Annotated in this window: 703 protein-coding genes, 4 tRNA genes, 39 pseudogenes, 2 riboswitches and 1 other annotated feature (1 of these 749 running past the window's edge); of the genes and pseudogenes, 408 read left to right on the forward strand and 338 right to left on the reverse strand. The window is 71.4% G+C overall.

Translation table 11 applies throughout. From position 1 onward, the window contains the following. From RI138_RS28620 to RI138_RS28640, 5 genes are all read left to right on the forward strand, one after another. A protein-coding gene (locus RI138_RS28620) for a M20/M25/M40 family metallo-hydrolase (protein ID WP_311122195.1) crosses the window boundary here: on the forward strand, positions 1-421 show its 3' portion. It extends 923 nt beyond the left edge of the window; the window shows 421 of its 1,344 coding nt (coding positions 924-1,344); its start codon lies beyond the left edge, outside the window; it ends in the stop codon at positions 419-421. A 25-nt stretch (positions 422-446) separates the two neighbouring features. Next, the gene (locus RI138_RS28625) at positions 447-2,468 is read left to right on the forward strand and encodes a S9 family peptidase (RefSeq protein WP_311122196.1); all 2,022 of its coding nucleotides are present in this window, start codon (positions 447-449) and stop codon (positions 2,466-2,468) included. Then, on the forward strand, positions 2,465-3,427 hold the full coding sequence (locus tag RI138_RS28630) for a S66 peptidase family protein (protein WP_311122197.1): 963 nt from the start codon (positions 2,465-2,467) through the stop codon (positions 3,425-3,427). Before RI138_RS28625 ends, RI138_RS28630 begins: the two co-directional genes overlap by 4 nt. Before the next feature lie 219 nt (positions 3,428-3,646). Further along, positions 3,647-5,407 carry a CocE/NonD family hydrolase gene (locus RI138_RS28635; protein ID WP_311123048.1) on the forward strand — a complete coding sequence of 587 codons (1,761 nt, stop codon included), beginning with the start codon at positions 3,647-3,649 and terminating at the stop codon, positions 5,405-5,407. A gap of 143 nt (positions 5,408-5,550) precedes the next feature. Continuing rightward, the gene (locus tag RI138_RS28640) at positions 5,551-5,790 is read left to right on the forward strand and encodes a LapA family protein (protein WP_096628298.1); all 240 of its coding nucleotides are present in this window, start codon (positions 5,551-5,553) and stop codon (positions 5,788-5,790) included. Positions 5,791-5,818: 28 nt separating this feature from the next. Here the strand turns inward: RI138_RS28640 and RI138_RS28645 are convergent, their stop codons facing one another. From RI138_RS28645 to RI138_RS28655, 3 genes are all read right to left on the reverse strand, one after another. Then, positions 5,819-6,172 carry a VOC family protein gene (locus tag RI138_RS28645; RefSeq protein ID WP_311122198.1) on the reverse strand — a complete coding sequence of 118 codons (354 nt, stop codon included), beginning with the start codon at positions 6,170-6,172 and terminating at the stop codon, positions 5,819-5,821. 149 nt (positions 6,173-6,321) lie between these two features. Continuing rightward, the gene (locus tag RI138_RS28650; RefSeq protein ID WP_311122199.1) at positions 6,322-7,131 is read right to left on the reverse strand and encodes a methyltransferase domain-containing protein; all 810 of its coding nucleotides are present in this window, start codon (positions 7,129-7,131) and stop codon (positions 6,322-6,324) included. Positions 7,132-7,251: 120 nt separating this feature from the next. Then, on the reverse strand, positions 7,252-8,760 hold the full coding sequence (locus RI138_RS28655; RefSeq protein ID WP_311122200.1) for a bifunctional phosphatase PAP2/diacylglycerol kinase family protein: 1,509 nt from the start codon (positions 8,758-8,760) through the stop codon (positions 7,252-7,254). 330 nt (positions 8,761-9,090) lie between these two features. On the opposite strand from RI138_RS28655, the gene RI138_RS28660 reads away from it, so the two are divergent. Further along, positions 9,091-10,401 (forward strand): aminotransferase class I/II-fold pyridoxal phosphate-dependent enzyme, encoded by a 1,311-nt coding sequence (locus RI138_RS28660; protein WP_311122201.1) that lies wholly within the window; start codon positions 9,091-9,093, stop codon positions 10,399-10,401. An 18-nt stretch (positions 10,402-10,419) separates the two neighbouring features. Here RI138_RS28660 and RI138_RS28665 read toward each other — a convergent pair whose 3' ends face one another. Next, entirely contained in the window at positions 10,420-11,070 is a 651-nt protein-coding gene (locus tag RI138_RS28665; RefSeq protein ID WP_311122202.1) for a DedA family protein, read from the reverse strand. Continuing rightward, entirely contained in the window at positions 11,067-11,849 is a 783-nt protein-coding gene (locus tag RI138_RS28670) for an MBL fold metallo-hydrolase (RefSeq protein WP_179500161.1), read from the reverse strand. The genes RI138_RS28665 and RI138_RS28670 overlap by 4 nt, the downstream gene beginning before the upstream one ends. A 210-nt stretch (positions 11,850-12,059) precedes the next feature. Between RI138_RS28670 and RI138_RS28675 the strand changes: the two genes are divergently transcribed. Continuing rightward, positions 12,060-14,237 carry a phage holin family protein gene (locus RI138_RS28675; protein WP_311122203.1) on the forward strand — a complete coding sequence of 726 codons (2,178 nt, stop codon included), beginning with the start codon at positions 12,060-12,062 and terminating at the stop codon, positions 14,235-14,237. Between the two features lie 41 nt (positions 14,238-14,278). Here RI138_RS28675 and RI138_RS28680 read toward each other — a convergent pair whose 3' ends face one another. Further along, the gene (locus RI138_RS28680; RefSeq protein WP_311122204.1) at positions 14,279-14,869 is read right to left on the reverse strand and encodes a peptidase inhibitor family I36 protein; all 591 of its coding nucleotides are present in this window, start codon (positions 14,867-14,869) and stop codon (positions 14,279-14,281) included. 386 nt (positions 14,870-15,255) lie between these two features. Between RI138_RS28680 and RI138_RS28685 the strand changes: the two genes are divergently transcribed. From RI138_RS28685 to secD, 4 genes are all read left to right on the forward strand, one after another. Further along, positions 15,256-16,230, forward strand: a complete 975-nt coding sequence (locus RI138_RS28685; protein ID WP_311122205.1) for an ArsR/SmtB family transcription factor — start codon at positions 15,256-15,258, stop codon at positions 16,228-16,230. A gap of 495 nt (positions 16,231-16,725) precedes the next feature. Further along, complete coding sequence (locus RI138_RS28690) at positions 16,726-17,499, forward strand: rod shape-determining protein (protein ID WP_398864377.1); 774 nt, start codon at positions 16,726-16,728, stop codon at positions 17,497-17,499. A 56-nt stretch (positions 17,500-17,555) separates the two neighbouring features. Then, a complete protein-coding gene (locus RI138_RS28695; protein ID WP_311122206.1) occupies positions 17,556-18,323 on the forward strand; it encodes a hypothetical protein in 768 nt (255 codons plus the stop codon). Positions 18,324-18,358: 35 nt separating this feature from the next. After that, on the forward strand, positions 18,359-20,713 hold the full coding sequence (gene secD / locus RI138_RS28700; RefSeq protein ID WP_311122207.1) for a protein translocase subunit SecD: 2,355 nt from the start codon (positions 18,359-18,361) through the stop codon (positions 20,711-20,713). Between the two features lie 50 nt (positions 20,714-20,763). Here secD and RI138_RS28705 read toward each other — a convergent pair whose 3' ends face one another. Next, complete coding sequence (locus RI138_RS28705) at positions 20,764-21,627, reverse strand: helix-turn-helix domain-containing protein (protein WP_311122208.1); 864 nt, start codon at positions 21,625-21,627, stop codon at positions 20,764-20,766. A 106-nt stretch (positions 21,628-21,733) separates the two neighbouring features. Here RI138_RS28705 and RI138_RS28710 point away from each other — a divergent pair, with 106 nt between their 5' ends. Continuing rightward, the gene (locus RI138_RS28710; protein WP_311122209.1) at positions 21,734-22,039 is read left to right on the forward strand and encodes a 4a-hydroxytetrahydrobiopterin dehydratase; all 306 of its coding nucleotides are present in this window, start codon (positions 21,734-21,736) and stop codon (positions 22,037-22,039) included. Positions 22,040-22,166: 127 nt separating this feature from the next. On the opposite strand, the gene RI138_RS28715 is transcribed toward RI138_RS28710, so the two are convergent. After that, on the reverse strand, positions 22,167-23,129 hold the full coding sequence (locus tag RI138_RS28715; protein ID WP_096628283.1) for a LysR family transcriptional regulator: 963 nt from the start codon (positions 23,127-23,129) through the stop codon (positions 22,167-22,169). A 326-nt stretch (positions 23,130-23,455) separates the two neighbouring features. On the opposite strand from RI138_RS28715, the gene RI138_RS28720 reads away from it, so the two are divergent. Further along, positions 23,456-24,439 carry a class I SAM-dependent methyltransferase gene (locus tag RI138_RS28720; RefSeq protein WP_311122210.1) on the forward strand — a complete coding sequence of 328 codons (984 nt, stop codon included), beginning with the start codon at positions 23,456-23,458 and terminating at the stop codon, positions 24,437-24,439. A 27-nt stretch (positions 24,440-24,466) separates the two neighbouring features. Here the strand turns inward: RI138_RS28720 and RI138_RS28725 are convergent, their stop codons facing one another. The 4 genes from RI138_RS28725 to RI138_RS28740 all read right to left on the reverse strand — a co-directional run bounded on the left by RI138_RS28725 (position 24,467) and on the right by RI138_RS28740 (position 28,925). Further along, entirely contained in the window at positions 24,467-24,934 is a 468-nt protein-coding gene (locus RI138_RS28725) for an RICIN domain-containing protein (RefSeq protein WP_096628280.1), read from the reverse strand. A gap of 109 nt (positions 24,935-25,043) precedes the next feature. Then, positions 25,044-25,880 carry an aldo/keto reductase gene (locus tag RI138_RS28730; protein ID WP_096628278.1) on the reverse strand — a complete coding sequence of 279 codons (837 nt, stop codon included), beginning with the start codon at positions 25,878-25,880 and terminating at the stop codon, positions 25,044-25,046. An 87-nt stretch (positions 25,881-25,967) separates the two neighbouring features. Next, positions 25,968-27,767: an AMP-dependent synthetase/ligase gene (locus tag RI138_RS28735; RefSeq protein ID WP_311122211.1), complete on the reverse strand. Its 1,800-nt coding sequence runs from the start codon at positions 27,765-27,767 to the stop codon at positions 25,968-25,970. A 264-nt stretch (positions 27,768-28,031) separates the two neighbouring features. Further along, the gene (locus tag RI138_RS28740) at positions 28,032-28,925 is read right to left on the reverse strand and encodes a LysR family transcriptional regulator (protein ID WP_311122212.1); all 894 of its coding nucleotides are present in this window, start codon (positions 28,923-28,925) and stop codon (positions 28,032-28,034) included. Between the two features lie 332 nt (positions 28,926-29,257). Here RI138_RS28740 and RI138_RS28745 point away from each other — a divergent pair, with 332 nt between their 5' ends. Both RI138_RS28745 and RI138_RS28750 read left to right on the forward strand, forming a co-directional pair. Continuing rightward, the gene (locus RI138_RS28745) at positions 29,258-30,307 is read left to right on the forward strand and encodes a bile acid:sodium symporter family protein (RefSeq protein WP_311122213.1); all 1,050 of its coding nucleotides are present in this window, start codon (positions 29,258-29,260) and stop codon (positions 30,305-30,307) included. A 30-nt stretch (positions 30,308-30,337) separates the two neighbouring features. After that, a complete protein-coding gene (locus RI138_RS28750; RefSeq protein ID WP_311122214.1) occupies positions 30,338-30,547 on the forward strand; it encodes a helix-hairpin-helix domain-containing protein in 210 nt (69 codons plus the stop codon). A 96-nt stretch (positions 30,548-30,643) separates the two neighbouring features. Here RI138_RS28750 and fdhD read toward each other — a convergent pair whose 3' ends face one another. Continuing rightward, entirely contained in the window at positions 30,644-31,483 is an 840-nt protein-coding gene (gene fdhD / locus RI138_RS28755; RefSeq protein WP_311122215.1) for a formate dehydrogenase accessory sulfurtransferase FdhD, read from the reverse strand. A gap of 243 nt (positions 31,484-31,726) precedes the next feature. Here fdhD and RI138_RS28760 point away from each other — a divergent pair, with 243 nt between their 5' ends. The 16 genes from RI138_RS28760 (at position 31,727) to RI138_RS28835 (ending at position 53,414) form a co-directional block, all read left to right on the forward strand. Next, positions 31,727-32,686, forward strand: coding sequence for a beta-ketoacyl-ACP synthase III (locus RI138_RS28760; protein ID WP_096628269.1), 960 nt, complete (start codon positions 31,727-31,729; stop codon positions 32,684-32,686). 182 nt (positions 32,687-32,868) lie between these two features. After that, on the forward strand, positions 32,869-34,050 hold the full coding sequence (locus tag RI138_RS28765) for an ROK family transcriptional regulator (RefSeq protein WP_311123050.1): 1,182 nt from the start codon (positions 32,869-32,871) through the stop codon (positions 34,048-34,050). A gap of 233 nt (positions 34,051-34,283) precedes the next feature. After that, entirely contained in the window at positions 34,284-35,807 is a 1,524-nt protein-coding gene (locus RI138_RS28770) for a sugar ABC transporter ATP-binding protein (protein ID WP_311122216.1), read from the forward strand. Continuing rightward, positions 35,804-36,856, forward strand: coding sequence for an ABC transporter permease (locus tag RI138_RS28775; RefSeq protein ID WP_311122217.1), 1,053 nt, complete (start codon positions 35,804-35,806; stop codon positions 36,854-36,856). The genes RI138_RS28770 and RI138_RS28775 overlap by 4 nt, the downstream gene beginning before the upstream one ends. A gap of 89 nt (positions 36,857-36,945) precedes the next feature. Beyond that, positions 36,946-37,983 carry a substrate-binding domain-containing protein gene (locus RI138_RS28780; RefSeq protein WP_311122218.1) on the forward strand — a complete coding sequence of 346 codons (1,038 nt, stop codon included), beginning with the start codon at positions 36,946-36,948 and terminating at the stop codon, positions 37,981-37,983. A 71-nt stretch (positions 37,984-38,054) separates the two neighbouring features. Continuing rightward, positions 38,055-39,287: a Gfo/Idh/MocA family protein gene (locus tag RI138_RS28785; RefSeq protein WP_311122219.1), complete on the forward strand. Its 1,233-nt coding sequence runs from the start codon at positions 38,055-38,057 to the stop codon at positions 39,285-39,287. A gap of 13 nt (positions 39,288-39,300) precedes the next feature. After that, positions 39,301-40,305 carry a sugar phosphate isomerase/epimerase family protein gene (locus RI138_RS28790; protein ID WP_311122220.1) on the forward strand — a complete coding sequence of 335 codons (1,005 nt, stop codon included), beginning with the start codon at positions 39,301-39,303 and terminating at the stop codon, positions 40,303-40,305. A 290-nt stretch (positions 40,306-40,595) separates the two neighbouring features. Further along, on the forward strand, positions 40,596-44,315 hold the full coding sequence (locus tag RI138_RS28795) for a ThuA domain-containing protein (protein ID WP_311122221.1): 3,720 nt from the start codon (positions 40,596-40,598) through the stop codon (positions 44,313-44,315). A 93-nt stretch (positions 44,316-44,408) separates the two neighbouring features. Continuing rightward, positions 44,409-45,557, forward strand: a complete 1,149-nt coding sequence (locus RI138_RS28800; protein WP_311122222.1) for an inositol-3-phosphate synthase — start codon at positions 44,409-44,411, stop codon at positions 45,555-45,557. A 461-nt stretch (positions 45,558-46,018) separates the two neighbouring features. Further along, positions 46,019-47,272: an SCO3242 family prenyltransferase gene (locus tag RI138_RS28805; RefSeq protein WP_449343305.1), complete on the forward strand. Its 1,254-nt coding sequence runs from the start codon at positions 46,019-46,021 to the stop codon at positions 47,270-47,272. Next, positions 47,269-48,141, forward strand: coding sequence for a sugar phosphate isomerase/epimerase family protein (locus tag RI138_RS28810; protein ID WP_311122224.1), 873 nt, complete (start codon positions 47,269-47,271; stop codon positions 48,139-48,141). The genes RI138_RS28805 and RI138_RS28810 overlap by 4 nt, the downstream gene beginning before the upstream one ends. After that, positions 48,135-48,788: an EboA domain-containing protein gene (locus tag RI138_RS28815; RefSeq protein WP_311122225.1), complete on the forward strand. Its 654-nt coding sequence runs from the start codon at positions 48,135-48,137 to the stop codon at positions 48,786-48,788. The genes RI138_RS28810 and RI138_RS28815 overlap by 7 nt, the downstream gene beginning before the upstream one ends. Then, on the forward strand, positions 48,788-49,645 hold the full coding sequence (locus tag RI138_RS28820) for a TatD family hydrolase (protein WP_311122226.1): 858 nt from the start codon (positions 48,788-48,790) through the stop codon (positions 49,643-49,645). Before RI138_RS28815 ends, RI138_RS28820 begins: the two co-directional genes overlap by 1 nt. A 6-nt stretch (positions 49,646-49,651) precedes the next feature. Further along, entirely contained in the window at positions 49,652-50,827 is a 1,176-nt protein-coding gene (gene eboE / locus RI138_RS28825; protein ID WP_311122227.1) for a metabolite traffic protein EboE, read from the forward strand. After that, on the forward strand, positions 50,824-52,245 hold the full coding sequence (locus RI138_RS28830) for a nucleotide pyrophosphatase/phosphodiesterase family protein (RefSeq protein ID WP_311122228.1): 1,422 nt from the start codon (positions 50,824-50,826) through the stop codon (positions 52,243-52,245). The genes eboE and RI138_RS28830 overlap by 4 nt, the downstream gene beginning before the upstream one ends. A 74-nt stretch (positions 52,246-52,319) precedes the next feature. Beyond that, a complete protein-coding gene (locus RI138_RS28835; protein WP_311122229.1) occupies positions 52,320-53,414 on the forward strand; it encodes a sugar phosphate isomerase/epimerase family protein in 1,095 nt (364 codons plus the stop codon). An 80-nt stretch (positions 53,415-53,494) separates the two neighbouring features. Here RI138_RS28835 and RI138_RS28840 read toward each other — a convergent pair whose 3' ends face one another. After that, positions 53,495-54,799: a DUF2254 domain-containing protein gene (locus RI138_RS28840; RefSeq protein ID WP_311122230.1), complete on the reverse strand. Its 1,305-nt coding sequence runs from the start codon at positions 54,797-54,799 to the stop codon at positions 53,495-53,497. 173 nt (positions 54,800-54,972) lie between these two features. Here RI138_RS28840 and RI138_RS28845 point away from each other — a divergent pair. After that, positions 54,973-55,060 (forward strand) — tRNA-Leu (locus RI138_RS28845). A gap of 88 nt (positions 55,061-55,148) precedes the next feature. Here the strand turns inward: RI138_RS28845 and RI138_RS28850 are convergent. Beyond that, positions 55,149-55,271 carry a hypothetical protein gene (locus tag RI138_RS28850; protein WP_311122231.1) on the reverse strand — a complete coding sequence of 41 codons (123 nt, stop codon included), beginning with the start codon at positions 55,269-55,271 and terminating at the stop codon, positions 55,149-55,151. Between the two features lie 281 nt (positions 55,272-55,552). Here RI138_RS28850 and RI138_RS28855 point away from each other — a divergent pair, with 281 nt between their 5' ends. The 3 genes from RI138_RS28855 to RI138_RS28865 all read left to right on the forward strand — a co-directional run bounded on the left by RI138_RS28855 (position 55,553) and on the right by RI138_RS28865 (position 57,950). Beyond that, entirely contained in the window at positions 55,553-56,317 is a 765-nt protein-coding gene (locus RI138_RS28855) for an SDR family oxidoreductase (protein WP_311122232.1), read from the forward strand. A gap of 54 nt (positions 56,318-56,371) precedes the next feature. After that, the gene (locus RI138_RS28860) at positions 56,372-56,593 is read left to right on the forward strand and encodes a hypothetical protein (RefSeq protein WP_311122233.1); all 222 of its coding nucleotides are present in this window, start codon (positions 56,372-56,374) and stop codon (positions 56,591-56,593) included. 172 nt (positions 56,594-56,765) lie between these two features. Beyond that, entirely contained in the window at positions 56,766-57,950 is a 1,185-nt protein-coding gene (locus tag RI138_RS28865) for a low temperature requirement protein A (RefSeq protein ID WP_311122234.1), read from the forward strand. Positions 57,951-58,063: 113 nt separating this feature from the next. Here the strand turns inward: RI138_RS28865 and RI138_RS32555 are convergent. Then, a pseudogene (locus RI138_RS32555) lies at positions 58,064-58,288 on the reverse strand (transposase); the annotation flags it as partial. Positions 58,289-58,466: 178 nt separating this feature from the next. Here RI138_RS32555 and RI138_RS28875 point away from each other — a divergent pair. From RI138_RS28875 to RI138_RS28915, 9 genes and pseudogenes are all read left to right on the forward strand, one after another. Then, positions 58,467-58,601 (forward strand): annotated as a pseudogene (locus RI138_RS28875) (XRE family transcriptional regulator); the annotation flags it as partial. 371 nt (positions 58,602-58,972) lie between these two features. After that, entirely contained in the window at positions 58,973-59,989 is a 1,017-nt protein-coding gene (locus tag RI138_RS28880; protein ID WP_311122235.1) for a LacI family DNA-binding transcriptional regulator, read from the forward strand. Next, the gene (locus RI138_RS28885; RefSeq protein ID WP_311122236.1) at positions 59,986-61,587 is read left to right on the forward strand and encodes a sugar ABC transporter ATP-binding protein; all 1,602 of its coding nucleotides are present in this window, start codon (positions 59,986-59,988) and stop codon (positions 61,585-61,587) included. Before RI138_RS28880 ends, RI138_RS28885 begins: the two co-directional genes overlap by 4 nt. Further along, positions 61,577-63,532, forward strand: coding sequence for an ABC transporter permease/substrate-binding protein (locus RI138_RS28890; protein WP_311122237.1), 1,956 nt, complete (start codon positions 61,577-61,579; stop codon positions 63,530-63,532). Before RI138_RS28885 ends, RI138_RS28890 begins: the two co-directional genes overlap by 11 nt. Positions 63,533-63,627: 95 nt before the next feature. Further along, complete coding sequence (locus tag RI138_RS28895; RefSeq protein ID WP_311122238.1) at positions 63,628-64,551, forward strand: ribokinase; 924 nt, start codon at positions 63,628-63,630, stop codon at positions 64,549-64,551. Further along, entirely contained in the window at positions 64,548-64,937 is a 390-nt protein-coding gene (rbsD, locus tag RI138_RS28900) for a D-ribose pyranase (protein ID WP_311122239.1), read from the forward strand. The genes RI138_RS28895 and rbsD overlap by 4 nt, the downstream gene beginning before the upstream one ends. A gap of 470 nt (positions 64,938-65,407) precedes the next feature. After that, on the forward strand, positions 65,408-66,862 hold the full coding sequence (locus RI138_RS28905) for a hypothetical protein (RefSeq protein WP_311122240.1): 1,455 nt from the start codon (positions 65,408-65,410) through the stop codon (positions 66,860-66,862). 221 nt (positions 66,863-67,083) lie between these two features. Next, positions 67,084-68,367, forward strand: a complete 1,284-nt coding sequence (locus RI138_RS28910; protein ID WP_311122241.1) for an AAA family ATPase — start codon at positions 67,084-67,086, stop codon at positions 68,365-68,367. An 83-nt stretch (positions 68,368-68,450) separates the two neighbouring features. Beyond that, complete coding sequence (locus tag RI138_RS28915) at positions 68,451-69,662, forward strand: vWA domain-containing protein (protein ID WP_311123052.1); 1,212 nt, start codon at positions 68,451-68,453, stop codon at positions 69,660-69,662. Positions 69,663-69,948: 286 nt separating this feature from the next. Here RI138_RS28915 and RI138_RS28920 read toward each other — a convergent pair whose 3' ends face one another. The 6 genes from RI138_RS28920 to RI138_RS28945 form a co-directional block, all read right to left on the reverse strand. Beyond that, positions 69,949-70,746 (reverse strand): N-formylglutamate amidohydrolase, encoded by a 798-nt coding sequence (locus RI138_RS28920; protein WP_311122242.1) that lies wholly within the window; start codon positions 70,744-70,746, stop codon positions 69,949-69,951. Between the two features lie 75 nt (positions 70,747-70,821). Then, entirely contained in the window at positions 70,822-71,802 is a 981-nt protein-coding gene (gene sph / locus RI138_RS28925; RefSeq protein ID WP_311122243.1) for a sphingomyelin phosphodiesterase, read from the reverse strand. A gap of 148 nt (positions 71,803-71,950) precedes the next feature. Continuing rightward, on the reverse strand, positions 71,951-72,526 hold the full coding sequence (locus tag RI138_RS28930) for a class F sortase (RefSeq protein WP_311122244.1): 576 nt from the start codon (positions 72,524-72,526) through the stop codon (positions 71,951-71,953). Between the two features lie 195 nt (positions 72,527-72,721). Then, positions 72,722-73,147: a hypothetical protein gene (locus tag RI138_RS28935; RefSeq protein WP_311122245.1), complete on the reverse strand. Its 426-nt coding sequence runs from the start codon at positions 73,145-73,147 to the stop codon at positions 72,722-72,724. Between the two features lie 124 nt (positions 73,148-73,271). Continuing rightward, complete coding sequence (locus RI138_RS28940) at positions 73,272-75,287, reverse strand: sensor histidine kinase (RefSeq protein ID WP_311122246.1); 2,016 nt, start codon at positions 75,285-75,287, stop codon at positions 73,272-73,274. 76 nt (positions 75,288-75,363) lie between these two features. Further along, positions 75,364-76,086 carry a response regulator transcription factor gene (locus RI138_RS28945; RefSeq protein WP_311122247.1) on the reverse strand — a complete coding sequence of 241 codons (723 nt, stop codon included), beginning with the start codon at positions 76,084-76,086 and terminating at the stop codon, positions 75,364-75,366. A 122-nt stretch (positions 76,087-76,208) separates the two neighbouring features. On the opposite strand from RI138_RS28945, the gene RI138_RS28950 reads away from it, so the two are divergent. From RI138_RS28950 to RI138_RS29030, 17 genes are all read left to right on the forward strand, one after another. Beyond that, the gene (locus RI138_RS28950; RefSeq protein WP_311122248.1) at positions 76,209-78,398 is read left to right on the forward strand and encodes a regulator; all 2,190 of its coding nucleotides are present in this window, start codon (positions 76,209-76,211) and stop codon (positions 78,396-78,398) included. Positions 78,399-78,503: 105 nt separating this feature from the next. Further along, positions 78,504-80,231, forward strand: coding sequence for a hypothetical protein (locus tag RI138_RS28955; RefSeq protein WP_311122249.1), 1,728 nt, complete (start codon positions 78,504-78,506; stop codon positions 80,229-80,231). A gap of 147 nt (positions 80,232-80,378) precedes the next feature. After that, positions 80,379-81,680 carry a cytochrome P450 gene (locus tag RI138_RS28960; protein WP_311122250.1) on the forward strand — a complete coding sequence of 434 codons (1,302 nt, stop codon included), beginning with the start codon at positions 80,379-80,381 and terminating at the stop codon, positions 81,678-81,680. Then, positions 81,677-82,930 carry a cytochrome P450 family protein gene (locus tag RI138_RS28965; protein ID WP_311122251.1) on the forward strand — a complete coding sequence of 418 codons (1,254 nt, stop codon included), beginning with the start codon at positions 81,677-81,679 and terminating at the stop codon, positions 82,928-82,930. Before RI138_RS28960 ends, RI138_RS28965 begins: the two co-directional genes overlap by 4 nt. Positions 82,931-83,015: 85 nt before the next feature. Further along, entirely contained in the window at positions 83,016-83,306 is a 291-nt protein-coding gene (locus tag RI138_RS32450) for a hypothetical protein (protein ID WP_398863953.1), read from the forward strand. A gap of 31 nt (positions 83,307-83,337) precedes the next feature. After that, a complete protein-coding gene (locus RI138_RS28975) occupies positions 83,338-84,855 on the forward strand; it encodes a VMAP-C domain-containing protein (RefSeq protein WP_311122252.1) in 1,518 nt (505 codons plus the stop codon). Further along, a complete protein-coding gene (locus tag RI138_RS28980; RefSeq protein ID WP_311122253.1) occupies positions 84,852-85,925 on the forward strand; it encodes an AAA family ATPase in 1,074 nt (357 codons plus the stop codon). Before RI138_RS28975 ends, RI138_RS28980 begins: the two co-directional genes overlap by 4 nt. Further along, a complete protein-coding gene (gene fxsT / locus RI138_RS28985) occupies positions 85,925-90,313 on the forward strand; it encodes an FxSxx-COOH system tetratricopeptide repeat protein (protein WP_311122254.1) in 4,389 nt (1,462 codons plus the stop codon). The genes RI138_RS28980 and fxsT overlap by 1 nt, the downstream gene beginning before the upstream one ends. A 92-nt stretch (positions 90,314-90,405) precedes the next feature. After that, on the forward strand, positions 90,406-91,605 hold the full coding sequence (locus RI138_RS28990; protein WP_311122255.1) for an alpha/beta fold hydrolase: 1,200 nt from the start codon (positions 90,406-90,408) through the stop codon (positions 91,603-91,605). Further along, positions 91,602-92,768, forward strand: coding sequence for an effector-associated domain 2-containing protein (locus tag RI138_RS28995; RefSeq protein WP_311122256.1), 1,167 nt, complete (start codon positions 91,602-91,604; stop codon positions 92,766-92,768). The genes RI138_RS28990 and RI138_RS28995 overlap by 4 nt, the downstream gene beginning before the upstream one ends. 116 nt (positions 92,769-92,884) lie before the next feature. Further along, positions 92,885-93,073, forward strand: a complete 189-nt coding sequence (locus tag RI138_RS29000) for a hypothetical protein (RefSeq protein WP_257002432.1) — start codon at positions 92,885-92,887, stop codon at positions 93,071-93,073. A 59-nt stretch (positions 93,074-93,132) separates the two neighbouring features. Next, positions 93,133-94,908 carry an HEXXH motif domain-containing protein gene (locus RI138_RS29005; RefSeq protein WP_311122257.1) on the forward strand — a complete coding sequence of 592 codons (1,776 nt, stop codon included), beginning with the start codon at positions 93,133-93,135 and terminating at the stop codon, positions 94,906-94,908. A 249-nt stretch (positions 94,909-95,157) separates the two neighbouring features. Further along, complete coding sequence (locus RI138_RS29010) at positions 95,158-96,660, forward strand: aldehyde dehydrogenase family protein (protein WP_311122258.1); 1,503 nt, start codon at positions 95,158-95,160, stop codon at positions 96,658-96,660. A 98-nt stretch (positions 96,661-96,758) separates the two neighbouring features. Next, positions 96,759-98,378 (forward strand): GMC family oxidoreductase, encoded by a 1,620-nt coding sequence (locus RI138_RS29015; protein ID WP_311122259.1) that lies wholly within the window; start codon positions 96,759-96,761, stop codon positions 98,376-98,378. After that, positions 98,375-99,496, forward strand: coding sequence for a quaternary amine ABC transporter ATP-binding protein (locus RI138_RS29020; RefSeq protein WP_311122260.1), 1,122 nt, complete (start codon positions 98,375-98,377; stop codon positions 99,494-99,496). The genes RI138_RS29015 and RI138_RS29020 overlap by 4 nt, the downstream gene beginning before the upstream one ends. Further along, on the forward strand, positions 99,496-101,484 hold the full coding sequence (locus RI138_RS29025) for an ABC transporter permease (RefSeq protein ID WP_311122261.1): 1,989 nt from the start codon (positions 99,496-99,498) through the stop codon (positions 101,482-101,484). Before RI138_RS29020 ends, RI138_RS29025 begins: the two co-directional genes overlap by 1 nt. 1 nt (position 101,485) lies before the next feature. Further along, positions 101,486-102,460: an ABC transporter substrate-binding protein gene (locus tag RI138_RS29030; protein ID WP_096631565.1), complete on the forward strand. Its 975-nt coding sequence runs from the start codon at positions 101,486-101,488 to the stop codon at positions 102,458-102,460. 57 nt (positions 102,461-102,517) lie between these two features. Here the strand turns inward: RI138_RS29030 and RI138_RS29035 are convergent, their stop codons facing one another. From RI138_RS29035 to xylB, 5 genes are all read right to left on the reverse strand, one after another. Beyond that, entirely contained in the window at positions 102,518-103,885 is a 1,368-nt protein-coding gene (locus RI138_RS29035) for a cytochrome P450 (RefSeq protein WP_311122262.1), read from the reverse strand. Positions 103,886-104,113: 228 nt separating this feature from the next. Then, entirely contained in the window at positions 104,114-105,598 is a 1,485-nt protein-coding gene (locus RI138_RS29040; RefSeq protein WP_311122263.1) for an oxidoreductase, read from the reverse strand. 128 nt (positions 105,599-105,726) lie between these two features. Further along, positions 105,727-106,602 carry a hypothetical protein gene (locus tag RI138_RS29045; protein WP_311122264.1) on the reverse strand — a complete coding sequence of 292 codons (876 nt, stop codon included), beginning with the start codon at positions 106,600-106,602 and terminating at the stop codon, positions 105,727-105,729. Further along, positions 106,602-107,891, reverse strand: a complete 1,290-nt coding sequence (locus RI138_RS29050; protein ID WP_311122265.1) for a VWA domain-containing protein — start codon at positions 107,889-107,891, stop codon at positions 106,602-106,604. The genes RI138_RS29045 and RI138_RS29050 overlap by 1 nt, the downstream gene beginning before the upstream one ends. 93 nt (positions 107,892-107,984) lie before the next feature. Then, positions 107,985-109,466, reverse strand: a complete 1,482-nt coding sequence (xylB, locus tag RI138_RS29055; RefSeq protein WP_311122266.1) for a xylulokinase — start codon at positions 109,464-109,466, stop codon at positions 107,985-107,987. Positions 109,467-109,686: 220 nt separating this feature from the next. Between xylB and xylA the strand changes: the two genes are divergently transcribed. Beyond that, on the forward strand, positions 109,687-110,853 hold the full coding sequence (gene xylA / locus RI138_RS29060) for a xylose isomerase (protein ID WP_311122267.1): 1,167 nt from the start codon (positions 109,687-109,689) through the stop codon (positions 110,851-110,853). A 115-nt stretch (positions 110,854-110,968) separates the two neighbouring features. Here the strand turns inward: xylA and RI138_RS29065 are convergent, their stop codons facing one another. The 4 genes from RI138_RS29065 to RI138_RS29080 all read right to left on the reverse strand — a co-directional run bounded on the left by RI138_RS29065 (position 110,969) and on the right by RI138_RS29080 (position 114,102). After that, a complete protein-coding gene (locus RI138_RS29065; protein ID WP_311122268.1) occupies positions 110,969-112,216 on the reverse strand; it encodes an ROK family protein in 1,248 nt (415 codons plus the stop codon). A 91-nt stretch (positions 112,217-112,307) separates the two neighbouring features. After that, the gene (locus tag RI138_RS29070) at positions 112,308-112,931 is read right to left on the reverse strand and encodes a DUF305 domain-containing protein (RefSeq protein WP_398864381.1); all 624 of its coding nucleotides are present in this window, start codon (positions 112,929-112,931) and stop codon (positions 112,308-112,310) included. Positions 112,932-112,963: 32 nt separating this feature from the next. After that, positions 112,964-113,614, reverse strand: a complete 651-nt coding sequence (locus tag RI138_RS29075) for a DUF3105 domain-containing protein (protein WP_096631552.1) — start codon at positions 113,612-113,614, stop codon at positions 112,964-112,966. Between the two features lie 56 nt (positions 113,615-113,670). Then, entirely contained in the window at positions 113,671-114,102 is a 432-nt protein-coding gene (locus RI138_RS29080) for a hypothetical protein (protein WP_311122270.1), read from the reverse strand. 109 nt (positions 114,103-114,211) lie between these two features. Here RI138_RS29080 and RI138_RS29085 point away from each other — a divergent pair, with 109 nt between their 5' ends. The 8 genes from RI138_RS29085 (at position 114,212) to RI138_RS29120 (ending at position 123,139) form a co-directional block, all read left to right on the forward strand. Continuing rightward, positions 114,212-115,909: an FUSC family protein gene (locus tag RI138_RS29085; protein ID WP_311122271.1), complete on the forward strand. Its 1,698-nt coding sequence runs from the start codon at positions 114,212-114,214 to the stop codon at positions 115,907-115,909. Further along, positions 115,906-116,412: a MarR family winged helix-turn-helix transcriptional regulator gene (locus RI138_RS29090; RefSeq protein WP_311122272.1), complete on the forward strand. Its 507-nt coding sequence runs from the start codon at positions 115,906-115,908 to the stop codon at positions 116,410-116,412. The genes RI138_RS29085 and RI138_RS29090 overlap by 4 nt, the downstream gene beginning before the upstream one ends. A 454-nt stretch (positions 116,413-116,866) precedes the next feature. After that, positions 116,867-118,513 (forward strand): sensor histidine kinase, encoded by a 1,647-nt coding sequence (locus RI138_RS29095; RefSeq protein WP_096633078.1) that lies wholly within the window; start codon positions 116,867-116,869, stop codon positions 118,511-118,513. Next, positions 118,510-118,917, forward strand: coding sequence for a roadblock/LC7 domain-containing protein (locus RI138_RS29100; RefSeq protein WP_006128841.1), 408 nt, complete (start codon positions 118,510-118,512; stop codon positions 118,915-118,917). The genes RI138_RS29095 and RI138_RS29100 overlap by 4 nt, the downstream gene beginning before the upstream one ends. Further along, the gene (locus tag RI138_RS29105) at positions 118,914-119,285 is read left to right on the forward strand and encodes a DUF742 domain-containing protein (RefSeq protein ID WP_096633079.1); all 372 of its coding nucleotides are present in this window, start codon (positions 118,914-118,916) and stop codon (positions 119,283-119,285) included. Before RI138_RS29100 ends, RI138_RS29105 begins: the two co-directional genes overlap by 4 nt. Further along, positions 119,266-119,880 (forward strand): GTP-binding protein, encoded by a 615-nt coding sequence (locus RI138_RS29110; protein ID WP_093691737.1) that lies wholly within the window; start codon positions 119,266-119,268, stop codon positions 119,878-119,880. Before RI138_RS29105 ends, RI138_RS29110 begins: the two co-directional genes overlap by 20 nt. 158 nt (positions 119,881-120,038) lie before the next feature. Beyond that, positions 120,039-121,619 (forward strand): cytochrome P450, encoded by a 1,581-nt coding sequence (locus RI138_RS29115; RefSeq protein WP_311122273.1) that lies wholly within the window; start codon positions 120,039-120,041, stop codon positions 121,617-121,619. Positions 121,620-121,792: 173 nt separating this feature from the next. Then, entirely contained in the window at positions 121,793-123,139 is a 1,347-nt protein-coding gene (locus RI138_RS29120) for a 6-phospho-beta-glucosidase (protein WP_311122274.1), read from the forward strand. Between the two features lie 16 nt (positions 123,140-123,155). Here RI138_RS29120 and RI138_RS29125 read toward each other — a convergent pair whose 3' ends face one another. Together RI138_RS29125 and RI138_RS29130 are read right to left on the reverse strand one after the other, a co-directional pair. Beyond that, the gene (locus tag RI138_RS29125; protein ID WP_311122275.1) at positions 123,156-123,596 is read right to left on the reverse strand and encodes a hypothetical protein; all 441 of its coding nucleotides are present in this window, start codon (positions 123,594-123,596) and stop codon (positions 123,156-123,158) included. After that, the gene (locus RI138_RS29130; RefSeq protein ID WP_311122276.1) at positions 123,590-124,066 is read right to left on the reverse strand and encodes an ATP-binding protein; all 477 of its coding nucleotides are present in this window, start codon (positions 124,064-124,066) and stop codon (positions 123,590-123,592) included. The genes RI138_RS29125 and RI138_RS29130 overlap by 7 nt, the downstream gene beginning before the upstream one ends. Before the next feature lie 206 nt (positions 124,067-124,272). Here RI138_RS29130 and RI138_RS29135 point away from each other — a divergent pair, with 206 nt between their 5' ends. The 4 genes from RI138_RS29135 (at position 124,273) to RI138_RS29150 (ending at position 126,837) form a co-directional block, all read left to right on the forward strand. Then, entirely contained in the window at positions 124,273-125,133 is an 861-nt protein-coding gene (locus tag RI138_RS29135; protein ID WP_311122277.1) for a helix-turn-helix domain-containing protein, read from the forward strand. After that, the gene (locus RI138_RS29140; protein WP_030076228.1) at positions 125,133-125,369 is read left to right on the forward strand and encodes a DUF397 domain-containing protein; all 237 of its coding nucleotides are present in this window, start codon (positions 125,133-125,135) and stop codon (positions 125,367-125,369) included. Before RI138_RS29135 ends, RI138_RS29140 begins: the two co-directional genes overlap by 1 nt. A gap of 150 nt (positions 125,370-125,519) precedes the next feature. Continuing rightward, positions 125,520-126,329, forward strand: coding sequence for an SAM-dependent methyltransferase (locus RI138_RS29145; protein WP_096629371.1), 810 nt, complete (start codon positions 125,520-125,522; stop codon positions 126,327-126,329). A 76-nt stretch (positions 126,330-126,405) separates the two neighbouring features. Beyond that, positions 126,406-126,837, forward strand: coding sequence for a YchJ family protein (locus tag RI138_RS29150; protein ID WP_311122278.1), 432 nt, complete (start codon positions 126,406-126,408; stop codon positions 126,835-126,837). Between the two features lie 37 nt (positions 126,838-126,874). Here RI138_RS29150 and RI138_RS29155 read toward each other — a convergent pair whose 3' ends face one another. The 6 genes from RI138_RS29155 to RI138_RS29180 all read right to left on the reverse strand — a co-directional run bounded on the left by RI138_RS29155 (position 126,875) and on the right by RI138_RS29180 (position 132,195). Beyond that, positions 126,875-128,968, reverse strand: coding sequence for an MDR family MFS transporter (locus RI138_RS29155; protein ID WP_311122279.1), 2,094 nt, complete (start codon positions 128,966-128,968; stop codon positions 126,875-126,877). A gap of 57 nt (positions 128,969-129,025) precedes the next feature. Further along, positions 129,026-129,880 carry an ATP-grasp domain-containing protein gene (locus tag RI138_RS29160; RefSeq protein WP_311122280.1) on the reverse strand — a complete coding sequence of 285 codons (855 nt, stop codon included), beginning with the start codon at positions 129,878-129,880 and terminating at the stop codon, positions 129,026-129,028. A gap of 81 nt (positions 129,881-129,961) precedes the next feature. Then, a complete protein-coding gene (locus RI138_RS29165) occupies positions 129,962-130,129 on the reverse strand; it encodes a hypothetical protein (RefSeq protein WP_311123081.1) in 168 nt (55 codons plus the stop codon). Between the two features lie 164 nt (positions 130,130-130,293). After that, positions 130,294-130,446 (reverse strand): hypothetical protein, encoded by a 153-nt coding sequence (locus tag RI138_RS29170; protein ID WP_311122281.1) that lies wholly within the window; start codon positions 130,444-130,446, stop codon positions 130,294-130,296. Between the two features lie 69 nt (positions 130,447-130,515). Beyond that, the gene (locus RI138_RS29175) at positions 130,516-130,779 is read right to left on the reverse strand and encodes a hypothetical protein (protein WP_311122282.1); all 264 of its coding nucleotides are present in this window, start codon (positions 130,777-130,779) and stop codon (positions 130,516-130,518) included. A gap of 201 nt (positions 130,780-130,980) precedes the next feature. Further along, positions 130,981-132,195 (reverse strand): helix-turn-helix domain-containing protein, encoded by a 1,215-nt coding sequence (locus RI138_RS29180; RefSeq protein ID WP_311122283.1) that lies wholly within the window; start codon positions 132,193-132,195, stop codon positions 130,981-130,983. Positions 132,196-132,798: 603 nt separating this feature from the next. Between RI138_RS29180 and RI138_RS29185 the strand changes: the two genes are divergently transcribed. The 17 genes from RI138_RS29185 to RI138_RS29265 all read left to right on the forward strand — a co-directional run bounded on the left by RI138_RS29185 (position 132,799) and on the right by RI138_RS29265 (position 150,370). Next, on the forward strand, positions 132,799-133,731 hold the full coding sequence (locus RI138_RS29185) for a hypothetical protein (protein ID WP_311122284.1): 933 nt from the start codon (positions 132,799-132,801) through the stop codon (positions 133,729-133,731). Between the two features lie 172 nt (positions 133,732-133,903). Beyond that, complete coding sequence (locus RI138_RS29190) at positions 133,904-134,560, forward strand: hypothetical protein (protein ID WP_311122285.1); 657 nt, start codon at positions 133,904-133,906, stop codon at positions 134,558-134,560. A 324-nt stretch (positions 134,561-134,884) separates the two neighbouring features. Further along, on the forward strand, positions 134,885-136,405 hold the full coding sequence (locus RI138_RS29195; protein ID WP_311122286.1) for a DUF6801 domain-containing protein: 1,521 nt from the start codon (positions 134,885-134,887) through the stop codon (positions 136,403-136,405). 335 nt (positions 136,406-136,740) lie between these two features. After that, entirely contained in the window at positions 136,741-137,727 is a 987-nt protein-coding gene (locus tag RI138_RS29200; RefSeq protein WP_096629385.1) for an ABC transporter ATP-binding protein, read from the forward strand. Further along, positions 137,724-138,581: an MlaE family ABC transporter permease gene (locus RI138_RS29205; protein ID WP_311122287.1), complete on the forward strand. Its 858-nt coding sequence runs from the start codon at positions 137,724-137,726 to the stop codon at positions 138,579-138,581. The genes RI138_RS29200 and RI138_RS29205 overlap by 4 nt, the downstream gene beginning before the upstream one ends. 3 nt (positions 138,582-138,584) lie before the next feature. Beyond that, complete coding sequence (locus RI138_RS29210) at positions 138,585-139,388, forward strand: MlaE family ABC transporter permease (RefSeq protein WP_096629389.1); 804 nt, start codon at positions 138,585-138,587, stop codon at positions 139,386-139,388. Next, the gene (locus RI138_RS29215) at positions 139,388-140,686 is read left to right on the forward strand and encodes an MCE family protein (protein WP_311122288.1); all 1,299 of its coding nucleotides are present in this window, start codon (positions 139,388-139,390) and stop codon (positions 140,684-140,686) included. Before RI138_RS29210 ends, RI138_RS29215 begins: the two co-directional genes overlap by 1 nt. After that, positions 140,683-141,714, forward strand: coding sequence for an MCE family protein (locus tag RI138_RS29220; RefSeq protein WP_311122289.1), 1,032 nt, complete (start codon positions 140,683-140,685; stop codon positions 141,712-141,714). Before RI138_RS29215 ends, RI138_RS29220 begins: the two co-directional genes overlap by 4 nt. Continuing rightward, positions 141,711-142,730 (forward strand): MCE family protein, encoded by a 1,020-nt coding sequence (locus RI138_RS29225; RefSeq protein ID WP_311122290.1) that lies wholly within the window; start codon positions 141,711-141,713, stop codon positions 142,728-142,730. Before RI138_RS29220 ends, RI138_RS29225 begins: the two co-directional genes overlap by 4 nt. A gap of 1 nt (position 142,731) precedes the next feature. Continuing rightward, entirely contained in the window at positions 142,732-143,862 is a 1,131-nt protein-coding gene (locus RI138_RS29230; protein ID WP_311122291.1) for an MCE family protein, read from the forward strand. Then, positions 143,859-145,118, forward strand: a complete 1,260-nt coding sequence (locus RI138_RS29235; protein WP_311122292.1) for an MCE family protein — start codon at positions 143,859-143,861, stop codon at positions 145,116-145,118. The genes RI138_RS29230 and RI138_RS29235 overlap by 4 nt, the downstream gene beginning before the upstream one ends. Next, positions 145,115-146,347, forward strand: coding sequence for an MlaD family protein (locus RI138_RS29240; protein WP_311122293.1), 1,233 nt, complete (start codon positions 145,115-145,117; stop codon positions 146,345-146,347). The genes RI138_RS29235 and RI138_RS29240 overlap by 4 nt, the downstream gene beginning before the upstream one ends. Beyond that, positions 146,344-146,865: a hypothetical protein gene (locus RI138_RS29245; protein ID WP_311122294.1), complete on the forward strand. Its 522-nt coding sequence runs from the start codon at positions 146,344-146,346 to the stop codon at positions 146,863-146,865. Before RI138_RS29240 ends, RI138_RS29245 begins: the two co-directional genes overlap by 4 nt. Positions 146,866-146,888: 23 nt before the next feature. Next, positions 146,889-147,506, forward strand: a complete 618-nt coding sequence (locus RI138_RS29250; RefSeq protein WP_311122295.1) for a hypothetical protein — start codon at positions 146,889-146,891, stop codon at positions 147,504-147,506. Positions 147,507-147,565: 59 nt separating this feature from the next. Then, positions 147,566-148,123, forward strand: coding sequence for a nuclear transport factor 2 family protein (locus RI138_RS29255; protein WP_311122296.1), 558 nt, complete (start codon positions 147,566-147,568; stop codon positions 148,121-148,123). Between the two features lie 64 nt (positions 148,124-148,187). Continuing rightward, positions 148,188-148,970, forward strand: coding sequence for a hypothetical protein (locus RI138_RS29260; RefSeq protein ID WP_311122297.1), 783 nt, complete (start codon positions 148,188-148,190; stop codon positions 148,968-148,970). 35 nt (positions 148,971-149,005) lie between these two features. After that, a complete protein-coding gene (locus RI138_RS29265) occupies positions 149,006-150,370 on the forward strand; it encodes a lytic murein transglycosylase (RefSeq protein ID WP_311122298.1) in 1,365 nt (454 codons plus the stop codon). Here RI138_RS29265 and RI138_RS29270 read toward each other — a convergent pair. After that, positions 150,359-151,420 carry an ATP-dependent DNA ligase gene (locus RI138_RS29270; RefSeq protein ID WP_311122299.1) on the reverse strand — a complete coding sequence of 354 codons (1,062 nt, stop codon included), beginning with the start codon at positions 151,418-151,420 and terminating at the stop codon, positions 150,359-150,361. The genes RI138_RS29265 and RI138_RS29270 overlap by 12 nt on opposite strands. Positions 151,421-151,496: 76 nt before the next feature. Here RI138_RS29270 and ligD point away from each other — a divergent pair, with 76 nt between their 5' ends. Together ligD and RI138_RS29280 are read left to right on the forward strand one after the other, a co-directional pair. Further along, complete coding sequence (ligD, locus tag RI138_RS29275) at positions 151,497-152,522, forward strand: non-homologous end-joining DNA ligase (RefSeq protein ID WP_257002320.1); 1,026 nt, start codon at positions 151,497-151,499, stop codon at positions 152,520-152,522. A gap of 41 nt (positions 152,523-152,563) precedes the next feature. Continuing rightward, entirely contained in the window at positions 152,564-153,643 is a 1,080-nt protein-coding gene (locus tag RI138_RS29280; RefSeq protein ID WP_398864383.1) for an ABC transporter permease, read from the forward strand. 16 nt (positions 153,644-153,659) lie between these two features. Here the strand turns inward: RI138_RS29280 and RI138_RS29285 are convergent, their stop codons facing one another. Both RI138_RS29285 and RI138_RS29290 read right to left on the reverse strand, forming a co-directional pair. Beyond that, positions 153,660-155,897, reverse strand: a complete 2,238-nt coding sequence (locus tag RI138_RS29285) for an OmpL47-type beta-barrel domain-containing protein (RefSeq protein WP_398863974.1) — start codon at positions 155,895-155,897, stop codon at positions 153,660-153,662. Beyond that, complete coding sequence (locus tag RI138_RS29290; RefSeq protein ID WP_311122301.1) at positions 155,894-158,398, reverse strand: ThuA domain-containing protein; 2,505 nt, start codon at positions 158,396-158,398, stop codon at positions 155,894-155,896. The genes RI138_RS29285 and RI138_RS29290 overlap by 4 nt, the downstream gene beginning before the upstream one ends. A 273-nt stretch (positions 158,399-158,671) precedes the next feature. Between RI138_RS29290 and RI138_RS29295 the strand changes: the two genes are divergently transcribed. The 4 genes from RI138_RS29295 to RI138_RS29310 all read left to right on the forward strand — a co-directional run bounded on the left by RI138_RS29295 (position 158,672) and on the right by RI138_RS29310 (position 164,692). After that, entirely contained in the window at positions 158,672-159,745 is a 1,074-nt protein-coding gene (locus RI138_RS29295; RefSeq protein ID WP_311122302.1) for a multicopper oxidase domain-containing protein, read from the forward strand. A 256-nt stretch (positions 159,746-160,001) separates the two neighbouring features. After that, positions 160,002-160,796, forward strand: coding sequence for a VOC family protein (locus RI138_RS29300; RefSeq protein WP_311122303.1), 795 nt, complete (start codon positions 160,002-160,004; stop codon positions 160,794-160,796). Between the two features lie 83 nt (positions 160,797-160,879). After that, positions 160,880-161,134 carry a WhiB family transcriptional regulator gene (locus RI138_RS29305; RefSeq protein WP_096629414.1) on the forward strand — a complete coding sequence of 85 codons (255 nt, stop codon included), beginning with the start codon at positions 160,880-160,882 and terminating at the stop codon, positions 161,132-161,134. Between the two features lie 108 nt (positions 161,135-161,242). Then, positions 161,243-164,692, forward strand: a complete 3,450-nt coding sequence (locus tag RI138_RS29310) for a hypothetical protein (RefSeq protein WP_311122304.1) — start codon at positions 161,243-161,245, stop codon at positions 164,690-164,692. Between the two features lie 35 nt (positions 164,693-164,727). Here the strand turns inward: RI138_RS29310 and RI138_RS29315 are convergent, their stop codons facing one another. The 4 genes from RI138_RS29315 to RI138_RS29330 form a co-directional block, all read right to left on the reverse strand. Further along, positions 164,728-165,702, reverse strand: coding sequence for an acyl-ACP desaturase (locus RI138_RS29315; RefSeq protein ID WP_311122305.1), 975 nt, complete (start codon positions 165,700-165,702; stop codon positions 164,728-164,730). Between the two features lie 160 nt (positions 165,703-165,862). Beyond that, entirely contained in the window at positions 165,863-168,148 is a 2,286-nt protein-coding gene (locus RI138_RS29320; protein ID WP_311122306.1) for an excinuclease ABC subunit UvrA, read from the reverse strand. Positions 168,149-168,226: 78 nt separating this feature from the next. After that, positions 168,227-169,879, reverse strand: coding sequence for an ABC-F family ATP-binding cassette domain-containing protein (locus tag RI138_RS29325; RefSeq protein WP_311122307.1), 1,653 nt, complete (start codon positions 169,877-169,879; stop codon positions 168,227-168,229). 227 nt (positions 169,880-170,106) lie between these two features. Further along, on the reverse strand, positions 170,107-170,523 hold the full coding sequence (locus tag RI138_RS29330; RefSeq protein WP_311122308.1) for a spore wall synthesis regulator SsgD: 417 nt from the start codon (positions 170,521-170,523) through the stop codon (positions 170,107-170,109). Between the two features lie 227 nt (positions 170,524-170,750). On the opposite strand from RI138_RS29330, the gene RI138_RS29335 reads away from it, so the two are divergent. Further along, positions 170,751-171,866, forward strand: a complete 1,116-nt coding sequence (locus RI138_RS29335) for a WD40/YVTN/BNR-like repeat-containing protein (RefSeq protein ID WP_311122309.1) — start codon at positions 170,751-170,753, stop codon at positions 171,864-171,866. A 54-nt stretch (positions 171,867-171,920) separates the two neighbouring features. Here the strand turns inward: RI138_RS29335 and RI138_RS29340 are convergent, their stop codons facing one another. Further along, complete coding sequence (locus RI138_RS29340) at positions 171,921-173,642, reverse strand: hypothetical protein (protein ID WP_311122310.1); 1,722 nt, start codon at positions 173,640-173,642, stop codon at positions 171,921-171,923. After that, entirely contained in the window at positions 173,627-174,412 is a 786-nt protein-coding gene (locus RI138_RS29345; protein ID WP_311122311.1) for an ABC transporter ATP-binding protein, read from the reverse strand. Before RI138_RS29345 ends, RI138_RS29340 begins: the two co-directional genes overlap by 16 nt. 123 nt (positions 174,413-174,535) lie before the next feature. Here RI138_RS29345 and RI138_RS29350 point away from each other — a divergent pair, with 123 nt between their 5' ends. After that, the gene (locus RI138_RS29350) at positions 174,536-175,957 is read left to right on the forward strand and encodes a sensor histidine kinase (protein ID WP_311122312.1); all 1,422 of its coding nucleotides are present in this window, start codon (positions 174,536-174,538) and stop codon (positions 175,955-175,957) included. Further along, positions 175,954-176,739 (forward strand): response regulator transcription factor, encoded by a 786-nt coding sequence (locus tag RI138_RS29355; RefSeq protein WP_311122313.1) that lies wholly within the window; start codon positions 175,954-175,956, stop codon positions 176,737-176,739. Before RI138_RS29350 ends, RI138_RS29355 begins: the two co-directional genes overlap by 4 nt. A gap of 22 nt (positions 176,740-176,761) precedes the next feature. On the opposite strand, the gene RI138_RS29360 is transcribed toward RI138_RS29355, so the two are convergent. Next, positions 176,762-177,049, reverse strand: a complete 288-nt coding sequence (locus RI138_RS29360) for a YciI family protein (protein ID WP_311122314.1) — start codon at positions 177,047-177,049, stop codon at positions 176,762-176,764. Between the two features lie 93 nt (positions 177,050-177,142). On the opposite strand from RI138_RS29360, the gene RI138_RS29365 reads away from it, so the two are divergent. Together RI138_RS29365 and RI138_RS29370 are read left to right on the forward strand one after the other, a co-directional pair. Then, positions 177,143-177,829 carry an endonuclease V gene (locus RI138_RS29365; protein WP_096629431.1) on the forward strand — a complete coding sequence of 229 codons (687 nt, stop codon included), beginning with the start codon at positions 177,143-177,145 and terminating at the stop codon, positions 177,827-177,829. Positions 177,830-177,858: 29 nt separating this feature from the next. Next, positions 177,859-178,395, forward strand: coding sequence for a class I SAM-dependent methyltransferase (locus tag RI138_RS29370; RefSeq protein WP_398864385.1), 537 nt, complete (start codon positions 177,859-177,861; stop codon positions 178,393-178,395). 301 nt (positions 178,396-178,696) lie between these two features. Here RI138_RS29370 and RI138_RS29375 read toward each other — a convergent pair whose 3' ends face one another. Then, positions 178,697-179,887 (reverse strand): saccharopine dehydrogenase family protein, encoded by a 1,191-nt coding sequence (locus tag RI138_RS29375; protein WP_311122315.1) that lies wholly within the window; start codon positions 179,885-179,887, stop codon positions 178,697-178,699. A gap of 211 nt (positions 179,888-180,098) precedes the next feature. Between RI138_RS29375 and RI138_RS29380 the strand changes: the two genes are divergently transcribed. The 4 genes from RI138_RS29380 to RI138_RS29395 all read left to right on the forward strand — a co-directional run bounded on the left by RI138_RS29380 (position 180,099) and on the right by RI138_RS29395 (position 185,904). After that, a complete protein-coding gene (locus tag RI138_RS29380) occupies positions 180,099-181,226 on the forward strand; it encodes a CaiB/BaiF CoA transferase family protein (RefSeq protein ID WP_311122316.1) in 1,128 nt (375 codons plus the stop codon). A gap of 26 nt (positions 181,227-181,252) precedes the next feature. Next, entirely contained in the window at positions 181,253-182,395 is a 1,143-nt protein-coding gene (locus RI138_RS29385) for an acyl-CoA dehydrogenase family protein (protein WP_311122317.1), read from the forward strand. 78 nt (positions 182,396-182,473) lie between these two features. Next, positions 182,474-183,688 carry an acetyl-CoA C-acetyltransferase gene (locus tag RI138_RS29390; protein ID WP_096629438.1) on the forward strand — a complete coding sequence of 405 codons (1,215 nt, stop codon included), beginning with the start codon at positions 182,474-182,476 and terminating at the stop codon, positions 183,686-183,688. A 44-nt stretch (positions 183,689-183,732) separates the two neighbouring features. Further along, positions 183,733-185,904, forward strand: a complete 2,172-nt coding sequence (locus RI138_RS29395) for a 3-hydroxyacyl-CoA dehydrogenase NAD-binding domain-containing protein (RefSeq protein WP_311122318.1) — start codon at positions 183,733-183,735, stop codon at positions 185,902-185,904. Between the two features lie 36 nt (positions 185,905-185,940). Here the strand turns inward: RI138_RS29395 and RI138_RS29400 are convergent, their stop codons facing one another. Further along, positions 185,941-186,672, reverse strand: coding sequence for a MerR family transcriptional regulator (locus RI138_RS29400; protein ID WP_311122319.1), 732 nt, complete (start codon positions 186,670-186,672; stop codon positions 185,941-185,943). Between the two features lie 131 nt (positions 186,673-186,803). Here RI138_RS29400 and RI138_RS29405 point away from each other — a divergent pair, with 131 nt between their 5' ends. Then, positions 186,804-187,280, forward strand: coding sequence for a macro domain-containing protein (locus RI138_RS29405; RefSeq protein WP_311122320.1), 477 nt, complete (start codon positions 186,804-186,806; stop codon positions 187,278-187,280). Between the two features lie 114 nt (positions 187,281-187,394). After that, on the forward strand, positions 187,395-188,270 hold the full coding sequence (locus RI138_RS29410; RefSeq protein WP_311122321.1) for an oxygenase MpaB family protein: 876 nt from the start codon (positions 187,395-187,397) through the stop codon (positions 188,268-188,270). A 19-nt stretch (positions 188,271-188,289) separates the two neighbouring features. Here the strand turns inward: RI138_RS29410 and RI138_RS29415 are convergent. Then, positions 188,290-188,481: pseudogene (locus tag RI138_RS29415) on the reverse strand (M1 family peptidase); the annotation flags it as partial. Positions 188,482-188,738: 257 nt separating this feature from the next. Between RI138_RS29415 and RI138_RS29420 the strand changes: the two are divergent. Both RI138_RS29420 and RI138_RS29425 read left to right on the forward strand, forming a co-directional pair. Then, positions 188,739-190,124, forward strand: a complete 1,386-nt coding sequence (locus tag RI138_RS29420; RefSeq protein WP_311122322.1) for a M14 family metallopeptidase — start codon at positions 188,739-188,741, stop codon at positions 190,122-190,124. A 73-nt stretch (positions 190,125-190,197) separates the two neighbouring features. Continuing rightward, on the forward strand, positions 190,198-191,964 hold the full coding sequence (locus RI138_RS29425; protein ID WP_311122323.1) for a BCCT family transporter: 1,767 nt from the start codon (positions 190,198-190,200) through the stop codon (positions 191,962-191,964). Positions 191,965-192,142: 178 nt separating this feature from the next. Here RI138_RS29425 and RI138_RS29430 read toward each other — a convergent pair whose 3' ends face one another. Next, the gene (locus tag RI138_RS29430) at positions 192,143-193,066 is read right to left on the reverse strand and encodes an FAD-dependent oxidoreductase (RefSeq protein WP_398863984.1); all 924 of its coding nucleotides are present in this window, start codon (positions 193,064-193,066) and stop codon (positions 192,143-192,145) included. A 110-nt stretch (positions 193,067-193,176) separates the two neighbouring features. Between RI138_RS29430 and RI138_RS29435 the strand changes: the two genes are divergently transcribed. Further along, on the forward strand, positions 193,177-194,814 hold the full coding sequence (locus RI138_RS29435) for an ABC-F family ATP-binding cassette domain-containing protein (protein ID WP_311122325.1): 1,638 nt from the start codon (positions 193,177-193,179) through the stop codon (positions 194,812-194,814). 165 nt (positions 194,815-194,979) lie between these two features. On the opposite strand, the gene RI138_RS29440 is transcribed toward RI138_RS29435, so the two are convergent. From RI138_RS29440 to RI138_RS29450, 3 genes are all read right to left on the reverse strand, one after another. Next, complete coding sequence (locus tag RI138_RS29440) at positions 194,980-197,427, reverse strand: Tex family protein (protein WP_311122326.1); 2,448 nt, start codon at positions 197,425-197,427, stop codon at positions 194,980-194,982. Positions 197,428-197,629: 202 nt separating this feature from the next. Continuing rightward, positions 197,630-198,499, reverse strand: coding sequence for an SCO6745 family protein (locus tag RI138_RS29445; RefSeq protein ID WP_311122327.1), 870 nt, complete (start codon positions 198,497-198,499; stop codon positions 197,630-197,632). A gap of 120 nt (positions 198,500-198,619) precedes the next feature. Next, on the reverse strand, positions 198,620-199,384 hold the full coding sequence (locus RI138_RS29450) for an enoyl-CoA hydratase/isomerase family protein (protein WP_096630866.1): 765 nt from the start codon (positions 199,382-199,384) through the stop codon (positions 198,620-198,622). Positions 199,385-199,464: 80 nt separating this feature from the next. Here RI138_RS29450 and RI138_RS29455 point away from each other — a divergent pair, with 80 nt between their 5' ends. Next, positions 199,465-200,088 (forward strand): HdeD family acid-resistance protein, encoded by a 624-nt coding sequence (locus RI138_RS29455; RefSeq protein WP_311122328.1) that lies wholly within the window; start codon positions 199,465-199,467, stop codon positions 200,086-200,088. A 146-nt stretch (positions 200,089-200,234) separates the two neighbouring features. Continuing rightward, positions 200,235-200,690, forward strand: a complete 456-nt coding sequence (locus RI138_RS29460) for an ATP-binding protein (RefSeq protein WP_311122329.1) — start codon at positions 200,235-200,237, stop codon at positions 200,688-200,690. 54 nt (positions 200,691-200,744) lie between these two features. Here RI138_RS29460 and idi read toward each other — a convergent pair whose 3' ends face one another. The 4 genes from idi to galE (RI138_RS29480) form a co-directional block, all read right to left on the reverse strand. Next, positions 200,745-201,338, reverse strand: coding sequence for an isopentenyl-diphosphate Delta-isomerase (gene idi / locus RI138_RS29465; protein ID WP_096630862.1), 594 nt, complete (start codon positions 201,336-201,338; stop codon positions 200,745-200,747). Between the two features lie 147 nt (positions 201,339-201,485). Then, complete coding sequence (locus RI138_RS29470; protein ID WP_311122330.1) at positions 201,486-202,754, reverse strand: bifunctional class I SAM-dependent methyltransferase/N-acetyltransferase; 1,269 nt, start codon at positions 202,752-202,754, stop codon at positions 201,486-201,488. Positions 202,755-203,003: 249 nt separating this feature from the next. Beyond that, positions 203,004-203,945: a cation diffusion facilitator family transporter gene (locus RI138_RS29475; RefSeq protein WP_096630860.1), complete on the reverse strand. Its 942-nt coding sequence runs from the start codon at positions 203,943-203,945 to the stop codon at positions 203,004-203,006. Between the two features lie 191 nt (positions 203,946-204,136). Next, positions 204,137-205,123, reverse strand: a complete 987-nt coding sequence (gene galE, locus RI138_RS29480; protein ID WP_311122331.1) for a UDP-glucose 4-epimerase GalE — start codon at positions 205,121-205,123, stop codon at positions 204,137-204,139. A 319-nt stretch (positions 205,124-205,442) separates the two neighbouring features. Here galE (RI138_RS29480) and RI138_RS29485 point away from each other — a divergent pair, with 319 nt between their 5' ends. The 17 genes from RI138_RS29485 to RI138_RS29565 all read left to right on the forward strand — a co-directional run bounded on the left by RI138_RS29485 (position 205,443) and on the right by RI138_RS29565 (position 223,641). After that, positions 205,443-207,197 carry a DUF5941 domain-containing protein gene (locus tag RI138_RS29485; RefSeq protein WP_311122332.1) on the forward strand — a complete coding sequence of 585 codons (1,755 nt, stop codon included), beginning with the start codon at positions 205,443-205,445 and terminating at the stop codon, positions 207,195-207,197. Further along, on the forward strand, positions 207,194-207,931 hold the full coding sequence (locus RI138_RS29490) for a phosphocholine cytidylyltransferase family protein (RefSeq protein ID WP_096630855.1): 738 nt from the start codon (positions 207,194-207,196) through the stop codon (positions 207,929-207,931). The genes RI138_RS29485 and RI138_RS29490 overlap by 4 nt, the downstream gene beginning before the upstream one ends. Then, complete coding sequence (locus tag RI138_RS29495; RefSeq protein WP_311122333.1) at positions 207,919-208,980, forward strand: iron-containing alcohol dehydrogenase family protein; 1,062 nt, start codon at positions 207,919-207,921, stop codon at positions 208,978-208,980. Before RI138_RS29490 ends, RI138_RS29495 begins: the two co-directional genes overlap by 13 nt. Continuing rightward, a complete protein-coding gene (locus RI138_RS29500; RefSeq protein WP_096630852.1) occupies positions 208,958-209,737 on the forward strand; it encodes a CDP-alcohol phosphatidyltransferase family protein in 780 nt (259 codons plus the stop codon). The genes RI138_RS29495 and RI138_RS29500 overlap by 23 nt, the downstream gene beginning before the upstream one ends. An 8-nt stretch (positions 209,738-209,745) precedes the next feature. Continuing rightward, on the forward strand, positions 209,746-210,618 hold the full coding sequence (locus tag RI138_RS29505; RefSeq protein ID WP_311123055.1) for a glycosyltransferase family 2 protein: 873 nt from the start codon (positions 209,746-209,748) through the stop codon (positions 210,616-210,618). A gap of 101 nt (positions 210,619-210,719) precedes the next feature. Next, positions 210,720-211,649, forward strand: a complete 930-nt coding sequence (locus RI138_RS29510; RefSeq protein ID WP_311122334.1) for an ABC transporter permease — start codon at positions 210,720-210,722, stop codon at positions 211,647-211,649. Further along, complete coding sequence (locus RI138_RS29515) at positions 211,642-212,427, forward strand: ABC transporter ATP-binding protein (protein ID WP_096630848.1); 786 nt, start codon at positions 211,642-211,644, stop codon at positions 212,425-212,427. The genes RI138_RS29510 and RI138_RS29515 overlap by 8 nt, the downstream gene beginning before the upstream one ends. 417 nt (positions 212,428-212,844) lie before the next feature. After that, entirely contained in the window at positions 212,845-213,756 is a 912-nt protein-coding gene (gene hpnC / locus RI138_RS29520; protein WP_311122335.1) for a squalene synthase HpnC, read from the forward strand. Positions 213,757-213,785: 29 nt separating this feature from the next. After that, positions 213,786-214,706, forward strand: coding sequence for a presqualene diphosphate synthase HpnD (gene hpnD, locus RI138_RS29525; protein ID WP_179500274.1), 921 nt, complete (start codon positions 213,786-213,788; stop codon positions 214,704-214,706). Between the two features lie 118 nt (positions 214,707-214,824). After that, the gene (gene hpnE / locus RI138_RS29530) at positions 214,825-216,210 is read left to right on the forward strand and encodes a hydroxysqualene dehydroxylase HpnE (RefSeq protein WP_311122336.1); all 1,386 of its coding nucleotides are present in this window, start codon (positions 214,825-214,827) and stop codon (positions 216,208-216,210) included. After that, entirely contained in the window at positions 216,207-217,310 is a 1,104-nt protein-coding gene (locus RI138_RS29535; protein WP_311122337.1) for a polyprenyl synthetase family protein, read from the forward strand. The genes hpnE and RI138_RS29535 overlap by 4 nt, the downstream gene beginning before the upstream one ends. Before the next feature lie 107 nt (positions 217,311-217,417). Beyond that, positions 217,418-219,418: a squalene--hopene cyclase gene (gene shc, locus RI138_RS29540; RefSeq protein ID WP_311122338.1), complete on the forward strand. Its 2,001-nt coding sequence runs from the start codon at positions 217,418-217,420 to the stop codon at positions 219,416-219,418. Continuing rightward, the gene (locus RI138_RS29545) at positions 219,418-220,065 is read left to right on the forward strand and encodes a phosphorylase family protein (RefSeq protein WP_311122339.1); all 648 of its coding nucleotides are present in this window, start codon (positions 219,418-219,420) and stop codon (positions 220,063-220,065) included. Before shc ends, RI138_RS29545 begins: the two co-directional genes overlap by 1 nt. Before the next feature lie 5 nt (positions 220,066-220,070). Then, entirely contained in the window at positions 220,071-221,090 is a 1,020-nt protein-coding gene (hpnH, locus tag RI138_RS29550; RefSeq protein ID WP_096630839.1) for an adenosyl-hopene transferase HpnH, read from the forward strand. Positions 221,091-221,345: 255 nt separating this feature from the next. Next, positions 221,346-222,743, forward strand: a complete 1,398-nt coding sequence (locus RI138_RS29555) for an aspartate aminotransferase family protein (protein ID WP_311122340.1) — start codon at positions 221,346-221,348, stop codon at positions 222,741-222,743. A 72-nt stretch (positions 222,744-222,815) separates the two neighbouring features. Further along, positions 222,816-223,424 carry a helix-turn-helix domain-containing protein gene (locus RI138_RS29560; protein ID WP_311122341.1) on the forward strand — a complete coding sequence of 203 codons (609 nt, stop codon included), beginning with the start codon at positions 222,816-222,818 and terminating at the stop codon, positions 223,422-223,424. A gap of 43 nt (positions 223,425-223,467) precedes the next feature. After that, the gene (locus tag RI138_RS29565; RefSeq protein WP_311122342.1) at positions 223,468-223,641 is read left to right on the forward strand and encodes a DUF6126 family protein; all 174 of its coding nucleotides are present in this window, start codon (positions 223,468-223,470) and stop codon (positions 223,639-223,641) included. Positions 223,642-223,644: 3 nt separating this feature from the next. Here the strand turns inward: RI138_RS29565 and RI138_RS29570 are convergent, their stop codons facing one another. Beyond that, a complete protein-coding gene (locus tag RI138_RS29570; RefSeq protein WP_096630834.1) occupies positions 223,645-224,457 on the reverse strand; it encodes a tyrosine-protein phosphatase in 813 nt (270 codons plus the stop codon). A 444-nt stretch (positions 224,458-224,901) separates the two neighbouring features. Then, positions 224,902-225,062: riboswitch (cyclic di-AMP (ydaO/yuaA leader) on the forward strand. A gap of 3 nt (positions 225,063-225,065) precedes the next feature. Between RI138_RS29570 and RI138_RS29575 the strand changes: the two genes are divergently transcribed. Then, positions 225,066-226,043, forward strand: a complete 978-nt coding sequence (locus tag RI138_RS29575; protein ID WP_311122343.1) for a M23 family metallopeptidase — start codon at positions 225,066-225,068, stop codon at positions 226,041-226,043. A gap of 162 nt (positions 226,044-226,205) precedes the next feature. After that, positions 226,206-227,033 carry an SGNH/GDSL hydrolase family protein gene (locus tag RI138_RS29580; protein WP_096630831.1) on the forward strand — a complete coding sequence of 276 codons (828 nt, stop codon included), beginning with the start codon at positions 226,206-226,208 and terminating at the stop codon, positions 227,031-227,033. A gap of 12 nt (positions 227,034-227,045) precedes the next feature. On the opposite strand, the gene RI138_RS29585 is transcribed toward RI138_RS29580, so the two are convergent. From RI138_RS29585 to RI138_RS29610, 6 genes are read right to left on the reverse strand one after another with little or no spacing between them, the layout of a single operon-like run. Beyond that, positions 227,046-227,963, reverse strand: coding sequence for an STM4011 family radical SAM protein (locus tag RI138_RS29585; protein ID WP_311122344.1), 918 nt, complete (start codon positions 227,961-227,963; stop codon positions 227,046-227,048). Positions 227,964-227,970: 7 nt separating this feature from the next. Next, positions 227,971-229,356 (reverse strand): STM4012 family radical SAM protein, encoded by a 1,386-nt coding sequence (locus tag RI138_RS29590; protein ID WP_311122345.1) that lies wholly within the window; start codon positions 229,354-229,356, stop codon positions 227,971-227,973. Then, on the reverse strand, positions 229,353-230,228 hold the full coding sequence (locus RI138_RS29595; protein WP_311122346.1) for an STM4013/SEN3800 family hydrolase: 876 nt from the start codon (positions 230,226-230,228) through the stop codon (positions 229,353-229,355). Before RI138_RS29595 ends, RI138_RS29590 begins: the two co-directional genes overlap by 4 nt. 34 nt (positions 230,229-230,262) lie before the next feature. Beyond that, positions 230,263-231,420 carry an STM4014 family protein gene (locus tag RI138_RS29600; protein ID WP_311122347.1) on the reverse strand — a complete coding sequence of 386 codons (1,158 nt, stop codon included), beginning with the start codon at positions 231,418-231,420 and terminating at the stop codon, positions 230,263-230,265. Then, on the reverse strand, positions 231,401-232,348 hold the full coding sequence (locus tag RI138_RS29605) for an STM4015 family protein (protein ID WP_311122348.1): 948 nt from the start codon (positions 232,346-232,348) through the stop codon (positions 231,401-231,403). Before RI138_RS29605 ends, RI138_RS29600 begins: the two co-directional genes overlap by 20 nt. 6 nt (positions 232,349-232,354) lie before the next feature. Continuing rightward, positions 232,355-233,317 carry an STM4015 family protein gene (locus tag RI138_RS29610; RefSeq protein WP_311122349.1) on the reverse strand — a complete coding sequence of 321 codons (963 nt, stop codon included), beginning with the start codon at positions 233,315-233,317 and terminating at the stop codon, positions 232,355-232,357. Positions 233,318-233,536: 219 nt separating this feature from the next. Between RI138_RS29610 and RI138_RS29615 the strand changes: the two genes are divergently transcribed. Then, the gene (locus RI138_RS29615; RefSeq protein ID WP_096630821.1) at positions 233,537-233,863 is read left to right on the forward strand and encodes a hypothetical protein; all 327 of its coding nucleotides are present in this window, start codon (positions 233,537-233,539) and stop codon (positions 233,861-233,863) included. 90 nt (positions 233,864-233,953) lie between these two features. After that, positions 233,954-234,955, forward strand: a complete 1,002-nt coding sequence (locus RI138_RS29620; RefSeq protein WP_311122350.1) for a DUF6745 domain-containing protein — start codon at positions 233,954-233,956, stop codon at positions 234,953-234,955. Positions 234,956-234,966: 11 nt separating this feature from the next. Here the strand turns inward: RI138_RS29620 and RI138_RS29625 are convergent, their stop codons facing one another. Further along, a complete protein-coding gene (locus tag RI138_RS29625) occupies positions 234,967-235,593 on the reverse strand; it encodes a TetR/AcrR family transcriptional regulator (RefSeq protein ID WP_311122351.1) in 627 nt (208 codons plus the stop codon). A gap of 511 nt (positions 235,594-236,104) precedes the next feature. Here RI138_RS29625 and RI138_RS29630 point away from each other — a divergent pair. Together RI138_RS29630 and RI138_RS29635 are read left to right on the forward strand one after the other, a co-directional pair. Next, positions 236,105-237,304 carry an MBL fold metallo-hydrolase gene (locus RI138_RS29630; RefSeq protein ID WP_311122352.1) on the forward strand — a complete coding sequence of 400 codons (1,200 nt, stop codon included), beginning with the start codon at positions 236,105-236,107 and terminating at the stop codon, positions 237,302-237,304. A gap of 137 nt (positions 237,305-237,441) precedes the next feature. Further along, the gene (locus tag RI138_RS29635; RefSeq protein ID WP_311123056.1) at positions 237,442-239,124 is read left to right on the forward strand and encodes a right-handed parallel beta-helix repeat-containing protein; all 1,683 of its coding nucleotides are present in this window, start codon (positions 237,442-237,444) and stop codon (positions 239,122-239,124) included. A 63-nt stretch (positions 239,125-239,187) separates the two neighbouring features. Here the strand turns inward: RI138_RS29635 and RI138_RS29640 are convergent, their stop codons facing one another. The 4 genes from RI138_RS29640 to RI138_RS29655 all read right to left on the reverse strand — a co-directional run bounded on the left by RI138_RS29640 (position 239,188) and on the right by RI138_RS29655 (position 244,834). After that, positions 239,188-240,639 carry a UDP-glucose dehydrogenase family protein gene (locus tag RI138_RS29640; protein ID WP_311122353.1) on the reverse strand — a complete coding sequence of 484 codons (1,452 nt, stop codon included), beginning with the start codon at positions 240,637-240,639 and terminating at the stop codon, positions 239,188-239,190. A gap of 47 nt (positions 240,640-240,686) precedes the next feature. After that, positions 240,687-241,709, reverse strand: a complete 1,023-nt coding sequence (galE, locus tag RI138_RS29645; protein WP_311122354.1) for a UDP-glucose 4-epimerase GalE — start codon at positions 241,707-241,709, stop codon at positions 240,687-240,689. 35 nt (positions 241,710-241,744) lie between these two features. After that, the gene (locus RI138_RS29650) at positions 241,745-243,634 is read right to left on the reverse strand and encodes a glycosyltransferase family 2 protein (RefSeq protein ID WP_311122355.1); all 1,890 of its coding nucleotides are present in this window, start codon (positions 243,632-243,634) and stop codon (positions 241,745-241,747) included. Between the two features lie 123 nt (positions 243,635-243,757). Next, positions 243,758-244,834 (reverse strand): UDP-glucuronic acid decarboxylase family protein, encoded by a 1,077-nt coding sequence (locus RI138_RS29655; RefSeq protein ID WP_311122356.1) that lies wholly within the window; start codon positions 244,832-244,834, stop codon positions 243,758-243,760. Positions 244,835-245,115: 281 nt separating this feature from the next. Between RI138_RS29655 and RI138_RS29660 the strand changes: the two genes are divergently transcribed. The 3 genes from RI138_RS29660 (at position 245,116) to RI138_RS32455 (ending at position 246,532) form a co-directional block, all read left to right on the forward strand. Further along, a complete protein-coding gene (locus RI138_RS29660; protein WP_311122357.1) occupies positions 245,116-245,586 on the forward strand; it encodes a hypothetical protein in 471 nt (156 codons plus the stop codon). Between the two features lie 107 nt (positions 245,587-245,693). Further along, positions 245,694-246,122, forward strand: a complete 429-nt coding sequence (locus RI138_RS29665) for a pyridoxamine 5'-phosphate oxidase family protein (RefSeq protein WP_311122358.1) — start codon at positions 245,694-245,696, stop codon at positions 246,120-246,122. 56 nt (positions 246,123-246,178) lie between these two features. Then, a complete protein-coding gene (locus RI138_RS32455) occupies positions 246,179-246,532 on the forward strand; it encodes a hypothetical protein (protein ID WP_398864003.1) in 354 nt (117 codons plus the stop codon). A gap of 105 nt (positions 246,533-246,637) precedes the next feature. Here the strand turns inward: RI138_RS32455 and RI138_RS29675 are convergent, their stop codons facing one another. Then, positions 246,638-248,083 carry a glyceraldehyde-3-phosphate dehydrogenase gene (locus RI138_RS29675; protein ID WP_311122359.1) on the reverse strand — a complete coding sequence of 482 codons (1,446 nt, stop codon included), beginning with the start codon at positions 248,081-248,083 and terminating at the stop codon, positions 246,638-246,640. A gap of 422 nt (positions 248,084-248,505) precedes the next feature. Between RI138_RS29675 and RI138_RS29680 the strand changes: the two genes are divergently transcribed. From RI138_RS29680 to RI138_RS29700, 5 genes are read left to right on the forward strand one after another with little or no spacing between them, the layout of a single operon-like run. Next, complete coding sequence (locus RI138_RS29680) at positions 248,506-250,614, forward strand: sensor histidine kinase (protein WP_311122360.1); 2,109 nt, start codon at positions 248,506-248,508, stop codon at positions 250,612-250,614. Between the two features lie 5 nt (positions 250,615-250,619). Further along, the gene (locus RI138_RS29685) at positions 250,620-251,054 is read left to right on the forward strand and encodes a roadblock/LC7 domain-containing protein (protein WP_096631230.1); all 435 of its coding nucleotides are present in this window, start codon (positions 250,620-250,622) and stop codon (positions 251,052-251,054) included. Positions 251,055-251,056: 2 nt separating this feature from the next. Then, the gene (locus RI138_RS29690; RefSeq protein WP_311123057.1) at positions 251,057-251,428 is read left to right on the forward strand and encodes a DUF742 domain-containing protein; all 372 of its coding nucleotides are present in this window, start codon (positions 251,057-251,059) and stop codon (positions 251,426-251,428) included. Further along, complete coding sequence (locus RI138_RS29695) at positions 251,406-252,029, forward strand: GTP-binding protein (protein WP_311122361.1); 624 nt, start codon at positions 251,406-251,408, stop codon at positions 252,027-252,029. Before RI138_RS29690 ends, RI138_RS29695 begins: the two co-directional genes overlap by 23 nt. Beyond that, on the forward strand, positions 252,026-252,610 hold the full coding sequence (locus RI138_RS29700; RefSeq protein ID WP_311122362.1) for a GAF domain-containing protein: 585 nt from the start codon (positions 252,026-252,028) through the stop codon (positions 252,608-252,610). The genes RI138_RS29695 and RI138_RS29700 overlap by 4 nt, the downstream gene beginning before the upstream one ends. A 51-nt stretch (positions 252,611-252,661) precedes the next feature. On the opposite strand, the gene RI138_RS29705 is transcribed toward RI138_RS29700, so the two are convergent. From RI138_RS29705 to RI138_RS29715, 3 genes are all read right to left on the reverse strand, one after another. Then, the gene (locus RI138_RS29705) at positions 252,662-252,916 is read right to left on the reverse strand and encodes a substrate-binding domain-containing protein (RefSeq protein ID WP_311122363.1); all 255 of its coding nucleotides are present in this window, start codon (positions 252,914-252,916) and stop codon (positions 252,662-252,664) included. 28 nt (positions 252,917-252,944) lie between these two features. Beyond that, the gene (locus tag RI138_RS29710; protein ID WP_311122364.1) at positions 252,945-253,847 is read right to left on the reverse strand and encodes a transketolase family protein; all 903 of its coding nucleotides are present in this window, start codon (positions 253,845-253,847) and stop codon (positions 252,945-252,947) included. 62 nt (positions 253,848-253,909) lie between these two features. Further along, positions 253,910-254,650, reverse strand: a complete 741-nt coding sequence (locus tag RI138_RS29715) for a transketolase (RefSeq protein WP_398864008.1) — start codon at positions 254,648-254,650, stop codon at positions 253,910-253,912. Between the two features lie 127 nt (positions 254,651-254,777). Between RI138_RS29715 and RI138_RS29720 the strand changes: the two genes are divergently transcribed. After that, a tRNA-Pro gene (locus RI138_RS29720) sits at positions 254,778-254,851 on the forward strand. A gap of 110 nt (positions 254,852-254,961) precedes the next feature. Here RI138_RS29720 and RI138_RS29725 read toward each other — a convergent pair. Together RI138_RS29725 and RI138_RS29730 are read right to left on the reverse strand one after the other, a co-directional pair. Then, positions 254,962-256,182 (reverse strand): tyrosine-type recombinase/integrase, encoded by a 1,221-nt coding sequence (locus RI138_RS29725; protein ID WP_311122365.1) that lies wholly within the window; start codon positions 256,180-256,182, stop codon positions 254,962-254,964. A 1,708-nt stretch (positions 256,183-257,890) separates the two neighbouring features. Further along, positions 257,891-258,877, reverse strand: a complete 987-nt coding sequence (locus RI138_RS29730) for a DUF3800 domain-containing protein (RefSeq protein ID WP_006128982.1) — start codon at positions 258,875-258,877, stop codon at positions 257,891-257,893. A 606-nt stretch (positions 258,878-259,483) separates the two neighbouring features. Between RI138_RS29730 and RI138_RS29735 the strand changes: the two genes are divergently transcribed. Next, positions 259,484-261,709 carry a hypothetical protein gene (locus tag RI138_RS29735; RefSeq protein WP_311122366.1) on the forward strand — a complete coding sequence of 742 codons (2,226 nt, stop codon included), beginning with the start codon at positions 259,484-259,486 and terminating at the stop codon, positions 261,707-261,709. A 237-nt stretch (positions 261,710-261,946) separates the two neighbouring features. Here RI138_RS29735 and RI138_RS29740 read toward each other — a convergent pair. Next, positions 261,947-262,435 (reverse strand): annotated as a pseudogene (locus RI138_RS29740) (NUDIX hydrolase); the annotation flags it as partial. Between the two features lie 49 nt (positions 262,436-262,484). Between RI138_RS29740 and RI138_RS29745 the strand changes: the two are divergent. Beyond that, complete coding sequence (locus RI138_RS29745) at positions 262,485-263,144, forward strand: hypothetical protein (protein WP_311122367.1); 660 nt, start codon at positions 262,485-262,487, stop codon at positions 263,142-263,144. A 201-nt stretch (positions 263,145-263,345) separates the two neighbouring features. Here the strand turns inward: RI138_RS29745 and RI138_RS29750 are convergent. After that, positions 263,346-264,135 (reverse strand): annotated as a pseudogene (locus tag RI138_RS29750) (IS5 family transposase). Positions 264,136-264,891: 756 nt separating this feature from the next. On the opposite strand from RI138_RS29750, the gene RI138_RS29755 reads away from it, so the two are divergent. Then, complete coding sequence (locus RI138_RS29755) at positions 264,892-265,242, forward strand: HNH endonuclease (RefSeq protein ID WP_006128990.1); 351 nt, start codon at positions 264,892-264,894, stop codon at positions 265,240-265,242. A 1,752-nt stretch (positions 265,243-266,994) separates the two neighbouring features. Here RI138_RS29755 and RI138_RS29760 read toward each other — a convergent pair. Next, positions 266,995-267,794, reverse strand: a protein-coding gene (locus RI138_RS29760; protein ID WP_311122368.1) for an IS5 family transposase whose coding sequence is annotated in 2 segments (ribosomal slippage) — positions 266,995-267,474 and positions 267,477-267,794 — 798 coding nt in all. Because the reading frame shifts where the segments join, the coding sequence is not laid out codon by codon here. Between the two features lie 368 nt (positions 267,795-268,162). Here RI138_RS29760 and RI138_RS29765 point away from each other — a divergent pair. The 3 genes from RI138_RS29765 to RI138_RS29775 all read left to right on the forward strand — a co-directional run bounded on the left by RI138_RS29765 (position 268,163) and on the right by RI138_RS29775 (position 271,457). Next, complete coding sequence (locus tag RI138_RS29765; RefSeq protein WP_311123059.1) at positions 268,163-268,984, forward strand: SAVMC3_10250 family protein; 822 nt, start codon at positions 268,163-268,165, stop codon at positions 268,982-268,984. An 864-nt stretch (positions 268,985-269,848) separates the two neighbouring features. Then, a complete protein-coding gene (locus RI138_RS29770; RefSeq protein WP_311122369.1) occupies positions 269,849-270,976 on the forward strand; it encodes a hypothetical protein in 1,128 nt (375 codons plus the stop codon). A 106-nt stretch (positions 270,977-271,082) separates the two neighbouring features. Then, complete coding sequence (locus RI138_RS29775; protein WP_311122370.1) at positions 271,083-271,457, forward strand: hypothetical protein; 375 nt, start codon at positions 271,083-271,085, stop codon at positions 271,455-271,457. Positions 271,458-271,471: 14 nt separating this feature from the next. Here the strand turns inward: RI138_RS29775 and RI138_RS29780 are convergent, their stop codons facing one another. The 6 genes and pseudogenes from RI138_RS29780 to RI138_RS29805 all read right to left on the reverse strand — a co-directional run bounded on the left by RI138_RS29780 (position 271,472) and on the right by RI138_RS29805 (position 276,298). Beyond that, on the reverse strand, positions 271,472-271,918 hold the full coding sequence (locus RI138_RS29780) for a cold-shock protein (protein ID WP_096631220.1): 447 nt from the start codon (positions 271,916-271,918) through the stop codon (positions 271,472-271,474). A 290-nt stretch (positions 271,919-272,208) separates the two neighbouring features. Further along, complete coding sequence (locus tag RI138_RS29785) at positions 272,209-273,099, reverse strand: DUF2510 domain-containing protein (protein WP_311123060.1); 891 nt, start codon at positions 273,097-273,099, stop codon at positions 272,209-272,211. A gap of 65 nt (positions 273,100-273,164) precedes the next feature. Beyond that, positions 273,165-273,380, reverse strand: a pseudogene (locus RI138_RS29790) (response regulator transcription factor); the annotation flags it as partial. A gap of 6 nt (positions 273,381-273,386) precedes the next feature. After that, positions 273,387-275,303 carry a DUF2264 domain-containing protein gene (locus RI138_RS29795; protein WP_311122372.1) on the reverse strand — a complete coding sequence of 639 codons (1,917 nt, stop codon included), beginning with the start codon at positions 275,301-275,303 and terminating at the stop codon, positions 273,387-273,389. Beyond that, positions 275,300-275,734, reverse strand: coding sequence for a hypothetical protein (locus tag RI138_RS29800; protein WP_311122373.1), 435 nt, complete (start codon positions 275,732-275,734; stop codon positions 275,300-275,302). Before RI138_RS29800 ends, RI138_RS29795 begins: the two co-directional genes overlap by 4 nt. 84 nt (positions 275,735-275,818) lie before the next feature. Then, complete coding sequence (locus RI138_RS29805; RefSeq protein ID WP_311122374.1) at positions 275,819-276,298, reverse strand: DUF309 domain-containing protein; 480 nt, start codon at positions 276,296-276,298, stop codon at positions 275,819-275,821. Between the two features lie 110 nt (positions 276,299-276,408). Between RI138_RS29805 and RI138_RS29810 the strand changes: the two genes are divergently transcribed. Both RI138_RS29810 and RI138_RS29815 read left to right on the forward strand, forming a co-directional pair. Further along, positions 276,409-279,063, forward strand: a complete 2,655-nt coding sequence (locus tag RI138_RS29810; protein ID WP_311122375.1) for an ATP-binding protein — start codon at positions 276,409-276,411, stop codon at positions 279,061-279,063. A 49-nt stretch (positions 279,064-279,112) separates the two neighbouring features. Continuing rightward, positions 279,113-279,186, forward strand: a tRNA-Pro gene (locus RI138_RS29815). Positions 279,187-279,482: 296 nt separating this feature from the next. Here RI138_RS29815 and RI138_RS29820 read toward each other — a convergent pair. Together RI138_RS29820 and RI138_RS29825 are read right to left on the reverse strand one after the other, a co-directional pair. Further along, entirely contained in the window at positions 279,483-280,382 is a 900-nt protein-coding gene (locus RI138_RS29820) for an SCO0930 family lipoprotein (RefSeq protein ID WP_311122376.1), read from the reverse strand. Between the two features lie 241 nt (positions 280,383-280,623). Next, complete coding sequence (locus RI138_RS29825; protein ID WP_311122377.1) at positions 280,624-282,021, reverse strand: hypothetical protein; 1,398 nt, start codon at positions 282,019-282,021, stop codon at positions 280,624-280,626. 356 nt (positions 282,022-282,377) lie between these two features. Between RI138_RS29825 and RI138_RS29830 the strand changes: the two genes are divergently transcribed. The 3 genes from RI138_RS29830 to RI138_RS29840 all read left to right on the forward strand — a co-directional run bounded on the left by RI138_RS29830 (position 282,378) and on the right by RI138_RS29840 (position 293,351). After that, positions 282,378-288,467, forward strand: coding sequence for a beta strand repeat-containing protein (locus tag RI138_RS29830; protein ID WP_311122378.1), 6,090 nt, complete (start codon positions 282,378-282,380; stop codon positions 288,465-288,467). A 97-nt stretch (positions 288,468-288,564) separates the two neighbouring features. After that, complete coding sequence (locus RI138_RS29835) at positions 288,565-288,861, forward strand: WXG100 family type VII secretion target (protein ID WP_311122379.1); 297 nt, start codon at positions 288,565-288,567, stop codon at positions 288,859-288,861. Positions 288,862-288,953: 92 nt separating this feature from the next. Then, on the forward strand, positions 288,954-293,351 hold the full coding sequence (locus RI138_RS29840) for an FtsK/SpoIIIE domain-containing protein (RefSeq protein ID WP_311122380.1): 4,398 nt from the start codon (positions 288,954-288,956) through the stop codon (positions 293,349-293,351). 180 nt (positions 293,352-293,531) lie between these two features. Here the strand turns inward: RI138_RS29840 and RI138_RS29845 are convergent, their stop codons facing one another. The 3 genes from RI138_RS29845 to RI138_RS29855 form a co-directional block, all read right to left on the reverse strand. Beyond that, on the reverse strand, positions 293,532-294,146 hold the full coding sequence (locus RI138_RS29845; RefSeq protein ID WP_311122381.1) for a hypothetical protein: 615 nt from the start codon (positions 294,144-294,146) through the stop codon (positions 293,532-293,534). A 119-nt stretch (positions 294,147-294,265) separates the two neighbouring features. Further along, positions 294,266-294,598 (reverse strand): hypothetical protein, encoded by a 333-nt coding sequence (locus tag RI138_RS29850; protein ID WP_311122382.1) that lies wholly within the window; start codon positions 294,596-294,598, stop codon positions 294,266-294,268. Positions 294,599-294,736: 138 nt separating this feature from the next. Beyond that, positions 294,737-295,216 carry a COG4315 family predicted lipoprotein gene (locus RI138_RS29855; RefSeq protein ID WP_311122383.1) on the reverse strand — a complete coding sequence of 160 codons (480 nt, stop codon included), beginning with the start codon at positions 295,214-295,216 and terminating at the stop codon, positions 294,737-294,739. Between the two features lie 205 nt (positions 295,217-295,421). Between RI138_RS29855 and RI138_RS29860 the strand changes: the two genes are divergently transcribed. The 9 genes from RI138_RS29860 (at position 295,422) to RI138_RS29900 (ending at position 305,157) form a co-directional block, all read left to right on the forward strand. Next, a complete protein-coding gene (locus RI138_RS29860; protein ID WP_311122384.1) occupies positions 295,422-296,357 on the forward strand; it encodes a CHRD domain-containing protein in 936 nt (311 codons plus the stop codon). A gap of 88 nt (positions 296,358-296,445) precedes the next feature. Beyond that, entirely contained in the window at positions 296,446-297,450 is a 1,005-nt protein-coding gene (locus RI138_RS29865; RefSeq protein ID WP_311122385.1) for a DUF1996 domain-containing protein, read from the forward strand. 115 nt (positions 297,451-297,565) lie between these two features. Next, on the forward strand, positions 297,566-298,138 hold the full coding sequence (locus tag RI138_RS29870) for a sigma-70 family RNA polymerase sigma factor (RefSeq protein ID WP_311122386.1): 573 nt from the start codon (positions 297,566-297,568) through the stop codon (positions 298,136-298,138). Then, a complete protein-coding gene (locus RI138_RS29875) occupies positions 298,135-298,854 on the forward strand; it encodes a zf-HC2 domain-containing protein (RefSeq protein ID WP_311122387.1) in 720 nt (239 codons plus the stop codon). Before RI138_RS29870 ends, RI138_RS29875 begins: the two co-directional genes overlap by 4 nt. A 555-nt stretch (positions 298,855-299,409) precedes the next feature. Next, the gene (locus tag RI138_RS29880; protein WP_311122388.1) at positions 299,410-300,912 is read left to right on the forward strand and encodes a Y4yA family PLP-dependent enzyme; all 1,503 of its coding nucleotides are present in this window, start codon (positions 299,410-299,412) and stop codon (positions 300,910-300,912) included. Beyond that, positions 300,902-302,239, forward strand: coding sequence for a pyridoxal-phosphate dependent enzyme (locus tag RI138_RS29885; RefSeq protein ID WP_311122389.1), 1,338 nt, complete (start codon positions 300,902-300,904; stop codon positions 302,237-302,239). The genes RI138_RS29880 and RI138_RS29885 overlap by 11 nt, the downstream gene beginning before the upstream one ends. Further along, a complete protein-coding gene (locus tag RI138_RS29890) occupies positions 302,236-303,459 on the forward strand; it encodes an aminotransferase class V-fold PLP-dependent enzyme (protein WP_311122390.1) in 1,224 nt (407 codons plus the stop codon). Before RI138_RS29885 ends, RI138_RS29890 begins: the two co-directional genes overlap by 4 nt. 79 nt (positions 303,460-303,538) lie before the next feature. Next, positions 303,539-304,312, forward strand: a complete 774-nt coding sequence (locus RI138_RS29895) for a class I SAM-dependent methyltransferase (RefSeq protein ID WP_311122391.1) — start codon at positions 303,539-303,541, stop codon at positions 304,310-304,312. 533 nt (positions 304,313-304,845) lie between these two features. Then, on the forward strand, positions 304,846-305,157 hold the full coding sequence (locus tag RI138_RS29900; protein ID WP_311123061.1) for a hypothetical protein: 312 nt from the start codon (positions 304,846-304,848) through the stop codon (positions 305,155-305,157). 292 nt (positions 305,158-305,449) lie between these two features. Here RI138_RS29900 and RI138_RS29905 read toward each other — a convergent pair whose 3' ends face one another. From RI138_RS29905 to RI138_RS29930, 6 genes are all read right to left on the reverse strand, one after another. After that, positions 305,450-306,640, reverse strand: a complete 1,191-nt coding sequence (locus RI138_RS29905; protein WP_311122392.1) for a GTP-binding protein — start codon at positions 306,638-306,640, stop codon at positions 305,450-305,452. 7 nt (positions 306,641-306,647) lie between these two features. After that, entirely contained in the window at positions 306,648-306,818 is a 171-nt protein-coding gene (gene rpmF, locus RI138_RS29910) for a 50S ribosomal protein L32 (protein WP_073876229.1), read from the reverse strand. A 155-nt stretch (positions 306,819-306,973) separates the two neighbouring features. Continuing rightward, positions 306,974-308,428 (reverse strand): condensation domain-containing protein, encoded by a 1,455-nt coding sequence (locus tag RI138_RS29915; RefSeq protein ID WP_311122393.1) that lies wholly within the window; start codon positions 308,426-308,428, stop codon positions 306,974-306,976. 8 nt (positions 308,429-308,436) lie between these two features. After that, positions 308,437-309,162 (reverse strand): 4'-phosphopantetheinyl transferase family protein, encoded by a 726-nt coding sequence (locus RI138_RS29920; protein WP_311122394.1) that lies wholly within the window; start codon positions 309,160-309,162, stop codon positions 308,437-308,439. Between the two features lie 25 nt (positions 309,163-309,187). Then, positions 309,188-309,448 carry an acyl carrier protein gene (locus RI138_RS29925; RefSeq protein WP_311122395.1) on the reverse strand — a complete coding sequence of 87 codons (261 nt, stop codon included), beginning with the start codon at positions 309,446-309,448 and terminating at the stop codon, positions 309,188-309,190. 90 nt (positions 309,449-309,538) lie between these two features. After that, the gene (locus tag RI138_RS29930) at positions 309,539-310,396 is read right to left on the reverse strand and encodes a class-II aminoacyl-tRNA synthetase family protein (RefSeq protein ID WP_096631186.1); all 858 of its coding nucleotides are present in this window, start codon (positions 310,394-310,396) and stop codon (positions 309,539-309,541) included. A gap of 581 nt (positions 310,397-310,977) precedes the next feature. Here RI138_RS29930 and RI138_RS29935 point away from each other — a divergent pair. Genes RI138_RS29935 through RI138_RS29950 form a run of 4 tightly spaced genes read left to right on the forward strand, consistent with a single transcriptional unit; the run spans position 310,978 to position 317,139 of the window. After that, on the forward strand, positions 310,978-312,903 hold the full coding sequence (locus RI138_RS29935; RefSeq protein WP_311122396.1) for an ABC transporter ATP-binding protein: 1,926 nt from the start codon (positions 310,978-310,980) through the stop codon (positions 312,901-312,903). Then, on the forward strand, positions 312,900-314,681 hold the full coding sequence (locus tag RI138_RS29940) for an ABC transporter ATP-binding protein (RefSeq protein ID WP_311122397.1): 1,782 nt from the start codon (positions 312,900-312,902) through the stop codon (positions 314,679-314,681). Before RI138_RS29935 ends, RI138_RS29940 begins: the two co-directional genes overlap by 4 nt. Positions 314,682-314,713: 32 nt before the next feature. Further along, positions 314,714-315,832 (forward strand): phytanoyl-CoA dioxygenase family protein, encoded by a 1,119-nt coding sequence (locus tag RI138_RS29945; RefSeq protein WP_311122398.1) that lies wholly within the window; start codon positions 314,714-314,716, stop codon positions 315,830-315,832. Beyond that, positions 315,814-317,139 (forward strand): DUF6271 family protein, encoded by a 1,326-nt coding sequence (locus tag RI138_RS29950; RefSeq protein ID WP_311122399.1) that lies wholly within the window; start codon positions 315,814-315,816, stop codon positions 317,137-317,139. Before RI138_RS29945 ends, RI138_RS29950 begins: the two co-directional genes overlap by 19 nt. Positions 317,140-317,151: 12 nt before the next feature. Here RI138_RS29950 and RI138_RS29955 read toward each other — a convergent pair whose 3' ends face one another. The 6 genes from RI138_RS29955 to RI138_RS29980 form a co-directional block, all read right to left on the reverse strand. Continuing rightward, positions 317,152-317,556, reverse strand: a complete 405-nt coding sequence (locus RI138_RS29955; protein WP_311122400.1) for an SHOCT domain-containing protein — start codon at positions 317,554-317,556, stop codon at positions 317,152-317,154. Between the two features lie 76 nt (positions 317,557-317,632). After that, positions 317,633-318,136: a nucleotide triphosphate diphosphatase NUDT15 gene (locus tag RI138_RS29960; RefSeq protein ID WP_311122401.1), complete on the reverse strand. Its 504-nt coding sequence runs from the start codon at positions 318,134-318,136 to the stop codon at positions 317,633-317,635. 74 nt (positions 318,137-318,210) lie between these two features. Beyond that, on the reverse strand, positions 318,211-319,110 hold the full coding sequence (locus RI138_RS29965; protein WP_311122402.1) for a hypothetical protein: 900 nt from the start codon (positions 319,108-319,110) through the stop codon (positions 318,211-318,213). Then, positions 319,107-320,120: an SPFH domain-containing protein gene (locus RI138_RS29970; RefSeq protein WP_311122403.1), complete on the reverse strand. Its 1,014-nt coding sequence runs from the start codon at positions 320,118-320,120 to the stop codon at positions 319,107-319,109. The genes RI138_RS29965 and RI138_RS29970 overlap by 4 nt, the downstream gene beginning before the upstream one ends. Before the next feature lie 53 nt (positions 320,121-320,173). After that, positions 320,174-320,968, reverse strand: a complete 795-nt coding sequence (locus tag RI138_RS29975) for an SDR family oxidoreductase (RefSeq protein WP_311122404.1) — start codon at positions 320,966-320,968, stop codon at positions 320,174-320,176. 224 nt (positions 320,969-321,192) lie between these two features. Continuing rightward, entirely contained in the window at positions 321,193-321,822 is a 630-nt protein-coding gene (locus RI138_RS29980) for a TetR/AcrR family transcriptional regulator (RefSeq protein ID WP_311122405.1), read from the reverse strand. A gap of 160 nt (positions 321,823-321,982) precedes the next feature. Here RI138_RS29980 and RI138_RS29985 point away from each other — a divergent pair, with 160 nt between their 5' ends. After that, a complete protein-coding gene (locus RI138_RS29985) occupies positions 321,983-322,927 on the forward strand; it encodes a phosphatase PAP2 family protein (protein ID WP_311122406.1) in 945 nt (314 codons plus the stop codon). Then, positions 322,924-323,940 carry a DMT family protein gene (locus RI138_RS29990; RefSeq protein WP_311122407.1) on the forward strand — a complete coding sequence of 339 codons (1,017 nt, stop codon included), beginning with the start codon at positions 322,924-322,926 and terminating at the stop codon, positions 323,938-323,940. The genes RI138_RS29985 and RI138_RS29990 overlap by 4 nt, the downstream gene beginning before the upstream one ends. A gap of 12 nt (positions 323,941-323,952) precedes the next feature. On the opposite strand, the gene RI138_RS29995 is transcribed toward RI138_RS29990, so the two are convergent. Then, positions 323,953-324,483 (reverse strand): PadR family transcriptional regulator, encoded by a 531-nt coding sequence (locus tag RI138_RS29995; protein ID WP_311122408.1) that lies wholly within the window; start codon positions 324,481-324,483, stop codon positions 323,953-323,955. A gap of 93 nt (positions 324,484-324,576) precedes the next feature. Next, entirely contained in the window at positions 324,577-326,592 is a 2,016-nt protein-coding gene (locus tag RI138_RS30000; protein WP_311122409.1) for an NADPH-dependent 2,4-dienoyl-CoA reductase, read from the reverse strand. A 204-nt stretch (positions 326,593-326,796) separates the two neighbouring features. Here RI138_RS30000 and RI138_RS30005 point away from each other — a divergent pair, with 204 nt between their 5' ends. Together RI138_RS30005 and RI138_RS32560 are read left to right on the forward strand one after the other, a co-directional pair. Beyond that, entirely contained in the window at positions 326,797-327,324 is a 528-nt protein-coding gene (locus RI138_RS30005; protein ID WP_096627354.1) for a DoxX family protein, read from the forward strand. After that, complete coding sequence (locus tag RI138_RS32560; protein WP_449343301.1) at positions 327,206-327,529, forward strand: DUF7144 family membrane protein; 324 nt, start codon at positions 327,206-327,208, stop codon at positions 327,527-327,529. The genes RI138_RS30005 and RI138_RS32560 overlap by 119 nt, the downstream gene beginning before the upstream one ends. Here the strand turns inward: RI138_RS32560 and RI138_RS30010 are convergent. The 4 genes from RI138_RS30010 to RI138_RS30025 form a co-directional block, all read right to left on the reverse strand. Beyond that, a complete protein-coding gene (locus RI138_RS30010) occupies positions 327,526-329,613 on the reverse strand; it encodes an MMPL family transporter (protein ID WP_311122410.1) in 2,088 nt (695 codons plus the stop codon). The two genes, RI138_RS32560 and RI138_RS30010, sit on opposite strands and share 4 nt — an antisense overlap. A gap of 102 nt (positions 329,614-329,715) precedes the next feature. Further along, on the reverse strand, positions 329,716-330,216 hold the full coding sequence (locus RI138_RS30015) for a MarR family winged helix-turn-helix transcriptional regulator (protein WP_311122411.1): 501 nt from the start codon (positions 330,214-330,216) through the stop codon (positions 329,716-329,718). A gap of 121 nt (positions 330,217-330,337) precedes the next feature. Next, positions 330,338-330,919, reverse strand: coding sequence for a fasciclin domain-containing protein (locus RI138_RS30020; protein ID WP_311122412.1), 582 nt, complete (start codon positions 330,917-330,919; stop codon positions 330,338-330,340). A gap of 335 nt (positions 330,920-331,254) precedes the next feature. After that, positions 331,255-331,782, reverse strand: coding sequence for a DUF4383 domain-containing protein (locus RI138_RS30025; RefSeq protein ID WP_311122413.1), 528 nt, complete (start codon positions 331,780-331,782; stop codon positions 331,255-331,257). Between the two features lie 130 nt (positions 331,783-331,912). On the opposite strand from RI138_RS30025, the gene RI138_RS30030 reads away from it, so the two are divergent. Then, positions 331,913-332,899, forward strand: a complete 987-nt coding sequence (locus tag RI138_RS30030) for a MerR family transcriptional regulator (RefSeq protein ID WP_398864027.1) — start codon at positions 331,913-331,915, stop codon at positions 332,897-332,899. Between the two features lie 34 nt (positions 332,900-332,933). Here the strand turns inward: RI138_RS30030 and RI138_RS30035 are convergent, their stop codons facing one another. Further along, a complete protein-coding gene (locus tag RI138_RS30035) occupies positions 332,934-334,142 on the reverse strand; it encodes a cysteine desulfurase-like protein (protein ID WP_311122415.1) in 1,209 nt (402 codons plus the stop codon). Positions 334,143-334,729: 587 nt separating this feature from the next. On the opposite strand from RI138_RS30035, the gene RI138_RS30040 reads away from it, so the two are divergent. From RI138_RS30040 to RI138_RS30075, 8 genes are all read left to right on the forward strand, one after another. Continuing rightward, positions 334,730-335,674 (forward strand): sterol desaturase family protein, encoded by a 945-nt coding sequence (locus RI138_RS30040; RefSeq protein WP_311122416.1) that lies wholly within the window; start codon positions 334,730-334,732, stop codon positions 335,672-335,674. A gap of 43 nt (positions 335,675-335,717) precedes the next feature. Then, positions 335,718-345,113, forward strand: a complete 9,396-nt coding sequence (locus RI138_RS30045) for a non-ribosomal peptide synthetase/type I polyketide synthase (RefSeq protein ID WP_311122417.1) — start codon at positions 335,718-335,720, stop codon at positions 345,111-345,113. Continuing rightward, positions 345,103-346,782, forward strand: a complete 1,680-nt coding sequence (locus RI138_RS30050; protein ID WP_311122418.1) for a phytoene desaturase family protein — start codon at positions 345,103-345,105, stop codon at positions 346,780-346,782. The genes RI138_RS30045 and RI138_RS30050 overlap by 11 nt, the downstream gene beginning before the upstream one ends. Beyond that, entirely contained in the window at positions 346,782-348,503 is a 1,722-nt protein-coding gene (locus RI138_RS30055) for a phytoene desaturase family protein (RefSeq protein ID WP_311122419.1), read from the forward strand. The genes RI138_RS30050 and RI138_RS30055 overlap by 1 nt, the downstream gene beginning before the upstream one ends. Continuing rightward, the gene (locus RI138_RS30060; protein ID WP_311122420.1) at positions 348,500-349,555 is read left to right on the forward strand and encodes an MDR family NADP-dependent oxidoreductase; all 1,056 of its coding nucleotides are present in this window, start codon (positions 348,500-348,502) and stop codon (positions 349,553-349,555) included. The genes RI138_RS30055 and RI138_RS30060 overlap by 4 nt, the downstream gene beginning before the upstream one ends. Before the next feature lie 33 nt (positions 349,556-349,588). After that, positions 349,589-350,779, forward strand: coding sequence for a cytochrome P450 (locus RI138_RS30065; RefSeq protein ID WP_311122421.1), 1,191 nt, complete (start codon positions 349,589-349,591; stop codon positions 350,777-350,779). 85 nt (positions 350,780-350,864) lie between these two features. Further along, a complete protein-coding gene (locus RI138_RS30070) occupies positions 350,865-353,384 on the forward strand; it encodes a penicillin acylase family protein (protein ID WP_311122422.1) in 2,520 nt (839 codons plus the stop codon). A gap of 102 nt (positions 353,385-353,486) precedes the next feature. Next, a complete protein-coding gene (locus RI138_RS30075) occupies positions 353,487-354,539 on the forward strand; it encodes an alpha/beta hydrolase-fold protein (protein WP_398864391.1) in 1,053 nt (350 codons plus the stop codon). A 9-nt stretch (positions 354,540-354,548) separates the two neighbouring features. Here RI138_RS30075 and RI138_RS30080 read toward each other — a convergent pair whose 3' ends face one another. Beyond that, positions 354,549-355,592: a BTAD domain-containing putative transcriptional regulator gene (locus RI138_RS30080; RefSeq protein ID WP_311122424.1), complete on the reverse strand. Its 1,044-nt coding sequence runs from the start codon at positions 355,590-355,592 to the stop codon at positions 354,549-354,551. A gap of 381 nt (positions 355,593-355,973) precedes the next feature. Here RI138_RS30080 and RI138_RS30085 point away from each other — a divergent pair, with 381 nt between their 5' ends. The 3 genes from RI138_RS30085 to RI138_RS30095 all read left to right on the forward strand — a co-directional run bounded on the left by RI138_RS30085 (position 355,974) and on the right by RI138_RS30095 (position 359,307). Beyond that, complete coding sequence (locus RI138_RS30085; RefSeq protein ID WP_398864393.1) at positions 355,974-356,894, forward strand: alpha/beta hydrolase-fold protein; 921 nt, start codon at positions 355,974-355,976, stop codon at positions 356,892-356,894. Positions 356,895-357,007: 113 nt separating this feature from the next. Continuing rightward, a complete protein-coding gene (locus tag RI138_RS30090; RefSeq protein WP_311122426.1) occupies positions 357,008-357,799 on the forward strand; it encodes a serine/threonine protein kinase in 792 nt (263 codons plus the stop codon). A 14-nt stretch (positions 357,800-357,813) separates the two neighbouring features. After that, entirely contained in the window at positions 357,814-359,307 is a 1,494-nt protein-coding gene (locus RI138_RS30095; RefSeq protein WP_311123062.1) for a serine/threonine-protein kinase, read from the forward strand. Positions 359,308-359,391: 84 nt separating this feature from the next. On the opposite strand, the gene RI138_RS30100 is transcribed toward RI138_RS30095, so the two are convergent. The 3 genes from RI138_RS30100 to RI138_RS30110 form a co-directional block, all read right to left on the reverse strand. Further along, positions 359,392-360,462: an endonuclease/exonuclease/phosphatase family protein gene (locus RI138_RS30100; protein ID WP_311122427.1), complete on the reverse strand. Its 1,071-nt coding sequence runs from the start codon at positions 360,460-360,462 to the stop codon at positions 359,392-359,394. A 264-nt stretch (positions 360,463-360,726) separates the two neighbouring features. Further along, positions 360,727-361,728 carry an ATP-grasp domain-containing protein gene (locus RI138_RS30105; RefSeq protein WP_311122428.1) on the reverse strand — a complete coding sequence of 334 codons (1,002 nt, stop codon included), beginning with the start codon at positions 361,726-361,728 and terminating at the stop codon, positions 360,727-360,729. Continuing rightward, entirely contained in the window at positions 361,725-363,014 is a 1,290-nt protein-coding gene (locus RI138_RS30110; protein ID WP_311122429.1) for an MFS transporter, read from the reverse strand. The genes RI138_RS30105 and RI138_RS30110 overlap by 4 nt, the downstream gene beginning before the upstream one ends. A gap of 1,156 nt (positions 363,015-364,170) precedes the next feature. On the opposite strand from RI138_RS30110, the gene RI138_RS30115 reads away from it, so the two are divergent. Next, positions 364,171-364,884 (forward strand): AfsR/SARP family transcriptional regulator, encoded by a 714-nt coding sequence (locus tag RI138_RS30115; protein WP_311122430.1) that lies wholly within the window; start codon positions 364,171-364,173, stop codon positions 364,882-364,884. Between the two features lie 212 nt (positions 364,885-365,096). On the opposite strand, the gene cs1 is transcribed toward RI138_RS30115, so the two are convergent. From cs1 to RI138_RS30140, 5 genes are read right to left on the reverse strand one after another with little or no spacing between them, the layout of a single operon-like run. Next, positions 365,097-366,074, reverse strand: a complete 978-nt coding sequence (gene cs1, locus RI138_RS30120; protein ID WP_311122431.1) for a clavaminate synthase Cs1 — start codon at positions 366,072-366,074, stop codon at positions 365,097-365,099. Between the two features lie 2 nt (positions 366,075-366,076). Continuing rightward, positions 366,077-366,976, reverse strand: coding sequence for an agmatinase (gene speB / locus RI138_RS30125; protein WP_311123063.1), 900 nt, complete (start codon positions 366,974-366,976; stop codon positions 366,077-366,079). A 53-nt stretch (positions 366,977-367,029) separates the two neighbouring features. Then, positions 367,030-368,313, reverse strand: a complete 1,284-nt coding sequence (locus tag RI138_RS30130) for an ATP-grasp domain-containing protein (RefSeq protein WP_311122432.1) — start codon at positions 368,311-368,313, stop codon at positions 367,030-367,032. Further along, the gene (locus RI138_RS30135) at positions 368,310-369,833 is read right to left on the reverse strand and encodes an asparagine synthase-related protein (RefSeq protein ID WP_311122433.1); all 1,524 of its coding nucleotides are present in this window, start codon (positions 369,831-369,833) and stop codon (positions 368,310-368,312) included. Before RI138_RS30135 ends, RI138_RS30130 begins: the two co-directional genes overlap by 4 nt. Position 369,834: 1 nt before the next feature. Further along, positions 369,835-371,556 carry a thiamine pyrophosphate-binding protein gene (locus tag RI138_RS30140; protein WP_311122434.1) on the reverse strand — a complete coding sequence of 574 codons (1,722 nt, stop codon included), beginning with the start codon at positions 371,554-371,556 and terminating at the stop codon, positions 369,835-369,837. A 135-nt stretch (positions 371,557-371,691) separates the two neighbouring features. Between RI138_RS30140 and RI138_RS30145 the strand changes: the two genes are divergently transcribed. The 7 genes from RI138_RS30145 (at position 371,692) to RI138_RS30175 (ending at position 379,822) form a co-directional block, all read left to right on the forward strand. Further along, positions 371,692-372,774 carry a GNAT family N-acetyltransferase gene (locus RI138_RS30145; RefSeq protein ID WP_311122435.1) on the forward strand — a complete coding sequence of 361 codons (1,083 nt, stop codon included), beginning with the start codon at positions 371,692-371,694 and terminating at the stop codon, positions 372,772-372,774. Then, the gene (locus RI138_RS30150) at positions 372,774-374,402 is read left to right on the forward strand and encodes an ABC transporter substrate-binding protein (RefSeq protein ID WP_311122436.1); all 1,629 of its coding nucleotides are present in this window, start codon (positions 372,774-372,776) and stop codon (positions 374,400-374,402) included. Before RI138_RS30145 ends, RI138_RS30150 begins: the two co-directional genes overlap by 1 nt. Beyond that, complete coding sequence (locus tag RI138_RS30155; RefSeq protein ID WP_311122437.1) at positions 374,399-375,439, forward strand: GNAT family N-acetyltransferase; 1,041 nt, start codon at positions 374,399-374,401, stop codon at positions 375,437-375,439. The genes RI138_RS30150 and RI138_RS30155 overlap by 4 nt, the downstream gene beginning before the upstream one ends. Positions 375,440-375,493: 54 nt before the next feature. Beyond that, positions 375,494-377,143, forward strand: a complete 1,650-nt coding sequence (locus RI138_RS30160) for an ABC transporter substrate-binding protein (protein WP_311122438.1) — start codon at positions 375,494-375,496, stop codon at positions 377,141-377,143. Positions 377,144-377,288: 145 nt separating this feature from the next. Continuing rightward, a complete protein-coding gene (gene argJ / locus RI138_RS30165; protein WP_311122439.1) occupies positions 377,289-378,458 on the forward strand; it encodes a bifunctional glutamate N-acetyltransferase/amino-acid acetyltransferase ArgJ in 1,170 nt (389 codons plus the stop codon). Positions 378,459-378,957: 499 nt separating this feature from the next. Beyond that, the gene (gene panD / locus RI138_RS30170; protein WP_311122440.1) at positions 378,958-379,383 is read left to right on the forward strand and encodes an aspartate 1-decarboxylase; all 426 of its coding nucleotides are present in this window, start codon (positions 378,958-378,960) and stop codon (positions 379,381-379,383) included. 85 nt (positions 379,384-379,468) lie between these two features. Beyond that, a complete protein-coding gene (locus RI138_RS30175) occupies positions 379,469-379,822 on the forward strand; it encodes a GNAT family N-acetyltransferase (RefSeq protein ID WP_311122441.1) in 354 nt (117 codons plus the stop codon). Between the two features lie 344 nt (positions 379,823-380,166). Here RI138_RS30175 and RI138_RS30180 read toward each other — a convergent pair whose 3' ends face one another. The 6 genes from RI138_RS30180 to RI138_RS30205 form a co-directional block, all read right to left on the reverse strand. Then, entirely contained in the window at positions 380,167-380,610 is a 444-nt protein-coding gene (locus RI138_RS30180) for a hypothetical protein (RefSeq protein ID WP_311122442.1), read from the reverse strand. Positions 380,611-380,705: 95 nt separating this feature from the next. Further along, on the reverse strand, positions 380,706-382,130 hold the full coding sequence (locus RI138_RS30185; protein ID WP_311122443.1) for a type III PLP-dependent enzyme domain-containing protein: 1,425 nt from the start codon (positions 382,128-382,130) through the stop codon (positions 380,706-380,708). 148 nt (positions 382,131-382,278) lie between these two features. After that, on the reverse strand, positions 382,279-383,076 hold the full coding sequence (locus RI138_RS30190) for a family 1 encapsulin nanocompartment shell protein (RefSeq protein WP_311122444.1): 798 nt from the start codon (positions 383,074-383,076) through the stop codon (positions 382,279-382,281). Next, on the reverse strand, positions 383,076-384,149 hold the full coding sequence (locus RI138_RS30195) for a Dyp-type peroxidase (RefSeq protein WP_311122445.1): 1,074 nt from the start codon (positions 384,147-384,149) through the stop codon (positions 383,076-383,078). The genes RI138_RS30190 and RI138_RS30195 overlap by 1 nt, the downstream gene beginning before the upstream one ends. 202 nt (positions 384,150-384,351) lie before the next feature. Beyond that, the gene (gndA, locus tag RI138_RS30200) at positions 384,352-385,794 is read right to left on the reverse strand and encodes an NADP-dependent phosphogluconate dehydrogenase (RefSeq protein ID WP_311122446.1); all 1,443 of its coding nucleotides are present in this window, start codon (positions 385,792-385,794) and stop codon (positions 384,352-384,354) included. A 142-nt stretch (positions 385,795-385,936) separates the two neighbouring features. Beyond that, on the reverse strand, positions 385,937-386,461 hold the full coding sequence (locus RI138_RS30205) for a DUF5709 domain-containing protein (RefSeq protein ID WP_311122447.1): 525 nt from the start codon (positions 386,459-386,461) through the stop codon (positions 385,937-385,939). Positions 386,462-386,803: 342 nt separating this feature from the next. Between RI138_RS30205 and RI138_RS30210 the strand changes: the two genes are divergently transcribed. The 3 genes from RI138_RS30210 (at position 386,804) to RI138_RS30220 (ending at position 390,492) form a co-directional block, all read left to right on the forward strand. After that, positions 386,804-386,950 carry a hypothetical protein gene (locus tag RI138_RS30210; protein WP_179500121.1) on the forward strand — a complete coding sequence of 49 codons (147 nt, stop codon included), beginning with the start codon at positions 386,804-386,806 and terminating at the stop codon, positions 386,948-386,950. Positions 386,951-387,242: 292 nt separating this feature from the next. Further along, complete coding sequence (locus RI138_RS30215; RefSeq protein ID WP_311122448.1) at positions 387,243-388,718, forward strand: UDP-N-acetylmuramoyl-L-alanyl-D-glutamate--2,6-diaminopimelate ligase; 1,476 nt, start codon at positions 387,243-387,245, stop codon at positions 388,716-388,718. 211 nt (positions 388,719-388,929) lie between these two features. Then, positions 388,930-390,492, forward strand: coding sequence for a carboxylesterase/lipase family protein (locus tag RI138_RS30220; protein WP_311122449.1), 1,563 nt, complete (start codon positions 388,930-388,932; stop codon positions 390,490-390,492). Here RI138_RS30220 and RI138_RS30225 read toward each other — a convergent pair. Next, complete coding sequence (locus tag RI138_RS30225) at positions 390,489-391,355, reverse strand: class I SAM-dependent methyltransferase (RefSeq protein ID WP_311122450.1); 867 nt, start codon at positions 391,353-391,355, stop codon at positions 390,489-390,491. The genes RI138_RS30220 and RI138_RS30225 overlap by 4 nt on opposite strands. A gap of 165 nt (positions 391,356-391,520) precedes the next feature. On the opposite strand from RI138_RS30225, the gene RI138_RS30230 reads away from it, so the two are divergent. From RI138_RS30230 to RI138_RS30245, 4 genes and pseudogenes are all read left to right on the forward strand, one after another. Further along, positions 391,521-392,114 carry a TetR/AcrR family transcriptional regulator gene (locus tag RI138_RS30230; RefSeq protein ID WP_311122451.1) on the forward strand — a complete coding sequence of 198 codons (594 nt, stop codon included), beginning with the start codon at positions 391,521-391,523 and terminating at the stop codon, positions 392,112-392,114. 147 nt (positions 392,115-392,261) lie between these two features. Beyond that, complete coding sequence (locus tag RI138_RS30235; protein WP_311123064.1) at positions 392,262-392,696, forward strand: GNAT family N-acetyltransferase; 435 nt, start codon at positions 392,262-392,264, stop codon at positions 392,694-392,696. Positions 392,697-392,817: 121 nt separating this feature from the next. Beyond that, on the forward strand, positions 392,818-393,393 hold the full coding sequence (locus tag RI138_RS30240; protein ID WP_311122452.1) for a hypothetical protein: 576 nt from the start codon (positions 392,818-392,820) through the stop codon (positions 393,391-393,393). Between the two features lie 130 nt (positions 393,394-393,523). Then, positions 393,524-393,736, forward strand: a pseudogene (locus RI138_RS30245) (IS5/IS1182 family transposase); the annotation flags it as partial. Between the two features lie 27 nt (positions 393,737-393,763). On the opposite strand, the gene RI138_RS30250 reads toward RI138_RS30245, so the two are convergent. Then, positions 393,764-394,801 carry an SCO7460 family lipoprotein gene (locus tag RI138_RS30250; RefSeq protein ID WP_311122453.1) on the reverse strand — a complete coding sequence of 346 codons (1,038 nt, stop codon included), beginning with the start codon at positions 394,799-394,801 and terminating at the stop codon, positions 393,764-393,766. Positions 394,802-395,075: 274 nt separating this feature from the next. Here RI138_RS30250 and RI138_RS30255 point away from each other — a divergent pair, with 274 nt between their 5' ends. The 3 genes from RI138_RS30255 (at position 395,076) to RI138_RS30265 (ending at position 398,243) form a co-directional block, all read left to right on the forward strand. Beyond that, on the forward strand, positions 395,076-396,221 hold the full coding sequence (locus RI138_RS30255; RefSeq protein WP_311122454.1) for a S1 family peptidase: 1,146 nt from the start codon (positions 395,076-395,078) through the stop codon (positions 396,219-396,221). Between the two features lie 503 nt (positions 396,222-396,724). After that, positions 396,725-397,348: a TetR-like C-terminal domain-containing protein gene (locus RI138_RS30260; RefSeq protein ID WP_311122455.1), complete on the forward strand. Its 624-nt coding sequence runs from the start codon at positions 396,725-396,727 to the stop codon at positions 397,346-397,348. After that, positions 397,335-398,243 (forward strand): alpha/beta fold hydrolase, encoded by a 909-nt coding sequence (locus RI138_RS30265; RefSeq protein WP_398864044.1) that lies wholly within the window; start codon positions 397,335-397,337, stop codon positions 398,241-398,243. The genes RI138_RS30260 and RI138_RS30265 overlap by 14 nt, the downstream gene beginning before the upstream one ends. 134 nt (positions 398,244-398,377) lie before the next feature. On the opposite strand, the gene RI138_RS30270 is transcribed toward RI138_RS30265, so the two are convergent. From RI138_RS30270 to RI138_RS30285, 4 genes and pseudogenes are all read right to left on the reverse strand, one after another. After that, positions 398,378-398,839 (reverse strand): NUDIX hydrolase, encoded by a 462-nt coding sequence (locus RI138_RS30270; RefSeq protein WP_311122457.1) that lies wholly within the window; start codon positions 398,837-398,839, stop codon positions 398,378-398,380. 95 nt (positions 398,840-398,934) lie between these two features. Further along, entirely contained in the window at positions 398,935-399,342 is a 408-nt protein-coding gene (locus RI138_RS30275) for a hypothetical protein (protein WP_311122458.1), read from the reverse strand. Continuing rightward, on the reverse strand, positions 399,339-400,664 hold the full coding sequence (locus tag RI138_RS30280; protein ID WP_311122459.1) for a hypothetical protein: 1,326 nt from the start codon (positions 400,662-400,664) through the stop codon (positions 399,339-399,341). Before RI138_RS30280 ends, RI138_RS30275 begins: the two co-directional genes overlap by 4 nt. Positions 400,665-401,161: 497 nt before the next feature. Further along, positions 401,162-401,298, reverse strand: a pseudogene (locus RI138_RS30285) (LacI family transcriptional regulator); the annotation flags it as partial. A 264-nt stretch (positions 401,299-401,562) separates the two neighbouring features. Here RI138_RS30285 and RI138_RS30290 point away from each other — a divergent pair. Beyond that, the gene (locus tag RI138_RS30290; protein WP_311122460.1) at positions 401,563-402,891 is read left to right on the forward strand and encodes a transglycosylase family protein; all 1,329 of its coding nucleotides are present in this window, start codon (positions 401,563-401,565) and stop codon (positions 402,889-402,891) included. 13 nt (positions 402,892-402,904) lie between these two features. On the opposite strand, the gene RI138_RS30295 is transcribed toward RI138_RS30290, so the two are convergent. Then, positions 402,905-404,173 (reverse strand): DMT family transporter, encoded by a 1,269-nt coding sequence (locus tag RI138_RS30295; protein WP_311122461.1) that lies wholly within the window; start codon positions 404,171-404,173, stop codon positions 402,905-402,907. Positions 404,174-404,419: 246 nt separating this feature from the next. Here RI138_RS30295 and RI138_RS30300 point away from each other — a divergent pair, with 246 nt between their 5' ends. Beyond that, complete coding sequence (locus tag RI138_RS30300; protein WP_311122462.1) at positions 404,420-405,118, forward strand: (2Fe-2S)-binding protein; 699 nt, start codon at positions 404,420-404,422, stop codon at positions 405,116-405,118. 138 nt (positions 405,119-405,256) lie between these two features. On the opposite strand, the gene RI138_RS30305 is transcribed toward RI138_RS30300, so the two are convergent. Beyond that, on the reverse strand, positions 405,257-405,637 hold the full coding sequence (locus RI138_RS30305; RefSeq protein WP_311122463.1) for a winged helix-turn-helix transcriptional regulator: 381 nt from the start codon (positions 405,635-405,637) through the stop codon (positions 405,257-405,259). A gap of 143 nt (positions 405,638-405,780) precedes the next feature. On the opposite strand from RI138_RS30305, the gene RI138_RS30310 reads away from it, so the two are divergent. Beyond that, complete coding sequence (locus tag RI138_RS30310) at positions 405,781-406,191, forward strand: RidA family protein (RefSeq protein ID WP_311122464.1); 411 nt, start codon at positions 405,781-405,783, stop codon at positions 406,189-406,191. Positions 406,192-406,196: 5 nt separating this feature from the next. Here RI138_RS30310 and RI138_RS30315 read toward each other — a convergent pair whose 3' ends face one another. Both RI138_RS30315 and RI138_RS30320 read right to left on the reverse strand, forming a co-directional pair. After that, positions 406,197-406,652 carry an ATP-binding protein gene (locus RI138_RS30315; RefSeq protein WP_096627425.1) on the reverse strand — a complete coding sequence of 152 codons (456 nt, stop codon included), beginning with the start codon at positions 406,650-406,652 and terminating at the stop codon, positions 406,197-406,199. 165 nt (positions 406,653-406,817) lie between these two features. After that, the gene (locus tag RI138_RS30320; protein ID WP_096627408.1) at positions 406,818-407,714 is read right to left on the reverse strand and encodes an RNA polymerase sigma factor SigF; all 897 of its coding nucleotides are present in this window, start codon (positions 407,712-407,714) and stop codon (positions 406,818-406,820) included. A gap of 233 nt (positions 407,715-407,947) precedes the next feature. Here RI138_RS30320 and RI138_RS30325 point away from each other — a divergent pair, with 233 nt between their 5' ends. Next, a complete protein-coding gene (locus tag RI138_RS30325; RefSeq protein ID WP_311122465.1) occupies positions 407,948-409,432 on the forward strand; it encodes an SDR family NAD(P)-dependent oxidoreductase in 1,485 nt (494 codons plus the stop codon). A gap of 359 nt (positions 409,433-409,791) precedes the next feature. After that, on the forward strand, positions 409,792-409,968 hold the full coding sequence (locus tag RI138_RS30330) for a hypothetical protein (protein ID WP_179500123.1): 177 nt from the start codon (positions 409,792-409,794) through the stop codon (positions 409,966-409,968). A gap of 26 nt (positions 409,969-409,994) precedes the next feature. On the opposite strand, the gene RI138_RS30335 is transcribed toward RI138_RS30330, so the two are convergent. The 3 genes from RI138_RS30335 to RI138_RS30345 are packed head-to-tail and all read right to left on the reverse strand — an operon-like array spanning position 409,995 to position 412,835. Then, positions 409,995-411,425, reverse strand: coding sequence for a lipase maturation factor family protein (locus tag RI138_RS30335; protein ID WP_311122466.1), 1,431 nt, complete (start codon positions 411,423-411,425; stop codon positions 409,995-409,997). Positions 411,426-411,447: 22 nt separating this feature from the next. Beyond that, a complete protein-coding gene (locus RI138_RS30340; protein WP_311122467.1) occupies positions 411,448-411,960 on the reverse strand; it encodes a DUF1990 family protein in 513 nt (170 codons plus the stop codon). After that, positions 411,957-412,835, reverse strand: coding sequence for a YndJ family protein (locus tag RI138_RS30345; RefSeq protein WP_311123065.1), 879 nt, complete (start codon positions 412,833-412,835; stop codon positions 411,957-411,959). Before RI138_RS30345 ends, RI138_RS30340 begins: the two co-directional genes overlap by 4 nt. Before the next feature lie 183 nt (positions 412,836-413,018). Between RI138_RS30345 and RI138_RS30350 the strand changes: the two genes are divergently transcribed. The 4 genes and pseudogenes from RI138_RS30350 (at position 413,019) to RI138_RS30365 (ending at position 418,425) form a co-directional block, all read left to right on the forward strand. After that, positions 413,019-414,101, forward strand: coding sequence for a DUF6777 domain-containing protein (locus tag RI138_RS30350; protein WP_311122468.1), 1,083 nt, complete (start codon positions 413,019-413,021; stop codon positions 414,099-414,101). Positions 414,102-414,212: 111 nt separating this feature from the next. Beyond that, complete coding sequence (locus RI138_RS30355; protein ID WP_311122469.1) at positions 414,213-416,276, forward strand: SpoIIE family protein phosphatase; 2,064 nt, start codon at positions 414,213-414,215, stop codon at positions 416,274-416,276. Between the two features lie 111 nt (positions 416,277-416,387). Continuing rightward, positions 416,388-417,528: pseudogene (locus tag RI138_RS30360) on the forward strand (wax ester/triacylglycerol synthase domain-containing protein). Between the two features lie 36 nt (positions 417,529-417,564). Continuing rightward, positions 417,565-418,425, forward strand: coding sequence for an Fpg/Nei family DNA glycosylase (locus RI138_RS30365; RefSeq protein ID WP_311122470.1), 861 nt, complete (start codon positions 417,565-417,567; stop codon positions 418,423-418,425). Positions 418,426-418,447: 22 nt separating this feature from the next. Here RI138_RS30365 and RI138_RS30370 read toward each other — a convergent pair whose 3' ends face one another. Next, positions 418,448-419,119 (reverse strand): zf-HC2 domain-containing protein, encoded by a 672-nt coding sequence (locus RI138_RS30370; protein ID WP_311122471.1) that lies wholly within the window; start codon positions 419,117-419,119, stop codon positions 418,448-418,450. A gap of 89 nt (positions 419,120-419,208) precedes the next feature. On the opposite strand from RI138_RS30370, the gene RI138_RS30375 reads away from it, so the two are divergent. The 4 genes from RI138_RS30375 to RI138_RS30390 all read left to right on the forward strand — a co-directional run bounded on the left by RI138_RS30375 (position 419,209) and on the right by RI138_RS30390 (position 423,099). Further along, positions 419,209-419,961 (forward strand): LytR/AlgR family response regulator transcription factor, encoded by a 753-nt coding sequence (locus tag RI138_RS30375; RefSeq protein WP_096630110.1) that lies wholly within the window; start codon positions 419,209-419,211, stop codon positions 419,959-419,961. A gap of 86 nt (positions 419,962-420,047) precedes the next feature. Beyond that, positions 420,048-420,410, forward strand: a complete 363-nt coding sequence (locus tag RI138_RS30380; RefSeq protein WP_311122472.1) for a hypothetical protein — start codon at positions 420,048-420,050, stop codon at positions 420,408-420,410. Continuing rightward, entirely contained in the window at positions 420,407-421,912 is a 1,506-nt protein-coding gene (locus tag RI138_RS30385; protein ID WP_311122473.1) for a sodium/solute symporter, read from the forward strand. The genes RI138_RS30380 and RI138_RS30385 overlap by 4 nt, the downstream gene beginning before the upstream one ends. Then, a complete protein-coding gene (locus RI138_RS30390) occupies positions 421,909-423,099 on the forward strand; it encodes a sensor histidine kinase (protein ID WP_311122474.1) in 1,191 nt (396 codons plus the stop codon). The genes RI138_RS30385 and RI138_RS30390 overlap by 4 nt, the downstream gene beginning before the upstream one ends. Positions 423,100-423,108: 9 nt before the next feature. Here the strand turns inward: RI138_RS30390 and RI138_RS30395 are convergent, their stop codons facing one another. Continuing rightward, a complete protein-coding gene (locus tag RI138_RS30395) occupies positions 423,109-423,630 on the reverse strand; it encodes a hypothetical protein (protein WP_311122475.1) in 522 nt (173 codons plus the stop codon). A gap of 36 nt (positions 423,631-423,666) precedes the next feature. Then, positions 423,667-424,242 carry a sigma-70 family RNA polymerase sigma factor gene (locus RI138_RS30400; RefSeq protein ID WP_096630118.1) on the reverse strand — a complete coding sequence of 192 codons (576 nt, stop codon included), beginning with the start codon at positions 424,240-424,242 and terminating at the stop codon, positions 423,667-423,669. A gap of 266 nt (positions 424,243-424,508) precedes the next feature. Between RI138_RS30400 and RI138_RS30405 the strand changes: the two genes are divergently transcribed. Beyond that, entirely contained in the window at positions 424,509-425,705 is a 1,197-nt protein-coding gene (locus tag RI138_RS30405) for a CapA family protein (RefSeq protein WP_311122476.1), read from the forward strand. Positions 425,706-425,721: 16 nt separating this feature from the next. Here RI138_RS30405 and RI138_RS30410 read toward each other — a convergent pair whose 3' ends face one another. Continuing rightward, positions 425,722-426,183: a universal stress protein gene (locus tag RI138_RS30410; protein WP_096630121.1), complete on the reverse strand. Its 462-nt coding sequence runs from the start codon at positions 426,181-426,183 to the stop codon at positions 425,722-425,724. 167 nt (positions 426,184-426,350) lie between these two features. Between RI138_RS30410 and RI138_RS30415 the strand changes: the two genes are divergently transcribed. Beyond that, the gene (locus RI138_RS30415; protein ID WP_311122477.1) at positions 426,351-427,202 is read left to right on the forward strand and encodes a polysaccharide deacetylase family protein; all 852 of its coding nucleotides are present in this window, start codon (positions 426,351-426,353) and stop codon (positions 427,200-427,202) included. A gap of 54 nt (positions 427,203-427,256) precedes the next feature. On the opposite strand, the gene RI138_RS30420 is transcribed toward RI138_RS30415, so the two are convergent. Then, a complete protein-coding gene (locus RI138_RS30420) occupies positions 427,257-427,919 on the reverse strand; it encodes a class F sortase (protein ID WP_096630123.1) in 663 nt (220 codons plus the stop codon). Between the two features lie 326 nt (positions 427,920-428,245). On the opposite strand from RI138_RS30420, the gene RI138_RS30425 reads away from it, so the two are divergent. Next, a complete protein-coding gene (locus RI138_RS30425; protein ID WP_096630124.1) occupies positions 428,246-428,725 on the forward strand; it encodes a hypothetical protein in 480 nt (159 codons plus the stop codon). A gap of 92 nt (positions 428,726-428,817) precedes the next feature. Here the strand turns inward: RI138_RS30425 and RI138_RS30430 are convergent, their stop codons facing one another. Both RI138_RS30430 and RI138_RS30435 read right to left on the reverse strand, forming a co-directional pair. After that, positions 428,818-429,372 carry a hypothetical protein gene (locus RI138_RS30430; RefSeq protein ID WP_096630126.1) on the reverse strand — a complete coding sequence of 185 codons (555 nt, stop codon included), beginning with the start codon at positions 429,370-429,372 and terminating at the stop codon, positions 428,818-428,820. 173 nt (positions 429,373-429,545) lie between these two features. Beyond that, positions 429,546-430,310 carry a bestrophin-like domain gene (locus RI138_RS30435; RefSeq protein WP_311122478.1) on the reverse strand — a complete coding sequence of 255 codons (765 nt, stop codon included), beginning with the start codon at positions 430,308-430,310 and terminating at the stop codon, positions 429,546-429,548. Positions 430,311-431,071: 761 nt separating this feature from the next. On the opposite strand from RI138_RS30435, the gene RI138_RS30440 reads away from it, so the two are divergent. The 3 genes from RI138_RS30440 (at position 431,072) to RI138_RS30450 (ending at position 435,288) form a co-directional block, all read left to right on the forward strand. Beyond that, positions 431,072-432,043, forward strand: a complete 972-nt coding sequence (locus RI138_RS30440) for an SCO0930 family lipoprotein (RefSeq protein ID WP_311122479.1) — start codon at positions 431,072-431,074, stop codon at positions 432,041-432,043. A gap of 255 nt (positions 432,044-432,298) precedes the next feature. Beyond that, positions 432,299-433,117: an SAM-dependent methyltransferase gene (locus RI138_RS30445; RefSeq protein WP_311122480.1), complete on the forward strand. Its 819-nt coding sequence runs from the start codon at positions 432,299-432,301 to the stop codon at positions 433,115-433,117. Next, complete coding sequence (locus tag RI138_RS30450; protein ID WP_311122481.1) at positions 433,114-435,288, forward strand: putative bifunctional diguanylate cyclase/phosphodiesterase; 2,175 nt, start codon at positions 433,114-433,116, stop codon at positions 435,286-435,288. The genes RI138_RS30445 and RI138_RS30450 overlap by 4 nt, the downstream gene beginning before the upstream one ends. Before the next feature lie 84 nt (positions 435,289-435,372). Here the strand turns inward: RI138_RS30450 and RI138_RS30455 are convergent, their stop codons facing one another. Then, positions 435,373-436,269 (reverse strand): LysR family transcriptional regulator, encoded by an 897-nt coding sequence (locus RI138_RS30455; RefSeq protein ID WP_096630134.1) that lies wholly within the window; start codon positions 436,267-436,269, stop codon positions 435,373-435,375. 96 nt (positions 436,270-436,365) lie between these two features. Here RI138_RS30455 and RI138_RS30460 point away from each other — a divergent pair, with 96 nt between their 5' ends. The 3 genes from RI138_RS30460 to RI138_RS30470 are packed head-to-tail and all read left to right on the forward strand — an operon-like array spanning position 436,366 to position 439,764. Beyond that, positions 436,366-437,070, forward strand: coding sequence for a succinate dehydrogenase (locus RI138_RS30460; protein ID WP_311122482.1), 705 nt, complete (start codon positions 436,366-436,368; stop codon positions 437,068-437,070). 1 nt (position 437,071) lies between these two features. Continuing rightward, complete coding sequence (locus tag RI138_RS30465; protein ID WP_311122483.1) at positions 437,072-439,021, forward strand: fumarate reductase/succinate dehydrogenase flavoprotein subunit; 1,950 nt, start codon at positions 437,072-437,074, stop codon at positions 439,019-439,021. Then, positions 439,018-439,764, forward strand: coding sequence for a succinate dehydrogenase/fumarate reductase iron-sulfur subunit (locus RI138_RS30470; RefSeq protein ID WP_096630139.1), 747 nt, complete (start codon positions 439,018-439,020; stop codon positions 439,762-439,764). Before RI138_RS30465 ends, RI138_RS30470 begins: the two co-directional genes overlap by 4 nt. 49 nt (positions 439,765-439,813) lie before the next feature. On the opposite strand, the gene uvrA is transcribed toward RI138_RS30470, so the two are convergent. Continuing rightward, a complete protein-coding gene (uvrA, locus tag RI138_RS30475) occupies positions 439,814-442,234 on the reverse strand; it encodes an excinuclease ABC subunit UvrA (RefSeq protein WP_311122484.1) in 2,421 nt (806 codons plus the stop codon). A 237-nt stretch (positions 442,235-442,471) separates the two neighbouring features. Further along, positions 442,472-443,473, reverse strand: a complete 1,002-nt coding sequence (locus tag RI138_RS30480) for an MsnO8 family LLM class oxidoreductase (protein WP_398864397.1) — start codon at positions 443,471-443,473, stop codon at positions 442,472-442,474. Positions 443,474-443,587: 114 nt separating this feature from the next. On the opposite strand from RI138_RS30480, the gene RI138_RS30485 reads away from it, so the two are divergent. Next, positions 443,588-444,076, forward strand: a complete 489-nt coding sequence (locus RI138_RS30485) for a phosphatase domain-containing protein (RefSeq protein ID WP_311122486.1) — start codon at positions 443,588-443,590, stop codon at positions 444,074-444,076. Here the strand turns inward: RI138_RS30485 and RI138_RS30490 are convergent, their stop codons facing one another. Further along, entirely contained in the window at positions 444,077-444,292 is a 216-nt protein-coding gene (locus tag RI138_RS30490; RefSeq protein ID WP_096630145.1) for a dodecin, read from the reverse strand. It abuts the gene before it with no gap. A gap of 202 nt (positions 444,293-444,494) precedes the next feature. Between RI138_RS30490 and RI138_RS30495 the strand changes: the two genes are divergently transcribed. The 3 genes from RI138_RS30495 (at position 444,495) to RI138_RS30505 (ending at position 447,684) form a co-directional block, all read left to right on the forward strand. After that, entirely contained in the window at positions 444,495-445,748 is a 1,254-nt protein-coding gene (locus tag RI138_RS30495; protein ID WP_311122487.1) for an extracellular solute-binding protein, read from the forward strand. Between the two features lie 182 nt (positions 445,749-445,930). Continuing rightward, positions 445,931-446,761, forward strand: a complete 831-nt coding sequence (locus RI138_RS30500) for a GNAT family N-acetyltransferase (protein WP_096630148.1) — start codon at positions 445,931-445,933, stop codon at positions 446,759-446,761. Further along, complete coding sequence (locus tag RI138_RS30505; protein WP_311122488.1) at positions 446,758-447,684, forward strand: lysophospholipid acyltransferase family protein; 927 nt, start codon at positions 446,758-446,760, stop codon at positions 447,682-447,684. The genes RI138_RS30500 and RI138_RS30505 overlap by 4 nt, the downstream gene beginning before the upstream one ends. Here RI138_RS30505 and egtD read toward each other — a convergent pair. The 5 genes from egtD to RI138_RS30530 form a co-directional block, all read right to left on the reverse strand. Next, complete coding sequence (egtD, locus tag RI138_RS30510; RefSeq protein ID WP_311122489.1) at positions 447,627-448,589, reverse strand: L-histidine N(alpha)-methyltransferase; 963 nt, start codon at positions 448,587-448,589, stop codon at positions 447,627-447,629. The two genes, RI138_RS30505 and egtD, sit on opposite strands and share 58 nt — an antisense overlap. Next, complete coding sequence (gene egtC, locus RI138_RS30515; protein WP_311122490.1) at positions 448,586-449,341, reverse strand: ergothioneine biosynthesis protein EgtC; 756 nt, start codon at positions 449,339-449,341, stop codon at positions 448,586-448,588. Before egtC ends, egtD begins: the two co-directional genes overlap by 4 nt. Further along, on the reverse strand, positions 449,341-450,750 hold the full coding sequence (gene egtB, locus RI138_RS30520) for an ergothioneine biosynthesis protein EgtB (RefSeq protein ID WP_311122491.1): 1,410 nt from the start codon (positions 450,748-450,750) through the stop codon (positions 449,341-449,343). Before egtB ends, egtC begins: the two co-directional genes overlap by 1 nt. Next, positions 450,747-452,156 carry an ergothioneine biosynthesis glutamate--cysteine ligase EgtA gene (egtA, locus tag RI138_RS30525; RefSeq protein WP_311122492.1) on the reverse strand — a complete coding sequence of 470 codons (1,410 nt, stop codon included), beginning with the start codon at positions 452,154-452,156 and terminating at the stop codon, positions 450,747-450,749. The genes egtB and egtA overlap by 4 nt, the downstream gene beginning before the upstream one ends. 225 nt (positions 452,157-452,381) lie before the next feature. Continuing rightward, positions 452,382-452,849 carry a type II toxin-antitoxin system PemK/MazF family toxin gene (locus tag RI138_RS30530; RefSeq protein ID WP_311122493.1) on the reverse strand — a complete coding sequence of 156 codons (468 nt, stop codon included), beginning with the start codon at positions 452,847-452,849 and terminating at the stop codon, positions 452,382-452,384. 145 nt (positions 452,850-452,994) lie between these two features. Between RI138_RS30530 and RI138_RS30535 the strand changes: the two genes are divergently transcribed. Both RI138_RS30535 and RI138_RS30540 read left to right on the forward strand, forming a co-directional pair. Further along, positions 452,995-454,017, forward strand: coding sequence for a LacI family DNA-binding transcriptional regulator (locus RI138_RS30535; protein WP_311122494.1), 1,023 nt, complete (start codon positions 452,995-452,997; stop codon positions 454,015-454,017). A gap of 55 nt (positions 454,018-454,072) precedes the next feature. After that, the gene (locus RI138_RS30540) at positions 454,073-454,336 is read left to right on the forward strand and encodes a hypothetical protein (RefSeq protein ID WP_096630159.1); all 264 of its coding nucleotides are present in this window, start codon (positions 454,073-454,075) and stop codon (positions 454,334-454,336) included. A gap of 89 nt (positions 454,337-454,425) precedes the next feature. Here the strand turns inward: RI138_RS30540 and trxA are convergent, their stop codons facing one another. Then, positions 454,426-454,824 (reverse strand): thioredoxin, encoded by a 399-nt coding sequence (gene trxA / locus RI138_RS30545; protein WP_096630160.1) that lies wholly within the window; start codon positions 454,822-454,824, stop codon positions 454,426-454,428. 130 nt (positions 454,825-454,954) lie between these two features. Between trxA and RI138_RS30550 the strand changes: the two genes are divergently transcribed. Next, on the forward strand, positions 454,955-456,403 hold the full coding sequence (locus RI138_RS30550; protein WP_311122495.1) for a dihydrolipoyl dehydrogenase family protein: 1,449 nt from the start codon (positions 454,955-454,957) through the stop codon (positions 456,401-456,403). A 179-nt stretch (positions 456,404-456,582) separates the two neighbouring features. Here RI138_RS30550 and RI138_RS30555 read toward each other — a convergent pair whose 3' ends face one another. Both RI138_RS30555 and ddaH read right to left on the reverse strand, forming a co-directional pair. After that, on the reverse strand, positions 456,583-458,115 hold the full coding sequence (locus RI138_RS30555; RefSeq protein WP_311122496.1) for an alanine/glycine:cation symporter family protein: 1,533 nt from the start codon (positions 458,113-458,115) through the stop codon (positions 456,583-456,585). 1,023 nt (positions 458,116-459,138) lie between these two features. Further along, positions 459,139-460,038 (reverse strand): dimethylargininase, encoded by a 900-nt coding sequence (ddaH, locus tag RI138_RS30560; protein WP_398864399.1) that lies wholly within the window; start codon positions 460,036-460,038, stop codon positions 459,139-459,141. A 162-nt stretch (positions 460,039-460,200) separates the two neighbouring features. On the opposite strand from ddaH, the gene RI138_RS30565 reads away from it, so the two are divergent. Together RI138_RS30565 and RI138_RS30570 are read left to right on the forward strand one after the other, a co-directional pair. Beyond that, a complete protein-coding gene (locus tag RI138_RS30565; RefSeq protein WP_311122498.1) occupies positions 460,201-461,769 on the forward strand; it encodes an amidohydrolase in 1,569 nt (522 codons plus the stop codon). A 278-nt stretch (positions 461,770-462,047) separates the two neighbouring features. Next, on the forward strand, positions 462,048-463,322 hold the full coding sequence (locus RI138_RS30570) for an MraY family glycosyltransferase (RefSeq protein WP_311122499.1): 1,275 nt from the start codon (positions 462,048-462,050) through the stop codon (positions 463,320-463,322). A gap of 16 nt (positions 463,323-463,338) precedes the next feature. Here the strand turns inward: RI138_RS30570 and RI138_RS30575 are convergent, their stop codons facing one another. Then, on the reverse strand, positions 463,339-464,238 hold the full coding sequence (locus RI138_RS30575; RefSeq protein WP_311122500.1) for a glycosyltransferase family 2 protein: 900 nt from the start codon (positions 464,236-464,238) through the stop codon (positions 463,339-463,341). Between the two features lie 55 nt (positions 464,239-464,293). On the opposite strand from RI138_RS30575, the gene RI138_RS30580 reads away from it, so the two are divergent. The 3 genes from RI138_RS30580 to RI138_RS30590 all read left to right on the forward strand — a co-directional run bounded on the left by RI138_RS30580 (position 464,294) and on the right by RI138_RS30590 (position 468,311). After that, a complete protein-coding gene (locus tag RI138_RS30580; RefSeq protein ID WP_311122501.1) occupies positions 464,294-466,507 on the forward strand; it encodes a PI-PLC domain-containing protein in 2,214 nt (737 codons plus the stop codon). A 113-nt stretch (positions 466,508-466,620) separates the two neighbouring features. Beyond that, the gene (locus tag RI138_RS30585) at positions 466,621-467,601 is read left to right on the forward strand and encodes a metallophosphoesterase family protein (protein ID WP_311122502.1); all 981 of its coding nucleotides are present in this window, start codon (positions 466,621-466,623) and stop codon (positions 467,599-467,601) included. Next, complete coding sequence (locus RI138_RS30590; protein WP_311122503.1) at positions 467,598-468,311, forward strand: 4'-phosphopantetheinyl transferase family protein; 714 nt, start codon at positions 467,598-467,600, stop codon at positions 468,309-468,311. Before RI138_RS30585 ends, RI138_RS30590 begins: the two co-directional genes overlap by 4 nt. A gap of 3 nt (positions 468,312-468,314) precedes the next feature. Here the strand turns inward: RI138_RS30590 and RI138_RS30595 are convergent, their stop codons facing one another. After that, positions 468,315-468,923 carry a histidine phosphatase family protein gene (locus tag RI138_RS30595; protein WP_311122504.1) on the reverse strand — a complete coding sequence of 203 codons (609 nt, stop codon included), beginning with the start codon at positions 468,921-468,923 and terminating at the stop codon, positions 468,315-468,317. A gap of 265 nt (positions 468,924-469,188) precedes the next feature. Between RI138_RS30595 and RI138_RS30600 the strand changes: the two genes are divergently transcribed. Beyond that, complete coding sequence (locus RI138_RS30600; protein ID WP_096630174.1) at positions 469,189-469,404, forward strand: CbtB domain-containing protein; 216 nt, start codon at positions 469,189-469,191, stop codon at positions 469,402-469,404. Between the two features lie 95 nt (positions 469,405-469,499). Further along, positions 469,500-470,276 (forward strand): CbtA family protein, encoded by a 777-nt coding sequence (locus RI138_RS30605; protein WP_311122505.1) that lies wholly within the window; start codon positions 469,500-469,502, stop codon positions 470,274-470,276. A 485-nt stretch (positions 470,277-470,761) separates the two neighbouring features. Here the strand turns inward: RI138_RS30605 and RI138_RS30610 are convergent, their stop codons facing one another. Next, the gene (locus tag RI138_RS30610) at positions 470,762-471,121 is read right to left on the reverse strand and encodes a tetratricopeptide repeat protein (RefSeq protein WP_096630178.1); all 360 of its coding nucleotides are present in this window, start codon (positions 471,119-471,121) and stop codon (positions 470,762-470,764) included. A 147-nt stretch (positions 471,122-471,268) separates the two neighbouring features. On the opposite strand from RI138_RS30610, the gene RI138_RS30615 reads away from it, so the two are divergent. Beyond that, the gene (locus tag RI138_RS30615; RefSeq protein ID WP_311122506.1) at positions 471,269-472,234 is read left to right on the forward strand and encodes a pirin family protein; all 966 of its coding nucleotides are present in this window, start codon (positions 471,269-471,271) and stop codon (positions 472,232-472,234) included. Between the two features lie 307 nt (positions 472,235-472,541). On the opposite strand, the gene RI138_RS30620 is transcribed toward RI138_RS30615, so the two are convergent. From RI138_RS30620 to RI138_RS32460, 4 genes are read right to left on the reverse strand one after another with little or no spacing between them, the layout of a single operon-like run. Further along, positions 472,542-474,083 (reverse strand): MFS transporter, encoded by a 1,542-nt coding sequence (locus RI138_RS30620; RefSeq protein ID WP_311122507.1) that lies wholly within the window; start codon positions 474,081-474,083, stop codon positions 472,542-472,544. Further along, a complete protein-coding gene (locus RI138_RS30625) occupies positions 474,083-474,247 on the reverse strand; it encodes a hypothetical protein (protein ID WP_311122508.1) in 165 nt (54 codons plus the stop codon). The genes RI138_RS30620 and RI138_RS30625 overlap by 1 nt, the downstream gene beginning before the upstream one ends. After that, on the reverse strand, positions 474,237-474,626 hold the full coding sequence (locus RI138_RS30630) for a 3-deoxy-7-phosphoheptulonate synthase (protein WP_311122509.1): 390 nt from the start codon (positions 474,624-474,626) through the stop codon (positions 474,237-474,239). Before RI138_RS30630 ends, RI138_RS30625 begins: the two co-directional genes overlap by 11 nt. A 12-nt stretch (positions 474,627-474,638) precedes the next feature. Then, positions 474,639-474,920 carry a 3-deoxy-7-phosphoheptulonate synthase gene (locus tag RI138_RS32460; protein ID WP_398864068.1) on the reverse strand — a complete coding sequence of 94 codons (282 nt, stop codon included), beginning with the start codon at positions 474,918-474,920 and terminating at the stop codon, positions 474,639-474,641. Positions 474,921-475,479: 559 nt separating this feature from the next. On the opposite strand from RI138_RS32460, the gene RI138_RS30635 reads away from it, so the two are divergent. From RI138_RS30635 to RI138_RS30645, 3 genes and pseudogenes are all read left to right on the forward strand, one after another. After that, complete coding sequence (locus tag RI138_RS30635; RefSeq protein ID WP_311122510.1) at positions 475,480-477,093, forward strand: adenosine deaminase family protein; 1,614 nt, start codon at positions 475,480-475,482, stop codon at positions 477,091-477,093. Between the two features lie 110 nt (positions 477,094-477,203). Beyond that, a pseudogene (locus tag RI138_RS30640) lies at positions 477,204-477,416 on the forward strand (hypothetical protein); the annotation flags it as partial. A 205-nt stretch (positions 477,417-477,621) separates the two neighbouring features. Then, positions 477,622-478,287 (forward strand): TOPRIM nucleotidyl transferase/hydrolase domain-containing protein, encoded by a 666-nt coding sequence (locus tag RI138_RS30645; RefSeq protein ID WP_311122512.1) that lies wholly within the window; start codon positions 477,622-477,624, stop codon positions 478,285-478,287. Between the two features lie 141 nt (positions 478,288-478,428). On the opposite strand, the gene RI138_RS30650 is transcribed toward RI138_RS30645, so the two are convergent. Genes RI138_RS30650 through RI138_RS30660 form a run of 3 tightly spaced genes read right to left on the reverse strand, consistent with a single transcriptional unit; the run spans position 478,429 to position 482,355 of the window. Next, positions 478,429-480,576, reverse strand: coding sequence for an iron ABC transporter permease (locus RI138_RS30650; protein WP_311122513.1), 2,148 nt, complete (start codon positions 480,574-480,576; stop codon positions 478,429-478,431). Positions 480,577-480,578: 2 nt separating this feature from the next. Continuing rightward, positions 480,579-481,553 (reverse strand): iron-siderophore ABC transporter substrate-binding protein, encoded by a 975-nt coding sequence (locus tag RI138_RS30655; protein ID WP_311122514.1) that lies wholly within the window; start codon positions 481,551-481,553, stop codon positions 480,579-480,581. A 7-nt stretch (positions 481,554-481,560) separates the two neighbouring features. Beyond that, positions 481,561-482,355, reverse strand: a complete 795-nt coding sequence (locus tag RI138_RS30660; RefSeq protein WP_398864401.1) for an ATP-binding cassette domain-containing protein — start codon at positions 482,353-482,355, stop codon at positions 481,561-481,563. A gap of 463 nt (positions 482,356-482,818) precedes the next feature. Here RI138_RS30660 and RI138_RS30665 point away from each other — a divergent pair, with 463 nt between their 5' ends. Next, a complete protein-coding gene (locus tag RI138_RS30665; protein ID WP_311122516.1) occupies positions 482,819-483,262 on the forward strand; it encodes a subtilase-type protease inhibitor in 444 nt (147 codons plus the stop codon). 183 nt (positions 483,263-483,445) lie between these two features. On the opposite strand, the gene RI138_RS30670 is transcribed toward RI138_RS30665, so the two are convergent. From RI138_RS30670 to rpmG, 5 genes are all read right to left on the reverse strand, one after another. Next, complete coding sequence (locus RI138_RS30670) at positions 483,446-485,083, reverse strand: MFS transporter (RefSeq protein WP_311122517.1); 1,638 nt, start codon at positions 485,081-485,083, stop codon at positions 483,446-483,448. A 112-nt stretch (positions 485,084-485,195) separates the two neighbouring features. Next, positions 485,196-485,432 carry a 30S ribosomal protein S18 gene (gene rpsR / locus RI138_RS30675; RefSeq protein ID WP_311122518.1) on the reverse strand — a complete coding sequence of 79 codons (237 nt, stop codon included), beginning with the start codon at positions 485,430-485,432 and terminating at the stop codon, positions 485,196-485,198. Positions 485,433-485,520: 88 nt separating this feature from the next. Then, complete coding sequence (locus RI138_RS30680; protein WP_311122519.1) at positions 485,521-486,684, reverse strand: CobW family GTP-binding protein; 1,164 nt, start codon at positions 486,682-486,684, stop codon at positions 485,521-485,523. Next, positions 486,681-486,935 carry a type B 50S ribosomal protein L31 gene (locus tag RI138_RS30685; protein WP_096627281.1) on the reverse strand — a complete coding sequence of 85 codons (255 nt, stop codon included), beginning with the start codon at positions 486,933-486,935 and terminating at the stop codon, positions 486,681-486,683. The genes RI138_RS30680 and RI138_RS30685 overlap by 4 nt, the downstream gene beginning before the upstream one ends. Before the next feature lie 64 nt (positions 486,936-486,999). Then, positions 487,000-487,164, reverse strand: coding sequence for a 50S ribosomal protein L33 (gene rpmG / locus RI138_RS30690; protein ID WP_003964410.1), 165 nt, complete (start codon positions 487,162-487,164; stop codon positions 487,000-487,002). Between the two features lie 70 nt (positions 487,165-487,234). On the opposite strand from rpmG, the gene rpmB reads away from it, so the two are divergent. Then, positions 487,235-487,471, forward strand: a complete 237-nt coding sequence (gene rpmB, locus RI138_RS30695) for a 50S ribosomal protein L28 (RefSeq protein ID WP_311122520.1) — start codon at positions 487,235-487,237, stop codon at positions 487,469-487,471. Beyond that, the gene (gene rpsN, locus RI138_RS30700) at positions 487,471-487,776 is read left to right on the forward strand and encodes a 30S ribosomal protein S14 (RefSeq protein WP_311122521.1); all 306 of its coding nucleotides are present in this window, start codon (positions 487,471-487,473) and stop codon (positions 487,774-487,776) included. The genes rpmB and rpsN overlap by 1 nt, the downstream gene beginning before the upstream one ends. A gap of 191 nt (positions 487,777-487,967) precedes the next feature. Here rpsN and RI138_RS30705 read toward each other — a convergent pair whose 3' ends face one another. The 3 genes from RI138_RS30705 to RI138_RS30715 all read right to left on the reverse strand — a co-directional run bounded on the left by RI138_RS30705 (position 487,968) and on the right by RI138_RS30715 (position 493,359). Then, complete coding sequence (locus RI138_RS30705) at positions 487,968-490,436, reverse strand: SpoIIE family protein phosphatase (RefSeq protein WP_311122522.1); 2,469 nt, start codon at positions 490,434-490,436, stop codon at positions 487,968-487,970. Positions 490,437-490,708: 272 nt separating this feature from the next. Beyond that, positions 490,709-491,947: a glycoside hydrolase family 26 protein gene (locus RI138_RS30710; protein ID WP_311122523.1), complete on the reverse strand. Its 1,239-nt coding sequence runs from the start codon at positions 491,945-491,947 to the stop codon at positions 490,709-490,711. Positions 491,948-492,069: 122 nt separating this feature from the next. Beyond that, on the reverse strand, positions 492,070-493,359 hold the full coding sequence (locus tag RI138_RS30715; protein ID WP_311122524.1) for a cytochrome P450: 1,290 nt from the start codon (positions 493,357-493,359) through the stop codon (positions 492,070-492,072). 235 nt (positions 493,360-493,594) lie between these two features. Between RI138_RS30715 and RI138_RS30720 the strand changes: the two genes are divergently transcribed. Beyond that, entirely contained in the window at positions 493,595-494,068 is a 474-nt protein-coding gene (locus RI138_RS30720; RefSeq protein WP_311122525.1) for a tyrosinase family oxidase copper chaperone, read from the forward strand. 19 nt (positions 494,069-494,087) lie between these two features. Next, positions 494,088-494,951 carry a tyrosinase family protein gene (locus RI138_RS30725; RefSeq protein ID WP_311122526.1) on the forward strand — a complete coding sequence of 288 codons (864 nt, stop codon included), beginning with the start codon at positions 494,088-494,090 and terminating at the stop codon, positions 494,949-494,951. Positions 494,952-495,019: 68 nt separating this feature from the next. Here the strand turns inward: RI138_RS30725 and RI138_RS30730 are convergent, their stop codons facing one another. The 13 genes from RI138_RS30730 to RI138_RS30790 form a co-directional block, all read right to left on the reverse strand. Then, positions 495,020-495,307 carry a chaplin gene (locus RI138_RS30730; RefSeq protein ID WP_311122527.1) on the reverse strand — a complete coding sequence of 96 codons (288 nt, stop codon included), beginning with the start codon at positions 495,305-495,307 and terminating at the stop codon, positions 495,020-495,022. A gap of 152 nt (positions 495,308-495,459) precedes the next feature. After that, positions 495,460-496,608: a GNAT family N-acetyltransferase gene (locus RI138_RS30735; protein WP_311122528.1), complete on the reverse strand. Its 1,149-nt coding sequence runs from the start codon at positions 496,606-496,608 to the stop codon at positions 495,460-495,462. Next, positions 496,605-497,279, reverse strand: coding sequence for a YveK family protein (locus RI138_RS30740; RefSeq protein ID WP_311122529.1), 675 nt, complete (start codon positions 497,277-497,279; stop codon positions 496,605-496,607). Before RI138_RS30740 ends, RI138_RS30735 begins: the two co-directional genes overlap by 4 nt. Next, on the reverse strand, positions 497,276-498,412 hold the full coding sequence (locus RI138_RS30745) for a glycosyltransferase (protein ID WP_311122530.1): 1,137 nt from the start codon (positions 498,410-498,412) through the stop codon (positions 497,276-497,278). Before RI138_RS30745 ends, RI138_RS30740 begins: the two co-directional genes overlap by 4 nt. Next, positions 498,409-499,221 (reverse strand): polysaccharide deacetylase family protein, encoded by an 813-nt coding sequence (locus RI138_RS30750; RefSeq protein WP_311122531.1) that lies wholly within the window; start codon positions 499,219-499,221, stop codon positions 498,409-498,411. Before RI138_RS30750 ends, RI138_RS30745 begins: the two co-directional genes overlap by 4 nt. Next, on the reverse strand, positions 499,211-500,926 hold the full coding sequence (gene murJ, locus RI138_RS30755) for a murein biosynthesis integral membrane protein MurJ (protein WP_311122532.1): 1,716 nt from the start codon (positions 500,924-500,926) through the stop codon (positions 499,211-499,213). The genes RI138_RS30750 and murJ overlap by 11 nt, the downstream gene beginning before the upstream one ends. Then, entirely contained in the window at positions 500,923-502,302 is a 1,380-nt protein-coding gene (locus RI138_RS30760; protein ID WP_311122533.1) for an O-antigen ligase family protein, read from the reverse strand. The genes murJ and RI138_RS30760 overlap by 4 nt, the downstream gene beginning before the upstream one ends. 2 nt (positions 502,303-502,304) lie before the next feature. Continuing rightward, positions 502,305-503,780 (reverse strand): sugar transferase, encoded by a 1,476-nt coding sequence (locus RI138_RS30765; protein ID WP_311122534.1) that lies wholly within the window; start codon positions 503,778-503,780, stop codon positions 502,305-502,307. Further along, the gene (locus tag RI138_RS30770) at positions 503,777-504,952 is read right to left on the reverse strand and encodes a glycosyltransferase (protein WP_311122535.1); all 1,176 of its coding nucleotides are present in this window, start codon (positions 504,950-504,952) and stop codon (positions 503,777-503,779) included. Before RI138_RS30770 ends, RI138_RS30765 begins: the two co-directional genes overlap by 4 nt. Positions 504,953-505,287: 335 nt before the next feature. Continuing rightward, positions 505,288-505,866 carry an isochorismatase family protein gene (locus tag RI138_RS30775; protein ID WP_311123066.1) on the reverse strand — a complete coding sequence of 193 codons (579 nt, stop codon included), beginning with the start codon at positions 505,864-505,866 and terminating at the stop codon, positions 505,288-505,290. Between the two features lie 136 nt (positions 505,867-506,002). After that, positions 506,003-507,052 (reverse strand): polyprenyl synthetase family protein, encoded by a 1,050-nt coding sequence (locus RI138_RS30780; protein WP_311122536.1) that lies wholly within the window; start codon positions 507,050-507,052, stop codon positions 506,003-506,005. Further along, a complete protein-coding gene (locus RI138_RS30785; RefSeq protein WP_311122537.1) occupies positions 507,049-508,116 on the reverse strand; it encodes a tetratricopeptide repeat protein in 1,068 nt (355 codons plus the stop codon). Before RI138_RS30785 ends, RI138_RS30780 begins: the two co-directional genes overlap by 4 nt. A 221-nt stretch (positions 508,117-508,337) precedes the next feature. Further along, the gene (locus RI138_RS30790) at positions 508,338-508,703 is read right to left on the reverse strand and encodes a VOC family protein (protein WP_311122538.1); all 366 of its coding nucleotides are present in this window, start codon (positions 508,701-508,703) and stop codon (positions 508,338-508,340) included. Positions 508,704-508,914: 211 nt separating this feature from the next. On the opposite strand from RI138_RS30790, the gene RI138_RS30795 reads away from it, so the two are divergent. The 3 genes from RI138_RS30795 to RI138_RS30805 are packed head-to-tail and all read left to right on the forward strand — an operon-like array spanning position 508,915 to position 511,245. After that, complete coding sequence (locus RI138_RS30795; RefSeq protein ID WP_311122539.1) at positions 508,915-509,592, forward strand: ABC transporter permease; 678 nt, start codon at positions 508,915-508,917, stop codon at positions 509,590-509,592. A gap of 28 nt (positions 509,593-509,620) precedes the next feature. Then, a complete protein-coding gene (locus RI138_RS30800; RefSeq protein ID WP_311122540.1) occupies positions 509,621-510,292 on the forward strand; it encodes an ABC transporter permease in 672 nt (223 codons plus the stop codon). Then, a complete protein-coding gene (locus RI138_RS30805) occupies positions 510,289-511,245 on the forward strand; it encodes an ABC transporter substrate-binding protein (RefSeq protein WP_311122541.1) in 957 nt (318 codons plus the stop codon). Before RI138_RS30800 ends, RI138_RS30805 begins: the two co-directional genes overlap by 4 nt. Positions 511,246-511,258: 13 nt before the next feature. Here the strand turns inward: RI138_RS30805 and RI138_RS30810 are convergent, their stop codons facing one another. Next, positions 511,259-512,173, reverse strand: a complete 915-nt coding sequence (locus tag RI138_RS30810; RefSeq protein WP_311122542.1) for a nitroreductase/quinone reductase family protein — start codon at positions 512,171-512,173, stop codon at positions 511,259-511,261. A 382-nt stretch (positions 512,174-512,555) separates the two neighbouring features. Here RI138_RS30810 and RI138_RS30815 point away from each other — a divergent pair, with 382 nt between their 5' ends. Then, positions 512,556-512,861: a DUF2087 domain-containing protein gene (locus RI138_RS30815; RefSeq protein WP_179500118.1), complete on the forward strand. Its 306-nt coding sequence runs from the start codon at positions 512,556-512,558 to the stop codon at positions 512,859-512,861. A 119-nt stretch (positions 512,862-512,980) separates the two neighbouring features. Here RI138_RS30815 and RI138_RS30820 read toward each other — a convergent pair whose 3' ends face one another. Then, positions 512,981-514,144 carry an ABC transporter ATP-binding protein gene (locus RI138_RS30820; protein WP_311122543.1) on the reverse strand — a complete coding sequence of 388 codons (1,164 nt, stop codon included), beginning with the start codon at positions 514,142-514,144 and terminating at the stop codon, positions 512,981-512,983. 237 nt (positions 514,145-514,381) lie between these two features. Here RI138_RS30820 and RI138_RS30825 point away from each other — a divergent pair, with 237 nt between their 5' ends. After that, on the forward strand, positions 514,382-515,677 hold the full coding sequence (locus RI138_RS30825) for an alpha/beta fold hydrolase (protein ID WP_311122544.1): 1,296 nt from the start codon (positions 514,382-514,384) through the stop codon (positions 515,675-515,677). Between the two features lie 48 nt (positions 515,678-515,725). Here the strand turns inward: RI138_RS30825 and RI138_RS30830 are convergent, their stop codons facing one another. Then, positions 515,726-516,298 carry a rhodanese-like domain-containing protein gene (locus RI138_RS30830; RefSeq protein ID WP_311122545.1) on the reverse strand — a complete coding sequence of 191 codons (573 nt, stop codon included), beginning with the start codon at positions 516,296-516,298 and terminating at the stop codon, positions 515,726-515,728. 193 nt (positions 516,299-516,491) lie between these two features. On the opposite strand from RI138_RS30830, the gene RI138_RS30835 reads away from it, so the two are divergent. The 15 genes from RI138_RS30835 (at position 516,492) to RI138_RS30905 (ending at position 529,793) form a co-directional block, all read left to right on the forward strand. Beyond that, on the forward strand, positions 516,492-517,226 hold the full coding sequence (locus tag RI138_RS30835) for a PIG-L deacetylase family protein (protein ID WP_096627308.1): 735 nt from the start codon (positions 516,492-516,494) through the stop codon (positions 517,224-517,226). 60 nt (positions 517,227-517,286) lie between these two features. Beyond that, a complete protein-coding gene (locus tag RI138_RS30840; protein ID WP_311122546.1) occupies positions 517,287-517,892 on the forward strand; it encodes a helix-turn-helix domain-containing protein in 606 nt (201 codons plus the stop codon). A gap of 126 nt (positions 517,893-518,018) precedes the next feature. After that, positions 518,019-518,984 (forward strand): NADPH:quinone oxidoreductase family protein, encoded by a 966-nt coding sequence (locus tag RI138_RS30845; protein ID WP_311122547.1) that lies wholly within the window; start codon positions 518,019-518,021, stop codon positions 518,982-518,984. Continuing rightward, the gene (locus RI138_RS30850; protein WP_311122548.1) at positions 518,981-520,165 is read left to right on the forward strand and encodes an acyl-CoA dehydrogenase family protein; all 1,185 of its coding nucleotides are present in this window, start codon (positions 518,981-518,983) and stop codon (positions 520,163-520,165) included. The genes RI138_RS30845 and RI138_RS30850 overlap by 4 nt, the downstream gene beginning before the upstream one ends. After that, positions 520,162-521,280, forward strand: a complete 1,119-nt coding sequence (locus RI138_RS30855) for an acyl-CoA dehydrogenase family protein (RefSeq protein ID WP_311122549.1) — start codon at positions 520,162-520,164, stop codon at positions 521,278-521,280. The genes RI138_RS30850 and RI138_RS30855 overlap by 4 nt, the downstream gene beginning before the upstream one ends. Before the next feature lie 147 nt (positions 521,281-521,427). After that, entirely contained in the window at positions 521,428-523,044 is a 1,617-nt protein-coding gene (locus tag RI138_RS30860) for an ABC transporter substrate-binding protein (RefSeq protein WP_311122550.1), read from the forward strand. A gap of 23 nt (positions 523,045-523,067) precedes the next feature. Beyond that, entirely contained in the window at positions 523,068-524,033 is a 966-nt protein-coding gene (locus RI138_RS30865; RefSeq protein ID WP_311122551.1) for an ABC transporter permease, read from the forward strand. Beyond that, entirely contained in the window at positions 524,026-524,883 is an 858-nt protein-coding gene (locus RI138_RS30870; RefSeq protein ID WP_311122552.1) for an ABC transporter permease, read from the forward strand. The genes RI138_RS30865 and RI138_RS30870 overlap by 8 nt, the downstream gene beginning before the upstream one ends. Further along, positions 524,880-525,881: an ABC transporter ATP-binding protein gene (locus RI138_RS30875; RefSeq protein ID WP_311122553.1), complete on the forward strand. Its 1,002-nt coding sequence runs from the start codon at positions 524,880-524,882 to the stop codon at positions 525,879-525,881. Before RI138_RS30870 ends, RI138_RS30875 begins: the two co-directional genes overlap by 4 nt. Further along, entirely contained in the window at positions 525,874-526,548 is a 675-nt protein-coding gene (locus tag RI138_RS30880; protein WP_311122554.1) for an ABC transporter ATP-binding protein, read from the forward strand. The genes RI138_RS30875 and RI138_RS30880 overlap by 8 nt, the downstream gene beginning before the upstream one ends. Before the next feature lie 440 nt (positions 526,549-526,988). After that, entirely contained in the window at positions 526,989-527,867 is an 879-nt protein-coding gene (locus tag RI138_RS30885) for a phosphatidylinositol-specific phospholipase C/glycerophosphodiester phosphodiesterase family protein (RefSeq protein ID WP_311122555.1), read from the forward strand. 117 nt (positions 527,868-527,984) lie between these two features. Then, positions 527,985-528,179, forward strand: a complete 195-nt coding sequence (locus RI138_RS30890; RefSeq protein ID WP_096627319.1) for a hypothetical protein — start codon at positions 527,985-527,987, stop codon at positions 528,177-528,179. A gap of 70 nt (positions 528,180-528,249) precedes the next feature. After that, a complete protein-coding gene (locus tag RI138_RS30895; protein WP_311122556.1) occupies positions 528,250-528,990 on the forward strand; it encodes an FYVE zinc finger domain-containing protein in 741 nt (246 codons plus the stop codon). A gap of 145 nt (positions 528,991-529,135) precedes the next feature. Further along, positions 529,136-529,525: a hypothetical protein gene (locus RI138_RS30900; protein WP_311122557.1), complete on the forward strand. Its 390-nt coding sequence runs from the start codon at positions 529,136-529,138 to the stop codon at positions 529,523-529,525. A gap of 88 nt (positions 529,526-529,613) precedes the next feature. After that, the gene (locus tag RI138_RS30905; protein ID WP_311122558.1) at positions 529,614-529,793 is read left to right on the forward strand and encodes a CsbD family protein; all 180 of its coding nucleotides are present in this window, start codon (positions 529,614-529,616) and stop codon (positions 529,791-529,793) included. A gap of 115 nt (positions 529,794-529,908) precedes the next feature. Here the strand turns inward: RI138_RS30905 and RI138_RS30910 are convergent, their stop codons facing one another. Both RI138_RS30910 and RI138_RS30915 read right to left on the reverse strand, forming a co-directional pair. Then, entirely contained in the window at positions 529,909-530,577 is a 669-nt protein-coding gene (locus RI138_RS30910) for an endonuclease (protein WP_311122559.1), read from the reverse strand. Next, positions 530,574-530,768 (reverse strand): DUF6480 family protein, encoded by a 195-nt coding sequence (locus RI138_RS30915; protein ID WP_311122560.1) that lies wholly within the window; start codon positions 530,766-530,768, stop codon positions 530,574-530,576. The genes RI138_RS30910 and RI138_RS30915 overlap by 4 nt, the downstream gene beginning before the upstream one ends. Before the next feature lie 116 nt (positions 530,769-530,884). Between RI138_RS30915 and RI138_RS30920 the strand changes: the two genes are divergently transcribed. Together RI138_RS30920 and RI138_RS30925 are read left to right on the forward strand one after the other, a co-directional pair. Then, positions 530,885-532,090, forward strand: a complete 1,206-nt coding sequence (locus RI138_RS30920) for an FUSC family protein (protein ID WP_311122561.1) — start codon at positions 530,885-530,887, stop codon at positions 532,088-532,090. 145 nt (positions 532,091-532,235) lie between these two features. Continuing rightward, positions 532,236-532,427, forward strand: coding sequence for a DUF6381 family protein (locus RI138_RS30925; protein ID WP_311122562.1), 192 nt, complete (start codon positions 532,236-532,238; stop codon positions 532,425-532,427). Between the two features lie 180 nt (positions 532,428-532,607). Here the strand turns inward: RI138_RS30925 and RI138_RS30930 are convergent, their stop codons facing one another. Next, the gene (locus RI138_RS30930) at positions 532,608-533,615 is read right to left on the reverse strand and encodes a PHP domain-containing protein (protein ID WP_311122563.1); all 1,008 of its coding nucleotides are present in this window, start codon (positions 533,613-533,615) and stop codon (positions 532,608-532,610) included. An 89-nt stretch (positions 533,616-533,704) separates the two neighbouring features. Beyond that, on the reverse strand, positions 533,705-535,255 hold the full coding sequence (locus RI138_RS30935) for a helix-turn-helix domain-containing protein (protein WP_311122564.1): 1,551 nt from the start codon (positions 535,253-535,255) through the stop codon (positions 533,705-533,707). A 200-nt stretch (positions 535,256-535,455) separates the two neighbouring features. Between RI138_RS30935 and RI138_RS30940 the strand changes: the two genes are divergently transcribed. Beyond that, positions 535,456-536,070: a hypothetical protein gene (locus RI138_RS30940; RefSeq protein WP_311122565.1), complete on the forward strand. Its 615-nt coding sequence runs from the start codon at positions 535,456-535,458 to the stop codon at positions 536,068-536,070. Positions 536,071-536,158: 88 nt separating this feature from the next. After that, complete coding sequence (locus tag RI138_RS30945; RefSeq protein WP_311122566.1) at positions 536,159-538,834, forward strand: SpoIIE family protein phosphatase; 2,676 nt, start codon at positions 536,159-536,161, stop codon at positions 538,832-538,834. An 84-nt stretch (positions 538,835-538,918) separates the two neighbouring features. Here the strand turns inward: RI138_RS30945 and RI138_RS30950 are convergent, their stop codons facing one another. Beyond that, positions 538,919-540,280 carry an FAD-dependent oxidoreductase gene (locus tag RI138_RS30950; RefSeq protein ID WP_096627332.1) on the reverse strand — a complete coding sequence of 454 codons (1,362 nt, stop codon included), beginning with the start codon at positions 540,278-540,280 and terminating at the stop codon, positions 538,919-538,921. Positions 540,281-540,762: 482 nt separating this feature from the next. After that, a riboswitch (cyclic di-AMP (ydaO/yuaA leader) is annotated at positions 540,763-540,921 on the forward strand. 3 nt (positions 540,922-540,924) lie between these two features. Between RI138_RS30950 and RI138_RS30955 the strand changes: the two genes are divergently transcribed. After that, a complete protein-coding gene (locus RI138_RS30955) occupies positions 540,925-541,779 on the forward strand; it encodes a LysM peptidoglycan-binding domain-containing protein (RefSeq protein WP_311122567.1) in 855 nt (284 codons plus the stop codon). A 77-nt stretch (positions 541,780-541,856) separates the two neighbouring features. Here the strand turns inward: RI138_RS30955 and RI138_RS30960 are convergent, their stop codons facing one another. From RI138_RS30960 to RI138_RS30970, 3 genes are all read right to left on the reverse strand, one after another. Further along, positions 541,857-543,374: a PucR family transcriptional regulator gene (locus tag RI138_RS30960; protein ID WP_311122568.1), complete on the reverse strand. Its 1,518-nt coding sequence runs from the start codon at positions 543,372-543,374 to the stop codon at positions 541,857-541,859. Positions 543,375-543,450: 76 nt separating this feature from the next. Next, positions 543,451-544,257, reverse strand: coding sequence for an SAM-dependent methyltransferase (locus RI138_RS30965; protein ID WP_311122569.1), 807 nt, complete (start codon positions 544,255-544,257; stop codon positions 543,451-543,453). Beyond that, on the reverse strand, positions 544,232-545,101 hold the full coding sequence (locus RI138_RS30970; protein WP_311122570.1) for a helix-turn-helix domain-containing protein: 870 nt from the start codon (positions 545,099-545,101) through the stop codon (positions 544,232-544,234). The genes RI138_RS30965 and RI138_RS30970 overlap by 26 nt, the downstream gene beginning before the upstream one ends. A gap of 137 nt (positions 545,102-545,238) precedes the next feature. On the opposite strand from RI138_RS30970, the gene RI138_RS30975 reads away from it, so the two are divergent. Beyond that, a complete protein-coding gene (locus tag RI138_RS30975; RefSeq protein WP_373558754.1) occupies positions 545,239-545,610 on the forward strand; it encodes a hypothetical protein in 372 nt (123 codons plus the stop codon). Positions 545,611-545,756: 146 nt separating this feature from the next. Beyond that, positions 545,757-547,400 carry a GMC oxidoreductase gene (locus RI138_RS30980; protein ID WP_311122571.1) on the forward strand — a complete coding sequence of 548 codons (1,644 nt, stop codon included), beginning with the start codon at positions 545,757-545,759 and terminating at the stop codon, positions 547,398-547,400. A gap of 76 nt (positions 547,401-547,476) precedes the next feature. Here RI138_RS30980 and RI138_RS30985 read toward each other — a convergent pair whose 3' ends face one another. The 3 genes from RI138_RS30985 to RI138_RS30995 form a co-directional block, all read right to left on the reverse strand. Next, a complete protein-coding gene (locus RI138_RS30985; RefSeq protein WP_311122572.1) occupies positions 547,477-547,956 on the reverse strand; it encodes a carboxymuconolactone decarboxylase family protein in 480 nt (159 codons plus the stop codon). Beyond that, positions 547,953-549,032 (reverse strand): NAD(P)H-dependent amine dehydrogenase family protein, encoded by a 1,080-nt coding sequence (locus RI138_RS30990; protein WP_311122573.1) that lies wholly within the window; start codon positions 549,030-549,032, stop codon positions 547,953-547,955. The genes RI138_RS30985 and RI138_RS30990 overlap by 4 nt, the downstream gene beginning before the upstream one ends. 109 nt (positions 549,033-549,141) lie before the next feature. Next, entirely contained in the window at positions 549,142-550,047 is a 906-nt protein-coding gene (locus tag RI138_RS30995; protein WP_311122574.1) for a UbiA family prenyltransferase, read from the reverse strand. Between the two features lie 118 nt (positions 550,048-550,165). On the opposite strand from RI138_RS30995, the gene RI138_RS31000 reads away from it, so the two are divergent. The 10 genes from RI138_RS31000 (at position 550,166) to RI138_RS31045 (ending at position 557,740) form a co-directional block, all read left to right on the forward strand. Further along, positions 550,166-551,218, forward strand: coding sequence for a type III polyketide synthase (locus tag RI138_RS31000; RefSeq protein ID WP_311122575.1), 1,053 nt, complete (start codon positions 550,166-550,168; stop codon positions 551,216-551,218). A gap of 15 nt (positions 551,219-551,233) precedes the next feature. Beyond that, a complete protein-coding gene (locus RI138_RS31005) occupies positions 551,234-551,761 on the forward strand; it encodes an isoprenylcysteine carboxyl methyltransferase family protein (protein ID WP_311122576.1) in 528 nt (175 codons plus the stop codon). Beyond that, positions 551,758-552,774, forward strand: coding sequence for an NAD(P)/FAD-dependent oxidoreductase (locus RI138_RS31010; protein ID WP_311122577.1), 1,017 nt, complete (start codon positions 551,758-551,760; stop codon positions 552,772-552,774). Before RI138_RS31005 ends, RI138_RS31010 begins: the two co-directional genes overlap by 4 nt. Positions 552,775-552,930: 156 nt before the next feature. Beyond that, on the forward strand, positions 552,931-554,550 hold the full coding sequence (locus RI138_RS31015) for an MFS transporter (protein WP_311122578.1): 1,620 nt from the start codon (positions 552,931-552,933) through the stop codon (positions 554,548-554,550). 3 nt (positions 554,551-554,553) lie between these two features. After that, a complete protein-coding gene (locus tag RI138_RS31020) occupies positions 554,554-555,009 on the forward strand; it encodes a VOC family protein (protein ID WP_311122579.1) in 456 nt (151 codons plus the stop codon). A gap of 96 nt (positions 555,010-555,105) precedes the next feature. Further along, on the forward strand, positions 555,106-555,504 hold the full coding sequence (locus RI138_RS31025) for a DUF6221 family protein (RefSeq protein ID WP_096623984.1): 399 nt from the start codon (positions 555,106-555,108) through the stop codon (positions 555,502-555,504). Positions 555,505-555,620: 116 nt separating this feature from the next. Then, complete coding sequence (locus tag RI138_RS31030) at positions 555,621-556,490, forward strand: hypothetical protein (protein WP_311122580.1); 870 nt, start codon at positions 555,621-555,623, stop codon at positions 556,488-556,490. A 1-nt stretch (position 556,491) separates the two neighbouring features. Beyond that, positions 556,492-556,932 (forward strand): hypothetical protein, encoded by a 441-nt coding sequence (locus tag RI138_RS31035; RefSeq protein WP_311122581.1) that lies wholly within the window; start codon positions 556,492-556,494, stop codon positions 556,930-556,932. After that, the gene (locus tag RI138_RS31040) at positions 556,929-557,246 is read left to right on the forward strand and encodes a hypothetical protein (protein ID WP_096623990.1); all 318 of its coding nucleotides are present in this window, start codon (positions 556,929-556,931) and stop codon (positions 557,244-557,246) included. Before RI138_RS31035 ends, RI138_RS31040 begins: the two co-directional genes overlap by 4 nt. 290 nt (positions 557,247-557,536) lie before the next feature. Beyond that, the gene (locus RI138_RS31045) at positions 557,537-557,740 is read left to right on the forward strand and encodes a cold-shock protein (protein WP_003964323.1); all 204 of its coding nucleotides are present in this window, start codon (positions 557,537-557,539) and stop codon (positions 557,738-557,740) included. A gap of 107 nt (positions 557,741-557,847) precedes the next feature. Here the strand turns inward: RI138_RS31045 and RI138_RS31050 are convergent, their stop codons facing one another. Beyond that, the gene (locus tag RI138_RS31050) at positions 557,848-558,093 is read right to left on the reverse strand and encodes a hypothetical protein (RefSeq protein WP_311122582.1); all 246 of its coding nucleotides are present in this window, start codon (positions 558,091-558,093) and stop codon (positions 557,848-557,850) included. A 441-nt stretch (positions 558,094-558,534) separates the two neighbouring features. Here RI138_RS31050 and RI138_RS31055 point away from each other — a divergent pair, with 441 nt between their 5' ends. After that, positions 558,535-559,098, forward strand: coding sequence for a type 1 glutamine amidotransferase domain-containing protein (locus RI138_RS31055; protein WP_311122583.1), 564 nt, complete (start codon positions 558,535-558,537; stop codon positions 559,096-559,098). An 8-nt stretch (positions 559,099-559,106) separates the two neighbouring features. On the opposite strand, the gene bla is transcribed toward RI138_RS31055, so the two are convergent. Further along, a complete protein-coding gene (bla, locus tag RI138_RS31060; RefSeq protein ID WP_311122584.1) occupies positions 559,107-560,054 on the reverse strand; it encodes a class A beta-lactamase in 948 nt (315 codons plus the stop codon). 59 nt (positions 560,055-560,113) lie between these two features. On the opposite strand from bla, the gene RI138_RS31065 reads away from it, so the two are divergent. Beyond that, the gene (locus RI138_RS31065) at positions 560,114-560,338 is read left to right on the forward strand and encodes a hypothetical protein (protein ID WP_398864101.1); all 225 of its coding nucleotides are present in this window, start codon (positions 560,114-560,116) and stop codon (positions 560,336-560,338) included. A gap of 20 nt (positions 560,339-560,358) precedes the next feature. Here RI138_RS31065 and RI138_RS31070 read toward each other — a convergent pair whose 3' ends face one another. Beyond that, a complete protein-coding gene (locus RI138_RS31070; protein WP_311122585.1) occupies positions 560,359-561,387 on the reverse strand; it encodes a S66 family peptidase in 1,029 nt (342 codons plus the stop codon). Positions 561,388-561,670: 283 nt separating this feature from the next. On the opposite strand from RI138_RS31070, the gene RI138_RS31075 reads away from it, so the two are divergent. The 5 genes from RI138_RS31075 (at position 561,671) to RI138_RS31095 (ending at position 563,656) form a co-directional block, all read left to right on the forward strand. Further along, positions 561,671-561,889, forward strand: a complete 219-nt coding sequence (locus RI138_RS31075; protein ID WP_311122586.1) for an MbtH family protein — start codon at positions 561,671-561,673, stop codon at positions 561,887-561,889. Continuing rightward, a complete protein-coding gene (locus tag RI138_RS31080; RefSeq protein ID WP_311122587.1) occupies positions 561,886-562,041 on the forward strand; it encodes a hypothetical protein in 156 nt (51 codons plus the stop codon). The genes RI138_RS31075 and RI138_RS31080 overlap by 4 nt, the downstream gene beginning before the upstream one ends. Before the next feature lie 118 nt (positions 562,042-562,159). Further along, positions 562,160-562,726 carry a nitrobindin family protein gene (locus RI138_RS31085; RefSeq protein WP_311122588.1) on the forward strand — a complete coding sequence of 189 codons (567 nt, stop codon included), beginning with the start codon at positions 562,160-562,162 and terminating at the stop codon, positions 562,724-562,726. A gap of 86 nt (positions 562,727-562,812) precedes the next feature. Then, entirely contained in the window at positions 562,813-563,241 is a 429-nt protein-coding gene (locus RI138_RS31090; RefSeq protein WP_311122589.1) for a DUF4190 domain-containing protein, read from the forward strand. 28 nt (positions 563,242-563,269) lie between these two features. After that, complete coding sequence (locus tag RI138_RS31095) at positions 563,270-563,656, forward strand: VOC family protein (RefSeq protein WP_311122590.1); 387 nt, start codon at positions 563,270-563,272, stop codon at positions 563,654-563,656. On the opposite strand, the gene RI138_RS31100 is transcribed toward RI138_RS31095, so the two are convergent. Beyond that, positions 563,644-564,531 (reverse strand): NmrA family NAD(P)-binding protein, encoded by an 888-nt coding sequence (locus RI138_RS31100; protein ID WP_311122591.1) that lies wholly within the window; start codon positions 564,529-564,531, stop codon positions 563,644-563,646. The genes RI138_RS31095 and RI138_RS31100 overlap by 13 nt on opposite strands. Positions 564,532-564,655: 124 nt before the next feature. Here RI138_RS31100 and RI138_RS31105 point away from each other — a divergent pair, with 124 nt between their 5' ends. Both RI138_RS31105 and RI138_RS32465 read left to right on the forward strand, forming a co-directional pair. Continuing rightward, positions 564,656-565,249, forward strand: coding sequence for a TetR/AcrR family transcriptional regulator (locus RI138_RS31105; RefSeq protein ID WP_311122592.1), 594 nt, complete (start codon positions 564,656-564,658; stop codon positions 565,247-565,249). 177 nt (positions 565,250-565,426) lie between these two features. Further along, complete coding sequence (locus tag RI138_RS32465) at positions 565,427-565,504, forward strand: 50S ribosomal protein bL37 (RefSeq protein WP_373558710.1); 78 nt, start codon at positions 565,427-565,429, stop codon at positions 565,502-565,504. Positions 565,505-565,725: 221 nt separating this feature from the next. Here RI138_RS32465 and RI138_RS31110 read toward each other — a convergent pair whose 3' ends face one another. From RI138_RS31110 to RI138_RS31150, 9 genes are all read right to left on the reverse strand, one after another. Beyond that, the gene (locus RI138_RS31110) at positions 565,726-566,670 is read right to left on the reverse strand and encodes a PfkB family carbohydrate kinase (protein ID WP_311122593.1); all 945 of its coding nucleotides are present in this window, start codon (positions 566,668-566,670) and stop codon (positions 565,726-565,728) included. Further along, on the reverse strand, positions 566,667-567,656 hold the full coding sequence (locus RI138_RS31115) for a zinc-dependent alcohol dehydrogenase family protein (RefSeq protein WP_311122594.1): 990 nt from the start codon (positions 567,654-567,656) through the stop codon (positions 566,667-566,669). The genes RI138_RS31110 and RI138_RS31115 overlap by 4 nt, the downstream gene beginning before the upstream one ends. After that, the gene (locus RI138_RS31120) at positions 567,653-568,525 is read right to left on the reverse strand and encodes a carbohydrate ABC transporter permease (RefSeq protein WP_311122595.1); all 873 of its coding nucleotides are present in this window, start codon (positions 568,523-568,525) and stop codon (positions 567,653-567,655) included. The genes RI138_RS31115 and RI138_RS31120 overlap by 4 nt, the downstream gene beginning before the upstream one ends. Beyond that, the gene (locus tag RI138_RS31125) at positions 568,522-569,484 is read right to left on the reverse strand and encodes a carbohydrate ABC transporter permease (protein WP_311122596.1); all 963 of its coding nucleotides are present in this window, start codon (positions 569,482-569,484) and stop codon (positions 568,522-568,524) included. Before RI138_RS31125 ends, RI138_RS31120 begins: the two co-directional genes overlap by 4 nt. Then, the gene (locus RI138_RS31130; protein WP_311122597.1) at positions 569,481-570,845 is read right to left on the reverse strand and encodes an ABC transporter substrate-binding protein; all 1,365 of its coding nucleotides are present in this window, start codon (positions 570,843-570,845) and stop codon (positions 569,481-569,483) included. Before RI138_RS31130 ends, RI138_RS31125 begins: the two co-directional genes overlap by 4 nt. A 141-nt stretch (positions 570,846-570,986) precedes the next feature. After that, complete coding sequence (locus RI138_RS31135; protein ID WP_311123067.1) at positions 570,987-571,748, reverse strand: DeoR/GlpR family DNA-binding transcription regulator; 762 nt, start codon at positions 571,746-571,748, stop codon at positions 570,987-570,989. 240 nt (positions 571,749-571,988) lie between these two features. Then, positions 571,989-573,146: an MAB_1171c family putative transporter gene (locus tag RI138_RS31140; RefSeq protein WP_311122598.1), complete on the reverse strand. Its 1,158-nt coding sequence runs from the start codon at positions 573,144-573,146 to the stop codon at positions 571,989-571,991. Positions 573,147-573,154: 8 nt separating this feature from the next. Then, positions 573,155-573,679, reverse strand: a complete 525-nt coding sequence (locus RI138_RS31145) for a hypothetical protein (protein WP_311122599.1) — start codon at positions 573,677-573,679, stop codon at positions 573,155-573,157. An 11-nt stretch (positions 573,680-573,690) separates the two neighbouring features. Next, the gene (locus RI138_RS31150) at positions 573,691-574,161 is read right to left on the reverse strand and encodes a hypothetical protein (RefSeq protein WP_311122600.1); all 471 of its coding nucleotides are present in this window, start codon (positions 574,159-574,161) and stop codon (positions 573,691-573,693) included. A gap of 183 nt (positions 574,162-574,344) precedes the next feature. On the opposite strand from RI138_RS31150, the gene RI138_RS31155 reads away from it, so the two are divergent. The 15 genes from RI138_RS31155 to RI138_RS31225 all read left to right on the forward strand — a co-directional run bounded on the left by RI138_RS31155 (position 574,345) and on the right by RI138_RS31225 (position 590,559). Further along, positions 574,345-575,463, forward strand: a complete 1,119-nt coding sequence (locus tag RI138_RS31155; protein WP_311122601.1) for a ParB/RepB/Spo0J family partition protein — start codon at positions 574,345-574,347, stop codon at positions 575,461-575,463. Between the two features lie 698 nt (positions 575,464-576,161). Next, positions 576,162-577,340: a helix-turn-helix transcriptional regulator gene (locus RI138_RS31160; protein WP_311122602.1), complete on the forward strand. Its 1,179-nt coding sequence runs from the start codon at positions 576,162-576,164 to the stop codon at positions 577,338-577,340. A gap of 290 nt (positions 577,341-577,630) precedes the next feature. After that, entirely contained in the window at positions 577,631-578,056 is a 426-nt protein-coding gene (locus RI138_RS31165) for a MarR family winged helix-turn-helix transcriptional regulator (RefSeq protein ID WP_311122603.1), read from the forward strand. 25 nt (positions 578,057-578,081) lie between these two features. Next, positions 578,082-579,566, forward strand: coding sequence for an FAD-dependent monooxygenase (locus RI138_RS31170; RefSeq protein ID WP_311122604.1), 1,485 nt, complete (start codon positions 578,082-578,084; stop codon positions 579,564-579,566). After that, positions 579,566-579,889, forward strand: coding sequence for a TcmI family type II polyketide cyclase (locus tag RI138_RS31175; RefSeq protein ID WP_096624220.1), 324 nt, complete (start codon positions 579,566-579,568; stop codon positions 579,887-579,889). The genes RI138_RS31170 and RI138_RS31175 overlap by 1 nt, the downstream gene beginning before the upstream one ends. After that, positions 579,889-581,169 carry a beta-ketoacyl-[acyl-carrier-protein] synthase family protein gene (locus RI138_RS31180; RefSeq protein WP_311122605.1) on the forward strand — a complete coding sequence of 427 codons (1,281 nt, stop codon included), beginning with the start codon at positions 579,889-579,891 and terminating at the stop codon, positions 581,167-581,169. Before RI138_RS31175 ends, RI138_RS31180 begins: the two co-directional genes overlap by 1 nt. Beyond that, the gene (locus RI138_RS31185; protein ID WP_311122606.1) at positions 581,166-582,419 is read left to right on the forward strand and encodes a ketosynthase chain-length factor; all 1,254 of its coding nucleotides are present in this window, start codon (positions 581,166-581,168) and stop codon (positions 582,417-582,419) included. The genes RI138_RS31180 and RI138_RS31185 overlap by 4 nt, the downstream gene beginning before the upstream one ends. Further along, a complete protein-coding gene (locus RI138_RS31190) occupies positions 582,416-582,685 on the forward strand; it encodes an acyl carrier protein (protein ID WP_096624038.1) in 270 nt (89 codons plus the stop codon). The genes RI138_RS31185 and RI138_RS31190 overlap by 4 nt, the downstream gene beginning before the upstream one ends. 12 nt (positions 582,686-582,697) lie before the next feature. Beyond that, positions 582,698-583,483, forward strand: coding sequence for a 3-oxoacyl-ACP reductase FabG (gene fabG, locus RI138_RS31195; protein ID WP_311122607.1), 786 nt, complete (start codon positions 582,698-582,700; stop codon positions 583,481-583,483). 62 nt (positions 583,484-583,545) lie between these two features. Continuing rightward, a complete protein-coding gene (locus RI138_RS31200; RefSeq protein WP_311122608.1) occupies positions 583,546-584,493 on the forward strand; it encodes an aromatase/cyclase in 948 nt (315 codons plus the stop codon). 3 nt (positions 584,494-584,496) lie between these two features. Next, positions 584,497-586,527, forward strand: a complete 2,031-nt coding sequence (locus RI138_RS31205) for an SDR family oxidoreductase (RefSeq protein WP_311122609.1) — start codon at positions 584,497-584,499, stop codon at positions 586,525-586,527. 33 nt (positions 586,528-586,560) lie between these two features. Beyond that, positions 586,561-588,132 (forward strand): acyl-CoA carboxylase subunit beta, encoded by a 1,572-nt coding sequence (locus tag RI138_RS31210; protein ID WP_311122610.1) that lies wholly within the window; start codon positions 586,561-586,563, stop codon positions 588,130-588,132. Then, positions 588,129-588,350: an acyl-CoA carboxylase subunit epsilon gene (locus RI138_RS31215; RefSeq protein WP_311122611.1), complete on the forward strand. Its 222-nt coding sequence runs from the start codon at positions 588,129-588,131 to the stop codon at positions 588,348-588,350. Before RI138_RS31210 ends, RI138_RS31215 begins: the two co-directional genes overlap by 4 nt. Before the next feature lie 29 nt (positions 588,351-588,379). Then, the gene (locus RI138_RS31220) at positions 588,380-589,363 is read left to right on the forward strand and encodes an LLM class flavin-dependent oxidoreductase (RefSeq protein WP_311122612.1); all 984 of its coding nucleotides are present in this window, start codon (positions 588,380-588,382) and stop codon (positions 589,361-589,363) included. Next, a complete protein-coding gene (locus RI138_RS31225) occupies positions 589,360-590,559 on the forward strand; it encodes an MFS transporter (protein ID WP_311122613.1) in 1,200 nt (399 codons plus the stop codon). Before RI138_RS31220 ends, RI138_RS31225 begins: the two co-directional genes overlap by 4 nt. Before the next feature lie 20 nt (positions 590,560-590,579). On the opposite strand, the gene RI138_RS31230 is transcribed toward RI138_RS31225, so the two are convergent. Further along, entirely contained in the window at positions 590,580-591,395 is an 816-nt protein-coding gene (locus tag RI138_RS31230) for an SDR family NAD(P)-dependent oxidoreductase (RefSeq protein WP_311122614.1), read from the reverse strand. Positions 591,396-591,449: 54 nt separating this feature from the next. On the opposite strand from RI138_RS31230, the gene RI138_RS31235 reads away from it, so the two are divergent. Next, positions 591,450-591,959, forward strand: a complete 510-nt coding sequence (locus RI138_RS31235) for a nuclear transport factor 2 family protein (RefSeq protein ID WP_096624052.1) — start codon at positions 591,450-591,452, stop codon at positions 591,957-591,959. 73 nt (positions 591,960-592,032) lie between these two features. On the opposite strand, the gene RI138_RS31240 is transcribed toward RI138_RS31235, so the two are convergent. After that, entirely contained in the window at positions 592,033-593,490 is a 1,458-nt protein-coding gene (locus RI138_RS31240) for an MFS transporter (protein ID WP_311122615.1), read from the reverse strand. A gap of 177 nt (positions 593,491-593,667) precedes the next feature. On the opposite strand from RI138_RS31240, the gene RI138_RS31245 reads away from it, so the two are divergent. Together RI138_RS31245 and RI138_RS31250 are read left to right on the forward strand one after the other, a co-directional pair. Next, positions 593,668-594,246: a TetR/AcrR family transcriptional regulator gene (locus tag RI138_RS31245; protein WP_311122616.1), complete on the forward strand. Its 579-nt coding sequence runs from the start codon at positions 593,668-593,670 to the stop codon at positions 594,244-594,246. A 94-nt stretch (positions 594,247-594,340) separates the two neighbouring features. Beyond that, positions 594,341-595,129, forward strand: coding sequence for an SDR family oxidoreductase (locus RI138_RS31250; protein ID WP_096624058.1), 789 nt, complete (start codon positions 594,341-594,343; stop codon positions 595,127-595,129). 1 nt (position 595,130) lies between these two features. Here RI138_RS31250 and RI138_RS31255 read toward each other — a convergent pair whose 3' ends face one another. Then, complete coding sequence (locus tag RI138_RS31255) at positions 595,131-596,021, reverse strand: LLM class F420-dependent oxidoreductase (RefSeq protein WP_311122617.1); 891 nt, start codon at positions 596,019-596,021, stop codon at positions 595,131-595,133. Between the two features lie 48 nt (positions 596,022-596,069). Beyond that, positions 596,070-597,299 (reverse strand): erythromycin esterase family protein, encoded by a 1,230-nt coding sequence (locus tag RI138_RS31260; protein ID WP_311122618.1) that lies wholly within the window; start codon positions 597,297-597,299, stop codon positions 596,070-596,072. 75 nt (positions 597,300-597,374) lie between these two features. Here RI138_RS31260 and RI138_RS31265 point away from each other — a divergent pair, with 75 nt between their 5' ends. Further along, positions 597,375-598,118 carry a TioE family transcriptional regulator gene (locus RI138_RS31265; RefSeq protein ID WP_311122619.1) on the forward strand — a complete coding sequence of 248 codons (744 nt, stop codon included), beginning with the start codon at positions 597,375-597,377 and terminating at the stop codon, positions 598,116-598,118. Here the strand turns inward: RI138_RS31265 and RI138_RS31270 are convergent. Then, entirely contained in the window at positions 598,072-598,716 is a 645-nt protein-coding gene (locus RI138_RS31270; protein ID WP_311122620.1) for a 2-phosphosulfolactate phosphatase, read from the reverse strand. The genes RI138_RS31265 and RI138_RS31270 overlap by 47 nt on opposite strands. A 229-nt stretch (positions 598,717-598,945) precedes the next feature. Continuing rightward, on the reverse strand, positions 598,946-599,545 hold the full coding sequence (locus RI138_RS31275) for a TetR/AcrR family transcriptional regulator (RefSeq protein ID WP_311122621.1): 600 nt from the start codon (positions 599,543-599,545) through the stop codon (positions 598,946-598,948). Positions 599,546-599,733: 188 nt separating this feature from the next. On the opposite strand from RI138_RS31275, the gene RI138_RS31280 reads away from it, so the two are divergent. From RI138_RS31280 to RI138_RS31295, 4 genes are read left to right on the forward strand one after another with little or no spacing between them, the layout of a single operon-like run. Beyond that, positions 599,734-600,312, forward strand: a complete 579-nt coding sequence (locus RI138_RS31280) for a (2Fe-2S)-binding protein (protein WP_311122622.1) — start codon at positions 599,734-599,736, stop codon at positions 600,310-600,312. Continuing rightward, positions 600,309-601,301 (forward strand): FAD binding domain-containing protein, encoded by a 993-nt coding sequence (locus tag RI138_RS31285; protein ID WP_311122623.1) that lies wholly within the window; start codon positions 600,309-600,311, stop codon positions 601,299-601,301. The genes RI138_RS31280 and RI138_RS31285 overlap by 4 nt, the downstream gene beginning before the upstream one ends. After that, the gene (locus tag RI138_RS31290; protein ID WP_311122624.1) at positions 601,298-603,454 is read left to right on the forward strand and encodes a xanthine dehydrogenase family protein molybdopterin-binding subunit; all 2,157 of its coding nucleotides are present in this window, start codon (positions 601,298-601,300) and stop codon (positions 603,452-603,454) included. Before RI138_RS31285 ends, RI138_RS31290 begins: the two co-directional genes overlap by 4 nt. After that, positions 603,447-604,577, forward strand: a complete 1,131-nt coding sequence (locus RI138_RS31295; RefSeq protein WP_311122625.1) for an XdhC family protein — start codon at positions 603,447-603,449, stop codon at positions 604,575-604,577. The genes RI138_RS31290 and RI138_RS31295 overlap by 8 nt, the downstream gene beginning before the upstream one ends. Before the next feature lie 362 nt (positions 604,578-604,939). On the opposite strand, the gene RI138_RS31300 is transcribed toward RI138_RS31295, so the two are convergent. The 3 genes from RI138_RS31300 to RI138_RS31310 all read right to left on the reverse strand — a co-directional run bounded on the left by RI138_RS31300 (position 604,940) and on the right by RI138_RS31310 (position 610,264). Further along, a complete protein-coding gene (locus RI138_RS31300; RefSeq protein ID WP_311122626.1) occupies positions 604,940-605,521 on the reverse strand; it encodes an N-acetylmuramoyl-L-alanine amidase in 582 nt (193 codons plus the stop codon). Positions 605,522-605,867: 346 nt separating this feature from the next. Further along, the gene (locus RI138_RS31305) at positions 605,868-607,244 is read right to left on the reverse strand and encodes an SWIM zinc finger family protein (RefSeq protein ID WP_311122627.1); all 1,377 of its coding nucleotides are present in this window, start codon (positions 607,242-607,244) and stop codon (positions 605,868-605,870) included. Next, the gene (locus tag RI138_RS31310; protein WP_311122628.1) at positions 607,241-610,264 is read right to left on the reverse strand and encodes a DEAD/DEAH box helicase; all 3,024 of its coding nucleotides are present in this window, start codon (positions 610,262-610,264) and stop codon (positions 607,241-607,243) included. The genes RI138_RS31305 and RI138_RS31310 overlap by 4 nt, the downstream gene beginning before the upstream one ends. A 283-nt stretch (positions 610,265-610,547) precedes the next feature. Between RI138_RS31310 and RI138_RS31315 the strand changes: the two genes are divergently transcribed. Together RI138_RS31315 and RI138_RS31320 are read left to right on the forward strand one after the other, a co-directional pair. Further along, complete coding sequence (locus RI138_RS31315; RefSeq protein WP_311122629.1) at positions 610,548-611,618, forward strand: fatty acid desaturase family protein; 1,071 nt, start codon at positions 610,548-610,550, stop codon at positions 611,616-611,618. Between the two features lie 80 nt (positions 611,619-611,698). Then, positions 611,699-611,881: a hypothetical protein gene (locus tag RI138_RS31320; protein WP_096624084.1), complete on the forward strand. Its 183-nt coding sequence runs from the start codon at positions 611,699-611,701 to the stop codon at positions 611,879-611,881. Positions 611,882-612,028: 147 nt separating this feature from the next. Here RI138_RS31320 and RI138_RS31325 read toward each other — a convergent pair whose 3' ends face one another. Then, entirely contained in the window at positions 612,029-612,922 is an 894-nt protein-coding gene (locus tag RI138_RS31325) for a hypothetical protein (protein ID WP_311122630.1), read from the reverse strand. A gap of 245 nt (positions 612,923-613,167) precedes the next feature. Here RI138_RS31325 and RI138_RS31330 point away from each other — a divergent pair, with 245 nt between their 5' ends. Next, positions 613,168-614,076 carry an oxygenase MpaB family protein gene (locus RI138_RS31330; RefSeq protein WP_311122631.1) on the forward strand — a complete coding sequence of 303 codons (909 nt, stop codon included), beginning with the start codon at positions 613,168-613,170 and terminating at the stop codon, positions 614,074-614,076. A 21-nt stretch (positions 614,077-614,097) separates the two neighbouring features. On the opposite strand, the gene RI138_RS31335 is transcribed toward RI138_RS31330, so the two are convergent. The 5 genes from RI138_RS31335 to RI138_RS31355 all read right to left on the reverse strand — a co-directional run bounded on the left by RI138_RS31335 (position 614,098) and on the right by RI138_RS31355 (position 618,856). After that, entirely contained in the window at positions 614,098-614,700 is a 603-nt protein-coding gene (locus RI138_RS31335) for a class I SAM-dependent methyltransferase (RefSeq protein ID WP_311122632.1), read from the reverse strand. Positions 614,701-614,775: 75 nt separating this feature from the next. After that, positions 614,776-615,351: a TerD family protein gene (locus tag RI138_RS31340; RefSeq protein ID WP_311122633.1), complete on the reverse strand. Its 576-nt coding sequence runs from the start codon at positions 615,349-615,351 to the stop codon at positions 614,776-614,778. Between the two features lie 157 nt (positions 615,352-615,508). Continuing rightward, positions 615,509-615,673 carry a Sec-independent protein translocase subunit TatA gene (tatA, locus tag RI138_RS31345; RefSeq protein WP_311122634.1) on the reverse strand — a complete coding sequence of 55 codons (165 nt, stop codon included), beginning with the start codon at positions 615,671-615,673 and terminating at the stop codon, positions 615,509-615,511. A 92-nt stretch (positions 615,674-615,765) separates the two neighbouring features. Next, complete coding sequence (gene mgtA / locus RI138_RS31350) at positions 615,766-618,507, reverse strand: magnesium-translocating P-type ATPase (RefSeq protein WP_311122635.1); 2,742 nt, start codon at positions 618,505-618,507, stop codon at positions 615,766-615,768. Continuing rightward, positions 618,491-618,856 carry an ArsR/SmtB family transcription factor gene (locus RI138_RS31355; protein WP_096624098.1) on the reverse strand — a complete coding sequence of 122 codons (366 nt, stop codon included), beginning with the start codon at positions 618,854-618,856 and terminating at the stop codon, positions 618,491-618,493. Before RI138_RS31355 ends, mgtA begins: the two co-directional genes overlap by 17 nt. 254 nt (positions 618,857-619,110) lie before the next feature. Between RI138_RS31355 and RI138_RS31360 the strand changes: the two genes are divergently transcribed. Beyond that, the gene (locus tag RI138_RS31360) at positions 619,111-619,749 is read left to right on the forward strand and encodes a GTP-binding protein (RefSeq protein ID WP_311122636.1); all 639 of its coding nucleotides are present in this window, start codon (positions 619,111-619,113) and stop codon (positions 619,747-619,749) included. 25 nt (positions 619,750-619,774) lie between these two features. Here RI138_RS31360 and RI138_RS31365 read toward each other — a convergent pair whose 3' ends face one another. Further along, on the reverse strand, positions 619,775-620,203 hold the full coding sequence (locus RI138_RS31365) for a PPOX class F420-dependent oxidoreductase (RefSeq protein WP_311122637.1): 429 nt from the start codon (positions 620,201-620,203) through the stop codon (positions 619,775-619,777). 139 nt (positions 620,204-620,342) lie between these two features. On the opposite strand from RI138_RS31365, the gene RI138_RS31370 reads away from it, so the two are divergent. The 3 genes from RI138_RS31370 (at position 620,343) to RI138_RS31380 (ending at position 622,534) form a co-directional block, all read left to right on the forward strand. Further along, on the forward strand, positions 620,343-620,756 hold the full coding sequence (locus tag RI138_RS31370; RefSeq protein WP_311122638.1) for a roadblock/LC7 domain-containing protein: 414 nt from the start codon (positions 620,343-620,345) through the stop codon (positions 620,754-620,756). A 110-nt stretch (positions 620,757-620,866) separates the two neighbouring features. Next, positions 620,867-622,006 (forward strand): DUF6397 family protein, encoded by a 1,140-nt coding sequence (locus tag RI138_RS31375; RefSeq protein WP_311122639.1) that lies wholly within the window; start codon positions 620,867-620,869, stop codon positions 622,004-622,006. 39 nt (positions 622,007-622,045) lie between these two features. After that, a complete protein-coding gene (locus RI138_RS31380) occupies positions 622,046-622,534 on the forward strand; it encodes a GNAT family N-acetyltransferase (RefSeq protein ID WP_311122640.1) in 489 nt (162 codons plus the stop codon). Between the two features lie 3 nt (positions 622,535-622,537). Here RI138_RS31380 and RI138_RS31385 read toward each other — a convergent pair whose 3' ends face one another. Beyond that, the gene (locus RI138_RS31385) at positions 622,538-623,230 is read right to left on the reverse strand and encodes a histidine phosphatase family protein (RefSeq protein WP_311122641.1); all 693 of its coding nucleotides are present in this window, start codon (positions 623,228-623,230) and stop codon (positions 622,538-622,540) included. Positions 623,231-623,477: 247 nt separating this feature from the next. Between RI138_RS31385 and RI138_RS31390 the strand changes: the two genes are divergently transcribed. Then, a complete protein-coding gene (locus tag RI138_RS31390; RefSeq protein WP_311122642.1) occupies positions 623,478-624,113 on the forward strand; it encodes an LAETG motif-containing sortase-dependent surface protein in 636 nt (211 codons plus the stop codon). Between the two features lie 70 nt (positions 624,114-624,183). Here RI138_RS31390 and RI138_RS31395 read toward each other — a convergent pair whose 3' ends face one another. Continuing rightward, on the reverse strand, positions 624,184-626,319 hold the full coding sequence (locus RI138_RS31395) for a SpoIIE family protein phosphatase (RefSeq protein ID WP_311122643.1): 2,136 nt from the start codon (positions 626,317-626,319) through the stop codon (positions 624,184-624,186). Between the two features lie 304 nt (positions 626,320-626,623). Between RI138_RS31395 and RI138_RS31400 the strand changes: the two genes are divergently transcribed. Further along, positions 626,624-627,706: an enoyl-CoA hydratase/isomerase family protein gene (locus RI138_RS31400; RefSeq protein ID WP_096624114.1), complete on the forward strand. Its 1,083-nt coding sequence runs from the start codon at positions 626,624-626,626 to the stop codon at positions 627,704-627,706. Between the two features lie 3 nt (positions 627,707-627,709). On the opposite strand, the gene RI138_RS31405 is transcribed toward RI138_RS31400, so the two are convergent. Together RI138_RS31405 and RI138_RS31410 are read right to left on the reverse strand one after the other, a co-directional pair. Further along, entirely contained in the window at positions 627,710-627,937 is a 228-nt protein-coding gene (locus tag RI138_RS31405) for a hypothetical protein (protein WP_096624116.1), read from the reverse strand. Positions 627,938-628,002: 65 nt separating this feature from the next. Next, the gene (locus RI138_RS31410; RefSeq protein ID WP_096624118.1) at positions 628,003-628,497 is read right to left on the reverse strand and encodes a hypothetical protein; all 495 of its coding nucleotides are present in this window, start codon (positions 628,495-628,497) and stop codon (positions 628,003-628,005) included. Positions 628,498-628,749: 252 nt separating this feature from the next. Between RI138_RS31410 and RI138_RS31415 the strand changes: the two genes are divergently transcribed. Further along, positions 628,750-629,577 (forward strand): pentapeptide repeat-containing protein, encoded by an 828-nt coding sequence (locus RI138_RS31415; protein WP_398864405.1) that lies wholly within the window; start codon positions 628,750-628,752, stop codon positions 629,575-629,577. Positions 629,578-629,598: 21 nt separating this feature from the next. Here the strand turns inward: RI138_RS31415 and RI138_RS31420 are convergent, their stop codons facing one another. Both RI138_RS31420 and RI138_RS31425 read right to left on the reverse strand, forming a co-directional pair. Beyond that, the gene (locus RI138_RS31420) at positions 629,599-630,120 is read right to left on the reverse strand and encodes an SRPBCC family protein (protein WP_311122645.1); all 522 of its coding nucleotides are present in this window, start codon (positions 630,118-630,120) and stop codon (positions 629,599-629,601) included. A gap of 563 nt (positions 630,121-630,683) precedes the next feature. Continuing rightward, the gene (locus RI138_RS31425) at positions 630,684-631,343 is read right to left on the reverse strand and encodes an NADPH-dependent F420 reductase (protein WP_311122646.1); all 660 of its coding nucleotides are present in this window, start codon (positions 631,341-631,343) and stop codon (positions 630,684-630,686) included. A gap of 293 nt (positions 631,344-631,636) precedes the next feature. Between RI138_RS31425 and ctaD the strand changes: the two genes are divergently transcribed. Continuing rightward, positions 631,637-633,367: an aa3-type cytochrome oxidase subunit I gene (gene ctaD / locus RI138_RS31430; protein WP_096624124.1), complete on the forward strand. Its 1,731-nt coding sequence runs from the start codon at positions 631,637-631,639 to the stop codon at positions 633,365-633,367. Between the two features lie 43 nt (positions 633,368-633,410). Next, on the forward strand, positions 633,411-633,752 hold the full coding sequence (locus RI138_RS31435) for a hypothetical protein (protein ID WP_311122647.1): 342 nt from the start codon (positions 633,411-633,413) through the stop codon (positions 633,750-633,752). Positions 633,753-633,819: 67 nt separating this feature from the next. Here the strand turns inward: RI138_RS31435 and RI138_RS31440 are convergent, their stop codons facing one another. The 6 genes from RI138_RS31440 to RI138_RS31465 form a co-directional block, all read right to left on the reverse strand. Continuing rightward, positions 633,820-634,197, reverse strand: coding sequence for a VOC family protein (locus RI138_RS31440; RefSeq protein ID WP_311122648.1), 378 nt, complete (start codon positions 634,195-634,197; stop codon positions 633,820-633,822). A gap of 206 nt (positions 634,198-634,403) precedes the next feature. After that, a complete protein-coding gene (locus RI138_RS31445; protein ID WP_311122649.1) occupies positions 634,404-636,119 on the reverse strand; it encodes a sigma-70 family RNA polymerase sigma factor in 1,716 nt (571 codons plus the stop codon). A gap of 237 nt (positions 636,120-636,356) precedes the next feature. Next, positions 636,357-636,551 carry an antitoxin gene (locus RI138_RS31450; RefSeq protein ID WP_311122650.1) on the reverse strand — a complete coding sequence of 65 codons (195 nt, stop codon included), beginning with the start codon at positions 636,549-636,551 and terminating at the stop codon, positions 636,357-636,359. Between the two features lie 295 nt (positions 636,552-636,846). Beyond that, a complete protein-coding gene (locus tag RI138_RS31455) occupies positions 636,847-637,866 on the reverse strand; it encodes an MASE1 domain-containing protein (RefSeq protein WP_311123068.1) in 1,020 nt (339 codons plus the stop codon). A 63-nt stretch (positions 637,867-637,929) separates the two neighbouring features. Further along, positions 637,930-638,763 carry a PP2C family protein-serine/threonine phosphatase gene (locus RI138_RS31460; protein WP_311122651.1) on the reverse strand — a complete coding sequence of 278 codons (834 nt, stop codon included), beginning with the start codon at positions 638,761-638,763 and terminating at the stop codon, positions 637,930-637,932. Positions 638,764-638,872: 109 nt separating this feature from the next. After that, complete coding sequence (locus RI138_RS31465; RefSeq protein WP_311122652.1) at positions 638,873-639,493, reverse strand: DinB family protein; 621 nt, start codon at positions 639,491-639,493, stop codon at positions 638,873-638,875. 130 nt (positions 639,494-639,623) lie between these two features. On the opposite strand from RI138_RS31465, the gene RI138_RS31470 reads away from it, so the two are divergent. Continuing rightward, entirely contained in the window at positions 639,624-639,893 is a 270-nt protein-coding gene (locus RI138_RS31470) for a hypothetical protein (protein ID WP_096624138.1), read from the forward strand. 18 nt (positions 639,894-639,911) lie between these two features. Here the strand turns inward: RI138_RS31470 and RI138_RS31475 are convergent. After that, positions 639,912-639,984: transfer RNA gene (locus tag RI138_RS31475), tRNA-Trp, on the reverse strand. Positions 639,985-640,426: 442 nt separating this feature from the next. Here RI138_RS31475 and mptB point away from each other — a divergent pair. The 3 genes and pseudogenes from mptB to RI138_RS32475 all read left to right on the forward strand — a co-directional run. Further along, positions 640,427-641,905, forward strand: coding sequence for a polyprenol phosphomannose-dependent alpha 1,6 mannosyltransferase MptB (mptB, locus tag RI138_RS31480; protein ID WP_311122653.1), 1,479 nt, complete (start codon positions 640,427-640,429; stop codon positions 641,903-641,905). Between the two features lie 310 nt (positions 641,906-642,215). Then, a pseudogene (locus RI138_RS32470) lies at positions 642,216-642,815 on the forward strand (ATP-binding cassette domain-containing protein); the annotation flags it as partial. 495 nt (positions 642,816-643,310) lie between these two features. Further along, positions 643,311-643,692 (forward strand): annotated as a pseudogene (locus RI138_RS32475) (ATP-binding cassette domain-containing protein); the annotation flags it as partial. A 181-nt stretch (positions 643,693-643,873) separates the two neighbouring features. On the opposite strand, the gene RI138_RS31490 reads toward RI138_RS32475, so the two are convergent. From RI138_RS31490 to RI138_RS31505, 4 genes are all read right to left on the reverse strand, one after another. Continuing rightward, the gene (locus RI138_RS31490; protein WP_096624144.1) at positions 643,874-644,098 is read right to left on the reverse strand and encodes a hypothetical protein; all 225 of its coding nucleotides are present in this window, start codon (positions 644,096-644,098) and stop codon (positions 643,874-643,876) included. Positions 644,099-644,306: 208 nt separating this feature from the next. Continuing rightward, on the reverse strand, positions 644,307-644,927 hold the full coding sequence (locus tag RI138_RS31495; protein ID WP_096624146.1) for an L-threonylcarbamoyladenylate synthase: 621 nt from the start codon (positions 644,925-644,927) through the stop codon (positions 644,307-644,309). Between the two features lie 216 nt (positions 644,928-645,143). Further along, positions 645,144-646,160, reverse strand: coding sequence for a hemolysin family protein (locus tag RI138_RS31500; RefSeq protein ID WP_311122655.1), 1,017 nt, complete (start codon positions 646,158-646,160; stop codon positions 645,144-645,146). Further along, positions 646,157-647,494 carry a hemolysin family protein gene (locus RI138_RS31505; RefSeq protein WP_311122656.1) on the reverse strand — a complete coding sequence of 446 codons (1,338 nt, stop codon included), beginning with the start codon at positions 647,492-647,494 and terminating at the stop codon, positions 646,157-646,159. The genes RI138_RS31500 and RI138_RS31505 overlap by 4 nt, the downstream gene beginning before the upstream one ends. A gap of 407 nt (positions 647,495-647,901) precedes the next feature. On the opposite strand from RI138_RS31505, the pseudogene RI138_RS31510 reads away from it, so the two are divergent. Further along, positions 647,902-648,276, forward strand: a pseudogene (locus RI138_RS31510) (sporulation protein); the annotation flags it as partial. A 41-nt stretch (positions 648,277-648,317) separates the two neighbouring features. Here the strand turns inward: RI138_RS31510 and RI138_RS31515 are convergent. Both RI138_RS31515 and RI138_RS31520 read right to left on the reverse strand, forming a co-directional pair. Next, entirely contained in the window at positions 648,318-648,680 is a 363-nt protein-coding gene (locus RI138_RS31515) for a DUF4180 domain-containing protein (RefSeq protein ID WP_311122657.1), read from the reverse strand. After that, positions 648,673-649,167: a helix-turn-helix domain-containing protein gene (locus RI138_RS31520; protein ID WP_311122658.1), complete on the reverse strand. Its 495-nt coding sequence runs from the start codon at positions 649,165-649,167 to the stop codon at positions 648,673-648,675. The genes RI138_RS31515 and RI138_RS31520 overlap by 8 nt, the downstream gene beginning before the upstream one ends. A gap of 183 nt (positions 649,168-649,350) precedes the next feature. Between RI138_RS31520 and RI138_RS31525 the strand changes: the two genes are divergently transcribed. From RI138_RS31525 to RI138_RS31535, 3 genes are all read left to right on the forward strand, one after another. Then, on the forward strand, positions 649,351-649,785 hold the full coding sequence (locus RI138_RS31525; RefSeq protein ID WP_096624156.1) for a hypothetical protein: 435 nt from the start codon (positions 649,351-649,353) through the stop codon (positions 649,783-649,785). 212 nt (positions 649,786-649,997) lie between these two features. Continuing rightward, entirely contained in the window at positions 649,998-650,165 is a 168-nt protein-coding gene (locus tag RI138_RS31530; protein ID WP_179499952.1) for a DUF6381 family protein, read from the forward strand. Between the two features lie 71 nt (positions 650,166-650,236). Then, positions 650,237-650,743, forward strand: a complete 507-nt coding sequence (locus RI138_RS31535) for a GNAT family N-acetyltransferase (protein WP_311122659.1) — start codon at positions 650,237-650,239, stop codon at positions 650,741-650,743. A 598-nt stretch (positions 650,744-651,341) separates the two neighbouring features. Here RI138_RS31535 and RI138_RS31540 read toward each other — a convergent pair. Both RI138_RS31540 and RI138_RS31545 read right to left on the reverse strand, forming a co-directional pair. Further along, the gene (locus RI138_RS31540; protein WP_311122660.1) at positions 651,342-652,085 is read right to left on the reverse strand and encodes an ABC transporter substrate-binding protein; all 744 of its coding nucleotides are present in this window, start codon (positions 652,083-652,085) and stop codon (positions 651,342-651,344) included. Between the two features lie 100 nt (positions 652,086-652,185). Beyond that, positions 652,186-652,698: a DinB family protein gene (locus tag RI138_RS31545; protein ID WP_311122661.1), complete on the reverse strand. Its 513-nt coding sequence runs from the start codon at positions 652,696-652,698 to the stop codon at positions 652,186-652,188. Positions 652,699-652,794: 96 nt separating this feature from the next. On the opposite strand from RI138_RS31545, the gene aac(3) reads away from it, so the two are divergent. Beyond that, entirely contained in the window at positions 652,795-653,649 is an 855-nt protein-coding gene (aac(3), locus tag RI138_RS31550; RefSeq protein WP_311122662.1) for an aminoglycoside 3-N-acetyltransferase, read from the forward strand. 8 nt (positions 653,650-653,657) lie between these two features. Here aac(3) and RI138_RS31555 read toward each other — a convergent pair whose 3' ends face one another. Continuing rightward, positions 653,658-656,057: a polysaccharide lyase 8 family protein gene (locus RI138_RS31555; protein WP_311122663.1), complete on the reverse strand. Its 2,400-nt coding sequence runs from the start codon at positions 656,055-656,057 to the stop codon at positions 653,658-653,660. Between the two features lie 315 nt (positions 656,058-656,372). On the opposite strand from RI138_RS31555, the gene RI138_RS31560 reads away from it, so the two are divergent. The 6 genes from RI138_RS31560 to RI138_RS31585 all read left to right on the forward strand — a co-directional run bounded on the left by RI138_RS31560 (position 656,373) and on the right by RI138_RS31585 (position 663,641). Then, positions 656,373-657,488: a substrate-binding domain-containing protein gene (locus RI138_RS31560; protein WP_311122664.1), complete on the forward strand. Its 1,116-nt coding sequence runs from the start codon at positions 656,373-656,375 to the stop codon at positions 657,486-657,488. Positions 657,489-657,704: 216 nt separating this feature from the next. Next, positions 657,705-659,009, forward strand: coding sequence for an ABC transporter substrate-binding protein (locus RI138_RS31565; RefSeq protein WP_311122665.1), 1,305 nt, complete (start codon positions 657,705-657,707; stop codon positions 659,007-659,009). Positions 659,010-659,128: 119 nt separating this feature from the next. Then, positions 659,129-660,121: a carbohydrate ABC transporter permease gene (locus RI138_RS31570; protein ID WP_311122666.1), complete on the forward strand. Its 993-nt coding sequence runs from the start codon at positions 659,129-659,131 to the stop codon at positions 660,119-660,121. After that, the gene (locus tag RI138_RS31575; protein WP_311122667.1) at positions 660,118-661,065 is read left to right on the forward strand and encodes a carbohydrate ABC transporter permease; all 948 of its coding nucleotides are present in this window, start codon (positions 660,118-660,120) and stop codon (positions 661,063-661,065) included. Before RI138_RS31570 ends, RI138_RS31575 begins: the two co-directional genes overlap by 4 nt. Positions 661,066-661,112: 47 nt before the next feature. After that, a complete protein-coding gene (locus tag RI138_RS31580; protein WP_398864408.1) occupies positions 661,113-662,099 on the forward strand; it encodes a hydroxyacid dehydrogenase in 987 nt (328 codons plus the stop codon). A 36-nt stretch (positions 662,100-662,135) separates the two neighbouring features. After that, on the forward strand, positions 662,136-663,641 hold the full coding sequence (locus RI138_RS31585) for an HAD-IA family hydrolase (RefSeq protein WP_311122669.1): 1,506 nt from the start codon (positions 662,136-662,138) through the stop codon (positions 663,639-663,641). Here RI138_RS31585 and RI138_RS31590 read toward each other — a convergent pair. Next, positions 663,611-663,911: pseudogene (locus RI138_RS31590) on the reverse strand (transposase); the annotation flags it as partial. The gene RI138_RS31585 and the pseudogene RI138_RS31590 overlap by 31 nt on opposite strands. A gap of 31 nt (positions 663,912-663,942) precedes the next feature. Here RI138_RS31590 and RI138_RS31595 point away from each other — a divergent pair. Next, a complete protein-coding gene (locus RI138_RS31595) occupies positions 663,943-664,380 on the forward strand; it encodes a glutaredoxin domain-containing protein (protein WP_311122670.1) in 438 nt (145 codons plus the stop codon). A 103-nt stretch (positions 664,381-664,483) separates the two neighbouring features. Here the strand turns inward: RI138_RS31595 and RI138_RS31600 are convergent, their stop codons facing one another. The 4 genes from RI138_RS31600 to RI138_RS31615 all read right to left on the reverse strand — a co-directional run bounded on the left by RI138_RS31600 (position 664,484) and on the right by RI138_RS31615 (position 668,212). Continuing rightward, positions 664,484-665,209: a dienelactone hydrolase family protein gene (locus RI138_RS31600; RefSeq protein ID WP_311122671.1), complete on the reverse strand. Its 726-nt coding sequence runs from the start codon at positions 665,207-665,209 to the stop codon at positions 664,484-664,486. Positions 665,210-665,521: 312 nt separating this feature from the next. Beyond that, positions 665,522-666,334 carry a hypothetical protein gene (locus RI138_RS31605; protein WP_311122672.1) on the reverse strand — a complete coding sequence of 271 codons (813 nt, stop codon included), beginning with the start codon at positions 666,332-666,334 and terminating at the stop codon, positions 665,522-665,524. A 78-nt stretch (positions 666,335-666,412) separates the two neighbouring features. Continuing rightward, positions 666,413-667,276, reverse strand: a complete 864-nt coding sequence (locus RI138_RS31610) for a class II fructose-bisphosphate aldolase (RefSeq protein ID WP_311122673.1) — start codon at positions 667,274-667,276, stop codon at positions 666,413-666,415. A gap of 48 nt (positions 667,277-667,324) precedes the next feature. Next, entirely contained in the window at positions 667,325-668,212 is an 888-nt protein-coding gene (locus RI138_RS31615; protein ID WP_311123069.1) for an SIS domain-containing protein, read from the reverse strand. Between the two features lie 296 nt (positions 668,213-668,508). Here RI138_RS31615 and RI138_RS31620 point away from each other — a divergent pair, with 296 nt between their 5' ends. After that, the gene (locus RI138_RS31620) at positions 668,509-669,273 is read left to right on the forward strand and encodes an SDR family oxidoreductase (protein ID WP_311122674.1); all 765 of its coding nucleotides are present in this window, start codon (positions 668,509-668,511) and stop codon (positions 669,271-669,273) included. A 32-nt stretch (positions 669,274-669,305) separates the two neighbouring features. Here RI138_RS31620 and RI138_RS31625 read toward each other — a convergent pair whose 3' ends face one another. The 3 genes from RI138_RS31625 to RI138_RS31635 form a co-directional block, all read right to left on the reverse strand. Then, positions 669,306-669,650 (reverse strand): hypothetical protein, encoded by a 345-nt coding sequence (locus tag RI138_RS31625; protein ID WP_311122675.1) that lies wholly within the window; start codon positions 669,648-669,650, stop codon positions 669,306-669,308. A 111-nt stretch (positions 669,651-669,761) separates the two neighbouring features. Next, positions 669,762-682,448 (reverse strand): amino acid adenylation domain-containing protein, encoded by a 12,687-nt coding sequence (locus tag RI138_RS31630; RefSeq protein ID WP_398864140.1) that lies wholly within the window; start codon positions 682,446-682,448, stop codon positions 669,762-669,764. Between the two features lie 303 nt (positions 682,449-682,751). Continuing rightward, positions 682,752-683,081: an antibiotic biosynthesis monooxygenase family protein gene (locus RI138_RS31635; protein WP_096624240.1), complete on the reverse strand. Its 330-nt coding sequence runs from the start codon at positions 683,079-683,081 to the stop codon at positions 682,752-682,754. Between the two features lie 125 nt (positions 683,082-683,206). On the opposite strand from RI138_RS31635, the gene RI138_RS31640 reads away from it, so the two are divergent. Next, on the forward strand, positions 683,207-684,238 hold the full coding sequence (locus RI138_RS31640) for a hypothetical protein (RefSeq protein ID WP_311122676.1): 1,032 nt from the start codon (positions 683,207-683,209) through the stop codon (positions 684,236-684,238). 35 nt (positions 684,239-684,273) lie between these two features. On the opposite strand, the gene RI138_RS31645 is transcribed toward RI138_RS31640, so the two are convergent. After that, positions 684,274-684,798, reverse strand: a complete 525-nt coding sequence (locus RI138_RS31645; RefSeq protein ID WP_311122677.1) for a hypothetical protein — start codon at positions 684,796-684,798, stop codon at positions 684,274-684,276. Positions 684,799-685,266: 468 nt separating this feature from the next. Between RI138_RS31645 and RI138_RS31650 the strand changes: the two genes are divergently transcribed. After that, the gene (locus RI138_RS31650) at positions 685,267-685,875 is read left to right on the forward strand and encodes a transposase family protein (RefSeq protein WP_311122678.1); all 609 of its coding nucleotides are present in this window, start codon (positions 685,267-685,269) and stop codon (positions 685,873-685,875) included. A gap of 368 nt (positions 685,876-686,243) precedes the next feature. Here RI138_RS31650 and RI138_RS31655 read toward each other — a convergent pair whose 3' ends face one another. Beyond that, on the reverse strand, positions 686,244-687,851 hold the full coding sequence (locus tag RI138_RS31655) for an alpha/beta hydrolase (protein WP_311122679.1): 1,608 nt from the start codon (positions 687,849-687,851) through the stop codon (positions 686,244-686,246). 78 nt (positions 687,852-687,929) lie between these two features. Continuing rightward, positions 687,930-688,274 (reverse strand): class III lanthionine synthetase LanKC N-terminal domain-containing protein, encoded by a 345-nt coding sequence (locus RI138_RS31660; RefSeq protein ID WP_311122680.1) that lies wholly within the window; start codon positions 688,272-688,274, stop codon positions 687,930-687,932. A gap of 153 nt (positions 688,275-688,427) precedes the next feature. On the opposite strand from RI138_RS31660, the gene RI138_RS31665 reads away from it, so the two are divergent. Further along, positions 688,428-688,577 (forward strand): hypothetical protein, encoded by a 150-nt coding sequence (locus tag RI138_RS31665; protein ID WP_311122681.1) that lies wholly within the window; start codon positions 688,428-688,430, stop codon positions 688,575-688,577. A gap of 44 nt (positions 688,578-688,621) precedes the next feature. Beyond that, positions 688,622-688,939 (forward strand): hypothetical protein, encoded by a 318-nt coding sequence (locus tag RI138_RS31670; RefSeq protein ID WP_311122682.1) that lies wholly within the window; start codon positions 688,622-688,624, stop codon positions 688,937-688,939. A gap of 299 nt (positions 688,940-689,238) precedes the next feature. Here RI138_RS31670 and RI138_RS31675 read toward each other — a convergent pair whose 3' ends face one another. After that, entirely contained in the window at positions 689,239-689,415 is a 177-nt protein-coding gene (locus RI138_RS31675; RefSeq protein ID WP_311122683.1) for a hypothetical protein, read from the reverse strand. Positions 689,416-689,749: 334 nt separating this feature from the next. On the opposite strand from RI138_RS31675, the pseudogene RI138_RS31680 reads away from it, so the two are divergent. Beyond that, positions 689,750-689,978, forward strand: a pseudogene (locus RI138_RS31680) (ABC transporter substrate-binding protein); the annotation flags it as partial. Here the strand turns inward: RI138_RS31680 and RI138_RS31685 are convergent. From RI138_RS31685 to RI138_RS31695, 3 genes and pseudogenes are all read right to left on the reverse strand, one after another. After that, the gene (locus RI138_RS31685; RefSeq protein WP_311123071.1) at positions 689,938-691,116 is read right to left on the reverse strand and encodes an RNA polymerase sigma factor; all 1,179 of its coding nucleotides are present in this window, start codon (positions 691,114-691,116) and stop codon (positions 689,938-689,940) included. The pseudogene RI138_RS31680 and the gene RI138_RS31685 sit on opposite strands and share 41 nt — an antisense overlap. A gap of 8 nt (positions 691,117-691,124) precedes the next feature. Beyond that, on the reverse strand, positions 691,125-691,532 hold the full coding sequence (locus tag RI138_RS31690; RefSeq protein WP_096624190.1) for a YciI family protein: 408 nt from the start codon (positions 691,530-691,532) through the stop codon (positions 691,125-691,127). Positions 691,533-691,660: 128 nt separating this feature from the next. Continuing rightward, positions 691,661-692,870: pseudogene (locus tag RI138_RS31695) on the reverse strand (saccharopine dehydrogenase family protein). Positions 692,871-693,029: 159 nt separating this feature from the next. Between RI138_RS31695 and RI138_RS31700 the strand changes: the two are divergent. Beyond that, positions 693,030-693,242, forward strand: a complete 213-nt coding sequence (locus RI138_RS31700) for an alpha/beta fold hydrolase (RefSeq protein WP_398864145.1) — start codon at positions 693,030-693,032, stop codon at positions 693,240-693,242. Between the two features lie 63 nt (positions 693,243-693,305). Then, a complete protein-coding gene (locus RI138_RS31705; RefSeq protein WP_311123072.1) occupies positions 693,306-693,893 on the forward strand; it encodes a DUF998 domain-containing protein in 588 nt (195 codons plus the stop codon). A 92-nt stretch (positions 693,894-693,985) separates the two neighbouring features. Here RI138_RS31705 and RI138_RS31710 read toward each other — a convergent pair. Further along, positions 693,986-694,538 (reverse strand): annotated as a pseudogene (locus RI138_RS31710) (family 16 glycoside hydrolase); the annotation flags it as partial. A gap of 218 nt (positions 694,539-694,756) precedes the next feature. On the opposite strand from RI138_RS31710, the gene RI138_RS31715 reads away from it, so the two are divergent. Beyond that, a complete protein-coding gene (locus tag RI138_RS31715) occupies positions 694,757-695,596 on the forward strand; it encodes an aminoglycoside phosphotransferase family protein (RefSeq protein WP_311123073.1) in 840 nt (279 codons plus the stop codon). Positions 695,597-695,693: 97 nt separating this feature from the next. On the opposite strand, the pseudogene RI138_RS31720 reads toward RI138_RS31715, so the two are convergent. Next, positions 695,694-696,068, reverse strand: a pseudogene (locus tag RI138_RS31720) (AraC family ligand binding domain-containing protein); the annotation flags it as partial. Positions 696,069-696,121: 53 nt separating this feature from the next. Here RI138_RS31720 and RI138_RS31725 point away from each other — a divergent pair. Further along, positions 696,122-697,271 (forward strand): annotated as a pseudogene (locus RI138_RS31725) (MFS transporter). A gap of 49 nt (positions 697,272-697,320) precedes the next feature. On the opposite strand, the gene RI138_RS31730 reads toward RI138_RS31725, so the two are convergent. Beyond that, positions 697,321-698,889, reverse strand: a complete 1,569-nt coding sequence (locus tag RI138_RS31730; RefSeq protein ID WP_311122684.1) for a hypothetical protein — start codon at positions 698,887-698,889, stop codon at positions 697,321-697,323. Between the two features lie 594 nt (positions 698,890-699,483). On the opposite strand from RI138_RS31730, the gene RI138_RS31735 reads away from it, so the two are divergent. Beyond that, entirely contained in the window at positions 699,484-699,756 is a 273-nt protein-coding gene (locus tag RI138_RS31735; protein WP_311122685.1) for a hypothetical protein, read from the forward strand. A gap of 462 nt (positions 699,757-700,218) precedes the next feature. Here the strand turns inward: RI138_RS31735 and RI138_RS31740 are convergent, their stop codons facing one another. The 14 genes from RI138_RS31740 to RI138_RS31805 form a co-directional block, all read right to left on the reverse strand. After that, complete coding sequence (locus RI138_RS31740; protein ID WP_311122686.1) at positions 700,219-700,392, reverse strand: hypothetical protein; 174 nt, start codon at positions 700,390-700,392, stop codon at positions 700,219-700,221. 420 nt (positions 700,393-700,812) lie between these two features. Further along, the gene (locus tag RI138_RS31745) at positions 700,813-701,646 is read right to left on the reverse strand and encodes a DNA-methyltransferase (RefSeq protein WP_311122687.1); all 834 of its coding nucleotides are present in this window, start codon (positions 701,644-701,646) and stop codon (positions 700,813-700,815) included. Then, entirely contained in the window at positions 701,643-703,049 is a 1,407-nt protein-coding gene (locus RI138_RS31750; protein WP_311122688.1) for an aminotransferase-like domain-containing protein, read from the reverse strand. Before RI138_RS31750 ends, RI138_RS31745 begins: the two co-directional genes overlap by 4 nt. Further along, positions 703,046-704,731 carry a serine hydrolase domain-containing protein gene (locus tag RI138_RS31755; protein WP_311122689.1) on the reverse strand — a complete coding sequence of 562 codons (1,686 nt, stop codon included), beginning with the start codon at positions 704,729-704,731 and terminating at the stop codon, positions 703,046-703,048. Before RI138_RS31755 ends, RI138_RS31750 begins: the two co-directional genes overlap by 4 nt. Next, positions 704,732-706,015, reverse strand: coding sequence for an ATP-grasp domain-containing protein (locus RI138_RS31760; protein ID WP_311122690.1), 1,284 nt, complete (start codon positions 706,013-706,015; stop codon positions 704,732-704,734). After that, positions 706,012-706,935 carry a GNAT family N-acetyltransferase gene (locus RI138_RS31765; protein ID WP_311122691.1) on the reverse strand — a complete coding sequence of 308 codons (924 nt, stop codon included), beginning with the start codon at positions 706,933-706,935 and terminating at the stop codon, positions 706,012-706,014. Before RI138_RS31765 ends, RI138_RS31760 begins: the two co-directional genes overlap by 4 nt. Then, positions 706,926-708,308 carry a KamA family radical SAM protein gene (locus RI138_RS31770; protein WP_311122692.1) on the reverse strand — a complete coding sequence of 461 codons (1,383 nt, stop codon included), beginning with the start codon at positions 708,306-708,308 and terminating at the stop codon, positions 706,926-706,928. The genes RI138_RS31765 and RI138_RS31770 overlap by 10 nt, the downstream gene beginning before the upstream one ends. Before the next feature lie 40 nt (positions 708,309-708,348). Further along, positions 708,349-708,693 carry a cupin domain-containing protein gene (locus tag RI138_RS31775; protein WP_311122693.1) on the reverse strand — a complete coding sequence of 115 codons (345 nt, stop codon included), beginning with the start codon at positions 708,691-708,693 and terminating at the stop codon, positions 708,349-708,351. Beyond that, a complete protein-coding gene (locus RI138_RS31780; protein ID WP_311122694.1) occupies positions 708,693-710,021 on the reverse strand; it encodes a lysine N(6)-hydroxylase/L-ornithine N(5)-oxygenase family protein in 1,329 nt (442 codons plus the stop codon). The genes RI138_RS31775 and RI138_RS31780 overlap by 1 nt, the downstream gene beginning before the upstream one ends. Positions 710,022-710,056: 35 nt before the next feature. Next, positions 710,057-711,673 (reverse strand): class I tRNA ligase family protein, encoded by a 1,617-nt coding sequence (locus tag RI138_RS31785; protein WP_311122695.1) that lies wholly within the window; start codon positions 711,671-711,673, stop codon positions 710,057-710,059. A 133-nt stretch (positions 711,674-711,806) separates the two neighbouring features. After that, positions 711,807-712,421 (reverse strand): SET domain-containing protein, encoded by a 615-nt coding sequence (locus RI138_RS31790; protein WP_311122696.1) that lies wholly within the window; start codon positions 712,419-712,421, stop codon positions 711,807-711,809. Between the two features lie 4 nt (positions 712,422-712,425). After that, a complete protein-coding gene (locus RI138_RS31795; RefSeq protein WP_311122697.1) occupies positions 712,426-713,715 on the reverse strand; it encodes a preATP grasp domain-containing protein in 1,290 nt (429 codons plus the stop codon). Then, positions 713,712-714,449, reverse strand: coding sequence for a class I SAM-dependent methyltransferase (locus tag RI138_RS31800; protein ID WP_311122698.1), 738 nt, complete (start codon positions 714,447-714,449; stop codon positions 713,712-713,714). The genes RI138_RS31795 and RI138_RS31800 overlap by 4 nt, the downstream gene beginning before the upstream one ends. Positions 714,450-714,535: 86 nt before the next feature. Further along, positions 714,536-715,681, reverse strand: coding sequence for a hypothetical protein (locus RI138_RS31805; RefSeq protein WP_311122699.1), 1,146 nt, complete (start codon positions 715,679-715,681; stop codon positions 714,536-714,538). Between the two features lie 652 nt (positions 715,682-716,333). Here RI138_RS31805 and RI138_RS31810 point away from each other — a divergent pair. The 4 genes from RI138_RS31810 (at position 716,334) to RI138_RS31825 (ending at position 721,718) form a co-directional block, all read left to right on the forward strand. After that, positions 716,334-717,371 (forward strand): NAD(P)/FAD-dependent oxidoreductase, encoded by a 1,038-nt coding sequence (locus RI138_RS31810; protein WP_311122700.1) that lies wholly within the window; start codon positions 716,334-716,336, stop codon positions 717,369-717,371. Between the two features lie 99 nt (positions 717,372-717,470). Further along, a complete protein-coding gene (locus RI138_RS31815) occupies positions 717,471-718,865 on the forward strand; it encodes a pyridoxal phosphate-dependent aminotransferase (RefSeq protein ID WP_311122701.1) in 1,395 nt (464 codons plus the stop codon). Positions 718,866-718,945: 80 nt separating this feature from the next. After that, positions 718,946-720,253 (forward strand): MFS transporter, encoded by a 1,308-nt coding sequence (locus RI138_RS31820; protein ID WP_311122702.1) that lies wholly within the window; start codon positions 718,946-718,948, stop codon positions 720,251-720,253. Between the two features lie 904 nt (positions 720,254-721,157). After that, on the forward strand, positions 721,158-721,718 hold the full coding sequence (locus tag RI138_RS31825) for a hypothetical protein (protein WP_311122703.1): 561 nt from the start codon (positions 721,158-721,160) through the stop codon (positions 721,716-721,718). Positions 721,719-721,952: 234 nt separating this feature from the next. Here the strand turns inward: RI138_RS31825 and RI138_RS31830 are convergent, their stop codons facing one another. After that, a complete protein-coding gene (locus RI138_RS31830; RefSeq protein WP_311122704.1) occupies positions 721,953-722,246 on the reverse strand; it encodes an XRE family transcriptional regulator in 294 nt (97 codons plus the stop codon). 75 nt (positions 722,247-722,321) lie between these two features. Between RI138_RS31830 and RI138_RS31835 the strand changes: the two genes are divergently transcribed. Together RI138_RS31835 and RI138_RS31840 are read left to right on the forward strand one after the other, a co-directional pair. After that, positions 722,322-723,248, forward strand: a complete 927-nt coding sequence (locus tag RI138_RS31835; RefSeq protein ID WP_311122705.1) for a hypothetical protein — start codon at positions 722,322-722,324, stop codon at positions 723,246-723,248. Further along, positions 723,248-725,062 carry a hypothetical protein gene (locus RI138_RS31840; protein ID WP_311122706.1) on the forward strand — a complete coding sequence of 605 codons (1,815 nt, stop codon included), beginning with the start codon at positions 723,248-723,250 and terminating at the stop codon, positions 725,060-725,062. The genes RI138_RS31835 and RI138_RS31840 overlap by 1 nt, the downstream gene beginning before the upstream one ends. A gap of 779 nt (positions 725,063-725,841) precedes the next feature. On the opposite strand, the pseudogene RI138_RS31845 reads toward RI138_RS31840, so the two are convergent. Continuing rightward, a pseudogene (locus tag RI138_RS31845) lies at positions 725,842-725,937 on the reverse strand (IS5/IS1182 family transposase); the annotation flags it as partial. Positions 725,938-726,090: 153 nt separating this feature from the next. Between RI138_RS31845 and RI138_RS31850 the strand changes: the two are divergent. Further along, positions 726,091-726,465 carry a PadR family transcriptional regulator gene (locus tag RI138_RS31850; RefSeq protein ID WP_311122707.1) on the forward strand — a complete coding sequence of 125 codons (375 nt, stop codon included), beginning with the start codon at positions 726,091-726,093 and terminating at the stop codon, positions 726,463-726,465. Continuing rightward, the gene (locus RI138_RS31855) at positions 726,465-727,034 is read left to right on the forward strand and encodes a hypothetical protein (protein WP_311122708.1); all 570 of its coding nucleotides are present in this window, start codon (positions 726,465-726,467) and stop codon (positions 727,032-727,034) included. Before RI138_RS31850 ends, RI138_RS31855 begins: the two co-directional genes overlap by 1 nt. A 111-nt stretch (positions 727,035-727,145) precedes the next feature. On the opposite strand, the gene RI138_RS31860 is transcribed toward RI138_RS31855, so the two are convergent. Continuing rightward, entirely contained in the window at positions 727,146-727,616 is a 471-nt protein-coding gene (locus RI138_RS31860) for a transposase (RefSeq protein WP_311122709.1), read from the reverse strand. Between the two features lie 41 nt (positions 727,617-727,657). After that, positions 727,658-728,875 (reverse strand): IS110 family RNA-guided transposase, encoded by a 1,218-nt coding sequence (locus tag RI138_RS31865; RefSeq protein ID WP_311122710.1) that lies wholly within the window; start codon positions 728,873-728,875, stop codon positions 727,658-727,660. A 479-nt stretch (positions 728,876-729,354) separates the two neighbouring features. Here RI138_RS31865 and RI138_RS31870 point away from each other — a divergent pair. Both RI138_RS31870 and RI138_RS31875 read left to right on the forward strand, forming a co-directional pair. Continuing rightward, a pseudogene (locus tag RI138_RS31870) lies at positions 729,355-730,115 on the forward strand (transposase family protein). Between the two features lie 75 nt (positions 730,116-730,190). Next, entirely contained in the window at positions 730,191-730,436 is a 246-nt protein-coding gene (locus RI138_RS31875; protein WP_311122711.1) for a DUF2283 domain-containing protein, read from the forward strand. Here the strand turns inward: RI138_RS31875 and RI138_RS31880 are convergent. Beyond that, positions 730,431-730,601 carry a hypothetical protein gene (locus tag RI138_RS31880; RefSeq protein ID WP_311122712.1) on the reverse strand — a complete coding sequence of 57 codons (171 nt, stop codon included), beginning with the start codon at positions 730,599-730,601 and terminating at the stop codon, positions 730,431-730,433. The two genes, RI138_RS31875 and RI138_RS31880, sit on opposite strands and share 6 nt — an antisense overlap. Before the next feature lie 141 nt (positions 730,602-730,742). On the opposite strand from RI138_RS31880, the pseudogene RI138_RS31890 reads away from it, so the two are divergent. After that, positions 730,743-731,509, forward strand: a pseudogene (locus RI138_RS31890) (IS5 family transposase); the annotation flags it as partial. Between the two features lie 393 nt (positions 731,510-731,902). Here the strand turns inward: RI138_RS31890 and RI138_RS31895 are convergent. Together RI138_RS31895 and RI138_RS31900 are read right to left on the reverse strand one after the other, a co-directional pair. Next, positions 731,903-736,192, reverse strand: coding sequence for an nSTAND1 domain-containing NTPase (locus tag RI138_RS31895; protein WP_311122713.1), 4,290 nt, complete (start codon positions 736,190-736,192; stop codon positions 731,903-731,905). A 115-nt stretch (positions 736,193-736,307) separates the two neighbouring features. Further along, on the reverse strand, positions 736,308-736,700 hold the full coding sequence (locus tag RI138_RS31900) for a CU044_2847 family protein (protein ID WP_311122714.1): 393 nt from the start codon (positions 736,698-736,700) through the stop codon (positions 736,308-736,310). A gap of 179 nt (positions 736,701-736,879) precedes the next feature. On the opposite strand from RI138_RS31900, the pseudogene RI138_RS31905 reads away from it, so the two are divergent. Both RI138_RS31905 and RI138_RS32480 read left to right on the forward strand, forming a co-directional pair. After that, positions 736,880-737,845 (forward strand): annotated as a pseudogene (locus RI138_RS31905) (IS5 family transposase). A gap of 138 nt (positions 737,846-737,983) precedes the next feature. Next, a complete protein-coding gene (locus tag RI138_RS32480) occupies positions 737,984-738,511 on the forward strand; it encodes a YidB family protein (RefSeq protein ID WP_398864157.1) in 528 nt (175 codons plus the stop codon). A gap of 26 nt (positions 738,512-738,537) precedes the next feature. On the opposite strand, the pseudogene RI138_RS31910 reads toward RI138_RS32480, so the two are convergent. Further along, positions 738,538-739,717: pseudogene (locus RI138_RS31910) on the reverse strand (IS3 family transposase); the annotation flags it as partial. Next, positions 739,314-739,442 (reverse strand) — a sequence feature (AL1L pseudoknot). (Overlaps the previous pseudogene by 129 nt.) A 60-nt stretch (positions 739,718-739,777) precedes the next feature. Here RI138_RS31910 and RI138_RS31915 point away from each other — a divergent pair. Beyond that, positions 739,778-739,999 carry a hypothetical protein gene (locus RI138_RS31915; protein ID WP_311122715.1) on the forward strand — a complete coding sequence of 74 codons (222 nt, stop codon included), beginning with the start codon at positions 739,778-739,780 and terminating at the stop codon, positions 739,997-739,999. A gap of 146 nt (positions 740,000-740,145) precedes the next feature. On the opposite strand, the gene RI138_RS31920 is transcribed toward RI138_RS31915, so the two are convergent. Together RI138_RS31920 and RI138_RS31925 are read right to left on the reverse strand one after the other, a co-directional pair. After that, positions 740,146-740,955: a methyltransferase domain-containing protein gene (locus tag RI138_RS31920; protein WP_311122716.1), complete on the reverse strand. Its 810-nt coding sequence runs from the start codon at positions 740,953-740,955 to the stop codon at positions 740,146-740,148. Further along, complete coding sequence (locus RI138_RS31925; protein WP_311122717.1) at positions 740,952-742,046, reverse strand: hypothetical protein; 1,095 nt, start codon at positions 742,044-742,046, stop codon at positions 740,952-740,954. The genes RI138_RS31920 and RI138_RS31925 overlap by 4 nt, the downstream gene beginning before the upstream one ends. Positions 742,047-742,346: 300 nt before the next feature. Here RI138_RS31925 and RI138_RS31930 point away from each other — a divergent pair, with 300 nt between their 5' ends. The 7 genes and pseudogenes from RI138_RS31930 to RI138_RS31955 all read left to right on the forward strand — a co-directional run. Next, complete coding sequence (locus tag RI138_RS31930; protein ID WP_311122718.1) at positions 742,347-743,444, forward strand: nitrilase-related carbon-nitrogen hydrolase; 1,098 nt, start codon at positions 742,347-742,349, stop codon at positions 743,442-743,444. A 273-nt stretch (positions 743,445-743,717) separates the two neighbouring features. Next, a complete protein-coding gene (locus RI138_RS31935; protein ID WP_311122719.1) occupies positions 743,718-744,473 on the forward strand; it encodes an alpha/beta fold hydrolase in 756 nt (251 codons plus the stop codon). Between the two features lie 512 nt (positions 744,474-744,985). After that, entirely contained in the window at positions 744,986-745,366 is a 381-nt protein-coding gene (locus tag RI138_RS31940; RefSeq protein WP_311122720.1) for an RCC1 domain-containing protein, read from the forward strand. Positions 745,367-745,963: 597 nt separating this feature from the next. After that, a pseudogene (locus RI138_RS32485) lies at positions 745,964-746,494 on the forward strand (type I-E CRISPR-associated protein Cse1/CasA); the annotation flags it as partial. A 25-nt stretch (positions 746,495-746,519) separates the two neighbouring features. Continuing rightward, positions 746,520-747,410, forward strand: a pseudogene (locus tag RI138_RS32490) (type I-E CRISPR-associated protein Cse1/CasA); the annotation flags it as partial. Further along, positions 747,403-747,927 (forward strand): type I-E CRISPR-associated protein Cas6/Cse3/CasE, encoded by a 525-nt coding sequence (locus RI138_RS31950; RefSeq protein WP_311122721.1) that lies wholly within the window; start codon positions 747,403-747,405, stop codon positions 747,925-747,927. The pseudogene RI138_RS32490 and the gene RI138_RS31950, both read left to right, overlap by 8 nt. A gap of 201 nt (positions 747,928-748,128) precedes the next feature. Further along, a pseudogene (locus tag RI138_RS31955) lies at positions 748,129-749,141 on the forward strand (IS110 family transposase); the annotation flags it as partial. A gap of 18 nt (positions 749,142-749,159) precedes the next feature. On the opposite strand, the gene RI138_RS31960 reads toward RI138_RS31955, so the two are convergent. Together RI138_RS31960 and RI138_RS31965 are read right to left on the reverse strand one after the other, a co-directional pair. Continuing rightward, entirely contained in the window at positions 749,160-749,315 is a 156-nt protein-coding gene (locus tag RI138_RS31960) for a hypothetical protein (RefSeq protein ID WP_311123082.1), read from the reverse strand. 365 nt (positions 749,316-749,680) lie between these two features. Then, entirely contained in the window at positions 749,681-750,025 is a 345-nt protein-coding gene (locus tag RI138_RS31965; protein ID WP_311122722.1) for a hypothetical protein, read from the reverse strand. 271 nt (positions 750,026-750,296) lie between these two features. Here RI138_RS31965 and RI138_RS31970 point away from each other — a divergent pair, with 271 nt between their 5' ends. Beyond that, entirely contained in the window at positions 750,297-750,797 is a 501-nt protein-coding gene (locus tag RI138_RS31970) for a hypothetical protein (protein ID WP_311122723.1), read from the forward strand. A gap of 61 nt (positions 750,798-750,858) precedes the next feature. Here the strand turns inward: RI138_RS31970 and RI138_RS31975 are convergent, their stop codons facing one another. The 10 genes and pseudogenes from RI138_RS31975 to RI138_RS32500 form a co-directional block, all read right to left on the reverse strand. Further along, positions 750,859-751,257 (reverse strand): hypothetical protein, encoded by a 399-nt coding sequence (locus tag RI138_RS31975; protein ID WP_311122724.1) that lies wholly within the window; start codon positions 751,255-751,257, stop codon positions 750,859-750,861. Continuing rightward, complete coding sequence (locus RI138_RS31980) at positions 751,254-752,102, reverse strand: IS5 family transposase (RefSeq protein WP_311122725.1); 849 nt, start codon at positions 752,100-752,102, stop codon at positions 751,254-751,256. Before RI138_RS31980 ends, RI138_RS31975 begins: the two co-directional genes overlap by 4 nt. Before the next feature lie 88 nt (positions 752,103-752,190). Further along, a complete protein-coding gene (locus RI138_RS31985) occupies positions 752,191-752,904 on the reverse strand; it encodes a hypothetical protein (RefSeq protein ID WP_311122726.1) in 714 nt (237 codons plus the stop codon). 150 nt (positions 752,905-753,054) lie between these two features. Then, positions 753,055-753,567: an HAD domain-containing protein gene (locus RI138_RS31990; protein ID WP_311122727.1), complete on the reverse strand. Its 513-nt coding sequence runs from the start codon at positions 753,565-753,567 to the stop codon at positions 753,055-753,057. Further along, a pseudogene (locus RI138_RS31995) lies at positions 753,564-754,581 on the reverse strand (transposase). Before RI138_RS31995 ends, RI138_RS31990 begins: the two are co-directional and overlap by 4 nt. A gap of 582 nt (positions 754,582-755,163) precedes the next feature. Continuing rightward, positions 755,164-755,340, reverse strand: a pseudogene (locus RI138_RS32000) (Zn-dependent oxidoreductase); the annotation flags it as partial. Next, entirely contained in the window at positions 755,312-756,892 is a 1,581-nt protein-coding gene (locus RI138_RS32005; protein ID WP_311122728.1) for an alkaline phosphatase D family protein, read from the reverse strand. The pseudogene RI138_RS32000 and the gene RI138_RS32005, both read right to left, overlap by 29 nt. Continuing rightward, positions 756,889-757,479, reverse strand: a complete 591-nt coding sequence (locus tag RI138_RS32010; RefSeq protein ID WP_311122729.1) for a phosphoesterase — start codon at positions 757,477-757,479, stop codon at positions 756,889-756,891. Before RI138_RS32010 ends, RI138_RS32005 begins: the two co-directional genes overlap by 4 nt. A gap of 289 nt (positions 757,480-757,768) precedes the next feature. Then, a pseudogene (locus RI138_RS32495) lies at positions 757,769-757,863 on the reverse strand (IS5/IS1182 family transposase); the annotation flags it as partial. 13 nt (positions 757,864-757,876) lie between these two features. Further along, positions 757,877-759,100, reverse strand: coding sequence for a transposase domain-containing protein (locus RI138_RS32500; RefSeq protein ID WP_398864165.1), 1,224 nt, complete (start codon positions 759,098-759,100; stop codon positions 757,877-757,879). A 349-nt stretch (positions 759,101-759,449) separates the two neighbouring features. Here RI138_RS32500 and RI138_RS32020 point away from each other — a divergent pair, with 349 nt between their 5' ends. Continuing rightward, on the forward strand, positions 759,450-759,806 hold the full coding sequence (locus tag RI138_RS32020; protein ID WP_311122730.1) for a hypothetical protein: 357 nt from the start codon (positions 759,450-759,452) through the stop codon (positions 759,804-759,806). Positions 759,807-759,911: 105 nt separating this feature from the next. On the opposite strand, the pseudogene RI138_RS32025 reads toward RI138_RS32020, so the two are convergent. Beyond that, positions 759,912-760,184 (reverse strand): annotated as a pseudogene (locus RI138_RS32025) (IS5/IS1182 family transposase); the annotation flags it as partial. A gap of 624 nt (positions 760,185-760,808) precedes the next feature. On the opposite strand from RI138_RS32025, the gene RI138_RS32030 reads away from it, so the two are divergent. From RI138_RS32030 to RI138_RS32050, 5 genes are all read left to right on the forward strand, one after another. Beyond that, on the forward strand, positions 760,809-761,249 hold the full coding sequence (locus tag RI138_RS32030; protein WP_311122731.1) for an ArsR/SmtB family transcription factor: 441 nt from the start codon (positions 760,809-760,811) through the stop codon (positions 761,247-761,249). 493 nt (positions 761,250-761,742) lie between these two features. Beyond that, entirely contained in the window at positions 761,743-762,225 is a 483-nt protein-coding gene (locus tag RI138_RS32035; RefSeq protein ID WP_311122732.1) for a dTMP kinase, read from the forward strand. Next, complete coding sequence (locus RI138_RS32040) at positions 762,218-762,481, forward strand: pyrroline-5-carboxylate reductase family protein (protein ID WP_311122733.1); 264 nt, start codon at positions 762,218-762,220, stop codon at positions 762,479-762,481. Before RI138_RS32035 ends, RI138_RS32040 begins: the two co-directional genes overlap by 8 nt. A gap of 3 nt (positions 762,482-762,484) precedes the next feature. Further along, positions 762,485-762,994: a pyrroline-5-carboxylate reductase family protein gene (locus tag RI138_RS32045; protein ID WP_311122734.1), complete on the forward strand. Its 510-nt coding sequence runs from the start codon at positions 762,485-762,487 to the stop codon at positions 762,992-762,994. Positions 762,995-763,102: 108 nt separating this feature from the next. Beyond that, positions 763,103-763,858, forward strand: a complete 756-nt coding sequence (locus RI138_RS32050; RefSeq protein ID WP_311122735.1) for a transposase family protein — start codon at positions 763,103-763,105, stop codon at positions 763,856-763,858. Positions 763,859-764,276: 418 nt separating this feature from the next. Here the strand turns inward: RI138_RS32050 and RI138_RS32505 are convergent, their stop codons facing one another. The 4 genes and pseudogenes from RI138_RS32505 to RI138_RS32070 form a co-directional block, all read right to left on the reverse strand. Next, on the reverse strand, positions 764,277-764,948 hold the full coding sequence (locus RI138_RS32505) for an outer membrane protein assembly factor BamB family protein (RefSeq protein ID WP_398864411.1): 672 nt from the start codon (positions 764,946-764,948) through the stop codon (positions 764,277-764,279). Next, positions 764,875-766,518, reverse strand: a pseudogene (locus tag RI138_RS32060) (protein kinase domain-containing protein); the annotation flags it as partial. The pseudogene RI138_RS32060 and the gene RI138_RS32505, both read right to left, overlap by 74 nt. Positions 766,519-768,086: 1,568 nt before the next feature. Then, positions 768,087-768,365, reverse strand: a complete 279-nt coding sequence (locus RI138_RS32065) for a hypothetical protein (protein ID WP_311122738.1) — start codon at positions 768,363-768,365, stop codon at positions 768,087-768,089. Then, positions 768,362-768,511, reverse strand: a complete 150-nt coding sequence (locus RI138_RS32070; protein WP_311122739.1) for a hypothetical protein — start codon at positions 768,509-768,511, stop codon at positions 768,362-768,364. Before RI138_RS32070 ends, RI138_RS32065 begins: the two co-directional genes overlap by 4 nt. Before the next feature lie 264 nt (positions 768,512-768,775). Here RI138_RS32070 and RI138_RS32075 point away from each other — a divergent pair, with 264 nt between their 5' ends. Beyond that, positions 768,776-769,447, forward strand: a complete 672-nt coding sequence (locus RI138_RS32075) for an HNH endonuclease (RefSeq protein ID WP_311122740.1) — start codon at positions 768,776-768,778, stop codon at positions 769,445-769,447. A 6-nt stretch (positions 769,448-769,453) separates the two neighbouring features. On the opposite strand, the gene RI138_RS32080 is transcribed toward RI138_RS32075, so the two are convergent. Continuing rightward, positions 769,454-769,708 carry a hypothetical protein gene (locus tag RI138_RS32080; RefSeq protein ID WP_311122741.1) on the reverse strand — a complete coding sequence of 85 codons (255 nt, stop codon included), beginning with the start codon at positions 769,706-769,708 and terminating at the stop codon, positions 769,454-769,456. A 1,481-nt stretch (positions 769,709-771,189) separates the two neighbouring features. Beyond that, positions 771,190-771,621, reverse strand: coding sequence for a hypothetical protein (locus RI138_RS32085; protein ID WP_311122742.1), 432 nt, complete (start codon positions 771,619-771,621; stop codon positions 771,190-771,192). Between the two features lie 187 nt (positions 771,622-771,808). Here RI138_RS32085 and RI138_RS32090 point away from each other — a divergent pair. Further along, positions 771,809-773,100: pseudogene (locus tag RI138_RS32090) on the forward strand (IS256 family transposase). 116 nt (positions 773,101-773,216) lie between these two features. Further along, positions 773,217-773,593 (forward strand): annotated as a pseudogene (locus RI138_RS32095) (transposase); the annotation flags it as partial. Positions 773,594-773,656: 63 nt separating this feature from the next. Here RI138_RS32095 and RI138_RS32100 read toward each other — a convergent pair. From RI138_RS32100 to RI138_RS32115, 4 genes are all read right to left on the reverse strand, one after another. Beyond that, positions 773,657-774,079: a class I SAM-dependent methyltransferase gene (locus RI138_RS32100; RefSeq protein WP_311122743.1), complete on the reverse strand. Its 423-nt coding sequence runs from the start codon at positions 774,077-774,079 to the stop codon at positions 773,657-773,659. Between the two features lie 259 nt (positions 774,080-774,338). After that, positions 774,339-774,692, reverse strand: a complete 354-nt coding sequence (locus tag RI138_RS32105) for an NUDIX hydrolase (protein ID WP_311122744.1) — start codon at positions 774,690-774,692, stop codon at positions 774,339-774,341. 5 nt (positions 774,693-774,697) lie between these two features. Further along, positions 774,698-775,159 carry a hypothetical protein gene (locus RI138_RS32110; RefSeq protein ID WP_311122745.1) on the reverse strand — a complete coding sequence of 154 codons (462 nt, stop codon included), beginning with the start codon at positions 775,157-775,159 and terminating at the stop codon, positions 774,698-774,700. Between the two features lie 201 nt (positions 775,160-775,360). Further along, a complete protein-coding gene (locus tag RI138_RS32115; protein ID WP_311122746.1) occupies positions 775,361-775,831 on the reverse strand; it encodes a peptidoglycan-binding domain-containing protein in 471 nt (156 codons plus the stop codon). Between the two features lie 116 nt (positions 775,832-775,947). Between RI138_RS32115 and RI138_RS32120 the strand changes: the two genes are divergently transcribed. The 3 genes and pseudogenes from RI138_RS32120 (at position 775,948) to RI138_RS32130 (ending at position 778,960) form a co-directional block, all read left to right on the forward strand. Beyond that, positions 775,948-776,949 (forward strand): helix-turn-helix domain-containing protein, encoded by a 1,002-nt coding sequence (locus tag RI138_RS32120; RefSeq protein ID WP_311122747.1) that lies wholly within the window; start codon positions 775,948-775,950, stop codon positions 776,947-776,949. Between the two features lie 301 nt (positions 776,950-777,250). Next, positions 777,251-777,966, forward strand: a pseudogene (locus RI138_RS32125) (IS5 family transposase). Positions 777,967-778,045: 79 nt separating this feature from the next. Beyond that, positions 778,046-778,960, forward strand: coding sequence for a transposase family protein (locus tag RI138_RS32130; protein ID WP_311123074.1), 915 nt, complete (start codon positions 778,046-778,048; stop codon positions 778,958-778,960). A gap of 311 nt (positions 778,961-779,271) precedes the next feature. Here the strand turns inward: RI138_RS32130 and RI138_RS32135 are convergent, their stop codons facing one another. Together RI138_RS32135 and RI138_RS32140 are read right to left on the reverse strand one after the other, a co-directional pair. After that, positions 779,272-779,649 carry a hypothetical protein gene (locus RI138_RS32135; RefSeq protein WP_311122748.1) on the reverse strand — a complete coding sequence of 126 codons (378 nt, stop codon included), beginning with the start codon at positions 779,647-779,649 and terminating at the stop codon, positions 779,272-779,274. Between the two features lie 107 nt (positions 779,650-779,756). Then, positions 779,757-780,047, reverse strand: a pseudogene (locus tag RI138_RS32140) (transposase family protein); the annotation flags it as partial. Between RI138_RS32140 and RI138_RS32145 the strand changes: the two are divergent. The 8 genes and pseudogenes from RI138_RS32145 to RI138_RS32180 all read left to right on the forward strand — a co-directional run. Further along, positions 780,031-780,348 (forward strand): annotated as a pseudogene (locus RI138_RS32145) (transposase); the annotation flags it as partial. The pseudogenes RI138_RS32140 and RI138_RS32145 overlap by 17 nt on opposite strands. A 74-nt stretch (positions 780,349-780,422) precedes the next feature. Then, complete coding sequence (locus tag RI138_RS32150) at positions 780,423-781,868, forward strand: hypothetical protein (RefSeq protein WP_311122749.1); 1,446 nt, start codon at positions 780,423-780,425, stop codon at positions 781,866-781,868. Positions 781,869-782,161: 293 nt separating this feature from the next. Next, a complete protein-coding gene (locus RI138_RS32155) occupies positions 782,162-782,764 on the forward strand; it encodes a DNA-binding protein (RefSeq protein ID WP_311122750.1) in 603 nt (200 codons plus the stop codon). A gap of 22 nt (positions 782,765-782,786) precedes the next feature. Continuing rightward, positions 782,787-784,973 (forward strand): hypothetical protein, encoded by a 2,187-nt coding sequence (locus RI138_RS32160; protein ID WP_311122751.1) that lies wholly within the window; start codon positions 782,787-782,789, stop codon positions 784,971-784,973. Then, the gene (locus RI138_RS32165) at positions 784,973-785,686 is read left to right on the forward strand and encodes a helix-turn-helix domain containing protein (RefSeq protein ID WP_311122752.1); all 714 of its coding nucleotides are present in this window, start codon (positions 784,973-784,975) and stop codon (positions 785,684-785,686) included. Before RI138_RS32160 ends, RI138_RS32165 begins: the two co-directional genes overlap by 1 nt. 245 nt (positions 785,687-785,931) lie before the next feature. Next, positions 785,932-786,681: a transposase family protein gene (locus RI138_RS32170; RefSeq protein WP_311122753.1), complete on the forward strand. Its 750-nt coding sequence runs from the start codon at positions 785,932-785,934 to the stop codon at positions 786,679-786,681. A gap of 338 nt (positions 786,682-787,019) precedes the next feature. Then, a protein-coding gene (locus tag RI138_RS32175) for an IS5 family transposase (RefSeq protein ID WP_398864413.1) occupies positions 787,020-787,851 on the forward strand; the annotation gives its coding sequence in 2 pieces (ribosomal slippage) (positions 787,020-787,355 and positions 787,357-787,851; 831 coding nt in all). A 98-nt stretch (positions 787,852-787,949) separates the two neighbouring features. Continuing rightward, positions 787,950-788,525 (forward strand): hypothetical protein, encoded by a 576-nt coding sequence (locus RI138_RS32180; RefSeq protein WP_311122754.1) that lies wholly within the window; start codon positions 787,950-787,952, stop codon positions 788,523-788,525. Between the two features lie 813 nt (positions 788,526-789,338). Here the strand turns inward: RI138_RS32180 and RI138_RS32185 are convergent. Together RI138_RS32185 and RI138_RS32510 are read right to left on the reverse strand one after the other, a co-directional pair. Continuing rightward, positions 789,339-789,881 (reverse strand): response regulator transcription factor, encoded by a 543-nt coding sequence (locus RI138_RS32185; protein WP_311122755.1) that lies wholly within the window; start codon positions 789,879-789,881, stop codon positions 789,339-789,341. Positions 789,882-789,891: 10 nt separating this feature from the next. Further along, the gene (locus tag RI138_RS32510; RefSeq protein ID WP_398864174.1) at positions 789,892-790,548 is read right to left on the reverse strand and encodes a response regulator; all 657 of its coding nucleotides are present in this window, start codon (positions 790,546-790,548) and stop codon (positions 789,892-789,894) included. A 984-nt stretch (positions 790,549-791,532) separates the two neighbouring features. On the opposite strand from RI138_RS32510, the gene RI138_RS32190 reads away from it, so the two are divergent. The 4 genes from RI138_RS32190 (at position 791,533) to RI138_RS32205 (ending at position 799,138) form a co-directional block, all read left to right on the forward strand. Beyond that, the gene (locus tag RI138_RS32190; protein ID WP_311122756.1) at positions 791,533-791,991 is read left to right on the forward strand and encodes a GNAT family N-acetyltransferase; all 459 of its coding nucleotides are present in this window, start codon (positions 791,533-791,535) and stop codon (positions 791,989-791,991) included. 584 nt (positions 791,992-792,575) lie between these two features. After that, complete coding sequence (locus tag RI138_RS32195) at positions 792,576-793,730, forward strand: exonuclease SbcCD subunit D (RefSeq protein WP_311122757.1); 1,155 nt, start codon at positions 792,576-792,578, stop codon at positions 793,728-793,730. Next, entirely contained in the window at positions 793,730-796,759 is a 3,030-nt protein-coding gene (locus tag RI138_RS32200; protein ID WP_311122758.1) for an SMC family ATPase, read from the forward strand. Before RI138_RS32195 ends, RI138_RS32200 begins: the two co-directional genes overlap by 1 nt. A gap of 111 nt (positions 796,760-796,870) precedes the next feature. After that, positions 796,871-799,138: a DEAD/DEAH box helicase gene (locus RI138_RS32205; protein ID WP_311122759.1), complete on the forward strand. Its 2,268-nt coding sequence runs from the start codon at positions 796,871-796,873 to the stop codon at positions 799,136-799,138. Between the two features lie 232 nt (positions 799,139-799,370). On the opposite strand, the gene RI138_RS32210 is transcribed toward RI138_RS32205, so the two are convergent. The 3 genes from RI138_RS32210 to RI138_RS32220 form a co-directional block, all read right to left on the reverse strand. Then, entirely contained in the window at positions 799,371-799,592 is a 222-nt protein-coding gene (locus RI138_RS32210; RefSeq protein WP_311122760.1) for a hypothetical protein, read from the reverse strand. A 106-nt stretch (positions 799,593-799,698) separates the two neighbouring features. Continuing rightward, entirely contained in the window at positions 799,699-799,953 is a 255-nt protein-coding gene (locus tag RI138_RS32215; protein ID WP_311122761.1) for a hypothetical protein, read from the reverse strand. Further along, positions 799,946-800,200 carry a hypothetical protein gene (locus RI138_RS32220; RefSeq protein WP_311122762.1) on the reverse strand — a complete coding sequence of 85 codons (255 nt, stop codon included), beginning with the start codon at positions 800,198-800,200 and terminating at the stop codon, positions 799,946-799,948. The genes RI138_RS32215 and RI138_RS32220 overlap by 8 nt, the downstream gene beginning before the upstream one ends. 298 nt (positions 800,201-800,498) lie before the next feature. On the opposite strand from RI138_RS32220, the gene RI138_RS32225 reads away from it, so the two are divergent. After that, positions 800,499-800,801 (forward strand): hypothetical protein, encoded by a 303-nt coding sequence (locus tag RI138_RS32225; protein ID WP_311122763.1) that lies wholly within the window; start codon positions 800,499-800,501, stop codon positions 800,799-800,801. Continuing rightward, positions 800,761-801,114, forward strand: a complete 354-nt coding sequence (locus RI138_RS32230) for a DUF6879 family protein (protein ID WP_311122764.1) — start codon at positions 800,761-800,763, stop codon at positions 801,112-801,114. Before RI138_RS32225 ends, RI138_RS32230 begins: the two co-directional genes overlap by 41 nt. A 13-nt stretch (positions 801,115-801,127) precedes the next feature. Here the strand turns inward: RI138_RS32230 and RI138_RS32235 are convergent. Both RI138_RS32235 and RI138_RS32240 read right to left on the reverse strand, forming a co-directional pair. Continuing rightward, a protein-coding gene (locus RI138_RS32235; RefSeq protein WP_311118187.1) for an IS3 family transposase occupies positions 801,128-802,308 on the reverse strand; the annotation gives its coding sequence in 2 pieces (ribosomal slippage) (positions 801,128-802,021 and positions 802,024-802,308; 1,179 coding nt in all). Between the two features lie 100 nt (positions 802,309-802,408). Then, positions 802,409-804,238: a TIGR02679 family protein gene (locus RI138_RS32240; protein WP_311122765.1), complete on the reverse strand. Its 1,830-nt coding sequence runs from the start codon at positions 804,236-804,238 to the stop codon at positions 802,409-802,411. 28 nt (positions 804,239-804,266) lie between these two features. On the opposite strand from RI138_RS32240, the gene RI138_RS32245 reads away from it, so the two are divergent. Then, positions 804,267-804,518, forward strand: coding sequence for a hypothetical protein (locus RI138_RS32245; protein WP_311118184.1), 252 nt, complete (start codon positions 804,267-804,269; stop codon positions 804,516-804,518). 89 nt (positions 804,519-804,607) lie between these two features. Here the strand turns inward: RI138_RS32245 and RI138_RS32250 are convergent, their stop codons facing one another. Further along, positions 804,608-805,237, reverse strand: a complete 630-nt coding sequence (locus RI138_RS32250; protein WP_311122766.1) for a class I SAM-dependent methyltransferase — start codon at positions 805,235-805,237, stop codon at positions 804,608-804,610. Between RI138_RS32250 and RI138_RS32255 the strand changes: the two genes are divergently transcribed. Further along, positions 805,226-806,184 (forward strand): IS5 family transposase gene (locus RI138_RS32255; RefSeq protein ID WP_311118183.1). Its coding sequence is split into 2 segments (ribosomal slippage): positions 805,226-805,628 and positions 805,628-806,184, totalling 960 coding nucleotides; the frame shifts between segments, so codons are not numbered across the junction. The two genes, RI138_RS32250 and RI138_RS32255, sit on opposite strands and share 12 nt — an antisense overlap. On the opposite strand, the gene RI138_RS32260 is transcribed toward RI138_RS32255, so the two are convergent. From RI138_RS32260 to RI138_RS32280, 5 genes and pseudogenes are all read right to left on the reverse strand, one after another. After that, positions 806,170-806,466, reverse strand: a complete 297-nt coding sequence (locus tag RI138_RS32260) for a hypothetical protein (RefSeq protein WP_311122767.1) — start codon at positions 806,464-806,466, stop codon at positions 806,170-806,172. The genes RI138_RS32255 and RI138_RS32260 overlap by 15 nt on opposite strands. Positions 806,467-806,558: 92 nt before the next feature. Further along, the gene (locus tag RI138_RS32265) at positions 806,559-808,115 is read right to left on the reverse strand and encodes a hypothetical protein (protein WP_311122768.1); all 1,557 of its coding nucleotides are present in this window, start codon (positions 808,113-808,115) and stop codon (positions 806,559-806,561) included. A gap of 705 nt (positions 808,116-808,820) precedes the next feature. Continuing rightward, complete coding sequence (locus RI138_RS32270; RefSeq protein ID WP_311118181.1) at positions 808,821-809,393, reverse strand: hypothetical protein; 573 nt, start codon at positions 809,391-809,393, stop codon at positions 808,821-808,823. Beyond that, entirely contained in the window at positions 809,387-810,691 is a 1,305-nt protein-coding gene (locus RI138_RS32275; RefSeq protein ID WP_311118180.1) for a TIGR02678 family protein, read from the reverse strand. Before RI138_RS32275 ends, RI138_RS32270 begins: the two co-directional genes overlap by 7 nt. After that, positions 810,688-812,664 (reverse strand): annotated as a pseudogene (locus tag RI138_RS32280) (TIGR02677 family protein). Before RI138_RS32280 ends, RI138_RS32275 begins: the two are co-directional and overlap by 4 nt. Between RI138_RS32280 and RI138_RS32285 the strand changes: the two are divergent. Next, the gene (locus tag RI138_RS32285; RefSeq protein WP_398862027.1) at positions 812,593-814,089 is read left to right on the forward strand and encodes a protein kinase domain-containing protein; all 1,497 of its coding nucleotides are present in this window, start codon (positions 812,593-812,595) and stop codon (positions 814,087-814,089) included. The pseudogene RI138_RS32280 and the gene RI138_RS32285 overlap by 72 nt on opposite strands. 139 nt (positions 814,090-814,228) lie before the next feature. On the opposite strand, the gene RI138_RS32290 is transcribed toward RI138_RS32285, so the two are convergent. From RI138_RS32290 to RI138_RS32305, 4 genes and pseudogenes are all read right to left on the reverse strand, one after another. Then, positions 814,229-814,432: a cold-shock protein gene (locus RI138_RS32290; protein WP_311118178.1), complete on the reverse strand. Its 204-nt coding sequence runs from the start codon at positions 814,430-814,432 to the stop codon at positions 814,229-814,231. An 863-nt stretch (positions 814,433-815,295) separates the two neighbouring features. Continuing rightward, positions 815,296-816,011: pseudogene (locus RI138_RS32295) on the reverse strand (IS5 family transposase); the annotation flags it as partial. A 335-nt stretch (positions 816,012-816,346) separates the two neighbouring features. Then, positions 816,347-816,802 (reverse strand): hypothetical protein, encoded by a 456-nt coding sequence (locus tag RI138_RS32300; RefSeq protein WP_311118177.1) that lies wholly within the window; start codon positions 816,800-816,802, stop codon positions 816,347-816,349. Between the two features lie 1,135 nt (positions 816,803-817,937). Continuing rightward, positions 817,938-818,324 (reverse strand): hypothetical protein, encoded by a 387-nt coding sequence (locus tag RI138_RS32305; RefSeq protein WP_311122769.1) that lies wholly within the window; start codon positions 818,322-818,324, stop codon positions 817,938-817,940. Between the two features lie 580 nt (positions 818,325-818,904). On the opposite strand from RI138_RS32305, the gene RI138_RS32310 reads away from it, so the two are divergent. After that, on the forward strand, positions 818,905-819,627 hold the full coding sequence (locus tag RI138_RS32310) for a hypothetical protein (protein WP_311118175.1): 723 nt from the start codon (positions 818,905-818,907) through the stop codon (positions 819,625-819,627). Positions 819,628-820,170: the final 543 nt, after the last annotated feature.

Genomic DNA, 820,170 nt, shown 5'->3' on the forward strand with positions numbered 1-820,170 from the left:
TTACAAGGTCAACGTCATTCCCGGCCATGCCACCGCCTTCATCGACGGGCGCACGGTCCCCGGCGGCGACGACGAGTTCCGGGCGACCCTGGACCGGCTCACCGGCCCCCGCGTCTCCTGGGAGTTCCACCACCGCGAGGGGGCCCTCCAGGCCCCGATCGACTCGCCGACGTACGCCAAGCTGCGCGCTGCCGTCGAGCGGTTCGACCCGGGCGCGCACACCGTGCCGTACTGCATGTCCGGCGGAACCGACGCCAAGCAGTTCGCCCGCCTGGGCATCACCGGCTACGGCTTCACCCCGCTGAAGCTCCCCGTCGGCTTCGACTACCAGCGCCTCTTCCACGGCGTCGACGAACGCGTACCCGTCGACGCCCTCCACTTCGGCGTCCGCGTGCTCGACCACTACCTGCGCACCGCCTGACCCGCACCTGGGGGGACCGACCGACGTGAACACCGTGCCCGCGCCCGCAGCCCCGTACGGAACCTGGCCGTCGCCGATCGACGCGGCCCTCGCCGCCTCGCACGACGGCAGGCCCGACCATCTCGGCACCGTCGGCGACGAGGTGTGGTGGACCGAGCCGCGCCCCGCCGAGGGCGGTCGCCGCGCCCTGATGCGCCGCCGCGCCGACGGCAGCACCGCCCCGGTGCTGCCCGTCCCGTGGAACGCCCGCAGCCGGGTCATCGAGTACGGCGGACAGCCCTGGGCGGGCGCGGTGCGCGAGGACGGCGAACTCCTCGTGGTGTTCGTCCACTTCACCGACCAGCGGCTGTACGCCTACGCCCCCGACGGGACCGGTGAGCCGTGGCCGCTCACCCCGGTCTCGGAGCTCGGCGGGGGGCGGCGCTGGGTCGACCCCCAACTGCGCCTGGAGCAAGGGTCAGAGGGGGAGGTGTGGTGCGTGCTGGAGGAGTTCACCGGACCCGCCCCGACCGATGTGCGCCGGGTCCTCGCCGCCGTACCGCTGGACGGCTCGGCGGCCGACGACCGCTCGGCGATCCGTGAACTCTCCGACGGCCGGCACCGGTTCGTCACCGGCCCCCGGATCTCCCACGACGGGCGGCGGGCCGCCTGGATCGCCTGGGACCACCCGCGGATGCCCTGGGACGGCACGGTGGTGATGCTGGCGGAGATCACGGAGGCCGGTGAACTCGCCGGCGTACGGCCCCTGGTGGGAGATGTCCAGGAATCGGTCTGCCAGATCGAGTGGGACCGCGACGGCAGCCTCCTGTTCGTCTCCGACCTCGCCGGCTGGTGGGAGCTCCAGCGCATCCGCCCCGACGCCGTGGCGGGTGGCGTGGTGCCCAGCAGTCGCCTTCTGCCTCCCCGGGGCGAGGAGTTCGGCGGGCCGCTGTGGAAGATCGGGCTGCGCTGGTTCCACCCGCTGGACAACGGGCTGATCGCCGTCCTGCACGGCAAGGGCACCACCCGCCTGGGCATCCTCGACCCGGAGACCGGCGAACTCGCCGACGTGCCCGGCCCGTGGACCGCCTGGGCCGACACGCTCACCGTCCACGGCAGCCTGGTCGTCGGCGTCGCCGCCGGCCCCCGCACCGGCTACGAGGTCATCGAGCTGGACACCGCCACCGGGCACACCCGGACCATCGGCGCACCCCACCGCGACCCGGTCGATCCGGCCTACTACCCCGTGCCCGAGGACCGCACCTTCACCGGCCCCGACGGCCGCGAGATCCACGCCCACCTCTACCCGCCGCACAGCCCCGACCGCACCGGACCCGAGGGCGGGAAACCCCCGTACGTCATGTGGGCGCACGGCGGCCCCACCGGCCACGCGCCGCTCGTTCTCGACCTGGAGATCGCCTACTTCACCTCGCGCGGCATCGGCGTCGCCGAGGTCAACTACGGCGGCTCCACCGGCTACGGCCGCCGCTACCGGGAGCGGCTGCGCGGCGAGTGGGGCGTCGTCGACGTGGCGGACTGCGCGGCCGTCGCCTCGGCCCTGGTCGAGGAGGGGGCCGCCGATCCGGACCGGCTCGCGATCCGGGGCGGCAGCGCGGGCGGCTGGACCGCCGCCGCGTCCCTGACCGGCACGGACCTGTACGCCTGCGGGACGATCATCTACCCCATCCTGGACCTCGAAGGGTGGGCCACCGACGAGACCCATGACTTCGAGTCGCGCTATCTGGAGTCCCTCGTCGGCCCGTACGCCGAGGTGCCCGAGCGCTACCGCGAACGCTCCCCGATCAACCGCACCGACCGGCTGACCTCCCAGTTCCTGCTGCTCCAGGGCCTGGACGACGTGATCTGCCCGCCCGCCCAGTGCGAGCGGTTCCTCGCCGCCGTCGCGGGCCGGGGCATCGCCCACGCCTACCTCGCCTTCGAGGGCGAGAGCCACGGCTTCCGGCGCGCGGAGACGCTGGTCCGCGCGCTGGAGGCCGAACTCTCCCTCTACGCACAGACGTTCGGCATCGAGCACCCCGACGTGCCCCGGCTGGAGCTGACGACGTGACGCGCGAGAAGCGCGGCCCGGCGGCTCCCCTCGCTCGGCCGCCCCGGTTGCGCCCCGGTTCCCGGGTCGCCGTCGTGGCGCCCAGCGGTCCTGTCCCCGCCGACCGGCTGGAGGAGGGGCTCGCGATCCTGCGCGACTGGGGCCTCGACCTGGTTGTCGGCCTCCATGTCCTGTCCGTACACCCGGAGTTGGACTACCTCGCCGGGGCGGACGCGGACCGGGCGAAGGACCTTCAGGCCGCGTGGTGCGACCCGTCCGTGGACGCGGTGCTGTGCGCCCGGGGCGGGTACGGCGCGCACCGCATGGTCGACCTGGTCGACTGGGCAGCGATCCGGGCCGCCGGGCCCAAGGCCTTCGTCGGCTACAGCGACATCACCGCGCTGCACGAGGCGTTCGCTCTGCGGGCCGGGTTCGCCACGCTGCACGGGCCCATGGTCGCCACCGACGCGTTCCTGAAGGACCCGGCGGCCCGGGAGCATCTGCGCGCCACCCTCTTCGAGCCCGAGACCGTGCGCACCCTCGGCCTGGACACGGCGGCCGCCCTGGTCCCGGGGCGGGCGCGGGGCGTCACGTTCGGCGGGTGCGTCAGCCTGCTCGCCGCCGGCACCGGCACCCCGGGCGGCCGCACCGGGGCCCGGGGCGGGCTGCTGGTGATCGAGGACACCGGGGAGGAGCCCTACCGGCTCGACGGAATCCTCACCCGGCTGCTGCGGTCCGGCGCCCTGGAGGGGGTCGCCGGGATCGTCTGCGGGTCCTGGCAGGAGTGCGGGCCGTACGAGAAAGTCCGCGCCGTGCTCGCCGACCGGTTCGGGCCGCTCGGCATACCCGTGGCCGAGGAGCTGGGGTTCGGGCACGGGGATGCCGCGCCCACGATCCCCCTGGGCGTGCCCGCGGTGCTGAACGCGCCGTCGGAAGGCGGCCGTTGCACGCTGACCGTCGAGGTCCCCGCCCTGCTCTGAGCCTCCTCGGCCACCCGTCGTATCCGCGCCCGCACCGCAGTCCGTGCGGGCGCGGAGTTGGTGTGTTTCCGCGCGCAGAACGTGAACATCCGTCAAGAACCACTGACAGAAGCGTTGACACTGCTATGACGTGTGTCACAGCATGAGCGCGGCCCAATACTTACCGGTCGGTAAGGTTACCTCGGTGTGGAGGTCCTCGTGTCAGGTGCTGTTTCCCGATTGCGCTCCCCGCTCGTCGCCGTCGCCGGGGCGGCTCTCGTCGCCCCCCTGGCCCTCGTCGGCCCGGCCCGCGCCGCGGCGGACCCGGCGTACACCGTCACCCCCCTGACGTTCACCGTCGAGGCGGGCGACCGCTCCTGCACGGTGGACGCCGATCTCTACCGCCCCGCCGGGGTCGACGCGGACCGGCCCGCTCCCGCCGTCCTCGCCACCAACGGCTTCGGCGGCAGCAAGTCCGACGGCTCGACCGACGCCATCGGCAAGGCCTTCGCCGAGCGCGGCTACGTCGGCCTGGTCTACTCGGGCCTCGGCTTCGGCAAGTCCGGCTGCCTGATCACGCTGGACGACCCCGCCGTCGACGGGCGGGCGGCGAGCGAACTCCTCGACTTCCTCGGGGGCGTCCGCGCGGCCGACGACGGCACCAAGGCCGACTTCGTCACCCAGGACGCCGACGGCGACCCGCGCGTCGGCATGATCGGCGGCTCCTATGGCGGCGCGATCCAGCTCGCCACCGCCGCCGTCGACCCCCGTCTCGACGCGCTCGTCCCGCTGATCACCTGGAACGACCTCGCCTACGCACTCGCGCCCAACGGCACCGGGGCGCACACCGGCGTCACCTCCGATGTGCCCGGCGTCTTCAAGTGGCAGTGGGCCAACGGCTTCTACCTCATCGGCGAGGGCCAGCCGCTCCTGAACCCGAGCCTGGACCCGTCCCGGATCAACCGGCTGGACTGCCTGCACTTCACCACCCGCGCCTGCGAGACGATCCGTCTCCTCAACTCCGGCCGCTACCCCGCCGACAAGGCCGAGGCGATGCTCGCCTACGCGCGCAGTGTCTCGCCCGTCTCCTACCTCGACCGGGTCAAGGCCCCCACCCTGATCGTCCAGGGCCAGGCCGACAGCCTGTTCAACCTCAACGAGGCCACCGCCACGTACCGGACGCTCAAGGCGCAGGGCACCGAGACCAAGATGATCTGGCAGTCGTGGGGGCACAGCGGCGGCCAGGTGCCCGGCGAGCTCGACCTGGGGCAGGGCAATCTGGAGACCAGTCACGTGGGGCAGCGGGTTCTGGCCTGGTTCGACCGCCACCTCCGCGGGAAGGCGGACACCGACACCGGACCCGCGTTCTCCTACTACCGTTCCTGGCAGAGAGGTTACGGTACCGCCGACGACGTCCCGGACCTCTCGCGGACGATGTACCTCTCCGGCGACGGCAAGCTCGTCGACAACCGCTCCAAGGTGGCGCGCGGCAGCCGCAAGTACGTCAACTGGCCGGTGCCGACCAGCCACTCGGAGAGCTCGATCGCCCCGCTGATCGGGCTGCCCGACCCCAAGCCGTACGACACCAAGGGCACCTACCTCGGCTGGCGCAGCGAACCGCTCACCGAGCCGCTCGACGTCGTCGGCGCGCCGAAGGCCACCCTGAAGGTCGTCTCCCCGAGGGCGGAACGGGTCCAGAACAGCGGCGACGCCTCGGACAAGCTCGTCCTGTTCGCCAAGGTCTACGACGTCGCGCCCGACGGCAGCCGCAAGCTCGTGAACCGGCTCGTCTCCCCGGTGCGGGTCCCCGATGTCACCCGGCCCTTCACGGTCGAGCTGCCCGGCATCGTCCACCGGTACGGGAAGGGGCACCGCCTGGAGTTCGTGATCGCCGCCAGCGACACCGCGTACTTCGGCAACCGGGGCATCAAGCCCGTCACCGTGGTCCATGCCCCCGAGGACACGGGTGTCCTGGAGCTGCCCGTGGTCCCGACGGGCTGACACGGCTGTACCGCCGTTCACCCGAACGGCGGTACAGGACCGTCCCCCGGACCCGGCGGACAGGCATGCTGGGGCTCCGGGGGCGGCCGTGTGCGCGATGGGCGGCGGGCCGAACGGCGCAGGGCGAGCGGAAGGGCCGGACCATGAGCCCCAAGGACGTATCGAACGGCAGGGGGCGCGTCGCGGGATGGTTCACCCCCGGGCGCATCGCGGTCTCCGTGCTGGTCGTGCTCGTCATCGTGTTCATCTGCGTGAACACGAAGAAGGTCACCATCCGCGTGCTGATCCCCGAGGTGACCATGCCCCTCTGGTTCGCCCTGCTGGCCATGTTCCTGATCGGCGGGGTCTGCGGCGGCTACCTCTTCCGCCGCCGGGGCAAGTGACGGCAGGCATGCTCCCGTGAGGGCCGGGTCAGGCCGTGACGTTGCGGTCCACGTACTCGAAGACCGAGCCGTCCGGGTGCAGCGCGATGAGGTTGCGGCCGGCCGGGGTCGGCACCGGGCCCGCGATGATCCGCGCGCCCGCCCGGGTCAGCGCCGCGCTCGCCTCGTCGACGTCCTTCACGGCGATGGTCGCGCCCACCTTGCGCAGCACCTCCAGCTCCGATTCGGGCCCGCTCATCAGGAGGAAGCAGCCGATCGCGGCGACCGACACCCCGCCGCGCTCGAAGCGCAGGGCCGGGGTGCCCGTCAGCCCCTCGTAGAAGGCCACCGCGGCCTCCAGGTCGTCGACGCAGATACGCAGCGTGGTTCCGAGGATCTCCATGACCACGAGGGTAGTTGGCGGCCGGTGGGAGCGTGATCGATTCTGCCCTGCCGGACTCCGACTGCCGGGGGAACGGCGAAGCCCGCGCTCTCGTGGAGCGCGGGCTCCCGGCCGCCCCGGGGCGTCGCACCCGGCTCCGCGCCGGGCCCTCACGCCCGGCACAGCACCTCGCCGTGCGGGACCATGAACCAGCCGTCGCCCTCCTCGCCCCAGGCGCGCCACGCCGCAGCGATGGCCGTGAGCTGCTCGGCGCTCGCATGGCCGCCCCGCACCGCCAGTTCGGCGTAGACCGAGTCCGTCGTACGGTCCGCCCACAGCCTGCTCCACCAGGCGCGGCTCTCCGGGGTGGCGAAGCACCAGGCGGCCGCTGTCGGGGTGATGTCGGTGAACCCGGCCTGCCGCGCCCAGGAGAGGAGCCTGCGTCCGGCGTCGGGCTCGCCGCCGTTGGCGCGGGCCACCCGTCCGTATACGTCCAGCCATTCGGTCAGGCCGGGCCCCTCAGGGAACCAGGTCATCGCCGCGTAGTCGCTGTCGCGTGCCGCGACCACGCCGCCGGGCCGGCAGACGCGCCGCATCTCGCGCAGCGCCTGGACCGGGTCGCCCACGTGCTGGAGCACCTGATGGGCGTGGACCACGTCGAAGGAGTCGTCGGGGAAATCCAGGGCGTGGACGTCGGCCACCGCGAACTCGACGTTGGCCAGGCCCCGTTCGGCTGCGACTCCGGCGGCCTGGTCGAGGATGGCCGTACCGGTGTCGACCGCCGTCACGCGGCCCGGCGCGACCAGGGCGGCCAGGTCGGCGGTGATGGTCCCGGGGCCGCAGCCGACGTCCAGCACGGCCAGGCCCGGGCGGAGTTCACCGAGCAGATACGCCGCCGAGTTGGCGGCGGTCCGCCAGCGGTGCGAGCGCAGGACCGACTCGTGGTGGCCGTGCGTGTACACGGCGGTCTCCTTCGGCATGACGGTGAGTCCTCTCCCGAAAACCTCGCGCCGACGGGTGCGGCGACAGCCACCACCGTACGCGGCGATGCCGAATAGTGAGATATGCGTCTTGCTATATGGACTCGCTCGTCCGGGGGCTCAGATCGGCATCGGGCAGTAGACGGTCAGCGCCTCCGGCAGCTTGTCGATCGTCAACTCCGTTCCGGAGTGAGCTACTTCACCGTCGTACGCGTACGGAGTCCCCGGCGCCAGACCGGCGATCCGCACCCGCCGCCGACGTACCGCCGCATGGGCGGGGGAGCGGGTCAGTGGTCCCGCCACCGCCGCGGCGAGCAGCCGCAGCGCGGGGCCCCGGCCGCCGTGCACCACCCGTACGTCCAGCAGCCCGTCCGCCAGGTTGTGGCGGCGGCCCGGGGCGGGGCCCACCCGCTGGAACAGCCCGTTGCCGACGAACAGCAGCCACAACGGCCTTCGGCGGCCCTGGAGTTCGGCCTCCAGTGGTCGCTGCCCGCGCAGTACGTGCAGCGCCGCGAGCACGCCCGCCGGCCAGCCGCCGATCCGGGGCGACCAGCGCTCCCTGGTGCGCACCAGGTCCGGATAGACGCCCAGGGAGAAGGCGTTGAGGAAGTAGCCGTCCGCGCCGTCTTCCCCCTTCGGCCCCGGCCGGAAGCGGCCCAGGTCCACCCGGATCGCATCGCCCGCCGTGAGGGCGGCCGCGGTGTCCTGGACGGTCTCGATGCCGAGGTCGTAGGCGAAGTGGTTGAGCGTCCCGCCGGGGAGGACGGCGAGCGGGATGCCGTGCGTCGCCGCTACCGAGGCCGCCAGGTTCACCGTGCCGTCGCCCCCGCAGATCCCGAGCGCCCGACCCCGGCCCGCCGCCTCGTCCAGGGCCGTCGACAGCTCGTCGGGAGCGACCTCCACGACCTCCGCGGCGGGCAGCGCCTCGCGGACGAGCGACGCGGTCGCGGTAGCGGTGCCCGACTCCCGGTTCACCACGACCACGAGGCCCTTCCCGCCGGGCAGTGCCGGGGCCTCGCCGGGCGGACGGCCGGGGGCGGGCAGCTGGCCCCGCGTCGGGACCACCCCGCGCAGGGCGAACGCGGCTCCTATGCCGAGTGCCGCCCCCGCCAGGACATCGCTCGGGTAGTGGACCCCCGTGTAGACGCGGGAGGCCGCCACAGCCATCGCGACCGGGGCCACGACCGCACCCCAGCCCCGGGACTCCAGGGTCACACCGGTGGCGAACGCGGCGGCCGACGCGGCATGGCCGGAGGGGAAGGACGTGGTGACCGGCTGCCGCTTGAGCTGTCGCACGATCGGCACCAGATCGACTATCGGCCGCTCGCGGCGCACCGCGCCCTTGGCGACGGTGTTGATCGCCGCCGAGGCCACGGCGAGGGACGCGACCCCGCGCAGCGCGGCCCGCCGGGACCGTGCACTGCTGCCGAGAGCGGCGATCCCGGCAGCCGCCCCGAACCACAGCAGCCCGTGGTTGGCGCTCCGGCTCAGCCGGGGCAGCAGCGGATCGGCGCCCGGCCAGTGCCGGTCCGCGACGCTCCGGAACACGGCCAGGTCCTGCCCCTGGAGCCAGTGCCGCAACCGGGCAGTGGCAGGGGCGGCGGTGGGTGAGGTTCTCGGTGTCGGCATGGCTCAGCGAATACCCGGCCCGGCTGCCCTGAACCAGCAGGCGCGCTGAGACCCGCAGCGCGCGACTCCGCCGACCGGCGCAACGGCCCACGGACCGGCCCCCCTCCCGCACGGCTGCCCGATTTGAGCGGGCGGCAGGCCCGGAACCTCCGTATAAAGGGCCCAGAGGCACAAAGGGCCCAGAGGCCACGGGCCCCGCTGTCTCCGGGCGAGCGGCAGGGACGGGCGGCGGGACGCGCGCGACGGGCGGCGGACACGCGCGGCGAGTGGCAGGCGTGTGGCGGGCGAGCGGCTAATGACGGGCGAGTGGCGGAGGAGGGCCGGATACGGATGAACGGCACCGAGGACACCGGCGGCCCCGGGGATACCCCCCGCCCCCCGCACGGGGAACGCACGCCCGGCGGGCCCGGTGATGCCCGGGGGAGGCCCCGCCCCCCGCACGAGGACCACGGCCCCGTTCGGTACGGGCCGTCCGCGCCCGAGCCCGGGCTGCCCGTGCTTCCCGAGCTGGCCGCCCACCTCGCCGCCGCCTCCACGCGGACCCGCGCCGAGCCTCCCGGCGGCGGGACGGCGCTGCGGGAGGCGGCCCGGGGCTACTGGGACCGGCGCGGGCTGCACGGGACGGTCGGCGGCATCGCCGCCGCCCCCGGAGCCCAGCCGCTGCTCCTGGCCCTGATCGGCGCACACGGCGGTGACGTCCTCATGCCGCGCCCGTGCCCGGCCACCTGGACGCCCCAGGCCCGGCTGCTCGGGCAGCCCGCCTACCACGTGCCGACCCCCGCCGAGTGCGGCGGCGTCCCCGATCCGTACGCCCTGCTGGAGACCGTCCGCCGGGTACGCGCCGAGGGCGGCAGGCCCAAGCTGCTGCTCCTGTCCGTCGTCGACGACCCCACCGCCACCGTCGCCCCGCCCGAACTGGTCCGCGAGGCCTGCGAGGCCGCCGTCGGCGAGGGGCTGCACATCATCAGCGACGAGACCTGGCGCGACACCGTGCACCGGCCCCGCGACACCGTCCTGCTCAGCCCCGCCGAGATGTGCCCCGACGACGTCACCGTGCTCACCGACCTGTCCGGGGCCCTCACACCCGCCGCCTGGCCGGTCGCCGTCGCCCGTTTCCCGGACACCGCGAAGGCCGCCGTGCGCCACGCCCGTACCCTCGACATCCTCACCGCGCTCGGCGCCCTCGTCGCCGGACCGCTCGCACACGCAGCCGCCCACGCCCTCGGCGAGCCGGAGTCCGTACGGGAACGGATCGCGAGGGCCGCCGCCCTCCAGGCCGAGGTCGCCGCAGCCGCCCACCGCGCGGTCCTCGCCTCCGGCGCGCTCGCCCGCCCCCCGCAGGCGGGCCGCCACCTCTACGCCGACCTGGGTCCCCTGCGCTCCCGGCTGGCCGACCTCGGCGTCACCGACTCCATGGAGCTGGAGGAGTACCTGACCGAACGCCTCGGCGCGCCGACCCCGGGCGGCCACCGCTTCGGCGACGAACTGGGCGCCCTGCGCGTACGGCTGGGCACCGGCCCTCTGCTGGGAGCCACCCCCCAGCAGCAGATGGAGTCCCTCACCTCAGCGGCGCCCCTGGAACTCCCGCACGTGGCGCGGGCACTGCGCGCCTTTGCAACGGCCCTCGGCGCACTGCGCTGACCCGAGCGCCCTCCCCGCTCAGGCCGCCGCGCCTCCCGTCCCGTCGCCGAGCCGCGCCCGCAGCCTGCGCCACACCGCCGGAGCACCGCTGATCAGCAGCGTCAGGGCCACCGCCGCCACCACCCCCTGCCACGGCTCGGGAAACAGCGAACCGCCCAGGATGCCGATCAGCTGGTACGTCGCCGCCCAGGCCAGACACGCCGGAACATCGCCCCGGGCGAACCGCCGCAGCGGCATCCTGCCCAGCAGGCACGCCAGCATCACCGGAATCCGGCCGGCCGGCATCAGCCGGGACAGGACCAGCACCGTCCCGCCGCGCTCGTCCAGCTTCGCCTGGGCCTGGGCCAGCCGCTCCGGCGCGGCCCGCCGCGTGATCGCCTCCAGCCACCGCGAACCGTTCTTCGACCGCACCCCGCGCTGCCCCAGCCAGTACAGGCAGACGTCCCCCAGGAACGCGGCCGCCGAGGCCACCACGAACACGAAGAGCAGCGCGAACGGGGACGTCTGGTGGAGCGCCACCACAGCCGCCGAACTCACCAGTGCCCCCGTCGGCACCACCGGCACCAGGGACCCCAGTGCCACCAGGAGGAACAGTGTCGGGTAGCCGACCGCCTGCTGTGTCGACTCCGGCGGCAGCTCCCGCGCCACTGTCTGGATCTCGTCGATCACCGGCCGGCCTCCGGCCGCACCCGTTCACCGTGCCCCAGCAGGTGCACCGTCACCTCCGGCGCGCGCTTCGCCGCGTGCCGGACGAACTCCTCGCCCGGGGCGTGGAACTCGTGCGGCCGCACCCCGTCCAGGCCGATCGGCCAGTACGTGCCGTAGTGCACCGGCACCGCCGACCGCGGCCCCAGCCGGGTCAGCGCCTCGGCGGCCCGGGCCGGGTCGAGATGGCCCTGCCCGAGGTAGGGGCCCCAGCCGCCCACCGGCAGCAGCGCCACGTCCACCGCGCCCACCGCCTCCGCCATCCCGTCGAACAGCCCGGTGTCCCCGGCGAAGTACGTCCGCGCCTCGCCCTCGACGACATAGCCCAGCGCGGGCACCCGGCGTGGGCCGACCGGCAGCCGCCGCCCGTCGTGCGCCGCCGGAACCGCCCGCACCCGCACCTCGCCGACCCGCACCTCCTCGCCCGCCCGCACCTCGGTCACATGCAGCCGCCGCACCCGCCGCAGCACCCGCAGACCCGGCACGGCCGCCACCGCGCCGCTCGGCACGATCAGCCGGGTGCCGGGAGCCACCCGGGCCAGCGAGGGCAGATGGAGGTGGTCGGAGTGCAGATGCGAGACCAGCACCACCTCGGCGACCGCGGCCTGCGGCGGCGGCACCTCGCCCCGGCGGCGGCGCAGATGCGCGAAGCGCCGCACGAACAGGGGGTCGGTCAGTACCCGCACCCCCGAATCCTCGATCGTGCAGGTGGCATGACCCCACCAGGTGACCTCCACCGGCACGTCCGCCTCCTTGCTCGACCCCGGCGACCCCGTGTCCCGGTCCGGCCCGCGCCGCCCGTGCGGGGGAGCGCTGCCCGTACGAGCCTATGCGCCCCCCGTGCGGTTGCGCCGCCGACCGGAAGCCGCCGACCGGGGTCGGCGCTGTGAAAAGCTGGAGAACGGGCCCTTGACGGCCGGGCCCGCGGCTGAGAGGGCACGAGGTGGACCGGCGTGGGTGACGGGAAGTGGCGTACGGCGGGCAGAGCCCTGATGCGGGTCACCGTGGTCTGGGCGGTGTCCACCCTCACCATGCTCGCGCTCGCCGGCATCCTGCCCGACTTCCGGCTCCAGTCCGACGACGGCGACACCATCACCAGGACCGCGTTCACCGCCGCCTGGGGCGCGGGCGCCTTCGGTCTGCTCTCCGCCCTGGTCTGGCCCGTCCTCGTCCGGGCCCTGCTCATCGTGCCCGCGCTCGTCCTCGGCGCGCTCGTCTTCTTCCTCAACGGTTCCCTGCTGCTGGTCGCGCTGCGCCTGATCCCGGACGGGCGCGGGGACGCCGCCCCGGAGACCGCGGTCGTCGTCGCCGCCGTCATGTCCGCCGTCGCCTCCGCCACCTCCACCGCCCTCGCCGTCCGCGACGACGAGGCCTACCGCCGCCGGCTCTCCCGCCTCGCCGACCGCCGACGCAGACGCGGCCGCCCCTCCCCGGCCGACCACGGCCGCGACGGCCCGCCCGGCACCGTCTTCCTCCAGCTCGACGGCGTCGGTCACGACGTCCTGGTCAAGGCCGCCGCCGACGGGCTCATGCCGACGGTCGCCCACTGGCTCGCCGACTCCGCCGGACACCGCCTCACCCCCTGGCGCACCGACTGGTCCAGCCAGACCGGCGCCAGCCAGCTCGCCATCCTGCACGGCAGCAACCACGACGTGCCCGCCTTCCGCTGGTACGAGAAGGAGACCCGAACGGTCATGGTCTCCAGCCGCCCCGCGAGCGCCCTCGAAATGCAGCGCCGCGCCATCGCGCACACCCGCGACGGCGGCCTGCTCACCGTCGACGGCGCGAGCCGGGGCAACCTCTTCAGCGGCGGTGCCGGACAGCTCGCCCTGGTGCTCTCGATGGCCGCCCGGCGCGGCAAGGGCCGCGGCTCCCGCGCCGGATACTTCGCCTACTTCTCCGACCCGGCCAACGCCACCCGTACCGCCCTCTCCTTCGTCGCCGAGGTCGCCCGCGAGATCGGCCAGTCGACCCGGGCCCGCGCCCTGAAGATCACCCCACGGGTCAAGCGCGGCGGCCTCTACCCCTTCATCCGTGCCTTCGCCACCGTCGTGGAGCGAGATGTGGTCGTCGCCGCCGTGCTCGGCGACATGTTCGCCGGACGCACCGCCGTCTACGCCGACCTCGTCGCCTACGACGAGGTCGCCCACCACTCCGGACCGTACAGCCGCGACGCGGAGAAGGTCCTCGAACGCCTCGACCGCTCCCTCGCGCTGATCGCCAAGATCGCCGACCACACCCCGCGCAGCTACCGGATCGTGCTCCTCTCCGACCACGGCCAGAGCCCCGGCGAGACCTTCGCCGGGAAGTACGGACTCACGCTCAAGGACCTCGTCCGGGCCGGCTGCGGACTGCCCGTGCCGCGCCGCGCCCGCGGCACGCACAGCGCCTCCGAGGCGCGCGACGCGGTACGGATCGCCCTGCACCGCCCGCCCGAGGAGCTGGAACCGGAGGCGGAGCACCCGGCCAGACACTCCGACCCGATCGTGCTGGCCTCCGGCAACCTCGGCCTGCTCTCCTTCCCCGACATCGGGGGCCGCGCCTCCCGCGAACAGATCGACCGCCGCCACCCGGCGCTGCTCTCCACGCTCGCCAACCACCCGGGGATCGGCTTCCTCCTCGTCCGCAGCGAGGAGCACGGCTCCCTGGTGCTCGGGCCGGGCTGTGCCGAGGTCCCGGTCTCCGAACTTCGGGACGGCGAGGGCCCGTTGGCGGACTTCGGCACCGGCGCGGCCGCCGCCGTACGCCGCACGGACACCTTCCCGCACGTCGCGGACGTCATGGTCAACTCCATGTACGACCCCGCCACCGGCACCGTGCACGCCTTCGAGGAACAGATCGGTTCGCACGGCGGCCTCGGCGGCGAGCAATCCCGGCCGTTCCTGCTCTGGCCGCGCGGCATGACCGACCCCCTCGACATCGTCGCCGCCGAGACCGCCGAGGGGCACCCCGCCCCACCGGGCGGCGGGCTGGTGGGAGCGGAAGCGGTGCACCGGGTGCTGGCCCGCTGGCTGCACGAGATCTCGGGCCCCCAGGTGCCGGTCCACGCCGAGGGTTTCGCGGGGGCCGACCGGGCGGACGCGCCGTTCCCCGGGGAGGCCGCGGCAAAGGACGCGCCGGGCACGGTGTAGGGGGCGACCGGGCCGGTCCCGCAGGCGGCCCGGGCTGGAAGTCAGCAGACCCGGATGCCGTCGGCCTTGTCGTTGTTGGAGCTACCGACGTAAGAGCTCTGCGCCGGGGCGGAGGAGGCCCAGAGCTCGGTCCACGAGCCGGTCCAGTTGTACACCCTGGTCACGGTGCCTCTGGACTGGTTGTTGTGCCAGGAAGACGTCTTGTCGTTGAAGCCCCAGGTGGAGAGGTCGTGGAACGTGCAGTCCGACCAGGTCAGCCGACGGCCGTCGAAGTTGCTGTGTTCGTAGAGACACGTCCAGAGGTAGCTGCAGTTCGCCGTACCGAGCGTCCCCACGGACTCGCCTACGGCCCGGGCCTGCTTCTCGCCCGGCAGCGGGAACGTCATGATCGCCTTGCCGTCACGCCAGGACACCTGGTTGACGCCGATCTGCTTGCCGCCCGGGGTGATGGCCATCTGCTTGTCGATCTGCTTCTGCAGATCGGCGACCTCGCTCTGGTTGAGACCGGCCTGTTCCGCCTGGGTGGCGATCGTGCTGTCGAGCGAGGTCGAGGCGGAGGTCGGACCGGCCAGTCCGAAGACGGCCATGGCGCTCGCGGAAAGAGTGACCGCCAGCTTGGTTCTCGTACGCACAGGAATCGTGTCCCTTCTGGACGTGGAACATGTCGCGGAACTGTCTTCGCTGTCGTGCTGACGTGCTGCTGTCGTACTGCTTTCGTGGAACTCGGAACTTCTGGTCGTGCGCCCCATGCGCCCCGGGCGCAGCGCCGGGCGATGGGCGTGGATTACGTTGCCCGCCGCGCGGCGCCGAGCGGAAGCTGTCCCGGATTGCCGCAATCCCCGGGCATCAGGCTGATTCCCGTGCTACTCGCGGCGAACTCCGACACCTAGCATCTGGACCCGGCGAGCCGCGTTGAGTTCCGATCGGCCGCCGAACACCTTGCCAACAGCAGCGGCATCGCATCGGGGGAGATGTGCTTCGCATCCACTTCACTGCCCAGGACCTCGGACGGATCCGCTTGGCCCACCAGCCGGACGCCCTGTGGGAAACCGTTCTGAGCCTGCATCAACTGAGCCGCCCGAACCCCTTCTTCGCCCCGTGGTGCCGACGCACCCGCAGCGCGCTGACCGCCGCGGGCCTGGTGTCCGAGGCCCGGATGCTCACCGCCCTGGCACCGCGCACCTCCTACTTCCCGGACTTCCTCACGCCCACTGCCGGACCGGAAGCCGAATCCGGGGCGGGAGCGGGCATCGACCGGGTGCTCTCCACCGGCCGTGACCGGCTGCGCGCCGACATCGCCCGACTCGCCGCCGGCCGGTCCCGGCCGTCCACCTGGCTCGACGAGATCGCCGCGGGCAGAACGCATGCCCTGCGCCGGCTCGGCGCGGGGCTGCACCGCTACTACGACCTCGCGGTGGCTCCGCACGCAGCCGCCTCGGCGGCCTGTGTCGGCCGGGACCGCCGCCACCGGGCACGCGACATACTCGATCACGGCAGCGAGAGACTTCTGGCCAATCTCGGCCCCACATCCCGCTGGAGACCGCCCGTACTCGAAGTCGACTACTCCATCGAGCGTGAACTCCATCTGGAGGGACGCGGCTTGACGATCATTCCCAGCTTCTTCTGCCACGACCACCCCATCACGCTCGCCCTCCATGAGCTGCCGCCGGTGCTGGTCTACCCCGTGGCGCGCGGGCCGCTGTGGATCCCGGAGTCGCCCACCCGCATCCCGGGGGGACCCGCCCTCGACGAACTGCTCGGCGCCACGCGAGCCGCGGTGCTGCGCTCCCTCGCCACCGGACACAGCACCACCACCCTCGCGGCGCGCCTGCGTATCTCCACTACGGCCGCCAGCCGCCACGCCGCCGCCCTGCGCGCGGCGGGTCTCGTCGCCACGGAACGACGAGGGGCCTCCGTACGGCACAGCCGTACGTCCTTGGGAACCGAGCTGGTGGACGGCGGCGGCCACGCCCTGGTCCGGGATGGCGCCTGACGTCGCCCCCCCGGAGCTGATCGCCGACCGGGGTACCTGCGCAGGCGTGCCTGCGAAACGGTGAGGAAGTGGCGTTCCAGTAACCGGTATTGCATAGTGAGGGCTCGGTCGTGCCTCACTATCAGCGGGCCGACGGAGGCGTGGGAGGCTGAGGTGGCCGACCGGGGGTGAGGGGCGGTGCGTTCTGTGTACGACGGGCAGCGACCGGGTCGCTCCGTCTCCCCGTCGGCCGGGGGCGGCGGCGAGGGCCGCGGGCCTCGCGCCGTCCGCGGAGCCGGACCGGCCGCGACCGCGTCCGAGTCCCCGCGCGAGGGGCACGGGGCGTCGCGCCGTCCGGGCGCTGGTGCACGGGGAGAGGGTCCCGGGCCGCTCTGTGACGGGAGCGGCACCGGGGCGTTCGGCGCCGCGCGCGTAGGCGGAGGGCTCCGGCCGCACCTTGAACCCCACGAGCACCGTGGCCCTGTCGGCAGGCACCCCGCCGCCCGGGGACTGGCCCTGGACCTCGGCAGCTCCCGCCCCCGGGCCTGGGTTCCCGGCCGCGGCCTGGTCCTCGACACGCGTCCGTACGGGGATTACGGCGATTGCGGGAGTGACGGGGGTTACGGGGATGTCGAGCGGCCGGTCCGGCGCGGGCGCATCGTCGACCCCGAATCCTGCGGGCGGATGCTCGGCCGGATCGCCGACGCGGCCCTGGGCCCCGACCGCAGCGACAGCGTGATCGTGCTCAGCCACCCCGTCCTCGCCGGGGCCGAACACCGCAACGCCGCGCGTGCCCTGCTCGCCCGGCTCGGGACGCGGCACGTCGTGGTCCTCAGCAGCGCCCGCGCCGCCGCCGCGTTCGCCGGGCCCAGGGAGGTCGGGCCGCTCCTCGTCGTCGACATGGGCGCCGAGCTGACCGAGGTCACGCTCCTGATGAACGGTCTGGTCGCCGACGCCCGGCAGGCGGAGCACGGCCTCGTCGACCTCCGCGGCCTCGCCCCGGCGACGCTGCCCGCCGTCCTTGTCCGTACTGTGCTCGACATGATCACGTCCATGTGGCGGCAGGACCGGCACGGCGCCATCCGTGGCGCCCTGCGCCGGGGCCCCGTGCTCGCGGGCGGCGGAGCGCTGCGCCCCGATGTCACCGACCGCCTCGCGCACCGTCTCGGCGTCCGCGTGCGCCTGGCCGACGACCCGTCGACCACGGTCGTCCGCGGTGCCGGGCGGATCCTCGGCTCCGTGCTCCGCCACCGGTCGGCCTCGCCCGAGCACCCCGGCCGGGCACGGTGACCCGGCATCCGGAGCCGCCCCGGAGAAACGCGTTCCCGCCGCGACGGCACGGCCCGGTGACCCGCGCCCGGTGCGCGCTGGCGGCGCTGCTCCTCGGGGTGCTCGCGGTGGTCGCCGGCGCGTCCACCGCGAACGGTGCCGCCCCCGTGCCCACCGTTGCGACGGGTGCCGCGACGGGCGGAACTTCCACCGCCGGAACTGCCACGGTGGGTGCCGCCCCGGCCGGAACGGCAGGCGCCGGAACTTCGGCCGGAGCGGCCGACGTGGGTGCTGCCACGGCCGGAACCGCGACCGTCGGAACCGCGACCGCCAGTTCTGCCACCGCGCGTGCCGCCGTGGCCGGCGTCCCCACCGCTGTCGGCACCACCGTCCCCGCCCCGCGACCCCCCGGCGCAGGACCGCACCTCAGCCAGGGCACCGAGCGTACGACCACGACCACCACCACGACCACGGCGGCTCCGGCCCAGGCCGTGCCCGGTGCCGTCCCGTACTACGTCGGTGCGAGCGGTGAGCTTGCCGTGTCCGAGGCGGGACACGAGCACCCTCTCGCCGCTGCCGACCCGGCACAGACCCCCCGCGCGGGTGGCGGCCGGGCCTATCTCCTCAGCCACGCGCCCCCGCCCCCGTACGACGCCCTGCCACCCAGTCAGCCGGGCCCGGCCGGGCCCGGCGACGGCCTGCGGCAGGTCGCCGCGGCCTCCTTCGGTGCGCCCCGCACCCGCCCGGGCGAGCTTCCCGGTGTGCGGGGACCTCCGGGCCGGACCACCGGTTCCACGACCGGTCATCCGTCCCGCTCTGCCGATCCGGCGCCGCTTCCTCACTGAGGCGAGGGCGCCCGGCGCCCCACCGGAGGATTTCCATGACTCGCGCCACCACGGTGCGGGCGGTTCTGGCTGCCGCCGTTCTGCTCGTCTCCGTCTTCATCACCCTCACCATGTCGCCCAGACTCGGCCTCGACCTCCAGGGCGGCACCCGTATGGTGCTCCAGGCCCGGGGCACCGCCACCGTCGAGGCGGACCGGGAGACCACCGACCGCACCCTGGAGGTCCTGCGGCAGCGCATCGACTCGCTGGGTGTCGCCGAACCGACCCTGACCCGTTCCGGCGAGGATCGGATCATCGTCGAGCTGCCCGATGTCCAGGACCCGCGCCAGGCCGCCGAGGTACTCGGCCGGACGGCCCAGCTCACCTTCCACGCCGTGGAGGGCCCCGAGGAAGGAGGCCCGGACCCCGATGCCACCCCCGGCCCCGACGCGGCCCCGGACCCCGAACGGCTGACGCTTCCCGACGAGCAGGGCCGCCCGCTCACCCTCGGTCCCGCCCGGCTCTCCGGTGCGGGTGTCGAGGACGCCACCGCCTCGTTCGACGCTCAGCGCGGCGCGGGCTGGAGCGTGTCGCTCGAATTCCGCAAGGACGCGGGGCGGGACTGGACCCGGCTGACCGGAGAGGCCGCCTGCCACCCGGCCGGGGACGAGCGGCGGAGGGTCGCCATCGTCCTCGACGAGATGGTCATCTCCTCACCGCAGGTCGACCCCTCGGTCGGCTGCCGGGCCGGTCTGCCGTCCGGCGCCACTCGGATCACCGGCTCGTTCAGCGCGGACGAGGCGCGTGACCTGGCGCTGCTCATCAAGGGTGGCGCCCTGCCCGTACCCGTGGAGATCGTCGAACAGCGGACCGTCGGTCCGACGCTCGGCGCGGCGGCCATCGAGGCGAGTGCGCAGGCGGCCCTCATCGGAGCGGCCGCCACCGCGCTCTTCGTCACCCTCGTCTACCGGCTCTTCGGCGCCCTCGCGGCCGTGGCGCTGGGCGCGTACGGGGTGATCTCCTACGCCACCCTCGTCGCCCTCGGTGTCACGCTCACCCTCCCCGGGCTCGCCGGATTCGTCCTGGCGATCGGGATGGCGGTCGACGCGAACGTCCTGGTCTTCGAACGGGCCAGAGAGGAGTGCGCCGCGCAGCCGAAACGTTCCCTGCGCTCCGCCCTGACCACCGGGTTCCGCAAGGCGTGGAGCGCGGTCGCCGACTCCAACGCCACCACCTTGATCGCCGCCGCGCTGTTGTTCTTCCTGGGCTCCGGACCGGTCAGGGGCTTCGGGGTCACCCTCGCCATCGGGGTCCTCGCCTCGATGTTCTCGGCGCTGGTCATCGCCCGCGCGCTCACCGAGATCGCCGCGAACTCCCGCTTCGTCAGCGACTGCCGGGGCGTCAACGGAATCGCCCGCCCCGGCAGCGTACGGGCCTGGCTGGCCCGCAAGGACCCGCAGCTCTTCCGCAAGCCGGTCCGCTGGCTCGTCGTCGCGGCGGCCCTGGTCGCCGTCGCGGTGGCCGGAATCGTGGTGCGCGGGGTCGATCTGGGCGTCGAGTTCACCGGAGGCCGGCTGGTCGAGTACTCCACCAGCCGCCCGGTCGACGTGGAGACGGCCCGCGACGCGATCGCAGGGGCGGGCTTCGGCGACGCAGAGGTCACCACCGCGGGCGACGGAGACCTCTCCGTACGCACCGGAAAGCTCGACAACGACGGAGAGCAGGCGCTGCGGGCCGCCCTCGCGGCGGAGGGCGGCGAGACCGCGAAGGTACGGGACGAGCTCATCGGCCCGAGCCTCGGCGACGAACTGCGGCGCAACGCGCTGATCGCGCTGGGGGTCGCGGTGCTCGTGCAACTGGCCTATCTGGCGGCCCGGTTCCGCTGGACGTTCGCCATGGCCACGGTCGGGGCCATGGCGCACGACGTGATCCTCGTGGTGGGCGCCTTCGCCTGGCTGGGGCGGCCGGTCGACGGCATCTTCCTGGCGGCCCTGCTCACCGTGATCGGCTACTCGGTCAACGACTCGGTGGTGGTGTTCGACCGGGTACGGGAGCTGTGGGCGGCCGACCGGAAGTCACCCGTGGCCACGGTCGCCCGCCGGGCCGTCCTCCAGACCGTCCCCCGTACGGTGAACACCGGGATGGGAGCCCTGTTCATCCTGGCCGCCCTCGCGGTCCTGGGCGGCGACTCGCTCGCCGACTTCGCGCTCGCCCTGCTCATCGGCATCTGCGTAGGCACCTGGTCCTCGGTCTTCACCGCCGTACCCGGGGCTCTCGTACTGGAGCGGACCGCCAAGGCGCCGCCGCCCGTACCAGGAAAGGGGCAGGGGAAGGGGAGGAACAAGGGACCGGTGCGCGGGCGCGGCGGCACCGACCGCCGCGATCCGCTCGACAACGGGGCCCGCGTCTGACGCGATCCGCTCGGCGACGGGGCCCGCGTCCGACGTGATCCCCGGGCGGGTCAGGACGGCACGTGGGCGCGCAGATGGGCGGCGGTCTCCCGGTCGGCGGGGAGAAACGTCTCGATGGCCAGCTCGGCCACCGTCACGTCCATCGGAGTGTTGAACGTCGCGATCGACGACAAGAACGACAGGACCCGGCCCCTGTGTTCGAGCAGCAACGGCAGCGCGAACACGGGCGGCCGGTCCCTCCCCGGGCCGTCCGCTCCCTCCGCTCGCGCGTCCCCGTCGGCCAGGTCGGCCAGGTCGGTCCGGCCGGCCAGGTCGGTCCGCGAAGGTACCGGGTAGGCGGCCACCTCGTCGTACAGCGCACGCAGCTCGGGCGAGCGGGCGAGGGCGATCTGACGGTCCATCTGCGCCAGCAGGTCCGCCCGCCACTCCGGGAGATTCACGATGCGCGGGGCGAGCCCCTCCGGATGGAGAGTCAGCCGCATCGCGTTCACCGGAGGGGTCAGCAGCCGCTCGGACACCCCCTCCAGCAGCAGAGCGATCCCCCGGTTTGCCGCAACCACCCCGTACGTGCCGTTCACGACGAGCGCGGGACAGGGCTCGTACGCGGTCAGCAGCCGCTCCAGGCTCTCGCGCAAGGACGCCATCGCGGGGTCGTCGAGCGGTGTCTGCGTATAGCGGGGTGCGTAACCGGCCACCACCAGAAGGGCGTTGCGTTCGCGGACCGGGATGTCCAGCTGCTCGGCCAGCCGCAGGACCATTTCCTCGCTGGGCCGGGAGCGGCCCGTCTCGATGAACGAGATGTGGCGGGCCGAGGAGTCCGCGCGCAGCGCCAGCTCCAGCTGACTGATGCGCCGCTGCTCCCGCCAGCCCCGCAGTAGTGGCCCCACTCCCGTGTCGGGCACGACAGTCGTCATGCCGAGACCGTAACGTCACCGGCGTGCCGGGGCCGCAACGGTCGGCCCCGGTCCGCCGGGGCGTACGTCCTGCCGCCGGCCCACCGAGACACCAGGGAGCCGTTCCATGACCGCCGAACCGCTGTCGCCGAACGAGATCGAACGCCGCCTGGAGGGCCTGCCCGGCTGGGCGTTGGAAGGGGACCTGCTGACCCGGACCTTCCGGCTGCCCTCCCACTTCGCCGCCGCCGCGCTGACCGTCCACATCGCGCAGATCCAGGAGGAGCTGAACCACCACTCCGATCTGACGCTGGGCTACAACACGGTGGCGCTCTCCGTGCACACCCATGACGCGGGCGGCGCGGTCACCGAGAAGGACTTCACGCTCGCCGCCAGGGTGTCGACCGCCGCGCCGTCCCACGGAGCTGAATGAGCCGCATGAGCTGAATGAGCTGCCTGAGTCGCACGAGCTCCATGCGCCGTATGGGCCGGGTGGGCTGACGGTCTGGGGTGCCGGGGGTGTACGCCGGCCCGGCGAGGGAGCCCCCTCCGGCCCCGCCTCAGGCCACCGTGCCGAACCGCGGGTGCGTCGTGAGCCACTGGGCGTAGCTCGGGCTCCGCGACACCGCCTCCGCGTACGCCGACCGGGTCGCCCCGGTCACCGTCGCCGCCGCGGCGTCCGCGGCGGAGGAGTGCGGGTGCCAACCCACCAGATGGCGCCAGCTGAGCGGCGCGCCGGCCAGCGGTCTGGTGACCAGCCCGGGGGCCGGCGGGAACGTCGCCCGGCACAGCCCGATCGCCCGCCCCACCTGGACCAGGTGGACGACGGACGCGGTGTCCGTCTCGTACACCGACACCGGGGTGAAGCCCGCCCGCGCGCAGGCCGTGGCGAAACAGTCCGCGAAGCAGCCGTCGCCCGGTACGTCCGCCCAGCACTCGTCCGCCAGTGCGGCCAGCTCCAGTTCGCTCTGTCCGGCCAGGGCGTGGTCCTCCGGCAGCATCACGAAGACCGGGTCCACCCCGACGACCTCCCAGGCGAGCCGCTCGGCCAGCGGCGGCGGGCTCTCGCCGCACGTCCCGATGAGTGCGAAGTCCAGCCGCCCGTCGATCACCAGCGAGGCGATCTCGGCCACCGACCACGAGGTGTACGTCGACACGGGCGTCGACGGGTGAGCGGCGGCCATCCGGTCCACCAGACCGCCGAGCAGCGGACCGTGCGTGCCGCCCAGCCGGAACCGGTCCAGCGCTCCCGTGGCGTTGGCGAACCGTACGGCCTCCGCCTGGAGTTCGCTCACCGCGGGCAGCACCACCCGGGCCCGTTCCAGCACCAGTTCGCCGAGCGGGGTGGCGCGGGCACCGGTGTGGTCACGCTCGAAGAGCGCGCCTCCCAGGGCCTTCTCGATCCGCCGCAGCTGGGCGCTGAGGGCGGGCTGGGCCAGCCCGAGGGTGGCGGCGGCCTTGGTGAGGCTGCCTGTGTCGGCTATGGCACGGACCGTTCGCAGATGGCGCAACTCCAGCTCCATAATGGCAAGTTATGGGCCCATGGGCGGCGCGGCAATATGCGTGCTCCGCCTACCGTTCAGTCGGTGTCCTCGGCCCGTACCCCGCCGCGTCGGCCGACGGGCGTACGGGCCCGGCGCCAGCGGCGCCAGACACCGACCGAATCTTCGGCTCCCGCCCCAGAGGCTGCTTCACCCCGTCCGTCGCCGCCGTGTCGTGACCGTCGAGCACCGTCGCGAACAACTCGGCCGGGCCGTGGAGGTCCAGACGTCCCGCAGGCGGAAGGGGGCGAGTTGCTGAAACGGCAACAGGATTTGCCGACCGGCCGCACGCTGGGGAGCCTGGTCCCATGAACAGCAACGCCGGTCACGGCCACCACGAAGCGCCCGCACCCACCGCCACGGCTGTCCACCCTCATTCCCACGCCCACGCCCACGCCCACGCCCACACCCCCGCGCACGGGTCCGGGTCCGGGGCTGATCCGGGCACGGACATCGATTGGGACGTCATGGGCCCGCTGCTGGAGCAGGACGCCGAACTGAGCAGTACGCAGTACGAGGAAGCGGCCCGCTGGATCGCCGCCCTGCCCACCGCGCCGCAGGTCCGCCGGGTGCTGGACATCGGCAGCGGCCCCGGAGTCGTCTCCTGCCTGCTGGCCGACGTCTTCCCCGAGGCGGAGGTCGTCGCCGTCGACGCGACGCCCGCCCTCCTGGAGCGCGCGAGGAACCGGGCCCGGCGCCTCGGCGTGATCGAACGCTTCGACACAAGGGAGGCCGAACTGCCCCGTGACGTCGACCGGTTGGGTCAGGCCGACCTGGTCTGGGCGGGCAACTCCCTGCACCACATGGGAGACCAGCGCGCCGCCCTCGCCTCCTTCGCCGGGCTCCTGACGCCCGGCGGGACCGTCGCGCTCGTCGAGGGCGGGCTCCCCACCCGGCGGCTGCCCCGCGACATCGGCATCGGGCGGCCCGGTCTGGAGGCCCGGATGGAGGCGGCGGCCGCCGAGCGCTTCGACCGGATGCGCGCCGAACTCCCCGACACGAAAAGGGAGACCGAGGACTGGAGTGCGCTGCTCGCCGCCGTCGGACTCGCCCCGCAGGGCACCCGAAGCTTCCTGCTCGACCTGCCCGCCCCGCTCTCCCGCGCCGCTCGCGACCATGCCGTCGCGAGCATGGCCCGCGAGCGCGAGGTGTTCGGGGAACTGCTCACGGCCGAGGACGACGCCGTACTGGAAAGGCTGCTGGACCCCGATGACCCGCAGGGCCTCCACCACCGGCCCGACGTGTACCTGCTGACCGCCCGCACGGTGCACCTGGGGCGGCGCGAGGCCTGAGAGACTCCCTGGAAGGTTGCTGACCTTCTAGGCCACCGGCTCCAACCTCCACCACTGGAAAGGGGAATCGGTGTCCTCCCACTGCTGCACCGTCCCCCCTTCCTCCGTCGAGCGGTCCGCCACCTCCATGACGAGGCCGCTGATGAAGCTCACCAGCGTCACTGTCCCCGGGGCCTCCGCGTGCTGCTCGATCAGCCACTCCTGAGCGCCGAAGTTGTTGGCCTTCCACTGCTGGATACGGGTGCCGTTCTCCGTGGCGGCGTTCGCCACGTCCAGCCGCTTCCCGCTGTGGGCGTTGACCAGGTGGAAGAGGGCGGCGCCCTCGTGGACGGGGGACAGCTGCCACACCTGCGCGTCCGTCCCGTCGTCCTTGCCCTGCTGGACCCGGGCGCCACTGCCCTTGGCCCCGCCGTAGACCTCCAGCACCAGTTCGCTGCCGACGTTGCGCAGGCGGTAGGGGCCTGCCTCGACGACGGGCGCGGGTTCGCTGCTCATGTTGTTCCGTATCTCTCCGGTTGCGGTGTGCGCTTCGGCTCGGACATCGACCTGACCGACGACGGCGCCCCCACCGGTATCACGGTGGGGGCGCCGGGGGCTTCGACGCTCAGGCGCCGACGTTGAACTCCGCCGGGTCCGGGCCGAGCCGCTTGCCCTCGTCCAGCGCGGCGAACGCGGCGAGGTCATCGGCGTCCAGCTCGAAGCCGAACACATCGAGGTTCTCCTTGATCCGCGACGGGGTCACCGACTTCGGGATCACGATGTTGCCGGTCTGGAGGTGCCAGCGCAGCACCGCCTGGGCGGGGGTGCGGCCGTGCTTCTGGGCGATGGCGACGACCGTCGGCACCTCCAGCAGGCCCTTGCCCTGGCCCAGCGGCGACCACGCCTCGGTGGCGATGCCGTGCTCCGCGTGGAAGGCGCGGGACTCGGCCTGCTGGAGCTGCGGGTGCAGCTCGATCTGGTTGAGGACGGGAACCACGGAGGTCTCCGCGAGCAGTCGCTTCAGATGCTCGGGGCGGAAGTTCGACACGCCGATGGCCTTGGCGCGGCCGTCGGCGTAGATCTTCTCGAACGCCTTGTACGTGTCGGTGTACGCGTCCTTCGCAGGGACCGGCCAGTGGATCAGATACAGGTCGACGTAGTCCAGGCCGAGCTTGTCCAGCGAGGCGTCGAAAGCGCGCAGCGTGCTGTCGTACCCCTGCTCGGAGTTCCACAGCTTGGTGGTGATGAACAGCTCGTCACGGGCGATGCCGGAGGTGGCGACCGCCTTGCCGGTGCCCGCCTCGTTCTCGTAGATCGCGGCGGTGTCGATGCTTCGGTACCCGGCCCTGAGGGCTGTGGCCACGGCCTTCTCCGCCTCGTCGTCCGGCACCTGCCAGACGCCGAAACCGAGCTGCGGCATGTCGAGGCCGTTGTTGAGGGTGATGGAGGGGACCTGGCTCACGAGCGATCGATCCTAACGTCGTCGATTGGTACTCCCCACCACAACGCCCGGGCGGCCACGGACATTCCCGCACCCGGCCGCGCCGCATCAGTGGTAGAGCGCGTCCACCTCCGCCGCGTACGCCGCCTCGATCGCCTTGCGTTTCAGCTTCAGCGATGGCGTCAGCAGCCCGTGGTCCTCGGTGAACTGGTGGGCCAGTATCCGGAACGTACGGATCGACTCCGCCTGCGACACCGCCGTGTTGGCCGCCACCACCGCCCGGCGGATCTCCATCTCCAGGTCCGGGTCGCGCACCAGGTCGGCGGGGGCGAGCGGGGCACGGCCCTGCATGGACAGCCAGTGGTCCACGGACTCCTGGTCGACGGTGACCAGCGCCGCGATGTACGGGCGGTCGTTGCCGACGACGATGCACTGGGCGACCAGCGGATGCGCCCGTACGCGCTCCTCCAGGCCGGCCGGGGAGACGCTCTTGCCCCCGGACGTCACCAGGATCTCCTTCTTCCGCCCGGTGATCCTCAGATAGCCGTCCTCGTCCAGCGAACCGAGGTCGCCGGTGGCCAGCCAGCCGTCGCGCAGCACGGCCCGGGTGGCCTCGGGGTTGCCCAGATAGCCGGAGAACACGTTCGCCCCGTGCAGCCAGACCTCGCCGTCCTCGGCGATGTGCACCGAGGTCCCGGGAATGGGCTGCCCGACCGTGCCGTACCGGGTGCGCTCGGGCGGGTTCGCGGTCGCCGCCGCGGTCGACTCGGTCAGCCCGTACCCCTCGAAGACGCTCACCCCGGCGCCCGCGAAGAACAGTCCGAGCCGGCGGTCCATGCCCGAGCCGCCCGACATCGCGTGCCGCACCCGGCCGCCCATGGCATCGCGGACCCTCTTGTAGACGACCTTGTCGAAGAACTGGTGCTGCATCCGCAGCCCCGCCGAGGGCCCGGGGCCGTCCCCGAACGCCTTCTGCTCCAGCGCCTCGGCGTACTTCACCGCGACCTCGACGGCCTTGTCGAACGGGCCTGCCCGGCCCTCCGCCTCCGCCTTGCGCCGCGCCCCGTTGAAGACCTTCTCGAAGATGTACGGCACGGCCAGGATGAAGGTGGGCCGGAACGTCATCAGGTCCGGCATCAGCGCGTTCGCCGACAGCTCCGGCTGATGGCCGAGTTTGACCCGGCCCCGGACCGCCGCGATCTCCACCATCCGGCCGAAGACATGGGCCAGCGGCAGGAAGAGCAGCGTGGCCGCCTCGTCACCCGGCTTGGAGTGGAACACCGGCTCCCAGCGGCCGACCATCGTGTCGCTCTCGAACATGAAGCTCGCGTGGGTGATCACACACCCCTTGGGGCGGCCGGTCGTCCCGGAGGTGTAGATGACGGTCGCCACGGACTCGGGAGTCACCGCGCGCCGGTGCCGGTGGACCACCTCGTCGTCGACCTGCGCGCCCGCCGCGACCAGCTCGTCCACCGCCCCGGCGTCCAGCTGCCACAGCCGCTTCAGACGCGGCAGCCGGTCGATCACCGAACCGACGGTCATCGCATGGTCCTCGTGCTCGACCATCACCGCCACGACCTCGGCGTCGTGCAGCATCCACAGGACCTGCTCGGCCGAGGACGTCGGATAGATCGGCACCGACTGGGCCCCGACGGTCCAGAGCGCGAAGTCGAGGAGGGTCCACTCGTAGCGCGTACGGGACATCAGCGCGACCCGGTCGCCGAAGCGCACGCCGTGCGCGATCAGCCCCCTCGCCAGGGCCAGCACCTCGTCGCGGAATACCTCCGAGGTCACATCCCGCCACTGTCCGCCCGCGTCCTTGCGGCCGAGCGCGACCCGCCGGGGATCGTCCTCGGCGTGGTCGAAGACCACATCGGCCAGACCGCCGACCTGGGGCGCGGCTGCCATGGGTGGGACAGTGAATTCACGCAATGACCTGCTCCTCGTGGCGCTCCGCACAGCGCCGCGACGCTACCCCAAGCAGGGGCTGGGCGGGAGGGCTCCCGACACGCTCCGTGCACCGGTGCATCCGTCCCGTCAACCGTTGAAATCCGGCCAGATGGGCAAGGGTCGGGCGTACACAGTGCCCGGTTCTGCCGGATGAGTAAGCGGCTCGCACCGGAATCTCCACCGAATCCGCCCGCCGCGGTCACGGCCGTGCCAGGCGGCCCACTACGAGGCGTCGTGGCCGCCGCCCCCTCGGTGCAGCCGGTCCCCGCCCGCCAGGATCGCCGCCGCCAGCGCGTCGGCCGCCTCCTGCGCCGGACCCCCGCGACTCCCGTGCAGCAGTACGAAGTCGACACCGCCCAGCTCGGGCAGCCCCGCCCTGGCCGGAACCGGCACCAGACCAGGCGGAATCAGCCTCCGGGAGTGCGCCATCACCCCCAGGCCCGCCCGCGCAGCCGCCACAAGACCGCTCAGGCTCGTACTCGTGACCGCGATCCGCCAGGCCCGCCCGTGTTCCTCCAGCACCTCCAGCGCGCGGGCCCGGGTGAGCCCCGGCGGCGGGAAGACGACCAGCGGCACCGGGCGCTCCGGATCGAGCCGCAGGCCCGGCGCGCCGATCCAGTCCAGGGCGTCCCGCCACACCAGCTCGCCGTGCGTGTCGTCGGTGCGGCGCTTGGCCAGGACGAGATCCAGGCGGCCCGCCGCGAGCTGCCGGTGCAGGGTCCCCGACAGCTCCACCGTGAGCTGGAGCTCGACGTCCGGGTGCTCGCGGCGGAAGGCCTCCAGGATCTCCGGGAGCCGCGTCAGTACGAAGTCCTCGGAGGCCCCGAAGCGCAGCCGCCCGCGCAGCCGGGTGCCCGCGAAGAACGCGGCGGCCCGCTCGTGCGCCGCGAGGATCGTCCGGGCGAAGCCGAGCATCGCCTCGCCGTCCTCGGTCAGATCGACCCGGTGGGTGTCCCGCGCGAACAGCTGGCGCCCCGCCGCCTCCTCCAGCCGCCGCACGTGCTGGCTCACCGTGGACTGGCGGACCCCGAGCCTGCGGGCGGCCTGGGTGAAGCTCAGCGTCTGGGCGACGGCGAGGAAGGTACGCAGCTGGGCGGGGTCGTACGAGGCGTCCATCAGTCCACGTTATCGAGAACGGTGATGACAGTCAGAGCGGTGTACGGGTTTCCCGATCGCCTGGTCAGGAGCAGGATGGTGCCGGTACGGCCGGGTTCTCCGGAGCCCGGCGCGGCCGGGTGTCACGCGCCTGGTGCGGCTGGGCATCCCGTAGCCCGGTACGGCCGGGTCTCCCGCGCCTGGTACGGCTGGGCATTCCGGAGCCTCGTACGGCTGGGCTTCCCTCTGCCCGGTACGGCCTGGCTTCCCCGAGCCCGGTGCGGCCGGGGCTCCCGGGGCCCGGCATGGCCCGATGCCCGATGAACGAACCGTCCCGTGGAGCACCCGAGCACATGATCCGCCCCCTTCCGAAGCCGCCGTCCTGGCTGCCCGTCGACGCGTACGTCCTGGCGCTGATCGGCACCGTCGTGTCCGCGGCGCTGCTGCCCGCCCGGGGCACCGCCGCGGACGTGGCGGGCGGCGCCTCCACCGGCGCGGTCGCCCTGCTGTTCTTCCTGTACGGGGCGCGGCTCTCGACGGCTGAGGCGCTCGCCGGGCTGAAGCACTGGCGGCTCCACCTCACGGTCCTGGCCTGCACGTTCGTCGCTTTCCCGCTGCTGGGGCTGGCGAGCAAGGGGCTGGTGCCGTATGTGCTGACGCCGGAGCTCCAGGCGGGCTTCCTCTTCCTGTGCCTGGTGCCCTCCACGATCCAGTCCTCGATCGCCTTCACCTCGATCGCCCGTGGCAACGTGCCCGCCGCGATCTGTGCTGGGTCCTTCTCCAGCCTCGCCGGGATTCTCGTGACCCCGCTGCTGGCCGCCCTGCTGCTCGGCTCGGCCGCCGGCGGGTTCTCGGCGGACTCCCTGCTGAAGATCGTGCTCCAGCTGCTCGTCCCGTTCCTCGCCGGACAGCTGCTGCGCCGCTGGATCGGCGGGTACCTCGTCCGGCACAAGAAGGTTCTCGGCCTGGTGGACCGCGGCTCGATCCTGCTCGTCGTCTACACCGCGTTCAGCGAGGGGATGGTGGCTGGCGTCTGGTACCAGGTCACCCCGGCCCGCCTCGCCGCCCTGCTCGGCGCCGAGGCGGTGCTGCTCGCGCTGATGCTCGCGCTGACCTGGTCCGGGGCGCGGTGGCTCGGGTTCGGCCGGGAGGACCGGATCGCGATTCAGTTCGCCGGGTCGAAGAAGAGCCTGGCGGCCGGGCTGCCGATGGCGAGCGTGCTGTTCGGGGCGCACGCGAGCCTGGCAGTGCTGCCGCTGATGCTCTTCCACCAGATGCAGCTGATGGTCTGCGCGGTGATCGCCAAACGCCGCTCCCGCGACCTTGAGGCGCAGGACCCGGCGGCCGCCGAGGACTCCGTCGCCGGGCCGTTGTCGGACCCCGCGGTTACGGTGACCCGGTAGCGCCGATCACCGCCGATACGGAGGACCGCCATGCCCGGCCGGCCTGATGCCGACGACTTCCCGCACGCCGCGGGCAACCCGGCCCGCGGCGCCCTGCGCGCGGCGGGCTGCACCCGGCTCACCCAGCTCACCGCCCTGACGGCCGCCGAGGTGCTGGCGCTGCACGGGGTCGGCCCGAAGGCGATCCGGGTGCTGCGCGAGGCGCTGGCCGCCGAGGGGCTGTCGTTCGCGGGGGAGTGAACCCACGGGTTCCGGCATGCCGTGGGGGCCGCAGAGCGGTCACCCTTGCCGCGCGAGCCCTCACTCACCCCTGTCGGGCCCGAGCCGTCACCCCTGTCAGGTCCCCGCCTCCAGCGCGATCCGGTGCTCACCCGCGTACACGTTCATCGACGGCCCCCGCAGGAAGCCGACCAGCGTCAGGCCGCTCTCCGCCGCCAGGTCCACCGCCAGGGACGACGGCGCCGAGACCGCCGCCAGCACCGGGATGCCCGCCATCACGGCCTTCTGCGCCAGCTCGAACGAGGCCCGCCCGGACACCAGCAGCACCGCGCGCGACAGCGGCAGCCGGGAGTCCGTCAGCGCCCGGCCCACCAGCTTGTCGACCGCGTTGTGCCGACCGACGTCCTCCCGTACGTCCAGCAGCTCACCCTCCTCGGAGAAGAGGGCGGCCGCGTGCAGCCCGCCGGTCCGGTCGAACACCTTCTGCGCGGCCCGCAGCCGGTCCGGGAGAGCCGACAGCAGCTCGGGAGAGAGGCGGACCGGGGGCGCGTCGGCGACCGGGTGGCGGGTCGTGGTGCGTACCGCGTCGAGGCTCGCCTTGCCGCACAGGCCGCACGAGGACGTGGTGTATACGTTCCGTTCCAGCGTGATGTCGGGCACCACGACGCCCGGCGCGAGCCTCACGTCCACCACGTTGTACGTGTTCACGCCGTCCGCCGTGGCCCCGGCGCAGTAGACGACCGACTGCACCTCGTCCTCCTCGGCGACCACCCCCTCGCTGACCAGGAACCCCACGGCCAGCGCGAAGTCGTCGCCGGGCGTCCGCATGGTGATGGCCAGGGGTCTGCCGTTCAGCCGGATCTCCAGGGGCTCTTCCGCCACGAGGGTGTCGGCGCGGGCGGAGACGGCGCCGTCCCGGATACGGAGGGTGCGGCGGCGTTCGGTGACCCGTCCCATAGAGTTGAATCCGATTCTGTCCGTGCGCGGAGGCCCCGTGCCGAGTGCGGGAGCCGGAACCTGACCCCGCCATTGTCCGACACACCGACCGGCCTGTCGCAGTCGCCCGCACAGCACGCTGACCAGGCAGTTGTCAACGCTCCAACGTCCGGCCCGGATTCCTGTGGGATCACGTGCCCCCGTACCGGGCGGTAGCGACCAAGACTGGATGGTTCCTGCCCTACATCCCGAGGGGAACCCCGTATGACCGGCTCACGTGTCGTGGCGCTCGGCCACTATCAGCCAGCCAAGGTGCTCACCAACGACGACCTGGCGGCGATGGTCGACACGAGTGACGAGTGGATCACGAGCCGGGTCGGCATCAAGACCCGGCACGTGGGAGGCCCCGACGAGCCGGTGGACGAACTGGCGGCGCACGCGGGAGCCAAGGCGCTGGCCGCCGCCGGTCTCCAGCCCTCGGACATCGATCTGGTCCTCGTCGCCACATCCACCGCCATCGACCGGTCCCCGAGCATGTCGGCGCGGGTTGCCGCACGGCTCGGCATGGGCTCGCCCGCCGTGATGGACATCAACGTGGTGTGCTCCGGGTTCACCCACGCCCTGGCCACCGCCGACCACACGATCCGGGCCGGTGCGGCGACCCGGGCGCTGGTCATCGGTGCCGACAAGATGGGCGACATCGCGGACTGGACCGACCGCTCCACGTGCGTCCTGCTCGGCGACGGAGCGGGCGCCGCGGTCGTCACCGCCGACCCGGGAGCCCCCGACACCCCGGACGGCCCCGGGATCGGGCCGGTGCTGTGGGGATCGGTGCCGGAGATGGGCAACGCCGTACGGATCGAGGGGACGCCGCCGCGCTTCGCGCAGGAGGGCCAGTCCGTCTACCGCTGGGCCACCACCCAGCTGCCCCCGATCGCCCGGCAGGTCTGCGAGAAGGCGGGCATCGCACCGGAGGATCTGGCAGCCGTCGTCCTGCACCAGGCCAATCTGCGGATCATCGAGCCGGTCGCCCGGAGGATCGGCGCGGTCAACGCGGTCATCGCCCGGGACGTCGTGGACTCCGGCAACACCTCCGCCGCGTCCATCCCGATGGCGCTCTCCAAGCTGGTCGAGCGCGGCGAGGTCGCCTCCGGCGCGCCCGTCCTGCTCTTCGGCTTCGGCGGAAACCTCTCGTACGCGGGACAGGTCATCCGCTGCCCCTGAGCGCTGCCCGCGTCACTCCCCGCGTCACTCCTCACGTCACCCCGGAGCACCTTTGTCCTGGGTGTGGAGAAAGTCGGGGCTGATTCCTGCGCAACTTCTTCCCACCCCGGGAAAGCGCTGCTACGTTCCCCTCGAAAGCCCGACGGACTGGCCGATGTGGCGGGGAGGGACGCGTGAGACGTATGACGGCACGGCCCGCGAACGCGCATCAGGCGCGGCTGCTCCGGCTGCTGCGCGACGGGGGCCCCAACTCCCGTGCCCAGCTGGGTGATCAGGTCGACCTCTCGCGCTCGAAACTCGCCGTCGAGGTGGACCGGCTGCTGGAGACCGGCCTGGTGGTGGCCGACGGACTCGCCGCATCACGTGGCGGACGCCGCTCGCACAACGTCCGGCTCGCTCCCGAACTGCGTTTCCTCGGGGTCGACATCGGCGCGACCTCGGTCGATGTGGCCGTCACCAACGCGGAGCTGGAGGTGCTGGGACACCTCAACCATCCGATGGACGTGCGCGAGGGGCCTGTCGCCGTCTTCGAGCAGGTGCTGTCGATGACCGCCAAACTGCGGGCCTCCGGGCTCGCCGACGGCTTCGACGGCGCGGGCATCGGAGTCCCCGGCCCCGTGCGCTTCCCCGAAGGTGTGCCGGTCGCGCCGCCGATCATGCCCGGCTGGGACGGCTTCCCGGTCCGCGAGGCGCTCAGCCAGGAGCTGGGCTGCCCCGTCATGGTCGACAACGACGTGAACCTCATGGCGATGGGGGAGCAGCACGCGGGCGTCGCCCGCTCCGTGGCCGACTTCCTCTGCGTCAAGATCGGCACGGGTATCGGCTGCGGCATCGTCGTCGGCGGCGAGGTGTACCGCGGTACGACGGGCAGCGCGGGCGACATCGGGCACATCCAGGTGACACCGGACGGCCGGGCCTGCGCCTGCGGCAACCGGGGCTGCCTGGAAGCCCACTTCAGCGGTGCGGCCCTCGCCCGGGACGCGGAGGACGCGGCCCGGGAGGGACGGTCGCCCGAGCTCGCCGTCCGGCTGGCGGCGGCGGGCCGCCTCACCGCCGCCGATGTGGCCGCCGCCGCGGCGGCCGGGGACGCGGCCTCCCTCGACCTGATCCGCGAAGGCGGCAACCGGGTCGGCCAGGTCATCGCCGGTCTCGTCAGCTTCTTCAATCCCGGTCTGGTGGTGATCGGCGGCGGGGTCACCGGCCTCGGTCACAACCTCCTCGCCAGTGTCCGCACCCAGGTCTACAAGCAGTCCCTGCCCCTGGCCACCGGCAATCTCCCCATCGTGCTGGGCGAGTTGGGGCCCGCCGCCGGAGTGACCGGCGCGGCCCGGCTCATCAGCGACCACCTCTTCTCACCGGCCTGACCCAGGGGCCGTACGCACCACCGTTCCGTCACTCGCCAGGTCTTCATCAGGTACTCGTCAGGCATTCGTCCCTACGCATCAGGTACTCAGCTCCTCAGGTACCAGTCGGCAGCCGTTCGCGGTGCCGCCGGCTCCACGGCACCTCCAGCCCTGCGCCCTGTCCGCTCACCGGCCCTCCCCGCTCCCTCGGCACGTCCGAGCAGGGGAGACCCCATTCGCCGAGGGGATTCGTCATGGCACCAGAACCACCCCTGCTCACCATGTCCGGCATCACCAAGTCCTTCCCCGGCGTACGCGCCCTGGACGGCGTCGACCTGGAGGTCCAGGCCGGCGAGGTCCACTGCCTCCTCGGCCAGAACGGTGCGGGCAAGTCCACCCTCATCAAGGTGCTCGCCGGAGCCCACCAGCCCGACGGCGGAGAGATCACCTGGCGCGGCGGCCCCGTCCAGCTCAAGTCGCCGATCGCCGCCATGCGCCTGGGTATCGCCACCATCTACCAGGAACTCGACCTCGTCGAAGGGCTGTCGGTGGCCGAGAACGTCTTCCTCGGCCACGAACCGACCAGTGCGGGCTTCATCGTCCGTACGGGGGAGGGGCGTTCGGCGGCGAGGGCGCTGCTCGCCCGCCTCGGCCACCCGGAGATCGACCCCGCCCGGCCGGTCGGGGACCTCTCGGCCGCCCAGCAGCAGATCGTCTCCATGGCGCGGGCGCTCTCCCACGACGTACGGCTCATCGTCATGGACGAGCCCTCAGCCGCCCTCGACCCCGACGAGGTCGACAACCTGTTCCGGATCGTCGACGACCTCACCGCCGACGGGGTTGCCGTCGTCTATATCTCGCACCGGCTGGAGGAGATCCGCCGCATCGGCGACCGGGTCACCGTCCTCAAGGACGGCCGGGCCGTCGCCGTCGGGCTGCCCGCCGCGGACACACCCACACGCGACATCGTTGCCATGATGACCGGCCGGGACGTCGCGTACGTCTTCCCGCCGCGCCCCGAGGAGCCCGCCGGCACCCCAGCGGAGCCCGTGCTGCGGGTCCAAGGCCTGTCCCGTGAAGGGGAGTTCGCCCCTGTCGACCTGGAGCTGCGGCCGGGTGAGATCGTCGGCCTCGCCGGACTCGTCGGCTCGGGGCGCTCCGAGATCCTGGAGACGATCTACGGCGCCCGCCGGGCGACCACCGGGACCGTCACCGTCGCGGGCAAGGAGCTCCGCCCCGGCAGCGTCCGCGCCGCCGTAGCCGCGGGCATCGGGCTCGCCCCCGAGGAACGCAAGGCGCAGGCCCTGCTGCTCACCGAATCGGTCACCCGCAACGTCTCCGTCTCCTCCCTCTCCCGCTTCGCCCGGCTCGGCTGGATCGACCGGGGCGGTGAACGGAAGGCGGCCCGGCAGGCCACCCGGGAACTCTCGCTCCGGCCCGACAACCCGGACGCCGCCGTCCGGACCCTCTCCGGCGGCAACCAGCAGAAGGCCGTCCTGGCCCGCTGGCTGCTCCGGGGCTGCCGGGTCCTCCTGCTCGACGAACCGACCCGTGGCGTCGACGTCGGCGCCCGCGCCGAGCTCTACGCCGTGATCCGCCGGCTGGCCGACGAAGGCCTCGCCGTCCTGCTCGTCTCCAGCGAAGTGCCCGAAGTGCTGGGCCTCGCCGACCGGGTGCTGGTGCTCCGGGAGGGCCAGGTGGTCCACACCGCCCCCGCCCGGGAGCTCGACGAGCACCGCGTACTCGACCTCGTGATGGAAGGGAGCCCGACGCCATGACACAGCCCGCCCCGTCGGCGCAGCACAACGGGCCGGACAAGGGGGACCCCACCGGTCCCGCCGGCCCGCCGCCGTCGAAGACGGGCGGTGAGCGGCCCGGCCTCGGCCTGCGGTTCGACGTCCGGACCCTGTCCCTGCTCGGCGTGCTCGCCGCCCTCGTCCTGGTCGGCGGCATCACCGAACCGGACGCCTTCCTGGACACCGGGAACCTCCAGCTGATCCTGACCCAGGCGTCCGTCATCGGGGTCGTCACCGTCGGCATGACCTTCGTCATCACCAGCGGCGGCATCGACCTCTCCGTCGGAGCCATGGTCGCCCTCGCCTCCGTCTGGGCGACGACCCTGGCCACCCAGGAGTACGGCTTCGCGGGCATCGCGTTCACCGCCGTGATCGTCGGTGTCGCCGCCGGACTCGTGAACGGCGTCCTCATCGCGTACGGCGGAATGGTCCCGTTCATCGCGACGCTCGCCATGCTCGCCTCGGCCCGCGGTCTCGCGCTCCAGATCACCGACGGCAAGACCCAGATCGTCACCGTCGACTCGGTGCTGAACCTCGGCCTGCCCGACTCCTACATCCTCGGGGTCCCGCCGCTCGTCATCATGTTCGCCGTGGTCACGATCGTCGGCTGGCTGATCCTCAACCGCACCACCTTCGGCCGCCGGACGGTCGCCGTCGGAGGCAACGCGGAGGCCGCCCGGCTCGCCGGAATCGACGTCCGCCGCCAGCGCCTCTACCTCTACGTCCTGTCCGGCCTCTGCTGCGGCATCGCCGCCTTCATGCTGATCGTTCTGTCCGGATCCGGACAGAACACCAACGGCAACCTCTACGAGCTCGACGCCATCGCCGCCGCGATCATCGGCGGGACCCTGCTCAGCGGCGGCCGCGGCACCATCGTCGGGTCCGTCCTCGGAGTCCTCGTCTTCACCACGATCACCAACATCTTCGCGCTCAACAACCTCCAGAGCGACGTCCAGCAGATCGCCAAGGGCGCCATCATCGTCGCCGCCGTCCTCGTCCAGCGCCGCACCCTGCGCGGCGGCGAAACCTGAGCAGCCGTGTAACCCCCCCGGCACGCCCGCCCCTCCCCCCCCCGCACCCGCACGCCGTACCCACCCACCGGACGAAGGGTCAGACCGCCATGCCAGAAACCAGCCGCAGAGGGCTGCTGTTCGGAGCCGCAGCCGTCTCCACGGGCGCCCTCCTCACCGCCTGCACCAGCAACGAGCCGAAGAACGCCGAGCCCGCGGGCAACAGTCAGCCCGCGGCCGACGACAAGCCGGGCAAGCCCGTCACCATCGGCTTCGCCGGACCCCAGGCCGACCACGGCTGGCTCAACGCCATCAACGTGAACGCCAAGTCCCGGGCGGGGAAGTACTCCGAGGTGACGCTGGAGATCACCGAGGGCTCCAACGACACCGCCGCCCAGATCGGCCAGGTCAAGACCCTCATCAACAAGAAGGTCGACGTCCTCGTCATCCTCCCCGCCGACGGCAAGGCCCTCACCCAGGTCGGCCTGGAGGCCATGAAGGCCGGCATCCCCGTCGTCAACCTGGACCGCGTCTTCGCCTCCCCCCAGGCCTACCGATGCTGGGTCGGCGGCGACAACTACGGCATGGGCCTCAACGCCGGGCACTACATCGGCGAACAGCTCAAGGGCAAGACGAACGCCAAGGTCGTCGAACTGGCCGGGATCGACAACCTGGAGCTGACCAAGCAGCGCAGCCAGGGCTTCTCCGACGCGCTCAAGAACTACCCCGACATCAAGCTGGTGGCCCGTCAGGCCGCCGACTTCACCGTCGAGTCGGGCCAGGCGAAGATGGCTCAACTCCTCCAGGCGCAGAAGCAGTTCGACGCCCTGTGGAACCACGACGACGACCAGGGCGTCGGAGCGCTGCGCGCCATCGAGCAGGCGGGTCGCGACGAGTTCATCATGGTCGGCGGGGCCGGGGCCAAGTCCGCCATGGAAGCCATCAAGGCCGACGACGGAGTCCTGAAGGCCACCGTCCTCTACCCGCCGACGATGGCCGCTTCCGCCATCGACCTCGCGCGCGCCCTCGGCCAGAGCAAGGGCATCAGCGGCCTCTCCGAGATGGAGATCCCGACCTCGCTGACCCTGTACTCCGCCGTGGTCACCAAGGACAACATCGACCAGTACCTGCCGACGGGCTTCAACTGACCGGGAGTCCGGGGGATGCGGACGGCGCATCCCCCGGCCCGTTACCGCACACCGACGAGGAGGAAGTCCGCATGGCCCGTAGTCAAGAGACGGAAACGCAGACCGCCGCAGCACCGCCGCCGCAGCAGGCGCCGGGAACGCTCGGGGTCGGCATGGTCGGTTACGCGTTCATGGGCGCCGCCCACTCCCAGGGCTGGCGCACCGCGGGACACGTCTTCGACCTGCCGGTGCGGCCCGCTCTCGCCGCGATCTGCGGACGCGACCGTGCGGCGGTCGACGCCGCGGCCGCCCGGCACGGCTGGGCGGCCGCCGAGACCGACTGGCGGGCGCTGATCGTCCGGGACGATGTCCAGCTCATCGACATCTGCACCCCCGGTGACAGCCATGCGGAGATCGCCATCGCCGCCCTGGAGGCGGGCAAGCACGTGCTGTGCGAGAAGCCGCTCGCCAACACCGTCGCGGAGGCCGAGGAGATGGTCCGCGCCGCCGAAGCGGCGAAGGCACGCGGCCAGGTGGCGATCGTCGGCTTCAACTACCGCAAGGTGCCCGCCATCACGTACGCCAGGCAGCTCATCGCGGACGGCCGCCTCGGCACCCTGCGCCACGTCCGGGCCAGCTACCTCCAGGACTGGCTGGTGGACCCCGCCTCCCCGCTGACCTGGCGGCTCCAGCGCGAACGCGCGGGCTCGGGCGCGCTCGGCGACCTGGGGGCGCACATCGTTGACCTCGCCCAGTACCTGGCGGGGGAGCTGCTGACCGGGGTGTCGGCCGTGGCCGAGACCTTCGTGCGGGAGCGGCCGCTGCTCGCCGGGCCCGTCGCCGGTCTCTCCGGCGGCGCGGACGCGACGGAGCTGGGCGACGTGACCGTGGACGACGCCGCGGTCTTCACCGGCCGCCTCGCCTCCGGGGCGCTGGCCTCCTTCGAGGCGACCCGGATGGCGGCGGGACGCAAGAACGCGCTGCGGCTGGAGATCAACGGGGAGCTGGGGTCGCTCGCCTTCGACCTGGAACGGCTCAACGAGCTCTCCTTCCACGACCACACCGAACCCGCCGCCACCGCCGGCTTCCGCCGCATCCTGGTCACCGAACCCGAACACCCCTACCTGGAGGCCTGGTGGCCGCCGGGCCACGGCCTCGGCTACGAGCACACCTTCGTCCACCAGGCGCGCGACGTGATCCGCACGATCACCGAAGGCACCGAACCCCGGCCCTCGTTCGCGGACGGGCTCCAGGTGCAGCGGGTGCTCGCCGCCGTCGAGGAGAGCGCCGCCAAGAACTCCGTACACACCCCGGTCCCCTCCTAGGAGGTCCTCGCCCATGCCCCGACCCTTCACCCTGTTCACCGGCCAGTGGGCCGACCTCCCGCTGGAGGAGGTCTGCCGCCACGCCCGGGACTTCGGCTACGACGGCCTCGAACTCGCCTGCTGGGGAGACCACTTCGAGGTCGACAAAGCCCTCGCGGACCCCGGCTACCTGGACGGCAGGCACCAACTGCTCGACAAGTACGGGCTGAAGTGCTTCGCCGTCTCCAACCACCTGGTCGGCCAGGCGGTCTGTGACAGCCCGATCGACGAACGCCACCAGGGCATCCTGCCCGCCCGAATCTGGGGCGACGGCGAGGCCGAAGGCGTACGGCAGCGGGCCGCCGCCGAGATCGCCGACACCGCACGGGCAGCCGCCGCCTTCGGCGTCGACACGGTGGTCGGATTCACCGGATCCTCGATCTGGCACCTCGTCGCGATGTTCCCGCCGGTCCCGCCCCACATGATCGAGCGGGGCTACGAGGACTTCGCGGAGCGCTGGAACCCGATCCTGGACGTCTTCGACGCGGAGGGAGTGCGCTTCGCCCACGAAGTGCACCCGAGCGAGATCGCGTACGACTACTGGACCACCGCGCGGGCCCTCGAAGCGGTGGACCACCGGCCCGCGTTCGGGTTGAACTTCGACCCGAGCCACTTCGTCTGGCAGGACCTCGACCCGGTCGGCTTCCTCTACGACTTCCGGGACCGGATCTACCACGTGGACTGCAAGGAGGCCCGCAAGCGCCTCGACGGCCGCAACGGCCGCCTGGGCTCGCACCTGGCCTGGGGCGACCCCCGGCGCGGCTGGGACTTCGTCTCGGCGGGGCACGGCGACGTGCCCTGGGAGGACGTGTTCCGGATGCTCCGGTCCATCGGCTACGAGGGCCCCATCTCCGTGGAGTGGGAGGACGCGGGCATGGACCGGCTGACCGGTGCGCCGGAAGCGCTTGCCAGCCTCAAACGGTTCGACTTCGACCCGCCGTCGGCCTCCTTCGACGCGGCCTTCGGCGGCGGCGAGTAGCACCGCAGAGAGGGAAGCTCCGGGGGAACACGGCCTCCGTGAAGGCCTCCCGGGGCTGCCTCGCCCTGCCCGAAATCTCGTTTGTCCTGCCGGAAGCAGAAGTTCGACTTACCTGTTGCACAAGGGCTTTCCGGCACGGACGAACAGGTCTACCGTCCACCTCGTGTACACGACATGACTCGCGTCACCGGGGACGCTCCCGGCTCCGGTGACGCACGCGCGGCAGTCCCCGCGCGGCACGGCACGGCTCCAACCCGCCCGTACAACCGGCACTCCCCGGAGGACCTCTCGTGCACCGAACCAGACAGCGGCTCCTTGCCCGGACCCGCGTACGCAGATCGCTCGCGCTGTTCACCGGCGGACTCCTCACCGCCGCGACCCTGACCCTCGGCTCCGCGCCCGGCGCCACCGCCCACCCGGGCCACCCCGGGCACGAGGCACCCGCGGCTGAGGACTTCCAGCAAGTCACCCTCGCCAAGGGCGTGGAGGAGACCGGTGAGCCCATGTCGCTGGCCGTCCTCCCCGACCGCAGCGTGCTGCACACCTCGCGCGGCGGCGAGCTGCGGATCACCGACAGCGCGGGCAACACCCGTATCTCCGGCACCCTCCCCGTGTACACCCACGACGAGGAAGGCCTCCAAGGCGTGGGCGTCGACCCGGACTTCGCTCAGAACCGGGCCATCTACCTCTTCTACGCGCCCCCGATGGACACCCCGCCCGGCGACGCCCCCGAGACCGGAACCGCCGCCGACTTCGAGAGATTCGAGGGCGTCAACCGGCTCTCCCGCTTCGTCCTGAACGAGGACGGCACCCTCGACACCGCCAGCGAGAAGAAGGTCCTCGACGTCCCCACCTCGCGCGGCATCTGCTGCCACGTCGGCGGCGACATCGACTTCGACAAGGACGGCAACCTCTACCTCTCCACCGGCGACGACACCAACCCCTTCGCCTCCGACGGATTCACCCCGATCGACGAACGCCCCGACCGGAACCCGGCGTTCGACGCCCAGCGCACCTCCGGCAACACCAACGACCTGCGCGGCAAGATCCTGCGCATCAAGGTCGCCGAAGACGGCTCGTACACCGTCCCCGAGGGCAACCTCTTCGAGCCCGGAACGGACAAGACCCGCCCCGAGATCTACGCGATGGGCTTCCGCAACCCGTTCCGCTTCTCCGTCGACCAGGCCACCGGCATCGTGTACGTCGGTGACTACGGCCCCGACGCCGGCGCGGCCGACCCGGACCGCGGCCCCTCCGGGAAGGTCGAGTTCGCTCGGGTGACGAAGGCGGGCAACTTCGGCTGGCCGTACTGCGTGGGCGACAACGAGCCGTACATGGACTACGACTTCGCCACCAAGAGCTCCGGCGCGGCCTTCGACTGCTCCGCGCCGAGGAACGAGTCGCCGCACAATACCGGCCTCGTCGACCTGCCGCCGGCCGAGGCCGCCTGGATACCGTACGACGGTGGATCGGTACCCGAGTTCGGCACCGGCTCCGAGTCCCCGATGGGCGGTCCCGTATACCGTTACGACGCCGACCTCGACTCCCCGGTCAAGTTCCCCGAGGCCTACGACGGCGACTTCTTCGCCGGTGAGTTCGGCCGCAGGTGGATCAAGCGCATCGAGCAGGACGCCGACGGCGCGGTCCAGTCCGTCAACGACGTTCCGTGGTCCGGTACGCAGATCATGGACATGGCCTTCGGCCCGGACGGGGCGCTGTACGTCCTCGACTACGGCCTCGCCTGGTTCGGCGGCGACGAGAACTCCGCGCTCTACCGCATTGAGAACGCCACCGGAGGCCGCTCGCCCATCGCGGAGGCCTCGGCGAACAAGACGTCGGGCACCGCACCGCTGAAGGTGAGGTTCTCCTCGGCGGGCACATCGGACGGCGACGGCGACGCGCTGGACTACTCCTGGGACTTCGGCGACGGCGGCACCTCGACCGCCGCCAACCCCACGTACACGTACAAGAAGAACGGCACGTACGTCGCGACGCTCACCGCCGAGGACCCGACCGGCCGCACCGGCTCGGCCAGCGTCCACGTGACCGTCGGCAACACCGCCCCGACCGTGGAGCTGGTGCTCCCCGAGGACGGACAGCTCTTCGAGTTCGGTGACTCCGTGCCCTTCAAGGTGAACGTCAGAGACCCGGAGGACGGGACCGTCGACTGCACCGAGGTCGAGGTCAAGTTCACCCTGGGCCACGACAGTCACGGCCACGACATCACCACCGAGCACGGCTGCGAAGGCACCATCAAGACCGCCATGGAAGGCGGCCACGACCCCAACGCCAACATCTACGGCGGTATCTCGGCCTCGTACACCGACAACGGAGGCGGCGGCCAGGCCGAGCTGACCGGCAAGGACCAGGCGCGGCTCCAGCCCAGGCACCGGCAGGCCGAGCACTACGACGACTCCTACGGTGTCACCACCCCGGGCAAGGAGAGCGCGCACGGCGGCAAGACCGTCGGCGACATCCACAACGACGACTGGATCTCCTTCAGGACGTACGTCCTCGGCGGCACAACCAAGCTCACCGCCCGTATCTCGTCGGCCGGTTCGGGCGGCTTCCTCGAAGTGCGCACCGGTTCGCCCACCGGGAAGATCCTCGGCTCGGGACCGATCCCGGTGACCGGCAGCTGGGACACCTTCCAGGACGTCGACATCCCGCTGCGCGGAGCCCCGAAGAAGCAGACGGAACTCTTCCTCGTCTTCAAGGGCGGCGACGGAGCCCTCTACGACGTGGACGACTTCGAGCTGTCGAACACCCCGGTCGACAGGACGGCCAAGCGCGTCCTGGTCTTCTCCAAGACCGCCGGCTTCCGCCACGACTCGATTCCGGACGGCATCGCCGCCCTGAAGGAGATCGGCAAGGGCGCCAACATCACGGTCGACTCCACTGAGTCCGCCGCCCAGTTCACCACCAGCAACCTCGCCCGCTACGACGCCGTCGCCTTCCTCTCCACCACCGGTGACGTCCTCAACGCCGAGCAGCAGAAGGCGTTCGAGAACTACGTCGCCACCGGCGGAGGTTACGTCGGCATCCACGCGGCCGCCGACACCGAGTACGACTGGGAGTTCTACGGCGGCCTCGTCGGCGCCTACTTCGACTCCCACCCGCAGATCCAGCCCGCCACCGTCCGCGTCGAGGACCACGACCACCCCGCCACCGCCCATCTGGACGAGGAGTGGGAGCGCACCGACGAGTGGTACAACTACCGCACCAATCCCCGGGACAAGGCCAGGATCCTCGCCACCCTGGACGAAACCACCTACACCGGCGGCAACATGAAGGGCGACCACCCGATCTCCTGGTGCCAGGCCTACCAGGGAGGCCGCTCCTTCTACACCGGCCTCGGCCACACCAAGGAGTCCTACGCCGAACCGGCCTTCCGCAGCCACGTGCTGGGCGGCCTGCGCTACGCCACGGGCCAGGTCAAGGCCGACTGCAAGCCGGACAAGGGCTATCGGGCCATCTTCAACGGCAAGACCCCGGAAGGCTGGAAGCAGGCGGGCCCGGGGCAGTTCTCCGTCAAAGACGGCGCCCTGCACTCCGAGGGCGGCATGGGCCTGCTCTACTACCAGGCGAAGGAGCTGAAGTCCTACTCCCTCAAGCTCGACTGGAAGATGGCGGGCGACGACAACTCCGGTGTCTTCGTGGGCTTCCCGGAGTCGGACGACCCCTGGTCGGCGGTGAACAACGGCTACGAGATCCAGATCGACGCCACCGACGCGGCCGACCGCACCACGGGCGCCGTCTACGGGTTCAAGTCGGCCAATATCAAGGCCCGTGACCGTGTCCTGCGGCCACCGGGGCAGTGGAACAGCTACGAGATCAAGGTCCAGGGCGAACGTCTGCGGATCTTCCTCAACGGAACGAAGATCAACGACTTCACCAACACCGACCCCGTCCGCAGCCTGAAGGACGGCTACATAGGCCTCCAGAACCACGGGGCCGACGACCAGGTGTCGTTCCGCAACATCCAACTGAAGGAGCTGCCCTCGACGTAGGGCGGCCGCCTCTGCCGACGACGGGCGGGGGAAGCGCACACACCTTCCCCCGCCCGTCGTCCTCCACCCCGACCCCCCTCAGGGAGGCAGCCCGTGACCGCACACGCCGATCGTGAACGCCGTGCCGACGCCCCAGGCCGCACCGGCGTCTGGTTCATCGGGGCACGCGGCTCCGTCGCCACCACCGCCACCGCAGGGTGCGCGGCCATCGCAGCGGGCCTCCACCCGCCGACCGGCATGGTCACCGAGACGTCCCCCTTCGCCGACAGCGGCCTGCCGTCCCTGACCAGCCTGGTCTTCGGCGGCCACGACACCCTCGACTGCCCGCTGTCCAAGCGGGCCGAGGCGCTGGCCGAGGGCGGGGTGCTCCCGTACGGGCTGCCCTCCGCCGTACGCGCGGAACTCGACGCCGCCGACGCCGAGATACGCCCCGGCGGACCGCTCCCCGGCGACCACCGCGGCGACGAGGAGCACATCGCCGCGTTCGCCGCCGACCTCACCGACTTCGCCCACCGTCACGACCTGGCACGCACCGTCGTCATCAACGTCGCCTCCACCGAACCCGCTCCCGGCCCCGACGCCCCCCGGCTGCCCGCCAGTTCCCTGTACGCGGCAGCCGCCCTGAGGGCAGGCTGCGCCTACGCCAACTTCACCCCCTCCACCGGACTGCGCACCCCCGCGCTCACCGACACCGTCGCCTCCTGCCGACTTCCCCACGCCGGACGCGACGGCAAGACCGGCCAGACGCTGCTCCGTTCCGTACTCGCCCCGATGTTCCTCCAACGCGCCCTCGCGGTACGGGCGTGGTCCGGGTCGAACCTGCTGGGCGGCGGGGACGGGGCGGCGCTGGCCGATCCGGCGGCCGCGGCCGCCAAGAACGCGGGCAAGGAACGCGTCCTCGCCGACACCTTCGGCACCGCCCCCGAGGGTGAGGTCCACATCGATGACGTACCGGCGATGGGAGACTGGAAGACGGCCTGGGACCACATAGCCTTCGACGGCTTCCTCGGCTCCCGCATGATCCTCCAGACCATCTGGCAGGGCTGCGACTCGGCGCTCGCGGCCCCCCTGGTCCTGGACCTGGCGAGGCTGCTCGCCCGCGCCCACGAGACCGGGATCAGCGGCCCCCTGCCGGAGCTGGGCTTCTACTTCAAGGATCCGGACGGCGGCACGTCGGCCGCGCTGGCGGAGCAGTACGCCGCCTTGCTGGCCTTCGCCGAGCGGCTGCGGGACCAGGCATGAGGCGACGCCTGACGGCCCTCGTGGCCGCCCTCCGGACCACCCCGCCCGCTCTCCGGGCCGCTCCTGAACGCGGCGGCCGGACGCCCGCCGCTCCCGAAGACGGCCTGTCCGGTACGGGCGGGACTGCGCCCGCACCGGACAGGCTCCGGACGCCCCCCACGGGCCTGAACGGGGGAGGGGGTAGCGATACGTCGGCGTCCCGGCATGGAAGCCGGGGCGGGGGCGGGGAAACGGCGGCCGCCCCGGGCGCGGAGCCGTGGGCCCGGGCAGGGGGCGGTGGCTCGGGCCCGGGCGCGACCTCGGGCCCGAGCCACCGCCCGGGCGGTACCGCGACCTCGGGCCCGTGGGCCGTGGGCCGGGGTGCCGCCGCGGTCCGGGGCTCGGGTGTACGCCCCGGAAGCGGCGCTCCCCGCGCAGCCGGTCGGGGAGCGTACCCGGCCCGGGCCCCGCGCCCCGCGCGTCTGCGGGCTTGGGCGGAACTGCTCCGTGTCTCCGCCCTGTTCTCCGCGCCCGGTGACGCGCTTGCCGGAGCGGCCGCGGTGGGCCGCCGGCCCGGCCGGGGCACCGCGCTCGCCATGGGCGCTTCGCTGTGCCTGTACGAGGCGGGGATGGCCCTCAACGACTGGGCCGACCGCGACGAGGACGCCGTCGACCGCCCGCACCGCCCGATCCCCTCGGGCCGCGTCAGCCCGGCCGCCGCACTGGGCGCGGCCGGAGTGCTGACAGCGGCGGGCCTGGCCCTGGCCGCACGGGCGGGCCGCCCCGCGCTGACCGTCGCCACCGGCCTGGCCGCCACGGTCTGGGCCTACGACCTCCACCTGAAGCACACGAAGGCGGGCCCTGCGGCGATGGCAGCGGCCCGCTCCCTGGACCTGCTGCTGGGTGCGACGGCCGCGGCGACGGGGGCTACCGGTGCGGCGGCATCCGGTCGGCGCGGTCGTCGGCCCGACAACGTTGCCGCGGCGGCGTCCTCGGTGGCGGGAACCTCTGTGGCGGCGGCCCCGGCGCCGGCGGCGGGAACCTCTGTGACGGCGGCCCCGGCGCCGGCGGCAGGTATTCCGGCACCGGTGCGTGGCGCCCTGTCCGCATCCCTGCTCGCTCTGCCCGCCCTGCCCTCCGCCCTGGCGCTCGGCGCGCACACCTACGGCGTCACCGCCGTGTCGCGCCACGAAGCGCAGGGCGGGTCGACCGGCGCACCGCTCGCGGTGCTGGCCACCACGACGGCACTCGCCGCGGCGGTGTTGCGAGAGCCCCTGGGACAGACGCTCGACCCACCCGGCACGAGTGCAACCACCGTCGAGGCAGGGACGACTGCTTCCTTCAGGCGGGCAACCGCTTCCTTCAGGCGGGCAACCTCCCCCAACACAAGGGCGTTCGCCCCCGGCACAAGGGCAACCTCACCCAACACAAGGACGCCATCCCCCGGAGCGAGGCACCACCGCCCAGGCCGACCCACCTGGTCCGCCGCCCCCCTCCGTCTCCTGGTCCCCGCGTTCACCGGGGTCTACCTCCGTACCGCCGGACCACCCCTCCTGCACGCCGCGCTCAACCCGTCCCCGCCCCTGACCCAGCGGGCGGTCGGCGGGGGCATCCGGGCCATGATCCCGCTCCAGGCCGCGCTCGCCGCCCGCGCCGGATCCCCGGTCACCGGTCTCGTCGTCATGGGGCTCGTCCCGCTCGCCCGCACCCTCGCCCGGAAGGTGAGCCTTACATGACCCTCCACCTCGGATACGGCACCAACGGGCTCACCGACCTCCGCCTCGACGACGCCCTCGGGCTCCTCGCCGACCTCGGCTACGAGGGCGTCGGGCTGACGCTCGACCACATGCACCTGGACCCCATGGCCCCGGACCTCGCCGAACGCACCCGGCAGGTCCGGCGCAGGCTCACCTCCCTCGGGCTGCGGGTCACCGTCGAGACCGGCGCCCGCTATGTCCTCGATCCTCGCCGCAAGCACGGTCCCTCCCTCCTCGACCCGGACCCCGACGCCCGGGCCGCCCGCACCGCGCTCCTCGTCCGCGCCTTCGACGTGGCAGCCGAACTCGGTGCGCACGCCGTCCACTGCTTCAGCGGCATCACCCCGCCGGACACCTCGACGGACACCGCCTGGAAACGCCTGACCGAAACGGTCACCCCCGTTCTCGAAGCCGCCGACCGGTCCGGCGTCCCCCTCGCGATCGAACCGGAACCCGGTCACCTCCTCGCCACCCTGGCCGACTTCCACCACCTCCGGGCTCTCCTCGGAAACCCGGGGCCCCTCGGCCTCACGCTCGACATCGGTCACTGCCAGTGCCTGGAGGAGGCGACCCCCGTGCAGTGCATCAGGGACTCCGCCCCCTGGCTCCGGCACGTCCAGATCGAGGACATGCGGCACGGGGTCCACGAGCACCTTCCGTTCGGTGACGGGGAGATCGACTTCCCGCCCGTGCTCGCCGCTCTCGCCGCGTCCGACTACCGGGGCCTCACCGTCGTCGAACTGCCCCGTCACTCGCACGCGGGCCCCGAACTTGCCCGCACGTCCTTCGACTTCCTGCGCAACGCCATGGCGGGCGACGCCGCAACCAAGGGAGCCGCCCCGTGCTGAAGTCCCGCGAGGAACTCGACACCGAACTGGACGACACCGCCCGTACCTGGCTCGCGGAGGCCCTCACCGAAACCGCCCCCAGCACCCGCACCCCCTCTCCCTACGCCACGTCCTCCTCCACCACTCCTTCCCTCTCCTCCGCCCCCTCTTCATGGGAGCTGCGCTACGCCGCGGCGGGCCGCCACTGCGGACCGGAGCACGCCGACTCCGTACGCTCCCTTCTCCTCGTCGAGGCCCGCGCCTCGCTGCGGGACGTCGCCCGGCTCTACGAACAGGGCACCGCCGCCGAACGCCGCGCCGTCCTGCTCACCCTGCACCTCCTGGACCTCGGCGACACCGCCCTCCCGCTCGTCGACGACGCCCTGCGCACCAACGACACCCGGCTGATCGCCGCGGCGGTCGGCCCCTACGCCGCCGCCCACCTGGACCCGCACGCCTGGCGGCACGCCGTGCTGAAGTGCCTGTTCACCGGGGTGCCGGTGGAGGCCGTCGCCCGGCTCGGCGAACGCGCCCATGGGGACGCCGAACTCGCCCGCATGCTCCGTGACTTCGCCGCCGAACGCACCGCCGCAGGCCGCACGGTCCCGGAAGACCTGCGCACCGTCCTCGCCCTCACTACCCCCGCCGCCCCCACGGAGGAGTCCTGATGCGCATCTTCGACCCCCACATCCACATGACGTCCCGGACCACGGACGACTATCAGGCGATGCACGACGCGGGCGTCCGCGCCCTCGTCGAACCCTCCTTCTGGCTCGGCCAGCCCCGCACCTCACCCGCCAGCTTCTTCGACTACTTCGACGCGCTGCTCGGCTGGGAACCCTTCCGCGCCTCCCAATACGGCATCGCGCACCACTGCACGCTCGCCCTCAACCCCAAGGAGGCGAACGACCCCCGCTGCACCCCCGTCCTGGACGCCCTGCCCCGCTACCTCGTCAAGGACTCCGTCGTCGCCGTCGGCGAGATCGGCTACGACTCGATGACCCCGGCCGAGGACCACGCCCTCGCCGCCCAGCTCCAGCTCGCCGCCGACCACGGGCTGCCCGCCCTCGTCCACACCCCGCACCGCGACAAGCTCGCCGGCCTGCACCGCACGCTCGACGTCATCCGCGAATCGCACCTCCCCCCGGAGCACGTCCTGCTCGACCACCTCAATGAGACAACCGTAAAGGCCGCCACTGACAGTGGGTGCTGGGCCGGGTTCTCCATCTACCCGGACACCAAGATGGACGAGGACCGGATGGTCACCATCCTCCGGAACCACGGCACCGAGAAGATCCTCGTCAACTCCGCCGCCGATTGGGGGAAGAGCGACCCGCTCAAGACCCGCAAGGTCGCCGACGCCATGCTGAAGGCCGGGTTCACCGAGGACGACGTCGACCAGGTCCTGTGGCGCAACCCCGTCGCCTTCTACGGACGAAGCGGCCGCCTCCAGCTCGACACCGCCGCGCCCGACCAGCGCCGACCGCTCCACGAGGGCAACTCCATTCTGCGCGGCGGGGAGTGAGAGGCGATGCGCTTCCGCCACCCGGACGGCTCCACCGTCCACCTCGCCTACTGCACCAACGTCCACCCCGCCGAAACCCTGGACGGCGTCCGCGCCCAGCTCCGCGACCACTGCGAACCGGTCCGCCGCCTCCTCGGCCGGGACCGGCTCGGCATCGGCCTCTGGCTCGCCCGGGACGCGGCCCGCGCGCTCGTCAACGACCCTGCCGAGCTCCGCGCGCTGCGCGCCGAACTCGACAGCCGCGGCCTCGAAGTCGTCACCCTCAACGGCTTCCCCTACGAGGGATTCGGTGCCGACGAGGTCAAGTACCGGGTCTACCGGCCGGACTGGACCGAACCCGAACGCCTCGCCCACACCACCGACCTCGCCCGCCTCCTCGCCGCCCTCCTCCCCGACGACGCCACCGAGGGCACCATCTCCACCCTGCCCCTCGCCTGGCGCACCCCCTACGGCGAAGACCCCGAGGCCGCCCGTACCGCGCGTGCCGCCCTCGCCACCCTCGCCCAGCGCCTTGACGCGCTGGCCGAACTGACCGGGAAGTCCATCCGGATCGGCCTCGAACCGGAACCGGGCTGCACGGTGGAGACCACCGCCGACGCCATCGCCCCGCTCACCGCCGTGGCCCACGACCGCATCGGCATCTGCGTCGACACCTGCCACCTCGCCACCTCCTTCGAGGACCCCGACACCGCGCTCGGCGCACTCACCGCCGCCGGCATCCGGGTCGTCAAGTCCCAGCTCTCCGCCGCCCTGCACGCCGAACGCCCCCACCTGCCGGAGGTCCGCACCGCGCTCGCAGCCTTCGCCGAACCGCGCTTCCTGCACCAGACCCGTACCAGCACCGCGGCCGGGCTGCGCGGCACCGACGACCTCGACGAGGCGATCGGCGGCCGGGCGCTCCCCGACAGCACGCCCTGGCGCGCCCACTTCCACGTACCGCTGCACGCGCCGCCCGCGCCCCCGCTCACCTCCACCCTGCCCGTGCTGCGCGCCGCGCTCGCCCGCCTCGTCGGCGGACCGGTGCCGCTGACGAGACACCTGGAGGTGGAGACGTACACCTGGCAGGCGCTGCCCGTCGAACTGCGGCCCCGCACACGCACCCAGCTCGCCGAAGGCATCGCCGCCGAACTCACCCTCGCCCGCGACCTCCTGGTCGACCACGGCCTCAAGGAGCTGCCATGACCACGGACAGCACGGACCGCCCACCCCGGGCGGGCGGCGAGAGCCGCCCCACTCCCCTCCTCGTCCTCGACGTCGTCGGCCTCACCCCGCAGCTCCTGGCCCATATGCCGAACCTCCGGGCCATGGGGGAGCGGGGCACCAAGGCCCCGCTTGCCACCGTCCTGCCCGCCGTCACCTGCGCCGCCCAGTCGACGTTCCTCACCGGCACCATGCCCGCCGAACACGGCATCGTCGCCAACGGCTGGTACTTCCGCGAGCTCGGCGACGTCCTGCTGTGGCGCCAGCACAACGGGCTCGTCGAGGGCGACAAAATCTGGGACGCGGCCCGCCGCACCCACCCCGGCTACACCGTCGCCAACATCTGCTGGTGGTACGCGATGGGCGCCGACACCGACTGGACGGTCACCCCGCGCCCCGTCTACTACGCCGACGGCCGCAAGGAACCCGACTGCTACACGCGGCCCCCCGCCCTGCACGACGAACTCACGGACAAGCTCGGCACGTTCCCCCTCTTCCACTTCTGGGGACCCGGTGCCGACCTCGTCTCCTCCCAGTGGATCATCGACGCCACCCGGCACATCATCGCCACCCGCACCCCCGACCTCGCCCTCTGCTATGTGCCCCACCTCGACTACGACCTCCAGCGCTACGGCCCCGACGACCCGCGCGCCCACCGGGCCGCCGCCGACCTCGACCGGGCCATGGCCCCGCTGCTGGCCGACGCCCGTGCCGAAGGCCGTACCGTCGTGGCGCTCTCCGAATACGGCATCACCCGCGTGAGCCGCCCCGTCGACATCAATCGGGCGCTGCGCCGGGCGGGCCTGCTGGAGGTGCACACGCAGGACGGCATGGAGTACCTCGACCCGATGGCCTCCCGGGCCTTCGCCGTCGCCGACCACCAGCTGGCCCACATCTACGTACGGCGCCCCGAGGACCTGGAGGCGACCCGGGCCGCCCTCGCGGACCTGCCCGGCATCGAGCAGCTGCTCGACGACGAGGGCAAGAAGGCGCACCAACTGGACCACCCCCGCTCCGGCGAACTGGTCGCCGTGGCGGAGAAGGACGCGTGGTTCACGTACTACTACTGGCTCGACGACGCACGGGCTCCCGACTTCGCCCAGCTCGTAGAGATCCACCGCAAGCCCGGCTACGACCCCGTCGAGCTCTTCATGGACCCCGAGGACCCATACGTCCGGGTCAAGGCCGTCTCGGCGGTCGCCCGCAAGAAGCTCGGCCTGCGCTACCGCATGGCGGTCGTCCCCCTGGACCCCTCACCTGTTCGGGGCAGCCACGGCCGCCTCCCCGCGAACGACGACGAAGGTCCGCTCATCCTGTGCTCCACCCCCCACGCGTTCACCGACCGGGTCAGGGCCATCGAAGTGAAGTCCCTGCTCCTCCAGCTTGCCGGACTGCACTGACAACCACCCGGCACCGCACCTCGTACCCCACCAGTCACCCCATCCGACAGGTCACTCAAGGGAGTCACGCGAACATGAGCCGCACCTCCAAGGACACCGAACTCGCCCGCAGACTGAGCCGCCGCAACGTCCTCGGCGTCGCCGCCGGAGCCACCGCCGCCACGATCATCGGCACCGCGAGCGCCCAGGCCGCAGGCCGGGAGAGGGGCCCGGGCAACGGCCACGGCCACGGCCACGGCAAGGGAGACGACCAAGGTCACGGCAAGGGGAAGGGCAAGCCCGTACTGCCCCCGGGCCGCCTCGGTATCCAGCTCTACAGTCTGCGCGACCAGATCTCCACGCTCGGCTTCGCACCGGTCTTCGCCGAGCTGGAGAAGTACGGCTACGACGAGATCGAACTCGCGGGCTACACCCAGGGCTCGGCAGGCCCCATCACCCTGGCCCAGCTCAAGCGGCTGGCCCGGGACCACGGCCTCCACCCGATCGGCAGCCACGTCGGCTACTACGACGACGGGAACCCCGGCGCCTACACCTTCGCCCAGAACCTGGAAAGGGTGCTCGACGACGCCCAGGCCCTCGGACTCAAGCACATCGGGACGCCCTCCGGCCCCTTCCGCTACGGCTCCACGGTGGACGGCTGGAAGCGGGCGGCCGAGGACTTCAACATCTACGGGGCGGCCGCCCGCAAGCGCGGCATGAAGTTCTACCAGCACAACCATGCCGAGGAGTTCTCCTTCGCGACCGACAAGCCGCGCGTGCGCCTCTACGACGTGCTGCTCGCCGAGACCGACCCGGACCTGGTCCACCTGGAGATGGACATCTACTGGGCCTACTGCGCCCAGTTCCGCTTCAGCAAGCGTGCGGACGGGACCCCGGCCCCGCTCGACCCCCTGAAGTACGTACTGAAGCACCCGGACCGCTACCCGCTGTTCCACGTCAAGGACGGGGTCCGTGACGACTCGACCCGCGACGGGTACCGCATGTCCGACGTCGGCGACGGGGACATCGACTACAAGACGTTCCTGTCCAAGGTCACCAACCGGACCCACCGAGGCCGCTCCTACCACCACTGGCAGGCCGAGCACGACAACCCGGTCGACTCGCTCGCCTTCGCCCGCAAGTCGAGCGAGCACCTGCACTCCCTGCGCGAGGGCCGCTGCGGCGACTGACGAGCGAGGGGCCGGGACCGCCGGAGGCCTCCGGCGGTCCCGGCCCCCACCCTCCCTGCCCCTCGTGCCGTGACGTGCTCCTACCCGATGCCCTGCCGGTCCGGAAGAAGGGCGAACTCCCGGTCGGCGGTCACCGGTACCGTGCGCTCCACGGTCTGCACGAGCAGGGCTCGGTGCCTGATCAGCGGCTTCTTCCGCTCCTCGGGGGCGAGCAGGAGCAGATCGTCCAGCCCCGCAACGAGTCGGCGCATCACCTGGGGGCTGCCGGCCACACACCAGCGGATCTCCTCGAAGGCGAGGTCGACCAGGTCCTCCCAGCCCGGACCGTCCTGCACCAGCCGCACCCGCCCGGCCCGGTCCCGGTGGTGGACCGTACCGAGCGGCAGTCGCACCACCGCCGCAAGGATCTGCACGCTCCGGTCCAGGCACTGGACGGCGGTGGTCGGGTCGTTCACCGCCGGCGACAGGCCCCGCAACGCGATGTCGGTGAGCTGGCGCAGTCCGAACGCCAGGTCCTGGTGCAGGGTGCGCTCCACCGAGACGGAGACCGCGTGCCGCAACCGGTTCCGCGGCGGTACGGTCCCGCCGTGGACGGCGAGCACCGGCGTCCCCGGCACCACGAAGTCCCCGATGCGAGGGATCAGCCGCAGGACGACGTCCTGCCGCCGGGCGGCCCGCACCAAACGCGCCGTGTTCACGTCCCGCAGCACCCCGGCGCGCCCCTCGTGCATCACCCGCGCGGTCTCCGGACCCAGCTCATCAGCCCCCTGCGGCCCCCTCGGCATCCTGCCCAGGACCCGGAACGAGTCGCGCGCGATCCTGTCGACGACCGGCCCGACCTGCATCAGCCGCAGCGTCGCGCTCACATAGATGACGAACAGCAGCAGGCTCATCCCCAGCAGCAGCAGGATGAGGAGGCTCTGCACCAGGGGGACCGAGACCACCCGCCGGGGGTCGGTCTCGCTCTCGTACGAGGACAGGACCAGCAGCGAGAACAGGAACGTCGCAAGGAAGACCGTCAGCGTCAGCTTGCTGATCCGGCTCCTGACGAAGATCCGCACCACGCGGGGCGTGAGCTGTCCGCTGGCCATCTGCACCGCGACCAGCGAGATGCTGAAGACGACACCGATGAACGTCATCATGGCCGAGCTGATCGTGGTGACGATCGTCTTCGCGTCCTGCGAGAACGAGATCAGCTCGGCGAGCTCGTCGTACGCCTCCTCCCGCTGGAACAGGGAGACGATCTCGTCATCCACCTCGGTTGCGCCCAGCCACAGCACGAACACACAGACGAACCCCATGGTCGGGGCGAACCAGAACGTGTCGCGCAGGTGCTCGCGCAGAGGGGACAGCGGACGGGGCGGGCGGTAGCCGCGATCAGTCATGGACGCGAAGGTAGCCCCGCGACCTCCCCAGACCGTGGAGGCGCCGACCACCGGCCCGCCGCACCGCACTGACCACCGGGTATGCCACGGATATGCAGGTGAAACGCGCTCCGAACCCCTGGTATTGTTTTCCATGTCGCCGCGGGGAACACACCGCGAACGACAGACACCTTGTCCGGGTGGCGGAATGGCAGACGCGCTAGCTTGAGGTGCTAGTGCCCTTTATCGGGCGTGGGGGTTCAAGTCCCCCCTCGGACACCAGCTGAAACCCCTGTTGATCAGGGGTTTTTTGCTTTTCCAGGCTCTGGCGTGACCAGCCACGTGATCAACAGCCGAGAGGTTCCCCAGGTCAGACCAGGGATGACAGGCCGAGTCGGCCCGCCCCGGAGGCGGCGAGCTTCCGGAGACGGCAGGTGTTGCCCTCTCCGACCACGACCCGGCCCAGTTCGATGGCCCCTGCGTTCCACTTCACGAGGGACCATTCATACCCAGGGCTTCACCGCGCCGGACACGGGTCGGCTGGGGGTCGCGGGGGTTGCCATCGCGGACGTACCAGGCTGCCGGGGTCCTGGCGGAGCCAGGAGCGAACCCCGCGGTCCGCCTGAAACGAGATCACCGGACTCTACGAAACTCGGGGCAGCCCAGCTAAAGATGCGCGCGGTTTGCTGCGGTGTTTTCGTTGAGCATGGCATGGCCCCGGTGTTCGTCGGGGGAGCCCTGCCCTTCCCGTTCGGCACAACGCAGGAGGCATCCATGGCCAATACCCCGGACAAGACGCTCAACGGCAAGGTCGCCTTCGTCGGTGGCGCGTCCCGCAACCTCGGCGGACTGATCAGTACCACCCTCGGCGCGGAGGGCGCCCGGGTCGCGGTGCACTACAACAGCGACTCCTCCCGGGCCAAGGCCGAGGATGTCGTCGCACAAATCAACGAGGGGCCGGGCCAGGCGTTCGCGATTCAGGGTGATCTGACGAAGGTCGCCGAAGTGGAGCGGGTCCTCGACGAGGTCGTGAAACGGTTCGGAAAGCTCGACTACAGCATCAACACCGCTGGCATGGTACTGAAGAAGCCGCTGACCGAGATCACGGAGGAGGAGTACGACCGCATGTTCGCGGTCAACTCCAAGGCCGCGTTCTTCGTGATGCGTGAGGCCGCCCGGCGGATCGAGGACGGCGGGAAGATCATTACCATCGTCACGTCGCTGCTCGCCGCGTACACAGGCCTGTACTCGTCGTACGCGGGCAGCAAGGCGCCGGTCGAGCACTTCACTCGCGCCCTGTCGAAGGAGTTGTTCGGCCGGAACGTCTCGGTCAACGCCATCGCTCCGGGACCGATGGACACGGCGTTCTTCTATCCCGCCGAGGATGACGACTCCGTCGCCTACCACAAGTCCTCCGCGATGAACGGCGACCTCACCAAGATCGAGGACATCGTGCCGTGGGTGCGGCACTTGCTGACCGAGGGCTGGTGGGCCAACGGCCAGACACTCTTCCTCAACGGCGGCTACACCACCCGCTGACCGGCACCAGTCCGGCGGGGGCGCCGTGCTGTCCGGCCACCGCCCTCACGTCCGATGCTTGCGGAGGCTTCCCAGGCCTTCCAGTTCCCGGCCCCCGTCGTGGCCGCGTTCGTCGCCGCGGTCAACGCCGGCGACAAGGCCGCGTTCCCCGCCGACCTCGCGCTGGACGCCAACATGTCCGACGACGAGACAGGCCAAGGCACCAACGGCTGGACCGAAAGGGAGGTCTTCTCCTCGGGACGGCCGTATGGGCATGGAGAGCCTGTCTCCCGATAAGGCGCTCCCCGGTGGTCACCAACAGGTCCACCTGGGAAAGCATGCGTACCCGGTCGGGCCTTCACCACCACCGTCGGCAGGACCAACCCGCTTCGAGACCGGTCAAGCCTGAATCGGACCACCCCCGCCGACGCCACCATGCTCCTCACCGCACCGCAGGGATCACACGCCCATGAGCCAGACACCTTTCATCGCCGACGCCTGGTACCGGCCGATGATCGCCCGCCCGCGGGACGAGAAGCACCGCAGCGCGACCGCCCTGGAACTCTTCTTCGACCTGTGCTTCGTCGCCGCCGTGGCCCAGGCGGCCGTGGCGTTCGAGCACGAACTGGCCGAAGGGCACATCGGCCACGGCATCCTCGGCTACGCCCTGGTGTTCTTCGCGATTTGGTGGGCCTGGATGAACTTCACCTGGTTCGCCTCCGCCTACGACAACGATGACGTCCCCTACCGCCTCCTCACCCTGGTCCAGATCACCGGCGCTCTGATCATGGCCGCCGGTGCGGCCGAAGCCCTCCAGCACCAGGACTTCACCGTCATTACGTGGGGCTATGTCGTCATGCGCCTTGCGATGGTCACCCAGTGGCTGCGCGCAGCGCGTTCCGACCCCGACCGCCGTACCACCTGCCTGCGCTACGCGGCCGGAATCCTCGTGGTCCAGGCTGGCTGGGTCGGACGTCTGTTCCTTCCCGGCGACGGGGGCCTTGCCGTGTTCGCGGTCCTGGCCCTGGCCGAACTCGCCGTCCCCGCCTGGGCCGAGCGGGCCGCCATCACCACGTGGCATCCGCACCACATCGCGGAACGCTACGGCCTGTTCACCATCATCGTCCTCGGCGAGTCGATTACCGCGGCCACGGTTGCCGTCCGAACCGCCCTCGACGGAGACGCCGCGCTCAGCGACATCGCCACCCTCGTCGTCGGCGGCATTCTCACCGTCTTCGCCCTGTGGTGGTACTACTTCGCCCAGGACGCGCCCCGAAGGCTCACCAGCCTGCGGTCCGCCCTGATGTGGGGCTACGGCCACTACGTCGTCTTCGCCTCCGCCGCAGCCGTCGGCGCAGGACTCGCACTCAACGTCGCCCACACCACCGGCCACGGCCACCTCACCGACCACACTGCCGCAGCTGCCTACACCATCCCCGTCGCCGTCTACATCACCGTCGTCTGGCTCCTGCACCACCGGGCTTCCGAGGTACGCAACACGAACGACATCATCCACCCCGGCGCCGTCCTCGCGATCCTGGCCGCGACCTTCTCACCCACCCCTGTGCTCGTCACCGGAATCCTCGCGACAGTCCTCATCGCCGCAACCCTCGTCGTGGGGGCACGCGCCGCTGCCGCGACTCGTCACGCCTGAGACGAACCCACCGGCTGACGCCCCGCGATTCCCCCCTGCGGAGTGTGGTGCTCCGCACGAGACCGCGCGACCCTCCCTGCGGGCATCGGTGTCACGGCAAGGCGTCGATCACGACTCCCCGACCGGAGCTTGGGGATCGCGAGGTCCAGGTCGTCGGCCTGAGTGGTCAGCCTCTTGTCCCGGTGGCCATTGCGTAACGCGGTCCGGGTGGCGGTGCGTTCGTTCCACTCCGCGCCGATCCTCGCAGTGGCCTCGGCCTCGATCAGTTCCCGGAGCATCCGCTCGGCCACCCCGCGGACGAGTTCGAGCCCGTCCGCCGGATTCGGTGACCCCACCAACGTCGGCGTGCTGCTGCCAGTGGACGGGCCTTCCGACTGCTTGACGCCGCCAGATGTCGGCGAAGGCATCGACGAGGGCATCAGGCCGGCAGCGGCGTCGGGTGGTCGGCCGCGCTGGCCGAGGCCCGCAAGAGCACCCGGCTGTTGGAGCAAGAGAACGAAATCATGAGGCAGTCCCGGCCGACGCATGGCAGGCAAGTGGGTCGGGTTCGCGAAGGACTTCGACGTGAACACCGGACCCTGGGAGCTTCGCCTGCTCGACCGCTCCACGGGACGGGCCGGCGTCGAAAGGTACTCGGCTTCCCCAGAGTGAGCGGAAGCCACGTGGCCAACGCATGGCCAGCAGCGGTCTGAAACCGCCCGAAACGGCGGGAGGGGAGAGTTCAAGTCCCCCTCGGACACCACTGAAGACCCCAGGTCAGCCGAGGTCTCCTGCGTTTCCCCCACCTCTGGCGCAAGCCACCTCTGACGCAAGCCACCCCTGGCGCGAGCCGCCCCCGACGCGCGAGCCGCCACTGGTGTGACCGCGCCCCTGTCACGATCCGGTCTCGGACGCGAGGTGGGGTCTTGCTTTCGGCCATGTAATCGATTCCAATCATCCGTGTAATCGATTCCATGGCGTCGCGCGACCGGGCTGCCCAGGGGATTCGAGGTGTACGGAAACCACAAGGAGGTGGTCCGGACATGGCGAGCATCAAGGATGTCGCGGCCGAGGCGGGCGTGTCCGTCGCCACGGTCTCGCGGGTGCTGAACAGCCATCCGTCCGTCAGTGCGGAGGCGCGCACCCGCGTTCTCGCCGCCGTGGAGGAGCTCGGCTACCGGCCCAACGCGGTGGCCCGCTCACTGCGCACGGCCCAGACCCGCACCCTCGGTCTGGTCATCAGCGACGTGCTCAACCCGTACTTCACCGAGCTGGCCCGCTTCGTCGAGGAGGAGGCCCGCGCGCTCGGCTACAGCGTGATCATCGGCAACGCCGACGAGCGGCCCGAACTCCAGGACCACCACATCCGCACGCTCATCGACCGCAGGATCGACGGGCTCCTCGTCTCGCCCGCCGACGGCGGCTCCCCGCTGATGGGGGAGGTGGCCCTGAGCGGTACGCCGATGGTCTTCGTGGACCGCTGGATTCCCGGCATCGACGTCCCCGTCGTCCGGGCCGACGGTAGGGGCGCGGTCAAGGACCTGGTCGCCCATCTGCACGGTTTCGGTCACCGGAGGCTCGCGATCATCGCCGGGCCGGCGGCCACCACCACCGGCAACGAGCGCGTCGAGGCCTTCCGGGACGCCATGCGGGCGCTGGGGCTCGCGCTGCCCGACGCCTATATCGGACAGGGCGACTTCCAGGCGGCCAGCGGGCGCCGCGCCACCGAACGCTTCCTGGCCCTGCCCGAGCCGCCCGAGGTCGTGTTCGCCGCCGACAACCTGATGGCGCTCGGCGCGCTGGACGCGATCCGGGCGCGGGGGCTGCGGGTCCCCGACGACATCGCGCTCGCCGCCTTCGACGACATCCCGTGGTTCGTCCACACCGATCCGCCGATCACCGCCATCGCCCAGCCGACCGCGGACCTGGCACGGGCCGCCGTACGCGCGCTGGCCGACCTGATCGAAGGGCGGACCCCGCAGTCCGTCACCCTGCCCGCCCGCCTCGTCGTACGCCGCTCGTGCGGCGGGGCCGCACCGAACCAGAGGAGCGACCGGTGACCGCACCGGACAAGCAACTGGTGGCCGCACCAGACGAGTTGCTGCGCATCGAGGGTCTGCGCAAGACCTTCCCCGGCGTGGTGGCGCTCGACAGCGTCGACTTCGACCTCCGCAGGGGCGAGGTCCACGTCCTGCTCGGCGAGAACGGCGCGGGCAAGAGCACCCTCATCAAGATGCTCTCCGGCGCCTACCGTCCCGACCGCGGCCGCATCCTGGCCGAGGGCCGCGAGGTGCGCATCGCCGGCGCGCAGGACGCCGAACGGCTCGGTATCGCCACCATCTACCAGGAATTCAACCTCGTCCCCGACCTCACCGTCGCCGAGAACATCTTCCTGGGCCGCCAGCCGCGCCGCTTCGGCCTCGTCGACCACCGGCGGATGCGCCAGGACGCGGCAGAGCTGCTGCGCCGGGTCGGCGTCGACGTCAAGCCCGATGCCAAGGTCCGCGAACTGGGCATCGCCCGGCTCCAGATGGTCGAGATCGCCAAGGCGCTGAGCCTGGACGCACGTGTCCTCATCATGGACGAACCGACCGCAGTGCTCACCTCCGAGGAGGTCGACAAGCTGTTCGCGATCGTGCGCCAACTGCGCGAGGACGGCGTCGGGATCGTCTTCATCACCCACCACCTGGAAGAGATCGCCGCGCTCGGCGACCGTGTCACCGTCCTCCGCGACGGCCGCAGCATCGACCAGGTCCCGGCGTCGACCCCCGAGGACGAACTCGTCCAGCTCATGGTCGGCCGCAGCATCGAGCAGCAGTACCCGCGTGAACGCCCCGACACGGGTGAGGTGTTGCTCTCCGTGCGGGGACTGACCCGGGACGGCGTCTTCCACGACGTCAGCTTCGATGTGCACGCCGGGGAGGTCGTCGGCCTCGCCGGACTCGTCGGGGCCGGACGTACGGAGGTGGCGCGCGCCGTCTTCGGTGCCGACCCGTACGACGCGGGCACCGTCGACGTACGCGGCGAGCGCCTCGCCCGGCATGACGTTCCCGCCGCGATGGGCGCCGGGATAGGCCTCGTACCGGAGGACCGCAAGGGCCAGGGCCTGGTCCTCGACGCCTCAGTGCAGGAGAACCTGGGTTTGGTCACCCTGCGTTCCGCGAGCCGCTCCGGGCTGGTGGACCTCAAGGGCCAGCGCACCGCCGCCGCCCGCATCGCCCAGCAGCTCGGTGTCCGCATGTCCGGGCTCGGGCAGCACGTACGCACCCTGTCCGGCGGCAACCAGCAGAAGGTCGTGATCGGCAAGTGGCTGCTGGCCGACACCCGGGTGCTCATCCTCGACGAGCCGACCCGGGGCATCGACGTCGGTGCCAAGGTCGAGATCTACCAGCTCATCAACGAGCTCACCGCCTCCGGGCACGCCGTCCTGATGATCTCCAGCGACCTGCCCGAGGTCCTCGGCATGAGCGACCGGGTCCTCGTCATGGCCCAGGGACGGATCGCCGGTGAGCTCCCGGTGGCGGAGGCGACCCAGGACGCCGTGATGGCCCTCGCGGTCGGTCCCGGCCCCGCCGACGCTCCGACCCCTGCCGACAGCCCCGCCCCCACCGAACACCCCGCAACGAAGCAGGAGAAGGAGGGCCCCCGTGGCCACTGATACCGTCAAGAGTGACACGGGCGCGGGCGGAGTCTCCGTGATACGCCGCGTCCTGCTCGACAACGGCGCGCTGAGCGCCCTGGTCGTCCTGGTGGTGGCGATGTCGCTGCTCTCCGGCGACTTCCTGACCACCCAGAACCTGCTGAACGTCGGCGTCCAGGCGGCCGTCACCGCCATCCTCGCGTTCGGCGTCACCTTCGTCATCGTCTCGGCGGGCATCGACCTGTCCGTCGGCTCGGTGGCCGCCCTCTCCGCGACGGTCCTCGCCTGGTCGGCCACTTCCGCCGGAGTGCCGGTGGTCCTCGCGGTCGTGCTCGCGATCGTCACCGGCATCGCCTGCGGCTTCGTGAACGGCGCCCTCGTCTCGTACGGCAAACTCCCGCCGTTCATCGCGACGTTGGCGATGCTCTCGATCGCCCGCGGTCTGTCTCTCGTCATCTCGCAGGGCAGCCCGATCGCCTTCCCCGAGTCGGTCTCGCGGCTCGGCGACACGCTCGGCGGCTGGCTCCCGGTACCGGTCCTCGTGATGATCGCGATGGGCCTGATCACCGCCCTGATCCTCGGTCGCACCTTCATCGGCCGCTCGATGTACGCCATCGGCGGCAACGAGGAAGCGGCCCGGCTCTCCGGGCTCCGCGTCAAGCGCCAGAAGATCGTCATCTACGCCCTGTCCGGCCTGTTCGCCGCCGTCGCGGGCATCGTCCTGGCCTCCCGCCTCGTCTCCGCCCAGCCGCAGGCCGCCCAGGGATACGAACTCGACGCCATCGCCGCGGTCGTCATCGGCGGCGCCAGCCTGGCCGGTGGCGTCGGCAAGGCGTCCGGCACCCTGATCGGCGCGCTCATCCTCGCCGTGCTCCGCAACGGCCTCAACCTCCTCTCCGTATCGGCGTTCTGGCAGCAGGTCGTCATCGGCGTCGTCATCGCACTGGCCGTCCTTCTCGACACGCTGCGGCGCAAGTCCGGTTCGGGAGCGGCCACCTCGGCCGGGACGGCCCCGGGCGCACCCGGCTCCGGCCGGAGGAACGCCCTCAAGCTCACGGGCGCGGCCCTCTGCGCGGCGATCGTCATCGGAGCGGTCTCCCTCTTCAACTCCGGTTCGTCCGGAGGTGCGACGAGGGTCGGCATGTCCCTCTCCACCCTCAACAACCCCTTCTTCGTGCAGATGCGGGAGGGCGCGGAGGCGGAGGCGAAGAAGGCGGGCATCGACCTCACCGTCACCGACGCCCAGAACGACGCTTCCCAGCAGGCCAACCAGCTCCAGAACTTCACGAGTGCGGGTGTCTCCTCGATCATCGTCAACCCGGTGGACTCCGACGCCGTCGGGCCGGGCGTACGCAGCGCGAACAAGGCCGGCATCCCGGTGATCGCCGCCGACCGGGGCGTCAACAAGGCGGACGCCGCAACCCTCGTCGCCTCGGACAACGTGGCGGGCGGCAAGCTCGCCGCCGACGCGCTGGCCGACAAGCTCGGCGGCAAGGGCAGCATCGTCATCCTCCAGGGCACGGCGGGCACCTCCGCCAGCCGTGAGCGCGGGGCCGGGTTCGCCGAGGGCCTCAAGGCGTACCCGGGCATCAAGGTGGTCGCCAAGCAGCCCGCGGACTTCGACCGCACCAAGGGCCTGGACGTCATGACGAACCTCATCCAGTCGCACCCCGGCGTCACCGGCGTCTTCGCCGAGAACGACGAGATGGCCCTCGGCGCGGCCAAGGCCCTCGGCGGCAAGGCCGGAAAGTCCGTGTCCGTCGTCGGCTTCGACGGAACCCCGGACGGCCTGAAGGCGGTCGAGGCGGGCACGCTCTACGCGTCCGTGGCGCAGCAACCCGCCGAACTGGGCAAGATCGCGGTGCGCAACGCCGTCAAGGCCGCCAAGGACGAGGAGGTCGAGACCATGGTGAAGGTGCCGGTCAAGGTCGTCACCCGGGAGAACGTCGCCGACTTCTCCTGAACCGGTCCGTGAGCCGGTTCGTGAACCGGCCCATTGACACCGGTTGCCCCGGTGGTCCCGGCTAACCCGGAACGACGAAAGCAGGAAGCACGCACATGCACGACAACGCCCCTGACGACCGGTACGACCTGCTGGTCGTCGGGTCGGCCAACGCCGACCTGGTGATCGGCGTCGAGCGCCGCCCCGCGCCCGGCGAGACGGTGCTCGGCTCCGACCTGGCCGTCCACCCCGGCGGCAAGGGCGCCAACCAGGCCGTCGCCGCAGCCCGGTTGGGAGCCCGTACGGCGCTCCTGGCCCGGGTGGGCGACGACGGCCACGGCCGCCTTCTCCTGGAGACGCAGCGCACCGCGGGCGTCGACACGGGCGGCGTCCTGGTCGGCGGGGCCCCGACCGGGGTCGCCCTGATCACCGTCGACCCCTCGGGCGACAACAGCATCGTGGTCTCCCCGGGGGCCAACGGACGCCTGACTCCCGAGGACGTCCGGGCGGCGGCCCCGCTGCTGGCGGCCGCCCGGGTCATCTCCGTACAGCTGGAGATCCCTCTCGACACCGTGGCCGAGACGGTACGCGGCCTGGGACCGGACACCCGGTTCGTCCTCAATCCGTCCCCGCCCGCCCCGTTGCCCGAGGAGGTGTTCGCTGCCTGCGATCCGCTGGTGGTCAACGAGCACGAGGCGCGGTACATCCTGGGCGCGGCAGCGGGGGAGACCCCGCAGGACTGGGTTCCGGCGCTGATTGCGCTGGGCCCGCGCTCGGTGGTGATCACGCTCGGCGCGGAAGGTGCCCTGGTGGCCGACAGCCGTACGGACTCCCTGGACCACCTGGTCAGCCCGAAGGTCGAGGCCGTCGACACGACGGGGGCCGGGGACGCGTTCACGGCGGCCCTGGCCTGGCGGCTGGGCCGCGGCGACGACCTGCGGCAGGCGGCGGCCTTCGCGGTGCGCGTGGGTGCGGCGGCGGTCACGGGCCGGGGTGCGCAGGAGTCGTTCCCGACGCTGGAGGAGGTCGACGCGCTGTGAAGAAGTCGGGCATCCTCAACCGACACCTGGCCGGTGCCATCGCCGAACTCGGCCACAGCGACGGCGTGTTGATCTGCGACGTGGGCATGCCGATCCCGCCGGGACCACGGGTGGTCGACCTGGCCTTCCGGGCCGGGACCCCGTCGTTCGCGGAGGTGCTGGACGGCCTGCTCGACGAGCTGGCCGTGGAGGGTGCGACGGCAGCCCAGGAGATCCGCGACGCCAACCCGGAGGCCGCGACCCTGCTGGACGACCACTTCCCTTGGCTGGAACTGCTCCCGCACGACGAACTGAAGACGCTCACGGCGACGGCCCGCCTGGTCGTGCGTACGGGGGAGGCGCGGCCGTACGCGAATGTGCTGCTGAGGTGCGGGGTCTTCTTCTGAGTCCCCGAGGCGATGGCTGACCCCCTGAGGCGACGACGGTACGAGGTCGGGCCGCCCCCCCTCCCGCTGGGGAGCGGCCCGTCCTCCGCCATGCGTTCCCTTCCCTGCTCGGTGGCGGTCTCGGGGCTGGTCCGTCCGGCGAGCGTCAACTCCTGGATGCGGCCGAAGGGCACGTGGCGGTCGGGCAGTCCGCGCAGGCAGGCCGTGAGGGTGGGGCTGTCGGCGATCACACGGGAGAACTCCCGCCCCGCGCAACCGACGGTCGGGTCCCGTGTGGCCCGACGGTGTGATCGTCCGGTCCGTCGAGTGGGCCACGCCCGCCGGCAACTGCCCCCGGGTGAGGTGCGAGGGCGGCTCCGGCTCCGGTCACGAAAAACTCTCTGGCGGATCACGGTGACCGGAGCTAGGCTTCCCGCGATGACTCACTCCATGAACAGATTGGGGGACCCGTCCGCGCAAGGTGAGTGCTGATGCACCATCACATCGCGAATCGGGATTCCCGACCGACCCATACCTCCTTCTGGCCGCGCGTACGCGAGTTCGCCGTGCCGGCCGCCATGATCGAGACGGCGACCGCCCGCCGACAGGCGGGGGACTGGGCCGGGGCATGCGCTGCCGCCGGCGTCGACGTCGATCTCCAGCTCCGTTCCGTGGCGCGCAGCCACGGAACGGCGTTCGCCGCCCGCATCCGGGCCGACCTGCGCCATCTGGCTCCCGACCTGCTGCGCTGGCATCTGCCGAGAATCGCTCCGCACGGGCTGCTGCGCCCGGGGCTGACGATCGCACTGGCCCGCTACGGCGGTCCGGAGCCAGACGGGCCGCCGGACCCGCTGTACCTCGTTGTCCGGACCCCGCCCGCCTGGGCGGACGCCGGACAGCGGGTCAGCCTCACCCTGTGGGACGGGTCGCACGCCGAACCGGGTGCCCGCCGCCATCCCCACCCCCATCCGAACCGCCGCTTCCGGCTCGATCTGCACCGCCACCTGTGGGATGCGCGCAGGGTCGACGAGCTGCGGATGCGCTCCGGAGCTGACCGGCCAACAGCCTCTGTCCGTAAGGCTGTTGATCCGCATCTGCTGGTCGCCTTGCCGCCGGATCGTCCGTACGCCGTCGACCGCTGGGCAGCGGAGGCGGCGATCCTGCTCCGTGCCGAGGGGCAGGGACCCGGAGGGGCGGTGAGCGTACGGCTGGGAGGCCGCCGCCGGATTCTCGTGTACGTGGAGGAAGGCGAGGACGACTGCGGGACGCCTCCCGTCGTGCGGGTTGCGGTGGGGGCCAAGGATGCGCATACGGCTGCCACATCGCCGGTGCTGCCGGATGCGGCGACCTGGGTGCTGCCGGACCTCGACCTGATCCGTAGCGGTTCGATCGAGGCCGGTCAGCTGCACCCGCTGGTCGCTCGCGCCCTCGTACCGGACCTTGCGCCGACGGCCCCGGACCCGGCATCGGTATCGGCATCGGTCCGCTCGCGGACCGCTGAGCGGGCCGGGCAGTCGCGCATCGTGGAGTGCCGGGGAGCCCGGCACCGCATCGGGCTGGTCGACGGGGCTCTCGCCGCACTGGACCACGACCCGGCCGAGATCCGCCGCGAGGAGCTGCTGGTCGCCCTGACCGGTACGCCGCTTCCCTGCCTCCAGGCCATCGACCGGGCCCACCGGCGTCCGGACTGCCTGACCGGTGTGCGCGAACGTCTCGACCACGGAGACATCGCCGGTGCGCTGGCCGTCGTCGAGGGCCTGCTCGGTCCTGATGCGGTGCTGCGCAAGGGGCCTCTGCGGGACGAACTGGAGGCCGCCGCGCAACGGCGGATCACCTACGGCCTGTTCCGGGCGGACCTGCTCGGTCCCGGTCCCGCCCGCTATCGCCCGGACCGTCGCCGTCCCGGTGACCGGCGTCCGCGACCGCGCCGTACCGCCGTGGGATGACAACTGCCCCGGGGCCCGGGGCCTCGGAGCTTCGGTCCGTGCCGTCGTGCGCAAGCCCATGCATGCATGGACCCGCACATAGACCCGTGCGCAACCCCGCACAGAAGCCCATACGCAAACCCCGCACCCTCGCCCGCATGTGCGCTCGTACTCCCGCCCGTACCCACGCCCGCACACATTCCAGCTCATTCGTCCTCTCACTCGATCTCAGGTGATCACCCATGCTGACGAACACCCGGCCCGCCGCTCCCGTGGACTCCACCCCCATCCCCATGTCCACTCCCACGCCCGTCTCCCAACTCGCCGTCGCCGAGCAGCTGATGACTCTGCTCCGCGACACCACCACCGAGCCGCGCCCCGACGCCCAGCTGGAAGCACTGACGCTCGCGGTCGCCGCCGATCTGCCCGTGCTCCTGTGGGGCGAACCGGGCATCGGCAAGACCGCCGCCCTCACGCAGCTCGCCGCCTCTCTCGACCTGCCGTTGACCACGGTCATCGCCAGCGTGCACGAGCCGTCCGACTTCTCCGGGCTGCCCATCGTCGGGGACGACCCCGCCGAGCAGGGCGTCCCGATGGCCCCGCCGGACTGGGCCGTTCGCCTCGTGCGCGCGGGGCGGGGGCTTTTGTTCCTGGACGAGCTGTCCACCGCGCCGCCCGCCGTCCAGGCCGCGCTGCTCCGCCTCGTCCTGGAGCGTCGCATCGGCACCCTCCAACTCCCGCCCGGCGTACGGATCGTGGCCGCCGCCAATCCGCGCTCCTCGGCGGCCGACGGCTGGGAGCTGAGTCCGCCGCTCGCCAACCGCTTCGTCCACCTCCAGTGGACCCACGACCACGAGGTCGTCGTACGGGGGCTCGGCGGGACCTGGCCGCGCGCGACGCTGCCGGAGCTCGACCCCGGGAAGCTGCCCGGGGCCGTGGACATCGCCCGCCGTGCGGTGTGCGGGCTCCTCTCCGCCCGTCCCACGCTCGTCCACCGGCTGCCCAGTACGGAGACACGCAGGGGCGGTCCGTGGCCGTCGCCGCGCAGCTGGGACATGACCCTGAGCCTGATCGCCTTCGCGACCGCCGCCGGATCGTCCCGGGAGGTGCTGTCCCTGCTGGTCAGGGGCACGGTGGGGGACGGCCCGGGGCTGGAACTGCTGGCGGGCCTGGACCGGATGGACCTCCCGGACCCCGAGACGCTGCTCGCCGACCCGGCGGCGGCCCTCCTGCCCGAGCGCGGGGATCTCCGGCAGGCCGCGCTGGACGGGGTCGTCGCGGCGGTCCGTACCCGCCCGGACCGGGCCCGTTGGGACGCCGCGTGGACGCTCCTCGTCCGGGCCCTGAAGACCGGGGCCCCGGATCTGGTGGTCGTTCCCGCGACCGCGCTCGCCGCGCTGCGCCAGGAGGACTGGGACGTACCGGAGGCCATCGAGGACCTGGCCGGCGTGGTGTCTCTTTCCCGACGGGCCGATCGGGCGGCTGACCGGGTCGCGGGCCGGGTCCCGGCGAAGGCGGGGCGATGAGGGTGACGGCGAAGGCAAAGGCAAAGGCAACGGCGACGACGACGGCAAGAGAAACGGCGACGCACGCGCCGAGGGCGCTCGACCTGGACAAGCTCTTCGCCGCCCGGTTGCAGGCCGCACGGGCCCGCCCCTACCTGGCGACGGCGCTGTTCGCCCTGCACACCGTGGAGTCGTGGCGGGTGCCGACCATGGGCGTCGACCGGTACTGGCGGTGCTACGTCTCGCCCGCGTTCGTGGCGCGGACCCCGGTGGAGCAGCTGGCCGGGGTCTGGGTCCACGAGGTCTCCCACCTGCTGCGTGACCACCACGGACGCAGCGACCGGGTCGCCCGGCAGCGCGGTCTGAACGGCCCCGGGGACCGGCTGCGGATGAACATCGCCGCCGACTGCGAGATCAACGACGATGTGTACGGCGACGGCCTGGCGCGGCCGAAGGGCGCTGTGTACCCGTCGACCCTGGGGCTGCCGACCGGCGAGCTCATGGAGGACTACCTGCGGCAGTTCGGCCTCGGCCCGAGTACCCAGAGCCTCGCCTGGCTGGACTGCGGCAGCGGCGCCGACGGACTGGCGCGGGACTGGGAGCTGGGGCCCGAGGGAGCCGACGGGCTCAGCGACCAGGAACAGGACGCGGTCCGCTTCCGGGTGGCGCAGGGCATCAACGGCCGCCCTGGGAAAGCCTCGAAGGGATGGAAGCGGTGGGCGGAGGAGGCGTTCCATCCTCCGCAGCCGTGGCGGGAGTTGCTGGGGGCCGCGGTCCGCTCGGCGACCTCGGGCCACGGTGCGGGGGAGGACTACAGCTACGGCCGCCCCGCGCGGCGCTCCGCCGGACTTCCCGGTGTCGTCCTGCCGAGCCTGCGTCGAAGGCCGCCCCAGGTCTCCGTCGTCATCGACACCTCCGGCTCGGTCAGTGACGCCGAACTGGGCAGTGCGCTCCTGGAGGTCGCCGCCATCTCCCGTGCGGTGGGCGGACGCCGCGACCTGGTCACCGTCCTCGCGTGCGACGCGGCGACCCGGGTCGTACATCCGCTGTGCAGTGCGGAGGGCATCCCGCTGGTGGGCGGAGGCGGTACGGATCTGCGTACGGGCTTCGCCAGGGCGCTGCGGTCGCATCCCCGACCCGACGCCATCGTCGTCCTGACGGATGGTCAGACACCCTGGCCGGCCGCGCAACCGGCGTGCCGGACGGTCGTCGGCCTGTTCCCCCGCCGACGGAGGAGCCGTTCCTACCACGAGGACGGGCCGGACCACGTTCCGGACGGGCCTCCGGCTTGGGCGCGAGTGGTGGAGATCGGATAGCGCGCCACCTTCGGGCGGCAGCGCCCCGGCCCGCGCCCGGGCGGGCGTCTGCGAAGTGGATGTCGGGCAGGCGCCGGGCCAGGGAACGCCAACGGCGGCTCTCCGCCTTGCAAGCAATGATCATGGTGCAGCCTGCGAAGACAGAGCCGAAGGCGCCGTGCCCGGCAGGCGCGGGCGCCGAACCGGCCACAGCGTGGGCCGTCCGGCGGGGCCGGTGAGGGCAGGGCGGGGGAAGTGGCTGCGCCGTCCATGGCCGACGGGTCGGCAGCTCCGGCGGAACCGCCGGTCACAGGCGGCCCACCAGCTCCGCCACGGCTGCGGCGACTGCGTCGAGTCCCTCACCCGCGGGTCCGCCCGGCTCGCCCATGTACGTGTCGCGGCGGATCTCGATCATCAGGGCGGTGACCCGGCGGTCCGTGCCGTAGTGCTTGAGCGGGACGTACGTACCGGCGAACGGGCTGTCGACTCCCGTGCCGCCGAAGCCCGCGAACGCCTCCTCGGCCAGGGAGCGCAGCTCCGGCGGGGTGTGGAACGGGTCGGTGCCCAGGCAGACCGGCGGGCGGGGGCCGGTGCCGTGGAGTTCGTACGGGAGGGGCGCTGTCGGGTACGAGTGGACGTCGATGACCACCGCGCGGCCCGTGGCGGCGATGCGGCCGTCCACGGCGGCCGTCATCGCCTGCGCGTACGGGTGGAAGTACCGCTCCAGCAGCGGGCGTTGGTCGAGGTCCGGGCCGCGCAGGCGTTCGCGGTGCGTCGTGTGCGTGTAGACGGCGCCCATGCCGACGGCGCGCATCTCCTCGCGGTCGTCGGGGAAGCGTTCCGGGTCGACGACCAGGCGCGAGAGGTTGTTGACGAAGCGCCAGGGCCGGGCGGCGGTGCATGCCGCCGCCGCCCGGGCCGCCAGTTCGCCCGTGTGGGCGTCGGTGATGTGGTCGAGCTCCCGCTCCAGAGCATGGTCCTCCAGCAGTATTCCGTCCCGAGCCTCCTCGGGAATCACCCGGGACCCGTGCGGTACGTGCAGCAGCACCGGGGAGTCGATGTCTCCGGGGAGGAGGTGGAACGACGGCTGGGGGGCAGTGTTCACGGAGCGGGTCCTTCACGGGCGGGGCAGGGAGGATGCCCTCGATTGTCCCACCCGCGGAGTCGGTTGCCCGTGTCGTCAGTTGGCGGAGCCGATCACCGGGTAGTGGTCGGAGAGGTTGTTGTACGTGTAGCTCTTGCCCCAGCTGGAGACCGTCCAGGGGGCGGTCTGCTCCTTGATCACGTCGTTGTTCCAGCCGGACGGCTTGGCGTGGCCCGCGCGGTGCAGGACGTGGTCGAGGTCCTCGCGCGGGTCGTTCGGGTAGCGGTCGGCGGCGATCGAGTTGTCGCGGGTGTCGAAGGAGTACGGATGGCCCGTCTTCGTGTCCGCTGCGGTCAGACCCGCGTCGGAGAGGAAGGAGGGGAACTCCGCGGAGTGCCCGTCGACATTGAAGTCGCCCGCCACGACGACCTGTTCGGAGGCGGGGATGTTCTTGGCGTCGAGGAAGCCGTCCAGCGCCTTGAACTGGCGGCTGCGCATCTGGGCCGCCTCGCCCGCCGAACAGCCTGGGTCGGTCGACTGGGCGTGCGTGCCGACCACGTGGACCCGGGTGCCGTCGACGTCCAGCACCACATAGGCGAAGCCCTTGTTGGACCACCAGTCGGCCCCGCAGGCGTCCTTGTAGACGTACTGCTCCTGGCGCACGATCGGCCACTTGCTCAGGATCGTCACGCCGCCGTCCTCCGGCGTCGTCGCCGAGTACGAGCCGCCCGTCGCATCCCAGCCGCTCTTGCTCCGGCCGACCACCGGCGTCTGGTAGGGGTACTGCGCGGCGGAGTTCCGCAGCAGGGCGTCGGAGGTCGCGTTGTCGAACGCCTCCTGTATCACCACGACGTCGTTCCCCTGGAAGAACGAGGTCTTGGGGATCTCGGCCGCCCGGTGGTCCTGGCCCCAGTTGGGGTACAGGGTCTTGCTGAAGAGGAACGCGTTGTACGAGAGCACCTGCAGCGAGGGCGTCTCGGCGGCCGTTGCCTGCGGTGAGCTCACGGCCAGGGTGACGGCGGCGAGCGTGGCGGAAACGGCCACGCCGGTCAGTCGGCGGAACGCGGTGTTCGGCACGAAGTCTCCTGCGTCGAGTGGGGGGTGTAGCGGGTGCCACCCATCAAACCAGCGGCAGTTACCCACGGGTAGACATCGGATGCCATCAGTCTGTCCGGTCGGCTGCCATCCGGTTCTCGCCCCGGTTCCGTCGATATGCCGTCGATTTTCAGCCGAGTACGCCGTACACAATGAGGTTGTCGACGGGATGGCCCTCGGCGTCGAAGTCGCCGTCGCAGGTGATGAGCCGCAGCGTGCTGCCCTTCGTCGGGCCGTAGACCTTCTCGGTGGGGAACGCCTTCTTGGCGACCGCCTCCTTCGCGGTGACCCTGAAGCGCAGGGTCTTGCCCGTTCCGTCGCGCACCAGAACCTTGGCGCCCTTGCGGATGTTCTTCAGGTCGTGGAAGACGGCCCGGCCGAAGCGGGTGTCGTTGTGGCCGATCAGTACGGCCGGGCCCGGTTCGCCGGGGGCCGACCCGCCGGTGTACCAGCCCGCCGTCATGCCCTTCTCCGCAGGCGGGACCTCGACCGTGCCGTCCGCGTTGAGCCCGAGCTCCATGAGGGAGCTCCGCACACCGATCGAGGGGATCGAGAGCTCGGTGGGGGCTTGTCGCACCGCCTTCGCCTTCGGCTCCGGGTCCGACTTCGGCTCCGCCGTCCGCACATGTCCGGTCGGTGCGGAACCTGTGGGGCGAGCCTCGGACGAGCAGCCGGTCAGAGCCGTACCGGCGGCACCGAGAGCCACGGCGGTCAGAAGGGCTGCGATCCGTCGGGAAACGCGGTGCGTCAGGGACGGGCGGGATCGGGAGGACGGGCGGGACGTGCGGTTCGTACGGGATGTGCTGCGGGGCAACGGGACTCCTGAAACGGGAGGAGGAGCGGGCGTGGCGCCGCCCCGGTGCGGGGCGGCGCCACGGTCGAGCGGTGGGTGAGGGGCCGGTCAGCCGTTGCGGCCGTCCGCCGAGCGGCGGCGCAGCACGAGCGTGCCCGCGCCCGCCAGCAGCGCGGCTCCGGCCACTGAACCGGCCAGCGCCGTGGTGCCCGCGGCGCTCCCGGCGGCGGGACGTTCACCAGCGGCGACACCGCCGCGCGGCGTGACGGCCGGGGCCTCCTCCTTCGGCGCCGGAGCCGGGCGGTCGCCCGCCGCGACACCGCCGCGCGGGGCCACCGACGGGCGGGCCTCCTTCGGGGCGTCCGACGGCCGCGCCTCCTTGGGGGCTTCGGCCACCGGAGCTGCCTCGGCGGGTGCCGACGGCTTCGGGGAGGCGTCGGCGAAGGCGGCGGTGGACGGGATCAGCACCGCACCGGCCGCGGCGGCGGCGAGGACGGCGGCACGCAGGGTGAAGCGTGAGGTCGAAGCGGTCATACGGATGGCTCCATTCCGGACTGGGCCCATGACGTACCCGGTGCCGGTTCGCACCGGGTACGGGGCATGCCGCCAGGCTGTCGCGGAGTTATGAAGAAGCTGTCAGAACGCTGTGGTCATCCCATCAGGGGCCCGGATCGGTGCTGCTCGACCTGACAGGGCCCGGTTCCTCCTGCCCGGGCCGCGCCGACACGGGCAGCCGCAGGGTGAACGTCGACCCGCCGCCCTCGGTGCTCGTCGCCTCCGCCGTACCGCCGTGGGCCTCGGCCAGTTTCCGGACGATCGCGAGGCCGAGGCCGCTGCCCCCCGTACGGCGGTTACGGGACTTCTCGGCGCGCCAGAAGCGGTCGAAGACGTGCGGCAGGTCCTCGGCGGGAATCCCGGAACCGGTGTCCGCCACCTCGACGACCACCGCCGCCCCGCCGCCCCCCGCGGGCTCCGGGGCGTACGCGCGCAGCGTCACCCGGCCGCCCTCCCCGGTGTGCCGTACGGCGTTGGAGACCAGGTTGCCCACCGCCTGCCGGAGCCTGACCGGGTCCGCGAGAAGGGCGGGCCCCGGGGTGGCGGTGGTGACCGCGAGCGTGACGTTCGCGTGCTCGGCCCGGGCCTGGTGGGCGGCGGCGACCTGACTCAGCAACTCCCCGGCCCTGACCGGTTCGCGGCGCAGGCGCAGGGCCCCGGCGTCGGCCTCGGCCAGGTCCTGGAGGTCGTCGATGATGTGCTGGAGCTGCACCGCCTCCTCCAGCAACGAGTCGACGAACGCCGGATCGGGATCGGCGAGTCCGTCCTGGGCCGCCTCCAGCCAGCCCCGGATGTTGCTCAGCGGAGTGCGCAGCTCATGGGCGACATCGCTCACCATGGCCTTGCGCTGCTCCTCCAGCCGCGCCCGGTGCGCGGACATGTCGTTGAACGCCGTGGCCAGCCGGCCGACCTCGTCGTCCGTCGAGACCGGTACGGAAGCGGGCTGTTCGCCGTCGCGCATACGCTGCGCGGCGCCGGTCAGCGCGTGCAGCGGGCGCACCAGACGGGCGCCCGCGAGCACGGACGCACCCACGGTCAGGGCCAGCACCAGCGCCGCGGCGCCCGCGATCCTGGCGGTGTTGGCGGGGGAGAGGTCGAAGCCGGGCAGCGTCGCGCCGCCCTCGTCACCGATGAACAGCAGGGCGGGGGAGGCCACGTACGAGCTGAGCTGTTCGCTGCGGGCCGTCCCCACGCAGGACGCGATGGCCCGGTCGTCCTCCCCGGTGCGCCCGTCCGGCACGACGGACGGCACGGCCTCCTTCGGGCGAGCGTCGCCCGGGTCGCCGGGGCCGGACAGGCCAGGTGCTTCGGACGCCACCGGCCGGGGCTCGACCGGCCCCGCCTCCTCCGCCGGATCGCCCCAGGACAGGTCGTTGTTCAGCCGCACACCGCCGCGGCCCTGGCGCTCCAGACAGGCGTCGGCCAGCTCGGTGAGGGCGTCGAGCGCCTTGCGTTCCGAACGCGTGGGCTCCTCCAGGGCCGCGAGGTCGCAGCGGGTGCCCAGGGCCCGTTCGGGGTCGTTGCCCACGACCTGCACCCGGGGGCGGCCGCTCGGGCCGACGACCACGTCCGAGGCGATCCCCGCCCGGTTCAGGCACTCCACCTTCCCGTCGGCGGTCCGCCGCAACGCCGTGCGCTCGGCCCCCGACAACCGGAACGGGCCGACCGCCCGCGGGTCGATCCGGTCGGCGGTCGCGCCCTGCCGGTCGGTGCTCCGGGCGGCCAGGACGGTGTCCACGGACAACGGGTCGACCACGGCCGAGGCCTCCGGCGGCAGCGCCGGAGCGCCCGGGTCGGCGGCGGAGTCGGCGAGCGGCTGCCGGGACCGGGTGGTCAGGGCGACCCGGCGGCCCGACTCCCGGGCCAGCTCCCGCACCGTCGCCTCCACCCCGTCCCAGGTCGGATTGCGGGCCGCGTACCCGAGCAGGGTGTCGTAGATCCGGGCGTCGGCGGTGAGGTTCTGCCCCTGCTCCTGCTTGATCGCGCCCGAGGTCGTCTGCACGGCGATCCAGGCGGTCGCCGCCACCGAACACACCGCCACCAGCACGGACACCGCGAGCAGCCGCCCCAGCAGACTCCGCCGCAACGGCAGCCGGGCCCGGCCACGGCCCTCCCGCACCCGGTCTCCGCCCCCGCTCGGTCCGCCGTCCGTGCCGCCCCGGCGGCCGTCCCGCGCCCGACGAACTGCCCGCGCCCTACGCACGCCGGGCGGCCCTCGCCGGGTCGGTCAGTTTGTAGCCGACGCCGAAGACGGTGAGCAGCCGTTCCGGCCGGCGCGGGGCCCGCTCGATCTTCTTCCGCAGGTTCATGACGTGCACATCGACCGTCCGGTCGCTGATGTAGCGGTCGAACCCGTGCAGTTCCTCCAGCAGCCGCTGACGGCTGAACACCCGGTCCGGGCCCGCCGCCAGCGCCGCGAGGATCCGGAACTCGCCGCGGGTGCACTCCACCGGGTCCCCGTCCACCGACACTTCGTGCCGCTCCGGGTCGACCACCAGGGAACCCACCCGCAGGACGGGCTCCTCGGTGGCCGGCCCGGGGGGCGCTGTCCGCCGTGCCCGGCGCAACAGCGTGCGGACCCGGGCCATCAGTTCGCGTGGGCTGTACGGCTTGGTGATGTAGTCGTCGGCGCCGAGATCCAGACCGAGCAGCAGGTCGTCCTCGGTCGAACGGGCGGTCAGCATCAGCACGGGCAGCTCCCGGCCCTCCGCCCGCAGCACCCGCACCACGTCCAGGCCGTCGGCCCGGGGCATCATCACGTCGAGAACCAGCAGGTCCGGTTCCTGCTGCCGGACGGCGTCGAGCGCGGCGAGGCCGTCGCCCACGATCCGTACGGCGTGTCCTTCCCGTTCCAGATAGCGGCGTACGAGTTCGGCCTGCTTCTCGTCGTCCTCGGCAACTATGACGTCTGCGCACACGCCTCCGATCGTAGAGCGCGACTAAAGTGCGAGGCAGGGGCGGGTTCCGGGAGCGCGGAAGCCGGGAAGGGAACCGGCGCGTTCACCTCCGCGAGGTGGGTGCACCGGCGGAAGGAGACGGGTTGAACAGCCTCGGCGGGGACGGCGGCGGATCGACGTACAACACGGTGTCGGGAGACGCCGTCGTCGTCGGACCCCTTCTGATGGCGCAGCGCATCGAGGGCATCCGGCTGCCGCCCGCGGCGCCCGACGCCCCGCCGCGTCAGGGCCCACCGCCCAGCCGGGTGTTCGTGAACCGGATCAAGGAACGCGCCGGTCTGCTGGACGCGGCGGTGGCTCTGGCCGCCGACCCGGAGCCGGGTGTGGTGCTGGTGATCGGCGTCGGAGGGGTCGGCAAGACCCAGCTCGTCGCCCAGTGCGTCGGACGCGAACTGAAGGAACTCTTCCCGGGCGGGCAGCTCTATGTCGACCTGGAGGATCTGCGCCGGGACGGGGTGGTCGATCTCGCCGCGGTCCTCGGCGGGTTCCTGCGCGCCCTCGGGGTGAACAACGACTACGTGCCCGGCGGACTCGCCGAACGTACCGCTCTCTTCCGCAGTGTTGCCGCCCGTAGCCGTCTGCTCGTGGTGGTGGACAACGTACAGCACGCGCCGGAGGCCCGCGCCCTCGTACCGCCGCAGGGTCTGCTCGTGGTCACCGGACGCCGGGCCCTGCCGTCGCTGCTGATGGACGGGGCCGTACTGATCGACGTCGCCCCGCTCGACGAGGCGGCGGGCACGGAACTGGTACGCCGCTGGCATGCCGGTGCGGACGAGGAGACGGCCGCCCACGTCGTACGGCTGTGCGCGGGGCACCCCCTGGCGCTGCGGGCCGCGGTGGAGTGGCTGGCGGCGCGGCCCCATCTGACGCTGGACGACGTGGTGCGTGATCTGACGGCCGGACGGTACGGAACGGGCGACGGCGGAGACGGGGTACGTGGGGCAGCGGGGGCGGCCATGGGCGTGGGCGAGGGGTCTCGGGAAGACCGTGTGAGCGAGGGAACCGGGGAGGGCGGCGTGGGCGAGGCGGTCGACACAGTGCTGGATTCCGTGGTCGCCGAGGTGTCCGGACACACCCGGCACGTCTACGACCTCTTCGGGGTGCTGCCCGGCACGACGGTCACGGCGCATCTGCTGCGGGCCGTGGGCGCCGCCCGGGTCGACGAGGCGCTCGGCGAGCTGGTCTCGTCCCGGCTCGCGGTCCTGGTGGAGTCGTCCGACCGGCCCGGGCGCTACCGCCTGCACGATGTGGTGCGGGCCCACGCCCGGCTGCGTGCGCGGGCCCTGCCGCAGGAGCGGCGGCGGGACGTCCTGCGGCTCGCCCTGGACTTCTACGCCGACGCGGCCGCCCACGCCGACGCGCTGGTGCTGGGCAACCGGTTCAGGATTCAGCCGCCGCCGGTCCGGCCCCTGTCCGAACTCGCCGCGCAGGGGGCGCTGTTCACGGGCCGGGCGGAAGCACTGGAGTGGCTGGACGCGGAACGCGTCAATCTCCAGGCCGTCATCCGCGCCGCCGCCGAGGAGGGGTGGCACGGGCAGGTGTGGCGGCTCTGCGAGTCGCTGTGGGCGCTCTACCACAGCCGCAAGCACCTCGCCGACTGCATCGCGACCGGCCGTCAGGGCATCGAGGCGGCCCAGCACGAGGCGCGCCCGGACGCGGAGGTCCGGATGCGCAACCAGGTGGCCCGCGCCGCGTACGAACTGGGCGATCTGGACGGTGCGGACGCCGAACTGGCCGCCGCCACGGAGCTGCTCGGCCTCGTCGGTGACCCCCGCCTGAGCGGTGTCGTGTGGGAGACCCGAGGCTTGATCGCCCTGGCCCGCGACCTGCCCGGGGAGGCCCGGGAGCTCTTCGGCCGGGCGCTGGCGGCGAACCGCGCGGTGCCTGACCCGCACGGCGTCGTCGTCCAGAGCTACAACGTCGGGCAGGCGCTGGTGGCCGGTGCGAGGTGGGCCGACGCCCTCGGCGTACTGGACGAGGCGGCCGACACCGCCCGGGCCACCGGCGACGACCCCATGCTGCCGAGGATCGATCTGGTACGCGCCCGTGCCCTCGCCGGACTCGGGGAGATGGCCCGGGCGGTGGCCGCGGCCGGTGCGGCGGCCGACGGGGCCGCGGCGCTGGGGCAGCTGGCCAAGCTCGACCAGGCCCTCGCCCTGCTCGCTTCGCTGGCCGAACAGGCCGAGGACGAGCCCTTGCGGGCCGCGTGCGAGGAGAGATTGCGGGCGTTGCGCCGGACGATGGGACTGAAGCCACCGGACGGCACGGGCTGACGCCCGGCAGCGGCCGGGGCGCGCCGTGCGCCCCGGGCCGGGCCCCGCACCGGCGAACCCGCCCGCCCCCTTCTACCCCCTTCCTCCCGCCCCCTCGGAGCTGCGTTGTCCTCGGTGCCGTCACTGCTGAGCCGCCCGTCCAGCTGGTTCCGCCGGTCCAGCCGGCCGGCCCCCTCCCGCTGGAACACCTGGGACCCGCCGCGGGCCGAGGTGCTCGGGGTGGCGCGGACGCTCACCTCCGCGACCCGGGTGGCGGACGTGATGCATCTGCTGCGCACCGAGGACGGCATCGAGAAGTTCTACACGGTCAATCCGGGATCGGCGTTCGCCGACGGCCTCGACGCCTATCTGTCCGGCCTCGGTGTCCACGTGCTGAGCTGGGAGGAGGCGACCCGGCGCTCCTTCGACCTGGCCGTCAGCTGTTCGGTGCACCCGACGATGCGCAGGCTCGACGCCCCGCTGATGGTGCTGCCGCACGGCGCCGGGTACAACCGGCTCGTCACCGAGTCGACCGGTGACTCCCGTGCCCCCGCCGGGCTGTCGCGGCGGGAGCTGATGTGGCGGGGGAAGGTCGTCCCGAAGGCGATCGGCGTCTCCCATCAGGCGCAGATCGACCGGCTCGCCGAGACCTGCCCCGAGGCTGCGCCGTACGCCCTGGCCGTCGGCGACTGGTGCTTCCAGCGCATCACCGCGAGCATGACGCACCGGGACCGCTATCGCTCACGGCTCGGCGCGGTCGACGGGCGGCGGCTGGTGGTCGTCCACTCCACCTGGAGCGAGCACTCGCTGCTCGGCCGCCATCCGGACCTGCCACTGCGTCTGGTCACCTCACTTCCGGCCGACGAGTTCGCCGTCGCGGCCGTCTTCCACCCCAATGTGTGGGCCCGGCATACCCAGGCGGGCGTGCTGGAGCGGTTCGCGGCGGCGATGGACGCGGGGCTCATGATCATTCCTCCGCAGGAGGGCTGGCGCGCCGCGGTGGTGGCCAGCGACTGGGTGGTCGGCGACCACGGCAGTACGTCGTTCTACTCGGCCGCGGCCGACCGCGTCACGCTGCTCGCCGCCACCGGCCTCGACGAGCTCGACCCCTTGTCGCCCGCGGCCGCGTTCGGGAGGGGCGCGCCGCGGCTGGACCCCGAGGGGGACCTCCACGCGCAACTGCTGGAGGCGGCCCGCCGCCACGACCCGGCGGTGCTGCGGCCCGTGGTGGACAGGCAGCTCGCTTCGATCGACACCTCCGGCGAGGTGACACGGGCCCGGATGTACGGCTTTCTCGCGGGGCGCGGGGTCCGGGTGCCCCAGGAGGCCCCGCAGCCGGTCCCCGTACCCGCTCCCGAACCGGTGAGCCGTACGGCGCCCACGGCGTACGACGTGACGGGGGCGCACACGGCGTGGGGCATCGTTGACGTGCAGCGGCGGCCCCTCGTCGCGGGGCACCACACGCAGGCACTCGGCTTCTACGCCGTCACCACGGAGGAGAACCACCCCCACTGGCCGCAGGCCGCGGAGGTGCTGGCCCGGACGGTCGCCGACGCAGAGGTGTCCGCGCTCGACTGGATCGCCGAAGCGGCCCTGCGCCACCAGAACCTCAATGTCCTGGTAGCGCGGCTGGACGAGACCCGCTGCCTCGTCCGGCTGCGCGGCGGGCGCCAGTTGGAGGCCCGTACCGAACGCGACTGGGGCGCCCGCAGGCCCCCGCTCGACCCGGTCCTGCTGGGGTCGGCCGTCAACCTCTGGCTCACCGACGGGGAGCGGACGAAGGACCTGACGGACGGGCTGACCCTGCGCACGGGGGAGTGGGAGATCCGGGTGGCCTTCACCTCGCCGAGGTAAGGCAACCAGGAACCGATCAGAAATCGATCAGGAATCGATCGGGAATGAGTGCAATCGACCCCGGTGGTTCACAGAAGCTCCTTATAGTGGTCCCGCGTTGATCGTATGGTCGCAACGCGCGAAGCCGTCGCCACTGGAGTCCGTACGATGACGAACCCCTCGTCCGCCACGCCCGAGCCCCCGGCCGGTGGAGGCGGTCGCTGTCCCATGGGCTCCGGCACGGGAGCCGTCCCGATCGGCGGGCCCGGCTTCCACGTCGAACCCCAGGAGCTCTACCGGTCCATGCGGCGCGAGCACGGACCCGTCGTCCCGGTGGAGCTGCCCGGCGGCTTCCCCGCCTGGCTCGTGATCGGCTACCGGGAACTCCACCAGGTCACCAGCGACGGGGAGTTGTTCCCCCGGGACGTCTCCCTGTGGAACCAGTGGGAGAACGTCCCCGCCGACTGGCCGCTGCTGCCCATGGTCGGCACGCCCATGCCCTCCATCTACTTCACCGCCGGGGCCGAGCACCGCCGCCACGTCGACATGGTCGTACCGGCACTCGAAGGCGCCGACCCCTTCGAAATCCGTCAGCACTGCGAGCAGTTGGCCGACCGGCTCATCGACGCCGTGTGCAGCCGCGGCACCGCCGACCTCGTCGCCGAGTTCGCCGAACCGCTCCCCGTCCTCGTCCTCGCCCGGCTCGTCGGGTTCCCCGACGACGAGGGCGCCGACATCGCGCGGGTGCTCAAGGACCTCGCCGACGGCGGCCCCGACGCCCAGAAGGCCCATCTGCGCTTCGGCGAGCACATGCAGCGGCTCGTCGCGGCGAAGCGGGCGCGGCCGGGCGACGACGTGACCTCCCGGATGCTCGCCCACCCGGGGCCGTTCACCGACGAGGAGTACGCGCTCGACCTGATGGCCATCACGGCCGCGGGCCATCTGACCACCGCCGACTGGATCAGCAACTCCACCCGGCTGATGCTCACCGAGGACCAGTTCGCCGATGCCCTGTCCGGTGGGCGGCACAGCGTCGCCGAGGCCATGAACGAGGTGCTCTGGGAGGACGGCCCGACCCAGATCCTGGCCGGGCGGTGGGCCTCGCGCGACGCCCGGCTCGGCGGGCGCGAGATCGCCCGCGGCGACATGCTCCTCCTCGGCCTCGGCGCGGCCAACGCCGACCCGCACATCCGCCAGCAGGTCACGGACGTGGTGGTCCGGTCCGGGCAGGGCGGCAACAGCGCGCACATGGCGTTCAGCCACGGCGAGTACCGCTGCCCCTTCCCCGCCCAGGAGATCGCCGAGATCATCGCCCGTACCGGCATCGAGGTGCTGCTCGACCGGCTGCCCGACCTCGAACTGTCCGTCCCCGTGACGGAGCTCGTGCGCCGGCCGTCCGCCTTTCTGCGCGGCACGACCGCGCTGCCCGTACGCTTCACGCCCGTACGCTCGACAGGAGACGCGTTGTGAACTGCCCGCACACTGCCGCCGCGCAGGCCGACCGGAGCGGCGGGCCCGTCGTCATCGACCCCATGGTCCAGGACCTGGACGGCGAGACGGCACGGCTGCGCGACGCCGGGGTGCTCGCCCGGATCGACCTGCTCGGCGTACCGGCCCGGACGGTCACCCGGCACGCCGAGGCACGCCAACTGCTCGTCGATCCCCGGCTGGTGAAGGACATCAACGCCTGGGACCTCTGGCAGAGCGGTGCCGTGACCCACGCCTGGCCGCTCATCGGCATGATCGACGCCGGACGCTCCATGTTCACCGTGGACGGGGCCGAGCACCGGCGGCTGCGCACCAAGACCTCGCAGGCGCTCACCCCGCGGCGGCTCGAAGCGATCCGCCCGGCCATCGAGAAGTTCACCGAAGAGCTGCTGGACGACCTGGAGGCCGCACGAGGCGAGGACGGGGTCGTCGACCTCAAGACCGTGTTCGCCCAGCCGCTGCCGATGCGGGTGGTCGGCATGCTCATGGGCGTCGACGAGTCCCAGCACGCCATGCTGACCCGGAAGTACAAGGCGTTCTTCTCGATGCTCACCCCGCAGGAGGAACGCCTCGCCCTCCTGGCCGAGTTGGACGTCTTCTACACCGAACTGGTCCGGGAGAAGACCGCCCGGCCGACCGACGACCTCACCAGCGCGCTGATCCTCGCCGAGGAGGGCGGCGAGCCGCTCACCGAGGAAGAGGTGGTCGGCAACCTCAAGGCCATGGTGGCCGCCGGGCACGAGACCACCATCGGGCTGATCCTCAACGCCGTACGCGCCCTGCTCTCCCACCCCGACCAGCTGCGCCAGGTCCTCGCCGGGGAGTCCGGCTGGGACGCGGTGATCGAGGAGACGCTGCGCTGGGACACCCCCACCACCCACCTGCTGATGCGGTTCGCCACCGAGGACATCCCGGTGGGCGACGACGTCATACGCAAGGGGGAAGGGATCGTCATCTCCTACCGGGCCATCGGGCGCGACACCGGGCAGCACGGCCCCGACGCCGACGCCTTCGACATCAACCGGCCCACGCGCAACCGCCACATGACCTTCGGGCACGGCCCGCACATCTGCCCCGGCGCCGCGCTGTCACGCGTCGAGGCGGGTGTCGCCCTGCCCGCCCTCTTCGCCCGCTTCCCCCGGCTGCGGCTCGCCGTACCGGACGAGGAGATCACCAAACTCCCCGTGATGACGCAGAACGACATGGCCGCCTTCCCCGTGCTGCTGGGCTGAGCCCGCCGTACGTGCCTTCGCCCGGCGGCTCACCGAGGAGTGCGGGGCCACCCTGCCCAGTGCCGTCGTCGTGGACGTGGGCCGGATGCGGCGCCCCGGCCGGGCGCCCGCCGAGGCGGTCATCGAGGCCGACATGGCCTGGTCCGGCACCGTGTGCGCCGCCGACCCGGACCGCGCCCTGGACGTGGTGCTCCGGTCGGCGGGCCCCGCGGGCCTGGCCGGTGCGGCCGACCTGGCGTTCCGGCGGACCGGGGACAACGGGTCCACGAACCGGGTGCGAGGCGGCCGCCCCGGTGGGGCGGACGGTGCCGCAGGGGTGGTGAGAGATCCTGGTTGCCGAAGATTCATCGTGGTAACTTCGCCGTCAGCCATGTGAGTTGGACCGACTCGGCGGGGGATGGTCGGTGATGAACGCTGTCCCGTACGAGCGTTGGGGACCGGACCTGGTGCAGACCCTGGTCGACGCGCTGACCCTGCTCGAATGCGTCAAGGACCGAGGCCAGCGCGTCGAGTTCGTGGACGCCGTCGCCTTCAAGCTCGGCGTCGAACTGACCTACCCCGACAGCACGCCCCGCATCGACATGATGCACCTCGTGCGCAAGGTCATCCACCGGCCCGGCGGACCCGAGGCGCTGATCTACGGCGTCCGAGCCGTCTCCGGAAAGGACGACGCCGAGCGGATCGCCGCCGAGGCGGGCATCCGGACCGAGGACGACCGGCAGCCGCCATGGCCCGCCCCGGTCTTCGCCGACGGTGTCGCCCGGGAGGCGCGCAGGCTGCTCGGCGAGGCGACGGACCTCGACGGAACCCGGCTGCGGGCCTTGATCGCCCAGGAGCTGCCCGGGGATCTGCCGGACGGCGGATCGCCCGTCGAACTCTTCGACCACGCACTGGACATGGCCGCCCGGGCCGACGGTCTCCCGGCCGCCGTCGTGCTGATCGAGGCGGCCGCGGCCCTGTCGGCGGAGCGGCGCGCACCGCTGCGCCGATGGACGGACCGGTGGGCGGCGGGGGACCCCACCGCCCCGGCCGCCGCCGCCCGGGTGGCGGTTCCCGGGGCCGCGGAAGCGGTCGCCGCGTGCCGTCGGCGCCTCGACCGGCCCGCGGCCCCCGACCCGACCGTGCCCCGGTGCCTGGTCGTGATGGTCGACCCCGCCCACGACGGTTCCCCGGACGTCTTCGTAAGGCACTGGATCAACAAGGCCCCCGGCTACTGGCGGCCGGAGCCCGGCCCGGTCGAGACCGTCACCCTGGCCACCCTCGCCGGTGCCGTCGAACGCGCCGTCGAGAAGGGCGAGCGACTGTGGGCCCGCACCCCCGGGGGGACCGACGAGGGGCCGGTCCACGTCGAGTTCCTGCTGCCTTTCGAGCTGCTGAACCACGACATGGCCCGCCTCGAACTGGGCAGCAGAGCCCCGAGGCCCTGGCCGCTCGGGATGCGCTATCACGTCCACCTCCGCAGCCTGGACCGGATGCGCGGCGACGCCGGGCAACTGCGCCGCTGGCAGACCCGCTGGGAGCGGCTGCGCAAGGCGCCCGCCCCGGCGACCCACCGCTGGCGTTCCACGGACCGGGACGGGTTCGAACGATGGCGGGCGCACCTCGCGGGCGACGAACGGCTGACCGCGGTCATCCTCGACGCACCCGCGCTCCCGGGGCAGGGCCTGGAGGCCCTCCAGGCCGCCGTCCTCGAAGGCGTCGGCCTCGCCGCCTGGGACCGCAGACCCGGCAGCACCTCCCAGTCCAGCGAGCTGCTGACCCTGCTCCTGGGGCACCCTTACACACAACTACCGGAAAAAGTCGGCAGGTTGAGGACCGGGGCGGAAGTCGAGGAGGACGGCCCGCTGTGGGTCGGGCGACACGTCGCGTTCCTGTGGGACGACCCGTACCGACTGGTCGACCGTGAGGAGTTGTTACCGGCATGACCGGACAGGCCGCCGCATCACCGCCGTCGCCGCCCCCGTGGTGGGTCTTCCACGCGACCGGCAGGGCCCCGGAGGGCGAGCCGCCCGTGCTGCCCCCGCCACCGCCGTGGCGCACGTTCCCCGGCGGACCGCTCCAGCCGCCGCCCCCCGAGGACGACCGCGCCGCCGAGCGCCGCCTCGGCCTGGTCCAGGACGGGCCGCAGCTGCGCGAGGAGGAGATCGACGCGGTCAACGCGTCCCTGCTGCTGCGCCGCCCGCTCCTCATCACCGGCCCGCCGGGCGTCGGCAAGTCCACCCTGGCCTATCTGATCGCCCGTGAGCTGGGACTCGGCCGGGTCCTGCAATGGAGCGTCGTCAGCCGCAGCACCCTCAGGGGCGGCCTGTACGCGTACGACGCGATCGGCCGCGCCCAGGCCATCGCGGCCTGGCGGGCGGCCGACTCGGGGGACGGCCGGGCCGGGCCGGGTGCGGGGACGACCCCGGACGCCGAAGGGCCTCCCGCGCTGGGGGATTTCGTCACGCTCGGGCCGCTGGGCACGGCGCTGCTCGCCTTCGAGCGCCCCCGGGTGCTGCTCGTCGATGAACTCGACAAGAGCGACATCGACCTGCCGAACGACCTTCTCCACGTCCTGGAGAACGGCAGCTACGACATCCCCGAACTCGGGCGCAGCGACGTGGGGTCGGCGACCGTGTTCACCGACGACCCGCACGGCCGCGCCCTGGTCGAGGGCGGCCGGGTGGAGTGCGCGCAGTTCCCGGTCGTGGTCATCACGAGCAACGGCGAGCGTGAGTTCCCCGCCGCGTTCCGCCGCCGCTGCCTGCCGCTGGAGATGCGCCCGCCCAGCCGCGAGCAGCTGATCGGTATCGTCGTCAGCCACTTGCAGCAGTGCCCGGAGGGCGTCGAGGCGCTCGTCGACGAGTTCGAGAACCGGCTGCGCGGCGGCGGAACCCAGTCGATCGACCAGTTGCTGAACGCCGTTCAGCTGACGACCGCGGGCGGTTTTCAACCCGATGCCGCCGGGCGTAAGCTCATCGAGATGCTCCTCCGAGACCTCTCGAAGGGCCGCTGATGGACGGCTTGCCCCGGGAGCGCGCTCCGGACACCTCGTCCGTGCCGACCGACTCCCCCGACCGCGACCCAGGCGACCGACATGAGGGCGGCGGCCCGCACGATCCCGGCGGGACCGACTGGAGGGTCCTAGCCGACGCGGCCTGGCTCGCGGCAGCCCGCATCGGCTCCGCCCGCACCGGCAGCCCAGGACCGGGCCGGCCGCCCTCCGACGTACCCCACCCCGACGCACCGTTCCCCACGGACCTGCCGCCCTCCGGGCCGCACGGCCCCGGCGCGGACACCGTGCCCGGGGTCTCCGGGGTGCCCGGGCCCCCGGAGTTCGAACGCGAGATCCGGTCCGTCCGGGAGCGGGCCCACGGCAGCCCCGACCGGATGCCGGGCACCGGCACCGCCCCCGTACGGGCGACCTCACTGCGCCTGGCCCGGTCCCTTCGCGGGCTCGGCCGCCGGGTCCCCACCCGGGCCCGGTCCGTGCTGGACGAGGAGGGCACGGCCGAGCACGGGCTCGCCGACGGGCTGTGGGTGCCCTACTTCCTCCCCGACCGGGAGCGGATGTTCGACCTCGTGCTCCTCGTCGACCGGGCCCCCACCATGCCGCCCTGGGCCGGTACGGTCCGCGGCATCGCCGACGACGCGGCGCACAGCGGGGCGTTCCGCGATGTGCGCACCGTCGGGGTGACCCTGCCCGCGGACGACGGGGAGCCCGCGCTGCGCTGGCCCGGTGGCCGCGACGGCGACCCCGCCGAACTGCTCGACGGGCGGGGCTCACGGCTCTTCCTCGTCGTCACGGACGGCCTCGCCCACGGCTGGGCGGGCAGCGGTGCGGACCGGTTGCTGGCCCGGCTCGCCGCCGGCGGGCCCACCGCCCTCGTCCACCTGCTGCCGCCCTACCTGCGCCACCGCTCCTCGCTGTTCCCCTTCCGGGCCCAGCTGGACGCCGGCGGGTTCGGCGCGCTGAACAGGCGCTTCGACTGCCGTCCGCCGGGCGGCCTGCGCGACCCGGTCCGCCCGTTGCCCGAACCGGCTGACGACACCGTGCCCGTACCGGTGCTCAGCGTGCGCGCCGGGTCCTTCCGCGCCTGGGCCGACCTGGTCACCGGGGAGCGGGGAGTGCGCCGCACCCTGCCGGTGGTGCTGGCGGGGGCGATGGCCAAGGGGGCCTCCGCCCCCGGGCTGCGCACCCCCGCGCTCGACGGCCCCCGCGCGGCGGCCGCCGCCGTACGCCGCTTCCGTTCGCTCTCCAGCCCGCTGGCCAGGCAGCTCGCCGTCCTGCTGGCGGTCGTCCCGATGGACTTCGCCGTCATCGAGGAGCTGCGCGACCGGGCCCTGCCGGACGCCGGGCCCGAGCATCTGGCCGAGGTCATGATGGGCGGGCTCATCGACTGGAACGCCCACGGCGAGGGCGGCCCGGACTTCGCCGGGGACGTACGCGAGGCCCTGCTCGCCACCAGCACCCGCACCCAACTCGCCCGCACGGTGGGCCTGCTGGCGGAGCTGCGTACCGGCGGCGGACACGGCGCCCGGCTCCGGGCCGCGCTCCACGACCCGGTACGGGCCGCCCTGCCCGGCACCGGACCCGGCGCCCGGCCCTGGCTCAGGATCGAGCTGGCCGTGCTGCGGGCGCTGGCGGGTCCCTACGCCGGGCGCGCGGCCCGGGTGGCGGCCCGTCTGGTGCGAACGCCGGACGACTCGGCTGCCCACCCGGGTGATATCGACGCAAGTGCGGTGAAAGTAGACCGGAAGTACGCCACGGTGGCACTGGACAGCGTCGTTTCACCAGGAGGATCCGTGTCGCCCACGACACCCCCAGCAGCTGACACCTCGGCACCAGCTGACAACACCGCCCGGAGGGCTCACGAGGACATGGAAGTCAAAGCGCCGGAACTCCGCTTCGTCCGTTCGGGCCAGCCGAAGATCATGGGCAACGTTCCGCCCAAGAACCCCAACTTCACCGGCCGCGAGTCCCTGCTCGCCGCCGTGGAGCGGCAGCTGACCGAGGACGAGACGACGGCGGTCCTCCCGCACGCTCTGCACGGCCTCGGCGGCGTGGGCAAGTCGCAGATCGCGGTGGAGTACGTCTACCGCCACAGCGCCGAGTACAACGTCATCTGGTGGATTCCCGCCGAGCAGGAGAGCCTGATCCTCGGTGCTCTGGCGGAGCTGGCCAGGAGCCTCGGCCTGGAGGTCGGGCCGCAGGCCAACACCGCCGTCCCCGCCGTCCGCGAGGCCCTGCGCACCGGCAAGCCGTTCGACAACTGGCTGCTGGTCTTCGATAACGCCGAGGACATCGAGGCGGTCCGTTCGTACTTCCCGAACGGCGGCCCCGGAAAGATCATCGTCACCTCCCGCAACCGTGAATGGGAGCGGGTCGCCACCCCCCTCAGCGTCGACGTCTTCGACCGGGAGGAGAGCATCGCCCTGCTCAAGCGGCGGGCCCGGGGGCTGACCACCCACGACGCCGACCGGCTCGCCGAGGCCCTCGGCGACCTGCCCCTGGCGGTCGAGCAGGCGGGCGCCTGGCACGCGGCCACCGGCATGCCGGTCGACGAGTATCTCCAACTGCTCGAAGAGCGCCGCCCCGAGATCCTCGAACTCACCCCGTCCCCCGACTACCCCCTGCCGGTCGCCGCGGTCTGGGACATCTCCCTGGGGCGCCTCTCCGTCGAGAACCCGGCCGCCCGCCAACTGCTCCAGATCTGCGCCTGCATGGCACCGGAGCCGATCCCGCTGAACATGCTGCGCGGCGGCCGCAACGTGCAGATCACCCCGGAGCTGGACCCCGTGCTGCGCGACCCGCTGCTGCTGGCCCGCGCCACCCGCGATCTCAGCAAGCTCTCCCTGGTCCGCCTCGACCACAAGGCCGGGACGCTCCAGATGCACCGGCTGATGCAGAACGTGATCGTCGCCCGGCTCGACCCCGAGGAGCGGGAGCGGATGCGCAACGCCGCGCATCTGCTCCTCACCACCGCCAAGCCCGGGGTCCCCGCCTCGCCCGAACAGTGGCCCGCCTACCTCGGTCTGCTGCCGCACGTGATCGCGTCGGAGGCGGTCAGCAGCTCCGACGCCTGGGTGCGCGACCTGGTCTTCGACATGGTCACCTTCCTCTACTACTGGGGCGCCCACGAGGCGGGAGCGGACCTGACCCGCAAGGCGTGGGCAGCCTGGCGCGCCCAGTCGGGCGAGGAGGACCTGCACGTCATCCGGATCACCAAGATGCTCGGCTTCTACCTCCAGCACCTCGGCCGGATCGCGGAGGCCGCGGTGCTGAGCGAGCAGGCCCTGGAGATCTCGCGCGGCGCGCCGATCCCGGACGAGGAACTCATCGACTCCATGCTCCAGATGGCCGGTTCGCTGCGCTACCGGGGCGACTTCTACGCCGCCCGCGACCTCGACGCCGAAGCCTTCGAACGGGCGAGCGACCTCTACGGGATGGAGGACCCGACGACGCTGAGCGCGGCGCACAGCCACGGCATCTCGCTGCGCGTGAGCGGTGACTTCCGGCGGGCGAAGGAGCTCGACGAAGAGACCGTCAGGCAGCGCCAGTTGCTGTACGGGCCGACCAGCGGCCTCACGCTGAACACCCTGAACGCCCTGGCCATCGACATCCGTGAGGCGGGCGACTTCCTGGAGGCCAGGGCCCTTCAGGAGTCGACGTACCAGACCTATCTGACCCACTTCGGCGCGACCAACGCCGCCACGATCCGGGCCGCGCTGAACCTCGCGAACTGCCGCCGCCGCGCGGGCCTGCTGGAGGGCGCGTCGGAGCTGGTCGAGGAGGTCCTGGAGCGGTTCACCACCCGGTACGGCGCCGAGTACCCGGAGACGCTGGGCGCCGCGATGGCGGCCGTCGTCGACCGCAGGATGGCGGGCAGGCTGGAGGACTCGCGGCGGCTCGGCCGGCAGATCCTCGTCCGCTACCGCGACATCTTCGGCGAGCATCACCCGTACACGATGTGCGCGATGGTCAATGTGGCGGCCACCCTGCGGGCCGTGGGGGACGTGGAGGAGGCCGAGCGACTGGACGCGGTCGCGGGCGAACGGCTGCGGGCCGACCTGGGGGAGCGGCACCCCTACACGCTGGCGGCGGCGCTGAGCCGGGCCAACGACCACTACGCCCGGCTGGACTTCGCCGGTGCCCTGGAGGTCGACAGCACCACGCTGCCGCTGCTCACCGAGGTGGCGGGCGCCGACCATCCGATGACCCTCGCCTGCGTCGCCAACCTCTCCCTGGACCAGCGGGGGCTGGGCCGCTCGGCCGAGGCGGACCGGCTCAACGCCCAGGCGGTGGAAGGGCTGACGCGGGTCCTGGGGGACCAGCACCCGTGGCAGACCTCCGCCCGGCTGCACCAGCGCATCGAGTGCGACGTGGTGGTGATGCCGCTGTGAACGGGGGGCACTCGGCTGCTGCCCCGGACTGAACCGGGCACATCGACACACCGGCCAGGGGTGGCCGGAGGATCACTCACGGGGGGCGACGCATGACCACGGTCATATTCATCCACGGCACCGGGGTGCGGCCGCCGCACTCCGCGGCCCTGACCGCCCGGGTCACCGCCTCGCTGGCCGAGACCGCACCCCGGGTGCGCGTCGTGCCCCTCGACTGGGGCGAGCGGTACGGTGCGCGGCTCGGGGCCGGTGGCGCCAGCATCCCGCCCGAGGTGGCCGGGGCCACCGGACGGGACACGGCGGAAGAGGCGTACGGGACGGGCGGGGCGGGCGAGACGTACGAGGCCGATGCGGAGACCGTGCTGTGGGACCGCCTCTACCGGGACCCCGAGGCGGAGCTCGCCCTCGCCGCCGCTCGCGGTCCCTCCGGCCGGACACCCCCCGGCGCGGCCTTCCCGGACGAGGACATCCGGGAGCGGCTGGCGGCGCTGGCCGCCCGGGGCGACGCGGCCGCGCCGGAGCTGGGCCCCGGCCTCGCCGCGCACGCCACCGCCCTCGCCCGCAGCCCCCTGCTCGCCCCGGCCGCCGAGGCACTGGACCCCGAGGAACTGGCGTGGACTCTCGCCCGCGCCCTGGCCGCGGCGGTGACCGGCGCGGCTCTCGCGGCGGACGCGCCCGTGATCTGCGACGGCGCCACCCGCGACGCCGCCGTCGACCGGATGGCCGTGGCCCTCGGCGGCGCCGCGCAGGGGAGTGGCAGGGGGCCGGTGGGCCGGCTGATCGGACGGCCCGTCCTCCGGCTCGGCAGCCGGTACGCGGTGCGCCGCCGGCGGGCCCTCACCGGGGCCGCCCACCCGGCGGCGGGCGATGTGCTCAAGTACCTCGTACGCGGCGGACCGGTGCGCACCGCGCTGCGCGAGCTGGCCGCCACCGCCGAGCCGCCCGTCGTCCTCCTCGGTCACAGCCTGGGCGGGATCATCGCCCTCGACACGCTGATCGAGGCCCCGCTCCCCGGCGTCCGCCTGCTGGTCACGGTCGGCTCGCAGGGGCCGTTCCTGTACGAGACGGGCGCGCTGCCCCGTCTCGACCACCCGGACCCGCTGCCCGCCCACGTCCCCCCGTGGCTGAACATCCACGACCGCCGCGATCTGCTCGGCTATGCCGCCGCAGCCCTGTTCCCCGGCCGTGCCGAGGACATCGCGACGGACAACCGGCAGCCGTTCCCGGCCGCCCACAGCGCCTACTGGTCCGACCCGGCGGTCTACCGCGCCATCGGGGAGCGGCTGCCGTGACCGGGCGCAGCGTCGACCCGGCGCGGGTGACGGCGCTCATCGTGGGCGTCGAGCGCTACGCCGCGGGCCCCCGCTGGACCCTGCCGGGGCCGGTCCGCGACGCCCTGCGCTTCCGGGCCTGGCTGCGCTCCGCAGGCGTACCGGACACCAATATCCTGCTGCACCTCGCCCCCGCGGAGAGTCCCGCCGGGGGCCCGGCAAAGGAGCCGGACGGGAGGTCCGGTGCGGGCGGCGGTCACGGGCCCGCCGACCACGAGACCCTGCGCCGGGTCCTGGTCCACGAACTGCCCGCCCGGCAGGGGGACGTGCTCTGGATCTGGTGGGGCGGCCACGGGGTTCTGGACCGCGAGGAACACCAGCGGCTGTACTGCGCCGACGCCTCGGGCGCGGACCGGCGCAACATCGACCTGGAGTCCGCCCGCCGCCGGCTCAGCAGCGACGCGCTGCCCGGGTTCGCGGTGCAGAACTGGGTCGTCGACGCCTGCCAGACCTTCGAGGAACGCCACAACGAGCCCGTGTCGCTCCCGGACGGGGGCCTCCCCGCCGGGCAGCGGCTGCGGGTGCACCGGCAGAACGTGATGCTGGCCGCCGACCGGGGACAGCGCGCGGCCAACGACCCCGTACGCGGCCACGGCGTGTTCTCGGACATCCTGCTGCGCGAACTGTCCGCGCTGCCGGACGACTTGGCCCCCGACCCCGAGGCCCTCTTCGTCGCCGTCCGCGCCCGCTTCGACCGGCTGCGTGCCGAGGGGAACGGAACCCAGCTGCCCGTACTCCGGCTCTACCGGGCCGGACACGAGGAGATCCTTCCCCCGGCTGCACCAACACCCCCGCCGACCAACGGATTTCGCCCCGTAGGTGCGCGGACGGGCGGGGGGCTGCTCCGTGTGGTCGAGGCGCTCCTGGCGTATCCGCTGATGCTCGACCGGGACGAACGGCAGGCGATGGTCGCGGAGCTGGATCCCGTCCTGGTAGCCCGGATGCCGCGGCACGCGGTGCCCCGTACGGACGTGATGGGCATCCTGCGTACGGTACGGCGGAGCCCCGAGGGCCTCCGGGACCTCTTCCGGGCCGTCACCCTGCTCGACGACGATCCTGACCGGGCAGCCGAACTCGACGGAGCGATCGGGGAGTTCCTGGCCGAGGTGCCACCCGGTCCGTGATCGCACGGCGTGATCGCACGGGTTTCCGGAAGGCAACCCATTCGTCATGATGGGAGGGACGAGTGGCATGGTGTGCCGTCGGACCGCCAGGCCGGACCATTGAGGGGGAACACGTCTTGCAGCAGACGGAACCGGGCGGGAATCCGGCCGACTACCTGGAGTCGGACGTCGCGGATCTCACGGAGATGAGCGTGGCCGCCGTACGTGACCTGGCTCCCGTGCCCGGACGGCGTCTGCTGGAGGAGATCCGACGGGCGCGCATCAGCACGGTCGCGGGCGAACCGCCCCAAGCCCGCGCGGACTGAGGATCTTCGGGCCCGGCCGGGGGAGAGGAGCGCGTCGGACCACGACAGAGGAGCGCGGGGTGCACAGACCGATCCGGATGCCCGGCCACTGGTTCGACGAACTCGCCGCGGGCGGGGGCTCGGCAGAGGCGGTCGCGTTCCTCGTCAGCGGCGAGCGGGCCCGGCGCCTCGCTCTCCTGGGCGACTTGCTGGGCCGCCTGGAGGAGCGGCCCGCGCTGCTCGGACCCGCCGACCTCGGCGCGATCTGGGGCGCTGTCGAGGAGGCCGAGGGCCGGAGCCCAGGCTGTGTCGAGGACGTGCTGCTCAGCCCCCAGGCCGGCGGCTGGCTCGCGCACACCCTGCGCAGGCTGCACGGCACTGCCGTGGGTCCTCCGCTGTGGGTGGAGACCGGGCACCTGGCCGCCGTCGCCCTGGTGGCAGCCCTGCGCGCCGGAACCGCCGCCGACCTCGTCGTACCGGCGAGGGACGGCGATGTGGCCCTGCCCACGCTCGGCCTCGCCCGGCTGCCGGGCGCCCCGCCACCGGGGTTCCAGCCGGTCCGGGCGCTCGTACGGGACCAGGAGCTGACCCTCACCGCGAGCGGGCGGGCCACCGGGGCGATGGACTTGACCCTACGGCCGCTCACCGCGCCGCAGAACGGCCTGTGGTGGCCGACGCACCGGCTTCCGGTCCGGCCCGGCGGGCCCGAGGTCGCCCTCGACGACACCGACCCCTACCGCGACCTCGACCGCCCGGTCCCGCCCCGTCGGCTCACCCCTGATGAACTGGCCACCTGGCGGAGGCGCTTCGACGAAGCGGTGGGGCTACTGGGCCCCGGCCCGGCTTCGGGCTCCGGCCCCGGCACCCTGCGCCCCGAGGAGGTCCGGCGCATCGTGCCCTGGCCCGGACGGCTGACCGGCACCCCCGTCGAGGGGCTCAGCGCCTCCACCGGCGACGCGTTCGGCTCGATGGTCGTGGCCGGGCCCCCGGACGGTGCGGCACTCGCCGAGACGATGGTCCACGAGTTCCAGCACAGCAAGCTCGGCGCGCTGCTCCACCTCTTCCCGATGCTCGACGACGACCGGGCGGAGGAGCACTACGCCCCCTGGCGCCCCGACCCGCGCCACTTGCCGGGGCTGCTGCACGGCGCGTACGCCTTCGTGGGCGTCGCCGGATTCTGGCGGGCGCGGATCGGGGACCGGGCCGCCGACCCGCACGGCCTGGCGCCCTTCCGGTTCGCGCTCCGCCGCGTCCAGACCCGTACGGTCCTGCGTACCCTGGCCACCCGCGCCTCCCTCACCCCGCCCGGCCGCCGTCTGGTCGCCGGGCTCACCCGGACCGTCGACGGCTGGCTGCGCGAACCGCTGGACGGGCCGGCCGTGGCACGTGCCCGGGCCGCGGCGGCCGGTCACCGGGTCGAGTGGCGGCTGCGCAATCTGCGGTGCGCGGACGAGGAGCGCGCGGCCCTGGCGGTGGCGCCGCGCTCCGGGGCAGCCCCGGTCACCGGGCGGCGGCCGGTGCTCGTCCCGGTCGCGGAGCGCGGCCGCTGGAGGGACGTCCGGGGCGCCCTCCACCTCCGCCCGGACGCCGTGCCCGACGGGGCGTGCCGCGCCGACGTCCTGCTGGTGCGGGGCGAGGCGGCGGCGGCCCGGGAGGCGTACGCGCGGGGCTGGGCCGACGCGCCGGGGGACCCGCACCTGATGGCGGGCTGGCTGCTTGCCCACACGGCCCTCCACCCCGGCCACCGGCGCCTCCTCGCCCGCCCGGAACGGTTCGCGGCGGCCGTGGCGGAGGCGGACCCGGGGGAGTGGGAGCGGGCCGTCCGGTGGCTCGCGGGGGCGGAGCGGCGGGGCTGAGGCCGCGGGCGGAGCCGCCGGGCCGAGCCGGAGCGCGCGCGGGCCCTCGTCAGCCCCATGTCAGGCCCGCTCCAGGCCTCCATCGGAGGGTTCACACGTGAGGCGCATCACTCTGAGTGAAATTCTCGGCATACATTCCGCCGGACCGGGGAGGGGTCCAGGCTGCTGGTGCGCCGTACCCGGCCCGCCATGCAGCACGCCCCGGCCGAACCGGAGGGGGCATTTCAGGCACGGAAGGCGAAAAACGACATGTCGGCGCTCAGTACCATCCACATCGACGGCGTCTGGCGGGCCGCCGGATCCGGCGCGACACGCGAGGTCCTCGACCCCGCCGACGCCACTGTCCTGGCCGTCGTCGCGGAGGGCGGCGTCGAGGACACCGATGCGGCGATCGCGGCGGCGCGGCGCGCCTTCGACGACGGCCCCTGGCCGCACAAGCCCGTCGCCGAGCGGGCCGGGCTGCTGCGCCGGGTCGCCGAGCTGCTCCAGCGGGACCGCGAGGAGATCGCGATCACCGAGAGCCGCGACACCGGCAAGACCCTCGAAGAGGGCCGGGTCGACGTCGACGACGTCACAGGCGCCTTCCGCTACTTCGCCGACCTCGTGATGAACGAGAGCGGCGGCCGGGTCGTCGACGCGGGCGACCCCGACGTCCACAGCATCGTCGTGCACGAGCCCGTCGGCGTCTGCGCGCTGATCGCCCCCTGGAACTACCCCCTTCTCCAGGCCAGCTGGAAGATCGCCCCGGCCCTCGCCGCCGGGAACACCTTCGTGCTCAAGCCCAGCGAGGTCACCCCGCTCTCCACCGTCCACCTGATCAAGCTCCTCGCCGAGGCCGGACTCCCCGACGGCGCCGCCAACCTCGTCACCGGCGCGGGCGACCCGGTGGGCGCCCGGCTCTCCGAGCACCCCGACGTCGACCTGGTCTCCTTCACCGGAGGCCTCGCCAGCGGTACGAAGGTGGCCCAGGCCGCCGCGCCGACCGTGAAGAAGGTCGCCCTGGAGCTCGGCGGCAAGAACCCCAACGTGGTCTTCGCCGATGCCTGCGCCACCGACGAGGACTTCGACACCGCCGTCGACCAGGCCCTGAACGCCGCGTTCTTCCACAGCGGTCAGGTCTGCTCCGCCGGGGCCCGCCTGATCATCGAGGAGAGCGTCCGCGAGCGGTTCGTCACCGAGCTGGCCCGCCGCGCGGACGCCATCCGCCTGGGCCGGGGCACCCTCGACGGTGTGGAGTGCGGCCCCCTCGTCTCCGCCCAGCAGCTCGCCAAGGTCGAGGCGTACGTGGCCTCCGCCCGCGAGGAGGGCGCGATCGTCCGGGCCGGCGGCGAACGCCCGAAGCCCAGCGACGTACGCCCCGAAGGCGGCTACTTCTACCGGCCGACCGTCCTGGACGGCTGCCACCGCGAGATGCGCGTCGTGCGTGAGGAGACCTTCGGCCCGATCCTCACCGTCGAGACCTTCCGCACCGAGGAAGAGGCCGTCACGCTGGCCAACGACACCGACTACGGCCTCGCGGGCGCCGTCTGGACGACCGACGCGGGCCGGGCCCGCCGGGTCGCCGGACGGCTGCGCCACGGCACCGTCTGGATCAACGACTACCACCCCTACCTCCCGCAGGCCGAGTGGGGCGGCTTCGGCAAGTCCGGTACGGGGCGCGAGCTCGGCCCGACGGGGCTCGCCGAGTACCGCGAGTCCAAGCACATCTACCAGAACCTCAACCCGCGCCCCCAGCGCTGGTTCGCCGGCTGACGCCTGCGGGGACCGGGCGGAAGACCCGCCGTCCGGTCCCGACCGGCTGTTCGCAGCACCACGCACACGCACGAACCTTGCAGAAGGAGCAGTGACCGATGCCCCCCACCCCCAGCAGCACCGCAGTCCCCGACCCCGACGCCCACCTGGCCGACTACGTGATCGTCGGCGGTGGCACCGCCGGATCGGTCATCGCCTCCCGGCTCACCGAGGACCCCGACGTGACCGTCACGGTCATCGAGGGCGGCCCCACCGACATCGACCGCGACGACGTCCTCACCCTGCGCCGCTGGCTCGGCCTCCTCGGCGGCGACCTCGACTACGACTACCCCACCACCGAGCAGCCGCGCGGCAACTCCCACATCCGCCACAGCCGCGCCCGGGTGCTCGGCGGCTGCTCCTCGCACAACACGCTGATCAGCTTCAAGCCGCTGCCCGGCGACTGGGACGAGTGGGCCGAGGCGGGCGCCGAGGGCTGGGGCGCGGCCGCGATGGACCCGTACTTCGCCAAGCTGCGCAACAACATCGTCCCGGTCGACGAGAAGGACCGCAACGCCATCGCCCGCGACTTCGTCGACGCCGCCCAGGAGGCGGCCGGAGTCCCGCGCGTGGACAGCTTCAACAGCAAGCCGTTCCACGAGGGCGTCGGCTTCTTCGACCTCGCCTACCACCCCGAGAACAACAAGCGCTCCTCCGCCTCGGTCGCCTACCTCCACCCCCACATCGAGGCCGGTGACCGCCCCAACCTGCGGATCATGCTGGAGACCTGGGCGTACCGCCTGGAGTTCGACGGCACCCGCGCCACCGGAGTGCACGTCCGGACCAAGGACGGCGAGGAGATCCTGCTGCGTGCCGCCCGTGAGGTCATCGTCTGCGCGGGCGCGGTGGACACGCCCCGACTGCTGATGCACTCCGGGATCGGCCCGCGCGAGGACCTCGAAGCGCTCGGCATCGACGTCCGCCACGACCTTCCGGGCGTCGGCGAGAACCTGCTCGACCACCCCGAGTCCGTCATCGTCTGGGAGACCGACGGTCCCATCCCGGAGAACTCCGCGATGGACTCCGACGCGGGACTCTTCGTCCGCCGCGACCCCGGATCCCGGGGCCCGGACCTGATGTTCCACTTCTACCAGATCCCGTTCACCGACAACCCCGAACGCCTCGGCTACGAGAAGCCCGAGCACGGGGTGTCGATGACGCCGAACATCCCCAAGCCGCGCAGCCGGGGCCGCCTCTACCTCACGAGCGCCGACCCCGAGGTCAAGCCGGCCCTGGACTTCCGGTACTTCACCGACGAGGACGACTACGACGGCCGCACCCTGGTCGACGGCATCAAGCTCGCCCGTGAGATCGCGGCCACCGAACCGCTGGCCCACTGGCTCAAGCGCGAGGTCTGCCCCGGCCCCGAGGTCACGTCGGACGAGGCGATCAGCGAGTACGCCCGCAAGGTCGCCCACACCGTCTACCACCCGGCGGGCACCTGCAAGATGGGCGCGACGGACGACCAAGAGGCGGTCGTGGACCCGCAGTTGCGCATCCGGGGGCTGGAAGGCATCCGGATCGCCGACGCGTCGGTCTTCCCGACCATGCCCGCCGTCAACCCGATGATCGGCGTCCTCATGGTGGGCGAGAAGTGCGCCGAACTCCTCGCGAACCGGCCGGGCGGCGCCGACGCCGTGCCGGCCACTGGCACCAGCACCGGAGGTGACGCCCGATGACCGCGACCAAGGCCCCCGAGGCCGCAGTTGAGGCAACCGAGGACGCCGTCTTCTCCGTGCGCCACCTCTGGAAGGTGTTCGGCCCCAAGGCCGACCGCATCCCCGGCAGCGAGCACGCCGCACTCCCGCCCGCCGAACTGCGCGAGGCCACCGGCTGCACCGCCGCCGTACGCGATGTCTCCTTCGACGTCCGCAAGGGTGAGGTCTTCGTCGTCATGGGCCTGTCGGGCTCCGGCAAGTCCACCCTCGTACGCTGTCTGACCCGGCTGATCGAGCCCACCAGCGGCACCCTCGCCATCGACGGCGAGGACGTCCTCGCGATGGACCGCGCCCGGCTGCGCGAACTGCGCCGCCACCGTGCCGCGATGGTCTTCCAGCACTTCGGCCTGCTGCCGCACCGCACGGTGCTGGACAACGTCGCCTACGGCCTGGAGGTCCAGGGCCTCGGCAAGGCCGAGCGTCGCGCCAAAGCGGCCGAGCTGGTGGAGAAGGTCGGCCTCGCGGGCCTGGAGGACCGCCGTCCCGCACAGCTCTCCGGCGGCCAGCAGCAGCGCGTCGGCCTCGCCCGCGCGCTCGCCGTCGACCCGTCCGCCCTGCTCTTCGACGAGCCGTTCAGCGCACTGGACCCGCTGATCCGCCGGGAGATGCAGGACGAGGTGGTGCGGCTGCACCGCGAGGAGGGCCGCACCATGGTCTTCATCACCCACGACCTCAGCGAGGCGCTGCGCCTGGGCACCCGGATCGCCCTCATGCGCGACGGCGGCATCGTCCAGCTCGGCACGCCCGAGGAGATCGTGGGCTCGCCCGCCGACGACTACGTCACCGAGTTCGTCCGCGACGTACCGCGCGAGCAGGTCCTCACCGTCGCCACCGCCATGCGCCCCGCGCTCGCCGGGGAGGACGAGCGCGGCCCGGCCGTGCGCCCCGACGCCACCGTCTCCGAGGCCATCGAGGCGGTCTCCCGCTCCGGCGACCCGGCCGCCCGGGTGATGGACGACGGCCGCCTCGTCGGCGTCGTCGACCACGCCTGCCTGCTGGATGTCGTCGCCGGACGGGCCGCAGGCTCCGCCACCGCCTCCCCCGATGCCCCGGACGGCTCCCGCGAGGTGACCGTCTGATGGCCACCGCCCAGGCCACCCCGGTCCGCGCCGCACAGCCGGGCGCGAGCCGGGGGCCGCTGGCCGCCCTCCGCGAACGCCCGGCGGCCGGGAAGCTGCTGCTCCTCGCACTCGCCGCCGCCGTCCTTGTCCCCCTCGTCCACGGACGCTGGGGCGGAGGCATCTGGCCGGACGCCCTGACCGCCGACCTGTCCGAACCGCTCGGCAACGTCACCGACTGGATCGTCTCCAACCGCGACAGCCACCCGCTGTTCCTGTACTTCTTCGGCCACATCAGTAACGCCGTCGTGCTCTCCGTACGCGGCGTCTACCTGGTCCTCCTGGCCCTCGGCTGGGCGGGCGTCACCGTGTTCGCCGCAGCCGTCGCCTGGCGCGTCGCGGGCGTCAGGCTCGCCCTGACCGCAGCCGTGTCGTTCCTGGTCTGCGGACTGCTCGGCATGTGGGTGCCGACCATGCAGACGCTCGCGCTGATGGTCGTCGCGGTCCTCGCCTCCGTCGTGCTGGGGCTCGTCCTCGGCCTGGCCGCCGGGCTGTCCGACCGCGTCTTCCGCATCCTGCGCCCGGTGCTCGACACCATGCAGGTGCTGCCCGCGTTCGCGTATCTGCTGCCTGTCGTCCTGGTCTTCGGCATCGGCGTCCCGGGCGCGGTCCTGGCCACCGTCGTGTACGCGGCTCCGCCGATGGCCCGCCTCACCGCGCTCGGCCTGCGCGGCGCGGACCGCGGGGTCATGGAGGCAGTGACCTCGCTCGGCGCGACCGGGCGGCAGCGGCTGCTGACGGCCCGCCTCCCGCTGGCCCGCAAGGAGCTGCTCCTCGGCCTCAACCAGACCATCATGATGGCGCTCTCCATGGCCGTCATCGCCTCCGTGATCGGCGCGGGCGGCCTTGGCGACCGCGTCTACCAGGCGCTGTCCTCCGTGGACGTCGGCGCGGCGCTCGCCGCGGGCATCCCGATCGTGCTGCTGGCCGTCGTCCTGGACCGTACGACGGAGGCGGCGGGCCGCCGCATCGGCACCGAGCCCACCGGCCCGGCCCTCCTCCGGGGCCCGCGGGGCTGGACCCTGGCCGCCGTGGTCACCGCCGCCGCCGTCGCCGTCGTCGGACGGCTCACCGACGGCCGGGTCTGGCCCGAGGACGTCACCGTGGCGATCGCCGGACCGGTCAACACCGCCAAGGACTGGATGGTCGACCACCTCTACACCGGTGTGCCCGTCGTCGGCGGCACCGCCGACCTCGCCTCCCACTTCACCAGCGGCATCCTGAACCCGCTGCGCAGCGGACTCACCGGCCTGCCCTGGTGGTCGGTTCTCCTCATCGTCGCCGCCCTCGCCTGGACCATCGGCACCTGGCGCACCGCCGTGACCGCCGTCCTCGCGATGGCCGCGATCGGCGTCCTCGGCGTGTGGGAGCCGTCCATGGACACCCTCAGCCAGGTGCTCGCCGCCGTCGCCGTCACCCTGGTCCTCGGCTTCGGCATCGCGATCGGCACAGCCCGTAGCGAGCGCCTGGAGCGGCTGCTGCGACCGGTCCTGGACGTCTTCCAGACCATGCCGCAGTTCGTCTACCTGATCCCCGTCGTCGCCCTCTTCGGCGTCGGCCGCGCCCCCGCGGCCGCAGCCGCGGTCGTCTACGCGCTGCCCGCCGTCGTCCGCATCACCACCCAGGGGCTGCGGGGCGTCGACCCGGCGGCGATGGAGTGCGCCCGCTCGCTCGGCGCGACCCCCGGCCAGCAGCTGCGTCAGGTCCAGATCCCGCTGGCCAGGCCCTCACTGCTGCTCGCCGTCAACCAGGCCGTGGTCCTGGTCCTCGCGGTCGTCATCATCGGCGGACTCGTCGGCTCGGGCGCGCTCGGCTACGAGGTCGTCCTCGGCCTCGCCCAGGGCGACCTGGCCACCGGGCTCGTCGCCGGAGCGGCGATCGTCTGTCTCGGCCTGATGCTCGACCGCGTCACCCAGCCCACCGCCCGCCGCCAGCGACAGGAGGGCTGAAATGAACCGCTCCCGCACACGCCTGCTCGTGGCCTTCGCCTCGGCCACCGCCTTGCTCACCACGGCGGGCTGCGGTGCCGCGGACATGACCAAGCAGGCATCCCCGTTCGCGGCCCCCGCCGGGGTCAAGACGGTGACGCTCTCCGTGCAGTCCTGGGTCGGCGCCCAGGCGAACGTCGCCGTGGCCGAACAGCTCCTCAAGGAGGAGCTCGGCTACCGCGTCGACCTGGTCCAGACGGACGAGGTCCCCGCCTGGGACGCCCTCAGCCAGGGCCGCGTCGACGCGATCCTGGAGGACTGGGGCCACCCGGACCAGGAGAAGCTGTACATCGACGAGAAGAAGACCATCGTGAGGGGCGGCGACCTCGGGGTCACCGGCCACATCGGCTGGTACGTGCCCAAGTACTGGGCGGACGAGCACCCCGACGTCACCGACTGGAAGAACCTCAACAAGTACGCGAAGGAGCTGAGGACCGCCGAGAGCGGCGGCAAGGGCCAGCTGATGGACGGCTCGCCCTCCTACATCACCAACGACGTCGCCCTGGTGAAGAACCTGGACCTGGACTACAAGGTGGTCTTCGCCGGCTCCGAGGCCGCCCAGATCACCCAGATCCAGCAGTTCGCCAAGGCGGAGAAGCCCTTCCTCAGCTACTGGTACCAGCCGCAGTGGCTGTTCAACGAGGTGCCGATGGTCGAGGTGAAGCTCCCCGCCTACACGGACGAGTGCGCGGCGAAGGACCCCGCGGACATCGACTGCGCCTACCCGACGACGCCGCTGCAGAAGTTCCTGAACGCGGACTTCGCCGAGCGCGGCGGGGAGGCGTCCGCGTTCCTCAAGAAGTTCCACTGGTCGGAGGAGGACCAGAACGAGGTCTCGGAGATGATCGCCTCGCAGAAGCTGACGCCCCAGGAGGCGGCGAAGCGCTGGATCGACCGGCACCCGGATGTCTGGGAGAAGTGGCTGCCGCAGGACTGAGGCCCTGGGTGCCCGGCTCCGCGAGGCAGCCGGGCACCTCCGCCTCCCACCGTCCCCCTACCTCGCCCGGACGGTGGCCAGGACGTCCCGGTCCGGCTGGAGCGTCAGGCTCGGTACGGGCCCGACCTCGCCCGGGTCGACGTCCAGGTCGAAGCGGCGGGCCAGCACGGCCAGAATGAGGACCGCTTCCACCATCGCGAAGCGCGTACCGATGCAGACCCGGGGCCCGCCGCCGAACGGGAACCACGCGTACTCCGCGATCGCGTCGCCCCGCTCCGCGTCCCAGCGCTCGGGCCGGAACTCCTCCGGCTCCGGGAACCACCGCGCGTCGCGGTGTGTGGACCACTGGCTGGTCCACACCCGGGTCCCCTCCGGGATCGGCAGCCCGCCGACGCGCGCACCCTCCTTCGCCACCCCGGTGATCAGCCAGATCGTGGGATACAGCCGCAGGGTCTCCTTCACCACGGCCTGGGTGTACGTCAGTCGGGCGTAGTCCTCGAAGCCGGGCTCCCGGTCGCCGAGCACCCGCTCCAGCTCATCGGCGAGCGCCTCCCGGACCCGGGGGCTGCGGGCGAGCAGGTACCACGCCCACACCAGCGTCGAACTCGTGGTCTCGTGACCGCCGATGTACAGCGTGACCGCCTCGTCACGGATCTCCTCGTCGCTGAGCCGCGTTCCGCTCTCGTCGACGGCGGTGAGCAACCGGCTGAGCAGATCGGGGCGTTCCTCCTCGCCGTCCCGGTGCCGGGCGACGACCCGGCCCACCTCGGCGTCGATGACGGCGGCGGCCTTCCTGATGCGCGCCCGGCCGGGCGTAGGCACCCAGTCGGGAAGCAGGGCGCCGATCCCGGCGAATTCCTTGCCGATCTCCATCTGGGCGACGTCCATCGCCCGGCCCATCGCCTCCGAGTCGGCCGGGGTGTCGACGCCGAAGATGGTGCGTACCGCGATCTTCTGGGTGAGGGCCGCCATCTCCCGCTTGACGTCGACGCGTTCACCGTCCGACCAGCTGTCGGCCAGCTCCACCGCGGAGGCCGCCATGGTGACCGCGTACGACTTGACCTGCTTGGGCCGCACCGAGGGCTGCACGAGGGAGCGCTTGCGCCGCCAGTCCCGGCCCCGCGCCACGATGATGCCGTTGCCCATCACCGCCCGGAACGCGACTCCGAGCCGTGGCTGGTCGAAGGAGCGCTCCGTCTCGGTGAGCAACTCGCCTATGCAGTCCGGATCGGCGAGAAACACGCACCGGTTGCGTCCGAACCGCCAGCGCACCATGTCCCCGTGGCCCCGCAGGAGTTCGAAGAAGGCGAGCGGGTTCTTCGCGAACTGCGGCAGGTTCCCCAGCAGCGGCAGCCCTCTGGGGCCCGGTACGAGCGCATGGCCGCGAGACGGGGTGTCGAGCGCCGGGCCGGTCTGCGTGGACATCGAAGGACTCCGCTCCCTGGGGCGCGCCACGGGCGGCGCGCCATCGTTCGAACCCCATCGAACAGGATGGGGGAGGTGCTCCGCCAGGGCGTCGGTCCGGACTGCCCGGAATGCGCCACCGGCCTTACGGAGTGAGTGAGTTGCCGAGGGTGGTGGGAGCGGCCTCCGGAATCGCACAGGGGCGGGCGCCGGAGTTGCCGCCACGCGTGACAATCCGCCTGAGGTGTGTCAGTTCCTGCTCAGAGTGCGGGAAACGCCCGCGACCACAGCCGTGGTGAGGAGCCAGCCGATGGCGATCAGCACGTACGACAGCCACTGTGTCGCCCCCGTCCAGTGCCATGCGCCCCGCTGGCCGAAGTCACCGATGGGGAAGAGCAGGTCGAGGGTGTAGAATAAGGAGTTGAACGGGGCGCCCTCTCCGTCCTTCGTCTGGACCGGTGAGCGGGCGCTGAACACCAGGCTGCCGAGCAGGCAGAGCGCTGTCATCCACAAGGCGGCCAGCCAGGGCCGGTAGCCGTATCCGACGGCGGCATCGAGGAGATAACCCCATACTCGTCCCGGTGCGTTCAGGGTGCTGCGACGGTGGCGTTGCTTCTCCAGCAACACCCTCCGGGCGTCGTCGTCGTGACCCGCCTGGCGGTAACAGGAGGCCAGTTGCTCGTACGGCTGCGGGGCATAGCCGGGGTTCCGGCGGAGCCATCCCAGGCGGTGGGCCACATCTCTCTGCGGGGGTGTCCTGTCGGAGTGGAGGGCGCCGTAGACGAAGCCGTCCAGCCGCACTTCCTCCGGCCAGCTCCGCTCGCCGTCGTGCAGAACGGCTGCTGTGGCACCCTGAAGGTTCACCGCTCCCGCAGGCTGTGCGGCAAGGGTGAAGTCGAGGGTTCCCACCCGCATCCCGACGCCTGAGAGCGCCGTGTCGCCGCCGCCGAGGGTGGCTCCCTCAAGGGTCAGCAGGTCCGATATCTGAGCACCCCGCAGCCGCACAGTTCCCGTCGCGCTGAACCCCTCGGAGAGGTGTACCACTGTGGTTGTCACGTTGTCCGCGATCAGCGCCTCCCCGCCGGGGCTCTCCAGCCGGGCACCCTCCATGAACAGGCCGCCGGGCAACTGCGCACCCGGCAGCCGTATTCCGCCCCGCGCGGTGAAGCCGTTCCGGCAGAAGACGCCGCCGCCCATGACCAGGCCCCCCGCGAACACCGCCCACGGTTCGGGAGCCGATATCCGTGCCTCGTCGAGAGTCAGCTCCCCCGCCACATAGGCGTTGATCAGGGAGAGACGGCCCGTGTCCATCACGGACCCGGTCAGGTCGAGACGGCCCTCGATGCGGGCCAGTCCGGCGTCCACGCCGGGGACCCGGCTGCGCGTGATCCGGATCGTCCGTGTCGAGGCCGCGTTGAAGCTGACCGGCTGATCCAACCGGCATTCCTTCAGCCAGAGCAGGTGGCCGATCTCCGCACCGGCCAGATCGAGGCGGCCCGTGATCCGAGCGCCGGCGAGACGCAGGGAGGCGACACTGCTCGGCCGTTCCGTGTTGCCGCCCAGCAGAAGGGCGGCCACGACCTCGGCGCGGACCGTGCGGTCGGCCCCCCAACGCGCCCCGGTGGCGGGATCGTCGTCCTCAGGCTCCCCGGTGCGCAGATCCACCCACCGCCCTTCGGGGAAGGAATCCCGCAAGGCATGCTCAGCCGCCGTCAGTTCGCCGTAGATCAACACGGCTACAGGCTACGGCGTGCTGCCGCCCCGGCCGTGCCTCCCCGTCCCGAAGCGGCCCCGACCCGTCGCGGGCCAGGATCTTCGAGGTGCGGGGAGGCCGCCGTTGGCGGACCGGTGCGATGGGTCGCTCAGACGCCGGGCGGGACGTGTGCCGGGCGGCCCCGGCCCCGTGTCAGCGAGTAGCCGAGCACGGCCGCGAACGCGGCGAGCACTCCGCCGCCCACCGTCCACAGCCAGCGGTCGGTCCACCAGCCGGAGGCCCAGCCGTCCTCCGGCCCGGCGGTGGTCGGCGTCCGGGGAGCGGAGGCGTTCGCGTCGCCCGGCGCGGCGATCGAGACGCCCGGTACCAGCGGCTCGGAGAGCGACCCGTCCACGTCGTGCGCGCCGTTCTGCTCCTTCGAGGCCGCCCGCACCTCCGCCCCGAACGGCAGGCCCAGGTCCTCGGCGGGCAGACCCGCCACCGTGAGGCGGACGTAGTAGCTGCCGGGCAGCGGGTCGTTCGCCCACGGTTCGGACCAGGAGCGCACGGTGCGCAGGACGCAGGACAGTTCCACGGTGGCCGCGTCGGCCGCCGCCTTCCTGGTCTGGTGCCCGTACTGGCAGGCCTGGCGGCGGCGCAGCCCGTCGTACACGTCGATCTGCCAGGTGGACGCCCCGCTCCGGGCGGCGCTCTCGGGGAGCTTCACCGTGGCCTCGACGGTGGGCCGTTGCCCGGCGTCGGCCGGGAACACCCAGTAGAGGTAGTCCCCGGTCGAGGCCTGGGCGGTGCCCCTCTGGCCCTGCTTGAGCGCGGTGGCCGTACGGAACGTGGTGCCGGCTTCAGTGGGGCCTGCCTCCTCCCCGGCGGGGCTCGCGCTCGCCGACGGGTCGTCGGCCACCGCCGGGCCGGTGGCGGTGAACAGGGTCACCCCGGCGAGCAGGGCTCCGGTCAGCGCGCGCCGCATGCCGTGCGCGCGGCTCAACGCGCGCCCTGCGCCGTGGGCGCGGCGAGGTGTCGTACGCATCAGTTGGTCCTCCATACGGCGACGCGCCAGCGAGAGAGCCAGCCGGTCAGCAGGCCCGCGATCAGGCCGGTCAGGACGAGCACCCCGAGCAGCCACCAGCCGCGGCCGAGTCCGAAGGCCGCCGCGTCGGACGCCTCGGCCGGTCCTTCGACCAGGTCCACGGTCAGCTCGACCGGCAGACCGGGAGACCGCTTCACGGACGCGGGCGCGGAGAAGGAGTGGGCGAGCTGGAGGCATACGGTCTCGGCGGCGGGCTTGCCGTCACCGCTGTCGCCGGAGTCCTCGTCCTCGGTCCCGGCCTTCGGGTAGCGCAGTCCGGACGAGATCACATCGGTGCGGCCGGTGCCCGCCTCGGAGCCCCGGACGATCTCCCGGCCGTGGGCCGTCACCGCGCGCAGCAGCACACCGTAGTCGTTGTCCACCGCGCGGTCCGCCGCCACGCTCGCCGAGGCGCGCAGCTCCTGGCCGGGCAGCACGTCGACCCGGTACCAGCGGTGTTCGCCGATCTTCGCGCGGTCCGTGTAGAGGCCGGGCTTCAGCTCGGGCGCGGTGGAGCAGCTCGCGGCCCCTTCGGTCGCCACCGGGGTGACGACGGGCTCGGCCGCCCGGTCCACCAACTGCTTGACCCGGTCGGAGAGTTCTTCCTTGTGCTGGACGGCGGTGTACGTGCCGCCGGTGGCCTCCGCGATACAGGTGAGCTGCTGGCGGATCTTGGCGTTGGGCACCAGGCCGAGGGTGTCCACGACCAGGTGGGTGCCGCGCGCGGCGATCTCCCGGGCCACCTCGCACGGGTCGAGCGGACCGCAGGTGTCCTCGCCGTCCGTGATGAGCACGATCCGGCGCGAACCCTCGCCGCCCTCCAGGTCGTCGGCCGCGCCGAGCAGGGCGGGACCGATCGGGGTGAAGCCGGTGGGGGCGAGTGTGGCGACGGCGGTCTTGGCCTCGGTACGGTCCAGCGGGCCGACCGGGTAGAGCTGCCGGGTGTCCTTGCAGCCGACCTTGCGGTCCTCGCCGGGGTAGTCCGCGCCGAGCGTCCGGATACCGAGCTGCACCTGTTCGGGCACCGCGTCCAGGACGTCGTTGAACGCCTGCTTCGCGGCGGCCATCCGGGACTGGCCGTCGATGTCGCGGGTGCGCATGGAGCCACTGACGTCGAGCACCAGCTCGACCTTGGGGGAGGGGGCGGCGGGGGCTTCGTCGGCGGCCGCGGGGATCGCGGTGCCGAGCCCGGCGGCCAGGGTGGCGAGCGCTATGCCCACCCCGGTCGTCAGCCGATTTCTAGTGATCATCGCCGGATCTTATGGAAAATCAGTTCGTATTCCCAACCGGGGTCGGTGAGACCCGTCGCGGGGTGGCTGACCGGCCCGCCGGGGGGCGGACGATCAGCCGCCGAGCAGCGGCCGTGCGGCCCGGTCCAGCACCGAGGTGACCCGCTGCCAGGTCTCCGTGTCCCGTGCCACCGGGTCGAGCTGACGGTCCGTCCCGCCGCGTCGCCACGCCGTCGCCAGCGCCACCGGATCGCCTCCGCCCGCGGCCGAGGCGGCGAGCGCCGCCGCACCGAGGGCGACCAGCTCCCCGCTGCCGGGGAGGACGAGCGGGCGGCCGGAGAGCCGGCGGACCGTCTCCACCCACATCCGCCCCCGCGCCCCGCCCCCGATCAGGCGCAGCGGGCGTGCGGCCACCTCGGGGGCGTGCGGATCGAGGCCGCACGCCGACAGCAGTTCGTCGAGCGCCCGCAGTACGGTGACGGCCGCGCCCTCGTAGGCGGCGCCCAGCAGTTGCTGCCCGGTGGTGTCGTGGCGCAGCCCGGTCAGGAGCCCCGAGGAAGTCGGCAGATCGGGGGTCCGTTCGCCGTCGAGATACGGGAGGAGGACGGCCTCCCCGCCGGGCGCCGCGTCCTCGCGGTCCAGGCCCAGCAGAGCGGCCACCTTGTCCACGGCGAGGGTGCAGTTGAGGGTGCAGGCCAGCGGCAGATACGTACCGTCGGCGGCGGCGAACCCGTTCAGCGCGGGAGAGCCGGGCCGGGTGCGGGAGGCCGCGAACACCGTTCCGGAGGTGCCGAGGCTCAGGGCCGGGTGGTCCAGCAGCCCGCCGCCGCCCAGGCCGAGGCCCACGGCGGCGCTCATGTTGTCCCCGGTGCCGGCCGCCACGGCGATGCCCGCGGGCAGCCCGAGTGCCTGTGCCGCCGCCCCGGTGAGCGAGCCGACCCGGGCCGCCCCGGTGGGCGCGACCTCGGGCAGCAGGGCCGCGTCCAGGCCGAGGAGCTCCAGCAGCACGGGGTCGTAAGCGCCGGTGGCCGTGGAGTACCAGCCGCTGCCCGACGCGTCCCCCGGGTCGGTGGCGGCGACGCCCGCGAGGCGCTCGGTGAGGAAGTCGTGGGGGAGCCGGACCGCGGCCGCCCGCGCCGCGTTCGCCGGGTCGTGCTCGCGCAGCCACTGCCATTTGGATGCGGTGATCGAGGCCACGGGTACGGAACCGGTGCGGGCGGTCCAGGCCCCGGGCCCGCCGAGCGCGTCGGTGAGGGCGGCGGCCTGCGGCGCGGAGCGGGTGTCGTTCCACAGCAGCGCGGGGCGCAGCGGACGGCCCGTCCGGTCCAGCACGACGAGCCCGTGCTGCTGTCCGGCGACCGCGATACCGGTGACCGCGCGGGCGGGGAGGCCCGACTCCTTCAGCCCGGCGGCCACCGCCTCGCACAGCGCCCGCCACCAGATCTCCGGATCGCTCTCGCGGGCCCCGGACTCGCCGGTGACGACGTGCGGGGCGCGCCCGACGGCGAGCTGCTCACCGGTCGAGACGTCGATGACCGCGGCTTTCGTGGACTGGGTCGAGCTGTCCACGCCGATGACGACGGCGGGTGACGGCATGGGGAGCCTCTTTCGCGCGGGACGGCCTGATTATTTGGCTGGGGCACGAACAAATTACGGGATACCTGTCGCCCTGCACAGGGGGTTGGGGTCGACTCCACCCGACAGGGGGTTCCCTGGCCGAGGTGTGGTGTGCTTGATTAGTCATGACACTTAACAAATAGGGGTGCCGGGCTGCCGGCCGGGCGTCCCGACGGTAGGCGAAGGCGGTCGGACGACGATGACGGAACGCTTCACCCCCACCCCCGACGACAAGTTCAGCTTCGGCCTGTGGACCGTGGGCTGGCAGGGCCGCGATCCCTTCGGCGACGCCACCCGAGCGGCCATCGACCCCGTCGAGTCCGTGCAGCGGCTCGCCGCGCTCGGCGCCTGGGGTGTGACCTTCCACGACGACGACCTGATCCCCTTCGGCTCCACGGAGAGCGAGCGCGAGGCGCTCGTCAAGCGCTTCCGGCAGGCCGTCGACGGCAGCGGGCTCACGGTGCCCATGGTGACGACGAACCTCTTCACCCACCCCGTCTTCAAGGACGGCGCGTTCACCGCCAACGACCGCGACGTACGCCGCTACGCGCTCCGCAAGACCCTCCGCAATATCGACCTGGCCGTGGAGCTCGGCGCCACCACCTTCGTGGCGTGGGGCGGCCGCGAGGGGGCGGAGTCCGGCGCGGCCAAGGACGTCCGCCTCGCCCTGCACCGGATGAAGGAGGCCTTCGACCTGCTGGGCGAGTACGTCACCGAGCAGGGCTACGACCTCCGCTTCGCCATCGAGCCCAAGCCCAACGAGCCGCGCGGCGACATCCTGCTGCCCACCATCGGCCACGCCCTCGCCTTCATCGGGAGCCTGGAGCGCCCCGAACTGGTCGGCGTCAACCCGGAGACCGGGCACGAGCAGATGGCCGGACTCAACTTCCCCCACGGCATCGCCCAGGCCATGTGGGCGGACAAGCTCTTCCACATCGACCTCAACGGCCAGTCCGGCATCAAGTACGACCAGGATCTGCGCTTCGGCGCGGGCGACCTGCGCCAGGCGTTCTGGCTCGTCGACCTGCTGGAGAGCGGCTACGAGGGCCCCCGCCACTTCGACTTCAAGCCGCCGCGTACCGAGGACCACGAGGGCGTCTGGGACTCGGCCGCGGGCTGCATGCGCAACTACCTGATCCTCAAGGAGCGCGCCGCCGCGTTCCGTGCCGACCCCGAGGTGCAGGCGGCCCTGCGCGCGTCCCGCCTGGACGAACTGGCGCGCCCCACCGCGGGGGAGGGCCTCGCGGGCCTCCTCGCCGACCGCAGCGCCTACGAGGACTTCGACGTGGACGCCGCCGCCGCGCGCGGCATGGCCTTCGAGGCGCTGGACCAGCTGGCGATGGACCACCTGCTCGGCGTCCGCTGACGTACCGGGTGGGGCCGGGGCCGGTGCCGAACCGGGTGAGGCCGGAGCCGCTCTACGTACCGGGTGAACCGTTGACGGTGGCGTACCGGGCGAGCCGGAGCCGCCCGGCCCCGGCTCACCCGCCGGACGGCTCCGCGTACGCCACCGGATCGTCCAGCACGTCCTGCACCACGAGCGCCGCCGCACCCCGCGCCGCGTCACCCGCCAGCGACGACGCGCGGAGCCGGCCGCTGCCCGGGGACCACAGGCCCGACACCACCCGGCCCGTCAGCTCCTCGCCGGCGGGCCGCGACAGCCACGGCATCAGGCCCCGGTAGATCCCGCCGAGCACCACCGCGTCCGGGTCGAGCAGGTTCACCGCCCCCGACAGCACCCGGCCCAGCATCCGGCCCGCCTCACCGACCGCGGCCACCGCACGCGGGTCACCGGCCCCCGCGCGCCGCTCCAGCTCCAGCACCCCGGAAGCGCCGCCGAGCCCCTCGACGCCCGCCGCCCGCAGCAGTGCCGCCTGTCCGGCGTACTGCTCCAGGCAGCCGCGCGAACCGCACCGGCACTCCGGACCCGCCGGGTCCACCACCACATGGCCGATCTCCCCGGCGAAACCGTTCGCACCGCGCAGCAGTTCGCCGTTCAGGACCAGCGCACCGCCGACCCCGATCTCGCCGGTCAGATAGAGGAAGCTGCGCATCTCGTCAAGACCGCCGAACCACAGCTCCGCCAGCGCCGCGAGGTTCGCCTCGTTCTCCGAGGCGACCGGCAGCACGGGGTGGCCGGGCCGCAGGGCGGCCAGCGCGTCCGCGAACAGCTCCTGCGCCGGGACCTCACTCCAGCCGAGGTTGGGGGCCTGCCGCACCGCGCCGTCGGAGACCAGGCCCGGCAGCGCCAAGGCCGCGCCCACCGGCCGCAGCTCCTGCTCGCGCGCCGAGTCCAGGGTGCGGGCCGCGATCCGGGCCGCCCGGGCGAGGACCTCACCGGCGGGCGTGCCCCGGTTGTCGAGGTGTTCGGTCTGCCGGACCCGGCCGGTGCCCGCCAGGTCGACCACGCAGACCGACACGTAATCGATGTTGATCTCCACGCCGAGTCCGGCGGGCCCGGTGCGGGCCACCTTGAGCGCGGTCCCGGGGCGGCCCGCCTGCCCGCTGAACGTCTTGCCCGACTCGGTGAGGAACCCGCCGGCCATGAGCTGTTCGACGAGCGAGGAGACCGCGGCGCGGGTCAGGCCGACCCGGGCGGCCACCCCGGCGCGGGTCGCATCGCCGCGCTCGCCCTCGTCCCGCACGGCACGCAGCACCAGGCTCAGGTTGTGCCGTCGCACGGTGTCCTTGCCGGCTTTGGGTCCCAGCGGAGTGAGGATGCTCTTCATGTCGTCGCCGAGCCTATGTGATCCCGGGCGCCGCGGGCAGATACGGGAGAGGGCGGTCCCGGCCACCCGGCCGGGACCGCCCTCCCCTGGCTCAGGGCTTGGCGCCCCGGGCCTTCAGCATGTCCGCCATCAGGCCCATCTCGGACTTCTGACCGCGGACCATGCCCGCCGCCAGATTCCGGATGGCGTCCGTCCCGGCGGCTCCGGCGGCGGCCTGGGCCATGTCCGCGCCCGCACGGTGATGCACGGTCATCAGCCGCAGGAAGAGCACCTCGGCCTGCTCGCCCTTGGCGGCCTCCAGCGCCTCCAGTTCGGCGTCGGTGGCCATGCCCGGCATCAGGGAACCGTCGTCGCTCGGCTCGACGGTGTGCCCCATCCACTCCATGGGGGGCCCGGCAGAGCTCTTCGGCAGCCCCCACATCTCCAGCCAGCCCAGCATCATGCCGCGCTGGTTGGCCTGGGTGTTGATGATGTCGTACGCGAGGCGCCGCACGTCCTCGTCGTCGGTGCGGTCCCGGACGATGAACGACATCTCGACCGCCTGCTGGTGGTGGATCGCCATGTCCCGGGCGAAGCCCGCGTCCACGGAACCCTCCGCCGGAGCCGACTGCGAGGCCGAAGCCCCACCGGACGGAGAGGCCTCGGAGGGACGGACGACCATCAGCACCACCAGTCCCAGCGCCACGAGCAGCACGGAGGCTCCCGCGAGGGCCATCCGCCGGGTGGAGCCCGGGCCCGCGAGCGAGGTCACTTGTCCAGCCCGCCGGTGCAGGCGGCCCCCGGCTCAGGGGTCTGCGGGCCCTGCACGTACTTCGTGAAGAACTGCGCGACCCGGTCGTCCTCGGCGCTCTTGACCGTCACCTGCTTGCCCCAGGCGCTGAGCATCAGCGGGTCCTTCTGGTCCTTGACCGGGCTCATCAGAGAGTACGGGGTCGACTTGACCCGCTTCGTCAGGGCCTCGACGTCCTCCTCGGAGGCCTTGTCGTTGTACGTGACCCAGACCGCGCCGTGCTCCAGGGAGTGCACGGCGCTCTCCTTCGGTATCTCGTCGGTGTAGACGTCCGCGTTGCAGTTCATCCAGACCTGGTTGTGGTCACCGCCGACGGGCGGGGTCATCGGGTAGTCGACCTTCGTCGCCACGTGCTCCTGGCTCAGCTTGTCCCAGGTGCGCTCGCCGGTGACGGGCGAGGTCCTGGCCTGCTCCTCCTTCTTCTCCTTCTCGTTCGCCTGCGCCATCAGGTAGCCGCCCCCGGCTACCAGCGCGGCGACCACGGCCACCGATGCGCCGATGGTGATGATGCGGACCCGGCGCTCGCGGGCCCGTTCCTTGCGGCGGGCCTCTTCGAGCTTGGCGCGACGTGCCGCGGCCGGGCTGTTCTGGTTCTTGGCGGAAGCCATGGGAAGTCCTCGTCGTCAACGGATGCATAACGGGTTACGGGAGAGCGGAACTGCCTCTAGACCCGTTGGACCTGGAGTCGTAGCTGATCGACGGAGTGCACACCGTCGTGTGCGGGCCCCCGGATGGCGGCCGCCCCGGTGAGCGGGGCGGCCGGGACGAAGGCCACGGGCGAGGGAACGGCCACGGGTGAGGACGAGGCCGGAAGCACGATGGCCGCCGTGTGCGCCGACCGGCCGTGGCACGAGGTACCCAGCCCGCGGTCGGCGGGCGCGGCCAGGACGACCGGCTCGAAGGACGTGTCGGGGACCGGAGTGAACGTGCGGACGGAATGCGCGCCCACCGGGCCCGCCGCCACCGGCACGGCGGCGGACGAGGGGGTCACCGAACAACAGAAGAGCATGGCCAGGAGGCAGAGCACCCAGCCGAGAGCGACGGGCGTGCGAGGGCGGCACTGCTGCCGGTCGGTCCGCGCGCTCACCCTGCTCATCGCCCGTCATCGTAGTAGGTGCATGAAGATTCAAAAGAATATGGGTCGCCCTGTCCGCGCAACAGTGGCAGAAATCATTTACCGGTGTAACACCTGTTAACTTATATGCGTGAGTGATACATCTGTACGGTCCCGGCGTCCCCTCGTCCGCAGTCTTCCGGTGGTCCCGGCCCTCCGGCTCGCGCGGCCCTCGGACACCTGGTTCAAACCCGCGCTCAGCGTGGTCGCCGCCTCCGCCGTACCCCATCTGTCGCTCCTGGCCGCCGGACGGCTGGACCTCGTGATGTACACCATGGCCGGTTCGCTGTGCGCGCTGTACGGCCACGGCCTGCCGTACGCCCGCCGGGCCAGGGCCGTCGCGGGCGTGGTGCTCGGCATGGCCGCCGGTCTCGCCCTCGCCCTTCTCGCCGCGTCGCTCACCGGATCGACCGCCGTCCTCATCGCGGTCGGCGCCCTGCTCGCCGCCGCTCAGAAGGTGCTGTGCGACGCCACCCGGATCGGGCCGCCCGGCCCGGTCATCTTCACCTTCGTCAGCTCCGCCGCCCTGTTCGCCCCGCAACGCCTCGGCCAGATCCCCGGCCACCTCGCGCTGACGCTCGCCGCGGGCGCGGTCGCCTGGCTGGTCGCGGTGGCACCCGCCCTGCTCCGCCGGGAGGGCCCCGAGCGCCGGGCCGTGGCCCGCGCCCTGGCGGCCGCCGCCGACCGTGCGGAGGACCCGGGCGCCCGGACCCGAAACGGTGCGGCCGTAGCCGTGCACGCCGCCTGGCAGTGCCTGCTCGCCTCCGGGCGCCCCACTCCCGTACGACGTTCGCTGGAACGCCTGGTGGCGCACGCCGAAGCCGCCTGCGCCGTGCCCCGGCCCGGGGGAGACGCGGCGGACGTGGACCGGCTGCGCACCTGGGCGGCCCTGACCCGCGCCCGCGGGCCGCTGCCCGAGCCGCCGCCCGCGCCCGGCTCCGCCGACGGGCTCCACGGGATCGACGCCGAACGCGCCGAACTGCGCACCCCGGCCGGCCGCCGCGCCGCCCGCCGCGCCCTGCTGCGCCGCCTCGGCCCCGGATCGCCCCTGCTGCCCGTCGCCGCCCGGACCCTGACCGGCTGTGCGTTCGCCGGATACCTGTGCGCCGCCCTCGGTGTCGGCCGCCCCTACTGGGCGATCGTCACGGCCGCCTCCCTCTGCCAGGCCAGCCTCACCCTGTCGTGGAACCGGGCCCTCCAGCGAACCCTGGGCAACCTCGTGGGTGTCTTCGTCTTCGCCGCCGTCCTGCCGCTCTCCCGGACCGGCCCGCTCGCCCTCGTCTGCTGCTGCCTCTTCTTCAGCTTCGCCGCCGAGGCCCTGATCACCCGCAACTACTGGCTCGGCTCCGTCGCCGTGACCCCGATGGCCCTGCTCGTCCTGGAGTTCGGCGGCACCCATCCGGCCGGGGAGCTGATTGGCGACCGGGTCCTGGACACCCTCCTCGGCGCGGCCACCGGATTCCTCGCCGCGACGCTCGTCACCAACCGGCGGGCCGCAGGCCGGGTCGAGCTGGCGCTCGACGCCGCGGAGCGGGCCCGCGCCGACGTCGAACGGGCGCACTCCGGCCAGGGCGCCCCGCCCGCCGTACGCGACCGGGCCCGCCGGGCGCTCACCGCGAGCCTCGTCGAACTGCGCGAGGCGGGCGACACCGCGGCGGGCGAATGGCGGCAGCGCGCCCTGCCCGAGCAGCGCCTTCTCGCTGCTGAGCAGGCCGGACACCGTACGCTCGCCGCGACAGCACAACGGCGCGGCCCGACGGGTCACGCCCCTTCGATCGGAGCGGAGTGACCGACGACATCGTTGCCTCGGTGGTCCGGCAGTGGCAGACCGTCAACCCCGAGCTCGACACCGGACCGATGGAGATCATCGGCCGGATCAACCGCTGCGCCGCCCTGCTCCAGCAGGCGGAGGACGCCCCGCTGCGCTCCGCCGGACTGACCCGCGCCGAGTTCGACCTGCTCGGCGCCGTACGCCGTACGGACCGGGAGCTGACCCCCGGCGAGCTGGCCCGCGAGACATTCTCCTCCGGAGCCGCCGTCACCAAGCGGCTGCGCGCCCTCCAGGACCGCGGGCTGGTCGGCCGCCGGGGCGACGACCGCGACCGCAGGGTCGCCCATGTGCGCCTCACCGACGAGGGCCGCGCTCTCGTCGACCGACTGCTGCCCGAACAACTGGCTTACGAGAGCTCGGTGTTGGCTGGGCTCGACGACGGCGGCCGGAGTGAACTCGCCTCCCGGCTGAGTGAGTTGCTCGTCCAGTTGGAGGGGCGCCTCGGCGGCGCCCGGCGCTGACCCGACGTCCCCGCGGAGGAGGGGTCCGTATACGCGTCAGCGCGGCGTTTTTTCGTGCCACCCCTCCGTCGGCCGGGAATCTATACCTTTCGATCCGGTTCGATCACCTGTGCCTCTGTCTGGTTTCGCTGGGTGAAGGAGGTTGATGGTGGGGCGTTTTGCCCCGTAAAGAACCTCATCAAGGACTTCCTCGGTGGTGGCTGTGGCCCATGGAAGGGTTATTTTCAGCCTTCCTTACTCCTTGCACACGTTCCACAGCGCTCAGTGCAAAAACTGGAGAGTGTATTCCTCTCGGCGGGCCTCCGCAGGGGGTTGGGCGAATATGCCGAAGCACTGTTCTGATCTGGCTAAGCTCACGCGCAGTGAAGTCGAGTTGAGATGAATTCGAGCACTTGTTCCTGAGTCTCCGCTCACGTGCGCATACATCCCGGAATCAACCGCCAGAGGGTTTTAGATGGTCCGTGTTGAATCACCGCCGACCGACAGAGAAGTCCCCGTCGTCCGCGTAGTCCTGCTGCCCGTGGCCCTGCTGGCCGGCGCCACCGCCGCCGGCGCGGCCCTGGTCGTACCGGCCGCGCGGATACCAGTCGCCGTGTGCGGCGCGATCGCCACGCTCGTGGTCGCCGTGCTCACCGTGGCACTGCACCGCCGACGGCGTGCCCTGCGGGTCCAGCGCGCCGAGTACGAACAGCGCATCGCCTACCTGGAACACCGCATCCTCTCGCACGACTCCGAGACCGTGCGGCTCACCAAGGAAGTCATGCCCGCCGCCATCCGGCGGCTGCGCGTGGGCAATTCGCCCGAAGAAGTGATGCGCGACATCGTCGACGCGGACGTGGCCAACCGCCATCTGCCCAAGGCGCTGCGCGAGCAGGTCTACCAGGTCCTCGAAGTCATCGACAACGAGGAGGCCCGGCGCGACTCCGCCCAGCGCGCCTTCGTCAGCGTCGCCCGCCGAGTGCAGGCGATCGTGCACCGCCAGGCCAGTGAACTGCGGGAGATGGAGGACCACTACGGACGCAACCCCGAGGTCTTCGACGACCTGCTGCGCATCGACCACGGCACCGCGCTGATCGGCCGCCTCGCCGACTCCATCGCCGTTCTCGGCGGTGCCCGCCCCAGCCGCCAATGGCCCAAGCCCGTGCCGCTGTTCAGTGTGCTGCGCGGGGCGATGTCCCGCATCCTCGAATACCAGCGCGTCGATCTGCACTCGATCGCCAAGGTCGCCATCGTCGGCACCTCGGTCGAACCGCTCATCCACGCCTGCGCCGAACTGCTCGACAACGCGACCCGCTACTCGCCCCCGCAGACCCGGGTGCACGTCACCGCGGTCGAGGTGCAGACCGGCATCGCCATCGAGATCGAGGACGGCGGCGTCAGCCTCAGCGAGGAGGCCCGCGCCCGCGCCGAGAACATGCTCGCCCAGGCCCAGGCCGGCATCAACATGAACGACCTGGGGGAGTCCCCGCGGCTCGGTATGGCCGTCGTCGGCCGGCTCTCCCGGATGTACCAACTCCAGGTGTCGCTGCGCCAGTCGGCGTACGGCGGCGTCCGCGCCGTCCTCATCGTGCCGCGCGACATGATCACCACCGGGCCCGCCCCGGGCATCGCCCACGGCATCGGCGCCACCTCGCGGCCCACCAGCTCGCTGGACATGTCGCAGCTTCAGCACGTGGTGCCGCCGCCCGGCAAGCGCAAGCCCAAGCCCGCCGCCACCGGCCCCGTACCCTCCGTGGTCGCCCCGGTCCCCACCGGCGCCCCCACGGCCGCGTCTCGCCCGGCCGTCCCCGCGTCGGCCATGGAGGACGACGTTCCCGTGGTCACCGAGTGGACCGAGAACGGGCTGCCGCAGCGCCGCAGCAGGGGCCGCGCCCCGCTCGGCTCGCACAACCTGCCGCAGCAGCCCCCGCCGCCCCCGGCCCCCGCCAACGGCGGCCTGCCCGGCCGGGAGGCGGGCGCGGACGCGGACGGCGGGCGCGGCGAGGAGAAGCCCCCCGGCCTCTGGCTGGAGGCCTTCACCAAGGCCGTCAACGGCGTACCGCAGGAACCGAAGCACGGCGAAGACTCCGATGACGCGTGGGACAAGGGAGACCTGAAGTGATCCAGCAGCGGGGAAACATGGACTGGATGCTCAAGGAGCTGGCCGACGACGTGCCGAGCATCCACCAGATCGTGGTGCTCTCCTCGGACGGCCTGCGCATCGCCATGCACGGCGGCGACCCCGACGTCGCCGACCGGCTGGCGGCCGCCTGTGCCGGGCTGCAGAGCCTGGCCGCCGCAGTGGCCACCGAGATCCCCTACAGCGACGGCCTGATGAAGCTGGTGGTCATCGAAGTGACCGGCGGCTTCTTCTACTTGATGGCGGCCGGTACCGGTGCGTATCTCGCCGTCCTGGCCGGCGAGACCGTCGACGCCGGACTGGTCGGCGCCAGGATGCGGGACATGGTCGTGCGGATCGGTGCCCACCTGACCAGCCCGCCCCGCCACGGCGGGCAGTCCGGATGAGCGGACCCCAACGAGAACGCCGCAAGACCGATCCGGCACTCAACGACCCGGAACGGCTGTACGTGATCACCGGCGATCTCGACGACAGCGAGCGCGGGGCGCTCGACCTGGTCACGATGGTCGTCGCACAGGCGGAGCCCTCGCCGACGTTCCAGCCCGAGCAGGCAGCGATTCTGAGGCTCTGCCAGGCGCCCTTGTCGGTCGCCGAGATCTCGGCCTATCTCAGCCTGCCCTTCAGCGTGGTCACCTCGCTCCTGAGCGATCTCCTCGCCACCGAACTCATCGAGTCGCGCGCGCCGATCGTCCGCGCCACTCTCCCCGACAGGTCCCTCCTCGAAGCGGTGATGCATGGACTTCAGAAGCTCTGACACGATCACCGGACCCCGCAGCGAGGACGTCCTCCCCACCACGGCCACCGCCGCGGTGAAGGTCGTGATCGTCGGCGGGTTCGGGGTCGGCAAGACGACCATGGTCGGATCGGTCAGCGAGATCCGGCCCCTGACGACCGAAGAGACCATGACCCAGGCCGGTGTCGGCGTGGACGACAACGCCGGGGTGGAGACGAAGACCGCCACCACCGTCGCCATGGACTTCGGCCGGATCAGCCTCAGCGAGGAACTGATCCTCTACCTCTTCGGCACCCCCGGCCAGGAACGCTTCTGGTTCCTGTGGAACGGCCTTTTCGAAGGAGCGCTCGGCGCCGTCGTCCTCATCGACACGAGACGGCTCGAAGTCAGCTTCGACGTCATCGGCCGGCTGGAGGAGCGCGGAGTGCCGTTCGTGGTGGCCGTCAACACCTTCCCCGACGCGCCGCACCACCCGGTCGAGGCCCTGCGCAGAGCCCTCGACCTGCCGGACGAGGTCCCGATGATCGACTGCGACGCCCGGCTTCGGACCTCCAGCCGCGATGTGCTGATGACCCTGATGCGCTATCTGCACAGCCTGGCCGTCCCGCTCGCCTGACGCCCCCGGGACGGTTCCCCGGCCGTCCCGGCGGCGAGCGTGCGCCGTTCCCCCGGCGTCCGCCCGGTGCAGCACCTCTGCCGCACCCATGCAGTACCCGTACACGCCCCTTGCCCGCCCGTGCTCGATCCTCGGCCGTCCTGATCCCTGGAGCCACAGTGACAACCCCCTTCCACCACGAACCCGGTGCCGTGCCGCCGCCCCAGTGCCCGGCCCACAACCTCGGCAGCGGCCCCGGCGACATCGGTCCCGGCGGACTGCGCCGCCTCTACGGCCCCGAGGCGGAGAACAACCCCGCGGGCCTCTACGACAAACTCCGCGCCGAACACGGCACGGTCGCCCCGGTCCTGCTGCACGGCGACGTCCCCGCCTGGCTCGTCCTGGGCCACAGCGAGAACCTCCACCTCACCCGTACGCCGTCCCAGTTCTCGCGGGACTCGCGGCGCTGGCGCGCCCTCCAGGACGGCAGTGTCGCCCCGGACCACCCGCTGGCCCCGATCTTCACCTGGCAGCCCGTCTGCGTGTTCGCCGACGGCGCCACGCACGAACGCCAGCGCGGCGCGGTCACCGACAGCATGGAGCGCATCGACACCCGTGGCGTGCGCCGCCACATCAACCGCTTCAGTAACCGCCTGGTCAACGACTTCTGCGAGAAGGGCACCGCCGACCTGGTCGGCCAGTTCGCGGAGCACCTGCCGATGATGGTGATGTGCGCGATCTTCGGCATGCCCGAGGAGTACGACGAGCGCCTCGTCCAGGCCGCCCGCGACATGACCCGCGGCACCGAGACCGCCGTGGCCAGCAACGCCCACATCGTGTCCGTGCTGACCCGCCTGGTGGAGAACCGCCGCGCCGAGCCCGCACCGGACCTGGCCACCTGGCTCGTCGAGCACCCCGCGACGATGACCGACATCGAGGTCGTCGAGCACCTGCGCCTCATCCTCATCGCCGCGTACGAGTCCACCGCCAACCTCATCGCCAACGTGCTGCGCATGGTCCTGACCGACCCGCGCTTCCGAGCCCGGCTCAGCGGCGGCCACATGACCGTGCCGGAGGCGGTGGAGCAGACCCTCTGGGACGAGCCGCCCTTCACCGCGGTCTTCGGCCGCTGGGCGGTCGGCGACACCGAGCTGGGCGGCCAGCAGATCAAGGCGGGCGACGCCCTGCTCGTCGGCATCGCCCCCGCCAACACCGACCCCACCGTCCGCCCGGACCTGGGCGCCGACATGGGCGGCAACCGAGCCCACCTCGCCTTCAGCGGCGGCCCCCACGAGTGCCCCGGCCAGGACATCGGCCGTGCCATCGCCGACGTCGGAGTCGACGCCCTCCTGATGCGTCTGCCCGACCTGGAGCTCGGCGTCGAGGAGAGCGAACTGCGCTGGGTCGGCAACATCATGTCGCGCCACCTGGTCGAGCTGCCGGTGAAGTTCGCCCCCAGCCCCCAGCAGAAGCTGGACGCCGACCCGCTCTCGGTGATGGCCCGCACCGCCCGCCCGGCCGACGCCTGGCAGATCTCCTCCCCGCCCCCGCCCGTCCCCGAGCCGCTGCCCGCGGCGGGCGTGCAGCCCGCCCACGCCCCGGGCACCGCCCCGCAGCCCGCCCCCGCCGCGCCGCCCGTCGGCGCGCCGGCCCCGGCCGCCGGTGCCCCCGCCCCCGTGGCGACCGTCCCGGGCCAGCGCCGCCCCGCCGCGCCCGCGCGGCTCTGGCAGGCGGTCTCCCGCTGGTGGAACGGCTACTGACCCGCCGTTGACCGACTCTGACGGCATCTGACCGAACCTGACTGCGTGTGGCCGCTTCCGGCAGCGGCGGCCCCGGACCACACCACGCCCTTGGTCCAGGGCCGCCGCTGTCCTGCGCCGCGGGCGGGCGTGGCGGTGCCGCAGCGCCGGGCCTCCCCGTACCATCGAGCAGCGTGAAGCTGACGATTCTTGGCGGTGGCGGATTCCGGGTGCCTCTCGTGTACGGGGCCCTCCTCGGCGATCACGCCGAGGGCCGTGTCTCCCGCGTGACGCTGTACGACACCGACGCCGACCGGCTCACCGCCGTCGCCCGCGTTCTGGAGGAACAGGCGCGCGGCATCGCGGACGCCCCTGCCGTCGTCGCCACCACGGAGTTGGACGAAGCCCTGCGCGGTGCCGACTTCGTCTTCTCCGCTATCCGGGTCGGCGGCCTCGCGGGGCGCGCCGCTGACGAACGGGTGGCCCTGGAGGAGGGGGTGCTCGGCCAGGAGACCGTCGGCGCCGGAGGCATCGCGTACGGGCTGCGCACCGTCCCCGTCGCCCTCGACCTCGCCCGGCGCATCGCCCGCCTCGCCCCGCACGCCTGGGTCATCAACTTCACCAACCCGGCGGGCCTCGTCACCGAAGCCATGTCCCGGCATCTGGGCGACCGTGTCATCGGAATCTGCGACTCACCGGTCGGGCTCGGGCGGCGCATCGCCCGCACCCTGGGAGCCGACCCGGAGCGCGCCTGGATCGACTACGCGGGCCTCAACCACCTCGGCTGGGTGCAGGGCCTGTACGTGGATGGGCGGGACGAACTGCCCCGGCTGCTCACCGACCCCGCGCTGCTCGAATCCTTCGAGGAGGGGCGGCTCTTCGGCGCCGACCTGCTCCGGTCCCTGGGCGCGATCCCCAACGAGTACCTGCACTACTACTACTTCAACCGCGAAGCCGTCCGCGCCTACCAGGAGGCCGAACAGACCCGGGGCGCGTTCCTCCGCGACCAGCAGGAGGGCTTCTACGCCCGGATGCGGGAGCCCGGCACCCCGGCCCTGGTCACGTGGGAGCGCACCCGTGCCGAACGCGAGGCCACCTACATGGCGGAGAACCGCGAGGTGGCCGGGGCGGGGGAGCGGGAGGAGAGCGACCTGGAGTCCGGCGGCTACGAACAGGTCGCGCTCGCCCTGATGCGGGCCGTCGCCCGCAATGAGCGTACTTCGCTGATCCTCAACGTGCGCAACCGCACCACGCTCGCGGCGCTGGACGCCGAAGCGGTCGTCGAGGTGCCCTGCCTCGTCGACGCCAACGGGGCCCACCCGGTGGCCGTGACGCCGCTCCCGTACCACGCCGTCGGGCTCGTCACCGCGGTGAAGGCCGTGGAACGCGCGGTCCTGGAGGCGGCGGAGAGCGGCTCCCGCGCGGCGGCCGTACGGGCCTTCGCCCTGCATCCGCTCGTCGACTCCGTCGCGGCGGCCCGGCGGTTGGTCGAGCGGTACACCGAGGTCCATCCGGAGCTCGCCCGCTTCGACGGGATCTAGCCCGTGTCCTGGCTGCTCAGGGCGCGGAGACAGCCGTGGGCGCGGTGGCGGCGGTCCAGCTCGGAGCCACCCCGGTCACCTGGCAGACCATCAGGAAGAGCGGGATCGGCGGGGTGTACGGGGTGAGCGCGTCCGGCGAGTGGATCAGCCGGGGCCGCCCGGCGGGGACATCGGCGCCCCGCGCGTAGGCCACCTGCTCGGGCCAGTCCAGGTCCAGGTCCGAGCCCGCCGGGACGATCCACCACCAGCGGTCGGCGTCCGCGAAGACGCAGCCGGTGCGCGGCAGATGCGACATCAGGCGGAAGCCGTGCCGCGCGGGAACGCCCACCGCGTCGCAGCCCAGGCTGGCCGACATCGAGGCGGGCAGCGCCAGCCGTACATGCCCGGCGCGGGTCTCCTCGGGAGCCGCCCGGTCCCGGTGCGTACCGCGCAGCCGGGACAGCGCGTTCCTCAGCATGGCCGCTCCGTGCCGCACGGTCGTTCCGTGCTGTGCGGCAGCTCCGCCCACACGATGCGACCGGAGGAGTCCCCGGCGTCGTGCGACCCCCAGGAACTGCTCATCGCGTCGACGAGGAGCAGACCGCGGCCGTGCTCGTCGTCGGAGGAGCGGCGCAGCCGGGGACCGTCGAGCCGGTGTCCCTGGTCCTGCACGGCTATCCGCAGCCGTCTGCCGAGGCAGCGCAGCTCGCACACCACCCGGGCGCTCGTCGTGTGCACGACCGCGTTGGTGACCAGCTCGGAGACGATGAGAACGGCCGCGTCGTAGGCGTCGCCGGTCAGCTTCCAGGCGTCCAGCCGGGCCCGTGCCAGCTGCCGGGCCCCGGCCACCGACCCGGGGTGCGCGGGCAGCGCGAAGCAGTAACGGAGCGCCTCCGTCCCGGGACTGAGGTCCATGAGCCGGGGGATGAGCGCACTGCCAGGTGCCACGACCGATTCCTCACAGTGGGGGCTGCGTCACGCTTCGTTCCCCCGGATGCGGGAGCGGGCATGACCGAGCGAACTGGTTCGGAAGTCAACTCTCCCCCTGACGCAGACACTTGGCAAGGGGCACTCTGAATTTTTCAGAGTGACTGTGTCGTTGGGGGCGCACGCGTGGCACACTGCTCGCAAAACAGCGCATGGGGAGGTCTGAAGTGAGCGAACCGCGGTCCGCCCCGACCGTGGGCCAGGTCGTTCTCGGCAAGCGCCTGCAAGATCTGCGCGAGCGCGTCGGCCTGACCCGTGATCAGGCGGCGAAGGTGCTGCGTGTCGCCCCCGCGACGATACGCCGGATGGAGACGGCCGAGGTCGGGCTGAAGATCCCCTACGTCCAGCTGCTGCTGAAGGCGTACGGTGTCGCCGACCCCGAGGCCGAGGCCTTCGTCGAGCTGGCCGAGGAGGCGAACAAGCCCGGCTGGTGGCAACGCTTCCACGACGTCCTGCCCGACTGGTTCAGCATGTACGTCAGCCTGGAGGGCGCCGCGAGCCTGCTGCGCATGTACGAGCCGCACTTCGTCCCCGGACTGCTCCAGACCGAGGACTACGCGCGCTCCGTGATGCGCACCGGGGCGGTCGGCCAGACCAGACCCGAGGACATCGAGCGCCATGTGGCGCTGCGCATGGAACGGCAGTCCCTGCTGGTCAAGGACGAGGCGCCCAAGTTGTGGGTGATCATGGACGAGACCGTCCTGCGGCGTCCCGTCGGCAGCCCCGAGGCGATGCGCGGACAGGCCGACAAGCTGCTCGAAGCCACCGAGCTGCCCCATGTCACCTTGCAGATCGCGGAGTTCGCGACCGGCCATCACCCTGGGACGTACGGGCCGTTCGTCCTCTTCCGGTTCGCCGTGCCCGAACTCCCCGACATGGTCTACAGCGAGTACCTGACCGGGGCGGTCTACTTCGACGCCCGTCCCGAGGTGGCCTCCTACCTGGAGGTCATGGACCGCATGGCGGCGCAGGCCGCAACCGCACAACGCACGAAGGAAATCCTCCGGGACTTCCGCAAGGAGCTGTGATGAACCAGATATACAACGGCATGCCGGCCGGTGATCTCGGCTCCGAAGGCTGGTACAAGCCGTGGAGCGGCGGCAACGGCGGCAACTGCGTCGAGGCCATGAAGCTGGCGGACGGCCGGGTCGCGGTGCGTCAGTCCGCCGACCCGGACGGCCCAGCCCTCATCTACTCCAACGGCGAGATCGCCGCGTTCATCCAGGGCGCCAAGGCGGGCCAGGCGGATTTCCTTCTCACCTGAGGCCCTCGCCGCATATCCTGTCCGGGCCCCGAAGGACCCGGCCTGACAGGGCACTTGGGCACGACCCAGCAGAGTTGTTCGTCAGCCCTCCCGATCCTTCTGATCTTCCTGATCGTCGACGTACGGACCCCCCAACCCACGGAGCGAGCCATGGCCGGGCAAGAACCCCACTCCATCGAGATCGACACCAGCAAGCCGCATCCGGCCCGGATGTACGACTGGTTCCTCGGCGGCAAGGACAATTACCCGGTCGACGAGGACATGGCGCGCCAGCTCCTCAAGCTGGACGCGCGCGGCCGCGACATGGCGCGGGTGAACCGGGCGTTCATGCACCGGGCCACCCGCTGGCTCGCCGAGAACGGGGTGCGCCAGTTCCTGGACATCGGCACGGGCATACCCACCGAACCGAATCTCCACCAGATCGCCCAGCGGACCGCCCCCGACGCCCGCATCGTCTACTGCGACAACGACCCGATCGTCCTCGCCCACGCGGCGGCCCTGCTGCGCTCCACCCCCGAGGGCGCCACCGAGTACATCCAGGCCGATGCCCGCAAGCCCGAGAGCATCCTGGCCGAGGCGGGCAGGATCCTGGACTTCGACCAGCCGATCGCCCTGTCCCTGCTGGCCCTGCTGCACTTCATCGACGACGAGGACGGCGCGGGCGACCTGGTCGACAAGCTCGTCGAGCAGCTTCCCTCCGGCAGCTATCTGGTGCTCTCGCACACCACCGGTGACTTCAACCCGGAGGGCGCGGCGCAGGCACGCGCCATGTACAAGGAGCGCGGGATGACCCTGCGCCCCCGTTCGCGCGCCGAGCTCACCGCGTTCTTCGACGGCCTCGAACTGGTCGAGCCCGGAGTCTCGCTCTCCGCCGACTGGCACCCCGAGCTGGGCGAGGTCATCGACGTCCTCGGCGACGACCCGATCCCGGGCTACGCGGGCGTAGCGCGCAAGGTCTGAGTGCTCCGCCCCGCCCCGCGCGACGTACGCGGGGCGGGGCGGAGCGTGTCACGGGCGCCCGCGTCACAATGGACCCATGTCACGACGCACCTCCCGGCCCCGGGCCGCCACCCCGCGGATCACGCCCGCGGCCCCCTGCCCCTGCGGCCTGCCCGCGACGTACGGGGACTGCTGCGGCCGCTTCCACTCCGGCACCGCCGCCGCTCCGACCTGCGAGGCCCTGATGCGCTCCCGGTACGCGGCCTTCGTCGTCCAGGACGCGGCGTACCTGCTGCGCACCTGGCACCCGGAGACCCGGCCGCCCGCCGTGGACTTCGACCCCGCGCTGCGCTGGACGGGGCTGGAGATCCTGGACACCGCCGAGGGCAGCGCCTTCCACACCACCGGGACGGTCACCTTCCGCGCCCACTACACCGACGACGGTCGCCCCGACTCCCTCCACGAGAAGAGCCGCTTCACCCGCCACGAGGGCGCCTGGGTCTACGCGACGGCGGTCTTCGTCGACTGATTCGGCCCGCGCGGTCGGCCCGGTCCACCCGGCAGTCTCAGGCCGGGGCCCCCACCCGCGTCGAGCCGCCGGGGTTCGGCGCCGGGGACAGCTCCTGGGCCAGGTCCTCCGCCAGCAGGCGCTTGGCGATCATGTCCACGGTGGCCCGGAGCTGACGGTCGTCCGGGCGGGCGCCGTCCTCCGCCAGGCGCTCGTTGAGCCAGCGGCCCCAGGCGTCGGAGATCACCGCCGCCTCGCGTCGGCCCGCCGCCGTGTGCGAGAAGAGCCGCCCGTCCCCCGTCAGATAGCCCTCCTCGATCATCCGGTCGAAGACGGGCACCAGGACCTCCGGCGGGATGCGGTGCCGGGCCGCGATCAGCCCGAGGCCCGCGTGGCCCACCATCCGGGTGAACAGGTCCACCTGCATCACCGCCCAGGCGCCCGCCATGTCGAGGCGGGTGTCGGATTCAGCGACGATCCGGCGCGCCGTCTCCGGAGCGGCGCCGTGCAGGATCTTGGCCACCGAGATCTCAAGAAGCATCTCCGAGTCGCCGCTGCCGGGCTGGGCGAAGCCCTCGCCCATGTCCGTCGAGGAGAGCCGCGCCGAGTCCCGCAGCTTCACCTCCTTGAGGAACAGCGCGACGACAAAGCCGATCAGCGCCACGGGGACCGTCCACAGGAACACCGTGTGCAGCGTCTGCGCGTACGCCTGCGCCAGCGGCTCCGCCTGGGCGGCGGGCAGCGCGTGCAGCGCCTGGGGGCTCTGCGAGGCGCCGATCAGCGCCGCCGGGTCGCCACCCGCCGCGGCTGCCTGCGCGACCCCGTCGGCGAGATTGGGCTTGAGCGCGTTGACGTAGATCGTGCCGAACACCGCCGTGCCGAAGGCGCTGCCGAGCGTACGGAAGAACGTCACGCCCGAGGTCGCCGTACCCAGGTCCGCGTAGTCGACGGTGTTCTGCACGGCGATCGTCAGCACCTGCATGGCCAGCCCGATGCCGAGTCCCAGGATCACCATGTACAGCGACTCCAGCCACACCCCGCTCTCCGGCCCCATCCGCGAGAGGAGGAACAGCCCGGCCGCCATGACCAGCGTGCCGACGATGGGGAAGAGGCGGTAGCGGCCGGTCTTGCTCACCACATTGCCACTGAAGATCGAGGCGACCAGCAGACCGACGACCAGCGGCAGGGTCCGCACGCCCGAGAGCGTCGCCGAGTCCCCGTCCACGTACTGGAGGTAGGTCGGCAGGAAGATCATCGAGCCGAGCATCGCGAAGCCCACGATGAAGCTGAGGATCGAGCAGACCGTGAACACCGGGTTCCGGAACAGCCGCATCGGCAGCATCGGTTCCCTGGCCCGCCGCTCCACCAGGCAGAAGAGGGTCAGGGCGATCAGCCCGCCGATGAAGAGGCCGATGATGACGGACGAGCCCCAGGCGTACTCGTTGCCGCCCCAGCTCGTCGCCAGGATCAGCGCGCTCGCCCCGACGGCGACCAGCGCGATACCGGCGTAGTCGATGACCGGCCGTCCCGCCGCCTTCAGCGACGGAATGTTCCGGGCGGCCGCGATCACCACCACGATGGCGATGGGTACGTTGACGTAGAACGCCCACCGCCAGGTCAGATGGTCGGTGAACAGCCCGCCGAGCAGCGGTCCGATCACCGTCGAGATGCCGAAGACCGCACCGATCGCACCCTGGTACTTGCCCCGTTCGCGCAGCGGGATCACATCCGCGATCAGCGCCATCGACGTGACCATGAGCCCGCCCGCGCCGACGCCCTGCATACCGCGCCAGATGATCAGCAGCAGCATGTCCGAGGCGAGACCGCACAGGAACGATCCGGTGATGAAGATGATCGCGGAGATCTGGAAGATCAGCTTCCGCCCGAACAGGTCGCCGAACTTGCCGACCAGCACGGTCGCCACCGTCTCCGCCAGCAGATACGCCGTGACCACCCACGACATGTGCTCGGCGCCGCCCAGCTCCGAGACGATCGTGGGAAGGGCCGTGCCGACGATCGTCTGGTCCAGGGCCGCCAGCAGCATGCCGAGCACGATCGTGGTGAAGATGATGTTCCGGCGCCGCCGGTCGAGGACGGGCGGCGGCGCGGCGGCACTCTGCGCGGCGGGGGCTTGCTCGCTGGCAGTGGTCACGTCTGCACCCTCACACCGGCCCCCGGCGCCCGCATGCGGGGACAGTCCGGACGGGGGTCAGCCGGTCAGCGAGAGGACCGACTCCGTCAGCCGCGCCACGAACGCCTCCCGGACGACCTCGCCCACGCGGTCGAGCGACAGATACGGATTCAGGTCCTCCAGTTCCACGAGGAGCAGAGCACCCTCCGCCGTACGGCAGGCATCGACCCGCTGGATGCCGTGCGTGAGGGCGTTCCAGCCGATGAAGCGCCGGGCGAACGCGAGATCCTCGGCACTCGCCGCGTACGGCTCCAGCACCCATCGCCGCTCCGGGTCCGGCGCGTACAGCGCGTACTGGAAGTCGTGGTCGACGAAGTAGAAGGACACCTCGTAGCGGAAGGCGATCCTCGGCTGGACGAGGAGGGAGCCCTCGGCCGCCCCCGCCAGCTCGGCGCCGGCCGCGTCCCCCGGGACGAACCGCAGCCCGACCGAGTCCGCGCCCAGCTTCGGCTTGACCACGTACTCCGTGACCTCCGGCAGCGACGCCAGATCCGCCTCCCGGTCCACCGTGGGAATCACCGGGAACCCGGCCCGGCTCAGCTCCACCAGGTACTCCTTGCCCGCCATGTCGCCGCGACCGCCCAGCGGGTTGTAGACCGGCACGCGCAGCTCCAGGGCCCGCGCACGGAACGCGTCGTACGCCTCCTGATAGTGCAGCACGGGCCCGCTGTTGCGTACGAGGGCGATGTCGAAACGTTCCAGCAGCGCGGCCGCGTCCCGGGGATGGCACAGGGCCACGTCGAACGCCCCGCGCAGCCGGGAGGCCAGGAAGATGTCCTCGTCGCAGTAGCGCCGCCCCCGTGCCTCGTACGCGAGATCGGTGACGAGGAGCAGAGAGGGGCGGCGGGAGCCTGCGGGGGAGGCGGCGGTCATGGGATCTCCCGGAAGCGGGGACGTGTACGTGCCGTCACTATCCCCGATGGCCCGGCCGGCCCGGTCGGCCCGGCCGCAGGGTCAGCGGGCTCCGCCCCGGACCGCCGCCACCCACTCGACCAGCAGCCGCTCGTACTCCCGGCGGCCCTCCGGCGACACCATGGCGCCGTCCGCCACCAGGGCACGGATCTCCGCGTTCAGGACAACCATCGGACGGGTAGGGTCCAGCTCGGTCGCAGTGGAGGTCATGTGAAGAGGCTAGCGCTACGGCGGCGGGGTGATGTCCGCGTCATCGCGGGCGGCACACCCCGAACGCCCCGCCCGGCGAAGCCCGACGCTCCCGCCGGGCCGTGTCGTGAGGAGGCTTCACGCCGTCGTCACGCATCGGCCTGGCCCCGCCGGGCAGGCGGCCGTCACCGCACGTCGGGGGCCGGGGGAGCATGGAATCGCCGCGCCGGTACGTGCTGGTCGACCCGATCGGCGGCGCCCCCGGCCGGGCTGCCGGAAGCCGCCGCCCACTCCTTCGCCCCGGCCGGTCCGTACGCGTCCGGGGCGATGAGAATCACATGTGCGGACCGTCACGAACCGTGCGTGCGGCCGGTCTGGACGCCTCGTCACATGCGAGGGCGAGCCGGTCAGAAGGGGGAGCCCGGCAGCACCGGCAGCCGGGGGTGATGTGCGGCCAGCACCTTGTTGGCGCGGGCCAGGTCCGCCAGGGCCTGCTCGCGGTCGGCCTGGTCCTCGACGCCGAGCAGCGGACCTCGGAAGCGGCGGACCTCGCGGGCCGCGCGGTCCGCGTCGAACTCCGCCTGGAGGATGTGCGGCGGAATGCACGAACCGATCAGCGCGGCGACCCGGTCCGGGATCGGCACGGGGACGAGGAGGTGCGAGGCGGTCATGAAGCGTTCCCTCTCGGATGGTCGGCCAGGAGGCGGTGCACGGGACCCGCCGCCGGATGAGCGGCAGGCTCCTCCTTGTGTACGGGACGCGGTTCCGGGTTTCTCGTCGGATACGTCTCCGTGTCGCAACCGTTTGGGACTGACCGTCTATTTCCCCTTACGCGCGGGTAAGTTGACCCGCCGCGGCGGACGTGATCCGGATCAGGGGGATGTGCCGTCGGTGCGAGAGCGCAGCCGCAGCGCGCGCAGCACCGCCTCGGTGGCGAAGCGGCTCTCCGGATCGACGAGTTGGTCACCGAAGATGGACTCCAGATTGCGCATGCGGTAGCGCACCGTCTGCGGGTGGACATCGAGCAGCGCACCCATCTGCGCCGCCGTCCCCCGGGTGTCGAGCCAGATCCGCAGCGTCTCGACCAGCCGCTCGCGACGGCCCGCGCTGATCCCCGCAACGGCGGCCAGCTCCCGCTGGGCGAGCTGGTCGAGCAGGGCGGGATCGGAGAGCAGCCACAGGGTGATGAGGTGGTCCTCGCAGTGGATCAGCGGAGCGTCGTCGATCACCCCGGAGTCGACGAGCTCCAGTACCCTGCGGGCCCACCGGACCGACTCGCAGGCCAGCACGGTGGGAACGGTCAGTCCGACCGCCGCGCGGGACGCCGGAAGGGCCTGCTCCAGCATGGATCTTCGGGACTCGTCCAGCGCCCCCGGAATCAGTAAGTGCGGCTGCGGGGCGCTGAGATCGACGAGGACATCACGGTCCGCGCTCAGCCGGTCCAGCTCCGCCGGGGCGCGGACGGCGATCAGGGTGACCTCGTCGGGGAGCGTCCAGCCGGTCTGCTCGCACAGGTCGGCGATGGCGCTGTGGGGGGCCGGGCGCCCGGCGAGGATCAGGTGGAGGAGGCGGCGGCGCAGCGCCTCGCTGTGCTCGCCCGACTGGGACTGCACCTCCAGGAAGCCTTCCCGGGAAAGCGCCTCCAGTTCGTCGACGTAGGCGAAGAGCGCGTCGGCGAAGCTCAGCATCAGACTGGGCGACAGGTGGTAGCTCTGCCCGACCTTCTTGGCCCGCCGCAGCGCCACCCGCGCGCCCAGCCGGTACGCCCCCTGGAGGGTGTCCATGGTCCGGCCCTCGTACGCCTCGAACCGCCCGAAGCGGCGGCACATGTCGTCCCGGAGCGTGGTGGGGGAGGAGGGTTCGGCGACCAGGTCGACGAAGGAGGACAGGCTCTGCTCCACACCCACCCGGATGGCCTGGCCGTTCGGTCCGTCGAGCAGCCGGGCGTATTCCGGATAGGCCCGGGTCACCTCGACGCCGATTTCCTTGATGAGGCTGGGCAGTTCGGGTCGCATGATCGCGGCGAATTCCTGCGGGAGTGGTCCCAGCGGGTCTCCGGTATCCAGCGGCTGGATGAGATGTGGCATGTCAAGTCCCCTTTCTCTCGGCGCCCGGTGGTGGGGTGAGACGGTGGGGGAAAGCGCTCCCACGAACCGACAGGTGCGTACCAAGTCCGCGACGAAGATAGACCAAGGAACTGGGGCTGCACACCACTTGGACAAGATCGAAGTGCAGGGGGCACACATCTCGGCCGCAGTGTGGGACTTCGGTGCAGGTCGGCCGTACCGCGTGCTATCGGGCGCCGGATTTCGGCCGCCTGGCTGATTCGCCTGCGCTCTGCCGGGGTTCGGCGCGAGCGGCCTCCCGGGCGCCGACGTCCGGGGCCCGGCGTACGCGCGGTGTACGGGTCCCGCCGGCCGGAGCCGTATTTCCCCGCCCTGCGATGCGCATTCCTTGATAAGGGGATGAAGGTCTGTTACTCATTTCCGCATCAAAAATAGCGTCGTGCAAAAGATCTTAGTGAGACGGATTGTGTCGCCCTGTTTCCCGCGAGTAACATCACACCTCGGTCAATTCGGTCACGAAATCTGCCCGAAATTTGACGCCCCGTTCCTCCGCTGCCGGTTCGATCCGAGGCCGGTCAACTTCGTGTACGAGGCCGCACCACGGCGGCCGACAGAGGGGACCACATGAGACCCGTTTCCAGGCGAACCCGCACAGGAGCGCTCGCGGCATTCACGGCCTTGAGCGCTCTGCTCTCCACCGGCTCGGCCACCGCGGCCACGCAGCTCAACGGGGACTGGGCGCCCTTCGACCGCTGCCCGGTCGACGCGCCCGCCATGCTGGCCGCGGACGGCATCGACGCCATCGCCACCTGTATCGCCTCCGGTTCCGTCACGGGATCGATCACGCTGGGCAAGAGCCATGTGACCACCGGTACCACCGATCTGCAGCTCGGCGTCATCCAGCGCAGCGACGGCACCACCTCACTGGTGGCCCCGCCGGAAGGGGCGCTCACCGCCGATCCGGCCGAGATTCCGGGCGGACTGCTCGGGCTGATGTGCCCCAGCGGAATTCCCCTCGTATCCGTGATCTGCCGTCAGCTCACGGACAACGATCTCAATCGCGTGACGGCCACCATCGAACCGGCCGGAGCGCCCCGCGACTTCAATATGAGCGCCGCGTTCTCCACCGGTGAGCCCATTCTCACCATCCCGGTCCGCATCCACCTCAAGAATCCGTTCCTGGGTGACAAGTGCTACATCGGGACCACTGCCGATCCGGTGCTTCTGAAGCCGCAGAACCTTAACGCCCCGAGCATCTCGCTCCAGCGATTCGCGGCGGACGGCACCCGGGACGACGCGGGCGAAATGGGGCGCTACACCTTCGCCGGTGCCGACCAGGGCGACGCCGCCTTCGCCGTACCGGGGGCAAGCGGTTGCGGGGCGGGACTCCTGGACTGGGCGGTGAACCTCAAGACCGGTCTCCCGTCCGCCGCCGGGAAGAACAGCGTGACGCTCGACGACACCTCGACGTACTTCGGCAGCCCCTACGACCCCGCCGGCCTCGCGCCGCACGAGGGCCGAAAGCTGTCGGAATTCTGGCACTCCGCACGGCAGTAGGCCGCGCACCCCGATACGAGGAGGTGATCCGAGAACCCTCTCCCAGAGCTGTCCCAGAGCCCCCAGAGCCCTACCCCAGAACCCCCCCCACGTGCGTGCAAGCCCTTCTCCGGTCACCACTCCAGTCATCCTCAGCCGCATCCCCAATGGGACGAGAAAAGGGAGTATCCCCATGTTCAAGCGAACCGGTGTCCTCACCGCGATCGGTGCCGCCGCGGCATCCGTCGTCCTGGCCGCCCCCTCGGCCGTCGCCGCGCCGACCAGCTGGACGATCACGCCGACCGGCGACTTCACCGGCAGCGCCGGTGTGACCGTCCTGACCGACAACAACGGCAACAAGATCCAGTGCGCCACCTCCGCAGCCTCGGGCTCGGCCCCGGCCTCCCCGGTCGCCGGTAGCCCGGCCCAGCTCGCGTCCATCTCGGCGATCTCGTTCAACTCGCCCTGCACCGGACCGTTCAGCTCGACGTGGACGGTGGCCACCACGCCCCCCTGGCAGATCTGGGGCCTGGACTACACGGCGGGCGCGGGCACCAACTCCACCGGCCAGACGACCGGTGAGATCAGAGCGATCAAGGCGAAGGTGACCGGAAGCAGCATCCTCGGCCCCTGCGCCTTCGACGTCACCGGCAAGGTCGCCGCCAAGTACAACAACCCGAGCGCCGGCGGCAGCAACGGCACACTGAACACGGCGGGCGGCGGACTCACCCTGAGCATCACCAACAAGGTCGGCGGCGGCTGCGGAATCGTCGGCACCACCGCCAGCTTCGCGGGCCTGTACACCATCGTGAACACGGCCTCGGGCCAGTCCCCGGTCATCAGCGGCTGACCCGCCGCCGGTGACGATCCGCAGCTGAACGCGGTGCCCGGCCGGTCTGGCGACGGCCGGGCACCGTACGCGCAGACCGCGCCGAAGAGGGCTTTTCACGCACCTGCGGACAAGGCCGCGACGGTGGATTGTCATCGGTTGCCAAAGTCCGCGCGCCGCGGATCCGTTCGCGAACGCGGCACTTCCCACGCGGCCGTCGGCGTGCGTACCGTACCGATCGGTCCGATGCCCGACCCCAGCGCCGTTGCCGAGCGGCCGGCCAGGGGAACCGCTTTCCGCAGCCATCCCGTCCAGGGCACACGCGCGCCGGAAGGACACCTCCGTATGACCGTCGATGTACGCGCCGCGTCGAGACGACCGATCCACTGGGCCGTCGGCGGGACACTCCTCGTCGCCACCGCGCTCATTCCGGGGGCCGAATCGGCGGCGGCCGAACAGACGTCACAGGCCGCCCTCCGCTACGCCTGCGCCTTTCCCTCCGGGCCCGAGGAGGTGGCTGTCGTCGTCTCGGCGGTGCTTCCGACCTCGGTCCGCACCGGCGAGGAGATCCGCCCCGATCAGGTCTCCGTCGAAGTGGATCTGGAGCGGAGCGCGCTCGCCCGGTTCACCGGCCTGGAGGCGACCACCCTGTCGGCCGTCGCCCGCCTCACCGTCCGCAACACCGTCGGCGACCGGTCCGCCGACGCCTCCTGGCAGGATCTGACCGCGCCTCCGGTCGCCCTCCCCGACGAGGGCGGGGTGACCCTGACCGCGACCGGTGACGTCCCGACGGTCTCCTTCGGCACCGCCGGGCGCGCCAGCCTGAGGCCCGCCACGCTCGCCCTGTCACTGTCCTCGTTCACGGACGGGGGCACGGACGGAGGCACGGACGGGGACGGGGCCGAGCCGACCTCGCCCCCGGGGCTCGACGTCGTATGCGAACCCGCACCGGGCGAGGAGCCCGTTCTGGCCACGGTCACGGTCCGCGGGGACACCGACCCGACCGCCCCGGCACCGACCCCCGGCGAGAGCGACGCCGACCCGCTCCCGGCACCCAGCCCTCCGGTCGGCGGACTGCCGCCCGACGCACGGGAGAAGATCGACGTCCTCACCGAGCAACGGCGCGGAGCCGTCGCCGACGAGGACCCCGGAAGCTGTCCGATCGAGATCCCGCCCGAGTGGGTGATGACCACCGCCGAGACGTACGCGGCCGGATACGCCAACGCCGCGAAGCTGGACGGGGCCGCGGCGCTGGGGCCCGCGTTCATGAAGGTGGTGCTGAACAAGCGCTACATCAACGACTCCTGCGCCTCCACCGTCGACGTCACGTCCGAGGTGGACTTCGACTACGAGGGACGACGCCAACTCCCCCCGACGAAGGCCACGTTCCTCAGCTTCGGATTCATGCCGACGACCGCGACCATGACGCTGGAACAGGTGGGCCCCCCGGCCGCGATCCACACCCACACGGTCACCAACACGCCGACCTATCCCGAGGAGACGACGGTCACCGCCCAGCTCTCCCTGCGGCTCTCCGACGTCGAGGTGAACGGGGTGCCGCTGGACGTCGGGCCCGACTGCCGCACGGAACGGCCCTTCGAACAGGTGCTGCGGGGGTACGGCCAGAGCTATCCGCGAGCGGGCTATCTGGTGGCGTACGGCGGAAGCCTGACCGGGTACGCGCACATTCCGCCGTTCAAGGGGTGCGGAGTCGGCGAGGACCTCGACCCGGTCTTCACGGCGGCCATCTCCAGCGTGGGCGGGAAGGCCGACAACTACACCAAGATGACGCAGGCACCCCTGTGCGTCGCGACGAACCCGGAGGGCCCGGACTGCCCGCCGAGGGTGCCGGAGCCCGAACGGTAGACGGCACGGCGCACCCGCACTGCCCCGAACTCGAACCCGAACAGGAAAAGGGCCCTTGCGCTCCCACGGGACCGGAAGGGCCCATTTTCCTACTCCCGTGCAGCCGTTGTCCGGCGCAGAAGTTCCTCACCAACCGACAGGTTTGATACGGCAATTGCTCACTCGGTAACAAGTCGCAGCGGGCCGACAATTCTCGTCGAGGAAAATCCGTACCCAGTATTGCGCGGCCTGGTTACCGGACCGTAGCGTCCCTGGCGTGCCGGTACGAAGCGCTTTCCCGCCGTGCCGGAGCGTCGGCGGCGACCCCGTTCACCACCACTTTCGAGGGAGGCCCGATGGGAATCGAGGTAGTCGTCGAGGGCCTGACGAAGTCCTTCGGCAAGCAGAACATCTGGCAGGACGTCAGCCTCACCCTGCCCGCCGGTGAAGTGAGCGTCATGCTCGGTCCCTCCGGCACCGGAAAGACCGTCTTCCTGAAATCCGTCATCGGGCTGCTGAAGCCCGAACAGGGGCGCGTCCTCATCAATGGCGTCGACATGGTGAACAGCCCGGAACGCGACGTCATGGAGACGCGGAAACTCTTCGGCCTCATGTTCCAGGACGGTGCGCTCTTCGGTTCGATGTCGCTCTTCGACAACATCGCCTTCCCGCTGCGCGAGCACACCCGCAAGAAGGAATCCGAGATCCGCCGCATCGTCATGGAGCGCATCGACATCGTCGGACTCCTCGGCGCCGAGGGAAAGCTGCCGGGCGAGATATCCGGCGGTATGCGCAAGCGCGCGGGACTTGCCCGCGCCCTGGTTCTGGACCCGCAGATCATCCTCTGCGACGAACCGGACTCCGGCCTCGACCCGGTCCGTACCGCCTACCTCTCGCAGCTCCTCATCGACCTCAACGCACAGATCGACGCCACGATGCTCATCGTCACCCACAACCTCGACATCGCGGCGACCGTCCCCGACAACATGGGCATGCTGTTCTGCCGCGACCTCGTCACCTTCGGGCCGCGCGAGGTGCTGCTCACCAGCGACACCCCGGTCGTCTCGCAGTTCCTCGCCGGACGCCGCGAAGGGCCCATCGGCATGTCCGAGGAGAAGGACGCCGCCACCCTCGCCGCCGAGCGACGGCACGACACCGTCGTCCTGCCCACCGGGCCCCGCACCGTCGTCCCGCAGCTGGAACCCTCGCCCGGGATGCCCGTACGCCAGGGGGCGCTGCGCCGCCGCGAGCGCGTCATGTCGATGATGGGCCAGCTGCCGGAGGCCGCCCGTACGGCGATCCTCAACAGCTACGCCCCGGCGGCGGGAGGTGCGCGCGCGTGACCGCCCCGATGCCGGTGCGGCCGCCCGAGCCGCCCGAGAGACCCCCGCCGTCCCCCTCCGGGAAGGCCCCCGAGCAGCGTCGCCCGTCCCGGCTGCTCGCCCCGCTCCGGGAGACCGGCAAGCTGTTCGCGCTCGCCGTCGCGGTGAGCCGGGCCATCTTCCGCAGACCGTTCCAAGTGCGGGAGTTCATCGAGCAGTTCTGGTTCGTCGCCAGCGTCACGATCTTGCCCGCCGCCCTCGTCTCCATCCCGTTCGGCGCGGTCATCGCCCTCCAGGTCGGCTCGCTCACCCAGCAGCTCGGCGCCCAGTCCTTCACCGGCGGCGCCAGCGTCCTCGCCGTGATCCAGCAGGCCAGCCCGATCATCGTGGCACTGCTCATCTCCGGGGCCGCCGGGTCCGCGATCTGCGCCGACCTCGGCTCCCGCAAGATCCGCGAGGAGCTCGACGCGATGGAGGTCATGGGCGTCTCGCCCATCCAGCGCCTCGTCGTGCCCCGGGTGCTGGCCACCATGCTCGTCGCCGTCCTGCTCAACGGGCTGATCTCCGTCGTCGGCACGCTCGGCGGCTACTTCTTCAACGTGATCATGCAGAACGGCACCCCGGGCGCGTACCTCGCGAGCTTTTCCGCCCTGGCCCAGCTGCCCGACCTCTACATCAGCGAGTTCAAGGCCCTGGTCTTCGGCTTCATCGCGGGCATCGTCGCGGCCCACCGCGGCCTCAACCCGCGCGGCGGCCCCAAGGGCGTCGGCGACGCGGTCAACCAGTCCGTCGTCATCACCTTCATGCTGCTGTTCTTCGTGAACATGGTCCTCACGGCGATCTACCTCCAGATCGTCCCCGCGAAGGGAAGCTGAGAGATGACGATGCTCAGCGGACTCGACCGGGCGGGCGACCAGCTCACCTTCTACATCAAGGCGCTGGTCTGGATTCCGCGCACCCTGCGCCGCTATCTCAAGGAAGTACAGCGGCTGCTGGCCGAGGTCGCCTTCGGCAGCGGCGGGCTCGGCGTCATCGGCGGCACCATCGGAGTGATGGTCGCCATGACGCTGTTCACCGGCACGGTCGTCGGCCTCCAGGGGTACGCGGCCCTCAACCAGATCGGCACGTCGGCGTTCACCGGATTCATCTCCGCCTACTTCAACACCCGGGAGATCGCCCCCCTGGTGGCCGGACTCGCACTCTCCGCCACCGTCGGCGCGGGCTTCACCGCCCAGCTCGGTGCGATGCGGATCAACGAGGAGGTCGACGCCCTGGAAGCGATGGGCGTACGCTCCATGCCCTACCTCGTCACCACACGCATCATCGCCGGGGTGGTCGCGATCATCCCGCTCTACGCGATCGGGCTGCTCTCCTCGTACCTCGCCTCCCGCTACATCACCATCCTGTTCAACGGGCAGTCGGCGGGCACCTACGACCACTACTTCAACCTGTTCCTCTCGCCGGAGGACGTGCTGCTGTCGGTGCTCAAGGTGCTGATCTTCAGCGTGCTGGTGATCCTCGCCCACTGCTACTACGGCTTCCACGCCACCGGCGGACCGGCCGGCGTGGGCGTGGCGGTCGGCCGGTCGGTGCGCAACGCGATCGTCCTCATCAGCGTCACCGACTTCTTCCTCTCGCTCGCCATCTGGGGAGCCACGACGACGGTGAAGGTGGCGGGCTGATGCGTACATCCAGCACACGTACGGTCCGACGGCGGCTCGCCGGAGTCGCCTTCCTGCTGGTCCCCGTCGTCCTGGTGTGGGTGTCGGTCTCGGTGTACGAGAAGGACTTCACCGACGACGCGACCGTCACCGTCCGCACCGGCCCGGTCGGCAACGAGATGCACGACAACGCCGACGTGAAGCTGCGCGGTGTCGTCATCGGCCAGGTCCGCTCCATCGCCACCGACGGCGAGGGCGCCCGGCTCACCCTGGCCATCGACCGGGACCAGCTGGAGCGCGTCCCGGCCGACGTCACCGCCCAGATGCTGCCCACCACCCTCTTCGGCCAGCGGTTCGTCGCCCTCGTCCCGCCCCGCATCTCCTCCGGCGCCACACTGCCGGCCGGGGCCGTGATCCCGCAGGACCGCTCCAGCAACGCCATCGAGCTGGAACAGGTCCTCGACAACGTCCTGCCGATGCTGACCGCCGTGAAGCCCGAGAAGCTGTCCGCCACCCTGAACGCCGTCTCCCAGGCGCTTGAGGGCCGTGGTGAACGCCTGGGCGAGACGCTCACCACGCTGGACGGCCACCTGAAGGAGTTCAACCCCCAACTCCCCACGCTCAACGCGGACATCAAGGAACTCGTCAAGGTCAGCACGCTGTACGCGGATGCCGCCCCGGACGTCCTCGACGCGCTGACCGACGCGACCACCACCAGCTCCACCCTCGCCGACCAGGAGGCCCGGCTCGCCGGACTGTACGGCGAGACCACCACCACCGCGCGGGACGTCACCGCCTTCCTGCGTGAGAACAAGGACAACCTGATCCGACTGACCGCCTCCGGCCGGCCGACCCTCGAACTCCTCGCGCGGTACGCCGATTCGTTCCCCTGCACCCTGCGCACCATGGCCGGATTCGTGCCCGCCATGGACAAGGCCCTCGGCAAGGGGACGGACCGGCCGGGGCTGCACGTGAGCGTCAAGTCCGTCCCGTCCAAGGGGAAATACGTCCCCGGCCGGGACACCCCGGTCTACAACGCCACCGGCGGGCCGCGCTGTTACTCCGTCCCGTACGTCGGCAAGGGCGCCCCGACCGCCGACGTCCGCAGCCGGGCGGCCGACGTCACCGCACCGCCCGCGGGCCCCGACCAGGACACAGGCACGGACACCGCGCTCGGCCTGCCCAACTCGCCCCAGGAGTCCCGGCTCGTCAACGAGCTGGTCGCCCCCTCGCTGAAAGTGAAGCCACAGACCCTGCCCGACTGGAGCAGCGTGCTCATCGGTCCGGCCTTCCGCGGTGCGGAGGTGAAGCTCAAGTGAAACGCCGCTCGCTCGCGGGACCGATCACCAAGTCCCTCGTCTTCATCGTGGTCACCGTGCTGGCCACCACCGTCCTCGGGCTCTCCATCGCCAACACCGGCGTCGGGGACACCACCACATACAAGGCGCGGTTCACCGACGCCACCGGGCTCATCCCCGGCGACAGCGTCCGGATCGCCGGGGTGAAGGTCGGCCAGGTCGAGTCCGTGCGCGTCGCCGACCGGCGGCTGGCCGAGGTCGCCTTCGCCGTACGCAAAGGGCGCGAGCTCCCCGCCTCGGTGACGGCGTCCATCAAGTACCTCAACATGGTCGGACAGCGGTACGTCGACCTCGACCGGGGCGCCGGACCCGTGGGCCGGACCTTCGCGCCCGGCGACACCATCCCGCTCTCCCGCACCACCCCGGCGCTCGACCTCACCCAGCTCTTCAACGGCTTCCAGCCCCTGTTCGAAGGGCTGTCCCCACCCGACGTCAACCAGCTCGCCGGGTCCATCGTCCAGGTCCTCCAGGGCGAGGGGGGCACCGTCGACAGCATCCTGCGGCACGTCGGCTCGCTCACCACCACCGTCGCCGCGAAGGACAAGGTGATCGGTGAGGTGATCAAGAACCTCAACACGGTCCTCAAGACGGTCAACGACCGGGAGGCCGGGTTCGACGACCTCGTCGTCACCCTCCAGAAGCTCGTCACCGGATTCTCCGGCGACCGCAAACCGCTCGGCGAGGCCGTCACGGCCATGGGCGCGCTCACCACGGTCACCGCCGACCTCTTCCAGGACGGCAGGAAGCCGCTCAAGGACTCGGTCCGGCAACTGGGGCGGCTCAGCGGCCAGTTGGAGAAGGGCACTGGACAGATCGAGAACTTCCTCCAGAAGACCCCGGACAAGATGGCCGCCATCAGCCGGCTGACCTCCTACGGATCGTGGCTCAACCTCTACCTCTGCGAGGCCAAGGTCAGCGGGGTCGCCCACGACGACGGCAGCCCGCCGCCCACCGGCATCGTGATCACCCAACCGAGGTGCCTGGCATGAGAATCACTCCCGTCCGGGAACGCAACCCGGTCGCCGTCGGCATCGTCGGACTCCTCGTCCTGACCCTCCTCGGCCTCGCCGCCTGGCGCGCCGACTCGCTGCCCTTCGTCGGCAACGGCACCGGCTACAGTGCCGACTTCACCGAATCCGCCGGGCTCACCGAAGGCGACGAGGTGCGGATCGCCGGAGTGAAGGTCGGCGAGGTCACCGGAGTCTCCCTCGACGGCGCGAAGGTACGGGTCGACTTCCGGGTGAAGGACGCCTGGATCGGTGACTCCTCCACCGTAGGCATCGCCGTCAAGACCCTGCTCGGCGAGAAGTACCTCGCCGTCGACCCGCTGGGCGACGCCCCGCAGGACCCCGGCGCCCGTATCGCCGCGAGCCGCACCACCTCCCCTTACGACGTCACCCAGGCGTTCAACGGCCTCGGGGAGACCATCGGGGAGATCGACACCGGACAGCTCGCCGAGAGCTTCGAGGCGATCTCCGCCACCTTCAAGGACTCCCCGCCCCATGTCCGCAGCGCCGCCGACGGGCTCTCCGCCCTCTCCCGTACGGTCTCCGAACGCGACGCCCAGCTCGCCACCCTGCTCCGCAACAGCAAACAGCTCACCAAGACCCTCGCAGGGAAGAAGAGCAGCTTCGAGACGCTCCTGGAGGACGGCAACCTGCTGCTCGGCGAGATCCAGGCCCGCCGTGACTCCATCCACCTGCTGCTCACCGGCACCCGCAACCTCGGCACCCAGCTCACCGGGCTCGTCAAGGACAACGAGAAGCAGCTCGGACCGACCCTGGCCTCGCTCAGCCGGGTCACCGCCGTCCTGGTCAAGAACCGCAAGAGCCTGGACGAGGTCCTCGCCATGACCGGCTCCTACAGCCGCCTCGTCGGCAACACCCTCGGCAGCGGGCGCTGGTTCGACAACTACGTCTGCGGAGTCGTGCCCAAGAACTACCTCCCCGCCGGCACACCCCCGGCGACCGGATGCCTGCCGCCGCGGCAGCAAGGGGGCCGCTGACATGAGACGCACCCGCATCATCGGCATCGCCACCGGACTCGGCCTCCTCGCCGTCGCGGCCGCCACCGGCGTGAGCGCCTTGGAGGAGGACGGGAAGACCACCGTCATCGCCTACTTCGACCGGACCACCGGCGTCTACGCCGGATCCGACCTGCGCATCCTCGGGGTCCGGGCCGGAACCGTCGAATCCGTCGAACCCCGGGGCGAGGAGGTCAAGGTCGTCCTCCGCCTCGACCAGGGCATCAAGGTCCCCAAGGACGCCCACGCGGTCGTCGTCGCCCCCAGCCTCGTCGCCGACCGCTACATCCAGCTCGCTCCGGCCTACGACGGCGGGCCGCGCCTCGCCGACGACGCGGTCCTGCCCGCCGCCCGCAACGCCACCCCCGTCGAGGTCGACGAGCTGTATGCCTCCATCACCGAACTCTCCACCGCACTAGGCCCGAACGGGGCCAACGCCGACGGGGCGCTCGCCCGGCTCCTGGACACCGGGGCGAAGAACCTCGACGGCAACGGCAAGGCCATCGGGGACTCCATCGAACAGTTCGGCAAGGCCACCAAGACGCTCGACAAGAGCAGCGGCGACCTCTTCGACACCCTGACCTACCTCCAGTCCTTCACCACCATGCTCAAGGACAACGACAGCAACGTCCGCACCGCCGAGCAGCAGCTCGACTCGGTCACCTCCTTCCTCGCCGACGACAAGAAGAACCTCAGCGCCGCCCTCAAGGAACTGGGCGCCGCACTCGGCCAGGTCAAGACCTTCATCGCCAAGAACCGCGGGGCGCTCAAGAAGAACGTCGACGCCCTCGTCCCCGTCACCCAGGCCCTGGCCGACCAGCGCGCCTCGCTCGCCGAGGCGATGGACACCCTGCCGCTCGCCGCGGGGAACGTCCTCAACGCCTACGACCCGGCCAACCGGACCCTCAACGGGCGGACCAACCTCAACGAACTGTCCATGGGCGGACCGCTCGTCGACCCCGCGGCCGCCTCCGCCGCCGGGCGGCTCAGCGGCCTCGCCCCCGTCGACGCGGCCCGCCGCAAGGCGCTGCCCGTCCTGCCGCTGCCCGAGGTCGGCACGGTCTTCGGCACCCCCGAGAAGCAGCCCGGCAAGAAGAAGGGGGCGCGACGATGACCGACGACACCCGGCGCGGACCGGCCGCACGGGCGGCCGTCGCGACCGTCGCCCTGCTCGCCACCGGCGCCCTCATCGCCCTGGCCGTGGTCCGCACCGACGGACCGGCCTTCACGGGCATCGAACAGATCCCGCTGCCCGGCGGCGCCGACCTCGGCGACCGGCCGTACGAGATCACCGCCGAGTTCGGTGACGTCCTCAGCCTCGCCCCGCAGTCCTCGGTCAAGGTCAACGACGTGTCCGTCGGGCGCGTCACCGACATCGCCCTCGCCCCGGACGGCTGGCGCGCCCGGGTCACCATGCGCGTCAACGGGAAGATCCAGCTCCCCGCCAACGCCTACGCCCGCCTCGAACAGTCCAGCCTGCTCGGTGAGAAGTTCATCCAGCTCACCCCGCCTCCCAAGGGCACCGCACGCGGCTCGCTCGCCGACACCGGGCGCATCCCGCTCACCCGCACCAACCGGAATCCGGAGGTCGAGGAGGTCTTGGGAGCCCTGTCCCTGCTCCTGAACGGCGGTGGCGTCAACCAGCTCAGGACCATCACCACCGAACTCAACAAGGCGCTCGCGGGACAGGAACCACAGATCCGCTCCGTGCTCCGCCGGGTCGACACCCTCGTGACCAACCTCGACGCCAACAAGGGCGACATCACCAAGGCCCTCGACGGCGTCAACCGGCTCGGCGCCACCCTCGCCACCCGCAAGCAGGACGTCGGAACCGTCCTCACCGGGCTCAGCCCCGGACTCAAGGTCCTGGAGAAGCAGCGCGGCTCCCTCCTGACCATGCTGCGCTCCCTCGACACCCTCTCCACCGTCGCCGTCGACACGGTCAACCGCACCAAGGCCGACATGATCGCCGACCTCAAGGCCCTCGCGCCCACCCTCAAGGCGCTCGCCGACTCGGGCCAGGACCTGCCCGACTCCCTTCAGGTGCTGCTCACCTATCCCTTCACGGACGAGGTGCTGCGCGGCGTGAAGGGCGACTACCTCAATGTCTACCTGGACGTGACCGCCCTGCCCGGTACGCGGATCATCCCGGCGCTCACTCCGGGCGATCCCGGCATCCCGCCGCCCCCGGCCGAGGGCGAGGGAGCGGCGGCCCGCAGCGGCCTCCCGCTACCGCTGCCCGCAGTGTCCGGTACCGGTGAGACGCCCGCAGTGTCCGGTACGGGCGAGACGCCCGCCGGGTCCGGCAGCCGTGAGACGCCGGCCGGGTCCGGCAGCCCGAAGAACGGAAAGGGGGCGGCGACGCCGTGATCACCCTCGCCATCCGGCTGAAGAACCTCGCCTTCCTCGTCATCGCGGTCCTGGTCCTCGGCTATCTGGGCGTGCGCTACGCCGATCTCGGCCAGTACGTAGGACTGCGCAGCTACTACACCGTCACAGTCCAACTCCCGCAGACCGGCGGCCTGTACACCCACTCCAACGTCACCTACCGGGGTGTCTCCGTCGGTCGTGTCGGCCCCATCGAGCTGACCGCCGACGGCGTCGAGGCCGAACTGCGCATCGAGAAGGACGCCCCGCCGATCCCGGACAGCCTCACCGCCGTCGTCGCGAACCTCTCGGCGGTCGGCGAGCAGTACGTCGACCTGCGCCCCACACGTAAGGACGGCCCCTTCCTCGGTGACGGCTCGGTCATCGACGCCGCCGACACCACCATCCCCGCACCCCCCACGGACGTCCTCATGAGCGTCAACGACCTCGCACGCTCTGTGGACCCGGAGAGCCTGCGGACCGTCGTGGAGGAGTTCGGGGCCGCCTTCGAAGGCCGCGGCGACGACCTCCAGGTCCTGCTGGACACCGGCGGCGACTTCATCGAGGCCGCCGACCGGGCCCTGCCGGTCACCACCAAGCTGATGGCCGATGGTGAAAGGGTCCTGCGCACCCAGGCCGAACAGGGGCAGGCGCTGAAGGGCTTCGCCTCGGGCGCCAAGGAGCTGGCCGCGGAACTCAAGGGCTCCGACACCGATCTGCGCCGCCTCATCGCCACCACCCCGGACGCGGCCGTCCAGATCAGCGGGCTGCTGCGCGACCTCGACCCGGCCTTCGGCGTCGTCGTCGCCAATCTCCTCACCACATCCGAGGTCGCCGTCACCCGCCAACGAGGCCTGGAGGAGCTACTGGTGAAGCTGCCCGCCGTCGCGGCCGCCGGGGCAAGCGCGGTCGACGACGACGGCGCCCGGTTCGGCCTGTCCGTCACCTTCTTCGAACCGCTGCCCTGCACGGCCGGATACGGCGGAACGGTCTACCGCAACGGCCTGGACATCTCGTCCGGCCCTGCCGTGAACACCGCCGCCCGTTGTACGTCCGACCCGGGCACCGGCATCAACGTCCGCGGCAGCGCCAACGCGCCCAAGGGCGGCCCGGTGCCGGAACCCGCCGTACCGGGCAAGACGCGGCTCCCCGGGGCCCTGGGCAGCACCCCTGGCACCGCGCCTCCCGCGGACGGCATCGCCGGGCTGCTGGGCCTGGGAGGCGGATCGTGACCCTCCGTACCCGGCGGACGGCCGGCTGGGCCGCGCTGCTCATCGCCGCCCTGCTCTGCGGGCTGGGCGCCTGGTCGTACGGCCAGGCGCGCGACGACCGCTCCCTCGCCCACGCGAAGGCCCGCGACACGGCCCTCGCCCAGGGGAAACGGCGCCTCGCGACGCTGAACAGCCTGGACGGCACGGACGCCGGACGGGTGGACGCCGGGCTCCGCGCCTGGCTCGACTCCTCCACCGGACCACTGCGCGACCAGCTGAAGCGGACCGCCAAGGCCGACGCGAAGACGCTGACGACGGCGGGCGACACCGCCCGGGGCAAGGTCACCGCGGCGGCGCTCACCGCACTGGACGAGCGCACCGGTACAGCGGAGCTCATCGCCACCGTGGACGTCGAGGTCACCCCCCGCACCGGCGCCGCGGGCACCCAGCGCAAACGGTTCGGGGCCACCCTCGCCCGTACGGCGGACGGCTGGAAGGTCAAGGCGCTCACGGCGATCGGGACGGGCGGCGGCCGATGAGAGAGCGGGGAGGGACGGCAACGATGAACGGCACGGCGACGGATGCGGAAGAGTCCGCTGATGCCACGACGACGGATGCGGAAGAGTCCGCCGATGCGGCGGGTGCCGGGCCCGAGGAGGGGCACGCGGAGGACACGCCCCGCCGCCGCCGGCCGCGCGCCCTCGGCGTACTCCTGACCCTCGCCCTGCTCGCCACGGGCGGCGCCCTGTACGCCGAGGGCCGACAGCTCCGCGACACCCCGGCCACGGCGAACCTCGCGCTCACCGACGCCGAGGCGACCGCGCGCGTCACGGGCGACGTCAGCGACGCGCTCGGGAAGATCTTCTCGTACGCTCCCGGCTCCACGGCCGTCACCAAGGCGGCGGCGCAGGAGGTCCTGTCGGGCAAGGCCCTCCAGCAGTACGCGGCACTGTTCGGCCAGGTCGAGCGGCAGTCCGCCGACCAGAAGCTGACGCTCACCACCCAGGTCGTCCGGGCCGGAGTGATCCGGCTGACCGGCAGCAGCGCCCGCCTCCTGGTCTTCCTCGACCAGGTCTACGAGCGTCGGGGACGCACCGCCACGACCGCGTCCGCCCAGCTCGCCGTCACCGCCGAACTGCGGGACGAGCACTGGCGGATCGTCGAGATCGGCTCCACATGACGGTGGCCCGGCAGCGAAGGCGCACCGGTCCGGTTCGGCAGGCAGGGGAGAGACAGCACATGGCACGGGAGCGCACGGAACCCACCCGCACGGCGCGCGCACGGGCACGGAATCCGCTGGTGGTCGCCGCGATGGCGCTGGCCGTCTGCGCGGCCGGAGCCGCGGGCTGGGGCGGCTGGCAGCGCTACGACGCCGCACACGACGACGCGGCCTCCTTCGCACAGGCACGGGAGGACGCGCTGGCGGCGGGGGAGCAGGCGGTGCAGAACATGAACACCCTGGACCACCGCACCCTGGAAAAGGGGCTCGACAGCTGGGAGGAGTCCACGACCGGCGACCTTCGCCGCCAACTCGTCGACGGACGCGACGCGTTCGCGAAGCAGATCGCGGAGGCCAAGACGGTCAGCACCGCGAAGGTCCTCTCCGGGGCGGTGACCGAGCTGGACCAACGGGCGGGCCGGGCCGGGGTGATGGTGGCACTGAGAGTCACGGTGACGGCGCCGAAGGGCGAACCAGCGGTGAAGGAAAGCCGGTTGCTCGGCAGCCTCACCCGGACCGCCGAGGGGTGGAAGCTCAGCGCGCTCGGCCAGGCGCCCGTCGGCAGCACGGCCGGCTGACCCCCGGCACCGCATTGCACCGCACCACCCGCACCGCCCCGCTCGCCCCGGAGAGGACCCCGCCTTGTCGACGACCCGCCACCTCGTCAACCGCCGCCGCCGGCTCGCCACCGCACCACCCCGTACGACGGTGACCGAGGCGGAACCGGCTCAAGAGCCGACCCCCGCCCCGGCGACCGATGCCGCCCCGGAAGCCGATGCCGCCCCGGCTACCGACGCCGACCAGGGGACTGGCGCCGCCTCGGCTACCGACGCCGCCCCGGAAGCCGATGCCGCACCGGTCACCGACCCGCAGCCGGACGGCCCCCGGAGCAGCGGGCCGCGCCTCCGCCGCCTCCGTGTCTCGCTGCCCGCTGTGCTGTGCGCCCTCACCGTCCTCCTCGGAGCCTTTGCCGCCTGGGCGTTCGCCTCGGCCGGGGAGCTCCGTGACGAACCGGCCCGGCAGAACACCGCGCTCACCGACATCGGCAGCACCAGTGAGGTGAAGGGCCGGATCAGCGAGGCGGTCGGTGCGGTGTTCTCGTACGACTACGCCTCGCCCGCCCGGTCCGACCGCGCGGCGAGCACCTACCTCACCGGCCGGGCCGTGCGGCAGCACAAGGACATGCTCGCCGAGGTACGGGAGCAGGCCCCGCAGCAGAAGCTCGTCCTCACCACAACGGTCACCGAGAGCGGGGTGCAGTTCCTCGACGGCGACCGGGCCCGGCTGCTGATCTTCGCCGACCAGAGCAACACCCGTACCGGCAAGGACGAGGAGACCACCTACGCGGCGGCCATGTTCGCCGTGGACGCAGTGCGCCGGGGGGACACCTGGCTGATCGCCGCCATCGACACGTTCACCCGGTGAGACCGGGCCCCGGACGACGGGGGAGAGGAGCCCAGATGAGCGCCAACCGCACCGCGCGCCGCCGCCTCACCACCACGGCCGCCGCGGTCGCCGCGATGGCCGCGCTCACCGCGTCCCAGGCGCCGGGGTTCGCGCTGCCCGAGCCCCGCCAGGAGAAGGCCGCGGCCGCCTCCGACGACGTGGTGTGGACCGAGGTGCCGGGCGACGACGTCTACCACACCGAGTTACCGCCGCTGCGGAGCCCGAAGCCGCCCGCACCCCCGAAGCCGGGCGCGAAACCCGATCCGGTGGCGGCCCGCGCCTGGCCCGAGGCGGGCATTCCGGCCACCGTCCTCGCCGCCTACCGCCGGGCCGAGAGCGCGGTGCGCCGCGGTGACCCCGGCTGCGGGCTCCCGTGGCAGCTGCTCGCGGCGATCGGCAAGGTCGAGTCCGGCCAGGCGTCCGGCGGCCGGGTCGACGCGCGCGGGACGACCCTCACCCCGATCCTCGGGCCCGCGCTCGACGGAAACGGCTTCGCCCTGATCCGGGACACCGACGGTGGAGCGTACGACGGTGACCGCACCTACGACCGGGCTGTCGGGCCGATGCAGTTCATCCCCTCCACCTGGGCGGCCTGGGGCAGGGACGGCAACGGCGACGGGCGCAAGGACCCGAACAACATCTACGACGCGGCGCTCGCCGCCGGTCACTACCTCTGCGCCGGGCCCCGCGATCTGACGCGCCGCGCCGACCTGGACCGGGCGATCCTCAGCTACAACCGCTCCGAGACCTATCTGCGGACCGTGCTGTCGTGGCTGGAGTTCTACCGCAAGGGCACCCACCCGGTCGCCGACGGCAAGGGTGTCGTGCCGGTCAGCCCGGGCCCCGGCGGGAAGGCCCCGCCCAAGGCCCCGGTCGGCGGCCCCGGCACACAGGGCCGCCCGGGCAAAGGCAACGGCGATGGCGACGGCGGCATCGTCATCGGCCCCCAGCCCACCCGCCCACCGGCCCCGACGCCCTCACCCGGTCCGACAGACCCTGGTCCCACGGACCCTGGTCCCACGGACCCTGGTCCCACCGACCCAGGTCCCACCGACCCGGGCCCCACGGACCCCGGTCCCACCGACCCTGGCCCGAGCCCGAGCCCCGATCCGACGGACTCCGGCCCCACCGACCCGGGGCCGGACCCGACCGACCCGGGGCCGGACCCCACCGACCCGAGCCCCACCCCGACCGGACCCCCCACATCGCCGGACCCCGACCCCGATCCCGACCCGGACCCCGGCGAGACCGGGCCCGCCTGCCCCGGCGACACCCCGGCCCCCTCCCCGTCCGGCGACGCGGGGCCGGCGGGCCCGGGCGCGTCGGACGAGCCCTGCGCCACGCCGACCGGCGAACCGGAGTCCGGGTCAGCCGCCTGACAGCACCTCGGCCAGGTCGTAGGAGACGACCTCCTCCAACTGCGCGTACGTACAGCCGACGGGGGACCGGTCCGGGCGCCACCGCCGGAACTGCGTGGTGTGCCGGAACCGGTCGCCCTCCATGTGGTCGTACGCCACCTCGCAGACCCGCTCGGGGCGCAACGGCACCCAGGACTGGTCCTTCTTGCCCGACCAGCGGTTCTGTGTCCCCGGCAGCCGGGACCGCTCGTGCGCCGCCGCGTCGGCCCAGGCGCCCCACGGATGGTCGGCGAACTCGGTGCGCAGCGGGGCGAGTTCCTCGGCGAGTTCGGCGCGCCGCTTCATCGGGAAGGCCGCGCAGACCCCGACGTGCTGGAGCACGCCCCCGGTGTCGTAGAGGCCGAGCAGCAGCGAGCCGACGACCGGGCCGCTCTTGTGCTCGCGGTAGCCCGCCACCACGACGTCCGCCGAACGCTCGTGCTTGATCTTGTACATCACCCGGGTGTCGGGCCGGTAGGGCAGGTCGACCGGCTTGGCGACGACGCCGTCGAGCCCCGCGCCCTCGTACCGGTCGAACCACTGCCGGGCGACCTCGATGTCCGTGGTGGAAGGGGCGAGGAGGACCGGCGGGGACGCGCCGGCGAGCGCCGCCTCCAGTACCGCCCGCCGGTCCGCCTGCCGGGTGGAGAGAAGAGAGGTGTCGTCGACCGCGAGGACGTCGAAGGCGATGAAACTCGCCGGGGTCTGCTCGGCCAGCATCCGCACCCGGGAGTCCGCCGGGTGGATGCGCTCGCTGAGCCGGTCGAAGTCGAGCCGCCCCTCGTGGGCGATGACGATCTCCCCGTCGATCACGCAACGCGGCGGGAGGTTCTCCCGCACGGCGTCGACCAGGTCGGGGAAGTAGCGCGTGAGGGGCTTTCCGGTGCGGCTGCCGATCTCGACCTCGTCGCCGTCCCGGAAGACGATCGCGCGGAAGCCGTCCCACTTCGCCTCGTAACTCATGCCCGGCGGAATCGCGGACACCGACTTGGCGAGCATCGGCTTCACGGGCGGCATCACCGGCAGGTCCATGGCCCGATTCTGTCGCCCTTCCCTGCCCATGTCTCCCGATATGCGGCATATGTGCGATCGGCCTACGGTGGCCGTCATGGGAGCAGCGGTGGAGCTGGACGCGGGCGGACGGGCCGTGAGGCTGTCCAACCCGGACAAGGTGTACTTCCCGGAGAAGGGCTACACCAAGAGGGACGTGGCCGAGTACTTCCTCGCCGTCGGGGCGGGCATCACCCGTGCCCTCAACCACCGGCCGACCACCCTCCAGCGCTTCGTGGACGGGGTCGAGGGCGACTTCTTCTACCAGAAGAGGGCCCCGAAGAACCTCCCCGAGTGGATTCCCACCGCCCGCATCGCCTTCCCCAGCGGCCGCCCCGCCGACGAGATCTGCCCCACCGAGCTCGCCGCCGTGATCTGGGCCGCCAACCTCGGCACACTCACCTTCCACCCCTGGCCGGTCCGGGCCGGCGACACCGACCACCCCGACGAGCTGCGCATCGACCTCGACCCGCAGCCCGGCACCGACTACGCCGACGCGGTCACCGCCGCCCACGAGCTGCGGTCCGTCCTGGAGGACCATGGCGTACGCGGCTGGCCCAAGACCTCCGGGGGCCGCGGGATGCATGTCTTCATCCCCATCGAGCCCGCCTGGACCTTCACCCAGGTGCGGCGCGCCGCCATCGCCGCCGGGCGCGAGCTGGAGCGGCGGATGCCCGACCGGGTGACCACGGCCTGGTGGAAGGAGGAGCGCGGCGAGCGGATCTTCGTCGACTTCAACCAGACCGCCCGCGACCGCACGATCGCCTCCGCCTATTCCGTACGCCCCTTCCCGCACGCCCCGGTCTCCGCCCCGCTGCGCTGGGAGGAGATCGACGACGCCGAACCGCGCGACTTCGACATCCGCACACTGCCGGTGCGGTACGCCGAACTCGGCGATGTCCACGCCGACATGGACCAGGAGGCGTTCCGGCTCGACGGGCTGCTGGAGCTGGCGGACCGGGACGAGAAGGAGCGGGGGATGGGGGACATGCCGTATCCGCCGGAGTACCCGAAGATGCCTGGCGAACCCAAGCGCGTCCAGCCCAGCCGCGCCCGGCACGACGACGACGGCGAGATGGCGTGAGCGAACACAGTGAGAGAGCCGGCAGCAGCGAGAAGGGCGGCATCAGTGACAACAGAGGCGGCAGCAGCGAGAAACACGGTGCCCACGGCCGCCCGCTGACCCTCCGCGACCGCTGGGAGGCGTACAAGAACAGCCCGTTCCTCCCCGCGACCGTCCTCGTCCTCATCGTCGCCGCCGCGGCCGGTCTCTTCGCCGGTTCCTACACCTACGCGATGGCCAACCCCACCCCGCACCGGATTCCCGCCGCCCTGGTAACCCAGCCGGAGGCGGAGCGCGGCGAGGCGTTCGTCGCCGCGATGGAGAAGGCCCTCGACACCTCGCTCGAACTGCGCGAGTACCCGGACCCGGCAGACGCCCGCCGCGCCCTGAACGAACAGAAGGTCTTCGCCATCGTCCGTGCCTCCGGCCGCGGGGTGGCGCTGGACGTGGCCGGGGCTTCCGGGGCCTCCGTGGCCGAACTGCTCGGCAAGGCGGGGGTGGAGGCCGGTGACGCCGCCGGAGTGCCGGTGACGGTCAGGGACGTCAAGCCGCTCCAGCAGGGCGACCCGCGCGGGCTCGCCCTGTTCTACATCTCACTGGCCGCCGTGATCATGGGCTTCCTCGGCGCGATCCAGCTGAGCATCCACGCGCACGGCCTCAACCCGGCGGAGCGCATCGCGTTCACCGCCGCGTACGCCCTGCTCGGCGGCCTCGCCATCGCGGCGGCCGTGGACTGGTGGCTCGGGGCGGTCGACCTGCCGTTCGTGCAGTCCTGGCTGATCCTGGCGTTCACGATGTTCACCTCGGGGATGGTCTTCACGATGTTCAACACCCTGATGGGCCGGTGGGCGATGATCCCCACCTGGGGCGTCATGGTGCTGCTCGGCAACCCCTCGTCCGGCGGTGCGGTGTCCTGGCCGCTGCTTCCCTCCGTCCTCGGGCACATCGGCCGCTGGCTCCCGCCGGGCGCGTCCGTCAACGCCCAGCACACCGCCGTCTACTACCAGGGCTATCAGTTCGTCTTCCCGTACCTGGTGCTCGCCGCCTGGGCGCTGGTCTCCTGCACGGTGTTCTGGGTGTGGCGCCACCGACACCCAGGAGGCCGCGCCCGCACACCTGAGCATGCGGCCACGGCCTCCTGAGAACTCCTCCGCCGGCCTACAGCTCCTTGATCCGGATGTCGCGGTAGGAGATGACGTCCGTGACTCCGTGCACCTGGAGCCCGATGTGACCGGAGGCGAACCGCCGGCCGTCGGTGCCCGGGTCGTCACCGCGCGGCGGCTCGAAGAGCTGACCGCGAGTGTTGTCGAACTCGTTGATCAGGACGCCGTTGCGGTAGATCTCGTAGTGCTGGTCGACCACCTTGATCTCGTAGTCGTTCCAGGTTCCCTTGGGCGTGACCCCGGCGCCGCCGAGACCCACCCGGTCGAAGCCGTACACCGAACCGGTCTTGTACATGTCGCCGTCCGGCCGGTCGTTGACCTGGATCTCGTGCCCGTACTTGATGGCGACCCACTCCGGACGTGACTCCTCCGGGTGGTCGTGGACCTTCGGGAAGCGGACGAAGACTCCGCCGTTCGCGTTGCCCGAGCCCGGGGCGTCGTCCCGCCACTGGAGTTTCAGCGAGAAGTCGTCGTACGCCCGGGCCGGGAACCACAGCATGCCCATACCGCCCACGGTCGTGGAACTGGTGATGGAGGCCTCCTCCTCGTTCAGCCCGAACGCGCCGCCGCCCACGTGCTGCCATTTGGCGAGCGAGGCCGCCGTACCGTCGAAGAGCTTGGTGTACCCCTCGACCTGGCCGGGCTTCCCGATGCCCGACTGCTCGGCGGCCCGGTTGATCGCCCTGCGCTCGCGCTGGTCGATGACGCCGTCGGTCTTCAGCCTGTCGAGCACCGACTTCACGTGCTTGAGGAACAGCGCGTGGGAGGACCAGTCCTTCTCGTCCTCGATCAGTTCGTTGATCGTGCAGCGATTGCGGGTGATCCGGTTCGGGACGCCCGTGTCGACCGTGCCGACGAAGACCGTGTGCCGCTCGTCGAACTCCGCGCAGTTCGGCGCCGGGACCCCGCCGCCCCGGGCGACGGTGAACGACACCTTCTTCGCCTCGGAGGTGTTGCCCGCCCTGTCCGTCGCCCGGTGGGAGATGGAGTGGTGGCCCACCCGGTCGACGATCACGGGAGCGGTGTACGCGAGGTAGGGACCGCCGTCCAGCGAGTACTCCACCTTCTCCACGCCCGAGTCGTCGTCGGTCGCGGTGACGGTGGCCCTGGCGCTGGTGATGAACGCCCCGTCGGAGTTCTTGTCGCCCTCGACCTTCACCGAGGTCTCCGGAGCCGTCCGGTCCTGCGACGGCGGTTCCACGACGGTGAACCCGACGGTCTTCTCGTCCGCCACGTTCCCCGACCGGTCGGTGGCCCGGTAGCGGACGGTGTGCCCACCCGGCTCGTGGACCATCACCGGTGCGGTGTACGGCTGCCACGCGCCGTCGGCCCCGATCGCGTACTCGATGGTGTTGACGCCGGACCCGGTGTCGGACGCGGTCACGGTGACCGTGGCCATCCCCAGGTAGGCGCCCGCCGCGTCCTTCTCACCCGTGACGGTCGCCGAGGTCTCCGGCGGTGTCTCGTCGTCCGTCGGCGGCGCGGCGACCGTGAAGTCCACGGATTTCTCCGGCGCCGTGTTGCCCGCCCCGTCGGTGGCCCGGTAGCGGACGGTGTGCTCGCCGACCTCGTTCACCACGACGGGTGCGGTGTACGGCTGCCACTCGCCCTCCGCGCCGAGGGCGTACTCGACGGTGTCGACGCCGGAGCCCTCGTCGGTGGCCTCGACGGTGACCGTGGCCTGGCCGATGTACGCGCCGTCACCGTTCCGGTCGCCGTCGACCTTCGCCGAGGTCTCGGGGGTCTCGGTGTCCTCGCCGCTGCCCTCGGTGACGGTCAGGATGCCCTGCATCCGGCCGTGGCCGGGGATCGTGCAGTGGTAGAAGTACCGGCCGGGCGACAGCGTGACCTCCACACTGTGCCTGCCGCCCTCGGCGTCACCCGGGTTGGCCAGGATGTTCAGCTGGACGTCGTCGTTGAACTCGGGGTCCGACACGCCGAACGTCAGTGTGTGCGGCATGCTCGTCGTGTTTCCGGTCGCCGTGCTGTTCTCGAAGACGATGGTCGCCCTGCCCGCCACCGCCGTCCTGGGTGCGGTCAGATAGCGGTCGATCGGATCGCCGGCCGTCCACGTCAGGACCTGGTCGGCGGCCGCGGCCGAGGGGCGGTCGTCCTCCCGGCCGTACGCGGCCGTCGAGGTCAGCCCGAGGACCATCAGGAGAGAGGCCAGCAGGGCCACCCGGAAACCGGTCGGCCGATGCCGCCGCCGTGCGGGGAGCATGGAATGTCTCACTGCGCTGCCGCCTTCCCGACGAGGTCCTCGGCGGCCGGAGTCGCGCCGCCACCCTTGTACGCCACGCGCCACAGCGCGGACTTGGAGTCGGAGGTGAAGAAGCCGCGCCCGTAGTCCAGGACGTACAGCGAACCGTCCGGTGCGAACTTCCAGTCCATCAGATTGCGGATGCCGTCCGCCCCGACCGGGATGATCTTCTTCAACGACTCGGCGTGCACGGGCAGTCCGCCCCTGCCGACGGTCTTCGGGTCGGTGATGACGGCGTGCCGGGGCTGGGTGCCGTCGTAGAAGTCACCGACGAACCACTTGCCGTCCCAGTACGCGGGCCACTTGGCGGTGGACTCGCTCCGCGCGTCGAAGCGGTAGACCGGGCCGTTCATCGTGGCCTGCCCGCCGCCCTTCAGCCAGGGCAGCAACTCCTCGCCCTCCTCCGTCCTGTAGCTCGGTACGCCGTTCTCGTCGCGCGGGTAGTCCACCCCGCCGCCCTGCGGCGAGTACCAGATGGTGTTCGGGGTGACCGGCGGCAGCTTGACCAGCCCGTCGTTGTGCGGTGACTCGTTCCTGGGGGCGTCGCAGTCGTACCAGCCCAGCGGCCGGCTCGGGTCGGGCAGATTCCGGTCCCGGTAGGGCTGGTTGTTGCCCATGCAGTACGGCCAGCCGTGGTTGCCCGCTTCGGTGATCGCGGCGAACGTGTCGTACTTCGCCGGACCCCAGGTGGTGCTCGGCGCACCCGCGTCGGGGCCGACCCAGCCCGCGTACAGCGTGTCCGTCGCGGGGTCGACCGAGATCCGGGCCGGGTTGCGCACGCCCATCACGTAGATCTCGCCCCGGGTCTTCCCGCCGCCCTCGTCCGGCTCCTGCCCGGTGAAGAGGTTGCCCTCGGGCAGGGTGTACGTCCCGTCGTCCTCCGGGTGGATACGCAGGATCTTGCCGTTGAGGTTGTTGGTGTTGCCCGAGGTCCGCCGCGCGTCGGCGAAGGCGATGCCCTTGTAGTTCGGCTCCGGGTTGTTTCCGGAGTAACCACCGCTGAAACCTGAGGAGTTGTTATCACCGGTCGCGATGTACAGGTTGTCCTTCGAGTCCCACGCCATGCCGCCGCCCGCGTGGCAGCAGCTGTGGATCTGCACCGGCCAGCCGAGCAGCACCTTCTCGGAGGCCAGGTCCAGCGTCCCGGACGCCGATTCGTAGGTGAAGCGGGATACCTGACGGGTCGCCAACCGCCTGTCGCGGTCGATCTTCGCGTGCGGAGTGTAGTGCAGGTACACCCATCCGTTGGACGCGAAGTCCGGGTCGAGCTCGATCCCGAGCAACCCCTCCTCGACCTTCACCAGTTCGCCGCCGCCGCCCTTGTTGCCGAAGACGTCCAGCGCACCCGCCAGGGTGACCTTCCCGGTCCTCGGGTCGTAGACGTGGATCTCCCCCTTGCCCTTGCCGATGTCCGGGTCGTTCCAGTCGATGACGACCGGACTGGAGCTGTCGGCCCCGCCGCGCCCGATGTAGAAGACCTTCCCGTCCGGCGCGGTCACCAGACCGTGCGGCTCGCCGATCTGGTCGTTCCGGCCCGGCTGGTTGGGCTTGGTGAGCCGTTCGGCGGTGTAGTTGGACGTGATGGTCGCCTTGCAGTCGGCCTGCGAGGTCCGGTTCGTCCAGGCGAGCGCTCCGCGCAGATGGTCGCGGAAGTCGGTCTCCGTGAAGCTGTCCGCCGTACCGCCCATCGCCGTGTAGAAGGACCGGCCGCCGTCGTAGTCCCGGCACCAGGAGACCGGGTGGTCCCAGCCGTTGGCGCTCGCGCCCGGCCGGTACGTCAACTCCCGCACCCGCGCCACGGTGTGGACGTCACCTGACGGATTCTTCGTCCAGTTCAGCCACTTGTCGGGGCGCTTCCACTCCAGCGGCAGGTTCTTGGTGGCCGGGTGGACCCGGTCGCCGATCTCAACGGTCGCCCGCTGCACCGCCGTCGGGCTGCCGGCCGCCGGACGGGCACCCACCAGGCCGGTGAACCAGTCCGAGTACGGCTCGGTGCGCGCCGCGTCATGGATGCCGAGAAAGCCGCCGCCCGCCTCCATGTACGCCTCCAGGCCCGCCTCCTGCTCCGGGTCGAGGACGTCGCCGCCACCGGTGAGGAAGACGACGGCGTGGAACGAGCCGAGCCGCTTCCCGTTGGTGAAGACCTTGGGGTCGGCGGTGGCCACTACGGTGAACCGCCCGGCCTCCGGGCCGGTCTGCCCGATCTTCTCGATCGCCGCTATCCCCGCGTCCGTGTACGGGGCCTCGTCGCCCGCCGAGGCGTGGAAGGCCAGCACTTTGACCTGGTTCGTCGCCCCCGGCGGGGATGGCAGAGACAACGTTGTCGCCATCCTCTCGACCAGGTCCCGGTCGGGCGAGGTACCCGCGCTGGCCGGGCCCCCGCCGCTCAGCAGCGACACGGTCAGTGCGCCGGCCGCCAGGGCCGCCGCGAGGCCGCGTCGTGATCTGGACCGGTGATGCGGTGCGCGCTGCATGTGGTCACCCACCCCTCTGTGGTCACTGCACCTCTCGGTGACTGTGGGTCGCTCACTCTTCGTCACTGCCTCTTGGTTCACTGCGACAGCGCACGAAGCTAGACCCCTTTTCGCGGTCCGCCAATAGCTATGGCAGCAATGGCACGAACTTTGTCCTGGGTGTGGATAAACCGGATGGTCCCGGCTACGGTGTGGCCCGATCCGGGGATCTCCGGAGCCCCCCTGACGTCTCCGCGGTGACGCCAGTTTCCTTATCGCAGTGGGGAGTTCGACATGGACCGACGGACCTTCGGCCGACGGATGCTGGTCGGTGGCGCGGCCGCGGCGGCGACGGGGGTGACATCGTTGTCGCTCGGCGCGGTGAATGCAAGCTCCGCCGAGAACCCGCCGCGCACCGCTCCGGCCGGAGGTGTGGTGCGCCGACTGAGGATGTACGCCGAGAAGTTGGCGGACGGTCAGCTCGGCTACGGCTTCGAGAAGGGCAAGGCCTCGGTGCCCGGCCCCCTCATCGAGCTGAACGAGGGCGACACCATGCACATCGAGTTCGAGAACCTCACTGACGTCGACGCCAGCCTCCACGTCCACGGCGTCGACTACGACATCGCCAACGACGGCACCCGGATGAACAAGAGCCACGTCGAACCCGGCGGCACCCGTACGTACACCTGGCGCACGCACGCCCCGGGCCGCCGTAAGGACGGCACCTACGAGCCGGGCAGCGCGGGCTACTGGCACTACCACGACCACGTCGTCGGCACGGACCACGGCACCGGCGGCATCCGCAGGGGGCTCTACGGGCCGGTCGTCGTGCGCCGCAAGGGCGACATCCTGCCCGACAAGACGTTCACGATCGTCTTCAACGACATGACGATCAACAACAAGACGGCCCACAACAGCGTCAACTTCGAGGCCACGGTGGGTGACCGGCTCGAATTCGTGATGATCACGCACGGCGAGTACTACCACACCTTCCACATCCACGGTCACCGCTGGGCGGACAACCGGACCGGCATCCTCACCGGCCCCGACGACCCCAGCCGGGTCATCGACAACAAGATCTGCGGCCCCGCCGACTCCTTCGGCCTCCAGATCATCGCGGGCGAACGCGTGGGCGCGGGCGCCTGGATGTACCACTGCCATGTGCAGAGTCACTCCGACATGGGGATGGCGGGGCTGCTGCTGATCAAGAAGCCGGACGGCACGATCCCGGGCTACGAACCGCACCATGCGACGGGCGGCACGGAAAAGAGGAGCAGCACGGAGGAGACGAGCAGCACGGAGGAGAAGAGCAGCACGGAGGAGACGAGCCGTACGGCGGAGGCAGGCGCGGCCGAGCACCAGCACTGACGGGCCGCAGGCCGGGCCGGGTCTTGGAGGCGGGGTCGCGACGCACCGGCGCAACCCTTCGCACCGGGGGACCCTCCATCCCTACGCTGTGCCACACCGTATACGCGGGGAGGGGTGTGGACCCGCAGCCCGGTCGGCCCTGTGCGGACTGCGGTTGTCAGTGCCCGGTGCCAGACTCGACGGGAGAGGAAGCACCCAGGAGCCACAGCACGACGAGCGGGACCGACCGGATCGCGGATCGACGGAGGAACATGCCATGACCAGCCCGACCTTCCACGACGGAGCACCCAACTGGGTCGATCTCGGCACTCCCGACCTCGACGGGGCCGCCGCCTTCTACCGGGACCTTTTCGGTTGGGGCCTGATCCCCGGCGGCCCCGAGGTCGGGGGCTACGGCATGTTCACCCTGGACGACCGGTACGTCGGCGGGGTGATGACGGTCTCCGAGGACGAGGCGCCCAGTGCCTGGTCGGTCTCGTTCCAGTCGCCCGATGTCGACGCCACCGCCGCGGCGATCACCAAGGCGGGCGGGAGCGCCGCGTTCGAGGTGATGGACGTCCTCGACTACGGCCGCATGGGCGGCTTCACCGACCCGGCCGGAGCGTATTTCGGGGTGTGGCAGCCGAAGGAGCACCGTGGTTTCGGCGTCGTCCAGGAGCCCGGCTCGTTCCTCTGGGCCGAGCTCTACACCCCGGACGTCCCGGCGGCGGCCACCTTCTTCAACCGTGTCCTCGGCTGGCGGACCGACGAGATGAAGGTGGAGGGCACCGACTACACCTACACCACGGTCCACCCGGCGAGCGCCGGCCCGGAGGCGTCTTTCGGCGGTCTCGTCAGGATGGGGGACGTCCCCTCCGAGGCCGCGCGCGGCTCCCACTGGCTGCCGTATTTCGACGTGGCCGATGTCGACGCCGTCGTGGCCGAGGCGAAGCGGCTCGGCGGCACGGAGACACTGGCGGCGATGGAGGTCCCCGGCGTCGGCAAGCTGGCCAACGTCGCCGACCCGTACGGAGCGGTCTTCGCCGTGATGAAGCCCGAACCGAGGCAGTAGCCGCAGCTCCGGCCCCCGGCCGTGGGTTTGTGGATTGATGAATCGTTGATCAGTCGTTTATCGGCGCGGGACACCGTGGGCACATGCTGATCAACACCGTGACCGACGACGCGCTCGCCTGGCAGGAGACCGCGTTGTGCGCGCAGGCCGGGCCCGAGTTCTTCTTCCCGGCCCCGGGCAGCTCGACGCGCGAGGCCAAGCAACTGTGCAACGCCTGCGAAGGACGTCTGGCGTGCCTGGACTACGCACTGGCCAACGACGAACGGTTCGGTGTCTGGGGCGGGCTCTCCGAGAAGGAGCGCGAGCGGCTCCGCAGAGAAGGACGCGACCAGGACTGAACGGCTCCCGCACTCCGCGTCGCAGAACCCCGGCAGCCCCTCGCACCACCGCCCTCACTCACCGTAAACCCCTGGGGTGTTCGAGGGTCGGCGCGGCACAATCTGCGGATGACCCACGCACAGCCGCTCGCCCTCGCCGCCGCCCTCCTCGACGCTCTGGACCCGCTGCCCCACCCGCAGCGCATGCGTGAACTCGCGGTGCGGGCCCGGCGGCTGGCCGACGAGGGACGGCTGCGCGGGGTCCTGGCGGAGCTGGAGGACGGTGACCCCTACGAGCGCCGGATCGCGTCGGTCGCCGCCGCCGTCGGCCGGGACGCCGAGTGGTGCGGAGCGCACCTCGCCGACGAGGACGCCGTGGTCCGTGGCCACGCCTTCCGTGAGGCACGGCACCTCGGGGTACCGGACGCGGCGTACGAGACCGCCTTCGCCGACGCCCCCGCCGTCGTACGCCGTCGGCTGGTGGAGGCGATCGTGGCCGACGGGCGTACGGCGCTCGCCGACCGGTTGATCCGGACCGTGCGCGAGACCTGGGGCGACATGGAGGCGGCCCGTCTGCTGCCCGGCTGCCCGGCCGGGACCGTGGTGGAGCTGCTGCCCGACCTGTGGCGCTCGGTGACGTGCTGGACCTCGCTCGGCCGCCGCCACCCCGGAGCGCTTCTGGACGCCGCCGAACGCGAGCTGACCGGCCTGCCCCCGGCCGGGCGCGACGCCTGGTGGCAGCGGTACGCATACGACCGGGGCGTCGCCGCGGCGACACCCGCCCTCCCGCACCGGGTGCTCGACCTCCTCGAACGGCACGGCCCCACCCGGCTTCCCGTGTCGCTGCACAGCCGCCTCGGACACCTCGTCGCCGCCGACCCGGCCCGCTTCGCCCGCCTCCTCCTGCGGCCCGACAGCTGCGCGCTGCCGCCCCGGGTGCTCAGCGGGACCCTGCTGCGCCGGCTGGTCCGCACCCTGCCCGACGCCCTCCTCGTCGAACTGGGCCGCAGCGCGACGGCCCCGGCCGGCCGGCTGCCCCGGCTGCTGCTCGCCCTGCCGCCCGGCCGCCGCGCCGCCCTCCACGAGGCAGTCACCGAAGGCCGGGGCGAGGGAACGCCGGTGGCCGTCGTCGACACCGAGCTTCTCGACGCCCTGCCCCGTACCCGGGTCACCGAAGTGGCCCGGCGACTGGCCGACCGGGCACGGACCCGGGGCGCGAACGACCTCGCCGTCCTCACCGCCGAGTCCTATCTGCCCTTCGCCGAGACGCGGGAACGTCTTCTCGCCGCCACTCGCCGTCCCGCCGCCGACGACCGCGGCGAGGCCTGGTCGCTGCTCGTCCGCAACGCGGGCCGCACCGGCGATCCGTCCCCCGTCGCCACCGTTCTGGAAGACCTGCTGCGGCTGCGCAACGAACAGGACCTCGTCCGCCAGTACGCCATGAAGGCTCTGCTCTGCGTGAAGCCCGTGCTCTTCACCGACGCCGTGGAACCGCTGCTCGACCGCATCGCCGCCGACGCCGTCGAGGCGCGCGACTCGTCCACCTGGACCCGCGCCACGCTCAGCTCCCTGGCTCTCGCCGTGCTGCGCGAGCACGCGGTCACCGGACAGCGCGCCCTGGTCAATTGGGCGCTGCGCACCCTGGTCCGGATCACCGGCAACAGCGGCAGCGCCGACCTCGGCCGCCTGGACCGGGCCTTGCGCCGGGGTCAGGAGCACACGGTGTTCGACGCGTTGCGGCCCTGGCTGGAAGCGGGCGCCGAACGCTCCGACTACGGCCTCGTGCTCGCCCTCGCCCGGGCCGTCGGCCGCCGTGCGGAGGGCATGCCCGGCCTTCAGGAGCTGCTGTGGCAGGCCGTGAACCACGGCGGTGAACCGACGGCCCGGAGCGCGGCCGCCCTCTGGCTCCGGGCACCGGCCGACCGGGACGCCCGGGTCGGACAGCTGCTGGCCAGGGACCCGTCGGCCGCCGCACTCCCCGACGTGCAGCGTGTCCTGACCCACCGTCGGACCGATCTGCTCGACGGGTATCTCGACGGGACGCCGCCCGTCGGCCGGTTCCTGCGCCCCGGCACACCCTGGACCGTCGGCATCGCCGGGGCGGAGCGCTGGACGCCCCGTCAGCAGCGTGCGGCGCAGCGCGCGCTGGAGCGTACGGCGTCGGACGAGAAGCTGCCGCTGTACGCACGGGCCACCGCCCTGTGGGAGCTCGCCCAGGTCCCCGGGCGGGGCGCCGACGCCGTACGGGCCTGGACGGACGCCCCGGACGTGGTGCTCGCGGAAGCCGCGCTGGCCGCTCTCGCGTACACCGACCGGCCCGCCGACACGCTGCCCGACCTGCTCGCCCACACCGGCGACGACCGGGCGCGGGTCGCGGTGTACGCGGCGAGCCGGGCCGCCACGTTCGCCCGGCCCTCCCGGCTGGCCGGGCTGCTCGCCGCCCGTACGGCCCCCGGCACCGGCAAGGTCACCGGCCGCAAGGAGATGGTCCGCCTCGCCGCGGCTCTGCTGCCCCGCGCCGGGGCGGCCGCGCTGCTCGCCGAGGCGTACGGGCAGCCGGACCAGCACCAGGACGTGCGGGCCGCCTGTGTGACCTCCGGTACGCCGCTGCTCGGCGAGGCACGGATGTGGGAGGTGATGGAGAGCGCCACCGGGGAAGGGCGCGCCCTGCGCGTCGCGGTGCTGCGGGCGCACCCCCTTGAGCTGGACCCGGCCCACCGGCCGCGTTACGCCCGGCTGGTCCAGCAGGTGTGCGACGCGGAGGACGACGCCCTGGCCGCCCTGGCCCACGGGGCGCTGGTGCCCTGGCTGCCCTGGGCCCCGCACGCCGCGGCGGTGCTGATGGACACGGTCACCGAGCTGGACCGGCGCGGCCGGTGGCGCTCGGCCGCCGACGCCCTCGTGGAGGCCGCCCTGACCACCCCGGAGGCGGCCGTGGCCCTGAACCGCGCGCTGGGGCGGCTGGCCACCGGGGAGACGGCGGACGACGCGGGAGCGGAGCGCGACCGGCCCGCCCGGCAGCGGCTCGGCCATCTGACCGGGGCGCTGGCGCGGCGGACGGGCACGCACGACCGGCAGGGTGCGGCGGTGCTCGGTGAGGCGGGCCGGACCCTGGCCGCCCACCGCGACCTGGTGCCGGACGCCGTGTCGCTGCTCGCGCGCTCACTGGACCTGGAGGCGGACCCGGACACGCTGCACACCTACCTGGTCCGGCTGGCCGCCCTGCACACCGGCCGCCCGGCGCTCGCCGCCAGGACCGCGCTCACCGTCGGCCGCCGGGTCGCGGGCCCGGGGGGTGTCTTGCCGATCACGCCGGGCCCGCCGGCAGGGCACCCCCTCGGGATCGCCGGTCGCCCGGGGACGGAGACCGGCGACCCGGACACGCTGCTGGTCGTCGTCGCACGGCTGGCGGGGACGGGGGACCCGGCCGAGGGCCTGTTCGCCGCCGAGCTGACCGTGGCGGGCGGCCGGCGAACCGGGTGGACCGGCCCCTGGCGCACCCAGCTGCGGATGCTCCGCCAGCACCCCTCGGGTGATGTGCGCGATGTGGCGTACGCGGAGGTCACCGCCCAGGAGTAGCGAGGGCCGGACCGGCCGCCGGACCAGGGCCCGGATCAGGCGCGGCCGCGCGCCACCATCCGGGCCTTGCGGGCGGCGAGCCTCTCGTCGAACTTCGCGGCCTCGCTGTCGAGACCGCCCATGTACAGGCCGAGCTCCTCCTGCGCCTGCATGCCCTCCGGGCCGAGCCCGTCGATCTCCATGACCTTCAGGTAGCGAAGCACCGGCTGGATCACGTCGTCGTGGTGGATGCGCATGTTGTAGATCTCGCCGATCGCCATCTGCGCGGCGGCCCGCTCGAATCCGGGCATGCCGTGGCCGGGCATCCGGAAGTTGACGACGACGTCGCGCACGGCCTGCATGGTGAGGTCCGGGGCCAGTTCGAAGGCGGAGCGCAGGAGGTTGCGGTAGAAGACCATGTGGAGGTTCTCGTCGGTCGCGATCCGGGCCAGCATCCGGTCGCACACCGGGTCGCCGGACTGGTGGCCGGTGTTGCGGTGCGAGACGCGGGTGGCCAGCTCCTGGAAGGCTACGTACGCGACGGAGTGCAGCATCGAGTGCCGGTTGTCCGACTCGAAGCCCTCCGCCATGTGCGCCATGCGGAACTGCTCCAGCTTGTCCGGGTCCACGGCGCGCGAGGTGAGCAGGTAGTCGCGCATCACGATGCCGTGGCGCCCCTCCTCGGCGGTCCAGCGGTGCACCCAGGTGCCCCAGGCGCCGTCGCGGCCGAAGAGCGAGGCGATCTCGTGGTGGTAGCTGGGGAGGTTGTCCTCGGTGAGGAGGTTCACCACGAGGGCGATCTTGCCGATGTCCGTGACCTTGGACTGGTCCGGCGCCCAGGCCTCGCCGTCCTCGAAGACGCCGGGGAAGTTGCGTCCGTCGGAGAACGGGACGTACTCGTGCGGCATCCAGTCCTTGGCGACCTTGAGATGGCGGTTCAGTTCCTGCTCCACCACCTCTTCCAGCGCGTACAGCAGTTGGGCGTCGGTCCACGCCTTCGAACTGCCGAGGTGGGGAGAGGTGATCGTCACGGGGAGCTCCTGGGGACGGGAGAATTACCTACGGCTTCGTAGGTTACGAGACCGTAGGTTAAGGCGACCGTAAGGGCAAAGCCAAGCCCGTACCCGCTGGCGGCCGACTACGTACCGTCATGTGCCCAGCTCGTGGTGGTGGTGTGGCGGCCCTCGCAGGTCAGTGGGGCTCTGCGGACAGCCCCAGATCCCGGCGGAGATACTCGGCGGTAACCGAGGTGCGGTCCGCCAGCAGCCCCCTCGGCGTGCCCTCGAAGACCAGCTCGCCGCCCCTCTTCCCGCCGTCCGGACCGAGATCGATCACCCAGTCCGCCCGCTTCACCACCTCCAGGCTGTGCTCCACGCACACCACCGTGTTCCCCGCGTCGACCAGGCGGTCCAGCAGATCCACCAGTGCCTCCGTGTCGGCCAGGTGCAGCCCGGTCGTCGGCTCGTCCAGGACGTACACGCTGGAGGTGCGGTGCAGCTGGGTGGCGAGCTTGATCCGCTGGCGCTCGCCGCCGGAGAGTGTGCTCAGCGGCTGGCCGAGGGTCAGGTAGGTGAGGCCGACCTCGTCGAGCGTCCGCAGTCTCCGCAGCAGCGCGCGGTCCTCGAACACGCCGACCGCCTGGGCCGCCGTCATCTTCAGCACATCGACGATGGACCGGCCGCCGACCCGGTACTTCAGCACGTCGTCGTGGAACCGGCGGCCCTCGCACTCCCGGCAGGTCGTGGTGACCGGGTCCATGAACGCCAGGTCGGTGGAGATCTCCCCGCGCCCCGAGCAGCCCGGGCAGGCTCCGGCGGAGTTGAAGCTGAACAGCCCGGCGTCGACGCCGTTCTCCCGGGCGAAGACCTTGCGGATGGCGTCCAGTGCGCCGATGTACGAGGCGGGGGTCGAGCGGGACGAGGCGGTGATCGCGCTCTGGTCGACGACCACCGTCTCGGGGTGGGCCGCCGTGAACACCTCCGACACCAGCGTCGACTTGCCCGAACCCGCCACCCCGGTCACCACGGTCAGCACCCCGGCCGGGAACGACACGTCCAGCCCCTTGAGGTTGTGCAGATCGGCTCCACGGACCGGGAGTTGCCCGGTGGGCGAGCGGAACTCGCCTTTGAGCGGCATCCGTCGGCGCAGGGACCGGCCGGTCAGCGTGTCCGACTCGCGCAGCCGGTCGAACGGCCCCTCGAAGACGACGTGCCCGCCCTCCGAACCCGCTCGCGGGCCCATGTCGACGATGTGGTCCGCGAGCGCCATCACATCCGGGTCGTGCTCGACGACCAGCACCGTGTTGCCCTTGTCGCGCAGCCGCACCAGCAGATCACCGAGCCGCCCGACGTCCCGGGGGTGCAGCCCGACGCTCGGCTCGTCGAGGACGAAGGTCAGCCCCGTCAGCGAACTCCCCAGGTGGCGCACCATCTTGAGCCGCTGCCCCTCGCCGCCCGAGAGCGTGCTCGTCTCCCGGTCCAGACTGAGATAGCCGAGCCCGATCCCCACGAGCCGCTCCAGCCGCTCGCGGGCCGTCGCCGCGATCGGACCGCCCACCGGATCGTCGATCCGCGCCAGCACGCCGACGAGATCGGAGACCTCCATCCGCGCGTAGTCGGCCGGCGAGAGCCCGTCGACACGGGTGGCGAGTGCCGCCGTGTTCAGTCGCGCCCCGCCGCAGGAGCCGCAGACCCGCTCGACGGTGAACCGGTCGGCCGCCGCACGCCGCTTCTCCGACAGCGATGCCGTGTCCCGCTTGAGGTAGAGCCGCTCGAACCGCGTCACCACCCCCTCGAACCGCATCTCCGCCGAAGCCGTCCGCGTATCGACCCGCACGGTGAACCCGGAGCCGTACAGCAGGAGTTGCCGTTCCTCCTCACCGAACTCCCGCAGCGGCAGGTCGTTGTCGAACCGCCCGGACCCGCCGTACAGGTTCCACTCCCAGCTGCCGACCCCGAGTCCGGGCAGCAGCAGCGCCCCTTCGTTCAGCGACTTCGACCAGTCCACCGCCCGGTCCAGATCGAGCCGGACCACATGCCCCACCCCGTCGCACTCCGGGCACATCCCCGCCGGGTCGTTGAAGGAGTACGCGGTCGCCCCGCCCGCGCTCGGGGTGCCGTACCGGGAGAACAGCACCCGGAGCACCGACCAGACGTCCGTCGCCGTGCCCACGGTCGAGCGGACGTTGCCGCCCAACGGCTTCTGGTCGATGACGACGGCCACGGACAGATTCTCCATGGACTCCGCCCGTGGCCGCTCGTACTTCGGCAGCCGGTTGCGCAGGAACGAGGTGAAGGTCTCGTTCAGCTGCCGCCGGGACTCCACGGCGATCGTGTCGAAGACGACCGAGGACTTCCCCGAGCCGGACACCCCCGTGAAGACGGTGATCCGGCCCTTGGGCAGGGTGAGGGAGACATCGCGCAGATTGTTCTCGTGCGCTCCGGTGAGAGTGAGGGAGCGGTCGGTGATGTGATCCATGCACTCGACGCTAGGCGGGATACCCGACAGCTTCTGTCGCCTTTCCCCGCCCTCTTCCCGCGAATCACCCGTGGCCGCTCACCGCCCGTGGCCGCTCACCGGTCGGCCCGCCCGCACCTCCTCCGGCGTGGTGTCCCGCAGCTCACCGTCCAGCCGCAGCCAGCGGGTGATCCCGATCGACTCCAGGAACGGCACATCGTGGCTCGCCACGATCAGCGCCCCCTCGTACGCCCCCAGCGCCTCGGTCAGCCGCCGTACGCTCGCCAGGTCCAGGCTGTTCGTCGGCTCGTCGAGCAGCAGCAGCCGGGGCGCCGGATCGGCCAGCAGCAGCGTCGCCAGCGTCGCCCGGAAGCGCTCCCCGCCCGACAGCGTCCCCGCCGGGCGGTCCGCCGCCGCCCCCTTGAACAGGAACCGCGCCAGCCGCGCCCGGACCGCGTTCTCGGTGCTGCCCGGGGCCGCCCGCGCCACGTTGCGTGCCACCGACACCGCGTCATCCAGGACATCCAGCCGCTGCGGGAGGAACCCCGTCTCGACGAGTGCGCTCGCCTCGCCGGACAGCGGCGCCAGCTCACCCGCGATCGTCCGGAGCAGCGCCGTCTTGCCCGCGCCGTTGCGCCCGGTCAGTGCGATCCGCTCGGGTCCCCGCACCGTCAACTCGCCCCGCAGCGGCGGACCGTAGGGCGGCGCCGGCTCCCGCAGCAGCAGCACCTCGCTGCCCGGGTGCACCCGGGTCCGCGGCAGCTCGACCCGGATCTCCTCGTCCTCCCGTACCGCGAGCTCCGCCTCGTCGAGCCGCTCCCGGGCCGCCGCGAGGCGTTCGGTGTGCAGGATGCGGTGCTTGCCCGCCGACTCCTGGGCGGACCGCTTGCGCTGCCCCATCACCACCTTGGGCTCCCGCTTGGTGTCCCACATCTTCTGGCCGTAGCGTCTGCGGCGGGCCAACTTCATGTGAGCTTCGGCCAGTTCACGCTTCTGGCGCTGGACGTCCGACTCGGCGGCCCGCACCGTGCGCTGCGCGGCCTCCTGCTCGACGGCGAGCGCCGCCTCGTACGCCGAGAGGTTCCCGCCGTACCAGGTCACCACCCCCTCACGAAGGTCGGCGATCCGGTCGACCCGCTCCAGCAGTTCCCGGTCGTGGCTGACCACGAGCAGCGCACCGGTCCAGGCGTCGACCGCGTCGTACAGCCGCCGCCGGGCGTACGCGTCCAGGTTGTTCGTCGGCTCGTCGAGCAGCAGCACCCCGGGGCGGGCCAGCAGCAGCGCGGCCAGCCTCAGCAGGACGCACTCGCCGCCGGACAGCTCGCCGATGGTGCGGTCCAGCCCGACGGACCCCAGGCCGAGCCCGTCCAGCGTGGCCCGGGCCCGCTCCTCCACGTCCCAGTCGTCACCGATCACCGCGAAGTGCTCCTCGCGGGCATCGCCCGACTCCACGGCGTCCAGTGCCGCCCGCCGCTGCGCGATGCCGAGCACCTGATCGACCCGCAGGGCGGTGTCCGACGTCACCGACTGCGGCAGATGGCCGAGCCCGCCCCGGGTGGTGATCCGGCCGTCGAGCGGGGCGAGTTCACCCGCGATGAGCCGCAACAGGGTGGACTTGCCGCAGCCGTTGAGCCCGATCAGCCCCGTGCGGCCGGGACCGACGGCCAGGTCGAAGTCCCGGAAGACCTCGGTGCCGTCCGGCCAGGAGAAGGAGAGGGAGGTACAGCTGATGTGGGTATCGGTCGCAGGCATGCGGAGCTCCCGGGTACGTCGAGGAAGGGGTGAAGGAAGGCTGGAGAAGCTGAGATCGCACACGGGCGCTCCGGGCCACGGCGAGGCGCGGCGGGCGCTGCACGGTGTGCACAGGACCTCAGATCAGCAACGTCCTACTCCGATCGACGACACCAGGGACATCTCGAAGGTAGGGCCGGGGCGCGGGCCCGGCAACCGGATTTACGGCCGGTCCGGCACGGAGGGCGTCAGCAGGAGCCGCCCAGCAGGTCGGCCAGACCCCGGTCCAGCTCCAGGTAACGGTGTTCCTCGCCCACCGGCACCAGCTCCTGGGCCCGCAGCAGGAAGCGCCGCAGTTCGTCGGTGCGCACATGCACCATCGCGATGCCCTCAGGGGCGTGGAACTCCAGCACCGTCCGCTCGTAGCCGAACGGCCGCACCCGTACATCACCCTCACCGGCGGGGGAGTCGACCCCGGTGGTCAGCAGCTCGCGGGAGAACTCCCAGGACACCTCGGTGCCCTCCAGGGTCGCCGGGGCCGGGAACGCCATGCGTACGGCGAAGGGGTACTGGCGGTCGTACTGCAGAGTGGCGGGCAGGGTCTCCATCCGCGGCGCGGACGCGACCATGCGGGCCTGCACGGACTGCTCGATAACGCTGGACAAGACCTGCTCCCTCTTGCTGCTGGGTGAACGCTTCCCGGCACTGGAGTAGACGACGGAACTCCACGATCCGTGCACCGGCGTGCGGCGTGAGCTGCGTCACCGGCCACCGCCGCGCCCACCGGCCCGCCCGGCCCCAGCGCGTCGGCCCTCCGCACCCCCGCACTCCTGCCCGCTGCACGGCGACGCACCCTGGACGGGCCCGGGCCCGTGGGCTAGCTTCCAGCGCCATGAAGGCCATGGGGAACACGAGACGGCTGATGGCACTGGTGACCGGCGGCGTCGCACTGGCCGCCGCGCTGGTCGCACCGGGCGCACACGCGGCACCGGCCGGGGCAACCGTACGGGGGGAGGCGGCCGCGACCACCGGATCACTGCCCGGCTGGAAGCTCACCGCCACCGGCACCGAGGCCCGCTTCCGCGGGCTCGCCGCGGTCAGCCGCTCCACCGCCTGGGTCGCCGGATCACAGGGCACGATCCTGCGCACCGGCGACGGCGGACGGCACTGGCGCGACGTATCGCCGCCGGGGGCGGGGGAGTTGGAGTTCCGGGACATCGAGGCGTTCGACGCCCGCAGGGCCGTCGCCCTGGCCATCGGCGAGGGCGAGGCCTCCAGGGTCCTGCGCACCGACGACGGGGGCGCCACCTGGACGGAGTCCTTCCGCAACACCGAGCCCCGCGCCTTCTACAACTGCCTGACCTTCTTCGACAGCCGCCACGGCCTCGTCGCGGGCGACCCGGTGGACGGGAAGTTCCGGGTCCTGTCCACGGCGGACGGCGGCCGCTCCTGGCGGGTCCTGCCCGATGCGGGGATGCCCGACGCCCTGCCGGGCGAAGCCGGTTTCGCCGCGAGCGGCCAGTGCCTGGCCAGCTCCGGCGCCAAGGACGTCTGGCTGACCACCGGGGGAGCGGCGACCGCGCGGGTGCTGCACTCCCGCGACCGGGGCCGGACCTGGACGGCGAGCGCGTCGACCCTCCCGGCGGGCGACCCGGCCCGCGGCGTCTTCGCCGTCGCCTTCCGCGACCGGGCGCACGGCATCGCGGTGGGCGGGGACTACCGCCCCGACCAGGCGTCCCCGCGGGCCGCGGCCGTCACCGGCGACGGCGGCCGCACCTGGCGGCAGTCCGCCGCCCCGCCGCCCGCCTACCGCTCCGGCGTCACCTGGCTGCCGTACACCCGCTCCGCCGCCCTCGCCGTCGGCCCGACCGGCACCGACCTCACGCTGGACGCGGGGCGCACCTGGCGCACCGTCGACACCGGTTCGTACGACACGGTCGACTGCGCGCCCGACCTGGGCTGCTGGGCGTCGGGCGAGAAGGGGCGGGTGGCCCGGCTGGGCTTCTAGGACATCGCGGAGGCCCGCTGGGCGGGAGTCCACCGCCTGCGGGCCTTGTGCCCCCTACGTACCGACCGGCTTCCGCTCCTGGTTGCCCTTGACCGCCCCGCGCTCCATCCGGTCCAGCAACCCGTTGCCCGCGGGCTGCTGCTGGGAGGCGATGGACCTGCCGTACCGGAGCCGCACGAACGTCTCCGGCAGCCGGGCGTCCAGCCGCCGGTACGCGAGACGGCCGAGCAGCCACGCGACGGCCGCGCCGTTCAGCAGGCCGAGGGGGACCGCCGCCCACGCCAGGACCGTCTGGCCGCCCACCAGGGCGGGCACGGCCAGGGCGGCTGTCGGCAGCACCGGCAGCAGCGTCCCGTACAGGCCGAACCAGATCTGGTACGAGACGTCCCCGGCGTCGTTCGGCCCGACCCGGTACTTGGGGTCGACGCCCGGCGTGGCCGCGACGACCGACAGCAGCACCGCCACCCCCACCGCGCTTCCCAGCACCGCCGGGAGCAGAGCCAGCGCCAGCGCCCAGAACTGATGCTGCCCCGAGATCAGCGTGAAGGCCGCGGTCAGGACGAACGACACCGGGCCGAAGAGCAGCAGCAGTGCCGCCTGACGGCCCCGGATGTCCGCGCGTACCGTTCCGCGGTCCGCCCCGACCACCGTCAGCCAGACGGCCGTTCCGTCCTGCCCCAGCAGGTTGCACGCGGTCAGCGCGGCCATCAGCGCCACCGCGAGCCCGACGAACGGCAGGAGCTGCGGCACCCCGGAGATCAGCCCGATCACCCCGATGAACAGGCCGGTCCACGCACCGCACTGGAGCTCCAGCGAGCGCCAGGGGTCGCGCCACCACTGCCGCAGCTCCTTGCCGACGACCGCCCCCGTCGGGGTCGTCGGCAGAACCGGCCGACCCGTCAGCACCCGGCTGCCCAGTGGCCGGAACCGCCGCCGCGGGGCGCGTACCGGGGTGCGGGGGGTCAGGACCAGCGTGCACACCCCCGCCATCGCGGCGGCGGCCACCGCCAGTCCCAGCAGCCACCCGAAGGCGACCGCCCACCGGCCGTCCGCCGCCGCCTCGACGGCGAGAACCGGCCATGAGGTCGGGAAGACCTCCAGGACGCGCGCCGCCCGCTCGCCCGGCAGTCCTTCGCGTACGACCGCCGCCACGCCCTGCTGTGTGCTGGAGATGGCCAGCCACCCGGTGAACAGGCCCGCGATGAGCAGCCCGTACTGCACGGCCGACATCGTCACCCCCAGCCGGGACCCCATGGCCGAGCCCATCAGGGCGTACACCGTCCGGGACAGCGCCACCACGAACACCAGCAGCGGCGGTACGGCGAGCAGGGCGACCGGCAGCGCGGCGACCCCGCCCAGGTCGACGGCGTGCACGGCCGGGGCGGCGAGCGACAGCACGGTCACCGCGGGGCCGTATCCGACACAGGCCGCGGCCAGCAGCGCCAGGCCCAGCCGCCGTCGCCCGACCGGCAGTAGCGAGAAGAACGCGGGCCGAAGCACCCCGGCCCCCGACGCCAGCACCGGACCGAGCATCCAGCCCACTCCCCAGATCGCGAGGACCAGCAGCAGCACGTCGTGCCGGACGTCCGCCCCGTCGGCGAGCAGGACCGCGCCCCAGGTGGCGACGACGGCCGCGGGCCAGAACAGCACCCGGCTCAGCCGCACCCCGCTGGACGAGTGCCGCAGGATCGTGAACTTCAGCCGTACCAGCGGCTCCACGGTGGAGCGGAAACCGGTCGGCGTACTCTCGCGGGCTCCGGTCAGGAATCCAGCCATGCCAGCTCCCCCTCGGCGATCTCGCGCTGTCCGACCAGCGCCACGAAGGCGTCCTCCAGGGTCCCCGCGCCGCTCACCTCCGCCAGCGTGCCGTCCGCCCGCACCCGGCCGTCCGCGATCACCGCGACGCGCTCGCAGACCTGCTCCACCAGCGGCATCACATGGCTGGAGATGATCACGGAACCGCCGGCCGCGGCGAACCTCCGCAGAATCCCGGTCAGCACCCGCGCCGACACCGGGTCGACGGCCTCGTAGGGCTCGTCGAGCACCAGCACCTTCGGCGCGTGCAGCAACGCGGTGGCCAGACCGATCTTCTTCCGCATCCCCGTGGAGTACTCGATGACCAGCGTGCCGGACTCCTCCGTCTCCTCCAGCTCCAGCACCCGCAGCAGTTCGACGGTCCGGGTGCGCACGACCTCCCGGTCGAGCCCCCGCAGTTGCCCCCAGTAGGTGAGCAGTTCGCCGCCGGTCAGCCGTTCGGGCAGGGCGAGACCGTCGGGCAGCACCCCCAGCAGCCGCTTCGCTTCCTCGGGCCGCTCCCACACGTCGACGCCGAGAACCCGCGCCGTCCCGGCGTCGGGGCGCAGCAGTCCGACCGCCATGGAAAGCGAGGTGGTCTTGCCCGCGCCGTTCGGTCCGACGAGCCCCATCAGGCAGCCGCGCGGCACGGCGAGCGTCACCGCGTCGGCCGCCGTGCTCCCGTTGAAACGCTTGGTCAGACCGGCCAGTTCGAAGCCGGGGCCGAGGACGTCGGCAGTCGTTTCTCCCATGCCCCCAGCCTGACCCCCAGCCCCAGCCCCGGCCATCGGCCGGTCGGCCAGGACGTCTGGCCGACCGGCCACATATCGCGCCGCCCAGGGTGGGCCGACAGGCGGCGCCCTTAGGCTCGGAGGGTGAACGAGCCCACCACCCGGCCCCCCGTACCCCGGTCGCTGCTGCCCGGTGAACTGGCGGCGGCGGGCCGGGTGCCCCCGCCGGGGACCGGCCCGGCACGCCGCACTCCGCGAGACTGGGCGGTCGACTGCCTGGCCTTCGGCTGGGCGGTCCTGTGCGGGCTCGTGATCCTCCGTGGCATCGCCCACTACGAGCACCTGCCGACCTGGCTCCGGGCGCTGGACGCCCCGCTCGGCGCTCTCGTCTGCCTCGCCCTCTGGTGGCGGCGGCGCTACCCGGTGGCCGTCGCCCTGGTGGGGGTCCCCGCCCTCGCGCTCGCCAACACCTCCGTGGGCGCGGGCATGGTGATCCTGCTCAATCTCGGCCTGCGTGTGCCCTGGCAGCGCGCCCTGCCGATCCTGGCGCTGTACCTCGTGGGGTCGGCCCCGTACGTCCTCCTCTACAGCGTTCCGTACGAGGGCGGGTGGACGGTCGCGGCCTTCATCCTCGCCTACCACCTGATCTTCTTCTCCTGGGGCAGCGCCCTGCGCGCCCGCCGCCTTCTGGTGCTGAAGCTGCACGGGGACGCACACCGGGAACGGGCGGAGCACGCCCGCCGGCTCGCCGACAGCCGCCGCGCCGAACGGACCGCCATCGCCCGGGAGATGCACGATGTCCTGGCCCACCGGATCTCCCTGCTGTCCGTGCACGCAGGGGCGCTGGTCTACCGCACGAGACAGGCACGGGCCGGCCGGGGCCCGGCGCTCAGCGACACCGAGATGGCGGAGACCGCGCAGGTCATCAGGGACAACGCGTACCAGGCGCTGGAGGAGCTGCGCGACGTGCTGTACGTGCTCCGCTCGGACTCCGAGGAGGGGGTCGGCGAACGGGGCGAGCACGGCTCCCGGGGGAGCGGCGGGGGAACCGGCGGCGCGGCGGCCCCGCAGCCGAGGATGGGCGACATCGCGCGGCTGCTCGACGAGGCGCGGGCGGCGGGCCAGCAGGTCGACATGCGCACTGAGGGCGACGCGACGGAGGCGGTACGGCAGGGGGCGCCCTTCCCCCGGCCCCAGGTCCAGCGCACCGCGTACCGCCTGATCCAGGAGGGCCTGACCAACGCCCGCAAGCACGTCCCGGGCGCCCGGGTGACGGTACGGGTCGCCGGAGCCCCGGGCTCCGGACTGACCGTGGAGGTCGCCAGCCCGCTGCCGGTCGGGGTCACCGCCGCGGAGATCCCCGGGGCGGGGGCCGGGCTGACCGGGCTCCGGGAGCGGGTGGAGCTGGACGGCGGGACCCTTGAACACGGCAGCCGGGACGGTGTGTTCACGCTGCTGGCCCGGCTACCGTGGTCCTGCCCCGTGGCCTGCGGCGTGACAGCCGGTCGTGGAACGAGAGTCATGGCGACGTCATGGCGACGTCATGACACCGAGGGAGCCGGATGATTCGGGTGCTGCTGGCCGACGACGACGCCCTGGTCCGCGCCGGGCTGCGGCTGATGCTGCGCGGGGCGGCCGGAGTGGAGGTCGTCGCCGAGGTGGCGGACGGCGCGGCGGTGGCCGGGGCGGTGCGGGACAGCGCGCCGGACGTGGTGCTGATGGACATCCGGATGCCCGTGATGGACGGGATCGCGGCGACACAGGAGCTCACGGCGGCGGTGGGGGCGGGGCCGGCCGCGCGCGGAGGGCCCGACGGCAGCGGGAGCGCACCGGACGAAGGCCCCGGCACCGATCCGGACGCGCCGCCCGGCCCCGGGCCGCGCGTCATCGTCCTGACCACGTTCGACTCCGACGGGCTGGTGGTCCGGGCGATGCGGGCGGGCGCCGCCGGCTATCTCCTCAAGCACACCGACCCCGAGGAGATCGTCGAGGCTGTCTACCGCGCGGCCCGCGGCGAACCTGTCCTCTCCCCCTCCGCCGCCCGCGCCCTGATCGACCACGCGGCGGCCGGGGGCGGGGCCGACGTACGGACGGCCGAGGCGGCCCGGCGGCTCGCTCTGCTGTCCCCGCGCGAGCGTGAGACCGCGGACGCCGTGGCCCAGGGCCTCTCGAATGCGGAGATCGCCGAGCGGCTGTTCCTCTCCGTCGGCACGGTCAAGGCCACGGTGTCCAGCGCCCTGGCCAGACTGGAGCTCGACAACCGCATCCAGCTGGCGCTGCTGGCCCACGACGCGAGGCGGGCCGGGGACGGAGCCGGACCTGAACCGGCACCCTCCGGCAGGCCCTGAGCGGGTCGGCGCTCCTGTCGGCCTACTGCCGGTAATGAGCCAGCTCGGGAGCCGTCTTCGTCGCGATGAACTCGGTGATCCGGTACGCGCACACGCCGTGCGCGGCGAAGGGGTCGGCCGACGCGATCCTCTCGATCGCCGCCCGGTCGTCGCCCACGGCCAGGATCACCCCGCCGTCCCGGGGGTGCTTGCGGCCCGAGGCGATGAAGACGCCCGCCGCGTACTGCTCGTCGAGCCAGGCGATGTGCTCCTCCATCAGCGCGTCGGCGCGCTCGACCGGAGCCGTGTAGGTCAATTCGAGTACGAACATGATCGTCAGGCTACGGGACGGCCGAGGGACGGTTCCCGGCCCGCCGGGAACCGCGTATCGGACGCCCGCCCGCCACCGCATAAGCTGCCGCATATGACGACCTCCCCCACCCCCGCCCATGAGACCCCCGCCGACGAAGCCGAGGGCCGGGCGATCCAGGACCGGCTGCGCGACCGGGTGATCCTGGACGAGCCGGGTCCGGAGCCCGGAACGGGGCTGGTCACCGGCGTGGACGTGGCCTACGACGATGAGAAGGACGTCGTCGTCGCGGCGGCCGTCGTGCTGGACGCCGCGACGCTGGAGACGGTCGACGAGGCCACCGCGGTCGGCCGGGTCACCTTCCCGTACGTCCCCGGGCTGCTGGCCTTCCGGGAGATCCCCACGGTGCTGGAGGCCCTGGACGGGCTGAGCGAGGGCCCCGGCCTCGTCGTCTGCGACGGTTACGGACTGGCCCACCCCCGCCGCTTCGGGCTCGCCAGCCACCTGGGCGTGCTCACCGGACTGCCGGTGATCGGCGTCGGCAAGAACCCGTTCACCTTCACCTACGAGGCCCCGGGCCCCCGGCGCGGCGATTCCTCCCCGCTGGTGGACGGCGAGGAGGTGGTGGGCCGGGCCCTGCGCACCCAGGAGAACACCAACCCCGTCTTCGTCTCCGTCGGCCACCGCGTCAGCCTGGACAACGCCTGCGCCCACATCCTGCGCCTCTCCGGCCGCTACCGTCAGCCGGAGACCACCCGCCGGGCGGACGCCTTGTGCCGCCGGACCCTCAAGGAGATCTGACCGTGGCCGGACGTGGGGTTCCCCCCAGGGTGGCCGCCGCCGAACGCATCGCAACCGAGGCCGGGTTCACGAAGAGCTGCATCCCCGAAGTGGGCAGACTCCTCAAGCTCACCGCCGCCGCCAAACCCCGCGGAGTGATCGCCGAGAGCGGCACCGGCTCCGGAGTGGGCACCGCCTGGCTGCACAGCGGCCTCGCCACCGGTGCGCGGCTGGTCACCGTGGAGCGCGACGAGGAACTGGCCCGCCGGGCGGCCGGTGTCTTCGCGGACGACGAACGCGTCAGCGTGCTCACCGGGGACTGGCGGCTGCTCGAACAGCACGCCCCGTTCGATGTCTTCTTCTGCGACGGCGGCGGCAAGCGCGACGACTCCCAGAAGGTGATCGACCTGCTCGCCCCGGGCGGCCTGCTCCTCCTGGACGACTTCACCCCGTCCCCCGACTGGCCGCCCCGCTTCCTCGGCGAGGTGGACGAACTCCGCCTCTTCTACCTCACCCACCCGGACCTGGACGCCACGGAAGTGCTGACCACTCCCACGAGCTCGGTGATCGTCGCGGCGCGCCGGTAGAGAGAACGCCGTCCATGCGCGGCGCCTTCGCCGCCGGTCAGGGCGTGTTCAGGGTGCGGTCGAGCCCGGGCGTCCGACAGGCTGAGCCGACGGGCGAGCAGGCTGCTGTCCCAGCTGACCGTGCGGTCGGACCGGCTGATCGGCGAAGGTCTGGCCCGGTCCGGCGCCCGCGAGTGGCACTACGCCGTGCTCGCCCCACTCCAGGACCACGGGTGGCCCGCCCTTCGGGCAACGACGGCAGTATGACGTCAGGTTCCAGGTGTATTGATCACGATCGTCGTCAACACCGGCCGGGCAGTGCCTACCGCACCGCCGCCACCCGGAACCGCAGCCCCGCCGCCGTCAGTCGCTCCAGCAGCGCGTCGCCCATCGCCACGGCCGGGGTGACCTGCCCCGAGGTCTCCGGCAGGTCGTCCAGGGCCAGGCACACCGCCGACTCGGCAAGGATCTTCGCCGTCTCGCCGTAGCCCGGGTCGCCGCCGGAGACCTCCGTGAAGACCCGTCGCCCGCCGCCCTCGCCGACGAAGCGGATCGTGAACCAGCTCCGCTCGCGGCGCTCCTCGTCCGGTCCCCGGCCCGGCTCGTAACGGCCCATCAGCCACTCCCGTACGCCCTCGACCTGCGCGGCCGCGACCAGGCCGCTGATGGCCACCGGAGCGCCGAGGGCCATCGGCAGGGTCTTGACCGAGGCGAAGTGGCGGTAGCGGAAGTCGGGGCCGTACCGCTCCAGGGCGCGTGCGGAGCGGCCCACGATCGTCGGGTCCACCGTCGGCAGCGGCAGCGCCCAGGCGCCGGTGGCGGCGCTGAAGTGCGGGGTGCCCAGCGGGGTGCGGACGCGGCGGCCCACCACGCGCGGCTCGTGCAGACGGCGTTCCCGGGCCGCGGCCGCCATCTGCGTGCCCCGGCCCATCGCGGTCAGCGCCGAGGCGAACGTGCCGCCGGAGAACACGGCGTTGGTGCGGACGAAGCCGTCGACGGCCAGGGGGACGTCCTCGGGCAGCTGCCGGACGGTGAAGTACGCCCCCAGGTCGTGCGGGACGGAGTCGAAGCCGCAGGCGTGCACGATACGCGCCCCGGTCTCCCGGGCCCGCGCGTCCTGGTCGAGGTAGGTGCGGTCGATGAACTCCGCCTCTCCGGTGAGGTCCACGTAGTCCGTCCCGGCCTGGGCGCAGGCGGCCACGAGCTTCTCGCCGTAACGGATGTACGGGCCCACCGTCGTGGCCACCACCCGTGTGGAGGCGGCCAGTTCGGCCAGCGCCTTCTCGTCGTCCGCGTCGGTCTCCAGCAGTGGCAGCCCGGCGCAGTCCGGATCGATCGCGGTGAGCCGTTCCCGCAGCCGCTCCAGCTTGGCCGGGCTGCGGCCCGCCAGTGCCCAGCGGAGGCCGGAGGGGGCATGGGCCGCCAGGTACTCGGCCGTGAGCGTCCCCACGAAGCCGGTGGCACCGAAAAGGACGACGTCCAAGGGGCGTGTCGCGTCGTTCTGCCTGTTCACAAGTACCTCCGCAGGGGGACGGGTGCCGATGTGGCAGGCAGAGGGTAGCGGACGGTGCCGTGGTGGCGTGTGCCCGGGAGGCGCGGATGCGAGAGGATCGCGAAGGAAAAGAACTAAGCGCTTGCTCGGGCCAAGGGGTTGTGCGGAGCCGGGCGCATTCTTAGCATCGCAGGTGTTACATCAGTTGTGTCACACCACTGGGGGCTCACGGATGGCAAGCATCGAGCACGGCCCGCTGACCGGTGTCCGTGTCGTCGAGCTGGCGGGCATCGGCCCCGGACCGTTCGCGGCGATGCTGCTCGCGGACCTCGGGGCCGACGTCGTACGCGTCGACCGGCCCGGTGGCGCGGGGCTCGGCATCGACCCCGCCTACGACCTCACCAACCGCAACAAACGCTCCGTCCTCGTCGACCTCAAGAGTGACGGCGGAGCGGCCCGCGTCCTCGACCTCGTCGAGCGCGCCGACATCCTCGTCGAGGGCTACCGCCCCGGCGTCGCCGAACGCCTCGGCGTCGGGCCGGAGGCCTGTCTCGCCCGCAACCCGCGCCTGGTCTACGGTCGGATGACCGGCTGGGGGCAGGACGGGCCGCTCGCCGACCGCGCCGGGCACGACATCTCCTACATCGCGCTCACCGGAACCCTCTCCATGATCGGCAGGCCGGACGAGCCGCCCACCGTCCCCGCCAACCTGGTCGGCGACTACGCGGGCGGCTCCCTCTACCTCGTCGTCGGCGTCCTCGCCGCCCTCCAGCACGCCCGCGCCCACGGCGAGGGCCAGGTCGTCGACGCCGCCATCGTCGACGGTGCCGCCCACCTCGCCACGATGATCCACGGCATGCTGGCCGCCGGCGGCTGGCAGGACCGGCGCGGCACGAACCTGCTGGACGGCGGCTGCCCGTTCTACGGCTCCTACGAGACCTCCGACGGGCAGTACATGGCCGTCGGCCCCCTGGAACAGCGCTTCTACGCCGAGTTCACCGAAATCCTCGGCCTCGCGGACACCGCCCCCGACCGGGGCGACCTCACCCGCTGGGACGAACTGCGCACCGCCGTCGCCGACCGCTTCCGCACCCGTACGCGGGCCGAGTGGACCGAGGCGTTCGACGGGAGCGACGCCTGCGTGGCCCCTGTGCTCTCGCTCCGTGAGGCCCCGCACCACCCGCACCTCGCCGCCCGCGCGACCTTCGTAGAGCACGGCGGCCTCACCCAGCCCGCCCCCGCCCCGCGCTTCTCGGCCACCCCCGTCTCCGTACGCAGCGGGCCCGCGCAACCCGGCGCCGACACGGCCGCCGTCGCCGCCGACTGGGACGTACCCGGGCTCCGGCCCGACCCGTCCTGACCGACAAGACACCCCTAGGAGACCCCGTGCAACGGCAGATCTTCACCGAGGAGCACGACGCGTTCCGCGAGACCGTCCGGGCCTTCCTGGCCAAGGAGGTCCTCCCGCACTACGAGCAGTGGGAGCGGGACGGCATCGTCTCCCGCGACGCCTGGCTCGCGGCCGGACGCGCCGGGCTCCTCGGCCTCGCCGTCCCCGAGGAGTACGGGGGCGGCGGTTCCACCGACTTCCGCTACAGCGCCGTCCTCGCCGAGGAGTTCACCCGCGCCGGGGCCGCAGGTCTCGCGATCGGCCTGCACAACGACATCATCGGCCCCTACCTCACCGGCCTCGCCACCGACGAGCAGAAGCGCCGCTGGCTCCCCGGCTTCTGCAGCGGCGAGACCATCACCGCCATCGCCATGACCGAGCCGGGCGCGGGCTCCGACCTCCAGGGCATCCGCACCACCGCCGAGGACAGGGGCGACCACTGGCTGCTCAACGGCTCCAAGACCTTCATCTCCAACGGCATCCTCGCCGACCTGGTGATCGTCGTCGCGAAGACCACCCCCGAGGGCGGTGCCAAGGGCCTCTCCCTGATCGTCGTCGAGCGCGGCGCGGAGGGCTTCGAGCGGGGCCGCAATCTCGACAAGATCGGCCAGAAGTCCCAGGACACGGCCGAGTTGTTCTTCAACGACGTCCGCGTTCCGAAGGAGAACCTCCTCGGTGAGCGCGACGGCGCGTTCATCCATCTGATGACCAACCTGGCCCAGGAGCGCATGGGCATAGCGGTCGCCGGGATCGCCGCGGCCGAACACCTGCTGGAGATCACCACCCAGTACGTCAAGGAGCGCGAGGCCTTCGGACGCCCGCTCTCCAAGCTCCAGCACATCCGCTTCGAGATCGCGGAGATGGCGACCGAGTGCGCCGTCACCCGGACCTTTCTCGACCGGTGCATCGTCGACCACTCCGACGGCGTCCTCGACGCCGTCCACGCCTCCATGGCCAAGTGGTGGGCCACCGAACTCCAGAAGCGCGTCGCCGACCGCTGCCTCCAACTCCACGGCGGCTACGGATACATGAGCGAGTACAGGGTCGCCAAGGCGTTCACCGACGGCCGTATCCAGACCATCTACGGCGGAACGACCGAGATCATGAAGGAGATCATCGGCCGCTCGCTGCTCGCCTGACACTCGGACCCTCGTGCGCGCGCCCGAGCCCTCCTGGCTCCCCCCGTTCTTCACCACCACCCTCGAAAGGCAGCTGTCTTGAGTACCGAAGCATTCGTCTACGACGCGATCCGCACCCCGCGCGGCCGGGGCAAGGCCAACGGCGCCCTCCACGGCACCAAGCCGATCGACCTGGTCGTCGGCCTCATCCACGAGATCCAGGGCCGCTTCCCGGACCTGGACCCGGCCGCCATCGACGACATCGTCCTCGGCGTGGTCAGCCCGCTCGGCGACCAGGGCTCCGACATCGCCCGCATCGCCGCCATCGCGGCCGGGCTGCCCGACTCCGTCGCCGGCGTCCAGGAGAACCGCTTCTGTGCCTCGGGCCTGGAGGCCGTCAACCTCGCCGCCGCCAAGGTCCGTTCGGGCTGGGAGGACCTGGTCCTCGCCGGTGGCGTCGAGTCGATGTCCCGGGTGCCGATGGGCTCCGACGGCGGGGCCTGGGCGATGGACCCGATGACCAGCTTCGAGACCGGCTTCGCCCCGCAGGGCATCGGCGCCGACCTCATCGCCACCATCGAGGGCTTCAGCCGCCGCGATGTCGACGAGTACGCCGCCCTCTCCCAGGAGCGTGCCGCAGCGGCCTGGAAGGACGGCCGCTTCGCCCGCTCCGTCGTCCCGGTCAAGGACCGCAACGGCCTGCTCGTCCTCGACCACGACGAGCACATGCGCCCCGGCACCACCGCCGACTCCCTCGCCGGTCTCAAGCCGTCCTTCGCCGCCATCGGTGACATGGGCGGGTTCGACGCGGTGGCGCTCCAGAAGTACCACTGGATCGAGAAGATCGACCACGTCCACCACGCCGGCAACTCCTCCGGCATCGTCGACGGCGCCGCCCTCGTCGCCATCGGCTCCAAGGAGGTCGGCGAGCGCTACGGCCTCACCCCCCGCGCCCGCATCGTCTCCGCGGCGGTCTCCGGCTCCGAGCCCACCATCATGCTCACCGGTCCCGCCCCCGCCACGCGCAAGGCGCTCGCCAAGGCCGGTCTCACGATCGACGACATCGACCTCGTCGAGATCAACGAGGCCTTCGCCGGAGTCGTCCTGCGCTTCGTCAAGGACATGGGCCTCTCCCTGGACAAGGTCAACGTCAACGGCGGGGCCATCGCGCTCGGCCACCCCCTCGGCGCGACCGGCGCGATGATCCTCGGCACCGTCATCGACGAACTGGAGCGCCGCGACCAGCGGTTCGGCCTCGTCACTCTCTGCGTCGGCGGCGGCATGGGCGTCGCGACCGTCGTCGAACGCATCTGACCGTCCCGCCCCGGCCACCCCTGCTTACGGAGAAGACAACCGACATGACCGAGAGCACCACCATCCGCTGGGAACAGGACGAGACCGGCGTCGTCACGCTCGTCCTCGACGACCCCAACCAGTCCGCCAACACGATGAACCAGGCCTTCAAGGACTCCATCGCCGCCGTCGCGGACCGGGCGGAGGCCGAGAAGGACTCCATCCGCGGCATCATCTACACCTCTGCCAAGAAGACCTTCTTCGCGGGCGGCGACCTCAAGGACATGATCAAGGTCGGGCCCGAGAGCGCCCAGGCCGCCTTCGACACCGGCACCGCCATCAAGCGCTCGCTGCGCCGCATCGAGACCCTCGGCAAGCCCGTTGTCGCCGCGATCAACGGGGCGGCCCTCGGCGGGGGTTACGAGATCGCGCTCGCCTCCCACCACCGCGTCGCCCTCGACGCCCCCGGCTCCCGCATCGGCCTGCCCGAGGTCACCCTCGGCCTGCTTCCGGCGGGCGGCGGCGTCACCCGCACCGTACGCCTCATGGGCATCGCCGACGCGCTGCTCAAGGTGCTGCTCCAGGGCACCCAGTACACCCCGCGGCGCGCTCTGGAGAACGGCCTCGTCCACGAAGTCGCCGCCACCCGCGAGGAGATGCTCGCGAAGGCCCGTGCCTTCATCGACGCGAACCCCGAGTCGCAGCAGCCCTGGGACGTCAAGGGCTACAAGATCCCCGGTGGCACCCCCTCCAACCCACGTTTCGCCGCCAACCTGCCCGCGTTTCCGGCCAACTTGAAGAAGCAGCTGGCGGGCGCTCCCATGCCCGCGCCGCGCAACATCCTGGCGGCGGCCGTCGAGGGCTCCCAGGTCGACTTCGAGACCGCCCTGACCATCGAGGCCCGGTACTTCACCGAGCTGGTCACCGGCCAGGTCTCCAAGAACATGATCCAGGCGTTCTTCTTCGACCTCCAGGCCGTCAACTCCGGTGCCAACCGCCCCAAGGACATCCCCGAGCGCCCGGTCCGCAAGGTCGCCGTCCTCGGCGCCGGGATGATGGGCGCGGGCATCGCCTACTCCTGCGCCAAGGCCGGGATCGACGTCATCCTCAAGGACGTCTCCACCGAGGCGGCCGCCAAGGGCAAGGCGTACAGCGAGAAGCTGCTCGCCAAGGCGCTCTCCCGGGGCCGTACGACGGAGGCCAGGCGCGACGAGCTGCTGGCCCGGATCACCCCGACCGGCGACGCGGCCGACCTCGCGGGCTGCGACGCGGTGATCGAGGCCGTCTTCGAGGACACCGCGCTCAAGCACAAGGTGTTCCAGGAGATCCAGGACGTCATCGAACCCGATGCCCTGCTCTGCTCCAACACCTCCACCCTCCCGATCACCGTCCTCGCCGAAGGCGTCGCGCGCCCCGCCGACTTCATCGGGCTGCACTTCTTCTCGCCCGTCGACAAGATGCCGCTGGTCGAGATCATCAAGGGCGAGCGGACCGGCGACGAGGCGCTGGCCCGCGCCTTCGACCTGGTGCGCCGGATCAAGAAGACGCCGATCGTCGTCAACGACTCGCGCGGCTTCTTCACCTCGCGCGTCATCGGCCAGTTCATCAACGAGGGCGTCGCCATGGTCGGCGAGGGCGTCGAGCCCGCATCCGTCGAGCAGGCCGCCGCCCAGTCCGGCTACCCGGCCAAGGTCCTTTCTCTGATGGACGAGTTGACCCTGACCCTGCCCCGTAAGATCCGCGACGAGACCAAGCGCGCGGTGGAGGAGGCGGGCGGCACCTGGCCCGGACACCCCTCCGACGCGGTCATCGACCGCATGGTCGACGAGTTCGGCCGCCCCGGACGCAGCGGCGGCGCGGGCTTCTACGACTACGACGAGGACGGCAGGCGCGTCGGCCTGTGGCCCGGACTGCGCGAGCACTTCGCCAAGCCGGACACCGATGTGCCCTTCGAGGACATGAAGGAGCGGATGCTCTTCTCCGAGGCGCTGGACAGCGTCCGCTGCCTGGAGGAGAACGTCCTCGTCTCCGTCGCGGACGCCAACATCGGCTCCATCATGGGCATCGGCTTCCCGCCGTGGACCGGCGGCGTGCTCCAGTACATCAACGGCTACGAGGGCGGCCTGCCCGGGTTCGTGGCCCGCGCCCGGGAACTCGCCGAGCGTTACGGCGACCGGTTCCTGCCGCCCGCACTGCTCGTGGAGAAGGCGGAGAAGGGCGAGACCTTCCACGACTGAGCGCCCGAGTGAGCTGCCCGCGGGCCGCGTTCACCGTCACTCGGCGGTGAACGCGGCCCGCAGCTCCTCTTTCAACGACCGCTGAAACGCCGTCACCAGCGCCTGCACCACGATCGGTTGCATGTGAGCCGACAGCGACTTCATCGCAGCCACATGCTCGGGGTCGCCCTCGCGCTCCCGGTAGGGATTCCAGACCTCGTCCCGGAACAGCCGGGTCATCGCCTGGGCGGCGGAACGCGTGTGCTCCAGCAGTACGGTCCGGGCCGCGAGGATCGTCTCGTGAGCGATCGGTACGTCCAGCAACTCCACCCCGAGCCGCAGCAGCCCCAGGTCCACCCGGTGGGCCCCGCCCTCCTCCGGCGGCCGCACCAGCACCCCCATCGCCGCCAGCCGCTCCACATCGGCCTCCGACAGCGCCCGCCCGGCCCGCCGCTCCAGCTCGGCCCGGGACAGGTCCTCGGTCTTGTCCGGAGCCCAGGACGCCACCAGCGCCCGGTGGATCGCCAGATCGTGGGCGCTCAGGTCGGGCGGCAGCTGCTCCAGATACCGTTCGATGGCCGCCAGGGTCATCCCCTGGTGCTGGAGCTCCTCGATCAGCGCGAGCCGGGAGAGGTGATCGGGACCGTAGTGCCCGACCCGGCGCGGCCCGATGACCGGGGGCGGCAGCAGGCCCCGGGTGCTGTAGAAGCGCACGGTGCGCACGGTGACACCGGCGCGTGCCGCCAGCTCGTCCACCGTGAGCGTCGGCTCGTCGGTCCCCGTCGCCATCTCTGCTCCCCGCAGTCGAACCCTCGTATCGGACAGTCCTGCTGTCTCACCACTACTGTGAAAGTCTCCGGCACCGGGGCGACCGCGTCCACCCCGGCCGCGTTGTCAGTGGCGGGCCGTACGGTGAGGTCATGTCGGAGATCACTTACGTACGGGGGGACGCCACGGCCCCGCAGGGCAAGGGCGTCAAGCTGATCGTCCACGTCTGCAACGACCTCGGAGGCTGGGGCAAGGGCTTCGTCCTCGCCCTCTCCCGCCGCTGGCCCGAGCCGGAGGCCGCCTACCGCCGCTGGCACCGGGAGCGTGCGGGCAACGGGTTCGGCCTGGGCGCGGTGCAGTTCGTCCAGGCGGGGGCGTATCTCTGGGTCGCCAACATGATCGGCCAGCGGGGCATGCGCACCGGCAGCAAAGGGGTGCCCGTGCGGTACGAGGCCATCGACACGGCCCTGGGCGCGGTGGCCGTCCGGGCGGGCGAGCTCGGGGCCTCGGTCCATATGCCGCGTATAGGCTGCGGCCTCGCGGGCGGCAAGTGGTCCAGGATCGAGCCGCTGATCGAGCGACGCCTGATATCCGCCGGCCTGGCGGTGACGGTGTACGACCACGACTGACCGGCCCGTCGGCGCCCTCGGACCCCACCGCACCCCCTCTCCCGTCCGCGAGGGATCATGGAGGGACGGGGCGGGCAGCACACGGCAGGCCCGCCGGGACCGTGGGGGCACCGGATGAGCAGGGCGTACGACGAGAGGGACCCCGAGCCGCCGCCGCCGGGCGGTGTGCTCTGGAGCCTGTCCGGCGACATCCGCGCCCTGCTGATGCTGCCCGCCGCCCTCACGCTCCAGGTCGCCCACCCGGCCGTCGGCGCGGGCGTGGACGAGCACTCCGTCTTCCGTACGGACCCGTGGGGACGCGGCGAACGCTCGCTGCGCTCGCTCCAGCTCTGGGTGTACGGCGGAGCGGAGGCCGCCGAGGAAGGCCGCAGGCTGCGCCGACTGCACCGCACCATCCAGGGCACCGACACCCGGGGCCGGCGCTACCACGCCCTGACGCCCGCCAACTACGCCTGGGTGCACGCCACCGGGTTTCCCGTCTACCAGCACGCGGCCCGCTATCTGATCCGGCCGATGAGCCCCGCCCAGGAGCGCGCGCTGTACGCGGAGTGGCTCCGGGTCGGCCGGATTCTCGGCATCCACGACCGGGACATGCCCCAGACCATCGAGGAGTTCTGGCCGTACTGGGAGAAGATGCTCGCCGAGGAGATCGAGGCGACGGTCGTGGTGCGGGAGCTGGTCGACGTTGACCAGCCCGTGCCCCCGCCGGACCGTGGCCCGTGGCCGCTGAGGATGATCCTTCGCGCGCTGTGGCCGACGCTGCTGCCGCCGCTGGCTCGGTTCCGGCGGTTCGTCACCATCGGGCTCATGCCGCCGGACGCCCGCGCGGCGATCGGTCTGCCGTGGACGGCGGTCCAGGAGAAGCGGCTGCGGCGGCTCTGCGCGGTGGTGCGGGCGGTTGTCCCCGCGCTCCCCGAGCGGCTGCGGTACCTGCCGATGGCGCGCGCGGCCCGCGCCACGCACGCCACCAGGGGGCGTCGGAACGGCTGAACTTCGCCGCTCCGACGCCCAGCAGGTCGGTCGTGGGCTGGTACTTCAGCCGCAGGTCGTAGTGGGAGACGTCGTAGCCACCGTTTCCGCTGGCCGGGTAGTACGGGTCGCCGATACCCGGGGCGCCCACGGTGCCCGGTGAGGCCGCTGCCGGGATCGCCAGCAGAAGGGTGGCCGCCAGTGCGCTGGGGACGATGAATCTGCGGTGCACGCAAGCTCCAAACAGTCGGGACGCGGTTGGGACTTCGTCGGAACAGATGATCGTCCGACATGTCATGACGAGGCTATTCAGCCGCAGCGGCTGGGCGGGCTGTTTCCGGGTACCCCTGTCACACGGTCGCCGTTCCGTCGTCACGGACGGCAGTGATCGCCCCCTGTTGCCCGGGAGTTGACCGGGGTAACGTCCGCACACGCCGACAGGCGGCGGGCGTCCGGTGCCCGCCCTCGTATCCCGGGAGGCAGCCGCTGATGATCCCTCGCGCCGCTCGCGCACTCCGTATGCTCAGCCCGCACCCGTGGCTCGCGCCCGTCCCGGGCCCCGCCCGGCATGGGGGCGCGCCGACGCGCCGCGGTGCGAGCGTGACACGCCGGACGGCCCTGGCGGCGGCGCTCGCCGCCCTGGCCCTGCCGTTGGCCATCGCACCCGCAGAGGCCTCGCCCCGTCCGCCGCGCACCGGGTTCGAGACGAGCTACGGGGCTCGCTGGACCGGCGATGCGGAGGAGCGGGCCTTCCTCGCGGCGGTGGACCGGGGGAGCGACCAGGTCTCCCTCGACCGGATCGGCACGACCGGTGAGGGCCGCTCCCTCCACCTCGTACGCGTCGGTCAGGAGCGTCCCACCGCCACCACGGTGCTGCTGATCTGCAGTCAGCACGGGGACGAGCCCGCCGGGCGCGAGGCGTGCCTGACCACGGTCCGGGACCTGGCCTTCGCCGAGGACCGGGCGACCCGCGCATTGCTGTCCCGCACGCGCGTGCTGGTGCTGCCCACGGCCAACCCCGACGGGCGCGCCGCGAACACCCGGGGAAACGCCGACGGCGTCGATGTGAACCGGGACCACATCGCCCTGGAGACCGCGGAGGCGCGGGCCATCGCCGCCGTCGTGCGCGACGAACGGCCGGACGTGATCTATGACTTGCACGAGTACGGCGCGACCCCGCCGTACTACGACAAGGACCTGTTCGTCCTCTGGCCGCGGAACCTGAACGTCGACGACCGGGTCCACGGCGCCGCCCGGACCCTCTCCGAGCGCTATGTCCGCACCGCCGCGACGGCGGACGGCTACAGCAGCGGCCACTACGGGATCTGGACCGATCCGGCCACCGGTGAGCCGATCAAGCAGACCGCGGGCGACGGCCAGGAACGCATCCTGCGCAACGCTTCGGGCCTCAAGCACGCCGTCGGCCTGCTCATCGAGTCCCGGGTCGACGCGCTGAGCGAGGCGGAGAAGGCCGATCCGGCGCTCAACCAGCGCCGCAGGGTCCACTCCCAGCTGACCGCGCTCGGCGGTCTGTTCGGCTTCACCGAGGAGCAGCGCGCGCGGCTCCGGGCGGCCACCGCCCTCTCGCGGCTGACCGGACTCGCCGACCGGGGGCCCGTCTACCTGGGCGGCGCCGACAACGACCCGGCCGAGCCCGCCGAGACCATCGCCGACCCACCGTGCGGCTACCGGCTCGGCGCGGCCCAGTACGCCCGGGTGAAGGACCGGCTGGCTCTGCACGGTGTCAGGGCCCGACCGGAGGGGGATGGCGTGTTTGTGCCCCTGCGTCAGCCGGCTCGGAACCTGATTCCGCTGCTTCTCGATCAACGGGCGACATATCACCTCGTAAAAGGTCAAGTCGGAACTGCTTGTTGATCCTTCGAGATCCATGGCAGGTGTGGTACTGCCTACAGAGAGCGTTTTTCAGACTCGGTGAAAGGTGCCTTTTGTGTCCCAGGACGACCAGACAGCGGACGCGCGGGAGGGGCTGTCGGTCACGGCGGACCTTCCCCCCGAACCGGTCAGTACCAGGAATCCCACCACCGACCGGGTGGTGTTCGGTGTCACGGCGGTCCTCACCCTCGCCTTCGTCGTCTGGGGTGCCACCGCCACCGACTCCCTGGAGCGAGCGTCCGGCAAGCTGCTCAACGGGCTGATCCACAACGGTGGCTGGGCCTTCATACTGGCCGCGTCGGCCTTCGTCGTCTTCGCCCTGTGGCTGGCCATCAGCCGTTACGGAAAGATCAGCCTGGGCCAGGAGGGCGAGGAGCCGGAGTTCCGGACCATCTCCTGGATCGCGATGATGTTCAGCGCCGGTATGGGCATCGGGCTGATGTTCTGGGGCGTGGCCGAACCCCTCGCCCACTTCCGCAACCCGCCGCCGGGCACCGACCCCGCCGACTCTGCCGAGGCCATGCAGACGGCGATGGCCACCACGCTCTTCCACTGGACGCTGCACCCCTGGGCCATCTACGCGGTGGTCGGGCTCGCCATCGCCTACAGCGCCTACCGGATGCGCAGGCGGCAGACGATCAGCGCGGTATTCGAGCCGCTCATCGGCAAGCGTCGCGCGCGCGGCGGCTTCGGCCGCGTCATCGACATCCTGGCGATCTTCGCCACCCTGTTCGGCTCGGCGGCCTCCCTGGGGCTCGGCGCGCTCCAGATCGGCAGCGGCATCCAGGAGCTGGACTGGCTGGAGAAGGCCGGCACCGGCCTTCTCGTCGCGATCATCGCCGTCCTGACCGTCGGCTTCGTCGCCTCCGCGATCTCCGGCGTCGAGAAGGGCATCCAGTGGCTGTCCAACATCAACATGGTGCTGGCCCTGCTCCTCGTCCTGTTCGTCTTCGTCGCCGGTCCCACGATCTTCGTGCTCGACCTGGTGCCCACCTCCCTCGGCGCGTACCTGAGCGACCTGGGCCAGCTCGCCGGACGCACCGAGGCGACCGGCGGTGGTGACGTGGCCGACTGGCTCGGCAGCTGGACGGTCTTCTACTGGGCCTGGTGGATCTCCTGGACGCCCTTCGTGGGTATGTTCATCGCCAGGATCAGCCGCGGCCGGACGATCCGTCAGTTCGTCGGCGGTGTCATCCTGGTGCCCAGCACGGTCAGCCTGATCTGGTTCGCCGTCTTCGGCGGCTCGGCGATGAAGCTGGACGAGGCCGGAAAGCTCACCGGTGCCGACACTCCGGAGGCGCAGCTGTTCGGCGTCCTCAATGAGTACCCGATCGCCACCCTGACGAGCCTCCTGGTGATGATCCTCGTCGGCATCTTCTTCGTCTCCGGCGCGGACGCCGCCTCGATCGTCATGGGCACGCTCTCGCAGAAGGGCGTCCTGGAACCGAGCAAGTGGGTGGTCATCTTCTGGGGTGTCGTGACCGGGGCGGTGGCCGCGATCATGCTGCTCATCGGGGACGGCAAGGAGAACGCGCTGGAGGGGCTCCAGAACCTCACCATCCTGGTCGCCGCACCCTTCACCATCGTGATGGCCGGCATGTGCGTGGCCCTGATGCGGGACCTGCGCAAGGACCCGCAGATCGTCCGCCAGGAGTTCGGTGTGGAGGCGGTCGAGTCCGCGGTGATCGAGGGGCACGCCAGGTACGACGGCGACTTCGAGATCCGCATCGGGCCCGGGACCACGACGGTCACCGACGAGCGCCACAAGCACGAGTCGGGCGGTTCGGGCACCACGGTCACGGAGCAGCGCCCCACCGACTGACCACAGCACCGAAACCCACCCCCGAAACCCACCCCCGAAACCCACCCCCGGAGCCCGCGACCGCCCACCGGCTGCGGGCTCCGGGGGCTCGGGGCACTCGGGGGTTCGGGGGCAGGGGGCAAGGCTCCGGGCGGGGTGCCGGTCCCTGTGCCCCCCCGGGGGCCCCACCCGCCCCCGCTCAGCCCACCAGGTCCGCCGCCGCCCGTGCGCACCCCCAGGCCACGGTCACACCCGCGCCGCCGTGCCCGTAGTTGTGGACCAGCAGGCCGCCACCCCGCAGCGCCTCCGCCTCGATCCGGACCCCCGCCTCCCGCACCGGGCGCAGGCCCACCCGGTGGCCCAGCACCCGGGCCCCGGCAATCTCCGGGCGGACCCGGGCACACCGCGCCACGATCTCCCGGGCGGTCTCCGGGTCAGGCTCCGTGCGCGGATCGTCCGCCTGGGCCGTGCCGCCCAGCACCAGCCGACCCGGCTGCGGGAAGAAGTACGTCGTCGCGGCGGACGCCGGATCCGCCCGGGTGAACCACTCCTCGACGCCCGGGTTCTCCACGAGGACCAGCTGCCCGCGCACCGGTGACACTCCGGCGTCCGGCACCAGCTCGCGCGCCCCCAGCCCCGTGCAGTTCACGACCACCGAGCCCAGCGCCGCCGCCTCCTCGAACCCCGACACCGCCCGCCGCTCCACCGCACCGCCCGCCGCCACCAGCCGCCGTTCCAGCCACGCCAGGTGTACCGGCATGTCCAGCAGCGGCAGTGTCACCCGCAACCCCTCGGGCACCTCCACAGCGTCCTTCAGCTCCGCGGCCCAGGTCCCCAGGGCCGCGAACCGCTCACCGCTGTGCAGCCCCCGCATCCGCCGTACGCCGGTCTCCTCCGGTACGGCGGCCAGCTCCTCGTACACCGCCAGCGTTTCCAGCGACCAGCCGCCGACCCGCTCCGCAGGCTCGATCCGGTACGGCCACCACAGCGCCCCCGCTACGGCCGAGGTCGTCGCCCCGGCCGGATCACGCGACCAGAGGCGCACCCGCAGGCCGCGCTCGGCCAGCGTCACAGCGGTGGTGAGCCCGACGACTCCGCCGCCCACCACGATCGCATCCGTCACTGTGGTCACTCCTGTCCCTCAGCACGCGCCTGTCGCTGCCCGGACGCTAGCCGAAACCGCAAACCCGAGGCCAGAGGCACGGACCGACGGCGATTAGGATCGGCACCCTGATGACTGCCACCCTCGTCGCCAAGGACCTCGCCGCCGGACACGGCGACCGCACGCTCTTCGCCGGGCTCGACCTCGTCGTCGCCCCCGGTGACGTGATCGGTCTCGTCGGAGTCAACGGCGCCGGTAAATCCTCCCTGCTCCGCCTGCTCGCCGGGCTCGACCGCCCCGAGGAGGGCGAGCTGCGGCTCTCCCCGCCCACCGCCACCGTCGGCCACCTCCCGCAGGAGCCCGAGCGCCGCGAGGGCGAGACGGTGGCCGAGTTCCTGGCCCGCCGTACCGGCGTCGCCGACGCTCAGCGCGCCATGGACGAGGCGACCGAGGCCCTGGTCGCGGGTGCTCCGGGCGCGGACGACGCGTACGCCGACTCCCTGGAGCGCTGGCTCGCCCTCGGCGGCGCCGACCTGGAGGAGCGGGCCGCGCAGGTCGCCGCCGAGCTGGGCCTGAGCGTCGGCCTCGACCGGCCCATGACCGCGCTCTCCGGTGGGCAGGCGGCCCGCGCGGGCCTCGCCTCCCTGCTCCTGTCCCGCTATGACGTCTTCCTGCTCGACGAGCCCACCAACGACCTCGACCTCGACGGTCTGGAGCGCCTGGAACGCTTCGTGTCCGGTCTGCGAGCGGGCACCGTCGTCATCAGCCACGACCGCGAGTTCCTGATGCGCACGGTCACCAAGGTGCTGGAGCTGGACCTCGCCCAGCAGCAGATCAACCTCTACGGCGGTGGCTACGCGGCCTACCTGGAGGAGCGGGAGACCGCCCGCCGTCACGCCCGCGAGGGCTACGAGGAGTACGCCGACAAGAAGGCCGCCCTCGAAGCGCGCGGTCACATGCAGCGCTCCTGGATGGACAAGGGCGTCAAGAACGCCCGCCGCAAGGCCACCGACGGCGACAAGCTCGGCCGCAACGCCCGCAGCGAGGCCAGCGAGAAGCAGGCCGCGAAGGCCCGGCAGACCCAGCGCATGATCGAGCGCCTCGACGTCGTCGAGGAGCCGCGCAAGGAGTGGGAGCTGCGGATGGAGATCGCCTCCGCCCCGCGCTCCGGATCGGTCGTCGCGACCCTGCGCGAGGCCCGTGTGGTGCGCGGCGACTTCGCCTTCGGCCCCGCATCGCTCCAGATCGACTGGGCGGACCGGGTCGCCATCACCGGCGCGAACGGCGCGGGCAAGTCCACCCTGCTCGCCGCCCTGTTGGAGCGGCTGCCCCTGGACTCCGGCCACGCCGCGCTCGGTTCGGGCGTCGTGGTCGGCGAGGTGGACCAGGCCCGCAAGCTGTTCCTCGGGGCGCAGACGCTGCTGGAGGCTTTCTGCGCCGCCGTGCCGGACACCGAACCGGCCGAAGTGCGCACGCTCCTCGCCAAGTTCGGCCTCCGCGCCGACCATGTGATGCGCCCCGCCACCAGCCTCTCCCCGGGCGAACGCACCCGGGCCGCGCTTGCCCTGCTCCAGGGCCGGGGCGTCAATCTGCTGGTGCTCGACGAGCCGACGAACCATCTGGACCTGCCCGCCATCGAGCAGTTGGAGGCGGCCCTGGAGACGTACACGGGCACGCTGCTGCTGGTCACGCACGACCGCCGGATGCTGGAAGCGGTCCGTACGACGCGCCGCATCGAGGTGGCGGGCGGTCAGGTCAAGGAAGTCTGAGCCGAGTTACGGGGGCGCTGGGGCTGGGCCGCACGCCCCCCGTAACGGCGGGGGGCGCACGCAAGCCCGCGACGGTTGAGGTACGGGCGGGCCGCACGCAACCCCCGTAAGGGTTGAAGTGCGGGCGGGCCGCACGCCGCGGCCCGCCCCACGAACCGCCGAGGTTCAGCGTCCCTGGCCGCGGCCCTGCTTCGGGTCGCCCAGCCCGGCCCGCCGCAGCGCGTCCGCCATCGCGCTGTTCGCCGGAGCCGGAGACGACGCGCCCTGGCCCTGCCGGGACGTGCCGCCGCCACCGCCGCGCCGGTCCCGGCCACCACCCTGACGGCCCTGCCCGCCACCGGCCCCCTGGCCGCCCTGACCCTGGCGCTGCTTCGGCGGCCGGCCGCCCCGCTCGCCGCGGCCCTGCTGCCCGCCGCCGGAACCGCCCGCGCCGGGCTCGTCGTCCAGCCGCAGCGTCAGCGAGATCCGCTTGCGCGGCACATCGACGTCCATGACCTTGACCTTCACGATGTCCCCGGGCTTCACGACATCGCGGGGGTCCTTCACGAAGGTCTTCGACAGCGCCGAGACGTGCACCAGCCCGTCCTGGTGGACGCCGATGTCCACGAACGCGCCGAACGCCGCCACGTTCGTCACGACGCCCTCCAGCACCATGCCGGGCTCCAGGTCTCCGAGCTTCTCGACGCCCTCCTTGAACGTCGCCGTGCGGAAGGCGGGTCGCGGGTCGCGGCCCGGCTTCTCCAGCTCCTTGAGGATGTCCGTCACGGTGGGCAGGCCGAACATGTCGTCCACGAAGTCCGCCGCGCGCAGCGACCTCAGCGCCTCCGTGTTGCCGATCAGCGAGGCGACCTCGCCGCCCGCCGTCTTCCCCATCCGCCGCACCACCGGGTAGGCCTCGGGGTGCACGCTGGAGCCGTCCAGCGGATCGTCCCCGCCCCGGATCCGCAGGAAGCCCGCACACTGCTCGTACGCCTTCGGGCCGAGCCGTGCCACGTCCTTGAGTGCCTTGCGGGACCGGAAGGGCCCGTTGGTGTCCCGGTGCGCGACGATGTTCTCGGCAAGCCCCGAGCTGATCCCCGAAACCCGCGAAAGCAGGGGTGCGGACGCGGTGTTGACGTCCACACCGACGCCGTTCACGCAGTCCTCGACGACCGCGTCCAGCGAACGCGACAGCTTCACCTCGGACAGGTCGTGCTGGTACTGGCCGACACCGATCGACTTCGGGTCGATCTTCACCAGCTCGGCCAGCGGGTCCTGGAGCCGCCGCGCGATCGAGACCGCGCCGCGCAACGACACGTCCATGTCGGGCAGTTCCTGCGAGGCGAAGGCGGAGGCGGAGTAGACCGATGCGCCCGCCTCCGAGACCATCACCTTGGTGAGCTTCAATTCCGGGTGCTTGTCGATCAGTTCACCGGCCAGCTTGTCCGTCTCGCGGGACGCCGTGCCGTTGCCGATGGCGATCAGGTCGACCGCGTGCTCCTTCGCGAGGTGCGCGAGCTTCGCCAGAGCCTGGTCCCACTTGTTCGCGGGGACGTGCGGGTGGATCACATCGGTGGCCACCACCTTGCCGGTGGCGTCGACGACCGCGACCTTCACACCCGTGCGGAATCCGGGGTCGAGTCCCAGCGTGGCGCGCGTCCCGGCGGGGGCGGCGAGCAGCAGATCGCGCAGGTTCGAGGCGAAGACCCGTACCGCCTCGTCCTCCGCCGCCGTGCGCAGCCGCAGTCGCAGATCGATGCCGAGGTGCACCTGAATCCGGGTCCGCCACGCCCAACGCACCGTGTCGCCCAGCCACTTGTCACCGGGTCGGCCCCGGTCGGCCACCCCGAAGCGGCGGGCGATCATGTTCTCGTAGGCCGAGGGCCCCGGCCGCTCGGCGGCCTCCGGCTCCTCCGGCTCAAGGACCAGATCGAGCACGTTCTCCTTCTCGCCGCGCAGCAGCGCGAGCACCCGGTGCGAGGGCAGCGCGGTGAACGGCTCAGCGAAGTCGAAGTAGTCGGCGAACTTCGCACCCGCCTCCTCCTGGCCCTCGCGGACCTTCGCCGCCAACCGGCCCCGGGTCCACATGCGTTCCCGCAGTTCGCCGGTGAGGTCGGCGTCCTCGGAGAACCGCTCGGTGAGGATCGCCCGCGCGCCGTCCAGCGCGGCCCCGGCGTCCGCGACACCCTTCTCGCCGTCCACGAACGCGGCGGCCGCCGCGAGCGGATCGACCGACGGATCGCCGAGCAGTCCGTCCGCCAGCGGTTCGAGCCCGGCCTCCCGGGCGATCTGCGCCTTCGTCCGCCGCTTCGGCTTGAACGGCAGATAGATGTCCTCCAGGCGCGCCTTCGTCTCGGCGGCCCGGATGCTCGCCTCCAGCGCCGCGTCGAGCTTGCCCTGCTCGCGTACGGAATCGAGGATCGCCGTACGCCGGTCTTCCAGCTCCCGCAGATAGCGCAGCCGCTCCTCCAGCGTGCGCAGCTGCGCATCGTCGAGGGACTCGGTCGCCTCCTTGCGGTAGCGCGCGATGAACGGCACGGTCGACCCGCCGTCGAGCAGTTCGACCGCCGCCCTGACCTGTCGCTCCCGTACGCCGAGCTCCTCGGCGATCCTGCCTTCGATGGACGTCGTCACGGTTTTCCCGACTCGCCTTCTCGTACTGGCTGTGCTGGCCGTGCTCGCGATGCGATGAGCACGTTCTTGCTTGCCGGGGTGCATCCCCCGGCCTGCATTGTGCCGGGTGGCCGGGGGCCGTGTCGCGCGACCTCGGGCAACACGCCCGGGGGCCCCGGCACCGTGTGCGAGGGTCCCGGGCCGTGCCAGGGGGTGTCGTGGGTCAGTCCCGGCCGGTCGCCGAGGCCGGGAAGGCGCCCGCCGCGGCCGCCGTGAACAGGAATCCGCGCCCCAGTTCGGTGAGCCGCTCCACGCCGTCGGCGCCCAGGTGCTCGTACGGGGCGGTGTCCATCCGGTCCGTCGTCTCCTCGACCTCCGCGCGCAGCGCCGTGCCCGCCTCGGTCAGCGCGAGGTCGTCGCCTCCGTCGAGCAGCCCCCGCTCCCGCAGCCGGTCCGAGGCCGCGTCCCAGTCGCTGCGGCGCCAGCCCCGGGAGGCCAGAATCCAGCGGGGCGCCATGCCCTTGCCGGTCGCCGTGTGGCTGACGAGCGATTCGAGGGGGTCCAGTCCGGCGGCGAGCAGTGCCGCGAGGTGGGCGTCGCCGCGGTGCTCGCGCAGCAGGGTCGCCGCGTGCCAGAACGCCAGGTGCGGTTCCTCAGGCACCGGCAGCTCCGCGTGCGCGGCGTAAAGCGGGCGGGCGTGCGGGGTGCAGGCCTCGGTGGCGCGCAGGGCGAGCCGGGCCGCCTCGGCCATCTCGTCGGAGGCGACGGCCTCCTCGCCGAGCAGCCGCCGCAGCGTCGAGTCCGCCGCCCGGAGCCGGGCCCCGAGCACCCGCTCGGGCGGGGCGGTCTCCCAGACGGCGGGCACATGGCGGGCCACGAGAGCGGGGTTGAAGTTGTAGAACGTGGCGGTGACGGTGCCCGCCCCCACAGCGCCGAGCGCGGCGGCCCGGGTCGCGAAGTAGGCGGCGCTCGGGTCCTCGATGCCGATCTTCCCGAGCTCCGCTCCGAGGTCGGGGGAGAAGAAGATGCACGAATGCAGCGGGTTGACGGCGTTGTGGCAGCGGCGTCCCGCGCGAGCCGGAAGAGTGGTCATGCCCGCACGTTACCGACTGGTCGGTACGCCAGGGAACCCGGGGGAGGCGTCAAGATGTCGGAGCTGCCCGCGACGGCAGGCCGCGCGCTTTCGGCCTCTCCTGCGTCCCGCGGCACCGCCTCACCCGGTGGGTTTCGCGGTGTAGGTGAACCGTGGCGCGCGCCGCTCCAGGAACGCGGCGACGCCCTCGCCGGTGTCGCCGCTGCCGCGCGCCTCACCGGCCCAGTACGCGTCCCGGTCGGTCCGGCCCGCGGCGAACTCCTTCGCCGCGGCCTGCGTCAGCTGAGACCGGGACGCCAGCACCCGTACGTACTCCTCGACCCGCTTGTCCAGGCCGCCCGGCGGCAGCACCTCGTCGACCAGCCCGGTGCGCAGAGCCCGTTCCGTGCCGATCAGCTCGCCGGAGAACAGCAGGTGCTTGGCCGTGGCGGGGCCGACGAGGGAGACCAGCCGCCGGGTGGAGGAGGAGGCGTAGACGATGCCCAGCTTGGCCGGGGTGATCCCGAAGGAGGCGCCCTCCTCCGCGAACCGCAGATCGCAGGCGGCCGCGAGCTGGCTGCCGCCGCCCACGCAGTACCCGCGCACCGCCGCCAGCGTCGGCCGGGGGAATGCGGCGAGTGCCTCCTCGGCCGCCACCGCCAGCCCCCGGGCCTCGTCCGCGCTCTCCCGGAGCGTGGAGATGTCCGCCCCGGCGCAGAAGGTGTCCCCGGCCCCGGTCAGCACCAGCACCCGGACCGCCGGGTCGGCCGCCAGCCGCTCCAGCAGCTCCGGCAGGCTCCGCCACATCGCCGCGGTCATCGCGTTGCGCTTGGCGGGATGGGTGATCACCAGGGTGGCGACCCCGTGCTCTACGGACGGGATCAGGCGGGGTTCCGTACGGTCCATGCGCCGGATGCTATCCGTACGGTTCGAACCTATGATCAAGAAGGGGTCGCGAAGCGGACACGCACCGTAAGGAGCCGTCGATGAACGGACCCACCACCGAGGGCAGGAAGCTCACCCGCAGTTTCGGCTGGCTCGCGCTGCTCGGCGCACTGCTGGTCATCGCGGGCATCATCGGCCTGATCTACACCGGTTTCGCCACCCTCACCTCGATGCTGCTCTTCGGCTGGCTGCTGCTCGTCGGCGGTCTGGTCGGGCTGCTGCACGCGATCGAGTCGCGTGGCACGAACTACTTCTGGCTGGGCGTCGTGGTCGCGGCCCTCAACATCGCCGCGGGTGTCGTCGTCATCAAGCACCCCGAGGGCACGGCCGAGGCGCTGACCATGTTCGCCGCCCTGCTCTTCCTGACCGGCGGGGTCTTCCGGCTGGTCGGCAGCGTCGTGGTGCGCGGCCCCCAGATGGGGTGGACGCTGTTCCAGGGCGCCTTCGGGATGCTGCTGGGCCTGCTGGTGCTGTTCGACTGGCCGCACAGCAGTCTGTATGTCCTGGGCTTCTTCTTCTCGCTGGCCCTGCTCTTCGACGGGCTCGGCCTGATCGCCATCGGCATCGGCGGCCGACGCATCGTCAGCCTGGTATCGGAGCGGCTGGATGAAAGTGCCCCGGTCCCGGACGAGCCGAGCAAGGCACCAGAAGAAGAACAGAAGTAGTCCGCCGACCGGCAAGGGCGTGCGACTTTGGTCGAATAGCGCCGATACCTGGCTACTTCCGATCAGTGGCACGGTGCGGACCAAGCCGTTCCCAACACTCTTTACTCGACGGTCAGTGCAGTGCGAGTGAGAGCTGGTGCCGGACGATGGAGAGCCTCGGGAGTGTCCCCGCCGACCCCGTGTCGTACGAGGGGGTGTGGCGCTTCACCGCCCCCGCCGTGGACGCCTCCGTCCCCCGCGCCCGGCACGCCGTACGCGATCTCCTCGGCCGTCAGGGCGTGCCGATCGAGGACGACATCCTCCAGGGGCTGCTGCTGATCGTCTCGGAGCTCGTCACCAACGCCGTCAAACACGCGGCGCTGCTCTCGCCCGAGCTGGCCGTCGAGGTGGCCATCGCCGCCGACTGGGTCAGAGTGTCGGTCGAGGACAACCACCCCTACCGCCCGACCGCCCTGGAGACCGACTACGCCCAGACCGGCGGCCGGGGGCTGCTGCTGGTCAAGGTCGTCACCGCGGAGGCCGGCGGCACGTGCGACGTCGAGCACACGGCGAGCGGCGGGAAGATCATCTGGGCGGCGCTGCCGTTGAAGACGCAGCTCTGACCGCCCGTACGCGGCCCGGCTGGGGCTGACCCGCCCGCCGAGCGCCCGCCGCGTTCACCAGCCCGCGGAAGGCCCCGTCAGCTCGCGGATCGCCGGCCGGGCCGCATCCAGCACCGTCATGAACCACGCCGAGAACGGGCCCTCGGCGTGCCGCTTCTCCAGCTCCGGCGCCGTGACGAAGGCCGTCTCGCCGACCTCCTCGGGGTCCGGCTTCAGCTGCTCCTGCGCCAGTCCCACGAAAAGGTGGTTGAACTCCTGCTCCACCAGGCCCGACGCGGGGTCCGGGTGGTTGTAGCGGACGGTGCCCGCCTCGGCCAGCAGCGACGGCGAAAGGCCCAGCTCCTCGTACGTACGCCGGGCGGCGGCCGCGAACGGGGACTCGCCCGGATACGGGTGTCCGCAGCAGGTGTTCGACCAGACACCGGGGGAGTGGTACTTGCCGAGCGCCCGGCGCTGGAGCAGCAGCCGCCCCTGCTCGTCGAAGAGGAACACGGAGAACGCGCGGTGCAGCTGCCCGGGGGCCTGGTGGGCCGCCAGCTTCTCCGCCGTGCCGATGGTGGTGCCGTTCTCGTCGACCAGTTCGAGCATGATCGCTTCTGCGGTGCCGTTCGACGAGCTGTGCGTCGCGGTGGCTGGTGTGGTCGGCATACCCATCCTTCGCTTTGGTCCCCGGCCTCGTGCGCCGGGCCCCTGGAGTCCGGTCAAGTCTGCCGTACAAAAGCCGCTTGTCCGTACTTCGGCTCCGGGCATGTCCGCCCCGCCGCGCCGTGCGAGCGCGGCGGGACGGACGGGGCGTCAGACCCCGAAGGCCGCCGGATAGCGGATCATGCCCGCCGGAACCGGGACGGAACCGTCCAGCACCAGCGCCATCATCGCCTCGTCCGGAACCTCGAACCCGGCGCGGATCCCGTAGCGCGACGCCGGGACGAATCCGAAGCGCGGGTAGTAATCGGGGTGACCGAGCACCAGCACCAGCACCTCACCGCGGACCCGGGCGGCATCCAGCACCGCCCGCACCACGGCCTGCCCGGCCCCCTGCCGCTGGAACGCGGGGGAGGTGGCCACCGGGGCCAGCGCGAGCGCCGGGGCGTCGCCGACCCGGCAGCGGGTCAGCAGCGCGTACGCCGCGAGGGACCCGTCCGGGGCCTCGGCGACGTAACCGAGATCCGGCAGCCACGCCTCGGGGTCCGCACGCAACGCGTCCACGAGATCGGCCTCGTCCGGGGTCGGGAACGCGGCCGCGTTGACCGCGTGCACAGCCTCGTGCTCGCCCGCCGCCTCCGGGCGGGTGACCCACCGGGGGTCGGCGGGCCGCAGGACGTACGCGGCGTAGCCGTACTCCGTGCCGTGCTCGCGCCGCACCGCCAGCTCCTCACGGGTGGCCGCGAGCGCCCACTCCATGCCGGGAGCCGACGGATCGGCGCTCTCGACCCGCTCGGCGAGCGGAACGTAGTACTCGTCCCAGTCGCTGTCGGGCTGGACCAGCACGGAGGTGACCGTGCAGCCCGCGGCGACGGCCGCCGCGGTCGTCGCCGGCAGGGGGCGCAGGGAACCGTGGCGGTCCCAGAAGGCGCGCGCCCCGGCCGACGGGGCGTCCGTGGTCCAGACGCATTCGGAGATCATCATCGTGCCGCCCGGGGCCAGCAGCCGCTGCCAGTCGCGTACGGCGGTGTCGAACCCGATGCAGTACGCCGAGCCCTCGGCCCAGATCAGGTCGAAGGCCCCCTCCGGGAACGAGGGACCGGTGAGATCGCCCATGTCCGCCCGGACGGTGCGGATGCGGCCGTCGAGGCCCTGGGCCCCGGCCGCCTCGCGCAGCTCGTCCAGGAACGGCTGGTGCAGGTCGACCGCGGTCACCTCGGCGCCCGCCTCGGCGGCGAGCAGCAGAGCGGCACGGCCCGGACCGCAGCCCAGGTCGAGGACGCGCGGACGGTCGGGCAGCGGACCGGCCAGAGCGAGCAGCCGACGCGTGGTGGCGTCGGAGCCGGGGCTCTGCCGGGGGAGACGGTGGTGCAGGGTGACGAACGCCTCGGTGCGCGAGGCGTCGTCCGTGTGGTCGGTCAACGTGGGAACCCTTGAGTGCGAGGGCTCCGGCCCGATCCGAGAAGAGGGACCTAGCCGGAAACCCGGGAGATGAGGAAGGACCGATTGCCGCGCCTGGCAGGCGTCGCCGCGACCGTCATCAACCTCAGCTCCTCTCGAAAGGTTCTTCGCGGGCTTCCTTCGCGAAGAGTCCCGCTGTTCCCGGATGTCATCCACCGTGAGACTCGAACATCTCAACGACTTCACCGTAGCACCGCCCCCGCCCCCGTCTCAGTGGCAGAGCCTGGCCTCGTGCTCCGCGTGGCCGCTCGGCTCCAGCTGGAACGTGCAGTGCTCCACGTCGAAGTGGTCGCCCAGGCAGCCCTGGAGCTCGTGCAGGAGCTTCTCGTGCCCTATCGAGTCGAGCATCTCCTGGTGCACCACCACATGCGCGGAGAGCACCGGCATCCCCGAGGTGATCGTCCAGGCGTGCAGATCGTGGACGTCGATGACCCCGGGCAGCTCCGTGATGTGCTCCCGTACCTCCGCCATGTCCACGCCCTTGGGTGCCGCCTCCAGCAGCACGTTCAGGGTCTCCCGCAGCAGCTTCACGGTCCGGGGCACGATCATCAGGCCGATCACCAGCGAGGCGATCGGGTCGGCGGCCTGCCAGCCGGTCGCCATGATGACGCCCGCCGAGATGATCACGGCCAGCGAACCCAGGGTGTCGGCCAGCACCTCCAGATAGGCGCCCCGCACGTTCAGGCTCTCCTGCTGCCCGCGCGCCAGCAGGGAGAGCGAGACGATGTTGGCCACCAGGCCGACCGCGGCGAACGCGATGGCGAGTCCGCCCTTCGTCTCGGCCGGCGTGATGAAGCGGTCCACCGCCTCGAAGAGCAGGAAGCCGCCGACGCCGAGCAGCAGCAGACAGTTGGCCAGTGCCGCCAGGATCTCGGCGCGGGCGAAACCGAAGGTGCGGTTCGGGCCGGCCGGCTTGTTGGCGAAGTGGATGGCGAGCAGGGCCATCCCCAGCCCCAGGGCGTCGGTGGCCATATGGGCCGCGTCAGCGATCAGGGCGAGCGAGTTCGACAGCAGACCGCCGACGATCTCCATGACCATCACGCTCAGCGTGATGGTGAGGGCGATTCGCAGCCTGCCCCGGTACGCGGCGGCGGCGGTCCCCGTCGGGGGCGGTCCGCCGTGCGTATGCCCGTGATCGTGGCCAGCCCCCATGAGATACCCCTCCAGGTCCGTACGACAACGCCGGGGCGAACCGCCCGACGTGGCCAGTGAACTACGGGTGGGGGGTATCCGGCAACACGGTACTGAACACCGTTGTCATATGCTCTGACCTGCGAAAACGTTCCGCAGGTCAGAGCGTCGGGATGATCGCGGGCGGAGGTTCGGAGGTGTGCCCGGACCGCTCACCGAGGCTGCCCGGAGTGTGCCTCCGGGTGACGCAGGCACCAGCCCTCCCAGGCCGACTCCACCATCTCGCGCACGCTCCGCCGAGCCGTCCAGCCCAGCTCCTCGGTGATCCGCGCGGCCGACGCCACCGCCTTCGGCGCGTCACCGGGGCGGCGCGCCTCGGCCACCGGCTTCGGGCCGAGCCCGGTCACCTCGCCGATCACCTCGGCCAGCTCCCGTACCGAGACACCCTCGCCCCGGCCGACGTTCACCGTCAGGTCGCCGTCCCGCCCGCCGAGCCGCCGGGCGACCGCGAGATGCGCCTCGGCCAGGTCGGCGACGTGAATGTAGTCACGGACACAGGTGCCGTCCGGCGTCGCGTAGTCGTCGCCGAAGATCCGCGGGGCCTCACCGCGCGTCAGCCGCTCGAACATCATCGGAACGATGTTGAAGACCCCGGTGTCCGCCAGCTCGGGAGCCGCCGCGCCCGCCACGTTGAAGTACCGCAGACAGGCGGTCGAGATCCCGTGGGCCTTCCCGGTCGCCCGCACCAGCCACTCACCGGCGAGCTTGGTCTCGCCGTACGGGTTGATCGGCCGGCAGGGCGTCTCCTCGGTGATGAGCTCCGCATCCGGTACGCCGTAGACGGCCGCCGAGGAGGAGAAGAGGAAGCGCCGCACGCCCGCCGCGACCACGGCCTCCAGCAGGACGGCCAGTCCCGCGACGTTCTCCCGGTAGTACAGCAGCGGCTTCTCCACGGACTCGCCGACCTGCTTCTTCGCGGCGAGATGCACCACACCGCTCACCGCGTGTGCGGACAGCACCCGGTCCAGCAGCTCCCGGTCGGAGGCCGAGCCCTCCACCAGCGTGACGGCTTCCGGCAGCCGGTCCACGACGCCCGTGGAGCGGTCGTCGAGCACCACGACCCGCTCTCCCGCCGCGACCATGGCCCGCGCCACGTGCGCCCCGATGTATCCCGCCCCGCCTGTGATCAGCCATGTCATGGCCGTCAGCCTAAGGGCTGTCCCTTTTCAGGCCGCCGGCTCGCGGTTTGTCGGCCGGGCACCGATCCATGATGATGATCGCGAACGGCCCCGGCCCGATCAGGCCCACCCGAACAGCGCGCGAACGGGTGGTGAACTCGGCCTTCCGTTCATCCGATAGCCTCAGCCGACATGCCGCAGGCAGGCCCCGTGGCCGTGCCGTCGTGTGTCGTCCCCCGTCAGCGCCAAGGAGTGAGTTCGTCTGTCGACCGCCATCCTCACCGGTGCGCCGGTACCCGGATCGTCGCTCGCGGACGATCTGCGGTCCCTGGGCTTCGACGTGCAGACCGCCGTCGACGCCGGTGACGCCGCAGCCCTCCTCGCCGCTGTCCCGGCGGGCCGTCGCGTCGCGCTCGTCGACCCCCGCTTCGTGGGCCACGTGCACGCACTGCGGCTCGGCCTGACCGACCCCCGCTTCCCCGCCGCCGCCGTCCCCGGTGCGCTCACCGCCCAGCCGGAGGCGCGCGGCGCCCTGCTGCGCGCGCTGCACCGCGCCACGGCCGCCGTCGGTGCGGGCGCCCCCGTCGTCGAACCGGACGCCGACCCCGCTCCCGAGGACCGCACCGTCCCCGGCCGCATCGCCGTAGCCCTGGACGCCGAGGGCGTCGCCGTCAAGCGCCCCGAACTCGGCTCGCTCACCGCCGCCGTACCCACCGACGCCGGACAGCGGGCGGTCGCCGAGACGGCCCGCGACGCGGTCGATGACGAGGCGGTACGGCTGCGCAGCGCGGTCAAGGCTCACGACGGGTTCTTCACCACCTTCTGCATCAGCCCCTACTCCCGCTACATCGCCCGCTGGTGCGCCCGCCGGGGCCTCACCCCGAACCAGGTCACCACCGCCTCGCTGATCACCGCGCTCATCGCGGCGGGCAGCGCGGCGACCGGCACCCGGGGCGGCTACATCGCCGCCGGACTCCTGCTCCTCGTCTCCTTCGTGCTGGACTGCACCGACGGGCAGCTCGCCCGCTACTCGCTCCAGTACTCCACGATGGGCGCCTGGCTGGACGCCACCTTCGACCGGGCCAAGGAGTACGCGTACTACGCGGGCCTCGCCATCGGCGCCGTACGGGGCGGCGATGACGTCTGGGTCCTGGCGCTCGGCGCCATGGTCCTCCAGGCCTGCCGCCATGTCGTGGACTTCTCGTTCAACGAGGCCAACCACGACGCGGTCGCCAACACCAGCCCCACCGCCGCCCTCTCCGGCAGGCTCGACAGCGTCGGCTGGACGGTCTGGGCACGCCGGATGATCGTGCTGCCGATCGGTGAGCGCTGGGCCATGATCGCGGTGCTCACCGCGCTCACCACCCCGCGCATCGTCTTCTACGCCCTGCTCGTCGGCTGCGGCCTGGCCGCCTGCTACACCACGGCGGGCCGCCTGCTGCGCTCGCTGACCCGCCGGGCCAGCCGTACCGACCGTGCCGCGCAGGCCCTCGCGGACCTCGCCGACTCCGGGCCCCTGGCGCAGGCCGTCGCCGCGGTCGCCCCCGGACTCCGGGGCGCGTTCACGGCCCCGGCCCTCGCCCTGCTCGGCACCCTCGTGATGGTCGGCGGGGCCCTCCTCCTCCCGTACGGCAGCTGGCTCACCGTCGCCGCCGCCGCGGTGTACGTCCTGCTCTCCGGCCTCGCCGTCGCCCGCCCGCTCACGGGTGCGCTGGACTGGCTGGTGCCGCCGCTCTTCCGGGCCGCGGAGTACGTCACGATCCTCGTGCTGGCGGCCCGCAGCGACGTCCCCCACGCCGTTCCGGCGGCCTTCGGGCTCGTCTCGGCCGTCGCCTACCATCACTACGACACGGTGTACCGCATTCGCGGAGGCACCGGCGCGCCGCCCCAGTGGCTGGCGCGGACGATCGGTGGACACGAGGGCCGTACCGCGCTGGTGGCCGTCCTCGCCGCCGTACTCACCCACACCTCAGGTTTCACCACGGCCCTGACCGCGCTCGCGGTCGCCGTGGCTCTGGTGGTGCTCGTGGAGTCCATCCGCTTCTGGGTGTCCTCCTCGGCCCCCGCCGTACACGACGAAGGAGAACTCGCATGATCGGCCTCGTACTGGCAGCCGGTGCAGGACGACGTCTGCGCCCCTACACGGACACGCTCCCCAAGGCGCTCGTCCCTGTCGACGGCGACAAGACCGTCCTCGACCTCACGCTCGCCAACTTCGCAGAGGTCGGACTCACCGAGGTCGCGATCGTCGTCGGCTACCGCAAGGAGGCCGTCTACGCGCGCAAGGCCGAGCTGGAGGCCACGTACGGCCTGACCCTCACGCTCATCGACAACGACAAGGCCGAGGAGTGGAACAACGCCTACTCCCTGTGGTGCGCCCGTGACGTCATCAAGCGCGGTGTGATTCTCGCCAACGGCGACACCGTCCACCCGGTCTCCGTCGAGAAGACCCTCCTGGACGCCCGGGGCAAGGGCCAGAAGATCATCCTCGCGCTCGACACAGAGAAGAACCTCGCCGACGAGGAGATGAAGGTCATCACCGAGGAGGGCAAGGGCGTCCAGCGCATCACCAAGCTGATGGACCCGGCCACCGCCACCGGTGAGTACATCGGCGTCACCCTCATCGAGCCCGAGGCCGCCGAGGAGCTCGCCGACGCGCTGAAGACCACCTTCGAGCGCGACCCCGACCTCTACTACGAGGACGGCTACCAGGAGCTCGTGAACCGCGGCTTCACCGTCGACGTGGCCCCCATCGGCACCGTGACCTGGGTCGAGATCGACAACCACGACGACCTCGCCAAGGGCCGGGAGATCGCGTGCCAGTACTGACCCGGCTCATTCCGTCCCCGGTCGTCGTCGACATCCGGCGCGGCGCCATGGACGATCTGGCGGGTCTCCTGGCCGATCAGCGGATCTCCTCCTCGGGCAAGCTCGCCATCGCGATCAGCGACGGCTCCGGGCGCGCCCTGCGGGAGAGGCTCGCCCCGGTCCTGCCGGGTGCCGACTGGTATCCGGTCTCCGACGGCACGATCGACTCCGCGGTGAAGCTCGCCGACGGCATCAAGGGCAACCGGTACGACGCCGTCGTCGGCCTCGGCGGCGGCAAGATCATCGACGTGACGAAGTACGCCGCGGCGCGGGTCGGGCTGCCCATGGTCGCCGTCGCGACGAACCTCTCGCACGACGGACTCTGTTCCCCGGTCGCCACGCTGGACAACGACAACGGGCGAGGCTCCTACGGGGTCCCCACCCCGATCGCCGTGGTCATCGACCTCGACATCATCCGTGCGGCGCCCGCCCGGTACGTCCGCTCCGGCATCGGCGACGCGATCTCGAACATCTCCTGCGTCGCCGACTGGGAGCTGGCCCACGAGGTCAACGGCGAGGAGATCGACGGCCTGGCGGCCGCGATGGCCCGCCAGGCCGGTGAGGCCGTGCTGCGCCACCCCGGCGGGGTCGGCGACGACGCCTTCCTGAAGGTGCTGGCCGAGGGGCTCGTGCTCACCGGCATCTCGATGTCGGTCGCGGGCGACTCGCGTCCGGCGTCCGGCGCCTGTCACGAGATCAACCACGCCTTCGACCTGCTCTACCCGCAGCGCGCTGCCAGCCACGGCGAACAGGTCGGCCTCGGCGCCTGTTTCGCCATGCACCTGCGCGGCGCCCGTCAGGAGTCCCTCCTGATGGCGTCGATACTGCGCCGGCACGGTCTGCCGGTCCTGCCGGAGGAGATCGGCTTCAGCGTCGACGAATTCGTCAAGGCCGTCGACTACGCGCCGCAGACGCGCCCGGGACGCTTCACGGTCCTGGAGCACCTCAACCTGTCCACCGACCAGATCAGGGACGCGTACGCCGACTATGCCAAGACCATCAGTAGCTGAACTCCGTCCGGTCGTTCACCCGCCGGGGGTCAAGGACCGGCGCAGCGGCGAGCACTGGGCCGGGCGCATGTACATGCGTGAGGTCTCCCTGCGCGTGGACCGCTACCTGGTGAACACGCGCGTCACGCCCAACCAGGTCACGTACGTGATGACGCTCGCCGGTGCGCTCGCCGCCCCGGCGCTCCTGGTGCCGGGCATCCCCGGCGCCCTGCTCGGCGTGCTCATGGTCCAGCTCTACCTGCTGTTCGACTGCGTGGACGGCGAGCTCGCCCGCTGGAAGAAGCAGTACTCGCTCAGCGGCGTCTATCTGGACCGGGTCGCCGCCTACCTGTGCGACGCGGCGGTGCTGGTCGGCCTCGGCCTGCGCGCCGCCGACATCTGGGGCGAGGGCCGGATCGACTGGCTCTGGGCGTTCCTCGGCACGCTCGCCGCGCTCGGCGCGATCCTGATCAAGGCCGAGACGGACCTGGTCGGCGTGGCCCGTCACCAGGGCGGGCTGCCGCCGGTCAAGGAGGCGGCATCCGAGCCGCGTTCCTCCGGCATGGCCCTGGCCCGCCGGGCCGCCGGGGCGCTCAAGTTCCACCGGCTGATCCTCGGGATCGAGGCCTCGCTGCTGATCCTCCTGGTGGCGATCCTGGACACCATCGGGGGCGACCTCTTCTACACCCGCCTGGCCACGGCCGTCCTGGCCGGTATCGCGCTGCTCCAGACCCTGCTGCACCTGGTCTCCGTCCTGGCGTCCAGCAGGCTGAAGTGACGTCTGCCATGAAACTGGGCGCGGTGATCATCACCATGGGCAACCGCCCCGACGAGCTCCGCGCCCTCCTCGATTCGGTCACCGCCCAGCACGGTGACCGGATCGAGGTCGTGGTCGTCGGCAACGGCGCCCCGGTGCCGGACGTCCCGGCCGGGGTGCGCACCGTGGAGCTGCCGGAGAACCTCGGCATCCCCGGCGGCCGCAACGTCGGCATCGAGGCGTTCGGCCCGTGCGGGGCCGACGTGGACGCCCTGATCTTCCTGGACGACGACGGGCTGCTCCCGAACCGGGACACCGCCGAGCTGTGCCGCCGGGCGTTCGAGGCGGACCCGAAGCTCGGCATCATCACCTTCCGGATCGCGGACCCGGACACCGGCGTCACCCAGCGCCGCCACGTACCCCGGCTGCGGGCGGCCGACCCGATGCGCTCCTCGCGCGTGACGACCTTCCTGGGCGGCGCCAACGCCGTACGGACCAAGGTCATCGCCGAGGTCGGCCCGCTGCCGGAGGAGTTCTTCTACGCGCACGAGGAGACGGACCTGGCCTGGCGGGCGCTGGACGCGGGCTGGATGATCGACTACCGCGCGGACATGGTGCTGAACCACCCCACCACCGCCCCCTCCCGGCACGCGGTCTACCACCGCATGGTGGCCCGCAACCGGGTCTGGCTCGCCCGCCGCAACCTCCCCGCCCCGCTGGTTCCCCTCTATCTGGGGGTCTGGCTGCTGCTGACCCTGGTCAGACGCCCGTCGTTGCCCGCACTGCGGGCGTGGTCCGGCGGTTTCCGGGAAGGCTGGTCGACGCCCTGCGGCCCCCGCCGCCCGATGAAGTGGCGTACGGTGTGGCGGCTGACGAGGCTGGGCCGACCTCCGGTCATCTGAGAGGCTTTCCTCTGAGAGCATGAGGCGTATTTTCTTTCCGGAACCTGTCCGCCTGAGCCGCGCCCGCGACTGGCTGCGCGTGAAGACGAGAGTTTCAACTTGTGAGTGACACGACCCACGACGGTGGGGTAGCCCTCGGCACCCCACCGTCCGCCGACGAGGGCCTGAGCGCCGCCCAGCTGGCCGCCAGGCACGGCCTGACCGTGAGCGGCGCCAGGCCCGGGCTGTTCGAATACATGAGACAGCTCTGGGGCCGACGCCACTTCATTCTGGCCTTCTCCCGGGCGAAGCTGACCGCGCAGTACAGCCAGGCCAAACTGGGCCAGCTGTGGCAAGTGGTCACGCCCCTGCTGAACGCCTGTGTCTATTACCTGATCTTCGGGCTGATCCTGGGGACCAGGGAGGGGATTCCCCACGACGTCTTCGTGCCGTTCCTGGTCACCGGCGTCTTCGTCTTCACCTTCACCCAGAGCTCCGTGATGGCGGGGGTCCGGTCGATCTCCGGGAACCTCGGACTGGTCCGGGCCCTCCACTTCCCCCGGGCCTCGCTGCCCATCTCGTTCTCGCTCCAGCAGCTCCAGCAGCTGCTGTTCTCGATGATCGTGCTGGTCGCGGTCGCCGTCATCTTCGGCAGCTACCCCTCGCTGTCCTGGCTCCTGGTGATTCCCGCCCTGATTCTCCAGTTCTTCTTCAACACCGGCCTGGCCCTCGTCATGGCGCGGCTCGGCGCCAAGACCCCCGACCTCGCGCAGCTGATGCCGTTCGTCATGCGGACCTGGATGTACGCCTCGGGCGTCATGTTCTCCATCCCGGTCATGCTCAAGGACAAGCCGGCCTGGATCGCCGACGTGCTCCAGTACAACCCGGCGGCGGTCTACATGGACCTGGTCCGCTTCGCGATGATCGACGGATACGGCTCCGAGAACCTGCCGGACCACGTCTGGGCCGTCGGCCTGGGCTGGGCCGTGCTGCTGGGCGTCGTGGGATTCGTGTACTTCTGGAAGGCAGAGGAACGGTACGGCCGTGGCTGAGGACAACGCACAGGGGCGCATTCCCACGGTGATCGCCGACGACGTGCACATCGTGTACCGGGTCAACGGCACGGGCGGCGGCCGGGGCAGTGCCACCGCGGCGCTGAGCCGCATGATGCGGCGGGGCAAGGGCGAGCCGCGCGGGGTCAGGAAGGTGCACGCCGTGCGCGGTGTCTCCTTCACCGCCTACCGCGGTGAGGCCATCGGCCTCATCGGCACCAACGGCTCCGGCAAGTCGACGCTTCTGCGGGCCATCGCCGGTCTGCTGCCGACCGAGTCCGGCCAGGTGTACACCGACGGCCAGCCCTCGCTGCTCGGCGTGAACGCGGCGCTGATGAGCGATCTGACCGGCGAGCGCAACGTCGTCCTCGGCGGTCTGGCCATGGGCATGAGCCGGGACGAGATCCGCGAGCGCTACCAGGAGATCGTGGACTTCTCCGGGATCAACGAGAAGGGCGACTTCATCACCCTGCCGATGCGGACGTACTCCTCCGGTATGGCGGCGCGCCTGCGCTTCTCCATCGCCGCTGCCAAGAACCACGACGTCCTCATGATCGACGAGGCGCTGGCCACCGGCGACCGCAAGTTCCGGGTCCGCTCCGAGGAACGCATCCGCGAGCTCCGCAAGGAGGCGGGCACCGTCTTCCTGGTCAGCCACAACAACAAGTCGATCCGGGACACCTGCGACCGGGCCCTCTGGCTGGAGAAGGGCGAACTCCTGATGGACGGGCCCACCGAGGAAGTCCTCAAGGCGTACGAGCGCGAAACGGGCAAGTAGCCCCCGTCCGTATCCCGTGGCCCCTGCCGGACCGATCCGGCGGGGGCCACGCGGTGTGAGCCGCCGGGAAACCCTCCGCAGTAGGGCCCAGGGGCGATCTCCTCCCGGCGGATGACGTCAATTCGACCGTGCGCGGGGAAGGTTGAACGGAACGACGGCGACGTGGCGCGAGGCGTTCCACCCCGGCGCGGCTCTGTGAGCTGTACAACGTAAGCTGTAGCGGTGCTGATTCATGGCAAGTGGGGCGATCCGCCCCCGGCACTTCGCCCGCTGTGCCGCAGTGCACTCGGAAGCACGAGCGGCGTGTCCGAAAAGGGATGTTTTGGGTCAGCAGTGTAGAACGGGAGATGTGACGGCAATGACGGAAGATCTCCAGCTCCGACGTGGTTTCGCCGTCCCCGCGCCGGGCGGTCGGCAGTGACCTCCACCCCCGAGGCGCGCACCGGTGACGCCACCCTGGGCAAGGCCGCGGACGAGAACTTTCCCGTCGCGCCCTTCTTCCTGCCCCGCGCCTGGCGCGACGACCTGATGGCGGTCTACGGCTACGCCCGGCTCGTCGACGACATCGGCGACGGCGACCTCGCCCCCGGTGGCGGCGACGCCCGCCACCTGGGCCTGGAGCCGGAGCAGAGCGACGACCGGCTCGCCATGCTCGACGCCTTCGAGGCCGATCTGCACCGGGTCTTCGCCACCACCGGCGAGGAACCGCACCACCCCCTGCTCCGCGCCCTGCGCCCCACCGTGCGGCGCCGAGCGCTCACCCCCGAGCCCTTCATCGGCCTGATCGAGGCCAACCGGCAGGACCAGAAGATCCGCCGCTACGGGACCTACGCCGAGCTCGCCGCGTACTGCGAACTCTCCGCGAACCCGGTCGGCCGCCTGGTCCTCGCCCTCACCGGCACCACGAGCCCGGAACGTATCCGCCGCTCCGACGCCGTGTGCACCGCGCTCCAGATCGTCGAGCACCTCCAGGACGTGGCCGAGGACCTCGGACGCGACCGGATCTATCTGCCCGCCGAGGACATGGACCGCTTCCACGTCACCGAATCCGACCTGGGCCGGCCGTCCGCCGGAGCCTCGGTGCGTGCCCTGATCGCCTACGAGGCCCGGCGCGCGAGCGAGCTGCTGGACGCGGGCACCCCCCTGGTGGGCAGCGTCGACGGCAGGCTCAAGCTGCTCCTCGCCGGATTCGTCGGAGGCGGCCGCGCCGCGCTCGCCGCGATCTCGGCCGCCGGGTTCGACGTACTGCCCGGACCGCCCAAGCCCACCAAGCCCAGGCTGCTGCGCGAAGTGGGAACCGTCTTGCGAAGAGCGCGTGGAGAGAGGTGAGCCGGACCGTGGAGGGACAGACGACGTACATGTCGCCGCCGGTGCAGGCCGCATACAGTTACTGCGAGGCCGTCACCGGACAGCAGGCACGTAACTTCGCCTACGGCATCAGGCTGCTGCCGTACGACAAGCGGCAGGCCATGTCGGCGCTGTACGCCTTCTCCCGTCGGGTCGACGACATCGGCGACGGGGAACTGGACCCGGAGACCAAGCGGACCCGGCTGGAGAGCACCCGCGAGCTGCTCGACCGGATCCGGAAGGGCTCGGTCGACGAGGACGACACCGACCCGGTGGCCGTGGCGCTCACCGACGCCGCCCGCCGGTTCCCGCTGCCGCTCGAAGGGCTCGACGAACTGATCGACGGCGTCCTGATGGACGTGCGCGGCGCGACCTACGAGACCTGGGACGACCTCAGGACGTACTGCCGCTGTGTCGCGGGTGCCATCGGCCGCCTCAGCCTCGGCGTGTTCGGTACGGAACCGGGGGCCCGCGGTGCCGAGCGCGCCGCGGAGTACGCCGACACCCTCGGCCTCGCCCTCCAGCTCACCAACATCCTGCGCGACGTCCGCGAGGACGCCGGAAACGGGCGCACCTACCTCCCCGCCGACGACCTGGCCAAGTTCGGCTGCTCCGCGGGATTCCACCGGGCCACCCCGCCCCCCGGCTCCGACTTCGCGGGCCTGGTCCACTTCGAGGTCCGCCGCGCCCGCGCCCTGTTCGCCGAGGGCTACCGCCTGCTGCCGATGCTCGACCGTCGCAGCGGCGCCTGCGTCGCCGCCATGGCCGGGATCTACCGCCGCCTCCTCGACCGGATCGAGCGCGACCCCGAGGCCGTCCTGCGCGGCCGGGTCTCGCTGCCCGGCCACGAGAAGGCCTACGTCGCGGTGCGCGGCCTGTCCGGACTGGACGCCCGCCACATCTCGAAGCTGACCGCCAGGGGGCGAGCCTGATGCGTTCTCCCAGGTCCGGACCTTCGGTCGCCCTCCGGTGGCCCGACGCGTCCCTGACTGCGACGATCTGCGTGACGGCGACCCGCCGCACTGCGACGATCCGGCGAGAGGGGCCCGCATGAGCGACGACCTCCCGCGCCCCGTCGCGGTCGTCGTCGGCGGCGGCCTCGCCGGCATCACGGCGGCCCTCCGCCTGGCCGACGCCGGTCTTGATGTGACCTTGCTCGAAGGGCGGCCCCGCCTCGGCGGCCTCGCCTTCTCCTTCCAGCGCGGCGACCTCACCGTCGACAACGGTCAGCACGTCTACCTGCGCTGCTGCACCGGCTACCGCTGGTTCCTCGACCGGATCGACGCCGCCCGGCTGGCGCCTCTCCAGAACCGCCTGGACGTGCCCGTGCTCGACGTCGGCCGGGCCGCCGGACCGCGCCTGGGGCGGCTGCGCCGCACCGCCCTGCCGGTACCGCTGCATCTGGCGGGCGGCCTCGCCGCCTACCCTCACCTCTCGCTCGCCGAGAAGGCGGCCGTCGGCCGCGCGGCCCTCGCCCTCGGCCGCCTCGACCCGGCCGACCCCGAGCTCGACCGCGTCGACTTCGCGACCTGGCTCCGGCGGCACGGCCAGTCGCAGCGCGCCGTCGAGGCGCTCTGGGACCTCGTCGGCGTCGCCACGCTCAACGCCACCGCCCCCGACGCCTCCATGGCGCTCGCTGCCAAGGTCTTCAAGACCGGACTGCTCTCCGAGCCCGGCGCCGCCGACATCGGCTGGGCCACCGTCCCCCTCGGCGAGCTGCACGACACCCTCGCCCGCAAGGCCCTGGACACCGCGGGCGTCCGCACGGAGCTGCGCGCCAAGGTGGGCTCCCTGACCCGCACCGAGGACGGCCGGTGGACCGTCGAGACGGCCGGGGAGCGGATCACCGCCGACACCGTCGTCCTCGCCGTCCCGCAGACCGAGACCCACGACCTGCTGCCCGAGGGCGCGCTGGACGAGCCGGACCTGCTGCTCGACATCCCCTACGCCCCCATCCTCAACGTGCACGTCGTCTACGACCGCAAGGTGCTGCGCCGGCCGTTCTTCGCCGCCATCGGCTCCCCGGTCCAGTGGGTCTTCGACCGCACCCACTCCTCGGGACTCGTCGGCCCCGGGCAGTATCTGGCCGTCTCGCAGTCCGCCGCCCAGGACGAGATCGACCTCCCCGTCGCCGACCTGCGCGCCCGCTATCTGCCCGAGCTGGAGCGGCTGCTCCCCGCCGCCCGCGGCGCGGGCATCCGGGACTTCTTCGTCACCCGGGAGCGCACCGCCACCTTCGCGCCCGCCCCGGGCGTCGGGCGGCTGCGCCCCGGCCCCCGCACCCGGGCGCCCGGCCTCCAGCTGGCAGGGGCCTGGACCGACACCGGCTGGCCCGCGACCATGGAAGGTGCTGTGCGCAGCGGCACCGCAGCCGCCGACGCGGCCCTCCAGGACCTCGGCCGCCCCCATGGACATCCGCTGCAGGAGGCGGCATGAGCAGTACCACCGGAACAAGAGGAGAGTCAGTGACCCCGGCGAATCCGGCTTTCGACACCGTGGCCGACACCACGGATGTCACCGCGCTTCTGGAGCGCGGACGAGCCCTGTCAGCGCCGGTGCTGCGGGCTGCCGTGGACCGGCTCGCGCCGCCCATGGACACCGTCGCCGCCTACCACTTCGGCTGGATCGACGCCGAGGGACGCCCCTCGGACGGCGACGGCGGCAAGGCCGTGCGTCCCGCCCTCGCCCTGCTGTCCGCCGAAGCGGCGGGCGCCCCCGCCGAGGCCGGCGTCCCCGGCGCGGTGGCCGTCGAACTCGTGCACAACTTCTCGTTGCTGCACGACGACCTGATGGACGGCGACGAGCAGCGCCGCCACCGCGACACAGTGTGGAAGGTGCACGGCCCGGCCCAGGCGATCCTGGTCGGCGACGCGCTTTTCGCACTCGCCTACGACCTGCTGCTGGAGCTCGGCACGGTAGAGGCGGGCCGCGCGGCGCGGCGGCTGACCACCGCCACCCGCAAGCTCATCGACGGGCAGGCCCAGGACATCTCCTACGAGCACCGCGAGCGGGTCACCGTCGAGGAGTGCCTGGAGATGGAGGGCAACAAGACCGGCGCTCTGCTGGCCTGCGCGGTCTCCATCGGCGCGGTGCTCGGCGGGGCGGACGACCGCACAGCCGACACCCTGGAGGCGTACGGCTACCACCTCGGCCTCGCCTTCCAGGCCGTCGACGACCTGCTCGGCATCTGGGGCGACCCGGATTCGACGGGCAAGCAGACCTGGAGCGATCTGCGCCAGCGCAAGAAGTCCCTGCCCGTCGTCGCGGCGCTCGCCGCGGGCGGCGAGGCCTCCGAGCGGCTGGGCGAACTGCTTGCCGCCGACGCCAAGAGCAGCGACTTCGACAGCTTCTCCGAAGAGGAGTTCGCCGCCCGCGCGGCGCTCATCGAGGAGGCGGGCGGCCGTGAGTGGACCGCCCAGGAAGCCCGTCGTCAGCACGCGGTCGCCGTCGAGGCGCTGCATGCGGTCGACATGCCGCACCGGGTGCGGGAGCAGCTCACCGCGCTCGCGGACTTCGTGGTGGTACGCAAGAGATGATCAGCACGCGCATATGACTCGCAGTCGCCGGCCGGCGCCCTGATCTGGGCGTCGGCCGACGGAGACCCCAGCACAGCAGAGAAACCACTGCACGTAAGGGGAAGCTCATGACAGCGACGACCGACGGACCGACCGGGGCCGCCAGCCTGTCGGCACTCCCGGCCGCCCATCCGGCCGACACGACCATCGCCGCGGACGACGTGCTCGCCGCCGCGCGGCGGGCAGCGGAACGCTCCGTGGAGCACCTGCTCGGCAGACAGGACGAGCAGGGCTGGTGGAAGGGGGACCTCGCCACCAACGTCACCATGGACGCCGAGGACCTGCTCCTGCGCCAGTTCCTCGGCATCCAGGACCCCGGGACCACCCGGGCGGCCGCCCTCTTCATCCGGGGCGAACAGCTCGGTGACGGCACCTGGAACACCTTCTACGGCGGCCCCGCCGACCTCTCCGCCACCATCGAGGCGTACGTCGCCCTCAGGCTGGCCGGGGACCGCCCCGACGAGCCGCACATGGCGCGCGCCTCCGGATGGATCAGGGAGCAGGGCGGCATCGCGGCCGCCCGGGTCTTCACCCGGATCTGGCTCGCCCTGTTCGGCTGGTGGAAGTGGGACGACCTCCCCGAACTCCCGCCCGAGCTCATGTTCTTCCCCAAGTGGGTCCCGCTCAACATCTACGACTTCGGCTGCTGGGCCCGCCAGACCATCGTTCCCCTGACCATCGTCTCCGCGAAGCGCCCGGTGCGGCCCGCCCCCTTCGCCCTGGACGAGCTGCACAGCGACCCCGCCCGGCCCAACCCGCCCAGGAAGCTCGCCCCGGCGGCCAGTTGGGACGGCCTCTTCCAGCGCCTCGACAAGGGGCTGCACCTCTACCACAAGGTCGCCCCCCGCCCGCTGCGCCGGATCGCGATGAACGCGGCGGCCCGCTGGATCATCGAGCGGCAGGAGAACGACGGCTGCTGGGGCGGGATTCAGCCACCGGCCGTCTACTCCATCATCGCCCTGCATCTGCTCGGCTACGACCTCGACCACCCGGTGATGCGGGCCGGACTGGCCTCGCTGGACCGGTTCGCCGTCCATCGCGAGGACGGGGCGCGGATGGTCGAGGCCTGCCAGTCGCCCGTCTGGGACACCTGTCTGGCCACCATCGCACTGGCCGACGCCGGACTGCGGCCCGACCACCCGGCCCTGGTGAAGGCCGCCGACTGGATGCTGGACGAGGAGATCACCCGGCCCGGCGACTGGTCGGTACGGAAACCCGAACTCGCCCCCGGGGGCTGGGCGTTCGAGTTCCACAACGACAACTACCCGGACATCGACGACACCGCCGAAGTCGTCCTGGCGCTGCGCCGGGTGCGCCACCCCGACCCGGCCCGGCTGGAGGCCGCCATCGCCCGCGGGGTCCGCTGGAACCTCGGGATGCAGTCCCGCAACGGGGCCTGGGGTGCGTTCGACGCGGACAACACCAGCGCCTTCCCCAACCGCCTGCCGTTCTGCGACTTCGGCGAGGTCATCGACCCGCCGTCGGCCGATGTCACCGGCCATGTCGTGGAGATGCTCGCCGTCGAGGGGCTCGCGAACCACCCCCGTACCCGGCAGGGCATCGAGTGGCTGCTGGCCGAACAGGAGGCGTGCGGGGCCTGGTTCGGCCGCTGGGGCGTCAACTACGTCTACGGCACGGGGTCGGTGGTGCCCGCCCTGACCGCCGCCGGGCTGCCCGCCGGGCACCCCGCGATCCGCCGGGCCGTCGACTGGCTGGAGTCCGTACAGAACGACGACGGCGGCTGGGGCGAGGACCTGCGCTCCTACCAGGAGGAGAAGTGGATCGGGCACGGTGAGTCCACCGCGTCCCAGACCGCCTGGGCGCTGCTCGCCCTGCTCGCCGCGGGCCGCCGCGACACCCCTTCGGTCGCCCGCGGGGTCACCTGGCTGACCGAGGCCCAGCAGGCCGACGGCTCCTGGGACGAGCCGTACTTCACCGGTACCGGCTTCCCCTGGGACTTCTCGATCAACTACCACCTCTACCGCCAGGTCTTCCCCCTCACCGCACTCGGGCGCTACGTCCACGGCGACCCGTTCGCCGACCGTACGGACCTGGGGGAGGGGACCTGATGGGCCATCCGCGCGGACCGGGACCCCCCGTTCCGCCGCTGCTGGTCGCGTGCGCGCTCGGCATCGAGCAGGTGGCCCTGCGCAGCGGCAGGGGCGCCCCGGGCCCGGTGCGGGTCCTGCGTACCGGAATGGGCCCCCGGGCCGCCGAGGCGGCCGTGGCGCGCCTCCTGGGGCCCGGCGGGGTCCCCGACGCCGCGGTCATCGCCTCCGGCTTCTGCGCCGGGCTCGCTCCCGGGATGCACCCCGGGGACCTAGTCGTCGCCGAGGAGACCCGGGACGCCGACGGCTCCACGCCCTGCACCGGGACGGGCGTCCTGGTCGCCGCGCTCGCCCGGGCGGTGCCGGGCCGCACCGTCCACACCGGCCCGCTCACCGGCTCCGACCACGTCGTACGAGGCCCCGAGCGGGCCGCGCTGCGGGCGGGCGGGGCGATCGCCGTGGACATGGAGTCCGCCGCGACACTGCGCACCGCCCTGTGCCACGGACCGCGCCCGGTTGCGGCCGTCCGGGTGGTCGTGGACGCTCCAGAGCATGAGCTCGTCCGCATCGGCACGGTACGCGGTGGAATATCAGCCTTCCGTGTTCTCCGTGCCGTCCTTCCGGCTTTCTATGAATGGCACCGATCTTTACTGCTCCCCAGGAGGTGAGCTAGATGGCCATGCCGCTCCGTCAGTCCATCAAGGTTGCGACGTATCTCTTCGAACAGAAGCTCCGCAAGCGTGAGAAGTTCCCGCTGATCGTCGAGCTGGAGCCGTTGTTCGCCTGCAACCTCGCCTGCGAGGGCTGCGGGAAGATCCAGCACCCGGCCGGTGTCCTGAAGCAGCGCATGCCGGTCGCCCAGGCGGTCGGAGCGGTGCTCGAATCCGGCGCTCCCATGGTGTCCATCGCCGGTGGCGAACCCCTGATGCATCCGCAGATCGACGAGATCGTGCGCCAGCTCGTCGCGAAGAAGAAGTACGTCTTCCTGTGCACCAACGCGATGCTGATGCGGAAGAAGCTCGACAAGTTCACTCCGTCCCCGTACTTCGCGTTCGCCGTGCACATCGACGGACTGCGCGAGCGGCACGACGAATCCGTCGCCAAGGAAGGCGTCTTCGACGAGGCCGTCGCCGCGATGAAGGAGGCCAAGCGACGCGGCTTCCGCGTCACCACCAACTCCACCTTCTTCAATACGGACACCCCCCAGACCATCATCGAGGTCCTCAACTACCTCAACGACGACCTCCATGTCGACGAGATGATGATCTCGCCCGCCTACGCCTACGAGAAGGCGCCCGACCAGGAGCACTTCCTCGGCGTCGACCAGACCCGCGAGCTGTTCAAGAAGGCCTTCGCTGGCGGCAACCGGGCCCGCTGGCGGCTCAACCACTCGCCGCTCTTCCTGGACTTCCTCGAAGGCAAGGCGGACTTCCCCTGCACCGCCTGGGCGATCCCCAACTACTCGCTCTTCGGCTGGCAGCGCCCCTGCTACCTGATGAGCGACGGCTACGTACCGACGTACCGTCAGCTCATCGAGGAGACCGACTGGGACAAGTACGGCCGGGGCAAGGACCCGCGCTGTGCCAACTGCATGGCGCACTGCGGCTACGAACCCACGGCGGTGCTCGCCACCATGGGCTCTCTCAAGGAGTCCCTGCGTGCCGCACGGGAGACGGTCAGCGGGAGCCGGTGACGAGGTGAACAGCGGGCGGCCGACGGTCCGGGTCCCTCCCGGGCGGTCGGCCCGCCCCTGAGCCGAGGAAGGAGACCGGGCCGTGCGCCGGCGCCGCAGCGGAGAGACCGCTTCCCCGCACACGCCGAACGTGCCGAGGCGCTCGCCGGGATCGGGCTCACCCCGGCCGGGATCGCCCGGCACATTCGGTGCCGCTCCCACGGTGAGGCGGAAGACCCCCACGGACCAGCACACCCCGAAGGAGAAGAGCGGGCGATGACGGACGGCGGACCCAAGGGCTTCGACCTGGCGCGGCTCCTCGCCGAGCGTGGGGCGGAGCGGTACGACCTGCATGCGCGCCACCTCAATCACCAGCTGCCGCGCATGCTGCACACCATCGGCTTCGACAAGGTCTACGAGCGGGCCGAGGGCGCGTACTTCTGGGACGCGGACGGCAACGACTACCTCGACATGCTCGCCGGGTTCGGTGTCATGGGGATCGGCCGGCACCACCCGGTCGTCCGGCAGGCCCTGCATGACGTCCTCGACGCCCAGCTCGCCGACCTCACCCGCTTCGACTGCCAGCCGCTGCCCGGACTGCTCGCCGAGAAACTCCTCGCCCACAGCCCGCACCTGGAGCGCGTCTTCTTCGGCAGCAGCGGTACGGAAGCCGTCGAGACGGCACTGAAATTCGCCCGCTACGCCACCGGCAGGCCCCGGATCCTCTACTGCGACCACGCCTTCCACGGGCTGACCACCGGCTCCCTCTCGGTCAACGGGGAGCGAGGGTTCCGCGACGGCTTCGCCCCGCTGCTGCCGGACACCGCGATCGCACTCGGGGACCTGGACGCGCTGCGCCGCGAGCTGAAGCGGGGCGATGTGGCGGCCCTGGTCATCGAGCCGATCCAGGGCAAGGGCGTGCACGCCGCACCGCCCGGCTTCCTGCGGCAGGCCCAGGAACTGCTGCACCGGCACAAGGCGCTCCTGATCGCCGACGAGGTGCAGACCGGCCTCGGCCGGACCGGCGACTTCTACGCCTACCAGCACGAGGACGGCGTGGAGCCCGACCTCGTGTGCGTGGCCAAGGCGCTCTCCGGCGGCTATGTGCCCGTCGGCGGGACGCTCGGCAAGGACTGGATCTTCCGCAAGGTCTACTCCTCGATGGACCGGGTCCTCGTCCACTCCGCGAGCTTCGGCTCCAACGCCCAGGCGATGGCCGCGGGCCTCGCCGTCCTCACGGTCATGGAGGACGAGGAGACCGTCGCGAACGCCCGGCGCACCGGCGACCTGCTGCGCGAACGCCTCGCGGCACTGGTGGACCGCTATGAGCTGCTGCACGAGGTGCGTGGGCGCGGGCTGATGATCGGCATCGAGTTCGGCCGCCCCGCCTCGCTGAAGCTCCGCAGCCGCTGGACCATGCTCCAGGCGGCCCGCAGGGGACTCTTCGCCCAGATGGTCGTGGTGCCGCTGCTCCAGAAGCACCGCATCCTCACCCAGGTCTCCGGCGACCACCTGGAAGTGATCAAGCTGATCCCGCCCCTGATCATCGGGGACGCGGAGGTGGACCGTTTTGTAGCCGCGTTCACGGCCGTGATGGACGAGGCGCACAGCGGCGGCGGGCTGATGTGGGACTTCGGCCGGACCCTGGTCAAGCAGGCCGTGGCCAACCGCTGACCGTCCCGTCGAGACGTTTGCCTCCTGGGCAAGTTATTTGCCCAGGAGGAAAGATCCTGGCCCAATGGAGGTATGAACCCTCCGGACGAAGAGGCGCCGGACGAGCTCCCCGGCGTCGCACCCCGACTGCGCGAGCTGCGCCGCGGCCGCGGCCTCACTCTGGAGACCGCCGCCCGGCGGGCCGGACTCTCCCCGGCCCACCTCTCCCGCCTGGAGACCGGCCGCAGGCAGCCGTCGCTGCCGATGCTCCTGGGGCTGGCGCGTATCTACGGTACGACGGTCTCCGAGCTGCTCGGTGAGCAGCCGCCCGAACGCGACGCGATCATCCGAGGCGGTGGCTTCGAGGGCGCGGAGGCGGACGGCTGGATGTACCGGCAGGCCGGCGGTTCCGGCCGCGCGATGCAGGCTCTGCGCGTCCGGGTGCCCTACGGGGCCCAGGGCGACCTGGTCCGGGTGCACCCCGGCGAGGAGTGGCTGTACGTGCTCGGCGGGCGGCTGCGGGTCGGGCTCGGCGACACCGTGCACGACCTCGACCCCGGCGACAGCGCCCACTTCGACTCGCTCACCCCGCACCGGATCGCGGCTCTGGACCACGGCGGCGCGGAACTGCTCTTCGTCCACTCCCTGCTCCAGAGCCCCGCGGCCGAGCTCTGCCTCGGCAACGCCCTCCACGTGCGCTGACCCCTTCGTTCCACCGGCCGCGAGGCCGGCAGAGAGGACCGTCATGTCCGATTCCGAGCATTACGACCCGCTGAGCCCGAGGCACCCGAAGAAGGGTGACTCGCAGGAGCGCCGGATGCCGCGCGGCCTCGTGATCCGGCTCTTCGCCTACCTCGTGGTCGGCCATGTGATCGCGGCCTTCCTCTACGTGCTCTTCGTGGTGGCGGGCGCGGAGTAGCCCTCAGCCCTGGTCGAGCAGCCGCTCGCGCAGGCGCTCCCGGGTCTGGGGGGAGACCTTCAGCCCCTCCGTCAGGTAGCGGTCCGTCGTTCCCCAGATCTCCTCGATCGTCGCGAAGGCCGCCGCCAGGTATTCGCGCTGCGCCCCGAAGAGCGGGTTGAGGAGCTCCATGACCTCGGGGGACATCCCGGTCTCGGACATGTCGGCGCGCTGCACCTTGTACCGGCGGTGGGGATCGTTGGACTTGAGGTAGTCCGTCTCGATCGCCTCGCGCTCGACGCCGACCGCCAGCAGAGAGACCGCTATCGAGAGCCCGGCCCGGTCCTTGCCCGCGGCACAGTGCATCAGCGCCGGGACGCTGTCCTCGGCCAGTGCGTGCAGGACCCGGCTGTGCTCGGCGGTGCGGTCCTTGATCGTCGACCGGTACATCCGGATCATGCGCTCGGTGCCCTGGCCGTCCGCGAGGATCGAGCGCAGCTGCTCGATGTTCCCGTCGCGGACCAGGCGCCAGAACTCGGCGCCGTCGGCCGGGTCCGAGAGAGGAATGCTGACATTGCGGACACCGGTCAGCTCGATGTCGTACCCGTCGAGCCGGTGGTCGGCGGAATTGCGGAAGTCGAAGACCGTGTGCAGCCCGAGCCCGCCGAGGAAGGCCGCGTCCTCGGCGGTGGCGTGCGCCAGGTGGCCGCTGCGGTAGAGCCGGCCGAAGGCGGTGTGCCTCCCGTCCGTGGTGGGGAGCCCGCCCACATCGCGGAAGTTGCGGACTCCGGTCAGGGCGGTCTCTGCCGGCGGGACCTGCGGCACCTGCTGCGTCACGGGGGCTCCTGGAATCTCTGGCGCCGGCGCGGCTCGCCGGCGAGGGCGCTCCCGTGACGATACGACATCGATTCGACGGAAAATCATCACGGTTGCCCGCTCCGGCCGGGGTGTCGCGGGGGTGTGTCTGACGCCGCATCACGAGTCCCGCCCGCGACATGTCCGTATTGGTGCATTTCGCAGAACATGCCCCGCTAATGGGGGAGATGGGATTCCGTGGGTGAGCGGGATCATATCCGTGACGGTCCGTGGTGATCGCTCCCCGGCCCATTCCCGTTGCCCGTACGGAAAGCCAAGATCCGTAATCCACGGAGTGTGACGGGAAATCCGGACCGCGATCGAATCCATGATTCCCACGCGCAACCGATGGCTTGTTCTGCTCGTCCTGACTCGTTTACGGTCACCGTCAATCCGGACGGACCGCCTAATCCTGCCGCCGCCCGGAATTCGCACCCACCCACTCACGTGTGGCAGGAGCGGGGGACCCAGGTAAGTCGCCGGCCCGGAGTGATCCGGACCGGCTCGGGGTGAAGTCGCCACCGTGCGACCGGGCATCTCCAGCCCGAACCCGACAGCTCACCTCGCAGGCGCCGGAGAGGAAATTCCCCATGCCCGCAAAGGGTAAGCACCGCCGTCCGAAGTCCGGCCCGATCTCCCGCGGCGTGCTCGCAGCGGGAACCGGCGGCGCCGCACTCGCCCTCCCGCTCATCGGCGCCACCGGAGCCGGCGCCGCGCAGCAGGCCGCTCCCGCCGTCAAGCCCGCCGCCGCGTCGGTCGCCGCCGCGCACACCGTGCCGCAGACCGCCCCCGTCGAGTCGAAGGCCGCCCCGAAGACCTACTCCGTGGTCCGGGGTGACTACCTGTCGAAGATCGCCGCCGAGCACCAGCTCAAGGGCGGCTGGCAGAAGCTGTACAAGGACAACCGCTCCACCGTCGGCGAGAACCCCAGCCTGATCCTCCCCGGCATGAAGCTGACCCTCGGCACCAAGGCGTCCGCCCCGGCCGCTCCTTCGACGGCCGGGAAGTCCGCACCGGCTCCGCAGGCCGCCCCGAAGAAGGCCGAGCAGGCCGCCCCCAAGGCCGCCCCCAAGGAGGACCCGAAGCCGGACACGATCTCCGCCGACGACTCCGAGGGCTCCGGAAGCTCCGCGCAGACCGGCTCCTCCGAGGCGACCGGCTCCGGCTGGACGACCCCGCTGGCCAACGCCAACGTCACCACCCAGTACCGCGCTTCCGGCTCCAGCTGGTCCAGCGGCTACCACACCGGCTCGGACTTCCAGGCCCCCTCCGGCACCCCGATCCGCGCCATCGGCCCGGGCACCGTGGTCTCGGCCGGCTGGAGCGGTTCGTACGGCAACGAGGTCGTCATCAAGCACGAGGACGGCATGTACTCCCAGTACGCCCACCAGTCCTCGCTGAGCGTCTCCGTCGGCCAGACCGTCACCGGCGGCCAGCAGATCGGGCTCTCCGGCTCCACCGGCAACTCCACCGGCCCGCACCTCCACTTCGAGGTCCGCACCGGTCCGGGCTACGGCTCCGACGTCGACCCGATCGCCTACCTGCGACAGCACGGCGTCTCCCTCTGATCCGAGGGCGACAAGAAGTGAGTGAGGGGCGGTGCGCGGCGGCGCACCGCCCCTCCACTTATTCCAGCTTTACCAAAACCTGACCGGGTGGTCTATCTCACCACCCGTCAACCCCATATTACGGTCGCGTAGGTCACATTGAACGGTGCAGGATATGTGCTTGTGGCAGACGATTCGAGAAACAACCAGCAGCACATCATCGGGTCGTACGCGGCGATTGGCGACAGCTTCACCGAGGGCGTCGGGGACCCCGGCCCCGACGGGACCTTCGTCGGCTGGGCGGACCGGTTCGCGGTGCTCCTCGCCGACCGGCTCCCGGCCCCCGACGTGGCGACCAGCCCGGAGGACTCCCCGCACGGGGACTTCCGCTACGCCAATCTCGCCGTACGCGGACGTCTCCTCGACCAGATCGTCGAGGAGCAGATCCCCCGCGCCAAGGAACTGGCCCCCGACCTGGTCAGCTTCTGCGCGGGCGGCAACGACATCATCCGGCCCGGCGCCGACCCCGACGACCTCGCCGAGCGCTTCGAGCGGGCGGTCGCCGATCTGAGCAACGCCGTCGGTACGGTCATGGTCACCACCGGCTTCGACACCCGGGGCGTTCCGGTGCTGCGCCACATGCGCGGCAAGATTGCCACGTACAACGTCCATCTGCGGGCCATCGCCGACCGCTACCACTGCCCGGTGCTGGACCTGTGGTCGCTCCGCTCCGTCCAGGACCGACGAGCCTGGGACAACGACCGGCTCCACCTGTCGCCCGAGGGCCACACCCGCGTCGCGCTGCGCGCCGCCCAGGTCCTCGGCCACGACGTGCCGGCCGACCCCGACCAGCCCTGGCCGCCACAGGCCCAGCGCAGCACCTTCGACGAGGGACGCGACAACATCCAGTGGGCGCGGGAGTACCTCGTGCCGTGGATCGGGCGGCGGCTGCGCGGCGAGTCCTCCGGCGACCACGTCGAGGCGAAGCGTCCCGACCTCCTGCCGCTGTAGCGGTCGCAGCGGTCACGGCTCCAGCAGGGGGAGCACCCCCCGGGACGGGCTCGGCACCACGAGCCCGTCCGAAGGCATGCCCACCCCGCGCCCCGCCGGTATCCGCTCCAGGACACCGCCCGCGAACACGTCGTACAGCGGCAGCGTCTCCAGGTGCACATAGCCGATGTGGCAGTCGCACACGGCGAGCGGACAGGGCCGCGGGCCGAGCGCCCGGCGGTAGCTGCCGTCGTAGAGATTGCCCAGCTCCGCCTTGACGAAGTGACAGCGCCGCACGGTCCCGTCGCCGTCCACCGAGACCACCGACTCACCCGTCCGGCAGGGCAGCCCGGACGAGCGGTGCGGGTGCCTGCTGTACGGGAAGAGGGGGTCCAGCTCCGTCCACCGCTCCGCCTCCTCGTCGGTGTACGTACGCCCCTCGGCCGCGTTCACCCACAGGTAGACCTCCTCGGGCAGCGCCGCCCGCAGCCGCCGAGCCTCGTCGAGGTGTTCGTCGAAACCCACCACGCCCACGCTGTAACGGATGCCGAGCCCGGACAGCTCCCGGCACCGGCCGAGGAAGCGCTCGTACGGAGTCTGCCCCGGGTGGTACGTGCACCACAGCGCGACCCGCTCCGGATCGGCGTCCGCCAGCCAGCCGGTGCGGCAGCTCAGATTCGTCTGGATCGCCACCCGCCCGATGTGCGGCAGATGGGACAGCTCGGTCAGCGCCCTGCGGTACCAGGAACGGACCAGCCCCTCGCCCCACGGAGTGAACAGCACGGACAGCCGGTCCCCGGTCTGCTCCGCCGCCCAGCCGGTGAACCGCTCCAGCGCCTCCCGGTCCGCCGTCAGCCGCGCACGGCTGTCCCGCCGCTTGGCGAACGGGCAGTAGGGACAGTCGTAGTCGCACGAGGCGAGCGGGCCGCGGTAGAGAAGAGTCAGGTCCATGTCCCGGTCACTTCCGCTCGTACGCGGCCATCGCGGCCCGCACCCCGGGGGAGAACAGGGCGGGACCCAGTGCGTCGGAGTGGGCCAGCCCCAGCGGGGACAGCCGCAGCAGCCCGTCCGGCGCCGCCCGGTCCAGCCAGCCCCGGGCCGCGAACTTGGCCAGCTCGGCCGGGAAGTCCGCCCCCGGGTCCGTGCCGAACCGCGCGCGGTAGTCGGCGACCGGCAGCCCCGCCGCCTGGAGCAGCGACTGGAGCAGATGCCTCCGGCGCGCCTCGTCGGCGTCCACGAACCGGCCGACCTCGGCGCGCGAGAAGTCATCGGTGGTGGTGAAGCGGTCGATGATCGACCGGATCTCCCGCATGTCCACCGCGTAGTCGAAGGAGTAGTGCAGTCCCGCCGTGTAGGAACGGGCTCCGCAGCCCAGGCCGATCATGCCGTCGGTCTGGCAGGCGTAGTCCTCCGGCCCGTCCTGCGCCTCGCGGGGGGCGTCGGCGCGCCGGAACATCCGCATCGACACCTGCTCGTAGCCGTGCGCCAGCAGATGGTCCCGGCCGACCGCGTACAGCCGCAGCCGCTGCTCGTCCCAGGCGGTCTGCTCCAGCGCCTCCGCATCCGGACCGACCGCCGTACCCAGGCGGTGGAGGCCGGTGAGCGGGCGGACGTACAACGGATAGAGATACAGTTCCTCGGGCCGCCAGGCCAGCGCCGCGTCCAGCGAGGTGAGCCAGCTGCGCTCGGTCTGCCCGTCGATGCCGTAGATCAGGTCGATGTTCAGCACCGGGATCGCCGCCTCGCGGATCCGGCCGAGCGCCGCCTCCACATCGGCCCGGCGCTGCGGACGGACGGCGGCCCGCGCCTCGGCGTCCACGAAGCTCTGTACGCCGATGCTGACCCGGGTCGCACCCCGGTCGGCCAGCACGGCCAGCCGGTCGGCTGTCGCGGTGGACGGGGAGGTCTCCACCGACAGCGGCACCGAGCGCAGTTCGGCGCCCATCCGCTTCTCCGCTGTGTCGCAGAGCCGCTCCAGCTCACCGGCGGTGAGGAAGGTCGGCGTTCCGCCGCCGAAGGCCGCCGCCGCGAACCGCACAGGACCCTCGTCGCCCAGCGCTTCCCGTACGGCCACCGCCTGCCGGTCCAGGGCGTCGAGATAGCGCGTCGTCAGTTCCTCGGGCGCGCCGATCCGGGTGAAGAGGTTGCAGAAGCCGCAGCGGACCTCGCAGAAGGGTATGTGGAGATAGAGGGACAGGGCGTCCTTCGGCTCCGCCGCCCAGAGATCGCGCAGCGCGGGCCGGTCCGCCAGCGGGCGGTAGGCCGTCTTGTGCGGATAGGCGTAGACGTAACTCTCGTACGGCCGGACGGCGGGTGGCGCGGAAGTGCTGGTGGTGATCGTCATCGGGCGGTCCCGGGGTCGAGCGGTGCGGGCGGTTCGAGCGGTGCGGCAGATGCGGCTGGTGTGGGAGATGCGGGCGGGTCGAGGAAGAAGTGGGCGTACGGGACGGTCCAGACGGCCGGGTGGCCGAGCCGGTGACCGGTGTAGCCGTCGTCGCCGTAGGCGGTGCCGTGGTCGGAACAGACGATGGCGAAACACCGGCGGCGGCTGCTCGCCGCGGCGAAGAGCCGGCCGATGTGCCGGTCGACGTATTCCAGGGCGGCCGCGTGCGTGGCGCGCGAGTCGCCCGCCTCACGGGTCGCGCCGGGCAGATGGAACCAGTTCGGCTGATGCAGCGCCGACACGTTGACGAAGAGGAACAGCCGCTGCTCCCGGGGGAGCGCCGCGACGACCTCCTCCGCCCGGGTCACCTGTTCCTCGAACGAGGTGGGTGAGGCGACGCCGAAGCCGGGCTCCCAGTGGCTCTCCTGGAACATCCCGGGCAGCACCGAACCGAGCGGCCCCTGGCGGTTGAAGAAGCCGACCCCGCCGATGCACACCGTGCGATAGCCCTCGGCGGCCAGCCCCGACACCAGGTCCGGGGTGTCGAAGACGAACGTGCCGTCCGCCGTCGTCTCACTGCCCGCGAACCGCGCCGCGAACAGCCGCGGATGCGGCCCCGGGGAGGCGGGCGTCGGCAGGAACCCGGCGAACATCGCCTGGTGCGAGGCGTAGGTGAAGCTCCCCGGAGCATGCCGCTCCTCCCACCGGCCGCCGGGCAGATACCGGGCCAGGTGAGGGATGCGCCCGGCGGCCGCCAGCTCGACGGCGACATCGTGGCGCAGGGTGTCCAGGGTGACCAGCAGCAGGTCGTGACTGCCCACGACCTCGCTCATATCGGGCCGGCCGGTTTCAGGGGTCGCGGCGGGGTCAGGAAGCGGTGACAGCACGGTGGTTCCTCGCTCGGTCCAGTACAGCGGCGACCTGCGCCGCATAGGTGTCCAGGCCCTCGGCCCCGCTGCCCGGCAGACCGGTCAGCCCCGGCAGCAGATCGCCGAAGGCGTTGACCTCGCCGACGGCGAAGCGCCGCCAGCCGACCGCGGGCAGCAGATCGACCCCCACGCACGGCGTGCCGGGGAAGCAGGCCGCCGCCCGCTCGCACATCGACAGCGCCTCGCGCCAGGAGCCGCCCGCCGCCGACACGGCCGCCCGGACCTCGTCGAGATCACCGCGCGCGCCGCCGAGATGCAGATTGGTCATGGGGCCCGTGCTCGTCCGCACCACGGCGTGCGTCGCCCGGCCGCCGATCACCACGATCCGCAGATCCGCAGCCCGCCCCCGCTGGGACGCCTTCGGCACCCAGCGCTCGATGTGCAGCCCGTCCGGGGCCAGCGCGTCCACGATGCGGCCGACCTCCCGCTCCGTGGTGTACCGGCGGACCCGCAGCGAGTTGAACAGCCGCCCCTCGGCGTCCCGTTCCACCGAGGTGCTCGCCCGGACCCGGCCGGGGCCCGCCGACTCCACGGCCAGCACCCCCGAGGCGGAGGAACCGTGCGCGAGCTTCACGAACACCCGGGGCATCCGGTGCCCGCGCATCAACTCCCGTACGTCGGGCCATCCGTGCACGGCGGGCGCGCCCGGACCGGACGTCGGCGACGCGGGCACGGGGACCCCCGTGCCGTCCAGCACACCGTGGCACAGCCGCTTGTCGAAGAGCACCGCGATGTCGGCCGGGGAGCCGAGCACCTCGGCACCCGCAGCCGCCGCCGCGCGCGCCACCGCGTCGACGGCCGAGGTGAAGGCGGCGTACCACCGGCCCGACCCCTCCACCCGGGTCGGGTCGTCCACCCCGCGCAGCAGCCGCTCCACCTCGGCGTTCTCGCCCGGCGAATCGATGCGAACGCTCTCGCCCGGCCGGAACACCGCCTCCCCGCGCAGCACCCGGAGCCAGGGCACGACCCGGGCCGGGCGCAGCCCGGCGGCCCGGACGGCCTCCCGGAAGAAGGTGACCCGGCGGTTGTCCGGATTGCCCACGACGGCGAAGCGCGGCGCCTCCGCGCTCCTAGAGCTACTCGCTGACGGCGACATAGCGCTCCGGTTCGTCGTCCGGGTCCCCGTAGTCCTCCTCGGCCTCGCCGCCCTCCACCAGGGCCGGGGCGCAGGCGGTCCTGATGCGGTCCAGCACCGGTTCGGTGAGGTAGTGGTGGCGCAGGTCGAGCGTGGACAGGTGGCTCAGCGGCTGCCCGTTCAGCAGGGCCTCGCCGCCCGTGTCGCTGAGGGTGCCCATGGACAGGGCGAGGGTCTCCAGCTGGGCGACGACGGGTGCGGACGCCACGGCGGCGGCGATCTCGTCCTGGATCTCGCTGTTCTGCAACCCCAGGTGGCGCAGCCGGGGGAACGCGCTGCCCGACAGGACCGGTGCGACGTCCTGGACGGTGGCATCGCCGCCGTACCACGAGCTGCCGAACCACAGGTCCAGCCGCTCCAGCGCGGGCAGTTCGCTCGCGGCGACCGCCCGCACCAGCTCGCCGGGCAGCCCGCCGGACTCGAAGCGCAGCGACTTCAGGGCCGTATGGCGCAGAGGGCGGAGCCGGAGATCCTCCGCGCCGCAGCCGCGCACCGTGAACTCCTCCAGCAGCGGGAGCGCTTCGAGCACCGGTGTGATGTCGCACATGGGCAGCCACGACACCTCGCACTCCTCGCCCACCACATCGGCGAGGAAGAGCCCGCGCAGAGCCGGGAAACGGTCCGCGTGGGCGACGAGCAGATCCCTCACGGGGGCGAACGGGGTGTACCCCTCACGCCACCAGGGGCCGATGAGGAGCGCCCGGACCCGCGCTGTGTCCACGGTGTCCAGGAACTGCTGCCACAGGGCGGCGAAGTCCGTCTCCTCGCCGTAGTCGCACTGCAGCCGCCAGGCCACCGCGTCGGGGGCGGGCAGGGGCACGGACACCGCAGCCGTATGGACCGGCAGGCCGTGGAAGTGGTCAGGATGCCGGATACCGATGTAGTCCATGGCCCCTCACTCCGACACGGCGGTGTAGCGGCCCTCGGCGCCGCGGTCGTCCCACGGCTTGCTCCGCTCGGACAGGTCGACGCGCACCCCGTGCGGCTCCAGGGCCGTACGTACCCGTTCCTCCATGGCCTCGGTGAGGAAGTGATGGTGGAGGTCGAGCACGTCCAGGTGGGTGAGCGGCTGCCCTTCGAGGAGCGCGGCCGCGCCCTCGTCGCCCAGTGTCCCGTTCGACAGGTCGAGCGTCGTGAGCCGGGCGACGACCGGCGCCGAAGCGACCGCCGCCGCGATCTCGTTCTGCACCTCGCTGTTGCGCAGGCCCAGGTGGCTCAGCCGGGGGAAACGGGTGCCGGAGAGCAGCGGAGCCAGGTCCGCCACCTCGGTGTCGCCGCCGTAGGCGGACACCCCGAGCCAGAGGTCCAGCCGCTCCAGCGCCGGCAGTTCGCTGTCCAGCACTCCGCGCACCACCTGGACGGGGAGGCCGCCCGCCTGGATGGTCAGGGACCGCAGCCGCTCGTGCCGGATCGGCGGGAACACCAGGTCGGTGCCGCCGCGCACCCCGAACTCCGCCAGCGCCGGAAAGGCGGCCAACAGGGCCGTGACATCGGACTGTTCGATCCAGGTGATCTCGGCCTGCTCCGCCTCCAGATCCCCGACGAACACCGCCTCCAGCGAGGTCAGCCGGTCGGCGGCGGCGAGCACCAGACCGATCGGGACGGAGGAGTCCTCCTCGTACGCCTCGCCCCACTGGCCGATGATCAGGGCCCGGACCCCGGCCGGGTCGACCGTGTCCAGGAAGTTGTTGAACTCGTCCTCCCAGGGCCGGTCCCGGCCCTCGTCCTTCCCGTACGGATCGACGGAGACACGCCAGGCCACGGTGTCGGCGGCGGGCTGGGCGGCCCCGTCGGTCGTGTGCTGGAAGTCGACGGCCGGAAGGCCGCCGAACTCGTGCAGATGCTGCGCACCGTACATGGCCCTGAGCTCCTGATCGTGGGGACTGCTGATGTCCGCAAGGTCTATCAAGCCGCACTGACAACGCCGCGACCGGGATCGGTCCGAGCCGGGGCCGGTCCTGTTCCGGACCCGGGCCGTACCCCTGCGAACCCCGTGCGACGGCCCGTTGTCAGACCCTGCCCGTAGCGTTTTTCCCGTGGTCGGCACAGCGGGTGCCGCGACCGAGGGGAGACGTCTGTGTACCGGCAGGGCGATGTACTGATCATGGCGCTGGAGGAGTCGGCTGTGCCCGCTCCGTTCCTGGAGGCCCCTGGCGAACTGCGCGACGGGCGGGGGCGGCTGGTGCTCGCGCTGGGCGAAGTCACCGGCCACGCGCACGCCGTGCAGGGGCCCGGACGGCTGATCCGGGAGGCGGGCCCGTTCGGCCCGATGCTGCTCCATCTCCCCGAGGGCGGACGAGTCGTCCACGAGGAACACGCCACGATCGCACTTCCGCAGGGCTGGTTCCGCGTCGTGCGGCAGCGGGAGTACGCGCCGGGGGCGGTCCGCATCGTGGCGGACTGACCGCACCGTGCGGTGAGCACGGACGTCCAGAGCGACACAAGCCAGCGCGAACAAGCACGAACGAGTGAGAGCAGGGGACGGGGACAACCGATGCAACATGTGAATTCCTGGCGGAACGTGGCGGCGGCGACCGGCCGGGCGGACCGGGCGGCGGCCGAGGCCGGAGTGCGACGCGCCTATCGCACCGCGGGCCTGGCCGAGCCGGACCGGATCATCTGGGCCGCATCGCCCCGGGCCGCCGTCGAGACCGTGGAGAAGCTGACCGACGCCGGACGCTCGGTCCGCGAAGAGGTCCGCACCCGGCCGTGGGCCGAGGAACGCCGCCGGATGTACGACGAGCTCGGCCCGGCGGGCTGGTCGGCGCTCTGGTCCGCGACGGGCGCGCAGCTGTGGGAGACCACGGCCGCGCTCGCCGAGCGGATACGGACCGGTGTCGTCGCCGATCTGGCCGTACGGCCGGAGGATGAGGGTGACGTGCGCCTGGTGCTCCTCGACGCCGTGCTCGGCCAGCACGACGCCGCCTGGCTCGCCGCGTTCGACGGCCGCGGCGACCGGCTGACGGGCCTCGCGGAGGTGGCCCGCAACGCCGGCTGGTGGTGGCCGTACGAGCGGGCCGTCGTGATCGCCGAGCGGCCCGACGTCCTCCACCGCGACGAGGCGGGCCGCCTCGACCACGGCGAGGGACCGGCCCTCGCCTACGGGGACGGCTTCGCCCTGTACGCCTGGCGCGGCATGCCGGTCCCCGCCGCGTTCCTGGCCGAGCTGTCCACCCTCACGCCCGAGCGGATACGGGCCGAGGAGAACGCGGAACTGCGCCGCGTGATGCTGGAGTACTACGGCTACGACCGGTATCTCACGGAGTCGGGCGCCGAGCCCGTCCACCGCGACGAGACGGGCATCCTCTGGCGCATAGCCCTGGACGGCGACGAGGACGTCGTGATGGTCGAGGTGGTCAACTCCACCCCCGAGCGGGACGGAACGCACCGCACGTACTGGCTGCGCGTGCCGCCGACGACCCGGACCGCCAAGGACGGCGTCGCCTGGACGTTCGGCCTGGAGGGAGCGGCGTACGCACCGGTGCGCCAGACCTGAGGTCCGGGCGGTCAGCCGTCGGCGGGGGAGCCGGTCAGGGCCGCGGGGTCGATGCCCAGCTCGCGGGCGAGCGCCTCATCGGTCCACCGCAGCATCGTGGCCCGCGAGAGCGGACCCGCGTACGAGGTCATCTGCACGGCCAGTCCGTCCAGCAGTGCCGTCAGCCGCCAGGCCGCCGACCGGGGGTCCTCGCACCGGAACTCACCGGCGGCCGCGCCCTCCTCGATGACCTTGGCCAGCTCGGTCTTCCACTTCTGGTCGAGGTCGCCCGCGACCTCGCGGAGGGCGGGGTCACGAAGGGCTGCCGCCCACCCCTCGATCCACAGCCGCCACCCCTTGGCCTGCCCCGTCGGCGCGTACCACCGTACGGCCGACCGCAGCCGCCGTACGGCGGTGGTCCGGCGGGCCAACAGCTTGCGGAGGTGGGAGAGATCTGCCTCGGCCGCGTACGTGAAAGCGGCGGCGACCAGCTTCTCCTTGGTCGAGAAATGGTAGAGAACGAGCGCGTTGCTCACGCCCAGCACCGAGGCGACATCGGCGATGCGCACGGCGCAGACGCCCCGGATCTTGATCTGTTCGACCGCCGCGCGCAACAGCTCCTCACGCCGCTCCGCCACGTTCAACCGGATTCGTGCCATCGGGTCACCTTAAGGCTGTCCCGTCGTCCCTGGCGGGCGCATGTCGTATGCGGACGCTGCTCTGTCGTGCGGCGCACCGCATCTGATGCCGCGCGCTGATCCACCAGGGATGACGGGACAGCCCTCTACCAATGGGCCAGGTCAGCGGCGGCGGCCCCGGCGGGCCGGGCCCGGGATGCGGACGTTCACCAGGAGGACCTAACGGGGTGCGAGGGATGTGACGGGGCCGGCCGAGGGGGTCGGAATCCTCCGGTTCACCCGGACGTTGGATCGTGCATGACGGGTTCGGAACCCACGGAAGTAGCACGGCCGAACCTCGGCCGGAGGTCGTCGGACGATGCCGTGGCGCAGGTCCTGATCAGTGAGCACCGGGATGCGCGGGGCGAGTATCCGGACGGGGGCGACCGCCCGCGGCCGGTGGCCGGATCGGCTGCTCCGTTCACCATCCATTTCTCGCCCTGCCGTACAGCCCGACCATAATGAGACGACACCGACTCCCTCAGGAGATGTTGTGACCGGCGCTGACTACTTCCCCACCCTCCGAACGAAAATTCGTTCGATGCGCACCGAGTCCTTCGGGGCTGATCCGGCCGGAGCGCGGATGGAGCGCATCCGCCGCTCACCGAATTTCGTCGACGGGACGTTCCAGAACCCGGTGGGCGCCCGGACCCGGCCCTCCGGCTCCACGCTGGAGTTCGCGAAGATCTACTTCCAGAAGGAGCAGCGGGCCCGCAGAGCGCCCATCGGCACCGTGCCCGTCCACCCGACGACCCTCGCCGATCTGGCCGCACCGCCCGCGACGGGGCTGCGGCTGACCTGGATGGGGCACTCCAGCGTCCTCGCGGAGATCGACGGCCGCCGGGTGCTGTTCGACCCGGTCTGGGGCGAGCGCTGTTCCCCGTTCCCGTTCGCCGGGCCCAAGCGCCTGCACCCCGTGCCGCTGCCGCTGGGCGTACTCGGTCCCGTCGATGTCGTCGTGATCTCGCACGACCACTACGACCACCTCGACCTGCCGACGATCCGGGCACTGGCGGGCACGGACACCGTCTTCGCCGTGCCGCTCGGCGTCGGGGCCCACCTGGAGCGCTGGGGCGTGCCCGCCGACCGGCTGCGCGAGCTCGACTGGAACGAGACCGCGAAGGTCGCCGGGATCAGCCTCACCGCCACCCCGGCCCGCCACTTCTGCGGCCGCGGACTGCGCAACCAGCAGCACACCCTCTGGGCCTCGTGGGCCGTCGCGGGCCCGGAGCACCGGATCTACCACAGCGGGGACACCGGGTATTTCCCCGGCTTCCGGGACATCGGCGCCGAGCACGGGCCCTTCGACGCGACCATGATCCAGATCGGTGCGTACTCGGAGTACTGGCCGGACATCCACATGACCCCGGCCGAGGGGATGCGCGCCCACCTGGATCTCCAGGGCGGCCGTCCGCACGGCGTGATGCTGCCGATCCACTGGGGCACCTTCAACCTGGCGCCGCATGCCTGGGCGGAGCCGGCCGAGTGGTCCAGGGACGCCGGCGAGGAGGAGGGCCAGGCCATGGCGTTCCCCCGGCCGGGCGAACCGTTCGAGCCTTCGGGGGAGCTGCCCTCCGACCCCTGGTGGCGCGGGGTGTCCCGGCCCGTCGCCCCCTCGTGGCGGTCGCCCCGGACCGCCAGGATTCCCGATGAGGCCCCCCAGCGCGACCTCGACCTCGCGGGTGATCGCTGAGGGCCGGCGGGGGTGCCCGTGACGTGACTCGGATGCCGCGCCGTCGCGGGCGTTTCATAAGGGGCATTTCTGGCACTCTGGTGCGTTGTGTGCTGGATGTGACCCGGAAACGTCCCTAGGGGGAGCTCTTGAACGCGGTGAAGCGGAGCGCGGTGACAAAGGTCGCCGCCGGGGTCTCGGTCGCGGCACTCCTGCTGCTGACCGGGTGCGACGTCCCCGGGGTCTACCGGCCGCCCCGCCCCGCCACCGGTGGTCCGTACGTGTTCTACGTCAGCCCGGACGGGGACGACGGGAACGACGGCCTCTCCCCGGAGAAGCCCTGGCGGACCCTCGACCACGCGAACAGTGTGCGCTTCCAGCCCGGCGACCGGCTCCGACTCAAGGGCGGCAAGCGGTTCCGCGGCAGTGTCACGCTGGACAAGGGCGAGGCGGGCAGTCCGGCCCAGCCCGTCGTGATCGAGTCCTATGGCAAGGGCCGCGCCACGATCGCGCCACGTGGCAGTTCCGGCATCACCGTGCGCAACACCGCAGGCGTCGAGGTCAGGAACGTCTCGCTGGTCGGGGACGCCAAGGCGCTGCGGGAAGGGGTGGGCATCGCCTTCCGCAACAGCCTTCCGGGCGGCCGTCGGCTCGACCACATCAGGATCACCGATGTGGAGGCGCGCGGCTTCCAGAACGGCATCAGCATCGGCGCGGAGAAGGGGGCCACCGCGGGCTACGGAGACGTACGCATCAGCGGTGTCTCCGTTCACCACAACCTGGAGAGCGGACTCGCCTTCTACGGGCCCGCGTTCGAGGCCGACCGCCCCGCCTACGCGCACACGGGGCTCCGGATCGACCGTGCCGAGGCGTACTCCAACACGGGCGACCCCAAGAGCGACCGGCGCAACACCGGCAGCGGCATCGTGCTCGGCAGCGTCCGGGACGCGAAGGTGACGCGCTCGGTCGCCCACGACAACGGTGCGAGGTCCTCCGCCGCCGCCCAGGAGGGCCCCGAGGGCATCTGGGTGTACGACTCCACCCGAGTGGTCCTGGAGAACAACAAGTCGTACCGCAACCGCACCGGATCCCGTGTCGACGGCGGCGGATTCGGCCTCGACAACAACGTGTCCTCCTCGGTGGTGCAGTACAACCTCGCCTACGGCAACGACGGACCGGGATTCCTCGTCTACTCCGGACAGGCCACCGGCGCCCACAGGAACAACGTCGTCCGCTTCAACATGAGCTGGGACGACGCACGGAAGCTGCCCGAGTACGGCGGCATCGTCGCCTACGGCTCCCACATGAAGAACCTGGACATCTACCACAACACGGTCGTGATGCGGACGGCGGGCCTGGCCTCGGCCGAGGACGCGGGGGCCAAGCCTCCGGCACTACGACTGCGGGACGGCATCAGCGGCGTGCGCGTCCACAACAACATCTTCGCCACCGACGGGGGACCCCTGCTCCTGGCCGAGTCCCCGTACGGTTCCGGCAGGGTCAGACTCCAGGGCAACGTCTACCACAGCACCGGCCGCTGGTCGGTGGGGTGGGGCGGCCGGAGCTTCACGGCGCTGGACGGCTGGCGCGGCGCGTCCGGCCAGGAAACGCTCTCCGGAGGGCCCACCGGATCCAGCGGCGACCCGTGCCTGCCCGCCCTGACCGTCCCGCTCGCCGACGGGGCCGACGCCGGGGACCTGGTGCCCGGCTGCGCGGGCGAGGTCTCCGTCGGCAGGGGACCGCAGGCATGGGGCGTCGACATGGGCCCCGTCGACTACTTCGGCAACCGGGTCCCGCGGTCACTGACGGCCGGGGCCGCCCAGCCGCGCACGGCCGACTGAGCCGAGCGCGGGGCGGCGCGCCGGTACCCCCGGAGCGAGCGGGCCCGGTCCGCGGGCCGCTCCTCAAGCCTGGCCGTTCGGCAGCGCGGAGGACAGGGCCGCGACGGGGCTCGGTCCGGTGGCGGGCGACACGATCGTGGCCCGCAAGGCGTTCCGGGACTGGGCGTCCAACGGCTGGGCGTCCGACGGCTGGGCCGGGGCGTACGGGCGGCCCAGCGCCTTCACCGCCCACCCGGCGGCCCGCCACTGGTCGTGCCGGAGCGCGTTCCGTCCGTCGACGAGGACCGGGGTGCGGACCACACGGGCCAGCTCGACCGGGTCCACCTCGCGGTACTGCCGCCACTCGGTGAGGTGGAGGACGAGGTCCGAGCCCCGGCAGGCGGTCAGGAGGTCCGAGCCGCACCGCAGTTCCGGATGGGCGCGCCGGGCGTTCGCGGCACCTTCCGGGTCGTGCACCCGGACCTCAGCGCCCTGCCGGTGCAGGGCCGTCGCCACGGCCAGCGCCGGCGAGTCGCGCACGTCGTCGCTGTCCGGCTTGAACGTGGCGCCCAGGACGGCCACCCGGCGGCCGGCGAGGTCGCCGCCCGCCAACCGGCGTACGAGCGCGACCGTCCGGGTCCGCTGGCGATGGTTGATCGCATCGACCTGGTCGAGGAACTCCACGGCCGGACCGACCCCGAGCTCCTGCGCACGGGCGGCGAACGCCCGGATGTCCTTGGGCAGGCAGCCCCCGCCGAAGCCCAGACCGGCGTTGAGGAACTGCCGCCCGATCCGGGTGTCGTGGCCGAGGGCGTCGGCGAGGGTCGCCACGTCCGCGCCCGCCGCATCGCAGACCTCGGACATCGCGTTGATGAAGGAGATCTTGGTGGCGAGGAAGGAGTTGGCCGCGACCTTCACCAGCTCGGCCGTGCTCGGGTCGGTGCTGATGTAGGGAACGCCCGCCCCGAGCATCGGGGCGTACACCCGGCGCAGTGTCTCGTCCGCTTCCCGGCCGGACACGCCCACCACGAGCCTGTCCGGCCGCAGTGTGTCCTCGACCGCGAAGCCCTCGCGCAGGAATTCGGGGTTCCATGCCACCTCCGCCCGCACCCCCGCCGGCACGAGACCGGCGATCCGGGTGTTGAGGCGCGCGGTCGTGCCCACTGGGACGGTGGACTTGCCGACCACCAGGCACGACCTGGGCAGATGCGGCACGAGCCCGTCGACGACGGCGTCCACGTACCGCAGGTCGGCCGCCCGGGAACCGGCCTGCTGGGGGGTGCCCACGCAGATGAAGTGGACCTCGCCGTGCGCGGCGGCCGCACGCAGCTCGGTGCCGAAGCGCAGCCGCCCCGAGGCGAGGGCCCGGTTCAGGATCTCGTCGAAACCCGGCTCGTAGAACGGAGGTCTGCCTTCCGAGAGGACCGTGATCCTTTCGGTGTCGACGTCGACACCGAGGACGTCGTGCCCGATGTCGGCCATGCACGCGGCGTGCACAGCTCCGAGGTATCCCGTACCGATGACGGTCAGCCGCATGCGCTGTTCTCCTGTCTGGGGGGCGGGGGTGCGAAGGAGCGGGCGGGTCAGGGGGCGTAGCCGTACGCGTTCTGCTGCTGGAAGGTCCACGCGTCGCGGCACATCGTGGCCAGATCACGCCGTGCGCTCCAGCCCCACGCCGCTGCGGCCTTGGCCGGATCGGCGACGAGTTCCGCGACGTCACCGGGCCGGCGCGCGGCGACGCGGTGCGGAACCGCCCGCCCCGACACTTGCTCGAAGGTGCGTACGAGCTCCAGGACGGAGGCGCCGCGGCCGGTACCGAGGTTGAAGACCCGCATGCCGGGTTCGTCGTCGATGTGGTCGAGCGCCACCCGGTGCCCGTCGGCGACATCCACGACATGGATGTAGTCGCGCACACCTGTGCCGTCGGGCGTCGGGTAGTCGTCGCCGAACACCTTCAGCTCCGCACGGCGGCCCACGGCCACCTGGGCCAGGAAGGGCATGAGGTTGTTCGGCACACCACGCGGGTCCTCGCCGAGAAGCCCGGTGGGGTGGGCGCCGGCCGGATTGAAGTACCGCAGCGCCAGCACGCGCAGTTCGGGCACATGCCGGCACAGGTCTGCGAGTACCTGCTCACAGGTCCACTTGGTGCCGGCGTACGGGTTGGTCGGAGCTGCGGGGGATTCCTCGGTCAGCGGAACGGTCGTCGCGTCGCCGTAGACCGAGCAGGAGGACGAGAACACCAGCCGGTGCACCCCGTGGTCGTGCATGGCCGAGACCAGGGCCGTGGTGCCGCCGACGTTGATGTCGTAGTACGTGAGAGGGATCAGCACCGACTCGCCGACGGCCTTCTTCGCGGCGAAGTGGATCACCGCGTCGATGGGGTGCTCGGTGAAGACGGTGTCCAGGGACCGCCGGTCGCGTACGTCCGCGACATGGGCGGCGGCGATCGGCCGCCCCGCGATCTTCGCGACGCGTTCGAGGGCCTCGGGCGAGCTGTTGGAGTGGTCGTCGAGCACGACGACCTCGTGGCCGGAGCGGAGGAGCTCGACGCAGGTGTGGCTGCCGATGAATCCGGCACCACCGGTGACCAGGACCGTCTGGGACACGGGGGACCTCATTTCTCGATCGGCCGCGGAGGCCGTCACCAGGCGTAGAAGCCGGTGAGATAGGAGGGGAAGACGACGATGGCGAACAGCAGGGGCAGCAGCGCCAGCAGCCCGGCGACGAGCGGAACCGCCGCCGTACGCAGGGCGTGCGGGACGGGCACACCGGTCGCGCGTGCCGTCTCCCTGACGTGCAGTCCGCCGATGGCGAGAGTCACGGCGGCATAGGAGGCCGAACCGAGGATGCAGAGGAAGACGTATCCGACGGCGGGGCCGGTGAACTGGCCGGCCAGGGCCGACCCCGACAGGAGCGTCGTGATCAGCAGATACGGGGCCACGGTGCGCAACGGCAGCCGCTCCGGGCCGTCGCGCTTCTTCGGTGTGACCTTGAAGGTGATCTGGCGGGGCCGCAGCTTCTGCATGACCGCTGCCATGACCCCCCACGCGACGTAGGGCCAGCGGGAGAGCCCGAAGAGCCAGATCTCCCAGCTGAAGATCGGGGAGTCCTTGGGACGCAGCAGGCCGCGGCGGCGGCAGAACAGCGTCAGCGCGATCAGCCAGACGGACATGCTCCAGAAATGCCCCAGGAACTCGAAGTAGTTGACGTTGATCCACGGGGCTCCGGTGATCGCGGCGATCGGCGGCAGCAGAATCCCCAGGACGGTCGCCACGGCGAGGAGCGGGTAGTACATCAGCGCCGCGCCGAAGCGAATCCTTAGCTTGAGCGGCATCCGGCCCAGGTGGCGCGGCAGCATGCTCAGGAGCATCACGGCCAGGCTGCGCGACCACTGGAACTCCTGGGTGATCATCGCGCCGAAGGTGAGGGGGCCCTCGCCGTGTGCCTCCGCGTCGATGGCGAACGCGCCCTGCCAGCCGGCCGAGCTGAGCAGGAAGGTGGTCGAGAAGTCCTCGGCGAGTTCGGGGCCGAGCCCGCCGATTTCCCGCAGCGCCCGGGTGCGGACGGCGTAGTGCGAGCCGATGCACACCGGCGCGAGACCGGCGGAGTGGCCCAGTTGTACGGGTCCGTGGAACATGGACTCGCGTTGCAGCCGCCCGCGCGCCGCCCAGGACCCGGCGGCGTTGGAGTCGCAGACGCTGGGAGCCGCGACGTAGCCGATGGACCGGTCCGCGAAGGGACGCACGACCTCGCGGAGGTAGCCGGGGTGCGGCACGTGGTCGCAGTCGAGCTGAGCGACCACGTCGTAGTCGGCGTAGCCCCAGTTGTCGTAGAAGTAGGCGAGGTTCCCTTCCTTGCAGCGGGTGCGCCGCGGCCACTCGGCCCGGTGGTAGCCGCTCACGCCGCGGCGGCAGGAGAGGCCGGCGCCGTGGGCCCGGCACCACTCGATGATGTCCTCGGTGGGGTCCTCGTCACACAGCCAGACGTCGTACGGGTGGGGGAAGTCCTGCCCGAGCATCGCCTCAAGGGTGGTTCGGGCGATGTCCCAGCCTTCGGACGGGGCGCGGGTGACCACGAACGCGGTACGGAGCTTGGGCACCGCTACGGCAGGGTCGAAGCGCCGCATACGGATCAGCGCGACGAGGAAGTGCACCGGCAGGTAGGTCAGATACAGCAGAAGCATGCTGTTGACGAGCATCCCCAGCCAGCCGATGCGGTGGGACGGCTCGAACCACCATGCCCAGAACCAGACCAGGCAGGCCAGCCAGCCGAGGGACAGCAGAGCGACGAGGCGTCGATCGGCCGGTGAGAACGTCCGCACGAAACTGGCGGGGTGGGTGGCGAGGCGGCGCGACGGCCTGGCCAGAACCGGTCCGTCCGGGCCGATGGAAGCCACCCCGCCATGGGACAGGGCACGGAACTCCTCGCTCAGTGCGGACCATTCCGCCGGGGAGCCGGGTGCCGCTCGGGGAGGCGGGAGGTCTTGGACGGTGCCGGTCCCGTTGACGGGTCCCTGCTCCAACGACGTCATGGGGGCGAGTTCTCCAGTGGGTGCGACAGCGGGCCGGGAGGACGGGCGTGGGGCCGGGGGAACGCGGTGGCGGAGTGGCGTCGAACGGCTGCGGCTGTGCGCCGGACACCGGGGGCTTTCGCGTCAGACACCGGGGGTGGACATTCCCGGTGCGGCGGCGACCGCCGGGCCGGGGATCGACTGCGGCGCGGTCGTCGCGGTCGCTGCCGACGTCAGCGGGACCGCCTCGTTCTGGCTGCCGCGGATCGCCGCGGCCGACATGCCGAGCAGCTCCGGGCGGGCACCGAAGTACGCGACGGTGCGGCGCAGGCCCTCGGTGATGTCCACCTCCGGCTCCCAGCCCAGTACCTCGCGGGCGCGGGTGATCACCGGGCGGCGGCGGACCGGGTCGTCCTCCGGCAGTGGGTGGTAGCGAACTTCGGAGGGCGAGCCGGTCATCGCCAGCACGATCCCGGCGAGTTCGGAGACGGTGCGTTCGACCGGGTTGCCGAGGTTGAACGGCCCCATCTCGGAGGAGTCGAGAAGCGCGATCAGGCCGCGGACGAGGTCGTCGACGAAGCAGAAGCTGCGGGTCTGCTTGCCGTCGCCGTAAACGGTGAGCGGTTCACCGGTCAGGGCCTGGGTGATGAAGCTGGACACCACGCGGCCGTCGTGCGGGCGCATGCGCGGGCCGTAGGTGTTGAAGATCCGGGCGATGCCGACATCGAGGCGATGCGTGCGGCGGTAGGCGGCCGAGACCGCCTCGGCGTACCGTTTCGCCTCGTCGTAGACGCTGCGCGGCCCGATGGGATTGGTATTGCCCCAGTACGTCTCCTCCTGGGGATGGACGAGGGGATCGCCGTAGATCTCGCTGGTCGATGCGAGGACGAAGCGGGCGTCATGGCGCAGAGCGAGCCTCAGGGCGTTCTCGGTGCCCCGGCTGCCGACCGCGAGGGTCTCCAGCGGCTGTCTCAGGTAGTCGGGCGGGGAGGCGGGCGACGCCAGGTGGGCGACGGCGTCGACGCCTCCGGCGACCTCCACGGAAACGCTCACGTCGGTGTGCTGGAGAACGAAGGACGGGTCGGACACGAGGTGGGCGATGTTCGTGGGATCGCTCGTCGAGAAATTGTCCAGGCACACCACCGAGTCACCGCGCCGCAGGAGCGCTTCGCACAGATGGGACCCAAGGAAACCACCGCCACCGGTCACGGCAACGCGCATTGTGTTTCTCCAGAAATGAGGAGGGAAAGGTCTCACGCTCACGTTCGGCCCGCACGGATGACCGCACGGCAGGCGGCCGGACGGGCAGATGAGCGGAGTGCTCTCATCAAACGCAGGGAGATAGTATGGGTAGATTGAATGATTTATGTGGATGTCACTCGATGGCCGGGCCGTTCGGGGGGTGGTGTGTCGGCCACCCGTACGCCGCATCGGCGGGGACGACCCCGATTCCGGTTCCTCAGGTGAGCAACGCCCGGCGGGTGTCATGCGTCTGACAGGGCGTGACAGACCTTGCTGACTCCTCCGGCCCCGTCGACACCCTTGACGAGGACGAGACCGTGCGCCCCGGCCCCCTGTGGCGCCATGCCCTGTGGGTGGTGGGTGTCACCGCCGCGGGGGTGGTGCTGGGGTGGCTCGGCGCCCTGTTCCGTATCGGCCCCGAGGAGTACGGGCTGCCGCCCGCCGCTCCGGGAGCGCTCTGGCCGTATCTGGTCGCCTGGAGCGCGATCGGCCTGGGGCTTGCGGCCGTTCTGCGGTATGTGGCGGCGAGGGTTCCGGTCTACTCCCCGGAGAAGGTCGTCGTCGGCGTCGTGCTGATCGGCACGCGGCTCTCCCTCGGGTGGCGACCAGAGCCCCTCGAAGTCGCCGCCCTGGCTCTCGCGGCCCTGGTGCTGGTGGCTGTCTGGTGCGCCGTCGCACTGCGCGGGGCGGCCGTGGTGCGGCGCGCCGAGGGGGAGGCCCGAGCCGCGTAGAGGGAGCGCGCGGACGACAGGCCCTACGGGCGCGGCACCAGGGGCGAGCCCGATGCCTCAGGGCACACTGGGGCAGCCCCCCGAATCCACGTACGAAGGAGTTTGCCGTGGCACTCACCCGTGAAGAGCGCGAACAGTTCCTCGCCGAGCCACACGTGGCCGCCCTGGCCGTGGCGGCGCGGGACAGCGGCCGGGCGCCGCTCAGCGTGCCCATCTGGTACCAGTACACTCCCGGCGCCGACGTGCGGATCATGACCGGCCGCACCTCGCGCAAGGCCGAACTGATCGGCGCGGCAGGCCGGTTCACGCTGCTGGTCGATCGGCTCGAACCGACGATCCGGTACGTCTCCGTCGAGGGCCCCGTCATCGACACCCGCCCCGCCACGCGTGCGGACCTGGAAGAGGTGTCGGCGCGCTATCTTCCGGCCGAGAAGGTCGCCGGTTACGTGGACTTCGCCTGGGAGAACCACGGTGAGCAGGTGGTGATCACCCTGCGGCCCGAGCACTGGGTCAGCTCGGACCTCGGCCGGCTCTGAGGGTTCCGAGCCTCCCCCTGGCGGGTTGCGGCGGCCTGACGGGGGAGGCGGGCCCCATGCGCTCCCGGCCCCTTGACGGCGTGCCTCACCTCACCGGCGCCACCGCGGTGGTCACGGGTGCGAACGGCGGCATCGGCGCGGTCCCCGCTCTCGCGCCGGCCCGCTCGGGCACGCGTACGCTGCTGACCTGCCGCGATCCGGAGCGGGACAGGCGCGCCGTGGATGCCGTGGGTCGCGCCGCGCCCGGCGCGGACGCCCGGTCCGACCTGGACGGCCTCAACGCCGAGCGGTGCCAGGGCAAGCGGTGGGTGTACGCCCGCCGGTCGCGGCACACCCGGGCCCTGGCCGTGGCGAGGGCCCTGCGTTACGAATGGGCACCGCTGACCGGGCTGGACGCCGATGCCCTGTGACGGGCGGCCCGCCCCGGGCGGAGGCCGGTGCCCTTCGCGTACATAGGCCGGTGCCCGGCAGGCGGACCTGCCGGGCACCGGGGACGTGCATGCCTGCCGCCGGGGTCAGACCGCCGGGGCCGGGAACGTCGGGTACTCCACCCCGGAGACGTGCTGGACGACCCGGATGACCTGGCACGAGTAGCCGAACTCGTTGTCGTACCAGAGGTAGAGGATCGCGTTGTCGCCGTCGACCTTGGTGGCGCCCGCGTCGACGATCGAGGCGTGGCGCGAGCCGATGAAGTCGCTGGAGACCGCGTCCGGCGCGCTGATGAAGTCGATCTGGCGCTTGAGCGGCGAGGCCAGCGACACGTTGCGCAGGTAGTCGAGGACCTCCTCGCGGGTGGTCTCGCGCTCCAGCCGCAGGCTGAGGATCGCGATCGAGACGTCCGGCACCGGGACGCGGATCGAGCTGCCGGTGATCGGGGCGTCCAGGTCGGGCAGCGCCTTGGCCACGGCCGAGGCGGCCCCGGTCTCGGTGATGACCATGTTGAGCGCCGCCGAACGGCCGCGACGGTCCGAACCGTGGTAGTTGTCCAGCAGGTTCTGGTCGTTGGTGTACGAGTGGACCGTCTCCACGTGCCCGCGCAGAACGCCGTACTCGTCCGCCATCGCCTTCAGGGGCGGGACGATCGCGTTGGTCGTGCAGGACGCGCAGGACAGGATCCGCTCGTCCGGCTTGACCGTGTCGTGGTTGACGCCGTGCACGATGTTGGGGACGTCGCCCTTGCCCGGTGCGGTGAGCACGACCTTGGCGATACCCGGCTGGAGGTGCTTGGAGAGACCCTCGCGGTCGCGCCACCGGCCGGTGTTGTCGATCAGGATGGCGTCCTTGATGCCGTACGCCGTGTAGTCGACCGTCGTCGGGTCGTCGGAGTAGATCACCTTGATCTCGTTGCCATTGGCGACGATCTTGCTGTTCGCCTCGTCGACGGTGATCGTGCCCTGGAACTGACCGTGGATGGAGTCGCGCCGCAGCAGCGAGGCGCGCTTGACGATGTCCTGGCCGGAGCCCTTGCGGACGACGATGGCCCGCAGGCGCAGGCCGTTGCCCGAACCGGCCTTCTCGATGAGCAGTCGGGCCAGAAGCCGGCCGATGCGGCCGAAGCCGTAGAGCACGACATCGCGCGACTCGCGCCGCTCGATCTTGTTCTCGCCGGTCGCCCCGGCGACGGCCTCGGCGGTGAACTCCTCGACCGAGAGTCCGCGCCCGTCGGCCCGGTACGTCGCGGCCAGCATGCCTATGTCGATCTGGGAGGGGCCGAGATCGAGCGTCGTCAGAGCCTTGAGGAAGGGCATCGTCTCGGTGACCGAGAGCTCCTCGCCCGCGATCTGCCGGGCGAAGCGGTGCGTCTTGAGGATGCTGACCACCGACTTGTTCACCAGGGAGCGGCTGTGCAGCAGGACATTGACGTCCTGCTCGCGGTGCAGCTTCCCGATGATCGGGATCATCGACTCCGCGATCTCCTCGCGGTGCATCCAGTTGGTGAACGAGTCGTCATTGACAGTCACAAGTTTATCTTTCGAGCTAGGCGGCGCTCATATGGTAACCGCCTGCCCTTCCGGTCCGTCGGGCGGTGCCCTACCTGCGGGTAAAGCGACGAGTCGGCGCCTTCGCGCGGCGCCCGGGCGCTCGCGGTGTCCAGCATGTGGGCGGCCGTCGGCGGTGCATGTCGATCCGGGGTCAATCGGGTGCAATCGGGCGTGCGTGCGAGTGGTCATACCAGAGTGGGACGGATGGCGGGCAAGTTCGACAACTGCCCGTCGCGCATACGTCATTGACGACTACCGTGTGTGCCCGGTGATCAACGGTGGGCTCATAACGTTCGGGCCTGCCCGACCGATGACCCGAGCCTGACCGACCACCGTAGGGGCCGCCGTATGGATGCCGACACCGCCGCCGCTCCCCGGTGCCCCCTGTACCGAGGACGCTGATGTCTCAACTTCGCGCACCCGAAGCGCGACCGGACCGCCGTGAGGGCGGGCGGCACGGCCGCCCCGGCAACCGTGCCCACCCGGCCGCGAACAGGCCGCGTGCCGCCCAGCCTTCCCCCGAGGCCCGGATACGCCCTCAACTGCTGCGGACCGCGCTGCTCCCGGCCATCGCCGCCGTGCTCAGCGGAGCCGCGGCCGTCATCTTCACCATCCGGGCCGGAGCCGTCGCCACCACACCCAGCCTCTGGGCCGCCCTCGGCGGATCGGCGGCCCTGGCGGTCGCCGCCGTCGCGGCCGCCTACCTCGGCGCCAACCGGGTGGCCGGTCAGATCCTGGACCGCGCCCTCGCCCTCCGGCGCGTCAGCGCCCAGGGCCAGGCCGAGCTGCAACGGGTGGTGGAGCAGCTCCGCAGCGGGGAGACCGTTCCCGCACGCCGCCCACCGGGTCCCGCCGCGGCCGGCGGCGACGCCTTCGACCTGCTCGGGCAGGAGATGGCCCGGGCCCAGGAGGCCTCCGTCACCGCCGTCGTCCAGGCGTCCCAGCTCTTCAGCAGCACCGGCAACGAACAGAAGGTCGAGGTCTTCGTCAACCTCGCGCGGCGGCTGCAATCCCTCGTCCACCGCGAGATCCAGATCCTCGACGAGCTGGAGCACGAGGTCGAGGACCCCGACCTCCTCAAGGGCCTCTTCCACGTCGACCACCTCGCCACCCGCATCCGCCGCCACGCGGAGAACCTCGCCGTCCTCGGTGGGGCCGTCTCCCGGCGGCAGTGGAGCAATCCGGTCACCATGACCGAGGTCCTGCGCTCGGCCATCGCCGAGGTCGAGCAGTATCCGCGGGTCAAGCTGGTCCCGCCCATAGAGGGCACCCTGCGCGGCCACGCCGTCGCCGACGTGATCCACCTGCTGGCCGAGCTCGTCGAGAACGCCACCGTGTTCTCCGCCCCGCACACCCAGGTCCTCCTGCGCGTCCAGCACGTCACCGCCGGGCTCGCCCTGGAGGTGGAGGACCGCGGCCTCGGGATGCCGGACCACGAGCAGAAGCGGATGAACGCCCTGCTCTCCGACCCCGACCAGGTCAACGTCGCCCACCTCCTCCAGGACGGCCGGATCGGCCTGTTCGTCGTCTCCGCCCTGGCCCGCCGCCACGGCATCGCGGTCCGCCTCCAGAGCAACATCTACGGCGGTACGCAAGCGGTGCTGGTCCTCCCGCAGTCGCTGCTCGGGGCCGACCCCGACGCGCGGCCGGCACCCGAAGGCGCTCCCGTGCCGCCTCCCGGCGCCGTACACCGGCCGCCCGTCGAAGGCACGACCCCATCCGCCCCGCCGCACGGCCCTACGACCCGGTCGGCAGGTCCCGCCCAGCCGCCCCAGGCCCCCGCCCCCGGCCGGAACGGCCACCGCCCCGGGCCGCCCGCGGGCGAGGCCCCGCCCCTCCCGCTGCGCGCCGAGCGCATCGACCGGCCGGCGCCCCCCGCGTCTCCGCCCGAGCCGCGACCCGCACCGCCCGCCGCTGGGCCCGAGCGCGCGGACCGGCCCTCGAGTGCGGCGGCGGCCCGGCCCGAGCTGCCGAAGCGGAGCAACCAGGAACACCTGGTTCCGCAGCTGCGGGAGGCACCCGCCCCACGTGTCGAGGACGAGCACGCGCTGCACGACCCGGGGCTGATGGCGGCCTTCCGGCGTGGCGTCGACCTGGCCGAGGCCCAGACCGCCGAGGAGGAGGGTCCCGGCGGCGGATACGAGGACCACACCGGGACCGGGCGCACCGGCACCGACGGTCACACCGCGCTCGACGCCCCCCTGGAGACCCTCGCGCCCCTCCCCGTACGCGGAGCGGCCGCCCCGGCCGACCTGCCCCGTCCGGCGCCGGCCGACCGCGTGCTGCCCGCGGCGGGAGTTCCCGCACCGGACAGCCGTTCACCCGACGCGTACCCCCACGACAGCGCCGCCTACCAGCCGAACGGCTACGCCCAGGACCGGCACGGTCACCCCCCGGACGCCGGCGGACACGAATCCCCCGCCCCCGTACTCGGCGCGTTCGCCCCCGACGCCTTCCTGCCGGGCCGGGCCGTGCCGGAACCCCGTAAAGACACCACCTTCAAGGAGTAGACACCATGACGACCGACATGCCGTCCGGCCAGGTCTCGGATCTGGACTGGCTGCTGAGCGGGCTGGTCCAACGCGTGCCCTACACGCGCAGCGCGGTCCTGCTCTCGGCCGACGGGCTGGTGAAATCCGTGCACGGCATGGACCCCGACAGCGCCGACCACATGGCCGCCCTGGCGGCCGGTCTCTACTCGCTGGGCCGCAGCGCCGGGGCCCGCTTCGGGGACAACGGGGACGTCCGGCAGGTGGTCGTGGAGCTGGACTCCACGCTCCTGTTCGTCTCCACCGCCGGATCGGGCACCTGTCTCGCCGTCCTCTCCGGGCGCGAGGCGGACGCCGCCGTGCTCGGATACGAGATGGCGATGCTGGTCAAGAGCGTCCGCCCCTATCTGATGACCCCGCTGCGGCAGCCGGCCGGGGCCCCGTTCACTCCGGGGCTGTGAGGATGCCGGCCCCGCAGGACGGGCCCCTGCTCGATGACGCGGCCGGCCGGCTCATCCGCCCGTACACGGTGAGCAACGGCCGCACCCGGCCGTCCACCGCGTTCGATCTGCTGTCGCTGATCATGGCCACGGGTATCGAGCCGGACATCCCCCTCGGCCCGGAACACACCGTGGCCCTCGGGCTGTGCGACGGGCCGATGTCCGTCGCCGAGATCGCCGCACACCTCCGGCTGCCCGCGGTCGTCGCCAAGGTCATCCTCTCCGACCTGGTCGCCTGCGGAGCGGTCACCGCGCACGCTCCCGCTTTCCATGACACGCCCACCGACCGATCCCTGCTGGAGGCAGTGCTCGATGGTTTACGACGACAGCTCTGACAGCACCGGAACCTCCGAGTTCTTTCCCGTGGCCCTCAAGGTCCTGGTCGCCGGCGGATTCGGCGTCGGCAAGACGACGTTCGTGGGGGCGGTCAGCGAGATCGCCCCGCTGAGCACCGAGGAACTGCTGACGCAGGTCAGTGTGGGGACCGACAACCTGGAAGGCGTGGAGTCCAAGACGGCCACCACCGTCGCCATGGACTTCGGCCGCATCACCCTCTCCGAAGAGCACGTTCTCTATCTGTTCGGCACACCGGGCCAGGAGCGGTTCTGGTTCATGTGGGACGAGCTCTCCCAGGGCGCGCTCGGAGCCGTGGTGCTGGCCGACACCCGGCGGCTCGCGGAGTGCTTCGCCGCGGTGGACTTCTTCGAACGGCGCGGCATCGGCTTCATCGTCGCGGTCAACGAGTTCGACGGCGCCTACCGCTACGAGCCCGACGAGGTCCGCGCCGCACTCGACCTCGGCCCCGAGGTACCGGTCGTCCTGTGCGACGCCCGGATCGCCAGCTCCGGCACGGGCGCCCTGGTCACCCTCGTCCAGCACCTCATCAACGCCACCTCGGCGCCCGCCCCGCTGCAGACCTTCGGAGCCCACCCGTGACATCCTTCGCCACCGGCCGGATGCTTCTGACGCCCACCGACCGGAACGGTCCGGCCCGTGCGCGGCGGCTGCGCACGCTGGACCTCGGCGAACGCCCCGACGCCTCCTTCGACAGCTTCGACGCCTTCGCCGACAAGGTGGCCGAAGTGACCGCCGCACCCTTCTCGATGGTCAACTTCATCGACGAGAACCGGCAGTTCTTCGCCGGACTGCACACCCCGGCGGGCAACCGGGGCGGCCGGGACCTGGGAGCCGCCGCCGCGGGCAGCAACCGCAGTGGCCGCTACCTGGCCCGTGACCACGGCTACTGCCCGCACGTCCTCGTCCGGCGCAAGGCGCTCGTCCTGGAGGACGTCTGCGACTACCCGCGGTTCGCGGGCAATCCGGTGGTCGACGACATAGGCATCCGCTCCTACCTCGGGGCGCCGCTGATCGACCGCACCGGGATCGCGCTCGGCACCGTCTGCGCCGTCGACACCGTGCCCCGCCCCTGGGGGCGGGCCGGGCTCGACACCATCAAGTCCCTCGCCCATGAACTCGTCCGCCAGATCGACCACCGGGAGGGCCACCACCCCCTCTGACCTCCCGCCCCGACCTCCGGCTCCCCGTGCCCCGTGCGGCGGAGCGGGCGCTCAACGCCCGGGCGGAGCACCGCTGCTGCCCCGCAGCACCACGTCCCGCTCGGTCCGCGTACCCGGGAGCGCCCCACACCCGACGGCCCGCGACGCGAGGGCGATCACCTGCTCGCCCGTCTCCGTGAGCGGCAGCGCCACCGTGGTCAGCGGCGACGCCGACTCCCGTACGCCGGGGACGTCGTCGAACCCCGCGAGCGCCATGTCCTCGCGCACCCGAACGCCCGCCTCCCGCAGCGCGGCCCGCAGCCCCACCGGTCGCCCAGCCGACCGAATCGGCGGGTCAGGGGCGAAGGAAGCCGGTGATCCGGTCCCGCAGACCCTGCGGGTCCAGCCCGTGCGCCGTCAGGTGCTCGTCCATCCGCCCGTAGCGTCGCAGCTCCGCGCGCCCCACCCCCAGGCCCAGCACCCGGTGCGGCAGATCCATGAGCGCCTCGCCCGCCGCCGCGGCCGAGGTGCCCGCCAGGTACGGCTCCACGATCACCACGTCCGCCGCGGCGGACGCACCGGCGGCCCGGCGTACCCCGACGGCGTCGAACGGCCGCACGGTCGTCGCGTACAGGACGGTCACGTCCAGTCCCTCGGTGGCCGTGAGGACGTTGTCGAGGAGGGGGCCGACCGCGATCACGGTTCCGCCGCGCCCTTCGCGTACGACGGAGAAGCCCTGGCCGCCGCCCACCGGCCGCGGCTGCCTGTTCGTCTGGAGCGAGAGGCGTACGTACACCCGGTCGTCCCCGGTGACCGAAGCCCGGAGCAGGGCCTCGGCCTCGTCGGGGTGGCCCGGCACATGCACGGTCCAGCCGTCGAGCGTGTCCAGGAGGGCGACGTCACCGGGCGCCATGTGGGTGAAGCCCCCGGCCGGCCAGTCGTACGAGCCTCCGGCGCTCACCAGGATCCCGCCCGCCCCCTGGTGCCCGAAGTCCAGCTTCACCTGCTCGAAAGGCCGCTCCACCAGGAAGCTCGCGAAGGTGTGGACGATCGGTCGCAGCCCGGTGAGGGCCATCCCCGCTCCGGCCCCGACCAGGAGTTGTTCCCGGATGCCGACGTTGATCACCCGGTCGGGGTGTGCCCGCCGCGCTGCGGCGAAGCCGTCGGCGCTGATGTCGGCGAGGACGACGGCCAGCCGGGGTTCCTCGTCCAGGAGCCGGGTGGTGGTCGAGATGAAGCGGTCGCGCATGGTGTCCATGAAGGGGCCCTCCCGGGGCTTGGGCGTACGTCGTCGGGCGCGGTCGTACTGGTCGTACGTGGTCAGTTCTTGGGCTCGACCCAGGCCACGACGGCCCGTGGCCTGCCCGGATGGGGTGCGGTGAAGGCTGCGTACAGGGCCTCGTGGTCACGGCCGTCCACGGTCACCGCCGACCACCCGGCGGACGCGAACCGGGAGGCGATCCCGCCGGGCCAGCCGTGGGTGGCGGACGCGTTGTCGATCACCAGCGTGTGCAGCTGTTCGAGACCGGCCGGGCCCGCGTGGGCGATGGCCTCGTGGTTGCTGCCCTCGTCCAGCTCGGCGTCGCCGATCAGCACCCACACCCGGGGGTCGGTGAGCCCCTGGGCCCGCAATCCCAGCACGGTCCCGACGGCCAGCGGCAGCCCGTGGCCCAGGGACCCGCTGCCGATCTCCGCGCCGGGGACGAGCAGCCGGTCCGGATGGTGCCCGAGCGGCGAGTCGTACGACCCGAAGCCGGGCAGCAGCTCCTCGTCGAAGAACCCGTGTGCCGCGAGGACGGCGTAGTACGCCATCGGCCCGTGCCCCTTGGAGAGCAGGAAGCGGTCCCGCCCGGGGGCGTCGACGGTGGCGGGTGTGACCCGCAGCACCCTGTTGTAGAGGACCCACAGGGCGTCCAGCGTGGAGTGGGCGGCGGGGGCGTGCTTCTCGGCCCCGGTCATCAGGGAGAGGAGGCGAGGGAGGTCCTGGAAGGCCGGGGCGGGAGCCTTCCGATCGGTGAGGGGGCGGTGGTCGTGGGCCGGTGCGGCGATTGTGTTCGTCATGCCGTCCAGCGTTCAACCTCAACCAAGGTCGAGGTCAAGTGCGGAATGGTGTTGGTGACCACCGGTCCGAGTGCGGTATTGTTCTCATGCGCGTTCGGCCAGGGGAAACCCCAGGTCAGGCGGGCAACGGGACGTGGCGCAGCTTGGTAGCGCACTTGACTGGGGGTCAAGGGGTCGCAGGTTCAAATCCTGTCGTCCCGACTGGAGACAGTCGCAGGTCAGGGCCGGTTTCGGAGCAATCCGAAACCGGCCCTTGATCATTTTTGGGGACCAGTTGGGGACCAGCTGGAGGTCCGGCGTCCTTGACCGGGTCAGCGGGTCATGACGATGGGGCCCGGCAGTGAGCGTGGTGCGCGCAGCGCGCTGAAGTGGGCCGAGAGCGCCGTCCCGGCGGCCGTGATCTTGTGGACGTCCGGGTGGAGGTAGCGCTGGGTGGTGGTCAGTGAGCCGTGGCCGGCGATCCTGCGGAGGACGTGTACTTGGACCCCGGCGTCGGCGAACCAGGTGAGTGCGGTGTGCCGGAGGTCGTGGCGGCGCAGATGTTCGTAGCCGAGCTTGGTGACCACGGTGTCCCAGTGTGTGGCGTCGCGCAGGACGGCGGTGGAGATGCGTCCGCCGCGTGGGCCTGTGAACAGGCGGGCGTTCGGATTGGGGCCGGCGGACAGGATGCGCTGGGCGACGAGGGGGCGGATTTCCTCGACGATGGGAACCTTGCGGGCCCGCTTGCCCTTGGTGCCCTTGTCGGTCAGCCCGCCGGGGGCGGGTGTGGTCTGGCGGCGCACGGTCCAGATCCACTGGGTGGTGTCGATGTCTCCGACGCGGCAGCCGGAGATCTCGCCGATCCGTGCGGCGGTGCACGCGGCGAAGATGACCACGTCTCCCCAGCCGCGGTACTCGTCGTGGGAGGCGGCCACGAGCGCGTCGGCCAGTGCGAGGAGTGTTTCCCAGTCGGGCAGGGCGAGCGCGCGTGGGTCGAGGAGTTCGTCCTCGGTCTGCTTGTAGAGCTTCTGCCAGCCGGTCACCCGGGCGGGGTTCACCTTGATGATGCCGTCACGCACTGCCTGCTCCATGACGCGGACCAGGACGGCGATGGTGTTCTTGACCGTTGAGCGGCTGAGCTCGTCGGCGATCCAGTTCTGCACGGTGCGGTCGACAGCGCCGTTGGTGATCATGCGGACCGCGAGGTGGCCCAGGGAGGGCACGACGCGCATCCGCCAGCCGGCGAGATAGGGGTCGAGTGTTTTCAACTCCAGCCCTCGCAGCGCGAGGTCCATGTTCGCGTTGCCGTACTCGGCGAGCTTCATGGTGGCGAGCGACGGGGACAGCCCTGCCTCAGCCGCTTCGATGATGGACTGGAGCCACTCCTGCGCTTCGTCCTCGTCCGCCTTTCCTTCCGACAGGGACAGGCGCCGCTTCGTAGCCGGGTCGAACCAGCGGCCCCGCGCTCGGTAGGGGTGGGGGCGATCAGGCCGGTACTCGATGTCGGTCGTGAGTCGGACACCGACCGGCACAACGGCTCTCTCGGCCGTCATGCGTCTCCGCGCGGGACGGTCCGGCGGCAACGCAGCCATTCCTCAACGTCGACCGTGCTGTACATGACGACGCGTTCCGAAACGGCGACGAACGGCGGGCCCTGGGGCGGCCGGGCAGTGCGCCAACGGCGCAGAGTCGAGGTGTCTACACGCAGGCAAGCGGCGAGGTCGCGCGTCGAATACCAGGAGTTGGTCAGGAGAGACGACCGGCTGTCATCTCGGCTGAATTGAGCATCTTTCTCATTCTTCGTATGCTTCTGATGGTCTGTGTAGGCTGCTATCGGTTCGATGGGCAAGGGCGTTGGATCTCCGGGGGGATGGAGCCATAGGGATACAGTGGAAGGCGGTCGGCGAGAGGCGACGCAGCCCGCAGGTGGAGAGTCAGGGGAGTCTGCGTGCGCCTGAAGCGGTGAGCCCCTTCTGGTGGACTGATCCGCAGTGATGCTCGGGGCAAACGGTGGGCAACAATCATCTGCAGATGCGCCGGTTTGGCTAACCGGCGATGGGCGGCTACACTGCCCTCGCTTGCGGCACGGCGACTGTCAGGTGCTGGGCCGATTGAATGCTTCTCGATGGCGCACCATTTGGGGTGCGTGGCGATCCTTGAGCCTGTCGCAAAGGGCGCCTGACCTGTGAGTTTAGGTGGTGTGCGCTATGTGCATCGTGGGCGTTACGGGCGATATCTTGACGCTGAAATGACGCTCTCAGAGGCATCGTGACGCCCGTTCTGATGGGCCTTCAGGCGCGTTGCCCCGCTGATTAGGCGGCCTTCTGACTGCGCGGGTGTGGCAAGGTGCCGGGAATTTCGTGGTGCTGAGCGATTCCACTCAGCCACCTGCGCAGAGCGCCTGTAGGTTCTTCAGGTTCTTCGTCTGATGGTGGTACACGCCTGGCATGGCCCCTGAGCAGCGGAAACGGCTACTATGCGGCCAAGCTGTAGGCGGTTGGTCCGCGTATGGCCCGGATCTTGGTCGGCACGGAGTGCGCCCCTGACCGTCGGCCCGTGGCGGCGGCGAGCTGGCGGGTTGCTTCGGGACCGGTTGGCGCCGCGTCGGCGGGAACAACGGCAAGGTCTGGGACGACAGCCTCCCGCGCAGCGGAACGCTCCCGCGCTGGCGTGGACTCCTGGAGGTCCTTGACCCCCCGACAGCGCGGGCGGAACGCTCCGCGTCGGCGGGGAGGACCTGGAGTGGTGCCTTGGGCACGCGGTGCTCATTTTCAAGCACCGACCCCTCGCGTTTCCGTAGGTCAGAGGCCGTTTTCAGGAACCTTCTATTCCTCCTCCCGGGGCCTGCTCGCCGACGGCCGCCAGCAGGTCTCGCGGGGCTGGTCTCACCGATGGAGGAAGCAATCCTGGCGGATCAAAAGAGGACGGCCACCGCCCTGCAGGACGGCCGATCGATCGCGACGCCGACTGTGGGATCCGGCACGAGAAAAGGAGACCCGCACAGAAGGCAGGGGCGAGCAGCCCGGCACCTCATCCCTGTACGGGCCTCACTGCACTCCTGACGGCTTGCCAGGTGATCTTCGGGCCCCCTCCCCGGCCGCCGGGACCCCTGGCAGGCCCGCAGAAGGGCACACAGCGATCCCCTCCATCGGGCCCACACCGGACACCCCAACCCGCCATCACCGGCCCCGGGCGGCCGGTCGCCCGGCAGCCGGAACCCGGTTCGCGGGAGACCGAACACGAACAGGCCACGAACGCCCGTCAGCCCTCCGGGTTCGGCGGCCAGACCCCCCAGAGCGACCACGCGTCGACCACGGAGCCAAGCTCTTCGGCGAACCGGCCCCTGCCGCCGACAGCCAGCCAGGTAGCCCACTGGCGCACGGCACCCGCCGTCCAGTCAGCGATCTGGAGCTGCGGGTAGTCGCGGCTGTCCGCGAAGGAGATGTGGCTGGCCGCCTGCCGGCTGGCCTTCCCGGGGCGGGCCGGATCGGGGAGCAGATGCACGGTGCTCAGGTTCGTCGAGTGGCGGTCGATGACCTTGGAGTCGTCGTGGACGAGGCGGAAGTCCCCGAGGTCTTCCCGGAATCCGACGGCTATGACGTAGAGCGCCGGAATGGCAGGGTCGAGCGAATCGTCCCTCTCCTCCGGGCTGGTGGCGTCGGCCACGGGACGGCAGTGCTCCAGGAGCTCCAGCCAGTGCGCCAGTTTCTTACTCTGCGCGGCGACCGACTTCCTGTGTTCGGCGATGGAGTCGAACAGGTCGTCGGTGCTGGTCTTCCGCCTCATCCAGCCGACGAACGCCTCCTGCATCTTCCTGTGGGTGATCTCCAAGCCGGAGACGAGACCCGTGAGGTGCAACGCCTCAGCCAGGGCCAGTGCGCCGTTCTCGTAGAGGTTGAGTCCGTCCTGGTGGGCCAGGGGCTCAACGAGGATGTCGACCATCTTGGTGGTGACCATGAACCCTTTGTGTGCGTAGCTGACCCGAACGCTTCCCTCCGGGAGCTGCGCGAACGCCCGCATCAGGGCCTTCCGGCCGCCCGAGGAGCGCACCAGCGAGGTGTACTTTGGCTCCTTCTGGGAGGGCGGTATGTCAGCCTTGATCTCGTCCACGATGGACGCGGCCAGGTCGTCGGGCAGGTGCACTCCGGCCACGCTGAATACGGGCTGGTTCGGGTCGAGGAGGTTCTGCCCGGAGTTCATTGACTCGTCCGCGTAGACGACGGGGAGCGAGGCGATGTGCGCTTCCATTCCTGGAGCGTGCCGGACGCGATCCGGACGGTCTACCGGTTTCGGGTCACTTCCGTGTCCGGATACACCGCTGCCCCCGGCCGGTGGGGGAACCGGACGGGAGCAGAAGCCTCTTCGAGGCTACTCGGAGGTGAGGGCCTGCGTGGGGAAAGTGACGTTCGGAACACTCCCGCGGACGCGGCGGGGACTCCGCTGCACCGCACATTCACCGCGTCTTCCTCGCCGACAAGGGTGTTGGTCATTCTCCTGTGGGGGCCGCCACCCCCGGCCGGATTCGTACGAGATGGGCTCCTGACCTGCGCTTCCCAATTCCGTGGGTATCTGCGTCGGATGCTTGTAACACGGCATCGCCGGTTGGCCAAACCGGTACTTCTCCTGATGATTGTCTGCGTCGGCTGACGGGTGCCGCGGAGGCATAAATCTGGGGACCAAGGCTGGGGACCAGTGCGCCGTGCACGTAGTTGCCTCGCGCTGTCGGTGTTGCAGAAGAGCATGCAAATGATGGAGCGGCGTCCTTAACCGGTTCGACGGAGCGCCGTTCTGGTGTCCGGAAGGGGTAGCGGTATCTCGTGGCTCAGGGCTTCAAGGAGTAGAAGGTGGGGACTTGTGGGTAGCGAGCTGACAATGGCTGATGTTCCGCTCGGGCCGTTCGCGGGCTCGTTGATTACGGTGTATTCGGCCAAGAGCAAGGCGGTCAAACTGCACGGGTCCAGGCAATGCAGACAACTGCGCACGTCCGATGTGATGACTGCCAAAGTCTCCCTGGATGAAGCCGTGCTGAGGCGGTTGTGCACGCGATGCGCCGCGCGGGGAGCCGGCGGTCGGCCGGGTACGGGACTGGGCATGTTCTTGCTGGCTATCGGCGAAACGGGCTTGTTGTGTCATTTGCAGTCGTACAGGGAGCCAGACGAAGACGAGTGCTGGACCGACCATGAGGCACGGGGAGCCGCTGAGCTTCTTCGTGTTCAACAGAGACTCGACGGTCTTGACGGCGAGGACGAGGAGGATGACGCATCGCTACGGAAGGCGCGTGAAGAGGCCGAGAATCTGCGGGGTCTGATCTTCTCGCATTGGTGCGGCGCGCGAGGAAGCCTGCTTGAGGCAGAGGCTCTGCTCACTTACTTTCCCTGGGTGGAAGAGTGGGCGAAGCCCTCGCTAAGGATCAAGGCGCGGTACTTGGAGACCCTTCGAGCACAGGCGGCCCGGTTCGTGGACCGGGAGGAACTTGTCGTGGCTGCTGCTGCCATGGCTCTTCCTATGCCTGAGCTGCCGTGTGCGGATCCGGCTTTTGCGGTGCTCGGCGGCAGCCGGGTGTCCAGTGCGCTCGTGCGCTTGTGGCGCCGATGGCAGAGTACGGCTGCGCGGATCTGGGAGGGACCGGGTGCGCGTGCGTACCTCTCGTGCGAGATCGTCCGAGGTATCCGCAGTAGCCAGAAGGGGCGCGGCGCGGCCCGAGCTGAGGCTGCACGCCTGATTGAGTCTTGGGAGGAACTGGCCAGGGCAGCTGCGGCGCCGTTGGACCGGGTTCCGAAACGTCGGCTGACGGGGCATGTACCGCACGCGTCTGCCGGCACGCCACGTCATGTTGTTACGGACTTCCTGGACGGGCTGGACGAGTGGACGCTCGGTGTGCTGGTCACGTGGGCCGTGCAGCCGGAATGGGGGAGCGGCGTCCTCACGCTGGAAGTTCCTGATCTCGTCGCCGAACGACTGCTTGGCCCGGCGAGCGGGCTTCCGTGCAGCCCAGCAGACTGGACGGCGGATTCGCCCAAGCACGAGGGCCGCACCGGAAGTGAGCCGGGCAGGCTCCGCCCAGGCGTCTTCGATGACACCCCGGTCTTCGACCGATGCCCCGTCACGCTCGATCACATCCGTGCACTGCGCACACTGGCACCCACGGCCGACCCGTTGCACCTCGTCTTCTCAGCGAGCGGGGGAGCGGAAGTGCTGCCTCTCAGCACCCTCGAGAGGCGGCTGACCAAGGGCTGGCTGGACGTCCTCATAGCTGGCGCCAGTGACCTGCCCGCAAGCCTGATCGGTCCGGAGGAGCCGGAGCGCAATCACGATTCCGAAGTGCGTGCCACTCAGCTGCCCGGTCGCGGCCAAGACGTCCACGATCCGCATTTCGGCGAAAGTCTGGGCCTTGCCGAAGGCCGGCACCGAACCCTCCGCCAGACCTACGGAACCGAAGCTCGCCAACTCAATCTTCGCCTGCTCGCCCTCGCGCGCGGCGCGCACGACCTGCGAAGCCTGGACGCCGGACGGCCTAGCGGACTGCCGACAGAGGTATGGCACGGCCTCCTCACAGAGGACCGCCTCAACCTCGCGCCATTCCGCAAACCCGGCAGCAACCGGCGGGGGAGCGGCAGCGCCCTCCCTTTGGGCCCCCTGGCCGCAGTCCAGCTCTACACCACCAACGCCAACCCTCTCATCGAGGGCAAGGGCCACTCGCCTCTGTGCCGGCACGCCCAACACAGCGCGGCGGTAGTGCGCGGAGACGACCTCCTGGCCGTCGCCGATCTCATGGCGCGCACCGACTCCGACTGGTGCAGCAAGTGTGGCGGCTACGCCCTCCGCAGACTTACCGACACCCAGCTCTCCTACTACCGCGCGGCTCACCGACTGCACGACATCAAAGAGCAGCTTGACAACCAGACCGGAGGACCCGACGCAGACCCCTCTGGGGTTATCGCCTGCCTGGACGAACTGGCGACATGGCAGCCGGTCGATGATGCAGAGTGGTGCAGCAGCGACTCCTGGCAATGGCAGGAAACCGTCCGCGAGCTTACGCGAATGGCCGCCAGGTCTCATGCCGTCACACGGCCCTCGTGAGTCGGCCACTCGACCTGCCGACGGCCCTCGGGGGCGCGTGAGTCCTAGACATGCTGCGGGGACCCGGGGCCGGTCCGTAATCGACGCTTCGGCAAGCCCGCCGGCCCGGGTCGCCCTGCTCAGAGTCGGTGAGATTGCCCCGGTACGACTCGCCTCAGCGCGGCGGGCTGGGCGACGGCTTAACTGAAGAGGGTGTGGCGGGGTCGATCTCGGGCGTCGTCCAACTCCGGGTGCGGGTCACACCGTGTGCCCGGCACCGCGAAGCAGTGGCGGGTTGAGCAGCCAGGCGTCACCGCGGCGGTAGAGGGCAGCCGGGCGGCCGGTGGGGGGGAAGCGTTGATCGCCGGTGGGCTTGACGAAGCCCGTGGTGTTGAGCACCTTGCGGCGGAAGTTACTCGGGTCCAGTTGCTGGCCCCAGATCACTTCGTAGACCGCGCGCAACTCGCTCAGGGTGAAGAGTTCCCCGCAGAAGGCCGTGGCGACGGCGGTGTATTCGAGCTTGCTCCGTACCTGCTCCAGGGCTTCGGCGAGGATCGCCGGATGATCGAACGCCAACGCCGCCTGCTTCCCTTCCAGCTGGGAGACGGGAGCCCAATAGGCGCGCCGGGCGTCGGTGCCGCCCACGGGGGCGGGCAGATCCGGTCCCAATGCGAGATAAGCGATCGTGACCACTCGCCCCCTCGGGTCGCGTCGGGGGTCTCCGTAGGCACCGAGTTGTTCGAGGTGCAACTTGTCCGCCCGCTCAAGATCAGCCATACACAGGGAGATGGCTCGCATGACTGCTTTTCTGTTCGGAATACTCAGCTCGCTTGCAGCCAGCGCGATCATCCTCGTCCTCGGCCTCGTACGCGGCTCCCGCCCTCTGTGGTGGCTGGTCGCGGTCTGCTCGCGCCTCACCGGCACAGGGCTCGCCCGTGTGTACCGTCACCAGTCGTCCGCCGAAGGCGACATCGCCCGCGACCTCGGCCAAGCCAGTTGGATCAAGGTCATGGCGGGACGAGGCAACGTACTCACCCGCGAGGTCTTCTCACCCTTGTGGTCGGGGCAGCTATCCCCGGGGTCCGTCCAGGTACTGCTGCCCGACACGCTCGCGTCGGGCGACTCCTGGCTCGACCGACGCTCACAGGATCTACGCCTCTTCGATCCCGGCTTCACGCCCGACCTGCTCAAGAACCAGGTTCGGGCGAACATGGACTACATCGCCCAGGTGAGCCGCGCGCAACCCCACGTGGAACTGCGCAGCTTCAACCTCCCCAACACCTGCCGCGTGATCGCCACGGACCGGGTGGCCTACCTCACCTTCTACAGCAGCTCCAGCCACGGCAGGAACTCCCCTTGCCTATACGCCCGGGCCCCCGGACTCCTGTACTCGATAGCCCTCCAACAGTTTGACGTGGCCTGGACAAACGGTTCCTCAGCTCGCCCAACTCCCTGACCTCTACCGACCCGATGGCTAAGAACGACTCAACCAGGGGAACACGGCGTGAGTGCGCCGGTCGATGTCCACCGCCCAGGCCGCCACGTACGGCACCCTCACTGTTCTGTCGCAGTCCGCGCCTGGCCCGGTGCCCGAACCCGGCGACGGACGGCGGCGCCGCGCAGATTAGACGCCGTTTACTATGAGCTCGTAACACGATCATGAGCGGGCCTTCTTGAGGCGTCTGAAGCAGATGAGGCTGCAGGCGAGGGAGGCGAAGGCGTCGTGGAGTTCGGTGCGGCGTTCCCAGCGCACAGCGAGGCGCTTGAAGTGGTGGAGCAGGGCGAAGGTCTGCTCGACGACGTATCGCAGCCTGCCGATGCCCTTGATGTTCGGTGATCCCTTGCGGGAGATGACCGGCAGGATTCGTCGGCGACGCAGCGCGTCGCGGTTGGGGTCGGAGTCGTAGCCTTTGCCGCCGAGCAGGGCCTCTGGCCGTCGGCGGGGTCGGCCGGGCGGCCTGCGACGGGCGGGATGCCGTCGACCAGGGCGAGGGTCTGGGTGACATCGTTGAGGTTGGCCGCGGTCGTGATGACCTTGAGCGGGGTACCGCGTCCGTCGCAGATCAGGTGGTGCTTGCTGCCCGTCTTCCGCCGGTCGACCGGCGACGGACCGGTGTCGGCTCCCCTTTTTTCGCGCGGATGTGAGAACCGTCCACACACGCACGCGACCAGTCGAGTTCGCCGGCCGCGTTCAGCCCGGAGAGCAGGATCCGATGCAACTGGTCGAAGACCCCAGCCTCCTGCCACCGCTCCAGCCGGCGCCAGCACGTCTGCCCCGAGCCGAACCCCAGTTCCAGCGGCAGCAGTTGCCAGGCTATGTCGTTGTACAGGACGAACAGGATGCCCTGGAGGCAGAGCCGGTCCGACACCGGCCTCGGCCCCGGAGACCGCTCCGGCCACGGCGGCAGCAACGGCTCGACCAGAGCCCACAACTCATCGTCCACGATCCACGGTCGGGTACCTACACCCTCACGAACGGCCGAATCATCACACCGGTAACGGCCTACCGGGACGATTCAGCAAGATCGTGTTACGAGCTATAAGAGAAAGAGAAACCGGGGTCTCCGTCGTCACCCCGACACCTTGCGGCGCTCACACCACCTTCGGTCCCTACAGGTGGGGCACCAGGAAGAGACCAGGGAACGGGCGACCGCCTACCGCACGGAGCGGGCAGGGCGCGCACCACCTTCGGTCCCTACTACTGGGGCAGGAGAGAGCGCGGGAATACCGCGCACCCACCCGAGGGGGAAACCGGCGGGCCGAGTGCCGGCGCTCTCTCACCAGCGTTGCCCGTGCACCACGCACCCGCGAGGGTGGCCGCAGGGGTCGTGAGGCAACGCGCGGGGACCGTACCGCCCACCAGTAACCGGCCCTCGCGGGCGCTTAACGGGGTTGAAGCGCGTGCGGTCCCCATAGAGATCCCCACTGAGTGTGGAGCAGGTAGACGCGGGCCGAACATGTCCCTGTCTACGTCATTCCCGCGAGCGCGAGATTGTCCAGGGGGACGGGGCTGCCGCTCATGCCCCCACCCGACACATCCCCGCAAGCGCAGGGAAGACGCTCAACCTACCAGTCCGCAGACCCAACGGCAGAGGTGCGTGGTACCGGCCCCCTCGCGGGGAGATCCGTACGCAATCCGCAGAGATCCCCGGTTCGAGTCCGGGGGCGGGCACACATTGACGAACACCACCAGGGGGACGCACATGCGCTGTATCGACTGCACCGAGCCCGCGACCCATCGGGGCCGCTGCAAGAACCACCACGCCACGTACGAGGGTCGTCCGAACGTCCGCTCTCGGCGGGCACGGGGACGACGACGGGCGAACCGTAGGGACGGTGCCGCTCGGCTTCGTCTGCGAGTGCAGGAACGAGGGTCGGCCTGGTGCGACTGGTGCTTGGGCGACTTCCCCGCGGACGGGGTGGACGTGGACCACGTGCGGCCCGTCGCCCTCCGTGGCGAGGACACAGACGGCAATGTGCAAGTGCTGTGCCACGGATGCCACCGGGTAAAGACTGGCGAGGACTTCCCCGGTGGAGTGTCCCCCACTTCCTAGAGGTGCCTTACGACACCGGGGCCGGTTCATCTGACGGCTGCGTGTCGCGACTGATCAGGTACGCGACGAGCAGAGCGCCTAGGCCGAGGGCGGTTGCCCCTCGGATGATCTCCAGTTGGACGCGCTCGGAGACGTTCCCAACACGGACTCGATGTTTCTTGCCGAAGCGGACTTCAACGCTGTTGTCCGGCGCTGGCGTAGTGCTCATGTCGTCAGGCATGGAGGCAGAACACCGTGTCCCGGGAGGTACGTCAAATTCCGCATCGCACGCACGCTGAGCGGAGCGCTGCGGGCCCTGTGAGGTACGAGTCACCGCGACGTGAACCACGCCGCGAGCCCGCTTCCTGTGGCTGTGGCGAGGGCTGCCACGAGCCACCCGGGGACGCACTGAATCGTCAAGTGGACACCACCGCAACGGAGTTCAAAGACGGGGCGGGCTGGAGGGTGCTTGGTGTCGTTCGGCATGGCTCTATGAGATCGCATGAAACGGCCATCCCCTATGCCCATGGGCATAGCAGCCCCGTCAAAGGCGTCAAAGATCATCTTGGGCCCTCGCCGGGGCCGGAGCCTAGGGCTTCACCGCGAGGTGAACCACGCGGCGAGCACGCTCCCCGTGCCCGTCGCGAGGGATGCCACCAGCCATCCGGGGACACGCTGAACCGTCAAGTGGAGTCCTCCGCAGTGAAGTTCGAGAAACGCCGCAGGGACAGAAGTTGACTTCTTTTCCATGCCTCAAGCCCATCACGGGCCCGCGCCGGGTGAACAGGTCTTTTCACCGGGCTTCTTCCGGCCCTTTACCGGAACTTTGGAGGTACCCCCTGCCCCGAAGACCCCGCCCTGTGTTCTGTCTCCGGGTGCCCCGAGCCAGTTACCGGCTTGTGAGCCATGCGGCGAGCGCGCTACCTGTGGTCGTGGCGAGGGCTGCCACGAGCCACCCGGGGACGCGCTGAATCGTCACGTGGAGCCCACCACAGCGAAGTTCAAACGCGGGTGCCTGGTGTGTGTCCGTCTTCTTGGTCATGGGCTCTATCCAAACGGGCCCGAGGTGGCGTCGATACGCCATACCTCTGCCACTTCATTGCCACTTTCCCCGCAGTGATGCCCGACTTGTCTGCACCTGCATACGGCGGACGGCATGTCAACGCCAAACCTTGGCCACCTTGCCGCCACTTTGGCCCCTGCCTTGGAGGTGACCACCATGCCTCGCAGACCCCGTCCCCCGTGTTCTGTCCCCGGGTGCCCCGAGCTGACCCCCCGTGGTGGTCGCTGTCTGCAGCACACCAGGGAAGCGAACGCGGACCGTGCGTCGCGTGGTGGAGCCGTTTACACAGCGTGGTGGCAGCGCGTCCGGCGTGCGCACCTGTACGCGAACCCGTGGTGCGTGCTGTGCGGTCAGCCGGCGAACGTTGCGAACCATCACCCTGAGTCGCGCCGCGAGTTGATCGCGCGGGGTGAGCCGAACTCTGACGCTGCGAAGCATCTGCGTCCGTTGTGCGTCGGGTGTCACAACCGAGAAACCGCACGCAATCAGCCTGGCGGATTCGCCGCGGAAGCACGGTCACGGCGCGAGGTGAACGAACGCCCGCCGTTTTGACCAGGTGGGTACTCCCCTCTCTCTCCGAGATTGAGCGGCAGGGAGGAAAAACTCTTATGGTCAAACTGACGATTTCTGTGGAGGTGCCCGCCGTGGCAGTACCAGGGCGAAAGCCGAATTCCCACATCGCAGCCGTACGCGAAGAGCTCGTAACACGATCATGAGCGGGACTTCTTGAGGCGTCGGTAGCAGATGAGGCTGCAGGCGAGGGAGACGAAGGCGTCGTGGAGTTCGGTGCGGCGTTCCCAGCGCACGGCGAGCCGCTTGAAGTGGTGGAGCAGGGCGAAGGTCTGCTCGACGACGTAGCGGAGCTTGCCGATGCTCTTGATGTTGGGTGATCCCTTGCGCGAGATGACAGGCAGGATCCGGCGCTCGCGCAGCGCCTTCCGGTTAGGGTTGGAGTCGTAGCCCTTGTCGCCGAGCAGGGCGTCCGGTCGGCGGCGAGGCCGGCCCGCGAAGGATGGGATGCCGTCGACCAGGGCGAGGGTCCGGGTGACGTCGTTGACGTTCGCCGCGGTCGTGATGACCTTGAGCGGGGTGCCGCGACCGTCATAGATCAAGTGGTGCTTGCTGCCGGTCTTGCGCCGGTCGACTGGCGACGGACCGGTGTCGGCACCCCCTTTTTCGCCCGGACGTGGGAGCCGTCCACGCAGGCCCGCGACCAGTCGAGCTCGCCGGCCGCGTTCAGCTCGGCGAGCAGGACCCGGTGCAGCTGGTCGAAGACTCCTGCCTTCTGCCACCGGCCCAGTCGGCGCCAGCACGTTTGCCCCGAGCCGAACCCCAACTCCCGGGGCAGGAGTTGCCAGGCTATGTCGTTGTAGAGGACGAACAGGATGCCCTGCAGACAGAGCCGGTCCGGCACCGGCCGAGGCCCTGGAGACCGTTCCGGCCAAGGCGGCAGGAGCGGCTTGACCAGCGCCCACAAGTCGTCGTCCACGATCCACGGCCGAGTACTCACATCATCACGAACGGCCGAATCGTCACACCGGTCACGGCCAACCAGGCCACTTCAACAAGATCGTGTTACGAGCTCTATGGCTGTCAGAGCGGCATGAGAGTCTCCCGGCATGAGCTACGACTTTGCTGTCTGGCTTCATCGCCATTTGACCTGAGGTAACGGCTCAGCCTGGGCATGGCCAGTTGAGTGGTAGGGCGTTCTTTCTGCGTGGCTGGCTCAGTCCAATCGTCGGTGCATCCGCTACGAGATACGAGCCTGCACTGTTCGAACTCGTCTGCCCATGATGAGTTTGAGTCGACTATGTACGATGCGTTGAAACGATCAGTAAGCTCGTGATGCTGCTGGTCAGTTCGAGTTGCGGGGGTCGGATGCGGGACCTGCTCTACTTCTCTCGGGAGAAACTCCGGCATTTCCATGGCGGCCCGGAGGACTTCCCAGGAGGCCGCTCCATCGAGGTCGAGGCGACGGCGTTCGGTGTCGGGGGCCGGGTAGCGGTCGGCGAGTCCGTCTCGGCCGGAGCTAGTAGGTCTGAGGGACCGGACCTGGAAACGGTCATCGCCCACCTCGAGAAGACGTGCACGGCGCATACGGCGGTCCCGGCCTCGTGCCGATCCATCGGAGCGTATGAGTGGGTGGAGTTCTCGGGCTCGTTCCACCGAGGGCCCCGTGTGCGGGACTGGGGTCTGCGCGACAAGGGTGTGTACACGTTCACCTCTCACGAGAACCCCTTGTTGTGCCCCCAGTTCACAGGTGAAGCCGAGTGTTCGGGCATCGAGGTGCTGCTGTGTGGTTCCGCGCAGCACGTCATCGGAGAGGACGACCAACCTCGTACCCGGATGGGGTCCGGGTCGGACTGGCTGCACGACATGGCTGCTGAGTTAGTCGCCTTGGAGGAACGCGGTGAGACGACTCTCCCTGAATCCCTCGTGCGCACTCCGCGAGAGATGCAGGAGTACGCGGCCAGAGTGGCTCACGACATGATGGTCTCCTGGCGACAAGGACCCGTCCATGTGCACGGGCACGCGCGAGTTCTGTGCAACTTCGAAGCTGTGGACGGGCAGCACCGGTTGATCGTGGCGAGCCCGCTGTACGTCGAGACCGCCCCGCCTCCGAGGGACGGGGCCTTGGCTCCGCAACCCACACGGCGCCGATGGCCCTGGAGGTTCAGGGTCTACCCGCCGGCGCGTTGATTTGGGGCCCTGGGCGGACCACCCGGGGCGGTGCGAGTTAAGCGTTCCGGTAGGGGCGAGACGAGAGAAAACAGTCGTCGCCTGCTCCGGCGGGGTTCTGCAGGCGCTGGCGGGTTGCGCGGTGCGGGCAGGTTGTCCGGCGGCGATTTCGGCGTGCAGCTCAAGGGCCTCGACGCCTCCCGGGGGGGCCGGTAGGCGTCGAACGTGCTGCAGGCGGGTAACTGGCATCTCCGTTGCGGAGGCTGTGAAGGCGTGCTGGGGCCGGGCGGTCCCAGCCTCAGTGGATGATGGGCCCGCGTTCACCGCGGCCCTCACCGCAGTAACGCCGGGGGTGTAAATCGTGCGGCTCGCCCAAGATCTTCGTAGGCGTTGATCGACGCAGCTTGGCGTGGGCCGCTGCGTGACCGAGCGAGCACGCTTTTTGGCTGTGGCGTGGGAACGGCAGCGGAGGTCCTCAAATCTAAGACCCGGTCCTGGGGCCACTTTGACCGCACAATCGGAATGGGGTCACCTGGGGACCAGTTGGGGACCACACGCTACGAGCGGTGGTGCACGATGCATGCCTACACGCACAACTCGCGCCCGGATTAGATCCGCTATATCCAGAAAATACTCTTGACCCCCACTCCTGGGGGTCAAGGGGTCGCAGGTTCAAATCCTGTCGTCCCGACTTTGCTTTTCGCGGGTCGGAAGCCGTCTTCTCATGCATGAGAGGGCGGCCTTCTGTGCGTTCGGTCGAGCGATGCTTCAGCCGCCTGAAGGGGGGAGCTGGTGGAGCGGTCGCCCCTGGGTCGAGACGCTGCGGGTACGGCCACCCGACTGCTCTGCGTCGGTGCCTACCGTGATGCGTCGTTCCGCGCTGCGGTGATCGACGAGCTTTACGTCTGCGAGGAGCGGTTTGTGGCCCCCTCGCCCGGGGCCGACATGGCGTGCGTGCTCGGCCATGCCCTCAGGGCCCGTCGGGCGGAGGTCGGCTTCGCGGTGGTGACCCTGCTCCTGTGGGCCGTGTTCGGCTTTCTCACGCAAGGGCTGGTGGTGCTGTGGTTGCCGCCCTTTCTGCTTGTCGTCCTTGCTGCTGCGGTCAGAGGGCGTGCACCGGAGGTGACCCCGCACCGCGCGGTGTCGGCAGGCGTACTCACACTGTGCGGTGCGTCGGCGGCTCTGTTGACGCTGCCGCTGCTGAAGGGCGGTGCGTGGTGGGGCTGGGGTTCAGGGCGCGATGAAGTGCCGGACATTCAGGCGTTTCTCGCCTTTGTCTTTCCTTTCGCGCTGGCCGAGATCGTGTACCTGCGCTGGACGTGGCTCGCCGGGGTGCTGCACCACGAACTGTCCGCTGAGCGGTGCGGCGAACAGGGCGCGGCGCTGTTCGGCCCGCGTGGCGCAGAGGTGCCAGCCCGCCGTGGCACAGCCCGGTTCCGGCGCATCAGTCGGCGTATCCGGGAGGAGCAGCACGCCCCCCTGGTGATGTACCGACCGGAGAATCCGTTCTGCGGTGTGGGCGTCCCGAATGAACCCTGGTCTCTCTCGGTCGAGTTGCGGCCCAGGGAAGGGCACTCGCCCGGCCCGGTGGACAACCGGACGATCCTGCGCCACCTCGTACCGACCCTGGAGCGGCTGAGGACCCCGTCCACGCGTGCCGAGACCGACGCGGTACGGGACCGTCTGCGGGGGCTGGAGATCGAGGAGGTGGTGTTCCTGCCGGTCGAGGGCCTGCCGGCCAGGGACATCGGGCCGCAGATCCTGCGGACCTCGGGAGAGCACCGCACCCGGGCGGTCGAGGAGGGCGGCGAGGCTCGCCGGTACTACCTGCGGATATCCGTGGTGGGCTGGAACGGCGAGCTCGTCGTCACCGTCTTCGTGCGGGTGCACACCCAGGGCGGAATTCTGGTCCTGGAGTTGGTGCCGTACACCTTGCACCCGGTGAGGGCCGCCTACCGCAGGGCCGACCGGGAGGCGCAGGAGTGGCGCCGCCGCAGCCCGTGGGACAGGTAGTGAGCGTCGCCAGCGGGGGAGTCTTCATCGAGTCCGCACACGGTGCGGTCGGTATCGGTGACGGAAACACCGTCATCACGCACATGTCCGGTGGACAGGAGGATGCATGACAGAGGACCAGGGTGCGAGCCCGGCGGGCGTCGACATCGGCACGGTGCATGGCGTCGCTGTCGTCGGAGACCACAACACGGTCACGTACCACAATCCGTCCCGGACCCGAGAACTGCGTCTCTCCGTAAGGCAGTTGCGGGCCGAACTCGCCGAGAGGCAGGGGGCCGCGGGGGAGGGAGGCCTCGATGTGATCCGTGGGCTGGACCGTGAGCTCGCGGACGCCGAGGACGAGCTGACGTCCAGTGGCGCGGCGAGCCCGGCTCGGCTGGCAAGGCTGCGGCAGGCGTTGGCCGACGCGGGTGCGGTGACCGCGACCATGGCCTCTGCGGTGGCGGTGGGTCAGGCGGTGGGCGCCTTGCTCGGCGGCTGACAGGGTGGGGAGCTCTAGGACTCCACCCACCCGTGGCTCATGGCGAGCCGCACCATGCGCTCCCGGATGCTCAGGATCTGCTCACCGGTCAGCGGCGGCTTGCTGATGAGCAGGGCCTCGGTGACCTCGTCGGTGTAGTCCTTGACCGAGAGCACCTCGCACGTGCCGTCGTCCAGGTCCGTCCTCGCGTCCGGCGCCGAGGCGTGGGAGGCGGCGGATGCCGGACGCGGGTCGGTGCGGGGCGACGAGGACGCCCGGTCGCTCGCGAGGGAGACGGCGGACGCCTTGAGGCCCCGGTCTCCGGCCTCCAGGTCGAAGCTGACCAGGACACCGGGGTTGATCAGCGACTTGTCGATGAGGAGGTCGTTGACGTGCAGGAACACATCGGAGCCCCCGCCGTCGGGGGAGACGAAACCATATCCGCGCACCTCATCGAACCGGACGACCCTGCCCGTAGCCATATGCAGCCCCACACCTCTGACGAAAGCGCAACACCTGTGCACTGTCTGTACAACGCGAACCATGGCGGCTGCCGGTCGGTCGCTCCAGGCGAGCCCGGCCGGTCGGCCGCGGACACAGGGTATACGTCGGAGAATCCGCTGCGGACTGCGGACTGCGGACTGCGGGCTGCGGGCTGGTGGGCTGTCGGTCACCGGCCCACCCCGCCCGCCGTCGGCTCCCTGCCCGAGCAGGAGCCCGGCGGCACCCCGACCTCACGGTCCACGGCCCGCAGCCCCGTCCACCGTGCGGTTCAGGCCGCTCCGCGGTTGCCCGCCCCGGCGCCGGACGCCGCCTTGATGCCCCGGGTGATATCGTCCAGGATGGAGAGCTTCGGCGCGTCCTTGTTGATGTCGAACCCGGACCGGACCACGACGAGCATGTCGGTGGAGGCGGGGGAGGGGAACACCAGCGATTCCACGTAACCGTCGTCGCCCCTCTCCGTCGCCACCTTCCAGCGCACCGCGTAGCCCTTCTCACCCGCCACGGTGACCGCCTCGGACTTCAGCACCTCGTGCGAGGTGATCTTTCCGTAGGTCGTGCCGCCGTAGGACTCCTTGGCGTTGACGGCGATGTCCTTCTTCGCCGCCTCCTCCGGGGTGCCGGCGGTGAGCTCCAGGGCGGCCGCCGGAGCAGAGAACACTCCGCCGCGCACACAGGTCTCGTCCGTGTCACCGGGGCAGGGGTGCTCACCCGTCGTCATGCCGGCGCCGACCGGGGCGGACTTGCCCTGCCACCCCTTCGGCACCGGCATGCTGATCCCGGCGGCCAGGTCCGTGGCGAAGCCCGGCTCCGTCTGCGGGGCCCGCTCGCCGGGGCCCCGGCCGTCACCGTCGCCCTCGCTGCCGCCGTCCTTCCGGTCGTCCTCCGGGCCGCCGGAGCCGTCGGGAGCGGCGGACGGCGAGGAGGCCGCGGTGCCGGGCCGTCCGCCGTCGTCCTCGCCCAGCAGATACACACCGCCCCCGATTGCCGCGAGCACCACCGCGCCGACGACCACGCCGACGCCGACACGGATTCCGCGCCGCCGCGCCCCGGCGGGCGAGGCGCGGACGTGGCCGGTCCACTGGGCCCCGTCCCACCAGCGTTCCTGAGCAGGGCCGTTTCCTGAATGCCCGGGGTCTGGATGCCAGCCGGGCGGGGTCATCTGGGTCACGGGGTGCACCTTATGCGGACCGGGTGAGAATCACATGAACTGCCCGCACCCGTTCCTCACGGCTCGATCGGGCCCACCCGGATCGCGTACCGCGTCAGCTCAGGACGGTCGCGCAGGCCGAGCTTCTGGAGCGGGTTGGCCCGGTGGCGCTCCACGGTCCTGATGCTGATGACGAGCAGTTCGCCGATCTTCTTCGAGGAGTTCGCCGCGGGCCCCGCGGCGTACCAGTGCATGGCCGTCCGCTCTTCGTGCGGATGCGTAAGCCCCCCAGGGAGCGTCTAAGGGCTGTGATCGACCGTCACCGTGGTGCCACGGCCGAAAGCGATCCGCGCCCGCGCCTCGTCCTCCGCCCAGTGCACGGTGACCGTGTCACCCGTCACCTCCACCCGGTCCACCACCCCGTCCAGCGGGGCGGCGTCCGGCTCGGCGGTGAGGGACGCGAGGGCCACCAGGACCGCCGTGCCGGTCACGTCGGCGGCCAGTCGGGGCACGGCCGCCCAGCGCGTGAACGCCGTACCCTGCGGGGCCCGTACGTCCTCCGCCTCCGCCGTGTCCCAGCCGTGCAGACCGAGCAGCTGCGAGCGCACCGGTCCGCCGGGCCCGGTCGCCCACCCCGTCAGCTCCGCCCGCGCCCCGTCCGGCGCGAACAGCACCCGGTGCACCCGCAGCTCGTGGCGGCCCCGCGCCACGGTCACGCTCTCCACCCGCAGCCCCGGGACGGTGGGCGGGCCCGCCGGGAACACCGGCCGGTGCCAGGAGCCCGCCCAGCCCCAGCCGTCGCCGTGCCCGGACCCGAGCGGATGGATGCGCCGACGTGCGCTGCGCGCCCCGCCGACCGCCACCGCCAGATGGTTGTCCGCCGGGTTGGCCGCCGACGTCGGCCCGGACACCGTGGAGTAGGCGAGCCGTGCGTAGTGCGGGTCCTCGTCGGCCGCCGACTCGCCCTCCTCCGGGCGGACATGGTCGCTGCCGTGGTTGTGCAGCCGCACCACCCCGTCCGCCCGGGTCGACTGCACCAGGAACCCGGGGGCCGGTACGGACAGCACACGGTCGGGACCCTCGCTCGGGGCCGCCTCCTCCGCCGACGCCCACAGCGGGTGCCCGGAGGGGGCCAGCAAGGCCACGAACGCCTTGGACGCCCAGTACGGCGAGGCGGGACCCGAATACGTCTGGAGCGTCGCCGGGTGCGGGCCGTGCCAGCCGAGGTTCAGCAGACCGTCGTCCCCTGCCGCCCCGCGCTCCAGGAAGTACCGCAGCGACCCGCTGGCCACCCGCCGGGAAGCCCCCGGGCCCAGCGGCGTGTGCCCGGTCACCGCGCCCAGGCCCACGGCCGCGCTCGCGGCGAAGCGGTAGGCCAGCGAGCGGCCGAAGTACAGCGGGGCCCCGTCGCCGCCGAACAGCAGCGAGAAGCTCTCCAGGTACTCGCGCAGCCGGGCCCCGTGCCGCGCCGACTCCCCCGCGTCGCCCGCCAGATGCGCGTCGAGCAGCGGATACAGGTGCAGCGCCCAGCCGTTGTAGTGATCAAAGGCGCGCCCGTCGCCGTCGGCATACCAGCCGTCGCCCCGGTACCAGCTCTCCAGCAGCTCAAGGGCCCGCTCCCGGGCCCGCACGGTCTCCGCGTCACCCCGGCCCACCGACTCCAGGAACCCGGCGACGGTGTACGGGAAGAGGTACCAGTTGTTGCCCGCGGGGACGTGCCGCAGCGCGCACCGGAGCCACCGTTCCGCCTGGTCCTGTACGTCCGGTGCCAGCCGGTCCCAGAGCCAGGGGCGGGTGAGCCTCAGCCCGAGCGCCACCGAGGCGGACTCCACCATGGGCTGCCCCTGCACATGGTGGTCCAGGATCAGCGGCCAGGACTCCGCGTCGTCCCGCCCCGGCGTGCGCGTACCGGCGTCCAGCCCCTCGGCGTACCGCTCCAGCAGCCCGCTCGGGTCCTCGCCACCCGCTCCGGCGACCCGGAACCCGGCGGCCAGGAACGTTCGCGCGTACCCCTCAAGACCGTCGGACCGGACCCCGGAGTGCGACGGGGGGCCGGGCAGATCGAGCCGGGCCCCGCCCGGGGTAGCCCACTTCCAGGCCGCGTCCAGCATCCCGTCGGCGACGGCTTCCCAGTGGGCGCGGGTGTAGCCGGTGTACGGACTCGACGCCCGGTCTTCCGGGGGTAGCCCGAAGGGACAGGTGCGGGACCGCCTCACGGAAGCAGTATCCAGTCCGCCCCGACGGCGGCGACCAGCCCCGTCCCCAGAAGCCAACTGCCCAGCCTGGTCCGGCCGTTCCTGCTGAGCTCGATGACCACACCGCACAGGATGAGCGCGAGCCCGTACACACCGACGACCAGCACCGAGGAGCGGCTGGCGATCCGCAGGCCGAGCACCACGGCCATCGCCGCCATACCCGCCGAGGAGAGGGTGATCCGCAGCCGTCTCGCCTGACGCGGTGTGAGCCGCTTCTCCTCAGTGCCCCGTTCACTCGCTGCCGTCCCGGCTCCCGCGGTCGAGGCGCGCGCGGCCACGGCTTCGGGTTCCGCTATCGGTGCGTCGGCGGTGGCCCGGTCGCCGGCGGACGGCTCGTCCTTCGGCTCGTCCTCGCGCTGGTCCCGGCGCTGGTCCTGGTCAGAAGTGCTCATGGAGCCGGATCGTAGTAGCTGCCCGGCACCCCGGCCCCCGGACCCGTTCCTTCCGGCCGTGCGCGGGCCCCGCACACCCCCCCGCTACCCCAGTAGCCGTGGCGCCTCCGCCGCCGCGTCGACCGTCCGGCCCGTATCCACCCGGTCCGCCAACTCCCGGGCCCAGGCCGTCAGTCCGGTGACCGCGATCCCGTGCGGCCCGGCCTCGGCGTACGGGGCGATCGCCCCTGCGCCCCGGCGCAACAGCCGTGCCCCGCCCGCGGTGTTGCCTCGCGCGGAGTGGGTCAGCCCCACCGCGAGCTGGGCCAGCCCCCGCCAGAGCTCGCGTTCCTTCTCCGGCCCCGACTTCCAGGCGTCCTCGAACACCTCGTGCGCATGGAACGGCATCCCCGCGTCCAGCAGCCGCTGCGCCTCCCGGAGCGTTTCCGGAGGCGTCCGGACGACCCCCTCCGGCTGCCGTTCGACGCCGGGCGTCCCGTACGGCAGCGGGCGCCCCAGCCCGTCGCGGGGGCGCGCATTGCGCGCCCGGCCCTCGGCATCACGGTCTCTGCGCGTCTCGTTCACTACTCGATTGTGCCCCGCACCTGCAAGGAATCGTGCGAACCCTGTCGGTGAGCACCCGCGCACGACTAGGCTCGACCGTCGAGAAGACTGCCTCTGTGGGAAGGGTGGGCATGAAGCCGTCCCGGCCGTTGTACGAACGTGAACCGGAACTCGCCGCCGCTGCCGAGGCGGTGGACGCCCTGTGCGGTGCGCAGGCCGTCGGCGGTCTGCTGGTCTTCAGCGGAGAGGCCGGGATCGGCAAGACCGCGCTGCTCGCGGAGATCCAGGCGATGGCCGCCGACCGCTGCACCGTCTGGTCCGCCCGTGGCGGCGAGACCGTCACCTCCGTGCCGTTCCATGTCGTGCGGCAGCTGTTGCAGCCCGCGTTCGACCGGTTCCCGCCCGACGAGACCCGGGCCCTGTTCGGCGACTGGTACGAGACCACCGCGCCCGCCCTCGGACTCGCCGAGCCGAGCGGCCGGCAGCTCGACCCGCAGGGTGTGCGCGACGGCCTGGACTTCGTCGTCGGCCGGCTCGCCTCCCGGCTGAGCCACCGGCCGCTGCTCCTCATCGTGGACGACGCCCACTGGGCGGACGGCGAATCCCTCGCCTGGCTGGGCTCGTTCACCGCCCGCCTCGGTGAACTCCCGGTCCTTGTCGTCCAGGCGCACCGCCCGCAGGAACTGGCCGAACGCGACGCCAATTACATCGCCGACCGCGAGGCCGAGCGTGACTCCGGCGGCCACGGCAAGGTGAACCGGGTCGCCCTGCGGGCCCTGACCCCCGACGCCACCGCCGTACTGGTCCGCGCAGGGCTCGGCGAGCACGCCGACGACCCGTTCTGCCGCGAGGTGTGGGCGGTGACCGGCGGGAACCCGTACGAGGCGGTCGAGCTGGTCGCCAAGGTCCAGGACCGCGAGCTGCCACCGGTGGAGGAATCGGCCGGGGAGCTGCGGGAGCTGGGCGCCTCCGCCCGGGGCAGCGGGCTCGTGGCCCGTCTGGAGCGGCTGGGCACCAACGCCAACCGCTTCGCCTGGGCGGCCGCCGTCCTCGGCACCGACATCTCCCAGGAGTTGGCGGCCACCCTCGCCGGGATGAGTTCGGCGGAGGCCGCCGACTGCACGGCCCGGCTGCGCGACGCCCGTATCGTCAGCGGCTTCGACCCCCTGGAGTTCGTGCATCCGCTGATCGCCACCGCGGTCTACCGCTCCATCCCGCCCGCCACCCGCACCGCCATGCACGGGCGTGCCGCCTGGGCGATCACCCGGGCCGGTCTCGGGGCCGCCGCGGCCTCCCGGCATCTGCTGGAGGTCCACCCGGACGACGACCAGGAGTTGGTCGCTCAGCTGCGGGAAGCCGCCAGGCAGCACCTCGCGGTCGGCGCCCCCGAAGCGGCCAGGCGCTGTCTGGAACGGGCCCTGGAGGAGCCGCCCCGCCCCAAGGACCGGGCGGTCCTCCTCTACGAGCTGGGCTGTGCGACCCTGCTCAGTTCACCGCCCACCACGGTCCAGTACCTGCGTGCCGCCCTCGACATGCCGGGACTCGACGACGGCCTGCGCGTCGACGCCACCTTCCGGCTCGCCGCCGCGCTCGCCCACAACAACCAGCTCAAGGACGCGGCGCTCTCGCTGGCCGCCGAGGCGGGCCGTACCGCACCCGGCCCCGGGCTGATGCGCCTCCAGGCCGCGCACTTCATGTGGGAGGGCATGCAGGCCTCCGAGGACGACGGACCGGCCCGCTCCCGGCGGCTCGCCCGCAACGCCGACCACCTCAAGGGCCGCGACAACTCCGAGCGGGCCCTGCTCACCCTGCGGGCCTTCGACGCGATGCTGCGCGGCGAGAACGCCCAACTCATCGTCGACCTCTGCGAACGCGCCCTGATCGACGGCAGCCCCGCCCGCGGTCTCGGCTGGACCGACTCCGAGTGGGGCTTCGAGCTCCCCACCATGGTCGGCATCACCTACGCCTTCACCGACCAGCTCGACCGCGCCGAGAGCCTCTTCGGCGAAGCCGTCCGGGCCTTCGAGATCTCCGGCTGGAGCGGGGCCCACCTGGCGTTCGCCCACACCCTGCTCGGCATGGTCCACCGCCGTCGCGGCCGCCTCGCCGAGGCCGAGGGCTTTCTGCGCGAAGGGCTCCGTCTCGCCGACCGTGTCGGCTCCGGGCTGCCCGTGCACTGGGACGCGGCGTGCCTGCTCATCGACACCCTGCTGGCCCGCGGCCGGATCGAGGAGGCCCGCCGGGTCGCCGACCGGTACGCCTTCGGCCCGCCCTACCCCAGTGCCATGGTGCTGCCCGACGCCCCGTGCGTACGAGGCCGTCTGCTCCTGGCGGAGGGCCGCAAGGCGGAGGCCGTCGCCGAGCTCGAATCGGCAGGCGCAGCCCTGGAGCCGCGCGAACGGTTCAACGGCATCTGGGCTCCCTGGGCGGGCGATCTGGCCCGCGCCCTGGCAGACGAGGACCCGGCCCGCGCGTCCCATCTGGCCGCCCGCGCCCGGGTGCACGCGGAACGGTTCGGTACCCCCACCGCCCTGGGCGAGGCCCTGCGCTGCGTCTCGCTCTTCGCACCGCCGGAGCAGTCCGTCCAGTTGCTCGCCGATGCGGTGGGCCACCTGGAGAAGTCGCCCTCCGCCTACGAGCACGCCCTCGCCCGGGTCGAATACGGCATCGCGATCGGCTCCCACCGGGAACTGGCCCGCGCCCAGAAGCAGGCGATGACCTGCGGGGCCGAGGGGCTGGCCGCCCGCGCCCAGCGGGCACGGGCGTCGATCCGGTCCTCGGAGTGAGGTAATGTTTGTCCTGCGCGGCCGCCCGGGGAACCGGGAGGGAACGCGGCGGGACGTGGCGCAGCTTGGTAGCGCACTTGACTGGGGGTCAAGGGGTCGCAGGTTCAAATCCTGTCGTCCCGACTGGAGACAGTCGCAGGTCAGGGCCGGTTTCGGAGCAATCCGAAACCGGCCCTTGATCATTTCTGGGACCAGTTGGGAACCAGCGGCCTTGACCGGGGCGGCGGGTCACGGCGATGAGGGGTCGGCAGCGAGCGAGGCGCGCGCAGCACGCCGAAGCGGGCAGAGAGCACCGCTCCGGCGGCCGTGATCCTGCGTGGTGAGACCGGGGGGAAACGGCGGCCTCTCCGGTGGCCGAGCGGTGCGCAGATCGGCCACCGGGTGCCCTGGGCCGGGGGAGGCGTCGGCCGGGCCTGCGACTATTTCGCCAGCTTCCCGTTCGGTCGAACAGCGAACCAGGTGCCGTTCACGCCCTGGCCGGTGGTGTCGCCGGGCTTCTCGTCGCCGGTGAACCAGTAGAGCGGCCAGCAGTCGATGGTGAGCTGCTTCGTGCCGTCGGGGCGGACGTACGGGATGACCAGCTTCGGGGCGATGCCCTCGACGTCCTTCTTGTCGACGAGCTCGGCCGGCTTCCACTTCTCCAGACAGGCGCCCACGCAGTTGGACTTCATCGGCCAGGCGGTGTCCTTGGTGAAGCGGTAGAGCGTACGCCCCTTGTCGTCGCGGACGATCTCGCCGAGCTCCGCGTCGTCGACGGTGGACAGTGCGGGCAGGTCCTTGGGCTCACTCGGTTCCGCCTCCGGCGCCGGTGCCGGTGTCTGCGCCTTCGTGCCGTCGGGCGCGGCCGAGAACCAGGTGCCACCGACGCCCTGGCCGCGGGTCTGCCGGGGCGCAGTGTCCTGCGCGTAGCGGTACAGGGGCCATCCTGCGAGCGTCAGCTGCTTCGTGCCGTCGGCGCGCTTCACCGAGCCGAGCAGTCCGGGGTCGATGCCGAGGCCCGCCTTCGCGCCGTCGGCGAGTACGGGCGGCCAGGCCGCCGCACACTCGCCCGCGCAGTTGGACGTGGGAGGCTTCGACGTGTCCTTGTCGAAGCGGTACAGGGTGAAGCCCGCGCCGTCCGTCACGACCGGGCCCAGCTGTTCGCTTTTCCAGACGCTGAGGCGGCCCGCCCGGGAGGGCTGCGCACCGTTGTTCGTCGAGGCGGCGCGTTCGGCGGAGCCGGTGGTGGTCGCTGCCGTGTCCGGGGAGCTTCCGCAGCCCGCCGTCAGGAGGACCGCGGTAACCGTGAACGCGACCGGGACTGAGGTGAATGCACGCATGGATATCCCTCTTTCGGGCTTCTCGCAGAAGCGGAATTTCGCAGAAAGCATTGAATTGCTGATGTGATGGGCCGCCCCGGCAGCAGGGGAGGAGTAGGCCGACTGCCGGGGCGGGGTTCATGGGAGCGGAAAGGCGCCCTGTCGGTCACTCTCACTGCCACTGTGGAAACGGCAGCTGGGGCGGGGAGGTTCAATCCAGCGGAAGGATTCCCGGGGAATTCTTCGGGCGGGTCGCGAGCGGTCAGACCCGCCCCGTGCCGGCCCCTGCCAGGGCCTGGGTGGGAACGACCACCCGCAGACCCAGGACCCCCAGATCGACGATGCCGTCGTTCTCCGCGTACCACCGCCAGTGGGCCCCCGGTACGTCGCCGACCGTCAGCACGATCCAGCCGCCGCCCTCCGGCGTCGAGAGGTCCGCGAGCGCCCTGGCCTCCTCGGCGGTGGGCGCGTTCTGGACGACGATGAAGCCCGTGACCTCGCCGGTGCGTGCCGCACCGCGCACCATGCCGACGCCCAGATCCTCGGCCGAGTCGAGCACCTCCTCGGGGGCCTTGCCCTTCACCTCCGAGACGGAGCGGACCCTGACCAAACCGTTGAGGCCGGGCAGCGCGCTCGCGCTCGGGTCCACGGACACCATCACCGTGCTCTGCCGCGGCAGTTCGAGCAGGCCGCGTACCAAGGCCGCCACGGCGTCCTGGGCGACGACGAGGTCGCCGCTGACACTGAGCGCGCCGTTGATCTGCCCGAGGTCCACCATGACCTGCGCACCCCGCTCGCTCACCCCGATCCGGGCGAGGTGCGGCAGCGTGAGGGCCACACCCGCTGTGGGGTCGCCCTCGACGACAGCGGGAAGTCCCGTGCGCTCCCAGCGGTTCGTTTCGAGCGCGGTCCACGGCGCGGGCGCCGTGTGCGCCCCGGACACCGACGCCAGCAGCTTCGTGGGTTCGGCGAGCACGCTGTAGACCCGCACCGGACGCTCCGTCTCCGCCGTGTCCGCGGGCATGAGTTCGCGCAGCGCCTGCCGCACCATCACCGGCGTACGGGTGTCGGCCGCGAGCCGTCGCGCGAGCACGGCACGCCGGCGCCGCCGCAGCGCGAGCGCCAGACGGCGCGGCAACCGCGGCCGCAGTACCCGCGCGGCCCGAGCGATCCCGGAGCTGGTGGCGCGCAGGGCGCGACCGATCGGACGCCGTGCGACGATCACCACGGTCAGCAGCGCGGCACCGACGACACCTCCGATCAGCCAGGGTGACCCGAGCCGGTCGCCGAGCCCGGCGAACGTACCCGAGCTCCGGCCTGCGGCGGGGCGGGGCGCGGGGGCGGCGCTCTGCTCGGAGCGCTCCGCCGGGGCGGCGTCCTCCTCGGGCAGGACGCCTACCTCCACACCGGGCCCGTTCGCGTCCTCCGGCAGGATCAGCGCGTAGCCCGGCGTCAGCTGGTCGGGGCTCACGAAAGCCGAACCGTCCGGCAGTTGGCGCCCGCTGTTGAGGACCAGGATCTCCTCGAACCGGTCGCCGTCGCCGAGTGTGCGTTCGGCGATCCCGAACAGAGTCTCCTGCTCGCCGCCGTTCTCCTGTGCGGACTTGATCATGTAGTACTTCGTCACCTCGTCGGCCCGCAGCGCCAGGGAAGGGCGCATCCGCCCCGCCGCAAGCGCCGGAGAAGAGGCCAGAGCACGTACGGAAACCGGAGCGGGTGCGGATGGGAGCGCCTGCGCGGGTGAGGGCAGTGCCAGCCAGGTGACGGCAGCCAGGCCGCACAGCGCCGTCACCCTCGCAGCCGTCCGCCGCGACGCCGGCCGCCGTGCTTCGTTCGTTGTTCCCGGGGTGTCGCGCATCCTTCTCGTCCTCCTCCGTACGGGGCCAGGTGACGCGCATCGCTGATGCGTCGGCCGTCACACGCGTGGCGCCGCGAGTCGGTTCAACGAGCTGAACCGAATCGTCGACCGCCCCGTTAGGGGGTGCCGAACGGGCGTGTAGCCGAGAGGAGTTGGACATGGCGCGTCGGCACACCACGGGCTGGGAGGTGCTCGGGTTCGGTGAGGACCCGACCCCCGGGAACCCGGAGGCGATCAGAACGCTGGCCAGGACCTATCAGGAACTGGGCGACGGAGCGGGCGAGGCGGTCGACCTGCTGCGCGCGGACGGGGCGCTGCGCCGGGGCAAGGGCCAGGCGATGGACGCGCTGAGGACGAGGATCACGCGGGACCTCCCGGGGCTCCTGGAGAAGACCCGCGACTCCTTTCGTACGGCGGCGGGCGCCTACGACGAGTACGCGAACACGTTGACCGGCGCCCAGGATCTGCTGGACCGGGCCATCGACCAGGGCCAGGAGGTCGCCGCCACCGCGAAGGCGGTGGTCCCTCCGCTGGCGGCTGACGCCACCCCGGAGCAGGCCGAGACCCACCAGACTCAGCAGGGCGAGGTGAATGCCGCGAAGGAGGCGCTGTCGGCCGCCGAGGACCTCGGCCGCGCGGCACAGCGGATGCGTGAGGACGGGTCCGCCAAGGCCACGATCATCCTCGATGAGGCCGCCGAACAGGCCATCCCCGCACGGGACTTCGTCAAGCAGTTCGGTGACTTCCTCGCGGACAACCCGGTGGTGGAGATCATCGCCGGTGTCATCATCGGCATCGTCGCCGTGTTCTTCCCGGTCGTGGGTCTCATCCTCGGCGCGATCCTGTTCGCCGTGTCGGTGATCCGGATGGTGTCGCAGGGCAAGATCGACGCCGGTGAGATCATCATCGGTCTGCTGACCCTCGTGCCCGGCGGAGTCCTGCTCGGCGGCCTCGGGAAGCTCGTCGGCGCCGCGGGCAAGCTGGCGAAGTTCGCGCCGTTCCTGGCCAAGGTCGGCAAGGGCGTCGGAACGGCCTCCGGCGCGGTCACGGCCGCACTGAAGAGCTCGACGTTCATCCGCAAGACCATCGACCCGCTGGCCAAGGGGCTCGTGGGCCTCAAGACGTCCCCCGGTCTGGCGCTCGGCGCCAAGTTCGCGATCGACGTGACCACCGAGTTCTCCCTCGGCTTCCTGGCGAGCGGACTCACCGCACTGATCGACGGGAAGAAGTTCGACGTCGCCTCGGCCGCCACGGGCGCCGCGCTCGGCGCCGGCACGGCCGGTGCCCTCACGCTGTTCGGCGGGACGAAGTTCGCCACCAGCATCAAGGACGCCTTCACCACCAAGGGCAAGTTCAAGAGCAACATCGACAAGGCGTTCTCCGTCAACAGCCTCGGTGTCGTCGACGGCCAGTTCAAACCCGTCAACGTCCTGTTCTCCGAGACCAAGGGCGCGCAGAAGACCGGCTTCCACGGCATCAACGGCACGACCAAGTCGGACCCCACCACGGGCGAGGTCAAGACGAAGGTCACGACCCCGGACGGCGCGAAGACCGAGTCGAAGATCACCCCGCCCGGCCCCAAAGCCGACCAGGTGCAGGCCCCCGACGAGCTGCCCTTCGGAGTCCCGCCGCCGCAGACCTCGACGACCACCACGACACCCGACGGGTTCACCTCGACGACCGAGGACGGCACGAACACCATCAAGAGCCCGGCCGGCGACGTCATCACCTCCAACGGCACCACGACGACGATCACCACCCCGATCCAGGGCCCGACCGTGAAGGAGAAGATCACCGGCGGGCTCGGCGGCGAGTTCGCGCCCGCGCCGTCGGAGAAGCCCGCGCTCTCCACGGAGCTGGGCCCGAACGGCGGCTTCACGACCTCCGGACCGTTCGGCGCGGTCGACCGGGCGCCCGACGGCACGACGACGTTCAGCTCGCCCGGCGGCGACGGCGGGGGCCCCACACCGGAGTTCACCGTCAACAACAACACGGTCTCCAACCCGGCCGGTCTCACCGTGACCGACAACGGCGCTTCCGTGGCGGTGGAGGGCGGCGGGCTCGGCGCGGACAACCAGAACGGTGTCAACTCGGTGTTCAACGGCCCCCCGGCGGGCCAGCCGGTGGTGACCCACAACCCTGCCGACGGAAACGTCGACATCACCTTCGGAAACACGACGCTCAACGGCAACACGGGGAATCCGGGCGGCGGATTCGCCCTGCCCGACGGCACGCAGGCCACCGTAGGCACCAACGGCAACGTGAGTGTCGTCAACGGTGACGGCGGCGGCCAGAAGGCCGATGTGCCCCCGAACGGCGCGGGCGGCCCGGTCACCTTCACCGACACCAACGTGGTCACCGGCATCACACCGGGCGGCGGTGCCACCATCACCACACCGGGCGGCCCCACCACCACGCTCGACCCCACGGGGTTCACGGTCACCACCGGCGGCCCCACCCCCGAAACAGTGCAGTTCAACGGTCCCGGCCACTCGCTCGACGTGACGCCGCCGGGCGGTCAGCCGCCGGTCTCGGTCGGCCCGGACGGCGGCATCACCACCGGCAACATCACCACCGACGGCGGTGGCGGCGGCACGGCCACCGGCGGCGGGGGGAACGTGCAGTTCTCGCCCACCGACATCAAGCTCAGCACGCCCGACGGCGGTACGGTCACCGTCAACCCCCAGGGCCAGATCGACGTGAACCCCTCCGGCACTCAGCCGCCGGTCACGGTCAACCCGAACGGGGACATCGCCGTGGGCCCGCACGGTGTGGCCCCGGTCACGTTCACCGGCCCCGACGGTACCGCCGTCTCCGCCAAGCCCGCCGGCGGACTCGACGTGACGCCGCCGGGCGGCCAGCCACCGGTCTCGGTCGGCGCGGACGGCGGCATCACCGTCCAGGGGATCACCACGGACGGCAACGGCGGTGGTACGGCCACGGGCCCCGGCGGCAAGGTCGCCTTCTCGCCGTTCGACATCACGTTCAGCGCCCCGGACGGAACGGCATTCACCATCAGTCCCAGCGGAAAGTTCCACGTCGGCGGGGTCAGCCACGGCGCGGACGGTGTCACCATCGGCGGCTCGACCACGGTCAACAACGACGGCTCGGCGAGCATCGCGCACGGCGGCCAGGAGATCAGCGTTGCCGCAGACGGGACCATTACGGCCAACGACGCGCAGGGCAACCCGGTCCCGCCCGCCGTGCCGCAGCCGACCCCCGGACATCCGGTGAACGCGGGCAACACCACCATCTCCGTGGACAGCGCCGGCGGCCACTCGGTCACCGTCCACGGCTCGAACGGCGTCACCGTGACGGTCAGCAGCGGCGGCACCACGACCGTCGGCAACGGTCCGATCCAGGCGAGTCACGGTCCGCTGGGGATCAGCGGCAGTGTGGGCACCGTCAACCCGGTCCAGGTCGGCCAGGGGCCGAACGGGGTCACCACCGTCCACCAGAACGGTACGTCGGTGAGTACGGGCGGGAAGGGGCCGACCACGGTCGGACCGCAGGGCGGCCCCGCCTCGGTCACCGTCCATCCGCCGTCGAACGGCGGCCCCGCCCAGGTCACCACCGTCGACGGCAGCACCACCAGCGTCCACGGCGACGGATCCGTCACCAAGTCCGCACCCGCGGCAGCGGGCACCCAGACAGTCGACACGGGGGGTCCGAACCCCACCACGGTCACGGTCGGGGCCAACGGCGCCACGACTGTCGGCAACGGTCCGATCCAGGCGGGTCACGGTCCGCTGGGGATCAGCGGCAGTGTGGGCACCGTCAACCCGGTCCAGGTCGGCCAGGGGTCGAACGGGGTCACCACCGTCCACCAGAACGGTACGTCGGTGAGTACGGGCGGGAACGGGCCGACCACGGTCGGACCGCAGGGCGGCCCCGCCTCGGTCACCGTCCATCCGGCCGCCGGAGGCAACCCGACACAGGTCACCACGTCCGGCGGCAGCACCAGCACGCTGACCGGGAACGGCGCCCAGACGGACGTCAACGGCGCCAACACCGCGAACAGCACGCTCAACAACGACGGCACCATCACCAACCACGCACCGGCGGGCCCCAACAGCACCGTCACCACCGGTGCGAACGGCACCACCGCGGCCGACAACAACGGCGCCTTCAGCGTGGACGGCACCGGCACCGTCACCAGCGGCCCGGTCACCATCACGGCCGGCACCGACGCCGCCAACCAACCGGTGGCCACGTTCACCGACACCTCGGCCGGCGGCGCGCAAGCCGATCTCGGTGCCAACGGGATCAGCACCCAGGGCGTCACGACCACGGTCGGCCCGGGCGGCGACGTCACCATCACCCACCAGCAGGCACCCGGCGGCCCACCCACGACCGTCACCTCGGGCGCCGACGGCACGATCACCGCACAGACCCCCGACGGGTCCGAGGCGAAGGTGCCGCCGCGCCCCGCCCCCGCAGGTGGCGGCCCCCTGCCCGCGCCTGCCCCCAGCACGATCACCAACACGAGTGGTGCCACCGCCTCGACGGACGGACAGACCACCACCTTGAGCAATGACGGGTTCACCACCACCATCGGCAACGACGGCACCGGTCCGGCCACGACGAGTGTCCACCACGACTCCGGCGTCGGCCACACCGTCGACAACAACGGCCAGGCCACGGTCGGCAACTCGCCGAGCGGCGCCGACATCACCGGCACCCCCACCCAGGTGACGGTCAACACCCCGCAGCAGGAGGGCTGGGGCCTGTTCGGGTCACCGGAGATGACCGGTGGCCAGAACACCCTGTCCAACGGCCCGGACGGCCCCACGATCACCACCCACGGCGCCGACCCGGTCCACGAGCCCGGCAGCACCGTGGTGCACGGCCCGAACGGGGGCGGAGGACCAGACGGAGAGTTCTCCGTCACCTACGGACCGGCCACCGGAAGCTTCGCACCCGGCGGCGTCACCGGCCTCGGCCCCTCCGGCACCCACGTCGACCCGGTCACCAACCTTCCGATCGACACGGCGGGCAACCCGATCGGCGGCGGCCCCGGCATCAGCACGGTCACCGGCGACGGCAACGGCGGGATCACCGTGCCCACCCCCGGCGGCGGCCCCGTCGTCCACCACGACGGCTTCTACGGCGGCAGCACCGGCGTGGACACCAACAACACCACCCTCGGCAAGAGCCCCGGCGACGTGGAGAACGCCGGCACACCGGGCCAGAAGTCCGACATCCTGGACGGTCCGCACAACCCCTTCAACCATGGGCCCGGGCCGGGCCCCGAGACCTTCACGGTCGGCGGTTCCGGCGGCGGTCCCTCCGCGGACATCCCCGTCGGCGGCAAGGGAGCCTCCACCGTCCACGGCGGCTCGTTCGACGTGAAGGCCAACAGCGACGGCAGCTTCGACGTGTCCGTGCCCGGCAGCGACCAGCCCGGCGACCAGGTCACCGTCGGACCGGACGGCACTCTCACCGGGCGTGGCGTGGCTCAGCCGGCGCAGCCCGGAGCAGGGCAGGAAGGGCCCGCCGGACCCGCACAGATCACCTTCGGCAACGGCACCACGGTGACCGGCGGCGGCCCGGGCGCAGTCCCCGTCGTCACCTCCGCCAACGGTGGCGCCACCACCACCTTCGCCAACGGTGGCGCCACCACCACCGACCAGGCGGGCACCGTCACCATCACGCAGAACCCGGACGGCAGCACCTCGTTCAGCAATACCGCGGGCGGAGAGAACACCACCTTCACCGTCACCAAGGACGGCGTCGAGGGCACCGTCACGACGACCGACGCCAACGGCGCCCCGGTCACGTTCGACGTCAAGGTCGACAACAACGGCTCCGCGCAGGTGAAGGACGCCAACGGCAAGACCATCACCGAGATCGACGCCAACGGCTCCTTCAACGAGCAGCACACGGCGATCCACGACTATCACGCCTACGCGGGCGGCCCCACCTCCGTCACCGATCTCCACGAATACGGCTACGAGGCTCTCACCAGCATCCTCAAGGGCGTGGTCGGCCAGGCCGTCATCTTCGGCTACGAAGTGGGCGCCAAGGGTGCCGACGCACAGACCGCCGCGGAGAACGCGGGTATCAAACTCGGTTACGGCGTGGGCAATTCACTGGCCGGAAAGAAGATCGAGAACGACCACGGATTCAAGACCAAAGGTCCCGAGGTTCCGCTCTCCTCGGTGCCCACGAAAACGATCGGCGCCGTCAACTCCAACCAGGACACCGAATTGGCGAATCCCCCGGAAGAAGCCCCCATCAAAGGCTGAACCGCATGCCCGAACCGCTCGTGTGTAGGGCGCGGGTCGACGAACGGCCCATCGAAAGACAACCCGCCCAGCCGACGTGGAAACAGGAGACCTCCCGATGGCCGATTACATCGTCAACGACGAGAAGACCAGCGCCGCCGCCTCGCAGACCATGAACGAGTACGAGATCGCGGTCGCCCAGCTCAACAAGATCAAGGCCGATCTGGACGCCCTCACCGCCGACGGCTACAACACCCCGTCGGCGAGGAACGACTTCCAGCCCTTCGTGCAGGAGTACATGGACAACTACGGCAAGGTCACCGAGGGCCTCACCGGCATCTCCGAGTACGTCAAGAAGTACGGCGAGGGCATGACCCAGTTCGACTCCGAGATGGGCGCCAGCCTCCGCAAGTGATCCGACCGGGCGGCCGGCCGGGCAGAGCCCCTCCACGGCCCGGCCGGCACGTCCGCACCCCTGGCGACCCCCGTGCCCAAGGAGCACTGACGATGCGTCTGACCGTCACCGCCGTCGACCCGGAACAGGGCCAGACCGCGGACATCATGATCGAGGCCGACCCCGAGGCCCCCGCGGGCGAACTCGCCGAGCAACTGTACCGACGGCTGCGCGGCGGCTCCCCGGACACACCGCCCGTCCTCTACCACGGTGCGACCCCGCTGCCCGCCGACCAGCCGATGGCGGCCGCTGCCCTGCGCTCCGGCAGCCTGCTGTCCCTGGACGCTCCCGCACCCGAGGCGGGCCCCGAGCCGGACGGCGTCGTGGAACTGCGCGGCGTCGGCGGCGCCGACGCCGGAGTGGTGTTCCGGCTGTCGCCCGGTGACTACGAAATCGGATCGGCCGCTTCCTGCCGCATCCAGCTCCGCGCCGAAGGACTCGCGAAGACCGCGGCCCGCCTGAAGGTGCACGCCGACGGCACCGCCACCGTACGCGCGGCCGACCAGGACGGCGTCGCCCGGGACGGCACCGAGGCGCGGGACTGGACGCCATGGCCGCTCGGCGGCGTCCTCACCGTCGGCCCGGTCCTGCTCGAACTGTCCGCGCCCTCCGTGCCCGACGCCGCCCTCCAGCCCTCCGACGACGGCGTGGGACTCGACTACAACCGGCCGCCCCGGCTGCTGCCCCCACCCGTGAACAACCGCTTCCAGCTCCCCGTACCGCCCGGCAAACCTGCCCGCAACAAGCTCCAGCTCGTGCTGATCTTCGCGCCGCTGATGCTGGCCGGCGTCTCGTTCCTCTTCTTCAACAACCCCAGGTTCCTGATCTTCGGCGTCCTCTCCCCGGTTGTCGCCCTCATCTCCCAGTTCTCCAACAAACGTCGTGGAAAGGAGAGTTACGAGGACCAGCTCAAGGAGTACGAGGAGAAGAAGGCCGTTCTGGAACAGGACGTGGACGAGGCGGTGCTCGCCGAACAGCACGCCCGCCGCCTCGCCGCCCCGGACCCGGCCTCGACCCTGCTGATCGCCACCGGCCCGCGGCAGCGGCTGTGGGAGCGCCGCTGGCGCGACGACGACTTCCTGCTGATGCGTCTCGGCGTCGCCGACCGCCCCGCCTACGTGGAGCTCCAGGACCCCGCCGAGCCGGAACACCGCCGCCGGGTCGACCGCACCACGCACGCCGTGCCCGTGACCGTGCCGCTGCGCTCCTCGGGCGTCATGGGCGTCGCCGGAGGCGCCGCCGCCGAGCCGCTGGTGCGCTGGCTGATCGCCCAGGCCGCCGTCCTGCACAGCCCCTCCGACCTGCGGATCTGCGTACTGTCCGGCACCGGCGGTGCGGAACGGTGGTCCTGGGTGCACTGGCTGCCGCACTGCGCTCCGCTCGGTGAGGACACCATCTCCCTGGTCGGTGCGAGCGCCGAGTCCGTGGGACGCCGCATCGCCGAGATCACCGCCGTGATCGCCGCCCGGCAGCAGGCCGGCGACCGGGCGCCGCGGGGCGGCGCCGTGGGCGAACCCGACCTCCTGGTCGTCCTCGACGGCGCCCGCAGGCTCCGCTCGCTGCCCGGCGTCATCCAGATCCTCCGCGACGGACCGGCCGTCGGCGTGTACGCGCTCTGCGTGGACGACGAGGCCCGGCTCCTGCCCGAGGAGTGCCGCGCCGTAGCCCTGGCCGGGCCGAAGTGGCTGCGTGCCGAACACGACCACGCCGACCCCGTCGACGAGGTCCGCATGGACGCGCCCACCCGGTCGTGGTGCGTGGGCGTGGCCCGCGCGCTCGCGCCGATCCGCGACGTGGGCGACGACGCCGACGAGAACCTGCTGCCCGCGTCCGCCCGGCTCCTCGACGTGCTCGGCCTCGAACCGCCCACCCCCGACGCCGTCGCCGCCCGCTGGGTGATCACCGCCCGCAGCACCCGCGCCGTGATCGGCGAGGGTGTGGACGGCCCGTTCGCCGTCGACCTGGCCGCCGACGGGCCGCACGGACTGATCGCCGGCACCACCGGCTCCGGCAAGTCCGAACTGCTCCAGTCCCTGGTGGCGAGCCTCGCCGTCGCCAACCGGCCCGACGAGCTGAACTTCGTCCTCGTCGACTACAAGGGCGGCAGCGCCTTCGCCGAGTGCGAGGACCTGCCGCACACCGTCGGCATGGTCACCGATCTGGACACCCATCTGGTGGGGCGGGCCCTGGTCTCCCTCGGCGCCGAGCTGAAGCGGCGCGAGCACATCCTCGCCCGGGCCGGAGCGAAGGACATCGACGACTACACCGACAAGCGCACCCGCAGCACCGACCTCGCCCCCATGCCCCGGCTCGTCCTCGTCATCGACGAGTTCGCCTCCATGGTGCGCGAACTTCCCGACTTCGTCTCCGGGCTCGTCAACATCGCCCAGCGGGGCCGCTCCCTCGGCATCCACCTGATCCTCGCCACCCAACGGCCCTCCGGAGCGGTCACCGCCGACATCCGTGCCAACACCAACCTGCGGATCGCGCTGCGCACCACCGACACCGGCGAGAGCCGCGACATCATCGACGCCCCCGACTCCGGGCAGCTCTCCCCGCGCACTCCCGGCCGCGCACACGCCAGGCTCGGTCACGCGGCGCTGCTCCCCTTCCAGACCGGCCGGATCGGCGGCCGTCGCCCCGACGCCCCGGCCGCGGACGAGGACCGCCCGGCGCCGGTGCTCACCGAACTCCACTGGGAGGCGCTCGGCGCACCGATGCCGCGGCCGGACACCCAGGAGGACGCCTTCCAGCCGATCACCGACCTGTCGGTGCTGGTCGACGCGGTACGCGAGGCGGCCACCCGGCTCGCCGTGCCGCCGGCCCGGCGCCCCTGGCTGCCCCCCTTGCCCGACACCCTCGCCCTCACCGACCTGCCCACGCCGCCCGAGGAGGGCGAGGCGCCGGAGGACGGCCGGCTCGCCCCGGTGGCATTCGGACTCATCGACGTACCGACCGAGCAGACACGGGACCGGCTCGCCTTCGATCTGGACGAGATGGGCCATCTGTTCGTCGTCGGGTCGCCGCGCAGCGGCCGGTCCCAGACGCTGCGCACCCTCGCCGCCGCTCTCGCCGGAGCACACAGGTGCGCCGACGTCCACCTGTACGGACTCGACTGCGGCAACGGAGCCCTCCAGGCACTCGGCGTGCTGCCCCACTGCGGGGCGGTGGTGGACCGGGGCCAGGTCGAACGGGTGGCCCGCCTGCTGAACCGCTTGACGGCCGAGGTCGGCCGCCGCCGTGAACTCCTCGGCAGGCGGGGTGTCTCCGATCTCGCGGAGTTGCGCCGCGTCCTGCCCGAGGAGGAGCGGCCCCCGCACATCCTGCTGCTCGTCGACCGGTTCGAGGCATTCGAGCGGGACTTCGCCAACTACGACCAGGGCAGTCTGATGGACGCCATGACCCTCCTGATGCGCGAGGGCGCGAGTGTCGGTGTGCATCTGGTCCCGGCCGGCGACCGAATCCTCGGCCAGAGCCGGTTCTCCGCCTGCACCGAGGACAAGCTGGTACTGCGCTGCAACGACCGAGCCGACTACTCGATGGTGGGCCTCAACGCCCGCAACGTCCCCGAGGGACTTCCGGCCGGCCGCGCCGTCATCGCCAAGGACACCAACAGCGCCCAGGTCGCGCTGGTCCCCGGCACCGGACGGACCGACGCCACCGGCGCGGGTCAGGCCCAGGCACTCGCCGCACTCGCCGAACGTGTCGCGGAACGCGACGCCGACATACCCGCCGAGCGCAGACCGTTCCGTGTGGACGTGCTGCCCGACGAGCTGGATTTCGCGACGGCTCTCGCGCGCAGGCCGCGGAACACCTCTCCGCTGTGGGCGATGATCGGTGTGGGCGGCGACGAACTCGCCGCCATCGGCACCGACCTGTCGCGGGTGCCGTCCTTCGTGATCGCCGGCCCACCGAGGTCCGGACGGAGCACGGTGCTGCTCACCATGGCGAAGTCCCTGACCGATACCGGCACGAAGATCGTGGTGATCGCGCCACGCAGTTCACCGCTGCGCGGCCTCGCCGGACAGCCCGGCGTGGTGGAGGTCTTCACCGACGCCGATGTCGCCGTCGCCGACTTCCGGGCCGCACTCGGCAAGGTCGACAGCCCGGCCGGAGCCATCCTCGTCGACGACGCGGAAATGATGATCAACTCCGAGCTCGACACCGACTTCGTCGCGCTCGCACGCGGCAGCGCCGGGGACGGCTGGGGGCTGATCGTGGCCGGCAACAACGAGGCGCTGCTCGGCGGCATCGGCGGCTGGCAGGCCGCTGTACGCCGCAACCGCTGTGGCGCACTGCTCGCGCCCCGGCTGATGGGCGACGGCGAACTCGTGGGGACGCGTCTGCCGCGCGGTCTCATGGGGCAGGACACCGAACCCGGCCGCGCCCATCTGCAGCTCGGCGACGGCCGCTTCACCACGGTCCGCGTCCCCGCGACCACGGTGGACTGACCGACGCACGGCGTACCACCGCACCACAGCGCAGGGCCGGGAGGTCTCCGCACTGCCCCGGTCACCGGGGGAGGGGGGGCTTCCCGGCTCTCGGCGCTCCCGGGGCCCGGCACACGCACACGAAGAGGGCCCTGCCGCTCCTCCAAGGAACGGCAGGGCCCTCCGCAGGAGCACCGCCGGTCAGCCGGCGGCCACCGGAGCCTCCTCGCCGAAGGCGAACGTCGAGGTGATGGCGTCGAAGAGGTCGCACAGCGGCTCGGCGAGCGGGATGTTCGGGCTGAAGCAGGTGATGACCAGGACCCGCTCGCCACCGGGTACCGGCACGAACGTGTGCGTCACCACCATCGTGTACGAGACGCCGTCGGAGATTTCCGTCTCCTCGATGCCGGACATCCGGCCGACCGGACCGACACCCGGCAGCGTCACCGTGGTGAGGGTGCGGTCGGGACCCTTGCGCCTGCGGCCCCCGGTGGCCGAAAACTGCCCGGCGATGCCCGTCGCGGAGAAGTCCTCGCCGGGAGGCGGTTTCACGCTGAAGACCATGAGGCCGGCCATCAGCAGACCGTCCTCGTACATGGCGGTCGTGCCCGCCGCATAGACGGCGCCGCGCATGCGAGCACCTTCCATGATCCGTCGCGCGCTGCGGAACGTCTGGTTGATGGCGTCCCGGGTCTCCTTGCGCGGAGCGTGCCGCAGCATCTCGGCGCGGCGCACGGCCAGGGTGTCCCCGTGCAGGTCGTACTCCGTCCAGTTCTCCGGGATGGCGATCCCGAAGGTGTGCGAACCAGTGGTCATGGGACCGTTCTCCTCAGTCGGTTTCGGGCAGGGTTCATGAGGGCCGGGCAGGCGGGGACTGGTGACGCGCCGGGCAGGCGGGGAGGCGCCCGACCCGTCGCCCTGGGGCGGCCGGGGTCCTAGGACGGCCGGGGTCCGCCCCCGCTGTTCGTCGCGTCCCGGCCCCCGCTCGGGCTGCCGCCCTCCTTGAGCGAGGAGCCCATCTGGCTGTCGAACTCGGCGAATGCCTTCACGATGGCGTCGCAGCCGTCCTTGAGGTCCTTGCTGTTCCGCTTGACCTGCACGCGCCCGTCCTTCCACGCTTCGTCGAAGTCGTTGCCGGGTCGGACCAATGGTGGTCCGACGTCCGCGGGGTTGTAGCCCGACGGCCGGGTGTCGATGAGTTCCACCACCCGGCCCAGCAGTTCGCCGAGACGTTGCACCTCGTCACCCGGCATCTCGATCTCGGCCAAGGCTCCTCCCTCGTACGCGTCCTCCGGCGGGCACGTCCCGCCCCGCTCCACACGACCGCGCGCCCGGAACGGTTCAACGGGCCGCCGGATCAGCTGCGTACGGGAGGCGGAGCGGGGCGGGGCCGGCCGCGGAGGCGGTCACGCGGGCTTGCGGACGAGCTTTCCGTCGGGCGACACGGCGAACCACTCGCCGTCCAGGCCCTGCCCGTTGACGTCGCCCGGCACCATGTCGCCGACGTAGTAGTACAGCGGCCACTCCCCGTACGTGACCTGCACGGCACCGCCCGCTTGCCTCGCCTCACGCAGCAGCGACCTCTCGACGCCCTTGCCCGCGGCGGCGGGGGAGTGGGTCGTCAGTGCGGGCCACACGGCGATGCACTCCGCCGCACAGTTGCTGGTGGTCTCCTTGTCCTTGGTGAAGGCGTACAGGGTGCGGCCCCGTCCGTCGACCAGGATGGAACCGAGCTCGACGTTCGCCACGGTGACCTCGGTGCCGGACGCGGACCTGCCCGGTGCCTTGCGGCCGCCGGCGCTGTCGGTGGCGCCGTCGCTCCCGGAACCGCAGGCGACGAGTCCCAGGGCCAGGGGGATGGCGAAGAACGCCTTGCGTGCGTGCATGGTGATGACCTCTCTCGTACGTCGTGTGGAGCGGCGGGGCGTTGTCCCCGCGGCCCACACGTGCCGCTCGCCCCGCGGGTTCAGCGAGAGCGCCGCGCGGTCTGCCGACATCCCTCGTCGCGAACGGCGTTGAACCGTTCGGGCCGCCCGCGCGTTGGTCGACGCGAAGGGCACCAAGAGACCAACTTCCGGAAGGACGACAGATATGCGCAGGCTCACTGCCGCGGCGGGCGTCGCCGTGCTCGTCGCCGGCCTCACCGGCTTTGCCGGTGTTGCCCCGGCATCGGCCGAGGACGGCCCCGGAGCCCGGGTCTCGACGGCCGCCGCCGAAGCGGCGCGGGCACCGGCGGTCTCCATGATCGCTCGGCTCACCGGTGGCCAGGGCGTGCAGGGGAAGGACGGGTCCGCCGAGGAGGACAAGGACGGCAAGGCCGTCGCACTCGTCAAGGTCAAGGGCGACCGGGTCACCTTCGCCCTCACCTGGAACGGCATCAGCAGGCCGACACGCGGCCACCTCCACCAGGGCCAGGAGGGCAAGGACGGCGGAGTGAAGGCCGAGTTGTTCGGCTCGGCCATGCCCGCCTCGGTGAACTCCGCTGCCGGCCAGACCTCGATGTCCTCCGCCGCGCTCGCCCGGCGCCTGCGCAGCAGCCCCGGTGACTTCTTCATCGACCTGCACACCGAGGAGTCTCCCGGCGGCGCGGTGCGCGGACAGCTCCGGCTCCTGGAGAAGCCGGTGAACCCGCTCAGCATCATCAGGGGCGGCACACTCCGCGCGCTCGCGGACGGCGGACAGGAGGTCTCGACCGGCGAGGCCGGCACGGCGGGCGACCCGGACGGACACAGCACCACCTTTCTGCGCCCGCGGCCGGACCGCGTCGACTACTCCATGGCATGGGTGAACATCGGACCGCCGCTGGCCGGCCAGATCCACGAGGGTGTGCTGGGCGAGAACGGCGACGTACGCCTCCCGCTCTTCGTCTCTCCCGTACCGAAGAACGTCTTCGCGATCTCCGGCAGCGTCAGCACCCCCGACGGCGAGCTGCTCGCACGCCTCAAGGGGAGCCCGACCGGCTTCTACTCGAACGTGCACACCCGGGATTTCCCCGACGGCGCCATACGGGGGCAGCTGTTCCTCTGACGCTCACCGTCGGGGAGCCGATGGAAGTTTTTGAGGGGGGTGCGCGGGCAATCTTGCCTGCCCCGGCCCCCGGTGCCACTCTGCTTGCGTGTGGATCAAGCTGCCCTTCTCCAAGTCCCGGTTGTTCTGGGGCATTTTGCCCGTACCGCTCGGGCTGGCGGTGTTCCTCGGCATCCTGACGTTCGGCGCCGACGGGGCCGTCAGGGTGTCCAACGCGCCCGCCGACAGCAAGTACGTGAACATGGGGGCAGCCGTGCCGGTCCAGCGTCCCGCCGCCGGACCTGACGCGTCCACCGGTTCGTACACCGTCGACTGCGGCCGCAACGAACAGGGCCACTACAACATGGACAACGTCGTGATCTCCCCCGGCGTCGTGAACGGAGCCCACCACACCCACGACTACGTCGGCAATCTCTCCACCGACGCCTTGTCCACCGACCGGAGCCTGGCCGCCGCCGGAACCACCTGCGCGGGCGGCGACCGGTCCACGTACTACTGGCCCGTGCTGCGCCGCCTCGACCGTACCGGCGAGGGCCACCAGGCCGGCCCCGGCGCCCACGGGAACACCGGTGAGGCCGTTACCGCCTCCTCGGTACGGGTGGAGTTCCGCGGCAACCCGGTCAGCTCGGTCGTCGGGATGCCCCGTTTCCTGCGGCTGATCACGGGCGACCCGGTCGCGGCCACCACGGAGAGCTCGAACGTCCGCGCCCAGTGGGGCTGTTCCGGCTACCCGGACCGGTTCGCCCGGAACTACGTGCGCTGTCCGCAGGGCAGCGGACCGACCCGCACCCTGGACTTCCCGAGCTGTTGGAACGGCCTCGCGACCGACAGCCGCGACCACCGTACGCACGCGGAGTTCCCCGCCGCGGACGGCGCCTGTCCACGGTCCACGTTTCCCGTGCCGCAACTGCGCATCACTCTCACCTATTCGCTACCGGCGGGTACGCCGTTCGCCGTCGACTCGTTCCCGGAGCAGCAGCGTGATCCGGTCACCGATCACGCCATATTCGTGAACGTGATGACCGAGGACCGCATGGCGGCCCTGGTGCGCTGCATCAACGGTGGCCGGCACTGCGAGTCCGGACCTCCGTGACCCCCCGCACCAACCCGACAGCGGGCGATCGATCACACCTCGGTTCCGGCATTGAACCGGTCCGGCCCGCCATACGTGTGCACCGCGTCGGCCCAGGAGAGGACGGAGAGAATGAATGGCGGCATTGTGGTCACGCAGTCGGCAGAGACAGGACACCGGTGACGAGGCACTGATCCGGTCCCTCTACGAGGAACACGGCAGAGCCCTGCTGGCGTACGCACAGCGGCTCACCGGGGACCGCAGCGCCGCCGAGGACGTCGTCCAGGAAACCCTGATCCGAGCCTGGAAGCATCCGGACGCTCTGGTCAACGGCAAGGGATCGGTACGCGGCTGGCTGCTCACCGTGGCCCGCAACATCATCACGGACCGGTACCGGGCCAAGGCGGCGCGCCCTACGGAGGTCGCCGAATCGGTGACCACCCAGCCCGTCGAGCGGGACCACGCAGACGCGGTGGTCGACTCGATGGTTGTCATGGATGCGCTCGACCAGCTCTCCCCGGACCACCGGGACGTGCTCGTGGAGATCTATTTCCAGGGCAGAAGCGTCGCTGAGGCCGCGCAGAGCCTCGGCATACCGCCCGGTACGGTCAAGTCCCGCTCACACTATGCGTTGAAGGCCCTGCGGGACATGTACGCGGACAGACCCAAGACAGTGGAACTCGTGGCGTTGAAGGGGGTGGCGGTATGAGCACCAGGGAACACGACAGCGAACTGCTCGGCGCCTATGTCCTCGGAGCGCTCGATGAGCGGGAGGTGCGGGCCGTCGACCTACACACGGCGTCTTGCCAGAAGTGCCACGACGAACTGGACGGGTTGCGGGAGATGGAGTCCGCGCTCGGCGAAGTGCCCCCGGAGGCGTTCCTCGACGGGCCCCCGGAAGGGGGTGACCTGCTGCTTCAGCGCACGCTGCGGCAGGTCCGCGACGAAGGCGCCGGGCAGACGCTGCGGCGCAGGGCGGTCCTGGGCGCGGTCGCGGCGGTCGCGGCGGCAGCCGTCCTCGGAAGTGGTGTCCTGATCGGCCAGAACACCGGCGAACACTCCCCGGTGGCGGCCCCCCCGACACCCTCGGTCACGGCGACCCCGCCACCACCGGCGAAGCCGACGGGGGTGACGATCCGGGAGGGCCGCAGTGCCTCTACCGGCACCGAGATCAGGCTCCGGGTGACCCCGGCGGCCGACTGGATCCGCCTCAACACCTCGGTGGTGGGCATCCCGGCGGGCGAGCGCTGCCGCTTGGTGGTCATCGCGAAGGACGGGAGCCGCGAGATCGCGGGTAGTTGGCTCGTCGGCGACGAAACGAAGGGATCCAACCTCGACGGCTCGGCGGCCGTCCCCATGGACGACGTGGAGAAGGTCGTGATCGAGAACGACAAGGGCAAGGAGTACGTGTCCGTCGACGTCTGAATCCCGCGGCCCCCGAACCGGACCGGTGAGGCGAACGGCCCCACTGGTCCGGGAGTTCGGACGGCTCGGCCCGGCCTGCCCCCGTCTCCCCGGAGTCCGGCCCGCGTGGGGAGACGCAGCAGAGACTGACGCAGTACTCGGCACGGATCAGCCGGTCAGCTGGCGTACACGGTTGTCGTCTGTCACCTCATACAAGTCGATACGCAGGAGCTGGCGGACGTGGGCATCGACGCGTGTGGCGGCTTTGCCGGAGAAGGAGGGGCAGGGGTGCTCCGGGACTCCTGCTTCGAGGGCCGAAGCAGGTGCCGAGCTCGCGACTTGGTGTGGACCGCTACGTGACCAAGCGAACAGCCGCCGGACTGGCAGCAGGCCCGGCCGATCCTGTTCGTGTGCGGGCACGTTGCCTGTGTCTCCGAGCCCGCAGCACCCTCTCCCGGGCCCGGGACTCCGCTCCGGGAACCGGACCAGTGACGCTTAGGAGCGGGTGTACCTGGAAACGACTACTCCCGAGCGATCGTCGCGTCGGCGGTCGGCCGACACCGGGAGGGGTCTTACGTGGACGCGCCCTTATACCTGAGACCCAGGGTGGACCCGCCGCTCGCCGCACTGCTGTCGGACCGGCCCTTTCTGCACTCGCTCGTCGACGTGCTGGGGTCGCCGCTCAACGTACTGCTCCCCGACGCCGTGGCCGAGAACGTCGCCCGCTTCCGCGCCGTCTACGGCCGCCACCATCTCACCGGCCGGGTGTACTTCGCGCACAAGGCGAACCGATCCAGCGCCCTGCTGCGACGACTGGCGGCGGAGGACCCGGCCGCCGTCGGCGTCGACGTCGCCTCCGTGGACGAGCTGAGGCACGCACTGGGATGCGGGTTCACCGGCGACCGCATCATGGCCACCGGTCCAAAGGACGCCGCGTTCCTCTGGCTGGCGGCCCGCGTGGGCGCGACGGTCAGCCTGGACTCGCCCGGGGAACTGGAACGGCTCTCCGGCCTGCTGCGCGCGCACGGGCTCGGCCGGATCGCCGTGCTGGTACGGCTGTCGGGGTTCGAGTACACCTCCGGCCCCGGGGGAGCGGGCACCCGGCTGCTCTCCCGGCGCAGCCGTTTCGGCACTCCGCTACGGGACACGGATGCGCTGCTGTCGGCGCTCGAACGCAACGCGGAGACCGTGGAGTTCGTCGGCGCCGCCTACCACCTCGACACCACCGGCGTCGAGGAGAAGGCGCGGGCGCTGGAGCAGTGCGTGCTGTTCATGGACGAATGCCGGGCACGCGGACTCGCGCCGCGCGCTCTCGACATCGGGGGCGGATTCGGCGTCGGCTACGTCGCCGAGGCGGAGGAATGGGGGCGGTGGACCACCGCGCTGACCGAGGCGGTGCTCGGCGTCCGCCCGCCGTTGACCTGGCGCGGTCACGGATACGGGCTGCGCAACGAGGGCGGCACGGTGCGCGGTGCCGCCGCGCTGTACCCCGCGTACCGCCCCACCGCCGGCCCCGGCTACCTCGACGAGCTGCTCTCACTGCCCGCGCCGGTGCTGGGCCGACCGCCCGCCAGCCTCCTGCTGGAGCACCTCCACGACCTGCACATCGAACCGGGCCGTTCACTGGTCGACCAGTGCGGACTCTCGCTCGCCCGCGTGCTGGACGTACGTCCCGTGGACACGGGCTCCGGGCAGTACCTGGTGCAGCTCGCCATGAACGCGGGCGACATGAGCCTGGAGGAGCACGGCGTCCTGGTGGACCCCGTCCTGCTGCCGCGAGGTGAAGCCGCCCCCGGTGACGGGGAGCCGGTCGGTGTCTACCTCGCGGGCAACCTCTGCCTGGAAGGTGACCTCATCACTCGGCGCTTGGTCTTCCTGCCCCGGCTGCCGCGGGCGGGGGATCTGCTGGCCTTCGTCAACACCGTCGGCTATGCCATGGACTTCCGCGCCCATCACGCGCAGCGGCAGCCCGTCGCGCGGACGGTCGCGGTGGAGCGGCGGGGCGAGTCCTGGCACTGGTGCCCGGACGAGGACTACTGGCCGATCACACCCGTGGGGGAGCAGTCGGATGAGGTATGACAGCATCACCGAGGCCATAGGCAACACGCCTCTGGTGCGCATCGATCCCGCCGTGCACGGACTGCGCAACATCGACCTCTACGCCAAACTGGAGATGCTCAATCCGTTCGGGTCCGTCAAGGACCGGCCCGCCTGGCACATGGCCCGGTCCCACCTGGAGGCTGCCACCGGGGGTGACGGAACGCTCGTGGAGCTTTCCAGCGGCAACACGGCCAAGGCGCTGGCCCTGCTGGCCGGTATGCACGGAGTGAGGTTCAAGAGCGTCACCAACCGCATGCGCGTACCCGAGATCAAGGAACTCCTGCTGCTCATCGGTGCCGAGATCGAGGAACTTCCCGGGCGCAGCGAGTGCCTCGATCCGACCGACACGGACGACCCGCTGACGCACTTCCACCGGGCGCTCTCCGACCCGGGGAGCACGTACCTGCACACCGACCAGTACTTCAACCCCCGTAACGTCGAGGCCCACGCGGAGGGCACCGGGCCCGAGATCGTGAAGGATCTGGACGGGCGGGCACCGGACTGGTTCATCGCCTGCGTGGGTACGGCCGGTTCGTCGACCGGTGTCGCCAAGGTCCTGCGCGAGCACGACCCGCGCGTACGGGTCCTCGGCCTGGTCGCCCACAAATCGGACTTCATACCGGGCATCCGCACCATCGACGAGGTCCACGAGGTCGGCCTGTTCGACCCGGCGACGTACGACACCATCGAGTCGGTCACCTCGGACGAGGCCATCGACGGGATGATCACCCTGATCCGCCGCTGCGGACTGCTGAGCGGACCGACCGGCGGCGCCGCCTACCAAGGGACGGTTCGGCAGCTGCGGTACGCCGACGGCGAGCTGGACGGGACGGGGCAGCGCCGCACGGCGGTGTTCATCGTGTGCGACCGGGCCGAGAGCTATCTCGGCTACGTGCGTCAGCGGCGCCCGGAACTCCTGGGCCGGACGGCCCAGGAGCGGTCCGCGACGGCCGTCACCGACGCCGAGGCCCGTGCGGAGGCTCGCGTCATCGGGGTGGACGACGCCCGGCGCTGGTCTGCCGAGGGCGATCCCCGGCCACTCGTCGTCGACCTGCGCAGCCCGCACGCCTATGCCGCCCTCCACATCGAGGGCTCGGTCAACATCGTCGACGAGGTGTTCGAGGACCTGCTCCGTGGCGGGCTCCCCTTCAGCAAGCGCACTCCCGTGCTGCTCGCCTGTCCCGTCGGCGAGAAATCACTGCGCTACGCTGCCGCGCTGAAGCGGATGGGCCACCCGGACGCCCGCAGTCTGGACGGCGGGATCATCGCCTGGCGGGACGCGGGCGCACCGCTGGTGCGCGAATGAGCCCGGCAGGCCCGCTTCCCTCCGCAGACCCTGAGAACCCGCGCTGGCAGCAGGAAGCGAGGGAACAGTTCCCCATCGTCACCGCGCACCCGGAGCTGGCCTACCTCGACAGCGCGGCCACGTCCCAGAAGCCACGTGCCGTACTGGAGGCCGTACAGACCTACCTCACGACGTCGAACGCCAACGCCGGCCGCGGCACCTACCCCTGGGCCAACCGGACAACGGAACTGGTGCAGTCGACCCGGGAACGGGTCAAGGAGTTCCTCCACGACCCCGAACCGGGCCGCTCCGGCGTCCACTTCACCAGCGGCACCACCGAGGGCCTGCGTACCGTCGCCCGTGACTGGCTCGTGGCGTACCTCACCGACGGGGACGAGATCCTCGTGCCGTACGCCGACCACCGGGCCAATCTCGACCCCTGGACAGAGGCCCGGCAGCTGCTGGCCGAGCGCGGCGTCGAGGTGCGGGTGCAGGCGCTGCCGTACCAAGCGGTCTCCGGAGACTACGACCACCTGGCCCTGGCCCAGGCCGTGGGCCCGCGGACCCGCTTCGTGGCCGCCACCCACGTCCACCACGTCTACGGCGGCGACATGAACGTGCACCGCATCCGCGAAGCGGTCGGCCCGGACGTGGCCATCTGTCTGGACGCGGCGCAGAGCGTCGGCCACCTGCCCGTCCACCTCGACGATCCGTCCCTCGACGTGGACTTCGTGGTCTTCTCGGGGCACAAGGCGATGGCTCTGCCCGGCTCGGGGGTGATCTGGGCGCGCAACGCGCGGGGGCCGGTGTTCCGGCCGGGCGGCTGGCAGGGTACGCCCAACACGGCGGGCATCGTCTCGCTGCGGGCCGCTCTCGACTGGCTCGACACGGTCGGACCGGAGCGCGTCGAGCACTGGACGACCATGCTCACCACCCGCTTGACGGACCGGCTCGGGCGCCTGGGCCCGTACGAGGTCCTCGGTTGTCAGCTGAGCCTGTCCGCCGACTCCGCACTCCCCGCCGCGCAGCGCCGACACGGCATCGTCGCCTTCCGGCACCGCGACATCCCCTCGGACGATCTCGGGTTCATTCTTTACAGCCACGGCTTCATGGTGCGCGCAGACAGCCTTTGCCAGGCCGGAGCCGATCCTCGGGACGCTTCGGTGCGTGTGAGCCTGCACGTGTACAACACCGTGGCGGAGATCGACCGGCTGCTGACCGTCCTCGCGTCGTTGACTTGAATGGCAACTGATAATCGTTACCACCTGTAGATTCGTCGGTGCCCCGCACGGACGTGAGACAGACGAGGTGACGCACGCTATGGGTGTGAGCATGGCGACGGCCAGGGCCTGGGTCGAGCGCTGGGAACGCCAGCAGGAGCGGTACGCGGTGGACCGCGAGGAGCGGTTCACCGTGATCGCGGATGTCGTCGAACACGCCGTCGTCGGCCGCGCCCGTCCCCTGCTGCTCGACCTCGGGTGCGGCCCCGGCTCCCTGGCGGCCAGGCTCGCCGACCGGTTCCCGCGCGCCGAGATCGTGGCCGCCGACATGGACCCCGTACTGCTGGAACTGGGACGCACCCACCATGCCGACGCCGCCCGCTACGTCGACACCGTCATCGGCGCGGACGGCTGGACCGACGCCCTCGGGCTGGACCGCCCCCTGGACGCCGCCGTCTCGACGACCGCCCTGCACTACCTGCCCGAGCCGGTGCTGCTGCGCACCTACCGTTCCCTCGCGTCCCTGCTGCGCCCCGGCGGCGTCCTCGTCAACGGGGACCACTTCCCGCCGGACGCGGCGCCCTGCTCGGACCTCACCGCCCATGTGGGCCGTCGCAGGTCCGAGCGTACGGGCGGCCACGCGCGGGAGGACTGGCGGTCCTGGTGGGACGCCGCGGCCCGGGACCCCGAACTGGCCGACCTGCTCGACGAACGCCGACGGCGCCACACCCTCCACGCCCACAGCGGCGGCGACGAGCGGGTCACGGTATGCCGACACGCCGCCCTGCTGCGCCGGGCAGGCTTCGCCCATGTCGCACCGGTCTGGCAGTTCGGCGACAGCACCGTACTGGTGGGGGTCATGGGTGATCCGTGAGGGCTTACCGCTCCGGCCGCGACCTGGTGGTACATCAGGGCTTCCCACTCCCGCCGGGACCTCGGTCACCGGCGGGAGCGGGCAGTCCATCGGGACGACGGCCCCTCCGGCGTTGACGACCGCCGTCCAGCACGTGGTGAGGTCCCCCCGGACGGCTTCGGTGGCGTCAAGGGGCTGGCTGAGCTGTGCGTTCACGGTGGTGGGTACCGTCTCATGCGTTGTCACCCCCGTTGGCCTGCCAGCCGCGTGAGACGCCGACCGCGCCGTCCGCCGCATTCGCCGGCGTTCCTCGTATGGGTCCGACGGCTCCGCGATCCGTACGACGGAATGGATTCCGGTGTGGACCGTGCACACTGGAACTGGTGAAATGCTTTCTCGGATATAGCGCCGATAATCGTTACCGATAGCACGCCGCGTAATTGGCCTGCTTGCCGATGTGTGTTCTCTGTGGCAGCCTCGGCCGCGAAGGTGAAAAAACAGGAGGACGTTGGAAGCTGCCGCCACGAAATGGGTGGTGGTCTGAATCCATGGAGATGAGTGAAGTGGCGACATCCCTGCAACATCAGCCGCATCCCGGGCATGGCCATGCGCACGCCGAGGGCTGCGGGCACGTGGCAGTCCCTCACGGCGATCATGTCGACTACGTGCACGACGGGCATCTGCACCGTCAGCACGACGGCCACGCGGATGAGTGCGAGGTTGACGGGCATCGAGAGCACTCCGCCCACGCCCACGTGCACGGCGAGGGCTGTGGGCATGTGGCGGTTCCCCACGGCGACCACATGGACTACGTGCACGACGGTCACCGGCACGCGGCTCACGAGGGCCACTGGGACGACCACTGACTGTTGTGCGAGCGCCATTCGAGTACGCGGAATGCACCCCTACTCCTAGGGGTGCATTCCGCGTTCTTCCGTATTCCAGATCTCCCGCAGAAAGGGCTTGTGCAGGGGGAGTGGTCGCTTCTCACCGGAAAGAGTGACGTGGTGGCGACTGCGTGCTTTTCCGCGGTCGGAGGTGAACTTCCGCAGCAGATCGGTGCCCATGTGACCCATGCGGGTGGGACCGACGTTGGCGACGCAGGTATGCACCGGGCCGGACGGTGCCGTGGCTGCGACCACCGTCCGGCCCGGGGTTTCAGTGCCCCGTCACGGTGGTGAGGGCGTCGTGCTCGTGCGCGCAGAGCTCGTCGAAGCCGTAGGTGTCCCAGACCGGGAAGGGGTCGGTCGCGGGCTGGGCTTCGCCGTCCCGCATGAGGCAGTCGGTCAGGGCTGCCCGCAGCCGCGCCGCCTTGAGCTGGGTTCCGATGAAGACGAGTTCCTGGATGTGGAGGCTGTCGGTGTCGCGAGCGGAGTAGGGCTCGAAGCGGACCACTGAACCCGCCTGGGACCACAGTCCCATCACGTGGGAGCGACTGGCGAGGGTGAAGAAGCCCTTGGATCTGAGGACCTGCCCGTAGGCGCCGCTGTCCAGCGCCTCCGTCACGAACGACCACAGCCGTCCGGGGTGGAAGGGCGTATCGGAGCGGAAGACGGTCGAGGAGATGCCGTACTCCTCCGTCTCGGGAACGTGGTCACCGTTGAGTTCCCTCACCCAGCCCGGAGCCTGCTGTGCCCGCTCCAGATCGAACCTTGCGGTGCCCAGGACCTCGCCGACCGGTACGCGTCCCCGCTCGGCGGGCACGACACGGGCGGCGGGGTTGAGTCGCGAGAGGGTGGCTCGGAGCAGGTCGGCGGAGGCGGTGTCGACGAGGTCGAGCTTGTTGAGGACGATGACGTCGGCGAACTCGATCTGGTCCATCAGCAGGTCGCTGACGGTACGCTCGTCGTTCTCGTACTGGTCCAGGCCACGTTGGGCCAGTTCGTCTCCACCGGCCAGTTCGGGCAGGAAGTTGGCGGCGTCCACGACCGTGACCATGGTGTCCAGACGGGCCAGGTCGCCGAGGGTGGCGCCGTCGTCGCGGGCGAAGGCGAAGGTGGCCGCCACCGGCATGGGCTCGGAGATGCCGGAGGACTCGATGAGGAGGTAGTCGAAACGCCCCTCGCGTGCCAGCCGGTCGACTTCCTCCAGCAGGTCGTCGCGCAGGGTGCAGCAGATGCACCCGTTGGTCATCTCGACCAGACGTTCCTCGGTGCGCGACAGGGCGGACTCACCGCCGCGTACGAGGGCGGCGTCGATGTTCACCTCGCTCATGTCGTTGACGATGACGGCGACGCGCATGCCCTCGCGGTTTCCGAGGACGTGGTTGAGCAGGGTGGTCTTTCCGGCACCGAGGAACCCCGACAGGACCGTGACGGGGAGGCGCGGCGGGGGTGCGTGAGGCGGCATGCCGGCGTCAGCCCTCGGGGCGGAGCAGGCCGCGCTCGTACGCCTTGGCGAGCCGCTGGGGGACGAGGTGGGGAACGCCGTCCACCGTGACCGTCACCAACTGAGGTGTCGTGGCCTTCCACTGCGCGCGGCGGTGCCTGGTGTTGCTGCGCGACATCTTGCGTTTGGGTACGGCCATGGTGACCTCCGGGTGCGATCGGTGAGCGAGGCAGACGATACATGAAAATGGATGTCATTACGATCTGCGTCGTTCACCCATCCACGCTGAGCCCGCTCGGCGCCCTCCCGCAACGGCACCACGGCAGGCACCAGGCGCCCACGCACCACGTCCTTTCAGGCGCGGGTGTCCGGTGTCCGTTCCCTCTTCGGGAGCGTGAGGCCGCTCAGCGCTTCCGCCGGTGTCACCTTCCCGTGCACGCTCTCGACGAGCAGGGTCTCCATCGCCCGCAGCAGCCCCTCGATCACCGGGACAGGCAGGTAGTGCGTGTCGGCCATCAGGAACAGCTGGAGGCTGTCAGCGGAGTACGGCGTGTGGACGAAGTACTTGGCGTCCTGGCGGGCCCACGACCCGATGAAGTCGACCTCGCTGCGCTCACGCAGGGCCAGCAGGGCGTCCGGGTCGTCCCCCGTGTCCGGAAGCGTGTCCCAGCGGTCCCGCATCCGTACGTCGTTGAAGAACGCCGACAGGTCCAGCTTCCGGCCACGGGCCCGGCCGACCCGCTCGTGCACCTCGTCCATCGCCGCGGGGTCGTACTCCCCGTACCGGTAGGCGCTCATCGTCGTGAGGAAGCCGCCGCGCAACGCGTCCTCGAAGGACCCCTCCCCGTGCGCCAGGACGAACAGGGCGTTCTCCGTCTGCGCACCCACCATGCTCTGCAGCCGGGGCTCGTTGCGGTTCCCCGCGATCAGGAGCAGCACCGCGCGGTCATGGCCCGTGTACGCGGCGAGCGTCACCGCCGCGGCCGTCAGCAGTACCGTGCTCGTGCTGACCCGGCAGCGGTCGGCCAGCCGCTGGGCGGCCACGGCACCTGCCACCGAGTCGAGCCGCAGCCGTACGAAGCGTTCGGGGTCGTCCTCGCTCGCCCCGTCCTGCGGCGGGGTGAAGTCGAAGTGGGAGGCGGGCGCGGTGCTGAGCGTCCGCTCCCAGTGCTCCAGTGCCGCGCGGCCCCGCCGGGCGCCCTCGCCCTCCTGCTGGTGGCGGGCCTGGTCGAGCGGCTGCCACTCGACCGGGCCGAGGCTCTCGCCGCGCAGCAGCCGGGCCAGCTCGTCCTCCAGGACCCGGACGCCCCAGAAGTCGGTGGCCTGGTGCGACACCACCATGACCAGCCACACCGGCTCCCCGGCGTGGGTCAGGAGCGCGTACCGCATCCCGAACTCCTCGCCGTTGCGGAAGGGGCTGGCGGCGAGGCGGTCCGCGAACGCCTGGGCGTCCGTCTCGTCCGGGGGGCCGGGGGCGTCCGGCGGGGAGGCGTGGACGGTCACCGTGGCCGAGCCGTCCCCGTACACCGTTTGCACAGGCCCGTCCGCCCCGTTCGCGAAGGTGCTGCGCAGGGCCTCGTGGCGGACGATCAGCTGCCCGAGGGCGGTGATGACGCCGTCCGTGGCCGTGCCGTCGGGGAGGGCCACCACACGGGCGAGGTTGAAGTAATGGGCCTCCTCGTCCAGCCAGCTGATGGACTTCCAGATCGCCTGCTGTCCCCAGCTCATCGGAGCCGATCCGGACCGCAGACCGGAGAACGGGACGGAGAGTGTTCCGGCCTCGACGGTCCCGGTGTCGTGCGATGACATCTGCTACCTCACATCGTTTCGCGCGGAGCGCTCGGAGTTGGCGTCACGGAGAAGCGCCGGGCCGGGACGGCGCTGGCCACGGTCGCCACGGCGGCCCGGCGCTCGTCCGTCCAGTCCAGGACGTGCAGGCCGCCCGGGCGGTCGGCACGGCTGCCGCTGTCCGGAACGGTGTGCGGTACGTCGGCCGCACTGCCGGCGCCGGGGTGACCGGCCTTGAGCAGGGCCTCCTTGCGCACCCACATCCGCAGCACTGCCCGGTCCGGGTCGGGCAGTGCGCCCACGGCCCGCAGTTCGGCCTCGCTCATCAGCCGTGCCAGCACCGGCGGCGGTCCGACCGGGCGGGCCGCGGGTTCCACGTCGACACCCACCGCCCCGGGCCCGGCGGCCGCCGCGACCAGCCCGTCCGCGTGACTGAGGCTGACGCCCACGTCCGGGTGACCGCGCAGGTACGGCCGGCCGTGCCCGTAACGTTCACAGGCCGCGCAGAACTGGGCGGGCAGCAGCTCGTGCGGCTGCCGTCCGGTGAACCGTGCCGCGCAGAGGCGCAGCAACAGCCGCGCCGCCAGCACGTCGTCGCGTCGGCTCGGGACGCGGACCCGCGCCAGGCGCCGCCGTTCCCACGGGGCGAGCAGGCCCTCGTCCAGGTCGGGGCGGTCCAGTACCTCGGCCGTGGTCGCCACGACGGCCAGCGCGGTGCGACCGTCCGGCGGCTCCCGATCCGGACCGGTCAGCACAGCCGTACGCCGTCCGGCCGGACGCTCACCGGGAAGCCGTCTGGGGGGCGGCCGGGGCCGGGGCGGTGGACAGGAAGCGTTCCTTGATGCGGTTCAGGGTGCCGAAATCGTCGATGGTGACCTCTTGGAGGTCGATCTCCCGGCCGGAGACGCTCTCCAGGAGGTACACGAACTCCAGGAAGTCCAGGGAGTCGATGAGGCGGGCCTCGATCAGATCCTCGTCGTCCCCGATCGGTCCGTCGAGGCCGGGGTTCTTCTCGTGGATCCACGCGACGATGCGTTCCATGGCGGGCTGCTCCTTCTCCGCGGCTGCGCGGTTGCTCGGTTCCTGAATCCGGGAGGGTGGCCGTGTGCTGGGCCGGTCTTCGACAGCCTTTCAGGGCCGGGCCTCGCGGAGCCTGTCCAGCGCCTCTTCGGCCGTGCCGTGCGCGAGGATCATGGCGTGGACCCAGCGCTCCACGCCGAAGGCGACGCAGGCGCTGTACGCGGGGCCGTGCTCACCGGCCCGGATGCCCAGGCGCTCGCCGAAGAAGTTGCGGTGCCGGTTGACTGAGGCGATGGCTGTGCCATCGGGCGCGCTGAACTCGTGCTTGACCGGGTCCAGGGCCATCAGCTTCGCCCGCGAGCCGCCCTTGTCGTAGAAGGGGTCGTCGGCCGTGGCCCGGGTCAGGGTCAGCCCCAGGCGGGCGGCCAGTTCCTGGACGAACTCGGAGCCCCTGTCCAGGTGTTCGACGGCCCCGTCCTTCGTCCCCAGGTACAGCACCTCACGCATGTGGAAACCCCACAGCCGTCGCAGCCCGTCGTAGTGCGTCTCGTTGCGGAAGCAGCGCCCGGTCGCCGACAGCCGCAGCCCGGCCGCGCCGACGTCCTCGCCCTCCAGGGAGAGCAGCAGGCCGTAACAGGTCGCGGACGGCAGCAGGTGGCCGGTCGGCCGCAACGGCAGCTCGGCCGCGGGCGAACCGGCGGCCAGCCCGTCCAGGCCCTCCGGGGCGAACCGTGCGGCGGAGACGCCGAGATGGGGGAAGTTGCGGAAGTAGTCGAGCCTGGTCAGCCCCTCGACGGACAGCAGCGGCGGGCCGACGACCTCCGGGGCGGAGAGCTGTGCCGCCAGTCCGGTGAGCAGGCCGTCCAGGCCGTGCAGCAGTGCCGTACGCACCGGGTCCAGGGTGATCAGGCCCGCGCCGGGGCTTTTCAGGCCGAGCTTCGGCAGGGCGGTGGTGGGGGAGGTGCTCATCGGAACCGTTCCCTCTCGGGTGTGGACGGGCGGGCGCAGCGGCGGGGCACGGGCACAGGCGGACCGGGCGGCCGGGGCAGGGCGTGGCGGCCCGACGGCGGGTGCGCGGGCAGGGCGGGCAGGCGGGCGGACAGCTCGAAGGGACCGGGGAGCCGACGCGGCTCGGAAGACGGGGCCCGGGGCGCCTCTGGGGGCGGCGTGGTTGAGCTTCGGCGGTGAATCGGCTCGACAGTAACCATGGCTGCCGTTGCATGTCTAGACCAAGTTGAATCCTCATCGACCGACGGGATCGGGGCCACCTCCGGAACGAGATCCTCCTCATGTCCGCGTTCCAATACGGCACTTGACAGCGCAGGAGGTCTGGACCAATTGTGTGGGGCATCCCCCGGGGGCCGCCCCCGCCCGCTCGCGGCCTGCACCACCGGTTGCCCGATCGCCCGCCTGACTGATTGCGGGCATGACAGATCGCCTGCACGACTGCCTGCACGACTGTCTGCACGACCGCTTGCCCGAGCGCTCGCGTCCGCCTGCTCGCCTGCTCCACCGCTCGCTCGTCCGCTTGCCCGACCGAGGAGAAGCGCTTGTCATCGTCGCCCCCTGCCTCGCGTGCCGTGCCCTTCGTACGCGCCCGCGTCGGCCGTTGGCTCGTCCTGCTGCGACTGCTGCCGCGCGTGGGCGGCGGGCTGCTGTCGGCCGCCGTCGTCCTCAACGTCCTCATCGGCCTCCTTCCGTTGGCCTTCATCGTCTGGATGAGCGTGCTGCTGGACCGGCTGCCGGACGCCCAGGCCGTGTCCGGCGGTACGGCCGGGGTGCTCGCCGCCCTGTTCCTGGCCCTCGGCGCCTTCGTCCTCCAGCAGTTGCTGGCCCCCTTGCAGGCCGTGCTCGGCGAGGTGGCGACGCGCAAGGTGGACGGGCAGTGCGTGACCGGGCTGATGGACACCGCCCTGCGCCGCTCGCCGGTCTCGATGCTGGAACGCGAGGAGACCCTCGACCTGCTCAGCGACGCCCGGGGCGCCTTCGACCGGCTGCTGCCCACGCCGGGCGACGCGGTGGGCGGGGCGATCGCGCTGATCGCCCGCTACACCCAGCTCCTGGGGGCCGTCGTGCTCGTCGGGGTCACTCTCTCCCCGTGGGCGGGCATCCTGACCGGGGCCACCGCGCTGGTCCTGCGGTTCGGACAGCGCGGCTCGCTCGGCCGGTTCTCCGAGCTCTACCAGGACATGGCCGGACAGCGGCGCCGTATCGCGTACATGCTCCGGACCGCCGGGGGCACCGATGCCGCCAAGGAGATCCGCGTCCTGGGTCTTGCCGACTGGTTCCGGACCCGCCACCACCAGGACATGCGGGACTACCTCGACCCGCTGTGGGCGGGGCGCCGCCGCATCCTGATGGGGCCGTTCGTCGTGCTGGCCCTGGTCGGTCTGGCGGGCGGCACAGGCGTCCTGCTGCTGCTCGCCGGGCCCGCCGCCCGCGGTGAGCTGTCGCTGCTGACCATGGCAGTCGCGCTCCAGGCCGTGCTCATCCCCATGCGGTTCGGGGTCTACTTCCCCGAGTGCGATGTGCAGACCCTGTACGGCATGCAGTCGTACGACTCCCTCACCGCCTTCACGCGCCGAGCCGCCGAGGAGGCGGCGATTCCCCGGGCCGCCTCCGGCCCACCGGTCGCCTCCGGCCCCCCGGCCGCCGCCGGGGCCACGGCTCCGGCCGGAGGCCCGCCGGCCCGGGGCATCCGGTTCGAGGACGTCGTCTTCCGCTACACGCCCGACGGACCCGCCGTGCTCGACCATCTCGACCTGGAGATCGAGGCGGGCCGTTCGACCGCCGTCGTCGGCCTCAACGGCGCGGGCAAGACCACCCTGGTCAAGCTGCTCACCCGCCTCCACGAACCGTCGTCCGGGCGCATCACGGCCGACGGCACGGACGTGAGGAACCTGTCCGACAGCGAATGGCAGCGCCGACTGGCCGTCATCTTCCAGAAGTTCAACCAGTACGAGCTGTCCCTGCGCGACAACGTCGTGCTCGGCGCCCCCGGCGGCGGCACCCCCGACCCCCGCGCATTCGACGCCGCCGTGGCCCGCGCGGGCCTGGACGACATCCTGGCCCGGCTCCCGGAGGGCCCGGACACCGTGCTCTCCCGCCAGTACGAAGGCGGCGTCGACCTCTCCGGCGGACAGTGGCAACGCGTCGCGCTCGCCCGCGCGTTCTACGCCGCCGAGCGCGGGTCGCACCTGCTCGTCCTGGACGAGCCGACGGCCCAGCTGGACGTCCGCGCCGAGGTGGAGTTCTTCGACCGCTTCCTCACCATGACCAAGGGGCTGACCAGCGTGGTCATCTCGCACCGCTTCTCGACCGTCCGCCGGGCCGACCGCATCGTCGTCCTGGAGCACGGCAAGGTCGCCGAACAGGGCACCCACGAGGAGCTGACCGCCCTCGGCGGCCGGTACGCCGAACTGTTCCGCCTCCAGGCGCAGCGCTTCGCCGGTCCCGTCCCGGAGGAGGCCCGGTGACCACCCTCTTCACGGCCGTACGCACCCTGCTCGTCCTGGCCCACCGGCTGGACCGCAGGCGCCTCCACACCGCAGCCCTCCTGCTCCTCGTCGGCCTCCTGGCCACCCCCGCCATGGCCCTGCTGCTGCGGGAGTTCACCGACAGCGCCCTCGACGGAGCCGTGGCCACCACGGCCTGGCTCGCCGTCGGCGTCGCCGTCGCCCTGGTCCTCGAACTGTCCATGGGGCACTTCGCGCACCTCTTCTACTTCGAGCTGGGCGAACAGCAGGAGACCGCGCTGCACCAGCAGGTGCTGGCCGTCTCCAACGGCACCCGCGGCCTGGAACACCTGGACAGCGCGGAGTTCGCCGACACGCTGACGCTGGTCCGCGAGGACGTGTCCCGTACCAGGGCCTCGCTGGAGGCCGTACTCCAGATCTGCGGCCTCGCCCTCCAGGCCGTCATCACCACCGTCATCCTCGCCACCGTCAACCCGTGGCTCGCGCTGCTGCCCCTCGCGGCGGTGCCGCCGGTCCTGGTCGCCGACCGCGCCCAGGCCGTCCTCGACCGGGCCAAGGAGCGCTCGGCGGAGTCCACCCGGCTCAGCCGCCACCTGCTGGCGCTCGCGACGTCCGGGCACTCCGTGCCCGAGGCCCGCCTCGCCGGTGCGGAGGGGGAGCTGATGCGGCTCCAGGCGGCGGCCTGGCAGCGGTCCACCGATCTGCTGCGGCGTGCCGCCCTGCGCGCGGCCGCCCTGCGGGCAGGCGGGCAGCTGCTGTTCGCGCTCGCCTACGGAGGCGGACTGTGGCTGGTGATCCGCCAGGCGCTGGACGGAGCCGCCGGGGCCGGCGACATCATTCTCGTCATCGCGCTCGCGGTGCAGGTCAGCGTCCAGGTGGCGAGCGGGCTCGGCCTGCTCGCGATGCTCCAGGGCGCCGGCCGTACCTTCGAACGCCTCGACCGGCTCCGCGCCATGGCGGCCGAGGAACCAGGCCCGGCCTCGCGTCCCGCCCCGGACCGGCTGGAGCAGGGCATCCGCCTGGAGAACGTGTCCTTCCGCTACCCCGGCAGCGACCGTGACGTGCTCGCCGACGTCAGCCTCACCCTCCCCGCCGGAGCGACCGTCGCCCTCGTCGGGGAGAACGGCGCGGGCAAGTCCACGCTGGTCAAGCTGTTGTGCGGGATGTACCGCCCCACCTCCGGCCGCATCCTGGTGGACGGCACCGACCTGAACGACCTCGACCCCGCACAATGGTCCGCCCGGATCGCCCCCCTCTTCCAGGACTTCGCCCGGCTCGAACTGCCGCTGCGCGAGAACGTGGGGGTCGGACGGCTGTCCGCGCTGCACGACGACCCCGCCCTGCGCGAGGCGATCGCCGAGGCCCGCGCCGAGCGGGTGCTCGACCGGGTGCCGGACGGCCTGGACGGACTGCTCGGCAAGGGGTACGGCGACGGCGCCGAACTGTCCGGCGGCCAGTGGCAGCTGCTCGGCCTCGCCCGCTGCCTCCTCCGGGAGGACCCGCTGCTGATGCTGCTCGACGAACCGGCCTCCGCCCTGGACGCGGCCGCCGAGCACGAGCTGTTCCAGCGGTTCACCGACGCGGCCGACCGGGCCCGCTCCGACTCCGGCTCGCTGACCCTCTTCATCTCCCACCGGTTCTCCACGGTCCGGTCCGCCGATCTGATCGTCGTGCTGGAGAACGGCACGGTCCACGAACACGGCAGCCACGACCAGCTCCTCGCCCGGCGGGGCCTCTACGCGGAGCTCTTCGAGCTCCAGGCCCGCGCCTACCGCTGACCGACACCCCACCCCCTCCCGGGAAGGACCCCATGCCGACGCCGCGCCCCGCCCGCATCCGCCGCCGCCCCCACCTGCACCGCGCCGCCTCGAACACCCCGTACTTCAGCGCGGACGGGGAGTCGTACCTCGCGCAGACCTCCCTGCGCGAACTCGACAAGTCGCGCCCGCTGCGGGTGCTCAGCGAGGAGGACTTCGCGCACTGGCAGACGTACGGCTACGTCGTCGTACGCGAGGCGATCCCCGCGGCCGCCGCGCGCAGGCTCCTCGACTTCACGTGGGACTTCCAGGGCCTCGACCCGAACCGGCCCGACAGCTGGCACGAGGACCGGCCGTTCCGCTCGGACCTGGACCGCCAGCTCCACATCTACGGCTTCGTGGAGGCGTACCACCACCAGCTCCTCTGGGACAGTCGCATGACGCGGCGGGTGTACGACGCGTTCGTCGACGTCTGGGACTGCGAGGAGCTGTGGGTGACCCTGGACCGGCTCAACCTCAACCCGCCCAACATCAAGAACCGCGACCGGGCCCTGATCGAGCCCACGGACCGGGGCTTCGACATCGAGCTGCACTGGGACATCGACACCACGCTCGACGTCCCGCCCCAGCGCGTCCAGGGGATCATCGCGCTCAACGACACCCGGCCCGAGCTGGGCGGTTTCCAGTGCTCGCCCGAGCTGTTCCGCCGGTTCGACCGGTGGAAGGCCGTGCAGCCGGAGGACCGGGACCCGATCAGACCCGCCGTCGACCGGGACGAGTTCCCCGTCGTACGGCCGGATCTCCGCCCGGGCGACCTGCTGATCTGGAACGGCCTCCTCGCCCACGGCGTGGCGCGCAACACCTCGCGGGACGGGGCGCGGGCGGTCCAGTACCTCGCCATGATGCCCGCGCTGGAGGAGCACGAGACGCTGCGCTCCTCCCGGGTCGAGTCCTGGCGGCACCTCAGGACCCCGCGCTGGAACAGGACACTGGCCGGGGATGCGATCCGGCACGAGTCCCTCCGGTACGAGACGGCCACCCTGGACGGCCTCGGCCGCCGCCTCCTCGGCCTTACCTCGTGGCACGACAAGGACGAGACGGAAGACGCGGACGGGCCGGCGGCCCGGGCCGGGGAACCGAGCGGAAAGCCGGCATGCGACGTATCTGCCTAGCCCTCCCCACCAACCGGGCCTGCACCGAAGCCATCGCGGCGCTCGGCGCGGAAGCGGAGTACGCGGCCCGCCGCTTCGGCGCCGAGGTCCGGCTGCTGATCCTCGACACCTCCGAACCGGCCGCGCTCGCCGGGAACCGCGCGGCTGCCGACGCGCTGCGCCCGACCCCCGGAGTCGTCGTCCACCACCTCGACGAGGAGCGACAGCGGACGTTCCTGCGTACGGCCCTGGAACGGTCCGGCACCGAAGCGCCCGACCGGGTGCTCGGCCTGATGCTGCCCGACGGCGTGTCCTACGGCGCCTGCACCAACCGGGCGTTCCTCGTCGCGAGCGCCCTGGGCTGTACGTCCGTCCACCGGAGGGACTCCGACGGCCGCTACCAGAGTCACGAGGGAGAGCCCGTCTTCCCCGTCCACCACGAGCTGACGTCCCTCGGGCGACGGGCCGCCGACGTGGCCGCCGCCGGTCTTCCCACCAGGACCCGGCTCGACCCGGCCTGCGCGGACCGGCCGGTGGCGCTGGTCGGCGGCTCCTTCATCGGCGAGATGTCGGTGGACCTGGAGGAGATGAGCCGGGCCGACCCGGCCGTCTACCACGACGTCGTCGGCCTCTCGATCCCCGCCGAGTGCCCGGAGATCTGGCGGCGGAAGCTGGTGGACGAGTCCTTCCGGGGCGCCGGCACCACACCCTTCACCCGCGACCACACCACCCTCACCGCCGTCAGCCCGGCACGGGTGGACATGTGCAACATCAGCTTCATCGACGACGTCTACGAACGCGTCCCCCTGCCACCCGCCACCGACACCATCGGCAGCGACTACTTCCTCACCCACCTGGTGCACGACGCGAAGCTCCCCGGCGTCCTGCACAACCGCCACATCGTCAACTACTACACCGGCGAGCGCCGCACCGACCGGGGCTTCCTCGCCTACCAGCTCCGCTTCGTGCGGTTCCTGCTGTCGATGCACTACTTCAACGCCGTCTACGCCCGTATGACCGCCGCGGGCGAGAGTCTCCTCGACGGCGACGGGCACGTGCGCGCCTCCCTCGTCGCCGGGTACGTCAGGGAAAGTACCCTGCTCGACCGTACGGAGAACGGGGAACGGCTCGACGTGCTCGACCGGGCCTACCGCACCCTGGGCCACCGCTACACCGAGGTCGCCGACGCCATGGCCGCCCGCCGCCGGGAGCTGCTGGACAAGGCGGCGGACGACATGGCCGACTTCGCCCTCCTCATCGACGCCTGGCAGCCGCTGATGCGGGCGGCCCGCTCCGGGGAAGCGGCGAGGGCGGTGAACGGCGCCTGAGCGACCGGGCCCTCAGGCGAGGAGCTTCGCCTTGGCCCGGTCGTACTCCTCGGGGGTGAGCGCGCCCTTGTCCTTCAGCTCCGCGAGCTTCGCCAGATCGGTCACGTGGCCGTTCCCGCCGGACCCGCCCTGCGTTCCCGCGGCTTCCTGTACGTACTTCCGGAAGGCCGCCTCCGAGTCCTTGGCCAGCTGGGCGTCACGCTCGTGCATGCTGCGCCCGCGGACGATGAGGTAGATCAGCACGCCCAGGTAGGGCAGCAGGATCACGAGGACCAGCCAGCCGGCCTTGGCCCAGCCGTTCAGCGAGTGGTCCCGGAAGAGGTCGGTGATCACCTTGAACAGCAGGAAGAACCACATGACCCAGAGGAACAGGTACAGCATGGTCAGGAAGACGTTCAGGAGCGGGTAATCGTCCATGAGGGCCTACTCCGATCGCGCGGATGGTCCCTCATTCATACATCCGGTCCGATTCACCCGCATCTGTGCGCATCCGTTACCGCGAGGTCTCCTCGGCCGGGACGATCCGCAGCACATGCGCGGGCGGGTGGGTGACGCCCAGCTCCGGCCGCCAGGCCGCCAGGATCTGCGCCGACGGATCGAACAGCGGCGTCGGCAGCTCCTCGGGCACGGTCCACCGCCAGGCGCTGATCAGATGCGGCTCGGTCACCTCCGGAACACCCGACGCGAGGCGTACGAGTGCCGCCATGCTGATGCGGTTGATCCCGCCGATCACGTCATGGACCATCGCGAAGACGTCCACGGACGCCTCGTCGACCACGAGACCGGTCTCCTCGCGCAGCTCCCGGGCGGCCGCCGCCGCGACCGACTCGTGCGTCGCGTCGACCTTGCCGCCGGGCAGCTCCCACGTACCGCTGTGGTGTCGCCCCAGCAGCACGCGCCCCTGCCCGTCCTCGACGATCACCCCGACCCCGAGCGCCGCCTGCGCCGTAGGCGGACGGGTGTTGCGGGCGGGTGCGGTCACGGGATCGGCTGTCATGGTGCTGGGTCTCCGCTCTCCGGTGCCGGTACGCCCACACCGTAGCGAAGCGACCGGGCCGGCCGGACCGGAGGTCAGGTCACCAGGCGCAGCGACGTCCCCGCGATGCCGAGCCGTACGCTCTGGCCCCAGGTCAGCTCCAGGGCGTCGGACTCCATCCCGTCGCCGAACACCGTGATCCGGTCCGACTCCACGGTCAGCCGCAGCCCCTGACCCCTCCCCAGCTCGCCCGCCACCTTCGACGTCCCGGTCGCGGGGGAGGGCCAGGCCTCGCGGACGAACCAGAGAAGCCGCGGTTCGCCCGGCGCGGGCAGGGTGAGGGTGCTGCCGCGCTCCAGCCACAGCGAGTGGAGCCAGCCCGTGGCGCCGGTGCCCGTGCCGACGAGCACCCCGGAGGAGGCCTGGGCCTCGCCCGGGGCCGCCCCGCCGTCCGGGCCCAGGCGGTAGCGGGCCGTCTGGTGACCGGGTGGACCCACGTAGATCTCGTTGAGCGCGACCAGGCGCTGGGTGTCGTCGGCGACCGCCTCGACCATGGTCAGCTCCTCCGCCCGGCCCCCGGCGGCGGTCGCGGCGCGCAGCAGGGCGGCCGCGTCGGCGCAGCGGTGGCGGACCAGGACGCCGGGGTTGCGCCCCGGATCGGTGTCGATGCCCACCACCGGCTGACCGCAGAGGTACTTCGCTGTGTTGGCGACCAGGCCGTCCTGGCCGACCACGACCACCACGTCCTCCGGCGCGAACAGGAAGCGGTCCAGGTCCGCACGCTCGACCCGGGTGGAGCGCCAGGTGAGCGGCACGGCCGCCGCCACGTCCCGCAGTGCCTGCCGCGTACGTTCGTGGCGGCGGACCACCTCGTCGATCGCCCGGCCCCGGCTCGTGAGGAAGAACGCGGCCTGCCCGTGCGTCCCGTGCCGGGCGAGCAGTTCCTCGTACTCGGTGCGCCGGTGCACCAGCACCGCCCGGGGAGCCAGGCTCACGCGCCCGGCCCGCCGTCCGGGCGACCGAGCTTGGTGAGCAGGCCGGTGAGCACGTCCGGGGAGAGCGTGACGCTCTCGATCCGCGGCAGGTTCTCCGCGAGCCGGGTCGCCGCCAGGGCGTGCAGCGTGGCCGGGTCGACCTCGCCGTGCACCCGCAGCCAGCGGGCCTGGGCCTCGGCGCGGGCGGCGCCCGTCTCGCGCGCCGCCTCGGCCTCCGCCCGGGCCAGGCGCACGGTGCGGGCCGCCTCGGCCTCGGTCCGTACGCCGTCGGCGGCGGCCTTCTCCTCGGCCTCGCGGCGGGCGTTGGTGCCGCGCTGGTCGACCAACTGCTCCTCGCGCCGGGCCAGTTCGATCTGGCTGGCCAGCTCGTTCTCGGCGATGGCGCGCTCGCGCTCCACGGCTACGGCCCGCCGCTCGTAGGTGGCCCGGTCCGCCTCCTGCTGGATCTGCTCGCGGGCCGGGGTGCGCAGGGCGCGCTCGACCTCGGCCTCGGGGCGGATCGCGACGACGCGCACGGCCACCACGTCGATGCCGGTTGCCGGGAGCCGGGGCTCGGCGGCGAGACCCGTGGCGACCCGTTCGCGTACGGAGGCGACGCCGTCCACCAGGGCTGCGGCCAGCGGGGTCCGGGCCAGCACGTCCAGCGTGTGCTGCTGCGCGGTCTCCGTCAGCAGGGTGGCGATCTGCTCCAGTGGCGCCCCGCGCCAGCTCCCGGTGTCCGGGTCCACGGAGAAGTCGAGCCGGTCCGCGGCCTCGGCCGGATCGCTGATCCGATAGGTGACGGTGGCCTGTACGGTGACGTCCTGGAAGTCGGCCGTACGGGCGTGGAACGCCATGGCCAGCTCCCGGTCGTCCACCGGGACTTCGGAGAGCGCCGCCGACAGTGAGCGGTACCAGAAGCTGAGCCCCCGGCCGTCGTGGGCGAGGCGGCCGCGCTTGTGGTGGCGGATGTGGGCGGTGGGCGCGGAGCGCAGATGACGCCAGCCGAAGCGGCGGGTGATGTCGGCCATGAGGCCCCCCTCTATTTCGTCAATGCGACGATAAGAGGTCCGCTCTCATATCGTCAAGGGGACGAAAAGGGGGGATCGGTCCGGCGCGCCAGGTGTCTCGCCGGGATTCCGCCGCCGCCGTGCACCGCGAGATCGGCGCCGTTGACGTACGAGGAGAGGTCGCACGCCAGCCACAGGCAGGCGCGGGCCACGTCCTCCGGCTCCGCCAGCCGCCGCATCGGGATCGTCCCGGCGACCGACTCTCCGCCGTCCTCGCCGTACAGTGCGGCGGCGTTCTCGGTGCGGATGAGGCCCGCGGTGATGTGGTTGACCCGGACCTTCGGCGCCCACTCCAGGGCCAGGGCCCGGGAGAGCCCCAGCAGGCCCGCCTTGGCCGCGGAGTAGGCCGCCGTGCCCGGCTGCGGATCGTGGGCGGAGACGCTGCCGATGTTGATCACGCTGCCGCCGGTCGTCTGCTCCCGCATCGCCAGGTTCGCCGCCTGGGCCACGTAGAACGGGGCGAGGAGATTGAGGGCGACCACCTTCTCGACGAAGCGCGGGGAGACGGTCGCCGCGTCGGCGTCGGGGGAGCCGCCCGCGTTGTTCACGAGGACGTCGAGCCGCCCGAACCGCCCGGCCGCCGCGGCGACCAGGTCCGCGGCCGCCCCAGGGTCGCGTACGTCCGCCGCCCGGAACGCCGCCTCGCGTCCGCCCGTCGACGGCAGGGCGGCGGGGGCGGTGCGCCCGCACACCAGGACGTTCGCGCCGCTCGCCAGAAAGGCCCGCGCGATCGCGGCCCCGAGTCCTTTGGTGCCGCCGGTCACGAGCACCGCGCGCCCGGTGAAGTCGATGCGCCGGGACTGGTCCATGGTCCGCCTCCGTGGTTCGCCTTCCGGGCAGAGGGTTCGCCGTAATCTACCAAGCGCTTGTTAGAACCAATAGATGCGTCGGGAGGCAGGTGCGCCGGGAAACACGTGCGGCCGGTGGCCTCCGCAGAGGTCACCGGCCGCACGGGCGGTGCGCCGCCCCCGTCCCCACGGTGCGGCGCCGGGTGGACCGGCCCCCATCCGCTGGGACGGGCGGTCCACGTCTGTCAGGACTCCGGCACCCGTGCCGTGAGTCCGAGGCTCGGGAAGATCGCGCTCTCCACGAACCGGGTCAGATACGCCGCGTCGGCGTAGCGCCCCTCCAGTAGCGGCCGGGCGCGCAGCACGCCGAGCAGCTGGGCCGGTACAAACGCGGCGGCCGGCAGGTCCGCGGGGATCTCGCCGCGCTCCTGGCCCCGCCGGACCATCGCGTCGATGGCCGCGACCTCCGGCACGATCAGCGCCTCGCGCAGCGCGGACAACAGCTCCGGGCTCTGGAGTGCGGCATGGCTGAGGGCGTGCATCAGCGGAGTGTCGCTCTCCGAGGCCTTCCCGATCGCCTGTGCGGCCTCCAGCAGGTCCCCGGCCAGCGTCCCGGTGTCGATGTGGGGCAGCCGCATCCGCCGGGTGCCGTGCAGTGCGGCGACGACCAGCTCCGGCTTGGACCCCCACTGCCGGTACAGCGTCGACTTCCCGCACCGGGTTCGGGCGGCGACCCCCTCCATGGTCAGCGACTCGTAACCGCTCTCCCGCAACAGGTCCAGCACCGCTTCGTACAGCTCCTGCGCCCGCTCCGGTGTGATCTTCGACCGGCGGGAGGCGAGGGCTGACTCCGGTGCGGAATCGGGCGAGGGCATGGGCTGTACCTCCTGCGGCGGTGCGGCGAGGTTCTCGATACGCCAGTGTACCGATACGCGGGTGTACCGATACGCCAACGTATCGGTACACTGGCGTATCGATTCGGCATGGACTGGACCATGCCGTCCTGACACCGCTTCGCATCCAAGGGGGCACCGGGTGACGCACGCCCGCACCGAGCCCACGGACCAGGAGCCGGACATACGTGCCCGACCGCCCCTCGTCCGCGAGTTCCTTCTCGTGGCCGGACTCTTCCTGGCCTACAAACTCGGCCGCCGGGCGGCCAACGGCCATGTCGAGGAAGCGTTCCGCAACGCGGGGAACGTCTGGGACCTTGAACGGACCCTGCGCCTGCCCGGCGAGGGCGCCGTCCAGGACCTGCTGCTGCACAGCCAGACCCTGATCCACGCGGCGAACACGTACTACGCCGCCGTGCACTTCCCGGCCACAGCCCTCTTCCTGGTCTGGCTCTACTGGCGCCGCCCCCGCCACTACCTCTGGTCACGCCGCGTCCTCGCCGCGCTCACCGCCGCCGCCCTCGTGCTGCACCTGCTGTTCCCGCTGGCTCCGCCCCGGATGTTCCCGGCCGCCGGAATGGTCGACACCGGGCAGGTCTACGGCCCGACGGTGTACGGGCAGACGCCCGCGACCGACACGATGGCGAACCAGTTCGCCGCGATGCCCTCACTGCACGTCGGCTGGGCGGTCATGGTCGCCGTCGGGCTGATCGCCGCGACCCGCTCCCGGTGGCGCGGGCTGTGGCTGCTGCACCCCGCGCTGACGCTGCTCGTCGTGGTGGGCACCGCGAACCACTACTGGCTCGACGCGATCGTGGCCGTCGCGCTGCTCGCCGTCGCGTTCGCCGTTTTCAGACTGCCGGTGTCGGGTGGGGCTGTGGTGTCCGGTGGGGGCACGGTGTCGGGTGGATCGGTGGTGTCCGGTGGAGGTGCCGACGCGCCGCCGGCCCTCGGGAGCTCCGCCGGGGCGCCCGACGCACCACCCGCCGCGGAGGCTGCCCCGGTGCGCATCCCCGGTCCTGAGCTCGTCCCTGAGCCCACCCCCCAGCCCGTCCCTGAGCCCGCGCCGACCGGGGCCGCCCGATGAGCGGCACCCTGATCGCCGTCGCCCTGTCCCTCGTCTCCGCCGGTGCCTACGCGGCCGCCGCCGTGGCGCAGTCCCGGCTCGCCGGACGCACCGAGCCCTCCGCCGGAGTCCTGCGGCTGCTGGGCCGGGGCGCGTGGTGGTCGGCGGTCGGCCTCAACGCGGCGGGCGCGCTGCTGCATGTCGCCGCACTCAACTACGGGCCGCTCACCCTGGTCCAGCCGCTCGGCGCGCTCACGCTCGTCGTCGCCGTCCCGCTCGGCGCGCGCGCCGCCGGACGCAGGGTCGGCCGCATCGAGTGGCAGGGCACGGTCCTCACCCTGCTCGGCCTCGGCGCGCTGCTCCTGACCGCGGGCGGCTCCGCCCCGCACGACACCCTCACCCTGCCCGAGGCCCTCGGCGTGGGAGCGGCCACCATGGCGGTCGTCGCCGGACTCAGCCGCCCGGGAGCCCGCCCAGGCCTCCGGCACGCGGCGGCCTCCGGGATCACCTCGGGCGTCGCCTCCGCCCTCACCCAGACCCTCACGGTCGCCGTCACCGACCACTCCGGCGGCCCGCTGTTCAGCTGGCGGCTGCTGACCGTGGCGCTGCTCGTCTCGGCCTTCGCGATGGGCGGTCTGCTGCTGTCCCAGACCGCCTACCGGGGCGGGCTCGGCGCCCCGCTCGCCGTCGTCACCCTCGCCAACCCGGTCGCCGCCGCCGCGATCGGCCTGGCCCTGCTCGGCGAACGGCTCCAGGGCGGCCCGGTCAGCCTGGTCCTGGCGCTGCTCGGTACGGCCGCGGCCGTACGCGGCGTGATCCTCCTGAGCCGGGCCCAGGCGCGCACCACGGACAGCGCGGCCCAGGCGCGCGCCACGGACAGCATGGCTGAGGTGCGCGGCACGGAGCCGGGGCGCGCGGCCGATGGGCCTTCCCCGGAAGGGCCGGTCCCCTCGCGGGTGGTCATCGGCAGCCCCCGCCCCGTGGTCGTCGCGGAACCCGTGGCCGTACAGGCGGGCGGCGGACCCCACCCGTGACGGGCGGTACGGTCAGCCGTCCAGGTCCGCGATGGCCCGGGTGAGCCAGCCGATCCAGAACGTCTCCAGGTCGATGCCGCCCCGCAGCACCAGATACCGCAGTCGGCTCTCGTCAGTGGTCGGCGAGGGGGTGAAGTCCCGCTCCTCGATCTTCCGGTACTCCGCCAACTGCCGCTCGTGGAGCGAGAGATGGCGGCGCAGCTCCGCGCCCATTCCGTTCGTCCCGACGACCGCCGCCGCCCGCATCCGCAGCAGCAGCGGATCACGGACCGGGCGCGGGTCCTCGGGCAGCGCCACCCAGGCCGCCAGTTCCTCGCGGCCCGCGGGCAGTACCTCGTACTCCTTCTTCTGCCCCCGGGCCGGCACCGCCGACGGCAGCGCCCTGATCCGCCCGGCCTGCTCCAGTTTCCCCAGCTCGCGATAGATCTGCTGATGGGTCGAGGACCAGAAGTAGCCGAACGACCGGTCGAACCTGCGGGTCAGCTCCAGACCTGAGGAAGGCTTCTCCAACAGGGCGGTGAGAATCGCGTGCGGCAGTGACATGACGTGCATCCTAAGTACGGGGCTCACAGAGGTGCTGGGCTCCCGGCAGGACGTGCGCTCACGGAAGTACGGGACTCCCGGCGGGATGCGCGCTCACAGAGCCGCGGCCAGCTCCGTGCCCTGGCGGATCGCCCGCTTCGCGTCCAGCTCGGCCGCCACGTCCGCGCCGCCGATCAGATGGACCGGGCCGCCCGCCGCGCGCAGTTCCTCGTACAGCTCCCGGCGCGGTTCCTGGCCCGCGCAGAGCACGACCGTGTCCACGGGCAGCACCCGCCGCTCGCCGTCGACGGTGAGGTGGAGGCCCTGGTCGTCGATCAGGTCGTAGGAGGCGCCCGCGATCATCTCGACGCCCCGGTGGCGCAGTTCGGTGCGGTGGATCCAGCCCGTCGTCTTGCCGAGCCCCGCGCCGACCTTGGTGGTCTTGCGCTGGATCAGGTGGACGGTGCGCGGCGGCTTGGGGCGCTCGGGGGCGCGCAGGCCCCCGCGCTCCGCGTAGGCCGTGTCCACGCCCCACTGCCGGAAGAACGTGTCGGCGTCCAGGCTCGCAGCCTCGCCGCCGTCGGTGAGGAACTCCGCGACGTCGAAGCCGATGCCGCCCGCGCCCACGATCGCGACCCGGTCACCGACCGGCGCCCCGTCGCGCAGCACGTCCAGATAGCTGACCACGCTCGGGTGGTCCGTTCCGGGGATCGCGGGGGTACGGGGTTCGACGCCGGTGGCGAGCACGATCTCGTCGAAGCCGTCCAGCGTTCCGGTGTGCGCCCGGGTGGACAGGCGCACCTCGACGTCCAGCTCGGCCAGTCGCGTACGGAAGTAGCGCAGCGTCTCGTCGAACTCCTCCTTGCCCGGCACCCGGCGGGCCACGTTCAGCTGGCCGCCGATCTCGTCGGCGGTGTCGAACAGCGTGACCGCGTGGCCCCGCTCGGCCGCGGTCACCGAGCACGCGAGGCCCGCCGGACCGGCGCCGACGACAGCGACGCGCTTACGGGTCCGGGTCGGGCTCAGGACCAGCTCGGTCTCGTGGCAGGCACGCGGATTGACCAGGCAGGAGGTGATCTGGAGGCTGAAGATGTGGTCCAGGCACGCCTGGTTGCACCCGATGCAGGTGTTGATCGCGTCCGCCCGGCCCGCCGCCGCCTTGGCGACGAACTCCGGGTCGGCGAGGAAGGGCCGGGCCATGGAGACCATGTCCGCCCGGCCGGAGGCGAGGATCTCCTCGGCGACCTCGGGGGTGTTGATGCGGTTGCTCGTCACCAGCGGTACGGAGACCGCGCCGCGCACCTTCTCGGTCACCCAGCTGAACGCACCGCGCGGCACGGAGGTGGCGATGGTGGGGATGCGCGCCTCGTGCCAGCCGATGCCGGTGTTGATGATCGTCGCGCCCGCCGCCTCGATCTCCCTGGCGAGCGTCACGACCTCCTCCAGCGTCGAACCGCCCGGCACCAGGTCCAGCATCGAGAGCCGGTAGATGAGGATGAAGTCGCTGCCGACCCGCTCGCGGACCCGGCGCACGATCTCCACGGGGAACTGGATGCGGTTCTCGTACGAGCCGCCCCAGCGGTCGGTGCGGTGGTTGGTCGCGGAGACGATGAACTCGTTGATCAGATAGCCCTCGGATCCCATGATCTCGACGCCGTCGTATCCGGCGTGCCGCGCCAGCTCCGCCGCCCTGACGAACTCCTCGATGGTCTCCTCGACCTGGTCGTCGGTGAGGGCGTTCGGGGTGAACCCGCTGATCGGGGCCTTGAGGGCGCTCGGGGCGACCAGGTCGGGGTGGTGGGCGTACCGTCCGAAGTGCAGGATCTGCATCGCGATCCGGCCGCCCGCCGCGTGCACCGCCGAGGTGATCTCCCGGTGCTGCTCCGCCTCCGCCTCGGTCGTCATCTTCGCCCCGCCGGGGAAGGAGCAGGCCCGCTCGCTGGGGGCGATGCCACCGGTGACCATGAGGCCGACGCCGCCCCGGGCGCGCTCGGCGTAGAAGGCCGCCATCCGCTCGAAGCCGCGTTCGGCCTCCTCAAGGCCGATGTGCATCGAGCCCATGAGCACCCGGTTGGGGAGCGTGGTGAACCCGAGGTCCAGCGGGCTCAGCAGATTCGGGTACAGGCTCATCCGGGGTCTCCTCCACACGGGGTCGTCGCGTCAGTTGTAGACCACCGCGAGACCCTTATGCAACAAGTTGCACAATGATCTGCGTCGCACCGGGGCCTTGGGGCGACCGGTCCGTGTCCCGTACGGCGTAATCGGCCGGGCCCGCCCGCCCCCGTCCGGCGAGAGTGGGAGCCGTACCGCAAGCCCCCCACCCCGGGAGTCCCCATGGTCCGCGTCAACCGGCGTGATCTCGGTCTGCTCGCCCTGCGCGTCGGCACCGGCGCGGTGCTCGCCGCCCACGGCAGCCAGAAGCTGGCCGGATGGTTCGGCGGCGGAGGTATCCAGGGCACCACGGCCGCGATGGAGGCGATGGGGTTCCACCCGCCCAAGCACAGCGCTGTGGCCGCCGGTCTCGGCGAGGCGGGCGGCGGCGCACTGCTGGCGCTGGGGCTCGCCACCCCGGCGGCGGGCGCCGCGGCCGCCGGAGCCATGGCCGGTGCGGTCGCCGTGCACGCCCCGGCGGGCTTCTTCGCCCAGGGCGGCGGCTACGAGTACCCGGCGTTCCTCGGCTTCACCGCCGCGGCCATCGGCCTGACCGGCCCCGGACGCTACTCGGTGGACCACGCCACCTGCCATGTCTTCGACCGTCCCTGGATGGTCGCACTGGCCTTCGCGGGCAGTGCGGCCGCCGCCGCCGTGGTGGTCGGCAAGCGCGCGAAGGGGCAGTCCGGCCGGACTCAGGAGGAGTCCTGATGAGCACGGGCCCCGCCCGGCCTTCCGGCTCCACGACGCCTCCTGGCTCCAGGCCTCCCGGCTCCGCTTCGCGCACTTCCTCCTTCTGCCGTACGCGCCCGGCTGGTCGATGATCGTGATCGCCCTGGACCTCTTCGTGATCTGGACCCCGGCCGCCTACCGGGACCCGGGCCGGGCTCCGGGGGACGCGCGGCGTCGACCCTAGGACGTCTCGCGGCTCAGCGTCCCCGGCCACCACGCCTTCGGGCCGATGTCCCGCACCAGCGCCGGGACGAGGAGCGAGCGGACGACCAGGGTGTCCAGCAGGACGCCGAAGGCCACGATGAACGCGATCTGGAGCAGGAACGCCAGCGGGATCACACCGAGTGCGGCGAAGGTGGCCGCCAGGACGACGCCCGCCGACGTGATGACCCCGCCGGTTGTGGTCAGCCCGCGCAGGATGCCCTCTCTGGTGCCGTGCCGCAGCGACTCCTCCCGGACCCGGGACATCAGGAAGATGTTGTAGTCGACACCCAGGGCGACCAGGAACACGAATCCGTACAGCGGCACCGATGAATCCGTGCCGCTGAAGCCGAACACATGGGTGAAGACCAACGAGGAGATGCCGAGCGTGGCCAGGAAGTTCAGCGCCACGGTCGCCACGAGCAGCACCGGCATGAGCAGTGACCGCAGCAGGAAGACCAGGATCACCAGGATGATCGCCAGCACCACCGGCACGATCAGCATGCGGTCGTTCTCCGCCGTGCGCCGTGTGTCGTACTGCTGAGCGGTGTAGCCGCCGACCAGGGCGTCCGATCCGGGTACCGCGTGGACTTCGGTGCGCAGCGCGGCCACCGTCTCCTTGGCGTTGTCGCTGTCGGCCGCGTCCTTCAGGGTCGCGTCGATGCGGACCCTGCCGTCGACGACGAGGGGTTCGCCGTCCGGCCGCCCGCTCGCACTCACCGGCGCGACCGAGGCCACCCCGTCGGTACGGGTGGCGGCCTCGGTCACCTCGGTCAGCCGGTCGGCCGCCGCGACGATCACCACCGGATTGCCCGAGCCGCCGGGGAAGTGCTCGCTCAGCGTCTCCTGGGCGGTCACGGACGGGGCGTCGTTGACGAAGATCTCGTCCAGGGGCACGCCCTTGGAGGTGAGTGTGGGGGCGAACGCGGCACAGGCGATCAGGGCCGCCAGGGTGATCGCCCAGACCTTGCGGGGCGCACGGTCGACGAGGGCCGCGACCTTGCGCCAGATGCCGTGGCCGCCGGACGCCTTGTCGTCGGCGGGCCTGGGCTTCGCCGGCCAGTAGGCGGCCCGGCCCAGCAGCACAAGGACGGCGGGCAGGAAGGTGAGAGCGCTCAGGACCGAGCAGACGATGCCGATCGCGCCCACGGGACCGAGGGCCCGGTTGTTGGTGAGGTCGCTGAGCAGCAGCGCGAGCAGACCGGCCGCCACCGTCGCGGCGCTCGCCGTGATCGGGCCGAAGGACTCGCGCAGCGCGATACGCATCGCGGTGAACCGGTCTTCGTGTACGGCGAGTTCCTCCCGGAACCGGGCTGTGAGCAGCAGCGCGTAGTCCGTCGCCGCGCCGATCACCAGGATCGACAGAATGCCCTGCACCTGACCGTCCACGCGCACGATGTCGTGGTCGGCGAGGAAGTAGACGATCGCACAGGACAGGGCGAGGGCGAACACCGCGCCGATGATGATGACGAAGGGCAGCAGCACACTGCGGTAGACCAGCAGCAGGATGACGAGCACCGTGGTCAGGGCGACCCCGAGCAGCAGCCCGTCGATGCCCGCGAAGGCGTCGGAAAGGTCGGCCTGGCTCGCGGCCGGACCCGCCAGCCGGACCGTCGTACCGGACACGGACGCGCCCGCCTCCTCGATCCTCTCCAGTACGGTCGGCAGCTCGTCCCCGAGGCCGGGGCTCAGCTGCACGATGCCCTGGAGCGCGAGGCCGTCCTCGGAGGGCAGCGCGGGGGAGGGGGTTCCGACGACGCCCTCGCTTCCGGCGAGCGAGGCGAGGGCGCCGGTGGCGGCCTCCCGCTGCCCGTCGTCCACCGGGGCGTCCTTCTCCGCGGAGGTCCAGACGAGGATGGCCGGCAGGGTCTCGTTCTGCTGGAACGCCTTCTGGGCATCGATGACTTGGGTGGACTCGGCGTTCTGCGGCAGAAAGGCCGCCTGGTCGTTGGTGGCGACCTCGCCGAGCTTCCCGGCGTACGGGCCGAGCCCGCCGCCGATGCAGAGCCAGGCGATCAGCAGAACGACGGGGATCAGCCGGCGGACCGACCGTGCAGGGGTGGACATGCCTCTCCCGGGGGTGGAGGTACCTCATCGATGAACAATCTCAATCGTTGAAATACATTACGCGAGTGCTCGCGAAGACAACCGCAAGGGGGGGTGGAGATCTCAGCGACGCGCCGAGGGGACCTCGGCCAGCTCCTCGTTCATGGCGGCGAGGAAGCGCAGGACGGTCGTCAGCTCCGCCTCGCTGAAGCGTGCCCTGGCCCGTGCCGTGGCCTCGGCGAGCGGCATGAAGTAGTCGCGGGCGGCCGTCCGGGCGCTCGCCTCGTAGTACACGTGCACCACCCGGCGGTCGGCGCTCTCCCGGGCCCGCCGGACGTGACCGGCCCGTTCCAGCCGGTCCAGACATGCCGTCACCGCGCCGGAGGTAAGGCCCAGATGCTCGCGCAGCGCCCCCGGCGTCAGGGGAGACGGGGCGTCGAGGATGGCGGCGAGCGCGCTCACGTCCGTGGGGTGCAGCTGCTGGCTCGCCGCGAAACCGTGGGTCATCCGGTTGATCTCGCCGTTCATCCGGCGCAGCTCGACCGCGAACGCTTGAAGGTCCGCGAGCGGCGCCTCGGATTCCGAGGCGCCGCTCCGGGTCGGTCGGTCGTCGGCGCTGGTCACGCCCTCAGCGTATAGAACCCCGGCCCAGCGGCCGTGCCCGGACCGGCACGCGATCCGGCACGCGAACCGTCAGGCGATGCGGGTACGGGGCCGCCGAGGGCGGTCGGCGGCGCGCAGGCCGTCACGACGACGGCGGCATGAGCACCGTGTCGACCAGGTTGACCGTGGCGTTGGCCGTCGGTACATCACCGCAGACGATCTTCGAGGCGTCGTTCACCGTGAACTCGGTGCCGGAGCCCTTCGTTGTGAGGTCGCTCCCCTCCAGTGTCTCGAAGGTGCCGTCCTCCATCTGCTGGGTCGTGACCTTCTCGCCCACCACGTGGTATGTCAGCACCTTGGTGAGCTCGGCCTTGTCGTTGAGGAGCGCCTCCAGATCCGCCTGCGGGATCTTGTCGAAGGCGGCGTTGGTCGGCGCGAACACCGTGATGTCCTTCGCGTTGTTGAGGGTGTCGACCAGGCCTGCCTTCTCCACCGCGCTGATGAGGGTGGAGAGTTCGGGGTTGTTGGACGCGGCGGTTGCGACCGGGTCCTTCGCCATGCCCTCCAGGCTGCCCGCGCCCTCGGCGGGCACGGAGGAGCAGGCGGGGCCGTACGGCTCGGCGGGAGCCACGGCCTGGGCCTGCGGAGCGAAGAACGCCAGAGAGGCGGGAAAGGCGAGTGCCGCGGCGGCCGCCGCAGTGCGCTGCAGACGGTTGATCGTCATGATGTCTCCTCCGGCGAGTGGGGGTGGTCTTCTCCGTCACCACCACGCTGCCGCGCAACGGTTCGCTTCGCCCGTCGCGTCGTTTCTGCGTCGATCCGCCTCGCCGGGGCAAGCGGAATGACGTGAATCCCCGTTCAGTGGCAGCGTCGGGACGCGGCCGGGCCGAGCGGGCCGCGAACAGCACAGGGATGGAGGCAGGGACCCGCGCCGGGTTCGGGGCCCGTTGGCTGGTCTGCGTCCTCGGACTGGTCGCCTTCGGCGTGTTCTCCTGGACGAACGCCCGCTGTCGCAAGGTCTGAACTCGCACGGCCCGGGGCTCGCACCGCCCGACGCCTTCACCGGCCGAGAGGTCCGCGCGCCGCCGCGCTCCTGCGGGCGGCGGCCTCGGCCTCGCGGTCCGCCTGCTCCGGGTGGCGGTGACGCCAGTACGGGTTGTCGTGCGGCAGGCCGCCGGTCACCCTCCCGTACATCCCGAACGTGAGGATGAGCAGCCCCATGACGAAACTGAAGACCACATTCGGCATGCCGAAGTCCAGGACGTTCGCGGACCGGTCCAGGATGAAGAGGTGCGCGAAGCCGCTCAGCAGGAAGAGTGAGCCGATCGTCATGTTCAGCGTGGACGCGGCGTTGCCGCCCACCGCGGCCCCGGCGATCAGCAGCACGCCGACGACCACCGAGATCAGGCTCAGCAGGCCGTTGGTCGACAGCCCGGCGATGCGGTCGCCACTGGTGTCGAAGAAGCTCAGCCGCTGCGCGAAGCCGAGGATGCCGAAGACGAGCAGGATGGTGCCGCAGAGGCCCGCACCGATCCGGTACACGGTCGCCAGCCGGTGATCGACGGGGAGTTCGTCACTCAGTTTCATGGCCGTCTCCTTTCACTCCTGTTCCACTCCTGCTGCTCTCGGCCGGTCGTCCTCAGCCGCGCAGTCCTCAGCGAACAGCGAGGCGCGGCACCGGGCAACATGCGTCGCTTTTGCGTCGTATGTTGGATATATGGACCCAGTGATGAGCCCCGTGACGGACCCGGCGCGCGAGTCGGCGCCGGAAGTCCCGGCCGACGGGGGTCTGACCACCGGCGCGGTGGCCCGTCTCCTGGGCGTCGCGCCGACCACACTGCGCTCGTGGGACCGTCGCTACGGCATCGGCCCGGCTGCGCGGGAGGACGGCAGGCACCGGCGCTGGACCGGGGCGGACATCGCCGCTCTGCGGAACATGTGCCGTCTGACGAGCGCGGGCCTGCCACCGGCCGAGGCCGCCCGCACCGTCCTGGCCGGAACGTCCCGCGAGGCGCCCGTGCCACCGTCCGGGCGCGCCTCCAGGGCCTCCGGACCGCTTGCGCTCGGCAGGGCCCGCCGGGAGTGCCGCGGGCTGGCCCGGGCGGCGGTCCGGCTGGACGCGCCGGCCATGGACGAGCTGCTCGCGGCGGTGCTGGACCGCTACGGACTGCCGGCCGCGTGGGACGAGGTGATGATGCCGGTGCTGCACGCGGTGGGCCGCAAGTGGGAGACAGAGGGGGAGCGGTACATCGAAGTCGAGCACCTGCTGTCATGGCATGTCTCCGGCGCGCTGCGCGCGTTCGCGGCGGCGCGGCCCCCCGCCCCCGGCGCGGGCGTCTCCCTACTGGCCTGCGTGCCCGGCGAGACCCATACGCTGGCCCTGGAGGCACTCGCCGCCACCCTCGCCCGACAGGCCCTGCCGGTTCGCATGTTCGGCGCCTCCCTGCCCGCGGGGGCGCTGGAGGAGGCGGTACGGCGCACCGGCCCCGTGGCGGTGGTGCTCTGGGCGCAGTCCCGCAGCACGGCCAGCCGCTCGCTCGTGGCCCGGGTGGGGGCGATCGAGTGGGGCGTACGGGGAGCGCGCAGGCGGCCCGCCGTCCTGGTGGCCGGGCCAGGCTGGACCGGGGAGCTGCCGCCGGAGGTGCGCTGCCCGGCCGGGCTGGCCGACGCGGTGGACGTACTGGCCACGCTCGGCGCGCGGTGACCGTGTCCGTCGTATCTGCCCTATGCGCCCGCCGTCACCGCAGGAAGTCCGACAGCCCCGTCAGGAGTCGCTCTACATCGTCCGTGTCGTTGTACGCGCACAGCCCGACGCGCAGGCCGCCGCTGTCACCGAGCCCCAGGTGGCGGGAGGCCTCCAGGGCGTAGAAGGATCCGGCGGGTGCGTGCACGCCGGAACGGGCGAGGGTGCGGTAGGCGTCCGCCGGGTCCCGGCCCTCGAAGGTGAGCAGCAGGGTGGGGGTGCGGTCCACGGCCCGGGAGTGCACGGTCACCCCGTCCAGTTCGCGCACGGCCTTCTCGATGCTCATCCGCAGAGCCGTCTCGTGGGCGCCGATCGCCGCGTAGGCCGACCGCAGCCGCTCGCGACGGCCGACACCGGCACCGACGTCGGCGCCCAGGCTCGCGAGGAAGTCCACCGCCGCCCGGGTGCCCGCCATCGACTCGTAGGGCAGAGTGCCGAGTTCGAAGCGCTCCGGTACGGCGTCGGTGGACGGCACCGGCTTGTCCGGGCGCAGGGTGTCGAGCAGTTCGGGCCGGGCGGCGAGCACTCCGTGATGGGGGCCGAAGAACTTGTACGGGGAGCAGACGAAGAAGTCCGCGCCCAGCCGCTCCACATCGACCGTGCGGTGCGCGGTGAGATGGACCCCGTCCACGTACAGCAGCGCGCCGGCCCGGTGGACGAGTCCGGCGATGGCCGGGATGTCGGGCCGGGTGCCGATGAGGTTGGACGCGCCGGTCACCGCGACCAGCCGGGTGCGTTCGGTGATCTGCGCGCCGACGGCCTCCGGGGACAGCTCGCCGGTCGCCGGGTCGAAATCGGCCCACCGCACCACCGCCCCCGCCCGTTCGGCCGCCCGCACCCACGGGCGGATGTTGGCATCGTGATCCAGCCGGCTGACCACCACCTCGTCCCCCGGGTTCCAGGACCCGGCCAGGGTGCGCGAGAAGTCGTAGGTCAGCTGGGTGGCACTGCGGCCGAACACGACCCCGTCCGGGTCCGCGCCCAGCAGATCCGCCATCGCCTGCCGGAACCCGAGGACGATCTCCTCCGCGTTCACCTCCCCGGGCAGGGCCCCGCCCCGGATCGACAGGGGGCGGCTCATGGCCTCGCCGATCGCGGCGATGACGGAGGCGGGGGTCTGGGTGCCGCCCGGTCCGTCGAAGTGCGCCGTACCGGACCGCAGGGCGGGGAACTGTGCGCGCACCGCGCCGACGTCGTACGACAAGGAGACTCCTCGTTTCGCTGAGGTGCTGCCGGGTTGCACTGCCGGGCTTCGCTGCCGGTTTCGCTGTCGGATTCCGCTGCCGGGTCCGCCGTGATCATCGCAGGGGGTGTCCCCGGATGGAAGGAGTGGGGCCGCCCGAGGGCGCTTTCGGGTGCGGCTTCTGCGCGGGCGCACCGCTCCCCACCCGAACGCACGCCAGAGCGTGGGGCATCGGGTACCGGCGCAACGGAATACGCCGTCTTTCGGTGTGGCGATGATCCTATGAAGGAATTGCTCGCACAAATGCACTCGCCTCGGTCGTGCGATCCTCCCCGCATTCTCGCCGCGGATAAAAGTGCCGCACAATTTCTGCGAGCCGGTCGTGATTAAAGCCGTGGGAACGGGAAATAGATGATCTGGGCTGATGGGAACGGGGGCATCAGTTCACGCCGCGGCCGAATCTGATCGAGGCCGGGTGTCTGGAAGTCGCCAGCGCGGGGGCCATGGTCGCCACCCGGGGTTCCTGTTCTCGTCAGGCTGCTCTGGCCTGCGCCGATGTGACGCGATGAGTCTCTCTCCCCGGCACTGTCACTTGTGGAGGGTCACGGATGGACGAGCGCGAACGCTCCGCCGATGGCGAAATCAGTTCGGCCGACTTCTCGGTCGGGCGGAAGGGGGTGGTCGGTAATTCACCTACGCGGTTCCTTCGCGCTGTCGCCTACCCGATTCTCCTCCTCTCGGTCGTGTCCGTGAGTGCAGCCGCATTGTGGCTGAAATGGGACCCCGCGTGGGTCGGTTCGCTTTTCCTGATCGGGGTCATCGCCTATCTGGCCCTCCTGGAGCGGCTGATTCCTTATGACCGGAACTGGCACCCAGGAAAGGACGAATGGCGCTGGTACGGCGTCTATTTCCTGCTCACCATGGCCGGAAGCGGTCTGGCACAACTGCTGGTGGCGCTGGCCGTCGGCCTGATCGCGCCGGAGGAGCCGGCCCGTCACCTCTGGGTCGAGATCCCGGGCGCGCTCCTGGCTGGATCGCTCGTCAGCTACGCGGTGCACCGGCTGGGCCACCGCAGCGCACTGCTCTGGCGGCTGCACGGGGTGCACCACGTGCCGGAGAAGGTCAATGTCGCCAACAACGGCGTCAACCACGTGCTGGACATCGTCCTGGCCCAGAGCCTCGTCCAGCTGACCCTGGCCCTCGTCGGGTTCTCCCGCCCCGCGGTGCTGGTGGTCGGGCTCTTCGTTGTCGCACAGGGCTACTTCGTCCACGCCAATATCGAGGTCCGTATCGGACCGCTCAACCATCTGCTGGCCAGCCCCGAGCAGCACCGACTGCACCACAGCACCGATCTGTCCGAAGCCGGCCACTACGGCTCCGACCTGTCGTGCTGGGACCACCTCTTCGGCAGCTTCACCTGGCATGCCGGCCGCGAACCCGCCGCCGTCGGTCTCCACGATCCCACGGCCTTCCCTGGCACCGGCGAGATCCTCGCCGCTCTCCTGCATCCCTGGCGGCACCGCCGACCCGAACCGGGCACCCGGCCGAAGTGACCGCCAACCCCCGACGTTCCACCGCGACTTGAGGAGCCGACACATGGCCGACGCGAACAACCGGGCGTTACGCGACAAGGTGGCGATCATCGGAATGGGCTGCCGACTGCCCGGCAGCGCCTCGGACCACCGCACGTTCTGGCAGAACCTGATGGCGGGCAAGGACTGCATCACGCCCACCCCGCCCGACCGTTACGACGTCGCCACGCTCGGCAGCCGGTTCCGGGACAAGCCCGGGCGCCTCGTCGGCGGCCGCGGCGGATACATCGACGGATTCGACGAGTTCGACCCCGCGTTCTTCGGTATCAGCCCGCGCGAGGCCGACCATATGGACCCCCAGCAGCGCAAGCTGCTCGAAGTGGCCTGGGACGCCCTGGAGGACGGCGGCCAGCGGCCCGCCGACCTCGCGGGCGGCAACGTCGCCGTCTACGTCGGCGCGTTCACCCTGGACTACAAGATCCTCCAGTTCGCCGACCTGGGGTTCACCTCCCTGGCCGCCCACACCGCGACCGGCACCATGATGACGATGGTGTCGAACCGCATCTCGTACTGCTTCGACTTCCGCGGTCCCAGCCTGTCCGTCGACACCGCGTGCAGCTCCTCCCTGGTGGCCGTGCACCTGGCGTGTCAGGCGCTGAAGAGTGGTGAGAGCGACCTCGCGCTGGCCGGCGGCACCCTGCTCCACATGGCCCCGCAGTACACCGTCGCCGAGACGAAGGGCGGATTCCTGTCGCCCGAGGGCCGCTCCCGTACGTTCGACGCGGCTGCCGACGGCTATGTGCGGGCCGAGGGCGTCGGCCTGGTCGCGCTGAAGCGGCTGGAGGACGCCGTACGGGACGGGGACCGGATCCACGCGGTGATCCTCGGCAGCGGCGTCAACCAGGACGGCCACACCAACGGCATCACCGTGCCCAACGCCGACGCCCAGGTCGGCCTCATCCGCCGGGTATGCGCCGAGGCGGGCATCACCCCCGGAGACCTCCAGTACATGGAGGCGCACGGCACCTCGACCCCCGTCGGCGACCCGATCGAGGCGAACGCCCTGGCCCGCGCGCTGGCCATCGGACGGGCCCCGGGCGCCCGCGCCTACGTCGGCTCGGTCAAGACGAACATCGGCCACACCGAATCCGCCGCCGGGATCGCCGGACTGATCAAGACCGCCCTGTGCCTCGAACGCCGGCAGATCCCGCCCCACATCAACCTGGAGAACCTCAACCCCGCCATCGACCCGGCCACCCTGCCGTACGAGATCCCCACCCGGCCCGTCCCCTGGCCCGAGCACGAGGGCCCTGCCCGCGCCGGGGTGAACTCCTTCGGGTTCGGCGGCACCAACGCCCATGTGGTGCTGGAGGAGGCCCCGCCGCCCCCGCCGGACACCCGCCGGGCCAACCCCGCCGGACGCGGCTGGAGCATCCTGCCGCTGAGCGCACGGCACCCGGACGCCCTCACCGCGATGGCGACCGGTATCCGCGGCGAACTGGCCGGGGAGAACGGCCCGGAGGTGACCCTCCCCGACCTCGGCCACACCCTCGCCCACCGCCGCCAGCACCTCCCCGAGCGGCTCTGTGTCGTCTACTCCTCCCGCGCCTCCCTCGACGAGGCGCTGGCCGCCCACGAGCGGGGCGAGCCCCACCCCCGGGTCGTCCGGGGCCGGGCACGCGCGTCGGGCGAGCGGCGGACGGTCTGGGTCTTCACCGGAATGGGCCCGCAGTGGTGGGGCATGGGACGCCAACTGCTCGGCGAGGAACCGGTCTTCCGCGACGCGCTCCTCCAGTGCGACCGTGCGATCGCCGAGTTCGCCGACTGGTCCCTGATCGAGGAGCTGACCGCCGACGAATCCGCCTCCCGGATGGACGAGACCTGGCTCGCGCAGCCCGCGAACTTCGCCGTGCAGGTCGCGCTGGCCGCCCTGTGGCGGTCCTACGGGGTGCGCCCGGACGCCGTCGTCGGTCACAGCACCGGCGAGATCGCCGCGTTCCACGAAGCGGGTGTCTACTCACTGAGGGACGCGGCCAGGATCGCCGTGCACCGCAGCAGGCTCCAGCAGACCCTGGCGGGCACGGGCACCATGCTCGCCGTGAGCTTGTCGGAGGACGAGGCGGAGCGCCGGGTGCGCCCGTACAGCGACCGGGTCTCCATCGCCGCCGTCAACAGCCCCACCTCGATCACCCTGGCCGGGGACGGGGCGACGCTCGCCCTGCTGGCCGGGGAACTGCAAGCCGAGCAGCAGTTCGCCAAGTTCCTCACCGTACAAGTGCCGTACCACAGCGTCGGCATGGAGCTCATCAAGGACGAACTCCTCACGGAACTCGCCGCCCTGGAGCCACGCCCCGCACAGGTGCCGCTCTATCCGACGGGAGTCGGAGGCACCGCCCGCGGCGATGAGCTGGACGCCGCCTACTGGTGGAAGAACGTCCGCGACCGGGTGCGCTTCCGGGCCGCCGTGGACCGCGTCGCCGCCGACGGCCACCAGGTCTTCCTGGAGATCGGACCGCACCCCGTGCTCGGCCACGCGATCCGGGAATGCCTGGACGCCACCGGCGCGACCGGACTCACCCTGCCCTCGATCCGCCGCCGGGAGAACGAGCCCGAACGCTTCGCCGCCTCCCTCGCCTCGCTCCACAACCTGGGCGCCGCCATCGACTGGGACACGCTCCAGCCCACCGGACGCCCGGTCACCCTGCCCCGCCACCCCTTCCGGCGCGACCGCCACTGGACCGAGCCCCGGCCGGTCGCCCAGGTCCGCCTCGGGCGCCAGGACCACCCGCTCCTCGGCCGCCGTACCGACCGCACCGAACCGACCTGGCAGGCCCGCCTCGACACCGAAGCCCTGCCCTACCTCGCCGACCACCGCATCCAGGGCACCGTCGTCTTCCCCGCCGCGGGCTACCTGGAGATGGCGGCCCAGGCCGTCCGCCGGCTCACCGGAGGCGCCACCGCCGTCCTCACCGGCATCGACCTCCGCAAGGCGCTCTTCCTGCCCGACGGAGAGGACCGGACCGTGGAGGTCTCCCTCTCCCTGGAGAACGCCGCCTTCACCGTCGCCTCGGCCGCCGGCGACGACGGAGAGCGGGCGGTCCACGTGAGCGGCGTCGTCCGTACCGGGCAGCGCCGCAGGACGGGACCGCCCCTCGACGCCGCCGCGATCCGCTCCCGCACCGTCCGGCGACTCGAAGGCCCCGACTGCTACACCGCACTGGCCGCCCTCGGCTACGACTACGGCCCCGCCTTCCGGGCCGTCGAAGAGGTCTGGATCGGCAGGGGCGAAGCCCTCGCCCGCATCCGTCCGCCCCGGGCCATCGGCGACGACGCCGCGGACCACCACCTCCACCCCGTGCTGCTCGACGCCTGCTTCCAGACCCTGCTCACCCCGCAGATCCTGGAAGGACCCGCACCGGGCAAGGGGATCAGGCTGCCGCTCTCCCTCGACGAGGCCGCCATCGACCCCGTCGGCGACCAGCCGTTCTGGGCGCACGCCACCCTGCTGACCGGAGACGCGGACACCACCGTCGGGAACATCGCCCTCCACGCCGACGACGGCACGCCGCTCGGCCGCATCCACGGCTTCCGCGCCGGTGACGTCGAGAAGGCCGCGACCGCGGTCGCCCGCACCACGATCGACTCCTGGCTCGCGGAACCGGCCTGGACCGACTGCCCGCCGCTGCCCGAGGACGACGACGTACGGAGCGAACCCTCCGGGCCCGCCGCGACCGCCCGCGACCACGGCTGGCTGGTCCTCGCCGACAACGGGGGAGTGGCGGACGCCTTCGCCGAGCTCGCCGCCGCCCGGGGCGAACGCTGCCTGCTGGTGCGCCGGGGTGCCGCGTACACCGGCTCCGACGACGGCGGCACCTGTACCGTCGACCCCGCATCCGACAGCGGCCTGGAGCGCCTCCTCGCCGATGTGGAGCGCGAGGGCCGACCGTTTCGCGGGGCGGTCCTGCACCTGTGGAACCTCGACCGGCCCGCCCTCGCGGACTGCGACCGGAAAGCCCTCGTGGACCACACCGGCGCGGGCGCCTACTCCTTGGTCGCCCTCGCCCGGACCCTGCTCGCCCGGGGCTCCGGCAGCCGCCTGCACATCGTCACCCGGGGCGCCCAGCCCGGCCTGCCAGGCGAGGCCGTCGAACCCCTCGGGGCGCCCGCCTGGGGCGTCGGCCGCGTCCTGCGGCACCAGGAACTCACCGACCGACCCGGCAAGCTGATCGACCTCGACCCCCGGCGGGAACCGGGCCCGGACGGCGACCGCGCCGAGGCCGAAGCGCTCCTGAGCGAGGCGCTGGCCGAGGACGAGGAGGAGATCGCCCTGCGCGACGGCCGCCGCCGCACCAGCCGCCTGCGCCCCGCCGAGGGCCTTACCCGGCCCCTGCCGCCGCGCCTGCGGGAGTACGGCAGCTACCTGGTGACCGGCGCGTTCGGCGCGCTCGGACGGCTGCTGTGCCGCACGCTGGTGCGGCGAGGGGCCCGCAGGCTGATCCTGGTCGGCCGCACCCCCGTACCGCCCCGGGAGAAGTGGGCCGCCACCGACCCCGCCACCGCCGAGGGCCGGGCCGTGGCCCTGCTGCGCGAACTGGAGGCCCTCGGCGCGCAGACCGTCCCGGCCCGCCTCGACATCACCGACGAGGACGCCCTGACCGGCTGGCTCGACGCCCATCGAGCCAGTGGCGCGCCACCCGTGCGCGGGGTGTTCCACCTCGCGGGCCAGGTCCGCGACACCCTCGTCACCGAACTCGACCGGCCCGCCTTCGACGCCGTCCACGACCCCAAGACCGTCGGCGCCTACCTCCTGCACCGGCACCTGCGGCACGAACCCCTCGAACACTTCGTGCTCTTCGCCTCGGTCGCCTCCCTGCTGACCACGGCGGGCCAGACCAACTACGCCGCCGGAAACGCCTTCCTGGACGCCCTGGCCCACCACCGCCGCGCGCTGGGCCTGCCCGCGCTCAGCCTGGACTGGGGCCCCTGGGCCACCGGCATGATCGAGGAACTCGGCCTCGTCGAGCACTACTTGCACAGCCGTGGCATGAGCTCGCTCTCCCCGGAAGCGGGCATGGCCGTCCTCGAACGCGTCATCGGCCAGGACCACGCCCAACTGGTCGTCGCCACCGTCGTCGACTGGCCCGCCTTCCTCGCCTGGTACCCGTCCCCGCCCCCGCTCGTCGCCGACCTCGCCGCGGCCGCCGCCCCGCCGCCGGACCCGGCGTCCGGCAACGGATTCCTCGACGCCTTCCGCGAAGCCGACGAGAAGACCCGCCGCACGCTGGTGACCGAGAGGTTCGCCGCGCTCTGCGCCACCGTGCTCCGCACCGGCACGGACCGCGTCGACCCCGCCACCGGCCTCGGCGAACTCGGGCTCGACTCGCTGCTCGCCATGGAGCTACGGGCCCGGATCCACGCCGAACTCGGCGTCGCCCTGCCCGTGGTCGCCCTCCTCAGCGGCACCCCGGCGGGCGAGCTCGCCGCCCGGCTCCACGACGGCCTCACCGCCCTGGCCGCCACCGGAACCCCCGACGGAACGGCCCGTGCCGTCGAACTCCACCAGGACGAACGGCAGTACCCGCTGACGCAGAACCAGAAGGCGCTCTGGTTCCTCAAGCACCTCAACCCCGAGGGGTACGCCTACAACATCGGCGGAGCCGTCGAGGTGAACGTGGCCCTCGAACCGGACCTGATGTTCGAGGCCGTCCGCCGCCTCATCGCCCGGCACCCCGCGCTGCGCACCAACTTCCCGCTGGAGGACGGGCAGGCCGTGCAGCGGGTCTCCCCGGACGTCGTACCGGACCTCGGTCTCTTCGACGTGCAGGGGCAGGACTGGGAGACCATCCACGCGACGATCGTCGCCGAATACCGCAAGCCCTACGACCTCGCCCGCGACCCGCTGGTCCGCTTCCGCCTCTTCAAGCGGGCGCCCGACCGCTGGGTCATCATGAAGGCCGTCCACCACATCGTCTCCGACGCCGTCTCCACGTTCACCTTCATCGAAGAACTCTTCGCCGTGTACGAGGCGCTGCGCGAGGGCAGGCAGCCCGAACTGCCCCCGGTGCAGGCCCGCTACCTCGACTTCCTCAACCAGCAGAACGCGTTCCTGGCCGGGCCGGAAGCCGCGGGCATGCTCGACTACTGGCGCTCCCACCTGCCGGCCGAGGTCCCGCTCCTGGACCTTCCCGTCGACAAACCGCGCCCCGCCGTCCAGACCCACAACGGGGCCTCCGCGTTCTTCGTCCTCGACGCCCAGCTCAGCACCCGCGTCCACGCCCTGGCCCGGGCGCACGGCGTCACCCCGTTCATGGTGCTGCTGAGCGCCTACTACCTCCTCCTGCACCGCTACTCCGGGCAGGACCACATCGTCGTCGGCAGCCCCGTCACCGGCCGCACCCGGCAGGACTTCTCCTCCGTCTACGGCTACTTCGTCAACCCGCTGCCGCTGCACGCCGACCTGTCGGACGACCCCACCGTCGCCGAACTGCTGCAACAGGTCCGCAGGGCAGTACTGGGCGGGCTGGACAACCAGGAGTACCCCTTCGTCCTCCTCGTGGAGGAGCTGGGACTCCAGCGCGATCCCAGTCGCTCGGCCGTGTTCCAGGCGATGTTCATCCTCCTCACCCACAAGGTGGCCACCGAGCAGTACGGCTACCGCCTGGAGTACATCGAACTGCCGGAGGAAGAGGGGCAGTTCGACATAACGCTGTCCGCCTACGAGGACGAGGCGGAGGGACGTTTCCACTGCGTCCTCAAGTACAACACCGACCTCTTCCTCCCGGCGACGATGCGCCGCATGGCCGCCCACTACACCCGCCTCCTGGACCGGATGACCCGCGCCCCCGGCGAACAGCCCGCATCCCGGCTGGAGATGCTCGGCGAACGCGAGCGCCACCGGCTCGTCGCCGAATGGAGCCGCCCGGCCCTGCCGCCCGCCGAGGAGAGGGGGGAGCCGTTCACCCCGGTCCACGAGCTGATCGGGCGCGCCGCCGCCGAGCACCCCACCGCCGTCGCCCTGGTCACGCCCTCCCCGTACAGCGACGCCCACCGGCTCACCTACGCGGAGCTGGAGCGGCGGGCCACCGGGACCGCCGCCCGGCTGCGCACCCTCGGCGTCGGGCACGGCTCCGTCGTCGTGCTGTACCTGGACAAGTCGCCGGACCTGATCGTCACCCTGCTCGCCGTGCTCAAGACCGGAGCCGCCTACCTCCCGCTCCGGCCCGGACTGCCCGCCGGCCGGCTCGCGTCCCTCGTGCACAACAGCGGCGCCGCGCTCGTCGTCGTCGCCGACGAGGACGGGCGGGAGGGCACCGCGGCGCTGCCGGTCATCACGGTGACCCTCGACGCCCTGCACGCGACCGAGCCGCACCCGGACGGCCCCCGGCGGAGCACCGCCCCGGACTCGACGGCGTACGTCATCACCACCTCCGGGTCCACCGGCCGCCCCAAGGCCGTCCGCGTCAGCCACCGCAACCTCGCCTCGGCCCAAGCCGCCTGGCGTGCGGAGTACCGGCTGGAGACGGACGTCCGGGTGCACCTCCAGATGGCCGACCCCTCGTTCGACGTCTTCACCGGCGACCTGGTCCGCGCTCTGTGCTCGGGCGGCACCCTCGTACTGGCCGACCGCGACCTGCTCTTCGACACGACCCGCCTCTACCGGACGATGCGTCAAGAACGGGTCGACTGCGCGGAGTTCGTGCCAGCAGTGGTGCGCGGGCTGATGGACCACTGCGACCGGCAAGGGCTGCGGCTGGACTTCCTGCGGCTGCTGGTGGTCGGCTCGGACGCCTGGAGCGTGGCGGAGTACCGGCGGCTCGGCGAGCTGTGCGGCCCCGGCACCCGCCTCGTCAACTCCTACGGGCTCACCGAAGCCACCATCGACAGCGCGTACTTCGAAGGACCCGTGGACGACCTGGAGCCCGGCGCGATGGTCCCGATCGGCCGGCCCATGCCCCACAGCACCCTCCACGTCCTCGACGCCCACGGCGAACCCGTCCCGCCCGGCGTTCCCGGAGAGCTCTGGATCGGCGGCGAAGGCGTCGCGCTCGGCTATGCCGGAGACCCCGAGCAGACCGAGGAGCGTTTCGTCACCCGTACGCTCGGCCGGGCCGCGGAAGCCCGTCCCGAACGGCTCTACCGGACCGGTGACATCGCCCGCTGGGACGCACAGGGCCGGGTGCACCTGCTCGGCCGGACCGACGGGCAGGTCAAGCTGCGCGGCCACCGCATCGAGATCGGCGAGATCGAGGCCCACCTCGCCCAGTGGCCGCCACTCGCACGCGCCGTGGTCACCGTCACCACGGACGCCGGGGGAGAGGCGGCCCTCTGCGCCTACTGCGTACCGGCCCCCGGTGCGGCGCTGGACGCCCGGGCCCTGCGCCGCCATCTGGCGCGCTCCCTGCCCTCGTACATGATCCCCTCCCACTACGTCGAGCTGCCCGAGCTGCCGCTCACGCCCAGCGGCAAGGTCGACACCGCAGCCCTGCCCGCCCCCCGGCCCCATGGCGGGGAACGGCCCCACGAGGAGCCCGCCACGCTGTACGAGGTCAGCCTCGCCCGGCACTGGAGGAACCTCCTCGGAATCGAACAGATCGGCCTGGAGGACGACTTCTTCGAGCTCGGCGGCAGCTCCGTCAAGCTCATCGAGCTGCTCCACCACCTGCGCACCGAGTTCGGCGCCGGCGTGCCCGTCAGCAGGCTGTACCAGGTCACCACCCTGCACGGCATGGCCGCCACGGTGGCCGACGTCCTGCACAGCACCACCGCCGAGGACCTGCCGTGCCTGACCTTCAACGCCGGAGGGGCCCGCGAGCTCTTCTGCTTCCCGCCCGCCGGCGGCCACGGACTGGTCTACCGGGGCCTGGCGGGACAACTCCCCGAGTACACCCTCATCGGCTTCAACTACCTCCCGGGCGACGACAAGGTGGCCCGCTACGCCGACCTGATCGAGGCCGCCCGGCCCGACGGCCCCTGCCTGCTCCTCGGCTACTCCCTCGGCGGCAACCTCGCCTTCGAGACGGCCCGGGAACTGGAACGGCGCGGCCGCGAGGTCGCCCATGTGGTCGTCATCGACTCCCGCCGCATCCTGGAGGCCTACGAACCGGACGAGGACGGCATCGCCGTCTTCGAGGCGGAGCTGGCCGGTCATCTGCGCAAGCACACCGGTTCCGACGCCGTCGCCGCCGAGACGCTCGCCCACGCCGCCGACTACCTCGCCTTCTGCGGGCGCACCCCCAACACCGGCACGGTCGACGCCGCGGTCAGTGTGATCACCGACCAGGAGAAGGCCGCCCTCTACGCCGCGGGTGAGCACGGCACCTGGCACGGCAGCTCCACCGGAGTCACCGCCGTACTGCGCGGCTCCGGCGTCCACGCCGACATGCTCGACCCCAAGCACCTGCCCCGCAACGCCGCGTTGGTGCGCTCGGTCCTGACGGGGGGCGCCGCCCATGGTGGATGACGACGGCACGGACTGGACCACCCGGGAGCGCGCCCCCGGCACCCCGCCCCGCGTCATCGTGATCGGTGCAGGCGTGGCCGGACTGTCCACCGGCTGCTACGGCCAGATGAGCGGAGCCAGGACCCGCGTGTTCGAGAAGCACGTGCTGCCCGGCGGCTGCTGCACCGCCTGGTCGCGCGAGGGCTATCTCTTCGACTACTGCATCGAATGGCTCATCGGTACCGCCCCGGGCAACGACGCCCACCGGGTGTGGAGCGAACTCGGCGCCCTCGACGGCAAGACCGTCACCAACTTCGACCTGTTCAACAAGGTGGAGGACGAGCACGGCCGGTCGGTGACGTTCTACAACGACCCCGACCGCCTGGAGGCCCACCTCCTGGAGATCTCGCCCGCCGACGCCCACCTGATCCGGGCCTTCACCCGCGATCTGCGGCGTTTCATCGGCATCGAGCTGTACCCGTTCCTCACCGCGCCCGCCCTGCGGACCGTACGGGAGCGGGCGCAGACCCTGCGGACCGTCCTCCCCGCCTTCCGGCTGTTCTGGCGGACCGCCGCCACCCCGATGCACGTCTTCGCCGACCGCTTTCAGGACCCGCTGCTGCGGCGGGCCTTCCGCAACATCTTCTTCCAGGACCCGGAGGGCTTCCCGCTGCTGCCGTACCTCTTCAACATGGCCGCCGCCCACCACGGCAACGCGGGCTTCCCGCAAGGAGGTTCGCTCGGCCTCGCCCGCTCCATCGAGGAGCGCTACCGAAGTCTGGGCGGGAGCATCGCCTACCGGGCCCGCACGGAACGCGTCCTGGTCGAGAACGACCGCGCGATCGGCATCGAACTCCGGGGCGGCAGAAGGTATTTCGCCGAGCACGTCGTCTCCGCCTGCGACGGCCACACCACGGTCTACGGGCTGCTCGGCGGGCGCTACACCGGCCCCCGCGTCGACCGGCTCTACACCGACCTCCAGCACCGCCCGGGCATGCTCTTCCCCGCCGTAGTCTCCGCCTTCGTCGGTCTGCGCGGCGATCTGGCACCTGACGAGGCCCACAGCACCACGCACCTCCTCACCGACGAGGACGCGGACCGGCTCCCCGGCGCCCTCCAGAGCAGCCTGGTCGTCCAGGCCCGCTCCCGCTACTCCGGCGGATTCGCACCGCCCGGCCACTCCGTCCTGCACTGCACCTACTTCAGCGACTTCGCCCACTGGAAGGACCTGCGCACGAGGAATCGCAAGGAGTACCGGCGGCGGAAACGCGAAGTCGCCGACTTCGTCCGGGACTTCCTGGAGCGCCGCACTCCCGGCATCGCGGACCGCTTCGACGTCGTCGAGGTCGCGACTCCTGCCACAACCCACCGCTACACCGGCAATCTGAAAGGCTCCATCCTCGCCTGGAAGGCGTTCTCCGAGGCCGACGACGTCTCGTCCCGGCTGGTGGGCAAGGACCGCATGCGGCTGCCCGGCCTCAGCGGCTTCTCCATGGCCGGGCAGTGGGCGGGCATGGGCGGACTGATCCGCGCAGCAGCCACCGGCCGCTTCGCCGTCCAGTACCTGTGCCGCGAACTGGGCCTGGAGTTCCGGGCCTGGGAGAGCAAGGGAGCCGAACCCTGGCACCCGGCGAAGCTGGGCCACCTGCCCCAGCTCGACCGCTGGTCCGCACGGGAGGACCGCACCTGATGACCACCGAGCGCAGCGGCCCCCGACGCCCGCGGGAGACGATGATCATCATCGGTGGGGGCCTGGGCGGTCTGTCCACCGGCGTCTACGCGCAGCTGAACGGCTACCGCAGCCACATCCTGGAGATGCACGAGATCCCCGGTGGTTGCTGCACCGCCTGGGAACGCGGCGGCTTCACCCTGGACGCCTGCGTCAGCTGGCTCCTCGGCAGCGGCCCCGGCAACGAGATGCACCAGATCTGGCTGGAGCTGGGAGCGCTCCAGGGCAAGGAGATCCGCCACTTCGACGTGTTCAACATCGTGCGCGGGCGGGACGGCAGGGCCGTCCACTTCTACTCCGACCCGGACCGCCTCGAAGCCCACCTCATCGCACTGTCACCCGCCGACGCCCGGCTCGTACGGAAGTTCTGCGCCCAACTACGCATCTTCCGCCGCGCCTTGGCGGTCTACCCGTTCCTCAAGCCCGTCGGTCTCATGGGCCGTGTGGAGCGCTGGCGGATGCTCGCCTCGTTCGTCCCCTACTTCAACGCCGTCCGCACCACGATCACCGTCCTGATGAGCGACTTCTCGGCGAGGTTCAAGGACCCGCTCCTGCGTGAGGCGTTCAACTTCGTCCTGTACGAGAAGCACCCGGCCTTCCCCGTCCTGCCGTTCCACTTCCAGCTCGCCTCGCACGCCAACCTCTCCGCGGGCGTACCCGAAGGCGGCTCCCTCGGCCTGGCCCGGTCGATCGAGGCCCGCTACCGCCGGCTCGGCGGCGAGATCTCGTACAACACGAAAGTCGACACGGTGATCGTGGAGGACGACCGCGCGGTGGGCGTCCGGCTCAGCGACGGCAGCGAACTGCGCGCAGACATCGTCGTATCGGCGTGCGACGGCTACACCACGACGATGAAGTTCCTGAAGGGCGCATACCTCGGAGAGGACTACCGCAAGCTCTACACCCGCACCATCCACGAACCCGGCATGATCTTCCCCGGCTACTTCACCCTCTTCCTCGGCCTCTCCCGGCCCTTCCCCGAAGGGGACCCCTGCACCACCTACCTCCTCGACGAGGACACCGCCGCCGAGCTCACCGGAATCCGCCACCCCAGCATCAACGTCCAGTTCCGCAGCCGCCATTACCCCGAGCTGTCCCCGGACGGCACCACCGTCGTCTACGCCACGTACTTCTGCGACATCGCCCCCTGGCGGGCCCTGGACGAGGGCCCCGAGCAGATCACCCGCAGCCGCGGCGGCCAGGAGCTGCACACCCTTCCCGTACGGCACGGGCGCGGCTACTACGCGGCGAAGCGGCGGGCCCGCGAAGCGCTCGTCGGCTTCCTGGAACAGCGCTTCCCCGGCCTGCGGGACGCCATCGTCGTCCGCGACGTCTCCAGCCCCCTCACCCAGGTCCGCTACACCGGCAACCACGACGGGACCGTCCTCGGCTGGCAGCCGTTCGTCGAGAGCGGCGAGAGGCTCGAAGAGCTGGTCAAGAAGCACGGCCCCGGCCTCCCCGGCCTGCGCGACTTCTACCAGTCCGGCGTCTGGGCCACCACCGGCGGGCTCATCCGGGCCGCGGCCGCCGGACGCCACGTCATGCAGTTCGTCTGCCGCGACGACGGAAAACCCTTCACCGCGTCGGTCGACCGCTCCGCGCCACCTCCGACCCACCGCGTCATCCCCGTGCCCGTACGCCCCGCCGCGCACCCCTCCGCGCAGCCGGAAAGGACGCCATGAAGATCGCGAAATGGGTGGTCCGCGAGCACGTCGAGGGCGTGCCCGACGTGGACCGCGTCTACGAGAAGGTCGTCGAGGACGTCGAAGTGACCCTGGCCCCCGACGAGATGCTCCTGCGCACGCTGTACGTCTCGGTCGACCCCTACCTCCAGGGCATCGCCCTCGACACCCCGATCGGCCACCACATGGGCGCCGACTCGATCATGGAGGTGGTGGCGGCCGGGCCGCGCGCCGGCCACCGCGTCGGCGACCTCGTCCAGGGCTTCGGCGGCTGGCGCACCCACGTGGTCGGCACCGGAGCGCCCGAGCCCTGGCAGACCGGGACGTTCCCCATGGTCTTCCCGGCGTACCGCAGGCTCGACCCCGGGTGGTACGACGACGCCCTGCCGCTGCCGACCGCCCTCGGCGCGATGGGCGGGCCCGGCATGACCGCCTGGGGGACCCTCTCCAAGTACATGACGGTCAACCCCGGCGACACGTTCGTCGTCAGCGGCGCCTCCGGAGCGGTCGGGGCCCTGGCGGGCCAGCTGGCGGTGCTCGCGGGCGCCCGGGTCATCGGCACCACCTCGTCCCCGCAGAAGGCGGACTACCTCACCGGGCTCGGATTCGACGCGGTCGTCGTCTACCGCCACGGAGACCGGGCCGACGCCGTCCGCGAGGCGCTCACCCGGGCCGCCCCCGACGGTGTCGACCGCTACTTCGACAACCTCGGCGGCACCGTCACCGACGCGGTGTTCCCCATGCTCAACGTCGGCGCCCAGGTGGCGGTCTGCTGGCAGTGGGCCACCCAGGTCGGCCAGGAGGACACCGGTCCCCGGCTGCTGCCGTACCTGATGTTCCCGCGCGCCACCGTCCGCGGGATCTTCTCCCCGGAATGGTTCACCGAACAGAACTGGAAGGACCTCCACGCCGAGCTGGGCAGCCGGGTCCGACGCGGCGAGGTCGTCTGCGACCACACCCTGCACCACGGATTCGACAACATCCCCACCGCCTACGGGAGCCTCTACGGCGACCGGGAGGCCAACCGCGGCAAGGTCCTCGTCGCACTCTGACCGCACGCCCTTCCGTCTTCCGCAGGAGGTACGTTGACCGCCCCGGAACACCCGCACTCCTCCCCTGTACCGCTGCACCGCCTGCCCTTCGGCGAACCCGGGCCGCCCCGCCCGGCCGAGCTGCCGGGCGGCGTTCCCGCCTGGCTGGTCAGCCGGTACGCCGACGTCCGCCAGGTGCTCTGCGACCCGCGCTTCGGCCGGGCCCGGCTCTACGCCCCCGACGCGCCCGCCCTCTCAGGCGTACCCGACCTGGTGAACGACCCCGACCTGATGTTCAACCAGGACGGCCCCGACCACCTGCGGCTGCGCCGGACACTGCGCCGCGCCTTCACCCCGAGGGCCGTCGCCCGCTGGCGGCCCTGGATCGCCGCCATCGTCGACGAACTCCTGGACCGGCTGGCGGAGCAGAGGCAACCGGCCGACCTCGTCGCGGAGTTCACGCTCCCGCTGCCGGTCGCGGTCATCAGCAGGCTGATGGGGCTCGACGCCTCCGCCCGGAGCCGGATGCGGCACTGGAGCGATCACGCCTTCTCCGACGGCACCCACGCCGGTGAACAAGTGGAGAGCGTCCTCAAGGAGTTCGCCGCGTTCGGTGCGGACCTTCTCGCCGAACGCCGCGGGACGCCCGGTGACGACCTGATCAGCAGCATCGTCCGCGCCGCCGACGAGGAAGGGGGCATCCCCGAGGGCCAGTTGACCAGCCTGGTGTGCGGTCTGGTCGTCGGGGGCCATGACAGCACGATGACCATGCTCGGCAACGCGCTGCTCTGCCTCCTGGGTGAACACCCGGATGCCTGGCCTCGCCTGGCCGCCGACGAGGAGGCCGCCGGACGCGCGGCCGACCGCATCGTCCACCTGATCCCGCTGGGCGACGACCGGGGCAGCGCCCGCCACGCCTCGGCCGACGTGGAGGTCGGCGGGGTGCCCATCCCGGCGGGCGCGATCGTCCTGGCCGACTGCGGGATGGCCAACCGCGACCCGGCCGTCTTCCCGCGCACCACCCTCCACGACCTGTTCTCCCCCCTGGAGGCCCCCACCCTTTCCTTCGGCGCGGGCCCCCACTACTGCCTCGGCGCCTGGCTGGCCCGTACGGAGCTCCAGCTCGCCCTGCACCGCCTGGCCGTCCGCTTCCCGGCGCTGCGCCTGGCGGAACCCCCGGACGCGGTCACCTGGCGGACCGGGACGACGTCCCGCAGCCCGCAGCGACTCCGGGTGGAGTGGTAGAGGCGGCTTCACCGGTATTTCATCGCCCCTCCCTAACGTGGCCCCGTTCGGACGAGGCCCCGCACCACACGGGAGGAACGGCTCGATGGCGCGCAGGAGTTGGAGAGCGAGGCTGCCGATCGCGGTCATGGCCGCACTGGCGGTGATGAGCACATCGGCGGCCGCCGGGGCGCCGGGCACCGGTGCACCCGACCATGCACAGGGTCCGGATACGGCGACGATCCGCTACACCGAGTACGGAATCCCGCACATCACCGCCTCCGACTGGGAGGGGCTGGGTACGGGCTACGGATACGCCTCGGCCAAGGACAACGTCTGCACCCTGGCCGACACCTATCTGATGGTGAACGCCCAGAGGTCCCGCTATCTGGGGCCCGACGGGAAGACCAGCCCCGGCGAACGCCAGAACACCACGACCAACCTCAACAGCGACCTGTACTTCCAGCGGATCAAGGACGACCGGGTGGTCGAGCGGCTGCTCGGCAAGCCCGCCCCCGACGGGCCGGAGCCGGAGGTCAAGGAGGCCATCCGCGGCTATGTCCAGGGCTACAACCGGTACCTGTCCGAGACCGGCGTGGACAACATCTCCGACCCGGCCTGCCGCGGGGCGGACTGGGTCCGGCCGATCACGGAACTGGACGTCTACCGGCACGCCCACGCCGAGATCATCATGGGCAGCGCCGACCCCCTGCTGGACGGCCAGGTCAACGCCGCACCTCCGGGAGCATCCGCCGCCGCACCGGCCACGTCCTTGGCCGAGAGGTCGGCCAAGGCTGCCAAGGCCGCGAAGGCAGTGAAGCCCGAGGAGACCGCGCGGAAGATCCGGGACGCGATGGCGCAGAGCCGTCAGCACAGCATGGGCAGCAACGCGCTGGCGGTCGGCTCGCAGGGCGTGTCCGGCGGCACCAGCATGCTCCTGGCCAACCCGCACTTCCCGTGGCAGGGCAAGAACCGGATGTGGCAGAGCCAGCTGACGATCCCGGGGAAGATCAACGTCTCCGGGGCCAGCCTGCTCGGCTTCCCCGCCGTGAACATCGGCCACAACAACGATGTGGCCTGGAGCCACACGGTCGCCACCGTCGCTCCCTTCGGTCTCTTCGACGTGCAGGTCGATCCGCTGAACCCGACCAAGTACCTGGTCGACGGCGCCTGGGAGCAGATGACCTCGCAGCGGGTCGCCGTCGACGTACGGAAACCGGACGGCTCCCTCACCAAGGTCACCCGCACGCTGTGGTCCACCCGCTACGGCCCGATCACCACGTCGATACAGACCATCCCGCTGCCGTGGGTGGTCAGCGCGCACGCGGTACGCGATGTGAACATGCACAACCTGCGGGCGCTGAACACCTGGTTCCGCCTCGACCAGGCCAAGGACGTCCACGACGTGGTGTCGATCCTGGAGGCCACACAAGGGGTTCCCTTCTTCAACACCGTGGCCTCCGACCGCAAGGGCAACGCCCTGTACGCGGACATCCAGGCCACCCCGAACATCACCGACGCACACGCCGAGTCGTGTCTCACCCTGACCGGCCGACTGCTCTTCCACCAGCAGGTCCCGCAGTCGAACGCGCCGCCGATCTCCATCCTCGACGGCAAACGCAGCGCGTGCGACTGGCCCGACGACCCGAACGCGGCCGCGCCCGGGCTGCTGGACCCGAAGGCGCAGCCCCGCCTGATCCGCTCCGACTACGTGGGCAACGCCAACGACAGCCCCTGGCTGGCCAACCCCGAACAACCGCTGACCTTCCCCCGGGTCATGGGCGACTCCGCGGCTCCCCGCTCGCTGCGCACCCAGGAGCTGATCCTCACCGCCCGGCACCGGATCAACGGCACCGACGGCCTGCCGGGCAAGGGCTTCACCCCGCAGACCATGGGGCAGTTGCTGTTCGCCGACAACAGCCGCGCCGCCGACCTGGCCCTCAATGCCACGGTGAAGGCCTGCCAGGACGTTCCTTTCGGCCTCGTGCTGGTGGACGGCAACCTGGTCGACGTCAGAGAGGCGTGCCCGGTCCTGGCCGCCTGGAAGGACCACGCCTACACGAACGACAGCCGGGGATCGTGGCTGTTCGCGAACTACTGGGCCTTCCTGCTCAACGGACAGGGGGTCGAGAAGCTGCCCTGGCGGGTGCCCTTCGACCCCAAGGACCCGGTGCACACACCCAATTCGCTGGACTCCGGAAACTCCCGCGTCCGCGACGCGCTCGCCCGGGCGATTCTCGCCCTGCGCAAGGCGAACATCCCACTGAACGCACCGCTTTCGGACATCCAGAAGGTCACCCGGGGCGCCGAGCAGATCCCGATCCACGGCTCGCTCCACGAACTGGGCGTACTGAACGTGATGACACCCGGCCAGGTCGACGGAAAGTTCGACATCACCTTCGGGTCCAGCTTCATCCAGCAGGTGCGGTTCACCGCCGACGGGCCTCCGGAGGCGTACTCCGTCATGGCCTACTCGCAGTCGGCCGACCCGAGCTCACCGCACTACGCCGACCAGACGAGGCTGTTCTCGGCAGGCCAGTGGGTGACCGGGCGGTTCACCGAGGAACAGATCGCGGCCTCACCGGAACTGAAGGTCGAGGTCCTGGACCTCAGCGTCTCCCGCTAGCGGGCTTCCCACTGACGCGCGCACCGCGCACCGACGAAGTTCACGCAACGACCGAACTCACGATGGGGGCATGCAGTGAAGAGAACATCCAACGGGTGGCGCATGGCGCTGGCCTGGCTGGTCGCCGCCGTCGCCGTGATCACACCGGCCGGGACGGCACAGGCCGCCGACGGCGCCTCGCCGCCACCCATGGCGGACGGCTTCGGCCTGACCCAGGTCGGTACGGCGACCGGCAGTCCCACCAACTTCCACCTCACGGTGACCACGCCCGAGGTCTCGGGCGAACACCCGATCAAGATCATTCTCCCGAAGGGGTACTACGACAACCCCGACCGGCGCTACCCGGTGATGTACTTCCTGCACGGGTCACCCGACAACCCGACCCAGCAGAACTACCCGGCGCTGACCACATCGGACTCCATGATCACCGTGATTCCGAACGGCGGCGCCCGGGGCTGGTACGCCAACTGGCTCAACCAGAAGACGGTGCTCGGGGCCCAGAACTGGATGAACTTCCACCTCAATCAGGTGATTCCGTTCATCGACGCGAACCTGCGGACCGTCGCCACCAAGAAGGGCAGGGCCGTCGCGGGCGTCTCCATGGGCGGGTTCGGCGCCTTCCACTACGCCCAGGTCCGCCCGGACCTGTTCAGCGAGACCGCGTCCCTGTCGGGCGACATCGACTTCTCGGTCAAGTCCATGGACCTCCGGCTGGCCGTCGTCGCCTCCCTCATCGACGCCGAGAGTGTGCGATGCGGCGCGGTGGCGGGCTGCGACCCCAGTAAGAGCCCCTACCGACCCGCGGTGGACAGCGATGCGGCCTTCGGCTCCCCGTACCCGGTGTTCAACGCCGACTGGCGGTGGAACGAGGTCGACCCCTCACAGAACATGAAGAAGCTGGTCAACGCCGACGTCGGGGTCTCCATCTACGTCGGCAACGGCGGCGGCAATCCCCTCGATCTCGAATTCTGGCTCGAAGGCGCGGCCAAGCACGTCAAGAACAGCATGGACGCCCTGGGAATGGACTACTACTACGTCAACTACGGTGACGGCTCAGCCTGGGGCGAGCACTGCAACGGCGGGCACAACGCCGGTTGCTGGGAGCAGGACCTCCGCGACCTGATCCCCAGGCTGGAGAGGTCCTTCGCCTCCTGACCCGGCGGGTCACCCCGCGGCGCCGGTGAGCCCGAGCCCCGCCTCGTCGCCGCGCAGAATCATCTGGTGCGTCCGCCGCAGCATCAGGCTCGGCGGAACACCCAGATCGTCGGCCAGTCGGCGGCGGGCACGGTCGAACACGGTCAGTGCCTCGGCCTGTCTGCCGCTGCGGTACAGCGCGCGCATCAGCATCGCGGCCACCGGCTCGTCCAGGGGATGCGCCGCGGACAGCGCGAACAGCTCGGCGATGGCCTCGGAGTGCCGGCCCAGCCGCAGCTGGCACTCCACCTTCCGCCGTACGAGGGCGATCCTGCGCTCCGTGAGCCGTATCCGCTCCCGTTCGGCGAGGGGCCCGGGCAGCCCCGCCAGAACCTCGCCCCGGAACAGCTTGAGGGCCCGGGAACACAGGCGCACCGTCCGCTCGGCGTCGCCCGCCCGCTCCGCCGCGCCGATGTCGGTGAGCAGCCGCTCCATCCGTACGACGTCGACGTCGACCGCTCCGGAGACCAGCCGGTAGCCGCGTCGGCCGTGCTCGATGACGGAATCCGGGCTGTCCCCGAAGCGCAGTGCCTTGCGTAGCCGGTAGATGTACACGGGCACCACGTTCGCGACCGGTGGCTCCGTGCCCCACACGCCGTCGAGCAGTTCCTGCCGGCTGAGGGTCCGCCCCGAGCACAGTGCCAGCGCCGCCAGGACGGCCTGCTGGCGGAGCGGGCCCAGGCTCAGGGGCAGCCCGTCCTGCGAGGCCAGCAGCGGGCCGAGCACGGAGACCTCCACCACCGGCGGGGCCGGGTGCGCCGAGCGCGTACGGGGGCCGCTCCCCGGAACGACCAGGCCGCGGTCGAAGGCGTGGACGATGGCGGCGGCCCGGTCGCGCAGACCGAGTTTCCCGAGGATCCGCGCGAGCTGCTCGGCCACGGAGTCCTCGGGCAGGTCGAGCGCGGCGGCGATCTCGTCGTCCCGCAGTCCGCAGCCGACCGCGCAGAGGACCCTGCGCTCCAGGTGCCCGAGCGCGGTGTCCGTCGGTCGGTCGGTGATCGCGGTCGTAGGCATCGCTGCTCCCCGGGCTGCGGACTGGTCGGTCTGGCGGGCGCCGTCGACAAGGTAGGGGCGGAGTGCCGGGACGGGCATCCGGAACGATCCGGAGTGACACGCGCACGACGAACCCCGCCGGTGCGGCCGGGACCTGTGCGGTCGTCGGAGAGTGCGGCCAGGGTTCGGAGTGTGCTGCCGGGGGTCGGAGCGTGCGGCCGGTCCCCGGGCTCTACGGGAGGCCGGTGCGCTTGTCCCTCCGTAACCTTCCGGATACTCCGGCCGGCCGACCCGGCGATACCTTCCGAACCGCCCGTCGCTCCCGACCAGGAGGTTGCGTTGACCGCGCATCACCCCACCCGCAGAAGCATCCTCAAGTCCGCCGGCGGAGTCTCGGCCGCCATGGCCCTGGGCGCCGGAGGCGTCCTCGCGGCGGCCTCACCCGCCGCGGCCGTCGGCGACGGCCACGGCCTGCGCATCGTGGACCGCGGCGAGTCGGACCCCCGGATGCGCTACTACCGGTTCGCGACCGACGCGATCGGCTGGGAACCCGCCGTGAACGTCCTGCTGCCCGACGACTACCACCACAGCGGCCGCAGGTACCCGGTGCTCTACCTCCTCCACGGCGGCATGGAGGACTTCATCAGCTTCGACCACAAGCACATCCGCGCCCTGACCGCCGGAAAGCGGCTCATCGTCGTGATGCCCGACGGCGGACGCACGGGCTGGTACTCCAACCCCGTCCACTCCAACGTCGGCCCCCGCGACTGGGAAACGTTCCACATGCACCAGCTGCTCCCGTGGATCGACGCGAACTTCAGGACGTACGCCGAGTACGACGGCCGCGCCGTCTCCGGGTTCTCCATGGGCGGCTTCGGCGCGCTGAAGTACGCGGCCAAGTACTGGGGCCACTTCGCCTCGGTCAGCTCCCACTCCGGCCCGGCCAGCCTCCGCCGCGACCACGGCGCCGTCGTGCACTGGGCGAACGCGACCTCCGCGGCCGTGGACCTGAACGGCGGTTCGATCTACGGCGTGCCGCTGTGGGACGAGCGCAGGGTCACCGACGACAACCCGATCGAGCGCGTCGAGAGCTACCGGAACAAGCGGGTGTTCCTGATCGCCGGAACGAGCCCCAACCCGATCGACTGGTTCCAGACCGTCAACGAGAACCAGGTCCTCGCCGGGCAGCGGGAGTTCAAGGCCCTGCTCGACTCCCGCGGCATCGGGCACGAGTCGTACGAGGACCAGGGCGGCCACTTCGTACGCCACTGGGCCCTCGAACGCGACATCAACGGCGTGATCGCGAGGCTCCGCAAGGCGTGACGAGCGCTTCCCCCCCCGCCCCCGGAAGTGACCGATAACATAGGGTGAACCCCTGGCTCCGACCGGTAGCGTTGGCCGTGCAACAGCGGTCGACGCTCAGAACGGGGGGAGTCGTGAGTGGCATAGTCGTGCATCTGCCGCAGGGGAGCGGGGGGAGTGGGGAGCCGTACGGTGAGGCGGTGACGCTCCGGCTCGGCCCGGGTGAACGCGCGCGCTTCGGGCGCGGATCATCCGGGAGGCCGGTCGAGTTGCGCCTCGCCGACGCGGCGATATCCCGGCTGGCCGGGGAGATCCGGGTGACCGACGACCACTGGCAGCTGAGCAACTACAGCAGGACCCACAGCTACCTGGTGGAGAACCCGGAAGGAGCGGGGGAGTACCTGCGCGTACCGCCGTGCCGGGCCGGTGCGCCCATTCCGTTCGAGTTCTCCCGGGTGGTGCTGCCCACGCGCCGCGACACCACGGTCTCCTTCCAGGTGTTCGCGCCCGACCACGTCTACCTGGACCCGCAGGGCGTGGGCGGCCCCTGGGAGAGCCGCACGGTCATGGCGTATTCGCTGGATGAGACGGCCACCTACTTCCTGGTGCTCGTGGCGCTCTGCGAACCCTGGCTGCGCGACCAGTCACCCGTGGCCGTGCCGACGACCCCGCAGGTGGTGGAGCGGCTCAGGGCCCATGAGGCCTGCGCGAGACTGACGCCCCGAGCGGTGACGTCGCACATCGACTACCTCGCGGAGGAGAAGCTGCGGATCGGCCTGCCTCACGCGGCCGAGACCGGCAAGGGGGACCGCCGGAACGGGAAGCGCGAGGCCGTGGTCGCCATCGCGCTGAGATTCGGCATAGTCCAGGAGGAGCATCTCGCGCTGCTGCCGCCCCGGGCCGAGTCGGCCGCGCGGGGACGGTAGAGGGCGTGGCACCCGTGCAGCGTCGACAGACCTCCTGGGAGAGCGGCCGTACGGAACTGCTGCCCCAGGGCTACCGGGTGGGGGCCTGGGAGATCGGCGAGCCGATCGGAGCCGGGGGCTGGGCCACCGTCTACGCCGGTCGACCGGCCCGCGGCCGCACGGGCTCAGCGGACCGGACACCCCTGGCGCCGGGGCAGGACGGCGGCGGCGCGTCGGCGGGGGGCGAGGTCGCCCTCAAGGTCATGCCGACCGCCGGACTCGCGCCCCGCCAGGCGCGCGGTGTGGCGGAGGCCGCCCGGCGTGAGGTCGGACTCGCCCGCCGGACCGGGCATCCAAGGCTTGTCCGGCTGCTGGACTCCCTCGCCCTCCGAGCACCCGAACACCCCTTCCTGGACGGCGCGATCGTGCTGGTCATGGAGCGGGCCAGCGGCAGTCTGCGGGATCTCCTCGACGGCGGCGTGGCCGAGGCCGAGGGCGCCCGGCTCATCGCCGGAATCTGCGAGGGGCTGGCGCATCTGCACGGGGCCGGCTGGGTGCACATGGACCTCAAGCCCGAGAACGTCCTCATCGGCGTCGACGGCTCGGTCAAGCTCTCGGACTTCGGCCTCGCCACCGAGCTGACCGGAACGCACGGGCACGCGCCCCCGATGGGCACCCTGGACTACCTCCCGCCCGAGCGGTGGCGGGCCCCGCTGGGAGACCTCGGCGTGCAGGTCCGGCCCAGCGCCGACATCTGGGCCCTGGGCATCGTGATCCACGAGGTGTTCGCCTCCGGCGTCTCACCGTTCCCGGGCGCCACACCCGTCGCCCGTGGTGCCGCGGTGCAGGAGTACGCCGAGGGCCGCGTCCCGCTCCGCATGGACGCGGCCGTTCCGGAATTCTGGCGCGCACTGGCCGCCGACTGTCTGGCCCCCACCCACGCCGCCCGCTCCGCACACACCGCCGCGAGCCTGCTCGAACGCATCACCGCCCACGAGGCCGAGCGGGCGGAGCCCGCCCCCCGGAGCCGCGTGAGACGCGTGTGGCACCGGACCCGCGCCGCCGTCCTCGCCGTCACGGTGTGCGGTGCGGCAGGCGCGGCGGTGGGGGCGTACTCCGGACAGGAACGGCCGTCCGAAGCCTCGAAGGCGTCCGGCGAACTCCGTTCGGAAGTACGGGTGTTCAACGCCGAGCGGGGCTGCCAGGACCGCGCGGACCGGGACCCGCAGTGCAGCCTCGGCCTGGCGGTCGACCCCACACGCCCCTACGTCGCCGAGAACGTCGTACCGACCCGGGTGTGGGACGGCGACGTCCTGCGTGCCGAGTGCCGGCTGCCGCAGGGCGAGCCCATCATCGACGAGGCGGGCCTGAAGTCCACCCTCTGGTACCGCGTCCGCGTCCCCCGAGCGGGCGCGCATACGGAGGCGGGGGCGGAAGCGGACGGACAGGCCACGGCGTGGCTGCCCGCCGTCCGGACGAAGGACCGCCCGGCGCTCGCGCGGTGTCCGCGGCCTTCGGCCGCCCGATGAGCCAGAAGCGGACGGCCTGACACCGGCAGGGCACGACCCCGCCGGGGTGCCGGACCAGGACCGCTGTCCGTCCCTCGGCAGCTGTCAGCTGTGGCGACGGCGACTACCGGACACCCGGAAGGTGCTGAGCACGGCCTTGTGATCGGTCGGCCAGGTCCAGCTCGGTTCCCGGAACCTGTCCCGTCCGGTCTCCCGCACACGTTCGTTGCGCACGATCGTGGTGGAGGGCCCCACGATCACGCTGTCCAGAAGACGGAGCCGCCGGTCGGGGTGGTAGAAGACGAAGTCGATCCGGTCCCGCTCGTCCGCCTTCGGGGCCCAGGTGAGCTGCCCGGGCTCCACTCCGGCGTTGTCACTCGGCCAGGTGAAGCCCGGTGAGCGCGCGGGGTCGGGGTGGATCTCGCGGTAGCTGTCGCGGAATCCGGCCTTCTCGATGGCCTTGGTCGTCGACCACTTGACGACGGTGCCGTTGTGGTCGAACAGATTCCGCGTCCGACGGGTCCAGTCCAGGTGCGACGGCTCGTTGAAGTCACCGGCCAGCAGGGTGAGCCTTCCACGGCGCCGTTCCTCGGCGGCGTCCGCCAGGACCGTCTTCGTCACCGCCGTGCGGCCGGAGGCCTCGTTGAGCCGCATGATGAGGCCGACGTCGGTGATCGGGCCGGTCGGTATCTCGTCCCACCCGTACTCGGAGGTCTCCAGGGGAGGCGGCGTGCCACCGCCGTAGCCGCGCGGCAGGTAGTTGACGTAATAGCGGTACTCCAGGTGGCCGGAGTAGGCCGCGATCTCGGTGCCGTCGACCGAGATGACCGCCTTCGACCAGGACGGGAAGGCGCGGTGCTCGATGACCGGGTAGCGGGAGATCACTCCGGGGTCGCCCGGGTTCGCGTTGTCGAAGTAGGTCAGACCCCGGTCGGCGAGGTCCGACAGCAGGGCGGCGACCCGCTCCTCGTTCGATTCGCTGAGCATGACCACATCGGGTTCGACCGCGGCGATGGTGTCGGCGATACCGGCCCGGCCGCCCGCCACCTGGCTGCCGCCCATCCAGATGTTGAACTGGAGGACCTTCAGCTTCCGGTGCGCAGGCCGGTGCCTCCCCGCCATGCCGCTCGGGGTGCCGGCCTCGGCGGTGCCCGCGCCCAGCATCCCCGATCCCACGGCCGCTCCTGCCATCCCGATTAGCGCTCGGCGCTTTATCATCTTCTACCTCAACCTCTGGTCGGTGGCTTCTGCACGGGTACTGTTCGACCCCGGCTGGGACGAAGTGTCGATATGTGTCGAGTCCGAGGGGTGAACCCGGACTGGAATTCGCATGTCGGTCGAACGCTGCATGGTGGCATCCGTCCCTGGCGCTGGACCAGCCCCGCGCCGCCGTCGACGGGCGAGACCGCTCACGAGAGCAGGTCTACGTCCGCGGGCGGATCAGCATCTCTCCCCGTGTGTCCGTTGCCGAGGTACGCCGCCTTCGTCCAGTCGGCGGTTGATGTACTGGACAAGGGCCTGCGCGACCAGCTTCCTGGTCGAAGGGGGCAGGTCCTCATAGGCAGCAGAGACGGTCATCCATTCGTTGAACGTGTAACTGTCCCCACTGATCAGCCAGTCCACGCACAGGTAGTCGGAGTGCAGGCTCCGTGCCAGGCGTTCGCTGAGGTCCGCGATCTCGGCAGGGGGCTCGTAGCCGGATCCGCTGCCGCCTTGGCTGACGTTCGCCAGGTACGTCTGGCCGGCGGGCTCGCGCAGCAGCGCGGCGATCATCCTGCCTTCGTGTACGTAGACACGGACGTCGCCGCTGTCAGGCAGGTAAGGCTGTACCAGGCAGCCCAGCCCGCCGGGTGCCATCAGATCGATCGAGGCTCCGAGGTGCTGGACCGTGTCGGCCTTCAGAACCCCGTAACCCATGGCCATGGAACGCGGCTTGACCACGTAGGGGCCGGGCGGCAGCTGCGTTCGTACGGCGTCGAGAGCTCGTCGGGCGTATCGGCCGAAGGGCACTGAGACGGTCGGCAGGACTGGCGCTCCCAGCGCTGCCGCATGGTGGTACATGGCGAGTTTGTCGAGGCCGAAGGCCTCGGGATCCAGGGTCCCGTCCGTCAGCAGGACGCAGTCGGACGCGCGGACGGTCCGGGTGATGGCCTCGATGTGCCGTGCGATGGCCGGGTCCCAGGTCCAGGAGGTGACCAGGAACCCCGCGTACCGGGCGAGCAGGTCCTCCTCGCCGTGCAGGAGGCGCGGACGGCCGTTCCAGACGGGGACTATGTCGCAGGAGTGGACGACGCGCACGTCGAAGCCCGCGGCTGTCAGCATGTCGAGGCGCTCGGACCCTCCGCGCTTCAGCTGCTCCTGCACATGGGGGTCGTAGTTGTCCGGCGTGGTGATCCACACGAGTCTCGGCCGTGCGGAGGTTCCGGTTGCGGCGTTCTTCACGGTACTTCCTTGTCGACGGGCGGTTCGGGAGCGGGCAGTACGCGCATGCTGCGCAGCGGGGAGAAGAGGAGCCAGAGAGCGGAGAGCGCGGTTCCCGCGGCTCCCGCCCAGACGGCGGAACGCGCGTCGTGGAACTCGGCGACAGCGCCGCCCAGGAGGACGCCCAGCGGCCTTGCGCCCCAGGCGAAGAACCGGACCGTCGCGTTCACACGCCCCAGCAGGTCCGGCGGTACGGACCGCTGGCGGTAGCTGACCTGGGCGACGTTGTAGATGACGAGTCCCGCCGCGAAGGCGAACTGCGCACAGGCCACGAGCGCGAGCCGGGGGCCGGTCCCGGTCAGGCCTGCCAGCAGGGTGCACGGCGCCGCCAGGGTCACGCTCAGGACGACGGCCCGGCCGTCACCGATCCGTTCCACCACCCGCCCTACGACGACTGTCGCAGCCAGGCCGCCCACGCCTCCCGCGGTGAACAGCAGTCCGATCGTGACGGCGGGTACCTCCAGGTCCTGGGCCAGCAGGACGAGCAGCATGCCGTACCCCATGCTCCAGCAGAACGTCATGGTCGTGGAGCAGGCCACCAGGGGGCGCAGCACGGTATGGCCCAGTACGTACCTGATTCCCTGAAGGATCGAACGGTCGAGGCGTTCACGTGGTTCCTTGGCGACCTGCTCCGGTGGGCCCCCTATCCGGGCGACGCAGAGGGCGGATGCGGCGTAGGAGACGCACGACACCACGATCGCCAGCGGTGCCGTGACGGCCTGGACGATCAGGCCGGCCATGCCGGGGCCCGCAGCCGAAGCCGTCTGGTCCACGGCGACGAGGCGGGCGTTGGCCCTGACCAGTCCGTCCCGCCCGACCACGTGCGGCAGGTAGCTCTGATCGGCGACGTCGAAGAAGACAGTGGCCAGGCCCACGACGAACGCGACCGCGCAGAGGTGGGTGACCGCGAGGGCGTCCAGCATCCACAGCGCGGGCACCAGGGCCAGAGCGGCTGCCCGGACGAGGTCGGCCACGATCATGACGGGACGCCTGCGCATCCGGTCCACCCAGACTCCGACCGGCAGTCCGATGAGGAGGAAGGCGACCGTCTGGGAGGCGGAGACCATGCTGACCTGGAACGGGCTGGCCTGCAGAGTCGTCGCGGCCAGGAGTGGCATGGCGAGGCTGAGCACCACGAAGCCGGTCTGGCTCAGGGCCTGGGCGAGCAGGAGTCGGCGAAGGTTTGACTCCCGCTCGCTCCGACTGGCGCTGCCGGTCCTGCCCCCACGGAACTTGCTGATCTGCATGGCACCGCCAGTACTCCCCCCGGCGGACCGGGCCCCGCGGACGGGGACGCTGCTGGACGCCCAGAAGCTATGCGTCATCGGTGGCCCCCGCAATGCTCCGGAGATCGGGCCGAAGTGCACCGGGACGGCTTTGCCGCAGGTCAGCGCCATGAAACGGATGCCGGGCGGGTCTGGGACGGGGTGGTGGAGAGAGTCGGCGGAGAGTCTGGCGAGAGGTCGGCCGACGGGACGGCCCGGAGCGCCGCGTCCCCGCCGGGCCTCCCGACTCGGACGCGCGTTCGGGGCGCCACCGTTCTGCCCGAGCAGCCTTCGAGGCCCGCCGCGCACCCCACCCGCCGCACACACCCCACCTGCCCCTGTGCTCAGAAGGAGTGGCGATCCAACAGACCTTGTACACATGGAGGGGTTCCGCGAACGGTCGAGCCTCAGCGCAGGGGCAGCGGCCGGAGTTGGCCGAAAATGATGTCCTCCGTGGCAGGCCTGGTGGAGGTCGGAGGGCTTGCCGATCGGACGGCGGGACGCGTCGACGGCAGCCGGGGCGGAGGGCCGTCCCGGCGCTCCGCGGGGCGGGGCGCCCTTCCGGAGCACCTCGGCCGTGGGCAGCGCACCGCAGCGGGGCGGAGCGCCCACACCCTTGGGTTCACCGGTGGGCCGGCCTTCCCGGGAGCGAACGAGGGCATGGCTGGAAGCACTTCGTCCGGCGGAGCGGCCATGGCGGAGGCTACGCACTGTGCACTGATCGTCGCCGACGGCGGCACTGTTCGTGGTTGCGGAAGCACGCGAGCGGCAGCACACCGGCTTCAGGAGGAGGCGGCCGGCCCCGGAAGGCACCGTGATGACCAGACCCGTGCGGGTGGGGTCGGCCGAGGGGGTTCGCCCCGGGTCGCATGTCCGGACCGGCTCACGCGCTGTTCGGTTTCCGGTGATCCTGTCGGCAGCCGTCCGGCCCTATAGCAAATCAGCCAATTAACTGGCGCCCACATGCGTCCATTGACACAAAGCTTCCACGTTCCGTCTACTTCTGACGCACGGCTCAACTGCAAGTCCGGGTAGGTCAGTATGAAGGGTCCCCAGAATGAATGCAGATGACAGTCGCGACGCGAACCGGCCAGTTCACATCGCCGTGCTGGGTCCGTTCGAGGTGCACGCAGGCCCGGTGCGCGTGACCGTCCCGGGCCGTCGCCAGCAGGGGATGCTGGCTGCTCTGGCCCTGCAGTCCGGCCGGATCGTTGCCGCAGAGCAGCTGATCAGAGCCGTCTGGTACGACAGTCCGCCGCGTACCGCGACGGGGCAGGTTCAGACCGGCATCTGGATGCTGCGGACGGCACTCGTCACCGCCGGAGCCCCCTCGGAGGTAGTGCAGTCCCATGCTACGGGGTACAGGCTGAATGCCGACCTGTGCTCCGTCGACGTCGCGCTCTACCGGGCCCGTCTCGCCTCGGCCCGCGCGATACACCGGCGCGGCTGGCCCGACGAGGCTGCGCGACTCGTGCGATCGGCCCAGGATCTGTGGCGCGGTCCGGCTCTCGCCGACATCCCTCATCAAGGACTGCGGAGCTGCTCCATGCGTCTTGAGGAAGAGCACGTCGCCGCGGTGCACTACCGGGCTTCACTCGAACTCCAGCTCGGGCGCCACGAAGAGGTCATCCCGGAGCTCTTCGAGCTGGTCGACCACTACCCCTTGCGGGAGAGTCTGCACGCGGACCTCATGCTCGCGCTCTACCGCTCGGGCAGGCAAGCCGACGCCCTGGAAGTTTTCCACAGCGTGCGGCGGACCCTCTCGGAGGAGCTGGGCATCGACCCCGGCCCCGTCCTGCGTACTCTGGCCCAGGCGATCCTGCGACAGGACAGCACCCTCCTCCCCGCGTGACGAGAGGCGAGCCCGTTGCGGGCACAGCGTGTCCCAACCGCGAGTTCGCGAGCCGCCCACTCCCCGGCAGTGCACGGATCGCGCCCCCGCCAGGGCCCAGGTGCCCCTCTCCCCGTCCGCTGAGGACCGGGAGACGGGCCGTGCGCCGCAGGTACTCGACCGGAAGGTGCCCGTAGCGGCCCCTTCCGGCCGGGTAGGCGGCTTCGGCGAAGCTACCGGCGCGGAGTGAAGGTGATCACGTCACCGGCGCGCTCGCCACCAGTGGGGAGCTGGCCGTGGGAGTTCGTACGGATGTACACCCGGTGCAGCCACCGGTCCCTGCCGTCCCAGCGTGGCGTGAAGGGGGTCCGCGCGTGCGTGGTCCGGAAGTTGTCGATGACGAGAACGTCACCGGGGGTGAGGAAGACCCCCTCCGTGACGTCGTCCAGCGACCGGGACAGCTTCTCCACGGCTTCGGCGTCCGAGCCCGGGTGCGGTTTGAGCAGTTCGCGGTCGTATCCGAGCAGCGGATCGGCCAGGGGCCCGTACAGCGGCTTCACCTCCGCGATGGCACCGGGGTCCTCCACCCCGCCCCGGAACGCCACGTCGACCTCGCACGGCTGCTTGTTGTCGTGCAGCCGGCCGACGGTCTCCGGATCGAGGAGCCGGACGGCCTTGCGGATCGAGCCGACGAGCGTCTGCGCCTTGCGCTCGTGGTCGGCCCTGGAGCACGCCAGCATCACATAGTTGGGCTGGAGCGTGTGGTAGGCCATCTCCGTGTGGAACTCCAGGAGGGTCTCGCTGGTCTCCGACGACAGGTGGTGTGCGCCCGGCGACGGGTACACGTCGTGGTAGACCGTCCCCGACCTGAGCTCCGCGTACCCCGTGTGCAGGCCGAGCCGCCGGCCGAGGATCGCGAGGAACGCCTCCATGTTCAGAAGGGCGCGCCCGACGGGGGCGGGTGTGCTCGTGGGCGTCGGCGGTAGCTCCCCGTCCGCCTCGACCGGAAGTCCGCGCAGCAGCAGGTAGCCGTCCTCGTTGCCCACGCGGTTGAACGTGTCCAGCGCGTCGCAGACTGCGTACGGGAGTTCCTGCGCGAGCTTGTGCGCCACGTCGAGGAACCCGTACAGGTCCTGACGCGGTACGGCGGGAAGCTGTGCCGCAAGTGCCAGCAGGTGGTCGCGGTGCTCGGTGACGTCCAGGGTCGCCATTCCTACCTCTCCTCTTCCTTCTCGGCTCGGTGCGCGCGGGCGTACTGGTACAGCAGTTCGGCTCCTACCTCGGTGGCGAGCAGACTGGTGATGCCGGCGTGGTCGTACACGGGCGACACCTCCATGACGTCGCACCCGACCGGATTGAGCTCACCGACCGTCCGCAGCAGTGCGAGCACCTCCCGGCTGGTGGGGCCGCCGGGGGCGGGGGTACCGGTGCCCGGGGCGAACGCGGGATCGAACACGTCGATGTCCACGGAGACGTACACCGGTCGGTCCCCCAGCCGTTCCTTGATGAGGTCGGCGGTGTTCCGCACTCCCAGGTCGGCGAACTCGTCCGAGGTCACGATGCGCACCCCGTGCCCCCGCGCGTAGTCCAGGCTGTCCGGCTTCGGGTTGTGCCCGCGGATGCCGAGCTGGACCATCGCGTCCGCCTGGACCAGCCCTTCCTCGATGGCGTGGCGGAACGGCGTTCCGTGGTGGAACTCCCCGCCGATCATTGCCGGGTTGGTGTCCGAGTGCGCGTCCAAATGCAGAACCGCCACGGGGCCGTACCGGCCGTGCACCGCTCGCAGCGCGGACAGCGTGAGCGAATGGTCGCCGCCGAGCATGAGGAAGGAGGCGTTGTCCGCAAGCAGGGACGACAGGTGGTCCTGCGCCGCCTTGACGGCGAGGTGCTGGTTGAAAGGAGTCAGGTTCATGTCCCCGCCGTCGACTACCTTGATCAGGTCGAAGACGCCGGGGCCGCGGTCGATGCCGGTGCCGTGCACGAGCCCGGACTCGCAGCGGATCTGCTGAGGGCCGAAGCGCGCCCCCGGGCGGTAGCTGGTCCCCCCGTCGTAGGGAGCGCCGATGACCACGACGTCCATCCCTCTGGGGGCAGGATCGTGTGGAAGGCGCATGAACGTGGGGAGCTGCGCGTACCGCGGCGAGACGCTCGAATTGATCTGACCGCTCACGGAGCCGTCCTTCGGGTGCGGATGCGGATGCCCGCCGCTGCGCGCCGGGCTTCTTCCAGAGCGGCTTCGGCGGTCTCTCCGCGGGCGTAGACGAAGCCCACGGACGCCGAGTTGTCCAGCCGTTCGGCCACCAGGTCGCCCGGCTGGTGGTGGAGGCTGACCGAGACGCCGGGACGGACCGCCCCGTCCAGCCCCTCGATACGGACGAACTCGCCGCTCTCGTCGGGGAACAGCACCACCACCGCGGCACCGCCCACCGGCCCCCGGCCGGGTACTCCCTCCGGTACGTGCCCGACTCCGAGCGCAAGCAGTTTCGCGTCCAGATGCGGGTTGGTTCCGCACACGTCGGTGACCATCGTGGAGATCATGTGCGCCGGCAGCCGGGGGTTCACCTCGATGACCCGCGGCCCGTCACCGGTGATCATCACCTCGGTGTGGGCAGGGCCCTGCCGGTAGGAGATGGCACGCAGGGCCCTCTCCACGCTGGACCGCACCGCTTCCCAGACATCCGGGTCGAGGGCGACCGGGAACGAGTGGGCCTCCTCCAGCATCGTCTGCCTGTGCAGGTGCTTGGACGTCGCGCCGAAGAAATGGGTGTTCCCGTCCACGGTCATGGACTCGACACTGACCTCGGTGCCCTCGACGTACTCCTCCACGAGCACGTGACCGGGCCTCGGCTGCCCCCGCAGGGAGCGCCGGACACCCGACAGCTCGCGCCACGCCTCTTCGGCCTCCGCAGCCGTCGAGCACTTGCGGACGCCGTAGGAGATGGCTTCGGAGGGGGGCTTGGCGATCAGCGGCAGCCCGACGTGGGCGATGGCTTCGTCCAGCTCGTCGGCACAGGTCACGAGCCGCCACCGCACGTTCGCCGGGTCCCCGTCCAGCGCGGCCCGCAGCAGGTGTTTGTCGTTCGCCGAGCGGACCGCGTCCATTCCCTGGGTCGGCAGTCCGAGTGACTCCGCCGCGCGGGCGGTCACCTCGGTGTGGTAGTCGGAGAACGACAGGATGCCGTCCACCAGGGCCTTGCCGTTCTCGTCGGTGAGGGCTTCCAGAACGGCGCGCCAGTCGTGTGTGTCCACGTGCAGGACCCGGTCGACACGGCCGAGAGGGTGCTCGGACAGCGGCCGCCGGCCGCCGGTGTACCACTCCTCCCCCTGCACGAGCAGCCATATCTCACAGCCGAAGTCCCGGGCGCGGTGGATACCCGAGTAGAACGCGTCGTGGAGCATCGACTCCACGATGGCGAGCCGCTTGCCCCGGAACCGCTCGTATCCGGTCATGTCCCGCCCCCGCCCACGATCTTGTCGATGACGTCCTCGATGTCGATGTCGTCAGGCTGCTCGCCGCCCACCACCGTCCGGTCGAAGAGGTGCCGGACGACCTGGGCCTTGACCGAGGCGATGTCCTCCTCCCCGGCTCCTGCCCGGCGGACCAGGAGGGAGAAGGAGGCCGTCGTGCCCGATCCCTCGTGCACGCCCAGCTTGGGCCGGGTCACGGTCTCGGTCGGCAACAGGTCGGACACCGAGGCCCGCAGCACCCACTTGTCCCGTCCGAACCTGCGTTTCAGACCGGACTCCAGCGAGGTCAGGAGCTCCAGCACCTCGCGGTCCCAGTAGGGGTGGGTGGACCAGTGGCCGGACACGGCCGACAGCACAGGGCTCATCTCGTTGAGTCCGTCGAAGGAGTCCATGTCGAGTGCCACGGCCGCGTCCAGGTTCGGCAGCCTGTCCTCCCGGTGCATTCCACCCAGGGGGATGTCCGCTCCGTAGCCGGTGAGGACCCTGCGCGGCGGGCCGCCGATACAGCGGTACATCGCCGTCAAGGGCAGGAGGTACTCGATCACTTCCGGGTCCAGCGATTCAGCGGCGTGAACGGTGTGGGGGAGCAGGGCCAGCAGTTCGCCGGACTCCACCGTCATCTCCCGGTGGTCCGATCCCAGGTGCTCCGCCACGACTCTCGCCTGGGGGAACTCGTTCGAGACGTCCGTGCCCATCGACAGGGTGTCGGTTCTGGTCGCGGACGCGCCGGCGGTCAGCGCGGCGACGGCCGAGGAGTCGATTCCTCCCGACAGCACCACGAGTGGCCGGCCGGCGGCCGGGAGACGCCGCACCACGGCCTTGTCCAGGGCCGCCCGTACCGCGTTGACGGCGTCGTCCGGCTCCGTCAGGCACCGGTGCACGGGCGGGAGCCACGTGCGGTGCACCGCGGCGGACCCGGTGTCCACGCCGATGTCGACGACAGCCCCGGCAGGTACCTGGTGGAGCCCGGGAAGCCCTCGGACCCGGCGTGCTCCCAGCACCGGGGCGCAGCGACCCGCCGGGCCGGCGCCGGCCAGTGCTTTGACCTCGGTGGCGGCCAGGACCCGACCCGGCTCGACGCGTACGTAGAGGGGGACCGAGCCCGCGTGGTCCGTGGCGGCCAGTACGCGGGTGCCCGACACGGCCAGCGCCGCGTACCGGCCGTTGATCATCCGGAATGCGTGCAGGCCGTACTTCTCGATCAGCCCCGTCACGAGCACGGCGTCCGACGCGCTCTCCTCCGTGCCCAGCGTGCCGTGGATCTCCTCACGGTTGTAGATCTCCCCGGCGAACAGCAGCAGGGAGTCACCGTCGGTCGTGTAGGCCCCGTCGGCGTCGGATCCGGGGTGGACCAGGACTGCGTCCACGGTCTGTGCGCGCAGCCGCTCGGCCAGCAGCGTCTGCCGCCCGAGCGTGGCGAAGACGGCCGCCGGCATCCTGCCCCCGCTGGTGTGGGCGGAGGCCAGGAAGCCGTATGCGGCGGGAAGATGGGTCTGCGCCATGTCAGATCTTCAGCGCTCCGAAGCCACCCGCGGTGAACTCGTAGTCCACCGGGACCTCGATCAGGTAGGGCCGCCCCAGCTCGACGCCCTTGCGCAGCGCGGCGAGAAGCTCTTCGCGCGTGGTCGCCTTGGTGCCGTCGACCCCGTTGGCCTGGGCCAGCTGCACGAAGTCCACCCCGGTGAACTTGACGGCCGGGTCGTGGCTGCGGTGGTGGCCGATGTTCTGGTACAGCTCGATCAGACCGTTGGTGTCGTTGTTCACGACGACCGTGACGATGGGCAGGCCCAGACGCGCGATGGTCTCCAGATCGGCGCTGTTGGAGTGGAAGCCGCCGTCGCCCGCGATGAGGAACGTCGGCTGGCCGGGCCGGGCGAGCTGGGCGCCGATGGCCGCGGGGATGCCGTAGCCGAAGCTGGAGCAGCCGGCGGAGGTGAGGAACCCGTACGGCTGGTCGGCGCGGGCGAAGAGCACACCGTAGTGACGGAAGAACCCGATGTCGGAGACGATCGTCCCCTCGGAGCCTTCGGCGGTCTCGGCCATGACGGTGTTCATCGAGTCGATCACCTGGTGGACGCGCATGCCGTCCTCGTACTGCTCGGGGTCGGCCAGCAGCTCGGCTATCCGCTCACGGACCGCCGTGATCCCGTGCCGGTCCTTCGGCCGCACTTGCGAGGTGCCGGCTTCCAGGTGGTCGACGAACGCGAGCACGTCCGTGACCACGTCCACCGAGGGCCGGTAGATCCGCGGAACCGGGTTGGCCGTCGGGGACACCCGCACGGTCTGCTTGGCCCTGCCCCGCTCCCACATGGAAGGCCGCAGGTCCTCCGCGTAGTCGTAGCCGAGGGTCAGGATGACGTCGGCCGGTCCGAAGAGCGATTCGAGCGCGGGGAACGACAGGATGCCGTCCATGTATCCGGTGACCGCGCCGTAGTTCAGCTCGTGGTCGTGGGGCAGCACGCCCTTGGCGATGTACGTGGTGATCACGGGGATGTTCAGCCGCTCGGCCAGAGCGCGGATTCCGGGGACCGCACCGGCGCGGATCGCGGCGGCGCCGACGACGAAGACCGGATTGGCGGCCTCGCGCACCAAGGCGACGGCCTGGTCCGCCGCGAGCTGCCACCCGGGCTGGATCGCTGTGATCGGCTTGGCGGGCGTGAGCGCGGGCCCGTGGTCGGCCTCGATGTCGATGCCTTCCGAGGAGCCCAGCAGATCCACGGGCAGGCTGATGAAGGAAGGACCGACCGGCTCCGTCATGGCTGCCGTCACCGCCGAGTCGACCAGGTCGGTGATCTCCCGCGGACGCTGCAGCTCGACGGCGTACTTCGACACCGGCTCGGCGATCCGGACCAGGTCGAGGCACTGGTGCGTGTCATTGGGGAAGATGTCGTGCGACTCCGACTGGGCCGCCATCGCGATCACCGGGGAGCGGTCGAGGACGCTGGTCGCCATGCCGGTGGCCAGATTGGTCATCCCCGGGCCCAGGGTGGCCCAGCACGCCTGCGGGCGACCGGTGATCCGGGCCAGCACGTCGGCAGCCACGCCGGCGGTGAACTCGTGCCGGGTCAGGATGAACTCGACCCCGTCCTGCTCGTCGAAGAGGATCGAGGCCGCCTCACGGCCGACCACGCCGAACACCTTCTCGACCCCGTGCTCTCGGAGGCGCTTGAGCAGGGCGTGCGCGGTGGTCGGCTGCTCACTGGGGCCAGTGGATACACGGGACATCTCGGCTCTCCTGTTCACGGTGTGACGGGGGGTCGGGGCCCACCCTGGGGCGGTCCGCTCTCGCCGTTCTCTCCAGCGGGTATCAAGGAGCGCGCCGAGAGCGGGTGGAGACCGCCGTAACCGAGGATCTGCCACGTGAGCAGTGCACTTGTGATCAACCGATGGCAGACGCCCGAGGACGCACGTGAAGCGGGCTGGGACACGCTCGTCGGGCCGGAGGACTTCTTCCTCCTGCCGGACTGGATGCGTGTCCTGCAGGACTCCGCGGGAGCGCGGATGGGATACCTCACGGCTCGGGCCGACAGCCGTGTTCTCGCGGCGCTGCCAATGGTTCACGCCACCCGCGAGTCCCCGTGGTCGCTGGGCCGCACCGATCTGCTGATCCGGCACTGCGCCGGCGAGGGCATGGACGGGGCCGCAGCGATACTGGGCGCATTCGGCGAGGTCGAGAGGCTGATGCCCTCGATGATGTGCGGCGGGCGTCACCTCGGACGGACCCGCCTCCTCCTGGGCCCCGGCGCCGACGCGGACACGGCGCACCGCATCCTCGAAGAGGCCGAGGGCATCGCCGCGCGGGAGGGGGCGCGGTCGATCTGCCTGCCGTACGTCGACGCAGCCGACCGGGTCCAGCGCGGTGTGCTCCGTGCACGCGGCTACGTCTCCCACGTGTCGGGGCAGTTCGCGTCCCTGGTCCTGCCCGGCGACGGCTTCGCCGACTACGCGTCGGCGTTCCCCGCCCGGCGTGCGCGCCGGGTGCGCGCCGAGCGCCGCCGCATCGAGGCCTCCGGCGTACACATCGCCCTGGGACCTCTCGATCCCGCCGACATCCCCCGCCTCGCCTCCCTGGAGACGGAACTGTTCGCCAAGTACGGCATGGCGGGCTGGGACCCCAGGCGCTCCGAGGCCGTTCTGCGGGCCGCCGCACAGCGCCTGGGAGACCGGGCGCTCGTCTCGAAGGCCGTTCAGGAGGGCCGGATCGTGGGGTTCGCCCTGATCCTCTCCCACTCGGACGCCTGGTTCGCCCACCGCGCCGGCTTCGACTACGCGGCCGTAGGGAAACTCCCGCTGTACTACGAGCTGTTGTACTACTCGCTTGCGGACCATGCCGCTCGGTACGGCGTGGGCACGATCCACTACGGCATCGGCTCCACCGAGGCCAAGGTCTCCCGCGGCTGCACCCTTTCGGAGCAGTACCTCTACGTGAAGGAACTCGCCTGATGTCGGGCTGGAACGCAGCGGTGGCAGCCCTGGCCAACCCCGGGGGAGCCCCGGGCGGCCGTCTGCGGATGGTCGCTTCGGCCGACGTGGACTCGCTCGACCCCGCCCGTACCTACTACGTCTGGTCGTGGCTGCTCCAGCGGACCATGCACCGCACGCTCATGGCGTTCGGGACCGATCCCGTGTCCCCCACCGTCGTACCGGACCTCGCCATCGGCCCCGGTGAGGTCTCGGATTCCGGCCTGACGTGGACGTACCGCATCCGCGAAGGCGTCAGGTTCGAGAACGGCGAGGAGGTTCGCGCCCAGGACGTCGCCTACGCGGTGGAACGCGTCTTCGCCCAGGAGACCCTCGCCGGCGGGCCGACGTACCTCCTCGACCTCCTCGACCACGGCGACTACCGGGGCCCCTACCGGGGACAGCGCTGCCGAGCCGTCGACTGCCCTGACGACCACACCCTGCGTTTCCGGCTCAGAAGGCCCTTCGCGGACTTCGACTTCCTCATGGCACAGCCCAACACCGCACCCGTCCCCGCCCGTTTCGACACCCGCGGCGACTACGAGAAGGCCCCGGTGTGCTCCGGGCCGTACCGCATCCGCAGCTACGAGGCCGGCCGTTCTCTCCATCTCGTCCGCAACCCGCTGTGGAACCGCGGCGACGACCCGCTGCGCACGGCCCTGCCGGACGAAATGGCCGTGACGTTCGGAGTGGACGTCGACGACCTGGACAGGAGACTCATCGCCGGGGAGTTCCACATCGACGTCGAAGGGCGCGGTATCCAGCACGCCGCACGGGACGCGATCCTCGCCGACCCCGTTCTGCGGGCCTGTGCGGACAACCCCGCAACGGGGTTCCTGCAGTACATCACCGTTCAGACCGCTGTCCCTCCCTTCGACGACCTCCATGCCAGGCGTGCCGTCTTCTACGCCGCGGACAAGGCCGCGCTCCTCGAAGCACGTGGCGGGAGCGGGGTGGGCGGTTCACTCGCCACCAGCCTGATCCCCCCGACTCTGCCTTCCCACACCGGCAGCGACCGCTACCCCTGCGGCGCCGACCTCAGGGGCGACCTGCCGGCCGCCAGAGCCGAACTGGCGGCCGCAGGAGTCCCCGACGGCTTCGAGACGGTGATCGCCACCCAGCCGGGCAAGTTCGAACTCGTGGCCCGCGCCCTCTCGGAAGCGGTCGCCCGAGTGGGCATCAAGGCCCGCGTCGAGGTCCTGGACACCGCTTCGTACTACCGGTCGGGCCTCGGGCACCCCGATACCGTGCGCGCGCTGGGCCTCGGCCTGGGAGTCACCGACTGGGGCGCCGACTACCCGACCGAGTACGGCTTCCTCGCCCCCTTGGTGGACGGGCGGCAGATCAAGCGGGGCGGCGGAAACTTCAACTTCTCAGAACTCGACGACCCCCTGGTCCGGCGTCTCGTCGACGAAGCCCAGGCCCTTGCCGATCCGTCCGCGCGGCGGGGGCTCTGGCAGCGCATCGAGGACACGGTCATGGAACGCGCCGTGATCCTTCCGATGGCCCACGACCGCACACTGCACTACCGGCACCCCGACGTCACCAACGTGTACGTGCACCCCGCCTTCGGGCTGTACGACATCCAAGCCATGGGACTGGCCCGATGACGGAATCCTTCGCCCCTGTGACCCCGTCCGACCGGCGCGCGGTCGACGACGTCCACCGACTGCGCCTCGCCGCACAGGCAGCCGACACACCCCATCTCCCCCCTCCCTGCCCGGCCGACCTGGAGGGCTCCCTCGCCGTCCCTCCGCCGGCCACCGCGATCGAGGAGTGGGCGGCCTACGCGGCCGACCGGACCTGTGTCGCCTCCGTAAGGCTGGAGTTCCCCCTGGAGGAGAACGACAACGCCGTCACCGCGGCCGTCTTCCTCGTCCACCCCGCCTTCCGCCGCAGAGGCGTCGGAAGGCGGGCCGCGGAGTTCGTGCGGGACCGCGCCACCGCGCACGGCCGCTCGCGCATCCTGCTGGCCGCGGACGCGGGACCGGGAGACCGCTCCGCGCCGCCCGCGCAGCGGTACTTCGCCCAGGCCCTGGGGGCCCGGCCCCTCGCCACGTTCCCTCACCTGCGGCTCCTCGTCGACGCGGCGCCCCGCACCGAGCCCGTCCCGGAACCGCTGCGGTTGCGCTTCTGGGGCTCGACGGTTCCCGAGGACCTCGTCGCGCAGGCGGCACGCCTGGAAGCCACCCTGTCGGCCGAAGCCCCGACCGGTCGGCTCGAATGGGCACCCCAGCCGAGCGCCGTGGCCCGGATCCGCGACTTCGAGCGCATGCGCATCGCCCGGGGCCGGCGCGCCTACCAGTGCGGCATCCTCGACGCCCGCTCGGGGCGGATGGCTGCCTGGACCGCGCTCTCGATGACGCGCGCCAACCCGGACAACGCCCTCCAGGCCGTCACCGTGGTCGACCCCGCCTACCGCGGGCGGCGTCTCGGGCTGCTGGTCAAGCAGCACAACCTGGCCGCGTGCCGAGCGGCCGAGCCCGGCCTCGCCCAGGTGGACACGTGGAACTCGGCCGAGAACGCCCACATGCTCCGTATCAACGCCGCGTTCGGCTTCACCCACGCCGGCACGCGGTCGATGTGGGAACTGGCCGTCCACCCGCCATCGGACGCCGGCCGGCCGGACGTAGCGCTGGACCGCTAGACGGATCCAGGAACCCCGCACCATCCGCTCGACACGAAGGGCGCTGACAACACCGTGGCATCCCACACGACCTCACACGGGATCGTGAATCCGTCCGACCGACGTGGCGGCACCCTCAGGTACGTCCGCACCGACGACTTCGACTCCCTGGACCCCGCCGACACCTACTACGCGTACACGTGGAACTTCATCCGGCTCATCGGACGCCCGCTCGTCGGCTACGCCACTGACGGCAAGGGCGGTTCCAGCCTCGTACCGGACCTGGCGGAGCAACTCGGTCGCGCATCGGACGACTCGCGCACCTGGACCTACCGGCTGCGCGAGGGAATCCGCTTCGAGGACGGCACCCCCGTCACGTCCCGGGACGTGAAGTACGCGGTGCTGCGCGCCGCTTACCCCGAGGAGGTGTACGGGGACCCCGTCACGCGCGGGGGGCCCGCGTACCTCCGCCAGTACCTCACCGGGCCGGAGGGGGTCGAGACACCGGACGACCGCACCGTGGTCTTCCACCTGCGCGAGCCGTTCGCCGCGTTCGACTACCTCGCAGCGCTTCCCACCACGATCCCGGTGCCGCGCGAGCACGACGACCTTCCCGGGTACCGCCGCCACCCCGTGTCCTCGGGCCCGTACCGCATCGACTCGTACACACCAGGGACAGAACTCGTCCTCGGCCGCAATCCGCACTGGGCCTGCGCAACCGATCCCGTACGCACGGCCCTTCCGGACCGCATCACGGTCCGGCTCGGGGTGAGCGGACAGGAGGTCGACCGCATGCTGGTCGAGGGGGAGGCCGACATCGACCTCGCCGGCGTCGGGGTACAGCCCGGGACCCAGGCACGCCTCCTGGCCGACCAGGACCTGATGCGGCAGGTCGACAACCCCCGCACGGGATTCGTGTGGCTCTACTGCATCAACCGGAACATCGGCCCGCTGGCGAACATCCACGCCAGGCGTGCCGTGCAGTACGCCACCGACAAGGCGTCGATGCTCGCCGCCTACGGAGGCGGCCCCGCCGGCGAGATCGCCACCACCCTGCTGCCCTCGTCCGTGGTGGGACACGAACCCTTCGACCGCTACCCGGTCGGCCCCGGGGGGACGGGGGACCTGGAGGCGGCCGAACGCGAACTGGCTCTGGCCGGCCGCCCCGACGGGTTCGCCACCAGGATCGCCGCGCGGGAGGACCGCACCAAGGAGTGGAACGCCGCTCTCGCCCTTTCGGACGGGCTGGCCCGCGTCGGTATACGAGCCGAGGTGGTTCCGTTCACCTCCGGTGACTACTTCACCAAGGCGGTCGGGGTCCCCGAGTTCGTACGGAAGCACGAGATCGGAATCGTCATGTTCGGCTGGGCCGCCGACTTCCCCGACGGCTACGGCTTCCTCCAGCAGATCGCCGACTCGCGGGCGATCAAGGAGACGGGGAACCAGAACCTCGGAGAGCTGGCCTCTGCCCGGATCGACGCACTGCTCGACGCCGGCGCGGCGACGCGCGACGAGCAGGAACGCGCGAGGATCTGGGCGGCCGTGGACCGCGCAGCCATGGACGAGGCCGTCATGTGCCCCTACATGTACGTCAAGTCCGTCGTGTTCAGGGGTGCGAGGGCCGCCAACGTCGTCATGTCACCGGCCTACGGTATGTACGACTACGCGGTGCTGTCGGTCGCGGACACCGCCCCGCCCGCCGCGGGCGGGGCGGACGACAACTGACAGAGTGAACGGAGTCCAACGGAGTCCAGGGGCACGCCTCACGAGAGGTTCTGGTACCAAGGACGCGGGCGGCGGGCCACCGGCTTCCCGTCCACCGCTCGCCTACGCCGTCCACATCCCCACATGTTACGAATCGAGGACTTTCATGCATGGTGCGGTACCCCGCGGGTTCACCATTCACACCGCGCCGGTCGGAATCGAGGACGACGGGCGCGATGACCTGTGCATCATCGCCTCGGACGTACCGGCCCGCTCCGCAGCGGTCTTCACCCGGTCCAGGTTCGCCGGCCCTTCCGTGACGCTCTCGCGTGACGCGGCGGCCGACGGAAGGGCGCGCGGCGTGGTCGTCATCGCCCGCAACGCCAACGTGGCCACGGGAGTGGAGGGGTCCCGGAACGCCACCGCGGTACGGGATTCCACCGCACGCGCCCTCGGCATCGCACCGTCCGAGCTGCTGGTCGCCTCCACCGGGGTCATCGGCCGCCAGTACCCCATGCCGCAGATCCTCGACCACCTGAACGGGCTCACGTGGCCGCCTGCCGGTGAGCCGCGCGACATGACTGCGGCCGCTCGGGCGATCATGACCACCGACACCCGGCCGAAGTTCCTCAGCGCGCGGATCGGCGAAGCGACCCTGACCGGCATCGCCAAGGGCGTCGGAATGATCGAACCCGATATGGCGACCCTGCTCACGTTCTTCGCCACCGATGCCGAACTGGACGAGGAGACGCTGGCGGCGGTGTTCAAGCGCGTCATGGACATCACGTTCAACGCCGTGTCCATCGACACCGACACCTCCACGTCCGATTCGGCTGCGATCTTCTCGAACGCCCTGGCGGGGCCGGTCGATCCCGAGGAGTTCGAGCAGGCCCTGCTGTCGGTCGCGCTGGGGCTGGTGAAGATGATCGCTTCCGACGGCGAGGGCGCATCCACACTGATCCAGGTCGAGGTCGAGGGCGCGCGCGACGAGGCGCAGGCCAAGCGTGTCGGCAAGGCCGTGGTGAACTCCCCGCTGGTCAAGACGGCCGTCCACGGCGCGGACCCCAACTGGGGTCGGGTCGTGATGGCGATCGGAAAGTGCCAGGAGGACACGGACATCCTTCCGGAACGTGTTGCCGTGCGCTTCGGCGACATCGGCGTCTACCCTCCCGGAGCCGACGAGGACGAGCGCCGCGATTCGGTGGCCGCCTACCTCAAGGCCGCCGACGAGGTGGTCATCGGCATCGACCTGGGCATCGGAGAGGGACGGTTCACCGTGTACGGCTGCGACCTGACCGAGGGATACGTACGCCTCAACTCGCAGTACACGACGTGACCGGTCCCTTCCCCTCGTACACCGCGGGACCGTAGCCGAGAGGCGTCCGGCCCCCGCCGGCGTCGCGGCGGGAAATCGGCCTTCCGGCGCCCCCTCGCTTGTCACCGTTCTCCGGGCCGGCCCCTGCGTACGTCCACGCGGGGGCCGGACGCGCCGGGGCACGTCCTGCTCCTGCGCCGTTGACGGCAGCGGTGGGTCTTCGGCAGCCGGAGCGACTCGTTGCAGCGTCGGCTGACCCGCCTCCACATCGAAGGAGACCCGACTCGTCCTGGACGCCTTGGGGATGGCTCTTTGACAGCGCGACCGCGACCAACACCCGAACATTCGAGGCGAGTCGATCCGCCGCTCGGACGCCGGGTCGCGGGCCGCGTCCCACCCGTCGAGTACGAGAACGACCGCTACCTGCGAACGATCTTCGATTTGACACGTGCCGATGTACAGTGAAGAACGCCCTTGACCTGCAGAAAGCCGGCAGGGAGCCGTCTTCTAGGAGTTCAGAATGCTGCGCACCATGTTCAAGTCCAAGATCCACCGGGCCACCGTCACCCAGGCCGACCTGCACTACGTCGGTTCCGTGACCATCGACGCCGCCCTGATGGACGCCGCCGACCTGCTGCCCGGCGAGCTGGTCCATATCGTTGACATCGACAACGGCGCCCGTCTGGAGACGTATGTCATCGAGGGCGAGCGCGGCTCCGGTGTCATCGGGATCAACGGTGCCGCCGCGCACCTCGTGCACCCCGGTGACCTGGTCATCCTGATCAGCTACGCGCAGGTCGACGACGCGGAGGCCCGGGCCCTCGTGCCGCGGGTCGTGCACGTGGACGCGGACAACCGGATCGTGGAGCTCGGCTCCGACGCCTCGGCACCGGTGCCCGGGACCCGTACGGAGCGGAGCCCGCAGGCCGTCGTCGCGGGCGGCTGAGCCGGGCGCCCGCACCCCCGGACGGGCGACGTCCGGGCCCCCGGACGGGCGACGTCCGGGCCCAACGAGCGAGGGAGCGGCAGCCATGGCGGAGAACACGCCGGTGGAGATCAGGGACGACCGGGAGCGCGGCAGCCTGGTGGCCTACGAGGACGGCACACCCGCCGGGAGCATCGCGTACTTCGTCATGGAGCCCGCCCCCGGCGCGCTGGTGGCCGTGCACACGGTCGTCCGTCCCGAGCGTGAGGGCAAGGGCATCGCCGGGGCGCTCGTCCGGGAGTTCTACGCCCTGGCCGCCCGCGAGAGCGTGCCCGTCGTGCCGCTCTGCCCCTACGCGGCGAAGTGGGCCCAGCGCCACCCCGATGAGGCGCCCGAGGCGCCGGCGGATCTGGTCCGGGAGGCGGAGCGGCAGCTCAGGAGCCACCGTGAGCTGTTCTGAGTGACGCCGCTCCGCCCATGTGTGGACTCGGCAGGCGCGGGCAGCCGCACCGGGAGACGGTGGAGGGAAGCTCCATCTGTCCGTTTCGTGTCGCTGTGGAGGACCGAATGACCCACCCGTACCCCGACCCCGTACCGCCCGCGCCGACGCCTCCGCCCGTGCCCGGTCCGCCCACCCCGGTACCGAGCCCGCCCCCGGTGCCGCCGGGGCCCGCGCCCGTGCCGCCCGGTCCGGCGCCGGACCCGATCCCGCAGCCGCCCGGCCCGGAACCCGTACCGGAGCCGGAGCCGGAGCCCCAGCCCGCGGGGACGTGAGGGCGGGGCCGGAAGCCCGCCGGTCGGCCTTCAGGTGGTCGCCAGGGCCTCGTTCGCGCGTTCGGTGACGGCGTTCAGCACCCGTGCCGCCGCGGCCAGGTCCTCGGCGGGCAGGTCCCCGTAGAGCCGGGCGGCGAGCTCCGCGGTCCCGGTCGCGATGCCGGCCTGGAGCCCCCGGCCCGCCTCGGTGAGCCCGAGGCGGGCGCCCTCGCCAGGCAGTTCCCTGAGCAGCCCGGCCGCCGTCAGTGCGGCCAGCACCGCCCCGGCCGTCGCGGCATCGACCTTCAGCGTGCCCGTCATCCGCTCCACCAGGGCGGCGGGGTCGGCCTCCCCGTCCCGGTCGGCGACCGCGTTGAGCGCCACCGCCTCGTGGAACGTCGTGCCCTTCGTGGTCAGCAGGCCTTCCAGCAGGGCCCGGGTGGCGTAGTGCGCCCGGCCGATGATCTGTCCGTTGAGGTGGGTCGTCGAGGTCATGACTGCTCCTCCGCGAACGTCGATGGGGCGAGCGATACGTCGAGCAGGCGTCTCAGCTGCCCGGGCGGTGACGGCGTGTCCGTCGGCGGTGAGGCTCAGCTGGACCGCCCCTGATCGGCCGGACCGCCGCCCCGTACGCCGACCAGTGCGTCCGCGTGCGCGAGACCGCTCTCCGTCGCGATCGCGTCCATCGACTGCGCGTCCCGTACCGTCGCGAAGGCCACCGGCCCGTCCGGCCCGCCCCTCCGGAATCCGTACACCGCGGCCCGCGGCAGGCTGTTGTACGCCCACGGGGTGGAGAAGTAGTACGCCCCCGTGTCGTACAGCACGACCACATCGCCCTCGGCCAGCTCCGGGAGCTCCCTCCCGTACGCCACCACGTCCCCCGCGAAGCAGCACGGACCCGCGATGTCCTGCGCCAGCGGCGGACCGTCCTTGGGCGCGCCGTCCGGGCCGAACGCGCCGATCCGCAGCGGCCAGTCGTCGGGCATGAACACGGTACGGGTGGCGGTCTGCGCCCCGGCGTGGGTGAGCGCGATCCGGCGGCCCCCGGCGTCCTTCGTGTACTCCACCCGGGCCCCGATGAACCCGTTCTTCGCGAGCAGCGACCGGCCGAACTCGGTGACCAGCCCATAGCGCCCGGAGAAGAGGCCGGGCGCGGCCTCGGTGAGGGCCGCCACGTAGTCGGCGTAGGTGGGGCGTACCGTGTCGTCGGCGAAGTTGACCGGCAGGCCGCCGCCGATGTCCAGGCTGGTCACCTGCCGGGTCCCGAGCGTCGCGTTGATCTCGTCGGCCAGCTCGTACGTCCGGGCCACTCCGGCCGCGATCAGCTCCAACGGACAGCCCTGGGAGCCGACATGGGTGTGCAGCCGGGTCAGCCACGGGCGGTCCCGGAAGGCACGGACCACGGCCTCGCGGGCTCCCGCGTCGCGCAGCGCCACCCCGAACTTCGCGGTGTCCGTCGCCGTACTCATCGGCCCGATGGAGCCGCCGCCCACCTGCGGATTGACCCGGAGCCCGAGTACGGAGGAAGTGCCCCGGTTCCGCAGGGAGTCGATGCGGCGCAGCTCGTCGATGCTGTCCGCGTTCACCGCCACGCCCAGGGCGAGCGCCAGCCGGATCTCCTCGCGGGTCTTGGCGGGGGAGTCCAGCACGATGGAGGCCGGGGCGAATCCCGCCTCCACCGCGAGCCGCAGCTCACCCGGGCTCGCCACCTCGCAGCCCATGCCGCAGTCGGCGAGCAGCCGCAGCACCGGGATGAGCGAGCAGGCCTTGGCCGCGAACGTGTGCAGCACACCGGGCGTACGGGCGAAGGCGCCGTGCAGGGCGGCCACGGAGGCGCGCACCCCGTCCGTGTCGATGAACCCGGCGACCGGCCCGGTCTCGCTCAGCAGCCCCTGTCCGACGGCCGCCCGGACAGCGGCGTCGAACCGGGAGGACCGCGAGGACCGGGAGGGCCGGGAGGAGGAGGGTGGTGTCGGGCCGGGGTGCGCGGGGTGTGCCGAAGGCGTCTGCGTCATACGGTCAGAATCCCGGATGGCTGCCCCGCTTTCCCATGACCCATGTTCCATGCCCCGTCGCCCGTCGCCCGTCGCCCGTCGCCCGTCGCCCGTCGCCCGTCGCCCGTCGCCCGTCGCCCCTGGTCCGTCTCCCGTCGTTCGCCCGCGCTCAGGCGATCAGGCCGACCGCGGCCTCCGGTGTCAGCATCCGGAAGGTGAACGCCTGCTGGAAGTAGAGGTGGACGCTGGTGGCGTCGTGGTCCGCATAGCCGATCGACAAGTCCTGGCCCAGGCGGAGTTCGAAGTCACCGCCCCGGGTGGACAGCAGCACCCCGCCCTTGACCGCGGGAGCCCAGAGGATCTCGTCGTCCACCAGGCGGCTCAGATGGGTCTTGACCGGATACCCGTGGTCGGACGTCTCGGCGGCCTCCGTGAACGCGTCCGCGCCCAGCAGCAGCCGGTACGGTCCGTCCACTCCGGCCAGCCGCAACCGTGTCACCGCCTGGCTGACCGCCACCGGATAGTCCCGGGCGTCGGCGGGCAGCGGCAGCGGGTCGTGCGAGGAACCGTCCCGCAGACCGGTGATCCCGGCCGAGGCGTAGCCGTCGATGATCGCCATGTCCTCGGCGAACGCACAGGTGCGCGCCGCGTCCTTGACGGACTGCCAGTCGCTGTCGGCCGAACCGCGCTCCACGTCGTCCACGGCCTGCCGGGTCACAGTGAACGGCACCCGCCACTCGATGACCGGCATCGACGTACGAGCCCGGGCCAGTACGTCCGGCGTGGGCGGATCGATGTCGCGCAGATGGCCGTCTCCGACCGCGGCCAGCGTCGGGCCGTCCGGATCGGAGACGTCGACGACGCGGCGGCCCGCGACATGACGGCGGAACGTACGCCGGGCCTCCTCCTCGATCTCGTCCCAGGCGGCGGGCGTGACCGGTGCGAGTTCGCGGTGCAGGTTGTTCATCACTGGGCGCTTTCTTGCAGGCTGCCGATACGCAGCGAACCATGGTCCGGCCCGGCCGTGACCGGCTCCTGCCGGACCGGTGCGGGCACCGGTTCCGGCAGGTCGGCGGAGCGGTCCGGGGCGGGCAGGGGCGGCGGGGCGTCGAGGAAGTCGGCGCGGGGGGCGAAGAAGAGGGAACCGGTGACCGCCGTGGAGAAGTCGAGGATGCGGTCGTGCGTCCCGGGCGGATCACCGAGGAACATGTTGCGCAGCATCCGCTCGGTGACGTCGGGGTCTGCCGCGTACCCGATGAAGTACGTGCCGAACTCGCCCTGCCCGAAGTTCCCGAACGGCATGTTCGCCCGCAGGATGTCGCGCTCGGTGCCGTCCGGATCGGTGATGGTGTTGAGCGAGAGGTGGGAGTCGGCGGGCTTCTCCTCGTCGGGGAACTCCACGTCGTCGAGCTTGGTACGACCGATGACCCGCTCCTGCTCCTCGACGGAGAGCGCGTTCCAGGCCTTGAGGTCGTGCAGGTACTTCTGTACGACGACGTAACTGCCGCCCCCGAAGTCCGGGTCGTCCTCCACACCGACGAGCGCCGCCGCACGCGCCTCCTCGCCCACCGGGTTCTCCGTACCGTCCACGAATCCGAGCAGGTCCCGGTGGTCGAGATAGCGGAAGCCGTGCGTCTCGTCCACGATCCGCAGGGCCCCGTCCAGCTTGTCGAGCAGCTGGGCGGCCCACTCGTAGCAGAGGTCCATCCGCTCGGCCCGGATGTGCAGCAGCACGTCGCCCGGGGTCGCCGGGGCGTGGTGAAGGCGGCCCCGCAGCTCCCGGAACGGGTGCAGGCGCGCGGGGCGCGGCCCGTCGAAGAGCCGGTCCCAGGCGGTGGAGCCGAAGCCGGTCACACAGGCGAGCCCGGAGTCCGGATACCGGAAGCCGAGCGAACGCGCCACGGCCGCGAGATCCGGCAGCACGTCCCGCACGGCGCTCTCGCCGCCCGGCTCGATCGTGCCGACCAGGAAGAGCGCCGCGTTGGTCACCGGCGCCACGACGGGCTGGACGGAGACGGGATCGGGGACGGCGTCGGGCATGCGCGCACTCCACTGGACGGGGAACAGGCGGGGGTGAACAGGCGGGGTGTACGGACGGCGACGAACGGGACGGCACCGAATGGACGACGCCGAACGAAGGGGACCGAACGGACGGCGGCGAACTGGGCTCGCAGCAACTAACCCACGTCCCGCCCCCGCCCGCACCCCGGGTGGCCCGGCCGGGGGAGCGCCCCGGGCGGCCTCAGCCGGCCCCGACCTCGGACCGGTCGCCGCCCCAGAGCGTGTGGAACGACCCCTCCCGGTCCGTACGCCGGTAGGTGTGCGCCCCGAAAAAGTCCCGCTGCCCCTGGGTGAGCGCCGCGGGCAGTCGCTCCGCGCGCAACCCGTCGTAGTACGCCAGTGCGGCGGCGAACCCCGGCGTCGGCACGCCCTGGCGCACCGCCTCGGCGACCACCGACCGCCAGTCGTCCTGGGCCGCGCCGATCTCCCGGCCGAACTCCTCGTCCGACAGCAGGCTCACCAGGTCGGGCCGGGTGTCGTAGGCCGCCCTGATGCGGTCCAGGAACGCCGCCCGGATGATGCAGCCCGCCCGCCAGATCGCCGCCACCGCACCGGGGTCGATGCCCCAGTCGTACGCCTCGCTGCCCGCCCGGATCTGGTGGAAGCCCTGCGTGTACGAGACGACCTTGGAGGCGTACAGGGCCTGCTCGACCCGGTCCGCGAAGGCCGCGGCCTCCGCCCCCTTCAGCGGCTCCGGCGCGGGCCCCGGCAGACCTCGGGCGGCCTCCCGCAGATCGGCGTGGCCGGAAAGCGACCGGGCGAAGACCGCCTCGGCGATCCCGGAGACCGGAACACCGAGGTCGAGCGCGATCTGTACGGTCCAGCGCCCGGTCCCCTTCTGCTCGGCCCGGTCCTGCACGATGTCGACGAAGGGTGCGCCGGTCGCCGCGTCCGTATGGGCGAGGACCTCCGCCGTGATCTCGATGAGGTACGAGTCGAGCCGCCCGGTGTTCCAGGTGCGGAAGACGTCCGCGATCTGCGTGGGGGAGTAGCCGCCCACGGAGCGCAGCAGGTCGTAGGCTTCGGCGATCAGCTGCATGTCGGCGTACTCGATGCCGTTGTGGACCATCTTCACGAAGTGCCCGGCGCCGTCGGGGCCGATATGCGCGGTGCACGGTGTGCCGTCCTTCGCCTGCGCGGCGATCTTCTCCAGCAGCGGCTCCAGCGATGCGTAGGACTCCGCCGAGCCGCCCGGCATGATGCTGGGCCCGTTGAGCGCGCCCTCCTCGCCGCCGGAGATCCCCGCCCCCACGAAGTGGATGCCGAGCTCGCGCAGCTCCCGTTCGCGGCGCCGGGTGTCCTCGAAGTGGGCGTTCCCGCCGTCGATGATGACGTCGCCCTCCTCCAGCAGCGGCGCGAACTCCCCGATCACCGCGTCGGTGGGCCGACCGGCCTTCACCATGATCACCAGCCGCCGGGGCCGCTCCAGAGCGGCGACGAACTCCTCGGGGGTGTGCGCCGCGACGAACGTGCCCTCGTCGCCGAACTCCTCGACCAGGGCGTCGGTCCGGGAAGCCGTGCGGTTGTGCACGGCGACGGTGAAACCGTTGCGCGCGAAGTTCCGGGCGAGGTTGCGGCCCATGACCGCGAGTCCGGTGACGCCGATCCGGGCGGTGCCGCTCATCTGTGTGCTCCTGGGGGATCAGGGGTGTGTGCGGTGCTGAGGTACGCGGTGGGCAAGCCGTACACACGGTGTGTGCTGTGCGTTCGCAGGGGGTACGGAGCGGGGGGCGGCGGCGTTCAGGGTGCGGAGCCCGGGGGTGGGCTCAGGGCGAGGGCGAGGAGGCCGTACCACTGGGGCCGGGCAGCGCATCGCCGTCGATGAGCGAGTCCTCCTCCGCCGGGTCGGGGATGACGTGCATGGCCGCTTCCTCGGCGGAGGCCGCCGCGCCGTCGATGCCCACATCGCTGGCGGTGAGGGTGGCCGGAACACTCCCGTCGGCCTGCTGGGTCAGCCGCCCGGCACGTACGACGCCCACCTCGCCGTCCCAGAGCTCGCCGTCCCCGCCCACCAGATCGCCCACGCCGTCGCCCGGAAATCCGTCGGGCTCGGGCAGCTCACGGGTCAGCCGGGCCTCCAGGGATTCGCCCGTGAGGCCTTCGGCCGCGGTGGTGCCGCGGCCCTCGACCGCCCACGGCCGGTCCGGCGGCGAATACCCCTCGTCGAGGGGGTCACCGGTGCCGGAAGGATCCATGAGCGTGTCCTCGGCGCCGAGCTGCTCATCGGGGTCGGAAGCCTCGGGCTGTTCCTGGGGCTGGTAGACGTCGTCCCCCCAGTCGGTGTCGCTCATGGTGCGTCCTTTCCTCGGGAGAACCACTGTCCCCTGTACGCAATTCCACTCCGGTCCTGCTCCGGCCGCAAAGGGAAGATCGGTATCCGGCGGGCGGCGAGAGCGCCGGGAGCGGGTCCGTCCGCAGGTCGCGGGCGTGCGTGGCCGCTCTGCTGCCGGTTCACGGACTGTTCAGCGGCAGAGCAGACCAGCCCTGGGGGGCAGAGCAGAGCAGCGCAGGGCGGGGCAGAGGAGGCTGGGGCGTTCCGGGCCACCGGGCCGCTCGCCTCGTGCCGGGCCGCAGGAGCGTGGGGCGATCCGGAGCCGGACCGGGGGGCTTCCCACCGCACGTACACTCGGCGCATGGGACGTAGCGCAGAGCCGATGGAGTGCCGCCCGCACCGGGCCGCTTCCGCGCTGCCCCCGGCCGTCTCCCGCGCGGCCGCGCCACCGGCGCCCGCCGACGCGGCGCCCGGGACGGGGCGTACGGCACTGCACGGCCACGGCTAGCGTTCTTCGCAGCGATTCCGGTCGGCGGCTTCCGCTGACATTCGGCGGCATCCGGCCGCATCCGGCGTTCGTGGACCACGGCAACTCCGCCCCGGTCCTCCGCCCCACCACGCACCCGAACACCACCGCCTCCGGCCCGCCGAGCACCGGAGACACCGCCGCACCGGCACGCGCCGGACGCGAGATCCAACCATCGGCTCCACAGCATCACGCGGCCCACGGCGCACCCGCCCGGGCCGCTTCCCGGCGACGGCCGCACGACCGGGGCCGCGCCGCACTCGAAGGGATCATCGTGAAGCTGAGCGACCTACTGGCCGGGCAGGACCACCATGTGCTCCAGGGAACCCCGGAGCGCACGGACGTCACCGCCGGAACGACGTTCGACGTGGACCGGGTCACCCCCGGCTCCGTCTACGTCGCGGTACCCGGCCATGCCGCCGGCGGCCCCGAGGCCGTCGCGCCGGCGGTCGCACGCGGCGCGGTCGCCGTCCTGGTCGACGAAGAGGCACCACCCCTTCCCGCGGCCGTGGGAGACGCCTGCGCCGTACGTGTCCCCGACGCCCGCCGGGCCGCGGCGGTCGTCGCCTCCCGCTACCACGGGGAACCGGGCCGGGCGATGGACCTCATCGCCATCACCGGGACGAACGGCAAGACGTCCGTCTCGTACATGACCGAGTCGGTGCTCCGCCTCGCCGAGGGCGCACGGGTCGGCGTGATCGGCACCGCGGGGAGCCGTATCGGGGACGAGTCCATCCCGATGCCGCCCTCGGTGCTCACCACCCCGGAATCGCCCGATCTCCAGTACCTGCTGGGGTACATGCGTGACCGGTCCGCCGGCAGCGTCGTCCTGGAGGCCACGTCGATGGGCCTGTTGACGCACCGTCTGGACCGTACGTTCATCGATGTCGGCGTCTTCACCAACCTGACCCAGGACCACCTCGACGACCACGGCACCATGGAGAACTACCGGGACGCCAAACTCCGCCTCTTCCAGGGCCTGTGCCGCCGCGCCGTGATCAACGCCGACGACCCGGTGGGCGCCGGGATCCGTGACCTGATGCCCGACGCGGTGACCACGTACGCGCTGGACGGCGATGCCGACTACCGTGCGAGCGACCTCGCCGTGGACGCTTCGGGTACCCGGTTCACCCTGCACCACGACGGCCGCAAGTACCCGGCGGCGATCCCCTCGCCCGGGCGGTTCTCGGTCTCCAACGCGCTGGCGACGCTGGCCGCGTGCCACCTCCTGGGCCATGGCCTGACCGGGCTGGTGGACGCCCTGGAGCGGATGCCGCAGATCCCCGGCCGCTTCGAACGGCTCCGCACCCCTGCGGGCACCTCGGTGATCGTGGACTACGCCCACTCGCCGGACTCCCTCAGCAAGGTTCTCACCACGATCCGGGGCTTCGCCCAGGGCCGGGTGATCACCGTCTTCGGCTGCGGCGGCGACCGCGACACCACCAAGCGTGCCGAGATGGGCACCATCGCGGGCACCCACTCCGACTTGTGCGTCCTCACCTCGGACAACCCGCGCTACGAGGACCCCGAGGCGATCCTCGACCAGATCGCGCCGGGCATCGCGTCGACCGGGACGCCGTACGAGCGGCACACCGACCGCCGCCAGGCCATCGCCGCCGCCCTGGCGGAGGCGGGCCCGGACGACATCGTGCTCATCGCGGGCAAGGGCAGCGAACCGCACCAGAGTGCCGAGGGCGTGCTGCTGCCGTTCAGCGACATGGCCACCGTGCGCGAGTTGACCGGCGGATAGCCGGGGCGGGGAGCGGCCCGGGCACCCTGCCGGGCCCGCCCCGGCGGTACGGAGCAGTGCTCCGCACCTTCCGTACCGCCGGGGCGATTAACACCACCGATGCGTCAATCGTGACGATCAAGGTGTTGGTGCGGCAGCCGGGTGACCTGGGAAGCTGGCCCGGCCGGGCCCGAACGCCGGGTCGGCGGGCGAACGACAGGGAGCTGCACGGGTGGACGTCTTCACGACGGAGGCAGGGCGGGTACGGGGACGGCGTGCCGCCCGGGACCGGGGGATCGTGGCCGTACGCGGCCTCCCGTACGCGGCCCCGCCGTTCGGCGCCCTCCGGTTCCGGGAACCGCATCCGCCGGAGCCCTGGGACGGGGTACGCGACTGCACCGCGTTCGGGCCCGTGGCTCCCCAGTCGGCCGAGCTGCCCGGTGCACCGGTCTGGTCGCCCGGTGACGAGGACATCCTCACGCTGAACATCTGGACGCCCGCCGACGGCCCCGGGGACCTCCCCGTGCTGGTCTGGATCCACGGCGGTGCGTACGTCTTCGGCTCCTCGGCCCAGCCCGACTTCGACGGCACCGCACTCGCGGCCTGGGGGCTCGTTGTCGTCACCCTCAACAGCCGTCTCGGCTTCGAGGGGTTCGGCCACGTCCCCGCCGCCGACGGCAGCGCACCCTTCCCCGACAACCGGGGACTGCTCGACCAGATCGCCGCCCTGGAATGGGTGCGCGACAACATCGCCGAGTTCGGCGGCTCTCCCGAGCGGGTCACGGTGGCCGGGCAGTCCTCGGGCGCCACATCGGCGGCCTGCCTGGCGGTGGCGGACCGGGCGCACGGCCTGTTCCGCCGCGCCGTCCTGCACAGCGCCGTCAACGCCTGCGCGTCGGTGGAGCAGGCGGCCCGCACCACCGCCGAGGTCGCCGCCGCGGCGGGGGTCCCCGCCACCGCCGCCGGACTGCTCGCGGCCGCGCCGCGCACCCTGGTCGCCGCATCGGACCGGGTCGTCGACCGCTACCGGCAGGACCCCGGCTCGGGGCAGCGCCACTACGACCCCGCGATCTACGGCCCGGTCACCGACGGCGTCCTGCTCACCGCCGACCCGCTGGAGGCACTGGCGGCAGGGGCGGGCGGCGATGTGGAGCTGCTGGTCTGTCACACCACGGAGGAGTACTGGCTCCTGGACGCGGTCGGCAGCAGCGCGAAGGTCGCCACGGAAGGCCGACTGGCCGTTTTCGCCGCCGACTTCGGGCTCCCGTCGTCGCTGGCCGAGGGCTACCGCGACCGCCTGCCGGATGCCCCCGTGCTCGACGTCTATCTGTCCCTCTACTCCGACCTGCTGTTCGCCGAGTACAGCACCCGCCTCGCCGAGGCCCACGCCCGGGCGGGCGGCCGGGCCCACCTCGCCCGCTTCGACCGCCGCCGGGGCGGCCGGGGACAGCGCGTCCGCGCCTGGCACTGCGCGGACATCCCGTTCGCCTTCGGCAACCTCCACGAGGAGAGCGTCCACTTCCTCCTCGGCGGCCCGCCCGGCGAGGCCGACGAGGGGCTGTCACGACGCATGATGCGTGCCTGGTCGTCCTTCGCCACCCACGGCGACCCGGGTTGGGACCCCCTGGCCACGGGTGGGGAGTTGGATGCCTATGCGGATGCGGATGCGGGGGCCGGGGCGGCGGTACAGGTGTGGTGTACGGCGGAGGAGGGGGAGGCGGGCTCGTCGGGCACGGCGGGCGATGGTTTCCGTGACCTGTGGCGCGCGGCCGGTCTCCCCCTGGTCGCACCTTAGGGAGTGCCCGCCGGGCCCGCCGGTCGCTCTGCCCTGACCAGCCACGATGTGCTGCGCAGCCGGACCGTTCCGTCCGCCGCCCCGTAGGTGCGCAGATGGTCCGTCAGAGTCCGGCGGGCGGCGTCCTGTGCCCTGGAGCCGGCCTGCCCCATCAGGTGGCGGCCGGGCCCCGTCGCCAGCAAGAACTCCGCCGCGTCCTCCGCGCCCTGCCCCCATGTCCCGTACGCCTGAGCCTGGGTGATGGTGATCGCGGTGAATCCGGCTGCTGTGAGGATGTCGCGGACGCGGTCCGGGGCGGCCAACGAGAACATGCCAGGCAGCCCCGGTCGCCCGAAGTCGCCGAGGGGCAGGAAGTCGCGCAGTGACTCCATCGCCGTCACCCACTCGTTGAGCGTGGCATCGGCCGGGCAGACGAACGCCAGGCGCCCGCCCGGCCGCAGTGCCCGGGCGACATTGTCGAAGGCCGCCACGGGGTCGGCGAAGAACATCACCCCGAAACGGCTGATCGCCGCGTCGAACGTGCCTGCCTCAAAAGGGTGTGCCTGCGCGTCGCCCTGCGCGAAGGAGACGTTGGTGGAGCCTTCCCGCTCGGCGCGGGACCGAGCCTCGGCCAGCATCGGGCCGGAGAGGTCGAGGCCCAGCGCATACCCCTGGGGCGCCCGGAGCGCGGCGAGGCGCGTGGTCTGCCCGGAACCGCAGCCGAGGTCGAGGACACGGTGGTCCCCGGTGATGCCCGCGGCGTCGAGGAGCCGCTCGTTGAAGCCCTCGTTCACGGCGTTCCAGCGGTCCTGAGTGCGGGCCCAGTGGGCGCCCTCGGGACCGTTCCAGGCCTGCGCCTGCTGGGTGTTGACGATGACTGACACGGGTGGCCTCCGGTGTTGGGCGACTGAGAATGGGCGTGTGCCCAAACAGTATGGGCACACGCCCAAACTGGCAATCACCGCTACGATCGAGGGGATGCGCTCCTTGAGGGCGACCAAGGGCAACCCGGGCGACCGGGATGACCAGGACGGAAGGGAAGAGGGGCCATGTCTCCGCGCGGAGTGGCGACACCGGACGTACGCGAGAGACTGTTCGCGGCCGCCGAGCGCGTCGTGGAAAGGGGCGGGCCCGGCGCGCTCACCAGCCGGTCCGTCACGGCCGAGGCGGGCTGCGCCAAGGGGCTGCTGCACGCGCATTTCGCGGGTCTCGACGAGTTCGTGGCCGAGCTCTGCCTCGACCGGTTCGCGCGGACGGCGGCGAAGGCGCGGGAACTGTCCGGGCTGGTCGGTCAGGGCGCGGTGGCCCGGAACCTTGAGGCCGTCACCTTCGCGCTGTTCGAATCCGGCGGTCCCGCCATCTCGGGCCTGGCCGTGACCCGCCCAGCCGCCGCGCTGCGCATCCGCGAGGCCCTGGCGGAAGGGGCCCCCGGCTTCGCGGCGATCCAGGAGGCCGTCACCGGCTATCTGGAGGCCGAGCGGCGGCTCGGCCGGGTGGCGGAGGCCGTCGATTCACCCACCGTGGCCCTCGCTGTCGTCGGCACCGCCCACCACCTCCTGATGACCGGCTGGCCGGGCGCACCCGACCCGCGCGCCGCCATGACGCGCCTGGTATCCGCGCTGGTGGAGGCGCAGGTGCGGTGACCCGCGGGGTCGTCGACGTGGTCGCCCCGGTCAGCCGTCGGCAGGTGCGAGTGGGGCGTTAAGGTCGGTGCCGTGTTCGCCGCCCCTGCTCCCGTGCCCGATCCTTCCGCCCCCGCCCCCGCTCCTGTCCCTGAGCGTGCACTCACGCTGCGACCGGCGACCCGAGCCGATCTGCCTGCTGTGCTCGCCCTGCTCGCTGACGAGGAGAAGACGGTGGACCCGGCCTCCGTCGTGGTCGGGGAGGTGTACGAGCGCGCCTTCGCGGCGATTGCCGCCGATCCGCGCAACGAACTCCTGGTCCTGGTCGACGACACCGTGGTGGGCTGCCTCCAGGTGACCTACATCCCCGGGCTCGGCAAAGGCGGAGCCGAGCGGGCCCTGATCGAGGCGGTGAGAATCCGCGCGGACCGGCGCGGCGGCGGACTCGGCCGCGCCCTGATGGAACGCGCGGTCGCACGGGCCCGCACGCGGGGCTGCGCGCTGGTGCAGCTGACCAGTAACAAGCAGCGCGAGGACGCGCACCGCTTCTACGGCTCGCTGGGCTTCGCGTGCAGCCATGAGGGCTTCAAGCTGCTCCTCTAGGCCCAACGCCGTTCGGTTGAGGGCGGGGCCGGGGCCGGGAGGGGCCGTACCCCCCGTGTGGGGGAGGTGGATCATCACGCGGTACGACGTGCCGGGCCCGGCGGTGCGAGAGGTTCGGGTCGTGACGACAGATCCCGCCCCGCTCGAATCCCGCATGCCGCCGCCGGCCCGGCCGCCGGTCCCGCCGCCCCCGCGCTGGGCGGTGCGTGCCGCGCATGTCGCGGCCTGGTCGACCGTTCCCTCCGGGGTGTGGCGCGTCGCGCTCGTGCTCGGGGTGCCGGTCGGGGTGATGGAGCGAGAGGAGATCCTCGCCGCATTCCCCGACGACTCCCCGCTGATCGCCCTGGCTTACGTGCTGCTGATCGGTGCGGTCGCCGAGGTCGCCTCGTACCTCACGCTGGGCCTGGTGCGGCCCTGGGGTGAGGTGGTGCCGCGCTGGATTCCGTTCCTCGGAGGGCGCCCGGTCGAGCGCAGGCTCGCGGTCCTCGCCGCTTCACTGGGAGCCCTCGCGGTCACCGTCCTGTGGTGGGTCCTCTTCTTCGGCGGACTGCTGACCTCCCCCAGCCCGGACCCCGGCATCTCGGCCGGCGAAGTCCTCTTCGTCGCCGCCTACGCCCCACTCCTGCTGTGGGGCCCGCTCCTGGCGGCGGTGACCTGGTCGTACCACCGAAGGCACACGGCTCGTGCGAGGTTGTGATCGAACTCGGTTTCCATCCCTGTGTGGGGGCGATGGGACCTGCTGAGGCGCTGGGTCGACACGCGGCCAACTTGCCGATGAGCAATGGGAGTTCATGGAGCCCCGACGGCCTATTGACGCCCTACGGGAAGAACGGCGACGCGTCCGGCGATGTCACAGGCTCCGGCTGAAGGAAGCGCTGCTTGCCAGGTCTAGAGGCCGACCTGGCCGGCGAAATCCATCTCGCCGCAGATCGTCGATGCCGTCAGCTCCCCCCCTGGTCCTGACTGCGGGCCAGGCTGCCGACAGCCCGCAGTTGGTTCCCGTGCTTGAGAAGGTGCGCATCCGTCTGCGCGTCGGCCGTCTGACTGATCAGCACCTCACACTGGACCTAAGAGGTGCCCGGCGGCAGCCGCAGTGCGCCCGTGCCCTCGCGCACATCGTGCACGATGCGGCCCTTCCCCACCGGATTGCCGTGTTCGTCCGTGGTCACCAGCACCGCGTCGTCGCTGTTGACGCACCGCCGGCGCGAGTCCGGCCCGGGGCAGAACAGTACGTAGCCGGTCTGCCGGTCGACGCGGCCCGGTTCGAGCCGCCAGATCCACTGGTAGTCGGCCATGACCACCCGGGGGTAGGTGGCGCGCAGTTGCTCCTTCACCGCGTTCTGGACGGTGTCGCCGAACTTCTGCCGCTCCCGGAACGGGCGGACGATCCGGGCGTTGCCCGTCGTGTCGACCCGGCCCGCCTCGATGTCGTAACTGACAGAGAAATAGGTGTGCTTGGTGAGTGAGGCCAAGAGCTCCGACCGGGTCAGCCGGAGCACCGTCGGCCAGGAGTCCTTGCCCTTCTCACGCCGCTCGGCGACCTCGGGGGAGACCACCTGGACGAACGTGGCCTTCGCCCTGCCGAGCTCGCTGTCGGCCCCGCTCGCCGTGACCCAGCGCTGGACGCAGTCCCCGATCTCCCGGAGCCGCTTCGCGACGGTGCCGTTCGTCAGCTCGGCGACCACGTGGGGCGGGGTGCCGGTCGGGCCCAGGGCGATGACCTCGTAACCGCACGCGTCGAAAGCGCCCTTGAGCGTGCGGTGCTCCTCGGCCTGCGTGCGCCCGCGCTGTACCGCGTCCGCCAGGACCCCCGCGCACCCCTTGCGGTCGCAGGTGCCCGCGTCCGCGTCGATCCGGAGCCGAACCACGGCGTCCCGGTCGTCGGTCACCGCGAACGACACCTCGGAACCGCCCGAACCGGGGAAGAGCGTGCGCGCCCCGATCGCCTTGAGCTGCCCGGGAAAGTGCTTCTCGGCCAGCTTCTCCGCCTCCCGGCGGTCGTCCTCGGTGCTGACCACCCCGCACGCGCCGAGCAGGACGACCAGTGAACCCGCGAGCGCGCCGGTGAGTGCGGCTCGCCACGTTCTGCGGTGCGATCCGGCCATGGTCTGCTCCTCGGGCTGGTCCTGTCCGGTGTTCCTGTGACAGTAGGACCAGTGTCGGCGTGCGGGATGAGTACGCCTACTCAACCCCGGTGCGCAGACCGCCTCGTGCCCCTCCGGGATGCCTCCCGTCATTGGCATGGACCTGACTGTGGAACTCCGCTACAGTCCGGGAACGGCACATCTGAGAGCGCTCTCAACGGCACGATCGGATCGCGCTCCCGGACGCCTCCCGTTCCACCCCCACGTCGTTGGAACAACAGGAAGGGTCACTCCCTTGAGACACGCAACCGTGCTGCGGACCGGTCTGTCCGCACTCCTGCTCCTCGGTGCCTGGGCCGCCGCGGGCCCGTCGACCGCCTCCGCCGCCCCCGTCGACTCCGCCAACCCGCCGGCCTCCGCGGCCCTGCTGTCGGCCATGCAGCGCGACCTCGGCCTCACCGAGGCGCAGGCCCGTACGAGGCTCGCCGACGAGAAGGCCGCCACCGCCCTGGAACCGAAGGCGCAGCGTGCTGCGGGCTCCGCCTTCGGTGGCTCCTGGCTCGACGCGAAGACGGGTCGGCTGACCATCGCCGTCACCGACGCCGAGAAGGCCGAAGCCGTACGGGCGACCGGCGCCGACGCCCGGCTCGTCGAGCACTCGGCCAAGCGGCTCGACGCGGCGAAAGCGCGCATCGACGCCTTGAAGGCCCCCTCCGGCGTGAGCAGCTGGCACGTCGACCCGGCGACCAGTCGCGTCGTCGTGAACGTCGTCGCCGACGAACAGGCTGACAACGATGTCCGCGCGTTTGTCGCCAAGGCCCGCAAGGCCGGGCCGGTGACCGTCAGGACGACCGCCGAGGCTCCGCAGACCTTCGCCGCCGGAACGGTCGGAGGCGACCCGTACTACACCGGCAACGTCCGCTGCTCCATCGGCTTCTCCGTGCACGGCGGCTTCGTCACCGCCGGGCACTGCGGGGGCGTCGGCCAGCAGGTTCGCGGCTGGGACAACTCGTACATCGGCAACTTCCAGGGCTCGTCCTTCCCCGGCAACGACTACGCCTGGGTGAACGTCGGCAGCGGCTGGTGGACCGTCCCCGTCGTCCTCGGCTGGGGGACCGTCCCCGACCAGCTCGTCCGCGGCTCGAACGAGGCCCCCGTCGGCGCCTCGATCTGCCGTTCCGGCTCCACCACGCGCTGGCACTGCGGCCGGGTCCTGGCCAAGAACGAGACCGTCAACTACAGCCAGGGCGCCGTGCATCAGATGACCAAGACGAGCGTCTGCGCCCAGGGCGGCGACTCCGGCGGCTCGTTCATCAGCGGAGACCAGGCCCAGGGCGTCACCTCCGGCGGATGGGGCAACTGCACCAGCGGCGGTGAGACCTGGTACCAGCCCATCAACGAGATCCTCAACCGGTACGGGCTGACGCTGCACACCGCGTGATACGGGGGAGCCGTGCCGCCGCACTCCCCGGCGGCACGGCTCCCGCCGACGCACCGAGACCGTATGTGAGCGGTCCCGTCGGCGGGCGGGCCCGCTTCCGTGCGCCGGGCGACGCTCACGGTTGCCGCCCGTCAATGCCCGTCGATGCCAGTCACACCGGTCGAGGCCGGTCGAGGCCCGACGGGTCCCGTCAAGGCCCGTCGCCCCAAAGCCCCTTGTCCAGGAGGGAGAGCTCTCCCCCCTCGCCCTCTCCGTATCGCGGCTGAGCTCAGCACGTCCTGGGGCCACCCGCTCTACGGGTTCGGTGTCTACCGGAGCTGATCGCGCCGGGGTCCGTGAAGTCTGCCGTGCCGAGTCACGCCCGCTGTCGGCGCGGCGCGTGAGCCCGTGGCGGTCACGGAACGTCCGTGGCCGCCACGGGCTTTTCGCATGCCGTCCGCGCTCGCCCTATGTATCCTAGGTAAGTACCTAGATAGTCTAGGAAGTAGTGGGTGGAGGCATCGATGGCTCGCGCAGGGCTCACGGCCGACCGTGTGGTGGCGGCCGCCGCCGATCTGGCCGACTCCATCGGGTTCGACAAGGTCACGGTCACGGCACTGGCGCGGGGCTTCGGGGTCAAGGACGCCAGCCTCTACTCGCATGTGTCGGGCCTTCAGGACCTGCGCACCCGGGTCGCGCTGCTGGCCGCCGGAGAGTTCGCCGACCGGCTGAGCGAGGCGGTGGCCGGGCGCGCGGGTCGCGACGCGCTCGTCGGATTCGCGCACGCGTACCGGACGTTCGCGCTGGAGCACCCCGGGCGGTATCAGGCGACCCAGATGAAGATCGACCCCGCCGTCGCCCAGGAGTCCAGTGCCTTCCGCCGGACGGTCGACACCATCTACGCCATGATGCGCGCCTACCGGCTGACCGAGCCCGATCTCACCGACGCCGTGCGGATGCTGCGCAGCACCCTGCACGGCTTCAGCGACCTGGAGGCGGACGGCGCGTTCCGGGCCGACCGTGACGTCGAGGCGTCTTGGGAGCGGACATTGGACGCGTTGGACCTGGTGCTGAAGAACTGGCCCGCAGGGCCGGAAGGCGATTCGAAGAAGGGGGACGGCCATGAGGACAGGCATGCCGACGAGTAACGGAACCATAGACCGAACCGCTGTGCGTACCGGACGGCTGGATGTGCCGGGTGCGACGCTGCACTACGAGGTGCGCGGCTGCGGGCCGCTGTTGGTGATGATGCCGGGCGGAAGCGCCGATGCCGGAATCTACGACGCGCTCGCGGTGGATCTGGCGGACCGGTGGACGGTGGCCACGTTCGATCCGCGCGGATACTCCCGCAGTACGCTCCACGGGCCCGTCACCGACCAACTGCCCCGGACGCACAGTGAGGACATCGCACGCCTCGTCGAGCTGCTGTCCCCGGACGGCGCTCCGGTGGCCGTGTTCGGTTCCAGCTCCAGTGCGGTCGTCGCGCTGGACCTGCTGTCGCGTCGCCCCGGCCTGCTGAGCCGGGTTGTGGCGCACGAGCCCCCGCTGGTGGAGCTGCTGCCGGACCCGGCCGCCGGCCGCGCGCTCTTCGCCGCCGTACGGGAGTCCTTCCGGAGGGACGGGGTGGAAGCCGCCATGGCGACGATGGCCGCGGGTTTGGCTCCGGACGACGACTCGGAGCAGCAGAGGGGGGACGACGCGGACGACGGCCACCGGTCGGCCGATGCCGGAAAGAGCGACGGCCCGTCCCCGGCGGAGGCGGCCACCTTCCGGCGGATGATGGCCAACCTGCCCGTCTTCCTGGAACACGTGCTCTGCCCGTTCAGCGGGTACGTCCCCGATCTCGCCGCGCTCCGTGGCGCCGCATCGAAGCTCGTCGTCGGCGTCGGACGGGACTCCCGGGCGATGCTGCCCGCCGTCGCCGCCGAGCGGCTGGCCCGGCGGGTCGGGAGCGGGACGGTGGACTTCCCCGGGAGCCATATCGGGCTCACGGAGGACCCGGTGGCCTTCGGCGCCCGGCTGCGGGAGACCCTGCTCGGCTGACGCCGAGGCCGGAGATCGGGGCCAGCCGCCGGCGGTTGACGTGGCCTTCGGCGCGGCGGGCGGCGGCGAGGCCTGGCGGCGGCAGGGTGGGGAGGGGGCAACGCTGCGGCGTTTCGTGGCGTGTGTGTCCGATGTCAGCCCGGTGTGGCCCAGTGGGGGTCCGCCCGGCCGAGCCACGCGTCCTGGCTGTCGGTGAGCGGCCGAGGCAGGGGCAGCGGCACGAACCGGCAGGCGAACCGCATCCCCGCGTCGTCGCCCTCGCCCCGGACCCGGTGCTCCCACGCCGACGGGCCGTCTGCCGGGGCGTCGAGCAGGAGGAACGTGGTCAGCCGGGGCTGCCCGGTCACGGGGTGCGCCCGCCCGTCCACCGCGATGCGCCGCACGACGCGGGCACCGGCAAGCCCGGTCTCCTCGGCGACCTCACGCAGGACGGCCTGCTCCGGAACCTCGCCCGGTCCGACGCCGCCCGCAGGCACCTGGGTGCCCGCCTCGGGGAAATCGGCATGGTCGAACACCAGGAGGGCGGGGAAGGGGTGACGACGTATCACGTACGCCGCGACTCGGATACGGGGCGGAGGAGCGGGAACGGCGGGCATGAACGCATCCTCGCGCATCCCGGGACGGGGGCGGGGGTGGGGGTGGAGCGGACCGGCGGGGACGGGGCAGAGAGACGGGGTGAGCATGCGGCGGTTCACCAGGAGGGGCCGGAGGGGCGTGAGGGGCTGGAGGGTAGGACGGGCGACGGGCGTGTGACGCGGCTCGTCGCCCGGTGCGGCCCGGCGGGCCTCGGCTCAGCGGCGGCCGCCGGACCCGCCCCCGCTCGTGCCGCGCAGCCGGTGCAGGGGCCCGTGCCCTGCCGTAAGTACCGGTACTGGTTCGCCAGATCGACCGTGAGTGCCGGTGACGTTTCCCCGGCGGGGACACCGATCCCGAACCGCCCGTAGAAGATCAGCAGGCTCGCGTCGGCCCGGCGGACCGCCGCCGCGGTGCGTTCGTAGGCCACTGCGGTCAGACGGCGGACGTCGATGCGCACGAGTCGGCCGCCGTCGGGCGGGGGTCGGCCGATTCCTTCGCCCCACCGGTGGAAGACCGTCTTCACCGGGCCGTCCTCCACCAACCCGGCGAGGTACTCCCTGACCAGCTGTACGGCCTGGTTGTCGCCCAGGTCGAGGGTGTCGAAGATCCGGGTGATCGCGAGGGAGGCGAGCTCGGCGAACCGGTCGGTCCGCTCCTCCCGCTCCGCTCCTCCCGCTCCGCGCGCCGCTGCTGGCTCTCGTCGAGCTGCCCGAGCCGTTCGTCGAGGTCGTCGGCGTCCGGGGTCGGGGCGGGCTGTGGGGCCGGTTCGTCGGCATCCAGCGTCCCGGCCTGGAAGCGTCCGGCCTGCCGGGCGGTGTCCAGCGCCGCCCGGTTCACAGGCTCTCCGGGGGGTGAGGGGGCGATCCTGTGCGCGGCGAGAATCACGTCCCGTACCCGGGCGGCCGCCCGGGGGTGTGCCACGACCTGCTGGTGGATCTCCCGGTACGCGGCCGCCGCGCCTTCGGCGTACTCCCGGCGCTGCACTTCGAGCGCGTATCGCTTGTCCACCGGCCGCTTCCAGGCGCCCTCGGAGACCGGAGCCAGGACGACGAGGAAGATCAGGGCGACCATGATGCCGACGTTGATCCCGGAGAGGGACCGCTGCACGAAGTTGGTGGTGAGGCCCAGTGGCAGCCGGGACGCGCCGAAGCGCGCCGGGCGCAGCCTTCGTCGGACCCGCGCGACGAGATCCGGCCGGAGCAGGAGGACGTAACTGCCGATGGCGAGCACGGTGTAGGCCGCCATCCCGTACAGCCAGTGCACCTCGGTCAGTTCCTGGACCTTCTCCACCAGCTCCAGCGCCACGGTGACCTGGGCCGGTTCGAACGACAGGACGTTGGCCAGCCAGACCATGAACAGGGTGCGAACCAGGCCGAGTTGTGCGGACAGTACGACGTCGGCCGCGGCCTGCACCGTGCGCCGTGGTGAGTCCGTCAGCTTCCACCAGCCGCGCCAGGAGAGCCAGATGGTAAGCGGGAAGAGTCCGGCGGCCGGCGCGACGGTCAGGGCGCCGCCGGAGACAAGCTGCTCGCAGGCGAGCGCGAACAGGAAGACCCCTGGCACATGAGGAAGGTGACGCACCATCAGACGCTCCGACCTTACGCACCGCCGTACCGTGAGCAGCAGGGCCCAGCCGCCGAAGAAGAGCAGCACCGCGAGGGGAACCAGCCGGGAGGGGAAGGCGCGGAACAGGACGAGGAGCAGCGCCACGGGCGGGACGGCGGTGCACAGGGCGAGGGCGGCCGCGGCGATGTACCTGCGATGCCGGAACCAGCGGATCACGGCTTCGACGAGTATCTCGCCCCCGACCTTCCGCGCGGCCGTGAGGCCCGCGACGACGAGCACGCCGGCCAACACCCCGGCGACCAGGCCGGCAGTCGCCCTGCCGACGGCGAGGAGTGCGGACCCCGGCCCGTCGATCTCCTCCCCGGTGAGGCCAGCCCGCCGAGCACTCCGGGCGGGGTGACCCCGTCCCGGTCGAACAGCGCGCCGACGAGGACCGTCAGAAGGTAGGCGAGGGCCGAGAAGGGAGTCAGGATCAGCAGGAGCGACGCGTACGCGGAAGGCTTCCTGCGCACCGGGCGGTAGGTATGGAGATGAGATCCCAGCTCCGGGTGCTCCAGGTGCTCCGCGTCGTTGTCTGCGCCCATGAACTCATCCGTCCCAGGAAGTTTCCCGAACAACACCACTTGAGCGAGGGCCAGTTGATGTTGCCGCGCGGCACGGTAGCACTCTCCTTGGACGATGAGTCGGAGAGCTGCCGCGGGCGAGGCCGAATCCCTTACCACCAGCTCCGGTTCGAAGGGCACGGAGGTCGGCGGGCCGCCCGGGCGGGTCAGCCGGTCCAGCGGCCCGCTGACGGTCACGTTCCGGCGGCGGCCGCGCGTCCGGAGATGTTCGGCCGCCAGTCGCGCACCGTCCTGGCGATGAGGTCCATGTAACCGACCGGGGCCGATCGAGCCGGGCGCGCGTACAGCAACCGCCGCCGGACCGGCGCACCGGATCCACATTCCGTACGCCGTTGATGACACGGACGCCGTGGCGCGCGAGACACAGGTCGCCCGTGCCGCACCCTCGCATGCCGGGCGTATCGGTCGACGGTTCAAGTTCCGCCATGCTCAGATGAATTCAGGCCACGAGCCGACGGCGGGTGGCCGAGTGCCACCTTTTGCTTGTGATCAGTCACGGCGCGGACCTACGTTGCCCCTTGCGACGTGTCCCAAATCCCATGGGGGAGTCAGGTATGGCCGCGAACGGACGGCACCGCAGGTATCAGCCCAGCCGGATCAACCGTGTCTCGCTCACGGTGACCGCGAGCGGTGCCGGCATCGCGCTCCCTCTCGTCACCGCCGCCTCGGCGGGGGCCGCTTCCGGCGAGGTCTGGGAGAAGGTCGCCGCCTGTGAGTCCAGCGGCAATTGGGCCATCAACACGGGCAACGGCTATTACGGCGGGCTTCAGTTCAGCGGGTCCACCTGGGCGGCCTTCGGCGGCACGCAGTACGCGCCGCGCGCCGACCTCGCCACCCGCGACGAGCAGATCGCCGTCGCCGAGCGGGTGTTGGAGGGCCAGGGGCCCGGTGCCTGGCCGACCTGTTCGGTGCGCGCGGGGCTCACCCGGGGCGGTGACGCGTCGGCGACCACTCCGCGCACCGACCCGCAGAGCGCGGGGAACAGGCCCGTCCAGGCGGTGGTTCCGCAGAGCGCCCCGCCCCGGCAGCAGCCGCAGGCCCGCCCCGCCGCGGCGACGCCGACCCATGTGCCGGGCAAGCGTGACGCCTACACCGTGGCGAGCGGCGACTCGCTCTCCACGATCGCCTCGGCCCAGCGCGTGCGCGGCGGCTGGCAGGGCCTCTACGCGGCCAACCGTACGGTCGTCGGCGACGACCCCGACCTGATCTTCCCCGGGCAGCGGCTGTCCCTCGACCCGAGCCGCGCGTCCAAGCCGGTCGACCGACGAGGCCCCGTCCCGAGCGCGCCGAGGACGGAGAAATCCGAGCCGAAGAAGACCGAACGGGACGGGGCCGCACCGAAGAAGCAGGCGCCGAAGCAGGAAACCCCGGAGCAGGAAGCGAGGAAGGAAGCCCCGAAACGGCAGGCGCCCGAGCAGGCCGAGCAGAAGAAGGCCGCCCCCAAGAAGGAGCAGCCCGCTCCGGAGCGGGCTGTGAAGCACTCCGGCCTCAGCGCACCGGTGGCCGCCGGAACCGGCACCCCCTACCGTCAGGCCGGCTCCTGGTCCAGCGGCTACCACACCGGCGTCGACTTCCCCGTGCCCACCGGTACGTCGGTGAAGTCCGTGGCCCCGGGCCGGGTCGTCTCGGCCGGCTGGGCCGGGGCGTACGGCTACGAGGTCGTCGTCCGGCACGACGACGGCAAGTACAGCCAGTACGCGCATCTCTCCGCGGTCCATGTGCGCGCGGGGCAGTCGGTCTCCGGCGGGCAGCGGATCGCCCGTTCCGGTTCGACGGGCAACAGCACGGGCCCGCACCTGCACTTCGAGGTCCGGACGGGCCCCGGCTACGGATCCGACATCGACCCGCTCGCATATCTGCGGGCGGGCGGGGTGAGGGTCTGAACGTTCCGCCGGACTATCTGCGAGCGGGTGGCATCAGGGTCTGAACCGTCCGCTCGGAGCGCCGCCCCCGCCCGGCCCGGCGCCGCTGTTCGCCGAGTGCCCCCGCCCCGCCGAACTCCAGACCCGGCACGGCCCGTCCCGGTGGCAGCGCCAGCGACGACGTGTGCGGCACGGGGGCCCGCCCCGCGGGCTCCGGCACGCCCGGCAGCAAGGGCAACGCCCCGTCGGGCGTCAGCGCTCCGGAATCGGCGCCCGGCACCGTAACCCCCTCCAGGGCAACACCACCCGGAGCAGCGCCCTCCGGAACAGTGGCCTCAGCAGCGGTGCTGCCAGGAACAGTGCCGTCAGGAACATTGACGCCAGGAACAGTGCCCTCCGGGACCGTGCCCAGCAGCCCACTCTCCGCCGCCGCGCCCACCGCCCCCGCACGGACCGTCAGCCGCTCTCTGGCGCGCTCCGCGCTCAGCCGCTCCCGCGTCAGCAGAACCAGGCCGGCCGCCGCCAGTGCTCCGCAGGAGAGGGCGAGGGCCGTGCCCGGCCACCCGCCGCGGAAGTGCTCGCCGAACAAGGTGATCCCGACCGCTGCGGCCACAACCGGGTTGACGACGGTCACCGTCGCGAGCGGGGCCGTGAGCCCCGCGCCCCGGTAGGCCGCCTGCGACAGCAGCAGGCCCGCCGCCGCGAGTACGGCGATCACCAGCAGCGTAGGCAGTCCCGAGCGGACCGAGCCGGAAGTCCACTCCATGGCCACGGTCTTGGTGAACACCGAGGCCATACCGAACGCCGCCCCCGCACCCGTGGCCAGGACGATGCTCCGCAGGACCGGGCGGCGCAGCGCGCGGGCGAGTACGAAGATCGCGCCGACGCCCCCGAAGGTCACCGTCGCCAGCAGGAACTGCTCGGCCCCGTTCAGCGTGTGCGGCGCGGCCTCCCCCGTGAGAGCCAGCAGTCCGCAGAGACCGGCCGTCGCCATCAGCGCACCGCGCCAGGCCGTTGCCCCGGCCCGGCGCCCGACGAACAGGGCGGCCATCGGGAGGGCGAAGACGATCGTCAGCGCGCCCAGCGGCTGGACCAGGCTGAGCGGACCGTAGGCCAGGGCCACCACGTGCAGGACCGCGCCGATCCCGTTGAGCAGCACGGCGACCCACCAGACGCGGTTGCGGAGCAGGGCGTACGAGGAGTTGTCACCGGTCGCCGCCACGCGCTCCTGGATGATCGCTCCGGCCGCGTAGGCGACCGCGGAGATCAGTGACAGCAGCACGGACAGCGCAAGGGAGCTCATGTACACCACGATGTCCCGTCCGGGGCCCCGCGTCGTCGTCCTTGAGACGGCAATTCGACGTACTGCCCCAGTAGTACGCCCGTCGCACCGACGTCCTCCTTTCGACGGTAGTCCTCCTGCCCCCGGCCGTCAGAAGTTCCGCGTCGGCGGATACGGTGAGCGGCGAGGCGGGCACAGCCGGTCTCCGACGGACGACGTCACGGGAACGGCCGCCCCCACCGGCCGAGGGCCGAGGAGGAACACGGCATGGACCTGGCACTCCTGGCATCGGTCGGGGGATTCTTCGCCCTGCGGACGACCCCGGTGCCGGACGGCGCACACCGCCCGTTGGCACAGGTGTACGGGGGAGAGGCCGGCCCCCTGGCCGCGCGTGTCGACCGGGTCGCCGCCCGCCTCGCGGCCCCCGAGCGGCGGGTCGCCGCCTCCATCGCCCATCTCGGTCTCGCCGCGCGGCTCTGGTCCCTCGCACTGGGCCCGGCCGCGCTGTTCGGGCGGATTCCCGCCCTGGCACCCGACGCACTCCACTGGGACCCGCTCGCCACCTCGCCGGACGATCTGTGGCTGGCGGAGGCGGCGGAACTGCCCGGTACGGCGGCCCGGGTTCGCGAGGAGGTCCAGTACGGGCATCTGGTGCCGCTGGCGGAAGCGTTCCGGCGCGACGGGAACATCTCCCCGCAGCTGCTGTGGGGCAACGCGGGCTCCGCGCTCGCCGGGGCCGTGCGCGAACTGGTCTCCTTCGCCCGCGTCCAGGACCGGCCGGACGTCGCCGCGCGGGCCCGCGCGCTGGCGGCGGAACTCTTCGACGACCCCGATCTGCGGGCCACCGGATCTCCGCACGGCCCGGCGTTCCGGCGGCGCAGCTGCTGTCTGTACTGGCGCTGTCCGGGCGGCGGGCTGTGTGGGGACTGCGTGTTCGACAAGGCGCCGGGCTCAGCGGGAAAGTAGCTCAGCAGGAGAACAGCTCCGCGGGGACACAGCTCGGCGGGGAGACAACCCCCGCGGGGAACAGCGCCGCATAGAAACAACTCCGCGGGAAAGCAGTGGCCCCGTGAGTGTGGCCCCGTGAGCGTCGCCCCCCGCCCCTCAGGCGTCGAAGTCGCGGCGGGAGGCCTCGATGTGGCCGAGGTGCTCGTGGGTCCAGTCGCACATGACATGGACCGTCCGGCGCAGCCCCTGCCCCGGACCGGTGAGCGTGTACTCGACCCGGGGCGGCACGGTCGGATGCACGCACCGCTCGACCAGGCCGTTGCGCTCCAGCATCCGCAGGTTCTGGGTGAGCATCTTGTGGCTGATGCCCTCGACCTCGCCGCGCAGCTCGCTGAAGCGCAGAGTGCCTTCGCCCAGCGCCTCGATGATCAGGAGGGCCCACTTGTTGGCGACGTCGGAGAAGATCTCCCGCGCCAGCGAGTCCGCCCGCCGCAGATCCGCGTCCTCCGGCGAGTTGCTGAACTGCTTGGTCACCATGAGGTTCCCCTGTCACCGAAAAGTGCGTTCTTCCATGTCAGCGGCCACTCTCCTACGGTTCCCGAGTAACCACAAGTGACCGGGAACGGCCTGGTCCGGTGGCAGCCGGGGCCCCACGGGTTCCGGACGAGGAGGCGGACAGCATGGCCATCACCCTGGTGAACCCGAGTGGACTGCCGGAGGTCGGCGCCTACCGGCAGGTGTCGGTCGCGACCGGATCGAGGCTGGTCTTCGTCGCCGGGCAGGTCGCCTGGGACGCCGACGGGACCACCGTCGGTCCGGGCGACCTCGCCGCGCAGGTCGAGAGGTGCTACCTCAACGTCGCCACGGCCCTCTCCGCGGTGGGCGGGTCCTTCGCCGACGTGGCGAAGCTGACCGTGTACGTCGTGGACTGGACACCCGACAAGATGCCCCTGTTCCTGGAGGGCGTGGCCCGGGCCGCCGCGGAGCTGGGGGCCACGCCCGTACCGCCCGGCACGCTGGTGGGTGTCGCGGCGCTCGACATCCCTGAGCACCTGGTCGAGGTCGAGGCCACCGCCGTGCTCGACGCCTGACGGGCTCAGGTGCTGAGCTGGAACTCCGCCCGGATCCGCTTGCCGACCGGCACCCGCTCCGCCGTGAGCCGGTCGCACAGCGCCACGACGATCTCCATGCCGTGACCGCCCAGTCGGGCCGGGTCGCGGGCGTACAGCACGGGCATCGCGGTGCTGCTGTCGTAGACCGTGACGCTGATGAGCTGAGCGTTGCCCTCCAGCTCCAGGAGGTAGGGGCCGTGGCTGTAGCGGTCGGCGTTGGTGACGAGTTCGCTCACGGCCAGCATGAGGTCGCTGCGCGTGTGCGCGCCGATCGTGGCGAGGCACTCCACCGCGAGCCTCGTCAGGAAGCGGTCGGCGAGCGCCCGGGCCAGTGCGATACAGCCCGGCTGGCCGTCGAAGACCTCGGCGCTGAGCAGTACCTCGGCGGACCGCAGCCCCTGACCCGGGTCTTCCGGTGGGGAGATGACCTGTTCGTTCATGTGCTCCAGCCAGGGCGCCGCAGTGAGGTCGGAGACCTTTTCCGCCATGCGTCTACCCGTGGCGAAGAATCCCACTCCAGGGGATTCGGAGTGATCCTACGCACGTCCGGGCAGCCGCACCACGGTCGGGGAGAACTCACCGGTCCAGCCCCTCCCGTGGCCTGCTCAGGCCTCGATGCTCATCCCCTTGCGCAGCCGCTGGACGATCCGGGTGAGCAGTCGCGACACATGCATCTGGGACACACCCAGCTCCGCGCCGATCTGCGACTGCGTCATCTCCGCACCGAACCGCATCTGCACGATCCGGCGCTCCCGGTCGTCGAGCTGTTCCAGCAGCGGCGCCAGGGTGTGCAGGTTCTCGACCGACTCGATCGCCGGGTCGGTCTCGCCGAGGACGTCCGCGTAGGCCTGCTGCTCCTGGCCGGAGTCGCTATCCGCGGACGGGGTGTCGAGCGAGCCCGCCGAGTAGCCGTTGGCGGCCACGAGCCCCTCGATGATCTCCTCCTCGGGGAGGTCGAGGTGCTCGGCCAGCTCCTTGACCGTGGGGTCGCGGTCGAGCTCCGCGGAGAGCTGCTCCTTCGCCTTGGCGAGGTCCACCCGCAGCTCCTGGAGCCGCCGCGGCACATGGACGGACCAGGTGGTGTCCCGGAAGAAGCGCTTGATCTCGCCGACGATGTACGGGACGGCGAAGGTGGCGAACTCGACCTCGCGGGCCAGGTCGAACCGGTCGATCGCCTTGATCAGCCCGATCGTGCCGACCTGGATGATGTCCTCGGTGTCGTCGCCGCCCCGGTTGCGGAACCGGGACGCGGCGAAGCGCACCAGCGAGAGGTTCATCTCGATCAGGGTGTTGCGCGCGTACTGGTGCTCGTGCGTGCCCTCCTCCAGTACCTGGAGGCGGTCGAAGAAGATCTTCGACAGGGCCCGCGCGTCCTGCGGGGCGATCTTTCCGGCGTCCTCGACCCAGGGCAGCTCTCCGGCGACGTCGGCTGTCCGCGCTCCGGTCCGGTCGTCGCTCAGTGGCGCCGTCGTTCCGGTGGCTCGCGCTGACATGGCCGTCATGGTGTCGCCCTCCCTGCTGTCCGATGTGTCGGACGGTCGCCTGCCCGGTCTCCCCGGAGTCATGCCCTCCTTTTCCGCCTTCTTCGATCGGTCGTCGCCTTTTCCGTCTCATCCGTCTCCCTCGTCGCTCCTCGCCCGAACGGAGCAGTGACCGACGCATGGCAAACTTGACCGGGGTGTTTCGGCCGTGGTGATCAATGACCCGCGGCGACGGAGATGACAGAGGAACGGCAATGACGGTGACAGAGGACAGCCCGGAGCTCGCTCCCGGAACCGACGAGTTCGGCCCCGGCATCGACCCGGAGCGGCTGGCCGTCTGCCTGAGCGTGCTCGACGAGCTCGACCGGATCGAGGTCGACCACCCGGATGCCATCGCCGTCCGCCGGGCCACCGCCGGTATCTACCGCACGGTGAAGCAGCGTCGCCGCCAGGAGCGCCGGGCCGCGAAGACCGCCCACGACCGGGCCGTCACCGAGGCCACCGCGACCGGCTCGGCCGAGCGCATCGACGACGAGACGCAGGGCGTCCTGCCCTCCTCCTCCGTCCAGGCCGAGATCGCGGGCATCCTCCAGCGGCCCCGGTCCTGCTACATCTGCAAGACGCGTTACGTCGAGGTCGACGCGTTCTACCACCAGCTCTGCCAGCCGTGCGCCAAGGACAACCGCGCCCGCCGCGACGCCCGCACCGACCTCACCGGGCGCCGGGCGCTGCTCACCGGCGGCCGGGCCAAGATCGGCATGTACATCGCGCTGCGGCTGCTGCGCGACGGTGCGCACACCACCATCACCACCCGCTTCCCCAACGACGCGATCCGCCGTTTCAAGGCGATGGAGGACAGCGACGAGTGGATCCACCGGCTGAAGGTCGTCGGCATCGACCTCCGCGACCCCGCCCAGGTCGTGGCGCTCGCCGACTCGGTCGCCGCCGAGGGCCCGCTGGACATCCTGATCAACAACGCGGCCCAGACCGTCCGCCGCTCCCCGGGCGCCTACAGCGAGCTGGTCAACGCCGAGTCCGCCCCGCTGCCCGCCGGCGAGCTGCCCGCCGCCGAGGTGATCGGCACCTTCAACAGCGGCACGGTCGACCGGGTGGCCGCGCTCCCCGCCGCCCGCAAGGAGGCTCTGAGCGCCCAGGAGGTCACCGACCTCGCGCTGGTCACCGGCTCCGCCTCCCCGGCCCGGATCGCCGCGGGCACCGCGATCGACGCGGGCGGGCTCGTCCCCGACCTGCACGACACCAACAGCTGGATCCAGACGGTGGAGGAGGTCGAGCCGATCGAGCTCCTCGAAGTCCAGCTCTGCAACTCCACCGCCCCGTTCATCCTGATCAGCAGGCTTCGACCGGCGATGGCAGCGACCGCCGCGAAGCACGCGTACGTCGTCAACGTCTCCGCGATGGAGGGTGTCTTCAGCCGCGGCTACAAGGGTGCGGGCCACCCGCACACCAACATGGCCAAGGCCGCGCTCAACATGCTGACGCGTACCAGTGCCCAGGAGATGTTCGAGAGGGACGGCATCCTGATGACGGCCGTGGACACCGGCTGGATCACGGACGAACGCCCGCACCCGGACAAGATGCGGCTCGCCGAGGAAGGCTTCCACGCCCCCCTCGACCTGGTCGACGGCGCCGCCCGGGTCTACGACCCGATCGTCCGCGGAGAGGCGGGCGAGGCGCTCTACGGCTGCTTCCTCAAGGACTACGCCCCGGCGAACTGGTAACCCGAACAGCCCAACCGGAGCGCATCCCTCCGCGCGCAGGCCGGATACCCGGCCCAGGATTTCCCCTGGGCCGGGTTTTTGCTGTGCGGAGTGGCTGAAAGTGACCTACTGCACACGTTCTATCGAGCGCAGTGGCGCTCATTTGGTTAGGCTGAGGTGAACGGACGTCATCGAGGAGCCCACGAAGGTTCCCCGACCGTCCTGGGACATGGCCGGGTAACCCGGCCGCCGTCCCGCCCCGAACCGGCGCCACCGCGACCGACATATCCCAACCCCTGCCCGCTCAGGGCGGTCGCGCTCCGGCATCGGTGCCGGAGCGTCGGCGACGCCCTGGGTGACGCGACACAGAGGAGTGCGCGGTGACGACACCGGAACTGACCGAGCGAGAGAAGCGCCCCGCCGAACGGCACGGAGGACGGCCCGGCCGCCCCGAGACCCTGAGCAACATCGAGGTCTGGGCCAGGTCCGCCCCGATCCGGCTGGCCGGATACGAGGACGACCTCGCCGAGCCCCACATCCTGCCCGGCATCGACTGACGGCAGTGCCCCCGGCGGCCCGGGTCTCAGCCTCCCCGCTCCGGAGGGCGGGGCCGGGACACGGGCCGCAGGAATTCCCGTACGTAGGTCCGGTGCCACCAGCAGCCGGTGGCCCGCAGCTCCCGCAGATCCGTGAACCGGTAGTGGAACACCCGGGCGCGCACATGGCGCGGCGGTCCGTCGGGGAACGGGTTGTGCCCCAGCAGCCGGAGCGTGTCCCGGTCGCCCTCCAGCAGCCGCTCGGCGAACGGCCCGAACCAGGAGCGCGCGTACGCGGGGGAGAGCGCCGCGAACCACATCATCCAGTCGAGCCGCAGATGGTACGGAGCGAAGGGGCGCGGCAGCCGGTGTGGATCGCCGGGCTTGCCGCGGAAGCCGTACTCCCGCCAGTCGCCACCCTCGTGCGGCACCTCGTCGACCGTGCCCTCCACCACCACTTCCAGCCGTGTCCGGCTGATGGACCCGAAGGCTCCATAGGTGTTGACCAGGTGCAGCGGGTCGTAGGACCGGTTCATCGCCTGCCGTCGCGAGAGCAGATTGCGCGCCGGGCGGTAGCTGAGCACCAGCACCAGGACGGCCACCGCGATGACGACCGCCTCGTACCAGAGGGGTGGCGGGGCCTGGGCGGGCGGCGGTCCGGCCAGGGGCGTCCAGTCGATCACCGAGAGTGCCAGGGCGATCGTCAGCCAGTTCAGCCAGGCGAAGTTCCCCGACAGGACCAGCCAGAGCTGGGTGAGGACCATCAGACCGGCCGCCGCGCTCGCCACCGGCTGCGGGGTGAACAGCAGGAAGGGGACCAGCAGCTGGGTGACGTGGTTGGCGGCGACCTCGACGCGGTGCACGGGCCTGGGCAGATGGTGGAAGAACCAGCTCAGCGGCCCCGGCATCGGCTGGGTCTCGTGGTGGAAGTCCAGACACGTCAGCCGCCGCCAGCAGGCGTCACCGCGCATCTTGATCAGCCCGGCGCCGAACTCCACCCGGAACAGCAGCCACCGCAGCAGCCACAGCACCAGCACCGGCGCGGCCGTGTCCCGGGTGCCCAGGAAGATCGCCAGGAACCCCGTCTCCAGCAGGAGCGACTCCCAGCCGAATCCGTACCAGACCTGCCCCACCTGGACGATCGACAGGTACAGCACCCACGGCAGTGCCCAGAGCAGCATGCCGCCCCACAGCGGCAGCAGACCGTCGAGCCCGGTGAGCAGGGCCACCGAGACGGCGCAGCCGCTCCAGGCGACGGCGGCGAAGAAGCGGTCTGAGTAGTGCAGCCGGAAGAGCCCCGGAGCCGCCCGCCAGGGGGTGCGCCGCAGCAGTTCGGGCACGGGCAGCATGCCGCGCTCGCCGATCAGCGCCCGGAACTGGAGCGCGGCGGAGAGGAAGGCGACCAGATAGACCACGGCCAGAGCCCGCTGGAAGATCAGCCGACTCAGCCAGTAGCCGTCCGCGGTGAACCACTCCATCCCTGCCAGTATCTGCCAGGCGTCAGCCCGCGGCGACGATACGGCGGAGCGTGCGGCCCAGCCTGCGGGCGTACCAGAGCTGGACGGGCGGGATCAGCGGCCCGGCGAGCCGTGTGTACCAGGAGGCGGGGCGCGAGAAGGCCATGACCGTGAACCACACGGTGCCGTCGTCCGCGAAGTCGACGACGAAGCACTCCTCGCCGCGCTCCGGGTGCCCGGTCAGGGTGCCGTAGGCGAAGCCGGTGCGCCCGTCCTCCCCGTACGCCGTCCAGATCACCTCGCACGGGGCGGTGAAGCGCAGCGGGCCCAGGCCCAGGGAGACCCGGACGCTCCCGCCGGGCTCCGCGCGCCGGGCCGGGGCCTCCACCCGGGCGCCCGAGGCGCGGTGCATCCGCCACTCCGTTATCGCCGCGCCCGCGGCGGCGAAGTCCGCTGCCCCCCGGCCGACCCGGGTGCGGTGGTGCAGGTGGTTGTAGCCCCGGGGGAGCGGGCCGAGACGGGTGGCCCCGACCTCCGGGTAGCTGAGCGTGCTCATGCGGTCCTGCCTTCGGTGTGGATGAGGTCCCCGGTGTTGCCGGGGCTTGCGGTACGGGCGGGGCTTTCGGTGCGGATGCGCTGCCAGGCGAGCAGCGAGCAGAGCGCGAAGCCCAGCGCGTTGCCCAGTCCATGGGTGGCGGCCATCCAGGTCAGGGTGGGGTGGGGCAGCCCGGTCGCCTCGCCCAGTGCCCAGCTCAGCGCCAGCAGCATCGTCGCCACCAGGACGGCCGCCGAGGAGAGCAGCAGCAGGCGCGTCGTCCGGTCCCGGTCCCCGGCGTGGCCCAGGCGCCAGGTGAGCAGGCCGACCGTCCACATCCCGGCCGTGAGGACCACGGCCCCGGCCAGTTCCGCCCAGTCGCCGAGGAAGTAGCCCACGAGGACGAGCAGGGTGCCGAGTGGCACGCTCAGAGCGGCGAAGCGGCCCGCCGGGCCCTCACAGATCCGGCAGACGAGCCCGGCGATCAGGGCGGCGGCGAATCCGGCGAAGTGGAAGTGCGGCACGGTCAGCGCGAGGATGCCGAGGTCGAAGCCGAACAGTTCGTGCCCCGAGCGCTCCGCGACCAGCGCGATCGCGGCGACGGCCGGGGAGACCAGTGCGGTGAGCAGCGCGATCCCGGCGGGACCGAGGTCCCGGCCGCGCCACGCCAGGCGCGGGGCGTGCAGGGCGAGCAGCACGGTGCCCAGCGCGTAGCAGACGGCGAGCGCGGTGGCCGTCGCGCCGCGCGGCAGCCACAGGGCGAGCGCGCCATGGGCGGCGAAGAACGGCCAGAGTCTGCGGATGCGGTCCAGCTCCGGCAGCCCGGTCAGCCGCAGGCCGGCCGGGACGACCACGAGCATGCCCAGCATCACGATGGCGTTGACCAGCACGTACACGGCTGCCCCCCTCACTTCGAACACGCGCTTTGAACGTGTTCAACTGTTGAGGTCGAGAGTAGAGCATGTTTTGAACGTGTTCAAGAGTGGGTGCGGTGCCGGATCGTCCGCTTGCGGGCCCGTGTCCGGTGCGGCACAGATGGTGACACCCATCCGATCCATTGGGACAGGCAGGAGAGCTCTGTGCGCTCACCCAGACGATTCCGGCGTACCGCGCTCGCAGCGCTGTCCGTCGGGGTGCTGTGCGCCGTCGCCGGATGCGGCAGCGGCGGCGACCTGACGGCGAAGGGCACCACGGGCACCGCGGAGGCCAAGGACGTTCTCCTCCAGCCGCTCGCCGCCCCCGGCCCCGGCCCCTTCACCGAGTCGACGGCCGGGGCGGCACCGTCCCCGTCCCCCTCGGACGCCCCGGACGGCGGAGCGCCTCCCGTCACCCGAACGGTCCATCCGGTCTCCGGCGCCGCCCCCGGGCTCTACGGCGGCACCCGGTCCGTCGCCGCCTGCGACGTCGAGCGGCAGATCCGCTTCCTGACCGGCGACAAGGGCAAGGCGCGCGCCTTCGCCGGGGCGGCGGACATCGAGGCCGTACAGATCCCCGGCTACCTGAAGTCGCTCACCCCGGTCACCCTGCGCGTCGACACCCAGGTCACCAACCACGGCTACAGCGCCGGCACGGCGACCGCCTTCCAGGCCGTCCTCCAAGGGGGCACCGCCGTCCTGGCCGACAGCCGCGGGCTGCCGCGCGTCCGCTGCGCCTGCGGCAATCCGCTGAAGGAGCCCGTCGTCGTGGGCGGGGAGGTCGCCCACCGGGGCGAGCGCTGGCCCGGCTACGACCCCGCCCGGATCGTGGCCGTCCAGCCCAGCGCCCAGCCGCTCACCAGCCTGGTCATCGTGGACGACGACGACAGCAGCTGGATCGAGCGGACCGCCGGCGACAGCGGCGGGCGCGACCGCTCCCCGGCCGACCCGCCCCCGTTCGAGCCCAGCGACGATCTGCTCTTCCCGTCACCGACCGGGCCCTCCGAACCGGTGCCCCCGGACGCCACCCCGCCCGGCCCGGCCCCCTCGGACCCCGCGGCCCCGGAGACGCCGGACGGCTTCGGCGACACACCGCCGCAGGAGCCCTGGGAGAGCGGCATGCCGCCGGGGGACCCGTGGGAGTACGAGGAGGGCGCCCCGGAACCGGTGCCCGAGCCGACCCAGGTCTTCCCCGCCGAGCCCGACGAGCCCGCGGAGTACGGAGTTCCCGAGCTGTTCGCCGGCTGACCCATCGCGTGCGGCCCGGCCGTACGGCCTCACGGCCGATCCGCGCACCGCCCCTCGGGGCGGCACCCGGATCACTCGAAGAATCGGACGAACAATGGCAGAGTGGCCCTCATGGATGATCGGGTAGCGGGTGCCCTGTCACTTCCCGACGACTGGCCCGCCCACCCGGATCTCAGCCTCGCCCTGAACCGTATGGGCAGCTTCGACTGGGACCTCGACACGGGCCTCATGCACATGGACCAGCCCGCCCTCGACGTGTTCGACCTGACGTCGGACGAGTACGACAACCGGCCGGTCTCACTCTCGCAGCGAGTGCCCACGGACGAGGCCCAGCGGCTGGACGGGATGGTCTCGCAGGCACTCAAGAGCGGCCGCACCAACTACGGCGCGTACTTCCGCATCCAGCGGCGCGACGGAACCCTGCGCTGGACCCACACCCAGGGCTTCGTCCGCCGCGACGAGACCGGCCGCCCCCGCCGCATCATCGGGATCGTCCGCGACGCCACCCAGGAACTGTCCGACTCCACGGCCCGGCTGGAACTGGACGAGGAACGCCGCCAGCGCACCAGCCTGGTCGAGGGCACCACCGCCGCCCTGGCGCACGCCCGTACCGTCAAGGACGTCATCGCCGTCCTCAAGAACTCCCAGGGGCTCGCCCACCTCGGAGCCACCAGTCTGGTCATGGGGCTCCTGGAGTCCGGCCGCATCCACCTCGTGGCCGACGGCCCCGAAGGCGCGTACGTCCCCGGCACCCGCTACACCCGGGTGGACGAGCAGTACCCGATGAGCGAAGTGGTCCGTACGCTCGCCCCACGCTTCATCGAGTCGGCCGACGACTTCGCCGCCTCGTACCCGGTCCTCTGGCCCCACATCAGCCACCTCGGCGTCACCTCGGCCGCCTACATGCCGCTGATCGCCCAGGCCCGCCCGATCGGCGCACTCGGCCTGCTCTACCGCGACAAGGCCGGATTCACCGCCGACGAACGCAATCTGCTGATGGCGCTCGGCACCTCGATCGCCCAGAGCCTCCAGCGGGCCATGCTCTACGAGCAGGAGCACGACCTCGCCGAGGGGCTTCAGCAGGCGATGCTCCCGCGCCGGATTCCGGCCGTCCCCGGGGCGCAGGTCGCCGTCCGCTACCGCTCCGCCCGCCTCGGCCGGGACATCGGCGGCGACTGGTACGACCTGATCCCGCTGCCCGGTGGCCGCGTCGGCGCCGTCATCGGGGACGTCCAGGGCCACGACACCCACGCCGCCGCCGTCATGGGCCAGCTCAGGATCGTCCTGCGCGCGTACGCCGCCGAGGGGCACAGTCCGGCCACGGTGATGGCCCGCGCCTCCGTCTTCCTCCACGAACTGGACACCGACCGCTTCGCCACCTGCACCTACGCCGAGGTCGACCTGACCACCGGAGTCGTCCAGGTGGTCCGCGCCGGGCACGTCGACCCGGTGGTACGGGACGTGGACGGCGGCTGCCGCAGGGTTCCGTCCGAGGGCGGGCTGCCGCTCGGCCTCTCGGCGGAGTTCGGCCGTCTGGAATACCCCGTCTCCACCGTCGAACTGGACCCGGGCCAGACGATGATCCTGTTCACCGACGGCCTGGTCGAGCTGCCCGGCGCCGACCTCGACGAGGGCATGCACCTGCTCACCACGCTCGTCACCAACGGCCCCCACGACCTTCAGAAACTCGCCGACCAGCTCTGCGACGCCGTCGACGGGCGCGGCGGCCAGGACGACGTGGCGCTCCTGCTGCTGCGCCGCCGGGCCGCGCACGCCCCGCAGCCGGGCGGCCGGCTCCAGCAGCACGTCGCCCAGAACGACCCCGAGGCGCTCAGCTCGTCCCGGCACATGATCCGGGCCGCGGTCCGGGCCTGGGGGGCGAAGGACCGGGCCGACGAGATCGAACTGGCCGCCGACGAGCTGATCACCAACGCGCTCATGCACACCGACGGCGGGGCTGTCGTGACGATCCGGGTGCTCGCCGGAACCGAACGGCGGCTGCGCGTCGACGTCGAGGACCGCTCCAGCGCACTGCCCCGGCGCAGGGACGCGGGGGAGTCCGGGGTCTCGGGACGAGGCCTGATGCTGGTGGACCGGCTGGCCGACGTCTGGGGAGTGGAGTCCCGGGGCAGCGGGAAATGCGTGTGGTGTGAATTCCTCATCCCCGCACGCTGAGTGTCCCCCCTGGATGTAACAGTACGTAACATGTCTGTGCTTGACCGTGACCAGGCGCGGGGATTGACTGCGGGGGACCGGCCGAACCGCTACGACGACATGAGGACCCCGTTGGGTACCGAGCTACTCGCCCCGCTCGATCTGGCCTTCTGGCACCTGGAATCGGACGCCCATCCGATGCACCTGGGCGCGCTCGCCGTCTTCGCAGCCGCTGGAACGAGGGCGGCCGCCCTGGCAGATGTATCTCATCGGCGGCGAGGGCGACGGCCCTTTCGCCGTCCTGGTCAAACTGCACCATGCCCTGGCCGACGGGATGCGGGCGGTCGCCATCGGGGCCGGAATCTTCGACGAGATCGCCGCGGTCACCAGCGCCCGCACCGCCGCCCGCGGCCGTCCCGCAGTCCCGCCCCGCTCCTGGCTCCCCGACCCCCGCGAGATGGTGAGCATGGCGCTCGGGCGGATCGGAGAGGTCGGGCGTGCCCTCGGAGTGGGGGCCTCCGTCGTCCGCGCGGGCCGCCTGGACCTGCGCGGTTCGACCGCGTTCACCGCCCCCTCCAGCGGTACCCGCCGGCTCGCCACCGCCGACCTCGACGCCGGGGCCCTCCAGCGGATCCGGCGCGCCGAGGGCGGCACGGCCAACGACATCCTGCTCGGCGTGGTCGCCGGGGCGCTGCGCCGCTGGATGGCCGGGCGCGGCGAGCCGCTGCCCGCCGTCGACCCGCGCGCCCTGGTGCCCGTCTCCCGGCGCAGGCCCGGCGGCGCGGCGGCCTCCGGCAACCGGCTCTCCGCCTACCTCCTCGGCCTGCCGGTCACCGCCACGGACCCACGCGAGCGGCTGCGGGCCGTCCGCGCGGCGATGGACCGCAACAAGGCGGCCGGTCCGCTCAAGGGCGCTGGAGCCGTCGCCGTACTGGCCGACCAACTGCCGCCACTGGCCCACCGGTTCGGCGCCCCACTGGCCGCGAACGCAGCCCGCGTACTGTTCGACGTCCTGGTCACCAGCGTGCCGCTGCCCCGCTCCGCGCTCTCGCTGGGCGGCTGCCCGCTCACCGCCCTCTACCCGATGGCGCCGCTGGCCCGGGGCCAGTCCCTCGCGGTGGCCCTGACGGCCCACGGTGGCCGGGTGCACGTGGGTCTGGTGGCCGACGGCAAGGCGCTGCCCGACCTCGACCGGCTCGCAGCGGCCGTCGGGGAGGAGTTCGAGGAGCTGCGCGACCTCGTCACCGGCCGCAGTGGAGCACCGGTGTCCTGACAGGCAGCCGCCCCCCGGCTGCGGCAGTCTTGAGCCATGCCCGAACTGCCCGAAGTCGAAGCCCTGCGGGTCTTCCTCGACGACCACCTGGTCGGCAAGGAGATCGCCCGCGTCCTGCCGCTGGCGATCAGCGTCCTGAAGACCTACGATCCGCCGCTGACCGTGCTTGAGGGCGAGAGGGTCACCTCGGTCGCCCGGCACGGTAAGTTCCTCGACATCGAGGCGGGCGGGCTGCATCTGTGCACCCACCTCGCCCGGGCCGGCTGGCTGCGCTGGAAGGACACGTTCCCCGCGGCCCCGCCCCGCCCCGGCAAGGGGCCGCTCGCCCTGCGCCTGGTGACCAAGGACGGCGACGGCTTCGACCTGACCGAGATGGGCACCAAGAAGAGCCTCTCCGTCCACCTGGTCCACGACCCGATGGAAGTCCCCGGCATCGCCCGCCTCGGCCCGGACCCGCTCGCCGACTCCTTCGACCGCGCCGCGTTCACCGCGCTGCTCGCCGGGGCCCGTCGCCAGATCAAGGGGGCGCTGCGCGACCAGTCGCTCATCGCGGGAGTCGGCAACGCGTACAGCGACGAGATCCTGCACGTCGCGAGGATGTCCCCGTTCAAACGGACCGCCGACCTCGACGAGGACGACGTCACCCGCCTGTACACCGCGCTCCGCACCACCCTGAAGGACGCCGTGGACCGCTCCAGCGGGGTGGAGGCCGGGAAGCTGAAGGCCGAGAAGAAGAGCGGGATGCGGGTCCACGGGCGTACCGGAGAGGCCTGCCCGGTCTGCGGGGACACCATCCTGGAGGTCTCCTTCAGCGACTCCTCGCTCCAGTACTGCCCCACCTGCCAGACCGGCGGCAAACCGCTGGCCGACCGCAGGCTCTCCAAGTTCCTGAAGTAGGCACCGTTCCTGAAACAGGCACTCACCGCGTCACCGTCACCAGCCGCCGCCCCTCCGCCGTCCGCACCTCGAAACGGTCGATGCCCTCCGGCCGCAGCGCCGCCCCGCCCGACACCTCCACAGGGCCGCCCCCCGCGCCCCGGGCCGACCAGCTGCTCACCGTCTCCTCGCTGCCGTCCCGGCCCACCGCGATCAGCGCGCACACCCCCTCGGCCGGCAACCGCACGACCTGGAGCGCCACCTCCGTACCCCACTCGTGCCCCGCCGCCGTCACCACCGCGGCCGCGCCCGACCCCGTATCCGCCCCCACCCAGCGCTGCACCCCCGCCCCGTCCCCCGGACCGCCCGAGGTCCCGGCCACCACCGCCGGGCCGCCCACCGCCAGCACGACCGCGGCCGCCACCAGGGCGAGGCCCCGCCGCCCCGCCCGGCGCCGGCCCGCCGCCACCGCGCCCGTCAGGCGCTCCGCGAGCCCGGGCCCCGGCGTCACCGGCGGACCGGCCACCGCCAGCGAGTGCGCCACCCCGGCGAACTCGCGCGCCCGCGCACGGCACCCGGGACAGTCCCCCAGGTGCTCCTCGAACCGGAAGGCGTCGGCCCTCCCGAGCACCCCCAGCGCATAGGCCCCCACCCGGATGTGGGGTTCGGTCGTCTGCATGTACTGCGGTACGGGAACCAGCTGCCAATCACTCACGCCACCGGGCCCGGGACATCCCAGGAGGTGCTGGGCGGATCACGGCCGGGCCCGCCCCGAACCGCCCCGCACCCCCTAAACTCCGGCCCATGCTGCGCGTACTCGCCGTCGACGACGAACAACCCGCCCTGGAGGAACTCCTCTACCTCCTGCGCGCCGACCCGCGCATCCGCAGCGCCGAGGGAGCCACCGGCGCGACCGAGGCGCTGCGCCTCATCGGCAGCGCGGTCGACGCGGGTCCCGACGACCCGTCCGCCATCGACGTCGTCTTCCTCGACATCCACATGGCGGGGCTCACGGGCCTCGACGTCGCCCAGCTGCTCGCCGGATTCGCCGCGCCCCCGCTCATCGTCTTCGTCACCGCGCACGAGGGCTTCGCCGTCCACGCCTTCGACCTGAAGGCCGTCGACTACGTCCTCAAACCGGTCCGCCGCGAACGCCTCGCCGAGGCCGTGCGCCGCGTCGCCGAACAGGTGGGAGAGAGGTCCGCCCCGGTCCACGACAGCGCGAGCGACCAGATCCCGGTCGAGCTCGGCGGCGTCACCCGCTTCGTCCCCGTCGACGAGATCGCGTACGCCGAGGCGCAGGGCGACTACGCGCGGCTGCACACCGCCACCGGCAGCCACCTCGTCCGCATCCCGCTCACCACCCTGGAGGAGCGCTGGCGCACCCGCGGGTTCGTCCGGATACACCGCCGCCACCTCGTGGCGCTGAACCGGATCGACGAACTGCGCCTGGACGCGGGGAGCATGAGTGTCCGCATCGGGGAGGCCGAGCTCGCCGTCAGCCGTCGCCACACCCGCGCCCTGCGCGACCTCCTCATGCGCCAGGGCGGCCGCTGAAGGAGGGTGCGGGGCCGTCGCTGACCTGCTGCGTTCTTCGGCGGTCCCTTCCCACCAGCACCCGCCGCCGCCTACACTCCGAGCCCATGTCCGCAGAGCCATCCCCCCGGCGCGAAGTGGTCACGCGGGAGCCGAGGCGGGTGCGCCCGCTGCCCCGCCACCGCACCCAGTCGGAGATCGACGAGCAGACCGCCCTCGGCGGCGCCTATGTGCGCTCCCTGATGCGCGGCCAGCTCCGGGCGGCCCTCACCGTCTTCGGTGTGCTGGCCCTCGTCGCGGGCACCCTGCCGCTCCTGTTCGCCGCGCTGAACAGCTCCGCCCTGGTCTGGGCGGTGCTCGGCTTCGCCACCTACCCGCCGCTCACCCTGGCCGCCTGGTGGTACGTCCGCCGGGCCGAGCGCAACGAACGCGACTTCGCCCGGCTGGTGGAGGGCCGCCCCGCCCCGTGAGTACCCCCGCCTCCATGGCGTCCTGGGTGGCCGTGGCCCTCGTCGTCCTCGCCACCGTCCTCGTCGGCGGCTTCGGCCTGCGCATCTCCCGTACGACCTCCGACTTCTACGTCGCCTCGCGCACCGTGCGCCCCCGCCTCAACGCCGCCGCGATCAGCGGGGAATACCTGTCGGCCGCCTCCTTTCTCGGTATCGCCGGGCTCGTCCTCGTCCACGGCCCCGACATGCTCTGGTACCCGGTCGGCTACACCGCCGGATACCTGGTGCTGCTGGTCTTCGTCGCCGCCCCGCTGCGCCGCTCGGGGGCGTACACCCTGCCCGACTTCGCCGAAGGGCGTCTCGAATCGCGGCAGGTCAGAAGGCTGGTGAGCGCGCTCGTCGTCGGGGCGGGGTGGCTCTACCTCGTGCCGCAGCTCCAGGGCGCCGGGCTCACCTTGAAGATCCTCACCGGCGCGCCCGGCTGGCTCGGGGACGTCCTCGTCGCCACCGTCGTGACGGCCGCCGTCGCGGCGGGCGGCATGCGCTCCATCACCTTCGTCCAGGTCTTCCAGTACTGGCTGAAGCTCACCGCCCTGCTCGTCCCCGCCCTCTTCCTGGTCCTCGCCTGGCAGGGCGACGGGCGGCCCCGGGTCAGCTTCGACGACCAGCTCGCCGTCTTCCGCGCCGACCACCCGCTGTACGCCACCTACGGGCTGATCGTGGCGACCTTCCTCGGGACCATGGGCCTGCCCCACGTCGTCGTCCGCTTCTACACCAGCCCCAACGGCCGCGACGCCCGCCGCACCACCGTCGCGGTGCTCGCCCTGGTCGGCCTCTTCTACCTGCTGCCGCCGATCTACGGGGCGCTCGGCCGGCTCTACACCCCCGAACTGCGGTACGGGGGCGACGCGGACGCCGCCGTGCTGCTGCTGCCCGCCCGGGTCATCGGCGGGCTCGGCGGCGACCTCCTCGGGGCGCTGATCGCGGGCGGGGCGTTCGCCGCGTTCCTGTCCACCGCCTCCGGGCTCACCATGGCTGTCGCCGGGGTCATCACCCAGGACGTGCTGCCCGGGCGCGGGGTGCGGCACTTCCGGTTCGCCACGGTCCTCGCCGTCGCCGTGCCGCTCGCCGGGTCGCTGCTGGTGAGCCGGGTGCCGGTGGCCGATGCGGTGGGCATGGCGTTCGCCGTCTCCGCGTCCTCCTTCTGCCCGCTGCTCGTCCTCGGCATCTGGTGGCGGCGGCTGACCCCGCCGGGGGCCGTCGCGGGGCTCCTGCTGGGCGGCGGCTCCGCCCTGCTCGCGGTGGGCATCACGGTCAGCGGAGCCGTGACCCCGCCCGGCTGGCCGCACGCGCTGCTGGCCTGGCCCGCCGTGTGGTCCGTGCCGGTCGGGTTCCTCGCGATGATCCTGGTCTCGCTCGCCACGCCGGGGCGGATACCGCCGGGCACCAACGCGGCGATGACCCGCTTCCACCTCCCCGAGGCCCTCACCTCGGCGCGGGCGGCCGCCGGGAGGGACCGATGACCGGGGCGGCCGTCGCCGTACTCGTGGTCCTCGCCGCCCTGCTGCTCGGCGCGGGCTACCGGCTGGGCCGCCGCGCCGCCCGCCCGCTGCGCCCCAGCGACGTCGGCACCCCTGTCGAGCACGCCACGTTCGAGACCCTGCACACCGCGTCGCTGGCCGCGCCTCCGCTGCGCGCCGGCCTCACCGAGGAGAGCGCCCGCAGGGCCGCCCGGCGGCTGCGCTCGCTGCTCGGCACCGACGCCCTCTGCCTCACCGACCGGGACCGGGTGCTGGTCTGGGACGGGGCCGGGCACCACCACGGCAAGGACGTGATGGACCATCTGCGGGGGTTGCTGGACAACGGCCGCGACACCGCCTTCGACAGCGGCTGCGGCGATCTCGACTGCCCGCTGCGCTGGGCCGTCGCCGTCCCGCTCACCGTGGAGAACCGGGTCCTGGGCGCGCTCGTCGCCTACGCCCCGCGCGAGTCGGCCGTCCTGGCCAGAGCGGCGGGGGAGGTGGCCCGCTGGGTCTGCGTCCAGCTGGAGCTGGCCGAGCTGGACCGCTCCCGTACGCAGCTCATCGAGGCCGAGATCAAGGCGCTGCGGGCGCAGATCTCCCCGCACTTCATCTTCAACTCGCTCGCCGCGATCGCCTCGTTCGTCCGCACCGACCCCGAGCAGGCCCGCGAACTGCTCCTGGAATTCGCCGACTTCACCCGCTACTCGTTCCGCAGGCACGGGGAGTTCACCACCCTGGCGGACGAGTTGCACTCCATCGACCAGTATCTGGCCCTCGTGCGGGCCCGGTTCGGTGAACGGCTCGCCGTCACCCTCCAGGTCGCCCCCGAGGTGCTGCCGGTCGCGCTGCCCTTCCTGTGTCTCCAGCCGCTGGTGGAGAACGCGGTCAAGCACGGTCTGGAAGGGGCGGTCACCCGCAGCCGCATCACCATCAGCGCGCTCGACGCCGGATCGGAGGCCGAGGTCGTCATCGAGGACGACGGGACCGGAATGGACCCCGAACGGCTGCGTCAGATCCTGCGCGGTGAGGGCGGCGCCTCCACCGGCATCGGCCTGCTCAACGTGGACGAGCGGCTGCGTCAGGTGTACGGCGACGACTACGGGCTCGTCATCGAGACCGGCGTCGGGGCGGGGATGAAGGTCACGCTGCGGCTGCCCAAGTACCGTGCGGGGGTGCACGGTTCCTGAGCGCGGCGCTCAGTACAGGTGCACGGCCAGATGCCCCAGCGGCAGCCCCAGCTGCCACGCGGGCGTCCAGACCTGGACCTCGCCCTCCTCGTGCGGTCCCGCCCCCACCGGCTCCCGGGGCACGGGCGGCCCGATCGCGTCCAGGTCCGCGGCGAGCAGCTCGGTCTCCTCCAGCCACCGCCAGGCCGCCCGCGCCAGCGCCAGATCGGGGTCACCGGGCGCGGCCCGCCGGCCCGCCTCATCCAGCCGCTCGCAGACCCAGCTGCGCCAGGTGCTCCCGTAAGCGGTCAGCAGCCGCAGTTCGTCGACACGGGGTTCGGGCAGGGCCCGGGGCGCGGGGGTGTCCCGGAGGTACTCGCTGAGGAACATCGTCAGCGCGAGCGCGTCGCGCCCCGCCCGGAACTCCAGGGTCGTCGGCTCCATCAGGTCGCCGGTCCGTAACAGCTCGTCGGCGATGTACTCGGTGGACAGCCAGGCCATCGGCACCGGCAGCCCGTTCCCACCGGTCCCATCGCTTTTCTCGGGACGCATCCCGTCTCGCCTCTCTTCCTCGTTCGGTACCGGGCTTCACGCAGCATTGAACCGGGGGCGGGCGCCCCGCGTGGGCAGAAGGGAGCGATCGCCCTCGGGGGAGTAGCCGGGCAGGGTGCGCGACAGGGTCCGCAGGGCGTAGTGCGAACGGGACTTGACGGTCCCGGCGGGGATGCCGAGCGCGGTGGCCGCCTCGCCGACGCTCATTCCGCGGAAGTAGATCTGCACCAGCACCGCCCGGTGCTCGGGGCTCAGGGTGCGGACCGCCTCGCGGACGTCCAGGGCGCGGACGGCCGAGTCCGCGGTGTCCTGGGCGGCCGGGGTGCTTTCCAGCACCGTGTCGCTGACCTCGACCGGGCGGGCCCGGCGGGAGCGGCGCGCGTCGATGGCGAGGCGACGGCCGACGGTGAACAGCCAGGGCCGCATCGAGTCGTAGGGCGCTTCGAACGCCTCGGGGTGCTGCCAGGCGCGTACGAGTGTCTCCTGCACCAGATCCTCCGCCCGCTGCCGGTCCCCGAAGGTCAGGCCGAGCAGGAAGTGGAACAGGGCGGGGCCGTGTTCCCGCTGCAACTCCGCGATGGCCCGCTCATCGGTCGTCGTCGTGGTGTTCATGGACGTCCTCTCCCGCCGAGGCCCCTGACGGCCTCGCTCCGACGGGCGTATACGAACGCATTCGGGGGCGCGGGAACAGGTGGTGTGCCGAGGCGTGCGACGAGCGGTCGCTCAGTGCGGCGAATGGTGCGGTGAACGGTCGAGGGGCCGTCGGGGTCGGCCGGTACGACCAGTTCAGCTAGGTATACGGCAATGCTCCTTGCTTCTGCGGTATGACGATCTATGTAGTCGGATGGTCATAATCATCCGAACGTGGAGTCGAGCAGATGACGCAGCGCATCCGACCGGGCGCCGTGGCCGCCCTCGCCCTCCTGCTCGCCGCGGCCACCGGCTGCACCGGGCAGCAGCCCCCCGCCGCCGCACCCAGCACACCCGCCGCGGCCCGGGGTGCGGCCGGCCAGGACGCCCACGGGCCCCGCCCCTTCACCCTCATCGCCGCGGGCGACATCCTGCCGCACTCCTCCGTCATCGACCGCGCCGCCGCCGACTCGGGCGGCCGGGGCTACGACTTCACCCCCATGCTGGCGGGCGTCGCCCCGGTCGTCTCGGCGGCGGACCTGGCCATCTGCCACATGGAGACCGTGTACGGGAAGGAGGGCGGCCCCTACACCGGTTACCCGAACTTCAAGTCGCCGCCCGAGGTCGCCACCGCCCTGCGCACCACCGGCTACGACTCCTGCTCCACCGCCTCCAACCACACCCTCGACGACGGGGCCGAGGGCATCCGGCGGACCCTCGGGGCGCTGGACAAGGCGGGCATCCGGCACGCCGGGTCCGCCCGCACGGCCGCCGAGGCCGCCCGGCCCACGATCCTGCCCGCCGGGCCGGGCAAGGGCGCGGCCAAGGTCGCCCACCTCGCGTACACCTACGGCACCAACGACATCCCGCTGCCGGCGGGCCGCCCCTGGGCGGTCAACCTGATCGACGAGCGGAAGATCATCGAGGAGGCCCGGGCGGCCCGCCGGGCGGGCGCCGACGTCGTCGTGCTCTCCGCGCACTGGGGCACCGAATGGCAGGACGAACCGGATGCCGAGCAGCTTCAACTCGCCCAGCGGCTCACCGCCTCCACCGACGGGGGCCGCCCCGACATCGACCTGATCATCGGCACCCACGCCCATGTCCCGCAGGCGTACGAGAAGGTCAACGGCACCTGGGTCGTCTACGGCATGGGCGACCAGATCGCCGGGGCGATGATCAACTACGAGGGCGCCCAGGACCCGCGCGGCAATCAGGGCTCGATGGGGCGCTTCACCTTCGCGCCGCCCGCGAAGCCCGGCGAGCGCTGGACCGTGAAGAAGGCCGAGTTCGTACCGCAGTGGTACGACACCGTCACCGGACGCGCCGTCAACCTCAACGTCTCCCTGGACCAGGGGGCCGGGCATCTGCGCGAGGTCCGCGACCGCATCCGCACCGTCGTCCTCGGCCGGGGTGCGGAGGCGGACGGGCTCCTCATGGGCAAGTAGGCGGCCGGGGACACGTTCACGGCACTACGGTGACCGGCCAGCGCCCCGCCTTCACCAGGCGCACCGCCACGGAGCCGACGAAGCGGTGCCCCGCCGACTCCGACGCCCCGACCACCACCGCGTCCGCCTTCAGCTCGTCGGCCGCCGTCACGAGCCCGTTGTAGGGGTCGCCCCGGAAGGTGTGGAACTCCCACCGCACGTCCCACGCGTCCCGGAAGCGCTCCGTCGCCTCGCGGATCTCGGTGACCAGGTCCTCTGCCACCTCGGCCGTCGCATCGCCCATCGGCACACCCAGCGCCGCGCTCGCGGTCAGCACCGGCTGCACGTAGACCAGGGCCAGCATGGCGTTCTGCCGCCGGGCGAGTCCGGCGGCGTAGGCGGCCGCACGCATCGACGGGTCGGAGCCGTCGAGCCCCGCGACGATCACCTTGGGGCCGTCCGTGCCGCGTTCGAACTGATGAGGCTGCTGCTCTGTCACGGCTCCGAGGCTATCGGCTCGGCCCGAGGGGCACGGCCCGGGAAGCCCCCTCGCGCTCATCGCGAGGAACATCCTCACGGCGAGCATACTGTGTCGATCGGGTGCAAAACGGTCGATGCCCGGTGTCGGCGACCGGGCCGGACGGCCAGCCGTGCGAGCAGTTGGCCATGAGAAGTGATCACACCGGACCCGAGCGCCGCACCCTGCTGAGAGTCGCCCTCGGCCTCGGAACGGCCACCGCCCTGCACCTGGTCGTCGCCGACCCGGCGTCGACGCCCACCCGCCCCGCACGGGCCGCCGGAACCCCGCCCGCCGCCGCGGCGGGACCCCCGGCAGGCGTCCGCGGCAGGCCCTCCCCGTACCGGCTGGAACCCATGACGGCGAGGACGCCGCCCCGGTTCAGACCGGCCCGGCCGCCGGTGCGCACCCGGCCCTTCGAGCACCTCCCCGACCTCGGGCACTCGATGGTCCTCAGCTTCGACGACGGCCCCGATCCGCTGTACACCCCGGACATCCTGAACACCCTGCGCAAGCACCGGGTCCGCGCGATGTTCTTCGTCTGCGGCGAGATGGCGGACGCCAACCGGGACCTGCTGCGCGAGATGGCGGACGACGGCCATGTGGTGGGGAACCACTCCTGGTCGCACCCGCTGATCCCGGAGCTGTCCCGCGCCGCGATCCGCGACGAGCTCGGACGCACCAGCGAGGTGGTCGAGGCGACGCTCGGGACACCGCCGCTCTGGTACCGCGCGCCGTACGGTGCGTGGAACCGCAACTCGTTCGAGATCGGGGCCGAGTTGGGCATGGAGCCCATGGCCTGGACCGTGGACACCCTCGACTGGAAGGAGCCGGGGACGGGCACGATCGTGCGCCGGGTGCTGGAAGGGGCGGCGCCGGGCGTGGTCGTCCTCTCGCACGACGCGGGCGGCGACCGCTCGCAGAGCGTCGCGGCCCTGCGCCGCTACCTGCCCCGGCTGCTCGACTCCGGATATCGCATCACGGTGCCGCACCGGGTCTGAGCCACGTCGCGCAGGGCTGTGCCCCGGCCGGGGGCACAGCCCTGTCCGGCGGACTCAGCGGGTGTCGACCAGCCGGGCGAAGACCACCACGTTCCCGTCGTAGCCGCCCGCCTTCGAGTAGCCGCCTCCGCAGGTGATGACCCGCAGCTCCGCGTGGCCGGTGTCGCCGTAGACCCGGGGGCCGGGGAAGTTGTTCTTGGAGAAGACCTCGACCCCGTACACCTCGAAGATCCCGACCCGGCCGTCGTAGCGGGTGACCTCGACGCGGTGCCCCTTCTGGAGCGAGCCGAGGCCGTAGAAGACGGCGGGGCCCGAGTTGTTGTCGACATGGCCGACGACCACGGCGGTGCCGCGCTGGCCGGGGGCGATGCCGTTCTGGTACCAACCGGCGAGGTTGGGGTCCTCGGCGGGCGGGGCGTCGATCCAGCCGCCCGCGTCCAGGTTCACATCGACGATGGGGGCGTCGACGTTGATCGACGAGATCTTCACGCGCGAGGCCGGGGCGTAGGGCAGCGGTTGCACCGGCTCGCCCTCGGCCTGCGGCACCGGGGCGTCCTGGCTCAGATCCAGCGAGGCGGCGGCGGCGGGCTGGGGCGGGCCCGCCTCCCCGAACTCCGTGCCGTTGCGCATGAGGGCGAGGCCGGTGAGCATCACCAGGGCGACCGCACCCCAGGGCACACGTCTGGTCCGCTCGCCACCGGCGTAGTCCCGGCCCATGGTTCTCCCTTCGTCGCGACGTTGTGAACGCTAGGGGCGCTGCGGCGGGGCGGCGATCAGAGAAGAGCGAACGGGTGGCGGGCGAATCCGCGCCGCCTCGGACGGCTGCCCATCGGAGTAATGAGCGGATAAAAGTTTTGATGGTCTGTGACCTGCGACTCCGTCAGCTCACGGGGTTTCCTGACGGCGTGTCGCGTCACCGGGGTGGAGCAGTGCCGAAGTGCGAGCCGCCGGTCCGCTGGTGAGTGTTCGTCATGGGAGGCGTTCTCGTCGATCCAGCCCGGAGGAAAAGCCTCCGGGGGCGTTTCCCGCAGGAGGTTCACACGATGCGCGCTTCACGCGTTCTCGCGGTCACCGCGACCGCATTCGCGGCCGTCGGGCTCGCGGCCCCCATGGCCGCTGCCACCAACGGTCCGAGCAACGTCACCGTCAACCCGTACTCGGTTCATCAGGGCGCCACCATGAAGGTCACGGCGCAGGGCTGCGGCCACGGCGGCAAGGTCTGGTCGAACGCGTTCCCGACGACCACGCTCTCCGCGGGGGGCACCGGTCACGCCACGGCCCACATCCGGCACAACACCACGCCGGGGCACTACCACCTCTCGGTGAAGTGCAGCGACAACGACCGGATCGCCACGCACAAGTTCACCGTGCTCGCCGGTCAGGGCGCGCAGGGCGGCCTCGGCGGCTCGATGGGCCCGAACTCCGTGGAGATGCAGGTCGGCGGCGGTCTGGTGGCCGCGGCGGCCGTCGGTGGCGCGGTCTTCCTCGTCCGGCGTCGGCGGACGAGCCATGCGGCGTTCTAGGGCGGCGAACCTCCCGCCCGGCCCGATACGCCCGTCGCCCCGAGTCCTGGATCAGGACCCGGGGCGACTGTCGTGCGGCGCACGTGACGGCTTCAGTGCCGGCGGGCGGTGTTGCGCCGGCGGGCGAAGTAGAGGGCGCCCGAGGCGGCCGCGAGCACCAGGCCAGCCCCGGCGGCGACCTCCACCGTGTCGGTGGTGCCGGAGCTTCCGCCGAGACCGCCGCGCACGCCGCCCGGGACAAGGGCCGTGGAGCTCGCGGTCGGGACCCTGGGGGCCGGGGTGGGGGTGCTCGTCGCGCCGCCCGTGATGGTCAGGTTGACGTTGCGAGAGGTGCCGGTGGAGCCGCAGGTGAACGTGACGGCGTAGACGGCGCCGCGGCGGGCGTCCGTGTCGACGGTGGCGGTGGCCGTCGTACTGCCGCTCGGGATCACCGTCGTGTCGAAGATGCCCGAGCTGACGGTCGTCTCGCCCGTGCACCCGCCAGCGCCGAGGGTGACGCGGCCGCCCGGCGCGATGACCGAAGGGGTGATCGTCGGATTGAACGTGCTGGTGGCCCCGTCCGGAGCCGCGAGGGCGGCGGACGGGGCGATCAGCGTCAGGGCACTCGCGCCGAGCAGGGCGAGCGGTGCGACACGTATCGCGCGCATGGTGGATCCTCCGGGTTCCCCGAGGGGCAGCTGCGGAACGTATTTCCACATAGCAGGAAAAATGCACCTCGATGCCCGACACGCTAGGAGGGGTCCCCACCGTGCGCGATCGGGGTCCGGCGAATGGGGCAGTCAGGTCCCCCGGCCGGCGCACCGGGCGGGGGAGCGCGGCATCAGCGGGTGGCGTCCGGAAAGAGGTCGAAGAACGGTGTCGCGGTCGCCGAGACACCCCGGCCGAAGGGCGCGTCGAAGTCCCAGATCAGGAAGAGCAGGAAGGCGATCAGCGCGCTGAAGAGGCCTGCCAGCAGCAGTTCGCGGAACGTTCTGCGGATCTGGAGGGTGAAGATCAGCCCGACGGTCACCAGCGCCCCGATGATCAGGCCGAACCAGACCACCCCGGGCATCGTCGCCCCGGCGTTCTGCCCCCGTGAGCTGCGGGCGTCGTCTGCCGCCGCCACCTGGTCGACCAGCGGCTGGTAGGCCTGCCCCTCGTGGTCGGTCTGCGGCTCGTAGTCGGTGACGTCGGCCCGCACCCGGTCCAGCAGCTGTGTGCCGCGTTCGGTGAGTCCGCCCCGCTCGGACATCACCTTCCACTCGACGTCGACGACGTGGGCGACGTAGGCGTCCACGTCCGCCCGGATGCGGTCGCGGACCTCGGCCGGGTAGACGGAGGCGCGCGCCTGTACCTCGTGCAGCGCCTGCGCCTCCAGGCGCACGGACTCCTGGGCGGCGCTGCGGCCCTCCCACACCCCGGCGATGGCCAGGCCCAGGACGATCGCGTAGACCACGCCGATCATCATCGTCATGTACTCGATGACGTCGGGCGTCTCGGACGGGTCGTCGTCATCCCCGATCCGCCGGTTGTTCAGGACGGCGATCGTGAGGACGACCGCGCAGGCTGACGCCATGGCAATGCTCAGTACGAGCCATTCGGACATGCATCTCTCCTGGTCAGCGAGACGATCGTGGCCGCAGCACGGCGACGGCGAACACCGCGGGAGCGGTGATCAGCAGGGTCAGGGACACCAGCGACGGTCCACTCCGGGGCTCTTTGCGGGTCGGTTTGCGGTACGCGGGCCGGGCCACGGGCCGGGGCGCCGCCGGTTGTGCCCGCACCGAGGACTCCGGCGGGGCCGACGGCTTCGGCGGCGGTTGCGGTGCGGGCGGCGGCGGTGGTGCCGCAGTGGGCGGAGGCGGAGGCGGAGGCGGAGGCGGCGGAGGAGGTGGAGGCGGTGGCGGCGGCGGTGGTGGAGGTGGCGGCGGCGGTTTGGGAGGTGGCGGCGGTGGAGGCGGCTCCGGGGTGGAGACCGCCGCGCACCCCCCGTCGCCCGCCACGGCGACCGAGGAACTGCCGTCGCCCCGCCCGATCGAGGCCACCGCGCAGTTGTCGGCGGTCGCGGGCGGCGGTACGGCTATCAGCCAGAGGAGTGCGGCGGCTGCCGTGAGCCGCCCGATGCGTGATCCGTACACGACGGGGAGCATGATCCACGCAGCCGGGGGAAACGCGGGACTTCCGGGTGATTCCCCTGATCGTGGGGATAATGGGCCATTCGTGTTTGCGCGGTGATCACGACCCGCCGGAATTCTTCTCCGCCTCCCTTTGAACGCGAACCGGTCGCCGCCCCGTACCTAGGGCCATGAACGACGCGGTCACGCGTCGTCATCGGCAGCGATACGACGAAGTACTACGGGAGTCGACATGAACACCTGGCGCAACGCCTCGCTCGCGGTCACCGCCGCGGCCCTGTTGACGCTCACGACGGCGTGCGGTCAGGAGAACGGCGCGGCCTCGCCCAACGGACAGTCCGTCGGCAACGCGGCCCCGGCCCAGCAGCCCGCGGAGAGCGGGTACGGTTCGGCCGGCGGCGGCTACGGCTCCGGGGCCGACGCGGACGCCGCGGAAACGAAGGAAGCCGGTCAACTCGGTGTGCGGGACAGCAAGAAGCTCGGGAAGGTGCTCACCGACAGCGAGGGCTTCACGCTCTACCGCTTCGACAAGGACACCGCGAACCCGCCCAAGTCGAACTGCGACGGCGAGTGCGCGGCGATCTGGCCCGTGGTGGGCGCGGGCAACGCCGTGGCCGCCGCGGGCACCGACGACGAACTGCTCGGGGAGGTCACCCGGGCCGACGGCACCAAGCAACTCACCATCGACGGGTGGCCGATGTACCGGTACGCGAAGGACACCGCACCGGGTCAGGTCAACGGGCAGGGGGTCGGCGGGACCTGGTTCGCCTCGGCCCCCGACGGAAAGAAGGCGGCGGTCAACGCCGACAGCGCGGGCGCGGGCGCCGCCGAGCCCGCCGACCCCGCGGGGCTCTCGGTCCGCAAGGACCCGAAACTCGGCGACATCGTGGTGGACGGCCGCGGTATGACCGTTTACCGGTTCACCAAGGACTCCGCATGGCCGATGAAGACGGCGTGCACGGGCGACTGCCTCAAGAAGTGGCCGGTAGTCGCTCCCGTGGCCAAAAGCGAGGTGGACGGAGTGACGACGAAGGGATTCGTCACCTTCGACCGCCCTGACGGTATCAAGCAGCAGACCATCGACTGCTGGCCGATCTATACGTTCGCCGGTGACTCGAAGCCCGGCGACACCAACGGCCAAGGAGTCGGCGGCACCTGGTATGCCGTTTCCCCCGATTCGAAACTCGTCGGTGCCGCCAAGTAATCGCGGCAGCGGCGAATAACCGCCCAGGAGCCCCAAGTGGCCCCGAACCACCGGGAAACGGCGCCCGGAGTGCCGGTCCGTCGCTGCGTGCGTACGCGCAGCGACGGACCGGCCGCACATGCCACCGGAGTGTGACCAATAACGGACCGCTAATTTCCGTTTCCACTCGCCCTCTTGGCGGCCGATCAGTAGCCTCTGGTCAACACTGACCATGAACATGGCCGGATCGCCGTGGCGAACTTGTTGGAGACATCGATGGAGCGTCCCGCCTGGGCACCGCAGGGCATTGACATTTCGGTGCCGAGCGTGTCTCGCATGTACGACTTCTATCTGGGCGGATCGCACAATTTCGAGGTGGACCGGGAAGCCGCGCGCAAGGCCATGGAGTTCCTCCCGGGCCTCCCCAAGATCATGCAGGCCAATCGGGCCTTTATGCGCCGCGCCGTCCGCCATGCCGTTGACGCCGGGATCGACCAGTTCCTCGACATCGGCTCCGGCATCCCGACCTTCGGCAACGTCCACGAGGTCGCCCAGGCCGCCGACCCCGGGGCCAAGGTGGCGTACGTCGACCACGACCCGGTAGCCGTCGCCCACAGCCAGGCGGTGCTGGAGGGCAACGACCGCGCGGTCACCGCCGCCGCCGACCTGCGCCGCCCCAAGGACATCCTGGCGCACCCGGAGATCACCGGGCTGCTCGACCTGAACCGCCCGGTCGCCCTGCTGCTGGTCGCGGTGCTCCACTTCGTCGAGGACGCCGACGACCCGTACGCCGCGGTCGCCGAACTGCGCGACGCGCTGGCCCCCGGCAGCCTGATCGTCCTGACCCACGCCTCGTACGAGGGCATCCCACTGCCCAAGGAGGAGGCCGACGGGACGGTCGGCGTCTACCGGAACATCCGCAACCCGCTGATCATGCGCTCGCGCGAGGAGATCGGCCGGTTCTTCGACGGTTACGAGATGGTCGAGCCGGGACTCGTGTCGATGCCCGAATGGCGGCCCGACACCCCGCAGGCGCCGGGGCAGGAAGACCCGTACGCCTTCTCGGGTTTCGCCGGGGTTGGGCGCAAGGCGTGAGCATCCCCGCCCAGGCGTCCGGTGAGCCGGACACGGAACCGGACGGTCCCGAAGGCCGCCTCCGGAGATTCGCCAGGATCTGGAGCCGGGCCATCTTTCCCCTGACGGCCACCTCCCTGACCCGGCCCGAGTTCGAAGAGCATCTGCTGCCCCTGGCCCGCGAGCTCAACGGCATCCTGCACGCCCGTCCCTTCGACGCCTCGCCCGCCCAGCGGGTCGGCGCGGCCCTGGTCGACGCGCACTGCACCGACCCGGACGCCCTCAGCTCCACGCTCGGCGTCGTCGACTCCTACCTCGTCCTCTACTGCGGCCACAACGGGCCCGGCGTCCTGTCCACCGAGGACGGGCGGGCCCGCTGCGCCCGCATCCAGCACACGCTGGCGGCCGGTTTCTCCCAGGCGCTGCGTGAGCGCACGCTCGCCGAGCAGGAGGCCATCGCCCGCTCGGCGCTGACGGCCCGTTCGCACGCCGAAGAGGCCCTGCACGCCACGGAGGCGCGGTTCCGCGCGGTCTTCGAGGACGCGGCCGTCGGCATCGGCATCGCCGACCTGGACGGCAACGTCCTGGAGGTCAACGACACCCTCACCAAGATGTTCGGCGGTCTGGAGCACCACGTCCGCAGCCACAAGGTGAACGAGTGGGTCCACCCCGAGGACTCGCCCCAGGTGTGGAAGTTCTACAACGAGCTGGTACGCGGCGAACGCGACCACTACCGGGTCGAGAAGGCGTACTACCGCAACGACGGTACGGTCCTGTGGACCAACCTCACCGTCTCCCTGCTGCGCGACCCCGAAGGCCGCCCGCAGTACCAGCTCGCCCTGATGGAGGACACCACCGAACGGCGCCTGCTCAACCTGCGGCTGCGCTACGAGGCCACCCACGACGCGCTCACCGGGCTGCCCAACCGGACGCTGTTCTTCGAGCGTCTTGAGAAGGCCCTCACCGCCCAGGACGGCACCCGCTTCGGCCTGTGCTACCTCGACCTCGACGGCTTCAAGGCGATCAACGACAGCCTCGGCCACGCGGCGGGCGACCGCCTACTCGTCGAGGTCGCCGACCGGCTCCAGAGCTGTGCCACCGCACCCGGCGAGATGGTCGCCCGGCTCGGGGGCGACGAGTTCGTGGCCCTGACCACCGGCCCCGACACCGCCGACGAGGTGGACGAACTGGCGGGCCGCATCCTCAACGTGCTGGCCGCCCCCATCCGGCTGGACGGCCGTGAACTCACCGTCCGCGGTTCGATCGGCGTCGTCGAGGGGCCCTCCGGGGAGCGCAGCGCCGCCGAGGTGCTGCGCAGCGCGGACATCACCATGTACCGGGCCAAGGCGGCGGGCGGCAACCGCTACCAGCTCGCCGACGCGGAGGCCGACGCCCGGGCCATCACCCGGCACGGGCTGACCACCGCGCTCCCGGCGGCGCTGGACCGGGGCGAGTTCTTCATCGAGTACCAGCCGCTCGTCCACCTCGGCGACGGCACGGTCCACGGTGCGGAGGCGCTCGTACGGTGGTGCCATCCCCAGTACGGGGTGCTGGGGCCCGACCGGTTCATCCCGCTCGCCGAGCACACCGGCCTCATCGTGCCCCTCGGGCGCTGGGTTCTGGAGGAGTCCGTCCGGCAGGCGAACTTCTGGCAGGAGCGGCACAGCGACGGCGGTCCCCTGCGGATCAACGTCAACCTCTCGCCGACCCAGCTGCACCACCCCCGCCTGGTCGCCGAGACGGTCGACGTGCTGGAGCGCTCCGGCCTGGAGCCGGGCGCGCTGTGCCTGGAGGTCACCGAATCCGCCCTGATCGGCGCCGACGACGATCTCCTCAAGCCGCTGCGGCAGCTCGCCGAGATGGGCGTCGACATCGCCCTCGACGACTTCGGCACCGGCTACTCGAACCTGGCGAACCTGCGCCGCCTGCCGGTCAGCGTGCTCAAGCTGGACCGTTCCTTCACCCGGGGCATGCAGCAGCACCCGGCCGACCCGGTCGATCTGAAGATCGTGGAGGGCATCGTGTCCCTGGCCCACAGCCTGGAGCTGGCCGTGACGGTGGAGGGCGTGGAGACCGGCGCCCAGGCCGAGCAGCTGCGCCGACTGGGCTGCGACACCGCCCAGGGCTGGTACTACGCCCGCCCCGGCGCCCCGGACCGCATCCACTCCCTGCTCCTGGCCGACGCGGTCTGACGGGGAGGGCCGGACTCACGGTCCGAACCGGGCGGGCGGGGCGCCGTCTCGGCCGGGGCGCCGGGCGAGGTCGGGGGCCCCGGCTCAGCCCGAGGCCGCCCCGAGCTCCAGCAGCATCCGCTGGAGCTCGCGCGCGGCCCGGGGCGGGGCGACGTCGCTACGGTGCGCCAGGGCGATCGTGCGCCGCAGCCCGGCCCCCGCCAGCGGGGTCTTCCGCAGATCGTGGCCCGCCCGGTTCGCGGTCATGCCCGGCACCACGGCGATGCCGAGCCCCGCGCGTACGAAACCGAGCACCGCGTCCATCTCGCCGCCCTCCACCGTGAACGAGGGCTCGAACCCCTCCGCGCGGCACGCGGCGAGCGTCAGCTCCCGCAGGTTGTAGCCGTGGCGGAACATCACCATCGGGGCGTCACGCAGATCGGCGATCCGCACCCGCCCGCCGCGCCCCGGCGCGGGCTCCGCCGCCGAGGACACCACCACCAGGTCCTCGTGGAGCAGCTCCACCGTGGTCAGCGCGGGGGACCCGGCGGGCAGCGGCAGCACCACCAGGGCCAGATCGAGCGCACCGCGCGCCAGTTGACGTACGAGGTCGTGCGAGCCGCCCTCCTCCAGCAGCAGCCGCACCCCCGGGTGCCGGTCATGGAAGGCGCGCAGAACGTCCGGCAGCAGACCCGTGCACAGACTCGGCGTCGCCCCGAGCCGCACCCGGCCGCTGCGCAGCTGCACCAGCTCCTGCACCTCCTGCCGCGCGGTCTCCGCGTCGGCGAGGATGCGCCGGGCCAGGGGGAGGAGCGCCTCGCCCGCGTCGGTGAGGGCGATATTGCCCCGGGCCCGGCTGAACAGCTCGGCGCCCAACTCCGTCTCCAGTGCCCGGATCTGCTGGGAGAGCGAAGGCTGCGACACATGCACCGCCTCGGCGGCCCGGGTGAAGTGCCGGGTCTCGGCGACGGCCACGAAATAGGTGAGCTGCTGGAAGTGCATGGGGCGACGATAACGCCCATCAATAGTGATTTCCTATGGAGATCAGCCAGACCATGTCTTGGACTGATCAGGTCGTTCGCCCCTACCGTCAGGTTCATGGCATTGGCAACGCGGACGGACCGACGGCCGTCGATGACGCGTACGCTCTGGGACTCGACCGTCGGCAAGAAGACGATCATGGCCGTCTCCGGCCTGATCATGCTCGGGTACCTCGTCGTCCACATGGCCGGGAATCTGAAGATCTTCTTCGGGCCCGGCACGTTCGACGGGTACGCCCACTGGCTGCGCACGCTGGGCGAACCGGTCCTGCACTACGAGTGGGCGCTGTGGATCGTCCGCGTGGGGCTGGTCGCGGCCGTCGTGCTGCACGGCGTCTCCGCCTACCAGCTGAGCCGCCGCGACATCAGGGCGCGCCCCGCCAAGTACGTCCACAAGAAGGCCCGTGCCGACTACGCCACCCGGACCATGCGCTGGGGCGGGATCATCCTCGCCCTCTTCATCGTCTGGCACATCCTCGACCTGACGACCGGTACCGTCCACACGAGCTTCGAGGCCGGGCACCCGTACCAGAACGTCATCGACACCTTCTCGACCTGGTACGGCAACGTCATCTACATCGTCGCCGTGCTCGCCATGGGCCTGCACGTCCAGCACGGCTTCTGGAGCGCCGCGCAGACCCTGGGCGTAGGCAACGCGACCCGCGACCGCATCCTGAAGACCCTCGCCAACCTCCTCGCCACGGCGCTGACGGTGGGCTTCATCTCCGTACCCGTCGCCGTCATGACCGGAGTGGTGAGCTGACATGCCCGACTACACGCACTACGCCACCGGCGAGCCCGTCGTCGACACCAAGGCCCCCGAGGGCCCCGTCGCCGAGCGCTGGGACACCCGCCGCTTCCAAGCCAAGCTCGTGAACCCCGCCAACCGGCGCAAACACACGGTCATCGTCGTCGGCACCGGACTGGCCGGCGGGTCGGCCGGCGCCACCCTCGCCGAACAGGGCTACCACGTCGTCCAGTTCTGCTTCCAGGACTCACCCCGGCGCGCCCACTCGGTCGCCGCCCAGGGCGGTATCAACGCCGCGAAGAACTACCGCAACGACGGCGACTCCATCCGCCGGCTCTTCTACGACACCGTCAAGGGCGGCGACTTCCGCGCCCGGGAGTCCAACGTCCACCGGCTCGCCCAGATCTCCGTCGAGATCATCGACCAGTGCGTCGCCCAGGGCGTCCCCTTCGCCCGCGAGTACGGCGGCCTCCTCGACAACCGCTCCTTCGGCGGCGTCCAGGTCTCGCGTACGTTCTACGCGCGCGGTCAGACCGGACAGCAGCTCCTCCTCGGCGCCTACCAGGCGCTCTCCCGCCAGATCGCCACGGGCAACGTCGAACTCCACGCCCGTACCGAGATGCTGGACCTGATCGTGGTCGACGGAAAGGCGCGCGGGATCGTCGCCCGCGACCTCGTCACCGGGAAGATCGACACCTACTTCGCCGACGCGGTCGTCCTGGCCACCGGCGGCTACGGCAACGTCTTCTACCTGTCGACCAACGCCATGAACTCCAACGCCACCGCGATCTGGCGGGCCCACCGGCGCGGCGCCTACTTCGCCAACCCCTGCTTCACCCAGATCCACCCCACCTGCATCCCGCGCACCGGCGACCACCAGTCCAAGCTCACCCTGATGAGCGAGTCGCTCCGCAACGACGGCCGCATCTGGGTCCCCAAGGCCAAGGGCGACGCCCGCCCGGCCGACCGGATCCCCGAGGACGAGCGCGACTACTACCTGGAGCGCATCTACCCGGCCTTCGGCAACCTGGTGCCCCGCGACATCGCCTCCCGCGCCGCCAAGAACGTCTGCGACGAGGGGCGCGGCGTCGGCCCCGGCGGGCAGGGCGTCTACCTGGACTTCGCCGAGGCCATCGGCCGGATGGGCCGCAAGGCGGTGGAGGCGAAGTACGGCAACCTCTTCGAGATGTACCAGCGGATCACCGACGAGGACCCCTACACGGTCCCGATGCGGATCTACCCCGCCGTGCACTACACGATGGGCGGCCTCTGGGTCGACTACGACCTCCAGACCACCATCCCCGGCCTCTTCGCGATCGGCGAGGCGAACTTCTCCGACCACGGGGCCAACAGGCTCGGTGCCTCGGCGCTGATGCAGGGCCTCGCCGACGGCTACTTCGTCCTGCCCTCCACGATCAACGACTACCTCGCCCGCAACCCGCACACCGAGAAGCCCGACGCCCACCACCCCGCCGTCGCCGAGGTGGTGGCGGAGACCGAGGACCGGATCAACCTGCTGCTCTCCGTCGACGGCGACCGCACCCCCGACTCCTTCCACCGCGAGATCGGTGAACTCATGTGGGAGTACTGCGGTATGGCCCGCACCGAGGACGGACTGCGCAAGGCGCTCGCCAGAATCCCCGAGATCCGCGAGGAGTTCTGGCGACGCATCAAGGTCCCCGGTACCGGCGAACAGTTCAACCAGTCGCTGGAGAAGGCGAATCGCATCGTCGACTACCTGGAGCTCGCAGAGCTCATGTGCCTCGACGCCCTGCACCGCGCCGAGTCCTGCGGCGGCCACTTCCGCGCGGAGTCCCAGACCCCGGACGGCGAGGCCGAGCGGCGCGACGAGGAGTTCTCGTACGCCGCCGCCTGGGAGTTCACCGTCACCGGTGGCGCCCCCGTCCTGCACAAGGAAGACCTCGTCTTCAGTGACGTCCACCCCACTCAGCGGAGCTACGCATGAAGCTCACCCTGCGCGTCTGGCGCCAGCGAGACGCGGAAACGCCCGGCGCCATGGCCACCTACGAAGTCGACAACATCTCCGCCGACATGTCGTTCCTGGAGATGCTCGACACCCTCAACGAGGAGCTCATCCTCGCCGGTGACGAGCCCGTCGCCTTCGACCACGACTGCCGCGAGGGCATCTGCGGCGCGTGCAGCCTCGTCATCAACGGCGACGCCCACGGCCCGGAGCGCACCACCACCTGCCAGCTCCACATGCGGTCCTTCGCCGACGGCGACACGATCGACATCGAGCCCTGGCGCGCCTCGGCCTTCCCGGTCGTCAAGGACCTGGTCGTGGACCGCTCCTCGTTCGACCGGATCATCCAGTCCGGCGGCTACATCTCAGCCCCCACCGGCACCGCGCCCGACGCACACGCCACCCCCGTGCCCAAGCCGGACGCCGACTTCGCCTTCGAGCACGCCGAGTGCATCGGCTGCGGAGCCTGTGTCGCCGCCTGCCCCAACGGCTCGGCGATGCTGTTCACCTCGGCCAAGGTCAACCACCTGGGCGTCCTGCCGCAGGGCGCCCCGGAACGCGAGACGCGGGTGCTGGACATGGTGGCCCAGATGGACGAGGAGGGGTTCGGCGGCTGCACCCTGACCGGCGAGTGCGCGACCGCCTGCCCGAAGGGCATCCCGCTGCCGTCGATCGCCGCGATGAACAAGGAGTGGCTGCGCGCGACGCGCAAGGTCCGCCGCTGAAGCGGGTGTTGATCCCGTACGGCTGCGACAGTGCTGGAGCCGTACGGGATCAGCGCCGCAACGCCTTCGCCAGATAGGGTGCCGTACGGCTCCCCGCCGCCCGCGCCACCTCCTCCGGCGTGCCGGTCGCCACGATCCGCCCGCCCCGGTCCCCGCCCCCGGGCCCCAGATCGATGACCTGGTCCGCGCCCGCCACCACGGCCATGTCGTGCTCCACGACCACCACCGTGCTCCCCGCGTCGACGAGTCCGTGCAACTGCCGCATCAGTACCTCCACATCGGCCGGATGCAGCCCCGTCGTCGGCTCGTCCAGCAGATACAGCGTGTGCCCGCGCCGCGTGCGCTGGAGCTCGGAGGCGAGCTTGATCCGCTGCGCCTCGCCGCCGGACAGCTCGGTGGCGGGCTGCCCGAGCCGCAGATAGCCGAGCCCCACGTCCAGCAGCGTGGTCAGCGCGCGCTCGGCGGCCGGGGTCCCGGCAAAGAAGGAGGCAGCCGATTCCACGGTGAGATCAAGCACCTGAGCGATCGTCAGGCCGCGCAGGGTGATGTCCAGGGTCTCCGGGTTGTAGCGGGCGCCGTGACAGTCCGGGCAGGGCGCGTACGTGCTGGGCAGGAAGAGCAGCTCCACCGAGACGAACCCCTCGCCCTGGCAGGTCTCGCACCGCCCGCCGCTCACGTTGAACGAGAACCGCCCCGCCGTGTAGCCCCGCTCCCGTGCCGTCCGAGTCTGCGCGAACAGCTTCCGTACCGTGTCGAAGAGCCCGGTGTACGTGGCCAGGTTGGACCGGGGCGTCCGGCCGATGGGCTTCTGGTCGACCTGGACGAGCCGGTCCACGGCCTCAAGTCCGGTCGCGGAAGCGCAGTACTGCATGCCCGCCCCGGCCTCCTCGCCCGACTGCCGGTCCGCGAGCACCCCGGCGAGGACCTGGCCGACGAGGGTCGACTTGCCCGACCCCGACACCCCGGTCACCGCCGTGAACACCCCGAGCGGGAAGGCCGCGTCGACCCCGCGCAGGTTGTGCCGCTCCACGCCGGACAGCCGCAGCCACCCGGATGGGCTGCGCGGCTCCCGTACGGCTGACGGCTCGTCGCCCTCGCGGAACAGGAACCGCCGCGTCGCCGACTCCGGTACCTCCGCCAGCCCCTCGGGCGGCCCGCTGTGCAGCACCCGCCCGCCGTGTTCCCCGGCCAGCGGCCCCACGTCCACCAGCCAGTCCGCCCGCCGCACCACGTCCATCTGGTGCTCCACCACGAACACCGAGTTCCCGGCCTCCTTGAGCCGGCCGAGCACCGCGAGCAGGGACTCCGTGTCGGCGGGGTGCAGCCCGGCCGACGGCTCGTCCAGGACATAGACGACACCGAAGAGTCCGGAGCGCAACTGCGTGGCCAGCCGCAGCCGTTGCAGCTCACCCGAGGAGAGTGTCGGAGCGGTGCGGTCCAGGCTCAGATAGCCGAGCCCCAGCTCGGTCACCGTCCCGATCCGGGCCAGCAGATCCCCGGTCAGCACCCGCGCGGTCTCCTCGCCGCCCGCACCGGCCGCCGAGAGCGCGTTGGCCAGGTCGGACAGGGGCAGGGCTGCCAGCTCCGCGATGGTCCGCCCGGCGAACGTCACCGCCATCGCCTCCGGCCGCAGCCTGCTCCCGCCGCACGCCGGGCACGGCACACTGGTCAGGAAGCGTTCCGCCTTCGCCCTCAGGGTGCGGCTCTTGGTGTCGGCGAAGGTGTGCAGCACATAGCGCCGGGCGCTCATATACGTTCCCTGGTAAGGGCGTTGGATGCGGCCCGCGTCCCGCACCGGGTGGACCGTCACCACCGGCTGCTCGTCGGTGAACAGAATCCACTCCCGGTCCTTCGCGTCCAGCTCGCGCCATGGCCGGTCGACGTCGTACCCCAGGGCGTCCAGCACATCCCGCAGATTCTTCCCCTGCCAGGCACCCGGCCAGGCGGCGATCGCCCCGTCCCGGATCGACCGCGAGGGGTCCGGTACGAGCAGCCCCTCGTCCGTCCGGTGGATGCGCCCCAGTCCGTGGCACTCGGGGCAGGCCCCGGCCGCCGTATTGGGGGAGAAGGCGTCGGAGTCGAGGCGTTCGGCGCCCGCCGGATAGTCCCCGGCCCGGGAGTACAGCATCCGCAGCGAGTTGGAGAGCGTGGTGACCGTCCCCACCGACGACCGGGCCCCGGGCGCGGAGCGCCGCTGCTCCAGGGAGACGGCTGGCGGCAGCCCGGTGATCTCCCCGACGGCGGGCGCGCCCACCTGGTGGATGAGCCGCCGCGCGTAGGGCGCGACCGACTCGAAGTAGCGGCGCTGGGCCTCGGCGTAGATGGTCCCGAACGCCAGCGAGGACTTCCCCGACCCCGAGACCCCGGTGAAGACCGTGAGGGTGTCGCGCGGGATGTCGACATGCACGTCCTGGAGGTTGTGCTCGCGCGCGCCGCGCACCCGGACGTACGGATCGTGGGGGGAGTGCATGGGGATGGGCTCCGTACGGGGGTCGGGGAGGGGGCGGCGGCCAGAAGGGGCAAACGGTTCGATTCTAGGCGCGGCGGGCTGTGCGAGCCGGTCGGGGCAGCTCGCGGCCCGGACCGCCGCTGCTGCTCGACTGCTCGCGCCGGTGCGCGACCCGTGAACGGGTGGCCGCCCACCGGCGGCAGGCCGCGGAACGGGAAGCGGGGGCTGACCTGAGCACCGCCCTGTGACGCGGCCCGCTCAGCCGCTCTGCCGTACGATTCCGGCCAGCCGCCGCAGCGAGTCCGCCAGTGCCTCGCGGTCGTACGTGCTGGTCGTCACGAGCACCTCGTCCGCCCCGGTCTCCTTGATCGCTGTCTCCAGTTGCTCGGTCACCTGCTCCTCGGTGCCGTGGATGTGCCCGTCGAGTCCCCGCTCGTACAGCTGACGCTCCTTGGCCGTCATCGTGCGGCCCTCGATCTCCTCGGCGGGGGCCAGCGGGGGGAAGCTGCCGTGGGTGCGGGCGTACGCCATGGCCCAGGCCTCCGGGACCAGCAGGCGCCGGGCCGCCTCCTCGGTGGCGGCGACGGCCACCGTGCCGGAGACGATCACCTCGGGGCGCTCGGCGCGGGCCGAGGGGCGGAAGTCCCTGCGGTACACCTCGATGGCGCGCAGCACCTTCCCCCGGCCGCGCAGATCGCCGATGACGAGGGGGAGTCCGGCTGCGGCCGCGACCGCCGCGCCCTCGCCTATGGCCAGGACGTACGCGGGGATGCGCAGCCCCTCCGCCGGGCGGGCGTGCACCTGGGGATGGGCGCGCTGGGTGCCGTCGATCCAGCCGAGCAGTTCGGCGAGGCGTCCGGGGAAGTCCTCCGCGGCCTCCTTGCCGTGGCCGAGTGCCCGGCGGACGCCGTCGGTGAAGCCCACGGAACGGCCGAGCCCCATGTCGATCCGGCCGGGGAAGAGGGCGGCGAGCACCCCGAACTGCTCGGCCACGACGAGCGGTTGGTGGTTGGGGAGCATCACGCCGCCGGTGCCGACCCGGATGGTGGAGGTCGCGGCGGCGACGGCGGCGGCCAGGACCGTCGGCGCCGACCCCGCGACGCCCGGCACGCTGTGGTGCTCGGAGACCCAGAGGCGGTGGTAGCCCAGCGCCTCCACCTCCCGCGCCAGCGTCACGGTGTCGCGCAGCGCCTGGGGGCCGTCGTGCCCCTCGCGGGTGCGGGAGCGGTCCAGGAAGGAAAACCGGGTGGAGGCGATCACAGAGCTCACACCCTCTATCAACGTCCCGCACCGGTGAGGATTCCCGCGACCTGGACAGAGGACAGGGTCACGGCCTCACGGGCGGCCGGTGCCGGGGCTTCCTAAGCTGGCCGGGTGAACAACGACGCCCGGCCGCTGGCCGTATTCGACCTCGACGGCACGCTCGCCGACACAGCCCACCGACAGCACTTCCTGGAAGGCGCCAGCCGGGACTGGTCCGGCTTCTTCGCGGCGGCTCCCGCCGACCCGCCGCTCGCCGAGGGCGTACGGATGGTGCTCGCGAGCGCCGGTGAGTGCGAGATCGTCTACCTGACGGGACGCCCCGAGCGGTGCCGCAAGGACACCGTGCGCTGGCTGAGCCGCCAGGGCCTGCCCGAGGGCACCCTGTTCATGCGGCGCAACGACGACCGGCGCCCCGCGCGCCGCACGAAGCTGGAGATCCTTCAGAGGCTCGGCCGCTCGCGGGACGTGCGTGTGCTCGTGGACGACGACGAGCTGGTGTGCGACGCGGCGGAAGTGGCCGGTTTTGCCGTGGTGCGGGCCCGGTGGGCCGAACCGTCGGAGGCGCTCAAGGCTGCGCAGGAGCGCGACGGGCGCACCTGATCAGGTGTTCTCGTCGAGCCGGAAACCCACCTTAAGGCCGACTTGGTAGTGCGCGATCCGGCCATCCTCGATATGGCCGCGAACTTGATTAATCTCGAACCAGTCGAGATTGTGCAACGTTTCTGCGGCTCTTGCGATGCCGTTCTTGATCGCCGCGTCGATGCCCTCCTGGGAGGTTCCTACGATCTCGGTGACCCGATACGTGTGATTCGCCATTGTTTGTCTCCTCTCCTGTGACCACGTTGCCTCAATCCGGGGTGTCCCGCGAGGGGGCGGTCGAGGTGGGGCGGGGTGGGTACGCGCCTTGACCTACTCATTGGTCCATACCAAAATTCAGCCAAACACCCGTGCGAGCGCCGCCCGCAATCCCCCACACCGGGTCCTGATTTCGTCGTGCCGTTTCGCAGAAGGTGACCACGTGAAGAACCGCATACTCGCCGGAGCCGTAGCGCTCGTGTCGTCCGTAGCGCTCGGCGGATGCGGCTACTTGCCGGGTTCGGGTGGCGGAGACCGCACGGTCACGATCTGGCTGATGAAGAACAGCGCCTCGCCCGGCTTCCTGGACAAGTTCACCCGCTCGTACGAGGAGGAGAACCCCTCGATCGAGCTGGAATTCAAGATCCAGGAGTGGGGCGGCATCGGCCCCAAGGTCCTTGCCGCACTGGAGAGCGACGACGCCCCGGACGTGATCGAAGTCGGAAACACGCAGGTCGCGCAGTACGCGGAGAGCGGCGGCCTGCGTGATCTCACCCTGGAGTCGATGCGGGACCTCGGCAGCGAGGACTGGCTGCCCGGCCTCGCCCAGCCCGGCAGCATCAACGGCGTTCAGTACGGCATTCCCTGGTACGCGGCCAACCGGGTGGTGATCTACAACAAGGAGATCTTCAAGGAGGCGGGCATCGACTCCGCCCCGAAGACCCGCGCCCAGTGGATCGCCGACACCGAGAAGCTCAACACCCAAGGCAACCAGGGCATGTACCTGGCCGGTCAGAACTGGTACGTGCTCGCCGGGTTCGTCTGGGACGAGGGCGGTGAACTCGCCGAGGACGACGGCGGCGACTGGCAGGGCACCCTGGACAGTGAAGAAGCCCTCGCGGGCATGGAGTTCTACAAGGAACTCCAGGCGCTCGGTGACGGCCCGACCGACGCCGACGAGGAGAAGCCCCCGCAGAACGACGTATTCGCCAAGGGGGACGTCGCCCAGATCATCTCGATGCCCGGAAGCGCCGCGCTCATCGAGCAGAAGAATCCCGAACTCAAGGGAAAGATCGGCTACTTCCCCATTCCCGGAAAGACCGCGAAGGCCCCCGGCTCCGTATTCACCGGCGGCTCGGATCTCATCGTGCCGAAGAACGCCGACGAGCGTGCTGCGGGCATCGCCGTCGTCAAGGCGCTGGCGGGCGAGAAGTGGCAGACGGAGCTCGCCCGGAGCATGAGTTACGTCCCCAACAAGCCGAGCCTCGCCCATGTCATCGAGGGCGACGAGGGCACCGCGGCGATGGCGGAGGGAGCCACCGAGGGCCGCGCCACCCCCAACTCCCCGCAGTGGGCCCGGGTGGAGGCGGAGAACCCGATCAAGCCGTACATGACGGCGGTGCTCCAGGGCGGCGACCCGAAGAGGGAGGCCCGGACCGCCTCCGAGCGCATCACCGCGATGCTCGCGGGCAGCTGATCGACCGGGGGCGGGCGTCCCCGGGGGACCGGTCGGCGTCCCCGCGGATTCAACCGTCGCACATCCCCGCTCCCCACAGCGGTCACGTCGAATCCAGCCGGTGACGGAAGAAGTAAGGGGCCGGGCCACCGCACTCCGCGGCGACCCGGCGTATCCCCGCCGATCCGTCCCCGGAGACCGCCATGACCGTGCTGCCCACCGCCCCGCACGCCCCGCTGCCCGGCGCCACCACCCCCGCCCCGGCGTCACCACCTGCCCAGGCCCCGGCCGGCGAGGCCGAACCCGCCTACCGGGTCTCCCTCGCCACCTGCCAGGAAGACATACGCGACGCCCAGCGCCTGCGCCACCTCGTGTTCGCCGGGGAGCTCGGTGCCCGGCTGGACGGGCCCGAACCCGGTCTGGACAGCGACGCCTTCGACGGGTACTGCGACCACCTGCTGGTCCGCGAGACCGCCACCGGCGACGTCGTCGCCACCTACCGACTGCTGCCCCCGGACCGCGCCCGCATCGCCGGACGCCTCTACGCGGAAAGCGAGTTCGATCTCACCCGGCTCGCCCCGATCCGCGACGACCTCGTCGAGGTCGGCCGCTCCTGCGTCCACCCGGCCCACCGCGACGGCGCGGTCATCGCCCTCGTCTGGGCCGGACTCGCCCGCTACATGGAACGCACCGGACACAACTGGCTCGCGGGCTGCTGCTCCCTGCCACTGGCCGACGGCGGCACGCTCGCCGCCCGCAGCTGGAACACCGTACGCGAAGCGCACCTCGCGCCCGAGGAGCACTGGGTCACCCCGCACCGCCTCTGGGACGCCTCCGGTCACGGTCAGGCCACCGGCTCCCGGGCGGACCTGCCGCCCCTGCTGCGCGGCTACCTCCGGCTCGGCGCCTGGGTCTGCGGAGCCCCGGCGTACGACCCCGACTTCAACGTCGCCGACCTGTACGTCCTGCTCTCGCTGCGCCGAACCGACCCCCGCTACCTCCGCCACTTCCGCTCGCTGGCCCCGCTGCGATGAGCACCTGCCCCGACCCGGCGCGCGCCCGCCCCGCCACCACGAACCCCTGGCTGCCCGTCGCCCCGTGCACCCCGCACGGCTGCGCCCGGCACACCGGAGCCGTACGTGCCCCGCTGCCCGCCGCACTCCTGCTGCTGACCGGCGGCGCACTGGTCCTGCTGGGGGTGGCCTGCGCCCCGCTCGCCGCGCTGCTCCCGGCCGCCCCGCGCGACCGGCTGATACGGCGCTGGGCGGACGCCGTACCGCGTGCCTTCGGCGTACGGGTCACGGTGCGCGGCCGTCCCGAGGGGCGTGCCACCACCGGCGAACTGGTCGTCGCCAACCACATCTCCTGGCTGGACATCCCGATCGTCACCGCCGTCCTGCCCGGGCGGATGCTCGCCAAGAGCGAGATCGGGCGCTGGCCCGTCCTCGGCCCGCTCGCCGCGCTCGGCGGCACCCTGTTCATCGAGCGCGACCGGCTGCGCACCCTGCCCGCAGCCGTACGGACCCTCACCGGGGCGCTGCGCTCCGGCTCCCGGGTCGTGGTCTTCCCCGAGGGCAGCACCTGGTGCGGACGGGGCGGCGGCGTGTTCCGGCCCGCCGTGTTCCAGGCGGCGATCGACGCGGGCGCGACCGTACGGCCCGTACGCATCACCTACCGCGCCGCCGGGCCCTCCGGCCCGCCCGCGGGCGCCGTCGCGTTCGTCGGGGACGACCCGCTCGCCGCCTCCCTGTGGCGGGTGGTGCGGGCCGCCGGGCTCACCGCCGAGGTCGACGTCCTCGCGCCGATCCCCGCAGACGGTGAGCCCGGTCGCCGCGCCCTGGCCGACCGGACGCGGGCGGCCGTGTTCGAGCGGCCGGGCTCACCGGCCCGATCCGGTCGTCAGACGGCCGTCGCCAGCGACAGGGCGAACCGGCCCGCCGCATCCGTCCACCACTGAGACAGCCGCAGTCCGGCCGCCGCCAGCTCCTCGCGCACGTCCTCCCGCCGGAATTTCGCCGACACCTCCGTACGCAGCTCCTCACCGGCCTCGAACGGCACCACCAGGTCCAGTTCCCGGATCTTCACGCTCAGCGCCCGCCGTGCGCGCAGCCGCATCTCGACCCACCGGCTCTCCGCGTTCCACACGGCGACGTGCTCGAACTCCTCCAGCGGGAAGTCGGCCCCCAGCTCACGGTTGACGACACTCAGCACGTTCTTGTTGAAGGCCGCCGTCACCCCGGCCGCGTCGTCGTACGCGGCCACCAGCGTCTCCTTCTCCTTCACCAGGTCCGTGCCCAGCAGCAGCGCGTCGCCGGGGGAGAGCAGCGAACGCACCGAGTGCAGGAACGCCGCCCGCTCCTCCGGCAGCAGATTGCCGATCGTGCCGCCCAGGAACACCACCAGCCGGGGCCCCGGAGTTCCCGGCAGGGCCAGACCGCCGGTGAAGTCGGCGATCAGCGCGTGGATGTGCAGCTCCGGATGCTCGGCGAGCAGCGACTCGGCCGCACCCCTCAGTGCGCTCTCGCTCACATCCACCGGGACGTAACTGTGCAACTGGGGCAGGGCGCCCAAGAGGTGGCGGGTCTTCTCGGACGACCCCGAGCCCAGCTCGATCACCGTCCGAGCCCCCGAGACCGCGGCGATCTCCTCGGCCCGCTCCTCCAGGATCTCCCGCTCCGCGCGGGTCGGGTAGTACTCGGGCAGCCGGGTGATCTCCTCGAACAGCTCACTGCCGCGCGCGTCGTAGAACCACTTCGGCGGCAGCGTCTTGGGGTGCCGGGTCAGGCCGCTGAGGACGTCGGCGCGCAGCGCCGCGTCCGTAGCGTCCACCGGCAGGGTGCGGGTCAGCAGGAAGGGACTCACGCGGGGGGCTCCTTGAGCGGGGTGAGCAGGACGTCTGCGGAGGTCGCGACCAACAGGGTGCGGTCGGGGACCTCGCGCCAGAGGGGGTCGTCGTCGTACGGCTCCGAGGCCACCGCCGTGGAGCGGCCCGGCACCGTGCGGTACCAGAGGGTGTCGCCCCAGGCGGTCGCGGTGATGGTGGCCCCGTCGGTGAGGAGCAGGTTCAGCCGCGAGCCGGGGGCGGTGGCCGCGACCTCGCGGACGGTCTCCGCGACCGCGCGCGGCACCTCGTCCCCGGCCTCGGCCCGGTGCCGGATCAGCGCCCAGATCAGCGCGGAGTCGTTGCGGGCCGCCAGGGACAGCAGTCTCTCGGCGGGCAGGGCGGCGGCCAGCGGGGCGAGCGATCCGGGCCAGCCCCGCACGGCCCCGTTGTGGCTGAACAGCAGCTGCCCGGCGGCGTACGGCGCGGCCGCCGCCTCCCCGTCCGCCCCCGCCTCGGTGGCGTCCCGTACGGCGGCCAGCAGCGCGGTGCTGCGGACCACCCGGGCCAGATCGGTGAAGGTCTCGTCGCCCCATACGGGCCCCTGGCGCCGGTAGCGTCCGGGCACCGGGTCGCCGTCCGCGTACCAGCCGACGCCGAACCCGTCCGCGTTGACCGTGCCGTACCGCTGACGGCGCGGCTCCCAGGACTGCCGCACCAAGCAGTGCGGGGGCTTGAGGAGGATGTCCCCGAGCACCACCGGCTCGCCCACGTAAGCGATGTGACGGCACATCAGGCATCCCTCGCCGTGCGGAACCCGGAGAAGATCTGCCGCCGCACCGGGAGGTCCCAGTTGCGGAACGTGCCCCGGCAGGCGACCCGGTCCACGGCGAACGAACCGCCGCGCAGCACCTTGTGGGCCGGGCCGAAGAACACCTCCGAATACTCGCGGTAGGGGAACGCCACGAACCCCGGGTAGGGCAGGAAGTCGCTCGACGTCCACTCCCACACGTCGCCCATCAACTGCCCCGCACCGGAGGACGACCGGCCCTGCGGATACGCCCCAGCCCGCGCCGGACGCAGATGGCGCTGCCCCAGATTGGCCCGCTCCGGCGTCGGATCCTCGTCGCCCCACGGATAGCGCCGGGAGCGGCCGGAGGCGGGGTCGTGCCGGGCGGCCTTCTCCCACTCCGTCTCCGTGGGCAGCCGCCGCCCCGCCCAGCGGGCGTACGCGTCCGCCTCGTACCAGCTCACGTGCAGCACCGGCTCGTCGTCCGGCACCGGCTCGGTCACCCCGAACCGCCGACGCAGCCACTGTCCGGCCTCCCGGTGCCAGAACAGCGGCGCGGCCAGGCCGTGTTCGCGGACCATGGCCCACCCCTCGGGAGCCCACCAGCGCTCGTCCCGGTAGCCGCCGTCCTCGATGAAGCGGACGTAGGCGCCACAGGTGACCGGGGCGGTGTCCAGGCGGAAGGCCGCCACATCGCGGCGGTGCGCGGGCCGCTCGTTGTCCAGGGCCCACGGCTCGGCCGAGGTCCCCATGGTGAACGGGCCCGCCGGTACGAGGACTTCGTCGGGAAGCGCCCCGGCCCCGACCGGCTCCGGCGGCGGGGGAGCGGCCAGCACCGCCGGACCTGATCGCAGCTGATGGGTGATCAGCATCGTCTCGTCATGCTGCTGTTCATGCTGGGCGATCATCCCGAAGGCGAACCCGGCCCGCTCCAGCGGACGTCCCCCCTCGTGCAGCGGTGCGCCCTCCAGCAGCTCCAACGCCCGGCCCCGGACGTCGGAGGCGTATGTCCGCGCCTCGGCGGGAGCCAGCAGCGGCAGCGAGGGGCGGGAGGCGCGGGAGTGCTCGAAGGCGTCGTACAGCCCGTCGATCTCCGGGCGCAGAGCGTCCCGGCCGCCGACGGCGCGCAGCAGCCACTGCTCCTCCTGGTTGCCGATGTGCGCCAGGTCCCAGACCAGTGGCGACATCAACGGGGAGTGCTGGGCGGTCAGTTCGCCGTCGTCCACGCTGTCGGTGAGCAGCGCGGTGCGTTCGCGCGCGGTCAGCAGCGCGTCCAGGGCACGTTGCCGCAGGGCTTCGGGGTCGGTGCCGGGGGCGACGGGGAAGCCGGTGGCGGCGGGCCCGGCGGACCGGGCCGGATCGAAGGCATCGGAGTGCTGACGCCGCTCGGAGCGGTCGGAGTGCCCGGTCATGCGGAGGCCGCCTTTCCGGAGTGCGGCGGGAGATCCGAGTGCGGCGGCCCGGCGACGGAGCCGGGAGCGGTGCGCGCGGGCCCGTCCGGCGGGTCGGCCGACGCCCCGGTGCCGGTCAGCAGGCGCGGATCGGTGAGGCCGCCCGGATCAGGCAGGTCATCGGCCGGACAACGCCCACGGGCCACATAGCGGTCGGTGAAGGCGGCCACGGAATCGCGTACCGCCTGGCTCGCGCCCATCCGCTCCAGCGCCGGCAGAGCGGCCGAGAAGCAGCCGGTGGCCGCGGCCCGCAGCTCCGGGTCGGCGAGGCCGTCGCGGGCGGCCGCCGTCCAGAGCGGATTGCGCGGAGGAGCGGCCGTCCCCGCCGTCTCGGCCAGCGGCTTCACAGCGCGGTACACGGTCTCGGCGGCCTCCGGGTCGTCGAACAGGGCCGTGGCGACGGCGAGCGGTACCAGCCACCCGTCGGGGCCGTTCTGCGCGTCGATCATGCGCAGCTCCAGGTGACCGCGCGGCCGGATCGGCGGAAACAGCGTCGTGAGGTGATAGTCGAGATCGGCCCGGACCGGCGGGCGGGGCGCCCCGGTGCGGATCCACTCGCGGAAGGTCAGCCCCTCCGGCACCTCCCACGGGCCCGCTTCACACCGGATGCACATCACCGCGGCGTCCAGGACGTGCGCGGCCCAGGCCTCGCGCGGAGCGTGCCCACCGTCCGGCGCCAGCGCCCGGCCCGGGTCCAGCTCGGCCCACAGCGCCTGCCGGGTGGAACGCCACCCGGTACGGCGGCCCTGCTGGAACGGCGAGTTGGCGAACGCCGCCACCAGCACCGCGCCCAGCAGATGCGCGAGCTGCCAGCGCCGCCCGTACCCCAGCGGCCCCGGCTCCTCCTCGCCCGCGTCCAGACAGACCTGGACCGAGGCGGAGGTGCACATCATGGCCCGCCCGGCGGGCCCCGAACGGTCGAGCGCGGCCTCCATCGCCTCGTAGCGCGGCTCGCGCAGTCTGCGGCGAGGCGGCTGCCACGGGTCGACGCCAAGACCGACCGGCGCGAGCCCCACCGCGCCCAGCGAGGCGCGGACGGCCGCCAGATCCGCGGCGGTGGTCTCGACGCACTCCATCAGGGAGCCGGCCGGCTGCGAGCTGAGCTCCAGCTGACCGCCCGGCTCGAAGGTCAGCGCCGCGCTCAGCGGCAGCGCCCGGACCGCCTCGACGGCGCTGTCCAGCCGCTCCTGGCCGACCGGGAGGTCAGGATGTTCCCGGTCGTGAATGAGCCATTCGAGTTCCACCCCGACGGTGCGGGGCGGGCCCGTCTTGAAACATATGCCGCGCAGTAAGTCCTCTGCCCCGGTCTCGTCGAGGGGGGCGGCGGCCGGGCGCGAGCCGGTTGCGCCGGGAATGTCCGGAGCCATGAGGGGCCTCCTTCTCAGCTGTCTGCCTACCACCCAAACCCGTACGCGGAGATCGCACAAGAGTGCCCCCGAGCCAGGGAAATACGGTTGCGCCCAGGCCGGGGTCACCACCAGCATGCCCCGGATGCACCACACGGGGGAGCGCGCGTGGGCGCGCCGCCGCACGGCATCGCACGGGAGACGAAAGCGGGTGGCCGAGGCCGGTCGCTATCGCAACGCGGCAGGTCAGCTCCAGCCGTACCGCTCCCGCAGACGCCCGGTGACCCGGTCGAAGCGGTCGCGGTCCAGGGCGCAGGCCTCCCGGCGCATCCCGCCCTCATGGACCCGCAGCACCCGGTCCAGATCCACCCAGGACGGCCGCCCCGAACTGTCCCAGGGGCCCGCACCCAGCGCCACCCACTCGTGGTCCCGGTCGTGCTGCTTGCTGGAGAGCTGCACGGCGAGCAGCGTGCCCGCCTCCTCCCGGGCGACGACGAGCACCGGCCGGTCCTTGCCGCGCCCGTCGTTCTCCTCGTACGGCACCCAGGTCCAGACGATCTCGCCGGGGTCGGGATCGCCGTCGCGGTCGGGGGCGTAGGAGGTACGTACGGGACCGACGTCCTCGGGATCGGCCTGCAACGTGGCGGTCGGGCCGCTGCTGCCGGGGACGTCGAAGGGATTGCCGGAACGGTACGCGCTGTCATGGAACGTCATCGCAACACCGTAGAACCTCCAGCGCCCGTTCCCGGGAGCGGGGCGTCGGACCACGACCGCGGGGCGTTGTTCCGGCCATCGCGGCCGGGCAGGCGGCCCCCGGGCCGGGACCCGGCCCCACGGGTCTGGAAGACTGCCGGACGCCATGAGCCAGTTACCCAATCAGCCCGCCGAAGTCTCCGTTCCGACCAGCGCCGATGTCGCGCGCCTCGCCGGAGTGTCCCGGGCCACCGTGTCGTACGTACTGAACAACAACGCCACCGTCCGGATCAGCGAACCCACCCGACGCCGGGTCAGGGAGGCCGCCGGCCAGCTCGGTTACGTCCCGCACGCCGCTGCCCGCAGCCTGCGCGCCGGACACAGCCGCATGGTCCTGCTGCCCTCCGGCCACATACCGGCAGGACCGCTGCACCACTACTTCTTCGAGGAACTCCAGTCGGGGCTGCGCCGACTGGACTACACCGTCGTCCAGTACGGCAGCGTCGGCCTCACCGCCGACGAAGCGGCCACGGCCTGGGCCGAACTGCGGCCCGTCGCCGTCGTCGTACCACCGGGCATCGTCCTCACCCCGCACGGCACGGGCATCCTCACCCGCTCCGGCGCCAAAGCGGTGATCACCCTCGGCCCCGAACCGGTGGCCGGAGCGCACGGCCTGGTCATGGACCAACGGCGGGTCGGCGCCAGCGCCGTGGAACACCTGCTGGCCCGCGGCCGCCGCCACATCGGCGTCGTCATGCCCGGGGAACCGGGCCGCTCACCGTTCTCCGAACCCCGCCTCGCCGGGGCCCGGCGCGCCGCGGAAGCGGCCGGGGCCCGAATCCGGCCGCTCCCGCTGCGCTACGAGGAGGACTCGGCGGCCCGGCTCGCCGCCCGCTGGGAGCGGCTCGGTCTGGACGCCGTGTTCGCGTACAACGACGAGTACGCCATGCTGCTGATGCGGGCCCTCCAGGACGCGGGGATCTCCGTGCCCGCCGGCACGGCGGTGATCGGGGCGGACGACTCCCTCATCGGCAGGCTGCTGCGCCCCCGGCTCAGCACGGTCCGCATGGAACTCGCCATGCCGCAGCCGCTCGCCGAGACCATCGACCGCATGGTTCAGCACCCGGGCGGGCCACCGGTCCGCCACGACCTGCTGCGCACCGCCGCCGTGCACCGCGAATCCAGCTGACCGCCCGCGGTGCGACGACATGCGGGGCGCACGGCGGATGTCTAGCGTCGGAGGCATGAGCCATCCGCAGAGTTACGAGCTGCTCCTGATCCCCGACCACAGCAGGACCCGGACGGGGGCCCCGGGGCGGCCGATCCGGTCCGCGGTGGTGGCCGCCACCGGCGAGACCGGGGCGTCGGGCTACCCCCGGTATGTGGGGGAGGGCATGGAGGCGGACATCGACCCGGAGACCCGGACGGTGGAGGCGGTGCTGATCGACGGCGAGGAACTGGACTACGGGATGTCGGTGCGCGTGGCGGAGGGCGAGGGCCCGGCATGACCGAGGGGCCCTGACCGGTACCACCGCGTCCGTGACGGTGACGGTGTCGGTCAGGGCCCCTCGCCCGCTGCCGTGCGCCGGACGGCCGGCTACTGGGGCTCCGGCTGCCCCTGCCCGGCCTCGGCCGCCCGCTTCTGCTCCTCGACGGACTTGCGGACCTCGTCCATGTCCAGATTCCGGGCCTGCCCGATGACGTCCTCCAGGGCCGCCTCGGGCAGCGCACCCGGCTGCGCGAAGACGGCCACGTTGTCGCGGACGATCATCAGCGTCGGGATGGACCGGATCTCGAAGGCCGCCGCCAGCTCCTGCTGCGCCTCCGTGTCGACCTTGGCGAAGACCAGGTCGGGGTGGCGCTCGGAGGCCGAGTCGTAGACCGGCGCGAACTGTCGGCAGGGGCCGCACCAGGAAGCCCAGAAGTCGATCAGGACGAAGTCGTTGTCACTCACGACCTGATCGAAGTTTTCCTTGGTGAGCTCTACGGTGCTCATGCTTGGGATACCTCTTCCTGTGCCCGCCCGTGGGGTCCTGTCGGGGCCTGTCCGGCACAACGGTGACTGCGCTTGCGCTATTCCGCCTGCCCATGTGGCCGGGGCGCACACCCGCGACGACACTGTTTCCATGACTGACGCAGGGAAGATCCCCGAGTACTCCCCGTACGACGTAGTGGTCGTCGGTGCCGGTCCGGTGGGGGAGAACGTGGCCGACCGGGCCCGCGCCGCCGGACTCTCCACGGCGGTGGTGGAGTCCGAGCTCATCGGAGGCGAGTGCTCCTACTGGGCCTGCATGCCGAGCAAGGCGCTGCTGCGCCCCGTCGTGGCCCGCGCCGACGCCCGCCGTGTCCCCGGACTGAGCGCGGCCGTGCAGGGCCCCCTGGACGTGCGGGCGGTCCTCGCCCACCGGGACGACGAGGCGAGCCACTGGAAGGACGACGGCCAGCTCGCCTGGCTGGAGGACATCGGAGCGGACGTCTTCCGCGGTACGGGACGGCTCACCGGCCCCCGTGAGGTCTCCGTCACCACCGCCGACGGCACCGGGCACCGGCTCACCGCCCGGCACGCCGTCGCCGTCTGCACCGGCACCCGGGCCGTCGTCCCCGACCTCCCCGGCGTCGCCGACGCCCGCCCGTGGACCAGCCGCGAGGCCACCAGCGCCAAGGAGGCACCCGGGCGGCTCGTGATCGTCGGCGGGGGAGTCGTGGGCGTGGAGATGGCGACCGTCTGGCAGGCGCTGGGCTCCGAGGTGACGCTGCTGATCCGGGGCAAGGGCCTGCTCCCGAAGATGGAGCCCTTCGCGGGCGAGCTGGTGGCCGAGGCGCTGACGGAGGCCGGTGCCACGATCCGTACCGGCGTCTCCGTCACCGCCGTGCACCGCCCCGCACCGGACGGCCCCGTCACCGTGGAGCTGGACGACGGCGGTCGGGTCGAGGCCGACGAGATCCTCTTCGCCACCGGCCGGGCCCCGCGCACGGACGACCTGGGCCTGGAGACGATCGGCCTGGAACCCGGCTCCTGGCTCACCGTGGACGACAGCTGCCGCGTCGAGGGCACGGACTGGCTGTACGCGGTCGGGGACGTCAACCACCGTGCCCTGCTCACCCACCAGGGCAAGTACCAGGCCCGCATCGCGGGCGCCGCGATCGCCGCCCGAGCCCAGCGGGTCCCCCTCCTCGAAACCGACCGCTGGGGCGCCCACGCGGCCACCGCGGACCATGCCGCCGTCCCCCAGGTCGTCTTCACCGATCCCGAGGCCGCATCCGTGGGCCTCACCCTCGCCGAGGCCGAACGCACCGGCCACCGCGTCCGCGCCGTCGACCACGACCTCGCCGCCGTGGCGGGCTCCGGCCTCTACGCCGACGGCTACCGGGGCCGCGCCCGGATGATCGTGGACCTGGACCGCGAGATCCTGCTCGGCGTCACCTTCGTCGGCCCTGGCATCGGGGAACTCCTGCACTCGGCGACGGTCGCGGTCGCGGGTGAGGTCCCCGTCGACCGCCTGTGGCACGCGGTTCCCGCGTACCCGACGATCAGTGAGGTGTGGCTGCGGCTGCTGGAGGCGTATCGGGGCTGAGGGCCTGCCGCCTGCCGGGCCCGGCGTCGTACGACGCGTACCTAAGGCACCGACATCACCCGCGCCCGTCTCGCGTACGGTACGGCGGGACCTCGGCGCACCCGACGGAGAGGGCCCCGGCGTTCACGCCGGGGCCCTCTCCGTGTGCGGGCACCGTGACCGGTGCGCCGGAGTCCTTGTCAGACGTTCACCTTCGTCGGCTCCTCGGCATCGTCCCCGCCCGTTCCGCCGGTGTTCCGGGTGCGGACGTACTCAAGGAACTTGTCGAGTTCGCGCTTGACGACGGGGGCGAGCAGGTACAGGCCGACGATGTTGATGACGGCGAGGGTGAAGAGCACCGCGTCGGCGAGGTCGATGAGGGTCTGCAGGGTGAGCAGGGACCCGGCGACGGCGAACAGGGTGTAGAGGATCTTGTAGATGGTCTCGCTGGTGCGGCTGCGGCCGAAGAGGTACGTCCAGGACTTGAGGCCGTAGTAGCCCCAGGTGAGGACCGTGGAGATCGCGAAGAGGATCACTGCGACGGTCAGGACGTACGGGAACCAGGGCAGCACGGTGGCGAAGGCGTCCGAGGTGATCGTCACGCCGCCGATGGACTCTCCGTCGCGGGCCTCGCCCCAGCTGGCGGGGTTGGCGATGACGATGGTCAGCGCGGTCATGGTGCAGATGACGACCGTGTCGATGAACGGCTCCAGCAGGGCGACCAGGCCCTCACTGGCGGGGTGCTTGGTCTTGACCGCGGAGTGGGCGATCGGCGCGGAGCCGAGACCGGCCTCGTTGGAGAACGCGGCCCGCTTGAACCCGATGATCAGTGCGCCGAGCACACCGCCCGCGACGCCCTCGGGGTTGAACGCGCCCTCGATGATCGTGCTGACCGCGGAGGGCACCGCGGTGACGTTCACGAGGATGACGACGAGGCAGGCGGCGATGTAGATGCCGGCCATCGCGGGGATGAGCCGGCTGGTGACCTGGGCGATGGAGCGGATGCCGCCGAGCAGGACGATGCCGACGAGGGCGGCGATGAGGATGCCGAAGAAGAGCGCCCCGCCGGAGGAGCCCATCGCGCCGCTCTCGCCGCCGGTGACGGAGACGAGCTGCGCGTAGGACTGGTTGACCTGGAAGAGGTTGCCGCCGAAGAGCCCGAAGAACAGGATCATGATCGAGGCGAGGACGGCGAGGGCCTTGCCGAGGGTCTTGCCGTTGTTGCCGAAGCGCTCGGCCAGCCCCTTGGGCAGGTAGTACATCGGCCCGCCGGAGACGGTGCCGTCGGCGTGGACCTCGCGGTACTTCACGCCGAGGGTGACCTCGACGAACTTGGTGGCCATACCGAGGAGACCGCAGAGGATCATCCAGAACGTGGCTCCGGCGCCGCCGATGGAGACGGCGACGGCCACACCGGCGATGTTGCCGAGGCCGACCGTGCCGGAGACCGCGGCGGTCAGCGCCTGGAAGTGGTTGACCTCGCCCGCCGAGTCCTTGTCGTCGTACTTGCCGCGCACCACGTCGACCGCGAGGCGGAACTTGCGTACCTGGACGAACCCGAACCAGCCGGTGAAGACCAGACCCGCCACCACCAGCCAGGTGACGATGAGCGGCACCTCCGCCCCGGCGATGGTCACGGAGTAGAAGACGATCCCGCCCAGCCAGTCGGCTATGGGCTCGAAGAACCCGCTGACGGATTCGTCGATGTTCTGGGTGATGGAGTCGAGTGTCACGTGGGCTACCTCGATGACGCAGGGCCGGCAGAGGGTTCTGTGCCGGTGGGTGTGCGGTGGGGGGATGCACGAACGTCGTTGTCCGGTGGGGGTGCGAGAAGCCGCGTGGGTACGCGGACCGCGGTCGCTCCGGTCGTGGTCCGGCTGGCTACCGGTCGTTCACAGCGGCGGCTGTTCCGCCTGCGGAGTGGGGAATTTTTACCACGCCCCTTACGGAACGTTTAGTGACATGAGTCACATAGCTGACAATCTCCCGCTCCGCCTTGGGGCGGGTGACCGGATCGTTATCCGCCATCGGAAGTCTGTTTATCGGACACCTATCGGACGCCTCTCATTTGAGTGGCGAGGTGTCACTCAGGGTCACGCTTGGCTCGCCTCGCGACGACGGCCGGTCCCATAGCGCCCTGCCCGCTCGGACTGGCCGACGAGCCGGGCCCCGGAAGGCGAGGTGCTCGGCCCGCTCGTGCCCGACTCCGTGGGTCGCGGCGCATGGAGTCGGCGGCGGGCCGTGGTGCGGTCGCCCGGCGACATGGCTGCGCGGGGCATCAGCCGGTCGGCCCGTCGTGTCCCGCGGGCGGGACGGGTCCTGTGGCCGGGCGGCGACGCGTGCCGGGGCGGCTTCTTCTCAAGGGCATGGTGAAACCTCTGAAGTCCTCACGGAGCAGGAGAAGGCGGTTGCCCTCTCCTATGCCGACCAGGCTTCCCGGCACACCAGCGCCCCGAGGCGCGTGCGCACATCGTAGTGGCGACTCTCCGGTAGCACACGGGGCCGGACGTGACCGTGTCCGCCGCGCGGGACTGCGGCGATGCCGGGCTCGTGGCCCGCGGATGCCCGGCTCCGAGACGGAGCGTGCCCGGCGTGCTCACGTTGGCCCGTCGGGCCCGGTTCGGATCCGGCATCCTCGATGATCCAGGGCCTCCGCCGGTCCTCGCTGTGACAGTGGCGGGCCTCTGCCCGGAGCGGGTGAGGGGGCCGGCCGACCGTCACGGGCAGGGGCCGTGGTGCGGACCGGTGGACCCGGATCAGTGGGCCCGGCGGAGCTCCAGCGTGCAGCACTTCACGCTGCCGCCCGCCTTGAGGAGCTCCGAGAGGTCCACGCCGATCGGGTTGAAGCCCCGGTCGCGGAGCTGGTCGGCCAGACCGGTCGCGTTCTGCGGGAGCACCACGTTGTGGCCGTCCGATGTCGCGTTCAGCCCGAACGCCGCGGCGTCGGCGGCGGAGGCGCGGACCGCGTCCGGGAACAGGCGCTCCAGCACGGCCCGGCTGCCGGGGGAGAAGGCGCCCGGGTGGTAGGCGACCGTGTTCTCGTCGAGCGCCGTCAGGGCGGTGTCCAGGTGGTAGTAGTCGGGGTCGACGAGCTGCAGTCCGATCACCGGACGTCCGAAGAACTCCTGCGCCTCGTCGTGGGAGCGCGGGTCGCTGCGGAAGCCGGTGCCCGCCAACAGCCAGTCCCCGACGGGGAGATAGTCGCCCTCCCCCTCGTTGGTGAAGGCGGCCGTGCGCAGCTCCGGAAAGCCGTTGTCGCGCAGCCAGTCGTGGTAGGCCGGGCCTTCCGCTCTACGTTCGGCGTCACGGAACCGGGCCACGAGAGCCCGGCCCGCGATGACGGTCGCGCCGTTGGCGGCGAAGACCATGTCGGGAAGGCCGGGGACGGGGTCGATCGTGTCGACGGTGTGCCCGAGGTTCAGGTAGACCTCGCGCAGCCGCTCCCACTGGGCGATGGCCAGTGGGGTGTCGACGGGCTTCGTCGGGTCCATCCAGGGGTTGATGGAGTAGACCACGTCGAAGTGGGTGGGCCGGCACATGAGGTAGTGCCGGGCGCGTGCGGTACGCATGGGTGGGTCCCGATCGTCAGGGGCGGTCGGTGAGGCAGCCGCCCATCGAGGTGAAGTGCTCGGTCCAGGAGGGCTTGGGCGATCAATCGGCGCCTCAGTAAAGCAAGGCTTACCTAACAACACAACGGCCGTTAATGGCCACGGCTGTTGACACCGAGGGGCGGGCCGCTGTCCACTCCATCCCGTCGGCAGATGGGGGAGTCGGGGGTGCGGATCGCCGTCCCCGGACCCGCGAGGGACGGACCGGTCATGCTCTGTACGAGGCTGACGAACGCTCACATCCTCACGATGGACCCGGGTCACCCGGTCGCCCACGACCTCGGCATCTGGCGGGGGCGGATCGTCGGCGTGGACGAGGCGGTGACCTCCCTGCCCGCCCGCGAGATCCTCGACCTCGGAGGCGCCACCGTGCTGCCCGGCTTCATCGACAGCCATGTCCACCTGGCCTGGGCCGGGTTGAAGGCCGGGACGCCGAGCGTCGCACCGTGCGAGCGGGTCGAGGACATCCTCGCCGTGGTGGACGCGGCCGCCCGGCGGCCGGCCCCGTCCGGCGCCTGGGTGGAGCTCGCCGGGTACGACCAGCGGGCGCTGGGCCGCCACCTCACCGCCGCCGAACTGGACCGGGTCAGCCACGGTCGCAAGGTCTTCCTGATGCACGACTCCGGGCACGCCTGTGTGGTCAACACCGCCGTGCTGGAGCTGCTGCCGGCCGAGATCCCGCACGAGCAGGGTTTCCTCGCCGAGAGCGCCATGACCGCCGCCCGCAGGCTGCGGCTGCCCTACTCGCAGGAGGAGCTGGCCGACGCGATCGAACTGGCCGCCCGCGGCTGTCTCGACGAGGGCGTCACGGCCTGCGCCGAGGCGGGTATCGGCGGCGGACTCCTCGGCCACAGCCCCGTCGAACTCGGCGCCTACCAACTGCTGCGGGACCGGGGCCGCCTGCCCCTGCGGGTCCAGCTCATGGCCTCCGGCGACACTCTGCGGCCGCGCGCCGCGCACGCCGACGACGGCTTCATCCGGGCCCTGGACCTCGGCCTGCGCACCGGGTTCGGTGACGACTGGCTGTCGCTGGGCGCGCTCAAGATCTACACCGACGGCGGGATGATGGCGCGTACGGCCGCGCTGACCTCCCCGTACGAGGGTACGACCGGCGACACCGGCCGGTTCCAGGACGACCCCGAGCGCCTCGCCGCCCTCATCGTCGACGGGCACCTGGCCGGATGGCAGCTCGCCGTCCACGCCATCGGTGACCGCGCCGCCGACCTGGCCCTGGACGCTCTGGCGCGGGCCCAGAAACTGCGGCCCCGGCCGGACGCCCGCCACCGTATCGAGCACGCGGGGCTGATCCGGCCCGACCAGCTGCCCCGCTTCGCAGCCCTCGGCGTGAGCGCCGTGATCCAGCCCAACTTCCTGCGCTCCTTCGGTGACGACTACGCGACGGTGATGGGGGAGGAGCGGTCCGGCTGGATGTACCGGGGCCGGGGCTTCCTGGATCACGGGGTCGCCCTGGTCGGCAGCTCCGACCGGCCCGTCACCGACGGCTCACCGCTGCGGGCGATCCAGTTCATGGTCGAACGCACCTCCGCCTCGGGCCGTCCCATCGGCCCCGGCGAGGCCGTCACCGTCGACGAGGCGCTGCGCGCCTACACGGTCGCCGGAGCCCGTGCCTGCCACTGGGAGCGCACGGCGGGCGCTCTGACCCCCGGCAGCCGCGCCGACCTGGTGGTCCTGGGCGACGACCCGCGCCGGGTGGACCCCTCGCGGATCGGGGCCATCGAGATCCTGAGGACCTTCGTGGGCGGGGTGCAGGCCTCCTGAGGCTGCCCCCCCGACCGGCCCGTGGTGCAACCACCGGGCGGCTTCAACTCCTCCCGCAGCAAAACCACTTGATGCTGACGGCGCACTGCCCCCTGCCTGCGGTCGCCGGTGCGGCGGAAGCCGAGGCGGCGCGGTGGAGGGGTGGTGGAGGGGCGGCGCCAGAACAATGCGCGCCCCTTTTCGTGTTATTTGGGATGTATGGGGACATTGGCCCGTAGGTTGGGGAGAAACGCCACCCGAGTGGCGTCCCGTGTCCCCGACGAGGAAAGGCAGGGCAGGTGAACGTGCTGGGGATCATCGCCTCCGGTGTGGCCGCGCTGTTCATCACGGTCGTACTCGCCAAGGGCGCCCGCCGCGCGGCGCTCCGGCCCCCCGTCCCGTACGAACCCGGCGGGCGGGCCCCACGGACCCGGTGCCGGGCCATGGGCGGTGCGACGGTCGTCCTCGGTGTCGGTACGGCGGCCGGCGGGGCCCTGTGGCTCGGTGCGGTGGACGGCTCCGCGGACCCGGTGGCGGGGATGCTCGCCGGGGCCGCGATCGTGGCCGCTCTCGGGCTGGTCCACGACCTCAAGCCGCTGCGGGCCGCCCTCCGCCTCGCCGTTCAGTGGGCGGCCGCGGTCCTCGTCGTCTGCCTCGCGGATCTGTCACCGGCGGCGGGCGCCCTGGCCGTGCTCTGGATCGTGCTCGTCACCAACGCCTTCGCCCTGCTGGACCACTCCGACGGGGCCCTGCCCGCTGTCGGCATCGTCACCGCCTCCGGGCTGCTCGCCTGCGCGGCCCTCGACGGCGGTACCGGACCGGCCCTCCTCCCGGCCGCCCTCGCCGCGGGCCTCATCGGCTTCCTGCCCCACAGCTGGCGCCCCGCTCGCCTCCACCTGGGTGGGTGCGGCGCGCAGTTCACCGGATTCGTCCTGGCGTCCTCCGGTGCGCTGATCCAGGCGGCCGCCCCGTCCGGGCGCGCCGCGTGGGCCGCGCTGCCGGTGCTGGCGACGGTGGCCCTCGCCGACGCCGCCCTCGTCGTGACCTCCCGTCGCCGCGCCGGGCGTTCCCCGCTGCGGGACGCGGACGACCACATCGCGCACCGACTGCGCCGGGTCCGCGTCACCGTGCCGGGGGCGGCGATCCTCCTGGCCCTCTGGGCGGGCGTGTCGGTGGCGGCCGGAACGCTGGTGTACGCGCAGGTGCTGCACCCCGCCCTCCTCCTCGTACCGTCGGCCGGGACCGTGGCCGCCGTGCTCGCCCTGCTGAGGATTCCGGCGTACGCCGCCCGGCCCCGCCCCGCCGCCCGGCGCACCCCGACGGGACGCACCAAGGGCGCCACGCCCACGGCCCCCACGCCGAGCTGCACCCGGCTCGCGCCTGCCGCGTCGGCCGCCCCGTCCGGGCCCGGGGCCCCCGCCCTCGCGAGGCCCACGGCGGTCACCCCCGCACCCGCCCCCGCGAAACCCGAGCCGATCATCTCCGCCCCCGCCTTCACCGCCGCGGGTCACCCCACCGTGCCTCCGCCCCCCGCCGGCCGTTCCGCCGCTCCCCTCGCCGCCGAGCGGAGCTGAGCCCGTACGGTCCGTCTCACCCCCGCCACCGTCCGAGGGTGGCTCGGGCCGCGGTCCGTGCGTACGGGGAGAGCATCAGCAGTGGCGCCCACGGCCAGGTGTGGCGCAGGCAGTAGACGCACCACTGACGGGGCGGCAGTTCCCGTACGGACGTCACCCGGCGCAGCGCCTCCCGGACGCCGATGCCCGGTTCCCGCGAGCCGGGAGCGTCCGGGCCGTCCGCGCACGCGCCCGCGTGGCCGGGGGCGACGAACGCGTGCACCCCGGCCCGCCGGGCGCGGCACCCGTGGTCGTAGTCGCCCATCCGGTGGCGGAAGACCTTGTCGGGGTCCCCGACCAGGTCGTACACGGCACGGGACAGCAGCACGACCCGCCCGTCGTAGGTGTCGCAGCGCTCGGGCCGGTGCTCGCCGGGCTCGACGAGCGCCAGGGACCTGCCCCGCCGCCCGGAGTACACGGTGTCTCCGTACGCGTTGCGGACCGCGCCCACGACGACCGCGTCGGGTCCGACCGCCTCCGCCGTTCCCAGCAGGGTCGCGAGCGCGTCCGGGTGCAGTTCGACGCCGTCGTCGAGCCACAGCTGATGCGTCCATGTGTGGCTCGGCCCGCCGGGCGCGCCGAGCGGGCCCCCGCCTCCGCCCCCGCTCCGGCTGTTGCGGCTCGCGATGCGCAGCGCCTGGCTGCGGAGGACGCCCGGGCCCACCGTCATGACCTCCACGGCCGGATACCGCAGCCGTACCGCCTCCGGCGTGCCGTCGGTGCTGCCGGTGTCGACCAGGTGCACGCCGAGCGTCGTCCCGGCGGGGAGCCCGCGCTGCTCCTCCAGGGCGCGCAGCGCGGACAGCGTCCTCGTACGGTGGTCGTGACTCGTCATCAGCACGGCCAGGTGAACGGAGCGCGCAGGGGACTCCTCCATGGAACGAATCCCATCACCCATGCATGGAATGGGATATTCCGCCTAGGCTGATGGAGTGAGCGCCGAACCGATCACGAACCCGCTCCGGCCCGGGCAGGGGCCCGCCCCGCTCCGGTCCGGCCCTCTCGTTCCGGTGGTCGCCTTCCTGCTCGCCGCGCTGTGCGTGACGACCGTCGCCCTGACCGCCACCGTTCGCGGCACCGCCGCCTCGCCCGGCTTCTACCAGGCCGTACTTGACGAGGAGTCGGCGTACGACCGGCTCTACAGCGAGGTGCTCGTCGACCCGGAACTCTCGCCCCTCACCCGTGATCTGCTGGCCCGCCTGCCCGTGCCCGAGGCGCTGGTGACGTCCAACATCAAGGTCGTGCTTCCGCCCGACACCGTGCGGGCGCTGACCGACCAGCAGATCCACGCGGTCACCGGCTATCTGCGCGGCGAGGACGACGAACTGCGGCTGCGGGTGGACATCACCCCGGTGCTGGAGAACCTCGGCGACCTCGCCCGTATCTACTTCGGCGACCTGGTGGCCAGCCTCCAGGGACGCGACCAGCCGGACTTCGATCGCTTCACCGCCGACCTCAACTCCGCGCTCGACGAGCTGAAGGAGGGCCGGGCGCCCGCCCTGCCCGCCCTGCCGCTCACCGACGAGCAGGCCGACCGGGCCGCCGACGCCCTGCTGGCGGCCGCCCCGGGGCAGGAGCGGGCCGCCCTGCGCCCCGAGGTCGAGGTGGCCCTGGCGGAAGGGGACGTGGCCACCGCCCTGGCGGCCACCGTCGCGGCCGTCCTCTCCGACAGCTCACGGAACGCCGCGGCCGGCCTCCGCACCACGCTCCAGGGCGGTACGTGGGACCTCACCGGCACCCTGACCGCCGCCGGGAACGACCTCACGGCCCTGGAGCAGACGCGCGACGGGATACGGTTCCTGCCCCTGCTCCAGATCCTCGCCGCCACCCTGGCCCTGGCCGCTCTCGCGACGCTCTGGTCCACCGGTCCCGCCGCCCCGGCCCGACGGGTGATGCGGCTGGGCCAGGCGCTCGCCTGCGGAGGCGCCCTGACCGCCGCGACCGTCCTCCTGGCCCGCCTCATCACCGGAGGACGGTTCTTCACCACGCCGTCCTCCTGGGCCCCGAGCGTCACCGGCCTCGTCGACGACCTCCAGCGCACCGCCGTGGACCAGGTGGTGGCCACCGGTCTCGGCGCCGCCCTCGTGGCCCTCGTCGGCGGCGTGCTCCTCACCGGCGCGGGCGGGGCGCTCCTGGTGCACCCGGGCCGACTGCTGCCCCCGACCCCGGCCGTGCTGCGCGGTACGGCGGCGGGCGTGGCCTGCGCCGCACTGGCCGGAGTCCTGATCGTGCCGCCCGTGTTCGGCCCGTCCGCGCCCCGCCGCTGCCAGGGCAGCAGCCGTCTGTGCGAGCTGCGCTACGACGAGGTCGCCCACCTCACCTCCCACAACGCCATGTCCACGACGGCCGACCGGTTCATCGGTCCCCTCCAGGACCCCGACATCACCACCCAGCTCAGCACCGGTGTCCGGGCCCTCCAACTGGACACCTACCGCTGGGAGAGCCCGCAGGACATCACGGCACGGCTCGACACCCCCGAGTTCACCCCCGAACAGCGGCGGCTGATCTCCGGCGCCGTCGACCGGGCCAACCCGCCGCGCGAGGGCCTCTGGCTCTGCCACAGCGTCTGCCGCGCCGGAGCCGTCGAACTGGTCCCGGCCCTGACCGACATCGGGGACTGGCTCCGCGCGCACCCCGCCGAGATCGTGACGCTGATCATCCAGGACGACATCAGCGCCGAGGACACCGAGAGGGCGTTCCGCGCGGCAGGCCTCGACGACCTCCTGCACACCCCCGCCGAGAACCCGGACGAACCGTGGCCCACGCTGGCGGAGATGATCGACAGCGGCCGACGGCTGGTGGTCTTCGCCGAGAAGGCCGACGGACCGGCACCCTGGTACCGCAACTTCTACCGGTACGGAATGGAGACCCCGTTCGCCTTCCGCAGCCCCTCCGACATGACGTGCGAGCCGAACCGCGGCGGCACCGGCAAACGGCTCTTCCTGCTCAACCACTTCATCACCGACGGGGGCGGCAGCCGCCTGGACGCCGGGCAGGTCAACACCCGCGAATGGGTCCTGGAGCGGGCTCGCGCCTGCGAGGCGGAACGCGGCCGTCCGGTGACCTTCATCGCGGTCGACTACACGACGATCGGCGACGCCCTCGGAGCGGTGAACGAACTCAACTCCCGCCGCGCGCAGAAGTGACGGGCCGCAACCCCGGGGGAAGTGTCGGACCGGCGTGAGAGGCTACGTTCCCAGCGGCGCCGTACCGTGCGGACGGGGCCGGACGACTGCCGACAGATCGGGAACCAGCGCCCATGACTGCTCCGAGCGAACCCGCACCGCACGGTGCTCCCGCCGCCGTTCCGTCCCCCGGTGAGGGGCCCCGACCGCCGGGCGCGGGCCGCCTGCTGGCCGTGAGCGATCTGCACGCGGCGGTCACCGACAACCGGCCCATCGTGGAGTCCCTGCACCCCACATCCGACGCGGACTGGCTGATCGTCGCGGGCGATGTGGCCGAGCGCCCCGAGGACATCCGGTGGGCGCTCGAACTCCTCGCGGAGCGCTTCGCCCACGTCATCTGGACCCCTGGCAACCACGAGCTGTGGACGCTCGACAAGGACCCGGTCCAACTGCGCGGCGAGGCCCGCTACACCTACCTCGTCGAGCTGTGCCGGAGCCTCGGAGTGACCACCCCCGAGGACCCCTTCCCGCTCTGGCCGGGCCCCGAAGGACCGGTGGCTGTGGCGCCGCTCTTCCTCCTGTACGACTACACCTTCCGCGCCCCGGGCACGCACACGAAGGAGGAGTCGCTGGCCGTCGCCCACGAGGCCGGGATCGTCTGCAACGACGAATACCTCCTCCACCCGGACCCCTACCCCGCCCGCGACGACTGGTGCCGCGACCGGGTGGCCCTGACCGAGCGCCGACTCGCGGAGCACGACCCCGAGATACCCCTCGTCCTCGCCGGACACTGGCCGCTCGTCAGGGAACCCACGTCGGTGATGTGGTATCCGGAGTTCGCCCAGTGGTGCGGCACCGAACTCACCGCCGACTGGCACCGCCGCTTCAACGTCACGGCCGTCGTCTACGGCCACCTCCACATCCCCCGTACGACCTGGTACGACGGGGTGCGCTTCGAGGAGGTCTCCATCGGCTATCCCCGGGAGTGGCGCGACCGGGGCCACCCGCGCGGACTGCTGCGCCAGATCCTCCCGTACGAGGGCGAGCCCGCCCCCACCGTCACGACCGGCGCCGAACAGTCCGCCCGGCACCACACCCCCGGAGGCTCCTCGTGATCGAGCGGCTGTTGCCCTCCGACGTCTCCTGCGCCGCCACCCGCGCGGAGACCGTCCCGGACGGAACCCTCTTCCCCGAGGAGGAGGCGCTGGTCGTCAAGGGCGTCGCCAAGCGCAGGAACGACTTCGCGACGGCGCGTGCCTGCGCCCGCCGCGCCATGGCCGGGCTCGGCCTGCCCCCGGCCCCCGTGCTCCACGGCCACCGGGGGAGGCCACTGTGGCCCGAGGGCATCGTCGGAAGCCTCACCCACTGCGGCGGCTACCGAGCGGCCGCGCTGGCGCGGGCAACGGACGTGCTGTCGCTGGGCATCGACGCGGAGCCGCACGCCCCGCTCCCCGTCGACGTACGGGAGTTGGTGGCCCTGCCCGCCGAACGCGAGCGGATCGGCCCTCCCGCACCGGAAGGCACGGACGCCATCCACTGGGACCGCGTTCTGTTCAGCGCCAAGGAGAGCGTCTTCAAGGTCTGGTATCCGGTCACCCGACTCGAACTCGACTTCACGGAAGCCGATCTGGTGTTTCGTCAGGCAGAGGGAGGGGTGGACGGCGGCACGAAGGACGGGGTGGCCGAGGGCTCCTTCGCCGCCCGGTTGCTGCGGACCGACCCGGCCCTGCCGACGGTGCTGGAGGGGCGCTGGCGCATCGAGGAGGGCATCGCCGTCACGGCGGTGCTGGTGCGGCCCGACTGGGCGGAGAACGACGGCCGATGACGGTCAGTCAACGAACGGGCCGGGGGTGGCGGAGGTAAGGGGGCGCCCCAGCCGTACGTTCCAGCGGCCCGACCGCCCGGCGAGTTCGGTCAGCGAGAGCGGGGCGACGTCCAGTCGCCAGAACGCCTCCAGGGGCAGCCGCAGACCGTGGACGACCGCCGCCCGGACCACCGAGGGCTCGACGACCGCGAGGACGCCCCCGCCGCTCCCGCCGCCCGGACCCTGGAGGGTGTCCAGGTACCCCCCGGTCCGCCCCACCAGGTCCCGCAGCGATTCGCCTCCGTGCGGGGCCGCCGAAGGGTCGCTGAGCCAGGCCGCCACCTCCGCCGGTTCGGCCGCTCCCACCTCGTCGAGCCGACGGCCGGTCCAGCGCCCCAGGTCCCAGCCCGCCAGGGCCGGTTCGGTCACGACGGCCGCCAGCCCGAGCGCGGCGGCGGTCCCGAGGCACCGCGTGGACGGGCCGCTCAGGTGGGTCCCGGCCTCCGGCACCGCACCGGCCGCCGCCTCCGCGAGCTCCCGCCCGGACCGGTCCAGCGGGGCGTCGCCGTCGAAGCGGGCCTCCCTCAGGGCCGCGTTCATCGCCGGTGAGGCCAACATCACCCGTATCGTCATGCCCCTGTCCTCACTCCTTCAACACGGGCCCCAGGGCCCTGTTCCGCCAAGGTATCCGCGCTCCGCGGCCCCGCAGATTGCACCATGGCGGTGCCTGCGTACAGGCGGTATGGTCTCGTCGACCATGACGACGGTGTGACGGAAGTCCGGTGAGAATCCGGCACGGTCGCGCCACTGTGTACCCGCACTCCTGCGGGAAGTCAGACCCAGCACCTTCGTCCGGGGCACCACTACAGGGACGCGTGTTCCCACAGGAGGTTCTGCCATGGCACAGTCCGCCGCTCCCGCCGCGGGGGCATCGGCGATCACCCCGATCTCGGCGAAGGCCATAGCCCCATGGGCGGTCTTCTTCGGCATCCTCATGCTCGTCCTGCTCTACTTCGTCGGCGCCGAACAGGGCGCCACCGCGCTCATCTCGGGCCAGGGCGTCCACGAGTGGGTCCACGACGGCCGTCACCTGCTCGGTTTCCCCTGCCACTGAGGCACCTGAGGCACCTGAGGCACCTGAGGCACCTGAGGCACCCAGGAATTCAGCGGACACGGGAAGCAAGAGAACCGAGAAATCAGGGATACATCGTGAACTCCATATCTGTCAGGGCTCTGCTCGTGCGCGGCATGCTCGCGGGCCTGATCGCGGGCGCACTCGCGCTCGCCGTCGCCTACTTCCTCGGTGAGTCCCAGGTGGACGCCGCCATCGCCCTCGAAGAGGCCCACAGCCACGCCGGCCACGGCGGGGGCGAGGAGGAGGAGTTGGTCAGCCGCACCATGCAGGCCACCGGCGGACTCGCCACGGCCCTGCTGGTCTTCGGCGTCGCGGCGGGCGGGATCGCCGCCGTCGTGGTCTCGTACGCGCTGGGCCGTATCGGCAACTTCGGCCCGCGGGCCACGGCCGCACTGATCGCCGGAGCGGCCCTGCTCACCGTCTACATCGTGCCGTTCCTGAAGTACCCGGCGAACCCGCCGGCCGTCGGCAACCCCGACACCATCGGGCAGCGCACCACTCTGTTCTTTCTGATGGTCGCCCTCAGCGTGCTGCTGGCCGTCGCCGCCGTCATCGTCGGCAAGCGGCTCGCACCCGGCCTGGGCAACTGGAACGCGACCATCGCGGCGGCCGCCGGTTTCGTCGTCGTGATCGGCATCGCCCATGCCTTCCTGCCCTCGTTCGACGAGGTCGGCAAGGACTTCCCGGCCAGCCTGCTGTGGAAGTTCCGGCTCTCGACGCTCGCCGTCCAGGTCACGTTCTGGAGTGGCTTCGGCCTGATCTTCGGCTACCTCACGGAGCGCCTCCTGACGCCCGCCGCGGGAGCGGGGCGTCAGGAGGCCGAAGAAGGAGCCGTAGTCGGGGCGTCCTGATCGCGGAGGCCGTCCTCCATGCGCCGCGCAGTGTTCTCGACGATCCTCGCGAGGCTCTCCTGTACGTCCACGTCTCGCTCCTCACTTCCGTGCGGAGCGTACGCGGACACCGAGAGCAGTCGGTCTCCGTTCCGAGCGTGAAGCCCTCGGCGGGTGGGGCGCCCATGAGCAGGTCACACGGTTCGGCGGTCCAGCTGTGGACGCCCGGCGGCCGGGCGACCGAAACGTCCGCCTCCCCGCTGCCGCCGTCCCCGCCCCCGGAGCACGGTGGCGGCCACAGGCATCAGTGCGAGCAGCGCGCCCCCGCGCGCGGCCCGCGCCTGGCGTACCCAGGCATGCGCCCTGCCCGATGCGGCACTCCTGGATTCACGCATCCCCACCCCTTCGCCCCGGAGACCCCATTGTCCGATGCCCGTACCGGCGGGTAAAGGAGAGCGGGCCCGCACCGGGGAGGCGCGGGCCCGGCCCGCTGTACGGTCGGCGGATCAGGGGCGGTCGGCCCCCGGGCCGAAGTCACCGGCGAACGCGGCGGCCATCCGTAGATGCGGCGCCGCGTCGGACGGCCGCCCCTGCCGCTCCAGCGTCCGGCCCAGCATGAGCCGCGCGTAGCCCTCCACCGGGTCCAGTTCCAGGACGGCCCGCAGTTCCTGTTCGGCCTTGCCCAGCCGTGCGGAGTGGTAGTAGGAGCGGGCCAGCAGCAGCCGCGGAGCGACCTGCTCAGGCGCCTCCTCGACGAGTCCGCCCAGGATCCGGGCGGCCGTCAGGTATTCCTTGGCCTCGAAGAACAGCTGCGCCCGGTCCCACCGCTCGGCGGCCGTGCCGAATTCGTAGTAGGTCTCGTCCATCTGTCCTCCTCCGTGTGGTGCGGGCCCCCGGGGAGCCGCCCCGCCGTCCGTTCAGCGATGACAACACCGCAGAGTGGTTGAACATTCCACTAAAATTCTGGCGTGGGACCCGGCACTCCGCGCGCCCACGGGAATAGGTTGAGCGCCATGAGCAATCTCGATCGCCAGGCCACTCCCTCCGTCTGCGGAGGGCGCGGCTTCGTCGTCGCCGAGCCGGTCCGCGAACTCCTCACCCCCCGCCGCGTCCAGCTCGGTGAGTCCACCGAGGTCCGCCGCCTGCTCCCCAACCTCGGCAGGCGCATGGTCGGCGCCTGGGCCTTCGTCGACCACTACGGCCCCGACGACATCGCCGACGAACCCGGGATGCAGGTTCCGCCGCACCCCCACATGGGGCTCCAGACCGTGAGCTGGCTCCACGACGGAGAGGTCCTGCACCGGGACAGCCTGGGCAGCCTGCAGACGGTACGCCCCCGGGAACTGGGTCTGATGACCTCCGGCCGGGCCATCAGCCACTCCGAGGAGAGCCCGAAGCGGCACGCCAGGTTTCTGCACGGTGCCCAGCTCTGGGTCGCCCTCCCCGACGCCCACCGTGACGTCGAGCCCCACTTCCAGCACCACACGGACCTGCCCGCCGTCACCGCCCCCGGCCTCACCGCCACCGTCATCCTCGGCGAACTCGACGGAGCGGCCTCGCCCGGCACCGCCTACACCCCCATCGTCGGCGCCGACGTCTCCCTGACCGGGGGAGCGGAAGCCCGCCTGCCGCTGGACCCCGACTTCGAGTACGCGGTCCTGTCGATGTCCGGCGAGGCCGAGGTCGACGGTGTCCCCGTGCTGCCCGGCTCGATGCTCTACCTCGGCTGCGGCCGCACCGAACTGCCCCTCCGCGCCGTCTCCGACGCGAGCCTGATGCTGCTCGGCGGCGAGCCCTTCGAGGAGGAGATCGTGATGTTCTGGAACTTCATCGGCCGCTCCCACGAGGAGATCGCCCGGGCCCGCGAGGACTGGATGAGCGGATCGCGGTTCGGCGAGGTCAAGGGCTACGACGGTCCTCCGCTTTCGGCCCCCGAACTGCCTGCGACGCCACTGAAGGCGCGGGGGAGGATGCGCTGAGCTGGGATTGCCGCCCGAACTGACATCAGGCCGACAGGCGTGGCGAAAGATCCGTTCCTGGTCGACTCGTCGCTGCTCGCTTGGTCCTTGGGGTGGGCTGCGGGCCTTGGGTGGGACTCCCCTGCAGAGCAGGGTGTGGTGACGTTCGGTGGAACGAATCCTGACCCAACGCCGACCTCACTGACCAGTGGTCAGTTCGTCTGGCGGCGGTCTGCGCCATGACGTCGCGCGAGGAGTGAGCCGGCCGAGGCTCCGGCACGAGCGGCGGCCGCGCGGGCCGGCCGGGTGCACCGGTCGGCCCGGTCGGTCAGGCGGGCCTGCGGGTCCGCAGTGCCCAGGCGGTCAGGGCGGCCGCGGCCACCAGGATCACCGCGGCGACCGCGCTGGTCGTGTGGACGCCGGTCAGGAACGCCGCGTGGGCGGCCGACAGCAGCGACTCGCCCTGCGCGGAACCCAGTTCGGCAGCGGCGCCCGCCGCTCCCGCCACGCCTTCGCTCGCGTCCGCCAGCGCGTCCGCCGGGACGCCCGGCGGGGTCCCCAGCGCCGAGCGGTAGGACGAGACGAGGACGCTGCCGAGGATCGCGATGCCGAGGGCGGCGCCCAGTTCGTACCCGGTCTCCGACACGGCCGAGGCCGCGCCCGCCCGGTCCTCGGGGGCGGCAGACAGCACGGCGTCGTTGGTGAGGCTCTGGGTGAGCCCCATCCCGAGACAGACCAGGGCGAACGCGATGATGACGTACGGGACCTGGGGTCCGGAGGCGAGCTGGGTGAACAGCACGAAGCCGATGGCCATCAGCACCAGGCCGAGCACCAGCACGGAGGTCACGCCCCACCAGCGGGCGAACGCCACCGCGATGAAACCGGCGGCGATCGCGCACGCCATGCCGGGCAGCAGTACGAGCCCTGCCTCCAGGGGCGAGATGCCCCGGACGATCTGGAGGTACTGGGTCAGGAAGAACAGGGCCGCGATCATCGCGAAGAGCGTGATCAGGTTGAGCAGCACCCCGACGGTGAACTTGGGGATGCCGAACAGGCGCACATCCAGCATCGGTGCCGTACGGACGAGCTGCCTGCGAGTGAACACCACCCCCAGGGCCACGCCGACCGCGACACAGAGCAGTGGCACCGGGGCGAGCCCTTCCACCGCCAGCTTCTTGATCCCGTAGACCATCGGGAACATGGCGGCGGCCAGGAGCGCGACACTGAGCGGGTCCAGTCGGCTCGGCTCCTCCGCCCGGGACTCCAGGATCAGCACCGGCGCGAGGATCACGATGAAGAGCGTCACCGGCACATTGATGAGGAAGAGCGAGCCCCACCAGAAGAATGCCAGCAGCGCACCGCCCAGCACCGGCCCCAGGGCCGAGCCCGCGGACAGCGCGGCGGCCCAGATCGCGATCGCGATCTTGCGCTGGTGATCGTCGCGGAACATGTTGCGGATGAGGGAGAGCGTGGACGGCATCAGGGTCGCTCCGGCGAGCCCCAGAAGCGCGCGGGCCGCGATCATGGCGGCGGCGCTCGGCGCGAACGCCGCCGCCAGTGAGGCGAGTCCGAAGGCGGCTGCCCCGGTCACCAGCAGCTTGCGCCGCCCGATCCGGTCCCCCAGCGACCCCATCGTGACCAACAACGCGGCCAGCACGAAAGAGTAGACGTCGACGATCCACAGCAACTGGACAGACGTCGGCTTCAGATCCTCCCCGAGGTGGGGCACGGCGAAGCTGAGAACCGTCATGTCCACGGAGATCAGGAGGACGGGGAGAATCAGGACAGCGAGTCCGGCCCACTGTCTGGCTCCGGCCCGGTGGGGGGCGGGCGGGGTGTGGGGGGCTTCGGTGTGGTAGTGAGTTCCCATTATTCTTTTCTGCTGGTGGAGTCGGCGGCCAGAAACATCTCTACTGCCATGACTGCTTGTTGAGCATTGAGGCGGGGATCGCAAGCGGATCGATAGTCGGGAAATTCTGGTGTGTCCTGTCCGGGCAATAGGTGTGTACATTCGGTGACCGGATCAGGTGTCATCTCCAGATGAAGTCCACCCGGCCATCCGCCGTTCTGGGACCACTTCGGTGAACTTCTTGTTCTCGCGGAGCATCACAGGAACGGATCGGCTCTTCGTCAGCAAGTCGAGCACATCCCATGGCATCGCTTCGGGCCCGAGCTTCACCCCTACCGGATTCCCGGCGGAGCGCACCGGCTCGACGTGGGCGCCGCCCGGCTCCCTGGTCCGCTCGCCGACCCGGCCGAAGTGGGTCGACGTCAAGGAGGGGCGTCGATGTCCCGCCGCGCCGCGGAGCCCGTTCGTACGGAAGGGGCAGAAGCTCGTGCGAGGCGAACACGGCCCGGTCGTGCGGCCCTTCGCGCCAGGTCTCCCGCAGGGTGTCGAGGACCAGCCGGGCACAGTTGTAGGCGGTCAGCATCCGCCGGGGGTCCGGGGTGCGCAGACGCCGGTCCGCCGCGAAGTTCTCACCGCGTCGCCCCGGAAGCTCTGTACACGTTCGCCGTGGGGCGCCTGTTCCCAGGGTGCGCGGCGTGCCACGGCGCCGAGGCGCACTCTGAGCATCGATATCTCGTCGAGGGCGGTCAGCGGGGGTAATTCCGCAATGTGCTGCTCAACTTCGTCCACGGCGTCCTGATCGGCCCAGGGCGGCTGCTGCAACGCGGGCAGGGCGGTGGAATGGGGCAGGCTGCTCATGAGGGCGATCGCTCCAGGTTATCCGGTCGCAGCGGGGCACACCGAACGCACGGATCAAGGCACGTTCGGAGACGTTCGGTCGCGCCTCGCGTCGGGGGTGCGATTTCCATTGCCGGGGCGATGGCCGTAAGGAGTTCCGGCCAAGCGGTCCACAAGCTACACACGCACGCTCGGACGAGTCCACCGCGATTCGGCGGGAGCCGTCGTCAATCAGCCACCCTGTTGACCTTCCGGACGGCTTATCCGTGAACCGAAATCGGGCCCGGCGAAGCGGACTTGCCCGTTCCTTTGCCTGAGTGAGGTGTGGTCCTACGCGGGCGGGCGGGCCATCGGGAGTCTGCGTCGGGTGCCGGGGGTGAACAGTGGCCGGATTTTTGGGTCAGCCCGACAGATCGGACATCGAAATAGACCGGCTGGTCGGTTGTCCGTTGGTAAGGGTGAACGCCTGGCCCGCTCGCCGTGGCGGCCGAGTGATCGTCGGGCACTCGATCGGGTGGACCCTGCCCGCCATCCATGCGATCCGGGCGGAAAGTGCGTTTACCGACGCGATCATTCGGCGGTGATCTCATCGATTCGGACGGCACACCGTCCCAAGTCCCTGGTCCCGGCCGGGATCGGCGCCCTCGCCTTACTCACGTTGCTTCCCGCGGTCCCGGCCGGCGCGGCACCCGCCCAGGACCCGTCCCCCACAGCCGTACGGGCCTCGCACCGCATCACGACACCGGCCGAACGCAGGACCGCGGCCCACCTCGACGCGCTGGGGGGCGACCCGGCACGGCTGCGGGCGTTCTTCGCCGCGCTGCCCAAGGGCGGCGACCTCCACAACCACCTCTCGGGCGCGGCCAGTACCGAGTTCCTGATCGAACTCGCCGGCGAGAAGGGCCTGTGCATCGACGCGACGGACACGGCCGTGCGTCCGCCCTGCGTACCGGACACCCGCCCGGCCGCCGACGCGCGCACGGACGCGGAGTTCCGGCAGCGGATCATCCGAGCCTGGTCCATGCAGGACTTCCCCGCCGACCAGTCGGGCCACGACCACTTCTTCGACACCTTCGGCAAGTTCGGCGAGGCGACCCGCGACCGCGGCAAGCTGCTCGCCAACGTGGCCAACTCCGTTGTGGAGCAGAACCAGTTCTACCTGGAAACCCTTGTCACCCCCGCGTCCGACGGCGTGCGGAAGCTCGCCGGGAAGGTGGGCTACGACGCCGACCTCGCCGCCTTCCACCGGAAGCTGGTCGCGGACGGCAAGCTCGAACGGGTCGTCGACGAGGCCGTCCGCGAGGCCGACGCCGCCGACGCCCGGTTCCGCGAGGCCGCGCACTGCGACAGCGGCCGCCCCGACCCCGGCTGCCGGCTGACCGTCCGGTGGATCTCCCAGGTCTCCCGCGGCGGTTCGTCCGAGCGCGTGTTCACCCAGATGGCCGTCGGCCTGCGGCTCGCCGAGCGCGACCCGAGGTTCGTCGCGGTCAACCTGGTCCAGCCCGAGGACGGCGAGAGCGCGCTGCGCAACTACAGCCTTCACATGCGGATGCTCCAGTACCTGCGCACCCGGTACCCGGACGTCCGCCTCACCCTGCACGCCGGCGAGCTGACCCCCGGCCTCGTCAAGCCGGAGGACCTCACCTTCCACATCCGGGAGGCCGTGCTCGTAGCGGGCGCCGAACGCATCGGCCACGGTGTGGACCTGGTCCACGAGGACGACTGGAAGCGGCTCGCCCGGACGATGGCCCGGCGCGGTGTCGCCGTCGAGGTCCCGTTCAGCAGCAACAAGCAGATCCTGGGCGTGGCGGGCGACGACCATCCGTTCAACGCCTACCGCAGCCACGGCGTCCCGGTGGTCCTGGCCACCGACGACCCCGGCGTCTCACGCATCGACATCAGCCACGAGTACCAGTACGCCCGTGAGACCTACGGCTTGAGCTACATCGAGCTGAAGGACCTGGCGCGGGCCTCGCTGGAGTACGCGTTCCTCGACGGCGGCAGCCTGTGGGCCGCCGGCTCCGCCCCCACCGGCTACCGCCCGGTGCGTGTCTGCGCCGGATCGCAGCCGGGCCTCGCCCCGCCCGCCCTGGCCTGCGCCCGCCATCTCGCGGACCACCCGAAGGCCGCGACCGAGTGGCGCCAGGAGGCGGCGTTCGCCGCATTCGAGCGCCGCCACGGCGGAACGCGCTGATCCCACGCGGCCGATGAGACGGCTGGGGGCGCGAACCGCAACTCCCCCCCTGGCCAGGCACTCCCCGGCACGACGCGCGGGGCCGCCCGGCCCACGGCCACGCTCCCAGCATGGGAGAGAGCGGAGAGGAAGGGCCGCCGGACCGCCCGCGGGCCGGGAAGCGCCTCGGCTACCCGGCGGCCGCCGCCGTCTTCGTCATCAGCATGGCGGGCACCACGCTCCCCACCCCGCTGTACGGCCTCCACCGGGAAGAGCTCGGCTGCTCCGAGCTGATGGTGACGGTCGTCCTCACCGTCCACGCCCTGGGCGTCATCGCCGCCCTGGCGTCTCCTATCCGGGCATCTCGCCGGTGGTGGGCGTCGGAGCCCTGACCCTCAGGATCGGGCTCAGGAACGCCGGACCGACCTTCGCGGGCCGTGTGCGGCGCTCGCCCCGGGCGTCGGCCTGTACCTGGCCCGGAGGGAGCCCGCACCTGACGGCCTCGAAAACCATTCCCGTACCAGCCGATCACGGTGCGAGACTGGGCCCGTGGACACAGCGACACGCTTCCGGCAGACGGTCATCGCCTGGGCGGCGGACGGCGAGGGGGCGCCGACCGGGCCCGCCGCCGCGACCGTACGGGAGTTGGCGGCCGACCTGGACCTGCGCACCGTGGTGCTCGTCGAAGGCGTCAGCGACCGGGCGGCGGTCGAAGCACTCGCCGAACGCCAGGGCCGCACCCTGGCCGCCGAGGGTGTCGTCGTCGTGCCGATGGGCGGCGCCACCAGCATCATCCGCTTCCTGCGCCCCCTCGGCCCGCAGGGGCTCGGCCTCCGGCTCGCCGGTCTGTGCGACGCGGCCGAGCAGCGCTTCTTCCTCCAGGGCCTGGAGCGCACCGGATTCGGCACCGGGCTCACCCCCGACGACCTGGCGGAGCTGGGCTTCTTCACCTGCCACGCCGACCTGGAGGACGAGCTGATCCGGGCGCTCGGCACCGGCGGCGTCCAGCAGGCCATCGACGACCAGGGCGACCTGCGCACCTTCCGGACCTTCCAACGGCAGCCCGCCCAGCGGGAGCGGCCCGTCGAGGCGCAGCTGCGGCGCTTCATGGGGACCATCGGCGGCCGCAAGGAGCACTACGCGAGAGCGCTGACCGGGGCCCTGGACCTGGAGCGCCTGCCACAACCGCTGGACGGACTCCTCACCCGCGTCTGAGGACTCCTCACCCGCGCCTGAGGACTCCTCACCCGCGTCCGAGGCGATCCCTCAGCGCGCGGTGAGGCGGGGCGGCGCACCACCGGCTCGGGCTGGAGCACCGCCCTCCAGTCCCCGTGCGCCGCCGGATCGCCCCGGCCCTCACCCCTCCCGCCGCGACCGCCACAGCAGCCAGATGAAGTACGGCGCGCCGATCACGGCGGTGAGCAGGCCGACCGGGATCTGGGCCGGGGCGATGATCGTCCGGCCGACCGTGTCGGACACGACCACCAGCAGCGCGCCGAGCAACGCGCTGACCGGGATGACCCGCACATGGCGTCGGCCCACCAGGGCCCGTGCCGCGTGCGGGGCGACGAGGCCGACGAATCCGATCACGCCGACCGCCGCAACGGCTCCCGCGGTCAGGACGACGGCGATGCTCAGCAGACCCAGCCGGGTGGCGCCGAGGCGGATGCCCAGCAGGCGGGGCGTCTCGCTGTCCAGGCCGATCAGGTCGAGTTCGCGGCGCATCACCGCCAGCAGGGGCAGTGCGGCGAGCAGCGTCACCAGCACCGGGACCAGCTCCGGGAACGTCCGCCCGTAGGTCGAACCGCCCAGCCAGGCCAGTGCCTTCGTCGCGTTGTACGGGTCGGTGAGCACGATCAGCAGGCTCACGAACGCGGCCGCGCCCGACTGGACGCCGATACCGATCAGCACCAGCCGGTTCTGCTCAAGACCATGGCGTGCGGCGAGACCGAACACCAGCGCGGCGGCGGCCGCCGCACCGACCAGCGCGGAGCCGCCGATCAGCCAGAAGCTCGCCAGCGGTACGACGGTGAGCACGGTGACGGCCCCCACCCCCGCCCCGCTGACGACACCCAGGACCCCCGGCTCGGCGAGCGGATTGCGCGACACCGCCTGGACGACGGCTCCCGCGACCGCCAGCGCCGCACCTGCCAGCAGGGCGGCGGCGACGCGTGGCACCCGGGTGTCGAGGACGTACGTGACGAACTGTCCCGACCGTCCGGCCAGCCAGTTGGCCACATCGCCCAGGAGCAGCGTGGCGTCGCCGAACAGGGTCGCCGTCACCACCGCGCCCAGCAGCCCCACGACCGTCACCACGAGCGTGAGGACGAACGCCCGTCGGCTGCGCAGCCGGGCGAACGCCGTCGAGCCGGCGTCCGTGCCCATGTCCTGCGACCGGTGGGCCAGGTAGACCAGGGCGAGCGCGCCGAGGCAGGTCGTGACGATGCCGGTCGGCACCTCGGCCCCCGCCTGCGCGCCGAACACCGCGCGCAGTGCCACGTCCGCCCCGAGCACCACGACGACTCCTGCGAACGCCGAGGCCGGGATGAACACGTGATGCCGGACCAGGGCCGGGACCCGGGTGCTCAGCAGCCGGACCGCGGCCGGAGCGCACAGGCCGACGAAGCCGATGGGCCCCGCCACCGTCACGGCCACCGCCGACAGCAGCACGGCGAGGATCACGGCGATGCTCCGGGTGAGCCGGGGACTGACCCCGACCACGGCCGCCCCGTCGTCGCCGAGCGCGAGGATGTCCAGCCGACGGCCCAGCAGCAGAAGCCCGACGAAGGCCACCAGGGCGACCGGCGTGAGCCGGTCGATGGACTGCATACCGATCTGCGCCAGCGAACCGTTGCCCCAGGCGAACAGCCCGGTCGTCTGCTGGGAACGCAGAAGCAGCAGCATCCCGCTCAGCCCGGTGAGGGCGAGCGTGAGCGCCGAACCCGCCAGAACCAGGCGGATGGGACCGGCCCCCGCCCGGGACAGGCCGAGGACGACGCCCGCCGCCAGCAGCCCGCCGAGGAAGGCGGTGCCACCGGCCGGGAGCGCGGGCAGCGTGATGCCGAACGCGGCGACGGCGACGACCGCGAGGTACGCGCCCGCGTTCACGGCCAGCGTGTCGGGGGAGGCGAGCATGTTGCGCGACACGGACTGGAGGGCGGCGCCCGCCGCGCCGAGCGTGCAGCCGACGAGGAGCCCCGCCGCGAGCCGGGGCAGGCGGGAGTCCAGGACCACGGCGGCCGTCTGCTCGTCGGCGGTCCGGTCGGCGGCCGAGCCGGTGGCCAACTGCCAGAGCGTGTGCAGGTCGACGGCGGCCGTGCCCTGGCCCAGGTGCACGACCGCGAGGGCGCCGAGCACGAGGAGCGCGGTGAGCGCGAGGAGGAACATCCGGCCACGGCGGGCAGGGGAGCCGGTCGCGGCCGGGGACGGTGCCCCGGCCGGAGCGGCCGCGCCCGCCCCGGTCTGCACGGGGGCGGGCGGGGCGGGTGTGGTGCGGGTGCTCATGGTCAGGCGGTCAGCGCGCCGACGAGTGCGTCGACGTACTCGCGCATGGACGCCGTGCCGCCGAACATCCAGATGCCGTCGGGCAGTCGGTGCACCTCGTCGTTCTTGACGAACGGCAGGGACTTCCACACCGCGTTGTCCTTGAGGCCGTCGGCGAACGGGTCGCCGTTGTCGGCGTCGTTGGCGATGTACGTGAACCGCGCGTCGCCGATCTTCGTGAGGCCCTCGACGTCCGTGGCCGCCAGGCCGTAGGCCTTGTCGCCCTTCAGCTTCCACGGGTCGGCCAGGCCGAGTTCGGTGTTGAGGTCGGAGAGCAGCGAGCCCTTGACGTACGGGCGCACGGAGACCTGGTTGCCCTCCTGCCAGCCGTCGGCGAAGGCGACCTCCTTGCCGTCGAGCCCGGCCGCCGCGAGCTTCTTCTTCCCGTCCGCCACCGCCTTGCGGAACGAGTCGATCTCGGACTTCGCCTTCTCCTCGGTGCCGGTGGCCTCGGCGATGAGGTTGACGTTGTCGATCATCTGGTCGATCTGGCGGCTCGCGTCGGCCGAGCGCACCACGACGACCGGTGCGGCCTTGGACAGCTGCGCGACGGCGGAGTCGGACAGGTCCGTCGTCGCGACGATGAGGTCGGGCTTGAGACCGGCCACGGTGGCGACGCTGGGCTCGCCCCGGGTGCCTATGTCCTTGACGTCGCCCTTGAGCGGGGCCGCCTTGTCGTACGCGGTGTAGCCCTTGACGTCGGCCACGCCGACCGGCTGGACGCCCAGCGTGACGAGCGTCTCGACGACGTTCCACTCGGTGCCGACGACGCGCTTGGCCGGTCCGTCGAGCGTGACCTTCTTGCCGCGCGAGTCGGTGACCGTCACCGCGGTGTCCTTGGCGGATTCCTGCTTCGGCGCCTCGGTGGTGCCGCAGGCGGTGAGGGTGAGCGAGGCCGTGGCGGCGAGGACGGGCCACGTCATGTACTGGTTCTTCATGGGGTGTTCAGGGCCTTTCGGGGCGGAGGTGGTGGCGGCCGACCGCGCGGGTGCGCGGGATGCCGGTGGAGGAGTCGGGTTCGACGTCGACACGGATGCCGTAGGCATCGCTGAGCCGCTCGGGGTCGTATACATCGGCGGGCGTGCCCGCGGCGACGATCCGTCCGGCCGAGAGGAGGACGACCTGGTCGGCCACGGCGGCGGCCTGGTCCAGGTCGTGCAGGACGACCCCGACGGTGACGCCGTGGGTGTCGGCGAGATCGCGGACGAGGTCGAGGATCTCCACCTGGTAGCGCAGGTCGAGATAGGTCGTGGGTTCGTCGAGGAGCAGGACATCGGTGTCCTGGGCCAGGCAGCAGGCGAACCAGACGCGTTGCAGCTGCCCGCCGGACAGGCTCTCCACCCCGCGGTCGGCGAAGTCGGCGAGGTTGGTGACGGTGAGCGCGTGCTCGATCAGCCGCGCCCCGTCCGGGTCGGCGCCGCGCAGCCGGTGGCGGTAGGGATGCCGGCCGAATCCCACCACGTCGCGGACGCTGAGACCGGCCGGGGCGGTCCGGCTCTGCGCGAGCAGGGTGACGCGGCGGGCGAAGTCGGTGCGCGACAGGGCGAGGGCGTCGACGGGCTCGGCGTTCTCGGCCGCCACGGTCACCGTGCCGGTACGGGCCTTGTGCAGCCGGGCGACGGCCCGCAACAGAGTGGACTTCCCACTGCCGTTCGGCCCGATGAGAGCGGTGACGCGGCCGCGAGGCAGCCGCAGATCGGCCCCGTGAACGACATCGGCACGGTCGTACGCGATCGTCATGCCGCGTGCGTCGAGGCCGATGTCGGCGGCGGAGGGCCTGGGCGGCGGAGGATCTTGTCGGTCGAGGGCGGGAGCAGTCACGGGAAGGGAGGTTAGCCTAACCTAAATTCCCCAGGTCAAGAGGGGATTCAGGATCGTGTCCTCCGTGTGATCGAAACTCCCTCTCGCGTGGCCTTCGCGCCCCGACTGCCCCCGATCGGCGGCGCTTTCCGGCCGAAGCGACGGTTCCGGAAAGGCGGACCACTTCGGAGTCGTCGCAGGTCAGAGCTTTGTTTCTGGTTGAACCACTTCGAGGCGTCCATATGCTGGACGCCGCGTGCGGCCCGTGTGAGCTGCCCGAACGACCATCCGGTCGGTTCGAACTGACGTCTGCGGCTGGAAGCTGGCTGTCGATGTGCGCCTACTTTCCGCATGCGCAAGACTCCTGACCGCAATCAGGCACCCGACAGAGGAGTTTTCACCGATGCAACGCAATCGTCACGTGATCTTCGCGACCTTCACGGCGAGCACCCTGCTGCTCGGCGGCTTCGCGACCGCCACCGCCCACGCCGCACCGACGGGCACGGAAAGCCTCTACGCCCCGTCCGCGCTCGTCCTCACCGTCGCCCGGGGCGAGGACCCGATGACCGCCACCGTCGAGCGGGCCGTGACGCTCACCTGCGCCCCGCGCGCCGAGGGCACCCACCCCGAAGCCGCCGCGGCCTGCAAGGAACTGGCTTCCGTCCAGGGGAAGTTCGCCGAGCTCACCGCAGGCCCCTCGAACCGGATCTGTACCCGGCAGTGGGACCCGGTCGTCGTCACCGCCCACGGCGTCTGGGAGGGCAAGCGGGTCACGTTCCACACCATGTACGGCAACGCCTGCGAGATGGCGGGCAGCGTGAACGACAGCTCCGTATTCGCGTTCTGACCCGCCGGGGCGTGCCGACGCCGAGGTGACAGGGCACCCCGCCCGCCACCGCGCGACCGCGTCCGGCACCCGCCCCGCCCGGCGTGCCCCGCACACGCCCACCGACACGACGACCGGGAGCCCCGAGGTCGCCCCAGCCGTTTCCGCCGCGGCCCGGGAAGCGACCCGCCCCGGTCGGCCCGGTCACTTCGGCCCGGAGGGCTTGGGGGACAGGGCCTCCTCCGGCGTCACCCGCGTCCCCGGATGGCGCAGGGAGCACAGGAAGGCGACACCCAGAGCGATCGCCATCCCGTAGAACACCCACTGGTTCGCCTGTGCGAAGTCCATCCGGATCGCCGACATCGAGTCCCGTACCATCTCGGCCACCGGTCCCGAGCCGGACGGCCCGCGGGAGTCCGCGTGGCCGGTCACCGACTGGGCGATGGACTCGGCGGCATCGTTCGCCGCTCCCTCCGGCACGCCCCTGCCCCGTAGGGTCTCGTCCACCTTGCTGACCGTCGTATGCGTCAGCAGGGTGCCGTAGACGGCGAGGCCGACACTGGCGGCGAAGTTCCGCACGGTCTGCGTGATGCCGGTGACCTCGCCGTAGGAGGCGTCGATCGCCCGGTTCACCGCGTCCGTCGAGGCCGGTGCCAGCAGCAGACCGATGCCCGCGCCCGCCATGGCCGCGTACAGCCACTGGTCGTGCATGTTCAGCGTCGTCAGCTCCCCCGCCCACAGGACGAATCCGACCGCGCCGAGCGCCGTGCCGAGCTTCATCGCCGGACGCGCACCGCGCTTGTCGAGGATGCGGCCGCCCCACTGGGAGGCGATTCCGAAGCCGATGAAGAAGTACAGGAGATACAGCGCCGCCTGGTTCGGCGAGGCGCTGAGCGAGACCTGTGCGTACACGGAAGCGAAGAAGAACACTGGGACGAACGCCATCATGGCGAAGAACAGCACGGCGTTGTCGACCCGGAACGCCCGGTCCCGGAAGACCCGCAGCTTGATGAGCGGGAAGCGGGCGCGCAGCTCGAACCAGCAGAAGAAGGCGAGCACGAGCAGCCCGCCCGCGATACACGCCCAGGTGGCGAAGCTGCTCCAACCCCAGGGGGACGCCTGTTGCAGACCCAGCACCGTCAGGCCCATGCCGATCGCGATCAGTACCGCCCCGGGCAGGTCCAGCGGCTCACGGCGGGCCCGGTCCGGGATGCGGGCCAGCAGCGCCAGCACGACCGCGATGAGGGCGATCGGGACGTTGACCCAGAAGATCGCCCGCCAGGTCCACCCGGTGAGCCAGCCGCCGAGGAGCGGCCCCACCGCGGTGAGCGCCCCGGAGACACCGAAGAACAGGGCCAGCGCCCGCCCGCGCCGGTCCACCGGGAACACCGCGATGACCACGGCCAGCGCGGCGGGGAACATCAGCGCCGCCCCGATGCCCTGGACGGCACGGAAGCCGATCAGCCAGCCCTGGGCGAAGTCCCCGGAGGGCACCGCGCCGCAGAGGGCGGAGGAGATGACGAAGATCAGGGTGCCGATGAGCATCACCCGGCGGTGCCCGAGGATGTCGGACAGCCGCCCGCCCAGTGCGAAGAAGGCTGCCAGCGTCAGCAGATAGGCGTTGACGACCCATTGCATCTGCGAGGACGTGAGACCGAGTTCGTCGATGATGTCCGGGGCGGCGATCGCGACGATGGTCTGGTCGATGAAGGTCATCGACACGGCGAACAGCATGGCCGCCAGGGCGAGAGCCTGGTTCGGCGGCGCTCCCCGGGCGCCCGGCCCTCCCGGATCCGATGACGCCGGACCAGGGCCGTCCTTCCGGGGGATTTCTCTGGCCATGCGTCCCATGGTCCACGGCCTCGGGCCGCGCTGCATCCCGAACGCGAACGCACCCGCGCCGACGGGGGCGTCGGGCGCGACGGGCCGGACTCAGGGCGATCCGGAGTCCGGGTCAGGAGCCGGAGTACGGGAGCAGCGCCATCTCGCGGGCGTTCTTGACGGCCGCGGCCATCTGGCGCTGCTGCTGGGCGCTGATCCGGGTGACCCGGCGGCTGCGGATCTTCCCCCGGTCGGAGATGAACTTCCGCAGCAGATCGGTGTCCTTGTAGTCGATGTACGTGATCCCGGCCGCGTCCAGGGGGTTGGGCCTGGCCTTGAGCGGCTTACGGGGGTCCTGCTTGCGTGCCATGGGACTTTCCTCGTGCTGGGTGACGGATGTCGGTGTGGGGTTACGGGTTCTGGGACCCGCGTGGATACGGGGCGGGTACGGGGCGGGGTCAGCGGACCGGGTCGAGGAGGGCGTCGAACGCGGCGGGCAGCCTCTTCCACGTCTCCCGGCCCGATCCGTACTCCTCGTCCGTGAGCAGGCAGGAGTCCAGGAGTCCGGTCAGCCCGTCGCGGTCGAGGCCGGGGGAGACGAAGACCAGGTGCTGGCAGCAGTCGCCGTGCTCGGGGTGCCAGTCCAGGGCGGCGGCGGCCCGCCGGTAGGGCGGCACCATGGACCAGGCCGCGTCGGGCAGCGAGGCGAGCCAGGGGCCGGTGTCCTCCAAGCAGAGCGCGCCGCCCGCCGCGTCCCAGGAGAGCAGGGTGTCGGGCCGGTCCGCGAGCCAGAACCGGCCCCGGCTGCGGGCCGCCGCGCAGCTGAGGTCCTCCAGCGCGTGGAAGAGGCGCTCGGGGTGGAAGGGCCGGTGCCGCCGCCAGACGAGCGTGCCGACACCGGCCTCGTCCGCCTCCTGCGGAAGCAGCGCGCAGGCCGGGTGCTGGCCCGCGGCGGCCGCCTCCACATCGAATCCCGCGAACGCGAGCCGTGCCAACTCCGCTGATCCGGCCGCTGCCTGACGGGCCATGGGGTTCAGCTGCCGGATCAGCGCGCGGTCTTCGTCGTCGGCCTCCAGGCTTTCGGTCACGGCGAGGACGGGTGCGTACTCCACCTGCCGGGCCCAGGTGTCCCCGATGGTCCGCTGATCGGCCGGTGCCGCCGCGAGACCGGCCTCGGCGAGGTCGTCACCGTTGGTGAGGCAGGGCAGCGCGAGCGCGGGGTCGATCGCGGTGACCACGTTGGTCACCTCGGCGGCGGTGGTGTGGGCGCCGATCACCTCGGCCATGGACTTCGGCTCGACGGAGTCCCAGAGTTCCAGGACGGCCAGTCGCGTCAGCCCGTCTCCCGCCAGCCGTTCGAGTTCGGGGACGAGGTCCTCGCGCAGCGCGCAGCAGGCGCAGTCGTTCACCAGCGGCGCCTCGCCGGAGGTCAGTTCGCCGCCGGAGTCCCGCAGGGAGCGGCGGACCGTGCCGCCGACGGCGGTGGACAGGTCGTGGTGCAGGGCGACGCTCCGCGGAACGTCCCGCAGCAGCCCCTCGACCACCTCGTGCCGGGCCTCGGAGTGCAGACCGCAGACGATGACGACGGGCAGCTTCGCCCCTTCCGTCCTGTGCTCCCTCACCGGGCCTCACCCCGCCCGTACCGGCGCTCGAAGCGCTCGACGCGTCCCGCCGTGTCCAGGACGCGGGCGGTGCCCGTGTAGAAGGGGTGGCTCGCGGAGGAGATCTCGACGTCGACCACCGGGTAGGTGTTGCCGTCCTCCCACTCGACCGTGCGGTCGCTGGTCATGGTCGAGCGGGTGAGGAACGCGAAGTCGGCGGCCTTGTCGCGGAAGACGACGGGACCGTAGGCGGGGTGGATTCCGGGCTTCATGGGGGTGTCCTAGGGGTTGGGCTTGAGGGGTGTGCGTCGGGGGAGCGGGCGGGCCGGGCCGGTCTCAGCGCTCCTCGCGGAAGTCGACATGGCGGCGGGCGACCGGGTCGTACTTGCGCAGCACCATCCGGTCGGGGTCGTTCCGCCGGTTCTTACGGGTGACGTAGGTGTATCCGGTCCCCGCGGTGGAGCGGAGCTTGATGACCGGGCGTACTTCGTTGCGAGCCATGGGCGCTACTATATGGCAATGGTTTCCATTTTCAATAATGGATGCGTCGAAGGAGAGGTAGGTAACGTCCATGTCCGCCCACTGCCAACTCACCGGATCGAAACCGGGATTCGGCAACAACATCTCCCACTCGCACCGCCGGACCTCCCGCCGGTTCGACCCGAACGTCCAACGCAAGCGCTACTGGCTGCCCAGTGAGGGGCGTCATGTGCGGCTGACGCTCAGTGCCCGTGCGATCAGGACGGTCGATGTGATCGGCATCGAAGCCGCGGTCGCGCGCATCCGCGCCCGGGGAGGGAAGGTCTGATGGCCAAGAAGAGCAAGATCGCGCAGAACGAGAAGCGCAAGGTGACCGTCGAGCGGTACGCGGCCCGCCGGGCCGAGCTGAAGGAGATCATTCGCCGCCCCGGCACTCCGGATGCCGAACGTGCAGCTGCTCTGGTGGAGTTGCGGCGTCAGCCGCGCGACGCCAGTGCGACGCGGGTGCGCAACCGGGACAGCGTCGACGGCAGGCCCCGGGGGTATCTGCGGACGTTCGGCCTCTCCCGGGTTCGGATGCGCGAACAGGCGCACGCCGGATTCCTGCCCGGGGTGACCAAGTCGTCCTGGTGATACGGGGCTGAGCGCGCCCCGAACGTACGGGGGCGGGTGGCGGCGCGGCTCGAAGCCGTGCCGCGGTCCGCCCCCTTGTCCGTCGTGGGCGCTGTCCGTCGGGAGTGTTCAGCTCTCCGGTCGCAGGAGTCCGCGCTCGTAGGCCTTGGCCAGGCGCTGCGGCACCTGGTGGACCGTGCGCGCGGCCGCCCTCAGGGAAGCGGCTGCTCCGCCCAGATGACCTTTCCCCGGGGCGTGTAGCGCGTACCCCACCGATGGGCGAGCTGGGCGACCAGGAACAGGCCCCGCCCTCCCTCGTCCGTCGTCCGGGCGTGCCGCAGCCGGGGCGAGGTGTTGCTCGCGTCGGACACCTCGCAGATCAGCGCCGACTGGAACAGCAGCCTCAGCCGCACCGGCCCCGACGCGTACCGGATCGCGTTGGTCACCAGTTCGCTGACGATCAGCTCCGTCGTCATCGACAGGTCGTCGAGTCCCCACGTCTCCAGCCGGCGGGCCACCTTGCCGCGCATCTCCCCGACCGCCGCGGGCTCCAGGGGCACGTCCCACGAAGCCAGACGGTCGGGGCTGAGCGCATGGGTCCGGGCCAGGAGCAGAGCGATGTCGTCGGGCTGCGGAACGGGCAGGAGCTCTTTGACCACCGTCGGGCACAGCTCCTCCAGCGGGAGATCGCGCCGGGCCACGGCCCGGGCCAGCCGGGCCATCCCGCCCTCCATGTCCTTCTCGGGCCCCTCGATGAGGCCGTCGGTGTAGAGCCCGAGGAGGCTGCCCTCGGCCAGCTCGACCTCCAGGGACTCGAACGGCAGCCCGCCGACCCCCAGCGGCGGCCCGGACGGCAGGTCCGGGAAGCTGACCGCACCGTCCGGCGCCACGATCACCGGCGGCGGATGACCGGCCCGCGCCATCGTGCAGCACCGGCTCACCGGGTCGTAGACGGCGTACAGGCAGGTCGCCCCCACCACCGTCGTACCGTCCCGCTCCGCCGTGCCCTGCGCGGGCTCCTCCTCGCTCAGCCGCAGCACCAGGTCGTCCAGGCGGGCCAGCAGCTCGTCGGGGGCGAGGTCCATGTCGGCCAGCGTCTGTACGGCCGTGCGCAGGCGGCCCATGGTCGCGGCCGCGCTGATGCCGTGGCCGACGACATCGCCGATGACCAGACCGCCCCGGGCGCCGGACAGCGGGATCACGTCGAACCAGTCTCCGCCGACGCCGTCCTTCGCGTCCGCCGGAAGATAGGAGGACGCCACGTCCAGGGCCGTTCCACCGCGCAGCGTGTGCGGCAGCAGGCTCTGCTGGAGCACCAGCGCCGCAGTGTGCTCCCGCGTGTAGCGCCGGGCGTTGTCCACGCACACCGCCGCGCGGGCGACCAGTTCCCTGGCGGGCGCCACATCGTCCTCGTCGAAGGGCACCGGGTTCCGCGACCGCATGAAGGTGGTCAGGCCGAGCACCGTGTCCCGCGCCCGCATGGGCACCGAGATGAGTGAGTGCAGCCCGAACTCCCGGATCCGGGCGGCCCGCGCGGGCTGCTCCACCGTCCACGCGTGGCTGTCCGGATCAAGAACCGGCAGCAGGACCGGATCGCCGTCGACGAGGAAGTGCACATCGTGCGGCGGCGGGACGAAGTCGACCGTCTCCCCGACCCGTACGACCGCCTCCGGACACCCCTCGCGCACCGAGCTCATCCCCGCCCGCCGCATCAGCGGCCGCCCTTCGCCCGTCACCCGCGGTGCCGCGCCCCGGCGGTCGCCGCCGATCGCGGGTTCCAGCAGATCGACGAAGACGAAGTCCGCGAACCGGGGAACCGCGAAATCCGCTAGCTCCTGGGCCGTGCGCTGTACGTCCAGGGTGCTGCCGATACTGGCCCCCGCCTCGTTCACGAGCGCCAGGAGCCGGCGCGCGTTCCACCGGTCGGTCACATCGAGCACCATGTAGCCGATGCCGATCCGCTCGTCCTGGGCGTCGGCCAGCGGGAAGAAGGAGCTCGCGTAGGCCCGTCTGCGGTGCGGATCGGCCCAGCTCCAGCCCAGGTACTCGTAGTCGGTGATCGGCGCACCGGTCGCCAGGACCTGTCGCATCAGCCGTTCGATCGGTGCCGCGAGCGGCCCGGGCAGCACTTCGCCAGGCCTGCGGCCCAGGCGCTGTTCCCGGGGGACGCCGCCGAAGCGTTCCAGGGTGTCGTTGATCCACAGATACCGCAGCTCGGGGTCGAGCACGGCCATGCCGACCGGCGACCGGGTCAGGAAGTCGTCCAGGACCGACCCGCTCATCGTCCAGTGCGGGGTCAGCTGCCGCCCGGAAACCAGGAACCCCTCGTGCCCGGCGATCAGGAACGAGGCCGAGGCCCGCACGTCGACGTCGACCGAGCGGCCGTCCCGGCCGCGCAGGGCGATCAGCCCGCTCCAGCCCGCCCCGCTCCGGCAGCGGGCCGCCACCGCCGCCGTACGCCGGGGGTCCGGGGAGCCGGTCAGCAGCCGGGCGGCGGACCGGCCGACCACCTCCGCGGCCGGGAAGCCGAGCAGCGCCTCGGCCCCGCGGGTCCAGCCGATGACCGTGCCGTTCCCGGCGATCACCGCCGCCGCCTCGTCGGCCACCTGCGCGGCCCCCGGCCCAGCCTCGGAGGGCAGCGGGCCGGGTCCCACCGGGGGGCCCTCATCGGCGGACGACATGCACCTCACCACCATCCGTAGGTCTCCATGGTCGCGCGTCGCCCCGGACCGCGCACCGGTGCGCACTCCTCACGGGGCGGTAGCCCGGCGGTCCCCCGCCGCTCGGGCTGTCCCTCGTTCGGCGGCGTGACGGAGCGGGCCGTCCCCGCGTTGGGGGAGTGACAAGCGGTTGCTTGCCACCCCCCGCGCTGGACCCGTGCGGGTGGACGGCTCCGGACCCCGGCAGCGGGGGCCGGAGCCGTTTCGATGCGCGGGTCCGGTCCCCTGCCCCGTCAGTAGCGGAAGCAGATCTTGCGCTCCTTGAGCCACTGGCCCAGCCAGTCGCCGAACGGGACGGTGATGCACCACCTGCGGTCGGTCGGCGTCTCGCTCTCCGGCGGCGTGGGGCTCGGCGTGGGCCGCACGGGGAGGGTCGGCTGCACGGACGGCGAAGGCGTCGGGTCCGGGCTCGGGTCCGTGCTGGGCGTGGGCATCGGAGTCGGGGTGGGGGCTGGTTGCTGGGGCGCCGCCATCTCCGTCAGCATCGTCCGGAAGACCTTCGAGGACTTCGGGTTGCTCCTGCACTGCCAGACCCCGTGCGGACAGTAGTCCGTGACGGTCTGGTAGAGCGGTTGGTGCCGGTCGATCCATTCCAGCATCCGCCGCATGTACTCCGGGTTGTCACCGTTGCGGAAGAGGCCCCACTCCGGGAACGAGATCGGCTTGCCGTGCGCCGCGGCGAAGTCGACGTGCTTCTGCAGCCCGTAGGGATCGGTGACCTGGTCGTCGAAGGTCTCACCGGGCGGCTGGTCGTAGGAGTCCATCCCGATGATGTCGACGACGTCGTCGCCCGGATAGCACTCGGTCCACGGCACATCGTCCAGCCCCCGGCTGGGAGTGAAGTCGAAGCGGAACTGCTGGCCCGGCACCGAGCGCATCGCCGTGACGATGCGCTCCCAGTACGCCTTCCAGGCCACGGGGTCCGGTCCGCACCGGTGCGTGTACGTGGTGCCGTTCATCTCCCAGCCGAGCACGATCACCGTGTCCGGCACCCCCAGCCCCACCAGCCGCTCCGCGAGGCGGGTGAAGTGCCGGTCGAAGTCACCGGCCGCACCCGCCCGGAGCAGCCTGCGGACCTCGCCGTCCGGCACCCGGTCCTCGTTGCGCTCCAGCATCGGTACGTTCAGGACGAACATCCGGTCCTTGTCCGCCTGCCGCCAGGCGGCCCAGGAGGCCAGGAAGTCGGGGGTGCCCTCGATGTTCACCCACAGATCGCCCGGCAGATAGGTGTGCCCCACCCGGAGCTCCGCCCCGCCGAGCCAGCGCGACAGGTCGGCCATCCTGCGTACCCCGGCGGGTCCGTAGTCCAGATAGGCGCCGTGCGCCGTGCCGCTCCTGGCCGCCCGAGGTCCGGGAGCCGCACCGTCGACGGAGTCGGTGCCCGGCGACCGGCCCGCGATGCCGCCGCCGGCCAGGAGGCTGAGAGCCACCGCCGTGATGCACGTACTGATAAGACGGCGCTTTGCCGGCATTACTCCTCCTGGCTGCGGTGAATTCCGGCCGGTTCGGCCTCATGGGGAGAGAGTCGCATCATCATGCACCGCTGTCATTCGCAGAAGTCCATTTATCGTATTCGGCGTTGCGGGCGTGCCGTTCAGGTGAATGTAGGGCCGAACGTGAACGGCAGGGAACCGACCCGGTTGTCGAAATTCGAATCGACCAGCCCCGGGTCCTCCATCTGCCGGATGACGGGACGTCGGCTGAGCAGTTCCCGGAACAGTGCCGTCATTTCGAGCCGGGCCAGATGCGCGCCGAGGCAGTGGTGGGGGCCGCCACCGCCGTATCCCAGGTGCGGATTGGGCGACCGGGTGATGTCGAAGCGGTCCGGGTGGGTGAAAACCTCCTCATCGCGATTGGCCGACGCATAGATGAGTGCGACTTTCTCTCCCGGAAGGAACGTACGGCCGCCCAGTTCGTATGCGGCGGTGACCGTTCTGCGGAACTGGATGATGGGCGTGGAGTGGCGGACGATCTCGTCGACCGCGCCGCCGATGTGCCGGTCGAAGTCCGACGCCAGCAGAGCCCGCTGCTCCGGATGCCGGTCGAGCAGGAACAGCCCGTGCGCGATGGCGTTGCGGGTCGTCTCCACGCCCGCCACCAGCAGCAGCGAGAAGAAGGCGCCCAGCTGCCGGCCCGACAGGGCCTCGCCGTCGACGTCCGCGGTGACCAGCGCCGAGACGAGGTCGTCCCCGGGATGCCGACGGCGCTCCCGGGCCAGTCGTGCCATCAGGAACTGCATCTGTGCCAGGGAGGCCAGCCCCCGGCCGGGAATCCGCAGCCGGGCCCGGCCCCGGCGCTCCACGCCGACGTGTTCCGACGCCTGGTCGATCCGGTCCGCGATCCAGGCCCGGTGCGCCACCGGGATGCCCATCAGGCCGCAGATCACCTCCAGCGGCAGCCGCGAGGCCGCCGACGGCATGAAGTCCCGGGGGCGCTCGGCGATCAGCTCGTCGACCAGCCGCCCGGCGAGAGCGCCGATGCTCTCCTCGGTGTCGGCGAGCAGCCGGGGGGTGAAGCGCCGGGAGATGATCCGGCGCAGCGCCGCGTGCTCGGCCCCGTCCATGTTGACCATCGAGTTCCCGAACAGGGCCTTCGCCCATCCGGCCGGTTCGGGTGTGGTGACGCCCGGAGCGCTCGCGAAGATCTGCGGGGTGCGGCTCGCGGTCCGGACGTCGGCATGGCGGACCAGGGCGTAGAACGGCTTGCCGGAGGTACGGGCCGTGCCGAGCCGGGGAGTGAACAGCACAGGCGCGTCGCGCTCGCGCAGCAGGGCGAACGCCCTGAGTCTTTCGGGACGCGGCAGCCGCCAGAAGGCCGGGTCGGCCAGATCCACGTCCGGCCTGACCGGCGCACGGTCCCCGGACACCTGCATCGGAACGGTCATGCCCATCACCTCCACGGGTTCGACACGTCATGCTCGGGCCTGGGCACCGGGACGGGCCGCCCGACGCGGCCCGCTGCCGCCGATGGCCGCGCACGCTCACGCGTTTGACGGAACGTGACCGGACGTGGTGTGCGCCGTACGCCACACGCACGAGAACTGTTTCGCCATCGCCTCGTTGTCAACATCGCCATCAGCAGCACCTCGGACGAGTTAACGAGAGGCAGGCAGTCACCTCATGAGCCCCACCCCCGCGAAACCCGGCGGCGCCCACCATCCCGCCCGCCGGGCCGTCCTGCGCGGCGCGTTCACCGCCGCCGTGGTCACCGGAACCGGCGCCGCCCTGCTCCCCCTGCTCGGCCGCGAGCCTTCCACCGCCGCCCGTCCGGCCCCGGGACCGGCGCCCGAGGGTGCCAGGCCCGCGGTGGAACAGTTCGCCGAGACGTACCGGGGCCGGGAGATCCGGGGCACGCCGGTCGTCGTCCCCGCCGCCGCCCCGGACGGCGACCGGGCCGCCCTCTCCGCCGTACCGGCCACCGAGGTCCGGATCGACGGCAGGCCCCTGCACGTCATGAGACGGGCGGACGGTACCTATCTGAGTGACGTCACGCACTACGAGTCGTTCCCGACGCTGCTGGAGACGGCCCGCGCCGCCGTCGACGAACTCGGCCCCACCGCCCGTCTCGCGCCCGCCGCGGCGCACCGTATGTGAACCAGGAGGACCAGCACCGGTGTACACCCGTAAGAACCAGCGCGACCTCACGCGCACCGAGAAGCGCCGGCTCGTCGACGCGATCCTGAAACTGAAGCGCTCGGGGCGCTACGACGACTTCGTCGTCATGCACCGCGAGTTCTACGTCATGGACACCGAGAACCGGCCCCGCCCCGCCCATATGACGGCCTCCTTCTTCCCCTGGCACCGCCGGTACCTGCTGGAGTTCGAGAAGGCGCTCCAGGGCATCGACCCGGGCGTCAGCGTGCCGTACTGGGACTGGACCACGGACAACACACCCAGTTCCTCGCTGTGGGCGGAGGACTTCCTCGGTGGCAACGGCAGGCCCGGCGACCGCCGGGTCACCACCGGCCCGTTCGCCCACGAGGCGGGCAACTGGAGCGTCGGCCGCGGCGTCACCGACGAGAACTACCTCACCCGCAACTTCGGCAGGCCCGGCAGGAACCCGGTCTCCCTGCCCACCAAGGACGACGTGGCGCGGGCGCTGAAGGACCCGGTCTACGACACGGAGCCCTGGAACAGCATCAGCACCGAGGGCTTCCGCAACCGCATCGAGGGGTGGGGGATCCGGGGCGTGCGCACGGTGGCCAACCACAACCGTGTCCACCAGTGGGTCGGCGGGCCCATGGCGGGCGCCGCCTCCCCGGAGGACCCGGTCTTCTGGCTCCACCACTCGTTCATCGACCTGCTGTGGGACCGGTGGCGCAAGGCCCACCCGAGCTCCGCCTATCTGCCGGGCCGCAAACCCGCATCGCCCGGCCGGGACCGCGACTACGTCTTCGGCCTCGACGACCCGATGCCCCCCTGGAACGTGACGCCCGCCCAGCTCCTCGACCACAGCAAGCTCTACCGCTACGCCTGAGTCCGGTCACGGGGACGGCCGGCCCCCTCCGCAGGGAGGGAGCCGGCCGCGTGGGTACAGCGGGAGGGTCAGCGGCCGTAGCCGTAGTCCCCGTTGTCACCGTTGTCGTGACCCCCGGAGACGTTGGCGCAGGTGTTGCCGAACGCCGGGTTCAGCAGACCGATCACGTTGATCGTGTTGCCGCAGAAGTTGACCGGCACGTGGATCGGGACCTGCACGCTGTTGCCCGAGCCGACACCGGGGGAACCGGCGGCGAGGCTCTGCGCACCGGCGTCCGCCGAGGCCATGCCGGCGCCGCCGGCGATCAGGGCGCCGGTGCCGGCCATCACGGCGGCGACCTTCGTCATACGAGACATTCAGAACTCCTTGAAAAGAAGGGGGGTGTGCTGCGGACACGAGGCCCGCACCCCCTGACAACGCGAAAATCGCCGGACGGTAACGGATCAGCTCATATGTGGTCTCTCCGACGGATATCCCCGGCGTCACCGTCCGGACCGCGCGCCACGTCTCAGCGTCCGATCACCGGCAGCCCGGTCAGCCGCTCGTGCCAGTCCCGCGCAGCCGGGAACCGGGCCTTCACCGTCTCCACCGCCCGCTCCCGCACCGCCACCTGCGACTCGCGCAGCCGCAGCAGCGGCTCAAGCCCGGGACGGGCCAGCAGCAGCCGCTGGTTGACCACGGGCACCGGCTGCCAGTGGTTCTTGTAGCTCTCCGCGCCGCGCAGCAGGCTCAGCACCTCGCGCCCGCTGTCCGAGGCCTGCTGGGCCACCTCGCGCAGCAGCATCGTCGACACATCGACCTTCCGCTCGCGAAGCGCCGGGTCCGCCCCGTAGAGATAGCCGCCCGTCAGATGCCCCGACTGCAACGACAGGTTGGACGCCACCACCTCGCCCTTCAGCCGGAACTCGGTCATGGCCGCCGTGCCGTCGCCCACCATCCGCCCCACCGACCGGATCAGATGGTCCGAGAACCGTGCCCTCAGGTGCTCCGGGTTGACGCCCCGGCCCTCCCACTGCCGCTCGTGCAGCCGCAGCAGCGTGCCGATCGCCGCGGGCACCCCGTCCTGCGGGACCCGGTGCGCCTCGACGCCCAGGGCGTCGACCTTGCGCAGCTTGGAACGCAGCCGCTGGCCCCGCGAGCCGCTCAGCCGCGCCACCAGATCGCCGAGCGGCTCGGCCGGAAGCTCCATGCACGTCGAGTCCGTGAGCCTGCTCCGGGCCCCCGGCCACCGCCCGAACAGCAGCTGTGCCGACGCGTCCGGCCGGACCTCCCGCAGGTCCACCACGGTGTGGCGGGCCGCCCGGTCCAGACCGCGCTGCAACGCCCCGACCGCGTAACCGGCCTCCTCCTCGTCCAGCAGGATGTCGAAGAAGTCGGAGATCGCCCCGCCCATCGGGACCAGCAACGGCATCGGACGGTGCACCAGCATCAGCGGGGCCGCCCCGATCAGCCGCCCCGACCGGCGGACCAGCAGCACCCGCAGCCGGCCCTCCTGACCGTAGGAGATCCACCACGAATGCAGCCAGGCGTGGCTCTGGAAGGGCGTGGCGGTGGCGCAGCGCCGGTGCAGGGCGTCCCACTCCCCGGCGAGTGCGCCGAACTCCCGGAAGTCCCGGCACAGGGTCACGGCGATGGCGCCCGTGCGGTGCGCCGTCATCGGACCAGCTCCCGTTCGTCCTGGGCGACGCCCCCCTCGGCGGCGGCCGGCGCGGGCACCTGCGCCGAGACGCTCCAGCCCGCCCGGCGCGGCCGCACCAGCAGCACCAGACCGCCCAGCAGACCGCCCGCGGCGGCCCCCACGGCCGTGCCCAGCGGAACGGACGGCGACACCGGCTGGTCCGGCGTCATCGCATGGGTGAACTTGATCAGCTTCACCCCGGTGTCCTTGGAGACATGACCGCTGCTCACGATGACCGCCTCGATCACCGCGTTGGCGATGTCCGCGGCCTTGCGCCGATCCTCGGACGTCCCGGTCACCGCGATCATCGGCGAGTCGGGAGAGGTCTCCGACCGGACGTGGGACCGCAGTTCGCGCATCGGCTCACCGGCCGCGCCCTGCGCGTACGAGAGCGTCGCGTCGCTGGTGACCAGACGCCCGTACGACTGCGCGTAGCCCAGCGCCGCCGCGGGAGCCGTCTCCTCCTCGGCGACCGCCATCGCGTAACTGGTGGCCTCGTACTGCGGGGAGGCGAACGCGCCGTACGAGAGCCCGGACGCGGTGCCGAGCAGGACGCAGACGGGCAGGGGCCACCAGTGGGGCAGCCGGGTGAGGGCGGTGCGCAGCCGACGGACGACGGCGTGGCGCTGCTGCTCGGGTGACTCGGTCATGAAAAGGCTCTCCGGTTCGGTGGGGCGGTGTCGAGGGCGTACGCGTAGACATCCATCAGGCGTTCGCTGCTGCGCCTGATGTCGTAGTGGCCGACGGCCCGGGGCGGCGGCATCCGGTCGGCGCGGTCCTGTATCCGCTGCCGCAGCCGGGCCGTCAGCTCCTCGGGGCTCCCGGCGATCCGGGTGGCGCCCGGGGCGTGGGCGGCGGGCAGGTCGTCGATGGCCGGGCAGGCGTCGTGCAGCACCGGAAGACCGGCCGCGAGCGCCTCCACGGCGGCCAGCCCGAACGACTCCTCGCGGGAGGTGGAGACGAAGACGTCGAGCGCGCTCAGCAGCGCCGGAACGCCGGGCACCGGACCGCCGCCCTCCTCGTCGCACTCCCCGAGGAACCGGATCCGGTCCGCCGCGCCGAGCCGGACCGCCAGTGCCCGCAGCACCCCGGCCTCCGGACCGTCCCCGGCCAGCAGCAGACGGGCCTCGGGCAGGGCGGCGACCGCCCGGAGCAGTACGTCGAAGCGCTTGCCGGGCACCAGTCGGCCGACGCCACCGACCACGAACGCCTCGCCCGGGAGATCCAGCGCCGCCCGCACCGCCGCCCGCCGCCCTGCGTCGAAGCGGAACCGGTCCGCGTCGATGCCGTTGGGCACCAGCCGGATACGGTCGGCGGGCACCCCCCAGTCCCGCAGCCGCCCGGCCACGGTGGAGGAGACGGCGACGGTGGCCGCGCCGAGGCGTTCGGTGGCCAGGTAGAGGGAGCGGATGGACCGGGTGAGCGGGCGGCCCTCGATCTCGGCGCGCCCCAGGGAGTGTTCGGTCGCCAGCGTCGCCCGGGTCCCCGCGAGCCGGGCCGCGATCCGCCCGTACACACAGGCCCGGTACAGGTGCGTGTGGACCAGGTCGTAGCGGCCCTCCCGGATCAGCCGGGTGAGCCGGCCGACCGCCGAGAGATCCCGGTTGCCGCGCATCCCCAGATGGGTCACCCGGATGCCGTCGGACCGCAGCCCGTCCGCGACCGCGCCCGGGTTGGTGAGCGTGACGACGTCGCACTCCACCGGCAGATGACGCAGCAGCAGCCGCAGCTGCTGCTCGGCGCCGCCGACCCCGAGCCCGGTGATGATGTGCAGGGCCCTCACCGTCGGCCGCCCGTCCGCTCGGGCGCGGCGGCCCGGGACCCCGTACCGGGCACCGCCCCGTGCCGCAGCCCGTGCCGCAGGTCCTTCGCCCACAGCCGTACGCCCCGGTCCGCCTGGCTGATGTGGGTACGGGGCAGGGCGAACCGGCTCAGCAGCGGGCCGGGCGCCAGCGCGCACGCGTAGCCGTAACCCGCCGAGCGGGCGGCGGCCGTGACCCGCCGGTCGAGGATGCCGTACGGGTAGCAGAACCCCTCCGGGAGCGTGCCGGTGAGATCCCCGATCAGCGCCCGGCTGTCGCGCGTCTCGCGGCCCAGCTCCTGGTCCGTCAGCGTGGTCAGATCCTGGTGGTAGAGACCGTGCGAGCCGACCTCCATGCCTGCGGCGGCGACCCGCCGGACGTCCTCGTGGGTGAGCAGCGGCTTGCGCGGGCCCAGCGGGTCCCACTCGTTCACCCCGCCCGGCCGGCCCGGCAGGACGAAGACCGTCGCCCGGCAGCCGTGCCTGCGCAGCACCGGCAGCGCCTCGCCGAGGAAATCCGCGTATCCGTCGTCGAAGGTCAGCCCGACCAGCCCGCGCCGCACCGCCGCCTCCGTGCGCAGCAGCTCCGCCACCCCCACCCCGGTCAGTCCTCTGCTGCGCAGCCAGGACAGCTGCTCGTCCAGGCGCCGGGGGGAGACGGTGATGCCGTACGGGTCGTCACTCGGGTCCGTCACCGAGTGGTACGTGAGGATCCACGGCTGACGGCGGGTGTGCGGGCGGAGCCGGGACGAGGGAGCGTCGGCGCAACGCGCCGAGCGGTCAGCGGCCATCAAGAAACCTCCGTCGGATGAGTGCCAGCAGGGAAGCGACGTCGGGCGAGCGCAGGGCGAGCCCGGTCAGGAAGAACACGGAGGGGACGAGGAGGCAGCCGGCGGCCAGGCTCAGCAGCGGATCGGGGACGAGCGGTGCGGCTGCCCAGCCCGCGGCCCCGGCCGCCAGCGCGGCCCCGGCCAGCCGGCCGAGCGAGAACGCGACGGCCCGCGTCCGGATCGGCACCACGCGGGTGCCGAGCCCCATCAGCAGGAGCAGCGCCGTCGTGCTGATCCCGATCGCGTTGGCCGTCGCGATGCCGTCGACGCCGAAGCGGTACGTCAGGGCGTACCCGGCCCCCATGGTGACGATCAGCCCGGTGCCCATGGCGAACGCCGGGAACCAGGTGGGCCGCCCGGACGAGAAGAACGGCCGGCTCAGCGCGCCGACCAGGCAGTGGCCCAGCAGGCCCAGCGCGTACACCCGCATCACCTGGGCGGTGGTTTCGGTGTCGGAGACGTCGAACGCGCCACGCTGGAACAGCACTTCGATGATCTGGGGGGCGTAGCCGAGCACCACGGCCGTGCCGAGCAGCACCACCATCCCGGCCAGCGCGAGATCCCGCTCGACCCGCAGCCGGGCCTTCTCCCGGTTCCCGGCCGCCATGGCCTGCGCGACGACCGGGAAGGTCACCGTGCAGATCATCAGCGACAGCACCATCGGCATCTGCGCGACCTTCTGCGCGTAGTTCAGATGGGAGATCGCCCCGGCGGGCAGGGTGGAGGCCAGGAACCGTTCGACCAGCACCTGGGACTGACGGCTCACCACGAACAGCACCACCGGTGCCAGCACCGCGAAGCCCAGCAGGGGAGCGGTGGGCGCGGCCCGCCGTCTGCGTCGGCGGAACCGTGGCAGGCGAGGTCGGGCCAGGGGCACCAGCTTCAGGAACATGGGAAGTTGGGTCAGGATCATCAGCGCGCTGCCCACCGCGACCCCCGCCGCGGCCGCCCGCACCCCCCACACCGCGTGCAGGGCCAGCGTCATGCCGATGATGCCGATGTTGTACGCGACGTAGACCCCGGCGGGCGGCAGGAAGCTGCGGTGCGCGCGCAGGGCGGCGCTGAAGTAGCCGGTGATCCCGAACGTGAGCACGGTGACCGCGGTCAGCCGGGTGCAGTCGACCGCGAGCCGGGGGTCGGCGAGCCCCGGGGCCAGGACGCCCACGACCCACGGCGCGCCCGCGATGAGCAGGGCCGCGCCGCCGGAGAGCAGGAGGAAGAGCCGGGGGAGCGTGGCCGCCACCAGATCCCGTACGGGGTCGGACTCCCCCCTGCCCTCGTCCGCCGCCCGCCGGGTCAGGGCCAGGCTGAACGCGGGGACGAGCAGGAGCGCCATCCCGTCCTCGATCAGCAGCGTCGCCGCCATCTCGGGCACGGTCCAGGCGATCAGGAACGCGTCGCTGGCGTCGCTCGCGCCGAAGTACCGGGCGATGGCCTGGTCCCGCACCAGGCCGAGGACCGCCCCCAGCACGGTGAGTACCGCCGTCGCCGCCGCCGCACGGGCGAGGAAGGACCCGAGCCGGGGCGCCTCACCGCCCGTCGGCTCCGCCTCCGTGCCGGGCGCGAGGGGCCCTTCGGGGCCGGACCCGGGTGCCGGGAGCAGGGTCGGGGCGGCCGCGCCCGCCGTGCGCGGCTCGGCCTCCGTGCCCGTACCGGACTCGCTCATGCGGCGCTCACCCGGTCCCGGTCCGGCTCGCCCAGCGCCCACCAGGCGGCGAGACCCAGCACCACACCGCTCAGTACGGTGGTGGGCCCGCCGATGTCCGCGTACAGGAAGTTGACGCTCTGCCAGGTCATCAGGGCGACCGCCGCCAGACCGCAGTCCAGCGCCGCGTGTCCGCGCGGCCGGGCCTGTGCCAGTCTGCGTACGGCTCCGACCAGGATCGCCGCCCAGCTGCCGAGGACGGCGGTCAGACCGATGAGGCCCTGTTCGGAGAGGATGAGGAGGTACATGTTGTGCGGTGACAGGAGTGCCTGCCTGCGGAACTCCTGGCCCGCCCCGGCCGTGTCGCTGCCCGAGGAGAGCCCGATCGAGGCGTGTGCGTCGCGGTGGTCGGCGAAGCCCTTGAGGCCCACCCCGGTGGCGGGCTGCTCGCGCCACATCGAGCCCGCCGCGCTCCACATGGCGTACCGGTCGCTGACCGACCGGTCCGGGGCCCGGGTCACCTGAGTAACGCTGGCGGCCCGCTCCGCGATCATCTCCGAGCCGATGCCGAAACCGCCGACCAATACCACCCCGGCCGCGCCCAGCACGGCCAGCGACGTCAGCGCCTGGCGCCGTCCGGTCAGCGCCAGGGCGGCCAGGACCGCGACGGCCGTGGCGATCCACACGCCCCGGCTGAAGGAGAGCGTCAGGGGCACGATCAGCGCGACGGCCACGACGGCGGCGCACGGCCGCAGCCAGGCCGGGGCGGACCCCGGGGTGCGCAGCGCGCAGGCCGCCGCGGCGAGCAGCCCGTAGGCGACCACCGTGGCCATGCCCATGATGTCGCTGGGCCCGAAGGTGCCGACCGCCCGGATCTCCTCACCCATGTAGGAGGCGCCGGTCCCGGTGACGTACTGATGGACGCCCGTGACGCCCTGGACCACCGCCAGCACCACCAGCGAACCGGCGACGATCCGGAACCCGTGGGCGTCCTTGAGCAGGAGGAACACGGCGACGGGCACCAGGACGAAGACCTGGAGATAGCGGACGAGGCCCGGCAGGGCCGCCGCCGGGTCCGCCGCCGTGACCGTGGCCACCGCGAAGCCCACGGCGGGCAGGCCCAGGACGAGCGCGGCCGCCGCGCCGAGCGGGCGCTGACGCAGGTACAGCAGCCGCCCCACGCACACCAGCACCGCGATGCCGGACGCGATGTCGGCGGGTCCGACCGCCGGTCCGCCGCCCCCGCCCAAGACCCCGTGGGGCAGGGCGGGCAGCAGGACCGTCGCGATCAGCGGCAGCAGCGGCCACCGGCTCCGCCACCCGCCCGGCGACGGACGGGGAGCGGCGCGGGGCCCGGCCGACGCTGCCGGGGCGGGCGGAGTCAGGGTGGCGGCCATCGTCAGCTGCCTCCGAGCCGGAAGAGGGAACCCGCGGTCCGGGCCAGCACACACGCGTCCTGCCACAGCGACCAGGTCTCGATGTAGCGGTTGTCGAAGCGGGCCCGCTCCTCGATCGAGGTGTCCCCGCGCAACCCGTTCACCTGGGCCAGACCCGTGATGCCGACGGGCATCCGGTGACGCGCCTGGTATCCCGGATGGGCGCGGCTGAACTGTGCGACGAAGAAGGGGCGTTCGGGGCGCGGACCGACCATGCTCATATCGCCGCGCAGGACGTTCCACAGCTGCGGCAGCTCATCCAGCGAGGTACGGCGCAGCACCCGGCCGACGCGGCTCATCCGCCCGTCGGACGCCACGTTCCACCGGGTCGCCGACTCCTGGGCGTCCGCGGGCCGCAGCGTACGGAACTTCAGCAGGACGAACGGGCGCCCGTGCCGGCCGATGCGCTCCTGCCGGAAGATCACGCCCGGCCCGTCCGAGAGCCGCACCGCCAGGGCACAGGCAGCCATCACCGGGGCCGCGAGCAGCAGACCGAACGCGGCCAGGACGGCGTCCGTCGCCCGCTTCACCCCGTGGCCCAGCGGACGGCGCGCGCCGTCGTCCAGGAGCCGCACCCCGAAGCCCCACAGATGGTCGGGGCGGCCGGTCCCCCGCGCGGGCACGGCCCCCGCGCCGGGGTCGGTGACCAGCCACACCCGGCAGCCGTACCCGGTCAGCAGGGCGAAGAGAGCGGCGCCGTCCGGGGTGGCCTCGGGCGGGGCGGTGAACACCGCGTGCCGCACACTGTTCTGCACCACGGCCCGCCCCACCTCCTGCGGGGTGCCCAGGACCGGCAGCGGCAGGGCACCGGAGTCCGCCGGAAGCTCCTCGTCCCCGCCGCCGACCAGACCGACCGGGCGCAGCCCGTACCCCGGGTGCTGGTACAGGGCCGACGTCACCTGACGGGCCAGGGGACCGCTCCCCACGACCAGCGTGGACCGGGGACGCCGGGCGGCCGCCCGCTGCCGCGCCCGGTGGACCAACGCACGTCCCGCACAGGTCAGCGCGGTCTGCGCCCCGGCCCCGTACGCGAGCACCGCCCACCCGATCGCGTGCTGCGGGGCCCAGACGTCCAGCACCTCCATCGTCACGTACCACTGGAGCAGGGCGAGGCCGAGGAGCGCGGGCAGTTCGGACAGCACCGAGGGGGACAGGCACCTGCGGTACAGCCCGCGACGGGCGAAGAACAACACCTGCGCCAGCGCCTGGACGGCCACCACCGCCCAGGGCCACGACGCCGGGACGACCAGCGCGAACGTCACGACGGGCGCGAGGGCGTCGACGCACAGGAGCTGTACGACCCGGCCGCAGCGGACGCCACGGCGCTCGCCGCGCCGCACCCGGGTCCTTCCGTCGCTTCTTCGCGGCGGATGAACTGTGTGAGCCTGCACGGCTGTCGCCTGTGCGGTGCCGGGAACCGGTGCACTCTCCATCGTCATCGCTCGGTGCGCTTCCTCGTGGTGGGTCCGGACATGCCGACAAGTTCCTGGTAGAGACCGGCAACAGCCCCCGCGGTGCGTCGTACGTCGAAGGCCGCCCGGGTATGGCTCAGCGCCCCGCGGGACACCGCCTCGCGCAGCTCCGGGTCGGTGAGCAGCGAGGTCAGCGCCGAGGCGAGCGCCGCGGGGTCCTCCGGCGGCACGAGACAGTGCTCCTCGTGACCGGGCGGCAGGCTCTCCCGCGCCCCGTTCACATCGGTCAGCACCACGGCGCGGCCGCAGGCCATGGCCTCCAGGGGAGCCAGTGCCATGCCTTCCCAGCGCGAGGGCAGCACAAGGACGTCCGCCGCGTGGATCCACGGCCGTACGTCCTCGCTGGCTCCGGTGAACAGGACACCGGGCGGAGCCGATCGCTCCAGTTCCTCCCGGTCGGGCCCGTCGCCCACCAGCACCAGCCGTGCCCCGGCCACCCGCAGCCGCCGCCAGGCCCCGAGCAGGACATCCTGCCCCTTCTGCCGGGTGAGTCGGCCGACGCAGACGACGAGCGGGGCGTCCGGGGCGATCCCCTTCAGCAGGGGCAGGGAGGCGCGGGCCGCCATGCGGTCGGCCTCGCCGCCCGGGCGGAAGCGGTCGAGGTCGATGCCGTTGTGGATCACCGACCAGCGGGCCGCGATGCCCGCCTCCTGGCCGGTGCGGCGTTCGGACTCGCTGACACAGAGGATGTGATCGGCCCAGCGGGCCCCGAACCGCTCCCAGCCGAGGGCGAGTCCGGCGGTGCGGCCGCCGACCGCCTCGAACGACCAGGCGTGTGGCTGGAACACCGTGGGTACCCGGCCGCGTACGGCGATCCGCCCCGCGAGACCGGCCTTGGCGCTGTGCGCGTGCACCACGTGCGGGCGGCTGACGCGGACGATCCGCCGCGCGGCCGCGACCTCACCGGCCAGCCGGGGCCCCGGCGCCCGGGTGGCCGCCCAGCCGTGCACCTCCGCACCGGCCGCCGCCGCCCCGACGGCCAGCGGACTCCCCGGCGGACAGGCCACCACGGGACGCAGCCCGGACCCGGCCTGGGCCCGCACGAGATCGGTGACGACCCTGGCCACTCCACCGTCGACGGGCTGAACCAAATGAAGGACCGTCAATTGTCTTTCTTCAGTACGACACATCTGCAGCACGCACGGCTCTCTTCGTTCAATCCGGTGAGTAAAGCCGAAGTGCACTTTGGCAGAGATGTGGCGAAATGGTGCGCGTGACTCGCTCATACGACCACATGGGGAGTAACCGGACGACAGGACCGTCCGGGTGGTCGCGCGAGGAAATCCCGCAGGGCCGCGAAAGCTTCGCCGTCAGGCGGCGAAAGGGCTTGCGGAGTGCGGCCGCACGGAATTGAGAGGGCTTCGCGCGCGGATTAGCGGGCGGTCTCTCCTCCCCTTTCCGGCGTGCCGCACTCCGCCGTTCGCCGCACCGGATGGCGGCACCATCTAGGTGGGGCGATTACGCCGTTCTCGTGTTACGCCGTTCCCGTGTTCGTGAATATGACGTCCTCGGCACGGGCGACGATCTCCACCTCGTCGCCGAGCGCCCACTCCGCGACCCGCGACGCCATCGCCGCCGGGACCGGCTCACTGATGCCCGGCGCGGCGGGAATGTCGTACGTGGCATGGGCGTCGTGCGGCAGGACGACCCGGAAGTCCAGCTCCAGGGCACGGCGTGCGGTGGCCAGCACGCACATCTCCGACAGCATCCCGCAGACGGCGACCGCCCGGACCCCCGCCGCGGTCAGCTCGTCCTCCAGCGAGGTCCCCTCGAAGCCGTCGTCCTCCTCCTTGCGGATCACGCTCTCGGCAGGGCCCGGGCGGACCGGAAGGTGCAGCTCCCACCCCGGGGTGTGCGGCTCGTCCGGCGCCCCGGCCGGTCCGTCGTTCTGGAGGTGCACCACGAGCGCCCCGGCCTCCCGGGCCCCGGCGACCAGATCCGTCACCCGGTCCAGCAGCCGGGGCGCGTCGGGCACGGCGTGCTTCCCGGTGACGAACGCCGACTGGACGTCGATGACGAGCAGCGCCTGCACGGGAGCGGGGAGAGCCGTCATATCGGGGGAGGGACTTCCGTCGGGGCGTACGCGGACGGACAGCCCCATGGGTTGTCCGGACACGACCTGGCCCGCCCATCCTCCCAGGCGAAGACCGGGGGCCGTCCACCGGTTTCCGCCGGTGGACGGCCCCGGGTCAGCCGGTGCGGTCGACGAGATACGGGATCAGCGTGAGCAGGTCTCCGCGCGCCTCCTCGGCGAGCTCCACCCGGTCCAGGCAGTCGTGGGCGGCGGTCAGGTGCTCCTGGGCCTCGGCCGCCGTGGCGCGGCGCCCCCCGGCGGCGTCGATCAGTTCGGCCGCCCGGCGGGCCGCCGGGCCGTCGAGGGGATCGGCGGAGGTGAGGAGGGCCTGCAGGCTCCGGGCCGCCGGGTGGTCGGCCGCGAGGGCCGCCAGCACCGGGTACGTCTTCTTGAGCCGCCGCAGATCGCTGTGCACCGGCTTGCCCGTGACCTGCGGATCACCCCAGATACCGAGCAGGTCGTCCACCGCCTGGAACGCCACCCCCAGATGGCGCCCCGCCCGGTCCAGCGCCTCGGTCGTGCTCGGCGGGGCGCCCGCGAGCACCGCGCCCACGGCGGCCGCGCAGCCGAGGAGGGAACCCGTCTTGTGCGTGGCCATCGCCCGGTACTCCTGTGGCAGGACGGCGTCGGGGCCGGTCCACGGCCGGGACTCGAACAACAGGTCCTGCGCCTGACCGTGCACCAGTTCGCCCAGGGTGCCCGCCAGTTGCCGCACCGCCGCCGGACCGCCGGGCCCGGGAGACTCCGCGAGCGTCGAGACGGCCAGCGCGAACAGGGCGTCCCCCGCGAGGACCGCCGGGCCGGTGCCGTACGCCTTCCACAGGGCCGGGCGGCGGCGGCGCGTCTCGTCGCCGTCCATGATGTCGTCGTGGATCAGGGAGAAGGTGTGGATCAGCTCGACGGCGACCGCGCCGGGCACCGCGTCCGCCCCGGAGCCCCCGGCGGCCTCCGCGCCGAGCACCGCGAGGGCCTGGCGCACGCCCTTGCCCTGCGAGCCGGGCACCGGGTCACCGCCGACCCCGCTCCAGCCCAGCGAGAAGGCCGCCGTCTCCGCATGCCAGGGATGCAGTCGGCGCACCGACTCCACCAGCGCCGGGCGGACGAGCTCGCGGCACCGGTCCAGTATGCGTGGCGCGCTCGTCCGGCGGGTCGTGGAGGGCGTCATCGTCGGCCGTTCCCCTCGTCCGCCTCGTCCACCAGGGCCGGTTCCACGCCTAGTTCGGCGTACGCCTTCTCGACCATCTCGCGGGCGTTCAGCAGACCGATCCGGTCCAGCCGGACACGCAGCCCGTCCAGGTCGGCCGCCGTGGCCGCGCGGTCCCGGCCGAGCCTGGCCCGCGCCTTGACCAGGCCGAGCGATGCCAGTGCCTCGCCGCGGAGCTCGTCCATCGCCCGGAACTCGCCGAGCGCCTGCTCGTAGACCGCGCGGGCCTCCTCGTAACGCCCGGCCCGGAACAGCACGTTGGCCCGCATCTTGTGGTTGTACGCCAGCGCGCTGGAGAGGTTCATCGCGCGGCAGGCGGCCTCGGCCTCGGAGAGCAGATCGAGTGCGCGCCCGGTCGCGCCGTCCCGGAGGGAAACGATGTCGGCGATGCCGCGCAGTGCCCAGGCCCGGCCGCGCCGGTCGTCCGCGTCGCCCGCCAGGGCGGCCGCCTCCTCGAACATCTCCAACGCTGTGTCCAGGGAGCCGGTGTTGCGGTGGATCTGCGCTATGCCCTCCAGGGCCCACACCGTGTGCCGCGCCTCGCCCCGGGCGCGTGCCTCGGCCAGCAGCTGTTCGTGCAGCGTCGCGACCGTCGCGTAGTCGCCCTGGATACGGCCGGTCTCGGCGAGACCGGCCAGGGAGTAGCCCCGGGCGACCACGTCGCCGCCCCGCTTGCCCAGCTCCGCGGCGAGCCCCAGCAGCCGGAACGCCAGGCGCAGCGCCCCTCGCTGCCGCGCCAGCGTGCCGCCGCTCCACAGCGCCCAGGCCATCGCCCCGGTGTTCCCGGCCGCCCGCGCGGCCCGGTAGCTGGCCTTCCAGGCCCGGTCCGCCTCCGCCACCTGCCCCAGCCTGCGGTGTGCCTCGGCCACGGCGAGACCGGAACGCGCCACTTCCTCCTGCGATCCGGAGAGCTCGGCCTGCTTCAGATGATGTAGGCCCTCGGCCAGTACGTCGGTGAGGGAGGCGTTCACCGACATCTTGGTGAGAGCGCCCTGGTACTCGGGCGCCAGTGCCTTGGTCTGCATGGGTGCCTTCCGCGCGGTGCCGGGCCCGCACCCGGGGCGACTATACGCCCTGCGTATACAGGGGGCGTATAGTCGGCCGGTCGTCCGAGCCCGGAACATGTGGGGGTGGACGCCGCTGAACACCTGCGGCGAACCGTCCTGTCGTGGATCAAGACGGCAGCGGGACGGGGAGGGTTGCTCGCCCGGCCCAGGTCGTTCCGCTTTCGCTCGGCGGTCCCGCGTCAGACGGCTGTCGGCGGCTCGTGCAGGCCGAACGGCGATCCCTGGTCGTCACGGCAGAGCCGGAAGCGTCCGAACCGGGCGGCCGACTCCTCGTCGTCACCCGGGGACGCGTCGTCCACCGTGCCGCCGAGCTCGCGGACCTTCACCACGGCGGCGCCCAGGTCGTCGACCCAGAAGAAGACGTACGGTCCGGCTCCCCGGTCACCGCCGTGCACCCCGCCCGGAGTCCCGGGGGTCGTGATCGCGAAGCCGCCGCCGTCCGAGGGGCCCGGCTCGAAGGTCCAGCCGAACAGTTCGCCGTAGAAGGCGCGCGCCCGCTCCGGGTCCTCCACGCCGAGCTCGAAGAAGGAGATCTCACCGGCCATCGCGGGTACCTGCCGTTCGTCCGGGGCCCGTACTCATGCCGCCACTCCACCGTACGTCGGCCGCCGGACGCCCGCCCGCAGCTGCGCCCTGCCCGTCCGCCGCAGCCGATGGTGCACGCCCTGAGCCTCGTGCGGTTGTCGGCCCGGCCCGCGCACCCCGAACGGCCGCCCCCGACCTGCGACTGCGCCACGGTCGCGCTCGAATGAACGGATGACGGCGCCCCCGGACGACTGCCTCGCCCGCAACGAGTGGATCTGCGGCGCCTATCTCTCCACCCGCCGCGAGATCCTGGTGGACGCGGTGATCCAGCACCTCCAGCTGACGGCCGCCGCGGTGGCCATCGCCCTGGTGCTCGCCGTACCCCTCGCGCTGGCGGCCCGCCGGTGGCGCTGGGCGGCCGGGCCGGTGCTCGGACTGACGACGATCCTCTACACCATCCCTTCGCTGGCGATGTTCTCGCTGCTCCTGCCGGTGTACGGGCTCTCCGCCGCACTCGTCGTCGCGGGTCTCGTCCTCTACTCCCTGACGCTGCTCGTCCGCAACATCCTGGCCGGACTCCGGGCCGTCCCCGAGGAGACCCGGCAGGCCGCGCGCGGCATGGGCTACGGGCCGCTGCGCCTGCTGCTCGCCGTGGAGCTCCCGCTCGCGCTGCCCGCGGCGATGGCCGGGCTGCGCATCGCCACGGTCTCCGCGGTCTCCCTGGTCACCGTCGGCGCGATCGTCGGCCACGGCGGACTCGGCAACCTCATCTACTCCGGCATGAACACCTACTTCAAGGCCCAGGTGCTCACCGCGTCCGTACTGTGCGTCATCATCGCCGTCGCCGCCGACCTGCTGCTCCTGGGAGCCGGACGGCTGCTGACGCCCTGGACCCGGAGGCGGGCATGAGGACGCGACCCGCGGCACGGAGGCCGGGATGAACACGCTCGCCGACACCTGGTCCTGGCTCACCACAGCCACTCACTGGTCCGGCCCGGACGGTGTCTGGCACCGGCTCGGCGAACACCTCTTCCTGACCGGCGTCTGCCTGCTCATCAGCTGTCTGATCGCCCTGCCCGTCGCCCTCGTCCTCGGACACCTCGGCAGGGGCGGCGCACTCGCCGTCAACCTCTCCAACATCGGCCGGGCCGTCCCCACCTTCGCCGTACTGGTCCTGCTGCTGCTCACGCCCATCGGCACGTACGGCCAGTGGCCGACGATCATCGCGCTGGTGCTGTTCGCCGTGCCGCCGCTCCTCACCAACGCCTACGTCGGGATGCGCGAGGTCGACCGCGATGTCGTACGGGCGGCCCGGGGAATGGGCATGACCGGCCGCCAGATGCTGCTGGGCGTGGAACTGCCGCTCGCCCTCCCGCTGGTCCTCACCGGCGTACGGATCGCCGCCGTGCAGCTGGTCGCCACCGCCACCCTCGCCGCACTGGCGGGCGGCGGGGGACTGGGCCGGATCATCACCGCGGGCTTCAACCTCGCCTCCACCCCGCAGGTGGTGGCCGGGGCGATCCTGGTGGCCGTCTTCGCCCTCCTCGTCGAGAGCCTCTTCGAGGCCGGGCAGCGCCTCGTACCGCGGCGCGGACGGGAGGCCGCGTGAGGCCCGCCAGCGCCCGCCGGGCCCTGGCCGCGCTGGCCCTCCTCACGGCGACGGCCTGCACCACGGGCCCCAGCCTGGAGAACCAGGGCGAGGTCACCGCACCGCCCGGCGACAGCAGGGAACTCACCGTCGGATCGGCCGGATTCACCGAGAGCGACCTGCTCGCCCAGATGTACGCCCTGCTCCTGGAGCACGCCGGATACTCCGCCGACATCATCTCCGTCACCAACCGGGAGATCTACGAACCCGCCCTGGAGAACGGCCAGATCGACGTCGTCGCGGAGTACGCGGCGACCTTCGCCGACTGGTTGAACGCCAAGGCCAACGGCGCCGACGCCACCCCCGTGGGATCGCCCGACCTGGCCGCCACCATGAAGGTGCTGCGCGCCCTCGCCGCCCCGCGCGGGCTGACCGTCCTCGACCCGGGCCGGGCCGTCGACCAGAACGCCTTCGCCGTCACCGCCGCGTACGCGAGGAAGCACCGCCTGAAGACCCTCAGCGACCTGGGCGCCGCGCGGCTGCCCGTGCGGCTGGCGGCGGGCGACGAATGCGTGCAGCGGCCCTACTGCGCCCCCGGGCTGCGCAAGACGTACGGCATCGACATCGTCGCCGTCGACCCGAAGGGCGTCGGCACCACCCAGGCGAAGCAGGCGGTCCAGAACGGTCAGGACCAGATGGTGCTGACCACCACGACCGACGCCACGCTCGACCAGTTCGGCCTGGTCCTGCTGGAGGACGACAAGAACCTCCAGAACGCGGACTACGTGGTGCCCGTCGTCAACCGTGCCCGCGCCGGGAGCACCGGGGTGCGCGATGCCCTCGACCGCCTCAACACCGTACTGACCACCGCCGACCTGGCATCGCTGAACGAGCAGGTCGACAGCTGGCGCAGGCTGCCCGAGGACGTCGCGCGCACCTACCTGGAGTCGAAGGAACTCCTCCCGAAGGGCTGAGCGGCCCCGGAACTCAGGAAGCGGTCGCGGCGGGAGCCGCCGGAGGCCAGGGCACCTCGGCCAGCAACGGCAGGATCTGCTCCTCCTCGTAGTCGAGGTGGGCGGTCAGCTCCTCGGTCATCCGGGTCAGTTCGGCACGGAAGCGGTCCGGCTCCGCGATGGCGACGTCGGCCAGCAGCGCGGAGAGGGCCGTCTGGACGGACGCGATGCCGCGGTGCTCCTCCCGCAGCCGGTCGAAGACCTCCCGCAGGTGCGGGTGGTACCCCTCCATCGCGGGGAACATATGGCCGTCCTCGGCCGTGTGATGGAAGTCCAGAGCCTGGCAGAACGCCAGGCAGCGCTGCCGGATCTGGAGCCCGAGAGGCGGCGCGGGCGGCTCCCCGGCGTCCCGGTGGGCGGCCCGTGAGGCGAAGTGTGCCTCCGTCTCGGTGTGGACGTGGAGCAGTTGGGCGCGCAGCCAGGTGTGCACCTCCACGAGCTTGTCCGCGAGGGAGGTGACCGCGGGGGCCGTCGCCTCGGGACCGGGGAGTTCCAGGACCACGACCGGCAGCACCCGGTCGGTCGCCTCCTGGTACTCCGCGTACCCGGGCGCTTCGGCCACCACCCGGGCGAACAGCTCGTCGCGCAGGGCCCCTTCGGCGGGCACGGCGACGGTCTCGAACTCCTCTGCGCCCCACTCCACCCGGACGGACGGGCGGGCGAGGAGGTTGCGGTACCAGTCGGGGTGGCGCGGTGCGCCGAGGTCGGAGGCGACGACGAGCAGTCGGCGGCCGTCGCGTACGTATCCGAGCGGCGTGGTGTGCGGGGTGCCGGAGCGGGCGCCGGCGGTGGTGAGCAGGAGGAGGTCGGAGCCCTCGAAGGGGCCGCCGACCTTCCCGGCGTTGGCGCGGAACTCGTCGATGACGGACTGCTGGAAGGCAGGGGGCATGGAGGTTCTGGGTCTCCTGGAAGGATGCGGGCGCACGAGGGCCCGGCAGACGGAACGGGGTGCATCACACGGGGGCGCGTCGGCGTGTACGCGCCCGGAGCGAACTGCTCAGGGCAGGTGGCTCAGCGGCAGGGGGCGATGAGTGTGCTCATGGCGGTGTCCCTGGAAGAAGGTGCTGGCTTGACTGCCGGCCGGCCCAGATCTCTTTGGCCGACGTCACGCTGCACGTGTCCCATCACAACCCGGGCCGTGCAGGTCTGTCAACGCGATGGCCAAGAAGGGCAACGCGAGGACGGGCGACGCCGGGACGGGCAACGCGGAAATGGCGTTGCCCGTACTGCGGAAGCCTGCGACTCTTCCGACCATGCCTGCCACACCTGTCATGCCTGCTGAACAGGAAACCCTTCAGCCGCTGTCACCGTCGCCGAGCCCTCGTACGCACCGCGTGGAGGCGCTCTTCTCGCACGGCCGCCTGGTCGCGATCCCGCGCAAGGAGGCCCGGCGGGAGCAGTTGCTCGTGCACCTCGCCGACACGCTGTTCGAGCGGGAGCGCTCGTACACCGAACGCGAGGTGAACGAGGCGCTGCTCACCGTCCACGAGGACTGCTCCGCGCTGCGCCGCTATCTGGTCGTCGCGGGACTGCTGGTCCGCCCCCGGGACGGCAGCAGCTACCGGCGAGGCCGCTGACCGTTCCCCTCCCTGATCCTGAGAAGTCGTCTGCCGGACACGCGAGCTGGCGCACCACCACCTGGGGGCGCCGGCCCGTCGCCGGCCCGCCCCCTGCTTCGATGATGACGGGACAGCCCTTACGCGTCCGCCACCGAGTCGAAGTCCACCTCCTCGCGCGCCACGCCCTGCGCGTCCGCGTCCACCGACCGGCGCAGCGCTTCGTGCAGCTTGGCCGGGGTGAGCACCCCGAGGAACCGTGCCCCGTCCAGCACCGCCACCCACCCCGCGTCGTGCTGGAGCATCTCGCTGAACGCCTGCTTCAACGGGGCCCCGACCGGCACCCACGCGTCCATCCGGCGGGCCAGGGTGCCCACCGTCGCCCGTTCCCCGGCCGCCCGCAGCACGTCCGTGGCGACCCAGCCGTGCAGCTCGCCCGAGCCGCCGAGGACCACCGCCCACCGGGCCCCCGCCGCGACCAGCCGGGCAGCCGCGTCGCCGGCGGGCTCCTCCAGCCGGGCCACGGGCGGCTCCTCCAGGTCCTCCGGTTCGATCGCGGTGACCGACAGCCGCTTCAGACCCCGGTCGGAGCCGACGAACCGGGCGACGTACGGGGTCGCCGGAGTGCCGAGCACGGCGGCCGGGGTGTCGAACTGCTCGATGCGCCCCTCCCCGTACACCGCGATCCGGTCGCCCATCCGCACCGCTTCCTCGATGTCGTGCGTCACCATGAGCACCGTCTTGCGCACCCGCTGCTGGAGGCTCAGGAACTCGTTCTGCAGCCGCTCCCGCACCACCGGGTCCACCGCTCCGAACGGTTCGTCCATCAGCAGCACCGGCGGATCGGCGGCGAGCGCCCGCGCCACGCCGACCCGCTGCCGCTGGCCGCCGGAGAGCTGCGCCGGATAGCGCGAGCCGTACGTCGCCGGGTCCAGGCCCACCAGGTCCAGCAGCTCCGCCGCCCGCTCCCGGGCCCGTGCGCGCTTCCAGCCGACCAGTGCCGGGACGGTCGCGGTGTTGTCCAGGACGGTCCGGTGCGGGAAGAGGCCGACCTGCTGGATCACATAGCCGATGCGGCGACGCAGCTTGACCGGATCGGTCCCGGCGATGTCCTCGCCGTCCACCAGGATGCGGCCCGAGGTCGGCTCGATCAGCCGGTTCACCATCATCATCGTGGTCGTCTTGCCGCAGCCGGACGGCCCCACCAGCGTCACCAGCTCGCCCTCGTCCACCTCGAAGGACAGCCCGTCGACCGCCGTCGTCCCGTCCGGGTAGACCTTGCCGACCTGCTCGAACCGGATCATGTCTGCACGCTAGGAGTGCCCCGGCCGCCGCGCACACGGGCCGGGACCGTACGGGGCACGGCCGCCTCCGCCGTACGATCCCGCGCCGCCTCCGCCGTACGGGTCACGGCTCCCACCTCCGTACGGCCCTGGCTCCCACTGCCGTACGGGCGCGGCCCCTTCGCCGACCGGCCGTGGGCCTGTGCTGAACTGGGCCTTTCGCCCGGATCAGCCCGCACCCCGGATTCAGGAGTTCCCGTGAGCAGTTACCGGCAGCCCGGTGTCGTCCTCACCGACCGGCGTTTCACCGTGCCCCTGGACCACAGCGACCCCGGCGGCGAGCAGATCGAGGTCTACGGCCGGGAGGCGGTGGCGGCCTCCCGGGCCGGTGACGAGCTGCCCTGGCTGGTCTACCTGGAGGGCGGCCCCGGCTTCGGCGCGCGCCGGTTCGTCGGCACGGAGGCCTGGCTCGGCCGCGCCCTGCGCGAGTTCCGGGTCCTCCTCCTCGACCAGCGCGGCACCGGACTGTCCACCCCCGCCAACCGGCAGACCCTGCCGCTGCGCGGCGGCCCGCGCGAACAGGCCGACTACCTCGCCCACTTCCGCTCCGACTCCATCGTCCGCGACTGCGAGCTGATCCGGCCGCGGCTCACCGGCGGAGGACCCTGGACGGTCCTCGGGCAGTCCTTCGGCGGGTTCTGCGCCGTCCGTTATCTCTCCTCGGCGCCCGAGGGCCTCGCGGCGGCCCTCATCACCGGTGGGCTGCCCTCGCTGGACGCCCACGCGGACGACGTCTACCGGGCCGCGTACCCCCGTATCGAACGCAAGGTCGCCGCCCACTACGCCCGCTACCCGCAGGACGTCGAGCGCGCCCGCGCCATCGCCGCGTACCTCGCCGAACACCGGCCCGAGAGTGCCGGACACCGGCTGACGCCCGAGGGCTTCCAGTCGCTCGGCATCCTGCTGGGCTCGGGCAGCGGCAGCCACCAGCTCCACTACCTGCTGGAGAACGCCTTCGTCCGCACCCCGCACGGCACGGAACTCTCCGACACCTTCCAGGAGGCCCTGCGCACCGCCACGTCCTTTGCCGGGCACCCCCTGTACGCCCTGCTGCACGAGGCCATCTACGGGCAGGGCGAACGCGCCACGGCCTGGTCCGCCGAACGCGTACGGGCCGACTTCCCGCAGTTCGACGCGGCGGCCGCGCTGAAGGGCGACGGGCCCCTCCTCCTCACCGGCGAGACCATCCACCCCTGGCACTTCGACGTCGACCCGGCGCTGCGCCCGCTGCGCGAGACCGCCGAACTCCTCGCGCGGCGCACGGACTGGCCCGTCCTCTACGACCCCGAGCGGCTCGCCGCCAACGAGGTCCCCGCCGCGGCGGCCGTCTACCACGACGACATGTACGTCGATACCGCCGACTCGCTGCGCACGGCGGCGGCGATCCGGGGGCTGCGCACCTGGGTCACCAACGAGTACGAGCACGACGGGGTGCGCGCGGGCGGCCCCCGGGTGCTCGACCGGCTGCTCGCGCTGGTGCGGGGTGAGGCCTGACCGCACGGCCGGGGCCGTCCGGGGGGCCCGCGCGGCACTGCCCCCGGATCAGCGCTGGAGCGCCTCCAGGGTGGCGTCCAGGTCGGTGGCCGAGCGCGGGGCCCGGTTGTACGGCAGCTTCGAGAGGACCGAGGCCATCCCGCAGGTGTTGCTGACCGCCGAGTAGACGAGGCCCGTGCCGATGCCGGCGGACAGCCAGCGCGCCGCCGGGTAGCGGACGCCCGCCGCGAGACCGGCCACCACCAGTGAGCCCGCGACGAGCCGCACCTGACGCTCCATGGGCCAGGTGGTGCGCGCGCCCTCGGGGCGGTCCAGGCCGCGGCCGTCGCCCTGCCAGGCCGAGGTGCCGCCGGTCAGGGTCGCGGCCTCGATGTCCGCGCCCGCGAGGATCTCGCAGGCCCGCGTGGAGCGGACCCCGGAGGCGCACACCACCAGCAGCGAACCGCGCGCCGAGGCGGACTTGAGGGCGGGCAGCGCGTCGGGAAGCTTGTCGAGCGGGATGTTCAGGGCGCCGGGCACATGTCCCGCCGCGTACTCGCCGGGAGCCCGCACGTCGATGACGGTGAACTCCTCCAAGCGGGCTGCGGCCTGGGCGGGGGAGAGAGATGCGGGGCTGGTCACGAGCGGGATTCCTTTCGTTCACCGGGGCTGCGCGAGAGGGCAGGGACTCTACACGTGAGTCCAGCACCGAGGGGCGGTCCCGCGTTCCGTATCCGGGCCATGGGAGGCGCGCCCCCTGGGTCCCTGCCGAGAAGCCCGGCCGGACTTCGGGTGCCGTACTCCGGGCCCCGAGGCCCGTGGGTAGCCTGCCGGTATGACGCAGCATCGACTCGAACCCATGCCCGCCGACTGGCAGCGCGCCCTGGCCGTGGTCGCGCACCCCGACGACCTGGAGTACGGCGCTGCCGCCGCCGTGGCGGAGTGGACCGACGGCGGCCGCGAGGTCGTCTACCTCCTGGCCAGCCGGGGCGAGGCCGGGATCGACACCCTCCCGCCGGAGGAGTGCGCTCCGGTACGGGAGCGGGAGCAGCGGGCCAGTGCCGCCGTCGTCGGCGTACGGACGGTTGAGTTCCTCGACCACCGCGACGGAGTGATCGAGTACGGCATCGGGCTGCGCCGCGACATCGCCGCGGCCGTCCGGCGCCACCGCCCCGAGCTGGTGGTCACCCTCAACCACCGGGACACCTGGGGCGGGGTCGCCTGGAACACCCCGGACCACCGTGCGGTCGGGCGCGCCACGCTGGACGCGGTGGCGGACGCGGGCAACCGCTGGATCTTCCCGGAACTGGCCGAGCAGGGCCTCCAGCCGTGGAACGGGGTGCGCTGGACGGCCGTGGCGGGCAGCGACCGGCCCACCCACGCGGTCGACGCCACGGCGGGCTTCGAACGCTCGGTCCGGTCTCTGCTGGAGCACCGCGCCTACATCGAGGCGCTGACGCAGGAGGACCCGGAGCGGTACTGCCGGTCCTTCCTGGAAGGCATGGTCGGGGGCGCCGCGGAGCGGTTCGACGGCCGGCCGGCGGTCACCTTCGAGGTCTTCGCCCACTGAGCGGGCCAGAAACGCTGTTCCCGCATTGACAAACCGGCTTGCCGATTCTGCAATTGCGATATGAAGGAACACGACCGGGACGATCCGGAACTCGAAGCGGTGCTCTCCGGCGTCGGCCCCAGGCTGCGCCGTCTGCGCAAGGATCGCGGAGTCACCCTCTCCGCGCTCTCGGACGCCACCGGAATCTCCGTCTCCACGCTCTCCCGGCTGGAGTCCGGCGGTCGCCGCCCCAGCCTTGAGCTGATGCTTCCCATCGCCCGCGCCCACGAGGTGCCGCTCGACGACCTGGTGGGCGCTCCCGCGGTCGGCGACCCCCGGGTACGGGCCGCGCCGATCGTGCAGCACGGCCGGACGATGGTGCCGCTGACCGCCCGTCCCGGCGGGCTCCAGGCGTACAAGATGATCCAGGAGCCCGGCAGCGGCGAGGCGCCGGAGCAGCGCACGCACGAGGGGTACGAGTGGCTGTTCGTGCTGTCCGGGAAGCTCCGGCTGCTGCTGGCCGAACACGATCTGGTGCTGGAGCCGGGGGAGGCCGCCGAGTTCGACACGCGGCTGCCGCACTGGTTCGGACCGGCGGAGGGCAAGCCGGTGGAGTTTCTCAGTCTCTTCGGCCCGCAGGGTGAGCGCATGCACGTGCGGGCGAAGCCGAAGCCGAAGCGGGGCTGAGGAGTCCCGCCGTCGGCGGTGAGAAGGTGTTCCCAGACGAGCAAGCGACCGCTTAGTATGCGCCGGAGCAGTGGTAATGCCGACAGCGGCAGCGGTTCGATGCCGACAGTGTTGTGGAGGCCCCTCATGCAGGCATGGCGAGTACACCGGAACGGTGAGCCGGGCGAGGTGATGCGCCTGGAGGAGACGGACCGGCCCACGCCCGGCGAGGGGCAGGTGCTCGTCGAGGTCCGCGCCGCGAACGTCAACTTCCCCGACGCCCTGCTCTGCCGGGGCCAGTACCAGGTGCGGCCGCCGCTGCCGTTCACCCCGGGCGTCGAGGTGTGCGGCACGACCGAGGACGGGCGGCGCGTCCTCGCCACCCCCGCCCTGCCGTACGGCGGCTTCGCCGACCACGTCGTCGCGGACGAGGCGGCCCTGCTGCCCGCCCCCGAGGCCCTGGACGACGCCGAAGCGGCCGCTCTGCACATCGGCTACCAGACCGGCTGGTTCGGACTGCACCGCCGCGCGCACCTCCAGCCCGGCGAGACCCTGCTCGTGCACGCGGCGGCGGGCGGCGTCGGCAGCGCCGCCGTCCAGCTCGGCAAGGCGGCGGGCGCCACCGTCATCGGCGTCGTCGGCGGCCCGGAGAAGGCGGCCGTCGCCCGCGAGCTCGGCTGCGACATGGTCATCGACCGGCGGAGCGAGGACATCGTCGGCGTGGTGAAGGAAGCCACCGGCGGGCGCGGCGCGGACGTCGTCTACGACCCGGTCGGCGGCGACGCGTACGCCAAGTCCGTCAAGTGCGTCGCCTTCGAGGGCCGCGTCCTGGTCGTCGGGTTCGCCAGCGGCACGATCCCCGCCCCCGCCCTCAACCACGCCTTGGTGAAGAACTACTCGATCGTCGGGCTGCACTGGGGCCTCTACAACACCAAGGACCCGGCCGCTGTCCGCGCCTGCCACGACGAGCTGACCGGGCTGGCCGCCCAGGGCATCGTCAAACCCCTGATCAGCGAGCGTGTCCCCATGGCCGGGGCCGCCGACGCCGTCCAGCGCGTCGCCGACGGCACCAGCACCGGCCGCATCGTCGTCCTGCCCGGAGGCACCCGATGAGCCCCGACGCCGCCGAGGTCCGCCGCCGCACCCGCGAGCTGCTCGCCGCCCATCCGCCCGCAACGACCGACCGCACCGACTTCCTGAAGGCCCGGTTCGACGCGGGCCTCGCCTGGGTCCACTACCCGGTCGGCCTCGGCGGGCTCGACGCGCCCCGCTCCCTCCAGCAGGTCGTGGACGCCGAACTCGCCGCCGCCGACGCGCCCGACAACGACCCCCGCCGGATCGGCATCGGCCTCGGCATGGCCGCGCCGACCATCCTCGGCTTCGGCACCGACGAGCAGAAGCAGCGCTTCCTGCGCCCCCTGTGGGTGGGGGAGGAGGTCTGGTGCCAGCTCTTCAGCGAGCCCGGCGCCGGGTCCGACCTCGCGGCGCTGGCCACCCGGGCGGTCCGCGACGGCGATGACTGGATCGTCGACGGGCAGAAGGTCTGGACGTCCAGCGCCCACCTCGCCCGCTGGGCCATCCTCATCGCCCGCACCGACCCCGGCCTGCCCAAGCACCGGGGCATCAGCTACTTCCTCTGCGACATGACCGACCCCGGCGTCGAGGTCCGGCCGCTGCGCCAGATCACCGGGGAGGCCGAGTTCAACGAGGTCTTCCTCTCCGGCGTACGCATCCCGGACAGCCACCGGCTCGGACCCGTCGGCGAGGGCTGGAAGGTCGCCCGGACCACCCTGATGAACGAGCGCGTCTCCATCGGCGGCTCCCGCATCCCGCGCGAGGGCGGCATGATCGGCCCGGTCTCCGCGACCTGGCGCGAACGCCCCGACCTGCGCACCCACGACACCCACCAACGCCTGCTCACCCTCTGGGTGGAGGCCGAGGTCGCCCGGCTCACCGGGGAGCGGCTGCGGCAGCAACTCGTCGCCGGACAGCCCGGACCCGAGGGCTCGGGCATGAAGCTCGCCTTCGCCCGCCTCAACCAGGAGATCAGCGGCCTGGAAGTGGAACTCCTCGGCGACGAGGGCCTGTTGTACGGCGACTGGACCATGCGCCGCCCGGAGCTGGTCGACTTCACCGGACGCGACGCCGGCTACCGCTATCTGCGGTCCAAGGGGAACTCCATCGAGGGCGGCACCAGCGAGGTCCTGCTGAACATCGTCGCCGAGCGCGTCCTCGGCCTGCCCGCCGAGCCCCGCAACGACAAGGACGTCGCCTGGAAGGACCTGAGCCGATGACCGCGACCGCCCAGCCGCCCGCCACCCCCGACCTCCTCTACTCCCAGGACGAGGAGGACCTGCGCTCCGCCGTACGCGCCCTCCTCGCCGACCGGGCCGACGCGCCGACGGTGATCGCGGCGACCGAGTCCGACACGCCGTACGACCCTCGGCTCTGGGAGGCACTCGCCTCCGGCATCGGCGCCGCCGGACTCCTCGTGCCGGAGAAGCTCGGCGGCCAGGGAGCATCCCACCGCGAGGCCGCCGTGGTCCTGGAGGAGCTGGGCCGCAGCGTGGCCCCGGCCCCGTATCTGACCAGCGCAGTGGTGGCCACCGAGACGCTGCTCGCACTCGGCGGGGACGACGGACCGGCCGCCGCTCTCGTCGGTGAACTGGCCTCCGGCGCCCGTACGGCGGTGCTCGCCGTGCCCTTGGGGACCGCGCCCGCAGGCTCCCAGAAGGCCACGGCCTCGCTGGACGGCACGGTCCGGGGCGTCGCCGACGCGGCCGTGGCGGACGTCCTGCTGGTGCCGACCGCCGAAGGCCTGTACGCGGTCGAGGCGACGGCCCCCGGGGTGGCGGTCGTCCCCCTCGTACCGCTCGACCTGACCCGCCCGCTCGCCACCCTCACCCTCTCCGGTGCGACCGGGACCCTGCTCGCAGACGCGGACGCGAGCGCCACCGCCGTACGGCGCGGGCTGCTCGCCGGGGCCGGGCTGCTCGCCTCCGAACAGCTCGGGATCGCCGAGTGGTGCCTGACCGAGACCGTCCGGCACACCCGCGAACGGCACCAGTTCAACCGGCCCGTGGGCTCGTTCCAGTCGCTCAAGCACCGGATGGCCCGGCTCTGGCTGGAGGTCGTCTCGGCCCGTGCCGCCGCCCGCGGCGCCGCCGACGCCCTCGCCACCGGCAGCCCGGACGCCCCGCTCGCCGTCGCCGTGGCCCAGGCGTACTGCTCCGGCGTCGCGGTCCACGCCGCCGAGGAGTGCGTACAGCTGCACGGCGGGATCGGGATGACGTGGGAGCACCCGGCGCACCTGTACCTCAAGCGCGCCAAGGCGGACTCCATCGCCTACGGCACGGCGGGCAGCCACCGTGCGGCCGTCGCGGAGCTGGCGGAACTCCCGGCTCCGTAGCTCTCACGCCTGCCGCGCGCATCCGGACCACCGGCCCCGGTACCCCCGTCCCACCTGCTGAGGCGGGGTGTACCGGGGTCTTTTACGTGCTGTTTAATTGCGTACTGTTCGCAACAACAGTCGATCTTGAACAGGGATGTGCAGAGTATGACGGCCCGATCGATACGGGGGGCGGTCGCCGCCACGCTGGTGACCGCACTGTCCTTGACCGCGGCGGCCTGCTCCAACCCGGACAGTTCCACGGGCGGCTCCGCGACCGGCTCCACCTCGGCCGTCGTCGGCATCGCCTACGAGCCCGAGAGCCTGAGCCCGCTGCTCGGCTACGGCAAGGACGGCAACTCCAAGATCTTCGACGGGCTGCTCGCCCTGGACGCGGACATGCAGCTCCGCCCGGCTCTCGCCGCCGCGCTTCCCGAGGTCAGCGCCGACGGACTCACGTACACGTACAAGCTGCGCCAGGGCGTGAAGTTCAGCGACGGCGAGGCGTTCAGCGCCGAGGACGTCGTCTTCACCTACCGCACCATCCTCGACGAGAAGACCAACAACGCCTCCCGCGCCGAGCTGGACGCCGTCAAGGACGTCACGGCCAAGGGCGAGGACACCGTCGTCTTCACTCTCAAGTACCCCTACGCGCCCTTCGCCCAGCGCACCGTCCTGGCCATCGCCCCCGAGCACATCGCGGGCAAGCAGGACGTCAACAACGGGGCCTTCACCACCCGGCCCATCGGCACCGGACCCTACGTCCTCACCAAGTGGTCCAAGGGCGAGAAGCTCAGCTTCACCGCCAACCCCCACTACTGGGACGGCGAGCCCGAGGTGAAGAAGTTCACCATGGCGATCATCAAGGACGACGACGTGCGCGCCACCCGGCTGCGCTCCGGAGACCTCGACGGCGCGATCCTGCCGCCCAACCTCGCCAAGGGCTTCGCCGACGACAAGGCCAAGAAGACCTACGCCGCGACCACCTACGACTACCGCACGGTGACGCTCCCCTCGCACAACAAGGTCGCGGGCGACACCGCCGTACGCCGCGCCCTCGACGTCGCCGTCGACCGCGAGACCATGGTCAAGGCCATCCTCAACGGCGACGGCAGGCCCGCCTACGGGCCCGTCCCCACCGACAGCGAGTGGTTCACCAAGGGCACCGAACGCCCCCACGACCTCGCCGCCGCGAAGAAGATCCTGGACGAGGCGGGATGGAAGCCCGGCAAGGACGGCATCCGCGTCAAGGACGGCGTGCGCGCCGCGTTCCCGCTCTGGTACCTCAGCGGTGACAAGCTCCGCCAGGAGCACGCCCTCGCCTACGCCTCCGACGCCAAGAAGGCGGGTATCGACATCCGCACCGAGGCCGGGACCTGGGAGGTCATCGAGCCCCGGATGAAGCACGACGCCGTTCTCGCGGGCGGCGGCTCGCCCGCCGACCCCGACTTCGACCAGTACACCCTGCTGAAGTCCTCCCTCGCGGGCGACGGCTTCAACAACATGGCCTGGTACGACAACAAGGCCGTCGACGCCGCCATCGAGGCGGGCCGCAGGAGCGGCGAGCCGGCCGAGCGGAAGAAGGCGTACGACACCGTCCAGCGCGAGCTGGTGAAGAACCCGGGCTACACCTTCCTCACCCACATCGACCACCTCTACGTCGTCGACGACCGCTTCGGCGCGCTCACCACCCAGGTCGAGCCGCACGACCACGGGCTGGCCTCCGGCCCCTGGTGGAACGTCGAGAAGTGGAAGACCGAGAGCGCCGGAGGCACGGACAAGTGAGCCGCCGCCTCCCCTGGGGGCCGATGGCACGGATGACGGGACGGCGGGCCCTGTTCGCCGTCCCGGTCCTCCTCACCGTCACCTTCGGTGTGTTCGCCGTCGCCGCCGCGTCCCCCTTCGACCCGGTCAAGGCGTACGCGGGCACCGCCGGGCTCACCGCGTCCCAGGAGAACCTGGACCAGCTCCGGGCCAACCTCGGCGTCGACCAGCCGCTGGTGGCCCGCTGGTGGAACTGGCTGACCTCGGCCCTCCAGGGCGATCTGGGCGACTCCAGCGTGATGCGCCAGCCCGTCGCCGACGTCATCGCGGAGCGCCTGGGCTGGTCCGTCCTGCTGGCCGCCACCGCCTTCCTCATCGCGATCCTGCTCGGTACCGGACTCGGCGTCCTCGCCGCCCGCAGGCCCGGCGGCTGGCTCGACCGGGGCGTCAGCTCCGCCGCGTACACCCTGGAAGCCGCCCCCGCCTTCTGGCTCGGGCTGCTCGCCATCTGGGTCTTCGCCCTGAAGCTGGACGTCCTCCCGGCCGGCGGACTCACCGACACCGCCAGCGAGACCATCACCTTCGGCCAGGTCGCCTCCCACCTCGTCCTGCCCGCGGCGGTCCTCGGGGTCTCCCAGCTGCCGTGGTTCTTCCTCTACGTACGGCAAGGAGTCACCGACGCCCTGGCCGAGGACCCGGTCCGCGGTGCCCGCGCCCGGGGGCTGAGCGAGCGCACCGTGCTCCTCGGCCACGCGCTGCGCTCCGGGATGCTGCCGATGCTCACCCTGATCGGCTCCCGCGTCCCCGAACTCATCACCGGCGCCCTGCTCATCGAGACCGTCTTCAGCTGGCCCGGCATCGCCGCCGCCACCGTGCAGGCCGCCACCTCCGTCGACTTCTCCCTGCTCGCCGCGCTCACGGTGCTCGCCACCGCCGCGGTCCTGCTCGGCAACCTGCTCTCCGACCTCCTCTACGGGCTCGCCGACCCCCGGGTGGCCTTCGATGGCTGAGACCGCACTCGCCCCGCCGGGCCGCACCACCCGCCGCGTCCGGGTCGTCACCTCCGTGGTGATCGTCGCCGCCGTCGCGCTGGCCGTCCTGATCGTGCCGCCGCTGGCCCAGCTCGACCAGCAGGCCGTCGACCTCTCCAACAAGCTCCACCCGCCGTCCTGGGCCCATCCCTTCGGCACCGACGACGTCGGCCGCGACCTGCTGCTGCGCTGTGTCTACGGACTCCGCGTCTCGCTGCTCGTCGGCCTGGTCGCCGCCCTCACCGCCACCGTCATCGGCACCGCGATCGGTGCGCTGGCCGGGGCGTTCGGCGGCTGGCCGGACCGCGTCGTGATGCGGGTCGTCGACGCCCTGTCCTCCATCCCGCACCTCCTGCTGGGCATCTTCATCGTCGCGATGTTCCGGCCCGGCGTCTGGCCGGTCGTCATCTCGGTCGCCCTGACCCACTGGATCTCGACCGCCCGGATCGTCCGCTCCGAGGTGCTCTCCCTGCGCTCGCGCCCCTTCATCGACGCGGCCGTCTCCGGCGGGGCCTCGCGCACCCGGGTCATCGTGCGGCACCTGCTGCCCGGGGTGCTCCCGCAGGCCGGTCTCGCGGCGGTGCTGATGGTGCCGCACGCGATGTGGCACGAGTCCGCGCTGTCCTTCCTCGGCCTCGGGCTCCCGGCCCATCAGGCGAGCCTCGGCAACCTCGTCCAGTCCGCGCGCGGTTCGCTGCTCGCGGGGGACTGGTGGCCGACGCTCTTCCCCGGCCTCTTCCTGATCATCCCGACCCTTGCGCTGGCCGGTCTCGCCGGAGCGTGGCGCGACCGGATCAACCCGCGCCGGAAATCGGAGCTGATGCTGTGACCGACGACCGCGAGAACACCGGTGCGCCGGTCCTCGACGTCCAGAACCTCTCCGTCCGCTTCCGGATGCGCGGCGGCCGGGACATCGCCGCCGTCAGCGACGCCCGCTTCTCCGTCGCGGCGGGGGAGTGCCTGGCCCTGGTCGGCGAGAGCGGCTGCGGCAAGTCCGTCCTGGCCTCCGCCCTGCTCGGGCTGCTCCCCGCCAACGCCGAGACCACAGGCAGCGCCGTCCTCGGCGGGGACACGGACCTGCTCACCGCCGACGAACGCACCCTCGCCCGTACGGTACGGGGACGGCGCATCGGCCTCGTACCGCAGAGCCCCGCCGCCCACCTCACCCCCGTACGCACCGTGCGGGCCCAGCTGGAGGAGACGCTGCGGGAGCTGACCGGGGCGAGGGGGAGCGCCCTGCACAAGGCGGCCGTGGCAGCCGCCGCCCGCGCCTCATTCCCCGACGGCCACCTCGACCGCTACCCCCACGAACTCTCGGGCGGCCTCGCCCAGCGCGCCGCCACCGCCCTCGCCCTGATCGGCGACGCCCCGCTGCTGCTCGCCGACGAACCGACCACCGGACTCGACCGGGACCTCGTCGAGCGAACCGTCGACGAACTGCGCCGCCACACCGACGAGGGCCGGGCGCTGCTGATCATCACCCATGACCTGGCCGCCGCCGAACGCATCGCCGACCGGGTCGCCGTGATGTACGCGGGACGGATCGTCGAGATCGCGGACGCCCCCGGCTTCTTCGGCGCCCCGGGCCCCCGCCACCCCTACGCCAAGGGCCTCCTGGACGCCCTGCCCGAACGGGACTTCGCCCCGATCCCCGGCATGCCCCCGGAGCTGGGCGCGCTGCCCGACGGTTGCGCCTTCGCCGCCCGCTGCGCGTACGCCGACGCCCGCTGCACCGGCGAACGCCCGGCCTTCACAGCGGACCTCGCCTGCCACCACGGGCTGACCGGGCGCGCACACTCCCCGACGAAGGAGTCCGCCGATGCTTGAGCTGACCCGGATCACCGCCGGATACGACCGCCGCGACCCCGTCGTCCGCGAGGTCTCCCTGTACGTCGGCCCGGGCGAAGCGGTCGGACTCCTCGGCCCCAGCGGCTGCGGCAAGTCCACCCTGGCCAAGGTCGCCGCCCTCCTCCACCGCCCGGACTCCGGAACCATGACCCTGGACGGCACGGTGGTACGCGGCTGGCGGCACCGCGCCCCGCAGGAGCAGCGCACGGCGATCGGCGTCGTCTTCCAGCAGCCCCGGCTCTCCGCCGACCCCCGGCTCAGCCTCCGCGAGCTGATCGCCCAGCCGCTGCGTTCCACCGGGCGCCGCCACGAGGTCCCGGAACGGGTGGCCGAACTCGCCCCGCTGGTCGGCCTCTCCGACGAACTCCTGGAGCGCCGCCCGCACGCGGTGAGCGACGGCCAGCTCCAACGGGCCTGCCTGGCCCGGGCCCTGGTGCTGCGGCCCCGGCTGCTGATCTGCGACGAGATGACCGCGATGCTCGACGCGTCCACGACGGCCGCCCTGGTCGCCGTGGTCGAGCGCTACCGCTCCGACTCCGGGGCGGCCCTGCTGGCCGTCGGCCACGACCGGGTGCTGCTGGAGCGCTGGTGCGACCGTACGGTGCGCTGGGGCGAGCGGAGCGCGGAGAGCGTTCCTGCCGGGTGAAGGCTCTCGTGCCTGCTGCGCCCGCTGCCGTCAGCCCTTGAGGGACTCGTCCGTCGGTTTCTCCGGCAGCGGCGACGCCCCGCCGGGCTCGGTGCAGATCTTCCTCCCGTCCTTGAGGTGGGCGCAGGCCCACGCCGCCGCCGGATACGGCCCCTCGACCCAGTCGGGCCGTGCCGGCCGGGGTGCCGGTGCACCCTGGGCTGCGGGCCCGGTGGACGTGAAGGGCGTGCACGGAGTGCGGAAGATCCGTGGAACCTCAGGTCAGGGCAGCTGAGTCGACGCGGAACGCGTCCATCGGGAGACGCGGGGCAGAGGTGGCCGGGGCGTGAAGCATCGCCGAACAAATGTCAGGTACCTGACGTATTGGTGGATGCGCCTCCATACTCGTCGCGACCGTCCCCCTCCTTTGTCCCCCCCGCCCGTCCGCTCAGGGAGTCTCCATGGCCCACCCCACCCGCCGCCGCGCGCTCACCGTCGCCCTCGCCACCGCCGCCGCGGGCGTCGCCGTCCCCACCGCGACGGCGACCGCCGCACCCGCCCGCCCACGCGGCCCGCGGCCGTTACGTCACGCCCACGCGCACAACGACTACCTGCACCCCCGCCCGCTGCTCGACGCCCTCGCGCACGGGTTCACCAGCGTCGAGGCGGACATCTTCCTGGTCGACGGGGAGCTGCTCGTCGCCCATGAGCCCGCCGGGCTCGACCCCACCCGGACCCTCGCCTCGCTCTACCTGGACCCGCTGGCCGCCCTGGTCCGCGCCGGGCACGGCAGTGTCCACCCGGGCCACCGTGCCCCGCTGCAACTCCTCATCGACATCAAGGCCGACGGCGTCGCCGCCTACCGCGAGCTGGACCGGCAGCTGCGCCGCCACCGCCGCATCCTGACCCGTTGCAGCCACGGCCGCGTCCGCCCCGGGGCGGTCACCGCCGTGATCTCCGGCGACCGGGCCGCCCGCGGCCCCATGGAGGCCCAGAGCACCCGCTACGCGTTCTACGACGGCCGCCTCGACGATCTCGGCACCCCGGCCCCCGCCTCCTTCGCCCCGCTCGTCAGCGCCAACTGGACCCAGACCTTCGGCTGGCTCGGCGCGGGCCCCTTCCCCCGGGCCGAGCGCGACCGGCTCCGCACCCTCGTCGCCGCCGCCCACCGCGAAGGCCGCCGCATCCGCTTCTGGGCCACGCCCGACCTGCCCGGCCCCGAGCGGACGGCCGTCTGGACCGAACTGCTGGCCGCCGGGGTCGACCACCTCAACACCGACGATCTGGCGGGGCTGCGACGCTTCCTGCGCGCCCGACGGGACGCCGGCCCGACCCCGTAACGCGTCACCTCCCGGAAGTACCCGTTCGGCGGACACGCCAGTCCGCCGAACGGTCCCTCCGCTACGCCACACTGGCGGCCGAATGCCGCAAATCAGGCGCGGCGGAGGAGGTTGGTCATGGCCATTTCGATCTCATTGGTGCTGCTCCTGGTGATCCTCGCGGTGATCTTTCTGCGCAACGGCGGTCTGAAGGTCTCGCACGCACTGGTCTGCGCCCTGCTCGGCTTCTTCCTGGCCGGTACGAGCATGGCGCCGACGATCCACGACGGCGTCGGCGCCACCGCCGACCTGGTCAGCAGCCTGCACCCCTGACAGCGGCGGGTTCCGGGGAGCGGTGGGGGATCGTCCGCGAGCGCACCGGCGGATCCCGCACAATGGGCAGATGTCTTTTCCGCCTCCCGGCCGGCACTCCGGCGCCGCCCACCACGAGCACTGCGCCACCGGTCTCTGCTGCCGGTGCCAGATGCGGATCTGGACCACCAAGGCGGGCAACGAACGGCTCTGCGGTCCGTGCGCGGCCTGCTGCCACGCGTGCGGCAGGGCCCCCGCCCCGCATCTGGACGGGCTCGACGGCGGACTGTGCGCCGAGTGCCGCGGACTGTGCGGCCGCTGCCACGCACGGAAGCGGCCCGACGGGTCCTGCGGCTGCGACCGCTGGCGGGAGAGCGCCAGGAGCAACCCGCGCGGCTACGTCCTCCAGGCCCTGCCGCCCCAGCTCCTCCAGGCGCTCGGCGGCCGCGTGCCGAGCACCGTCCACGACCTCATCCACCAGGAGATCGCCACCCGCAGCGCCGGCCAGCTCCGCGAGCGCATCGAACGCCGCTGGAACCTGCGCTGGGCCCACGCGCTGGGTGAGCTGGACGAGGACGGCCGCCGCCGCTGGAGCGCCCAGGACATCGCCGAACAGCTGCTGCGGCCCGGCTCGTGTCCCGACCGGCAGTGCGAGGACGGGTACCTGCTCACCACCGACGCGGCCTGTCCCCGCTGCCGTCAGCCCCTGCACCGCTTCGTCACCTCGGTCGCCGACCACACCGCCACCCCGGAGCGCGCGCGTGCCACCGCGGCCGAAATCCGTCAGGCGATGCGGGATAGCCGCTCGCGCAAGCGGATCCCGCCGCGCTGAGCGGCCACGGGGTGCCCGCGCGACCGGTCGGCTGATCGCGGTTGCTGCTTCCACGAGAGGGAGCCCGAACGGCGTCGTCGCCGTACGCGACACCCCCCGGGGTACGGGCGTGCGGACCGGACGTGGTGCCCGGGCCGTACGCCCTATGCTCGCGCCCATGGAGCAACGGGAAGTCGTGAAGCGCGTGATCGGCATCCTCACAGAGGCGCGCGAAATGCAGCGCCTGCTGGAGGCGGACCTCGAACGGGAAGACCTGGACGCGGGAGCGGGCGCCGTCACGGCCCTGCTGAACGAGACAATGCCCCACATCGCCATCCCCGACGACTTCTCCGTCGAGGAGGTGGTGGCCGTGGTCGGACGCGAGGTGGGTGGCGCGGTCGAACAGCTGGTGAGCGCGTTCACCCTCGCGTTCACGATGCTGGCACAGGTCCACGACTCCGGGCAGACGGACGTGTCCTCGGCCGACGTCCTCCAGGACCTCGCTCTGCGGGTCGAGGGCGGCGGGCCGGACGAAGGCGAGGAGCCGCTGCTGTAACCGCCGGGCCGCGGCCCCTGCGTTCTGCCGCGCGGGTACGCATAGTGGAGGGAGAAGCGCGTATCTCCCTCGCGCCATGGAGGCAGCTGTGGGAAAGAACACCGACATAGCCCGCGCCAAGGCGCGGAGGCTCAAAGGCATGATCAAGGAATCGGACGGCATCGCCCTCGACAACGATCGGATGAAGGCCGAGGGCAGAAGGGAACAGGCCAAGGCCCGCCGCGAGGAGGCCCGGGCGCGCGCAGCGCGGACTGCCTCCCACGGCTGAGGCCGGTGCGAATGGGGCCGCCCCAGGGGGTGTCCGGCGGACCCGGTCATGATCCGCCGGACACCCCCTGGCGCCGCGTGCGGTACGGGCGGCCCTTTCGCTGGTGGACGGGCCTTCAGTCGGTCCGTGCCCTCTCCCGGACCGTGGCGGCGAGGTCCTGGTCGAGGGCCACCCGGACCAGGGCCGCGGCGAACGCCGCCCCGTCCCGGCCCCTTGCCACCTCCGCCAGCCTGTCAGGGGAGGTGGGCAGACCGATCCGCTCGGCGCCCTGGATTCCCTTCGCGCCGATCCAGGGCCCGGTCTCCGGCCAGACCGCCTGCACCTCGCGCACGAAGATGTCCGCTCCGGCCGGTCCGATGCCGGGGACCCGCTGGAGTCCCTCCCGCAGCTTCTCGCCGTCGCCGTCGGCCTCCCGGCGCAGTCGCCGCAGATCCCCTCCCCACACGTCGAGGATGAGTTCCGCACCCTCCCCGAGTTGGGTGGAGGTCCGTTCGTCGTAGCGCCGGTAGCCGCCCTCGCCCAGCGCGTCGACCCGCTGCTGCCAGGTCGCTTCCGCCATCCGGCGCGGAGTGCGCATGCCGTGCGCGAACAGCGCCTGCGCGGCCGCCACCGCGACCGAGGCGCGGATGCGTGCGCTGAGCAGATGGCTCAGCGCCAGGAGCTGATACAGGGGCTGCGGTGTGTCCCGCAGCCGGATTCCCGCCTCCGCCGCGTACGTCCGCCCGCACTCCGCCAGCAGCGCGTCGGTGGTCCGCCGCGCCGCCGCGGACACCCGGGAGCTCATCCGTAGCCGAAGATCCGGGCGATGAAGAACCCGGCGACCACCAGCGCGCCCACCACGATCAGGCCGGTCCACACGGCCGGGTGCTCCCAGAGGCCGCCGTCCGCGCGTTCCTCGTGGGCCTCGCTGATGGAGCCCTCGGCCGGTGGGGTCTCACCGGGAGGACGCAGTTCTTGGGGGTGCGAAACAGCCATACCCCCAGGGTCTCTCCGTACGCTTCCGCGCGCACGCCGTCCGGGGGCAGGGCCGTACGGGCGCACCGGCGGGGGAGAAGCGCTGCCGCGCCCGGAGATCGGGGCACCGTCAAGGAATGCCTGGAGTCTCCGCCCCTGTCGTCAAACTCGTGCAACGCACCACGGAACCCGCCGGGGTACAGACCCTGCGGTCCACGGCGGCCGCCGTCATCGCCTACTCCGTGGCCGTGTGGACGCTGCCCGAGCCGGCCCCGCTGACCGCGCCCCTCACCGCGCTCCTGGTCGTCCAGGTGACCCTGTACGCGACCCTCACCACCGGGGTCCGCCGGGTGAACTCCGTCGTCGTCGGCGTGCTCATCGCCATCGCCTTCAGCTCCCTGGTGGGGCTGACCTGGTGGAGCCTCGGCCTCACCATCTTCACCTCGCTCCTGATCGGGCGGCTGGTGCGGGTCAACGAGTTCGTTCCCGAGGTGGCGATCAGCGCCATGCTCGTGCTCGGTGTCTCCCAGGTCGCCGACACCGCCTGGGACCGGGTGTGGGAAACGCTGATCGGCGCCGTCGTGGGCCTGCTGTTCAACCTGGTGTTCGCCCCGCCGGTCTGGGTGAGGACGGCGGGCTCCTCCATCGAGTCGCTGGCCACCCGTATGGGCACGATGCTCCGCAGCATGGGCGAGGAAGTGGTCGGCAACAACCCCGTACCCAGGGCCGCCGCCCGGCTCCACGAGGCCCGCAGGCTCGACCACGACATCGTCGAGGTCGACGCTTCCCTGCGCCAGGCGGAGGAAAGTCTCACCCTCAATCCCAGGGTGAGACAAGGGCTGCTCCACCGGGTCGTCCTGCGGTCCGGGCTCGACACCCTGGAGATCTGCGCGGTCGTGCTGCGGGTCCTCTCCCGCACCCTCACCGACCTCGCCAAGGCCCGTACGGAGGAGTCGCTGTTCCCGGCCGATGTGGCGGAGCTGCTCCAGGAGCTCTTCGGCCGGCTCGCCGAGGCGATCGAGAGCTTCGCCGTCCTGGTCACCACCCAGCTCGCCGCCGACGCCGATGTGGCGGAGCAACGCCTCGCCGACGCCCTCGTACGCAGCCGCGCCACCCGCGACCGGGTCGCGGACCTGCTTCTGGAGGACGTCCAGGAGCACCCTCGGCAGTGGCAGCTGCACGGGGCACTGCTCGCCGAGATCGACCGGGTGCTCGCCGAACTCGACATCGACGAGCGCACCAAGCGCCTGGGCGAGGAGCTGGACCGCCGCTCGGCCGAGGCCCACGCGCACCACCCCCGGCTGCGCGCCCTGCTGAAGCGGCTGGGCAGGCAGCCCGACTGACCGCCGCCGGGCCCGGTACCCCGCTTCCGCCGCCGCCGGGCCCGGTACCCCGCTTCCGCCGTGGCCGGCGGGCGGCGCGGGATGCGGATGCGGCCGGTCACTGGTTCGCTTGGGGGCAGTGGTCCCCAGCGTCCAAGGAGTGGTGATGAGCGGTTCGGACGAACCCGCCGACCTGGCTCGGCAGATGCGTGAGAAGGCCCAGCAGCTCGCCGAGGCCGCGGAGCGCGCGAGCGACCCGCAGGAGAAGGAGCGGCTGGCGAAGAAGTCCCGGACGATCCGGGACCGGAGCGAGCAGCAGAGCGCGATGGCGGCGGGCGACATCCACCCGGAGAAGTAGCCCCGGCCCGTGTGCACGTGTCCCCTTGCGTACGTGTTCCTGTGCGTACGTGCCGCCCTTGCGTACGCAGTACAGCCATCGCGCGCACCGCATCCCCGTGCACACCCGTCCCGGTCCCGCCCGGGGCGGGTGTCGTCGCTGCCTGCGCACCGTACGCACCGCACGTGCCGTGCGTACGCGTCACCCGGCCCACTCCAGCAGCCGCTCCGCGCTCCACGTCGTCACCACGCGCTCGGCAGGGATCCCGCATTCCTCGGCTCGCGCACAGCCCGACAGCTGCCAGTCCAGCTGCCCCGGAGCATGCGCGTCCGTGTCGATCGAGAACAGCACGCCCGCCGTTTCGGCCTCGCACAGCAGCCGCAGGGGCGGATCCTGCCGTTCCGGGCGGCAGTTGATCTCCACCGCCGTCCCCGCCTCGGCACAGGCGGCGAAAACCCGGCCCGCGTCGAACCGCGACTCCGGCCTCCCGCGACCGTCCAGGAGCCTGCCCGTGCAGTGGCCGAGCACATTGGCCTGCGGATGACGCACCGCCGCTTCCAGGCGCCGGGTCATCGGGCCAGGGTCCATGCGCAGCTTGGAGTGGACGGAGACCACTACCACGTCGAGCCGTTCCAGCAGCTCGGGCTCCTGGTCGAGCGAACCGTCCGGGAGGATGTCGCACTCGATGCCCGTCAGCAGCCGGAACGGAGCCCACTCCTCGTTGAGCCGCTCCACCACCGTGAGCTGCTGCCGCAGCCGATCGGGCGACAGGCCGCCCGCCACCGTCAGCCGGGGCGAGTGGTCGGTGAGCACCGACCACGCATGCCCCAGTTCCGCCGCCGTCCGGCCCATTTCCTCGATCGGGCTGCCGCCGTCCGACCAGTCCGAGTGCAGATGGCAGTCGCCGGTCAGCAGGGCGCGGAGTTCCCGGCCGCCCTCGGGGACCGGTTCCGCCGCTGCCTCCCGCTCCAGCCGGTCCAGATAGGCGGGCACCCCACCGGCCAGGGACTCGCGGATCACCTCGGCCGTACGGGGGCCGATTCCGGCGACCCTCTCCAGGGAGTTCGCGGCCGCCCGCTCGGCAGCCTCCCCGTCGTCCATCGCGTCCACGACGGCGGCTGCCGTCCGGAAGGCCTTCACCCGGTGGGTGGAGGCTTGCGAGCGTTCCAGCAGGAAAGCGATCCGCCGCAGAGCGGTGACAGGGTCCATCCGCACCTCACCTCCAGCCGTGCGCGCGCCGCCTGTCACCAGCATGGCCGCACCCGGGCCCGTACGCCTCCGCGATCCCGCTCACCGCGTCAGGAGGACGGCTCCTCGGCCTCGTCGGCTTCCTCCCGTGTGACCCAGCGCCCGGTGTCCGTGTCGTAGTCGTGGACGGGCCGCCCCCGCGCCCCGCTCGTACGGAACGGGCGCCCGTCGTCGTCGATGCGCACCGCCCCGGACCGGCCCCCGCTGCTCCACACCAGCTCGGCGAACCAGTAGCAGTCGCAGCGGACCGTGCGGCCGGTGACGAGGAAGACCTCCGGGTCCGAGGCCGAGACGCGGTACGGGAAGGCGACCGCCTCGATCGGCACGCCCGAGTCGTTGCCCGGGACCGATCGCGCCACGGGACGGGGGACGTCGAGGTCGACGTCGAACACCCGCGGGGTCAGCGCCCCGCCGCACCCGGGGCTCATCCGGTACACCCGGCCCCCGACGGGCGCCCCGCGCTCGACGACCCGGATGCGCAGCGCCTCCAGCACCACGGCCCGCTCGTCCCGGCCCTGAACGGTGATCCGGACCCCGGTGTCGCCCGCGTGCACCGCGCCCAGAGCCTTCGCCCAGGCTGCCCCGTCGGCCTCGACCGGGGGCGGCGGGACGGCCGCGGGCGCGCGGTCGACGAGATAGGAGTGGCCGCAGCCGGACTTCCACACCTGGTCGTCGCTGGTCCAGGTGAACGGCACCCGCCCGGCTCCGGTCCCCGGGTCCGGGTCCGGCTCCGTGGAGGGCCCCGGCGGCCCGGGTACCCCTTCCTGCCGTGCGACCCCGGGCGGCGCTGTTGACCGGGGACCGCGCGACGGAGCGCCCGACGGTGTCCCGGGTGCGGGTGTGCCGTCCGTGGCGGACGGCTCCGGGACGACCCCCGGGGGGATGCCCGGCCCCTGGGCCGCCGACGGCAGCCGATCCTGCCCCGGCAGGAACGGCAACCGGGTCCCGCCGAAGCCCGTGACCAGGGCGAGGACGACAACGGCCGCGGCGAGGGCGGCGACCGCCTGCCCGTACCGGCGCACCCGCCGCGAGCGACCCGGCGCGGCCGGGAGGGCCCGGCCCTCGGCGCCGTACGACGCCCCGGGCCGGGGCCCCTCGCCGTCGCCGGGTCCCGGCGCGGAGCTCTCACGTGCGGCCTTCGCCACCGTCCCGGGCTCCCCGGCCCGCACCAGCCCCGCGCCGGGAGTCTTTCGTACAGCCTCTGCCTCCCCACCGGCGGTGGGCTCAGCGCCGGGAGTCTCCCGTGCAGCGTCTGTCTCCCCACCGATGTTCGGCCCCGCGCCGGGAGTCTCCCGTACGGGTTCGGCCGCAGCGTCCCCCGCCCCCTGCCGGTCGAGGCGCTCCGCGTCCGCCAGGAGCCACAGGCGGTGCAGGGCCTCGCGTTCCCCGCCCGGCGCTCCGCACAGCCGGGCCAGCCGTTCCACCGCGGCGAACTCCGCCGGCACCGTCCGTCCGGTGCAGTAGCGGTGCAGCGTCGATCCGCTGACCCCGACGCGACGGGCCAGCGAGGCATACGTCCGGCCCGAGCCCTCCCGCAGCGCGTTCAGCCGCTCCGCCAGTGCGTCACGCGCGCACCCCTCGGCCTCGTCACCGTCACTCAAGCCGCTCGACCTCCTCACAGCCGTCCCAGGGCGTTCCAGCCCTCCGGAAACACCCACGTCACCGGGGGTGGGACGGTTCCAGCCCGGCCGGAAGCAGTGTCGCGCTTGTCCGGAGCCTGGGCGGCCGCCCAGGCTGGTGCCCGTTCCCCTACGACTCCCGTACGGGAACACGACCGACCGCCCGAACGGGGAGCTTCACCATGCACATGATCCGCACCGCACTCCTGACCGCCGCAGCCGCGGGCCTGGCCGCCACCGCGCTGGCTTCCGTGCCCGCCGCCGCGGCTCCCGCCCCCGCCCCCGCTCCGAAGTTCCTCAGCGCCGAGGAGCTGCCCGCGTCCCACACCCCGTGGACCGCGGGCCCGGTGCGCAAGGGCCTGCCCGAGTACGGGGCCGTGTGCACCGGCGAGACCACCCCGGCCGCCGGTACCCGCCACCGGGAATTCCGTACCGAGCTGGACACCGGCGCCCGCCAGATCATCACCGTCGCCCCCACCACCGCGAAGGCGAAGGCGCTCGCGGCGAAGCTGCGGACCTCGTTCGAGACCTGCCTCGACCGGCTCAAGGAGCAGGACCCGGGGCTGGAGGGCGAGTCCTTCTACCACGGCCGCGTGAACGTGGCGGACGGCGCGCACGTCTACAGCATCGACACCTCCTACCCGGAGGTCGGCTCCACCGACATCGGCCTCTACTCCGTGGGCCGCGACGGCCGCGCGGTGACCGTCGTCGAGTGGGGCCAGCTCGGCGATCTGGACGGCGCGCCGTTGGAGGGATTCAGGAAGACGACCCGCACCGCCGTCGCCAAGTTGTACTGACCCCCGCCCCCGCGACCGGCCGCCGACGGGGGGGCGGCCGGTCGCGCCGGAGGTGCGAGGCCCCCCTGACCGGGAGCATCCTGGCTGTGTGACCCGGCACGGTACGACCCGGCACACCCCGCCCGCCGGAAGCGGGGACACGGACGGGGCGGGCGAGGACGGCCGCGTACCGGACGAGCTGTCCCTCGTCCTCGCGCAGTCCCTGGTCAGCGCCGTCGAGTCGTCCGACGGCTACGCGGGCGGGGTGTACCTGCGCACGGGGACGCCGGGGCTGCTGCGCCTCGCGGTACTCGCCGGACTGCCGGGCCCGCTGTTCCGGCCCTGGTGGCGGATGCATGTGAACCGCCCCTTCCCGGTCTCCGAGGCCTACCGCTCGGGGCGGCCCGTACTGCTCGCCGACGCGGAGGAGGCGATGCGCCGCTTCCCACAGCTGATGGCCGGGCTGCCGTTCCCGTTCGGTTCGCTGTGGGTCCCCGTCACCGGGCCCCTCGGCAGCATGGGCGTACTGACCGTTCTGCGGGCCTCCACCCCGGGGCGGCCGATCGCCGCGGCCGACGGGGACCGGCTCCACCGGCACGGCCAGCGGCTCGGTGACGCGCTCACCGATCTGGAGCGGCGGGGCATCGACTGCGTATGGGAGAGCGAGCCGGTCCCCGTGCAGCTGCCCGCCGCCACCGCGCCCCCGGTGCGGGTCGGCCGCTTCGACTGGGACCTGCACTCCGGGCAGGTCGCCGCCGACGACGAACTGTGCGCGATCCTCGGCTTCGAGCCCGCAGCCTTTCCCGGCACCGTCGACGCGCTGGCCGCACGGCTGGTCCCCGAGGACGTGTACGGGCTGTGGGCCCTGGCCCGGCAGACGGTGGAGTCGGCACAACCGGTCGTCCGCCGCATGCGGCTGCGCGGCCCCGACGGCCGGTCCCATCTGCTGGAGCTCTCCGGCCGCTGGACCCATCCGCAGGGCGACGCGGACTCCAGCCATCTGACCGGGTTCCTGGTGGACCTGGGCGCGGGCCCCGTCGTGCCGGAGGCCGCCGACCGGCTGCCCCGGGGCGTCCTCTCCCTGGACCGGCTCGGCCGGATCACCTACGCCAACGGCCTCGCCGAAGAGCTGCTCGGCCACTCCCGCACGGAGCTCGTCGGCCGCCTGGTGTGGCAGGCCCTGCCGTGGTTCGGGCACGAGGCGTACGAGGACCACTACCGGGCCGCCCTGATCGCCGACGAGCCCGTCCACTTCCTCGCCCGCCGCCCGCCCTCCCGATGGCTGTCCGTCTCCCTGTATCCGGGCCACGACGGGGTGAGCGTCGTCCTCCAGGCGACCGACCGGCCGGCCTACGCCCCCGGATCCGTCACCGCACCGGGCCTGGGCATCGGCTCCACCGCCGACCGCTCCTCCGCGCTCTACCGACCGGTGGCCCTCGCCATCGCGCTGACCGAGGCGGTCACGGCCCGTCAGGTCTCCGCGGTGGTCACGGAGGAACTGCTGCCCGCGTTCGGCGGCCGCCAGCTCGCCATCTATCTACTGAACGAGCGTCATCTGCACCTGGCGTGGGAGACGGGGTTTCCCAAGGGCTTCCTCGACCGCTTCGACGGGGTCGGGCTCGACGTCAGGATTCCCGGGGTGGAGACCCTGACCACCGGCCGCCCGATCTTCTTCGAGTCCATGCAGCGCCTGGCCGAGGCCTACCCGGGCATCCCCATGGACGCGGACGTCGGGGCCCGGGCCTTCCTGCCGCTGATCGCCTCGGGGCGGCCGGTGGGCTCCTGCATCCTCGGCTTCGACCGGCCCCGCGGCTTCAGTCCGGAGGAGCGCACGGTCCTGACCGCGCTGGCCGGGCTCATCGCGCAGGCGCTCCAGCGCGCCCAGCGTTACGACAGTGAGTCGGCCCTCGCCCGCGGACTCCAGGACGCCCTGCTGCCCCACCGGCTGCCGGAGGTCGACGGGGTGGACACGCTGGGGCGCTATCTCTCCGGCACCCAGGGCATGGAAGTGGGCGGCGACTGGTACGACGTCATCGAGACCGGTCACGAACTCGCCCTGATCATCGGCGATGTTCAGGGCCACGGCGTCGCCGCCGCCGCGACGATGGGTCAACTCCGCAGTGCGGTCCGGGCGTTCGCGCTGAGCAACCATGATCCGCAGGAGGTGATGAGCGGGACGAACCGGCTGCTCATCGACCTCGACCCGGGCCAGTTCGCCAGCTGCTGCTACGTGGCCCTCGACCCGGCGACCGGGGTGGCCCGTGTCGTACGGGCGGGGCATCCGCAGCCCGTGCTGCGACGGCCCGACGGCCGGACGGAGGTGCTGGACCTGCCCGGCGGCATCGTGCTCGGGATCGACGGGCAGGCGGCCTATCCGGTCACCGAGATGCGGCTCGAACCGGGCGCCATGCTCGCGCTCTTCACCGACGGCCTGATCGAACGCCCCGGTACCGACATCGACGAGGGGATCGAGCGGCTGCGCGCCACCGTCGAACGCATCGGCGCCGTCCCGCTGGCCGAAACGGCCGACCAGGTCATCGGGGAGGCACGAGCGGCCATCGACCGCCCCGACGACATCGCGATCCTGCTGGCCGCCCGCTGGGCCGGGACCTCGGCGGTCCGTCGGCCCGCCGAGGCGCACACCCCCGGACCGGACCTGTGGCGGACGTTCCGGGGTGCGGAGCCGGGGCGCACGACCGAGGCCCGGGGCCGGCCCCGCACGGATGACGGCACGGCGGCCCCGAGTCCGGCCCGGACGGACGTCAGCCCCGGTCGGGACCGGTGAGGGCCCCGGCCAGGGCTGGGCGGTGTCCGCCGGGACGTGCCCGGCCGCCGGTCAGGTCCGGCGCCCGAGGTGCCCGGCCGGCGATCAGGCGCCCGAGGCCTTCAGCATGCCCTCGCGCTCCACGACCTTGATCCGCTCCCGGCCCTGGGCCGCGCCGAGCGCCTGCTCGTGCGCGTCCAGCCTGTGCCAGCCCTCCCAGGTCGTGTACCGCACGCCCCGGTCCTCCAGGAAGGCCTCGACGGCCTCGGGGGCGGGCGTAGCCGGCTCGGGCAGCCGACCGGCGGCGCGGTCCTCCAGGAGGCAGGCCACCGTCTCGTTTGCGTCGCCCTTCGTGTGGCCGATCAGGCCGATCGGACCGCGCTTGATCCAGCCCGTGACGTAGACCGAGGCCATGTGCTCGTCCCCGGAGATGACCCGGCCCGCCTCGTGCGGGACGGTGCCGGAGGCCACGTCGAAGGGGAGCTTGGGCAGCTCCTCCGAGTAGTAGCCGACGGCGCGGTAGACGCTCTGGACGTCCCAGTCGGTGAACTCTCCGGTGCCCCGGACATTGCCGGTGCCGTCCAGCTCGGTGCGCTCGGTGCGCAGCGCCGCGACCTTGCCGTCCTCGCCGAGGATCTCGACGGGGGACTCGAAGAAGTGCAGGAACAGCTTGTGCGGGCGGTCGCCGACATCGCGGATCGCCCAGTTCTCCAGGGTCTGCGCGACCATGTTGGCCTGCTTGTTCTCCCGGCGGGTCGCGATGGAGCCCTCGTCGTACTCGATGTCCTCGGGGTTGACGATGACTTCGATGTTGGGGGAGTGGTCCAGCTCCCGCAGCTCCATCGGGCTGAACTTGGCCTGCGCCGGGCCACGCCGACCGAAGACATGCACCTCCAGCGCCTTGTTCGCCTTGAGGCCCTGGTACACGTTGTCCGGGATCTCGGTGGGCAGCAGCTCGTCCGCCGTCTTGGCCAGGACCCGGGCCACGTCCAGCGCCACGTTGCCCACGCCGAGGACGGCGACCTTCTCCGCGGTGAGCGGCCAGGTGCGGGGGACCTCGGGGTGACCGTCGTACCAGGAGACGAACTCGGCCGCGCCGTAGGAGCCGTCCAGTTCGATGCCGGGGATGTCGAGCGCCCGGTCGGCCTCGGCGCCGGTGGAGAAGATCACGGCGTCGTAGAACGAGCGCAGGTCGTCCAGGCCGATGTCGTTCGGGTAGCTGACGTTCCCGAAGAGGCGGATCTGCGGCTTGTCCAGCACCTGGTGGAGGGCCTTGACGATGCCCTTGATCCGGGGGTGGTCGGGGGCGACGCCGTAACGGATCAGGCCGAAGGGCGCGGGCATGCGCTCGAAGAGGTCGATGGAGACCCCCGGGTCCTGGCAGACCTCGGATTTGAGCAGCGCGTCCGCAGCGTAGATACCGGCGGGGCCGGCTCCGACAATGGCGACGCGGACGGGGCGTGTCATGGCGTGGTGTTCCTTCGGGGCGGGCGAACGCGGGCAGGTACAGCGTACGTCGGAGGTAAGGGTTGGCTTACTAGTCTCCACCCCACACCGTAAGCGATCGCCCGGCGAGCCCTTCGACCGGCCCTGGCCAGTGTGCCCGATAAGTCCATTTCGTCATGTCGATATGGTCGATTTACCTCTTTTAGAAACTCTCATCCATAAAAGGCTCATTGGGGTGCTTGAGGCTTTTGCCTGCCCGTGTTTTCGCCATCTCCGGTGGACGTGGTGAGCGTCACGTCGTGGGGCGCGGACGGTGATCCGGAGGGTTCGGTTCCCTTCTGCGCGAAGAAAGTTGACGCGGTGACGGTGCGGCCCTCGACGGAAATCCTCTGTTTCGATCATGCGGAAAAACAGCAATGCGGAATGCGGGGCTTGTTCTGTTCGGCGTTTCTCGCCTACCGTCACCGTCAATCCGGATGGAACGCCGAATCCTGCCGCCGTCCGGGAATCCGAAACCCACTCACGTACGGCAGGAGCGGGGGACCCAGGTAAGTCGCCGAACCGTTACCGGAACGGCTTGGGGTGAAGTCGCATGCCCATGCGGCCAGACATCTCCCGTCTGAACCCGACAGCTCACCTCGCAGGCGCCGGAGAGGAAATTCCCCATGCCCGCACAGGGTAAGCACCGCCGTCCCAAGTCCACCTCGCTGAGTCGCGGCCTCGCCGCCGTGACCACAGGCGGAGCCGTTCTCGCCCTCCCGGTGATCGGCGCCACCACCGCCTTCGCGGCCCCCGCCCCGGCCGCCCAGCAGCAGGCCGTGGCCCCGGTCTCCGTGGCCGCCCAGGTGAATTCCGCAGCCAAGGCCGCTTCCGGGGCCACCGCGAAGGCCGCGCCCGCCAAGCATTCCGTGGCGGCCGGGGAAAGCCTTTCCAAGATCGCCCGCGAATACTCCGTCAGTGGCGGCTGGAAGAAGCTCTACGAAGGGAACCGGAAGGTCATCGGCGGTAATCCCGACCTCATTCACCCGGGTCTCACGCTGACCATCGGCGCCAAGGCTGCCGCCCCGTCGGAGAACAAGCCCGGCAAGGCTTCCGCGAGCGCCGCCCGCGGTGAGTCGGCTGACCGCGCCGACCGTTCCGAGCGCGCCGAAGCCCCGGTGGCGAAGGCCGCCCCGGCCGCCGAGAAGCCGACCGCGTACACGAACGACCTCGACGGCTGGATCAAGGAGTCGCTGGCGATCATGGCCGAGCGCGGCATCCCCGGCAGCTACGACGGCATCCACCGCAACATCATGCGCGAGTCCTCCGGCAACCCGAACGCCATCAACAACTGGGACTCCAACGCCGCCAAGGGGACCCCGTCCAAGGGCCTGCTCCAGGTCATCGACCCGACCTTCCAGGCCTACCACGTGCCCGGCACCTCGACCGACAGCTACGACCCGGTCGCCAACATCACCGCCGCGTGCAACTACGCCGCCGACCGCTACGGCTCGATCGACAACGTCTTCGGCGCCTACTGACCGAGGCGCGGAGACCGGAAGGCGGTGCCACCCGTTCGCGGGGTGGCACCGCCTTCCGCCGTTTCCCGCTCCCGCCGTCAGGTACGCCGGTAGGTGCGGCCGCCGCGCCGGGGCAGGGCCCGCGGGTCGTCCGCGCCGTCGGTGGCCGCGGTGGTTTCGAGAGCCAGGTGGAGCTCGGCGCGGACGGCGGCGTCATCGAGGTTCCGGTCGAGGTGCTCGGCGCACTGGGCGAGCCAGACCGTCAGAGTGGTGCGGTGGACGTGCAGTTCGGTCGCGGCGGGCGCGGTCTTCGCGTGGTGGCGCAGCCAGCAGGCCAGCGCGATCCGCAGGTGCGGTTCGAGACCGCCGACCAGAGCGGTGGCCCAGGCGAGGGCGGGGGCGGTGTCGAGGATTCCGGCGGGCAGGGTCTTCAGCCGGGCCGGACCGTACGGGCCTGCGGTCGCTGGGCTTCCCGGCGGCGTCCGGCCCGAGCCCTCCTGCCCGCCGTCGTGACCGTGGCCGGGGTGGTCGCCGGAGGCGGGAGCGCGCAGGGCGAGGAGCAGATGGGCCCGCACGGTGGCGTCGTCGAGGTCCGTGCCGAGCAGGGCGGTCAGCTCGCGCAGCCGGGTGCGGAGGGTACCGGCGGAGAGGCCGAGCGCGGCGGCGGCGCGCGGGGTGCTGCCGGTGCGCAGCCACACCAGGAGCAGGTGCCGGTGCTGCGGCGTGAGCGGGCCGAGGACGGCGGCAGCCCACCGGCTGTAGGAGCCGGGGTCCAGGAGGCGCACGAGCTGCGTGGCGCCCACGGCATCGGCGGGGACGACACGGCGGGCGGGGGTGGCGCTGTGCCGGGCGGCGGCCGCGTCCGCGTGCGCGGTGGGCATGTCCGCGAGCGGGAGCGGTCCGGCGAGGCCCGCGAGGAGGTGGTGGCGTTCGCTGACCCGGGAGACCAGGCGGAGGATCCGCCCGTTGTCCTGGCCGCGGTGGAGTTCGGCGACCAGGAGCTCGCCGTCCAGCTCGCCGATCAGGGCGCAGGAGCCGCTGTGCCCGGCGAGGGAGGGGCGGGCGGCGCGCCAGAGGACCTGGTGGGCGGTGGGTACGTCGGGGCCGGTGAGCCGGTAGACCGTGACATGCGTGAGGCCGTCGGCGCCCAGGGTGTCGGTGACGGCGGTGGTGTGGCCGCCAAGGAGCAGCCGGAGCAGCGTGGAGTGCAGCCGCATCTGCTCGGCGCGCAGTTCGGCGGCGCGCTGCCCCCGGACCTCCAGCAGGGCCGCGGTGGTGGTGGCGACGAGGGCGGTGTGCTCGGCGCGGACGACGGGCGCCGGGTGCAGGACGAGGACGGCCCCGGCCGCCGGGCGCAGGACGTGGTGCGGGTGGTCCTGCGGGTGGGACGCGGCCCGGACGCCGGTGGCGGCCGCGATGGCGGGGGTGCTGTAAACGGCTCCGGCGATCGGGTCGGCCAGCACCGCCGAGCCGTTGATCAGGGTGGCGGCCTCGCTGATCAGGTGCGCACCGGAGCGCATAGCGGCCCGCAGGAGCCGGTCCGCCGCGGCTTCCCGCGTATCGCGGGGGCGGAACGGATCGGCTTCGAAGGGCTCTGCCGTACCTCTGGTGCTCATGCTGTACGCCTCTGCGGGCCGAGCGCGCCGCGCACCGGCCCATCCCGGTGCGCGGCGCGGCGGTTGCGGACAGGGGTTACGGGATGCGGGCGACGGCCCCCCACCCGGCCCGGGCCGTGGTGGTGCCGGTGTTCGCGTCGGGCCGCCAGTTCGGCCAGGACACCATCCCCGGCTCCACCATCTCCAGCCCGTCGAAGAACGCGATCGTCGTCTCCGGCTCCCGGAAGATGTACGGGATGGCGCCGGAGGAGTTGTACTCGTCCTGCACGGCGCGGTGCGCCTCGTCCGAGGCGGTGGAGTGCGAGAGCGAGAGGTAGCTGCCCGAGGGAAGCCGCTCCACCAGCCGCCGTACCAGGGACAGCGCGTCGTCCCAGTCCACGATGTGCCCGAGCACGTCCGAGATCACCAGGGCGACCGGCCGTGTCAGGTCCAGGGTCTCGGCGGCCCCGGCCAGGACGGTGTCCGTGTCGCGCATGTCCGCCTCGACGTACGCGGTCGCGCCTTCGGGACTGGACGTCAGCAGGGCATGGACGTGCAGCAGTACGAGGGGGTCGTGGTCGACGTAGACGATCCGCGACTCCGGGGCGATGCGCTGGGCGACCTCGTGGGTGTTGTTCGCCGTGGGCAGGCCCGCGCCGACGTCCAGGAACTGCCGTATCCCGGCGTCCCGGGCGAGGTGGGTGACCGTCCGGCGCAGGAAGTCACGGGACTCCTTCGCGAAGGTTTCGATCAGCGGGTACTTGCTCTTGTACGCGTCGCCCGCCGCCCGGTCCGCCGGGAAGTTGTCCTTCCCGCCGAGCCAGTAGTTCCACACCCGGGCGCTGTGCGCGACGGACGTGTCGATCTGTGCGGGCAGTTCAAGCCCATTCCCGGTCGTACTCATCCTGCAGAATCTCCCTAGTTCGGGCCGGGCGTATCGCCATCACGCACGACATGTCCAGCATTGCTTGATATTCCTGTACGGACGGATTGGTGTCCCAGACCTCCGCCGTCCCGGGCAGCCCGCCCTCGCGGACCACGTGGTCCGCGATCTCCCGGATCTCCACCCGGTACAGACTCAGCGCCGGAACCCCGGTGAGCGGGTGCGGCGGCGCGCCGTCGGGGTGCAGCTGCACCGTCACCTCCCGCCGCCCGGCGGCCCTCTGAAGCGCGTTCAGCTGCTCGCGCATCACCTCGGGGCCGCCGACCCGGCAGCGCAGCGCGGTGACCGGCAGTACCGCCCACACCCGCGCCTGCTGTTCACGCAGCCGCTTCTGACGCTCCGCCAGCAGGTCGGCCCGCCGCTGCCGCGCCCCGGCGTCCAGTTCGGGCCGCAGGGCCGCGTCCACGGCCATGGCGTAGGCCGGGGTCCGGAGCAACAGGGGCACGAGCGCCGGGTCCCAGGTGCGGACGACGCTCGCGGCGGACTCCACGCTCATCAGGTCCATGAGCCAGGGGTCCATCGCGTCCCGCCACGGGTGCCACCAGCCGGGCATGTTCGCGGCGTTGAGCCGGCCCATGATGTCCTCGGCCTCCGCCGCGCCCGCCCCGTAGAGGCCGAGCAGTGCGGAGACCTGCCCGACATCGAGGGAGGTCTGCGCCTGCTCCAGCCGCCGCAGCGTCGTCGGATGCCAGCCGAGCTGCCTCGCGGCCTGCGGCACGGACAGACCGGCGCCTTCCCGCAGGTGCCGCAGGCGCGCCACCAGGACCAGGTGCTGCGCCGTCCGGCCCGACCGTTCACGCGCCACGTGGTGCTCCCTCCCCGCTCCGGCTCGATCTATTCGACACTCCGCGCAGTCTGAGCGCAATGCATACAACGCACCTTGCGACGACCGCACGCCGCTCTCATGGTGAGTATCTCCGACGCCACCCTGGAGCCCACCCCGTGAACCATCCGAGTCCGCTGCGCGCTGTTCCCGCCCCGATGCCGGCCCCCGCCCGCCCGCTCGATCTCCGCGTACGCGCGCAGCGGATCCAGATCGACGAACTGATCGTCGACGACCCGCACGAAGTCCTCGCGCACGCCTGCCGGGCAGCCCGCACCGCCCCGGACACCGCGGCCCTGCTGGGGCACGGCCCCGGCGCCGACCTGACGCTCCCGGCGGCCGCCGCGCTTCTCTGCGCCCTCTACGAACCCGACGAACTCGCCACCATGGGCCTGCGCTTCACGCGGCACACCACGCACGTCACCGCCCACAACCAGCAGAGCGAACCCGTCTCGCTGGAGCTGTCCCACGCCCCGGAACAGGGGCGCTGACCTGCCAGGTCGCCTCGCCCGGCAACGGCGCGCGACCCGGCTTCGGATGCCGGAGGGCCGCCGGAAGTTACCCCTAAGTTTCTAGTGACTTACCACACGATTGACAGTAGAACCTGTTGCACTCTGTCGAGAGTGAGGGATGTCACATGGGTGACACTGTCATGCGCAATAGCGGGGCCAAGGGTGTCTCGCGTCGAAGATTCATCACTGGAACAGGTTCTCTTCTGGGTGCTGCGGCGGTCGCCGGGCACGCCGCGCCGACGTGGGCGAGCGTCCGTCCGGCGGCGGCGCCGATCGGCTCGGGGGCGCATGTGCCGGTCCTCGTCATCGGCACCGGATACGGCGGCTCCGTGGCCGCCCTCCGGCTCGCCGAGGCCGGCACGGACGTCCACATGATCGAGATGGGCATGGCCTGGGACACCCCGGGCGCGGACGGCAAGATTTTCGCCAACACCACCAAGCCCGACGACCGCTCCTTCTGGCTGCGCACCCGGACCAAGCAGCCGCTGAGCAACTTCCTCGGCTTCCCGCTCGACAAGAACGTCAACTGCTACACCGGCATCCTCGACGCCGAGGAGTTCGGCGGCATCACGGTCTACCAGGGGCGGGGCGTCGGCGGCGGATCGCTGGTCAACGGCGGTATGGCCGTCACTCCCAAGCGGGAGCACTTCGGGTCCGTCCTCCCCACGGTGAACGCCGCGGAGATGTACAGCACCTACTACCCGCGCGCCAACAGCGGGCTCGGCGTCACCACCATCGACCCCGACTGGTTCGACACCGTCGACTGCTACCAGTACGGCAGGGTCGGGCGGAAGCACGCCCGGCGCTCCGGCTTCCCGTTCCTCTTCGTACCCGCCGTGTACGACTGGGACTACATGAAGCAGGAGGCGGCCGGGGCCGTCCCCAAGTCCGCCCTGGACGGCGAGATCCTCTACGGCAACAACCACGGCAAGAAGTCGCTCCAGAAGACCTACATCGACCGGATCAGAGCCACCGGACGGGTCACCATCTCGCCGCTCCACAAGGTCACCTCGGTCGCTCCGGCGCCGGGCGGCGGCTACACCGTGCTCATCGACCAGCTCGACACCGGCGGCCGGACCACGGTCACCAAGTCCGTCACCGCGGACAAGGTGTTCTTCGCGGCGGGCAGCGTGGGCACCAGCAAGCTGCTGGTCGCACTGAAGGCCACCGGTGCCCTGCCCCTCCTCAACAGTGAGATCGGCAAGGGCTGGGGCGACAACGGCAACGTCATGTGCGGCCGTGCCAACCACCTGTGGGACCCGACCGGGAAGGTCCAGTCGTCCATCCCCACCGGCGGCATCGACAACTGGGACGCCGGAGGAGCGTTCGCCGAGATCGCCCCGCTGCCCACCGGGATCGAGACCTGGGCCTCGTTCTACCTGTCCATCACCAAGAACCCGCACCGCGCGCAGTTCACCTGGAACGCGGCGGCGGGCAAGGCCGAGCTGAACTGGCAGACGGCGTGGAAACAGCCGTCCATCGACGCCGCGAAGACCATCTTCGACAAGATCAACCAGAAGGAAGGGACGATCTACCGCACGGACCTCTTCGGCGTCCACAAGATCTGGGGCGACCACCTCACCTACCACCCGCTGGGCGGCGCGGTCCTGGACAAGGCCACCGACAACTACGGCCGTCTGCACGGCTACCCGGGCCTGTACGTCATCGACGGCGCGCTCATCCCCGGCAACACCAGCGTGAACCCCTTCGTCACCATCACCGCGCTGGCCGAACGGAACATCGAACGGATCATCGCCGCCGACCTGTAGAGGAACCGGCGGGCGAAGAGCCCGGGGCCGGGAGTGCCAACCCGGCGGCCCCGGACTCCGTCAGTGACCGGCTCCCTCAGTGACCGGGCAGAACGCACACCGCGTCGATCCCCAGCACATGGTTGAGCCGCCCGAACGCCAGCCACGAGCCGATGCTCATGCTCAGCTCCACGATCTCCGCCTGGCTGTAGTGCGCCGCCATCCGTTTCCAGAAGGCGTCGTCCAGACCGTGGTGGTCGAGCGTGTACCGCTCGGCGTACTCGGCCGCGAGCCTGGTCCGCTCGTCGAAGGACTCGGTCGTACGCCACTGGGTCACCGCCTCGGCGAACTCCTCCTCGACCTTCGCCCCGTCCCGCTCGGTACGCCAGTCCAGGCAGAACAGACACCCGTTGATCTGCGCCACCCGCAGCCTGGCCGCCTCGAACTCCCGCAGCCCCAGGGTCGTGTGCTCGTACACGGACATCGAGAAGGCGGCCGCGGCCACGCCGATGCCGGGGACCATCTCCCCCCACACATAGCCGATGGGCTCCTGGCCCTCCGGGATGTCGATGATCATGCCGGTCTCCTTCCCAGCCTGCCGACCGCAGGCCGCAGCGGGACGTCGAGTGCGTCGTACAGGCCCGGCTCCGCCTCCACCAGCCAGTCGATGGCCGAGACGAGCCGCCCGACGGCCGTGGCGTTCCCGCCCGCCGACCGGTTCTCGCCCTCGTCGGAGGCCTCGACCGTCACCTCGATGCGGGGGCGGCCCTCGATCACCACACGGTGCGCGCCCACCCCGTCGGGCGGGGACGGCCAGTCCGGCGCGCACGAGGCGTGGATCCGGGTGATGTGCTCGATGACGATGCGTGGCTCGCCGCCCACGATGCCCTGCACCTCGAACCGCACGGCCCCCTGGGTGCCCGCGGCGAACTCGCCCATCGTGCGCGTGCTGACCGTCGCCTCCAGCACCCGGCGGTCCGATGTCTCGCGGATCTCGTCGAGTTCGACGCCGAGCGCCCGGGCCATCAGACGTATCTGACCGCCCCACACCATGGTCGGGACGCTCTCCGCCAGCATCAGCGGCTGGTAGTCCATCGGGTGCCCCATGCCGATCAGGTGGCGTACCGAATCCTCCTGCTCGTACGTGGAGTAGTCGAAGATCTCCTGGCAGCGGATCACGTCCACCTCGGTGCCGAGACCGCTGACGAGCAGGGGCAGGACGTCGTTGCCCCAGCCGGGGTCGACCCCGGAGACGAAGAGGGAACCGCCGCCCTCCGCGACGGCGGCCAGGACCGGGTCCCGCAGTTCTGGAGGGGCGTTGCGCTGATCGTAGAGCGGATAGAGGGAGGGCGTGACGACCACCGCCCCGGTCCGGATCGCCCTGCCGATGTCGGCGAGGGCGTCGTCGGGGCGGATGTCGCCGGACGCCGCGTAGACCACTGCCCTCGGCCGCTCGGCCAGGACCGCGGTGATGTCGACGCTCGCCGCCACGCCGAGCGGGTGCCCGAGCCCGGCCAGTTCGCCCGCGTCGCGGCCGGACTTGGCGGGGTTGTGGACGAGGACGGCGGAGAGTGCCAGTGCCGGATGGGCCGCGACGGCGCGGATCGCCGCGCGGCCGACGTTGCCGGTACCCCAGACAACCGTGGGAATCATGCGCGGAGGGTAGCGGCCCGGCCATGCACTTCCCAGAGCCGCGGCGGGACCAAAACAGGCTGGACCAAAGGGTGTTCCCGGGCCGGTGACGAGCCGCCGGCCCGGGAGTTCAGCGTGCGGCCGGGCCTCCGGCCAGCAGCAGCGCCACATCCACCGCCGCCACGGCCACCGCCCCCGCCAGCGCGGCCTTGCGCCACCGGTGGCCGAGGGCGGGTCCCACCAGCGCCGCCGCCCCGGCCAGGGCGAGCGCGGCCGCGCCCCCGGCATTCGGCGGGCCGGGCGGCCCGAGCGCCAGCACGGCCGTGGCCCCCAGCAGCGGCAGCGGCAGCAGCAGCCGGGTTCCCGCACCGCCCAGCCGGTGCGGCAGCCCCCGGATGCCGGCCGACCGGTCCGCCGCGATGTCCGGGAGCGTGTCGGCCAGATGCGCCGCGAACCCGAGCAGCGCCCCGGCCGTGACCGTCCACCACCGGGGCGACGGGCCGCCGGGCTGGGCCAGGGCGACCGCCGCGGGCAGGGCGGCGAACCCGGCCACGTACGGCAGCCAGGACAGGGCGGTCGCCTTGAGCCACAGGTTGTAGAGCCAGGCCACCGCGACCGCGGCGAGGTGCACCGTACCGGCGAGGACTCCGCAGGCCAGCGAGAGCGGTACGCACAGGGCGAGCGCGAGCCCCGCCGCCCCCCACACCGCGCGCACCCCGACCGCACCGTCGGCCACCGGCTTCCCCCGGCGCCCCGCGAGGGCGTCGCGCCCCGCGTCGTGCGCGTCGTTGCACCACCCCACCGACAGCTGACCCGCCAGCACCGCCGCCGCGACCAGCGCCGAACGCGGGCCGCCCAGGCCCGAGCCGAGAGCCAGGGCGAAGGCGATCGCGGTCACGGCGGCCACCGGCCCCGGATGGCAGGCGAGCGCCAGAGCGGCGGCGAGGTCCGTGACACGCCGGACCGGCCGGAGGGTGGCCGCCGCCCCGCCCGGCGGCGCTCCGGCGGTGCGCGAGGTCCCGTCCATGGCGTCCATCGGGCGATCGTAGGGACCTGCCGACCCGTCAATGCGGCAACCGGGCGGGTCCTTTGCCCCATTTCGTCACTTCTTGTGGGCAGGATGGGGCCATGACGTCCCCGAAGCAGGAGCCAGGATGACCCGGATCGCCGCGGTCCACGGGGTCCTGCCGCCCCACCGCCACACCCAGTCCGAGGTCACCGACATGGTGGCCCGCACCTGTCTGCCGCCAGGCGCCGACCGCCGCGTCCTGGACCGGCTCCACGAGAACGCCCGTGTACGCAACCGGCACACCGTGCTCCCCCTGGACGGCTACCGCGAACTGGAGGGATTCGGCGACGCCAACGACGTGTTCATCCGCTCCGCAGTCGACCTCGGGGCGCAGGCAGTACGCGGCGCGCTGTGCTCGGCCGGGCTGCGCCCCACCGACGTCGACCTGCTGATGTTCACCTCCGTCACCGGCATCGCGGCCCCCTCCGTCGACGCCCGGCTCGTGACGCGCCTGGGCATGCGGTCCGACGTCAAACGGCTGCCCGTCTTCGGCCTCGGCTGCGTCGCCGGGGCCGCCGGGGTGGCCCGGTTGCACGACTACCTCCTCGGCCGTCCCGACGACGTCGCCGTGCTGCTCTCGGTCGAGCTCTGCTCCCTCACCTTCCAGCGCCGGGACGCGACCCCCGCCAATCTGGTGGCGACCGCGCTGTTCGGCGACGGGGCGGCCGCCGTTGTCGCCCTCGGACAACGCCGGGCCGTCGCCGGACCCGAGATCGTGGACACCCGCAGCCGGATGTACCCGGACACCGAACACGTCATGGGCTGGGACATCGGCAGCACCGGCTTCACCGTGGTCCTGGACCCGGCGGTGCCCGACGTCGTCCGCCGCTACCTCGCCGACGACGTCAGGGAGTTCCTCGCCGGACACGGCCTCAAGCCGAAGGACATCGCCCACTGGGTCTGCCACCCCGGCGGACCCAAGGTGCTGGAGACCGTCACGGAGGTCCTCGGCCTGCCCGACGGCGCGCTCGACGTCACCTGGCGCTCGCTCACCGACATCGGCAACCTGTCCTCCGCCTCGGTCCTGCACGTCCTGCGCGACACCATCGAACAGCGCCGGCCGGAGCCCGGCACCCCCGGCCTGCTGCTGGCCATGGGCCCGGGATTCTGCTGCGAACTGGTGCTGCTGCGCTGGTAGAAAGAGAGGGACAGGATGATCTGGTACACCGCCCTGGTGCTGGCCGTCGCCGCCGAGCGCCTGGCCGAACTCGTCGTGGCCCGCCGCAACACCCGCTGGAGCCTCGCCCGCGGCGGTACGGAATCGGGCCGGGGGCACTACCCGGCGATGGTCGCCCTGCACACCGCGCTCCTGGTCGGCTGCCTCGCGGAGGTCCGGCTGGCCGAACGCCCTTTCCTGCCCGCCATCGGCTGGGCCATGGCCGCCCTCGTCGTGGCCGCACAGGCGCTGCGCTGGTGGTGCATCCGCACGCTCGGCCCCCGCTGGAACACCCGCGTCATCGTCGTACCCGGCCTGCCCCGCGTCACCGGCGGCCCCTACCGGTGGCTGAGCCACCCCAACTACGTCGCCGTCGCCGCCGAGGGCGTGGCGCTGCCCCTGGTCCACGGTGCCTGGGTGACCGCCCTCGTCTTCACCGTGCTCAACGCCGCCCTGATGGCCGTCCGGATCCGCTGCGAGGACGGGGCACTGGCCCGCCTCCCGGCAGCGGACGCCCGGGCATGATCGACGTCCTGGTCGCGGGCGGCGGCCCGGCCGGACTCGCGGCCGCGATCCGGGCCGCGTCGGCGGGCCTGGAGGCGGTGGTCGTCGAGCCGCGCACCGCCCCCGTCGACAAGGCGTGCGGCGAGGGAATCATGCCCGGTGGCGTCGCGGCGCTGCGCGGCCTCGGCGTCCGGGTGAACGGCCACGAACTCCGGGGCATCCGGTACACCGACGGCCGGCGCAGCGCGGAGGCGGCGTTCCGGGGCGGCCCCGGGGCGGGCGTACGCCGCACCGAACTCCACGCCGCCCTGCACGAACGGGCCGCCGCCCTCGGCGTACGCGTCGTCACGGGAAAGGCGGGGGAGATCCGCCAGGACGAGCACACCGTCCGGGCCGCCGGGCTCACCGCCCGCTGGCTCATCGCGGCCGACGGCCTGCACTCGCCGCTGCGCCGAGCCCTGGGCCTGGACCGGCCGGTCCCCGGGCCCGGCCGCTACGGGCTGCGCCGCCACTACGCCATCGCCCCCTGGACCGACCACGTCGAGGTGCACTGGTCGCGGCACGGTGAGGCGTACGTGACCCCGGTCGGCGAACGCCTCGTCGGCGTGGCCGTCCTGAGCCGCGACCGCCGCCCCTACGAACGCCACCTGGCCGCCTTCCCGGCCCTCGCCGCCCGGCTGGGGGGCGGCCCCGACGCCACCCCCGTACGCGGGGCAGGTCCGCTGCGGCAACGGGCGCTGGGGCAGCGGGCCGGGCGGGTCCTGCTGGTCGGCGACGCCGCGGGCTACGTCGACGCCCTGACCGGGGAGGGCATCGCCCTCGCGGTGGCCACCGCGAGCGCCGCCGTCGACTGCCTGAGCGCCGGGCGGCCCGAGGACTACCCGCGCCGCTGGGCCGGGGTCACGCGACGGTACCGGCTGCTGACCCTCGCCCTGCTGAGCGCCGCAGGGCATCCGTCCTCGGGCCGGCTGATCGTCGCGGCCGCCCACCGGGCCCCCGCCGTCTTCCGCACGGCGGTCCACGCGCTCCAGTGAAACGACCCCGCGGGAGCGCCCGGTGATCGATTGGCGGGGCCCGGGGTTCCGTCATAACGTCGGTCGGGTGAACGCCCGCGGTCACCGTTCACCGGACCGGCGGAGACCGGACGCCCCACGCGGCGCACTGCCTCGGCACGAGAGACGGACCCCACCATGACGGGCTCCCACGCGACACCCGCGCACCCGGCCAAGAACTCCGAACGGCACCGGGGCGGCGCGATGGCGCTGCTGGTCATCGCCTCGTGCCAGCTGATGGTGGTGCTCGACATCACCATCGTCAACATCGCGCTTCCGCACATGCAGAAGTCCCTGGGGTTCTCCACCGAGAACCTCTCCTGGGTGATCAACGCCTACACGCTGACCTTCGGCGGGCTGCTGCTGCTCGGCGGACGCCTCGGCGACATCCTCGGCCGCCGCCGGGTCTTCATCTTCGGCGTGCTCCTCTTCGTCTTCGCCTCGCTGCTCGGCGGACTGTCCCAGGAGTCCTGGCAGTTGCTGGCGGCCCGATCGCTCCAGGGCGTCGGCGGCGCGATCGCCTCGCCCACCGCCCTGTCGCTGATCACCACCACCTTCCGCGAGGGCCCCGAACGCAACCGGGCGTTCGGGGTGTTCGCCGCCGTGTCGGCGGGCGGCAGCGCGATCGGGCTGCTGGCGGGCGGGCTCCTCGTGGAGTGGCTCGACTGGCGCTGGGTCCTGTTCGTCAACGTCCCCATCGGCCTGCTGATCGCGCTGGCCACCCCCCGCTACATCGCCGAGTCCGAACGCCGTCCCGGCCACTTCGACGTCGCGGGCGCCCTCACCTCCACGGTGGGCATGGTGCTGCTCGTCTACGGCTTCATCCGCGCGTCCGAGGACGGCTGGAGCGACGCCCTGACCCTCGGGTCGTTCGCCGCCGCCGTGGTGCTCCTGACCGGGTTCATCGCCATCGAACGCGGCTCCAGACAGCCCATCACCCCCCTGTGGATGTTCCGCGACCGCAACCGTGCCGGGGTCTACGGCATGATGCTCAGCCTGGCCGCGGCCATGTTCGGGATGTTCTTCTTCCTGACCCTCTTCGTGCAGAACGTCCTCGACTTCAGCCCGCTGCGGGCCGGACTCGCGTTCCTGCCGGTGAGCGCCATCATCGCGGTCGGCGCGGGACTCGCCTCCCAGCTGCTGCCCAGGTGGGGGCCCAAACCCTTCATGGTGGCCGGTGCGCTGTTCGCCGCGACCGGCCTCGGCTGGCTCACCCTGACCGACGTCCACAGCTCCTACCTCGGCTCCATCCTCGGGCCGATGCTCGTCTTCGGATTCGGCATGGGCATGCAGTTCGTGTCGCTGACCCTGATGGCCGTCTCGGGTGTCGCCCCGAAGGAGGCGGGCGCCGCATCCGGCATCCTCAACGCCACCCAGCAGGTCGGCGGATCCCTCGGCCTGTCGATCCTGGTGACGATGTTCGGCACGGCCAGCCGCAACGAAGCCACCGACCAGGTGCCCGAATTCCTCCAGGAGGCCACCCCGGCCCAGCTGCTGGAGTTCCGCAGAACCGGTGAACTGCCACCGCCCTGGGCCGACCAGGTCCTGACCTCGGGGGTGTCCAGCGCCTTCGTCGTCGCGGCCTGCTTCGCCGTGTTCGCCGCCCTGATCGCCCTGCTGGTCATCCAGGTGCGGCCCGCGGACCTGGCCCGCCTCCAGGGCGGCGCGACCCCGCTCGCCGGTGAGGAGACCGTCGACAGCGGGCAGGATGAACCCCGGGCCGACCCGGACACCGACCGCCCCGCGAAAGGGAGCTGAACCATGGACTGGACCCTCGAAGTGATCATCCTTCCCGTCACCGACATCGACCGGGCCCGGGACTTCTACCGGGACAAACTGGGCTTCCACCTCGACATCGACGCCGAAGTGATGGCGGGCGCCCGGGTCGTGCAGCTGACCCCGCCCGGCTCCGGCTGCTCGATCGCCCTCACCGACGGCCTGCCCAACCCGACGGGAACCCCGAAGCCGGGCACGTACCACGGCCTCCAGCTCTGCGTCACCGACATCGACGCCGCCCACGCCGAGCTCGTCGGCCGGGGCGTCGAGGTGTCCGAGCCCCAGCGGTACACCGACGAGGACGGCGCGACCTTCATGTACTTCACCGACCCGGACGGCAACGGCTGGGCGGTGCAGGAATACCGCCGCCGCAAGACCGAGCCGCTGCACCGGCTCCTCACCGACCTGGCCGCGCGGAGCACGGGCGACACGGCGGGGTGAACCGGCCGGAGTCGGATCGTGCCCCGCCCGGCCCATCCATCAGAATGCTCCCCGTATCGAGTGCGGAGATCCAACAGCGCAAGGGAGCAGCATCCAATGGGCGGCAACGCAGACATGGTGGCCTTCGTCCGGGCGCGGCTCGCCGACGAGGAACAGGTCGCCCGGGCCGCCGGCGGGGACCGATGGCGGTGCCCGGCCGATGTGCCGGGCGAGGTCCACGACCGCACCGGCGGGGTGGCGTTCACCGTGCGTGGCCGAGGGTTCGACCAGCACATCGCCTTCCAGGACCCGGCGCGCTCCCTGGAGCGCATCGAGACCCACCGGGTCCTGCTGGGTGAGTACGTCGAGGTCGCCGACCTCGACACCGACCGCCCCGCGCAGGACTTCCCCTCCGGCCGCGCGGTGGGCCTCGGCTTCGCCGTACGCCAACTGGCCGCCGAGTACGCCGGACACCCCGACTACCAGGCGCGCTGGCTGCCCCGCTTCATCCAGTAGCGGCCCCCGGGGGCGGGAGACTCTCCGCCGGACCATGATTCCGGGAAGTCCGCCTGCACGGAGTGCAGTTGATCGATAGCATCTCCCCATCGGCCGACACCGGGGGAGTTGCACGCGTGCCCGACGTCTGGGAGAACACTCGATCGCGGTGGGAGAGCGTCCGGCACGCCGTCGAGGGCGGCGGTCCGGCCCCCGGGCCGGAAGCGGCGACCCTCCACGGCAGGATCGGACTCTCCGTCAATCCCGTCGCCATCACCGGCGAGGCGGGGGCGGGCAAGACCGTCCTGTACGACGCCCTGACGCAGTCGATCCGCAGCGGCGACAGCGACAGCGCCCGCAGCCCCGACATCGAGAAGCACGCCACCGTCCTGCGCTCCGGCAGCCGCCGCACCCGGGCAGCCGTCACCGTCATCCCGGGCCAGCTCTCCGCCCAGCGCGAACGCGCCCTGACCGACACGATGCGCGGGGACGCCTCCCCGCACGGCATCGTTCACGTCGTCTGCTGGGGGCACAACAGGATCTGGCAGCGGGGCGCCCAGCGCGACGTCCACGAGGCGCTCGCCGCCCAGGGCGGCCCCGTCGACCAGGAAGCCGTACGGAACTGGCACCGGCGCAAGGAGGCGGCGGACTTCCGGCTGCTCGTCGACGCGATCATCGACGGGCAACTGGCCCAACGGCTGCGGTGGCTGATCGTCGCCGTGTCCAAGAGCGATCTGTACTGGGACCGCCTCGGCGAGGCACGCGACCACTACATCCCCGGCGGCTCCCGCCGGGAGTCCCCGTTCGCCGCCCTGATGCGGGACCTGCAGAACGAGACGTCGCTGCGCCTGTCCGTCCTCCCCATGGCCTCCCGCCTCATCCGGCACCAGTTCCTGCCGGGACTGCCCGCGCAGACCTCCCAGCTGGACGATGCGCAGATCGGCGCGCTGCGCACCCACTTCGGCCAGGAACTCCAGGCGTTCATCACGCAGCGGAACGGGGGCTGACATGGCCGCGATCGACAGCGGAGCGGCGTTCCTTCGGACACTGGCGGCCGCGGAACGACGGCTGGCCGCCGTCCAGGCGCTCAGCGCGCGGCGACGGCGGGTCCGTCGGCCCCGGATCGCCGCGGCCTCCCTCGCCGCGCTGATCCCGGCGGTGCTGCTGCTCGCCGCCGCGGCGGGCGACGGCCCCGGCGGTGCGGCAGTGGCGGTGGGTCTGGCCGTGGCGGCGCTCGCGCTCGCCGCGTACATCGCCCTCGGCCTCATGATCGAGCGGCCACTCGGCCGACGTATGGCGCAGGAGGAGCACACCATGATCGAGGAGGTGAACCGGATGCGGGAGCTGTTCACCCATATCGCCGAGCGGGAGCGGTGGGAGGCACGACTGACCCGGTCGGTCCGGGAGCGCCTCTCCCGCTTCCCCGTCGAAGGAGGGTCCCTGCGGTGATCCGACGCCTGGCAGTCGTCTTCGGACTGGTGGCCTTCCCCGCCGCCCTGTTCACCTCGGCCGGATATGTCCTGGCCACCCGGGACCAGGGCCCCTACCAGCGGGTGTTCGAGGACCAGTGGGACGCCATCGCGGCCGGGTTCGCCGTCACGGCCTGCGGGGCGCTCGTGGTGGCGTACGGCGCCCGGCTCTGCTTCAGCGTGCTCGGCGGCTTCCAGCCGGACAACGTACGCCGGGGAGCGCTGGCCCTGCTGGGCGGTGCGCTCGTCTGCGGAGTGGGCCTCCTGCTGCTCTGGCGGCTGCTGGAGGTCTGAAGAGGCGCGCGGCGACACCTGCGGAATCTCTCCGTCCGGGTCGCCGACGGCCCCTGAACGGAACGTGATCGGCAGACTACGGAGCGGTGGCTGTGACACTGATCGTCAGCAAAATGGCGTTGCTCTCTGGTGAGGAGTGATCCCGCCGTGTAGCGTCGCCGACAGATGTCGTGGTTCGCAGTACCTGCCCGCGCCTGGCGCGGGCGTTTTGCTGTGCAGTGCCTGAGAACCAGGGCGATCACCTCCGGGTCCGCGCGGTGCGGATCCGTTTACTGCTGAGAGGTACAGGCATGGCCAGCGGAACCGTCAAGTGGTTCAACTCGGAAAAGGGCTTCGGCTTCATCGCGCAGGACGGCGGCGGCCCCGACGTCTTCGCGCACTACTCGAACATCAACTCCACCGGCTTCCGTGAGCTCCAGGAAGGCCAGGCGGTGACCTTCGACATCACCCAGGGCCAGAAGGGCCCGCAGGCGGAGAACATCACCACCGCCTGATCCGGGTTGACCGACTCTCGGGCCCCGAAGCGCACGCACCGCGCTCCGGGGCCCGAGGGCGTTCCCGGGCCCTGCGGCCCGACCTTCCTCGGCTCCGGCCCGGACTCCTAGTCCGGCGACTCGTCCGGAGTCGGATCCTCGGGGTGCGCGCCGGCGTTGCGCGGGGTGTCCGGGCCGGAGCCCGCCTCGTCCGGATCGGGCTCGCCGCTCTCGCGGGCCACCCGCTCGGGCACCGGTATGTCGAGCGGGTCCTCGTCCTCCCCGGTCTGCTGGTCCGGCAGGTCCGCCGGTATGGGGGGCGGGCTGCCGGAAGCCCCGTTGTGGGCGGCGCCTTCGGGCCTGCGGTCGGTCATGAGAGCTTCCTTCCGTGCTGACCCCGGTGGGACCGGGGACGACTGGTCCGCCCTGCTGGGTACCCCTTTCCGCGCGGAGCGCTCCTCCCGGATCCGGCCTCCGGCCTCCGGCCTCCGGCCGAAGACGCGGGGTGCCGACGGCTCGGCCGTCTCGGGAGCCCCGGCCCATCGGCCCGGACCGCACGCGCGGTGCGACGGTGTGACCCGCCCGGGTGCGGGTACCCGGTGCGTGGCTCCCCCTCCACAGTAGGGGCCCGACCGCGGAAGGGGAGGCGCAGAGGACGGTCCACTTCGACGCGCGCCTCTCGTACCGCTGCGCCACAGTGGAGATCAGGATCGCGGGCGTCTGACCGGGCCCGGCCGACATGGTGCCGCCGGCCACGCTCGTACGGGGCGCAGAGGGAACAGGAGCATCGGAAGACCGGAAGAGAGGAGCAGTCCATGTCCACCACCGATCTCGGCGACCGCCGGATCCTGGTCATCGTCACCAACTACGGGGTCGAGCAGGACGAACTCGTCGTCCCCGTCCGGCACCTGCGCGACCGAGGCGCCCAGGTCGGCGTGGCGGCGGTCTCCGGCGACGAGATCCGCACCCTCGTCGGCGACCGCGATCCCGGCGAGAGTGTGCGGCCCGACCTCACGCTCGCCGACGTCGACCCCGCCGCGTACGACCTCCTGCTGGTACCTGGCGGCACGCTGAACGCCGACTCGCTGCGCCTGGAGGACGCCACCACCCGGATCGTCAGCTCGTTCGCCGCATCCGGCAGGCCGGTGGCCGCGATCTGCCACGGCCCGTGGGCGCTCGTGGAGGGCGGCTACGTCCGAGGTAAGACGCTGACCTCGTACGCCTCCCTGCGCACCGACATCACCAACGCGGGCGGCACCTGGGTCGACAAGTCGGTCGTCCGCGACGACGCCTCCGGCTGGCCGCTGATCACCTCGCGGAACCCCGGTGACCTGGACGACTTCCTCGGCGAGATCGACGCCGTGCTCACCGGGGCCTGACCCACCTGTCAGGGAGTGTCCTGCCCGGTCAGCGCGCCGACGGCGACGGACGCCGCCTTCGCGATCAGCGTGTTGTCGAAGGCGGCTTCCGCGTCCTTCCGGTTGGACAGCACCGCCAGCACGAGCGGGGCGGCGTCTGGCGGCCACACCACGGCGATGTCGTTGCGCGTTCCGTACGTACCGCCCGCCCCGGTCTTGTCGCCGACGGTCCACCCCTTCGGGACCCCGGCCCGGATCAGCTCGTCGCCGGTGGTGTTGGTCCGCAGCCACTGGGTGAGCCGGGCCCGCTCGGGCCTGCCGAGGACATCGCCCAGGACGAACGCGCGCAGATCCTCGGCCAGGGCCCGGGGCGTGCTGGTGTCGCGTGTCGCGCCCGGGCTCCACTCGTTGAGCTCCGTCTCGCGCCGCTCCATTCGCGTCACGTCGTCCCCGAGCCCCGCCAGCACCGTCTGAAGCCCCCGGGGCCCGCCGAGCGCGTCGAACAGCAGGTTCCCGGCCGTGTTGTCGCTGTAGCGGACGGCGGCGTCGCACAGGTCGCCCAGGCTCATTCCGGTGGCCACATGCTTCTCGGTGACGGGGGAGTAGTCGACGAGATCCTCGCGGCGGTACGTCACGACGCGCTCCAGCCCGCTCAGCCCGTGCTTGTGCAGCACCGCCCCCGCCGCCAGCGCCTTGAACGTGGAGGTGTAAGGGAACCGCTCCCCATCACGATGGGCGACCGTACGCCCGCTCCCGGTGTCGACGGCGTACACGCCGAGCCGGGCCGTGTACTCCTTCTCCAGCGCCGCGAACGCGCGGGTCGGGTCCTTTGCCGCCGACGGCGATCCCGCCGCCTCCCCGGGGAACGCTGAAGCGCTGTCCGGGCCCCCGCAGGCGACGAGCGGTACGGAAACCAGCGCGCCGCCCATCATGCGGAGTACGGAACGTCGGGTGTGGGGGTTGGGCAGTCGGCTCATCCCGCCATGCTAGGCACGCCCGGGGACGGACCATCACTTACCTGATCGAATCAGGCCACGTGCAGGTGCACGGCGACTGCGAGGGCGAGCCCGTCGCCTGCGTACCGCCGGACCCCGCCGACGCGGTCCTGGAAGCGATGCGCGCCCGCCCGTTGGGCAAGGAGGCGGTACGGATCGGCAGCTGTGTCGAGGACCATTCTGGCAGGTGCGTGGCCGCCACCGGGCTCGGCGGAAAACGGGTGGCCGACGTGCCGCTGGGCGAGCAACTGCCGCGCGTCTGCTGACAGGGAGGGCTTCCCGCCGCTCAGTCCAGCGTCTGCGTGATCTCACTGCGCGTCGCGGTGTGCACGACCCGGGCGCGCGCGCCGTTGACGAGCGGCATGTACGGGGGCACGTGCCCGCACTCGACGTCGGCGAGGATCGGCACGTTCAGAGGACCGAGCGCGTCGAGCACCGCCTCGTGCTGACCGAGCGACGGTGTGCCCGGCGCCGAGGTCCGGCCGACCAGCACCGCCCGCGCCGTGTCGAAGAATCCGGCCATGCGCATCCCGTGCAGGTAGCGGCAGATGGCGAGCGCGTCCTCGCCCGCCGCCTCCACGTACACGAGCAGACCGTCCGGGGCGTGCGCCCGGGCGAAGGAGGAGGAGTCGAGATACGGGGTCCCCGTGAGGTTGCACAGCATTTCGGTGCAGCCGCCGATGAGCCGCCCCTCCACGTCCACGTCCCCGTCGCCGTCCAGCCGGGTCCACCGCCCCGGGGTGTCGAGCGCGAGCGTACGGGCGTCGGGGTGCTCCGCCCAGTCGTCCCAGCCCGAGGCCCGGTGCCGTTCCGGCGGGATCTGGGTGAACCGGTGGCCCGGCGGGGCTGCGACGATGTCGAACCAGGACACCAGCCCCTCCGGCACCCGGTAGGGGGTGTCCATGAGGTTGTTCCCGTGCACGGTCGCCACCCCGGTGAGCAGGGTCAGCGGTGTCATCACGGTGGACATGTCCGAGTAGCCCACCAGCCAGGTCGGCTCAGCCGCCCGCACGGCGTCCCAGTCGATCAGCGGCAGCAGATCGAGCGCGGTCTCCCCGCCCCACGGCGGCACCACGGCCCGGATCGCGGGATCCGTCAACATCTCCGTCAACTCGGCCGCCCGGTGGGCCGCGGGCGCGCTGACATGCCCCGAACCGTCCATGCAACGGCCGGTCACGACCTCGTACCCCCGTGCCTCCACATCGCGCACCGCCACGGCGAGCCGCTCGCGCAGCTCCTTGGGCACTCCGCTGGAAGGGGAGGTGATTCCGATGCGGTCACCGGGGTGGAGGGGGCGCGGGTATCGAACTGACATGCGCTGGATTCTGGCACAACACCCCGCGCGGGCGGCGGGTCGCCGGGTGCCGTCGGGCGCCGGACCGGACCGGTGTGGCGGATGGCGAAGCCGCCACGGGCGGCCGGAGCGTGGCCCGGGAGTCCCAGCGCAACAACCTGCTTCCGGTCGGTGTCACCACGGTCGTGCCGGCGGTGTGCAACGGAAGGGAGTTGTGAGATTCGGTGGGTCAACCGAGAAAGAGATGGGTAGGATTGCCGACATCCAAGTAAAGAGAGCCTTGCCTAAGTTGACGGAGGATGCGGTGGCCAACCCGTTCGAGGACGAGAACGGCACCTATCTGGTGCTCGTCAACGACGAGGGACAGCACTCCTTGTGGCCCGCCTTCGCCGAGGTGCCCGCCGGGTGGGCCGTGGCCCACCCCGAGGACACGCGCCAGGCCTGCCTGGACTACGTGGAGCGGAACTGGACCGACCTGCGGCCCAAGAGCCTGATAGAGAGCACGGCGGCCGATCCCGCGTGAGCGCATCCCCCAAGCTGCCCGACCTGGTCGGCCGATGGGGCTTCCTCGTCGGAGCCGGAGTGGCGGGCGCGGCAGCGGCTCTCTGTGTCGGCCTCGCCGACGGAGCCGGGCGTTCACCGCTGTCGCTGTCGCTGTCGCTGTCGCTGCCCTGACCGTCGTCGGAGGGTGTAGATCTCCCTGCTCCGGCCTCGCCCGGCTGCTGGAACTCCTCTCAGGCCCGCACGACCGATGGCACCGTCCCGCCCCGACCGCCCCAGGAGCGCACACCCCATGCACCACCCCCTCCGCCCCGCCCGCGAACTCCCGTTCCCCGACGCCCTCGGCCCCCACGAGTCACCGGCCCCGCACCCCCTGCTCGCCCCGGTCACCGGTTACCTCGGCACCTGGTCCGGTACCGGCCGCGGCGGATACCCGACGCTCGACGAGGGGTTCACGTACGCCCAGGAAGTGACGTTCAGCCATGACGGGCGGCCCTTCCTCGCGTACGAGGCGCGGGCCTGGCTGCTCGGCCCCGACGGGCTGCCCGTGCGGCCGTCCGCAAGGGAGACCGGATGGTGGCGGCTCCAGCCCGACGGGCGGGTGGAGGCGCTGATCACCCAGCCCACCGGCGTCGCGGAGATCTCGGTCGGTCAGGCTCACGACGGTACGGTCGACCTCGCCACCCATCACGTGGGGCTCGCCCCCACCGCCAAGACGGTCGAGGCCACCCGGCGTCGCTACACCTTGACGGACGGGGACACCCTCACCTTCGTCCATGAGCTCGCGGCCGTCGGACAGCCGCTCCAGCACCACCTGTCGGCAGAGCTTCGCCGGGCGGCGCCCGGCGAAGGCCTTTAGTTGCCCGAGCGTGACCAAGAGGGCGCATAGGGGACGGTTCTTCGGGCATATGCTCGGATGACCAGGAGAACAGGAGCCCTCACCCGATGTCCCTTCCCTCTTACCCGGACCCCTCGTACACGGGCCCGCCCGCAGCCGGGCAGGAACCCTACGGCAGTCACGGGCCCGCCCCGACGAACGGCTTCGCGGTCGCCGCCCTCGTCCTCGGCCTCAGCGCCTGTGTGTTCTTCTGGACCGTGGTCGGCGGGGTTCTCCTCGGACTGCTCGCCATCGTCTTCGGGATCATCGCAGCGCTCCGCACCCGTCAGGGCCGGGCCCCGCGCCGGGTGATGGCGATAGTCGGCGCCTCGTTCGGGGCGCTCGGTCTCATCGGTTCCGCGGTCCTCCTCGTGTGGGTGGTCAACCTGGTCGACTCCGAGGAGTTCAGGAACTTCGAACGGTGCATGGACCGCGCGGTCGGCCAGACGGCGCAGGACCGCTGCACCGAGGACTTCCTCGACGAGCTGACCAACTGACGGACCGCGCACGGCGTACGCTCGGGGCATGGTGCACGTACTGGGCAGCAGGATTCTGCTCCACCCCACCGATCCCGAGCGTTCGCGTGCCTTCTACGGCGAGGCCCTGGGCCTCGCCGTCTACCGCGAGTTCGGCACCGGCCCCGAGCGCGGCACGGTCTACTTCCTGGGCGGCGGATTCCTGGAGGTCTCCGGGCGCGGCGAGGGTCCGCCCTCGTCCTCCGTGCAGATCTGGCTCCAGGTCGACGACGCCGGGGCCGCCCACGAGGATTTGCGGGCCAAGGGCGTCGACGTGCTGCGTCCGCCGCGGCGGGAGCCCTGGGGGCTGGTCGAGATGTGGATCGCCGACCCCGACGGGGTGCGGATCGCCGTGGTCGAGGTCCCGGAGGACCATCCGCTGCGCTACCGGGCCTGAGCGTCCGGACGGCTGTCTGCCGCGCCCGCCGTCCTGCCCAACTCCCGTGCCGCGAAGTCGTCGAAGTCGCCCGGCGGCCGACCCGTGAGCCGTAGCACGGTGTCCGTGACCCGGTCCTCGGCTCCACCGGCGATGGCGCGGTCCATTCCGGCGAGCATCTCCGCGAACAGGACGGGTATCCCGGAGGCGGCGAGCCGGTCGCGCATGGTCTCGTACGTCAGGCGCTCATGGCGGACGTCCCGCCCGGTGGCCCGGCCGACCGCCGAGGCGACCTCGTCGTAACTCAGCGGCCGGGGACCGGTGAGGACCAGGTCGGTGTCGGGTGCCCGCTCGTCGGTCAGGGCGTGCACGGCGACCGCGGCGATGTCCTCCGCGTCCACGAAGCCGACCCGCCCCTCGCCCGCCGCGGTCCGGATGACGCCTGCCTCCCGGATGCTCAGGGCATGCGTGTGGTCACCCGTGAAGTTCTGCATGAACCAGGACGGCCGCAGCACCGCCCACTCCTCGAAGAGGCTGGGCAGGGCCCGGTGGACACGGCCGGTCGCGGGCCCGCCCGCCGGGATCGCGGAGGAGCTGAGCAGCACCGCACGGCGAACCCCGGCATCGCGGGCCCGCTCCAGGAAGGGCAGCATCACCTCGGCCGGATCCGGGTGGCCGATCGGCGGCACCAGATAGACCCGGTCCGCCCCGGTCAGTGCCTCGCCGTGGCTGGAGGGGTCCTCCCAGTCGAAGCGGACCGCCTCGGCGCCGGGTACCGGACGGGCGGCACGGGAGGCGGCCCGCGCACGGTGCCCGGCTGCGGCGAGGCGGGCGACGACACGGCTGCCGGTGGTGCCGGTCGCGCCGATGACGAGGGTTGCGGCGGAGGTCTGCATCGGCTGCTCCCGGTGAAGTCGTTCGACGGCCCCGAAGGTTCCGTCACCTAGAATGTGGACCGTCGGTCCGTTTCAGTGGCGACGATACGGACCATGGGTCCGTTTTGCAATCGGAGGAGACCCCATGACCGCCCGCACGCCTCGCAAGGACGCCGCCCGCAACCGTGCGGCCGTCCTCGCGGCGGCCGATGACCTCTTCGCCCGCTGCGAGAGCCCCGCCGCCGTCACCATGGCCGATATCGCGGCGGCGGCCGGTGTCGGCAAGGCGACCCTCTTCCGCGGTTTCGGTGACCGCACCGGGTTGATCCGTGCCTTGTTCGAAGCGCGCCTCGAACCGATCCGGGCCGCCGTCGAGTCCGGCCCGCCGCCACTGGGCCCCGCGGCCCCGCCGCTGCGTCGCGTACCCGCCCTGCTGGACGCCGTCCTGTGCTTCAAGCTCGACAACCGGCACCTCGCCCTCGCTCTGGAGGACACCGGCGGAGACAGCCCGTACCGCACAGAGCACTACGAACGCTGGCACCGCACCCTCCAGGGCCTCCTGGACCGGATCGAGGGCTTCACCGGCAGCGCCTACGCCGCACATGCCCTGCTGGCGGCCACACGCGCCGATCTCGTCGAGCACCTGGTCGTCCAGCAGGGCATGGGCCGTGAGGAACTGCGTGCGAACCTGGCCGACTACGCCGCCACGGTCCTCGCATCCCGCCCTTCCCCGGGCTGAGCGGCTGCCCCCGTCGCCTCCCCCGGGTCACCGCCCGGACTTTTGTGCGCCGTGTCGCCGGTTGCACCCGCACCGGGTGTTTGCCACGGTGTCCCTCGGCAGGTGGCACAGTGATCGCCGGGGTTCATCGCCCCGCACACCGTCCGCACGGAACGCAGAGCAGAGAAGGAGGGTTCGATGTCCTCGAAGCGACGTCGGAAGAAGAAGGCCCGCCGCAAGAACGGCGCCAACCACGGCAAGCGCCCTCAGTGCTGATCGGCCGTAACTGAGCCAAGCGCCCCGCCCGGGGTCCGGCACCGTGGGGTGCCGGACCCCGGGCGGTGTGCTGTCCGCTCGCCGAACGCCGTAGCGGTCCGCCGGGCACACCGCGGCCCCACCCCGCGGGGGAGCCGGGTGGGGCCGCGGTGGTTTCCGTGGACCGGGGGAGGGCCTTCGGGAACTCGGGTCCCGGTGTTGATGCCCGGTGTGCGGGTCCCTCACACCGCAAGCGGGGCCGTGGGTTCCGTGCCCGCCCGGGCGCAGACCGACGCGGCGGTTCCGGCCGCGTACTCCAGCATCGCCCGCGTTTCCTCGGCGGACAGGTCGGTCCGCCACCCCGCCTCCGCCCCGAGCCAGGACAGCATCCCCGCCATGAACGCGTCGCCCGCGCCGATCGTGTTGACCACCCGCACCGGCAGGGCCGGGACGGAGACCGCCGGTGCGCCGTGGGCGTACGCGACGGCCCCGCGCGGGCCCCGGGTCAGCACGACCAGCCGCTCCTGTGCGGCCAGCCTGCGGCAGCTGGCCTCCGGCTCCGCGTCCGGCCACAGGCGTACCAGGTCCTCGTCGCTCGCCTTGACGACGCGGGCGAGGCCGCACAGCTCGCGCAGCCGCCCGAGGCTCCGTACGGGGTCGAGGGTGCGGTCCTCGCGGACATTCGGGTCCACCGCCAGCAGCCCGTCGCGGGCGGCCGCCCGCGCGGTGGCGGCGACGGCCCGGGCCGCGGGCTCCACGACCGCGGCGAGCCCGCCCACGTACACCGCGCCGAAGCGGGACGCCTCCGTGCTGCGGTCCGGCAGCTGGAAGGTCGCCGTGTCCCGCAGGTGGAAGCGGTAGCTGTTCCCACCGCGGCCCGGGTCCGCGACCGCGAGCGCAGTGGGCAGCGCCGGGCGGGCGCTCAGCGAGAGATCCACGCCCGCCCCGCCCAGCCACGCCTCGATGGTGCCCGCGAAGGCGTCGTCCCCGATCCCGCCCACGAAGGACGGCCGCCCGCCGAGCCGGGCGAGGCCCACCGCGACATTGGCGGGCGCGCCACCCGGCTGGGCTGCCCGGAACCCGGGATCTCCGTCCACCGGGACCAGATCCACCAGCGCCTCACCGACCACGAGCACGGAGCCGGAGCCGGGGACCGGCGCGGAGGCGGGGGTCTGGGGGCCCGTCACGGCTCCACCACGGTCTTGCGGCCGATGCCCGCCCCGAATCGCTCGACCGCCTGCGGATACCGCTCCAGCGGCAGCCGGTCGCTGATGAACACCGACGCGTCCAGCACCCCGCTCGCGAACAGCGCGGCGGCCCGCTCGAAACTGTGCAGGACCGCCATCGAACCGGTGATGGTGATCTCCTGGTTGTAGATCCGGTACGGCTCGATCACCGCCGTCGTCGCGTAGTCGGCGACCCCGAACTGGAGGAACGTACCGCCCTTGGCGACCCGCCCGAGACCGTCCTGGATGGCCCCCGCGTTGCCCGTGGCGTCGATCACCACGTCCCAGCCGCGCGGGCGGTCCAGCTCCTCGGCGCGGGCGGCCGAAGCGCTGCACCCCAGGAGCGCCGCCGTGGCCAGCCGCTGGGCGTTGACGTCCAGCACGTCCACCGACGCCGCGCCGGTGCGCTTGGCCAGCTCCAGCATCATCAGGCCCATGGTGCCCGAGCCGTAGATCAGCACCTCCGCACCCAGGTTGCCCCGGAGCACGTCATAACCCCGCACCGCGCACGACAGCGGCTCGATCAGCGCCGCGTCCCGCACGTCGACATGCTCGGGCAGCCGTACGCAGTTGGCGACGGGCGCCACCGCGAACTCGGCCGCGCCGCCCGGCACGGTGACACCGATCGCCGCCCAGTCGTCGCAGAGATTCCCCCGCCCCGAACGGCAGTACCGGCACTCGTGGCAGTGCAGCGAGGGGTCCACGGCCACCCGGTCGCCGACGGACAGCTCCGTGACGTCAGCGCCGAGGCCGACGACCTCCCCGGCGAACTCATGACCGGGCACGATCGGCAGGGTCGGGGCGAACTCGCCCTGGAGAATGTGCAGATCGGTGCCGCACAGTCCGCACGACGCCACCTTGACGACCACGTCGCGGGGGCCCGGCGCGGGGTCCGGGACGGTGGTCACGGAGACCTTGCCGGGGGCTTCGACGATGGCTGCCCTCATTTGACTGCTCCCAGGGAGAGGCCCTGGACGAGTTTGTCCTGGGCGGCGTAACCGGCGACCAGCACCGGCAGGGACACGACCACCGACGCCGCGCACAGCTGGGCGAGGAAGAGGCCCTGGCTGGTGACGAAGGTGGTCAGATGGACGGGTGCGGTCCCGGCGACGACACCGGTCAGCACCCGCGCGAACAACAGCTCGTTCCAGCTGAAGATGAAACAGATCAGGGCGGTCGCCGCGATGCCCGGCCCGGCGACCGGGGCGACGACCCGGCGCAGCACCGTGGGCAGCCGGGCCCCGTCGACCTGCGCGGCCTCGATGATGGAGACGGGCACGTCCGCGAGGAAGGACTGCATCATCCACACCGCGATAGGCAGGTTCATCGAGGTGTAGAGCAGAACGAGCAGCCAGATGTTGTCCAGCAGCCCGGTGTTCTTCGCGAACAGATACACCGGCAGCAGCCCGGCGACCACCGGCAGCATCTTCGTGGACAGGAAGAAGAACATCACGTCAGTCCACTTGCGCACCCGCCGGATGGACAGTGCGTACGCGGCGGGCAGAGCGAGAAGCAGCACCAGCACGGTCGAGAAGAACGAGGCCGCCAGCGAGTTGACCAGCGGGGGCCACGGCGTCGGACCGCCTCCACCGCCGAAGAACGTCCGGTAGCCGTCGAGCGTCAGCGCGGCCGCCAGGGAAGGCGGGTTGGTCGCCGCGTCGGCCTCCGCGTGGAAGGACGTCAGCACCATCCACAGGGCGGGCAGACAGAAGCCGACGCCCACCGCCCAGGCGGCCGCACCGAGCGCCGCGGAGCGCCGACGGGCCCTGCGGGAAAGGGTGTTGGCGGAACGGGGAATCGCGGTCGAGGCGCTCATGCGCGGCTCGCCTCCTCACGGAAGAGCGACGAGACCACCCGGAGCGCGAAGGTGGCGATGATGATCGTGCCGACCACCACGACCACACCCGCCGCGGACGCCAGCCCGTACTCATGGGCCCGGTAGAAGGTCTCGTAGACGGTGTACGGCAGGTTCGCGGTGCCCAGACCGCCGGAGGTGATCGTGAACACCGCGTCGAAGTTCTGCACGATGTACACCGACCCCAGCAGGATGCCCAGTTCGAGGTAGCGGCGCAGATGCGGCAGGGTCAGATACCGGAAGGTCTGCCAGGGCCCGGCCCCGTCCAGCCGCGCGGCCTCCATGATCTCGGCGGGCCGGCTCTGGAGTCCGGCGAGCAGGATCAGCATCATGAACGGCGTCCACTGCCACACGAGTGCCGCCTCGATCGCGATCAGCGGCATCTGGGACGTCCACTCCGGCTGCGCGACGCTCTCGATGCCGAACAGGTCGCCGAACCAGGTGAGCGCCCCGTTGAACAGCCCGTATTCGGGGTTGTAGAGCGCGTGTTTCCACAGCAGAGCGGCGGAGACCGGCACCAGCAGGAACGGGGTGATCAGCAGCGTACGGACGAACCCCCGGCCGAAGAAGGTGCGGTCCAGCAGCAGGGCGAACGCCAACCCCAGAATGACGCTGACGAGCACCACGGACGCGGTGAGGACGACGGTCGTCACCACGGACTCGCGCAGGGCCTCGTCGGTGAAGACGGAAGCGTAGTTGGACAACCCGGTGAAGTGGCGCTTCTCCGGCTTGAGGGAGTTCCAGTCGAACAGGGATATCACCAGCGTGGCCACGAAGGGCAGTTGGGTGACGGCGATGAGGAAGACGAGGGCGGGCAGCAGCGGGGCACGGGTGGCCCAGGCGCGCCTGCGGCCGCTGCCGCCGGGCTTCCTCGCCGGGGCGGGAGGCGCGGGTGTCTCTCTGGTGGCGGTGACGGTCATCGGTACTCCTCGGCGACCTTCTCAGCCAGCTTCTGGGAGGCGGCGAGCGCGGCGTCCACCGACTGGCGGCCCGCGATGGCGGCACTGATCTCCTGCGCCACCTTGGTGCCCAGATCAGTGAACTCCGGTACGCCGACGAACTGGATGCCCGCCGTGGGACGGGGCTGGGTCCCGGGGTTCCACGGGTCGGCCTCGGAGATGGCCCGCTCGGTGACATCGGCGAACGCGCCCGCCTCGGCCCGGTAGTCGGGGTGGGCGTAGGTGGAAGCCCGTTTGCCCGCAGGTACGTTGGACCAGCCGCTGGTGGAACCGACCAGCTCCTCGTACTCCTTGCTCGACGCCCAGGACACGAACTTCCAGGCGTCGTCGGACTTCTTGGACGCCTTCTGCAGGCCCCACGCCCACGTATAGAGCCACCCGGAGCTCTCGGTCCGATCTACGGGGGCGGGGACGTAACCGATCTTCCCCTTCACCGGGGAGCCCTTGGCCTCCAGCGAACCGGCGCCCGCCGTGGCGTCGTACCACATGGCGGTCTTGCCCTGGGTCATGTTGTTGAGGCACTCGGCATACCCGGACTGCGGGGCGCCGAGCTCGCCGTGCTTGCGTACCAGGTCGACATAGAACTTCGTCGCCTTCCTGAACTCCGGTGCGGTGAGCCGTGGTTCCCAGTCCTTCGTGAACCAGGTGCCGCCCATCGTGTTGACCACCGTGGTGAGCGGGGCGATCACCTCGCCCCAGCCGGGCAGTCCGCGCAGACAGATGCCCTTCATCCCGCGCTCCGCACCGTCCGTCCGCGCGGCGAGGTCTGCCACCTGCTGCCAGGTGGGCTTCGGGGGCATGGTGAGCCCCTGCTTCTCGAAGACGTCCCTGCGGTACATCAGGAAGGACGACTCACCGTAGAACGGCTGCGCGTAGAGCTTGCCGTCCTCGGCGGTCAGCGATTCCCGCAGCGGTTCCAGGATGTCCTCCTGGTCGAAGGCGGCGTCGGCGTCCGCGTAGTCGTCCAGGGGGTGCAGCCAGCCGTTCTTCGCGAAGAACGGCAGCTCGAAGTTGCTGATGGTGGCGATGTCGTACTGACCGGCCTGGTTGGAGAAGTCCTGACTGATCTTGTCCCGTACGTCGTTCTCGGGCAGGACCGTGAAGTGGACCTTGATTCCGGTCCTCCTCGTGAAGTGCTTCGCCGTGAGCTTCTGCAACTCGACCATCTGCGGGTTGTTCACCATCAGGACGTTCAGCGCGTCTCCGCCCCCGAAGGAGGTCCCGCCCGCCCCGGCACAGCCGGTGGCGAGCAGGGCGAGGGCGGCCGTCGCGGCGCAGGCCCGACCGCGCAGAGGTGGTCGACGGCGGCGTGGGTGGGGCATGGGGGACTCCTGATCAGTCGTAGCGGCTCGGTGATCGGGTCAGTTGCGGGCATGGCGGACCAGGCCCCGGCGGACAGGGGGGCGAGCAGTGCGAAACGGGCAGGGGCGCGGAGACGGGGGCGGCGTGCGCAGCCGTACGGGTCAGACGCGGATGACCTGGGGGCCGAGGAGGGAGTAGCGCTGCGCCTCGGCCGAGGGGAGTCCCGCGTCGGTGACGATCGCTTCAAAGTCTCCGACACCGGCGAACCGGCAGAAGCTCACCGCCCCGAACTTGCTGTGGATCCCGGCGAAGACCCGCCGCCGGGAACTGCGCAGGGCCTGCGCCTTGACCTCGGCGACGGCGGGGTCCGGGGTGGTCAGGCCGTACTCGCGGGAGATGCCGTTCGCCCCGAGGAACGCCAGGTCGATGACGAAGTCCGCGAGCATCCGGCTGGCCCAGTGATCGACCGTCGCCATGGTCGAACCGCGTACCCGGCCGCCCAGCAGGAGCACCGCCGTCCTCTCCGCCCCGGCCAGCGCGGTCGCGACGGTCAGCGAAGCGGTGACCACGGTCAGCGGCCGGTCCTTCGGCAGTGCCTCGGCGACGAGCTGCGGGGTGAAGCCCTCGTCGACGAAGACCGTCTCGGCGTCGCCGAGCAGATCCGCGGCGGCCGCCGCGATCCGTGACTTCTGCGGAACATTACGGGTGGTGCGGACAGCGAGCGTGGTCTCGAAGCCCGCCGACTCCACGGGATAGGCGCCCCCGTGGGTACGGCGGACGAGGCCGTGCTCCTCCAGCACGTGCAGATCCCGGCGGACGGTCTCCTTGGCCACCTTGAACAGGTCCGCGAGGGCGTTCACTCCGACCGACCCGTCCCGTCGCGCCGTGTCCAGAATTCCCCGACGGCGTTCTTCGGTGTCCACGGCGCACTTCCCTGATCGCTGCTGGGCCCGGTCGGGCGGAGCCCGCTGTCCGTTCGGGCTCATGTGTCGTTTCTACAAGCACTTCCCCTGCTTCGACCAGCCGCTCCACCGAATCCCCTGGGCCCGTTCGTGTCCGTTTCCCCGGGTACGCCGGTGCTGGTCACGCCCACGGCGACCGCAGGTCCGGCAGCCCGGCGTGCCCGCTTCCCGCCGACCGGCGCCCGAATCCTGACCGAAGGCTCAGCGGCAGGGCACGGGCGCTCCACGCCCGAGCGTGGTGAGCGCCGCGAACGAGGTGGAAACGGCGATGAGCTCGTGGGCCTCGGCGTCCATGTCGTTGCCCGACGGGGAGGCGACGCGCACGGCCGGATGCGTCGTGTCCGGGTCCTCGACGAGCGGTTTCCGGGCCAGCGCCGCACGGATGTGCAGGGCGAGCTGATCGGGCCCGCAGCGGGCGAGGTCGGTGCCGGGCGCCACGCGGACAAGGTGGGGACTCAACCGCACCAGCCCGTCCCGGCATTCGATGAGGCGGCGGTAGAAGCGTGCGTGGGTGTGGCGCAGCCGCAGCCGGCCCCACCGGGACGTGGGCGGCTCCCGGTTGAGGACGACGTCCGGGTACGCCGTGACTAGCGCTGTCCACAGGGGAGTGAGCTGGTGGTGCATCCGCCGGTGGCGCGCGACCGATCGCAGGTGGGTCACCAGCTGCACTCCGGCGGAGAGGGTGATGCCGATGAGCACGGCCCCCAGGGCCACATCGGTGAGGGCTCGGTTGACCGTGTCGAGCACCGGGTGCGCGCCGGGTGAGACGGCCCGCACGATCACCCAGAGAACCCGCACGGCCGAGGTGACCGCCAAGCCGAAGAGCCCGATCGACATGGTCCGCAGGCTGGGGGCCAGGGAACGGGACGCCAGGCGCGTGTAGCGCAGCGCCCAGCGGCCCGAGGTGAGGTGCGCGTAGAAGAAGTAGGCGTTGCCGATGAGGTAGAAGGAGGCGATGGCCGGCTCGGCCATGTGCGGGGTGGAGAGCGTATGGCCGCGCAGGGCGGGCGGGGTGGCGAGCATGGTGACGACCAGAGCCCCCAGGACCGCGGCCAGCAGGCCGGTGTGCAGACGGACGTGGCGTCGGTGAAGGGAGGGGGCGTCACTGGTCGAGGCGGTGAAGAAGAGTACGAGAACGCCCAGGCCGCACATGTAGACCCAGTTGAAGGCGATCTTGCCGACACCGACGGCCGTCAACTCGTCCACCTGGCCGCTGACTTCCTCGAATCCCAGGAGGTCGCCCACCGTGAGCAGGAACAGCGAGGCGACGAGCAGGCGCAGGACTCGGTCGTGCGGGGCGCGGACGAGATCGATGGTTTTCCACGCGAAGCCGATGACCAGCATGACGGTCACCGGCACATGGAGGATCACCTCCACCCCCAGCGCGAACCCAGCGCGGAACGCAGCGGATCGAGGGACGGGTCCTCGCAGCCGCGCGCCGTGGTGTGGTCGATGACGACGGCCCACTCCTGGATGATGGTCGCGACCAGCTCCGCCTCGCGTTCGTAGTCCTCGGAGTAGGAGGTGCGGTGGAGCCTCCGGGTGATCAGACCGCGGGGGTGATCGGTGCCGCTCATCCCCAGAACCTCCTCCTCCGCGCGTGCGTCGGCCTCGTGATCGGCGAGGATGTGGCCGACCTCATGGAGGATGATGTGGTCCTGGTGTACCCGGGTCGTCTCCTTCTGGTAAAAAATGTGCTCCTCGTCCGTGCGGGATATCCACACGCCGAAGGGGCCGGGAGCGGGCAGCTCCCAGGGGATCAGCCGGATGGGCTTTCCGCGGTGCAGGCCGAGCCGGTGGCACAGTTCGTCCACGCGGAGCGGTGGCCGGATGTCGAGTTGGCGCAACAGGCGTTTGCAGTAGCGGCGGAGCTCGCGCTCGCGTATGGCCACGAGGTTCTTCCTCAGTGCTGGGCGCCGGGGTCGGCGGGGGCGTCCTGATCGAAGGTCTCGATCATCTTGAGCAGCTGTTCCCGCATCGTAGGCGTCATCGCGCCAGCCCTCATGGCGATCATCCGGACCTGCCGGCTGGCCAACTGCTCGCGGAGCAGGTCGTCTTCGGGGTCCCTGCCCGCCACCAGCGACTGGATCGTGATCGGAGCGGCCCCCGGCTCGCGGTGGTCGTCGAAGAACTTCACCAGGCCGTCGAGGACGCCCAGCGTCGGGTTCGTGTGCGAGCCGTTGCGCAGCATCGCGAGGTAGCTCCTCGACAACGTCGCTGGGTGGGACGGATCGGCGGTCACCGCCTTGGCCACCTCGGCCGTCGAATACTCCCGTTGACGCCCATGGGCGTCGCGCCATCGCACCATGGCGAACAACGCGTTCAACCGCTCGGCCAACGACTGGCCGCGACACTGGTCCCTACCTGCTGACAAGGTTCACGCTCCCCGGTCGGATCGCCCGACGTTCCTGCTCGTCCTGCTCGTCCCGCTGTCTGTGCGTTGTACGGAGAGTAGCCAACACCGCTGGCTGAGTGGAGACTTGGGTGATAATATCTTGGACACTTCGCTTACTTCATTGACATCCGCCCGGGCAGGAGCGCGCTAAGAGGAGCATCGATGTCCGATGGGTTGGCCGACGCCGTCGAGGACAGTGAGTACGGGCGCGGCACGGAGCTGGTATCCGTCGACGCCCTGCGTGTCTCGGATCGTCCACGTGTCGCGGCGGAGGACACTCGGCACACCCGGGCCCTCGCCGATTCGGACGTCCCGCTGCCGCCCATCGTCGTCCACCGGCCCACGATGCGTGTCGTGGACGGCTTCCACCGTCTGCGGGCCACGGTGCTGCGGGGAGAAGAGCGTATCCGTGTCAGCTTCGTCGAGGGCACCCTCGACGAGGCATTCGTCCTGGCGGTAAGGATCAACACACGGCAGGGGATGCCTCTTTCGCACGCCGACCGGACGGCGGCAGCCGCCCGTCTCGTCGAGAGCCACCCCCAGTGGTCCGACCGCCGCATCGCCGAGATCGCCTGCCTGTCGCCCACCACCGTGGCCGCGCTGCGGAGCCGTTCAACCGGCCGTCGTGGGCAGTTGAACGCACGGGCGGGCCGCGACGGACGGGTCCGCCCGCTCGACGCCGACGCCGCGCGGGGGCGTCGGCGCGCGGAGCTATTCATCCGAGCCAGGCCCGACGCGTCCCTGCGCGAGGTGGCGGCCGTGGCCGGCGTCGCGGTCGCCACGGCCAGAGACGTACGGGCCAGGCTGCGGGCCGGTGAGAGTCCGCTGCCCCCGAAGCTGCGGGCCGCCGAACAGGAGGGCGTCCCCGATGACGGTGCGGCGGCCCCGGCGTCCGCTCGTGATGCGGAGGGGGCGCCCGCTCGCGGTACGGAGGAGGCGCTCGCTCGCGGTACGGAGGAGCGGTCGCCGACCGCCGACGGTCCGCCGCCGACGGGGGACGGCAGATGTGTGGTGCAGATGCCGCAGCGCTTCGCGCACCCGGCCGTCCCCAATCTGCGCAAGGACCCCTCGCTGCGCTTCACCGAGGCCGGTCGCACGCTGCTGAGGCTGTGGAGTGCGCACTCGATGGACGCCCAACGATGGCGGTGGCTGGCCGGAGGTGTGCCCGTCCACCGGCTGGGCGATGCCGTCTGGGCCGCACAGCAGTGCGCCGACCAGTGGCGTCGCTTCGCCAGAGACCTCGAAATCCGAGCGGCGGAAGGCCGTGACCGGACCGGCTGACACCCGAAATTAATGTCGCCCGTGCATAGGGGGCGTCGTAAACATGCGGTGGATGAGACGGACTTCACGGCGAGCGGTCTTGAAGAGTGCCGAAGTGACTCGTGTACGTTGAAGTAATTGTCGGCGTGCTGCTTCCCGGCTTTGTGGTGGTAACGAAGCCCGGTGTGCGTCGCGGGATTACTGAAGGGATGCTGGGATGCCTCATTGCATGGCGTGCACAGTTCCGGTAGTTCCTCGGGTCTGCGAGGCTGGGTACACGCGAGGCGGTCCGTCCTCGCGATGTTTGCCGGTTTCCGGCGGCCGGTGAGCCGCGCACCAGAAGAAGGGCGCCGGCCGGGCCCGCTGTCGTGCCCGCCGGTCCTGTACTTTGCCCGAAGTGCTTCCCTTCCGCGGTGGGCATCGGGAATTCTCGATGCTGTTGCCCGCGCCCGTGTGCCGACACCTTGGTACGTATCGCCAGTTATGGGGGAAAGATGAATGCGACGGAGTGCGAAAACAATCGGACAGCGGATGTTTTCGCCGGGCGGCACGCGTGGCGCACAGATCCGGTTGCGCCAGGGTGGCGCAACGCAGCCGTTCACACGGCATGGGAGGGAAGGGGACAGGAGAGCGCCCCTGCCTTAGCCAGGCCGTCGGCGCCGTCCCGGTCCGCGGTCACCTACACGCCGGGGATCGTGCTCCGTGGTGAGGTCGATGGTATGCGGCCCGAATTGCGCGCCGCCGTGCAGAGCATCGGACTGGCCAATCTCGGGGTGGGCCGTGCGGTGGTCACCGAACAGACCGAGTGGGTGCTGGAATCGGACGCGGCCAGGTCCGAGGCGCACTGCGCCTGGCTGGCGATCCTGGCGCTGCACTACACCGGTGACCTCGTCTCGGCGGACGCGCAGTGCGAGCGGCTCGCCCGTGATCCCGTGTGGGCCGGGTCGGACCGGCACCAGGAACTGCTGACGCTCCTGAGGGCCCGCAGCAGTCTGATGTCGGGCGATGTGGCGCGGGCCGCGGAGCTGCTGAAGGCGCTTCTCGCCCGCCGCGCGCCGACGTTGCCCCTCTGCCTCACGGTCGCCTGGCTGATCGAGGCGCTGGTCCACCTGGGCGAGTTCGACCAGGCGCACCAAGTGCTCCTCGAACACGGGCTGGTCGGCCGGCTCGGCTCCCACCTGCCCGACCGGGTGCACGTGCTGGCGGCCAGGGGCGCCCTGCACATGGCCGCCGGTCAGTTCCGGCACGCCATCGACGACTACACCGCCTGCGGCCGGATTCTGGCCACGCTCAACGTGGTCAACTCCGCTGTCGTTCCCTGGCGGTCCAGGGCGGCCCTCGGGGCGCTGGCCGTACAGCGGTACGACCTGGCACTCGCGCTGGCCGAGGACGAGCTGATCGCGGCCCGGAAGTGGGGATCGGCCAGGGGTGTGGGCACGGCGCTGCACGCGGTGGCCATGGCGCGCCGGGACGGGACGTCCCCGGCCCTGCTGGAGGAGGCCGTCCAGCTGCTCGAACTCGGGCACGCCAGGTCCGAGCTGATGCAGGCGCTCTACGACCTCGGGATGATGCAGGCCGAACGCAAGGACGTGGTGGGCGGGCGCAGCCGGCTGGAGGAGGTCGACGAGGTGGCCCACGCGTGCGGCAACGCCTTCTGGGCGCGGCGCGTGAAGCCGGCTCTGGCCCGCCTGAACGACCCCGACGGCAGTCGTGTGCTCACCCGGCAGGAGAACAAGATCGCCCAGCTGGCCCGGGCCGGATACAGCAACCGGAGGATAGCGGAGACGCTCTTCCTGGCGGTTCGGACGGTTGAATTCCACTTGTCCAGTGTGTACCGGAAGCTGGATATCTCAGGCCGACAGGAGCTGGTCACCGCCCTGGGGGTCGTGGCCCCTTAGGGAACACTGCGTCGCGGCGCCGCCCATCTCTCCGAGATGGGCGGCATTTTCGTGTTCTGTTCGGCGGATTTTCCCCGGTTGAAATAAAGGCGTGCTGCTGCGAGGGGGAATCTGCGGGTGGGCCGCAGAGACCCTGCGGGTGCCCCGTAATGGAACCTGCGGGTGCCCCGCAGGTTCCCCTCGGTTCCCTTGTGTGCCAGTCGGTTCGGATGACAGGCTCGAAATCAATTCAGCGAGATTCACTCACCGGGCTGCGGCCGCAACCGACGCACACCGAGGCAGGAATTCGCATGCTTCAGCAGAACACGACCAAGCGCATCGGATATTGGCTGCTGCACTTGCATCAGCTCTTCGACGAAGCCACTCGGCGGGCACTGTCGGAACAGGACCTGAATCGGCGTCAGTGGCAGGTGCTGCACGCGATCAGTATCCAGGTGAATACCGTCGCCGGAATCGATGAGGCGTTCTCCCCCTTCCTGGCGGTGGACCGGGCGGGGACGTACGGCCCCATCGTGAAGGAGTTCGAGGCCCGTGGCTGGGTGACAACGGACGGCACGGCCATTTCCCTCACCGAGGACGGGGAGGCGGCGCATACACGGGCCGAGGCCGCGGTGAACGCGCATGCGGCCCAATCGCTCGCGGGGATATCCGAGGCCGAGTTCCTCGCCGCCAACGACGTACTGGCGCGCATCGCCCACAACCTTGAGACCGAATAGCGCCGGTTCTCCTCGGGAGGTACGTATGGATGCTTCAGTCATTGTCGTGGGAGCCGGGCCCGCGGGGCTCGCGCTGGCCGGGGAACTGCGTCTCGCCGGTGTCGACGTCATCGTGCTGGACCGGCTGGCCGCACCGTCCGGAGAGTCGCGCGGCATCGGGTTCACCATCCGGACCATGGAAGTCTTCGACCAGCGGGGACTTCTCTCCCGCTTAGGGGAGATCGAGACCAGCGAGGCCGGGCACTTCGGCGGCCTGCCCCTCGATCTGGGGGCGCTGGGCGCCGCCCACGCATCCGCGAGGACCGTTCCCCAGTCCGTGACCGAGGGAGTCCTGGAGCGCTGGGCCCGCGACCTGGGCGCCGACATCAGGCGCGGACACGAGGTCACAGGCCATGTCGAGGACGGCGACGGGGTGACCGTCACCGTCTCGGGCGACGGGGCCAATCTGCGCGCCCGCTACCTGGTCGGCTGTGACGGAGGGCGCAGCGGCGTTCGCCGGGCCGCCGGCTTCGACTTCCCCGGAACTCCCGCCACCACCGAACTCTTCCTCGCCGACATCAAAGGCGCGGATCTGTCGCCCCGCATGGTGATCGACCGGACCGACGACGGCCTGGTCATGGTCGCGCAACTGCCGGGCGGCATCCACCGCGTCATCGTGGGCGAGCGAGGCACGACGCCCCCCGAGCGGCGCACCGCACCGCCCGCCTTCAGCGAGGTCGCCGATGTCTGGAAGCGCCTGACGGGCGGTGACATCTCCGGGGCGGAGCCAGTCTGGGTCAGCGCGTTCACCGACGCCGCCCGGCAGGTCACCGCGTACCGGCGCGGCCGGGTGCTGCTGGCCGGGGACGCCGCGCACGTCCATCTGCCCGCCGGTGGGCAGGGGATGAACACCAGCATCCAGGACTCGGTGAACCTCGGCTGGAAGCTCGCGGCGGTGGTGCGCGGCACCGCCCCCGACACGCTCCTCGACTCCTACCACGACGAACGTCACGAGGTCGGCCGCAGGCTCCTCGCGAACACCCGGGCCCAGAGCTCCCTCATCCTCGGCGGCGCCGACGCCGGGCCGGTTCGCGAGATCCTCGGCGAACTCCTCACCCTGCCCGAGGTGGAACGCCATCTGGCGGCCCGGGTCAGCGGCCTGGACATCCGCTACGACGTGGGCGGCGGCGCGCACCCCCTGCTCGGGGCCCGCATGCCGCGGCTCCGGCTCGCTCACGAGGGCAAGGAGACCAGCAGCGGCGAACTCCTGCGGACGGGGCGCGGGGTGCTGCTGGACCTGGCGGACAACGCCACGCTGCGCGGCCGTGCCCGGGAATGGACCGACCGGATCGACGTGGTGACAGCCGTCCCGCACGACCCCACGGCCGACCATCTGCCGGCCGGCACCACCGCACTCCTGCTGCGTCCCGACGGCCATGTGGCCTGGGCCGCTCCGGGCTCCCACTCCGACCTGCCGATGGCGCTGGCCCGCTGGTTCGGGCCGGCCCGACGAACACGAGAAGGGGAATGATGCACAGCACGCTGATCGTGGCCAGGATGGCATCCGGCTCGGCCGAGGAAGTCGCCGAACTCTTCGGAGCCTTCGACCGTACGGATGTTCCCGGCCGCATGGGCACCCGCCGCCGCCGGCTCTTCGAGTTCCGCGGCCTCTACTTCCACCTCCAGGACTTCGACGAGGACAACGGCGAGGACCTGATCGAGGAGGCCAAGACCGACCCCCGCTTCGTCCGCATCAGCCAGGACCTGAAGCCGCACATCCAGGCGTACGACCCCGCCACCTGGCGGTCGCCCAAGGACGCCATGGCCCGACGCTTCTACGACTGGAGGGCCTGATGAGCGGGGTGTACGGACGCCGGGTCGTGATCACCGGGATCGGAGTCACCGCCCCCGGCGGAAAGAGCCCCAAGGAGTTCTGGAAGCTTCTCACCGACGGACGTACGGCCACCCGCCGTATCTCCTTCTTCGACCCCTCGCCGTTCCGCTCGCAGATCGCCGCCGAGGTCGACTTCGACGCCGAACTCTCCGGACTCGGCCCGCAGGAGATCCGCAGGATGGACCGGGCCGCCCAGTTCGCGGTGGTCACCGCCCGCGACGCGGTCGCCGACAGCGGACTGGAGTTCGCCGCCCTCGTCCCGCAGCGGACCGGGGTGACGATCGGCAGCGCGGTCGGCGCGACCACCGGCCTGGACCAGGAGTACCGCACGGTCAGCGACGGCGGCCGACTGGAACTGGTGGACCACGCCTACGCGGTCCCGCATCTGTACAACCACATGGTCCCCAGCTCCTTCGCGACCGAGGTCGCGTGGGCGGTGGGCGCGGAGGGGCCGAGCACGGTGGTGTCCACCGGCTGCACCTCCGGTCTGGACGCGGTGGGGTACGCCGCGGACGTCATCAGGGAAGGCTCGGCCGATGTGATGATCGCGGGCGCGACCGACGCGCCCATCTCGCCGATCACCGTGGCCTGCTTCGACGCGATCAAGGCCACCACGCCCCGCAACGACGACCCCGAGCACGCCTCACGGCCCTTCGACGCCAGCCGCAACGGCTTCGTCATGGGTGAGGGATCGGCCGTGTTCGTCCTGGAGGAACTGGACAGCGCCCGTGCCCGCGGGGCGCGGATCTACGCCGAGGTCGCCGGATTCGCGACACGCTCGAACGCGTTCCACATGACCGGACTCCGCCCCGACGGCGCCGAGATGGCCGAGGCCATCAGGGTCGCCCTGGACGAGGCCCGGCTCAACCCCGAGGACATCGACTACATCAACGCCCACGGTTCCGGGACCAAGCAGAACGACCGGCACGAGACGGCGGCGTTCAAGCGCAGCCTGGGGGAGCACGCGCACCGGACCCCGGTCAGCTCCATCAAGTCGATGGTCGGCCACTCGCTCGGCGCCATCGGCTCGATCGAGATCGCGGCGTCCGTCCTCGCCATGACCCACGACGTGGTGCCACCGACGGCGAATCTCCACAACCCCGACCCGGAGTGCGACCTGGACTACGTGCCGCTGACCGCACGCGACTGGAAGACCGACAGCGTGCTCTCCGTGGGCAGCGGCTTCGGCGGATTCCAGAGCGCGATGGTGCTGGCCAAGCCCGAGCGGGGCGCCCGATGAGCGCGCGTGCACTGGTCACCGGGCTCGGGATCGTCGCGCCGACCGGACTCGGCATCGAGGACTACTGGTCGGCCACCCTCGCGGGCCGCAGCGCGATCGGACGGGTGACGCACTTCGACCCCACGCCCTACCCGTCCCGGCTGGCGGGCCAGGTCAGCGGGTTCGACGCCGCGGAGCACCTGCCCAGCCGGCTCCTGCCGCAGACCGACCGGATGACCCGGCTCGCCCTGGTCGGCGCCGACTGGGCGTTCGAGGACGCCGGTGTGGTCCCCGCCGATCTGCCCACGTACGACATCGGAGTGATCACCGCGAGCCACTCCGGGGGCTTCGAGTTCGGCCAGAACGAGCTGCGGGCGCTGTGGAGCAAGGGCGGCCAGTACGTCAGCGCGTACCAGTCCTTCGCCTGGTTCTACGCGGTCAACAGCGGGCAGATCTCCATCCGCAGCGGCCTCCGCGGCCCCAGCAGCGTCGTGGTCAGTGACCAGGCGGGAGGGCTCGACGCGGTCGCCCAGGCCCGCCGGCAGATCCGCAAGGGGACCAGCATGGTCATCTCGGGCGCGGTCGACGCGTCGATCTGCCCCTGGGGGTGGGTCGCCCAGATGGCCGGAGGCCGCCTCAGCACCTCCGACGACCCGGAGCGGGCCTACCTCCCCTTCGACGACCGGGCCGCCGGGCACGTACCGGGTGAGGGCGGCGCGCTGCTGGTCGTCGAGGACGCCGGACACGCGAAGCGGCGTGCGGCGCCCCGGGTGTACGGCGAGATCGCCGGGCACGCGTCGACGGTGGACCCCAGGCCCGGCAGCGACCGTGCGCCCACCCTGCAGAACGCCATCCAACTCGCCCTGGCCGACGCGGACATGGTCGCCGACGACATCGGCGTCGTGTTCGCCGACGCCGCGGGCCTGCCGGACCTGGACCGGGCCGAGGCCGAGGCGATCACCAAGGTCTTCGGGCCCCGCGGGGTGCCGGTGACCGCGCCCAAGACCACGACAGGACGGCTGTACTCCGGCGCCGCCCCTCTGGACCTCGCCGCCGCGTTCCTCTCGATGCGCGACCAGGTCGTGCCGCCGACGGCCGCCTCCACCCCGGCCAGGTCCTACGAGATCGACCTCGTGACCGGCGCCCCCCGTCCCGCCGAACTGCGCAGCGCGCTCGTGCTCGCCCGCGGTCACGGCGGCTTCAACTCGGCGATGGTCGTGCGCGGAGCCGACCACGCCGCTCTGCGACCCGTAGGGAAGGACATCCCATGACCACCAGTGAATTCACCCTCCAGGCACTCAGGACCACGCTCCTGGAAGGCGCCGGAACCGACGAGAACGTGGATCTGAACGGCGACATCGCCGACACCACCTTCGAGGACCTCGGCTACGAGTCGCTGGCGATGCTGGAGACCGTCGGCCGCATCGAGCGCGAGTACGGCATCGACCTGGACGAGGAGGAGGTCGCCCTGGCGAACACCCCCCGCGCACTCATCCGCCTCGTCAACGACCGGCTGTCCGCCGCCCAGTCCGCCTGATCGGAGACCCTGATGACCGACAACACGGCCAAAGTCGCGCTGGTCACCGGCGCCACCAGCGGAATCGGCCTGGCTTCCGCCCGGCTCCTCGCCGAGCAGGGACACCGGGTGTTCCTCTGCGCCAGGGACGCGAGCGCGGTCGCCGAGACCGTCAAAGCCCTGCAGAACGAGAACCTCGACGTGGACGGCGCGGCCGCCGACGTCCGCTCCAAGGACGACATCGAGGCCGTCGTACGGGCGGCGGTGGCCCGGTTCGGGCCGATCGACGTCCTGGTCAACAACGCGGGCCGCAGCGGGGGAGGGGTCACCGCGGACATCGCCGACGACCTGTGGGACGACGTCATCGCCACCAACCTCACCAGTGTGTTCCAGGTGACCCGGGAAGTCCTCAACACCGGTGGCATGCGCGAGAAGAAGCGCGGCCGCATCATCAGCATCGCCTCCACGGCGGGCAAGCAGGGCGTGGTGCTCGGCGCCCCGTACTCCGCCTCGAAGCACGGGGTGGTCGGATTCACCAAGGCGCTGGGCAACGAGCTGGCGCCGACCGGGATCACCGTCAACGCGGTGTGCCCCGGCTACGTCGAGACGCCGATGGCGCAGCGTGTGCGGCAGGGGTACGCGGCCGCCTACGAGACGTCCGAGGACGCGATCCTGGAGAAGTTCCGGGCGAAGATCCCCCTGGGCCGGTACTCCACCCCGCAGGAGGTCGCCGGACTCGTCGGCTACCTCGCCTCCGACCCGGCGGCCTCCATCACCGCGCAGGCGCTGAACGTCTGCGGAGGTCTGGGCAACTTCTGACGGCCCGCCACACCCCGTGGCGACTTCCCTGCCCACCGGGCACGTCGAGTGAGGAGACAGCTGTGTCCGTACAAGCCGGCCGCGAGGTCGAGCACGAGATCACCGTCCTGGCCGCCGCCGAGGACGTCTACCGACTGCTTGCCGAGGTGGAGAACTGGCCGAGGCTCTTCCCGCCGTCGGTGTACGTCGACGTCCTGGAGCGTGAGGGAAACCTGGAGCGGATACGTATCTGGGCCACCGCGAACGGCGAGGCCAAGAACTGGACCTCGATCCGGGACCTCGATCCGGACGGGCTGCGCATCACGTTCCGGCAGGAGATCTCCGCCCCGCCCGTGGCGTCGATGAGCGGCACCTGGATCGTGGAGCCGCTGGGGGAGGAGGAATCCCGGCTCCGGCTGCTACACGAGTACCGCGCGATCGACGACGACCCCGAAGGCCTCGCCTGGATCGACGAGGCCGTCGACCGCAACAGCCGCGCCGAACTCCCCTCGGTCAAGGCCGGACTCGAAGAAGCCACCCGGACCGACGAGCTGACGCTGTCCTTCGTGGACAGCGTCACGGTCGAAGGCTCCGCGAAGGACCTCTTCGACTTCGTCAACGAGGCCGACCGCTGGACCGAGCGGCTGCCGCACGTCAACGACGTCAAGCTCACCGAGGAGACCCCCGGCCTCCAAGTCCTGCGGATGGAGACCCTCACCAAGGACGGCTCGGCACACACGACCGAGTCGGTACGGGTCTGCTTCCCGCACCACCGCATCGCCTACAAGCAGACCACGCTGCCCGCCCTGATGAACCTCCACACCGGGTACTGGCTCTTCGAGGAGGCCCCCGACGGCACCACCACCGCGAGCTCGCAGCACACGGTGGTCCTCAACGCCGCGAACATCACCAAGATCCTCGGAGCGGACGCGGGCGTCCCCGAAGCCAGGGAGTTCATCCGCAACGCCCTCGGCAACAACAGCCGCGCCACGCTGGAGCACGCCAGGAAGTACGCGGAAGCGCGGCGCTGACCGATGCCCGTGCAAACACCCCGGAGCACGGTGGACACCGACGTGGTCGTGGTCGGCGCCGGGCCGGTCGGGCTGCTCCTCGCCGGAGACCTGCGCGCCCATGGGGTGCGGGTCACCGTGGTGGAGCAGCTGACCACGCCGATGACCGAATCACGCGCGTCCACCCTGCACGCCCGCACGATGGAGACGCTCGCCGAACGCGGCGTCCTCGACCGGCTCGGCCCGCTCCCGGACGGCGGCCCGGGGCACTTCGGCGGCATCCGGCTCGACTTGGCCGAGGCCGAGCCGGGCCATCCGTACGCGGGACAGTGGAAGTGTCCCCAGACCAGGATGGAGGCGGTGCTCCAGGAGCGGGCCGTCGAGCTGGGGGCGCGGATACTGCGAGGGCGACAGCTCGTCGCCCTGGCGGACCGCGGCGACCGCGTGCTGGTCGCGACCGCCGCGACGGAACCGGCCGGCGGCCCGGCCGAGGAGCTGACCGGGTCGTATGTCGTCGGCTGCGACGGCTGGCGGTCCGCCGTACGGGACCTGGCGGGCTTCACGTTCCCCGGCCGGCCGGCGGGCCGCGAGATGCTGCGGGCCGACGTCGCCGGAATCCGTGTCCCCGACCGGCGGTTCGAGCGCCTGCCCGACGGACTGGCCACCGCCCACCGCTGGCCGGACGGCAGCACCCGGGTCATGGTGCACGTCTTCGGCACGGAGCCCCGGCGCCACGCCGGGGAGCCGGAGTTCGACGAGATCGTGCGGGCCTGGGCGCACGTCACCGGTGAGGACATCGGCCACGGGACCCCCCGGTGGCTGAACGCCTTCGACGACACCCGACGCCAGGCCGCCCGCTACCGCCGGGGCCGGGTCCTGCTCGCCGGAGACGCCGCCCACGTACAGATGCCGGTCGGCGGGCAGGCCCTCAACCTCGGCCTCCAGGACGCCGCTGCGCTCGGCGCACGGCTCGCCGAGCAGCTCAGGGCCCCGACGGGCGGCGGCCCCGGGGCCGACGGGGACGCCCTGGACGCGTACCACCGTGAGCGCCACCCCGTGGGGGCCGCCACGCTCACCAACATCCAGGCGCAGTCGACGCTGCTGCTCGGCGGGCACGAGGTGGAGCCGCTGCGCGAGCTCTTCGCCGAGCTCATGCGCCTCGGGCCGGTACGCCGACGGCTCGCCCGCATGATCAGCGGCCTCGGCGCGCCGCCTACCGCCCGCGCGGGGGCCGACGGGCTCCCCGCTTTTCCTTCCCGGACGACTTCACAGGACAGGACTCCCACGATGGCCAAGCTCACGAACAAGACCGCGCTGGTGACCGGCTCCAGCCGGGGAATCGGCCGCGCCACCGCCCAGCGGCTGGCCGCCGAGGGCGCACTCGTCGCGGTGCACTACGCGTCCAACGACGACGCGGCGCGCGAAACCGTCGAACTGATCGAGAAGGACGGGGGACGGGCCTTCACGGTCCGGGCCGAACTCGGTGTCCCCGGAGACGTGCACGAACTCTTCCTCGGCCTGGAGCGCGGCCTCAAGGAGCGCACCGGCGCCACGACCCTCGACATCGTGGTCAACAACGCGGCGGTGACCACCCCCGCCGGGGTGCTGCCGGAGGATGTCACGCCCGAGGAGTTCGAGCGTCTCTTCGCGGTGAACGCCAAGGCCCCGTTCTTCATCGTGCAGCGCGCTCTCGCCCTGCTCCGCGATGGCGGCCGCATCATCAACATCTCCTCCGGCCTCACCCGCTGCGCCAACCCGGACCAGGTCGCGTACTCCATGACCAAGGGCGCGGTCGAGCAGATCACCCTGCACTTCGCGCGCCACCTGGCGCCGCGCGGCATCACCGTCAACAGCGTGGCGCCCGGCATCACCAACAACGGCGGCCCGGTCTTCGACATCCCCGAGGCCGTGGAGCAGATGGCCCAGCTGTCGGCGTTCAAACGTGTCGGCGAGGCCGTGGACGTCGCGGACGTGGTGACCTTCCTCGCCACCCACGAGGCCCGGTGGATCACCGGAGCCTTCATCGACGCAAGCGGTGGCACCCTGCTGGGCTGACCGCCGCGGCATCCGAGACGAGCAGGAGGACCGGTGACGACCGTACAAGCAACGCCGAGCATCGCTGAACACCTCGGTGAACTCATCGAGTTGAAGAAGGCCGCCCGGGTCGGACCCGATCCCGCGGCAACGGAGCGCCAGCACGCCAAGGGCAAGCTCACCGCGTACGAACGCATCGATCTCCTGCTGGATCCGGGCAGCTTCACCGAGGTCGAGCCACTGCGGCGGCACCGGGCCACGGGATTCGGTCTTGAGGCCAAACGGCCGCACTCCGACGGTGTGGTCACCGGCTGGGGAACCGTCGAGGGACGCACCGTATTCGTGTACGCGCACGACTTCCGGATCTTCGGGGGCGCGCTGGGAGAGGCGCACGCACAGAAGATCCAGAAGATCATGGACATGGCCATCGCTTCGGGCGGTCCGCTGGTGTCCCTGAACGACGGCGCGGGCGCCCGTATCCAGGAAGGCGTCTCGGCACTGGCCGGATACGGCGGCATCTTCCAGCGCAACACCCGGGCATCCGGGGTCATCCCGCAGATCAGCGTGATGCTCGGCCCCTGCGCGGGGGGAGCCGCCTACTCCCCGGCGCTGACCGACTTCGTCTTCGCGGTCCGCGGGATAGCGCAGATGTTCATCACCGGCCCCGACGTGGTCCGCACGGTCACCGGGGAGGAGGTCTCACAGGACGGGCTGGGCGGGGCCGACGTGCACGGCTCCACGTCGGGCGTCGCGCACTTCGTCCACGACGACGAGGAGACCTGCCTGGCCGAGGTGCGCTGGCTCCTGTCGCTGCTGCCCGCCAACAACCGTGAACTGCCGCCCGCCGTCGTCACCGGCGATCCGGCGGACCGCAGGGTGGACCGCCTCCTCGAACTGGTCCCGGCCGACGGCAACCGCTCCTACGACATCCGCGACGTCATCGCCGAACTCGTCGACGACGAGGAGTACATGGAGGTCCACGCCCAGTGGGGTACCAATCTGGTCTGCGCACTGGCCCGGCTCGACGGCCGGGTCGTCGGCGTGGTCGGGAGCCAGCCCGCCGCCCTGGCCGGTGTCCTGGACATCACCGCGAGCGAGAAGGGCGCCAGATTCGTCCAGTTCTGCGACGCCTTCAACATCCCCCTCCTGACGCTCGTGGACGTGCCGGGCTTCCTGCCCGGCGTGGACCAGGAGCACGGTGGCATCATCCGGCGCGGCGCCAAGCTGCTGTACGCCTACTGCAACGCCACCGTGCCGCGGATCTCCGTGGTGCTCCGCAAGGCGTACGGCGGTGCGTACATCGTGATGGACTCGCGCTCCATCGGCACGGACCTCGCCCTGGCCTGGCCCACCAACGAGATCGCGGTGATGGGTGCGGAAGCAGCCGCGGACGTGGTCTTCCGGCGCGAGATCGCCGCCTCCGACGACCCGGCGACCACCCGCGAGCAGAAGATCAAGGAATACCGGCGGGAGCTCGTACACCCCTACTACGCGGCCGAACGCGGCCTGGTCGACGATGTGATCGACCCGGGCGACACGCGGGCCGTCCTCATCCGATCCTTCGCGATGCTCCAGCGCAAGGACGCCGACCTGCCGCGCCGCAAGCACGGCAACCCGCCCCAGTGAGCGCCGATCCCGGCCGGGAGGAGCCGCTGCTCCTGCGGATCGAGAAGGGCTCGCCCGACGCGGCGGAGCTCGCCGCCGTCACCACCGCCCTGTTCACCCGCCTCACCGCCCCACCACCGGAGTCCGGCCACCCCGGGCGTACCGCCGCCTCGTGGCGCCGCCCCGAACGGTCGTCCGGCTTCGAGGGCCCCAGAAGCTGGCAGGACACCCTCAGTTGAGCACGCCGATCATGAACGGAGAACAGAGCATGGACATGGGACTCCTCTTCGACCTGCGCAACCCGGACGCCTGGCACCGGCCGTGGGCCGACCACTACGCGCACGCGCTGGAGCTCTGTGAGGAAGCGGACCGGCGAGGCGTCGGCGGTCTCTGGTTCACCGAGCACCACCTCTTCGAGGACGGCTATCTGCCGCAGCCGCTGGTGTTCGCCGCGGCCGCCGCCGCCCGTACCCGCGACTGCCGCATCGGAACCGCGGTCGTGCTCCCCAACCTGCGCAGGCCCGCACAACTCGCCGAGGACGCCGCGGTCGTCGACCTGATCAGCGGCGGCCGGCTGGAGCTTGGCGTCGGGGCCGGATACCGGGTGCCCGAATACCAGCTGTTCGACGCCGAGTTCGAGGGCCGCATCGGGCGGGTCGAGAAGAACATCGCCGAGGTCCGGCGCCTGTGGGCCGAGGGCGGCATCACCCCCGGGCCGATCCAGCGCCCGGTACCCGTGTGGGGCGGCTTCTACGGGCCGCGCGGCGCACGGATCGCGGGCCGCCTCGGCATCGGTCTGCTCCATATCAACCACGCCATGTACGAGCACTACCGTACGGGCCTGGAGGAGGGCGGCCACGACCCGTCCATAGCCCGGGTCTCCGACCTGCTGCCGGTGATCCTGGCCGACGACCCCGAGGCCGCCTGGCCCCGGATCGCCCCGCACCTGGTCCATCAGATGAACTCCTACCGCACCGGGTCCGTGGAAGGCACCGATCACCCCGCTCCGCCGCTGCTGAAGGCGGAGGACTTCCCCGAGAAGCGCGCCGACGACGGGTCCTGGTCGACCCTGGAGGTCCTCACCCCCGAAGAAGCAGCGGTACGCATCCACGAGCGCACCGAGGGACTCCCGGTCAAGCACCTCATCTTCTGGGCGAGCATCGCGGGGATGCCCGACGACCTGGTGACCCGGCACATCGAACTGGTCAGTGAACGACTGCCGAAGCTGCTCGCCGAGGTGCGGGGCCGGTGAGCGGTAGGACCGCCACCGAGGCGGCCGCGGGACGGGCGGGCATACGGCAGCACCGGCCGCTGCTCGTCGTCCTGTCGGGGAACATGCTCCTCGATGCGGTCGAGGTCTCCGTGGTCCTGGTGGCCCTGCCGACGATCGCCGCCGACCTGGGACTGACCCTGTGGTCGGTGCAGTGGCTGATGAGCGGCTTCGCCCTCGGCTTCGCCGCGATGCTGCTCCTGGGGCCCGTGCTCTCGGGCCGGTGGGGGCTGCGCCGCGTCTACCTCGCCGCGATGCTGGTCTTCGCGCTCGCCTCCCTCGTCGGCGGTCTCGGCGACAGTACGGAGCTGCTGATCGCCTCACGTGTCGTCAAGGGGGCGTGCGCGGCGCTGACCGCTCCGGCCGGGCTCGCGCTCATCGGCAGGACCTTCCCGGGTGGACCGGCGCAGCGCCGGGCGGTGTCGGTCTACTCGTTGTTCGGTGCGGCCGGGTTCACCGCGGGTCTGCTGCTCTCCGGGGCTCTGGTCGCCGCCGACTGGCGCTGGACGTTCCTGCTCCCGGCCCCGGTGGCCCTGGTGCTCCTGGTGTGGGGGCTGAAGGTGATCCCCGGCTCCGCCCGGCAGGCCTCACGCCGACCGGTCGCGGCGGTCCTGCGGAACGGGCCTTTGGTTAGGGCGACCCTGGGCGCCTCCGCCCTCAACGGCTCCTACATCGGACTGCTTCTGCTCGTGACGTTCCGGGCCGGGGACGGCTGGGGCTGGGAGCCCTGGCAGATCGCGCTGGCCCTGCTGCCCGCGAGCGTTCCACTGGCCCTTTCGGTGCCGTACGCGGGGCTTCTGGTCCACCGATTCGGCACGGCACGACTGATCGCCGCAGGCGCGCTGTGCGCCCTCGCCGGACAGCTCTACGCTCTGCTGAGCCCGGAGCCCCACACGTACGCGACCGGGCTGCTGCCCGCGCTGATCCTGGTGGAGGCCGCGTTCGTGCTCTCCTTCGCGGCCCTGAACCTCCAGGCGACGCAGAGCGTGGAACCCGCGCTGCGGTCCACGGCCGTGCCGGTCTACCAGACCGGGGTACAGATCGGCAGCGTCCTCATGCTGCCGCTGGTCGCCGGGCTCGCCACCGTCACCGACGGCTACCGGGCACCGCTGCTGGCGACGGCGCTGACCGCCGCCCTGGGGGTGGGGACGGCGGCCGGGGGGCTGCGCGGGAGGTGACCGGGTCCGGGGCGGTGGTCTCAGCGTGCGAGCAGTTCCCGGGTGAGGGCGTCGAGCCGCAGCGCCTCCTGCTGGTCGAAGGACGGGAGTCGTGTGCTGAGCCGTCGGCCCTCGAAGAAGGCGCTCAGGGGCTCGGCCGGCGGGGCGTCGATGGCCGCGACGATCGGCGCGATGCCCACCTCCACCGGATTCGCGTACCGCAGCATCTCCTGGATGCGGGCAGCGGTGGCCGGATCGAACTCGCCGGCGAACCCGGTCGCCGTACCGCCGGGGAAGTTGAGGACGTACCGGGTGCGGTAGCCGCGGTGTTCGGCGGCGAACGAGGCGCCGAGGAGGTCATTGAGCTTTCCGCCCTGGAACATCGCCGCCCAGCCGTCGTAGCCGTGCTCGAAACCGAGGTCGTTCCAGTGGATCCCGCCCGCGTCGACGCCCGGGCCCGCCACGTTCATGATGACCGGCGAGGGCGCCTTCTCCAGGAGGCCGACCAGTCCGTACCCGAGCAGGAAGCGGCTCAGGTAGTACAGCGCGAAGTTGTGTTCGAACCCTTCGGATGTCACACGCCGGTACGAACGGAAGAACCGCGCGCACAGCACCAGCGCGTCCACGACAGGAAAGCGCTCCTCGATCTCCTGGACGACACGCTCGTTCTCGCTGACGAGACTCAGGTCCGCCCGGATGAAGAAGGCCCGCTCCTCGGCGCCCAGGTCGGCCGCGGCGGCGAGGAAACTCTTCCCCTTGTCCGGGTTGGGGCCGATGACGGCGACGCGGTCCCCGCGCTTCAGATAGGTGTGGGCGAGGGCCTCCCCGATTCCGGAGGTGCCGCCTGAAACAACCATGGTTTTCATCGTCGTTCTCCCTGAACGGTGGTGTTCTGAGTGAAAGGAAACGTCATGGGCAACGAATCGGATCTCGTCCGTACGGTGGCACAGCTCTCCGAGCGCGTGCGGGAGCTGGAGAGCATTCATGAACTGCAGAGGCTGCGGGCGGAGTTCCACCGCTGTCTGAACAACGCCGAATGGGATGCCCTGGGCGGCCTGTTCGCGGATGACGCACATCTTGACTACGGGGATTTCGGGCAGGCGCACGGCGGTGCGGGCGTCCGTGACTTCTACAGCGCGCTGCCGAAGAAGATCCTGGAATTCCAGCGCGGTGCTTCCGAGATCTCGTTCAAGAACTTCATACAGGGGCACCAGGTGGAGATTCTCGGCCCGGACGAGGCGAAGGGCGTGTCGTTCTTCGCGGAGAAGATCCGTTTCGACCGGGCGAGCGAGATCCACCAGAGCATCGGCCAGTTCACCGACACCTATGTCCGGCAGGGCGGCCGCTGGTACTTCGCCGGGGTCGAGCTCGACCACTACTGGGTGGTGCCCGACAACCAGGACTGGCGCTGGCCCTGGTGATCCGCCGGAGTGCGCCGCCCCCGCCCTGATCCCGTAGGCCCCCGAGGCGCGTCCCGGGGGCCGTGCCGTGCGCTCACCCGTGTGCGGTCTCCTGCTGCGGTACGGGAGCCGCCGCTGGAGACGGCTTGCGCCGGCGCAGCGCGGGCAGCATGGTGACCACTCCGATCAGGGCGAAGACCAGCGGCACCACCAGTGAGAGACGCAGGCCGTGCAGGAACGCGTCCGGGGTGTCTCCGGTATTCGCGGCGTTGACCGCGGTCACCACGCTCAGACCGAGCGCCGGCCCGATCTGGAACGAGGTGTTCACCAGGCCGCCGGCCACGCCCTGGTCCTGCACCGAGACGCTGTCGGCCGCTGCCATGGTCAGCGGCCCGTACGCCAGCGAGAATCCGAGGCCGATCAGGAGGAAGGAGGGCAGCAGCAGGGCGGTGTAGCTGGAGTCGGCGGAGAGGAACTGGAGCAGGGCGTACGCCAGGGCGGCCGACGTCAGCCCCGCGAGGATCACCCGGTCCACCCCGAAGCGGCCGACCAGCGGCGCGGCGATCCGGGTCGAGAGCACGGCGGCGACCAGTCCGACGGGGCTCACCGCGAAGCCGGCCTCCATCGCCGACCAGCCGCGGAAGTCCTGGAGGTACAGCGTCATGGTGAACAGGACACCGATCCAGGCGCCGATCAGCGCCATGGCGCCGATGTTGGCGCGAATCAGCGCGGGGGAGCGCAGAATGTCCAGCCGCACGAGCGGCGAGGGGACCCTTCGCTGGATGGTGGTGAAGAGGACGAGCAACGCCAGCGCGACCAGCAATGACACCAGGGTGCGAGCCGACGTCCAGCCCACCTCCGGCGCCTGGACCAGGGTGAACACCACGAGCAGCATGGTCGCGGTGATGGTGACGGCTCCGGCGATGTCGAAGTCCTTCGCGCCGCCCTGGGGGTGGGGCGAGCGCGGGATGAAGGAGAGACCGGCGAGGAACGCGATGAGACCGACCGCGGCCGGGGCGAAGAACACCCAGCGCCAGTGCAGATCGGTGAGGAGGCCGCCGATGACCATGCCGAGGGCCATGCCCGTGGCGCCGGTCGCGGTGAAGATCGACAGGGCCTTGTTGCGCATGTGGCCCTCGGCGAAGCTCGTGGTGATGATCGAGAAGCCCGCCGGGGCACTGAACGCGGCGCCGACACCGGTGACGAAACGCGCCGCGATCAGCACATCCCCGTTCGGGGCGGCGCCGCCGACGGCGGAGCCGACGACGAACACCATGAGCGAGACGAGCAGCATCCGGCGGCGCCCGAAGAGGTCGGCGGCGCGCCCGCCGAGCAGGAGGAAGCCGCCGAATCCGACCACGTATCCGGTGATCACCCACTGCAGGGCACTGGTCGACATGTCGAGCGCGGAACCGATGGCAGGGAGGGCCACGCCCTTCATCGAGACGTCGAGGGCGTCGAGGAATAACGCGCCGCACAGGACGCTCAGCATCGCGTAGGCCTTGGGGGTCATCGAGGTGAACAAGGCGTTCGAGGGGGGCGGGGCGGACATGGAACCTCCAGGGGAGCCGACCGGTCACCACGAGCGGACCGATCGGTCTGAAACGCGGACGGCCACAGCATGGCCATGCCCGGAGTGGGATGTCAACGGGCGTCGCCCACAAGGCGGACCGATCGGTCCGTCGGGGAACTCCCGTTCGGACCGATCGGTCTGATAGTCTGTGAACTCATGGCGCGCAAACCCACGTCCGACGCACACGACCGCATCCTGGATGCCGCGGCCGACCTCTTCGACCGCTACGGCGTGCACGCTGTCGGAATGCAGCAGATCATCGACGAGCTCGGCTACGGCAAGCAGCTCCTCTACCGGGAATTCGCCAGCAAGGACAAGCTGGTCGTGGCATATCTCCAGCGCTGTACGCAGGACTGGGACAGGACGCTGGAAAGCGCGGCGGAGAAGTCGGGCACGCCTGAGGAGCAGCTCGTCGAAGTGGTCCGCGCGGTGCAGGCGATGGCGCCCGGAACCCGTGGTTGTTCACTGCGCAACACCCACGCCGAATTTCCCCACCCCGACCATCCCGCCCACCGGGTCTCCGTCGAACACTTCAAGACCGTACGGGAGCAGCTCCGCGCCCTGGCCCGGCAGACCTCGGCCGCCAACCCCGACCGTCTGGGTGACCGGATCATGCTGATCATCGACGGTCTCTATGCGAGCGGTTCCGTTCTCGGCGCGTCGGGTGCGGCGGCCGAGGCGGTGGATTTCGCCCGTGACGTGATTCGCTTCGAGACGTCCGTGACGGTGGGCTGAAATTCCGGAACCTGTGGTCGTCCCGCAGTGACACGGTGTATATCCCCGGCGATACGGTGAGAACCGTTTCAGTCGAATCCCTGAGGAGAGCATCGTGAAACAGCATGAGCGTGTCGCGTTGATCAGCGGAGCCGGCCGTGGAATCGGTGCGGCGACCGCACGGGAATTCGGTCGGCGCGGATATCACGTGGTGGTCAACTACCGCAGCAACGCGGACGCCGCGGCATCCGTCGTCGAGGCGATCGAGAAGCAGGGCGGCTCGGCCCGGGCGGTGCGGGCCGACGTCTGCGACGCGGACGAGGTCGCCGCTCTCATCGAGGAAGTGCGCGGCGAGCACGGACACATCGACGTGCTCGTCTGCAACGCCAACACCGTCAACCCCTCATTCGCGCCGCTGACCGAGCTCTCCTGGGAAGCCTTCGCGGACAAGGTCAACGGCGAGCTGTCCGGGGTCTTCTTCCTCAGCCAGCGTGCCCTGGCCGTGATGCGCGAGCAGCGGGCGGGCCGCATCATCTTCATATCGAGCACCGCCGCCGACTACATCGGCATGGCCGTGGCCCATTCCACGGCGAAGGCGGCCCTCAACACCTTCAGCCGCCATGTCGCGGGGGTCGGCGCGCAGTACGGCGTCACGGTGAACACCATCGCGTTCGGCGCGGTCCGCACCGAGTCCTCCGGCCAGGGATTCAGCGAGGGCCTCCAGAAGTATCTGACGGACCGTTCCGTTCTCACCCGGCTCGTCGAGCCCGAGGACGCGGCACGGACCGTCGCACTGGTCGCCGACGACGACTTCGGTGCTGTGGCCGGTCAACTCATCCGCGTGGAGGGCGGGTACGACGTCCTCGATCAGCAACTGCACCCGCTGACCGGCCACTTCAACTGAACTACAGGTCGTCGCCGAACGCCGCCGCCAGCTCACGCCATGCGGCCCGGGGCAGACCCGGGCCGTCGTCGTCGGCGGTGAGCACCTGAAGGGCGACATGGTCGGCGCCCGCGTCGAAGTACTCCTGGGTCCGGGCCTTGACGCGGTCGGCGTCGCCGATGGCGAACAGGGCGTCCAGAAGCCGGAGACTGCCGCCGCCCTCGAAGTCGTTCTCCGAGAACCCCAGGCGCAGCAGGTTGGCGGTGTAGTTGGGCAGTTGCAGGTACATCCCCAGCATGTTCCGGGCGGTCGTGCGGGCCCGGTCGAGGTCGGTGTCGAGCACCACCGACAGCTCCGGAGCGAGCAGCGCCTGAGGCCCGAGGGCCTCGCGGGCCTCCGCCGTGTGCTCGCTGGTGACGAGATAGGGGTGGGCGCCCAGAGCCCGTCCGGCCGCGAGCTTCAGCATCTTCGGGCCGAGCGCCGCCAGCACCCTGCGGCCGGGCTCCACGGGTGGAGCGCCGGCGTCCAGCGCGTCGAGATAGGCCACCATCGCGCTGTACGGCTTCGCGTACTGCGGCACCAACGGTCCGTGGCTGACGCCCAGACCGAGGACGAACCGCCCGCGCGCGCTCGCGTCGATCGCCGCGATCCGCGCGGCCACGTCCTCGGCGGCGTGGCCCCAGATGCTCAGGATGCCGGTGGCCACGGTGAGCGTACGGGTGGCGGCGACGAGGTCCGCCGCGTCGTCGGGCGAAGGGCTGCCCCCGATCCACACCGTGCCGTAGCCCAACTCCTCCAGCTCGGCCACCGCTTCGGCGATCGCCTTCCTGCCCGGGTCGTCCACCCGCGAACCATGCAGGGCGCTGCTCCAGATGCCGACCCGTCCGAATGCCTCATGCGTCACAGTAGCCATGGTGTGATCAACAGCGGTCCGCCTCCGATATTCCCGGCCGGGGGAGTTTCATCCCCGCGACGTTCCGGACGCCTCTTCGTCCTCCGGAATGTCCTTGATGAAGACGAGACCGTCGATCCCGGACAGGTGCCCGGGGTCCAGGGGGGAGTAGCCGAAGTAGGGGGACACGCGCCGGGCGGGGCGCGCGTCGGCGAGAGCGCCGGCCAGCCGGGGGGCGTCGAGGAGGAAGCGTTCCTCGGGGAGCTCGTAGAGCAGTCCTTCGACGGTGTCCGGCGGCGGGGTGTCCACGCCCTGGTGGCGCAGGGTGCCGAGCGCGGTGGCGAGGAACCCGTAGCGCTCACCCGGACGGGTGCTGACCAGGGCGCCGGCGCTCCACCACTCCAATGGCAGCCCGCCCATCAGGGTGCTGCTCCGCTCGCGCTGGAGATGCCCGTTGTGGCCATGGGCCAGGGCGGGGCCCCGCTCGACGACGGCGAGAAGGTTCTCGGCCATCATCCGGTCCCGCAGGCCCATCATGCGCGCCATGCGGCTCGGCGAGGCGTCGGCCATCCAGTAGTGGTACCGCAGCAGGCCCAGCGCGGTGCGACCGTACAGCGACGCCCGGTCCCTCTCCTCCCGGGACGTCGCCGTGATCAGGTGCGGTGTCTGCGCGTCGAGCAACGCCACGAGGTCATCGGCGAGGAGACGCAGGTGAAGGGCCCCGTCCGACCGCCCCACGGAGCACGCCGGGTCCGTCATCGCGGCGGCGTCCGTCCACCGGTCATCGGGACCGAGCAGACCGTCGAGCGTCTCGGCGGAGCAGGGCAGCATGTCCGTTTCCACCTGGGCCGCGAGGTACTTGTGGAGCGCGGTGAGGGCCTGCCGGGGGCTCGCGGCGTGAGTGATCTCCACCGGACCGTCGAAACCGGCGAAGCGGACCCGGTCGGCGAGGGGGCGTCCGTCGTTGAACGTGCGCATCCAGCCGACGAGTTCGCGGTTGGCCGCGGACGCGCCCCACCCGTGGCTGAAGCCGTGTTCCATGGCCGCGTCGAGTGTGCCCGTGCCGAACGCGACGTACTCGTCCACGAGCAGTGCCATCAGGCAGTCGCTCTCGATCGCTATCGTCCGGTAGCCCTCCTGCTCCACCAGCTGCCGGAAGAGCTCGTTACGCAGACGGAGCGGGGTCTCCACGCCGTGGGTGGGCTCCCCCAGGGCGAGCAGCCGCGGCCGGGCCGGGAACAGCCTCATGACGGCGGTCGCGTCGAGAGCATGGACGGTGTCTTTGATGTCCGAAGTCATACACTGAACGGTATCGTTGAAGCTTCGGTGTAAACTTTTCCGCAATTCTGGCAGGCGGATGAGGGAAAGTCTCAAATGAGTAGGCAGCTGAGGCCGATCGATCTGGCGCGCGGGCACGGTCTGTCCACGCAGGCTGTCCGGAACTACGAAGCGGCGGGCATCCTTCCGCCCGCCGCCCGCACCCCTCACGGCTACCGCGCCTATACACCGCGCCACTCAGCGGCCCTGCGAGCCTTCCTCGCCCTGGCCCCCGGCCACGGTCACCGCACCGCCGCGTCGGTCATGCAGGCGGTGAACCGGGGCGAGGAGGACGAGGCGTTCCGGCTCATCGACGAGAGCCACGTCCAACTCCGCGAGGACCGTGGGACCCTGCGGGCCGTCGAGAGCGCCCTGCGCGCCCTGGAACCGGAAACGTCCCCCGCGCACCACGACGTGTCCGCCCCCGGCACGACGTACATCGGGCCGCTGGCCGCACAGCTCGGGCTCCGGCCCGCCACGCTCCGCACGTGGGAGCGCGCGGGCCTGGTGCGCCCGCGCCGAGATCCGGGGACCGGATACCGGGTGTACGACGAGGCCGACGTCCGGGACGCCCGGCTCACCCACCAACTCCGGCGGGGCGGCTACCTCCTGGAGCAGATCGCCCCCCTGATCGCCCACGTTCGGGCGGCCGGCGGGCTGGACCCGCTGGAGTCCGCCCTGCACGACTGGCACGGCAGGCTGTCCGCCCGGGGGCGCGCGATGCTGGCGGGGGCGGCCGAACTGGACGCGTACCTCAGGCGGTGGTCGGAGAGGACGACGTTCGCGGACGCAGAACCATGAGCGGACCCTCCAGGGCCGCCACCATGGCGAAGGGAAACCGGTCGACCTCAAGACAGAGGGCGACGTCATCGGGATGGACTCCTTGACGCACCCGCTCGGTCAGTTGGGCGGCGGCACGTGACGCGGCGGCCCGGCGGAGGAACGGGGCCGCGTCCGTCATGCCGTCGGTCACCCTTCGGGCGATGTACTGGGCACACGCCAGATCCTCATCGGCCCGCCCGTCCTCGCCGGTGACCACGAACGTGACACCCTCACGCCCGTGCGTGCCCAGGAGCCGAGCCGTCGACTCCGCCACCACGAAGGCGGAACACAGCACCAGGGGCGCGTCTTTGACCGCGAGAGCGCCGACCGTCCCCGCCGTGGTCTTCTGCACCACGGTCCGCCCGCCGAGGTCCATGGACCGCAGCATGCCCGGGGAGTTGACCGTGTCGAACCCGGGCGCGGGCGGGCCGTCCTTGATGGCCACCCAGCCGGAGTGGCGGGACTTGAGTGCCAGGGCTTCGTCCAGCGATCCGGCGAGGACGATCTTCTCCGCCCCCAGGCCGAAGGCCCAGGCGGCCACCGTGAAGGCGCGCATGACGTCGACCACGACCGCCACGGACGGGGCTCAGGGGGAGTGGGGGCCCGAGCCAGCACGCAACCTTGGTGGGGGTGGTCGGTCGCTGGCCACGGATGAGGATAGTGGGACCGAAGCGGCTTGGCCTGGACCAGCGTTCCGGTCATCTGCTCGTGGCAGCCGTTCGTTCCGTGGCGGGCCGCCAAGCAGTCCGCCGCACCGGACCGGGCCCGGCCCCGGAGCCAGGCCCCCGGAGCCAGGCCCGGGCCGGTCACCGCCCGGAGGCCCGCGCGCGCAGTCCGTCCATCACGAAGTCCAGCAGCCGGGTGGCCCGCGGCTGCCAGTCCTCCCGCGGGTCGATCTGCCACAGACCGGCGATGGCGAGAAAGAAGTCGTCCGGGGTCACCCCGGAACGGATGGTGCCCGCCTCCTCGTTGGCACGGAGCAGCCTGCCCGCGGCGTCCAGCACCGGGGTGGGGCCGGGTCTGGCGGGGCCGCCCGGCGCGCTGGTGACCAGCCGGATGGCGTCCGCCAGGCCGGCCTTGGTCATGGCGAACCGGGCGAGGCGGTCCATCCACTCGCGCAGGGCCGCTTCCGGCGCGCGGGTGTCGAGCAACGCGGTCGCCGCGTCCGCCACCTGCTGCATCTCGTAGCGGTAGACCTCCAGGACGAGCGCCTCCCGATGGGGGAAGTTGCGGTAGAACGTGCCCTGTCCCACGCCCGCCTTCTTGGCGATCGTGCTGAGCGGGGCGTCCGCGCACCGCGTCAGTTCCACCATGGCCACTTGCAGGATGCGTTCGCGGTTGCGCTGGGCGTCCGAACGCAGGGGGGCGTCCTTGCGCAGGGGAGTGTCCTTCTTCGACTGGGGCACACGTCCTCCTCGCGGGTTCATGGCCGAAACCCGTCCTTGTTAACCGGACAGCTGTCCGTTAAGTTTTCCGGGAGTGGACAACAGTCCGGTTAGGACTACCTTAGCGCCGACCGCGGTCGGCAGTCACCGCCCCGGCCCGCTGCCGGCAGCCCGGTTTTCTTGTCACCAGACACCAGAGAAGGCTGATCATGGCCCCAGCTCCCTCGTCGACATCCAGTGCGATCACCCTGAACATCAATGGTGAGAAGCACCACCTGTCCGTCGACCACCGCACCACCCTGCTCGACGCCCTGCGCGAGCGCCTCGATCTCACCGGCACCAAGAAGGGCTGCGACCAAGGACAGTGCGGCGCGTGCACCGTCCTGGTCGACCAGCGGCGCGTCGTCTCCTGCCTCAACCTGGCGGTCGCCGCCGAGGGGCGTGAGATCACCACCATCGAAGGTGTGGCCGACGGCGACGAACTGCACCCCGTCCAGCAGGCGTTCCTCGATCTCGACGGCTACCAGTGCGGCTACTGCACGCCCGGACAGATCTGCTCCGCCGTCGCCCTCATCGAGGAGCACGCGGCGGGCTGGCCGAGCGCCGTCACGGACGACGTGGGTCCCGAGGCGGGCCCGCCACCGCTGACGCCGGAGGAGATCCGTGAGCGGATGAGCGGCAATCTGTGCCGCTGCGGCGCCTACGTCTCGATCGTCCAGGCCGTCGCCCGGGCCGCCGAGGCCCACGCGGACAGTCGTACGGCAGCCGCGAAGGAGGCCGCCGCATGAGGCAGTTCGGCTACCGGCGCGCCCACGACGTCACCGGCGCGGTCGCCCTCCTCGCCGCCGACCCCGACGCGCGGTTCCTCGGTGGCGGCACCAACCTCGTCGACCTGATGAAGACGGGCGTCGAACGCCCAGCCCGCCTCGTCGACGTGCGCGAACTCCCGCTGGACCGCATCGAGCACACCACGGACGGCGGCCTGCGCATCGGCGCGACCGTCACCAACAGCGACCTCGCCGCCGACCCTGAAATCCGCCGCCGCTACCCGGCGTTGACCCAGGCGGTGCTGGCCGGGGCGTCCGGGCAGCTGCGCAACATGGCGACCGTCGGCGGCAACCTGCTCCAGCGCACCCGCTGCGGCTACTTCTCCGACGTCAGCAAGCCCTGCAACAAGCGCGTCCCGGGCAGTGGTTGCCCGGCCGTCGGCGGCGAGCACCACAATCACGCGGTGCTCGGCGCCTCCGATCACTGCGTGGCCGTGCACCCCTCCGACATGGGCGTCGCCCTGACGGCCTTCGACGCCGTCGTCGCCTACGAGACCCTCGACGGACCCGGCGAGGTGCCGATCACCGATCTCTACCTCCCCGTCGGCGACACCCCGCACCGCGAAACGGCCCTGCCGCCCGGTGCGCTGATCACCCACGTCACCCTTCCGGCAGGGCGCGTCGCCGCCCGTTCCCGCTACCGCAAAGTACGCGAACGCGCCTCGTACGCCTTTGCGATCGGCTCCGTCGCCGCCGCGCTCACCATCGAGGACGGCCGCGTACGCGAAGCACGCCTGGCCCTCGGGGCCGTCGCCTCCCGCCCCTGGCGTGCACGCGCCGCCGAAGCCGTCCTGACCGGCGCACCGGCCGACGGCGCGACCTTCGCCGCCGCCGCCGACGCCGAACTCGCGGCCGCACGGCCGCTGCCCCGCAACGGATACAAGGTGGCCCTCATGCGTAACCTCGTGGTCTCCGTCCTGACCGAACTCGCCGAGGGGGACGCCCGATGACGACCACCACAGCCGCGTCGGCGGCGGTCCGCGGGGCCGTCGGTGTCGCCCACACCCGGGTGGAGGGCCGCGCCAAGGTCACCGGCGCGGCGCGCTACGCGGGCGAGATCCCCTTCGCCGGGCTGGCCCACGGCTGGCTGGTGCTGTCCACGATCACCCGCGGCCGGATCAGGGACGTCGAGACCGCCCCGGTGCTCGACATGCCGGGCGTGCTCACGGTCCTGCACCACGGCAACGCCCCGCGGCTGAAAACCGACTACGTCGGCCTGCTCGGCGTTCCACCGGACCCGACCGCCGCCGTCTTCCAGGACGACGGGGTGCCCCACGCGGGCTGGCCGGTGGCGCTCGTCGTCGCCGAGACGCCCGAGGAGGCCAGGGAGGCCGCCGAAGCGCTCGTCGTGACATACGAGGAGGAGCCGCACGACACCGCACTCGTCGCCGACCACCCCGACGCCTACGCCGCGAGCGGCCACATGCCCGCGGAGACCGACAAGGGGGACCTGGAGACACAACTCGCCGCGTCCGCCGTCGTCGTGGAAGCGGAGTACACCACCCCCGAAGAGCAGCACAGCATGATGGAGCCGCACGCGGCGACCGCCCTGTGGGACGGGGGAACGCTGGAGGTCGTCGACTCCAACCAGGGCGTCAGCTGGGTCCGGAGCGAACTGGCCACGATGTTCTCGCTCGACCCCGCCTCCGTACGGGTACGTTCCGAGCACATCGGCGGCGGCTTCGGCAGCAAGGGCCTGCGCGCCCACCAGGTGTCCGCCGTGATGGCCGCCACCGCACTGCGCCGCCCGGTACGCGTGGTGCTGACTCGGCGTCAGTTGTTCTCGCTGGCCGGATACCGCAGCCCCACCACCCAGCGGATCAGGCTCGGCGCCGACCCCGACGGCCGACTGCGCGCTCTGGAACACCGTTCGCTGAACCAGACGTCGACCGTGTACGAGTTCGTCGAACCCGGCGCCGCCGTCGCCCGCGTGCTGTACGACGCCGACGCGCACCGCACCGCCAACCACGTCGTACGGCTCGACGTACCGACCCCGACCTGGATGCGCGCGCCGGGGGAGGCCCCGGGGTCGTTCGCGATCGAGACGGCCCTCGACGAGCTCGCCGAACGCTGCGGCGTCGACCCGGTCGAACTGCGACTGCGCAACGAGCCGGAGGTCGGCCCCGTCTCCGGGCTCCCGTTCAGCAGCCGCAACCTGACGGCCTGCTTCCGCGAGGGCGCCCGCAGGTTCGGCTGGGCGGACCGCGACCCCCGTCCCGGCACGCGGCGCGACGGGCGCTGGCTGCTGGGCACCGGCACGGCGGCGGGTTCGTACGGAGCCGGGGCCGCCCCTTCCACGGCCCTGCTGACGGCGGAGGCGGACGGTTCCTTCACCGTCCGGATCGCCGCCGCCGACATCGGCACCGGCGCCCGCACCGCCCTCACCCTGGTCGCCGCCGACGCCCTGGAGACCGCACCCGAACGCGTCCGGGTCCGGATCGGTGACAGCGACTTCGGCCATGCCATGATCGCCGGCGGCTCCATGGGCACCCGCTCCTGGGCCTGGGCGGTCACGGCCGCGGCAGCCGAACTGCGGACGCGGCTCGCGCCGGGGACGAGCATCCCCCCGGAGGGGATCACCGTGCAGTCCGACACCACGGAGGCCATCGGCGCCCTCGCCCAGAAGGAACGGCACTCCTACGGAGCCCAGTTCGCCGAGGTCGCCGTGGACGTCAGCACCGGCGAGGTCCGGGTGCGCCGGATGCTGGGCATCTTCGCGGCGGGCCGGATCGTGAACCCGCTCACCGCCCGCAACCAGCTCGTCGGCGGCATGACCTGGGGCATCTCCATGGCCCTGCACGAAGAGGCGGTCCGCGACCGGAACACCGGCGGCCACTACGCACCCGACCTCGCCGGATACCACGTGGCAACCCACGCCGACGTCCCGGACATCGAGGCGGACTGGGTGGACGACCACGACCCGGACGACCCGGTCGGCATCAAGGGCATCGGCGAGGTCGGCATCGTGGGCGCGGCGGCGGCCGTCGCCAACGCGGTCTGGCACGCCACCGGTGTACGCCACCGGCACCTGCCGATCCGTCCCGACCGGGTCCTGGAGGCGTCGATGCGGACCCCGGCGGACGGGGGAGCGGCGGATGCTTGACATCGCCGGCGAGCTGCACCGGTGGATGGCGGAGGGCCGGGAGTTCGCCGTCGGCACCGTCGTCTCCACCGGCGGCAGCGCGCCGCGCGGACCCGGTGCCGCCCTCGCCGTGGACAGCGCGGGCACGGTGATCGGATCGGTCTCCGGAGGCTGTGTGGAGGGCGCGGTGTACGAACTGTGCGCGGGGGCCCTCCAGGACGGCGAAGCCGTGCGCGAACGGTTCGGCTACAGCGACGAGGATGCCTTCGCGGTCGGGCTGACCTGCGGCGGGGTCATCGACGTGATGGTCACCCCGGTCCGCGCCGACTCGCCGGACCGGGCGGTGCTGCGGGCCGCCCTCGCCGTGGCGGCCTCCGGGGCGGCCGGGGCACTCGCCCGGGTGGTCAGCGGCCCCGACGGGCTTCTGGGGCGCTCCCTGCTCGTCCGCGCCGACGGCACCCACGAGGGCGGACTCGGCGGCCACCCGGCGCTGGACCGTACGGCGGCGGCCGAGGCCCGGGCCCTGTTGGACGCCGGTCGCACCGGCACAGTCGAACTCTCCGAGGACGGGTCGCACTGCCCCGGCGGGCTCACCCTGCTCGTCGAGACCAGGGTTCCACCGCCCCGCATGATCGTCTTCGGTGCGGTCGACTTCGCCGCGGCGCTGGTGCGGGTGGGCAAGTTCCTCGGCCACCACGTGACGGTGTGCGACGCCCGGCCCGTCTTCGCCACCCCGGCCCGGTTCCCCGAGGCCGACGAAGTCGTCGTCGACTGGCCGCACCGCTATCTGCGGCGCACCCCCACCGACGCGCGCACGGTGCTGTGCGTGCTGACGCACGAGGCCCGGTTCGACGTACCGCTCCTCACGGAGGCACTGCGGATGCCCATCGCGTTCGTCGGCGCGATGGGCTCACGCCGCACCCACGAGGAACGGACACGGCGGCTGCGCGAGGCGGGCCTGAACGAGCGCGAACTGAACCGGCTGCGTTCGCCCATCGGCCTCGACCTCGGAGCCCGTACGCCGGAGGAGACCGCCCTGTCCATCGCGGCAGAGATCGTCGCGGCCCGGCACGGCGGCACGGGCCTGCCGCTCACCGGCGGTGTGGTGCCCATCCACCGGCACCTGTCCGGGGCGAGCGCCTGACGAGGGGACTTCCGCGCGGGCCCCGCGAGCCGGACGGTCGGGCCCGGCAGCGTGGTGTCCGACTCGGTGGCGTCCTGCGCGGACGTAGATCCGCTCCGCGGTGAGAACCTGCTCGAACTCCGCGACGTCCCCGATCCGCGTGGTGATCGTGCCCAGCCCGCGGCCGAAGTCGTGGGAGCCCTTGCCTCCGACGCCCTCGGGGTGCACCCGGTACTCAGCGCAGCGGCGCATACGACGGTCAGCGTCGGCACACGGCGTGTCGCAACAGGACTCCGCATCATCCGCACAGGCCATGCACCTGATGCGGCATGCTCCCCCTGCGGGTGCAGTCCATGCCGTTTCAGATGCCGTTCGTCGCGGTTTCAGACGCGGTTGACGAGCCGGAGGTAGCGGTCCCAGTCCCAGTGGACACCGGGGTCGGTGTGGTCGCTGCCCGGTACCTCGTGGTGGCCCACGATGTGTTGGCGGTCCTTGGGGATGCCGTGGCGTTCGCAGATGTCGGCCGTGAGCTCCGCCGAGCGCAGGTACATGACGTCCGTGAAGAACTCCGGCCGGTCCACCCACCCCTCGTGCTCGATGCCGACGCTCCGGGTGTTCCAGTTCCAGTTGCCCGCATGCCAGGCGATGTCCCGCTCGCGCACGCACTGGGCCACGTAACCGTCGCCCGAGCGCACCACGTAATGGGCCGACACCTGCTTGGCCGGATCGCGGAAGATGCCCGCGGTCGGGGTGAACAACTGCTGTGCGACATGGATGACGACGCGGTCGACCCGGCGCTCCGAAGAACGGGAGGGGACGGTGTAGTTGGCGGGAGATGCCGGAGCCCACAGGGCGGTCGCGTAGTCCGTGACGGCATCCGGCGCCGCCACGGCCCGGACCGATGACGGCAGGGCGGCCGCCGCCGTCGTCACGGCGGCGCACTGAAGGATCCTTCTGCGGTACAACGGCACTCCAGGTGCTGGGGGCGGGGCGAGGGCGGGGCCTGCGGGGCCGTCGCGGCGAGGGGGCACCGCCCGCCGGTCGCTCCCCGCAGATGCAGATGACGAGCCCACCGGACCTACGGTTCCCGAACGCCTACCCGCAACAGCAACAGCAACGCAGGCGGCCCTGTCCCGCACTTGCCGGGCCCTGCCCGGAGCCGGCCGCGCCAGGCCCTCGGGGCCCGTGCCTTCGGGCCCGCCTTTCCCGGCCCGCGCTTGGGGCCCCCGCCTCCCACCCCCGCGCTCCGGCCCTCAGGCCCCGCGCACCCGCCCGGGACCGTCCCACCCCCGCAGCCGTACGCCCGACCCCTCAGTCCATGCCGTCCGGCACCGCGCCACCGGCCCCCGCCAGCGCACTCGCCGGGTCGTCGTCCGACGGTCCGGCGGGCACCCAGCGGCCGCGCTCCTTGCGGTAGGGCCACCACCGCCCGTCGCGGTCGAACCGGAGCTGGACGTCGGCGCCCACCACCGTCCAGCGGGACCGGCCGCCTGCCCGCAGTGCCGGCCGCTCGCCCGTCTCCCAGGCCGAGGCGAGTTGGGCGCGGGCCCGCGCCAGTGCGTCCGCGTCCGGCTCCCGTTCCTCCTCCAGCACGGTGAGCGCGGCGACTCCGCCGTACCGCCAGGCGTCGACCGCCGCAGCCAGCTCGGCGCGCTGCCGGCCCGAGCCCGCGGCCAGCCGGGCGGCGATCCACGGTTCCGGCCGGGCGTCAGCGGCCAGCCGTACCGCATCCTGCCGCGGCGTCAGTTCCACCGGCAGCGGCTGGCCCGCGTGCCCCGGAACCAGTGCGTCCAGGAGCATCCGGTGGGCCCGCACCGCACTGTCGGCGGCCAGCACCTCCAGCGCCGGCGGGTCGATCCCGGGCACCGGACCGGTCTCCGTGTCCAGTGACGGCCCAGGCCCCGGTTCGGCGGGCACCGGCGGGGGAGCGGGGAGCGGTGGCAGGATCCCGTCGGCGGCGAACGCCTCACCGGCCGGGACCCCACGGACCTCCCGGCCCGCGCCCCCAGCGGTCTCCGGAGCCCAGCCGTCCGCATCCCGGGCGGCGCGGGCGGTGCTGCGCACCTGGAGTTCGTCCAGCAGCCGCCGCTCGTCGCGTCCCCGCAACAGCAGCAGTACGAACGGGTCCTCGTCCAGCAACCGTGCCACCTGGTAGCACAGCGCACCCGAATGCGGGCAGTGGTCCCAGGCCCCGCAGGTGCACTCGGGCTCCAAGTCACCGATGCCGGGCAGCAGATCGACCCCGGCGCCCGCCGCGTCCTCCACCAGGTGCGGCGGCATCTCCCGGTCCAGCAGAGCCGCGATGTGCCCGGCCCGGTCCACGGCCATGTCCAGGAACCGGTCCCACGCACCCGGGCCGAGTTGCTGCAACAGCACGTCGCCACGGTGGGCCGTGCCGTCACGGTCCCGTACCACCGCCGTGATCCGGCCCGGACGTACCGAGACCGCCCCGACCCGGCCCTCCCGGGCCAGTCGCCGCCCCTTCTTGAGCTGCTCACCGTCGAGAGCCGTGTCCTCCAGGGCCTTGAGCCACGCCAGGCCCCACCAGGACGTGGCGAACCCGCGCCCCCGCGCCGGAGGCAGCGCCGCGAACGTACGCTCCGGCCCACCGCGCCCCTCCTGCGATGCCCCGTCGTCGTCCCGGTCCGATGCGTCGTAGTCGTGGTACTCGTATGCGTCGTCGCTCATCGTGCGCCCCCTCGCAGCTCGACCAGGTCGGCCAGTTCCGCATCGGTCAGTTCCGTCAGCGCCGCCTCGCCGGAGCCGAGCACCGCCTCCGCGAGGCCCTGCTTGCGGGCGAGCATCTCGGCGATCCGGTCCTCGATCGTGCCCTCGGCGATCAGCCGGTGGACCTGCACCGGCTGGGTCTGCCCGATCCGGTACGCCCGGTCCGTCGCCTGTGCCTCGACCGCCGGGTTCCACCAGCGGTCGAAGTGCACGACATGACCGGCCCGGGTCAGATTGAGCCCCGTACCCGCCGCCTTGAGCGACAACAGGAACACCGGCGCCTCGCCCGCCTGGAAGAGGTTCACCATCTCCTCGCGCCGCGCCACCGGCGTACCGCCGTGCAGGAACTGCGTACGCACCCCGCGGGCTGCCAGGTGCTCCTCCAGCAGCCGGGCCATCCGCACGTACTGCGTGAACACGAGCACCGAACCCTGCTCGGCCAGGATCGTGTCCAGGAGCTCGTCCAGCAGCTCGACCTTCCCCGACCGGTCCGCGATCCTCGGCCGCTCCTCCTTGAGGTACTGCGCCGGGTGGTTGCAGATCTGCTTCAACGCCGTGAGCAGCTTCATCACGAGGCCCCGCCGTTCGAACCCGTCCGCGCCGGAGATCTCCGCCAGCGTCTCGCGCACCACCGCCTCGTACAGGCCGGTCTGCTCCGCCGTCAGCGACACCGTCCGGTCGGTCTCCGTCTTCGGCGGCAGCTCGGGCGCGATACCCGGATCGGACTTACGGCGCCGCAGCAGGAAGGGCCGCACCAGCGCGGACAGCCGTTCCGCCGCGCCCGGGTCGTTGCCGCCCTCGACGGCGGCGGCGTACCGGCTGCGGAACGTGCCCAGCCGCCCGAGCAGACCGGGGGTCGTCCAGTCGAGGATCGCCCACAGCTCCGACAGGTTGTTCTCCACCGGGGTGCCGGTGAGGGCCACGCGCGCCTGTGCGCCGATGGTCCGCAGCTGCTTGGCCGTCGCCGAGTGCGGGTTCTTGACGTGCTGGGCCTCGTCGATGACGAGCATGCCCCAGGCCGCCTCGGCCAGCCGGGGCGCGTCGAGCCGCATCGTGCCGTACGTCGTCAGGACGAACTCGCCGTCCGCCACCCCCTCCAGGGAGCGCGACGCGCCGTGGAAGCGGCGGACGGGGGTGCCCGGGGCGAACTTCTCGATCTCCCGCTGCCAGTTGCCCATCAGGGAGGTCGGGCACACCACCAGCGTCGGCCCGGCCGCGTCCCGGTCACCCCGGCGATGCAGATGCAGCGCGATGAGCGTGATGGTCTTGCCCAGTCCCATGTCGTCGGCGAGGCAGGCCCCCAGACCCAACGAGGTCATGGTGTTCAGCCAGTTCAGACCGCGCAGCTGATAGTCGCGCAGCGTCGCGGTGAGCGCCTCGGGCTGTCCGACCTGCCGGTGGGCCGCGGACTCCGGGTCGGCCAGCCGGTCCCGCAGCTGCCGCAGCCAGCCGGTCGCCTCCACCTCCACACGACGGCCGTCCACCTCCGCGGAACCCGTCAGCACCGCGCTCAGCGCGTCGATCGGAGTGACCTTGCGGTCCTGGGTCTCCCGGGCCCGGCGTGCCTCCTCGGGGTCGATCAGCACCCACTGGTCACGCAGCCGGACGATGGGACGGTTCGACTCGGCGAGCCGGTCGAGCTCCTCGCGGGTCAGTCTCCGGTCGCCCAGCGCGAAGCGCCAGTCGAAGGCCAGGAGCGCGTCGGCCGACAGGAACGAGGGCGTGTCCGCCGTGGTACGCCCCTGCCGCCCGGCCCCCGAGCCGTCGGCATCCCGGTCCGAGGATGCCGCGTCGTCCGGATTCGGGTCCGGGGACGCCGCGTCGTCCGGCCCGACCACCGCTCGCGCGGTCAGCTTCCTGGCCAGCTCCTTGGGCCAGTGCACCTGTACCCCGGCGGCGGCCAGGGCGCGCGAGGCGGAGCCCAGCAGTTCGGCGATCTCCTCATCGGCCGGTTCCACCGAGTCGGGCACCGCAGCGGAGAGCAGCGGCGTCAGCGGGGGCCAGGCGCGGGCGGCGCGCCGCAGGGTGAGGAGGGCGTCCATCCGGGCCCGCGGCCCGAACACTGCGGCCGTCCGCGCGCCACCGGCCCATACCTCGGCCGCATCGGCGACCAGGGAGGGGTCGCTGACGCTGTGGATCTGAAGCACGGCCCGGAACGCGGGAGCCTTCCCGTCCCGAGCCTCCCTGTCCGGCGCGTCGCTGTCCGCAGGGTCGGGAGCGTCCCCCGGTGCGCCTGCGGCCGGGGTCACGCCCGAGATCTCGATACGCAACGAGAGCCGTACGCCCGCGTCGTGACCGGCCGCCACATCGGCCGCCCAGGCCCGCCCCTCGGGCAGCCGCCGCGGCTCCGGGGCGGCGAACGCGGGGCCTGCGGCGACGAAACCGGCGGCCGGGGTACGGGGCATCGTGTCGGCCACGGCATCGAGGAACGCCCGCAGCAGCCCCTCCGGTTCGGGCAGCAGCGGTTGGTCTGTGGCCCCTTCCGGTGTCCGCGTGCCGCCTGCGTACGGGAGCGGGGTCGCGTGCGCGCTCGGGGGCATCGACGCGGCCATTTCCCGGAGCCGTTCGAGGTCCTCGGTGCTGAGCGGGCCGATTCGCCAGGCGTCGTGGTCGGTGGGGCTCAGCCCCGGCAGCAGCAGGCCGCGCGCGACGAACTGGAGCGCCAGAAGCCCGGCGGCGCCCCAGAAGGCGACGGACGGGGATGCCTGGGCGTCGGCGCGCGCCCGGGTCAGCACCGGCAGAGCGTTCCGTACGGGAAGGTGCAGGGCCGCGACAGTGCGGCGGCGCAGGTCGGCTCCGACAACGGTCAGATCAGAAACGGCCGTCTCCGACGAGATCCCGGGAGCGGCGGGAAGGGTGCTGCCGTCCGGGTTCCAGAACGCGATCCGGCCGGTACGGGCCGGGTCCGCCGGGACGAAGACCGCAGAGCAGCGGGACAGTTCGGTGACCTCGGAGGGCGTTGCCGCAGGGTGCCTGTGCACAGCGATGTCGAATTCCTCAAATTTGACTAGTGGGTCAGGGTCGCCGAGGGTACTCCATCTCGCGCGACAACGGGCCGTTCCATTATGTGAGCTATGCCACTTCTGTGGGGTGGTCGCGATCGAGGGTGCAGCCAGCACCACCCTGTGGCACGGGGGTATGCCCCAGGCGAACCAGGGGGATGGCGCCATGGCTGCCGCGCACCTCTGATCCGTACGTTCGAGAGGTCAGCTGATCCGTACGTGCTACGAGGTCGGCGCAGAGGTTCCAGAGACCGGAGACTCCATGCCCCAGGCGACAGCCACCGCTACAGACACCGCCACGGCACCCAGCGCCGCCCCCACGCCCTCCTCCCGCCGGCCGGCCGCCGGGAGCGACTTCGCGCCCCTGCTGCGTGCGGTGAAGGGCCAGGGTCTGCTGGAGCACCGCCCCGGCCGGTACGCGCTCGGGATCGCCGCCAATCTGACCGCCCTGGGGTCGGTGGTCACCGCCCTCGTCCTGGTGGGCGACAGCTGGTGGAGCCTGTTCCTCGCCCTGCCGCTGGCCGTCCTGTGGGCCCGTACGGCGTTCATCGCCCATGACGCGGGACATGCGCAGATAACCGGTGACCGCAGGGCGAGCAGGATGATCAGTCTCGTGCACGCCAATCTGCTCCTCGGCATGAACGAAGCGTGGTGGAACGACAAGCATGTGCGCCACCACGCCCACCCCAATCACATCGACAAGGACCCCGATGTCGGTGTCGGCGCGCTGGTCTGGACCCAGAAGCAGGCGACGCAGCGAGAGGGATTCGCCCGCTGGCTCACCCGCAACCAGGCCCGGCTGTTCTTCCCGATGCTGCTGCTCGAAGGCATCGCCCTGAAGATCTACGGGTTCCAGTTTCTGCGCCGACAGCCCGCCCGGGAGCGGGTGCTCGCGGCCCTGCTGCTGATCGCGCACGTCACCCTGTACGCGACGCTGCTGCTGAGCACGTTGTCCCCGGGCAAGGCGGTCGTCTTCGCCCTGCTGCTGCACGCGGTGTTCGGCCTCCACCTGGGCCTGGCGTTCGCCCCCAACCACAAGGGCATGGAGATGCCCGACCCCGACGGGGAGCGCTGGGGCCACCTCCAGCGGCAGGTCCTGACCTCGCGCAACGTCCGCGGCGCGGTCCTGACCGACTGGTTCCTGGGCGGGCTGAACTACCAGATCGAGCACCACCTCTTCCCGAGCATGCCCCGGCCCCACCTCAGGCTGGCCCAGCCGCTGGTCAAGGCGCACTGCGGGAGCATAGGTATGCCGTATGCGGAGACCGGTCTGATCGAGTCCTACCGCCAGGCCCTGGCGCACATGCATGACGTCGGTGAGCCGCTGCGATGACGGGCCAGGCGGGGAACGGAAGGGCGCGCGGACGCGTTCACACAACAGGAGCGGCGCCGGCCGCGAAGGAGGCGTGGACCATGACGAATGGTGCGAAGGTCGCTATCGGGGGAGTTCTCGCGGCGGCCATCCTGTGGCCCCTGATCGGATTCTGGTGGGCCCTGCTGATCGTGATCGGGGTCCCCGTGGCGGGCTATCTGCTGCTGGACCCGTCGCAGCGGCGCAGGCTCCGCAGGATCAACCGCAAGGAAATCGGCCGCTGAGGTCCGGCCCGGCCGGGGCCGGTTGTGGAGCGTCTCAGGCTCGGCCCAGGCCGGGTCCGGGACGCGGGCGGTCCTCATCGTGGCGCCCCGGGCGCCACGATGAGGCACCGCAGCATCACGCCGGGTGCCACGATGAGGACCAGAGCGTCACGCCGGGTGCAGGGCCAGTTCCTCCAGGGCCTTGAGCAGACCGGGCAGCGCGGGCCCACGCCGGACGGTGAGGACCGTGCCGGGCTCCTCGTCCAGCAGGATCAACGCGATGTCGTCGGTCCTCGCCACCATCGACCACCCCGGGCCGTCGACGCGCAGGGTGCGTGCGTCCGCCGAGGCGAACGACGAGCGGATACGTCCGGGCGGCGGCGGAGTCTTCGTATAGGCGAGGGCCTCTGACAGCGCCCTGCGTACCCCCGGGTGCTGAACGGACCGTGAGGGGCTGCCACCGGACGCCCCTTCGTCGGCCGCCTCCACCCCAACCGCATCCACTGCCGCCGCATTCACTGGCGCCGCATTCACTGGCGCCGCATCGGGGTGCCCCGGATCGGCCGCCGCGTTCTCGTCGATCTGCTCGCGCCAGAGGGACCACTGGGCGGCCACCTCGTCCGCCCCGAGCCGCCGGTGTGCGGGGCCCCAGGCGTCCGCCGCGGGAGGGGTGAGCGGTGCGGGGCCCTCCCCGTCCGTCTTCGGGTCGTGAGGTTCGGGGACACCGGGTGCGGCGACGGCCAGGTCCAGCGGCCAGCCCGGCAGCGCGCACACCACGGAGCGGCCGTCGGGGGAGAGGTCGTGCTCCATCCCGCAGTCCCACGCGGCGACGGCGACCGCCACCTGCGAGACGTCCTCCACGACCACCGTCCACCGGGCCCCGGTGCTGTCCTGCCCGAGGACCAGGCCGTAGCCCTCCTCGTACGGTTCGAGGGCGAGCGCGTCGCACGCGGCCACGTAGTCGTCCCCGAGCACACTCGGGAAGCGCGCGGGCGTCAGCAGCAGCGCGGTCAGCACCAGCAGCGCGTCGTCGTCGGCGGCAGCATCGTCCGTACCCGTCACGGTGTCCTCCCCGTCCTCATCGATCGGCCGCCCGTCGCGCGGTCCTGCGTTGCCTAGGGTGCTCCTGGTGTCCCTCGGTCCGTCGGCGCACCCTAACCAGTCGGTAACCCCCTCGTCGAGGCCCCGGCGAGCAGGGGGAATCCGGACGCGCCCGACTCGTCCGGGTGCCTCGGCACCCGCAGAGAGGGGGCGTGCGGGACGTTCCGCGTAAGGTTGGACGCAACCGGCCGAACGAGGGGGACAGCGTGGCGAAGAGGTACGACCGGCTGAAGGAGATTCAGCGACTCGACCCGGAGCGGGACTTCCTGGAGATCTACCGCCTCACCGTCACCTACGAGTTCCCCTGGGACATCACCCGCGCCCTCGAACTGGCCCTTTACCGCACGTATGCCGTGCCCAGCATCGGCCGACTCCTGGACGAGACAGCGGAGTTGACGGAGCGTACGCAGAAGCGGTACGACGACACCGCCCTGCTCCTCGACGCGGTGGTGGAGCACGGATTCGACACCGAGGAGGGCCGCACCGCGGTCCGCCGGATCAACCAGATGCACCGCAGCTACGCCATCAGCAACGACGACATGCGCTACGTCCTGTGCACCTTCGTCGTCACCCCGAAGCGCTGGCTGGACAGTTTCGGCTGGCGTCGCCTCTGCGACCACGAGCTGCGGGCCTTCGCCGCCTACTACCGCACACTCGGCGCCCGGATGGGAATCAAGGACGTCCCGCAGACCTACGAGGACTTCGAGCGTGTGCTCGACGCCTACGAACACGAGCACTTCGGCTGGGACGAGGGGGGTCGAAGGGTCTCGGACGCCACGCTGGCGCTGATGGGGTCCTGGTATCCGGCGCCGCTCGCCCCAGTGGTCCGGGGCGCCAGCCTGGCACTGCTGGACGACTCGTTGCTCAGGACGTTCCGCTACCGCCGCCCGGGGCCGGTGGCCCGGGGGCTGACCCGGGGGGCACTGCGGATCAGGGCCAGGGCCGTTCGGCTCCTGCCGCCCCGCCGCAGGCCGCACTACGCCCGCCAGAACCCGGAGATCAAGGGATATCCGGACGGGTACAAGATCGCCGCACTCGGCACGTTCCCCACTCCGGGCGTCCGCGGCTGCCCGATCCCCGGCCATCGGGGGCCGTCACAGGCGCCCGTGGAATGATCCCCGCCTGCGCCGCCGGGTTCAGGCCCGACGGACGGCGAGAGCCAGGAAGCGGTCGTCCTCGTCGGTGTACGAGTGCAGCCGCCAGCCGGCATCGGTCAGCAGGACCCGCAGTCGGGGCTCCGCCCGCAGATCGTCATCGGTGACGGGGCGTCCGTGCCGCGCGGCGAGGGCGGCCCGGCCGATCGGGTGGAACAGGGCCAGCACCCCGCCCGGGCGTACCACCCGGGCCAGCTCCGCGAGATCGGCCTCCGGCCGGGCCAGATGCGAGATCAGCCCGGCCCCGAACACCGCGTCCAGCGCCCCGTCGCGCAGCGGCAGCCGGGCGACGTCGGCACGGAGCAGGGTCCCGCTGTCCGCCCGGCCCGCCCTGACCGCCGCGTCCAGCATGGCGGGGGTGAGGTCGGCGCCCAGCACCGTACCGCCGGGCCCGACCGCGGCCCGCAGCGCGGGCAGTGCGCGCCCCGTGCCGCAGCCCGCGTCGAGTACGGCGTCACCCTGACGCAGCCCGAGCATGCCGGCCGCCGTGGCATATGCGGGTCCGTCGTCGGGGAACCGGCTGTCCCAGTCGGCCGCACGCGGTGTGAAGAAGTCCAGGACGTGGGCGGTGTGTTCGTCGGTCATACGAACATGATCGCGCACTGGAGGCGGAACCGGCGGTTGCCGGTTCCGTGAAAGCCCTCCATCCACTCGGACGTCTCAGACGTTGACGCCGTAGTCCGTCGCGATGCCCGCCAGCCCCGATGCGTAGCCCTGGCCCACGGCCCGGAACTTCCACTCCGCGCCGTGCCGGTACAGCTCGCCGAAGACCATCGCGGTCTCGGTCGAGGCGTCCTCACTCAGGTCGTAGCGCGCCAGCTCGACTCCGTTGGCGCGATTCACCACGCGGATGAACGCGTTGCGCACCTGACCGAAGCTCTGGCTCCGGCTCTGGGCGTCATGGATCGAGACAGGGAAGACGATCTTCGCGACCTGGGCGGGGACCGATGCCAGATCGACCTCGACCGACTCGTCGTCACCCTCGCCCTCCCCCGTCAGGTTGTCGCCGGTGTGACGGACGGAACCGTCAGGGCTGTTGAGGTTGTTGTAGAAGACGAAGTGGGCGTCGGAGAGGACCTTGCCCGCCTCGGAGCACAGCAGCGCACTGGCATCCAGGTCGTGATCGGCGCCGGTCGTGGTCCGTACGTCCCAGCCGAGACCGACCGTCACGGCGGTCAGGCCGGGAGCCTCCTTCGACAGGGAGACGTTGCCGCCCTTTGCCAGGGTCACACCCATGAACTTCCTCCAGTGCTTCGGTGCTGTTCTGCTGTCACTCAGCCGCTATGTGCCAGAACGCCCGGCGCGGCCCCCGGGGTTCCCGGATTGCGCAAGCCATGAAATGAACGGCTGCGGGGAGGCTCCGGAACGGCCCTTCCCCCCGCGTCAGTGGTCGTCAGCGGGCGTTCTCGTCCCTCATCGCCTTGGCTTCGCTCTTGAGGATGCGCAGGGACTTTCCCACGGAGCGGGCGGTGTCGGGCAGCTTCTTCGAGCCGAAGAGGACGACCACGACGACAGCCAGGATCAACAGGTGCCAGGGCTCCAGGCCATTGCGCAACATTCTGGTCCCGCCCTTCTTCTCCGTCGACACGGCAACACTTGCCGTATTGCGCAACTGTACAACCGTCGCGGTCCTGGGAAGCGGGTGACCCCTCAGTGCCCGTCGACCGCCTTGTCGTAGCGCCTGCGCGCGGCCGTGAGCCCGATCGCGTACAGCCCCAGGACGGAACCGAGCAGCAGGTAGTAGAGCGGCGGCAGCGCGCTCATGCCCAGCACAGGTCCCAGCGCGGTGAGCGGGAGGAGGACCCCGACCGCCGCGAGACCCGCGGCGGCAGCCCGCAGCGGGCCGCCCGCCCGCCGTTCAGCGGAGCTGCGACCGGTCCGCAGCAGGACCATGACCAGAGCCTGGGTCAGCAGGTTCTCCGTGAACCATCCGGCGTGGAACGCCGCCTCCCCGCCGTCCCCGGACGTCTGGTGGAGGGCGAGCGCGAGCACGCCGAAGGTGGCGAGGTCGGCGGCCGTGTTGAGCAGACCGAACCCCGTGATGAAGCGCAGGAAGTCGCGCGGCCGCAACACGGTGGGGCGCCGCAGTGCCGACGCCGCCGGGCGGTCGAACGCGAAGGCCAGCTGAGCGGCGTCGAAGCACAGGTTCTGCACCAGCACCTGCGCCGGAAGCATGGGAAGGAAGGGCAGCAGCAGCCCGGCCGTCAGCATGGCGATGACATTGCCGAGGTTCGACGAGAGCGTGATCCGCAGATACGTGGCGATGTTCCCGCTGCTGCCCCGGCCCGCCAGCACTGCCCGGTCGATGGCGGTGAGGTCCTTCTCCGCCAGCACGACGTCGGCGGCCTCCCGGGCCACATCGACGGCGTTGCGGGGACAGATGCCGACATCGGCGGCGTGCAGGGCGGGAAGGTCGTTGACGCCGTCGCCGAGGAATCCGGTCGTCCGGCCACCGGCGCGCAGGGCGGAGACGATCCGCGCCTTGTGCTGGGGTGTGCAACGGGCGAACACGGTGGCCCGGTCGGCCACCCGGGCCAGCTCGGCCTCCGACAGCGTGTCCACGACCTCGGCCGTCACCACATCGCAGCCGTCGGCCGAGCCCGCCCGGCGCAGTCCGAGGTCCGCACACACCCGGGCGGCCGTGCCCGGGTGGTCGCCGGTCAGCACCTTGACCGCCACGCCCCGCCGGGCCAGCACCGCGAGCGCGTCGGCGGCGCTCGGAGCCGGGACGTCCCGCAGCGCGATCAGACCCAGAAACGTCAGACCCCGTTCGTCCGCAGGGGTGTACGCACCCGGCCGGGACGCCCGGTCGGTGCGGGCCACGGCCAGCAGGCGCAGCCCGGACTCGGCCTTGCGGTTCGCCAGCCCGAGCAGCCGGTCCCGTTCCTCCTCATCCATCGCGCACCGCTGGAGCACGGCCTCGACGGCCCCCTTGGTGACCAGGGTGTGCACGCCGAGCCTGCCGGGCCGCCGGACCACGGCGGTCGCGACGCGGCGCACCGGATCGAAGGGCACCACCGCCACGCCCTCGTACGCCTCGGCCACCGCACCCCCCGCGGACGGCGGACCGCACTCCTCGGCCGCGTCCAGGACCGCCTCGTCGAGTGCGTCGGGCGCGGGCAGCTCGGCCAGCTGAAGCGTCCACAGGGCACCGATCGCCGCCCACCGCAGCACGTCGGGGTCGGGCCGGTCCGCACCGTTCGTCGCCCCCGCCACGACGGGCCGGTCCTCGGTCAGCGTGCCCGTCTTGTCCAGGCACAGCACATCGACCGCCCCGAGGTCGTGCAGGGCGGGGAGCCGCTTGACGATGACCCCGCTGGTGCGCGCCAGCCGGGCCGCGCCGCGCGCGAGCGTGGTGGTGACGATGACGGGGAGCATCTCCGGGGTCATTCCCACGGCGACGGCCACGGCGAACGGCAGGGTTTCCAGGCCGCGGCCGCGCAGCGCCGCGTTGGCCATCAGCACCAGGGGCGGGGTCAGCAGCATGAACCGGATCAGGGTCCAGGAGATCCCCTGCACCGAACGGTCGAAGGCGCTCGTACCCCGCTGCCGGGCCCGGCCGTCATGGGCGGCCGCGAACCGGGTCTCCCCGCCGGTGGCCACGATCACCGCCGTACCGCTGCCGGACGTGACACTGCTGCCCTGGAAGCACCACTGCGGCTGCGCGAACGGCCCGGCCCCCGACAGCGCCGGGTCCGGGATGTCGACGGCGTGCTTGGGCACCGGAGCCGACTCCCCGGTGAGGGCCGACTGGTGCACGGTGAGGCCGTCGGCGCGCAGCAACTGCACATCGGCGGGGACGAGGTCGCCCGGACCCAGACGGATCACATCCCCCGGTACGAGGTCGGCCACCGGAACCTCCCGCTCCCGGGGCGGGGAGTCGGGGGAGGCGCGGCGCACCACGGTCGCGGTCGTCGCGACCAGTTCCCGCAGCGCCGCGGTGGACCGGTCGGCGCGGTGCTCCTCGGCCGAGCGCAGCAGACAGCTGACCCCGACGAGCGCCAGGGTGACGCAGGCGGTGCCCCAGGCGGAGACGAGAGCGGAGACGAGGCCGAGGCAGAGCAGTACGGCGGTGAAGGGATCGCGGAGGCTGCGCACGAAGCGCCGGGGCCAGGGGACGGGCCGCCAGGCGGGCAGTGTGTTCTCCCCGGTCCGGCCGAGCCGGTCCTCGGCCTCGGTCTCCAGGAGCCCGCGCGGCCCGCTGTCCAGGGCACGCAGTATGTGCAGGGGGGTCGGACCGGTGCCGGAGACAGAGGCCGGTCCGTCAGGGCGGCCGCCCGACCCCGTTCCGGCGCCCGCGACAGGGCGCGGAAACGGCGTGACGGGGGCCGGTGTGCCAGGGGTGGGGTGTCCGGGACCCGCGGCTGCGCTGCCCTCAGGCGCCGAGTTCACGCAGGCGGACGGGTTCCCGTGCGGGGTGCCCGGCGCGTTCGGCGAGCTGGCCGACCATCAGCCGGACGACCGTCACCACATCGGGATCGTCGACCAGATAGACCTGCCGCCGGCCCTCGCGGCGCGAGCGTACGAGTCCGGCGAGCTTCAGCTTGGTCAGGTGCTGGCTGACCGAGGGAAGGGTGCCGCCCACCCGCTCGGCGAGCCCGGTCACATCGCTCTCTCCCTGGGCCAGCGCCCACACGATGTGCAGCCGTGCCGGTGTCGCCAGGAGCCCGAACGCTGCTGCGGCCTCCGCCAGCACCTCCGCGGGCGGATCCTGGAAGCCGCCGTCGGAACCTGTCGACACGCTTGTCTCTCCTGTCACCGGCGGCCGAAAAGGCCAGTGTAGGGGCCATGCTGGACTGGCCTGGGGCCCGTGAGGAGCACCGGGCCTGCCCATAGGAGGGCAGGAAGAGGACGGAAAGAGGGTGGAACAAGGCAAGGGGTGACCATGATCAAGCCGCATCGGTCAAGAGCGATCAACCCGCTCAGGTGGGGGCGGCCGGTTGTCATGCTGTCGCACCGTAGCGATTTCCGAACGACTCGTGAGAGAAGTGACGCATGCCCTCCGAGCAATTCGACAGCGCCGAGAGCCCCCACGCCGACCGAACCGGTACCGGGAGCGGCCGGGACATCGCACTGACCCTGAAGATCGTGGTGGCGGGCGGCTTCGGAGCCGGGAAGACGACGCTGGTCGGGGCGCTCAGCGAAATCCGCCCGCTGCGCACGGAGGAACTGCTCAGCGAGAGCGGGCGCGACCAGGACGACACCGACGGGGTGGAGCGGAAGACCGCCACGACGGTGGCGATGGATTTCGGCCGTATCACCATCCACTCGGGCCTGTCCCTCTACCTGTTCGGCACGCCGGGCCAGGACCGCTTCTGGTTTCTCTGGGACGAGCTGTGCGAGGGAGCCCTCGCCGCGGTCGTCCTCGCCGACACCCGTCGGCTTGCGGACTGCTTCGCGGCCGTCGACTACTTCGAGCACCGGCGCATACCGTTCGTCGTCGCCGTCAACCGCTTCGCAGACGCCCCCGCCCACACGGAACACGACGTCGCGCACGCCCTGGACCTGGACCGGGGTACCCCCGTCGTGCTGTGCGACGCCCGCGACCGGGACTCCGGCAAGGACGTCCTGATCCGTACGGTCGAGTACGCCGGACGGATGCACACCGCCCGGCTCCTCGACTCCGTCGGCTGACGGGCCCCGGGCAGGCCCGCGCCGCTCAGCCGGCCATGTCGGCCATCGCGACCACCTTGTCGATGCGCACCCGCACGACCAGTTCACCGGGCACCCCGTTGCGCCTGCCGAACTCCTCGGCGGCGTCGGCCCCCACGTAGCGGCCTGCGATCAGCGTCGCCCACCGCAGCAGTTCCGCGGGATCCTCGCTCAGCTCGGCACGGCCCTGTACCACGGCGAACGCGTACGGAGGCCGATCGTCGTCGACGCACAGGGCCAATCGTCCGTCGCGCGCGAGATTGCGGCCCTTCACGCTCCCCTTGCCGGTGTTGAAGACCACTGTGTCGCCGTCGAGCAGAAACCAGACGGGAGCGATATGCGGACTGCCGTCGGCCCGCACCGTCGAGATCTTCGCGGTGCGGGTGCCCTCCGAGAGGAAGGCCCGCCATTCTTCATCGGTCATGTGATGTGCCATGCGCCCATCCTGAGCCCGCTGTCCGCTTGGCGCGAAGCGGCACCCCGGGCGGTGGGGGGCGCTTGCCCCTGCGGGACCCGTGCGCGAGGCTTACGCGCGTAGCGGGGTACGGGGAACGAAGGTACGGGGAGGACGAGCAGTGGCGCTTGACCGAGGACTTGACTGGCTCCTTGACGATCTGACCGGCAGGGTGCAACACATACGGCACGCCTTGGTGCTGTCGAACGACGGACTGGTCACCGGCGCCAGTACCGGGCTCGCCCGCGAGGACGCGGAACACCTGGCGGCGGTCTCCTCCGGCCTCCACAGTCTGGCGCGCGGATCGGGACGCCACTTCCGGGCGGGCAGGGCCCGCCAGACGATGATCGAGTTCGACGAGGCACTGCTCTTCGTGACGGCGGCGGGGGACGGCAGCTGCCTGAGCGTGCTGACCGCGGCCGAGGCCGATGTCGGACAGGTCGCCTACGAGATGACCCTCCTCGTCAACCGGGTCGGCGAACACCTCGGCGTCGCCGTGCGCCAGGGTGGACCGGAGGGCATCAGCCCCTTCTGAGCTGCGCGTATCGCTGTCGGCGAGAAGTTATCCACAGGGTCGACGCGAGATGACTCCCTCGGGCTACCGTGATCACGGAGAGTATTCGAGCCGCACGGGGGAGGACGGTCATGACGATCAAGGAAGCGACCCGCGGGTATGGCGGGGCCGGCGGTGCGCTGGGCGAGGACGCGATCCGGCAGCACACCGGGCAGACCGCCGAACGGGGGTTGGACGCAGGCGCGTTGCCGCCGTGCGACACCCCGGCGGCGACGGTCGCCGCCGGGCGCGCGGCCCAGGAGCTGGGGCTCCGGCGGGCCGAGTTCGAGCTGGCGGTGCACCTGGGGCTGATCACTGTCGGCAGTGGGCCGGGAGGCGGGCGGCCCCGGGTGCATGAGAAGGAGATCGCGCGCCTGCGCGAGCAGCCGGGGTTCCCCGACGACCTGGCGGAACGGGTCCGGACGGTCGGCACCGCCGAAGGAGCCGACCTGCTCGGCATCGCTCCGGCCCGGTTCACCCGGCTGGCGCGCGCGGGCTGCGTCTCGCCGGTCACGTTCTATCTGAACCGGTATCGCGCGGTGGTCTGGCTCTACCTCGCCGACGAACTCGCCGCCCTGGCGCTCCGGGAGCCGGAGCTGCTCGCCGGGCGGACGCCGCTGGGGATGCGCTCGATGCTGGAGGCGGGTGCCGACTGGCGGGCGCGCAACTGGCGCTCGCAGCGCATCGACCGGCTGCTGTGCCGTACGGATGACGCGTGGGCGCGAGCGGCGGTCCAGGCATCGGCGCTTGACGCTGTGCAACTGGCGGAGGTGGTGGAGGACCCCTATGAACGGGGCTATCTCGTACGGGTCCGGCCGGAGCCGGTCTTCGGGCGCCCGGCGTCCACGGCGGCCAGGGAAGCCATGGGGGAGTTGCTGCTGGCGGACGACCCCGACGAGCTCCTCTGGCGGCGGGTCAACCTGACTCTGGAGCTGGACCGGGCCCGCGAGGACCGGCCCGCACCACGTCCCGGAGACGGCGCAAGGCCTCGGACGACACCGGTACGGGTACGGTCGCGGGCAGAGGCAGAGGCAGAGGCAGAGGCAGAGGCGCAGACGAAGGCGCAGGCACCGGTACGGGTAGTGGCACCGCCTCCCGCCCCGGCACGAGCAACGGCACAGACACCCACGCCCACACCACCACCTGGACCCGCACGGGCGGTGGTAACGCGAAGGCCATGCGGGAGGGGGCTGCTGGCCAGGTTGGGGTGGCGCGGCCGGGGCGCCGGATAAGTCCTCGCGAACGGCCCTCGGATCAGCCATGCTGTGCCGATGTTGATCAGGGAAGCAACCCGCGAGGACTGGCCCGCCATCTGGCCGTTCTTTCATTCGATCATTGCCGCGGGCGAGACACTCACCTACCCGCTCGATCTCAGCAGGGAGGACGCCGAAGGCTGGTGGTATGTCGCGGCGCCGAGCCGCGTGGTCGTCGCCGTCGACGAGGCCGGGACAGTGCTCGGCACGGCGAAGATGAACCGCAATCACATGGGCAACGGTTCGCACATCGCCAGCGGCACCTATCTCGTCGATCCCGCGCACTCCGGCCGGGGCGTGGGGCGGGCGCTGTGCGACTACTCGGTGGCATGGGCTCGCGCCGAGGGCTACCGCGCGATGCAGTTCAACGCGGTGGTCGAGACCAACACCCACGCGGTCAAGCTGTACCGGTCGATTGGCTTCGATGTGATCGGCACCCTTCCGGAGGGCTTCAACCATCCGACCGAGGGCTATGTGGGACTGCACATCATGTACAAGGCCCTGTGACAGTCAGCTGCCGGGAGTCGGGAACGCCCGGCCCGCCGGACCGGCGCCCTCCGAGCCGTTCGCGGTGATCGGAGGGACGACCGTCCCAGCCCACGACAGGGCTGTCCAGCCGGTGCCGGGCGATCCTTCGACGACGACCACGCCCGTGTTGTCCAGACGATGTTCGGCGGCGAACGCGACCGTCACGTTCCGGGCGCGGGCGGCGGTCCATACGCGGATCGCGGCGCCGTGACTGACGAGAGCCACGGTCCGGGGAGCGCCGGGTGCGCCGGCGGCCAGGGAGCTTGCTGCCTCGGCCACCACCGCGTCGAAGCGCGACAGGGCCTCGACGCCGTTCTCACCGCCGGGCATCCGGCGTGCGGTGTCCCCGGCGGACCAGGCGAAGGCGGTCGTCAGGTACTGCCGGGCCGCTGCCTCGTCGGCCCGCATCTCCAGATCGCCGGCCGAAAGTTCGCGGATGCCGTCCCGGATCAGTACGTCGAGGCCTTGCTCGTCGGCCAGGGGAGCGGCGGTGAGCTGCGTACGCGTCAAGGTGGAGGCGTACAGAGCGGCGATGTCCTCCCCGGCGAGAGCCCCTGGCAGGGCCGCGGCCTGACGCAGACCCAGATCGGTGAGACCGGGCCCGGGCCGCGCCGTGTCCAGAAAGTGGCCGAGGTTGGACGGTGTCTGGCCGTGGCGGATCAGCAGCAAGCGCATAGAAAGGGTCAGGCTCCAGGTCAAGGCGCGCAGGCGGAACAGAGGGCGTGTGTGAGCCACCCTCTCATTCGGCCACCGCCTGAGGGCAGCACGACGGGACGGCTGTCCGCCTTGTCAGAAGTAGCGGGCCTATGGCAGGAGTTGGTCCGGCGGAGAGATGTGCGGGGTGGCTGCGATCTCCCGGGGTGGGGGCAGTACTGTGCGCCCCACCGCCATTCGGGCGGAGATTCATCTGGAGGAAGAACCCATGACCATACCCAGGAGATCGTGGCGTGGCGCGGGAGCTCTCGTGGCCGCTGCGGTCGTCGGTCTGACCGGAGGCGTCCTCTCCGCCGGTCCGGCCACGGCTCACACCCCCGCCTGGGCCGTGACCTGCTCCGAGGTGAGCATCGACCTCACCAACTACACGAGCGACGTCCCCAACACGGTGACGGTTTCGGTGGACGGCAAGGACCTGCTCCCCACGGAGACGTTCGGCAGTGAGTTCCACCGGAAGCTGACGCTTCCCGAGCACGACAAGCCGGTGACGGTCCGACTCGTCGTCAAGGACGCCGACGGCGACGGCGAGCACTCGATCGACAAGACGAAGACGGCCGCGGTGTGCGGGGAGAGCTCCGTGCCCACGCCGAGCGAGTCGACCCCGAGCGAGCCGGTGCCGTCGGAGACCGCGGTCACCGAGCCGCCCGCGCCCAGCGCCACGCCCAGCGCGGAGCCTTCGGAGTCCGCGCCCGCCGCGCCCGCCCCGAGCCCCGGCTCGCCGGACCTGGCCGAGACCGGTTCGTCGTCGGCGACGCCGGTCATCGGCGGCGCCGCTGTCGCGGTGCTGCTGGCCGGCGGCGGCATCCTCTGGGCCGTCCGCAAGCGGCGCACCGACCAGAACTGACGCTCCGGCGTCCAAGGGGTGTGCCTCGCCGCGGAAGCGATACGGCACACCCCTCGTCCCGGCACGCCTTTCATCCTTGGCCGTTGGCCGTCGACGGGGGCGTGGTGGCCGCCGGAGGCGGGGGACCGATCTCGCACCAGACGGCCTTGCCCTCCCCGCGCGGCTCGATACCCCAGCGGGTGGCGACCGCGTCGAGCAGGAGCAGCCCCCGGCCCGAGGTCGAGGTCTCACCCGGTGTACGCCGCCGAGGCCAGGCGCTCGACCGGTCCTGGACCGACAACCGGATCCGCCGCACCGGTTCGGGCAGCACCTCCAGCGTCAGGACGGCCCCGCCCTCGGTGTGCAGCAGCACGTTCACCAGCAGCTCACCCGTGACCAGCTCCGCGTCGTCGGCGAACTCGGCCAGATGCCAGTCGGCGAGAGCCTCCCGCACGATCGCCCGGGCGTCCGAGAGGCCTTCGGGGTCCGCCTGATGGATGTACTGGTGGAGCCGGGGTGCGTGGGTCGACCCCACATCAGGACTCCGGCGCAGGACCAGGAGCGCCACGTCGTCCCCCGACCCCCACCGTTCCCACAACCGCTCCGACAGATGATCGGCCAAGGCCTCCGCCCCCGCGGGCCCGGCGCTCACCTCGTTGCGCAGGGCGTCCACCCCGGTGTCGAGGTCGGCGCCGGGTTCCTCGACCAGGCCGTCGGTGTACAGCACGAAGGTCTCACCGGGCACCAGATCGAGCCGGGTCTCCGGGTACTCCTCGTCGTGGAGGTCCGTCGAGATGCCCAGCGGCAGGCCGCCGCGGACCTGCGGGCTGCCGACCCGGCCGTCCGTGTGCCGGATCAACGGACCGAGGTGTCCGGCCCGGACCACCCGTACCGCCCCGGACGCCAGGTCGACCTGGGCGTAGGTGCAGGTCGCGAAGCGGTCGGTATCCAGCTCGGCGAGAAAGCGGGAGGCCCGCGCCAGGACCGTGGCCGGCGGGTGCCCCTCGGCGGCGTACGCGCGAAGGGCGATGCGCAACTGGCCCATGATCGCGGCGGCGTGGGTGTCGTGCCCCTGCACGTCTCCCACCACCAGCCCGTAGCGGTTGTTGGGGAGGGTGATCACGTCGTACCAGTCCCCGCCGACCTGCCGACCGCTCCAAGCGGCGTGATAGCGCACCGCGATCTCGCCGCCCTCGACGTCCTGTATCCGGGGCGGGAGCATCGCGGACTGAAGCTGGGTGGCGAACTCCCGCTCCTCATCGAAGAGCATCGCCCGTTGCAGTGACTGGGCCACGATGGCGGCCAGGCCCAGGCACAGTATGCGCTCGTCCGCGTTGAAGACCGTGCGCTCCCGGTAGAAGAGGGCCAGTCCGCCCAGCGACCGGGCCTGTGCCACCAGCGGAAGATACGCGGCAGCCCGGAACCTGAGCTTCCCCAGGTGTGGCTCCAGTTCCGGATACCGGCGGGCCAGTGCGGCAAGGGAGGTGATGAACCGGGGGCGGCCGCTGCGGATCGTGTCCGCGAGGGGCAGATCGCGGTCCAGATCGCCGGAGCCCAGCCCGTCCAGCACCTCCAGCGACTCGCCGCTCAGCGCCACGATGTTCAGCGCGGAGTTCTCTACGAGCCCGAGCGCGAGTCCGTCCGCGCCGAGCCTGGCCAGCCCGCCGGGGCCGGTGAGCGCAGCTGTCACGTCGTCCACGGTCACGGCACGTGACATCGCGCTCGTTGTGCGTTCAACGATGTTGGTCTGGCGCTGCCGCCGCTTTTCCAGATCGAGCACGAAGGCCGAATGGGTGACTTCCGCCGTCGCGTCCCGGACGACCCCCACGATCCGATGGGCCCTGCCGTCCTTCGAACGCAGGATGCGGGCCTGCACATGGGTCCACTGGATGGTCCCGTCGTCCAGCGGTACGCGGAAGTGGACGCTGTAGGAATTGCTGCCGCCGGTGATGGCCTCATCGATCGTGACGTCGAGCCGCGCCCGTTCCGCAGGCTCCAAGTGCTCCAGCAGGGTGCCCGGACGCGCGTCGAACGTCGCCGGATCCACACCGAACACCATCAGCCCGGCCTCGTCGATGTCCAGGGTCCGGGCGTCCAGATCCCAGTCGAAGCTGCCGGTCCGATTCATGGCAAGGCGTTCCGTCGGCCGGATCTCACCGTTGGTCTTCCGGTCGATCCGGCGGAGCGGAGAGGCTTCGGCGTCCTGCCGCCGTTCGTCGTCGGTCATTCCTGCTCCGGAGGTCGTCCGGCGGGGCCGTGCGTCGGTGCGCCCCGTAGGCCTCAATTGTCGAGCCGCTTCCACCGGAGTGCCACAGCGGCTCACGCTTTTGTTGCGCACTGCGCGTCTACGAGGTTCCCAGGGCGGACCCCCGGGTCTCCCGGCCCGGCGGGGCGTCGCAGAATGGCGGGCGAGGCCCGTCCGGAACCGGACACAGGACGGCCGCCCCAGGTGCCCCAGTCCGTGTGACCGGCGAGATGTCCAGATGACCAGGCGACCAGCTGGCCTGGCGACCAGTGAGCGGAGCGCATGCATGAACGATGAACGGCCCGTCCTGCTGGAGATGCACGGCCACTGCCTGCGCATCACCCTCAACCGCCCCCGGGCCCTCAACGCACTCAGCCACACCATGGTGGGGCTGCTCGACGAGGCCCTGGCCCGCGCTGAGCGGGACGACTCGGTGGTCTCCGTGGTGCTGGCCGGGGCGGGGGACCGGGGCTTGTGCGCGGGCGGCGACATCCGCGCTCTTCACGACGACGCGCGGGCCTCGGGCCGCGCGTCCCTGGCGTTCTGGCGCGACGAGTACCGCCTCAACGCCCGCATCGCCCGGTTTCCCAAGCCGTACGTCGCCCTGATGGACGGCATCGTGATGGGCGGCGGAGTCGGAGTGTCGGCCCATGCCGGAATCCGCGTCGTCACCGAACGCTCACGCGTCGCCATGCCCGAGACCGCCATCGGCTTCGTCCCTGATGTCGGCGGCACCCGGCTGCTGGCCGCCGCACCCGGTGAACTCGGCACCCACCTCGCCCTCACCGGCCGGTCCGTCGGAGCGGACGACGCCCTCCTGTGCGGCCTCGCCGACCACCACGTCCCGGCCCGGAACCTGCCGGCGCTGACCGAAGCCCTCGCCGCGACGGACACCGCCGCCGAGGTCGCCCGGGCTGTGGGCCAGTTCGCCACGGAGGCGCCCGCCGGTGAACTCGCCGCGCAGCGCGCCTGGATCGACGCCTGCTATGCCGCGGACACCGTCGAGGAGATCATCCGGCGGCTGCGGGACAGCGGTGTCCCCGAGGCGGCGGACACGGCGGCCGAACTCCTGACCAAGTCGCCTCTCGCGCTCAAGGTCACCATCGAGGCCGTCCGCCGGGCGGCCCGGCTGGACAGCCTGGAGGCCGTCCTCGACCAAGAGTTCCGCGTGTCCAGCCGGGTCTTCGAACAGCCCGACTTCGTCGAGGGCATCCGGGCCAGGATCATCGACAAGGATGGCAGCCCGCAGTGGAAGCCCGCGACCCTGGCCGAGGTCGACGAACAGCAGGTCGCCCGCTTCTTCACCCCCCTCGGCCCCGGCGAACAGGAACTCGGCCTGGCTTCCGGCTCCGCCGCCCCCACCCCGTAGTGCCTATCTGTCGCTGCCGGACAGGCTCGGCTGCAACGCCCGCACGAGGGCGAACAGCTTGTCCTCATTCCCCGTCAGCCCCGCACTGCGCAGCGCCTGGTCGGCCTCCCGCATCGGTGAGGTGAGCAAGGGCAGATACACCGGCGCGGCGTCCGCGTCCGCGAGCGCTGCCCGGGTGGCCTCCAGCAGGCGTACGTACGCCTGCGCCGCGGCCAGCTCGTCTTTGTCCATCTCAGCATCCCCTCGTCAGAGCTGTCGGACCGTCAAGCATCTCCTATGGGTCTGACAACGCCCCCTCAAGCCTCGCCGCGCCCACCGGACAACCCGCCCGGGGGCTCGACCTCCAGGTATCGCCGCCTGCGGGGCCCTCGATACAGCAGCACCGTCCAGCCGAGCCGCCGCAACGCGGCCGCGCAACCGGCCAGGGCCTCCTCCTCGTCGTGCACAGCACCGCTTCTCGGCGGCCCGGCCCACTCGACCCGTACCGACCCAGCCGACTCGCCCTCCAGCACCCGGTACCCGGCCGCCACCCGGCGCCCTGACGCGTCGACCCCCGATGGAGCGGCCCCCGAACTCTCCAGGGCCAGGGCGACGGCCCGCACCGGACGTTTCCGTTCCCACAGCGCCGGTACGGCCTCAGGATCGGCCTCTCCGGTACCGGTGAGGCGACGGATCTGCAGCAGCCCCTGGAGCGCGGTCCGCACTGAAGCGGCCCGCCGCTCGGCGGACTCACCCGACGGCGGGCCGTCACCGGTCGCGGGCTCAAAACCGGTGCTGTCCTCGGTGTCCATGCACCCCTCCCACCGCGTGATACGTACGCGCCAAGTGTGCCCGGGATCGGGCAGGTGGCCCGAGCCGATCGGCCTCCGGGAGGGCGTATGAACATGCACCGGGTTCGCCCCGGCCCCACCCCCTCATTAGAATCCTGTGTCCAGCCACCACAGCAACCACTGCCCCAGTTTCACTGCCGCACCTCCCGCAGCACCACCCAGCGAGGACCCGCAACCGTGCCCGACCACGTCCCCGACGACGATCCGACCGCCCTGCCCGAGACCGGACGGAAGGCACAGGAGGATCTGCGCGCGGACTGCACGAACTGTTTCGCCCTCTGCTGTGTCGCTCTGACGCTGACGGCCTCCTCCGACTTCGCCATCGACAAGCCCGCCGGTCGGCCCTGCCCCAACCTCCAGGACGATTTCCGCTGCGGGATCCACACCCGGCTACGGCCCGAGGGTTTCTCCGGCTGCACCGTGTACGACTGCTTCGGCGCCGGGCAGAAGGTCTCCCAGGTGACCTACGGCGGCCGAGACTGGCGTTCGTCCCCCGACACCGCCGCGCAGATGTTCCAGGTGTTCCCGGTGATGCGCCAGCTCCACGAACTCCTCTGGTATCTCACTGAGGCGCTCGCCCTGCCTGCCGCCCGCCCGCTGCACGGCGAGATCCGCCGAGCTCTGGAGGCGACGGAACGGCACACCGCGCGCCCCGCCGTCGACTTCGCGGAACTCGATGTCGCCACCCACCGGGACCGGGTCGCCGGCCTTCTCCTGCGCACCAGCGAACTGGTCCGGGCCGCCGCGCCGCGCCGCAGGAAGCGCAACCATCGGGGCGCCGACCTCATCGGAGCCCGGCTGCGCGGCGCGGACCTGCGTGGAGCGGATCTCCGCGGGGCCTACCTCATCGCCGCCGACCTCGCCGGTGCTGACCTGCGTCTGGCCGACCTCATCGGGGCGGACTTCCGCGACGCGGACCTCTCCGGCGCCGATCTCACCGGGAGCCTGTTCCTCACCCAGTCTCAGGTCAACGCGGCCAAGGGCAACGCGAAAACAGCCCTCCCCGCAGCCCTGAGCCGCCCGACGCACTGGGCCGGTTAGACCGCGCCGCCGCCCGTCGCATCACGGGGCGATGGTCCCCCTGACATCTTCCTCCAGAGCCGCCTTGAGGCGTTTGAGTGTCGTTCGGATGTTGCCGCGCTGGAACTGGGCGAACGTCTTCCCGCCCGTGGCCACGCGGTCGAAGGCATGGGCCAGGAAGTCCGGCCAGGAGCGGCGGTCATCGGTCCAGGTCTCGGTGACCCGGGTTGCCCCGTCCACTACCTCGAAGCGGTACTCCCAGGTGGCGATCGGCCCCCGGAGCCGCGGCCGCCGCAGACCGATCGCGTGGACCCGGAACGCGAAGCGCTCGCCCGGATCGGCCGCCGTCACCGTGCAGCGTGTGGTCCAGCGCGCCACCCCTCGCTTGTTGCGGCCTTCGAAGACCATGCCGACGTACGCACTCCGCCGCTCTCCGCGCACGGTCGCCCCTCGGTTCTCCGGGCTCCAGCGGCCCATCGCGGTGGGGTCGCTGAGTTGTTCGTACACCTGGGCGGGGCTGGCGTGGATGATGATGCTGTCCGCTACGGACGTGGTGCGAGGCATGGCGCGACTCCATTTGTCCACGGCCGTAGTCAGACCAGCGCCGGGAGCCGGACAGGCCGTGGAGCCGACATCCGATGTCCCGAGCCCACACCTTACTCGCGAGTAGTCATGGTGGAGGCGGGGCGGCAGGGGGACAGGTGGCGGTGCCAGGGGCCGGGTTCCGGTACCGGGCGCCGGCCAACGTGTCCGCTGCTCTCGTCAGGCTCGCGACCCGTGCCCGTACCCGTACGTCGGCCGGCAGGTCGGGTATGCCACGCAGACCCGGGTATGCGCGACGACCCGGCCAGACCCCGCAGTACCTCTGGCGGTAGGGGCTCCGGTTCGACGACCACGGTCACCACCGCCCGCAGCTGTCGGCCCACCAGGTATGAGAGTGAGCGCCCCGATCACCGCTGCGTTCCATCTGCCGTTCTGGTCACCGTGATGGGGGAGGTCTGAGTCCGATGAGGGAGGGCAGGCCGACGTGAGCGGCCGGGGGTACTCCGGCCCCCCGCCCACAGCGGACCATCGCAGATAATGGCCCCCGCTCACAGCAGGCCCCCCGGCCCCCCGCCCCGCCCTTCTCAGGCGCGCCACTCCGCCGTACGCTCCGGCGACGCCTCCGCGAGGGCCTTCGTGATCGCGTCGGCATCGCCCCGGTTCCCGTACACCGGCGTGCCGGGCTGCTGGCGCCAGGATTCATCCAGGCCTCCGGCGTCCACGGTGTCAAAGCCGAGCTCGTCGATGAGGTCACGCACGGTCTGTTTGGCCGCCGCGTCGTCACCGGCGACCGGGAGCGCCTGCCGGCCCGGGGTGCCCTGCGGCTTGCCCTGGTCCAGGATGTCCTGGGCGTACGTTCCGTTGAACGCCTTGATCACCGGGTGGTTGATCTGCTGCTCGGTCCACCGGCTCTCGGGCAGCCCGTCCTCGATGGCGGCGAGGCGGCCGTCGCGCTGCTGCGGGTAGTAGTTGCCGGTGTCGATGACCACGACGTCATCCGCTGCACCGGCCAGGAAGCCGTCGGGCAGATCGGGCACGGCCTTGAGGGGGACCGTTACGACGACGATGCGGGCGCCCTTCGCCGCCTCCGATGCGGCCACCGGCGTTGCACCGGTCTCCACGGCGAGGGCGGTCAGTGTATGGGGGCCACGGGAATTGGCGACCGAAACCTCGTGTCCGAGGGCGGTCAGGCGCCGAGTCAGGTTTCCGCCGATGTTGCCCGCGCCGATAATACCGATCTTCATGGGTCCGACCTTCCGAAGCTTGCCGAGTGGTGAAGAGGTGGTTCTGTCGTTTCACCAACTCCGCGACCAGGGGAGCTATTCCGACACCGGGGAAGGAATATCCGGTCGCGTCCCGGACGTTGGCATGCATTTGGCCCGGCTGCGCAGCGCGGAGCGGCGCACGGGTGTAGGCCATTTGAGTGTCCTTGCCCGCCGCTCGCGCCGGGCGGGGAGGGATGTCCCACCGCACCGATCACCGCGGGTCCATTCTGGTCGCCGAGTCCGCACGGGCCGTCGACCGAAGGAGCGTCGTAGTGACGACGAGAGGCATCTCGCAACCGGTGGAGACCGATGCTGCCGACCAGGACGAAGTGCTGGTACGGCGCAAGGAACCGGGCAACGTCGTCATCAAGTGGATGACCACCACGGACCACAAGACGATCGGCACGCTCTACCTCGTCACCTCCTTCGTGTTCTTCTGCGTCGGAGGGCTGCTGGCCCTGGTCATGCGTGCTGAACTGGCGCGTCCCGGAACCCAGTTGATCTCGAACGAACAATTCAACCAGGCGTTCACGATGCACGGCACGATCATGCTGCTGATGTTCGCGACGCCGCTGTTCGCCGGGTTCGCGAACTGGATCATGCCGCTGCAGATCGGCGCGCCCGATGTGGCGTTCCCGCGGCTGAACATGTTCGCGTACTGGCTGTACCTCTTCGGCTCGCTCATCGTGGTCGCGGGTTTCCTGACTCCACAGGGTGCGGCCGACTTCGGCTGGTTCGCCTACGCGCCGCTGAACGACGCGGTCCGCTCGCCGGGTATCGGCGCCGACATGTGGATCATGGGTCTGGCCTTTTCCGGCTTCGGCACGATCCTGGGCTCGGTCAACTTCATCACCACGATCATCTGCATGCGCGCACCCGGTATGACGATGTTCCGCATGCCGATCTTCGTCTGGAACGTTCTGCTGACCGGTGTGCTGGTTCTGCTGGCGTTCCCGGTTCTGGCCGCGGCCCTGCTGGCGCTGGAGGCGGACCGTAAGTTCGGTGCCCACATCTTCGACCCTGCCAACGGAGGCGCACTGCTGTGGCAGCACCTCTTCTGGTTCTTCGGCCACCCCGAGGTGTACATCATCGCCCTGCCGTTCTTCGGTATCGTCACCGAAATCTTCCCGGTCTTCAGCCGCAAGCCGGTCTTCGGCTACATCGGCCTGGTCGCGGCCACGATCGCCATCGCGGGCCTGTCCGCGACCGTATGGGCGCACCACATGTTCGTCAGCGGGGCCGTACTCCTGCCGTTCTTCTCCTTCATGACGTTCCTGATCGCCGTACCAACCGGTGTGAAGTTCTTCAACTGGATCGGCACGATGTGGAAGGGGTCCATCTCGATGGAGACCCCGATGCTGTGGTCGGTCGGCTTCCTGGTCACCTTCCTCTTCGGCGGGCTGACCGGGATCATCCTCGCCTCGCCGCCGATGGACTTCCATGTCTCCGATTCGTACTTCGTGGTCGCCCATTTCCACTATGTGGTCTTCGGTACCGTGGTCTTCGCGATGTTCGCCGGATTCCATTTCTGGTGGCCGAAGTTCACTGGGAAGATGCTCGATGAACGGCTTGGGAAAGTGACGTTCTGGACGCTCTTCGTTGGATTCCATGGAACGTTTCTCGTTCAGCACTGGCTTGGTGCCGAGGGAATGCCTCGGCGTTACGCCGACTATCTCGCGGCGGACGGGTTCACCGCGCTGAACACGATCTCCAGCATTTCGTCCTTCGTGCTCGGGCTGTCGCTCCTGCCGTTCTTCTACAACATCTGGAAGACCGCCAAGTACGGTAAGAAGATCGAGGTCGACGACCCCTGGGGATACGGTCGTTCGCTTGAATGGGCGACCTCCTGCCCGCCGCCGCGCCACAACTTCGTCACCCTGCCGCGAATTCGGTCCGAATCCCCGGCGTTCGACCTGCACCACCCCGCGTTCCGTGCTCTCGACGAGGCGTCCAACCGTCCCCACAGCTCCACGGTCATTGCACCGGGCGACAAGCAGGATTGAGGGCGGCCACCGGGAAGGACGGCCCGACGGACAAGGAGGACGGGTGAAACCCGACAAGGAGAGTGCCCGGGGCCTGGCGCAGCTCGAAGGCTTTCTGCTGTGGAACGCCGAGGTCGAAGGGGCACGGCGGCAGGCACGCCGCTTCACCGATCAACTGCCCTGGCTGACCACGGCACAGCGCGAGGACGTGGAGCGCGTGTACGTCACCGAACGGGTGGACGCTTCCCGGGAGTCGCTCACCCGCATCCGCGACCGAGCGGACGAACTGCGCGAGGAGTACTCCGAACGCTACGCACGGCTCCGGACCCGCTGCGTCGCAGTCTCTACCGCGACGGTGGGGGCGGCCACCGGCGTCTGCACGGTGCTGACGCTGCTTCTGCGGTGACACTGCGCCGGTACTGACGCTGCTTCTGCGCTGACCCGGGCCCGGGCGGGCTCCACGAGTCCGTCCCTCAGTGGCGTACCAGACAGAAGGGGTGACCGGCGGGATCGGCGTACACGCGCCAGCCGCGCCGGTCGTCCCCCGCGTCGAGCAGGGACGCCCCGCAGGCCAGGACCTGCTCGTGGGCCTCGTCCAGGTCGGCGACGCCGAAGTCCAGATGGAGCTGCTGGGGCGGATCCTGATCGGGCCAGCGGGGCGGCCGGTGGTCCGCCACCCGCTGAAAGGCCAGGACGAGCCCACCGGGCGTGTGCAGCGTGGACCAGCACGTATCGCAGTCCCACCGCGGGTCGGGCCGGTCGACCTCTCCGCCGAGCAACGACGCGTAGAAGTCGGCCAGTTCCCGCGGGGCACGGCAGTCGAGGACCACGCATTGCAGTTCAGTGATCATCGCCGCATCCTAGGGGCACAGGGAGTCACAGTGCGCGGACGACCGGTGCGCCGCGTGGAGGGAGCGGTAGGCGCCCCGCAGCACCGCACCCCCGTCGAGTGGTCCGCCACTGGATGACCCCTTGATCAGCCGGATCAGCCGGATCAGCCGGTCAGCGGGTGAGCCCCGCACGATCACCGGAGCCGGGGTCGGCTCCGGCCCGGGGCTCAGCGCGCTCCGAACTTCTGGGTCCACACCGGACCGTCGCCGGATTCCTGCTTGCCCACACCGATCTCCTTGAAGGAGCAGTTGAGGATGTTCGCCCGGTGGCCCGGACTGTTCATCCACGCCTTCATCACATCGGCCGGCGTCCGCTGCCCCTTGGCGATGTTCTCGCCGTAGGTGGACCAGCGGTATCCGACGGCGGTGATCCGGTCGCCCGGGTCCGTGCCGTCCGGCGACGTGTGCGAGAAGTAGTCGCGGGCCGCCATGTCCGCGGAGTGCCGCTGGGCCGCGGTGTTGAGCAGGTCGTTGACGCTCACCGGCCCGCACCCCGCCTTCGCCCGTTCCGCGTTGACCAGCTCGGTGACCTGCGCGGCGGTGCCCGCGGGGGCGGGCGGCGCGGGGGCGGGCCGAGTGGGCTTGGGCGCCCGGGGAGCGGAGCTGGGCGCAGGCGGCGGCGGGGTGCTCTTCTTCGGCTTCGCCTTGGGTGTACGAGAAGGGCTCGGCGACGCCGAGGCGCTGGGGGACGCGGAAGCCGACGGGGAGGCCGAGGCGGACGGGGACGCCGCAGCCGACGTGGGGACCTCCGTACGGGGGGCAGGAGCGTCGGCGGTGACGGTCGTCGCGTCCCGGTCCTCGCCGTCGGTGTACAGGTGCACCGCCGCACCGCCGGTGCCCAGGGCCGCCACCGCGACCACCGCCGCGATGGCGGAGTTCCGGCGGCGCCGCCGGGCCTGCACCCGTCTGCGCCCGGCGCGGCCCGACCCGAGCACATCGGCGTGCGCGTCGGCGTCCGCGCCCGGCACCCGCAGATGCGCGGTCGTCGCGACCAGCTCCGGCGCCGTGGCACCGGCCGTGGCGTACTGGTCCAGCGGTGGGACACCGCCCGTGGGGAACTGCCCCAGCGGCGCGAGACCGGCCGCGGCGAGCAGTTCCGGCGCCGCGCCCGCCCCGGCGGCCGCCGCCACCGGGACCAGGGCCAGCCCCACGAGCAGCCCCTCGGCGGGCACCAGCCCCGAACCGTGCCCCGAGCACACCGTGCACTCACGGGCGTGCCGGGCCAGCCGCTTGCGCCACAGAGCGGACGGGACCCCGTCCCATCCGGCGACCAGGTCCTCCAGGAGAACGCACGGCGGATCGGCCGCCAGCGCGCCCACCACGACCCTCGCCGCCTCCAGCTGGGCCTTCATCCGTTGCACCCGTACGGCGGTGTGCTGCGGGGTGAGCTCCAGGGCAGCGGCGACCTCGGCCCGGGACAGATGCCCGGCGGTCTCCAGCCACCACAGGGACAACAGGGCGCGGTCGTCCTCGTCCAGCCACCGGGTCGCCTCCGCCACCTGGCGTCGCTGGCCTGTCAGCCCCAGCTCCAGGATGGTCAGCTCCACGAAGTCCGCACGCGGGTCCGGGAGGTCGTACGCGTCGTCGAGCCGGTCGGCGGGCATCGCACCCGACTGCCGCTCGCGCCAGTTCTGGCGTATCTCGTTCATGGCTATCGCCACCAGCCAGGAACGGAACCGCTGCGGATCACGGAGTTCGGGGAGGCCCCGGAGCATCCGCAGCACGGTCTCCTGCACCACGTCGTCGACATCCGCATGACCGTCCAGCGCACGTCCGACGACGTTGTACAGCAAGGGCAGGTACGCCGCGACGAGCCGGTCCTTGGCCTGCTGATCGCCGCTCCGCGCCGCGGAGATCAAAGCCGTCGGGAGATCCTTGCCCATGCTGTGCTCACTCTTCCGGGGTCCGGTGCTGTCACTTCCCACACTCGGGAGATGCGGTGCGGGCGGGACGATAACAAGAATCCGGCGGACATCCCCGAAAACCTTCGCCACGCGTACCGGTCCGTGCCACAGATCACTCTCTGTGGTACGGACCGGTACACGGGACAGGTGTATGGAACGGGTTTACGCGACAGGGGCCGGTCTGCGGTGCGGCCGCCCGTTGAACCGCGGAGCGGCTCAGGTGCGCGGCGGGCCGTCATCGTCGCGGTCCGCCCCGAACTGCTGCTTCAGCTTGTCCTGGGCGGTGTCGACCTGGCTCTTGTACTTGCCCTGGGTGCGGTCGTCCACCATGTCTCCGGCCTTGTCGACACCTTTGCCGGCCTGGTCCTCGTGGCCCTTGAACATCTTCTTGATCTTGTCCAGTGCGGACATGCGTCCTCCTCCTCGACTCACCCCCACTCATCAAGGGTCACCGCACCGGGCCTGCCCCGCATCCGCGCGCCACCGGCGGCAGGAGCGCCCCTCAGCCGTCGGGGACGACAGGAAGTGTGAAGCCGCGCCGACTGGGCACATACCGGTTGACCAGGAGGAGGTGGTGGCAATGGGCCGCATCCGAGTCGTCGTCCGTCGTCCCCCGCCCCCTTCGGGGCCACCCCCGCTCGATCTGCGCACCCCGTCCGGCCGCCCCCTGCCGTACTGACCAAGGACGTGCGTCCCCGGTGGGCTCTCAGCGCCCCGGGTGCGAACCACCGCCGAACGGGCGCTCCCGCCCGTCCCCGTACTGCCGCCCCGTGCCCGGTCTGGACAGCGGGGCGAGCTGATCGACCAGGGCCTCCAGCTCCACGACCGCGTGCTCCGTCTCCCGGCGGATGTTCTTGTGCTCCGCGACGGTCGCCCCGAGCAGTAGCGCGGTCAGCGCCACGCATCCGTTGAGCACCGTCAGATTGGCCATGATCTCCATCAAGGTGTGGCCCGCGAACGGTCCCAGGGAGTCCGTACCGGCGATGATCGCGAACACCGACACGACCAGGGCGCACGGGGCGCTGCCGGGCAGCTGGAAGCGGAGCGCCGCCCAGATGATCACCGGGAACACCAGGTAGATCATGGACAGCGAGCTGCGAGTCGAGATCAGCGCGGCCACCACCACGACAACCGCCAGAACGGCGGCCTCCAGCCACCGGTCGTCCAGCCGGGGCAGCCGCACCCGGCGCAGGACCAGCAGTACGGGGGTGACCACCAGGACCCCCATCGCGTCCCCCGCCCACCAGGACGACCAGACCAGCCAGAACCGGCCCGGCGGAACCTTGCCGTCGGCCAGCAGCGTGAAGCTGCCGATGGTGGCGCTGATCAGCATCCCGGCGAACGCCCCCAGGAAGACCAGACAGATACCGTCCCGCAGCCGGACCAGCTCACTGCGGAATCCCACCTTCCGTAGCAGGGCGTACGCGGCCAGGGGAGCCAGGGTGTTGCCGAGCATGATCGCCAGACGGCTCATGGTGAAGGCGTCCCCGATGTCGGCGACGGTGATCAGCGTGCCGAGCGCGATCCCCGGCCAGACCCGCACCCCCAGGCACAGCAGCGCGGCCAGGGCGATACCGGTGGGCGGCCAGAGGGGCGTGACCACCGCGCCGTCGATCACCACCTGGCGCATCAGCCCGAGCCGCCCCGACAGGTAGTAGGCCCCGGTCACACCCAGGACCTGCGCCACGTACACGGCCCGACGTCTGGCTTTCTTGCTGCGGATCACAGCACTCATCAGACACCGACCACGGCGGGAGGCGGCAGCTGACACGCGCGGCACGCTCCGGCGTCACCGCGGTCCGCGGCGGGCGGCGGCGTGCCGCAGGACCAGTACGGCGGCGTCGTCCTCGTGGCCCGTCAGCTCCGCCGCGCCCAGAACCTCGTCGGCCAGCAGCTCCGCGCTGGCCCCCGCGTGCGCCGCGACCAGCCGGCGCACCCGGTCCAGACCGTCCTCGATCAGCAGCGACGGGCCTTCCACGACCCCGTCGGTGAGCAGCACGATCGCACCGTCCGAGTCGAGGGTGCGGCGGGTGACGGGGTACTCCTCCCGGGGCTGGATACCGAGCGGCATTCCGCCCGGGTCCTCCGTGACGCCGGACCGCCCGTCCACGGTGGCCCACACGCAGGGCACGTGCCCGGCCCGGGCACTGTGCAGCTCCCAGGTCGCGGGGTCCAGCCGCAGGAACGTACAGGTCGCGAAGAGCCCGGAGTCCACGGACAGCAGCAGATCGTTGGTCCGGCCCATGACCTCGCCGGGATCGGACGCCGTGCCCGCGATTGCACGCATCGCGATCCGGACCTGCCCCATGAAGGCGGCCGCCTCGACGTCATGGCCCTGTACGTCGCCGACGGCGAACCCGAGGGCGCCGTCCGCGAGGGCGAATCCGTCGTACCAGTCGCCGCCGATGTCCAGGCCGTGCCGGGCGGGCGCGTAGCGGGCCGCCGACTGGAGGCCGGGGAGCGCGGGCAGGGTCGCCGGAAGCATGTCTCGCTGAAGGGCCTGCGCGAGTTCCACTCTGGCCTGGTGGAATTCCACCTCCCGCCGAGCGCGGGCAGTGAGGTTCTGCAAGGTGTTGAGCAGGTCCTCGGCGCTGACTGAGCGGGGAGTCCGACGCCGGTTCATGGGCCGCTCCGCGGTGCGTTAGTCCCTGAATCATATGGCGGGTGTCCGGGGGCGGCGACTGCGGCGACCTCGGGACCTCGACGGGAACCGGGGCCGCCCGGTCCGCCGCTCAGGAGTGCTGCGCGCGGTACAGGTCGCGGATCAGGGCGATCTCCGCGCCGTGGTGCAGCACTTCCTGGTTGACCCACCAGACGATGTCGAGGAACGGATCCTCGGCGTCGCTGCCGTTGGGGTAGGTGCTGTGTCCGACGGTGTCGAGCGCCGTGTCGTCGGCGGCGAGCAGGGCTTCGCGCCAGGCGGCGGCCCCGGCCTCGAAGGCGGCCAGGCCCCCGGCGGCGTCCCCCGGGGTGCGGTAGCCCGCACGCGTCAGGGAACGGGTGCCGTTCGTGTGGTCGGCCCGCAGTGTCAGCATCTCGCTGAGATGGCTCAGCCGCCAGGCGATGGTCGTGAACGGCGGCGGGAAGGGATGCGGCGAGTCCGCCCAGTCCCGGCCCCAGTCCCCGGCTCCCGTCAGGCTGGTCGCCCGGGCCCCGGGCCCGTCGTGGCGGCGACGGACGGACCAGCAGTCGGGCACGGGTTCCCAGAGATACTCGTCGTCGCCGAGCGCGGCGACGCCGATCTCGACACCGTTGCCGCTGTCCACGAGAGGGCCGGCCAGCCGGCCGAGGAGCCGCTCGCAGGCGAAGTCGAACTGTTCCAGCAGAGGGGACAGACGCGGTGGAAGGCTCATTCGACGGAGCGTGCCACACCGCGCGGGCGCGCGCTCACCCAATTTCTCGGCGGCCGTGCCGGGGCCCGGCGAGGGGCCGGATGGACGCTGGTGCCGAGCCGTTGTCAGTGCCCGGTGGGATGCTGCCCGCATGGACGAGCTGATGAGGCAGCGACGGGTGTACGGCACCGATCACGACGATCCCCACCCCGGGCCGAGGCCGGGCCACGACTACCGCGAGCTGGTCGGCGGCCCGCTCGACGGGCTGCTGCTGGACGTCACCGACTGGAGCGAGGCCGACCTGCGCGAGGGCGTCGGCCTGGTCACCGAGATCGGTGCGTACGGACCGGGCGGGCGCGCCGAGTACGGCCCGCGCGCACCGGACAGCCACCAGTGGGACTGGCGCGGCGACGTACGGTGACGGACGGCACGCGGTGGGCAGGGGCGACAGGGATCGAACCTGCGACGCGCGGTTTTGGAGACCGGTGCTCTGGCCACTGAGCTACGCCCCTTCGTTACGGGTGCAGCTTGGCACGCCCGGTTTCGCGTGCCAACAGGTTTACGCGGGCGCCGCGTTGGCCACCGTGGCGCGGAACGCCCGGACAGCCGGCCGAAGACCGGTGCGGTGGGAGGCGGCCCGCGGCCGTGCTGACCCGCACCGGCAGACCGGTCGCGCACGGCGATGCCGGGAGGCGTGCCCCGCACCATGCTCCGCTGTGCGGGCGAGGGCGACGGCCGAAACCGGAGGGGGCCTGGGGCTTCAGCGTCAGCAAGGAGCGCGTCGGCCTGGGCGGACATGAGCGCGCCGGTGAACGTCTTGGTCGAGCCGTTCGAGAAGAGCAGAGCCGCTCGAACCCGTCCTGAACCTCGGCCTCGACCTCGACGAGCCTCGCCCCGACTTGTTCCCGGACCTCTCCCGGGCGCCCGGCGAGCCGTCCGATAGGTTGGCCGGTCATGTGGGCTATGAGTGCGGTCGGACACCGGCGGCTGGGTGCGGCAGGATCGCTGGCGGTCGCCGTCGGTGGCTGGTTCTCCGGAAAGCTGCCGGCCCACGACCCCTGGGGCCTGTGGACCGACCACGGCTCCGTCACCAAGGCGGCCGCGGCCGTCCTCGCCTACCTCGGACTGACCGCGCTCGTCGTCGCCTGGTGGCAGTACGGCAGGACCGCCTCCACCGTCCGTGACACCCTCGTCACCCTCGCCTGGTGGACGGCCCCGTTCCTGCTCGCGCCCCCGCTCTACAGCGCCGACGTCTACAGCTACATCGCCCAGGGCGCGATGGTCGTCGAAGGGCACGACGTCTACACGGTGGGCCCCTCCGCCCTGGACCCCGGAGGCATCGGCGGCGACGCGGCCGCGAGCGTCGGCAACCACTGGCGCGACACTCCCGCCCCCTACGGCCCCCTCTTCCTGCTGCTGTCCGCCGCCGTCGCCTGGACCACCGGCGGAACGGTCGTCCCCGCTGTCCTGGCCATGCGCCTCATCGCGCTCGCCTCGCTGATCCTGATCGTCTGGGCACTGCGCCGCCTGGCGCGCGAGCACGGCCACAGCGAGAGCCGCGCCCTGTGGCTGGGCGCCCTCAACCCGCTCCTGCTGATGCATGTGATCGGCGGCCTGCACAACGACGGGCTGATGATCGGCCTCATGCTCGCCGGACTGGTGCTGGCCCTGCGCGGCCGGTGGATCACCGGCAGCGCACTCGTCGGACTCGCCATGATGGTGAAGTCCCCAGCGGCCGTGGCGCTCCTGTTCATCGGCGTCCTCGTGCACGCCTCCGCCACCGGACCCCAGCCGCGCCGCTGGGCCAAGGGGCTCCTCGCGCCCGGCCTGATCGCGTGCGCGGTCGCCGGAGCGGCGACGCTCATCGGCGGCACCGGTTTCGGCTGGCTCCACACCCAGGGCGTCGCCGCGAACATCCACACCGCGCTCTCCGTCCCAAGCGACCTCGGCCTCGGCCTCGGAGAGCTGCTGCACCTGCTCGCGGGCACCGACCCGGCACCGGTCAAGTCCGCCGTGCAGACCCTGGGCCTGGCCGCCGCGCTCGTCGTGATCGTCCTGCTGGCCCGGCGCGCGATGCGGGGCAGCATGACGCCCGCCCACGCCCTGGGTCTCTCACTGCTCGTCCTGGTCGCTCTCTCGCCCATGGTCCAGCCCTGGTACCTGCTGTGGGGCATGGCGGTGGTCGCCGCCACCGCACCGTACGGCAGGGTCTCCGCGATCCTGGTCGTGCTGTCGGCCGCCCTGGTGTACGAGACCCACCCCATGGGCGCCACCCCGCCCTACGGGTTCGCCCTGGCGGGCCTCGCCGCCGTCCTCGGCACCCTCGCCATCCGCAGGACCCCCGTCGTACCGCCCGGCGTCCACCTGCCCGCACCTCGCACACCCGCCGCCGCGGACCCGGCCCCCGCACCGGCCCCGCAGAGCACCCCGTAGGAAACGTCCTCGACGCCCGGGCAGCGCCTCCGGTAGCCTGACCGCGTCCTGTTGTCTCCGATAGAGGTGGACGTTGCGCATCTGAGGTCCGCGATCATCGCGCGGTACGGCCCAGGCCCGTACCTGGTCACGACGTTGTCGGCAGATCTGCCGTCCGTGACTTCCGCGTGCATGCGACCTCGGTGCTGAGCCGTTCCCCGCCTTCGCAGGACTGCTCCTCCCACCTTTTCCTCCGGTCTCCGGCCCGGTCGCCGCGTGCTGTTCGCATACGAAGCCCCGTTCCTTCCGCTTCTGCGACTGCGAGAACCCCATGAGCCATCCCACCGCGCCCGGCGCCTCCGTGGCCGCCTCCCAGCTCACCTTCCGGTGGCCCGACGGCACGAACGCCTTCGACGGTCTCTCCCTCACCGTCCCCCGCGGCCGCACCGGCCTGGTCGGCGCCAACGGCACCGGCAAGTCGACCCTGCTGCGCCTGCTCGCCGGACGGCTGCGGCCCACCGCGGGGTCCGTCGCCGTCGGCGGCCGCCTCGCCCATCTGCCCCAGAACATCACCCTGGACACCGAACTGCGCGTCGACGGGGCGCTCGGCATCGCGGCGCGCCGAGCCGCCCTGCGCGCCATCGAGTCAGGAGACGTACAAGAGGAGCACTTCGACACGGTCGGCGACGACTGGGACGTCGAGGAACGCGCCCTGGCCACCCTCGGCTCCCTCGGGCTCGACGGTGTCGGACTGGACCGCACCGTCGGACAGCTCTCCGGCGGGGAGACCGTCCTGCTGCGCCTGGCCGCGCTGCTGCTGGAGCGCCCGGACGTCCTCCTCCTCGACGAACCCACCAACAACCTGGACCTGTTCGCCCGCCGCCGCCTCTACGACGCCGTCGAGTCCTGGCGCACCGGCATCCTGATCGTCGTCAGCCACGACCGGGACCTCCTGGAACGCGTGGACCGCATCGCCGAACTCCGCTCCGGTTCGGTGAGCTGGTACGGGGGCGGCTGGTCCGCCTACCAGGAGGCCCTCGCCACCCAGCAGGAGGCCGCCGGGCGCACGCTGCGTGCCGCGGAGGCCGACGTACGGCGTCAGCGGCGCGAACTGGAGGAGACCCGTGTCAAGGTGGCCCGCCGCCAGCGCCACGACAAGAAGCTGGACGCCCAGCGGCGCGCCCCGCGCATCGTCGCCGGTGAACGCAAGCGCTCCGCCCAGGAGTCGGCGGGCCGGCTGCGCGGGCTGCACGAGGACCGCCTCGACGAGGCCCGCGAGCGCCGGGAGGAAGCCGCCGAGGACGTCCGCCAGGACGCCGAGATCCGGATCAGCCTGCCGCACACCGCGGTACCCGCGGGCCGTACGGTCCTGACCGTACGGGACCTGAGCCTCCCCTACGGCCGGCTGCGTGAGGCCGGCCTCCAGGTGACGGGACCCGAACGCATCGCCCTGGTCGGCCGTAACGGAGCGGGCAAGACGACCCTGCTTCGGACGCTGTCCGGGGAGCTCGCACCGAGCTCCGGCGAGGCGACGGCGTCCGTGCCGCTGAAGTTCCTGCCGCAGCGGCTGGACGTCCTCGACGACACGTCGAGCGTGGCCGCGAACGTCGCCCGCACGGCTCCCGGCACCACCGACAACCAGATCCGCTCCCAGCTGGCCCGGTTCCTCTTCAAGGGGGCCCGCGCGGAGCAGCTCGCGGGCACCCTCTCGGGTGGCGAACGCTTCCGGGCCGCTCTCGCGGCGACGATGCTCGCTGCTCCCGCCCCGCAGCTGCTTCTGCTGGACGAACCGACGAACAACCTCGACCTGGCCAGTGTGCGGCAGCTGACAAGCGCTCTGGAGTCCTACGAGGGCGCCCTCGTCATCGCCGGGCACGACCTGGCGTTCCTCGAATCCGTGGGTATCACCCGCTGGATCCTGCTCGCGGAGGAGCTTCGGGAAATCAGCGCCGAGGAGGTGCACGACCTGCTCGGCGGCGCTGCGACGCCTCAGGCCGCCTCGTAGCGGTGGGCCCTGCCGCCCCGCCACTCCACCCAGACCGGGTTGTCGAGGATCCGGTCCGGTTCCTCCAGGCCCGCCTCGGTCAAAAACACGATGACGTCGTGGTCGCTGTGGGCCAGCCCGAGTATCTCGTCCCGGCCTTCGTAGTGCACGGTCACCCGGCGGCCGCCCGAAGGGGTCGGCCGGTGGATGACGATCGGGGGATTCGCCATGGGTCCACCCTGCGACGCGCCTGGCGGCCGCGCATCCCCGGCCCGGACGGTCCGGCGGTGAACGGGCTCGCGTCCCGCTCGGCGCGGGCGCTCGGCCGACCGCCGGTGCGAGTTCCACCGTTGTGGTGACACGCACCGGGGAGGGGGTGCGCGGGGGCGGCCCGCAGCCGCTGACCCGCCGCACCCACCGACGCGCCGTTCACTCGAATCACTCGAAGCGGGACGGGTCCCCGGCGCCCCGGCGTACGATCTCGGGCTCGTCACCGGAGAAGTCGATGACCGTGGTCGGCTCGGTGCCGCAGTCGCCGGAGTCGACCACGGCGTCCACCTCGTGGTCGAGCCGCTCCTTGATCTCCCAGCCCTGCGTCAGCGGTTCTTCCTCGTCCGGCAGCAGCAGCGTGCTGGAGAGCAGCGGCTCGCCGAGCTCGGCGAGCAGGGCCTGCGTCACGACGTGGTCGGGGATGCGCACGCCGACCGTCTTCTTCTTCGGGTGCATCAGCTGGCGGGGCACCTCCTTCGTCGCCGGGAGAATGAAGGTGTAACTGCCGGGCGTCGCCGCCTTGATGGCACGGAACACGTCGTTGTCCACACGGACGAACTGTGCCAGCTGCGCGAAGTCGTGGCACACCAGCGTGAAGTGGTGACGGTCGTCGAGATTCCGGATCGACCGGATCCGGCCGATGCCGTCGCGGTTGCCCAACTGGCAGCCCAGCGCGTAGCACGAGTCGGTCGGGTACGCGACGAGCGCACCGGAGCGGATGCTGTCGACCACCGTGGCGATGGTGCGCGGCTGGGGATTTTCGGGGTGTACGTCAAGGTACTTGGCCATTCGCCGAGCTTACGCGTTCGGGGCGGGCCCGTACGGCGGTCGGGCGCGACGGCCGGAAAGCGGCCCGCCGGGCATGCACGGACGAAGGCGGCCCGCAGCGCACGTGAGGACGAAGGCTGCCCGCCGCGCGGAGGCACACGGAAAGCGGCCCGCCGCGCAGGTGCGCGCGACGGGCCGCCTCGGCTTCCGCTTCGATGCCGGGCGCTCCCGGGTCCGTCAGACCGCGGCGGCTCCCACCAGCTCCTCCAGCACGTCCTCCATCGCCACGAAGCCGATGACCGTGCCCTTGTCCCCGGCGACCGCCGCGAGGTGCGTACCGGCGGCGCGCATCGCTGTGAGGGCGTCGTCCAGCGGGGTGTCGATCTCGACCCGGATGACGGGGTGGATCGCGCTCGTGGGCAGCGGCTTGGTGCGCTCCGCGACACCGAGGGCGTCCTTGATGTGGAGGTAGCCGAGGATTCCGTCGTCCGGTCCGGTGACCGGCAGCCGGGAGAAGCCGGACGCGACGGCGGCCCGCTCCAGCCCCTGCGGGGTGATGCCGAGGTCGACGGTGACCGTCCGGCCGAGCGGGACCATCACCTCGCCGACCGGCCGGGTGCCCAGCTCCAGGGCGTCGCGCAGGCGCTCGCCGTCGGCCGGGGCGAGCAGACCCGCGTCGCTGGAATCCTTCACCAGCCGGACGAGCTCGTCGTCGGTGAACACCGAGGCGACTTCGTCCTTGGGCTCGACCTTGAGGAGCCGCAGCAGCGTGTTGGCGAAGGCGTTGATGCCGAAGATCACCGGGCGCAGCGCCCGGGTCAGGGCCACCAGCGAGGGCCCGAGCGCCAGGGCCGTGGCGACGGGGGCGGCCAGCGCGATGTTCTTCGGGATCATCTCGCCGATGAGCATGTGCAGGTACGTCGCCAGGGTCAGTGCGATCACGAACGCGATCGGGTGGACCAGCGCGTCCGGCACGCCGACCGCGTCGAACGGCGGCTCCAGCAGATGGGCGATGGCCGGCTCGGCGACGGCGCCCAGCACCAGCGAGGAGATGGTGATGCCGAGCTGTGCGGTCGCCATGGCGGCCGACAGGTGTTCGAGGCCCCACAGGGCGCTCTTGGCGCGTCGGCTGCCGCGTATGGCCTGGGGCTCGATCTGGCTGCGGCGCACCGAGATCAGGGCGAACTCCGCACCGACGAAGAACGCGTTGGTCAGGAGGGTGAGCGCGCCGATGGCGAGCTGGATGGCGGTCATCGGGCGTCCTCCTCCACGAGGGCCAGCGCCGGGGCGGGCGCGGTGATACGGACCCGGTCGGCCCGGTGGTGCTCGATGTCGAGGACGTCGAACTGCCAGCCGTTGAGCTCCAGCCGGTCCGTGCGGACGGGGATGCGGGCGAGCCGCGTCGCGACGAGACCGGCGAGCGTCTCGTAGGGGCCCTCCGGCGCACTGAACCCGATCCGGTCGAGCTGGTCGAGGCGGATGCTGCCCTCGGCCTCCCAGACCGGGCGGCCGTCGCCGAGGGGTTCGGCGGGCGCCAGGTCGGGGCGCTCGTGGGGGTCGTGCTCGTCGCGGACCTCGCCGACGACCTCCTCCACGATGTCCTCGACGGTGGCGACACCCGCGGTGCCGCCGTACTCGTCGATCACCACGGCCATGGTGCGGTGCTTGCGCAGCTGGGTGAGCAGCCGGTCCACGGGCAGCGAATCGGGGACGAGCAGGGGTTCGGTGGCCAGCGCGGTGACCGGGGTCCGGGCCCGCTCGGACTCGTCCAGGGCGAGGACGTCGCGGATGTGGACCGTGCCGATGACCTCGTCCAGGCTGTCGCGGTAGACGGGGAACCGGGACAGGCCGGTGGCCAGCGTGAGGTTTGCGGCGTCGGCGGCGGTGGCGTGGGCCTCCAGCGCCCGCACATCGACGCGCGGCGTCATCACGTTCTCGGCTGACAGCTCCGCCAGGTTCAGGGTGCGGACGAAGAGTTCGGCCGAGTCCTCCTCGATGGCGCCCTCGCGGGCGGAGTGCTCGGCGAGCGCGATCAGCTCCTGGGGCGTACGGGCGGAGGCCAGCTCCTCGGCGGGCTCCAGGCCCATCCGCCGTACGGCACGGTTCGCGGTGTTGTTGAGGTGCCGGATCAGCGGGGCGAAGGCGGCCGTGAAGGCCCGCTGCGGGGTCGAGACGACCTTGGCGACCGCCAGCGGGCTGGAGATCGCCCAGTTCTTCGGGACCAGTTCACCGATCACCATGAGGACGACGGTGGACAGGGCCACACCGAGGAGGGTGGCGACCGTGGACACGGCGCCGGAGGGAAGCCCGACAGCCTCCAGCGGGCCGCGGAGCAGCACGGCGATGGACGGCTCGGCCAGCATGCCGATGACCAGAGAGGTCACGGTGATGCCGAGCTGCGCGCCGGAGAGCTGGAAAGTGAGCCGCTTGGCGGCCTTGAGCGCACTTTCGGCGCCGCGCTCACCGGCTTGCGTGGCGCGTTCGAGTTCGCCGCGCTCGACGGTGGTCAGCGAGAACTCGGCCGCGACGAACACCGCGCAGGCCAGGGTCAGCCCGAGGGCGAGGAGGAGCAATATCACTTCGCTCACCGTGTCACCTCCATCCCCTGGTGTGCCGGGGCGGTGGTGACACGGTTCGTACTGGGAGGTTCACCCATTGCGGTACCGCAGCTCCTTCTCTGTTCGGGTCGTCCGGTCGACGACGGAGGTGGGCTATGAACCCACCCCGTCGATATTAAAGGGACCGCAAAGCAAACGGGAGTGGCAGGTATCACACGGGGTGTCACCTGGGGAAGAGCCGTGGCGGAGGGGGATGTGGCGTGAGTGCTCGACGGGCGGGCGGCAACCGGTGATCTTGATGGCCGGAACTGCGCGTAACGGTCGTGCGGTTGGGAAACCCTTGTACCTTCCCGGGCGGTTTCGCCCGGCGGGGTGGCACGGGGCTCCTCGGTCACAGCCGTCACGGACCACACGGTCACCGGATCACTCTGCTCCTCGCCGCCCGGGGCGGCCTGGAGGTGGTCATCGAGGCGGACGAGCGCGCCGGCCTCCTCTGCGGAGGGCACGACACGGTCCACCGCTTCACAGCCTTCCACCACACCGCCCCGCAGACCGACTGGAACGACCGGGTCGACGGCTGGCTGAAGCAGGTCATCGCCGGACACGAGGCGTACGCCGCCCCGTCCCCGTACGGAGAACACCACGGCAGTCACCACGACGACACCCACCGCCGCTCGGGCCCCGGCGCCGGTGCGGTGGTGGCCGGAGTCGCGGCGGGTGTGGCCGTCGGCGTCGTCGGGGGCATGGTTGCCGCCGAAGTGGTCGACGAGATCGGTGACGCCTTCGAGGGCGACGATGACGAGGAGGGCTGAGCCGGGGGCCGCGCGGCCGGGGGTGCGCCGCCGGACAAGTCCTAGGCCAGCCGGGCGGCGAGGGCGTCCAAGTCCGGCAGGAACCAGACGTCCCTGCCCCGGTTGGCCTCGCGCACGAGGTCGGGCAGGGCGGCACTGGCCGAGAGGTGGTGGCCGATGTCCCCGAGGACGACCAGACGCAGCCGGTAGGCCGAGAACTTCTGCAGCATGTCCCCGGCGAAACCGGTACTGAGGTCGAAGAAGCGGTCGTCCAGGCGCGCGGCCGGCACGGCCACCACCTCCGCGCCCTGGAAGGCCATGCCGATCAGCTGGTCGAGGGCGTCCTGGACGGTGGCGATCTGGACGCCGTCGGCGTCGCACACCAGGACCGGTACGCCGTGGTGCTCCTCGATGGCGTCAGCCATGGTCCGCCCCCTGTCCGCTCTCCGTGGAGGGGAACAGACCGCTGTCCGGGCCCGTCACGCTGTCGATCAGGTGCAGCAGCTCCGCGGTGGTGGCGGCGCCGCCGAGGACGACGATCTTCATTCGGGCTCGCTCCTGGTCGTAGACGGTCTGGATGCGCAGGGAGTCCGACGGGCTCCGCGCGGACTGGGCGCTCGCCGTGACCAAGGTGCTCAAACGGTGTGCGGCGTCCCGGGTGAGCCCGTCGATCTGCACGATGCTGGACACCTCCAGGTGGCCGCGTGCGGGCGCGGAGGCCGGACCCGGGGCGGCCTCGGCGGTACGGCCGGTCAGGGCCTCGAAGTCCTCCCGGCTGATCCGGTACTGCTTGCCGATCCGGACGGCCTTGAGCTTTCCGTCGCGGACGTAGTTCCGGACGGTCCGCACATGCAGGCCCAGCCGTTCGGCCACCTCGCCGATCGAGTACAGCTCGCGTTCATCGCTCTCCATACTTCCTCATCGTAACGTAAAATACTCCATGGAGAGCACCTTAGGGAGTAATAAGGAATATTAGGGGTCCAGGTGGTTGCTGTCGGCCTCCTCCGTCCGGGCGGTCCACCGGCGGGAGTGACGCCGCTCGGGGTAGGAAGGTGGGCAGGTGATCCAACGCCTCCACGCCGAGAAGGAGCCCCGATGAACGCCCAAGCGCGGCCGCTCGACCCCCGGCACCGGCGCCCGGAAGGCGTCAGCGACACCACCGTCGAAGCCCTCGGGGCCCTTTCGAAAGCGCTGGAGACCGCCGAGCGGGCTCGCGGTGCCCTCTACGACTTTCATCAGCTCACCGGGAGCGCCGACCTCTGCCTCGACGATGCGGTGCGCCTGCTGCGCGAGGCCGGGCACGGGCCGCAGGCCGAGCAGGTCGAACGGGAGATTCTCGGCCGCAATGTCATTCCCGGCCACTGGACGTTCCAGATCGTCGAGGAGTACAACGCGACCTACTACGACGTGTTCCGGGCGATCGAACGGCAGATCAGACAGGAACTCGCCGAAGGCCGCGACCACCTCTACGAGGCCGAGATGAAGGAGGCCCGCCGGACCGAGGGCCACCCCGCCCACACCGTCGACTGACCGTCCAGTCCACGCACGGTCGTTCGCCCCCCCCGAGTGCCGCTTCTCGCCAGGAGCCCCGCCAGCAGCCCCGCCGGGAGTTACTGAGCGTAGCCGCACGAGATGCGGACCGGGCCGGCTCCGGTGACGCTGGTGCTCCGGTCGCGCACCCGACGCCGGTCGCACGCACCGCGTCGGCCGGCGACGGAGGACCCACGACGGAGGACGCCCGTATGAACCTGCCCGACACCCCGGTGGAACGAGCCCGCCGCACCCGTGAACGCGCCGAGGAACTGGGCCGCGCCGCCGACCGGGCCACTGACCCCGAACACCGCAGGCGGCTGCGGGAGAAGGCCCTGCGACTGCTGAGGGAGGACCCGGCGGCAGGCCCCCGGCCCTGAGGGGAACCGCCCCCCGGCGCGGGCGAAAGGAGTTCGCCGACGGGGACACAGCCCCGGTAGCGTCACCGCCTGTGACCCCGATTCTGCGCACCCACAGGCTCCTGCTGGAGCCGTACGTCCCTGAGGACGAACAGGCCTTCGTCGCCCTGTTCCAGGACACCAGCGTGTCGCGCTGGATGGGCGACGGCCCCGCCTCCGAGGCGGAGGACCGCGCCCTGTTCGGACGGATCTTCAGCAAGGTCTACGCCCAGGACCTGTTCGCCGTCTGGGCCGTTCGACGCGACGGTCTCCTGGTCGGGCACGCCGAGATCAAGCCGACCGAGGCCGTCGGCGGCGGCCACGAGATCATCTACGCCCTCGCGCCGACGGCCTGGGGGTACGGCCTGGGCACCGAGCTGGCGCAGGTCCTCGTCGCCCACGGCTTCGAGACCCTCGGGCTCACCGAGGTGCACGCCACCGTCGCCGCGGCGAACCAGGCCTCGCTGACACTGCTGGCCCGCATCGGCTTCGAGCACGTACGGGACATCGAGGAGGACGACGGCAGCACCACCCGCGTGCTGACCCGCCGCCGCTCCTGAGCTGCCGAGGCGATCCGTGGCCCCGTCCCTCATCCCTTCGGCCCGCTCCCCGCGGTGACCGGGTCCGCGACGCGCGTGCCCGGTCCCGCTGCATCGACGAGGCCATCGGGCTGTACACGGACGAGGCCGATGTCGGCTTCGCCTCGCACCACTGGCCGGTCCGGGGCGGGGACCGGACCGTCATCTCCCTTTCCCGCAGCGCGACATGTACGGCTGTCCGCGCGACCAGAGGCTGCGCATGCCGGAAACCGGCCTCACCGGCAGTGAGATCGCCGGGGAGATCGAGATCCCGCCCGCGCTCGAAGCCGCACGGCACGTGCACGGCTGCTCCGGCTCCGGCTCCCCCCCACGTGAAGGCGGGCCACCGGTGCTGCACGGGCTTGTCCGACGGCAATCCCGCCCGCCTGCGGCAGCATCCGGCGCAGGCCCAGGGCGCACGCTGTGTCCGGGCCCCGGCGGCGTCGACCGGGCCTCGAACAGGTCCGGGCCTTCGCCGCGGAGGGTGACCTGCGCTTTGCCGCCGACTCGCCTCCACGTCGCCTTCGCCGACGCCGAATGCCCCCGTCCCGCCCTGGACCCCCGGCCGCCGCGAGGAGATTCAGCCGGCGGGCGCGACCGTCGCGCCCTCGACGCCATGACGCTTCAGAGCGTCGGCGACGAAGCCGCCCGCCTTCATCTCCTCCACGAACGCCGCCAGCAGCTCCTGCGCCGCCGTGCCCCGCCCCTCGGGCGTGCCCATGGCCTGCTGGATCACCATGAACCGCCCCGGCAGCACCCGTACGCCCACAGCCCGCGCGGCCTCGCCCTCCAGCAGCTGCCGGATACCGGCCGCCACCTCCACCTCGCCCGCCCGCAGGGCGGCGAGCGCGGGACCGGCGCCCTGGAACCGGACGATCTCCGCGCGCCGGATCCCGCGCGTGAGGAAAAGGTCGTACGCGGACCCCGAACCGACCGAGATCCGGGTTCCCTCGCGGTCCACCTGGCCGTTCTCGGTGATCGGGGACGCGTCGGGCACCAGGTAGCTGCCCTCGATCAGCACGTACGGCGCGGTGAACCGGAGCCCCTCGCCGCGCGCGGGGTCGGCCGCGAAGAAGCCGATGTCCGCCCGGCCCGCCTTCACCGCGTCCACCGACAGCGCGGCCCGCTCGAAGACCACGAGCTCGACCGGCACCCCGAGTCGGCGCCCGAACTCCCGCGCCAGGTCGACGGAGACGCCGCCCGGCTCACCGGTCTCGGCGTCCCGGCCCGCCAGGATCGGGTTGCCCAGATTGATCGAGGCCCGCAGGGTGCCGTCGGGCGCGAACGTGGAGACGAGGTCGGGGGAGACCGGCTGCTGAGTCATGCGGCCGAGTCTACGAGGCGGCCCGTCGGCGCTCCGTGGACTACGCCCGCACCACCGGCGCTCCGCCGAACCATGGCCTACCCACGGGAGGTTCGCGCGCTCAGGCGCCCACCGTCCCGTCCACCCCTTCGCGCAGCAGGTCCGCGTGCCCGTTGTGGCGGCCGTACTCCAGCAGGACGTGAACCATGACCATCCGCAACGAGACGTCCTTGCCCCAACGGGGCTGACGGCCCGGCAGATCCAGCGACGCCGCCTCCCGCTCGATGCGGCGCGAGGTCGCCACCTCGGCCTCCCAGGCCGCGAACGCCTCGGCGCGGTTCGAGGCGCTCGCGTCGTACGCGGCCTGGAAGTCGAAAGGCTCCTGTGACCAGACCATCGGCGCATCGCCGTCCTCGAACACCCGCCGGAACCAGGCGCGTTCCACTTCGGTCAGGTGCCGTACCAGAGCCAGCAGCGACAGCGTGGACGGCGGCATTGACCGCTCGCGCAACTGCTCGTCGGTCAGCCCGGCGCACTTCATGGCCAGAGTTTCGCGGTGGTAGTCGAGAAAGCCCCGCAGTGTCTCACGCTCGCTCCCGGACAGGGGAGGCCCGACCCGGTCATCACTCGTCATGATCATGTCCCTCGGTCCGTGGTGCCGGCCGACAGTATGACCGCCCCGCGCCTCCGGGTCAGCCGGTTTCCCCGGAGCGCCCTAGGCTGTGGGGGCATGGACGTACAAGCACTGCTGCGGCGCTCCGGGGGGCCGGTGACGCGGGACCGGATCAGGGACGATCTGGCCGCGCTGGGCCTCGGCCGGGGTGACACCGTGATGTTCCATACGCGGCTCTCCGCGATCGGCTACGTCCCGGGCGGCCCCCAGACCGTCATCGACGCCCTCCTCGATGTGGTGGGCACGACCGGCACACTGATGGTCTCCTGCGGTTGGAACGACGCCCCGCCGTACGACTTCACCACCTGGCCCCGCACCTGGCAGGACGCCCTGCGCGCCCACCACCCCGCGTACGACCCGGAGCTCAGTGAGGCCGAGCACGGCAACGGCCGTCTCCCGGAGGCCCTGCGCCGCAGGCCCGGGGCGGTGCGCAGTCGTCACCCCGACGCGAGCCTCGCGGCGCTCGGCCCGTCGGCGGCCGCGCTGATGGCCGACCACCCCTGGGACGACCCGCACGGCCCGGACAGCCCGCTGGCGCGCCTCGTCGCGCTCGGCGGGCGGGTGCTGCTGCTCGGGGCGCCCCGGGAGACGATGACGCTGCTGCACCTCGCGGAGTCGCTGGCCCGGGCGCCCGGCAAACGGTTCGTGACGTACGAGCAGCCCGTCCAGGTGAACGGCGAGCGGGTCTGGCGCACCTTCCATGACATCGACTCGACGGACGGCGCATTCGACTACTCCTCCGTCGTGCCCGCGGGACAGGACCCCTTCGCGGTCATCGTCCGGAGCATGCTCGACGCAGGCATCGGCCGGGACGGCACCGTCGGCGCCGCCAGGAGCTGTCTGTTCGAGGCCGGTCCCGCCGTCGACTTCGGCGTCCGCTGGATCGAGGAACACCTGAGCACTCCCGTGTGACAGGCCGCTCAGGAGAGCCGCACCTTCACCGTCTGCGTCGCCCCGCGCGTACCGGAGAGGTCGCCGAAGACCAGCCACAGCGACGCCCCGGTGGCCGCCGATGTCACGGTCGACGGCTTCGAGACGACCGAGGCGACCGCCCGGTCCCACGTGAGGGTCAGGCTCGTCCGCATGCGCATGGGGTCGCTGACGCACACGGTGGCCGTCCCGTCGGCGTGTTCGGTGACCATCACCGAACAGGGGGCGTCCGCCACCAGCGGGCCGACGCTCCCGCCGAACCAGAAGTTGACGGCGGTCAGCCCGGTCGACGGGACCGCGACGCCCTGCTGGTCGTCGGTGTTGGCGAGCACCCGCAGCCAGTCGCTGTCCGCCGCCCGCGCCGCGGTCCGCTGTTCGGTCGCGCCCGGCAGCACCTGGTACACGTAGGCGGCGTCCGTCGGGTTCTGGCCGTGGTCGAACCAGAGGGTGAGGTATTTGCGCGAGACCGGGTCCGTGGAACCCGCGGTGTTGATGTCGCTCCAGCGCCCGGTCCGGTTCTCCCGCAGCGCCTTCACGGTGGCCCCGCCGGGGAAGACGTAGCCGCCGTGTCCGGCGAGATGCGCCCAGGATGTGTTGGTCAGCGTCGCCGACCAGGGGAGGGTTCTCGGTGTGGCCGAACCTCCGACGGTGAAGGGGGCGTTGCCCACCGGCCCCAGGTTGCGGTTGTCGACCGTGCTCTCCACGGCCGAGCCGTCCCGGCCGTGGATGCCCGCGCCCAGGCACACCACGGTGTCGTCGAGGAAGAACCACGACTTCTTCGCCATCAGCGTGCTCGACAGCCCCTTCAGGTACTGCCCCACCGCCGCGCGCTTCTTGTCGGTGACCCCGCCGACCCAGTTCACATCGGGCAGGGACGCGCCCCAGTCACCGCCCGCCCCGTCGGCCAGCGGCTTGCGCGAGACCGTGGTCCCGGGCAGCCGGTAGGGGTCCACAGTGGGCCAGAAAGCGTCGCTGTACTGGCCGTTGGCGAACGTGTCGCCCCACCAGTAGAGCATCCCCGCCCCGGTGTGCCAGCCGCGCAGATTCTCGCCGTTGCCGGTCTCGTAGTAGGTGATCCGCCTATCGGCCATGCTCAGTGCGGCGGCCCAGCCGGGGCGGCGGTGGGTGGCCCGGGCCATGTCGGGGAAGAGCCGGTGGCCGTCCGGCTCGGGCACCACCGTGAGCGAGGTGTCGTCCAGGACGCTCTTGATCCGGGCCAGTGAGGTCAGCCCGAGGGATGGGTCGCTCAGCGGCGGGCTGTAGTAGTCGCGCTGCGCCCAGCCCTTGACCAGCCCCCGCCAGCGGGCGTTCTCGGCGGCCGACGCGCCCCGGCCGAGCAGCACGATCGACGCGAGGACCGGATGGCCGCGCCGGTGGTCGTCGCCCTCGCCGCGGCTGATGGCCCGGCCCGCGACGGAGTCCATGACAAGACCGTTGTAGAGGAAGGGGGCCCAGGCGTTCTCCACCGCGTCGAACACCACCTGCCGCTGCGGGTCGGTGACCTCCCACGCGGTCCCCTTGAGGAGTGCGAACAGCAGCCCGAGCCCGCCGAGCATCACCGATCCGTAGCTGCCGGTGTAGGGCACGGTGGTGTGCTGGATGAACGAGCCGTCGGCGTAGAGCCCGTCGCCCTTGGTCACCAGCGGGAAGACGGGGGAGAGGGCGTCCCGGGCCAGGGCGATCTTGGCCGAGGTCCCGCCGACGACCCCCCGCAGGGCCAGCACCCGGCACAGATCGACCCGGTTGGCCCCGGTGCTCGTCCCGGTGTACGAGGCCACGGTGGAGTCCGGTACGAAGTGGTCCACCGCGGCGCAGCAGCGCGCGAGCCGCTCCGGGGTGAGGGCGTCGTACAGCAGCACACACACGTCCAGCAGGGCCTGGGGCGCGCCGATCTGCCAGCTGTACCAGTTCCCGTACCGGGTCTGCTGGTCGTTGTACACCTGGCTGTGGAGGTGATCGAGGCCCCTGATCACGGCGTCGCGCAGTCCGGCGTCCCCGGTCAGCCCGGTGCCCTGCTGGCGGTAGGCCTGCGCCATGGCGCTGAGGCGGAGGAAGCTGTCGGCCATCCGCCCGGAGAAGGCGTACGACTCGGGGTCGGTGTCCGGGTCCGGGTCGGCGAACACGGCGTCGGGCCACAGCGATCCGTCCGCCGGGGCCATGGTCTCCAGCAACTGCCGGGCCCGCGTACCGAGGTCCGCCAGCCGGCTCCTGAACGGTTCGGCGGTCGGGCTGAATCCCTCGCCGAGGATCAGTGCGCTCCACGTGGCGCGCAGGGCGGTGTACGGATCGTCGGCGGCGGCGTGGGGCGCGGGCAGCACCAGCGCGCCGCCGGTGGCAGTAAGTGCCGCGGAGGTGGCCAGAAAGGTACGGCGGGACCAGGCAGAAGTCATGGGAGGCTCCGGGTCGCTGACGTGTGTCCGGCGGGAACCGGTGCGCCGAGTGCGGACCTGATCCCGGAATCCGACTGTTCTGAGCGGGCGGCCACTTTCTAGCAGTCACCGGACGACTCGCTCAATTACTTTGGCTGAATTGATCGTATCGATCGCTTGTGGGGGCGTGTAAAAGCGCGCGGGGCGCGATCAGGTAGTCACCGGTCCCGAACTCGCCGCATCGAGGCAAATCCGTGCTCGGATCGTTTCGAGCGGATGTGATCGATATGGTTGTCACAGGTCAGAGCCCAGCCGTCTCCGAGCCCAGGGGGATCCATGCGACTGCACGTCGACCAGCGCCACGAGCGAGTACTGGAGCTCGTCCGCGAGCGCGGCAGTCTGCGCGTCGCGGAACTCGCCGCGGAGCTCGGCATGTCCGCGGTCACGCTGCGCCGGGACGTCGAGGCACTGTCGGCCCAGGGGCTGGTGGAGCGGCTGCACGGTGCCGTGGTGTGGCCCTCGGGACAGCCCCGGCCCGCACCCGCCGCCCCCTCCGCCGAAGGGCTGGTGGTGGGCATGGTGGTGCCGACCACCGAGTACTACTACGCGGATGTGGTGCGCGGCGCCCGGGAGACCGTCGAGGCCGCGGGCGCCCGGTTGACCATCGGGCTCTCCCACTACCTCCCGGACGAGGACGCGGCCCAGACCCGCCGCCTGCTGTCCACGGGAGCCGACGGGCTGCTGCTCACGCCGAGCTGGGAGCGCGGTTGCCCGGAGCCGGGCGAGGGGCTGTGGGCGGTGGAGCAGGAGACACCGGTGGTGCTGGTGGAGCGCTGGGCCCCGCTCGGCCATCCGGCGGCAGGCCTGGACCGGGTGCGCTCGGACCATGCCCACGGGGCCGCCGAGGCGGTGGCGCACCTGGCCGGGCTCGGCCACCGGGCGATCGCGCTCGCCGTGCAGGACAGTCCCACCGCGCCCCGTCTCAAGGTCGGCTACCGGGCCGCGGTCGAGGCACTGGGACTGAGCCCGGTCCCTGCCTCACCACTGGAGAACACCCCCTCACGATCGGCGCAGGACCGGTTCGAACGGACGCTGGAGTATCTCTGCGAGGGTGTGGCGAGCGGCCATGTGACCGCCGCGATCGTGCACAGCGACGCCGACGCGATCGTTCTCATCCCCCGGCTCCAGGCCCGGGGCGTAAGGGTGCCCGAGGACCTCGCGGTGATCGCCTACGACGACGAGGTCGCCTCCCTCGCAGACCTGCCGCTCACCGCCGTGGCCCCGGACAAGCGCGCCGTGGGCGCCGCCGCCGCACGGCTCCTGCTGTCCCGCCTCGGCGCGTCGGACCCGGATGCGCCGGCCGCCCGCACGGCGGGCCCCGGAGCCCGCCGCCACCTCGACATCCTGCCGGCCCTGCGCATCCGGGTCTCGTGCGGAGCCGCCGCTTCCTGACCGGGCGTCAGTCCAGGATGCCGAGAGGGATGACGGTGCGGAGCTCGGAGCCCTGCGGTGAGGTGATGTCGACGGGCAGCGGGGCCGCGCCCCACCGCATGCGTGATCGATTCGATTGAATTGGTCATTTGCTCTTGACGGTGATCGGTTCTGCGCAAAATGATGTGTGGCGTTCGCCTCATCTCCCGCAGTCCGAGGTCTCGTAGGAGTCGGCCCATGCCCCGTAACGTCCGTACGTCCCGCATCGCCCTCGCGGCGTCCGCCGCTTCCCTGACCCTGCTCGTCACCGCCTGCGGCGGCTCGGGCTCGGACTCCTCGGCCCCCGGCGACGGCGAGCCCGTCACCCTCACCTTCTGGTCGGCCACCGCGGGCGCCAAGGAGACGGCCGACGCGTTCAACAAGGCGCACACCGGCATCAAGGTGAGGTTCTCACTGGTCCCGGCGGGCCCTGAGGGCGTCACCAAGCTGTCCAACGCGGTCAAGGGCGGCAACGCCCCCGACGTGGCCACCATGGACTACTCCGCCCTGCCCGAGTACGCCAGCGAGGGCAACCTGGAAGACCTCACCGCCGGCTCCGGCGACCTGGTGAAGAAGGAGTTCCCCGAGGCGGTCCAGTCCCTGGTCAACCTCGGCGGCTCCACCTGGGCGGTGCCCTTCGACGTCACGCCCATCCAGCTCTTCTACCGCAAGGACCTGTTCGAGAAGTACGGGGTCGACGTGCCGGAGACCTGGGCGGAGTACCGTACGGCCGCCAAGAAGGTCCACCGAGGCGACCCGGACATCACCATCACCAACTTCGGCGGCGGCGACCCCGCCCTGCTCTCCGGCCTGGCCTGGCAGGCGGGTGCCCGGTGGTACGGCACCGAGGGCGACGCCTGGAAGGTGAACATCGACGACCCGGCCTCCCGGAAGGTCGCCGCCTACTGGGACGACCTCCTCGCGGACGGCCTGGCGTCCAGGACCCCGCTGTGGGGCGAGGGCGAGACCAAGGAGCGTGCCACCGGGAAGGTCGCCACCATCATCGGCGCCGCCTGGAGCGCGGGGAACTTCCCCGTCAGCTACCCCGACGCCAAGGGCAAGTGGGGCATAGCCCCGCTGCCGACCTGGGACGGAAAGCCGAGCACCGGCATGTACGGCGGAACCTCCTACGTCGTGCCCAAAGGCAGCAAGCACACCGAGGCCGCCGCCGAGTTCATCAAATGGGTCACGACCGACCCCGAGGCCATGACGGCCCGCCTCAGCTCGCTGAAGACCCCCAGCAGCGCCCTGCCCGCCAACGAGGGCATGCGAGCCGCGGCGGCGAAGGAGTTCGACAACTCCTACTTCGGGGACCAGGACGTGTACGCGCTGGCGGGTGAGGCCGCCGAGACCATCGTGCCCGGCTGGACCTGGGGCCCGGTGCAGCAGCAGGTCACCTCGGCGCAGCTGGCCGCGGGCGGCGACCACACCAGGATGCTGAGCACCGGACAGGCGAAGGGCGAGAAGGCGGTCACCGACCGCGGCCTGAAGCTGGCCCAGTAGCCGCGCGCCCGGCCCGGGACGCAGCGTCCCGGGCCCGCCGACGCCCTCAGGACGGCCAACGCACCGAGGCCCGACCTCCAGCCGTCCCCCTCCCTCCCGACCCGCCGAAGGAGCAACAGGTGGCAGCCCCACTCGCCCGGCCGGCCAAGACCCCGCCGCCCCGGCCCGCACCGCCGGCGGCCGCCACCGCCGGACCGGGAAGGCCCGGCGCCCCGGGCGGCCCCGGCACCCGCAGCGGACAGCGCAGGGCCGTGGCGCTCTTCACCGTGCCGTTCTTCGCCCTCTTCCTTGGCGTCACCGTCCTGCCGTTGCTCTACGCGGGGTGGATGAGCCTCTTCCGGGAGGAGTCCTCCGGCCTCGGATTCGGCGGAACCGAGCGCGTCTTCGCCGGGTTCGGCAACTTCACCGAAGCCCTCGGGGACGAGGCGTTCCTCCGTTCGTTCGGGAACATCGCGCTCTACTGCGTGCTGTACATCCCCGCCATGGTCGGCGGTGCGCTCATCCTCGCCCTGCTCGTCGACTCGACCCTGGCCCGCGCCCGGCGCTTCTTCCAGATCGCCTACTTCCTGCCGCACGCCGTGCCCGGCCTGATCGCCTCGCTGATCTGGCTCTACCTCTACACCCCGGGCCTCAGCCCGGTCACCGACGCCCTCGACGCGTTCGGTGCGAGCTGGAACTTCTTCGGCGAGGACGAGGCGATCCTCTCGGTCGTCAACATCTCCGCCTGGCAGTGGACCGGCTACAACATGATCATCTTCTACGCGGGTCTCCAGGCCGTTCCCCGCGAAGTGCTGGAAGCCGCCACCGTCGACGGAGCCGGAGCCCTGCGCACCGCCCTCCAGGTCAAGATCCCGATGATCCGGCCGACCGTCGTCCTGACCCTGCTCTTCACCTGCGTCGGCGCCATCCAGCTCTTCGACGCCCCCAAACTCGTACAACTGCGGGCCAACACCATGGGCGAGGACTGGTCACCGACCATGTTCATCTACACCGCCGCCTTCAAGGGCCATGACTACGGCCTGGCCGCCGCGAGCTCGCTGCTGCTCGCCCTCGTCGCGGGCCTGCTGTCCTTCGTCGTCACCAAGCTCGGCAACCGGTGGAAGGCCTCATGAGCACCCAGACAGCCACCCCCGATGCCCCGTCCGACCCCACCCGGAGAACCCGGCGCGCCCGGACCGCCCGCCGCACCGCGCCACGGCCGCCCGCCCGCGGAGGCCGCACCGGAAGCCTCACCTCCCGGGTCGTGGTGAACACGGTTCTCGCCGTCGTCGCCGTCTACACCCTGATGCCGCTGACCTGGCTGCTCATCGCCTCCACCAAGAGCTACCGGGACCTGTTCGCGACCAACCCGTTCAGCCTGGGCGACTTCGCCCTGCTGTCCAACCTGGAGGCCCTCTTCGCCCACAACGACGGGGTGTTCGTCCGCTGGCTGCTCAACAGCCTCCTCTACACCGTCGTCGCCTCCGGGCTCTCCACCCTGATCTCGGTCGCCTGCGGCTATGCCTTCGACAAGTACGCCTTCCGGGGCCGGGAGAAGCTCTTCGGTGTCGTCCTCGTCGGCGTTCTCATCCCCTCGACCGTCGTCCAGCTCCCGCTGTACCTGATGGCCTCCGAACTCGGCCTCGTCAACACCTACTGGGCCGTCCTGATCCCCAGCCTCGTCAACCCGTTCGGCGTCTACCTGGCCCGCGTCTTCTCCGAGGGGTACGTCCCCGACGAGGTCCTGGAAGCGGCCCGGGTCGACGGGGCGGGGGAGGTGCGGACCTTCGTGAAGGTCTCCCTGCCGATGCTGGCGCCCGGCTTCGTGACCATCTTCCTGTTCTCGTTCACCGCAGGCTGGAACAACTTCTACGGCGCGCTCATGATGCTCAACGACGACCGGCTCTACCCCGTCAACCTGGGCCTGTTCATGTGGAACCAGAACGTCTACCAGCAGCCCGAGCTGTACCCGCTGGTGATCATCGGGTCGCTCGTCGCCGTCGTCCCCCTGATCGTCGCCTTCCTCTGCCTCCAGCGCTTCTGGCGCTCGGGCCTCACCGCAGGAGCCGTCAAGTGAGCCACCCCGCCCCGTCCCGGCGGCCCCGCCCGCGCACTGTCCTGGCGATGAGCGGCGAGACCCGCGCGGCGGTCCTGGCCCCCGGGGCGCTGGACCGGATAGCCCGGATCGCCGACCTCGACCCCGGACTCCTCGTCACCGACTTCGACGCCGACGACCCGGCCCAGCGCGCCGGACTGCGCGACGCGGAGGTCCTGTTCACCGGGTGGGGCTGCCCGCCCCTGGGCCCCGCCGCCCTGAGCGCCATGCCCCGCCTGCGGGCCGTGATCCACGCCGCGGGCTCCGTCAAGCACCACATCACCCAGGACGTCTGGGACCGCGGCATCACCGTCAGCACCGCCGCGACCGCCAACGCCCTCCCCGTCGCCGAATACACCGTCGCGGCGATCCTCCTCTCCAACAAGCACGTCCTGCACAGCGCCCGCCTCTACCGCGAGGAACGCTCCCGCGTGAACCTCCTCACCCGGTTCCCGGCCATCGGCAACTACCGCCGCACCGTCGGCGTCGTCGGCGCCTCCCGCATCGGCCGCCGCGTCGTGGAACTGCTCCGCCCCCACGACCTGCGCGTCCTGGTCCACGACCCCTACCTCGACGAGGGCGAAGCCCGCGCCCTCGGCGTCGAGCGGACCGGCCTGGACGCCCTGGTCTCCCTCAGCGACGTCGTCAGCATCCACGCCCCCGAACTCCCTTCGACCCGGCACCTGTTCGACGCCCCGCGCCTCGCGCTGATGCGGGACGGGGCGACGCTCGTCAACACCGCACGCGGCTCGCTGGTCGACACGGAAGCACTGGTGAAGGAGCTGGCCGCCGGACGCCTCAACGCGGTGCTCGACCACACGGAACCGGAGGTCCTGCCTCCGGACTCGCCCCTCTACGACCTGCCGAACGTGCTGCTCACCCCGCACATCGCGGGTTCCCAGGGCGGCGAGCTCCACCGGCTCGCGGACGCCGCGGTCGACGAGCTCGAACGGTACGCCCACGGCCTGCCGTTCGCCCACGGGGTGGACCCGAGCACCCTGCACCAGCAGGCCTGACCCGTATCCGTACACCTGGAGCCGTGGGAGACCGCCATGTCCCGTACCCGCCGGGTGCTCGTCGTCGGCATCGACGGGGTGCGCCTCGACACCCTGAACCGCGTGAGCACCCCGCACCTCGACACGGTGGCCGACGCGGGCTTCCTGGCCCCCGTGACCGTGGCGGAGGGCACGCCCACCATGTCGGGGCCGTGCTGGGCGACGACCGTCACCGGTGTGAACGTCAGCAAGCACGCCGTGTGGAGCAACGACTTCAGCGGCCACCGCCTCGGCGTCTTCCCGGACTTCGCCACCCGCCTGTCCCGCCAGGACGGCCGCCGCACCTACGTCGCGGCAGCCTGGGAACCCCTGGTCACCGTCGCCGACGGCGGCCCGATGTTCCGGCACCCCACCCGGCTCACCCACCACGCTCCGGCCGCCGACACCCCCGAGGCCTGGGAGCGGGCCGACGAGTCCACCGTGCGCGACGCGGTGAGCATCCTGACCCACGAGGACCCCGAGGCGTCCTTCGTCTACCTCGGCGCCCCCGACGAGACGGCCCATCACCTGGGCTGCGGGGCGGCCTACAAGGCGTCGATCGCGTCGGCGGACCGCCGCCTGGGCGACCTCCTCGCCGCCCTGCGCGCCCGCCCCTCGTACGAACGGGAGGCCTGGACCGTCCTCGTCGTCACCGACCACGGGCACCGGGACGAGGGCGGCCACGGCGGCGGCAGCGCGGTGGAGCGCACCGCGTGGCTGGCCTGTGCCGGCCCGGACATCACGGCCGGGGCCCGCCCCGCCCGCCCGGTCCGGCACGAGGACGTCGCCGCTCAGGTGTACGCGGCCCTGGACCGTACGCCGGACACGCACTGGACGCTCGACGGCGGCGCGGTGCCCACCGTGCCGCGCGCGGTGCTCCTCGGCATGGACGGCACGCTCGTCGACACCGAACGCCTCTGGCTGGAGGCCGCCCGGGGGGTGGCATCGGCGCACGGCCACGCCCTCACGGACGAGGAGGGCGCGGGGGTGCTCGGCCGCAACCGCGCCGACACGGCGACCCTCCTCGTACAGCTGTGTCCGGAGCCCACGACCCTCGCCGGACTGGAATCGGAACTGGAGGACACCTTCCTCGCCGCTGTGGAAGCGGGCGTACCACTCCGGCCGGGAGCCCGCGCGCTGCTGGACCGGCTGGTGCGGGACGGCGTGCCCGCCGCCCTGGTGTCGGCCTTCCCGCGCCGGGTGGTGGACACGGTCCTGCGGGCGCTGGGCGGTGAGGTGTTCCGTACGACGGTGGCGGACGGCGAGAGCGACCGTTCGAAGCCCTTCCCGGACCCCTACCTGAAGGCGGCCACCCGCCTGGGCCTCCCGCCCGGGGCCTGCCTGGCGGTGGAGGACAGCCCCGCCGGGGTGGCCGCGGCCGAGGCAGCGGGCTGCCGGGTGCTGGCGGTCCCCTCGGCCGCGCCGATCACATCGGCCCCGGGCCGACGGGTAGGGCGCGATCTCGCGGTACTGCCGCGGGAGTGGGGGAACGGCACCTCGACGGGCAGGCCGGTAAGGAGGTAAGCCGTGCGCGGCGCGTCGTAGCCAGCGTCGAAGGCGACCAGGATCTCCGGGTCGCCGTTCCCCCACTGGCCCTGGCCGATCAGGTCGTTCACGACACGGCGGACCTGCCGGGAGGTGACCTCGGCGACATCATCTTCGGGGCCCAGGCGGACCGCGTCCAGCAGCTGGCACCACGAGGTGCGGCCCCGTCTCCAGCGCGGCGACGAACGAGTAGGGCCAGCCGGGAATGAACTGGTCACTGGACCGTCCTGAGCGTCCGTAGACGTGGCAGCATTTCGCCTCATCGGTAGCCTGTATCACCATGATGCGTGCTTGGACCTTGCCGATGCTGCTGGTACTCAGCGGCTCAGCCGTCGCGGCTGGGCAGATCTTCAAGGGGAGCCCCGGCACAGCCGCAGCACTCCTGCTGGCGTTCCTGGCGCTCGCCAGCGTGAACTCACCCCTGATCTTCCCGAGGTCGATCGGTGCGCAGGAGGCACAACGCCGCAGCGCGGTCGACGGCCGACCGGTCGTCTTCTGGCGGCCGGGCTGCAAGTACTGCATACGACTGCGCATCCGGCTGGGCCGTAGTGCCCGCCAGTTGCACTGGGTCAACATCTGGCGCGACCCGGCAGGAGCCGCAGCGGTGAGAGCAGCCAACGACGGCGACGAGACCGTGCCGACCGTCGTCGTGACGGGCCGGCCACACACCAACCCCGATCCCAGATGGGTGCGCGAACAGCTCTCCCCTCCCGCGTGATCACAAACCGCGCCCTGCGGAGAGACACCCGCAGACCCAACTGAAGCGCACAGAGGCTAAACGACAAGCTGAGAGCCTGTGAATAGACCGCAGTCTGCCCAGATCACTCGGTTATGGGCAGGCACTCGGCGAGCAGGTCGACGACGTCCCACCAAGCTCGGTGCGCGTGCTGAGGGTGATAACCGACCCCGGGAAGCACGATGTGGTCGACCGGTGGGTGATGGAAGGCGTGCAAGGCGCCGCCGTAGACCACGAGGCGCCAGTCGACGCCTGCGGCCTGCATCTCGGCGGTGAATGCGTCCCGTTGCGCGGGCGGCATGATCGGATCTTCCGACCCGACCCCGGCCCACACCGGGCAGCGAATGCGCGCAGCCTCGCCTGATCGGCCCGTGGTCAGTCCGTTGACTGTCGCGATCGCGCGCAGGTCAACGCCGTCGCGCCCGAGTTCCAGCGCGATTGCGCCCCCGGTGCCGTAGCCGACGGCAGCGATCCGGTCCGGGTCGGTCCGCGGCTCGGCGCGGAGCACGTCGAGCGCCGCGTGGCCGATGCCTCGCATCCGGTCGGGGTCGGCGAGCAGAGGCATGCAACGGGCCAACATCTCCTCAGGGTCCCTCAAATAGCGCCCGCCGTGGAGGTCGAAGGCCAGCGCCACGTATCCCAGCTCGGCGAGCGCATCGGCCCGGCGGCGCTCGACGTCGCTGATCCCCACCCCCTCGGGCCCGACCAGGACCGCGGGCCGGCGGCCGACACCGGCCGGGAGCGCGAGGTGCCCGATCATCGTCAGGCCGTCGGCCGCGTAGTCGATCGTGCGCGTTGTCACTGTCGTCATGAGCCTGGACTGTAGTGATCGTCGAGTCCGGTCGGGCCGGTGTTCTGCCGTTGGCAGAAGGCAGATCTCCGGCGTATTCCGGAAACCCCGTCAGCGGTTCAGCTCAGCTTGTGCTTTATGGTCTGGCCTCGAACGATGCCCCGAACGTGATCGCTCATGCGTGGATTCCGGGGATGTGAACACGGCCTTCGCCTGATCCTGTGCTCCGACGAAAGAGGCACTTGACCAGCACGAAGGCCGTGGGGGAATGAGTCTGCTGACCGAGCCAGACCCTGACGAGGCCGTGGGAGACGCATGTTTCAACCTCGGTGGTCACGTCGCGGTGGGGACGTAGGGCGCTGCTGCAACCTGGGCCATCGTCCGAAGATTCGCAAAGTAGGAGGCGCAGTACTCCTCGTTGATCAGAGGAACGATCATGTCGAGGTCGGTGATGCAGCCCCAGAGACAGGCGATGCCACTGCCGTCGAGCCCGCCCTTCAGCTCCCTCTGCACGAGGCCGGCGACGTCGGCGTCCAGGAGGACCAGATCCACGCCGTCGAAGTCCACACCGCGGAAGCCGTCGGGGAACAATGCGCGCAGGTGGTCCTCCCACAAACGGGCGAGTCCGCCTTCGAGCTGTGCTCCGCCCACGTCGGCGCCTGTCGCCTCTGCGGACGGTGGGCGAAGGAGCAGGGAGACGGCATCGAAGACGGCACGCAGCATTGCGACGGCCCGGATCGGGCGGAGGGCGGCACTTGACTCGGCGCCCTGCGTGAGCTTGTCGCGCAGCAATCGGCTGCGGTGGAGTTCGATGGCGAGCTCGGCCGTGATGAGCCCGGCGTCGGCGGCCCGCTCGATGAGGACGTGGAGCGGTTCGTTCGTGGCCAGACGCTCAGCGAGGACGTGCTCCAGGGCGAACAGGGAATGCGTGACGGCGACGGTGGCGAACTCGTACCGGTAGTAGGAGTGCCGGATGAGCTCGCGGGAAGTTTCCAACGCGCTCATGACGTACATCGACGCGCCGCCGGGCAGAACCAGGTCGGCAACCACAGCGTGCATCTCCGCATAGTCGAGAACGAGGTCGCAGGCGCGCGGGTCTCGTACCGGCAGGAGGAGCGGGTCGGGCGGCGGAGGCAGGGTATTCACCGGTGCAGTCTTGTCGCCGGAGGTTGTCGGTGCCATCGGATTTGCTCGGGGCGGCCGCATCTCGCCAGCGGGTCCGACCTAAAGAACAAGCTGAGGAGGCAGCACGGCCATCAGCCGGGCCACCGTCCGGGCCATCGCGTCCCGGCCCTCCGCCAGATAGCGGCGCGGGTCCACGCCCTGATCGTCCCGGGCGAGCCGGTCCCGTATCGCGCCGGTCATCGCGATGTTCAGCGCGGTACCGATGTTGACCTTGGCGATTCCGCCCGCCACGGCGCGGGCCAGCTCCTCGTCGGAGGCCCCGGACGACCCGTGCAGCACCAGTGGAACGGGCACGGCCGTACGCAGCCTGGCCAGCAGGCCGTGGTCGATGCGGGCGTCCCGCGAGGTCATGGCGTGCGAGGTGCCGACCGCCACGGCCAGCGCGTCGACCCCGGTGGCCTCGACGAAGGCCCGAGCCTCCTCGGGGGCCGTACGGGCCCCGGGCGCGTGGGCGTCGAGCGGAGCCTGCCCGTTCTTCCCGCCGACCTCCCCGAGCTCGGCCTCCAGCCAGAGACCCCGCTCGTGGGCCCAGACGACGGCGGCGCGGGTGGCCGCCAGGTTCTCCGCGTACGGCAGCCGGGCGGCATCGAACATCGCCGAGCTGAAACCGCAGTCCGCCGCCTGGTGCAGCAGCTCGACGGACTGCACATGGTCCAGGTGGAGGGAGACGGGGACGGCGGCCTGGTCCGCCACCTCCGCCGCGGCGCGGGCCAGCGGGCGCGCCCGCCCCCGGTGGTAGGCGACCGCGTTCTCGCTGATCTGGAGGATCACCGGCGCCCCCGCGGCCTCCGCGCCCTCGGCGATCGCTTCGGCGTGCTCCAGCGTGATGACGTTGAACGCGGCGACCGCACGCTGCTGTGCGGCGGCCTCGGCGACCAGATCGCCGGTGGCGGCGATGGGCATGGCAACTCCGGGTGAAGGTCCGTCAGAGGGTCCGTCAGGGGGGGGCGGTCAGGTCGTACTGCTGAGAATGACGGAACGGGTCAGATGACGCGGCCGGTCCGGGTCGAGGCCGCGAGCCTGGGCGATGGCGAGGGCGAGGCGCTGGACCCGGACGAGCTCGGCCAGCGGGTCGAGGCCGCCCGCCACCCATCGGGCACCGGTCGCGTGCACCTCGTCCATCAGCCCGGCCGGGGCCTCGCCGAGCATCCAGGTCGCGGTGGAGCGGGTGGAGATGCTGATGGGGCCGTGCCGGTACTCCATGGCCGGGTACGCCTCGGTCCAGGCCAGGGCCGCCTCACGCATCTTCAGCGCGGCCTCGTTGGCGAGGCCCACGCTCCAGCCCTGTCCGAGGAAGGTGAACTGACTGCACTCCACCAGCCCGACGGGCAGCGGCTCGGCGAGCGCCACCTGGGCGTCCTCGACGACGGCGTCGGTGTGCAGGCCGAGATGGGCGCGGAGCAGGGTCAGCGCCGAGGTCGCGAAGCGGGTCTGCACGACGGACTTCTCATCGGCGAACTCCAGCACGACCGTGTCGTCGGCCATCGCCGCCATCGGGGTGTCGGGATCGCCGATCACCACGGTCCTGCGGGTCGTTCCGCCGAGCCGACCGAGCAGACCGAGCACCTCGGTCGTCGTCCCGGAACGGCTCAGTGCCACGACCCGGTCGTAGGGCCGCCCGGCAGGAAACTCCGACGCCGCGAAGGCGTCGGTCTCGCCCTGGCCGCTGCCCTCACGGAGAGCCGCGAAGGCCTGGGCCATGAAGTACGACGTACCGCACCCCACGACGGCGATGCGCTCACCGGCCGCCGGAAGCCGGTGGGCGAGCCCGTCCGCCATGCCTGCGGCTACCTGCCAGCAGTCGGGCTGACTGGCCAGCTCCTGAGCCACGTACGTCATCTCGTCTCCCCTGTCCCCGCACTCCACCGACAGCATCGATGCTCGAAGCTGCATATTAGGCCAGCATTTCAATCAATATCAAGCAGGCGTGTGCAAGGGGTCGCACGGTCGGCGCGCACCGTCCGGGCCGGCCCCCGCCCGGCCGACGCGCCCCGGGCCCAGGGGTGTTCGCACCCGCGTGCGCGCGCCCCGCTTCCGGCCGGTGCATCGCGGGAGCACATTTAGTCCCGGGTCGGTGGGTAGGGTGGCTGCGCTTCGCGAAAACGGCGGAATGTTCGACGTAGGGGGATGGATTCATGGGTGCGTTGGCGGGAAAGGTCGCGTTGGTCACGGGTGCGAGCCGCGGAATCGGCCGGGCGATCGCCCGGCGGCTCGCACGTGACGGGGCCTTGGTCGCCGTCCATTACGGCGCGCGGAAGGGAGCCGCGCAGGAGGTCGTCGAGGAGATCGGGAAAGCCGGTGGTCAGGCTTTCGCGGTGGGCTCCCTGCTGGGAGTGGCGGGCGACGCCGAGGCGCTGTACGAGGCGTTCGGCGCGGGAATGGCGGACCGGGGCGAGGAACCGGTACTGGACATTCTGGTCAACAATGCCGGCGTCAGCGGATCCGGACGAATAGGCGACGCCTCACCGGAGAATTTCGACCGGCTCTTCGCGGTGAACGTGAAAGCACCGATGTTCCTTATCCAGCACGGTTTGACGCTGATGCGCGATGAGGGACGGATCGTCAACATCTCGTCGGCCGCAGCCCACCGGTCCTTTCCCGAGTCGGTGACCTACGCCATGACCAAGGGAGCGGTGGAGACCCTGACGCTTGCTGTGGCAAAGGAAGTGGCGGGCCGGGGCATCACGGCGAACGCGGTGGTGCCGGGCTTCGTGGAGACCGACATGAACGCCAGACGACGCGAGACCCCCGAGGCCACGGCGGCGCTGGCGGCGCACTCCGTGTTCGGACGCATGGGCCAGCCGGCGGACATCGCCGACGTCGTGGCCTTCCTCGCCTCCCAGGACGCACGCTGGGTCACCGGCCAGTGCATCGACGCCACAGGAGGCACCGCACTCTGAACGGCTGCCCGGCAGCCGGAGGGGCTTCGTGCTCAGCGCTCCACGTGTCCTTCGCGCAGCGGACCACCGGTCGGATCGAGCACTTGGAGAGCCGCCGCGACCAGCGGCCGAGGATCGGACCGCCGGGCCAGAACGAGGTGCCCGTCGAGCAACGTGCCGCCCAGAGCGGGGTCGGCGGCCCCGAGCCGCCGGGGGAGCCGCTTCCCGGCCCCGTTCCAGCGGCGGCGGTGTGCGGTGAGGAGGTGGGCCGCTTCCCTCGGAACCCGGTCCGCGACGGCCAGTTGCTCGTGCGGGTCGCCGTCCGGGCCGGTGTCCCCGAGATCGTCCATGAGGTCCGTGAGCAGCGCGCGCTGCGCGGCACGTGCATCGGCGGTCAACGGGTCCGGCCCGGCGGCATCGGCCGGTCCGTACGCCCCGGATCTCCATGCCTGACTCCCATCCCCGCCTGACTCCCATCCCCGTGGTGCCCCGTGGCGCTCCCGCGGAAGCTAACGGCTCCCTCCACCGGGAGCGACCGCTTTGCCCGCCCACGGAACGAGGGAGTCAAGGTCGATCGCGTGGGTGAGCAGATGGAGGGGCGCCGCACGCGTCCCGGTCGCCTCCGCCGCCGCCCAGTAGGCCAGGGCGGTGGTGCTGTCGACCGGGCCGCGGACGAGCGGAACACCCGCCCCGGAGGCGTGGAGCAGGGACTCCAGCCGGCACGACGCGATCGTGCCGGGCAGCCACGGTTGCGCCGCGTACCCGTCCGCCGCGGCGGTGGGCAGTCCGTCGGCCACGTGCCGTTCGGTGGCGCCGACGGTCAACAGCCCGCCGCCCGCGACCAGGACATCCTTCGACCGCCCCATCCGGCCGATGGCGCGATGCGTGTCGAAGCAGTGCGGGAAGGAGTCGTCGATCACCGTCGTACCGGGTTCGAGGCGGTCGACGTCGAGGAGCGTGCCGCCCCCGCTGACCGCCGCCACGATCAGGCGCGCCTCGTACACCTCCCCCGGAAGCCCCCGATCCGATTCGATCACGTCCACCGCGCCGGCGAGCCCGCGCTCGCGGAGGCTCCCGGCGAGTTCCTTCAGGCGCGGTCCGCTGCCCCGTACGTCGCAGAGCAGCAGCCGGGCGGGCGGGGGTCCCGCCAGGCCGAGCAGCAGCTCCAGCGAGGACGAGCCGATCGAGCCGAGGCCCACGAACGCCACGGTCAGGTCGGCCAGTTCCCGCTGACGCGCATCGAGTGCGGCGTGCACGGTCTTCACGACGGAGACGACGGTCGCCGCGTGCCCGGTGGTGACGGCGGCACCGGTCGTACCGGTGGCGCGCAGGACGTCGAACCCGTAGCCGGTGAGCGACGGGATCATCCCGGCGAGAGACACGGACCGCGCGCCGAGCGACGAGGCAAGGTCCACACCGCGGGCGGTGTGCCCGAGCAGCGAGTCGCCGGGAGCGAGTTCGTCCGCGAACAGCGGGACGCACACGAAGCCCGACCGGCCCAACGGCGTACTCAGCGTTTCCAGGAGCCGCGGGCGGCCGTCGGGGAAGAGCAGCGTCCGCAACTCCTCACGCGGCAGCGCCTCTTCCGACAGCCCCGCCAGCCGCGCCAGCTGGACCGGGGACGGGAGATAGCCGACGAGCGCGGCATCCATGCGCTGTTGGTCCGAGCCGGTGCCGGGGTCTGGGTCCGGGCCGGTGCCGGGGCCGCTCGGGCGTCCGAGGGCACGGCCCTGGACTCCTGCCGATGCATGAACCGACGCGGAGGAAGCCGCCGCGCGTGTCAGGTTCTCGCGCACTGTCTCCGCGAACGCCGCCAGCCCCTCCGGGGTGAACGCCGCTGCGGCCGCGCGGACGGTCAACCGCAGTCGCCCGGCGTCCAGGCGGGCCGACAGGAACACATCCGTACCGACCGGAGGCGGTGTGTACACGCTGTCCCCGTCCTCCTGGATGACCCGCAACGTCCGTCTGCTCTCCGGCCCCAGGGCGGAGAAGTCCAGATAGGTGAAGAAGAACTGCGAGGCCAGGGGCAGCCCGTTGGGCAGGGACGGCACAGGCCCCTCGTGGGTCCGCGCCGCTGTCGCCTCGGCGGCGATCCGCCGCAGATCGTCCTCGAACGCCGCCTCGGCGGGCCGCCCGGACTCCGCCTCCGTACCGGCGGCCGGCCGCAGCGGCACAGCCGTGGCGTAGGGCCCGAACACCCGGTGGACATCGGGCTGAGCGGAATGATCCCTGCCGCTCACGGCCAGACCGAGCACCAGGTCCGCCCGGCCGGTCGCCGCCACGAGGGCACGGTAGTAGGCGGTCAGGACCGGGGCGTGGAGGGTGGTGCCGACGCCGGATGCGAGTCCGCGCAACTCCGTCACGTGACCAGCATCGACCACGAAGCTGTGGGCGTGGAACGCCGGACGAAGGCCGCCCGGCACGACCACTTCGGCCTCCCCCTCTTTTCCTGTCGGCCCGTTCCCGGAGCCGAGGGCGGGGTGGAGGACGGGGCGGAGGACGGGGCAGGGGTAGGGAGCGCTGAGCCGCGCCCATCGGGCCCCGCCATCGCCAGCACGGTCGCCGGTGGCACCGGCCGCGTCCGTCCCGCCCGGCGTACCGGTCGAGTCCGCCGGTACGGCGGCACGCACGGCGTAGTCGCGGAAGGTGCCGCGCAGCGGAGCCAGCACCGGCTGTTCGCCCTCGGCCGACGCGTCGTACACGGCCATCAGCTCCCGTACGAGCAGGGCGGCGCTGTAACCGTCACCGATGATGTGGTGGGCGTGCACCACGAGGACGTGCTCGTCGGGGGCGAGGGTGAACACCCGCAGACGCAGGAGGGGCCACGCCCAGAGTTCGAAGCGGCGCGCCCGCTCGGAGTCGATCCTCTCGTCCAGGTGGTGCGGTTCGGTGAGCGTCTCGAATTCGACCGGCAGGCGCAGCGAGGGCGGGAGTTCCTGCTGGACGGCCGGGCGCGCCCCGGCGGGGAAGACGGTGCGCAGCATCGGATGGCGGGCGACGAGGGCGTCCACCGCGCTCTGGAAACGAGCGGTGTCCAGGGGGCCGAGCAGCCGCAGCCGGGTGAGCCAGGACGAGGTCGATCCGGGGGAGATGGCTTCGGCCAGCAGGAATCCTCGCTGGGTGGGCGTCAGAGGGAAGGGGCTGGGGCCGGGGCCGGGCCCTGCGGACGAGAGCTCCCCGACGTCCGCCATGCCCGTACCGGCATCCATGCGCGTCCCGGTATCCGTGCCCGTACCGGCATCCGTTTCCGTGCCGGGCGTCGCGGGGGCCCCGTTGTCCACGGCGGTGGCGAGGGCCGCGAGGGTGCGGTGGCGGTAGATGACGGTCGGCCGGGGGAGCGGCCCGCCCGCCCCCTCCAGCCGGGCGAACACCTCCAGGACGAGCAGGGAGTCGCCGCCGAGGGCGAAGAAGTCGTCCTCGCGGCACACGTCGCCGGTCCCGAGCAGCTCGGACCAGATACGCGCCAGCCGGATCTCCGTCGGCGTCCGTGGCGGTGTCCGCCGGGGCGTCGCCGCAGGCCCGGCCGAGCCCGGCACCGCCGCAGACCGGAGTGCGAGGAGCTGTCGGCGGTCGATCTTGCCCGTACCCGTGAGCGGCAGGCTGTCGACCGAGGTGATCCGGGACGGAACCATGTACGGCGGCAGGGTCTTCCCGAGATGCAGCCGCAGTTCGACCGCGTCCGCGCCGGACGTCCCGGGCCTGGGCGTCACGAACGCGGTGAGGCGGCCGTCCTGGAGCAGGACGACGGCGTGCGTGACGTCCTCGTGCGTCTGGAGCACCGCTTCGATCTCACCCGGCTCGATGCGGTGACCGCGCACCTTCACCTGGTCGTCGAGCCGCCCGAGGAATTCCAGGCCGCCGTCCGCCGACCACCGCACACGGTCCCCGCTGCGGTACCAGCGCCGCCCCCGCCGCGTCGTGAACGCGGCCTCGGTCAGGTCCGGTTCGCCGAGGTATCCGGAGGCCAGACCGATTCCGGCGATGAGCAACTCACCTGCCTCACCGGGCCCGAGGGTCCGACCGTCGGGGCCGACGACCTCCACCTCCGTACCGGCCACCGGGCGGCCGATGGGCAGTCGCCGTACGTCGTCGCCGGGCCGGGCGCTGATGATGTGGCAGGTCGTGTTGATGGTCGCTTCGGTCGGTCCGTACAGGTTGGCGATGCGCTGACCGTCGCCCAGGAGGTCGAACCAGCGGCGCACATGAGCGGGCGGCAGAGCCTCGCCGCCGACATGAACCCACCGGAGCGCGCCCAGGTCCGGCCGCGGGCCACCGCTGCGTATCCGCTCCTCGGCGGCGGTCAGCAACTGTTCCCACAGCGTCGGCACCGAGCTCCACACAGTGATCCGGGTGCGTTCGACGTGCGTCAGCAGAAGACTGGGGTCGCGCAGCAGATTCCACGGCACCGCCACCACGGTCGCTCCGACGAGGAGCGGGGCCAGGAGCTGGCGGACGGAGGCGTCGAAGCAGATCGACGCCGTCTGGGCGAGCCGGTCGTGGGCGTCGTATCCAAAGGTGCCGATCGCCCAGTCGAGGTAGTTCTCCATCGACCGGTAGGTGATGGGCACGGCCTTGGGGCGGCCCGTGGAGCCGGAGGTGAAGATGACGTACGCGATCGACTCCGCGTCGACGGCCTCCTCGGGCAGCTCCCGTACGTGGTCCTGCCCCTGTTCGGACCCTTGTGCGCACTCGGGGGCCGGTACGTCCACGGGCACCTGGTTGACGTCGCGCAGTGCGTCCCCCGCCGCCCGGGTGGGGGCGTGGCAGAGCACCGTACGCACACCCGTGCGGGCGATCTGGTCCGCGAGGCGCGCGGTCGGGTGCCCGGCGTCCAGCGGCACCCAGCCCGCCCCGGCCCGCAGGATCGCGACGACCGAGACGACGGTGTCCGCGCCGGGTTCGGTGAGCAGCCCGACGAGGCTTCCCGGGGTGACGCCGTGGGCCACGAGCCTGGCCGCGACCGAGCGGGAGGCCTGGTCGAGTTCCGCGTACGTCAGGGTGCCGGTCCCGGCGCCGGTCCCGGTGTCGACGGCGACCGCGTCCGGGGTGGCCCGGAACCGGTCGAGCAGCCGCCGCACGATGGTCGCCGACGACCCGGTGCCGGAATCGGACAGTGTCCCGGCGGCAGCCGTCAGCTCGTCGTGGAAGTCACGGTCGAGCCGCGCCACCGTCGCCGGATCGAAGAGGCGGGCCGGGAAGTTCCACGAGAAGCGCAGGATCGTCCCGTCCTGCCAGCACAGCAGGCTCAGCCGGGTCGCGGGGGTTCCGGTTCCGGCCGCGGCTGGTCGTACGCTCACGGGGCACCGCTCGTCGAGGGCGGCCGGAAAGCGCGCGAAGCTGAAACCCGCCGGGCTCACGGTCCGGAGCCCGTCTCCGGTGAGTCCGGCCGGTATCAGCCGGGCCAGATCGAGGCTGGTCGGCGCGGCATGCTGTTCGCTTTCCAGCCATACCTGCCCGAGCCGCTCGGCCAGCGCCCACACCGACTCCTCCGGGTCCGTGTCGCACAGCAGCGGGAGGGTGTCGGCCAGTGGCCCGACCAGCCGGTCCACACCGGCCAGACGGACGTCCCGCCGCGCGCGGGCGACGTTCACCGCGATCTCGCGCTGCCCGCTCCACCGGGCCAGACACCGCACATGGACGGCGAGCAGCAGGTGGAACAGGCTCACACCGTGCGCGGCGGCCCGCTCCTCCAACGTGCCAGTGAGCACCGAGTCGAGGGCGCTCTGGTGGGTGGTCAGGGGAGGCGCCGGAAGAGCGGCCGGATCACCGTCGTACGGCAGCGGCAGCCGCGGTGCTTCACTCCGGGAGGCCAGCCGGTGCGCCCAGTAACGCCGATCGGAGTCGAGGGCCGCCGCACCGGCCGAGGAGGCACGCTCCTCGGCGGCAGCGGAGGCGTACCCGGCGAAATCCGTTCCGGGAGCGGGCAACGCGGGCTCGTCCCCGTGGGCGAGGGAGGTGTAGAGCGACCAGAGCTCCTCGCCGAGGATGTTGAGGCTGTAACCGTCCCCGACAGTGTGATGGATGACCAGCAGCAGATGGGCCAGCTCGGAGCTCTCCCGTACGAGGACGGCACGTACGGGAGGCTCGGCGGCGAGGTCGAACGGCCGGTTGCACAGGGCGGTTTCCAGCTCCTCGACGCGGCCGTCGAGCCCGTCACGTACCGCGTACCAGGCAGTGACGTCGACGGCGGGCGCGACGTACTGCTGCGGGCGCGTCGTACCGCTCCCGTCCGTACCGCTCCCGTCCGTGGCGCTCTCGATGCGGATGCGCAGCATGGAGTGCCGGTCGGCGAGCAGGGCGAGGGCCCGGCCGAGGAGCCCGGTGTCCAGAGGACCGCGGACGGTCTGGCGGACGTAACCGTGGGCGGGGACGTCCGGATGGAGCCGACTGCTGGTGTGGAGGGCCAGTTGGACGGGGGTGAGCGGGAACGGTACGCCCTCGGGGACGGGGTCCCGGCCGGGAGCCGGCCCGTGCCCCGATGCGCAGGGGGATGCGGGTGACGGGGCGTCGAGGTGCGCGGCCAGCTCCCGGACGGTCCGGTACTCGAAGAAGAGGGTTGCGGGCAGCGCGGTGCCCCGCTCCCGTTCGAGCTGCCTGACCAGGTCGACGGCGGCGAGCGAGTCGAGACCGAGGGTGAGGAACGGTTCGTCGTCCGGAATCTCGGCGGGAGACAGCCGCAGCGCCGCGGCCAGGAGCCTGCGCAGCAGGGCAGCGGTGTCCGTGCCGGGGCCGGTCGTTCCTTCCCTGGCCATCGGCGACGGCCGGGGCTGTGCGTCCGGTACGAACCCGGGTGCCGTGCCGCGCACCGGAACCGTCCCGGCCGGTCGCTCCGGGCGCCCGGCGGGCGGGGGAGAGTACGCGGAGGAGGGCGCGAGGTCGGCGAGGACGAGCTGTGCCGCATCGACTCCCCATGCCGTACGGAGAGCCGCCAGCGCGGGCGCGGTGGCCACGGTCCGCCCGCCGGGCCGCGATACGAGTGCGGCGCGCGCCCCCGGACTCGTACCGGGCACAGCCCTCGCCCCCGCCCCCGACCCCGTACTGAGGCCTGCGGTCATGCCGGTCTCGGCGAACGCGGCGAGGTTCACGGACTGCCACGGGCGGCCGGACGCCCGCTCCGCGGCGGCGAAAGCGTCGAGGAAGGCGTTGGCCCCGGCGTAGTCCCCCAGAGCGCCCGCCAGACCGGGCAGGACGGCGGAGACGGAGGAGAACGCCACACAGACCGCAGGGCGCAGCCCGTGCCGCCGCAGAGCCAGTGAGAGCAGCAGACTGCCACGCGTCTTGGCGGCCAGAGCCTCCGCCGCCTCCTCGCGGGTCCTGCTGCGCAGGGTGCCGGGCCGCACGACTCCCGCCGCGTGGAATACGGCGTCCAGGTGGGGGAGCGCGGCGATCAGGGCGTCGACGTCGGGCTCCTGCGACACGTCGGCCCTGTGGTAGTGGACGGTGGCCCCGAGTGCGCGGAGCTCCTCGGTCAGACCGGTGGGCAGACCGGGGGAGCGCCCGGCGAGGACGAGCGTCGGCCGCCCCTTCGAGGCCAGGTCGCGGGCGAGGGCGGCCCCGATTCCGCCGCCGCCCCCGGTGATGAGGAAGGTGCCGTCCGGCGGGAGCGTGGTGCTGCCCGGCGTGGGTGAGGACGGTACGGAACCTGTCGATGTCGAGGAGTCGCCGGGAGGAGGTACGTCGGCATCGGCCAGCGGCGGGACGGCGCGGGTGAGCCTGCGCCCCGCACGCCACGCGATGGTCCCGGCCTCCCCGGGAGCGCCGTCCGCCCTCAGCTCGGCGAGCACGGCCTCCAGCCGCAGGGCGGGGGTGTCCAGCGAGCAGAGGTCGACGCCGATGGCCGAACTGCCCGGCGTCTCCTGGGGCACAGCCAGTAGAAGCCCGGTGAGGAGGGCATGGGCGGGTCGTGGCCTCTCGGGTGCGGCCCCCGTGGTGTGAACGTCCTCGGTGAGGACGAGCAGCCGGCCCGCGCCGGTCTCGTCGAGGTGTGCGAGCGCCGTGTCGAAGGCCGCCAGCGCAGCGTCCTGGGCGCGGTTGAGGGTCTCGCCGTCGTGCTGCTCCGGAGCGGGACCGGCCACCAGGACCACGGCGTCCGGCTGCCCGTCCGCGCTGCCGTACACCTGGATGTCCTCGGCGGCGAGCTGCGCGGAGAGGGCGTTGACAGACGCGGTGTCAGGACCCGTCAGGAGCACCGATCGTACGGCTGCCGGGGGCCCGGGCAGCGGAGTGTCCTGCCACTGGACCCGGTGCAGCAGCGGGCTGGCGGGCGGGTCCGCCCAGTACCGGGTGCGCTGGAAGGGGTAGGTGGGCAGGGGGACCAGGCGGCGGTCAGCGTCGAGCGCGGTACGGTCCAGGGGCACACCGCTCGACCAGAGCCGTCCGACGGTCTCCAGAAGTGTCCCGCGCCCGAGACGCCCGTCACCGGGAGCCGAAGCGGAGGACGAGCGGCTGCCGGAATCCGCAGACAGGGCGGACATCACGACTACTCGGCCACGGCCGCCAGAACCACCACGATCCCTACCGGCTGCACGATCACTACCGGAGGCACCGGAGCACCCACCGCCACCACCACGGCTCGCGGCACGGACCGGACCCAAGAGCGTCCCGCCCCGCCCCAGCTCCACGAACGTGTCGTAACCCTCGCTCGTCATGCGCTGCACGGCGGCCCCGAACCGCACCGGCCGCAGGGCGTGTTCGCGCAGGTAGTCCGGATCGAGGACCGGCTGCCAGGCGCCGGTGACCGTGCTCATCAGCGGGGTGGACGGAGTATGAGGGGTGAGCTTCCGCGCCGCGTCGGCCAGCCGTTCCGCGATGGGCCGCATGAGCGGTGAGTGGAAGGCCCGGGAGACGCTCAGTCGTCGTACGGGAACACCCTGAGCGTCGAGGTCGCGGGCGGCGCGTTCCACCGCCGGAACGTCACCGGAGAGGACCAGCAGCCCAGGACCGTTGTACGCGGCCACGACGAGGGCACCGCCGGACTCCGCGACCACCGAGTCAACGGCCTCCTCGCCCCCACGGACGGCGAGCATCGCGCCGTGCTCGGTGAACTCGCCCATGAGACGGCCGCGTTCGGCCGCGAACCGTACGGCGTCCGCCAGACTCAGCGCCCCGCTCGCACAGGCGGCGGCGATCTCCCCGACGCTGTGCCCGGCGACCGCGTCGGGCTCCACGCCCCAGCTCCGCAGCTGACGGGCGAGCGCCACCCCGGAGGCGACCAGCAACGGCTGCGCCACCTCCGTCATGGCGGCGAGGGCCTCCACCTCCCTGTCCGGATTCAGGCCCCAGTCCAGCAGGGGCCGCCCCCGCACCGGGCCGAGGAGCGCGGACGCCTCGTCGAGCGTGTCCCGGAACACCGGAGCCGTCCGGTACAGGGCGCCGCCCCGGTCGGGGAAGTGCGCCCCCTGCCCGGGAAAGAGGAAGACCACGCGCGGCCGGGACCGGGCGAGACTCCCCGCAGCAGACGCAGCAGACGCAGCAGACGCAGCAGACGCAGCAGACGCAGCAGACGCAGCAGACGCAGCAGACGCAGCAGACGCAGCAGACGCAGCAGACGCAGCAGACGCGTCGGCGAGCCGGTCCAGCAGGTCCCCGTCCGTGACGAGTGCGAGCCGATACGGACCGTCGTCCCGGGAGGTGCTCGCCGTCCGGCAGACGTCCCCTTCGCCCAACTGCGGGTGACGGTCCAGATGGTCGGCGAGCCGCGACGCCGCCGCCCGCAGCCCGGCCGCGCTGCGGGCCGAGAGGGTCAGCAGGTGGGGTCCGTCGTCCGTACGGTCGAGCCCGGCGCGGGCCGATGGGGGCGGGGCCTGTTCGAGGACGGCATGGGCGTTGGTGCCGCCGAAGCCGAAGGCATTGATCCCCGCGACGAGGGGCCCGGCCGACGTCCAGTCACGGGCCTCGGTCACCACGGAGAAACCGGCGGGCGCGAGGCCGGGGGAGGGCGGCGTGTGATGGAGCGAAGGGGGCAGCCTGCGATGGCCCAGAGCCAGCACCACCTTCACCAGTGCGGGCAGAGCGGCCGCGTTCAGCAGATGACCGATGTTCGTCTTCACCGAACCGAGGAGCCGCGGTTCGCCACCGGGCCGTACCGGAAACGCGTGGGCGAGCGACCGCAGCTCGATCGGATCGCCCACGGCTGTGCCCGTTCCGTGAGCCTCCACGTAGGTCACCGATGCCGGGTCGACGCCTGCCTGCTGGTACGCCCGGGTGATGACCTCGCGCTGGCGCAGGGGGTTGGGGGCCATGAGGCTCAAGGACCGGCCGTCGTTGTTGACGGCCGTCGCGCGGATGACCGCGAGCACGGGGTCGTCGCCGAGCCGGGCCGCGTCCAGGCGGGTCAGGACGAGGGCGGCGCCGCCCTCACCGGGCACGAAGCCGTCGGCATCGGCACTGAAGGCGCGGCTGCGCCCGGTGGGGGAGAGGGCCTGCGCCTCCTCCAGCAGGCGGTGACCGGTGGACGTGAGGTGCAGGTTGACCCCGCCCACGACGGCGAGGTCGCACTCCCCGTCCAGCAGGCTGCGCCGGGCCAGATGCAGGGCCACCAGCCCCGAGGAACAGGCGGTGTCCACGGCGAGCGCGGGACCGTCGAGGTCCAGGCTCTGGGAGACGCGGGCCGCGATGAGGTTGGGCAGGTTGCCCGTGAGCGAGGCGGGCAGCGGGGACCCGTCGGCCGAGGCGCGGTCCAGGACCGCCCGGTAGCCGCTGTCGCCAACGGCCGCGAAGACCCCGATCCTGCGGCCGCGCCGACGGGGCCCCGCGTAACCGGCACGTTCGAGGGCCTCATGGGCGAGTTCGAGGAAGAGCCGGGCCTGCGGGTCGAGCGCGCGGGCCTCGTCGTCACCGATGCCGAAGTACGCGGCGTCAAAACCGGCGGTGTCGTCGAGGAACGCGCCCCAGCTTTGTCGCCGGCGCTGTCCGTCAGGGCCGTCCGGAGTCGCCTCCCTCTGCCCGGCAGTGCCCCAGCGCCCTTCCGGTACGGGGGTTACGGCGTCGTGCCCGCCGGTGAGCAGGTCCCAGAAAGCGTCGGGGGTGTCGGCGCCGGGGAATCGGCAGGCCATTCCGATGACGGCGGTCGCAGGGGCGGGGGAGCCGTGCGGACCGGCCCCGTTGTTGTCACCTTCCACGACACGCGGCGGTACGGCGTCTCCCTCGGCCCGGGACTCACGCTCTCCGGCCCGGAACCCCGGTGCGACGGTCAGGAGGTGGGCGGCGAGTTCCGCGACCGTTCCGTGGTCACGGATCACCGCGGGCGGGAGCGTCACACCGAACGCCTCCTCCAGCGCGACCAGGACTTCCATCGCCTTGAGGGACGTCCCGCCGAGGCTCCCGAATCGCTCGTCGCGGCCGACCGCCGGTGCAGGCAGCCCCAGCACCCGCGCCCAAACGTCCCGCACGACGGCTTCGGCCTGGGCCCGAGGAATAGGCGCTTCAGCTCTTGGAGCGGGTGTTTCCGCACGTGCACGGGGGGACGCAGCCGCCCGCGAAGAGCCCGGTTCCACGCGAACGGAAGCCGCAGAAGATATGGAAGCCACAGAAGCCCCAGAAGGTACGGAAGAGACTGCCGCCGCTCCCGGACCTCCCGCCCCCCAGGCCCCCGCCTCGAACCGCTCACGCAACCGCTGCCGTTGCAGCTTCCCGCTCGTCGTCCGGGGGAATGCACCCGGGGGCAGCGCCAGCACCCGCACATCGTCGTGCAGCAGCGCCTCACGTACACGGGCGGCGACCCGTTCCAGAACGTCCGACGCGTCGTGCGGCGGCCGGGCCCAGGGGACGAACACCACGACCCGTTCCCCGCCGCTCACCGGATCGGTCGAACCGATCACCGCGGGAGCACCGGCCGGCAGCCCGGGTGTCTCCGCCGCGATCTCTTCCACGTCCGGGGCGTGGAAGGTACGACCGTTGAGGAACAGTACGTCCTTGTGGCGTCCCGTCACGCACAGCCGTCCGTCCCGCAGGAACCCGAGATCGCCGGTGCGCAGCCACCCGTCGGCGAAGGCCTCGGCGCTGACCTCGGGGAGGCTGTGGTAGCCACGGGCCAGCTGCGGACCGCTCACCACGATGTGCCCGACCCGCCGGTCCCCCAGAACGGAGTCCGCGTCGTCGACGATCCGCACAGTGCACCCCGCCACCGGCACGCCGACGTCCATGAACTCGACGGCTTCCGGGCCGGGTTCGGCGTCGACCGCCTCCCCGACGCTCAGCGCCGCACGGTCCAGGACCAGTGGCTCGGCGACCTCCCCCGGCGGCGGGAACGTCACCGCCAAGGTGGCCTCCGCGAGCCCGTAGACCGGCTGGGAAGCCGCCGGGTCCAGCCCCGCCGGACGCATCTTGCGGGCGAAGTCGCGCCACACCGCGGGCGCGATCGGCTCCGCCCCCACCAGGATCAGCCGGACGCCCGACAGGTCCAGCCCCTCGACGACCTCGTCGGGAACGCGTCGTACGGCCAGGGCCAGGGCGAAGTTGGCCGCGGAGAGCACGGTGGCCCGATGCCGGTCGGCCGCCTCGAACCACACCCGGGGCCGCTTGGCGAACGACAGCGGCCCGATCTTCACCTGCTTGGCGTGGGCGGCCAGAGGCGCGAGATGCGTACCGATGAGCCCCATGTCATGGAAGTACGGCATCCAGCTGACCACCACGTCCTCGGCGCCGAGTGCCGAGGCGCCGCGTATCTGCTCCAGGTTGGCCAGCACCGCGCCGTGCGTCACCTCCACGCCCTTGGGCGTACCGGTGCTCCCCGAGGAGAACTGCACGAACGCGACCTCGTCCTGTCCGGCGTGCCCGGTCGCAGGCTCCGGTAGCTCCGGTCCTTCCCGCAGCACATCGAGGCTCAAAGCACGTACACCGCCGGGTAGTTCACCGGCCAGCGGCGCGTTGGCCGCATCCACGACGACGGGCGGCCGGCCCAGGTGCTCCCAGACCGGCAGGACCCGCCGGACATCCGGGGCCAGCGGTACCGGAACGAGACCGGCCGCTAGCGCACCCCAGAACATCGGCTGGAAGTCCTCGCTGCGATCGGCGAGCAACGGCACACAGGTACCCGGCGCGACCCCCGCTTTCCGCAACCCGCCCGCCACCCGCAACGCATCGTCCAGAAGCTCGCGCAGAGTCACGGTCAGCTCGCTGCCGTCACCGCGGACATGGACGACGACCTGCCCGGGAGCCTCACGGGCCGCGCCCAGCAGTACATCCAGCAGTGTCATGTCGTGGTCCACCGGTCCGTCGGTCCGTTCTTCACGCACGCGCGGCAACGCACGCACTGATCGAATTCCCCGGAATGATCATAAAAACGCGCTGATCACGAAGAGTCCACCGACGGGAGGAGACGACCTGCTCCCTGAGTCTGACGTCCGCACAAGAGAGCGGCGAGGAGCGGAGAGAGGCGGCGAGGAGCGGCAAGAGGAGAGGAAACAGGCGGCAAGAGGCGGCAGCAGGGGCCCGCCCTCACCGGGCGAGCCCCGTACGCACAACTCACACACCGGACCGGCTGAGCGCCGGTCGACCGACTACGCGCCGGTCGGCGCGGCCTGCTGTACGACCTCGAAGGACCATACGGTGGACCCGCTCGCCGCGGGCTTCGGCCGTTCGCCGCTCCCGGCGTCGCCGCCCTGGTGGGCCGCCTTCATGGGGCCCTCCATCCAAGCCTGGAAGGATGCCTCGTCGCGCCAGCGCGTGTAGACGAGGTAGTCGTCCGTTCCTTCGACGGGCCGGAGAAGCTCGAACCACTCGAACCCGTCGGAGTTCTCCACCGCGTGGGCCCGCGAAGCGAAGCGCTTTTCCAGCGTCTCGCGTTGTTCCTGGGGGACGGTCAGCACATTGATCTTGACTACGCTCATGGCCTCATCCTGCCGTACGAGGCCCGGCGGGCGGAGCATCGGCCCCCGGCCGACGCGGCGGACGAAATCCTGTTGGCCCGCCGTGGACGAGCTGCGACGATACGTCCTTCCCCACCGGAGGACATTTGTTCGTTTTCGTGTGTGCGGGGTGCGGTGCCGATCTCACCACCCCGCTGTCCCGAGTCGTCCTGCCGGTCCACGCTCATCAGACGTACGGGAACGGGATTCAGCTCCCGGTACTCATGGAGCCGGGCACGTTCGCCGTGGACCCGGAGTCCTGGGGGCATCGGCCCGACGGCGCGCCCGGCGCGATCGTCATCGCACCCGGAGACACCCGGGGCACCCTGCTGATCCCGGAGAAGAGCGGCGGCTGCTGTTGCGGCCTCGTCGGGACCGACGGCCCCAACATGGTCTGCGAGGCGTGCGGCCTGCCTGTGGCGAGCAGGATCGACGACTGCTCGCTCTGGCAGTCGGTGCGGCTCGTCCCGCACGCCGTGCACCGCACCCGCGTGGACGACATCGATGACGTACCGCTCTCGTGGGCGGAGTTGAGGGCGGAAACGAAGGGCACACCCCCGTTCGAGCCGATCACCACCTGGGGGACGCGCCCGGAGTCCCGCTGGTGGTCATGGAGCCCGCAGTGGGAGGCAGCGGCAGGCCGGGCTCTCGCCCACCTGCTGGCGGCTTCGCAGGGTCGGCCGGTGACCGTCCCGGGCGGCCTGACCGGGGAAGTGTTCCAACGGGCCCTCGACGCCCTGCTGCCCGCGGGCCCGCCGCCGATCCAAGCCGCCCTGGCCGGACCCGGACTGCCCGCCTCCGACGCGGGCACCGACATCCTCCTGGCCCCGGTCCATCCGCAGACGGGTGAGACCTGGACTCCGTCCGGCCCGCAGGCGTCGGGATACCCGGTGCCGCTCCCGTACGGAGTGTGGCTGTGGCTGGCGTTCCCCGAACCGGACCTCTCCCTCCCCGCATCAGGCAGCATGCCTGACGGCGTCCTCCGCGACGACCCGCCCCTTCTGCGCCCCCCTTCCCTCTTCCGGACCGATGCCGGGACGTTCCGCCACACCATGGCGCGGCTACCGGCCATCCACAGCCCGTGGCTGCGCGAGATCTTCGACGACGTCCCCTGCCACCTGAGAGCCCGCATCTTCTAAGGGCTGTCCCGTGACCAGCGGTTACGGGACAGCCCTTAGCTGGCCTGCTGCAATTCCCAGTAGTGCGGTTCGATGGGTGCCCGCCTCACCACGACACGACCGGTTACCTCAGGAATGTCGACCACCTTCCCCCACGAGTCGGATCGATCGCCGGGAGTGTGCTCGATGTCGGCCCACACCACGCTGCCGGGCCCGGCGGAGCCGAAGGACACGGTCCACTCGGCGTACTTGTCGGCGCAGGAGTCGGTGACCCTCACCCTGTAGTTCGTGTTCACGCCCAGGCAGGTGCGCGGGTTCGAGCCCGGCGTCGAGACTTCCATCGTCCCGTTGGGGCGCTTGCGCACCTCCCAGTTCGCCGAGGTCGACGCGGTCTCCGTGCAGGCGCCCAACCCGACCGAGCCGATGCTCGCGTGCGATTTGGGCCAAACCAGGCACTTGCCGTCCTGGAGAGCAGCGAACCGGTAGACCCCGTCGACAACCGGGGCGGCGTGGGCGGGTTGAACAAGGGTCGCGGTGGCTGCCGCCGCGGCGGCCATGACTGCGATGACGCGTGAACGCATGGGAAGGGGCTCCTCGGAACAGCCGTGGTCACGCCGATCACCGGCGCGGACGCGGTCGATGCACGCTCCGCCGGGGACGGCGGCGGCACCAATCTTGGACCACCGGCCCGCCCGGCAGCAGTCCGCGCCGGGCGCTGTCACCCGCCTGGTCGAGCCGCGATACCCAATGGTGTGGCGGCCTGCCGTCGTCGGCTTCGGCTCGACCGCGCAGCCGGGAGGGGGGCGTCTTTCAGCAGCCTGAGGTGCGGTGTCGCTCCAGCAGCTGGCCCGGGTGTACTTGACGCCTGTGAAGGCCCGGTACGTGGTGCGGTCCCGGTAGGAGTACTGGTTGCGGGTCTCGTGGGCAACGAGCTTGTGCACGGTAGGCAGCGGGGCGTCGAGCCCGGATGGTTGATCATGGCCGGGTGGCAGGGAATGACCACGTGCGGTGTCATCAGCAATCGGCGGGCCAAAGGCCTGGCTGTCGGAGTGATCGCTGAACTCGTCGAAGAGGGATCCCGCGACGTGCTGGCCTGCTGGTTCGGCGTCGACCGCTCCACGATCGCCCGCGCCGTCGGCGAGGTGCGGCCCCTACTCGCCGAGCGAGGCTGCACCGTCAGCCCCGGCGCGCGGCTGCGAACTCAGGCCGGCCTCGTCGACCACTTCGGCGCCAGCGGGGCGACCGGAATCATCGACGGCACCGAGATCCGGGCCCGTCGGCCCGCCGCCGGACGCAAGGACCGCGACAAGTGCATCTCCGGCAAGAACAAGCAGAACGCTTTCAAGTCCATGGTGGTCACGGACGGCGAAGGCCGCATGCTGTGGTGCAGCCCGACAGGTCCCGCAAGCTGCGCGGACATCATCCACGCCCGCCAATTGGGGCTGGTCAAGCTCTTGGCCGCCGGGTCTGCAGTGTGGAGAGTCTCGCCGATGCCAGCTACCAGGGCCTGGGCGCACCGACCAGCGGCCGGGTGGTGGCACCACCGCACCGCAAGTTCAAGAAGAACGCCCTGGACTGGTACGAGGCGGTGCACGAACGCCAGCGCATGGAACACTCCTCACGTCGTATCCGGGTCGAGCACGGCATCGCCCATCTGAGGAACCGGCGGGCTGTGCCCGCCGCCTCGGCCGCCGCGAGCCATGAGCGACACCGTCCAAGCCGTCCCCGGCCTGCTGTCCCATCAGCAGACCGACCTGACGTCGACACGTCAGACGTGAACACTCAGTCCCGCCGCCGTCCTCGACGCCTTCCTGCCTACCGTGCACGAGCTCCTTGAGCCGCCTTTCCTGGAGCTGGGTGCTGCGAGTGTCGAGGGCATCGGCACATGACCGACGCAACAGCCCTGGCCCCAATCCACCTGGGCGAAGGCGGCGACTCCGACCCGCCTCACTGCCCCTATCTCTTCGATGGTGACCTCGACCGAGTCGCCGACGCCTTCGAGGCACAAGACGCCGACGAGCCACGGTCATGGCTGGGAACCGCTGGCCGGGTCACTGGTCCGCTTCCGCCTGCCGTCCTGTTGGGGGCAGGTCTTGTCGGTCGCGGGCAGCTTGCCGGTGGCCAGGTACCGGTTGACCTGGTTGTCGACGCAGGCGTTCTCGTAGAGGCCGTAGACCGCATGCCGGTTGGCGCCCTTGAGGGTGAGCAGCTTGGAGCTGGGCAGCAGGCCGTGAAGGGCGACGGCCCCGGTGTGCGTGGTGCGCGGGTCTCCGGTGGCGGAGACGATCAGCACCTTGGCGTCGCGCTTCACCTTGGTGGGCTTCTCGCGGGGCCGGTCCCAGAAGGCGCACGGACTGATGTTGTTCACCAGCGGACCGAGGCGCGGGTGCGCGGCACGGCTCCGCTCGATGTCGCGCCAGTAGACCTCGGGGTCGCGCGGGGCGGCTACGTCTCCGCAGATGACCGCGGACTGCACGCTGCCGTGGTGCGACTGCTCGCCGGTCGTCACCAGGCGGAGGATCCCCGCGAACTGCGGCGACAGCCGGGTTGGCCGCCCTGCCGCCGCCCGGTTCAGTACGGACACCTGCTCACCGAGGGTCGCCCGGGACGCATCGGTGTCGCTGTCGATCCCGGCGACGAGCACGAACGGGACCAGGCTGTCGTCGAGGTGGAAGGTGTCCGGGCCCGTGCCAACGGTGATCGGGCGGCTCGCGGATTGCTCTATGAGGCGGTCGATCGTGGCAAGGACCTGGCCGCGGGTACGGCCGAGGCCGTAGGTGTCATTGCGGACGGCGGCCCATGCGGCCCAGTCGGCAAGCGCCTGCTCGTTCTCTCCGACGGCCTCCCGCAGCAACCGGGTGCCGAACTTGCGCGGATCGATGGCGCCGTCCAGGACCATGCGGTCGGTACGGCCCGGGAACATCTGGGTGTAGACGGTGCCCAGGTAGGTGCCGTACGAGTAGCCGAAGTAGGAGATCTTCCGCTCGCCGAGCGCCCCGCGGATGACGTCCATGTCGCGGGCCGTGTTGCGGGTGCTGACGTGCGGCAGCACGGCGGCGTCGGTGGCACGGCACTTGGCGGCCAGGTCCTTTTGAAGCACGACCTGGCGCTCGAAGGCCGCCCGGTCGAGGCCGGCCGAGGAGAGAGTGGTGCCGACGGGCCAGCCGCAGTCCAGCGGGGTGCTGCGGCCGACGAAGCGCGGGTCGAAACCGACGATGTCGTACCGCCGTCCCGTCTTCTTCATCCAGGCGTGGAACTCCGGCGGGGATTCGAAGGCGGTGCCGCCGGGACCGCCGTTGTTGAGCAGGATGGAACCGATGCGGTGGCGGGTGTCGGTGGCTTTGAGCCGGGATATCGCGACGGTGATCGTACGTCCCCGGGGGGCGGTGTAGTCGAGCGGCACGGTGACGTCCGTGCACTGCACGTCGGCCGCGTCCAGACCACGGCCCACGGTGTCGTCCGGGCCATCGGCACAGCTGCCCCAGCTCAGTGGCTGGTTGTAGTAGCGGTGGAGGCCGGAGGCGTACTTCGGCTTGCTGGGGACCGCCGTGGCCGTGGCGGGGGCGGCCCCGAGGCAGACGGCGAGGGCGAGGCCCACCGCCGACGCGCGGCGCAGGGCCGAGGCGGAGGTCATCACGAAGTCTCCTCGGGGCGGTGGGTGTGGGGCGTTGCGGTCGGGGGCACCAGCCGTGTTCTTCTCACCCCTCAGACGCTAGGCGGAACGGCCGCCCCTCTCACTACAGTTGACCCCCCGATTCCGAGGGGGTAACCCCCACCAGTGCGGCTCCAGGAAGTCGGGCAGTTCGAGCCACTCGGGCCGCCGGAAGGCAGGCTCTCGCCAGCCCGGTATGAACCTGCCGTCGGGGGCTCGGATCTCCGGAACCAGTTCGCCGTGCTCGTCGTAGCAGTGCCGCAGGGTGAAGCTGCCGTAGCGCGGGTGGACCGGCCAGGCGCCCCAGCGCGGGCCGCTGAGGATGGACGGGTCGGCCGCCTCAGTCGGCGCGGTCTCCAGCTCCTGGAGACTGCGGTCGTCCTGGACGCGCTGGCCCTGTGCCACGGACGCGGCAGCTACCTGCCCGGCGATCAAGATCTGGCTACGGGCTCACCTGCGGTTCCGTCTGGCTCCACCCCGACTGGATCGTCCTGGCCCAACCTGGTGGAGCGAGGGTTCGCCGAGCTGACGAACAAACAGATGCGACGAGGCGCCCACATGACCGCCCAGGCCCTGGAGAAGGACATCCGCACCTGGACCACAGCCTGGAACACCGGCCCCAGGCCCTGCATCTGGACCAAGACCGCGGACGAGATCCTCGAAGGCCTCGCCTCGCATCTGGACAGAACTCCTGACTCAGAGAACTAGGCCTGTTGTGAAAGTGCTGGTAGGCGGGTTGTTAGGGTCTGGTCATGGTGCGTCTGAAGATTGAGATATCCGTTCCGGAGAGTCATGCAGATGTAGTGATCGATGCTCTCCATGCGGCTGGGGCGGGCCGGGTCGGTGAGTACGCACGGTGTTCCAGCGTGTGGAGGGTGACCGGCAACTGGCTGCCGTTGCCCGGCTCGCAGCCGTATGACGGCGAGGAGGGCGTCGTGCAGCACGGTGAGGAGTGCAGGATCGAATCCGTCTGTGATGCGGAGCAAGCCCGCGCCGTCCAGCAAGCGGTCCGCGATGCCCACCCGTACGAGGAGGCGGTCATCCACTTCCTCCCCCTGTACGAGCCGTGACGCAGCCGACAGACGCAAGCGTCGCAGCAGCTCATTGATGGCTGCGACGAGGACGGCGGCGTCGTCGTGGACGGCGAGTCTGTCGTAGCGCGTGGCTTTGGCCCGGTGCCGCTTGAGGCGATTGATGCCGCACTCGACCGTGTGGCGCGCGGTAGTCGTCCCTGTCGAGCTTCCGTGGCGGGCCGCGGCTTGAGCCGCGCTTCTGGTGCTTGCGGATCTGGTCCTTCTTCTCCGGGATCGTGCAGCAGACCCCGCGCCTGAGCAGGTAGGCGCGGTCCTTCCAGGAGCCGTACGCCTTGTCAGCACGCACGCACCTTGTCGAGCCGTTCGCGCGGCCGCCCCAGCCCTTGTCGGGGCACCCGGATGCGTTCCAGGACGCGTTCGAACTGCGGAGAATTCCCGCGCTGTCCGGCCGTGATCACGATCGGCATGGGCTCCTGGCACTGCTCGACCGCGAGATGGAGCCTGGTGGTCACACCGCCCCGTGAACGCCCGAGGCCGTGGTCCGTCCGGCTCGGTCTCAACGCGGCCGGGCGGCTCCTTCTGGAGATTCCCTTTTTGGCCGCTCCAGCGGCGTGCTGATGGGCTCGGCTCACCGCCGTGCCGACCCTCACATCCCAGATGATCAGGTCGTTCGCGTCCGCCCGTGCCCGGAGCTGGGTGAAGGTCCGCTTCCATGTGCCGTTGCGTTGCCGGCGCCGGAACAGGCCGTAGACCCGGTTCCACGGCCCGTGCCGCTCGGGCACATCCCCCCCACGGTGTCCCGGCCCGGGGCCGCCACCGTATGCCGTTGATCAGCTGCCGCCTGGCCGCGACCCCGAGGTCATCGTCATCAACGGCTACGGGGACACCAGCGCCGTGCAGCAGCGGAGGTTCCTGAAGGCCTACAAACCTTCGCCGACGTATCGACGATCAAGAACGACCGGATCGTCGTCCTCGACTACGCCAGACCTCGTCGAGAGCCCCGCGCAGTCCGACCGCGCGCATTCCGGCGACGATCAGCTCGCCGACGGAGGACCTGGGGAAGGCCGCTTCGTAGGACAACGGGAGTTGAGGCGGGCGGCCTGGCGGGTCAGGTGGTCGCGTTCGGCGAGGTTGGGGGCCTTGCGGGCCGCCTCGGCGTAGAGCCGGGCTGCCGTCGCCGGGTCGCCGTCGCGTTCGTGAAGATACGCCGCCACCGCCGTGCGGCGCGGCAACGAGTCGTCCAGCTCAGCGAGTTCCGCCAGCCCGGCCCGCGGACCGTCGGCCTCACCCACGGCCACAGCCCGGTTCAGCCGGACGACCGGGCTGTCGGTGAGCTCCACGAGTTCGTCGTACCACTCGACGATCTGCACCCAGTCAGTCTCCGCCGCGGTGGGTGCGTCGGCGTGCAGCGCCGCGACGGCGGCCTGCGCCTGGTACTCACCCAGCCGGTCACGGGCGAGGGCCGCCTGGAGGATTGCGACGCCCTCGGCGATCGCCGCGGTGTCCCACCGGCTCCGGTCCTGCTCGGCGAGCGGCACCAGACCCCCGTCGGGCGCGGTCCGGGCGGCGCGCCGGGCGTGGTGGAGCAGCATGAGGGCGAGCAGCCCCGCCACCTCGGGGTGGTCGATCGCCGCCGCGAGGTGGCGGGTGAGCCGGATGGCCTCCGCGGCGAGGTCGACGTCGCCGGAGTAGCCCTCGTTGAAGACCAGATAGAGGACGCGCAGCACGGTGGCGACATCCCCGGGACGGTCGAACCGTACGTCGGAGACGGTGCGCTTGGCCCGGCTGATCCGCTGCGCCATGGTCGCCTCGGGCACCAGGTAGGCCCGGGCGATCTGGCGGGTGGTCAGCCCGCCGACGGCCCGCAGTGTGAGCGCGACCGCCGAGGAAGGGGTCAGCGACGGGTGGGCGCACAAGAAGTAGAGGTGAAGCGTGTCGTCCACGGAGGGCGCCGGGCCGGGCGAGGGCTCCTCGTCGACGCGTTCCTCGCGCCGGCGGCGGGCCGCATCCGCCCGCGTCGCGTCGAGGAACCGTCGCCAGGCCACGGTGACCAGCCACCCCTTCGGGTCCCTCGGCGGGTCGGCGGGCCAGACACGGACCGCCTCGACCAGCGCGTCCTGCACGGCGTCCTCGGCCGCCGCGAAGTCGGCTCCGCGGCGGACGAGGATTCCGAGCACGTCCGGGGTGAGACTCCGGAGCAGCAACTCGTCCATCGAGGACGTCACTCCGTGATGGTGGGCGGCGCGGTCAGGAACGGACGCACCTCCAGCCACTCGTGGATCGGCTTCCCGCCCGCGCCCGGGGCGGCGGACAGCTCCCCGGCCAGCTCGACGGCCCGCTCGTAGCGGTCGACGTCGATGATCATCCACCCGGCGATCAGGTCCTTGGTCTCGGCGAACGGCCCGTCGGTGACCGGCGGCCGCCCCTCACCGTCGTACCGGACCCACGCGCCCTCGGGGGCGAGCGCCTGACCGTCGACGTACTCCCCGGTCTTCTCCAGCCGGGCCGCGAAGTCGTTCATGTACTGCACATGAGCGGAGATCTCCTGCGGTGTCCACTGATCCATGGGTACGTCATTGACCGCGGCGGGAGCGCCTCGGTAGTGCTTGAGCAGCAGGTACTTTGCCATGGTTCTTCTCCTCGGTGCGGGCGACCACGGTGGTCGCGTTCACTACGGGGACGGAGCCGGGCACGGGTTCTCGACATGGCGGCCCCATCTTTTCCGCTTTTCTTTCGCCCTTCTTCAGCCAGGCGCGATCACTGCTCGCGTAGAGCCCAGGGTGCGCCGTACGCGACGAGCAGGTCGAGGAAGGGGCGCGGGGGCATGGCCTCGGCGCCCAGGACGCCCGTACCGCTCCAGATCCCGTCCGCCACCAGCTACAGGGCGACGACGGGATTGATGGCCGTCTGCCAGACCACCGTCTGGGAGCCGTATTCGCGCATCGACCACTGGTTGTCGACGACGTGGTAGAGGTACACCTCCCGGGGCGTACCGTTCCTCGTGCCCCTGACCCAGGTTCCGGCGCAGGTCCTGCCGCGTATACGGGCGCCGAGTGTGGCCGGGTCGGGAAGACACGCCGTGACCACACCGCGTGGCGACACCTCACCACCGGCGACCGACACCTTGTCCGTGCGGTCGAGGCCGAGCCTGTGGAGGGTCTTGAGCGTCTCGTTGAACTCGTCGCCGAGCCCGTACTTGAAGGTGACGCGCCGGGCGTTTCACCCAGCGCGGGATCAGCAGCACCTCCTCGTGCTCGACGTTGCGCATTCGACCGGCCCGATATCTGCGGGGAAGTCGAAGACCTCCGGCTCGCTCAAGGGTGCTGTGGTGAACCAGTCCCGGTCCTTCTCCCAGATCACCGGCGGGTTCAAGACGCTCCTCGATGGTCGTCCAGGTCGAGAACGAAGGGGCGAAGTCGTAACCGTCCAGCGTGAGATCGGCGCCGTCACGGACGCCGATCTCCTCGATCTCGCCGAACAGCTCTTCCGCGGCGTAACGGGCGAAGACATCGGAGGGACCCGGCTCGACGCCCACGCCGACGAGCGCGAGACGCCCCGCCTCCTCCCAGGCGGCGGCCCGCGCGAACCGCCCGTCACCCAGCTTGACCCCGCACTCCTCGTCCGGCCGCTCCGGATGCGGGGCAGACAGGGACATGGCCATGTCCAGATAGTCCACACCGGCGGCAGGCGCCGCCTCGAACAGCGGCATCACGAACCGGGGATCGGTGGCGCTCACGAGGATGTCGCACCGGTGCTCGGTGAGGAGCGCGGTCACCGCCGGCCGGTCCGAGGCGTCGACGCGCAGGGCTCTGAACCGGGTCTCCTCCCCGCCGGGGGCGTCCACCGCGGCCTCGGCGCGGGAGAGATCGTAGTCCGTGACGATCATGTGGTCGAAGAACGAGCGGCGGGCGGCGATCCTGGTGATCGCGGTGCCCACGCCGCCCGCGCCGAAAAGCAGCACGCGCACGGCAGGTACACCTTTCATCGGCTTCTGTCAGATCTCGTCGGAGAGCGCTGCCCTGGGATTCGTCCAGGAACGGCGTGAACTTGAGCGACGCCAACGCCGTTGGCCTAAGGCGTCCGTCCCCGCGGGCTTGTTCCGGTGCGGGGGACAGCCTGTGCCCGTGTGGTGGACGACGACCTGATGACGCCGGAGCACACGACCGCGCAGTACGGGGTGATCCCGGGCGCGCAACCGGCCGTCGTCCCGGGGGCCTCCCACCTGGTCCCGCTGGGCAGGCCCGCCCTCGTCAACCGGCTGCACCTCGACCACCTCGAAAGGGCGAGGTGGGGACGATGGTGCCCGTCCGGCGCGCCGACCCCCAGGGCGACTGACTGACCTGCGAGGGCCCAGAGCCCTGGGTCGAGGCCACTCAAGGGACTACCCATTTATGCTGTTTCAATGCGACTTGCTCCCTGGTGGGCCCTTCTCCCCTCCGGGTGTGCCCCTGTGCTCCTGGTCGGTTCCTGGGCGATCGCGCAAGTGCGCCAATCCCCGGAGTACGACCCGGCGCGAGAGACCCTCAGCGTGCTGGCAGCGTATGGCGCCACCAGCTACTGGCTGATGACAGGGATGCTGGTGGTGCTGGGCTCCTGTTACGTGCTCACGGCGCACGCGCTCCGCCCGGCGGCGCTCGCCGGGCGTGTGGCCCTCGCCGGCGGCGGGCTGTCCGCACTGGCCCTGACCCTGGTGCCCGCACCGAGCAGCGGCGGAGCCCTTGAGCACGGGGCCGTGGCGACGGTGGGCCTCGTCCTGCTGGCGGTATGGCCTCCTCTGGCCGCCGTCCGGGGCACGCCGTCGGCCCCGTGGGGCCTGAGGTGGGATGTGTCGCTCGCCGCCAGCGCCTTCATGGGGGCTACCGCGCTGTGGTTCCTGGCGGAACTGCAGAGCGGACGGGCGCCCGGTGTCGCCGAGCGGGTGGTGACGTTCGTCCAGGCGCTGTGGCCCTTCCTGGTCGTCGTCTCCTGCCGACGGCAGCGCATCGGCTGACCTGCCGCGAACGCGGGGCGTGGCGGTTGTGCGAGAACGACAACGGTGCGAGGGACGGCGGCCGCACGCTGCCGCCCCTGAGGGACGGTCGGCGGCTCCGTGTACTCAGCTCGACCCTGCCCGGCTTCCGCCCGCATCGCCAGGATGTCGAAGCCCTTGCCGCCGCTGGGGGAGAGCTTCTGGAGCCCGTAGGTCAGCTTGCCCTCCTGGCCCCAGTTGCCGCCCGCACCGAGCCCCGCCGGCGTAGATCGCCCCGTCCGGCCCCATGCTGATGCGGTTGACGCCCGCCCCCAGACCCTGGGCGAGACGGAAGACCGCGCCCTCGTAACCGCCGCCGACCTTCTCCAGGTGGGCACACTGGATGCCGTCGTAGGAGACGCCCCCGAACAGCATCTGTTCGGCGAACCGGGCCCTCGCTCAACTACAAATCGAGTGCTGGGGGAGTTGGCTATCTCGTTCTGCGGCAGTCACAGCACCGGCTTGGTCACCGGCTCGGCGTCGAAGGTGCCCGAGGGGTTGGTGCAGTGGTTGAAGAAGCGGTCCTGTTTGAATGTGGAGCAGCTTCGAGGAAGGCAGCAAGCCGCCCCTGGTTGTCCAGTCGACGACGAACATGCCCCCCTCGGGCCCCCAGCCAATGCCGTTGGGGTGCGCAGCCCTCATGGGCGATGTACTCGGCCTCACCGATATCCAGCCCCCGCACTTCCCACCGGGGGAGCGGCGGCCGACCAGGGGAGACGCACGTCGTGGCGGAGAGCCCAGAAGTGAACGAGCAAGCCGTACGGCCCGGACCGGCCGGGCTTGACGGCGATGCCAGGCTCGGGGCCGACGCCCGGACTTCTGTCGACGCCGCACTTGTCGGGCGCCTGATCGCCACGCAGTTTCCGCAGTGGAGCGAACTGCCCCTGACACTGCTGGACCCGGCCGGCTCGGACCACGTGATCTACCGTCTGGGCGAGGAACTGTCCGTACGGCTGCCCCGCCACCCCGACGCCATCGGGCAGGCGAGGAAGGAGGCCGAATGGCTGCCCCGACTCGCGCCGCACCTGCCGCTCGCCGTCCCCGTGCCGGTGAAGGTCGGCGTGCCCGCCCTCGGCTACCCCTGGCCGTGGGCGGTGACCCGCTGGCTGGACGGCGAAGTGGCGAGCGTGGACACACTGGCCGAATCCACCCCGACCGCCGTCCGGCTGGCCGAATTCCTCACCGCCCTCCAGCACTTCGAGCCCGAAACGGCCAGGGCCGTGGGCGCCCGCGACGACCTGACGGCGGAACCGCTGGCCGCCCGCGACCGCGCGACCCGTGCCGCCATCGCCAGGACGGCGGACACGTTCGACGCGGAGGCGATGACCGACCTGTGGAACGCGGCACGGAACGCCCCGCCCTGGGACCGCGCGGCGGTCTGGTACCACGGAGACTTCCACACCGGCAACCTGCTGACCGCCGACTGCCGCCTCAGCGCGGTCATCGACTTCGGCGAACTCGGCGTCGGCGACCCGTCCCGTGACCTGATGATCGCCTTCACCCTGCTGTCTGCCGACAGCCGCGGCGTCTTCCGTACGGCACTGGGCGTGGACGACGCGACCTGGCTGCGAGGCCGGGGCTGGGCCCTGGCCACCGGCCTGAACGCGTACACGACGTACGCCGCTTCCAACCGCCGCGTAGCCGAGCAGACGACCCGCCAGATCACCGCCGCACTCGACGGCTGAAGCGCGCTGTGATCGGCCTCGAAGGCGCCGACACGTTGACCGTCCCGTCCCGCGCCGAGGATTCCCGGCTCATCGGGGCCGGTAGGTGCCCGGAGTATGACCGTAGGCGCCGAAGTTCCGGCCTGCCGTCGTCGGGAGCGCCGGAACAGGCGAGGACCAGCTCCCGCAGCAGTGGTCCCACGGTCAGTACGGACGGAGCGTCCAGCCCCAGAAGGTTGTCCGCCACGGGCAGACCGACCAGACACAGTTCGAGCGACCCGTGGGCACGGTGCGCGTGGACGGTACCTGCCGGTATCCAGATGGCCCGGTTCGCCGGTGCCACCCAGGTGCCGAGACCGGTGGTGACGGCCACCACGCCACGTGCGGCGTAGACGATCTGGTGGTCGTCGTGGCGGTGGGCGTCGATGCCCGTTCCCGGGAGCAACCACTGCGTGCGGGTCGGCGCTGCCGGCTCATGGCGGATCTCAGTCATGTCTTGTCTTCATATCGGAAGTTCGCCACCCGGTGAACGGTGACGATGACCCCATGGCGAAGAACAGATCAATCATCCTGCTGTCCGTCGGACATGCCTGTGTCGATGTCTACCAGGGGGCGGTGGCCGCGCTCGTCCCCCACTTCGTCGCCGAACGCGCCTACACCTATGCCGCGGCCTCCGGGATCGTGCTCGCGCGTCGCTGCTGTCCTCCGTGGCGCAGCCCCTGTTCGGAGCGGTGACGGACCGTAGGGCGATGCCCTGGCTCCTGCCGGTGAGCACCGTCGTCGGAGGCCTGGGAATCGCCCTCAGCGGGCTCAGTGGCTCCTACACGCTGACCCTGCTGTTCGTCGCCGTCGGAGGGTGGGCGTCGCCGCCTACCATCCCGAGTCCGCCAGGGTCGCCCGCCTCGCGGCCGGAGGCAGCCACACGGCGATGGGCTGGTTCTCTCTGGGCGGCAACCTCGGCTTCGCCTTCGCCCCGGTTCTCGTGGCCGTGGTCGTCGGTGCGGGCGGTCTCCAGCTCACCCCACTGCTGGTGATCCCGGCCCTGGTCGGCAGCGTGCTCACCCTGCCCGTACTGCGCGCCCTGGAGCGCGGAAGCTCCCCCTCTTCCACGACGGCCACGGAGGCACCCGCAGTCTCCGACGACCTGCCTTCCTTCGTGAAGCTGGCCCTGGCGGTGGTCTGCCGGTCCGACATCTTCATCGGCCTGAGCACCTTCATCTCGTTCTGCGTACGTGAGCGCACGGGCGGAGGCACGGCGGCAGGCGCCGCGGCCCTGGTCGTGCTCTACCTCGGTGGCGCTGTCGGCACCGTCCTGGGCGGCAACCTCGCCGAGCGCTGGGACCGCGTCACCGTGGTGCGCCGGTCCTCGCTGCTGGCCGTGGCCGCCGTGGCCGGCCTCGTCCCCACACCGGGCCCCGCGCGCTACGCGTTCGTCGCCTTGACCTCAGCAGCCCTCTACATCCCCTTCTCGCTCCAAGTGACCCTGGCTCAGGACTACCTGCCCAGCCGCGTCGGCACGGCAAGCGGCATCACCCTAGGCCTGACCATCAGCATCGGCGGCCTGTTCAGCCCGCTGATCGGACGCCTGGCCGACGCGACCTCGCTGCAAACCGCCCTGACCCCCTTGATCGCCGTGCCCGCCATGAGCTGGCTGCTGCTCCGCACCCTCGCGGAACCACCCGTACGGGAACCATGAAGGTCACCGATACCGGAGCGGGCTGATCAAGCACGGGCGGCCGGGCGGGCTACTCCGCCGGGTTCCGGGGCAGGGCCAGCGGACAGCTGAGAGGAAGCACCCGCTCGGCCAGCTGCCCGGTGAGACGGGTGTCGGTGACTTCGGCGTCGGTCAGCCATTGCGCATTGGTCAACTGCTCAACCAAGGCTTCCAGTTCATCGGGGGCGACAGCACACCAGGAAGCCAGGTCCTCCAGGACGAGACCTTGCCCGTCGGACCCGAGTTGCCCGTCGGTGGTGGTCCGGGTGGCCAGCGCCAGCGCGAGCAGACGGGTCTCGGCACTGGTCTTGCGTTTACGGAGCTTCTTGTCTCCGACGACCTTCTGAGCCCACCCGCTGATCTTGGGGCGGGTCTTCCTGCCGAACGTGAAGAGGCCCTCGCCATCGTCGCCGGGCATCAGGGAGGGGATGGTGATCTGGGTGGGGCACTCCGGCCGGGAGGCGAGTACATCCTCCGGCGTGCCGGGGATCCGCAGCCAACCGCAGTCGACGAGCTGCGCGATCAGGTCTTCCGGCTTCTCCAGGGGCAGGGACGTGACGTCCTGGCCGACGAGGTTGCCGGTGCCGGTGAGTACCGTGCGCAGGGTCAGCATCACCACCATCAGGCGTGCTTGGGCTCCGGGGAGGGGCGAGTGCGCGGCCACGTGGTCGAGGATGCTTCGGGCATGCTGCTGGGCGGTCCCGGTCAGCAGCCGCTTCACCGCCGGCTCCTCACCGTCGCCGCCGTGGCCGGTGCGGAACCGGTGCTGGAGGAGAGCGGCCTCGGCGGCCTGCTCGGCACGCTGGGCGTCCAGCCGCAGCCGGGTGTCGCCCGTGACGTCCGCCCAGATGGTGAACGCCTTCGCCTTGCGGGAGTGGAGGTCGGCGAGGACCGCCAGATCGGGTTCGGTGCGCTGCTGATAGGCACGGAAGAGATCGCCCAGCTCGATGAGCTCGTCGCGCAGGGCGACGGGGTGCAGATCGTGCGGGACGATCCGCTGCGCGATCTTCCCGTACCGGGGGCGACGCCGCGGCGGTGCGGAGCGCGGAGCGGGAACACCGTGCGGCAGGTCGGCGGGGGGCGGGGAATGGTCGGAGAACCGCGGTGCCGTCACAGCCGAGTCGGCCGCGCGGCCGGGACCCGTGCGGGTGCCGGTGGTGCGGCCAGGTGCAGCGGCGGCCGTGGCGGTGGCGACGACCTTCGCGGCGGGATGGGCGGCCGCGCAGCGCGCACAGCACTCCAGGATCTGCCACCAGCGGCTCTGCCGGTCGGTGATGACGGCGAGAACGACCGGCCCTCCGCACCGCCAGGGTGCGGCCCGTCGGGGCCCGGCAGGCGGGGTGTGCAGGCGGCAGTCCTCGGCTTTGCAGGCGCAGTGGGCTTCCGGCCGAGGTCCCGGTGCGGCTTGCAGGTGGGCCTTGAGATGCGCGATGGCAGCCGCACGGCCCGCGGTGGCGGAGGGAAGCTGCTGGGTGGCGCAGACCGGTCGGCTGCACGAGACGCGCACGGCGGGACTGCCCCCGCCGGCCGGGTCCAGGCGCACGGTCCACTTGCGGCCCGGCAGTCGCTCGTCCAACTCACTCGTTACGGTGTTTTCCACGCCGTGACGCCTTTCTGGCTGTTCCTGATACGCGCCTTGACTGTGCAGGGGGCAGGCCCGGCCGGGCGCGCAGCGGCCCGGGGGACCCGGTCGGCTGCTGCTCCCGGGGCCCGGGGCCCCGGGGTCGGTGTCCGTGCCCCCCACCCCAACCCATGACGCTATGTCATGATCCGTTTCCGCACAGCAAAATGCTGGTGGACGTCACCGGGTCAGGTGGGAGGACCCGGAGGGCAGGGGTACCCGAGCCGGACTGGGGGTACATACCGATTCCAACGACCTGGAGCAGGAGAAGTACCGGAGGAGCGGCGGTCTCAGCAGCAAGTGTGCCGCGCATCAACTCCGTTGCGAGCGCGCCACTCCACCCTGGATGTCCATCCCATGCCATTCCTGGGAGCCCGCATGACCGTCGAGCACACTCCGGATTTCCCTCCGAGGTCCCCGCCTCCTCCCAAACGCCCGGTGCAGCCCCCGCGCCCGGAGGCGTCGCTCACGGATTCGGCGCAGATGCAGGTACGGAACCGCAGGTCGGCGAACTGGTCTCTGGAGGCGGCCCCATGGGCACCGAGGAAGGCCTCCAGGGATGTACTGGCCCGGTTGAACGAGTGGGGCTACGGCGAATCCGACCGGGCCGTCACCGACCTGACGGAGCTCCTGGTGCGAACTGCGGTCGCGGACGGCGGCCGCCGCATCTCGGTACACCTGGCCGACCAGGACCGCCGGGCGCTGATCGTCGCCCTGTCGCACCGAACGTGCACAGCGGCCACGGATGCCGCGCTCCTGCCGCGACTGACCCGCTTGGGCGCCGTGTCGTGCGGGTCGGACGTGGCGGTGGGCGGCCGCCGGGTGTGGGCGGTCCTGGACCTGTGACCACGTGAGGGTGGGTCTGGGCCCTTTGGAGTCAGGAGGGCCGCCCTCACGCAGGCGTACGAGCAGGGGCTGTCGTGCGGCTGGTGGTCCCTTGTCACCCCTGGGGTGCGGAAAGAATCTGCGTGGCCGTGGTGCGGGACCGCAACCGCGTGGGGTCGGGTGCGTTCAGCTGTGTTCTGAGGGAGGGCTGACGGGTTGGCTTACATCGCGCCTGTGTCCGGACCGCGGCGGGACATGGCGATGCATAGCGACTGGTGGGCTTGGGACTGGGACTGTTTCCCGCCCTGCCCCCGCACCGTCCCCAGGAGGCACTGGGCAGCGTCTGCCCGGCCCACCGCGGCCTCGACCGCGGCCTCGTGAGCAGAGTTCGTGACCCTGCCGAAGCCTCGCCCTCGGTCGGCCCGGCGTGCTCGGCGGAAGAGGGGCAGCGGCTCAAAGCCGAGAACCGATGCGGTGGGTCTGTCACCAGGAGGTTGCGACGACCAGCAGCCACTGGCCCCCAGGCTCCCGTCCCAACTGCTCCAGGTAGGAGAGGTGCGGTCGCAGCTGCGGCCCGGCTGTCCTCCAGCTCGCGCAGGCGCTCCCGCAGTTCCCGCCTGGTGCGTCGAGGAACCGGATGCGGCTCACCGGATCCATGAGGCTATCCTCGTCCCTGCGAAACGGCGTCCACACCCGGGCGGTCTCCTTCTCCGTCAGCGGCGGCCGAGGGGGCTCGCCCGGGCCGTTCACCAGTGGGTGTGACCAGCAGCGTCGGGACCTCTTGGAGATCTTTTCCCACCCTTCGAGTGATCGTTACCCTCACGGGTGCCCCGCCCCATCGGCCTGGACGACATAGTCGGCATCAACCGAGGCCGCAGAATGCAGTGGGCCGGGATCGTCGGAACTGCCTGGAAGGGCCTGCAGCGCGGCCAGAACAGCCTCTACGCGCACCGCTCGTCCTGCCCCAGCTTGGCGCGGACCAGCTCGACGATCCGAAGGCGACCGGCCCGCGCCTACAGGCATGTGGCGAGGGACCGTAGGGGGTGCGGGGCGGGGGTGTCGGAGCCGAGTGCCCCGTCAGAGCGCGGCGTGGCCGTTGAGCAGGGTGAGGCGGTCCTTCGCGATGCCGACGGCGTCCCGGGAGATGTCGTTGCAGGTCCAGTGACGCTGGGTCAGTTCGGCGGCGATGGCCGTGGAGCCCGTGCCGCCGAACGGGTCGACCACGTGGTCGCTGGGCCGGGTGAGGAGTTCGATGAAGTAGAGGGGGACCGAGACGGGGTTACGTTCGGGCTCTGGCGGCTTGCCCTCGGAGGCGCGTTGGCGCAGGTGGAGGTAGTCGGCGTAGGTGTCCCCGAGGGCAAGCAGGTTTCCGGACTGGTTGAGCAGCGTGTTCTGGAACTCGAGGGCGCGGGCGGTGTCCACCGGTACGTCGGGGGTGCGGGAGAGCCAGTAGAAGTTGCTGACGCAGTCGTTGAGTCGTGAGGCGCCCAGGCCTCCCCAGGTGTCCCAGGCACCCATCAGCTGCGGGTTGTAGTAGTACAGCTCCTGGAGCAGGTGCCAGCCGTGCTCACCGACCAGCCGGGACAGTGCCGCGTAGTGCTGGATGGTGCGCACCGGACGGTCGGCCGCCCAAGTACATCCCAGTTCCAGGACGACGCTGCCATCGGGGAGGAGGACACGCTCGCACTCCTCCATGAACGTCACGAGCCAGTTCCCGAACCGAGGGGAGGTCGGGTCCGTCGAGTCGATGACGTAAGGGCCCTGGAACCAGGGGGCGGTGACGATGAGACGGACGCTGTCGGCGGGCAGGGAGCGCAGGCAGTCGAGGGCGTCACCACAGGTGAGAGTGCCGTGGTCCGTGGTGAGGACGGTGGAGAGAACCGTACTGCCGGCCTCGGTGGGTTCGGTCATGACGGGGTCCGTTCTGTCATGGTTCGACGGTCGAGCCGGGGTCCGGTGGCGGCGAAGGACGCGAGGCGGTCGAGGCCTTCGGCGATCTGCTCCGGGGTGAGGACGCTGAAGGAGAGGCGGATCTGGTGGAACCCGGCTGCGCCGCCGTAGAAGTGATGCATGGGGGTCCACAACACGCCGAACTCCGCTGCGGAGCGTTCCAGCGCCGCGTCGTCCGCGACGAAGGGGAGGGTGAGGACCACGAACATGCCGCCGCTCGGGGTGTTCCACGAGACCGCGCCGGCCGGGCGGAAGCCGGAGCGGCGGCCGAAGCGCTCTTCGATGCCGTCGAGCACGGCCCGCAGGTTTCGCCGGTAGACGGCTGCGACGCGCCGGGTGGCGCGTTCCATGCTGCACCCGTTCTCGATGAGAAAGCCTCCGATCGCCGCTTGGGCGACGGTGGACGTGTTCAGCGTCAGCATGCTCTTCAGGCGGGCCAGCTGGTCGGCGAAGAGGACGGCCCCCGAGCCGTCCCCGGTTACTGGCTGGTCGGCGACCACGTAGCCGATGCGGGCGCCGGCGTAGGCGGTCTTGGAGAACGATCCGAAGTAGACGACCCGCCGTGCCCGGTCCAGGGCCTTGAGCGCGGGGAGCCTGGGGGTCCCCGCGTGGAAGAACGCGTACGGGTTGTCCTCCAGGAGCAGGATGTCCTCCCGTTCAGCGAGGTCCACCAGCCGCTGCCGGTCCTCCAGGGACATACTGGCGCCGCTCGGGTTGGCGAAGTCCGGTACGACATAACAGGCGCGGGGCCGCAGCCCCTCCTGCCGGGCCCGGCGGATCTGCTCGGTCAGGTCGTCCAGGTCGATGCCGCCCGGGCCCTCGCGCACGGGCCGCACACCTATGTCGACCAGCCGCGTCGCGCCGAGAAACCCCACGTAGGCCGGTGCGGCGGCGAGGACGACGTCCTGCGCGTCGCGGCGGAGCGCGCGGAGGACCAGGACCATCGCCTCCTGGGCGCCCGTGGTGACCACGATGGACTCGGCGTCGGCGGTCAGCGCCTCGTCGAGCTCCAGGTGCCGGGCGATCAGCTCGTGGATGACCCCCTTGGTGCGGCCGTACTGGAAGAAGGTGCGGCGGACGTCGTCCGGGCCGAGGCCCGCCTCCTTCTCCAGGTGTTCCTCGAAGGCGCGCAGCTGGCGGGGCAGCGAGCCGGTGTCGTAGAAGCCCTCGTAGGGGCGGCCGGCCGCGAAGGAGACGGCCCGCGGATATCGCCCGGCGATGTCGTTGAGGAGCGTCATGGAGGTGAGGGCGGGGTCGGTCACGGAGGCGTGGAGGCTCGCGGTGTCGAGTCGGAACGCAGCGGGCTGCGGAGCGCCGGGCCGCGTCGCGCGTACGTCGCCCGGGGCCGTGAGTGAGGCGGTCACCGGCCGGCTCCCGCAGTCGCGTCGGCGCACGGCCGGGCGTCGGACCTGTGGAGGGTGACGGCGTTGCGGGCCCGGATGGCACGGGCCTCACCTGTTTCGTCGACCATGAAATCGATCACTCCTCCTTCGAAGGCGAACATCGTGCGTGTCAGCGGCAGGCACCTGAACTCACGCAGGTCCTCCTGGGAGTACAGGTACAGCTGCCCGTCCCGGACGAAGACCGTGACCTCGTCGAGGCGGGCGTACGTGCCGGCGTAGCGTGCGAGGTCGGCCGGGTCCGGTGTGGCGAGCAGGCTCTCGTCGAACCGCTCGCACAGTTCCCCGTCGACCATCACGTGGGCTGCGCGGTCCGGCCCCGTTCCGGGGAAGCCCAGCGATACGAGGGGTCCGTCGCCGGCTCCGCCGCCCTCGAAGCGGCCGTTCCCCGCGGGGCGGAGCCTGAGGCGCCGCCCGTTGATCTCCGCGGTCAGGCGGCCCGCCTCCTCGGCGAGGCGTACCAGGCCCGTGGCCTGGCCGACGAACACGCCGGCACCGCCGCGGGGGTACGCGTTGGCCCGCTGCTCTCGGTCGCCCGACCGGGCGGCGGGGTCGGGAGCCGGCCGGGCAGGACCGGGGGTGTACGCCGCCAGGAGCCGGTGCACCAGGGACATCCCGTCGAAGCCGGGCGGTCTCGCGTTGGCCAGCAGCACGGCTCCGGTACGGCGGTCGGGAAGCATGGCCAGCCATGCCCCGTACCCGCAGATGTCGCCCACATGGCCGAGGACCGGGTGTCCCTGCCACCGCCACCGGTGGAGGCCGAGGGTGCTCTCGGTGTCGTCCGGGAGGAAGAGGCGGGCGTGCGCGGTGCGCATCAGCCGCTGCGACTCCTCGGTGAGCAGCCGGTCCGGACGTCCGGTGGCGGCGCCCAGGTGTGCCGCCACGAAGCGGCCCATGTCGAGGGCGTTGGAGAGGGCGAACCCGGACGGGTAGTGCGCGACATTGTCGGCGACCTGCCGCTCCACGACGGGGGTCCCGTCGGCGCCGTACCGGTGGCCGAGGGCGAGCGGGCGCGTCATGGCCACGGCCGGATCGAACGTCGTCGACGCCATGTCGAGCGGGCGCAGCACCAGTTCGTCGACGAGCTGCGGGAAGGGCGTCCCCGCCGCGGTTGCCGCCACGGCTCCGGCCAGGTCGTAGCCCGGATTGCTGTACGAGTACGCGGTGCCCGGCGGGGCCACCGGCCCGTACGTCCGCAGCAGCCGGAGCACCACGCCGGGCAGGTCGGCCGGGTCACCGCCGCCGGTGGGGAAGAAGTCGTGCGGGAGTCCGGCCGTGTGGCCCAGGAGCATGCGCGTAGTGATCCGCTCGACCGCCGGGTAGCCGCAGTCCGCAAGTGCGGGAAGGACGTCGACGACGGGCCGGTCGAGGTCCATCACCCCGCGGTCGTGCAGCCGGAGCACCGCAGTCGCCGTCAACGGCTTGGTGACGGAGCCGAGCCGGAACAGGGTCGCGGCCGAGACGTCCTCCGCTTCGTCCTGCGCGTCGGTGCGGCCGAAGCCCTGCGCGTGCAGCACGCCCGTCCCGTCCACGACGGCCAGGGCAAGGCCCGGTATCCCGTGCCGGCTCCGCTCGGCCTCCACGTGCCGGAGCAGGGCATCGGTATCCCTCCGCGTGTCCGCTCCCCCGCCTTCGCGGGCGGGCATCTACGGGGCCGCCTGTACGGTCTCGGGACCCTCTGTCCGCACGGTCATCTGGGCGAGTGCCTCGTCGGCCGCCCGCAGCGCGCCGTGCGGATCGGTGTGCTCGGTGAGCACGTAGCCGAGCCGTACTTCGATGTTCCCCTCGTGGGGCGGCGCGACCACGTCGCCGGGTGCCACGAAGAGGCACGCCCTCACGACGTGTGGTGCGGCGGCCGCCTCGTCGGCGCCCTCCACTGCGTGCACCTGTCCGGACGTGCGAGCCAGCAGGAGCCGTGCGCATGCGGCTCCGTGGTGCTTCTCGGTCAGGTCGGGGTTTCGGCCCAAGGCCAGTTGCAGGGCCGCGCCGGCGAGGTCGATGCCTAGGGCCCGGTGGACCAGTTCGGGGATGTAGACGCCGGGCAGCCGGGGGTTGACCTCCACGATGCGCACTCCATGCGGGGTCCGCTTGAACTCGGTGTGGACGATGCCGGTGCGGATGCCCAGGGCCCGTACGGCCTCGCGGGTCCAGTGGGCCATCGCCTCGTAGTCCTCGGCGGGCAGCCGGGTCGGGACGAGCAGGGCGTCGTAGACGAACCGCGACTGGGTCGGGCCGACCGGCTCGATGGTCTGGAGCCCGTCCGTGGCGGTGATGACGTGCACCTCGCCGTCGACGACCGCAGCTTCGACGCTCACCAGGGGTCCTTCGAGGAACTCCTCGATGATGACCCGGTGGTAGACGGCCGGCAGGTACCCGTACGGTTCGACGGCCCAATCCCAGGCCTGGGGAAGGGCGCTCGCGTCCGTCAGGCGGGTCACCCCCTGGCCGCCCGATGCGGCCACGGGCTTCAGCACAACCGGAAGGGTCAGCTCGTCGAGCGCCTGCCTCGCCTCTTCGAGCGAGGAGGCCACGCGGTAGCGGGGCCCCGGGACCGCTGCCGCGGCGAACCGGTCGCGGGTGGCGGACTTGTCCATGCACAGGCGTACCGCCGGCAGAGAGGCGCCGGGGAAGCCGAGCTCCTCGCTCAGGGCGGCGCTCAGCTCGACGAGCTCGTCCTCATGCGTGAAGACGCCCGAGAGCCCGTGGAGGCGTACGTACTCCGCGAGTTCACCGACCCACTGCAATGGGTCGTCGTACAGGCCCGGCAGAACGTGGACCCGTTCGGCCCCGGAGGGGAGTGCGGCTGGCGCTTCGCGCATGACCAGGTGTGCCTCGATGCCGAGGACGAGGCACGACTCCAGGACGTAGGAGCGGTAGTGCGGGTCCCAGTCCAGGATCAGCAGTCCGGGCACGGTCGGTTGCCCCCTCATCGATCGGAAAGGTGGTGCGGCACCACGGAAGCGAGCATGGGCGCGTGGAAGGGTTCCGTTGCGGGGCCCGGGGTGCGGGACATGACGTACCCGGTGAGCGGGGCCCGCTGGACGTCGTAGTCCCCGTAGCCCACGCAGAAGGACGGGTCCTCGCACCGGTCCAGGGACAGGACCTTCTCCAGCACGGGCGGGTCGTCAGTCTCGTAGTGCCACAGCGGGTCCGCCCGGAACCCCAGGCGCCGCTTGAGCAGGTACAGGCCGGTGGCGACGTCATGGCCGTAGAAGTTCGGGTCGGCGCCGGCCGACAGGACCTCGTAGCCGAGCTCGGCCGCGACCACTCCGACCTGGACGTACATGAAGCGGGTCGTGCCGTGGTCGGGATGGTCCGGGTCGCAGGCGTAGTAGGTCATGCGCAGCATGTTGTGCCGGGGCACCTTCATGCAGAGCAGTCCGGCGACCATGCGGTCGCCGTTGTACAAGTAGATGCCGACGACCTGCTCGGGGTGGGTCCGGAACCACTCCAGGTCCTCGGAGGCGTACAGGGTTCCCCGGGGCAAGGAGGCGATGTGGCGCTCGTACAGCGCGAACCAGGTGTCCAGCCGGGCGGGGTCGATCGACTCCTCCACCTCCAGCCGGTGGCCGGACTCGGTCTGGCGTATCGCGTGCCGGGTGGACTTGCGCATCCGCGGCTGGAGGGTGTCCACGTACGCGTCGAGGGTGGGGTACACGGGACGGGTCCAGAACAGCCACTGCGGCTTGAAGAGGAACCCGTGGGGGGTCAGCTCGGCGTACTGCTCCGGGGTGGGGTCGACGATGCGCAGGAGGTCGGCGTCGCCGGTGTGTCCGAGCGCCGCGCCGCTCGCCACGTCGGCGGCATCGAGTACGGCGATGCACAGGTCGTGGTGTCTCGTCAGTTCCATGTTCGGCCTTCGTCGACGGCCGCGCGCCACCAGTCGAGGCCTTCCTGCGGCAGGGTGTGGACCGGGTCGAGGTACTCGTGCCGGCGGGTGAGTGCCTGCGCTTCCTGGGCTTCGCCGGGGAGGCGGTAGTTCTTCGTCCAGTACGAGATGCCGAGCGTCCGGTCGTACTCGGCGACCTGGTGCACCCACCGCTTGCCGACGTAGGGCACGTCGCACACGAGCCTGGGCGTGGCGAACCCGGGGAGGTAGCCCATGATGTCGTCTTGCAGCGCCTGGGCCCGGGACAGCGGTATCCGCCAGTGCTCGCTGAACGGGATCATGTCGCAGAGGTAGAAGTAGTACGGCACGATGCCCGCGCCGTCGAGCAGGCTGAAGCAGAGGTCGAGCAGCTGCTCGGGGGTGTCGTTGACGCCGTGCATCAGGACGCCCTGGTTGCGTACGTCGCGGATGCCGGTCTCCAGGACCGCCCGGGCGGCACGGGCGGCCAGCGGGGTGACCGACGCGGCGGAGTTGGCATGGGTGTGCACGGCGATCTGGACGTCCCGGTCGCGGGCGACCTTCGCCAGGCGTTCCATGCCGGTGAGGACCTCTCCTGACAGCCAGTGCTGGGGCAGGGTGACGAGCGCCTTGGAGGCCAGACGGATGTCCCGGATGCTGTCGATGTCCAGCAGCTCCGACACGAAGGCCTCCAGCCGGGGCCACGGGACGTTGGCCACGTCCCCGCCGGAGACGACGACATCCCGCACCTGGGGATGCCTCCGCAGGTAGTCGACCATGGCGGCCAGGCGGTCCTGCGGCTTCGCGGCGAACCGGGTCTTGCTCACCACCGGGGTGGACTGGCCGACCAGGTCCATGCGGGTGCAGTGGCCGCAGTACTGCGGGCACGTCGCGACGATCTCGGCGAGGACCTTCGTGGGGTAGCGGTGGGTCAGGCCCTCCACCGCCCACATCTCCTGCTCGTGCAGGGCGTCCCGTGAGGCCCGCGGGTGCGACGGCCAGTCGGCGCGCCGGTCGGAGAAGACGGGCAGCATGTAGCGGCGTACCGGGTCCGCGTAGAAGGCGTCGGTCAAGCTGCCGGCCCCCGCGACCGTCACCCCGCTCGCCATCGTGTTCAGCATCTGGGGCGGCAGCAGGACGGACATGGTGGCCCGCTCGGCCCGGTCGCGCTCCAGGTCGGCGTAGAAGGAATCGTCGACGAGGTCGCCCAGCACGGCCCGCAACTGCTTCGCGTTGCGCACGCAGTTCAGGCGCTGCCACTGCGGTGACTCCCAGTCGGCGCGGGTGGTGTCGCGCCAGCCCGGGAAACGCCTCCAGTCCGGTTCCGTCAGCTCCTTCCTGCGATAGGTGTACGGCTGAACCGCTGTGGGAATCACGCGGCATGCTCCTTTCTCGGACGGCGACACGGGCCGGCCGTCACTGCGGCTGCGGGGTCCACCAGAGGCTGAAGACCTCGAGCGGTTCAGCGCCGGTGCTGGTGACCTGGTGCGGCACCCAGGGCGGGTAGTAAAGGGCGTCCCCGGGGCCGATGCCGGTGCGGCTGCCCGCGGACAGGACCGTCCCCGTACCGGACCGGACCAGCCAGAGCTCGGCGACGGCGTGCTCCTCCGGCTCGCTGGTCTCGCCGGGCGGCACACGGAACCGGGAGCCCTGGAACGGCAGAGGCGCCTCCGACCCGCCCGGGCCGAGGGACATGTATTCCACGAGCATCCCGGGCATGCTCTCGGCGGGGCCGAAGGCCACCTTCACGGGGTCGGACATCAGCTGCTCCTCACGGTCGGCAACGGTTCGGACGATGCGGCACCGGGCGGTGGAAAGCCGCCGGCCCAGGCGGTGGTGGACGTCTCGTGGTCGACGCGGTACACCTTGCGGCCCGTGACCGCGTTGAGGATCTGTGCGCTGCGCCATGCAGCGAGGCTGAGGTTGGGGTCGGCCACGCCGTGGGTGGGCTCGGACATGTTCTGGACGTAGAGGCGCAGGCCGGCCGGGCCGTCCCACTCCAGCGAGTAGTCCCGGTTGACCTCCAGCTCGCCGCGCGCGTTGAGCAGGCGGTCCGCGAGCGGGTCCATGCAGGCGGGCAGGGCGCTGCGGTAGCCCGTGCAGAAGACGACCACGTCGGCGGTGTGGACCTCCTCGCGGTCGAGGTCCTGGTCGTGCACGGCCGCCACGAGCCGGTCCCCGTCGCGCTCCAGCCCGACGACCCGCCGGCCGGTCAGCAGCCGATGCTGCACGGGTGCGCCGGCCAGGAAGTCCAGCTGGTAGAGGCGCCGGTAGATGGCTTCGAGGAGGGACTCGGTGATGCCGTCACTGGCCAGCCGCTGACGGCGCAGCAGCTCCGCCCGGCGCTCGGCGGGCAGCCGGTGGAAGTGGTCCACGTAGTCCGGTGCGAACCATTCGTTGGTGAACGGCGAGTCGTCCAGGGGCTGGAACCCGGCCCGGCTGGAGATCCAGGTGAGCCGTGCGGGCAGTGCCGTGTCCGGCCCGAGGAAGTGGTTGACGACCTCCGCGCCGCTTTGCCCCCCTCCGACGACGAGGACGTCCTTGTTGCGCACCTTCGGAGCCACGTGGAGGAGGTCGGCGCCGTGCAGCACCGTGGGTCCCTGCAACGGTTCGGCAAAGCCGGGCAGTGCGGGGGTGCGTCCGGTGCCCAGGACCAGCGAGCCGGTGGAGTACCGGGTGCGGCCGGACACCGCTTCGAGCCGGTTCCGGCGCAGCCGGACCTCGTCCACCGGCCGGTTCCACCGCAGGCTGGGCAGCTGTCGGGCGACCCAGCGGTAGTACTGCTCGAACTCCTGCCGCGTGCAGCGGTCGCGGTTGGCGATCAACGACCGGAACAGGCGCCCGTTCTCGGCGAGGTAGTTGAGGAAGGAGAAGCGACTCGTCGGATCGACGGTCGTCACCAGGTCCTTCAGGTAGGACACCTGGAGTTCGGCGTCCGGCACCATCATCCCCGGATGCCAGCGGAACTCCGGTCTGGCGTCGAGGAACCGGGCTGAGAAGTTCGGTACCGGCTCGGCCAGTGCGGCCAGGCTCAGGTTCGTGGGGCCGGTCCCGATCCCCACGAGGTCGTACTGTTCCACGTCTTCCATGCGGCCCCCTGTCGGTTCGTACGTCGTGAGCACCGTCAGCGCGGTGCGAACAGAGCACAGGCGGTGCTCAGGTCACCGGTCCCGGCGGGCACCCCGATCCCGTCGAGGGCCCGGTTCCAGGGCACGTCGGCGACGTCGCCCGGCAGTTGCAGGGCGACCCACAGCTGCTGTGCCATGGCCGGCGCGACCGGGCAGAGCCCCACGGCCAGGGCCGCGGCCGCCGACAGCTGGGCCGAGACGCCCCGGGCGTGGGCGTCGGCGAGCCCGGGCACGGCGGCGAGGTGGTCGCCGTCCTGGCCTGCCTCCGCCGCCTCACGGACCAGCAGGTCGAGCAGCGCGATCGCGGAGCGCGGCGCGAACCCCGGCAACGAGTACGCCTCCCCGACGAGCTCCAGCAGTCGCCGGGTGCGGGTGCGCAGACGTTCCGCCGCGGCCGGCTCGGGCGCGGGGTCCGCCGCGGCGGTGTCCGCGTTCCGGGCCCGGTGGGCCAGGTCCTTCAGCCAGTCGTGCCAGCGCGGCAGCAGGTCGCCGTGGAGGAAGGAGTCGAACGCCTCCTGGGCGAAGCTGGTCTGGGCGGCGGCGGGCCGGTCCCAGCACAGGAAGAGCCGCAGGTGGTCGGCGGGCGTCCGGTCCAGGGCATCCAGGAGCCAGATCGCGTGCTGCCGGCTGGTGGAGAACTTCAAACCGTCGAGGCGGTAGAACTCGTTGGACACCAGCGCCTTGGGCAGGGTGATCGCCGGGTCCCACGCCGAGAAGATCGCGGGGAACAGCACGGCGTGGAAGAAGCCATTGTCATAGCCGAAGAACTGCACCACCTGCGCGTCGCCCGTCCACCACGCGCGCCAGTCCCCGAGTTCGTCGGCGTCGGCCAGGTAGCCGGCCGCCATCTCGAACCAGACGTAGATCCGCTGGTCGGTGAAGCTTTCGACCGGGGCCTCGATGCCCCAGTTTGCGGGGTGGGTGACGGCTATCTCGGGCAGTCCGTCGTCCGAGATAGACCGGCACAGGGCGGTGAGGTGGCCGTTCATGGTGGTGTCACCCCAGAACTCCTCCAGGGCCTTGCGGTGCCGTTCGAGGGGCATGTACAGGCGCTCGCAGGAGCGGGTCTCGCACTCCGTCCCGCAGATCGTGCAGCGGGGTTCGATCAGGTCGGCGCAGTCGTTCGACCGGCCGCACGACTCACAGGAGTTCCCGCCGGACTGGCTGCCGCAGTACGGGCAGCCGCCCGACACGTACGCCTCGTACGCCCATCGGTCGCAGGGCACGCAGTACGGCAGCGGGCGGGTGCGCGCGACGATGTCGCCGCGCTCGTACAGCTCGGCGAAGATCCGCCGGGTCAGCTCGCGGTGCTGCGGCATGGCGCGCGGTCGGCCGACGACGTCGAGCCGGATTCCGCTGTCGGCCCACGCCCGTACGATGCGCTCGCCGTAGTGGTCGGCCACGTGCGCGGCAGTGGTGCCTTCGCGGACGGCGCGTGCCTCGGTGTAGCTCTGGTGGTCGTCGATGCCGGAGAGGTGGGCCACTGTGGCACCCGTCCGGCGCTGGTGCCGGGCGAAGACGTCTGCGGCGAGGTAGGGGCCGGACAGGTGCCCCAGGTGGAGCTCCCCGTTGGGGGTCGGCGGAGTGGCGGTGACCAGCATGTTCCCCGTCACGGGCGGTCCTTTCGGTCCATCGGGTGGGTGCGGCGGCCGGATGTCGGATGCGTTCAGTCGCGTGGCGTGGTGGGGGTGAGGTATCCCGCGGCGCTGCTGGGAGGGGCAGCGCCGCGGGTCTTTGAGGGTGTCCTCAGCGGGGCATGAAGGACGGCGCGCAGACCGTGGTTCCGCCGCCGTCCGCCGCCACGCTGTCGGCGCCCTGGCGCAGACGTGCGTAGGCGGGGCTGACGGCGGAGACCACGTCGTGCAGCGGCTGGTCCACCGCGCCGACGCGCGGCAGGATCCGGTCGATCCGGTCCATCAGCCGTGCGCGCAGCGCCGGATCGTGGCCCTGCTCGGTGGTGATGGTGCCGCGGCACTCCGAGGTGCGGCAGTTGCATTCCATGGACCAGCCGATGTCCGCGGTGAACGTGGCGTAGTCGCAGGTAACCTCTTCGCCGGGGGCGATGTCGCGGACCGCCACGCCGAAGTCGAGGCCAGTGTCCAGGACGTTGGCCGCGCAGGAGTGGTTCATCAGGAACGCGCCCATGCAAGGCAGCAGGAGACTTCCGTCCTCCAGGAGGTGCCCGTACTTGTCGAGGAGGCCGAAGCGTTCTGCCGGTACGGCGCCCAGTTCGTCGGCGGACCAGGTGGGGCACTTGGCGCAGGGCAGCCAGACGACGGTGCCGGCTGGGACGGGCTCGGTGGCGAACAGGCCCACGTTGTCCGTCGTGCTGGGCCGGATGTCGATTCCGGAGGTCAGCACCGGGTCACGCGAGCCGGAGGACGTCGGCCAGGTGCTTCTCGATCTCCTCGACCTGCCGGTGGCTGGTGCCCATGACGAGGTAGCGCCACTTGGCGTCGAAGGCGAGCGTGTCGGCGGTGAGCACCACGCCCTCCGTAGCACCCGGCTCGAACGCCAGGCCGGCTTCGCGGACCAGGCCGAGGCCGGTGGCGAAGTCGGGGGTGACGCCGCCAAGGCGGGAGTCCGCGAGCCAGACCGCGCGGGCGGCGCCCTCGGTTCCGAGGAACCGCCGCACCAGCAGGTCGAGGTAGGTCGCACCGGTGCGGCGCAGGTTGCTTTCGGTGGCGTACAGCTGACCGTCGCCGGTGATGCCGCCGTCGATGTCGAAGGGGCCCCGGTAGCCGAGCTGGTCCAGGTGGCGTCCGAGTGCGAGGCCGTCGGCGGTCAGCCGGTCCACGGCGGGGGAGGTCTCCTCCAGCGGGGTGACCTGGCCGCTGAAGCTGCCGTTGGGGGTGCGCATCTCGCCCACGTGCAGGACCTGCGGGCCCGCGTCGGTGACCTCCATCTCCACGGTCACCACGCGGGCGAGGTCCAGGCGCTGCTCGACGACCCAGCCGCGGGGCTGGTCGGACACCTCGGAGAGGTACGAGTCGACCAGGGCCTCCAGGCCCGGAAGGTCCTCGGTGGACAGGAACCGTACGCCGTAGCCGTTGGACCCTCGGACCGGCTTGACCACCGCTCCGCCGTAGGAGGTGACGGTCTCCCAGGCGGCCGTGACGAGTTCGTCGCGGTCGGCGGCCACGCGGCCCGCCGCGACCTGGATGCCGAGCTGGGCCGCGACGTCGCGGAACCCGGGCTTGGTGTTGATCCGGTACACGGCTTCGAGGGCCGTCTCGGGGGGCTTGCCGTCGTCGTATTCGTCGACGGGGAGGCCGAGTTCGGCCGCCATATCGAGCGCGGGGCGGTCCAGGGCGAAGGGCTGGAACCGCAGGCCGGGGGTGGCCTCGGCCAGGGAGCGCAGGTGCTCGGTGAGGCCGGCCTTGCGGACGGCGTCGGTGAGGGTGATCAGGTCCTCGGACGGGGCGGCCACGCACGTGACCTCCGAACGGGCGAACCCGAGCAGTCCGCAGGCGTACTCCCAGAGGGGCTCGGAGGCGGCGGTGGGGAGCACCACCACGTCGCCCGGCTGAGTGAGCCAGATCTTGCGCGGGGAGACCGCGACCAGGGCCTTGGCGTGCCGCGCCGTGGGGGTGGCGACCATCAGCTCGTTGACGAAGTTGCCGAAGATCAGCCGCGGGTGTTCGCGCGTGGTCATGCGGTGGGTCCTTCCTGCTTGATGCCGCCGAAGACGGCGTGGCCGGCCTTCATCCAATAGGCGTCGACGTGGGTGAATCCGGCGTCGCGCAGCCAGTTCAGCTGATCGCCCAGCGGCGACGGCCGGTCGAGGGGGTCCGGGTAGTGGTAGTGGCTCCACTCCAGCTCGTGGAACTTCTCGTAGGCCTCGCCGACGCCCGCCGCAGCGCTCTGCTCGCGCACCGCGTCGTCCCACATCCGGCGGGCCAGCTCGTGCCCGAGCGGGCCGGTCGCCTCCACGAGGTCGGCGAGGACCAAGGCTCCGCCGGGACGGAGCATGGCGTGCACGTCGGCGAACAGCTGCTGCTTGCCTGCGCCGTCCAGGTGGTGGACGGCGAGGGAGGACACCACGGCCCAGGGGGCCTCGTCCCGCTTGCGCCAGTCGCCAGCGGCCAGGTCGAACCGCTCGGTGCGGAAGCGGTCGCCGTACCGGGCGAGCTCGCGGCCCGCGGTGTCCAGCATGGTGGTGCTGATGTCGAGGCCGACGACCTCCGCCTCGGGGAAGGCCTCCAGCAGCGCGGCGCTGAGCCGGCCCTGGCCACAGCACAGGTCCAGGATCCGGGCGCCGGCCGGCGGAGCCGGGATCACGGAGGCGATGACGTCCGCCTGCGCCGCGCGCTCGGGTACGAAGTACTCCCCGTACCTGATGAAGTCCTTTGAGTCCTGCTCGTTCCAGTCCTCTTCCGAGGTCGTCACACCAAGTCCTTTTCGTCCTGAGGGGTGGGCTCGGGTCGGCCGTCGTGCCGGCCGGCACGAGCCGGGGAACAACGAGCGCCGCGGGGTCAGACCGCGTCGGCGAACGACTGCCAGGTCAGCCAGCGGGCCAGGTCCCCGGCTTCGGCGGGCACCTCCCTGGCCTCGTCCACGGAGCAGCCGACCAGGCCGACGAGCCAGTCGAGGGTTTCGGCGGGGAACCGGCGCACCGCTCCGTGGGTGGCGACCAGCAGGGCGCCGTCGTCGTGCGTCCACAGCAGCGGGGCGGGCGTCCGGCGCCGGATCGCCGCCGGGGTCTGCTGCGGCTCCGGGTCCTGCGGGGCGATGCCGCGCATACCGATCGCCGATACGAGGGCCAGTGCCTCGGCGTCGGTCTCGGCGAGGCCGGCGAACTCGCGGTACTCGGCCAGCCACGCGCGGCGCAGCTGCCCGTCCGTACCGACGGGGACGTCGCTCCACGGCCTGGGGTTGTTGAAACTGCCGGTGTACATGGCGACGTTGAAGGAGAGCGAGGGCTCCGGGGTGTCGCCGACGTGCCAGATGCCGCTGCGCCAGAACATGGCCTGCCCGGCGCTCGGGCGGAGGGTGGTCGTGGTCAGGTGTTCGACGTCGGCCTTGGCGAGATCGGGCAGGTACTCCTCCTCGACGTTGCCCAGCGGGTCGGTGTCGGCCCGCACGTCGGTGCCCTCGGGGATCCAGTCGCTGGTGTTCCAGAGGTGCATCACCTTCTTGCCCTGGAGCACCATGTGCAGGTTGGTGCACCCTTCGCGGTGGATTCCGCCGGGCGTGGCCGAGTAGCGGCCGAGGAACAGCTCCGACTCGATGTATCCGCGCGGCAGGCCCACGGTGGTGAGCAGCGGCGCGAGCCCACCGACGAGTACCTCGAAGAGCCCCCGGTGGTACTCCTGCAGGCCGCGTGCGTAGTAGAGGACGGCGTCCGCCTCGCCGTCCACGGACCGTACGGTGCGGTCGAGCCACTCCCAGGGGGTCTCCGTGGCACCGGTCCCGCCCGGCCAGGCGGCCGGGTCCGCGACGAACGAGCCGTTGACGAGAAGCTTGAGGGCATCGGTGAATTCGCCCGAGGCCCGCATCCGGGCGGCCGCCAGGCCGGCCTGCCAGACGAGGTTCTGGTCGAGTTCCGCCAGGTCCCAGTCGCACACCATCCAGTTGACGTTCCGGTCACTGATGGTTGGATTGATCAGCGTTCCGCGCACTGCGCTTTCCTCCCTGTCGCAAATGCCGTACCGCATGGCCCGTCCAGAGTGCTCAGGTCCGGAGCTCATGGGGTGGCGGAATATCGGCGATTGCCGATTAAACGTCTTGAACGCAGCCAGGTCCTGGTGCCAGAAACACCTGTCGCCCGATGCCAGTGAGTCGGTGGACCCGAGAGTGAGAGTCGCGGCGACTGAGGCCCGACATGGTCACGCTGCTCGGAGAGTCATCAATATCCGGAACGACCCTTACTAAATCGTGAAGGCCCGGATGATCAAAGCCTACGCAACGACCGCTCCTCGTCAACCCCCACTTTGCGCCATACGGTATGCCCGAGTTCATGCATGTTTACCCGGACCAGAAGGCAGCGATTTAGCCAATCGACCATTCCGAACGATCTCCGTTGACACTCCAGATGTCATGTAGTTGAATCGCTGGCACCAACATCGATAGCAATTCACGGCGATCCCGCAAAAGCGGTGACAGGCCGAGATCAAGTCCCGGGCGGACCAGCGCCCACAGGACCAAAAATTACGGGGAAAAAGTGAAGAATTTGACGCGCCCAAAACGCGACCGGCGTAGCTCCGTGACATACACGTCAAGCGCGATAAGAAGAAGAGAGCAGAGAGCAGGGATCGACACCTCCGCCCGCTCATGAAGCAGGTGGACGTCGCCGTTGTCGGGGCGGGAATCATCGGAATCCTGACGGCCCGTGAATTATCCGCCCGAACTCCCACCCGGTCGATCGTGGTGGTCGAGTCCGGCGATCTGGCTGGCGGAGCCAGCCGACGCTCCGCGGGGCTCCACTTTCCCCGCGGCGCCACACCGCGCGCCCGCGCCTTCGCCGCATACAGCCACGACTACTACGCGCAACTGCTGTTGGACCACCCGTCCTGGCCCCTCTTCCCACTCGATGTATCCGTCGTCGCCCGCGAAGCCCGTGCCCCGGCGCTGTCGGAGAAGTACCTGGATCACGCCCGCCTCATCAGGGGCGGCAGCACCCATCCCCTCATGAACCTTCCGGCAGACTCCGTCGTATGGCACGGCACCGGCTGCCACTACGCCGACGTCCCGGCGCTCACCCGCCTCCTCGCCGGACAGCTGCGCGACCGCGTCGAACTCAGGGAGGGCGTGGCGGTCGTCGGTCTGTCACCCGACGACGACGGCTGCACTCTCCGGCTCAGTACGGGCGGAACGATCCGTGCCGGCCGCGTGGTCCTCGCACCGGGCCCCTGGCTGCACACGGGCCCGTGGAAGGAGCTGGTGGCCCCGCTCGGCGCGCGGGTGAAGAAGATCATCGCGCTCCACATCGACCAGCGGCCCACCGAAGAAGACCCTGTGCTCGTCTTCGACGACGAGGACGCCTTCCTCCTCCCCATGGTGCAGCGCGGGTACTGGCTGTTCAGCTACACCTGCCAGGAGTGGGACGTCAGCCCCGACGCGGTCTCCGCCAGTCTGTCGAGCAGAAACGTGGCCGAGGCCCGCGAACTGCTCCACCGCTACGCACCGCACCTGCGGGCGGCCGCGACGGCCGGCCGGGTCTTCTGTGACGCGTACAGCCCGGACGGCGCGCCGCTGGTCGAGCCCCTCGACCCGGCGGGACGGCTCGTCTTCGCCGGCGCCTCCAGCGGCTCGGGCTACCGCTTCGCCCCCGCGACGGCCGCCGCCGTCGCGGACCTGGTCGCACGCTGACGCGACGGGGGCGGACCCCTGCCCTCGTACTGACGTTGGGGCGGATCCCGACCCCTGATCCTTGACCGGTACAAACACGGGATAGAGGCTTCGACAAGCATGACTACGAACCACCAGCCGTCCGCATCCGCCCGGGTCGGACAGGAGGTCGCCGAGATCTCGTGGAACGAGTCGCTCATCCACCAGCTCGAGATCCACCACAACACGGTGGACTACTCCAGCTACCAGGGCGGCACCGTCCACATGATCTCGTCCGGTGTGAACTACCTGCGCCCGCCGTCGGTGATCCTGCGCAGCATTGCCGAGGACGCACGCGACTGGAAGTACATCAACTGCTACTGCGGCCCTATCGGCGAATCCATCCTCCGCAGCGGCGCCCTGGTCTACGAGGAGAGCCTCAAAGGAAGCCCCCTGGACGCGCCCGTCGACACCGCGCTGACCGTCGGCGCGGCCGAAGGCGTACGGCTCTCCTTCGACTTCCTCCACCGGGTCCGCAGGGCGGAAAAGGTACTGGTCGCAGGGCCCCAGTACTCCATCGTCCACCAGACCATCCTCTCGGCGGGTCTGACTTTCCTCGAGGTGTTCACGGACCGCGAGGGGGTTTTCCTGCCGAGTCCGGCGGAAATCGAGGCGGCACTCGACACCTCCGGCGCCACTGTGCTGTTCCTCACCGAGCCCAACAACCCCTCCGGTGAACAGCATTCGGAAGCGGAATTCGACGAGATCGTCGGAATCCTCAAGCAGCGGGGTACACACCTCGTACTCGACAAGGTCAGCGCCGATTTCGCGGCCCACCCGGACATCCGGGTCCTCAACTACGGCGCGGCACTGGACCGGCACGACTACTGGGACCGGACGCTTGTGGTCGACGGGCTGGCGAAACGGCGGGCGGTCAGCGGCCTGCGCTTCGGCTACGCCATGGGCTCCCCGGAATTCGTCGAATTCATCGAGAACCAGCGCTTCGGTGGATGTCCGCCCCTCGTCGCCGTGTCGGGAATCGCCCGCGACCTGGCCTACTCTGCGCACTTGCGGCGAGAGCAGCTCGGGGGAGGCGGCGTCTCGGAAGCCCTCTGGCAACGCTTCAAGGGCCTCAACGACGCCTCCCGCGAGCTGCTGGCCGTGAGCGACACCTCCGAGGTCGAGGAGTACCGGCTCGAACTGCGGGACATGTACCAGACCATCGCCGACAACAGGCGGCTCGCACAGGAGACGCTCCCGCCCTGGCAGCTCGCCGCGACACCGCTCCACGCCGGGTTCAACTACCTCGCCTGCATACCCGGCTCGGACGCCGATCCCCTCGCCTTCGGACGGCGCCTCTACGACGAGAGCCGCGTCTCCTGCTTCCCCCTGGCCTGCTTCACCGCCGACACCGAGCTGGCCGCGGCCAAGAGCCCCGAAGGTGCCCACTGGCTGCGGATCACCTGTGCCAGCGACCGGCCCGTCTTCGAGGCCCAGGTCGAAGCACTGCGCACGTTCCTGGCGGCCCACGCCTGAGGCGTGCGCGGACCGCTCCTGGGGCGTGCGGCAGACCGGACAGTGCTGCGACAGAAGAAAGGGAACGGACAGACGTAACCATGGCAACAGAAGACACCACGTCGGTGGCGGAGCCAGCGACGACGCCCGAGCGCCGTTGGCGCGGGCTGCTGACGAACCGCGACTTCATGATCGTCTGGGGCGGGTTCACCGTCTCGTCGGTGGGCACGGCACTCTCCAACCTGGCCGTGCCGATTATCGCGCTCGGCCTCTCCGGCTCACCCACCATGGCCGGTCTCGTAGGAGCCGCACGGCTCGCCCCCTACCTGCTGCTGAACCTCCTGGCCGGCGTGTTCATCGACCGCTGGGACCGCCGCCGCGTCATGATCGTCGCGGACCTGGGCCGCTTCGCCGCGCTGGCGACGGTCCCGGTCGCCTACGCCCTGGACAGCCTGACGATCGCGCACCTGGCCGCGGTCGCCTTCCTGGAGGGCGTCGGGCATGTCTTCTCGGCCGTCTCACACCTGTCCGCCCTGTCGAAGCTGGTCCCCCAGGAGCAGCTGGCCTCCGCCAACGCCCTCAACGAGGTGGCCGACTCCGCGGCCGGCGTCGGCGGGTCCGCTATCTCCGGCGCGCTGATCGGCCTGGCCAGGAACTCCACTCTTGGTGCGATCTACAGCTATGCCGTCGACGCGGTCACCTACCTACTTTCGGGGGCCTCGCTCCTGTTCGTGCGGAAGTCGTTCCAAGAGGAACGGCCGACCGACGAACCCCGCTCCGTTATGGCGGACCTCAAGGAGGGGATGTCGTTCCTCTGGCGGCAGCGCCTGCTGCGCCTGCTCATGGTGATGGTCACCTTGATCAACTTCCTTCAGGCGCCGCTCACTCTGGCAACCATCGTCCTTGCCACCGAGGACCTCGACATCAACGCCGGACTGATCGGCCTCATTCTCGCGGCGGTCGGCCTCGGCACGGTGGTCAGCGCGTTCGCCGCGTCATGGCTGCGTGAGCGCATCAGCCTGCGCACCATGGCACTCGGCTCCGTGGCCCTGTGGGCCGTCGCGGCAGCCATGATGGCCGCCGCACCGTCGATCGTCCTCCTCGCCGTCGGCGTCCTGATCACGAACCTGCTGTGGCCGATCTTCGCGGTGTCCCTGGTGACCTACCGGCTGTCTGCCACACCGGACCACCTCCAGGGCCGCGTCAACAGCGCCTTCCGCACCCTGTCGTTCGGCGTGGAACCCCTGGGACTGGCCATCGGTGGTGTACTGATCGCCTCTCAGGGCCCACGCTTCCTGTTCTGGGGAGCCGCGGCGGGCCTGTTCGCGATCTTCCTGGGCAGCGTCGCGACGTGGCGTGGGACGCTGACGCCGGAAACGGCTGCGGCCGCCTCGCCCGAGGAGGCCTGAGGGTCCTGCTCACGGGTGGCGGTCGCGCACCACGACGCGACCCGCTTTCAGTGCTGGAAGCGGCTGATCTGCCTGTGCACCGACTGCCACACCGTCACCCACTATGGATACGCCCAGGTCCGTGGCCTGGAGTCGAGAGCCTTCGCCCACCTGACCAACGTCACCAAGATGGAAGTGGTGACAGCCCGCCGCCACATCTATGCCGCGTTCGCGACGTGGCGCCGCTCGCAGCTCACGCGGAAGCTGTACCTGAGCATCCTCACCGATCCTGGGATCACCGTCAGGCGGCCGCCCAGCACGGAGAAGCGGCCCGGTATCGCTGTGGCAACACTCGCCGCCGAGCACGACCTGCTTCGGCCGGCCCCTGTGTCCCCGGATGCGGGAGAGATCGCAGTCGAACGCGGCATCGCTCGCTCCCCCGCCTGCACGCCCGGCGCCAGGCCACCCACCGTCCGGCCCCTGTGGTACCCGCCCCGCGTGAGGACTCACCCTCGTTGCTGCGACGCCTGTTTCGCCGGGCTATCTGAGCCAAACCCGAGCCCGAGACGAGCATCTTGGCCGCACTGCCGGTCAACCCCGGGCGCAGCGTAGAGGTTTTGACATGCACCCGGCAGTGCCCGCTGCCCATGAGCCCGAGGGTCAGGACCTGCATTCCGGCTACCGGTCTCCTTGTGCGGGCATGCGGCCGCACAGCGCGGTCGGCAGGCGAGCGGCTCTGCTCATCGCTGGAATCAGCACCGCTCTCCGGCGGAGCACGGCTGGACTGAAGGCAGACCGACTGTGGCGTTTGCGGTCATCTCTGAACATGCTGCGTGCTACTGCCCCTCGGGTCCCTAGCGTGTGCTGAGGCCGGGTGGGCGGTTGCCTGCCGGTCAGTCCGGAGGAGAGGCGGGAGGCGGTCCGGGTGTCCGAGTTCGAGCTACTCGACCGGAAGGAGCGCGCTCTGCGCGCCGAGACGGAGGTCCTGGACAAGGAGATCGCCGAGATCCGTCAGCGCCGGGACGCGGTGGAGGCGACCCTGCAGCGCATCGCTGACGCTCGCGCGACCCTGGAACAGCTCCTCGCGGACGATCCCGCCCCCTGCTCGGAGCCGGAGGAAGACCGTGTCGAGCCCGGGGCCGATGACGCGGGGCCGGACGGCGGCATGGCCGGAGGCGAAGAAGCGGATACCGAAGCCAGTGCCACGGGCTGGGACCGCAGCACACCGGGGCCCGTCGACATGGAGGAGGCCCGGCGCAGGGCCGTCACCCTGCTGGCGACGTCCGGCAGGAAGATGCGCGCCCGGGCCATCGCCGAGGCGATAGGCGAGGACGTGTCGACGGCCGCCCGGGTGGAGACCACCCGGGGTCGCCTGAAGACCCTGGTGACGGAAGGGGCGCTCATGGAGGACCCGGCGGGCGTGTTCTTCATCGCCACCTCTGGGCCCCCGGCCGAGGACGCCCCTGCTCCGGAGGATGCCTCTTGAGGGAGGAGTGAGGAAGTCTCCCGTGTCGGCCTGAGTGGCCGGTGCGGGGTGGGTCGGCACCGCCGCAGCCGTGGAAGGAAGGCGGCGGTGCCGGCACGCGAGCTGCCATGAGGTGGCTCCGCGCACTTGTGAGCGTAGGCGAGATGCTCGCCCTCAGGTGACCGGAGCCACGAAATCGTCACGCCCGAACGCTTCTCACGTTCGGGCAGGTGCGGATCGAGGCTGTTGTGTCACCTATTTCTTTCTTTTCTGATGGTTCGGGGAAACAGCGGTGCGCCGAGTGCGGCACCGAGTCGGGCGACGGTGGCGACGTCGGGCCAGCAGGTCGGCGATGGCCTGCCGGTTCACCCCAGAGGCCTCGGCGAGAGCGCGCAGGCTGAGTCCGCACTCGGAGATCGCCGCGGCCAGGGTGCGGGCGATGTCCTGGACGGCGACGGCACCGGGGTCGGTGAGGTCGGCTTCGGGCCAGGTTTCCGGGTCGCGGGCAAGCTCGCGCGGCGGGGTGCGCCGTTTCATGCCGCCGACCATGCTGATGCACTCCTTTACGTGAAGATCACGGCCGCCCCATTTTCTGGCTGCTTGACCAGCCGGTGGAGTTGGTCCGTGACGTTGAATCCGCAGGTCTCCGCCCACATCCGCGACTACCGCCCCCAGCTGCCCGCCGAGCGGTGGGAGCCGGTGTCCAGTCAAGTGCGGGCGGTGGTGACGGCGGTGTCTCCGGCCACCTGCGACATTGCGCGGCGCCTGCTGTATGTGGTGAGCCGGCTGGCGGTGTGGGCGGAATCGGTCGGTCTGCCGCGCGACCCTGGGTTGTGGCTGCGGACGGAGACCATCGACCGGTTCGTCCTGTCCGGGCTGGCCGGCCGGCCCGGCGGCACCGTCCAGTCGTGCCGTTGCTGGCTTCGCCGTACGCGGGAAGCGGTGGTGTGGGTCCAGCGGGGCGAGGCCCCGCCGATCCGGATCAAGGCCGACCGCTCGCCCCGGCCCCCGTACGAGGAGCACGAGCTCGCGGCTCTGCGCCGGTGGGTGCAGCTGCTGCCAGGCCGAGCCAGGCTGGACGGTCTCGCCCTGATGGCTCTGGCCGCCGGGTGCGGACTGGCCCCCGGCGAGCTCCGTACGGTACGCGGCCGAGATCTGCGCGCCATGCCGCAGGGCATGGTGCTGGTCGACGCGCCATGGCTGGACCGCCTGGTGGCCTGCCGCGCGGAGTGGGAAGTAGCCCTCGCCGAGATCGGCGAACTGGCCGGGGATGCCTACCTGTTCCGCCCGGGAAGGAAGGTCGAGGCCGCGAAAAACCTGGTCAGTTCGTGGTCGCTCCGGCACCGCCCGCACGCGGGGCTGCCCTGCCTTGAGGCACGCCGACTGCGGACGACCTGGATCGTGGGTCTGCTGCGGCAGCGCATCGACCCCGTACTGATCGTACAAGCGGCGGGAATGAGATCGGCAGCGGCTCTCGGCCCCTACTTCCACTGGGCACCCCCGCTCTCCCCTGAACAGGCGGCCGCGCTCCTACGGGGCACACGCCCGTGATGCGACGCCAGCAGGACCCGGACGATCCGGACGCACGGATCCGGCTGCTGCGGCCCAAACCGCCGCTGAGCGGGGCGATGAAGATCCCCAGCTCCAAGGTGGGCCAGCTGCTGGCCCTTCTGGACCGCTCCGGTGTCCCCCAAGAACTGGAAGAGCTCCTGGCCGACCGACCAGGCCCCCGAGGCATCCGCCCCCGCGTGGTCCTGGCCGGGCTGCTGCTGTCGGCCTACTACACCGGCCGCGCCACCGTCGCCGATGCATGGCGGTGTCTGCACTACAGCCTGGAGCCCGCGGCCCGCTCCTGGCTGGGCATCCCCGAACATCCGCCCAAGGGCCCCTACCAGCGAATCGCCACCAGCAGGCGCCTCTACCGGGGCCTGGACGCCATCACCACCGCGCTGGATCCGGTGCGGCACAATCGCCGCTCCCGACTGCCCCTGCTCCATGCCGACTTCCACGTCGCGCTGTGGAAAGCCCCTGAGAGTCGCGCCGCCGCCGACCGCCTTCAGCGCCTGGTCAACCGCCTGGTCCTGGCCACCGTCCGCATGGCCCAGCAGCGTGGGCTCCTGCGCGGCTGGAACGGCGACGTCGGCATCGACGCCACCGGTATCCCCGTGACCGCCCGCCAGAACAGCCCCTGGCGCGGCACCGCCTCCGTCGAGATCACCGCGGGCTGGCACGCCAAGGGCGGCACCGGAGAGAAGACCTTCGGCTACAGCGCCACCCTGGCCATCGCCGCCCACCACCGCGACATCGACGACGCCCCTCCCAAGGCGTACCCGCAGCTGTGCCTGGGCTTCGAGCTCGACACCCCCACCGTCCGCACAGGGCCCAACGCGGTCAACGTCCTCACCCAACTGGCCGGACTCGGCCTGCCCGCCGGCATCCTGGCCGCCGACCGCGCCTACACCAACTGCACCCCCGCCACCTTCCAGACCCCCGTGCGACGGCTCGGCTACCGGCTCGCCCTGGACTACAAGGTCAAAGAACGCGGACGGCAGGGCAGCTGGCAGGGAGCCCCGCTCGTCGACGGCTCGCTCATGTGCCCGCTCACCCCCGCCCCGCTCATCCACGCCACCACCAGCGCCGACGACGACACCATCCGTACCCCCGGCAGCGAGCTCGCCGAGAAGATCGAGGCCCGCGAGCCATACCACTTCAAGCTCAAGCAGGGGCCCGACGCCCGGGGAGCAATCCGCCTCCAGTGCCCGGCCTCGGGCCCGTCCCCCTCGGTCAACTGCGCCCGCCGTGACCGGCTGCGGCCCCGCACCCCGGCCACGATGCCCGCCCGGATCGTCGACCTCACCGCACCCCGGGTCCGAACCGCCCACGCGGCGGCCCGCCCCACCGTCCAGATCCCCGGCGCCGAACACTTCGCTCCGCCACCGAAGAAGACGCTGCCCGGGGTGTGTTGCGCGGGCTCCATCACCGTGCCCGCCGACGCCGAGGCAGCCGACTGGCGCCTGGCCAAGTACCGCCAGGACGTCCACTACCTGCACACATCGTGGGTCAACACCTATCGGCCCATCCGCAGCCACAACGAAGGCGCCAACGGGCGCTTCAAGAGCGGGAAACTCGACATCGGCAACCCCAAACACCGGCCCGCCCCCGGCCAGGTCACCCAGGCGCTTCTCCTCGCCGTCATGCTCACGGTCGCCAACCTGGCCGTCCTGGAAACTTGGCTCACCGAACGCGACGGTACCAACGAACTCACCAGCGTCGACTTCGACGCCAGCGGCCCGCTGCCGCCACTCACCGATCCCGATGTGACGCACGCCTTGTGCCCAGGACGCCCGCCGCCGTCCGCCCGCTGACCGAGCCCACGCGGAACAACCCCACATCGCAGAAGCACGCTGATCACCACGATCGGCGTGCTTCCCCATGCCTGAAGCCAGGCGAACACGCGCAGCACGCTCGCCACGCCGCCCCGCCATCGGCACCCAGACCTCCTAGCAAGCCCAGAAACGACGAGATCCCGTCCGATCGAAGTGATCGGACGGGATCTCGTGAACCGTTCTGGAGCTATCTCAAGAACGGCCCTCGCCCGCGTCGTGGAGGAGGTTCTTCACGAAGCCCTCCGGCGCGGGCCGCTCGCCACTGAACGCGCGGCTTACGGAGCTGGCGGCGCGCGCTTCCTTGTTCGCGTACGTCCGCAGGAGCATATCGAGCCTCTGGAACGACCCGCGCAGAGCGAGGGCGAGTTCCCGGCGCTCCGGGACCGCATCAGGATGGAGCGGGCCGAGTGCGCCCGCCCCACTTCGATGTCTACTGGTCGTCGCTGACCCAGTGTCGGCCACCGCTGGGACCGGTCAGGTTGTTGTGCGCGAATTGGCAACGCGTTGCGAGCCGTTGGCAACTGTTGCATACCGCGCATCACCTTCCGCACGCTTCAAGCTTGCAGCATGCCCCAGACGGCTCCCGAAGCCCCCAGCGGAGACCTCCCGCCTCCGCCGCGCCGCCGCGGTCATCGTCCTCGGCTTCATCGGCGGAATCGCCACAGGCCTTGGCCGTACTGCCGGAGCGGAGTCCCCGGACTGGCTCCAGTCGCTGCTCTGACGCTCTCGGCCTCGGCTGACGGCACAGCGAGCGGTTGCCAACTCGGGTCGGTGCGTACTTCGCCGAGGGCGCGCCACTTCTTGAGGTGGGCGAACCCATGCTCGACCGGGGCTCGGACGGCGGCCAGCGGGGTTGCTCTTCTTGCTCACCGCCGACGACCCCCTTCTCCGGGGCCATCCGTCCCAGTGTCAAGCTGCCCAGCTCAGAGGGGGCTTCAGAATCGCCTGCGCCCGAGACCTATCCACTACCTTGCAGTGCAGGGTACCTCTGCACTATCTTGCATCGCATGGGAGTTGCGCTGTCCGGAACAGGAGGCCAGCGGCGAAGCCAGCTGCTGCGCGGAGTCCTCGACCTGTGCCTGCTGGCACTCATCGCCGAGCGCCCGCGCTACGGCTACGAGATCGTCGAGGCCCTCGGTGACAGCGGGCTGGAGCTGGTGAGCGAAGGCAGTATCTACCCGCTGCTGGCTCGTATGGAGAAGGGGGGCCTTGCCGACACCTATCGCGCGCCCTCCGCCACGGGCGGCCCGCCACGCAAGTACTACCGGCTGACCGAGGCCGGGCACGCCGAACTGGCCGCAGGCCGCGCAGCCTGGACGAGCTTCACAAGGGCCGTCGACAGGACGCTGTCGGCGGGATCCGAAACGACAGGGGGAGAATAGTGACGACTGATCAGGTTCTTGATCGTTGCCGCACCGAGTGGATGTTCAACGACATACCCGAGCCGGAAGTCGAGGACATGCTCGCCGAGTTGCGCGACCACCTCGACGACGCGGCACGCGCAGGCAAGTTGCCGACTCTGGTGGTGGGGAAAGATGTGACAGCCTTCGCAAGCACCTGGGCCGACGAGCACCGCTCCCGCCCACCGCGTCGCTCGCTGCGCGAACTCGTCCGCCATGCCTACGCGGGTGGCGCGGCACTACTGCTGGGGCACCACGTCATCGGCTGGTCTACCACGGTGGAGGTGGTCCCGGGCACGGTAGCGGCAATCGCCCTCTTCGGCGGGCTGATGACGTTCACTCCGTACTGGCGTTGCGTGCTCCACTGGCCGTTCTGGAAGTGGATGGCGTTGTCCTATGGTCTCTGCGTGGTACTGCTAGCCCTCTTCTTCATCGGCTCGGCTCCGGTCCTGCTGAACGTTCCGCTCTGGGGAACCGCTCTGTTGTTGCTGCCTGCTGTGGCAGCTGCCGTCGGCCGCGTCCTCAGGACCGAAGTGTTCCGAGCTCGATAGGGATCCCAGATTGCGAGGGCACCGTGAAGTTGCAGGTCACGGGTCTGGTGTGCGCGGGATTCGGGATGCTCGTGCTGGTCGCGGGCGGAGGGCTTCGGTCAAGATCATCGGTCACCGGGATACTTCGCGATTCGTGAGGACGGGTAGGGCCCTGCCCGGGGCGGTCGCCCAGCTCGGGTCGGTGCGCACCTTGCCTAGGACGCGCCAGTTCTTCAGGCGGGTGAAGCCGCGCTCGACCGGGCCCCGGACGGCGGCCAGTGCCTTGTCGGACAGTTTCTGCCCGCGCGTGAGCGGCCGGTTCCGGGTGGCCTTGTAGCCGGTGACGAGCGCCGGGTCGGCGTCGGGATCACCTCGGCCGCCCCGCGCAGCCTGGATGCGGGCCCAGTGCGTCGGCGGGTTGCGCTGCTTGGTGGTGCGGCCGTGGTTGGGCTTGGTGTCGGACTGGTGGTGTTTGGGGGCTGTCCCGGCCCAGGAGCACAGCTGGCCGGGGCCGGGGATGCGGGTTACGCCGCCGGTCTCGGCGGCCGGCGGCGCGGGGGAGAACTGGGTCGATCCTGGGGGTGCCTCTATGTCTTCCGTCAAGGCATCCCTGTGGGGTTTGGGGTGGTTCGGGGTTGCTGGGGTTATGCGGCGAGCTCGACGTCTTTCGGCGTTCGGGATTGGTAGAAGGTGCCGTCGCGGAGCATGGCGAACAGGACGCTGATGCGTTGACGGGCGAGTCGGAGGAGGGCCTGGGTGTGGGTTTTGCCGCGTGCTCGCTGACGGTCGTAGTAGGTGCGGGAGGCGGGGTCGGCGTTCATGCAGGCGAAGGCGGACAGGAACATGGCGCGTTTGAGCTGCCGGTTTCCGCCTCGTGGTGCGTGTTCGCCGTGGATCGAGGTGCCCGACTGCTTCGTGGTGGGGGCCAGCCCGGCGTAAGAGGCGAGGTGGGCGGCGGTGGGGAAGCTGGTGCCGTCGCCGACGGTGACCAGCAGGACGGCGGCGGTCCTGACGCCGACGCCGGGCATCGACGTCAGGACCCGGGAAAGAGGGTGGGCCTCCAGCAGGGTGTTGATCTGGGCTTCCATCGCCCGGCGCTGGGTGTGGACGGCGGCGAGCGAGGCGGCCAGGGAGGGGGTGACGATGTCGAGGGTGCCGGTGCCGGGGACGACGACGGTCTGGTCGTCGAGTGCGTCGAAGACGTCGTCGATCAGCCGCTGGGCCATGCGCGGGGCTTTCGGGCGGATCAGTTCCACGAGTCTGCGGCGGCCGGCTTCGCGCAGGGCGGCCGGGGAGTCGTAGTGCTCCAAGAGCCAGATGACGGAGGGGTGGTCGAGGCGTGGGCCCAGGACGCGTTCCAGGCTGGGGTGGAACTGGGTGAGCAGGCCGCGTATCCGGTTGGACGTGCGGGTGGCCTCGGCCGCGAGGTCCTGGTCGAAGCCGACGAGGACGGTGAGTTCGGCGGTGACCTCGTCGGTCAGTTCCAGGGAGCGCAGGGTGTGGGGCATGGTGCGGGCGGCGTCCGCGATCACCGCGGCGTCCTTGGCGTCGGTCTTGGCCTCACCCGGGTAGAGGTCGGCGATCCGGCGCATCGCCAGTCCGGGCAGGTAAGCGACCTGGCAGCCCGCATCTCGGGCGACGGTCAGGGGCAGGGCGCCGATGGAGGCGGGCTGGTCCACGATCACCAGGACGGTGCCGAACTTCGCGGCCAGCTTGTCGAAGACGGCTCGCAGCTTCGGATCGCTGTTGGGCAGCTGCTGGTCGAAGACCTTCTTCCCGGCCGGGGTCAGTCCGTGGCCGTGATGAGCGCTCTTGCCGACGTCCAAGCCCAGGAACACGCCCACGTCTACGGTGTCGAACATCGCGCCCTTCTCGGAGTGTCGAACGTGCCGGCCTCGGCAGTGGTGTCGTACTCGCGCATCCACGTTATGCAGACCTGCCGCCCGCGAACTGTCCCGCATTGCGCCGGACCGGACGGTGGCCGGACCTCTCATCAGCGTCTCCGACGGCACCTCCCGGACCCGGAGACGCCACCCCCCCCAGGCCATGTCTTCGGCAGGGGGCAGCAGTCATGCCGGGCCCGGAGGCCAGCGGCCCTCTTGCAGGACCGCGAAAAAGAGAACGGGGCGTGCAGGACCGCGTAAGGGCTGTCCCGTAGTCCCTGGCGCGCGCGGCGTCAGCTACGGCACCTCGCCGCGTTGTCGGAACGCCCGCGTACATCCCGCATGCGGACGTCCCTCCTTTCGTCAGGCCGGTGGGCACGCAGGAGCGTTGAGGAAGAGCGGAAGCTCCTGATAGGCGGGTTGCCGACCAGCTTCAACCTGTCTGTCCGGAGCTTCACGTGCTTCTCTATCCATCGGGGATCGATCTGTCCAGCTCGACCCTGCGTTACCTGTCCGAGCTGCTGACAGCCCGGCGCCGTGAACGTGGCACGCGATGGTGCTGCCTGACCGCGGACCGACAGGCCCTGCTCGTCCTGGCCCACCTGCACTGCCGGCATACGTATGCCCAGCTCGCGTCCGGCTTCGGGATCGGGCTGGCCACCGTTTACCGGTACATCGCCGAGGCGGTCGAGGTCCTGGCCGCCTGCACTCCCACCTCCAGCAGGCCATGACCGTCGCCGCCAACAAGGCATTCGTCATCCTGGACGGCACATTGCTGTCCATACCGCATCGCCGCTGACCGCCCCTACTACTCCGGCAAGCACAAGTGGCACGGCATGAACGTCCAGGTCGTCGCTGATGCCTTCGGACGCCTGCTCTGGGCCTCACCTGTCCTGCCAGGTGCCGTCCACGGCATCAAGGCCGTACGCACTCACGGGATCATCGAAGCACTGACCAAAGCGGTCTTCCGAACGTGGGCAGACAAGGGATATCTGGGAGCTCGCGGGACGATCCTGGTGCCTTATCGGGACCGCTGGAGCACGCTTCCGACCGGGAAGCGGGCGGTGCACTCCTCCCGCGACAGGATCCGAGCCGTCGGCGAGCAGACCAATGCCACCCTGAAAGTTGGCGGCTCCTGCGCAAACTCCGTTGCGGCACCACCCGCATCACCGGCATCGTCGAGGCCGTCCTGGCCTTGCACCTCGCCACGTCGGCCTGAGGTCGGTGCAGTTCCTGATGCCGTGGACAAGAGAGCAGCGCCGCCAGCAAACAACATCAAGGGAGCCCTCTCACCGTGGCAGACGTCAGAGTCACCTATGACGAGACAGTGGACGCAGCGTACGTGTACCTCACCGAACCGCAGTCCCGCGCGGAGTCCGCGCGCATGTATCCCTGCGCTTCGGCGGACATTGACGCCATGATCAACCTCGATTTCGACGAGCAGGGCCGTCTCATCGGCATCGAGGTGTTGGCCGCCAGCTCAAAATTGCCCAAGTACCTGCTCCAGTCCGCAGAGCGGCTGGACACCGAAGACTCATGAACAGTCGAGCACCGCCCTGGCGGTGGTGGCCAGGTCCGCGAGTCGCGCTTCGGCCTCGGCCGGGGCGGCGGTCAAGTGCTGGATCTGGTCGCGTAGTTCACCGGCCCGGGCGGTGGTCTCGTCGTGCTGGGCCTGGAGGCCGGCCAGGAACTCGGTGACGTTCACGCGGCCAGCCCGAGCGTGTCGCGCCAGGCCGGAGACGGCGTGGTGAGGCGGCGGGCCATGTTCGCGACCGAGGCTCAGTAGACGCGTGAGGCGGAGGTGTCGGGCCGGTGGTCGTACTCACGGGCGAGGCGGCGGTGCAGGGCTTGGCGGGCCGAACGGAGAGGAAAGGGCCTGGACATCGGGCGGCCACCCGAACACGATCTGCGCCGGATCATGGACGCCATCCTCTATGTCGACCGGACCGGGATTCCCTGGCGGTATCTGCCTCACGACTTCGCCCCATGGGAAACCGTCTACGGATACTTCGCCGCCTGGCAGAAGGACGAGGTCTTCGACCAGCTCAACGGTCTCCTGCGGCAACTGGTCCGGAAGCCGAAGGCCGCGACGCCGAGCCGAGCGCCTGCGTCCTGGACGCCCAGAGCATCAAGACCTCAGCCAATGTGCCCTCGGCCGGCCAGGGCATCGACGCGGGCAAGAAGATCGCAGGCCGCAAACGGCACATCGGCGTCGACACACTTGGCCTTTTTCTGGCCGTGCTGGTCACCGCCGCCAGCGTCTCCGACAACGCCGGCGGCATCCATCTGCTCTCAGGCATCGCCGAAGGCCACCCCCGCATCACCAAAGCCTGGGCCGGCACCGGCTACCGCACCAAGGTCATCGAGCACGGCGCCCGCCTGGGCATCGACGTCGAAGTCACCCGCCGCGACCCTGCCCAGAAGGGCTTCAAGGTCATCCCGCGACGCTGGGTCGTCGAGCGGACCTTCGGCTGGCTCATGCACCGCCGCCGCCTCGCCCGCGACTACGAGACCCACCCCCACCGCTCCGAAGCCATGATCAAGGTGGCCATGGTCGACCTCATAAGCCGACGGCTCACCCGCGAATCGCCCCCGAACTGGCGCGACACATGACCACTCGCCGCCGCATCATCACGAGCTCGCCGGCCTCTGTCGCAACACGCTGAATCGCTGATCCACCAGGTCAACACACTCATGCAGACCCGGAGCCGGTAGACCGGCACACTCACGCATCACGGCAGTGGCCTGCACATTCCGCCCGGCCGAAACGAGGCCGTCCACCCCCGCCTGCACCTCAACCGAGAGCCGGTCCCACAGAGCATTCCCCATACCCGCATTGAACCCGACGGACCGCACCCAGGAGCGACCACGATCCGCCGCCTTACCAAACACACCCGGCAGGACAAAACGCTCTTTTAGTCGAGCTGGCCCCAGGCCATGGAGTCGGTGCGGCGGGCGGCGGGTAGGAGCCAGTTATACGTGCGGAGATCCATTTTCCGGTCAGTCTTAGCGGCCGCCCGGCGGGCAGATCCGGTCCGGCAGCCAAGTGGGGAGGCCGCGGCGTTCGTCCGAGGAGAGGTCGCGACCGAGGGTGCCGCACAGCTCCTTCTTCCAGAGCTCCGGATCGAGGTGGAGGACGTTCACGGCAGCCTTGTCGATGCGCCGGAGCAGGGTCCTGCCGTCGTGGGAGGCCGCCAGGAACTCCTGTTCCTCCGCGAACACGTACGAATCGCCGCGGCCCTCGGGGTCCGCCGCGTCCTGGAACCGGATGGAGTTCCCATTGGCCAGAAAGTACACGGAGCTGTCCGACTGGAAGCCGTGCTCGAACATGTGGAACCGGTGCAGCGGCCCGACCGGGCCAAGCACCCTCCGCAGGGGCTGCCCGGCCTGCCCCACCGACCACACTTCCACCATGAGCCCCTTGGTTTGCACGACTGCGAAATCACCGCTCCGGTCGAGAACGGCGGTGCTGACGTCGGGTCCCAGCCTGACCGCAAGCCTTTTGTTCTCCTTGCCCGTACGTAGGGAGATGGCACGGATGACCGGGTCACCGGCGACCAGGCTCTGTACGTGTCCCGGCTCGGGGTGAGGGGAGGCCGTGAACTGCGCCAGGCTCTCCCCGGCGAACCCTAGGTCGCGGACGTCGATGGGCTTCGAGAGGCGTCGGCCGTCACGGGCGTTCCAGTGCTCGATGATGCTGCCGGAGATGGTCAGCAGCTCGTCGCGCGGGCCGAAGAAGACCCGCACGTTCTCGTCCTCGGGAGGCGGTTGGGTCACGATGTCGGTGGCTGTACGCAGGGAGGGGAGTTCCCAGACCCGGACCTTGTCCGGACCGATGAGGTCGGCGGCCAGCGTTCCGCTCCGGTCGGCCTTCAGCTCTGGCAGATCCTCGATGAAATTTGTCCTCGTCTTCCGCGGAGGCCGTTTCACCTCCTTGATGAGCGTCGATCCCTCCGTGCCCATGCGCACGATGCCCAGGCTGTCGCCGTCCTCCCCGAGGCGGACCACCGTCTCGCCCCCCTCGCCCCATGCCGCACCGCTGAGCAGCACCGGAGGGCTGTCGGCGTTGATGGTGCTCCAGCTCAGGGGACGACCGGTCACCGAGGTCTCGTCCGGGACGATCAGTACGGGCTCCTCCGGATCTCCCACGAGGGACATGTCATCTTCAACGAGTCCGGGCAAACTGCTGGGCCCCAGGGCCTCCCGCACCTTGCCTTCCGGGCGCGTCCCGACGACATGCCAGGTGGCCCCCGCCGTGCTCACCGCGAAGTGGTCACCCGTCCCGTCGATCGCGATGCTCTTGCACGAGGTGCTGAACTCACCCGGCCGGTACCTGGTCAGTACCCGGCCGTCCGCGACCCGGAGGGCCTCGTAGGCGACATCCTTCCCCAGCCGCGACTCCCGGCAGACGACCAGCACCGCGCCGTCGCCCGACAGGGCGAGACGAGGTACATACGATGCACGGACGCCGGTCGCCAGCGTCCGCGTCCGTCCCGTGCCGATGTCGACCGCGACCAGTGAGCCCGTCCCGTCCTTCTCCTGTTCGGCGTCGGGCCGCAGATGAGCCACGAGGGTGCCCGCGTTCGGCCCGAACCACACCCGGTCGACGGCGGGCAGCCGCCCGGGCAGCTCCCGCGTCCGCCGGGTCGCCAGTTCCCGGATCCGTACCTTTCCGTCGATCACGGTGACGACCTCGCGGGCGTCCGGGGAGAAATCCGCGAGGCCGAGGCGCTGGGACAACGCGGGTCCCGGCTCCCCGAACTCCTTGCCGAGGATCTTGTCCTCCCTGCCCAGCACCGCCGACCCGTCCGCTCCCGCCGGGTCCACGTCGTGCCAGACCAGGGTGCCGCCGTCCTTCGTCGACAGGTAGGCGATCCTGCGGCCGTCCCGGCTGACCATCGGGAAAAAGGCCTGTTCGGCGTGGGGGAGGCGGGCGCGTACGACCCGCTCGTCGGCGCCCCGGACGAAGAGCACGGCGCCCCCGTCCCTGCTGGTGGTCCCTCCGGCCCTGGTCGTCACGAGGACCACACGGCCGTCCGTGCTCGTCGCCACCTGGCTTATCGGGGCGTCGGTCGCGGACAGGGCCCACCGGGAGAGCACGAAGTGGTCGTAGCGGCGCAGCAGCGCGCTGCGCGCCTCCTCTGTGGGGAAGAGGTCGTGGGCTGCCATGGCGACCAGAGCGGCACCCCCCGGGTCCCGTTGCGCCAGCTCGTCTGAGAGGACCGCCAGCGAGCGCGAGCGTCCCTCCGCCTCCCGTTCCGCGCTGACGCGGGACTGCTGGACGAGGAAGGTGCCGAGCCCGGCGATGAGCGCGAGGACGAGCGCCGCGACACCCCAGGCGGCCCGCACCCGGGCCCGCCGGAGACGATGGCGCCTTGCGGCCAGATCGATGAATGCGCTTTCCTCGGCGGAGAGTTCATCCTCCCGGGCATGTATCCGGCTGGTCAAAGAGGCCAGATGAATAGGGCCGGGCAGCAGGTCCGGGGAGCGCCCCGTCATCTCCCAGCGGTCGAGGTCGTGGCGCAACTCCGCACGGGCCGCCAGCAGGTCACTGTCGGTCTGCACCTGGCCGGCGAGCGTCGGCCAGGTACGGATGAGGGCCTCGTGGGCGAGCTCGGCCGTCTGCGGTTCGCCCTCTTTCCCACGTAGCACCAGCAGCCGCCGTTCGGCCAGGGCCCGGGCGATCCGCCAGCGCGCCTCACCCGTCTCCTCACGGGTGAGCATCCGGCGCAGCGGGGCCTCACTGCCGGGCAGCACCCGGACGAGTCCGGTGAGCAGTCGCAGCGCGTCGGTCTCGTCCACCGGGCGTACGCACTCCCGCCACGCCTGTTCCGCATGGCGCGCCAGGGCGCCGTGGACCCCGCCGATCTCGTCGTACGTCGTCAGGCGCAGCCGGCCGCCGGACTGCCGGTCCCACACCTGGGTGAGGACGAAGCCGAGCAGGGGCAGGATGCCGGGCGCGCCTCCGGCGTCGTCCAGGATGCGCTGCTCCAGCCCGGGGTCGTACGCCACGGTCGGCAGACGCCTGACGGGCTCGCTGATCACGTCTGCGAGCTGGTCCCCGGACATCGGGGTGAGCGGAACGTTGGTCCCGTCCTTCAGCGCCGGGCCCATGAAGGGGTGGTTGAGCGCCGCGTCCACGAAGTCGGCGCGGAGTGTGAGCAGGACGCGGACGTTCCCGGGCTGCGCCTTCGGGAAGAGCAGCCGGGCGGCCTCCACCATCTCGGCCTCGGTGCGGTCCAGGAGGGACTCGGCCTGGTCAACGACGACCAGGACCCGGGCCGCCGTGGGTCCGAGTGCGCGGTGGAGGGCGTCGGCCAGCCCCTCCTTCACCAACTGCGCTTCCATGTATTCGGCGCTCTTTGCTTCTTCCGACTCCTGGGCCCGCGCCAGCCGGTACAGCTCGGTGGCGAGCGCGGAGCGCAGGGAGGCGATGTGCCCCGCGTTGACGACCAGGACTGCGTACCCCGCCTCCCGCATCTTCGGCACCACACCGGCCAGCACCAGCGAGGACTTGCCGCAGCCGGAGGGCCCGTACAAGGTGACGGGCGGCCGGTCGCCGTGCAGGGCGGTGACCACCTCCTCGATGTCGTCGTCCCGCCCGAAGAAGATGTGGGCGTCGGCCTCTTGGAAGGTGGCGAGGCCGCGGAACGGGGTGGGCGGGGTGACGAGGGGGACGAGTTCGGGCAGCGCGTCCAGCAGCGTACGGGTCCTCAGGGCGAATGCCTGCTGCGTCTCGCGTCCGGGCTCGGCGGCCACCATCAGGCCGACGACTGCGCCGAGTTCGTCGTTCCAGACGGGACTGCCGCTGAAGCCCCGCTTGACGTAGACGCTCTCGCCGTCGCCTCGCGAGAGCTGGATCCATCCCTCCTGGGTCGGCCCCCGGAACGTCCCGCTGTGCCAGATGCCGCCGGGGTGGTCGTCGGTGAACCCCACGGCCCGGGCGTGGTGGTGCCACACGCCCTCCGGGGGATCGGCCAGGGGCAGCGGCCGGGCCCCGGGTATCGGGTCCCCCAGCTGCAGGAGGGCCATGTCACCGGTCCGGTCGGGCGCGACGGGTATCCAGCGCCGCACTTCGGCTATGCGGTCACCGCCGTCGTACGAGCCCCCGGCGTCCCCGGCCAGCGGCAGGTCGATGGCGACCTCGGCCCCGGACTCCACCGCTTCCTCCCGGGGCCGGTCGAGGGCGTCGGAGACCACGTGGGCGCAGGTGAGCACGAGATCGTCGGTGACCAGGAAGCCCGCACCGGCGACCATGCCGTCCCGGCCCCTGACGCGGACGACGGCGGCGGCCAAGGCCGCCTCCGGGCCGTATGCAGGGTCAGGGCGGCCCGTCGTGCGCTCCGGGGTCGTCCGCCGGTCGTCCCCGTGCCCGCCCTGCGATCCGTGTGTCACTGGGCCCCCACCCGTATCAACTGCGCTGCTGCCCCACATTATCGGCGTCCGTGCCCGGCCCGTCGTTCCTGTTCCAGGTCAGGGTGATGGAGAAATTGGCCGCCGTCGCGGTGCTGGCGATGACGACGTCCGCCTCGGCGGACAGGGACACCCCGAACTCCAGGGTGATCTCGTCCGGGGCCTGCGCCATCCCGGAGAAGCGGTCCACGAAGCTCTCCGCAACGGGGCGTACGGTGTCCAGCATCTGCCCGAGTGTCCGCTCGGCCCGCGCCACGGTACGGCCGCCCCGCCCCACGCGGACGAGTGCCTCGTCCACTTCGCGGATCTGGACCCGGACGGTTTGGTCGCTGGCGTCGCCGACGGCGTTGCCCAGGGCCACTTCCACCGTGTGGACGGGGCGTTCGTTCATGGCGGTCTCCAATGCTCGGGAGCTTCAGATCGTAGCGAGAGCGGCCGAGGCGGTTCCCGGGAGCTAGGGCGAGTATCGGGTTGTGATCAGTTTGCGGGTTTCACCCTCGGCGTTGAGCCGGATCCGGCAGAACTTGTTGTATGACGCGAGTGCAATGAACGGACGCTGAATGGGAGTTCATCGAGCCGTACCTGCCGATCGGTGAGTACGGCCCGTACCCCGAGCGGCTCCGCCGACAGTTCGAGGGGGTGATCTGGCGGTTTCTTCAGGCGGCCAGTGGCGGGAGATGCCGCGGGAGTTCGGTGCCTGGTCGACTGTCCACAACCGCCACCGGCAGTGGAGGGATGCCGGAGTGTTCGAGGCCCTGCTGGAGGGCGTGATCGCGGAAGCCGCGAAGCGGGGTCAGGTGGACCTGTCGCTGGTCAGCGTGGATTCCACCACCGTCCGGGCCCACCACGACGCGGCCGGGATGCACCTCGACTCCGCCACGCTTGCCGACCTGGAGAAGGCCGCCGAGGAGGCGGAGAAGGCCCGGCAAAAGGGGGCGGCCCGGAGGGACAAGACGGGCAGGACACCGCGGACGCCCCGGAACGCGACAAGCGGCGACGTGTCCGACGCAGGCGCAAGCTCCGTCTGAAAGCCGCCCTGCCTGGCCGTTCCAGAGGCGGTCAGACCAGCAAGGTCCACGTCGTCGGTGAGCGCAGGTGCCGCCCGCTGGCGCTCGTGCTCACCGAGAGGGGCAGGCCGCTGACAGCCCTCAGTTCGTCCCCGTCCTGAAGAAGGTCCGGGTTCGCGGGCCGGCCGGTCGTCCCCGTACTCGCCCCGGCGCGGTCGCCGGGGACAAGGCTTACTCGTCCCGCGGCAACCGCGCTCACCTGCGCAAACGCGGCATCAAGGCAGTCATCCCGGAGAAGAAGGACCAGGCCGCCAACCGGAAGAAGAAGGGCTCCACGGGCGGCCGGCCCGTCAGCCACGACGCCGAGCTCTACAAGGAGAGGAACACGGTCGAGCGCCTGATCAACAAGCTGAAAGCCTGGCGAGGCATCGCCACTCGCTACGACAAAACTCCTGCGAGCTACCTCGCTGGCCTCCACCTTCGCGGCGCGATGATCTGGATCAAAGACCTGGTCAGAACCACCCCTTGATCACAACCGAATACTCGCCCTGGGAGGCATGTATGTCGGAGCAGGCCTCTAGGAATTCGAACGACGGCATCTCCCTGACCCAGGTCACCGAGGGCGCGCTGGAGGAGTCCGCCAAGATGCTGGCGGAGATGCAAAGGCTTGACCTCCTGGGGATTCGATCAGCCAACGTGCAGTCCGTGGGTTGGGACGGAGGCCAACGAGCCGCTCACGTCCTCCGAGGTCGTCACGATCCTCGGTCAGGACACCCTTGCTGAGGTTGCCGAGAAGACCGGGGCCGACACCGGAGAACTGGCGGACTATGTGGCCGAGCAGCTGCCGGTGCTGATCGACCAGACCTCCCCCGACGGGCAGATCACGAGCGACCCTGAGGTGTTCAGCCAGGCGTTCACCGAGTTCGAGAACAACGCCCCGTTCACGGTGCCCACCGCCCGGATCGGGGACGGCCGCGATGCGACCCGCCGAGTTCGTCATCCTGCAGTTCACGCAGGAAGTAGGCCAGGGCTGGAACACACAGGTGCCCCCGAGCCGTCCGCCCCGGACGGCTCGGGGGCACCTGTGTGTCGTGTGGTCAGGCGGTCAGCGAGAACACGGGACTTGGGGCACCCTGGACTGTCAAGCCCCGGGTTTTGTGGAGACTCCGTTAGCTGGATTTCTGGAGTGATGTAGAGGGTTCGGCCACAAGGTAGTGGGGCGGCCTCGTGCTCGGCCGGGGTGACGTGTCCGAGCTCGCCGTGGAGGCGGCGCTGGTTGAACCAGTCGATGTATTCGGCGCGATCTCGACGTCGTTGATGCCGGTCCACGGCCCCTTGTTCCGGATCAGCTCGGCCTTGAACAGGCTGCTGAACGCCTCGGCGCGGGCGTTGCCATACGAGTCACCCTTGGAGCCGACCGAGGCCACGGCCGCCTCCCGTTCGAGGCGTTCGGTGGAGCGCAGAGCCCGGTATCGGACTCCGCGGTCCGAGTGGTGCGTGAGGCCGGTGAGGTCGGCGTCGGCGTGTCGGCGGCGCCAGATCGCCATCTCCAGCGCGTCCAGGGCGAGGTCGGTGTAGAGGCTGGTGGCGACCTGCCAGCCGACGACCATGCGGGAGAAGACGTCGATGACGAAGGCGGCGTAGACCCAGCCGGAGAAGGTCCTGATGTAGGTGATGTCCGCGACCCACAGCTGGTTCGGGGCGGTCGCGGTGAACTGTCGCTCGACCAGGTCGGCCGGGCGGCCGGTCTCCGGGGCGGGCCGCGTGGTGCGCGGGCTCTTGGCCCGGATCACCCCGCGCAGGCCGTCCGCGCGCATGAGGCGTTCGACCGTGCAGCGAGCCACCTCGACTCCCTCGCGGATTAGGGCTGCATGGACCTTGCGGGCCCTGTAGACAGCGTAGTTGTCGGTGTGGATCCGGCGAATCTGTTCGGTGAGCTCGGCATCGCGCGGGCTGCGGGCCGACGGAGGACGGCTGTGGGCGGCGTAGTAGGTGCTCGGCGCGATCGGCGCGTCCGTCTCGGCGAGGACGTCGCAGATCGGCTGGACGCCGAACGTCTCCTTGTACTGGTCGATGCAGGCGACCTTCATCGCAGTGGACGGTCCAGCTCCGCGGCGAAGAAAGCCGAGGCGGACTTCAGATCGCGTTCGCCCGCCGCAGTTCCTTCACCTCCCGCTCCAGCTCCGCGATCCGGGCGGCCTCCGCGCTGGTGGTCCCGGCAACGGTGCCCTCGTCGATCTCGGCCGCTTGACCCACCCCCGCAGGGCCTCGGGGTGCACGTTCAGCTGGTCGGCGATGCGCTTGATCGCCCCGGCACGGCCGGCCGGGTCCTTGCGGGCCTCGATGGCCAGACGCGTCGCGCGTCACGCAGTTCGTCGGGGTACTTACGGGGAGCAGCCATGATCGGCATCCTTCCGGGTTTGATGATCTCCATCAAACCCGGGGCGGTTCATGGGAGCGGGTGCGCACCGCCGTCGACAGCTACCTGCAGGGTCTGTGGCGGCAGGGCGGTCTCATGGGCCAGACACCTCAGGAGGCGTACTTCGTCCAGGCCGGCGAGGGCATCACGATGACGGAGGACGACGTGACGTCGGGCCAGCTCATCGTCAAGGCCGGCCTCGCCGTCACGCGGCCCGCCGAGTTCGTCATCCTGCAGTTCACCCAGGAGATCGGCCAGGCCTGACCTGCCCCCGCCGGGCCCCCGGGGCCGCCGAAGAGGGCTGATGCCGAATCGGCCGGACCGGGTCAAAGGCTCCGGCCGGGACAGCGACGCGCACTGTCACAACTCCCTGTCAGTCTTCGGACACGGACCGGCTCGCTGGGGTCATGTCAGCGCCGACGTGCGCCCGGTTTCTGACGGCCGGTGACGGTGAACGCCACGGAGTAGGTGAGGGTGTCCTCGCTGTCCAGGTGGTCGAGGAAGATCCGGACGGCCTTGTCCGCGGCCCCGGACGAGCCGAGAGCACGGGCGATGGCGGGGCGGGCGATGTCGAGCTTCAGATGCCACTGCTCTCGTTCGGCCGGTTCGATCGGCCCGGCGATCACGTGGTACGGATCGACGCGTACAGCGAGATCGGTGAGGCCGGCCTCCCGGGCGAGCCGGTACAGCTGACGGCCGGTGTGCGGGTCGAATCCGGTCGCCCTCAGAGCCGCCACGACCGGGTCGAGAACCGCACTGAGCGCGGGAGAAACCGGATCGTGCCAGACGAGCTGGCCGTCGAGGTCGAAGAGCACGACCACGCCGCCCGGCTTGGTGACACGGGCCATCTCCGCGACGGCCCGGCCCCGTTCGGCGACGTACTGCAGCATCAGCCGGGAGTAGACGACATCGAAGACACCGTCCTCGAAGGGGAGGTCCCGGGCGTCGCCGCAGCGGCGTACGAGCGCGGCACCATCCGCGCTTCCGGAGCCGGCGGCCAGCCGCTCGGGGTTGCCGTCGAAGGCCACGACCCGGCTATCGGGCCATGCCCGGCACACGGCCTGCGCGATGTGTCCCGGTCCCGCACCCACGTCCAGGACCTCCGGCGCCCCCGTGGGCATCACGGGCGCAAGGTACTCCCGCACCCACGCATCGGCGTCCACCTTGGCCACCAGACGGCCGGCCTCGCGGCGGTCCTCCATCAGATACGGAACGCTCATGCGGTCCTCCTCGGGTGTGCGACCCGGCCGCGCAGGCGCCGCTCGTAGAGGTCGTCGATGTACTGGTAGAAATCGTGGTGCGCCTCGGCCAGCCACAGGGCCTGGCTGTACGGGCGGACACGCTCCGCGCCTGCCCTGACGAGCCGGTCCAGCGACAGGGAACTGGCGACGGGCAGGCAGCCGGGCTCGAATCCCTCGTAAGCGGAGCACGCGGCGGACAGCACCGCGTCCGCCGCCCGCCGCGCCTCGTCCGCGTCGAGACCGGGTGCCACCAGCAGGTCACACCGGTTCTCCAGGAACGAGAAGTTGAAGCCCAGCGGCCCCCGGTAGGCCAGCGCCGCCGCCAGCATCCGGCCGGTGGCGTCGTAGGCGGCCCAGATCCTGCGATAGCGGCGAAGTCCCACCAACCGGTAGAGCCGGTCGACGTCGTTCAGCCTCAGATCACCGCGGTCCAGCCCCTCGGCCCGTACGTACACATCGCCGCGGCAGCGGCTCGCGAGGGCGGCCAGTTCCGGGCACGCCGCGTCGTCCAGCTCGGCCACGCGCTCCGCCCCGGTCCGCATGGCGCCGAGGGAGCGGGCGAGGGGCAGCGGCACCGTGACGTAGTCCCCCGGCACCACCGCTGCCTGCCCAGGGGAAACCTTCTCGACCATGCCGCCGAAGGCGACGGCCGCGAACCGGTTGCCGGGACTGAACCAGTCCTGCTGCGCCACATCCCGCTTCTCGGCCATGCGGACCGCCAGGCCCGCCAGCATCACCGCGCGGGCACCCACCAGCGTGCCGTGGCTGACCAGGTGCTGGGTCTGCCAGCCGCCGTGGGTGGACCGCCAGGACGTCATTGATGCCCAGCCGCCGTTCGGGTCGTCGTACGACCCCACCCAGTGCAGCAGTTCCCCGGCACGCCGGGCGCGCTGCCAGTTGTCGAGGATCACCGGCCAGTACGGGGCGAGCCTTGCCCGCTTGCCCGGGTACAGGAAGCGCGAGCTTTTGTACCGGTCGAAGAGCTCCGCGGGAGTCCATGTGTTGACCCGGCACCCGAACTCCGACCAGTCACCCGGCAGGGCAGTAGGGCTGGGAGGGTGCGTGGGCACGGGCGCGTGAGCCCGCACCGCGGTCAGTGTCGAATCCATTGCTGCTGCACAACCCGTTCCAGAAGAAGATCTTGATCATCCGAGTGGTAACGGTGCTCTCCAACGGAAGTAACGGCCGGCGCCGACAGGTGCGGACCGCCTCCGGGCCGGTCCGTCGCCGACGGGCCAGGCACGTCCTCGACCGACCAGGGCTGCCGTCCGGCTCGCGTGAGTGGACGGCAGCCTCGACAGGCGCGGGAGCGGAATCAGTTGGGGAGCTGTTCCAATGATCCAGGTGCACAGCTTCTCGGTGACAGCTGTGTGCGCGGTGGTCGTGGTGAAGCAGAGGAAGCCGTCCAGCTCGCTTTCCTCTCCGTCGGCTTCGCCGGCACTGCCATCGAAGTGATCATGGTGTCCGATGCGGTAGTGGTTCGTTTCTTTTCATGGGGCGGTCGTGGGGATCGCCGATCATGGAAAGAGCACTCACCGATGGCGCAGCCAGTTCGTATCGTGTTCCGCTCCGCGCTGTATGACGCGCCCGCTGTCGGTGAGGGTCTGCGGGTGGCGTTGTACCAGGGGCAGGTCGGCAGCCGGGAGGCGGTGCGGCAGAACATGGACCGGCTGGCCGAAGTTTCCTCTCTGGCCGCGGCTTACGGCTGCCAGGTGGTTGTGTTTCCGGAGAAGTACACCACCGGCTACGCCATCGACCCCGGCCAGTGCCGTGAACTGGCAGAGCACCGCGAGGGCCCTTCGATCGACCGGGCCCGCCTGGCTGCCAAGGAGAACGGCTTGGCCGTGGTCCTGCCTTACCCCGAACGGGACGGGAGCGACTTCTACGACTCCATCAGCGTGATCGCTGCCGACGGGCAGGTGGCCGCCAACTACCGCAAGACCCACCTCTACGGGGCGGCGGAGCGACGTAACTACTCCTTCGGTCAGGACCTGCCGCCCCTCGTGACGATCAACGGCATCACGGTCGGCGTGCTGAACTGCTATGAGTGCGAGTTCCCGCCGCTGTACCAGCACCTGGCTGAACACGGTGCGCAGATTGTGCTGGGGCCCACCGCGGCTGACGGCCACTTCCGTCTGGCTGACGGCGCCATGAGCCGTGTTCCGTACCAGGACGCCACCCGCCACATCATCCCCGCTATGGCCAGCGTCTGGCGTCTGTTCGTCGCCTACGCCAACCGCCGTGGCTGGGAACAGGTCCCCGCCGGCGCTTGGCAGTACCAGGGAAACTCCGGAATCTGGGGGCCCGACGGCGAGCCCCTTGTGGTGGCCACCGCTGAGGACCGCAACCATGACTGCCTCCTGATCGCCGACTGCCTGCCCGTGGCCATCCCGCCCTTCAGCCCCGAAGGCCACCACCTGACCGACAACCGCCTCGCCCTCAACCCGGTCCTACGCCCCGCCCGCTGACAACCCTGCCGCGTTGGCGCAGCTCGGAGAGTCCGGCTATGGGAAAGGATCCCGAGCCGAGTCGAGGTGCTGTTGGCGTGCGCACGACGGAACGGAGTGCGTGCGCAGAGGTGGGCGAGGACACCCGCTGGGTATGCAACGGCGAGACGACCGGGCGCAGACGCCCCCCAGGACGTCAAGCGGTCACCTGCCGGACTCGGGGACCTGACCTGGAAGGGCGCGTTCTCGGAGGAAAGCGAACCGTTCGCCCGCAACGACGAGAGGAAGCCCGCCATGAGCATTCCCTGCCGCCTGATCGGATCAGGCGACCATAAAGTGCTGGTGCTCCACGACTGGTTCGGCACCAGCGCCGGCTGGGGGCCCTTCCTGGACTACCTGGACGGCGACACCTTCAGCTACGCCTTCCTCGACTACCGCGGCTACGGCGACCGCAAGCACGTCACCGGCACGTACACGCTCGCCGAGATCGCCGAGGACGCCCTCGCCCTGGCCGACGAGCTCGGCTGGGAAAGCTTCTCCCTCGTCGGCCACTCGATGGGCGGCAAGGCGGCTCAGCAGGTGCTGGCCCAGGCCCCGCACCGAGTGCGGAAGCTGGTCGGCCTGGCCCCCGTCCCCGCCGGTGCCTATCCGCTGGACGCCGACGGAGAAGCGCTGTTCTACGGTGCCGCGCAGGACCGCGACAAGCGACGCTCCATCGTCGATCTGGTCACCGGCCGACGCGCCTCCCGGGTGTGGGTGGACCTGATGGTCGACCTCTCCTTGGAGTGGTCGACCCGGGAGGCGTTCGGCGGCTACGTGAAGGACTGGGTCACCGCCGACCTCACGGAACGGATCACCGGCAACCCCGTCCCGGTCAAGGTCATCGTCGGCGAGCACGATCTCGCCCTCACGGCCGACGCTATGCGCGCCACGTGGCTCAGCCACTATCCGAACGCCGAACTGGAGGAGATCGCCAACAGCGGCCACTACCCCATGCACGAGACACCTGTGGCCCTGGCCACCAGCCTCGAGACATTCCTGAACGCCTGAGCCCGCAGCGGCAGCTCCAAGAACACCTGGCGCACCATCACCATGCCCACGGGCTCCGATCGGGAACCCGCAACAGCGGGCCCCGCCCCCCAGTCACGGCAGGGAAGACCTCTGCGCAGGTCACCGTCGGCTGCCGAGTCAACCTGATCGGCAGGGACACCGGTGTGGGCGACGGAGTTCCCCTCCGCGAGGCAAAACCCGGAACGAGTGAAAGAAGCCGCCCCACAGCCGGGATGACGGTGGGCACGCCCCGCCCCTGCCCCGGGCCCGAAGTGTCATGCCGGGCCCGACGATGGCCGGTCTTCGTACGGGACCACGGCATCAAAGCCCGGTGGTCGGCCGTCACCGCGGCTCGCCTCAACCGCACGTCGGGGTGCGCGGCCTGCCCGTGTGAGAAGTCCCTGACAGGGCAGGGCGCCTCCCGAGTGGATGCCTATAGCGACCGCGCCATCACTATGCGCAACGGTTCGGCTTTGCTGCCTGCCTGCGCCACATCATTGTTAAGGACCGACGTGAACGCACTTCTCCGCGGCCGTAGCCGCAGCGCCCCGCTCTTCGCGGGCCTGCTGGCGCTGCTGGCCATACTGCTGGCCTGGCCCTCGACCGCCACCGCGCAGGAAGGCCGGCTCAAGGGCTGGGGCGCCAACGAGAGCTATCAGTTCGGCGGCGTGGTCACCAACGCCAAGTACAAGCCCGTGACGGTGCCGGGGCTCACCGACACCGACATCAAGAGTATCGATGCCGGCGCCAGCCACAGCCTCGCCCTGCTCTCCAACGGGACCGTGGAAAGCTGGGGCCTCAACACCAGCGGCCAGCTCGGCATCGGCACCCTGACTAACCAGGACCAGGCGTCCACCGTCACCGGACTGCGCGGCGTGGTCGCCATCTGCTGACTCTCACTTCCCTGCCTTAGATGATTCTCATTCCAATGTCCTTTGAGGTGGCGCACGTTAGCTACTGGAGCAGGGATGATATGAGGTTGCTTCAGGCATGCCTTGAGAACTGCTGATGCAGGTACATGAGAATCGCCTGTTCGCTCCGCTGAGAGTTGCAATACGACGATGCCTTTGACCTGCGGCTTTGTGCTGAGGTTGCCTCTCCACGGCTCGGTGTCGCGTGCGCCCGGGCGAACTTGCCGATCGGCGAACGGGTTGCCACCTCGCACGGGCCCCGCTCAGTGAGCGGCAGGTCAAGGCCATCGAGAGCCGGTTCGCTCCTGCTCAAGCCAGCTCTCCGAGGATGCCAGCGGCCGCGCCGAACACGCCAGCGGATCACCCAGCTTGCGTGGGCTCCGCAGCGGCTGTCACTACTCTCATGGGGAGGAAGTTCGGACAACTCTCGCACGCCCGGGCCGCAGGCCGCACGAGTCTGTCTTGAGTGGCCACGGGTGCCTGAGCTGGTCACTCCCGCTCGCGCGGGCTATAGACCCTGCACTGGACAAGAAGACCTGCTCACAGCGAGAAACACTCCCGTTCGCGCGGGCTCTACCAATGAGCGAAGAAACAAGGTCCGTGACGTGGTGGGTATTTACCTGTCGCCGCCGGAGAACGCCCTGGTCCTGGCGGTGGACGCCTCAGTTACCCCCGCCCGCCACCGCCACGTTCAGCGCAGCCGACGACCCCTGGATCGACACCCGCACTGGCCCTCACTACAGCCAACGCGGTCTGCGGGACCTGTTCCTGAACGCCCACATCATCGACGATCTCGCCCTGCCTCATCCCCCGGCAGCCTCAGCTCTGCTGCGGATCGCGATTGCCATCACGGCCCGGATCACCGGCCTGGACGATCCCGAGCTCACCGCCTCCCAGTGGAACGCCCTACGCCGCTCCCGCCTGGAGCAGGGCCGGTTCGACCCGGGCGCCGTCCACGCCTACTTTGACCAACACGCCTGGGACGTCTTCGACCCGGTGCGCCCCTGGCTGCAGGAACCCGCGCTGCGTACCCAGTGCGACCACAGCAGCGGCATCAACGCCTTCGTGCCGGGGCGCCCCGCCGGGAACAACCTGGCTTGCTGGTTCAGCCCGCACGGCCACCCACACCGCCGAGCCCGTGCCTACCGCCGAAGCCCTGCAGATCCTGCTCGTCCACCACTACTATGGCCGCTCGGGCCAGTGCACCCCCCGCACCGTGGACGGGGTCACCACCGGACGCCAGAACAGTGGGCCCCTGCGCTCCAGCGTCTCCTTCCACCTTCTGGGCCGCACTCTGCACGAAACGCTCCTGGCCGGTGTGCCAGCCTTCACCAGCGACGAACAACTGCCAGGCGCCGACGCCTGCCCCTGGGATGAAACAGCTCCCAGTCCGCAGCCCTCCTCAACTCTGGTGACCTGGCCCGGCCGGTTGCTGACCGGACAGAGCCAGCACGCGATCCTCCTCGTGCCTGGCCCCAGCGGGAGCACCGTCACCGACGCCTACCTCACCTGGGCCACCAAGGAGCCCGAGGAAGCCGAGGAAGCCGAGGAAGCCGAAGAGCCCACAGAGCCCGAGATCAGCACTGATCCCTACCTCTCCTACCGGTTCATCACCGAACGCAAGAGCGTCGCCCGGCGCCGCACCAAGAACCGCGCTGATGTGTCCCGCGCGTGGTGGCGTGAACTGGACACACTGGTCCTAGCCTCTGACGAACACGGCACATACGTCCGACCGGCCGTTTTCGACACCCTCAACGATCTTCCTGAGGAACTGCGGCGAAGCCTGCGGATCCGCGTCCACGGATTCGATCAGGACGGCAAGGTCATTGACCGGCAGTGGTACACCGCGATCACCCCACCGCTGCTGAACTGGACCCAGGAACACGATCCGGTCAAAGCCCAGCGCATCGCCGAGTGCTGCCGGGAAGCCGAACAGACCGCCCAACGGCTGGCGACGTCACCAGAAAGGCATGGAAGACCGCCACCCACAGCGGTACCTCCAAGACCTCCAAGACCACGTGGGTGAACAAGGCCCTGGCCCGGTACTGGCCGAAGGCCTGCTGTTCCGCACCGAGTCCGGGCCCGACCCCACCCTCCTCGTCCAGACGGCCCACATACCCGACCTCACCGCCCTGCCCGCCGACTACGGCACCGCCCGGACCGTCGACCTGACCCCCCTGCTGAACTCCCTCACCCCCGGGCGCACCGTCCGCTACCGCATCACCGCCGCCCGCTCCGCCGGCAACCCCAACCGCCGCCCCGTCACCGGGAAACGCCGCGGCAAGATCACCCACCTCACCGGAGACGACGCCATCACCTGGTGGCAGACCCGCACCCAAACCGTCGGACTTCAGCCCGTCACCGTCTCCGGCCTCCCCAGGCCCTTCCCCCGCACCCGCGTCAACCGCACCTCCCCCCACTTCACCCTCCACCTCCACGACGCCCTGGAGGAAAACCCGAAACTCACCCTCGACAAAGACCTCGTCCGCTGGGTACTGAGCCGCATCGACCCCACCACCTGCCATACTCCACAACGCAACTGACCGCGATCCAGCGCCGCAGAAGCCGTCCCCCCGTTACCTTCTTCGTGGCTCCGCAATGGGGCTACCGGCCTTCGGGTCCGGCATGACTTCCCCCCTGTTGTTGATGATCCGGGGGGTGGTGTCACCGGGTCCGGAGGCATCGACGGATCGCTGATGAGGGGCTTGAGCACCGGCTTCACCCGAGCCGGAAGAGCTCTCCGTCAGCCGGCCTCGATCGGCGCCCTGCCGCTGGCCGTCGCCAGGGACATGGGCTGCCCGGTCGCCTACCTGCCCGGGCTGACGATGCGGCGGATCGCCGACCTCTACCCGGACGAGGCGAAGACCGACGCGAAGGACGCGTTCATCATCGCGGACGCGGCCCGCGCGATGCCCCACACGCTGCGGACCATCGACGGCGAAGACGAGACGATCGCCGAGCTGGAGATGATCGTCGGGTTCGACGACGACCTGGCCGGTGAGGCCACCCGGGTCGCCACCCGGCTGCACGGCCTGCTGACCCAGATCCATCCGTCGCTGGAACGGGTCCTGGGACCGCGATTGCAGCACCGGCCGTCCTCACGCTGCTGGAACGGTTCGGATCCCCGGCACAGATACGCAAGGCAGGCCGTCGGCGGCTGGTCACGCTGCTGCGGCCAAAGGCCCCGCGGATGGCCGAGCGGCTGGTCGAGGAGATCTTCGCCGCGCTGGACGAGCAGACCGTGACCGTTCCGGGAACCGACGCGGTCGCGCTGATCGTTCCGAGCCTGGCCGGATCACTGGCCGCCGTCCTTGACCAGCGGAAACTCGTGGCCGGGCGGATCGAGGAACTCCTGGAGGCCCACCCTCTTTCGAAGGTCCTGACGTCCATGCCGGGTATCGGCGTCAGGACCGGAGCCCGCATCCTGATCGAGGTCGGCGACGGCAGCACCTTCCCGACCGCCGGCCACCTCGCCGCCTACGCAGGACTCGCACCCGCGACCCGGAGCTCGGGTTCCTCGATCCGCGGTGAACAGCCGTCACGGAGGGGAAACAAGCAGCTCAAACGAGCTTTCTCCCTCTCCGCGTTCGCCGCTCTGGGCGACCCGGCATCGCGGGCCTACTACGACAAGAAGATCACCCAGGGCAAGCACCACACTCAGGCCCTGCTCTGCCTCGCCAGACGACGGGCAGACGTCCTCTTCACGATGCTCCGCGACGGAACCTTCTACGAACCCCGACCGGCTGCAACCAGGTGAGGAGTCCAGACCGCTCGGTCAGTCCTCCGGCCGAAGCCGCTGGCGAGCGGCCTCAAGCCGCTGGTCATAGTCAGGCGTGAACAGCTCAGGAAGCGCCTTGTCCAGCGTTCCGGCGATCCGATGGATCGGCGCCCAGACCGCCGGATCGTCGACAACGCGGCTGAGGTCCGTCATCTGGAGCCTCATGCACACCCCTACGACTCAGCCCGCCCTCGACCGCACGAACCTACTGGCCTTGGACCTTGACCAAACACATAGGGGCACCCCCCAAAAGGAGAAAACAAGGGCGCTGCGACGGGAAGCGACCGCAGTCGGCACACGATCAGAGGGGCCCGGCGCAGCGAAGCCCAGCCAGGCGACGCGGGATGCTCAGCGAGACGGGTGATCCCCGCCCCTCGGACACCCCCGGGCAGGGCGGGCGCAAAGGGGCGCAGCGCGGGCTAACCTGCCACGCGGCCTTCGCCCTCCTGGCCCCCGTTCAGGCGGCAATGAACACCGCCTTGGGACTATTGTGCGCCGGTACCGAGTCCGCATACGCGCTAGCGGACCGGCTCTGCGCTCAACCGGCGTACGACCTCTTCCCCAGCGTGCAACAAGCCGGCGTGGGCTGCGAACCGGCGCGCCAGCGAGTGATAGGCATCGCCTCCCCGGCCGCTGGCTGCGACGAGTGCCTCTGCGATGTCGTGTGCGACTTTGAGGTTCACTCCGGGCAGGAAACGGCTGATGAGGGCCTCTTTGAGCTCCTGGATGAGACTGAAGGTGAGGTCCTGTTGTTCCTCGGGTGGCGCCTGTTTGCGGCTCCTGCGCGAGACGTCCTTGACGATGCGAGCAATCTCGGATGGCAGTTGACCGTCTGAGAGGGGGGTTCGTGAGCTGATGTCCATTTCCGGCTGAGGTTGGGGCAGGGCTGCTGGTCAGTGGCTCGGGCGGCTACTTCTTTCAGGTCAAGATGCCATCCCCGGCTGCTGCGCGCAGTCCGGTGTCAACGGCCAGTTTGTTCTACTGGCCGCCGTCAGTCAGCCTTGGAGGCTCGGCGGTTTACTGCGACTGCACAGTCCTGATGAACTATTCCCCGGGCACCTCCTGATGACGACGGCCCGACAGCCGTCAAGCAAGGGCGCATGGAAGAAAGCGATCACGAAACGGGGGCACAGCGTGGATCCTGAGGACGACTGGTTCTGGTACGACGAGAGCGAATGCGGGTCGCTCACCGCCAAAGAACGCCGGTTCGCCAGAGCTATCCGGCAGTGTGCCCGCTCTTGGCCAGGCGACCCAGGCGACGGCCGCCGGTGGGATCGGCCCGAGCCCGACGACAGCTTTCTGTGGCGTGGGCCCGATGCGGGCCTCCTTGCCCTGCTGCATGTTCAGGGTCCACCGTGGAACCGCTCGTTGCTCACGGTGGGGGCCGTCTTCGACGGCGAGAGCGCCCGCTGCGACGAGGTGCACAACCAGCGCCTCTACCTGCCGCTCCATTCATCCCCGCTGGCCCACACTGTCTCCGGAGCCGCCAGCCCCGAGCAGACGGCCACCCGGGTAGCCGACTGGTTCGAAGCACTCTTCCAGGACCCCCGGTACTTCACCAACGTCATACGCCTTTCCACAAGGTGGCAACGCTGCGGCAACCCATGGCCCCCAGATGACCTGCCCGACCGCTGAGGGGCGGTTCGTGAGGTGTTGACCGTTTCCCGGCGAGGCTGCTGGCCGTGGTGCTGGACGGCTACTGCTTCCTGGCGAAGCGGCCGACGTCTACCTCGGTGAGGATGCCGACTTTGACCAGGCGTTTCAGCTTGGCGCGAGTGCCCTCGATGTTCTTCGGCAGCAGTTCGTGGTCGAGGGCTTCGCAGACGTCCCGGGCTCGTAGCGGTCCGGTCGCATCGTTGAAGACACCGAGGATGCGGGGGTAGTCCGGGTGCTCGGGCAGGTCCGGCGGAACGGCCGGGAGCCGGTCGGCGAGGGCTGTGACGGTCTTCCGCGTGATCGCAAGGTGTTCGAGGTGGGTCCCGGCCTCCCGCAGCCGGGACTGCAACTCGGCGATCTGGGTGCGGAGATCGTCGGCCAGGGCCCGGGCGGCGTTCTCCTGGATGCCGAGGGCGTCGAGCAGGGGCTCGATGTTCACGCTGTCACCGCCTGCGGATCACGCCAAGTGGGAGTGTTCGCGCCGGTGAGGCGGCGGGCCATGACGTGGGTCATCGCCCAGTAGACGCGGGAGGCGGAGGAGGCCGACCGGTGCTCGTAGTCGCGGACCAGACGGCGGTGCAATATCAGGATCCCGTAGGTCTGCTCGACCCTCCACCGCTTCGGCTGAGGCACGAAGCCCGCCTCCTGCGGGTTGCGTACGACGATCTCGACGTCGATGCCCAGGCCGGCTCCATGCGCGACGACCTGGTTCTTGAAGCCCTGATCGACCAGCGCCTTCTCGACGGTACCGCCGGCGTTCTCGGCGACCTGGTCCAGCAGAGCGATGCCCACGGCGTTGTCGTGGGCGTTCGCGGCCAGCACGATGACGGCGATGACCAGCCCGAGCACGTCCACGGCCAGTCCCCGCTTGCGGCCCGGCACCCTCTTCGCCGTGTCCCGGCCGGTCGTGGACGCGGGGACCCCGGCGGCCGCGTGGACACTCTGGGTGTCCAGGACCACCAGGGTCGGGTCCTCTAATCGGCGGGCCCGTTCACGGACCTGGCAGCGCAGGAGTTCGTGAATGACCTGGTCGGTGCCGTCGTCCCGCCAGGCGGCGAAGTAGTAGTACGTCGCGCTCTTGGGCGGCAGGTCGTGCGGGAGGTAGGCCCACTGGCAGCCGGTCCGGCCCTGGTAGAGGATCGCGTTGATGATCTCCCGCATCGCGTAGGCGCCCTGGTGGCCGCTGACCGAGCGGTGCCGGTCCTTCCACGCCGTTATCACCGGCTCGATCAGAGCCCACTGCGCGTCGGATAAGTCGCTCGGGTACGGCTTGTGTTCACTCACATCATCACACCAGCAGACGAGCGGCTGCGGACCGGCAGATTCCGCCTCGAACCCACACCATCAGGCGACGACAGAGCCACTCAAAGAATCACAAACCGCCCTCTGAGACGTGGACTCCGGGGACCGGGACGGTCTGGATGCCGTCGATGACGTGTGGCCGGACAGCCAGGGAAATGCTTCCTGAGGCCTCCCACACGTTGAGATAGCGGACTGCGTCAAGCCCGAGGCTGTCCAGGTCGTTGTTGCTGATGTCTGCCGCCGGCTCGTCGTTCTCATCGCGAAAGTCCGGATCGATCCGGCCGGGCGGGACATTGAGGTGGACACGATGAAGATAGAAGGCCGAATGCTCGTCGTCCTGGTCTCGCATACGCCGGTACATGTTCTCGATGGCCGCCTCGTAGGTGCCAAGGTGGAACGCCTTGCCGAGCTGAACCTGCAGATACGGTTCAGGACCACCCATGAGGGCACGAACGTGATCGATCGAGTACTTCTTCCTCATGTCGCGTTCGTAGGCGCTGCTCGGCCAGTCCTCATAGGTGCTGGTGTGATACCAACTGAGCCTGCTGACCATGCTGTCGTCGAGCGCCGGGTCATCAGGATCCCGGATGCTGGCGGTCCGCGGCCCGAAGCGAATCGAACCGCCGCACTGATCGCATGGCATACACGCGCCGTTCCCGTCCTCAAGCCGGAGGTAGTCGCTACCGCTCAGAACCGACGTCTGGCGGCAGATGCCGCAGCGCATACGGAACGCATAGGCGAAGGTGATCTTCCGTTCGATGAGACCGTCGTCGGCAACGTGCACAGCAGAACGCTAGCCGCAGTCTGTGCGAGTTCGCCGCCTGGACTGCCCAGGCGGTCCAGGCGCGTCGACCTGGCGACCATGCAGCAGCCGCCGCCAAATCAAGTTCTTGACCGGGATACGGCGAGCCGAGCAATTGTCAATTCCTTTGGATCAACGTAGGGAGCCACAAGTGGCCCGCAGCCATTGATCGAGGACTGCGAAGTCTTCGTGGGTGAGGCCGCGGGACGACGCGATGCGGTGGAGGAGGGCCGGAGTGGGGTGATGGGTCCAAACCCAGTCCCGATCGGCGTCGGTGATCTCGTCATCGACCCAGACGAACGGGCGTCCGTCCGCCCATGCCACCAGGGTTCGGGTCTTCCAGTGGAGCCCGAACCACTGGTCCTCGCGTTCATGCGCGTCGGAGGGTTCCGGCCAGTGCACGACCGGCAGGGGTGGCAGGCCGAGCCGCGGTGCTATGTCGGTGTTCGCCGCCCCTTCCCAGGTGGTGGCCCAGACCAACTCGCACGGCAGTGCCGCGAGGCGAGGCCCGATGCGCGGGTCGAGCCGCGTCAGGTGCGAATCTGTCGCGGTGCCTGACGGCTCGCGCTGCGGGCCGTCGCCGAACGGCAGCAGCGGTCCGTCGACGTCCAAGAACAGCAGCGGGAGTTCCTCGCGCTCACTCATGCCGCGGCCTCCTGCTCACGCTCGACCAGGACGCCGCGTTCGAAGCGGGCGCCGTTGCGGACGAGGGCGACGAGTGGGGTGCGGTGATCGCGCGCCAGCGGGCCTGGGCGGACTCGGCCAGCTTGAACACCATCCCAGGGCCGCGGCCGGGCTCCCGGCGCCCCTGGTGACCTTGGTCCGCAGCTTCTCCGTGCTGAAGGTCAACTCGATCGGATTCGTCGTGCGCAGGTGGACCCAGTGCTCGGCCGGGAAGTCGTAGAACGCCAGGAGTTCATCGACGTCCTCGGTGATCTTCTTGACGGCCTTGGGCCACTTCGCACCGTAAGCGCGCCCGAAGTCCTTCACCGCCTTCCCGGCGTGATTGCGGTCCTCGGCGTTGTAGATCTCCTGCAGCGCCTTCTTCGCGCCGGGCCGGGCTGATCTCGGCAGGGCGTTGAGGACGCAGGAGCGGGCCTGGCCGAGGCGGACCTTGGGGTGGACGCCGTCGGCCCACACGTACACATAGTCGGATCCGGACAGGTCTCGGTCCTGGAAGGCGGCGTGGTCGTCGCTCCACTGCTTGGTCAGCCGGGTCCCCGTGGCCGGCGAGAGCCCAGCGGCCGAGCCGAGGAACTGTTCCATCGAGGGCACGAAGTCCCCGGAGGACAGACCGTGCAGGTAGAGCAGTGGCAGGACCTCGCTGATCTTCGGGGACCTCCGGTACCAGGGGGCGAGGATCTTCGACGAGAACCGCTTGCGTTCGCCCGTCTCACCGTCGACCCGCTTATCATTCACCCGCGGCGCCTTCACCGCCATCGGCCCGGCGGCGGTGGCCACCGTCCGCTCGCGGTGGTGGACGTTACGGACCACCAGACGGCGACCGGCCTCGTCCCGCTCGCCCTCCAACTCAGCTATGTACTGGTTGACCTCAGCTTCCAGGGCCGCGGCGAGCACCCGACGGGCACCCTCACGGACGATGTCGTCCATCAAAGAGCCGCTCTGGGTGGTGCCGTCCTCGTTGACTACGCTCAGCACGGGCGTGCCTTCCCGACCCGCGCTGCAACGCGGGCCTACTCGATGACCAGAAGTCGATCACTCGGGAAGGTACGCCCTCCGCGTTCCGCGATGCACCCCTCCCGAGTCCGATCCACAGGTCTTGAGCATTGCTCTTGGTGGAGTACCGGTAGTTCTAGTAGCTCATCGGTGAGCCCGAGCGCGGCAGTGCAAGGGCCCCGATGTGAGGTGGAAGCCTGCCGCCGTTCTGGGACTTTGATCCCTGTGTTCAGACCGGCTCTGCCTCGCCCGTGCCCTGCCGGGCGGAGACCTTCGGTAGTTCGGGGACCTTGATCTCTCGTCAAAGACCGGTCCTGCCCGGCAGGCCCGGATCCAGGTTTCATGTCCTCAGCCCGCCGACAGGGGCCACCTCTCAGCAGTTCACGAGCCATGAGCTCTCCAACAGACCGAGGTCCCTGTCGGTCGTCTTGGTGGCCGCCAGCACATCGTGGAATACCGACCGCCGACTCCCGATCAACGCTGACCGATCCGACTGGCCCGTGTATGTACGGCTCACAGGCGCGGCCAACCGCAGCGGCGGACCGCCCTCGCTGCCTGAGAGGTCGGCAGCTTGTCCTCACTGAAGCCCGCACCGCGCAGGGACCACGGGTCGTGGTGGTTGAGGGAGGCGGCCCTGGCGTTGACGGTGGTCCAGCCGGGGTGGTCGGCGGGGGCCGGGCACTTCCTCACCACAAGGCCGCTGGACGGCTGGTCACGGTCGATTCGTGCGGGATCGGCGATATTGCGCCGGGGAGTTCCTCGTCGCCTCGTCCTCGTACGAGCCCACCGTGCCCCGGTCCACATGGAACGTGGTCAGGGTCGAAACGGGGGACGTCGGGTCCCGCCGGTCCTCGATGACCCGCATGTGGGTGGAGAAGCGCTTTGGGGTCACCTCGTACACGTCGTAGCCGTAGCGGTTGCCCTCGAAGTACTTGAGGTGCGGATTGGCCTGGCCCATGCGCGGGCCGTTGGTCCGGTTCCAGTCGGCGGAGTACGCGCCCGAGGTCACCGAGTGCGCGGTGAACTCCGTGCCGACGACGGGTGACGAGATGTCATCGAAGTCCGTGTGGATGTCGTCGACGAAGGCGGAGTGCCAGTCTCCGGTGATGACGACGAGGTCCTCCAGGCCGCTGCTGTGCACATGCCCCAGGACCTCCTTGCGCTCGGCCAGGAAGCCGTCCCACTGGTCGGTAAACATGTACGAGCCGCCGGGCGAGCCGCGCAGCTGGCTGAGCATGATCGAGTTGGCCCAGACATGCCAGGCGTCCGGGGCCTTGTCGATGCCCCGCTTGAGCCACGACTTCTGCTCGGCACCCAGGATGGTGCCGTCGGCGAGGTTCTGCGCCGAGCGATACGAACGCAGGTCCAAGACTGTCAGCTCCAGCAGGTCGCCCCAGCGGCGTACGCGGTGGATCTCGGGGTCCGGCAGCGCGGCCTCGCCGAAGGTGTCGCGGTGCGGCATGTGCTCGAACCATGCCTGGAAGGCGGCCGCCTTGCGCTGCATGAAGGGGGCGCCGCCGCCCGTACCGCTGAAGTCGTTGGCCACCTCGTGGTCGTCCCAGGTGAGGAACCAGGGGTGGGCGGCGTGTGCCTCGCGCAGCGATGCGTCCCCCTTGTAGAGGGCGTGCCGCTTGCGGTAGTCGGCGAGGGTGAAGGTCGCACCGCCCTCGTGGTCACGGACATGGTTCTCGGGGACGCCGCCGACCTGGCCGTGCTCGTAGATGTAGTCGCCGAGGTGGACGACGAAGTCGACGTTCTCCCGGGCGATGCCGCGGTGGGCTGCGTAGAAGCCGTCGTGGAAAGCCTGGCAGTTGGCGGCGGCGAAGCGGACCGCGCCGACTGCGCCGGCCGGGGCGGTCTTCGTACGGCCCACACGGCTGGTCCGGCCGAGCGCGGTGAAGGCGTAGAAGTAGTGCCGCCCGGATCTCAGTCCGCCGACCGGTACGTGCACACTGTGGCCGAGGGTCGTGGACGCCGGGGCGGTGCCGCGGGCGACGACCGTGCGCAGTCCGGCGTCCTCGGCGACGACCCAGCCGACCTCGACGACGTCGGGAAGGTCCTGCTCGGCGGCGAGGGGTTCGGGCGCCAGGCGGGTCCACAGCACGACGGACGAAGGCTGCGGGTCGCCGGAGGCGACGCCGAGGGTGAAGGGCGCCGGGTCGTAGTCGGCTCCCAGCGCCTCGGCTGCCTCGCGGGCCTGCGCGGGCGAGAGCCCGGCGGCCAGCGGCCAGGCGATGCCGAGGGCGCCCGACGCGGCGGCGGCCTTGAGCAGATCACGGCGGTTGAGCTTCACGACCGGCCTCCGGCGGTGTTGAGGGTGGCGGTATCAAGGGTGAGGGATATCGCGTCCGCGTAGCCGTCGTTGGACGTGCCGCCGGAGCGCGTGAAGACGAGCAGGACTCGGGCACTGCGGGCGCCCGGCGGCACCGTGGAGGCCGCCTCGCACTGCAGGAGTGCGGTACGCCCCTTGCGGTCCCCCGCGGTCACGGGCCCGAGCACGCTCAGCGCGACCGGGGTCCCCCTGACGTCCCGGAACTCCACGGACAGCCGTACCCCGTCTTCCTGGCCCGCGTACCCGCCGAGCCAGCCGCGTACGGCGTACCGGACGCGGCCCGCGTCAACAGCCGCGCGCCCGGTCGCCCCGGTCTGCGGCAGATCGATGTCCTGGACCAGTGCCGTACGGGGCGAGTTCCCCCCGGAGAAGAACCGGCTGCCGCGCTGGGCGGGGCCGGGGTCGGACGGGCCCGGGTACCCTCCGCCGAAGCTGTAGTCGATCAGCGCGGGTGCGCCCTGCGCGATCCTCCAGCCGTTCACCGAGCCGACCGGCTCCGCACTTCCTCCCGGCCCACTCTCCGCGTCGCCGTTCACAACGAGATTCATCCACGTCTCCCCTGGGTGTTCTGCTGTGTTGTCGCGCCACGCATCACACCAGCCCCGCATGAACCGCAGGAAGCCCTTCACCAAACTTTCTCAGCAACCTGTACGGACAAGTGCGAGTAGCAAAGGCACAAAACACAAGGAAGGGGCCATCAATGGAAGATCCGGTAGCGCACAGCAGCGAAACAGCGTTACGGAAGCAAGATCCGCCGAGTGCTGCGCTCGCCCGCCAAGCAGATGTCCGGTCCCAGATACCTTTAAGGCACCGTGCGCGTCTGACCAGCGGCGCCTACATGCCGCGTTCGACTGGTGCCCGGACCGTGGCCAGGGCCCGGTTGACTGTGCGCTGAGATGAGGGTGAGCTCGCCGCCCCGGTGGTCGTTCGAGCAAGGCCGCGTAGTTAGGGAGCGTCGAGGTCTGTCAAGGGCTGCTGTTCGGGTGAGTCTGGGGAGTGAGCGGCGTAGGCACCCCTGCGGGTCTGGTAGATAAGACCCCGTCGCGCCCATTTGGCCATTTGAGCGTTCAGGCTGTTGACGTTGGCGGTGCCGAGCGCTGATGCGACCTCGTGAGGTGTCCAGGAGTAGTCGGGTGCAGAGCGCAGAACGGCGAGTGTGCCTTGAAGCTGGGGTGTTCCCGGAGCGAGGGGTGGCGGGGTTGGTGGTGAAGCGGCGGGTGCCGCCTCATCGAGCAGCATGTAGACGCCAGTGTGTGGTTTGTGGATCAGTCCGTTTCGGGCCCAGCGGGCCAGCAGTACGGCGTAGCTGTGCACGTTGTCCGCGTTGACGGCCTGGGCGAGTTCGCGTGGCCCCCAGCGGCGGCCGGGTTCGGAGCGTAGGACGGCGTAGGCGCGATCGATCAAGGTCGGTTCGCCGGGTTTCGTGGGTGAGGCAGGAGTCTGGGATGGGTGCCGACGTGAGAGGAAGGCTGGTGTCGTTGGTCGGAGGAGGAACTTCCCGTCGTCGAAGCCGCGGTCGGCCAGGACGAGGGAGTCGTCACCGAGCAGATGCAGCAGCTTTCGGGCGTAGTGGTTCTCGCCGTGCCGCTTCGGCCCGAAAGCGGCACCGAGCAGGCCGCGCGTTCCTGTCTCGACCAGCGACATCAGCCGCAGCGTGGGGTAACCCGTGATTCCCAGCCGGTGGCGGACTCGCCCGAGCCAGGCGTAGTTGCGCTCCCCGTCCGGCACCTTGATCGAGCTGCATCCGTCGAATGCCACTGTGCGCCACTGCCGGTATCGAGCCCCCGGAGTACGGGGTTGGGCCAGCGGGCCAGCGACTACTTCGAACAGGGCTTTCAACGGTGCGGCACCCAGACGGCGACGCAGATCACGTAGGGCCTTCTCCGAAGGCGTCACGACCGGGAGCCCAGTCAGCCCGGCGACCAGCTTGTTCCAGACTTTGGCGTAGCCCAGTTGCGGGAACAAGCCCAGTGCCAACACGAAGTAGATGCCTACTCGCGACGGAAGAATCCGCCTTCGCCGTTCGACCGTCCCCGTCTCCTCCAGTATGGCGTCGACCAACTCGAAGCGAACGTATTTGGTTAACTCACCCAGGTGCCCTGGGGCAAGAACACCTTCGCCGACGGCGAGAATACCTGGGAGCGTGCTGACGGCAGACTGACGATGCAACGGAGCCTCGCGAGCGATGGATCTTGGCAGATCCCTACTCCTACCCGGGGTGCCAACCCGCCCACGCACAAAACGGCCGTCGCCCCGTCGGACCGAATCTTGAGTGCATCCACCGAAGGTTGGCCGAGTCACGGAGTTGGCAGTGTGTTGGTACCGTTCGAGACGGTTCCTTCGAACGAACAAGGCAGGTCAGCAGGTGTCAGCTCTAGACTTTTACGCCCAAGTCGCCACCAGTGGCGACGTACTTGGAGCTGGAATCGGCACCGACCCCGGGGGCTGGGAAGCTGCTGTGGGGCCGGATTTCCTCGATGTTCCCGGTGGCGGCCTCCTACGGAGGGACTACGGGCTCGTGGAGATCAATTTCTCACCGGACCAGCAGGGGCTCCAGGGGCAGATGGCCTGCTTCGGCTTCGGCGTCAAGCCCCAACGGCTGCTGTACGACCTGTCCCCGACCACGGTGCCGCTTCCGCTCTCGCAGAAGTACGGGCAATTCGCGCCCCGGCTGCCGTTTGAGGAACTTCGGGCCGCCATCCTGTCCCTGGGGCACACGGTGGAGCTCGAAGAAACCTCGCGCGACATGCACCGTTACCGCGTGTCCGAGTCTGCCGCTCGCATTGACGTCGTCCTCGATCCTGATCCGTACGGTTCAGGCCCCACCGATCCGGACGGACATCAGGCAGATGACGTATGGTCCATCTCCCTGTGATGACCGGCCCAAGCTTCGGACCAGTGGATGTCAGATATCGAAGCTGAGCCAATCTCGTCGGCCGAATCGCTGGACAGCTACCGCCAAGGCCTAACTACGCGGCCTTGGTCGTTCGAGTCCGGTAGCGACCCAGGGGCCGGCGCCTGTGCAGGCGCGGTCGGCGAGGACGGGGACGCCCTGGCGTTTGCAGATCTGGATCATCCGGTGGGTACGGGCCGCGGTGAAATCATGAGTGCGGCCCGGCAGGGCGGGCGAGATCCACAGCAGCTCGTCGGGCCGGATCGGTGAGGACCGGTCCGCCCGGCTGTCGCCGACGCGGTCGCACTCGGCGAGGGTCCCGTCCAGTAGGACGAAGTCCGGGCTGTGCTCGTGCAGCGTCAGCACGGAACGCTGGATTCGGCGGGGAACGGAGCGATGATGGCCAAACGTATTCATTTCACGGCAGAGGACCTCGGGCGGACCAGGGTGAAGAGCACCCTGGGTGTGGCCGCTGAGACGTTGGACAGTGTCCAACGACTGCGGGAGAGGGGCAGGGACAGGGCCCCGGCTCTACGCGGCTGGCGGATGTCGGTGACCAGTGGGCTGGGCGGGTCGCTCCGCGAACAAGCTTCCCCCCTGCTGGCGTTGATGCCCACTCATGGGCCGCAGATCGATATCGCGACCCTCACCGGGGGCGCCACGTGTATCGACGAGGCGGTCGACAACCTGCTGGCGGCTTCCCGCGCGATGACACGCCTGGAAGTGGAGTACCTCGACATCCATCCCGCTCACCGAGGGTGGGCCCGGGCCCTTGCCGCCGGCGACCGAGGAGCCCGTCGGGAACTGGCCAAGGCGTTACGGGCTTGCCACAGGGTGGCTGTCGCACCGTACTGGCCCCAGATACGCATCCACCTCGCTTCAGCCCGGGACGGCTACGTGCGCACGATGGCCGAGGACAGAGTCGAGGGGCTACTGAAGACGGTATGTGCTCCGCTGGTCCGTTGGCGGCCTCCCGTCCTGGAAGTGCATCATCCCCACGACGCGGACATCCAGTTGCGGGGGCGAGGGCTCGTCATCGCTCCGACGGTGTTCTCCTCCCGGCAGGTGGAGGTACTGCAGAACCTGGCGGACCCGGAGCAGTCGCCCGTCCTGGCGCTGCCCACGGTCGGCGGGGAGATGAACGACTCCGCACAGTGGCTTGTCGGAGAATCTGCCCAGGGGGCGCTCGAGGACCTGGTCGGGCGGACCAGAGCCGCCGTACTCGCAACTGTGGCCGACGGGTGCAGCACGACGGAGCTGGCCTGTTGCCTGGGCATCTCGCCCGCAACCGCCAGCCAGCACGCGAGCGTACTGCGCCGGGCCGCTCTGATCACGACCCGCCGCGACGGCAAGGCCGTACTGCACACGACCACACGCTTGGGCGCCGCGCTGCTGGCCGCGACCACTCATGGTTTCGGCCCCTGACGAAAGGATCGCCGGGTGCTGTCTGCCGCGCGATAGTCGTCTGTGTCGCACCATCCGAAGCGACGGCACGCGCGGGCGGGGGATCCGCGCGTGCCGTCGCAGAATCAACGACCGATGGCTTCTGCTTGATCCCTAAGGAGAAAAACATGCGCGTTCACTGCCGTATTGGTGCTGTCGCGGCATCCTTCGCCCTGGTGGGTGGAGGACTGTTGGGATTAGCCTCGCAGGCCGTAGCGTCCCCGTCGGCGCTTTCCTGCGGCTCACCCAGTTACCTGGTCGGAGGCGAAGGGCACCATGGCGCCTCCATCAGGTGTACGGGTTCGGCGTTCACCGAGTTCATCGACTGCTACAAGCCCGGGTACGGCACCTACCGCCACTTTGGCAACCGCGCGCTATCTGGAGGGACATCGACCGCCTGGTGCGATCGGAACGCAACCGTCAAGCACGTGGGGGTCACTCCCTCCTGATTTCGGGGCCCAGCCGACTGTGCCCCGTGCAACCCCTTCGTCCTGAGCGCTCTCTGAGATCCCGGCGCGTTGATGCTTCTTCGGCGCGTGAGGGCACAGTTCATCTGTACTTCTCGGATCGGGGGAGCAGATCGTCCGCAGCCAGGCCCCGAGGTCCTGGGCCAGGCCGAGGGTCGACCGGATCCTGGCTGGGGCACCTGGCGCTGGCCGCGGTCTCGGGCACCGCCAACGCCGGATGGCTACGCCGTCTGTACGGCCAACTGCCAGCCCCTGACGTGGCGTTCCTCCTCGACCTGTCGCCGGAGGTCGCCGCGGCACGGGTCCGGGCCCGTAACACCGACACCAACTCACTCTCCTTCCTCACCCGGTTCCGCGATGCCTACCGGGACCTGGACGAGTACAGGGACGGCGTGTTCACCGTGCTCGACGCCGGCCTTCCCCCGGCCGGACTGCTCGACGACGCCTGGGCCCACCTGGCCCGCACCGACCGGTGGCTCGCCGATGTCTGACAGCGCACCCGGCACGCACCCACGGGTGACCGTCTCGGGCGTCGGCGGCATCGGAGAGGTCGTCCTCGCCCGGCTCCTGGCCTCCGGTCACCCCGCCGGCCGGCTGAGGGGCATGGTGAGGACGGAGGACCACGCGCGACGCCTGGTCCGCACGTACGCCGTCGACGTCAGCGCGGACAACGGGCGGGCCGCACGCGGGGCCGAGGTGCTGATCCTGGCCGTGCGTCCCGACCAGGCGGAGAAGGTTCTCGCCTAGGCCATGCCGGAGCTCGCGCCTGGTGCTGCCGTCGTCTCGCTCGTCGCCGGTCTCCCGCTCGACCGCATCCCCCTGCCGGGGGCCGCCGTCCACGCCTTCCGGGCGGCCGGGAACGCGGCGACCATCGAGCGGTCCGGCCTGTTGGCGCTCACCCCGGCCGACGGAGTGTCCACGGCCGTACGGGCCACGGTCACCGGTCTGCTGCGGCGGTTCGGCTCGGTGGTCGCGATCACCGAGCCGCAGCAGGACACCGCGGCGTCGAGCCTCGGGAGCGGGGCGGCCTTCCTGGCCCTGGCCGCGACCGGCATCGGCACGGCCGCCGTCGAAGCCGGCGTCACCCCCGAGGTGGCCCGCGACTTCGCCGCGGACGCCCTGGAGAGCGCCGCCGCCATGCTCCGCGGGACGGGTGCCGCATCCCCGGCCGCCTGGAAAGGGCTCGCCACCCCGGGGGGAATCACCGAGGCCGGACTCCCGCGACTGCAGACGGCGGGCGCCGCGGACATACTGAGCTGATTCCAACCTGTCGGCGATGTCCGTCAGTTGGGTGACTCTGCAACGCGATGAAGCTCTTGGTAGGAGGTGTCACGACCAAGATCCACCGTGCCCCACCAGGAGCTTCGCGTGCTTGTCTACCCGTCGTCGATTGATCTGTCCAGCCACACCCTGCGCTTCCTGAGCGCTCGACTGCACGCCCGGCGGCGGGAGATCGGGACGCGCTGGCGACGTCTGCCCGCAGGCCGACAGGCCCTGCTCGCCTTGGCCCACCTGCGATGCGGCGATACTTATGCCCAGCTCGCCGCCGGGTTCCGCATCGGCATCGCGACCGCCTATCGCTACGTACGCGAGGTCATAGACGTCCTGGCCGTCCTCGCCCCGACCCTGACCGAGGCGATGAAGACCATCCGGACCAAGGCGCTCGTGATCCTGGACGGCACCCTCCTACCGATCGACCGGACCGCCGCCGACACCCCGTACTACTCCGGGAAACACAAGCGCCACGGCATGAACGTCCAGGTCCTCACCGATCCGTTCGGTCGACTGTTTCGGGCGTCACCCGCCCCGCCCGGGTCCGTCCACGACCTGACAGCCGCACGGACCCACGGGATCATCGACGCGCTCGCCGCGGCCGAGCTGAAGTGCTGGGCGGACAAGGCGTACCAGGGAGCCGGCCACCCCGTCCGCGTCCCGTTCCGAGGCCGTCGGCTCAAGCGGTGGAAGCGCCGACACAACAGTAGCCACGCCAAGATCCGCTGCCTGGTCGAGCAGGCCATGGCGGTCCTGAAGAGCTGGCGACTCCTACGGAAGCTCCGCTGCAGCACCAACCGCTTCACCGCGATCGTCCAGGCCGTACTCGTCCTCCATCACGCGTCAGCGTGAGGTTGGAAAAGGCTCAAGGTAAGCAGGTCTGGAGAACCCCTGAGCGCAGGGTGGGGAAATTCAACGAGCGTCATCAGCGGTTCAGACGTAAAACGCTGGTTCCTCTCGTACTCCTCTCCATCACGCTTGCCGGACCCGGACCATCTGGCAGTTCTGGCCCGTCCCGGCTTTGTCGGGGCCGCTCTCACCCTCACCGGCATCCCCCGGATCAGGCTGCCCCCAGCTTCATCGCCCTGCTGGGACGGGGACGATGGCGACGGTCTCTCACCTCCGCACGAGTTCACAGCGCCTCACGGCGCACTGACACCCCCCCCAAGACATGCGATCGACAAGGCAGAAAGTCATGCCAACTCCGGAGCCCGGGCGCCCCCTTGCGGGGCAAACAAAACGGTAATATGGGGGGGGGCAGGCTGCCGGGTCAGACGGACAGGGCGTGCAGGTGGTACCTCGCCCGCCCCTTGTCGGAAGCGGCGAAGAACACGGTGTCCCCGAGGACGGTGGCCGGCGCACTCGCCTTTTCGCCTCCGGAGAAGCTCCAGCGCTGTTCGCCGGTGCGCGCGTCGACGGCCCGCAGCGTTCCGTCGTCGTCCGCGAGGTGGACCACGCCCCCCGCGACGACCGGGGCGAGCAGCACCCTGCTCGGCAGCGGGAAGCTCCAACGCCGCTTGCCCGTACGGCTGTCCAGGGCGTACAGCGTCTTGGACACGTTGTGGTGGAAGAGCGTGTCACCCTGCAGGACGGGGTCCGAAGCCCCCGGTGTCCTGATGCTCCACATGGGCCGGCCGGTCTCTGCGTCCAGGGCGTACGACTCGGCGGTGGTGCACACGTAGACCCGGCCCGCCGCTGCCTCGGGGGTCGTCACCATGCGCGATCCGCCGTCGAATTCCCACCGTTTCCGACCCGTCGCGCTGTCCACTGCGTGGAGCACGCCCTGCTCCGTCACAACGTGGACCGTGCCCTGGTGGACCTTCGGGGCGGGCAGGGGGGGCAAACCCCTCAAACGCGAAGGAGTAGGTCCAGCGCACCGACCCGTCGGCGGTGCTGACCGCCAGCAACGTGCCGTCGGAGCGGCTGACGTAAAGCACCTCATAACCGGGCACGACAGGTGAAAGTCTTTCCTTGCCCCTGCCGACCCCGGACGTCCATCTGCCCCGGCCGGTCCCGGTGTCGACCGCGTGAAGCGTTCCGTCGTAGGAGACCGCGTAGAGGCCGTCGTCCGCGCCGAGTCGGGGGCTGTCGACGACGAGCTCCTCGGTGGCGTAGGACCAGCGTGTCCTGCCGTTCGCGGGGTCAAGGGCGCTCAGCCCCTCGGCGTCCGCAACGTACAGGGTCCGCCCCCTCGCGGTGATCCCGGTGACCGGGTACTCCTTCCGCGTCCAGCGCACGGTGCCGTCGGGCTGAGGCGAGGCGCTCGTCTCCCGCCCACCGTCCTTCCCGAGGCTTCCGGCCGACCGGTCTCTCGCCTCCGGCGAGCCGTCGGCCTGACCGTCCAGCAGCCGCCACGCGCCGAAGCCCGCCCCGGCGACCACGATCCCGGACAAGGCGAACAGGGCGCGACGGCGGGTCGGCCCAGTGGGCTGACCCGCGGGCCGAGCGGGGGGCTGCGTGGGCGCGCCGCCCGGTCGCTCCGCAGGCGCGGTCGGCGGGTTGACCGGGGGCGGCGGGAGAGAGGCCGCCGTGGGTGCCCGGTGCAGCGAGAGGAGCGTCGCCTCGCCCTCGGCCGGAGGCCGTGGGGCGGCACTTTCCTCCGCTTCCGGCCGGGCGGGAGCCGAAGCGGAGGCGGAAGCGGTCGGGGCGCGCCCTGACCGCAGTACCTCGGCCACCGGGTCGGGCAGCCAGTAGCCGTCAGCCTGCGCCTCCCGCCCCAACTCGTCCAGGAGAAGGCCGACGTCCGGCCGCAGCTCCGCCTTCTTGGCCAGGCAGTGGGCAACCACGTCTCGCAGTGAGGCGGGCAGCCCGTCCAGCCGGGGCTGTTCGTGGACGATGCGATAGTTGAGCGCCTGCGCCGGTCCCGTACCGAAGGGGCCGGTACCCGTGGCCGCGTACGTCAGGACCGCGCCCAGCGAGAAGACATCGCTCGCGGGGCCGACCGGAGCACTGCCCGACAGCTGCTCCGGGGACATGTAGCCAGGCGTGCCCACCATCGTCCCGGTCCGGGTCAGAGCGGTCGCCTCGGCCGCGACCGAGATCCCGAAGTCGATGACCCGGGGGCCGTCCTGGGCGAGCAGAACGTTGGACGGCTTGAGGTCCCGGTGGATCACGTCGGCGGTGTGAATGGCCTCCAGCGCCTCCGCGAGCCCCGCCCCCAGCGCCTGCACACCGTGCCCGGGCCAGGGGCCATGCGTGTCGACGGCCTCGCCCAGCGACGGGCCCGGCACGTACTCCGTCGCCAGCCATGCGGGCTCACCGTCGGGGTCAGCGTCGACGACCGCGGCGGTGAAGACCCCCGTGACCCGGCGTGCCGTCGCCACCTCTCGGGCGAACCGCCGCCGGAACCCGTCGTCCCGGGCCAGCTCCTGGTGCACGACCTTCACGGCCACGGACCGGCCCCCGGGCGAACGGCCCAGATAGACCCGGCCCATGCCGCCCGCGCCGAGCCGCGCCACGATCCGGTACCGCCCGACCTGACGCGGATCCTCCGCTTCCAGCGGTGCGCCCATGCGCCTGTACCCCCCTCAGCGACGGCGAGGGCGGAGCGCCTCGACCGGTCCCGGTAACTCCGCTTCACCCTAGCGGGGTTGCTCCGGAGCAGGAACGACGGAGCTGATGGAGTGGGTGGACCAGTCCCCCCCCGCACCGCCAGGCCCGCCAGGCCCGCCAGGCCCGCCAGGCCCGCCAGGCCCGCCAGGCCCGCCAGGTCCGCCAGGTCCAGTATTAGCTAGCGTCTTCCCAGCCGGGTGGGGCCAGGCTGCTTCACGCAGGAGGCGCAGGCTTCTTGGAGCTGCCGCTGCGGGCTCAGGCGTTCAGGAATGTCTCGAGGCTGGTGGCCAGGGCCACAGGTATCTCGTGCATGAGGTAGCCACCACCGCGACCGGACCGCCCTCGATCCCGCCTACCGGCTCGACGGCTTCTCCACGAAGTTCGGTGGCCTGCGCATCACCGTCGCCGACCGCTTCCACAACGGAGAATTCGACGGCGAGTTCACCGACCAGGCCACCGCGCTCACCGATGCAGCAGAGACGGAGTCCGAGCAGATCTCCGAAATGTGCGGGCACCCCGGGCGCCCCGCTTTCACGGCGGCCAGCAACACACCTGGATCAACGCCATGTGCGAGGCGTGCCACACTCGACCGCGGAACCCCGTCGAATCGCCCCTGCGTCTTCGCGGCCCGGCAACGCACTGACGAGCGCGCTGGATCATCGACACCTCCGGCGGACTCACGCGAACGTATAGTCAGCCTTCTGATCCGCATCGAACCGCCGCAACCACCCCCACCTCCTGAGTAACTTCGGTCACACAGGAGGGTCGGGAAAGGGACACGATGACTCACCGCAACGCGACACAGCGCCGAGGCTCAGCCCGCCTGTAAAGCGACACGACCTGCGTGGGACACGGGCTGTGTAGCAACAAGCTGGGGAAGTTGGGAGGTCCATCCACCGGCCAGCGCGGGACCAAGAAGCCCACCGAGCACAGCGGTCGCGACCACGGCTACGACATCCCGGCGCGGATTCCGACACGGCAACCTGGATCCCACATGAAACTGTAGGTTCCCGTCAGCCGTGTCCCTATATGACGCTCTGAGCTGCGGATTCATGTCCCGATCCCGTGGCCGTGTCACCTCCCCTGTCCCGAGGACCTGTCCATTCCCCCGGCCCCAGAGAGCAGCTCGGCAGGTCACGGATCGGGACGAGGTGAGCTGCAGGACTCAAGGCATAGAGGTTGTCCGGGCGGCCGATCCACCGTGAGGTGGCGGGTGGTTTCCCAAGAACCCATCACATGGAATGATAGGTACATGACGAACCAGCGTCGGTGCCAGATCTGCTATGGCCCCAACCACTCGCAGGGAGTCAGATCCCAAGACCACCTCTGCGCCGATTGCCGAGCCCAGAGGAAACACAAGTCACCGGATAAGATCCGCCGGGACAAGGGCGTTCAACCTGACGACATCTTCAGGGACCTCCCCAGTCCGGATCATGGTCGCCGCGGTCACCCACCGGCTCCGGAAAGGCGAAGGCGTCGTACCTCGTTCAAGGTGTTGGAGATGCTGCGGGACCTGGTTGCGCGCCGCTCACTGTAACCAGGCCGACTCCTTCTTGGTCAGCCGATCGAGGACCACGGCCGCCCCATCCTCATCTTCAGCGGCTGACGGCCCGGCGCTGCTGGGGATCACCCGAGCCCGTCCCGGAGACAGCTGTTCACGTACCGACATACGTGCCAGTCGGTTGCGCCCGCCGATAAGGACGACCTCCAACCCAGTGGCGAGGCTCGCGAACTCCACGACCTGGACCGTCTCGCCGTCCAGCCGGAAGTGCGTCCCGATGCCCACTTTCGCGTTGGCCCTGCTCATGCCGCCCTCCGCAGGGCGTGCCCCGCGCTGAGCGGGCGGTCGAGCGCCGTCGTCACATGCCCTGACCACAGCAGATGCAGCACCGTTGCCTTCACCAGCGGCCGGCGATACGCCGGCACCAGCTGGAATCCTTCGTCCAGCGACATCCCGTGGTCGATGAGCTGTTCGGTGACGGGTTCGAGGGACTTGTCGTAGGTCCGGGCTACTTGCTGGAGGCGGGCGGTGTTCCCGGCGCCCCACTCGGTGTTCAGCTAGTCCCGGTAGAGGACTTCGGCGGTCTCGTCGATCTCCAGTCCGCTGAGTGCTGCCCGGCGGGCGGCGTCGAGGTCGGGGTGGTCGCTCGCCCCTCGTACCAGGTTCCTGGGTCGGGAAGGAGTTGGCCTGTCAGCGTGGCGTCATAGGGTGCTCGTATGGGGAAGTACGGAGATCGGCCAAAGAATCCGGACGCGCTGCTGCGAGCCGCCAGGAAGGTGTTCGGTACAGCCTGTCTGGCGTGGGGTACGACCCGACCCCGACCGGAGCTTGCCCACATCTGCGACTGGCCGACCGTCCGTCTGGCCACGGAGAGCGCGGTCAGGGGCATTCCCGAACGGATCGCTCATGTAGGCAAGCAGCATCGGCGCAGCACGTTCCACGACCTTGGCAATGTCGTGCCACTCTGCCCCAACCACCACACCTTGTTCGACGGCAACTATCCCGAGTTCGACGTCGACACGGTTCTGGCCCTGCGTGACGCGGCCTTGCGTAATCCGGAGGTCCTGCTCCGCGTGGTCGATGTCATCATCGACGAACTGCGGGGCCGCCCCAACCGGTGGATCGGCGCGGCCGCGGACGGCTGCCGGAAGTACAACCGGGCAACCGATCTCACAGCCCTGATCACCTTGCTGTCGTGGGTCCGCAAGGGCTTCGGGCTCGGCCTCGAACTCGGAGAGCCCCACCTCGTCGTCGACTGTGTCTCCGGAGGGCAGCATTACCACGTTGCCCTAGACCACGGAGCTGTGGACCACTGCGCCGGGGACAGCAGCCAGTGCGCCACGGCTCGCACGCGGACGGTACGCGACACGGCCCCGCAGGGCCGCTGACGCCGGTCAGGTGGCCTCCGCCGCGCTCAGCAGCTCCAGCCACAGCAGTTGGCCGGGCGATGCTGCATCTGGTCCGCACAGGGCGCACCTCTCTCCGTGGCCCGCGCGTCCCTGGCACGGCCGGTCATGCCGGTCCACTTCGTCGCGGACTTGCTCCGTCGTGCCCGACGACCGGTCCCACCCCTGGATCTCGCGCGTGAACTCGGCCAGCCCCGCCAGGGCGGTGATGAGCGTCTCCTGAAAGCTCCGCAGCGTTTCCACCTTGTGCGTATTGAAGTAGTCAGCCTCTGGATCGTCGCCATCCGTGAACCGGACGAAGGGGCGCCCCCGGGGGCCCGGGGCCCCGTTGGGCAGCGAGTACGCCCAGAGCCTACCGAACGACGCCAAATGACACGACGTCTTACTTGAGCAATCGCTGAGGTTCCCTTGCTCAATCCACCGGGCGAGCGTGAAAGAATGGATACTTTCAAGTCACCGTGGCGTAATTGAGCCCCCTGCGTCCGCCGCGACCCGACGGGATATCACAACGGCTAAACGATGAGGCGGATCGGTCTTGGTGACCGCGTCCGCGTCAGGGGCTCAGCGTTGTCCGGGAAGGAGGGCTTGGCCGTGGATCGTGTCGGATGGCCTGTGGGAGCGGATCGAGCAGGTGCTGCCCCGCAAGGAACGCCGGGGACTTCCGTACCAGCCTGAGATGGACGGAGTCAGCCGGACCTCATTGGCCGCGCTGCTGTACGGGGTGCTCAAAGCAGGGCGTGGGGCATACGCTTGGGCCATGACCACCACCGCGAATCCACGTACCGCCCGACAGGACCAGGACCCCGGATGGGGCGTGACTGGGCCGTAGGTTCTGCAACCCCACGTGGCCGATGGGGGTAGGGCCTCGTGCGACGGCCGTTGGTCATCGCAGAACCATGGGGCGGGCCGGGGTGGGTAGCCCATGCGACCAGGGCGGTTTCGTCGAAGGGGCACGCGGTCGCGGAGCTGACCTTCGGGTTCTGACGCCTGCTGGCCCGCCGCTACCAGGGCAACCTCTGGGGCCTGGCCGTACGCCCCGCCTTCCCTCACCTCCAGCCGCAGACTCGGTGGTTGGCGGAAGAACCGAGGCCGACCGTACGCCGCGAGGCGCCCGGCCAGCCGGATGCTGGCACCGCCGACCAGGACAGCGGGCGACCACATTGGCCGCAAGGAAGACCATGAGGGGCACGCCGAGGACCCGCCGTTCTAGCCTCGGGCTTTCAAGAGGTGTGCTGTCCGAAGCGTGATCGAAAACGCGAGAAGTGCTCCTGACCTGAAACGATAGGACTTGTCGAGGGTCCAGATCGTGCCGTGGAAAGAAGCACTTCTCAGGTGAAGAAGCGTATCGGGTCGTACCCGCGTGTCTCGGTCACGGGCTCTCCTCGGGTCGACCGTTCCTTCGATTCTCCCCTGTCGGTGCCAATGGGTGTGGCCGCGACCGCGTCTGCAGCCCTCTGCGAGGGCCTGGAGAGCAATGGCGATGACGCCTCGAATGCCGACGCCATCCCAGTTCGTCCGGCGTGTCCAGCGTGGACACGTACGACGGGCGGGACGATGGTCCGGCCGTCATCGACCTCAGCAGCGACCTGCCCCGCCTCGACTGGAACGCGGTCTCCCCCCTGGTGCCAGGCGGCGGGCGGCATCGATGCCGTGGCGCTCCGCCCACCGCTCGATGGGCGCCTGGCGCTCGGCGGCCGTCGGGTCCAGGGCCGGGGAATGTGTGGTCACCGCTTCCTCCGTCCCCGGTGGAAGCCCTGCCGGTGGGCCTGGTGGTGGGCGCCGCGCAGTCGGCGGCCCTCGCGGTAGTGGTGATCGGCCAGTTCGGCCAGGGCGCGGCGCAGGTGCTCCAGGCGCCCGCCGTCGTCCACCGCCGGGGGCTCGGACGCCGGCAGGTAGGTGCAGTGGGTGCGCAGCCAGGCGTGGGCTACGGTGCGGGCGGTGGAGGGCGAGGGCCACTCCATGCCCTCGTCGTCCACGCGTACGCGGACGACCTCGACGCCGACCGCCGTGGCCGGGTCGGCGGACGCCTCGGGCGGGTTGTACCGGTCCGTACGCAGGAGGGCACCGCTCTCCCGCTCCCGCCAGATCTGGTGCAGGCCGACCGGCACGACGGTGTCGATGCCGGGCAGGCCGTCCTCCTGGTAGTTGTCGCTCACGAGTGGGGTGCCCTCCCTCTGATTGTCGCGGACGGTCAGCCCTCGGCCGACCGGTTCGTCTGCTCCTTCGTCTGCCGTCTCATCCGTCGACCGTGGTGTGCAGGATGCCGCCGTCGCTCGCGTCGCCAGTGCGGCTCAAGGGACTGTAAAACGATCGGTGTAACTCCTGATCAAGGAAGATGCATCGATGACCAGCGACAACGTGACCGTGGCCGAGTCCGTCAAGGCCGCTGAGCCGCAGCCGGCGAAGAAGGTGGACGACCAGCTCATCGATGAGTTGGTCGGCCGGGCTCAGGCCGAGGGCCTGCAGCTGACCGGCGAGGGTGGGCTGCTCCAGCAGCTGACCAAGCGGCTCCGGAGTCCGCCCTGGAGGGCGAGATCACCGATCACCTCGGCTATGACAAGCACGACCCGGCGGGGAAGAACGGCGGCAACAGCCGCAACGGAACCCGTGGCAAGACCGTGCTGACCGATGTCGGCCCGGTGGAGATAGCCGTGCCCCGTGACCGCGAGGGCTCCTTCGAACCGAAGATCGTCAGGAAGCGGCAGAGGCGTCTGTCGGGCGTCGACGAGATGGTCATTTCTCTCGCCGCGAAGGGGCTGACGACCGGCGAGGTCCAGGCTCACCTGTCCGAGGTCTATGGCGCCGAGGTGTCGCGGCTGACGATCTCCACGATCACCGACAAGGTCCTCGAGGGCATGGCCGAGTGGCAGAACAGGCCCCTGGACTCGGTCTATCCAGTGATCTTCATCGACGCGCTCCACGTGAAGATCCGCGATGGCGCGGTGGCGAACCGGCCCATCTACGTGGCCCTGGCCGTCGCCGTCGAGGGCCGACGGGACATTCTGGGGCTGTGGGCCGGCGACGGCGGCAAGGGCGCCAAGCACTGGATGCACATCCTGACCGAGATCAAGAACCGCGGAGTGAACGACGTCCTCATGCTGGTCTGCGACGGGCTCAAGGGCCTGCCCGGGGCAGTCGAGGCCGTCTGGCCCCGCACCACCGTCCAGACCTGCGTGGTCCACCTGCTGCGGAACTCCTTCCGCTATGCCGCCCGCCAGGACTGGGACAAGATCGCCAAGCTCCTCAAGCCCGTCTATACCGCGGCGACCGAGGAAGCCGCACTCGAGCGGTTCGCGGAGTTCGCCGACGCGTGGGGCAAGAAGTATCCGGCGATCGTCCGGCTCTGGGAGAACGCCTGGGAGGAGTTCACTCCGTTCCTCCGGTTCGACACCGAGATCCGCCGCATCGTCTGCACGACGAACGCCATCGAGTCGGTGAACGCCCGGATCCGGCGGGCAGTCAGGGCTCGCGGGCACTTCCCGAACGAGCAGGCCGCCTTGAAGTGCGTCTACATGGCGATCATGTCGCTGGACCCGACCGGCAAGGGCCAGGCCCGCTGGACCATGCGCTGGAAGTCCGCCCTGAACGCCTTCGACATCACCTTCGACGGCCGCCTCTCCGCAGCACGCCGGTAACCCTCAACCACCCCAGATACACCGCTCGATTGACAGCCCCGCTCGTAACTGACCGTTTCAGAATGAGTTGAGCTCCGGGTCTTGCACTTGCCGATCTTGGTCGGCAGGGTGTCGGGGTGCGTGCTGATCTTGTTCCTGACGACCTGTGGGAGCGGGTGGCCCCGCTGCTACCACCCGCTCCCGAACGGCGCCGCGGGTATCCCGGGCGTCTTCGCATGCCAGACCGGGCGGCTCTCGCGGGCCTCTTGTACGTCCTGCGGACCGGCGTCGCGTGGCGCGACGTTCCGGCCGAGACTGTGGGCTGCGCCGGAGTCACGGCCTGGCGCCGGTTGCGGGACTGGACCGACGCCGGCGTCTGGCCGCGTCTGCATGCCGCCCTGCTGGCCGAACTGCGCGGCACGGACCTGCTGGACCTGGAGGACTCCGCCGTGGACGGATCGCATGTGCGGGCCATCAAAGGGGGGATCACGTCGGCCCCTCGCCCGTCGACCGCTCCGCATCCGCTACGAACGATAACCCGACATCCACCAGGGCCTGCCCGAACTGGCCTGCAGCCTCATATGCCTCCGGAGCCTCCGAAAAAGTGAGCGGTGGGGGCGATGGAGTCGGGCAGGTACATCACGACGCTGTGGCAGCACACCGCGTCGAACGAGTCGTCGGCGAAGGGCAGTGCGTCGATGTCGCCCTCGACCAGGGTCACCCGCTCGGCGAGCTCCGGGGCGGCGGCGATCCGTTCGGCTGCGGCGCTGAGCATGCCGGCGGACCTCTCCACGCCGGTGACCTGGTGTCCGGCGGCCGCCAGGCGCCACACCATCTCCCCGTCGCCACACCCCACGTCCAGGACCCGCGCCGGGCCACCGCCGAGCTCGGCGAGAACCCGGCGGGCGGTGATGTCGTGCCGCAGCCGACCGCGGCCGCCGCTGGAGTAGGCGGCGTACGCACCACCCACGTCCGCGAAGTCGGAGGGCGCATGGCTCATAGGGTCCTGAGCTCCCAATCGGTCCCGTGCTCGGCGAGGCAAGATAACGCTGCTGTTGGTCATGCGTTCCCCCAGGTGTCGACGTACGCGGCCACGCCGGTGCGGCGCGCCTCCTCCACGGCGCGCAGCCGCACGAAATCGCGGGCCGGCATCAAGGCCTCCCACTCGGCCAGGGGCAGGACGCGGACCTCGTCGTGCTCGCGCGGGTCGAGCGTGATTCCCCGGATCTGTTCAGCGGTGAGGCGACCGCCGTCGAAGATCAGCTGCAGCGCGTGCTGTACGGACGTCGCGCCCGGGGCTGGCCGTACACGGTGGCCAGCAGCCGGGGTGGACCCACAGCGGTCATGCCGGTCTCTTCCCGGCACTCGCGTACCACCGCGTCCCAGGGCCGCTCGCCCAGATCGATCGCGCCGCCGATCATGTGCCAGGGGTGGCCGGGGGAGTAGACGGAGTGCAGCTGGAGTGGCCGGTCGTTCTCGTCGGTGACGTAGAGGCACACGTAGGCGGCCGCCCGGAGCAGTGAATCGGCGTAGACCTGCGGTGGCACCCACGAGGAGACCGGCTGCGCACCGGTCACCGCGCCGACGTCGGCAGGTGGGCGGTGGCGGGTCATCCGCATCAGCGCAGGGCCGCGATCCTGCCCCCGCCTGGCAGCTCCGCCGAGATCGCGCTGTGCTCCGGACGGCCTCCCAAGGCGGTGTTGTAGCGCACCAGTTCAGCCGTGGACAGCTTCGCCGCGTACGCGATGGTGGGGTCGTTCTTCCTGGCGTGCTCCACCTTCCGCTGGATGCGCCCGCCGTAGCCGTGTTCCTGGGCCCATTCCACGTCGTCCACGACGTAGCCGGAGCTGCGGCTCTCCTCGTCGCTGAGGTCGTTCGAGCCCCAGTACCGGAAGCCCTTCTCGGCCATGCACTTCTCGATGAGTTTCTGCTCGGCCAGTTCGAGGGTCCTGAGCTCCGGGTCGCTCAGCCTCTCCGAGGTGAGGGAGGGGGAGACGGAGGGGGAGGCCACAGCCGTGCACGCGGCCAGCGAGCTTCCCACCACCACCGATATCCCTATGGCCATCAGAACGCGCTTCATGCGATGGGTCCCCCCCCCCCCGCGCCCTCCGTGTGGCTGCGACGCCCTCGGCGGCGCACTCACACCATCGTGGTGGGGGTGGGGGTGGGGGTGGGGGCAGCGGTACCTCGTACGTCCGAGGGGTGCTCGTGCCCGCACATGGCGCCGAGGGCGGCGGCCCTCAGGGGGGGGCGCCGCCCTCGGCGTCGTACGGGAAGAGCGTCAGCGCTTGGCGCAGTAACCGGTGAAGTTGTTGTTGCTCTTGTAGAACCGCGGCCACTTGATCGCGTCGCGGGTGTTCGGGCCGTAGATTCCGTCAGCCGCGGTGCCTGCCTTGCCCTGCGCGTACTTGAGAGCCGAATAGGTCGCCGGGCCGAAGGCCCCGTCGATGGCGATGCTTCGCCCGTAACACAGGACCAGCGCTCGCTGCAGCTTCTTGACGTGGATGCCGTTGGCGCCCTGGGACATCTCGCAGGTGATGCTTCCACCGCTGGTGGCGGGGAGGTGGATGTAGGTGGTGGTCGACTTCGAGATCGTCTTCGACGAGGAGCAGTAGGCGGCCAGCGCGCCGAACTCCGCCTCCTGTACGGCGACCGGTCCGGCCTTGGGCGCGGCGACGGCGGCCGGGGCCGCGGCCCCCAGTCCGGTGAGCATGACCGTTGCGGCCCCGAGTGCCGCGAGCTTGAGCTTCATCTCGTTCCCCCTTCATGTTCTTTCTTATTCCGGCGTGTCCACTTTTGCTGAGTGACACCGGCCGGGCCATGCTGTTGCAGCTGAACGCAAAAGCTGAGCTCATCAGGGGGAATGAGATGCTCCGCGTCCACTTCAGCGACGCCGACCTGGGCAGAACACAGGTGGCCGCCGCGCCGGATCCGCTCTGGGAGATCGCCACCAGCCTGCACCGTTTCCAGGTACGGGACGGCCGCTGGGCCTACGCGCAATGGCACAGGTCCGTCCGTGCCCACCTGGGGGAGAAGGGGCTCGAACGCGCCTTTCGTACCGTGCTGTTACCGCTCTTCCCGAGGGCCGCCTACTTTCCGGACTTCCTGACTCCGGTCCAGGCGGGCCAGGGCTTGGACGCCGGGCTCGACGCCATCCTGGCCACACCACCCCGTCGGATCCTGGAGGAAGTGGCCATCCTCGACCGCGTGGTCGGAGCCCCTTCCTGGGCCCCGCGACTGGCCGAGACGCAGACGCGCCTCGAACTCGTGCGGGTGCTGCGCGCCTATCACGAGGTCGCCATCGCCCCGTACAGCGAACACATCCAGGCCCACATCGACGCCGAACGGTCGGCGCGCTGCCGAGGGCTTCTGGACGGCGGTGTCGAGGGGATGCTGGCCGGCCTCAGCTCCACGATGCGCTGGCAACGGCCCGTCCTGCACGTCGAATACCCGCCGGAGGACCGGGATCTGTGGCTGGGCGGCCGGGGGATCAAGCTCGTCCCGTCGTACTTCTCCTGGCGCGCGCCGACCAGTCTCGCCGACCCCGGGCTGCCGCCGGTCCTGTGCTACCCGGTGCTCCGCGAACCGCCCGCCCCGCCGCCGGACACCGAGGGCCCCGCGGCCGCACCTCTGACGGCCCTCCTGGGGCGGGCCCGGGCCGCCGCGCTGTGCGCCGTGGCCGCGGGCGCCACGACCGGGGAGATCGCCCGTGCTGCCGGGGTGTCCGCGTCCTCTGCCAGCCGGCATGCCACCGCGCTGCGCGACGCGGGGCTCATCACCAGCAGCCGGCATGCCGCGACCGTGCTGCACACCCTCACTCCGGTCGGGGCGTCCGTACTCCGTGCCGGTACGCGCACGGCGGAGGCGTGAGGCACACGGAAGCCCGTCCCACCTCGATGAGGGCGGGACGGGCCTCTTCACGTACGTACGTAAGGGCCCGCAGAGAATCAACATGCTGGTTTGATCTTCTTCGGCGGGTGGCTGCCGTACCTGTCGAGGTGGGCAGCCACGTCTGTCGGAGTGCGGAATCTGGCGGTTGAGGATGGGATCGGGTGATCGTGCGCGGCCAGGAGTGGCCGTACTTCCTGGACGGCCCGTGTAACTGATCGTTTCAGAATGAGTCGAGTTGCGGGTCTTATGCTGGGTGATCTTGGTCGGCAGTGTGTCCGGAGTGCGTGCTGATCTTGTTCCTGACGACTTGTGGGAGCGGGTGGCCCCGCTTCTGCCGCCCGTTCCCGAACGGCGCCGCCGCTACCCCGGACGGCTGCGTGTTCCTGACCGGGCGGCACTCGCGGGCGTCCTGTTCGTGTTGCGGACCGGTGTCGCGTGGCGTGATGTCCCCGCGGAGACCGTGGGCTGCTCCGGGGTGACGGCCTGGAGTCGGCTGCGGGACTGGACCGAGGCCGGCGTCTGGCCACGCCTGCACGCTGCCCTGCTTGCCGAGCTTCGGCGTGCCGACCTGCTGGACCTGGACGACTGCTCCGTGGACGGCTCGCATGTCCGGGCCCTCAAAGGGGGGATCACGTCGGCCCCTCGCCCGTCGACCGCGCCCGTTCCGGCTCCAAGCACCACCTGATAGTCGACCGTCACGGGACCCCGCTCGCCATGACGCTGACCGGCGGCAACCGGCACGACGTCACCCAGCTGCTTGACAAGTACCGCCGCCTGCTGTGGAAGCGCGGCATCAAGCCGTTGATCGCCCGGCGTGGCGTCGCCCACGGTTCCGGACTGGGCAAGGTGCGCTGGGTGGTCGAGCGTACATTCGCCTGGCTGCACCTGTTCAAACGGCTCCGCACCCGATACGAGCGACGCGCCGATTTCCATCAAGGTCTGCTCGAACTGGCCTGCAGCCTCATATGCCTGCGCCGCCTGCGGACCTCATTCTGAAACGACCAGTTACGAGCTGGTGCGTGATTGCGGGTGACGTGTTCTTGCTGGTGGGTGTCATGATCCGGATGTGGCGATCATGGTCAGTCGGACGGTTCTCGCGCATCAGGTGTTCACGGGAGTCTCGCGGGGCCATCTTGCTTCTCTGGTTGAGGAGTTGGCCGGCCCGTGGCAGGCCGTGGTCGAGGGGCGTCGTCACGAAGCTCGCGGCGGGGCCAGGAAGCGTGAGGCAGGAGCCGGTGTCCGGCATTGGCTGGTGTTCGTCGACCGGCTCGTGGCCACGTTGGTTCACTTGCGGCACGATCTGCCGCATGTGGCGTTGGGGCTGCTGTTCGGCGTCGACCGCTCCACCATCACCCGTGCGATCGGCGAGATACGAGGGCTGCTGGCAGAGCGGGGATGCGCGGTCCCAGACCGGCCCGGCCTGAGGCTGCGAACCCCGGCGGATGTGTTCGCATACGCCCAGGCCGAAGGTATCGAGCTGCGGCTGGACGCCACCGAGGTCCAGGTCCGCCGGCCCCCGGCCAGCCGCGGCGGACGCCGTGCTTTCGTCTCGGGGAAGAAGAAGCAGAACACGATGAAGGCCACTGTCGTCGCCGACCATGAGGGCCGCAGGCTCTGGACCGATGCCCTGCGACCAGGGCGGATGCATGACGCGACCGCCGCACGCAACGAAGGCATCGGTACCTGTTTCCAGCACTTTCGCGACGTCGAAGTGCTCCTGGACGACGGCTACCTCGGACTCCGTCGCGATCATCCCGGCCAAGCGGTGACCCCGCCCAGGAAGGGAAACAAGATCAGCCCGCCCGAGGTCCTCGAAGCCCGCCTACAAGCCCGGCACCGGCACTCCTCGATGCGCATCACCGTCGAACACGCCCTCGCCGACCACAAACGCTGGAAGCAACTGGTCCGCTGGACCCACCGCCGAGAGAACCTGCCCGCCACCTACCGGGCCATGGCAGGCCTCGTCTCCGACCGCAACACCACCGGCTGATACAAACTCCCAGGTCAGGCACCCATGTCTCCAACGCAATCACGCACCAGCTCGTAAGAGGTCGTCTCAGTTGGTGCGGGATCACATTCCGCGGTCTGGGCCGTATGCCTCGCGAGTGGGCTGGCCTGGTCCTGCAGGTGGGTACTCCAGCCCCACGGGGCCGGGGTAGAAGGCCGCGCTGTCCCAACCGGTCATCTCCTCACCGACGAGGTGGCGGTACAACCACTCGGCGAAGGTCATGGGGTGTCCGACCCAGTCGCCCTCTGCCCCTTGGACCACCACACTGTCGGAGAACCCGTGGACCGACGAGGCTACGAAGACCGCAGCTCCTTGATCGGTGGCGGCGATGGGTATGAGACCTTCGGTGGTTCCGAAGCTGAGCTGGGGGAGTTGGCAGAAGACGCGAGGATCGTCGTCCGGCCCAGTGATGTAGGACTCCCATCTGCTATCAGCCCAGACTTCTGATGCCGAGCGGATCTCCTCGCCCAGGTTCCACCAGCCTGACGCAGGGTGAGGTGTCCGTTGATCTGCACTGGCGCATACGCGTCGACGATCTGTTTGTAGTCCCCCGGAAACGTCCTGCCGAGTTCCTCCTCCAGGCTGAGCCAGGCCGCAGGGGCGGCGTAGCGTTCCTCTCCGGGGCCCAGCATCGCGAAGACGGCCTGCAGGTAGTCGGTCATGGCGGTCATGCCTCTCGAAGATGCTTGCCGGGAATCGTTCGAGCCAGCATCGAGCACCTTTCCTGTCGACGGCTGGCCGGGGTCCTCGTTGTCATGGCATGGAGCCTTTTCCAACCTCACGTTGATGCGTGGTGAAGGACCAGGACGGCCTTCACGACGTCGGTGACTCGGTTGGTACTGCAGCGGAGTTTCCGCAGGAGGCGCCACCCCTTGAGGGTGGCCATGGCTTGCTCGCCCAGGCAGTGGATCTTGGTGTGGGCGGTGTTGTGGCGGCGCTTCCATCTCTTGAGGCGGCGGCCCCGAAACGGCACCCGGACGGGTCCGCCGGCTCCTTGATACGCCTTGTCCGCCCAGCATTTGATTTCTGCATCGGCGAGGGCTTCGATGATTCCGTGGTGTCGCGCTGCGGACAAGGCATATTCCTCCCGCGCGAACCGCGCCTACCTGCGGCGACGTCGAATCCGCAGTGTCATCCCGGAGAAGGCCGACCAGGCCGCCAACCGCAAGAAGAAGGGTTCTCGCGGCGGCCGCCCGGTCGGTCACGATCCGGACCTGTACAAGGACCGCAACACCGTCGAACGCTGCATCAACAAGATCAAAGAGTGGCGGGGCCTGGCCACCCGCTACGACAAGACCGCTGCCAGCTACCTCGCCGGACTCCGCCTGCGCGGCGCCGTGATCTGGATCCGCAGCCTCCGACCAACATGATCCGAACCTGGAACAGGCCCTAGTTGTCAGTGTCTGCTTCTACGCTGCTGAAAGGCATCACGTGGGGAGCGAGTATGACGGATGAGACAGCGGTCATGCAGGGGCTGTGGCCGCAGGTGCTGGAAGCGGCAAAGAAGCGGCGGCGGTTCACCTGGATTCTGCTGAGCCAGAAGGTGACGGGGCTTCTCTACGACGGTGCCGTACTGACGCTGGCGTGGGAAAATCAGGGGGCGGTGGACAACTTCGACAGTTCTGGCTCCATCAGCGTGCTCGAGGAGGCACTCGAAGAGGTGCTCAGCCGCCCGGCCGCCGTTGAGTCGGTCCTCGACAATGCACCACCCGCGCCCCCGACTCTCAGTCCAGTAGGCCCGGCAACGCCGCTGCGCGTACCCGCCGCCGCTCCTGCCCCGCCATCCCAGCCGGACGTGCCAGCCGCCTTCACTTTGCACCGTGCGCTGGGCCAAACAGCATTCCTGATGCATGAGCGGGGCGACAACCGGGCCGCGGCCCTGCTGACGGAGGTAGGGGACGTGGAACTGGTGTGCAGCAGCCGGTTCGCAGACCAGACGGATGCCATCCTCATCATGCCGCCATCTCTCGTTCCCCAATTCACCGATGAGGTCCTCGCAGCCATCGAGCCGGTGTTCGTACACGTCGCGGGGCGCCATGGGCTGCAGGTCAACGGGGTGCGTGCCGCTGCCGCGCTCCCCGAGATCGGTGAGGACTGGCGACGGGTCCTGCAAACGAAACTGGCGGCCGAGGATGAGGATACGGCGCCCGCGCAGGTGCCTCAGGCGCCGCCCAAGGAGGCCTCCTCCAGGCCTGGCAGGAAGGAGACCGTCGAGGGGCAGGCATCGGGATGCAGTCGGCGAGGCAAGACCACAGGCGGCCGATGCCGCCGCCCGGCCGCCGAATGGCCGGCCTACGATGACCTGCCGCCGCCCGTGGCCGCCTGTTTTGGTCATCTCACCCCCGAGGAACAGAAAGCCTGCCAGCAGGCACGCGACCGTGCCCGGGAGGAGTACAACGCCCGCTGGAAGGCAGAACGCGCCGCGCTTCAGGCCCGGGGCGCCGATTTGAAACCCCTCACCTTCACGCCGCGGCCGTGCATCGGCGAGTGCATCTCGCTGGACCAGGTGGGGGGAAGCGACTCCGATGGGGCCTCGATATCGTGTGCGAACTGCGACAGCTGGGTGTGCGTGAGCTGCGGGAGAGCGCAGGTAGACAGTGTTCTGGAGTTCTGCGGAGCCTGCTCGGAGCGTGAGGCGCAGTGTGACCCTGAACCCGAGTGGTACGGGCAGTACGACAGTGGGCCCGACACCGATCCAAACCCTCGCGCCCGACTGACGGTTATGGTCAACGACCTGGTCAAAGCGACAGGTGCCACCCACCGGGAGGTGAATGCGGGCCTCAACCGAAGGATCGGGGTGCCCAGCAGGGTCGGTGCCGAGGAACAGGTCATCCGCCGTGCCGCCAGCGCCGCCCGCGCGTGGCTCGATGAACTTGGTTCTTCCGGCTGACCAGGGCCTCAGGCATGGCCGGCTACCGACCCGCCCCTGTGTGGCAGCCGGCGCGGGCGGTTCCTTTCCGAAGCGCCAAGGCAGGCATGTCGGCTGATTCGGGGGCCGTTGACGGCGGGCACCCCCCGTCGCCTGCAGATGCGGTTGCCAGTCGCCCCCTGGGGCGGTCAATTCACAGGCAGGTGCAACAAGCGGAGACGAGTCGAATCAGATAGCTGATGTAACTTGCATAGTTGGTGAGGGTGGCGGTAGCGTCACGGCAGCAGACACCCCGACCGGTATGAAGGCACGTCATGCTGCTCACGACAGGCCAAGCCGCCGAAGAGCTTGGCTGCGCCGTCACGACCTACCGGCGCCTCATCACCGCAGGCGTGCTCCCGGAACTCTCCCGGCGCGGCGTCCGTGTGATGACACCTCTCTGGGTAGTCCGAGCCCTGCAAGAGCGCGCCCACCCCTCCTTGAATCGCCTCAACGTCAAAGAAGTTGCAGTACTGCGAGTCGACGCGGCACGCCCCAGCGAGGACAACCACCAGGAGCCGATCGGATACGCGGCAGGTCTTGGCCCCGACGTACTCCTCAACCGTTTGAGGGGCTGGTGGCGCTGTGATGCCGCGAGTGTGGCGGCCGGAGGAGTGCTGCCGGTGACCCTGTCCGGCTACGTGGTGGCTGTCCTTACCGGCCTGAACTGCTGGGAGAAAGGCAACGGCGGGCGGCACGCTTTTCCGGACGCAGTCCTGGCCGGACACGTCACCGACCTGGCCACTCCCGTCAAGCACCTGACCGCACCGCAGCAAACCGACCGGGACATCGCGGACCTCCTCCTGGGCACCCGCCTGCCCTCGCAGTCCAGCGGCGCGATCGCGTACGTCCCCTCCCACAGCAGTTCCGCCAACTGACCCGCAGGCACAAGGAATCATGATGGACGCAAAGACTTACAACGCGGAGCTGGCCGAGCTGCGCGTCCTGCGGGACGGCATCAGGAAGGCGCAGGCCACGCTGGAGAAACTGGAGACGGACCGCGCCCGCAAGATCACCGCGCTCGCGGGATACGAGAAGGCGAAGGCGGAGCGCATCGCACCCGCCGCCGGACTCAGCCTGGCCGACATCGTGGCGATCGCACCCATCCTCGCCCCCGACCGGCTCACCACCGCAGCACAGCCAAACCCCACTCCCGTGCCCCCGGCGCCCGAACCGCCAACTCCGCCCGCCGCAGCCGTCCCAGCCCCCGAGCCCGCCGGGGACACAGCACTGCCCAGCGGCACCGAACACGCACAGCCCCCCTCCCAGGCGGGCACGGTCGCCCCGGCCATGACCCGCCCCTCCCCTGAACCGGCAGCGGAACCCGAACTGCCCGCAGCCCCTTCTGAGCCTGCCCCGGCCGCCGCCGCTCCTCTCGCGGCCCAGGAAGCACAGCGCACGCTTCCCAGGATCCCCGAAGGCCCTGATGGGGAGCGTTGGTTCACCCACACCAACAACCTCGCCTCCACACACCCGAACTTCACCCAGCAGGCCCGCAGCACTGTCTTCCTCGACACGCAGACCGGTGTGCTGATCCATCGCGACCAGACGTTCCGCATCGACCTGCCGACCGCCAGCGCCGCGGAAATCCTGAACACCGTCTTCCACGTCCTGCCCGGCGGCGTCGAGCGGATCTACATCACCGCAGGAGCCCCCTGGCACCGCCAGGCCGACCAGCACCCCTTCCTCAAGGACACCGTCGCCGCTTGGCTGAACGCCCCCACACCCGGCTGGCGCACGGACACCGGCCGCGGCAAGGACCGGATGGCCGGCCACTTCGTCCACCCCCGCAACCCCGTCGCCCGCTACCAGCGCGAACACGGCGAGCAGCACGTCGAGATCCGATCGACGGGGGAGTGGTTCGACACCGACGGGGCGGAGCCCGCCGTCATCCGTGACGCTTTCGTCCTGCTGTGGAAGGCCCTGCGCCGCCACTGGCCCGACGCCGTCCTGATGGGCTCACCGTCCCAGACCGGCCGTGACCTGTGGACCCGCACCATCCCGACCAAGGGCCAGCACGCGGACGGCTACCCCGTCCTGTCCGAAGAGCTCCGCGGCCTCTTCCACGCCACCGCCGGACAGGGCCGCACCGAACTCATCACCCCGCCCCGCGTTCCCGCCCAGCTCCCCGCCCTGGTCGAGTACGACCGCACCTTCGCCTACGCCAAACACACCTGGAAATCCGGAGTCGGCACCCCCCGCCGCGTCACCGCGGCCACCTTCGCGTCCTGGTCCCAGAAAGAACAGACCAAAGCCCTGTTCGCCTGCGGCCACTGGCACGTCCGCGTCACCGTCCCCGACACCTGGAACCACATCGGAATCCTCCCCGCACCCGCCCCCGGCGACCGCGCCTGGCACTACCCCGCCACCCCCGGCACCACCTTCACCACCTGGGCCGGCGGCCCCGAAATCCACACCGCCCTGTCCAACCCCCACACCCCGTGGAAAATCGAGATCCTCGACGGGATCCTCTTCGACGACGGCAAACCACTCGACGACTGGTCCAAGAAACTCAAGGAAGCCTGGTCCTCCCTCACCGCCCAGGCCGACCTGAACGGCGACCCCGACCAGCGCACCGCAGCCCACCTCGCCGCCCGCGCCGTCCGAGCCCTCCTCCTCTACGGCATCGGCGCCTTCGCCCAACGCCCCCGCACCGTCACCGGCACCACACCCCGCACCATGGAGCGCGACGTCCCCCCGGACGCCGAAATCATCGGCTTCGACGACCAGACCATCACCTGGCAACGCCCCACCGGCTTCACCCGCGACCCCAACGCCCACCCCGAATGGGCCGCCCACATCTGGTCCTCCGCCCGCGCCGCCCTGCTCTCCCAGCGCCACCGCGACGACAACACCTACGCCGGAGCCCTCCACGCCCCGCCCGGCACGATCGTCGCCTTCCGCACCGACGCTGTCTACCTCACCCAGCCCCGGACATGGCCCCACCACGGCCAGCCGGGCGACTACCTCAACAAAGGCCACCTCCCCGGCCCCATCACCGCCCCCACCACCGAAGACGAACTCCTGACCCTCCGCGACAGGGGCCGCGCGGCCCACCACGCCGCGCCCACCTCTGAGGGGGTCTGATGCCACCGCGCCGCAGGCACCCCCCGGTACCGCAACGCAACGAAGCAGCCCGGCTCGCCGACCGGCTCCAACAGGCCGGCTACACCAAACGCGACATCGCCCGCATCATCAACCGCGACGCGTCCCTCGTCTCCCAGTTCTACACAAAGAACAAGGGCGCAGCCTTCGTTCCCGCCCTCACCCAGGTCCTCACCGCCGTCCACACCGCAGGCATCAGCGACGTCACCGAACTCGCCGCGATCGCTGCCCTCCACACCACCCGCCGCACCACCGCCAGCGGCACCCGAGCCCGCGTCCGCACCAAAGCCGTCCTCATCACCCCCACCGGCTCCGGCACCGGACGCGCCGGAGCACAAGCCATCGCCTCCGGTTCCGCCCGGCTACGTCCCCTGATCGCCGAAGCCGCCCGCCAGGGCCTGCGCCTGGCCTTCACCGTGCGCCTCGCCAAGACCGGCTACGTCCACGTGTCAGGAAGCCGCACCGACTCACCCGGCATCCGCCGCCACGTCATCCAGCGCGCTGATCACACCGAGGAACGCTCTTACGGATCGGCCACCACCGGCGGCTTCGCGGCAGCCGATATCGCTCGTCGTGTTGATGCGGCGGGCGGAGATGTCACCGCGGCCATCCACCGGTGGCTTGTGGAAACCGGTCGCATTCATGCCGACGCCCACATCACCCACCTGGAAATCCGTACCTGGCGCCATCGTTGACCTCGCCGGGGCAGCACAGCCAACCCAACAGCCGGCCGGGAGCGATGCCTACGCACATCGGCTGACCGTGGCAGCCGAAGGTACGCCCCGAACGGCACAAGAGCCTTCGGCGTACAGGGCGTGGCTTGACTGAGCTTCTTCGAGCTGGGCCTCGATCAGGTGACACCCGCCAAGCGCAACGAGCGAGGCCCCTGGGCAGTTGATCGAGATGTCTGACGTCTCAACCACGCTGCTCAGGGGCCTCGTTGGTCATCTATCCTGCCGCACTCGACCTGCCTCACGCACTCGTGGAGTGGGTCACCATGCTCATCGTCACCCGTGAGGGCGACCGGCGCTGCAAGCTCCGCCCGTCCCAGCGCGCGATAGTGGCACTGGTGTACCTGCGCGAACACACCACCCTGGCGAAGATCGCTGCCGCGTTCGGAATCAGCGAGTCCACCGCCCACGCCTACACCAGCGCGGTCATCCACCTGCTCGCCGAACGAGCGCCCGGCCTGCTGAAAGTCCTTCGCGAGGCCGACCCCGACTTCGTTCTGCTGGACGGCACCCTCGCCGAGTGCGACCGGGTCGGCGACGGCCGGGCCGACTACTCCCACAAGCATCGCCGGCACGGAGTGAACGTGCAGGTGGCCACCGATCCGGACGGTCGGCTGCTGTGGCTCTCACCCGCCCTGCCGGGCCGAACCCATGACCTCACCGCCGTCCGTACCCACCGCATCATCCGCATCTGCGAGCGCCAGGGCGTCCCCATCCTGGCCGATCTCGCCTTCCAGGGCGGCGGCCCTTGGCTGACCACGGGCATCAAACGCAGGCCCCTGCAGGAACTCACCCCGACCGAGAAGACCCTCAACCGGGCCCTGGCCGCGGCACGGGCACCAGTCGAACGCGGCGTCGCCCGCTTGAAGTCCTGGCGGATCTTCCGCAGATCCAGATGCAGTCCGAACCGCATGACGTCAATCGCCAAAGCCGTCCTCACTCTGGAGCGGCAACGCTGAAGAAGCTCACTGAACGAGGCGGCCTCCTCGCGGCTGACTGTGTGTTGTGCAAGCGTCTTGGCTGGACTGGTCTGCCTGGCGGATCAGAGGCCACCCACGGTTCCTCGCTCCGATGGCACACTGGGGCCCACCGGCGAAGATGCCAGACCTCCGGGAAGGCTCCGGAACGACCACTGCCCGGAGCATGGAGGCACCGATTCCCAGCCACACCTACAGGGCGCGAACACTGGTGAGCGGGTGTATCTGCACCTCACGACCAGAGGGGGATCAGTTCGGCGGCCGCCTTCTCACTAGGCGTTGTCTTCAAATGATCACGGCTGGTGGATTATGGGGTCGTGATACGTCGTCATGAACTGTCTGATGCCGAGTGGGAGTTCGTCCGGCCCTTGCTGCCCGAGTCGTTGCGGGGGCGGAAGCGGCTGGACGACCGCCGAGTCCTGAACGGGATCGTGTGGAAGTTCCGGACCGGGACGGCCTGGCGGGACGTGCCCGAACGTTACGGGTCGTGGGCCACGCTCCACACCCGTTTCCGCAAATGGGCGGCGGACGGCACGTTCGACCGGATGCTGCGGGCCGCCCAGGCGAAGGCGGACGCGGCGGGCGACATCGAGTGGCTGGTGTCCGTCGACTCCACGGTCGTCCGCGCCCACCAGCACGCGGCCGGGGCCCGAAAGTAGGGGGCTCCGCGACCCGGCCCTCGGCCGGTCCAGAGGCGGGCTGACCAGCAAGATCCACCTAGCCTGCGACGGCAGAGGCCGCCCGCTCGGCTTCGTCGTCACGGGCGGCAACACCAACGACTGCACCCGTTTCACCGCGGTGATGGAAGCGATCCGGGTGCCCCGGATCGGACCCGGTCGGCCCCGCGTCCGGCCCGATCACGTCCTGGGCGACAAGGGCTACAGCTCGAAAGCGATCCGCGCGTGGCTCCGCCGGCGCGGCATCCCGCACACGATCCCCGAACGGGCCGACCAGGCCCGCAACCGGGCCCGGCGAGGCAGCCACGGAGGCCGCCCGCCGGGCTTCGACCGCGAGGCATACAAGCACCGCAACGTCGTGGAACGCTGCTTCAACCGCTTGAAACAGTGGCGTGGCATCGCCACCCGGTACGACAAGAACGCCGAGTCCTACGAAGCCGCCGTCGCCCTCGCATCACTCCTGATGTGGGCCTGACATTTGACGACAGAACCTAGACGCACTGGCGGGTTGGCTTGATTCGTGTGGGTACGATCGTCGCTACACGCCCGCCCACGTCGAGAGTCGAGGACTACATGTCTGGAAACCTTCCCGTTCAGAGTGTCACGGCCGACTATGCGCAGCGGGTCGCTGATGACCTGGCGGCGAACCGGAGCGAGCAGGAGCGCGTGCGCAGCGAGCTGGCGCGGTTGCAGGATGAGCTTGTCCGCCTGGAGGACAGTGAGCAGGTCCTGACGAAGATGCAGGAAGTGCTCGGCGGCACGCCCGAGCAGGCAGCGAAGCAGCGCAAGAACCGCAAGGGGGCCGCAGTTCCCGCGGCGCGGGGCTCCAACAGCAAGACAGCAGCAGGGAAGTCCGCTGCCGCCGCCGGGCGCAAGGCATCCAAGAAGACCGTGTCGCCCAAGAAGGTAGGTGAGCCGACGTGGTTGGAGCTGACCACCGCCTACCTGGGAGGACAGAGCGAGCCCAGGTCCGCCGCAGAAGTAGCGGCCTCACTCACTGAGGCGCACCCTGAGCGCACGGTCCAGGTGACAGTGGTGCGCAACTCTCTGGAGCAGGGGGTCGCCCAGGGACTGCTGGAGCGTTCCAAGCAGGGACGTTCGGTGTTCTACAACCCCGTCTCCGCTTCCTCGGCTCCGTCCGGTTCCTAGCCAGTGCCGGTTGCTTCAGACGGGTAGCCGGCAGCCCAGTTCATGCCTTGAGAATCCCTGACCGGCTGCCTGCGGGCTGCTTCTCCCTCCGGCCCGCGGGGTTTATGTCCAGAGGTTCCTCAAGGCCTTCTGCGGGCCGGAGCGGGTGGCAAAGCCAGCCGCGCCCGGACTGCTTTGCCTGCGGTGCCGGAGGGATTCCACCCCTACCCCTCGCTGAGGGTTTCGGCGATGGGCAGTCCGCGGTGGTCCTCCGCCAGGGGAGCGGGCGGTGTGAGACGGGGCCTGCACTTGCGGGGATCGTGCACGACGCAGAGCAGGCTGTGCGGGCGCCGGGTGAGGGCCAACCCTACGACGGGGGGATGCCGTCGGGCAGGGGATGCGGCGTCTGCCGTCATCCGAGAACAGCATCGACTTTGCATACCTCCGGGACCAAGTAGTGAGCGATTATCTGAGCAGCGAAACTCCCCCTATCTGGATGGGCCCCCAACGCCCTTACCCCCCAGCCGGGCAGACCCGCTCCGGCCTGCCCATCCGAACCCCATGACCCTACGAACGACCAGCCCACCGGCTTCAGTTCGTCGAACGACTCAGCCCTTCCCCGCCCTACCCTCCGCACCCGTTCCTCCCCGGCCCATTCCACAGAGAGAACACTGCACTTACGGTTGCCACGAGACACCTGACCACCTGCCGTCGCGTCACAGCCGGGCTGCTCCAGGCCCACACGGCAGAGCCAGGGGGGGGAGCGCCCCACCGGCGTCCGGGCTCGTCCGGATCAACACGTCCAGCGCCCTCCCTCGCCGGAACATATCGAAGTCAGCTACTCCCCGCCCTGCCCGGCGAGGCTTGGGGGGACTTGCTGCGCAGAGCATGTGTGTGGCCGTACCCAGTTGATCCGGACACGGGTTTGGGGGAGGCGGGCAGAGCGGGTGTGGTGGGGGAGCGGTAGAGGTAGCCCATCCCGCGGACCGAGACGATGGACCCGCCGCCCACCGGCGTTGCGTCGAGCTTGCCGCGCGAGCGGGAGACGGTGAACTTGACCCGGTCACGCGCACCCGGATTCGCGGCACCCCAGCCGGCCTCGAGCAGTGTCCCGAAGTGCTGCACCGCACCCGCATGGCGTGCCAGGCGGCTGAGCACGCGGAACTCGGTTCTGGAGAGCGGCAGCGGGCTTCCCGCGGTCCGCGCCTGTTGCTGCGCAGAGTCCAGCCGCAACAGCCCGTCGTCGTACACATCCCCCTCCCGGCGCTCGGCCGCCCGGTAGCGGTACAGCACCCGTCTGATCCGGGCGTTGATCTCCGCGCCTTGGTACGGCTTGATGATGTAGTCGTCCGCACCGGTTTCCAGACCGACGACCACGTCGATGGGGTCACTCCGGGCCGTGAGGTAAATGACGGGGACATCGCTGATGGTGCGCAGCTCTGTGTGGTACCTCCATACCGTTGATGTCCGGCAGCGTGACATCGAGCAGGACCGGGTCGGGGTGCTGTGGGTATGCGCTGCGGAGCCCGGCGCGTCCTGTGCCCTCGGCCTGGACTTCGTAGCCCCGGCGTGTAAGCGCGAAGCGCAGTGCCTCTCGGATCGCGTCATCGTCCTCGACCAGCAGCAGCCGGGTCCGCCGGACCGGCCCTTCGTCCTTCGGGCTGGTCCGCACTGGTTCCGGCACAGCAGGCCCAGGCGGGCCTGGAAGCTCGACGGTGACGAGATCGGAAGCAGGGATGCGCTGGTCCAGCAGGTACTGGGCCGTCACGGTGTAGGAGGCGGAACAGAACGGGAACGACGCCTCGCTGACGAACAGCGTGTACGCGGCGGGCTTCGGGGATCGCCGTCCGGCCAGTTGTGCCGTACAGGGCCCACCGCGCCGGGGGAGAAGGGCGGCATCGCGCGCACGGGCACGCCGTCCTGCAGACTGGCAGGTGCTCGAGCAGTACCGGCATGGGCGTCCTGCCTTGCGTGCGGGAGGCAGAGCCCGACCGCAGGCACGACAAGAACCTGCGCCTTCGGTCACGGGCCGCCTCCTTCTCACTCGGCACGAAACGCTTTTCGTGCTCCTGGCCGGGCATCTGGACCGACACTTCTTGGCTCCTGCCGCCAAATGCGGTTACCTGGAAGGGCCGTAACGAAGAAGGGGTCCGGCCGCCGCGCTGGCGGCCGGACCCAGGTGTCATGGTCGCTCAGGCATGCCGGCGTTGACGACCACGTTACCCACCGCGGTGAGGGCCCTCGCCGTAGAGGCGAGGGCCTGCGTGTCGGTCAGGAACGCGACCGCCTCGACTACACACAGCACAGTACGCACCCCTTCCCACCACCCACGCTGTGAAGCGCCCACTAACGGCCACCACCTCCGCGACAACGAAGGCTCGTCCGACCCGGAACCAGGTTCCGGCTCAGCGTCCTCCCCGCTGCCCCCACACCGACCGTCACGCATCGAGGTCTTCCTTCCGACGGTGCTCGCGACCTTCGCGGGCCGTCGCGACACGCACGCGGCGGTCGGGCCGCCCAAGGCGGAACCCGGTGCATGGTGATCGGTGTAGCGGGGTGGTGCTCGCTCACGGTCTCGCGACGAATGGCGGGTCGGCAAGCACACACAATCAAGGTAGTAACCAGGGGAAAAGAGACGCCCGCGCCGCTGCAGCTGATGCTGTCAGGGTGTTCCACCGGAAGCATTCCCGGCCCCGGCCGGGAACGAGTGAAGCCGTGGTGCCCGCGTGCGCCTGAACACCGGTGTTCCAGACCGCGGCCGCGACGCGGCGACGGTACCTACACGGGCTTGCGCGGCGATCCCGGTGTCCCTACCGGCCCTCCGCAGGAAGCCCAGCTTCTCGAAGGCCCAGCCTGTCAGGATCTGTGTTCATGAACGGGCCGCCGCAACGGGCGCTGTTCCGAAGCCCTTTGCCAACGGCCCGGACGAGATTCATGACTACGAACGAGCTATTGGGGGCGTGCCGTTCATACTGGCGGGGTGCCGAATCCTCTACTGCGCCCGGCCACGCCGGACGACTGCCAACCCGTGATCGAGCTCCTGACCCAGGTATGGGAGGAGGAGTGCAGACCGGCCCGGTGGCAAGCGGATCTGCAGGAGCAGACGGAGTGCGGAGACGGCGCGCGGCGAGGCGTGTGGGTGCTGGATGACGCTGGCGCGGTGGTGTCGGTGGCTGTAGTCCATCGGCAGAGACCGAAGGAGACCGCAGGCCGTACCTGGCCTCTCTACCTCGCGTACCTGATCACCGACAAGGAACACCGCGGCCGCGGATACAGCGCACTGCTGGAAAGCCACGTCACGGCGGAGCTGGCCCGCCAGGTCCGCCCGGGGGGGGGCTACCTGAAGGTTCACAAGAAGGATGCGGACTGGGAGAAGGCACTGGGGTTCTGGAAGCACCAGGGCTGGGAGCAGGCGGCCGGATTAACGAACACGCACGTGTTGATGACCAAAGATACGGCTCTGCCGTCGGCACCGGGGCTGCTCTGATCAACCCGTAGGTCCGCCCGAGCAGCGCCTCCGCCGCTCCCGCCGTTCTTCCTGCACTTGCTACGGGGCCCGGCCGCCGGTGACCGAGAGGGCCGGCCCCCGGGCTCCGGAGATGTACCGTTCAGCGGCTGCCGGTACTGCAGGAGGTGCTCCCTGGCTTCTTCCCATCACTGAACTGTCCTTGCTGCCTCCGTAGATGGGCTGTCCTTCGCCCGGTTGTGATCGCTGCAACGTGTTCCTACCGGTCCTGTGCGGCGGGCAGCAGGTGGCGGCGCCCATCCATCGGCGCCGTTAGCAGGGTGGTCATCCTCACCATGGTTGACGGTCCCGCTCACGGCCGAGCTGACGAAGCCGGCGCCGGCGCCGGGGCACCACGACCTGTCGGTGGCATGCCGAGGACGGGGCGGGGGCGTACGACCCTGCGCACTCGGAGGGAGCATGTGATCGCTGCTGGCCCCCTCCGACCGTTCCCTTGGGCTGCCCGCAGGGGAACCTTTCTTCGTATACCTGTTCAGTTCAGAGCCAAGGGCGTTTATCGGTAAAGCCGCCCGTAACACCTGCCTTGGTGGTTACGGTCTGCGTTTATGCGGATCTTGCACACTTCGGACTGGCACCTGGGCCGTCAACTGCACCGGGAGCCGCTCCTCGCGGAGCAGCGCACCTTCCTCGAGCACCTGCTGAGCACGGTGCGCCAGGAGCATGTCGAGGCGGTGGTCGTAGCGGGCGACGTCTTCGACCGGGCCATCCCGCCCCTCGACGCGATCGACTTGTTCAACTGGGTCCTCGGGGAACTCGCCGACCTTCAGGTACCGCTCGTCATGATCAGCGGGAATCACGACTCGCCACGCCGCCTAGGCGTCAACTCCCGGCTGATCGAGCGCGCGGGCATCCACCTGCGCACCAGCGTGGAGGACTGCGCCCGCCCCGCCGTACTGCACGACGAGCACGGACCTGTCGCCTTCTACGGCCTGCCCTACCTCGAACCCGGCCTGGTCCATACGCAGCTCGGGGCCGAGAAGCCCAGCCACCAGGCTGTGCTCACCGCGGCGATGGACAGAGTCCGCTCCGATCTCGCGACCCGCCCCGGCAACACCAGGTCTGTCGTTCTGGCCCACGCTTTCGTGACCGGGGCGGACACCAGCGACAGCGAGCGCGACATCACCGCGGGCGGCGTCCCCTCAGCCAGCGCCTCAGTCTTCACCGGCGCCGACTACGTGGCGCTGGGACACCTGCACCGCTGCCAAGAGATCAGCGAACGCATCCGCTACAGCGGATCCCCGCTGGCCTACTCCTTCTCCGAGGCCGACTATCCCAAAGCCACGTGGCTGATCGACCTGGACGCCGGCTCCGACGTCACAGCCCGCAAGATCCTCTGTCCCGTGACCCGCCGCCTGCGTCAGCTGACCGGCCCCCTGAGCGACCTGCTCACCCAACCCGAGCACGCCGAGTACGAGGACTGCTGGCTCCACATCACGCTCACCGACACCAACCGCCCCCACATGGCCATGGAACGCCTGAAACAGCGCTTCCCCCATGCGTTGAAACTGAGCTTCTCCCACCAGCACACCGCCTCGCAGGAGTCCTACCGCTCCCGGGTCAACGGCCGCAGCGACCACGAGATCACCCTTGGCTTCCTCGACCACGTCACCGGCGCTCCCGCCACCACCCCAGAGCAGAACCTGCTGCGAGAAGGACTCGAAAGCGTCCGCACCGCAGCCGCCGCACGAGAGGCCAGCTGATGTACCTCCACCACCTGACGGTCCAGGCATTCGGGCCCTTCGCCCGTACGGAAGCCGTCGATTTCGACGCCCTGGCCAGCAACGGTCTGTTCCTGCTGCGCGGTGACACCGGAGCCGGGAAAACCAGCATCCTCGACGCCGTCTGCTTCGCCCTCTACGGCACTGTGCCCGGCATCCGCCCCACCCACCGCCTGCGCAGCGACCACGCCCCCACCGGAACGCGCACCCAGATCATCCTGGAGTTCAGCGCAGCCGGACGCCGTCTCAAGATCACGCGAAAGCCCAGGCAGTCCTACCCCAGCACACGTGCCAAGACCGGCACCGCCACCGCCGAGGCCACCGTCGAGCTCCACCAACAGACCAGTACCCCAGACGGCGCTGCGAAGTGGGAGCCGGTCAGCGCCAACCACCAGGACACCGCCAGAGAGATCGAAGCGGCCCTGGGCCTGTCCAAGGAACAGTTCTGCCAGGTCGTCCTCCTGCCGCAAGGCGACTTCGCCACCTTCCTGCGGTCCGACGCCAAGGACCGCGCCGTGCTGCTGCGCCGCCTCTTTGACACCGGACGCTTCCAGGAACTGCAGGCCTGGCTCACCAATCGCAGCAAAGCTGCTCAGGAGGATCTCAACGAGGTCACTTCCACCCTCCAGCAGCTCGGCGAACGCATCCACCAGGAAGCAGGCCCACTCCTTCACCAGGAGGGCACCGGCGCCGAAGAGCCATCCCGTCCCCACCCTCAGCACCCCGCCGACATACTGCCCTGGGCCCAGCACCTGAGCGCCCGGGCTCAGAGCGCCCACGCCACAGCCGTGGCCGACGAGCAACGCAGCGACATCGAGCACCAGAACGCCAAGACCGAACATCAGCGCACCATCGAGCTTGCCAACCACCAAACCCAGCACGCGCAGGCCCAAGCACGCCGTGCAGCTCTCGACGACAAGGCCGCCGACCACCCCAGGCTCCGCTCGCAACTGGACGCCGGACGGCGCGCAGAACAACTGCGCCCCCTCCTGGACACGGTGAAGCGCACAGCGCTCACCCTGGGCGCGGCCAATAACGCCGAGGAAGACGCCCGCCTGCTGCTGCCCGACGAGCACCGAGACACGTCAGTTCCCCAGCTGCGGGACGCCCTTGAACAGCACCACGCCGAGAAGGGGCGAGCCGAAGGGCTGCTGCCAGACGAACAGCAGCACACGCAGCTCGGCGTCCAGATCACCGACCTCAACGCCAAAGAGGAGCAGGCAAGGGCCGATCTCGAGGAAGACGAGCAATGGCTGACCGCATGGCCTGCACTGGAGGCAGAACACACCGGACGCCTCGCCGACATGACCAAGGCGGCCGACCAGGTACCGCAACACGAGCAGGACATCCAGACACTCAACGCCCACCTCAAAGCCGCACGCCTCCGCGACACCCTCAGCGGCAAGCTCGTCTCAGCCGCGAAAACGGAAACCGACCGTGCTGCTGAAGCCCTCGAAACCAAAAGACTGTGGTTGGACCTACGCGAACGCCGCCTGGACGGCATGGCCGGAGAACTCGCCGACGAACTCGCCGACGGGACCCCGTGCTCGGTCTGCGGTTCGCCCGACCACCCACAGCCAGCCCAACGCCAACCCGACCAGCCCACACGCGAGGACGAGGAAAAGGCCTGCACCCTACACGAGCAGGCCGACACGCTGCACGCCCAGGCCAGTAGCCACCGCCACGGCCTCGCCACCCAGCACGCCGAAGCATCCGGAGCAGCAGGTCCCACCCCCAGCGACGAGCTCAAGGCACAGCTCACCAAGGTCAAGAAGGCCTACCGGGGCGCATGCGAGGCCGCCGCCGCACTGCCCTCAGCCCAGGAGACCTTGACCCGCCTGCGCACAGAACACGACACCCGCACCCAGCAGTGCCAGGCAGCCCAGGCCCGTGTGACCGAATGCCAGGCACGCACCAAAACCCTGGCCCAGCAGCAAACCGCCCTCGCTCACACCCTGGCCGCCGCACGCGGCACCGCCACCACCCTCGACGAGCGCATCACCGAACTCAGCCGCACCGCCCAGAACCTCTCCGGCGCCATCGACGCCGCCCAGAAGGCAGCCGAAGCAGCCGCCCGCCACCGGGACGCGACGACCACCGCCACCACCACCGCCCACGACGCCGGGTTCCCGACGCTCGACCAAGCAACCGCCGCCCTCCAGGACCCAGCGCTCCTCGAACAGTGGAGCCAGGAACTCGACCAGTGGGGCAAGGACGACGCCGTCGTCACCGACCTCCTGAAAACTCCGACCCTCCTGGAAGCGGGCCCCCAGCCCCCCGCCGACCCACAAGCCGCGGCCAAAGCCCTGACCGAGGCCGAAGAACGAGCCAAGAAGACCGCAGCCGACCGCCAGCAAGCCGATCATCGCGTCACCGCCCTCACCGACCTGATCTCCACCCTCAAAGCCCGCCTCAGCGACCTGGAACCCCTGCAGGCACGCCACGCCCTCGCCGACCGCCTGGCCAGCATCGCCTCCGCCACTACCACCGCCAACACCCTCAGCATGGAACTCGAGGCCTACGTCCTGGCCGCCCGACTCGAAGAGATCGCCGACGCAGCCAACATCCGACTGCAGGCCATGACCTCCGAGCGCTACCTCCTCCAGCACACAGCCGACAAGGACGCAGGCCGACGCGGACGCCTCAAGTCCGGCCTCGGGCTGAGAATCCTCGACACCTGGACCGGCACCGAACGCGAAACCTCCACCCTCTCCGGCGGCGAAACCTTCACCGCCTCCCTCGCCCTCGCCCTCGGCCTCGCCGACGTCGTCACCCAGGAAGCCAGCGGCCGCCCGCTGGGAACCCTCTTCATCGACGAAGGCTTCGGCACCCTCGACGAACAGAACCTCCAAGAAGTCATGGACGTCCTGGACCAACTACGCGCCGGAAACCGGGCAGTGGGCATCGTCAGCCACGTCGCCGAACTCAGCCGCCGCATCCCCAGCCAGCTCAACGTGATGAAACACCGCAACGGCTCCACACTCCGCCCGTTGATCAACACCGATCTGTAACGTCAGAGCCACCGGACAGGGGAACACCCACCACCACGCACACCGCCCCACCGGCCACCGCATCCGCGAAGCCTGAGAACACCGTCCCGACCAAGAACCGGCCAGGAGAGCATGCCGACCGCCGCCATCGAGCTCCGCCCCCATCAAAAGGAAGCCGTCACCGCCGCGGTCAAAACGCTGCGCACCCATGCGCGGGCGAGCGTGATCGCCGCGTGCGGCACCGGGAAGACCCTGATCGCGGCCCGCACCACCGCCCGCGTCACCCCGCGCGGGCGGGTCCTGGTCCTGGTCCCGACTCTGGACCTGCTCTCCCAGACCGTTCGCTCCTGGCACGCCGCCGGCCACACAGGCCCAGCGGTAGCCGTCTGCTCCGCCCGCCAGGCCATGGAGCACCCCTCAGCCGGCAACCTCCCGATGACGACGAAACCCGCCGAGCTGTCCGAACTCAACCCGCCCACCGGCCCGGTGACCGTCTACGCCACCTACGCCTCCCTGCCCACCGTCATCAACGCCCACCGAGACCACCACCTGCCACCCTGGGACCTCGTTGTCGTCGACGAAGCCCACCGCACCGCCGGCCGCCTCGGAAAAGCCTGGGCAGGCATCCACCACGACGACCAGGTCCCCGCCACCCGCCGCCTCTACCTCACCGCGACCCCCCGCATCTGGGACCCCGACACCGACCACAGCGACACCCCCGTCGCCTCCATGGACGACGAAACCCTCTTCGGCCCCGTCGCCTGGCGCCTCACCCTCTCCGACGCCATCGACCTCGGCCTCCTCGCCGACTACCAGATCCTCGTCCCCGTCATCCAGAACACCGACCTGCGCGACTGGCTCGCCACCAGCCCCGGCGCAGGCGCCGACGGCCTACGCCTCGCCGGACACCAGGTCGCCGTCCTCAGAGCCATCCACGACCACCAGCTGCGCCGCGTCCTGACCTTCCACCACCGCGTGGCCGACGCCCGCGCGTTCGCCACCACCCTCCCCGACACCGCAGCCGCCCTCCCCACAGACCTGCAACCCGAAGGCCTCTGGTCGCAATGGATCAGCGGCACCCACCCGCCCCGCACCCGCCGCCGCATCCTCCTCGACTTCGCCACCCACACCCACCCCGAACAACCCGCCGTCCTGTCCAACGCCCGCGTCCTGGGCGAAGGCATCGACGTCCCCACCATCGACGCCGTCGTCTTCGCCGACCCCAAGAACAGCCCCGTCGACACCGTCCAAGCCGTCGGCCGCGCCCTACGACAAACCCCCGGCGCCGGAAAAAAAGCCACCCTCATCGTCCCCGTTTACCTCACCCCCGACGAAGACCCCGACGACCTCCTCAGCGCCGACGCCTACACCCCCCTCTGGCGCACCGTCCAAGCCCTGCGCGCCCACGACGAACGCCTCACCGCACGCCTCGCCGACCCCCGCACCCACCGCCCCACCCAAGGGACCGAAGACCCGGGAGGCTGGCTCCACTTCGAACGTCCCACCCAGCAAGAGGAAGTCGCCCTCGCCCTCACCCTGCGCGTCCTCAACCCGAAAAGCGCCGAATGGCGCCGCGGCCTCACCGCCGCCCGCCGGTACCACCGCACCCACCACCACCTCGACGCCCCCCAGACCTACGAAGACAACGACGACTACCCGCTCGGCCGCTGGCTCACCTGGCAACGCCACCTCCACACCACCGGCGCCCTCGACCCCGCCCGCACCCAAGCCCTCGAACGCCTCGGCATCATCTGGAACCCCCAGCAGCACGCCTTCGACCGCGGCCTCGCCCACGCCACCGCCTACACCCATCACCACGGCCACCTGGCCGTTCCCGTCGACCACCACCACGACGGATTCGCCCTCGGCCGGTGGCTGGCCACCCAACGCAAACGAGCCGAGGACCTTGCACCCGCCCGCGCTCAAGCCCTCGAGGACCTCGATCCGCACTGGAATCCGCCCTGGCCCCTGACCTGGCATCGCGCCTATCACGCTGCCCGCAGACATCACACGGCCGGCCACCGTCTGACCGACGTGCCCCGCGACTACAACACCGATGACGGACACCGCCTGGGGGAGTGGCTGCACAACCAGCGCCTCCATCCCGAGCGCTTGCACCCCACCCAGCAGCGTCTCCTGGCTGATCTCGGCCTGATCCAGAATACCGAGCCGTCCCCGGAGAAACGGAAACCGGCCGCCCACAAGCCAGAGCAGGGCCTGGCTGCCGCCCGCGCCTTCCACCATCGGGAAGGGCACCTCGATGTTCCCCAGCGCCACGTCGAAGTCGTCGATGGGGAACCCGTACGTCTCGGGCAGTGGATCAGCAACGCCCGCCGCCGCAAAGAGCGCCTCCCCGCAGACCGGGTCCGCGCACTCGATGCCTTGAACATTCACTGGTAGGCATGGTCCGTGGCTCCGTGCGGCTGCAGCGGCATGACGACAGGCACGCTTTCTGACACAGAGTTCACCCGGCCGTTCTTCGCCGCGCGCTGGGCGATCGACAGTCGGTGAAACGCCGTGCGCAGCAGGGCAGGCGGTGCCTACGCTGTCCGGATGGACCAGGGGTGGATGGCGCTCGGGGCGGCTGCAGTGGGTGCGGCCGGAGCAACGCTTGCTGCTCTCACGGCGCGCATCAGGAGGCAGGGGCGAAGTAGGGGTCGGTCACGTCGTCACCCTTGCCGTCCTGGTTGGTGTCGGTGGTCGACGCCGCGTGGTCGGCGGTGTGCCAGGCCGAACCGTCCGCCTGGACGTTCAGCTGCTGGCCCTCGTCCCAGGTGACTCCGACGATGGACGTGGTGACCAGGCAGGGCGGCTCGGCGGCACGGGTAGCGAACGGGATCACGGCGGTGGTCATCAATCCTCCAGGTGCTCTTCCCACCCCGCCGGCGGTTGCTCGGCGGGTCCTTGCCCGCCCCTGCCAGCAGTACGGGGGCCTGCTGGCAGGGGCGGAGCCCGAAGGGTCAGCTGCGGCTGTAGACGATCTCGCCGAACGAGACCATGTATGCAACCTGCCGGTAGACCGTGGTTGAGCCTTCGACCAGGAGCGGCGCGCGGTACTTGAAGTGCAGGACCTTGGCGCCATCGCGAGCAGAAACCATGTCTGCCACCGCGAAGTACACGTGGTCGTGAAGGACCAGGTCCCCGACCTGGATGCTGTCCGGCACCTCGATGCTGCCGCGGTACCCAACCGGCCCCTTGATCGAGCCGTCAGCCATGACTGCGCGCCGAGGTCTGCTGAGCCTCCTTACGCGCGGCACGCGTACACACCCAGCGCGCGAACTCGTACGCGTCCCCCGAGCGGAGAGTGATGAGCACGGTTCCGTGGCAGTCCTTGACGTCCCCGACCTGAACGGGCCCCTGAAGCTTCATCAGCTCCAGCGCCTCGTTGACGTCAGGAATCGCGTTCCGTGCGACGCGCCGCGCTATGTCTTCCGGGGCCCTCTTCTCGGTGGCCGTAGTCATAGGTGACCTTCCATCACTTATCACTGAGTTCTGCGGGCTTGTGATGAAGGTAAAGGCCTTCCGCAGCAACCCCCAAGCAGATTGCGCGAGTTTGCAGGAAAAGCAATTGACGTCGCTGAACTAGAGGTCGGCCATCGGCGTGTCGCGCAATTTCGTGCAAGGCCGACGACAGGGGAACGACCATGAAGCTAAGGTTCCTTGGTAAGAACTCCAAGCAGGGGGACTGCCCGACGCTCTACGCAACCGACCGGGACACCTACCTCGTCCAGGGTGGAAGATCTTCGCGAACGACCTGCTGATGCAGCTCGACATCCCCGAGGGGCAGACGGCTGTGGAGGTACCGACAGAGCTGTTCGAGTTCCTGACCAAGGACGGCCTGCCGGCCGGCAAGATCAGGCGACTGGAGGATCCGATCATGGTCCTGACTCCGAACGGCACCTTCGTCGTCCAGGGCTGCGAGGTCACTGATCCCGAGGCGCTCGCGCAGATGGAGATCCCAGACTACGAAACTGTGGTCGAGGTCCCCAAGGCCGCGATCACCGCCCTACTGGAGGAACCGCGTGAAGCTGATCTCCAGCGCCGAGCGCAACCAGCTCTTTGAGAGCTTCGCGCACGACGCCTTCCACTTGGAGCTGAGGGACGACTACCCAGTCCCGAACGAGGAGGGCCCGTACGAGAGCTGGCTCAACGGGACAGGTGACGACTCCTCGTCCATGGCACCGTGGACACAGCTCATGAAGCGCGTCACCGACACAGGGAAGACAGTGCGACGGGTGCGGGTCGTCACTGAGCCGCACAGCTCCTACATCCGGTGGGAGTACGCCACCACGTACGTCAACGAAGAGGCCGGCGAGACAATCCGATGGCTGCCACGCCACAAGCTGCCCGCGGACCTGGGACTGCTGCACCAGTAGGTGACAGCGGTGTTTATGCAGCCAGGGCTGCGGGTGGGGTCATGATGGTCTCGTACTCGACGGGGGTCAATCGGGCCAGGCGTCTCTGGCGTCGGCGCCGGTGGTAGGTCCGCTCGATCCAGGTGACGATCGCGATCCGCAGCTCCTGGCGGGTGGCCCAGGTGCGGCGGTCGAGGACGTTCTTCTGCAGCAGCGCGAAGAAGCTCTCCATGGCGGCGTTGTCGCCTGCGGCCCCGACGCGGCCCATCGAGCCGACCAGGCCGTGCCGAGTGAGTACGGCAGCAACCTTCCGTGAGCGGAACTGCGAGCCGCGGTCCGAATGCACCACGCAACCGGCCACCTGGCCGCGGCGGGCGACGGCGGACTCCAGCGCGGCCACGGCGAGGCGGGACTCCATCCGGGCGTCGATGGAGTAGCCCACGATGCGGCCCGAGTACACGTCCTTGACGGCACACAGATACAGCTTGCCCTCGCCGGTCGCGTGCTCGGTGATGTCCGTGAGCCACAACCGGTTCGGCCCGTCCGCGGTGAAGTCGCGCCGCACCAGGTCGTCATGGACCGGCGGCCCGGACTTGGCGTTCTTCCCGCGGCCCCTGCGTTTACCGAAGGCACTCCACCAGCCGTTGTCCCGGCAGATCCGCCAGGCGGTCCGCTCCGCCATCGCCTCACCGGCGGCCCGGGCCTCGTCGAGAAGGAAGCGGTGACCGAACTCGGGATCGTCGCGGTGCGCGTCGAACAGGGCGTTGGCACGGTATGCCTCGGACAGTTCGGCGTCCGTGACCGGCCGGTCCAGCCACCGGTAGTAGGGCTGGCGGGCCAGCTTGAGCACCCGGCACGTCACCGCCACCGGCACCCGGTGAGGGGCAGCGGCGGCGGCCAGCTCGCGGACGAGCGGGGACATCATTTTGCCGGCAGGTTCGCCTGCGACAGATACGCCGCAGCCCGGCGCAGGACCTCGTTCTCCTGCTCCAGCAGCCGGATGCGCTTGCGGGCCTCGCGCAGCTCGGCGGACTCACCCGACGCTGTCGCGGGCCTGGCGCCCTCGTCGGTGTCCGCACGGCGCAGCCACTTTGACAGCGTGATCGGGTGGACGCCGAAGTCGGCGGCGATCTGTTCCAGCGTGACGCCGGGCTCACGGTTGCGCGCGACCCGCACGACGTCCTCGCGGAACTCCCTCGGATACGGCTTGGGCACTGCAACATCCTTCCAGGCCGCTTCTCAGCAAGCCAGGTCAGGTGTCACTCATCCGTGCAGCAGTCCCCTTGCTCTCCTCAGGAGGGTGGCGGGGTGGTGCTCAGCGCGCCAGGTCGTCCAGGAAACCGGAGGCGACTGTCTCCTCCAGCACGGCTGTCCCGTGCTCTGTCATGGCTGTGGTCAGCGCCGGGTCCCAAGGCACCGGAGTAAGCCGCCCTATCGAGGGACCTCGCGGGGTGAGGCTCAGGGCATCGAGGTAGTGCGTCGCTGCCATCCGCCAGGGAGTTGCCGATGTCTTATCCATGACGTGGGCGGCGATGCGGATTCCTTCGCCGTCGAAGTCGCCGTGGTAGTGCAAGGTGGCTCCTTTCTCGGCGAGAAGTCGCAGGAGATGGATCGCTGCGCTGTTGGGCCAACCCGAGGTGCATACCAGGGCGGGGCAGCGTCTGCCGAAACGCTTGAGTGCCATGGCCATGATGCTGGGGTTCTCGGTGATGTGGACGGGTCCGGCAGGAAGGCCGAAGTCTTCGGGTGTGCGCAGTTGGGCCAGGGTGAGAGAGGTCGCGTGGCCAGCTTCGGTGGAGAGAGCCGTGAGTCGGCTCAGGAGCCCGGAGCCGGTGGGGCGGAGGCCTGCGGCCAGGACGGTGGTGGAGAGTCCGTCGTCGGCGACGCCGGCGCGGGTCCACAGGGCGCGGCGTTGTTGTGCGCTTTCGGGCGGGTCTTGGTCGTAGAGGGTGGCGAGGGCGCGCAGGGTGAGGGTGGACAGTCGGGTGCCGTCGTCGAGGGCGTGGGAGTTGCCGTGGAGGAGGCGGGCGGCGAAGTGGGGAAGTGGTTCGCCGCTGGCGGGGAGTGCGCACAGGACGGTCAGTGCTGAGGTGAGCAGGTCGCGGGTGCGGGTGGTGGAGTTGTCTATGAGGCCGGTGGTGCGGCAGTGAGCGGTCCATGCGAGCAGGGCGGGTTGTGCGTGGATTGTGGGGTGGTTGTCGAGCCATTTCCACAGGGCGGCTCGTTCGTTGTTGCGGCGGTGGCGGTCGCCGGCGCGATCGTGGAGGGGGCCAATGATGTGGGTGAGGATCTCGGTCAGGTGAGAGGGCTGGTTACGGCGAGGGCTGCTTGGAGGTGGGTGAGTGTGAGGGTGGGGTGGGTGTCGGGGAGGCGGTCCCAGCCCATGAGGTCGGCGAGGGCTTCGCATTGTTCGTCGCCGAGGGGTCCGAGGCGTACGCGGGCGACGGGGCGGCCGGAGGATAGGCGGTTGTGGATGGTTTGCCACACGGGGCGCAGGGCGGGTCGGTTCAGTCGGGCGGCTGGGGTTGGTGTGGTCATGCTGAGGTCTCGGGAGTGTCGTCGGGGTGGATTCCGGTGCCGTTCCATACGAGCGGGCGCTGGTGACGGCATCGTCGCCGTCGGCTCCGGTGATGAGTTGGTGGATGGCGATGCCGGGGAGTTCCCGGTAGGTGCACCATTCGTGGTCCGAGGTGAGCATGAGGTCGAGGTCGAGGGCGCTGAGGAGGGTGAAGGCCTGGCCGCGGTTGGTGGTGTCGACGCCGACGAATACTTCGTCGAGGAGGATCAGGCGCGGGGCGTGTGGGACGGCTTCATGGTGGGCGGCGACTGCGGCGAAGAGAGGCAGGTGTAGGGCGATTGCCTTTTCTCCGCCGGAGAGGGCTCCATGGAGTTTCTTGGTGAGTAGTTGCCAGTCGGTGCCGCCTGTGCGGTCGAGTTTGACGACGAACTGGTGCCAGGCGGTGTAGTCAAGGACCTCGGAGAGTTGTTCTTCCCAGGTGGCTGCGGTGTTCTTGGCTTTGGCTTCTTCGATGCGGCCGCGGAAGAAGGTGTGGAGGGCTTCGCGGTCTTCGTCGGTGATGCGGTCGGGGTCTTTGAGGAGGAGTTCGCGGGCTGCTTTGGTGCCGGGTGGTAGGTCGTACGGCAACGTTGGATGCGGTGCGGACGCGTTTGAGGTGGCCGTTCGTCTTGTCGACGAGTTCGTTGGCCTGGCGGATGCGGGCGGCGAGGTGGCGGCGGGTGTCGCCGGTGAGGGTCTGGTCGAAGAGACGACGTTCGGCGGTGGTGATGTCTTGGCGGCTGCTGTCGCGTTCGGCGGTGAGTGTGTCGAGCAGGCCGGTGGCGCCGACGCGCAGGCCGTCCATGGAGGCGGTGAAGATGTGGGCGTCGTCGTCTGCTTGCAGGTCGAGGTCGGCTCAACGGCCTAGGGCCTGTCTGACAATTCCAGTCTGATCAGCGAGATTCGGCTGAGCTGGCAATCTGGAGGTGCGCCGAGCGGCCGGGGACTGGGCAGTGGCTACGAACGGCGGGCCAGCAGATGGGCGTCGAGGAAGCCCCGATCAGAGGCTGGATCGTGGAGCAGCCGGGCGAAGGGGTTGAGCCCAGCATCGCCCAGCAGTTCGGCGAGGCGATCCACCGGCCAGCTGTAGGCGGGCGCCACCTTGTGGTCGAACCGGACCGGTTCTTGTCCGTCGGTCCCGAAGAAGGAGACCAGGAGCAGACCGTCCGGCGCCAGGACGCGCACCAGTTCGGTGAGCAGCTCCGGTAGTTCTCCAGGAGGGGTGTGGATCATTGAGTAGTGGGCCAGCACGCCGCCGAGCGCGGCGTCCTCGATCGGCAGGGATTCCATCCGCGCCTCTTGGAAGCGCAGCGCCGGATGGGCCTGCCGGGCGTGGTCGACCATGCCGGGGGCAAGGTCGAGTCCGAAGGCGTCCAGGCCGAGTTCGTGCAGCATGGCTGTCAGATGTCCGGGCCCGCACCCGACGTCCGCTGCCCGCGGGTTGCCCGTCGCGCGCACCAGTTCGGCGAAGGTGCCGATCATGGCCCGGGAGAAAGGTTGTGTCTCCAGCCGGTTTGCGAACAGCGATGCGTACAGCTCAACGACACCGTCGTAGGCCGTCCTGGTCTCGTCCTGATGATTCACCACGGGCAGGACTCTATAGCCGGTCTGATAATTGATCTTGTGGCAGGTCGAGGTGAGCTGACGGACGCGGCATGGAGGCGGATAGAGCCCCTTTTGCCTCATGTGGGCGGACGGGGCCGTCCGTGGCGTGATCACCGGCAGGTGGTCAACGGGGTGCTGTGGCGGCTGCGGACCGGGGCTCCGTGGCGGGATCTTCCCGACCGGTTCGGGCCGTGGCAGACCGTCTACGAGCGGTTCGCCCGCTGGGAGGCGGACGGCACCTGGGCACGGTTGCTGGAGCATGTTCAGGTCCGCGATGACGCGGTGGGCCGGGTGGAATGGACGGTCTCCGTCGACTCCACCATCAACCGAGCCCACCAGCACGCAGTGGGCGCCCGCAAAAAGGGGATGCGAACGGGGACGAACTGGAAGATCCGGGCGGCTCGCAAGCGTGCCAGGCCCTCGGCCGCTCCCGAGGCGGACTGACCACCAAAGTCCATCTCGCCGTCGATGGCCGGGGCCTGCCCCTGTCGATTGTGTTCACGCCCGGCAACGTCAACGACGCTACGGCGTTCGGCCAGGTCCTCGACGGCATCCGCGCCCCGCGCCTCGGCACGGGCCGCCCGCGCACGACACCGGATCGTGTGCTGGGTGACAAGGCGTATTCCAGCAGGTCCATCCGTCATCTGCTGAGGCGCCGGGGCATCGCTGCCACGATCCCCGAGCGCCGCGACCAGGCGGCGAACCGCCGCCGACGCGGAGCCCTCGGCGGCCGGCCGCCGGCCTTCGACAAGGTCACCTATCGCGACCGCAACGTCGTCGAACGATGCTTCGCCCGCCTCAAGCAGTTCCGCGCGATCGCGACCCGGTTCGACAAGCTCGGCGACCGCTACCGTGCCGGAGTTGTCCTGGCTTCCTTGATCCTCTGGCTCCGCGAGTCCACGGGTGATCATTTGTCAGACAGGCCCTAGATGTTGGCGGGCTTCGTGGATGGCTTCGGAGAGCCGGTTGAGGGCGTCGCTGAGGTTGCGGGGTTCGTGGGGCAGGTTGGGCCAGCGTGCGGCGGTGGTGCGGGCTGCTTCCAGGGTGGCGCGGGCGCCGTCGTGGGCGGTGAGTTGGAGGGTCAGGTCGGCGTCGTCGGTGAGGCCTGTCAAGCAGAGGTGTCGGAGGCGGTGGGCTGCCCTGTCCCGTATGCGGGCGGCTTCGTCCCGGTCTTTGGTGTCCTGGGCCACTGTGGCTTCCAGGGTGGCCATGCGGCGCTCGAGGCTGCGGAGCTGGGTGTCGGTGGTGGTGACGTGGTTTCGGCAAGTGTTGCGCTCGGTGCGCAGGACGCTGATGCGGGTGGCTACGTGGCGGAAGTCTTCGCCGGTGGTGCTTTCGACGGCTTGCAGGGTTGCGGCGAGGAAAGGGCTTCGGCTTCAGCCTGGGTGGCCTGTTCTTCTTGTTCGTGGGCGGCTTCGCGGGAGCGTTCGGCTTGGGCGTGGGCGTGGGCGGTGGTGGACCGGCCCTGGGCGCTGGTGAAGGTCATGAGGGCATCTGCCCAGAGGCTGGCTGTTTCCTGGAAGGTGTTGAGGGCGGTGGTCAGGTCGGTCAGCAGTTGTCGGTCGGTGGGCAGGCTGTGCTGGGCGGACAGCGTGCTCAGGGTGCGCATGGCCCGGGTGACGTCGGCTTCGCGGTCCTCGAGGTGGGAGGCGGCGGCCTGAACGGCGTCGTTGCGGGAGCCGAGTCCTTCTTCTGCTCGGTCCCATGCCCGGAGTGTGGTCTCCAGGTCGGTGCGTGGTGGGGGGGCGAGGTCGGCGTCGAGGCGGGTGCGGCGGTCCGCCAGGGCGCGGATGTCGGTGTCGAGGGCGGCGATGACGGTGTGGACGTGGGTGAGCTGCTCGGTGAGGTGGGCGATGTGGCGTTGGCGGGCTCGGTGGCGGGCGAGGGCTCCGATGTAGGCCGGTTCGGGTTTGTTCCAGGTGCCGGTGGCGGCGGCCAGGCGCCAGCTGCCGTCGGCGCCGATGGCAGCTGGGTGGTCGGTGGGCAGGCGGGTGCCGTAGGCGATGCCGGCGAGAAGCTGGGTCACCCGTTGTTCGGGAACCGGGATGTCGGGTTCGGGGCGCAGGACGTGCAGCAGGGAGGAGCCGTGGGCTGGGTGGGTGAAGGTGGCTTCGGCGAGGGTGTCGTGGCCGGGGAGGTTGAGTTCGCCGTGGGGTGTGATCCAGGCGTCGAGGAGGCCTGCGGCCTGCAGGGCCGCTTCGACGCCTGCCTGGACGGTGGTGGGGGTGTCCTCGGTGAAGGTGATCAGCTGCCACAGGGGGGCGCCGGGCAGGGTGGTGCGGTCGGTCGTGCGGGTGGCTGGGGTCGGTGGTGGCAGGTCGGCTTGCTGGCGCAGCTGTTCGATGCGGTCGGTGCGGTCGGTGCGGTCGGTGCGGTCGGTGCGGTCGGTGCGGTCGGCCAGAGCGTTGTCGCGCTGGGCGCGGGCCTGGGTGTCGTGGGTAGTGATGTCCTGATCGGCGGTGCGCAGCGCGGGTTCGACCAGGGCGAGGATGTCGCTTTCCGAGGCGGCGCGGGAGGCGAGGTTGTCGAGGTCCGTGATGCGCAGCTCGCGGCAGTTGGTGGCCCATTCGAGCAGGAGGGATGTGTGGTGCTGCAGTGCGTCGGTGTAGGCGTTGGCTACTTGGTCGCGTCGGCTGATTGCCTCGCTCAGTCGGCTGCGGGCGCCGTCCAGGTCGCTCTCGGCGCGGGTGCGGTCGCGTACGGCGTGTTGGTGGGTGTTGATTGCTGAGTCGACCTGGTTGATCTGGTCGCGGCGTGCGGTCGTGGCGCCCCGCAGCAGGGAGCGGATCCGGTCGGGGGCGGTGGCCGGGTCGACGGGGGTGGTGAAGGCGGTCTGGGCTTCGAGGCAGGCGGATTCCATGCCGGTTCGGCGTGCTGCTTGCTGGGGGTCGTCGAGGACGGCGCGCACGTGGTCGGCATGTTGGTCGGCCTGGTCGGCAGCGCTGGCTGCCTGCTGGGTATCAGTGGCGGCGGTGTTCTGCTTCGTGGTGGCGTTCTGACGCGAGGTGCGGGCGGTTGCCTGGGCTTCTTCGGTACGGCGGCGCAGCCGGTCGAGCTCTTTGCCTTCTTGTAGTCGTCGCTGTCGATCAGGCCTTCGACGGCGCCTTCGAGTTCCTGTTCGCGTTGGCGGAGCTCGTTGAGGCGTTCGGTGCCTTCGGTGTGTCCGGTGGTGGCCTGGTGGAGGTTGTCGGCGCTCTCGCGGGCAGTGCGGGTGTAGTTGTCCATGTCGGTGGTGGCCGAGATGAGCGTGGCTGCGGCGGCGCGCAGGACGCGTTGGGTGTAGCCGCGCTGCTGGGTGGCGATCTGGGTGGCGGCGGTGACCTCTTCGTCGAGTTGTTTGAGCTGCTCGCGCTGCCGGTCCAGGCGTTCAAAGCCCTCGGCGAGTTCGGTGATCTCGCCGTGGCCGAGCGGGGGCAGGGCGCGGGAGAGAAGGGCGGAGAGCAGAGAGGGGTCGAGGCGTTCGGAGAGTTTGGGCTGGCGTAGTTGCAGCAGGGCTGTGATCAGTGCCTCGTAGCGCTGTTCGGTCATGCCGTCGAAGAGGGTTTGGCGGACCGTGGTGCGGTAGTCAGCCGCGGAGGCGTGCATTTCGCCTTGGCCGTGGAGGGCGTCGGTGAGTGCTTGGCGGGTGGGGGGGGGGCTGGCCCGATTCGTTGACCAGGGACAGTCCGGTATGCGCGTCGATGCGCTGGCTGGTGGTGAAGTAGTCGGGACGGACGGTGCTGGTGTGGACGCTGGCCTGCAGTCGTGCTCCGCAGGTGAACCACTTCAGTTCCCCTGTGTCCGGGTGGGGTTTGGCGAACTCCATCCACACGTAGCCGACGCGGGTCTTGCCCTGGGTGCCCTCCCCCATCAGGTTCCAGTGCATGGTGCGCTCGGAGCCGCCGAAGGTGGACAGCCGGTTGGGTCGCAGGTTGGCGTCGAAGAGGAACGGCAGCAGCAGCTCGAGGGCCTTGGACTTGCCCGTGCCGTTCTGGCCGCGTAGCAGGAGTCGTCCGTTGTGGAAGGTGAAGGTCTCGTCGTAGTAGCGCCAGATGTTGAGGATGCCTGCACGCTGAGGCCGCCAGCGGCCTGGTGGGGAGTGAGGCTGTGGCTGTGTCTGGTGGCTGTTGGTGAGCGGAAGCTGGGTGACGGCTACCACAGGGCTTCTTCCTCGAAGGTGTTGTCACTGGCAGAGCGGGTGGCAGGGGCGTTCGTGGCCGCGGGTGGGGTGGTGGTGACGCGGTAGCGCCAGGCGGCGGGGCTGGCCAGGGTTCGGCCGGCGGACCGGTGAATGAGGTGGAAGTCGGCCAGGACCGTGCAGGCATCGTCCGCCAGCCGCCCGGCTCCTTCGGTGGACTGATAGGCCTTGGCCCATTGGGGAAAGCGGCGCAGCAGGTCAGAGGCGGCGGACGATAGCTGTTCGGGGGTGGTGCCGCCCGCTGGGCCGGTGACCTCCTCGAGGAGGAGGAGAGCGGCGATGCGGGCGGTGGAGGAGTCATCGGGGAACGTGGTGTTGGTGGCGAGAGCGTCGGGGTCGATCAGGAGGAGCCCTTCGGCACGCTCTTCCAAAGCGAAGCCGGCCTGTTCCGCGGCCCGGCGCAGGATCTGACGGCCGGTGGGCGAGGCAAGGTAGGCCTCCTCGTCGTCGCTGAGGTCATCTCGGTAGAGGACGGGGTCGTCAAAGAGGCGGCGCAGGATGGAGTGGCGCAGCCACAGGTTGCGCTGGGTGTCGGAAACTGGGGCCTGTTCGGCGCCTGTGGTGGTGTGGGTGGGTGCTTCGCCGTATCGGCGCTCGCGTACCAGGCTGTGCAGCAGGTCATCGAAGCGGTCGGTGATCTGGTCCGGCGCCGGAGCGAGGCTGGAGGGGCCGATGGGCGCTGCGGGAAGGCGCATCAGCAGGGTTGCATCGACGCGGTAGAGGACCTTGGCCTGCTCCGAGTCGACGAAGGTTTCCGTGGTGCCGTCGAGGACTTGGAGGGCGCCGTAGGACTCGAGGAGGCGCAGTACGTCGACGAACGCCATGCGTTCGGTACGGCTGGTGGTGTCGAAGGGCGGCAGTGCGGGGTCGGCGGCTATTGCCTGGACGACTCGGCCGGCGAGGAGACCGATGGTCGTCACGGGGATGGCGAGAAGTTCGGCTGCGGTCACGCACAGGAGGATGTAGCGGCGGCGGTCGAAGGGGGCGCGGCCGGAGCGCAGTCTGCGGGCGGGGCGGGATGAGTCCAGGGTGTGGCGGATTTTGAGGAGCCGGGCGTAGCCGCGTCGGGATTCGACGACGAGGCTCCAGCCGCAGGTGTAGTCGAACCACTTGGTCAGCGGTTCCTGGCGTCGCCGGATGATGTCGAAGATGGCGGCGTCGCTGCGCTCGGTGATCAGTGGCTTGGCCAGGAGCAGCCGGATGGCGCGGGCGATGTCTTCCCGTTCGGCGGCGACGAGCTGGTTGGCAAGCGTGCTCATCCTGCGGCCCTTCGAGGTGCGGTGGTGGGCTGCGTGCCGGGTGTGCGGATGTCGACCGTGTAGTCGCCGGTGGTCAGGGTCCCGTGCGTGGTGCGCAGCATGACGGAACGGTCGTCCGTCAGCGGCTGCAGCACGATTTCCACCCGGCCGTCCGCAGTGAGTGCTCGGCGGTTGCCGTGGTGGTCGGGGCGGGCGGCCAGGGCCCTGCCGAGCAGGTCCAGCAGGCGCTCGAAGACAGTGTGGTCGAGCGCGCCGACCGAGGAGAGGCGTACCGGGCCGTCGGTGGCCAGTTGGTCCCAGGCGGCTTCCAGCTGTGCACGTTTCAGGCGTGCCTGTTCGGCGCGGGCAGCTTTTACCACGGCGATGTCGCGGACCTTCGCTGTGCGGGAGAAGCGTTCGGTGCGGCCACTGGTGCGTAGCAGTGCTGACGCTTCCACCGGCGGCGCCTCGGACCATGGAGTGGCTGCGGGGATCAGTTCGGGATCCGGGTGCATCAAGTGGGCGTGACGGGCAGGGCCGAGCCCGAACGCGGCACTCCACAATCGGTGCAGATCCTGCTTGCGAGGCGCGGCGGCGAATCAGCGGGCGAGCTCGCGGAAGTCCTGCACCGCGCTGGAGGAGCGGCGGCGTGCTTCGGTGATGCAGTCCAGGACCTGCAGCAGGGAAACAATGGCGCGGCGGGCGACGTCGTGAAGCTGCTCCACCCTGGGGCGGGATTCGTCAGAGGGCAGGAACCAGGCTTGCAGGCCGGCCCAGCGTGCGCGGCGGCGCTCCAGCCACACCGTGCCCGGGTCCGCGCCGGTGACCGGAGGGAGCTCCGCACCGCGCAGGTCCCGCTCGTGCAGGATGCTCACCGACCTGCTCTGGACGCGTGCCACGGCGGCGGCGACACCGTGGCCTCGGCGGTCCAAGTTGACCAGGAACTCCTGTAGGTAGGCGACGGTGGCGGCTTTCACCTCCTGAAGACCGTCAGGTCGACGCCTTCCGCACGCAACAGCCTCTGGCAGTTCCCCGTTGAAGGCTTTGGTGTTGTCGAGCAGGGCCTCGAGATGCGCCTCAAGCTCCTGCAGGGTGCTGAAGATCCTTCGGTCGGCCGAGTTGGGCTCTCCCAGAAGCTGGTAGAGCTCGTCCAGACGATCGGTGATTGCTTCCAGAACTGCCTTCTGTAGCGCGCCGGTTGCCGCTAGGACCGACATGGCATGCTGCACGCCGGCGAAAGCTGCCTCGCCGCGACCGGTGAGCGAGTACTGCAGGTTGCGGCGCTCGTATTCCTCTGCGGTGCGGTAGTTCTCGGCGTGGTTTTGCACCAGGTCCAGCAGTTGCCACCGCTGCAGTTGCCTCAAAGCCTCGTGCAGGTCGTCATCGGCTATCGCGTCCAGCCAGCCGACATCTCGAAGGCGTACCCGGACCTCGTCCAGGCCGAGCGCGGTCTCCAGTCGTTCGTTCGCTGTGCCGAACGCCTGCAGGATCGCCCCGTACAGCTCGGCCCGGTCTCCCGTCGTGAAACGGAACATGTCCGACGGAACCCTGTGCACCAGTCCTCCCCTGTCCAACATCCACCCCTGGAAGGGCACTTCATAACCGTAGGTGCATGCACTGACAACCAGGGTGAGAAAGGAGGAATCCCCTGGTGAGCGGGTTGGCGGGTAATCCGTTGTGGCAGCAGCGGGCTGCACGAAGCGATGCGATACGGCCCCGCGGCGGATCGGCCTTGCCCGGATCAGGAGCAGCCTTACGGAAGCGAGACGAGAGCCCGATAGCATGCGTCGCCGGCCCGGTCGCTTCGTGCCGCTGATCACGTTAGAGGTGCTTTTGTGTCCAGCCGTCTTCAGTCGGCGCAGTCTGGTGACCCCCGCCGTATAGGTCCCTACCGTGTTGTCGGCCGGCTCGGGGCAGGCGGTATGGGGACGGTGTATGCCGCGCTCGGCCCTTCGGGAATGCGGATCGCTGTGAAGGTCGTGCATCCGGCGCATGCTGCGGACGACGAGTTCCGGGCCCGGTTCCGCCGGGAGGTGCAGCTGTCCAGACGGGTCACGGGCCCCTGCTTGGTGCCGGTGCTCGACGCCGAGACCCACGGTCCTGTCCCGTGGCTCGCTACAGCGTTCGTTCCCGGTCCCACCCTCGACCAGTTCTTGGCTGCGAACGGCGCGCTGTCCGGGGCGCGGCTGTGCGCTCTCGCTGCGGGAACCGCGGCCGCGCTCGCCGCGGTGCATGATGCAGGCATCGTCCACCGGGATGTCAAACCGCGAAACGTCATCCTCGGATCTCGCGGTCCACGGGTACTGGACTTCGGGATCGCTCACGCCCTGGACGGCACGTCAGTGACGCGCACAGGGGTGATGACGGGCACGCCGGGCTGGATCAGCCCTGAGCACTACCGCACCGGTGTGGTCGGTCCGGAAGGTGATGTCTTCGCCTGGGGCGCTCTCATTGCCAATGCTGCGACCGGCCGCCTGCCGTTCGGCACGGGTGCCTCCGATGCGGTGGCCTTCCGCGTCATGTCGGCTGAACCAGACCTGGTCGGCGTGCCTGGCGATCTGCAGCCTCTGGTTGAGCAGGCACTGGCCAAGAATCCCGGCGACCGGCCGACCGCGGCTGAACTCAGCCTCGGCTGCGCAAGGTTGCTCGCTGTCCAGGCCACGGCTGTCGCGTCTCGTCCTGAGGAACAGCCGACTCTTGTGGCTGACCTGGTGAGCCTCCACTGGGATCTGGCGTACGAGGACCCTGTGTGGGCTGTCGCCCCGCGGGGGCGCCGGCGAGTGAGGCTGTATGGCTCTGTTGTTGCAGCCGCGCTTGTCGTGGGCGGCATCGGCGGAGCAGTTGCTGCTTCATTCGCCTCCCAACCCGGGCAACGAGCGGCAGCTGCGCCGGGCAGTACACCGAGGACTGCGGTGTCCAGCGCCGGAACCGCGACGGTGCCGGGCGAAAGTGGGGACCCGGCCAGTTCCGCGCCGCTCCCCTCCCCCGACACAACCTCACTGGTTTCCGTCGAGGCGTTGCCGCCGTCCTCGCCACCTCAGCCTCCCCCGTTCGTCTATCTCCCGGACCAGATGGACTGCAGGCCGCAGAAGCAGGCCGAGATCGACGGGGCATGGCAGTACGTTGCCCCCGGTGAGGTCCGCGCCGGAGACGCTGTGGAACTCTCTCTGCGCAACAAGTACGGCAACTTCGATCCTGTGCAGGCCGAAATGCCGGTGCTGGCCAGGGTGTACATGCCCGACGGCACCTCACGGCTGGCGCGATCAGCAGTGCAATCCGATACTTCGGCCAGCGTGACGTGGCCCGGAGACTTTTCTGGCGCTGCTGCTCTTTACCCGCCAGGTACGTACACCGTTGTCTGGTCGGTTGGCGACGGCTCGAGCTACTTCATCACCTGCACAGGCTTCACCGCGCACTGACAGCGAGGCTGCGCCTGCTTGCGCGTGAATCGGCCTTCGCTGTCCGAGGTCGCTGGCGTAGCACGAGTGGTCACGACATGCCGACGGCGCCCGTGCACGGTGCGGGCGCCGAGGAAGGAAGATGAGCGGGGCCGGAGACTCAGCCCCGGACGACATTCTCTGCCTGAGGCCCCTTCTGGCCCTGCGTGATCTCGAATGTCACGGCTTCGCCCTCGGCCAGCTCGCGGTAACCGTTGCCTGTGATGTTGGAGTAGTGCGCGAAGACATCCGGTCCGCCTCCGTCCTGGGCGATGAAGCCAAAGCCCTTCTCGGAGTTGAACCACTTCACGGTGCCGCTGGCCATGCTCGTCCCCCTGGTCAAATTCTGCAGCGGCCCTGGGACGGACCGCTGCAGCGCCCTTCTCCGGGCGCCCACTCCCGTCCTCCCCCAGCCCACCCACACCTACACTCACCAATCCGATCTTGTTTCCCAGAACGCGACGATGGCCAGGCCTTCCCGTCCCAGGCCAGCCGGGCAGCGCCGCCGAGCGGTGGGCCCGCTCGGAGAGCGGGAAGGACTGATCGTCCGTCGTGGAGACGAGTGCTCGGCGCGATCAGGCTGCCTGCCCAGAGCATGTGCCTACAGGTTCGCGCCGAGCACTCGCTCCAAGTCTGCAGCGTGCGCAGCCATGCCCTGTTTCCATGCGTCGCTGTCCTGCTCCGCGATCTCCCGCCACAGCGTCGCTGTCGCGGTGCCGAACGCGGCCAGCGCTTCAGGTGCAGCGTTACGCCACGACGGGAAGCGGCCGGCGAAGGCGACGGCCTGCTCGGCTGAGTGGCCTGCATGCACGAGGCGCAGCGCCAGGGCGCCGGGGTTGATCCACGCGGCTCCCCGCGTGGGCCACGCCCAGTCAACGAGTCGAGCTCGTCCTTGCGTGATCAGGATGTTGTCCGGGGCGAAGTCGGTGTGCAGCGGTGCGTCGCTCGCAAAGTGGTGGAGGGTGCCCGGTAGTGCGTAGTGCGCCCATCGGGCAGCAGCAGCTTTGATTTCGACGTCGGCCTGTGCCGTGATCGTTTGCAGCTCGGTCAGAGCCGCTTCGACGAGTGGTAGGTCGGCCGAGCCCGGCGTGTAGTTGGCGTGCCGGCCGTCGATTACCTCGTAGCCGAGGATGCTCCAGTCGTCGGCCTCCAGGTGCCAGTACAGGCGCGGGCAGGACGGTGGCAGGTGCGGCGCCAGCCGGCGAGCCAGGCCATGGTGCGTTCGACGGTCCAGCGGTGGCGGCCCAGTCGTTGCGTGGACTCGGCTCCCTTGCGGGCGATGCGGTGGGTGATGCCGCGTTCTCGTAACCATCGCCGCAGGTGGGCGTAGTCGTAGCCTTTGTCGGCGTGGAGTTTGCCGGGCTTGCGCCGCCGTCGGCCGCGGCGTGAGCGGATGGGCGGGATGCCCTTCACGAGCGGGATGAGGGCCTGGCTGTCGTGGAGGTTGGCCCCGGAGATGCCGATGGATATGGGCAGACCTGATCGTTCCGTGATCAGGTGGATCTTCGAGCCGTACTTGCCCCGGTCGACAGGATTCGGATCTGTCAGGTCCCCCTTTTCAGGGCCCGCATGTTCACCGAGTCGATCGCGCAACGCGACCAGTCCAGCTCGCCGCGGGCGCCGAGTTCGTCGAGGACCAGGCGGTGGAGCTTGGCCCATACCCTGGCTTTCGACCACTCCGAGAACCGCCGGTGGGCGGTCGCTCCGGACGGGCCGAACGACGCCGAAGGCAGTTGCTGCCAGGTGCAACCCGACGTGGCCACGAACACGATCGCGGCCAGCACTTCCCGGTCGCCGTGTCGACGCCGACCACCGCCCTGAGGCCGGGGTGGCGGCTCCGGCACGACCCGCTGGAACAGCTCCCACAACTCGTCCGGTACCAGCCGCTCAACGATCCCCACCATGGCGCACAGACTACCGAGTTACCCAAATGAGATGACCTCTAACTCACCGAAGCCCTGAAATCCCACAGGCTGCCTCCGCCACCGCGGTGCCGTGGCGTCCTTTCCCAACCGCTGTGGGGCGGACGACACCACAGCAGCGGCTGTACAGGGCTGCTGCACTGTGTTCGAGGGAGCCGGGCCAGCTCGTGTGGTTACGGTAAGAGGAGGCCGGTGCGATCGGGGCCCAGATCCAGGCGCTCGGGTGGTCACCCGCGCTCAGCGGAAGCTCCTGAGCGCGGCCAGCTCGGCCCTGACAACGCACCTACATGGATCTTCAACCGGATGGCCTGCCTGCACTATGAGGTGCGGATCTTGCTGCTCCACGCTCCGAGCACCTGGGTCAGGTTCGCCAGATCGAGCGGAGTGATGACGATGAGCTTGATACCGGCGTGCTGTGCGAGTTGACGCTGGGCCTGGATCTTCGCGAGGTAGTCGTCACTGGCCAGGCCTGCGTATTCAATGTAGGTGCCGTCAGGCAGCCGCCAGTCAGCGCGGCGTCGGCTGTTTGCGTTGTGCTCGGGGTGGTGCGGCCATGCGGGTTCGATCTGGTGCTCAACATTGTGGCGGCTCAGCCAGCCATCGATAGTGCGCTCGGCCAGAGACCGGCATGGATGGCCGTCCGAGGCGATGCAGTAGGTTCCCCGGGCGGGGCTCCAGGCATCGGAGACGATGTCCGTCATGCGCAGGACTTCGATCCGGATGCCAGCCCTCAGCAGGCCGCGGAGGGTCGCGGCCTGCGGGCATGCAGCCATGGCGCCGACGATAGCGTCCCTCTGTTCGGCCGGAAGGTCGAGAGGGACGGGCGTTTGGAGAAGTCCTGCGGTGGTGCGGCGCGCATACTCGCCGAGAGAGCGGTCAGCGCCTGGCAGGCTGCGCGAGGCGCCAACGTACCGTCATGACCGTCGCGAGCCCGGACGCAGCACTGTTTACACCAGCGTGCCGGCCCGAATTGGCGAATGATCCATGGGTTGAGCTCCCCGGCCGTGAAAGCGGCTGCGCACAGAGGGCAGGTCTGTGGGAGCGCATCAGGCCAGGACCTGCAGGCGCGCGCAGTGTAGAAGGAGCCGTACATGGCAGCGTGCTCATACACGATCTCTGCCCGGTCCCGGTAAGTGTGGCCCCGTCCGATCAGCCTTCGGCGGGCAAGATCGTGCAGACTTTCTGCGAGCGTCGGCAGGCGCGTGAGAAGGCGCCGTGAACACACCCAGGGCCACATCGCTCCGTACACATCGATCAGAGAATCGACAAGCTCGTCGCCGTCTTTCGTCCACACCGCAGCGAACCGCGCCTGATCAGCAGCGTTCCATCCGTACGGATTGAAGCCTCCATACGGATCCGCAGACCTGAAGGACCAGCCCCGGCTGTGGCCGCTGTCACTCGATTCGGTAGGCAACAAGAGACTTCCCCTCAACAGCCCAGGCGCGCCTTCAAGCTCATAGTGCCCCGGCCCGCCGAAAGCCGAGACTGAAACGTCTGGCTGTACACCCGCCAGCAGCCAATACGCTCAGTCGATAGCAGGCTGTGACCGTGACCCACGCCGCCATTTCAGACACCAGCCCGGAGACGACGGGGACATGAGACAACCGCCGAGCGTGCGCGACAAGAGGCTTCCACCGATCTCTGCGCCGACCGCCTACGTCAGGCACCGCGCTCGGGTGCCGCAGACATAAAGCAGGGGCCAAGAGGAAATGCGTGCCTTCCACAGGCTGAGCAGAGCGTTCGACCGTTCACGGACAGGGATCTGCCAATCGAAGGTGAGGCTGCGCCCCTGCGTCTTGGATGCGAAGGCGCAGGCGGGTTTTTGTCGCAGTGTAGGGGGCTCTGCTCAAGGCACAGAATCGTGAGTCTTCCCTGGCTTCTTGCCTGGCGGATGGCCTGGACCGGTCGTCAGGCAGCAGCGGGCAGCTCGGTGGCCTGTTGGGCCCCGAAGGCGGTGTCGAAGGCCAGGGTGCGGTCTGTGGCGACGAGGTAGTACGGGGAGCCGGAACCTGCCTCCGAGTAGGGACCGTGCCGACCGGTGGCCAGCACTTCGTGAGGTGTGAGTACGTCCAGGTTGTCGAAGACGTAGTAGACGGGGAGCAGTGTCCAGGCGACCAGTTGGAAGTGGGCTGTGACCGCGGCCCGTTCCACGGCATGGCGGCTGGTGGTGCGGCTGGTCATCCGGCTCTTGCAGTCAATCAGCGCGATGTGCTGCTCCTTGGCGGCGATCAGGTCGGGGGTCCAGCGCAACGCGCTGGATGTTCCCTGCAGTGCGAACCGGACGAGGTCGGTCAAGATACCTTGGCCCCATGCGTTGACGTCCCATCCGCGTGAGGTGAGTTCTTGGGTGACCCGCAGTTCGTGCGCGTCGCCTACGGCCTTCCTGTGCTGAAAGCTCGGCATAGGGGGAGTGTGGCGCACTGACGCTGGTCCGAAACGAACGAGGGCTGCAGAGCGGCGAGGTTCCGCCAGCCCCCGACGGCGGGTGTTGCCGGTCGTGGTTGTCCGTCGGTGTTCACCATGGTTCAGGGGTGTCCCGCCTTGCCTCATCCAGGCCCCGTCAGACTTGTCTGGATCTCACCCCTGCCTCAGACCGCCAACGCCGCCCCCGGTGTGCTGCCTGGCCATGAGCCGGTCCAGAGCCGCGCCGTCATCCGGTCCATGTCATCAGCCATCCGCCGCAGCTCCATCGTGAACATGCAGGTCTGGCCGGCATCCAGGCCGCCAACCCCGGCAGCACACGGCACAGACGCACACCCAGGCCAGACAGCTGCCAGCCCACAACGTGCTGCTGTCAGTGCGCGATGGAAGGATGACCCGGCTGGCTTTCGTGCGATGCCCGCGTCAGCCGGGAGACATACCGTGGGGGTAGATTTTGACGAATCAGGAATCCGAGCTGTGTCGGCACTGTGGAGAGCCGATCACCAGTTTCGACGGCCGCTGGTCGCATGGACGCCACGGATACGGTGGATGGGGATCTGTCGGATGCAGCGCCTACAGTTTCACCCTGCGTGGTGAATGGGACAGCCGTCTGACAAAGGCCGAGAAGGCGAGTCCTCGGACCAGGGCCCAGCTTGCCGGCAGGGAAGAGTTTCCCGCCTGGCCTGGACTGCAGCAACAGCGTTGGGAAGCTGCTCGGAAGGAACGAGAGGCTGCCGCGCTGGCCGCCACCCGCTTCTCACCGAAGCTGTCGAAGGCGGTCCAGGCCGCCGAGGCGGTAGCGGCCGACTCCGGAAGCCACACTTTCCGCACTCTCGAGCGCCGACGCCAAGCAGTGATCCTGGCTATGGAGGAACAAGCCCGTCGTGCCGCGGCCCGGAAAGGGCACGCGGAACTGGGCAGCATCACGGCCGACGACGAGCTGGCCCGGCTCATGCAACTGACCAGAGACGTGCTGCGCTCCTTGCGCGCGGCAGAAGACCTTCTGCCGCCGGCAGAGGCACTCAAAGCAGCGGCAAGCCGTTACAGCGCCCGCATCGACCAGATCGCCACCGATCGCTACGGCTCCTTGCCGCGGCAGGCAGACGGCGCCCCTACCGAGCGAAACACGCTGCAGGCCGCGCGCCAACGCGCAGGACGTCACAAGGAGGCTCCCTGACCAACAAGCGCCGACGTCGAGCGAGCGTTGCTCGCTCGACGTCGGCAAGCAACTAAGGATTCCGGCCAACCCGGAGAAGGCCGTGCCGGACGCTGGCCGCTTTCGGTGTCCAGCGAGCCTGCTGGCGAGGCGGGGCTACACCCTCGCCCGAAACAGCCAGGCCGTCAGGCCAAACCCTGCACCGCGCCACCACGGACGAGCCATTTCCAACGACCGATAAGAGAGACACCAAATCAAATCACTGCCCAAAAACCAAGATGACATCATCAGCGCCGACAGGCGCACACAACCCACCCCTGACCGACAGGGAAGGGGCGAACACCACACCAACCCACTGTCATGCAGCCAGGCATGACACCCCAACAAAACACTAATCCACCCACCCTTTGCCCCGCCAGGGCAAACCCCACCCACCAACTCACCGTCAGGCCGCCAGGCCTGACACCCCTACCCATCGGCCGTCAGGCCGAACACCACTCACTGTCATGCCGTCAGGCATGACACATCAAACACCTTCCGGCCGTCAGGCCGGAGTTGGGCCGT

It is taken from the genome of Streptomyces durocortorensis (assembly GCF_031760065.1).
GTDB lineage: Bacteria > Actinomycetota > Actinomycetes > Streptomycetales > Streptomycetaceae > Streptomyces.

Excerpts from the sequence above, each read along its gene's own strand:
- RI138_RS28640 (WP_096628298.1), top strand. The coding sequence starts at position 5,551 with ATGAGCCCCAAGGACGTATCGAACGGCAGGGGGCGCGTCGCGGGATGG.
- RI138_RS28645 (WP_311122198.1), bottom strand. The coding sequence starts at position 6,172 with ATGGAGATCCTCGGAACCACGCTGCGTATCTGCGTCGACGACCTGGAG.
- RI138_RS28650 (WP_311122199.1), bottom strand. The coding sequence starts at position 7,131 with ATGCCGAAGGAGACCGCCGTGTACACGCACGGCCACCACGAGTCGGTC.
- RI138_RS28655 (WP_311122200.1), bottom strand. The coding sequence starts at position 8,760 with ATGCCGACACCGAGAACCTCACCCACCGCCGCCCCTGCCACTGCCCGG.
- RI138_RS28660 (WP_311122201.1), top strand. The coding sequence starts at position 9,091 with ATGAACGGCACCGAGGACACCGGCGGCCCCGGGGATACCCCCCGCCCC.
- secD (WP_311122207.1), top strand. The coding sequence starts at position 18,359 with ATGACTCGCGCCACCACGGTGCGGGCGGTTCTGGCTGCCGCCGTTCTG.
- RI138_RS28705 (WP_311122208.1), bottom strand. The coding sequence starts at position 21,627 with ATGACGACTGTCGTGCCCGACACGGGAGTGGGGCCACTACTGCGGGGC.
- RI138_RS28710 (WP_311122209.1), top strand. The coding sequence starts at position 21,734 with ATGACCGCCGAACCGCTGTCGCCGAACGAGATCGAACGCCGCCTGGAG.
- RI138_RS28715 (WP_096628283.1), bottom strand. The coding sequence starts at position 23,129 with ATGGAGCTGGAGTTGCGCCATCTGCGAACGGTCCGTGCCATAGCCGAC.
- RI138_RS28720 (WP_311122210.1), top strand. The coding sequence starts at position 23,456 with ATGAACAGCAACGCCGGTCACGGCCACCACGAAGCGCCCGCACCCACC.
- RI138_RS28725 (WP_096628280.1), bottom strand. The coding sequence starts at position 24,934 with ATGAGCAGCGAACCCGCGCCCGTCGTCGAGGCAGGCCCCTACCGCCTG.
- RI138_RS28735 (WP_311122211.1), bottom strand. The coding sequence starts at position 27,767 with ATGGCAGCCGCGCCCCAGGTCGGCGGTCTGGCCGATGTGGTCTTCGAC.
- RI138_RS28740 (WP_311122212.1), bottom strand. The coding sequence starts at position 28,925 with ATGGACGCCTCGTACGACCCCGCCCAGCTGCGTACCTTCCTCGCCGTC.
- RI138_RS28745 (WP_311122213.1), top strand. The coding sequence starts at position 29,258 with ATGATCCGCCCCCTTCCGAAGCCGCCGTCCTGGCTGCCCGTCGACGCG.
- RI138_RS28750 (WP_311122214.1), top strand. The coding sequence starts at position 30,338 with ATGCCCGGCCGGCCTGATGCCGACGACTTCCCGCACGCCGCGGGCAAC.
- fdhD (WP_311122215.1), bottom strand. The coding sequence starts at position 31,483 with ATGGGACGGGTCACCGAACGCCGCCGCACCCTCCGTATCCGGGACGGC.
- RI138_RS28760 (WP_096628269.1), top strand. The coding sequence starts at position 31,727 with ATGACCGGCTCACGTGTCGTGGCGCTCGGCCACTATCAGCCAGCCAAG.
- RI138_RS28765 (WP_311123050.1), top strand. The coding sequence starts at position 32,869 with ATGACGGCACGGCCCGCGAACGCGCATCAGGCGCGGCTGCTCCGGCTG.
- RI138_RS28770 (WP_311122216.1), top strand. The coding sequence starts at position 34,284 with ATGGCACCAGAACCACCCCTGCTCACCATGTCCGGCATCACCAAGTCC.
- RI138_RS28775 (WP_311122217.1), top strand. The coding sequence starts at position 35,804 with ATGACACAGCCCGCCCCGTCGGCGCAGCACAACGGGCCGGACAAGGGG.
- RI138_RS28780 (WP_311122218.1), top strand. The coding sequence starts at position 36,946 with ATGCCAGAAACCAGCCGCAGAGGGCTGCTGTTCGGAGCCGCAGCCGTC.
- RI138_RS28785 (WP_311122219.1), top strand. The coding sequence starts at position 38,055 with ATGGCCCGTAGTCAAGAGACGGAAACGCAGACCGCCGCAGCACCGCCG.
- RI138_RS28790 (WP_311122220.1), top strand. The coding sequence starts at position 39,301 with ATGCCCCGACCCTTCACCCTGTTCACCGGCCAGTGGGCCGACCTCCCG.
- RI138_RS28810 (WP_311122224.1), top strand. The coding sequence starts at position 47,269 with ATGACCCTCCACCTCGGATACGGCACCAACGGGCTCACCGACCTCCGC.
- RI138_RS28820 (WP_311122226.1), top strand. The coding sequence starts at position 48,788 with ATGCGCATCTTCGACCCCCACATCCACATGACGTCCCGGACCACGGAC.
- eboE (WP_311122227.1), top strand. The coding sequence starts at position 49,652 with ATGCGCTTCCGCCACCCGGACGGCTCCACCGTCCACCTCGCCTACTGC.
- RI138_RS28830 (WP_311122228.1), top strand. The coding sequence starts at position 50,824 with ATGACCACGGACAGCACGGACCGCCCACCCCGGGCGGGCGGCGAGAGC.
- RI138_RS28835 (WP_311122229.1), top strand. The coding sequence starts at position 52,320 with ATGAGCCGCACCTCCAAGGACACCGAACTCGCCCGCAGACTGAGCCGC.
- RI138_RS28840 (WP_311122230.1), bottom strand. The coding sequence starts at position 54,799 with ATGACTGATCGCGGCTACCGCCCGCCCCGTCCGCTGTCCCCTCTGCGC.
- RI138_RS28855 (WP_311122232.1), top strand. The coding sequence starts at position 55,553 with ATGGCCAATACCCCGGACAAGACGCTCAACGGCAAGGTCGCCTTCGTC.
- RI138_RS28860 (WP_311122233.1), top strand. The coding sequence starts at position 56,372 with ATGCTTGCGGAGGCTTCCCAGGCCTTCCAGTTCCCGGCCCCCGTCGTG.
- RI138_RS28865 (WP_311122234.1), top strand. The coding sequence starts at position 56,766 with ATGAGCCAGACACCTTTCATCGCCGACGCCTGGTACCGGCCGATGATC.
- RI138_RS28880 (WP_311122235.1), top strand. The coding sequence starts at position 58,973 with ATGGCGAGCATCAAGGATGTCGCGGCCGAGGCGGGCGTGTCCGTCGCC.
- RI138_RS28895 (WP_311122238.1), top strand. The coding sequence starts at position 63,628 with ATGCACGACAACGCCCCTGACGACCGGTACGACCTGCTGGTCGTCGGG.
- RI138_RS28905 (WP_311122240.1), top strand. The coding sequence starts at position 65,408 with ATGCACCATCACATCGCGAATCGGGATTCCCGACCGACCCATACCTCC.
- RI138_RS28910 (WP_311122241.1), top strand. The coding sequence starts at position 67,084 with ATGCTGACGAACACCCGGCCCGCCGCTCCCGTGGACTCCACCCCCATC.
- RI138_RS28935 (WP_311122245.1), bottom strand. The coding sequence starts at position 73,147 with ATGACCGCTTCGACCTCACGCTTCACCCTGCGTGCCGCCGTCCTCGCC.
- RI138_RS28960 (WP_311122250.1), top strand. The coding sequence starts at position 80,379 with ATGACGAACCCCTCGTCCGCCACGCCCGAGCCCCCGGCCGGTGGAGGC.
- RI138_RS32450 (WP_398863953.1), top strand. The coding sequence starts at position 83,016 with ATGCGGCGCCCCGGCCGGGCGCCCGCCGAGGCGGTCATCGAGGCCGAC.
- RI138_RS28975 (WP_311122252.1), top strand. The coding sequence starts at position 83,338 with ATGAACGCTGTCCCGTACGAGCGTTGGGGACCGGACCTGGTGCAGACC.
- RI138_RS28980 (WP_311122253.1), top strand. The coding sequence starts at position 84,852 with ATGACCGGACAGGCCGCCGCATCACCGCCGTCGCCGCCCCCGTGGTGG.
- fxsT (WP_311122254.1), top strand. The coding sequence starts at position 85,925 with ATGGACGGCTTGCCCCGGGAGCGCGCTCCGGACACCTCGTCCGTGCCG.
- RI138_RS28990 (WP_311122255.1), top strand. The coding sequence starts at position 90,406 with ATGACCACGGTCATATTCATCCACGGCACCGGGGTGCGGCCGCCGCAC.
- RI138_RS29010 (WP_311122258.1), top strand. The coding sequence starts at position 95,158 with ATGTCGGCGCTCAGTACCATCCACATCGACGGCGTCTGGCGGGCCGCC.
- RI138_RS29015 (WP_311122259.1), top strand. The coding sequence starts at position 96,759 with ATGCCCCCCACCCCCAGCAGCACCGCAGTCCCCGACCCCGACGCCCAC.
- RI138_RS29020 (WP_311122260.1), top strand. The coding sequence starts at position 98,375 with ATGACCGCGACCAAGGCCCCCGAGGCCGCAGTTGAGGCAACCGAGGAC.
- RI138_RS29025 (WP_311122261.1), top strand. The coding sequence starts at position 99,496 with ATGGCCACCGCCCAGGCCACCCCGGTCCGCGCCGCACAGCCGGGCGCG.
- RI138_RS29030 (WP_096631565.1), top strand. The coding sequence starts at position 101,486 with ATGAACCGCTCCCGCACACGCCTGCTCGTGGCCTTCGCCTCGGCCACC.
- RI138_RS29035 (WP_311122262.1), bottom strand. The coding sequence starts at position 103,885 with ATGTCCACGCAGACCGGCCCGGCGCTCGACACCCCGTCTCGCGGCCAT.
- RI138_RS29045 (WP_311122264.1), bottom strand. The coding sequence starts at position 106,602 with ATGCGTACGACACCTCGCCGCGCCCACGGCGCAGGGCGCGCGTTGAGC.
- RI138_RS29050 (WP_311122265.1), bottom strand. The coding sequence starts at position 107,891 with ATGATCACTAGAAATCGGCTGACGACCGGGGTGGGCATAGCGCTCGCC.
- xylB (WP_311122266.1), bottom strand. The coding sequence starts at position 109,466 with ATGCCGTCACCCGCCGTCGTCATCGGCGTGGACAGCTCGACCCAGTCC.
- xylA (WP_311122267.1), top strand. The coding sequence starts at position 109,687 with ATGACGGAACGCTTCACCCCCACCCCCGACGACAAGTTCAGCTTCGGC.
- RI138_RS29065 (WP_311122268.1), bottom strand. The coding sequence starts at position 112,216 with ATGAAGAGCATCCTCACTCCGCTGGGACCCAAAGCCGGCAAGGACACC.
- RI138_RS29070 (WP_398864381.1), bottom strand. The coding sequence starts at position 112,931 with ATGGCCCTCGCGGGAGCCTCCGTGCTGCTCGTGGCGCTGGGACTGGTG.
- RI138_RS29075 (WP_096631552.1), bottom strand. The coding sequence starts at position 113,614 with ATGGCTTCCGCCAAGAACCAGAACAGCCCGGCCGCGGCACGTCGCGCC.
- RI138_RS29080 (WP_311122270.1), bottom strand. The coding sequence starts at position 114,102 with ATGAGCAGGGTGAGCGCGCGGACCGACCGGCAGCAGTGCCGCCCTCGC.
- RI138_RS29095 (WP_096633078.1), top strand. The coding sequence starts at position 116,867 with ATGGTCCGTGTTGAATCACCGCCGACCGACAGAGAAGTCCCCGTCGTC.
- RI138_RS29105 (WP_096633079.1), top strand. The coding sequence starts at position 118,914 with ATGAGCGGACCCCAACGAGAACGCCGCAAGACCGATCCGGCACTCAAC.
- RI138_RS29110 (WP_093691737.1), top strand. The coding sequence starts at position 119,266 with ATGGACTTCAGAAGCTCTGACACGATCACCGGACCCCGCAGCGAGGAC.
- RI138_RS29125 (WP_311122275.1), bottom strand. The coding sequence starts at position 123,596 with ATGCTGAGGAACGCGCTGTCCCGGCTGCGCGGTACGCACCGGGACCGG.
- RI138_RS29140 (WP_030076228.1), top strand. The coding sequence starts at position 125,133 with ATGAACCAGATATACAACGGCATGCCGGCCGGTGATCTCGGCTCCGAA.
- RI138_RS29145 (WP_096629371.1), top strand. The coding sequence starts at position 125,520 with ATGGCCGGGCAAGAACCCCACTCCATCGAGATCGACACCAGCAAGCCG.
- RI138_RS29150 (WP_311122278.1), top strand. The coding sequence starts at position 126,406 with ATGTCACGACGCACCTCCCGGCCCCGGGCCGCCACCCCGCGGATCACG.
- RI138_RS29160 (WP_311122280.1), bottom strand. The coding sequence starts at position 129,880 with ATGACCGCCGCCTCCCCCGCAGGCTCCCGCCGCCCCTCTCTGCTCCTC.
- RI138_RS29165 (WP_311123081.1), bottom strand. The coding sequence starts at position 130,129 with ATGACCTCCACTGCGACCGAGCTGGACCCTACCCGTCCGATGGTTGTC.
- RI138_RS29175 (WP_311122282.1), bottom strand. The coding sequence starts at position 130,779 with ATGACCGCCTCGCACCTCCTCGTCCCCGTGCCGATCCCGGACCGGGTC.
- RI138_RS29180 (WP_311122283.1), bottom strand. The coding sequence starts at position 132,195 with ATGCCACATCTCATCCAGCCGCTGGATACCGGAGACCCGCTGGGACCA.
- RI138_RS29185 (WP_311122284.1), top strand. The coding sequence starts at position 132,799 with ATGAGACCCGTTTCCAGGCGAACCCGCACAGGAGCGCTCGCGGCATTC.
- RI138_RS29190 (WP_311122285.1), top strand. The coding sequence starts at position 133,904 with ATGTTCAAGCGAACCGGTGTCCTCACCGCGATCGGTGCCGCCGCGGCA.
- RI138_RS29195 (WP_311122286.1), top strand. The coding sequence starts at position 134,885 with ATGACCGTCGATGTACGCGCCGCGTCGAGACGACCGATCCACTGGGCC.
- RI138_RS29200 (WP_096629385.1), top strand. The coding sequence starts at position 136,741 with ATGGGAATCGAGGTAGTCGTCGAGGGCCTGACGAAGTCCTTCGGCAAG.
- RI138_RS29210 (WP_096629389.1), top strand. The coding sequence starts at position 138,585 with ATGACGATGCTCAGCGGACTCGACCGGGCGGGCGACCAGCTCACCTTC.
- RI138_RS29215 (WP_311122288.1), top strand. The coding sequence starts at position 139,388 with ATGCGTACATCCAGCACACGTACGGTCCGACGGCGGCTCGCCGGAGTC.
- RI138_RS29225 (WP_311122290.1), top strand. The coding sequence starts at position 141,711 with ATGAGAATCACTCCCGTCCGGGAACGCAACCCGGTCGCCGTCGGCATC.
- RI138_RS29230 (WP_311122291.1), top strand. The coding sequence starts at position 142,732 with ATGAGACGCACCCGCATCATCGGCATCGCCACCGGACTCGGCCTCCTC.
- RI138_RS29235 (WP_311122292.1), top strand. The coding sequence starts at position 143,859 with ATGACCGACGACACCCGGCGCGGACCGGCCGCACGGGCGGCCGTCGCG.
- RI138_RS29250 (WP_311122295.1), top strand. The coding sequence starts at position 146,889 with ATGAACGGCACGGCGACGGATGCGGAAGAGTCCGCTGATGCCACGACG.
- RI138_RS29255 (WP_311122296.1), top strand. The coding sequence starts at position 147,566 with ATGGCACGGGAGCGCACGGAACCCACCCGCACGGCGCGCGCACGGGCA.
- RI138_RS29265 (WP_311122298.1), top strand. The coding sequence starts at position 149,006 with ATGAGCGCCAACCGCACCGCGCGCCGCCGCCTCACCACCACGGCCGCC.
- RI138_RS29270 (WP_311122299.1), bottom strand. The coding sequence starts at position 151,420 with ATGGACCTGCCGGTGATGCCGCCCGTGAAGCCGATGCTCGCCAAGTCG.
- ligD (WP_257002320.1), top strand. The coding sequence starts at position 151,497 with ATGGGAGCAGCGGTGGAGCTGGACGCGGGCGGACGGGCCGTGAGGCTG.
- RI138_RS29290 (WP_311122301.1), bottom strand. The coding sequence starts at position 158,398 with ATGCAGCGCGCACCGCATCACCGGTCCAGATCACGACGCGGCCTCGCG.
- RI138_RS29295 (WP_311122302.1), top strand. The coding sequence starts at position 158,672 with ATGGACCGACGGACCTTCGGCCGACGGATGCTGGTCGGTGGCGCGGCC.
- RI138_RS29300 (WP_311122303.1), top strand. The coding sequence starts at position 160,002 with ATGACCAGCCCGACCTTCCACGACGGAGCACCCAACTGGGTCGATCTC.
- RI138_RS29305 (WP_096629414.1), top strand. The coding sequence starts at position 160,880 with ATGCTGATCAACACCGTGACCGACGACGCGCTCGCCTGGCAGGAGACC.
- RI138_RS29310 (WP_311122304.1), top strand. The coding sequence starts at position 161,243 with ATGACCCACGCACAGCCGCTCGCCCTCGCCGCCGCCCTCCTCGACGCT.
- RI138_RS29320 (WP_311122306.1), bottom strand. The coding sequence starts at position 168,148 with ATGGATCACATCACCGACCGCTCCCTCACTCTCACCGGAGCGCACGAG.
- RI138_RS29325 (WP_311122307.1), bottom strand. The coding sequence starts at position 169,879 with ATGCCTGCGACCGATACCCACATCAGCTGTACCTCCCTCTCCTTCTCC.
- RI138_RS29335 (WP_311122309.1), top strand. The coding sequence starts at position 170,751 with ATGAAGGCCATGGGGAACACGAGACGGCTGATGGCACTGGTGACCGGC.
- RI138_RS29340 (WP_311122310.1), bottom strand. The coding sequence starts at position 173,642 with ATGGCTGGATTCCTGACCGGAGCCCGCGAGAGTACGCCGACCGGTTTC.
- RI138_RS29345 (WP_311122311.1), bottom strand. The coding sequence starts at position 174,412 with ATGGGAGAAACGACTGCCGACGTCCTCGGCCCCGGCTTCGAACTGGCC.
- RI138_RS29355 (WP_311122313.1), top strand. The coding sequence starts at position 175,954 with ATGATTCGGGTGCTGCTGGCCGACGACGACGCCCTGGTCCGCGCCGGG.
- RI138_RS29360 (WP_311122314.1), bottom strand. The coding sequence starts at position 177,049 with ATGTTCGTACTCGAATTGACCTACACGGCTCCGGTCGAGCGCGCCGAC.
- RI138_RS29365 (WP_096629431.1), top strand. The coding sequence starts at position 177,143 with ATGACGACCTCCCCCACCCCCGCCCATGAGACCCCCGCCGACGAAGCC.
- RI138_RS29380 (WP_311122316.1), top strand. The coding sequence starts at position 180,099 with ATGGCAAGCATCGAGCACGGCCCGCTGACCGGTGTCCGTGTCGTCGAG.
- RI138_RS29395 (WP_311122318.1), top strand. The coding sequence starts at position 183,733 with ATGACCGAGAGCACCACCATCCGCTGGGAACAGGACGAGACCGGCGTC.
- RI138_RS29400 (WP_311122319.1), bottom strand. The coding sequence starts at position 186,672 with ATGGCGACGGGGACCGACGAGCCGACGCTCACGGTGGACGAGCTGGCG.
- RI138_RS29405 (WP_311122320.1), top strand. The coding sequence starts at position 186,804 with ATGTCGGAGATCACTTACGTACGGGGGGACGCCACGGCCCCGCAGGGC.
- RI138_RS29410 (WP_311122321.1), top strand. The coding sequence starts at position 187,395 with ATGAGCAGGGCGTACGACGAGAGGGACCCCGAGCCGCCGCCGCCGGGC.
- RI138_RS29420 (WP_311122322.1), top strand. The coding sequence starts at position 188,739 with ATGATCCCTCGCGCCGCTCGCGCACTCCGTATGCTCAGCCCGCACCCG.
- RI138_RS29435 (WP_311122325.1), top strand. The coding sequence starts at position 193,177 with ATGACTGCCACCCTCGTCGCCAAGGACCTCGCCGCCGGACACGGCGAC.
- RI138_RS29445 (WP_311122327.1), bottom strand. The coding sequence starts at position 198,499 with ATGACCACTCTTCCGGCTCGCGCGGGACGCCGCTGCCACAACGCCGTC.
- RI138_RS29450 (WP_096630866.1), bottom strand. The coding sequence starts at position 199,384 with ATGGACCGTACGGAACCCCGCCTGATCCCGTCCGTAGAGCACGGGGTC.
- RI138_RS29455 (WP_311122328.1), top strand. The coding sequence starts at position 199,465 with ATGAACGGACCCACCACCGAGGGCAGGAAGCTCACCCGCAGTTTCGGC.
- RI138_RS29460 (WP_311122329.1), top strand. The coding sequence starts at position 200,235 with ATGGAGAGCCTCGGGAGTGTCCCCGCCGACCCCGTGTCGTACGAGGGG.
- idi (WP_096630862.1), bottom strand. The coding sequence starts at position 201,338 with ATGCCGACCACACCAGCCACCGCGACGCACAGCTCGTCGAACGGCACC.
- RI138_RS29475 (WP_096630860.1), bottom strand. The coding sequence starts at position 203,945 with ATGGGGGCTGGCCACGATCACGGGCATACGCACGGCGGACCGCCCCCG.
- galE (WP_311122331.1), bottom strand. The coding sequence starts at position 205,123 with ATGACATGGCTGATCACAGGCGGGGCGGGATACATCGGGGCGCACGTG.
- RI138_RS29490 (WP_096630855.1), top strand. The coding sequence starts at position 207,194 with ATGATCGGCCTCGTACTGGCAGCCGGTGCAGGACGACGTCTGCGCCCC.
- RI138_RS29500 (WP_096630852.1), top strand. The coding sequence starts at position 208,958 with ATGCCAAGACCATCAGTAGCTGAACTCCGTCCGGTCGTTCACCCGCCG.
- RI138_RS29505 (WP_311123055.1), top strand. The coding sequence starts at position 209,746 with ATGAAACTGGGCGCGGTGATCATCACCATGGGCAACCGCCCCGACGAG.
- hpnD (WP_179500274.1), top strand. The coding sequence starts at position 213,786 with ATGTCGCCGCCGGTGCAGGCCGCATACAGTTACTGCGAGGCCGTCACC.
- hpnE (WP_311122336.1), top strand. The coding sequence starts at position 214,825 with ATGAGCGACGACCTCCCGCGCCCCGTCGCGGTCGTCGTCGGCGGCGGC.
- RI138_RS29535 (WP_311122337.1), top strand. The coding sequence starts at position 216,207 with ATGAGCAGTACCACCGGAACAAGAGGAGAGTCAGTGACCCCGGCGAAT.
- shc (WP_311122338.1), top strand. The coding sequence starts at position 217,418 with ATGACAGCGACGACCGACGGACCGACCGGGGCCGCCAGCCTGTCGGCA.
- RI138_RS29545 (WP_311122339.1), top strand. The coding sequence starts at position 219,418 with ATGGGCCATCCGCGCGGACCGGGACCCCCCGTTCCGCCGCTGCTGGTC.
- hpnH (WP_096630839.1), top strand. The coding sequence starts at position 220,071 with ATGGCCATGCCGCTCCGTCAGTCCATCAAGGTTGCGACGTATCTCTTC.
- RI138_RS29555 (WP_311122340.1), top strand. The coding sequence starts at position 221,346 with ATGACGGACGGCGGACCCAAGGGCTTCGACCTGGCGCGGCTCCTCGCC.
- RI138_RS29560 (WP_311122341.1), top strand. The coding sequence starts at position 222,816 with ATGAACCCTCCGGACGAAGAGGCGCCGGACGAGCTCCCCGGCGTCGCA.
- RI138_RS29565 (WP_311122342.1), top strand. The coding sequence starts at position 223,468 with ATGTCCGATTCCGAGCATTACGACCCGCTGAGCCCGAGGCACCCGAAG.
- RI138_RS29575 (WP_311122343.1), top strand. The coding sequence starts at position 225,066 with ATGCCCGCAAAGGGTAAGCACCGCCGTCCGAAGTCCGGCCCGATCTCC.
- RI138_RS29585 (WP_311122344.1), bottom strand. The coding sequence starts at position 227,963 with ATGGACCTGACTCTTCTCTACCGCGGCCCGCTCGCCTCGTGCGACTAC.
- RI138_RS29590 (WP_311122345.1), bottom strand. The coding sequence starts at position 229,356 with ATGACGATCACCACCAGCACTTCCGCGCCACCCGCCGTCCGGCCGTAC.
- RI138_RS29595 (WP_311122346.1), bottom strand. The coding sequence starts at position 230,228 with ATGAGCGAGGTCGTGGGCAGTCACGACCTGCTGCTGGTCACCCTGGAC.
- RI138_RS29600 (WP_311122347.1), bottom strand. The coding sequence starts at position 231,420 with ATGTCGCCGTCAGCGAGTAGCTCTAGGAGCGCGGAGGCGCCGCGCTTC.
- RI138_RS29605 (WP_311122348.1), bottom strand. The coding sequence starts at position 232,348 with ATGGACTACATCGGTATCCGGCATCCTGACCACTTCCACGGCCTGCCG.
- RI138_RS29610 (WP_311122349.1), bottom strand. The coding sequence starts at position 233,317 with ATGTACGGTGCGCAGCATCTGCACGAGTTCGGCGGCCTTCCGGCCGTC.
- RI138_RS29620 (WP_311122350.1), top strand. The coding sequence starts at position 233,954 with ATGCAACATGTGAATTCCTGGCGGAACGTGGCGGCGGCGACCGGCCGG.
- RI138_RS29625 (WP_311122351.1), bottom strand. The coding sequence starts at position 235,593 with ATGGCACGAATCCGGTTGAACGTGGCGGAGCGGCGTGAGGAGCTGTTG.
- RI138_RS29640 (WP_311122353.1), bottom strand. The coding sequence starts at position 240,639 with ATGCGGCTGACCGTCATCGGTACGGGATACCTCGGAGCTGTGCACGCC.
- RI138_RS29650 (WP_311122355.1), bottom strand. The coding sequence starts at position 243,634 with ATGACGTCGTTGGAGCAGGGACCCGTCAACGGGACCGGCACCGTCCAA.
- RI138_RS29655 (WP_311122356.1), bottom strand. The coding sequence starts at position 244,834 with ATGCGCGTTGCCGTGACCGGTGGCGGTGGTTTCCTTGGGTCCCATCTG.
- RI138_RS32455 (WP_398864003.1), top strand. The coding sequence starts at position 246,179 with ATGCGCTCCCGGCCCCTTGACGGCGTGCCTCACCTCACCGGCGCCACC.
- RI138_RS29680 (WP_311122360.1), top strand. The coding sequence starts at position 248,506 with ATGTCTCAACTTCGCGCACCCGAAGCGCGACCGGACCGCCGTGAGGGC.
- RI138_RS29685 (WP_096631230.1), top strand. The coding sequence starts at position 250,620 with ATGACGACCGACATGCCGTCCGGCCAGGTCTCGGATCTGGACTGGCTG.
- RI138_RS29690 (WP_311123057.1), top strand. The coding sequence starts at position 251,057 with ATGCCGGCCCCGCAGGACGGGCCCCTGCTCGATGACGCGGCCGGCCGG.
- RI138_RS29695 (WP_311122361.1), top strand. The coding sequence starts at position 251,406 with ATGGTTTACGACGACAGCTCTGACAGCACCGGAACCTCCGAGTTCTTT.
- RI138_RS29710 (WP_311122364.1), bottom strand. The coding sequence starts at position 253,847 with ATGGACACCATGCGCGACCGCTTCATCTCGACCACCACCCGGCTCCTG.
- RI138_RS29715 (WP_398864008.1), bottom strand. The coding sequence starts at position 254,650 with ATGACGAACACAATCGCCGCACCGGCCCACGACCACCGCCCCCTCACC.
- RI138_RS29725 (WP_311122365.1), bottom strand. The coding sequence starts at position 256,182 with ATGACGGCCGAGAGAGCCGTTGTGCCGGTCGGTGTCCGACTCACGACC.
- RI138_RS29730 (WP_006128982.1), bottom strand. The coding sequence starts at position 258,877 with ATGGAAGCGCACATCGCCTCGCTCCCCGTCGTCTACGCGGACGAGTCA.
- RI138_RS29745 (WP_311122367.1), top strand. The coding sequence starts at position 262,485 with ATGACTGCTTTTCTGTTCGGAATACTCAGCTCGCTTGCAGCCAGCGCG.
- RI138_RS29755 (WP_006128990.1), top strand. The coding sequence starts at position 264,892 with ATGCGCTGTATCGACTGCACCGAGCCCGCGACCCATCGGGGCCGCTGC.
- RI138_RS29765 (WP_311123059.1), top strand. The coding sequence starts at position 268,163 with ATGCGGGACCTGCTCTACTTCTCTCGGGAGAAACTCCGGCATTTCCAT.
- RI138_RS29775 (WP_311122370.1), top strand. The coding sequence starts at position 271,083 with ATGACAGAGGACCAGGGTGCGAGCCCGGCGGGCGTCGACATCGGCACG.
- RI138_RS29780 (WP_096631220.1), bottom strand. The coding sequence starts at position 271,918 with ATGGCTACGGGCAGGGTCGTCCGGTTCGATGAGGTGCGCGGATATGGT.
- RI138_RS29785 (WP_311123060.1), bottom strand. The coding sequence starts at position 273,099 with ATGACCCCGCCCGGCTGGCATCCAGACCCCGGGCATTCAGGAAACGGC.
- RI138_RS29800 (WP_311122373.1), bottom strand. The coding sequence starts at position 275,734 with ATGAGCACTTCTGACCAGGACCAGCGCCGGGACCAGCGCGAGGACGAG.
- RI138_RS29810 (WP_311122375.1), top strand. The coding sequence starts at position 276,409 with ATGAAGCCGTCCCGGCCGTTGTACGAACGTGAACCGGAACTCGCCGCC.
- RI138_RS29820 (WP_311122376.1), bottom strand. The coding sequence starts at position 280,382 with ATGCGTGCATTCACCTCAGTCCCGGTCGCGTTCACGGTTACCGCGGTC.
- RI138_RS29825 (WP_311122377.1), bottom strand. The coding sequence starts at position 282,021 with ATGCGCCCTTCCCTGGCGCTGCGGGCCGACGAGGTGACGAAGTACTAC.
- RI138_RS29830 (WP_311122378.1), top strand. The coding sequence starts at position 282,378 with ATGGCGCGTCGGCACACCACGGGCTGGGAGGTGCTCGGGTTCGGTGAG.
- RI138_RS29835 (WP_311122379.1), top strand. The coding sequence starts at position 288,565 with ATGGCCGATTACATCGTCAACGACGAGAAGACCAGCGCCGCCGCCTCG.
- RI138_RS29840 (WP_311122380.1), top strand. The coding sequence starts at position 288,954 with ATGCGTCTGACCGTCACCGCCGTCGACCCGGAACAGGGCCAGACCGCG.
- RI138_RS29845 (WP_311122381.1), bottom strand. The coding sequence starts at position 294,146 with ATGACCACTGGTTCGCACACCTTCGGGATCGCCATCCCGGAGAACTGG.
- RI138_RS29855 (WP_311122383.1), bottom strand. The coding sequence starts at position 295,216 with ATGCACGCACGCAAGGCGTTCTTCGCCATCCCCCTGGCCCTGGGACTC.
- RI138_RS29860 (WP_311122384.1), top strand. The coding sequence starts at position 295,422 with ATGCGCAGGCTCACTGCCGCGGCGGGCGTCGCCGTGCTCGTCGCCGGC.
- RI138_RS29870 (WP_311122386.1), top strand. The coding sequence starts at position 297,566 with ATGGCGGCATTGTGGTCACGCAGTCGGCAGAGACAGGACACCGGTGAC.
- RI138_RS29875 (WP_311122387.1), top strand. The coding sequence starts at position 298,135 with ATGAGCACCAGGGAACACGACAGCGAACTGCTCGGCGCCTATGTCCTC.
- RI138_RS29885 (WP_311122389.1), top strand. The coding sequence starts at position 300,902 with ATGAGGTATGACAGCATCACCGAGGCCATAGGCAACACGCCTCTGGTG.
- RI138_RS29890 (WP_311122390.1), top strand. The coding sequence starts at position 302,236 with ATGAGCCCGGCAGGCCCGCTTCCCTCCGCAGACCCTGAGAACCCGCGC.
- RI138_RS29895 (WP_311122391.1), top strand. The coding sequence starts at position 303,539 with ATGGGTGTGAGCATGGCGACGGCCAGGGCCTGGGTCGAGCGCTGGGAA.
- RI138_RS29900 (WP_311123061.1), top strand. The coding sequence starts at position 304,846 with ATGAGTGAAGTGGCGACATCCCTGCAACATCAGCCGCATCCCGGGCAT.
- RI138_RS29905 (WP_311122392.1), bottom strand. The coding sequence starts at position 306,640 with ATGCCGCCTCACGCACCCCCGCCGCGCCTCCCCGTCACGGTCCTGTCG.
- rpmF (WP_073876229.1), bottom strand. The coding sequence starts at position 306,818 with ATGGCCGTACCCAAACGCAAGATGTCGCGCAGCAACACCAGGCACCGC.
- RI138_RS29915 (WP_311122393.1), bottom strand. The coding sequence starts at position 308,428 with ATGTCATCGCACGACACCGGGACCGTCGAGGCCGGAACACTCTCCGTC.
- RI138_RS29925 (WP_311122395.1), bottom strand. The coding sequence starts at position 309,448 with ATGGAACGCATCGTCGCGTGGATCCACGAGAAGAACCCCGGCCTCGAC.
- RI138_RS29930 (WP_096631186.1), bottom strand. The coding sequence starts at position 310,396 with ATGAGCACCTCCCCCACCACCGCCCTGCCGAAGCTCGGCCTGAAAAGC.
- RI138_RS29945 (WP_311122398.1), top strand. The coding sequence starts at position 314,714 with ATGCCGACGCCGCGCCCCGCCCGCATCCGCCGCCGCCCCCACCTGCAC.
- RI138_RS29950 (WP_311122399.1), top strand. The coding sequence starts at position 315,814 with ATGCGACGTATCTGCCTAGCCCTCCCCACCAACCGGGCCTGCACCGAA.
- RI138_RS29955 (WP_311122400.1), bottom strand. The coding sequence starts at position 317,556 with ATGGACGATTACCCGCTCCTGAACGTCTTCCTGACCATGCTGTACCTG.
- RI138_RS29960 (WP_311122401.1), bottom strand. The coding sequence starts at position 318,136 with ATGACAGCCGATCCCGTGACCGCACCCGCCCGCAACACCCGTCCGCCT.
- RI138_RS29970 (WP_311122403.1), bottom strand. The coding sequence starts at position 320,120 with ATGGCCGACATCACCCGCCGCTTCGGCTGGCGTCATCTGCGCTCCGCG.
- RI138_RS29975 (WP_311122404.1), bottom strand. The coding sequence starts at position 320,968 with ATGGACCAGTCCCGGCGCATCGACTTCACCGGGCGCGCGGTGCTCGTG.
- RI138_RS29980 (WP_311122405.1), bottom strand. The coding sequence starts at position 321,822 with ATGCCCTCGCCCGATTCCGCACCGGAGTCAGCCCTCGCCTCCCGCCGG.
- RI138_RS29990 (WP_311122407.1), top strand. The coding sequence starts at position 322,924 with ATGAGCGGCACCCTGATCGCCGTCGCCCTGTCCCTCGTCTCCGCCGGT.
- RI138_RS29995 (WP_311122408.1), bottom strand. The coding sequence starts at position 324,483 with ATGTCACTGCCGCACGCGATTCTCACCGCCCTGTTGGAGAAGCCTTCC.
- RI138_RS30000 (WP_311122409.1), bottom strand. The coding sequence starts at position 326,592 with ATGAGCCTGTACCCGAATCTGCTGAGCCCGCTGGACCTCGGGTTCACC.
- RI138_RS30005 (WP_096627354.1), top strand. The coding sequence starts at position 326,797 with ATGGTCCGCGTCAACCGGCGTGATCTCGGTCTGCTCGCCCTGCGCGTC.
- RI138_RS32560 (WP_449343301.1), top strand. The coding sequence starts at position 327,206 with ATGTCTTCGACCGTCCCTGGATGGTCGCACTGGCCTTCGCGGGCAGTG.
- RI138_RS30010 (WP_311122410.1), bottom strand. The coding sequence starts at position 329,613 with ATGTCCACCCCTGCACGGTCGGTCCGCCGGCTGATCCCCGTCGTTCTG.
- RI138_RS30020 (WP_311122412.1), bottom strand. The coding sequence starts at position 330,919 with ATGACGATCAACCGTCTGCAGCGCACTGCGGCGGCCGCCGCGGCACTC.
- RI138_RS30025 (WP_311122413.1), bottom strand. The coding sequence starts at position 331,782 with ATGAAACTGAGTGACGAACTCCCCGTCGATCACCGGCTGGCGACCGTG.
- RI138_RS30030 (WP_398864027.1), top strand. The coding sequence starts at position 331,913 with ATGGACCCAGTGATGAGCCCCGTGACGGACCCGGCGCGCGAGTCGGCG.
- RI138_RS30040 (WP_311122416.1), top strand. The coding sequence starts at position 334,730 with ATGGACGAGCGCGAACGCTCCGCCGATGGCGAAATCAGTTCGGCCGAC.
- RI138_RS30045 (WP_311122417.1), top strand. The coding sequence starts at position 335,718 with ATGGCCGACGCGAACAACCGGGCGTTACGCGACAAGGTGGCGATCATC.
- RI138_RS30050 (WP_311122418.1), top strand. The coding sequence starts at position 345,103 with ATGGTGGATGACGACGGCACGGACTGGACCACCCGGGAGCGCGCCCCC.
- RI138_RS30055 (WP_311122419.1), top strand. The coding sequence starts at position 346,782 with ATGACCACCGAGCGCAGCGGCCCCCGACGCCCGCGGGAGACGATGATC.
- RI138_RS30060 (WP_311122420.1), top strand. The coding sequence starts at position 348,500 with ATGAAGATCGCGAAATGGGTGGTCCGCGAGCACGTCGAGGGCGTGCCC.
- RI138_RS30070 (WP_311122422.1), top strand. The coding sequence starts at position 350,865 with ATGGCGCGCAGGAGTTGGAGAGCGAGGCTGCCGATCGCGGTCATGGCC.
- RI138_RS30075 (WP_398864391.1), top strand. The coding sequence starts at position 353,487 with ATGGCGCTGGCCTGGCTGGTCGCCGCCGTCGCCGTGATCACACCGGCC.
- RI138_RS30080 (WP_311122424.1), bottom strand. The coding sequence starts at position 355,592 with ATGCCTACGACCGCGATCACCGACCGACCGACGGACACCGCGCTCGGG.
- RI138_RS30085 (WP_398864393.1), top strand. The coding sequence starts at position 355,974 with ATGGCCCTGGGCGCCGGAGGCGTCCTCGCGGCGGCCTCACCCGCCGCG.
- RI138_RS30110 (WP_311122429.1), bottom strand. The coding sequence starts at position 363,014 with ATGCAGATCAGCAAGTTCCGTGGGGGCAGGACCGGCAGCGCCAGTCGG.
- cs1 (WP_311122431.1), bottom strand. The coding sequence starts at position 366,074 with ATGGCGACCCTGGACGTCACCGAGCACCGCGACCACCTGCTGGCACTT.
- speB (WP_311123063.1), bottom strand. The coding sequence starts at position 366,976 with ATGCGCCTTCCACACGATCCTGCCCCCAGAGGGATGGACGTCGTGGTC.
- RI138_RS30130 (WP_311122432.1), bottom strand. The coding sequence starts at position 368,313 with ATGACCGGATACGAGCGGTTCCGGGGCAAGCGGCTCGCCATCGTGGAG.
- RI138_RS30135 (WP_311122433.1), bottom strand. The coding sequence starts at position 369,833 with ATGGCGCAGACCCATCTTCCCGCCGCATACGGCTTCCTGGCCTCCGCC.
- RI138_RS30140 (WP_311122434.1), bottom strand. The coding sequence starts at position 371,556 with ATGTCCCGTGTATCCACTGGCCCCAGTGAGCAGCCGACCACCGCGCAC.
- RI138_RS30150 (WP_311122436.1), top strand. The coding sequence starts at position 372,774 with ATGTCGGGCTGGAACGCAGCGGTGGCAGCCCTGGCCAACCCCGGGGGA.
- RI138_RS30155 (WP_311122437.1), top strand. The coding sequence starts at position 374,399 with ATGACGGAATCCTTCGCCCCTGTGACCCCGTCCGACCGGCGCGCGGTC.
- argJ (WP_311122439.1), top strand. The coding sequence starts at position 377,289 with ATGCATGGTGCGGTACCCCGCGGGTTCACCATTCACACCGCGCCGGTC.
- panD (WP_311122440.1), top strand. The coding sequence starts at position 378,958 with ATGCTGCGCACCATGTTCAAGTCCAAGATCCACCGGGCCACCGTCACC.
- RI138_RS30175 (WP_311122441.1), top strand. The coding sequence starts at position 379,469 with ATGGCGGAGAACACGCCGGTGGAGATCAGGGACGACCGGGAGCGCGGC.
- RI138_RS30180 (WP_311122442.1), bottom strand. The coding sequence starts at position 380,610 with ATGACCTCGACGACCCACCTCAACGGACAGATCATCGGCCGGGCGCAC.
- RI138_RS30185 (WP_311122443.1), bottom strand. The coding sequence starts at position 382,130 with ATGACGCAGACGCCTTCGGCACACCCCGCGCACCCCGGCCCGACACCA.
- RI138_RS30190 (WP_311122444.1), bottom strand. The coding sequence starts at position 383,076 with ATGAACAACCTGCACCGCGAACTCGCACCGGTCACGCCCGCCGCCTGG.
- RI138_RS30195 (WP_311122445.1), bottom strand. The coding sequence starts at position 384,149 with ATGCCCGACGCCGTCCCCGATCCCGTCTCCGTCCAGCCCGTCGTGGCG.
- gndA (WP_311122446.1), bottom strand. The coding sequence starts at position 385,794 with ATGAGCGGCACCGCCCGGATCGGCGTCACCGGACTCGCGGTCATGGGC.
- RI138_RS30205 (WP_311122447.1), bottom strand. The coding sequence starts at position 386,461 with ATGAGCGACACCGACTGGGGGGACGACGTCTACCAGCCCCAGGAACAG.
- RI138_RS30210 (WP_179500121.1), top strand. The coding sequence starts at position 386,804 with ATGGGACGTAGCGCAGAGCCGATGGAGTGCCGCCCGCACCGGGCCGCT.
- RI138_RS30230 (WP_311122451.1), top strand. The coding sequence starts at position 391,521 with ATGTCTCCGCGCGGAGTGGCGACACCGGACGTACGCGAGAGACTGTTC.
- RI138_RS30250 (WP_311122453.1), bottom strand. The coding sequence starts at position 394,801 with ATGGCCGGATCGCACCGCAGAACGTGGCGAGCCGCACTCACCGGCGCG.
- RI138_RS30260 (WP_311122455.1), top strand. The coding sequence starts at position 396,725 with ATGGCTCGCGCAGGGCTCACGGCCGACCGTGTGGTGGCGGCCGCCGCC.
- RI138_RS30265 (WP_398864044.1), top strand. The coding sequence starts at position 397,335 with ATGCCGACGAGTAACGGAACCATAGACCGAACCGCTGTGCGTACCGGA.
- RI138_RS30270 (WP_311122457.1), bottom strand. The coding sequence starts at position 398,839 with ATGCCCGCCGTTCCCGCTCCTCCGCCCCGTATCCGAGTCGCGGCGTAC.
- RI138_RS30290 (WP_311122460.1), top strand. The coding sequence starts at position 401,563 with ATGGCCGCGAACGGACGGCACCGCAGGTATCAGCCCAGCCGGATCAAC.
- RI138_RS30295 (WP_311122461.1), bottom strand. The coding sequence starts at position 404,173 with ATGAGCTCCCTTGCGCTGTCCGTGCTGCTGTCACTGATCTCCGCGGTC.
- RI138_RS30300 (WP_311122462.1), top strand. The coding sequence starts at position 404,420 with ATGGACCTGGCACTCCTGGCATCGGTCGGGGGATTCTTCGCCCTGCGG.
- RI138_RS30305 (WP_311122463.1), bottom strand. The coding sequence starts at position 405,637 with ATGGTGACCAAGCAGTTCAGCAACTCGCCGGAGGACGCGGATCTGCGG.
- RI138_RS30310 (WP_311122464.1), top strand. The coding sequence starts at position 405,781 with ATGGCCATCACCCTGGTGAACCCGAGTGGACTGCCGGAGGTCGGCGCC.
- RI138_RS30315 (WP_096627425.1), bottom strand. The coding sequence starts at position 406,652 with ATGAACGAACAGGTCATCTCCCCACCGGAAGACCCGGGTCAGGGGCTG.
- RI138_RS30320 (WP_096627408.1), bottom strand. The coding sequence starts at position 407,714 with ATGACGGCCATGTCAGCGCGAGCCACCGGAACGACGGCGCCACTGAGC.
- RI138_RS30325 (WP_311122465.1), top strand. The coding sequence starts at position 407,948 with ATGACGGTGACAGAGGACAGCCCGGAGCTCGCTCCCGGAACCGACGAG.
- RI138_RS30335 (WP_311122466.1), bottom strand. The coding sequence starts at position 411,425 with ATGGAGTGGTTCACCGCGGACGGCTACTGGCTGAGTCGGCTGATCTTC.
- RI138_RS30340 (WP_311122467.1), bottom strand. The coding sequence starts at position 411,960 with ATGAGCACGCTCAGCTACCCGGAGGTCGGGGCCACCCGTCTCGGCCCG.
- RI138_RS30355 (WP_311122469.1), top strand. The coding sequence starts at position 414,213 with ATGGATGATCGGGTAGCGGGTGCCCTGTCACTTCCCGACGACTGGCCC.
- RI138_RS30365 (WP_311122470.1), top strand. The coding sequence starts at position 417,565 with ATGCCCGAACTGCCCGAAGTCGAAGCCCTGCGGGTCTTCCTCGACGAC.
- RI138_RS30375 (WP_096630110.1), top strand. The coding sequence starts at position 419,209 with ATGCTGCGCGTACTCGCCGTCGACGACGAACAACCCGCCCTGGAGGAA.
- RI138_RS30380 (WP_311122472.1), top strand. The coding sequence starts at position 420,048 with ATGTCCGCAGAGCCATCCCCCCGGCGCGAAGTGGTCACGCGGGAGCCG.
- RI138_RS30390 (WP_311122474.1), top strand. The coding sequence starts at position 421,909 with ATGACCGGGGCGGCCGTCGCCGTACTCGTGGTCCTCGCCGCCCTGCTG.
- RI138_RS30395 (WP_311122475.1), bottom strand. The coding sequence starts at position 423,630 with ATGCGTCCCGAGAAAAGCGATGGGACCGGTGGGAACGGGCTGCCGGTG.
- RI138_RS30400 (WP_096630118.1), bottom strand. The coding sequence starts at position 424,242 with ATGAACACCACGACGACGACCGATGAGCGGGCCATCGCGGAGTTGCAG.
- RI138_RS30405 (WP_311122476.1), top strand. The coding sequence starts at position 424,509 with ATGACGCAGCGCATCCGACCGGGCGCCGTGGCCGCCCTCGCCCTCCTG.
- RI138_RS30415 (WP_311122477.1), top strand. The coding sequence starts at position 426,351 with ATGAGAAGTGATCACACCGGACCCGAGCGCCGCACCCTGCTGAGAGTC.
- RI138_RS30420 (WP_096630123.1), bottom strand. The coding sequence starts at position 427,919 with ATGGGCCGGGACTACGCCGGTGGCGAGCGGACCAGACGTGTGCCCTGG.
- RI138_RS30425 (WP_096630124.1), top strand. The coding sequence starts at position 428,246 with ATGCGCGCTTCACGCGTTCTCGCGGTCACCGCGACCGCATTCGCGGCC.
- RI138_RS30430 (WP_096630126.1), bottom strand. The coding sequence starts at position 429,372 with ATGCGCGCGATACGTGTCGCACCGCTCGCCCTGCTCGGCGCGAGTGCC.
- RI138_RS30435 (WP_311122478.1), bottom strand. The coding sequence starts at position 430,310 with ATGTCCGAATGGCTCGTACTGAGCATTGCCATGGCGTCAGCCTGCGCG.
- RI138_RS30440 (WP_311122479.1), top strand. The coding sequence starts at position 431,072 with ATGAACACCTGGCGCAACGCCTCGCTCGCGGTCACCGCCGCGGCCCTG.
- RI138_RS30445 (WP_311122480.1), top strand. The coding sequence starts at position 432,299 with ATGGAGCGTCCCGCCTGGGCACCGCAGGGCATTGACATTTCGGTGCCG.
- RI138_RS30455 (WP_096630134.1), bottom strand. The coding sequence starts at position 436,269 with ATGCACTTCCAGCAGCTCACCTATTTCGTGGCCGTCGCCGAGACCCGG.
- RI138_RS30460 (WP_311122482.1), top strand. The coding sequence starts at position 436,366 with ATGGCATTGGCAACGCGGACGGACCGACGGCCGTCGATGACGCGTACG.
- RI138_RS30465 (WP_311122483.1), top strand. The coding sequence starts at position 437,072 with ATGCCCGACTACACGCACTACGCCACCGGCGAGCCCGTCGTCGACACC.
- RI138_RS30470 (WP_096630139.1), top strand. The coding sequence starts at position 439,018 with ATGAAGCTCACCCTGCGCGTCTGGCGCCAGCGAGACGCGGAAACGCCC.
- uvrA (WP_311122484.1), bottom strand. The coding sequence starts at position 442,234 with ATGCACTCCCCCCACGATCCGTACGTCCGGGTGCGCGGCGCGCGCGAG.
- RI138_RS30490 (WP_096630145.1), bottom strand. The coding sequence starts at position 444,292 with ATGGCGAATCACACGTATCGGGTCACCGAGATCGTAGGAACCTCCCAG.
- RI138_RS30500 (WP_096630148.1), top strand. The coding sequence starts at position 445,931 with ATGACCGTGCTGCCCACCGCCCCGCACGCCCCGCTGCCCGGCGCCACC.
- RI138_RS30505 (WP_311122488.1), top strand. The coding sequence starts at position 446,758 with ATGAGCACCTGCCCCGACCCGGCGCGCGCCCGCCCCGCCACCACGAAC.
- egtC (WP_311122490.1), bottom strand. The coding sequence starts at position 449,341 with ATGTGCCGTCACATCGCTTACGTGGGCGAGCCGGTGGTGCTCGGGGAC.
- egtB (WP_311122491.1), bottom strand. The coding sequence starts at position 450,750 with ATGACCGGGCACTCCGACCGCTCCGAGCGGCGTCAGCACTCCGATGCC.
- egtA (WP_311122492.1), bottom strand. The coding sequence starts at position 452,156 with ATGGCTCCGGACATTCCCGGCGCAACCGGCTCGCGCCCGGCCGCCGCC.
- RI138_RS30530 (WP_311122493.1), bottom strand. The coding sequence starts at position 452,849 with ATGACGTTCCATGACAGCGCGTACCGTTCCGGCAATCCCTTCGACGTC.
- RI138_RS30535 (WP_311122494.1), top strand. The coding sequence starts at position 452,995 with ATGAGCCAGTTACCCAATCAGCCCGCCGAAGTCTCCGTTCCGACCAGC.
- RI138_RS30540 (WP_096630159.1), top strand. The coding sequence starts at position 454,073 with ATGAGCCATCCGCAGAGTTACGAGCTGCTCCTGATCCCCGACCACAGC.
- trxA (WP_096630160.1), bottom strand. The coding sequence starts at position 454,824 with ATGAGCACCGTAGAGCTCACCAAGGAAAACTTCGATCAGGTCGTGAGT.
- RI138_RS30550 (WP_311122495.1), top strand. The coding sequence starts at position 454,955 with ATGACTGACGCAGGGAAGATCCCCGAGTACTCCCCGTACGACGTAGTG.
- RI138_RS30565 (WP_311122498.1), top strand. The coding sequence starts at position 460,201 with ATGCTCTGTACGAGGCTGACGAACGCTCACATCCTCACGATGGACCCG.
- RI138_RS30575 (WP_311122500.1), bottom strand. The coding sequence starts at position 464,238 with ATGGAGGAGTCCCCTGCGCGCTCCGTTCACCTGGCCGTGCTGATGACG.
- RI138_RS30585 (WP_311122502.1), top strand. The coding sequence starts at position 466,621 with ATGACTGCTCCGAGCGAACCCGCACCGCACGGTGCTCCCGCCGCCGTT.
- RI138_RS30595 (WP_311122504.1), bottom strand. The coding sequence starts at position 468,923 with ATGACGATACGGGTGATGTTGGCCTCACCGGCGATGAACGCGGCCCTG.
- RI138_RS30600 (WP_096630174.1), top strand. The coding sequence starts at position 469,189 with ATGGCACAGTCCGCCGCTCCCGCCGCGGGGGCATCGGCGATCACCCCG.
- RI138_RS30610 (WP_096630178.1), bottom strand. The coding sequence starts at position 471,121 with ATGGACGAGACCTACTACGAATTCGGCACGGCCGCCGAGCGGTGGGAC.
- RI138_RS30615 (WP_311122506.1), top strand. The coding sequence starts at position 471,269 with ATGAGCAATCTCGATCGCCAGGCCACTCCCTCCGTCTGCGGAGGGCGC.
- RI138_RS30620 (WP_311122507.1), bottom strand. The coding sequence starts at position 474,083 with ATGGGAACTCACTACCACACCGAAGCCCCCCACACCCCGCCCGCCCCC.
- RI138_RS30625 (WP_311122508.1), bottom strand. The coding sequence starts at position 474,247 with ATGACACCTGATCCGGTCACCGAATGTACACACCTATTGCCCGGACAG.
- RI138_RS32460 (WP_398864068.1), bottom strand. The coding sequence starts at position 474,920 with ATGAGCAGCCTGCCCCATTCCACCGCCCTGCCCGCGTTGCAGCAGCCG.
- RI138_RS30650 (WP_311122513.1), bottom strand. The coding sequence starts at position 480,576 with ATGAGCACCCGCACCACACCCGCCCCGCCCGCCCCCGTGCAGACCGGG.
- RI138_RS30655 (WP_311122514.1), bottom strand. The coding sequence starts at position 481,553 with ATGAAGAACCAGTACATGACGTGGCCCGTCCTCGCCGCCACGGCCTCG.
- RI138_RS30660 (WP_398864401.1), bottom strand. The coding sequence starts at position 482,355 with ATGACGATCGCGTACGACCGTGCCGATGTCGTTCACGGGGCCGATCTG.
- RI138_RS30665 (WP_311122516.1), top strand. The coding sequence starts at position 482,819 with ATGCAACGCAATCGTCACGTGATCTTCGCGACCTTCACGGCGAGCACC.
- RI138_RS30670 (WP_311122517.1), bottom strand. The coding sequence starts at position 485,083 with ATGGCCAGAGAAATCCCCCGGAAGGACGGCCCTGGTCCGGCGTCATCG.
- rpsR (WP_311122518.1), bottom strand. The coding sequence starts at position 485,432 with ATGGCACGCAAGCAGGACCCCCGTAAGCCGCTCAAGGCCAGGCCCAAC.
- RI138_RS30685 (WP_096627281.1), bottom strand. The coding sequence starts at position 486,935 with ATGAAGCCCGGAATCCACCCCGCCTACGGTCCCGTCGTCTTCCGCGAC.
- rpmG (WP_003964410.1), bottom strand. The coding sequence starts at position 487,164 with ATGGCTCGCAACGAAGTACGCCCGGTCATCAAGCTCCGCTCCACCGCG.
- rpmB (WP_311122520.1), top strand. The coding sequence starts at position 487,235 with ATGTCCGCCCACTGCCAACTCACCGGATCGAAACCGGGATTCGGCAAC.
- rpsN (WP_311122521.1), top strand. The coding sequence starts at position 487,471 with ATGGCCAAGAAGAGCAAGATCGCGCAGAACGAGAAGCGCAAGGTGACC.
- RI138_RS30705 (WP_311122522.1), bottom strand. The coding sequence starts at position 490,436 with ATGTCGTCCGCCGATGAGGGCCCCCCGGTGGGACCCGGCCCGCTGCCC.
- RI138_RS30710 (WP_311122523.1), bottom strand. The coding sequence starts at position 491,947 with ATGCCGGCAAAGCGCCGTCTTATCAGTACGTGCATCACGGCGGTGGCT.
- RI138_RS30715 (WP_311122524.1), bottom strand. The coding sequence starts at position 493,359 with ATGACCGTTCCGATGCAGGTGTCCGGGGACCGTGCGCCGGTCAGGCCG.
- RI138_RS30720 (WP_311122525.1), top strand. The coding sequence starts at position 493,595 with ATGAGCCCCACCCCCGCGAAACCCGGCGGCGCCCACCATCCCGCCCGC.
- RI138_RS30730 (WP_311122527.1), bottom strand. The coding sequence starts at position 495,307 with ATGTCTCGTATGACGAAGGTCGCCGCCGTGATGGCCGGCACCGGCGCC.
- RI138_RS30735 (WP_311122528.1), bottom strand. The coding sequence starts at position 496,608 with ATGACGGCGCACCGCACGGGCGCCATCGCCGTGACCCTGTGCCGGGAC.
- RI138_RS30740 (WP_311122529.1), bottom strand. The coding sequence starts at position 497,279 with ATGACCGAGTCACCCGAGCAGCAGCGCCACGCCGTCGTCCGTCGGCTG.
- RI138_RS30750 (WP_311122531.1), bottom strand. The coding sequence starts at position 499,221 with ATGGCCGCTGACCGCTCGGCGCGTTGCGCCGACGCTCCCTCGTCCCGG.
- murJ (WP_311122532.1), bottom strand. The coding sequence starts at position 500,926 with ATGAGCGAGTCCGGTACGGGCACGGAGGCCGAGCCGCGCACGGCGGGC.
- RI138_RS30760 (WP_311122533.1), bottom strand. The coding sequence starts at position 502,302 with ATGGCCGCCACCCTGACTCCGCCCGCCCCGGCAGCGTCGGCCGGGCCC.
- RI138_RS30765 (WP_311122534.1), bottom strand. The coding sequence starts at position 503,780 with ATGACGATGGAGAGTGCACCGGTTCCCGGCACCGCACAGGCGACAGCC.
- RI138_RS30775 (WP_311123066.1), bottom strand. The coding sequence starts at position 505,866 with ATGACGGCTCTCCCCGCTCCCGTGCAGGCGCTGCTCGTCATCGACGTC.
- RI138_RS30780 (WP_311122536.1), bottom strand. The coding sequence starts at position 507,052 with ATGACGCCCTCCACGACCCGCCGGACGAGCGCGCCACGCATACTGGAC.
- RI138_RS30785 (WP_311122537.1), bottom strand. The coding sequence starts at position 508,116 with ATGCAGACCAAGGCACTGGCGCCCGAGTACCAGGGCGCTCTCACCAAG.
- RI138_RS30790 (WP_311122538.1), bottom strand. The coding sequence starts at position 508,703 with ATGGCCGGTGAGATCTCCTTCTTCGAGCTCGGCGTGGAGGACCCGGAG.
- RI138_RS30795 (WP_311122539.1), top strand. The coding sequence starts at position 508,915 with ATGACGGCGCCCCCGGACGACTGCCTCGCCCGCAACGAGTGGATCTGC.
- RI138_RS30800 (WP_311122540.1), top strand. The coding sequence starts at position 509,621 with ATGAACACGCTCGCCGACACCTGGTCCTGGCTCACCACAGCCACTCAC.
- RI138_RS30810 (WP_311122542.1), bottom strand. The coding sequence starts at position 512,173 with ATGCCCCCTGCCTTCCAGCAGTCCGTCATCGACGAGTTCCGCGCCAAC.
- RI138_RS30815 (WP_179500118.1), top strand. The coding sequence starts at position 512,556 with ATGCCTGCTGAACAGGAAACCCTTCAGCCGCTGTCACCGTCGCCGAGC.
- RI138_RS30820 (WP_311122543.1), bottom strand. The coding sequence starts at position 514,144 with ATGATCCGGTTCGAGCAGGTCGGCAAGGTCTACCCGGACGGGACGACG.
- RI138_RS30835 (WP_096627308.1), top strand. The coding sequence starts at position 516,492 with ATGACGCAGCATCGACTCGAACCCATGCCCGCCGACTGGCAGCGCGCC.
- RI138_RS30840 (WP_311122546.1), top strand. The coding sequence starts at position 517,287 with ATGAAGGAACACGACCGGGACGATCCGGAACTCGAAGCGGTGCTCTCC.
- RI138_RS30845 (WP_311122547.1), top strand. The coding sequence starts at position 518,019 with ATGCAGGCATGGCGAGTACACCGGAACGGTGAGCCGGGCGAGGTGATG.
- RI138_RS30850 (WP_311122548.1), top strand. The coding sequence starts at position 518,981 with ATGAGCCCCGACGCCGCCGAGGTCCGCCGCCGCACCCGCGAGCTGCTC.
- RI138_RS30855 (WP_311122549.1), top strand. The coding sequence starts at position 520,162 with ATGACCGCGACCGCCCAGCCGCCCGCCACCCCCGACCTCCTCTACTCC.
- RI138_RS30860 (WP_311122550.1), top strand. The coding sequence starts at position 521,428 with ATGACGGCCCGATCGATACGGGGGGCGGTCGCCGCCACGCTGGTGACC.
- RI138_RS30865 (WP_311122551.1), top strand. The coding sequence starts at position 523,068 with ATGGCACGGATGACGGGACGGCGGGCCCTGTTCGCCGTCCCGGTCCTC.
- RI138_RS30870 (WP_311122552.1), top strand. The coding sequence starts at position 524,026 with ATGGCTGAGACCGCACTCGCCCCGCCGGGCCGCACCACCCGCCGCGTC.
- RI138_RS30880 (WP_311122554.1), top strand. The coding sequence starts at position 525,874 with ATGCTTGAGCTGACCCGGATCACCGCCGGATACGACCGCCGCGACCCC.
- RI138_RS30885 (WP_311122555.1), top strand. The coding sequence starts at position 526,989 with ATGGCCCACCCCACCCGCCGCCGCGCGCTCACCGTCGCCCTCGCCACC.
- RI138_RS30890 (WP_096627319.1), top strand. The coding sequence starts at position 527,985 with ATGGCCATTTCGATCTCATTGGTGCTGCTCCTGGTGATCCTCGCGGTG.
- RI138_RS30895 (WP_311122556.1), top strand. The coding sequence starts at position 528,250 with ATGTCTTTTCCGCCTCCCGGCCGGCACTCCGGCGCCGCCCACCACGAG.
- RI138_RS30900 (WP_311122557.1), top strand. The coding sequence starts at position 529,136 with ATGCTCGCGCCCATGGAGCAACGGGAAGTCGTGAAGCGCGTGATCGGC.
- RI138_RS30910 (WP_311122559.1), bottom strand. The coding sequence starts at position 530,577 with ATGAGCTCCCGGGTGTCCGCGGCGGCGCGGCGGACCACCGACGCGCTG.
- RI138_RS30915 (WP_311122560.1), bottom strand. The coding sequence starts at position 530,768 with ATGGCTGTTTCGCACCCCCAAGAACTGCGTCCTCCCGGTGAGACCCCA.
- RI138_RS30920 (WP_311122561.1), top strand. The coding sequence starts at position 530,885 with ATGCCTGGAGTCTCCGCCCCTGTCGTCAAACTCGTGCAACGCACCACG.
- RI138_RS30925 (WP_311122562.1), top strand. The coding sequence starts at position 532,236 with ATGAGCGGTTCGGACGAACCCGCCGACCTGGCTCGGCAGATGCGTGAG.
- RI138_RS30930 (WP_311122563.1), bottom strand. The coding sequence starts at position 533,615 with ATGGACCCTGTCACCGCTCTGCGGCGGATCGCTTTCCTGCTGGAACGC.
- RI138_RS30940 (WP_311122565.1), top strand. The coding sequence starts at position 535,456 with ATGCACATGATCCGCACCGCACTCCTGACCGCCGCAGCCGCGGGCCTG.
- RI138_RS30950 (WP_096627332.1), bottom strand. The coding sequence starts at position 540,280 with ATGACACGCCCCGTCCGCGTCGCCATTGTCGGAGCCGGCCCCGCCGGT.
- RI138_RS30955 (WP_311122567.1), top strand. The coding sequence starts at position 540,925 with ATGCCCGCACAGGGTAAGCACCGCCGTCCCAAGTCCACCTCGCTGAGT.
- RI138_RS30960 (WP_311122568.1), bottom strand. The coding sequence starts at position 543,374 with ATGAGCACCAGAGGTACGGCAGAGCCCTTCGAAGCCGATCCGTTCCGC.
- RI138_RS30965 (WP_311122569.1), bottom strand. The coding sequence starts at position 544,257 with ATGAGTACGACCGGGAATGGGCTTGAACTGCCCGCACAGATCGACACG.
- RI138_RS30980 (WP_311122571.1), top strand. The coding sequence starts at position 545,757 with ATGGGTGACACTGTCATGCGCAATAGCGGGGCCAAGGGTGTCTCGCGT.
- RI138_RS30985 (WP_311122572.1), bottom strand. The coding sequence starts at position 547,956 with ATGATCATCGACATCCCGGAGGGCCAGGAGCCCATCGGCTATGTGTGG.
- RI138_RS30990 (WP_311122573.1), bottom strand. The coding sequence starts at position 549,032 with ATGATTCCCACGGTTGTCTGGGGTACCGGCAACGTCGGCCGCGCGGCG.
- RI138_RS30995 (WP_311122574.1), bottom strand. The coding sequence starts at position 550,047 with ATGGACGCCATGGACGGGACCTCGCGCACCGCCGGAGCGCCGCCGGGC.
- RI138_RS31000 (WP_311122575.1), top strand. The coding sequence starts at position 550,166 with ATGACCCGGATCGCCGCGGTCCACGGGGTCCTGCCGCCCCACCGCCAC.
- RI138_RS31005 (WP_311122576.1), top strand. The coding sequence starts at position 551,234 with ATGATCTGGTACACCGCCCTGGTGCTGGCCGTCGCCGCCGAGCGCCTG.
- RI138_RS31010 (WP_311122577.1), top strand. The coding sequence starts at position 551,758 with ATGATCGACGTCCTGGTCGCGGGCGGCGGCCCGGCCGGACTCGCGGCC.
- RI138_RS31015 (WP_311122578.1), top strand. The coding sequence starts at position 552,931 with ATGACGGGCTCCCACGCGACACCCGCGCACCCGGCCAAGAACTCCGAA.
- RI138_RS31020 (WP_311122579.1), top strand. The coding sequence starts at position 554,554 with ATGGACTGGACCCTCGAAGTGATCATCCTTCCCGTCACCGACATCGAC.
- RI138_RS31025 (WP_096623984.1), top strand. The coding sequence starts at position 555,106 with ATGGGCGGCAACGCAGACATGGTGGCCTTCGTCCGGGCGCGGCTCGCC.
- RI138_RS31035 (WP_311122581.1), top strand. The coding sequence starts at position 556,492 with ATGGCCGCGATCGACAGCGGAGCGGCGTTCCTTCGGACACTGGCGGCC.
- RI138_RS31045 (WP_003964323.1), top strand. The coding sequence starts at position 557,537 with ATGGCCAGCGGAACCGTCAAGTGGTTCAACTCGGAAAAGGGCTTCGGC.
- RI138_RS31050 (WP_311122582.1), bottom strand. The coding sequence starts at position 558,093 with ATGACCGACCGCAGGCCCGAAGGCGCCGCCCACAACGGGGCTTCCGGC.
- RI138_RS31055 (WP_311122583.1), top strand. The coding sequence starts at position 558,535 with ATGTCCACCACCGATCTCGGCGACCGCCGGATCCTGGTCATCGTCACC.
- bla (WP_311122584.1), bottom strand. The coding sequence starts at position 560,054 with ATGAGCCGACTGCCCAACCCCCACACCCGACGTTCCGTACTCCGCATG.
- RI138_RS31070 (WP_311122585.1), bottom strand. The coding sequence starts at position 561,387 with ATGTCAGTTCGATACCCGCGCCCCCTCCACCCCGGTGACCGCATCGGA.
- RI138_RS31085 (WP_311122588.1), top strand. The coding sequence starts at position 562,160 with ATGCACCACCCCCTCCGCCCCGCCCGCGAACTCCCGTTCCCCGACGCC.
- RI138_RS31090 (WP_311122589.1), top strand. The coding sequence starts at position 562,813 with ATGTCCCTTCCCTCTTACCCGGACCCCTCGTACACGGGCCCGCCCGCA.
- RI138_RS31095 (WP_311122590.1), top strand. The coding sequence starts at position 563,270 with ATGGTGCACGTACTGGGCAGCAGGATTCTGCTCCACCCCACCGATCCC.
- RI138_RS31100 (WP_311122591.1), bottom strand. The coding sequence starts at position 564,531 with ATGCAGACCTCCGCCGCAACCCTCGTCATCGGCGCGACCGGCACCACC.
- RI138_RS31105 (WP_311122592.1), top strand. The coding sequence starts at position 564,656 with ATGACCGCCCGCACGCCTCGCAAGGACGCCGCCCGCAACCGTGCGGCC.
- RI138_RS32465 (WP_373558710.1), top strand. The coding sequence starts at position 565,427 with ATGTCCTCGAAGCGACGTCGGAAGAAGAAGGCCCGCCGCAAGAACGGC.
- RI138_RS31115 (WP_311122594.1), bottom strand. The coding sequence starts at position 567,656 with ATGAGGGCAGCCATCGTCGAAGCCCCCGGCAAGGTCTCCGTGACCACC.
- RI138_RS31120 (WP_311122595.1), bottom strand. The coding sequence starts at position 568,525 with ATGAGCGCCTCGACCGCGATTCCCCGTTCCGCCAACACCCTTTCCCGC.
- RI138_RS31125 (WP_311122596.1), bottom strand. The coding sequence starts at position 569,484 with ATGACCGTCACCGCCACCAGAGAGACACCCGCGCCTCCCGCCCCGGCG.
- RI138_RS31130 (WP_311122597.1), bottom strand. The coding sequence starts at position 570,845 with ATGCCCCACCCACGCCGCCGTCGACCACCTCTGCGCGGTCGGGCCTGC.
- RI138_RS31155 (WP_311122601.1), top strand. The coding sequence starts at position 574,345 with ATGTCCGATGGGTTGGCCGACGCCGTCGAGGACAGTGAGTACGGGCGC.
- RI138_RS31160 (WP_311122602.1), top strand. The coding sequence starts at position 576,162 with ATGCGGCCCGAATTGCGCGCCGCCGTGCAGAGCATCGGACTGGCCAAT.
- RI138_RS31165 (WP_311122603.1), top strand. The coding sequence starts at position 577,631 with ATGCTTCAGCAGAACACGACCAAGCGCATCGGATATTGGCTGCTGCAC.
- RI138_RS31170 (WP_311122604.1), top strand. The coding sequence starts at position 578,082 with ATGGATGCTTCAGTCATTGTCGTGGGAGCCGGGCCCGCGGGGCTCGCG.
- RI138_RS31175 (WP_096624220.1), top strand. The coding sequence starts at position 579,566 with ATGCACAGCACGCTGATCGTGGCCAGGATGGCATCCGGCTCGGCCGAG.
- RI138_RS31180 (WP_311122605.1), top strand. The coding sequence starts at position 579,889 with ATGAGCGGGGTGTACGGACGCCGGGTCGTGATCACCGGGATCGGAGTC.
- RI138_RS31185 (WP_311122606.1), top strand. The coding sequence starts at position 581,166 with ATGAGCGCGCGTGCACTGGTCACCGGGCTCGGGATCGTCGCGCCGACC.
- RI138_RS31190 (WP_096624038.1), top strand. The coding sequence starts at position 582,416 with ATGACCACCAGTGAATTCACCCTCCAGGCACTCAGGACCACGCTCCTG.
- fabG (WP_311122607.1), top strand. The coding sequence starts at position 582,698 with ATGACCGACAACACGGCCAAAGTCGCGCTGGTCACCGGCGCCACCAGC.
- RI138_RS31205 (WP_311122609.1), top strand. The coding sequence starts at position 584,497 with ATGCCCGTGCAAACACCCCGGAGCACGGTGGACACCGACGTGGTCGTG.
- RI138_RS31220 (WP_311122612.1), top strand. The coding sequence starts at position 588,380 with ATGGACATGGGACTCCTCTTCGACCTGCGCAACCCGGACGCCTGGCAC.
- RI138_RS31230 (WP_311122614.1), bottom strand. The coding sequence starts at position 591,395 with ATGGTTGTTTCAGGCGGCACCTCCGGAATCGGGGAGGCCCTCGCCCAC.
- RI138_RS31235 (WP_096624052.1), top strand. The coding sequence starts at position 591,450 with ATGGGCAACGAATCGGATCTCGTCCGTACGGTGGCACAGCTCTCCGAG.
- RI138_RS31240 (WP_311122615.1), bottom strand. The coding sequence starts at position 593,490 with ATGTCCGCCCCGCCCCCCTCGAACGCCTTGTTCACCTCGATGACCCCC.
- RI138_RS31245 (WP_311122616.1), top strand. The coding sequence starts at position 593,668 with ATGGCGCGCAAACCCACGTCCGACGCACACGACCGCATCCTGGATGCC.
- RI138_RS31255 (WP_311122617.1), bottom strand. The coding sequence starts at position 596,021 with ATGGCTACTGTGACGCATGAGGCATTCGGACGGGTCGGCATCTGGAGC.
- RI138_RS31260 (WP_311122618.1), bottom strand. The coding sequence starts at position 597,299 with ATGACTTCGGACATCAAAGACACCGTCCATGCTCTCGACGCGACCGCC.
- RI138_RS31265 (WP_311122619.1), top strand. The coding sequence starts at position 597,375 with ATGAGTAGGCAGCTGAGGCCGATCGATCTGGCGCGCGGGCACGGTCTG.
- RI138_RS31280 (WP_311122622.1), top strand. The coding sequence starts at position 599,734 with ATGGCCCCAGCTCCCTCGTCGACATCCAGTGCGATCACCCTGAACATC.
- RI138_RS31285 (WP_311122623.1), top strand. The coding sequence starts at position 600,309 with ATGAGGCAGTTCGGCTACCGGCGCGCCCACGACGTCACCGGCGCGGTC.
- RI138_RS31290 (WP_311122624.1), top strand. The coding sequence starts at position 601,298 with ATGACGACCACCACAGCCGCGTCGGCGGCGGTCCGCGGGGCCGTCGGT.
- RI138_RS31295 (WP_311122625.1), top strand. The coding sequence starts at position 603,447 with ATGCTTGACATCGCCGGCGAGCTGCACCGGTGGATGGCGGAGGGCCGG.
- RI138_RS31305 (WP_311122627.1), bottom strand. The coding sequence starts at position 607,244 with ATGAGCGACGACGCATACGAGTACCACGACTACGACGCATCGGACCGG.
- RI138_RS31315 (WP_311122629.1), top strand. The coding sequence starts at position 610,548 with ATGCCCCAGGCGACAGCCACCGCTACAGACACCGCCACGGCACCCAGC.
- RI138_RS31320 (WP_096624084.1), top strand. The coding sequence starts at position 611,699 with ATGACGAATGGTGCGAAGGTCGCTATCGGGGGAGTTCTCGCGGCGGCC.
- RI138_RS31335 (WP_311122632.1), bottom strand. The coding sequence starts at position 614,700 with ATGACCGACGAACACACCGCCCACGTCCTGGACTTCTTCACACCGCGT.
- RI138_RS31340 (WP_311122633.1), bottom strand. The coding sequence starts at position 615,351 with ATGGGTGTGACCCTGGCAAAGGGCGGCAACGTCTCCCTGTCGAAGGAG.
- tatA (WP_311122634.1), bottom strand. The coding sequence starts at position 615,673 with ATGTTGCGCAATGGCCTGGAGCCCTGGCACCTGTTGATCCTGGCTGTC.
- RI138_RS31360 (WP_311122636.1), top strand. The coding sequence starts at position 619,111 with ATGCCCTCCGAGCAATTCGACAGCGCCGAGAGCCCCCACGCCGACCGA.
- RI138_RS31365 (WP_311122637.1), bottom strand. The coding sequence starts at position 620,203 with ATGGCACATCACATGACCGATGAAGAATGGCGGGCCTTCCTCTCGGAG.
- RI138_RS31375 (WP_311122639.1), top strand. The coding sequence starts at position 620,867 with ATGACGATCAAGGAAGCGACCCGCGGGTATGGCGGGGCCGGCGGTGCG.
- RI138_RS31380 (WP_311122640.1), top strand. The coding sequence starts at position 622,046 with ATGTTGATCAGGGAAGCAACCCGCGAGGACTGGCCCGCCATCTGGCCG.
- RI138_RS31385 (WP_311122641.1), bottom strand. The coding sequence starts at position 623,230 with ATGCGCTTGCTGCTGATCCGCCACGGCCAGACACCGTCCAACCTCGGC.
- RI138_RS31390 (WP_311122642.1), top strand. The coding sequence starts at position 623,478 with ATGACCATACCCAGGAGATCGTGGCGTGGCGCGGGAGCTCTCGTGGCC.
- RI138_RS31395 (WP_311122643.1), bottom strand. The coding sequence starts at position 626,319 with ATGACCGACGACGAACGGCGGCAGGACGCCGAAGCCTCTCCGCTCCGC.
- RI138_RS31400 (WP_096624114.1), top strand. The coding sequence starts at position 626,624 with ATGAACGATGAACGGCCCGTCCTGCTGGAGATGCACGGCCACTGCCTG.
- RI138_RS31405 (WP_096624116.1), bottom strand. The coding sequence starts at position 627,937 with ATGGACAAAGACGAGCTGGCCGCGGCGCAGGCGTACGTACGCCTGCTG.
- RI138_RS31410 (WP_096624118.1), bottom strand. The coding sequence starts at position 628,497 with ATGGACACCGAGGACAGCACCGGTTTTGAGCCCGCGACCGGTGACGGC.
- RI138_RS31420 (WP_311122645.1), bottom strand. The coding sequence starts at position 630,120 with ATGCCTCGCACCACGTCCGTAGCGGACAGCATCATCATCCACGCCAGC.
- RI138_RS31425 (WP_311122646.1), bottom strand. The coding sequence starts at position 631,343 with ATGAAGATCGGTATTATCGGCGCGGGCAACATCGGCGGAAACCTGACT.
- RI138_RS31440 (WP_311122648.1), bottom strand. The coding sequence starts at position 634,197 with ATGATCACTGAACTGCAATGCGTGGTCCTCGACTGCCGTGCCCCGCGG.
- RI138_RS31445 (WP_311122649.1), bottom strand. The coding sequence starts at position 636,119 with ATGGGCAAGGATCTCCCGACGGCTTTGATCTCCGCGGCGCGGAGCGGC.
- RI138_RS31450 (WP_311122650.1), bottom strand. The coding sequence starts at position 636,551 with ATGTCCGCACTGGACAAGATCAAGAAGATGTTCAAGGGCCACGAGGAC.
- RI138_RS31460 (WP_311122651.1), bottom strand. The coding sequence starts at position 638,763 with ATGAACCGGCGTCGGACTCCCCGCTCAGTCAGCGCCGAGGACCTGCTC.
- RI138_RS31465 (WP_311122652.1), bottom strand. The coding sequence starts at position 639,493 with ATGAGCCTTCCACCGCGTCTGTCCCCTCTGCTGGAACAGTTCGACTTC.
- RI138_RS31470 (WP_096624138.1), top strand. The coding sequence starts at position 639,624 with ATGGACGAGCTGATGAGGCAGCGACGGGTGTACGGCACCGATCACGAC.
- mptB (WP_311122653.1), top strand. The coding sequence starts at position 640,427 with ATGTGGGCTATGAGTGCGGTCGGACACCGGCGGCTGGGTGCGGCAGGA.
- RI138_RS31490 (WP_096624144.1), bottom strand. The coding sequence starts at position 644,098 with ATGGCGAATCCCCCGATCGTCATCCACCGGCCGACCCCTTCGGGCGGC.
- RI138_RS31495 (WP_096624146.1), bottom strand. The coding sequence starts at position 644,927 with ATGGCCAAGTACCTTGACGTACACCCCGAAAATCCCCAGCCGCGCACC.
- RI138_RS31500 (WP_311122655.1), bottom strand. The coding sequence starts at position 646,160 with ATGACCGCCATCCAGCTCGCCATCGGCGCGCTCACCCTCCTGACCAAC.
- RI138_RS31515 (WP_311122657.1), bottom strand. The coding sequence starts at position 648,680 with ATGGCTGACGCCATCGAGGAGCACCACGGCGTACCGGTCCTGGTGTGC.
- RI138_RS31520 (WP_311122658.1), bottom strand. The coding sequence starts at position 649,167 with ATGGAGAGCGATGAACGCGAGCTGTACTCGATCGGCGAGGTGGCCGAA.
- RI138_RS31525 (WP_096624156.1), top strand. The coding sequence starts at position 649,351 with ATGAACGCCCAAGCGCGGCCGCTCGACCCCCGGCACCGGCGCCCGGAA.
- RI138_RS31530 (WP_179499952.1), top strand. The coding sequence starts at position 649,998 with ATGAACCTGCCCGACACCCCGGTGGAACGAGCCCGCCGCACCCGTGAA.
- RI138_RS31540 (WP_311122660.1), bottom strand. The coding sequence starts at position 652,085 with ATGACTCAGCAGCCGGTCTCCCCCGACCTCGTCTCCACGTTCGCGCCC.
- RI138_RS31545 (WP_311122661.1), bottom strand. The coding sequence starts at position 652,698 with ATGACGAGTGATGACCGGGTCGGGCCTCCCCTGTCCGGGAGCGAGCGT.
- RI138_RS31555 (WP_311122663.1), bottom strand. The coding sequence starts at position 656,057 with ATGACTTCTGCCTGGTCCCGCCGTACCTTTCTGGCCACCTCCGCGGCA.
- RI138_RS31560 (WP_311122664.1), top strand. The coding sequence starts at position 656,373 with ATGCGACTGCACGTCGACCAGCGCCACGAGCGAGTACTGGAGCTCGTC.
- RI138_RS31565 (WP_311122665.1), top strand. The coding sequence starts at position 657,705 with ATGCCCCGTAACGTCCGTACGTCCCGCATCGCCCTCGCGGCGTCCGCC.
- RI138_RS31575 (WP_311122667.1), top strand. The coding sequence starts at position 660,118 with ATGAGCACCCAGACAGCCACCCCCGATGCCCCGTCCGACCCCACCCGG.
- RI138_RS31580 (WP_398864408.1), top strand. The coding sequence starts at position 661,113 with ATGAGCGGCGAGACCCGCGCGGCGGTCCTGGCCCCCGGGGCGCTGGAC.
- RI138_RS31585 (WP_311122669.1), top strand. The coding sequence starts at position 662,136 with ATGTCCCGTACCCGCCGGGTGCTCGTCGTCGGCATCGACGGGGTGCGC.
- RI138_RS31595 (WP_311122670.1), top strand. The coding sequence starts at position 663,943 with ATGATGCGTGCTTGGACCTTGCCGATGCTGCTGGTACTCAGCGGCTCA.
- RI138_RS31600 (WP_311122671.1), bottom strand. The coding sequence starts at position 665,209 with ATGACGACAGTGACAACGCGCACGATCGACTACGCGGCCGACGGCCTG.
- RI138_RS31610 (WP_311122673.1), bottom strand. The coding sequence starts at position 667,276 with ATGCCCATCGCCGCCACCGGCGATCTGGTCGCCGAGGCCGCCGCACAG.
- RI138_RS31615 (WP_311123069.1), bottom strand. The coding sequence starts at position 668,212 with ATGACGTACGTGGCTCAGGAGCTGGCCAGTCAGCCCGACTGCTGGCAG.
- RI138_RS31620 (WP_311122674.1), top strand. The coding sequence starts at position 668,509 with ATGGGTGCGTTGGCGGGAAAGGTCGCGTTGGTCACGGGTGCGAGCCGC.
- RI138_RS31630 (WP_398864140.1), bottom strand. The coding sequence starts at position 682,448 with ATGACACTGCTGGATGTACTGCTGGGCGCGGCCCGTGAGGCTCCCGGG.
- RI138_RS31635 (WP_096624240.1), bottom strand. The coding sequence starts at position 683,081 with ATGAGCGTAGTCAAGATCAATGTGCTGACCGTCCCCCAGGAACAACGC.
- RI138_RS31645 (WP_311122677.1), bottom strand. The coding sequence starts at position 684,798 with ATGCGTTCACGCGTCATCGCAGTCATGGCCGCCGCGGCGGCAGCCACC.
- RI138_RS31655 (WP_311122679.1), bottom strand. The coding sequence starts at position 687,851 with ATGACCTCCGCCTCGGCCCTGCGCCGCGCGTCGGCGGTGGGCCTCGCC.
- RI138_RS31665 (WP_311122681.1), top strand. The coding sequence starts at position 688,428 with ATGACCGCCCAGGCCCTGGAGAAGGACATCCGCACCTGGACCACAGCC.
- RI138_RS31670 (WP_311122682.1), top strand. The coding sequence starts at position 688,622 with ATGGTGCGTCTGAAGATTGAGATATCCGTTCCGGAGAGTCATGCAGAT.
- RI138_RS31685 (WP_311123071.1), bottom strand. The coding sequence starts at position 691,116 with ATGGACGAGTTGCTGCTCCGGAGTCTCACCCCGGACGTGCTCGGAATC.
- RI138_RS31690 (WP_096624190.1), bottom strand. The coding sequence starts at position 691,532 with ATGGCAAAGTACCTGCTGCTCAAGCACTACCGAGGCGCTCCCGCCGCG.
- RI138_RS31705 (WP_311123072.1), top strand. The coding sequence starts at position 693,306 with ATGCGACTTGCTCCCTGGTGGGCCCTTCTCCCCTCCGGGTGTGCCCCT.
- RI138_RS31740 (WP_311122686.1), bottom strand. The coding sequence starts at position 700,392 with ATGGATCCGGTGAGCCGCATCCGGTTCCTCGACGCACCAGGCGGGAAC.
- RI138_RS31745 (WP_311122687.1), bottom strand. The coding sequence starts at position 701,646 with ATGACCGAACCCACCGAGGCCGGCAGTACGGTTCTCTCCACCGTCCTC.
- RI138_RS31755 (WP_311122689.1), bottom strand. The coding sequence starts at position 704,731 with ATGCCCGCCCGCGAAGGCGGGGGAGCGGACACGCGGAGGGATACCGAT.
- RI138_RS31760 (WP_311122690.1), bottom strand. The coding sequence starts at position 706,015 with ATGAGGGGGCAACCGACCGTGCCCGGACTGCTGATCCTGGACTGGGAC.
- RI138_RS31765 (WP_311122691.1), bottom strand. The coding sequence starts at position 706,935 with ATGGAACTGACGAGACACCACGACCTGTGCATCGCCGTACTCGATGCC.
- RI138_RS31775 (WP_311122693.1), bottom strand. The coding sequence starts at position 708,693 with ATGTCCGACCCCGTGAAGGTGGCCTTCGGCCCCGCCGAGAGCATGCCC.
- RI138_RS31780 (WP_311122694.1), bottom strand. The coding sequence starts at position 710,021 with ATGGAAGACGTGGAACAGTACGACCTCGTGGGGATCGGGACCGGCCCC.
- RI138_RS31795 (WP_311122697.1), bottom strand. The coding sequence starts at position 713,715 with ATGACCACGCGCGAACACCCGCGGCTGATCTTCGGCAACTTCGTCAAC.
- RI138_RS31810 (WP_311122700.1), top strand. The coding sequence starts at position 716,334 with ATGAAGCAGGTGGACGTCGCCGTTGTCGGGGCGGGAATCATCGGAATC.
- RI138_RS31815 (WP_311122701.1), top strand. The coding sequence starts at position 717,471 with ATGACTACGAACCACCAGCCGTCCGCATCCGCCCGGGTCGGACAGGAG.
- RI138_RS31820 (WP_311122702.1), top strand. The coding sequence starts at position 718,946 with ATGGCAACAGAAGACACCACGTCGGTGGCGGAGCCAGCGACGACGCCC.
- RI138_RS31830 (WP_311122704.1), bottom strand. The coding sequence starts at position 722,246 with ATGGTCGGCGGCATGAAACGGCGCACCCCGCCGCGCGAGCTTGCCCGC.
- RI138_RS31840 (WP_311122706.1), top strand. The coding sequence starts at position 723,248 with ATGCGACGCCAGCAGGACCCGGACGATCCGGACGCACGGATCCGGCTG.
- RI138_RS31850 (WP_311122707.1), top strand. The coding sequence starts at position 726,091 with ATGGGAGTTGCGCTGTCCGGAACAGGAGGCCAGCGGCGAAGCCAGCTG.
- RI138_RS31865 (WP_311122710.1), bottom strand. The coding sequence starts at position 728,875 with ATGTTCGACACCGTAGACGTGGGCGTGTTCCTGGGCTTGGACGTCGGC.
- RI138_RS31900 (WP_311122714.1), bottom strand. The coding sequence starts at position 736,700 with ATGAACGAACGCCCCGTCCACACGGTGGAAGTGGCCCTGGGCAACGCC.
- RI138_RS31920 (WP_311122716.1), bottom strand. The coding sequence starts at position 740,955 with ATGAGCGTTCCGTATCTGATGGAGGACCGCCGCGAGGCCGGCCGTCTG.
- RI138_RS31935 (WP_311122719.1), top strand. The coding sequence starts at position 743,718 with ATGAGCATTCCCTGCCGCCTGATCGGATCAGGCGACCATAAAGTGCTG.
- RI138_RS31960 (WP_311123082.1), bottom strand. The coding sequence starts at position 749,315 with ATGACGGACCTCAGCCGCGTTGTCGACGATCCGGCGGTCTGGGCGCCG.
- RI138_RS31965 (WP_311122722.1), bottom strand. The coding sequence starts at position 750,025 with ATGGACATCAGCTCACGAACCCCCCTCTCAGACGGTCAACTGCCATCC.
- RI138_RS31990 (WP_311122727.1), bottom strand. The coding sequence starts at position 753,567 with ATGAGTGAGCGCGAGGAACTCCCGCTGCTGTTCTTGGACGTCGACGGA.
- RI138_RS32010 (WP_311122729.1), bottom strand. The coding sequence starts at position 757,479 with ATGAATCTCGTTGTGAACGGCGACGCGGAGAGTGGGCCGGGAGGAAGT.
- RI138_RS32040 (WP_311122733.1), top strand. The coding sequence starts at position 762,218 with ATGTCTGACAGCGCACCCGGCACGCACCCACGGGTGACCGTCTCGGGC.
- RI138_RS32045 (WP_311122734.1), top strand. The coding sequence starts at position 762,485 with ATGCCGGAGCTCGCGCCTGGTGCTGCCGTCGTCTCGCTCGTCGCCGGT.
- RI138_RS32505 (WP_398864411.1), bottom strand. The coding sequence starts at position 764,948 with ATGAGGTGCTTTACGTCAGCCGCTCCGACGGCACGTTGCTGGCGGTCA.
- RI138_RS32065 (WP_311122738.1), bottom strand. The coding sequence starts at position 768,365 with ATGAGCAGGGCCAACGCGAAAGTGGGCATCGGGACGCACTTCCGGCTG.
- RI138_RS32070 (WP_311122739.1), bottom strand. The coding sequence starts at position 768,511 with ATGTCGCTGGACGAAGGATTCCAGCTGGTGCCGGCGTATCGCCGGCCG.
- RI138_RS32075 (WP_311122740.1), top strand. The coding sequence starts at position 768,776 with ATGGGGAAGTACGGAGATCGGCCAAAGAATCCGGACGCGCTGCTGCGA.
- RI138_RS32100 (WP_311122743.1), bottom strand. The coding sequence starts at position 774,079 with ATGAGCCATGCGCCCTCCGACTTCGCGGACGTGGGTGGTGCGTACGCC.
- RI138_RS32105 (WP_311122744.1), bottom strand. The coding sequence starts at position 774,692 with ATGACCCGCCACCGCCCACCTGCCGACGTCGGCGCGGTGACCGGTGCG.
- RI138_RS32110 (WP_311122745.1), bottom strand. The coding sequence starts at position 775,159 with ATGAAGCGCGTTCTGATGGCCATAGGGATATCGGTGGTGGTGGGAAGC.
- RI138_RS32115 (WP_311122746.1), bottom strand. The coding sequence starts at position 775,831 with ATGAAGCTCAAGCTCGCGGCACTCGGGGCCGCAACGGTCATGCTCACC.
- RI138_RS32120 (WP_311122747.1), top strand. The coding sequence starts at position 775,948 with ATGCTCCGCGTCCACTTCAGCGACGCCGACCTGGGCAGAACACAGGTG.
- RI138_RS32130 (WP_311123074.1), top strand. The coding sequence starts at position 778,046 with ATGGTCAGTCGGACGGTTCTCGCGCATCAGGTGTTCACGGGAGTCTCG.
- RI138_RS32135 (WP_311122748.1), bottom strand. The coding sequence starts at position 779,649 with ATGACCGCCATGACCGACTACCTGCAGGCCGTCTTCGCGATGCTGGGC.
- RI138_RS32150 (WP_311122749.1), top strand. The coding sequence starts at position 780,423 with ATGACGGATGAGACAGCGGTCATGCAGGGGCTGTGGCCGCAGGTGCTG.
- RI138_RS32155 (WP_311122750.1), top strand. The coding sequence starts at position 782,162 with ATGCTGCTCACGACAGGCCAAGCCGCCGAAGAGCTTGGCTGCGCCGTC.
- RI138_RS32160 (WP_311122751.1), top strand. The coding sequence starts at position 782,787 with ATGGACGCAAAGACTTACAACGCGGAGCTGGCCGAGCTGCGCGTCCTG.
- RI138_RS32165 (WP_311122752.1), top strand. The coding sequence starts at position 784,973 with ATGCCACCGCGCCGCAGGCACCCCCCGGTACCGCAACGCAACGAAGCA.
- RI138_RS32180 (WP_311122754.1), top strand. The coding sequence starts at position 787,950 with ATGTCTGGAAACCTTCCCGTTCAGAGTGTCACGGCCGACTATGCGCAG.
- RI138_RS32195 (WP_311122757.1), top strand. The coding sequence starts at position 792,576 with ATGCGGATCTTGCACACTTCGGACTGGCACCTGGGCCGTCAACTGCAC.
- RI138_RS32200 (WP_311122758.1), top strand. The coding sequence starts at position 793,730 with ATGTACCTCCACCACCTGACGGTCCAGGCATTCGGGCCCTTCGCCCGT.
- RI138_RS32205 (WP_311122759.1), top strand. The coding sequence starts at position 796,871 with ATGCCGACCGCCGCCATCGAGCTCCGCCCCCATCAAAAGGAAGCCGTC.
- RI138_RS32210 (WP_311122760.1), bottom strand. The coding sequence starts at position 799,592 with ATGACCACCGCCGTGATCCCGTTCGCTACCCGTGCCGCCGAGCCGCCC.
- RI138_RS32215 (WP_311122761.1), bottom strand. The coding sequence starts at position 799,953 with ATGGCTGACGGCTCGATCAAGGGGCCGGTTGGGTACCGCGGCAGCATC.
- RI138_RS32220 (WP_311122762.1), bottom strand. The coding sequence starts at position 800,200 with ATGACTACGGCCACCGAGAAGAGGGCCCCGGAAGACATAGCGCGGCGC.
- RI138_RS32225 (WP_311122763.1), top strand. The coding sequence starts at position 800,499 with ATGCAGCTCGACATCCCCGAGGGGCAGACGGCTGTGGAGGTACCGACA.
- RI138_RS32260 (WP_311122767.1), bottom strand. The coding sequence starts at position 806,466 with ATGGCCACCCTGGAAGCCACAGTGGCCCAGGACACCAAAGACCGGGAC.
- RI138_RS32265 (WP_311122768.1), bottom strand. The coding sequence starts at position 808,115 with ATGGAATCCGCCTGCCTCGAAGCCCAGACCGCCTTCACCACCCCCGTC.
- RI138_RS32275 (WP_311118180.1), bottom strand. The coding sequence starts at position 810,691 with ATGAGCACGCTTGCCAACCAGCTCGTCGCCGCCGAACGGGAAGACATC.
- RI138_RS32285 (WP_398862027.1), top strand. The coding sequence starts at position 812,593 with ATGGGGACGGTGTATGCCGCGCTCGGCCCTTCGGGAATGCGGATCGCT.
- RI138_RS32290 (WP_311118178.1), bottom strand. The coding sequence starts at position 814,432 with ATGGCCAGCGGCACCGTGAAGTGGTTCAACTCCGAGAAGGGCTTTGGC.
- RI138_RS32300 (WP_311118177.1), bottom strand. The coding sequence starts at position 816,802 with ATGGCTGCATGCCCGCAGGCCGCGACCCTCCGCGGCCTGCTGAGGGCT.